The sequence below is a fragment of the Spirosoma horti genome, from assembly GCF_054776595.1.
In genome coordinates, this window is sequence record NZ_BAAHBQ010000003.1 from 1 (window position 1) to 922,746 (window position 922,746).

Here is a 922,746-nt window from a genome sequence, read left to right on the forward strand (position 1 = left end):
TGGCACTGCCTATGCAGGCGGGATTGGGCGTAGCGGCCAGCCCGGCAATGGTGGGGTTGGTTGCACTCACCACCAGCGCATAGGTCGCACTGGTGCCCGAACAGCCGTTGGCATCGGTGGCCCGCACCGTGCTGGGGAAGCTTCCGCTCTGGGTGGGTGTGCCCGACACCACCCCCGTGGTAGCGTTCAGACTCAAGCCCTGTGGCAAGCTGCCGCTGACCAGACTGTAGCTGTACGGCCCGCTGCTGCCCGACGCGGTGAAACTTTGGCTGAAAGCACTGCTTAGCGTCGCGGTGGTGATGGCTGGCCTGCTCACCGCTACCGTCCCCGTCACACTCTGCACCGTGGTGGTGGTGGTGCTCACACAACCACTGGCGTTGGCGACCCGCACGGTGTAAGTACCCGATTCGCTCACCTCGGCGGTGCTCGACGAGCCCGGTGTACCGACCACGACTCCACCCCTGGTAAAGGTATAGGAGGTTCCGCCCGTAGCGGTCAACGCCACACTGGTATTGGTGCAGCTTAGGGGGCCGCTGTTGCTCAGGCTGGCTACAGGCAGCGGGCTCATCGTTAGTTCGGTGACTACTCGGCTCGACTGGCCATTATCACTGACAATCAAGGTGAAACTTTGCGTACCAGTTCCCGCAGCGGTTAGGCTTTGGCTAAAGGCACCCGTCGATCTGGTGCCCGTGATAGGCGTGTTGATGCCGTTGGTGAGCGTGAAGTTGTACGTACCTGTGACGTTGCTCACCGTGGCCGTAAACGTTGCCGGACTACCCACGCAGACGGTGGGCGTAACTGCAGCAAGGTCCCCGATGATGGGCGAGTTGTCCACAATGGTCAATACGTAAGCAGCCCCCGTATCCGAACAGCCGTTGGCATCAGTAGCCTGTACCGTGATGGTGAAGCTGCCACCCTGCGTGGGTGTACCCGACAAAACGCCTGCTGTTGATAAGCTCAGGCCGACAGGCAAAGTCCCGCTGGCCACATTGAAACGGCGGGGAGAGGTGCCACCGGACACGGTAAAGGTCTGATTGAAGAGCACGTTCACCGTTCCGTTTCGGGTGGCGGGATTGGAGACGGTAAGGACGGCCGTCGTGCTAGTGATCGTGGTGGTAGTGGTGCTCACGCAGCCGCTGGCGTTAGCTACCCGAACGGTGTAGGTACCCGCTACTGAGACGGTGCGGGTGTTGCCTGATCCAGCCAGTTCCTCACCATTGTTATTGGTAAAGGTGTAGGAGCTCCCCCCTGCAGCAGTCAACGTTATGCTAGTGTTGGTGCAGCTTAGGGGACCGCTGTTGCTCAGACTGGCTAGGGGCAGCGGGCTCACCGTTAGCTCGGTGACTGCCCGGCTCAACTGGCCGTTATCACTGACAAGCAAGGTGAAGCTCTGCGTGCCAGAACCTGAAGAGGTCACATTCTGACTAAAGTTAGTACCTGATCGGACACCCGTGACAGGTGTGCTGATCCCGTTGGTGAGAGTGTAGTTGTAAGTACCCGTGACGTTGCTCACCGTGGCCGTAAACGTTGCCGGGCTACCCACACAAACCGTAGGGGTAATCGCAGCAAAGTCCTCGATGATGGGCGAGTTGTCTACAATCGTCAAGGTATAGGTACTACTCGCCCCCGAACACCCATTAGCATCAGTGGCCCGCACCATGATAGGGAAATTACCGCTCTGGGTGGGTGTGCCACTCAACAGACCGGATGTATTGAGCGTTAGGCCTGTTGGCAACGTACCACTAGCCAGCGAGAAGCTGCGGGGTGCAACCCCACCTGAAGCGGTAAAGGTTTGAGAGAAGGCCATGTTCCTCACCCCGTTAGTCGTAGCGGGATTGCTGACCGAGATAGTCGCCGTGTTGCTGGCGACAGTAGTGGTAGTTGTACTAACGCAGCCACTGGCATTGGCCACCGAGACCGAATACGTGCCCGCGGTGCTCACCGATCGGGTGTTGCCTGAGCCGGCTAACACAGCCCCGCCGGAGCCCGTGAAGGTATAGGAGTTAGCCCCACTGGTGGCCGTCAGCGTGACGCTGCTCAAGGTGCAGCTCAAGGGACCGTTGTTGGTTAGCCCCACCGTAGGCAAGCTATTGACGGTCACACTTGTTGAAGCCTGGCTGCTTTGACCGTTGTCACTTACCGTTAACGTAAAACTCTGGCTACCCGAGCCCGCAGCGGTCAGATTTTGACTAAAACTAGTACTGGCAGACGCACCCGCGATGGACGTGCTGCTACCGTTGGTGAGCGTGTAGTTGTAGGTGCCCGTTACGTTGCCGATGGTGGCTGTAAAGGTGATGGAACTGCCTACGCAAATGGTGTTATCCAACGTCGTGAAGCTACTGATGGTGGGGGCAGCGGACGTATTGGTTAGATTGAAGGTTCGGTTTGGACTAGCCCCGGCCGCACTGGCCACCACAGCATAAGCACCTCCTACCGTAGCATTAGCCGTGACGGATGCTGAAGCCGTGTTGGTGCCAAGGCTGGCCGTTACAGATGCGGGGGTGATGCTGGCTCCCGTCCCTGGACCGGTAAACGTCACCACGCCACCGGCCACTGGCTCACTGTTGGTACTACTGACTGTAACCACGAGTGGATTAGCAAAGGCCGCATTGACCGTAGTACTTTGGTTATTGCCACTGGACACGGCCATTGAGAAGCCCCGCGACTCGAAGGAACCAATGTCGGTTACCCCAACCCGGCTGACACCACGCGCATCAACCGTGGGGGAACCGCTAGCTGTACCGGCATTGATGGCGGGGCTACCTGGCAGCAGGGCATGGGTTTGGGCAGTGCCCCCATAGTCAGCTAAGGGAGCCAGCAGGGGATTGACGCCCACGATGTTGTTATTGACCCCGTTGGTGAGACCGTCCGCCCCCCCGGAACCAATTAGATTGAAAGAGGAAGCCGCATCTACCGTACCAGAGATATTGGCTGTGTTCCCCGCTACAATACAATTTTTCAGGATTATGGCCGCTCCTCTATTTGCGTTAAAAATAGCCCCATCACCTCCTGTGTTAGCCGTAATCGTTGTATTAATTAATTTTTGTGTGCCACCACTAACAGAAGAGATTGCATTTCCCCGACCTGATCCCTGATTACTACTAAAGGTACAATTAATGATGGTAGCAACTGAATTTGATTCAAACGATTGAAACGCTATGGCTCCACCAGTAGGTGATGAATTACCAACAAATAAACAATTGGTGATGGTGATAGCCGAACCAGCAATATACATACCGCCACCAGTCAAGTCGGCTGAATTTTCTGAGAATACGGAATTGCTTACGACTAAAAGGCTCCCCAAATGAATTAAACCGCCACCGTAAAGATTGCTGGTTGTTAAGCTACCATTCCCGGCAAACGTGCAGTTATTAACTGTTAATTGATTCTGGTTCGCGATAGCTCCTCCACCAACCGGTCCTGTGGAGACAGCCCGGTTACTTCGAAAAACGCAGTTGGACACGGTCAGAATACCGCCGTTTAAAATCCCCCCGCCATCAGCCTGATCAGCATAGCCATCAGCAATAGTAAAGCCATCGAAACTGACCGTGTTGACATTAGGAATATTAAAAATGCGGTAGTTGCCGCCCGAGCTACGGCGCACGGTGAGGCTGTTGGCACCCGGTCCGACAAAGGATACGTTATCAACAATATCAGGCAGCACACTGGCCAGGTTAATCGTACCGCTTATGGCACTGGCGGTAATGGTAAAGGGTCCTGCCGAACCGGACGCAGCGACATTGAGCATAGCTTGCCGCAAGCTACCTGCGCCCGCATCGTTGGTCGTAGTAACCGTAAAGGTCGTCTGCGCCTGAGCTAACGTACCCGCAAGAACTAAGAGCGAAATAAATAGAACGTAAAAAGTTATCTTCATAAAATGATTTAGTGTTTATCTAATGACTAAGTAGGCAGATTATTGGTGTTTACCGGGAAGCAATCTTGAGAACCAAAACCCTGATTTCATAAAAGACAATTTTAAGGTCGCCGTAATAAGATGTTCGTGATCAATCCCGGCTCTGTTTCAGAGGCATGTTGTGGTTCTTGCTAATAGATTGTATTGACAGCTGATTGTAGGCAGTATTTGTCTGACGGTAACCGTCGTTCCACTGCCAATCAATTGCTTTTAATTTCGTCGGCAAGTACATCCTGTTTCAGTTCCAATGCTAACACTCTCGTTGCATCGTTTAACACTGTTGTTACATTTTACCTGAGAAGTAAAGTTTTCTCTATACAGACGTATGCTTTATAGAAATAAATTTTACACCATCATGCCATTTCTATCATTATTGGCAATAATTTGTTAGCCGTCGAGCGTAAAAAATTAACGTCAATCACTACGTGTATTATCCTTGACGATAAATTTCAGGAGGGTGTACCAGCAATGCGTGAAGTATTGCCAGTGTTAGGAGTTAATGAATACATCCAGTAATTAATAAGGCCGTTCCTAATTATAGGAACGGCCTTATCCTGAACTTACTTTAGGCTCATTTACTTAGTAAAGTCCCTGACGAATTTTATTCGTTAGGGCAAGTGTATGGCATTAATTTATTTCGAGAGCATCGACGGATAGTAGTTAATAGGTGGATTAAAAGAGGCCGTCCAATTATAAGCTCGTTTCTTTCGACGCCAATTTCATAGCTTCTGCATTAGCTCTCGATGGTGTTCTGTGTGCAAGCTGGTGAAATACAGCATTTCCTGAACAGTTAGCTTACCCAGCACCGGGTGAGGAATACAATATTCATCCAGTTCATTGGCTGACCAGTTGTCAGTAGCATCAATCAGTGATTGATAGATACTTCGGAATCGTTCTACGAGTTCAACCCTGCTCAGCTGCATGTCATCGGTACGTGGTAACATACTCTCAGGAGCTTTGACACCCGTTGCCAGTACCATTCGATAAGCCAATGCTATCTCCTGATATGACCTTGATGGCGTATCTGCCCTTCCCCACTGATCCAGCACCTCACGAGGGCCAGCCAATAGGCGTGCCACCGGTCGGGCCGACAGATATAAGTGCTGGATACCCTCGGCAACGGACCATTTTCCGCCAGGTTTCGCCCAGAACTGTTCGTCGGTCAGTCCATCTGTCCAGCCAATAAACGATTGGCTAGTTGTACCTAATTGACGTTGACTGTTCATTGGTTCTGCTTCCATCTTTTGTGTGATTTAGAGTCACGCCTATAACTAAGACTTTTTAGACACCGGATTGAAACCCGGCGCAAAGTAAACTATGCCATCTGTATATCTTCTACGAATGCTTAATAAGCTCAATAATCGCCCGTTTCTACGCTACCACATCAAGCCTTGCCAAGCCTAAAACCCGTGAAGAAAGCAATTGAAAAATAATAAATCAACCATCTCATAACCAAATAATTACACACCAAACCATTTCCTTCTACCGGGATTCATCTGGAGCGATTCTGTGTTATACATACAGGTAACAGACGTACGTTTCAACCTTACCGTCGTTGCTTTCCTACTCCGTTATGATGTCTGAACCAATTGAAAAGCCAGTAACTGAACCCCTCCTTAAATCAGCCCGTCTTTGGCTGCCGAAGCGCGTTGTTTTCACGGCTGATGCACTAAAAGAACCGTTTGGCCAGGCGATGTACGAGCGCATTGCCGCACTCGATCTGCCGATTGAAATTGCAAAGAACAACCGCATTACAGGCCTTCGTGGAGCCGATGAGCGAGAAACCTACCGCATTGCCAAAAACACCCTGGCGGTAGTGAACGCACCACCCAGTGCTTTCCGTTTGCAACCCATTCCACCCTCTGCCGACTGGCAAATGAACCTGGCAGAGGGCTGCCCGGCTCACTGTCAGTATTGTTATCTGGCGGGCAGTCTCTCCGGGCCTCCGGTTGTTCGTGCCTATGCTAACCTGCCGAAGATGTTGGCAGGCACCGCTGCTTATGAAGGCACTTATCCGCCTAACCGTACCTGGCAAAAACAAGCTGATGGGTCAGACATCGCTGCTCGTCCAACCACATTCGAGGTAAGTTGCTATACCGATGTGTTGGGCATCGAGCACTTGACGGGCAGTATGGCCGAGTGCATTCGCTATTATGGGACACGCTCAATGGGCGAACTTCGCTTTGTCACGAAATATGATCAGGTCGATAGCCTCCTCGACCTTCCCCATAACGGGCACACCCGCGCCCGTGTAAGCCTGAACACCGACGCCATAGCCCGTCGGCTCGAAGGGGGAACGGCCTCTATAGAAGCCCGGTTGCAGGCGATTCGTAAGCTGGCCTTACCCAAGGAACGGGGCGGTGGCGGCTACCCAGTCGGGCTGGTCATTGCCCCCATTATGGCCATTCCCAACTGGCGTGAACACTACACGACCCTACTTGACCGAATTTCTGAAGTACTTGATTTTGGCCCGTTGGACATGAACGTCGAATTTATCAGCCACCGCTTCACACCGGGCTCAAAAGATGTGCTGTTGCAGTGGTATCCAAATACCTCACTCGATCTGGACGAGACGACACGCGCCGAGAAGCGAAACAAATTCGGGGGCACTAAATATGTATATCGCCCGGAGGAAATGAAGGAAATGAAAGCGTTTTTCTATACCGAATGGACGAAGCGCTTTCCGAACGCACCGATACTTTACTGGACCTAATGGCTCGTTCAGGACAGCGCATTACCAAGATCCTACTTAAATTGAATTCGATCAGCATTTTGGTAATGCGCTGAAAATGGTAAATTTGGCTTCACGTATCAGCCATCAACGGACATCCGTAGTCGTACCTGACAACTATACAAACACCTTCATACTTATCGAACAAACGATGAAGAACTTACTGCTCACCACCCTGCTCGTTGCGGTATCCTTTGGCGCCTTTGCCCAAACCGATGTGAGTTACCACGGCAAAAAAATTACGCCAACAGGGGCCATCCCGGCTACCGAACTGACGACTAAAATGGCCGATAAAACAGAAATGCCTGCCAAAGTAGAAGGCACGGTTGAGTCGGTGTGCAAGGTAAAAGGCTGCTGGATGAAGGTCAAAACCGGCGATGGCCAGACGATGCGCGTGACGTTTAAAGATTATGGCTTCTTTGTGCCAAAAGATATTGTCGGTAAAACTGTTGTTGTCGAAGGTACTGCCGAAACCACTACAACGCCCGTTGCCGACCTGCGCCATTTTGCCGAGGACGCCGGGAAATCGAAAGAAGAAATTGCCAAGATTACAAAACCCGAAAAAGCACTCACCTTCGTTGCCGACGGTGTGATCGTGAAGCAATAAACAGGCTCGCTTCGGCGGGCCATTGGTAAAACTAACGAAGCCGTAACGAGGGCAACGCCCCTTAGTACGGCTTCTTTTGTAACACTACGGTAAACTCATACGTATGAATTTCTTTTTTAAGGCAGTCGCGGCTGCGTTCATTTTCCTGTTACCAGCTACAGGGCTTCTTTATGGGCAGCAGAATGCCGATGTGCGGACAGTTCGGTGGGGATTTACACCCAAACAGGTCAAAGAAGCCGAACCAACAAAGCCCACGTCTACTAAAAGAGAGAAGTTGATTTATGCCCGGGTGCCCTTGAACGACCGAATGGTGGGTCTTGAGTATGAGTTTAACGGCGATTCGCTGCTTTCTGCCTCCTACTATTACTACACGACAGCCTCGATCACAAAAGATGATGTTCTAGCAGCCTCCGCCGAATTTGACAAACAGATGACCGAGAAATACGGCCGCGGAAAAACCGCTTTACTGGGCGACACCAAGAATACCATCTGGCTCACACCCCGAACGCAAATTACCCTTTCGGTGGGGAACGTTGATCGGGGATGGTCCGTAGAACTTGTTTACCTCTGCCGCGTTTGTTCGGGTCAGCCAGCAAAGGATGGCAAAGGCAAACGCGACTAAACCTTATAGGTTTAGAATCAGCCAACTACAACTACTATCTGGCTAAGATTCAACAAAGACCCCTAATTCGGCAACATCGCTTTTTGAGTGGGTACCTGAACTTCTTTACGTTCGCCAATCTGCTGACGCCACATGGCATAATAGAGACCCTTTTGCGTCAATAGATCGGCATGAGCACCCTCCTCAGCCACATGACCGCGTTCGAGTACGAAAATCCGGTCGGCGTGCAAGATCGTACTCAGGCGGTGGGCAATCAGAATAGTTATGTGCTGCCGGGAGCCCGACAATTGGCGAACGGTCTTACCAATCTCTTCCTCGGTAAGTGAGTCCAGCGCAGACGTAGCCTCGTCAAACACCAGCAATGTTGGTTTACGTAACAACGCACGGGCAATGCTCAAGCGTTGTTTTTCACCGCCCGAAACTTTGACTCCGCCCTCGCCAATGACCGTATCGAGCCCCTGTGGCGCACGATTGAGCAACGTATCGGCAGCGGCCTGATGCAGGGCTGTCAGGCATTCCTCGTCGGTGGCATTGGGGGCCACAAACCGTAAATTTTCGCGAATAGTCCCCGCAAAAAGCTGCGTATCCTGTGTAACAAAGCCAATTTGTTCGCGCAGCTCGTCAAGATCAATCTCCGATCCGGGAATATCGTTGTACAATATTTTACCGGCCAACGGCGGATAAAGCCCTACCAGCAATTTCACCAAAGTTGTTTTCCCCGAGCCCGATGGGCCAACAAACGCAATGGTCTCGCCCAGTTTTGCCGTAAATGAAATACCATCCAGCGCTGGTACATTGGCCGTGAGGTGTTTGAACCGCACACCGTCAAACGCAAGGGTTTTAAGTTTATCGATGGGCTTCGGATGAGCTGGCTTCACGTCTCTTGGGGTATCGAGAATCTGCTGAAAATTCGCCAGCGACGCTTCCGTCTCCCGGTATACGTTGATAATGTTACCCAGTTCCTGCAAGGGTCCAAAAATGGCAAATGAATAGATGAAGAGCGAGAAAAACTCCCCGACGGTAATTCGGCCCTGCACCACCAGAAACAGCATAAGCAACATAATGGCATTGCGTAGCAGATTGACAAACGTTCCCTGTATAAACGACAGCGACCGTATATAACGGACTTTCTTTAACTCCAGTTTAAGAATTTTACCCGTTGTGGCATTCAGGCGTTCCGTTTCCTGCTGGGCCAGTCCCAGGCTTTTGACCAGCTCGATGTTGCGAAGGCTTTCCGTTGTTGAACCAGCCAGGGCTGTTGTTTCGGCTACAATATTCTTTTGGACAATTTTGATTTTCTTGCTCAGCAACGAACTCACAAAGCCCAACAGCGGAATCGTCAGGAAATAGGCCGGGGCAATGGGCCAGTATACGGTACTGGCATACCACATCACGAACACGATGCCGACTACAGACGTAAACAATACGTTGACAAACGACTGAATCAGTTTCTCTACATCGGCCCGTACTTTTTGAAGTTTGCCCAGAGTCTCCCCCGACCGCTGATCTTCAAATACCTGATACGGCAATTCCAGCGAATGCCGCAACCCATCGGTGTAGAGCCGGGCACCCAGCCGCTGCGTAATGACATTGACGTAATAATCCTGGAAATTTTTGGCAATACGACTCACCATCGCCACGCCCAATGCCTGCAGAATCAGCAGGCCAGCGCCATCGCTCAGGAATCCCCAGAAATTAACGTCGTGTATGCTTCCACCTGGCTTAACGACATACTGGTCAATAATTTTGCGAAAAATATACGGATCTAGTAACGAGAAAACCTGGTTGATCGCGGCCAGAAACAAGGCCAGAATCAGCAATCCCCAGTACTGGCGCAAGTATGAGTATAGTAATTGCATAGACGATTATCAGCGGTTGTATGGTATAGTAAATGTAGTAATTATGAGTAGGTTGTTCACCCCTTATGACAAGCCGGAACGCTGAACGACCGACAAAATAATCGCTCCCCAAAGGTGTGACACCATTCCACGGCCATCATTGTGCAGGGGCATTCGTTGAAGACAGACGTAATTTTGTGCCAGATAATTCCCGTACGTCAATACTGGCCAGATTTGGAAACACCCAAACTAAGGCTCTATCTTCACAGGAGAATTGCAAAAATGCGTTCTAAGCAATTCAGACCAACGTTTGATCATTCGGCTGGCTACATTCACTCTTAACGTTTTCAAAGGTTACCATGATTCTTCTTGTTGATGACAGGCCAGAGAATATCATTCCATTAAAGAAAATTCTCGAACTACATCGCTTCTCGGTCGACACCGCCGAATCAGGTGAAGAAGCATTGAAAAAAGTCCTAAAAACGGACTACTCCGTCATTATACTGGATGTACAGATGCCCGGTATGGATGGGTTTGAAGTAGCCAACGCCATTGCTGGATTTAGCAAAACAAAAGACACCTCCATCATTTTCCTGTCGGCGGTTAACACCGAAAAAAGATTCATAACCAAAGGCTACACCTCTGGTGGAGTTGACTACCTGACCAAACCCGTTGATCCGGACATTCTGGTTCTGAAAGTCAAAACGCTTGAAAAACTATACCAGCAGCAGCAGGAACTACGCGCCACTCAGGATTCCCTTCGGAAAGAAGTTGATGTTCGTAAAAAGGCGCAGGAGGCACTAACGGAGCAAATGCAGACCTTGCAGATTGTACTGTCTTCCCTACCCCAGATGGCTTTTACCATAGCTGCCAGTGGTAAAATTGAGTATGTCAATGAACACTGGTTTCAGTATGCAACCAGTTCATCAACGTTTCCGGAAGCTCACCCCGACGATGATGTGTGGGAAGACTGGAAACAGGCATTTGCCAATGGCACTGAGCTCACCCGTGAGGTGCGCCTGAAAGGCCTTGACACGGGCGACTTCCGCTACCATCTGCTGCGCATAGTTCCCATTAAACAACAGGGTGTTTTGAGCCGGTGGATTGGCACCTTTACGGACATTCATCCGCAAAAACTGGCGGCAGAGTTGCTGGAACAACAAGTAGAACTGCGCACGAATGAACTCGTGCTCAAAAACGCGGAACTCGAGCAAACCAACCACGAGTTACAGCAATTTACCTGGGTTGTATCGCACGATTTGAAAGAGCCTCTCCGAAAAATACAGTTGCTGAACGATACGATCAAAGAAAAATACCTCAAAGACAATGCCGACGCCGTTTCGTATCTTGATCGATCCATCCGATCGTCGGCGCGCATGTCTACACTTATCAATGACCTGCTTGCGTACTCCCAGCTCTCCGTACCGGAAGCGTTTCAGCCAACCAATCTTAATGCGCTGCTCGATGAACTGCTGCTGGATTTTGACGATGCCCTCCACCGAAAACGGGCCGTTCTAGACGTTGGCCAATTGCCCGTCATCGATACTATTCCAACGCGAATGCGCCAGATTTTTCAAAATCTGATCAGTAATGCCCTCAAATTCGCAAAGGAATCGGTACCACCCGTTATAACCATTCGGGCCGAACAAATTGAAACAAAAGCCATCGATGGCAAGCCCTGCCCTACGGGCGCATTTTGTCGAATTATCGTGCAGGACAATGGTATTGGATTCGACGAAAAGTTTCTGGGACGTATTTTCGTGATCTTCCAGCGACTGCATACCCAAACGCATTATGAGGGTACCGGTATTGGCCTCGCCATCGCAAAAAAGAACATCGACAAACACCACGGCCTTATTTCGGCCCAGAGCCGGATTAACGAAGGAGCCCGTTTTATCCTCGTTTTGCCGGTCAGTCAAACCAGTCAGGTATCTGTTATGTAAGTCGCTAATAACCTATTCCTCATGCCAAAAAAATTTTCAAATTCGGTTATCCGACAATTACAGACTGTCTTTTCGCTTTCGACGCTGCTGCTGCTGGTTAGCCTTTCGGCTTCTTACTACAGTATTCAACAGCTCATCCGTAACTCTGAACTGGTCAACCACACGAATCAGGTACTGATCGAGTCGGAAAACATTATCTCGTACGTTAAAGATGCCGAGACGGGGCAACGTGGCTATTTAGTTACCCTCGATCCGCTCTTTTTACAGCCTTATACCGGTAGCCGTGAGAAAGTGGAGGCCAGTCATCATCGCCTGATCGAACTAACCATCGATAACCCGGCGCAGCAAAAACACCTTGCCCAGATAAAGGCCTTGTATGAAGCTAAGTTCACCCAGATGCAGCGAGTCATCGATCTGGTCCGGCGGAACAACTCCTTCATGCATGACACGACAACTCGGCATCAGGAAATGGTTCGGGGCAAACAGATTATGGACGACCTTCGAATGATCGTTAATCAGACGAAAATGGAGGAAAATGCCCTGCTGCAGGCCCGCATCAAACAACAGGAGCTTTACATCACCTACACGCCTTTCCTGCTGGTCATCGCGGCCCTCATCTCCATCCTGATTACGGCCTTTACCTACCTTCGAATCAAAAAAGACCTCAACGACCGGCTGATGCAACAACAGTTGGCCGAAGAAAAATATATTGAAACTGCCGGGCGCATTGCGCTCATGGAAGACATTACCCAGGAAATTGCCGGGGGCGATTATTCGGTGCGCAGTCAGGATACAAAAGACGATGAGCTGGGCCGTATCTCGAAGGCGCTTAACCAGATGGCCAAATCCCTCCAGGAAACGTTCGGGGATTTAACGGATAGAAACTGGCTCCAGGCGGGTACGGTCAAACTAAGCGATGCCATTCGGGGAGAGAAAGACGTGACTAGCTTGGCCAATCGCCTGATCGATACGATTTCCGAGTACCTAAACGCTCCGGTAGGCACTCTGTACCTGCTCGATCACGACTCAGCCTTCAAATTAGCTGGTAGTTACGCAACCCATCAGGCACCCGTTCTGGTTCAGGCAGGCGAAGGACTAATCGGGCAGGTGATTGACCGGAAGAAAACAATTCTGGTACAGGATATTCCCGCCGAGTATAGCCAGATAACATCGTCGCTGGGCCACGTTCGGCCCATTGCTCTGATGATTGCTCCCCTCATCTATGGTGATGTATGCCTCGGCGTTATTGAACTGGGCCTCCTCCGAAAGCCAACCTCACTGGAAATGAACTTTCTGGAACAGAATCGGGAGATGATCGCTATTGGCCTTAATTCCGCTCTGGATTACCTTAAGCTACAAAACTTCCTGGAGGAGACGCAGGCACAGGCCGAAGAGTTACAGGCACAACATTCGGAAATGGAAAATCTGAATACTGAACTCGAAATGCAGGCCCAAAAGCTCCAGGCATCGGAAGAAGAATTGCGCGTTCAGCAGGAGGAATTACAACAAACCAACACCGAACTCGAAGAGCGTGGCCTTCTACTGGAAGAGAAAAACAGCGAAATTCAGAAGAAAGCCGATGAACTGGAGTTGACCACGCGGTATAAATCGGAGTTTCTGGCGAACATGTCCCATGAGCTTCGAACGCCCCTCAACTCCATTCTGCTCCTGAGCCGGTTGCTGGCCGAAAACCATGAAGCGACGCTGTCGGATGATCAGGTTGAATATGCCCGCGTCATTCAGTCGTCGGGGAACGGGCTGCTGGGGCTGATTGACGAAATCCTCGATCTGTCGAAGATTGAAGCCGGGCAAATGACGCTTGATTATCAGGATGTCGCAATCGCCGAAATTACGGATGAATTACAATCCCTGTTCGGAATTATGGCCAGAGAGAAAGGACTGGCCTTCAGCATCAACCAGGAAACTGATGTTCCTGCCGTTATTCATACGGACAAGATGAGGCTGGGCCAAGTGCTTAAAAACCTACTTTCCAACGCGCTTAAATTTACCGCCACGGGCAGTGTTTCGCTTACCATCAAACGGCAACGTCAGGACAACAAACTCTGCTTTGTTGTCAGCGATACCGGCATTGGCATTGCGCCCGAAAAACAGCCGCTTATTTTTGAAGCCTTCCAGCAAGCGGACGGCTCCACCAAACGAAAATATGGTGGAACAGGTCTGGGTCTGTCCATCAGCCGCGAACTGGCCAAATTGCTGGGGGGAGAAATTACGCTGTCCAGCCAGGTAGACGAGGGATCGACGTTTACGGTCACTATCCCGATTTTAAGCGCTCAGCTGGCACCTTCACCCGAAATCCCACGAATACAGCCCGTCGTTTCGGATACCGGCTTTCCTCGCCATACGGCACCGACAACGGCTTTTCAGCCCCGCTTAACGACTCCATCTCCGTCGACGCCTGCTGAACCAGCCGGTGAAAAGTACATCAGCACCACCATTCCGGATGCCATTCCGGACGATCGCAATTCGATTACGACGAATGACAAGACGATCCTTATTGTGGAAGACGACACGAATTTTGCGAAATCACTACTGGATTATACCCGTAAGAAAGGCTACAAAGGCATTGTGGCGGTTCAGGGTGACGAAGGGCTTAAACTGGCGGCCATTTATAAACCGCTGGGTATCCTGCTGGATATTCAACTTCCGGTGATGAGCGGCTGGCAGGTGATGGATGCGCTGAAAGCTAACCCACAAACCAGACCCATTCCGGTGCACATCATGTCGTCGCACAAAATGAAAAATGAGAGCTTGTTGAAAGGAGCCATTGACTTTGTGGATAAGCCGGTCGCGTTTGAACAGTTGCACGAAGTCTTTAAAAAAATAGAGCAGGTACTGAATCGAGATGCCAAGAAAGTCCTGATCATTGAAGACAATCCCAAGCACGCCAAGGCTCTTGCCTATTTCCTGGAAACGTTCAACATTACATCGGAGTTAAAGAGCAATATTTCGGAAGGTGTGGATGCGTTAAAGAGCAAGGAAGTGGACTGCGTGATTTTGGACATGGGCATTCCGAATTCGAACGCGTATGAAACACTCGAGGAGGCCAAGAAAAACCCAGAACTGGAATCCATTCCGATCATCATCTTTACGGGCAAAAGTCTGTCGATGTCGGAGGAGCTGAAAATCAAAAAATATGCTGATTCGATCATTGTCAAGACCGCTCACTCCTACCAGCGCATGATCGACGAAGTGTCGTTATTCCTGCACCTGGTTGAGGAAAACAAACTGTCGGCCGAAAAAACCGGTGTGTCGAAAAAACTGGGGGCGTTAAGCCAGGTGCTCAATCAGAAAACGGTGCTGGTTGCCGATGATGACGTACGCAATATCTTCTCGCTCTCGAAAGCCCTCGAACAGTATAACATGACGGTTGTGGCTGCCCTGGACGGGAAGGAAGCCTTGCAGAAACTGGAAGAAAACCCGGCCATCGACGTTGTGCTGCTCGATATGATGATGCCCCAAATGGACGGTTATGAAACAGCCCGTAAAATCAGGGAAAATTATCAATGGAAGAACCTGCCGGTCATTGCCGTAACGGCCAAAGCCATGACCGGCGACCGGGAAAAGTGCATTCAGGCCGGAGCCTCCGATTATATTACCAAACCCGTTGATATTGACCAGCTTATATCTCTCCTCCGGGTTTGGCTATATGACAGAAAATAAGCAGAGAAGGCTTCCCAGCTAGTTGCCCAACAACCAGTACCTCTTTATATACCAACAGTAAAACGCTTGACAAAATGGACAAAAAACGGGTATTAATCATTGACGATGATCCCAGAAATATTTTTGCGTTGAAGGCGACACTCCAGGCAAAATCGTTTCACTGTATAGCCTGCAATAGCGCTCAGGAAGCCATTGACCTGCTACAAACCAACGAAGTTGTTGATGCGATTCTTATTGACATGATGATGCCCGAAATGGACGGTTATGAAGCCATTCCACGCATCAAGAATTTGAATAACCGGGCCAGCACGCCCATTTTCGCCGTAACCGCCCAAGCCATGCTGGGCGATCGGGAGAAGTGTCTGCGGGCGGGAGCAACGGACTATATAGCAAAGCCAATCGACGTTGATCGGCTGGTGCTGCTGTTATCGAATAGTTAATGAACCACCATGATTGAAGAGAATGAAGTTGATCTTTTATTGAACGATCTGCTCGACATTTACGGGTACGACTTTACCCACTATTCAAGGGCGTCTCTGAAACGCCGGATCAATCGGATATGGACCCTGGACAAGTTTCCGAGCTTTGCGGAGTTACGCTACCGAATCCGGTCGGATGCCGATTATTTAAGGCGTTTTGTTGAAGAACTCACCGTGAACGTAACTGAAATGTTCCGGGACCCGCTTTTCTATAAAGCACTCCGAACAGAAGTTCTGCCTACCCTGACAGCCAAACCGTTTATTCGGATCTGGCATGCAGGCTGCTCGACGGGCGAAGAAGTATTTTCAATGGCGATCTTACTCCATGAAGCGAATCTGCTCCACAAATCGTTACTCTACGCCACTGACCTGAATCCGGAAGTTCTGGAAACCGCCCGAAAAGGCATTTTTGCGATGGCGCCCATGAAGCAGTATTCTGAAAGCTACATGCAGTCGGGCGGCATAAACGACTTTTCATCCTATTATACGGCCCAATACGGGTACGTCAAATTTCGCAGTGACCTTACCGAAAAAATGGTTTTTTCGACCCATAACCTGGTGTCCGATCGGTCGTTCAATGAATTTGATTTGATCATGTGCCGAAATGTGCTGATCTATTTTGATAAAGCCCTTCAGCAGCGGGTAATGAGCCTTTTCGATGAAAGTCTCGGGCCATTGGGCTACCTGGCGCTGGGGGCCAAAGAAACGTTGAAATTCTCAACCTTACAGCCAAGATTCAAGCAAGTAGAAAGCGAAAAGATATGGCGGAAAATAAGCTGACGAATCCCTGTGAAGCGGTCGTTATTGGGGGATCTACAGGGAGTATTGAAGTATTGCTCAGCCTGCTGCCCCAGTTACCAGCTTCCTTCTCTTTTGCACTCATCATTGTAGTGCATCGTAAAAATACGGCCGACTCTACCCTGGCCAACCTGCTCGCGCTCAAAACGAATAGTCCGCTCAGCGAAGTAGATGACAAAGAGGTGATCAGGCCAGGGAGCATCTATCTCGCCCCTGCCGATTACCATCTGTTAATCGAACAGAGCAAAATAGCGGCTCTCGACGATTCTGAAAAAATCAATTACAGCCGCCCCTCTATTGACGTCACATTCGAATCGGCCGCCGATGTATACGGGCCTGCTTTGGTCGGCATTTTATTATCGGGCGCTAATGCCGATGGGAGTGTGGGAATGGCAGCGATAAAAAAAGCAGGCGGTACACTGGTGGTTCAGCAACCCGAAACAGCCTTGGTCGGTTTCATGCCGCAACAGGCTATTTTAACGAATGAGGTCGATTACATTCTGGACGTGCCCGGCCTGGTTGCCTTTCTGAACTCATTGAACAGCTTTCAATAGGGTAGTACTTCCTCCGGTTCATCTAAGTGGCTAAGTATAACTACTCAACCAATATCCGTAGAATATAGGCAACTATTAACAGATTATCTTGTTTTTATTTTTTAAATAAAATATCTTTATTGTTTATACTAATGAACAATAGTAGATGATAAAATCATTAACGGGTCGAATATATCTGGGCACTGCCCTAACGTTTATAACTGTACCCGTAATCATTCTGCTTTACTTCAGTGCCTTCCGCCGTCATGATTCGCTGTTGGCTTATTCAGCACAAATCGAAAAAATCACGTCAAATCTGGCGAGCCTTGAAGTAGCGCTCCTTGAACTGAAAAGTACCCCTCAAAACGTTAGTACGCCCCCTTCTACCTCTACACTTACGCCCTCTCACTTGATCGTATCGACTGTAGAACGAAATCTAAGCGAACTAAGGGAATTATTGGCCTCGGAGCCTTCTCAGTTCAATCAATTTAACCAGGTTGAACGAGGTACGATCGCTTATCTGGCAGGCAATACTACCCAGCTAAAGCCGATTCGGGAGCAACTGAGCCAGATCAAGCAGCAGGCGCAGCATGACTTGCTGGAGAGACAGGCAAAAGAAGCGGATACCGATTACACCGAAGAGTGCGCTATGTGGGTAGCCGTCCTGATAGCTGTCGTGAATATTTTCATTTTAATTCTGGTCATTTTTGAAGAATTCCGAAAACGTCGACGGGCCGAACGAGAGTTAAAAGAAAACCTGACGAAGCTGCAAACCTATAATCAGGAAAGCGAAGAAAGAAACTGGCAACTCACTGGACTGTCGGCCATTAGCCACAGTTTACAGGATCAGGACAGTCCGCAGGATATAGCCAGAAATATCATTACTACGCTGGCCGATCACCTCGATTTACCGGCAGGAGCGGTTTACTTGTTCAATTCCACTGAACGCCGGTTGGAGCGCGTTGCCGCCATTGGCTTACCGGCTGATGTATCCTGCTCTTTTGGCTTGGATGAAGGACTAGTGGGTCAGGCCAGCCAGGGACAAAAAATCATGATAGTCAACCAGGTTCCAGCCGAATACTGGCAGCTAAAATCGGGTAGTGGCGAGGCACAACCGGGTCAGTTAGTGCTGGTTCCCTTATGGTATCGGAAGAATCGGGAGCTAATCGGCGTACTCGAACTAGCCTCCTTTCGAACACTGGAACCAACGGTCATAACCCTGCTCAAACGCTTGATGGAGCCATTAGCGGTAGCCATCAACTCAGCCCAAACGCACTTGCAGGTGCGGGCTCTCCTCGAACAGTTACAACGGCAGAGCGAACTGGTCGCCAATCAGCAGGAAGAACTTCGCCAGTCGAACGAGTCGCTTACGCGGCAGGCCGAAAGCTTACAGGAGTCGGAAGAGGAATTGAAAGTTCAGCAGGAAGAACTCCGGCAGATCAATGCGGAACTGGTCGAGAAAAATGAAACGGTTGAAATTGCACGGCAGTCCCTTTCCTTGAAAGCACGCGAACTGGAGGTGAGCAGCCAGTATAAATCAGCTTTTTTGGCCAATATGTCGCACGAGCTACGAACCCCATTAAACAGTGTGCTCATTCTGGCTAAACTACTGGCCGACAACAAACCTGATAATCTGACCTCGAAGCAAATCGAGTATGCCAACATCATCCATAAATCGGGTAATGACTTACTGGAACTGATCAATGACATTCTGGATTTGGCCAAAATCGAGGCAGGCCACATCGACGTACAGCGCGAACCGGTTTCCGTAAAGAGTATCGTCCGGGATCTGAGCCAGTTGTTTACGGTGATAGCCGAAGAGAAGAAAGTGCAATTTCTCACAACCATTCACGAATCGATACCGAGGGAAATAACGACCGACCGGCTTCGGCTGGAGCAGATCCTTAAAAACCTGTTATCCAACGCCTTCAAGTTCACGCCGACCGATGGCCGTGTTACATTAACCTTTTCCATGGCGTTCAATTCTTCGCTCACCCGACAGGAACTTCGGCGGGAAGAACCACTGCTGGCCATCTCGGTTTCGGATACGGGTATTGGCATTCCAGCCGATAAACAGCAACTCATTTTCGAAGCCTTTCAGCAGGTAGATGGGTCAACCAGTCGTAAATACGGCGGAACAGGCTTGGGGCTATCCATCAGCCGGGAACTGATCAAGCGCCTGGGTGGTGAAATTACCCTACAAAGTGAAGAAGGCGTTGGCAGTACCTTCACCATCTGGCTGCCGCCAGTTGGCATGGAGCCGGTTCCTACCGAATCCGTACAGGCCAAAGCAGACAAGGCTTACTGGACTGCTTCTGCCGCCCGCAGTCAACCAACGCCCGTAGTGCAACAGGATACCGTTTCCGACGACCGGGCTACCCTCAGCAAAGGCGACAAGGTGATGCTTATTATCGAAGATGATGTCCGGTTCGCCAGCATCGTCCGCGACTTCTCGCGGTCTAAAGGATACAAGGCGCTTGTTGCCTTGCAGGGTGACGAAGGTCTTACCTATGCTCGCCGTTATGAGCCATCGGCCATAATCCTCGACTTGCAACTGCCCGTACTCGATGGGATGAGCATACTCCGGATTTTGAAAGATGATGCCCAGTTGAAGCACATTCCTGTACATGTCATATCGGCCAGCGATGAGCCCAAGCAAGCGCTGCCGGGCGCGCTGGCCTACATTCAGAAACCGTTGAAAAAACAGGATCTGGACGATGCCTTCACCCGAATCAGCAACCGCATTGCCGAGCAACTGAAAAATGTGCTGGTTCTATCCGGCGACTACCTGCCCGACAATTCACTCACCAAGCTCATCAACGACCGGCACTTCGATATTACCTGTGACTACGCCGTGCTGGATGACAAAGCGCTGCAACGCGTACACGATAAGGCCTACGACTGTGTGATCGCCGACATTGGTAAAGACCTGGATCGGGGCATTTTGACATTACGCCAACTGCAGGATGCCATGCCAGCGAACCAGATTCCGGTTATTATTTACCTGGATAATGAACTCTCCAGTTTCGACGAATTGCAGTTGAAGAAGCTGTCGGATACCGTTGTGCACGACTCCGTTCAGGCTAAAGACCGGCTCATGGATCAACTGGAGCTTTTCCTGTATAAAGTACAGGAGCGAAATGTTATGGAGCCGTTGCCCACGCCAGTCGATCAGCCTGTGCCAAGCCACGTAAACTGGGAAGGCAAAACCGTACTGCTGGTAGACGATGACATGCGCAATGTATTCTCCATCAGCACCTTGCTGGAAGAGCAAAAATTAACGGTCATTACCGCCAGCGATGGGCAGGAAGCGCTCGATACGCTGGATGAGCATCCTCAGGTGGATCTTGTCCTGATGGATATCATGATGCCGATCATGGACGGCTATGAAGCAACCCGACGGATTCGTATGGATACCCGATTTACGGCGTTACCTATTATAGCACTCACGGCCAAAGCCATGCCCGGCGACCGGGAAAAATGCCTGGAAGCCGGAGCCTCCGACTACATTACCAAACCGCTAGACATCAACCAGCTAATGGACAAAATGCACGTCTGGCTACCTGCATGACTACGAAACATGATGTTGAACTAAGCACGACCGAGCTGGATGAGATCCTGACGCTGGTGCGGGTTATTTATGGATATGATTTTACCAATTATGCCAAGGCATCGCTCAAACGGCGAATTCTGCGTTGCATGAGTCTGGTTAATATCCAAACGGTTTTTGCGCTTCGGTTTCAGCTGGCCAACGACGCGGCCTTCTTCGCCTGGTTTTTACAGGCGATTATGGTGAACGTGACCGAAATGTTTCGGGATCCACCCTTTTATACCAATCTGCGGGAAAAAGTGTTACCCCTGTTAGCCTCGTACCCAATCATCAAAATCTGGCACGCAGGCTGCTCCACGGGTGAGGAAGTCTACTCGATGGCAATTCTGTTAAAAGAGGCTAATCTTCTGGAGCGCTGTCGAATTTACGCCACCGACCTCAATGCTGCCAATCTGGAAAAAGCCCGGCAGGGTCTCATCCCGGCCCAGTACATCGACGAGTATGCCCTGAACTATAAACAGGCCGGTGGCAAAACGGAGCTTTCAAGGTATTATACCCCAGCTGGCGATCAGGTCATTATGAACAAGAATTTGCGGGATTCGATTTTGTTTGCCCAGCACAATCTGGTAACCGACCGTGTCTTCAACGAGTTTCAATTGGTTTGCTGCCGTAATGTGCTGATCTACTTCAACAAAGACCTGCAGAACCACGTTATCCGGCTTTTTCATGACAGCCTAGCTTCCTTAGGCTATCTGGCTATTGGATCGAAAGAATCGCTCCTGTTTACTGACCTGCAAAGTCAGTTCGAACCCATCAGCGCCGAGAACAAGATTTTTCGACGTACCCGTTAGACCGCACCGGTCTCACAAGTCAACTATCCATCCGAACTACTATAAATCCTCGATATCCTCCTCAAGTTAATGAACACCTGTTATTCGTAAATTTCTGATTAGTAGTGTATGACGTTTCCTTCTACGAAGCAACCAATTCCCTTTACAATTCTTTTGGTCGATGACCGGCCCGAAAATCTTCTTGTTCTGGAAGAACTCCTGGACAATGATAATCGACAGTTTATTAAAGCAACATCGGGCAACGAAGCCCTGAAACATGCCCTGAAAAACGATCAGATCGGCCTCATCATGCTGGACGTGCAGATGCCCGATATGGATGGATTCGAAGTGGCCAAGTTTCTGAAAACCAATCAAAAAACCCGGGACATTTCCATCATTTTTGTCACAGCGATCAATAAGGATGAACAGTATGTACTAAAAGGCTTTGAAGAAGGGGCTGTTGATTATTTATCCAAGCCCTTGGACAGTAACATTACCAAGGCTAAAGTAAATGTATTCGAGCAGTTATGGCTCTATCAACAGGCGCTAAAGCGGTCAGCCGTCGAACTGGCGACCATCAACAAGCAACTTGAAAAGTTCGTTTACATGATCGCTCATGACCTTAAGTCGCCACTTACCGGTTTGATATCTCTGCTGTATATGGTCGAAGAGATGAACGAGAGTCAGCCAATCGGCCAACAGGAGCTGGCGCTCTACCTGGCTGACCTGAAAGATGCCGGATACCATCTGTCTTCGATGATCAGCACCATTCTGGAGTATTCCCGACAAAGTATTGATCAGCAGGCTTCCGAGGAAATAAACGTTTCTGAATTACTGACACAGACCATTCACCTGCTCTTTCCGCCAAAACACATACAGGTAAACATAATAGAGCCAATGCCGGTACTTTTTACCAAAAAAGTTAAACTGCAGCAAGTCTTTCAGAACCTGTTGAGTAATGCCATTAAGTACAACGACAAAGCCCGGGGCCAAATTGACATTGGCTGTAGCGAGAGTGGAGATTTTGTTGAATTCTATGTCCGCGACAATGGGCCTGGCATGACCAGCGAACAACAGGCGAAACTCTTCCGGCTTTTTCAGCCAAGCGGCCAGTCGCAACGTGAAAGCAGTACAGGAATTGGTCTCAATATCCTCAAAATGCTGGTGGAAGAGCAAGGCGGAACGCTTAAAGTAATTACGGCTCCGGAAGCCGGTTGTACGGTGCTGTTCAACTGGCGGAAACGATAGGCAAAACACACTGCCGTTTTCATAAACTACGATGCCTCTGAATAAGGTACATAGACCGCATTCAGAGGCATTCCCGTCTCTATGGGTTAAGCAATATCTAAGAATGGATTGTGGACCACGGCCCCTTTATTTGGCTTAATAACCTGTAAGTGAGTCAGCAAGACCCAGTCATGATCCGAGATATGTTGCCTCAGATAATTCTCCATGGTGCCATAGGTATCCTTAGCAAAATTAGGATGTAGCCCATAATACTGCCGAACACAGATAACGATTCGCTTAAGCCGATACAGCCTATTGATCTGTATGCCCAACTCGCCGGAACTGGTTCGGTCAAAACAGGCCGCGACAGCACATCGAAACAGGACCACCGCCATCATTCTATATAACTTCCAGACCATATTTTCTCTACAATGTTAAACTCAATCAATCCTTATTAAGGCAAGGTACTACCCAAAAAAGCCTGCCTATCTTACGAAAACCGATCAGACACCCAGCAATTAGTTACCAATAGCCAAATATAATAATTAATAGTATACCATTATACTTTTCCCACAACAAAGAACTATAAATGGTTGTACTAGGAATGACGTACCAATTTCAACAAAATACATGCCAGAATAGGAGACCGATTAAACATTAAATAAGTAACTAATCTTAAAAAATAACTAATTTTGATCTGCTCACAGGTAGACACAAATACCAGTTTTTGTAACTGCGATCAGCGGGAAAGTATCTTGTTTTATAAAAAAAGCCCTCTAATCAATAAAGGCTTATTTTATTTACCTATTTACTATTTAATAAACTACGAGTTAACTATATTTGAAAGCGTTCCTCATAATTATCTCATAAATTACATCCTGATGGAAAATCGATATCATATATTACATGTTGATGATGACGTCTATATAAGAAAGATCATCCAACATACTTTCAGCTCAGAATTTGACCTGAGCGCCTGCACCAATGGCATTGAAGCGATGGCCTGGCTGGAAAAGGGAAACGTACCGGATATTATTCTTACGGATTTACGGATGCCTCACCTGGACGGTCAGGAGTTGATCAACTTGATCAGAGCTAGCTCGGTATACCGTAATGTGCCCATTGTTGTGCTATCAAGTATGGAAGACAGTGCGTTAAAAATTAGCTGCATCGAACAGGGGGCAGATGATTTTATTGTCAAACCATTCAATCCACTGGAGGTGAAAGCCAAAATCAAGGCCCTTCTGCGCCGAACCGCCGAACGCCAGAACTTTCGCCCCAATTTCGACTCAACGCGCTTAAGCCCACTTCGATAGGATCTCTTTCATCTTCCTAAACTAGTATGTTTTCGGAATCCACAACTCAGGAAAGTGATTTCCGCGTCATGTATGTCGAAAATGATCCCAAAAGATCGTTTGACTTTCAACAGACCTTTTCAAAATTGGTCCATCTGACCGCTGTATCCAGCCGGACAGAAGCCATAAAACGGTTACAGGATGGGGAACCCGTCGATTTAGTCATCATCAATGATGCGCTTGGAGGACTCAAGTTTTTAAATACCGTCGATTCAAACCGAATCCAGTATGAGTTCTCGACAATGCTGCTCAGCGCCGATGCAGAAACAGATATAAATATTCAGGCAGAGGGTAGACCGACCATTGATGTTTTCCCGCTTGAATTCGATGAAGCAGCCCTCCGCAACCGGTTAACGTATCTGATCCGGCGAAAAAACTACAACGAGATCGGCCACGAACTGGAGAACGCTAAAAAGCAACGTATTCCGCTTGGCAAGCGCCTTTTCGATATTGTTCTGTCCTTTGGCCTCTTGTTGGCCGTATCGCCCATCCTGATCGTGGTGGCCATTTTGATTCGCCTTGATTCAAAAGGACCCATTTTCTACAAGTCCCGGCGAATTGGTATGGGCTACAAGCTGTTCGACATGTATAAATTCCGGACGATGCGCACCGGAGCCGATAAGTTGATTGCCGGGATGGCCTCACAGAACATGTATAAATCGGCCCAACCCGAACAGGCCCCCGACGAACTGTGTGAAACCTGCTTACTGGCCAACACAGGCTGTCAGCGTCCTCTGTTTCAAGACAATATGCAGGTCTGTGAGATTCAGGTTCAGCGCATGCGCCATTCGAAGGCCATGTTCATGAAATTCAAGGAAGATCCTCGGGTAACCCGGCTTGGCAAATTTTTGCGCAATACCAGCATCGACGAGCTTCCTCAGTTTTTCAACATTCTGAAAGGCGATATGTCGTTTGTCGGTAACCGGCCACTCCCACCCTACGAAGCCGAAAAGCTCACGACAAAAGCGTATGCCCGTCGTTTTGCCGCACCGGCCGGTTTAACAGGCCTGTGGCAGGTAACCAAACGAGGAAAAGCCGGAGTGTCTGATCAGGAGCGGATTCAACTCGATGCGCTGTATGCGAAAACGTATTCCTTCAAAACCGATTTAATTATTTTGATCAGAACAGTTAAGGCGGTATTCCAGAAAGAAAACGTATGACACTCGTCCCGTTTGTGCGGTGATCATTTTTCCTCAAAAGTTAACCTGTCTGCTATAGCGAAACGTTTCCTGTCCCTGCCTTCAATGAAGGCTTTGGTTTATCCATTTTAGAAGCAATAGCCCGCGAAAAAGCAGTATACGACGGCTCCCTATCATTCAATTGCAACTAATCATGCAGTTTTTTCTTCTCTTTTGTCTGGGTATTGTAGCCTACACTTACCTGGGCTATGGCATTCTGATTACGCTACTGGTTAAGATTCGCACCCTGATCAAGGGTCCCCGACTAGTCGCGAATGACGACGCCTATGAGCCGATGGTGACGCTGGTCATGGCGGCCTATAATGAAATGGGATGCCTGCCCGCCAAGCTCCAGAACTCCCGTGAGCTGGACTACCCGGCCGAAAAGCTTCGTCTCCTGTTTGTGACCGAAGGGTCAACTGATGGATCTACGGCCTATCTGGAATCGTTGCACCTGGGTGGCGACCGCCAGATTGCCGTGTTGGGTGGTGACGAACGAGCCGGGAAAGTAGCCGCCATGAACCGGGCCATAACGCACGTCAATACGCCAATTGTCATCTTTAGCGATGCCAACACACAACTTAATAGCCGGGCAATCCGCAACCTTGTACGCCATTTTCGGGATGAGTCAGTAGGTGCGGTGGCCGGCGAAAAACGTATCGAGGTGCTCGATAGTGAATCGGCTGCGGGTTCGGGCGAGGGTTTATACTGGAAATACGAGTCTTATCTGAAACGAAAAGACGCTCAGTTGCATACCGTTGTGGGCGCTGCAGGCGAGTTGTTTGCGGTACGAACCAACTTATACGAAACCGTCGAACCGGATACGCTGCTGGACGACTTTATCATCTCACTTCGCATCGCCGGGAGAGGGTACCGGGTTGAGTATGAACCGGATGCCTATGCGCTGGAGCGCCCTTCCTTTTCCATCGATGAGGAGAAGAAGCGTAAGATACGCATTGCCGCCGGTGGCTTTCAGTCGATTATGCGGCTGCTGTATCTACTGAACGTTGTTCGCTATGGCTGGCTCACGTTTCAGTACGTGTCGCATCGGGTATTACGCTGGGCAGTAACGCCCTTTTGTCTGCCTCTAATCTGGCTGGCTAACCTGGCGCTTATTCTGCCTGTTCCCCAAACGACGACGCCAACATACCTGTTCTGGCTGGTCTTTTTCATCGGGCAATGCTTTTTTTACGCAGCCGCTTACCTGGGCTACCGGTTAGAACATCGCCGAATCCGGGTCAAAGCCCTGTTTGTTCCTTTTTACTTCTCTTTCATGAATGTCTGCGCCATTTTAGGTTTTCTACGCTACTGGCGTGGTAACACATCGGGAATTTGGGAAAAAGCCCGTCGCGCTGATGAAGTGGCGTTAAAGGTTAGCTGACAAAAGCTGACAATACGAAGCTGAACGCTGACCAGGCGAGCTACAAAAAGAATGAGTTCACGAGCCGAAACGCGTCATCTGGCTCATTGGCACAGGTAGCACAATAAGTGCCGCGGCCATCAACCGGCCCTTCATAGCCCAAAGGAAACGTCTTTTTGTAGGTACCGTCTTCGCTAACCATGGATAAGGTTTCCTTCTTTCTGTCGCGTAGAATCAGGTATATCCTACTGGTGTTTCGGATTTTGACCATCAGGACTTTTTGATTACCTACGTTTTTGGTACCAAGTACATCCAGTTTATGCCCCTCTTCATTTTTCTGGTATGAATACGTTATGCCCCTATCCGATTTTGTGGTGTTGAACGTCAACTTCTCCCAATTTGGGGTAGCGTAATTACCAACCATAAAAAAAGCAGATGTTTTTTGTTGCCCGTAGCCAACCTCTGCCACCAACAGAAAAAACAGGATCCAGCGTATTTCTCTCATGTCACCATTTGTTTGCTCAATAAACTAATTTATGGGCAGGAATGATTTAACCATTTCCTAACGACTGTGATCAAGAGAGGTTTATCCGGGGCGCTATTCAAACGATACTCAAAGTGGCAGGTACACGCTGAAGGTAGTCCCCTGGCCGGGTTGGCTGCGAGCAGTAATGGCCCCGCCATGATTCACAACTACCTTTTCACAAATGGCCAGGCCAATGCCCGTGCCAGCGTATTTACTGGTACTGTGCAATCGCTGAAAAACCTGAAAGATGCGTTCGACATATTTCTCATCAAAGCCGATCCCGTTATCGCTCACATCAATGCGCTGGTAAGTTACCGCTGCTCGAACGGGCCGCACGGCAAGCGGCAAATCGGTAGCCGTTACACATTCTGTACGTACCTCAATAACCGGTTTTGCTCCCGAATGGCCAAACTTAAGGGCATTACTTACTAAATTTTGAAAGAGCTGCGCCAGTTGCGATGCATCGCCTTTTATGCTTGGCAGCGGATCTACATAAATATCGGCTCCAGTTTCCTGTATGGCTAACTCCAGGTCATGGAGCACATACGAAACAACATCGGTCAAGGATACCGTTTTTGTATTCTCCTGGCGGGTGGAAAGGCGGGAAAACGTAAGGAGATCTTTGATGAGTGTCGACATTCGACGGGCCGCGCTCTGCATCCGCTCGAGGTACATAACGCCCTCATCCAGTTGCGTTTCGTACTGATCTCTTAAAATATCACCAAACGACTGAATCTTTCGTAGCGGCTCCTGCAGATCGTGGGAGGCTATGTAAGCAAATTCGGCCAGATTTTCATTCGATTTTTTTAGCTGCAGATTGGCCTCTTTGAGTTCCTGTGTGCGTTCGGCAACCCGTTGTTCCAGCACATCGGCGCTCTGACGCAGCGCTTCCTGGGTTTGCTTCAGCTCTGTAACATCGAACACAATACCATTAAAGCGTAGAATCCGCCCCTCATCGTTCAGGATGGTTTTGCCTTTGGCCTGAACCCATCGGGGAGCCCCCCCCACTCTAAGCGTACGGAAGATGACGTTATGGTCGCCATCGCTCTGTGGACTCAGTATGTTGGCGTTGGCCTGAGCTACCCGCTCCCGGTCATCAGGATGCACCTGTGCCATCAATGTAGCCGCCGTAACAGGCGCATCTTCGGGCAATCCGAACAACCGCTTGCAGATCGTTGACCATTGGGCCTGTCCTGTTTCGATGTTATAATCCCAGGTTCCTACCTGAGCGGCCTGCAGAGCAAGCCGGAGCTGCTCATTTTCAAGAGCCATATCAGTGTTGGAAAGGGTCATTGTACCAGTCATCGCACCCATCTGATTTTCTTTTAGCTGGCTAAGATAAAATAAAATCGCTTAGCGCTGCTCGCTTCAATGGTACTGAGTCATCCATTTAGCGCCATTGAAACCAATCTGCCTGTTATTTAAACGCTGGTATTCCCGTTATCTCAGCGCCTAAAATCAGTAGCTGTATATCATGTGTTCCCTCGTAGGTACTTACCGATTCGAGATTCATCAGGTGGCGCATGATCGGATATTCGCCCGAAATACCCATAGCCCCAAGTATCTGGCGGGCTTCGCGGGCTACCCGCAGGGCCATCTCAACATTATTACGCTTAGCCATTGAAATCTGCGCCACTGTTGCTCTGTCTTCGTTTTTGAGTACCCCAAGCCGCCAGCATAGCAGTTGGCCCTGCGTAATGTCGGTTAGCATTTCGGCCAGTTTTTTCTGTACCAACTGAAAACTGGCAATGGGTTTGCCAAACTGAATGCGTTCGAGCGAATACCGCCGGGCTACTTCATAACACTCCATGGCGGCTCCCAGGGCACCCCAGCAAATGCCATACCGGGCCTGCTCCAGACACTTAAGGGCACTTTTCAGGCCAAGGGCTTCGGGAAGCAGGTTTTCCTTAGGAACCTGCACGTCCTGAAAAGTCAGTTCGCCGGTCGTACTGGCTCGTAACGACCACTTATTTTTTATTTCGGCCGTGCTGAATCCATCCATGCCCCGTTCTACGATGAGTCCGCGCACTTTACCCTGATCATTTCTGGCCCAGACAATGGCAATATCGGCAATGTCGGCATTGGTGATCCAGAGTTTTGATCCGTTCAGTAGAAAATAGTCGCTTCGTTCAATAAAATTACTTTCCATACCACCCGGATCGGAGCCGTGGTTCGCTTCGGTCAGCCCAAAACACCCAATCAGCTCACCCGTGGCCAGTCGAGGCAGGTATTTTTGCCGCTGAGCCTCCGACCCAAACGCCCAGATGGGATACATCACGAGCGAATTTTGCACCGACACACAAGAGCGCATACCGGAGTCGCCCCGCTCTATTTCCTGCGTCATCAAGCCGTAAGAAATTTGATCGAGCCCGCCACCACCATACTCGGTCGGAATGGTAGCGCCAAAGACACCAATCTGGCCAAACTTCGGTACGATATGCCGGGGAAATTCAGCTCGTTGTGCGTATTCTTCAGCGATGGGCGTGATCTCACGCTTGACAAAATTGCGCACTGCCGACCGAACCAGCTTATGTTCGGCGGTCAACAGATCATCGAGACAGTAGAAATCAGGTGACTCAAAGGAGTCGACCTTATTTCGGGACGGATTCAGGGAGGTAGATTGCATACTGGGTTAACTCGAAAAGACGGGGCTTGTTCCTAAAGTACCGATTTTTATCAGTCAATCAAAACCGTATAAATTTCTCGTTCGTGCCAATACATGATGACGTATAGCCTTACTGATCAGGCGATAAGCCTATACATTCGTCATAGCCGCTTGCTAAGTATAACCAACCTTTTCCTCAATTAAATGGCCGATAAGACGACTAGACCGGTATCTATACGCCACGCGGTAAGGCGGGTTTGTAAACGCGCCTGTATACCTACAGCCAATTCCAAACTGTTCTTGTCATGAGCCAAACCAAGCCCCCGTTCGTCCGCCCGGTTTACCTGCTGCTGCTGCTCTTCTCGATGCAGGGATGCTACCATTATCGCATTACCACATCAAAATTTGACCCATCGACCGGTTACCAGAAAAAAACGGCCCATTCGTTTTTCTGGGGTCTGGTCCAGAAAAATGTGGTTGCCACTGATTGCGACGCCCTTAATTTGAAAAGCCTCGACGAAGTTCGGATTACCAGCAACTTTGGCTATTCGGTCATTACCGTTGCCACCTTAGGCATCTGGAGCCCGGTTCAACTTGAGTGGAAGTGTCCCAAACCCTGCCCCCGCGAAGGCGAATTGTAGACTGACCGATCAATCCCCATATGCCATGATTATTCACCCTACTGGTCAGCAACAGTGGTCTCCACGTCATGAGACCTATACACAGCCCATTGAAAATTTATACAATCTAGCGAATGACGATACAGGAGACGTAGTTGCCGATTACAACACGACGACCAAAGGTATCCAAAACCTGATTGACGAAGCCATCCGAAAAAAGCGGCATCTTCGGGCGATCGGGGGTGAATGGTCGTTCACCAAAATTTCGGCGACCGATGGTATCCTGCTGAATACGAAGCTCCTAAATATGACGATTCGGATCACTCCGGCCAGCGTTCACAAGCAGTATCCAAAAACCGCCGATGACCTGTATTTCTGCCAATGTGGAGTATCGGTTCAGGAAATCAGCGAGCGGCTGCGCAAACGAAACCGATCGTTAATGACTTCGGGGGCTAGTAATGGGCAAACCATTGCGGGTGCGTTGTCTACGGGCACCCATGGGTCCGCTTTCGACATTGGCTCAATGTCGAACTTTGTAGTCGGGATACACCTCATTATTAGCCCGACCCGGCACGTCTGGCTTGAGAAAGCGTCGTATCCGGTCGCGTCGGCGTCATTTCTCAAAAAGCTGAATGCCGAATTGGTTCCGGACGACGAGTTGTTCAATGCGGCTCTGGTTAGCTTTGGCAGTTTCGGGTTTATTCACGGGGTTATGCTGGAAACCATTCCTCTCTTTTTGTACGAATGCTACCGGGAACGGATGCTTATTGACGATGCTCTGCTGGCCCTTATGCGTACGCTCGATTTTACCGGTTCGTCTTTGCCAAAGGGTGATGAGCGTCCCTATCATTTCCAGACCTTGTTCAACCTGCATGACTTGGACAAGGGTGCCTTTGTAACCACCATGTATAAGCGCCCTTATACGGATCAATACACGCCACCGGCCATAGCACTACCTGCCATTGGCCCCGGTGATGACGCGCCAACATTTATTGGCACAATTACCCAGGCTATCCCATCGCTTGTTCCGGCGCTGGTAACGGCCCTGACCAACTCACAATACAAGCCTTACAGCAACCTGATGGGTACCCACGGTGAAATTTTTTCCAATACCGATGTTCACGGCAAGGTACTCAGCACAGCTATCGGCGTTGATTTAACGGATGTGCTACGGGTAAAAGACATTCTTCTTTCGCTCCATGAAACCAACGGTCCTTTTACGGGTGTGGTAGCGTTTCGGTATGTGAAAGGGACAGAGGCTATTCTTGGCTTCACCAGGTTTCTGACTACCTGCGTCATTGAGCTGGATGGCGTTTTCTCGACAAATACCCTTGCGTTTTGTGAAGCGCTTTGGGACGCCCTGGAGGCTGAGTCCATCCCATTTTCATTCCACTGGGGCAAAATCCTGAACCTCACGAAAGATCGGCTGCGCAGGATGTATTCCGATAGCCATGTCGACCGGTGGATAGCCGCCCGTAATAAACTGATGCGCGACGAAGCTTGCATGGAGGTTTTCAGGAACGATGTGATGAGTGAATGGGGACTGGATACGGTCTTACCGTAAAGCCGTCTATTTTCGTCCCAACAGCCAGCTCGCTAATTCCTTCGCAGCACCAAAGTTTTCGAATTTGGCGGGTATCCGTCGTCCGTCTACGTACTCATTGTAGAGCCAGGGATCACCTACGGCAAAAACCCGTCCTTTCCCAACGGAAGCGACGCCCATGATCACATCGCCCCCATCGGTCACAACTGCTTTTGCGGGAGATTTGATGCTGAGCGGGGCTAGTTCCTTAATATAAACCGTCCGCGTTTTAGGGAAAATTCCGTTGTCGGCCGGTATCGTTATTTGTCCCTGATCCCATTGCGTTCCCTGGACCATGTTCCGATTTTCGGGCAGAAACTGCATTCCAAACCGAGCGGCCAGTTTATTGAAATGCACGTGCTCACAGTTTGACGTGTCATTGGCCATCAGCACCAGCGTACCACCAGCTGCTACCCAGCTGGCAATGGCGTTTATGTCCGTTTCATTTACATAATTTGGGTTGGCCGTTTCTTTCGGCGTATCAGGATCGACGATAATATACACGTCTACGCCTTTCAGCGAAGCCGTTGTGGGTGCTCCTGCTATCGTTGCGGTTTTAGCGCCCAGATTTCGGAAGATGTTTCCCCACCAGAAAAAGCCGGAATGCTGCCGGTCCTCCCAGGTGTAATGAAACGGTTCCTGTTCGCCATCAGCTCCCTTGCGAAACTCGTGATTGAAGTAATTATCTACGGCCACGGTTTTGCCTTGACCAGTTGTCCGTTCGTTGGCGATCTCCATCTCAACGCTGGCCATAATGAATGGGCCAACCCCTTTCAAATCATCCTGACGCAGCGGTTCACTCAGGTAGTAGGCGTAACTCCCATCACGATACGGGTTACCGCCCAGCCCTCCTACCAGCACCGTCTTCTCCAGATGAACCTGACCACTGGCATCCGTCGAGATAAAGTTCTTCAGCATGCCGTCGTAGCCTTTTCGGGCCGATGATACCATCGTAGCGGGCAGATATCCCATTCGAACGCCTTTCGCCAGCGCATAAACAAACATGCCCGTGCCAGACGCTTCCAGGTAATTACCCTTGTTACCAATCCGATCCGTTACCTGATACCAGCAACCCGATTTCGGGTCCTGGTACTTGACAATAGCGGGCAACGTCCGTTGGAGAATAGCGACCAATTCGCCCCGGCGCGGATAGGACTCCGGCACATAATCCAGCACATCGACCAGCGCCATAACATACCAACCCATCGCCCGGCTCCAGAAATTAGGCGATTTACCCGTTTGCTTATTGGCCCATTTCTGTTCCCGGCTTTCATCCCAGCCATGATAAAGTAGTCCCGTCTTTTCATCACGGGCGTGCTTTTCCATCCACACAAACTGGTTGACGATGTCGTCAAAATCACTGGCTTTCCCGTATAAACGGGTGTATTCGGCATAGAACGGCTCGGCCATGTACAGGCCATCGAGCCACATCTGATATGGATAGCGTTTCTTATGCCAGAAGCCCCCTTCTTTGGTTCGTGGCTGCTGAGCAAGCTGTTTCCGCAGCAAGTCGGCCGCCTTCCGGTATTTTTCCTTACCGGGCAATGTCTGCCGGGAAAGCATCAGCAGCGAGCGGCCAGGGGTGACATAATCGATGTTGTACTCATCCAGTTTATAGGTTCTGATATCGCCAGTATCGGTCACGTACCGATCCATATTTTTCTGGATGTACTGAAAATAACGGTCATCGGCGGTGCGGTACCAAACCTGCTCGACTGCCTGCAGAATGACACCCATTTCATACTCCCAATGGGCATCTTTACCTTCTTTTACATACGCAATAGAATCGGCGTTATTGGCCATGATCGTTGCCACCATACGTTGCGACCAGGGCATCCCGCGTTCGGATAGGGTCGTTGTTGACTGGGCTAGCAGGGTCTGACTGAACAGCAGCAACCACCCGAAGAGGCTAAACTTCATTGTCATTTTCTCTTGTTAACTACCCTATAATAGACCATCAGGCGTAAATTCTACCCTTCCGGCCCGAAGGTAACTCCTTAAACAACACTGAGTAGATACCCTTATCCTAACGAATCCCATTGAAATAGTCTGGAAAGAACCCAAATAGACGCATACCTGTTACTAAATTGCAGAAATCAATACAGTTTCAAAAACCACGTTGATTTCCGACTGGTTGACTCCGCTGGTTGGGTGCTATAACCCAATTTGCCGCCAGAACCGTTTCTTGTCCGATTAGTTGCCGACCAGCCGTAATGGCTCATTTTTGACGATGATTCACCAGATTTCACTCAACCTGCCTCCCGAGCTGGCTTTTGACGAACCTGCCTTTCGGGAACAGGCTTTAGATCATCTTTCGCTGCCCAATACCGCTGATATTGTGGTGCGTAAACGTCGGCAGTCGATCGATGCGCGCAATCGGCAAGTACGCGTTAAGGTTGATGCCGATGTCTTTGCGGGCGAAACTCCGCCCGCGCTTATCCAATACCAGAAACCGCAAACGGATGTCAGCCGGGCGCAGCAGGCTATCGTTGTAGGGGCCGGTCCTGCCGGACTTTTTGCCGCCCTTCGGCTCATCGAGTTAGGGATAAAACCCATTGTGCTGGAGCGGGGCAGCGATGTACGCGCCCGCCGACGCGACTTGGCGGCCATTAACAAAGACCATATCGTTAACCCCGAATCCAATTATTGCTTCGGTGAGGGCGGAGCCGGAACGTACTCCGATGGCAAACTCTACACCCGGTCGACCAAACGGGGCGATGTACGGCGTATTCTGGAAATTTTTGTGGCGCACGGTGCCACCGAACAGATTCTGGTCGATGCACACCCGCACATCGGCACCAATAAATTACCAAACGTCGTCACTGACCTTCGCGAAAGTATACTGAACGCGGGGGGCGAAATTCGGTTCGATACCAAAGTGACCGACTTGTTCCTCACCGAATCGGCGGTAGGGCCTACTTCCATAAAAGGCGTCGTTCTGGCCAATGGCGAATCGGTGGAAGGGATCGGCGTGATTCTGGCCACGGGGCATTCAGCACGTGATATTTTTTACCTGCTTCAGGCCCGTCAGGTTCGCATCGAAGCCAAGCCGTTTGCCATGGGCGTTCGCATTGAGCATCAGCAGCGTTTGATCGATCAGTTTCAATACCATAGACCCGAACGGGGTGATTATTTACCGGCGGCCTCTTACAGTTTAGTCGCGCAAACCCGATTTAAAGGGGTAGAACGGGGCGTTTTTTCGTTTTGTATGTGTCCGGGTGGTTTTATTGTGCCAGCCGCAACAGCACCGGGCGAGCTGGTCGTTAACGGCATGTCGCCCTCACGTCGGGATTCGCAATTTGCGAACTCGGGCCTGGTGGTTGCCATTGCCGACGAAGACCTTCTTCCCTATGCTGACGAAGGACCACTGGCGGGACTGGCGTTGCAGCAGGATCTGGAACGGTGGGCTTGCAAAATGGGTGATGGCCGACAGACGGCGCCCGCCCAACGCGTAGCTGATTTTGTGGACGGACGGGTATCAACCCAACTGCTCCCAACGTCCTACCAGCCGGGGCTGGTATCCGTGGATATGAGCGAGGTGCTTCCCGATCATATCGCGCAGCCACTTCGGCAGGGGTTACGTGATTTCGGCCGGAAAATGCGTGGCTACCTCAGTAATGATGGCCAGGTGATTGGCGTGGAAAGCCGGACATCGTCGCCGATTCGGATTCCCCGCCACCGCGAAACCTGTGAGCATGTTCAGGTAAATCGGTTGTTTCCCTGTGGCGAGGGAGCCGGTTATGCAGGCGGGATTGTTTCGGCGGCCATGGATGGTGAACGATGTGCCGAAGAATTAGTTAAGTTGTATAAATAGGTTTATGGTTTAAGGTTTTCGGTGGGCTGGCGCATAAATCGTACCGGTACTGCCTTACATTATAAACCATTACCCGGACACCAAAAATGATCGACACTTCATTCCATACTTTCGCCAACCACCTCCGGCAACGGCTAGAAAAGCCATTGCCGGGTGAGGTCGCCCATAAAAAGATGGCGTCGACAGCACGGTATCGGCTCGGGATCAAGCCGAATGAGCGAACACGCCGGAGTGCCGTGTTGATTTGTTTTTACCCCTATCAGAATTCCATTTATCTGCCCTTAATTCTAAGGCCCCAGTATGACGGCGTTCATGCGGGTCAGATGGCGTTTCCGGGTGGACGGATGGAGCGGATCGACGAAAACCTGACCCGCACGGCGTTGCGCGAAGCACAGGAAGAGGTTGGCATCCGCGTGTCGGATGTGAAGGTGCTGGGTCTATTGACAGAACTCTATATTCCACCCAGCAATTTTTATGTCCAGCCGGTTGTTGGGGTCCTGCCTTACCGGCCTGACTTTTACCCCGACCCACGTGAAGTAGAAGCGGTTGTAGAAGTAAGCCTGGACACCCTTTTAGACGAAACCATTGTTGGCGATAGTCAAATTGAGGTTCGGGGCGTACTGGTCGACGCGCCCTTTTACCAGATTCAGGGGTACCGGGTCTGGGGCGCGACAGCGATGATGATCAGCGAACTGCTGATGGTCATGGATTCCTGACAGCTACCGGCTATTCAGTGAAAGACAGGCCCATTCACAGAATATATTTTTTTTCGCTCACCGCAGGTAAGTACTTCCTGAAACGTATACATATAGCGTCCTTTTTACTTTCTTGTCTAGTTAATTCTAATATATAGCTCATAACCAGTATAAAAAATGGCCTTATAGTAAAATAAGTAACATAAGTTATGGCGCTCCGGTAAGCATTTTTACGGACAAAAGCGTAGATCTATCCGGCTAATTCGCCTAAATAATTCGTAGAAAAACCATTCAGAACCAGCTACGTGGCGATTGATATAGTCATTAACCTTGATAGCTTTGCAGTTAGAGAACAAATGCGATCATTCGGTCGTTAAAACCAAAGACCCCTTCTACAAAATATTCCTGTGAAAAGATGGATTGCTATCGGCCTCGTCGTTCTGGTACTCGGCGGGATAATTGTGTATAATAAGATTTTACATCCAGCTCCTGGTGCATCAGGTCCTGGTGGTGGAGGTAGTGGCGGTAAGGGTGCAGCAGACGGTAAAGGTGGGCCGGGTGGCGGCAAAGGCGGCCCCGGTGGTGGGGCGCCAGCCAGTGTGAATGGATTTGTGGTTATTTCACAACAACTTCGGGAGGATGTGGTATCCAGTGGTTCCCTGCTGGCATCCGAACAGGTCGATATTTATCCCGAAATTTCCGCTCGTATTATTCAGCTTAATATCCAGGAAGGCCAGCCGGTAAAAAAGGGAGACTTGTTGGTCAAACTGTTTGATACGGACCTCAAGGCACAACTTCAGAAGCTTCAGGCACAGGCCGACAACGCCCGGCGAACCGAAGAACGGAACAAACAATTGCTGGAACGGGGCGGTATCAGTCAACAGGAATACGACATTGTGACAACGAATCTCCGTTCATCACTGGCCGATATTGAACTGGTTAAAGCCAATCTGCAACGAACGGAAATCCGCGCGCCTTTTTCGGGCGTAATTGGTTTGCGCAACGTGAGTTCCGGTGCTGTTGTCTCGCAGAGTACACTAATTGCCCGTCTTCAGCAGATTTCGTCGCTCAAACTCGATTTCTCTATTCCTGAAAAATACGGCCCAACCGTACATACAGGCAGTAAGATTTCGTTTGTGGTCGATGGGAGTAATCAGCAAAGCCAGGGAATCGTGTACGCGATTGAACCAGGGGTCGATGAGCAAACGCGTAACCTCCGCATTCGGGCCCGGGTAAACAATGCGACGGCAGGCAACGGGCAACCCCTTTTCCGGCCGGGTACCTTTGCCCGCGTGACGCTAACGATTCAGAATGAGCAGAGTTTGGTTGTTCCTACCCAGGCTGTTATTCCACAAACCCGAACCAATCAGGTCATTGTGGTTAAAAATGGCAAAGCTATGTTTAAAGACGTAAAAACCGGACTTCGGACAGCCGGTACGATTCAGATTCTGTCAGGTCTGCAAAAAGGTGATACCGTTGCCACAACAGGCTTATTATTCCTTAAACAGGATGCCCCCGTTAAAATTGGCAAGGTTATAACCATACCAGGCACTGGTCCCAAAGTAGCGAGTAACTGAGTAATCGGTTTGTCGTTTACGGTTTGTGGTTGGCTGACGCATAGACTGCTTTCGCGATAGCCAATCACAAACCGTAAACGACAAACCGTGAGCCCTAAACTAAAAATCTCAAACTCAACAAAAGATGAGTCTACCCGAGCTTAGTCTGAACCGGCCCGTATTTGCCATGGTGATGTCCATCATCATTGTGCTTTTCGGAGTCATTGGTTTTACATTTCTGGGCGTTCGCGAATACCCAGCTATTGACCCACCGGTGATTTCGGTGCGGACGAACTATACTGGTGCCAACCCTGATATCATCGAATCGCAGATCACGGAGCCCATTGAGAAGTCGCTGAACAGTATTGAAGGCATTCGGACGATCTCGTCCAGTAGTGCCCTAGGTGCCAGCACGATCACAATCGAGTTTAATCTGGATGCCAATCTGGAACAGGCGGCCAACGACGTACGGGACAAAGTAGCGCAGGCCCAACGCCAGCTTCCGCAGGATATCGATGCGCCCCCGGTGGTAACAAAGGCCGATGCCAACTCGGAACCGATCATTTTCATGACCGTTCAGAGTACAACCCGCAACCCGACACAACTATCAGACTATGCCGAGAACGTGCTTCAGGAGCGGGTACAAACCATTCCCGGTGTTAGCCAGGCGAACATTTATGGGCTGAAACGGCAGGCGATGCGGATGTGGATCGATCCCATCAAACTATCGGCTTATCGGCTCACCTCGCAGGACATTCAGGCCGCTCTGAATGCCCAAAACGTTGAACTACCGAGTGGTAAGGTATATGGCAACAACACCGAGCTGACCGTTAAAGCCGTTGGCCGACTCACGACGGAGGACGACTTCAACAACCTAATTCTACGCCAGACGAGCAATCAGATTGTGCGGTTCAAAGACGTAGGGTATGCCACGCTGGGCGCGGAGAATGAAGAAACTATCTCGAAGCAAAACGGTGCCGTGGGCGTTATTCTAGTGCTTATTCCGCAGCCTGGTGCCAACTACGTCAGTATTGCGGATGAATTCTACAAACGCTTCGATCAGCTCAAAAAAGACCTGCCCGACGACATTATCGTCAGCATCGGGATTGACCGCAGTATCTTCATCCGGCGGGCCATCGAAGAAGTAGGCGAAACCCTGCTGATCTCGTTCGTGCTGGTCGTACTGGTCATTTACTTCTTCTTCCGCGACTGGCTCATTGCGTTCCGGCCCTTAATTGACATTCCGGTATCGCTGATCGGCGCGTTCTTCATCATGTACGTGGCCGACTTTAGTATCAACGTCTTAACACTGCTGGGAATCGTTCTGGCAACTGGCCTCGTAGTAGATGACGGTATTGTTGTCACGGAAAACATTTTCAAGAAAATCGAGCAGGGAATGGACACCAAAGAGGCTGCCCGGGAAGGCTCGAATGAGATCTTCTTTGCGGTACTGGCAACCTCCATTACGCTGGCCATTGTGTTTCTGCCAATTATTTTCCTGGAAGGCTTCGTCGGACGGCTGTTCCGTGAATTTGGTATTGTGGTGGCCGGGGCCGTTTTGATCTCAGCCTTTGTCTCCCTTACCCTGACGCCTGTGTTGAGTGTTAAGCTGACCAGCAAAAATCACGGCCGTTCCTGGTTTTACCGAAAAACCGAACCGTTCTTCGAATGGCTCGACGATTCATACCGCTCCTCGCTCGATACCTTTATGCGGAAACGGGGCTGGGCATTTGTCATGATTGGCGTTTGTTTGCTGTTGATTTTTGGGCTGGGTGCCCTACTCAAATCCGAGTTGGCTCCTCTCGAAGACCGTAGCCGTACGCGCGTTTCGATCACATCGCCGGAAGGGACCAGCTACGAAGCACAGGCTGCCACTACCGACCGGGTCATGCAATTGGTGCTTGATTCCATTCCTGAAACAAAACTGGCTTTTAGTGTCGTAGCACCTGGTTTTTCAGGCGCGGGTGCCGTTAACTCGTCGTTCGTAATGCTTAACATGACCGACCCCGGCGACCGGACACGATCGCAGCAGGATATTGTCGACTATCTGAACAAAAACTTGAAGAAGTTCACCGAAGCGCGGATGTTTGCTACCCAGGATCAAACGATTCAGGTTGGCCGGGGCGGTGGACTACCGGTTCAGTTCGTGATCCAGAACCTCAACTTTGAGAAGTTGCGCGAAAAACTGCCAACATTCCTCGATGAAGTACAGAAAGACCCAACGTTCCAGAACTCCGATGTCGATTTGAAATTCAATAAGCCTGAACTGAACATCAGCATTGACCGTGAAAAAGCGACGAATCTGGGGATTTCAGTACAGGATGTGGCCCAAACGCTGCAACTAGCCCTCAGTAACCGGCGACTGGCCTACTTCCTGATGAATGGGAAACAATATCAGGTTATCGGACAAGTGGACCGGGCCGATCGCGATGCGCCCGTTGACTTAGCCTCCTTCTATGTACGCTCCAGCCAGGGACAACTGATCCAGTTAGACAACCTGGTACGATTCCAGGAAGTGAGTAGCCCGCCCCAGGTGTACCACTATAACCGCTTCAAATCGGCTACCGTATCGGCCGGGTTAGCTCCAGGTAAAACAGTTGGCGATGGCGTAGAAGCCATGCGGGCCATTGCCGCCCGAACGCTCGACGAGAGTTTCCAGACTGCTCTTTCTGGCCCTTCCCGCGACTATGCGGAAAGTTCATCCAATACGCTCTTTGCGTTTGGCCTGGCGCTGATTCTGGTTTATCTGGTACTGGCAGCACAATTCGATTCATTCATCGATCCACTCATTATTATGATTACCGTGCCACTGGCTCTGGCCGGCGCCGTATTCTCGCTCTGGATGTTCAACCAGACCCTGAATATTTTCAGCCAGATCGGGATCATTATGCTGGTTGGTCTTGTTACGAAAAACGGGATTCTGATTGTGGAATTTGCCAATGAGCAACGTTTGACCGGCAAGAATAAATTTGAAGCCGCAGCCGAATCGGCGGCCCTTCGCCTGCGTCCAATTCTGATGACAACGCTTGTGGCCGCATTTGGTGCGTTGCCGCTGGCCCTTGCTTTAGGCTCAGCCTCTAAAAGCCGTATTCCACTCGGTATCGTTATTGTGGGTGGGCTGATGTTCTCGCTGGTGCTTACTCTCTACGTCGTTCCGGTGATCTACACCTACATGACTCGTCGGAAAGACGTTCAGCCAGAAACCGTTAAAACAGACGATAACGTCAAACCAGAAGAGTTGGAAATGCACGTTTAACAGGAGATACGCATTCGTTAAAAAAGGAGTGATCTGATGAAACAGATCACTCCTTTTTTGATGGCTTACTACGCAAAAAAAGACAGTATTAGATTAAAAAAAGGGATGTTTTTGCTTAGTACGTGAATGAGTCTGTCAAGAACGACGTATCGGCTCGTCTTTCAATACTAAACACGCATGAAACGCTACCTATCCGTCTGTCTGTTGTTACTGGCGCAACTCGCCTTTGCGCAAACACCCATTAATGTCGATAAGGAATTCGATTTTGCCGCTCAGCAATATACCCTCATGCTGAAGTCGCACCCCGATACGACCCGGTTTCCGCAATCGACCAAGCCCAACGGATCACCTGATGACCGCAAATCGGACTGGTGGTGCAGTGGCTTTTTTGGTGGTTCACTTTGGCATATCTACGAACGAACCAAAGCGCCGATCTGGAAAGAAGCCGCCAATAAGTGGACAATGGCGGTGGCTAAAGAACAATACAATACTGGTACGCACGACCTCGGTTTTATGCTCTATTGCCCCTTCGGGAATGGCTATCGACTTACCAAAAACGCGGCCTACCCGCCTATTTTATTAACAGGTGCCAAATCATTGTCGACACGTTTCAACCCGAAAGTTGGCGTCATCAAGTCCTGGAATAAATTTCAGAACTACGACTATCCGGTTATCATCGATAACATGATGAACCTGGAGTTTCTGTTCTGGGCAGCACGCACGTCGGGCAATAAGGAGTTTTATAATCTGTCGGTGACGCATGCCGACAACACAATGAAGAATCATTACCGACCCGACTACAGTAGCTACCATGTCGTGTGCTACAATCCAGATGGTACTGTAGCGGCAAAAAAAACGGCGCAGGGATACGCCGACAACTCGGCCTGGGCACGGGGGCAGGCCTGGGGTTTGTATGGTTACACGGTCATGTACCGGGAAACGAAAGACAAAAAGTACCTGGAGCATGCCCGGCACATAGCCGATTTTTACCTCAACCACCCCAATCTACCCACCGACAAAATTCCTTACTGGGATTTCAATGCGCCCGGCGTGGATGCGCCCAATAATCCGAATGAAGAACGGGATGCGTCGGCCGGGGCGATCACGGCTGCGGCCCTGCTGGAACTTTGCACCTACGGCGGACAATCAGCCAAAACCTACTATCAATCGGCGGTGAAAATGCTGGAGAGCTTGTCAAGCCCGGCCTACAAAGCCAACCTTGGCGAAAACAACAACTTCATCCTGAAGCATAGTGTAGGGCACAAGCCGCAGAAGAGCGAAGTGGATACACCCATTATTTACGCTGATTATTACTACCTCGAAGCCTTGTTGCGCTATGATGCGTTGCGAAAGAAACCAGCTTTCCGGTCGTAGAACGTATATAATGCTAAAACAGAATAGGTCTGTGGTGGCAGCTTTTACAGCTTGCTACCACAGACCTATTCTGTTTGTTATTCCCTCCGGAAAGCCTGAATGGTTACGATGGTTGGTGCTGACTGGTAAAAGTCGAACAGAGACCGACCTAAAAGCTCATGGCTTATTGCATTCAGGTGTTCCTTATCATTTGGCAGGAAATATTCTTCCCGAGGCAGAATGATTGAATCGGTGTCGAAAACACTGACCAGCCGTTTATCGGCCTCCCGGAGCAGCACCGCCCGACTTCGCTTACGAAACCAGTCTCTGATCGGTTCCAGATGCACAAAAGGTGTCAGTAATAGCACATTATGACGGTAGGGTCGTAGCTGGTTAAGCAACACAGAAATCGACGACGTTGCGCGATTAGGACAGACGAACGAAAGCAACGAACTTCCCAGTGTTTTCAATGACGTACTAATTTTCCGGGCGGCTAGTGGCCGGGAAAAGCCAGCTGCAGCCGGAAAAACAGGGATGGTAACCCCCGACGATTGCGCGGCTCGTAATGTGGCTGTCTGAATAAGTGTATAGTCAAGCTGAAGAATAATCAGGTCATACCGGTTCAGCGGTAGCTGAGCCAGCGTGGCGATCGTTTGTGCCATTGTTAAATGGGCGTAGGCTTCTACAGACACCGCTCGCCCGGCCTGGCTGATATTCCGAATAAAATGCCCGATATAACTAAGGTTCCCTTCCGACAGCCCATAGCCGTAGGTATGTTCGTCGCCAATCACCAAAACGTTCATTAGCTAACCAAAAATGGGATGAGTAAACCCATTTATTGCCTGTACGTACGGTTTTGCACAAGTGTTGCTCTCCGCGAAAAAAATAGTTAATAACTTGACTATTAGGTGCAACATTAGGGACTAAAAACGCGTACTAAGTCTGTAATCAGGAATATCTACGTAAAAATCCGACCGAACTTTGTTTTTTCGAAAATCATCTCCGTTCGCCGAAAATGACCTGATTAGCGTCATTAGGGCCTGCCGTGCCAGCGACCCGCGTGCACAGCGAACCCTGTTCAAGCAATTTTTTGGTTATGCAAAGAGCATTTGTCTGCGCTACACGTCGAGCATCGAAGAGGCAGAAGATGTACTAAACGAAGGATTCCTGAAAGCATTTCAACATTTAGATAGTTATGATGAAACGTTACCGTTCAAAGCCTGGCTACGCACAATTTTAGTCAATACGGCCATTAGCCACTATCGAAAGAACCATCGTTTTGAGCAGCATGCTTCCCTGGAATCAGGCGAGCAGGTCGCTTTCGACGATGATGTCGTCGATCAAATTGCGGCCGAGGAAATTCTCGCTCTGGTACAGCAATTGACCCCAACCTACCGTACTGTGTTTATGATGCACGTTGTGGACGGATACAGCCTCCACGAAATTGCGGGTCTTCTGAGCCATAACGAAGCAACCGTTCGCTCTAACTTTGCCCGCGCCCGGCAAAAACTACAAGTGCTCATCAAACAAGCTCATTACAGTAAAACAGCCTCTATTCCGTATCATGAAAACTGACCGATTTTCCGATATTATCCGGCGAAAACTGGAAAGTATTCGACCGGAATTTTCCGAGAAAGACTGGGCCAGAATGCAGTCATCGCTGCAAACTGGAATTCCACAGCCTGGCACGCCCCCGTCGGGCAATCCCTTTAGTGGTGGCTTATGGACAGCCAAATCCTGGCTGATGGCTGCGGCTACTGTCAGTGCCGTTGTGCTGGTGGGCTATGGTTTCTGGCAGCATAACGAAATCAATCGCCTGCGCCAGACAATAGGCCAGTTACGTAAGCAACCAACGCACCAAACGGCCGCCAGGCAACCGACACTCTCAGTGCCGACTACTGACACTATCGCGTCAGCACCATCGACTGAAAATCAGTCTCTGCCAGGCAAAGAAGCGCTGCTTACCTCAACCGGTTCTAAACCAGTTCGTCGAGGTGACCGGGACACGGTTTACATAACCCGTTATGTATCTGTGCCGTCTCGTTCGCATGTGGTTCCCCCGGAAGAACAATTGACTAATCGTTCAGAAAAACCTACGGATCAGCGATACGCAACAACGGAGCACCCATCAGGCTCAACGGCTCAACCCAATCAATCGGATAATTTAACCAATAACCCGAAAACAGACGCATATGGTGAACCCTCTACTCCTTCTATAGTTGGTAAAAACCCTGATATCTCAGCAGAAACAGTAACCAATTCCGAAGGGAAGCGCCCTAGAGAGCGTCGCCTGGCGGACCCCTATTATGCGAATCGGCAGACGAACGAACAAGGCGTTTCTAGAGACCGGCACTTGTCTCCGAAAAATCCGGCGACCAATTTGGGCAACATTCAGGACAACAGTATTGTCAGAACAAGCCCTGCTCCGACAGAGCCAACAACCATTCATCCAACCGAAGCGTCAATATCAGCCAATTATGAGTTAATTGACCTGCCATCTATATCGACGCCTACGATCAACTGGACCAGTCAGCTTGCCCAACGGGCAAAACGCATGCGTCCTGCACGCACAACGGTGGTCTCAGGCGCTGTTGTGCAGGCGCCGGAAAGTCAGCCCATTAAATACATGGCCGGTCGTTTCCGGGCCGGTGTAGGCGGGGAACTAGCGTCTAAAGTGCTGAGTGCTGGTGTCTTCACCGAAGTTTTATTAGGACCCAAGAAGAACTGGTCAGTAGGTATTGGCCTCAGCCAGGCTACCTACAATGGAACGTTCTTGGATGATCTGGATTTCGACCTGCATATGAAACGGGATTTCAGAAGAGAATTCGCCCGTAACATTGACCCCCGTCGTCAGATTCTGAATATTGATACACGCACAACCCGTATACAAATTCCGGTCAATGTAGGCTATCGAATTTCCCTTAACCGTAATCTGGTATTGTCACCGACCCTTGGTACATCGCTTAATTTGACAAATGTTGAAACTGGATCCTATTACTGCCAAATGTTGATTCCTCAACGGGGCTACTATGAGATACTTAAATTCAACACTTCTCAATCCGTTGACCTGATCACTCATGTTGCCTTTGGTGCTGGTTTGGAGTGGCAAAATCGGCATTGGGCCCTTCAAGGTAGCCCCGTTCTGACAGTACCTCTTCAGGCAGAGCAGGTGCCGATGAAACCTGGTCCTAACTGGCAAACGAATGTAACGCTTGGGCTACGGGCTCGGGTGCTTTATCAGTTCTAGAACGTCGAACATAAAAATAGGGAAGTGGTCAACGCACAAATGTTCTTCTGCGTTGACCACTTCCCTATTTTTATGTTCCGTTTTTACTTACGACTTGCTAGCCGCTATGCGCCAGATTCGTCCACCTGCATCATCGGCTACCAGCATCGATCCATCAGGAAGTACGGCAATACCTACGGGCCGACCATACGCGTCCTTGTCTTTTCCAGTCAGGAAACCCGTCAGAAAATCTTCTGGCTTTCCTGGTTTTCCGCCCTGAAAAGGCACAAAGACTACTTTATAACCGGAGAATTGGGAGCGGTTCCAGGAACCATGCTGTCCGACAAAAGCACCATTCCGGTACTTTTCGGGGAAGGCCGTTTTATCATAGAAGGCTAAGCCCAACGAGGCTGTATGCGCTCCCAGCGGAACATCAGGGACAACTGCTTTTTTGACCAGATCGGGCCTTTCTCCTTTCCGTCGCGGGTCTTCATTCTGGCCATAATACGAATAAGGCCACCCATAAAAAGCGCCTTCCTTAACACTTGTCAAGTAATCAGGTACCAAGTCATCACCAAGTTCATCCCGTTCGTTTACCGCCGTATAGAGCTTTTTTGTTGTTGGTTCCCAACCCATGCCCACTGGATTGCGCAAGCCACTAGCATAAATCCGCTCGCCGGTTCCGTCGGGGTTTATTTCCAGAATGTTTGCCCGACGAATTTCATTTTCGGGACCATGCTCGCCCACGTTACTCCCTGACCCAACCGAAACAAAGATTTTTTTGCCATCAGGTCCAGCCAGTAAATTCCGTGTCCAGTGGTTGTTATAGCCCCCCGCCGGTAAGTTAAGAATCTTCTTGCCAGCCGTACTAATCTTTGTCTGACCAGATTTGTAATCATACTGCATCAATCCGTCGGTATTGGCCGCGTAGAACTTATCACCCAGAACCAGCATACCAAAAGGCTGGTTCAAGCCTGTCAGAAAGGCCTCCCGAACATCGGGCTTCCCGTCTTTATTCGTATCACGCAATAGCGTGATACGGTTGGCACTGGCTTCGGTCCGTTCTGATTTACTTTTGCCGGTTACCGCATTAACGACGGCATTTTTGACACCTTTCCGTTCAGTATTTGCTTCGGCTACAAAAATATCACCGTCTGGAGCGACATAAATCCATCGTGGACTTTGCAGATCGCGGGCGTATTCAGTCACCGTAAAACCGGCTGGTGCCTGGGGTGTTTTACCAGCTGGCCAGTCAATGATGTTACTGAATTTCTGAGTTGATTTAGTGGCGTAGGGAGCGGGCAGACTAATGGTTGTATCGACCGTGGCCACCGTCTCACCCGTTTGGTCTGTGGCTTTTTTCTGGCTGCACGACCAGGCGCTGACTAACAATGTAGTCGCGGTAAAGAAAAGCGTTGATGGTTTCATTGTTGAGTTGATTGTATCTTAAGTCAACTCATTGTACAATCGTTTGGTTATGGATTGTCTTTCTTGGCGGTTAATTCGGTTCCCTGAATAGCCATGGTCAGGCTTGTTACCGCTTTGGTAGCCGCATCCCGAACAAAGGTGATGATTGACCCGTAGGAGCTTGTCGACTGATACGTATCGGCTTTTGCCTGTTTGACCAATTTATTCTTCCCATAAGTATCGGCCTCCCCAAACAGATCACCTTTTTCAGTCGTGATGGTATATTTTTGGATTGGGCTGCCGCTCGCAAAGGTGTACGAACCAGCATACGCTTTCACAGAATCAGCCGAAGCCGTTTGGGCATTTGCCCCGGTTGCCACCGTGAGCAGACTACCGATTAGCAGCAGGGTAAGAATTGATTTCATTTGTTTACAGGGGTTTAGGGTTTGCCTTACACAAGGCGCTCACAAGGTTAGCGAAAATTTCGCATACGGAATCGGGCCTTTGTAAAATACCTCGCTAACGGCTTCCATACCGAACCGGCGGTAAAAATCGGCGGCATCCAGCCGGGCGTCGCACCAGAGTACGGCGGCTCCCAGCCATCGGGCTTCGGCAATAACCTGATTCAGTAATAAGGTACCAACACCCTTCCGCTGGTAATCCGGGTGGGTTGCAAACTTCCGGAAGCGACTTTCCTGCCCAGTAATAAATAAAGAAATTACGGCAATCAACTCCTTATCGTCAAACGCCCCAAAATGGTAACCAGCATCGTCATCGTCGACCTTCACGTAGTCGAGGGGTTTATCGGGCCAGAGCACCGAATGGCGTAGCGGATACGTTTGTTCGGCCTCAATGGCTTGAATATGAATCATATTAAAACGGCAGCTTTCCTAAATCGACGTTTCCACCAGTTAGTATAATCCCGATTTTTTGTCTGGCAAATTGATCCTTGTGCTTCAATACGGCCGCCAGCGGCACCGCGCAGGAGGGTTCGATGATGATTTTCATCCGCTCCCAGATCAACCGCATGGCCGCAATAATTTCGGCATCAGATACGGTCAGAATATCCGTGACGTGCGTGCGAATAATGGCTAACGTTCGCTCACTGAGGCTTGTCATCAAACCATCGGCAATGGTGTTAATGTAAGGCGCTTTCTCCACACGGCCCGTCTGAAACGACAGAATGGCATCAGCCGCTCCCTCGGGCTCTCCGGCGATAACGCGTGTCGTGGGCGACAAATAATGCGTCGCCAGGGCGGTACCACTCAGGAGTCCTCCCCCACCAACCGGTGCCAGAATAACATCGAACGGCCGGTCCTGGGCGGCATCTTCAATAAGCTCTTTTGTGGCGGTGGCCTGCCCAGCAATCACCCGATCATCGTCAAAAGGATGGACCAGTACGGCTCCCGTCCGGCCCATCACCTCGCGAACGCCAGCCTCACGGGCGTCGAGCGTTGGTTCGCATTCGATGATTTCGGCACCGTATCCCAGCACAGCGTCTTTTTTCACCTGCGGAGCCGTGCGGGGCATCACGATATACGCGGGCATACCCACCTGCCGGGCAGCAAAAGCAACGGCCTGGGCGTGGTTTCCGGACGAGTGTGTTGTGATGGCTGACCCTTCTTTGTTTTGGGCCACCTGCAACACCGCATTCAGCCCACCTCTTGCTTTAAAAGCCCCGATCTTCTGAAAGTTTTCGCATTTAAAAAATAGCTCGGCACCCGTCTGGTCGTTGATTGTCTGATTGGTGAGCACGGCGGTACGATGAATGTACGGTCTGATGCGGTCGTGGGCTTCCTGGATGATATCGAATGTAATCATTGGTCAAGCGATAGAGATACGGGCAAATTACGGAAGAAAACAAGTCTGTCTCGCTAAACCATCGGTCAGTCGGCCAATCGAATGAGTAATTTATCATTGCTTTGTCTCTTTGTCAGATAAGCAGTCGTTTGCTTTCCCAAAACTCATGTTCTGTAAACCCGTTTCGTTATGACCACCGATCGTCGTTCTTTTTTGAAACAAGCTGCTGGCTCTCTGGCTGGTATGGCGCTCATGCCAACTGTTTTTGCCGAAGCGCCTATGAAAAAGATGTTCTTCGATATTTCGCTGGCTGAGTGGTCGCTGCACAAAGCGCTGTTCAGCAAGAAAATCACAAATTTAGATTTCCCCGGCATTGCCCGTAAAGAGTTCGATATCAGCATTGTTGAGTACGTTAACCAGTTCTTTAAGGATAAGGCGCAGGATAAAACCTACCTCAACGACCTGCTGGCCCGCTGCAAAGACAATGGCATTACGAACAACCTCATCATGATCGATGGGGAAGGAAACCTGGGGGCAACGGATGCCGCCGAACGGGCAAAAGCCGTTGAAAATCACCACAAATGGATTGAGTGCGCGAAGTATCTTGGCTGTAAAACCATTCGGGTTAATGCCGCCGGACAAGGTACAGCCGAAGAGGTGGCTAAATCGGCCGTTGATGGCCTGAGCAAACTTGGCGAATTTGCCAAGACGATGAACATCAACGTCATCGTTGAAAACCACGGTAGCTACTCGTCCAATGGACAATGGCTCTCGGGCGTGATGAAGCAGGTAGGCATGAAGAACGTGGGTACGCTCCCCGACTTTGGAAACTTCTGTATCAAACGTGGTGATAACCACACCTGCGCCGAAGAGTATGACCGCTATAAGGGAACCGCTGAACTGATGCCTTTTGCGAAAGGAGCATCGGCTAAATTCTACGACTTCGACGCGAATGGTAACTGTGTTGAAACCGACTACAACCGCACCATGAAAATTGTGAAGGATAGCGGCTTCAAAGGCATTATCGGGATCGAGTACGAAGGCAACCAATTGGAAGAATATGACGGTATCCGTAAGTCCAAAGCGCTACTGGAGCGGGTTGGGCCAACCGTTTAAAACGTAATATGGCGCGGCCGGGTGGCCGCTGCCACGGTTCGCCGTTGATATGGAAACCTACATGGCTGCCTTCGGTGTTGTCAGAACACAACAGGTAGCGGCATCGGTTTCTATGTCAATGGTGAATTGTCCGCGCTGTTTCCTCAAATTCATTGTTAAAAACGTATGTCAACCACGCAACAAGCCATCAACGTCAGTTTTATTGGCAATGAACCAACACCGGGCGACGGGAATCTATTCCGCGCGTTTGCCCCTGCCCGTCACGAGAATCTTGCGGATGAGTTCGCCAATGTTTCTGCCGAACAGGCTAATCTGGCCGTAGAAAAAGCGGCCGACGCTTTTCCGGTCTATGCGAAACTGACGCCCGCCCAGCGAGCTGACTTTTTAGACACGATTGCCAGCGAGCTGGAAGCTCTCGGCGACGAACTTGTTGAGCGGGCCGTTCTTGAAAGCGGTTTACCAACGGGCCGGATCTCGGGCGAGCGGGGCCGGACAACGGGGCAACTACGCATGTTTGCCAATCTCCTGCGCGAAGGTTCGTGGGTCGACGCCCGCATCAATCCGGCGCTCCCCGATCGCCAGCCCCTACCGCGTACGGATCTGCGCCGGATGCTGGTACCGCTTGGCCCGGTCGTGGTTTTTGGTGCCAGTAACTTTCCGCTTGCCTTCTCGGTGGCGGGTGGCGATACGGCTTCGGCCCTGGCAGCTGGCTGTCCGGTGGTCGTTAAAGCGCACCCATCCCATCCGGGCACCTCATCACTGGTTGGGCAGGCCATCGTGTCGGCCGCCGAAAAAACGGGAATGCCCGACGGTGTTTTTTCGCTCCTCCACGCTGATAATGAAGTCGCCCAGCAACTCGTTGCTCATCCAGCCATAAAAGCGGTGGGTTTCACAGGCTCCCGGGCGGGTGGACTGGCTCTGCTGCGTGTAGCTCAAGGTCGGCCAGAGCCCATTCCGGTCTATGCGGAAATGAGCGCGGTCAATCCGGTTGTTGTGCTTCCGGGAGCCATTAGTCAGGCAGAGGGTCCTCATTCAGCTACGGCCGTAGCTGCTGGTCTGGCGGCTTCGGTAACGCTTGGCGTGGGGCAGTTCTGCACCAACCCGGGACTCACGTTCCTGCTGGACTCGCCCAATACAGAGACGTTTCTGGAAACAGTTGCTACGAAAATCCGGGCATCGGCTCCGGCCACGATGCTGAACGCCGGTATCTGTCAGGCCTACCAAAAAGGTGTCCAACAGAATAGAGTCGTTCCGGGTGTTCATGTGCTGGCCGAAGCCGACACGGACGCTGATAGCAGTCAAACGCAGGGAAGACCCACTGTACTCAGTACAACGGCCCCTATTTTCCTGAGCAGTGAATTTTTAAGTGAAGAAGTCTTCGGCCCCTCATCGCTGATCGTCGTATGTGAAACAGAAGCCGAATTGGCCGACTGTCTGACCATGCTGGAAGGACAGCTTACCGCAACGATCTATGCCACGGCCGAGGAGTTAAAAGCCTCTTCCGTTGACTGGATCGCCCTGTTGCAGGCCAAAGCCGGACGCGTATTATTCAGCGGTTTCCCGACTGGCGTTGAGGTTAGTGAAGCCATGACGCACGGCGGCCCCTTTCCGGCCACATCCGATAGCCGCTCGACATCGGTGGGGACAGGTGCTATCTTGCGCTTTGTCAGGCCTGTAACGTATCAAAGCTTTCCCGATGAGCTGTTGCCGCCTGCTTTGCAGAACGCGAATCCACTTGGTATCTGGCGGAATGTTGATGGAGTGATGAAAAAGTAAAGGTACTTCCTAAGAAAAGTCAGGGGCAAGAAGATAGTACTATCTTCTTGCCCCTGACTTTTCTTAGGAAGTACAAAAATAGAATCTGAGTAACCTGGCTCTTTTCTACTTCAGGCTCCCCATGCCACCATCGATTCCGATAATCTGGCCGGTGATCCAGCTCGCCTGATCTGTGAGTAGATAGGCCGCCATACTGGCAATATCCTCAGGTGAACCGTATCGGTTTAACGGGTGGCGTTTATTGGCCGCTTCCCGCTTTGTGTCGTCACCGAGGAGAAAGCCTGCCATCGGCGTATCCGTCAATGATGGCGCGATGGCATTTACCCGAACATTGAAGGGAGCCAGTTCTGCCGCCAGCGATTTAGCCAACCCCTCAACCGCCGACTTCGCGACCGACACCGACGAGTGCATCCCCATTCCCAGCTTGGCGGCTACCGTACTGAACAGAACGACACTGGCCGATTTGGATTTCTTGATAGCTGCATAGCTTGCATGAATCGCACTCACAGCCCCTAAGACATTGATCTCAAAATCACGTCGATAATCATCCAGCGTGAGCCGTTGAAACGGCTTGAGATTGATACTACCGGGGCAATAGACCAGGCCGTGCAGGGTATCAGGCAGTTGAGTAAACGCATCTACGGCGGGCGTTTGCGTAACGTCCCAGGTCATGTGGGTAGATTGAATGCCTTCAGGTTGCGTGCGACCAGCGGTAAATAGCGTTGCACCCTGTGCCTGAAGTTGTTGTGCCAGCGCGTGACCAATGCCTGAACTGGCACCGATGATAAGAATCTGTTTACCCTGCATAAACGAGTTTGTGGTTTGCCGTTCGTAGTTGGCTAGTGTAAACGTGGTTTTCCATCAGCCAACTACGAACGACAAACCACAACTGAACAGGTATACTAGATGCTCACACTTGGTTGGGCAACATACCGGAGAAGCTCCTGTTTCGTTGCTTCTTCAGAGAACTTGCCGCCATACGATGCCGTAATCGTTGAACTATTAATGTCGTGCACACCCCGCGTGGAGACACAAAGGTGTTTGGCATCAATAATAACGGCCACATCTTCCGTTTCAAGAACGCGTTTCAGTTCTTCGGCGATCTGTATCGTCAGGCGCTCCTGCACCTGAGGCCGCTTACCGAAATACTCGACAACGCGATTCAATTTCGACAGACCGATTACTTTACCGCTGGAAATATAGGCCACGTGGGCCTTACCGATGATCGGCACAAAATGGTGCTCACAATACGTCTGAACGGTGATGTCTTTCTCGACAAGCATCTCGTTGTACCGAAACTTGTTATCGAACAGCGTAGGCTTGGGTTTATTGGCGGGGTTCAGGCCGCTAAAAATTTCATTTACGTACATTTTTGCGACCCGGCGGGGCGATCCCTTCAGACTATCGTCGGTCAGGTCAAGCCCTAGTATCCCCATAATTTCACGAAAATGTTCTTCAATAAGGTCAATCTTAAGATCGTCGTCAATAACAAAAGCATCGGGACGCATGGGCGTATCAATAGACGATGCGCCGTGCGCATCACCAATTTCGTCGACTAGTTCGTCGACTTCCCAGGCAGAAAGGCCCGTCGAATCAGCCTGATGACTGTCCAGCGCATGACCGTTCTGTTGACCACCAGTCGTAGGTTGACTAGTAGACGGGGTATTCGACGAAGTTCCGTTCAGTTTCATACAGTCTGATTTTAAGGTCTAAGCCCTCGCTTAGCTGATTGCGTAAAAGGTTGTAGATGACTATGGCAATGTTTTCGGCCGATGGATTAAGATCGGCAAACTCTTCAGTGTCAAGGTTCAGATTTTTATGATCGAAGCGATCAGTAACGTGTTCCTGAATAAGATTACCCAGAAGCTTCATGTCGATCACGTAGCCTGTTTCCGGGTCAATTGGGCCGGTTACCTGCACAATCAACTCGTAGTTATGTCCGTGATAGTTGGGATTATTGCATTTGCCATATACCCGCGTGTTTTTTTCGTCTGACCAGTTTGGGTTGTTCAGACGATGAGCAGCATTGAAATGTTCCTTGCGAAACACCGCCACTCGTGGGGCACTTGCCCGGGAATTAGTCATAGAAACAAATCGAAAATAGGGTTCGATCAACCTGTCGTTACAAAGGTTGTGTACAACACAGGCAGACAGCTGAGCGAGTAGCCAGATCGCTCATTCGTATGCAACGAATTAACTTATCAACAAGCGTCCTATTTATTTTGTTCAACGTTTATCAGTAAAACTTAAACAAAACCAGGCGCTTTCCAGCTCAATAACATCCGCTCATCCGCTATTGTTCCCACTTATCTACTCTGCCAGACAGTGCGGAACCAGATGGGAAGCGATGCGGTTGTGCCCCCATGAAACGCTTTCGTAAACCTATGTTATTCACTTTATTTATCGTTACCGGACTGATTGCCACCACCTTCCTATTTCTGCAGCAAAGTACCTTCGGAAGCAATCCGGCAAAAACTCGGCTGGCGCGAATTGAACGCTCCCCCAACTACCGAGCGGGCACTTTTCAAAATCTGGAAAAGACGGAGGTCATGGCCGAAAATACCTCTTATGTGGGCATGATGAGCGATTTTATCAATAAAGACAAAGACAACGTTCCGGCTAAACCACTACCATCGGTAAGAACAGATCTGAAGGCCTTACCCGATGATAAGCCAACGATCGTTTGGTTTGGGCATTCATCTTACCTGATCAAATCGCAGGGCGTCACTATTCTGGTCGACCCGGTTTTTAGTGGTTATGCATCGCCCGTTTCGTTTTTTGGCAAGGCTTATCCGGGTTCCAATGTGTATAGCGTTGAGGATATGCCAGCTATCGATCTGCTGATTTTGTCGCATGATCATTACGATCACCTCGATTATACGACGATCACGAAGCTTATTCCGAAAGTCAAGAAGTTCTATACAGCGCTGGGTGTCGGCGCTCACCTCGAACGCTGGGGTGTTCCTGCCGACCGAATTGTGGAATTCGACTGGTGGGAAAGTCATCATGTAGACACGAATCTGGACTTGACTGCCGTTCCAGCCCGTCACTTTTCGGGTCGTAGCCTTACCCGCGGAAAAACCCTGTGGACTGCTTTTGTGATGAAGATTCACGGTTATTCGCTGTATGTAGGGGGCGATTCGGGGTATGGCAAACATTTCAAAGAAATCGGCGATAAATACGGTCCATTCGATCTGGCCATTCTTGAATGCGGTCAGTATGGCAAAGACTGGCCCAATATTCATATGTTTCCGGAGGAGGTCGCTACCGCTGCTCAGGAACTAGGGGCGAAAACCGTTTTACCCGTACACTGGGCCAAGTTCTCCCTTGCCAATCATGGCTGGACCGATCCTATTGAGCGATTCACAAAACGAGCCACTGAACAGAAGCTGAACTTTACGACGCCCCTCATTGGCGAACCTGTTGTGGTTGGGGTATCCTACCCGACGTCGAGGTGGTGGCATTATTAAGGAGTGATAGCCTGAGGCTATGACTTCGTTCCGTCGACTTAATTTGCCTGGCTTAAAATTGAGCTGGCGTATGTTTTTTGCGGTGAAAGAGCGTTCTTTGGTACGTAAATCCCCACTCTACGTACCGCATTCGCTATGCAGACACCTACCCGGCGCCAGTTTATTCGCACAGCCGCGCTTACTGGCGCAGCTACATCGGTTGCAACGACTTCTGTTTTCCCCGCCATTTTGACGGGTGCCCGGCCAGCGGACCCGAAAGTCCGTCTGGCTTTTATCGGTGTTGGGTCACGTGGACGCAGCCACGTTGAGCAGGCCATCTACCGCACTGATGTCGACATTGTGGCTATTTGCGACCCGGCCCCCGAAGCCATCAGCCGGACAACCGCCATGATTGAAAAGGCGGGTCGGAAGGCCCCAGTGGCCTATAGCAAAGGGGATGAAGCCTTCAAGGACATGCTCAAACGCGACGATATTGACGGCGTCGTGATTGCCACACCCTGGGAATGGCACGTGCCGATGGCCGTAGCCACCATGAACGCGGGTAAATATGCCGCTGTAGAAGTATCGGCAACGGTAACGCTCAAGGAATCGTGGGATTTGGTGAATGCGTCGGAGAAATCGGGGTCGCCCTGCATGATTTTGGAAAATGTTTGTTACCGACGCGATGTACTGGCAGTCCTGAACATGATCCGGAAGGGTATGTTTGGCGAAATGACTTATGCGCACTGTGGCTACCAGCACGACTTGCGGAATATTAAATTCAACGATGGCAAATCGATTTCAGGGATCGGTGCCGAATTCGGCGAAAAAGGCTATTCGGAAGCGCATTGGCGCACCCAACACTCGGTAGACCGAAACGGGGATTTATACCCGACCCACGGACTTGGTCCGGTAGCGCACTGGCTCGACATCAACCGGGGAAATCGATTTACGCATCTCACGTCAACAGCGACCAAAAGCCGGGGGCTGCACAAGTATGTGGTCGACAAAGGTGGTCCGAATCATCCCAACGCAAAAGTTAATTTCAAACTTGGCGACATCGTCACGACGGTCATTCAATGCGCCAATGGCGAGAATATCGTGATCATCCACGATACCAACTCGCCCCGCCCCTACTCACTTGGCTTCAGAGCGCAAGGCACAAATGGCATCTGGATGGACGACAACGATATGATTTATCTGGAAGGTGTTTCCCCTAAACCGCACACCTGGGAACCCTTCGCGGCTTACCAGGAAAAATACGATCATCCGCTTTGGAAACGGCACGCACAAACGGCCGAGAGTGCTGGCCATGGCGGTATTGACTTCTTCGTTCTTCGGGCGTTCATCGAATCAGTGAAAGCAAAAGGCCCCGTGCCAATCGATGTCTATGATGCGGCCGTCTGGAGCGCCATCAGCCCCTTATCGGAGCAGAGTATTGCTGGCGGCAGCAAACCCATTGAAATTCCTGATTTTACAAGGGGCAAATGGAAAACGAACAAGCCAATCTTCGGCCTGAACGACAACTATTAATGACTAATCACCGCCATTTATTCGTTTTTGATTAAACACTGTACCTTTAGGCTTTCCGGTAGAAATGCACCTTCGATTTAGGGGAAAGCCTAAACATTATATGGGTACGTAGCCTAAAAACCAATTTCTATTTTTTACTTTGTAAAAAAATTTAAAATCCTGTACCTGCCTTTAATCTTCAAATCAGCTGATGACGCCTACCGCTCCGCCTAAAACCCAAAATTATACCGGCCCATTGCTCATTATTGGTGCCCTTTTCTTTGTTTTTGGCTTCGTTACGTGGGTCAACAGTGTCTTGATTGCTTTTTTCAAACAGGCATTCAACTTAAGCACCGTCGGTTCTAATCTGGTGGCGTTTGCTTTTTTCATCTCCTACACGCTGATGGCTATTCCGTCATCGGCCCTATTAAAGCGGACTGGCTTCAAAAATGGCATGTCGATGGGTTTGCTGGTCATGGCTGTCGGCACAGTTATTTTCGTACCAGCAGCCAAAGCGCTTTCTTATCCGCTTTTTCTGGTGGGCTTGTTTCTGATTGGCATCGGTCTGACCGTCTTACAAACAGCCTCAAATCCCTACGCAACGATTCTGGGACCTCGTGAGAGTGCTGCCCAGCGCATCAGTTTCCTGGGCGTAGCCAACAAATTAGCGGGCATTTGCAGCCAGTTTATTTTTGGTGGGCTGCTATTAACGGGTGCCAATGCTGTTTCTGGCACGGCCACGCTGGAAAAAGTAGTGACACCGTACATGATTTTAACGGGTGTACTCGTCGTGCTGGCTATTCTGATTCGGTTCTCGAACCTTCCGGAAGTGTCAGAAGAGCAGGATGACGAGCCTAGCGGCACAACCGTACGCACCAGCGTATGGCAGTTCCCAAACCTGATTCTGGGCGTTCTGGCTTTGTTTTGCTACGTAGGTGCCGAAGTTATAGCGGGCGATACGATCATCAACTACGGACGGGCAATCGGCTTTTCCAACGATGAGGCCAAATACTTCACGACATACACACTGTATGGACTGCTGGGCGGATATATTCTTGGCATTATAGCCATCCCGCGCTTTATATCGCAACAGATGGCGCTACGCGTCGGGTCAATTCTGGCGTTAATTCTGACAGCGGGCGCTATTCTGACTGACGGATTCGATTCTATTTTGTGTGTGGCCTTACTCGGATTTGCCATTTCGCCCATGTGGCCCGCCGTATGGCCCCTTGCCTTAAACCGGCTCGGGAAATTTACCAAGCTCGGGTCAGCGCTGCTCATTATGGGCATTTCGGGTGGCGCATTACTCCCGCTCCTCCATGGCTATTTAACCGATGCGGTCAGTCCGAAAATGGCCTACGCTCTGTTATTACCTCTGTTTGGCTACATTCTATATTACGCCGTTGCCGGCCACAAGAAGACGAACTGGTAATTGCTTTTTTATGATCGTTTCTACACCAGGTCGTATTTGCCTTTTTGGTGAACACCAGGATTATTTGGGATTACCCGTTATCGCAGCGGCCATTTCGCGCCGAATTCAGGTAGCCGCCCACCAATCGGACCAACGGGGCTTCCGACTTGATCTCCCCGACATTCGTAGCTCCGTGAACATTCCGTTCGATGGGGAGCCGTTGCCTTATCCGAAAACGAGGGATTATTTCCGCTCGGCGGTAAATGTGCTGTTGCGGGAGGGCTTCACCTTCAGCCGGGGCATCGAAGGGGATGTGCATGGCAACATACCCATCAATTCCGGCACCTCAAGTTCGTCGGCCCTGCTCATCACGTGGCTTGCTGTACTGACTCAGCTCGCCGATCAGCCCCGTACGCTTTCGGCAGAGCAGTTGGCCGAACTTGGCTATAGGGCTGAAGTGCTGGAATTTGGCGAACCCGGCGGCATGATGGATCACTACTCGACGGCCGTTGGCCATGTTATTTATCTGGAATCGCAACCGGCAATTCGACTACAGGCGCTTAACCCGCCGTTGGGTACGTTTGTGCTTGGCGATTCGCAGGAACCAAAAGATACCATCGGCATTCTGCAGCGGGTCAAGTTTGGCATGTTGTCGATTATCAGGAATCTGAAAACCATCAATCCGCAGTTTTCATTAGAAATGTCAGATAGCACTGACGCATCGGAGTTCAAGGATTTTCTAACCAAAGATGAGTACATTCTCCTGAAGGGGAACCTGGCGAATCGGGATATTCTGCGGGATGCTCTGAACCTGCTGCGGTCTTCATCTGATTCGGCAAATGCCTTTAATCATGCTCGTTTTGGCCAACTCTTAAACGACCATCAGGCCAACCTCCGGGATGCTCAACGCATTTCGACACCCAAAATTGACCGCATGCTCGATGCAGCCCTATCGGCAGGTGCTTTGGGGGGAAAGATCAACGGATCAGGCGGGGGCGGCTGTATGTTCGCCTATGCTCCCGAACAGCCCGAAGCTGTCGCCGAAGCCATTGAACGGGAAGGCGGAAGAGCCTACATTGTTCGGGTCGCCGAAGGAACGACCATCTCAACTCAATAGTAGATAAGGCATTCCAACCAGCCGAAAAACAGTTACCTACTGAACATTAGCGGCCCGCTGGGCAGGAAACCAGGATGTTAGAATTGTCACGGCAATGCTTAACAGGCCCGTCAGCACAATATCGCTGGTATCAAGACGTACGGGATAGGCATCGACAATCGAGCTGGCCATGCCCATACGAATGAAGCCGTAGCTTTCCTGCGCCAGACAAATAACTACTCCCAGAAACAAGCCAGCCAGAGCACCGGTAAGGGCAATGATTGCGCCTTCGGTCAGAAAAATTCGGCGTACCATCTGCCTGGTAGCACCCAGCGCATACAGAATTCGGATATCGGCTTTTTTCTCGATGACCAGCATCGATAAGGAAAAGAAAATATTGATTGACGCGACGAGAATAATGAATGAAAGGGTCAGCGCCACAAACAGCTTTTCTACCCGGATTGCCCGGTAAAGGTCAACATTTAAATCATCCCGACTTTGAACCACCAGGTCTTTCCCAACCACATTCTGCAAGGCCTGCCTGGCTTTTTCCTCATTGGTACCGGGGCGAAGCTGGATTTCCAGACTTGTCACTTCGTCAGGTTTATAGCCAAATAAGGCCCTTGCCACACGAATGGGGGCCAGCACAAAATTGTCGTATTTCGATTCGATAAAGAAAACACCGGCAACGGTCAGGTCCTGGCGGTTGAACGCATCGGGATTCAGCACACTAAACGTCTGCCCACTTTCGGGATAAAGAATCTCCAGGGGTGTTAATATATCGACGGGGGAAATGGTCAGGTCGTTGCGAACGCCATCAGCCACAATGGCATAATTGACTCCATCCCGCCGAAACATCAACTTACCTTCGAGCATGGCCGAGTCGAGCTGTTGCCGTTGAACGTAGTTATCATCCACCCCTTTTAACCGGATAACTGTCTGAGCATTGCCGTAACGAGCCAATGCATTGTCCTGCGCAATGGTTGTCAGTAAACTAACGCCCGGCGTTGCCCGAAGCTGCGCCAGCAACTTCGGCGAGGCTATGAACCGCTTCCCTTGCTTAGGCGCTACGGTCATATCGGATTCAAAGGTTTTGAAAATTTGCCGGTTCAGCTCTTCCATTCCGTTGAATACCGACAGCACCACCACCAGCGCCATTGTGCCAACGCCCACACCGAGCATCGACAAAATAGATAGCCAACTGATGAAGCTCCGTTTCTTGCGGGAGAAAAAATACCGACGGGCAATCCAGGCGGGGAGGTTCATTTTTAATGAGTGAAAGAGTGAATGAAAAAGTGAGTGAATGATTCCCTGCGATTTATTCAGGCATTCACTCATTCAATCAATCATTCATTGTCTTCGTCGTCCTCCGCCGGAGCGGGTGGAATGTCGATGCCGGAGAAAAGTTTGTCCATTTTGTCGGCATATTCGGCCGTATCGTCCAGAAAGAAGTTGAGTTCGGGCACAATACGAAGCTGGTGTCGAACGCGGTCGCCCAGGTGCTGCCGGATGACTTTTCCCTTCTCCTGAATCGTTTCCAGCAAAAGCTGCTTGTTTTTGGATGCCAAAAAGCTAAGATAAACCCGTGCCACACTTAAATCGGGCGATACCCGGACACTGGTTACGGTTATAAATGCGCCGTTGAACAAATGGGGCACTTCCCGCTGAAAGATCTCACTCAAATCTTTCTGTAACTGCCGGGATACTTTCTGCTGTCGTTTCGATTCCATACTATCGGTACTTGGTACTACCTGAACGGTCCATTCGGGCGAATGGTTTACATTCGTTCGGGCGTCTATTCTGCAAATATCCGCCCATTTTTCCGTTCTGCCGAAATTGACTGTAATTTTACCGGGAACAGTTGCCCATAAGTCGCTTCAATAGTCACTATCTGCCGCAAACTGTTCTGCGAAACTGATCACTGTTAACCGCTTCACGACCCTTTGCTACGTTTTTTTCAATCTTATTTCCCCTACCAGTACGTCAGTCTGATGGGCCTTCTGGTCCTTATTCGCCTGCCCTTACTGCTCCATCCCTTTCCGCTGCTGATCCCAGAACTGAACTGGATGATCGTTGGTGAGCAAATGAATCAGGGTTATTTGCTGTACCGGGATATTTGGGATAGCGTTAGCCCGTTGTCGGCGCTGGTTTATTGGGGAATACATAGCGTCTTTGGCCGGTCACCATTAATACTTCACGCAGCAGCAACGCTGGTATCGATATTTCAGATCGTTTATTTCAACTACCTGACCAATAATCGGGATGTGTACCCGGACCGGTCATTCTGGCCCGGGTTGATCTACATGCTGTTCATGCACCTCTCGTTCGACTGCCTGACACTCTCGCCGGTGTTGATGTCAACGAGCTTTCTCCTGCTGGCTTTCGGAACGCTCATCAAACAGATGGACCGCCGTGGGGCCACCGACGAAGTATTTGAAGTGGGCTTTTACATTGGTATTGCGGCTCTCTTTTACCTGCCTTCGGCCCTGTTCATTCTGTGGGCCATTCTGTCGCTGCTGTTTTACACGGGGGCCACATTCCGCCAATATTCGTTGTCGCTGTTTGGTTTCCTGTTTCCCTTTGCAGCTATCGTCCTGATCTATTACCTGTTGGATAGTCTGGACGATTTCAACCGTAACCTGTTGTCGTCAGTATTTCGGGTCCGGCAGTATTCACTGTCCGACTTCAAATCGCTCATAGCCTCGCTCTTTATTCCGCTGGGCCTGGGGATATTGGGTTTCCTGAGCCTGTTCAACCGGGCAGGGCGCTACGTTAACTTTCAGCAACGAATCCAGCAAATCATGTCGATCTGGTTTCTTATCGCCGTGTTGACCATCGCCCTGATGCCGTTCCTGGCGCCTATGGTCTTTTTGAGCTTCGTGCCGCCTATGGCTTATTTCGCCTATTACTACTTCGAGAATATCCGTAAAGCCTGGTTAGCGGAGATCATCTTTATCAGTGCTTTTTCGCTGATGCTTTTGTTGTTTTACCAGGGCGCACTGGGTCTTATTCCAGGGGCCGACCTCGGGCGTTTAAGTAGCTTGCAGGTGCGCCCCTCACCCCTGCCAAACAATATTACGAACCGACGTGTGCTGATCATTGGTGAAGACCTGAGCGCCTATCGCCAAAATCAACTGGCAACGCCTTATCTGAACTGGGATCTGGCCAAGTATGACCTCAAAAATCTGGACAATTACGAGTCGGTCATTAACGTGTTCGACCATTTCCGGCAGGATCCACCCGATTACATCATTGACCGGGAAAACGTAGTGGACAAACTGTTTCAACGCGCCCCGGCCCTGGCGCTCCGGTACGAAAAAACAGCCACCGCAGGTGTGTATAAACGAAAATGAATAAAAGTTTGTAGTTTGTGGTTTGTCGTTAAACTACAAACCACAAACTACAAACCGTAAACTTCATGGCTTCCTCCTTTACCAATAAGCGTACAAACCTCTATATTTTCCTGAGTGCGGTGTTCCTGACCAATGCGCTCGTTGCCGAAATTATTGGCGTTAAAATCTTCTCAGTCGAAACATTACTCGGCACAAAACCAGCCCAGATTCACTTGTTCAGTGATTTCATTCTCGATTTTAACCTCACGGCGGGCGCGGTGATCTGGCCCTTCGTCTTTATTACGTCCGACATTATCAACGAGTATTTTGGCAAGGCGGGTGTCCGGCGAATTTCTTTTCTGACAGCAGGCTTTGTTGGCTTTAGCTTCCTGATTATTTACGCCGTTACCAACCTCCCGCCCGCCCAATTCTGGCTCGATGTGAACGCAAAAGACACAGCAGGAAACCCCATCAATATCAATAATGCGTTTCAGATGATCTTCCGGCAGGGATTGGGTATTATCATCGGGTCACTTACCGCCTTTCTGATTGGGCAAATTCTGGATGTCTATGTGTTTCATTCCCTCCGAAAAATTACGGGCAACCGGCAAATATGGCTACGCGCTACCGGCTCAACGCTTGTCTCTCAGCTCGTTGATTCATTTGTTGTGCTGGGCATTGCCTTCTATGTTTTTGGTAACTGGTCGCTTTCGCAGGTACTGGCCGTCGGCATTATCAACTACATCTACAAAGCTACCTCAGCCGTTGTGCTGACGCCCCTGCTCTACGTGGCCCACTATTTCATTGACCGGTATTTAGGGAAAGAACATGCCGAAGAACTTGCCAATGAGTCGGCCATGAGTTCGTTCATGTAAAAAAATGGCTCATCTTCAATTAATTAACTGAAGATGAGCCATTTTCAAAGAAACACAATAAAGCATTCTTTTAGGGTGTTATCATACTTCAACCGGCTTTAGATCGAAGTATGTTTCGAAGATGGCGCTGCCAATTTCATTGGTCCGGGTCTGAAAATTATCGAGGTATTGGTGAAGGCCGGATTGAAAAATATCAGTGGTTTCGGTAAACTCAATCTCTGTCCGAAGTTTAGAGAGCGCCCGCTCGGCCGAATTACCAAATCCGTTAGCCATGTTGTTGCCCGAAATTTCGTAGAGCGATAGCTCAGCCTGCCGGATGCAATGCGCCACTGCCCGCGGAAACATTTTATCCAGAATCAGAAACTCGACAATACTCGATGGTGTCAGCGATCGGTACTGCTGCCGGTGCATGTTATAGGCACTAACCGATTTAAGTACCGCCGACCAGATCATGAGATCGATGGTAGAGCCTACGGCGTCGATTTGTGGCAACAGGGTAAAATATTTTACATCCAGGAAGCGGGAGGTTTTATCGGCTCGTTCCAGAAAGCGTCCCAGTCGACCAAAGTGCCAGGCTTCATTTCGCGTGATGGTCGCGTCGATAATACCATAAAAAAGCTGGACACTATTGCGGATTTCCGTAAAAAAATTCTGCGTTTGAATTTCTCCCCACTGCTGTTGTGGCGATGTGTCGCGCACCATCAGATAGAACTGATTCAGGTGTTCCCACATTTCCTTCGAAATGACTTCGCGGATAGTGCGGGCATTTTCGCGGGCATAACTCAAACACGTCACAATGGAGTTTGGATTCCGCTTATCGAAGGTCATAAATTGAATGACATTTTCGCGGGTAGGCTCCTTGTAATGTTTTGTAAACAGGTCATGATCAGCCGTTGCAATCAGTAACGGCTCCCACTGCTGATCGACATTGGGTGGCAAATCGAGGGCAAGGTTGAAGTTCACACTCATGAAGCGGGCATAGTTCTCGGCCCGCTCAATGTATCGATGCATCCAGTAAACAGAATTGGCAACGCGACTCAGCATAACGTATAAAATTGGGACAAAACGGTGGATGACCAACAAAAATAAGGTATTTCATTGGTTTGATAGCAAAATAGATGAACCTATAGATTTTCAGCCAAATAACTGGGGATGAATAAAAGAGTTTGGTATGACTAAATCTTGCCGATGTAGATGGGAATAAAATCCTTTTTATCTGATGAATGAGGTTAGAAAAACAGCTCAAGCCACTTCTGTGTGTAGAACACGTTGTTATTTCCTCTCTACAATATTATGACAGACAAACTGTATTCACTAGTTCTAATTAGCCTGCTTTTCTGTACGGCCACATTTGCAATGCCTAATCTGGAGTCATCAACGCCCGCCAAACCTGCGCCGGACAAATCAGCGCCAAGCTCTAAATATTATGAAGTACGTATTTACTACCCGACACCAGGAAAATACGCGGAGATTGTCGACCGTTTCCGCCAGTATACAACCAAGATTTTCGAAAAGCACGGCATGGAAAACATTGGCTACTGGACGCCTACCGATACATCCCGGAAAGAATTGATCTACATTCTGGCTTATCCAAGCAAGGAAGCCCGCGATGCCTCCTGGAAAGCCTTTGGCAGTGATCCCGAGTGGAAGGCCGTTGTGGCAAAGACCGAAGCAAACGGCAAGCTGGTTGACCATGTCGATCAGATTTTCATGACCGAAGCCGACATATCGCCCAAGCTGAAACTCAGCCAGAAATCACCCGAACGCACGTTTGAATTACGCACTTACACTGCAACACCTGGCAAATTACCCAATCTGCTGAACCGGTTCCGCGATCACACGATCAAACTATTTAGCAAACACGGGATGACTAATGTTGCGTACTGGGTTACGCAGGAAAAAGATCCTGCCACCCAGTCCAAACTGGTCTATATTCTGGCCCACCCCAGCGAAGCCGAAGGAAAAGCCCATTTCGAGGAGTTTCGGAAAGATCCAAAATGGATTGCAGCAAAAGATGCCTCGGAAAAGGAAGCGGGGGGCTCACTAACCACCAAAGTCGAATCGGTTTACATGAAACCAACGGATTATTCTCCGATTAAATAAATAGCCTAAACAACCCCTTCTGACAATCGGTTTCTGACGTAAACAAACAACGTTATGAAACCGATTGATCGTTTAGTGACTAGTCTGATTGGAAACTCCGCGCTGTCTCGTCAGGACTTTCTTCAACTTACGGGACGTAGTCTGGCGGTTGGTGCTCTGGGTACGGCGCTGGCGTCGTGCGAAAAAAAGCCCGAAGCGACGAACGCTGTCCAGTCGACAGCCAGTACACCGAGCGGACCCGTTCCTAAGCTACCCGCCACATCGCCCCCAGCCGACGTGCCTGCCGACTCAACCAAACCTATTGAGCTGGAACAAATCAAGGCTAAAACAGAACAGCAGGAAGGGCCTACCCCGACGCCCATGCCCGAGGATAAGCGAATCGGATACGCACTCGTTGGGCTGGGTCACTTAACGCTCAATCAGATTTTACCGGCCTTCGGGGCTTGTACAAAATCGAAAGTAGTGGCCTTAGTGAGTGGCAGTCCCGAAAAAATGCAGAAGGTGGCCACCCAGTATGGCATCAAAAAAGAGAGTTGTTACAGTTACGCAGACTATGACAAACTGCGCGATAACAAAGAAGTAGATGCCATCTATATTGTGCTACCCAACGGCATGCACGCCGAATACACCATTCGGGGCGCGCAGGCGGGTAAGCACATTCTCTGCGAAAAACCGATGGCCAACACGGTGCAGGAATGTCAGGCGATGATCGACGCTTGTAAAAAAGCGGATCGTAAACTGATGATCGCTTACCGAATTCAATATGAGCCCCACAACAAAATGGTGCGCGACATGGTCCAGAAAGAGCAGTTTGGTAAAGTAAAAAGCATCACGGCCAACAACGGCCAGAACTCGGATAACCCCAAGCACTGGCGGTTCAATAAAGCCCTGGCGGGTGGAGGAGCGCTGCCCGACGTTGGGTTATACTGCCTGAATACGATTCGGTTTGTGCTGGGCGAAGAACCTTCAGAAGTTGTAGCCCACATTCATAGCACGCCCAATGATCCCCGATTCAAAGAAGTAGAAGAGCAGGTAAACTGGCTCATGAAGTTTCCGAGTGGTGTGCAAGCCAGTTGTGCTACCAGTTATGGCCACCATGACGACAAGACGTATAAAGTGCTGGCTGACACAGGCTGGATTAAGATGGACCCTGCTTTTCCATACACGGGTTTGCAGTTGGAAACCAGCCAGGCGCAAGGGACCGAAAACCAGATTATCCAGCATAAAATTGCCGATAAGGATCATTTCGCCACCGAAATGGACCACTTCTCTGACTGTTTACTGAAGAACAAAGTGCCGTTTACACCGGGCGAAGAAGGCTTGCAGGATCAGAAAATCATCGAAGCCATTTATCAGTCGGCCCGTGAAGGCAAGCCTGTCAAACTGCCCGCGGTGAGCAAAAAGGATGCGTTCCGGGGTCCCGAGCCAACGGCCTGATCAGCGAAACCGGGATTTGATTAATTTTACTGAATTGCCCGATTCTACCTTCAGTATTTAAAGCTGGAATCACTTAAATCAGTAAAGTCAATCCAAATCCCGGTTTAGATAACCACAAACTCTACACGCCTGTTTTTCCGGCGGTTCTCTTCGTTGTTATTGGGGGCAATTGGGTCAATTGGCCCACGGCCAAGGGCTTTCAATCGGGTCTTCTGAACACCCTTGCCAATCAGGTAATCAATGATTGCCTGGCAGCGGTCACGCGAGAGCTTTACGTTCAAATCAAAATCGCCCTGATTATCCGTATGGCCCCGAATTTCAACTTGCATAGTCGGATTAGCCAGGAGCAGGGAAGAAAGCTGGTCTAGTTCCGTAAAAGACTCCGGGCGCAGCACAGGGCTACTCTGGTCGAAATAAATAGCGTTTAGCTGAATCGGCTTGCCTTTCTCAATCAGTCCAAAGGGCTGTTTGACGGCCACATTGGGTCCTGCTATCGTTGATTTTATGACTGGCATCGTTGGCCTTGCCTTATCAATGGGCGAACCTCGTGGACTCACATTACCAACGACTAAAACTTCCGGCAACGCCTGCGGCTTAACAGGCTCTGGTTTTGGACTGGCGGTCAGAATAAACCGGGCTTCATTTTGCGCACTATCGAGTTTTATCGGCTTAACAAAATCAGCATACCCTTTGGCGATACTACTGACCACATAAGTCCCCTTGCTCGGTAGTTCTATTTTAGACAAACCAGTGGTCGCATCGGGGGTAAGTGTGATGGATGTCATACCCGTGATTTTACTACTGATGGTAAAGCGGGCGTCAGGAATAATTTTGTTGGTGCTCCGGTCAACGGCCGACACCGTCAGGCCAATGGTCATCCGATCCAGTTGCGCATCGAACTCATACCGATTTCCCTGAGGAGACAGCGCAATGGCCATGGTGCGCTGGGCCGGCTTATACCCTGCGGCACTCACTTCAATAGACAAGTTATCCGGTTTTTCGAATACTCGCGTCAGTTGCCCATTCGATAAGACAACACGTTCGGTTCTATTGGTAGTTCGTGATGTTATAACAGCAACCGCCGAGGTTAGCGGTTGGGTAATATCGCCCGAAAAAGCCTTGATCGTCAGCACGCTGGGCTTGTTTTTACGAGCCGAGTCCGCTGGTACCGTCGGTGCCACAATCGGTTTGCGAACATTTCCTGACGCTTTAATACGCGAGTAATCAATAACCTGACTTCGAACCGTACCAGAGCCAACAAGCAGAAAATACACAACTAGGGTTAGTCGTACCCGTTGACTATATCGGATCATGAATAGACAATTCATCTATGGTCTTGATTGATACGATTTCTCCTTTTATCCCCGATACCGCGTCAACCGTCAACCCCAGGTTATCGGTTAATGAGAAGCCGTGGTCGATACGGGCGGATTGATCATGATATGTGCCCGATGAGTACCAGGGTCCATAATCCAGGGCATTCCGGGTGCTTCGGGCTTCAGCGGCAAACCCGTACTTTCGGCGGTAGCATACGGAATATAAACCACATACCGCAGGTAGCCATCCTTCACCTCGCCGGTAGCCATGTCATAATTTTCATCTTTTGCCGTATACGAAAACAACGTTGACGGATGCACAGGCATTGTCAGTTTCTTCGCTTTTACTTCCTGTTCGCGCATGGCCAGAATTTCAGCGGGCTTTTTGCCCGCCTGCTTTAACGCCCGTCCCCGTTCCATAAATGGGTCCAGATCGCGGTGGTAGCACGACACGCTTAGCCCTTTTTGAGCCGGATCATCGGCCAGACACACCAGCTCGTTTGTCCCCTTCCGCAAGACGATAAATTGATTTTTGTCTGAATAACCGTACACCGTAGCCCCATCGCGCTTATCAGCCGGGGCAGCTAACACAGCCGTTTTAATCTGTATCTCGGCAGAAGGGATTATGGGTGTCTGCGCCAAGGTTTTAATCACTATAGTTTGCAGAACAAAAAAGAGCATGGATGTTTTCATAGTCAATTAAAGGTTGAGGTTTTGTGAGATGGCGCGAGGCTCCAGCCTCGTGCCCATTATTCTCCGGCCTCTGGCCGGTTCATATAAAAATAGTCTGTCTTGACCGGCCAGAGGCCGGGTAATAGTCGGCACGAGGCTGGAGCCTCGCGCCATCAGCCTAATAAGGGCTAAGGGCTAACAACGTATCTGGATTAGCGCTGCTATAGATATAGTTCTGTGATTCATTAACCAAACCAGCTTTGACAGGGTTTTGATGAATGTACTCTATTTTCTGATCAATCCAATGATTCGATTCCAGGCCGATAGGATGATTGCCATGCTGCCAGACTTGAAATTCGGAGTTGTTTACCTTTTGTTTCGCAAAGTACCGAAATAAATACAACAGCCAGTCCCGGCGACTTTCTTCATTATGTTCCTGAACAAGCCGTAGCAATTGCTTGGCGGTATAACTCTTAAAATCGCGCATAATTGGGCCAACATCACCCGATTCGACATTACAAATCATGTGTATGTGACTGGGCATAATACAAAATGCGTAAACACGAAGGCCCTTTTTGGCAATGCACACGTTCAGGTTAAGAATAACCTCGTCACAATACTCTTTTCGGGTAAACAAATCGATCCAGCCAACAACAGTAAGCGTCACAAAGAACAAACCATCCTTGTAAAATTTGTACTTCTCCGACATAGTAAAGCTTATATTGAAGGTATGACCGATGGCGCGAGGCTCCAGCCTCGTGCCGACTATTAACCGGCCAGAGGCCGGTCAAGATAGCCTATTTTTATATAAACCGGCCAGAGGCCGGGTAATAGTCAGCACGAGGCTGGAGCCTCGCGCCATCGGTCAGTCGTCTATTGATATCCCCTCGCCTGTAAGCCAAATAGCTCGGCGTACCGGCCATCTTTCTCCAGAAGCTCATAATGGCTTCCGATTTCGAGCAGGGTCCCGTTTTCTAAGACCAGAATTCGGTCGGCCATTCGGACGGTGCTGAATCGGTGAGAGATGATCACCGACGATTTACCATCCGTCAGTGTGCCAAAGCGCTGGAAAACCTCATACTCGGCCCGGGCATCGAGCGCAGCCGTTGGCTCGTCGAGTATGATCAGCTGGGCATCACGCATATAAGCCCGGCCCAGCGCAACTTTTTGCCACTCGCCCCCCGACAGGTCAACCCCTTTGCCAAACGAACGGCCAAGTTGCTGGTCGTAACCACCGGCGAGTTTGGCAATGACCGTGTCAGCCAGACTTCGTTGCGCTGATGCTTCGATGCGCGGCTGGTTGGTTCGCTCGTCAATATCCCCAACGGCGATATTGACCCCCGCAGACATTTTAAAGCGTGTATAGTCCTGAAAAATGACCCCAATGTTACGCCGGAGCTCCATCAGGTCATACTCCCGAAGATCATACCCATCGAGCAATATCCGACCCTCAGCCGGATCGTAGAGTCGGGCCAGTAATTTAACAAGGGTTGTTTTCCCCGCGCCATTTTCGCCGACCAACGCTAATTTCTCACCCGCCTGAAGCGTAAATGAGAGATTCCGCAACGCCCAGCGCTCAGAGTTGGTGTATTTAAACCCAACGTTCTCAAACACAAACCCCTCCCGAATTGGGTTCGGAAACGCGCGTGTCGTTTTGGGCGAATGAATCAACGGCTTGATGGCGAAATAATCGAATAGATCCTGCAGGTAAATCGCTTCCTGAGTCAGGCTGCTGAATTGAAGCAGAATGCCTTCCAGCGAAGCGCGTACCTGTCGGAAAGATCCAGCCAGAAATGTCAGGTCACCCAAGGAAATCTGACCGCTGACGGCCCGCATCACAATCCAGACGTAAGCCCCATAATACCCCGCCGTACCGAGCGCCGTCAATAGCGTTCCCCACCCGGCCCGACTAATGGCGATTACCCTGTTCTTCAGATAGTATTCCCAGGACAACGACCGGAAACGGTCGATCAGGAAACCGGATAACCCAAAAATCTTGACCTCTTTAGCCGTCTCGTCACTGGCGCCAATGAAGCGCAGGTAGTCGAGCTCGCGCCGTTCGGGTGTCCAGGAACGGGACAACGAATAGCTGCGCTGGTTGAAATAATTGTCGCCAATAAACGACGGCGTTACGGCCAACAGAATCAGCAACAATAGCCAGGGGTTGTAAACCGCCAGACCAGCCGCCAGAAAACCCACCGAAATCAGTTCCTGAACCTGCCCGAATACACCAGACAGCAACACCGTTCGGCCGGTAGTCTGGCGTCGGGCACGCTCTAGTTTGTCATAGAAGGTAGCGTCCTCAAACTGCTCCAGGTCGAGTGTGGCAGCATGTTCCATTAGCCGAATGGAGGTCTGATTAGCGAACAGATCGCCCAGCAGCCCATCCATTAAGGCAACGGCCCTGGCCAGGGCCGTTGACAGAATAGCCAGCCCGAACTCAGCCCCAACGAGCCACCAAATGTAATTGGACTCGTCGGACGTATGCCGGGACAGGCCAACGACCTGATCAATAATGAGTTTGCCGACGTACAGCGTAGCCGCCGGAATGGCCGCCCGAATTAGGCGCAGTGCAGCATTGCCAAGAAATAAACCGGGCGAAACCTCCCAGACTAACTTAAAAAATGCAGGCAGGTTGCCCAGAGCGGCAAAGCGTTCGCGCCAGCTCACCTGATCCTTCGTATCAGTTGGGGCAGCGTGTGGAATTTCTTTTTTTGCCATATCTAAAAAGACAAGCCCAACACGGGATTAGTTCATCCGTAAGTTGGGCTTGTCTCCGGCTCTGCCTCGACCGAACGACTGGCAAAAAACGGGCTTTCAACAACAACTGAAAAGCCGTGCTCGTTCGCTAAAAAGCCACCGATTTAAGGCGTAGTCCCGTGTCTTCGGGTAAGCCAAAAACGAGATTTAAATTCTGTACAGCATGGCCCGCTGCGCCTTTCGTCAGGTTATCAATAACGCTCGTGATCAGCAACTGCCCGTCGTGGACTTCCAGATGAAGCAGGCATTTGTTCGTATTGACCACCTGCTTTATATCCACCGGGGCATCGCTGAGGTGCGTAAACGGGTGCACTTCGTAATAAGTGCGGTACAACGCTTTTGCGTCGTCCAGGGTTCCGGCAAACGGCGTATACACGTTGGCCATAATGCCGCGGGTGAAATCACCCCGGTAAGGCACAAAATTGATTGCGTGTGTAAAGTCGGGATCGAGCTGGTTTAAACTCTGCCGAATTTCGGCCAGGTGCTGGTGCGTGAAGGCTTTGTAAATGGACACGTTATTGTTCCGCCACGTAAAGCCCGTTGTTGGCACCAGTGCCTGACCCGCTCCCGTGCTGCCCGTGATGGCGCTTACCTGCACATCGGCCGTGAGCTTTCCGGCTTTAGCGAGGGGCAACAGAGCCAGTTGAATGCTGCTGGCAAAACAACCGGGATTAGCAATGCGCATCGCTTCCTGGATACGCTCCCGATTCAGTTCCGGAAGACCATACACGAAATCGTCCTGCTCGTCGCGGAAATCGGCGCTAAGATCAATCACGGCAATGTCGTCGGAGACCTCATGCTCGGCCATAAAGGTAGCCGAAGCGCCATGTCCCGAACACAGGAATATAGCGTCCAAACCTTCCTGAGCCAGTAACTCAGGAATATCCTGGCCCGAAAACGTCAGGTCGGTATCACCCAGCAAGTCCGTGTGCGTTGACCAGACGGGTTTTCCGGCCTGGCTTTTGCTGTGCGTAAACGCTACCTCAATAAACGGGTGATTGATCAGAATACGCAGCAATTCGCCACCCGTATACCCTGCTCCGCCAATAATACCTACCGAGATTTTATCTGTCATGCTTTCTTAACAACCGTCGTTTGTAGCCATTGCAGGGCCTGATTAGAAACCTCTTCGTTGAACTGGTCAACGTAGATACTCGTAAAACCAGGTCGGTCAATGGTCAAATCACGGCTGAATTGGTGATTATGAAATACTAGCTCTGGGTAGTTTGCCAGAGGAAAAAACTGTAGCCCGGTTCCATTTTTGAAAAAAGAAACGGTCGGGCAAAAGATGGAACACAAATGAGCGGGTAACGATTCCAGCGTGAACGCAATCGTCGTCAGCTCCGACAAAGCCGCGACCTCGGATAAAGACAGCAGATTCACCGCTTTATGAAGCCGATCGCGCTGATCGGGGTAGTCGTCGGCCAACTGATCCATTAACTGGGTCGTTTGCGGCAACTGACCACAACCCACCAGCAGACAATCGGTTTCGTCGAGTAACTTTCCAACCAGTTGTTGCCAAAAACTATGGGGCAAAAACCGGCTGGGTTCACCACTTTCCGGGAACAGCGCGAGCACCGGACGACCATCCAGAAAAGGTAACTTCTGCCGAACCGTTCGGCGGGCTGCTTCCGGAAATTTAAAGTACGGCTCGATGTCCGATAAACCGGCGTGTACCCCAATGGAGCGCAGCATAGCCAGCATGACGTCCAGGTGATGAAACTCGCCATCGGGCAAAAAGTACTCGTCATCCAGTAACCCCCCAAATCCCCGTGACCCGAAACCAATCGCTTTCTGCACCCGAATAGAGGGCAGCAGGAAATGCATCGGCGAATCCGAGAACCTGACATCGATCGACGCTGTGTATGTTTCTTCTTTTAAAGCCTCAATAGCCGCTTTTGTGGTACGAATATGATCACGCCATTTAGCAATCAGACTGATTGACCGGCGGTTTGTGTTGGCATGATTGAGGTGAATCAACCGGCGGATATACGGATTATTGGCCAGGATCGGATCACACCAATCCCCCGCTACCACGTCGATGACGCAGGCAGGATGGGCCCGTTTGACAAGCGGAAACAGGTAAGACAACGTCAGGGCATCGCCCAGATGCCCTGACGTCATGAATAAAAACCGAGGAGTATTGGCATCAACCTCAACGGGTATTCTCCGCCTATGGTAACCCCGCGCATAAGCATCTACGGCGACATCGAGTAGCTGCAATGGATACGAAACGCTGCGGGGCGCGCAATATTTTCTCGGCTTACCGATCACTGATTATTGATTTTCTCGTAGATCATCACCTGGTTAGAGGCAACTTTCGAGAAGCCCCGCACATCGTCTCCGGTCCAGGCGTTGTTCATTTCGCCATAAGAACCAAATTTCGACGACATTAGATCATGATCCGACTCAATACCGAGCACCTGGAAGCGATAAGGAGCTAACAACACATGCACTTTGCCCGAAACATGCGCCTGTGAATCGGCCAGAAAAGTTTCGATATTTCGCATGACGGGGTCCATAAACTGGCCTTCGTGCAACATAGTACCATACCAGTTAGCGAGCTGCTCTTTCCAGTACAGTTGCCACTTACCCAGCACATGTTTCTCCAGAGTATGGTGCGCTTTGATCAGAATCAATGGGGCCGGTGCCTCAAAGCCAACCCGGCCTTTGATACCAATGATCGTGTCGCCAACGTGAATATCGCGGCCAATGCCGAATGGACCAGCCAATTCGGTAATTTTCCGAATCGCATCAACCGAATTCGCGAATTTCTCACCGGCAACTTCCTTAATTTCTCCGTGCTGGAAGACGAGGGTGATGGTCTCCGGTTCCGTTTTGCTTACCTGCGTTGGCCAGGCCGATTCGGGCAGGAACTGATCCGATGTCAGGGTTTCTTTTCCGCCAACCGATGTGCCCCACAAGCCCTTGTTGATTGAATAAGCAGCTTTGTGCCACTCCTGATCAACTCCTTTTGCCTTCAGGTATTCAATTTCGGCTTCGCGCGACAGGCGCAGGTCACGGATGGGCGTAATGACTTCTGCATCGGGCGCAATAATCCGGAACGCCATATCGAAGCGCACCTGGTCATTGCCAGCCCCGGTACTACCGTGTGCAATGGCTGTCGCGCCAATTTCGCGGGCGTATTCGGCGGCAGCAATGGCCTGAAAAATCCGTTCGGCACTTACGGAGAGCGGATACGTATTGTTTTTCAGTACGTTACCAAATACCAGAAACTTCAGGCATTGCTGGTAATAGTCATCCGTTTTAGAGATCGTCACGTGGGATTTCACCCCCAGCGAGTAGGCCCGTTCCTCAATGGCTTTGAGTTCGTCATCCGAGAAGCCGCCCGTATCGACCAGCACCGAATACACATCCATGCCCCGGTCTTCGGACAAATATTTAACGCAGAAGGAGGTATCGAGACCTCCGCTAAAGGCAAGAACTACTTTTTGAGACATCAGAAGAAGAGACACCCGGCGCGTTTACGCCTGTTGTCAGAATGGTTTTTGCGGGGCAAATATCGGGCTTTCAGCGTTATGTTGCACGAATGAATTGAGGAGAGTTACAACAACACCAGCAAACTTCCCGGCAAAATCCGCACGTTGGCCACACCCGAAGCTAACGTCAGTGGTTCCCCGTCGGCGTGAATCAACAAAGGGCCATCTGCCTGCACGGTTGCTTTGGTGATGGATTGCCCGCGCCAATAGGCTGATTGGTTGAGTGTTTTATTGAACAGACGCCAGGTAAGCATACCGGCTGCCTGTATGGGAAAAGGACGAATTTCGCACTGCTCCAGCCGACCATCGGCGATGTTGGCGGTAGGCGCCATCCAGGCATTATTACCAAACTGCCCGGCATTGGCAAACGTGAGCGAAAATATTGTCCGCTCCTGATTATCGACGGTAAACGAATGGGCTTTGTATTGCCGGAACGCCTGAAACGCGGTTCGGATATAGGTTGGCAAGCCCCGCACCGGTTGTTGGGCGAAGGCATGGGCCACGTAGGCTTCGAAACCCAGTCCGGCTGTGCAGAAGAACGGATGCTCGTTAATTTCGCCACTGTCAATCACCACCGGTCGGCCGTTGAGTGCGCGTTCAATGGCTTTTATGGGGACCAGCGGAATGCCCAGATGCCGCGCTAACCCATTTCCGGAACCAATAGGAACGATGCCGAGCGCGGTTGCCGATCGGCGGAGCGCCTGAGCCGTTTCGTTGATCGTCCCATCGCCCCCAATGGACAGCACCCGATTGACACCCCGAGCAACGGCCTCTTTGGCCAGTTCGGTAGCATGACCGGGATGGGTTGTGAAGATAGCTTCGGGGGCAAAGCCGAGTGCCTCCGCCCGACGCATAAAGGCGTCCTGAAGCAGGGCTTTCTGGGCAACGGTCGTGGTGCCAGACAGCGGATTTATAATGGCCAGAACGGCCGAGCGATTAGCCACTCAGGAGAAAAAGATAAACATGATCAGAATAAACACGACGATAAACACATAGTACCAACCGTCGGAGAAGATATACGGTTTGTAATCGTCGTAGAATTTGCGGACTCTTTTCATCGGTTGTTACGGAAAATCTGCCGTAAAGATAATCAGTTTGCCGCTGGTATTGACGAATGCAACGAGCCTAAGCGTGGTTTGACGGCCCGACTTAATACCGGCCACCAACTTTTCGGCGGTTCAGGCTGGTGTTGCCATCGATAGCGGGCAAGCGATGGGGGCGATGGGTCATCCCTGTCGTATCCGTCAAGGCGGTCAAAAAAGCGACCAGGGCCTTTTGCTCCCCTTTTGTCAAATTGAGAGCTGCTTCGGGCAGGGTTTGTTCCTCGAGCGGAATACCGATTCCCCGGCCGCCACCCCGATTATAAAAATCAACGACCTGCTCCAGCGTTTGATAGACACCGTTATGCATGTACGGCGCGGTCAGGGCTACGTTTCGAACGCTGGGCGTTTTAAAGGCAAATCGATGCCGGTTTTTCTGGTACGTAGTATATTTTCCCGAGTCCTTATCTAGTCTGGCATGCTGTGTTTTCCGACGAAGCGGCACGCCAATAATTTCACTCTCCGTTTTTTCGTAATGGGGTGGCACAAACCCATTATAGACAGGAAAAAAATGGCAGGTAGCACAGCGGGCTTTGCCCAGAAATAAGTTGAAACCCAATTGTTCCTGATCCGTCAACGCTACCGGCTCTCCCCGCAAATAGCGATCAGGGCGGGCATTTAACCCCGTCAGGCTCCGGACATAACAGGCCAGCGCATTGCGCACATTCGGCGCGGTCAATCCGGTGAGGAAAGCCTCGGCGAAGGCTTTTTTATACGCCATACTGGTCCCAAGTTTCTGCACGACCTCTTCGGGCGACGTACGCATTTCATGCGCATTACTCAGCACATCATGGGCCTGATCTTCGAGGTAAAACGCACGGGAATCATAAAATTGAGCGTTTTGCAAACCCGCATTGATAAGCGTAGGCGCGTTCCGAAGACCTTGCTTGCGACCACTGAACGAACGGCTTTTACGTCGTCCATCGGTAAATGCCCGCTCGGGCTGGTGGCATGAGGCACACGTTCGGGCGTTATTGCCCGATAGTAAGGGTTCAAAGAAGAGAGTTTTGCCCAGCGCTACTTTCTGAGGGGTGCTGATAAACGCCCCAAAATTAATGAGATAGTCGGGCCGGAAGGCGCCCGAATCCGAGAGCGTTGCCACGGTTGGCGACAGAAAGCGGCTGGTGCCAGCGGCCGGAATGCCAAGCTCCTGCCGGGCCTGTTGCAGCGCCCGGCAAAGCGGATAAAGTTGTTGCCGGATAAAGCTAACCCGATCAAAATCAGTAAAGTCCGGTGCCGTTTCCAGGACTCGAATCGCGTCCGTCCATCGTCGCTCAAGTTGAGCAGCCCTAGGCGCGGACAGGCGTTTGGTATACGGCTTAAAAACATCCTGAAGTACGTGAAGGCTCAAAGCGGCTTCCGATAGCCCTGTTCGAGCTTCCGGGGCATCGTAGCCCGTAATTCCTGCGGTCAATAGTCGGAATAGTTGCTGCCGCATGGCATCTAACAGGTTGGTATCCGTTAACTGATCGACGGGAATACCCTGCTCCAGACGAGACACGTAGCCTAGCAATACGGTTAATTCGCGGGTCAAGTCTGCTTTTCGAGACGGGTCGTAGATCGGGAACAGAAATGGCTCGATCACTTGCAGCCCCGTGGGAAAGATGGGGGTTTGCCCTGGTTCGGTTCCTTCAACTTCTACGACCGGGGGGCCATTTACGTGGCTTGCCAGAAAGGGCTGATAATAATCCAGCAGCCATTCAAGGCGTTTATAGGCCAGCCGGCTTCGGATAAAAGCGGCCCTGAGCGAATCGGTGGGTGCGTCGGTAGCCACGTACCCGACTAATTGCTGTACCTGTTGCTGAAACGTTCGTTTATCGGCCAGAAACTGGCTGTAAACCGCTGGGCCAACCGGCACTTCATCCGTAGGCAGAAAAGCCAGACTACCTACCGCCAATAAAAACAAACGAAGTCTGCGATACATAATGTCCTCTATTCTGCCTTTGTGGCAACGGAATGCCGGTTAACTCATTTCGCCGAGACAACCCGCTGCCAGTTATCCAGCAACACAGCCGTTGCAATGCCCACATTGAGGGATTCGGCATCACCATACCGGGGAATCGTAACGCGTTTGGTCACGTACCGCTCTGTTTCGGGACGAATTCCATTGGATTCATTGCCCATGACCAGATAGCCTGCTACGCCGAAATCCAGTGTGTGAACGTCTTCGCCGTCCAGAAAAGCGCCATATACGGCACTGCTGGACTGTTGCAGAACGGACTCGATATTGCCATACCACCAGCTTACCCGCGTAAACGACCCTTTACTGGCCGAAATAACTTTTGAGTTGTATACATCGGCGGTGGTTTCGGAGCATAGCACTTTACGAACGCCATACCAATCGGCAATGCGGAGAATAGTGCCCAGGTTACCCGGATCACGAATATCATCCAAAATCAGAACAATCTCATTGGGTTCGGCCAATAGGGGGCGGTTCTCTTTCGTTTTGACCACAGCCAGGGCTGCATTATTACTTTCGAGGGTTCCGGCCCGCTGAAGGTCGGCCACTGACGCAATTTCGACGGGCGTTCGTTGGTGGTCTGTCAGGTGAGCGTTTTCTTTGTAGAATTCTTCAGTCGCTACCAGCAGTTCCGTCTGAAAATCGGACTGCAACACTTCCTGAACACTCTTGGCTCCTTCGACCAAAAACGCGCCATGCTGCTGCCGATATTTTTTCTGATGCAGCGACTGAATATATTTAAGTTGATTTTTAGAAAGCATGAGTAAGCTATATGATCTGGGATGTAAGGTGTATGATTGGTTGACGGGCTATGCATCATCTACCCTACTCGCTACATCGCGAATAAGCCTATGGCTACTGGTCGCGTCGTTGTCAGGCTGTTTGAGTTCAAAGCAGTTGAAAACGAACGGATACATCCTCACCGCCCAAACGGTGCGGGGGAATCGAGCCATATCCAGTGAAAACCTGCTGGGCCTGATTCCACAAAAGCCGAACCGCCGACTGCTTGGCTTACCCATTACCACCCAACTCTGGTTTTATCAGCTTGGTCAACGCAACTACAACCGGGAAGCCGCTATTCGCGACCTGCAGGCCAAAACTAACGAATTTGAACAGCAAAGCCAGCTTGTGGCCAGCCAACCCAATGAACTTAAGAAGTTGAACCGGCGCTATGGACGCCAGTTGAAGCACCTTCGGCAGAAGGCCGAAGAGGGAAACTGGGTCATGCGCAATCTGGGTGAGCCGCCCTCCTACTTCTCCGAAAAAGATGCCCAGGCCAACGTGGCGAAGATGCAGAAGTACCTCTCAGATAAAGGCTTTTTCAACGCCAAGACAAGTTATACCCTTGATACACTTCGCCGAATCCAGATTCGAGTCAATTACCAGGTTACTGAAAACGAAGGCTTTTATTTGCGAAACATCGTGTATGAAATTGCCGATCCGCGCGTCGATTCCATCGTTCGACAATCGTTCGATAAATCAAAACTCCAGGTAGGCGAGCGATTTGATTTTGACAATATGTCGGGCGAGCGGCTTCGTATTGAAACATTGTTACGCGATCAAGGCTATTACACCTTCTCCCGGCAATACATCCGGGCCACCGATGTCGATACCGTTCGCCGGGGCAACGACCGCCGTTTTCGTTTGGGCCTCGAACCGGGCGACTCGTCCCGGCGTAATGTCGATGTAACGCTGCAAATCATGAATCCGCCGGGCCAGTCAGCCCACCCAATTTATCACATTGGTCAGGTAGAGATGCAGATCAGTTCAGCAGAATCCCTTCCAGCAGTCGATAGATCTGCAGATTCTACGGGGGCGGTAAGCTTACCCGTTGTGCCTATTGTCCAGTTCGATACGGTCAATCGCAACGGCGTCCGGTATTTGCTCAGTGGCCGTAACTTATCCGTGCGCTTGCTGGATTCAAAGATCCTGCTCCGCCCCTATCAACTGTTTAACCAAAGTAATTATCGGGACACCCAACGGCAGCTCTTTCTGCTGAACCAGTTTAAATTTGTCAACATCAATTTTATTGATACGACTAAGCGCCAGTTAAAAACCCTCATAACAGCCACACCGTTAGACAAGTATGAAGCAACGGCCGAAGGGGGATTCACGGGTCTGCTCTATCAGGGCGCCGGGTATCCGGGTGGATTTGGCAGTTTGATATTCAGGGTTCGCAACATGTTTGGCGGCCTCGAAACGTTTGAAACCACGCTCCGGTATGGACTTGAAGCACAAACCGGCTTTGTCCCGAACCCTGACAACCCAAAACAGGCTGTCTATACGTCTCAGGAGTTAGGCATCAGTAGCTCCCTTACATTTCCTCAACTTCTGTTTCCAGGACGCCTTCGCTTTGCGTTTAATCGATTTGCCCCCCGAACGCAAATTAGTTTAAGCTTCAATAATACGTTCCGGCCCGACTTCAGGCGGTCGCTTCTACGGGCTACGATGGCTTACACTTGGCAAACGACACCGACCAAACAGTTTAGTTTTTTAATTGCTGACATAAACCTCATCAACGCGGGAAATGGTAGCGTATCTGTTATCAGTGAAGCGTTTAACCAGCAATTGAAGGACCTGACAGCGCAGGGTAGCACGGTTTATCTAAGCTTTCGGCGCTCATTAAGTTCGAGCTTTAGTTTTGCCTATACCTATAACACGAACGTTCCGGGGCAAAACCGACGCGCTAACTTTTTACGCACCGTTATCGAATCAGGTGGAACAACACTCAATTTCGTCTCGAACAAAACGATTTCTCGCTGGAGCGATACACTGACCGGTATCGGATTGCAGTTTTATAAGTTCTTGCGGGGCAACGTCGATTTCCGCCACTATATCCCCATTCGGAACCGTACAACCGTAGCGTTTCGCATCAACACGGGCGTAGCCTATGGGTATGGCCCCGACGGCGGTCCGGTTCCCTACGAAAAATTCTTTTTCGCCGGAGGAAGCAACAGCGTTCGGGCCTGGTTGCCCCGGCGTTTGGGCCCAGGTTCTGCGTTCCCTTACCAAACGGACCCCTCTATGCCCGCCATCAATAAGGACAATCAACAGTTTATCTATCTATTCGAGCAACCGGGCAATGTACTCCTCGAAGGATCGGCGGAATTGCGCGGACGACTGTTTCATCTGGGAGCAGACGTAAACGGAGCTATTTTTGTCGATGCGGGCAACGTCTGGACGCTACGGGATAATCCCTCCCGGCCGGGGTCTGTTTTTCGGTTCGATACGTTTTTCCCCCAGATTGCGGTTGGTACGGGGGTCGGCTTACGGTTTGATTTCTCCTTTTTTGTCGTTCGTTTCGATGGAGGTATCAAGGTTTGGGACCCCGCCCGGCGCTACATGAACGAAAAGAACGAATTAGTAGACAAGCGATTTATCCTCCCTGAGTTCTCTTTAGGTAAGTTGACAAGCGGCCCTAACCCATTGGTTATCAACTTTGGTATTGGCTATCCCTTCTGATTAGTACTGAATTGGTTTGTGTTGAGTGAGTAGTCTCTACTCCATGGTTCGCGTCTTTACGGACTACGGAATCCAATTACCCATCATGCACGTTTCGGCTTAAGGTATTTTAACGTCAAATACTGCCAAAATGACAGCATTATCGGGGCTTTCTTCGTAATTTTACGGTTCCGTAAGCAAACAATGATTCACGACCATTGATTATCAACGGATCATGATCATCGACTTTAGACTATTATGACGCTCATACCCGAACTGACTATACTTCAACCCGCCGATAAAGAGCAAATTGACCTTCCCCGTACATCGGAAGATGAATTGGCTGTAGGCAAAAAACGGCTGTATATCGAAAGCTACGGTTGCCAGATGAACTTTGCCGATAGCGAAGTCGTCGCGGCCGTCATGCGCAATGCAGGTTATGCGACGACCTCATCGGCCACCGATGCGGATGTCATTTTTCTGAATACCTGTGCCATCCGCGATAATGCGGAGCAAAAGGTTCGCCACCGGCTGAAGCACCTTATCGGCCTCAAACGCCTGAAGCCCGAACTCATGGTTGGGATACTCGGCTGCATGGCCGAACGCCTGAAAACCAAACTCCTCGAAGAAGAAAAAGTGGTGGACATCGTGGCCGGGCCCGACGCCTACCGCGACATTCCCAAGCTGGTCGAGGAAGCCGAATCGGGCCAGAAAGCCGTCAATGTTTTTCTTTCCCGTGAAGAAACCTACGCCGACATTGCGCCTATCCGCCTGAATTCCAATGGCGTAACGGCTTTTGTTTCGATTATGCGTGGTTGCGACAACATGTGCAGTTTCTGCGTCGTCCCCTTCACACGGGGCCGCGAACGGAGCCGCGATCCGCACAGCATTGTCCGCGAGGCCCAGGATCTTTTCGATCAGGGGTATCGGGAAGTGACGCTGCTGGGGCAGAATGTGGATAGTTATAGATGGGTATCCGAGGCACTAGGCGCAACTCCTGACTCCCCGCTCCTCGCTCCCAATACAATTACTTTCGCGCTCCTGCTCGAACGGGTAGCCCAAATTCATCCCGATCTTCGGATTCGCTTCTCGACCTCGCATCCAAAAGATATTACCGACGACGTGCTGCACACCATGGCTCGGTACGACAACATCTGCAACTACATCCATTTGCCCGCCCAAAGCGGCAATAGCCGGGTGCTGAAGTTAATGAACCGGACGTATGACCGGTCCTGGTATATAGGCAAGATCGACCGGATTCGCGAAATTTTGGGCGACGACTGTGGTATATCCACCGACATGATTTCGGGCTTCTGCACCGAAACGGAAGAAGAACATCAGGAATCGCTGTCGCTCATGGATTACGTGCGCTACGACTATGCCTACATGTTCGCTTACTCAGAACGGCCGGGTACGCTGGCGGCAAAAAAATACGCCGACGATATTCCGGAAGACATCAAGAAACGTCGTCTGAACGAAATTATCGCTCGTCAACTCGGTCATTCTGCCGAACGAAACCAACGACACATTGGGCAGATACAGCGTGTGCTGATCGAAGGCCCTTCCAAACGATCCGATGACTTTCTTTGCGGCCGGAATGACCAGAATAAAATGGTCGTTTTCCCGAGAGGAACCCATCAGAAAGGACAGTACGTCAATGTGTTAGTGACAGAATGCACGTCGGCAACATTACGGGGAGAGGTTGTCTAGTTCGTGGTTCGTAGGTTGTGGTCCGCTACAAACTACAAACCACAAACCACAAACAAAGAATGAATCAACAGGAAATTCAAAGCGTCAAACAACGCTTCGGTATAATAGGTAACGCGCCCGGCCTCAACTACGCCATCAACGTAGCGATGCAGGTAGCCGCTACCGATTTGACCGTGCTCATTACGGGCGAAAGTGGTAGTGGTAAAGAATCTTTTTCCAAGATCATCCACAGCCTGAGCGCCCGAAAACACGGTCAATTCATCGCCATTAACTGCGGGGCCATTCCGGAAGGTACCATCGACTCTGAACTATTTGGCCACGAAAAAGGCTCGTTTACGGGCGCTGTTGATTCACGGAAAGGCTATTTTGAAACGACCAACGGAGGCACCATTTTCCTGGATGAGATCGGTGAAATGCCCCTGGGAACGCAGGCCCGCTTGCTTCGTGTGCTTGAAAATGGTGAGTTCATTCGGGTAGGTTCATCCAAAACCCAAAAAACGGATGTACGGGTCGTCGCAGCGACCAACGTCAATCTGATGGAAGCGGTGGAAAAGGGTAAATTCCGGGAAGACCTCTATTATCGGCTCAACACGGTACCCATTTTCGTGCCTCCTCTGCGCGAACGCGGGATGGACATCGAACTGCTGTTCCGCAAGTTCACGACCGATTTTGCCGAACGGTATCGTATAAAACCCCTGCAACTGACCGACGCAGCCAAACAGGTGTTGGTGCAGTATCCGTTTCCGGGAAATATCCGGCAGCTAAAAAACATTGCCGAACAGGTATCCATTCTGGAATCGGAACAGAATAAGCCGATCGACCCTGAAACGCTATCGAAATACCTGCCGCAGCAGCAGACGCCGAACCGGACAGTAGCCTTGTTTCCACAGGCAAACGGCGGTGCAGGAGCGGACAATTTCTCGGAACGTGATCTGCTTTACAAAGTGCTGTTCGATATGCGCCGGGATGTCAATGATCTGAAAAAACTCGTTCGCGATGTGCTGATGGGCAATGGCCAGGACACCGGGCAGATTCTGCATACCCATAAAGACTTATTCGATTCGATTTCCTCGGACATGGACAGCCGACCATTAGCCGAAACGAACACAGCGCGGCTGCTACCCCCCGTCAATGGGAGCGTCAGACCCGAAGCGGTCCCCCCCCGAGCGTCGGCTCCACCCTCAGAAACGTATGGTAGCCATCCGCCCGTACAGATTTACGATGATGTGGATGGTGATGTGAACGACCTCACCGAAGTAGAAGACGTAACCCACGAAACAGAAGAAGATGATTCACTCTCGCTCGAGCGACAGGAGAAAGAAATGATTCTGAAAGCCCTTCGGCGCAACAACAATAAGCGAAAGTATGCTGCTCAGGCACTCGGTATTTCGGAGCGTACGTTATATCGGAAAATAAAGCAATATGAAATTGATGAAGAGTAAGTTAATGAATGATAACTTAAGAATGATAAATGATAAACGCATAAATAAATGGCTCAGACAGAGCCTGTTATCACTCATCATTCTTAGTTCGTCATTTATCAGTCAATCCTGTGGGGTCTATTCGTTTACGGGAACAACGCTCTCACCTGCCATTAAAACGGTTACGGTCAATAACTTTACGCTGGCAACGGCGGGCGGCCCGGCGAACTTGCCCCTTACGTTCAACGAACGACTAAAGGAGTACTACCAGCGCTATACGAATCTGAAGGTTGTCCCCAACAACGGCGATATGGTTCTGGAAGGGAACATTACCGGCTACGATCTGCTGGCCGTTGCCCCAACCGCCCAGGATCAGGCGGGCGTCAACCGGCTTCAAATCACCGTTCTAGCCCGGTTTTATAATAACAAAGACGAGACAAAGAATTTTGAACAGTCCTTTTCTTTCTACCAGGATTTCCCTCAGGGTCAAACATTGAGCCAGAACGAAAGTCGACTGGTGCCCAAAATTCTGGATCAGATCGTCCTGGATATTTTCAATAAGACAGCAGCTGACTGGTAAAATGAATGATGAATGATGAATGATGAATGATGAATGATGAATTGTTAGCATTTTTTACTACTAATCATTTATAATTCACCATACATCAGTACTTTCGACCATGCTTACCCTCGACAAAGAAACATTCTCTTACTGGGTCACTCACCCCGACGACCTTGCGCCTACTGACTTTGTACAACTACAGGAGAGTCTGGAGACGTATCCCTATTGCCAAACACTGTATACCTTAGCGGCTAAAGCGGCATCAGTTCATCAGCGGAGCCAGGCCGTCCCGTTTGTGCGTCAGGCGGCTGCCCATGCCTTAAGCCGGAATGCGTTGCGGAAGCTCATTGAGAATGAATTTCAATGGTCGGAAAACCTGCTGACGAAGCTCAATGAATTGTCGGCCAGGCACGTACCGGTTCCCGATGATTACCAGCAGGAGAGCTACGCTCTTTTTAAATCCAAAGCGGGCGTTAGTAATGGATTCCCCAAATTACCTCTGTTGAGGTTACCCGGCCAGACTCCCGAGCCTATAGTTACCACACCTACCCCAGAAGACCCAACATTGATCGAAACCAACCTACAGAACGACCTTGCACAAATTGCGGAAGCAACGCCCGCTCAACCAACACTATCCCCCGCCGATATTGAACGCCAGCGCCAGCTAGACCTGATTGATAGCTTCATTAAGAAAGAACCCCGCATATCGCCTGTACGGACAAAACCCGGCGAACCCCACACACAGGAGGATTTGACCAAACGGACAAAGCCCGTTGGCGGTAGTCTGGTTACGGAAAGTTTTGCCCGGATTTTGGAAAAGCAGGGAAAACTTGACAAAGCCCGGGAAATCTACGAGAAACTAATGGTGAAAAACCCAGAAAAAAAGGCGTACTTTGCGGCAAAAATTAGCAAATTAATGAGTGCGGACGGAGGATCGACTGAATCGTGAAACCACTCCTATTAGCTGTTAACTATTTGTCCTAACTGTTTAACGCACCGGCGACCCGGTAGCTACTGATTTCATGATAACGGCAACTATTGTCATCATTTGTATTCTCACCGTTCTTCTGATTCTAATTGTACTTATTCAGAACTCAAAAGGCGGAGGCCTGGCTGGCGAATTTGGCGGCTTAGGCTCTAACCAATTAATGGGTGTAAAGAAAACGACGGATTTGCTGGAGCAAATTACGTGGGGCCTTGGCGTCGCCGTTATGGTCCTGTCGCTGGCTTCTTACATTATGATCGATCGCACACAGGTAGGCGGCATCAACAGCGCTAACGTTGATCGGGCACAAACCCAGACACTGCCAGGCGCAGCGGCTCCAACACCCGTTCCCAGCGCAGCAAACGGCGCGGCTCCTAGCCAGGCTGCACCCGGTGCACAGACACCAGGCGCATCGACTTCGGCGTTGACACCCCAGAAGTAAGCCTGTACTTCACACAGAAAAAGCCGTATCCTGAGGGTACGGCTTTTTCTGTATAACTAGGCCATCGCCTGAACCAATAATTGCCGAGCAATGGGCAACAACGTTTCCTGAATGGGATAACTCGTTTGGCTCTCCAGCATAAAGGTGGCCGGATTAGGCATGTGTCGATGCCGCCGAATCAAATCGAGCTTGATGTTCTCAACAGTATTTACCAGGCTTTTGCTGACAGCCTCGATAAAACGCATTTGTACCAGCCGCCCACCCGGTTCCTGATCCGAATAGAGTGTCAGGCAAAAATAATATACCTGCGTCTCAGCCTGGTCGGTTGTCTGCAGGAGTAAATAACCTTCCTCCGGGCGTAGCGGCAATAAACCTACGGGAGCCAGTAATAAGGAATTGGCAATCTCGAGCCACCGTTGCTGGCCTTCGGTTAGCATGGCCTGGAAGCGCGGCAAGGCAAATTCCATGATCGCATCTACCTCGGTCATAAATGACGGGTCCGTTACCTCGGATTTATATTCGATTCGGGGCGGGGGGCCTGTAACTCGGCTAACCCGCTTGGGGAAAGCCGCATTTAGCGTACCTTTGCCCCTCGAAAAACGAATACCTGCGTCGTAATGACTGCGCAGTTCAGGTAGGTCCGGACAAAGTTTGTGTTCAACAAAGTTCTTCTGAACCGCCTGTAAGTATGCCATCACGACATACTTCTGATATTCGGCGTCAAGCCAATTTTGCGTAAACCAGTCAGGTTGTAATTTTTTCATAAACCAGCGTACTTATTTTTTTAGGTATATGATTTTGTTAAACTAACTAATGATTGGGAAACTGCCAAATTCTGTTCGTTGAAAATGCACCATTTGCCGAATGAAGTTTATTGAATAGAGGTAATGGCAGTATGGCAGACTTAAACCGGAAAATTTGGCAGTTTAACGTATTGGCACAGTAATTGGCGATCGAGAATCGTCGTGTAAGTACAAAACACAAACAGTTAAAAACCTTAATCAACTCATTATCATGGTAGCAGAAACGGAAAGCGTTAAAGTGAACGTGAAACCGCTGGCCGACCGGGTGCTGGTAGAAGCCGCACCGGCCGAAGAAAAAACGTCGTTCGGAATTATCATTCCTGACACAGCTAAAGAAAAGCCACAGCGTGGGACAGTCGTTGCCGTTGGTGCAGGTAAGAAAGATGAGCCCCTAACGGTTCAGGTAGGCGATACGGTGTTGTATGGCAAATATGCCGGTACAGAAATCACCGTCGATGGTAAAGAGTACCTCATCATGCGTGAATCCGACATTTTCGCAATCCTTTAATTCAGTTCGTCGTTCGTTGTTTGTGCTTCGCGTAAGTCCCGGCTGGGAACCGCAACTACAAACTGTAAACCACAAACTTTTCAAACTCTAAGAAACAATGGCTAAGAAAATATTTTTTGATACTGAAGCGCGTGAGCGGATCAAGAAGGGTGTAGATACCCTTGCCGATGCGGTAAAAGTAACCCTCGGACCTAAAGGCCGGAACGTAATTCTGGATAAAAAATTCGGCTCACCTGTTATCACCAAAGATGGTGTAACGGTAGCTAAAGAAATTGAACTGAAAGACGCCATGGAAAACATGGGTGCTCAGTTGGTAAAAGAAGTAGCCTCGAAAACAGCTGATTCAGCTGGTGATGGTACAACGACAGCTACCGTTTTAGCCCAGGCGATCTATTCGATCGGTGCGAAAAACGTTGCGGCTGGTGCTAACCCGATGGATCTGAAGCGTGGTATCGACAAAGCCGTCATTGCTGTTGTTAAAAACCTGGCTGAACAGGCACAAACCATTGGTGACGATTTCGGTAAAATCGAACAGGTAGCGACTATCTCGGCTAACCACGATGAAGAAATCGGTACAATGATTGCCGAAGCCATGAAAAAAGTTGGCAAAGAAGGCGTTATCACGGTTGAAGAAGCGCGCGGAACGGAAACGGAAGTGAAAACCGTAGAAGGGATGCAGTTCGACCGGGGTTACCTGTCTCCTTACTTCGTAACGAACACCGAGAAAATGGAAGTTGAGCTGGAACGCCCGTTCATCCTGATTTCGGAGAAGAAAGTTTCGTCGATGAAAGAGTTGCTGCCCGTTCTGGAGCAAGTTGCTCAAACAGGCCGCCCGCTGCTGATCATCGCTGAAGATGTTGACGGTGAAGCCCTGGCTACGCTGGTAGTTAACAAAATCCGTGGTGCCCTGAAAGTAGCTGCCGTTAAAGCGCCTGGTTTTGGTGACCGTCGGAAAGCTATGCTGGAAGACATCGCTATCCTGACGGGTGGTCAAGTCATCAGCGAAGAGCGCGGTTTCAAACTCGAAAACGCTTCGATCGAATACCTGGGTCAGGCTGAAAAAATCCTGATCGACAAAGACAATACGACTATTGTCAATGGTGTTGGTGAGAAAGACAATATCACAGGTCGCGTAAATCAAATTAAAGCCCAAATCGAAAACACGACATCGGACTACGACCGCGAGAAATTGCAGGAGCGTCTGGCCAAACTGTCGGGTGGTGTGGCTATCCTCTACATCGGTGCTGCTACCGAAGTAGAAATGAAAGAAAAGAAAGACCGCGTTGACGATGCTCTGCACGCAACCCGTGCTGCCGTTGAAGAAGGTATCGTAACAGGTGGTGGTATTGCGCTGATCCGCGCGATCTCGGCGCTGGATGCGATCAACTCGATCAACGAAGACGAAAAAACGGGTATCAATATCATCCGTGTCGCTCTCGAATCTCCGCTGCGGACTATCGTTGCTAACGCCGGTGGCGAAGGTTCGGTTATCGTGAACAAAGTGAAAGATGGTCAGGGTGGCTTCGGTTACAACGCCAAGAACGATACGTTCGAAGATCTGTTTGCCGCTGGTGTAATCGATCCGAAGAAAGTAACCCGTCTGGCTCTGGAAAACGCAGCGTCTATTGCTGGTCTGTTGTTGACAACGGAATGTGTTATCGCCGACGAGCCAGAAGAAGCGCCAGCCGGTGGTGGTCATGGTCACCCAGGTGGTGGCGGCATGGGCGGCATGATGTAATTCAGCAGCTTTTAATAAACAAAAAAGTCCCCGGTCAAGTTGACCGGGGACTTTTTTGTTTATTAAAAGCTATGTATGCCTTCTGCTATATTGCTGCTTCCTAACGAAAAATCTGACTTACTGGCAAACAAAAAAGCCAAGCGAGACACTCTCTTGGCTTTCTGATTTACTCAACGTTATGAAAAACTTTTCTTTTCGACACAATGATAAAACAAAAATACGAAAAATTGATTCTTTTTCTTAATTATTTTTTTAATTAAAACAGCAAGACGCTGATAAACAAGATATTATGCATGAACAAATACTTAAAAGAACGCAAAAATTTAAGTATATTTACCTAATAGACTTATCAAAATAGTTTTGGAGACGCCTTCACTATGTAAATAAAATTCCATCCCGGATGGTCACTGTTCGGTCGGCTAATGCGGCAAGCCCTTCATTATGCGTCACGATGATAAACGTCTGGCCAAGCTCATCACGGAGCCGAAAAAATAACTGATGAAGTTCTTCAGCATTCCGCGAATCGAGATTCCCACTGGGTTCATCGGCAAAAACGATAGCAGGCTCATTGATCAATGCCCGCGCTACAGCAGCCCGTTGCTGCTCTCCACCCGACATTTGTGAGGGAAGATTGGTAAGGCGATGTTGCAGGCCAAGCGTCGTAAGCAATGATTCGGCACGTTGCCGCACTGCCTGCTCATCTTTCCCGGCGATAAAACCAGGCAGGCACACGTTTTCGATGGCCGTAAATTCAGGTAACAGATTGTTGAACTGAAACACAAAACCGATGCGCTCGTTGCGGAACTGTGCTAGTTGACGATCATTGAGCGTAAAAACGTTCTGGCCAGCAATGTGCAACTCGCCGGAATCAGGCCGGTCCAGTGTGCCAAGAATTTGCAATAAGGTGGTTTTACCGGCTCCAGATGCGCCCACGATAGACACAACCTCGCCCGGTTCGATGGTTAAATTGATACCTTTAAGGACGGGCAAATCACCGTAATTCCGGCGAATATCTGTTGTGTGAAGGATTGGTTGCATTAGAGAATTATAAATGATAAAGGATGAATGATGATGTGACGCTCGCAGGCTGATAAATGATGAATAGCCTACATCGGCCTTCCATTCATCATTTATCATTCATAATTCATCATTTCCAATTAACTTGCCGCACAAAAATACGATTTCCAATCCTCCTTGTTGCAGTTGTCATGAATATACACGAGTATCAGGGCAAAGAAATTCTCAAAAAGTACGGTGTCCGCATTCAGGAGGGCATTGTCGCTGAGTCGCCCGAGAAAGCCGTTGAAGCCGCCAAACTCCTGATCGCTCAATCAGGTCAGAAGTTCGTTGTGGTTAAGTCGCAGATCCACGCGGGTGGGCGCGGAAAAGGCCAGATCGTCGGCTCTGAGCAACGTGGTGTTGCTTTGGCCAAATCGGTAGATGCCGTACGCGACATTACCAAGAACCTCATCGGTAATGTGCTGGTTACGCACCAGACTGGTCCGGAAGGTAAACGGGTGAATAAAGTTCTCATCGCTGAGGATGTGTATTATCCGGGACCATCGGACCCGAAAGAAATGTACATCGGTATCCTGCTCGATCGGACAAAAGCCTGCAACGTGATCATGGCCAGTACCGAAGGCGGTATGGACATTGAAGAAGTAGCCGAACATACGCCCGAAAAAATTGTAAAAGAGTGGATTGATCCAGCGGTTGGCTTACAGCCTTTTCAGGCGCGCAAAGTGGCTTTCGGTCTTGGACTCGAAGGCGAGGCATTTAAAGAAATGGTGAAATTCGTGACCTCGCTTTACAAAGCATACGTGGATACGGATGCTTCGATGTTCGAGATCAACCCGGTGCTAAAAACGTCGGACAATAAGATTCTGGCCGTTGACGCCAAGGTAAACCTAGACGACAACGCCCTCTATCGCCATCCTGAACTGAAAGCGATGCGGGATTTGGCCGAAGAAGATCCGCTCGAAGTAGAAGCGTCTGCGAATGACCTGAACTACGTAAAACTCGACGGTAACGTCGGTTGTATGGTAAACGGCGCAGGTCTGGCCATGGCGACCATGGATATTATCAAACTATCGGGTGGCGAACCGGCCAACTTCCTCGATGTTGGGGGCGGTGCCAATGCTAAAACGGTGGAAGCCGGTTTCCGGATTATCCTGAAAGACCCGAACGTAAAAGCCATTCTGATCAATATCTTCGGTGGTATCGTTCGTTGCGACCGTGTGGCCACGGGTGTTGTGGAAGCTTACAAAGCGATCGGCGATATTCCAGTGCCAATCATCGTTCGTTTGCAGGGTACAAATGCCGAAGAAGGCGCGAAAATCATCGACGAATCAGGCTTGAAAGTACAATCAGCCGTTCTGCTGAAAGAAGCCGCCGAGAAAGTACGTCAGGTAATCGCGGGATTATAATCAATATAGCCGGCACCATCTTGCTGTCGTATACAACTAAAAAAGCCGGAGTGTAAACTCCGGCTTTTTTAGTTGTTACAGGCTCAGTGCGTTATCGGGCACTGGCATAATATTTTTGGGCGTCGGGCAGCAACTTCTGTAAGTCAGCGATCCGACGTTCGTCGGATGGGTGATCCGACAAGAATTCAGCGGGTGCTTTCCCCCCACCTGCTTTGGCCATCCGTGTCCAGAACGTAATTGCTTCTCTTGGATCATAACCTGCCATCGACATAAAAATCAGCCCTAAGTGATCGGCTTCTGATTCCTGTTTACGGCTGTGAGGAAGACCTACGCCATATTGGTAGGCTAACGGCCCAACGACTCCGAATGCCTGCTGGAATATAGCCTGTGTCTGTGCACTTTTACCCGATGTACCAATACCAGTTGCTACCTGACCAGCCTGAAGAAGACCATTGGCCACTAATCCTTCACTCATCCGTTCGTTACCGTGTTCGGCGATGGCGTGAGAAACCTCGTGCCCCAATACCGTAGCCAAACCAGCTTCGTTCTGCGTGTAGGGTAAGATACCCGAATAAACGACGATTTTACCGCCGGGCATACACCAGGCATTTACCTGATTACTTTGTACCAGGTGATATTCCCATTTGAATCCTTCGAGTCGTTTGCTGTAGCCATTACTGTTCATGTAACTTTCAACGGCCCGACGAATCCGATCACCAACGCGGTTAACCATCTCCGCATCGCCGTTGCTGGTGCTAACAACCTTACTTGTATCCAGGAATGCTTTGTATTGCGTAAAGCTCATTGAAAGCATGTCATTGTTAGGCACTAAAATCAGTTGCTTTCGCCCCGTTAAAGGTACTTTCTCGCAGGCAGTAACTGCAAACGCGAGTGACAACATGACAATTATGACTTTTTTCATTTTTATGTGTTTTTAATGGTAGTATATTCTGACGTTATATGACGTGCAAAGTACTAGAATTGTTCAAATTTTTATAGACCGATGCGGTCGACCCCTCTTTAGTCCTTAGATTTGTAGCATTTGAATTGGTTTAATGTAACGCGGACATCCTGTCCGCACAGATGCGGACAGGATGTCCGCGTTACTCTATGAAAATTATTTGCGTTGGCCGGAATTACGTCGAACATATCAAAGAGCTCAACAACGAACAGCCCGAAGATCCCGTCATTTTCATGAAGCCCGAAACGGCCATTCCTCTGAAACATGAGCCCTTCTTCTATCCGGACTTTTCGACAGACGTTCATCACGAAGTTGAGATCCTGGTGAAAATCAATCGGGTCGGCAAGAACATCGACGAGAAATTCGCTCATAAATATTATGACGAAATTGGCGTTGGTATCGACTTTACCGCCCGTGACGTGCAGAGTAAACTGAAGGCCAAAGGTTTACCCTGGGAGCTGGCGAAAGGCTTCAATGGCTCCGCGCCTATTTCGAACTTTGTGCCTAAAACCAGTTTCCCTGATTTACAGAATCTGAATTTTCGGCTGGACATCAACGGCGAAACCCGCCAGGTGGGGAATACGAGCCTGATGCTGTTCAAGATCGATTACCTAATTTCGTTTGTGTCGCGGTATTTTTTGCTGCAACAGGGCGACATCCTGTTTACAGGCACGCCTAAAGGCGTTGGCCCCGTTCAGGTAGGTGACCGACTGACGGCATTTATTGAAGACAACCCAATGCTCACGTTTGACGTAAAATAAGCGTTCCTGTTCCGTTGGGCTCTTCATAGCGCCTGACCAACGCTGCTGTTTCCAATTGACCTTGCTTTTGAAACAAAAACTAATTTATAATCTGGTAGTGGCTGCTCTGTTCGGCTCGGGGCTAGCCATTGGGCAAACCAGTCCTCCTTCGACGCCAGCAAAGTCAGCCACCCAGACAGGCTATATCCAACCCGGCACGATCGAGACCGGGTATTTTAAATTTCCAATTCAGCCTGGTGGCGCGAATTCCCTGTCGGGCGGTATGGGCGATTTGCGCCCCAATCACTTTCATGCGGGCCTGGATATTCGTACCGGTGGACGCGAAGGACTGGATGTCCATGCGGCTGCAGATGGGTATGTGTCGAGGATTGCGGTTTTTACGGGTGGCTACGGCAATGTCGTTTTCATTAAACACCTCAATGGCCTGACTACCGTATACGGCCATTTGAAGACCCTGAAGGATACACTCGGCATTTACTTACGCGAGCAGCAGTATCAGAAAAAAACCTTTGAGATTGATCTCCGCCCACAACCTGGCCAGTTTCCGGTCAGGCAGGGCGATGTAATTGCGGCATCGGGCAATACGGGTGGGTCGGGTGGACCGCACCTCCATTTCGAAATACGGGATGCCAAAGACAACCTGATTAACCCATTGCTGTATGGGTTTTCAGAAATTCAGGACAACGTACCGCCTTATTTCGAACGGATTGCCATGAAAACGATGACGCCCACATCGCGCATCAATGGCGAGTACCAACGCGTTAGTTACGCACCTGTTCGCCAGCCCGATGGTTCGTATGCAATAACGAAACCCATCACGGCGTCGGGCCTGATCGGGCTGGAGGTATTAGCCTACGACAAAACGAGCGGCTCCCCGTATCGAAATGGCATCAGTTGTCTGGAAATAAGGCTCGATGGCCGCGAAGTGTTTTCCTACAACATGAACAGTTTCCCGAATGAGCAAACCCGGTTTATGAACATCCACGAAAACTACGAAGTGGAGCAGATGACTGGCCAGCGTTACCACCGGGCTTACATTGCGGATGGGAATAGCCTGAATTTATACAAGCTACAAAGCAATGCCGCCTATCGGGGCCGATTGCCGTTGCTAGATGGGCAATCGCACGAGGTTACGTTAATTCTTTACGATGCCTATGATCACTCCGCCAAATTGACGTTTACGATCATGCCCGAAGTGGCGACGACGAATCCGCCCCGGACAGACTCCATAGCCGTTCAGCCTGTAGATTATGCATCGGAATCCGCCAATGGAGAAACAGCCGCTACGGTTACCACCGACGAGAATGTGTTGAAGATAACGGTCCGTAATATAGTGGCAGGCAATGCCCCGATCGCTAAACTTATCACAGGCCGCACCGTTGTGGAACAACCGGTTAGTTATGTTCGTAACAACCAAGCCGTTTATCTTATAGATTTGCGGCAGACTTTACCTGATTCAGTTCAATTTGGCCGGGGTGTGATCCGAACAAATTTCAAAAAACGGGTCATACCGGGTCGGGCTGAAGTCGTTACCGATGGAAACACGCGGCTGGAGTTTGGCGCCAAGACCTTATTCGATACCTTGCATCTGGCCGTGCGGCCCTTGCCGGGCGGAGGAGTCGAAATTAACCAGCCGACGATTCCACTCAACGATTATCTGACGGTTCAGTATGTACCCAATTATCCGATTGCCATTGATACCATGCGAACCAAAGCGTATTGGGTAAGTGGCGGCCGCGAAAGCTTTCTGGGAGGCAAATGGAACAAAGGTAAAATTGAATTTAAAACCCGTTCGCTGGGCCGCTTCCAGTTGATGACCGATGCGAATCCGCCATCGGTCGAGATTTTGAGCGCAACGCCCAAAGGCATAACGGCCAAAATAAGGGATGATCTGTCAGGAATTTCCGAATTTAGGGCGCTGGTAAATGGCGAATGGGTACTTATGCAATATGATTACAAACGAGCCTTGTTGTGGTCGGACAAACTGGATCCAGACGAGCCGTTCGAAGACGGTGCCGAAGTGCTGGTTCAGGTTAAAGATCGCGCGGGAAACATTGGCTCCGACAGTACAACCATTGATGTACCCCGCCCACCGGTGAAGCATAAAGCCGCGCCGAAAAAGGGGCGCAAAAGACGATGAAGCAGTAACAAGTTTGTGCTTTGTTGTTCGTCGTTTGTGTACTGACGGCGAACAACAAACCATAAACGACAAACCATAAACTTAATGAGCCTACACATCGGTGACCCTGCTCCTGACTTTACGAGTACTGACCAGAACGGCCAGCCCATCAAACTGTCTGACTATCGGGGTAAAAAAGTAGTGCTCTACTTTTATCCCAAAGACAACACACCCGGTTGTACGGCTCAGGCTTGTAGTCTTCGCGATAACTATTCCGATTTGAGGGTGGCCGGATACGAGGTGCTGGGCGTGAGCGTCGATGATCAGAAATCTCACCAAAAGTTTATCAGCAAATACGAGTTGCCATTCACACTTGTAGCCGATACCGATATGAAAGTGGCCGAAGCGTATGAGGTCTGGAAGGAAAAATCCATGTACGGGCGTACGTATATGGGCACTGTCCGAACAACGTTTCTAATCGATGAAAATGGTATAATCACCGACATCATCAACAAAGTAGATACCAAGAACCACGCAGAACAGATTTTACCTTAACGCGATCCTTCCGTCGGGCACACCTAATGTTGTGCAGGCAGAAACTCGCCATCGTTGATTAAAAAAGCGGGCTTCTACCCGCATTACTACATGGAAATAGACCAACTCAAACACACTGCAACCGCCGTTCGGCGTGACATTCTTCGCATGGTTGCGGCCGTTAACTCCGGGCACCCCGGCGGTTCTTTAGGCTGCACTGATTTTCTGGTCGCCTTATATTTCGAGGTGATGAACCGAAAAAAAGACGCAGAAGGTAACCCTATTTTCGACATGGATGGTCGGGATGAAGACATCTTCTTCCTGTCGAATGGCCACATTTCGCCGGTATTTTATTCGGTGCTGGCGCGGGCGGGTTATTTCCCTATTTCGGAATTGGCTACGTTCCGGAAGCTCGATAGCCGGTTGCAGGGTCACCCAACCACGGCCGAACATCTGCCGGGTATCCGTATTGCGTCGGGTTCACTGGGCCAGGGTTTATCAGTAGCCAGCGGTGCGGCTTATTCCAAAAAACTGAATGGCGACAAAAGCCACGTCTACGTACTGATGGGCGATGGCGAGCAACAGGAAGGTCAGGTTTGGGAAGCTGCTCAGTTTGCGCCAAACAAAAAACTGGGCAACCTGACCGCGATCATCGACCTTAACCACGCTCAGATTGACGGCACGACCGACAACGTAAACAGCAACCGCGACTTGGCGGCCAAATACCGGGCGTTCGGCTGGTTTGTCGACGAGATGGAAGGCAACGACATTGAAGACGTCATTCGGACACTCAAGAAGTCGCAGGAAAACCCCGAAGTACCGACCATGATTCTGATGCACACCGAAATGGGCTTCGGCGTCGAGTACATGGTGGGTAACTACAAATGGCACGGCACGGCCCCCAACGCTGACCAATTGACGCAGGCGCTTAACGGGCTGCCCTTGTCGATTGGCGTAACGGATTATTGATTGTACCAAACAGCATCCTGCTGTTTGGTACACAGACACATGAAAATCAAACGCCTGGTCATCGAAAATTTCAAGTCCATTGAACGGATCGAGCTCATTGAGCCGAATCCGTTCACGGTCTTTGTTGGCCCTAACGGGTCGGGCAAATCGAATATTTTCGAGTCTTTGGAGTTTGTGAATCTATATTATAAACTAGGCGACTTAGCTGAAAGTCTATTTGGAGGTAAAAGTACTTTTCTAAACAGACGTAATAACAGACCAGTAAACTTTGTTTCTGACTTAGGCGGGGTGAATGTCATTCTTAAACAAGAAGATAAAGAGCAAGAGTATGAATCGTGGGCATTATCGAATAAATCAGTCTATAAACTAGGGGATTTTAAACTTGCAGATTGGTTTTACGAGTCCTTCTCTCGGATTTTCATCAAAAATATGGCTTCACAAAAGTTATCATTTAATGACGATCTGCGTCTTTCTCTGTCTGCAAGTAATCTTGAAAAAGTCCTCAAACGTATCTTAACTAATAAGATATTAAAAGACGAAATCTTCGAGTGGCTGGAGTTATTTGTTCCCGGCTTCAAAGCCGTTGAAGTAGATGATCGGGATGAGCTTCATTGGTTTGAAGAATTTTCTCCAGACTATTTCACTAAGGATTTAATTTCCGACGGTACTTACAACATTCTTGCTTTATTAACCGCAGTTTACCAAAGTGACGAACCTCAGTTTTTGTGCATTGAGGAACCTGAGAATGGGTTGCATCCAGATGTAATTAAGGAATTGGTTAATCTTTGTCGATATGCTTGTGAGCAACAAGGTCACTACATCTGGTTAAACACACACTCGCAAACCTTAGCTTCTCAATTAACAGCCGACGAAATCATTGTTGTCGATAAGGTGAAAGGAGCTACCCAGACTAAACAATTTAAAGGTCATGACTTTCATGGCTTAAGAATGGATGAAGCCTGGCTAATGAATGCTCTCGGAGGTGGGCTTCCGTGGTAAGAATAGGTTTCATTTGTGAAGGAAAAACTGAGAAAAACATTATTGAATCAATTAATTTCCAGCAGTGGCTACGCTTAAATGGTTTTGAATGTTTACTGCCAATCATCGACGCAAAAGGAAATGGCAATTTGCTTCCTCATCGAATTGAAGCCTTACGTCAGGAGTTACTTGATCGAAATGTTCAGAAAATAATCGTTCTAACGGACTTAGATGCTGATAGTTGTATTTCGTTGACACGACAGCGCATCAGTGAGCGTGACGATCAAATTATTATTGTTGCCGTTAAACAGATTGAATCTTGGTTTCTAGGTGATACGCCAACTTTACAGGCTTTACTTAACGATTCGGCCTTCAAATTTGATCAACCAGAACAAGAAGTGAATCCATTTTCGACACTTCAGCAACTGCTTCTAGCGAAAACCAATCGTGGTGTAGGCAGTAAAAGTATTCTAGTAAGCCGAATGTTAAAATACGGCTTCACCGTCGAGAATGCAGCCAGACACCCGAACTGCTCAAGTGCCAGTTATTTTTTGACCAAATTGCAAACCCTCGCTTCGGCGAACTAACAGATAGACGCAAGGGATTGCGTCTCTACACAGACCATGAAAAAATACGAATACACGGAGAAAAAAGATACGCGTTCGGGCTTCGGCGCGGGCATCGCTGAATTAGGCCGCTCTCATCCAAACGTTGTTGCGCTAACCGCCGATCTGGCCGGTTCGCTCAAACTGGATGTTTTCATCAAAGAAAACCCGGAGCGCTTCGTTCAGTGCGGGATTGCCGAAGCCAACATGATTGGCGTATCAGCGGGGCTAACCATTGGTGGCCATATTCCCTTCGCGACAACGTTCGCCAACTTCGCTACGGGTCGGGTATACGACCAGATTCGCCAGTCGGTTGCTTACTCGAACAAGAACGTTAAAATATGCGCTTCGCACGCGGGTTTGACGCTTGGCGAAGATGGGGCCACCCACCAGATTCTGGAAGATTTGGGTATGATGAAAATGCTGCCCAACATGACCGTTATCAATCCCTGCGATTATAACCAGACCAAAGCGGCCACCCTCGCTATCGCCGACCACGTCGGGCCGGTTTACCTGCGCTTCGGCCGACCCGTCATTCCCGTGTTTACCCCCGCCGATCAGAAATTTGAGATTGGCAAGGCGTGGACCGTCAATGAAGGGAAAGATGTCTCGATCTTCTGCACGGGTCACCTTGTTTGGGAAGCCATCAAAGCGGGTGAAATGCTGGCCGAAGAAGGAATTGAGGCCGACATTATCAACATTCACACCATTAAACCGTTAGATGAAGAGGCTATCCTTGCCTCGGTGAAGAAAACGGGTTGTGCTGTATCGGCCGAAGAGCACATGATCAATGGCGGATTGGGCGATAGTGTTGCGCAGGTGTTAGCCCGCAACTACCCGGCCCCACTCGAATACGTGGGTGTGCATGACACCTTCGGCGAAAGCGCAACGCCTGACCAACTCATGCAGAAATATGGACTCACGGCTGATAAGATCGTTGAGCAAGTGAAAAAAGCAATGGCAAGAAAATAGGTTTACGGTTTGTGGTTTGTGGTTTGTCGTTGGCTGACGCCTGTAAGGTGCTTACGCGTCAGCCAACGACGAACTACAAACCACAAACCGTAAATCGTGAAACAATGACTGACGAAGAAATCCTCGCCAAATACCGCGACCCGTCGAGCCGGAACTACGCCTTTAATCTGCTGGTGCGCAAGTATCAACAGAAAATTTATTGGCATATCCGCAAAATGGTCATCGACCACGACGATGCGGATGATTTAGTGCAGGAAACATTTATTAAAGTCTGGAATAGTCTGGAACAGTTTCGGGGTGATAGTCAGTTATATACATGGGTGTACCGCATTGCCACCAATGAATGTCTGAACTTTCTTAACAAAAAACGCCGACGCTTTTTTCTGCCCATCGGCGATGTGGAAGGAGAGTTGATGGAAAAACTGGAAAGTAACTCCAGTTATGTCACATCGGGAAGCGAGCCTACTGGTGAAGAGGTACAGATGAAGTTACAAAAAGCGCTCCTCAAACTTCCTGATAAGCAGCGGCTTGTCTTCAACATGAAGTACTTCGATGACATGAAGTATGAAGAGATTGCTGACATTACCGGTACGTCTGTTGGTGCTCTGAAAGCGTCTTATCATCTGGCTGTAAAAAAGATAGAGGATTTTATCAAAAAAACTGATACAGCCGATTAAACCCGGGCCAGTCGATGCTGTCAAACACCTATAACCGAATTGGAATCGTGTAATACACACACCACTTACCATGAACGAGGATAACAACTTCCGGCTTGACGAATTACCACCAGAACACCCGATGCGGCAACATCCGTTTGCGGCACCGGATGGCTACTTCGACACGCTGCCCTCTCGGGTGCAGGCGCGTGTTATGCACAAGCCCAAACCAACCTTTAGTATCAGTTGGTCATGGCAACGCACCACAGCCTCATTAGTTGGTGCCAGTTTGATCGCTTTGTTAGTTTGGCAAACGTTGCCGCAACGCCAGGAATCGCTACCAAGCGAAGCACTGGCTGGCGTAAGTGACGATGTCATTACGGCCTATCTCGACGAGCAGGGTATCAATGCCGATGAGTTGGCCGATAGCCAGCAACTTCACTCTTCATTGGGCAACGATACAACGGCTATTCAGTATTTGAACGTGCGGCCCGCCGACATTCAGCAGCATATTAAGGACGAGGTTCTTTCGGACAATCCGAATGTAGGCTCCTGATTTATTTAGCATGGTTAACTTTACCGCGATGAAACACGCATGGATTGGCTGGATGATTGCCCTGACACTGACGACTCAACTCGCTACGGCACAGAGCGATCTCAATGGACGCCAGAAAATTGAATCAGCAAAGATTGGCTTGATTACCAATCGACTTAACCTGACTACCGATCAGGCCCCTCAGTTTTGGGCAGTTTACAACGAATACAACGCAAAGAAACAGGAACTGAACCGTCGGGTTCGGCAACTGACCAATGAACCCTCACGCACGAACCTGAACGAAAATCAACTGGTAAACGGCCTTCGCGAAGTCAATGCGACGAAGCAGAAACTGGCCGACCTCGATGAAGAATACATGAGCCGTTTCCTGAAAGTTATCAGCGCGCAACAACTGGCTGAATTGTACAAGACAGAGCAGATGTTCAACAAAATGCTTCTGAATAAATTGAACAACCAGAACTAGAACGCACTTATTATCAAAAGAAAAGCCTGACCGGAAATCCAGTCAGGCTTTTCTTTGTCTATTAAACCATTATTTACGTCCGCTTTATGGCGTTTTCAACGCATAGAGCTGGTTGAACAGCAGTTTGAATGTACCCTGCGCCTGAGCACGGAATGTAATTTCGGGACCAAAGGCAATTAATTTGCCCGAGCCAACCGGCGCCATAAACGCGGCAACACCATCCTGCAAATACCCTTGCCCCCAAGCCCAGCCACTACGCAATGGCTTAGCCGTTGAAAACCACGCCAACGGTTTTATTTCGCCTTTGGCAATGGCGTCAGGCGCTACTTTGAATACGGGACTGGCATCAAAATAAACATCCGTTTTTGTCGGCATACCCCAGGTAGCCTGTTGAGTTGAGTCGAGGCTCACCTGCAAAATACTACCCGGAATATAGTATTTCTCGGCTGGCAGCGGACGTTCCTGACCACTAGCGCTCATTTCAACCAGGGCATTTTTGACGGGTAAGCCAAGGTGATAGGCGAGGTTCGTACTTGTACCAATCGTTACGACGCTTCCACCTGCTTCCATGAACTGTTTCAACTTGGGGATTGACTTATCAGCAGTAATTTTGCCGAGCCACGGACGGTATTCACTGGGCAACTCTTCCGCTTTAGGCTCCCGTGAGGCCGGGAATTCACCTTCACCCCGACCACCAGTCGCATTGCCAACACTCGGAATAGCACGGGTTACGAACAGAATGACATCGTATTTCTTCCGTAAATCACCGGCATCAATGTCCTGCGCATAAACGAGCTGGATCGGAAAATGGTATTGTTCCATCAGCCAGCGGGTCCAGCCGGAAGGCATCGAACCGCCATACATGTCCCAAAGTGCAATGCGTTTGGGCGAAACCTTGATCATGGATGTCGATGGCTTCTTCGACAACCCTACCACATCGAGCCCCAATTCACTGGTCGCTTTATCGAGTACCGATTTTGCTTTTGCCGATGCCGGCACAAAGAATGAACCAGCCTCAACGCCCGATTTGTCCCCTACCCCATTGGGCAAACGGTATACATCGACGCCAGCCTTAAGCAGGTCATTAACGGCAATGAATGAGTTATTGGCCCGCGCTCCCAATACGTAGCCAGCCCCGGCCGCACCGTCCACGTGCCCCTTCGGTGCTTGCAGTTCGCCGTACGGCAGTTTCTTGAACGGACCATCGAATCCGTCCAGAACCCGGTCAAATTGAACACCCATCTGATAGGCAAGTGTCCAGCCAGCGGCATCATACGGACGAACGGGCGGACCACCGGGATACTGGAAATCATTGGGGTGATCCTGCGGCTCAAACATATCGATGATATGTGGTCGAAAAGCCTGATCGGTTTTTACAACGTAAGAACCCACCGGATACTTTTTGCCAGCTACCGAGAATTCGGCCGTCGCCTGCTGAATCTGGATACCCGTTTTGATCAGTGCGTTTACAAATTTCACGGCCGTCGGGAAATCAGGCTGGTCTGCCGTAATGATGAATCCACGTGGATCGCGCAGAACGGGCGCTTTCATGATCGTGTCATAATATTTAATCGGCATTCCACCACCACGGGGTAGTAATCCATTCTGGTCTGGATTGGCCAAAGCGCCGGCGCCGGGCGTCGCTTTCTTCTGAGCCGCCTGGTAAGCTTGTGTGATGGCGTCGATTCGTTTGGGCGATAAAGTCCAGTAGTCGTTGCTCCCCCGCTCAATCGAGTTTTTGCCCATCCGGTAAATGTTATACAGCAGTTCATCGGCGTGCCGGGCTGCGTAGTTCAGGGTAGCGTAGTTCAACGAAAGCGAGTAGTCGATTGACTGCTTAAAATGCCACTTTTGGGGCGTAACCGGGAACGGCGTATTGCCATTCGGAATCAATCGCTGCGGCACCAGGGGCACCTCTTCCGGGGTTGGATTGCCAATAATTTCAGTCAGCAGACCAATCATGTTGTGAAAGTGCGTGGTTGTCCGCAGTCCCCCATTATACCAGGTCGAAAAAACAGAACCACCAAGGCGTGTATAACCCGGCTTGTTTTCGGCATTCAGCCGGTTGATCATCGCGGCTCCCAACGCATCGATCCCGGTGATCATCAGTGGATCAAACACATAGTTGAACGGGTCGCGGTAAGGAGGCCCCGCCAGAACCGAACCGGCGGGTCCGCGCTGGTGGTGGTTATACATGATCTGCGGCATCCATTCTACGAACAACTGACGACCGATATTCTGAGATTCTTTCATGTTCATGATGAAGAAATCCCGGTTGTTGTCGTGCCCGACGTATTTCTGATACAGGCGGGGCAAATTATCCAGCGTACGTTTCTCGGGCGTCGGATTGCGCATATACCAGTTCGACACGATCTCCTGCCCGTCCGGGTTGGCGTGCGTCAACAGGATAACCACATTGTCGAGAATCTTCAGCGTTTCGGGATCTTTCCGGCTAACGAGTTGATAAGCCGTTTCAATGAGCTGGTGTGTGCCAACGGTCTCTGTAGCGTGCAAGCCCCCATCGATCCAGACAATGGCTTTCCCTTCGTTGGATAGGGCGCGGGCCTGTTCTTCACTGATGCCCTCGGCGCGGGCCAGCTTTTGGGAAATTTCCTTATACCTATCCAGCTTTTTGATATTTTCCGGCGACGAAACGATCAGCATAAACTGATGGCGCCCTTCTTCGGTCAGGCCGATGTCAACCAGCTTGGTCCGGTCCGAAGTTGCCAGCTTTTTAATGTAGGCTTCGGTCTGGGTATAAGTAGCCAGGTGGTAATCGTCGCCAATGGCAAAGCCAAAGTGCTCCTTGGGCGTTGGAATCGATTGTGCCTGAACAACCAGTACGCCCAGCGACAGCACCAACATAAACGAATGGAGAATTTTTTGAATCATAGAGGTATTGAATCGGGTAGTTGTGGTAACGCATACAAATTAGACACTTCTTTGCATAGACTACCGAATTTTTACTAATTTTTTTAATCTTATACCCTTTTTTCTATTGCCTTATACGCCATTGCCAAAATCAGCACTAAGTATTTATACTGTACAGTCCATTCGATAGCTTATCGTTCTAAACGCATAAAAAAAGGACTACCGCTGTGTAGTCCTTTTTTTATGCGTTTAGAAAAGTCTGTTATACATCCGTAGCACCAGTCTCTTTCCAGCTTCTGGACGTTGCCGAATCCAGCACCGCTTCACAAACTTTCTGGGTTTGCAACGCATCCAGAAAGGTAGGCGCACAAGGCTCGCCGGTTTCAAGACTCTTGAAGAAATCAGCAGCCTGGTGCACAAAGGTGTGTTCGTACCCGATGATGGTACCGGGAATCCACCACCGCTTCATATAGGGCTGATCGCTATCCGTGACGAGAATCGAACGCCAGCCCCGCACAATGGAATCATCCGAATGATCGAAATATTCCAGGCGGTTCATGTCATGTAAATCCCACCGTATGGACGCATGTTCGCCGTTAATTTCCAATGTATACAAGGCCTTATGCCCACGGGCGTAGCGCGTCGCTTCGAAAAGTCCCAACGAGCCGTTGCCAAAATGACAATGGAAGATACAGGCATCGTCGATACCAACTGGCTGTACTTTACCCGTTACCTGGTGCATGCGCTCTTTAACAAACGTTTCGGTAACGGCCGATACGTCCGTAATAGCCCCGTTCAGCCACATGGCCGTGTCGATGCAGTGGGCCAGGAGGTCACCGGTTACGCCCGACCCGGCCGCGTCGACGTCCATACGCCAGGTACCGGTTCCGCCCTGCGGCACATCCGCGCTGATCGTCCAGTCCTGCAGGAAGTTGGCCCGGTAATGAAAAATCTTGCCAAGCTTGCCCGAATCGATGATCTGCTTGGCCAGCGTAACGGCGGGCACACGCCGGTAGTTGTACCAGACTGTATTCTGAACACCTGCTTTTTCTACGGCGTCCACCATTTCCTGAGCTTCGGCCAGGGTTCGGGCGAGGGGTTTCTCGCACAGGATCATCTTCCCGGATGCGGCTGCGGCAATGGCAATTTCGGCATGGGTGTCGTTCGGGGTGCAAATATCGACGGCGTCAATATCATCGCGGGCAATGATCGCCCGCCAGTCGGTTTCGATGGACTCATAGCCCCACTGATCAGCAAATTTCTGTACACTCTCTTTGTTGCGCGAACAAACGGCTTTCAAGACCGGGCGGTATTCCAACTCAGGAAAAAAATCACCGATTCGTTTGTATCCGTTTGAGTGTGTCCGGCCCATTAAGCCAGCGCCTATCAAACCAATTCGTATCTCTTTCTTGGGTGTCATGTTGTTGGGGATTCGGTTTAGGGTATTCGGTTTACCGACTATTCACGCCAGCCGTGTTCATTTCGCACCTTGATCATCGTTCCCAGAATATCATTCCAGGTTTGCTGATTGTTCATCACGGCATTGGGGAACATGCAACCGTCCCAACAGATATGCTTAAATGCTTTGGTAAGTACGCCATTTTCGTCGCGTAACCAGTATCCGGCATCGTGAACGACATCGAGTTTGCCGTTTGGGTCCAACGCCTGACAGTGCCGACCGGTCTTATCGTGTGAGCCAGAGCCAAATACGGTACCGTCATTCTGAGCCACGTGGAAATCGATTGTCCACGGACGCAGGGCTTTTGTTATTGTTTTCAGGGCTTCTTCCAGCGTTTTCCGATCACTCCAGTCGAAGTCGGGGGGCAAAATACGATCCTGCTCGCGGTTATAGCCTAGTGTATACAACAAGGTATGGGCCATGTCAGCTTGAAAACCCATATTCGGGCGATCGACCGCTTCCAGCGTTTCGAGCATGGTTTTCCAGCTTTGCATCCCGCCCCAGCAGATTTCGCCTTCAGCGGCCAGCTTTTCGCCAAAGTCAGCAGCGACGTCGCAGGCTTCCCGGAACGTTTGCGCAATGATTTTTGAATTCCCTTCCGGATCGGCATCCCAAGCCTGGGGCGAGCTGGACGAGTCAATGCGCACAATGCCACTCGGCCGGATACCCAATTCGCGCAGCCGCTGCCCAAAGTGACAGGCTTTGCGCACCATCTCGACAAACGTAGCCCGTTCTTCTTTACTGCCCATGGCCGAACCCGCCCAGATGGGGGCTACCAGCGAACCAATTTCAAGGTTATAACCGGACACTTTATCCACCAGACGTTTGATGTCATCGTCCGTGCTATCAATATTGATATGGGGATCAAGCAGACCAATATCAATACCGTCGAATTTGACGCCGTCCACCTCAGCGGCAGCCGTCATTTCGAGCATGGTATCAAACGGAATGGGTGGCTCTGAATCCGGACCTTTCCCGACAATACCCGGCCAGGTCGCATTGTGGAGTTTAGGATAGTTATTCTCGTTCATGAGGGATTGGTTTGTAGGTTATAGATTGTGGTTTGTCATTTGTGGTTTACGGTTGCGTATCCGTGGCCCGTGTCATCATCCATGGCTCGTGTCATGGATACACGACGTAAACCGTAACCACAAACAGATTTTACAATACTAAATCAGGATTGCCGGGTCCAAAGTGTTTCAGCATCACAATCGGGTCCGTTGTCGAGGCATTTACGATGGTGACACCCGCCATGGCCGCTTTTTCGCTTACAAAAAACTCGTCATTTGTCAGCTGCCCGTACCGAATCAGCGCGGGTGTTTCAATGTCCCAGTCGTTTAGTTTACCGTGTCCCTGCATCATGATCAGGCCGTAGGCAGCACTGTCTTTGATGGTTACCGTCTGGCCGGGGAAAACAGTCAACTCTTTCGCACTGAAGGCATCGGACTTGTAACAAACCCAGTTTTCGACGTAGCCTTCCATTTCCTCAAGCGGCCGGGCGGGCAGGGGTTTCATGAACCGATTGGCCATCATCTGCGGATCAACGTTCAGGTCCCAGTCGATGGCTTCCATCAATTGGTCGAAATCACCGATGCGATCTTTGGGTGTCCCATTCCAGAGCAGCTCTTCCGGAATAATGGCTTCGTTTACCAGCGATTGATACATGGCGAAGACATCAGAGGCTTTCTGGGGCTCGTAGGTACACATACTACCCGGCGCATGAAGCAATCCCGGCGGTACGTCCCAACCCGTTCCCGGTTCCAGTCGATAGGCCGACGAATAATTCGTGATCTTGTTATCGCCTTTGGTGAAGTTTTGCAGGCACTCCTTTATTTGCTCTCTTGTGGTGCCGGGGGCAATCCCAAAAAATGTATAAGGAAAATCGCCACCGTGGTTATTGACCTGGGGCGGAAAATAATACGCTTCGGGTTTGCCCAATTGGCCAATTAGAGCCGCCTGTTCATCATTATGGTGCAGGTGATGCGGCAAAGGCCCCATGTTATCGAAAAACTTGGAGTACATTGGCCAGGCGCCATACTCGTTCCACAGACGGTCGCCGATCAGTTCCCCTTTCAATTCGTTTACGGCATCTTTCAGCAAAAACTGAACCTCCGCTCCTCCATCGTTGAACACAACGTGGCTCAAGCCTTCGTTTTCACCGGTCAACGGTCCATTTTTAGCGGGTGTCGTCGACGAGAACCAGCGTTCGTCGATGCCGCCCCGTTCGCCCCCCAGCACATAATAATCGTCGGGGTGCAGCTTAATTCGACGGCCAGGGACGCAGAAGGACCGGGGCACCCAGGTTGGAGTCAGCCGCAGGACGCCCTGCCCCTGTTCCAATGCTTTTTCTATCAAACTGAATGTTGTCGTTGTTTCCATACAGGTTTTATTAGTAATCTGCTTAGCGGTGTTTTGTCAGAAAGTCATTGAGAGCGGCTTTCTCATGTAAAATTTCAATTTCCAGATCGTATGAGCGGATTTCTCCGGGTGCCAGAAACAGGAGTTCCTGCTGTTCACGGGCTTTTGCCTGGCCGATCAGCGGATTGGTAGCGGGTTCGAGGCCGGTTACGTACTCCCCTTTCCCCCAATGCTGCCAGTTGATCAACCAGGGCAATTGGTCCTTGCGAAACCGCAATGCCATAGCTATACCCAGTTTCTCGTTGTGTAGACCAGTCGTACAAAGGCCTGACTGATCAGGAGTAGCGTTGATCGATGCGACGGCTTCACCCGTGCCGCTGTGCGTAGCCAGAGGAGCCGGACACTTACGAAAATCGTTGCCTTCGTGAAAAATTTCGGCGTTGATCCCACCATCACGGGCTTCCCAGTCCCCCTGCCAGATAATATCTGTGCCTTCATCGACCAGAGGCCAGCCGAAATTGAAGTGATACAGCAGCATGTGTGGCATGGGCGTGTTGCCCCGGTTGATAACTTCGTCGTGAATCCGAATATATGGCTGTCCCAACGTGCCCGATATAGTCCGTCTCAGTTCAAGGCTGGGGCCAAATATTTTCGTTTCCTTTATTCGGCCGGTGATACTCATGTCGAGTTGGCCGGTCAACAGATCGGGCTGGATAATGGATTCGATTTCAGCGGGGCTGTTGCTTATCTGTCCATGTAGGCCGCGTTCACCATAGGCATCCTGCTCGGGGCCGCCCACATGCGATAGCCCGCAGGTAATGAGCAAGCCACCCCCAAAGGTGCGGAGCCAGTCGGCACCCTTGTCCGAAAAAGGCTGGGGCGGGGTTATTCCCGTGTGACTGAGCCAGGCCAGGCTATGTTGATTATAGAAAGCATCAGCGATATCCATCGCCCGATCAATGACCACTTTATAGCGGAGGCCCGTTCCGGTATTGATCCAGGCGATGCGGGTGCCGCGCCCCGTTCCATTATCCAGAATGGATGTTTCGATTCCGCCTACTTGCGCCGGATTAGTGACTTTATCTGTCCAGGGTTGTTGAGTCAAGGGTAATGTACGGTTTACTGTTTGTGGTTTGTCGTTTACGGTTTGTGGTTGGCGGACCGGAGAAAGCAATACGCATGGGCTAGCTAACTACAAACCGTAAACCACAAACATATCTTACAACTGCTTCAGCATCAGGTTGCGGTATTGCACTTTCATGGGCGGGCCAACGTGTACCTGCACACCCAGAAGACCTTTGGCTTTGCCGTTAACGGTGTCTTCATCGGTGACATCACTCATGAGCACATCGTTAATGTAGTGTTGCAACCGATTGCCTTTTATGACCAGCCGAAACGTGTTCCAGTCTTCCGCTTTAATCTTCGTCTTCAGGGAGTCAGAATTTCCCAGCGAGCCGGTCACCGTTAAGGCACCCCAGGCGTTGTTCTTCACATTGGCCCGAACGGCTTCGGGTGTGGCGTCACCGGTATAGGCTGGAATCGTCGTTTTCTGACCACGATACGCCAGCGTAGTCCGCTTGCGCTCTTCATAGTTCTGACCGGTATAGCGATTCTTGCCATCGATATCGGCCTGATACCCGCGCAGCGCAAACGGGACATCGGTCAACTGATCGCTTCGGTAGTTAATGCCGGAGTTCCCATCGGAGGTGATATTGAACTCACCCTTGAACTCAAAATCGCCGGGTTCGCCACCCCGCCAAATGATAAAGTTGTTGGTTTTCAGGAGCGTTGTCGGGGTTATTTCGCCCACCAGATTGCCGTTCTCCACCCGCCAGTACGTCGGATCGCCGTCCCAGCCTTTCAGCGTTTTGCCATCGAATATCTGGACAAATCCGTCTTTACTCTTCTTTTGTGCTATGCAGGACGTTCCCAGACTTACCGTCAGGCCAACAGCCAGCATAAGCCCAAAACGCATAACGTTAATACTGATTTTTCTCATTCTTTCAGTTTGTTTTTGGTAACGCGGTGGTGCGGCATTCCGACATCTTGTCCGCATAGCCACCGCGCTACATGATTATTTGCCTTTCGAGCCGCCACTAGCTGCTTTGTAGACTTCATTATTCTGATTACCACCCGATTTCAGGTAAGCGACCAGGTCTTTAAGTTCGTCGGGATTCAGGCTGTTGATCAGGCCCGGCAGCATAATGGAGACGGTTGAGTTTTTCTTCGACACCACGTCTTTCTTGGCCACCTTCCGTAACTGGTCGGGCGCAAACGGGTTCTGGGAAATGGAGTAACTTGCCTTGTCTTCATTAACCAGACGACCCAATACAGACTCCCCATTTTTCAGCGTAAAAATGCTGGATACGTATTGGTCCGAGATGGCTTTGTCGGGATAGATGATGGCTTCCAGAATATCTTTGTTGGAGAACCGGGTACCAAGCTGGGTCAGGTCGGGACCAATGTCACCACCCTGGCCACCCATTGAGTGGCAACGGCTGCACAAAATGGCTGAATAGATTTTCTTGCCGGTGTCGAAGTTGCGGCTGGTCGACCCACTATCCAGCACCGCCACCGCCTTGTCCAGCTCCCACCGACGACCGGGCCCTTTAGGAGCGTAGTCGCTCACGAAATCGTTACCCGATGCCGACAGCAAGTCCGCCCCCGACAATTTGTTGTATTTCTCAAACTGGTCTTTCGGTACGTGGTTCAACGCCAGTTTACGCGCTCTGTCAATGAAGCCGACATAGCTGCGGCCGCCCTGGTATTTGAATGCGTTTCCGAACCAGGAGAAGTATTTTGCCCGAAGTTCCGGCGTCCAGCCCGTATCTTCCCGGCTAAGCATAACGGCATAGAATGTTTGTTGCAGGGGCGGTACTTTCGCCAGCATACTGGCGATGTCCAGCCCGTATTGCGGGTTACGCAGGATAAGATCGGACGAGGCCGTGCTGGTTTCGAGGCCCAGGTCTTTACTTCCCGGTTCATCTTTGATGTCCATCAACGCCAGCGTCTTCGTAACCACGCCCGGAGCTTCGAGTGCAATCAGGACCTTGCTAAGACCCCGGTTCATCAGGGCAGTTTTTGCTGGATAATGCGGGTTCAGGTAGGCGATTACTTTTTCTTTATCGGCTCCCTCAGGCATGCCCATCCGCAGGAAAACCAGTTCGAATGCCCGGCAGAGGTCAAACTGCTGCGACTCTGGCAACTGATCGTATTTTATCGTGACCAGCGCATTGAGCAGTTTGCTTTTCTGCGCGGCATCGCCCTGACGGGCCAGCGCGATAGCGGCCTGGGTTAAGCGTTGTGGGTCTGTCTCGGTAAATACCTTACTTTGCCACTGGGCTACCGGCTGGTGTTCAACGGCAATTCGGGCAGCATACCGCACAAAACGGTCGGGGTGATTTAAGTTAGGCCAGGCAGCGGCAACAGCGGCCGGGTTAGCCCCGTGATGATACTGCTCCAGTTGAGTTCTGAGCTGATGCTCTTTGGTCAACACGGGCGCCTTGGCAACAGGCGTTACGGATTCGGTGCCGGTATAGGTGATCCGGTATAGATCCGACTCCAGGCGACGCCCACCCGTCAGGAAATACAACGCGCCATCGGGACCGAACATACCATCCGTCAAAGGAAGCGGTGACCCCGAGATAAACTCCTCTCGATCAGCTTCGTACGATGCTCCTTTAGGTTTCAATTTAATCGAATATATAATCCCGAAGCTCCAGTCGAAGGCAAACAGCGATTGACGATAGCGTTCCGGAAAGCGGGCATTTTCGCCAAAAACAAGGTTCGTTGGCGACCCCTGACCAATGTTCAGGACTGGTGGCAGATTGTCAGGGTTGCCGGGGAGCCATTTGCCATTGCCTGTCCGCCAGCCAAACTCAGCACCACTAGGCACGTGGCAGATGCGGGTAGGCCGATACCAGGGCAGACCAAAATCCCACTCCATATCCGAATCATAGGCAAACATATCACCAGCTTCGTTGAAGGCAATATCGAATGCATTCCGAAAACCAGCGCCGATCAGTTCCCAGCGCTTTCCTTCCGGATCAATGTTAGCAATCCAGCCACCAGGGGCCGTTCGGTTATTGGCGTGGCCACGGGGGTCTTTTATTTGCGGGAACAGATTATCTTCTTTCCAGTTGGATGGCAACCGGTAGGCGTCCATTTCCGGCACATCGGTATGGTTACCGGCAATGACATATATCGATTTCTTATCGGGCGAGAGTTTTATACTATGGGGCCCATGTTCGCCCGGTTCACCTTTCAGGGCTTTTAGTAAGGTTACCTTGTCGAATTGGTCGTCGCCATCGGTGTCCTGCAGCCGATAGAGCCCGCTTCCCTTATCGAATTTCTTGTTTTGCCAATTGTTCACCATCACGTAGAGGCTATTGAAGGCATATAGCAAGCCTTGCGCGTAGCCCATAACCACTGTTGTGTCGCCGGGTTGAACAACACCCACTTTCAGCTTCTCTATTTTAGGCTGCGACGAGCCCGAACCAACTGGCGGCAGTTCGAGCCGATATAAAAATCCATATTGATCGGAGGTAATCATGCGGCCTTTGTCATCAAAGGCCATCGCTACCCAGGAGCCCTCTTTGTTATCGGAGGGGCTGTATAAGTGCTCCGCTTTAAAGCCGGGCAGTAGCTTCAACTTATCGATTTTGGGGTTATCAGCAACCGGATTTGTCGAATTTGCACCCTGCATACTAATCCAGGACGTTCCGATGAGAGCGAACGCTGCAACGACTAGTAGTAGTTTGGCTGGTTTGTACGTGAACAACATAGTTCTATTGAGTAAGTAAGTTTGTAACAATGCCTCGTTGGCGGCATGTCGAATGACAATCAGGTGTATACTTCTCCGTATAAAGCATATTGACAAGGCAATATACCGACCCTGCTTTGGCTGATAAAGGAAAGAAAAGAAGCAGAGCCGAAACGATTCTGCTTCTATTGATTCAGTATTACCAACCTACATTAAACATAAAAAAGGAATGAATTTCAGTTTCTTTGCGGCTCAAAACGTCCATTGTGTTATACGTAAATTTGACTTTGTAATGTCGGGTTCAAGAACCCGACAGGCGAGGACAGTACGCCGTTGTAATTCTCAAAACTTCCTTAATTGATCCTTTCGTTTTAAGAAACCTCGCTTGTCAGTTTTGAGAAACTAACACCACATCAACACGCAGTCAATAATCAGACGTTGTGCCTTTAGCCATCAGAAATATGGCGTTAAGGCCGACTCAACAGCGGGCAGTCCATAATAATCATCCAGAACCGTAAAGGCATTGGGTGGTGGAACGGCTCCAGCGGGGAAATAATAAGCGGCTGGATTGGCTTTTACCTTGGCGCCATAGGCCCCAATGATTTCCTTCACGCGACCCGTTCGGGTCAGATCAAACCAGCGCTTGTTTTCAAAAGCCAGCTCAACGCGTCTTTCCTTAAAGATAGCTTCCCGCATATCAGCCTGCGCCGTTGCTTTGGTTGCCGCCAGACCCGCACGCGCACGAACCTGATTGATGTAAGTAGCTGCCTCACCCGCTTTGCCTTGCTCATTTAGGGCTTCAGCCATAAAGAGAAGCACTTCAGCGTAGCGATACACCGGCCAGTTTTGACCCGTATTGTTATTCAACGAATGCGGCCGCGCATATTTTTTAATATACGGGTATTCTTTTACAGCCCGAAGACTGGTGCTCAACGTAACGGTTCCGATCGAAATATCCTTCCGTTTGTCGCCGGGTTCGTAGGCAGCGATAAGATCTGGCGTCGGAATATTGTTGCTTTCCTGCGAGGTAGGCTGGGGATTCGACGTACCCACGATGGGGGCGATCTCCGCAGCGGTTATGGGAGACGGCAAAAACCGGTAGATCTGATTGCCATTATACCCGGCAGACCCTTCCATATACTGAATCTCAAACACCGATTCTGCATTGTTCTTATTGGCACTAGTGTACGAAAAGGCGTCGTTATAATCCGGCATCAACGAGTACCCGTCTTTAGTGATCACGTCTCTCAGTATTGGTTCAGCCTGAGCCCATTTCTTCTGGGTAATATATAAATTCGCCAGTAGCGTTTTAGCCGCCCCCGACGTGGCCCGGCCGAGTTCCTGGCCTTTTTTGTTAAGTAGGGCAGTACTGGCGGCTAAGGCATCTTTCTCGATTTGAGCATAGATCTCATCTGTTGTCGATAGCGGCAAGGCGGCATCTTCGCGCCCGACAACCGGCGTCAAATGCAGCGGCACTTTGCCGAACAAACGAACCAGATCGAAGTAGGCAAACGCCCGGAGAAAGGAAGCCTGGCCCTTGATGTTATTTTTGACAGCATCGCTGGTGAACGGGATGCCGGTCCCATCGATCAGTGATAGAATTTGGTTGGCCCGCGAAATAATGACGTAATTCAGGCGAAACTGCTGCAATACGTTATCGTTTGCCGTAACGCCATTGGCCGTCGGAACGGCAAAATCAGCTACGTTCTCCGTTGGGTCTACGGCACCATACAATGTATTCCGGGCGTAGTAAGTATTGTCGGAGTGCATTTCTTCCAGCACCCATGCCCGTTCATTATACATCTGTCGAAACGGCACATACGCCCCGTTGACGGCTTGTTGAAAATCGGCTTCTGTTTTGAAGAAAGTGGCCGAACTCAGGGCCGTTTCCGGTATTACAGTTAAGAAATCTTTCTGGCAACCGGTCAGCGCAACGCCTAGTAACCAGGTAGCGATAAGTCTTGTTTTCATTCTATGAGGAAATTAGACTATTGAAAATGAGTTTGATAAGCTTGCTGGCTTAGAAGTTCAGGTTGATCCCGGCCGTGTACGTACGTGGAACCGGATAGTTTGAATAATCGACACCCTGGCTCAAGTTGTCGCCAGGCCCGTCGCCGGCGCCATTGCCACTGGTTTCCGGATTTGGCCCACCCCAGTACTTTGTAAATACGTAGACCTGCTGCACGGAAGCATAGAGCCGGGCCGACCGGAAGAACTTGTTCAACGGACCGAAGCTGTAGCCCAGGGTTATGTTTTTGATGGTGAAGAACGAGGCATCGGCCAAAAATTGCGAACTATGCCAGTCTCGCTCAATACCCGTGAAGTTCCCGCCGTTATTCGTTGCGCCAAACTGACCTGCTCCCTGTGTAATTATGTTGGTAGCAACACTTGTCGTAATGCCATTATTTACAACCTGGGTATTCTGAACACGGAAGCGATCTTTCACGCCCTCAACCATATTGAAAACGCCGTCCAGGTTAGCGGTGCTATACAAGTGACGTACCCAAAGCTGGTTTCCGTAGGAGCCAGAACCGGTAATCGAGAGGTCGAAATTGCCGTACTTCAGATCGTTTGTAATGCCGTAGGTAAACTTCGGAAATGGGCTACCCAGAATAGTCCGGTCATCGAGGTCACCCCCGTTCGTGATGATGCCATCGCCGTTCACATCCTTGAACTTGATCGTACCAATGGCTGAACGACCTGGAATGACAGGCGACGTCCGTAGTTCTTCGGCCGTTTTATAATACCCTTCCTTGACCAGGCCATAGAACTGGCCAAAGGGCTTACCGACCTGCGTAATGTGGAAACCCGTACCTCCATAGACCCGGTCGATACCGGGAGCCAGAGAAACTACCACATTCCGGTTGAAGGAGATATTAGCGTTCGTTGTCCACTTCAACCGACCCGTCGTGTTTTTCGTCGTCAACGAGAACTCATGGCCCCAGAACTTAATCTCGCCAATGTTGTCGTTGTAGTTGGTGAATCCGGATTCCTGTGGAATCTGGACGGCATATAGTAGGTTTGTCGTTCGTTTGGTATAGAAGTCATAAACGAACTGGACCCGGTCGTTGAAGAGTCCTAAGTCAAGGCCGGCATCAAATTGACGCGTGGTTTCCCAGCCCAAATTTGGGTTTGCCAGCGATGAGACAACAGCGCCCGTAGCTACGTTGCTGCCGAAAACAGCGTTCGTCGTATTGTTGACCAGCGCATACTGGGTATAGTTACCAATGTTGTTGTTGCCGATTACGCCATAGCTGGCCCGAACTTTGGCAAACGAGACCTGTTGAATAGGCTTGAGGAAATTTTCGTCTGATAGAACCCAGCCCACCGACGCGGAAGGGAACGTACCAAACTGGTTGTTTGCCCCAAACCGGGAGGAGCCATCGGCCCGAATAGCGGCCGTAAACAGGTATTTTCCTTTGTAATTATAGGTCAGCCGGGACAGATAAGACGTCAGGGTCCATTGCTGAATATCATTCCTTGTGTTGGAGGGATTACCCGCCCGGTCGATATTGAGCGCTCCCTGGATCGTTGGCAGCCGATCGTCCGCATAGGTGTTAGCCGAGATTCGGGTAAATTCCTGCCGATACTTCTGGTTCGTAAAGCCCGCCAGCAGTTCAAAATTATGGTCGTTGAAACTTCTTGCGTACGTCGCTAAGTTTTCATTCAGCCAGGATACGTTTTCCAAACTCTGCCGGGTCGATGAGGCCGTTGTCGGTATTGGGACATTGATGGCGCTCGTGGCGGTCGACGGGTTGAAGTAAAAGAACTTGGAGTTCAGGTATTCAATATTGATGGTCGATTTTAGTGTCAATCCGCTGATCGGCCGGTATTGAATGTACGCGTTGGCCAATAAATTCGTATTCTTCGTTTCATTGATCAATTCATTGGCAGCCCGTACCCAGTTCGGATAATTGAAAATATTACCCGTGCTACTGGGCAGCGTATTGTACTTAGTCAGTTGGCCATTGGCGTCATAAATGGGCATGATCGGCCAGGTATGGAGCGCATTGAACAGAATGCCCGTTCCCCGGTCGCCGTCAGTTCGGGGTGTATTATCGAACACGTAGGATGGGGCCGCATTGAAGCCGACCGACACGCTCTTCGATAAATTATAGTTCGAGTTCATCCGCAGGGAATACCGCTTGTACTTGTTATTCAGTACAACCCCATCCTGGTTGAATACACCCGCAACCAAAGACGTATTCGACCGCTCGGTATTGTTCGATATACTCAAATTGTAGCTCTGAATAGGCGCTACCCGCAGCAAGGCATTGTACCAGTCGTTGTTTTTACCTTCGTATTGCGCCGGATTCTGAAAGATATCCGGAACAGGCTGTAACTGGTCTTCGTAAAACTCTTTCTTGAACTGGGCAAACTGAACGGCATTCAGCATTTTTACCCGACCGCGCATCGGCACCTGCTGCACACCCGCGTAGGTATTGAAACTAACGTTGGTTTGGCCGGGTTTTCCTTTTTTGGTGGTAATCAGGACAACACCATTAGCCGCCCGCGACCCGTAGAGCGACGTCGAAGCCGCATCCTTCAGAACGGTCAAATCCTCAATTTCATCGGGGTTAAGCTGGGCAATATTCCCCGTAATTGGGAAACCGTCGACGACATACAGGGGATCACTACCCGCCGTTACCGACACCTGTCCACGAATACGGATGGATATTCCCTGACCGGGCTTGCCGGTAGTCTGGTTGATTTGAACCCCGGCCAACCGGCCCTGTAATTTTTGGCCGATCTGCGAAACGGGCAAATCTTTGATTTCTGCGGCACTTACTGTCTGAACAGCGCCCGTTATTTCTTTTTTCAACTGGCTACCATAGCCCACTACAACGACTTCATTGAGTGTCTGATCATCCGGCGACAGAGCAACCGTCAGCGACGTCTGGTTACCGACTACAACTTCTTTTTTCGCGTAACCAACAAAACTGAACACCAGTGTTGCACTGGCATTAGGCACCGCAATGCGGAAACTACCCTCGCCATCGGTCGTTGCTCCCTGCGTAGACCCTTTAACTACCACACTAACACCCGGTAACCCCTCTCCCTTTTCGTCCGTTACCCTTCCCGTTATGGGTATATCCACTGCCGCTTTGTCTACAGTTTTCAGGGTATTCAATGCCATCAACTCACGGGGCAGTGAACGCTCTTTTTGCTGGCTCTGGTTGGGCTCCTGCGCAAGACAGGTAACTGAGCCCGCTACCATGCTTAGTGCTACTAACTGATAGAGTCTTTTCATGAGTATAACAGGGTTGTGTACTAGAGGTTGGAAATAGACTGGCTTAGGAAAAAGCTAATTTGATAGCCAAATATTACCAGCTACTTTCCTCTAACTTTCCCATACATACCCATTACTAGCATTATTTGGCTAATATTCTTGATATTTTCAATATAATTCTAAACGTATACTGCCCCTATACACAGGTAGTTACAAGTCCTGATCTTTAGATAAGCTCGTGTGAAGCAGGGGGATCCCCTATAAATTACAGGCAGGCGACGCTGACGACTAACTACCTAGAGTACATTCATTGGCTTACTGACTTTTCAGTCAACCCAATGTCAATTTCTACCTTGCCATGCTTTATCATATTAAAATAAACGACTACTCAAACACGCCAAAGTACCAGCAGATTTATAATTCAATTGTGGAAGGCATTGAGAATCGGGACATTTTACCGGGTGCCAAACTCCCATCCATCCACGAACTTTGTGCGGAATTTGATGTATCCAAAGGCACCATCGAGCGCGCCTATGAACTCCTGAAAGAGAAGGAAATAATTGGAGCCGTGAAGGGAAAAGGCTTTTACATCAACTATACGCCAACCGGAAATAACTTAAAGATCTTCCTGCTATTCAACAAGTTAAGCGCCCACAAGAAAATCATCTACGACTCCTTTGTGGAACTGTTGGGACCGGGCGTAGCGATCGACTTTTTTATTTATAATAATGATTTTCGATTGTTTCGGGACTTAATCCAGCGGCAGGCCCGCAACCATACCCATTATGTGATTATCGGGCATTTTTTTGAAGGGGGCGAAAAAGCCGACGACCTGATCAATAGCCTGCCCAAGCACAAACTGGTTATTCTGGATAAGTTACTGGAAGGGATAACGGGCAGCTACGGGGCCGTCTTTCAAAATTTCGAGCGAGACCTGTATCAGGCACTGACGGACGCCCTGCCGCTTCTGAAAAAATACACAACGATCTGTATACTCTTCCCCTCCTACAGCTACCACCCAAAGGCTATTCTGAACGGGTTCTACAAGTTCTGCTATGAGCACGGCTTTAAAACGCGGGTGATCAACGACATTCAGAATGAAGTTATCCAACCCCAGCATGCCTACATTAACCTGATGGAAGAGGATCTGGTCGAGCTGATCAAGCGGATTAAAATCACGCCGTACATTGTGGGTCAGGAAGTGGGCATTCTGTCGTACAACGACACGCCCCTGAAAGAATTTCTATTGGATGGGATCACGGTCATTTCCACCGATTTTGCTCAAATGGGACGCACAGCCGCCCAACTGGTCCTAAACGCCAGCGTGGAACACGTTGAAAACCCGTTCCACTTGGTCGTCCGAAAGTCATTATAATCAGAACCGGGATTTATTTGCTTACTCTGATTTGCCATGATTTTGCTTCGCTCAGAAGGATAATCAAGAAAATCAGAGTAAGCAAATAAATCCCGGTTCTCACATTTAATACCGTACCACTTTAAACCGGGAGATGCCGCCGTTGAAACGGATCGTCATTTTCTTTTTCGCGGTGTCGTAGCCAGGACTGACAAATTCGCCCCCGCCAACGTCGGTAAAATCGTCTAATTGTTCTAAGTTGAGCGCCCCGTCTTTTTTGACCTGGCAACCCACTTCTTTAGGAATACGAACCGTAACCGAAGCGGCACCTACATCTAATTTTATGTCGGACTGGTCAGCTTTGGCGCCTAGTTTTAAATCGAGATCAGCCGCACCGACACCGAGTTTCAGACTTCTTACCGCATAGGCACTCAGGTCCAGGTCACCCTGACCAGCGCCCAGCGCTACGTCCATTGTCCAGATCGGGGTTGCGTTCAGGTGAACATCGACCCGATTTTCAAACTTCCCATCTTTCAGGTCGATATTCTGTTTTTCTTCCGTTGGCTTTAGTTCAATGGTCGGAATGTGCGTTGTAGCATCGCGATCCACGGACATCGAATACGTACCAACCGTTTGCTTGGTATCCGCTTTGATAAGTTCGGAGGTTGGTTCACTGATAAAAAACCGCCCGGCCCCACCCGATAGCTTCAGTACAGCTTCGCGTGTGTCGCCTTCCATCGATTCGGAAAACGTATTGGTATGCGTCTCCGTCGTTTCTGAATCCCGATGATCACGCTCAGACCGATAATCGTCTTCATTATCACGATCAGCAGTACCGTTGTCATCGTCGTCATCATCATCGCTTTCGTTGTTACTATCGTCGTCGTCATCATCGTGATTCCAGCGCATATTGAACTCATCGCGGTCCCGATTGTGAGATAGAAAGCCAAACAGGGTTGTAGGTACAGCGACGGCCAGCATAACGGTAGTAATAAAAGCCGCCGGATTGCCGCGTCGTTCGAGAATCACATTAACGCCGGCCAGAATCAGAAGCACCGGCCACAAATTCACGAGCGAGTGCCAATCGACGTCCAAAACCCCTGCCCTGCGGGCCAGGAAAAGCACACCCAGCGTGAGCAGAAAAATTCCCCAGAATAATCCGTTTCTTCGTTGCATAAGACTTGTCAGATGTAGGATGTATGATGTAGGCTATAGGATGTACTGAACCCGGCAGGAACCTTACATTATATACCCTACATCATATATCACTTATAATGTACCGCTGGTTGGATTAGTGGGGTCGTTTTGCGTAGGATCGTTCTTGTACGGATCACTTTTATACGGATCGTGCTGATTCGGATCGAAGGGTGTCCGGATACGATCCCGGAAAATCAACCATAAACCAATTGCGATCAGAATAAATGGCCAAAGATCGCCAAAGTCGATATCGAAGTAGCGGTCAATCAAAAACATGACGCCAAGGAGAATCAAAATTCCCCCACCTAGGAGACTACGGTCGGGCGATGCAGGTTTATTGGGATTATAAGGGTTCATGAAAATAGGGTTTGCGTAAACGGTTGATTGAAGCACAGAGCCAGCCGAACGACGCTCCGGCAATGCGATCCACAAGATAACATAAATGATGATCGCCGGGAAATGGGGCAGAAAAATCCCGATGACAAATAACACGCGCACCAGGGCGCGATCAATTCCAAAATAGTCGGCTAAACCAGCGCATACGCCCCCAATCTGGGCCTGGTCAGCAATCCGTTCTAAGCGTTTGTTCATGGCTTCTAGTGTCTAAAACCGATGTAAACCTAGCCGACGAACGCCTGCTGAGAAAGGAGAATAGGAAGAATGGACGCGCTTATGGATGGATGTATGTTTTCAATGATAGTAGGTAATACATAGTAGTGAATTACGGTGCGTGATTTACGGTTTGTGATTTGTAGTACACGCATGGACGCGTCAGCCCTATTAACTACAAACCACAAACTACAAACGTAAACTACACCTCTACTCCTCCTCAATGGCTTCGAGAATATCCATCAATTCGCCAAACTCTTTATTACCGGGCTGTTCTTCAATGCCTCCGCTCAAAGCGATCCCGCGCACGGACGATAATTCGGCCAGCAGGTCATGAACATTTTGGGCCGAAATACCCGTTCCCAGCAAAATGGAATACCGGGTCGACTGCCGTTGTAGAAGTACTTTCAGGTCATCCTCCATATTGACGGGGCCGTTGCTCTCGAGCAACACATAATCGGCATTGGCGGCCCCAGTTTGCAATAAGGTATCGAGCTGGTCGAGGGTTAGCTGAGCCACGTCGACCCGAAGAATGAACCGGAGTTCTGTATCCGATGTACCCAATGTGCTCAGGTAAGGAAGCAGAGCCGCTTCGTCGACCTGTAACAAATCGGGCTGGTACATTTCCAGAAGTTGCTCAATGACTTCGGGATCTGTCGACCGGGTTTCACCAACAATCTGCACACCAGCGAGCCAGCCCCTTATTTCGGAGAATTTTTTCGGTTCTACATAGTCCGGCGAGTCCGTATCCATCGAAAAGCCAAGCATGTCGACGCCCATACCCGCACAGTAGCGGGCATCGCTGAGGTTCGTAACATTCGAGATTTTAACCAGCGTTTTGAGAGCCATAATAGTAAGAAGCCGTAAGCCGTGACAAGGATTGTTTGTAGCCACAAAGTTACGGACACAGGCCCATACTCCTACGCACTTGCCCTTTGGATTGTTCGCCTTCGGACAACCGTGTACGATTCCGGACACTCGTTAGCCGGCCAAACAGGCCAATACCGATCAGAGAAACAGATTTAAGGGTTTGGCAAAGCATTTGTTCTACAAAAGTTAATCTTATTCTTTTGGCATGAAACGGACGTACCTGGGTGAGTTTGAAGAAGTGGTTTTATTGACCGTTGCGGTGCTGCATGAAGGCGCTTATGGCGTAGCCATTACCGATGAGCTGGATCGGCAAACGGGCCGGTCGGTAAGCATCAGCGCGGTTCACGCAGCCCTGCATCGGCTGGAAGAAAAAGGCATGCTCAAGTCGCAGATGGGCGAAGCGACCGCCGAGCGGGGCGGTCGGCGGAAACGTCTGTTTACGGTCACGGCGCTGGGCAGCCGAGCCTTACACGACATTAGGGCCATGCGTGACCAGTTGTGGGATTCGATCTCTCCGAGTGCTTTACCGGCCATCAGTCTATGAGCGCCGGGAACAAGCATCAACCCGTCGAACCACCCCGTTGGGCCGACCGACTTCTCGAATGGTTCTGTGCACCTCATTTAGTCGAAGAAGTGCAGGGCGATTTATACGAACGATTCTCCCGTGACGTGCAGCAGTTTGGCCTTTCGAAAGCAAAGCAACGGTACTGGCTCAATGTGCTGCGATTCATTCGTCCCTTCGCCTTGAAACGCAAACCAAATATATATTCTTCAGTCTCCTTATTCAGTTCCGCTATGTTACAGAACTACATTAAAATCGCCTTTCGAAACCTGACTCGTAACAAAGCGTATTCGGCCATTAATATCATCGGATTGAGCCTTGGGTTGGCCGTAGCGATGTTGATTATGCTCTATACCAAAGATGAAGTCAGCTATGACCGCTTTCATGCGAACAATCCGTCGATTTACCGGATTACCAGCAAATCGCTGACGCCCGCAGGGAAATTAGAAAACTACCAGCCTTACACGGGCATCTTCCCAGGCCCAAAGTTTCACGAGGGTGTACCAGAGATAAGGGCCTTTGTGCGGTACCGGGAAAACAATAGAGATATGAAGCAGGGCCTGGAGGTAAAAAGCCAGACAATCCATTTTGCGGATACCAGTTTCTTTTCTGTATTCTCCTTTCCCCTGCTGAATGGCAATCCGAAAACTGCGCTGCAAAATCCACAATCGGTCGTAATTTCAGAAGAGGTAGCAGAGAAAAATTTTGGCACAACCAACGCCTTAGGAAAAACGCTATTCTTTAAAGACGATGGCAAGTTTGAGCCTTATACTGTAACGGGAGTTTCTAAAAAATGTCCACAAAATTCGTCTGTTAAATTTGATATTCTCATGCCTATGCTCATCAAGGATGACGACATGGCAAACAATGAGAATTGGTTTAGTGTCTTCATGAACACTTTCGTATTAGTTAGTCCCGGTGCAAACCTTAAAGCGGTGGAAACCAAGATGAATCAGGTATATGTAGCTGATGCGCAGGAGACTATCAAGTCAGTGGCTAAAAAGTTTGGTATCACAGGCAAAACGGTGTATTCGCTTCAGCCATTGACCGACATGCACCTGAGCAAAGAACTACCGGCAAGCAACGGGCTTGTTGACGAAAGCAACCCTACTTTTTCCTATATTTTATCCGGTATCGCGCTGTTCATTTTGCTGATTGCCTGCATCAACTTTGTCAATTTGACCGTAGCCCGTTCCTTGAAGCGGGCAAAAGAAATAGGTGTCAGAAAGGTGGTTGGCGGGGCCAGAACCCAACTAATCATTCAGTTTTTAGGTGAATCGTTCATCCTATGTTTTGCCGCCTTCCTCTTTTCTATTATTCTGCTTGAACTGGCTCTACCGACGTTCAACCAACTGGCAAACAAAGCGCTTTCACTCTCATACTTACTTGACAGTAAACTAGTTGCCGGATATTTCGCCTTATTTCTAGTAACCAGCTTATTAGCTGGTTTTTACCCAGCCCTTATTTTATCCAGCTACAATCCGGTTCAAACGTTGTATAGCCGATTCAATCTTTCCGGCAAAAACTACCTGCAAAAGTCATTGGTTGTGCTACAGTTTACATTAGCTTCTTTTCTGATTATTGCATCCCTAACTATTTATTCCCAGTTTAATTACCTGACCAGTAAAGACCTGGGCTACGATGACAAAAATCTGATAATTATTAACAAATCGAATTTAAAACGCAGTGAAGCCAAACTGCTAAAAGAAGAATTACTGATAAATCAGACGATCATCGATGTCGCGCCTAAAAATGGCGGAAGATGGGGTACAATCGCTAAAGTCAACGGGGAAACACAACTAAATTTTGACTACGAAACGGTTAATGAAACCTACCTTCCCCTCTTTAAAATACCCGTTCTGAAAGGGCGAAATTTCTCAACGGACTTCCCGTCAGATTCATCGCAGTCGGTGCTGGTCAATGAAACATTTGTTAAGAAAGCGGGCTGGAAAAATCCGATAGGCCAGGTCGTTGACTTCTGGTTCAGAAACGAAACGTATACGGTAATCGGCGTTGTAAAAGACCATCATTTTGAGTCGCTGAGCCAGGAGATTAGACCGCAATTATTCACGATGAAGTTAGGAAATGATTACGGAAAGGCATTTATAAAGATCAAACCCAACACCGAGACGGCCAGTCTTCATTCCATTGAAAAAACCTTTAAAAAGCTATTCCCGATCAGTCCTTATTCGTATGCGTTTATGGACCAGGAAAACCTCAAACGATATGAGTCGGAGGCCAAGTGGAAACAGATGATGCTGTTTGGAGCTATCCTTACTATTTTCATTTCCTGCATCGGCCTCTTTGGGCTGGCTACCCTGTCGGCCGAGCGACGAACCAAAGAAATTGGCATTCGCAAAGTATTAGGTGCGTCGGTATCGGGAATTGTCCAATTGCTGTCAACTGATTTCCTGAAGTTAGTTTCGCTCTCCTTCATTTTCGCGTTCCCGGCGGCCTGGTATGCCATGCAGGAATGGCTCAACAACTACCCGTATCGAATAAGCATTAGTGCCTGGATGTTTATCGCCACGGCTATCATTGCCATTTCCATTGCTTTTTTAACCGTTGGCTGGCAGTCCCTGCGAGCTGCTATGATCAATCCGATAAAGAGCCTGAAAAGCGAGTAACATCAACTTAGTATGAACTGCTCGAACAAACCTGTCGTATCACCGCCCCACTCAGCCGACCGGCTGTTGGAATGGTTTTGTGCTTCTCACTTGCTGGAAGAAGTTCAGGGCGATTTGTATGAACGATTCGTCCGGGATGTTCAAACGGAAGGGATCCGAAGGGCAAATTGGCGCTATTGGGCCAATGTATTCCGGTTTATACGGCCCTTTGCGCTGAAGCGTAAAAGAGTCGGTCACTATTCTTCACCAGGACTATTCAGCTTATTTATGTTCCGCAACTATTTCAAAACTTCGCTCCGCAACCTGACCAAGCACAAGGGCAGTACGCTGATTAATCTTTTCGGGCTTACGCTGGGCGTAACTGCCTGTCTGGTCATCTACCTGATCACGAATTATGAACTGCGTTACGATGCGTTCCACCCGAACGGTGAACGAGTCTACCGTCTGGTTGGAGAAGCGCAATATGGTAAATCGGATGAGAAGCATCCGGTAGGATTCGTCCCGAATGCCGTTCCAGCCGCCATTAGAAAAGAGATTGCAGGCCTGGAAACCGTAGCCGCTTTTCACAATATATCGTCTGAAGTACTCATTCCAAACGGAAAGGAAAAGCCAAAGCGATTCGAGGGCAGCAAACACGATGAAATTGTAGTGGTCGAGCCGCAGTACTTCGATATTTTCAGGTACCAATGGCTGGCTGGCAACCCGAAAACCGCGTTGCGGGAGCCATTCGACCTGGTGCTATCAGCCCGAAAAGCCCGTCTGTATTTTGGCGAATTGCCCGTGGAGGAAATGATTGGCAAAGAAGTCATTTATCAGGATTCCGTACGCATGCGGGTGGCTGGCATTGTGAACGATTTTGCACAACCGAGCGATCTTGTCTTTACTGATTTCATTTCCTTTGCCACCATTCAGGCGAGCCAGCTTAAGCAAAGTATAGACCTGAGTCAATGGAACGACATTTGGTCGGCTTCTCAGGCTTATGTCAAGCTTCCCGAGGGAACAACGCCCGCCCAACTCAGTCTGCAGTTCCAGCGGTTTGGCAAAGCCCATTTCACGAAAGAGATGGAGCTTCACTTTACACCCGCTTTGCAACCATTGGCCGACCTTCATTTCAACGATGCGTATCAGGACAACTACGCCCGGAAAGCTCACTTGCCAACACTTTACGGCCTGATGGCCATTGCCGCGTTTATTCTCCTGATTGCCGCCATCAATTTCATTAACTTAGCAACGGCGCAGTCGACACAACGGGCGAAGGAAACCGGAATCCGGAAAGTGATGGGGAGTAGCCGATCCAATCTGATTTTCCAGTTCCTGAGCGAAACAATGTTGCTAACCATTGTAGCGGTTATCCTTTCGCTGGTGCTCGTCAAGCCGATTCTTACCGCGTTTCAATCATTAACGCCCCAGGGACTGACGTTCGATTTGTTCAGTTGGCAGACGCTGGCATTCTTACTGGCTGTAACGGTGAGTACATCCCTCCTGGCGGGATTTTATCCATCCTGGATACTGTCTTCTTATATTCCGGCGGTAACCCTGAAAGGGCAGACCTCATCTACCAACGGCCAGAAAGGCTACCTTCGGAAGGGCCTGATCGTGTTTCAGTTTACAGTTTCCCTGGTGTTTATTATTGGTACGTTGATGGTTAGCCGACAGCTCAATTTTATGCGCAACAAAGACCGGGGCTTTTCGACCAATGCCATTGTTTCGATCCGGCCAGGGCGAAATGAAAAGGGCCCCGTACTGGCACAGAAATTGAAACAACTCGCCGGGGTGGAGCGCGTTACGATGGAATGGTTTCCACCGATGGGCTCATCCTACATGGTAACTAAGCTAAAATACCAGGGCAAAAAAGAGGTGGAGATGGACGTGTCGGCCAAAATAGGCGATGAAAATTTCATTCCGCTGTATCAGCTGCGCCTGGTGGCGGGTCGAAACTACGCCAAGAGCGACTCGCTCCGGGAACTCGTCATCAACGAAACTTATGCGAAAGCCCTGGGATTCAAAAAACCAGCCGATGCCTTAAATCAACTGCTTAGTTTTCAGGATAAAAAATACCCGATTGTCGGGGTCGTGGCTGATTTTCATGAACAATCGTTTCACGAAAAGATTGGCCCCGTGTTCATCGGCTACATGCCGCAGCGATCAGGAAATATTGGGGTAAAACTAGCCACCAAGGGCCGTCAGATCAGCGACATGAAAGCGACGCTGGCCAGCCTGGAACAACAGTGGAAAACGGTCTATCCCGACAATAAATTTGACTATACATTTCTGGACGACTCCATTGCCAGACTCTACGAGAAGGAGCAGAAAACGGGCCAGCTCGTCAATACCGCTACGGCCATTGCCATTCTCATTTCGTGCATGGGTCTGTTCGGTCTGGCAACGTTTACGGCGCAACAGCGGACCAAAGAAATTGGTGTCCGGAAAGTGCTGGGTGCCTCAGTGGGCAGTATTGTTACCTTACTCTCCAAAGACTTCCTGAAACTGGTGGTCATTGCGCTGGCCCTTGCCTCCCCAATTGCCTGGTGGGGTATGAATCAATGGCTGAACGATTTCGCTTACAAAGTTGACCTTGCGTGGTGGGTATTTGCGCTCGCAGGCATGCTGGCGATTGCGATTGCCTTATTAACCGTAGGGTTCCAAAGCATCAAAGCCGCGTTGACAAATCCAGTGAACAGTTTGCGTAGCGAGTAATGTAGAGACCGGTCCGCCGGTGCGGCATATTTGCGTCTCCTATGCGTCAGCAATTCGGATGTATGGTTTCTGGGCTTATTGCTGACGCATGTGAGAGGCTGACGCATGGGAGACGCAAATATGCCGCACCGGCGGACCGGTCTCTACTTTACCCGATTATAAATCTCCCGGAAATTCTTAACGCTTTCGGCAATTTCGGGGCCGTTGTTTTCCCAGTGGTATTCATATTCAGCCGAGATCGGTCCTTTGAAGCGCTGGCGTTTTAGTTCGGCAATAACCTGCTCTACTTTGCAGTCACCCGTACCCCACACAACGTCGTGGTATTTCCCATCAGGAGTATCTTTTTTCACGTCTTTGAAGTGCATGCCCAGTACATGGCCGTTCAGCTTTTTCAGGCATTCGACCGGATCGAGGCCCGAGCGAACCCAATGGCCAATGTCAGAGCAGGAGCCAACGTATTTACTGCCGCCAATGGCTGCCAGTACCGTGTCGGGATGCCAGTACCGTGATGGTTTGGGGTGATTGTGGAGCGCAACGTTGATTTTGTACTGGTCGGCCAGTTTTCGCACCAATGGCATTTGCTCCGGCGTAGGCTCCGAGTTGATGTTCAGGATACCCATGTCTTTGGCAAATTCGAATACGTTCTTCCAATCCTCATCCGTTTTTGGACTGACGACACCATACGCGACGACCGTAAGGCCTCGGTCTTTGATCAGTTTTTTGACCGCCTGCCGGGTCGTGGCACTCATGTTGAAGTCCATCTTCCCCTCCAAACCGCCCCCAATGACCTGTCCTGGGTAGGCCTCAACGTATTTAAGTCCACAACTATCAATCTTTCGCAGGGCTTCTGTGAAGGGAAACAGGCGAAACGAATAGGCTTGAGACCCTAGTTTCCAGCCAGCTTTGTCTTCCGGCCCTTTCTGAGCCAGCGACGGGAACGCAATCAGCGTCAGAAGCGCCCCGCAGATCAGCGATTTTATTGGGTATGTCATGGAAAAGGAATGATATGTTCCTGAACTAAAGAGCCGGCAGTATCAACTTTACCCACCCGTATGTGTCGTCTACCGCCAAAGATGTTTTTAGGGAAAGACTGTAAACTCAATTGCCAGCGTCCGGTTCAGGACGAGCCGATGTCCAGAATCGGACATTTACAACATACACAAGTCAAAAAAACCTACTTCCTGGCGTTTAGAAGTACTTCATTGGTTCTGGCAAGGCATTTGATCAGCAAAAATAGAACTAATTGATTGCCATGAAACGAAGCTATCTGGGCGAGTTTGAGGAGATTGTTCTTTTAACGGTTGCCGTGATGGAAGGACAAGCCTATGGCGTAGCGCTCACGCACGAAATCATCGAGCAGACCGGTCGCTCGGTTCGCCTGAATCAGATTCACGCGGCCTTACAGCGCCTGGAAGACAAAGGCATGGTGAAGTCCGAAATGGGCGAACCCACGGCTGAGCGCGGGGGCCGTCGGAAACGGCTCTTTACGGTCACGGCCTATGGCCGACGGACGCTGCAGGAGATACAGGAAGTTCGGTCGAATTTATGGACCCGGATGCCCGACCCACTCAGTCCGGTCATCAGCTTATGACATCGTCCAGCAGTCCTCGCCCACCCCGCCTGGCTGACCGCCTGCTCCGCTTCTTCTGCGCTCCTCACCAGCTGGAGGAAGTGCAGGGCGACTTGCATGAAGAGTTTATTTGGCAAGTCGAGCGCGTTGGTCAACGGCGAGCCCGCTGGCGGTATTGGTGGGATGTATTGGGATTTGTCAGACCGTTTGCGGTCAAACGAAAGTCAAAAAAGGATCAGAACCCCACCACTACTGCTATGTTAAGCAACTATTTTACCATTGCCTGGCGAAACGTACTCCGCTACAAATTAAACAGTACCCTTACCATAACCGGACTAGCCTTAGGACTGGCCTGTAGCCTGTTGATGATTCTTCATGTGCGGGACGAACTGAACTATGATAAAGGGTTTTCAAAAGCAGACCGAATTTTCAGAATTACGTCGGAAAATATTGACAAGAAAAGCCGGCAGTGGGCAGCAACGTCACCCATTTTGGGCGTAGAAATGCAAAAGGCCATTCCGGCGATCCAAACCGTGGCCCGATTTCATCGACCTTATCCAGATCGGGTGTTCAGCTATGTATCATCCGGTGGAGTGCCAAAGCTGTTCGAGGAGAAAAGCGGGTATTATGCCGATTCGACGGTGGTGGATGTATTCGACCTTTCGTTTGTGAAAGGTGACCCACAAACAGCCCTTAAACAGATCGACGCCATTGTGCTCACCGAAGCAATGGCACAAAAATACTTCGGCAACGAAGACCCACTGGGCAAACGGATTCAGGATGATCTGGACAAACGTCTATTGACCGTGACGGGTGTCATAAAACCCTATTCGTTCCCCACGCATTTACAGTTCGATTACCTGATTTCCATGGCCACCTATTATAACGCTACCGACAAAAGTGGGCTGGTGAGAAGAGATTGGGCGGGCTTTTATAATTACGTCGTACTGAACAACGGTGCCTCACGTGCGGATGTAGAAGCGCGAATTCCGGACTTCATGGTAAAATTCTACGAGGTTACAGGCGAAACTAGAAAAGAAATCCTGGCAACCCGAAGAACGCCTATTCAACCCATTACGGACATTCACCTGCACTCGAAGCTGGAGAAGGAAATGGGGCTGAACAGTGACATTACGTACGTCTACGTTTTTTCCATAGCGGCCTTGTTTATCCTGCTGTTAGCCTCGGTGAATTTCATCAATATGGCCACAGCTCAGGCCTTTAATCGGATGAAAGAAGTGGGCGTTCGAAAGGCATTAGGTGCCCGCAGAGGCCAACTCATCAGACAGTTTCTGGGGGAATCATTCATACTGACGCTGGTAGCCGCTTTGGTAGCCTTTGGTTTATTCCGGCTGGCCATTCCTTTTTATAATGAACTGGCCGCCAAGACGCTTCGCTTTGGCCAATTGTTCACCGCATCGAATGTAGTACTACTGGTACTACTGATTGGGCTAATCAGCCTGATTGCCGGTTTTTACCCAGCCTTATTCATTTCTAATTTCGATCCAGTTAACGCCCTAAAAGGCAAGAAAAGCCAGTTTTCCTCAGTTACACTGGTTCGAAAAGGTCTGATTGTGTTTCAGTTCAGTGTTTCGGTATTCATGATCTTCAGCACGATTGTCGTATACCGGCAAATGAAGTTTTTCCAGACAAAGGACCTGGGCTTCGATCAGGATCAGGTGGTGGCCGTAAAGCTGTACGGGCGTGACATGTGGGAGAAAGCAAACACAATTCAGCAGGAGCTTCAGAAAAATTCAGCCATTACGAATGTAGCCCGCATTTCTACCTTACCGGGTGACCGATTCGGTACCGATATGCTCACGCTGCTGGGGAAACCTGACGATGCAACTCAATTTCGATTTATGTGGGTCGACGAAAATACGCTCCCAGTACTAAAGATCGGGATGAAAGCAGGTCGAAATTTCGTTAAGAAAACGGATGGTGCTCACTTTCCCCTTATTCTGAACGAAGCGGCAGCCAAAGCTCTCAAATTGGACAATCCCATTGGACAAAAAGCGGTATCCTTAGGAGACACGGGCGAGATAGTAGGCATTGTCAACGATTTCCATTTTGCCTCCCTACACACCACCGTAGATCCCCTGGTTATCGTCCAGCATCCAGGACAGGCCAATTACTTTTTACTAAAAATTAGCGAAAACAAGCTGGCCGAAACTTTACAATTCGCCCAATCTACGCTGGCTCGCCTATCGCCCGGTAGCCTGTTCAGCTATACATTTCTGGATGAAAAAATGGCCCGCCTGTATGATTCCGAAAAACGAGTAGGTAATGTGCTGAATGTATTTGCCATCTTCGCTATGTTCATTTCGTGTCTGGGGTTGTTTGGCTTATCGGCCTATGCGGCTCAGGTTCGCACAAAAGAAGTTGGCATTCGAAAGGTGCTGGGAGCTACGGTGGCCGGAATAATCGTACTACTTTCCACCGACTTCCTTCGCCTGGTATTCCTTGCTACCATTCTTGCCTTTCCCCTAGCCTGGTGGGCCATGACGAAATGGTTACAGGACTTTGCGTATTCGATAGCTATTGAGTGGTGGATGTTCATTCTAACCGGCCTCTTGGCAATCGCAGTTGCTGTTCTGACGATTAGCTTCCAAAGCATCAAAACCGCTTTAATGAACCCAGTTAACTCCCTTCGGTCGGAATGAGTAAAGTAAATGAATAATATACCCACTTGACCGACACAGGATCTCTGACCTTCATATTCATTACTCATTACCCAGTATGCAACCACCCCGCCTAGCTGACCGCCTGCTCCGCTTCTTCTGCGCTCCTCACCAGCTGGAGGAAGTGCAGGGCGACTTGCATGAAGAGTTTATCTGGCAAGTCGAGCGCGTTGGCCAACGGCGAGCCCGCTGGCGGTATTGGTGGGATGTATTGGGATTTATAAAACCCCGGCCTGGAAGGTCATTGGCCATCGGGCGTCAAGAAAAAGAAACATTAACCATCTTCTTACTAAGTCCTGTTATGCTACGTAACTACCTAAAAATCGCCTGGCGCAGCCTATTGAACAACCGATTCTATTCGCTGATCAACATGACGGGCCTGACCGCTGGGTTAGCCGTGGGCATTCTCATTTTACTCTGGGTACAAGATGAATTAAGCTTCGACCGGTTTCACCATCAGGCGACCACTATATACCGGCTCGAAAACTGGGCTGGCACCGGAAACAGCCGTCAAATCTGGACATCAACCGTTGCTCCGATAGCCGAGCTTGGCAAGAAAGAACTGCCAGAGATAAAAGACGGCGTTCGGTTATCCTACAATGGCACCTACACGCTGTTTAAATACAAGAATAAAACCATCAATGAGGAACACACCCTGTTCGCCGACCCGAGCTTGTTCTCCGTGTTCGACTTCGCCCTCACGCAGGGGAACCCGGCAAAACCTTTCCCGGATAATCACTCGATTGTGCTGACAGAAAGCACGGCCAAACGCTATTTTGGCAACGAAAACCCACTCGGTAAAGTCCTCGTCGTCGGGAAGAATAATGCCTTTAAGGTAAGCGGCATTACGGCGGACTTCCCCAAGAATTCCAGTATTCAGGCCGACATGGTCCTTCCTCTTCCGTTGCTGTTTGAGGGTATGTATCAAAACAGGTCAGATGGTCGAACTCAGGATAACGACTTTAGTCAGTTTAATTATACCACCTATCTGCTGCTCCAGCCGGGTGCTTCCCTTAGTAGTCTGGCCAATAAGTTACGCACGATTCACCTCCGTAATAAACCCGACGATACCGACCTCACCTACCTGCTTCAGCCTCTGGCCGAGATGCACCTCTACAAAGCGGATGGATCGGAAGGGGGCATTGAAACGGTCCGGATGTTTTCCATTATTGCTTTGCTTATCCTGGCCATAGCCTGCATCAATTACGTAAATCTATCGACGGCCCGTTCGTTGCTACGCTCCAAAGAAATCAGCATGCGGAAGATCGTTGGCGCGGCCCGTGGTCAACTTTTCGTCCAGTTCCTGATTGAAACCACGCTGCTCTTTTCCTTCGCTGCCGTTCTGGCCATTGGCCTTATCTATGGGCTGCTCCCCTTCTACAACCAGCTTTCAGGCAAGCGGCTTATCCTTGACTTTTCCGACTATCACATCTGGCAGTTGATTGGCCTGACCATCACCGGAACGCTGGCCGCATCGAGCATTTATCCGGCCATATTGCTTTCTTCATTCGAACCACTCAAAGCGCTCAAAGGAAAAGTGTCCTCCCGGCTCAATGAGGCCAGTTTCCGAAAAGTACTGGTTGTCGTCCAGTTTACCGTGTCTGTCATCCTGATTGCGGGAACATTCATTATCAGTAATCAATTGGAATACATCCGTTCGAAGGAGCTGGGCTATGACAAAACACATGTATTTGGTTTCTTCATGCGGGACATGAGCCAGCATTACGACGCGGTAAAAGCACAACTGTTGAACCAGCCCGGCGTAGACGCCGTTACCCGGGCCAGTTCGAACATTGTGAGTCTGGGCGGGCAGACCGGCGATAATGAATGGGATGGGAAAGAGCAGGGTGAAACCATGTTTGTGTGGCCGGTAGCCATCGACAAGGACTTTATTCCGTTCTTCAAGATAAACTTGTCACAAGGGGCTAATTTTACCGGTGCCGTTGCCGATTCGCTGCATTTTATTTTAAATGAAACCGCCGTAAAAACGGCCCGCATTAAAGACCCGATTGGGAAACCATTCAGATTGTGGAATCACAAAGGAACGATCGTCGGCGTTGTCAAAGATTTTCACTTTGCCTCGATGCGGCAGAAAATAGAGCCAGCTATCTTCTTCTATGCCCCCGAGCAGATGCAGGCAATTTACGTCAAAACAACGGGCAATGGCGCCAGTCAGGCTGTTGCAGCCGCCCAACGTTCATGGAAGCAATACAATACAGATTATCCGTTCGACTACACGTTCCTGAACGACTCATTCAATAACCTGTATAAATCGGAGCAGCAGTCAGGATTATTGTTCAATATTTTTTCGACCATTGCCATTCTCATTTCCTGCCTGGGTTTATTTGGTCTGGCCACATATACGGCTCAGGTACGTACCCGCGAAATCGGCGTCCGGAAGGTACTGGGAGCCAGCATAATCGGCATTATTCAATTATTGGCCAAAGATTTTGTTAAACTGGTTCTGATCGCTATTCTGATCGCCGTTCCCGCGGCCTGGTATACCATGAATCGGTGGTTACAGGATTTCGCTTACCGAATTGACATTCAGTGGTGGGTCTTTGCCCTATCGGGTCTCCTGGCCCTGGCAATTGCTCTGCTCACGGTCAGCTACCAGAGCATCCGGGCCGCGTTGATGAATCCGGTCAAGAGTTTACGAAGTGAATAGACCAGCCATGCATATACCCCCTCGTTTCGCCGACCGCCTGCTTCAATTCGTCTGCGCTCCTCACCGGCTGGAAGAGGTGCAGGGCGATCTGCACGAAGAGTTCGCGTATCAGGTTCAGCGGATAGGCCACCGACGGGCGCGATGGCGCTACTGGTGGGATGTGCTGGGGTTTTTAAAACCATTCGCGATGAAGCGTAAACCGAGTGAATATCCCTCAATTCGTTTAATGAACTCAGCTATGCTATCTACTTATTTCGCCATTGCCTTTCGCCAACTCTGGAAAAATCAACTGTTCAATCTATTAAATATTGTTGGGCTAACGGTTGGTTTGGCAGTCAGTACATTCATTGCACTGTATGTCTGGCATGAGTTCCACTACGACCGGTTCGAGCCGTTTGCGGAGCGAACCTACCGTATTATGTCGGTGGCTAACTATGGCGGCCAGGAAGTTACATTCCCAGGGCTGCACGAATCGTTTGGCCCTGAGATAAAACAGCAAATTCCGGAAGTAGAACAGGTTATTCGGTTTTCGAATGGGTTTGGGGATGTTGTCTTACAGTCTGACCAAAATCACCGGTTCAAAGAAGTGAACATTGGCTACGCTGATGCTTCTATACTGCCCGTAATGGGATTTACATTACTTCAGGGCGATGCAAAAACTGCCCTTAGCGAACCAGGCCGTATCGTGCTGACTCGCCAACTGGCAGAAAAATATTTTGGCAATCAAAACCCAGTCGGAAAAACCCTTCTTTTTGACAAACATTTTCCACTCACCGTTTCAGCTGTGCTTACTGATTTACCGACAAATTCGGTCATTGGGTTTAATGCATTGGTTTCGTTAAGTTCGATGCCAACGCTGGGGGCACAACAGCAGAATGTATTTAAGTCAGCTGGATTTTTGAGTACTTTCGTCGTCCTGCATCCTGGATCAAGCATACAGGCGGTTGAAAAAAAATTACAGAAAGTACAGGCGGGCATAAAGTTCGTCGATATGTCGGCAAAATTCTTCCTTGAAGCCCTACCGTCATTGCATTTAAACAGTCGGAGCGCTCCGAAAGATACCCAGCAGTCTTTATATATTCTTCTCACGATTGCGCTGATTATTCTGGCTTTAGCCATTATCAATTACGTTAGCCTAACTACTGCCCGCGCCACCAAACGAGCGAAAGAAGTTGGTATTCGCAAGGCCATCGGTGGGCAGCGACGTGAACTCATTAGTCAATTTTTTCTTGAATCGTTTCTGGTAACTACGCTGGCATTTATTCTCTCACTGGCATTGCTTCAGGCCTTATTTCCATGGGCCAACCAGGCCCTGAATTTGGCTATGGACAATCGAGTTTTGTCGCAGGGCCCCTACTGGGGACTGATACTAGTATTATGGCTGGCTTGTTCACTGCTGGCCGGTGCCTACCCAGCGCTGCTCCTATCGGGATTTCGGCCCGCAGTGGTTTTGAAAGGAGCTAACAATGTGCGATATGGTGGTGCCGGTTTGCGACAGGTTTTCACCACGGTCCAATTTACGGCAAGTATTGGGCTGTTGATTTGCAGCGTGGTGCTTTATACCCAAATGCGTTTTCTGCGGACGAAGAACCTGGGCATCAACCGGGAGCAGGTTGTATCGATGTACATCGACGGCGAAATGGCCCCTCAATTTACAGCCCTTCGCGATGCTGTACAGCAATGGGCGGGAGATGGTAATGTAGCCGTCACGAACACTAAGTTGTTTTCGAACAACGTCATGACCTATTTTATGGAGACCGTGAAAGGCAAAAAACAACTTATGGTCAACGCCCTGACCGTAGACAAAGCTTTTTTCGGTATGATGGGCGTTCGATGGCAGTACGCTCCGGTTGGTTGGGAGTCACGCCCAGTCACGAACGAGTTAACTATTTACAATCAGTCCGTTATAAAAGAAGCGAACATTGTTGGTAATCCACTACAACAGCCTGCACCATTTAAAGGGCAACCAACCAACGGTGTAGTAGCCGATTTTCACGTAGGTAGTTTACATGGGCCAGTTTCACCCATGATGCTCTCCGTGGTGAGTGACACAAGTCATTCGATTATGGCCAATGGAGGATATCTGCTGGTTCGCTTGAAGCCACAAACCGATGTACCCAAAGCACTAGCTCAGCTGAAAGCAACCTACGACAGCCATCGCCCATCAGCACCGTTCGACTACTATTTCCTGGATGAGGCTTACGACAAGCTCTATGCCAAAGAGGAGCGGCTGGCCCGCTTATTCAACGGATTTACGGCATTGACCTTATTAGTGGCCTGCCTGGGACTGCTGGGATTAATGACGTTTTCGGTCGAAGCTCGCACAAAGGAAATTGGTGTTCGTAAAGTGATGGGTGCATCCGTCACCAATATTGTCACCCTGCTGTCAAAGGATTTCATCAAACTGATTCTGCTTTCAATTGTCATTGCTTCACCCCTAGCCTGGTACGCGATGAACAAATGGCTCCAAGGATTTGCCTATAAAATCGACATTGCGTGGTGGGTCTTTGCGCTCGCCGGTGGATTGGTAACGGGCATTGCCATACTTACGGTCAGCTACCAGAGCATCCGGGCCGCGTTGATGAACCCGGTGAAGAGCTTACGAAGTGCCGACTAACCTAGGATTTCCAGAAGCTAAAGCTGCCGTTCAGGGATACGTTCATTGTCCAGAAGCGTACAAGAAATGTCCGGTTCTGGACAATATCCTTCCACTTGATTTACAAAAAAGGGCCAATCCGCTTAGGAGTGGCCTTTTTTTTAATTTGGCGAGGCATTTGTTATACATATACACAACTAATGAATTCGGATGAAAGGAACGTACTTAGGCGAATTTGAAGAGATCGTTTTATTGGCTGTCGCTATCCAGTCGGGCGATGCTTATGGGGCGGCAGTCGTCTCAGAAATCGAGCAGCAAATGAATCGGCCGGTCAATCTGGGAGCGGTGCATTCGGCGCTGAACCGGCTTCAGGAGAAAGGCCTGGTCAAGTCAGAGATGGGTGGTGCAACACCGGAGCGGGGTGGCCGTCGGAAACGACTTTATTCGGTGACCGCCTACGGCCGACGGGCATTAGAGGAGATTCGTCAGGTGCGCAATCAAATGTGGGACGCTATTCCCCGAACGGCCTGGTCATGAACAAGTCCACCCTATCGCATGCACCTCGATGGGCCACGCGCCTGCTGCGCTGGTTCTGCGCCCCCCATCGGCTGGACGAACTGGAAGGCGACCTCGACGAGCTGTTTCAGGAACGGGTCAAGGTGGTGGGGCTGCCCCGGGCGCGGTGGCGCTATGTGCGGGATGTGCTGAGCCTGATGCGCCCCTCGATGATCAAACGCCAACCCAACGATTACCCAAACCCAGCCAACAGTATCATGCTACGGAATTATCTTAAAATCGCGTTTCGCAACCTGGCCAAAAACCGGGTTTACTCATCCATCAACATGTTTGGGCTGGCCTCGGGTATGGCCGTAGCAATGCTCATTGGGCTCTGGATTCAGGATGAACTAACGTTCAATAAATACTTCCAGCACTATGACCGCCTGGCGCGGGTCATGCAGTACCAGACCTACAACGGCGTCATTGAATCTCAATTATCGGTGCCTATACCATTAGCACAGGAGCTACGCACGACATACTCGAGTGATTTCGACCGGGTGGTTGTATCGTCATGGACCCAAAATCATATTCTGTCTGCAGGTGAGACCAAGGTAGGCAAAAGTGGTATTTACATGCAGCCCGAAGCGCCTGATCTGCTGTCGCTGACCATGCTGCGGGGCACTCGGGCCGGGCTAAAGAATCCAACGTCGATTCTGTTGGCCGAATCAACCGCCAAAGCGCTGTTCGGCGAGGCTGACCCGATGGGAAAAATTGTTAAAATCGACAACAAACTGACCGCTAGCGTAACGGGCGTTTATGCGGATATACCTTACGCGACTCAATTCAACGACCTGCTCTTCATAGCCCCCTTCGACTTGTGGGTATCGTCGGAAAACTGGCTGAAGAAGGCTACCGACAATTGGTCCGAAAATTCATTTCAGACCTTCGTTCAATTGTCGCCCAATGCTGACTACGGGCACGTTTCGGCTAAAATCAAAGATATCCGGTTGGCTCATTCCAAAGCGGATGCATCCCTGAAGCCCGAACTTTTCCTGCACCCCATGTCGAAATGGCATTTGTATTCGGAGTTTAAAAACGGGGCCAATACCGGAGGCCTTATCCAGTTTGTCTGGCTGTTTGGCATTGTGGGTCTGTTTGTGCTGCTACTGGCCTGCATTAACTTTATGAACCTGAGCACCGCCCGAAGCGAAAAGCGAGCGAAGGAAGTCGGTATCCGCAAAGCCGTTGGTTCTCGTCGTCAGCAACTGGTGAGTCAGTTTTTCACGGAGTCTTTCCTGGTTGTTTTCCTGGCCTTTGGCCTGGCTATTGGGCTCGTAACGGCATCGCTGGGCTCGTTCAATCAACTGGCCGACAAACAGATGGCGATACCCTGGCTTAACCCGATTGCCTGGCTGATTGGCCTGGGGGTTGTGGGTATGACTGGGTTGCTGGCCGGGAGTTATCCAGCCTTGTATTTATCCAGTTTTCAACCCATAAAAGTGTTAAAGGGACGTGTCAATGTGGGGCCATTTGCGGCAATTCCCCGCAAAGTTCTGGTTGTCGTGCAGTTCGTGGTATCAGTCTCGCTGATCATTGGCACGTTCATCGTCTACAACCAGATTCAATTCGCGAAGAATCGTCCGGTTGGCTATAATCGAAATGGATTGCTGGAGATTCGCATGAAGACGCCGGACTTCTACGGCAAATATGATTTGCTTCGTACCGAACTCAGGAATACCGGCGCGGTTACTGACATGGCCGAAGCATCCACGCCGGTAACAGATGTCTGGCAAACGAGCGATGTTATCGACTGGCCGGGTAAAGACCCGAACACACGGGTTGACTTTGCAACGGTTGCGGTTACCTACGACTTCGGGAAGACGATGGGTTGGCAATTCAACGACGGACGTGACTTCTCAAAAGCATTCGGAACCGATTCGTCGGGGGTTGTTTTGAACCAGTCGGCGGCCAAATTATTCGGGCTGAACAATCGCCAATCCATAACCGGGCACTCGAACAACCTGCCCCCGACAAACCGGGCCAATGCCAGCAAACCGACCACTTCGCCGATCGGCCAGACAATCCGCTGGGATGGTCAGACGCTGCACGTTATTGGTGTAGTTGAAGACATGGTGATGCAGTCGCCCTATAATTCTGCAAAAAACACGCTGTTTTATGTCAATGCAAGCAACGTAAACTGGATTTTCGTTAGAATCAACCCGTCTGTCAGCGTGGCCGAAGCCATGCCAAAAATTGAATCGGTTTTTAAGAAGATGATCCCATCGGCTCCCTTCGACTACCGGTTTGTCGATCAGGAATATGCCCATAAATTTGGCACAGAAGAGCGCATTGGCAACTTAACGACCGTTTTTGCCGGTCTTGCCATTTTCATTTCCTGCCTGGGTTTATTTGGCTTGTCCTCCTTCATGGCTGAAGCCAGAACCAAAGAAATTGGCGTTCGGAAGGTGCTGGGCGCATCGGTACTCAACCTGTGGGGTTTACTCTCGAAAGACTTTGTGGTTCTGGTTGTCATTGCGTTCGTCATAGCGACGCCAATCGCGTATTATATCCTTGGTAACTGGCTTCACAATTACGAATATCGAACGGAACTAGCCTGGTGGGTCTTTGCCGCATCCGGGGCCGGAGCGCTGCTGGTAACGCTGCTCACGGTCAGCTATCAATCAATCAAAGCGGCCCTGATGAACCCCATCAAGAGCCTGCGCTCCGAATAACCATGACACCAACTCCGCATCCACCCCGCTGGGCCACGCGCCTGCTGTACTGGTTCTGCGCTCCCCATCGGCTGGACGAACTGGAAGGCGACCTCGACGAGCTGTTTCAGGAACGGGTCAAGGTGGTGGGGCTGCCCCGGGCGCGGTGGCGCTATGTGCGGGATGTGCTGAGCCTGATGCGCCCCTCAATGATCAAACGCCAACCCAACGAATACCCAAGTTCTTACTTTCTCCATCCTGACATGATACGCAATTATTTCACCGTTGCCTGGCGCAACCTGATTCGCAACAAAGCCTTTTCGGCCATTAACCTTCTGGGGCTTGCGCTGGGAATGGCATGCAGCCTGCTCATTATGCTATGGGTGCAGGACGAACGTAGCGTAGACAGCTTTCATGCAAATGGTAAAAGCCTATACCAGATCTATGAGCGTCAGCATTTCGATGGAAAAGTCTACGCCAGTTACTTTACTCAGGGCTTGCTGGCCGACGAACTCAAACGGACTATTCCTGAGGTGCAGTATGCTGCGGCTATGGAGTCCAATTATCCCACCACATTTTCGGTAGGAGAAAAGATCATTAAAATGGAAGGGACGTTTGCGGGAGCCGATTTCTTTACCATGTTCAGTTATCCTTTTTTGCAGGGAACAGCCGCAACGGCGCTGCGTAGTCCGGGCGGCATTGCGATCTCCCGCAAAATGGCAGAAGCTTTTTTCGGGAGTTCAGAAAAAGCAATTGGCCAGTCGATTCGTGCCGAGAACAAAGTCGATTTATTGGTGACAGCCGTATTTGAGAACCTACCGGCCAACTCATCGCAGCAGTTTGATTTTCTGCGAACGTGGGCTGATTTCGAGAAAGACAATGATTGGGCCAAAACCTGGACCAGTACGGACCCGATGACGTATGTACAGTTGCGGACAGAACGCATGGGCAAACCCATTGACCAGGCCCGCGTGGATGCCAAAATCAAGGATTTCATATACCGATACGTCCCTAAAACGAAGGGTCTCCTGGTTGAAATTGGCCTGCAGCCCTATCCTGAAAAGTACCTACATTCGAATTTCAAAGATGGCTATCTCGACGGGGGTCGGATCGAGTACGTCCGCCTGTTCAGCATCGTCGCCGTATTTATTCTGCTCATTGCCTGTATCAATTTCATGAATCTGGCCACGGCCCGCTCGGCCAAACGGGCCAAAGAAGTGGGCGTTCGAAAAGTAGTCGGGGCAGGTCGCTCGGCCCTGATGGGCCAGTTTGTGGGGGAGGCCGTTCTGCTCACGTTCTTCTCGATCATCATTGCGGTTGTAGTGGTGGCCCTACTTTTACCCGCCTTCAATACCCTTACCGGCAAAATGCTGGCTCTTCCGATCAATAGTCCGGCATTCTGGGCTACGTTACTGGGGTTACTCCTGCTGACGGGCTTCGTGGCCGGCAGTTATCCCGCCCTCTTCTTATCGTCGCTGAACCCGATTCGGGTGCTAAAAGGGAGCCTGCGGTTTAGCGCCGGAGCAGCCTTTTTCCGCCAGGGTTTAGTCGTCTTTCAGTTCGGGCTGTCGATCATGCTGATTGTCGGTACGATTGTGATCTACCGCCAGATGAACTACGTCCAAACGAAGAATCTGGGCTATAATCGCGAAAACCTGCTCTACATCCCGGTTGAAGGCGATTTACCGCAGAAGTACGATTTATTCAAAGAAGAAATCAGTGGATTGCCCGGCATTCTGACTGTTTCCCGGATGCGGGAGTCGCCGACCGCACTTGGCCACCATGTTGATGATATCGGATGGACCGGTAAAGACCCTAACCTGCGAACAACGTTCGCCAATACGGCCGTTGGTTATGATTTTGTCAAGACACTGAAGTTGACCTTGAAGGATGGCCGCGACTTCTCGAAAGACTTTGGAACGGATACCCTCGGCTTCCTCATCAACGAAACGGCCCTGGCCAAAATCGGTTATAAAAACCCAATAGGCAAACCTCTCGATTGGGGTGGGAATAAGGGACACATCATTGGTGTCCTGAAAGATTTTCATTTTAATTCGATGCGGCAGGCCATCGAACCGCTCATTATCCGACTGGATAGACGTCCACAGTGGGGCACCATTCTGGTCCGTGCCGAAGCGGGCAAGACCCAGGAAGCCATTGCGAGTCTGGAGAAAGTATGTAAAGAATTGAATCCACTCACCCCCTTCACCTATCAGTTCTCGGATCAGGAATACGCTAAACTGTACCGAAGCGAACAGGTCGTCAGTCAACTGGCTACTTACTTTGCCATACTGGCCATCTTTATTTCGTGCCTGGGCCTGTTTGGCTTAGCGGCCTTCACGGCTGAACAGCGGACTAAAGAGATTGGGGTTCGGAAGGTGCTCGGCGCATCGGTTACCAGCGTAGTAGCCCTACTTTCCAGAGACTTCCTCAAACTGGTCCTGATCGCCATTGTCCTTGCCTCTCCCCTAGCCTGGTATGCCATGAATCAGTGGCTGGAGAGCTTCATGTACAAAATTGACCTTTCGTGGTGGATGTTTGCGTTAGCAGGTCTGCTGGCAGTGGGCATCGCGCTACTAACCGTAAGCTTCCAGAGTATCAAAGCCGCCCTGATGAATCCGGTCAAGAGCCTGCGTTCAGAATAACAACCTCATGTATGTGAAACGGACAAGGCCACCCGCACGGGTGGCCTTGTCCGTTTCAGTACGTTTTGTGTCCGCTATTGGACACCAGACCAATTGTCTATTTTGGCAAAAATGCGTCTAGAGTGCGGTATGATGGCTTTTCTCAGGTTGGCACCGCATTTGATCGACAGAATCGTATAAAATAATTCCCTGCTATGAAACGGGCCTTTTTGGGAGAGTTTGAAGAGATTGTTCTGCTCACCGTTGCGGTGCTGGATGAAGGCGCTTACGGCGTTACCATCACCCAGGAGATTGAGCAAAAAACGGGGCGTTCCGTTGGGTTCAGTACGGTTCATACGACGCTGCAACGCCTGGCCGAAAAAGGCTTTCTGACGTCGACCATGGGCGGGGCTACGGCAGAGCGTGGTGGTCGTAGAAAACGATTTTTTGCCGTAACGGCAACCGGACGGAGAGCCTTGCAGGAAGTGAAGCAGATCCGGGAGGAACTATGGGGTGCTCTGCCTCCCCAAACGTTACAACTGATGGGTAACTGATCCTAAAACAGCCATGGGAAAGCCAAACCGCCGGACTGGCATGCCGAACCAATCCCGAAACATCGGTGACGCAGCCTCCGGGCCACCCCGCTGGGCTACCCAGCTCCTGCGCTGGTGGGGCGACCCCAACACGCACGAGGAAGTGCAGGGCGACCTGCTCGAACTCCACGCCTATTGGGTCAACACCGAGGGCAAACGGCGGGCCGACTGGCGATACAGCCTGAGTGCTCTGAAACTGTTACGACCACTGGCCAGGCCAACCCATATACCCCAGTATACGACCACCTTTTTTCTAAGCCCCGACATGATCCGAAATTATGCAAAAGTCGCTTTTAGGAACCTGATCAAAAACAAGGTGTATTCGGCTATCAATATTGGCGGACTGGCCATAGGCATTGCCTGCTGTCTGCTGATAGCCCTTTATGTATATGATGAAGTAAACTACGACCGATTCAATACTAATTTCAATCACATCTATCGGGTTGTGGAAAGGCAGCAACAACCCGAAGGCATATTCGACGTAGCCGTTACCCCGGGCCCACTTGCCCCTACGCTGCTTAAAGACTTTCCGGAAGTGAGCCGGGCTGTGCGCATTGGAAGCTGGCATGGGTTATTGAGTCAGGGTCAGCAATCTGTTGAGTCAGACCAGATGCTGATCATCGACCCCGGCTTTTTCGGTCTATTCAGCTATTCGCTTTTACAAGGAAATGTAAACAACATTTTTAAAGGCCCCGATGAGGTGATTTTTAGCAAAAAAATGGCTGAACGATTCTTCGGTATAAATTGGCGTCAGCAGCATGTACTGGGCAAATCATTCCGGTTTAATAATGAGCGAACCCTCATGCTGGTGGGCGTAGCGCAAAATCCACCGGCTCAATCACACATTCAATTCGATGTCTTGTTACCATTCAAATGGCTCGAACGCTACGACGAATGGAGCAACAAATGGAATAGTAATAACTACCATACCTACGTACAGCTGAAGCCTGATGCAACAGGAAAGGCCGCTAACCCAGTTCTTTTCGGCGAGAAAATCCGCCATCAGATCAAACGCTACAATCCGGAGAACGATACACCCTTGCTGCTGCAACCACTCTCAGACATTTACTTATACTCAAAATTTGCCTTTCAAACCGACTTCGGAGGCAAACGCAGCGACATTGCCTACATCCGAATCTTCGTTATCGTCGGGCTCATCGTCTTGCTGATAGCCGTTGTTAACTTCATTAATTTGGCGACTGCCCGAGCCTCTCAACGAGCCAAAGAAGTGGGTGTTCGAAAAAGCATTGGCGCACAGCGATCCAGCCTGCTTATGCAGTTTTTGGGCGAATCGCTGGTTATGACGGGTGTCTCTGTACTCGTGTCCATTTTCCTGGCCGATCTGTTGTTACCCCTATTTAACAATATGGCAAACAAGAGCCTACAGATCCCCTACCACCTCCCGGCCTTCTGGCTGGTAATACTCGTTCTTACGGCCGCAGTCAGCTTGCTGGCCGGGCTTTATCCTGCCTTTTTTCTCTCCGCATTTCGGCCAGTTACCGTATTGAAAGCGGGTGTTTCTGGCTATTTCTCTATCCTAAAAACAGGACACAGCTTTCGGCAATCGCTCGTAGTCAGCCAGTTCGTATTGTCTATTGGATTAGCCATCTGCACGGTGATTATTTATCGGCAGTTGACCTATCTGCAGACAACAACGTTAGGGTTCGACAAATCGCAATTGCTGTATGTGCGACTCAAAGGTGAGTTGAAAGGAAAAGCCATGCAATTCAAAAACGAGATAAGTCAGTTACCCGGCGTGGCGAAGGCATCCGTTACAACCGGCAATCTGGTCGACATGAACAACAGCACAACCGTTGAATGGGAAGGGCAAACACCAAAGGATGAATTTCTGATAACCCAGATGAACGTCGACGCCGACTTTATGAAAACAACGGGAATGTCGCTGGCTGCGGGGCGCAATTTTTCAACTCAGATTACAAGCGACACCTTATCTACATTCGGAGCTTACCTCATCAACGAAACGGCGGCCAAACGCATGGGCTGGACACCCAACAAGGCCTTAGGAAAGCGGGTGAAATTCTGGGGTACGGAGGGCAATGTAATTGGCGTCGTCAAAGATTTCCATTTTCGGCCGCTACGGACGGCTATCGAACCGTTCATTTTACGATTTCGCCCCAAAGACATGTATTTTACGGTACTGGTAAAAACCCAACCTAACAGGATAGCCCATACGATAACCGACATAACCAGGCTGTACAAAAAAACGGACCCTGCTTATCCAATCACGTACGGCTTTGTGGACCAGGATCTCGATGTTCAGTACCGTTCAGAACAGCGCATAGGCCGTATTGTATGCTCGTTTACAATCCTGACAATCCTGATTTCCTGCCTTGGCCTGTTTGGTTTGACTGCCTTTACTGCCGAAGTACGTACTAAAGAAATTGGTATCCGTAAAGTCCTGGGTGCTTCAGTAACCAGTATTGTCACGCTGCTCTCGAAAGATTTCCTTAGGCTCGTTGCCATTGCTGTTGTTATAGCCTCGCCGGTGGCCTGGTATGCCATGCACCGGTGGCTGCAGGATTTCGCCTACCGGGTCGACATTTCCTGGTGGGTATTTGCCCTGACCGGTTTACTAATGGTTGTCATTGCCCTACTGACCGTCAGTTTTCAGAGTATCAAAGCGGCCTTGATGAACCCCGTCAAGAGCTTACGTAGCGAATAGCCATGAAAATCCTCAAACCTTCGGATAAGTCTGTCCAGCCGCCCCGTTGGGCTACCCAGCTCCTGCGGGGGTGGGGCGACCCCAACACGCAAGAGGAAGTGCAGGGCGACCTGCTCGAACTCTACACCTGCTGGGTCAGCACCGAGGGCAAACGGCGGGCCGACTGGCGATACAGCCTGAGTGCTCTGAAACTGTTACGGCCACTGGCCAAGCCAACCCATACACCCCAGTATACGACCACTTTTTTTCTAAGCCCTGCTATGATCCGGAATTACGCCAAAATTGCCTGGAGGAATCTGGTTAACCACAAACTATACACTGGTATCAACGTTTTTGGGCTGGCATTGGGCATGGCCTGTGCTTTACTCATTGGTCTATGGGTACACGAAGAACTAAATTATGACCGCTTTCTGCCTGATGTAGACCGCGTTTACTTCGTGCGTGTCCAGGCAGAATACAAAGGCAAAATTGGCACTAATTATGCAACGCCGGGGCCGTTGCAGGAAGCTATTGCCAGCGAGATACCTCAGGTAGCGGCTGCCACAAAAACGAACTGGGGTAGCGAAACACTCATTAAAGCGGGTGAAAAAGCAACTAAGGAATTTGGCCGCTATGCAACAGCCGACTTCTTCCGTGTCTTCGACCTACCCGCCATAGATGGTGACCCCAAGATGGCCCTGGCGCAACCGGATCAAATCGTTATTACCCGAAAATTGGCAGAAAAATTCTTTCCGGAGGGCCAGGCACGGGGAAAGGTGCTTCAACTCGATAATGCTACATTTTATAAAGTGGGGGCCGTTATTGAAAACATCCCAACTAACGCAACGATCCAATTCGAATGGATGGTCAATTGGAAAGCGCAGGAGAAGGAGTGGATGAATAACTGGGGCAATAATTCGTTTCTGACCTACCTCCGCCTAAAACCAAACGCAACCGCCACTCAGGCCGAAGCGGCCATGAAGGACATGTATGTGCGTCATGCCAAACAACCTGCCGATTTCAACGCCGTACAATATCCCATTCTGCATCCAATGGCAGATGTGCATCTGTACTCGGAATACAAAGACGGCAAGATAGTGGGTGGTGGCATCGAGTATGTCCGCACCTTCTCCCTGGTTGCGCTATTTATTCTGCTGATCGCCTGTATCAATTTTATGAATTTAGCCACGGCCCGGTCATCTACCCGTGCCAGGGAGGTGGGGGTGCGCAAGGTTGTCGGCGCCATGCGCCCTGCCTTGATCGGTCAGTTCCTGAGCGAATCCCTGCTGACAAGCTTGCTGGCGGCTGTGCTGGCAGTAGGCCTGGTTTGGCAAGCGCTGCCAACATTTAATCAACTGTTTGACAAACAGATAGCACTCAGTTTATCGACGCCTGTACTTTGGCTGGGGCTGATCGGACTAGTCGTGTTCACGGGCTTTTTGTCGGGCAGCTATCCGGCGCTATTTCTGTCAGGGTTACAGGCGGTTCGAATTCTTAAAGGAAATCTACAATTCGGCTCAGGCCCGGCAGCCTTCCGCAGAGTCTTGGTGGTCGTTCAATTTGCGCTGTCCGTATTTCTGATCGTCGGCATGTTGGCGGTAAGCCGGCAAATGAATTACCTACAGGAGAAACACCTCGGGCTTGATCGGGAAAACGTGGTTTACATACCTATAGAAGGCGAAATGGCCAATCCCGAGAAAGTAGAGGTATTTCGACAGGAAGTGATGCGTTTGCCATCAGTTGCTGCGGCCACGGCGACGTCCGACCTGCCCATTGATGTCACCTGGACAACAGCCGGTAATTTGACATGGACGGGCAAGGACCCCAATCAGGAAACAAATGTATCGGCCATGCTGGTTGGTGGCGAGTTTACCCGCACCATGAACATTAAGCTGCTCAGCGGGCGTGACTTCCGACCAGGCAGCCTCGCCGACTCCTCTAATTACCTCGTCAATGAGGCCACCGCAAAATTGATGGGAATCGACAATCCGGTCGGCAAAGAAATTAACTTTTCGATGGGCAAAGGCCGGATTATCGGGTTGATGAAAGATTTCCACCTGAACTCTTTACACCAGGCAATCAATCCTTTAGTTGTGTGTTTTGGGGCAAAATATGCGCATTATATTTTGGCAAAAACCCGTGCCGGACAAACCAATCAGGCCATCGCTGACCTCGAAGAATTGACAAAGCGATTTAACCCAAATTATCCGTTTACCTACCACTTCCTGGACGAAGCCTACGAGAAGCTATATCGGAGCGAGCAGCAGGTCAGTTCGCTCGTCAACTACTTTGGCATGCTGGCCATTTTGATCTCCTGTCTGGGTCTGTTCGGCCTGGTTGCCTTTACGGCCGAACAGCGGACCAAAGAAATCGGTATCCGTAAAGTACTGGGCGCCAGCGTTCAGAATATTGTCGGCTTACTATCGGCCGATCTCCTCCGGCTCGTCTTGATTGCTCTCGTGTTAGCGACACCTGTGGCGTGGTGGGCCATTGACAAGTGGCTCAAGACGTTTGAGTATCGACAGGAATTGACCTGGTGGATTGTCGCCCTGGCGGGGTTGTTAGCGGTAGGCATTGCCCTACTGACCGTCAGTTTTCAGAGTATCAAAGCGGCCTTGATGAACCCCGTCAAGAGCTTACGTAGCGAATAGCCATGAAGATCCTCAAACCTTCGGATAAGTCTGTCCAGCCACCCCGTTGGGCGACCCAGCTCCTGCGGGGGTGGGGCGATCCCAACACGTACGAAGAAGTGCAGGGCGACCTGCTCGAACTCTACACCTGCTGGGTCAGCACCGAGGGCAAACGGCGGGCCGACTGGCGATACAGCCTGAGTGCTCTGAAACTGTTACGGCCACTGGCCAAGCCAACCCATACATCTCAGTATACGACCACTTTTTTTCTAAGCCCTGCTATGATCCGGAATTACTTAACCATCGCCTGGCGGAGCCTTGTCAAGAATAAGGCTTATTCGGCCATTAACATCGGCGGACTGGCCGTCGGAATGGCCGTAGCGCTGTTGATAGGCTTGTGGATTTGGGATGAATTGTCCTACAACAAATACCACCAGAATTACGACCGAATTGCGCAGGTCATGCAGCGCGGAACGTTCAATGGCGAATTTGGTGCCGGCGGTTATATGCCCTTGCCGTTGGGAAACGAGCTCCGGACGGCCTTTCAGGACGACTTTACCTACGTCGTCATGTCATCCTGGACCCACGAACATATTCTGGCCTATGGGGAAAATAAATTCACCAAAACGGGGAATTACCTGAGCCCGGAAGCACCCGATCTGTTCACGCTGAAAATGCTTAGAGGCACTCGGGCAGGTTTAAAAGACCCTTCGTCTATATTATTATCTGAGTCCACAGCTCAGACCCTTTTTGGGAACGTTGATCCCATGGGTAAACTGATGAAGCTCGACAATAAGCTGGACGTAAAAGTAACCGGTGTCTACGAAGATTTGCCCTACAATACTGAATTCAGAGACTTGAAATTTATCGCTCCCTGGGCGTTGTATGTGTCCTCATCGGATTGGGTAAAGCGTGCTCAAGACAATGCAGAATGGAACAACAGTTCCTGGCAAATATTGGCTCAGATTGCACCCAGCACAGATTTCGACGCGGTTACGGCAAAAATTAAAGGATTACGGGTAAAGCATGTCCCCGAGACGGCACTTTTCAAGGCAGAGGTCTTCCTAAACCCCATGAGCCGGTGGCATTTATACACAGGCTGGGATAAAAAGGGAAATCTGGAAGGGCGAATTCAGTACGTCTGGCTATTTGGCATCATCGGCGTATTTGTGCTGCTGCTGGCCTGCATCAATTTCATGAACCTGAGTACAGCCCGCTCCGAAAAACGAGCCAAGGAAGTGGGTATCCGCAAAGCGGTTGGCTCCGTACGCAGTCAATTAATCAGTCAGTTTTTCAGTGAGTCGTTGCTGGTAGTCGCAGTCGCGTTTGTTTTGTCCTTGTTGCTGGTCCTGCTCATTCTCCCGCTCTTCAATGAGGTGGCGGATAAGCACATAGGTATTTTGTGGACAAATCCGATTTTCTGGCTGGCTGGCCTCGGGTTCAGCCTGCTCACGGGTCTCATCGCGGGGAGTTATCCAGCGCTGTATCTGTCTTCGTTTCAGCCAGTAAAAGTACTGAAAGGAACCTTCCGGGTAGGCCGATTTGCTACCGTTCCGCGAAAGGCATTGGTTATTATTCAGTTCACGGTATCGGTTACGCTCATTATCGGTACGATCATCGTTTTTCGTCAGATTCAGCACGCCAAAAACCGGCCGGTTGGCTATGATCGAAACGGCCTGATTACCGTTACCATCAATACACCGGAACTGCACAGCCATTACAATGCCTTGCGGGATGACCTGATGCGAACCGGGGCTGCGGTCGACATGTCGACGTCCTCGACACCCGCTACGAATCTGAATTCACAAAATGGTGGCTTCGACTGGGAGGGGAAAGACCCGAATTTCAAAGCTCAATTTGGGACAGTCGCCGTAACGCATGACTTCGGCAAAACGGTTGGCTGGCAGTTTAAACAGGGACGTGACTTTTCGCGCGCCTTCTCGACTGATTCATCCGGTATGGTCATCAACGAAACGGCTGCCCGGTATATGGGCTTGAAAGACCCGGTAGGGAAAACGGTCAAATGGAATGGCAGACCGTTTCAGGTGGTGGGCATTGTAAACGACATGGTGATGGGATCACCGTTTGAACCGGTTTACCAGACCGTTTTCATGCTGGATTATGGCTGGGCCGATGTCATCAATATCAAATTAAACCCGCAGCAAAGCGCCAGTGAATCGCTGACGAAGATTGAAGCGGTGTTCCGTAAATTCAATCCGGGCAGCCCGTTCGATTACAAATTCATCGATCAGCAATATGCGCTGAAATTTGCAACAGAGGAACGGATCGGGAAACTGGCTTCGGTCTTCGCGATGCTCGCTATTTTCATTTCCTGTCTGGGCATTTTTGGCCTATCCTCGTTCATGGCTGAGCAACGCAGGAAGGAAATTGGCGTACGCAAAGTATTAGGTGCATCGGTTTTCAACTTATGGAGCTTGCTCTCAAAAGACTTTGTCACGCTGGTCGTCATTGCCTTCGGTATCGCCACGCCAATTGCGTATTACTACCTCAGTGGCTGGCTTCTGAAGTACGAATACCATACGGAGATTTCATGGTGGATTTTCGCCGTCTCAGGTGCAGGCGCGTTGGTCATTACGTTACTGACAGTGAGTTTTCAAAGCATTAAAGCCGCGCTGATCAATCCAGTGAAAAGTTTGAGAAGTGAGTAGCTAGCATGACGAACAATCCTCACCCACCCCACAACGACGAACCGCGCTGGGCTAGCTGGCTGCTAGACACCTTCGGCGATCCCAATACCCGCGAAGAGGTGCAGGGCGACCTGCTCGAACTCTATGCCTATTGGGTCAGCACCGAAGGCAAACGGCGGGCCGACTGGCGATACAGCCTGAGTGCCCTGAAACTGTTACGGCCCCTGGCCAAGCCAACCCATACACCTGAGCATACGACCACTTTTTTTCTAAGCCCTGCTATGATCCGAAATTATCTAAAAATTGCCTGGCGAAATCTGATTCTCCATAAGGCATTCGCGGCCATCAACGTCATTGGACTGACTATTGGACTGGCTACCTGCCTGTTGATTGTGTTATTTGTCCAGCATGAGCTAAGTTATGACCGCTACCATGCCAAAGCCGACCGGATTTTTCGGGTAACGATGGACGGCCAGGTTGGCGGTAAAGCAATAAAACTTGCTCCCGTTGGCGTTCCCGTTGGCCCGGCTATGTTCCATGATTATTCGGGGGTAGAAGCCACCACGCGGCTGTACAACGAAGGGACGTTTATCGTCAAAAACGCGAACGAAAGTTTTAAAGAAGAGCATGTCATTTTCCCCGATTCCAACTTTTTCGAGGTCTTCTCGATACCGCTACTAAAAGGCCGGGCAAAGACGGTGCTGCTTGAACCCAACACGGTGGTACTTACGGAAACAATGGCCCATAAATATTTCGGGAGTCATGACCCTATCGGCAAAACGCTGACGCTGGGCACACGCGGCCTTTTTCGGGTAACGGGAGTCTGTCAGGACGTCCCGCTGAATACGCATTTTCATTACGACATTTTTGCGTCTGTCCGCTCGGTTCAACTGCGCAACACATGGTTATCCAGTGCAGCCTATACCTATGTTGTCCTGCGGCCGGGCTATTCGATTGACAACCTAAAAGCCAAAATGCCCGAGTTGATCAGTAAATACATGGGACCGGAAATCCAGAGTCTTTTGGGTATGAGTCTGGCTGATTTCCATAAGAAAGGCGACCGGTTTGGGTACCAGTTTCAACCCATCACTGACATTCACCTTCAGTCGCACCTTGAGAATGAAATAGAGCCAAACAGCGACATCCAGTATATATACATTTTCTCCGCCATCGCCGTGTTTATCCTGCTGGTGGCCTGTATCAACTTCATGAACCTAAGTACGGCCGGATCAGCCGGACGGGCGAAGGAAGTCGGCATTCGCAAGGTACTGGGTTCCGTAAAACAGCAATTGGTCGGGCAGTTTTTGAGCGAATCGGTGCTGGTCACGTTTATCGCTCTGCTGGTTGCTCTGGCTATCGTAACCGTAGCCCTACCGAGCTTCAACCAACTGGCCGGTAAACAATTTTCGGTCAACTCGCTCATCAATGGCTGGATGATACCGGGCATGCTCCTGGCCAGTTTATTGATTGGTCTGTTAGCCGGTAGCTACCCCGCCTTTTTTCTCTCGGCCTTCAAGCCCATCAGTGTCCTGAAAGGCACGGTTCGGGCGGGTTTTAAGAGCGGCTGGCTACGCAACACCCTCGTTACGACCCAGTTTGTCGTCTCGATCAGCATGATTATCGGCACCCTGGTGGTCTATCAGCAGCTCCATTTTATTCAGGATAAGAAAGTCGGCTTCGACAAAGACCAGGTGCTGATTCTCCACGACACGTATTCCCTTGGGGATAAAGCGGATGCCCTCAAGGCCGAGTTAGCTAAGTTGTCATCCGTCCGTGACATTACGCTGGCGGGATACTTACCTGCCGGAGCCTCTAATCAGGCAACGGATGGTTTTCAACTAAAGAACGGGGCTGGCGAGTCAATCACCTACCGGGAGCAGTCCTACTACATCGACGCAAACTACGTACCGACGCTGGGCATCGGTATCGCGCAGGGCCGTAACTTCTCGAAAACCTTTTCGACCGATAGTGCCGCCGTGCTCATCAATCAGGCAGCCGTTCGGCAGTTTGGCTGGAAAAATCCGATTGGGCAACAACTTATGACCGTGGGTAACGGCAGCCCCGAGAGTAGGCGTACCTATACGGTGGTGGGTGTCGTCAGTGACTTTCATTTCGCATCCATGCATCAGCGCATTGCGCCCCTGGTTATGTTCTACGGGTCCGACAACTACCAGATGGCTCTGCGTGTCCAGACGACCGACATTCCCGGTCTACTGAAAACAGTGGAGCAAACCTGGAAAGCCCAAACCGATATACCCTTTGCGTATTCCTTCCTGAATGAACGCTTCAACGACGTGTATAAAGCCGAACAGCGTATCGGGCAGTTGTTCAGCATCTTCGCCGGGCTAACCGTTATTATTTCCTGCCTGGGCTTATTTGGTCTGGCCATGTTCACAACCCAGCAGCGGACCAAAGAAATTGGGGTTCGCAAAGTGCTGGGCGCGTCTGTTGCCAGCGTCGTCGCCCTACTCTCGCGGGATTTCCTGAAGCTGGTACTGGTGGCTTTAGTTATTGCCTCGCCCATCGCCTGGTACGCCATGAACCGGTGGCTGCAGGATTTCGCGTATAAAATCGACATTGCCTGGTGGGTCTTTGCGCTGGCGGGTCTGCTGGCTGTGGGCATCGCCCTACTGACGGTGAGCTTTCAAAGCATCAAGGCCGCGTTGATGAATCCGGTGAAGTCGTTACGATCCGAATGAGTGTATCCAATAAACCACCTCAATGGGCCAACTGGTTGCTGGTCACCTTTGGCCATCCCGATACGCAGGAAGAAGTTGAGGGCGATTTGCTCGAGCTTTACCTATACTGGGTGCAAACGCTGGGTGAACGGCGCGCCCGTTGGCGGTATAGCCTGGCCGCGCTGAAACTGCTGCGACCGCTGGCTAAGCCAGGAAAATCACGGGATTACCCAACCCATAATCACTTCAACATCAGCATGATACGCAACTACATAAAAATTGCCTGGCGGAATTTGACGCAGAGTAAAGGCTATTCGGCCCTCACAATTTTTGGGCTGTCGCTTGGTTTGGCGGTGAGTCTGCTCAGTATTCTGTACGTAGCGGACGAGTTGAGTTACGACAGGTATCACGAAAAAGCCGACCGGATTTACCGGATCAATAGCGATATCAGCTTCTCGCTCAAAGCCCTGAAAGCGGCCTCATCGCCAACGCCAATGGGCCAAACCCTGAAACGGGACTTTCCGGAAGTAGAGGAAGCTACCCGATTAGGCAAACACGGTAGCCGGGTAATAACCAGTCATGTGGTAAAAAGTAATAACACCACGATTCGGGAGAAGGGTGTGCTCTATGCCGACTCGACTGTTTTCGACGTGTTTACATTACCCATGCTGGCGGGAAATCCGAAGAAAGCCCTGGCCGAGCCGCAGTCGGTGGTTATCACGGAGAGCATGGCCAAAAAATACTTCGGCACGACGGATGCCCTGAACCGGGTACTGATTTTTGATGACAACGATGTCAGACGGGTAACCGGAGTCATTGAAGACATGCCGGCACAGTCGCATTTTCAGGCTGACTTTCTGCTGCCTTTGCATGAGTTAAACGATGCCAAAGTCAATAAATGGGGCAACCACATGTTCAATACGTACGTGCTGCTCCGACCCGGTACAAACCCTAAAACGGTAGAAACCAAATTCGAACGCATCCTTCAAACCTATGTCGATCCGGCACTGCGGAGATTCTTCAACACCTCGCTGGCGGATAGCCGAAAAGCGGGAAACGACTTCAAGTATTCCCTGATGCCATTGACCGATATTCACCTTCATTCTGACCGCGATGGGGAGCTTTCACCGAACAACAGCATCGAGTACGTGTATCTGTTTCTGTTGATTGCCCTGTTCATTTTACTGATTGCCGTCTTCAATTTTATCAATCTGACAACGGCCCGGTCAGCCAAACGGGCTCGGGAAGTGGGGGTCCGAAAAGTAGCGGGTTCAAGCCGGGCAGAGCTGGTTCTACAATTCCTGTCGGAATCTTTATTAACCACTTCTTTTGCCTTACTGGTCGGCCTGGGCTTGGTCTATTTCCTGTTACCCACGTTCAACACGCTGTCAGCTAAAAATCTAACATTCAACCAGCTAGAGAATACGTCATCCATCCTCTATTTGTTGGTAAGCTCCGCAACCGTCGGGATTCTGGCGGGTTTGTACCCTGCCCTGTACCTGTCTTCGTTCAAACCAATTACCGCGTTGACAGGTAAAGTATGGGTACTGCCCGGACGCCAAAATTTACGCAACTACTTAGTGGTTTTTCAATTTTCGCTTTCGGTCCTGCTCATTATTGGCACCTTACTGATTAACCAGCAAATGCAGTATATCCAGACGAAAAAGCTGGGATTCAATAAAGAGCAGGTTGTTGTGATCAATACGGCCCAATCGACGGAACAGGAGTTGATCACCTTCAAACAGGAAATGCTACGGAGTCTTATTGTAAAAACGGGAACGGTTAGTGGTTTTCTGCCCGTCACCTCCAACCGTTGGAGCGACATGTGGTATCCGGAAAACGAAACGGACCAAAAACGATCGGTAGGCATGCAGGAGTGGCAGGTCGATCCGGATTATATAGCCACGCTGGGCATGCAACTCCTGAAAGGGCGGAATTTTATGGCCGGACGTCTGGCCGATAAACAAGCCGTACTGATCAATGAAAGTGCGGCCAAACGATTTGGCTACGCCAACCCTATTGGAAAGCACCTTCATAAAACGGGGGGCGAAAACCTGACAATCATTGGTGTGGTGAAAGACTTCCATTATGAATCCCTGCGGAACACGATCGAACCCGTTGGGCTCGTGCTGGATGCAGCCCCGTTAGGCGGCCATATCGAACCGTATTTGGCCAACGTTTCTTTCCGTCTCAATACGGCTGATGTGGCTTCGGCGCTTGCTACAATAGAGAAAACATGGAAACAGATTGCGCCAGACCGCCCTTTTACGTATTCCTTTCTGAGTGAAGATTTTGACGCCATGTATCGCGCCGAACAACGGACGGAGCAACTATTTATGGCCTTTGCTGCCCTGGCGATTCTGATTGCCTGTTTGGGCCTTTTCGGTCTGAGTGCGTTTGCCGCTGAGCAACGACAAAAGGAGATCGGCGTGCGCAAAGTACTGGGCGCATCCATTCCGGGTATTATCGCGCTGTTGTCGAAAGATTTTCTAAAACCGGTTGTAGTTGCCATTTTGATTGCCTCGCCCATTGCGTGGTGGGCAACCCACAAATGGCTTCAGGATTTTGCGTATAAAATCGACATCTCGGGGTGGATCTTCGTTCTGGCCGGTTTCATAGCCATTACCATTGCCCTGCTGACGGTGAGTTTCCAGAGCATCAAAGCGGCCCTGATGAACCCGGTAAAATCACTGCGAAGTGAGTAGAGGCCTACTCACTCAGTCAACTTTATAGCCCCGCCGGTTGCTTGAATATGGTGCAAATCAGCTATATATCATCGAAATCAAACGTTCTTTAGCCCCTCACGATACTATCACTAATCGACATGATAAATGAATTGAAAGGCCGAAACTAAGCCCCCTTCAATTCGTGTTCGTATCTTTGTATGCCGTTTCAGGAAGAAACGGGCATCATGAACCATTAACATCGCGGGGCTTTGAACCCCGGCAGATATGAGCAAACACGGACGAATTCTGGTCGCCATGAGTGGCGGCATCGACTCTTCACTGGCAGCCGTCCTGCTACACGAAGAAGGGTATGAGGTCATTGGCATGACCATGAAAACCTGGGATTATGCCTCCTCCGGCGGGACAAAAAAAGAAACAGGCTGCTGCAGCCTGGACAGCATCAACGACGCCCGCAATATTGCCGTTAACCTCGGCTTTCCCCATTATATTCTGGACATCCGCGAAGAATTTGGGGATGCCGTAATCGATCATTTCACGGGTGAGTACCTCGAAGGCCGGACGCCCAATCCCTGCGTGATGTGCAATACGCACATCAAGTGGGACGCGCTGCTGCGCCGGGCCGACCGGCTCGATTGTGAGTCGATTGCGACAGGCCATTATGCCCACATCCGGGAAGAAAACAGCCGATTTATTCTTTCCAAAGGCATCGACTCGCTCAAGGACCAATCTTATGTACTTTGGGGCGTTTCGCAGGCGAGTTTGAGCCGGACCAAACTGCCACTGGGTCACTTGCGTAAATCCGAAATTCGGGAAATGGCCAAAGAGCGGGGCTTCATGGAACTGGTCACTAAATCAGAATCATACGAAATCTGTTTCGTGCCGGATAACGATTATCGGGGCTTTTTGAAACGGCGGATGCCGGGTCTGGAAGCCGAGGTAGCCGGGGGCAATTTCATTCTGGAAGGTTCCGGCAAAGTGCTGGGCAAACACCAGGGATACCCATTCTATACCATTGGCCAACGCAAAGGGCTGGGTATGGCATTTGGTCAACCTATGTTCGTTACCGAGATTCGGAAAGACACGAATGAAGTCGTGCTGGGCGTCGACAAAGATTTATTCCGCGATGGCATGATCGTCAGCAAATTGAATCTGCAGAAATACGACCGCATCAACGGACCGCTCGAAACGGTTACCAAAGTGCGTTATAAAGACCCCGGAACACCCGCTACTATTTCGCAGGAAGGTGATAAAGTTGAGGTTCTTTTCCACGAAGGTGTATCGGCGATTGCGCCCGGCCAGGCGGCCGTTTTCTACGACGGCGACGATGTAATCGGGGGCGGCTGGATCATGAAAAGCTTTCGCCAGGGCGATCAGCAAACGCACCAACCGTTTGCCTTAAGCACTGTGGCCTAGCGATTATAGATTATTTTAGGTCAGAAGTCGTCAGGAAAACAGAGACTTATCGTTCTTTGTACGCCTGGCGACTTTCTGCTTACCACCCTATTGCCTAAATTCCCCACATGAAAAAGTTATTTCTGCTTACAGGCCTTATGCTGGCCTTTGCCGTTCAGCTACTTGCTCAGTCATCCAGTTCCAATGGGGCACTCTCCAGTGCGGCACCCTCCAGTGCGGCACCCTCCGGTGTGGCACCCAAAGGCCACCCGAACACGGCATCGGCGGGCTGGAAACCTTTGTTCGCCAGCGATCTGTCGGATGCCAGCTTTCCTAAGGGTGTGTGGAGTATGGATGATGGGGGCGTTTTGACGGCCACCGCCGACAAGGCTATCTGGACAGCCATACCCTACGATGATTTCATCCTTGACTTGCTTTTTAAAACCGCCGATGGCACTAATAGTGGCGTTGTAGTTCATGCCAGCGATACAACGAACTGGATTCCGAACTCGGTCGAGATTCAGATTGCCGACGACTATGCTAAAAAATGGGCCGAATCACCCACCAACTGGCAGTGCGGTGCTTTCTTCGGACATCAGGCAGCTATCAAACAGCAGATTGTCAAAAAGCCCGATGAGTGGAACCGATACACGGTTACCTGTCAGGGAAAAATGATCTACATCGTGCTCAACAACCAACTCATCAATACCATCGACCTGTCGAAATTCACTTCAGCCAAAACGAATCCAGATGGCTCGGAAGTGCCCGCATGGCTCAACAAAGCCCCGGCCGATCTTCCTCTTCATGGCTACATTGGCTTACAGGGCAAACATGCCGGTGCGCCCATCTATTTCAGGAATCTGAAAATAAAAGTCCTGTAACGCGGACCCAACCGCTATAATCGGTTGTTCAGTAAGTATGCAAACAGAACCTCAAACTCGTCATAGTCCTGCGCTGCCCGAATTGCGTTTTTCGCTCAATCTGCTTTATGTAGGGCGGTTGCTGTTGGGCATGGCGTCGTCAGCGATGACGGCCGACGAGCGGATCGATGCCTTCGATGAACGGATCGAAGATATAACCGACGAATTGGTGTCTACTGAACTCCTCCACGAAGCGGCCATTTTAGCGGGTGATGTTTTGCCTATAGTCCCGCCAGACAGCGACATTTAATCACCCCTACTCTCGTTACACCCTATGCCCAACACGCCACTTACTGCCCAATCGTGGGCCGCCCAACCGTGGGCCGCCCTGTTTGATATGGACGGTGTTCTGATCGCTAACACAGATTTCCATATCAATGCCTGGCTGCAGTTTGCCCGGCAACACGAACGTCCGCTTACCCGGGATCAATATGTCGAACATATCAACGGGCGTGTAGCAGCCGATGCAATGGCCTACGTTTTTCAGCGACCGTTTTCGTCGGGCGAACTGATCACCTTAACGGAAGAAAAAGAAGCTATTTACCGCGAGTTATATCGCCCCTATCGCCAACCGACGCCGGGTTTGCTGGATTTTCTAACGGCCTTGCGCGCCCAATCCGTTAAGCTGGCGGTTGGTACATCGGCGCCCGAAAGTAATGTCCGGTTCACCCTGGATGAACTTCCGTTAAGGCCTTACTTTGATACAGTTGTGGATGCCAGCATGGTTCATCGGGGTAAACCCGACCCGGAAATTTACCTGACGGCCGCTCAGCGAGTTGGTATTGAACCCGGCCAATGTGTGGTGTTCGAAGACGCCCTGGCGGGTATCGAAGCTGGTCTGCGGGCGGGCATGAACGTCATCGCACTGGCCACGACGCATACACGCGACGAACTGGCCGATACAGGTGCCTCCCTCGTTGTCGATGATTTTACCGAGTTAAGCGTCGATACCGTCAGAGCGCTGATCGACAAGTAGACGCCTTTCGCCCTTGATTCCACCTGTTGAGCGGCATATTTTGTGTACTTTTGTCACCGAGTTTCTAACGTACGCATGAATACATCGCCATTGGCTGAAATGCCAGATCAACCATTTATTCCCGCCCGTGAGGGATTTTTCTTTCCTGCCGAATGGCATCCGCACGCAGCGATCTGGCTTAGCTGGCCCCATACCGAAGCCTCCTGGACCAGGGAGCGGCAGGAGCTGATGTTTCCGGCTTATATTGACTTCATCAAAGCCATTGCCGAAAGTGAACAGGTCTGCATCAATGCCCATAATGAGGAAGTGATGCAGGCGGCTAACTTACGTCTGCTGGCTGCCGGTGCCGATATGAGCCGAATTACCCTGCTGCCTCACCCAACCAACGATTCGTGGTGCCGCGATCATGGCCCGGCGTTTCTGATCAATCCACAGACAAACGAGCGAATGATCGTCAACTGGGGCTATAATGCCTGGGGCAACAAATACCCGCCTTATGACCGCGACGACCTGATTCCGGTCGAAATTGCCCAGTATCGCAAGCTGAACTATGTGACCCCGACAGCATCCACGGGGAGCATCATTATGGAAGGCGGATCCGTAGAATTCAACGGAGCTGGCACCGTACTGACCAGCCGCGCTTGTCTGCTCAACCAGAACCGGAACGCACATTTGACACAAGCTCAGATTGAACAGTATTTATGTGACTTTTATGGGGTTAAGCAGGTGTTATGGGTTGAAGAAGGGATCGTGGGCGATGATACCGATGGGCACATCGATGATACGGTTCGGTTCGTCAATGAGGATACCGTATTGGCCGCCTACGAAGCGAATCCGGAGGATGAGAATTACCCCTTCTTGCAGGAGATCCACCGGGAACTTCGGGAGATGCGCCTGTTAAACGGCAAGCCACTGACCATCGTTGAGCTACCCATGCCCGACCCCGTTTACAGCGACGGGCTACGCTTACCAGCTTCCTACGCCAACTTCCTGATTACCAACGGGGCGGTTATCGTACCGACGTTCTGCTGCGACAAAGACCAACCGGCCCTGGACATTATCGGTTCGTGCTTCCCCGATCGTAAAATCATCGGCATCGACTCAACTGACATTGTGTGGGGTCTGGGCAGTTTTCACTGTCTGAGCCAGCAGGAACCCACAGTGTAGATGTATGATGTAGGGTATATGATATATCTACTACCCATAAAAACCAGGACATACATCTTATATCATACACCCTACATCCTTAAAAACGTGTACGACAACAAAACCTTCCGCTCAGTCACGAATACGAGTAACGGCGAAGTGAGCAGCGAGACGCTATTTCATTACCATCAGCAGGATAAAGTCGTCTGGGCTGAATATGCAGGTGGCGGAATTCTGAAGGGTTTTCTGATTGCCGTCGTTCTGGAAGGTGGCTTTTTGGATATGCGCTATGAACACGTAAACACGCAGGGCGAATTGATGACCGGACGTTGTTCGTCTGCCCCCGAATACTTACCCGACGGCCGGATTCGATTGCACGAACAATGGCAGTGGACGAGCGGGGACTGTTCTTCGGGTTCGTCCATTGTTGAAGAAGTTTTACAGTAAGGCTACATGAAAGAGGCATGCGAATTCGTCTAATCCTGTTTGTTCTATCAGTCGGTAGCTCGATTCAACTGAGTTGCACCCGTCAACCCACGTTAACGGCTGAATTGACACCCCGCTCCCTGAAAGCGGTCAATCTGGAAGAAACGTTGAGTCGGCGGGATGAGTTGATGATGGCCTACTCACTCACCAGCTACGATGCAAAAAATAAGGCCGTGGCCGTTGTGAATGGTGGCTGGGGCGTTGAATCTGTACAGAAAGAGCAGCAACTCGATCTACAGACGACCTCACCACAGGGAGAACATAACCCGGCCAAGCCTATCAGCCTGAGCATACCCCGGAACGGGCGCATCGTAGCCTCGCTGGTACTCATTGAAGTAGACGACTACAACCAGGCGAGACAGACGATGGCAAAAATTCAGAAGATCCATAACCTGATCGCCGTTCCGGCAGGTTTGTTGCTAACGGCTACTGAATTGCTGACGCCCTTAAAATACGTATCGGCCGGGCTGGTAGCGTCTGGTGTTGGCCTGCAATTACTGGATAAACTTGACGATGACGACCTGCTTGGGCAAAGCAGTGTGGAGTTGCGGGAAGCGGATATTCGTCAGAAAAATCAACGATTTATCCGGGTACCCGCTATTTTTACGGGGCAAAAACTAAAGGACTCGTTTGAGTATCGGTTGGAATACGACATCACCCTTAAGTCGGTGAAAATCCGGCCTGTGCGCCAATAAGGGCGCTCGTATAACGTTGCTTAATCATACCGAATGTTTTTCCCGCCGTATCGGTTTTACTAACATAGTTAACATTACTTTTTCAGACGCTATGCGCCATTTCACAGGCGGCTTCCTGCTGGCTTTACTCGTAACAGCCTGTAAGACAGCCGCACCAGTTGTTCAGCAAACACCACCAGAACCCGTTATTCTGACACTGGGAAACAAAGCCTTTACCACCAGCGACTTTTTTCAGTCCTTTACCAAAAATCAGCTTTCCTCCGATTCAGCCCAACGAACGGACATAAAAAACTACTTCGATCTTTACACGAATCTGAAGCTGAAAGTGCTGGCTGCCGAAGCCGGTGGCCGCGATACGACCGAAGCGTTCCGGGAGGAAATGAACACCTACCGAAAGCAACTGGCACAGTCGTACTTAACGGATAAAGTGCTGGTGGAATCGCTGGCCGCCGAAGCCTATCAGCGGATGCAGACGGAAGTCAACGCATCACACATTCTTATTCCTGTTTCTGAATACGCCACCCCTGCTGATACCCTGACAGCCTACCAGACAATCCTCGCCTTACGCAAACAGGCACAGGAGGGAGCGGACTTCGCTCAACTTGCACGCGAGCACTCCAAGGATGTAAAGACGGCTCAAAATGGAGGAAATTTAGGATACATAGCAGCTTTCGAGGATGTTTATCCATTAGAAACGGCTGTTTTTAACACACCCGTTGGCGGTATTTCTGCACCCGTCCGTACGCGGTTTGGCTACCACATCATTAAAGTAAACAGCCGTCGCCCAAGCCGGGGCCGCGTTCGGGTAGCGCATATCCTGGTTCGGATGAGCCCATCGGCCGATGAAGCCGGACAGAAAGCGGCCAAAGAGCGAATCGATGGCGCCTATGCCCAACTCCAGAAAGGAGAATCGTTCGATCAGGTTTGCCGCCAGGTTTCCGACGATGCGACGTCCAAGGTCAATGGGGGCACATTGCCCATGTTTGAACCCGGCCGCTGGGTACCTGCCTTTGAAGATGCGGCTTTCTCGCTGGCGAAACCGGGCGATTATTCAAAGCCCGTTCGAACCAATTACGGCTGGCATATTATCAAACTTATCGAACGAAAACCACTAGACGCCTATACGACGCTGGGGCCTTCGCTGCGGCAACGTGTAACGACGGATAGCCGTGCGGACATTCTCCGGCAGGCAACGGTGCAGCGTTTGCAAAAAGAGTATGCCGTGCAACCCGATCAGGCAGTCCTACAAAATGCGTTGGCCAAAGCCGACAGCAGCTTACTGCGTGGGCAATGGCGCTTCCCTGAACCACTCGACCCGGCCTTACAAAACAAGACGCTCGTCTTGATCAATAAACAGCCCTACAGCGTCAATCAGTTTTTCGATTACGTCCGCCAAAAGCAGCAGCCTCTGCGGAATCCGGCACTGGCCACCACACCCGGCACTAATCCGGCAACCTCGGCTGTAGATCGTCCCGTTGGCGGTTCGCCAACGATTGCTATGAATCGATTATTTGACCGATTTGTGGGCGATCAGCTGATATCGGTAGAAGAAGCGAACCTGGACAAAAAATCGCCTGAATTCCGGGCGTTGCTCAATGAAATCAGAGACGGGGTTCTGCTTTCTCAGGTGATGGAGCAAAACGTTTGGGAACGTTCTATGGCCGACTCGACGGGGCAGCGGCAGTATTATGAGCAGAATAAAGACAAATACCGGTTCCCCGACCGGGCGTTGGCGACAATCGTTGTTGCGCAGAATGATAGTCTGCTGAAACAGGCCACTACGTTGCTCAGTGGCCGCCCGCCCTATCAGCTTCGACGGTCGGCAGCTCCGCTTACGTTTGCCAAAAGTCAAACAACGTTAACGCCCGCCCTTCGCGAAGCCCTGTTCGATGTGTTGGTCGTGATGAGCGCCAACCCCAACTACCTTGTCGAAGTGAGTGGTTCGCATGATCCTGCAGAACGCGATTCGGTATCGGCCGGTCGAATTAGGCAAGTAGTCGGTTATTTGCAGAAAAATGGCATATCGCTCAACCGCATCATGGAGAAAGATTTTCAGGGTGCACGACCTGGCGCCACCAAAGATGCCCAGCGCAATGTCGCTTTCCAGTACTTCAGCAATGCTAAAGACGACATTGCGAAAGTCATTAACAGCCGATCGGGTGCACCGACGACAGCGACGCCCCGCCTTACCGATAGTCCGGCGGTAACCATTACGACGGGCTTGTTCGCCCGGGGCGAAAACCCATACCTCGATAGCGTTACTGACTGGAAAGTGGGGACAACGCCCTTACGTCGCGACAATAAAGCAATTTCGGTGGCCATCGAACGAATTGAACCGGCTCGGCCCAAAACGTTTGCCGAAGCGCGGGGAACGGTCATTAACGAATACCAGGCAACGCTCGAGAAACAATGGTTGGCCCAGCTCCGGCAAACCTATCCGGTAAAAGTCAACGATGATGAAATCCGGAAGCTGGCAAAGTAAGTTTTTGTCATGCATCTGAATTAATTCTTCGAATCTGGCATCAGGACAGGAAGTAAATTAACTCTTAAAATTGCTTAAAACGCAGAGTAACAACCATTCTCTGCTTATCTTTAAATCATGAAAAAAGTAATCAGCAGTGCGCTTGTTATGTTGGTCGGCTGGTTTCTGACCACGCCCACCTTTGGGCAGGGCCAGGGCGTTAGCCTGAACAGAATCATCGCCAAAGTCGACAACTACTACGTGCTTCAGTCCGATCTGGAAGAAGCCTACCAGTCATACGTTGGCCAGAACCAGACACCCCCACAAAAATGCCAGTTACTGGAGAGCCTGGTCATCAATAAAATGATGCTGGCCAAAGCCGAAATTGACTCCGTGGTGGTCGATGACAAGATTGTCGACAGCGAGCTCGATTCGCGGATGCAGTACATGATCCAGCAGTTTGGCTCCGATAAAAACATCGTGGAAGCTTACGGCAAAAGTCTGGAAATGCTGAAAAGCGAATTACGGACTCAGGTGAAAGACCAGAAGATCGTTCAGAAGATGCAACAGAAAATCACGAGCGATGTGAAGGTGACACCACGCGATGTTCGTAGATTTTATGATGGCATCCCAAAGGACAGCCTGCCCTATATACCGGCCGAAGTAGAAGTAGGCCAGATTGTTCGGTTTGCCAAGCCAACCAAAGAACAGAAAGAAGTATTACGCCAAAAACTGCTTGACTTTAAGCAACGGGTGGAGAAAGGCGAAGATTTTGCGAAACTGGCCAAAGAAAACTCCGAAGACGTTGGCTCGGCCCAGAATGGGGGCGACCTCGGCTTTGCCAAGCGTGGTGTGATGGTGGCGCCGTTTGAAGGAGCCGCCCTTAAATTAAAACCAAACCAGTTGTCAGACGTCGTGGAGTCGGACTTTGGTCTTCACCTTATCCAGTTAATCGAGACGCGCGGGGCTGAATACCATGCCCGCCATATTCTGCTTCGACCCGACTACAACCGGCTGGACATTTCAGGGCCAACGCATTATCTGGATAGCCTCCGGAATCTGATCCAGATTGACTCGCTGAAATTCGATAAAGCTTCCAAAGAGTATTCGGAAGACAAAAATACGGCCGATGCGGGTGGCCTGATTCGCGATGCTCAGTCGGGTAGCAGTCGGTTGGCTATGGACGGAACGATGGAATATGCGATGTTCCAGATGCTCGATACCATGAAAGTTGGCAGCGTTTCGGCACCTCTGCCTTACCGGACTGAAGATGGAAAAAGCGCGGTACGATTATTGTACTTCAAAAGCAAAATCCCTCCGCACACGGCTGATTTCACCAAAGATTTTGAGAAATTGCAGGCTATCGTGTTAAGCAACAAAAAGAATCGTGCCATTGATGACTGGTTCAAAAAATCAATCGCCGACGTGTACATTACCGTTGATCCTGAGTACCATAGCTGTCGAATATTTGGCACTACGCAGGGCAGCGCAGCGACGCTAAGCGGTGGAGGAAATTAAGTTAATGATTAACAGGCATGATGACCGCCTGTGCTAATCATACCTGATTGATTACCCTGGTTGCCAACGCAACTACGTTACCGTTCTTGATTTATCATTCCTAATTAGAATCCTGTGCCCTACTCATCGGATGTTGCGGCTGCCGAAGCCCTTACAGTTTCCTATCAGAAATTAAAAACTGAAATTTCAAAAGTTGTTATTGGTCAGGATGATACAGTCCGTTTGCTGTTGACCGCCATCTTTTGCCAGGGACACTGTCTGCTGGTTGGTGTGCCGGGGCTGGCCAAAACCCTGCTGATTCAAACCATCGCCGGTGCGCTCGATCTTGATTTCAACCGGATTCAGTTTACGCCGGATTTGATGCCATCTGATATTCTTGGTTCTGAAACGCTGGACCAGGAACGCAATTTTAAATTTATCAAAGGCCCCATCTTCGCTAATATTATTCTGGCCGATGAGATTAACCGGACCCCTCCTAAAACGCAGTCGGCTCTGCTCGAAGCGATGCAGGAATACTCCGTAACGATTGCCGGTCAGAAATATGGCTTAGGCCGGCCGTTCTTTGTATTGGCAACCCAGAACCCAATTGAGCAGGAAGGTACGTATCCCCTGCCTGAAGCGCAGTTGGACCGGTTCATGTTCAACATTTATCTGGATTATCCTTCGTATCAGTCCGAGGTTGATATTGTCAAAAACACAACGTCGGATAAGCGATACGATGTGCAACGGGTCATTACCGGCGAAGAAATTCGAGAGTTTCAGCAGTTGGTGCGTCGGGTTCCCGTCGTCGATAATGTGATCGAATACGCCGTCTCACTCGTCCATAAGACCCGACCAAACACCGAAAAAGCGGCAGCCGATGCCAACTCTTATTTGGAATGGGGAGCGGGCCCACGGGCCTCGCAATCACTAATTCTGGCCGCGAAGTGCAATGCCCTGCTGTCTGGCAAATACTCTCCCGATATCGAAGATGTTCGGGCGGTAGCGCTGCCTATCCTTCGCCACCGGGTGGTGCGGAACTTCAAAGCGGAAGCAGAAGGCATATCGGTCGAGCAGTTAATTAAGCGATTGCTGTAAATTAATACGAAACTATATGTAAAAGGGCCATTTCTGATCAGAAATGGCCCTTTTACGTACTATAAATTCAGGGGTTAGAAACCCGAATCAATAGTCGTCTTCATCTTTGAGGTTAGTTTTCCCTAAAAAATCATCCTCGCCCATTCCCGTCGACTGATCATCTACACCAGAAGCGTCTACATCGTCGGTCTTTTCGCTGACGAGGTAGCCCTCTTTAAGGTCATCTTGTCCGGTATCCCAGGTTTCTTCGTTTTTCTTATTGGGTTGTTGATTTTCCATAACGCGTTGTCGGTTTTGTTTACTGTACAACCGAAAATGAAGCTTCAAGTTTGACGAGAATCAAGGTTTCAGCGGCCAGATGGATTCAGGGTTTACCCGAATACTGACCGGCTGGCCCACGTATAGATCCGTATGCGTGGTCAGCAAACGCAGGCATACATAGCGCGACAACTCGATTTCCAGCTCGTAATGGCTCCCCTTAAAGAACAGAGCGCGAATCGTTCCAGTAGTTCCTTCATCCGAGAGATGAACCTGTTCTGGTCGCAGGCAAATGAGCTCATTAGGATTATCCCTCTCAGGTAAGTTAAGGATAGACAAATGCTTTGCTTTCAGAATATTGACCGGTCCGGTCATGCGGGCGGCATAGGCCGTGGCGGGTTGTTGATACACCGCTACCGGACTACCAACCTGGATTAGCTTACCATCGCGCATGATACCCAGCGAATCGGCAATGGACAGGGCATCTGTGGCATCATGGGTAACCAGCAGGCAGGATGTCGGCTGCAATTCACTTCCATTCTCACGAACCATATCGAACAGCAGATCGCGGACAATAAGCCGGTTGGGCAGGTCAAGGTGGCTGAACGGCTCATCCAGCAACAAAACGGCAGGCCTGTCGGCAATAGCGCGGGCGATGGCCGTACGTTGCTTTTCGCCCCCCGAAATCTGGCGCGGCAGCCGACCCTGTACGTCCGTCAACCGACAAAGTTTCAGCAGTTCGTCGACCCGAAAATCGCGATAGCTTTTTTCAAAGAACCGAAGTGCATAATTGATGTTATCCCGAACCGACACATTTGGCATAAGCTGGTACTCCTGGTGTACCAGCCGAATATCGTTATGTCCGGGTACCAATACTTCTGCGGGTCCCCTTACCCGCTCGCCATTCAGCCTGACATCGCCGGTATCGGCATCGGTCAATCCGGCCAGCAAACTCAGCAGGGTACTTTTCCCAGAACCGCTGGCCCCAACGAGTGCCATAATCCGGCCCGGTTCGAGATGCAGGGAAACATGCCGTATGGCGGGCACAGCGCTGTAGGCTTTGGTAAGGTTGGTAGCAGTGAGCATACGTAAATCGGTAAGGCCCTGAAGACCTTACCGATTTTGACTGGGCTTTAAAAAATGAAATTTGTGCTCAGAAATTCAGACTTGTGATTTCCCACAATATCGTTCAGAATCTCTTTGTTGGCTGGCGTATCTTTCGTGGCTACGGCCGACCGAATGGAAAACGAACGGAGTGCATCTTCAACAGACAAGGTGCCTTCGGCCGAGTCTTTCCGACCCGTGAACGGGAATGTATCCGGGCCGCGCTGGCACTGGGCATTGATATTGACGCGGCTGACCAGATTGACCAATGGGTCAATGAGCCGGGCGATCTTTTCTGTGTCCGTACCAAAAATACTGGCTTGCATGCCGTGATCATCCGTAATGAGGTAATCGATAAACTCTTCGACATCATCGAAGGGGACAACCGGAATAATGGGGCCAAACTGCTCTTCCCGATAAAGCTTCATGCCTTCCTTAACCGGATAAACGACCGCCGGTCTGAACAACGACGCGGCTACCTCACCCCCGCCCTCATTCATGATCGATGCGCCATGCGCTTCCGCATCCTGGATACAATCGGCCAGATAATCGGGTTTGCTCGGCTCCGGAAGTGGCGTAATCTGCACGCCATCGCTCCAGGGCATACCCGGTTTGAGTTTGCTTACTTCCAGCCCGAAGCGTTTCAAAAACTCATCGGCGACGGACCGATGTACCCAGACAATTTTTATAGCCGTACACCGCTGCCCATTAAACGACAGAGCACCCAACAGGCATTCTTTAACCGCTACATCCAGGTCGGCATCGGGCAGAATGATCGCGGCATTCTTGGCATCCAGGCTCATGATCGATCGGAGCCGATTCAGTTTTGGGTGCTGGCGCTGTAACTCATCCGCCACCCGGCTGGAGCCAATCAGCGTTAAAACATTTACTTTCCCCGACTGCATGACAGGCGGAATAACATTGGCACCGCGGCCATAAAGCGAATTGACAACACCTTTTGGAAAGCTGGTGCGAAACGCTTCGAGCAATGGATAGTGCAATAATGAACCATGTTTGGGGGTTTTGAACAAAATAGTGTTCCCCATCAAAATGGCAGGAATTAAGGTTGTGTACGTCTCATTCAAGGGGTAATTAAAGGGCCCCATCGCCAGGACAACGCCCAACGGCGACCGCCGAATCTGACCAATTATCCCCTCTTCCATACGAAAGCGGGATGAATTCCGATCCATTGTTTTGAGCGTATCGATGGTATCGTAAATGTACTTTACGGTTCTGTCGAACTCTTTGGTCGAGTCGGCCAGGTTTTTGCCGATCTCCCACATAATCAGGTTGACGACCAGCTTTTTTTGTTCAAGCATTTTACCGACAAACGTCTCCATGCATCCAATGCGGTCAGCTACCGACATTTGTGGCCATTCGCCCCGGCCATTATCATAAGCTTCTACAGCCGCGTTCAGGGCTTCGATGGCTTCCGTTGGGCCCGTGACGGGAAAACTACCGACTAGTTTACGTTCCAGTTTACCATCGGCTCCTGGAATGCAAATGGGCGAATAAACTTCGGAAACCGGGCCATCCCACGGACGCATTTCGCCGTTGAGCAAGTATTCACGCTGGTGGATGGGTTCAATACGATAGTCGGCCGGAATTTGATCTTCCGTCGGAAAAAGTTGACTAAGTCCTTGGGTATTCATCGTAGAGGGAACAAATTGGAAAAGAAACACGGCAAACGTCGCCATTCGCCCGGCGAATTCCAACCCGCCTGAAAACAAAATTGGCTAACCCTCAGAGAGAATCAGCCAGATTGGTTGTCTTGTTCGTTTTTATAAAATGAGCTGGTACTTGTTTTTTACAAAGGCTCACTCGCGTTAACACCAGGACGAATCAGTACGATTAATCTTCAAACTTTACAGTCGTCAGGGCCCAGGTCAGTTCATTGAAAGGCGGCAAATCAAAATCGTTTGACGCTCGATCAGTAAGCTCATCAAGAACAGACCGTTGATTCACAGGTGCATTCAGGAGTTGCTGCCATTCGCTTTCCAGTTGTTTAATGGGTGACGAAAAAAGTTTCCCATCGAAGCTATCTACCGGAAGTTGTATAAGATGATCATCGTCAATAAGCTCTGCTTTTGCTATCTGTTTACCTTTTACGGCAAGAGAGCTCATAACATCCAGAGCAAATTCGAGGCTAGTAAACCACCAGGAAAAATCCCGGGTTAGGCCGTATTCGTCAACTATGGTAAAAGATAAGAACATACGATTCAGCTAGTTTGATGCACACAAAAATTACAGATATTCGCTTCTACGCAAATTTTATTTACTATTTGGTAACATAAAATTTATCATACCAAATTATTATAAATTTAATCATAGAATTATTAAGAACACTAATAAATGTTACTAGAAAAGTAATAAATATTACACTAATAATATTAAAACAAAAATCAATAAAACGGGTTATGCTTGACAAATTTGCTGCGTTTGTTACCAAAATAAGCCTTTCAAAAACATTATCTAGATCATGAATAAGCTCCTTCCTGAGCACTCATTGATACAGCAATTAAAACCACTGATTATCGATTAACAGGCGCGCAACCCTAACCACTTTTTTGGGGTTCTGATGTTAAATACGCGATCTGGTAAACTAGTATTGGTACCATCCCGTATAAGGCCGCCATTGAAAAAAATTTAACAGAAGAATATGGAAATTGGGATAGATAGTTTTGCATCGAACCTGTTGGAAAACGGAATTAGTACAACCCTAAGCGGACAAGAGGCTATGAGTCAATTACTTGACCGAATAGATTTGGCTGACCAGCTGGGTCTGGACGTATTCGGTATTGGGGAGCACCATCGCCCGGAATTTCTTGATTCAGCCCCGGCCGTTATTTTGGCCGCAGCCGCAGCCCGTACCAAACGCATCCGGTTAACCAGTGCGGTAACAGTGCTCAGCGCAGCCGATCCGGTGCGGGTGTTTCAGGAATTTGCGACGCTCGATCTTATCTCGCAGGGGCGGGCAGAAATGGTCGTCGGCCGGGGCTCTTCGATTGAAGCATTTCCCCTATTCGGATTTGACCTTAACGACTACGATACGCTGTTTGCCGAAAAACTTGATCTGTTGCTTGCCATCCGCGATAATGAGCAGGTGCACTGGTCCGGAAAATTCAGACCTGCCCTTACGGGCCAGGGAATTTACCCCAGACCCGTACAAAGTCCCCTGCCTATATGGCTGGGCGTGGGTGGTACACCGGCTTCTTTCGCACGGGCCGGTACACTGGGCCTACCACTCATGGTGGCTATTATTGGAGGAGATACCCATCGGTTTCGACCCCTGGTGGATTTGTATCGCGAAGCAGGCCGCCGGGCGGGTCACTCACCGGAAAAGTTGACGGTGGGGCTGCATTCGCTCGGCTATATAGCCGAGACAACACAGAAGGCCGCCGATGAAGTTTATCCGGGCTACGCCCGTACGTTCAACAAACGCTCACAGGAGCGGGGTGGACTGCCCGTAACACGGGCGCAGTTCGACGCACAACTCGGCCCCTTGGGCGCTTTGCTAATTGGTAGCCCTGATGAAGTAGCCGCTAAAATACGTCGGCATAGTCAGGCACTGGGCGGCATTTCGAGAGTAACTTTTCAACTGGATGTAGCCGCCCTGCCCCACGATAGACTTATGCAGACCATTGACTTACTGGCTACCCGTGTTGCTCCTCTGCTTCGTTAAATTTTGGCAGCTTATGACAGAAATATAGTTAGATCACCACTGGGTGACATCAGGAAAGCGGCTGCGGAGGTGGCGTTCCTGATGCCGCCCCGGCTGGCTTCGATCGATCTTCAGGTAAAGCGACAAACTCCGTATTATCATTGGGTGGCAACGGAATACGGCCGGCCTGCCAATCGGCTTTAGCCTGCTCAATGCGTTCGCGACGAGACGAGACGAAATTCCACCATATAAACCGTTCGCCCAGCGGTTCGCCCCCCAGCAACATCAATGTGCAGGTTTCTTTCGCTTTCAGCACGGGATCGATACCCTTTGTAAAAACCAGCAATTGCCCTACTCCGTAGGTGTGCCCATTTACGTCGACGCTCCCTTTGGCAACATAGGCACCACGTTCGCTATACCCCTGTGGCAACCCAAAATGGGTACCAGGTTGCAGCACAACGTGGGCATAATACAAGGGCGAATGCGTTTTAACGTCATTGTGTAACCCAAATGCCCCGCCCGCAATTAACCGCAGCCATACACCCGTATCGGTAAAAATGGGCAATTCATGCGGTGAATAATTGTCGAATGCAGGCGCACTTTCCTCCGCTGCTTCGGGCAGCGCAACCCAGGTTTGAATCATTTCCAGCGTTCCGTTGGCCAGCATTGCCGGGTCTTCGAACCGCTCCGAGTGGGCTATTCCCCGCCCTGCCGTCATCCAGTTTACTTCACCTGGCCGGATAATCTGCTCTACGCCCAGGCTATCCCGGTGGGTGACCTGCCCATCGAAAAGGTAACTCACCGTTGAGAGCCCGATGTGCGGGTGCGGTAGTACATCCATATTGGTCAGTTGTCCAGGTCCCAGACTCACTGGCCCGGCATGATCCATAAAAATAAATGGCCCCAACATACGGCGCAACCGGTAAGGCAGAATCCGCCTGACATTGAATCCATTACCAATCGAAGCAGGGCGGGCATCAATGATCGAGTCTAGCATGAGCGTGAATAAAGATAAATGTAAGTCGGTTGGTTTGTAAACGCTCGTCTGGTCAGGCGCTATGCCTACACCCTATTCGTTTAGCAGACGGTACAAATATGGTTATCTTTCTTAAAACCACCTGTCAGAATCTTAGTAGCCTTCAACACTCAGGAAAGTAGCGATCCGCTCCGTAATCCTACTACTGCTTATTTCACTACTTTTAGCCTATGCGAACTATTGACTCACTCCTCACGCTCAACAGACAAAACAACAAACTCGCTATTCGAATTATTTCGCCTACGTTCGGCCATCTCCCGCCCGACATTGCTCAACAATACGGCCTTACACACCGCAAACCCTATTACTTTTTTCTCTTTATGCTCGATGGCCACACCCAGCACGGCGTCGATCTACAGCAATTCGATATAAGGGCCAATGAGCTTCTTTTTATCCTGCCTCACCAAATCCATCGGCTGCCAGCGACGAAAGAGGGGACCGACTACGTTAAGCTCGGGTTTGATGAAACCTGTCTGTCTCGCTTACCTAAGCAATATCCCTTCCTGGTCAACCCTTTCAACAAGCAAAAAATACAATTTACGATACCGGCGGCTACCCGCGTAAAATCCATATTTCAATTACTGCTCAGCTTATTAAGTGAAGTAGACGCGGATTCTGAGCTTATTCTTGCTCACCTCAATAGCCTGTTAACCGAAATCAATACGGCTTATTTTTCCACCGATAAATACCCCGTCGACGATAAACTTTCCAAATACATCCGGTTCAAACTCCTTGTCGAAGACAACCTCACCGATCATACAACCATTCAGAACATTGCCCAAAAACTTACCCTCAATACCAACAGTTTATATACCATCGTCAAACACTATTCCGGACTTTCTCCCAAAGAATTCATCACCAACCGATTAATACTGGAAGCAAAACGTCGTCTTTACTATGCCGAGAGCTCCATTAAGGAACTGGCCTACGACTTAGGCTTCAACGATCCAGACTATTTCTCCCGTTTGTTCAAAAAAGTAACGGGCCAAACCATCGCCACCTTCGTTCAGGATTTGTCAGGGAAGTAATGTGTTTTGTCCAGTTCAATCGCTTACGGGCTTCAGACCTTTGTTCTCGTACTAAAAATCATGGTAATGAACAGAACACTAGGAACAAACGGCCCGTTGGTATCGGCCATTGGGTTAGGTTGTATGGGCATGTCGGGCGCCTATGGAGAAAGCGACGATTCAGCATCGATCGCTACCATCGAAAAAGCCCTCGAACTAGGGCACAATTTTTTAGATACGGCCGATTACTATGCTGCAGGCCACAATGAGGAGCTGATTTCCCGGGCCATTAACAACAAACGGGATAAAGCCTTTCTCTCGGTAAAAACGGGACAGTTATATACGCCAGGCCCTACCGGAGCTGTATGGCCTGGTCCGGTCAGTGGCCATCCGGATTTTCTTCGCAACGCGGTCTTCTACAGCCTGCGCCGTCTCAAAACAGATTACATCGACCTCTACACGCCTGCGCGGGTTGACCCGACGGTGCCGATCGAAGAAACGATCGGCGCACTAGCTGACTTGGTTCAAAAAGGGGTGATTCGTTACATCGGCCTTTCGGAAGCCTCGGCCGATTCGATTCGCAAGGCGGCTTCTGTCCATCCCATCATGGCCTTACAGATCGAGTACTCCCTCTGGAGCCGCGACATCGAAGCTGAAATCCTCCCAACCATTCGGCAATTAGGAATCGGATTGGTCGCCTACGCCCCGCTGAGCCGAGGCTTTCTGAGCGGTGACATTAAAACACCCGACGATCTTAAAGACAGTCGGGTCAACATGCCCCGCTACCAGGGTGATAATTTCTACAAAAATCTAGAGCTGGTCGAAAAAATTAAAGCGATGGCTACTGAAAAGGGCTGTACGCCCGCTCAGTTAGCAATTGCCTGGCTACTCGCCCAGGGCAACGATATCATTACCATCCCCGGCTCTAAACACATCAGGCATCTGGAAGAAAACATAGCTTCTGAACAGGTAAAACTCACGCAGGAGGACTTGCAAAGCATTGAAGCGATTATGCCAGCCGGAATTGTTTCGGGCACCCGCTACCCGCAGCGATTTATGAGTGCCCTGAATCGGTAAAGCCTACATGACTTTTGACTAAGGGAAAGGGCATTTCGGCTAAATCTGTTTTGACGGGCGTGCAGACCTTTGCATGAACAAAAAACAGAACGATGAAAGCAATTAGAGTGTATGAGTTTGGCGGACCTGAAGTAATGAAATTGGCCGAAGTAGAACGCCCCATTCCTGCCGCCGATGAGATTTTAGTAAAGGTGTATGCCACCAGCGTCAATCCTGCCGATTATATTTTCCGTAAAGGCGGCAATGAGCTGATGCGGTCTTTCCTGACGTTGCCAATGGGTCTGGGTCTGGATGCAGCCGGTATTGTAGAGGAAACCGGCAGTGAGGTAACCAATTTTAAAAAAGGTGACAGCGTGTATGGGGTTCCGAACTTTCCGGGCGATGGAAGTTATGCGGAATACATTGCCGCGAAAGCAAGCCAGTTTTCATTAATGCCGCAGCACATCACATTCAATGAGGCCGGGGCCCTGCCCTCCTGCGCGCTTATTGCGTGGAATGGTATCGTGGATTTGGGCAACGTACAACCGGGACAGCGGGTTCTTATTCACGGGGCAGCCGGTGGCGTAGGCAATCTGGCGGTGCAGTTTGCCAAAGCAATGGGTGGCTACGTGATCGGAACAGCGTCGGATTACAACGCTGATTTTTTAAAAGAGTTGGGGGCCGATGAGGTAATCGACTACCGGAATCAAAAATTCGAAGAACTGCTGCGCGATATAGATGTCGTATTCAACGCATCGCCTGTTCGCGATGAGCGCATCAGGCTGAGGTCAGTTGACGTTATAAAGGAGGGAGGCATATTTGTGTGCACGCATCTGGACCAACCCCTTACGGACGATTTTTTGACCGCACTGGCCCAAAAGAATGCCACCGGTACCTTGGTTGGCGGAGGGAGTATAACCTACACGTCATCCCTGAGCGGTACCACACAACTGATCAACGAAGGAAAAGTAAAAGCGGTGGTGAGCAAAGTATACCCATTGCAACAGGTAGCCGACGCCCATCGTGAAAGCGAAACCAGACACGTGCGTGGCAAAATTGTTCTTGAAGTAAGAAAGGAAAATTAACCCGATGAAGCGGTTCAAAACCATCATCGAATTTCTGCAGTTCAGGCAACTGCCCAAACCAGAGCACCCGTTAATCCGTGTGTTTGCACTGGCATCGGTTGACCGCTAAAGCTAAGCGAGTTGGTAACACGGGTTTGTGATTTCTTTTTCATTGCCCTTAAACGGATGACCAATGCCGATGAAGTAAACCTGACGTACGGGCAGCAACCCATGATGATGATATCATGTCGTTTATATCGCCTATAGAACCTACGCAGCGAAAATATAAACGGTTGAAACACAAAAAGCCACTGAAAAATCAGTGGCTTTTGTTTGCTCTTGGCAGAGCGGTAAGTACCGGGAGCCGGACTCGAACCGGCATGTCCTTGCAGACAATGGTGTTTGAGACCATCGCGTCTACCGATTCCGCCATCCCGGCGACAGAATCGCCACGCCAAGGCGTGGTGCGTTTGTCAAACGTGGGTGCAAAAGTAGGTTTTCGCCAGGGTTTATGCAAACAAAACGAAAGATAAATTAAACCGTATTCGGCAATCAGTGTGTGCTTCGTCTGATTTACTCATACCGAAGGGCGTCAATAGGATCGAGTTTGGAGGCTCGAACGGCTGGATAAATACCGGCAAACAACCCAACCGAAACGCAGACAACGATGCCCAGGCCCATCCAGCCCCAGGGTACAATAAAGCTGCCTTTCCCCTGGCTGATCACACCCGCAATCAAATTACCGACGCCCAGGCCCAATAGAATGCCCCCTAGTCCACCAAGAATGCAGATGACAATGGCTTCAATTAGAAACTGCTCCCGAATCCGTTTGGGGGTTGCGCCAAGTGATTTACGAATACCAATTTCTCGGGTTCGCTCGGTCACCGAAACGAGCATGATATTCAGCAAGGCAATAGACGCACCCAGCAGCGTAATGAAACCGATTCCGAAACCTCCTATGCGCAAATAGCCTGTGATGTTGGCCGTTTCTTTAGCCAGATCGTCGGCTCGTTCGATTTCAAACGAATCCAGTTGCCCAAGCTGATCATGCCGAACCAACCGCATAACGCCCCTCGCTTCATCGACGGCTTCGTCCTGGTCCGATACCGTTGGCACGGAGGTCGTAATATCGAACGAAAGCTTTTGGGTTCCAGCCAGCGCCCGGGCGTTATCGAGCGGAATTAAAATAATCCGGTCATCGCCACCACCCGAGAAACCGCCTTTCTTATCCAGAACACCTATAATCTTGTATTGCGTACCCGACACCCGAATGACCTGATTCAGCGGGTTTAGCTTTTTCTCAAATAAGGTATTTGCCACTTCGATCCCTATGATCGCTACGTTTAGCGCATGGCTTAAATCATTCTGCGTAAAATTGCGGCCGTTCTGAATCGTAAATCCTTTTACATTTAGGTAGGCGTCGTCGCCCCCGATAAGCTGCACGTTGGGGTTTGTTTTTTTAGAACCAAATTTCGCCTGTGCGGCTCCTGACACCGACGTCGATACCGCAATGGTAGCCCCATACGGAAACCGGCGTTTGAAGTTGACGGCATCGAAGTAATCAATCGGCGCGTCCTGTTTTTGTACACGGCCACCCCGCCGGAAAGCATCCTGACGGGCCACAATACTAAACGTATTGGCTCCCAGGCCCGCGAAACTGCTATCGACAGAACTCTGTATTCCCTCGATAGCCGTCAGGATACCCACCAGCGAGGTGATACCGATCGCAATAATGAGGGAAGTCAGAATCGTTCGTAGCCGGTTGCTGGCAATCGAGCGCAAACCTTCACGAATATTTTCAAGTAAGTTCATCGATAAAGGTAAACTGTGAACGTATGGACGAATGACTGGGCAATGGGCGGTATGATAGGCGATCCAAAACGAGAAAATTTAATTTTTCTCTTTTAGGGCTCTAGTAGCCACTCTTCGGCTCTTTCGCTCTTTCCACTTTATTTTCTCGCACAATATTTGCCTATCTTTCGTTATGACAAAACTACCACAAGCATTTTTATCGGGGAAACCAATGAAACGCCTGCTGTTACCGCTTATCCTATTTCTCACGCTGACGGGTCAGGTGTGGGCGTCAAAAATTCTGATTCCGATGGATGATAGCCAGAAGAATCACCTAAAAGCCTATGGCATTGCGTATTGGGTGCTGAAAACGCACGATACGGAAATCGACTGGCTGTTGAATTACCGGGGCGGCTCGTTTATGATGCCCCAAAGTCAGGCATTCATCAATGAAATGGTGATTCGGGGTGTCAGCTATGAGGTTATATCGGACGCCCAGTCGGCCCAGATTCTCTCGGAAGTGTCGGCTCCCGATGCCAATATGGATGCCGTGAAGCTGCAGAAACCGCCGAAGGTAGCCGTCTATTCCCCTAAAACGAAACAACCCTGGGATGATGCCGTGACGATGGTCATGACGTACGCGGAAATTCCCTACGATGTGGTTTTCGATGAAGAAGTAATGAATGGAAAATTACCCGAATACGACTGGCTCCACCTGCACCACGAAGATTTTACGGGTCAGTATGGCAAATTTTTCCACTTCAAGGACCAGCCCTGGTACATTGCTCAAAAACAGGAAGCCGAAAGCATTACCCGTAAATTCGGTTTCACCAAAGTGCCCCAGTTGAAGCTGGCTGTGTCCCAAAAGATTCGTGACTTCGTCCTTGGCGGTGGTTATCTGTTCGCCATGTGCAACGCCACAGATACCTACGACATTGCGTTGGCCTCGCACAATACGGATATTGTCGACGCCTTCTACGATGGCGATCCTGCTGATCCTAATGCCAATAATAAACTGGATTTCAGTCAGACACTGGCTTTTAGAAATTTTCAGGTATACACCAATCCGTACCTGATCGAGTTTTCGAACATCGACAATCAACCCGAAGAGCGTGGCCTGAGCGAACACAACGACTACTTTACGCTGTTTCAATTTTCGGCCAAATATGATCCAATTCCCACCATGCTGACGCAGAACCATGCCAACGTCATCAAGGGGTTCATGGGTCAGACAACAGCGTTCAAGAAAAATTACATCAAGCCTGAGGTCGTTATTATGGCCGAGAACCGGGCTGCTGGTGAGGCTCGCTACATCCACGCGCCCTACGGTCGGGGCTTCTTCACGTTCTACGGCGGACACGATCCGGAAGACTACCGACATGAAATTGGCGAAGAACCAACCGACCTGAACCTACACCCGAACTCCGCCGGTTACCGACTGATTCTCAACAATATACTTTTCCCAGCCGCTAAGAAGAAGAAGCAGAAGACGTAGACAAACGATGATGACGCCCGGCTGAGTTACGCACTTTTTGACCGCTCACCTAACTTTAACAGTAACTTAACTTGGTTTCAATCAGGCTTTAACCGCAAATCTGGTAGTTAGCGTAACATTATTTGTTCCGCTTACTATCATGAAAAAAAGTAGTTACTATTTGTGTTTATTACTTGCCATTTCGCTGGGTAGCTGCACAACCATTCGGCAGGGCGAGGTGGGAGTCAAACGTCGTTTGGGGAAATTAGATCCTGTCGTACGCGGATCGGGCGTGCATACATATAACCCCTTTACAACGACGATTATCAAAGTGCCAACCCGCACGATCAATCTGCCGCTGGCCCTCGAAAATATTCCCTCCAAAGAAGGCCTGAACATAACAGCGGAAATGGCTGTCCTATACCGCGTTTTGCCCGAAAAAGCGCCCGAGGTCCTGTCAACCATTGGTGACCGTTACGAAAACGTCGTCATTGTGAGCGTATTCCGGTCGGCAGCGGCCGATGTCTGCGCCCGGTATTTTGCCAAGGATATGTACACCGGTCAGCGAGAAGAAATCGAAAAGGAGATTGCCGCTGAAATGCATACCGTTCTGGAAAAACGGGGCATTGTGGTTGAGAGCGTACTCATGAAAAGTATTCAGTTGCCCAAAGGGCTGGCGCAATCCATCGAACAAAAGCTGGAGGCTGAGCAGCAGGCCCAGCAAATGGAATTTGTCTTGATGAAAGAGCGTAAGGAAGCCGACCGTAAGGTGATTGAAGCAAAGGGCATAGCCGACTCCCAGAAGATCATTTCAGAAGGCCTGAACAAACAGATCATCGAATACAAAACGATTGAAGCATTCAGGCAGTTATCTACATCGCCCAATGCTAAAATTATCGTTACCGATGGAAAAACTCCCATGCTGATTTCACCAAATCAATGAACCGGTCATGTAGATAGTTCAAAAGCTCGTACTATACTATACCGTAAAGCCTACTAATCAACAACGCCAGAGTTAATGCCTGGCGTTGTTGATAAAATCAATTATCAAACCACTCCGACACCATTTCTTCTCGCGATTTACTCTCCAGCCGGCGTTCCAGGTCGTCAGGTATTTTTGGAAAGAAATCGATTCCGGTCAGTTGTTCGATGCGATCAACCGGCACCACAAATTGGCTCAATGGGCTATTCGACGCTTCGTTGTCCAACAAAAAGCCAATCATTCGAATGTTGGGCTTGTCGCAGTACAGAATCACCTTATAAAACTTTTCCGGAACACTCACTTCAACGGCTTTGCCAATGGTGGGTAAACCAGGCTTTAAGACAGCGCCCGTTACCACATAAATCCCCTTATCCCGAATGGCCCAGGAGCGAACCTGCTCTTCGAGCTCTTTCCAGATGCCTCGGTTAAAGTCGGGCGCCTGGGGCGTAATGTTGCTCATAAAGAAGGTTTCGCGCATGATTCGCTGCGAAAACTTAAAGTCACCGGCGGGGGCCAGGTGCCCCCGGTCATAGCCCGAGCGCGTATAATCGGACGGAAGCGCGGTACCGTTCTCTACGCTCGGATCGGGTTTAAACTGCTCATATTTCCGATCCGCGTCACCCGTCGTTTCATAATTCAGTAACGGATAAGCGACCCAATCAGCGTCTTTGTATTGATCCCGATACCGCAGTGTATATCCTTCGTGCCGGACAATGTCGTCTCCCGCTTTAACCAGCGGCAAAATGAAGTCAACCTCTTTTTCAAAATCGAACCGCTGATTTCCCGACGAGCCACCGGTTGGCCCATTAGACCTTGTATCACTGGCTTCACTTTCATCGGATTTTGGTCTGCCCTTCCGCCGTTTGTGCGTTGCGACATCAGAATCAGTTGGCTCAGGTGCTTTGTAAGGGTTATCTTCTTCAGGGTGTGATTTCGAGCGACCCAGCCCAATCATCTGCCGAAAATCGTTCCAGAAAGCCACCACGGGCTGAGTTCGGCCACCATAATGTAAAAACAGGCCGATTAAAAAGAAGATGAACAGTAACACCAGCGTGTTGCTGCGTAACCGGAAGCCCCGGCGAGTATATTTTTTAGTTGAAAAGCGAGGTTTGAAGAACATGAAAGTAAAGTTACATTGTTTTCGCCATGCTGATGAAACCGCCCAGCCAGATCTGAAGCTTCTTAAGATAAAGTGGCGAAGAGACCAACTGGGTTAGCAGTACCAAAAGTCATGAACCGTTCATCTTAAACTGCTGTTAAAAACTCATGTCATCGTTAACTATTGTGGTTATTGGGGGCGGAGCCTCTGGCTTTTTCGGAGCCATAACAGCCGCCGAAACCTTTCCGGACGCCACCGTCACCATTCTTGAGAAGACCCGTACTGTACTGAACAAAGTCCGCATTTCGGGCGGAGGGCGCTGTAATGTCACCCACGCCTGTTTCGAAAACCGGACGTTTGTCAAGCATTATCCGCGCGGTGAGAAACCGTTACGCTCGCTCATGAATCAGTTTGATGCAGCCGCCACCGTTGCCTGGTTCGAGAAGCGGGGCGTAACGCTGAAAACTGAAGCCGACGGGCGGATGTTCCCAAGCACGAATACGTCCGAAACCATCGTGACCTGCCTGCTCCAGACCGCTCGCCGTTTGGGTATCAGCATTCGTACCAGTTGCGGGGTCAGCTCAATGATGCGCGATGAACAGGGCCGCTGGCAATTGCACCTGCTTACAGATGAAATTCTTGTGGCAGATCGTGTTTTGATCGCTACGGGCGGTTTTCCCAAAGTAGACGGGTACGACTGGCTGCCAGAACAGAGCGAACCGCTGCTTTCGCCGGTTCCCTCCTTGTTTACGTTTAACGTACCCGATAGCCCCTTTCTGTCATTAGCCGGTGTGGCTGTCCCTGATGCCAAAGTTTCGGTTCTAGGCACCAAGCAGGAACAGCGCGGCCCCTTGTTGTTTACGCACTGGGGCTTCAGTGGACCAGCCGTCCTGCGCCTGTCAGCCTGGGCAGCCCGCGATCTTGCCGATGCAACCTATCAGTTTACACTCCGCGTGAATTGGGTACCTACGTTAAATGAAAATGAGTTACGAACCAAGCTCCAGGATTTCAGGCAGCAGAATGGCCGAAAACAAGTGGTATCTCAAAATCCGTTTGGGCTTCCTGCCCGACTCTGGCAGGCGCTGACACAGGAGTCAGGTATTGCCGAAGCGCAGCGCTGGGCCGATCTACCCGCTAAACCCCTCAACCGACTTTCTGAACGACTTACCAACAGCCAGTTCAAGGTGATGGGCAAAAGCACGTTTAAAGATGAGTTTGTAACCTGCGGAGGAATCTCCTTTGATGGGCTACACCCACAAACGCTCGAAAGCAAAGCCCAGCCTGGCCTCTTCTTTGCCGGTGAGGTGCTGGACGTCGATGGCATTACGGGCGGCTTTAACTTCCAGAGCGCCTGGACAACGGGCTATGTAGCGGGGCTGGCCATTGGCCGGTAAGCTATTGATTCAGGATCGACCGGGCCGACTCTTCGTCGCGTTTCAGTTGTGCCACCAAAGCAGGCAACCCATCGAACTTTTGCTCAGGGCGCAAAAACTCCCTGAATTTCAAGGTAATGTGTTCGCCGTATATATCTTTATCGAAGTCAAAAATATAGGTCTCAATCGTTTGATTTGTTCCAGCAACGGTAGGTCGAAAGCCAATATTCAGCATACCGCCCAGGGTTTGCCCGGCATAGTCGACGTCGACCGCGTATACGCCGTTGGCCGGAATAAGCTTGGACGGATCGTCGACCTGTAAGTTAGCCGTTGGGAAGCCAATGGTACGGCCAAGCTGACGTCCTTTCACAACTGTTCCGGTAAGGCTATAGAGCCGCCCCAGAAACCGGTTTGCCGTGTGGACATTGCCTTCATGTAGTGCCGCCCGGATTTTTGACGAACTGACGCCCACCGCTTCTATATCCTGCCGGGGAATTTCCTCTACCTCAAATCCATACTCACTTTGGTGCGCCTGAATGTAATCAAACCCACCTTCGCGATCCCGGCCAAAGCGATGATCATAGCCGATCACCAGTTTTTTGGTACCGATTTTATCGATCAGAATTTGGCGAATGTATTCTTCAGATGTCAGTTCCGAAAAGGAGCGCGTAAACGGAATAACGACCAGATGATCGACACCCGCCTGGTCGAGAAGTTCGATTTTTTCGTCCAGCGTTGTCAATAGCTTCAGATTCTGGCTATCGTTGGAAACCACCGTACGAGGATGTGGCCAGTAGGTGATCAGAACAGACTCTCCCCCACTGGCCCTGGCTACTTCTGTCAGTCGGGACAAAATGGTCTGATGCCCACGGTGAACCCCATCAAACGTACCGCTCGTTACCACGGCATTTGCTAATGGTTGGATATCATCGAGTCCTGTATAAATAATCATTCGTTTGTCGGAAGTGGGTCAGGCAGTGAAGCACGATGGGCAGCAATGAACTGCTCAATGGTGGCCGCATCCTCCACCCGGAAGTTGCCAATGCGCGTTCTGCGCAGTCCACTCATATAAGCACCATTGTTGAGCAATAAGCCCAAATCACGTACCAGACTGCGAATATAAGTCCCTTTTGAACACACGATGCGAAAATCAACTTCGGGAAAGCGATCTGCGTTCACGGCAAAAACCGATACCGTAACCGTACGAGCCTTAATGCCCCCTTCAACCCGGTCTGCGGTTTCGCCACGACGTGCCTTTTCATATAACCGCTCCCCATTTACACGAATGGCTGAATAAATGGGGGGGACTTGCAGAATATCACCCGTTAACTGTTGGGCAGCCGCGTGTATTTGTTCAGGTGTAATTTCGCTTGTGTCGTACTCGGCATCAATTTCTGTCTCGAGATCGACGGAAGGTGTGGTTTTACCCAGAACGAGCGTACCGGTATATTCCTTTTCCTGGGCCTGATACTGATCGATTTGCTTGGTCATTTTGCCCGTGCAAAGAATGAGCAAGCCAGTTGCCAATGGGTCGAGCGTACCGGCATGACCAATTTTCTTAAACTTACAGGCGTATTTAAGCTTGTTCGCTACATCGAACGATGTCCACGTGAGTGGTTTATCAATTAAGATGACCTGACCGGGATCGGGAATTTGTTCTTTGCTCAACTTGACGATTTACGGTTTGTGGTTTACGCGATTCCCGCCGGGGTTTACTGACTTGGGTGTATGCCTATCCAGCGACGAATCACCGTAAACTGAATACCTCGACATTATAAAACATCCAATTTAACACCAGCCGCCATCAGGCCCAACAGCAACAGGCCGAGGGCAATTCGGTAGTAGCCAAATACTTTAAAGCCATATCGGTTGAGAAACCCGACAAAGGCGCGAATGGCCAGCAAACCAACCACAAAGGCGATCACATTACCGATCAGCAATGTCTGGTAGTCGGCAGGCTGGAGAAGCTTGTATGTTTTGAGCAGCTTGTAGCCCGAAGCAGCGGCCATTGTCGGTACGGCCAGGAAGAACGAAAACTCTGCGGCCTGCGTGCGGCTGAGTCCCTGAAACATGCCACCGATGATGGTTGCCGCCGACCGCGAAACGCCCGGAATCATGGCGATGCATTGAAAGAACCCAATGCGAATGGCATCGGGCACGGTTACATCGCCATCTTTCGGTTGCCGATTTACAATCCGATCAATAAACACGAGCACAATACCACCCAACAGCAGCGAAATGGCTACAGTCCTAATGCTTTCCAACAACGAGTCGATAAAATCATTCAGCAAAAATCCAATGACGGCGGCAGGCAGAAAGGCAATCAGAATTTTACTGTAGAAATCCGCCATGGGCTGCAGGCGGGGCGGCAGCGATTTGAGGTAACTGGGAACCACAAACGTACCTTTGCGGGTGTCCGTCATAAAGCGACGGTGATACAAAACCAGTACGGATAGAATACAGCCAAACTGGACGTCGACGGTATATAATTTGGTAAATTCATTTCCGGCAATACCTGCCAGCGAAGAGTAAATAATCATGTGGCCCGTTGAGGATACCGGCAAAAACTCGGTCAATCCTTCAATAATGGCCAGCGCAATGGCATGAATCAGCTCCATTAATCCTGGTTGTAGTTTGTGGTTTGTCGTTCTAGTTTATCAACGACAGACAAACTTATAGCAAGTGGCACGAAACGACAAACCACAAACCACAAACTTTAGGCCTTGGGACGGGCGAGGATCGCGAAAAACTCGAGCATGAACCCGCCCATAACGACTAACGGACCCAGCGTTAATCCCAGGAAACCAAAGCCGAATTCTTCTTTGTCGAGGCTCATAATAAAGAACCCGGCCAGAATAATACCGATACCCGCCAGCATCAGAATATAATTCTGCCGGCCAAAGGGCAATGCCGCAGCCGTGTCGCGCCGAACTGGCTCTGCGAACGACGACCGGGTTGGAACAGTTTTTGGGGGCGCCGTTGTTGTGGCGACTATTTTGGGGGCTGGTTGATCGCGAGTCAAGGTTGGCGCGCCAGCTTGTTTATCTTTTGCCATGTTCGTTCGTCAGTTATGCTTTTTGTGTAACCTTAAAATCACTGTGTAGGTTTGGCATGTCGATTCCTGTGGCTCAAGCGTACAGGATTCAGCAGCCAATCAATAAAGTTCATCCAGCGTAAGTCCCAGATACCGATTAACAGCCTGAAACGTACTCAGGAAGCCAATCAGCACACCCAATCCCACAATGCCCGCCATCAGAACGATCATTTTTTCAGTATCCTGAAACGTTCCCAATTCGGGCAGATTATGAATGGCAATCTGCAGACCGGCAATCAACAGCACTACGGCAATGATGCCCGCCAGAAACCCCTGCCATAAGCCCCGTCCTAGAAACGGCCGCGTAATGAATCCATTTGTCGCCCCCACCAACTGCATACTTCGAATCAACATGCGTTGGGAGTGCAGCGCCAGCCGGATTGTATTGTTCATTAACACAACAATAATGATAAGCAGAATTAAGGCGAAAGCCGACATCACCGCATAGATTTTTGTAATGTTCCGGTTAATATTATCCACCAGATTCTCCTGATAGACCACCTCAAACACGCCGTCTATTTCCTCCAGATCCCGCTTTACTTCCTGCAATTTAGCTTCCTCGAAATAACCCTCATTGAGTTTGATCCGGTAGCTGTCATGCAGTGGATTTTCGCCTAAAAACTTCGAGAAATCTTCTTTGGTCTCAGCAATGAATTCCTTGGCCGCTTCGTCTTTGGTAACCAGATTGATTTGAGGTACACCATTGACTTTCAAAATATAAGGCTGTTCAGCTATTGTCTGAAAAAGCGCTGTACTCTTCTTAGCACTAAGGTCTTTATCCAAAAAAGCCCGCACTTCATAATTCTCGCGAATGTATGTTACCAGCTTCTTTGACTGGATAGCCAGCAGACCACAGAAACCAATTAAAAATAAAGCCAGTGTCAGACTAAATAAAATCATGCCACTGGGATACGCACCTACTTTTTTCTTGTTACGAGCCATTTAGTGGGTTCGTGTTATTGAGACAAAAATAACGGATTCGACCGGGGAAAGGTCGAATTTAACAAAATTTAGCATAACAGACCGAAAATCAGCACCGAGCGGAAAATAGCCATGCTCAGAACCACATCTCAGATTCTGTTCTCGAGTACGGCTTCCGGGTAACCAACTTCCACCAGATACAGTCCATTGGCGGGTGCCGCCCGGCCCGCCACAGTTCGATCACGCGCCAGAATTATCTGTTCAAACTGGTCGAGGCTCATCCGCTCCTGCCCTATTTCGAGCATGGTGCCAACAATGGTTCGTACCATCCCCCACAAAAACCGGTCGGCTTTAATATAAAACGTCAGGCAATCCTCATTTGTATGTTTCCAGTGGGCAAAATCGAGTTTGCAGTGAAAATGCGTCACGTTGGCACGGGCTTTACTGAAACTTTGAAAATTGGTATGTTGCAAAAGAATTTCGCACGCCTTATTCATCCGGTCGATATCCAGCAATGGCCGGAAATGATACGTCAGGTTGCTTTGAAACGCATCTTTCTGACGCGTCACATGGTATTGGTAATACCGGGAATTAGCCGAAAAGCGGGCATGATCTTTTGGTCGAACCAGAAAAATTGTGTGAATGGCAATGTCCTCGGGTAACAGACAATTGATCGAATAAATAAAGGCTTCGGTCAAGTCAAGCGGTTCGTCAACATCGAAGTGAGCAAACTGTTGTTTTGCATGAACGCCCGCATCCGTACGCCCACTGCCCATGATGTAGATTGGTTTGCCAAGTCGCTGTGTCAAGACCGACTCGAGGGTAGTCTGCACACTGACGCCGTTGGCCTGTGTTTGCCAGCCGTGGTAGGCCGTTCCCCGATACGACAACTCAATAAAATAACGCATATCGGGCAAAAGTACCGCTTAATAGGCTTCTTTCAGATACCGAACCGACAAAGCGTATTGCGCAGCGTACATGCTCATGGGCAATGTGCTGTCAGTTACTTATAACCGACATGAAATGTTTCTCAACACCTCGTGCTATAAAATCAGTCATTTGTTGTTTTAATAACCCCAAACCGCCAGGGGCCCAAAAGAAACATGCGTTTCTTTTGGGCCCCTGGCGGTTTGACTGATTTGTTTGCTTATCGTGGACCGCGCTGGCGTTCAGCACCCCCGTTTCCGCGTTGCGGCTGCTCCTGAACACGGGGTTGTGGTTGGATTTGTCCACCCCGACTTTCGGGCATCCGCTGGAAAGTCCCGCCGTCACTACGGCCAGCCGGTGCCGACGGCGCGCTCTGGATATTAGGCGAACCGGAGTTACCCAGCGAACCCGGCCGGTCAGCTCGCTCGAACGTCCGGTTGGGCTGTTGCTGTTGAAAACTACCGGGCTGCGTTTCACTTCTCGTTGCACCAGCTGGCTGAAAGCTGCCGCGGCCAGGCTCAAACCGATTCGAAGGCGTTGGCGCAGCGTTTCCGGGATTCGGCGCTGGCGTATTCACAGTTCCATTCCGATCAGCGGGTGCATTGTTATTAAAGCTTCCATTATAGCTTCCCCGACTCGAACCGCCATTATAATCCCGACTGGGCGTATTGTTAGGAGTACCAATGTCAGGGCGATTAGGCGCATTGTTCCCATTATAATCCCGACCGGGTGTGTTGTTGCCGTTGTACGAGTTGTTGCCTCCGTAGGTTCCCCGACTGGGCGCATTGTTATTGTTATAGTTCGGGCGGGGCGAGTTATCGAACCGGTCATTCCGGTCATACCGATCATCACGGTCGCTCCGACCATAATTTTGTCCATACCCCGACGACTGGCCACCGGGCCGATAAAAACCGACTGATCCGTTACCAACGACCGAACGTCCGGGACGATCCAGCGGGTCGATGCGATACACCGGAACACTGCGCCGGGTTACCCTCTCAATTTCTCCCCGATTGGGTCCGTACACATACGCCCGGTTATTAGACCGGTATATGTTATTGATGATGGTTGTATTCTGGTATATGTTTACCACGCTCGGCCGGGCCACCCGATAGCTATACAGGTAAGGGCTGGTGATGTATACCTGCGGAACGAAGGTCCAGTAAGGAGCAGGAATGTTTACGTTGACATTGATATCAAAGCCAGGTCCCAGGGGCGCCCAGCCATAATACCCGCCACCCGTCCGCCACGATACCCAGGCAGGTCCCCAGTCGCTACCCGGCACCCACGCCCAACCATACTGATTGTCGAAATACCAGCGACCATAGTGGAAGGGTGCCCATCCCCAGGGATAATCGGACACCCAGGTATTCCCAAATTCGGTCACGACCCAGTGCCCATCGGTCGCATACGGCTGAAAATCCTGCCCGACATTGGGTATCCAGACAGAGCCGTACGCAGGGCTCGGCATCCACTGTCCATACGGGGCCAGTTCATTATAAAACGTTTGAACGGGAACACTGATTCCCGGCTGAGCTGAAGCTGGCTGGGTCAAAACTGGTTCTAAAGCGAGTACCGCTATCAAGCCAAGCAGGTTAATTGTTTTCAGGATACTCATGACGTTAGGTCGTTTTCTGCCGCGTACTGAAACACGTTGACGATTAGATGCATTTGTCCCCGAAACGTTTAACGTACGAGTAAACAAACTTCATCCTGTTGTAAAAACAATACCCGTCTGATTTGTTCAAACGGGTATCATCGCGTGTGTTGTCGCCACTGTGCTGGCGGTTACCAGTAACCACAGTTCAGACAGGCTATCGGCAGGCCATTGTCAAAAATCCTTAGTCTTCGCTGGTAATGAACATTTTCGGTTTAGGTGCTTCGATGCCGTCTTTCCCGAATTGCCGGGCAATATTTTCCAGCATGTAGTAATGGGTATCCCAATAATTTTCACTCTTGGTCCAGACGCGTACGTCGTACTCCCGCGAGTTGGGCGTCAATTTAGCAATCAGAACATCGTGTTCACGATCTTTCAAGGCAAATGGGCAGGCCGCAACCACTTTCATAATGGAGGCTCTGGTTGCGTCGATATCGTTCTGACTACCTACGCCATACACCTGGTCGACCCGAATGACTCCTCGGGTGCTGATATTGGTAATCGCGGATGTTGATAGCGGACCGTTGGGCAGAATGATCGTCTTATTGTCCAGCGTCACCAGCGTCGTATCAAAAATCCGAACCGCTTCGACATTACCGGTAAAGCCCTGGGCAACAACCAGATCGCCCACGCGAAACGGCTTAAACGTCAAAATCAGTACGCCACCGGCAAAGTTTGCCAGACTCTCCTGAAGGGCCAGGCCAACCGCCAGGCCGGCGGCACCCACAATGGCAACAAATGAGGTGGTCTGAACGCCGAGCGTGCTGGCAATACTCAATAACAGCAACACCCGCAGCAACCCATTGACTAACGATAGCAGAAACGGCTGCACATCCCGATCAACGTGCCGCTTTGTCAGCATCGAAGATAGTAGTTTTACGATCCAGCCAATAAGCCAAAGGCCAACAATAAGAGTTAAGATTGCCAGTAGTATACGACCACCATAAATTGTAGCGAAGGATAGCACCTGATCGTACGTGCGTTCCATTCTAGTCTGTGCCTGCTCCATAGTGTAGGATTGAATAGTTAAGTCGGCAATCAGACGTGAATAAAGGCAAAAGTAACTCGGTCTAAAGTTGATTATTTTGCCAGTTACGATACGCTCTTTTTATAGCCAGTTTTTACGCCGGAATATCCAGACCGTCAGCGCTGACGACAAAACCATCATGGCCAAGGCAAACACGTAGCCATATTTCCAGTGGACTTCGGGCATCTCATCGAAGTTCATGCCCCAAATGCTGGCCAGCAACGTTGGCGGCAGAAAGACGAGCGATACAACGGTAAAGATTTTAACGACCCGGTTTTGCTCCAGGTCGATCAAACCGAGGTAAGTATTTTGCAAAAACTCCAGCCGCTCAAAAATAAAGTTGGTATGATCAATCAGGGAGTTAATGTCTTTTATCAACGTACGGAGCCGTTGTTGCTCAACCTCATTAAACCAGCCATCCGACCGAATCATGGACGATATAACGCGCTGTTTGTCAACCACATTCTCCCGGATCGACATGGTCAACTCCTGGTAATCGTTGATATTGAGCAGCATCTCGCGGTCGAGGTTCGCATCGAGATCGAGCATGCGATTGATGGCTTTTATTTCGCCCGATACCATTTCGATCAGGTCGGCATCCGAATCGATACGGGATTCGAAAATGGAAATCAGGATCTGTGCCCCATCATTGAACAACGCCCGACGCGACTTGATGCGCTTCACCGTATCGGCAAAGGCTTTCAGGTCAGCATTTCGGTACGTAAATAACGTATCGTCTTTCAGCAGAAAACTCACCGGTACAGTTACATAGCGATGCTCGGCATCGGACACCAGAAAGTTAGAGTTAGCAATCAAAAAATCGTCCTCTTCGATATACCGCGAACTACTTTCGATTTCGAGCTGCTCCTGCTGGCTTAGAAAATCGACATCGAATTTCTCTTCTACTCGCTTGATCTCAACGGGAGTCGGATTTTGAAGATCTACCCAAAGTGTCCGTTCGGTATTGGAGAAGGAATCAATATCTCGGATTTTTCGGACGGACGTTGCGTCTTGCTGAAAGATACGGATCATAAAGTCGAGAGCAGAAGTTACGGTCGCGAAGTTCGCAGAAACAATCGGACTGCCGAATAGCTTTTCGCTTATTTCCTCACTTATTGCCCATTCCCCACTTTTCGAATCTGGTAGAACAGCTTTTCGAGCAGACGACTGTCGTTGGTGATGATTTCAGCTGATGCAGCCATGCCGGTTTTATAGGATAGTTGTTTTCCGTAGGTCGTTTGCAGCCCAGTTGGCAGGAGTACCTTGGCCAGGAACACGCTATCTTTGAGTGACACATCGGCAATCCTGGCTATGCAACCCCGTACCGCTCCAAACTCCTGATAGGGGTAGCCTGCAAATTTTATCAGTACCGACTGCCCAACGGCCACCTTTCCCGAATTTTGCTGTGGAATACGGACTTCGCCGTAGTAATCGGTGCTACGTGGAGCCACGTAGAATATCTCCTGATTTACAGCAACGGACTGATTTTCCTGCAACGGAATCTAACGCAATAGCCTTGCATGCGCCAAACGGTTAACACAAATAGCCAATGCCTTAGGTACCACGCCCGACAATCTACAGAACTACCATCTGACTAATTCTACGCAAACGGAGAGTGCAGCAAAAGACCAGCTACTTCAGGAACAGGAAGTAAAGATTAATTTCTTAAGCCGTTATGTTTGCTATTTACAAGCGACCTGGCAAGCATATGGCAAAGGTGATTTAGCAGAGAATAATTCGTTTAAATAAACCTGCTTGAAAAGGCACTCTCTATTACAGGCTCTTAGGCGTCATTAGCCAGCATCTTTCCCTCACTCTGCCTGTAGCGGGCTTCCTTTTAGGTTCAGGTCTTTGACGCGCTTCCGCACGCTTCGCATAAACGCTTTTCCGGGATCGACTTTTTCGGTCAGGTAGTTCGGGTCGGTTTCTTTCCAGAGTGGCGTGCCGATGAAATCCCGGTATTCGTAATGGCCAATGAGGTAGTCAATATTATACTTCTGCTTTAAGTAACGGACTAACTGTACGTTAGCGTCCAACTGCGCTTCGGTCAGGTCGTTATTACCAATGTTCTCTATTCCAATCGCGCAGTAGTTCAGCCCAATACAATGGCGGGCAAAGGTGGTGTCGGACAAAAGTCGATAAATAGTCCCGTCCCGATCAACTAAAAATGGAACTGCCGTATTCAACCGGCTAGCCGCCTGCAAATCGGCACGACCAGGCAGTATGCTCGGATTGAACGCATCAAATGCTGAATCAAGCGTCGAGATGGCCGTCCAGTGCAGCACAATCATCCTAGGCTTTATGTAAGGCTCCGCCTGCTTAATCCCATGCCGGCGAGCCAGGTAATCAAGCGAAAGCTCTCTACGCTCCTCATCAAAAACAATAGGCTTGTCGAGTATGCGAATAGGCCTCTCCTGGGCAACGCAGGACGTGAACGCTACACTACTCTCAAAAAGCAGGAAGATTACGCACCGAAGAACGCGGCATAAATCAGCGGAAAGTTTCATAGTGGAATCGGTTGAACAAGGGCAAATAAAGAAAAACCCAGCCGATACCACTACTTTTCTTTTTTTACCGTTACAAGATTTTCGTAAATGGTAATCCATCAGCCATAAATCGAATCGAATCAGCCTCAATCAACAGACAACAAGTAGATAGAGAAAGCGAAAACCCATTGACGGAGCTTTAGTATTTATAATTATTTGAAGTCGTAAACGCTCAAACAGACTTTTGAGCGCTTAGCCATTGACTCTTTTACGATATCACGCACAAAATCGTTGCATTAACTGTTATACCGCTAGCCGGGCCTAAACCGCCTGGTTGCTGGCTATGCAACCTGATTACTCTATCAATACGCTCTCGACCATCGACCGTCGCCCCAAGGCCACTAACCTTTGGGAAACGGCTCATTTGCTTGGCTTTCCGGCTGCTCTGTGGCGGTTGCCGAATCAACTTGATAAACACCTGATTGTCTCATTCGACGACGTATTACCACGGGTATCGGCCGATCTGGACGAGTTACCCGCCGGATTTTTAGTAAGCCCTTTCGACAACCTGTCGGGTACGGCACCAACCAATACATCGGATGGCATCAGTACGGGCACTAGCGACCAGACACTTTTTCTGAGAGCGGATATTCAGGCTATGTTTTCAGAGTCTGGCAAGGCTCACTCGAAAGCGCATACCAACACGACGGCCGATAACGCGATAGCCGACACGTTCTGGCAAGCCCTGTCGGCCCAGCTTGCCAGTCAATCGACTAGCCAACCCGCCCAAACGACCGCAACGCCCCTACACGATCCGAATGTGCAAGCGGAGTATGTACGAAACGTGGCGCTGGCTGTTGACGCCATGCAGCGAGGTGAGTTTAGAAAAGTGGTTTTGTCACGAACAAAGCGGGTTGTATTTACAGATGCGCCAAACGCTGTGGCTCTCTTCGACAAATTATGTGCGGCCTACCCGACCGCTTTCGTATCGGCGGTTTCGATTCCGGAGAAGGGGCAAATTTGGATTAGTGCTACCCCCGAACGTCTGGTTAGTGTGGATGCCAATGGCATTTTCAGAACGGCATCACTGGCAGGGACGCAGTCGGCCTTTGAGCCAGATGGAACGCCCAAACGTCCCCCCGAAGCCATGTGGTCCCAAAAAGAAATCGAAGAGCAGGCCTTGGTGAGCCGCTATATCATTGAGTGCTTCAAAAAGATCAGGCTTCGTGAATACCTGGAAGAAGGGCCGAAAACGCTCATCGCCGGAAACCTGATGCACCTGAGTACCTGCTTCACCGTTGATACGCAGGCCGTGCGTTATCCGCAGCTGGGCACCGTCATGCTCCGGCTATTACACCCGACGTCGGCCGTGTGCGGCATGCCCCGTGATGTCGCTTTTCGATTTATTGAGCAGCACGAAACACACGATCGGGAACTCTACAGTGGATTTCTGGGGCCAGTGAATATTAATACGAACAACGAAGGCCCCGAAAGCGACCTCTTCGTTCATATACGTTGTATGAAGCTGGAAGGCAATGTGGCGACCCTATATGCTGGCGCGGGCCTGACAGAAGATTCAGTTCCTGAACGCGAATGGCAGGAAACTGAAATGAAGTGTCAAACACTTCTCAATGTAATGATGACTGATACGTGATTGAATAAAAAATCATCACGTATCAGTCAGCTATAGACGATTACGCTCCTTCGGCCGGATCGTTTGGCGCACGGGAACCGTCTTCGGCGGTTCGGTCGCCAGCTTCACTGGCCGCAGACGACTGAGTGTCTGCGTCAGGCGCGGTCCCATCAGTAACAGCACCTTCTGTAGTAACAAGGGCTTCTTCCTTCGGGTCTGGAGTTGATTCTTGGTTTGCCATAGTCTTGGTTGAGTAAAGAAATGTAGTGAAAAGCTCTTCGACTTCCGGCTAACCGAGCCGTCGATCGTGGTGCAGGGATAGCTTACTCCATGCTATCATCGTCCAGGTCGTCTTCAATCGAATCGTCATCCAGATCTTCGTCCAGATCATCCTCACTGAAGTCATCTTCGATGTCGTCCAGATCGTCTCCTCCATAGCCACTGGCGGCACCGGAGCCTAGTTCATCGAAGTCAGCTCCCGCATCGTCGAAGTCATCCTCATCATCGTCGAAGGCGGCTGTTTCTGGATCTGGGTTAAGCATCAGAACGTCTTCGTCCTGATCAAATGCTAGCTGGTAAATCATGGTTTAAAGAGTATAAAAGTTAGTTCACCCCTGTTAACGCGTCTCTTTCCCGGAAGGTTTAGCGATTGTAAAAACTTATTGAGATTTACGCTATAACAGTGCATTCCGTTTGTGAGTTACTGGATTATACGCGTAGTACGGCCATTCATAAATCAGTATAAATGAGACAATATCAGCTCCAGCGACTCGTTGACCAGCCAATTATACAAACAAGCGACGTAAATCCAACAATCGAGGGTTTTGAGGTATTGGGCGCTTTCAACCCAGCCGCCTGTATTTTCGAGAACGAAATCCTACTGCTACTGCGCGTGGCAGAGGCTCCAAAAGCCGAGAAAGGTACAATTCTTATTCCCCTAATCGAAGAACAGGACGGCGTTCCAGCCCTGGTTATCAAACGCTTTCCTGAGCCAACCGAGCCCTACGACCCACGCGTTATAGACATTCAGGGCAAGGTTTATCTCACGTCAATAAGTCACTTACGACTGGCCCGCAGCCAGGATGGCATCCATTTTAAAATTGATGACAAGCCATTTCTTTTTCCAGCCCGTATGGATGAATCGTTCGGGATTGAAGATGCCCGCATTACGTTTCTGGAAGGAAAATACTGGATTACCTATACGGCCGTATCCGAACACGGACCGGGCGTAGGCCTGGCCGTTACCACCGACTTCAAAACCGTTGAGCGCTTGGGAATGATTTTACCGCCACCTAATAAAGACGTCGCGCTGTTTCCGCAGAAGATCAACGGAAAATATAGGCTGCTACACCGGCCGATGGTGTCGGAAATTGGAAAGCCATCCATTTGGCTGGCCGATTCGGTCGATGGCGTCCATTGGGGAAACCACCGCTTTCTGTTTGGGGGCCGGGGCGTACTGGAGGCCAATTTCTCCTGGGAAGGAGGCAAAATTGGCGCCGGTCCCGAACCAATCTTAACCGACGAGGGCTGGCTGGTTTGCTACCACGGCGCAGACCAGACTCATGCTTACGCCCTGGCGTTGGCATTACTCGACAAAGATGACCCATCAATCGTGCTGGACCGATCGGTAGCTCCCCTCCTTACCCCCGAGCTTTCCTGGGAGAAAGAGGGTTTCTTTCCCAATGTCGTTTTCTCGAATGGCTGGATACAATGGCCCGAGGGCAGCGATAACGCCGGGAAAATCTGGGTGTATTACGGCGCAGCGGATTCGGGTGTTGGGCTGGCTGAATTAGTAAAGGAGTAACGAGCTAGAATTTTTATTTGCACTGGGTTTGAATCCAGTGCAAATGAAAATTCTAGCTTCTCAAAAAACATACGTCTTTTTCAGCTCGTCTACCGTTGTTGCCGGTTCGTAAGCGGCATTGAGCCGGGTTGCGTTTTCTTCGACAGTGAGTCCGAATCCGGCTTCTTTCCGTCGTTCATTCACAGTTTTGGCATCAGCAATCGGCCAGACAAAACAACGGGATTGTTTGGTTGCTTTGTTTTGTCGGCAGGATACTTGGGTACCGTAAATTTGTGGTTTACTGGCATACATCAATGAACGATCGAGCATCATGGCGTATAGAAAAAACGGCAACTCATTCTGGTCGGCGGCTTTTTTGATGACCGGCAGATACGTCTCAATTTTGCTTGAATGTTGAATGATATAGAAAATCGCCTGATTGGCAGGGGCACCGACCAGGCTTTTGCCAGGATACCCATACTGCTTTAAAATAGCCTCAGCCCGATTTAGATTCATCGTATCGATTTTCGTCTGTTCAGCCCACAGCACACTCGCCAGTTTCGACCGGTCCGTCTTGTACACAGTGCTCAGGCTATCCGTTAATGGCTGATTGTTGCCCAGTTTCGATAACCATTCGCGGTTGCGCTGATCCAGCACATACATACTATCCAATTCCTGCTTAAGGCCGGAATTCTGTTGAGCGTGTGAGAAAATGGGGACGCAGCCTAACAATAGTATAATAAATTGAAAGTATCTCATAAGTAATAGGCTGATTAACAGATGGGGTTTCACCAGCGATGGCTTTTTTGTAGTTTACGTTAGTTTTTAACTCTCCTCCTTTGATGAAACACTTGAATCAACTTTTACTCTGTCTTTTACTCTCAACGTCCCTATTTGCACAGAGTCAAAAAAGACCGCTCAATGCCGCCGACTATGACCGCTGGCAAAGCGTAAAGTCCGAAAAAATCTCGAACGATGGCCGATGGATTGCCTACCAGATTGATCCTCAGGAAGGCGATGGCCGATTAGAGGTGACAACATCTGGTACCAACACGAACCGGAAGCAGTATGTTTTCCCGCGCGGTTACATGGCTCAGTTTACCCCCGACAGCAAGTTTTTGGTCATGCGGCTGAAAGCTCCGTATACCGACACCCGCAAGGCCAAATTGAAGAAGAAGAAAGCCGACGAACTGCCCAAAGACAGTTTGCTGGTGTTGAACCTGACGACCGGAAAACCTACTAAACTGCCCAACGCCAAGTCGTTCGTTTTTGGCAAGGATTCGGGGTCGTGGCTGGCGGTGGTGCAGGAACGAAAAGACGACAAAGAACGACCCGCACCACGGGCGGCCTCGCTGAAAGATACGCTCACGCCCCTGCCTCCCGTCTCGACAACCGCGGTGACGACCCGGAAAGGAACGGCAAAAAAGCCCAAGGGCGACGATCTGACGCTCCTGAATATGGCCGATGGTACCCGCAAAACCGTTCGGTACGTTTCCAACGTGGCCATGTCCGACAATGGTCAGGCGATTTTCTACAGCAAAGAATCGGCGAATGATTCACTGAAAACGGGCGAGACCGGTATTCCCGGCGTTTTTCTGTTTAACACCACGAATGGGCAAACGATGCTGGTTGATACCAGCTCCAAACGGAAAATCTACAAAGGGCTAGCCGTCGATAAAGTTGGTCAGCAACTCACCTGGATGGCCTCCGCCGACAGCGCCGGGAGTGATGTAAAAGTCTTCACATTATACTACAAGAGCCTGTCGCCAACGGTAGCGGCAAAAGGAAAATCAACCAAAAAAACAGTCCCCGAAGCGCCGTTCAAGGTCATAGCCGACACCCTCACGAAAGCCCTGCCCAAAGGCTGGTCGGTCAATGAATATCGGGAGCCAAAGTTTTCGGATGATGGTACCCGGCTCTATTTCTCAACGTCTCCCATTGCGCCAAAGCCAACCAAAGACAGCCTGACGCCCGAGGATGAAAAAGTAAAAATGGACATCTGGACCTGGACCGATACCCGCCTGCAACCCATGCAGCAACGCCGGTTGAAGGAAGAAAAAGAACGGGGGTTCTTGACTGTTTACGATCCACAGTCCGGCAAAATTACGCCCCTGGCGAGCCGCGAAGTACCCACCGTTTCGTTCGATCCAAAAAAGAACGCCCGTTACCTGCTTGGCCTGAGCGACCTCCCCTATCAGGTCCAATCGTCCTGGGACCCTGGCCATACGGACCTATATCTGGTCGACGCCCAAACCGGTGAAAAGAAGCGCATCGCCAACGATATCATGGCGTCGCAGCCCAAGCTCTCACCCGAAGGTAAATACGCCTACTGGTTCGATGAGCGCGATTCGCTTTGGCGGGCCTGGTCGATTCCCGAAGGCAAACGCATTGACCTGACCCGTGGCCTGCCAAGCAAATTTTTCGACGAAGAACATGATACGCCTAACTTACCCGGTTCCTACGGGGCGGCTGGCTGGACAACAGGCGATCGCTATCTCTGGCTCTACGACCGGTACGACATCTGGCAAGTTGACCCTACTGGCCGCGAAAAACCAACGACCATAACCTCTGGCTGGGGCCGTAAAAACAAGATTCGGCTGCGTCGGGCCGAACTCGACAATGACGATGACGATGCCCCTGGCCGTCGGTCGGGATCCATCGAGAAAGCGATCGACCCCAAGAGTGAACTGTTCCTGACCGGTATTTGGGAAAGCGACAAAGCAACGGGCATTCTGAAAAGTAAAAATGGACTGGCCGCAGCCGAGCCAACCGTGCTGACGCGTAGTAATCACCGGTACTTCGGCTTGAACAAGGCCAAAAACGCGCCGGTCGTTACTTTCTATAAAGGAAATTATCAGGAGCCGATCAACCTTTTCCAGACAGATACAACGCTGGCAAATCCCGTGCAATTAACCCACGCTAATCCACAGCAGGACAGCATCCGCTGGGGCAGCGTCGAAATCGTGAAATGGACGGGTACCAATGGCGTAAAGCTGGAGGGCTTGCTTTTCAAACCCGAAGGTTTCGACCCAAAGAAAAAGTACCCCATGCTCACATACTTCTACGAGCGGAATGCCGAAACCCTGAACGACTACCGGGCTCCGTCGCCAAGCCGCTCAACGATCAATATTCCCTATTGTGTTTCGAATGGTTATCTGGTCTTTGTGCCGGACATTGTCTATACAACGGGGCAACCCGGCCCGAACGCCTACGACTGCATTGTTCCCGGGGTGTTGAGCCTGTTGGATAAGGGCTTCGTTGACCGGGATCGGCTGGGTATTCAAGGGCAGAGCTGGGGTGGTTACCAAACGGCGTACATCATCACCCGCACCAATCTGTTCCGGGCTGCCGAAGCCGGGGCACCCGTGGCCAACATGACGTCAGCCTACGGGGGTATTCGCTGGGAAACAGGCATGAGCCGGGCCTTCCAGTACGAAAAAACACAAAGCCGGATTGGCGGTACGCTGTGGGATAAACCGATGAACTACATCGAAAATTCGCCCCTTTTCTTCGCCAATCGTATCGAGACGCCCCTCATGATGACGCACAACGACGCCGATGGAGCCGTCCCCTGGTATCAGGGCATCGAGCTGTTTTCGGCCCTGCGTCGGTTGAACAAGCCCGTCTGGATGTTGGTTTACAATGGCGAAGGGCATAACCTGACCCAGCGGCACAATGCCAAAGATCTGAGTATCCGTTTGTATCAGTACTTCGATTATTACCTGAAAGACGCGCCCATGCCCATCTGGATGAAAGAAGGCCGCAGCGCCGTGGAGAAAGATCGGGGCGAGATGAAGTACGGCACCAACCTGAGCGCCGATTCACCACAACGGTAGTGAGTAACCTCACATTAAATCAGAACGCCCGGACACAATAGCATCCGGGCGTTCTGATTTACAGCACGTTATGTTACCCCACCCCAACCCCTCCCCTGAAAACATGGGAGGGGCTAAGAAAGTCCGATTTTACACCCATCCCCTAAAACATAGGGGACTAAGAAAGTCCGATTTTACACCCATCCCCTAAAACATAGAGGGCTAAGAAGGTCCGGTTTTACACTCATCCCCTAAAGCATAGGGGCTAAGAAAGTCCGCCCATAGTTTTTAGGGGAGGGACCGTGGGTGGGGTAATAGGCCATAATAGGTATACTCATCTGCTTCGTTAAGGCTTTCACCTTACTCTGACACCGCTTCCTTTACGACTTCGCCTTTGAAAGACAACGTTTGCGAACCGCCTTCAGCATTTGATTCGACCATGACCGTTTTGTTAAAAGCGCCCAAAGCAGCCGCATTAAAGGTCGCCTTGATCTTTCCCGTCTGGCCGGGCAACACAGCAGATTTGGGGTAGTCAACGCCGGTACAGCCGCAGGAGCCCTTTGCACTGTTGATAACGAGCGGCAATTCGCCGGTGTTTGTAAACGTAAACTCAGCCGTAACAGGTTTGCCTTGGGCGACACGACCAAAATCGTGGGTGGCGCTCCGCCAGTTGAACAGCGCCGTTGGAACAGTCATGGCCACAGAAGCCATCAATAAAACCAGCGAAGCGAAGAATAGGATGCGTTTCATAAAAAATGGTTTGATAAGGTTTGCTATACCGCTCACCCGAGCGGCAATGCAAACCTACCCTACTCCTAGCCTTGCTTTTGTTAAGCAGTTGCCAACGTTTGTTAATGAGTTGTTAATTATTTGAGTACGAGCGGCCAGACGCTATCTTTGACTAAAGAGCCAATGATTTCCTTACTCGTTGTATCAATGCGCTCTTTCGCTCATTCACTCTTTACCATGCCACGCTTACGCCTGCTGATTGTACTCTCGGTTTTGTCCATTATCGGTATCCTTGCGGTGCAGGCTATCTGGGTGCGCAATGCCTACGCCTTACGGGAGCGGCAGTTCCGGCAGTCGGCCTTCATTGCCTTGCAGGACGTAGCCGATGAGGTGGCCCAACTGAATCACTTTACCATCAATCGGTATGCTGTCACGCAGCTTTCGGCCGATTATTTTATTGTCAATACTGATGCGCCAATCGATCCGGTTACGCTTGAAGCCTTCATCCAGCGGTCGCTTCAGCAACATCACCTGATCACAGATTATGAATACGGCATCTACAATTGCGAAACTGACCGCATGGTCTACGGAGCCTATGTGAGCACGAGTAGTTCGGCACCCTCGAAAGCCAGTATCCAGGGCAAAAATCTACCAAAGTTCCCGCGCTACACGTACTATTTCGGGATCCGATTTCCGAACCAAACGGGCTTTGTCGCAGGTCAATTGAGCGGCTGGCTCTGGTCGACGGTAGCAGTCCTGGTGGTGGTTATCTTTTTTGGCTACACGCTGAGCGTTGTGCTGAAACAACGGCGACTGACGGAAGTACAGCGTGACTTTATCAACAACATCACCCACGAATTACAAACGCCCGTTTCCACCATTCGCGTAGCGGCCGACGTCCTTCAATCCGACTCCATTTTGCAGCAACCCGACCGGCTAAAACAATACGCCCGGGTTCTGGGCGAAGAGAGTCGGCGGTTGCAGAAGCAGATCAACAGCGTGTTGCAACTAGCCCGTTCGGAACGCAGCGGCTTCGTGCTCGATCAGGAAAACGTTGACCTGCACGAAATTATGATGACCGTGGCCAATGGATTTGCGCCCTATGTAACACTTGACCTAACGGCCCCGGATGCCAGCCTTCGGGCAGATCGTTATCACCTCGAAACGGCACTTAATAACCTGATCGATAACGCCATAAAATATTGCAACACAAATCCCTGCATCCTGCTGCAAACCCGACTTGACCGCGGTCAGTTACTCTGGTCAGTCAAGGACAATGGCATTGGTATCGCCCCAGAACATCAAAAAGCTGTTTTCCGTCAGTTTTTCCGTGTAGCATCCGGCCACACCCACAACGTCAAAGGATTTGGCCTGGGTCTCTATTACGTCCGGCAGGTCATTCGGGCGCACGGCTGGCGACTCACTCTGACAAGCCAACCCGATGAAGGCAGTACGTTTGAAGTCACCTGCCCTTATTCAAAGAGCGAAAGAGTGAATGAGCGAAAGAGCCAAAAGATATTCATGAAGCGATTTTCACTCCGCTTCGACGAACGTCCGTGGTTGCGGTACGATTCACTTATTCCCTCATTCACTCTTTCGCTCTTTCGCCCTTGACTCCCGCCCGCATTCTGTTTGTTGAGGACGATCTCAATCTCGGCTTTGTTGTCCGTGATACCCTCGAAAACGTGCCGTTCGCTGTAACGCATTGCACGACCGGTCCCGAAGCCTGGACCGCTTTCCAAGCCAGTTCTTTTGACTTATGTCTGCTGGATGTCATGTTGCCCCAAACGGATGGTTTTACGCTGGCCCGCCAGATTCGGACTGTGAATACGCAGGTGCCTATCCTGTTTCTGAGTGCATTGGCGGATAAAAATGACCGGCTGCAAGGGTTGCGGCTGGGTGCTGATGACTACCTGACCAAGCCCTTTAGCGTTGAAGAACTGCTCCTGAAAATCAATATTTTTCTACGTCGAACGATCCGGGAAGCCGGCTCGCTCACGAATACGATTCTTGACAAACAGAACTTAACGCTCTTGGTCAATGGGCAGACGCAGACACTCACCCAGCGTGAAGCCGATGTACTGGCGTACTTCCTCGACAGGCCCAACACGCTCGTTCGGCGCGACGAGTTGCTGCGTGCCGTCTGGGGCGACGATGACTATTTCATGGGCCGCAGTCTCGACGTTTTTATTTCCCGGCTTCGCAAACGGCTGGCTCAGAACGCAAGCCTTCGGATTGAAAATGTGCACAGCGTAGGATTTATTTTGCGCCAGTAGTTCCCATAGCTAATGTGCTGTCTTTATTTTTACCACATGAATTACAGACTCTCTATCCTTGCCTCAGTAGCTCTTTTACTTGCCTATGGGTGTAAAACAGCCACACTACCTTCAAATACCGCACCAGCCTCAGCCAGCATTACCGAAGAAGGATTGCTCAACTGCTTTACCGCAGGTACATCGTTCAATGGGCAACCGGTCTGGTGCGAAGCGTCGGCGGTGCTATACGATGGTAAAAATCTGTTCTTCGCCAATGACAAAGACATGCCCTCGGGCATGAGCTCTGTATTTGAAAAAAGCCCCTCATTACTGAGTGATTCGACCAAGACCCCAACTTATCTGACGCAACCTGCTTTTTCGACGGCCCGCAAATACGAAGATTTCGCCCAGACACCCAATTCGTCCAGCGGCTTTGTCTTCCTGACAACCGCTTTTGACCGAGTAAAACCTGGAAGCCATGACTGGGATACTTATAACACCATTCTGTACTGGCGCAAAGGCGACGAACAAAACCCGCATGTGCTGGCTCCCGATGATACCAGTCGCACCTCGATAGCCTACCGACAACGGATTGCGCAGTTGTTGGCAACCGATGAATTTCCTGGTGCACTCCCTTACTTTAAGGTTGAAGGCTTAGCTGCTACGGATAAACAACTGCTGTTTGGTATTCGCGAAGAGGGCAAATCGTACGAGAGTTTTAGCTACCGGGCAAAAATCATCAGCGTATCCTACCGGATCGAAAAGACCGGCAACGGAGATCGAATCCGCCTGTCTGAGGACTGGAAGATCATCAACAACTTCGACATCGCGAAAGCCGATCCTAGCCTGCCTAAACCGCTGGCATTGTCCAGTCTGGAGTATGATCCGTATCGGAACCGGTTCTGGATGCTAACCTCACTTGAACAGAATGGGCAGTTGGACGCCTACCTCTGGACAATCACGCCGGACGATTTATACGCCAACAAACCCTTTACACTCCTGCGCGATGCCCAGGGCAAGCCCCTGCACACAGCCGGTCATAAGGCTGAAGATCTGACATTTCTGGATAGGAACCGGGTCCTGCTCATTCACGATGATGACCGGGGCCGAACTACCGTTGGCACCCGTACCAGACAACCCAATCAGGCGGCTTACACGATCCTTACTGTATCGTCCCGAAGAAATCGTATGTTCCCAAAATAAAGCCCAGAACACCTGTCGCATGGGTAGCACCCTTGAGCGGAATCAACTCAATATTGGTAGCGCCCCGTTTTCTCATGGCGTCGTAGGCGTTTTGTGAATTCAGAAAATTGACAATCTCATCGGCATCGCCATGATAGAGCCGGGTAGGCGTACGGGGCTTCCAGTCATGAACGTCATTATCCTGAACGGCGGCCAGAAAGGCCTTGTCGGTGCCGTTGTTAATGCCCTGCTTGAAGCTGTCGGAGAAAGCCTGATTCAAACTAACGTTGATCGTTACGTTATTGCCCTGGGCCGCGATTTGCGAAGCATAAGGTTCCTTGAAGTATGCCGATGCTGACCGATCGAGCCCATAAATCCGGTCGTAGGTTTGCAATACCCAGATATAAAGCCGGTTGATGTAATCGACACCCGCCGATTTTTCATTAATGATCTGCTTCATGAATGCTGGTTTATCGTAGGCACCAGCGCCACAACTAGAGGCAACCAGGTTGAACTCAGAACCGGTTTCTTCCTCGATTTTCTTTTGCAAAGACATCGTTGCGTAGCCACCCTCCGAATACCCCGCAATCATCAATCGTTTATCCCAGTTGATTTGTTGATCGCTCAGAAAATCGCGGGTAGCGCGTATCATGTCGAGCGATGCAGTAGCTAGGCCATTGCGCTGTTCATAAGTATGTGGTACGGCCTTCGATGCACCATAGCCAATGTAGTCCGGGGCCGCAATGATATATCCCTGTGAGGCAAACACCGATCCAAAACTATACGCTTCGCTGCTTGAATAAAAATTGGACGGAGCATCGTCTTCTCTCGTGATCGTGCCGTGTTGCATACTGATCATAGCAACCGGCGTTGGCACCGAGGGAATGATCAGTGCACCAGATGCCCTGATGCTTTTGCCATCCGTATTGGTTGTCGTGTATTCCAGTCGATATGCCTTGATGCTATACCGAATGAAAAACTGAAGTGGTGCATTAACCCCCGTGAATCGGCTACGCAACTGAGCCGTTGAGTACTCACCAATAAGTGAACTACTTACCAGTGTACGGACGGGAACCGGCGTAACCGATTCTGTTGAGTCAGCCTGCTTGCAACTGGTTGGCACAACCAGTAACATAGCCCCAAGCAGGGTAAGGGTAATTATTGATTTTAATACGATCATGGATCAGAAAAGAAAAGTATAGCTTCCCGTATGTTTTTAACGTCCTCTGCCTACTTTTCGTTTGATTTCAGCCAACAATAGGCAGGAAAATAACGTAGCTATCTCATTGTCAGTCAAACATATACATAAACACAATTTAGCCTCAAGCGAATTTAAAAACGATTGGCCCTTTCGAGCGTGTACCCGCGCTCTACAGTTATACAAGACTTTTACCTGATTATGTGGAACAGGCTCTACAACTATAGGCATCTTACTTCCCGCTTACTCTATAAAATAACTAAGCTTTACAAAAAATACAGATTTTAAGCTCTTCACACTTTTTTAATTAAGTACTGTTTATCAATAGGTTACAGAGCCATCTTGCCTCTATCGGCTGATATTTTGCCAAACTGGTACAGCGTTTGGGTATGATTAGGCAGTACCAAATATTCACAACACTATGAATAGTCAGTTGAAATCAGCCGGAACGAGGTCACTTGCGATGCTTATGGCCGCCGGTATCTTATCAGGCAACGTTTTAACAAGTTGTAAGTCATCTGCCCAGTCGTTGAATAAAACGCAGAAAGGTGGCATTGTAGGAGCCAGCGGTGGCGCCGTTATTGGCGGCATGATTGGTAAGTCGAAAGGTAATACGGCGCTGGGCGCCATCCTTGGTGCCACAGTTGGTGGTGCAGCCGGTGCAGTAATCGGTCGCCGGATGGACAAGCAGGCCGAAGAAATGAAACGCGACATGCCTAATGCACAGGTTGAACGGGTTGGCGAAGGCATCAAAGTATCCCTCGGTTCCGACATTCTGTTCGATGTAGACTCTTACGCATTAAAGGCGGATACGAAGCAACAGCTTACGGACTTTGCTAAATCGCTCAATAAATACGAAGATACCGATATAGTGATTGAAGGACACGCAGATGCCACCGGTTCAGATGCGCATAATTTGACACTTTCCAAGCAACGGGCCGATGCAGTCGCTAAATTCCTGGAAACACAGGGTGTGAAAACCTCCCGGGTAGACGAAAAAGGATATGGCGAATCACAGCCCATTGCGGACAACACTACCGAAGCGGGCCGTCGAAAAAACCGACGAGTTGATGTGGCGGTTTTCGCTAACAAGAAATTGCAACGCGATGCTAAGGACGGCAAAATAGGTGAATAAAAGACGGTGGGCTGAGGGTAGTTATTGCGACTACCCTTGCCCGCTTTGTTTGACTAAACCAACACAGCAATGGCAACAGTAAAAAAGGGTGACGAGGTAACCTGGAAATACGGAAAAGGCAAGGCAGAAGGCACCGTTGCAGAGGTTCACACCGACGACGTCGAACGAACTGTTCAGGGCACTAAAGTGAAACGAAAGGGCTCGACTGACGAGCCTGCTTTGGTTCTCAAGCAAGGCGACAAAAAGATTGTAAAGTCAGCCAGTGAAGTTGCCAAAACAAAAAAGTAAGCATGGCAGCCACAGACCTCGACGAAACGCAAAAAAAATCGCTGCGTAAAGATTTTGACGAAGCCGTTAACATGTCGGCATCACAGCTTGGTAAATGGCTTAAGACGGACGAATCCAAGTCAGTCGGGCAAACGAAGGATGGAGACAGTGAGTCAATTGGCCATCAGTCAGGTCATCGCATCATCGACATCCTGAATAAAAAAGCAAGTGATTTGTCTGACAGCGATTTTGCGCATATGGAAAAAGTAGTGAGCTACGTCAAACGGCACATGGCGCAACGTCCGGCTCAGGTAGCGGGTTCGAATTGGAGTTACTCGCTAAAAAATTGGGGACACGATCCGGAGAAGAAGTAAGAGCCCCATTTGCTCACTAATTTAGAAAAAAATTGAGCGTATGGTCCCCGATTCATTACCCATATCAATAACCTAATGCCTTATAAGTCAGTACTGTTAAGAATTAGTTCTGATATTAAATTACCAAAGAATGCACTTTCTGATTTACTCAACCATAAAATAAGTACCTGTTTAAAATCACCCTACACAATTACAAAACGTTATGAACGTAAAACAAACACGGGGAGAAATCCTTGACCAGCTCAACCGGCTTCTGACCTTGAGCCACGACGCAGAAAAAGGATACCAGGAAGCGGCAGAGAACGCAAAGGACAATGAGTTAAAGAGTCTGTTTCTGGCTCAATCGCGTCAACGATCAGAGTTTGCGCTTTCACTCGACCGGGAAATCCGGGCGCTGGGTGGCGAACCAGATAACGGAACCAGTATAGCGGCTGATTTACACCGCGCCTGGATCAATATAAAATCAACATTTGCCTCCGACGACGATAAAGCAACCGTTGAGGAGTGCCATCGGGGCGATCAGGAAGCCCTTGAAAACTACAATGCTGTGTTGCAGGAAACCGATCTGGTTGCCAGCACACGTGAACTTTTGCTTCAACAAAAACAGAGCATCGACACGGCAAATGCCACGATGGCTCGTTTGGCCTTGGTAGTGTAGTGAATGGTGGGATTGGAAAGCCTACCTCCGTTGGAGGTAGGCTTTTTTGTGTTCTTCCCCTATAAAACAATCCCAATTGACAGGCGGTTACATTACAAACATGCTGCGAAAGCATATAGATGATTCATACAAAACTACGTTATGAGTAAACAGTCCAAATCGAAATCTTTTTTCGAATCGATCAAGTCAAGACCTGGTAAGCCCTATCCCTTAGGCGCTACATATGATACCGATGGGGTAAACTTTGCCTTGTTCAGTGAAAACGCCACCGCCGTTTATTTGTGTTTATACAACCCATCCGACCCTGCTGAGGAAGTGGCTCGCATCACCCTGGAAGAACGGACAGAGATGGTTTGGCACATTTATATTGAAGGATTACAACCCGGACAATTATACGGTTTTCGGGTCGACGGGCCTTACGCGCCAGAAGCAGGTCATTTTTTCAATCCGAACAAACTTCTGCTCGACCCATATGCCCGGGCGATCAACGCGCCCGTTAACCACAACAATGCCTGGTTAGGGTATGATTACACAAAGAAGGCTTCGGAGCATCACAAAAACGAAGCCGTTCTGTCAATGAGTGAAGAGGATAGCGGTCCTTCCATGCCCAAGAGTGTTATTATCGACACTGCCTTCGACTGGGAAGACGATACCGCTCCTGATACACCTTTGCAGCGCTCGATTATTTATGAGATGCACGTGAAAGGATTCTCCCATTTACACCCGACCATCGACGAGGGCGTTCGGGGTACTTATGCTGGATTGGGCACACCCGAGAGTATCGATTACCTGAAGCGGTTAGGTATCACAGCCATTGAATTACTGCCGGTGCATCAGTTTACGGACGAAAGTTATTGGGGGTATAACAGCATTGGGTTCTTTGCTCCGCAGAATACGTACTCGTCGTCCGGGATGGCAGGCCAGCAGGTCGTTGAGTTTAAGCAGATGGTAAAAAATCTGCATCAGGCAGGCATCGAAGTCATTCTGGATGTCGTGTATAACCATACGGCCGAAGGCAACCAGCTTGGTCCGACGCTTTCCTTCAAGGGCATCGACAATCGCGTATACTACCATCAGGTTGGCGATAACCCGGCTTATTACATGGATTATACAGGTACAGGCAACACGTTCAATCTGAGCCATCCGCGCGTTCTTCAACTGGTTATGGACAGCCTGCGCTATTGGGTTACCGATATGCACGTCGATGGGTTCCGTTTTGACCTGGCTTCTGCCCTGATTCGGACCGATGAGGAATTTGGTACTGTTTCGTCGTTTCTGGATACTGTTGCCCAGGATCCAATTCTGGCCCAGGTGAAGCTCATCGCCGAACCCTGGGACATTCAATCGTATAATGTTGGTGGTTTCCCCGTTCGCTGGTCGGAATGGAATGGTAAATACCGGGATTCACTCCGGTCTTTCTGGAAAGGGGACGAAAGCAAGGCTGCAGAAACAGCGGTACGTCTGTTAGGTAGTCCCGATCTGTACGCAAATGATGGCCGGTCACCTGCCAACAGTATAAACCTGATTACGGCCCATGATGGTTTTACACTCAATGATCTGGTCAGTTACAATGAGAAACACAACGAGGCCAATGGTGAGGACAACAATGACGGCTCTAATGACAATTTAAGCTGGAATTGTGGCGCTGAAGGCCCTACGGATGATGAAGCTATCAATGACCTGCGTGAGCGTCAGAAGCGGAATTTCCTAGCGACAATGCTGCTCAGCCAGGGAACACCTATGCTGGTGATGGGCGATGAGTGTGGCCGGACGCAGCATGGCAACAATAACGGCTATAACCAGGATAGCGAAATTAGCTGGATGGATTGGCACTGGAGCGACAAACAGCAAGCGCTGTTCGAGTTTACGAGCCAGCTCACCGACCTGCGCCGTACTATCCCGCTCCTGAGCCGACGTCGTTTCTTCGACCGGGAGCAGGTCGCCTACTTGCTTCCTGATGGTGGCGAAATGACGAGCGCCGATCTGGAAAATCCCAATACACATTGTTTAGCTCTCTTTATTGACGGGTTGCGCGTTTCAGAACAAACCGAAGACGGGCAGGATATTGGTGATGAGCAGTTGATCTGGATATTGAATGCCTACTGGGAGCCTATTGACTTCATGCTACCTAAAATTGGTCGCAAAAGTTCGCAATGGGAAATCGTTGTCAACACTGATACAGGCGAGATTCATCCTAATGGCTCACCCATTAAGGGCGGACATGAGATTAGTGTTCCTGGCCGGTCATCGTTGTTATTACGACTTAAATAAGGTCATCGCCTAAAGCAAATAAGGCCAGAACACTGTGTTCTGGCCTTATTTGCTTTAGGTAATAGCGTGATAGTTCTAAAAGCCTTACACGTCAGGTTGGCAAACCTGCTTCTACATGACGTTTACAAATGGGCTAAGGATTACTTCTCACGAAATGTCCATTCTTTGACACCTACCGTTGACTCCTGAAGTGCGGAATAGAGCTGTTTATCGTCTTCGAAAACCAGCTTTTCCAATAAGAATGTCTCCACATGTACGTCAAAGGCTGGTGTGTCAAATGGCCAGGGCTCCATGGAAAGCGATCCATCCGTACACTGGTGGATATAATATGGTATGCCATCCGGCCCCAGGCTCACTTCCAGGCGACGGCTTTCGGGCGGCACCTGATCCATGCACAGGACCAGCGACAGCGCATCACACCATTGCAGAAATGCATAGGCATAATGGGCCTCTTTTTTAGTCGCCTTGATCTCTCTACGCCATTTGGTTTGATTAACTACCTGCTGATCCAGAAACTCATCCAGCTCTTTGTCCGTACCTCGTTTGGGTTCATACAGGAACGAGGTATGCATCGACATCAGCAGTGCATTCCAGCGGCTTTTTTGCAGACCAATCTGAATGAGCTTACGGCATTGCTCTACAGAGTATTGCAGTAACTGAAAATGCAGCGGTGCACCAGCCGTGGTAAGGTGGTTTCGACCCTCCCAGGCATCCTGTCCATCATCGTGTTCAGTTAATGCAATCAGCGTTTCTGTCCAATTGACGGGGCGGCTATCTGCGCGCCAATGCAAAGCAACCTGAACAGCCAGCAGGCCATGGGCCTGTTGATTTATAATCTGCCAGCCGGTATCTATTTGGGTAACGATCATACCATTAGTAACTGTGTAATAAGATATAGCACTGAAGGCAATTGACTATAACCACTATTTTTATGAGTAACCGCCTTATATAAATCGAAGAGCGGCCTGAAAGTGTATAAAACTTTCAGGCCGCTCTTCGATGAATTTACTTGTTCATTAGTTATATACCTTCTCGTTCTCCCCCATTTTTGGCGGATTTCCGGTAATAACGGCCGTAGCTTGCTGAAACAATCGAACCATTCTACTATCGCTCGAATTCCAGTACTCAGCCATGTCAATATGTACTTTCAGCAGAATCAGTTCAGGGTCGTCTTTCCCATTTGGGAACCAGGCTTTGGCCTGCGGGTTCCATAGTTCATCTACTTTAGCCCGATCATCCAATTCCTGTGCCGTACCTGATACCGATACATAAGTAGCATCACTTACGTCAGCAAACGATAGGTTAACTTTATGCTGGTTATTCTCAATCTGGTCAACTTTAGGCGATGTCCGTTTAGTAAAGAACCAAACGGTACCGTCTTCATCTACCTGAAGGGCAGCCATTGGGCGGCTTACCAGATTCCCCTGTTCATCTACAGTGGTCAGCATAGCGATCCGAATGTCTTCGATCATATCGCTAACTTTTACCAACTGCTCATTTATTTGTTGCTTCGTTTCCATAACGTTGAGATTGATCAATAAGCAAATCAGGTGCTTTCAGGCCGCCATTCAGTTCAGTACTGAAGTCACTCGACCTCTTTACAACTTAGTGCTTAATTAAATAATGTTTCGGGCAAATCTATTTTGTAAAAACAGCGATGTAGGGGTTACCACCTGGCTTTTTGTTTCTATTTCCATCTGGCTTCCCATATCGATAATGTTCCCGCAGTTGCAGATCGTTTGATGACACATAGCATACACTTGCTGACTACGTTCAGAATTAATTAGCAACATCTCTTGAGCGCACTTTTCGCACATTTCAATACAGGAAGTTGCTAATAAACGAGTGTTCTCAGAACCGCGTACGTATAGCATTGCTAAATTACGGCACGCATCGGCGCAATCAAGCGCCAAAAAAATACTACGGTGACACGTTTCAATGTCATCCGAATTTGAACACTCAGTCGCGAATTCGTTGCAAAGCGTGGAGCAACTGGTTAGCGTATCGTAAATAGTTTTCTTCCAAATCATGGCAAATAAATCAGGCAAAGTTCGCTACGCTTGCCACAGGCCAGCCGGGTTCGGTGCTGCCCAAGCGAGCCCAGCGACGAGCTTCGTCAATACTCATAGCTACCACTCGATGGTTATCAAGCTGACCCTGTTCGAGCAAGCGATTGGCAATCTCGATCGCTTTCGCCCGAGTTGTAGGGTTTAGCGACCGCATAGCCGCCGGGAAGTGTGTAGTAGACCACATAGCGTTGACGTGTAGGTTCACTACTCTAATAGCCTTTATTATGCCAGTATCGACGTGAGGTAGGGCTACTTCTCATAAATCTGCATATTCCCCTGAATGACAATAACTTATAATTCAGGCTCGGATAATCAATCTATACGAATCGGCCGGATCGTTTACTAGTTTGGGGAAAAAAGATAAAGAGGTGGGTAAAAAAATACCCAGTTAGTCCACAAAAAAGCCAGTTCCGTTAGGGAACTGGCCTTCTTTATGAACCAGAAACCAGCGTCTCATCTGGTCAAAGGCGTGCTTACTTGGGGAAGTACAATCGAAAAGTGGTACCTGAACCTAGTTGGCTTTCCACTTCAATGGAGCCTTTATGACTGTTAATGATATTTTGCGTAGCCGTTAGCCCCAGGCCCATACCACCCGATTTACCCGTAAAAAATGGATCGAACAACCGTTGTCTGTCCGTTTCATTGATACCTCCGCCATTGTCAGTTACTTCAACAAAAACCCGCTTATCGTCCGTACAGTTAGTCTTGACCACTAATATTCCTTTGCCTTCCTGCATGGCCTCAACCGCATTGACCAGTATATTTAACAGAGCCGTTTTTACCTGGTCTCTATCAATTAAAGCATTGCAGTCGTCCAGAACGAAGCTTGTTTCAAGACGCATCCGCTTCAGTTTAATACGGTCACTTACCAATTGCAGCGTTTCCTTAACAACCAGATTGAAATCCTGCTTTTTACGGTCCAGATCGCGGGGCTTCGACGAATTAAGCATTTCCGTAATTAGCTGCCCAATACGATCTACATTACGACCAATAATGTCGGTGAACATCGTAATGTATTCATTGTCTGTATCCAGTTCGTCTTTCAGTTGTTCTAGCGCCAGACTAAGATTGGTAAGCGGATTACGGACTTCGTGGGCGATACTGCGGGCAATCTTGCCCGTCATGGTCAGTTTCTCGGCCAGAATTAAGTCTTGCTGCGCCTTCTTCTGTTCTGTAATATCCCGCACAATTCCCTGGTACCATTCAGGACGACCAGCCGGGTCATCGACAGCCCAAACGGAAATCAGGCAAATTCGCTTTCGACCACTTCGGTGAATCAGGTTTGTTTCAAAATCTTTTATCTGGCCATGTTCCCGAACATTGAAACGAAGTTTTCGTAGTTGGTCAAGGTCAGCAAATAAACGGGCAGGGTTCAGAATACGTAGCTCGTCCCGGCTGTAGCCCAACAAGCGCTCTACCGACGAATTGGCATCCTGGAAGCGCATTTCGTTGTTGGCGACAAAAATAGCATCGATCGAACGCTCAAAGAGGGATCGATACTTGTTCTCCTTCTGGGCAACTTCGGCCAACACACTGGCTTGCCGGAGTGCATACCGGATACTACGCCCCAAAAGTTGCGCATCGATCCGGCCTTTTACCAGGTAATCAGCAGCGCCCAGTTCGAGGGCCGATTGATCGACCGTTAAGTCGTCCTGCCCGGTAAGCAGAATCATAGGTGCCCGGCATCCTCTGCGAAAAGCCTCTTGTATTAGATCAATACCCGTGTGATGTCCCAGGCGGTAGTCGACTAGGTACACATCATGGGTATGGGTATCAATAGTTTTCAGAGCGAGGTCGTAACTATCAACCCAATCGAGTTTGATCGTCGAATTTTCCTTCGCTGACACGAGTGCTTTTGTCAGCAGGTAATCATCTTCGTCGTCTTCAATTAGTAAGACACGAATGGTTTCTTTTTCGTCAGCAACGTCGAGTAGTACCGCAGCAGGAGTCATAAAATAAAGTGCAGTTAATTGGTATTCGTAAACAGCTGGCTTACAAATAGACGCTCAATGGACTAGCTGGTGAGCCGGTCATTAATTGTCCATTTTTCATCCATTCATAGTCACTAAATAAGAAGCAATCCAGTAACTTAATAATCGTGCACAAAAGTATAACGGGGGCACTTTTTAAGGTAATTTAACGGTATCCATCCAGTAAGTTTTCAAAGCCCCGACCATTTCAACCAGGCGGTTAAAGTTAAAAGGCTTCGTTACAAATGAATTAACGCCAAGGGTATAAGTTTTCAATATGTCTTCATCGGCTGAGGAGGTGGTCATAACCACCACCGGAAGTCGGCGCAATCTGGCGTCATCTTTAATTTCGTGAAGTGCCTGGAAGCCGTTTTTACGCGGCATGTTCAGGTCTAAAATTAACAAATCGGGCCAGGGTACATTCTGATTGGCATATCGTCCGCTTTGATTTAAATACTCCATCAATTCTTCACCATCTTCAACAAACTGTATTGTCTGGGTGTACCCACTCTGCCGAAGCGCACGTTCCATGAATAATCGATCATCGGAATCATCGTCGGCTATAAGAATGGTCATTAGGGCTGGTTTACGAGGCATGTCGTTAATGTTGGACAAAGTAGTTACGGCTACAGGAATGATATTAATTGTTACTTTCTGTTTGGTACAGTAAAAAAAGCAAACGGCTACAAACTGGCTTGAATGGCGTTTACTCGTTTACACAAAAAGCTATTCTTACCATTCAAAGATACTAAAAAACATCAGTTTTAACTTTTCCCAGCCGCTAAATAACCTGCTCATAGGCTTGATTTTATAGCAGTTAGCTTACAAATCCGTTGTGTTGATATCTATTGAAGTACTTAAAATGAACTGACAAAAAATGATCCTGATCACCAAGGTTAATGCCATTTATACGCAGGCTGACAGTCGGCCTATGCATTCGCCGAGAAGTCTATAAACCCACTTCCTCTTGTTTCACTCCTTATTTTCGACTTATAGCTTTCTGACCAAGGGCTTAACAAAATCTGAATGATGTCTTCCACAATTTGGGGAACTTCTTCCGCACTAACTCGCTAATGCCCTTAAAAAAACCATCATACTGATCTGACGCAAATGAGTATAATACAACATCATAGCGCCATTGGAAGCTAATTTGATGGATTTGGCACGATTTTAACACATTGCTGTGTTATGACAGCCGCACGTAGTAGCTGCCATTAATTCACTAACCAATATGAAAAAGTCATTCAGTACTTTGTTTGCAACAGCTGTTTTGGTAGCTGGCGTCATGGTCTTCAGCTCGTCAGATGCGCTGGCGCAAGGACGCACACGAGTAGGTATTAAAGGGGGCTTAAATGCCAGTTCACTATTTTATGATAGTCAGGGAGCTACCAATAAAAACGAACGTATTGGCTATCATGTGGGCGTGTTTGCTCAGGCACCCATAGGCGAGTTTTTTGCCATTCAGCCAGAGCTGCTTTACATGACAAAAGGAGCATCAGCCGATTATAATATTCTCGGGTTTAACGGAAAAAACACGTTTAAACTTAACTATGCCGAATTGCCGGTTTTAGCTACATTCAAGTTAGGTCAGGCTGTCGAACTACAGGCGGGTCCTTACGTATCGTATCTTCTTAATTCCAATATCAACTCGAACGGTGATTTTGGTGTAGGAGCTGGTGCCATAAACCGGGACAACTTCAATAAAGTTGATTACGGTATTGCTGGTGGCCTTAATATTTACTTTGGCAAGGCCTTCGTTGGCGCCCGATACGAACAAGGGTTGCAACAGATTGCGAACAGTGGCGCAGCTAAAACGATTCTGGGTAGCGCTAAAAATGGCGTTGGCCTCCTCTCGGTTGGTTTTAGCCTGAATTAATATTGATTGATAGACTGACTGAGTGATTGAATAGCTGGCATGCATTATTCAATCACTCAGTCAGTCTATCAATTAATATTACAAATGTATGTCGTACGCTTTTAACTTGTTGTAAAGCGTTTTGCGGTCGATGTTGAGTACTTCAGCCGCTTTTGTTTTGTTATACCCTGTTTTTTCAAGAACCTTCAGGATGGCAGCTCGTTCGGCGTTTTCCGAAACCGATTTTAGGTTTGCTGCCGATTGACTGAACACAGGTACGCCGGGCCGGGCCGGATCGTAACTGATCTGAATGCCTGAATTACCCGTGTCTTCGGCTGTCAGGTATTGGGGCGAAACGATTTCCTGCGGTAACACATCCGCTTCAATATAATCGCCCTGGGTCAGTAGCACAGAACGTTTTACCACGTTTTGTAACTCCCGCAGGTTGCCATGCCAGTAATATTCCTTGAGTTTCTCCTTAGCTTCTTCTTCAAAGCCCAGAATTTCTTTTTCCAACTGGATATTGGCCGACTCTAAAAAGTGTTCGGCGAAGATCATAATGTCGGCCTTGCGTTCGCGAAGGGGCGACAGGTGCATTTCGAATTCGGCAATCCGGTGGTAAATATCCTCCCGAAACTTGCCTTGCCGGACGGCTTCCCGCAGATCTTCATTGGTAGCGACAATAATCCGAACATCGACAGGTATATCCTGATTGCTCCCGATACGGCGAATTTTCCGTTCCTGCAATACCCGCAGCAGCTTGATCTGATTGTCGTATGAGAGATTACCAATTTCATCCAAGAAAATGGTGCCGCCATTGGCAAACTCAAAACTACCGGCTTTATCAGCCATGGCTCCTGTGAATGATCCTTTCACGTGGCCGAATAACTCACTACCTGCCAGTTCCTTCCCCAGCGCACCGCAGTCGATAGCCACAAAAGGTTTATCGGCACGTTTACTTTTGAGGTGAATGGCATTGGCCACAAATTCCTTCCCCGTACCCGTTTCGCCGGTAATAATGACCGACATATCCGTAGGAGCAATCAGATCAATATGTTTTTGGAGCTGCTCGGCCGCTCGACTTTTGCCGAATATGAAGCGTTTTCCATCAGGAGCCAGCGGTGTTTTAGCAGACGTCGATTTTGTAGAGCTTGGTTTGGCCGGCTGGGCAACGGCAGGCGCTGCACTTTTAGGCTGACTCAGCGATTGACTACGCCGTTCAAGGGCGCCCTTAATGGTATATAAAATTTCATCGGGATAGAGCGGCTTTGTTACATAATCGTAAGCGCCGTGTTTGACCGTTTGTACAGCCACCCGAACATCTGAATAACCGGTAATAATGATGACGGCTGTTGTTGGGTGCATAACCTTAATCCGGCGCAGCATTTCCAACCCGTCAATATCAGGAAGTTTAAAATCACAGATAACTAATTCGAACGACTCTTTCCGTAACAAAACAAGGCCATCATCGCCCCGCTGTACCGATGCCGTTTTATATCCCTGCTTTGTTAGGTAACGCTCCAATAGCAGGCATATATCATTGTTATCGTCAATAATCAGTATTTTTTCCATGAAGAGGAAGTAGCTTGTTCAGTTGAACAACACCCGGTTCAACACCACGGCATTATTCACAAGCCTTCGTTGGCTATATAAACAAAGTTACTCAAACCTGAATGGTTTGCAAAGCCGTCTCCACAGATCGACGCGTGAATGGTTTTCCAATAAAATAGTCAGCTCCCTGTTCCGTAGCCCGACGGCGTTCTGCCTGGCCATCGAAAGCACTAATCATGATGATTTTGGCCACATTCTGCCCTTCTTTTATGAACGGCAACAAATCAAACCCTAAGCCATCCGGCAAGTTTAAATCAAGGAAAATAGCGTCAAACTGCTGAGAGTCTAACCACTGACGGCCTTCTTCTATAAAATGAGCACATGTTGGCTGATAGCCCAGCCGACGTAACAGGCCTGACAGCAACAAACATATGTCTGCTTCATCATCAACAATCAACACTCGTTTAGCAAGAAATGTTGTATTCATTACGGTTGGTCTGAATTGATGGCCCGCATTAGCTCCTACGATCGGTCTTACCACGGTGATATTCGTTTTCTTATATTTCTTATTCTACAGGTGTTTGTATAAAATATGATGCCGGAATTACTACTAATACCTTAAATATGTGCTCCTTAAATCATTAAAGGCCAATAAATTAACTGGTTGCGATTTTTTAATGCTTTATTTAACTGCTACTACGTCAAACGTATAGCGTCTAGAACCAATTTCGAACGGGCTTTTTTTCTACGGTTATTCTACACATGTAGAATTTTTTCTACAGTCCACAGAAATATTCCCGACTGCACAAAAATTAATCATATGACATGAATATGTTTATTATAAGCTCATTTACAAGCTTATAAGGTTATTTTAGGCGCTAACTCCTTTTAAGGAATCGATTTTCCAGCTCTTTGGCACAGATTTTTCTAATCTAGTTAACAACAGCGAGATAGCTTTTTCTGATTTACTCACGAACATAATGGGAAACCTTCTTTATACAATAGCTGTGATACTTATCATTATCTGGCTTCTTGGCTTTCTGGGCGTCCTGGGAGCAAGCATTGCCGGTAGTGGTCTGATTCACATACTATTAGTAATTGCAGTTATTGCAATCATCTTACGTCTTATACAGGGTCGCGGGGTGTGAGAAGGAAAGTACCTCTTACGATATTGTTTTAACAAATAATGTCTGTTACAAAAATATTCCTATTAATTAGGTGATCTCATTTTAGGTTAAGTACAAGTTACGGTGGGTACGGAATCCCTGCGCCAAATTGAGCGCGGGGATTTTTATTTATAAGCAATTTCCTGGAGAGTATATACTACTAATTTCGGGAATAACCGCTAAACTTGCAAAGAACTTGTTGGGGCACGCTTTAAGCATATCGATAGACTACGGGGCGCCATTGCGTAAAACGTGGACGTCCTTGTAGAAAAAAGTCCTCACTTGGTTAACACAGTTGGCCTACAGTGAACCAATATAAATAACTTACTATCAGTAGCTTAGGCATTCATTATCATTACTGGTATAAAATTTTCTATGCGGTTGGCATCAAGGGTTGAATTAATCATTCACAAAAGTTCTAGAAACTATGAAAGCATTGCCAGGAATAATAGTAGGTTTAGCGGTTGGCGCTGTCGTTGGAATTTTGCTTGCTCCTGAAAGCGGTCAAAAAACGCGTAAACGTATTACGTCAGAATCGGACTCGTTTTTCAAGGATCTTCAGGACCAACTACAGGCAGGATTGGAAAGTATCAAAAGCCAATACAACGACTACGTTGATTCGGCTAGTGAAAAAACCCAGGACTTAGTTAGTCAGGCGAAACGCAAAGCAAAGCAGTAGTGCATTGAACAGCCATCAAGCAAAAACTTACCTAAAACAATAGAACAATGAGAAGCACAAGAGATTTTCTGACGGGTATCATTACTGGTGTTGTTATCGGAATTTTAACGGCTCCCCGGAGTGGTAAGGAAACTCGTGATAAGCTAACGGAAGAAGCTAGCAAGCACACCGGTGATTTGAAAGACCAGTGGGAAAAAGGTGTATCGCAAGTGAAGGAAGGTCTGGAACAGGCCAAAACACAAGTAAACCAGTACACCGATAAAGCGAAAGAGCAGTTCAACCAGTATAAGGACCAGGCTCAGTCGGCTATCAATAAAGACAAAATCAAAGATCAGTACAACGATAAGGTTGATGAACTGGCCGACGATGCCAAAGCTGGTGTCGATAACGCTCAGTCATCCGTTAAAGTTAGCTAGAAAACATAGTCCCAGGGCGGTTACTGCTACAAAGCAGGCGTTCATCATCCCTGGATGCTGTTTTAAGTACAAATACTCGATTTACTCAACGTTATTGAAAAGTAACCCCTACCGGTTTCCGGTGGGGGTTACGCATGTTTGGGGGTTTAATAACCTTTTAATGCTGGTTTAAGAGGCCTTTAATTGCGAGGGTTGACCTTTGTGACGGAAAACATAGTCATGAAAAAATACTCGTTTTTTTTGTATCCTCAATTGCTCGACCGCTTGAGGTTTACTGTCAACCGGTTACTGAATCAATCCTTGCCTCAATTTCCGGTAGCTTTATCGCCTTTATCCCTTTCCAGGTCAGTTCAAAAACTCTGGAGACCTTATTTGCACGCCCTAACAGCTCTGTTGATAACATCCCTTTTAAGCAATTGTGGCGGTAGTTCGGCAAAAACGGAGGAGTCTTCGTCCAATGGTACACATCGCAAAAATAATTTGCTTGCCACCGCTACTTACGATACGGCTAAACTCGAAAACGTCCGGAATGAACTGAATCTAACCGGCAAAATCACCTTCAATCAGGATCAGGTTGTCAAGGTATTTCCCTTGGTTGGTGGCCATATTGAAACCCTGAAAGCTGATTTGGGGGATTATGTACAGAAAGGGCAAATTATGGCTGTGATTCGCTCCGGCGATCTGGCCGATCTTGAGCAACAAGCCGTGTCAGCACGGGGCCAGTTGGCCGTTGCGCAGAAAAATCAGCAGGTCACGGAAGACATGACCAAAGCGGGCTTGAGCTCTCAACGCGAGTTAGTGGCCAGCCAGGAGCAGTTACAGGCGGCCAAAGGTGAATTGGCCCGCGTTGGGGAGCGACGTCGGATTGTGGGTGGAACAGGCTCGGTTTATTTAATTAAAGCGCCCATGAGTGGATTCGTAGTGGAAAAGACAGCCTCTCCCGGTATGGAACTCCGCTCCGACGATCCCGAGAATCTGTTCACCGTTTCGAACCTCGAACGCGTCTGGGTGCTGGCTAATGTTTATGAATCTGATCTGGCCAACGTACATGAAGGCGACGCAGCAACGATTACGACGATTTCCTACCCTGACAAAATCTTTCGGGGAAAGATCGACAAAATTTTCAATGTACTTGATCCTGACAGCAAAACGCTACGGGTTCGCGTCACACTCAATAACGCTGACTACCGGCTTAAACCGGAGATGTTTGCCAACGTTAGCGTAACGTATGCTGGTCATGATCAGCGCGTTGCTATTCCGGCAGGAGCTGTGGTTTTTGATAAGAACCGCAACTTTGTTGTGATGGTCAACAAAGCAAATCAGCCTATCGTACGCGAAGTAGAGATCTATAAAACGATTGGTCAAAAAACGTATTTAGCAAGTGGTGTTGCTCCCGGCGACCGGGTTGTCACAACCAACCAATTGCTGATTTATAATGCCTTAGGCAGTTAAGTTAAGGCGCTCTGAATAAGAGGAAATCACTTATATAAAATAAGCCAGCTTTTAAAAAGCTGGCTTATTTTATGTCAATACGTAAGCATAAATAGTTAACAAAGCGGGAAATTGCAATCACTTGATCATCATAATTACCAGCTTTGTCAATCTTGGAGTTGATTTAACGATTGATCAACTGACTTTATTTTTTCGTAACTCGAATCGAAATACGGCGGTTTTGCGCACGGCCCTCTTTGGTGTCGTTCGACGCAACGGGATGTTCCTGTCCATAGCCCTCCGCTTCCAAACGATCCTTGTCGATGTCCATCTTCTCTAGTTCTGCGCGTACCGAATTGGCCCGGTCCTGCGAAAGTTTCAGATTGCTGGCAGCGTTACCTGTGTTGTCGGTATAACCACCCAGCTTAACAGTTACCGCTGGGTATGCTTTTAAAATTTCTGCAATATTCTTCAACTGCTCCTGCGACTCGGGCTTAAGTGTAGCTTTACCCGTTTCGAACGTCAGCCGGTCAAAATCAAACCAAGTCGTTTTATCTACTGCCTTATCGCTTTTGATGAACGTCAGCAGTTTATTCTCAATCCCCAGTTCAGGAATATTGAGTTCGACACCGCTAGTCAGTTTTTGAAGACTGAAGGTGCCCAGGCGCTCGTTTGGTGTGCTGACGATGTCATTGTCGGCCGCCGTTGATTCTTCCAGAGGAACTTCACTACCGGCGGCTTCTTTACCCTCCCGGTTATACCCCGGCGTTTCAGACGAGGGAACGGCGATATAGGGCGCAATGACAAGCGACACTATAGACATCAGTTTGATCAGAATGTTCATCGACGGGCCGGATGTATCTTTGAAGGGATCGCCAACCGTATCGCCCGTAACCGACGCCTTATGAGGCTCGGATTTTTTGTAAAACATTTCGCCGTTGATCAGGACACCTTTTTCAAACGACTTTTTGGCGTTATCCCACGCACCGCCGGCATTGTTCATAAAAATGCCCATCAGCACGCCCGATACAGTAACACCAGCCAATAACCCCCCGAGTACTTCGGGACCGAAAATGAACCCGACAATAACGGGTACCGTCAGGGCAATAGCGCCGGGCAATACCATCTCGCGGATAGACGCCTGGGTGGAAATGGCCACGCACTTCTCGTATTCGGGTTTTCCTGTCCCTTCCATAATGCCTGGAATTTCCCGGAACTGACGACGTACTTCTTCCACCATCGCCATGGCGGCCCGCCCTACAGCCGCAATCGCCAACGACGAGAAAATGTATGGAATCATGCCTCCCACAAACAGACCGGCGAGCACGTCGGCTTTATAAATATCGATAGCCGAAATACCAGACAGGCCCACAAAGGCCGCGAACAGCGCCAGTGCCGTCAAGGCCGCCGATGCAATGGCGAACCCTTTGCCGCTTGCTGCGGTCGTGTTGCCCACCGCATCCAGAATATCGGTACGGCCACGCACTTCCTCGGGTAGATAACTCATTTCAGCAATCCCGCCAGCGTTGTCGGCAATGGGTCCGAAGGCATCAATGGCTAATTGCATGGCTGTGGTAGCCATCATACCAGCAGCAGAAATAGCGACTCCATACAAACCGGCAAAGTGATAGGAGGTATAAATACCCGCGGCCAATACCAGGATCGGCAAAACAGTCGATTCCATACCTACCGATAAACCACCGATAATATTAGTTGCAGCTCCCGTTGCCGACTGCCGGATAATGGACAGCACCGGACGACGGCCCATGGCCGTATAATACTCCGTGATGATACTCATCAGCGCCCCCACAACCAGTCCTGTTACGATGGCAAAAAACACATCCATACGGGTAAACTCAACACCCCGGATTTTCATTATACCAGCCGGTAGCATGGCGTTGACCAGGAAATACGACGCAACCAGCGTAATGCCAATGGAGGCCCAGTTTCCGAGGTTCAATGCACCCTGCACATTTCCGTTGTCGTCTTTTACCCGCACGAAGTAAGTAGCGATGATCGAGAAAATCAGCCCCAGACCGGCAATAACCATTGGCAAAACAATAGGGGCATGACCAATAATAGGGTCACCAGGGATAACAATTTCGCGGCCCAATACCATGGTAGCCAGAATAGTAGCCACGTAGGACCCGAATAAATCTGCTCCCATACCGGCTACGTCACCCACGTTGTCGCCTACGTTATCGGCAATAGTGGCCGGGTTTCGTGGATCATCTTCCGGAATACCGGCTTCTACTTTACCCACAAGATCAGCACCAACATCGGCCGCTTTCGTATAAATACCCCCGCCCACGCGGGCAAACAACGCAATCGATTCGGCACCGAGCGAGAAACCCGCCAGCACTTCAAGCGCCTTCTCCATCGGCAGGCCATTGACATCACCCGATGGTTCGACATATAGTTTATAAAGAACAATGAATAGGCTACCCAGACCCAGTACGGCAATACCCGCCACACCGATCCCCATTACTGAACCACCGGTGAACGATACTTCGAGAGCTTTCGTCAGGCTGGTACGGGCAGCATGGGCGGTACGGACGTTTGCTTTGGTAGCGATGTTCATACCGATGTATCCGGCCAATGCCGACAGAAAGGCCCCAAGAATAAATGAAATGCCTATGATTGGGCTGGAGTTCGGTACCAGACTGCCCATGTAGGCTAACAAAATGGCTACGATAATGCCAAAGTAAGTCAGAACACGCCATTCCGCTTTAAGAAAAGCGAGGGCCCCGTCGGCAATGTAGCCTGCAATTTCCTGCATTCGAGCATCGCCAGCGTCCTGTTTCGAAACCCACATGAATTTGGTAAACATCACCAGTAGGCCAACAACGCCTAAAATGGGGACAAGATAAACACTGTAATTCATAGAAATAGCTAAAGGTTAGAGTTTTGATTGCTCGCAAAGATAGAATTTGACACTCCATAACCCAACCTAAAAAAGCCGTTTGTTGACTTTTTTTGAGTTTTTTTTCAGTTATTCAAGGATATTCCTGATTGCGTATAGGCAAACAGGAATAAGATTTGGAAATAGTAAGCCATCAACGTAAGTTCAGAAGAAAATTTGGCATAAATCAAACTTAATGTCATAATATATCACATTAAGTACCTCTTGTTTCAATATGATTCTTCTTTTACGTCTTTTTTCAGCATCCATTTTCGGCTCGCTATTTTCCTTTTTACCAATACAAGCTCAGGCCGGTGGAGTTGACTCGATTCGGGTCACGATTACAGAAGGCACCAATATGGCGGCCGACCTATCGCCCGATAAAAGCCAGATTGTCATCGACTTGCAGGGCACTATATGGCTCGTCCCGGTTGCGGGCGGTGTAGCCAGACCCATTACCGATCAACTCGGCGACTGTCGGCAGCCAAGTTGGTCGCCCGATGGGAAACAGATCGCCTTTCACTCCTTCTGGGACGGTCGGTACCACATATGGAGCGTATCAGCCCAGGGTGGGCAGCCCCGCCAGCTAACGACAGGTATTTACGATGACCGCGAACCGCACTGGTCGCCCGATGGAAAGAAACTGGTATTCTCGTCCGATCGAAGCGGCAACTACGACATTTGGCAACTCAACCTGGCCGACGGGAAACTGACTCAGTTAACACATGACTCAGGAAACGATTTCAACCCGGCGTTTTCACCCGATGGCAAACAAATTGCGTTTATCTCCGACCGCACCGATGCGCCCGGCGTATATATGATAACGACCGGTACGACGGAGAAACTTATTACGCCCGCAGTTGGTAAACTTGCCGGAGTTGCCTGGCAACCCGATGGCTCGCATTTGTTTTACAACATCCTCAACAACACGCAGAGTGGCCTGGCAACGGTTTCTCTGGCAGATAGCCAAGCGCAGCTACTGACCGAAATTAGCGACGATGTGTTTCCGTTTCGGGTTAGCTGGCTTTCGGCCGATGAATACCTGTACACAGCCAGCGGGCTTTTGAAACGGCGAAAGATCGGTAGTAAAACCGGCCAAACCATTCCCTTTCAGGCACCGATCGCGCTACCCCGAACCAGCTACAAACGCAAAGTATACGATTTTGATAGTCAGAAACCACAACCCGTTCGGGGCATCAAAGGAGCCGCCATATCGCCCGATGGGAAGCAGATTGCGTTCGCAGCGCTGGGCGATCTGTGGCTGCTGGTTAAAGGGACAAAAACACCGGAACGACTGACACAGGGGGCAACAATGGAACTGGAGCCAAACTGGTCGCCGGATGGGACTAAACTGGCTTACGTATCCGATCGAAATGGTACGATGGATGTCTGGATCCGGGATTTGAAAACCGGACAGGATCGCTGCCTGGTCCACATGACCGACGATCTTCACTACCCGACCTGGTCGCCGGATGGCAGCAAGATTGCGTTTTATCAGAGCGATCCCCGCAATGCCTGGGGACGAAGCACACTTTACGTGGCTGATGTTACGTATACGGCTGATATCACGGCACCGAAAACCCATAAACTACACGAATCCGTTTTTGTACCAAGTCAGGCAAGCTGGTCGCCCGATGGCAAGACCATTGCCGTCTCAGCACTTCACCCCTACTCGTCGCGTTATCGGGAAGGTGTCAGTGAAGTATTGCTTATCTCATTTGATGGCAAAAATGACCGATACGTATCACCAGCCCCTGCGCATAGCCTGGCAACCAGGGGGCAAAATGGGCCGGTCTGGTCGCCCGACGGAACAAAAATGGCCTATGTGCTCGATGGCTTACTCTGGATAACGGACGTGAAATCCGATGGAAGCATCAGCGGAACGCCCCGGCAGCTCACCACCGAACAGGCCGAAACGCCCACCTGGACCGGCGACTCTAAAAGTCTGCTTTTTCTGGCTACCGACGTATTCAAGCAGGTTTATCTGGTCGATGGACATGTTGAAACCCACCCCATGGAGCTGTCCTGGAAAAGTAGCCAACCAACCGGAACCGTCGTGGTGCATGCCGGACGGCTATTCGATGGTCGGGCGAATACGTACCGGACCAATGTGGACATCCTGATCGATGGCCACCGGATCAAGGCCATTTTGCCTCATCAGGCGGGCCGCTCCGGTACGCTCGTCGATGCCTCAACCAGAACGGTTATTCCTGGTTTGTTCGAGATGCACACGCACCAGCACTCGATGGTTGGCGAGAAAATCGGGCGATTGTGGTTATCCTTCGGGATCACGTCCGTTCGCGAGCCCGGTGCTGATCCCTACGATGCACTGGAACGAAAAGAAGCCTGGGCGAGCGGTACCCGGCCCGGCCCGCGCCAGTTTTTTACCGGTGGCCTGACGGACGGAACCCGCATTTACTACGGAGCCGCTACCAGCATCAATTCCGATGAACAACTAGACCGCGAGCTTAACCGCTCGGTTAGGCTGGGGTACGACCTGATCAAGACCTACGTTCGGATGCCGGATGCCATGCAACAACGGATTACGGCTTTTGCGCACGCACACGGATTACCCGTTTCATCCCATGAGATTTTCCCAGCCATGCGCTACGATGTCGATGCGGTTGAACACATTGGCGGCACAAGTCGGCGGGGATACTCACCCAAAATCACGGCTATGAACCGCAGTTACCAGGACGTTATTCAGCTACTGGCTAAATCGGGCATGAACATTACCCCAACGGCTTCCTTGCAGGGAGGCTTTTCGGTGCTGACCACCAAAGATCCAAGTCTGCTGGAAAACCGGCAGTACAAAGCCTTTTATTCCGAAGAGTATACCAATGCCCTGCTGGCAGGATCGGCTCAATACGCCAAATTGAGTCCCGGCTATTTAAGCAATTTTGGCAATCTTGAAAAAGGGGTCAAAGCGCTCGTCGACGCGGGGGCCCACGTCACAACCGGCACCGACAGTCCCTTCGTGCCCTACGGCATGAGCCTGCATACGGAGTTGCAGGTCTTCGTCGATGCGGGCCTTACTCCTTATCAGGCGTTGCGGTCGGCTACGCTCTGGGCTGCCGAAACAGTCGGCGTCAGTAACGATTTAGGATCTGTCGAGCCGGGTAAACTGGCCGACCTGGTAATTGTAAATGGCGATCCACTAACCGATATTCGCGATGTACTGAACGTTGAGCAGGTCATTCGGAATGGCGAGGTATTGCCAATAGACCGCTTATTGACGCGTCCCTGACGCAGCATTCAGCACTGACCCGGTTTTAACGGGCGTTCTGCCATAGACTGACTTCCACAGAAGTCGGCTATAAGCAGAACGCCCGTTTTTAGTAGCGCCAGCCCGGCGAAAGCTAGCCGTACGGCTATTTCCTGCGCCCTGATTAACAGCCATTTGTCACTGTATAATAATCAATATTCTCTTCTTACCTGCGTAAAAATACCCAATTAGCATATCCTAATTTTACCTAAATATAAATAATTCTTCAATCTATTGTATATATAAAATAATATTCTGCATTATATATTATAATTAGAATTATATTTTTCAAATTGAAGCAATCTATAGCAATATAGGAGATGCAAGACGTTTCTTAACTTACTTAAAACTTATGATGAAATCATTACTCGTGAGCCTGCTTCTGGTAGGCTTGAGTTGCTCTGGCGCGTTGGCGCAGGGCCGAAAAGTAAGCGGCATAGTTACTGCCGAAGAAGGAATTGGTGGGTTTGCGGGTGCTACTGTCGTTGTAAAAGGCACAACCATTGGCACGGTAACAGATGTAAAAGGAGAATTCAGTTTAACGGTACCCGCAACGGGCACGACTCTGGTTATCTCGGCAGTCGGCATGCAAACGGTTGAAGAAGTAATTGGCGGCAAAACCTCCATAAACGTTTTGCTGAAAACAGACACCAAGCAATTAAACGAAGTCATCATCACGGCACTCGGGCTCAAGGAAGAACGCGATAAATTTGCCTCTTCGGTTTCGACAGTGACCGGCAAAAACATTGCTAAATCTGGTGAAACCAGCCTGCTCACAGGTTTAAGCGGTAAGGCTTCGGGCGTTATCATAACCCGAAACGGTGGTGACCCGGGCGCGGGCGCCTACATCCAGATTCGTGGTCAGAACACCATCAATGGGAATGCGCAACCCCTCTTTATTGTCGATGGTATTCCGGTTAGCAACTCCAGCGATAATAATGGATCGGCCGCCGGTAATTCCATTGTTCAGCAGTCACGTATTAACGACATCAACCCCGAAGACATCGAGAGCATGGAAGTACTGAAAGGTGCTTCAGCTGCGGCTTTGTGGGGCACACGGGCCGCAAACGGCGTGGTGGTTATCACCACAAAAAAAGGCAAAGACAGCAAAGGCAAAGTTAACATCACCTTTAAATCGAGCGTTTCGTTCGACAAGGTCAATAAAATGCACCCGCTGCAAACTACCTATGGTCAGGGAACGAATGGTCTTTACAGCCAGGGCAACAAAGTTAGTTTTGGCGATCTAATCTCTGATCGAAAAGGCGGACAGGATACGTATATAACAGATCCGAACGCGCCTGGTTATCAGGGCTATGTTACCTTCCCGGATGGTACGAAGCGGTACGCGATTGCCGCCGGTACAGCCGCAAACCCGCATGGCGGCAAAAATTCGAGAGACGTTTTTGACCACGTCAACGATGTATATCAGACAGGTCATTTTACGGATAACAGTCTCAATATCAGTGGAGGAAACAACCGATCGAACTTCATGATCAGTTACTCAAACCTAAATCAGGAAGGAATTGTAAAGGCGTTCAGCAACTACCAGCGGAATACGGCCCGGGTCAATGTAGCCAGCCAGTTTACGGAATGGTTCCGGGCATCGGCCAACTTAGCCTACTCTAAAGTATTTTCGTCCCGTAACCAACAAGGCGATAACCTCGATGGCATTCTGCTGGGTGGTACACGGACAGCGCCCGATTTTGACAACGCCTATTATACGGGTACTTATACAAATCCTGCCGGGCAGGTTTTCACCAACGAACACGTTTCCTATCGGAACCCACTGGGTAAAGACCAGAACTCGATCTACTCGAACCCGGTCTGGAACATCAACAATAACAAAAACACCACCGATGTTGACCGCGTAACCGGGAACATTGAATTGGGTATTACGCCAACCTCATGGCTCAGTATTACCGGCCGTTCGGGTATCGATAATTTTACGGATGCACGTCTTGAGCGGTTTGCCCGTAACTCGTCGTCTTATCTCGGCGGTTATTTGTCGAAAAACTGGATTACCGAGAAGCAGTTCAACACCGATGTGTTTGCCAATGCGACCAAGACATTCAATAATGATTTCAGTGGATCGTTGTTGGTGGGTGTTAACTACAACAGCCGCCGGAAAGCCATCTTAACCGATGCCATCACGAACCTTATTGTCCCAACGGCACCGGATATCCTGACCAACGCTCTGAACTCGAACCTCACGGCAACGAACTACAATTCGCTGATTCGTACCTATGCCTATTATGGACAGGCCGAAGTACAGGCGTACAATATGCTGTTTTTGACTCTTACTGGCCGTAGCGAGAGCGCATCGACCTTCGGGTCTAAAACAAAAAGCAGCTTTTTCTTTCCATCGGCCGCGTTGGCGTGGCAGTTCAGCAAGTTGAAAGGTATAGAAACCAGCCCTGTACTTAGCTTTGGCAAGTTACGCCTGACCTGGGGACAAGTGGGTATTCAGCCACAACCTTACCAGAACTTTACGACGTTCTCACCAGCGTTGTTTGGCGATTCGTTTGCAGGTGGTTTATCGTCGGCCAGTTCGCTCTACGGTGGTGGGTATGTTCGCAGTACGACGGCGGGTAATGACTTCCTCCGTCCAGAGCGGAAAACGGAAACCGAAGTCGGGGTTGATTTACGCTTCCTCAATAACCGGATCAACTTCTCGGCAACGGCTTACACGAATAGTACGAAAGACGTAATCCTGTCACTGAATGTACCTTACGAAACGGGTTACACGGTTCGAAACATCAACGCGGCCGAACTGTCCAACAAGGGAATTGAACTGGAAGCGGGTGCCGATCTGTTGGCCATTGGCGATTTCAAATGGAATCTGGCTGCTAACTTCTCCCTGAACCGGAACAAGGTAATTTCACTGGCCGGGGCTTCGGTTCAGATTTTACCGGATAGTTATCAGGAAAATGCATCGCTGATTCCGGGTCAACCCTTCGGTGTCTTCTACTCGACCGACTTCCTGAAAGATGAGTCAGGCAAGTACAAGCTCGACGCCAATGGTTTCCCACAGGGCGGTACAGACAACCAGATTATCGGCAATCCAAACCCACAATGGCGGGGTGGCCTGGGAAGCACATTCTCGTATAAAAATCTTTCGCTTTATGTGCTCTTCGACCGTGTAGCGGGTAATGACTTTTACAACGGCACACGCGGAGCCCTGTATAACATCGGTACACACGGCGATCAGGGCCATACCGCCGTTGCACCATCAGGTGGCATAAAGGATGTGAACGGCAAATTAATCGCAGCCGGTACGTCTTTCCAAGGTGAGATTAAGGACTTTGGTGCGGGTCCGGTAGCCTTGAACCAGGCCTGGTATCAGGGTCGGGGCACGGCCTTCAACTCGGCTTCGTACAAACAGTTTATTGAAGACGGAAGCGCCACCCGCATGCGCGAAATAACGCTGAGCTACAGCCTGCGCAGTGAGAAATTCCGTCGACTAACGCACCTGTCGAACGTTGATTTCAGCTTAACCGGTCGTAATCTCCTGTTATGGACGAAGTATACAGGTACCGATCCTGAGGTGAACATAACGGGTGCTGGCCTATCCAGAGGACAGGACTGGTTTACAAACCCAAACACGAAATCGTTATTGTTCTCACTGAAAATTACGTACTAAATAACGTTCACGGCTTTCCGTTTACGGTGGCTCGTCGCTAGGGCGGCTCACCGAAAAACACAAACCGTAAACCGTAAACTTACTTACAACATGAGAAAATCATTTTCACATAAAGTGGCTATTGCGTTGCTGAGCATCTCATTGCTGAGTAGTTGCAAAGATTTATTTAATGAACCGAACATCCAAAGTAACCCCAATGCCGTTACGGATGTCGATGTAGCTACCCTGTTATCGGGAACACTTTTGGGCGTGGCCATGCTACACGAAGACACCGACGTTCGGATTGGCGCTATTTGGGCAGGCCAGCTCAATGGCCTGGCTCGTCAACATCAGGGCTATGCCGATTATATCGTTTCGTCGCAGAACTTTACCTGGAACCCACTCTATCCGGCCGCAAGCCAGGCGCGTCTCATCCAAACCAAAGCCGATGCCGTAAACGACAAATGGACAAAAGGTGTTGGCCAGGTGCTGGAAGCTTTATTGATTGCCAAAGCGACCGACTTTTATGGTGATATTCCGTATAGCCAGGCGTTTGATGATGTTAAATACCCGACTCCTGTGTTCGACAAGCAGGCAGATGTTTATACAGCCTTACAGCTAACACTCGACAATGCGATTCAGAACCTATCGGCGCCAGCTGGATTAGCATTTGCCGATCAGGATTTCATTTATGGTGGTAACGTCGTAAAGTGGAAAGCGGCTGCCAATACGCTCAAAGCCCGGCTTTACCTACACACTGGCGACTACGCCAAAGCTGTTAGCAGCGCAGCCTTGGGTATCAGTAGCACTGCAGGGGATGCCTTGATTCCGCATGGTACCAGCCAGGGCGTCGATTTCAATCAGAACTACGATTTCTTCCGGGTTAACCGGGCAGGCGATACGGGTTTCGATGGTGCTTACCTGCCAATGCTTATGCAATCGCGGATCGGCTCAGCCAATACAAAAACCAACGAAACAGCGCTGTATAACCACTATTTCAAAATGGGCATAACGGCCACCGGAAGCCTGGACCCAAACACGACAGACGGTGCCTTTACGGCTTCGGCGCCCCACCCCATCATTACCTATTATGAGAATCAACTCATACTAGCAGAAGCTCAGGCTCGTTTGGGCGATACGGCAAAAGCCCTGGCCGCGCTTAATCTGGTTCGGGCCAGCCTGGCGACTGGATATATCAATGGCAAAACGCTGTCGACTACCGGTCTTAAGTATGATCCTTATGTACTGACTGACTTTGCTCCTACCGGATTGGCAAATCCAACCAAGACCGCTTCGACACAAACGGCACTGCTCTATGAAATTATTACCCAACGGTATATTTACTTCCTGATGCAGTATGAAGCGTTCAACGATGTACGTCGGCTGGAAAAAGCGACACCTGTCGTTCAGTTACCCATTCCATTATATAGTGGCAGTAAGAAGCCCGAGCGGTTCATATACCCACAAGGGGAAGTCAATACAAACCCCAATGTGCCAAAGCCGCTCCCAGACCAGTTCCAGAAAATGCCCATTTTTCAATAATTCGTTTAGTTGTTAGGTAACGTGTGGTAAAAGGCTACCTTTTTTTAGGTAGCCTTTTCTTCTTTTTACCTTAAACTTTAATCGTAAATTTGCCCAATACCCCCATAATCTGTTACCTGCCTGTGTCTCTCAAGAAACCACTACTTATTCTGCTGCTTGGCAGTCTGCTCACGCACTCCTCTTTCGCTCAAGTCCCCTATGGCCCTATCAAGCCCGTTCCGCCGGGTGAGATTCTGTCGAACCTCAAGAAACTGAATGTGCTGGGCTCTGTGCTGTACATAGCTGCGCACCCCGATGATGAAAACACTTTGCTGCTGTCCTATCTGGCAAAAGAGCGACTGGTTCGAACGGGCTATTTATCCCTCACCCGGGGCGATGGCGGTCAGAATCTGATTGGCCCCGAACAAGGTGAAAATATTGGCGTGATCAGAACACAGGAACTGCTGGCCGCCCGACGCGTCGATGGGCCAGATCAGTTTTTCAGCCGTGCCTATGACTTCGGTTTCTCGAAACAAACGACCGAGGCCGTCCGCACCTGGGGGCAGGATAAAGTACTGGCCGACGTAGTCTGGATGATTCGTAAATACCAGCCCGACGTGATCATGACGCGCTTTCCACCCGACGCCCGCGCGGGTCATGGGCACCATAGCGCATCGGGCTTTCTGGCCGAGGAAGCGTTCAAAATTTCGAACGATCCCACCAAATTTCCGGAGCAACTGGCCTACGTGAAACCCTGGCAGGCCAAACGCATCATGTGGAATATGTTTATTCCGGGCGCGTTTTTGAGTAATAAAAAACCCGAAGAAGCCGGTAACCTGATCGGTATCGAAACCGGCTTGTTTAACCCGCTATTAGGCAGATCCTACGGCGAAATTGCCTCCGAAAGCCGCAGCCAGCACAAAAGCCAGGGCTTCGGCGTAGCGCCCAACCGGGGCGCTAAAATTGATTACCTGTTACTGAAAGGCGGTGACCCGGTCCAGAAAGATCCGATGGAAGGTGTCGACATGACCTGGAAACGGGTTCTCCACAGCGATGCCGTTCAGTCTCAGGTGAACCAGACCATCAGCCAGTTTAAACCCGACCAGCCAGCGGCATCGGTACCCGCGCTGGTACAACTGTACGGCGCGATTAGCAAACTGGATACGACCAATATCTATGTGAAGGCCAAGCGGCAGGAAGTCGAAATGCTTATCCGGCAGTGCCTCGGCCTATGGTTTGAAACCAACCCCACCGACTACGCAGCTACGCCCGGCGAAACCATCAAGCTGACCACCAACATCGTTAACCGTACCGACTCACCCGTCACGCTAGTCCGTATCCAGTACTCGACCGGAAAAGACAGTACGCTCAACCTGGCCCTCAAGCCAAATGACGTGGTGCTGCTCCCAACGAGCGTGATGATTCCGAAAACTGTGAAGATCTCCCAACCCTACTGGCTCGAAAAGCCAATTGACAAAGGTTTATTTCAGGTAGATAATCAGCAACTGATTGGTCTGCCCGAAAATCCGCCTGCTTTAACGGCCAGCTACACGTTCGATATTAGTGGCCAGCGCTTTACGTTCAGCCGTCCGGTTGTATATAGATCGACAGATCCCGTCGATGGCGAAATTTACCGGCCATTTATCATTCAACCCGCCGTTACGGCCAACCTAACCGAACGTGTGTACACCTTTGCCGACAACACCCCCAAAACAACGGAGGTTGTCTTGAAAGCAGGGCGTGCCAATGTGGCTGGCACCTTACGGATCGACGTGCCAACGGGTTGGCGGATCGAACCAGCCTCGCAACCTTTCGAGTTAAAAAACAAAGGGGATGAGCAACGGCTATCCTTCCGGTTGATCCCGAGCGACAAAGCCCAGAATGGCAAGTTGCAAGCCGTCATGACAACGGCAGACGGCACCTTGACAACGGGCCTGCGGGTGATCGCTTACAAGCACATTCCAACCCAAACGCTGTTTCCGCAGGCCGAGGCTAAACTGGTTAAGCTGGATGTGAAAGTGACCGCTAAAAACATAGGCTACATCATTGGTGCGGGGGATGAAGTGCCGGCGGCCCTGCAACAAATGGGGTGTCGGGTCAACATTCTCGGCCCGACCGAACTGAACGGAAACCTGTCGGCCTACGACGCCATTGTGGTAGGTGTTCGGGCGTACAACACAAACAGCGCCATGGCACGCTACCAGCCGAAATTGATGGAGTATGTTAAAAATGGCGGCACGATGGTTGTTCAGTACGTGACGCCAAACAATTCGTTTTTGCGCAATGAGGCTCAGTTGCCCCAATTAGGTCCCTATCCGTTTACCGTCGTAAATGAACGCGTCACGGAAGAAGATGCGCCCATGACGTTCATCAACCCGAAGCATCCCTTATTGAACTACCCGAACAAAATTACTGAAGCCGATTTCGCGGGCTGGATTCAGGAGCGGGGTATCTATTTCGCCCGTGACTGGGACAAAGCGTACGAACCGATCTTCTCCTCGCACGACCAGAACGAAGCGCCCAAAGAAGGCAGCCTGATTTACGCCAAATATGGCAAAGGACATTACATGTACACAGGTCTGGTATTCTTTCGTGAGCTACCAGCTGGCGTACCCGGTGCCTATCGCCTGTTCGCCAACCTGATTTCAGCCGGGAATTAGTTGATGAGATAAGGTTTTCATTGGGGTTTGTGCGGTATTTTGTGGTGTCAGTTTCTTAAAACTGACACCACAAAATACCGCACAAACCCTCGTTCAATTCTGGCTCAACTGTTTCAGCCGCAGGTGTTGCAACAGCATGATCGTTTTGCCGTCCATGATTTCGCCACGAGTCACCATGTCGTAGGCCTGACTAACGGGCAATTCCAGAATATCAATTTCCTCTTCGTCGATGCCGCCCCCGGCATTGCGCTCGGTGTCTGCCGTGTACTCGGTCAGGTAAAAAAACAGCTTTTCTGTCACGGAACCTGGACTCATGTACGCTTCCATCACTTTCTGAACCGACTCAATTCGGTAACCAGTCTCCTCTTCGGTTTCCCGCCGGATGGCATCATCAGGGCCTTCATCGTCGAGCAGTCCGGCGCAGGTTTCAATGAGCATACCCGTGGGATTACCGTTTACGAAAGTGGGCAATCGAAATTGGCGAGTCAGGATGACCGTGTCTGTCTGTGGGTTATGAAGCAGGATGGTAGCGCCATTTCCCCGGTCATAGGCTTCCCGTTGCTGGGTGGTCCACTGCCCATTTTTACCGAGGTAATTGAACGTAAATCGCTTCAGAATATACCAATTATCAGACAGCAGTTTCTCTTCCGTTATTTGAATCCGTTCACTAGCCATTTGTTTGATTTTGTTTGATTTTGTTTAAATTTGAACAAAAGAACTTGATTGTCCATGAATTTCCAAAACCGGAAGCAACTAATTGTACAAACGGTCGATGAGCGCGGGTCCGTTGATGTGCGGGAGTTGGCCGAACTTTTACAAACATCAGAGATGACCGTCCGACGTGATTTGGTCCAACTGGCAGCTTCCGGCCTGCTTTACCGAACACGCGGTGGAGCCATGAAAGTGAGCCTCGCTACGGACCAATTCCGGTTTGCCAATAAAACAGCCGTAAACGCCGACCGAAAAGATTACATCTGCCAGTTGGCCGCTCAGGATATTCAGGAAGGCGATGTCATTTTTATGGATTGCGGCAGTACAGTATTTCGCCTGTGTCAATTTATCCGGAACAAACGCATCACGGTAATAACTAACTCCCTGCCGGTGGTGGCCGAGTTAATGTCTTCCGACGTAACCGTCAATCTGGTGGGTGGCGAAGTAGACAAAGAGCGGCAGGCCGTTCATGGGCTCATGGCGGAAGAGCACATAGCCCGTTATCAGGCCAACCGGGCCTTCATGGGCGTTGATGGAATTTCGCTTCAGCATGGTCTAAGCGCCAACAGCGAGAAAGAAGCCAGTATCGCTATGGCCATAGCCCGACGAACGGAAAAAGTTTACTTGCTCTGTGACTCCTCGAAATTAGAAACCGACAAATACCTCTATTTTGCACCCCTAAGCCTATTTGATGTGCTGATTACCGATGCAGAAGCCGCGCCAGACGTTGTGACGGCTTACCGGCAGGCGGGCATTACACTGATTAATTGACCCATGTACCAAATCTGGATTGATACCGGCGGCACCTTTACCGATGGCCTCGCCCAAGACCCCAACGGCACAATACACCGCGCCAAAGTTCTAAGCAGCAGTCGGCTACGGGGACAACTCATTGATGGCAAACTGGTAGCGCCCTGGCTCACGGCCCCAATCTTCGATGGCTATCAACTTCGCGTTGTCGAGACAGATGAACTGTATATAATAGAATCGTTGGGTATGGATGGGTCACTCATTCTACGTAACGAGCGTAGCGCGGACAGCCTGTCTGCGCCACAGTCATTACACACCGTCGAGCTATTTACAAATGAAGAAGCGCCGGTTTTGGCGGCTCGCCTGCTTACCCAGACACCCGTCAGTCAGCCCTTTCCGCCCCTAACTATGCGGCTGGGTACGACGAAAGGCACCAACGCCCTGCTCGAACGAAAAGGGGGCCGGGTAGCGCTGCTCGTGACGAAAGGGTTTGCCGATGTGCTCAAAATCGGGACGCAGCAACGGCCAGATCTCTTTCAACTGGCCATTCCACCCGCCGAAGTTCTATATGAGTCTGTTCTGGAAGTTGCCGAGCGCATAGCGGCCAGCGGTCAGGTGTTGACGCCTTTATCGGATCAAACTATGGCCGATCTGATCGAACACCTGCACCAGAGCAAGCCCGATGCCATCGCCATTTCCCTCCTGAACGCCTACCGAAATCCGGTCCATGAACAACAGCTTCAGCAGGCGCTCACTGCAGCCGGATTTCCCTACATTACCCTGTCGACCAGCGTGTCAACGACTCCGCAGTACGTGTCCCGTACGCAAACGACGGTTGTGGATGCGTATTTGACGCCAGTCATGCGTTCATATTTGGCCAATGTACAGCGCCAGCTTGGCGGGGGTACAGCCTCCGGCCAGCACGTCCGGATTATGACCAGCTCGGGCGGGCTGGTACGCGCCGATTTATTCCAGCCTAAAGACAGTTTACTGAGCGGACCGGCAGGGGGTGTAATTGGCGCAGCTGTCGTATCCGACAGCCAGAGGCTGTCGGCAGGCAACAACGCCAACAGCCAGAAGCTATCGGGTACACTAACCCTCGACATAGGGGGGACCAGTACGGATGTGGCCCGAATTCAGGGCGGCTTAGATTATCGGTTCTCAACGAAAATTGGCCCCTTCGATTTACAACTGCCCTCCCTGGCCATTGAAACCGTGGCCGCCGGGGGCGGATCGATCTGCTGGTTCGACGGCACTCAACTACGGGTTGGCCCACACAGCGCGGGAGCCAATCCCGGCCCAGCCTGCTATGGCGCAGGTGTTCCGGGCGAGGTGCCGCTACTCACCATTACAGACGTCAATCTGTTGCTGGGGAAACTGGCCCCCACGCAGTTTGGCATTCCCGTTTTTTCGGCCAAAGCCCAGGAAGCCCTGGCGGCAATTGTTCGGCAAATTGCTGAAACAGGCACGCCCGCTTCCCCACTTGACGTGCTGCGTGGTTTTGAGCACATTGCCAATGAAACCATGACCGGTGCCATTCGGAAAATTTCGGTTGCCCGTGGGTTTGACCCCAAAGACTATAGCTTGCTGGTGTTTGGCGGTGCCGGTGGTTTGCACGGTTGCGCTATTGCTCGATTGCTGGGTATGGAGCAGCTCATTCTTCCTTTCGATGGTGGCTTGTTGAGCGCCTATGGTATTGGCCAGGCTCAAATTGAGCGAATGGCGGCCCAATCGGTCCTGCAACCGTTATCAGCCATTGAGTCGGACATCCCAAGCATTCGCCAGCACCTCATCGACTCAGCCACCCAGGCGCTCCGGCAGGATGTGGGTCTGGAAACGACGATCCAGGTAAAAGCTGTTTCGGTATTCCTTCGGCTGGTAGGTCAGGAAGCAACGGTCGAAGTTCAATTTAGCGAGCATCTGGCGACTGCTTTCGAACAGAAATACCAGCACTTATACGGCCACTTTCCAACCAGTGCCAGTGGACAATCACAATCGATCGAAGTCGAAAGCATTCGGGCGCTGGTCAGTACCGTTACGGATAAATTACCAACAAATGGCTCGCCGGTAAGCCATCGACACGCAGTTCCGACCGGCTCGTCGGTGCAGTTTACGGGGGAAACCTATCCAACCTACGACTGGACCCAGTTGCAGGAAGGCGATACGTTTCGCGGTCCGGCCCTGCTATTGAACACGACCTCATCAGCTTTCATCGAACCGGGCTGGCGGCTGGTTGTGCAAGCCGATAAAAACGCCCTTGCCGATTACATTACCGATGTCGAAGAACCCGGAGAAATAGCCGCCAATGACGTCATTCAACTGGAATTATTTACCCAGCGTTTCCGGGCTATTGCCGAAGAAATGGGCGCTCAGTTGCAGCGAACCGCCTTTTCGGTGAATGTCAAAGAGCGGCTCGATTTTTCCTGCGCGTTGCTCGACGCCAATGCCGAACTGGTTGCCAATGCGCCCCATATTCCGGTACACCTGGGCAGCCTGGGCGTTTGCGCCCGGCTGGTACGGGATAAAGTTACCCTGGAACCGGGCGATGTGGTCATCACCAACCACCCGAAATATGGCGGGTCTCACCTCCCCGATGTAACCCTGCTCAGTGGTGTATTTACGGACGGAAAGCCCGGCGAAGCGCCCCAACTGATTGGCTACGTAATCAATCGCGCTCATCATGCTGAAATTGGTGGTAAAGTGCCGGGCTCAATGCCGCCGGATGCCGTTTCGCTGGTTGAAGAAGGCGTTGTTCTGGAACCGATGTACGTGGTTAAAGCGGTTGAGTTTTTGTGGAAAAGTACTGAAACGACCACGGGTTTATCCACTCATTTTACCGATGGCCCTTACCCAACCCGCGCGCTGGCCGAAAACCAGGCCGATATTGAAGCTGCACTGGCTTCCCTCAAAGCAGGCGAAATGGCCCTTCGGGCATTAGTCCAGCAATATGGCCTTTCGACGGTACACTACTACATGACACGGCTGAAACAGTCCGCCAACGACGCGATACTATCTGTGCTACAGCCGCTGAATGGGCAAGTGTTTACAGCCCAGGAATCCCTCGACGACGGCCACACGATTCAGGTACAAATCCGGGTAGCCAACGGCCGGGTTACGTTTGATTTTTCGGGGACTTCGGGCGTTCATCCCCATAACCTCAACGCCAATATCTCGATTCTGTACAGTGCCGTGCTGTACGTACTTCGGCTCTGGTGCAACAAAGACATTCCCCTGAATGAGGGCTTAATGGCCCCGGTCGATCTGATTCTGCCGGACTCCTCTTTCCTGAATCCGATTTTCCCTGACTCGCCATCGGCCTGTCCGGCCGTTGTGGGCGGCAATACGGAAGTTAGCCAGCGGCTGGTCGATACCTTGCTGAAAGCATTGGGTCTGGCAGCTTGTAGCCAGGGCACCATGAATAATTTTCTGTTCGGCAAGTCGACGGCCCCTAATCCTTTCGGCTATTACGAAACCATCGGTGGGGGTGCAGGTGCCACGATTGGGGCCGATGGGCGCTCGGCGGTACACCAGCACATGACCAATACCAGACTCACCGATCCGGAAGAGTTGGAACGTCGCTATCCGGTAAGGCTCCACGAATTCAGTATCCGTACCGGTTCCGGGGGCGATGGCCAGTGGCGCGGGGGCGATGGCATTATCCGCGACATCGAGTTTCTGGAACCCGTTCAGGCTACGCTCCTCAGCCAGCATCGGGTTGTCGCTCCGTATGGCCTGAACGGTGGCGAAACGGGCCTAACAGGTCGCCAAACCCTGCTTTATTCCGACGGTCGGGAAGAGAGCCTGCCCGGCATTTTCACCCGCGCCATGCAAGCGGGCGAGCGTATACGGATTGAAACACCGGGGGGCGGTGGTGTCGGCCAGGCCAGTAGTAAACATAATCAGACCTGAGCTTATTAGGTCAATGAGGTAAGCTAAACTGATCAGACCTGACTTTTTTACGAGCAAATGAAGACCAACAAACTTCCTTCGGGTTTCAGGTATTTATTCACCAGGAAGGAGATAAAGGAGTTAGAAAAGGACATGGATCTATCCTTTTTTGACATTGGTTTCGGTCATGTTACAAATACGCAAAAGCTCGGTGACGGACTCGTTCAACGAACAGTACATCCGGTTAGCTTATGGGGTAAAAAGGGGCCTACAGGTTGGCTGTTCCAGATTTACCAAAGCGGTTTTAGAGAAGAGTTATTACCGTCTTCATCAGAGTTAGCTATAAAAAATAATGTAGCCACCGAAATCAGACAGTATATGGATAAAGCGACTCAGTTTACGGAAACAGACTTTATCCAGCGCCCTCAATTATGGGTTTACTATTCGATTGGTGATGATGTTATAACCGTTACAAGCAAAGAACTAAAATAATCCCGCATGCCCACCTCCCGACGCCAGTTTCTGACCGCTGCAACGGCCCTCGCCGGAGCCTCGTTCCTGCCAGAAAGCCCGTCAGCACAGGCGCCATCAGTCGCCAAATCGTTTCCCGTTGCCTGCAACTCCTACGCATGGCTCACGTTCTACCAGCGGCAGGGAAAAACCTGGATGGCCGATCCCGATGCGTCACTGACCGAACTGGTCCAATCGGGCATAACGGCCTATGAACCGGGAGTGAATTCGGCAGAAGAAGTAACGAAACTCGTGCCCCTGCTGAGTAAACACAAGCTGGTCATGCACTCGCTCTATGTAAACAGCACCTTGCACAAGGCCGATGAAGCACAGAAATCCATCGATTCCGTGCTGGCCATTGCAGAGGCCGCCAAACCCGCCGGAACGTCCATTTTTGTTACGAACCCAAGCCCAATCAAGTGGGGAACCAACGACGATAAATCAGACACCGAACTTGCCGAGCAGGCTCGTAATCTGGACCGGCTCGGGGCCGAACTGCGCAAACGCGGCATTACGCTGGCCTACCACACCCACGCCCCCGAACACCGGCAGGCCGCCCGCGAATTTCATCACATGCTGCTGGCTACCGACCCAAAACACGTATCGCTTTGCCTGGATGCACACTGGGTCTATCGCGGGTCCGGAAATTCGCAGATAGCCCTGTTCGATGTCGTTAAGTTATACGGCAACCGAATTACGGAAGTGCACATCCGGCAATCGAAAAACGGCATCTGGCAGGAGACATTCGGCAATGGCGATATTGATTATGAGCGTCTTGCCAGTAGTTTAAAATCACTGAACCTCAAGCCGAATCTGGTACTGGAACAATGCCTCGAAAAAGACTCGCCCAATACAATGGGACCGGTTGACGCCCATAAGCAAGATTTGACGGCGGTGAAGCGTGTCTTTGTCGGGTTGATCGGCTAGCGAAACAAACAGCCTGTTTGTGGGTTAATCTTTGTGAAGGTCACAGTGACGTTCACAACCTCATAAACTCACGTTAGTATCATGCAACCCAATATTGGCCTCGAAAAAGACGTCCTCAAACAGGACAATGTACTCTTAAATGATTTCCTGTCCGACCTGCACGTCTTGTACATCAAGACCCGAAAATACCACTGGAATGTTGCCGGGCCGAACTTTATGGAATACCATAAATTCTTCGAGTCTCAGTACAAAGCCATTGAAGCCGAAATTGATGAAGTAGCTGAACGTATTCGGCAGTTAGGCGGTACGCCCTTGGCAACGATGGCCGAATTTATTCATAACACAAGTCTCAAAGAGGATTCTGGCAAGCCAAAAGACACGGCGGATATGTTCAGAAACCTTCTCTCCGACCATGAGCAAATCGTTCGTGAACTGCGTGAAGACGTAGAAAAGTGCGATGAAGAACTGAAAGATGCGGGTACTGCCGACTTCCTGACTGGCCTTATGGAAGCCCATGAAGCCATGGCCTGGATGCTGCGGAAATACCTCTCCTAGTTCTATTGAATGACGAATAATAAATGAGGAATGATGAATTGTAAGGAGTTTTCTTTACATTCATCATTCCTCATTTATCATTCCTTACGTGCCTAAAGTACTTTCTCTCCGCTCGGGTCTCGGTAGTGTCTTATTCTGGTCGGTTATTTCGGCCGCATTCATTGGGCCGGGTTCGGTTACGGCCTGCGCCATCGCTGGCTCAACCTATGGACTTCAACTCCTGTGGGTTCTCACCTTCGCTACCCTGGGCACGGTCTGGTTGCAGGAGGCCGCTGCCCGGATCACCATCGCTACCGGCAATGATTTAGGGCAGGTTATTGTCCAGACCTATGCCGGTCCTCGCGGACGGCGAATTGCCTGGGCGTTGTTTCTGGCTATTTTTCTGGGTTGTGCCGCCTATCAGGCCGGCAATATTTTGGGGGCTGTCTCTGGCCTGGCGCTCTTAACAGGCTTCCCCGTTCCGCTCTTGACTATCGCTGTCGGGTTGGTTTGTATCGTGCTCCTATGGGTTGGTTCTACGCAGGGATTAGCGAACATGCTTGGCCTGGTCGTTTTTGCTATGGGCGGAGCTTTTCTGTATGTTGCCTTTGGGACACCCGTTACACCCACGAGTCTGGCTGCTGCCCTGGTTACGCCCGCCGTCCCTTCGGGCTCTCTGCTGCTGATCAACGGCCTCATTGGGACCACAATCGTACCTTATAATCTTTTCTTCGGCTCAAGCATCGTTCCAACCGGCGGCCCGGCAACCGGCGATTCAGCAACCGGAGAGTCCGGCGGACAATCGTTGGGCGAAATGAAGTTAGGCATTTGGGTAGCCGTTATTCTGGGTGGCATCATTTCGGTCGTGCTCCTCCTGGCCGGTCTGCTTATTCCCAATGACTTTTCGTACGCACACATGGCGCAGGTTATGACCAACCGAGTTGGTCCCTGGGCCGGGTCGTTGTTTGCCTTTGGCCTCTTTGCTGCTGGCTTTGCGTCTTCACTCACCGCGCCACTGGCCGCATCCGTAACCGCCCATAGTTTACTCGGAGTCCCCAAGAACTCACCAACCTACCGGGCTATCTGGCTGGTTGTGCTAACTACAGGTCTGGTGTTCGGGTTATTGAACGTAACGCCGATTCCGGTCATCGTTGCCGTACAGGCGATCAATGGTATACTTCTCCCGTTCGTGACGGTATTTTTATTCCTGGCCGTTAACAACCGTACTTTGCTCGGCGACAAATACTGCAATACCATTTGGCAAAACATAGCCATGGGCACCATTGTGCTTGTTACGGCCGCGTTTGGCCTCTGGAACGTCTGGCTGGCCATTCAGGCAAGCTAGCTGGCTGGTTTATGATTGGTTAAGCCCGTGTCCTTCCACCTGGTTTCAGTTGTGATTTCTACTGGCGATGGCTAAATAATAATCCATATCGGGCGTTGACAGACCCGGAATTTTAGCCTGTTCATCCCAGGTACGCATTTGCAGAATACCCTTGAAATATGGATTGGCCTCGAAGTCAGCGGCTTCTTCGGGTGTCATGGGACCGCCCTGGAATTCCAGCGTTTTTAAACTTGCTTCCGACAACCGGGCAAAGTATTTGGGGTTTTTAAATACCAGATAACGTTTGGCATTCACGTGGTGCTCGATCAACTGGGCTACTTTCTCCGAAAAACCGAGGTTACGAAGGTAATCGGCCCCCAGCCGTTCGTGGTCAACCGTGCCGTAGCCATCCATATACCCATCGGCCATCGCCGGAGGCAGCAAATGCCCAATGTCGTGCAGAAAGGCAGCTATGACCGTTTCTTCATCCGCATCGGCTTCTTCGGCCAGCAAGGCACATTGCAGGGCATGTTCAAGCTGGGTCACGGGTTCGCCAAAATAAGCGTCATGGCCACCCTGGGCAAAGAGATTAGCAAGTGTTTCCATAGGAAAAGGAATACCGGACCATTCATCCGGCGGGTTAGTTGACAGAAAAAAAGATTCGTATCGAGGCCAATGCCCGTATATCAGGCGTGAATATAGGGATAACCATCGAAGGAAAAAGACCGATCAGGTTTTGGAAAACCCGATCGGTCTACGTTAAGGTAACTGGTGGGATTGACGATTAGTCAGCGAAGCGGAACCTATTTCAAGATCCACATGGCCGCGTTAATGTCATCTGTACCCGCATACTGGCTGGTTACGGCTGCGGCATTGTTGGTCGTATTATATGAACGCTCGGTTGATGGATACTGCCATCGTACCGGAATCCGCTGGCTATTGCCCGTTCCGGGGCCTACCAAAAATGTGGGTACGCCCGTCCGACGCTGGTTATAAAACGCTTCCATGCCCGACTGCTGGAAAAACGCAAGGTACTTTTGCGTTAGAATCTGATTCAGTCCAGCCGTTGTATTGCCGGCATAGTTTACGGCAGCCTGAGCGTAATAGTCAGCAAAACTGACATTCACGGTATAAGAATTAAACACTTTATACCCTCCATCGGCCGAGAAATAGACGGTGTTGGCGCCATCTGTAAGCCCATAAAAAGCCCACGATGCCTGAATGCCTTTCTTGTAATAATTGTCAGCCGTACCGCTGGCCCATCCCCGGTTGATCCCTTCGGCAATGGTAAACTGTAACTCCGGATAACCGATAATGATATACGGCTCGGCAGTATACGTGCTGTAGTAGCGCTTCCGGTTCTGGAACGAATACAACCCCTGATTGGCGTTCGAGGACATAATGGCCAGATCTTCGCCAGACGACGCCCCGACAAAAGCAGCAAAATCCGTTGGTTTGGCCCCAGCAGCCACTTTTGCCGTAGCAGGTTCGGCCACCACAAATGTCCGGGGATCTTTCAGCGTTGTCAGAGTGCCCAGGTACGTAGCCGACATGTTTTCACGCGTGGCGTTCTGCCCGAAATTATCCGGATTGCGGTTATACTTGTTAAATGAGGTATTATAAACGTATTGCAGGTTATCGTCCATCGACGCCATTACCGGAAACTTGGTCGGGTTGGCCAACACTTCGGCGAATCGGGTTTTTACGTTCAAATCCGTGTCGGCCTCTTTCTTGCTCAAACTCACCAGCACACGTAATTTGAACGTATTCACCACCTTCTGCCACTTCGCCAGGTTATTACCGAGGTAGATATCACCGGTCAGGTTGTTATCGCTTTTGGCAATCAGGGCGGTCAAGTCGGCATTGGCATCGTCGAGCCATTTCAGAATCTGTACATACACTTCCTTCTGCGTATTGTATTTTGGCGTCGGATTATCCAGCCCCTGCAACGCATCGGTTAGCGGGATATCGCCCACGCGCTTGGTCATGTTCTCGAAGTAGTATGCCCGGAAAAATTTCCCCAGCGCCGAATAAGCGTTCACGTCGGGCAAACCTGCTTTTTTAGCCTCCTGTTCCATCTTCACAACATTTTTCAAGGTTGTGTAATAAAGACCGGTTGCCGTCCAGGCGTAATCGTTGGTTGCGTAGTAGTTATAGTTACTGGCGTAAAATTGGTTGTAGCGTTGAGATGAATTCCACGCCCCTGCATTACCACCATCATTACTACTACCACCTGAACCAATGAAGTACAGATCATTCAATACCCCATTAAATACCAGCGAAGCCGGAGCGCTCGTCGGCCGGTTCGGGTCTTGCTCAAGTTCATCAAATGGCTTTTCGCAGCCTGAGAGTGCCAGACCAAGAGCCGTTAGCGAGACTATAAAGAGTTTATTGAGTTTCATAAAGAACTTATTGTTTGGGCGTCGATGGCGCGGGCGTCTCGCTCGTGTCGTTTATCTGATGGCCTCTGGCCAGTTTAATTCAGAATAAAACGGCCGGAGGCCGATTAATAAAAGGCACGAGCGAGACGCTCGCGCCATCGAGCTTAATTAAAATGTCAGATTTAAATTGATACCGTACCGACGGGTAGTCGGGGTTTGCAGCGATGAAGCACCACCCGTTACGAACTGGTCGAGATCGATGTCTTTGCGTTCGGCAAAATAGAGCAGATTACGACCCACGATGGATACGCTGGCCTGTTTTACACCTAAACGGCTTAACATAGTTGACGGCAGTGTGTAGCCGATGATCACTTCGCGCAGTTTGGCAAAACTCCGGCTGATGAGCGACGCTTCGGCCTGTCCGTACACCCGACCGATGTAATCCTGCTCATAGGTCTTTGTCGTGTTAGGCGTGTATTTCAGTTCACCATAGTTAGTTACGTTACCGTTGACATCGTAGTTGATCGTCCCGCTGGAAATGGCAACCCCTTCACCGACGTACGACTTGATACCCAGTACATCGTTCGGACGAGCTGCGCCCAGAGCACCCTGAACGGTTTCGATATTACGACCGCCCTGATACGTCTTCTGTTTGATGTAGTCCATAATGACACCCCCTACCCGACCGTCGAACTGGAAGCTGAAGTTGATATTTTTATAGCTGAACCGGTTGTTGATGCCCCAGACGAACTTAGGGTTTACATAGCCCAGAAACTGAGCTACCGGATTCACGATTGGACGTCCACCTGCATCATTGATTAACTGACCATCAGTCGTACGAACGAAAGCACCGGCATAATAAGCGTCTGTCCGGTCGCCAATGTTGAGGTAGCGGGAACCGCTGCTGCCACCTACGAAATAGTTCGAGGCCAGGGTATTGATGCCCCCATCCGGATACACTTCTTTCAGCCGTTCGGTATAGGTCGAATAGTTGGCGACAACGTCCCAGTTAAAGCCTTTTGCGGAACGAATGGCCTTACCCGTCACCGAAATTTCGCCCCCTTTTTTCTGCGTTTGAATGCCGTTGACCAGGCGGCCCGTATAACCCGTCGATTCCGATGAGGGCAGGGTGAAGATACGCGGACCGTCATTGCTCACATAATAAGCCGCATCCACCGCGATTCGGTTATCGAAGAAGCGAACGTCCAGGCCAATCTCACTTTGTGAGGTCGAGTTTGGCTTCAGATTCGGGTTGTTGAGTGTATTAGCGTAATACGCGGCTGGCTTATTGCCATAAGCTAACGGTAATGTATAAACGGCTGAGTTCTGGTAGTTTGGTCCGCCGTATGAGGATGCGTAGTTATCGCCATAGCCAATTGGGTTTGACCCATAATTGGAAAATGGGTTAAACGCACTCTGAATCGTTGACTGTGTCAGCCCATCCTTTACGTTGGCGTAAGAAGCCCGTAATTTCAGGAATGAAATACCCAGATTCGAGGGCAGTTTGACGTAATCTGAAATAACCGTACTCAGCGCCACCGATGGATAGAAGTAGGAATTGTTTCCTTTCGGCAAGGTCGAGAGTTTGTCCACGCGACCCGTTGTGGTCAGGGTAGCGTAATCGCGGAAGGTAAAATCAGCCGAGTAATACGCTGATAAAACGCGCATATCGGACTGGAAATTCGAGGCCAGCACCGGATTCGATGAGTTGGCGAAATTATAGACACCCGGCACGTTCAGGTAGTTGGTGCTGGCAAAGTCGGAGTTGTAATTGAATATCCGGGCTTCGCCACCGGCCAGTGCATTGATGTTCAAATCGCGGCCTACTTTCCGGTTATACTGAAGCAGCACCTGGTTAATGTTGTCGAACAGATTCCGACGGTCTTCGCGGTAATCGCCACGGGCTTCTTCCCGGCCATAAGTCGTTGCTGAGTATGGCAATTTCTCCGTACGAAGCAGGTTATAGGTCGTCAACTGAGTTTTCGCCGTCAGTTGCAGGCCATCGGCAATCTGGTAGCGTAAAGAAGTGTAGCCATAAACGTTGCTGTTGTAGTGGCCCCGCAACCAGTATTTTGCCAGGAACCAGGGGTTATTGTAGCGCTGGTATTCGGCGTAGATCTGCTGCGTACCTTCTTTGCCGGGTTGCCAAATCTGCTTCATATCGTCGATATTCCAGTCGGCACCGCCCCAGGCGATAATATTATAAATGAGCGAGTTAGGCCCGTAATTCACGTCCGGAAAGTTCGGTGTGTACTGCCGGTTATAGTTCAGGCTGGCTTCGAAACGAAGTTTGGGCGAGAAGTTGTACCCACCCGTCATGTTGAAGTTCGTTACGTTCAGTTTCGTGTTCGGCACCAGCCCCCGCTGGAAGTTGTGAGACAGCGAAAAACGCATATCGTATTTCTCCCCCGATGCCGCAACGGCAATGTTGTTGTTCGAGAGGATGCCCGTTTGAATAAACCGGCTCAGGTTGTTTTGACCACGCGGAATAAACGGCGTCGGCTGGCGGTTGCTGGTGAACACCACGTTATTACCGTCGGCTTTATTGAAGGTAGTAGTAAAGCTCTGTCCCGGCACGACCGGACTGTCATACTGTGGAATGAGCTGGCCGTTGAGCGCGGGTCCCCAGATGTCATAATCGCCATCGTTCAGGCCATTGCCTTTGCCATCACCAAACGCGTATACGCCGTGATCGCCCGGGCCGTACTGATCCTGTACTTTAGGAATGGCGATAAAACCCTGATCAGCCATCTGGCTCGTGTTCACCTCAACAGAGAACCCGCGTTTGTCTTTCGTTCCGCGTTTGGTCGTGATCAGGATAGCGCCATTTTTACCCCGGAAACCATACAAGGCGGAAGCCGAAGCGCCTTTCAGCACGGTGTACGTATCGATATCATCCGCACTGATATTCCAGGTGTCCGATGTAATGGGAATACCATCGACAACGAACAGTACATCCTGATTACCCCGTAGCGTTACCGACGGACGACCCAGCAATTCAGCCGACGCCCCAATGGTCAAACCGGCTACTTTACCCGTCAGGGAGTTGATCGGGTTGGGTTCACGCGCTTTAAGCAGTTGCGACCCATCGACGGTCTGGATGGCAACACCCGTTTGCCGAACGTCTTTTTTGATACCAAGCGCCGTTACCACCACTTCATTGAGCGCTTTTTCGCTTCCCGTCATAGACACATCGATCGTGCTGCGGTTTCCGACGTTGACTTCCTGTGTTTCGTAGCCAATGAATGAGAATGTTAGGGTGCTGGCAGACTGCGCGTTGATCGAGTAAGTCCCATCAGCGCGGCTGGTTGTACCTGTGTTGGTGCCTTTCACGATGATCGACACACCAGGCAGGGGCTGATTATCATCACTGGAAAGTACCCGACCCGTAATGGCCTGGGCAAAGGCCGACAGACCGGACAGCAGACAAACTAAAAACGTCATGGATAGTCGGCCTAAATCGCGGGTAGCGTTCGGCCGATGCCATGACGTTGAAGAGGGTATACAAAGCTTCATATGTTTGCGGATTAGTGTTGCTTAAGTAATTTCCCGCAAAAGTATGATTGTGCTATTGGCTTAATATTAAGTGTACATTACCTGTTTATAAACAAAAGATCAAACTATTTATTTTGCCTTAACACCAAAATGCCAAATAAATATAACAATAAGACTTGTTTTTTATTATACCAACAAGTACCGTTTGACTAAGGATACGGTAGTGAAATGATGGTATGCTGATGGTGCGAACGTCTACGTTCGTACCTACTATTACCCGGCCTCCGGCCGGAATCACAAATAGCCATTTATTTGATTTATGTTTCCGGCCAGAGGCCGGATAATAGTAGGTACGAACGTAGACGTTCGCACCATCAGCCCATCGTCTCTTAATGAAGCCATTGCCGGATGCTTTCTTCGGCATAGCCCGCGCCAGAACTCATGCCTTTCCCGCCAATACCCGTCACGATGCGTATGCTGTCGGTTATATTGTGCTCGAAGATCTCGGCCTTCGTCTGGCTGTAAAAACCAGCCCAGGTTTTCCGGATGGTTAACGGGAAAGTAACAATGCGCCGTGCTTCCTGGAGCATTAGCTCATTGATATAATCCTGGGTATGGTAACCAAGGTCTTCCGCCTGGGTAGCCTCCGCATATTCGTGCGAATCGCCAACGATAATGGACCCATCGATCGCCTGTTTGAACAGAATATGGATCCCCCACTTTTTGAGTTCAGCAAGGTGCTCGGGCGTGTTTGCGGTGAGGCTGGCGTAGGAGGGGCACTCCTGAAACGCTTCGTAACGTCGTATCGTCAGCCCCGTCAGAATATTGCCGGGCAATTGGAGACCCGCTACGGGTTCGGCCAGTAGCATCTGGAGTTTACTGACCACTAAACCAGCCTGAGCCAGCACATCAGGAAATAAGAGCCGGACTTCATGCCCTCCGCAAACAAGCACCCGTTCGGCCTGAAACTGTTGCCGATTGCTCAGCGTTACCGTCGCTCCGCTAGCGTTCGGCTGGGCGTCGATCACGACTGAACCGGGCCGGTAATCGACGCTGTATTTCTGCTGAATGAACGCAAGCAGCCGATGAATCATCTGCTCCGGCTCCACGCTCATTTCCTGCGGAAAGAAAATACCACCGACGACATACTCAGGTTTCAGCGTTGGATAGCTTGCCAGACACTGTGCCTTCGTGAGTAACTCACTCGTGTAGCCAAGGTGCTGATAGCGCTCATGAAGTTCGTTAGCCAGTGTCCACTCGTCCGGATCGGATGCGATATAAATGGTCCCGTTAGGCCGAACTGTCAGATCGGTCTCCTGTTGTATCTCCCGGTAAATTTCCATGCTCCGCCGACCATATTCAAACCATCGCCCGGCCAGACCAGAAGGCACCACCTGACCGAAGTTTCGGACGGTAGCCCCGATCGGGTAGCTATCTTTTTCGAGCAAGAGAACCCGTTTTCCTAATTTGGCGGCATGAAACGCATGAAATGTACCGAGTGCACCGGCACCAATAATAATCAGATCGTACGATGATGTCATTTTTGAAAAGGTAAGGCTGTGAGGACACAGCCCTTGGAGGACAACTTAATCACTCAGTATAGCTAATTATTAGGTCAGCGACAGTTCATGTTTTTCCAGCAGCGCGGGTAATTCCCGAAGCGAACCCAACAGTAAATCATGTGGTTGATCCTCCAGTTGCTCGCGTGAGTGTGTGCCGTTGGTCAGGCCCAGGTTAAGTGCCACGCCCGCAGCACGACCCGACAGCAGATCGGAAGGGGTATCGCCGATGTTGACCACAGCTTTAGGGTTTGTTACGCCAACCAATTGCATGGCCCGCTCGATCATTTGCGGGTAAGGCCGACCGCGCTGAACTTCATCACTGGCAATTGACGCCTGCAACAGACTGGTGGCGGTTCCTACCCGTTGTGCATCGAGCCCATCGAGCCAGCCAAGTTTCTGCAGAATGATGTCAGTGACAACGCGATAGAAACCGGTTGTGAGGGCAATAGAAATGCCCCGCTCGTGCAGATAGGCAAAGGTTTCCAGGCAACCTTCGGTGGGTGTCGCCCCCTGCGTCAGATAGTGCTCTTCCAGAATGCGTCGGAATGCATCGTAGGAACTATCAACGTTCGACTGTACATCGGGGCTCTCTTCTCCAAGTTGCTCCTTCCAGAGCGTTTCAAATACATACCGTTTGGAAAGACCCTGCATAGCCAGAATCCGCTCATCGGTAACTGACAAACCCGTTTCCACGGCAGCCTCGGCAAAACACCGCTCTACTTCGTGGTGATCGGTGACGGTAGTCCCCGCCATATCGAAAACAACTAACTCAATTGGCTGCATAATTCAGTGAATCAAAAGGAAATGTAAACAAATCAACAGAATCTTTTGATAGAACTAACTTCTTTGGCATTAAGAAAAGATGAAATTAATGTAAATAAATCGTCTCTTGTATCCGCTACTGTTAACTTACGCTAAAGACGGAATCAAATATAATTTTTAAAAGACGACTCGTTAAACGTTCGTCAGTTGCCCGGATCAGTGGTATTAACCTGACTCTATCTGGCCGGCAATAAATTAAACGTTTTTAAGAGCAAGTTTTTTCCTGCAAACGCTACCGCAAACGTTTGCAGGAAAAAATAACCGCTATAGGTCGTGAAAACGAGTATTTTATTGGACTAGACTTCTATTTTAGTGTAAAATAGCCAGTAAACGATACAATTACAGCTTGTTACAACGAACTTGTTTCTTCTCAACGCTACCTAACCGAATTGTACTTTATATAGTTACGGCTTAAACAATAAATACAATCAATCGCTAATACCCCTGTTGCCAGCAGGCAATTCTTATGCAAGCACAATCGAGCACCCAGGCAGACAGCCAGATCGAACAGAAAACAGTCTTCGAAAGCCGATATGCCTCCTCACCAGGGGAAGTAAAAGGCATGGATACGGCCCAACTACGGCAGAATTTTCTCATTGATACCTTATTCGTTCCCAATCAGTTTCGATGGGTACTTTCGTTCTTTGACCGCTACCTGACGGGAGGCATTATGCCGACCGATGGGCCGCTTACCCTCGACACGCCCGATCAACTCAAAGCCAGTTATTTTCTGGAACGGCGCGAACTGGGTATCATTAATGTTGGCGGGGCCGGACGGGTTGTCGCCGATGGCGTCCCGTATGATCTGGCTTATAAAGAAGCCCTGTACATTGGTCAGGGGACGCAGGATATCCAGTTCATTTCTTATGATGCTGACACACCCGCTAAGTTTTACTTAAACTCTACCCCGGCCCACCGGAATTATCCGACTCGCAAAATAGCGCGGACCGATGCCGAGGTCGTGGAATTGGGCAGCATGGAAACCGCCAACCACCGGGTGATCAACAAACTTCTGGTCAACAGCGTGCTCCCAACCTGCCAGCTGCAAATGGGTATGACGGAGTTAAAAGCGGGTAGCGTCTGGAATACCATGCCCGCCCATACGCACGACCGCCGTATGGAAGTTTACTTCTATTTCGAAGTTCCGGAGGGCCAAAGCGTTTGCCATTTTATGGGACAACCGCAGGAAACCCGCCATATTTTTATGCAGAACGAACAGGCGGTTATTTCACCCAACTGGTCGATTCATGCCGGGGCGGGCACCTCAAATTACACCTTCATCTGGGGTATGGCCGGTGAGAACCTCGACTACGGCGACATGGATTTCTGCGCCATAACTGATCTGAAATAGCGTTACCAAACAGCTTCTGGTTGCTTGAGACGAAGTCTGCTTGGCCAATAGTCTGCTAGCCGTTTCGCGACTCAAACAACCAGAGGCTGTTCAGTACATAATTTACCGACCAAGTAATTTCCCATTTAGCTCACGAATTACTTCTCGCGTTTCGTCGATGCGGGTTTTGAGTCCTTTCTTGTAATACCAGGCCCGAAATTCGGGGTTATCGTGGTGCGTTCCGAGTTCCTGCTCCAATTCATGAAGGTATTTTTCACTTAGTATCAGATAGCTTTCAACCGTTTCAGGATTGTGAAATCCGCTCTCATCAACGCTCACATACACAGGCGTTGTATGGGCCGCCTGCCGGGACTTGCCATAGCACCGGGCCGCAATCCACAAACCATGTCCTATGGATGGGAGCTCGATAGTCAGGGTTAGCCGTCCCACCGATTGCCCTGAATCCTGTGGCGTGACACGGCCCAGTACCCGACCGTGGGCAATAATTTCGAGCGTGTCGAGCGGAGTCTGACCGGGATGGCCCAGCGCTTCGGCCCGGATGTGTAAGTTATCTCCTTTCCTGAGCGCAATCCGGTCGCCGGGCAAAGCATCGTTGACATTAAACGTAAGGATGGGTCCGCTGGTCACGAACGTATGCCCGGCGGCAACGGCTTCTTTCCAGGCGACATAGCTAAACGGCGTTCTAAGGTAGGTGTAGAAACGGGCGTTCCCAATCCGGGCCGATTGCTCGGGTGGGCCGTGGTCGTGATCATGGCCACACCAGGGGAAATCTGATCCGGCGGTAGCCGTCAACGGAAATCCCAGATCCAGCATATGGTAATAATGGTCCGTACGCAGAGGTTGATCCGACACACAATATTGCAGCAGTTCCAGCATATCGACTTTACGTCGCAAGCCATCGAGCATAAGTCCCCGGTAGCCATGGAACGATTCGGCCTGGTGTGCATAGCCAGCCAGTCCACCCCGTTTGTGCAGTTCATCGAACACCTTATCGTAATAGTAATACTCCTGCTTGTAGCGCACCGGACCCGATGCCCCGAACCCCAGCGCATGACCAACTTCGGGCGTTCGGGGGTCCTCCTGACCAGCCGTTAGCAGGTAATTGCCCTGCTGATAATTTCCTTTCTCGCCGAAAGCATATTGCGGGTAATAGGTTTCCCAGAAATCACCCATTTTCAACAAAACACCCACATTCAGATCTTCGGCCTGAAGCCAATTCATCAAGGGCTGGTTTTCGCCTGGCGACCGGCGGATATGGATGTGATCATCAGCGGAATACCAGCCCCGTGCCGCCATGTTTACCCAGCGCGTTAGAGTATATGTTTTTCGAATCGTCTGATTGGGCTTAACAACCAGCGTATGGTTTTGATTGATGTATTCATTGCCTTTCATCAGCGTTAACTGATAAGTTCCTGGCCGTAACCGAAGGGTAAATTTCCCCGGTACATAAAACGAGCTGTCGGGCTGGTAGGCATATCCATCGGCATGATCCCATAGACCGTAAGAAACGGCTGAGGCTTCTTTGGGTAAGGTTTTTACGGGTCTCCCATCCTGCGTTAACCGTGCCCGAAGGGGTGTTTGTTTACCCGTTTGGGCATCACGCACACTGATTTGAAGCGAGCCGAGCGGTTGCCCATAAGCAACGGTTTCATTCAGCAGAAACAGGAAAATCCATAAGCAGCAAAAGCCATGAGATAAACGTACATAGCGAGAAGGCTCCGCGTTGTACGCTGGCGTGGTACAGTAACGTAGATATGACATCCTTATATGGAGGATATAGAGTTTTTTGTGCTATTTGCGGGCAATGAATCCCGTTATAAATACAACTCAACCCCTCTCTATACTGTATCAGGATACAGATTTAGTAGCGATCAACAAGCCGCATGGCTTGCTGGTTCACCGGTCTATGATTGCCAGCGACGCCAGCGAATTTGCCGTTCAGCTTCTCCGCGACCAGTTGGGGCAGCGGGTCTACCCCGTTCACCGACTCGACCGCAAAACGGGTGGCGTACTCCTCTTCGCCCTCTCCGAATCCATGAATGCTATCATGCAGCAGCAGTTCATGGACGGAGCCGTCCACAAAACCTATCTGGCTATTGTTCGGGGCTACACCCCGGATGAGCTGACGATTGATTACCCTCTCCGCAAAGACGATGGTAGTGGAGAGTTAGGCGTACTTCAGGAGGCTGTTACCCACCTGAAAACTCTCCAGCGAACGGAGGTTCCACTGTCCTTTGGCAAGCACGCCACGTCGCGCTATTCATTGGTGGAGCTAACGCCCACGACCGGCCGGATGCACCAGCTACGCAGGCACATGGCCCATATTCTCCACCCCATAATCGGCGACCGGCCGCACGGCTGCAACAAGCAGAACAAGTTATTTAAAGAGCAGTTCGAGATGAACACTATGCTGCTCCACGCGCAGCAGATTAAGTTTACGCATCCTGTCTCGGAAGAAGCCCTAACGATTACGGCCCCGTTCCAAGCGGAGTTTGTGCGGATGCTGGAGGTTTTGTTTGGAAAAATTATAGTTCCTGATGACTCCTGGCTGGATAAGTCTCCTCTTATCACATAAACAATACTAGTCTACCGAGCGCGCCAATACCATGTGTCCTTAGTTGATTTTAACAATCGTATCTCAATACGGGTAAAAAAAGGGCAGGCCCTGCTTTTCCTCATTCAATCCGTTCAATATCTGTTTTCTTATGAATCAGTCAGATAAGTCAACGCCCCGTGCAGATTCGCCCGATCAGGCGAATGCCGGCACCTCACGGCGTCAATTTATGCAAACCGGAGCTCTGGCTGCGGCAGGCTTTTTTATTGTACCTCGCCACGTGCTGGGTGGCAAAGGTTTTATTGCCCCCAGTGATAAACTCAATATTGCCGGTGTAGGCTTTGGTGGTAAAGGGTTCAGTGATACCAACAACTCGTATAATAACGGAGCCAATAACATGGTGGCTTTGTGCGACGTAGACTGGGGTCTGGCCCGTGTGAAAGAAAATTTCACCAAGCATCCAAACGCGAAACGGTACAAGGATTTCCGCGAGATGCTGGATAAGGAAGGTAAGAACATCGATGCGGTAACCGTATCGACGGCCGACCATACCCACGCTGTAATCGCTATGGCGGCTATGCAGCGGGGCAAGCACGTATATGTACAGAAACCCCTGACCCACAACATCTACGAAGCGCGGATGCTGACCGAAGCAGCCCGTAAGTACAAAGTCGTTACACAGATGGGGAACCAGGGCTCGTCCAACCCGCAGCAGAAGCAAATGGTGGAGTGGTTCGATAAAGGGTTAATTGGTAACGTTCATACGATCAACCTATGGACCAACCGGCCCGTATGGCCACAAGGCATTCCCGTACCACAACCGGCATCGGAAACACCCGTCGACCTCGACTGGGATCTGTGGCTCGGACCCGCTCAGAAAGTAGGCTATACCCCCGCTTACCACCCCTTCAAATGGCGCGGCTGGTGGAACTTTGGCGCCGGTGCGCTGGGTGACATTGGCTGCCACATCATGGACGTACCGTTCCGCGTACTTGGACTAGGCTACCCAACCCAGGTTGAAACCAGCATTGGTCAGGTATTCCTGAAAGACTGGACGCCCGAGTACATTCCTGAAGGATGTCCGCCCTCCTCGCATGTTGAACTGAAATTTCCGGCTTCGACCAAGAACAAATCGGCGGTGACGTTGATTTGGGAAGATGGTGGGTTGCGCCCGTTCCGTCCGGATATGTTACCCGAAGGCGAACTTATGCCAGAAAATGGGGAGAATGGCGTGCTGTTACATGGCGACAAAGGCCTGATCGTTTGCGGCATGTATGGTGACAACCCAAGACTGTATACCAAGAGCGGAGACAAAATGGTAGCAGCCCCCAAACCAACGGGCGGCCTACCCGAAAACGGCCACCAGGTATTATGGACCGAAGCCTGTAAGGCTGGTTTTAACAGCAAGGAGCACAAGGCACTAACGTCTTCGTTCGACTTCGCTGGTCCGCTGACCGAATCGGTGCTGATGGGCAACCTGGCTATTCGTAGCTATACGCTCCGGACGCCTAAAGCCGATGGTAAAGGCTTTGATTACCCAGGCCGTAAGCGACTGATGTGGGATGGCAAAAACATGAAGATCACGAACATGGACGAAGCCAACCAATTCGTTAAGCGTGAATACCGCCAGGGCTGGTCACTAACAGCCTAATCCAAGTAAGTACAATAAGGTTAACCACAAAGGCACAAAGGCCACAGAGAGATACTATTTCTCTGTGGCCTTTGTGCCTTTGTGGTTAACCTCTTTTTTCTCAGTTACTGGTTCTAACAAACAACGACTGGGCCATGGTGCGTAAGCGGGCATGAGCTACATAGGCCCAGATGAGCAGCATGTACATCGAAAAGTCCTGGTACGATACCGGGAACGCCATGTTATTGATGTAATAACGCGTAGCCGTGAAATCGAGCGTCGGGGTGAAGCCAATCAGGTTTTCATACCCCAGCACCAGCGTCAGACCAAGCGCGTAGAACAAATACTGTGGCTTGCGAAAAGCCCACAAAACGCCCGCCAGGGCTGTAGCGCCAAAGCCTGCGTAGTGCTTCCAGGAGAGAATCAACTCAGTTGTTGTGGCAAGATAAACGGAATAAACCTGAACGGTTGTCAGCACAGCCAGTATGAGGCCATAGCCGTAAAACTCCTTTAATTGAGCACGTTGCATACAGTCAGTTTGTTACGGAAAGAAAAAATGAAAGATAAAAATACGTAAAAACTGCCAAGCACATAGACTAACAACGCTATTTTTTCAAGACGCCTTCGTTAAAAAATACAAATAACCCATCCTTACCAGCCACGATGATATCTTTTCGGCCGGATTTGTGCAAATCAGCCACGGCAAAATAAATGCCGGTCCCCTTCCCTACGCCCGCCGGGCCATAGGCGATGTCGTGTTTAACAAACTGTTTTTTCGGGGCGTCCCAGGTAAAATAGTATAAACCAACCGGGTCTTCCTCGCCGGGATCCCGGCCGTTATGCGCCCGAAAGCGCTTGCCCGTTAAGAGTTCCGGACGGCCATCTCCCGTTATGTCAATCCATTCGAGGCAATGGTACTGTGAGTTTTTTTCGTCAATCAAATGCTTCATCCAGCCACGTTGCCCGCTGGCATCGCGGGTTTGCTCGTACCAGTGCAGGCCATAACTGTGGCCCTGCCCTACAATCAGGTCATTTCGCTGATCGCCGTTCACATCGGCAACAAGGATAGGGACACTGGCCGTACCGAATGAAAACTCCTTGTGCAATGTCCAGGGCGTCTGCTCCCGGTTGGCGGGTGCTTCGAGCCAGCCATCGCTCACAATCAGATCACCCCGTCCATCGCCGTTGACATCCCCGAAGCCAAGCCCGTGCCCCTGGGTTGGCGCTACGGTGATGGTCTTGAATACACCGGGACTCATTAACTTGATATACTTCAGCGGATGGTTTGGATTGTTGGGCACGATATCGATGACCCCGTCGCCATCGACATCCCAGGCCCGAGTCGTTTCGACATTACCAACTTTACCAATTTCGTGTAAGGGCCAGCGGGCGTCTTTTTTCCCGGGGTTTTCGACCCATCGCAGGGTTTGATCGAACCAACCACCGGTTATAAAATCCAATCGCCCGTCGGCGTTAACATCCATGGGGATGGTCGAAAAATCGTCGTAGTACTGGTCTTTTCGCGGTTCGTTTCCAATGAGATGTCGATTTCGGAACTGGGGTCCTTCGTACCAGAAATCGCCCGATACCAGATCGAGTGTGTCATTGTTGTCCACGTCGAAGACGCCCACCGATTCGTAGCTCTCGGCCGCCACAAAGTAGCGATTGAAGCGCAAAGCAGGTTCGGGAGCAACGGCGCTGGTTAAGCCTAGCAAAAGAAGAAGACTACTGACTGGACGGAGCATACGGGCATCTGTTTTATCTAGCCAAAGTCTGAACTCGAGAATCTTTACTACAAGGTGCGAATCGAACGACCCGTTTCTGGGCATCGGCCCAGACTATATCCTAGGGTATTCCCTAGGATCCATCGATCTCATTATGAATACGTTGCCATGATACCTATACGCTCTCTCAGTGGCCTTTTTTAGTATTTATACCCAGTTTTATCTGTAACGCATGCTGACTAAATGACCATTTAATCAGTATGCTGAGGACTTACACTCACTTTATATACCTATAAACTTGTTGATTTTACTTGGCTATTATTTTTAATAACCAATTAACCCTTTTTTAATTATTTTCTAATCGTCACGAGTAGTTCTGCATAGACTTGTGGTTTTCACAGAAAATCTTTCCAATGTATTATTTTCTTTTCCAATCAAACTTAGACTATAAGCATAAAGAAACGTCCTTATGAAGAAACACTTACTTCCCCGACGAATGCTGGGCAGACTGTTAAAAACATCAAGTACTCAATTACTGCTGGCATTTACCTGTGTTAGTTTTACCTACGCGACTACCCCGCCTGAACGGAATTCGTTTACCATTCGCCCCAATACGCGGGCTGACAGAACACTAACCGGCCGAGTTACGGATGAGAAAGATGAAGCTCTACCCGGTGTCAGTGTTATTTTGAAGGGAACCCAACGCGGAACGGTTACAGACGCCGATGGTCGTTATAAATTAGACGTACCGGATAATGGCTCTACCCTTGTGTTCTCATTTGTTGGCTATCTTTCGCAGGAGGTCCGTATTGGCAACCAAACATCGGTCAATATTAGCCTGAAAGCAGATAGCAAAGTACTCGACGAGATTGTCGTTATCGGGTATGGTACCACCAAAAAATCGGATCTTACAGGAGCGGTATCAGGTGTTAAAGAAGCTCAGTTGCAGGAGCGGCCCGCCCCATCGCTGAACCAGGCGCTCTCGGGTCGGATGCCGGGTGTGCAGGTAAACACAAACTCCGGTCGTCCCGGCGGTCGTACGACTATCCGTATTCGTGGGTTTAGCTCCATCAACTCGTCGAACAACCCGCTTTATGTGGTCGATGGTGTTATGCTGCCACAGGGTACGGGCGATCAGTTCAGCAACCCGATTGACTACATCAACCCAAACGATATCGTCAATGTTGAAGTACTGAAAGATGCTTCATCGACGGCTATTTATGGAGCACGGGGCGCCAACGGCGTTATTCTGGTATCGACTCGTAAAGGGAAAGCTGGCGAAAGCCGCGTTACTTACGATAGCCAGTTCAGTGTAAACACCATTGGCCCCAACAAGCCAAAGGTTCTGAATGCTAAAGAATACCTGGCAACCGAGGATCTGGCGTATGCGAACATGGCAAAATTCGATCCCGTCGGCTGGGCGGCTGGCAAATGGACCTATCTGGATCCTAAAGTTCGTCGGACGGCGTTCAGCGCTGCGCATCCGGGTGTTTTCGATGCCAACCTGAATCCGTTGTATGATACCGACTGGTTCAAGGAGTCGGCGCAGAACAAATTGTCTCAGAATCACCAGCTCGGGTTTAGTGGCGGTAATGAGCGCACGCAATATTCGCTTTCGCTCAACTATCGGGATGATCAGGGTCTGATCAAAACGTCGTACATGAAACGGTACTCGGGTCGCTTCTCGATTGACGATCAGGTAAAAAGCTGGCTGAAAATTGGCGGCACCATGAGCTATAACTACCAGACTGAAAACCTGGTGGATGTTAATGACGCTGTTGCCCGGCAAATTGTAGAAGACTTCCCCTTCCTGCCTGTTCGGTATCCAGATACAGGTGTATTAGCAGAGAACCGAGATTATCCATATGCTGAAGGTACCATGAGCTCGGTTCACCGGCTGCAGGATCGTAAATACATCCAGAATACGCAAACGATCCTAGGTAGTTTGTTTACCAACATTACGTTCGCAAAAGGGCTGGAAATGCGCACCGTTTTGGGTACGAACGTCCAGACGCAGGAAGTTAACCAGTCTCAAACCCGTACGCTGAATATTGGTGGCAATGGCAACGCATCGACTCAAAGCACCCGGACTTCGTTCTGGTCGCTGGAGAACTACCTGACCTACAACAAGCAAATTGGCCAGGATCACTCGTTTACAGGCTTGCTGGGGCTCTCTTGGCAGGCAACCAACACGTTTAGAATGAATGGCAGTGTTAGTGGCTTTGCTACCGATTACTTTGGCTTCAATAACTTAGGTGCTGGTGCTACTAACCCATCTGTCGGCTCAGACGCAACGCGTTTTGCGTTTAACTCTTACTTCGGTCGGATTAATTACGGTTACAAAAACAAATATCTGTTCACCGTAACGGGCCGAGCCGATGGTTCTTCTAAATTCGGGGAGAACAACAAGTTTGCCTTTTTCCCCTCGGCGGCTTTAGCCTGGCGGGTATCGGAAGAAGACTTCCTGAAAGGGAACTCACTGATTTCCAACCTGAAAGTACGGACCAGCTACGGATTAACGGGTAACTCGGAGATTCCTCCTTACCAGTCACTATCGTTGCTCAGCTCCACCTATTCTACCATCTACAACGATGCACGGGTCAGTGGAACGGGTATCAACCGGCTGGCTAACCCAGACTTGCGTTGGGAGAAAACAGCACAAACCGATGTAGGTTTGGAACTGGGTCTGTTCAAAGGGCGCGTAACATTCGAAGCAGATTACTATTACCGTCTGACCACCGACATGCTGCTTGATGCCCCTGTTCCACGCACCAGCGGCTACGCTACGATTCGCCGGAACGTGGGATCGATGGAAAACAAAGGGTTCGAGTTTGGCCTGAACACGGTGAACATCAGCCGGGGCCAGTTTAGCTGGAACACGACGTTTAACATCTCGCTTAACCGCAACAAAGTGTTGTCACTAGCCACACCATCCGATATCTTCGGCGTTGGAGGTCCTAACTTCACAAATCAAACCAACATCATTCGGGTTGGCGAAGCCGTAGGTTCGTTCTGGGGCCTGACCCGCGCAGGTATATGGAGCGAAGCCGAGCGCGAAGAAGCGGCCAAGTTTACCAGCTATCGTAACGGTCTGACCATCCTACCTGGCGATATCAAGTATCTGGACGTAAATGGCGATAAAGCGATTACGGATGCTGACCGTAGTATCATTGGTAACGGCAGTCCAAAAGGCTGGGGAGCACTAACCAACAACTTCCGGTTTGGCAACTTCGATGCCACGCTTGAACTGCAGTATATGTACGGCAACGATGTCATGTTGATGAACCTGCACGCTAGCGAAGACCGGCAGGCACTCGCCAACAGCTACTCATCTGTACTGAATGCTTGGACGCCTACCAACCAGGGCAGCCAGATTGCCCAAGTTCGGGATACGCGGGCTGGTTACGTAACCAACGTCGATAGCCACTGGATCAAAAATGGCTCATTCCTACGGGGTAAAAATTTGCTATTTGGTTATACCGTACCGGCTGCGGTTACCAATAAGTTGAAGTTAAATCGGCTCCGCGTATATGCCTCGGCGCAAAACTTCTTCCTGCTATTGGAAGACCCCATCGTTGGCGATCCGGAAGTAACGCCTACTAATCAGGGCACTGGCGATAATAATAGTGCTTTCTCGCAGGGCATGATCTGGCACAACTATCCAAAACCAACCACGTATCTGTTAGGTCTCCAAATCGGATTGTAGTCCACAAACACATTTAACTTACTGATTTTCATTGTATGAGACATACACTCGTAAAACATATAAGCCGGGCCTTACTGTGCGGATTTGCCCTAACCGGCCCCATTGGCTGTACGGACTTTCTGAAAGAACAGGCTCCTTCGAACTTAACCCCCACCAGCTTCTATACCATTCCTGACCATGCCGAATCGGCTCTGGCATCGGTATACGCCAGTCTGCGGTTTATGGGCGATGGTGCCGGTATTTTCTCCAGTAACTGGCAGCTATTGGAAGCGCTGACAGGTACATCTACGACCGAAACCGCGCAAAATTCCGACCTCAACAACCTGTATTCGCTGGTACACGATGGCAATACAGGGCACGTTGTTAACTACTGGAATGGCCTGTATCGGGTTATTGCCAACGCCAATCAGTTGCTCGATAAAGTGCCGGGTATTACACCAATGGATGCGGCTCAAAAAACCAAAATTCTGGGAGAAGCTCGCTTCCTGCGCGCTTCGGCTTACTTTACGGCTGTTCAGTTGTGGGGCGATATTCCGTTGGTTACAAAGCCTCAATCGGCGGCTTCGGCGGATTTCTTACCCGCTCGTGCGTCTAAGGAAGATGTGTACAAGCTGATTGTTGAAGACCTGATTGCCGCTGAAGCCTCCGGTCTGGCCTGGATGGATGTGAGCGGTCGGGCCAATCTGGCCGCAGTGAAAACGCAGCTTGCTAAAGTATATCTGACGATGGCAGGATTTCCGCTCAGCAAGGGTGCGTCGCACTACAAACTAGCCGCTGACAAAGCGCTGGAAGTAATTACGTATGCCAATGCTAACCCGTCGTTGATCAATCTGTTCGCCACCTACGAGGACGTACACCGAGAAAGCACGGAGAACCGAGTAGAGCACCTCTTTATGCTCCAGTACAATACGACGGTGGCCGCTAATCCAATGGACAACTTCTACCCGAACTTTAAGCCCGTTACCTATAACGGCCCAGGGGGAACAGGAAGCTCTGTACCAACGTCAGCTTTCTATAACTCCTACGAAAAGGGAGATCTTCGAGCGAAAGACCAGGCGGGTTATTTCTATACCACGTATTATACCAACGGGAATGGTGCCCCATTTGACCTGGGAGCCCCTTATGTGTTCAAACACTTCAACCGCACGGCCAACGGAACTGCGGGTGCTGCGGGCTCGCGTCAGAACAACCTGAACGTACCCCAGATCCGGTATGCCGAAACGTTGCTGATCTATGCTGAAGCCCAGAACGAAGTGGGTGGACCTACACAAGCAGCCTACGATGCATTCAAACGGATTCGGGATCGGGCTACGTTGACAACGCCAGCGTTGGGTACCTATACACAGGCAACCCTTCGGGAAGCCGTTTGGCGGGAACGCTGGCACGAACTGTGTTACGAACAGATCACCTGGTTTGACATGGTGCGCCTGCGGAAAGTGTACAATGAGAAAACCAATGGGTTCGACAATTTCGTTGGCCACGTGAACCTCAGCTCCAACCAGGCATTGCAGGAGAAGCACCTGTTGCTGCCCCTGCCGAAACAGGAACTGTTGAATAACCCCAATCTGAAAACTCAGAACCCAGGTTATCCAGGCGTTTAATTAGGCATTAAGGAGATAAAAAACCGATAGGGCTTCGTCGCCTTATCGGTTTTTTTTATGCGTGCATACGCAGCGGGTTTGCCTAAAGCGTACTTCCGCCAAGAATTTTTCGATAGGCGCTTGGCGTTTGGCCCGTCACCGCCAGAAATGTCCTGTTGAAATGCGACAGGTTATTGAATCCAACAGCAGAACCTACATCGGCCACCGTGCGGGCGGAGTGCAATAATCGCCGGGCTTGATTGACGCGATATTCATTCACAAAATCCGTGAACGTTACCTGAGTCATTCGTTTGAAATACCGGCAAAAGGCCGGGACAGTCAGGCTGGCCAAATCAGACACGACCCGCATATCGATTGGCTCGGCATAATGTTGTTCAACATACTGGCATATGCGGTTAATACGCTCCTGCTCTTTGGGATTAAGGTCGAACCGGACACCGTCGGCGTGGAGTGCCTCCATGTCAGACGCACTCGCCAGGTACTGCAGAATTTGAAGTAAGGTTACCAGTCGCTCAAAGGGAGCCTGCTTCGGCAATTTGGCTAAGAGGGGCCCCACACATTTGCGGGTCTCGATACCGAACGTAAGGCCCATATGCGCCCGCTCAAATAAGCGCCGAACGGTGGTCAGTTCTGGCTTTTGCAGGAAAGAGTCTCCCATAAAATCATCGCGCAGTTGTACGACAATCTCTTCGAACTGGTCTTCTTTTCCATAGCTAAAGTTAAGGTGTGGCAAGTTTGGCCCAATGAATACCAATTCGCCCAGTTCATACCGGGACACGTTGGTACCCACCCGTCGCTGTCCATTCCCTTCTGGAATATAAACAATTTCATACTCAGGGTGATAGTGCCAGTATACCCTACAGGCTTCAGGCTCGGTATGGTGCATCACCTTGAAGGAACTTCCCGCTTCGGGCTCTATTTTTTCGAATTGAAGTTTCATAGCCACTAGCCGAACTGGTATTCTTAGAAAATAATTACGGGTTTCTGGTTACACCCCATCAAATGGAAACCGTAACTCATTTTTAAACGTTTATAAAGCAACATACTACTTCACGAAACAACATGAAACGAATTCACTTATTGGCGCTTAGTCTGCTTTTGCTGGCAGGCTGTGCACAAGGCCAATCGAAAGACACCTCACCTGCTAAGTTGCCTGCTCTGAAAGACGGAGAGGCTGTGGCTACTTTCGCCGGTGGCTGCTTCTGGGCCCTGGAAGAAGGTATGAATCAGCTTAAGGGCGTTCGCGAAGTTATTTCCGGCTATGCCGGCGGAAACGTCAAGAACCCAACCTACGAACAAGTTGGTACTGATGTAACGGGCCATGCCGAATCGGTACAAGTCTATTACGACCCAAAAGTTATCAGCTATACCCAATTGCTCGACGCCTTTTTTGCCGGTCATGATCCAACGACACTAAACCGTCAGGGTCCCGATGTTGGTCGTGATTACCGCTCAGTGGCTTTCTACCGAACACCCGCCGAAAAAGCCGAAATTCTGGCGGCCATTAAACGCACCAACGAGTCGAAACACTATGCCAATCCGGTTGTCACGGAAGTAACACCAATCACCGCTTTCTACCCGGCTGAGAATTACCACCAGAACTATTTTGCCCTGCATCCCGATCAGCCGTATATTCAGCGGGTATCGTTACCTAAGGTTGAGAAGCTACGGAAGGCCATGGTTGGTCACCTCAAAAATAATACAGCGTTAACAATGAATGACTAGTTCCTGACGCTAAAACGTCAATTCAGCATTAGTAACGGATAATAGATTATAAAAATAGCCGGCCTCGACCGGCTATTTTTGCCTTATGAATACGACTGCTCCTCTAAATAACCCGCATCGAAACCTGTTTGTCCGAAATCTGCTGACCTTCTTCCTGAACAGGCAGGCGTTGGCCGTTGGGTTGGTCTTTGCATCCGATAGTATTCTGTTTGGTAGTTGGGTAGCCCACATCCCATATGTGAAAGCAAAACTGCATCTTTCCGATGCTGATTTGGGCCTGACGCTATTCGCCATGCCCATTGGCCTGCTGGTGATGAACCCACTAACGGGCTGGATCATTGCCCGTTTGGGTGAAGCGCGGGCCTGTTTCTGGTCGGCAGTTGGCCTGACCTTGTCGGTTTGTATCCCCCTGAATGCGCCTAATCCATACGTGCTGGCTATTGGTCTGTTTCTGATGGGTCTGAATGCAGCCCTCATAAACGTGGCGATGAACACCACTGCTACCAACCTGGAGCGCGCACGGGGTATTGTGATCATGTCGTCGTGCCACGGCATGTGGAGTTTAGGCGGGCTATTCGGTTCGGGCATTGCTGGCGTGGTCATTTCGCTGCACATGTCGCCCCCGACACACCTCGCGGTGATGGCAGGGCTGATCTTGTTATTGACCTTTATCCTGCAGCCCATTCTGTCACAGATTCCATCGAGCAGCCGGACCGAAACGGGCGAAAAAGCCGGATCGTCCTTTGTTCGGCCAAACCTGGATTTACTACTGATGATCCTGATCGGCCTTGCTCTGGCCATGGGTGAGGGGGCCGCTTTCGACTGGAGTGCCGTCTATCTGCGCGAAACCCTTGGTGCCAGCAGCCAGATTGCCGCATTGGGCTTTGCCAGCTTTTCCCTGACAATGACTGGCTTCCGCTTTCTGGGAGATGCTATTATTCCTAAGATCGGGGCCAAACGTTGGTTACAAATTGGTGGCATTCTGGCCGCAGCCGGACTCTTATTTGCCATTGTTCTACCTTACCCATCAACAGCGCTCATTGGCTTTGGCTTGCTGGGTGCCGGTTGTTCTCTGGGTGCGCCAGTCCTGTATGCGGCTTCCATGCGGGTGCCGGGTATCCCACCCGCAGCAGGCCTGGCGACGTTTGCGACGTTCAGCTTCATCGGTTTTCTGGCTGGCCCGCCCCTTATCGGGTTCGTTGCCGAAGCCTTCGGCTTATATTATGGCCTGGGCTTTGTGGCTGTCATACTCTTTATTTCGGCAGGGTTAGCTCGTATGGTCAAGCTGTTTTAAGGTTAGCACTTACGCGCCAACGTGATCAATTGTGTACGGTCATTGTAATCCATATTTCGCTTACTACCAGCTAAAATGCGTAGTATTGTTGTGAAACGGATACCACCTAAAATCGCCATTGAAGTAGACGTCCGGATTGAGCCCGAAGAATTCTCCGGGAAGGAATCCGGCTATGTCTATGCGAAAACAGAGCGTTTGCTGGCTTTTGGTGTCGAGACGGTCATCTGGGTTACGACCGAGCCCAAGAAAATATTCGTGGCTACCCGCACGGCTCCCTGGATTACCCAAAACTGGGATGCCACCGTACCTGTACTGGACGATGTTGTGCTGAACCTGGCCGAGTTGTTACAAGAAGAAGGAATCGAGTTCTAATTAAGCCTATTCTTCATTGACTGCTACGGCCAGCAAATACCAGGCAGCATGCGGTAACCATTGTTCGGCCCACCGCCAGTCGCTGTCTTTCCCGGTCAGCTTATAGGCCAAGTTGAAATCAATATCCTCTTCATTATCGAATCCAGATGTAACCCCGTTCACGATGCCGCCGGGTGCGTTCGTGTATTCAAACGTACCGAAAAAGCCATAAGTCGGGTTATTGTGCCCCGCTCCCTGTAACATGCAGGCATCGTATGGATTTAGCCCCAGTATCCAGTTGAGTTGATCGAGGGCGAAACCAGCCAGTTGATCGTGCAGCCGTTTGTCATCGCCAAATAAAGGAGCCGCCAGCCGGGCAGCGGTTGCCATAGACGCAATTCGGGCATTTTCGCCCTGCCACCACGGAGAGGCTTCGCTGCCGTGCGGGAAGAAAAAACTACTACGCCGGTTGCCTACTGTATCCTGCACCAATTGTCGACTGTATCCGAACGGATTTTTCACCTCGTGCGTGACGGCCAGTTCATACATCATCGACCGCTTAATAGCTTCTTTTACCTTAGCCTGCGTTTCGGGCGACGCCAGCGGGTAATAGTATACCAGGCTGACCACTGGCAAACCCGCATCGGAAGGGTGAAAGAACGGCCGGTCCTGGCTGTCGGCCCGCCAGTAATCTTTATAGCTTTTCCAGGATGAAAGCCGGTTTAGCAACTGTTGTGCCCGTTTATCAGCAACTTGCTTATAGCTACTTTTTTTCGTGGCCTTATACAATTCGGTGGCCGCCGTCAGCGCACAATAATCATCAACGATATTCTCTACACCGTCGTTGGTCATGGCTACGTTTTCTTTCTCCAGAAAAGCGAAAGCCTCTTCGGCCGCTTTCAAATAAGCGGCCGGACTAAAATCGCCCGTTTGATCACCCGCATACGTAGAGGCCATCGCCAGGGCTGCAATGGCCAGTCCCCCACCCGATCGGTAGCTAACCTGGTATTTGCGCCAGTTTGTTTCATCGGCCGCACTGGCAAGCGTCTGGTCTTTCGTCTGCTTGATCCGGTATGCTTTATCTTCGGCCTGAATAACGCGGTCCTTGGCTAACTTACCCGGACCCGGTGCTTTTACAGACCTATAAAACGAGCCGCCTTTGGCCTGTGCCCGCACCAGGTAATCGGCCCCGTACATCGCTTCATCGAGTAACCGACGGGTATACTGCCGAAAGTCCGTTCCTGTCCGTTTGGTTAGTTGGCCGTGCGTTTTTAGGAGGCTCCAGGCAGTCAGTGAAATCTGCTGTGGATTGAAGTAGGACGAGAAGGTAAGGTGCGACAAGTGCTTGCCATAATCGCCGGTGGCATCGTACCACCCGCCGTGGACATCCAGCGTATTGCCCGGACGACCCGCCAGAATTAGTTTATGGTCTGCTTTATCCAGCAAGCCTGAGCTACGCTGGCCTTTAAAATAATAGACCACATCCGATAACGTGAATTGCTCCAATACATTTTTGCTGATCGAAAATGGGTAGGATTCCACGGGTTTCCCTGCCCCGCTAAGCTGCACCCGATACGTACCTTCGGTGATATAGGGGCTAAAGTCAAGCGTCCAGAAGAGCCAGTTTTTCCATTTGTTCACGGGCCCGTTAAACACAGGTTTTCCCGAGTACACGACCTTACCGGTTGTTGTATTGACGAGCTCAAAGCCTGTGATAGGGACCTGCCGGTCGGCCATCACAATTGCCCGCTTGGCTTTTGCCGGTTCGTACCCTACCTGATTGGTTAAAACGCGAAGGGATTGCGCAGAAAGCAGACATGATACATGAAGAAAAATAAATAAAAATAGGTTTTTAGCGGATCGAAAACGCATTGAAAAGTAAGGTTGATTGAGCACAGTAGTTGGTTGCGGTAAGTTGTCAGAGCCTATATGCTATTCTGTTGTTTCGGCTCCCCACAAGATGGCATTCCTGAACATTGTTGTAAAGGCTTTATTAGTAAACAAGTCGGGGTGATGACCCATGAAGATGTAAATGTTCCGCGCTTTTAGGTGCTCGTTCGACCAAACGACCGGATGATCGCCCATTTTAATAGCCGAATCCGGCGAATAGGTCGATTCATCGACCGAGGCCAGCACATTGACATTGGGGCGTGGGCTTTTGTCGTAGGTGTACCATTCTTCTTTTTGAACCTCGAACGACGCAGGCACTCCCTTCATACAGGGATGCGTTTTGGCCTCAACCCGAACCGTTGCTTTGGCGAAACCAGGTATGTAATTCTTGTACCGAATACCACCCATAAAATTGGAGAACCAGGGCCACATAGCATACCCATCGAATTCGCCCAGCAGCGTGGCATGATGAAACCCAATCCAACCGCCTTTGCCTTCGGTAATGTATTTCTGAAAGGCCGCTTTCGCGGTATCACTCCACATATAGGGCGGGTAATTCAACTGAATAAACAGTTGATACTGCGCCAAAAATGTATCATTGATGGGTTCCGCATTTTCAATATAATGAATAGAGAAGTTTGTTGAAGCGGCCTGACTGGCGAGCCATTCTTTTGCAGCCGCAACAAAAGGCGCGTGAATGCCACCGGCTTCGGTCATAACGACCACCTTAAACTGGGGTTTAGTGGATTGGCTAAACAGGGAACCACATTTACTGGCACCAGCCAGGATCAGAAGCGAGCGAATAAAATTTCGTTTTGTAAAATGCGTTGTCATGCAGGTTTTGACTTCTTTGTAATAAACTGTTTTTATGGCTATCGAATCAAGCTAAGGGATCCGGTCTTTTGGTCGTTGATGACTTTGCCCCGCTGGCTGAGCCTATACCGAATGCGCCAGGCATACACCCCCGTTCCGCAACGATCGCCCTGGTATTTACCATCCCAAAGAAAGGGAGAAGTAGTTGTCTCGAAAACTACTTCTCCCCAGCGATCAAAAATAGCCAGCGATGTGATGGTAATATCTCCACACCCATAAGCTAGAAAAACATCATTCAGCCCATCCCCATTTGGCGTAAAGGTGTTGGGCGCGTAGAGAACACAATCGCAGGCGCTATAATCGATCACAATCGAATCCGTAACCGTAGCACAAGCATTCTGCACGCTCGCCCGGTAGACGCCCGAACTACTCACGGTTCGTTCAACCCCTAAAACCTGGTCTATCCAGGTAAATTTCCCTTCGGCAACAACCGGTTTGATAACAAACAGTTGTGCTCCGCACAGTTGTTTGTCGGGCCCTAACTCCAATTCGGGAGGCTGTATGTACTGTACCTGAATTGTATCGCTGGCAATACAACTGGCCTGGGTTACCTGAATACTATATTGCCCGGCCTGACGCACCGTCAGTGCATTTGTCGATGAGCCATCCTGCCAGCGGTAAGTCGACGCGGTTGTAGCAGGCACTTTTAGCGTGAGCGTTTGGCCATTACAGATTGTTGTGTCGGCACCCAGGCTGAAGTCAAGCGCGTAATCGACCGTGATACTATCCGTAAGTTTTTTGCAATCCGTAACGGCCGTAACGGAGTATTTGCCGGGTTTGGTTACCTGCAGGGTAGGTTTGGTGCTTCCATCGTTCCACCGATAATCGGAGGCTCCGGGCGTTGTGGCATCGAGTAAGAGTGTACTCTTTCGACCGCATAAGGTCGTGTCTTTACCAAGTTCGAGGGTGACGGGCACCAGCAATATATCATCGACAAACAAATAATAATAGCCCAGAAAAGGAGGCTCTTTATTGAAGCTTCCAATGGTAATATACTGCTCGCCCCCCTTGGCTGTTACGAAACCAGCAATGCGCTGCCACTGCAGGCGGCCAACACTACCTTTGGGCTGGTTATCCAGAATTTGCGGATGGGCAGGCAGTCTATCCGTTGTCGTTGCATCCATGACCGGACTTGCGGATAAATAAGCTCCCAGTGTTTCGGTCAGGTATTTGTTAGGCGTATCCGTAGCAACGTACATTTCAAAATAATAGCACTTGTCGGCGATCAGTGGTCTGAGCAAGCGTACACCCAGGTACTCAGCCCAGCCCTGATCAAAAAATATATGTCCTACTCCCTGACCCGAATGGGGCGGCAACGACATTTGCCCCGTCTGAAAACACTCGTGGTAGAAATCAGGAGTGGCCCGGTTTGGGTTATACCAGGGAGTTGCCTCGATGAGTTGATTGTCCTGGCGCGGGCAATTCCGGTACGTTTCAAAGCTACCGTTGGGAATAAGGTTCTGGCCCGCGAGCATTCCGGGAAGGAACACGACGAGGCTAAGCCAAAGCCAACTATATCCTTTTTGCATAACCCTGATGTCATTAAACGAGGGGTATCTAAGGTACTGATTTTTTATGAATACGAGCACTATTCGCACAGGGTTGCTTCCTTTCCGCAGCCGGTACCCACGAAAAAAGCCACTCACGAACAGAGTGGCTTTTTTTCAATAGTGTGGATGGATGCTGTTGCCTCAGATCGGCACTTTTTAATTAATGCTGAACCGAGATGACTCGTTGGCCAAGCCCGGCTCAAACAGAGGAAGGTTTTGTTTAATACCATCCTAAAGATACTACTCAACCTGATGTTCTAGTGAAGAAAAGGTGTCAGTAGCAGAAATTAGTAAGTGAACTGGCAAACCAGCGATGTGAACGGTTCTCAGCCGATAAGCACAGGCATACATCAACCCGTCAAATAATTCTTAATAGTGATTAAATCGTTGCAGAAAGTCTTCTTTATAGCTCCGGCTTAAGGGAAGTAACTGCGTTCCAATGCTTAGTTCGGCGTCATTGAAGGAGTCCACTTTATGAATATTGACGGCGTAAGACCGATGGATACGGACCAGAGACGGCAGATTCATCCGCTCCAGAATACCACTCAGCGTTTGCCGGACAACGTATTTTCGATTCGTAGTAACCAGTGTGGTATACACGTTGTCGGCCTCCAGATACAGCAATTCGGTTACGTTTATTTTAACGAATTGGTAGTTCTGCTTAACAAATAAATGGTCCTCAATTTGTAGAATTGTTTCTTTATCTCGTGACGTGCTACGCTCCGCAACTACCGTGGTCGCGGGAGCGGGCTTAGTCCGGAGACTGAAATTATGAATTGCCAGCTCGATAGCGGTTCTCAGGCTGTTCAGTTGATAAGGCTTATGCACATAGGCCGCCGGATACGTCTGCTTGGCTCGTTCCAGGGTTTCCCGGTCTGTCAGGGCCGTCAGGTAGATGACAGGAATGGGCCGTTCGGCCGTTATGCGTTCAACAGTTTCAATACCATCCCAGTCACCTTTGATGGTAATATCGCAAAGTAATAGATCCACTCGTTGCCGCTGGCATAAATCGAGCGCCTTGCGGCCATTATTAGCAATACCTACTACAAAGTAGCCATCAGCTTCGAGGCTGTCGCTTAACTCCATAGCTAAAATACCTTCATCTTCCACTATCAAAATATGGATACGTTCATCAATGGTCATCAAAGGGTACTATTTAATACTGTTTAGGGGAGGTTAGGTTGTCTGCTGCCAGACACATCGTTTACCATCAGCTTTTGTAGCTTAGATACATACTGTTTGCCACATGGACTCTATAACTGAGCCGCGCCCACGGTATGTATTCTTATTTAGAAAGGTGTAGAGTAAATGTGTATTCCAACAAGATACAATGCATTAACTTACATAATTAACTATTGTTGGTCTATTTTTAGTAAGAACAAGTATAATTGTATACGTAAAAGCCAACTATGTAGCCAGTAAAAAGCTTTTTTTTATTTATTTGACACAAGATCAGGCGGCTAAGCGAGTTTGAGGTATGTGCAGCCGACACAAAGTACCATTCTGGGTAGTTAACTCGAACTTACCCTCTAACTGTTCGGTAAGGGACGTAACTAAACGCCGACCAAATGACGTTTTACTATTATTTTTCTGCCAGTCGGCAGCCTGTATACCCGGCCCATTATCCTGTACTTCCAGCGTAATGCCTGGTTGAGATTCGCCGTTGGCATAATCCAGTTTGATACGAAGCAGCGGATGCTCCTGATGCGTAAAGGCGTACTTAAACGAATTGGTTATTAGCTCATTGACGATCAACCCTAGAGGCATGGCCACATCGACATCCAATTCTTCCAGCGCGACATCAACCTGTAGATCGAAGTTAGCGGGTTCATATCCGTAAGCCTGCATCAGGCTTTCAGACAGATCGGTTAAGTATTCCCGAATGTTAACGATCGTTACCCGATCCGTTTGGTACAACCGCTGGTGAATGAGCGACATGGCCTGCACCCGCTGCTGGCCTTTGCGAAGTGCCTGCACGGCCTTCTCATCTGTCAGCCCGTTTGCCTGCAAGGTGAGCAGGCTCGATACAATGGCCAAATTGTTTTTAACCCGGTGATGGAGCTCTTTCATCAAGGTGCGTAATTGATCTGACTGACTGACCAACTGGTGGCTGTTGCTGGTAATAATCTCATTCTGAGCCGATAATTGCTTATTGGCCCGACGCAATGCCCAGTATTGGCCCACCAGAAGGCTTAGCAGCAAACCAAGCAGCCCTAAGCCACCCGCCATGTAGTTGACCTGCCGGGTTTGTTGCTGGTTTTCCTGATCGAGAGCCGCAATTTGGTTCATCCGCTTTTGCGTTTCATACTTTGCCTGAACATCGGCGATAGCGCGTGCTTTTTCAATATCGACGACCGCTTTTATGCGGGCAACCCGGCGGTTCTCTTCGGCCTGAATAGCCGCAATTTCCTTTTCCTTACCAGATTCTATACGAGCTATTTCTCTGGTTTTAGCCAAAGCCAGCTGGGCCTGAATCGTGGCCAGCTCATTCGACTTTTTTAGCGTATACTGTTCTTCCAGGCGGGCAACCGTGCGTGTTTTATCCAGGTTCATCAACGAATCTTCAATTCGCTTCTGCTGTACAGCGTAATTATAGGCTTTCTCATATTTCCCTACACTCGCGTACATCTGCGACATCATTTTATAAACCGATCGGGTCAGCGGAGCATCCTTGCTTTTCTCGACCAGCGCAATGGCTTTTTCACCGTATAAAATGGCCTGGTCGGGCTTTTTCAGGAATTGATAAGCCGTCGATAGATTCCGGTAATTATGAACAAGGCTGGTTGTCCGGTTGAGTTCCAGGTTGATCGCCAGGGCCTTGTTGAGGTACATAACTGCCTGCTCATACTTGCCTTGTACATTGGCATTTTTACCAAGGTCATTATAAATAACCCGATAGTCCTCCGGCTTGGCATGGATGGCGTCATTGATCGCCAACGCTTTCAGGAAACATTCCCTCCCGCGCTCATACTCAAGCAGGTCCTCATAAATAATGCCCAGGTTAATGTAATTTTCAGCCAGCGAACGGTTATTCTTAAGCTCCTGATTTATTCGGATGGCCTGTTGGATATAGTACATACCTTTTTCCAGATTGGCACGAATCCGTAAATCTCCCCCCATCGTTTTATAGAGTAGCCCTAAATTATGGTATACTTTGGCAATTGAACTGAGCTTATGGCATTTAGTGAAGTAGTTAATAGCTGCCTGCGCACACAGGATCGACTCGTCAAATAAGCCCTGATGGAGACGTACGACGCTGGTCAGTAGATTATAATCACCAAGCCCTGCCAAATCATGCGTCTTCTGGCAATGTTTCAGCATCGGTTTCAGGTAATAGAGCGCCGAATCGAGCTTACTTTCCTTGTAGAAGCTATTGGCAATATTGTAGTAGGTGCGTGCTCTGGTTGTATCGGGGAGTTTGTACGTCAGTGTCGTTTTTAAGCTGTCGATCAGCCGACGCTGTGCCTGAGCGGGATTGCCTACTGCCAGTACGACTACCAGAAGGCAATACAAAGCCCATAAATTACTTTTCATGATAACATTTCGTAATTGTTGACCAAAGTAGAAATATCTGGTAAACGATAGTTTAACTAGGGGAAATATACGACTAAAATTAGGTTTAGTACGTTTAGCCTACCGTTTAAAAAATCTAATTTCTGACTGGCTTTTCCCTGATCTGTTGGCCGTTACCGGAATAGCAAGGGCATTAACCGACTGATTCACCCTTTGGAGGTGAATCAGCAAGAACTGGTATTTACGCCAGAACAAGGTGTTACATGAAGATCCGGCTAGCATGCCCACCAGTATCGGCTCCCCAAGTAGTGCGTTAATTCGTGTGGGGCTGGCGGGTATCGTTGGGCGCTGGTCTGGGTTTATGGAGAGGCTGGTCTGCCAGCTTCTCAGTTATTCGCTTTTCAACACCCTAGCCGGGTTTCGGCGAGCGGCTTTCAGCGTTTGTGAGCCGATCAGTAGGAAGGCCAGGAACATGACAATCGCAACACCGATAAGCAGCCCGCCAAGACCAATCGGCTGGTGATAGGCGAAGTTGACAAGCACCACTTTGTCGAAAAAGAGGTAAGTGGCCGGAAGCGCCACCAGCGTAGCCATCAGGAGCAGAGTTAAAAATCCTTTACTGAGCAGATAGATCAGGCCAGTTTCGCTGGCTCCCAGCACTTTACGGATGCTGATTTCTTTCAAGCGTGTTTCTGTCGTGAACACGACCATACCGAACAAACCCAGCGAGGCAATACAAATAGCCAGGAAGGCAATGAAACCAATGACCTTCACCATCACGGAGAATTGGCTATAAGCCAGTTCAATCTGATCGTCGTAGAATTTGGCATCCATCGGATGGATCTTATCCACTTTCCGCCAGGCATTTTCAATACTCGCCATGGTGCCAGCCAAATCAGTCGAGCCGATCTTAACATTCAGGTATCCCCAGGGCTCATCGGCCGAGTAGCGGAACATGACGGGCTCGATCTTTTTATCCATCGTCCCATAATGAAAATCCTTTAAAACGCCCACAATGGCGAGCTTCTGCCCATCCACGGTTACAAGTTTACCCAAGGCTTCTTCAGGATTTTTTTTGGCGATGTTGAACCGTTTCAGTACTTGCTCATTAACAATGATTTCGCTCTCTTCTCCCTTTTTGGGCCGCCGGGTGAAATTTTTTCCGGCTATTAATTTATGGTCATGGACGGGCAAATAATGCTCATCCACATGATTTAACCAGACCATGGCCGAATCCCGGGGATCGGTGTATTTCATGCTGGTTCCATGAATGCTTCCCAGACTGGTAATCATCATCGACTGAGAAACGTCACGCACAGCCGGAATTTCCGACAACTCTTTAGCCAGTACGTTTCCCTTGTTGCCCTGCAACCGAATATTTAAAATGTTGTCCGTCGTGAAGCCCAGGTCAAATGAAATAAAGGCACGGTACTGATTATAGCCGATCAGGGTTGTGGCAATAAACATCAGCGACAACGTATATTGAATCACAATCAGCGCTTTGCGCATACTGACCCGTTGGAATACTTTCATCGACGAGGCATCTTTCAGAACCTGAACGGCGTTGATCCGAGAAAAGAACAGAGCGGGAAAGAAACCTGCGGCCAGGCCAACCAATACCGCCAGGCCAATAAAATAGAGGATGATCCGGGGCGACAGCTCAAGGGAAACCAGATCACTAATATGGGAGTTAAGGGCCAGAAAATGAGTGCGTAAGAACAGAAACAGAGCAACTGAAAACACCAGCGCCAGTAATGAAATGATTACCGATTCGACCATAAACTGCCCCAGCACATGACTTTTTAGCGCACCGTTAATTTTACGGATACCCACCTCCCGCGACCGTCGGAGTGAACGGGCAATGGACAGGTTGGTGTAATTGAAACAAGCCGAGAGAATAATAACGAAGGCCAGACCGCCTAAAATCCAGGCGACCAGCGGTATCATCGTGGGCCCAATCGAGTTATCGAGTTTCCTGCCTAAGGCCGCTTCTTTTAGCGGTTGAAGCGCTACGGTAAACGTTTTATTCCTGATGGCAGCGTTCTCCTTCGTATTCAGTTCAGCCAGAGCCGCCTGTAGCGGACGGCTGGTTGTGTTCTCTGGCAAAACGATGTAGACATAGTTCTGCCAGACATTTTCCCAACTGTAAAAATTAGGATCTTTTTTGGCAAGTAGCGCATCCGCCGTAGCAAACGATACAAGTGCCTCAAACCGGAGATGGGATAGCTTAGGAACGTCTTTGGCAACGCCCGTAACCGTATATGCAAGGCTATCGAAGCGGACGATTTTGCCCAACGGGTCGACCTCCCCAAACAGTTTTTTTGCCGTTTTTTCGGTTAATATCAGCGAATAGGGCTCTTTCAGCGCCGTAGCCGGATCACCCTTAGTCAGGGGAAATGTAAATACCTTAAAAAATGACTCATCTGCCCACAAAGCATCGAGTGGCACGATGGTTTCCTGAACATGGGCGTCGCCATAAAACCCATTTCGGAGAACGGTCACCGCTTCTAAACCCGCTATTCTTTTACGAATTTCCGTTCCGACTTTAACCGATGTCGACGCCATGTCTACAGGCGTGTGATCCGATTCCTGATACGTCGTAATGATACGGTATGTTCGATCTTTCTTTTCCTGAAAATCATCGTACGAACGTAAATCGCTAACAAAGGCAATAACGAGCAGGCCCACCGACATACTAACCGCCAGGCCAAAAATGTTAATGAACGAAAATAATTTGTTGCGCACCAGACTGCGCCGGGAGGTTTTGACATAGCTGCCAATCATGATCCAATGAATGAAAAGGTTGATAAAATCGGGAGTACGAACGGTATACATCCTGAAAAACTTCAGGGCATCAAGACAGTAAATCAGCCGGGCGCGCCGGGTCCCTTTAGCTTTCAGGTTACGCTCAAAATATTCATTCAGATCTCCTTCCAGATCTTCCAGTAGATCAGGGTTGCAATACCAGCGCAGCAGACGTTGCGCCCAACGGGGCGGCTGGGGAGCGCCTGATTTAGCCTGGTCTGCCCAATCGTGCTGGCGGGTAAATCGTTTCATATCGAGCCTTCCAGATCGAATCCGGGTATAATGTTCCAAAGCGATTCGCGTACCTCTCTTGCTTTCGTGAGGGCTACTTTTCCAGCATGGGTTACTTCATAATAGCGTTTCCGTTTCCCTCCCCGCGTACTGGTTGCATCGCCCAGATGGCTTTTCACGAGCCCTTTTTCTTCAAGCCGATTCAAAACAGCATGAACAACGCCCAGTTTGGCCGAGCGTCCCGTATGTTTTTCCAACTCATCGCAAACGGCCACACTATAAGCGTCATTGACCAGTGCCGCAATGGTCAGCAGCACCAGTTCTTCAAACTCGCCCAGGTTACTTCCCTTCATGATTTATTAATCAATATACTTCGGCTATTAATTCACTAAATGTATGTAAAATAGTTTTATTAAGTAAGTATTTGTATGTAAAACAATTTCTGTCCATAAAAATGGATTTTCAGGGAGTCCACCCAGCGGCTACAGCACATGCTGCGTCACGCTACAACTAATTTATTGAAATCAGCCCAGCGTTTTACGCGTAGATTGATTAACCGTTTCAGGTGCAACTCATTCAGAAACACATTCGACCAGTTATCGAAACGCTGGCACTGAACGCCCAGATAGAAGAAATATACGCTCAGGCCCAGCATGGGCAACAGACTTTTCTCTTCCTCGCTAAGCTTGGTAACCGATTCATAGCCAGTCAAAAAGCTTTCTTTCTTTTTCCTAAACTCGGCCTCATCGGCTTCCGTACTGTGAATCTGTAGGATGTAATAAGCGACATCGGTACACAGCAGTCCATTCCCGCAAAAATCAAAATCGAACAGCGTTACCTGATCGTCTTTATTGATATTCAGGTTGTCGAACCAAATGTCCAGATGCACTGTCCCTTCCCGCGTTTCCGTATGGTCTATTCTCGAAAATTCCGCTAATAAATAGCGCTGAGCATCGTAGAGAAAGTTCATTTCAGCCGAATCATTTGGCAGGAATGGCTTTACCGACTTAACGGAATCGACCAGCATGAGTTGTGGTGTGTAGCTTACCCGATCCAGTTTCAGGTTATGCGTGAGTTGGTGAAACCGGGCCATGATCTGCCCGATCTTATGGTGTAGTTCCTCCGAAAACGTCAGCAGTTTCTCCCCTTCGGCAAACGAAAACAAGACACCCAGGCGTCGCCCCTCAGGCGCATCCAATTCCTGAATAAAGGTACCGGCTACATCAGCCAGCGGATAGGATACCGGCAGCCCGTTTTCCTGCAAAAGCGTCAGTAACTGCAACTCTTCCCTTATTTCGATTTCGGTACGCCAGTTAAGGCTATACAGTCGAAAAACGGCCTTTTGGGTGCCATCCGTCACTAGATAGGAATGATTGACGCCTGCTTTTAGTAACTGACAGGATGTGTTGTCACGAAGGTCGTATTTCCCCTGTAGAAATTGGCCCAGATGAGCCGACGACAAGATGGAGGATGTAACTGGAAAAGTGGGCATAGCGGAATGATGGGTCTTGGCTATAAACAACGTGGAGCCAGGTTCTCAAACCTGGCTCCACGTCAAAATTATACTTTGTGATTTGTACTTACCTTACAATCCCAACACCTTCTTATTGAAAGCGTCATCGGCACCGGTTCCGGCAAAATCGTCGAAGGCCCGTTCCGTAACCCGGATGATGTGACTGTCGATGAAGGGGGCTCCTTCAGCCGCGCCCACTTCGGGGTGCTTTAGCGCACATTCCCACTCCAATACGGCCCAACGGTCATAATCGTATTGCGCCAGTTTGGAGAAGATTCCCGAGAAGTCAACTTGGCCATCGCCTAACGAACGGAACCGGCCAGCCCGCTCAACCCAACCCTGGTAGCCGCCATAGACGCCCTGCTTGCCCGTCGGATTGAACTCAGCGTCTTTCACGTGGTAGGCATAAATACGGTCGTGGTAGAAATCGATGAATTGCAGATAATCAAGCTGTTGCAACACAAAGTGGCTTGGATCATAGTTGATGCCAGCACGGGGGTGATTGCCCACTTTTTCCAGAAACATCTCGAACGTGATGCCGTCGTGCAAATCTTCGCCGGGGTGAAGCTCATAGGCCACATCGACACCGGCTTCGTCATAGGCATTCAGAATAGGCAACCACCGATCAGCGAGTTCTTTGAAACCCGTCTCAACCAGACCCGCCGGACGCTGTGGCCAGGGATACACGAAGGGCCATAGCAACGCACCCGAAAAAGTAGGACTGGCCTTAAGACCAAGATTCTTGCTGGCTTTCGCCGTCATCATCAGTTGGTCAACCGCCCAGGCCTGCTGGTCTTTGGGCTTACCCGCCAACTCCGCCGGGCCGAATCCATCGAACATGGCCCCGTAGGCCGGATGAACGGCAACCAGTTGCCCTTGCAGGTGAGTCGCGAGCTCAGTGATTTCGACACCGATATCCGTCAACTTTCCTTTCAGCTCGTCGCAGTAGGTTTGGCTCTCCGACGCTTGCTTGAGATCGATCAACCGCGAATCCCAGGTTGGAATCTGGATACCTTTGTAGCCCAGATCAGCCATGTATTTGGCAATCGTATCGAGCGAATTAAATGGGGCTTCGTCACCCAGAAACTGGGCAAGAAATATGCCCGGACCTTTCATTGTCTTCATTCTTCTATGGTTTGATTATCAGGCTACTACTGCACGATACGCTCCTTAAATCTCCACCCAAGCCTGCTTGCGGTTGCTTTCCAGAATTTTTTCGCAGATGAGCAGTTCGCGATAGCCATCGGCGAAGGTTGGATACGTTGGTCTTTCGGGTTGCTTGCCAGCCTCAATGGCATCGTACACTTCTTTGAATAACTGCTTCGAGGTATCGGGGAATCCTTCGTTGTGACCACCGGGGAAACTGATGACCGACCGGGCTTCGGGGTGAGCCAGCGATGGATCGCGCATAAACGACTCGTTGGCGCCGTCGCGGTTACCAATCCACATTTCGTTGGGCGCTTCAGAATTCCAGGCAAACGTTTTCTTCGAGCCGGCAATTTCTAACCGCATCTGGTTTTTACGACCGGCTGACACCTGCGATACCGTGATGACACCCCGATTGCCGTTATCAAACCGCAGCAGCACGTTGGCGTGGTCTTCGGTATTGATGGGGACATCGGCGTAATCTTCGGGCTGGAGCATCTTACCCGAGTAGGTTTCAACGGGTTTGAGTGGCTTCTTCCGCACTTTATGGACCGTGTTAAAATCGGCCATAACGGCTACCGTTTTCAGGCCCGTAATGTATTCCAGACTGTCCATCAGGTGAGAGCCAATATCAGCAATGGCCCGCGAATCGCCCGACTTATCCGGTTCGAGCCGCCAGTTATAATCGGTGTCATAAAACAACCAGTCCTGCAAATAAGAGCCAATGACGGAATACACATCGCCCAGAGCTTCCTGCTCGCGCATTACCTTCATCTGACGAACGAGTGGGTAATAGCGCAGGTTGAAGTGAACCGCATTGACCAGACCCGTTTGGGCAGCCAGCTCAACCAGTTCTTTGGCTTCGTGCAAATCCTTGGCTAATGGTTTTTCACAAACAACGTGCTTCCCCGCCAGCAATGCGGCTTTCGACTGCGAGAAGTGCAGGAAGTTTGGGGTACAGATGTGTACTACTTTAATATCGTCCATCGCCAGCAGTTCGTCGAATGTGCAGGAACGTTCGATACCGAGCTGGTCCGCTTTCTGGCGCGCTAGTTCGGGGGTTACTTCGCAGAGGGCGAGGACGTTTGTGTTAGGCAGGCGACGCAGGGCTTCGATGTGCGCGGGACCGATGAATCCGGTGCCGACAACACCGATGTTGATTTTTTGCATGAGGGTTTGGTTTAACGAGCGAAAGAGTGAATAAACGGTCCGCCGTGGCGGTAAAAAGTCTGCCGGATGGCTTCGTTCCTGCGTTCATTCACTCTTTATTTCAGTCGCTCACTGTTTTTCAGGATTTAGATAAATTTTTAACTAACTAATAGCCTTCATCGAGTAATCGGTAGCTCGTTCACCACTTTGGCAAACCGCTCATTTGCTCTTTGCCTTTTACTCAACAAACTTAGTCCACTTTGTCGAATCATCCTGACTCGATGCAATGACCGTGTCGATAAAGGCCAGACCACGAACACCGTCTGCCGCTTTCGGGAAATCATAAATCGGGTCAGCCTCCCGACCTTCCATATGCGCTTTCACGGCATAAGCAAAGTTGCGGTATAGATTAGCGAAAGCTTCAAAAAAGCCTTCGGGGTGACCGGCCGGTAAGCGCCAGTGTGCCGATGCCGACGCTGACAAGCTTCCCACGTTCGGGCGGATGATGCGCTGGCCTTCCTGCGTTTTGTATTTGAGCGTATTGGGCTCCATCTGATGCCACTCAATACCGCCCAGCTCACCCCAAACGTAAATTTTGAGCGAGTTTTCTTCGCCATTGGCAATCTGACTGGCGTGCAGAACACCCTTGGCTCCATTGTCGAAACGAAGCAGCACATTGCCATCATCATCAAGTTGACGACCCGGAACGAACGTCGTTAAATCCGCACAGAGCTCGGCAATTTGTAGGCCCGTAACGTACTCCGCTAAATTTTCGGCGTGCGTACCAATGTCTCCCATACAACCCGCAGCCCCGGATCTGGCCGGATCAGTACGCCAAATAGCCTGCTTGTAGTCATTATGCTCTTCATCTTTTGAGAGCCATCCCTGCGGATATTCAACGACCACTTTCCGGATCTTGCCGAGCTTCCCGCTGCGTACCATATCACGGGCTTCTTTCACCATTGGGTAGCCGGTATAGTTGTGCGTTAGGCCAAACACCAGCCCCGACTTCTCAACAATAGCAGCCAATTCTTTCGCTTCGGCCAGATTCAGGGTCATGGGCTTATCGCACATCACATGAAAGCCATTTTCGAGCGCCATCTTAGCGGGCGGGAAGTGCATGTGATTCGGCGTCACGATAGACAAAAAATCCATTCGCTCGCCTTCGGGCAGCGCCTTTTCCCGCTCAATCATCTCCTGAAAGGAAGCGTAAACACGGTCTTCGGGTAAGTACAGGGCGTGACCGGTTGCCTTCGATTTATCGGGCGATGCACTGAAGCAGCCACAAACCAATTCGATTTCACCATCGAAACCAGCGGCCCGGCGGTGAACGGCACCAATGAAGGCATCAAGCCCTCCGCCAACCATACCCATTCGCAATTTTCTATGCATTGGTATTGATGTTGAGAGTAAACACGTTAGAAAAGGGTATTTTAGTGTTTGGTTTACTGTAGTCCATGGTTCAACGGGTTGTGCTTTACCTTTTGTGGTTGGCTGACCCCGGCAATACTCATACGCCATCCAACTGTAAACCACAAACGGTAAACTATGAACTAGAGCCCCTAACTCTTTTTTTACGGCCGAAAATTAGCTGTTTTCTCTTATTTTTCGGAAATTTTGCACAAAAACGATCCCCGGGTGGGGAGTTTATGGAATCTACTGTCTTTTAATTTTTTAATTAACTCTGTCGCTAAACCACTTAAATCCCTCTTGCAGAAATGAACCTAACCATTAATCGTTCGCGGCTGTTCAACGCCAGTTGCTTTTCGCTTATCACCACCGCCATGGCTTTTGCCATCCGGGCTGGTGTCCTCACCCAGTTGGGTAAGGAGTTCAATCTGACAGCCGAACAGCTAGGCTATGTCAACGCTATGGCTTTTCTGGGTTTCCCGATTGCCATGATTTTTGGCGGTCCGCTCTACAACGTAATTGGTCCCAAACGCATCGTATGGGTGGCTTTCGCTACGCACATACTGGGTTTGGTAATGACCATTTTTGCGGGTGGCTACTGGACATTGCTCCTGTCGACTTTCTTCGTCGGATTTGGCAATGGTACGGTAGAGGCTGCCTGTAACCCCATGATTGCTGATATGTATGACGGGAATGTGAAGATCAAAATGCTTAGCCGCTTCCACATGTGGTTCCCGGGCGGCATTGTTATCGGAACTCTCGTATCGAAATTTATGACCGATGCTGGCTTGGGCTGGCAATTGCAGATCGGAGCCATTCTGATTCCGGCTGTAATTTACGCTTTCATGTTTTTGGGTCAACAGTTTCCGGCTAGTAAAGTAGAAGGCGCTGCCTCTACCGGCGAAAACCTGAGAGCCATGGTTTCTCCCCTTTACTTGTTCATGCTGGCCTGCATGGCACTGACCGCTATTTCGGAGTTCGGCCCTGAGCAGTGGGTTGGTCCAATTCTGGGAAAAGCAGGTGCTAGTCCAATGCTTATTCTGGCTCTGGTAACGGGACTGATGGCCGTTGGCCGGTACTTTGCCGGACCCGTTGTGCATAACCTCAATCCGACCGGTGTATTGCTCGGTTCCGCCATTTTTGCTTCCCTGGGTGTTTATCTGATGAGCACCGCCACGGGTCCAATGGTGTATGTATCGGCGGTCGTTTTTGCCATTGGTGTATGTTATTTCTGGCCGACCATGATCGGTTTTGTTGCCGAATACATCCCTCGCGCGGGCGCCTTCGGTATGTCGATCATGGGTGGTATGGGCATGTTTGCAAGCTCTATTTTCCAGCCAATCATTGGCAACTGGCTCGATGAAGAGACAGCAGCGGCTAAGGGGCGGGGTCTTACGGGCGATGCCATTGAGTTGGCAGCCGGACAGGCAACGCTGGCCCACATGGTTATTTTCCCAGTGATTCTCATCCTCGCGTTTGGTGGCTTGTACTTCTTCATGCGCAACCGGAAGCCAGGTCACGTAGATGAAACGGTTATCCTGGAACAGCCTCAGCTGTAAGTTATCGAATCAAATAATCTATTAACGGAAAGGCCTGAAATGAAATCATTTCAGGCCTTTCCGTTAACTAAACAATTAAAAGTCAGTTAATTATACCGTAATTGTTAAACGTATCGCTTACTTTATTGTCTGTCAGTTAATTTACTGATCTAACGTTCAATCAATAAGGCGGTGGCACTACTCGATGCGTACACAACGCCCCTAACGGCGGCTCAGGTCGCTCACCTTCTTCGGAGGGCCACCTTCGGCCCTACCCCCGAGCAACTCAAGACGCTAACCGGCCAAACGGCCGCGCAGATCGTTACGACTCTGCTGGCCGACCAGCCAACGCCTGCTCCTCCGCTCGATCCGGCCACGAGCAAGCCATTTCATGACCAGCCATTCAACGCTGCCAACGCCGGTAAACTGAACACATACGTCAAAATGTGGTGGGCTAATCTGATGCTCAATCAGCCGGTGTCTTTACTCGAAAAGATGACCCTGTTCTGGTCCAATCACTTCGTTACCAATATCACAACGGTTAATGATTATCGGTATATGTATCGATACAATGCGTTGCTCCGGCAATTTGCATTGGGCAATTTCAAATCGTTCGCCGTCGCCATTACACAGGACCCGGCCATGTTACGGTTTCTGAATGGAAACCAGAATCTGGTGGGCACGGCCAACGAGAACTACGCCCGCGAGCTTCAGGAACTCTTTACTATTGGGCGTAACGGCGGCTACACCGAAGACGATGTCAGGGCAGCCGCCAAAGTCCTGACCGGCTGGGTAGATGCGGGGTACCGCGATATAACCAATGCTCCCATCAGCAGTTCCTTCAAGGCCAGCCGACACGACACCACGGACAAAACATTCTCGGCTACCTACCAGAATACCATAATCAAAGGGCGGTCGGGGGCTACAGCGGGCCTTGACGAATTAAATGACCTGCTCGACATGATTCTCAAAAACGGCGAAACACCCCGGTACATCTGCCGAAAACTGTATCGCTGGTTTATCAACGCCGATATTCCGGCCTCGGTCGAAACGAATTTCATTCAGCCGCTGGCCGATCTGTTCCGGAAAAGTAATTTCGAGATAAAGCCGGTCATGAGCGTTCTTTTACAGAGCCAGCACTTTTTCGATGACGCCTTGCGGGGCGCCATCATCAAATCACCTACTGATCTGGTGGTCGGCACGTTCCGATTTTGGGGGTTACAGGCACCCGCCCCGGCTCAAAACATAACGGGGTTCTACCAGATTGGCAGTTATATAAATGCCCGCGTTATGGAAGAGCAACAGGATTTACTGAATCCACCAACGGTATTTGGCTGGACAGCCTACTACCAAACGGGTTATTATCAGCAGTGGATCAACTCGACAACGCTCGGCCTGAGGGGCTATTTCGGTGACTCACTCACCACCAATGCCCTGAAACTAAACGGCAAACCAGCTATTGACGTTTTGGCGTATGCCAAAACGCTTTCCAACCCCGGCGATGCCGCTAAGCTGGTAAACGACTTTACGACGCAACTGCTGGCGCTCTCGCTCGACCAGACGCAAAAAGACTTTCTGACGGATACCATCCTGCTGAACTCCATTCCCCGCTACGAGTGGACCAGCGAATGGAATGAGTACATTAACGCGCCCTCCGATACCGCCAAAAAGCAGGCGGTTCAGTTAAAACTGACGGCTTTTCTGCAATATATTTTCCGCATGGCGGAGTATCAGGTAAGTTAACTCCACTTCGGCGGCCAGATTTCGCTCATTAACCCATGAAACGTCGTAATTTTCTACAGCACGCAGCCTCATCGCTGGTCCTTCCGGTTCTTATTGACGGCTTCGGAGCGAAGGCGTTTGCGCGGCCGTCGTCATTTGTGCAATCACTCATAAATCTGGCCGATCAAACGGACCGGGTGCTGGTCATCATTCAGTTGCAGGGTGGCAATGATGGGTTGAACATGGTCATTCCGCTCGATCAGATGAGTGTGTATACAGCGCCAAACTTTCGGGGGAATATTGCCATTCCCGAAGCCAAAGCCCTTCGACTTAGAAACGTTTCCCAAACGGGCCTGCACCCGGCCATGACCGGCATGCAGCAACTGTTCAATGACGGCAAACTGAGCATTGTTCAGGGCGTATCCTATCCAACGCCTAACTTCTCGCACTTCAGAGCCAGCGATATCTGGATGACCGCCGTTGACTCTACTCAAACTGCCGCATCGGGTTGGGCAGGCCGCTACCTCGACAAGCAATATCCCGGCTTTCCGGATAGTTATCCAACCACGAAAATGCCCGATCCGCCAGCCATTCAGATTGGCTACGTTACAACTACCTCGCTGCTTGGCCCCACGGATTCCATGGCCATTGTTCTACAGGACCCCGACACGTTTGCCCGGCTGGTGGGCGATACACCCAAAAATCCGCTTACGAGTCAGTCAGGGTATGCAGGCCAGCAGATTGATTACATTCGGCAACAACAGGCCAGTTCGGTCAGTTATGCCGGTCAGATTAAAACGGCCGCTGGAAAGGGGAAAAATCTGGCAACCTATCCGGCAATGAACTCGCTGGCAGCGCAGCTAAAAATCATTGCCCGGCTCATTAGTGGTGGCTTGCAAACGAAGGTTTATTATGTGACGCTGGGTGGTTTCGATAACCACGCCAACCAGGTCGATGCTACGGACACCACGACGGGGACACACGCGAACTTACTACGCACCCTATCCGACGCTGTGCTGGCTTTTCAGACCGACCTGGCCCAGTTGAAACTGGAAGACCGGGTGGTGGGCATGACCTTTTCGGAGTTTGGCCGACGAGCCATTTCCAATGGTAGTCGCGGTACGGACCATGGCACTTCGGCACCCATGTTTGTGTTCGGAACAGCTATCAAATCACCCATGGTGGGCAAAAACCCGAACCTCAGCGATCTGGACAACAACAACCTGAAAATGCAGACCGATTTCCGGCAGGTGTACGCGGCTATTCTCACGGACTGGTTTAGTACCGATGCCAGCACCGAAACAGCCGCCTTGTTTCGGGATTTCCCGGTGGCTACTGTCTTCAGAGCTCCGCAGGTGGTTACGGCCCTTGACCCGACAGAAACCGGTACCCGGCTCTATCCCAATCCGGCATCGGGTGACCTGGTTCTTGAATCGGACTGGCTGGTAAAAGGGCTGAAATCGGCCCAGGTTTCGGATATGCAGGGGCGGCTAATGCCGTTGAATCCCGTGCAGTCAGCGCCGGGTTCCGTTCGGTTTAACGTGGGAAATCTGCCCGTTGGCAATTATGTATTGCAGGTAGAGACGAGTCAGGGCTTGTTAACGAAGCGACTATCCGTGGCCCGGTAATAATTATTCGTTACCTTGTTTGCGTTAATTCGATTGAGCCAATGGCCCCTCTTACGCGTAGGCAACACCTTTATGCCCGGTTCCTTGTGGTGCCGATAGCTGCCTTTGTCGCAGCGCACCTCGTATTTTACCGCCGTTTTCCATCAGAAATCAATTATCAGTTCCCGTGGCCTTACTTTCTGACCGTAGCCACCGTCATGTTAAGCTGTTGGGAAGTAAATCTGGCTATTTTTCGGCGACTGGATCAGCAACTACCTTTCTATAAAAATCCGGCAAAGCGAATTCGGCGGCAAATCATTTTTGGCGGCCTGGCCACAATGACCACATTTTCAATAGTGTTCCCCCTGGCTATCAGGCTTTATAGTGGCGCCTGGCCTTTATACCCGACTGTCATTTCGGGCATATTTGTTTGTGCGACCATTGCCACCGTGGTAAATGGAGCGTATGTTGGCCTGTATCTTATCCAGACTATCTACCTCGAAAAGCAGCAGACTACTCAGGAGTTAACTAATCAACTGACGCGACTTGCGCCTGCTCATTCGGAAGACTTACTTCGGGTTGAGGCTGGGAACGGGCAATGGCGTCTACGGCCCGACGAGATCGCTTATTTTTATTCTACAGGAGGGCTGGTATTACTCATCAAGTCCGACGGGCAGCAACTGACAACCGCCTACACGTCTTTCACAAAGCTGGGCGATCTGTTGCCGGAAACTTCTTTCTTTCAACTCAGTCGGCAATTTATTGTCAACCTGAACGCCATTCGATTTGTACAGGATGATGTCAATCAAAAGCTTTTAGTAGGCCTTATGCCGGCTTTGCACAAGAACGATCCCCACGAACGAGTCATTGTAAGTCGCTATCGGAGCGCCCAGTTCAAAAAGTGGTTCCGGTAAATTGAAGTTGCTTGACCATTCATGCCAGCATTGGCTACCTTTCGTTGATTATGCCGCTCCTGCAGTCGTAATAGCCACTTTGGCGGTGTTTCCTTTGCATACCGGGCTGTTAGCCCCGCATAAACTATCGGAAACCATGCAACCCAATTTAGTGTATCTGCTCACAAAGCCACCCCTCTGGCTGGCTGTTTGCTTCGCCCTGACAACGGCGCTGACTTTATTTGCCTTCCTGATGGCCGTTCGGCAATCTATGCCCAAACGTACATTTCCTATACTGATGGGCTTGCTCATCTGGCTATTTGTGTTAGGCTTATTGGCTAGTCAGGACTTTTTCCTCAACCTGAATGCACGACCACCCCGGCTGCCACTGGCGGTGGTACTTCCGATTCTGCTGATCATTACCTTGTTCGTCTCGCGGGGCGGGCGCCGGTTTCTGGATGCGCTATCACTCCCGGCGATTACTTACCTGAATACCGTTCGAGTGCCGGTGGAGATCGTCCTGTATGGCTTATTTGTTCACCATCAAGTTCCGCAGTTGATAACGTTTGAAGGGCGCAACGTTGATATCATAGCCGGTCTGACGGCACCGCTGGTGGCTTATTTTTCCTTTAATCGCCCAGTCCTGTCAACGCGATGGCTTTTGCTCTGGAACGTGCTGGCTCTACTGCTTCTGATCAATGTCGTCACATACGCGATCCTATCGACACCATTGCCTTTTCAGCAATTTGCCCATGAGCAGCCTAACGTAGCAATTCTGAAATTTCCCTTTATCTGGCTACCTGGTTTTGTGGTTCCAACAGTGCTTCTGGGGCACTTAGTGGCCATTCGGCGATTGGTCATGGCCCGGTCTTAACGAACCAATGGCTAGCCTGTAAAACAGAGAAGAGCAAGCAATTAGTTGGAAAGCTGAGCGGATTGACTGGCCTTCCCGAATCGGTTCTGGCTATCGTAAGCCAGCCCAAGACCAACGCTGGAGAGCTTGTTCTCATCGGCGATGGCGGCATTCGGAAATAGTTCTTTAAAGGCCACTTGGATCGAATGCACTTCGGTGGAGCCGCCCGTAAGAATGACCAGGTCAATGGCTTCCCGCCGAACGCCCGCATCCTGCAGACACTGCCTGGCCGAATCGGCTATTTTCTCAACTTCTTCTTCGATAGCCTTTTCAAACAGGTCGCGTCTTATCAATATAGAGAAATCTTCCTCAATAAAGTCGAAGGATGCTTTGTGCTCTTTATTGCCGGTAAGGGCAATTTTTGTTTCTTCAGAAGCGGCCAAAAGTGTGTGCCCCGTTTCGTGTTCAAGTACATGCAGCAGCCGACCGTAGCGCTTTTTATCGTGCGATTCGTGCAGCAGCTGCCGGGTTTGCGTAATCAATTTTGGTGTGTAGAGAAAGTTGACCTTACTCCATTCAGCCAGGTCGTGGTACTGCTTTAAGGGCACTTCGAGATTTTTAGCCCCATACGTACTCCGGTAACCCAATTCGGGCATGATGGCCGCCAGACTCAGCTCTTTATCGAAATCGTTGCCGCCAATCCGAACACCTGTGCTGGCCAAAATATCCGAAGATCGATCCGTTTTATGGATGGAATTTTTCGACAGCCTGATCACCGTAAAATCCGAAGTTCCTCCACCCAGATCGACCACGATCGCCAGTTTTTCACCAATCAGTTTAACTTCATGGGCAAAGGCTGCAGCGATCGGCTCAAACTGAAATTCAATGTATTTGAAGCCAATGCGCTGAGCAATGGCCCGAAGCTCATCCTGTGCCCGGCTGTCGGCGGCCGGGTCATTATCAACGAAGTGAACCGGGCGACCCATCACCACGTGCTCAATTTCCTGACCGGCTGCCGCGTCGGCTTTATCTTTCAGTTGCTTTATGAACGAGGCTATAATAGTCGGGAAATTCATAGCAGCGCCATTGACAACGGTTCCCTGTTTCATGAGCGACGTGCCCAGCACCCGCTTCAAGCTCCGCATGAAACGCCCCGGTTGTCGATCCAGAAACATATTGATGGCTGCTCGGCCATAAAATGGCTTGTTATCGTCGCCCCGGAAGAATAGAGCGCTGGGTATAGTCAGATGCGTCTGCTCGACCGGAACCAGCCCGACTTCGCCGTTCTTGTCAATGGCTATACTTGAGTTTGATGTACCAAAATCTATACCGCAGGAGATTATCGTCATTTCCGTCCGTTTCAACTATCGTCGTGCAAACACCTGGCTGCGGCAGGCGCAACTAGTGAAACCGAACTGGCGATGCACGACTTTTATCAAATAAAAGGGCGCAAATCTACTTCTAAAATATGATTTTGGTATCAGAAGCTTAGTAGAGTATAGAGCAAGTTTGTCTATTACGCAATATTGCTGTGGCTTATTGGCTCAAATTAACCAATCCCTTACACCACGAATCCCAAACCAGCTACTTCTTCAATTTCTTGAAATCGTCTAATGTGCCGGTAATTGTCGAAGCAAAGGTGCTGTTGGCGAATGATGAATTGCCTTTTTTGTCGATAAGCTTGCAGCGGAACTTAACCGAATAGGGCGTGTCTTTCTTATCGAACAACATCTTAGGCAACACGCTCAGCGTTTTACCCGGATGCGCCGTTACCGGAAAGACGACGGGCGTTGTGGCCTGTGCTTTTATTAGAATTGGCTCGGGCTGGGCTCCATCCGCGATTTCTTTACCATCGATAACCACCGTATAGTGCGCATCGGTAATGTTGAAGGGCATTTTATTTCTATTGGTAATGCTTACTTTAGCCGCCACATCAGTTCGCTTCAGGCCCAGCTTTCCAAAGTCGATGTCATCGATTTTGACCTTCGGCAGATAAAGCGTTGGCATTCGTTTATCCACCGTCGTCACAAATGTTTTCTGGCCCAGAATAGGCACATCGAGGGCAAATTTCGCCTGCATTTTATAATTGGTACTATCGATGTCTTTTCGGTCGAGGGTTTCGAGCACCTTGATCATTTTTTTATACACCAGCTTAGCGGGCAACACAACCAGTGTACTATCCCCCGATTTTACCTGAATTGGCTTTTTATACGCATCGACCATCACGGGTGTATTGGCGATAAAGAACGTATAATCCAGTTTGGGGGATTTGAAACCAACCGGCAATGGATTGTCGATGAGCATATACAGGTTCATCCGGATGGTATCTTCATCGATGTCTGTAATGGCGAATCGACTCATTTCCAGACGCGGCTTCATCGTATTATCATACGGCTTACCGGTACTTGTTTCCTTATCCCTGATATTCCGGTACCAGATATAGGCTCCTATGCCGCCAATGAGCAACAGCACGAGCACAACTAACCCTCCCTTTTTCATAACGCGTTATTGGTTAATAAGAAGGAGCAACAACTGCGTTAACGTTGGTGTTCAGATTTTGGGCAGGTTATTAGGTACTGTATCCTTTCAGAATGGGTTAAACTTTTTGACGGCATGCCGGTCTTATATACACAACTCATTCGTTAAACTACCATGCGAACTGCTTTGCTTGGCATGCTGCTTCTGACCGCTGCCTGTCGCCGTCCGTCCACCCAATTTGCGTCTATGCTTACGCCCGCCAATCAGGTAAACATTACCGATTATAGCCAGCAATTAAAATCAGGAGACGACCTCGTCGCGATCGGCAACAATCCGGCCTGGTCATTGACCATCAACGCATCAAAGAATTTCCTGCGATTCAAAGGGCAAAACGGCGACAGCCTCACAACACCGGCTCCCGAGCGCCAGCCTGACTCAGACGGTTTGATTCGGTTCAGCACCGGCACCGACTCGAACCGGATCAACATCGTATTTCGACCTGATAGTTGCGTGGATAAGTTATCCGGCCAACGGTATGATTACCGGGTCGAAGTCGATTTTCGGGGTAAAAGTTACGTAGGCTGTGGCGCTTCCCTGCGGCAACTCGCGTTACTGAACGATATCTGGGTACTCACCGAATTGGAAGGCAGTCCGATCGTGGCTGGTGGCCCCCGCAAGGAAGCGCCCCGTTTGGAGATTTCCCTCTCTGAGGGCCGTGTTACGGGCACAACCGGTTGCAACCGACTCAATGGCACAATCAAGGCCGACACGCGTCAGATTCTGTTCGGGCCACTGGCCACTACACGAATGGCTTGCGACAGTAGTATTGCTCCTATTGAAAGCAAATTCCTGAGCGAGTTAACCCATCCATTGACCTATCGAATTGGCGAAGGCCAGTTAACTTTCCTGTCGAAAGGGAAACCGATCATGACATTCAAGAAAGTAGATTAACCGCTAATTACCCTTTATTTTAAGCGAGCGGCTACACGATAGCGTTCGCTTTTTGTTTATATTTGTTTCTCAATAAAAGTCAATCGGATCACCAAATAAGTTAACCTTTCGATTTTCTTCATAGTCTACCCAAGCAATCTGCATAAATTGAAAAACTCTATGAAAAACCTACGGCTTCCCGCCCGCGCCTTGCTGCTGGCGGGCGTGCTGGCAACGGCTGTGCCCGGCATAATGCTGCCTGCTGAGGCCCAAACGGCGGCCAAACGTGTAACCAGCAAATCGACGGTGGTATCGACACAAAATTCCGTTGCGCTGAATCGTGTACTGGTCTTTTCCAGAACCAAAGGCTATCGTCATGCCTCTATTCCAGTTGGAAAACTGGCGATTATGAAACTCGGCAAGGAGAATAATTTTGCCGTCGATACGACCGAAGATGCCTCGAAGTTTACCGAAGCTAACCTCAAGCAGTACAGCGCCGTAATCTGGCTCAGTACCACTGGTGATGTGCTCGATGATGCGCAGCAGGCCGCTTTTGAACGATACATTCAGGCAGGGGGCGGCTATGTGGGCATTCACGCTGCCGCCGATACCGAATACGACTGGCCCTGGTATAATAAACTGGCGGGCGCCTGGTTCCTGAATCACCCCAAACAGCAGAATGCTGAAATTGAGATTATCGACAAAAATCACCCGTCGACCAAGATGCTGCCCGACCGCTGGAAACGCTGGGACGAGTGGTATAGCTACAAGAACATTCAGCCGGACCTGAAAGTACTGGGCAAACTGGATGAGAAAACCTACGAAGGCGGCAAAAACGGCGATAATCACCCCTTTATCTGGCATCATGATTTCGAGGGCGGTAAGGCATTCTACACAGGCGGTGGCCACACCGATGAGTCGTATAGCGATCCGCTGTTTCTGCAGCATATTCTGGGCGGCATCAAATCCGTTATGGCGACTAGCCTGAAATTCGGTCAGGCCAAAACACAACCTTTCCCCGAAGAAAACCGATTCGATCGGCAAGTGCTGACAGCTAATCTGGATGAGCCAACCGAGTTGGTCGTACTCGACAATGGTAAAGTACTGTTCGCAGAACGGAAGGGCGCATTGAAATTGTACGATCCCAAAACGAAGGCGGTGAAAGTGGTTGCCAACTTCCCCGTATTCACCAAGTTTGAATACGGTCTGATGGGTCTGAACGTTGACCCGAACTTCAAACAAAACAAATGGGTATATGCCTATTACTCGCCGATAACGGGCAAAACGGTAGCAGATACGGCTCAACACTTGTCGCGGTTTGTGTATGATGATGTAAAGGATACCCTACTGATGAGCACTGAAAAAGTTCTGTTGACGATTCCCGTCAAACGCGATGGCTGCTGCCATACGGGCGGTTCGATCGCCTGGGACCGGAAAGGAAACCTTTATTTATCGGCCGGTGACGATACGAACCCGTTCAACTCTAATGGGTTTGCACCCATCGACAACCGACCGGGCCGTAGCGGCTGGGATGCCCGTTTAACGTCGAGCAACACCAATGATCTGCGCGGAAAGATCATGCGTATCCATCCCGAAGCAGATGGCACGTACACCATTCCCGAAGGCAACCTATTTCCAAAAGGCACGCCTAAAACCCGCCCCGAGATTTATGTCATGGGCAACCGTAACCCCTACCGTATTTCGGTCGATCAGCGCACGGGCTTCCTGTACTGGGGCGAAGTGGGTCCTGATGCCGGTGAAAACAGCGAGAAATATGGCCCCCGTGGTCATGATGAGATGAACCAGGCGCGCAAGGCGGGTTACTTCGGCTGGCCGCTGTTCGTGGCCGATAACCGGCCGTATAATGCCCGTAATTTCGCGGATAGCACCACAGGGGCGCTGTTCGACCCGATGAAGCCGATCAATAACTCGCCACACAACACGGGCCTGACGGAGCTTCCTCCGGCACAAAAAGCGTTTATTTACTACCCCTACGCCGACTCGCCCGAGTTTGGCCCGATTGTCGGTAAAGGTGGTCGTAATGCCATGGGTGGCCCGGTTTATTACTACGATGATTATGCCGAATCGGCGGTGAAGTTTCCCCGCGCTTACGATGGCAAATTCTTCGCCTACGACTGGATGCGTGACTGGATTCACCCGGTAACGATGGAAAAAAACGGTGACTTTGTGAAGATGGAGACGTTCATGCCTAGCACGAAGTTCTCGCACGTGATCGACATGCAGTTTGCCAATGACGGCTCTCTCTACACCCTTGAGTATGGGCAACAGTGGTTTGCTGCCAATGCCGACGCCCGCCTGTCGCGCATTACCTATAATGCGGGCAACCGTAAACCCGTTGCCATGGCCAGCGCCAGCAAAACGGTTGGTTCAGCTCCATTGACGGTGAAATTCGACTCGAAAGGATCAATGGACTATGATGGCGATGCCCTGAAATATGCCTGGTCGTTCGGAAACGGCATGCCCAAGCAGTCGACGCCAAACCCTACAGTTACGTTCAGTAAGCCAGGTACCTATCCGGCCACGCTAACAGTGACCGATGCCGCCGGACATGTAGCCACGAAAACCATGGAGATAAAGGTTGGTAACGACGAGCCAAAAGTGGAAGTAGCCGTAGCCGGAAACAAGACGTTTTACTTTCCTGACAAACCGGTTAAGTATTCGGTAAAGGTTATGGATAAAGAAGATGGCACCTTACAGAAAGGCATTAGCCCCGAGGATGTGACCATGACGATCGACTACCTCGAAGGTTTCGACAAAACGATGCTGGCACAGGGCCACCAGGCTAATTTGGGCTTCTCGTCGGGTAAACGCCTGATCGAGCTGAGCGATTGCAAAGCCTGTCATGCTATCGACAAAAAATCGATTGGACCGGCCTATATGGATGTTGCCAAGAAATACAAAGGTGCTTTCCAGATCGAAGGAAAACTGGCGCGCAAAGTTATTACGGGTGGCGGTGGCGTTTGGGGCGAACAAGCCATGAGTGCGCACCCTCAACTGAAAGAAAGCGAAGCGACCGATATGGTACGCTATATTCTTTCCCTAGCCGACGAAAAGAAAGCGAACCGTCAGCCATTAGCCGGTGATTATGTACCCGCTCAACAAAAGAAGGACGGCTCATACATCCTGACCGCCAGCTATACCGACCGGGGCAACGGTGCGATTGGTCCATTGACGGGCTCAACGTCACTAGCCCTGCGGTCGCCATCTGTAAAAGCGGTTTCGGCCGATGGCAAGCAGGATATTTTCCAGTATGACATTCCTAAACTGGGGCCAGCCGCTATCGGCACAAAATCGGGCAGCTATCTAGTGTTCAACGACATTGATCTAACCGGTATTCAAAGCATTTCACCATCCGTATTTGCCTCTAACGATCAGGTAGCGGGTGGTAAACTCGAAGCGCGGCTCGATTCGCCCACGGGTACCCTGCTTGGAGAAGCCGATGTCAAGAAAGGCACCGAAGGCGCAGTTAACCTCCCCTTCCGCCAACCCGTTTCGGGGGTTCATAAGCTCTATCTGATTTTCATCAATCCCGAAGCCAAACAGAAACCGCTATTTGCAGTCGATAAAGTACAGTTCTCGACACAGGGCATGTAAATGAACTCCATCTGTAAAAACGAAAAGCGCCCCAACCAGGACTGGTTGGGGCGCTTTTCGTTTGAAATGAGTCTATCAATACCGGATTCCGGCCCAGCCATATGGAGTTTGGCGGGCGCTTATCCGATCAGCAATATGTTGCTTAATCAGGTCATCATAGGCGGCATCAGTTAACTTCTTCCCTTTCTGCTTCGGCAGCTTCAGATCGTCGGGCGTGAGCGGACGAAAGGCCACACTAACGGCTTCAATTGTTACGTCGCCATCATTAACATCCAGTTCAAGAATGAGTCCGGGCAGGCCGTTCATGCGTTCAGGGCCAGCCGATACAGGTATATCCTGCGCAAACCAGGCGGTTAATTTCTGCTTCTTGATCGGGTCTTCCGTTTCAGCTTTCATGCAGATGTAGCCAGCCACCTCCTTAATCTGGTTCCCGATTTTCCAGACCGGCGCGTGCAGTGAATCATCAACGATGTAGGTTTTACCCAGCATTTCGATAATGTCTGTCTTTTTATCTTTCTCGAAATTACGGTACAGGTAGAACTCCGATTTCCGCCTAGAGTACCCCCCTTCTTCCGGTTCATCACTATTGTATGTGTATAGGCTTTCGCTTGGGCTGAAAGCCAGTTTCATCTTGTCCCCTTTGCTTTCCGCTTCCCAGTTTTTCCAGGTTTGGGTTTCGCGATCTTTCTGTTCCTGGCTCAGGAATGTCAGGCGGTTAGTAATTTTCAGCCAATGTTCTTTTCGAACATAGGTAACGACACCTTCGGTTTTCTGGGCGATTGTTACCGAACTGGTCAGCAGGCACAGGAGTATGACTATATTTTTCATAATACAGAGTTAGTTAAAATCAATAAAAGCCATCCCGGCGAACTTTACCCTGTACACCCCGCATGTTATAGGTAATGCTAAGCAGGAAATAGCGTGCCAGCGACTGAATTCGCTCGGTGCTCGTGTAGTTCTGACCGGCGTACTGCGACACGACCACGTTTCGGTTGAGCAGATCGACGGCCGACAGACGAATTTCGGCTTTTTTGGCTTTCCCAAGAATGTGGTAAACGGCCATATTCAGAATTGGAATCTGCTGATTGAAATTCAGCTTTTCGTTCTTATATACCCGGTAATTGAGCGAGGTATTGACAAAGAAACTACCCGGCAGTTGCAGGTTCAGATCGCCACGGAATGTATTGTTGTAGATAACCTGATTCTGTGCCGTGTTGATCGAATAGCGGGTATCGGTAATCCCAAAGTTGACATTCCCGTAAAAAGCAATCCAGTCCTTGGGCGTCAGGGCCAACTGCCCACCCAGCGAATAGTTCTGGTTGTCGGTTTCGTTCAATACCGAATTGATACGCGTCAGGTTATGCCCAAAATTCAACTGCGTGTTTATATTGAGCGTGGCTTTGGTCTTCTTGATTGGAAAGCCAAATCCCATATACGTTCCCAAATTACGACCACCCGTCAGGTTTTCAGGCATGGTGGTGACAATATTCGTCTGAGGATCTACCGTCTGGCTATACACAATCTGATTCACGTAATAGGTCGTGTAAACACTGGCCCACAAGTTGGTAAAACTACCCGGATTGAAATAGTTGAAGTAAGCACTAAGGTTATGATTGAGCTGAGGCAACAGATTAGGATTTCCCCGGCTCACGAATAATGGATTACTGTTCGTCGTAACCGGCTGTAAGTCCCGCGATGAGGGTATCTGAACGCCTACGTCATAGCCAGCGTAGAGGGATCGGTTGTTTTTTAAGGAGTAGTTAAGTGCTACGTTCGGTATGACTGTCGTATACGTTCGCTGGATAGATTGAAGCGGCTGGCCCTGATCACGGGCAAATTTCCCGTCGAGATGGAATTGCTGCCCGGCTACCCCGGCCGAGATGTTTAGCCCCTTGAACGCATACCGTAAACTGCTGCCTAACCGGTTGAACAGGTAGTTATTCTTGTAATACAAGCTCAGTGAGTCGATGCGTCGGCGGCTGTCGTCAAGGTTCACCACATCGCGGTCAACTTCATCATTGCGCAAGCTGAAATTATAGAAGGTTTCCCAGGTGTATTTTTTTCCAAATGGCTCGACATACAGCAGGTTAGCTTTGTACTGGTTGCTCCGCGAATTGGTTCCCTGATCCTGATTCAATACCCGCAGCATGTCGTTGACGCTGGTGGCCTGATAAAACTCGTTTCGGGCCTTCAGTAGTAAATCACCATCATTGGAATTGGTCTGAAAGGTACCGCTGGCGGCTAAACTACGTCCCTTCTTTTTAAGCTTCAACCGGTACAGCAATGTACTAACTATGGCAAACTGGTTTGCTGAGGTGTTATTCAGCGACTGACTGTTGGTTGTCGGCACTTCACTACCCGCACCTGCGTTAAGAAAAACCCGTTGCAGACTTTGCAGATTGCTGTTGCCGCTTCCAATCCGGGCATTGCTGATTACCACCATCGTCTGCATGGAATCGAGTTGTTTCTCAAACCGAAAGCTTACCCGGTGGTTTGTGTTCAGATTGGACTGATTGCTGGTATCCGTTGTCCGTAGCGATTGTTCACCGGGCAGATACCGCTTGTTTTCCCGAAGCGCGTTCAGGTCGACCCGTGTTTGGTTGAAGTAGTAGCTGGTGCTAAGCTTGGTTTTCTTAGTGTCGTAGTTGTAGTTGAGGCCACCCGCTGTGTTTTTTGAAAAGCCTCGTCCTTCGCCCCCGCCAACGGGAACGGTCAGGCTTTCCTGATCATCACCAAAATAAAGATAGCGATTCGCCCCGCTGAAGCCAAAATCGGCGTTGTCATTGACATTGAAGGCATTACTACCCCGGAAATCCTGGTAATCGTTAAATGAAAGCCCTTGCTGGTTCGTGTTATTGCCTAATAATATAGCCGAAAACTGCTGCTTACTGTCGAATTTATTGTAAATGCCCTTCCCATCAAACCGGGTGGATACGTTGTTGGAGGCAGGTCCGGCGCCAGCTGTTACTTTGCCAAAGCCGCCTTTTTTAAACTCCTCTTTCAGTTCCAGATTAACGGTTTTTTCTTTCTTACCGTCATTTATACCCGTTAGTTTGGCCTGCTCTGTTTTATCGTCGAAGACCTGCACTTTGGTAATGGCCTCAGCCTGTAGATTTTTGGTTGCTAGCTTGGGATCATTGCCAAAAAAACTCTTGCCATCTACCGTCACTTTCTTCACTTCCTGGCCCTGCGCCCGGATGTTGCCGTCCTGATCGATCTGCACACCGGGCAGTTTACGCAGTAAATCCTCGACGGTTGAGCCCGGCGGCACTTTGAATGAGCTGGCATTATACTCGATTGTGTCACCCTTTATCGTCAGTGGAGCCTTCGCCGTTCTGACAACAACCTCCATTAATTCTCTTGTAATGGGTTTTAGCTTCAAGGCACCGAGATCAACGACGGCCTCTGTGGCTGGCTTGATGACCTGGTTATATGGAATCATACCAACAAAGGATACTTTCAGCACATAGGTACCAACTTTAAGATTTTTGAAGGAAAACGCACCATTGTCGCCCGTACGGGTGAAGTTGACAAGCGATGAATCTTTAGCGTTCAACAGCATAACCGTTGATGAAGCCAACGGTGCAGCTGAAGTGTCAACGGCTCGGCCCTGTAGTGTAAAACGCGTTATACCGGGTGGACTTTGTGCAGAGAGTGTGGCAGAGAGCAGGCATAGCATAGCCAGCAGGAAGAAGTTTTTCATCCGGAAAAAGGTAAAAGGTTGAGGTGTAAGGGTAGCAAAGCTAAGCGCAATAGCGGCAAATGCTCATACCGTTAACGATTTTTAACTAAATTTATAGTAGTAAATTTAGTTAATGGCTAACACTACTGATAATGAGTCACTTTAGAGCAAAAGCGTTGCAGACGCCAGCCTATAAGATGACTTTCTGTAGAAAATTCCACACGGGCAGGCCAACTTTTTAGAAAGTGGCGCTAACGGATCGAAAAAGATGAGTTCAGAACATCACGAATGGCTTGGGCTTTCAATAAACATTCCTCCCATTCCTGCTCCGGTTCGGCCTCGTAGGTAATAGCACTCCCGACCGAGAAAGACGCATACTGGCTTTGGGCATTGTAAAGCAGCGTTCGGATAACGACGCTGAAATCAAAATCCGCATCGGGGGTTACAAAGCCGATCGCGCCCGAATACACCCCCCGCCGACTAACTTCCAGCTCATCGATCAACTGCATGGCGCGAATTTTGGGCGCTCCGGTCATACTCCCCATGGGAAAGGCATTTCGAATGGCTTCGGCCCAGGAAACGCGTTCGTGAAGCGTGGCCGAAACCGTCGAAATCATCTGAAAAACGTGCTGAAATCCGTAGATACCGAATAATTCATCGACCCCTATCGAACCCGTTTTGGCACTACGGGCGAGGTCGTTCCGGACCAGATCAACAATCATCAGGTTTTCGGCCCGCTCTTTCTCCGAGTTAAGCAGGTAAGCGCGCAGGGCCATGTCTTCGTCGGGCGTTTGTCCGCGCCGGACGGTGCCTTTAATGGGTTGCGATAAAACCTGGCTGCCCGTTTTCTTCAAAAACCGTTCGGGCGAAGCACCCATCACATACCGGTCACCCATCTTCACAAAACTCGAAAACGGCATGGGGGACCGCTCAGTCAAGGCACGATACGTTTGCAGGGGGTCCAGACGGGCAGCCTGCTGAATAAAAAACTCAATGCAATAATTCAATTCATAGACATCGCCCGCCCGAATGTGATCCTGAATCCGGCGAACAGTAGCCAAATACTCTTCCGGTAACACCCGGCATTGAATGATGGGCGGAGAATCAGGCAAAGCTACTGGGGAAGCAGCCGGATTGAATGACCGTAATTGCTTTAGCAAAGCACCAGTATCGCCCTCCCCCTGTATGATCAGCGCATCACCTAAAACGTCGGATTGCTCAAAATCAATAATCCATGCTGGCTCAACAAAATAAGCATCCGGAAACTGAAGTCGATCCGGGTTTCGGCTGCTGAGGTTCTCCAGTTGATTTTTTAGGTCGTAGCCCAAATAACCGACCAGATAGGCCGGTTTTTCGCGGTGGGCCTGCTGCAGTACGTCAAACACATCGCGATCCGCAGCTGTCTCCCCCGAAAACGAAATGACCCGTTTCGCCCCGACAAAAAGCCGGTTGGGAAAGGGGTCATTCGGGTAATCAATCCCGTTATTATTCAGGAAGGCAATAAAACCGTCTTCGTGAGTCTCTTCGGCAATTGCCCAGGCCAATGCCTGCCAACGCCAGCTTGACAGATCTTCGACCGACACACGAACACTATTCATCATTAGACAGGTAACAGCCGCACATCGATAGCGATATCTTTCCCTTCGGCATTACGGCCAACGGTGAATTCGACCTCATCATCTACCTGTAGTTCATTGAAGTCCGTATCGATCAGGCTCGTATAGTGAAAAAACAGGTTGTTAGGCGGATAATTGACAAAACCATAGCCTGTTTTGAGGCTGCGGATCGTACTGATTTTCCGTCCTTCCGGGTCATCGTCTACTGTGTCGGCGAGGTTATAATTCGGCTCACCGGATGCGGGATACGCTTCTTCATAGGCATCACCCGCACTGAGTTCGCCAAAGCTGTTTCCATTACTGAACGAACTTCCATTGCCAGATCCAGACACCGCCGTAAACGTTGGCCGTGCCTGCTGTTTCACAAACAGGTTCTGAATGATTACATCGTTTCGGCGGCTCCGGTCATCGATCAGGCCATGCATGGCTACCGGATACGAAACTTCTTCCAGTAAATCCTGCGATGTGCGGGTCACCTGCTTTTCTCCCTGCTCGTTCAGGAATTCAAAATCCCAGCTCAAGACCATAATTCGTGAGCCGAGGGTGTTGAGCTTCCGGATCAGCGGCACGTAATCGCCATCCGACGTAATCAGCACGACAACGTCGAATTTCTTGTACTGGGCAAGCTCAAAAGCCTCCAGCGCCAGCCATACATCGATGCCTTTTTCCTGCCGGTAGCCCTGATACGTTTTTACGGGTAAATAATGGGTTACCACCCCTTCCGACATCAAAATATCATCAAACAGGCGGTCATAAAACAGTTGATTACCCCGTTGATTTGCTTCATGGGCATTGAGCCGCCCCCGAAAATAATGGGCGTCCACAATTTGGCAAAGCCGTTCATTTACGCCCTCCTCTTCGGCTACCTGCCGACGAATGAATGCGTGTAAGCCTGAAATGCTGATGCGACTGCGACGTTCGTGAGAATAGTTATAATAATTGCTTACATGTAGAAAATAATTACCGTCATAAAAAACCCCGATACGGGTCAGTCTTGATGCTTCTGCTGGCATGTTATTAAGTAAGAGTTATTAGGTGTATGTTTATTATGTACGTCAATGAAAGCTACTTGTTATCTTTTACGGTTATCTCTCTGAGTCGGCAGAACTATACTTATACGAACAGCTTTTTTTTACAGGCACTTGTAGAAACAGTACATTAATAAATGTAGCCGAAACGAATACGGTAAATAATGATATGGATATCGATAGAAACGGTAAAAATAGCTATACAGGAACTATCCTGCAAAAATAGTATATTTTCGTTTGCAATACGCTCTGGCCGTATCTTTGTCTGATTTCTCTTATTCACTGTATGCAAAAGATAGTATTTGTTGACCGTGACGGAACGCTCATTGCTGAGCCACAGCCCGATCAACAGGTTGACTCACTGGCCAAACTCGACTACATTCCGAAGGCGATTTCGGCTATGCGAAAAATTGCCGAAGAAACGGATTACGAACTGGTCATGGTTACCAACCAGGATGGACTCGGTACCGATTCGTTTCCCGAAGACACATTCTGGCCCGCCCACAATAAGATGATGGCCACCTTTGCGGGCGAAAATGTCAATTTCGCAGCCGTTCACATCGACCGCCATTTCCCGCGCGACAAGTCGACGACCCGCAAGCCGGGCATCGGCATGCTGACGCAGTACTTCGAGGCTGGGTATGACCTGGCCAATAGCTATGTGATCGGCGATCGGCTGACGGATGTTCAACTGGCCGTAAACCTGGGCGCCAAAGCTATTTTATTTCTACCGCCCAACGGCTTATCGACCGTACAGGCTGCCGACGTCGATGGACTGACCGATGCGATGCAGGACGCCATTGCGCTTAAAACAGGCGACTGGGATGAAATTTATGAATTTCTTCGCCTGCCCGCCCGCACCGCTAGCGTTGAACGAAATACGAAAGAAACCCAGATACGGGTTGATTTAAACCTCGATGGGCGCGGTCGTGCCGACATCCATACGGGCCTCGGCTTTTTCGATCACATGCTCGATCAGGTAGCGAAACATTCCGGCGCCGATCTCACCATTCGTGTCGATGGCGATCTGCACATCGATGAACACCACACCATCGAGGATACGGCGCTGGCACTGGGCGAAGCCTACCGTCGCGCGCTCGGCGATAAACGGGGCATTAGCCGCTATGGATTTTTACTGCCCATGGATGAAGCGCTGGCCCAGGTGGGCATTGATTTTTCGGGCCGCCCGTGGCTGGTCTGGAACGCTGACTTTAAGCGCGAGAAAATCGGCGATATGCCTACTGAAATGTTCTACCATTTTTTCAAATCGTTCTCAGATACAGCCCTTTGCAATTTAAACATCAAGGTAGAAGGCGACAATGAACACCATAAGATCGAAGCCATTTTTAAAGCATTCGCCAAATCAATAAAGATGGCAGTTCGGCGTGATATCAATGAATTGGATAACATGCCCAGCACGAAAGGGGTTCTATAAACAAAAAAACGACAAGGTCTTATCGTCCTGATAGGTTTAAAATCAAAAGGCTATCGTATTTTTGCACCAGCATTCAACTGAAAACTGACATGGATTTATCAACACCTTTGACACTTCTGTTTTACGCGGTACTGCTGGCGTCGGCGTTTGTAACGGGCCGCTGGTTAGAGCGCAAAGACCGGAAGTACTAAGCTGGTTTACAGTTTATGGTTTACGGATTGGCCTTCACGTTGACAATGGCTTGACTAGCTGGAAGACCAGTTCGTAAATCGTAAGCGATATACCACTCCCCAAGTACATGCTCAGTACCCTTACGCGTTGGTTATTTAAACTATGGGGATGGCGGGTCGTTGGTCCCATCCCAACTGTTCCGAAAGCGATTTGGGTAGTGGCCCCGCACACGACGAACTGGGATTTCCTGCTCGGGCTCGGCATTCGGCCTACCATCCATATCTGGATTCAGTATCTGGCCAAAAGCTCGTTATTTACCTGGTATTCAGGCTGGCTGTTTCGGGCGTTAGGCGGCAAACCCGTTTATCGGGACAAGTCCCACAACCTGGTCGATGCAACGGCGGAGGTCTTCAACCAGACCGAACGTCTCCATATTTGTATTGCGCCCGAAGGCACGCGCAGCAATGTAGACAAGCTTAAAACGGGCTTTTACTACATCGCCCTCAAAGCCAACGTCCCGCTTATTCTGGTTGGTTTCGACTGGCCCCGGAAACTCATTCTCCTGAGTGAGCCCCTCTACGTAACCGGCAATTACGAAACCGACATGCTTCCTTTTTATACGTTCTTTTCTCAGGTGCACGGCATCAAAAAAGACTGGCTGAAACAGTGGGAAGAAACGGGTATGATTGCCTGATTCCTATCTTTTAGCCACTCATAGCTATACTTTTCGGGTGTTTTGTTTACGGGTGACAGTTGAACAAGTACCTTTCGAGTATCCTTCTTACGTTGACCGTTTCATGGAAAATCTTAAGATTGCAACCGCACAATTTGAAAATGCGAGTGGCGATAAAGCCTATAACCTAGGCGTTATAGAAACCCTTTCGGCCAAAGCCGCTCAGCAGGGCGCTCAGGTCATTGCGTTCCATGAGTGCTCTATTACCGGCTATACGTTTGCCCGGCACCTATCCCGGGAGCAACTGCTGGCCATAGCCGAATATATTCCGGACGGTGCTAGTATCCAGGCACTTACCCAGATTGCCCGCGCCAATGAAATCGTTATACTGGCTGGCTTATTTGAAAAAGACCAGGAGGACCGGCTTTTCAAAGCCTACGTCTGTGTCGACAAGAACGGATTAGTAGCCAAGTACCGCAAACTGCATCCGTTCATCAACCCGCATTTGCTGCCTGGCAATGAGTATGTAGTCTTTGATTTACTGGGTTGGAAATGCGGCATTCTCATCTGCTATGACAATAACGTTGTCGAGAATGTCCGGGCGACGGCTCTGTTGGGTGCCGATATTATTTTTATGCCCCATGTAACGATGCTGACGCCCTCGACACGCCCCGGAGCTGGTTTCGCTGATCCGGCACTTTGGTATAACCGACAAAACGATCCAACTTCCTTACGGCTGGAATTCGATGGCATGAAAGGACGCGCCTGGCTCATGAAATGGCTGCCCGCCCGCGCTTATGACAATGGCGTTTACGCCGTATTTGCCAACCCCATCGGCATGGATGATGACCAGTTAAAAAACGGCTGCTCGATGATTATTGATCCGTTTGGCGACGTGATAGCCGAATGCCGTGAGTTGGACAATGACATTGCTATTGCTACCTGTACGCCGGATAAACTGGAGAAATCAGGCGGCTATCGGTATCGGAAAGCGAGACGGCCTGATCTGTATCGGGATATTATTAGTCAGGACCATACGCCCGAACAAAAGGTTGTGTGGCTGAATGCTACGGATGCACCGACTCAGCCTCAATAAGCATTTATAAATTAGCTGGCTTATCGGCTTTGCAAGTCTTCAACCATTAATCGACCAGCGCGCTCGGATGCACCGGGCGTCCCCATTTTCTTCTGCACCTCGGCGTAGCCATTCAACAGAATGGAACGGCCGCCCTGTCCGGGCAAAATGCGCTGGAGCTCGGCCGTGATTTGATCGGGTGTGAGGTCATTTTGGATCAGTTCCTTCACCACTTCGTGATCCGCAATCAGGTTGACGAGTGAAATAAACGGCACCGCAATCAAGTTTTTGGCGATGGCGTAGCTAATGCCGGTTGTCTTATAGCACACGACCTGCGGAATGTTGAGCAGGGCTGTTTCGAGCGTGGCCGTGCCGGAGGTAACGAGTGCCGCCGTGGAGATGTGCAGCAAGTCATAGGCGGCATCATCCACGCGCCGGACGGTGGGATAATCAGCTAAGAGAGCGTCGTATAAGGAAGCAGGCAGATTGCTCACGGTACCAACAACAAACTGATAAGCCGGAAAACGAGTAACGACCCGCAGCATCAGCGGCAGAATAGACGTAATTTCCTGGTGGCGACTGCCGGGCAGAAGCGCAATAACAGGGCGCTCGTCGACACTTATTTTCTGCCGAAAGGACGGATCGGGATGAAAGTCGGCGAGGGCGTCGAGTAAAGGATTACCGACGTACTCCACTTTATAATCGTATTTGGCAAAGAACTCCGTTTCGAAAGGTAAAATGGTAAATAGCTTATCGACGGTTGCCTTTATCTTCAGCGCCCGACGTTGATTCCAGGCCCATACCTTCGGCGAAATATAATAGAATACCCGAATACCGTGCTTTTTGGCAAAACGAGCCATCCGCAGATTAAAACCGGCATAATCGATCAGGATAAGAGCGTCGGGCCGATTCGCCAAAAGATCGGCCTGGCATTCGCGCATGATCCGGCGAATGGTACCCAGATTTTTTGCCACCTCCAGAAATCCCATAAAAGCCATTTCACGATAATGGCGTACCAGCACCGTTCCGGCAGCTTCCATCTGCTCGCCACCATAGCCCCTGAAGGTAGCCTGGCTGTCGCAGGAGCGAATGGCTCGAACCAGATTGGCACCGTGCAAATCGCCGGAGCGCTCCCCGGCAATGAGGTAATAGTTCATGTATGGTACAGGCTATGGGCCGTATGTGGTGTGTGGCAATTGTTCAGCATATACAGCATACGACCCCTAGCATCCATCATGAGCCTATTCGCCAAAATAATCTACAAAGTTTTTTGGGGTCTCGTAGAGCCGGAGCTGGTGCAGATGCGCGTCGGTAACGGGTTCGAGCGCTCGTTCGAGAATCTTCCATATTTCCATAATGAAGATTTCGCAACTGGCCATTTTGCCCTGCATGAAATCTACATCGAGGTTCAGATTTTTATGATCCACCTTCTCGATTACTTCCCGTTTAACAATATCGCCCAGCAGTTTCAGGTCGATCACAAATCCGGTTCCAGGATCAGGTTCTCCCTTTACGGTCACGATCAATTCGAAGTTGTGTCCGTGCCAGTTTATGTTCGCACAGGGGCCAAATACTTCTTTGTTCCGCTCTTTTGACCAGGCTGGATTGTAGAGCCGGTGAGCCGCGTTGAAATGTTCAATTCTGTTAATATAGACCATTTTTCTGGTTTAGATGGGGCGGTTGCCAGAAACGCCGTTTGACAAATAAACCGCAAAGGTACGAAAAAGGTGCGAACAGTTCAGAGGCAACCTACACCGAATGTCGAACCCGTATAAGAAACGTAGGCACGCCCAATCATATAAAATAAATCCAATTTAATCAGGAAATACGCTATTCCTTTGTCCGTCGAAAAACCCGTATCTTTACACCCTCTTTGGCATAACCTCCTCAACTACTTATCTAATTATCACCACGAATACCTTTACGACTACCACTTTATGATCATCGTTACTGGAGCCGCCGGTTTTATTGGGAGCTGTTTAATCAGCAAGCTGAATCAGGAAAATTTCAATTTCATCATCGCTGTTGATGATTTTTCAAATCCTGAAAAAGAGGCCAACTTAGCCGGGAAACGCATTCAGGAACGCGTGGATCGTGAAGTGTTTTTTGACTGGCTCGACCAGAATTACCACGAGGTCGAGTTCATCTTTCACATCGGTGCCCGTACGGATACGACCGAATTCGACCGGCAGATTTTTGAACATCTGAACGTCGAATATTCCAAACAGATCTGGAACCGCTGTATTCAATACCAGATTCCACTCGTTTATGCTTCATCGGCGGCCACCTACGGTTTGGGCGAGCTAGGCTATGACGACAACGAATCACTGATTCCACAGTTGAAACCGCTCAACCCTTATGGCGACTCCAAAAACGAGTTCGACATCTGGGCACTGGAACAGGAACGTAAACCGTTCTTTTGGGCCGGATTGAAATTTTTCAATGTTTACGGCCCGAACGAATACCATAAAAGCCGGATGGCCTCGGTTATTTTCCATACTTTCCGGCAAATCAAAGAGTCTGGAAAGATGAAATTGTTTCGGTCGCACAACCCTGACTTTGCCGATGGGGAACAAATGCGCGATTTCGTTTATGTGAAGGATGTGGTCGACGTGTGCTCGTTTCTGATGCACCACCGGCGCAATTCCGGTATTTATAACCTGGGTAGCGGTAAGGCCCGTACCTTCCTCGACCTGGCTCGAAACACGTTCAAGGCGCTTGACCTCGAACCCGATATTAGTTTCGTGGACACGCCCATTGACATTCGCGACAAATACCAGTACTTCACGCAGGCCAACATGGCCAAACTTCGCTCAATCGGTTACGACCGGCCATTTTCATCGCTCGAAGATGGCATTTCCGATTATGTAAAAAACTACCTGAGCAAAGGCGAATATCTGTAATATACTGACGCAACAATATTAAAGCCGGGTCGTAGTGATGTGCTACGACCCGGCTTTTTTCACATCGTTACCTGTTCAGCGATAAACCTATTTAATCTTCTCCTCAAGCATATTTTTTGTCATGCTGACGACGTTTAAAACAGCCTTTATAACAAATTAACTAACCGACTCGGGCAGCGACAATTCGCTGGTAAACGCAAAACCCTGCCAGTCGAGACGTAAGTTTCCACCAAGCAATACGGTCAGACGGTGGCTGATCCAAAGGCCTAACCCATGCCCTTCCTTGAGCGGATCGGCCCTAAAATACGGTTGCAGTAGATCGAGCGTGGGGCCGCTGGCCCGAGCCGTCTGGTTCTGTACTCGAACCATCCAATTCGTCGAATACGTCACCCGAACGAGCACCGAGCTCCCCGTTACGGCGTACTTAATGGCGTTTTCGATCAGGTTCAGCAAAATATGTTCCAGCTTGACGGCATCCGTCAATAGCGGCTTCTGCACAAACTCATCCGTTTCCAGACGCGTTGTTACCTCATATTCAACCGCCAGGTTCGCCAGCTGGGTTAGGCAATGATTGATCAACTGGGGAACATCGACTTCACTTAACCGGAGTGGCTGTGCTGATTCTTCAGGACGGCTGAGGGTCAGAAACTCATCGAGTAGTCTGGCTAACCGGCTAACCTCATCCAGTTGACTGGCCAAAAACGGCTTCACCGCACCCGAAACCTGTTCGTTGCCGAGGGTTACTTCAAGGCCCGTTTTCATGATCGTCAAGGGGGTTCGCAATTCGTGCGCAGCCGCCCCAAAGAAATTCTGTTGAAGGTCAACATTTTCCCGAATCCGCCCCAGCATCCGATTCAGCGTATCCGTCAGCTGGTATAACTCATCGCGTGATTTCGGTAACGTTATTCGGCTATTACCGGTCGCATTACTAATTGTATTTGCCTGATCGACAATAGATTGAATCGGGCGTAATAACCAACCCGCCACGGCGTAGCCAGCTCCGAAAGCGAGTGCCAGGCTCAGTAGCCAACCCAACCCAAAGACCCAGCGCAGTTGGTTTATATCCTGACGCAAGCTCCTATCGGGCACCGATAAGGTCAGTCGGATCTGGCCATCCGGAGCCTGCTCTGTCGTTGTCTGCGTCGTTACAACGCGGTACGAAAAGTGGTGCGGTTCCTGATGCCGGTACGGACCGGATTTATCCGGAAAGCCCGGACTTCGGAACAGTTCATGGGTGCGGCCGTAAGCATGGTATAGAACCCGCATCCGCTCCCGGTCGGTGGGTAAGGGTAAAATAACCGGATCAACGCTAACCATCGACAGGAGCCATTCGGCCCGTGTTCTGGCTGCCCGATCAAACGCCGTCCGTAAACTCGTTTCAGCATGGTTGAGCATCAACCAACCGGCGAGCAGACTGATGCCGGCAAACACCGCCGTAACCGCCAGAACGATACGACTACGAAGGCTCATGTCGTTTTGAGCCGGTAGCCCCGGCCAATTAGCGTCTCGATTAAGCCCGTCATACCGATGGTATCAAGCTTTTTCCGCAACTGGTAGATATGCACTTCGATGACATTGCTGCCCATATCGAAATCGACCGCCCAGACTTTTTCGGCAATTTCGTTTTTCGTGACCAATTGCCCGGCCTTACGCATCAGCAGTTCCAGCAACGCAAACTCCCGATTAGTCAAATCGAGGGTTGTTTTGCTTTTCACAACTTCATGGGTAATGAGGTGCATTTCCAGATCGCATACCCGTAGAACGACATCATTACTGGTGGTACCTTTACGTTGAAGCACCCGAATCCGAGCCAGTAATTCATTGAAATCGAACGGCTTACGAAGGTAGTCGACCGCGCCAAGATCAAGTCCCTGAACAACTTTATCGGGATCACTCAGCGCCGATAGAATCATAACGGGAACCGTTAAGCCAAACGCCCGCAGGTTTTGCAATACCTCGAATCCCGTTTGCCCCGGCAACATTAAATCGAGAAGTACCAGATCGTACAGGCCACCCGCAATCTGGTCGAGGCCTTCAGAGCCTGAGTGCGTCAAATCGGCTACGTGGCCATGCTGCTCCAGCCCCTGTTTAATAAATCGGGCCAGTTTCCGTTCATCCTCAATAACTAGTATTTTCACAAAGGTGGGTGAGTGAAGGCCACACGGATTACAACCCGTGTGGCCAAGCGTCAGTCAATCATTACCGTACTAAATATTGCTGTCCATTGATAGTCAGAACTGAAGCCCGCAGGACATTTACTTTTTCCAGCTGAACCTGCCCATCCCGAATCGTTTTTGGGTATCCCTGCACGGTGATGGTGCTTCCTTTTTTGGCCAGATCCGTTAGTTGGTAAGCCACGTGCGACGGGATACTGACCACGGTTTTATCGTCCAATACCAAACCATTAACACGTCCTCCCCGATCGAGCCGGTAATCGGCAATTTTCCCCGTAGCGGTTGTCAACGCAGGCGCATCGGGCAATGTGGCCGGGCGAACCGGGGGTGAGTCGAATACGGTCGTTTTCCCAGCCGTCAGGCTATTCATACGAAATCGCGTTTCACCGGACGGCGTTGTTTCTGAATAACCGGTCACACTCACCGTACTACCCGCCTTAATGGCTTTTTGAACCTGCGTGCCCAAATGGGGCGGAAACTTTACGGTCGTAGCCGAACCAGAACCGGCATTGAGCGTAAAGCCGTCCAGGATAAAGTCATCATTGCCGATAAGCTGCCCAACCGTACCTGAAACGGTCGTTAGCGAAGTCAGCCCGCTAGTCCGATCTCTCCGTTCTGGTCCCTGATCTCTTCCGCGATCATTACGATCCAACCCAGGCCCCGGCCGACCAGGCCGACGACCAGGGCCACCCGGCCGGGGCCCATCTGGAGGAGACCCCTCCGGGCCATTGCCACCCGGTTGGTTCTGGGCTACGGGCGGCCCGTCGGGACTTTGAGCGTGTGCAAAGGGAGAGGCTAAGGCTAGAGCAAGGGCAACGGTAGCGATTAATCTGCTGTTGGTTTCCATAAGTCAATTGTTGTTTACTGGTTGATTACGGAAGCAAAGCTAGAAATGCCGTCTAAGGCCGATCTGAACTGGAAATTAATTTTTATTCATACTGAGTTTTACTCCCAGATGATTTCAATAACCTCTTTTTTCAAATCCACCGTCGTCTGTTTTTCATCCGTTGCCCGGCGCAGGACCACTTTACCGTTGTTTACCTTAACCGCTTCCTGCTGCAATACGTGGGTAGCGTCTTTCTTATGAAAGACCGATACGGCCAAATCATTTGTATCGACAGGCAATGTAACTGTTTTGCCAGTGGCCTGAACGACCCGGGGTACTGTAGGTAACGGCTGATTACGGAGCAAGGCCAACGCCCGCGATGCCTGCGGTACGCCATAGCCAACGTAATTATTTCCGTATGGGTAGAGGTGTGCCGATTTTTCGATAATCTCCATGACCTCTTTATTGGTCAGCCGGGGGTTGGCCTGCATGATACAAGCCGCAAATCCGGTGATGACTGGCGCCGATAAAGAGGTGCCATAGAGTGAAAAACACGCTAAGTTTGGCTTTAAATACGGCAAACTTTCGGGCCCTATACTACTATACCCGATTCGATTCCAAAGGCGGGCATTGGTGGCCCCAATCGCCAGTACCCCCTGTGCATCGGCGGGTGTGCTGATGATCCGCCAGGAACGATCTTCTCCTTCGTTTCCGGCCGATACAATGATTAAGATCCCTTTTTTGTCGGCGGCTATCTGGGCAGCCTGACTAATGAGACTCGTATGACCGTCCATCTGGCCCGGTTCGTAATTGTCTTTAGGATTGCTCATTCCCTTAGCATACCCCAGTGAAGTGTTGATGAGCCGAACACCTAAGCTATCCATCCATTCCATAGCTGCGACCCAGTTATCCTCCTCGCCCCGATACTCCCGATTACCCTGGTCGGTGCGGGCAAGGTAAAATGTTGCATCTGTAGCCAGACCAAACTGAATATTTTCGGTTGGGTCATTACCGGCTATCGCGGCCAGCACCTCTGTTCCATGAAAATCAGCATTGGATTCGAGCGTACGGAACAAATCGTTGTGTGTCTTTTTCTCGTTCACATAATCGCGCACACGCTTCACGCCATCGCGGGTAAAAACATGTTTGAGCGCATGAGCCGAATCAGCCCCAAAAAATCCGGCATCAATAACGCCAACGTTTACAAACCGGCCCGTCAAACCCGCCCGCATAAAATCGGGAGCCTGGATCTGCGACATGACGGGAGCCATCTGAGGGTTTGCGGGTAAGGCAATGGAGGTGATCACAATAGCCGGATCAATGGCTTGAATGGCTTTCACAAAGGGCAGTTTTCCAACCTTTGCGTATTGTTCAGGCGTTAATCGGACCGATACCGCATTGAGCCATCTAGACTGGCAAATGGGCTGAATTCCTGCCTCCTTAAGCTCTCTTAGGTAAGCTACCGAAACAGGCTGATCAGTATCATCTAAAGGTAGATTCTGCACTTTCCGCTGGTCAATAGCGGTTGGCGACAGGGCGACTGCCGATGCCCGGTCTTTATCCTGTAATAAAATCCAATATTTGGGTAGGGCCACGTTAGGCTGGTGTGTACCAGGCTCGGCCAAGCGTGGCCCGCCCTGTTGGGGCCCGGCCTGCGCAAAGAACACCAAGAGGCAGAATATTCCGGATAGTCGAATTGTCATAGGTAGTTTAGGAAAGAAAAAAGCTTGCGGTATGCTTTACCTGTAAACTGAATAAAGTCTAAACTCAAAAACGCGCAGAAACTCTTACCGCTTTTGAGTTTCTTTGCAAACTTAATCACAAACGCGCCTTCAATAGTCACTATATGCGTTATCTACCGATTGACAGTCAACTTTTTGTTAACAATCGCCAGCGGCTTACGGCCCTGTTAAAGCCTAAATCGCTGGTCGTGGTCAATGCCAACGACATTTTGCCGACCAATGCAGATGGCACGATGGCCTTTCGCCAAAATAACGACCTCTTTTATCTAACGGGAGTCGATCAGGAAGAAACCCGTTTGGTTCTGTTTCCCGAACATCCTGATCCAAAATTCCGGGAAGTTCTTTTTCTGCGTGAAACCAGCGAGCTGATCGAAATATGGGAAGGCCACAAATTGACAAAGGCTGAAGCGGAACAGGTTACGGGCCTGCCACAAAAGCAGATTTACTGGATGCATCAGTTCGAGCAGGTTTTTGGGCAAATGGTCTTCGAAGCCAGCCATATCTACCTGAATACCAACGAACACACGCGCGCAACGGTGGACGTTCAAAGCCGGGATGCCCGGTATATTGCCGAATTTCGGGAAAAATACCCGCTGCATCAGTTAGAGCGGCTCGCTCCCTTGATGCACCATCTTCGGGCCATCAAACAACCGCAGGAACTTCCCCTGATCCAGACAGCCATTGATATTACGGACAAAATGTTTAGGCGGCTTCTGGGCTTCATCAAACCCGGTGTTTGGGAATATGAGATTGAAGCCGAGATGATGCATGAATTCTTGCGTAACCGGTCAAGAGGTGCCGCTTATTCGCCCATTATTGCATCGGGTGCCAACGCCTGCGTATTACACTATATCGACAACAGCCAGCAATGTCAGGATGGGGATGTCATTCTGCTGGATATTGGCGCGGAATATGCAAACTACAACGCCGACATGACCCGTTCTGTACCCGTAAATGGTCGGTTTACGGCTCGCCAGCGGGCCGTTTATGAGGCTGTACTACGCGTAATGAAGGAGGCAACACAAATGCTCAGACCTGGCAATTTGTGGGACGAATACCACCGTGAAGTAGGTAAGGTGATGGAATCTGAACTGATCGGTTTGGGCTTGTTAGACCGAACCGATGTACAGAATCAAGACCCCGATGCGCCTTTATACAAGAAATATTTCATGCATGGCACCTCTCATTTCCTGGGTCTTGATGTTCACGATGTGGGCAACAAATACCGAAAAATGGAGCCAGGGATGGTCTTCACGGTAGAACCGGGCATTTACATCCGGGAGGAAAAACTGGGTATACGCCTTGAGAACAACGTACTCATTACCGAATCAGGCAATGTTGACCTGATGAAGAACATACCGCTCGAAGCCGAGGAGATAGAGGAAATAATGCATTAATTGTTGATGGACGATTGACAAAGCACGGTTCGGAAATAACGTGTAAACGTATACGTTGCCAATCGTCCATCACATCTTATTTCGTCTTCGACTGCTCACGTTCGAGCGCGATATTCAAGCTAGAATAAATTCGGCGTATGGCGGTTTCCAGGCGTTCCCAACCAGAATCGGAACGGAGATCGATATCACCAATATGGTCCCGCTGTGTGCTGGTGAGTACAATATTCGTTACCGCAGCTACCATTAAACTGGTGATTGCCAGTGGATCGAAATCCGAATAAGGGGCTAGTTTGGCCACCATACTTTTATAAGACTGATCCCGAAAGTCAGCCAGTCGGCGAGCTAGTTCGGTTTCGCCATTGGACATTTCCCAGCGAATGAGTTCCTGCGAAGACTTTCGTGTCCGGAACTCCCGCATAAACTGGATTGTATATTCTGACCAGGCTTTGCTGCGTGCCTCCGGTGCTAAATTATCCGGCACCGAATCCATGAATTTTTCATTGAACATGGAAAGGAAGAAACCACGGTGCACGTAGGCTTCCAATAAACCGTTCCAGCCACCGAAGTACCTATAAATTAGAACTTTGTTAACTCCGGCTCGGTCCGCAACGGCATTAATGCCCGCTTTTTCAGTGCCTCGTTCGGCCATTACTTCACCCATGGCGCGCAAAATTCGCTCCATGGTCATCTGGCGGTTTCTACGCTTGACGACTTTCATATATTGGTCGTTGTTTTTGTTAAGAGGAAGAATCAATTATTGCCTTCTCAAAGAGAAATGAAAACCTTACACCAGGGTCCACTAATTTACTCTTGACACAAATATGAGTATTAGCGCCGACGTTTTCAAACTACACAATAAGAAAACCCAAAAAACTGATACTCCGGTTTATCCAATGGACAATGCTCTATTTAGTTAATAAAAGTACTAATATTTAAATTTAAACTCAATTTAAATATACTATTTATATTAAACGCATATAAAATTGATAATTTATACGCATTCATTTTTAATCGTTATAGTAAAAAGAATAGGTTGGTCAACTCCTTGTAAACAATTAAAAAGAACCAATAAAAAACTGGTCAAGCTGGGCGAACCCGCTAATTAATGGTTTATTTCAAATAAATATTAATTTATTAATAATATAATAAAGAAATTAAATCGTATGCTTTTTATTTATTTTCCTTCTCACAATCAATCTATTGAGGTGTAATGCGTCCGTTCTGGCGTTAATCATGTCTACCTTGGTTATAAATCACATAGGTTTTGTTTTCCGAACGTACCAAATAATGTTGTTAAAGGCCAATTTATAAATAACGGTACTGGTAAACGTAACAGCGAACGGTTAGTTGGGCAATCGTCCACACGCAGGCGACTTACAAGCCCAAAGTTGCTTCAGTGGTGAATTAAGCCATGTGAATCCTAAAACGGTATTATCTTTGGCCTGTCTGTTGCCAACCCGTTCCATTTCCCATGAAAGTAGCCGGATTTAGTTTCATCCGAAATGCCATTCAATTCGATTATCCAATTATTGAGGCAATTACATCCGTTCTGCCCTTATGCGATGAATTTGTTATTGCCGTTGGTGATTCGGACGATGACACGCTGGGCCTGATTGAAGCCATTTCGTCGGATAAAATTCGGATTATCAGGACTACCTGGGATGAGGAGGCCCGTGCCGGAGGGCGTGTTTTAGCGGAGGAAACTGATAAAGCGCTGGCGGCTGTTTCGCCGGATGTTGACTGGGCTTTTTACATTCAGGGCGATGAAGTACTGCATGAGCGCTATATACCTGTCGTTCGCGAAGCCATGCAGCAATACCTGGACGACAAACGTGTAGAAGGTTTATTGTTCCACTACCTTCACTTCTACGGATCATACAGTTATGTGGGCGATTCCCGGCGTTGGTATCGCCGGGAGGTGCGTGTGATCCGGAATACGGGCAATGTCGTAGCGTATAAAGATGCTCAGGGCTTTCGAACCCGCGATAACCAGAAGTTACACGTCAAACTGATTGATGCCTACATTTATCATTACGGCTGGGTGAAGCCTCCGGAAACGCAAAAAAAACGACTCCGGAACGCGAATCACTTTTGGCATACGAGCAAAACCATAGCCAAAGCAGATGCCAGTGTCGATGTGTTTGACTATAGTCAGATTGATTCACTAGCCCACTTCACGGAAACCCACCCGGCAGTCATGCAAGCCCGTGTTGACCGGCTCAACTGGCCGTTCACGTTCGATACCAGTCAAAAACGGTATTCGCCAAGAGTACGTTTTTTAACCTTCATCGAAAAGTTAACGGGCTGGCGAATTGGCGAATACAAGAATTATAAATTGTAGAGCCGCAAGGGATTGCGGCTCTACAATTTTTACACATCACAAATCAATACGGCTTCTTTCAGGCTGGTGAGCGGGTCGCGTTTAGGAATAAACTCCTGCGCCACATAGCCTTTGAAACCCGTGTCGACAATAGCTTTCATTATAGCCGGATAGTAAAGTTCCTGGGCTTCATCAATCTCATTCCGACCGGGATTGCCACCCGTGTGGTAGTGCCCAATGTATTTATTGTGTTCACGAATCGTGCGGATGATGTCGCCCTCCATGATCTGCATGTGGTAGATATCATATAATAGCTTAAAATTTTCGGAACCAACCCGCTTACAAAGCTCGACTCCCCAGGCGGTGTGATCACACATGTAATCCTTATGATCCACTTTGCTGTTGAGCAGTTCCATGATCATCGTAATGCCATGTTTTTCGGCGCTTGGCATCAGCCGTTTCAGGCCCACGGCGCAGTTTTCCAGGCCTTCTTCATTGCTCATGCCTTGCCGATTTCCCGAAAAGCAAATAACCGTCGTCAGACCAGCTTCTTTCAACTTTGGGAAGATAGCTTCGTAACTAGTGACCAGTTCATCATGGAACTTAGGGTTGTTGAACCCATCGCCAATGCCTTTACCGGCGCCCTGAGGCAACGCCGATGTCAGACCATATTTTTTCAGCGTAGGCCACTCTTCAGGACCGGTCAAATCGATCGACTTGATCCCCATCTCTTTAGCGGCTTTGCAGAGATCATCGAGTGGTATTTTGCTGTAACACCACCGGCAAACTGAGTGATTGATGCGGCCCTTGAGCGGAGCCGCTTTTTCAGATTGAGTCATAGAACTTGCAAAAGAGTCAGACAACAGCGGTAGTGTTAGTGCAGTACCGGTCAGAGTTTTCAGAGCCGTTCGGCGTATCATAATGAATGAATGAATGAGTGATTGATTGAATGAGCGAATGGTAAATGGGAGACGATTCGCTCATTCACAATTCACTCATTTAATCATTGGTTATAATTCCCGTATCCGAATGTTGCGGTACCAAACCTTATTGCCATGATCCTGTAGGGCAATGTGGCCGGTGGCATATTTACCAAAGCCTTCCCACCCTTTAAATTTACTCTCTGCCACCATTTTGTCCCACTCTGGGCCGCTGGTTGGATATTCGGCCGTTTTCTTACCGTTCAGGTATTGCTCCGCTTTCCCATTGTTGATAACCAGTCGGGCCTTATTCCATTCACCGGCGGGTTTGGCAGCACCGGGCGTAACAGGCTTTTGCAAATCGTACAGTGACCCAGCCGTGCGGTTGCCATCACGTCCCTGCTTGGCATCCGGATGCCGTTCATTATCAAGGACCTGCATTTCGGGGCCTGTCTGATACGTGGCTTTGTACTTGGGATCTTCATGGACGTGGAAAATGATGCCGCTGTTTCCACCTTCCGCAATTTTCCACTCGACTTCCAATTCGAAATTACCATATTCTTTGTCAGTCACCAGGTCGCCGGCGCCACCAGCGGTGAGGTGAATGGCTCCGTCATCGACCGTCCATTTATCCGATACGGGCTGCCCTTCCTTGAGGTATGTATGCCAGCCTGTCAAGGTTTTTCCATCGAACAGATTCTCCCACTTACCTTTCTTAAGCAAGTAATCAGGCTGGTGGCTGGATGGCTTGGGATCGTGCGAATTTGTAGCGGCAATGGCAGAACCAATGTTGAGTGTGATCGTAAGCGCCAGCAAGCCTACAGTTGCCTGCGGGCGAAATGAGGAAGTAATTGCTGGAAAACGCAGATTGTTCATAGTTGAGAATCGTTAGGATTTTGTCGGGGCAATAGTACTAAAAAAAAACACATTCATAACGTTTGGTAAATATTTCTATCTGGGCTTCATTCGGTGCAATTTTAGCCCCCCTAAATCTGTTGGATTAATGCAACACTGCTCAGGGTTGCCTATTATTGTGTCATTATGGAAGCGACAACCCTAATTCCTGCCGAAAAGCAACGCTATCAGAAACACTTGAACTTACCCGAAATTGGCGCGAAAGGCCAGCTTCGGCTCAAAAATGCCCGTGTGCTGGTAGTCGGCGCGGGCGGTCTTGGCTGCCCGGTACTTTTGTATCTGACGGCGGCTGGTGTTGGTAAGATTGGCGTTATTGATCCCGACGTCGTTGACTTAAGCAATTTGCAGCGGCAAGTGCTGTACACAACAGACGAAGTGGGCAAATCAAAAGCCAAGGCTGCGATCAATCACCTCAACCGGTTAAATCCTGACCTGACGTTCGATACGTACACCATGGCGCTGGACATCAGTAACGCTCGTGCCATCATTGACGGGTATGATATTGTGGTGGATTGTACCGATAATTTCAAAGTACGTTATCTGGTCAACGACATCTGCGTTACGCTGGGAAAACCATTTGTTTACGGAGCCATTCACCGCTTTGAAGGTCAGGTAGCCGTGCTGAATGCCGACCTGGGCGATGGCAAACGGGGACCTACCTACCGGTGTCTGTTCCCCGAGTATCCGAACGAAATAGAAATCCCGAATTGCAACGACACGGGCGTATTGGGCGTGTTACCCGGCGTTATTGGCACCTTTCAGGCCAATGAAGTCATCAAACTCATTACGGGCATTGGTCAGTCGCTAAACGAACAGTTATTAATGGTCGACCTATTGACGATGAGTCAGCAGAAAATAAAGACCAAACGTCGGGCTGATGCCGAAAAAATAGCGCGCGAAGGGCTCACGTCGGCTGGCACCCGCACGAATCCCGGTGCAGCGGGTCCCCAGAAAATATCCGTTCAGGAACTGGCCGAACGACTCGCTCTGGGCGAAGACATTTTCTTACTGGATGTCCGCGAACGGCCTGAATATGAGCTTTGCCACCTGGAGGGAGCCGTTCTGATTCCGGTGGGTATGATCCCCAATAACCGGAAGCGAATCCCAACCGATCGACCCGTTATTGTGTATTGTCATCACGGTATTCGTTCAGCCAACGTTGCCCAATATTTGTATGCCCAGGATGGCCTGACGAACCTCTATAATCTGGATGGCGGCATTAATGCCTGGGCCCGGGATATCGAGCCAGAAATGGCCGTCTATTAATTGCCCCGGTTAATACCCGTAGGCGAGCCAATGGTAGACCCTGACGGTCAACGCATTGGCTCGTTTGCTATCCGGCAATCCCTAAAACCGGAACCAACCCCTAAAAGCGGCTGTTTTGGGAACAATCGGCGAGGAGTCCATCAAGCAACTCCCGTATGGCATTATCCCATTTCCATGTTTATTACCCTATTAAAGTCAAAACTGCATCGCGTCAAAGTCACCCAGGCGGAACTGAATTATGTTGGTAGTATTACCATCGACGAAGAGCTGATGGATGCCGCCAACTTACGCGAAAACGAGCAAGTACACATTGTCAACAATAATAACGGCGAACGGCTGATCACCTACGTTATAAAAGGCGAGCGCGGCTCCGGCATCATTTGCCTGAACGGGGCCGCTGCCCGCAAAGCGCAGGTGGGAGACATTGTCATTATTATCGCCTACACCATGATGACGGAGGAGGAAGCAAAGACCTTCAAGCCAACCGTAGTTTTCCCGGATGAAAACAATCGACTGGTGAACGGCTAGCTAGTCCTTTTACTAACCATTCTCACCGGTTTCCGTGAAACTCCGTTACTTTGTGGCGGAGTTTTCTATTACGAGGCCAAAAGGCCGCGTTCATCACCATACCACAACTTACGGAGCACATTACGGCTATATGACTATCAAAAACATACTTAAATACCTTATCTCGCTGGCTTTCGCTGGCGGATTGCTCTGGTTTACATTCAAACAAAGTCACCTCGACGCAGGCGATTTATGGCAAAAAATAAGCGGAGCCGATTATCGTTGGGTGCTGGTATCGGCCCTAATGACCATTGTGGCTCACTGGAGCCGGGCCGAACGCTGGCGAATTCTGCTGGAGCCGGTGGTATCGCAACGCACCAATTCGCTCGATACGACAGCAAGCGTCCTGACGGGTTATCTGGCCAATCTGGCCCTGCCCCGCGCGGGTGAAGTAGCCCGTTGCGGAACGCTGTACCGCCTGTCGGGTGTACCGGTGAACGTTAGTTTTGGCACCGTCGTGGCCGAACGGTTATTCGATCTACTCATGCTCATTCTGCTGTTAGGAGCAACATTCATTCTTGAGTTTGATCGACTAAGTCAGTTTTTTATAGAGTTTCTGGGTGGTAAACTACCTAAAGGATCCAGCGGTTCGGGCATTTTGTTACTGGCCGGAGCCGTCCTGATCGGGCTGGCGCTGTTAGGCTGGTTTCTATTTAGCCGATACCGCGAAGCACTGGGCCGTCACCCGCTTTATCAGAAAGTGAGTGCCTTTGCCAAGGGACTTCTCGAAGGCCTGCTGAGCGTTCGAAAGCTACGGCGGCCGGGGGCGTTCGTTTTTCACACCCTGCTCATCTGGACGATGTATTACCTCATGTCCTTTTGCCTATTTTTTGCAATGCCCGCCACCGCTAATCTTGGTCCGCTGGCCGGTCTAACCATCCTGGTGGTTGGTTCGCTGGGCATGGCGGCTCCAACGCCGGGCGGCATTGGTTCATTTCACTTGCTGGTTGGACAGGTAGCGCTGCTGTATGGCCTGACCAGCCAGGACGGACAAGTGCTGGCTACGTTCATTCACGGCGTCTCAACCATCATGATTATTATTCTGGGCATTATTGCTCTGCTAGTTGTCCTGTTTCGGGGTAACAAAACAACCAACGCAGCCGACGTGCTGGATGACCCTAAGGCATTAAAACTGGAGCAGTAACGCAACCCTTTCATTCACTATGACTGAATCTAAGATACTCACCCGCGAGCAGGCTATTCAACAAGCCAATAAATGGCGGGCTGAAGGCCAGCAAATCGTTTTCACCAATGGCTGTTTCGACATCGTTCATTTAGGACATATCGACTACCTCGAAAAAGCCCGAAATCTTGGCGATAAACTGATTTTAGGCCTCAATACCGATGCGTCCGTCAGCTGCATAAAAGGGCCATTACGGCCTGTTGTAAACGAGTACGCTCGTGCCCGACTTATGGCTGCGCTGGAATTTGTCGACGCGGTTACCCTTTTTGGCGAACCGACTCCGCTCGAACTCATTGAGGCCGTACAACCCGATATACTTGTGAAAGGAGATGATTATACGGTGGCAACCATTGTTGGCTCTGACTTTGTTCTGGCACGTGGTGGACGCGTCGAAACGGTCGCGCTTGTGCCCGGTTACTCGACCACCAAGCTTATCGAACGGATCAAAGCTGGCTACAACTAAAACGCTTCTATTGAATCGGTTTACTCCATCTACATGAAGCCTATTGCTTTGTTAAATGGTAGCCCGAATGGATAAATGGTTAGCCCAGCGGGATACTTTTTGAGGCTAACTGTTGTTTTACTATAAACAGGCCAGTGTGCTGGCTGTTTTATTAGAACCACAAACCTGACTAATTGACGATGATCTCACCTTGGTTAATCATGATTCTTATCTTCGGCCTCAGCGCATTCGTGAGCTGGCGGTTACGAAGTAAATTTAACGAATACGCCCAAATTGGCCTGAGCAATGGATTGAGCGGTGCCGAAATAGCCCAAAAGATGCTAAACGAAAATGGCATTTACGATGTGCGCGTCGTTTCGGTGGAGGGTATGCTAACGGACCATTACAATCCTGAAGATAAAACCGTTAACCTCAGCGCCGACGTCTATTATGGACGGAGTGTAGCCTCAGCTGCCGTTGCTGCCCACGAATGTGGTCACGCCGTACAGCATAAAGTAGCCTATGCCCCGCTGAAACTTCGGTCGGCGATGGTACCTGTTTTGTCGGTCTCTTCCCGTTATTTACAATGGGTCTTGCTGGCGGGTATTTTGTTGCTGCAAACAACACCGCTACCACTCGCCATTGGCGTTGGCCTGTTTGCGTTAACTACGCTCTTTAGCTTTGTGACACTACCCGTCGAGTTCGACGCCAGCCGCCGGGCACTTGCCTGGATTCAGGATAGAGGAGTTGTCAATCAACGCGAGTATGGCTTTGCGAAGGATGCCCTCTGGTGGGCAGCCATGACCTACGTTGTTGCAGCGTTGGGTTCGCTGGCTACGCTCCTGTACTATGCCAGCATCCTGATGGGTGGTCGCCGGAGCAGCTAATACGTGTTAAGCGGGAATCCACCTGTGTTATAGCAAAAAGCCGTGTCAGTGATGACACGGCTTTTTTGTTTAATGGCTATAAGCACGTATCAGACCAGCCGCAGACTGGAGATCAGCGATACGACATACCCTGACTCGACCATTTCGGGCGTTGGAGACGATCGATCGATGAGCATGCCAGCCACGGCTACGGCAAACGCAATGAGCACCGCAGGCCAGAAGCCCACAATGGTGAAGCTATCCATGAACTTGTCGATGACTTTGAGCAGCAATGCCGTTACTAAAATCCGAACAATACCGGTTAGCAGGAAGAAGGTGACCAGATTCAATGGGAATCGAATAACCCAACCGACGAAGAAATTAAGGAGCCCGAGCAAGAGCGCAATCAGCACGGCCGTTCCAAAGTTCTTTACGTCAATTTGAGGCATTAGGTAAGCCAAGCCGAAAATCACGGCGGCATCGAGTAGTAAATGTAGGATGAGATTCATATTCAGGATGTAATTGGTTCTTTTGAACAACTGTTTTGCGTCACGATGGTTTACTACCTGTACTTGACCCCGTTCGCCATGCACCGTATTCCGGTTTTATTTTTTGCGCTGCTTTTCGCCTGTTGCCGGGGAGCCTCTCAACAACAGCCCACCACCTCGCTCCCGGCCGATTCAGCAGCCGTCTACCGGATTGGCAGTGCCAGCCGCGACGGAATCGGCAAATTTTATCAGGGCCGCGAGATTGCCCAGGTTATGGGGCATCTGGGTGCGTCATGGCTCGAACGCCCGGAACGTGAACAGGAAGAGCGCACGGACTTATTACTAAAAGCCTTGTCTTTAAAGCCAACTGATGTCGTTGCCGATATTGGGGCCGGAACTGGTTTTTTTACGTTTTTGATGGCGCCTAAACTGCCACAAGGTAAGGTACTTGCTGTTGATATTCAACCCGAAATGATCGAATACCTCAATGAGGGAAAGGCCAAACGCAAGGTTACCAACGTACAACCGGTACTGGGTACAGAGTCGGACCCTAAATTGTCAGCCAGCAGCATCGACATGGCCATCTTGATTGACGCGTACCACGAATTCTCGTATCCCCGCGAAATGATGGAACACATTGCATCAGCCTTAAAACCGGGCGGGCGCATTGTTCTGGTCGAATATCGGGCCGAGGACCCTAACGTTCCCATCAAGGAACTTCACAAACTGAGCGTCAAGCAGGCAACCAAAGAAATGAAGTCTATCGGGCTGAAACTCCTAAAAAACGATGATCGGTTGCCACAACAGCATATCATGTTTTTTGGGAAGTAACACGGCCAAATCTATCCTCTCAATGAATTCTCCTGCTTCGCCAGTTTACTCTTCCTGAACCCGTACGAAAAGTAAATAGCCAGGCCAATCACCAGCCAGATACCAAAAATCTGCCAGTTGCTTGCCCCCAGTTCAGTCATCAGATAGAGGTTAGTCAGCACGCCAATGACTGGTAGCAGTGAGAAATTGTAGCGGAAGCCTTGTATGGCCAACACTGCCCATACACCCCAGAAAACGACCAAAAGGGGCTTACTTTCCAGCGTTTGCAGGGGCGCATCTTTTGTTAGGGCATAAGCCAGAACAGCCAGTAACACGGCACCAATGATGTATTTTCCATTGATATACGGAACCTTGAATTTCGATTGTGCCGTAAGCCCTTTCGCATCGAGGAATAAAATACCGGCGCAGACGAGAATAAACGCGAAGAAGGTCCCGACACTGGTGAGATCGACAAAAAACTTGAGGTCCATGAACAACGAGGGAACCGCAACCAGAAAGCCCGTGACTATGGTAGCAAACGACGGCGTTTTGTATTTAGGGTGAATCCGGGAAAAACGTTTCCAGAGCAAACCATCTCGGCTCATGGTCATCCAGATCCGAGGCTGGCCGAGTTGATACACCAGCAAGGCGCTCGTGATGGCAACGACGGCACTCACCGAAATCACACCCGCGACAAAATCAAGGTTTACTTTCTGGAACACATACGCCAGCGGATCACTCACGCCCAGCTCTTTGTAGTTGACCATACCTGTTAGGACCAGCGTAATCAGCACATAAAGAACCGTGCAGATTCCCAGGCAATAAAGCATGGCACGGGGCAGATCGCGTTGAGGATTTTTGCACTCTTCGGCCGTAGTCGAAATGGAGTCGAAGCCGATAAAGGCAAAGAATACCGAGGCCACGCCACTCAATACCCCCGATACGCCATTTGGAGCAAAGGGCGACCAGTTGGCCGGCTTTACGTAAAACGCGCCTACGCCAATGACCAGACCAATTACCGCCAACTTTAGCACTACCAGAATATTACTCGCCGTGCGCGACTCCTTGATGCCAATATAGACAAGGGCCGTGATTAGTACCGTTATCGCTCCGGCAGGCAGATTGGCAATCAGGTGCAGGTTGCCCACAACAGGCGCATTCGCGTACGCATCGGCCAGTATTCGCGTATTTTCGGGGATGGTTGTTAGCGCCGTACCCGCCTGTTTCGCCTGTTGCACCAGATCGAACGCACGAGAGGCCGACCCATAGTCGGTGGCGAAGTATTTCGGAAAGGTAACCCCGAACCCACTCAGCATGGAGGTGAAATATTCTGACCACGAAATGGCAACGACCATGTTGCTTACGGCATATTCGAGGATGAGTGCCCAGCCAATGATCCACGCAAAAATTTCTCCGAATGCGACGTAGGCATACGTATAGGCGCTACCACTCACGGGAACGGTACTCGCAAACTGTGCGTAACTAAGGGCTGTAAATACGCAGGCAATGGCCGTGAAAACAAACAGGAGCGATACCGCAGGTCCACCGTTATAACTGGCCAGCCCGATGGTACTAAAAATACCGGCCCCGATGATAGCCGCGATGCCAAATGACGTTAAATCGCGGACGCCCAATGTCTTTACCAATTTACTTGACTCGCCTTCGGCAGCATCACTCAGGATTTGGGTTACGGTCTTTTTGCGTAAAAGGGACATAGGCTAGTGAAAGAAAACGATGTCTATTGATGTTAAACCGATAAAAATAGAAATTCTTTCCGGTTTTTTGTAGGTTAGAGTCAGATAGCGCCTATGCCAATGAGGCACTATTCGTCGTTTACTAGCTATCTGTCAAGCGTCAACATGTCTATCCGAGTTCAGAATCTTACAAAAGAGTACAATCACCAGCGGGCTGTCGATCAGCTTTCATTCGCTGTGCAACCGGGCGAAATCGTCGGATTTCTGGGGCCTAACGGAGCGGGGAAGTCGACGACCATGAAGATAGCGACGGGCTACCTCTCCCCTACCGACGGGACGGTGGAGGTAAATGGGTTCGACGTTCGGACGCAGCCTATGGATGTACGCCGGAGCGTTGGCTATTTGCCCGAACATAATCCGCTCTATCTCGATCTGTACGTGAAGGAATATCTGCGGTTTGCCGGGTCATTGCATGGTATGCGTGGCTCAGACTTAAGTCGGCGTATGGCCGAACTAATTGAACTGGTTGGGCTGGAGAGAGAGCAACACAAACGCATCGGGCAACTATCGAAAGGCTATCGGCAACGGGTAGGTCTGGCGCAGGCCTTACTGCATAATCCCCCCGTATTGATCCTGGATGAGCCGACAACGGGACTTGACCCCAATCAGTTAGCCGAAATCCGGCAAGTCATCCGCAACGTGGGGCGTGACAAAACCGTCTTGTTTTCAACCCACATTATGCAGGAAGTCGAAGCCATTTGCGACCGGGTCATCATTATCAACCGGGGAAAAATTGTGGTCGATCAACCGCTGAGTCAACTCCGAAGCGCATCGGTCGGAGAAAGTATTGTCGTTGTTGCCGAGTTTGAGGGTACTTTAGGCAATCCAGCCATACTGAATGCGTTACCGGGCGTTGAACGGGTAGAGCCCATGGAGTTAGGGCAATATCGAATTACAGCCTCGCCCAAAACCGACCTGCGGGGCTCTATTTTCCGGCTTGCTGCCGACCAGAACCTGACGCTGGTTGGCCTTCGTCAGCAGGAAAACTCCTTGGAAGGAATCTTCAAAGAATTGACAAAGTAAAGCGTTGGTGCAGCCTGCTGCACCAACGCCTTGCATAAGCCATTAGTACCTATTTGACGGTAGCCATCAGCGGGTATTGATCGAATATGGATCGAACAATGCCTTTGAAATAATTATTCTTGAAGTTCTGATTTCGCATCATTTTCGATGCGTAGCCTTTCCAGATGACCTGATAGGATTCAGCGTCGATCAGTGAAATCATCAACGTGCCTTCATCCAGGTTATAGTCAATCCGCTTGTAGGTAGCGTCGTCGTCTTCGCGAACAACCCAATCTTTAATGACAGGTTGTTGGTACCCCCGGAAGCGCAGATCAGACCGGAAAATATTATAGGAAATCAACAGGTTTGGATTGCGGTTGCTGACCCGATACCCGCGAGCCTCCATCTGGTGCCGGATAGCATCCTGAATATCGGAGCAGAGAAGGGTGGAATCGACAAATTCACATTCCAGAAAATTAAACGATTCGTAGTTTTTAAAATGGCCCTCGTAGCTATAGTCATGCTCTACAAATAACCTACTCGGCGAACAGCCCGCCATAACGACAACAGCCAACGCAAACAGAATTCCGATGCACTTTTTCATACTACCGTTTGTAAAGAGTTTTCAATAGATAATTGGTCTTAAATAGATCGTAGTGATAATATTTTGTCAAACCCAAATATAAACGTAATTGTTTCTTAAACAATACAGTACGCCAAATCTCTGCTACTTATTTAGGCCTCGGTAAAACTCCAGACCCTTGCGCATTTCGGAAGCCGTAACGGGTATATCGAACGCACAGCTTCCAGGCCCGTCGAGCAGGGACATGCGCACTTCACGCCCCCGGTTTTTCTTGTCCTGTAGGGTCAAGGCTAAAATGGGCTCAATGTCCTCGTCCACCAACCGCACATTTCCATATACGGAAAATATGTATTCTTCGATTTGTGTAAGCAACGATTGGTCGATCATCTTTTTATGACAGGCAATGAAGGCTTCGGCAACCATCCCAACGGCAATCGCTTCACCGTGTAAAAGTCGTTTCCGCGGCTGCATTAAATAGTGTGTTTCAACGGCATGTCCCAGCGTATGACCAAAGTTGAGAATCTTGCGAAGTCCTTTCTCGGTAGGGTCCTGTGCTACGACCTGTTGCTTAACCGCCACTGAATGCGCAACCAAAGCAGTCCAATCCTGCTCATCGAGATCACGACGGCGTATTTCGTCCCACATGGCCGCGTCGGCAATGAGGCAGTGTTTAATGATTTCGGCAAAACCCGACCGAAGTTCGCGCTCGGGTAGTGTGGCCAGAAAGGTCGTGTCGATCAGTACGGCATTGGGCTGTTGAAACACCCCGATGTGGTTTTTAAATCCTCGAAAGTCGATGCCGAGTTTACCACCTACGCTGGCATCGACCTGAGAAAGTAAGGTAGTGGGCATCTGGGCAAAGGCAATTCCACGCTTGTAGGTAGCCGCACAGAAACCGCCCATGTCGCCAATGACCCCTCCACCAAGATTAAGCACCAGCGCGTGCCGATCAAAGTTCGCGCGTGTCAGCGCATCCCAGATCATTTCGCAGGTGGCTATGTGCTTCTGTTCTTCGCCCGACTTGATCCGAACCAGGGTGTGTTTGGGCAACAGCGCTTTCAATTCGGGGTAGCAGAATCGGAATGTATGGTTGTCGGCAATGACGGCAATGGCCGAAAAATCGTAGGAATCAAGGAAAGCCGGCAGGCTTTCGGCAAGTGGAGCAATCGTTACGGTTGACATACCGTAAAAGTACATCCGCCAACGATTGGTAAGAAGGTCGGTCGGTTTATTTTTTCAGAACAACCAGCAAGCTTGTTAAAAAAGCTGAAATCAAGGCTGTCTATACGTGCCCGATAGCCAGCGATCAATGGCATCGGTTGTTTTTTAACTAGGCAAACTTATCTTTACCTGACACCATGTTCCTACCTTCTTATCCTATTCTTTATGAAAGTTCGCTACCGCGTTCTTGCGGGCTTATTTCTCCTCTCGACCATTACCTACCTCGACCGCGTTTGCATGAACGTGGTTAGCAAATATGTAAAAGCTGACCTTCATCTCGATAACGAACAGTTTGGCTGGATACTCGGTGCTTTCTCGCTGGCCTATGCTCTTTTTGAAATACCAACGGGCTCCCTCGGCGATAAAATTGGCCCCCGGCGCGTGCTGACGCGGGTCGTGATCTGGTGGTCTGGCTTTACGATGCTGACGGGCACGGCCTTTAATTTTATCTATCTGCTGGTGGTTCGGTTTCTGTTTGGCGCCGGAGAAGCAGGTGCTTACCCCAACTCCTCCATCGTTATTGCGCGTTGGTTTCCGGCCGTTGAGGTAGGAAGGGCGCAATCGGTGATTTGGGCCGCCGGACGGCTGGGCGGAGCCTTGACTCCGTTGCTGGTTATTCCGTTAGTCCATTGGGCTGGCTGGCGCTGGGCTTTCGCTGCCTTGGGTTTGCTGGGTGTTGTCTGGGCTATTGGGTGGTTCGCCTGGTTTCGCGACGAACCCGCAGCTCAGGAGAGCATCAGTCTTGAAGAGGTTCGGGAGATTGAACGGGGTCGTAAAATCAAATCGTCCGATCACCTCATTCCCTGGAAAACCATTATCCGTAATCCCGATTTATGGGCACTCATGCTCATGTGCCATCTGTTCTTTTACGGCTCCTATTTCTTCACGAACTGGTCGTCAGTTTACTTCCAGGAAGGCCGGGGCATGACCGAAGATCAAACGAAAAACTTCATTTCTCTTTCCTATTTCCTGGGAGCGGTTGGCTGTCTGGTGGGTGGAATCTTGAGTGACGCCCTAACCAAACGATACGGCCTGAAAATTGGCCGTCGGGCAGTGGGTGTTGGTGGACTAGGCTTATCGAGCTTGTTTTTCCTGTTGGCGGGTATCACCACCGACAATCAGACGGCAGGTTATTTTCTGGCCATATGCGTCCTGGCAAAAGATTTGGCCTTACCCGTTGCGTTTGCGGTTTGTGTAGATATCGGTCAGCGCAATGCTGGTTCTGTAACAGGTGCCATGAATTTCGCGGGGCAACTGGGTGGCTTTTTCATCACCATCCTGTTCGGTATGATTGTCAAGCACACCAATAACTTCAGCTACCCTCTGTTTATGATTGCGGGCTGTTTACTCGTTAGCGCCCTGCTCTGGCTACGCATCGACCCCACAAAACCGGTAACGATAAAGATGTGACCGCTATAAAATGACAGTATTTGATCGTATACTGTTTGGCGATGTTTTGTTGGGGTAGATGGAATCGAACCACCATACTCTGAACCAAAATCAGATGTAATAACCGTTATACGATACCCCACTAAGTGGCTCCATAGGGACTCGAACCCCAACCAACAGTTCCGAAGACTGTGATGCTATCCATTACACCATGGAGCCCTACTCACTAACACGGAGGTCCGTCCCAGATTCGAACTGGGGGTGGAGCTTTTGCAGAGCTCTGCCTTACCACTTGGCCAACGGACCCTACTTGCTGGCGTTGAGGAATTGGGACCCTCTTACACCGAGACTGTATTCTTACCTTTAAACTAAAAATGCCCCTACCGGATCGAGTCAGACAGGGGCATCTATGAAAAGTCTTACCACTTTAATCAATAGTGCCCCTCGTCTGCCGATAGCAGCCTGGTTGTTGGCGTTGATATTGATTCCGTGTGTTCATGGTCACAAAAGTAAAGTAAAAACTCAACTGACCAAAAATTTATCCTAAAATATAACGAGACGTTTATCTCTTCGCAATACTCAATGTACTGAATGCATCAGTACAAGGATCCCTACCGAAAGGTGATGATCTTGAAATTATATGGCTTATGGCAAATCACATCCAGCTTTCGCTCGGTAGTTTGGTCGTAAAATGGAGGTGCATGCCTACGTCAGTAACGATGTGGCAAACACCAATTTTTCATTGACCTAATTGATTGTTTAAGTTTTACTGTATATTCGCCTGTACTGTACTCTACTGTACTACATAAGTCGTGCATAATTGTAACGTTTCAAAAAAGAGCACTCATGCAGGACGCAATCATCGACCCCGCCATTAACCAGCCTAAGTACCAGCAGATTATCGGTGCTGTGTTGATAGGTATCGAGCAAGGGACGCTGGTGCTTGGCCAGCAACTCCCATCCATTAATGAACTGGCGGGGCAGCACGGGGTGGCTAAAGTAACCGTAACCAAAGCCTATGAGGCTCTGCGGGAGCGCGGAATTGTACTGGCACGGCATGGAAAAGGGTTCTACGTAGCCACAACCGATGTTCGGACACCCCTGAACGTACTGGTCCTGTTCGATACATTGAACGCCTACAAAGAGACGCTTTACGATTCGCTGAAAGCTGCTTTACCACCCGATGCTACCCTGAACGTATTTTTCCACCACTACAACCGACTGTTATTTGAGAGCCTGATTCGCAATAATATCGGTCGCTACAATGCGTATGTGGTGATGCCGCACTTCAACGAAGATGTATCCGACAGTGTGGGGTTGATTCCGGCCGATAAACTCCTGCTACTTGACCAGACGATACCCACCTTGCCGGGCGACTTCTCGGCGGTTTATCAGGATTTCGAACAGGACATTTATAATGCCCTCATGGCAGCCACGAATCGCCTGCAGCGCTACCGGAAACTGACGATGATCCTGTCGAAAGATCATTTTCAGTACGTACCGACCAGTTTACTGACGGGTTTTCACCGATTTTGTCAGAATAGCGGATTGACCGGTGCCATAGAGGATAATTACCAGGACAGACTCGTGCTGGCAGAGGAAGCTTTTCTAATCTTCGCTGAGCGCGATCTCATTGCCTTTATCAAAAAGGTCAGCCAGAACGGATGGACGTTGGGGCAGGATATTGGGCTGATCGCCTATGACGATACACCCGTAAAGGAGATCCTGGCGGGTGGCATCACCGTTATTTCGACCGATTTTGCGCAGATGGGGCAGTTGGCGGGCCAACTGCTGACCAGCCGAATACGGGCAAAAATGGCGAATCCGGGCGGGTTGATTATGCGTCAATCGCTATAACCATGCCACACGGAGAGATTTATTGAGTGCTAACTAATGAAGATTATATAATGACTAACATTGCTTTAGTAGGTGCGGGTGGAAAAATGGAGTGCCGCCTAACGGATAATTTTTTAACCCATCCTACATACAAGGTGAAAATCCATATACTCGTTGCGCTACTCCTTTCGCTGTGCCTGTCGGCCGGGGCGCAAACGCACGTGGCGCATGGACCGCTGAAAGTGGCCGATAACAAGCGTTATCTGGTGCATCAGGACGGAACGCCTTTCTTCTGGTTAGGCGATACGGCCTGGGAGCTGTTTCACCGGCTCAACCGCGAGGAAGCAGACAAATACCTTAAACGCCGGGCCGAACAGGGCTTTACGGTCGTGCAGGCCGTTGCGCTGGCCGAATTCGACGGCTTGAAAGAACCAAATCCGTATGGAGAGACTCCGCTGGTAAAGGATAACCCGGATACGCCCAACGAAGCCTATTTTACCCATGTCGATTATATCATAGATAAGGCGGCCCAGTATGGATTGATGATTGGGTTTCTACCGACCTGGGGCGATAAAATCAACAAATCCAGTTGGGGAAAAGGCCCCGAAATTTTTACCCCGGCCAATGCCCGTACGTATGGTCGCTACCTCGGTAATCGCTACAAAAACCGCTCTAACATCATCTGGATTCTGGGGGGAGACCGTAACCCCCGCGATGGGTCGACGGACCTGGCTATCTGGCGCGCCATGGCCGAAGGCATTCAGGAAGGCGTTGGCGGACCCGAAAAAGCCCTTATGTCGTATCATCCCCAACCGAACGGCACCGATGGTGGAGCCTCGAAGTGGTTTCAGCAGGATAGCTGGTTCGACTTCAATATGCACCAGAATGGTCACTGCCGCTTTACGCCAGTATATGACAACATTTCGGCAGCGTATAACAAGCAACCGACCAAACCGACCATGGATGCCGAACCCATTTACGAAGATCACCCCGTTTGTTTCAACGTGAAAGACCTCGGCACCTCCAATGCCTATGATGTCCGCCAATATGCTTATCTGGATCTCTTCGCAGGAGCGTTCGGGCATACGTACGGCTGCCACGATATCTGGCAAATGTACAGTGCCAGCCGCCCGGCCGTCAATGGGCCACACCTCTACTGGCCCGAAGCCCTGGAGCTGCCAGCCGCTAATCAGATGCAGTTCGTAAAACGGTTGCTGACCTCACGGCCGATGCTTGAACGGGTGCCGGATCAGTCGTTGATTGTCGAAAATAACCTGAACCCGGCCGACCGAATTCAGGCCACGCGGGGGCGGGATTATGCCTTTGTTTACACGTCATCCGGGCGCCCCTTCACGGTCAATCCGGGTAAGATTTCCGGTCAATCCATCACAGCTACGTGGTTTGACCCACGCACTGGCAAAACGAAACCCACCGAGACATTTTCCAATCAAAAGCCGCAGTTGTTCACACCACCAGACAGTGGGTATGGTCATGACTGGGTTCTGGTGCTGGATGACTCCACGAAAAAATATGCCCTGCCATGAGCCGGCATGCAGGCCAACGTACATGAATTCCTTAATCGACCTGCATAGTAAAGTCAACTTATGGGCTGGTAGACTTGGTAATTAGTTCAGGCAGGGGACGAGTGGGCAGCAGGTAATTCTCCCCATCCCAGAATGTATCATTCGTTTTGTCAAACGATTCCATACGCATCTTACTATAATCGGCTTGTTGGTCAGCGTCAAAGGGCTGAGTCGTAACGTCCCTTTCCTGACGACGAGTAACGACAATATCGATCCGGGATTGAAACAGAGAACCGGTCTCAACAGACGAAAAACTATTCTCAATAGAACCACTCTGAAAAGACCAATAATCGCCAAATTTGGTGTAATTGGCCCGGTAACTACGCTTACGCAAACGAGTCGAATAGATTTGCATATTTTGACTCTTGTTCAATAACGCCAGGCCTTGTTCCGCCAATTCATACTCGGCCCGCACGATGGCTAAACTGCCCTGCAGTAAGAATAACTTACCGACAAAGTAGGCATTGGCTCCATGGTGTCTGCGCGGCTTGAAGTTGATGATGTAAACGGACTGGCCGCTGGTCATTGTTCGGCCAGCCAGCTCAAAAATATACTCTTTATTGAGCTGGCCATTACGAAATAGAAACTCCTGATAGTTAACAATGTCGAGCATATTGCTACTCCAGGGCCCGGGTGTCAACACCGGAATTTTAAACGTAGCCAGGGGCTTGCGACGCCCTTTGATAAAGCGAATCTGATCGCTTTTTTTCGTGAACGAATAAGGTGGTTTATAGATATCGATCAGGCCCTCGGCGTATGAGATATATACATCAGGTTGTTGCTGCTGGATCGTCTCTCGGTAAAACCCGTGTAACACAGTTGGTTTTCTGGTATAGTTTTTCGCGATAGAGGCTACCGCTTTCAGTAACGTATCCCTGGTCTGAAATGGCCTTTCCATACTAAAATAGGAATCCGTTGGCGGGCTAACTTCCGGGAAAGTGTTCAGCCGGAAAATCGTATCGTTTGCGGTCACTTGCAGCAAAGGGACTTGACGCGTCTGATAGTTAATACTATTGATAAGCAGCGTAGCTGACTTGAGTTGCGGGGGTAAAACCAGTTTAAAATACCCATCACGGTTGGTCTCATTACTTACTTCGCCGTTGTTAACCGAAAGCGTAACGAAGGGAATAGGCTCGCCCGTACTGGCATCAACGACCTGACCATGAATTGTGTGGCCTGTTTGCCCCTGTCCACTTCCTGAAGATACCAACAGCATTGCGAGCAGAACGCACCTGCCGACAATAGCCTTTAATCCAGATTTGTAGCTCATTGATAGATAATTACCTGCCAGGGGCAATGCACTATACAGGTATGAAAGACTAATGTAAATAAACTATCCCGACTATATCCTATTTTAAAGTAGTATCGTTAATACGATAAAAACCAAACTCCTCGCCAACATGCTCTCTGTCAACCGCTCTATCCGGATTAGTCTTTTCCTGTTGGCAATCACCAGCAGTTGCACCAAAAATACGTTTACCCTACCCGATCCAGCGCCATCGATCGAAGGTACTTATCAGGCAGAGATCATCAATAAGCCCTTTCCTGTTCAGGGCGAGACGGTGAAACTATCCATTAAAAGTCTATCGAAGGATTCAGTCAGCGTATCTTTACGGGCTACTGTGAACGGCCAGCCCGCGGATAGCATTACTTATACCAAAGTATTTATTAGTCAGCAAATCAGCCGTACAACTGTCAACCAAGGCTGCGTCGGTTACAGGATCAATTTAACGCTTTCTGCTTCAGATCAATCGGACTTTTTAAGCATGACTTGCAGCGAAGAGAATGTCATCAGTTATTTCTATACGCCTACCGGCCAGAAAATCGGGACGATTACTAAATTCAAGAGAATCTGATTGGATAGCCCTAACCAAGCATGTATCTCTTTCGTCATGAAAAGCTATTGACGTTCAGCTGAGCCACCCTAAATTCATAAAAAATGGCGACACACAATGTCGCCATTTTTTATGAATTTAGGGTGGCTATTCAAGCCATAGGCTTATGATATTGTTTTCAAACCGTCGGCAAAGGCCTGCATTTGAGGCATTGTGCCGAGGCTAACACGACACCAATATTGTCCGTCAAATTTCCACTGGCGGATACCTACACCCTGATCCAGCATACGGCTGACAAAATCCTCGCCTTTCATCCGAATCGGGAACATGACAAAGTTGGCCCCCGATGGTAGCGGTTCGTAATTATGCTGCTTCAGAACACCGTACAGATAATCTTTCGATTCCTGCGCTTTGCCTAAAGAGTATTTGATAAAGTCTTTATCCTGTAAACTAACCATAGCCGCCCGTAATGTTGTCATGCTCATGGAGCTGCCTCCTGTGGCAAATTTGCTGATCTGCTCCAATAGCTCGGGTTTCGCGATCATATAGCCCGTCCGCAACCCAGCGAAACCATGTACCTTCGAGAACGTTTTGGTGATAATGACGTTGCTGCCCTTCTTCACCATATCGACCATGGTATAGGCTTTGGGGTCAGGCGTATAATCAATGTAAGCCTCGTCGACCAGAATGGGCGTCTTAGCCCCTACCGCTTCGCAGAAAGCCCGCAGCTTGGCCGGATCGACCGTGATAGCGGTTGGGTTATTGGGGTTGCATAAATACACCATACCCGTCTGGCTACCAACGCGCTCGTTCAGCTTATTCAGGTTAATGTCATAGCCATCCGCTGCCACAAGCGGAACCTTATCCATCGTGATCCCGTGCTTAATGGCCGTTCTTGGCAACGCGTCAAACGTCGGGTCAGGCGCAACGATGGTTCGACCTGCATTAGCCCGGTAGGCTGCCCAGAGCGAAGCCGCAGTCAGCAATTCGCCCGATCCAGCGCCCAGCAGTACATACTCTTCTGGAACGCCTTCCGTATCGGCAACCAGCTTCCGAAACTGCTTCGAATACTCCATCGCATAGAGGTAGCCATCGGGTGCAGCTTCGGTAATGGCTTTCAGGGCTTTGGGCGAAGGGCCGTACGGATTTTCGTTGGCGGATAAACGGGCTTTGAGTCCTCCTTTCGGAATTATGTATCCCTTAGGCATTTCGGGTTCTGATTCGCAGAATGCCGCAGGTGCAGCCGCTAAACTCAGGCCAGATAACATACTGGCCCGTAGCCAGTCACGACGGTTGATAGACATAGCAGAAAGGATAATTTATAAGCCAAATATATGCCAAATACCTATATTAATCAAATAATATTCTGCAATATAAACTTACATCTTATCTAAAATTTACATAAACCAATTTTATCCAAACAAAGTATAACTAGTAGTCTTCATATGGGATCAAGACTGGCAACGAGACCATAATGACTAGCCCGTAAGTATTCCTCTCCCAACGATTCAACGCAGAAGATGACTCGACAACAACAGCAATATAGCTAATCTAACTGGGCCAATTCCTCGATTCGAATCCCCCACGCACACCGGAAATGACCGAGCGGGCAACGTGTTCGGCCGTGCAGATTGCAGGGTTTACAATTGAGCACTTCCGACGTTTGTACTACCCGCGAAAAATCGGCCAGGGGCCCAAACCCAAATTCGGGAACCGTTGAACAAAAAACGGCCGTTGTCGGCGCGTTCATGGCCGAACACAAATGGAGCGGAGCTGAATCGTTCACGTAGTTCATCACGGCCCCCTGCTGTAAAGCCGCCGACTGTAGCAGACTTAATTTACCGGCCAGACTCACTACGTCTGTTTTGTCTCCTGCCTGCGTTTTGATAGCCTCACAAGCCGATGCATCAGCTGGAGCGCCCAACAGGTAGACCCGCATGCCGATTGGTAACGTCTGGATTAGTTCGACCCAGCGCTGGGCCGGGTACTGTTTGGTAAACCAGACCGACATAGGGGCTATGCAGATATAAGGCTGACGCTGATAGGTTTTAACGGCCGCATAGTCATTGAGCGACGGATACAGCTTAGGTCGACGCACAAACCCACCGGTTATGCCCAGCGCCCTCAATAAACCAGCATTACGATCAACTTCGTGCACGCCCGGCTCAAATCGGTGTTCGACCTGGTGCGTAAAAAAACGGGCAAATGGATTCTTGTCGAAACCAATCGTCTTCTTTGCTTCCGACAGAACCGTTAGTAAGCCCATCGTGCCGTATCGTTGCAAATTAAGCACGGCATCATAATGGCGGGGGCGGATGATGTTGAGCAGACGCCAAAAGTCCCGGTATTTGGCCAATGGTCCGCCGGCTCCCTTTTTATCCCAAATCAGGACTTCGTTCAGAAAGGGATGATTCGCCAGTAAACCCTCGTTACCTTTGCGCACCAGCATATCCAGTACTGCCGTTGGATACGCTTCATGTACTTGTTCAAGCATGGCCGTAGCCAGTATTACATCACCGATGAAGGCGGTTTGAATAATCAGGAACCGGGGCGGATTGGTAGCGGTTATCATTAGTACGCTCAATGCGTAAAAGCTAAGAATGGAAGATTACGAAGTATATACTTTACCCAACGGAATTCGGATCGCGCACAAACAAATGCCCTATACGCAAATTGCCCACTGTGGTATTATGCTCGACATCGGCAGCCGCGACGAACAACCGCATCAGCAGGGATTGGCCCATTTCTGGGAGCATATGGCATTCAAAGGTACGGAGAAACGAAAATCCTACCATATCATTACACGCTTAGAAACGGTTGGGGGCGAATTAAACGCTTATACAACGAAAGAAAAAGTCTGTTTCCATGCGTCTGTACTGGATGCTCATTTTGAGAAAGCTACGGAGTTATTGGCAGATATCACATTTCACTCGGTTTTTCCCGAGAAACAAATCGAGCGGGAGCGGAGTGTTATCCTCGAAGAAATGGCCATGTACTACGACTCCCCTGAAGATGCGATTCAGGATGATTTCGATGAACTGGTCTTTCCAAATCATGCGCTGGGTGGTAATATCCTCGGTACAATCGACACCGTCAGTTCATTCAGGCGCGAAGACCTTCAGCACTTTATCGCCGAAAATTACGACACCAGCCGAATTGTCTTTGCCTCGGTCAGTAAGTTACCCTTCAGCCAGGTAATAAAAGTAGCGGAGAAGTATTTCCGGGATGTTCCGGCGCAGCACTCAGCCCGCCAGCGGAACAAACCCACCGATTACGTACCCCGCCACACTCGGGTAGAACGGCCCATAACCCAGGCGCAGTGTGCTCTGGGACGGCCCGCCTACGGCCTGACTGACCCAAAAAGGCTCCCCTTTTTCATGCTGGTCAACCTCCTTGGCGGCCCCGGCATGAACTCCCGATTGAACCTGAACCTCCGCGAAAAATACGGCCTGGTTTATTCTATCGATGCCAGTTATACGCCTTATTTAGATACGGGTTTTCTGGGTATTTATTTTGGTACCGACCCCAGAAAAGTTGACAAAGCCCAGGCGCTTATTATAAAGGAATTGAAACGGCTACGTGAGCAACCCCTCACAACGCTACAATTGCACCAAACCAAAGAGCAGCTTATTGGCCAGTTGGCCATGGCCGAGGAAAGCAATAACAGCTTTATGCTGATGATGGCAAAAAGTCTGCTTGATATTGATCGGGTTGAAGCGCTGAACGACATTTTCAACGACATAAAATCGGTTACTGCAGAGCAGTTACAAACGCTCGCTCAGGAAGTCTTTGACGAAAATCAATTCAGCTACCTGACCTTTGTACCAGAAAAGTAAGGACAGTTAATAATTTGTGGTTTGTGGTTGGCTAACGCGTCAGTAATACTCGTGCGTCAGCCAACCATAAACTACAAACCACAAAAAATCAGGCCATGACCATCAAAGAAGCCCAAATCACCGTTGACGATTGGATAAAAACCGTTGGCGTTCGTTATTTCAACGAATTGACCAACATGGCTCAATTGACGGAAGAAGTTGGTGAGGTAGCCCGAATCATTGCCCGGCGCTATGGTGAGCAGTCAGAAAAAGAATCCGACAAGAATAAAGATCTGGGCGACGAACTGGCCGATGTGCTCTGGGTACTCATTTGTCTGGCCAACCAGACGGGTGTCGACCTGACGGATGCCTTCCAGAAAAATCTGGACAAGAAAAACATACGGGATGCCACCCGGCACCTGAATAATGAGAAACTACAGTAAACAGACAAGATATCCGCGTTACACGAAAAATGCCCGCTGAGTTATCAGCGGGCATTTTTTATAGCTAACAGGAATCTGGATTACTTCTGAAATGAGCCGAAAACATAATCCCAGAATGGCGATGACACACCATAATTACTTTCTGGATTCTTATAATGATGTACACTGTGATTGACCCACAATACCTTGAAGAAATTCTTCGGGGGTGCGTAGGCATGAACGATAAAGTGTACGGCCAAGTACCCCGAATAGCCTACCAGGAAGCCCGGGAAAAACGCATAAGCGGCTTCGCCCATGAGCAGGAAAAATAAGCCAAAAAATCCACCAGCCACGAAAATAGCCAGAGCCGGAGGCATAGCCAGCCGGGTTTTATCTTTCGGGTATTCATGGTGAACACCGTGAAACGTATACTGTATTTTGGCGCGCTGGGGCGTCGATGGAGCTAAATGGTATAGATATCGGTGTAGTACGTATTCAAACAGAGAAAACACCAATAAACCCGTTGCAAATAAAGTCGTAATGGTTGCGGCTCCCATATCCGTATACGTGAACGCATACCACCCTAGAAACACCGACAATACCAACCACATTGATATGGGCACCATGATGTGCGTCCGTGAAAGCGCTTCCAGGATCGGATTGTCGAATAGCTTTTTACTACCGCTGTTCTTAGGCCGGGTTTTACCGTGGCCAGCCATGGTTTGTAGCTTTTCAGTAGTTGATTCCATAGATAGATAAAAATTAACAAAGAATATTATGACACAAAAATAAAACGAAAATCAGGTTTTTGCTCAGATAGTAAACTAAATTTACTATCTGAGCTATGTTTTACTGACCTCCAACTGATCAGAGAGCTTTTCCTGCATAGCCGCCATGTCGCCCTTGGGCATTTTCTGGCGAATAATAAGCCGAAGTGAGTTATTATAAGTAAGGTAGTTAAACATCCAGTTCAGAAAAATAGCCAGTCGGTTTTTCACGCCGACAATGGACATGAGATGGACAAATAACCAGGTTATCCAGGCAAAGAATCCCTGAAACTTAAAAAAAGGCAAATCGACCACGGCTAACCCCCGCCCAATAGTGGCCATTGTCCCTAAATCGCGGTAGACGAACTCTTCAGGTTGCTCGTTACGTACCCATCGAATCATGTTTTTGGCCAGGTGCTTTCCCTGCTGAATAGCAGGCTGTGCAATCTGCGGATGTCCGTTGGGCCACTTTTCTTCGGTCATCAGGGCGACATCACCGATGGCAAATATATCCGTAAAGCCCTGCACCTGGCTGTATCGATTAACCAGCACCCGCCCTCCCCGACCAATCGTTTCCGGTGGCAAACCAGACAGTGGGTTGGCTTTAACGCCAGCCGCCCAGATAAGGTTATTGGTCCGGAGCGACGTGCCATCGTTCATGGTCACTACGCGCCCATCAAAATCTTTGACCCGCGTATTCAGCCGCACATGCACGCCCAGCTTTTGCAGATACGCCAGCGAATGCTCCTGCGATTGAACGGACATGGGTCCCAGCAACTCCCCCCCTGACTCGATCAGGAAAATATCCATCATCTTGAAATCCAGTTCCGGATAATCGGCGGGCAACACCGTTTTACGCATCTCAGCCAGCGTACCACAGAGCTCAACGCCCGTTGGCCCACCACCCACCACCACCACATCCATCAAACCCTCCCGTTCATCGAGGGTTTCAACGCTCAGCGCATCCTCGAAGTTTTGTAACATCCGGTTTCGAAGGGCAATGGCCTCGGCCACCGACTTCATGGGCAGTGCCTTCTCAATAATGTTTTGCTGATTGAAAAAGTTAGTATCCGCACCCGTCGCCATCACGAGATAGTCGTATGTGACCGGTCCGAGCTCGGTATCAACTGATTTATCAGCTGGTCGAATACCCGTTACGTTGGTAACCCGAATGTGTACATTTTGGCAATTCCCAAACACAGCACGCAGGGGAAACAAAATGGAGTTAGCTTCCAGCCCGGCCGTCGCCACCTGATAGTAAAGTGGCTGAAACTCATGATAGTTCTGTTTATTGAGCAATACTACCTGAAACTCTTTCCGGCGCGACAGGTAGCGGGCCAACCTTAGGCCACCAAAACCAGCACCGACAACAACGACGCGCTTGCGGTCTGTTTGTGGTATGTTTGGATTCATTTGTCTTCGTTTACGGTCTACGGTATTGGTTTATGGCATTTCTCCGTAAACCTAAAACTGTAAACCTGGTACTAAGTTCAGGACACTAAAGGTTGAACCGACTGCAGTACACGCTCGTAATGGGCTTCGTAAAGGGGCAAAATCCGCGATAGCTCAAATTCCTTAGCGCGCGCCAGCGCATTTTCTTTGAAGGTGGGCAGGTTAGCATCGTCCAGGACATATAGCGCATTTTTGACCATATCGTCCACGTCGCCCACCGGACTCAGGAAGCCCGTTACGCCCTGTATATTCAATTCAGGTAAACCACCGGCGTTCGAGGTAATCAAAGGCACTTCGCAAGCCAGCGCTTCCAACGCAGCGAGACCAAAACTTTCGTTCTCGGACGGCATCACGAACAAATCAGCGACAGACAGTACTTCTTCCACCGCATCGAGCTTACCCAGAAAACGAACTTGATCGTAAATACCCAGGTCACGCACCAGCCGTTCAATACGAGCGCGTTCGGGGCCATCGCCAACGAGCAGAAGCTTGGCTGGCGTTTGCTGCTGAATATGAAAAAACATCATTACGGCGTCGTCAATGCGCTTTACCCGCCGAAAGTTCGACGTATGCACAATCAGTTTTTCGCCATTCGGACAAATGGCCCGTTTGAAATGATCCTTTTGCTGACGCCTGAAACGACTCAAATCGATGAAGTTAGGAATGACCTCAATTTCACGGTGAACATTAAAGTGCTTGTAGGTATCCTGCCGTAAATTTTCAGACACGGCCGTTACGCCATCCGACTCGTTGATGCTAAATGTTACTACGGGTTCATAAGAAGCATCTTTCCCAACCAGGGTAATATCCGTACCGTGCAGCGTTGTTACAACCGGCACATTACGCCCCTGCGACCGTAAAATCATTTTGGCCATATAGGCAGCCGATGCGTGCGGGATAGCGTAGTGAACATGCAGTAGATCAACGTTTTCGTTTATCACTACGTTGACCATCGCACTTGCTAGCGCCGATTCGTAAGGCGCATATTGAAACAGCGGATAGGATGGTATATTTACCTCGTGGTAAAAGACGTTCTCGTTAAAAAAATCGAGCCGTGGCGGCTGCTGGTAGGTAATGAAATGAATTTGATGGCCGCTTTTGGCCAATCCCTTGCCAAGTTCAGTCGCTACAACGCCACTGCCTCCAAAGGTCGGGTAGCACACAATACCAATTTTCATGCGTCAGAGAACGGTTTTGTTTATCAACATCAAACAGGAGTAAAAAGAATCCCTAAAAATAGAAGAAAGGGGAAAGAGGCAAAATGAAGCAGTTTTTGTTGTTTCTTTGCGGTCTCGCCTTCCCGTACTTTCTATCCGACTTTCCAAAACGCGTACTTTGTAAAAACAGTCATGGTGGCACGGCAGTCCATTCCTTTCTCGGCGTTCACAGTTGGCTTTCTGCGGCTTATTCGGGTGCAGAACCTGCTGATTGTTGTTCTGACGCAGTTTCTGGCGCGGCTGTTTTTAATTGGCGACAAATCAGAAATTGTCCAGTCACTTACCGACCCAAAAATATGGATTCTTACCTTATCAACGGTTTGTATAGCAGCCGCCGGTTACATTATCAATGACTATTTCGATGTTAAGATTGACCTCATCAACAAGCCTCAACGCGTAGTTATTGGGCGTTACCTGAAGCGCCGGGTGGCCATGGGCGTTCACCAGGGACTGAATGTCATTGGCTGTTTGCTGGGTCTTTACTTGAGTCGATGGGTCTTTTTGGTCGATGTCCTGTCCGTTACGTTACTTTGGTTCTATTCGGCTCAATTTAAGCGGCAGCCCCTTGTCGGGAACGTTGTTATTTCCCTGTTAACGGCCCTCTCATTTATCGTTCTGGCCGTCTATTACCGTCAGAATACGGATATGCTGCTGATCTATGCCTTGTTTTCGTTTGGCATTTCGCTCATCCGTGAAATCATAAAGGACATGCAGGACATCCGAGGTGATGCCCGTTTCGGGTGCCGTACATTGCCCATTGTGTGGGGCCTCCGACGAACGAAATACCTGCTATATGGTCTGCTTGGTGCCTTTCTTCTGAGTCTGTTCCTCATTGCCAGTTCACTCCATAATGATCGGCTCACGTTTATTTTCGGGTTGCTCCTTTTTCCTGTCGCCTGGCTCACCTATCGACTTGTTATAGCCGACACCCGGCACGATTTCGGCTATCTGAGTAACCTTTGCAAACTCATTATGCTTATGGGCGTGATGAGTATGATATGGGCGTAAGAAATGTATGCTATAAGGTGTATGATGTATGTTTTAAACTATATCTTACATCATATATCGCTAAACGTACCACTATTCACATGAAAACACTAGTACTTTCATTACTCGTTGCCGTTGTCGCAGGAAGCACAAGTATGGCTCAAGCCTGTATGGGCATGAATTTTAAGTCGGGAATGAGCTTCGAGCTGAGCCAGTTCAATGCCAAAGACAAGCCCATTGGTAAAATTAATTACCTGGTCAAAGATGTTCACAAAGAAGGCAGTTCGACGGTTATGGACATTACGGCTCAGGTAGAAGATGAAAAAGGAAAACAACGCCCACCCTATACCATTCATTACACCTGTACGGGCGATGAACTGATCGCGGACATGTCGGGCATGATGCAGGCGATGCAGAATGGCGGTATGAAAGACATGGAAATGAAGCTCAAAACCAACAAGCTCGTTTATCCGGGAAAACTGAGTGTGGGGCAGAAATTGAGTGACGGCCAGATGGAAGTCGAAATGAATACGAACGGCAACACGATGATGACAATGAACATGGTCATGGCTAATCGGCAGGTAGACAGCCAGGCACCCCTGACGACGCCCGCTGGTACATTTAATGCCTACAAAATTTCGTCGGACATGAACATGGAAAACAGAGTGATGGGAATGCCCATTCGCAGTACCATGCACATTGTTAGTTACCGCGCCGACAATCAGTTATTCGATATAAAATCAGAAACATACAACAAAGGCGGTAAACTGATGGGCTATTCGCTGCTGACAAAAGTGAACTGATCTTTAGGGGCGGCCAGCGAGGTGAAATCTGGCTGACGCCGGGGACCGTACCTCACTATTTGCGCGCTCCCAATCAGTTTACGCAACTTTGTTGCAAGAAAGTGGGTTAAGGGAGCGTACGTTTGCCCAAAGCATCGTACTTTTGTGCGTGCTCATGAAGATAGATATTCTCTCCCGCAAAGCTGATTATATTGGCATAACAGGCTCGGTGCTGTGCATTATTCACTGCCTGGTCACTCCTATCCTGTTGCTGACAAGTTCGGTTTTCCAGAACTCAACCCTCCGTGTTGGCTATCTGAGCCTGGACTACGTATTTATCGGCGTAAACATCGTAGCCGTTTATTTCGCTACCCGCCATTATGCGGCTCCAGCCATCAAACGAGGTCTCTGGGGCTTTTTAGCCCTCTTTACGATGGCTCTTTTGCTGGAAGACGTAGCTCCGGTTTTCGAGTATCTTGCCTATGCCGCATCCGCCGGTCTGGTCATCACTCACCTGATCAACATCAAACAGCATAAACTGAATCATACGCATTAGTCTTAACCGCCGGGCGGTCTAATTGGCGCCGAACGCCCGGTTGTTGATGAACGTATCATCTGTGAGGGTGCGCAGGAAGGCGATGACCTGCTTTTTTTCGGAATCGGTCAGAGCAATGCCGAGCTGACCGTTGACTTTCAGCGCTGGGTCGAGAGAAGGGGTGTCTTTAACGCCGGCTGTGTAGTGATTCAATACCTGATCCAGCGTGGCAAAGCGACCGTCGTGCATGTAAGGAAACGTTTTTTCTACGTTCCGTAAACTCGGCACTCTAAACTTCAGTCGGTCAGCTTCATTCAGGGTGATTGTATACCTTCCCTGATCATTTATACCTTGGCTAGCGGGCAGGCCATTGTTGCGATAGCTCTTATCGGTGAACAAATCGGTGGCATGACAGGTCGCGCATTTTTGCTGAAACAGCGCCAGCCCCGCCAGTTCGTCGGTACTCAGGTCGCCACCAGCCTCTTTCCGTACATATTTGTCGTAACGGGAATCAGCCGAAACCAGGGTCAGTAAAAACTGAGAAATCGCTTTCAGAAAGCGAGCTGTCGTGACCGTATCTGACCCGAAAGCCGCTTTAAACATCGACGGATACTTCGGACTTTTCTGCGCCCGGCTCAGGGCATCGGAAAATTTCATATCCATCTCGACTGGATTCTGAATTGGCGAAATGGGCAGTTCATCCAGGTTTGTCACGCCCCCGTCCCAAAAGAACTCACGGCTCCAGGCCAGATTTTGCAAACCCGGCACATTACGCGTACCAAACTTACCGCCAATGCCATGACTGAGCGGATGATCGGAGTGCCCAAACCCCGCAAACTGCTGGTGGCAAAATCCGCAACTGATCGTTGTATCGCGCGAGAGAGCCGGATCATAGAATAATGCCTTGCCTAATGCTACCCCTTCGACCGTAAGTGGATTCTGACTCAAATCATAGACTACGTCCGGGAAATTAGCCGGTTTTCGAAATGCTACGGGAGTTGTTTGATAAGTTACTCCACCACCGGGTGCAGGCGGGTTAGGCTCGGGCGTTGGCTCACCGCCTTTGTTTGTCTGGCAGGCAATGGCCAGCATAAACAAGCCGGTGCTGACCGTTAAGCCAATACGCTTTGTCGATATCGTACGTAGCCACCTCATGGATTAGCCTGCAAGCGAACGTAACTAAACATCTTTGCGTAATTATCCGAAATAGAAGTCGAATAGGTATCGAACATCACAGACGGATTCTGAGCAATACTGAGCTTCGTTGATCCATTAAAAAGCGCCAGTACGTCGGTTTTTAGTTGCACGGATGGCGTCACAGTGGTTTGAACGCTGGCTAGGTCGGTTTTAAACGGGATTGTGATGGTACGTAGATTATTGATTGTTTTCTTGCCGTCATATCCCCCGCCAAATCCACCAATGTGGTAGTAGAATGCGTTATTCTGGGCGGCTGGTGCTACCGCCGATGTGCCTTCCAGTTTCAGGAAAATATAGCCTGAATTCCATTCCCAATACATTCCGTCGTTGAGCCCCGGATCGAGAACACCGGTGCGCTTGCTGATGTTGGCCAGACTACGCAGACTATCCACCCCAACGGTGAACGTTATGCCCGTATAATTGCCTGTCGGTATGCTGGATAGCGTGATCGTTTGTGAGGCTGGCTTTTCTTCCTGAATTAGGAAATAGCTGCTATCCTGCGGCACCACATAATCACTGCCATCATCTTTACGAAGGCGAATGTTACTCACAAAATAGTTGAACTTCGTAACGGTGAATGACTCACCAACGGCATTCTGATACGTGCCCGAATTCAGCACCAGATCCGATGTACCGGCTACGTTATCAAAAGCAACACGCAAACGGCCTGTGGCCACCGGCGTCATGGGCGTATCGTTTGTATTACAGGAAAAAACAGCCAGACCTAATGCGATACTAGCCAGCAACCCAACAGTAATGGTCCTTTTCATAGCATGTACGTTGGCTACCTGTTCGTTTGGGAACAGATGGGCGTGTAAATTACTAACGTAAGGAAGCTCAAAATCATGCAGGCTACCGAATTAAATCTGGTTTAAAGGCTACCGGCCTGAAAAGCCGCTTATTGTAGGCGACTTTTCCAGGCCGGTAGCCTTTACAGACTTTTCAGGTAAGCCAGACTCTGCGGCACCTGTTGCTCAGCGGCCTTGCTTTCGTCTTCGATATAGAAGTGAGCAATTGAGCTCTTACGAGCCGCCTTCAAGACAGCAGGCCAATCGATTTGACCCGTACCCAGTACGACCGACTGTTCGTTAGCCATACTTCCTTTATCGCTGCGGGCAACGCTTTTGTCAACATCTTTCAGGTGAATTAGCCGGAATCGTTTGGGGTACTTGGTTAATAACGCGGCCGGGTCCTGCCCCGGCAGATAGGTCCACGTTACGTCCATCTCATAGCCCACATACTCAGGATTGGTTTCCTTCACCAGATAATCGAACAGCGTCCCATTTTCGTAGGGCTGAAACTCGAATCCATGATTGTGATAACAGAACATAATTCCTTTTTCATGTGCCTTCTTACCAAACCGATTGAACACTTCGGCGGCTTTCTGCATCATTTCCAGCGTAGCGGCCGTCTTGTGCGGTATCGACCCGATACGAATGTACTGAACACCCAGCGCCTGAGCATTTTGCAGGATCGAATCAGGCTTTTTGTCAATGGCGTCATAACTCACCCCATAGCTACTGCACTTGAGTCCACGCTGATCGAGAAGTGCCCGAAGCTCGGGTGCCGTTTTGCCGAAAAGACTCGAAAACTCAATATCCGTAATACCCCAGGCTTTGATCTTATCGAGGGTTCCGGGAACGTCTTTACCAAAGCTATCGCGTAGGGTATATGAGACAATACCAGGCGTTTTCTGAACAAGTTTACCAAACGGTTGCGCCTGAACAGTCCAGGAACCAGCCAGAAATAAAAGTGACAACAGGGTTTTACGTAGCATATCGAAAATGAGAAACGAAAATTAGTGAACTGGTTAGTTAAGCGAGTACCCTACAACTATCAGGTATGGTGGAAGCACCAGGATAGGCAGGTCCTAAGTCAGTAAGGAATCTCGGCAGCCGTTTCTACTTAATTATGCTCTTCCACAAGCCCGTTTCTTAGCCTGTTTCTCCTTTGTTTCTTAAAGAAAATCCATAGCTCATAACGAGTTCCGGTCATTTGCTCAGTAATCCTCACCGTTCACTCAAAAGTTATGCAGGCAATGAATCATATGCTATAACTTCCTGACCAATAGACTCAAATCCCCTATTTGAAACACCGATCCAAACTTATGAAAACATTACACTGCCGAGATGCTGGCTTCGATTGCGACGCTGTCGTAAAAGCAACGACTGAAGAAGACGTTTTAAACCAGGCGGCCGAACACGCTCAGACGGTTCATGGTGTTACGGTCACGCCCGAACTAGCGGCTGGAATCAAAAGCCTGATTCGGGAAGAGCCGGTCTAACGTCGAGCCTTTCTATCCTATTTATTGCTTAAACACAACAGCACTCGACCCGTGCAGAGGGCTTACTATATCCTTTTTTCACTCAACCATCCATTTATTATGAATCAAAAATTGACGCTTTACGGTTGTCTGATGGTAACTCTTTTCCTGACGAGTTGTCAGGATCATCGCATACCTGCCCCCCCAGACCCTACATTCACGGTCGCTCCACTGGCGACGGGCCTGCTGGCTCCCATTAGTGTGGAGACCGATGCAAGTGGGCGTATTTTTGTTGCTGAACAAGGTACTGGCAAAAATGACGGCAGCGTGTCGGAAATTACATCCGATGGCAAGAAGCATCCAATTGTTACCGGAATTTACTCACAAACCAATAACACAGGCGACCTCGATGCGGTCGATCATCTGCTGGTAGCCGATGGAATGCTTTATTTCCTGACTCCTAAAGGACTTTGTAAAGTTGATCTCTCTTCTTACAAAACGGATGTGACGCCTGCCATACCGTTTTCCAGCCTGACACCCGAAAATATTCAGAAATTTGTGATCGACTATACGTTCAAGAATGATACCGGCGAATCGCACCTCTATAATTTGACGCTTGGTCCCGACGGTGCTCTCTACATTACCGATGCCGCGGCAAACGCTATCATTCGCCGATCAAAAACCGGTGAGCTAAGCGTCGTGGTTGAAGTTCCGGGTATTGTCAATCCAAATCCGGCCGGTCCTCCTCCTGGTCCCCCTTTCATTCAGTCGGTACCCACGAGTATCACGTATGATGGCCATCAGTTTCTGATCAGTACATTGCTGGGCTTCCCGTTTCCGGCTGGCAAAGCCATTCTTTATCAGATGGATCTGACGGGAACACTCGGTATCTATCAGCAAACGTTCAATAGTCTGGTCGATGTAGAAAACGATGGTAACGGAAAACCCCTGGTTCTCGAACATGCTGTATTTGGGCCAATGGGTTTCACACCAAATACGGGCCGTCTACTCCGGGCCAATGGAATGAGCAGCACTGTTTTGCTCGATAAACTGAACCTGCCAACCGACCTGAAAATAAGCAATAGCCATCTGGCTTACATAACCAGTCTGGGCGACGGTGCCTTGCTGAAGGTCACCTTCTAAGTAAATCCATGAGGTTAAATGTTGACCACATCGAACCGCCGAAGCGGAGGTACAAAGAAAACAGAGCATGACTTGATGAAGTCTACGTCTTAACCCTCTGTGTTCTTTGTGCCTTCGCTTCGGCGGTCTGATGTGGTCAACATTTTTACCATTAATCAGATAAATCCAGATGTGGCTTACTTAACTAGTCAAGGCTTCGCGTGGCGCATTTCCAGGCCAACCGACATGCGGGGTTTGAAACCCGTCCAAGGCCCAGCAGCGTCTGTTTCGGGAAGATTTAAATACTTGGCGTAATCCATTTTCTTGAGGTGAATCCCCAGAAATGCCGTAACAAAGTGTTGGTTGATGTTATTGATCCGGTGTTCGTTCCAGGCGGGTTCGGCATAATGCATGTACTCATCAGGCGATACACTGGGTTGTAGCGAAGCCGCTGGTGGCGGATTGGGCGCCACGTTGTGCCGGGCATTTACGTAGGTCAATAGGTAACGATCCGCATTGACGGCTCCGTCATAAATGGCTTTGATGCCTTTTTCGTAGCCCGATACATCGTCTTTACTACCTGCAACAAATAACGTGGGCAGGGTTAAACCCGCCAGTCCGGCAGCGTCCCAGAAACCCCGTTCCATGCCCCAGGGCGCAAACGCAACCACGGCTTTGATGCGAGGGTCTAGTGAAGCTTTGTACGACGGGGAATCCATAGCCCGGACTTCAAGGGCCGTACTGCCCTGCGCCAGTTGCCCAAACGCCTTAACAGCCTGAGCACTGAACCCCGCCCCGGTGGCATTGAGTGCGCCATAGCCGCCCATCGAGTAGCCAATCAGCGCCGTGTTATCGGCGTTCAGCAACCCAGCCAGAAAAGTATTGCTGGACTTAGTGCCTAGCCGAGCCATTTCGTTCAGCACAAACAAATCATCGAGCGCCCGATTCAGAAGTGTACTCGGAAATCCAGCGGCATCACTGTAGGTAGATTCAGTATGGTCGATGGCAACGACAACGTACCCTTTCGAGGCCAGATTTTCCGTTAAATAGGTGAGTAACAGCCGCGAGCCAAGATACCCGTGCGAAACGATCACCAACGGATACGCTCCTCCGCTGGCATCTGGCTCGGCATCACGACCGGCCCGGCCCATAAATGTGAATGGGATAAGGGGACGCTTGGGATCGTTGGAACGACCAAGTACGGATTCATACGTGACCAGAGCCGGTTTGTTGGCCACCACACGGGCCGGATACCAGACCTCAACCGTAAGCGGACGATCATAGAGCGGGTGTTTACCCTCTTTCGTGTGCAGAACGTCAACTTGGTCTTTATGAACCAGCTTCAGGGTTCGTACCCCGACGCTATACGTTCCGCGAGCCGATAGCTCGGGGGAATTGGGTAATAAATCACCATTGACAAAAGTATTGTCCGGGGTTTGGGCGATAATTGGGCAGACAGCTCCCAGCGTAAAGAGCAGGAGAAACAGGTAACGAATAGACGTAAATTTCACGGAATGTAGGAATAGGAATGTTGGCTGTAAAGCTATCTCAAACTTTCTAAAGTCAGCCGATGGTCCTGCATTTTTTACAATTTCGTAATTCATTATCCGTTACCTTTGCCAGACAACTTTAGGGGTGTCAGTTCCTGATTGAACTGACTGAGAGAATACCCTTATTACCTGATGCAGTTTATACTGCCGTAGGGAAAAGTTAACGAGACGCGCTCCGCTCTCCTAAAGTTGCTGTTTACCGAACCATTGACAGCAACATGATCCAATCTCCTCAGTCCATCTGGTCCGATGTTGAGCGTATTCGCGCTCAGGCCCCGCTTATTCATAACATAACCAACTTCGTGGTCATGAACAATACGGCCAATGCGCTGCTGGCTTTGGGCGCGTCGCCCGCCATGGTCCATGCGCCCGAAGAAGTCGAAGACTTTGTGTCTATTTCGAGTGCACTGGTCGTCAACATCGGCACACTGGATGCAACGTTTGTGGCGGGCATGCGGCTGGCCATGCGCCAGGCAAGGGCCTTGAGCAAACCCATTGTTTTCGATCCGGTTGGTGTGGGGGCTACCACCTACCGCAATCAGGTTAGTGAGGAATTGCTGGCGCTGGCCGCACCGGATATCATTCGGGGGAATGCTTCCGAAATTATGGCACTGGCGGGCCTCAACGCCCAAACGAAAGGCGTAGACAGCCTGTACGGCTCCGAAGCAGCCCTAGACGCAGCCCGGAGGCTGAGTTCCGTTTGGGGCAGCGTGGTGGTCATTAGTGGCGAAAAAGACTACATTATTCACGGTGATAAAACAGCCGTCATTGCCAACGGACACCCGCTCATGACTAAAGTGACGGGCATGGGTTGCACCGCCACAGCCCTAACCGGTGCTTTTGCCGCCGTTAACGCCGATTATTTTCTGGCGGCCACGCACGCTATGGCCGTTATGGGTATTGCAGGTGAACTGGCAGTCGCTAAAAAATCGTCTCCGGGTAGCCTGCAAGTCAACTTCCTGGATGCCTTGTATGAGTTGACCGAAACAAGTATTGTTAATCGCCTTCAACTGACCGAAGCGTGAACAGGCTTTATCTGGTAACCGACAGCGCCATTGCGCAGCAGGCGGGCCATACGCTCCCCTTCGTGGTCGAAGAAGCCTGCCGAGCGGGTGTTCGCTGGGTGCAGTTGCGCGAAAAAGAACTGTCGACCCGCGCTTTTCTGGAACTGGGCGTGACACTGAAACGCATTACGCAAGCCTACGGAGCGAAACTCATTATCAATGATCGGGTCGATATAGCCTTAGCGATCGATGCCGATGGCGTGCATGTTGGTCAGGACGATATGCCGCATCAACTCGTTCGCTCGCTCATCGGGCCAGACAAGACCATTGGCCTATCGATCAATAAGTTAGCCGAGTTGGAAGCCGCTCGCGATGCTGATCTGGATTATCTCGGCATCGCCACCGTTTTTCCGACCGGCACCAAGCAGGATACATCGAGCCTGCTTGGTCTGGATGGCTTACGGGCTATTTGTCAGCAGACTACCCTGCCAACGTTTGCCATAGGCGGCATCAATGCCAGCAATATTCAATCTATTCTCCAGGCCGGGGCTTCGGGAGCCGCTGTGGTTTCATCCATTTGTGGGCAACCGTCACCGTATGAGGCCACCCTCGAACTCATTCATCGAACAAACTCATGAAAACATACGCACGTACCCTCACCATTGCCGGGTCGGATAGTGGCGGGGGAGCCGGTATCCAGGCTGACCTGAAAACGTTTGCCGCCCTGGGCTGCTACGGCATGTCGGTGATTACGGCCCTGACGTCTCAGAATACCAAAGCCGTAACGGGCATTATGCCGGTTCCTCCCGCATTTATTGCCGAACAGATGAAAGCGGTGTTGAGCGACATTGGGGCCGATGCGGTGAAGATTGGCATGCTCCACTCGGCCGAAGTCATTGAACAGGTAGCAAAAACGCTGGTCGAGTTTGGGGTGAAAACGATTGTGTTAGACCCGGTTATGGTGGCCAAAAGTGGCGATAAGCTGTTGCAGGATGAAGCCGTCGACGCGCTTAAAACATACTTGTTGCCCATTGCGTCTGTCATTACGCCTAACCTGCCCGAAGCCAGTGTGTTACTGGGTCGCCCGGTCGAGACGTTTGACGATATGCAGCAGGCCGCCGTTGATCTGGCAACGCTTTGCCCGGGAGCGATTCTGGTGAAAGGCGGTCATTTACCCACAGCCGAAAGTACCGACTTACTGTATATCGGAGCAGAAGAGCAACATTGGTTCCCCACAAGCCGGATCCCGACGGATAATTCGCATGGAACGGGCTGTACGCTTTCTTCAGCCATTGCCGCCGGGCTGGCCCGGGATTTATCGGTGGTGGATGCGGTAGCTGCGGCCAAAGACTATTTGACTCAGGCCCTTCGCACGGGGGCCGTTTATAAACTAGGCCATGGGCATGGTCCTGTTCACCATTTTTTTAACGTTTGGCAGTAAATCCGTATGACATTCACCGACCAACTTTGGCAGGACATCAGCCCTATTTACACGTCCATACTCGAACACGGCTTTGTTACCGAGCTAATGGAGGGCAGCCTTCCATCAACAACGTTTCAATACTACATCCAGCAGGATGCGCTTTACCTGACGGACTTCAGCCGGGCGTTGAATCAACTGGCGACAAAGGCCACCACACCCGACGATATGCTGGCCTTCACGCAGTTTGCCCAAAACGCTATTCTCGTGGAGCGGGCATTGCACGAGACGTATTTTGCGCTCTACGATATCCAACCCGAAACAGCGAAAATGCCCGCCTGTTTTGCTTACACGAACTACCTGCTGGCTACCACCTCCCTTCAGTCGATAGCCGTTGGTGCTGCGGCCGTTTTGCCTTGTTTCTGGATTTATCGGCAGGTGGGCAAATACATTTATGAACGAGCCATTCAGGAAAACCCCTACCGAAGCTGGATCGACACCTACGCGGGCGACGCCTTCGACCAGTCGGTCAATCAAATGCTGGCCCTGACCAATCAATATGCCGAAACGGCCGGACCGCTGGAGGTAGCCCAAATGCGGGAAGCGTTCCGGGTATCGAGTCGGTTGGAGTGGTATTTCTGGAATGACGCGTATGAGCAGACCCGCTGGCGTGTTTGACAGATAATCAACATTCTACCCTTACTCCCGCCGAATGGCTTCGACTGGATCGAGCCGGGCGGCTCGCATGGCCGGGTACGTGCCGAAAATAACGCCAATCAGCATCGCAACGACCATGATGATAATAAACGTATTCCAGGTATACGCCATCTGAAACGGGATGTCGGTGAGAGCTTTCACAATCGGCACGAACGCCAGCGTGCTTAATAATCCCAGCGCCAGCCCAAGTAAACTACCAAAGGTGGAGATGGTGATGGATTCGGAGAGGAACTGCCATAAAATATCCTGCCGTTTTGCGCCAAGGGCCTTTCGAACGCCTATTTCGACCGTCCGCTCCGTTATCGAAATGAGCAGTACGTTCATCACACCAATCCCGCCCACCAGTACCGAAATACCCACAATCATTCCCATAATCAGGCGAAACAGAAGAAAGCCTTTGGCTACCTGACTCACACGCTGCTCATTGGTGATAATGGAAAAATCGGCCAGTTTGGTCTTCATATGGGTGGTCAGCCAGCCCTCGATCTGCTTTTTCAGTTCAGGCACATCTTCTACGCTCTCAGCCTCGATAAAACACATGGCTGGGGTGGCTTTCAGGGCACTATCCGAAAACAGAGTAACGGGCATCATCAACTGCCCAACTTTGGCGTCTTTATCGGCCGAAATCCCGATTATGGTCAGCGGAGTGCCCTTATATAACACTTGCTGATTGATAGCCGTTTTTTCTGGCTTTTTGCCCACCAGTTGCTTCGCCAGTTGCTGATTGATAACGGCAACCGGATGCTTGTTCTTCAGGTCCGTTTCGCTAAACGCCTTGCCATATACCATCGCTATGTCCGGGTGCATCGGAAGGCTCATGCCGGTCACGATTGTACCAATGTCCCGGTTAGTTGCCCTTGCCGTAATTTCAGCGGGCTGCCGACTATAGAGATACCCCGTTGCGGGCTTTGTCAGGGACGAGCGCAGTTTACCAAACGAATCGTAGGTCAAATAGGCATACGTCTCTTTCTTCACGCCTACCCCATTCACCGATTTGAACAGATTGGGTTGAATCAGAATTGCTTTCAGCGAGGTCGTTTTCGTGATTTGTTCCTGAGCATATTGCTCCATACCATCAATCAACGACAGCATGGCCACCAGGGCCGCCACCCCAATAACAATACCGAGTATCGACAACAGGGTGTGGAAAAAGCGAGTCCGAATATTTTCTAAAGCCGTTACAAACGAAACTAAGATTTTCTTTCCCATGACTGGTTTAGCACTGCTGGTTAGCGGTATGTAAGAAAGTCCAAGGTAAGACACTTTACCAGGTAGATGCAGTGCTTATGTGATAAGCGGGCGTACTCATGCATCAGCACAGCCCGAACCCGATCCGTCGTTTGTAGTTCATCCCCAGATCATCTACCGAAAATGAAGCCAGCAGAATACCAGCGTCGAAAGGGGACTTTCCGGTAGGGTTGAGCCGCAGCAAAGCCCATCAGGTTCCAAACTGTCTGGCGGCAATCAGTTGCCGGATCAGATGCGCTTGTGGCTAAACGTCGCGATGAAGGCGCTGTATTGTTTCGGCATAAAGCCTCACGGGTACGGTCGTTAAAACCGTACACTAAGGAAATGTATTTTCTAAAAAGCGGTTTGACCAATCCTGTTGTTAAACATAGATCACCAATTTACCCGTTAACTCAATCGGTATGGATAGTATCAATCAACAGCAACCCGAAAAAAACCACGAAGACCTGATTGGCAGCGAAGCCGGCAAGAAAATCAAAGAGTTGGTCGACAAAAGTAGTACGTGCTTTTTCTGCACAGGAATCAAAACCGGCGAGCCATTGCAAACAAGGCCCATGTCGGTACAGAAAGTCGACGAAAAGGGTAATTTCTGGTTTCTGAGCGCCAACGATAGCCACAAAAACGCAACGATCCAGTCCGATAACAACGTGCAGCTCCTGTTTCAGGGGTCAGACTACTCCGATTTCCTGAGTATCTACGGAGCGGCTACCATCTCTACCGATAAGGCACTTATCAAAGAACTTTGGGAGCCCATTTTAAAAGCATGGTTCACCGAAGGCGTAGATGATCCGCGTATTACGGTCATAAAAGTGAATACGCTGGAAGCTTATTACTGGGACAATAAACACGGTGATGCGGTGGCATTTGTCAAAACAATTGCCGGTGCCATCATGGGCAAAACACTGGACGACTCCATTGAAGGAACTTTAACGGTCTAGGGCAAGGTAAGCGCATGTCTGCTGTTCAGGTAGTCTGAACAGCAGACAGAAAAGAAGCATGTATGGGCACTCTGACGTGGGCAACTAACCACGCCGGGGTGCCCATATATAGTTGTTAACTGGTTGATCTCAGGTAGATCCGATAAAATCTCAATGTATACTGACGCCTGATTCGTAGAAGATCCGCTTCTTTTGATGAGCGGAATTCAACCACAACACCTAGCCTTTTAGCAAAACGATGGACTATCAGGACCTGATCAATCGAGCCTACAACGCGTTCAACACAAAGGATATCGATGCTGTGCTTGCCCTCATGCACACAGATGTACAATGGCCTAACGGCTGGGAAGGCGGCTACGTACACGGGCATGACGAGGTACGGGCATATTGGACGCGGCAATGGCAGGAAATCGACCCAACCGTAACGCCCTTATCAATTCGGTCGATGACCGGTGGACAGATCGACGTGCTCGTCCATCAACTGATCCACGACAAAAAAGGCACTATTCTGACAGATGGTATGGTCAAACATGTCTATACGATTGAGGAAGAAAAAATCAAACGGATGGACATAGAATGACCTGCCTGATCCGTTTCAATGGATTGACCAGTCTTATTTCTCCATCAACGCCTGTAGCGCTTTAATCATATCGGCCTTCTTCTCGTGGGCGTTGTTGCAGAGCAGAATAATCGTTTTGTCGGCGTCGATGTAGCGCATGATCTGAGTTTTGTAGCCGGGGTTATCACCGTCGTGCCAGACAAGACGGCCAAGTTTCGGGCTTTGCGACAACTCCCACCCGAAGCCATACGAAGACAGTGAGCCATCATTGAGTTTAGCCGGAGTGAAGGCGTCTCTCAGCGTTTGCTGACTAACCAGTTGATTAGAGTACAGCGCACGGTCCCACTTCAGCAAATCGTCGGCGGTCGAACTGATACGACCGGGGCCTTTGCGGTCACCCAGCCAGATGGCGTAATTAAATTCGGGAAAGGAATCGGCCTGAACGTACCGTTTTTTCTCAGGCACATAAATATGTCCCCAGGCCACATCAGGCAGTTTTAGTTTTGCTTCTCTGGTGCGAATGTCGGTATGCGTCATGCCGACGGGGTTAAAAATGCGCGTTCGGCAAAAGTTGATAAAATCCTGTCCCGATGCCCGTTCGGCAATGCTCGCCAGTAGCATGTAACCCGTATTGCTGTAGGTGTATTTGGCTCCCGGTTCAAATAGTTTCGCGGGGTGGTACTTGATCAGATAGGCAACGTTGTCGGCGTTGTTGGCGACTTTGCTCTTGTCCCAATGCTTGTCCATCACATCCTGATAATCAGGCAGACCGGACGTATGGTTGAGCAGGTGCCGGATAGTTATTCCCGGATACGGCAGACCCGAAATGTATTTATCAATCCGGTCATCGTAATTGAGCTTTCCCTCCTGCTTCAGCATCATGATCGTCATGGCCGTAAACTGCTTGGAGACGGAGGCCAGTTCGAAAATAGACGAAGTTGCCAGTGGCGATTTCGTCTCGAATCGTTTATAGCCGAACGCCTTTTCGTAAATGGGCTTGCCTTTGTCGGCAATGAGCACCACTCCACTAAAGTCGGGCGTGCTGGCGAATAATTTATCGAGGTCGCCTTCGAGTGACTGCTGGGCACTGGCACAAAAGTTAACGGATACTACGATAAAAAACAGGTAGGTTAATAGATTGATTTTCATGAATGAGCAGGTTGTATTAGGATACCGGTAAAAATACATGTTTACCCAAATATCCATCAACGAGTGCTTAAATTGATGCAGAAAGGTCTTTATTCCTAATCGGTACCTTCGTTCTGGTATTTGCCGCAATTGTAGTAAAAGTACCGAATGCCCCATAAATTTAGGCCGCTGGAGACTTTGTGCAGTTAATTCCAAAAACAGATTTCTATTTTCGACGTACCCATTGTGCCTATTTATCAACCTGAACTCAGAACCGTCAGCGTAACGCGCTATGCCAAACCCTTGCGGGAGGGTGGCTCGTTGCCCGCCCTGGTCGAGGCCGATGACGATTTTCTATACGTACTCAAGTTTCGTGGAGCGGGGCAAGGAGCCAAAGCGCTTATCGCGGAACTGATTGCGGGTGAGATTGCCCGTTTGCTTGGCCTACGGATTCCGGAAATCGTGTTCGCGACGCTCGATGAAGCGTTTGGCCGTACGGAGCCCGACGAAGAAATTCAGGATCTGCTCCGGGCCAGCGAAGGCCTCAACCTGGCCCTGCATTATCTGGCTGGCTCCATTACGTTCGACCCACTGGTCACGACAGTCGATGCCAAACTAGCGTCGCAAATTGTCTGGCTGGACTGTCTGGTCACGAACGTTGACCGCACGGCCCGCAATACAAACATGCTCATCTGGCATAAGGAATTATGGCTGATCGACCATGGCGCAGCCCTGTATTTTCACCACTCCTGGGAAAACTGGGAAGCCCAGAGCAAGCGCCCGTTCGTTCAGGTGAAAGACCATGTATTGCTGCCTCAGGCCAGCGAACTCGATGCCGTCGATGCCGAATTTCGAACGATCCTCACCCCTGACCGTATCCAAGCTATCGTCGGGTTGATTCCTGACGAATGGCTGATAAACGAGTCGACGCCGGAGTCGCCCGACGAACAGCGCGCGGTGTACGCCCAATTTTTAGTATCGCGAGTTGCCTCATCCGAAATCTTTGTGAAAGAAGCTATCCATGCCAGAAAAGCACTTGTTTGAGTACGCCGTCATCCGCGTCATGCCACGCGTCGAACGGGAAGAATTCCTTAACGTAGGCGTCATTCTTTACTGCTCTGCGGAAGGCTTTCTGAAAACAATGTATACATTGAATGAAGATCGGCTTTGTGCTTTCTCGGACAAGATCGACTGCCAGGAATTGAAAGAGCGCCTGCTGGCCTTCGAACGCATCTGCGCTGGCCGTAAAGAAGGCGGCACCATCGGTCAACTACCCATTGCGGGTCGCTTTCGCTGGCTGACCGCAACCCGAAGCACAGTGGTACAAACGTCGCCTGTTCACCCCGGTCTATGCATAAGCGCCCAGGAAACGCTGGAAAAACTTTTTGAGCAGTTGGTCCTGTAACATGGCTAATTGCAATGGCTGGTCTTATTAGCCCAACAGTTATGCGGACCGGATGTCGGAATGCCGCATCACCGCATTACAAACTATACCTATGCACCATCTCGCTACCGCTCTGTGCCTGCTGCTCCTCGTCGTACGTAGTTACGCCCAGCCTCGTACAGATGCCCTGCTTAAGGATTTGCTTTTGACGAACAAGCACCCTGTTTTTCAAGAAGTTATCCAGCATCCGGAAACTTATCGACTACAGATCATTTATACGCAGATTGACCGGGATGCCAACAATAAACCGTCTTTCAAAAACTACTATTTTCGGGTCGATAGTACGGAGTATTTCAACCCCGCTTCGACCGTAAAATTACCCCTGGCCCTGCTGTCACTTGAGAAAATAAACCAGTTGAAAAAGCCTGGCGTGACCAAGTTTACGTCCATGCAGTTCGACAGCGCTTACAGTGGGCAAACAAAAGAATGGCACGACAACACGGCCCAGACGGGCTATCCGTCGATCGCTCAGTTTATCAGAAAAGCGTTTCTAGTGAGTGACAATGACGCCTATAGCCGCATGTATGAATTCGTCGGGCAGGAACGCATTAACCGAAATTTACACGCCAAAGGGTATCTGGATACACGGATTACACATCGGTTCGTGCGGATGACACCGGAAGAAAACCGCCATACCAACCCCATTCGGTTTATTCAGGCAGATGGAAAGCTCCTGTATGCGCAGGAGGCAGCGTATAACAAAGACCCGTTTGACTTCAGTCGGACGGCCAAACTCGGCAAGGGATATTATGCGAAAGACAGCCTGATTCAGGAGCCCTTCAACTTCACGGAACGGAACAAATTTCCGCTTGAAAGTTTCCAGCAGATTTTACAATCCGTTATGTTTCCGCTCTCCGTGCCGAAGAAGCAACGGTTCGACCTCACGCCCGACGACTATGCCTTTCTGTATCAGTACCTGTCGCAATTTCCCCGCGAAACCAATTACCCCAAATACGACGCTCAACAGTATTATGATAGTTACGTAAAATTCTTTTTTATGGACAGTCTGCACCATCAACTCCCTCAGAATGTCCGGGTTTTCAACAAAGTTGGCTGGGCCTACGGCTTTCTGACAGACGCGTCTTACGTGGTGGACTTCAACCATAAAGTCGAATACATGCTAACCGCGACTCTGTATGCCAACAGCGATGGCATTCTGAATGACGATAAATATGAGTACGAGACCGTGGGTCACCCGTTCCTGTATCAGCTTGGTCAAACGATCTACCAGCATGAATTGAACCGTAAACGAACACATGTGCCCAACCTGAGTTCGTTTCGGATTCCGTACGAGAAACGGGCGAACGACAACCGGACCACAATCAAAGACGTCGATAATTAGGTCAACTGGGTTTCACAAAGATTTTTTCGTTATTTACCGACTGATGGTGGGGCTGTTTTGCATCGGTTTAAACACGGGGCAAAATGGCCACTCATATCCTTCCCCTTACCGACATGAACCTCACGACTACTTTCCGGGCAAGCGTATTGCTGGTGCTCACCACCATTTCGGTCTATGCACAAACAGGTACTAAGCAGGCCCCTCCGCTCCTGGCCGCGGCTGCACCCGAAATGGTCGGTTTCTCCAGCGAACGACTCAACCGCATCGACGGGCTCATTCAATCGTACATCGACAAAAAAGCCTTTCCGGGTGTCGCTGCGTTGGTGGTAAAAGACGGCAAAATTGTGTACTACAAAGCGTTTGGCACCGCTGATCTGGACATTAACAAGCCGCTGGCGAAAGATGCGATCTACCGGATTGCGTCCATGACGAAAGCCATTACGTCACTGGCGGTGATGATGCTTCACGAAGAAGGCAAAATCATGCTCGACGACCCGATCAGCAAGTATATCCCGGAGTTTGCCAAGCCGGTTGTTCTCGACAAATTCAATGAAAAAGACAGCACCTATACCACCGTTCCCGCAAAGCGGGAAATTACCATCCGGCATTTATTGACCCATATGTCGGGCCTCAATTACAACGTGATTTCGAGCGATCCCCACATGCGGGCCATTTATACGAAAGCAGGAATTATCGATGCGTTTACAACCCAAAACGTAAAAATTGGTGATGCGGTGAAGACGCTGGCAAAGTTGCCGCTCAATCATCAACCCGGCGAAAAGTGGACCTATGGCCTGAGCATCGATGTGTTAGGCGCCCTGGTGGAAGTCGTATCGGGAATGCCGCTGGACCAGTTTTTTCAGAAACGTATTTTCGAACCGCTGGGCATGAAAGACACGTATTTCTATCTGCCCGACTCGAAAAAAGACCGACTGGTGCCGGTCTATTCGGAAGACAAGGACAAGAAACTTGTCAAAACATCGACCATAAAAACGCTGCCTACCGATCCTGATTTCCCAATCGTTGGCGCCAAAGCCTATTTTTCGGGTGGTGGCGGTTTGTCGAGTACGGCCTACGATTACGCTATTTTTCTCCAGATGCTGTTGAATAACGGCGTGTACAATGGCAAGCGGTTTCTAAGCCGGAAAGGCGTTGACCTATTTACCAACTCGAATCAGACGGGCACCCTTTTCCCGGATCCGCACGGCTATTTCAGCCTGGGCTTTTCCGTTGTCAATGAGAAAGGGCACACCAAAGACCTGAGCAGCATAGGCACTTTTTCCTGGGGCGGGGCTTTTAGCACGGACTATTTTGCCGATCCTAAAGAAAAAATCTGCGCGGTGCTCATGAAACAGATGTGGGGAACAAGTTACGGCGGGGAACTCGATGATAAATTCAGTCTGATGATCTACCAGGCACTGGACAATTAATTAATGTGGCGAATCTTACCGCTCCGGATAAGTTTCGATCTGTCCTGATAGCTCCTGTATGGCTTCCTGGAGTTGCGTGCGGCTCAACACTATATCCATTTCTACCGGAAAGTCAGGATATTCGTTCCAGGCGGGTGTCAGATCGTGTCCCAACTGGATTTGCAGCCGGTAGCTATCATCGGATATCGCCTTCGCGTCCATACTTAAACCCGGCTCGGAGAAGGTCAGGGCCACATGATTGGTGGCTTTATTCCAGAGTGCCCGAAGTCCCGTCAGCAGACGTTTAACCTCCCAGGTGTGCAACCTTGCCGACTGTGTGTCAGCCTGTTGCCGCCAGAAGGTCGAAAACCGGCATTGAAGCCGATTGCGGTCACGCCAGCTTTTTGTCGCCTGGCCGTAACCCAGGATGGCGAACTCAAATGAGTCCAGTGAGTTAGCAGAAGATACAAATTTCATAACGAAGTAATTTAGGGAGGGCAACTATTCTCTACCTAACAAATATACTAAATATGTTGTTACAGATTCCCGGCAAAATTTAACTATTCGTGATGCCCGTATTCAATTCTATCCAACGGGAAAGTTTATCAATCCGTTAACTTCCGCCCTCAGTCACTCATCTGCGTAGTCAGTTTCCTTATCTTTGCGGCCGAAAGGATACACAAACTAATCATTCAGATAGATGGCAAACGTGCTCATTATTGGAGCCGGTGGTGTTGGTAGTGTTGTGGCGCACAAATGTGCCATGAACAGCAATGTCTTCACAACGATTATGCTGGCTAGTCGCACGAAATCCAAGTGCGACCGTATTGCGGCCGAAATTCAGGAGATGCACGGCGTCACTGTTCAAACCGCCCAGGTAGATGCCGATGTGGTGGCCGAAATGGTCGCCCTGATCCGGTCATTCAAGCCCGTGCTGGTCATTAATGTGGCCCTACCCTACCAGGATTTGCCCATTATGGATGCCTGCCTGGAAGCGGGTGTGCACTATATGGATACGGCTAATTATGAACCCAAAGATGTTGCCAAGTTTGAATACAGCTGGCAATGGGCTTACAAAGAGCGCTTTGAGGAGGCTGGCCTGATGGCCCTTCTGGGCTGCGGCTTCGATCCGGGTGCCACGCAGGTATTCACCGCCTACGCTAACAAGCACTACTTCGACCGGATGGATTATCTGGACATCGTAGATTGCAATGCAGGCAACCATGGCAAAGCATTTGCCACCAATTTTAACCCAGAAATTAACATCCGGGAAATAACCCAGCCCGGTCGTTATTGGGAAAATGGCGAATGGATCGAGATTCCGGCCATGAGTATTCACAAACCCATCGAATACCCCGAAATCGGCGCTCGTGAGTCGTACGTGCTGTATCACGAGGAACTGGAATCACTGGTCAAGAACTTCCCAACCCTGAAACGGGCTCGTTTCTGGATGACCTTTGGGCAAGCGTATCTGACTCATCTGGAGGTACTTCAGAACGTGGGCATGACCCGAATCGACAAGGTGAAGTTCCAGGGTATGGACGTTGTGCCGCTCGAATTTCTGAAAGCGGTGCTGCCTGCTCCCGATTCGCTGGGCGAAAACTACACGGGCCAGACCAGCATTGGCTGCCAGATTAAAGGGGTGAAAGATGGGGAAGAGCGCACGTGTTTCATCTGGAACAACTGCGACCATGCTGAAACCTACCGTGAAGTGCGTGGACAGGCCGTTAGCTACACGACGGGCGTTCCGGCCATGATTGGTGCCATGCTGATGCTCACCGGCGTCTGGATGAAACCCGGCGTCTGGAACTGCGAAGAACTGGACCCGGATCCGTTTATCGAGCAAATGAACATACAGGGGCTACCCGTTCAGGAGCGCATCAACATCCCGCTCCCGCACGATTATTAGGAAGCTCTGCCGGTTACGTTGTGCGAGAGTCGACTCTCGCACAACGTAATCGGTATTGATGATTTATCGATCTCCCGTTCATCCCAGATGGCGGGATTTTTCGTTATTTAGATACCCAATCAAATCCACTGACCATCCATCGCATGAAAACTCTATTTCTAACGACAATAGCCCTTCTCTCCCTTTCGATTGGGTATGCCCAAACCCGTGACACGACCAAAGCGAACAGCGCCAGCCGACAGGATAGCCCTACGCCCCTCAACCAACGGAACGGATACGAAACGTACCAATCGACGAATCAGATTATTGGCGCTGGGCCAAACGGCATGGTTAATACCCTCGATAACCGCTACGAAGGGCTGAAGGGAACTCCTTATTTTTTACCCGACTGGATCAATGGGCAGGTCGAGATGACGACAGGGAAGAACTACACCAATGTGCCGCTCAAATTCAATGCCCACAAACAACAGTTGATTCTACTACGAACAGGCTTCGGGAATGACTCGATCATTATCGATGCCAATCAGGTAAAGCACTTTGCCCTCAACAGTAAAGACGGACAAGTATACTTTTTCGAGCGCTTACCAACGGCCAAAACAAATGATCAAACCCTGAAGGACGGCTACTTTCTGTTGCTCTATCAGGGTAAGAACGCCTTACTGAAGCGAATAGCCAAAACGGTCAAATCAGCCGATTATAAAAACCCGTACGCCAGCGATGTACGCTATGACGCCTACCAGAATGCGTTTTCTTATTATCTGCTCAGGCCCGACCAGACATTGACCAAAGTCAAACTCTCAGACAAGTCGATTATCGACGCCCTGGGTGATCGGAAAGAAGAACTGAAAGCATTTGTCAAGCAGGAAAATCTGTTGTTTAAAACCGATACTGACGCCATTCTGCTCGTAAAAAAGTACGACAGTCTGTAATATGGAATCTGGCGGGTGCGAGCATCCTGGTAAAACAAACCAAATCACACAGCGCCATGTACACATCTACTATGCCTGAACCCGTCGCATTAACCTACGACGACATTATTTTTCAGGCACGCAACCGAGCCTATGGAGCTTTCGACCTACGCAAACAGTACCGCCCAACGCTCAACCGTGCCCTGGGACTGGGCATCGCCCTGTTTTTAGGCACCTTGGCCGCTCCCACGCTGTATGCCCGCTTCTGGCCGCAGGCTCTGGTGAACCCTAACCAGTCCATGAACGAGGTGACGTTCACTGAACTGGCAGAGCCACCCGTTGAGCCGCCCATTGCCCTGCCGCCCACCGAAACGGCTCCGGCAGTCAATACGGTCAAAAACTTACCACTCGTCGTCATGCCCGAAGCCGATGTCATCGAAGAGGATTTACCACCCACAACGGATCAGTTAGAGAATGCCACGTCGGGTACAGAAACCGCTCAGGGTACGGGCGATATTGACATCATTGCGGCACCGGAGGCCAGCGCCCCGACCATAAAAGAGAAAGCGCTGGAGATGGAAACCAAACCCGAAGCACCCTTTGTAACAGTCGAGCAACAACCGGAATATCCTGGCGGGCTGGACGCCTTACGCACTTTTTTAGGCAAGAACCTCAACTACCCCAGGTCAGCGGCATCGGCGGGTGTGTCGGGCCGGGTGTATGTTAGTTTTGTTGTCAATACGGACGGTAGCCTGACGGATATACAAGTCCTGAAAGGCATCGGATTTGGCTGCGACGAGGAAGCCGTACGGGTCATGCAAAAAATGCCCCACTGGCGGCCCGGTAAACAGGCTGGCCGCGCGGTTCGGGTGAAGTACAACCTACCCATCTCGTTTACACTCGAGTAAATCACTTTATGCAAAAGCCGTACAGAATGCATCAAGGCGGTACACAAACATCGCAAAGTGGTATGCTCATCTTCCGGTCTTCTCCCCAACCAGCGCCCATCGTTTTCCTATATATACATTTTGGGTTACTTTTTCTAACCCAGATCACCTTAGCCCAACGGTCTGAAAAGTTTGATCCAAGTGTATATACTATTGTCGAAAAGCAACCTCAATTTCCGGGCGGTATGACGGCGCTGGACAAATACATGAAAACAAATGTCAATTATCCATCTGCGGCTGAACAAGCAGGCGTCAAAGGGAAGGTCTATGTTTCCTTCATCGTTGAACCTGATGGCAACCGTACCGATATTACTGTTTTAGAAGGTCTGGGGTATGGCTGCGATGAAGAAGCCATACGGGTTATCAGAACTATGCCGCTTTGGGAACCCGGTGGTCAGTCAGGCCATCCACTACGAGTCAAGTACAAATTACCTATACTATTCGGCGTCGACTATCCCAAACGGAAAGGGCATTAGTTATACCTTTGTGGCATGAATACGACTCTGCTTCAACACCTCGATTTAACCGACGAATCAGTTATTCCGTCCCCTTGCTTTATCCTTGAGGAGGCCAAACTTCGCCGTAACCTTCAGTTGATTGATTCGGTGCAGCAAGCGGCCGGAGTTACAATTATTCTGGCGCTGAAAGGTTTTTCCATGTACAATGCGTTTCCGTTGGTGCGTGAGTACCTGAGCGGTGCCACAGCCAGCTCACTCAACGAAATCAAGCTCGTCAACGAATACATGGGCGTGCAGGCACATACCTACATACCCGCTTATCAGGATGCTACGTTCGATGAAGTTGTTAGTCGAAGCAGCCACCTGACGTTCAATTCATGGACGCAGTGGGAGCGCTTCAAGGATCGGGTAGCAGGCAAACCCGTTTCCTGCGGAATTCGCGTCAATCCGCAGTATTCGGAAGTGGCGACGGACATGTATAATCCTTGCGTGCCCGGCTCCCGGCTGGGTGCCACCCGCGATCAACTGCCCGATCAGTTACCGGAGGGGTTGGAAGGTATCCATTTTCATACCCTTTGCGAAAACGATTCGTTTACGCTCGAACGCACCCTCGATGCCCTCGAAAGCCGGTTTGGTAATTTGCTGCACCAGGCCAAATGGGTCAACTTTGGCGGAGGCCATCTGATGACCCGCGAAGGCTATGATACCAATCACCTCATTAAGCTGTTGACGGCTTTCCGCCAGAAATACAATGTAGACGTCATTCTGGAACCCGGTTCGGCCATTGCCTGGCAAACGGGCGTACTGACGTCTACTGTACTCGACGTTTTTGATAGCCAGGGAATTTCGGTTGCGGTACTGGATACCTCCTTTGCGGCCCACATGCCTGACACGCTCGAAATGCCCTACAAGCCCCGCATTATCGGGTCCTATCATGAGCCGGTTGCGGGCAAACCCACCTATCGCCTGGGTGGCATGACCTGTCTGGCGGGTGACTTTATGGGCGATTATTCGTTCGATAAACCGCTGGCCGTGGGAGACAAAATCGTGTTCGACGATATGATTCACTACACCATGGTGAAAACGACCACCTTCAATGGCGTGAACTTACCCTCAATTGGGGTATGGAAGGAAAATGAGTCCTTTCAGCTACTCAAAACGTTCGGCTACGAAAGTTTCAAAGACCGGCTATAGCCTTAATAGGACACTTTTTTAGCGCACTTTAACAACAAAAAACCTGCATACGATATCGTGTGCAGGTTTTCATTAGACAGCTAAAGGTAACCACCTAAGGCAGTTACGAAAAAGTAAATCTACGATGTTTTCGGGAATCGACGCCCGATCGCTTACTTTTTTGAAAACTCCCGGTGGTAAGCCGCCGTGTATAATTCTTCTTCCGGCAGATTTTTAAAGTAGTCGTACGTGATCCGCAGACCTTCTTCGCGGGACACTTTTGGCTCCCAGTCCAGAATTGCTTTTGCCTTTGTTATATCGGGCTGGCGTTGTTTTGGATCATCAACGGGCAAATCCTTAAGCACGAGCTTCTGCTTGGTCCCGGTAAGTTTGATGATCTCTTCGCCAAACTCCTTGATGGTAATTTCCGATGGATTGCCAATATTGACCGGATACGCGTAATCGCTGAGCAACAGGCGGTAAATACCCTCTACCAGATCGTCGACATAGCAGAATGAACGAGTTTGGCTACCATCGCCGAAGACCGTCAGGTCTTCCCCCCGCAGGGCTTGCCCGATAAAAGCGGGCAATACCCGACCGTCGTTCAGGCGCATCCGTGGGCCGTAGGTGTTGAAAATACGAACGATGCGCGTTTCCAGACCATGATAGGTATGGTAAGCCATTGTGATTGCTTCCTGAAACCGTTTTGCTTCGTCGTAGACACCCCGTGGTCCAATTGGGTTTACGTTGCCCCAGTATTCTTCGGGTTGCGGGTGAACGTTCGGATCGCCGTATACCTCTGATGTAGACGCAATCAAGACACGAGCCCCTTTTACCCGCGCCAGGCCCAGGCAGTTATGAATACCCAGCGAACCCACTTTCAGCGTTTGAATCGGGATTTTCAGGTAATCGATCGGGCTGGCTGGAGAGGCAAAATGAAGAATGTAATCCAGTTCGCCCGGCACATGGATGTACTTGGATACATCGTGGTGATAGAACTCGAAATTTGGCAGATGGAACAGATGCTCGATATTACGGATGTCGCCCGTAATGAGGTTATCCATGGCCATTACGTGATAACCTTCTTTAATAAACCGGTCGCAAAGGTGCGACCCTAAAAATCCGGCTCCACCCGTAATCAGTACACGTTTCATATATTGCTTGGAAAAGGATTACACAGAAATACACAGAGTACACAGTCTGTCTATGCTGTGCAAATCTCTGTGTATTTTGTCTTTATGCGTAAAAAAAGTTAGACTTTCTGTTCAACGGGTGCCAAAACAGCTTCGCGTCCAATACTGTAATAGGTGTAATTCACTTCGCGCATCTGCTCGAGTTCGTATACGTTACGACCGTCGAAAATTACTTTGTTTTTCAGCAGCAGATTCATTTTGTCGAAATCCGGCGTGCGGAATAAGGGCCATTCGGTAACGATAACCAGCGCATCGGCATCATCAAGGGCAGCATATTGTGTGTGTGCATACGTAACGGAGTTACCAATCACGTTCCGAACGTTTTCCATCGCTTCGGGATCATAAACCGTCACTTTGGCACCTGCATCGAGCAGCGCCTGGATGTTATCCAGGGCTGGGGCTTCGCGGATATCGTCGGTATACGGTTTGAAAGCCAATCCCCAGACAGCAATCGTTTTACCCGTCAGATCGCCACCGAAGTGGTTCATGATCAACGGCATCAATTTGGTTTTCTGTTCGTAATTCACCTCCATAACCGATTTCAGTACTTTGAAATCGTAATCGAAATCCTTGGCCGTTTTGGCTAGTGCCTGCACATCTTTCGGGAAGCAGCTACCGCCATACCCAATACCGGCAAACAGGAAGCGCTTGCCAATCCGGCTGTCTGTACCGATACCCCGGCGAATGTCATCGACATTGGCACCAGCCCGCTCACACAGGTTGGCAATCTCGTTCATGAAGGTGATTTTCGTGGCCAGGAATGCGTTAGCGGCATATTTGGTCATTTCGGCCGACCGCTCGTCCATGAAAATAACGGGATTTCCCTGGCGAACCAAGGGGGCGTAAAGTTTATTCATGACCGCTTTGGCCCGGTCTGATTTCGTACCGATAACTACCCGGTCGGGCTTCATAAAATCTTCAACAGCAACCCCTTCCCGCAGGAATTCAGGATTTGATACAACGTCGAAATCTACTTTAGCATTGTCGGCAATATGGGCGTGCACTTTTTCGGCTGTGCCAACAGGAACCGTGCTTTTATCAACAATTACAGCGTATTGGCTAAGAATTGGCCCTAAATCGCTGGCTACTTTCAGGATGTATTTCAAATCGGCCGAACCATCTTCGCCCGGAGGAGTTGGTAAGGCCAGGAAAATAACCTCAGCCCCTTTAATGCCTTCTTCCAGATCCGTGGTGAAGGATAACCGACCTTCTTCTACGTTCCGGTGAAACAACGTTTCAAGACCCGGTTCGTATATGGGAACGATACCGTTGTTAAGCTTTTCGACTTTACGTACGTCGATGTCAACGCACGTCACCTGGTTACCTGTTTCCGCGAAACATGTCCCGGTAACAAGTCCTACATATCCTGTTCCAACAACTGCTAATTTCATATCTATTTATTGATAAAATTTCCCGTTACCCTAATTACAGACTCGTCCAATTAAGCAATGTCACAAAAATAGGAGTTTTTCAATAAGCACCCTCATTTACGATGCAATAGTGACTTATCGGTCTAGCCCGCTACTTATACGGACTTTTACCTATTTCTGCAGCTAATGCACAGACCCTATGATACCGTTATTGATATTAACCGTCTATCTAGTTTCAAATATATAAAAATCATAAACATAAATCTTAGGTAACGGTAAATAATCCCGTTGATTGGCAAAGGAATTCAAACAAAAAAAAAGATTGAACTTATCCTGGAAAATGTTTAAATTACTCACTGGCCATTGGATTAAGAGGCTTCACTTTATGACAAACGAAATTGTAGAAAATCAAGAATTAATTGCCCAATCAGTCCGTGATCTTGGCGAACGGCTTATTCGACCGAATATACGGCATTGGGATGATACTCAGCACTTTCCATCCGAATTATTTCAGCAGCTTGGTGAACAGGGCCTGATGGGTATGCTGGTCCCTGTCGAGTATGGGGGCGCTGGCTTGGGGTATCATGAGTATGTAGCCGCGATTGTCGAACTTTCGCGTATCGATGGCTCCATCGGCCTCTCCATGGCCGCTCACAATTCCCTTTGCACCAACCATATTTTATTATTCGGCGACGAAGATCAGAAACAAACGTACTTACCCCGCCTGGCTACCGGCGAATGGCTGGGTGCCTGGGGCCTGACGGAGCCCAATACGGGTTCGGATGCGGGTAATATGCGAACGACAGCCGTACGCGATAGCCAGGGCAACTGGGTTCTAAATGGGGCGAAAAACTTTATCACTCATGGCAAAAGCGGCAACGTGGCGGTTGTTATCGCCCGAACCGGTGAACCAAATACGCCCCATAACGCAACAGCCTTTATTGTTGAGCGTGATACGCCTGGTTTTTCGGGCGGTCGCAAAGAAGATAAATTAGGGATGCGAGCCTCAGAGACCGCAGAGATGCTCTTTGACGATTGTCGAATTTCGGATAGCCAACGGCTGGGTGCCGTGGGTGACGGGTTTGTGCAGTCGCTAAAAGTACTTGATGGAGGCCGAATCTCGATTGCTGCTCTTAGCCTTGGCATTGCGCAGGGCGCTTATGATGCCGCTCTGGCCTACGCCAAAGAGCGTGAACAATTTGGCCAACCCATTGCTTCGTTCCAGGGAATAAGCTTTAAACTGGCCGATATGGCTACCGATCTTGAAGCGGCCCGGCTATTGACCTATCAGGCAGCCGCCTTGAAAGATGCCGGGAAGCCCGTGACAAAAGAATCAGCGATGGCGAAATTGTTTGCTTCGGAAACGGCCGTGCGAGTGGCCAATGAAGCGGTGCAGATTTTTGGTGGCTATGGCTACACGAAAGATTTCCCTGTTGAGAAATTCTACCGCGATGCGAAACTCTGCACGATTGGGGAGGGTACCAGCGAAATTCAGAAACTTGTCATTTCGAGGCAGATACTGAAATAGTCAGAAGCGGGATTTATTTGCTTACGCCAATTTTTCAAAAATCAGTGTAAGCAAATAAATCCCGCTTCAGATAATTATACTGTACGACGCGAACCTTTGATGAGGGCTGCGATGCCAAGAATGATGACAGCGCCAACGAACGCCGTCAGGATTTGATCGACTATCCCACCATCACGGCCAAAAATCCAGCCGCCGACAAATCCGCCAGCGATACCGAGTAAAATTTCGGCGAATAGAGAAAACGAAAACCGTTTGAAAACAAGGTCAGCCAGCCAGCCAGCTACTGCACCTACCAGAATGGATACTAAGATTCCCATGACGTTTGAGTGTTGAGTAAAAATTATGTTGTAGAAACAGGTACATAACTCAACAGAACAACGTATTGTTTAAGCCGCCAGGCCGATTACGGCCAGCATACGTCCGGTTTGGCCCTGCTCCGCCCGATACGAAAAATAAGTGTCATTATGAATGATGGTCGAGAAGATCGAAACTTCGATCTGTCTCTCAGGAATACCAGCCGTTACCAGCAAGTGTGCGTTAGCCGCTTTCAGATCGACAAAGCTTTTATCGCTGTCGGCATCCGCCCGTTTGAAAGCTGTGTCAAACTGCTCAGCGACTTCCGGCCCAACTTCGAAAGCACATGCATCAATACAAGTACCCACATAGGCGTAACACTGCCCGGCATTTGTACCAAACTGTTGCTGCATTTGAATCAGCGTTTTTGTGACAATACCACCCACCGTACCACGCCAGCCCGCATGAATGGCCGCAACTGCCTTATGTTCCGGGTCATAGATCAGGATGGGCACACAATCGGCAACGGTGACACCAATCAGTAAACCAGGTTTGTTGGTGATGAGTGCATCGTAGCCCGTATAACGATCAGCCTCCAAAGCATACAAAACTTCGGTGCCATGAACCTGGTGCGAGGAAGCGAAGGCATGGGTACTGGCGCCAATAGCGCTAAAAAATCGACGGCGATTCTCGTCAACATTCGCGACCTCATCGGCGGTGTTAATGCCCAGATTAAGCGACGTAAACGGCGCTGGACTAACACCCCCATGCCGGGTGCTTTCGGCAGCAACGACTTCGGAGAAACCGGAAAAGATTACCGGTGAAGTGTACAAGAACGTGTGCGTCGTTTGGTCAGTCATAAGGTAGTTCATCAAAGGAATTGAGTCGTGCAGACGACTAATTCGTAACTGGTCAAAAGTACTGGCAAGTCCTGTTTTATCCAAAAAGCAGCGCTGGCAGCAGTGGGGCCGATTGTCTGAAAATCTATTTCGCTCCTACTGGAAAATTAACCTATGAATTTTCTTTATTACAAACATTAAAGTAGGTGTTCTATGATCTTTGTGTAGAGAATACACAGCAAATAGTATCAATATAGTACGGAATCATATCAATTCTGATTAGTTTTATCGACATAAAGTTTACATTTAACCGTATGGTACGTCTGCTCCTGCTTTTTTTAGTACTGATTTCATCAGAGCAGGGCTTTCCGCAGGTGCATCCTGCTAATGGAGAACAGAGCCGGCCCATTATCAATCAATTTGACCATTTATCCGTCAAAGACGGGCTGTCCAACAATTCAGTCAATTGCATTCTTCAGGATCGTGAAGGATTTATCTGGCTCGGTACCAGCGAGGGGTTAAACAAGTATGATGGCTATACATTCACGATCCTGCAACATGACCCAGATCACCCCACGCAAAGCTTTCAGAATAACAATATAACCGGCCTTTGCGAAGATCACTCAGGACAGTTATGGGTGGTAACCGAAGGGGGTGGCCTGCATGAAGTCAACAAAAAAACGGGTCTCGTTACGCCCCATTTCATTCAGGCCGCCGAGGCCCACAAGTGGAATAAGCAGCTCTCCATTTATGAAGACAAAGGCGGAGTAATCTGGATAAGCACCTTTGCCGGTTTGGCCCGCTATCAACCAGCACGGCATCAATTCATACTTTACCCTTCACCCCAACCCGGCGTGCCCATTAAAACGGTCTTTGAGGATCACCAACATCGCTTTTGGGTGGCCACGAACCGGGGGCTGTATCTCTTCGACCGGCAAACAGGCCGATTCACACTCCTGCCCGTTGCAGGGCTAACGGGCAATCAGCCTGCGTTCATTTCATTCCATCTGGATGCCAACGACATGCTTTGGCTCGGTACGGCAGGCCATAGTCTTTTTCGGCTCGATTTACGCCGTCAACCCTGGCAATTGATCCCGTATAATCCAAGGGGCCTGATTAATCCGTTTGTGTACATGAATTCACTCCATCGCGATGCCAAAGGAATTCTGTGGATAGGCACAACGAATGGTCTGCAAGGTATCAATACACAGACTGACCAGGTTTTCACCTACCGTCCTCAGCCCAATGCCTCCAAAGGGATCAGCAGCATTAACGCCCAGGCTGTTTACCATGATCGAACGGGTATGCTCTGGATAGGTACGGACAATGGCATTGACCGGCAAGCTATCAGCATAAAACCCTTTCAGACCTATCAGGTCATCCCCAATAAGGGTACGGCAAATTTGCCCGAAAATAAGGTCGTTGCCCTGTTGAAGGATAGTTATGACCAACTCTGGGTTAGCAATCTGCACGTTGTTTACCGAACCAGGACTGGTAAGGACCAGTTCGAACCCATACCTTCGGCAGCGCTGGGGTCTGTGGGCCAGCATGAGAATTTTGTGTGTGCCTTATTACCGAACAAGTCAGAGGGCATCTGGCTGGGCACCACCGATGGCCTGTACCAATTCGAGCAGGCAACAGGTCATTTTCACGGATACCCATCTGAAGTACCTGCCCAGTTTCTGGATCGCTCGCCCTCCGGCGATTTGTGGCTGGGCGGAGAGGGCGGCATTGCCTCATTCAGCCCCATTACGCACCACTATACCTATTATAAAACGGGTCCCAACGCCCTGCCCGACAAGTATGTGCATGGCGTAATGGCAAGTCGAACGGGCGATGTATGGATCTTGATAGAACGACAGGGAATCTGCCGTCTTCATCCGCAAACGGGGCACTTCACGCGTTACACAGCAGGCTCCGGAGGCCAGTTGAGCAGTAACGATGTGCAGTCCATTTACGAAGACGCCAATGGCGTTATATGGGTTGGCACGCATCAGGGAGGCCTTAATCGTTTTGATCCGCGAACGGGGATTTTCTCCGTCATTTCGCACCAGGATGGCCTACCGGGAAACAATGTGCTGGGGATCACGGGGGATCGTTTCGGGCACCTATGGTTAAGCACCGATCAGGGACTGTGTCGGTTTGACCCAACTACCCGGGCAATTCGAAATTATGAGCTGAACAATGAGCTGCCAAGCAATGATTTTGTCCGAAACGCGACCTTTCGGCAGCCTGATCAACTCTATTTTGGTAGCCTGAACGGGGCCGTTTCTTTTAAACCAGACAGGATTCGCGATGACAAACGGCCCTTTTCTATTTACATCACTCAGATTAATGTACTGGATCAGCCGAGACCGCCAATGGACAGCGTACTTACGCTGAACCATGATGAAAACTTTCTATCGTTCAGATTCGCAGCCCTTTCGTATAATCAACCACAGCAAAACCGGTATGCCTACCAGCTCGTTGGCGTTGAAAAAAACTGGGTTCAGAACGGGAACAGCCATTTTGCCAACTATACCAACCTGTCGCCGGGTCATTATACATTCCGTGTCAAAGCGGCCAACAGCGATGGCATCTGGACGACCAAAGTTGCCTCTATACAACTCCTTATTTACCCGCCCTGGTGGGCTACCTGGTGGGCCTACAGTCTGTATGCCTTACTGGTGGGGGGAGCCATCTGGGTCTATTTCCGCTTCTATACAAACCGGATCAGGCAGCAGCAGGAACTGGAACTCAATCGGCGCAAAGCCGAGCAACTTAAGTCGGTCGACGAGTTGAAGACCCGCTTGTTCTCCAACATCACCCACGAATTCCGAACCCCTTTATCCTTGATTATTTCGCCCGTAGAGAAGCTGCTACAGGATGGGCGTCTGGATGCATCGACCCGGCAGATTCTGGCTTTGGTACAGCGCAACGCCGATCAGTTGCTACGGCTGATCAACCAGTTGCTGGACCTCTCGAAGCTGGAAGCACACCACATGAATGTATCGCTGATGCGGGGTGAAGTAACGGAATTTGTCAACCATCTTGTCGAGTCGTTCCGGCAGGGAGCCCAGGAAAAAAACATCCGGCTCACCTGTTCAACCTCGGCTATCTTACCGAAAGAACTCTTATTTGATGCCGATAAATGGGAGAAAATACTGACAAACTTACTGTCGAACGCCCTGAAGTTTACGCCGGAAGGCGGGCAGGTGACTGTTTCACTCGACGCAGGTTCATCGACCGATACACCGTCTGGCACCAGCCTACAGCTTCGCATTACCGACTCGGGTATTGGTATTCCCCCCGAAAATCTGCCGCATATTTTTGACCGCTTCTATCAGGTCGATGATTCGCGTACCCGCTCCTACGAAGGTACCGGCATTGGTCTGGCGCTGGTGAAGGAATTGATCGAGTTACTAGGGGGAACTATTACCGTAGAAAGTCAGCTCAATGTGGGCACTACCTTCCTGTTAACCTTGCCTGCTTTATCTATACATGAGAAGGCTGATGCACCGTATGTGACTTTATACACTAAAAAACCCTTGTTCATCGATTCGAGACCTGTTCCTGAGCCAACTTCCATTGACGAACCATCGCTCAACGATACACCAAAATCGCTGATTCTTATTGTCGAAGACAATACCGAATTACGCGAGTTTTTGTCTGCCGAACTGGCCGTTTCTTATCAGGTTATGAGTGCCCCAAATGGAGCAATAGGCTGGCAGCTGGCACAAGCGGAATTGCCGGACATCGTACTTTCGGATTTGATGATGCCTCAAATGGATGGCTACGAGCTGACGCATCGCATCAAAAACCAGCCTGACACCGACCATATTGCCGTCATTTTATTAACGGCCAAAGCCGCTCACCAAAGCCGTATGGAAGGTTTGCAAAAAGGGGCCGACGATTACTTAGCCAAGCCTTTTCATTTAGACGAGCTGCATATCCGACTCCATAATCTGATTACCCGCCAGCAGAAGCTACGCGATCAATACCATCGTCAACTTACCCAGCCAGATGCCCAGGTTCCGCTGGAGTTAACGCAGGATCCGTTTCTGCAGCAGATTTACACACTACTGGATAAACACCTCGACGATTCAGCGATCAGTGTAGACTGGCTGGCCGATCAGGTGGCCATGAGCCGTAAAACACTCTATCGAAAGATTCACAGCCTGATTCAGTTGGCACCTAATGAACTGATTCGACAATACCGGCTCCGAAAAGCAGCTGACCTATTGCGGGCAGGTCATAGTGCAGCCGAAACAGCCTACCTGGTCGGTTTCAAAACCCCATCGCATTTCTCGATTCTTTTCAAAGATTTTTACCACATGACACCTACCGAATTCATTTCCCACAGCCTAAAAAACAGTGAATAAGCCCTTTCAAGGCGTATGGCCGTCTGATTGTCCCAAATCTGATAGCATTTGTCCCAAATCTGAAAGTGAATTCCTGTGTCTCTATCGACATTTGATCCGTTGTAATTTCTATCCACACCTTTCCCTTTGCTGATGTATGCTGGGTGTAAAACCTGGTTTAATCCGCATCTTTTTACTGCTTTATCTACCGACACGGGCCACTATGGGATATATCCATACTGGCCCGTCCTGCTTTTACTTTGGTAAATAGGTAACGCAGACAGCTTGTCCGCTGGGGTTATTGCGGCAAGATGTCCGCGTTACATTTCCGTCAGCGATTACGAATCGCTACCCTGCTACCAAACAGCCAGCGATTCCTTTCTATCACAAAAGCCTCCCTTGCCTAAACAGGGGAGGCTTTTTAGAGTTAAGACTTTGGCTGTGAGCCACGCCAACGCGTCTGAATCCAGATGCGGCTCATAACCAAAGCTATACCTACACACAGCTACACCCGTTTGGCCGTTTAGTCCAGCGTTGGCGATTTCTTTTTTAGTGTATATTCAAGAAATTTTTGACTTGTGCTGTGTGACGCCCTAACGTATTCGATTTTCATTTATGCTCCCAACGCAATCAATTAATCTGCTTACTTCTTGGCTCGACGCGGGTTCGAATGGCCAGTTCTGGGAAACACTGTCGCAAACCGTATTGCCATCTTACGTCAATACATGCCGGTGGTTCGCCGGAAAAGCCAGGCAACAAACGGGCTTTTCGGTAAAAACGGTACACACGCTCCCCCTATCCGATGGCGATGTTGCCTATTTGCTGATTCTGGAAGCTCGCTACACGGACGGTATTCCTGAAAATTACCTGTTACCCATTTCATTTCTGGCCGACAATGCAGCGAACAGGCTACCCTTTCAGCTAAATAATGTTCCTGAAAAAGGGCGTATTGGTGATGTCACAATAGCCAAACAAACGGGTCTGCTGATCGATGCCATCTACGATGAACGATTTCGGGAAGCTTTATTTTCCGCTATTTACCAGAGTCGTACGTTACCGCAGCCCGACGGCACCCTGACGTTTCACCGCGGAAACGGGCTGGAAGAGGGCGATGAACAACTCTCCTCACGCGTGCTGCCCGTCGATTCGAGTAACTCGGCCATGACGTTCGGCGATAAATATTTTCTTAAGCTCTACAGAAAGCTCTTTCAGGAAACCAACCCCGAAGTCGATATGGTCGCCTTCCTGACGGATGAGAGTCAGTTCGACCACATTCCGGCTTTTGGCGGAAGCATTATCTGGCAGGGCGATCACCGACCCGATATTACCCTGGGAATGGTGCAGCGAATGGTGCCCAACGACAAGGACTCGTGGATGCAAACCGGCGATTACCTGAACGATTTTTTATACGCCGTACCGCAACGCCTGTTTGCTATCCGGGAAGATGTGTTCGATAAGGTTGAACTGCTGGGACGCCGAACGGGCGAAATGCACTGCGCCTTATATAAACCCTCCCGGCCTGACGCGCCTACCGATCCGGCTTTTGCACCGGAACCTTTTACAGATGACTATCGTGAGTTTCTCATCAAGCGTTTCGAAGACTTACTTGACCGTCGATATGCCCTGCTCATCGACAATTATACAAAGCTCGATATACAGGCGCAACGACTGGCCTGGGTGTTTATGGAAGCCAAGGAGATGATCGACACGTTTATCGACGACTTCCGTACGCGCCCCATCGAGTCGCTTCGGGTCCGTATTCATGGCGATTACCACCTTGGGCAAGTGTTGGCGACTGAAAATGATTTTGTCATTATTGATTTCGAGGGGGAGCCAGAAAGCAGTATTACCGAACGAAAGATAAAGCACTCGCCCCTTAAAGACGTGGCGGGTATGATTCGGTCGTATCACTATGCCGTTTCGGCCAAGCTGTTCAACTCGACAGAAACCGACGCGCTGGACCCCGACCATCTGCAACGCGTATCAGATCGCTGGTTTTACCTGATCCGGGATACGTTCCTGAATGCCTATCTCGATGTTTTTGGCACCCCGCACCCCTTGTTCAAAAATAATAGCGAAATCAACTTTCTGCTCCTGATCTACCTGCTCGAAAAAGCAGTTTATGAACTAGGCTACGAAATAAGTTACCGACCGTCGTGGGTGAAAATCCCCCTCAAAGGCATCATTGATGTAATTCGTGAAATTGAAAAAATCCGCCTGAGCGACGGCAACACCGTTCCTCATGTGGCCATGCTGCAAACGAATTTGCTGCAAACCAAATAAAAAACGGTCAGGTGCCCAGGCCGTCAGGTTACATTTTTTTAAACAACTACGGCTATTCAATCACCAAATTGACCGGACGTTTTTGTAGGTAAGGGTAAGTTTTTTTCTAACTTTCCGCTTCTGATTACGTTCAACAACGTATCTATTAGTTCCAACAAATGGCAAAACGCAAAACTTCTACACCTTCGGCCGAAACCGAACGAACGGTGCAACCTACACTACCCGAACAACCTGCAAGCACACCCGCCACGGCAGGCGAAGCTTCTCAGAACGACGGTCTTTATTCCCGCTTCTCCGACTTCGACATTCACCTGTTCCGTAGTGGAAAACATCAGCGGCTTTACGAGAAATTTGGCGCTCATGTCGTTGAACATAACGGGGTTATCGGCACCTATTTTGCCGTGTGGGCACCTTCGGCCAAATACGTTGCTGTCATCGGCAACTTTAATGGCTGGAACAAAGGAAGCCAGCCCATGAATGTCCGCTGGGATTCGTCGGGTATCTGGGAAGTGTTTGTTCCGAACATTGGTCGGGGTGAGACCTACAAATATTTTATTGTCAGTGAAAACGGTCGCGAATTGGAGAAAGGCGATCCGTATGCCCATTGGTGGGAAGTACCCCCCAAAACGGCCTCCGTCATTTGGGATACCTATCATGAATGGCAGGATCAGGACTGGATGAGCAACCGAAAAGAGAAAAACGCGCTCGATGCGCCTATTTCTGTCTACGAAATGCACCTCTCCTCCTGGCGCCGGGACCCTAGCAACCCAGACCGGGAACTGACCTATGGCGAAATTGCCGACGCACTGGTACCGTATTTACAGGATCTGGGCTTTACGCACGTTGAGTTCATGCCCGTAATGCAGTACCCGTATGCGCCATCGTGGGGGTATCAGATCACAGGCTATTTTGCCCCCAGCAGTCGTTTTGGCACACCCCAGGAGTTCATGAAACTCATTGAGCGATTGCACCAGGCGGGCATCGGCGTATTCCTGGACTGGGTTCCCTCCCACTTCCCGGGCGATGCACACGGCCTGTATGAGTTCGATGGATCGCATCTTTATGAATATCCGGACCCGCGTAAAGGGTATCATCCGGACTGGAAAAGCTACATCTTCAACTACAGTCGGCCAGAGGTTCGCTCATTTTTGATGAGCAATGCCATGTTCTGGCTCGACCGTTGCCATGTTGATGGGCTACGCGTCGATGCAGTGGCGTCGATGCTTTATCTGGATTATTCCCGTAAAGCAGGCGAATGGGAGCCCAACATGTTTGGTGGGCGCGAAAACCTGGAAGTTATTTCGCTCATCAAGGAAATCAACGAAGCGATTTATAAAGACTTCCCGGATACGCAGACAATCGCGGAAGAATCGACTGCTTTTCCGGGCGTATCCCGCCCTGTTTATACAGGTGGGCTTGGCTTTGGAATGAAATGGATGATGGGATGGATGAATGACACCCTTCGTTACTTCGAGCGCGATCCGGCCTTCCGTAAATTTCATCAGGACGAACTCACTTTCAGCACGGTGTATGCCTACACAGAAAACTTCATGCTGCCTCTCTCGCACGATGAAGTGGTTTATGGTAAACACTCGCTGGTCGAAAAAATGCCCGGCGACGAGTGGCAGCGATTTGCCAATTTACGGCTCCTGTTTTCCTATATGTTCACCCACTCTGGCACGAAGCTGATTTTTATGGGTGGCGAATTCGGGCAAACATCGGAGTGGAAATTCGATACCAGCCTCGACTGGCACCTGCTCCAGTACGCTCCCCACAAAGGGGCGCTGGCCTGTATGAAGGCGTTGAACTCGCTCTACAAAACAGAACCGGCTATGCATGAGCTCAATTTCTCGCCGGATGGTTTTGAATGGGTCGATACTTCTGACCGGGAAAACAGCGTTATCAGCTACCTGCGAAAAGGACACCGTCCCGAAGATAATTTATTGATTGTGCTTAACATGACACCCATTCCACGCACCCATTACCGGATTGGTGTACCGTCGGCGGGTTCATACAAAGAGATTTTTAACAGCGATGCGACTGAGTTTTACGGTAGTGGCGTCGTGAATGCGTCACCGATCTCTAGCGAAGCTGAATTGTGGCACGGTCGCCCGCAGTCGATCAATGTGAACATACCGCCCCTGGGCGCTGTGGTGCTGAAAATGAGTTAACTTAGTAGAGTACGGGCCATGGGTTGACGAGATGCGGTAGGGAAACCAATGGCGTCTTCTCAACCCATTGCCCGTATTCCATTTAAGCGTGTACCTATCGGCTCCTTTTCATTAACTATCTTTGCCCCAGCAACAGCCTTACTGTATTGATGAAGCAATTAATTTGTATACTTTTATTGAGCGTCTTTCCCCTTTTCACATTCGCCCAATCGCCGGTATCAGCCCGTCTCAGCAGTGGTTACGATCTGGGGATGGCCTATTCGAAGCGCAATTACAACCCGTCCATTACTTACTATCAGCTGATCAATATTGGTGAAAAGAAACGCTTTTCGCTTGGCTGGACAGCCCGTTTAGGTGCTTTTTACGGCGATAATATAAATTACTACACGGCACCGGCCCGCCTGACACGCGGCAAAACCGGCTTCAATGCTTTATCAGGTCCTGTTCTGGTTAATAATATAGACACCGTCCGATACGACTATATGTCCATGACCACCCTGAATGTGGGCATTCGGGCGCAGGTTAATCTGGGAAGAGTAGAGATAGGCGTCAGCGCCGATCTGTTGGGACTTTCGTTCGGCAAATCACGCATGGGCCGCTACCAGTCGTCGGATGGCCAGTTTCGGGTAAAATCATCGACAGGAGCGGATTCCACTACGGCCTATTTCAGAGGAGCAAACACGTTTCAGAAAGCTCGACCCAGCATTGCCAATGTGCGTCTGCTGGGCGATAATGACATCGGCACGTTATCGACAGAGATATACGCCCGGATTCGCATCAGCCAGCGAATTGGTGTCAAAGTAGGCTATCAATGGCTCACGACCGAAACGACCGTAGCCAACCGCGACATTGTGGCGGACAACAATCGTTTCCGCAACCGCGCAAACATGGCTTATGTGGCCGTGACAATACCCGTCTTTTATTAATCTGCTTTGCGAGAGCTGTGCGGCACAGCCCCAAGGGTGAATTATGAAACAAGTCTAGGCAAAGTACAACTCACTACCCCAACGTGAGTTAGCACTATTCCTAGACTTGTTGTATAACTACGATTATGTAAAGGAACAAAAGACAGAAGTGCTTTCACAGTGTTCAACTATAAAATATTTGAATAATAAAATATGAAAGCTCAATCTCTAGTACTCATTTTATTGACCATCGTTTTACCCAGCTTTGCTCAAAAAGTTTTAACCTGGGAGCCCAAAGAAAAAAATCCGGCAAATATGCCTGTTGATGAGCAGGGGGAAGTACGATTTCGTGAAGTCGTTTCCTTGCATAACGTCGCGCCAGCTACTGTAATAAAACGAGCTTACACTTGGGCCACCAATAACTACCCATCAGCTAGCAATGTCATTCAGCAAACTAAGAATAAGCTTGTTATTCATGGATCAAAGAAGATAAAAGTAGATGCACTCATTGGTCATCAACTCGTTTTAGAGGCAAAACGGGGTCAATACCAAGTTACAGTAGATAGTCTTCATTACATCTTTGACATGATATCTCCGAAAGTTACTCGTACCATGCCCATTCACACATACGGAGCTTCGGCCGATGACTTTTACGAGTTTTATAAATTTTTAGGTAGCCAAAGCGACGCCCGAAAAGCGGATGGAACGAACTCAAAAAAGATGGCTACCACTTATGCTAATCAGCAGGAGCTAGCTTTGATAGAAATCAAGCAGATGATTGATGGACTTTTGGTCAGCCTCAAAAAATCCATTAAAAATGAGGGGGAGCAATAGTATACGGGCTGTTATATAAGTGGCGTGGCTGTTGCAAAAGCCTTTAAAGTGGTCAACGAGCTTGTTTAGGTGGCCATTTTCAGGCAATTAAAAGGCTAAACGCTACAGTCTACGAAGCCATATCAAGCAGCTTCCCGCTTTTGCAACAGCCACTGGCATTATGTTAACCTACAAGGAAAGTTAAACATAATTGCAGTTTTGTTTAACAGATAGTTTGCTTATTCCATTACGGATCTGGTAAGCAATGAGGATTTATTCAGGCTACCGGGCAATACGATTCTGCATAGAAACCCAGATCGCAGAGATAGCTCTACAACGCCTGTCCGCCATTGACAGCCAGCACGTGTCCATTGACAAACGAGGCTTCGTCGGAGGCCAGGAATAAGTAGGCATTGGCAATGTCTTCTGGTTTGCCAATGCGCCGTACCGGAATGGTTACCACGGCTTGGTTACGAACCTCATCGGGCATCGCATCCGTCATGGCAGTTTGTATGAATCCTGGTGCTACCGCATTCGCCGTAATGCCTTTGGGCCCAAGTTCTTTCGACCAGGACCGTACCATACCGATGATACCCGCTTTGGCAGCCGCATAATTAGTCTGGCCAAAAGCACCATGCACACCGTTGATGGATGAGGTGCAAATTATGCGTCCGTATTTTTGCTCGACCATATAGGGAGCAATGATTTTCGTACAGGTAAATACACCCGTCAGGTTCACATCGATAACCTGCTGCCACTCATCAAATGACATTTTCAGCAGCGTTTTATCCCGCGTGATGCCTGCATTGTTGATCAGGATATCGATTCGTCCATACTGGTCATATACGGCCCTGGCCGCTGCCTCGATTCCAGCTACATCGGTTGTACTGACGTGCCTAAAATCACAGCGAAAACCCTGATCCCGAAGCGTTTGGGCAGTTGTTTCACCCTCGGCCAGCACATCCCAGATAACAACGGTAGCACCCTCCCGGCAAAATAGGTCGGCGGTAGCCTGTCCAATACCCCGGGCCGCGCCGGTAATGATCGCGACTTTATCCTGTAGTCTCATAACTCAGTGTCAAAATAATAGTTAACCTTAGGAAATAAATAACGCACGAATTCAGCCTACTTATCAACATTGTCTGACTGACCAACCCAGGCCCTGCATCAGACAAACCTCTGTATATGAAACAATTCTTTTCTATTTTGTTGCTCAGTCTGCTGGCTTTCCCTGCCCTGTGTCAACCGTTATCTCAAAAATTAGCCGCGAACCGCGACCGCCGAATCATTTTAGAAGCGCTAAAACGACAAACCGATGACTGGAATGCCGGCCGCATTGATAGATTTATGACCAGCTACTGGGATTCTGACTCGCTCACGTTTGTGAGTAAAGTGGGTATTACATACGGGTATCAGCCCACACTGGCAAACTACAAAAAGCGCTACCCTGACCGGGCATCGATGGGTAGCCTCAAATTTGATATTTTACAACTGGATTTACTAACGCCAACCCTTGCCTACGTTATTGGTCGATTTCAGCTCACACGCCCGGAAATTGGGAATAGCGAAGGACATTTTACCTTACTCTGGCGCAAGATTAAAAATCGGTGGGTCATCATCAGCGACCATTCCAGTTAGGCTGGCAGAAGACAACCGGTTGACGTTCACTCGTTCACGCGCTCGCTAACCAACTGCGTGGGTTCCTTCGCAGATATGCGTTCGCGGAGCTGGGTAACGGGTTTTTCGAAGAACTTGAACAACAGGGTCGACAATACCAGAACGAGCGCCCAGAATAGACCGACCTTACACCAGCCAACAGCAAGAGACGTGGTTGGTATCCGCTCAATGAAGGTCACCATAATGGGTGTCAGGTTAAGCAGGTACATTGAATAAGAAATCAAACTAATGTGCGTAATGGTCCGGGCAAGCCCGAATCGCGCCCACAAGCCCGTAGCCGTGCGCCACCCGTCCATGTAGGGCATCAACAGCGCCATGCTCAAGCCGATCGCCGGGAAATAGAAGGTGCGTTTGTAAAACGTGTAAGCGTGAAAAAGCCCGAAATCGCCATAGTACTTAATAATAAATATGGACGAGGTAAAAGCGGCTGTTAATGTAAGGGCCAGACCAATCCATAAAAACCGCCGACGCAAGGCATGGTCCCGCCACTGCACGGGAAAATAGTTCTTTACGTAGGCGGCCAAAACCCCATATGAAATGGCATCCAGCCGGGTAATCACAATACCCCGATACCCTAGTTCTCCTTCAGTGATTGGAATCTGAAGCGCCGTGATGAAACGGTACAGGTTGGTTCCGATAATGATAAATAATATCGTTGCCAGCACGATCCGCTGCCGCGACCAACGAGCCGAAAAAAGGCTATGGACTACCCATAGTACCAGTGGCAATGTTATGTACGACCATTCTTCAATGGCCAGACTCCAGGTCTCGGGAAAGAAATCAGGAATATAATGCGCGAAATTTTGCAGAAAAAAGAAGTAGCTGATCAGGGTGCCTTTGTCGGGCAATTTATTCTGGAGACCACTTCGTAAGGCCTGGAGTAAGGCAAAGGCAATCAATCCACCTAAAACCAGGTAATAGTTGGGCAACGTACGAAACCACCGGCGCGTCCAGAAATTCATCAGCAACTGTCGGTCAAACGTTGCTTTTTTCTCATACGACCGAATGAGAATTCCTCCGATCAGGAAGCCACTCAGGACAAAAAACAACTCCACACCATCGGGCAGAAGGTGATGCCAGAAGGCTCCGCTATAGTATTCTTTCAGCGCAACGGTTGCATGCGCATCCACTACAATCAGAATAGCAGCCGCCCGCATAATGTCTAAGCCAAATACGCGCTTTGCTGTCGCCGTATCGAGTTCAACTAGTTTTCTCAGCATAATTACCACGAAGGTACAGTTGAATAATAAATTATGAATTCAGAATGATGAATGATTTAGTGGTGCGTTACGAACTTTACCGACTTTTGCATCGCTTATCATTCTTAATTTATCATTCACCTTTCGATATGATTCCTGATTTTGGCCTTGATGCCGTCCATCGTTACTCGTTTCGTTTCTCACAGGCTGATGTAGCCGACTTTGCCCGGGTTACCGGCGATAATAATCCGCTTCACCTCGACGCTGATTTTGCCGCGCAAACACCCTTTAAGCGACCCATTATACACGGTATGCTGGGCGCCAGCGTGTTTACGAAAGTACTCGGCACCGAGTTTCCGGGCTATGGGTCGGTCTATCTGGGTCAGACACTGGAGTTTTTACGACCCATGTTTGTGGATACTGATTATGAGGCCACGTTTACCGTACAGTCGATTGATTCGGCGAAGCACACGGCTCAGATTCTGGGTGAAATTCGGGATAAACAAACCGGCAAGGTGACGACCAAAGGCATTGCCACGCTTATGCACCGGGAAAAAATTCTATAAACCCGTTAGACGTTTCTGCAGAATCGTCCAACAAGCAAACTAAAAACGCCCTCGTCTGACACAGACGAGGGCGTTTTACTTACTGGTCAGAGCGACCGTTTACTTACGCAGCACCGTTCTTGGCGTTCTGAACTTCAGAACGGATTTCCTGTGCTAACGTCTTCAAATCTTGCATTCCTTTGCGAACGCGAGTTCCGGCAGCCTGGTTATTTTTTTCGTAGAATTTCTCGAAATCACCTTCAAGCGACATAACCAAATTCTTTACTTCATCGAAGCGTGCCATAGCGATGTGTATGGGTTTAAGTGTGTAAAAATGCCCAAATTCCGCTAAAAACGCGGTTTTAGATCGAAATTTAGTCATTCTCTCATACAGCGCAATAGGCAAGACAAAAAAATAGCCAAAAAATGCAACTTTTTTACGAAAACCCTACTCACTGGCTGCTTCCGCAGATACTTCAATGGTTTCTGAAGCAATTTCGTTCGTATTTTGGCGATAATATCCCTTTTCCAGATTATCGGCTACTTTCGAGAATGCTTCGAGCGTATACTGCACATCAGCGAGCGTATGAGCAGCCGTTGGAATGATCCGCAGCATCACGATTTCTTTGGGAACAACCGGGTAAACGACAATGGAACAGAAGATGCCATGGTTCTCGCGCAGGTCACGAATCAGGCCCGTCACTTCCGGTATTCCGCCTTTTACATTCTGCAACAGAACCGGCGTTACCGGCGATTGCGTGTCCCCAATGTCGAAGCCCCGCTCGCGTAAACCGTTCTGAAGGGCGTAAACATTTTCCCACAGTTTATCCCGGAATTCCGACGAGTTGCGAATCATGTCCAGGCGCTTCAACCCACCCACCACATACGGCATTGGTAAGGCTTTGGCGTAGGTCTGCGACCGCATGTTGTACTTCAGGTACATAATGATGTCATGGTCGGCAGCAATGAAGGCACCAATAGCCGCCATCGACTTGGCAAAGGTAGAGAAATAGAGATCGATACCATCCTGGCAACCGAGCATTTCACCAACACCCGCGCCGGTTGCACCCATCGTACCGAAGCCGTGCGCATCGTCGACTAACAACCGGAATTCGTATTTTTCTTTTAGCGCAACAATTTTATCCAGGCTACCAACTTTACCTGACATGCCAAATACGCCTTCCGTAATCACCAGGATACTTCCTCCTTTTTCGGCGGCTTTTTTGGTTGCCCGCTGGAGGTTTTTTTCCAGGCTGGCCATGTCATTGTGGTTAAACTTATAGTACTCGCCCATTTTGGCCTTGTGCAGCCGAATACCGTCAATTAGGCAGGCGTGGCACTCCGCATCATAAACGATTACATCGCGGTGGTCGACAACGGCTTCGATAGCCGACATAACGCCCTGGTAACCATAGTTTAACAGAAACGAGTCTTCCTTACCAACAAACTCGGCCAGTTCTTTTTCGAATTGCTCATGCAGATCACTGTTTCCCGACATCATCCGGGCGCCCATTGGATAGGCCAGCCCCCACTGCGCCGACGCTTCGGCATCCGCCTTCCGGATCTCAGGATGGTTGCCTAACCCCAGGTAGTTGTTCAGGCTCCAGTTCAGCACTTCCTTGCCCCGAAAACGCATGTGTGGGCCAAGTTCGCCCTCAAGCTTAGGAAACGCGAAGTAATGGTGGCCATTGAACTCCCGTGCCGGCGAACCAATGGGGCCTAAGTTGTTACGTAGTTTCTCAAATAAATCCACTTATTGCTATTGTTTATCAGGGCAAACCCTTACTTTATTACAGAGTAAGTGCAAAAATACGGTTAACTTTCGGTAGCACAAATTCGAGCCCGTAAAATTCAATTTGATAATCGTTTTGTGACAAATGTGTATTATTGATTTGTCGTACAACAGCGTATCAAGCCATTTTCCCTCAAGCTACATTGAATTTGCTAATTCTTAGCCGCTTGACGGTTCAAAACCTTGCCACCGCCTACACCGCTTCGGTGGCTCTGTCCGTTAGATAACCCTATGCCAACGATTAAAAAACTTCTTATTGCGAACCGGGGCGAAATCGCTTTACGGATTATGCGAACAGCCCGGGAAATGGGCATCCAGACAGTAGCTATCTATTCCGAAGCCGACCGGACTGCTCTTCACGTTCGCTACGCAGATGAATCGGTTTGCGTTGGTCCCGCTCCTTCGTCTGAATCCTACCTGCGGGCCGATGTCATTATTGACGTTTGCAAACGACTGAACGTTGATGCCATTCATCCTGGTTATGGCTTTTTGTCAGAGAATGCTAACTTTTCCCGCGCCGTGCGCGAAGCGGGGCTACTTTTTGTTGGTCCATCGCCCGAAAGTATTGAGGTCATGGGCAGCAAACTAGCCGCCAAAGCAGCTGTAGCCAACTACAATATCCCAATGGTTCCGGGGACACCATCGGCGATTACCAACCGCACCGAAGCGAAAGCGATATCAGCAACAATTGGCTATCCGATTTTAATAAAAGCGAGTGCGGGCGGTGGCGGCAAAGGAATGCGGGTCGTAGAAAATGAAGCGGATTTCGATGAGCAGATGGATCGAGCCGTTAGCGAAGCTATATCGGCCTTTGGTGATGGATCGGTATTTATTGAGAAGTACGTTACATCTCCCCGACACGTTGAAATTCAGGTACTCGGCGACCAGCATGGAAATATCATTCATCTATTTGAGCGTGAGTGTTCCATACAGCGCCGACACCAGAAAGTAGTTGAAGAGGCTCCCTCGTCTATCCTGACGCCCGAAATCCGGGAGGCAATGGGCCGGGCAGCTGTCGATGTAGCGCGCGCCTGTGGGTATTACGGCGCTGGAACGGTTGAGTTTATCGTCAACGATAATCTCGACTTTTACTTTCTCGAAATGAATACGCGCCTACAGGTAGAGCACCCCGTTACGGAGCAGATTACGGGTGTAGACCTGGTGCGGCAAATGATTTACATTGCCGAAGGCAAACCCCTGGCCATTAAGCAGGAGGACTTAACGATAAAGGGCCATGCCATGGAAGTTCGGGTTTATGCCGAAGACCCGGCGAACAATTTTCTGCCCGATGTGGGCACCCTCGATACGTACGTCCGGCCACAAGGGAATGGTGTGCGCGTAGACGATGGTTTCGAGCAAGGGATGGCCATTCCAATTTATTACGACCCGATGATCGCTAAACTTATCACGTATGGCGACACGCGGGAAGAAGCTATTCAGAAAATGATTCGGGCGATTGACGAATACCAGATTTCGGGCGTACAGACAACGTTGCCCTTCTGTCGGTTTGTGATGGAGCACGACGCTTTCCGGTCGGGTCAATTCGACACGGGCTTTGTGAGCAAGTATTTTACGCCCGACAGCCTCACTCCTCCGCCCAATACCACCGAAGAGCAGTTGGCGGTTGTGTTGTCAGCCTGGTTGATGGAAAATAGTAAGCCTAAGAGCGCTGGGCAAGTATCAACAAGTACAGTAACCGCAGCGACCAGGCCAAGCAAGTGGAAAGCGAATCGATTGCGGTGAGACGTCCTGCCGATCAGCTACATCAGTCCTAAAGCGTTACAAGAGGCTGTTCGTCCGCTATTAAAGTCAGAGTAAATTCAGTGCTTTGGCCGGGCGTACTGTCAACCGTTAAGCTACCGCCATGGCCTTTCGTAACGATGTCATAGGATAACGAAAGGCCCAGACCCGTTCCGCTACCGGCGGGTTTGGTCGTAAAAAAGGGCTGAAATATCTTCGCTTTTACAGAGTCGGGCATACCGGTCCCGTTGTCCAACACATGAATTTCTACCCGGCCGTTCACGTATCCAGTAGTCACGGTTACGGTAGGTTTGTAGGTTGCCAGGTCAGATTCATTGAGTTGCTGCTTCTTTTCGGAAACCGCATAAAAGGCATTCGTGAATAGGTTCAGCAACACCCGGCTAATGTCCTGCGTCACCACATTCACGATAGGCAGGCCTGAATCGAGGTGAGTGACTAGCTCGCAGTTAAAGTTCTTGTCTTTGGCCCGGAGTCCATGGTAGGCCAGTCGAAGATACTCATCGGCCAACGCATTGAGGTTCGTAAGTTTGCGTTCACCCGTCGACAGTCGGCTGTGCTCCAGCATTCCCTTAACGATGCTGCTGGCGCGATTGCCGTGGTAAGTGATCTTTTCCAGATTTACGGATAAGTCTCCCAGGATTTCCTCGGCATACTCTTTCTCCGAATCGGGCAGTTTCTGCCAGAGGCCCTCTTTTAGTTCGTCGAGCAGCTCAACACTGACATCGGAGAAGTTGGTAACGAAATTCAATGGATTCTGAATTTCGTGGGCAATACCTGCGGTTAATTCACCCAGCGACGCCATTTTCTCTTTTTGTACCAGCTGGTTCTGCGTAGCACGGAGGTTATCCAGAGACGTTTTCAATTGGGCTGTCCGCTCTTCAACCTGTTGTTCAAGGAGTTCTTTCTGGCTTTCAATGAGTCGGATTCGTTCCATTTCCTGTTCTTTCTCCATCTGTTCGCGCTCAACAATCTGCTGAGCCACGCGCTGACGAACCAGGTTGTAACGATTCACAAGCGCCCCCGAAAAGAAAATGATCAGCCAGGCGAAACAGGCATTTTCAGTGTACTCGGACACCATCCGAGCCTGTGGTGATACGTCGATACCGAAGTAAGTACCCAGTATCCGGTTGGTTAGCGTGTAAAGCCAGAATATAAATAAAGGTGTTGTTGCCAACAGGGCAAATCGCGCATCAATAGATCCGATTTTCATCATCCTTACCATGAGAACTGTGCACAAAACATACACCACCCGAATCAAAATCTCGATTGAAAATTCAATCACGTCCGGTGGAACCCATGCGATAGTATACGAGAAAAACATCCCAATATCGACGAGCACAGTGACCCAAAGAAATAGCGAAATAAATTTATCCAGCAGGGAAAAAGCCGGAATGGGCTGGATAAACTTACGGATCGACTGGATAAAAAAGACAAAGTAGATAATGAAGAAAAAGTGAGCCAGCAATTCGAACTCATAAGGATGCTCGTAAAAAAAAGCCAGTTGAATACGAGATTGGTTTCGCGACAGTGTGAAGAAAAATAGACTGATAGAAAAGTAGAGATAGACGCGGTCTTTTATCGAAAAGAAGACGACCAGATTATAAAAAACGGCCAGCAAAAGGATGCCGATCATAATCCCATCGAAAAAATAGGATTCCCAGCCATTCTCTACCCGGATATAGTTGAACAGTGCATCAACGCGTTGGCGCTCAGTCTGCAACTGCGTGGAAACATTGGTTAAGGGGGGCCACCAGAAGACTCGTTCTGACCTTTGGTAGAGGGTTGTCTGCTGGCCTGGTAGCAGGCGAAAAAATAACCGATTCCGCTCTTTGTTACCCTTTCGGTCGGGTAGCTGGCTTTGGGGAATCAAGCTGCCCGTGCGCTGGTGTTGCCACTGATTGCTGGTATCGAGCCAGTACATATCCAGGTAATTACTGGCAAAATCGCATAGATAAAGGTTCAGCGTGTCGGATAACGAATTCTTGATCCGCATCCGAACCCAATACACATGCGAGCGTCGATGCCGATCGAACGCGGGTTCGACGCGAAAGTTCGGATCTTTCTGAACCTGCTCAAATGTAAAATCCCCAGCACGATCTTCAAGTATCTGGAAATGAGTTGTGTCAATTTTTATCGACGAGTCCGCTTTGATTTCGTAGACAGGTGGCCAAGCCGTTTGGGCAAAGACTGGTAATAGAATTCCTACCCAAAAGCAGCAAAACAGATAACAACTTTTCATTCGTGAGTATAGTTGGAACAAAGCAGTTGGTTGGGTATCGTATCTGCTTCTTCTAAGCTGTCTATTCGCCGTTATGATCAGGCAACAACTCTACGTAGCAATGGCCACGCTCTACTCGCATCGGTAGCTACGAAACGATAGCTTAAAAACCGACTTTTTGCGTTTCCTGGCGCTCACCGGATACCGTTTGCTCATCGAGGTTAAATATATCGGCCAGGGTCATGGGCTGGTCGGTTCGGTACTCCATACCAAGCTGAGCGAGCAGGCTGTTGGCTTTAGCCGGCATTAATTTCCCAAACGCATAATCGACCATCAGTCGTCCCTTTCGGAGCAAGGCCTTGTCTAACAAGTGCTTACTGGCGTTGAAGGTTGCAATAACCTGAATATGCATGCAGTCGGCCAGCAACCCATCGGTCAGGTTCAGGATATTCGAGACACTGTTGGTATCTCCGCCCGCTTCGCGTGATTGGAGTATCCGTTCGGCATCTTCAATAATGAGCACCGACTCTTTGTTCTCCAGTAAAAACGGAATAATCTCGGGCGAGGTCAGGTAGTTTGTCATGTAAGGCGGCAGGATGAGCATATCCTTTTTGACCAACGAACTGAGGTGTTTGATATAGGTTGTCTTACCGGTACCTGGTTCGCCATGGAGCAAGATCAGCCCTTTACTTTTAGGTTGTGCCAGTAAATTAACTAACCGCTCATGAACGGCCGGAAAGTCGTCGTTGTAATGAAGGTCAAGGTCTATGTCGGGGGGCAGAATCTCGACCCGCTCCGTATGCAACCCACCTAATCCACTCTGAATCAGATAAATGTGCGTTTGATTGTCTTCATGAACGTATTTGTGTTCCTGAAGCCCATCCATCAGTACTTTGGCCGATGTTTCATCGCGGTAGTAGCCATACAGCCGAAAGAAGCGATCACCCACATACTCGGCCTTTAAGATCATCCCGTCCTCATGCTGATAAATCCGCTCAATCACATGCCAGCCTTCATCGTTTACGCGCGTTGAACTGTTTACGAGCGTAAAACCACGGCTATCCAGCAACTGCTGAGCCGACGGCTTAAAGTCGTCGTTGAAATGAAGGTAATTCGGATAGCTCCCGAACGTTTGCACATAATGGGGTGCCAGCGGAAACTCACGGTCGAGGTCGCTGGGAATATACAAATTTTGAATGGTGGTTTGGTTGGGCATACGACTGTTGGCCGACAAATAGCGCAACATATCGGCCCTGGAAACCTCGTTGTAGGCTTTCAATCGGGCGCAGCGTTACGTTTATTTGGGTACGAAGGTATCGAAATTTCTATTATGGATTGAGGACGAGGCTTTTCTCTCAATTAATACGTGAATTTAAGGCCATTGGGCGAAAAACGAAGCATTATCTCATGGACGCTTTTTTGATCGTACTGTATGGCATTCGGACTTTCGGGCGTTTGCGAATTGAATGTGTATGCCAGCCGGATGGCTTTCGTTAACTGGTATTCGACAAAGGCCTGCAGGTAGTTGGTCTGAATAATTCCGGGGCTATTTTGCCGATACGATAGCCCCAGGCCCACTTCTTCATCGAACCAGACCCGCAGGTTCACGTCTACACCAAGCGGCCGATCCGCAATTTTCGAGACAAGAACGGATGGGATCAGCACCGTGGTCTCGGCTACCTCAATGGGCACACCCGCCTGAAACATAATGGGTCGAACACTTTTGTAGATATATCGGCCTGTTGCGTCCGTTATCTGTCCGCCTAATTCGGGTGCAGAGACGCCCGCAAAAAAGCGATCTGACTGATAATAGACGCCTACCCCTAAGCTGGCAACGGCCCGATTTATGCTCGCGGCTGTGGTAACGTCATAAATAGGCAGAACATTGACGCCCCCCTGAAAGCCAATCGACAGTTTAGCCAATGCGGGCATGTTGAAGCGATAGGCCACGCTCCCATAGACACCCGTTGTAGCAAACAACCCCATCCGGTCGTTTAACGCCTGAAATCCCAATCCAACCCGACCATTGGCAATAGCCCCATCGGCCGAAACACTCTGCGTTATCGGCGCATACCGAACGCTAATCCATTTGCGCCGGAGAAAGGCCGATAAGTGGAAAGACTCGCGGCTTCCGGCATAAGCCGGATTAATGCTCAGTGGATTTAGCAGATACTGCGAATAAAGCACTTCTTTCTGAGCCTGAACGTGTTGGCTGGCTAACAGCATTAGGCTGCTCACCAACAAGCAACTAACTAAAGGGTAGTGAGTAAAACGCATAGGAACGTCGAATTAGCAACCAATTTGCAGGAGTTACTACTAAAAACCTAAACGCCAGGCATCCTATTTCCGTACAGGATGCCTGGCGTTTAACGGCTGACTCGTTCTTCAGGCCCAAGCCCGACTTTAAATGACTGATTATTAGAAGTTAATTATACACCCTACAAGGGCATAGCACCGACCTTATAATTTCATTATTTTTATTTCGGTCCGACGGTTTTGCTGGTGATCCTCTTCTGGACAATTCACGCCGTCTTTGCATTTATTCAGCAATTCCGTTTCGCCATAGCCTTTGGCCACTAAGCGTTTCGGTGAAATACCTTTCGATTTCAAATAACCGACTGCCGCCCTGGCTCTATTGCCCGATAAGGTTTTGTTGTACGCAGCAGTGGCCCGACTATCGGTGTGCGAGCGCATTTCAATGGTCATACTCGGATACTTAGCTAACAAGGCCACAACCTTATCTAGCTCAACGGCAGCATCCGGGCGTATGGTCGATTTGTTACGATCATAGTAAATATTGTCGATTTTGATAACGTCTCCTTTCTTAAACATCGTTAGATCGGTAACGCCTGTTCCATCTTTGGCAACTCGTCCACCAATGGTTCCCATGTTATCCTTCATGGCTTCGAGCGAGTAATCGCAGCCAGGCTGAACAGCGAATTCATAGCTACCATCAGGGCCCGTGATGGCTTCCTGAGTGGTCCCATCACAGCCATTTACCAGGACAACTTTTACACCGGCAATGGGCAATTTATCCGTTTGTGTCGTTACGCGGCCACGTAAAGTTGTAGCCGTTGGCTTATCGGAAGCTTTCGGTTTATCCAGCAAAATTTCCAGGCGCGATGGCTGGTCATCAGAAAGATCTTTGGTCGAAAACCCGACTTTGTTGTCAACGTATCCCTCGTGGGTAGCGAGAAACTTAAAATCGCTGTCAACATTGAGGCAAATCTTCACCTGTCCATCCGCATCGGTCTTCAGGTTTTTCTGCTTGTCGTTAAGTGGATTATCCAGGGTAATTCCGGTATTGGCCAAAGGCTCCCTGGAAGTAGCATCTACCACACTGACGGTCAGTTCCCGGCATGGATACAGAGACCCTTCGCGGGTAAACCGGTACACGTCATCGTCGGCACCACCGTGCTTACGATTGCTACTGAAATAGCCCGCATTACGATCACCATCGGTAACAATGCCAAAATCATCATGAGGAGAATTGATTGGTTCACCCAAATTGCGAACGACCTGCCCCTGCTGGCCATCGCCTGACAGTTGGGCATAAAAAATATCCAGGCCGCCCAATCCAGCGCGTCCATCCGATGAGTAATAGATATTCCCTTTTTCATCGGCAAATGGGAAAAGCTCATTTCCCTTTGAGTTGACTTCTTTACCAAGGTTTACGGGCTCCCCCCATTTTCCACTTGTCCATTTGGACACATAAATGTCCGTGCCACCAAACCCGCCGGGCCGGTCAGACGAAAAATACAGCAGTTGATCCGGTTCGCCATTGCGGTTTTTTGCCAGGGCAGGGTGCCCCGTCGAATACTCGTCACTATTGAACGGTAATTCTTCGGCTTTGCTCCAAACGCCATTTGTTTGGGTAGCGGTATAGAGTTTTAACTTATTTACGCCGTCGGAACTCTGACGATACTGGCCTTCATTAAAGTTATTGCGGGTAAAGATAACCCGGGAGCCATCTTTGCTGAATGTAGCAGGCCCTTCGTGATACTTGGTATTCAAGGTCCGACTAAACCTGTCGGATTCGCTAATGGGCTGATCTTCGTAGCCCATACTAATATTATTGCCGCCATAGAAGCCAACCGTACGCGTATCATTGGCCGTTGGTGCGGTAAAATCATCACTACCCAGCGGCCGGATCAAACGCGTTTGCTCCCGTTTTGCCGATGATGCGCTACTACCTCCCAGGCTGGATGTCTTTGACGCCCGTATCGTCTTGAGATCCGGTAAGTAATACAAGTCCAGAAACGGCGTATTATTCCACTTAAATACACGCTTCACACCATTGCCTCCGTTACCCGCCGAAACAAACACCAGGCCATCTTTATAGATTACCGGGCTAAATTCGGCCTTTCGGGTATTCATACTTAAGAATTCAACCTTGTAGCTCCCGGCATTCCGGGTGAGGGCACTCACATCCGCATAAAGTTTCGAAAACGACAGACTGCGCTTATCACTCGACTGCACGCTACCGTACTTGTCATAAGCCTCCTGCGCTTCGCGGTATTTGCCATTACTAGCCAGGGACTGTGCATAAAATAGATAGCATTTATTATAATCGGCAGATAACGCACCGCTACCGATCAGGTCACGATATACCCGTTCGGCATTCGGCATATCGCGCGTTTGCTGATAGCTATAAGCTAGTTTAGCTCGTGCATTCCGGCGTTCATCATCGGTTAGGCTGTTAGGTTTGGCGAGCGCCTGTTCATACAGTTCAATCGCTTGCGCATAGGCCAATTGATCGAATTGACGATCAGCCTTTTTCGTGAGCGATTGTGCGAACAATGGGGAGATCGTCAACCAGAAAAGCACCAGAATGGAAAGAGTACGTGTCATATACGATGAAAGTTGGGAAGCCGCAAAAACAGAAAAGGTATATCCTCACCATACAGGAGTATATACCTTTTCGATAAGCAAATACTGAGCCGAAATTAGAAATACCTCGGCGTCAGGATACGATTCTTGCCAAAGCCAAGTTCGTAGCGAATCATAATTTCGTGTGAGCTTGGCGCAACGCTTTGCAGGTTGCTCATCGTACGATCATACGAATAACCAAACCGGAACTGATCGGTCAATTGAATTTCCAGAAGGCCTACAACCGCGTCAGTCGTGTATTTAGTCCAGGACGAAAACTGATTCCGGCGAATGGATGCACCCAGTGCAATGCGGTCAGCAAACCAAAAATTAATGTTCGCATCAAATCCTAACGGAGCGTTCTCAGCATATTTAACTAGAAACGATGGTTTCATCTTGACCACCGGGCTAATCCCAACCACAAAACCAGCGGCTAAATAGGCCTGCCGGGCTTGCACGGACCGCAGATCGCCAACGTTGTACTCACTCAACTTGTTTTTGATCAGGCGTGGCACCGAAATGCTCAGATAGGTCCGGTCGTTGCTCAGGTAAATACCTGTACCAAAGTTCGGCAGGATCTTCGAGATATTACTGGCAAACGCCGGGTCGACCTGCCCATCAGGCGACGTTCTAACCTCCGTCAGATTGGCCTGGTAGCTGGATGCACCTCCCTGCAGCCCTAACGCCAGTGTACTCTTAGCGCCAACTTTGATGCGGAATGCGTAGGAAGCAAATGCGCCTGTTTCCTGGATAACGCCAGCCTTATCACCATACAGTTGTAACCCAACGCCAACACGCTCATTATTGAGGGGCATATCGGCCGTAAACGTCGCCGTTTGCGGAGCGCCGGGCAACCCAGCCCACTGATTCCGATAAAGAGCTGACATACTTAGCACGTCGCGACTGCCGGCATAAGCCGGGTTAAGGGCCATCATGTTGAACATGTACTGCGAGAACATCTTGTCCTGCTGTGCCCGGACCTGGCTGCTACCGACCCCAAGGATCAGTAGCAGCGCGACTGCCGAATGTTTTATTGAAAACTTGTTTGACATCGGTATTAGCGGTTAATCGTCATGTATCGTACAAACTTGCGTCCGTCGCTGGTATTAATCACGTAATAGTACGTTCCATCCGGCACCCCATTCGCATCCGAACTAATGGATATGCCCTGGTTTGGCTTACCATCCCAATCATTGTGGTACTCATCGTTTTTATAGACCATGTGTCCCCAACGGTTGTACACTTCCAGACTAACGGTTAACCCGGCTGTTCCCCGAATGACGAACAGGTCATTGACACCATCTCCGTTTGGCGAGAAACCTTCCGGAATGAAGATCGACAGGAACGTCTGTGGGAGGTTCAGTGGAGTAGCTTCGCGCTCGTTCGAATCCGTTGGATTGTTGTTACCATTCAGATCCGGATTCAACCCGCTCGTCGACACATCGCTTACCTTTCCGGATTTCGCTATTCCCTCAGCATAAGCCGAGTTCAGGAAGGTAGTCGTGCTACCATTGCTGGCGACATTGACAACCATCTGAAGCGTATCCACCTTGCCCGCAGCTAATGTGCTGGTGCTGTCGCCAAGAACCAGAACGGGGTCGGAACCACCATTATAGTTCGGATTCAGCTTCAGTGCACTGCCGGTAGAGGTTGTGAACGGTGCTTTCACCAGATTGAAGGTCGAGCCAGTCTGGCTGTTGAAGACCTTCGATAGCGTATCACTGATGCTCACATTCTTCAGATTCTCGGAACCGTAGTTTTTCACCACAATCTGGTAGGTAACATTGAAGCTACCGTCCGTTTGCCGAATCGTGTCCCGTACGCTCATTGCCAGACCGATGTATGAAGAGGTTGAGAGACTATTCAGCGAAACCGGTGTTGGGGTGCTGTTGTTGCGCGGGTCAAGGTCATTGTCCGGATCATTGTTGATACCAGCCGTTGACATATCGTCTACGACGTCATTTGTTGGCGTCAAGGCCGTTGCATCCGCCATGTTAAAGAATGTCAGTGAATCGGCATTCTTCACATTCACCCGAACCGTGAAGCTTAGCATGCTCTTGGCACCTACTGCGAGCGTACTCATCGAATCGACCAGCATTTTAGTCACCAACCCTTGCCCTGTGTAGAGCGAATCGACTGCGAGATTGCCGGTGCTCGTCACTTTAACGCGGTTACTCACAATCAGCGCACCATGACCAAACGCCTGAGACAGGTTGTCTACTACCTGTACTTTCTTCAATGGTACAGTACCCATGTTGCTCAATGTGATGGTGTATGGGATGTCATAGATACCCTCTTCGACCAGGGTTGGCGTTCCAACTGATTTAGCCACACCCAATAATCCTTTCGGCAGGTCGAAGCGAACGGTTGTTGATACGGAACCAGCAGGAGCCGGATCAATGCCGCTATTCGAGATGTCTTTAACCACCTGACTCGAATCAGCCGTATGACCAACCACCGTAGCACTGGAGTAGAACGGACCATTGTTTCTGTTCGGCCTAACATTCACCGTAATCAGCACAGTATCCTGAACACCAGCCGCTAATTGGCTGGCACTTGTCAGTATATTCGATTCCGTGCTTCCGTTGAATCCAGCATTGACGATTAACGTACTACCGGCACTAACGACGGGGGCGCTAACGACGCTGAACGATGCAGGAGAAGCAAACGCCCGCACCAGGCTATCTGTCAGGACGACTCCTTTCAGATCGACATCACCAAAGTTCTTAAGTGTTGCTTTGTAGGTGATGTTATACGAACTGTCTGGCAACGACTCTATCTTGACAACCGCCAGGGCCAGGCCAAGGCTTGGCGACTGGGTTTGCTGGGCGCCTAAAGTAAAGGTAGAGAAGCCCATGTTGTTAGTCGGATCGCCGTCATTGTCAGGATCCGCATCACCACCATTCGTCGACATATCCGTCACCATCGTCAGACTGTTCATAGCCGATGCATTGGCGACGTTCTTGAATGTACGGGTCGTATCGCCAGCCATACGTTTCACAGTCACATCCAGTCTGAACGTCTGTGAAGCACCTGGTAGAATCGTGCTCAGTGTATCAAGTAACTGGAAGTTCGGCACCCGACCGGTAAAGGCAGGGTTCGCTTTCAGGGTAGAGCCACTGGCCACGGTTATTTTCGCCGATTGTATCTGGTTTGGTGCAAACGCATACGCCAGATCATCCGTCACCTTAACATTGCGCAGGGTGTCATCGCCAAAATTCGTTGCCAGGAAGCTATACGAAACTTTGATGAGTGAATCGCCTACCGCTACTGGTTGACCAAGTACCGCTTTTGCTAAACCGATCAGGCTAGCCCGGTGCGTCGATGTATCTTTCACGGTCACACTCGATGTATTGTTAGCCAGGTTGGTGTCTTTGTTGTCGAGATACGTAATCTCGGCTTTATTCACCACCTGCTCACCTTTGATCGTAACCCGGGCGGCAAAGACGATCTGCTCAGACTGTCCGGCTTTCAGGCTATCAATCCGTTTGGTGATCACACCGTTCGACACTTTGTAGCCGGCCGTTGAGGTTGGCAGTAGCTCCAGACCTTTCGGCAGAATATCACGAACATCGATATTATGCGCCGTGTGTGGTCCTGCGTTGCTCACCGTAATGGTGTACGTGACAGGAGCGCCGTTTTTCACAAAGGCGGTGCTGGCTAGCTTAGCAATGCTCACGTCAGTTGCCAGTGTGTCGGTAGCGCAGTTGAAGACTTTAACAACTACTTTAACCGGTGCACTTAAACAACCTGAAGCACTCCGTTCAAGAATCCAGTAATTGCCTTCGCAAACCGAATCTGGGCGGGTAACGATGTTCGACGTATTACACTCGCAAATGCGATAGATATAGGAACTACCTACTGTCGTTGACGATAACGCTTTCGTTAAGTCGACAATTTTAGACGGGCACTCATTGCGCAGGTTAGACACAATCGGAGCCTTGACTGGTTCAGCAACGTTTACCGTTACAGCATCCGATTTGACCGAGCTACAACCTTTCTGGTCAAATAACTGAACGTCATACGTACCACTTGTTTTCACGACGATGGATTGTGTCGTTGCCTTGTTACTCCATTTGTATCCCGAAGCACCGGCTGGTGCTTTCAGGATTACAGAGTCGCCAAAGCAAAGTTTGGTTCCACCCACTACCGTAATTACAGGTACCGATTTGATTCCGTCAATAGTCAGTATCATATCGTCCTTAGCAACTGGGCAGGCCGCGTTGTTGGTACTTACCGACAGGGTCAGGGTTACTTTACCCGACAGAATGTCTTCTGTACTAGCCGTATATACTGCGTTCAGCGCATATGAGTTATCGAAAGACCCGCTACCACTGGTGGTCCAGTGAGCGGTTTTACCCGCGCCACCCATGGTACCACTCAATTGATATGTTTTCGCGGCACAAACGCTGGCATCTGCACCCGCGTTGGCTTTTGCTGGATTCTGGGTATCGCAAGGCGTTGGTTCATTGCAGGTGTTGATCTGCACATGAATAGCAACGGGCAGACTCGAACAGCCGTTGACCGTTTTCTCAACGACGTAGTACGTTCCCGTACCAACCGCTGCTGGGTCAGCCACTTTCGAAGCACTGTTCAGGGTCGCATCCGTGTAGTACTCAAATACACCACCGGCTGTCGCTACTTTGCTGGTTACCGCGGTAGCCAGATCGACGGTTACGAACGGACAGGCATTCGTTTTATCGATTACTACAGGTTGCGGCACTTTCGGCAACACCGTTACAGCGATTGGGTTCGATGGAGCGCTCTTACACAGGTTCGAGTTGCAGCACTGTGCCGTGATGGTCGTCGAGCTGGCCAGGGATACAGTGATCGATGAGCCAACCTGATTGTTTGACCAGGTCACATAACTGTTTGGCGAACAACCTTCAGCAACCAGGGTCACTGGTGCACCGAAGCAAGTTGTCGTGCTGGCTGTCGAGCCAATGATCGAGATTGTCGGAGCTGCCGGAACACCAACCTTAACGGTCGTGTATGCAGACCAATCGCCTTCACATTCGCCCACTTTACACTTCACGCGGTAGCTAACATCGGCCGTTGGGGTTATTGTCAGCGTACTTCCGACGGTCTTATTGTCTGACCAGATGTATGTTCCTCCTACACAGCCCGTTGCCGTCAACGATACGGTTTCGCTTACGCAAACAGCCGGTGCGCTACTCACAATGATTGGGATGGCCAATGTACCTAACGTAATGTGTATACTTGCTGATGGTACGCTTAAGCAACCATCAACCGTGCAGGTGGCGGTCAGCGTCTTGTCGCTGTAGATCGGTTTCGAGTAGGTTGCTCCTATCGTACCATCAGACCAGTTTACGGTACCACCTATACAACCGGTAGCAGTCAGCGACACCACACCGCCGTTGCAGACTGTGAGGGATGAACCACCCGATAAAGTTGGCGGATTAACTACACTTACCTTCACTTTGGCGCCAGCCACATCCAGACTGGCACACTTGGTGCCAATTAGTTGTAGTACATCCGTAGCAGTGGTAATGCCCAGTTTCACCGCCGACAGATCGATGTAGTTCTTGTCCGTTGCGTTGGCATTGTAGACCAGGGTATGGATTGTATAGTCTGCCGCGTCCGACGAGACAACAAACTGTGGCGCCAAGCTGGTTTGCTGAACAATTTTCTCAGCTCCTTTCGTCAACACATATAGGATCGAGTAGCCCGTTGGCTGTACCAATCCACCATTCAGAGAAGCCCCAATTGTTACTGTTGTGCTGGAGCCTCCGCATACCGTTGGATTCACAGCCACCAGCGTTCCGGCTTTAGCCGAGCAGTCGCCGGGGTTAACGATAATCGTTGTTGACGGATCACTCAGACATTCCCGGAATTGACACTGTGCGTAGTACGTCTGCGTACCTTCTGGCCGAACGACGATAGATGTCCCTTTATTATTCCCGTTAATGTCATTGGCCGACCAGATAACAGTACCTGCACAACCGGATGCCGACAAGGTAACCGTACTACCTGGCTCAACCACCGTAGCCGAAGCGGTAATGGTTGGGGCAGCTACCGGAATTACCGTGATGGTGTATGGCTGCGTACTTGTGCTCTTGCAGACACCGTCCTGACAGTATACGGAGTAGCCCGTCGTTACTGTTGGTGAGACAATGATGCTCGTCGTTGTTTCACCGGTGCTCCAGTAAGGCGTGCCCTGACAGTTTTTCACCGACAGTTTCACGTGTTCACCTGGGCAGATCGTATCAGCACTGCATAGGCAACGAACAATAGATGGCGTTGGCGTCGGTGTTACGTTTACGTTGATAACATTCGACTTTCCGGTGCCACACTGTGTGCCAACCTGGCAAAGTGCGTAGAACTCGTGGTTGGTAGGCGTTGCCGTTACCGAAACCACCGACCCTGTCTGACCGTCAGACCATTTTACCGTGCCGCCGTCGCAACCGGTAGCCGTCAGCGATACCAGACCGCCATTGCAGACGGCTAAGGTAGAAGCCGTAACGACTGGCGCTGGAGACGTAGACGAGCTAACGGTTACACGAACCTTGTTAGACGCTTCGCTTTCACAGGCACCCTGTTTACAGGTTGCATAGTAATCGAGTGTACTCGTTGGATAAATGTCGATGCTCGCACCGATTTTATCGACACCGTGCCATTGCACCGTACCAGCGCAACCTTTCGCGGTGAGCGTTAATTTATTGCCACTGCAGAGCGTTGTGCTGCTTACCGAAATAATCGGTGTTGCCGGTGTCACTACGGTGATGTTTACCGTATTCGACTGAGCACTCAGGCAGGTGCGGTATTTACATTGCGCGAAATAGCTGATGTTGGCCGTCGGATATACGGTGATGCTCGGACCTGTTTGACCATTTACGTTCCACACAACCGTTCCGTTACAATCGGCAGCCGTTAAGGTAACTGCGCCTTTTGCACAGACCGTATCAGCACTGGCCGTTACCGTTGGAATAACCGGCGCCACAATGTTGATTGTATATATGGCTGACGACTTACTTACACAAGCGCCATTTTTGCAATAGACCGAGTAAGTATTGTTACCAATGGTTGGCGTTACAACAATGCTGCTCGTCGTAGCGGTTGTGCTATTCCAGACGGGTGTACCGAGGCAGTTTTCAACCGTCAGGGTCAGCGTTTCGCCTGGGCAAACAACGCTTGAACTACAGACGATCGTTGGTGTCGGAATATCGGTTGTGATACCAATCGTTTTTGTAGCTGGGCTGCTCAAACAACTGCCCTGCCGGCACTGAGCCGTATAGGTCGTTTTGCCGTAGGGCGTCACCACAATCGACTTACCGGTTTGCGCCTTATCAGACCATTCAATTACACCGCCATCGCAACCCGATGCCGTTAGTGTTACGGATGTACCAGGGCAAACATTATCTGCACTAGCCGTAATCGTTGGCATTTTCGGATCCAGTACGACTACTGTAATTGGGTTCGATGCCGCGCTTACGCAGTTACCGACCACACAAACTGCCGTATAGGTAGTCGTCATGCCAGGTGTTGAGAAGATGGTCAAGCCTGTTTTACCATCCGACCATTTCACGGTCCCACCAGCACATCCGTTAGCGCTCAGCGTCGTTGTTCCACCTTTGCAGATCTCAGAGATAGCACAAAGGATCGTTGGTGGCTGAATAGCAACACAGGTGTTCACATCAATAACAATTGACGACGTATCATTTCGCGGATATTTCGGATCATTTTCCGGGCTACGGATGATCGCCGTATTTTTAATTGAACCTGCCTTGACAATGGTCGCTTCAATCAGCAGATTACGATTGGCTCCATTCGTCATCGTGCCAATCGTCCAGATACCCGTTGCCGGGTTATACTGACCAGCTGGCGTCGAACTCACATACGTCAATGAGGCTGGCAATACGTCGCTCACGTTGACACTGGTGGCCGTTACTGGCCCATTATTCGTTGCCGTGACGGCGTAGGTGATCGTTTGACCTACACTGTATGGCCCTGGCGTTACGACCGTTTTTACAACGGCCAGATCAGCCAGACATGTGCCAACTGCGATTGTCAACGATGTACGGGCACTGACACAACCTGCATCTGTGAAAGATTCCGCAAAGTACACAACAGCACCTGCTTTAACTGGCGTGACAACCAGTTTACCACCACTCTGGGTTGTACCGATCAGCTTGCCATCCTGGTCGTACCAGTTGATTTTACTCCCTGGTGCAAAACCGATCAGCTTGGTGCTGCTTCCCTGACAAACCAGCGTATCATCGCAGGCAACATCGACAGGAGCGGCTGGACGGGCATTAATCTTGGCAATCAATGAGCTGGTAGCCGACTGGCAAATACCACCTGGCCCATCCGGATCATTGGTCGTTGCCGTTAATAATACATTCCCCGTTGTGATATCAGCGATCGAGGGTGTGTATGTTGTTGTCAAACTGGTTGGGGTACTAAATGTGCCCGTGCCGTTCGTTGTCCATGTCACACTCGTTGCCGAACCCGAGAGAACCGCTTTGAGCGGGATAACATCCGTAGCGCATACCGTTACACCTGGGCCGATATTCACACTCGCAACAGTTTGACAGTTACAATCAACAATACCAACCGTCAATACCGCCGGGCTGCTGTAGCAACTACCTGATTTTGCAAAGAGATAATATTGACCAGCCCCAACAGCCGTCAGATTCGTTACCCTTGTCGATGTCGAACGATTCAGGCTGGTATACCACTCGTAGGTAATACCTGTAGCGCTGTTTCCAACATTGATCTTGGTTAGATCAACCGTCGTTGCCGGACATGTATTTTGCACGTTGGTCAGAATGGTCGGCGTTGGCACCGTTGTAACCGTTATAGTAACTGGCTTACGGGGGCTCTTACATCCATCTTCTGTTGTCAACTCGACGTAATACGTTGTCGTAATGGTTGGGCTAACCGAAACAGGCACTCCGCTGCCAACCGTGGCAAAAGCAGTTCCACCCGTTGGAGTTAAATACCAGCAGATTTTAGCACCTGGAACAGGTGTTGTTGCAATCAGCTTCGTCGTGTCTCCATTACAGATCGTTGCATCATTCGAAACAACCAGGCTAAAGTCAGTTGGACACGATGGATAAAAACCAGCATCCAGATTTGGGTTGTTCTCCCCCGCAGCCAGCGTCACCGAACGGGTCTGTCCCGTGATCGGATTGGCATCGCTGTCCTTCGTATCATTGCCGCCTACTTGGGCTGACGTGGACACATAACCGGTTGGGGTTACGAAGCTCATCGAGTAAGGAGCACCCGGCGTCAGGCCCGTGAACGAGTAGATACCCGAACTGTTGGTTGTCGTGGAGGCAATTGGTGAATTAGTCCCATCCAACAAGACAACGACGACCCCTGGAATGCCCGGCTCACCCGGTTCCTGAATACCGTCTTTGTTGGTGTCCACAAATACAAAGTCGCCCAGGCTAGCCGACGGAATGTAGAAACCAGCGTCCAGCGTAGGGTTGAACTCGCCGTTGGCCAGCGTCACCGACTGCGTCCTGCCCATGATGGGGTCAGCGTCCGAATCTTTGGTGTCATCTCCTCCGGCGTTGGCCAGTGTAGCGGTGTAGCCTGCAGGGGCTGTGAAGCCCACCGAGTAGTTGTTGCTGCTGCCAGAGGCCAATCCCGTGAAGGAGTAGAAACCGCTTGAGTTGGTAGTAGTCGTTAACGACGATGCGCCATTGACATATAAGGTTACCAACACATTTCCCAGACCCGGCTCAGCAGGATCCTGAATACCATTCTTGTTCAGATCGATAAATACAAAGTCACCCAGTCCAGCCGAAGGAATGTAGAAACCAGCATCCACAGTTGGATTATTACGGGCGGTGCTGGACGTTGGCTGACTTGTATCGATTGTATAAACACCCGTAAATCCACCCACGCCAGCATCGCTATCCAGATTATCTGGAACACCGGCGGCATTGGCAGTGGTCAATTGGTAGTTTGTTGGCGCAATGAATCGAACGATATAACTACCATCGGTAAGGCTATCAAATAAATATTTACCGCCACCAGCGGTAATCATTGAGTCTAGTTTTGTTGTCCCAAGTTGATCGTATAGATACACTTTTACACCATCTATACCTGGCTCTCCTGATGACTGAGCACCATCCTTATTCAGGTCATTAAACACAAAATCACCCAGGCTACCATAAGGACCCTGAATGACCTGGATGTCGCAGCAATTCGTTGCCGGACAATCCGTGCGATACGTTACAAATCGATAGGTACCTGTACTTTTGATAGTCAACGAGAAATCACTGTTGACTTCAGCAAGTGAGGTTGACAGAGCCGATGTACTGATCGGTACATCGTTGCGATACCACACAATCTGATCATAGCCAGATGGAATCGTTACGGTATATTCGTCACCAGGATACCAGAGAATAGGAACCGAAAAACAGACGGCATCATAATCATCTTCGGTTAAACTTTGGTTGTTAGGGATCGAATTCGAATCTGTCTGGCCGGCTGCCACAACTTCCGCTTTATTGAACCAAACGCCCTGTTGTTGTACAGTCGCCTTCAACGTCAATACCGAGGAGTCGCCCGGAGCAATTGAGGGAATAGTCCATATACCCGTATTAGCAGCGTATGTACCGGCACCTCGGACAATAGTGGCCGAGTTAGGTACGTAAAGCACGCCCCCACTCGGTAACTCCTCTTTAACAGATACCGCAGTTGCGGTAGCTGAACCAGGCGCATTCACGACAACAACTGTATACGTAATAATGTCGCCAATTTTAGGCGCCTGACTACTGATCTTATTATAAAGACTTAGGTTGATTGTTGGCGTCTGCGCTTGTGCCGATGAACTCACCAGCCAAAGCATGAATAGGCTCAGAACCGAACAAGACCCTTTTCCAAGGGCCAAAAACATCCCTTGAGAAGTGCAGGCAAATGCAGATAGCAGCTCGCTAAAGCTGCTCGTTCTCAATGGCTTCCGTCTCAGCGGCACAGTCCCTCCACCTGTGTCTGCCACCGCCTTTGGAGAATCCCCGTAAATCAATTTCTTTAGTATAAATTGCTCATTCATTGGATGTTGTGCAAAATTAGTAGAGGCTTTTTGTGAATGGTGGGTTCGAAAACCGGATGGGCTCAAACCAGCTAGATCAGGCGGCTCGCCATCAAACCTGCCAAACTCTTCAGCCATAGACTCTGTATTGTCAGACGATACGGTTGCCGTTGTTGCCGACAACTTAACCGTGGGTGAAGACATAGCTTTTTCCAGGGACAGCAATGGCCCATGTAATGCTCCCAGAATGTAACTGATTAACCGTCCGGCAAAGGCAACTACCCGATTTTTCCGACTGACTAACAGGCCATAGCCCATTGCTGGTTTTGCATGAGTCAATGGCTTGAAACGGGTAGTGTATAGCGTAGATACTTTTTCCATCTGCAACTTAATTTTGGACGGTTTTCTGTTTGCAAATTGAGAGCTGCAGGTTCATAAATAATTCAGACCGATGGACCGGCAATTGGTCACGGTTTATTATTCAGCAATGCAGGGGCTCTTATGCTCCTTTATAAGTCAACTAAAACTATGCCAAACCACACTTTTAGCTAAGAGCTTACCACTAATTACCAATAATGATCTAATTTACAGATCATTATTAGATGATTATTCTTTCATGTAATTAAGTTATCAGGCACTTATCAGTTAATTGCCTGGTGTAGGCCGATCATAAAGAGGGTGGCAAGAGATTAGCGAAAACTATGCCAAGTATAGAATATTCATGCATATTTTGGTTACTTACTTCAATTAAGCCAGCTTCGAGAATCTAAGTCAATAGAGAGAATCAACCAGCCGATTAGAAAAAGGAGAGGAAGAGAGGAGTATGAGCAGTTATGTTTAGTTACTGCCTGTTATGGGTGAGCGAATATATATATGAAGCAGGGCAGTTTTGTACCTATTTATTGTTCGGTGGTATTATAAATAAAAAAAGCCGCCCTTTTTGGAGCGGCTAGCTTTCAACAGTACGTTTACTTAAAAATCATATCCTAGGGTTAAATAGGGAATCGGTTTGCTTACCGTACGATCCTCTAACCCCCATCCATAATCGAACTTGACAAAATAACCGAAAATCATTGTTCGTACGCCAGCACCGTAACCAATCAGGAATGGATTCTTAAAGTTGGTCACGGTTGCTCTGAAGGGTATACTTCCTCCGCCAACAATCTCTGTATTCAAGCTATTCTGCTGACTGAATGGCCCGCTACCTGTCCAGGCGGTTCCAATATCGGTAAAGGCAACCAGCTGTAGATTACGCAGAAAATTGGATGTAATATTTCCCCGATACAGGTAACGGATAAGTGGTAAACGAAGCTCAGCATTGAACAGCATGTAACTATTCCCCGTTAGCTTACCCTGATTGAAGCCTCGCAGGGGCGCAGCAAAATCCAGGAAGAAAACGTCCCGATAATCGTACGGAATTTCGTTTTGTATCGTATTCGGTATCAGCAAGGGATTAGAGGCAATAGGCTCTTTCTGCCCGCCAATCCAGTTTTCCATACCCCCTAATGTGCTTTTCTTTGGAGCAGCTCCTCCCGATTGACTGAATGAAAAACGGGTAGCTAAGATCAGATCGCGGTGAATACGCTGGTAATGCCGTAAATCGAGCGACAACCGCCGGAACCCTTGCGATGGCCCCCGTAAGCCAGCATACTCTTCATACCGAAGCTTGGCTTTTGTACCAACAGTCATATTCATACCGTTCACTTTGGTGTTGTCGAACACAAACTCACCCCGTAAACCGGCATAATCCGAAACACGATCTGGCTCTGAAAAAGACGATAGATCGATCAACCTGGTAATGGCATAGAAAGGCGACACCGTAAAGCGGCTATTTACCGAAATCGGGTACGAAGCCGAGACAGCCACCCGGTTATACCGATACTTCTGCAAAATACCGGCCCCGTCCGCAAAAAGCGTTTGTCGATCCACACGGGCGCCATAATCAATGCGGTGCGTCAGGTTTGTGTACTCGGCAAACAGATCGCTGTTCCGCAGCGTATTCGTTAGACTAAGAAAGCCACCAGCCCGGAGTACGTGGTTTTCCAACAGGTCAGTCAGCGTAACTTCCTGTGCATAGCCAAAGCCCTTGATCGGGTCAACACGCCAGTTCGATGGGGCTTCGTTAATGCCAAAGGTAGCTTTATAGTCGAAGGGGCCGCGAATTGTAATATTTTCCCGACGTCGGTTGCGAGGAAGCGTCGTAGTCAGGCCCGGCGAAACACCCGTCACCGACCGGCGTTGGCGATATTCTGCCGCCTTGACTACTTCAGGATCAAACTGGTAATTATCCGTATCTACTTCGCCTGGCTCCAGAGCCAGCTTTGATCCGGAAGCAGGCTGTGCCGTTGTGGCCGAGCGTCCTGCCGCCGTCGAATCGGTTACGGCACGATTGGGTTGCTGGGTCGTATCGGTTTTTGCGGGACTAATCCGCGGTGCGGTGGACGGATTTGCCTTATTGAGCGCCACACTTCGCTGTGTGGGTGGTGCCTGAGCCGTTTGGGTAAGACTAAGCTGCGAACGGAATCCGATGTACTCATCCCCATTTTTCAGGCTGCTATACACGAACCCGCCATTCGCTGGTTTGAGGTCGTAGAGCCGGATGCTTTCAGGAAAAGCAGTTAACTGACTAACCGACTTGCTTTCGGTTTCGAGCCGGTAAAGGTTCCGAATACCATTGATATCGTTAAGAAAATAAATCGTCGCTTCACTGGCCGGAATAGGCTGGGTTGCGTGAGACAATGAATCAGTCAGGCGGACAAGTGATAAATCCCGGGCGCTGCCTTCATGCGAAAATAAACTCAACCGATCCCGTACGGTCCGGTAAGAGCCTTTATCTACTCCCAGCGTATCATCTTTCCGGTTCGAGCTGAATATGACCTGACGGGCCGTTCGGCCAACAAAAGCGGGGTATAAATCGTCGTACAGATCGTTGGTCAACTGCTGATAAGAACCCCGATTGATACTGTATAGGAATAAGTCGTTCTGCCCCTTCCGGTCAGCGCTCATGATCAGACTGCCGCCATCCTCCGATGCATTCATCCAGACAACCTGCGAGAGTCCATTTACCGCCCGTTTAAATTCCCGCTTAGGTCGTTTATCGAAACCGCTGAACTGATATAGATTTGTTTTGCCTAACTCATCCGTAACAACAAGTAGGTTATTATCGCGCTGCCAGGCCAATAATGGTGTGCTGGTCTGGGTTATTTGCCCATCGAGCCGATAACCGCCTGTCAATACGGTCATCTTTTTCCGATTGGTCGTGTTCACAACCTCAACGCTGAACTTGCCATCGCGGAGCACAGAATAAGCAATAAACTGTTTATCGGGGCTCAGCTTCAGGCTGATCAATACCGTCTTGTCATCGGACGAGCCTACTTTTATCTGGAAATCGTCGGTACTGGCGCGATATGACTGCGCTACGCTATTGGCCATGCCAGCGTAATACTCGCGCCATTCGCGCAGAAACCGATTGTAAGGCACCCCCAGTGTACTGGATATGCTGCTTTGCTCATTCCGGATGATACGCGTCAAGTTCAGAATATTCGAGACATTATCGCGACCGTATCGCTGAACAATGTAGTTCCAGATCGAGTGTCCAACCCGCTCGGCATCGGCACCGGACAATAACGACGGTTTCTTGACGGGCCGATTAACCGACACGTCCCGCATGTAATCATCCAGTTCCAGGCTATTGCCCTGGGCGATATAGGACGCGATTCCAGGCATAAACCAGTCCGGCAACGTCAATAAAAGCGAACTTTGAAGAGCATCTTTGAGGCTACCTCCGTAGAGCATGTCATACACGAACAGCATTGCTATGTCGTGAATAATCTGCTGGCGAAAACTGATCTGATCACCCGTGAAGGCGAGTTCAACGCGGGACTTGGACAGATTCTGCTCACGACTGCTCAAACCACCCTGCGCCGTAAGCCCGATGTTGCTTTGAGCCAGTTCCTCCGGCGAATTGAACAGAAAAATCTTGACGCGATTGTAAGGAGTATAGCCCAACAGTTCGGTGATCCGGTCAAACTCCGATTCGGCATACTGAGCCGTCAGGTTAGCAATCTGATTGCCATCCTGATAATAGTAAATCTCAAAGTTTGAGGTTCGGATGATCTTCCATTCGAAGCTACGGTACTGGATACGATTTTTTCCAAACCGCTCCAGCGACGGATAATTTTGTGCCGTAGCCACGCCCAATCCGGCCAGCCACAGGCCCAACATCAGTATGTATTGATTTCGCATACGGGTATAAAAGACGCTGATTAAGAACTTTTCGGGTTCAACATTTACGGCAAATCCACCTATCTGGTTTTGACTTTCAGTTACCTTAAAATCCTTAATCGGAAAACTAATCAACTGCCATGATATAACGAAACGCACCGGCTAATATTCGCTTCCGGCTCCAAATCTTCACCATCTAAAAGGTATCGGGCAAACTGTTCGGCCAGATAGGGCGCCAGCGACACGCCTTTCGTACCTAAACCCCCAAAAATCCCTACTGCCGGCTTGGTTGGATGAAGGCCAATAATTGGTCGTCGATCTTTGGTTGATGGCCGGATGCCCGCCTGTTGATTCACAATCTGATAAGGAGCCTTCAGAACAGCCGCTACTTTCGTCTCTAAAAACGCACGACCATCTTCCGTTGTTTGCCAGTCCAGGTCGTGCCAACTGTAGGTTGCGCCAATCCGAATCAGGCCCGGTCGGACGGGCAGTATAAAAACCCCTTGATTCACTATATTTCTGATCGAATAATTCTCGACAAGGGCCGTCAGAATCTGTCCTTTCACGGGATTATAAGGAAGCCAGTCAAATAACGGATTCTCGCGCGACTGAACACCGTCACAAAATATAACTTTATCTATTGAGACCCCTTGCCACTCTACATGCCTATCACTGATAGTCAAGTCGTTGATACTAACAGTCCCTTCAAAGAATTGATTTTTACGAACAAAATATCCTTTAACAATTCGGACAAACTCAGTTAAATCGACCCACCCTGCCTGCGTCACTTCCAGGCCACCTAATGGATTATTGATAAACGAGCTATAAGCCTGATCATCAACAGATTTAGAAATATACGGCTGTATATCAGGGTCGGCTGTTAAGGCCAAATAGTCCGTTTGTTCGTTAACGGACCGGAATGGGCGGTAGATATTTTTGGGGTGGAAGAAAGTAACACCGAGCTGCTGTTCGATGCCGCTATAAAATTGGTGTAAAAAAGGAAACAGCTCATCGGCCTTCCAGGTACGAACAAGTTTCCGGCCAGTGAGCGGATTCACCAGACCAGCTGCCACCGCCGACGCCGATGGGAGCGTCGGCTCATCGACCAGCAACACAGTGCACCCGCGCTGGTCGAGCGTCCAGGCTAGCACTGAACCGGCCACTCCCTGCCCGACAATCAAAAAATCAACAGCCATGTAGTTCGGTATAGACGTCGCTCGTAAATATATTAACGCGTGGGCCTGTATCAGCCCAGCCAACCCAGTTGGTGCACGTCTGGGACTTATGCTTTCTTTTGCATTTCCTGCTTTTTGCGGTGCAACTCAGCCAAACGGCGGTCGGCCAGTTCGATCACCCAATCTACCTGCTCTTCAATGGTCATGTGCGAAGTATCCAGCAAGATGGCATCGTCTGCCTGCCGGAGCGGACTTTCAATACGGGTGGTGTCGATCAGGTCGCGTTTTTCAAGATTCTGAATGATATCGTCCAGGTTTATCAATTCGCCTTTAGCCAGCAGTTCCTGTTGTCGACGGCGTGCGCGGGTGTAGGTATCGGCGGTCATAAACACCTTTACTTCAGCATCCGGAAATACTTTAGTACCAATATCGCGACCATCCATAACAACGCCCCGCCTGCGGCCCATTTTCTGTTGCTGAGCAACCAGTGCCCAACGCACTTCCGGAATGGCGCTTACCTCGCTGACAATGTTGGAAATGTACATTTTCCGAATTTCATCTTCAACGTTCAGGCCGTTCAGGCAGGTTTCGTTTTTACCCGTGCGGTTGTTGTGGTTGAAGGTAATGTGAATTTTTTCGAGCGCAGCGATCACTTCTTTACTGTTGGAGAGGGAAATTCGCTCCTGAATAAAAAAAAGACTGACAGCCCGGTACATTGCACCCGTGTCAATGTATCCGTAACTCATACGGGCTGCTACGGCCTTGGCCGTCGTACTCTTGCCGCAACTTGAATACCCGTCAATTGCAATCACTATCTTCGGCATGAACGAATCTTCCCGCCGAAGCGGTACTATTTAAGACAAACTGATCACAAAGATGAGGCTTTGACACGTAAGATTCTACTTCATTCAGCCCAGGCACTTTGTATTGGCGCTAACTTATGGTCTGAATACGCAGTAACTGACTAGGTTAACTCCCGATGTTCCGACCGAAGCATCGAAAAAATATGTTCATCAAGATACTGATTATTTTTAACTGCCGCTTTTCGATGAATGGCTTCGTGCTGGTATCCGGCGGCCTCTAACACCTTCATTGACCCAACATTACCTTCGAGCACGCAGGCAAAAATGCGGTTTACTTGAAAGTATTGAAAAATATATTTTGTTATAATGGGTAGAGATTCGGTCATAATGCCCCGGCCCCAATAACTCTCGCTAAGCCAATAGCCGATCTCGGCATTGTAGCGGTAAATATCATCCTTTACGGTGAAGCCAACATTACCTACGGCCTGCCCATCAATCTCAACGGCGAAGTTATTGGGCTGCTGATACGATTTGTTCGAACGGACCCACGAATGAGCATCCCGCGGTGTGTAAGGGTACGGGAAAAAATCGCGGACATTGTTCCAGATGTGTCGATTGCTGGCATGTCGAACCAGCGAATCTTCGTCGCCCTCACGCCAGGGACGTAATTGGCCAACAGAAAGCGGAAACGTAATCAACGTGGTAGTCAAGGTCGATGGAAGCAAATGGGTAATTACGTCACTAACAACGTACGAATCCAAATGTTAACCCAAATTTATCCCACTCCTCCCCTATTTCATACTGTTCTTACCGGCATTCGTCGGAAAAATCAGGCAAGGCGACCACACATCGGGTAGTTTTGACTCAATCAATCTATCCACCCATTAACTTTATAACTCTGCAACCTATGACGAAGCAACTTACGACTTATAGACTCACCGGCATATGACCCGCGAACAACTTATTGGGACCATTGGCAGAAACGGTAAACGTATTCAGTTGCGGGGCACGGACCTGGCCAAATTTGACTTCAGCGGGCTTGACCTGACCGGTGCCGATCTTAGCTTTTCGAACTTGGGAAAAGCTAACTTTCGGGGGGCTATCCTTCGGCAGGTAAACCTGAGTTTTTCGAACCTGGGCGGGGCCGATTTTACGGATGCCGACCTGTATGAAGCAAATTTCAACTTCAGTTCACTGGAAGATGTCAACTTAAGTGGCGCCAACGTGGAAGGGGCTTCGTTCAATTTCTCGGGTCGCAGTAAGTACCGGCCCGAAACTACCCCCGTTCGGGAAGAACCCATTACACTAACCACTATTCTGCAAAAAGCAGGTTGGGGTACCCTTATCGGCGCCCTCATCGGTGCCTTACTGGTGTACGGCTGCAACGCCATTATTTACTTTTCCGATCTAATCCTGAAGGCTGACAATCCGCTGATGGTGGGTTTATATCAGTTCCTGATCACTCAGAACATGGTCGATGGAGCGGCCTGCTTTCTAATAACCTGGGCACTTTCGGGCTGGCTAACGCGCCAGTTTAGAGCCGTCTGGCCACGGCATCTCACTGTCACGATTGTAGTCATGTTCAGTATTCTGCTGATTAACACAGGCTTGTATTACGCGTTGGGAAAACCATTTATCGACGCCTTGGCCAAGCTACCCGGCGGCATCGAACGAACGGCAGACTGGTATATTTACATAGCTGGTGACCTGCTGGTTGCCAATGGATTTCTGTACGTTCTGCAACAGGGACGGCAGTTAACGCGCAAACTGTCCGACCAGGAGTTTCAATTGCTCAATCTGGAAAAGCTGAAGACCCGCGCTGAACTGGATGCGTTACAGGCCAAGATAAATCCGCATTTTCTCTACAATGCCCTCAACAGCATTGCCAGTCTGGTTCACGAAGATCCCGACAAAGCGGAGGAGATGACACTTCTGCTGTCCAAACTCTTTCGTTATTCGACCGGGCGAGATGGGGAGCTGTTTGCGACGCTGGCCGACGAATTGGAAATGGTCCGCACGTATCTACAGGTGGAACAGGTACGGTTTGGTAACCGCCTTACGTTCAGCGTAGAGATCAGCGATCCTGCGCTCAGTGAACTGCGGTTGCCGCAGTTCCTGCTGCAACCCATCGTCGAAAATGCCATTAAACACGGTATTGCCAAACGGGCCGATCAGGGCCGGATCGATGTTCGTATTTATGAGAAAACCGGTGAATTACACCTGTGTGTTCATGACAATGGGCCCGCTTTTCCCGAGGATATGAGCGGGGGATATGGACTACGCAGTATTCAGGATAAACTCAAGCTACTTTACGGCGATGAAGCCAAGGTTGAGTTACAAAACTGGCCACTCAAGCAGGTACTGATCTCTATTTTGATGACTAAAATCCGGAGTGTTCGCGATATTGAAACACCCAATGCTTAACCGAACGGATCATGACACTTCCCCTCAAAACGATACTGATTGACGATGAATCGCTGGCGGTCAGCCGCTTGCGTCGCTTATTGGACAAACACCGTGATAGCATTGACATCATTGGCGATGCAGCCAATGGTGCTGAAGGCCTGACGCTCATTGAAAGCCAGCAACCCGATCTTATTTTTCTGGATATTGAAATGCCGTTGCTGAATGGGTTCGAAATGCTCGCTCGCCTGACAACCATGCCAATGGTGGTATTCGCCACTGCCTTCGATCAATACGCCATACGGGCGTTCGAAGAAAACTCCATTGATTATTTATTGAAACCGATCGAAGCCGAGCGGCTAGCTCGTACCGTGCACAAAATCAAAGCACTGGTCGACCGGCAGGATGTGTCACAACCGCTTCTCAATCCCATGTCGGAGAGTGTAATGCGGCTATTGGCCCAAATGCAGCCGAAGAAAGAAATTTATTCGATCTCAGTAAAAACCGGTGAAAAAATCAAGCTGGTCCCCCTTTCCGATATTGCCTTTTTTGAAGCAGAAGATAAATATGTCTTTCTGGCGACAATGGATGGACAAAAATTTCTGACGACCTATACACTGACGACACTTAATGAGAAGCTCCCGGACACATTTGTACGCATCAGTCGATCAGTGATGGTTAACCGACACAAAATTGCCGAAGTACACCGGCATTTCGATGGTAAATTCCTGTTGGGAATGAGCGATAAAAAGGGAACAAAACTAACATCTGGCAGTACCTACGGCGATACTGTCCGGCAATTGCTGGAACTCTGATACTCAACCTCATAAAAGCAGCTACGGAACGTAAATTCATTCGCTGGTTTCATATCCGTCCAGCATACCTATTCCGGGCTACATTTACGGTCCAGTGGCATCGCTGCCCGAGCCAGCCTTTGCGGTCAAGTTTGTGATCTTACCCGCCGTAATCATCTCGGGCTTTTGGTTATGGCAAGGCTACCGGGTCAAAAAATGGTGGCGCACGGCTTAGTGGCGCACCGCATAGTGGCGCAGTTGATGAAAGGTTTTATTTTTACGCGTAAATGATTCATTTATGAGTAAGAAGAACAGAACGGGTATCCTGTATTCCACTGATCCGGATTTTCAGTATCAGTCCAGCGATGAACCCGAAGTCGACACGTTGCCACCCGCCCAGCAGAATCTTAAAATCTGGCTTATTAAACTGGGTGGCAGCAAAGTAGTCACGACCGTGCGTGACTTTGTCGGCACCAATGCCGATTTAGCTGATCTGGGTAAGCAATTAAAAGCCGCCTGTGGGGCAGGCGGCTCAACTAAAGACAACGAAATTCTAATTCAGGGCGACCACCGCGACAAAGTGCTGGCATGGCTCACCGGAAAGGGATACAAAGCTAAAAAAGCAGGAGGATGAAAAAGATGTATCATACCTTATTCTATCCCACCCATCCATTTCTTCAGAGGTTTGGTAAATAGCAGCAGAATAAAGCCTGACACCAGTGTAAACACCGCTACGCTTTGGAACATCTGAGGCATTTGCTGAACGTTTTTTTCATCAAAGCCGCCCGCAAATAGCCCCGCAATAAGGTTGCCCAACGACGACCCGACGAACCAGAGCCCCATCAATTGACTGGTGTACCGTTTGGGCGCCAACTTAGAAAATGCGCTGAGTCCTACAGGGCTCAAGAACAATTCGGCGACGGTAAAAAACAGGTACGTAAAGGTTAAATACAAAGGCGATGTACGGACACCGGTCAGAGCGACGTTTGCGGCAAACACCATCACGACATACGCTAATCCGAGTAATAACAGAGAGACGGCAAACTTAGCCGGTACCGGGAAGCCAATCTTGTTATTGGCCAGAAAAACCCACAAAGCCGCCAATACTGGCGAAAAAAGTAAGATAAAGGCAGGGTTTAGATTCTGAAACCAGCTAGATGGCATCTGCCAGCCAAATACGGTCAGTTCCGTGTACCGATCCGCAAAAATTTGCAGCGACGACCCCTGCTGTTCATTGCCTGCCCAATACAGAGCCGAGGCCAGAAAGAAGATAAACAAGACGGCCACCCGTTTCTTCTCCGTTGCATCCAGCCCACCTGTCAGTAATATATAAGCGAAATAGCTCAGCGCAATGAGTGAAATGATCGTACCCATCGCTTTAGCCAACCCTTGCGCTGTTGTTAAATCGAGAATACCCGTTAATTGCAGGGTTGCCATTAAGGCCACGATGAACGCCACAAACAGGAGCAACGAGCGGTTTCCCGTCATTGATGATTTAGGTTCATCGGTTGTCTCCTGAGCTACAAAATGACCATAATTACCCAGGTATCGCTGCCCGAACAGGCGATACGTGACCAGGCCCAATGCCATTGCTACGGCAGCCGCACCAAAGCCATAATGCCAACCGACTTTCTGACCCAGGTAGCCTACGATGGAAATACCCAGCAGGGAGCCGGTATTGATCCCCATGTAAAAAATAGAGAAAGCCGCATCTTTACGAGCCCCGCCTTCGGGGTATAGTTCGCCAACAACGGTACTGATATTTGGTTTGAGAAGCCCCGTTCCGAGCGCTACGATACACAAGCCACTATAGAACAGACCACTGCCAGATGGAATAGCCAGAACGATATGCCCCAGCATAATAATGATTCCGCCATACCAAATGGATTTACGTTGCCCTAATAGGTTATCGGCAATCCACCCGCCGGGCAACGACAGGAGATAGACCGATGCCGTATAAATTCCATAAATGGCGGCTCCATCAGCTTCGCTCAGGCCCATGCCACCCCGAACTGTATCGATCAGAAATAGCAGCAGAATAGCCCGCATACCGTAGTAGCTGAAGCGCTCCCACATCTCAGTAAAAAACAGTACAAAAAGCCCCATTGGGTGGCCAAATAAGGTGGCCGTTCGAATGGGCTTTATATCAGTAACTTCCATAAAATTAGGTTAATCAATCAGTTTGCCGAAGAATAATACTGCTCGTAGTCACGCTACTAACGAACAATTAGTAAAAAAATAGGTGTAAATATATCTTCGATTGGTGAGACTGCCTTATGTTCGATTAAATTTGCTTATGCTCCTCCCCTTCAATTTTCAGAAAGACCCGTTCCTGATTCTTGACTTCTCGGCGACAAACCCGGATCTTACGCCCGAATCCCAACGGCAAACGGGACTTGATCTGACCAACACCGCCATTTTTTCAGACTATGTGTTCGGTAAAATGAGTACTGCGGGTGTACAGGTTGGCGTGGGAGGCTATAATGAACACCGGGTCATCTACCGCCGAAGCGAACACTTCTCCCGCACCGAAGAGCCCCGGGAAATTCATCTGGGCATTGATTTCTGGGCAGCCGCCGGTACACCGGTTTTCGCTCCGATGGATGGCATCGTGCACAGTTTTCAGGACAATAACAACTTCGGTGATTACGGGCCTACAATCATACTTGAGCACAGTTTGGCGGGCAAGCCGCTTTACTCACTCTATGGTCACCTCACCCGCGCATCGCTCCGTGGTTTGTCTGTTAGGAAGGTGATTAAGGCCGGTGAGCAACTGGGGGCCATTGGCCCTTTCCCCGAAAACGGCGACTGGCCCCCGCATTTGCACTTCCAGCTTATGACCGACATGCTTGGTTTAACGGGCGATTTTCCCGGCGTTTGTTCCTTATCCGACCGAGCCAGGTTTTTAGCTATCTGCCCAAATCCAAATGATTTACTAGGCATTCCAGGACTTGCTTAGAGACGCGAAACGCATCGATAAACAGGCTAGCGTTTTTACAGTTCCTGATCAGCAGTGTGTTGGTCTGCGGTGTCAGTTTTAAGAATCGCACCGCAGCCGCGGACGGTCGGCGACCCCGGCTGACATCGCTACTAGAGAATAATAAACAAATAAACTTTCAAAATATTTTGAAAGTTTAAAAACATCTATTTACATTTGGCCCATGACATTCGAGGAAGCAAAAGAAAAATTTATTCACACGTGGGGGACACTCGCCACCCAGTGGGGCATCAATCGCTCGATGGCGCAGTTGCATTCGCTACTCTTGATCTCACCAGATGCTTTGGCAATCGAGGATATCATGGAACAACTTCAGATTTCCCGGGGTAATGCCAGCATGAATCTACGCGATTTAATGGACTGGGGTCTTATCTATAAACAACTTAAGCCCGGCGAACGCAGAGAATTTTTCATTGCGGAGAAAGACATCTGGAAAGTGGCCCGGCAGGTAGCCAAAGAACGCCGTCGCCGGGAAATTACGCCCGTTGTAGAAGTATTAAATGAGCTTAAAAATATCTCTACCGACACGCCCGAAGCCCAGGAATTCCATCGGGTGATGACGGGGCTCAGCAATGTCGTCGGCTTTGCCGATAACACCCTCAATGCGGTTATTAAGGCGGAAGAAAACTGGTTGATGAGTCAGTTTCTGAAGGTTTTTCGGTGATATTTTTTTATCAATATCTTTCAATTATTTCTGAAATTTCAAAACAATAAATTAAACCAACAATCCGCTATGAATTACAATGTGGTAACCTACGCTTTTTACTTGTCCCTCGTCATTCCCATTACGATATGGGTAGGTCGGACCTTATTCCAAAACGGACGGGTATTCCTAATTGATATTTTCCACGCCAATACTGAATTGGCCGATTCTGTCAACAAGCTACTGTTGATCGGATTTTATTTACTCAATTTTGGCTATACCGTTATGCTATTGCGGGTGGCTGATCTGGTGAAAAATCCACAGGAAGTTTTTGAGGTCCTGAGCTATAAAGTGGGTGGTATTCTGCTAGTGCTCGGTCTGGTTCACCTCACCAACTTATATGTACTCTTCAAGATGCGGAAGCGCACACTGAACGAGCCAAGCCCCATCAAAATAACCTTTCCTGAACGGTAATAATACGCGTCAATGGTTGCCTCTTATCAACTATACGGCAACCATTGACGGTAAAACGACAGCCCATTAGCCCATCATTAACGTCATGAAAAATACATTTGATCCTTACGAATGGCATGAAAGTCTGAACTTTCGGTGGATAGCCCTCCCTGTATTAGCGCATGTATTTAGCTGGATGACCGGAATAAGTGGCATAATTCTCTTCCCCATTTTGGTAACGGTGGCCCAGTATCTGATTTTCAACATCCATCCCGCTGTTGACCGGCCAGGCGCCTGGTTTTTCACCCTGCCTATCACATTTTTCATTTGGGTAAAGTGGGGCCCCATTATGACTTATTCCAAACCCAACGGCATTCTGTATGGGGTAATAGCCTATTATGCCGGACAACTTATCAATGCGCTGTTTATCCCGCTGATTATCAAACAGGGACGGCCAGAGCTTTTGCTAAACTGGATAGAATGCAATGTGGTAACCCTACTGGTTTGGATAGTATTGTATTGGTTTACAACGGGTTTGATCAGCAACACATCCAACGTGGCCCAATTCATTATTTACCCCGGCATAGCCCTGGTTGCAAATAGCATCAGTAGCCTTTTTCTGCTGAAAGAATAACCGTTATCCCTTGCCTGACCATTACTTTGTCAGAAAGGCTACCACAGCTTTAGCAAATTCGGGCGTGCGCATAGCCCCACCGTGGTCGCCTGGCACAATGACCAGCCGGGAACCGGGAATCGCATCGACCAGGGTCTGGGGATCGCCGTTGTCCTTGTCCTGATCGCCGTTAACGACCAGCACCGGCACTTTGATCTTTCCTAGCTCCGCCCGGGTGGTTACGGGCTGAAACTCCTGCAAACGAGCCAGCACGACCGTATCTGCCCCCGATTTCTTGGCGTAATCGATGGCGGGCTGCAATTCGGGATGGCTACCGGGTTTGATTAATGCTTCATGAAAATTCTTACGACGATACCAGTTTGGGTCTGAGAAGTCGACGCTGATACCGCCCATCACGGCCCGATGCACCTGCTTGTCCATGGTAAGCAACTTAGCCGTTAGGATAGCCCCACGCGAGTAGCCCACGACATCATAGTTAGTAAGACCCAGGTGTTTCATCAGGGCCATCACGTCCTTTAACTCGGCATTGTCCCGGTAAGCTTCAGCCGTGTGGGGCTTATCCGACAAGCCATTACCCCGTAAGTCGAGCATGACGACTTTAAACCCAGCATCGGCCAGCGCTTGTCGAACGGATGCTCGCTTCCAGCTTTCGCTATTCGAAATAAAGCCATGTAACAAAACGACGGGCTTTCCTTCACCCAGCACATCATAATGAATCTTTGTTCCGTCAAACGACGTAAATAACGGCTCACGGGCTGTTTGTGCGCGAACAAAACCAGAAAGCAACAGGCTGGCAACGAAGAAAAATGACTTTAGGCGGAACATGGATCAGTTGTAACGTTTGTGACAGCGAAATAAGTCTAACCTTTCGCTATTCTACCGGGTTATAGTTTACCACAACTAAATACGCATCGACTATGACAACGCTAGAGAACAAGCAGTTACCCATGGATGCCGAAATAGTCGGTTCCAGAGTTGGCCGCATTGACCCTGACATCTTCAGGAATCAGAGCACAGACCCGGATGAGGAGGATGATAATTCCGTAGAGAGCGACGTTGATGAGGAACCCACGGACGAGGATGGCGATCCAACCGGCGAACACGATTACCACCAGGATGATAACTACGCGTTGGGCGGCCATGTAACCCGATCAGGTGGCCTTTAACAGCCATAAAAGCAAAAATAAAGTATCCATTACGCTAAACCCCAACCACATGAACCCTAAAAAAACGACAATGTATGATCCTGCCGACGATGAAAATCAGGGCATAATGACAAAAATGGTCCAGGGAGAAAACGCTGGCGGTGGCGTAGCCCAAACGGAGTACATGAACCCCGTCGTGAACCAGGGGCCTGAGCCAGAAAAGGAGGAAGTCAATGAGTCGGATTCTGAAGCCAACGGCATCAATGACGACATGCTTGCCGAGGAAGAGGTTGAAGCGGGCGACATAGACGAGAGCGATGACGAATAACCAGCTCGCTCAACTCATTATACGCATCGGCCTTGGCATCAATATGCTCATGCATGGTCTGGTTCGTCTGCCAAAACTCAGCGCATTTGTGACTAAAATGGAAGCAGGCTTCGCCAGCACGATTTTGCCAACTTTGCTAACAAGAGCGTTTTTATACACACTCCCCTTTGTTGAACTGGCTGTTGGCATCACGATTTTGCTGGGCGGCCAGTTCACAAAATGGGGCTATTTTGCGGGTGGGCTTGTTATCGCGGCACTTTTATTTGGCACTACGCTGAAAGAGGACTGGGCGGGCGCTGGCTTACAAATGACTTATGTAATAGCCTTTTATCTCGCGTTGCGTGGTCTGGACTCCTCGGGGCGAAGTCGGTTCAGGTAGCTTTTTGCGATAAGCTTACAACGGTTACTAATTCGGAAGAGTCAATAGAGCAAACAAACCGAGTTAATAATGAAATCAACGTTGTTCTTAGTTGCCGTTCTCGCGGTCAGTTCACTCACGTTCACGGCTTGCCAGGATGAGAACGTTCCTGTACAACCGGGCCTCCCCTATCAGTCTTCTTTTCAACGCAACACGGATGGCTGGGTAGCCGATATTACGGATTATGGCACGGATCAGGCCAACATTATGGGATTCAAATCGGCCTATAAAGGGCTACCAGCTCCGCTCGATACAACCCGTAAATCAATCATGATCGAAAGCATGAATCGCAGCGACGATGCGTTTATGTTTCTGAAACGAAAAGTGACGGGCTTGACGCCCAACACCGATTATTCGCTAGTTTTTGATATCGAATTGGCCTCAAGATATCCAGGAAATTCAATTGGTATTGGTGGTTCGCCGGGCGGCAGCGTTTTCCTCAAAGCAGGCGCATCGGCCATTGAACCGGTCAAGGTGTTGAAGGACGGTTTTTACACCATCAATATTGATAAAGGTTCTCAGAATAATGAGGGTAAAAACGCCATTTTATTAGGCGATATCAGCAGCGGAGCCGAGACAGAAGACTACAAGCTTATCAGCCGTTCCAACGTTAATAAGCCGTTTGTGGCCCGTAGTAGTGACAAGGGGGAACTTTGGCTCCTGGTTGGTACAGATTCGGGTTTCGAAGGATTAACGACGCTGTATTACAGCAAGATCAACGTAACGACCAAGCCAACGATGTAAAGTTGCGGGTAGAGGCTGATTGATTTGAATTAACTATTGCCGTTTTTTTCTTCTCGCCGGTATTTAACCTAGCGAGAAGAAAAAAACGGCAATAATTTTGCGCTTATTTTCCTTAAATCAATTAACCCGTGAATACAATGCTAACCACATTTTTTGGTCGACTGCTATTCACTATTTTTAACGACATCCGGGACCCGCAGGGATGACTTTCGAACCACTAAGTTGGTCTTCAAAACATTGCTGATGGAAGTACTGTGTTCGCGCGGATTCCGAATCAGGTTGATCAATAACTCCGCTGCCGAACGGCCCATTTCGAAGGCAGGCTGTGCCACAGAGCTGAGCGGTGGATTTAACAAAGCAGCCATCGGCAAATCAGAAAAACCAACCAGGGCAATATCATCGGGCATCGTTAAGCCTGCTTCCGTAATGGCCGCATGACAACCAATGGCAATGTTATCGCTGGAAGCAAAAATGCCGTCGGGTTGTTCTGCTTTTGCCAGCAAGCCACGGGTGGCTGCCAGCGCGCTGGTCATGTTATAGGCTGAGGCAACTACCCAATCATCCTGAATAGGGCGACCATAATCCAGTAAGGCAGCCCGGTAACCGTGTATCCTTCGGCGACTAATGAGCAAATGGCTAGGGCCCGATACATGGGCAATGCGTTCGCAACCTTGTTTGATCAGGTGTTCCGTTGCTTTATAAGCCCCCTCAAAGTCATCGACCGACACATTATGCGTGTCTATTTCCTCACAAATCCGGTCGAAAAAGACAATCGGAAATCCCCGCTCATGAATACTCTTGAAGTGGGCATAATCTTTCGTTGATGTAGACACCGAAACCAGCAGTCCATCTTTACGACGGTTATAGATGTGCTTGACATTCAGCACTTCCCGTTCATAATCTTCGTGGCTCTGGTAGATCACAACATGGTATCCCTGCGCGAACGCTACATCTTCAATACCCGCAATAACAATGGCAAAGAATGGATTGGCAATCTCGGGGACTATAACGCCGATATCATTGGTCTGGTTACTAAGCAGACTAAGCGCTACCGGATTCGGATTGTAATCGAGCCGCTGAGCCAGTTCCAGCACCCGTTTTTTTGTCTCAACGCCTATTTCTGAACTATCCCGCAACGCCCGTGAAATAGTGGATGTAGACAGATTCAATGAACGGGCTAAATCTTTAATAGTAATCGTTTTCATGCAAGACCCGATAACGAAAAAATTATAGTCTACACAGGGGAAGACACCCTACCGTTTTTCTTCTGGTAACTGGGCAAGTCTAAAATTATATTCTTTTCTTTAGAAACAATTAAAAAATAATAAGTTTACGCAATCGATTTCGGGAACGTTTGCGTGAAAATAGCCTGGTTTTTGCGCAACTTAGTTTGTATTGATCAGGGAAGCTGCTTAAACTTAGTAAGTAGCAAGGCTGTCCAGGCTACCTTTCCACTAGGCGTTTTCTTCTTTTTCTACAATTAGCGCTAAGGGGGGATGGTCTGGGAATCAGCTAGCTACCTTGCTCCAAACTGACCCTTTATATCCACTTAACATAGCCTTACGCATGCATCTATTCAGATACTCATTACTCGTTCGGGGAGGCCTGTTGTTGGCCTGCTCCGTACTGATCACCAGCGTACTGGCTCAAAAACCCGTCCAACCGACGCTCGGTTACCGATCCGTAAAGTCATTGACGCAGAACGGTTTGTCATTCAAAGACCTCAATAAGAATGGAAAGCTGGATAAATACGAAGACTGGCGGTTACCTGTTGAGACGCGGGTACAGGACCTGATCGCACAAATGACCATTGAGGAGAAAGTAGGATTCATGCTCATTAGCACGACCCGACTGGCCGGAGACAATTCATTTCAGCAGGGAGCACCCAAGTCGGAGATTACCAGCGGCTTCAATGAGGAAGACCTGGTGCAGAACATGAACATGTTCACCCGAAAGCCTTTGCCCTACCCGATGACAATGGCCGTGGGCACAACCAAAGGAGTGATGCAAAACCAGTTGCGTCATTTCATTCTGCGCGCCAATACATCGGCCAAAACCATGGCCGAATGGAGTAATAATTTACAGGCTCTTTGCGAAAGTTCACGCCTGGGCATACCAGCCATCGTTGCCTCCAATCCGCGTAATCACATTACTGTCGATGCGGCAATCGGGCTTAGCGTCGGCACAACGGTCTTCTCTAAATGGCCGGGTGAGTTGGGGCTATCGGCCATGCACGATCTGAAACTTACCCGCGAATTTGCCGATATTGCTCGCCAGGAATGGGCTGCTGTCGGCATCCGAAAGGGTTATCAATACATGGCAGACCTCGCCACAGAGCCGCGCTGGCAGCGAATTGAAGGCACCTTTGGCGAAAGTGCGGACTGGACAGCCGACATGACGCGTGAAGTGGTCCTGGGTTTTCAGGGACCTAAGCTGGGTCTTCATTCGGTGGGTCTGACCACAAAACATTTTCCCGGTGGTGGACCACAGGTAGAGGGGCAGGACCCGCACTTTGATTGGGGGAAAGATCAGCATTACCCCGGCCACATGTTCGACTATCACCTCAAGCCATTCCAGGCTGCCATCGATGCCGGTACGTCGGCCATTATGCCGTATTATGCCAAGCCCATTGGCACGAACTACGAGGAAGTAGCTTTTGCCTACAACAAAGCCATTATCAAGGACTTACTTCGGGATAAAATGGGCTTTCAGGGTATTATCAACTCCGATACGGGCCCTATCGAGATGATGCCCTGGGGCGTTGAAAAACTAAGTATTCCGGAGCGATATCAGAAAGCCATCGACTGTGGCGTCGATTTATTCTCGGGTTCCGGCGACCCATCCATTTTACTGGAAACGGTAAAAAAAGGATTGGTATCCGAAAAACGCATCAATGAGTCGATTGCCCGATTGCTGCGGGAAAAGTTCGTACTGGGCTTATTCGAGAATCCTTATGTCGATGCGGATATCGCCCAGAAAACGGTAGGCAATGCCGAATTTCAGAAGCGGGGCGACCTGGCCATGCGTAAATCCATTGTGCTACTCCGGAACAGCGCCAAACTCCTGCCCCTGGCTCCCCAAACAAAGGTGTACATGGAGTCCTACTATGACAATGGCCGTTCCCAAACACCCATAACAGTTATTAAACCAACGGCAAATACAGGCAGCCTAGCCTTTGTCGGTACCAAAGAAGAAGCCGATGTGGTGGTGCTGTGGCTCACGCCCAATAGCGGCAGTTTATTCAGTTCAACCGGCGCACCGATTGAACTACAGTTGTCGAAAAATAAAATTGACGTAGCACATGTCAATGCGATAACCAGCGCCAAGCCAACCGTTTTACTCATTAATTACACGAGTCCCTGGATCATTGATGAAGTTGACAAGGCAACCGTAAAAACCATTTTGGCTACCTTTGGCACCACTACCGATGCGGTGCTGGATGTGCTGAGCGGGGCGTTTAAACCAACGGGCAAAATGCCGTTCACAACACCCGTTTCGCGCCAGGCGGTGCTCGATAACCAGTCAGATGTACCGGGCTACATGAAGCCGAAAGGCTATGCCTTGTTTACCTTTGGCGATGGACTGACTTACGAAAAATAATCGTTAAAAATGGCATTAGAACAAACATGGCGGTGGTTCGGCCCAAACGACCCCGTCTCCCTGGCGGATGTGCGGCAGGCAGGGGCAACGGGCATTGTATCAGCCCTCCACCAAATCCCCAACGGGCAGGTCTGGACCCGAGAGGCAATCAATGAACGGAAAGACATCATCGAAAAAGCGGGCCTCAGGTGGTCGGTGGTAGAGAGCGTTCCCGTTCACGAAGACATCAAAAAACGGTCGGGCAACTATCGGCAATACATCGATAACTACAAAGAGTGTCTGGTGAATCTGGCGGCTTGTGGCATCGACACGGTATGCTATAATTTCATGCCCGTTCTTGACTGGACCCGCACGGATCTGGATTATCGCCTGCCCGATGGCTCAACGGCACTTCGATTCGACACAACCGAATTTTGCGCTTTCGAGGTGTATATCCTAAAGCGGCCCGACGCCGGGAAAAGCTATTCAGAACAGCAGCTAACCCGAGCCCGGCAATGGCTCGATGCCGCTCAGGATGCCGATGTGCATCGCCTGACGCGCAACATTATTGCGGGCCTGCCCGGTAGTGAAGAGAGCTTTACGCTCGACGCGTTTGCGGATGTTCTGCAAAGTTATAAAACCGTAGATGAGGCTGCGCTTCGGCAAAACCTGTACACGTTTCTGGCTGAATTAACGCCCATTGCTGAAGATGCGGGCATCAGGCTGGCCATTCACCCCGACGACCCACCGTTTCCTATTCTGGGGCTACCCCGCGTGGTTAGTACGGAGGCCGATGCCCGACAAGTGATGGCGGCTCATGATAGCCCATACAATGGCTTGTGTTTCTGCACGGGCAGCTATGGCGTGCGGGCCGACAATGACCTGGTGGGAATGGCCGAACGACTGGGCGACCGCATCAATTTTGTTCACCTGCGCGCCACCCAGCGGGACGCCGACGGCAATTTCCATGAGGCCGACCACCTGGCGGGTGATGTGGATATGTATGGTGTTATGAAAGCCCTACTAACGGAACAGAACCGGCGGAAGCAGGCCGGACGGGAAGACTATCGACTCCCCTTTCGGCCCGATCATGGCCATCGGATGCTGGACGACCTGGAGCCAACCAGGAAAACGAACCCTGGCTACACAGCCATCGGGCGACTGCGCGGGCTAGCCGAGTTACGGGGCCTGGAAATGGGCATTGAACGGAGCCTGTTTTAATCATTGCGTAATCAAAATTTCACCCCTGCCTGGCTTCGTCAAGAAACTGAATAGGGGTGAAATTTTGATTACACGATTGGCAATTTCATGCCTTCGTGAGAATCAATAAAGCCAAGCGAAGTGTAGAACCGTTTTGCATCAGGTCTTCGCTTATCCGTTGTCAATTGAAGCATATGAGCCCCTTTTTGTTTCGCTCGTTGACTAGCATAGTTAAAAATCTCTGTACCAATTCCCTGGCCGCGGTGCGTAGACTTTACGCGTACTGCTTCAATTTGAGCCCGTACTCCGCCCCGGTACGTTAGGTATTGAATGAATGTTAGCTGGAACGTAGCCACAACGGCACCATCAGCCTCCACAACGGTTAATTCCTGTTGCTTGTCATGCGCAATGACCCGAAAGGCTTCGAGGTAGGCCGCTAGTAAGGGTTCCTGAACCATTTCTCTGGAAGTTCCTAATTCGTCATCGGCAAGCATTCTGACGATCTCGGATAAATCTGCTTCGGTAGCCAGTCTGTACGTCAACTTCATTGTTCTTTTTTTACAAATAAAACTCGATTCCCGTATACCCGTGTAGCGCTTCGTTTTGACGTAAGCCGTATATCACTTCCCTAGGGCTTGTTATAAAAAAGAATCGATGACTTTATAATTACCCGGCTGGCCGCTGGGAATCGTCCTGGATTCATGGGCAGCCATAAGCAGATAGACTATAGAAAGGAGATGACTGAAATAGCGGAAAGTTTCCGATATTTGTCCAACCTGCCCGGAACGTACCCACCCGGCAGATTGTTAAAAATGTATTGCAGTGGTGCAAAAACCACGCAATTAACCGAGACTATGAGCAAGGACGCGGATATTTTAGAAAGCATAACCAACGCCGAATATAAATACGGGTTTGAGACAATAATCGAAGCCGACGAGGCCCCTATGGGTCTTGATGAGAGCACGATTCGTTTCATCTCTGCCAAAAAGAATGAACCTGACTGGCTGCTCGAAAATCGCCTGAAAGCCTTCCGGATGTGGCAGGAAATGACCGAGCCTAAATGGCCCAATGTTAGCTATCCTAAAATAGACTATCAGGCCATTAAGTACTATTCGGCTCCCAAGCAGAAGAAAACAGTTAACTCACTCGACGAAATCGATCCTGAGCTGATTGATACGTTTAACCGGCTGGGTATCTCGCTGAACGAGCAGAAACGGCTGGCGGGCGTTGTTGATGTACCTGGCCTGGATGTGGCACCGGGCGAACGACCACGGGTGGCCGTCGATGCCGTTATGGACTCGGTTTCGGTCGCTACGACCTTCAAGAAAGATCTTGCCGAACGCGGTATTATTTTCTGTTCCATTTCGGAGGCCGTTCATGAGCATCCCGAACTGGTGAAAAAATACATGGGATCTGTCGTGCCTGCCAAGGACAATTACTTTGCCGCCCTGAACGCAGCGGTGTTTACCGACGGTTCGTTCTGTTACATTCCTAAAGGCGTTCGCTGCCCGATGGAATTGTCCACCTATTTCCGAATCAACGCGGCCGGAACCGGTCAGTTCGAGCGGACGCTGATCATTGCCGACGAAGGGTCGTATGTCAGTTACCTCGAAGGGTGTACAGCCCCGATGCGGGATGAAAACCAGCTTCACGCAGCCGTCGTCGAACTGATTGCGATGGGTAATGCTGAAATCAAGTATTCGACCGTTCAGAACTGGTATCCCGGTGACAAAGACGGTAAAGGAGGCATTTATAACTTCGTGACCAAACGCGGTATATGCGATGGTCCGAACGCTAAAATTTCCTGGACACAGGTTGAAACCGGTTCAGCCATTACCTGGAAATACCCTTCGGTCATTCTGAAAGGCGACAACTCAATTGGCGAGTTTTACTCGGTTGCTGTAACGAATAACATGCAACAGGCTGATACGGGTACTAAAATGATTCATATTGGCAAAAACACCAAGAGCCGGATCGTGTCGAAAGGCATTTCGGCGGGTAAGAGCCAGAATTCATACCGGGGTTTGGTACAGGTGATGAAGCGTGCTGAAAACGCCCGTAACTACTCACAGTGTGACTCATTACTGTTAGGCGATCAATGTGGTGCTCACACGTTCCCGTATCTGGAAGTAAACAACCCATCGGCTACGGTGGAACACGAAGCCACGACCTCGAAAATTGGTGAAGACCAGTTGTTCTACTGCAACCAGCGCGGTATTCCGACGGAACAGGCAGTAGCCCTCATCATCAATGGATACGCGAAAGAAGTATTGAACCAATTACCCATGGAGTTTGCCGTTGAAGCACAAAAGCTGCTGGCCATCAGTCTGGAAGGTAGTGTTGGTTAATATATGGATTCCTCATAAAAAAGGCCGCTTCGAGAACGAAGCGGCCTTTTTTATATCTACTAGATGCCCTATTTTTTTTCGTGATACACGAGTACGGGTATATCCGACTTTTCAATAAGCGCCGTCGTATGGTTCGGATGGAACAGATTGTCCAGGAAGCCTGCTTTGGGCGACAACTCCATGACAATCAGATCAGCATGGATATTGTCGAGTTTATCTTCCGTTACAATGACCAATTGTGCATCGAAGGCATTCACCAGCGACTCTGTCTGGAACGTTACCTGGGCCTGTGTCGTCTGGGCCTGCATGGCATAAGCGATTGTATGCACCTGCGCCGGCCGGATAGATTGCCCGTCGGCCGTAGTTGGAACAATCAACACGGGGCATCTCGCTTCGTCAGCTACTTCGGTAACGGCGCTCCCAGCCAACCGATCGAAGAAGGTGCTCAGATCGCTGCGCCCCATAACGATCAGGTCGGCAGCGCGTTCCTTAGCCACCTCCAGAATACCATCATCAACGGCACCGATACGCCATTCGACTTCGACCGAAAAGCCCTCAGCCTGTAGTTTTGACCCAAGCTCGTTGATCTGCTGACGACTGATCTCCTCAACCTCCTGAGAAGCCATAATACCCAGGCCAGGATCGCCGACGGTGGGGAGGGTCGAATCAGGAATCATGGGTTGGTAAACATGCAGCAGCGTAATGGTTGCGCCCGTTTTACGCGCCAATAGCCGCACCCAGTCCAGCGCGGCTGTTGTATAATTCGAAAAATCTGTGGGAAAAAGCAAGTTTGTCATTTGTGCGTGAATCAGGGTTTGTTAAGGAGAACAAACAAAACGGCCAACGTTCCCAACATTTTTTCTTGATTGTATCAACCTAGCGTCTTCCTGATGTAGTTGGTGGTGTAATAATAGTACCCGAGTCGACATTGGTATTCATCTTTTCGACGGCCAACAGTTGCTTCATCGTTTTGTCCATTCCTTCGGTTGACCCATCCAGAAAAATGACGTTACCCCGCCCATTTTCGGCGAAGTGTTTAATGGCTTCCGTCCAGATCGAGAACAGAATCAGCGAGGCATCCAACTTTGCTTCGGTCATCACTTTGGCCGATTCGGCCATGCCCTTGGCGACCTCCTCCCGGAACAAAGCAACGCCCTGGCCGCGTAGCTGAGAGGCTGTTTTTTCGGCTTCGGCCGAAATCTGAATGGCATTCCCCTCGGCTTCAGCAGCTTTCGTCTTCGTGATCAAGAGCGCCTGTCCTTCGTTTTCGGCCGCAGCTTTCAGGTTGGACGACGCTACCACCTGTGCCATCGACCGCATAATGACTTCATCGAAAGCGATATCGTTTAGTTGCAGGTCCGTCAGGTGGTAACCCCAGCTTTCGAGCAGGGTATCGAGCTGTGATTTTACGTGTTCAATAATTTCGGAGCGAAGCGCCAGAATTTCCGATTGCCGTTTGGTGGCCACAAAACTCCGGATGGAGCCTTCGATGGTGCGGATCAGCGCCTGCATGAACGAAGACTCGTCAATGAATTTGAACGCCACGTTCTTAACGGTTTCTTCTTCCTGGTTCAGAACAGAATACACGAGCATGGCCTTGAAGTTTACATTCGCCTGATCGGCCGTAATGGCCTGGAAGGCCAGTTCTACGGAGCGGTTCTGGATAGAGATCCGCCGGTAAATAACCTCGATAAAGGGAATCTTGAAATTCAGCCCTGGCCGAAGCACACGGGCATACTTACCAAAAACTGTAATTACGGCCACCGTACCCTGCTGCACAATGACTACGGAGAGATAGACAACGACAAGCGCCAGCCCGAAAAGTAGCAAGAGAAAATTCATGAGGTGAAATGGTTAAACATAAAAAACGGATTCCGCGTAAAGTACGGAATCCGTTGATAGGATAATAAAAGTTTTGCCGGACCGGTCTACTATTACGGTCAAATAAGCCAATTATTTGGCAGACTAATGCCCCGTAACCAGCTCGTAGCTTTCTACCTCTTCGTGCTCCACCACTCCTTTTTCTCTCTGCCGGAAATAGACGACTACCGCCAGCAGAAACCCGGCAAAGGCCAGACCAGCACCAACCCATTCGGGCGAAGCATAGCCCAGACCAGCCGCAATGGGCAGACCACCCAGGTAAGCACCTAGTGCATTTCCCATATTGAACCCCGCCTGACTAACCGACGAAGCCAGCATTTCGGAGCCGTTTGCCGCGCGAATCATCAGGATTTGAATAGGCGCTCCTAACGAGAACGCAATGGCCCCCGTTATGAACGTCATGATTAACAGAGGAATCTGATAAGACGACACCAGATAAACACCGATCAGCGATAAGGTCATTAACAGTAAAAACAAAGCCGTGGCTTTACTGGGTGAAATCAAGTCGGCGATACGTCCGGAGATCAGATTGCCCGTGGCCATGCCCAGGCCCGCCAGCACCAGAATCCAGGTGATCTGACTGCTGCTAAAATGGGCTACCTCCGTCAGTAAGGGAGCAATGTAGCTAAACCAGGCAAACAGACCACCGGTACCGATGGCGGTGATACCGAGAATGAGCCATGGCTCCACTTTGGTAAATAGCTTCAAATCTTTACGCAAATTTGACTCGCCTACTACGGGCATAACCGGCAGTAGTTTATAAATGCTGAACATGGTCGCCAGTCCTACAGCGGCTATAATAATAAAGGTGATCCGCCAGCTCATGGTGTGGCCAATATACGTTCCGAGCGGCACACCAATGATGTTGGCAACGGTAAGGCCCGCAAACATCATCGAAATGGCCTGAGCTTCTTTACCCTTGCCCGCCAGCCGACTGGCGACGACAGCCCCCACGCCAAAAAACGCGCCATGTGGCAACCCGGAGAGTAGTCGGGTAACCATCATGATTTCATAATTGGGTGCAAATGAAGAGAGTGCGTTGCAAAAGGTGAAAAGAGCCATCAGGCCCAGCAGAATTTTCTTGGGTGGATAATTCCCGGCAATACCAACCAGCAACGGAGCGCCCAGCACAACGCCAAGTGCGTAGGCCGAGATAAGATGACCCGCTACGGGAATTGAAATGTGTAATGAACTTGACACGTCGGGCAGAATACCCATGATGACGAATTCCGTCATGCCAATGCCGAAGCCACCTATGGCGAGGGGTAACAGACTTTTTTTCATTTGCAGCGTACTAGTTTCTGACAGCTTGGGTAAGCTTTCAACACAGAAAGCTCACTATAGACCGCTTTGATAAGCAGTCTATTTGATCAGACAAATAGAAAAAGTGCAAAATTGTTCCCCACTCTACAAATGTTCTAATTTAATAGCCAGCCTGTACAATTTGTTTATCTGTACCGTCTATTAAATGAATAAAGAGTTACCCTAAAGTCTTAAAAAACACTATACCTCCGCATTTTAGGCGTTACCCCTCAGAGAGAAGTATTGGGAAGGTTAGACAATAAAAAGTTCGAAAGCGGTTTAAACCACTTTCGGACTGATCCCCTTTACCTTAAAATTATTCAATTAATCAAACAATCAACGTACCCGTTTGCCAGGTAGGTTCTGTCCATTCTGGTGCAGAATGAGCTGCTCTACTTCACCTTTGTCGTTGCTGACAAACGTTACTTGGGCGTCAACTACTTTGAGGAAAAACTTGGTTTTGGATTCAGCAAATAACTCAAATACGGGTTGGCCAGTTGCCTGCCCAAACAGTTTATCACCTTTCCGGGTAATTTCGATCGAAAAAGATGGTGCCAGTTGGTAGTTCCCTACATACGATGCCAGCGTGGCTTCATCGACGGCGACTGTTACCTCTTTAGGCGCTTCAACAGCTTCACCTAATTGGTTCAACTTATCGAAACCGTTCGTGTTACGCGGATTGAGCGCCACCGATTTTTTGTAATCCTGAATAGCCGCCGATTTGTTTCCGGCCGTCATATAAGCCTCTCCCCGACTATCATACACATTGTAAGAGTTTGGGAAAGCCTCAACGTTGAACGTAAATACGCTTATTGATTCCGGCAGTTTGCCGTCGCGCATGAGTTCGTACCCCAGGTTGTTCAGGTCGTTTTCATTGATGCCATACGCTTTGTCGGTCTTCCAGGTCGTAAATTTTTCCCGTGTTTTGGCCAACGGTTCGGACAAAATCGACTGCCGCAACAAATCAGTAATTGGCTTTTTGGGGGACACAACGGGCTGGTCATACAGAATACGCAGTATATTCTGACGCATATCGTTGAGCGGTGCCCCACCGGTGTTGTTTAAGAGGACAACCAACTGTTTGTTTTTTGGCAGACGGCTAATAATGGTATTAAAGCCATTGATACCTCCCCCATGTTCAATCAATAGTAAGCTATCGTTTAGCTGCCCGACCTTAGTTTTACCGACTATCCACCCATAGGCGTAGCCAAACCCGGCCTCATAGCTTCCCCGAAATGGCGTAAACATGGCTGTTTTTCCGCTCGCAGATAACAGCTTATCCGTATATAAAGCCTGATCCCAGCGGTATAAATCCTCGACCGTTGAATACATAGAGCCCGCTGCGTACGGAATCGACATATCCAGATAAGGGGCATTTACGTACTTGCCTGCCTGCTTTTCATAACCGGCTGCCCGTTTGGGTAAAATGGGACTAAACAAGTCGTAGCCCGTATCGGCCAATTGAGCAGGTTTAAGGATGTTTTCGGCCAGCACCGTGGCGTAGGGTTTTCCGGTTACCTTTTCGATGATAACGCCCAACAGGAAGTAGCCGGAGTTGCTGTAATTGAACTTTGTCCCAGGTTCAAAATCCAGCGGCTGGCTGGAAAATTCTTTGGTAAAGGCCTGAGGTGTATACGGGTTACGGGCCAGTGTTTCGAAAAACTTTGGCACATTCGTGTAGTTCGGAATGCCCGACGTATGGGTAAGCAGGTGGTGAATGGTGATTTTATCGCCGGTCGCTTTAGGGTAATCCGGCAGGTAATCGGTTATTTTACCATCCAGTTTAAGCTTGTTTTGCTCAACCAACTGCATAATGAGCATGGCCGTAAACTGCTTGGTAATGGAACCGAGTCTGAACTTTGTATCGGGCGCGTTCGGAATATTCCACTCCATATTAGCCATACCGTAGCCTTTCTTGAAGATCACCTGCCCTTTATCGGCCACGAGTACGGATCCATTGAACTGTCGATTGGTTACATACTGGTTAATAAGCGCATCGATCTTAGCGGCTTTAGTTTGGGCAAACGTCGTGAACGTTGTCACAAGCAGGACTATGACCGATAAGCACACACGGTGAAGTATAAATTTATTTTTCATGGGAGACGATGGAAAGGTGATTACTCACCAAGATGACCATTTTCTGGTTTGGGGCCTCATGGAAAATGATTTGTCGGTTTATAGTCTGGATAAATGGCAATAAAAAACCCGCCTTGATCAGTTGAGCCAAGGCGGGTTTTTTATTGCCATTTATCCAGGCGCTGCTATCAACTTGCCTGTTTAGTATATTCCAGCTCTCAAGTGGTACAGAAACCTGCCGAGCAGAAGGCTGGCCATGTTGGTAGACGGCATCGAAACGTTTTTCAATTTGCTTCAATGTTAATACTGTTTCCAATAGCCTGCCCGACTTCATCAAGAGTTAGGTTGTCGGGTAATCGCTCCTTATCAGCATAAGCCGGATAAAAATACGCTTGTTCCTCAACACATCGCTTAGTCTAATCGAGTTTTATCATACTTAATATTAAGATTAGCTCACTCAAAATCAGTGTGCTACCAGCCAGTTTTCACCGATCCCAATCCCGGTTTCCATTTTCACACCCATCGGGATAGCATTCTTCATGATCTCATCGACGCGCACCCGAAGCAGATCGATCTCGTCGCGGTGAGCGTCAAAAACGAGTTCATCGTGCACTGTCAGGATCATTTTCGATTTTAATCGCTCGGCCTGCATGAACTCATGGATCTGAATCATGGCAATCTTGAGCATATCGGCTGCGCTTCCCTGAATGGGCGCGTTCACGGCATTTCGCTCGGCAAACATCCGGTCGGTCTGGTTACGCGAGTTAATATCACGCAGGTATCGGCGTCGGCCCAGGATGGTTTCGGCATAGCCAAAGCCCCGCGCCTTTTCAATGCATTGGTCGATATAATCTTTCACCGCCGGAAATCCGGCAAAGTATTCTTCGATGATCTGAGAAGCTTCCTTACGTGGAATCTTTAACCGTTGCGACAAGCCGAACGATGAAATGCCGTAGATGATGCCGAAATTGATGGTTTTCGCCTTCCGACGCATATCGCCCGTGACCTCATCCAGCCCGACGTGGAATACTTTACTGGCCGTTTGGGTGTGAATATCGACACCGTTATTGAAGGCTTCGAGCATGGTTTGGTCCCCACTGAAGGCGGCCATGATGCGCAGTTCGATTTGCGAATAATCGGCCGACATAATGACGAACTCCGGCCCACGTGGCACGAATGCTTTCCGAATCTCCTGCCCGCGTGGTGTCCGGATGGGGATATTCTGCAAGTTCGGATTCGTCGACGACAAACGACCGGTTGCCGCTACTGCCTGGTTGAACGATGTATGAATTCGTCCCGTCCGCTTGCTGATGAGCAACGGCAAGGCATCGACGTATGTGTTCTTGAGTTTGATCAACTCCCGATAATCCAGAATCTTACGGGCAATTTCGTGCTCGGCTTCGAGTTTCGACAGGATCTCCTCCCCCGTTGCATACTGACCGGTTTTGGTCTTTTTTGCGTTTTTATCAAGCTTAAGTTTATCGAACAGAACCTCGCCCAATTGCTTCGGCGACCCAATGTTAAAGGGTTCACCGGCAATGGCAAAAATTTCCTGCTGCACCTGCCGCATATCGACGTCGAGCGTAGCAGAGAGTTCAGCCAGCGCGCTGGTATCAATCGTGATGCCTTCCAGTTCCAGGTCGGTCAGGACCTGAACAAGCGGCATTTCGACCTGATCGAACAGCTTGTGCAGATTATCTTTCTCCAGACGAGGGGCGAACGCTTCTTTGAGCTGAAGCGTCACATCGGCATCTTCACCCGCATAATCGACTACCTTCTGAATGTCCACGTCGCGCATGGTAAGCTGGCCTTTTCCCTTCTTACCAATCAGCGCTTCGATCTCAACCGGACTGTAATTGAGGTAGGTCATAGCCATCATGTCCATATTATGACGCATTTCCGGCTCAATCAGGTAGTGGGCAATCATGGTATCGAACAGTTTACCCTGCACTTCCACGCCATACTTTTTCAGCATCAGCAGGTCGTACTTCAGATTCTGCCCGATTTTTTCAATCACGGGATTTTCAAAAACAGGCTTGAACTGATCGACAATGGCCTGCGCTTCGTCGCGGTCGGCGGGAACGGGCACATAGAACGCTTCGCCGGTGCGATAAGCAAAAGACAGACCAACTAAATCGGCTTCAACAGGATCGATCGCCGTCGTCTCCGAATCGAAACAGATACTTGGCTGAAGACTCAGGTAATGCACCAGACTGGCCCGCAGTTCGGCGGTATCGACCAGCCGATAATCGTGTTTGACGGAGAGAATCGTCTTGCGCCGTTCGGGCTGATTCTCATCCAGTTCATAATCCGGATACACGTCCAGATAAGCCGGTGTCTGGCCGTCTTCGGTTTCGGTCACCTCGGCCCCTACAGCATCGTCTGTTGTGATGGTATCCGATACTTTTTTGCTGGTAGCCGCGGAAGCCGACGCTACAGGGACTTTCACAGATGTGCGTTTGCTTTTCGGCTTTTCGGCAGGAGCGGGTGCCGTACCAGAACCAAAATCGAAAGGAAGATCGTCAGCACCAGTAGGATTCAACGCGCCCATGTTTGGGAATGGCAGGAACGCCGGGGAGTCTCCATTGGGCGAATCGAACAGGTTCATTTGCGACGTGTCACCCGTTTTGAAGGCGGCTGGCATTGGCTTTTCGTCGTAATTGCCACCCAGCAAACGGGTCTTCATCTGCCGAAATTCCAGTTCATCCAGCAAAGCGGCTAATCGGGGTTTGTCGTATTCGGTATGGCGCAGGTGCTCTTCATCGAACGGCACCGGCACATCCAGATGGATGGTTGCCAGCTCTTTCGACAGTAGGCCCTGCTGCGCAAAATTGACAACATTTTCTTTCAGCTTCCCTTTCAGTTCGTCGGCGCGGGCAATCAGGTTTTCGACTGTGCCGAAATCGGCGATCAGTTTCTGCGCTGTTTTTTCGCCAATCCCCGGAATACCCGGAATGTTATCGACCGAGTCGCCCATTAGCCCGAGCATATCCGTCACCTGATCGATCCGCTCGATTTGCCAACGTTCCAGAACTTCGGCTACCCCCAGTTTCTCGGCGGGCTTGCCCATAAAGGCGGGCTTATAAATATGAATGTGCTCTTCGACTAACTGGCCGTAATCTTTATCGGGTGTCATCATATACACCTCAAAATCAGCCAAAGCGGCTTTTTTGGCAATGGTACCAATGATGTCATCGGCCTCGTACCCGTCCAGAATCAGCATGGGAATGTGCATGGCCTCCACAATCTGCTTGATGTACGGCATGGCTACGCTGATATCTTCGGGTTGTGACTGCCGGTTCGCCTTGTACATCGGGAAAGACTCATGCCGAAAGGTCTTTTTGGCCGAGTCAAAAGCCACACCGATATGGGTTGGTTTTTCCTTCGTCAATACCTCGATCATGGCATTCATAAAGCCAAAGACAGCCGAAGTGTTTATACCCCGCGACGAAATTCGAGGGGATTTACTGAAGGCAAAATGTGCGCGGTAGATGAGAGCAAGCGCGTCTAACAAAAACAGTTTTTTAGTCGGTTTGGCCATTCGATAAGAGTAACGGGTCAGTAAGCCAAAGGTCGAAAGTCTTGGCGACAATCGCGCAGTTCCGGCTTTATAAATTGCGAAGAAATGCGAGGAAAATCCCCTTTAATAACAACAGGTATATAGGGGTTTTGATTCCAGAAAAAAGGGTTGAATGCGGCTTCCAAACGTACTATCGGTGACCACAAAAGGCGAAGCGGTAACGCAGGAATCGTAAAGAAAATCATTTAGTTTTCTTCTACAACTCCCGCGCCACCGCTTCGCCATTTATTATTAAATTCGGTTATTGGGGCAATAGCAATCGGTCAATAATATGCACTACTCCGTTTGTAGCCGTAATATCAGGACCAACGATATTCGATGCCGTACCGCTATTTCCTTTGCCGGTAACGGTCAGGGCTGTCGTGCTGATACCGGCCGTAATCGTTCCTCCCTGCAAGGTTGACAGGCTGGCTCCGTTGGTAATGAGTGGTGTATAGGTACGGCTGTTGAGCACATGATAACTCAATATAGACGTCAAAGTACCAACCGGGGTTTTGGCAATAGCCGCCGAGTCGATTCCGACTGCTTTGAAGGCCGCATCAGTCGGCGCAAATACAGTTAATGGGCCCACTGCCGTTAGCGAGGCACCTATGCCCGCTCTCGTTACTGCCGCCTGAAGAAGTTTAAACGAGGCCGTTGGCAACAACACAGGAATGCTCTGAATCGTGGCGACAATGTTGCCAAAAACAGGCGGCAATAACACGCGATCAATCGCGTGAACAACTCCATTACTAGCAAAGCCATCGGCTTGCAGGATGTGTGCCCCGTTGATGGAAACCGTGGACGATGTAGTGGATGTGGAGGCTGCTTTCGATACGTAAATCGGCAGTCCGGCCAACGTTTGTTGAGGGGTGTTAATACCCGCCGGAATATCTGAAGCACTTATCCGGGTGCTGAGTACGTGGTATTGAAGCACTGTTTTGAGAAGATCGACAGGAGCCGCATTGATGGCCGCAGCATCAACGTAACCAAAAGCTTTAAACGCGTCGTCGGTGGGTGCAAAAACGGTATAGGTTCCGGGTTGAGCAAGCGCCCCATCCAGGCCAGCCCGAACAAGGGCTGCTTTTAGCAACGTAAACTTGCTTCCCGTATTGACGAGTTCGCCAATCGTCGACAATGTAGGAGTAGTCGTATCTGCTTTTTTACAGGCGGTGAACGAAAAAGTCAGGGTAGCCAGTAAGACAGCGAGCACAGCCCACTTCTGCCCTGCAAATGCGTTTTTGGTTGGTAACATAAGTAATTAGGTGTTTGTAAAAGAATGGTAGCGGCTATCCGTTCTGCAAACAACAACGAATGAATTATTTTGTTCGCTTTTCTTCATGCATTCACCGGAAAGCCAGCTTCTCTCCTCAAACTATTGATGATGGCAACGGTTATTTTTAAAATTTCTCCCCATTCACTATGAAAATTTACATCCTTATTGGCTTGCTGGCCGGTACACTGGCCTGCCAGAGTCATTCATCTGAACAATCGGCAGCCACGCAGTCATCTGAAAAGGCAACCGCATCCTCCGACACGCTCTGCTTCCGTCAGATCCTGAGCCGCGATACCACCACACTTCAGTTAGTCATAAACGGCAATCAGGCCACGGGTTATTTAGACAGCAATCCTTACGAAAAGGACCGGGCGCGGGGACCGTTTCAGGGAACAGTTAAGGAGGGCCAGATTCAGGTTGACTGGAAGCGTTCGGGCGAAGGAACAACCCAGCCGTATACACTCGATCTACGCATGAACGGAGACAGTCTCTCCTGGCTCGAGGGCGAACGGATTGAACAACAGGGCAAGTGGGTTCTGAAAGACCCTAAAGCTGGCTATGCTTATGTACTTACCAAAATTGACTGTTCGACAGCACCACGGCCCTAATCAATTAGATACGATAGCCAATCTGACATACCTCATAGCGTCAAATTCAGCACTCCGTTTGTCCGTCTGCTTTTTTGGTCGTTGGTTTGTGTACCCTAAAACGGTTTGCTATTAACGCATCATCAACAAATGCCCCAGCCCAAACATGCCCGCGAATCCATTACGGTTATGACCGAAATGGTATTGCCCAATGACACCAATACGCTCAACAACCTGATGGGTGGTCGACTTCTCCATTTCATGGACATTGCGGCTGCCATTGCTGCCCAGAAACACTCGAATCGGCTGGTGGTAACAGCTTCCGTCGACAATGTGTCTTTTTCGGAACCAATCCGGCTGGGCAACATCGTTACCATGAAAGCTCAGGTAACCAGGGCTTTCAGTTCGTCCATGGAAATTTTTATTGAGGTTTGGGCAGAAGACATTCCGGCCGGACACCGGGTTAGCACCAATAGCGCCTATTATACGTTTGTGGCCGTCGATCAGAGTGGTCGGCCCATCGAGGTGCCAGCCGTTATTCCCGAGACTGATGAAGAAAAAGACCGGTATGCAAGCGCCCTTCGTCGGCGGCAGTTGCGCCTGGTACTGGCCGGCCGTATGAACGCTCAGGATGCTACGGAATTAAGGGATTATTTGAAGGTCTGAAACCATTCATTTATTCACGTCTTATGACGAACCGCTGGCCGTCTGGCAAGATGGCCAGCCACATCTACACCGCTTACTTATGCAGTCAGCGTCACCATTTTCCGTATAAATGATCGTAGCCAGTTTGTTTTCTGTAGTTGATGGAAGAGCGTGATGCCTGTCAGCGCACAGGTGATGCCGGCCAAAACGTCCAGCACATAATGGTGGCTCGTATAAACCGCAGAAAACCAAATGCCCACCATGATCAGCCCGAAAAACCAATTGACGAACCCCATCTTTTTCTTGAGGCCATAATACAGGACAATCACCGGGTAGGAGGAATGGAGTGATGGCATGGCCGCAAAAACATTGGAGCTTTTGGCATAAATGGATGCAAAAACGGGCACCCCGACGTACTGATCGAAGGCAGCTAAACCACCCGTGTTGCCGGGGGTATGCGGTTCAAAAACAAAACCGTGGGCCTGTATGTACCAGGGCGGAGCCGCCGGATACACGTAGTACAGAATAAATCCTAATAAATTGACCAGAACAAACGTCAAGGCAAAAGGATAAAACGTGGGCCGATCTTTGAAGAAAAGGTAGGTAGCAAATGACAGCGGAATAGGCACCCAGGTCAGGTAAAACAGGCCGGTCAATACGTTCAGGAAGGTTGTTTTATGCAGCAGCCAATACTCATTGGGCGTCAGGATCGACTGGCCGTGGCCAATACCAAACAGGCTCTTTTCCAGCGCATACAGCGATTCGATGTGTACCGAATTGTACTGGTAATTAGGGAACGCTTTCATGTAATCGAAAACGATCCAGTAAACCGCGAAAATGGAGAACCCAGTTACGAATTTACGGCTTTGACTGGAGGCATAATACAGCCCGTTTACCAACCCGACCAAGACAAGCTGATCAGAGTTGAATCCGACCAGCACATACGACAGTAATAGGTAAGCCACGGATGCCGCGCTTACCACGATTACACCTTTATTAATAAACGGGCTATTGATTTCCGTAGGTTGATTCATTTCTAGACCATGATCCGTTCTACCATCGACTCGCCCGTCAGCGCATTCGTGCCTTCCAGCTGGATGTATTTCACATTCGGCATCCACATGGTCCCTCCTTCTATGTGAAGATAAATCCGTTTGAGGATCACTTTCTTCTGGTTCACAGTCGCGTAGACGTAATAACCGGCATCACGGTCCGACTTTGCCAAATGCAGAGGCAATTTTTTATAAGACACAAAGGTCAGTTCGTACTGCTCGTTCGCTATCGGACGGGCTTTTACACCGTATGCAAACGTGCGCTGGATGTAGGAAAGCTCTTTTTGCTGGCTCTGTTCGGTATATCGAATCCAGAAAACATGAACCGGGTCCCGCTTATCCAGTTGGCCATCTTTCAAATTCAGTGTACAGATAATGGTATTCGGGTTGGGATCCCGCTGAATGTAAAATAACTGATTGGGAATGCCTTTTGGTACCGGAAAGCTTGCTTTTGCCTTTTCCTGATGACTATCGTCTGACAAGGCACTAACTGGCGTTCTGTTGGCCGTCAGTGCGCTGGTCGCCAGAGCGCTGGCCGGAACAGAGTACCCAAAAACGCTGCTGACAAGCAGGAAAGTCACCAGCAACGTTTTTACTGAAGATGGCTTTTCTTTCTCTTCAAGTCCTTTCTTGGCGTCCATGAGCCGGTTATAGGCCGTAATGTTGGTCATAATGGCCATGACGACCAGGGGCAGGGTAAAAATGGACATGGTTTCGAAGACATGTACCGGTACTCCAGGCACATACACTTTAAAATCAGAACCCAGCAACGGGGCAAAACAACCACAGGCCAGCGCCGATACCCCAATGGTGATGACCCGTTCGGGGCGCTGCATGAGCCCCCCTTTGCACTCGATCCCCAGTCCTTCAGCGCGGGCACGGGTGTAGCTAACCATCATGGAGCCAATCAGGGCAATAAACGCAAACAGCGAACTAAAAAAGTAATGATGCGAAATCAGGTAATAGCAAATACCCAGAAACATAATCAGTTCACTGTAGCGGTCCAGCACCGAATCGAAGAGGGCACCGTATAAGGAACTCATTTTCCCCAGCCGTGCCACCTGTCCGTCGAGCATATCGAACAAACCGGCAAACAGCACAAGCGCCCCCGCCCAGCCAATGTAGCTAAAGTCGCCCCGGTTCCCCTGCTCGGCACCGGCGATAAAAATAAATGCTACGCCAATATTTAAGATAAGCCCAATGGTGGTCACCATGTTAGGTGTCAAGCCTAACCGGATCAATAGTTTAACAAATGGGTTTATGACGGTATAAATCCCCAGTTGAATTTTTGTTCGGAGTGTAAGTGCCTGTTGCATAATACATAATCGTTAAAAATCGAGCGTAGCACGAGCCCGAATCCCCCATGAGGACACATTAGGATGATCAAGATAATTGAGTCGTTTAACCAGATCGATCCGGAAAAACTTAAATACGTTGGCAATACCCGCACTTGCTTCGATATACGGCGTTCGGTTAAGCGTGTAGGTGTACGGAACGCCCATTGCGTTAACCGGAAACTGGTAGAGCGATGGGTGCTGTTGCGGATCGTTCTCACTGCGTAACCCGCCATAAAGGGCTTTAAATGAGACCGCTTCCCGCCATTTCAACCGTTTGAACAACGGAATTTTATTAAAGAAAAACCCATTGAACGAGTGATCTATGCTAACGCTGGCATACCGGTCACTGACGAACTCAAGGAAATTCATCAGGTTATAGGAGTTTAACTGATAGGCATACGTTTGGTTAGCCCGGTGAATGGTTAATAGGGGGAAAGGAACCTGACCAAAAATATAGCCACCCTGAAGCGTTACCGTCGAATAGCCCAGTTGTGAGAGCCAAAACCGCTTGCTGGCCGTAGCCGTCAGGTTCTGGTAATTATATTGACTTTGCAAGAGCCCTTTTATTCCGGCAGCAAAACGCAGCGTAAATACGGGGTAGCGCCCAACAATCGGCACCCGATAAATTTTACCCTGATAAAACTGCTCATTGGGCGCCCAGCGGGTCTCCACCGAGAATTCGGAGGTTGTTAACGTAGGTGATGGCGTATTTTCGTCGTCGCCCAGCCGTTTGAACTGCAGAGCTCCTGCGGGAGACTGCTGCCAGTTTTTGAACCCAAGGCTGTAGGAGAAATGGTTTTCAAACTCGTGGACGTAGTCGATTCGCCAGGTATCGTTGTATAACCACTTGTCATTCACACCCCGTTTGAATGATAACAGAAAATTATCTTCCTGCACAAATTGTAGCTCCTGCCCCGGAATTTTTGTGTCGCGCTGGAAACTGGCCCGGACGTAATTCTGTGGGAACTGGTAAATAGATTTGTTGTTGAGTGAATAGGTCCCGCTTAGGAAGTACTTCCATCGCTGATCTTTGAACCCATACGCTGCGTATGTCTCCGCATAATAGCGCTTGCTCAACTCCGGCGTCGTCCGTCCGCCCACCCGCAGGCGAAACCCTTCTACCGGGTTGAAACTGTAAAATGTATTGGCGGGACCAATCTCAAACGGACCAAAGGATTTGTAACCGGCAATGACAAAGGTCAGTGCTTCCATAGTTCGCCGAAACGACGGCATTCGCTTCAGGCTGTCAATGTTGGTATACACTTTCGATTCGGCCAGAGACAGTGAGTCATGGCGGTTGGTCTTCCAGAACTCATCGGGTTGCGTGGCTGCTTCGGCATCTACGATCTGTTGCTGACCGTCATAAAACTGAGCGGGCAGCGCTTCGTCCGTTTTGTAGTTTCGGTAAGAAAGGGTTCGCTGCCCGAAAATACCGCCCCCTTTGTTTTTGTTGACACCAAAATCAGCCAGCAGGTCGCTCTTGCTCAGAAAGTAACGACCGTCGGTATTTTGCTCAAACTGCAGGCGAATCTGCAACTCCCGCACCCAGTTCAGATTGATTCTGGGATTGATCGTCAGGTTGATTTTCTGGACTGCATAATTACTGTCCAGCGTGATGTACATTTTTCCCTCAAACAACATATCCGTTGGATTACGGGGCACGAAGTTGAGGCCAACGAGTTTTGTCTTGTTAACGACAATTGTATCGGCCAGATAAAACTGATAAAAAGTGGGTGCACTATTGGCAATTGGACTCAGGAACTGATTGGTCATCAGAAAGATCGAGTTGGAATAAATGTCCACCTTCGAGTACATTCTGTTCAGATAAAGGCTAAGCCCGTTATTATCGAAATACTGGCCAAAATCGACCCGTTTACTGCCTTTAATGATCACTTTATCCCGTAGCGGGCTTTTGCGAAAGTAATGATCGGCTATTTTTTCTTCCAGATAAATTGGCAGCAGCGATTTTCCTGGCAACGTCGTCGTATCCCGATTGTCCAGCAGGAAGCGATACTTCTGAAAGATCTTTCGTTCCGATATTTTCGTCGATAAACTGCTGAGGGAGAACTGCAATTTGTCATACTCCTCGTAGGCTGCGTAGGCGTAGTTCCCGATTTGGTTCTGCTCCTTGTGGCTGATTACATTCCGGATCAATTCAACCGCCGGATTGTTTTTATTGCGATAGCGCTCTCGCTTACCACTCCGGATCACCACTTCGTTCAGGAGTTGTGATTCGGGCTCCAGTTTAATTGCTACCGTTTGGGTCGTTCCGGGAGTAATGGCTCGGGTCGACAATTTATACCCAATGAACGAGACGGCAACTTTAGTAAAGTTTCCATTTCCCGTTAAGGTATACTGCCCTTTTTCATTACTGGTTGTACCAACAGTAGTACCAAAAAAAACAATATTGGCAAATGACAGGGGCTGGTTGGTAACCGCATCCGTGATCGTTCCGGTAACGGTGGTTGTCTGCGCTCTGGTTAAGCTACTAAAAAGCAGCAATCCGCCAACGAGCAGGATTGATAACCGGAGTGAAGTATAGCGCAGAAATATATTCATGATAAGCTGAAGACGAAGTCCTTCTGAAAAAAGTAATTGTAACTCACGCCAACTAGAATGGCTACACCTGTTTTCGCTACCAGATACTGAATACCCATGAACTGAGTAGCGACGAAAAGTCCGGCCGCATTGAGTCCTGCGTTGCCGAGCCAAACCAGTACGAACCGGCTAAACTGGAGGCCGATTGGCTGATTGCTCTGGGCAAAAACCCATGCCTTGGATAGACCGAAACTAACCACACCTCCACCAATGGCCCCGGTCACGCTGGCCGACATATACCAGAAATGACCCAGACTGACGCAGGCAATAGTTGTCAGAAAATCGACACCTGAAGCGATCAGAGAAGTAAGCTGTGCTTTAAAGAACGTTTGCATTTATACGTTTATAAGAGGCCAGTTGCCCATACAACCTGTAGGAGCACATTAGCATAAAGTCCTGCCAGTACATCATCCAGCATCACCCCCCAGCCGCCTTTGAGCTTTTCCAGTTTGCGGATACCGAGCGGCTTGGCGATGTCGAACAAACGAAAGAGGAACAAACCGGCAAGCAGGCTTTTAACGGTAATTGGCACAAACAACAGGCTAATACACATCCCCACTATTTCGTCAATAACAACCCGATAATTATCCTTGCCCCATTGATGCTCAACTTCCGTTGCTGACCAGATACCGACTGCGGTTAGAACAATCGTGATCAGCACTGGAAAAAAAAACGAAAAATCAGCAGGATGAGTTGCATTGAGACGCGCCATGTACCAGACAGCGCAACACACAACCGAGGCTACCGTACCTCCGCCTTTACGGATGTAGCCTATGCCCAAACCCGTGGCAATCAGCTTATGTATGAATTGCACGATTTGCCTTTTTTCGTCTGGCCTCTACACCCACAGCTGTTGCTGCTGGCAGTGCCTCCGAGAGCAAGACATGTAGGTTGTTAAATGACTTGGTAGTATACTGTTTCATTCAGGTAATTTTTTAGCTCATAATGGTCTAATGAAAGCCTTTACACACCCGTTTCCAGAACTAAATCTGCTGGCGGATCTCTAAAACACCCACCTCGGTTCAGCTTCTGTCAATGTCTACTAACTATAACCTGCTAAATAAGTTGTAGTTATTTTTGTTATGTTGACAATCATCGTTATTTGATTAAACAAGTACTTTAATCAGTTGTTTAAATCAATTAAATAAGTTAAAAAATAGTTCACGATGAAGCCGATTTTTGTATCATTTGATGAGCAGAGCAGGCAGTTTTTTTTCGCTAATAGTCTTTCCATCAATATATAAACAACAGAAAGAAGGCCCTTTAACCAGTTAGGGTTGGTTAAAGGGCCTTCTTTTGAGCAACACATTATTAATTTTGTTGAGCGAATCCAACAAAGCCCACGAATTGTACTAAACTAAGAATGCGCCTAACTTAAATTGTGGATCGCTAGCTTAGTTTAGTTCTCTAGCTTCATCGATTGCCTGGACACAGTTACTACTGTCCGGCATTGCACCCCCAAACGGATAAGTAAAGAAGCTGAAGGTTGATAGTGATACAAAAAAACCGGCCTGATGGCCGGTTATAACACCCGAAAGTTTTAGGAACCGGTGCAAAAATAGTTATTTCTTGACCCCTGTAATGTCTCCCCGCTTGGTAAGTGTAACCCCAAGCTGGAGCGTTTCTGTCTTTGTATTAAGGGTAATTACCTTATCCTGCACGACAAATTGGCCCTGAGCTGTGTAGGCAGCATCGTATGTTTTTCCACCAAATACGAGTGGTTCGCTTTGCTTATCAATAATGGTATACGTTGCATCGACCAGCTCAGCCGTTAATGTTTGCTTGGTTGTATTATTGAAAAGTAATTCCAGGTAGACTTGATTGGCGGCCTGTGCTTTTGTGACCGTGATCTGCACTTTACCGGCTTCCGGATCGGAAGCCTGAAGACTGTTATTGATGTAGGTTGTCGATTTATAATCACCTGCATACACACCTACATATTGATCTCGGGGGTCGACCGCATCCGCTCCGCCGGATTTTTTGCAGGCCGTGGTTAACGAACCAAGGATAACCAAAGCAAGAATTGTGTTTCGTAAGGATCGAACGGCATAAGCAGTAGCCATAAGTTACTATGTGTATTAGGTTATATTCAAACGTTGTCTATCAAACGCCGTGCCGGGTTTGTGCAGTATAAAGCCCGCACAAAACTACAAATTTGCGCAGGTTTACACTATGGCAGAACGATACAGTAATCAGCTTTCTTACGGGGCTAACAATCTGGTTATTGCACTTTCAGATACAGAAGTCGCCAAGTTTTTCGGAGCGACACCCGCTCTTATATCGGATCAGAAGCCGAAAAGCTTAAAGTGGCTAATCGTGTTTCATCAGACTCGATTATGACGATGAGCACAACTGGGACATGTTGATTATGGAGCGCTTGTATCCACTCGATTTTCGCAGCCTGGAAATCAGCAAACGTGAGTTGCTACTTGATGTGTTCGAGGATGAACTGAGACAATTGCATCAGGCCGGCTTTGTCCACCGGGATGTCAGACGACCTTCTGACCAGTCTGGGGAGCGCTATGACAATGTGTTTCTGACCAATCAGGGTCTGCGCCTGATCGACGCAGGCATTTCGTTTCGGCGTTGCGCGTGCAGGTAGGCGATAAGCTGTTCGGGAAATATCTGGAGATCGAAGAGCGGAAAATGGCCGAATTTCAAGCGTATTTTTTGAATAGGTAAACAACGCTGACAGACTTGACTTGTCATAACGTCGCCTATGCCAGCGCTGTTTACCTAGCCTCGTCGTTGTTACTGAGGCTCATCACCAAACTTTTCGTTGCGCCCCGACTTATCGGAGTCGCCGGTAATAGCGCCTTTCGCCATTTCGAACAGTTTCACCATTTTTCCACCCGGCCGATCCCAATATTCGCCGGCATGAGTCGTTACTTTCAGCAAGGTAACATCCGGATCGTCTTTACCATTGGGAAACCATGTTTTCAGAAAATCGCTCCACAGCTCATCCACTTTAGCCTGGTCTTTCACGACTTCTGCGTACCCTGAAGTAGATACATAAACCTCTGAGCCGGGGTCCGAAAAGCCCAGCGCGACACGGTCGTTCTGGCGTATTTCGGCCACCTTGTTTGACTTTTCGTAAGTAAAGAACCACATTGTTCCATCGGGCTCTATTTCGTGAGTAGCCATGGGGCGGGTGTGAAAATCGCCGTCGGGCTCCTGCGTAGTAAGCATAGCAATCCGAATATCCTTGATTTTGTCTTTCAGTTTATCGACTTCGAGTGAAGTCAATGTCCGTTGTTGAGTTTGCATGAGATTTTCAGGTTTTTGTTGTCCAAATGAAATACCGCGTTTAGCCATAGGGTTTATAGGTTAAAGCATTTTTTTCATAAGTTGAGCCTACGGCCTTTAAGAAAGTAGAATGATCGTCGGAGGCACTTCGGATGAGTATTCAGTAAACGGGACGGAATAGAATAATGACAACGGAAAGTAGGCACCGACCAAATTTGTTTAGCTATGCCACTAGTGAGCTATCACAAGATGCGTTTATATGCTGGCTTGCCGCCTGGGCTGATCCAGCCTTCAAGTCTGTCGATGCTCAATTACACCAAGTTGCCTGCGAATTTATTGCTTCGTTAATTCATAAACATAAGCCGTCCTACGACATGTCTAATGTCAGGACCATTGATGTTGAGAGACAAGTTGAAAAATTAGATGTATTGATAACAGTCAACGAGAAGTCTGGCGATGATAGGCTGGCAATCTTAATTGAAGACAAAACGCATACTGACCATCATTCAGGTCAATTGGGAAGATATTACGAGAATGCTATTAAGAATTTTACGGCTGAACAGATTGTACCAATATATTTTAAAACGGGCTACCAGTCGAAGTTTGATGTAGGCCAGTATAAAACATATTTACGGAAGGATTTTCTGAATCTACTAAAACGGGGAAGCACACAAGTTAAAAATGCCATTTACGATGATTTCTTAGCTCATTTAGAGCACATGGAGTATGTAGTTAATCAATATGGCGTTAAAGAATTAACTAAAGTAGATAGTACCAGTAACTGGGACCCTAATGACTGGCGTGGATTCTTCATGAGTCTGTACGATAAACGAAGCCAACTTTATGACGTTACAAATAGCGATGCCGCGAACTGGAATTACATTGCCAACCCTTCGGGCGGCTTCTTTGGCTTTTGGTGGTATTTTAAAGAATTGACCGGGGAATTTTATACACCCTATTTACAACTTGAGAATAACTCTCTTTGCTTCAAGATTAAGGTAGAGGACGCCCAGAAGCGAGCACAAGCTCGTGAGGAAGCTTACGATAAATTAAGGGCAGTCCATACAGAAGTAGAGCGTCCCAAACGAATGGGGAACGGACTCTATATGACTGTAGCTCGCTGGAAAGGCGATTACAGAAAATCAAAAGATAATAAGCTAGATTTCGAAGCTACTTTGGAAACCTTAAAGAAAGCACAACAAATTCTGGATACAGCTTTCCCTAACTTGTCCTGATCCCTTAGCAGTGAGTCTGTCGAAACAGGAGTCGTAAATTATCGATCTACTAAGGCCAAACCGGCCTAACGTCAATATGCAAAAGAGTCTACAGCCAGATTGGCTCTATGGTGCAGTGACTGTTAAGCTTTTTCCAGAAAGTCGTTTGCCTGGTTCACGATGAGCGGGGAATGTGTATACAAGGAGCCATGCGAAAAATCGGGGTAACAGGTCAGCGTGACTCATGAGAGCGACCAATTAATACCCATCTAGTATACCTTTTAGAATAATATACCACTTATATTTGACTTCTAATCCCAGAACCAGGCATTAATATACTACAAATTGAAAGCGCTCAGCCTGGTTTTTGCCTTCTTCCTCAGTTACTACTCAACAGCCAGAGCGCAGCATTTTGCGGCCTCCGTTCAGCACTATGGGTTCGAGCAGGGGCTGGCCCACCGCGAAGTGAACGCTATTTTTCAGGACCGCCGGGACTTTATGTGGTTCGGCACCAAACTGGGCCTTAGTCGCTTCGACGGGGCTACCTTCACCACCTATACCCGGGAGAAAAACGGGCTCGATTTTGATGATATCCAATCCATTGCCCAGGATGCTGACGGGCTGCTATGGCTCTTGGGGCCTGAGGGCAAATCAGCCATCACCCTATTTGATCCGGTAACGGGTGTGGCCACCTCCTTTCAGAAACGCTTTCATCAGTCCCGACACAACCGATCCCCGGCATTGCCGCAGTTGCTGTTGAATGGTCCTGACGGAACGATATTCTTTGTGGATTACCAGCCAGTCAAACTGAATAGCTACCATCCCAGGTTGGGTCTGAAGACGGTGTCATTACCCCAGTACACGACATTGACGCTAGTGGCCGTTACCCCACACAACACCGTTTGGGCCATTGCCAACCAGAAACAACTGGTGGAACTAACGCCGGACGGGCGCGTACTGCGTACCTACGACCACTCAGGAAGTATCATCACCTGTTTAGGCCAGCGCCATGCCAGTACGGAATTCTTTTACAGGGTCGTACCAGACGCAAAGTCCCCTTCTACAGGCCAACTGTTTAAAATCGACGGCTCGGGTCGTCGTCAGGAACAATCCATTGACCTCATCAAATCCGAGAAACTGCAACGACAACTTGGCTATGCCTTTGACCGGAACGGACTTGTCTGGAATGGTAGCCAGTTGCGGGACTCCACCGGGAAAGTTACACTCGATATCAGCGATCAACTGGCCAGCGGCTTGATTGATAACCGGAGCTTTTTTCGGGATAAAAATGGGGGCTTCTGGTTGGGAACTAGCTTTGGCCTCTACCAGATCCAGGTCAGACAGAACTATTTTCAGCGTTTATTCTATCAATCTGGCAACGGGAAACAACCCGCCGTTCGGGGTATTACCGCCGTAGGTGATACGCTCTTCACGAATCTGGAGAATGGTTTAGGTTTATTCGCCAGCCGACGTTCGGGGGCATCGGCCCGCCTGCTGATGGAGAGGCCGCGGTCGTTGCTTAGTTTGAGCGGTAACCTGGCGGGTAAACTCTACTTAGGCGAAGGCTATACGCTGGTCGCCTATGATTACCGAACGACTAAAAGCACCGTGATGCCCCTACCCGGCCCGGGAGCCGTTTGGACCATTCATCCCTTTTCGGCCAACCCCCGCCGGTTGCTGGCCGGTGGCGATCCCGGTTTGTGGCTGGTCGACCCGGCCACCAACCGGATAACTCCTTTCCGGGGCTATAACCAGTTTCCCGAATTAGCCCAGGCGCACGTCCTGCACATTGGCACCGACCGCCAGGGCACGATCTGGCTCTGCGCCACCACGGGGCTCTACACCCTCGACTCGCGAACGGGCGTTACGGCCCGCTACTGGCGGGGTGGCCTGGGAGCCCACAAACTACCCGCCGATAGCTACCAGCATTTTTACCAGGCGCCCAATGGACTCTTCTGGCTGGCTACGGCCAATGCCGGACTGGTGCGCTGGGATCGCGCCCGGAGCCGCTACCGCCAGTTTAAACGGGCTGAGGGGTTGAACAACGATAACATTTACGCGGTGTATGCCGACCGGCGGGGTCACCTCTGGCTCAGTAGTGATAACGGTATCATGCAGTTCGATCCGGTCCGGCTCACCACTCGGTCCTATACGGTGCAGGAGGGTATCACACACAACGAGTTCAACCGTATCGCCCACTATCAGGATGCGCAGGGACGACTTTATTTCGGCGGTCTTAACGGCGTAACGGCCTTCGATCCGCGTGATTTTGACGCCGAACCCCCGCTGCCCTCCCTGCCTCTGCGGGTAGTTTCTTTCCACCAGTTCGATGCCGAGCGCAATACGCTGGTCGATAAGACGGCGCAACTGCTCAGGACCAATCAGATCACACTGCTGCCCAACGACCGGAGCAGTATTATTGATTTCGCGCTGCTCAACTATACCGATGCCCAGAAGAATACGTACGCCTACCAGTTCAAGGGGGTGGATAATACCTGGCGCTACCAGACGGAGTCCTCGCTGCGGTTGGGCAACCTGCCCTACGGCGACCACCAACTGCTTATTCGGGGGCAGGCCGCCGACGGTCGAATGTCGTCGGCTACGCTCTCCATTGGGGTGCGGGTGTTGCGGCCGTTTTATATGCGTGGCTGGTTTGGCATTTCCCTGGCATTTCTGTTGTTGGGCGGGATTTGGGCCTGGGGCCAGTGGCGGGAATGGCGCTACCAGCAGGCCCAGATCCGGTTACAAACCCAGATCAACGAGGCCACCCAGACCATTACTCGACAGGCGCAGGATCTGTTGCAGCTTGACGAGACTAAATCCCGATTTTTTGCCAACATCACCCACGAGTTCCGTACACCGCTGACCTTGATTCTGTCGCCGGTGGAAACGTTGCTAAGTGACTTGAAACAGACGCCCTATGGCGAACGGTTGACGCTGGTGGAGCGAAATGCCCGGCAGTTGCTGGGGCTAGTTAATCAGCTCATGGACCTAGCCCGGCTGGATGCCCAGCAGATGACGCTAACGCTGGTATCGGGGCGGCCTGATGTCGTGGTAGGCCAGTTGCTGGAAGGATTTGCCGTAGCAGCCACCACGGCGCACATTGACCTGGTGTACCAACCCGAAGAAACGGGCCTGTACTGGTTCGATGCCGACAAGCTGGAGCGCATCGTAACGAATCTGGTGGCCAATGCGCTCAAGTTTACGCCAGGCAGTCTTCAGCAACCGGGCCGGGTAACCGTAACGTTGCACGCGCAGGACGGCTTTCACCTGACGGTAGCCGACACCGGCATCGGCCTGGATGCTGACCACCTGGCACACCTCTTTGAGCGGTTTTACCGAGTCGAGAAAAGTGTCGATCCTCAGCCAACAGGAACGGGCCTTGGGCTGGCGCTGGTGAACGAACTGATCGATCTGCAACAGGGAACCATCCGGGTCGAGAGCCATCCAGGCCAGGGCACCACGTTCCGGGTCTGGCTCCCCTATCAACCCGTTACCGATGTAGTGACCGCCAGTCAGGCAGGGAGTGCTCAAGAGGAGGTGGCCCGCGAGGAGCCTGCTCTTGACAAGGAGGCTGCAGACTCATCCCAGGATGAACCCGCCGTGTTGTTGCTGGTAGAAGACAATGAGGATATGGCCCAGTTTATCACCGCCAGCTTGCCCCCTTATTACACCGTACATCGGGCCGCAGATGGTCTGGCTGGCCTGGAACAGGCCCGACGGCTGCTACCTGATCTGATCATCAGCGACGTAATGATGCCCCGCCTGGGCGGTTACGAACTCTGCCAGCGGCTAAAAACCGATGCCGGTACCGATCATATTCCAGTACTCTTACTCACGGCCAAAGTAAGTCTGGATAGCCGAATGCAGGGGCTACGGCTAGGTGCCGACGAGTATCTGACTAAACCGTTCCATGTAGCCGAACTGTGCCTGCGGGTACGCAATTTGCTGGCCACCCAGCGCCGACTGGGTGAGAAGATTCGGGCGGAGCTACAATCGCCAGAAACCTCGTCCGAACCAGCGCATCCATTTATTCAAACGCTGTACCAAATTCTAGATACGCATCTGGACGATGCCTCATTCGGGGCGGAACAACTGGCGATGCAGGCCAATTTAAGCCGAATGCAGCTTTACCGTAAACTCAAAGCGCTGGTGGGCTTACCGGCCACCGACTTCATTCGGGAGTACCGACTCAAGCAGTCGATCGCCTTTCTGCAACAGGGATTATCCGTTAGCCAGTCGGCTTACGCGGTGGGCTTTGAGAATCCCTCCTACTTCGGTCAGTGTTTCCGCGAACAGTTTGGCCAGCCCCCTTCCCGCTTTATTACCCGGCCCGTCTAAATCGCGGCCTTACTCGTGTGCCGTTTTAATGACGGCCTATCTTCTCGCAGGTAATCCAAAGCGCTTAACGTCCCACCCGTATGGCTGCGTTTTCGCGCCCCAAACCGCGCCGACCGGGCTCTCCACGTTTGGCTTCCCCCAACCAGCAGCTACCCTTGGACATGGTCACCCGTTGGGCTGGTTCCAGGAGGTCGCCCCAGCTTTGTTTAATGCCCTGATGGGCCACCCACCTGCCGGGTTACACCTAATTATAGTACCCACAAGACCCTGTAACGGGCTTTTTTTCAGTATCTGTTACCACAGCAAGAGGATGTGTTACCAGCGTAAGAGTCGGACAAACGGGGTTAGTCTACTTTTGAGGACCCGGCATCCCAGCCCAATCTCCAGGGCCAAGCCGGTAAAACCAGGCTTACCGGCTTGGTAGAAATACATTAATCTTTATGAATCTGCAATTAAATACCCCTCGGTTATGAACTTCCTAAAAAAGCTTTTCAGGCAGGAAAAACCCCGGCCTACTGAACTGACCCTCGCTATGAATAAAGAGATATCAACTCGCTTAAAACAGGCGGCTGAGTTACGCCTGAGTAAGCAGTGTGAGCATGCTCTTGCCACGTGTAATGAAGTTTTGTTGCTCCATCCTACCAATCATCTTGCTTATCAGATTCGGGCTCTGACCAAATATGATATGAATGATCAGGATGGAGCTATCCGGGACTGGAACCGATTCAAATCCTTGCAAAAATGGGCCAAGTGACCAAGCCTGCTGGCTAAAAAACGTACGATGTACCCGTCAGGGTGTCTTAATTAATCCGGTTACCCTTATCCAACGTTATATATGAATTCTCCGTTTTCAGTTCCCATTACTGATTGTTCTGTTCTTTCGGACAGTATCAGATCCATACGTATCAATGATTTTCGCGCCGGCTGGAAAAGTAAACCAATTACTGATTTGATCATGATTAAAGGAATACGGGGCTACAGCTGGCTATACTGGAACGATGGGACCAGACAGATGATGGCCTATACGTTGAAGCATTATGTCAACCAATTACCGATGAGTGCCTTTATCCGTGTTCACCAGAACTGCGTAATCAACCGGGATTTTGTGCAGAAAACTCAGTTGACCCACCGTGGTCCCCTACTACGTCTTTCCACAGGAGTCGACATTGCCATCTCCCGACGGCGGTAGTCGATAGTCAAAAAAGAATTACAGGATTTTATTAAGCAGAACGGCCAGGATGACTGATTAGCTGATCGCTTAAAAACCAGGTCATTCAGACAGTCAGATTACAAGCGTTTGTATGAGCCCATAATTGGGAGGAGGTTACAACAGGCGCACCCGCTCCTTTGACTTCTTCACTTCTTCCCTTTCACCCTCAGGCCCTTATCAGAATCATTAAAAAAATCCCGGCCCTTCGCTGGCAGTTTGCCCAATGGTTTGCCTATTTTTACATACGAACGCACTTCTGCGGGGCCGCCCGTGCGGTTCAGATAATTTAGAAATATGCAATTCTCTCACCTCCACTGCCATACTCAATACTCGCTGCTCGATGGTCAGGCCGATATTAAAAAGCTGATCAAGAAGGCGAAAGCCGATAATATGCCCGCCGTTGCCATCACGGATCACGGCAACATGTTCGGCGTATTTGAATTTGTGGCCGAAGCCAGCAAACAGGGTATCAAACCCATTGTCGGTTGCGAATTTTATGTGGTGGAAGACCATACAAAAAAACAGTTCACCAAAGAGCAGAAAGACATCCGATACCACCAGCTCCTGCTGGCCAAAAATGCTCAGGGGTACAAAAACCTGGCAAAATTGTGCTCACTGGGCTATATGGAGGGTCTTTACGGCAAATATCCCCGTGTAACGAAAGAGCTTATTGATAAATATAAAGAGGGCCTGATTGCGTCTACCTGCTGCATCGGAGCCTCCGTTCCGAAGACCATTCTCAAGAAGGGCGAAGAAGCGGGCGAAATTGAGTTTAAGTGGTGGCTCGATCGGTTTGGGGAAGATTATTACGTTGAGCTACAGCGCCATGAGATTCCCGATCAGATCAAAGCCAACGAAATACTGATCAAGTTTGCCCGGAAATACAACGTCAAAATCATTGCGTCCAACGATTCGCACTACGTCGATCAGGACGACTGGGTAGCGCACGACATTCTGCTCTGCGTGAACACCAACGAAAAACAGAGTACGCCGTCAATGAAAGATTTCAGCGACGACGATGTAATGCCCAAGAATACGCGCTTTGCCTTCTTCAGCGATCAGTTCTATTTTAAGAACACGCAGGAGATGACTACGCTTTTCAAAGACCTGCCCGAAGCCATCGACAATACCAACGAGATCGTTGGAAAAGTAGAGACGCTTAAGCTCAAGCGGGACATTATGCTGCCCAACTTCCCGATTCCGCAGGAGTTTCAGCAGCATAGCGACGACGTACTCAACCAGTGGGAATACCTGCGCCATTTGACCTACACGGGCGCTAAGGAACGCTATGTCGACATCCTGCCACACATTCAGGAGCGCCTTGACTTTGAGCTGTTTACCATCAAAACAATGGGTTTTGCCGGGTACTTCCTCATCGTAGCCGACTTCATTAAGGCGGGGCGCGATTTAGGCGTTATGATCGGCCCCGGCCGTGGTTCGGCCGCGGGTAGCGCCGTGGCCTATTGTACGGGAATCACCAATATCGACCCCATTAAATATGACTTGCTATTCGAGCGGTTCCTGAATCCCGACCGGAAATCAATGCCCGATATCGATACGGACTTCGACGATGAAGGCCGTCAGAAGGTGATTGATTATGTGGTGCAGAAGTACGGAAAGTCGCAGGTAGCCCAAATCGTTACGTATGGCACCATGGCGTCGAAATCGTCCATTAAAGACGTGGCCCGGGTGATGGATTTGCCCCTACAGGACGCCAATGCCGTAGTGAAGCTCGTGCCCGACAAGCCGACGTACAACATGACGCTCAAACGCATCTTTGAGGATCCACTCGAAGGGCCGGGTGGGCTGTCGAACGTTATTCAGCCAGAAGAGCTTGAAAACGTGAAGCGGATGCGGGCGCTCGAATCGGGAGACAAAAGTGCGGCCCAGGCCATGCGGATTGTCGATTACGAAAAAGTATCGGCCGTCCTCAAGCAAGCGCGCAAACTCGAAGGCACGGTTCGCAATACAGGGCTTCACGCAGCCGGAATTATCATCGCGCCCAGTGACTTATCCGATATTGTTCCGGTATCGACATCAAAAGATACGAACCTGATTATCACACAGTATGAAGGAAAAGTCATTGAGGATGCGGGCGTAATCAAGATGGACTTTCTGGGGCTTCGCAACCTGACGATCATCAAGGAATGCTTGCGGCTCATTCGGCAAAATCATGGTGGTTTTTTCATCAACGGTGTTGAAACGGATATCGATGATATTCCGCTGGACGATGAAGAAACATACAAGCTTTTCCAACGGGGCGAAACCAACGCCGTTTTCCAGTTTGAATCCGACGGCATGAAAAAGCACATGAAGGATCTGAAGCCTGACCGCTTTGGTGACCTCATTGCCATGAATGCCCTTTACCGGCCGGGGCCGATTGCCTACATCCCGAACTACATTAACCGGAAACACGGTCGGGAAGAGGTCAAGTACGACATGCCCGAAATGGAGGAGTACCTGGCAGATACCTACGGCATTACGGTGTATCAGGAGCAGTTGATGCTGTTGTCGCAAAAACTCGGCAATTTCACCAAGGGCGACGCCGACGTGCTGCGGAAGGCGATGGGGAAAAAGGACAAAGCCACGCTGGATAAAATGAAGGGCAAGTTTATGGACGGCTGTGCCTCCAATAATTTGCCACTGAAAGTCTGCGAGAAAGTCTGGACCGACTGGGAAGCTTTTGCTTCATACGCCTTCAACAAATCGCACTCAACCTGCTACGCCTTCGTCGCCTACCAAACGGCTTATCTGAAAGCGCATTACCGCTCGGAGTATATGGCGGCTGTCCTGACAAGCTGCCTGGGCACGATTGACAAAATTACGTTCTTCATGGAGGAATGTAAGAACATTAACATCCCAGTTCTGGGGCCCGATGTCAATGAATCGGAGCGATTTTTTGGGGTTAATAAAAAGGGCGAAATCCGATTTGGTCTGGGCGGTATCAAAGGCGCGGGCGATGCGGCTGTCGAAGCCATCATTGAGGAGCGGAAAGCGGGTGGCCCATTCAAGGATATTTTCGACTTTGCCATTCGGGTCAATCTCCGCACGGTGAACAAAAAAACGTGGGAATCGCTGGCCTACGCGGGTGCCTTCGACAGCATCGACGAATACCACCGGGCCCAATATTTCGAGATGGGCGAAGGAGATACGTCACCCTTCCTGGACAAAATTATTCGGTACGCCAACAATTACCACGCCGAAAAGGCGGCCGCTCAACAGTCGCTGTTTGGTGCCATGATGGGGGGCGAACCAATGCTTTCCCGTCCTAAAGCCCCCACTGTAACGGAGTGGAACCAGATCGAAAAGCTCAAATTCGAGAAGGACGTTGTCGGCTTTTACATTACGGGCCACCCACTCGATGAGTTCAAACTCGAAATGGATGGGTTCTGTAACGCTACGTTAGCTAATCTTTTCGAGACGAAACAGGCTGAAATTAAAGTTGGCTGTATTGTATCGGCCGTACAAATGCGCGTGACCAAAAGTGGCAACCCATTTTGTATATTCAAAGTAGAAGATTACAATAGCTCGCTGGAAATGGCTCTTTTTGGTGATGACTACGTTCGGCTGGTTCAATACATCGAAGTGGGCCGTTTTCTGCACATCACCGGCAAGACCCAGAACAAATGGGGTTCGGAACAACTGGAGTTCAAACCAACGAGTATCCGGCTACTGAACGACATGCGCGAAAAGTTCTGCAAAGAGCTCCGCGTATCCCTAACCATCGACGCCCTGAATGCGCAACTGGTTGCCAAAATCAATGAACTGGTCAATGCACACCCCGGCACCTGTACGCTCTCGCTGAACGTGATCGATCATAACGAGCGTATCGAAGTCAGCTTGCAGTCCCGAACGCTGAAGGTCTCTCCTGCCAACACATTCCTGCGGGCACTGGAGGCTATTGATGGCGTGACGTGTAAGGTGGCGTAGCGGTGATATCGTCAACTGGTTTTACAGCGCATCGGTGTACTTGATATGCAGCCGTAAGGCTTTCAGATTGGCAACGCCCTGTAGAGGCTCTATATCCAGATATTCCATGTCTGGTTGTAGCATGCCCCGCTCTTGTAACTGGGTGATCACCGGCAGATAATCCGTCAATTCCATGCTATGGCTATAGACCATGGCAATGGTGTCGGGTTGCGTTAATCGCTGCTGACCGCCTTCAATGTAGGCTTTGTCGATACGCTTCTTAAGTACCTCATACCGAATACTGTAAGAACCTTCCACGTCAAACCGGCGCTCATCCTGTCGGAAAGCGATGTCTACCGGGTGTGTATGGACCAAAATCAATTGGGTCGTTCGCAGCGGTAGCGGCAGTAACGGAACCAGACGATGCGTCAACTGCGCCATTTCGACCATCGATGTCAGTTGCCATTCGGATAATCTCCGGCAGTAATCCTGATCGAACGGCTGGTGGGGAGCGATGGACTGTCCAGCGTACACGGTATACTCCATTCCATCGGTCCGATACCGTTCAAAGTAGTGAGGGTAAATGGCTTGTGACTTCTTTTCCTCCTGGTTAATATAATCGTTTATCGTCGCATTGATCCAGTTCATACTGCGCTCATATACTTTCAACGCCTGATTGAACTGCCCCGTCTGGGGGTCCGTTCTGTTGAAATACTGCTGGAGCGAGAGGCCCCACTCCTCCTGATAGGGCAGCAATTGTCGCAAAAAAGGATGCAGTTCCTGCGCCAGGAAATACGTAATATTTTGCTCGTCATTAAATTTCAGGCTTGCCGTCAGTTTCTTCAACCAATGCCGACATTGGGCCAAGATACGGTCGAAGTGGTCAGCATCGGCGGGCCGTGGAATCTGGTTCAGCAGTTCGTTAACAACGGTCAGTTGATCCAGCAAATCCTGCCGAACCGCTTTATGCCGCTCGATGGACGAATCACGAATATCGATGGCGCCGTAGTAGGGATATACCTGCGAAAACTCGACCCGCATTCCGCTCGCATTGGCCGACAGATTCTGTTTCAGCCGTAATGACTCCCAGGCAACCTCATAAAATTTCCATTCAACGGCGGGCTGTAGCGACGTAAACTGTTTTTTTATCAATCTTTCCAGCGTATCATGAAATTGGCGCAACTGATACCGCAGTAATTCCTGGATTAACGGCATGATGCGATCGATTTTCGTTAATATTTGCTCATTGAGCGCATTTCGATGCCGGCTACCCATTTCCAGAATACCGAGCACCTCGCTGGTGGTCGTGATCGGGTACATCAAAAAACTCCGGATACCTTTCTGAGTAAGTAACTCTCGCTCCGTCTCGGGTATACCATCAAGATCGGGGAACAGATAAGGAATGGGGTGCTGAATAACGTTTCGTAACTTTTTCTGCACCGTCGTATCGTCAATAGTCCCCTGAAAATTGATACCGGACTGGCGCAGAAAGATACTCCGTGTACGGAGATCAGGATGATCGACAAACGAGCCATTTACCTGCGGCAACGGCACGATACTAATTTGCAGATCAGATTGTCCACATAAGTTACGCAACGCGTTTTCAAACCGCTGGTAGATAGCCGTTTCCGTATCCGACTGCAGATGCGCAAATACATCCTGCAGTTGCTGAATAGTCTGCGCTTCGGTTATATCCTCAATTTTAAAGAAGGAAAAACCTTCGATTATAAACTCATTAACGCGTAAAGGATTGCTAACTGGGGGCGTTTTGCTAGTGCCATTAGCATAATCAACCCAAGCCTGTTGCAGGGGGGGTACCACTCCATTGGCCTTCACTTCTACGAACGACATGTTTATATCCATCCGGTAATACCTCATCAACCCATTTACGTCCCGCTGGAAGGGAACAGAAAGAACGGTCTGGGCTGTCGTTCGAATGCCGTAAGTTCTTTCCAGAATAAGCTGATAAAGTAAGCGTTGCTTGTTTAACGTTTTGGTTTGATCACGCAACTCGACCAACAAATTCGGAAACTGCTGGACCAGCTCAGAAAAAGCCGTTGACGGGCAATACATCGTCATGGGCTCAGGCAGGCCAAACGCAAAAGCGATGTCCTGACTAGCCCCGGTCAGGGGCAGTACCGCTACCGTTGCCAGCTGAAAGAGTTCCGCGAGCTGATCAGCAGGCAGTAAATCTGTTGGTGTATCAGACGACAAAACAGGCGTAAACTGGTCAATCAGATAGCTATAAAATTGGGAGAGGGCTGCAGAGGATGCCTGCTTACGCTGGTCGTTCAGATAATTTATAAAAGGTTGAAACGATAACCGAAAGGCAATTGGTGGGTCAACCTGATCAATAGCGTACAATTGTTCCATAATTCATGCTTGGTATCCTGAAGCTGGTACTTCCTGAATGGATCCAGATCAGGCCGATACGTTGACGCCTTCAGGCCGGCAACTGTACCGGCCAGTGGCATCTTAGCGGAACACGCAAAAAATAATATCAATTCCCGGCGAAAACCAGTACCGGGAGCTAATCCACTGAAAGATAGCATAGAACGGAGGCCTATCTTATCAATTATCAACTAACAATGACGCCCTTCCTAACTTTGAGAGGGCGGGAACTGCCAGCGATCTGTACGATTCGTCTATTTCGCCGACGACGTCGGTCAACTGCTCAATCAGCGTTTGCATGGCAGCATGTGCCAGTGTAAGTTTCCGAATAAGTACTTCATTGGTTAAGTCAACACGAAGTTGCGCCACTTTTTCGGTCAGTAACAAGGCTAACTCACCAAAAAACTGACTGCGCTGGTGCATACACTCGCGCAGATACTGGCTCAATATGCTAAGATCGGTATGTATTTTCCCGATTTGAACGAGTTGACAATCATAATTACGGATAGTAGACCGAGAGGCCGTTACAAATTGTAACCAACGTTCATAATCGGCCAGAAGTACTGCCGTTGAGATATCTGAATGTGAGGTTGTCATTGGTTGGTTGTTGAGACTTATTAAACGATCTGACCTATACGTTCTCTTTTCTATAATTGATGCATTAAGTAAGGGAGCCGCCATCGAAAATAACTTCTCCGGCCAGGTATGTTTTCAATTGGCCAACCGTTCGTATAGACCACCAGTCTTCATCGGGAATCCGAATACTGAAACTGGTTTCAATTTGGAGCATCAAATCGGTTATGTCCAGGGAATCGAGGCCCAGATCCCGGCTGAAGTGCGCCTGATCAGACAGAGCCGTTACACTCAGACCTATGTTGGTGAATACGTCGAGTAAGCGATTGTTTAATTGTTGACGTGTCATGATGGCAACTGATAATACGTTTTACAGCGTTACAAGAAGCACTTAATACGACCGGTTACTAGTTTAGTAACCGGTCGATGGTATTTTTAGTGAATTGGCTCGGCAACAGTCACCTGCTGAACGTTATCTGCCTTCGACTTACCCCGAAAGGTGGCCCATTTTTCCTGTATCCGGTCAACGATATAATACATCATCGGCACCAGGAAAATGGTCAGAATCATTGAACTACTCAGACCACCGATCAAGACCCAGGCCAGTGAGTTTTTCCACTCGGCTCCCATCCCTTTAGCCGTGGCAATGGGAATCATCCCAATCACCATGGCAATGGTCGTCATCAGAATAGGCCGGAGTCGTTCTTCGCCCGCGTGCAGGATAGCGACCCGGAAAGGCACCCCTTCCGCTTTCTGCTGGTTGGCAAAATCGACGATCAGAATGGCATTTTTTATCACCAGCCCAATCAGCATCAGGAAGCCCAGCATGGAGAAAATACCAATGTCGGACGAGGTGAGCGCCAGCACGAGCAGGGCACCGATCACTGCCACGGGCACGGAGAACATAACCACAAACGGATAGATAAAGCTGTCGTAAAGCAACACCATGATAAAGTAAACCAGCATCAGACCGATCAACATGGCCAGCCCCAGCGAGCCGAAGCCCTCGTCCTGATTTTTAGCATCGCCCCCCCAACTCACCGAAATACCGGCGGGCATTGGATTCTTGATCAGATCAGCCCGAATTGCACTGATCAGCGTTCCAGATCCGGTCCCCAGCATGTTGGCCGTGATGGTTACGGCTGACCGACGATTTTTGCGTTCCAGCAGCGAGGGTGCGTTGCTCAGGGTTACGTTGGCAAACTCGGCCAGACGCACCGGACGATTAGCCGTAGGACTGAAGAAGTTGATGCTTTTTACGTCATCCGGGTTCTTGCGATCGAAGGCATCGAGCATCACCCGAATATCGTAATCTTCCCCTTTATCCCGGAATTTAGAGTCGTCGTTGCCCGCAAACGCATTTTGCAGCGTGCCGCCAACGGTCGATATGTTGAGCCCTAACTTGGCCATTTTCTCGCGGTCTATTTCGACCCGAACTTCCGGATTACCCGACTCGATGGATACGTTTACGTCGTTGGCGCCCGGTGTTCTGGCAATACGGTTCGCCAGATTCTGAGCGGCTTCCAAGTTTTGATTGAGATCGTCACCACTGAGGAAAATCTCAATGGGCGACCCGGTGTTAACCATACCGATGATGGATGAATTGAATTCGATGGCCGGGAAACGTGCCTCCAATTCTTTCCTGACGTTGATCATGTATTGCTCCGTAGGTACATTACCGGGTCGTTCGCTGGCTTCCGCTAGTTGCACTGTTAGTTCCGTCCGGTTGGTTTCGCCCTGCCCGGTACTGTTTACGCCGGTACTGGCGCCACCTACGTTAGCGAATATGTTCTGTACTTCCGGTTTTTTCTGGAGGTATTCTTCAATACGTCGGGCCGTCAGATTATTCTGTTGCAGCGACGCACTCTTGTCAACTTTCATCGTCAGTAGAAACTTACCCTGATCACCCTGGGCAACGAATTGTGAACCGATAATCCCCAGACTCATTACCCAGGCAGTGGCCGCAAAAATGGCAACCAGAATACCCGTGAAGGCCAGTTTGTGGCTCAATACCCATTCCAGACTGCCACGATACCATTTCGTCAGACTCGTCAATTGCCCTTCGAACCAGAGCAAAAACGCCTGAAAAGGATTTTTCGGGTTCAGGGTTTCGAGTTTGGCCAGCCGTGAGGTCATCCAGGGAGTCAGGGTGAAGCTGGCCAGCAGACTGACCATCGTCGCAAAGGCCACCGTCAGCGAAAACTGGCGCAACAAGTCAGCAATGACCGAGTTCACAAACGTAATCGGAACAAATACCACCACAATTACCAGCGTAATGGCTACGGCGGCAAAGCCAATTTCTTTCATACCATCCAGCGTAGCCTGCCAGCGATTTTTACCCATTTCCATGTGTCGCTGAATGTTTTCCAGCACCACGATCGAGTCATCGACCAGAATCCCGATCACCAGCGAAAGGGCCAGCAGCGTCATCAAGTTGAGCGAATAGCCCATGACATACATGAACAGGAAAGCGGAAATGAGTGATGCCGGTACGGATACCATGACAATGAAGGCGTTCCGTAGGCTGTGCAGAAAGAGCAGCATCACAATTGCCACCAGCGCAATGGCCAGAAATAAATCATGCGTAACGGCTTCGACAGAGGCCAGCGTGGTGATGCTGGTATCGTCGGCAATAACAAACTTCACATGGTCCTTGGCGTTCTCCTTCGAAATAGCAGCCAGTTTTTCCTGCACCAACCGACTGATATCGACCGCATTGGCATCGGACTGTTTCTTAATGAAGATACCGATACCATTCTGTCCGTTGTAACGGCTGATGCTGGTTGGCTCGGTCAGGCCGTCGGTTACGTCGGCAACATCACCCACACGGATAGGACTACCATTGGGCCGACCTACCGATGCGGGGGTTACGATCACCAACTTTCGAATATCGTCCAGCGATCTGAATTTACCTGCCAGCCGCAGCGTCATGTTCTCGGTCGTGCTCTTTACTTTCCCCGTCGGGAAATCCACGTTGGCCTGGTTGATCGCCTGCGTAACCTGAAGGAGCGACAGACCGTAATAATTCAACTTATCGTCATTGACGTTGACCCGAATTTCACGCTTATCGCCACCCACCATCGTAATTTCGGCAACACCACCAATTTGCTGAAGCTGGGGCAAATACCGGTCTTCCATCTGCTGGTAAAAAACCTCATTTGGCAGCGTCGAGGTAGCCAACAGCTGCATAATTGGCTGATCACTAGGCGATATTTTGGCCAATGAAGGTGTTTCGGCATCGTCGGGCAGATCGCTTTGCATTTTATTGATTTCCCGTTGGGCGTCCTGCATGGCCAGCTCAATATCGGTTCCTGCTTTGAGCTGCACGATAACGACAGAAGCGTTCTCGTAGGAGTTGGATTTTATATCGTCCAGATTATCCAGTCCAGACATAGCATCCTCAATCTTTTTGCTGACTTCTGTTTCTACTTCCGACGGCGCAGCCCCTGGATATACCGTCGTAATTGTGATGGTTGGCACCGAAAATTCCGGCAGCAACTCGTAGCTCAGCAAATTATAGCTGAACAGGCCACCAATGGTCAATACCGCAAACAGAACGATAATGAGCGAAGGGCGTTTGATGATTGTTTCGACAAAATTCATAGATAGTTATTTTTGTAGAGACGCATATTTGCGTCTCCTGACCGGATGGTTTTAACCGCTTCGTCTCCAGACCGGATGGTTTTGCTGACGTTGCTGACGCCTATGAGACGCAAGTATGCGTCTCTACTGGGCCACAACCGGGGTGCCATTTTGCAGGTTAATCTGACCGCTCGTAACTACCTGATCGCCGGATTTCAGTCCCTTCGTTATTTCGTAATATTCATTTGTCGTTGTTCCGATCTCCACGGCTTTCAGTACCGCTTTCCCATTTTCGATTACATAAATCTGCGGCTGTTTCGCTGATCCTAGAATAGCCTGACGAGGAACGGCCAAGGCCTGCGTCTTCAATTTGTCGGTATTGGCAATCGAACCATACATACCCGCTTTCAGTGGGTTTTTGCCGGCGTTATTGACCGTAATCTCAACGGGGTAGTTATGAGCCGCATCGCCCTGAGCCGCAATCATCGAAATGCGTCCGGTGAAGTTCGCTTCCGGATACACTTCGGTAGATACAGCGATCGACTGTCCGGTGCGGAATTGATTAATTGCTTTTTCAGGCACATCGACGACTAGTTTCAGCGACGATATATCCGTGATTTTCGCAATCGGCGAACCAACGGATACCACAGATCCTTTCTCAACCATTTTCTCGGTGACGATGCCCGCGAAAGGAGCCGTGATGGTGGTGTTGGCAATCTGTTTTTTTAGTTGTTTGATCTGTGCCTCCGTAGCCCGGATATTCAATTGTGCCCGTTCAACGTTGACGGCAGGAGTAGCGTCGCCTTTTACCAGGTTCTCATACCGCTTGAGGTCATTCTGATAGCCTTCCAGGGTTACCTGCAACCCTTCTACCTGATAGCGCAGTTGTTCGTCATCCAGTTTGGCCAGCAAACGGCCCGCCCCAACAAGCTGGCCCTCCTCGAAGGGCAACTGAATAATCTGCCCGCCTGCCTGGGGCCGGATTTCAACCTCCCGATTCGGCGAAAAAGAGCCCAGAAATTCGGTTTCCTGCGACAGGTTACGTAATTCGGCAATGGCCGTGCGTACCCCTATTTTCTGGTCAGGGTTGGGTTTGTAGACTTTCGCTTCGACTTCTTTTTTATTGGTCAGAAGCGTCCAGGCGGTCAGACCGAGCGTTCCAACCAGGGCAAGTAAAATAATGATCCGTTTCATAGTCTTGACAGGTTGTGTTTGTTAGTTAGTGGCAATGAGATTTCCCGTGGCTTTCTTCCAGTCGAGTTCGGCTGTGCGGAACTTCACGAGGGTACTTAAGTAGTTGTTTTGTGCATTATGGAGTTCGTCTTCCGTTTGAATAACCTCACTGACACTCACGGTACCCTCCTTGAATTGTAGCTGTGTCTGGCTATATATTTTTTCGGCCAGGTTAACCTGCGCGCCGTTCGTTGTCAGGTTTCGTTGTTCCACCAGCAGTTTGTTCCTGGCATTCGTGATGTCCATCGTGATCGACTCACGGGTTTGTTGCAGTTGCGTATCGAGTTTCTGATTGTCGAGTCGACTTTGCGTCAGTTTCGCTTTGCGGGCAAAACCATCGAATACACTCCAGTTAAGTTGTAGTCCCAGCCAGTAGCCCGGTACATTTTTGATATACGAATACTCACCACCCGTCGCATACACGGTACTATTGGCAACCCCATACGCCGAGACGGTAGGAATAAAGCCCGCCTTAATGTTTTGCTGATCGAGGCTATTCAGCGCTTTCTGCCGATCCAGCAGCAGCAAATCGGTACGGTTAATGGCGGGCGCATCCAGGGTAACCGTCGGAGTACTTTCGTTGATGGTTGTCTGAACCGTAAGCGGCTCGGACTGGGGCGTGCCGGTCAGGTACTTCAGCATATTGAGCAACTGGTTATAGTTGGCCTGCAACGATTCGATTTGTGTTTCGGACGCTATTTTGCTCAACCGCAACCGATCGACATCCACTCCTTTCGCGAGTTGATTCTGCCGTTGAAGGTCCGTGATCTGAATCAGCCGATCCGAGGAAACAAGGTTCCGGCGCAGAAAAGCCATTTGCTGGGCAGTCGTTTGCAGGTTATAATAGGTAGCCGCCACGTTGTAGGCCACATCTTCTTTCGTTTGCCGGGTTTGTAGTGTCGATACTTCACGACTCGTTTTAGCCGCCTTCAATCCAATCGTCAGGGAGGGGTTATAAATGGCCTGCGATGCCTGTACGGACGTAGAGAGATTGTACGGCAATCCAAAAGCGAGTACCTGATAGGTGCCTTCCTGGCCACCAAAGGCCGATGCGGGTACGACTTGGCCGGGTATTTTCAGATACCGTTTATAATCACCAGTCAGGCCAACAGATGGAAGAGCTCCCGCTTTTACTTCGGCAATCCGGGCTTCAGTTTTCGCTTCATCGAATCGGGCAGCCTGAACGCTCAGGTTGTTAACCAGCGCTTTATCGATCAATTGCTCAAGCGTAAGGCTGTTTTGCCCCTGAGCGGCCAAACTAAGCAAAACGCTTACCCCGCTTAGCACTTTCGTTAACGGCTTCATCTTCATTTATCAGTTTGATTTAACTAATCATTTAATTTAAACATTTGATTAAACGTAGGGCAAAAAAAATCAGGTTTTATCCTGATTTTTAAAAAGATACTCACAGATCATCTCTTTCACATAAATCATGTGTTGTCTGGCAAACTTGTTAAAGCTTTCCTCATCGAACCCCTGGGTTAGCATGGTCATTGGCTTAGAAACATACAAAAACTGAATGTTAGCGATGATCATGGTCATAATATGGTGAGCATCGATCGGAATAATAATTCCCTCCTCAACAGCCTGCTCTACCTGCTGCTTAAATATGGATTCGGGTATTTTTTTGGCCATGCCGATGGTAGCCGCCATCCGCTCAGGATTTTTATGTAACTCGTTCATGACGAATATACTTAAGCTCGGGTTACACCGCATCATTTGGAAGTGATGATCGATCAGGGCCGAGATCTTTTCCTTCAGGCTGATCGGCTGCTTAAAGGTGTCGATCATTCCTTCGAACATCAAATGACACATGTCATCGAAGATGGATTGAAACAACTTCTCTTTGCTACGGAAGTAGTAATTCATCAGGGCGCTGTTGATCCCGGCAGCCTGAGCAATATCTCGTGTGGTTGTACCATCAAACCCTTTCTCCAGGAACACCGCTTTTGCAGCCTCTTTTATGCGTTCTTCGGTGGATAATACGGTTTCGTTCATGTCGTGCTTTGTTGTAAGGTCAAAAGTAAATGAGTGAGCTAAATAAATCAACTGATTTAATCAAAAATTTTAATCATTTGATTAAATTCCTGTTTATCTTATAAAATTTACCTAAAAAGTAAAAAATACCACAGTTATAACGTTTACGCAGCCTTAATCATTCATTAAAAAACATCTCGTTCATTAATGTACAGTTAGTTAATAACCAGTCAACTAAACGATTGATAGTGGCAGACAGCGAAAATAAGTGGACCAAAAAGCAGCCGGAACAAATCTTTAGTTGAACTAGCGCGCAAATAAACACACGTATCGTAGGTAAACAACCATTTTCTCCGTCTTACGGATAACAGATCCGAGTAGAATCCTTGCATCCGAACAGTTTATTTTTGATGGCAGCCCTAGTCCAGCAGCGCCTTCATAACGACATCTCCTTGAGTAAGTTTGCTTCGGTAAGTTTCCTGTTCGATACCTTCTGTCTATGTTTCAACCAATTCGTATGCTCCGCTTTACAAAGCCTTTTTGTACTATCCTGCTGCTGGGTATGTTCCCTATCGCTGGCGGCATTGCTCAACCTAAACCCGTTGACATTCGGGTTGATCTATCAAAAACAAAAGAGCCATTGAAACCCATTTGGGCCTGGTTTGGCTACGACGAGCCAAATTATACGTACATGAAAGACGGTAAAAAGTTGTTATCCGAAATCGCCAATCTGAGCCCTGGTCCCGTGTATGTGCGAGCGCATAGTTTGCTGGTTACGGGTGATGGCAAGGCCGCACTGAAATGGGGATCGACCAATGCCTATACCGAAGATAAAAACGGCAACCCGGTTTATGACTGGACAATCGTTGACAAAATATTCGACACCTACATTGAGCGCGGCATGAAACCGATTGCTCAGATCAGCTTCATGCCCGAAGCCCTCTCGACGAAGCCCGAGCCCTATAAACACAACTGGGGCCCTGGCAATCAGTACAATGACATCTATACCGGCTGGGCGTACCCGCCAAAAGATTACAAAAAATGGAGTGAGCTGGTCTATCAATGGGTTAAACACTCGGTATCCCGGTATGGCCAGAAGGAAGTGGAAAGCTGGTACTGGGAACTCTGGAATGAACCCAATATCGGCTACTGGAAAGGCACCGTCGAGGAATACATTAAGCTGTATGACTACACCTCCGACGCCGTTAAGCGGGCACTACCGACCGCCAAGATGGGCGGACCCGAAGTGACCGGACCAGGTAGTGAAGGCTCCGCCAAGTTTTTCCGGGCCTTTATGGATCATATTGTGAGCGGGACCAATGCGGTTACGGGCAAAACTGGTGCGCCCCTCGACTTTGTTACGTTCCATGCCAAAGGCTCCCCTAAACTGGTGAATGGCGTGGTGCAGATGAACATGGGAACCCAATTCCGTGATATTGATAAAGGCTTCGAAATTGTAGCTTCCTACCCTACCCTAAAAAACCTGCCGATTATCATCGGCGAGTCGGACCCGGAAGGTTGCGCGGCCTGTTCGGAAGACCTGCACCCCGAAAATGCCTATCGCAATGGCACCATGTATTCCAGCTATACGGCGGCTGCTTTTGCCCGGAAATATGATCTGGCTAAGGCACGGGGAGTCAACCTGCTGGGTGCCGTAACCTGGGCGTTCGAGTTTGAAGATCAGCCCTGGTTCCGGGGATTTCGGGACCTGGCTACCAATGGTGTCGATAAACCCGTCCTGAATGTGTTTCGGATGTTCGGCATGATGCAGGGCAATCGCGTGGAAATCAACACCGACCTGGCGTATGATTTTACCAAAATCAAAAAGGAGAGTGTCCGTGGTGAACGGGATATTAACGCCCTGGCGGCCAAAGACAGCAAATCCGCTACGGTGCTGGTCTGGAATTACCACGACGACAACGTGCTGGGACCTGATGCACCGGTGACTGTGAAACTAAAAGGCATTCCTGGCCAACGGGTATTTATCCAGCATTACCGCATCGACCAGCACTTCAGTAACGCCTACGAAGTATGGAAGAAAATGGGCTCCCCAAAATCGCCAACCGCCGAACAGGTTGCCGAGTTGGAAAAGGCCGGGCAGTTGCAGCTATTGACTTCTCCGGCGTGGCTCAACGTCAAAAATGGTAATATCGATATACCTTTTTTATTGCCTGGACAGGGTGTATCCTTGGTAAAGCTGACCTGGTAGTGCCACCTGTTTGCTCACTTCCAGCGGGACCGCTTCCTCATTATTTCGCCTGCCAACTAACAAAGCCCTCTGTAAACAGTAAACCGTTCAATTACAAATACATTACGGTGAGATACGACAGCCGCTATCTGGTTAGATAGTGGCTGTTTTTTTTATTTTTCTCCGTATGCCCGGCTACGCCCCAGTGCCGCAAGACTGATTCCATAGTTGTTATTACTAGCCTTCCCTGTAAGGTCCTTACCGAACTATTCTAAAGGAGCGTGGTTAAGAAAACCCATCCACTAGTCGATACCGCTATAAAAAGATACGTTAACCGCCCTTACTTTTCCGCTTATGAATATAACAAGAGAAGCCTATGACCGTCAACCCCTGTTGATCCGACAGGGGGCTTTAAAACTCTGGGGCGTGCCCCTGGCCACTCGTTCCGACTTTTGCCGAACTCGTCGGCTTTATAGCTTTAATAACTTTTTTGCCGAAGTCTGTTACGACAATACAAATAGCCAATTGACCTGCATCTGCTCTTTTACACAATTGAAACGGTTAGACCCTTATTTAGATCAACTGGATTTCAATGAAGCAGACCCATTACAATCTAGTCAATAAAAGAGCGGTCTCCCCGGACAGATTGCCCGGGGAGGACATTTCCAGGATTAAGTCTATGCCACTTATAACCAGTTTCTCATAAGCAGATAGTCATTCAGGAAAAGCATAATCTGGCATAACGTTGCCATGCGTAGGAAATTCCGGCCTGCTTCTTTTGACGGCATCCGCCATTACCTCACGCACATGCTAAAAACTGCCTTTCAACATGAGTTACTCTTTACGGCTACGGTTCAGCAAGGAAGCACCGGAACCGACGTCCGGCGGGTTCAGGAATGGCTCTGCCTCAATGCCTTACGTTACCCAAACGCAGCCCTCTCCACCAGCCTCGATGGTGAGTTTGGCCCAGCCACCAAACGAGCCGTGCAAAATTTCCAGGTCCTCTTGAAAACGGCCCAAACGGGAGTGGTATCGCCTGACCTTTTCAGCAAATTAAGCGCACCGTTGGCTACAGGTTTCCAGCAGAAATCAACGGGTACACCTCTTCGCAAGGCCATTGTCCAGCTTGCACAAACGCATCTGAAACAGCGTTCAGCAGAGCTACGAACTGGGGCGGCACAGAACCTAGGCCCCTGGGTACGTAGTTATTGCGATGGCTTTGATGGATCTCCTTTCAAGTGGTGCGTTGGTTTTGTTCAATCCATTCTGGATCAGGCAGCCTCGAACGTTGGGCGTGATTTTACCAACATTATGCCTCACACATTAAGCTGCGATGTGCTGGCCCTGAGTGGTCAGAAAAATGGTCGACTGATTTCAAGTGAAACCTTACGAAAGAATCCCCGGCAGATCCAACCCGGCGATCTGTTTCTGCTTCGCGCCAAGGCGCATGAGGCAAACCAGCCAACCGACTGGTTTCACACGGGGCTGATTACGGCGGTATCTGGTGATATTATCGAAACGATTGAAGGCAATACCGATACGCAGGGTGGCAGCAACGGAACAGCCGTTTACGCCCGCGTGCGGAACAGTCAAAAAACGACGCTAGATGTTTTTTCCATCGACGGCTTATGAAATCAGTCACCCATGAACAGGCGACTAATTTCTAAACCACCCTTGTTATCCAGCCCGATTTTCCGTAAATTAGCCAGATTCTAAACGGCAATAATGGACTTTAAACTAACCTCTGAATTTCAACCAACCGGCGATCAGCCAAAGGCCATCGAAAAGTTGGTGAAAGGTGTAAACGAGGGTGAGCCAGCACAGGTACTTCTGGGCGTAACCGGCTCGGGAAAGACCTTCACGGTCGCTAACCTCATTGCACAAACCAACCGGCCAACGCTTGTACTAAGCCATAACAAAACCCTGGCGGCCCAACTCTACGGTGAATTCAAACAGTTTTTCCCGGAAAACGCGGTCGAGTACTTTATCTCCTACTACGATTATTACCAGCCGGAAGCTTTTATTGCTACCACTAATACGTACATCGAAAAAGATCTGGCCATTAACGAAGAAATCGACAAACTTCGGCTGGCGGCCACCTCGGCCCTGATGAGCGGTCGGCGCGATGTGATTGTAGTAGCTTCGGTATCGTGCATTTATGGCATGGGCAATCCGGAAGAGTTCAAACGAAACGTGGTAACAATTGGCGTCGGTCAGCAAATGAGCCGCAACCAGTTTTTACACCAGTTGGTCAGCATTCTCTACAGCCGAACAGAAGGTGAATTTCAACGGGGCAACTTCCGCGTGAAAGGCGACACGGTCGATCTGTATGTCGCCTACGCCGATTTTGCCTATCGTGTCATTTTCTTTGGTGACGAGATCGAAACGATACAGCGAATCGACCCCGGCACGGGCAAAAAAATATCGGCTGAAAGTATCGTAACGATATTCCCGGCCAACCTTTTCGTAACCGGACGCGACACGCTCAACGATGCCATGTACCAGATTCAGGATGACATGGTGGCGCAGGTACGTTACTTCGAATCGGAGTTTCGGGAACAGGAAGCCACCCGCATACGCGAACGGACGGAGTTCGACCTCGAAATGATGCGCGAATTAGGTTACTGCTCGGGTATTGAGAACTATTCCCGTTATTTTGATAAACGGAAACCAGGCCAGCGTCCCTTCTGCCTCCTCGACTATTTCCCGGACGATTACCTGATGGTGATCGACGAAAGCCACGCGACAATTCCGCAAATTCGGGCCATGTGGGGGGGCGACCGCTCGCGAAAAACCGCCCTCGTGGATTATGGTTTCCGCCTGCCCTCGGCCATGGACAACCGACCGCTTACGTTCCAGGAATTTGAGGATTTATCGGGTCAGGCCATTTACGTATCGGCTACACCATCGGACTACGAACTTCGGAAAAGTGAGGGCGTGGTGGTCGAACAGCTTATCCGGCCAACGGGCCTGCTCGACCCCGAAATCGAAGTACGCCCCAGCCTGAATCAGATCGATGATCTGCTCGAATCCATCGACGCCCGTATCAAAAGTGGAGAACGGGTTCTGGTCACGACGCTGACCAAACGCATGGCCGAAGAACTGACCAAATACCTGGATCGGGTAGGCATAAAAACCCGCTACATCCACTCCGAGGTGAAAACGCTGGAACGCGTCGAGATCCTGCGGGATTTACGACTGGGCAACTTCGATGTGCTCGTGGGCGTCAACCTGCTTCGCGAGGGACTTGATCTGCCCGAAGTGTCGTTGGTTGCCATTATGGATGCGGACAAAGAAGGGTTCCTGCGCGACATTCGGTCATTGATTCAGACGATTGGCCGCGCAGCCCGGAATGCGAATGGTAAGGTGATTATGTATGCCGACCGGATCACGGGCTCCATGGAGAAAGCCATTGACGAAACCAATCGACGCCGGGCTATCCAGCTGGAGTATAACACGGACAACGGTATCACGCCGAAGACCGTTCTGAAGTCTCGTGAAGCCATTATGGGTCAGACCAAAGTGGCCGATTCGAAGGCAAAACATTTTTATGTGGAGCCCGAAGAGATCCGGATTGCTGCCGATCCGGTCGTGCGTTACATGGGCAAAGGGGATCTGGAGAAAGTGATCAACGAAACCCAATCGAAAATGGAGCGTGCCGCCAAAGACCTCGACTTTATGGAAGCGGCTCGCCTGCGCGACGAGTTGTTCCAACTGCGGGATAAGTTGAAAAAGGAAACGGCTTAGGATTCACCATTTGCTTACTATTTCATTACTCTTTGTCTTTACATCGGTTGGGGTGAGAGCCTCGACCCCTACCTTGAGGTGATGCGGTTCGGCCGTGTCACCTCATTGTATTTTATGCACGGTGAGTAGTGCAACTATTGGCTCGGTTTCGCCCTTGCGCAGGTCTAGATAAACAAGTGGGTAGTCAATATTGGCCATTCTGGCCTGGTGGAAACCATACGAAAGTTCGCAAGTTATAAAAACTTCATACCTTGCAATCTGTCAGCATAAAATCACTGAATAGCCATGAAACGTATCCTTATTATTCTCGGTGTCATTGCCGCTATAGCCCTCGTCGGCTTTTTTACGCTACGTAGCTGGACTAAATCCAGCAGTCCTGAAGCCATAGCACAAATTGATCAGAACGGCCTGAATATTAAAGTAGATTATTGCCAACCCTATAAGAAAGGCCGTAAGATTTTTGGCGGTTTGGTTCCTTACGGCCAGGTCTGGCGCACGGGTGCCAACGAGGCTACCGTTATTGACTTCGATCAGAATGTGATCGTGGCCGGACAACCCCTGGACAAAGGTGAGTACTCCTTGTGGACTATTCCTTCGCAGAATGGCTGGATTGCTATTTTTAATGGCGAAACCGGTCAATGGGGCACCAATTATGACCAGACAAAGGACGTTCTGCGCGTACCCGTCGTTTCGCAGAAGCACAGCCCCATGTCCGAGCAATTTTATATCACCTTCCGACCAGCAACCAACGGAGTCGATATGGTATTGGCATGGGAGGAAACAGAAGCCGTTGTACCAATCCAGAAACGGTAATCATCGCACTAATTTTTAGCTAAAGCTACCGGTGAAAGCTGGCAGCAATGAACTTGAGCGCATCGGGCAGCCCGGTGCGCCAGTATGTCCAGGTATGCCCCCCATCGCGGACCCGATACTCGTGCGGAATGTTGCGGTCGAGCAGCGCCATATGTAATACAGAATTACCTACGGTTAGGGCATCATCGTCGCCACAGTCAATATACCAACGCACTTTTGACAGATCGCCCTCTGGAGCCGATTTAGCCAGCGTAATGGGACTATTACGTTTCCAGGCAACCGTTAGTCGCTCTTCGCCTTTAGCAGGACCACTGAAAACAGGGGCAAAAACGAGGTTATATCGTTCGTCGGGTATGTTCATGAACCCTTCATCAGTACGAATTCCGGCACTGAGAGCCGCACAGGAACCAAACAGATCAGGGTGGTGCATGGCCAGCACCAACGACCCGAAGCCGCCCATCGACAGACCAGATATAGCCCGAAATTCCCGTTGCGTTCGGGTTCGAAATGACGAGTCGATGTGCGGGATTAGCTCTTGCACGAACATATCCTCGTAGCGAACTTTATTCTGGTAGTCGTTCACAAAGAAGGTTGCCCCGCCATTGGGCATGACAATGATCATGGGCGGTAACTCGCCCGATTTAATGTCTGTGTCGGCAATGCGGTCAGCCTCGCCAAATTGAACCCAGCTTGTTTCATTATCGCCGTACCCGTGAAGCAGATAAACAACCGGATAACGCCGGTTAGACACATAATAATCAGGGGGCAGGTAAATAGAAAACTTGACAGCCCGGTTCATCAGTGAACTATTCATTGTCATACTTTCCAGCAAGCGGGCTTGTGGGGCCGCTACTACCGGAACAGGACCATTCGTTTGTGGGGCCGTCAGTTGGGCCCGCCGACGCGACTGGGCCGAAACCGTCTGAACCACCAGAGCCATCAATAAGCAAATCAGTAACCTACGTACAGCCATTAATTTCAGGAAACGGTTGAATTCTGGTTCAATTTATAAGGAAATAGCAGCCATGCAGTAAGCCGGCGCCTGAATTGGTGTTTTATTTACAGGAAACAGGCATACCACCAACCAGCGCTTATTTATTGTTTAGCCAATAACGGGTTATGTTTACGACTTCAGAGGTCAAGTCCTTCTTTATGTATTATACGTTTAAACGTGGGCTCAGTGTATGGTATTGGTCTACTTTATGAAAAAGAAAGGAGATTTTAGCAAATTTCAGACCTAGTATAACGTATGCCGATGCAAAATCCCCTATTTTCGGGCTATACTAAGTAGTAGCGAATCGTTACTTTATTATCGAATTAGTAGTAACTAGCTAGTTATCAACGACTCTTTAACAAAAGAACGTTACCAGATTCACTACCGCTACCTTTACTTACTTAATACCTACTGTTTAAATTCACTCCAGTTGTATGGCCAAACTGATTATCGTGGACGACGAAAAACCTATTCGGGCGGCTCTACGCGATATTTTAGAGTATGAAGGCTACGATGTTGACGAAGCGAAAGACGGCGAAGAAGGACTGGACATGATCATGCGCACCAGCTACGACGTAGCTTTATGCGACATTAGAATGCCCAAACTGAATGGACTGGAACTGCTCATGAAGGTCAGCGAAGCCGAAAAGAGTACGCAGATCATTATGATCTCGGCTTACGGTAACGTCGAAAACGCAGTTGAAGCAACGAAGCGTGGTGCCTTCGATTTCATTACCAAGCCCCCCGATTTAAATCGGCTGCTGATTACTGTTCGTAACGCTATTGACCGGGCGAAGCTGGTTCAGGAAACTAAAACGCTCAAAAAACGCATCTATAAACTGAACGAAATTGTCGGCGAGTCCGAATCAATCAAGAAAGTTAAAGATACGATCAATCGGGTTGCCGCTACCGAAGCACGGGTACTCGTGACGGGTGCCAATGGATCGGGGAAAGAAATGGTTGCCAAACAGATCCATGAAAAAGGCAGCCGGGCAAACCAGCCACTCGTTGAGGTAAACTGTGCTGCCATTCCAAGCGAACTGATTGAAAGCGAACTGTTTGGCCATGAAAAAGGAGCCTTCACGGGTGCCGCTGCACGGCGCGTGGGCAAATTTGAACAAGCCGATGGTGGCACCTTATTTCTGGACGAAATTGGCGATATGAGCCTGTCGGCACAGGCAAAAGTGCTTCGGGCATTGCAGGAAAGCAAAATTACGCGCGTTGGGGGCGACAAAGAAATCAAAGTCAACGTACGGGTTATTGCCGCTACCAACAAAGACCTGCGGCAGGAAATCGTTAATGGCAATTTTCGGGAAGATTTGTTTCACCGCCTGAGTGTCATCATGATTCACGTTCCTCCCCTCACCGAACGGCGGGGCGACATTCCACTCCTGGCGGATAAGTTTCTTCACGATATAGCCACCGAATATGGTGCTCCCGCGAAAGAAATTTCACCCGATGCGATGAGCTTTCTGCAATCGCTGCCGTGGTCGGGTAATGTGCGCGAATTGCGTAACGTTATCGAACGCCTGGTCATCATGTGCGGAGACGAGATCATGCTGGATGACGTGAAGTTATATGCTTAGATGGCTGTAAATAACAAAGTTGTTTGTACTTTATCATGTGTACGAACAACTTTGTTATTTACAGCCATCTAGTTGATAACAAGCAAATTACACCCTCTGACGTCGGAATTATCGAAGCGACCGATAACGCGGAAATTACCCGGTACCAATCCGCCTTCTTCGTCAACGTATTGCCCCAAATCCTGCGTTTCAATGAATGAACACGAATCCAAATTTGCCAGATCGACAACATTGATCCCGCCGGTGCGACGCTCGCCGGTCTGGCGTGACCCGGTCTGGCGTGACCCGGTGTGAGGGGAATCATCTGGATAAATGAAAAAGGGGTCATTTATATCGCGCAACAAGACGCGAAGGGTTGAACTAGGCTTGAAAATGCCATCACCCGCCGAATAAGCTTGGGAAAGTAATTCCGTCATGCCATATTCGGAATGTATGGTGCTAACGCCCAATCGATCGGTCAGAATTTCATGTACCTCCTCGCGGAGGAGTTCTTGTCGACGGCCTTTCATACCGCCGGTTTCCATAATGACCAGGCGGGGAAGCTGGCCAAGAAATGACAAATCAGAGGCCGACTCGGCCCAGTCCAGCAGGCCAAACGTCACACCAATCAGCAAAATCTGTTTTTGGTCAGGCTGTTGGGAAAGATACCGGAGCCGGTCCGTCAGCTCCGTGTGATTATGAAGAAAAAAACCAGACTGATTTGAGTTAGTTTGCTCCATAAATCGCTGAACCATATACACGAGTGAGGAGTTATTTCGTTCAAGATAAGACGGCAGCAAGGCCAGAATGTGGAAATTGCTGAGCGAGCCGTACGTCTGCTCGAAAATCCGGGTGCTGATGGCATCATACAGAGCCGGGTCAGGTACCACATGATGGCTGGTTACGACAGGACCGATACTACGATCAGTGGTACCACTGCTGGCAAAGGTGAGCATTGAGTCGGGCCGGTCCAGTTTTGAGTCCGTGCTGATACCGGTCAGAACCGTATGTGTTTTAAAAAAACCAATCGGCATGAACGGTATTTGCCTGACATTCGTGATCGTTTCGGGCAGAACGTTCAGGTGACGTACATAGGCTGCGTAAATAGGGTTATGAACCGCCTGATATCGAAAAACGGCTAATGCCAGCGAATCGAATGACTCGCGGACGGGCTGACCAGCGCTGAGCGTCAGAATTTGTTGCCGAAGTGATTGCCGACGTGCAGCGGTCTCGGCTGGAAGTGTTGATAAAAAAGACAAAATAACAAAAGCGTTTATTGCACAACGAATACAACAGTATGCGACGGCAACTAATTCAACCGTATTTCTTCGTAGTAGGCATAGCCCTCACTTTATCTTCTTGCTTTAACGAGCCCAATTACTCCAACACGCCTGCCATTGATTACAAAGGTATCTTCAAATACACCATTGAAGCCGGTAAGGGTGTTGGTAAAGGAAAGCGGGACTCCGTTGTAATCACCATCGGCTTTAAGGATGGCGATGGCAACATTGGCAACAGCATTCCCTTGCCTAAAGCTGACTCCCTTCAGTACGCCACAAACGGCAACTGGGGAAGCTACCGCATCCGAACGTTTCGGTTGATTAACAAGAAGTATCAGGAAGAAACATTAGCCGTCAACAATGCACTTTATATTCCCGATCTGACGAAGGGCAAGCCTAAGGGGGCTATTGAGGGATCCCTTGACTTCAATCAGATTTACCAGTACGGTTCCGGTTTTAGATTTTACCCCACTAAGTATCAGATTGAAATTCGCGACCGTACTCTGAACGTCAGTAACATCGTTGAAACCGATACTATTTCGGTACCCTGGACTCAATAAGCTGTTAAGGATTTTCAGACGTTACATCACCGAAAGTAAGACGTCATTTACGTTGTGGGTGAGCCGGCTAACGTAAATGACGTCTTACTTTTTATTCAGGATAATTCGGAACGTTGTGCCTTTTCCCACTTCCGAGCTTTTGACGTAGAGTCGGCCATTGTGGTACTCTTCAACAATGCGCTTGGCCAGCGTCAGGCCTAATCCCCATCCCCTTTTTTTGGTACTGAAACCGGGAGAGAATACCTTCTGCATGTTTGCTTTGGAAATTCCCTTGCCGTTATCCGTAATGTCGATGGCGACCTCATCGTGGGGCAACGGCACCATATTTAGCCGCAGTTCGCCCACGCCCTTCATGGCATCAACGGCATTTTTGCAGATGTTTTCAATCACCCATTCAAACAGTAATTTATTGATTCGGACCATCTGGTTGGGCGGCAACTGACTGGTAACGCTCATTTTTACTTTCGTTGAGATCCGCCTTCCCAGATAATCGGTAAACTGCCGAACAACATCGTTTACATTCTCCTCTTTCAGCGTTGGCACTGAACCAATGCTCGAAAAACGCGCCGTAATCGTCTCTAATCGTTGAACATCTTTTTCAATTTCGTCCGTGATCGAGCCGTCGAACTGGTCAGGATCGGAACGCATGTACTCGACCCAGGCCATGAGCGACGACATGGGTGTGCCTAACTGGTGCGCAGTTTCTTTGGCCAATCCAACCCAGACGCGATTTTGCTCTGCCCGTCGCGATGAGCTGAAGGCCAGGTAAGCCAACACACCCAGGGCGGCCAGAATCAGCAATAAAACATAGGGAAAGTATGTCAGTTGCCGCAACAGATTCGAGTTGGTATAATAGACGAGGCCACGAACGCCATTTCCCATCTCCACAATCAATGGCGGGTGTTTTTTACGCATCTCGATGGTTTTCTGACGCAGAAACTTTTCGGTTTCCTCGGGCGTATACTCCGCCGGGACTTCAATATTTCGTTGCATAGCTATCTGGCCATCGGGGTCTATGTAAATAGCCGGAATCGTACTATTAGCTTCCAGAATTTCGCTGGTTACAAAGGTCAGGTCACCGGCATCGACGTGGCTCGAATCGACCAGATACGCAATGCTTTTCGCATAGAGTTCTACATACTGCTCTTCGCGGGCTTCCAGCTTATTGATCAGTCGGTTTGTGTAGAGCACGGACCCTGTTCCAACCAGAAGCAGATTGAGGGCCACAATAATTTTCAGAATGTTATTCTGATTGTAAATATCAAATGACTTCAGCATAGGGTTCTGCTGCTTTTCTGTACCAATGATCGAAAGGACCATTGTCTAAAAGCGGCTCGTGTGGTCGTGTAAAAGTAGGCGTATCAGGCGACTAAACAGCTGGTTGCTTTTCAGCCTTGGGCAACCTTCTCTCTAGCCTTACTTTATAAACGGCAAAAGCGCTTTAATTGTGTAAAACCGAACCACCAGCCAGGCCATTACGTTACCAATTTGAATAGGATTGAACAAAGAATTTGGCCATTTATTTGGACGAATTCTAAATAGCAAATTCGATTGCCGTGGGTATGTTCATGTACGGCAATAATGCCGTAATTTTGTCAAGGCTACAAGCCAATTTGCGTGATTTACCATAATGTTAGACACCTTCAAAACAATTAGTTTATCGCATAAAACGGCACCTCTGCAGGTACGTGAACTAATTGCACTTAACGAAGACGAGGCCAAGCGACTGATGCTTCGGTTGCGGGACTTTTTTGGGTTAACCGATTTGCTGGTTATTTCAACATGCAACCGTACGGAGGTCTATTACGCCTTTGAACAGGACCTGAACGCCGATATTGCCCGGTTGTTGCTCATTGAAAAAGGCCTGACCGATACCGATAACTATTTGCCTTATTTCCAGTTTTTCGCAGCGCATAACGACGCTGTGCGGCATTTGTTTGAAGTATGCGTCGGCTTGCATTCGCAGGTTGTCGGCGACATGCAGATTCCCAATCAGGTGAAGCAATCGTATCAATGGTCGGCTGATTTAGATATGGCCGGGCCGTTTTTACACCGGCTCATGCATACGATTTTCTTCACCAACAAACGGGTAGCCCAGGAAACACCGTTCCGCGATGGAGCCGCTTCAGTTTCCTATGCAGCTGTCGAGCTGATCGATGAGTTGATCGGCGAAAAACAGAATCCGAATGTGCTGGTCATTGGTCTGGGTGAAATTGGAACCGACGTTTGCAAAAACCTCGAAGCCCGGAACTTAACAAACATCACACTGTGTAACCGCACGCAGGCCAAAGCCGATGTGCTGGCCAGCCAATACGGATTCCGGGTAGCCGACTTTTCGAACCTGACCGATGAAATTCGTCGGGCCGATGTGATCATTTCGTCCATCATGCGTGATGACCCACTGATTACGCCCGAACTGCTTCAGGACGTGAATGTACTGACATTCAAATATTTCATCGACTTATCGGTCCCTCGCAGTGTGGATGCGGCCGTTGAGCAAATTCCGGGTGTACTCGTTTACAACATCGACCATATCCGTAACCGGGCCGACGAAGCGCTGAATCAACGTCTGGCGGCTATTCCCAAAGTCGAAGCAATCATTACACAGGCCGTGGCCGAGTTCGGCGACTGGTCGAAAGAAATGGTCGTGTCGCCCACGATCAATAAATTAAAGAATGCGCTGGAGCAAATTCGTCGCGACGAAATTGCCCGCCATATGAAGCATCTTACCCCCAACGAGTCAGAGAAAATAGAGAAGATTACCCGGGGTATTATGCAGAAGATCATTAAACTACCCGTTCTTCAACTCAAAGCTGCCTGTAAACGGGGCGAAGCTGAAACGCTTATCGATGTGCTGAATGATTTGTTCGATCTGGAGAAGCAATCCGTCGACGAGCAGAAACACACGTATTAATTCATATAGTTTTCCGTTATTAAAACTCCTGAATCGGTATCGGTTTAGGAGTTTTACGTTTATACGGCTCCCTTGAACCACGGCACGTTTACCGGCTCATCCATAGACCATGTCCCGACTCATCAATACCCTGTTCCGCTTATTCCTGATAGCTGTGCTCGTGGCTGGTCTGATCGCCATTTGGGAGCAGATACGGGGCAATACACTACTGAGCCGTTTCCGGCGGGGCGATAACACGACGCAAAGCATTGTCCTGAAAGAAGTTAAAACACTGGGTAAGCTGGAGCTCGTACGCTACACGTTCAAAGACATTGTTGAACACGAGCAGGTTAATACGTTTTTGCCCAATGCAAATGCCGTTCTGATTGTGGAAGGAGAAGCCACGGGTTGCCTCGACCTTACCCAGATTAACCTGAATGATATCAGGACCATGGCAGATTCAATCACGATCCAGCTACCCAAACCAGAACTCTGCGGCTGGAAAATCAACCACGACCGGTCGCGGGTATATGATACCCATTTCTCCTTCCTGAACGAATCGCAGTTAGTAAGCGATGCTTATCGCAAGGCCGAGCACCAGGTTAAACAATCGGCATTGACCGGCGGCATTCTGAACCAGACCCAACAGAACGCTACCCAGCTATTGCGTCCGCTACTGGAGCGCATTTCCGGCAAAAAAGTGGGCTTTACCTTTCAGGATCAGGCAAAATAATACATGATCCACATCATGGCGCTCGTCAGTATACCCGCGTAAAAAATATCGGATTGGTAGAAAGCAAGGGGTTCTTTCTCCCGCTTCATGTACCACCAAAACAGCGCAAATGTCAGCAAAGCAGCCGGAATAGATGCTTGCTGGGGCGTAATGACGTTTATAAACACCAAACTGATTGGTAGCAGCTGAAGCAGAAAAAACCGCAGCAAGGCGCTACCGATTCCATTTACCGGAACCGCCATGTCGTGATCTTTCACCTGACCGGTCCGGCGGTTGAAATAAACGCTGAGCAGCGCAATCAGAACCGAGCCGATCACAAAAATCAGGAATACCCGATACAGGAAATTGAGGGTTAGACCGAAGGTTTCCCGAACCCAGGCCGAGTCGACCAGCACATGATCGTACAGCCAATCGCAGCCAAAGCCAATAAACGGCGAACTCATCAGGACAATGACGGCCGCTTTGGGGTTGGTCTTCCGCCAGAGTATGCCCCAGAAAAAGACAACGACCAGACCAGGTTTCAGGTACGAGGTTTGATTGGCCAAGATCAGAAAAAAATTATCCGACGACGTTGGATCGAAGGTCGTGTAGGCCAATCCCGTCGCGATGGCGCACATCACAAAAACACCCAGTTGCCCAAACCGAACCGTTGATTTGTCGGTAGCATTGGGTTGCATGTACTTCCGGTACACATCGTAGGCCAGCATGGTCGATACGGAGTTCATCATGGAATAAATCGCCGAAAAGATGGCACACATCAGCCCGGCCAGAATCAGTCCCACGAAACCATAGCCCATCGGTACAACGGTTTTCAAGAGCGTCAGGAAGGTGTCGTCGGGCTTGATCACATTTTCCCCAAAACGGCTTCTGAACAGATAAAAAGCAGCCGTACCCGCTCCGATCGAAAAGAACGGAATGATCAACTTCAGAAAACCAGCAGCTATTGAACCTAACTTAGCATCGCGCTCCGTCTGAGCGGCCAGCACCCGCTGCACCTGATACTGGTTGGTTGTCCAATAGAAGAAATTGAGAATGGTCAGACCCGTGAAAATACCCAGCCAGGGTAATTTCGGGTGGTTAGCGGGCAGATACAGGTGCATCTTGTTCGCTTCGGCATGATCCAGCGCAAGCAAACCCGAGAGGCCCCCAATTTCTGGCTGCATGTATGTTAACGTCCCCATCAACAGCACAGAGATGATCATGACGACGGTGAGAATATTGTCGGCAATGACGACGGACTCCATGCCGCCGAAAACCGTAAAGAGGATGGTGACCGTAGCAATCACCAGAATGCCCTGCAAATAGGTTAGCTCCCAGCTGGTACCCTGAAACAAAATACCCAACGTCCGGCTACCAATATAAAAACCGCCAATTAGCTGAATCATAATAAACGCAATCATCAGCACGGTGTACACCAGGCGGGTCTGGCTGCTGTACCGATTTTCGAGAAATTGCGAAAGAGTAAAAAACTGCCGTTTTCGATAAATGGGAATGAATAGATAAACAAGAACCAGAATGGCCGGTACGGCCCAAACCTCATAATGGCTCTGAACGAAACCGATCGAATAGCCGATGCCCATCATACCAATTATCTGCTGGGCATGGATGTTCGTACCGAATATAGACCCGGCCACGGAATACCATTTCAGCGAGCGGCCAGCCATGAAGTACTCTTCGGAGCTTTTCTTTTTAAAGCTGGAATACATACTGGCTGTCACTAAAAATAACAACAGCAAAACAACCACGACCAGGTCGAGGGCACTCAGGGATTGAAGCATGCTAAGAAATATAGTTCAGCCAGCCCGACAGCACGGACGCAATCTTACACCCGTAATTCACCGGTTGTCAGAGGAGTAACGGGAGTAGTCGTCGGTGTTCGCCCCTGCTCAACCGATAATTTAACGTTAGGCAAGTGCGGCAATACGTGTTTACCGAACAACTCACACTCCTCAATGAGCGGATAACCCGACAAAATAAACGACCGAATACCCATATCCATGTAGCGGTTTAGCTTGTCGATGATCTGCGCGGGTGTACCCACCAAAGCGCCCCCACAGCCCGACCGGGCACGACCAATACCCATCCAAAGCATCGGTTCGATAAAGTCGTCGGGGTCGGCCTGCGCACGAAGCTCATTCTGCCGAAGGACGCCCGCCGACTGCCAATCCTGCGTCCGGCTCTTAAGTTGTTCGCCCACAACAGCATCGAATTTCGACATCAGGGTCTTGGTGTAGGCTCTGGCTTCCTCTTCCGTTTCACGCACAATGACGTGAATGCGCAGACCAAAGTCAATGGTACGACCATGCCGGGCAGCTCGCTCACTCATGTCCTGCATGGTTGCGTAAATATTATCTTCGGGCTCGGGCCACATCAGAAACACGTCGCAGTGCTTGGCGCAGACCTCCTTTGAGCCAGGTGAAATACCGCCAAAATACAAAAGGGGCCCTCCGTTTTGCTGGTAGGGTTTTACGGGGTCTGTTTTCATACTTATTTTCCCGTAAACCTCTCCATCAAACTCAATCCGATCCTGGGTCCAGGCCTGTTTCAGAATGTCAATTACCTCCTCGCAGCGTTTATACCGAAACGCATGGTCTTCTTTCAATCCTGGCAAGTCGGAGTTGATAATGTTGATCGTTAGCCGCCCCTGCAACAGATGATCGAGCGTAGCGATGTGGCGAGCCAGCATTGGTGGGTGAATTTCGCCGGTACGAATGGCGGCCAGCATCGAAATATTGGCTACCTGAGGAGCCATAGCACTGGCAAATGGAATGACCTCCTGCCCCACAAGGTAGGACGTCGGCAATAGAATATTTTCGAAGCCCAGGCGATCGGCCGTTTTCAGAATATCGGCACAGTGCGCATAATTACTGCGTCGATCAGGGTCGAGCGTACCCAGAAAGGCCGTGTCGCCCCCGCATAAATCATCGAACCAGGCCACTTCACAAACACGCTTTTGCGTTCGAGCCGCTACAGCCTGAATAGGTTCACTAAGCATACGCAAACATAATCGTAGCCGACTTTCCAGATCGACTGGAATAAGCTATTGAGGTAATTTATACCATTGAATATCTTTCAATGACTGACGCCGAAACGTGCCGATGCTCACTGCATTCTGGGGCCCATAATTCTTTTCGAGATAGTCTAAAACCACTTTCTCGGATTCGCCCAGGTCCCAGAGTTTATGGTATTTCTGCATCCAGCGAATGCGTTCTACCCAGCCCGCCCGCGTAAAGCGATGCTGCAAAATGAGCTTAGACGAATGGCAGGCCGTACACTGCGCTTTGACCATCATCAGGTTGGGATCGTTGATCATCCCCGATTCTGCATCAATTTTCACCGTATCGGCAGCCAATACGGGTGCTTTGGCAATCGATGGCTTTTGACTAACGGAAACGTTCCGAAAACTAGCCAGGCTTATCAGTAAGACGCCTATCAGAAAAAAAGCGATTACGTACTTCATGTTGTTATAGGTTGTTCATTAGTCTCCAAGCTCACAGGCTACCCTTAAGCAGACGTCCTAGCTCGCTTTTACGGCAATTCGATGGCAAGCATTATTCAGGTAACCACCGGGATTCCATTGTGGAATAACCACCGGCTGGGCAACGCCACTACTATCCGTAGCCCGAACCCATACCTCATAATAACCCGGCTGAGGGAACGTCAGTTCGGTGGACCAGTGCTGCCAGGCCAGGCGATTTTTGGGAGCCTGAAGCTTACTTTTTTGCCAGGTAGCGCCATAATCGATCGATGTCTCTACCGCACTCACCGTTCGATCGCCCGCCCAGGCATGTCCGCGAAGAGCGAGAGGTTTCTTCGAATCGACCATAGCACCCGTTTTGGGATACGTGATCAGCGACTTAACGGGCATGGACTCAATGATGCGGAAATTTTCGGGCGTCTCCGGGATTTTTTCACCCGGCTGAACGGGCCGAATGGGCATTCTATAGCTGTGCCCTTCCATTTTTGCCCCGTCGTGAATTTTGTCCCGCACAGCAATCGTATGCAGCCATTTGCCCGATACCGATGCCGGCCAGCCTCCAATCACCAGCCGGAGCGGATAACCGTGAGCCAGCGGAATATCCTTTCCATTAAGTGCCCAGGCAATAAGAGTTTCGTTTTCGAGGGCTTTTTTCATCGGCACACCCCGCGAGATTGCCACTTTAGTGGGGTCCTGGCTCAGGTGCGGATCTTTGCCATAATAGCCAATGTAAACAGCATCCTCTTTCAACCCAACATCAGCCAGAATGTCCTTCAGCCGAACGCCGGTCCATTCAGCGCAGCTAACGGCCCCCTGATCCCAAGGATTTCCCGTCGTTTGCGGTTCAAACCCAGAGCGGCCGTTGCCTCCGCACTCAAGCACAAGCTGATAGGTATAGGGTTTGAATCGTTTTTTCAGATCGTTGAGCGTGTAGGTTTTCGTCGTTTTTACCGACTCCCCTTTTATGGTCAACGTCCAGGTTTCAGGGTTAATGGGTTCCGTGGGAATCAGGCCGTTGTTGCGAATAAACATTTTTTCGACAGGCGTGACGGCATCGTCCAGCAAATGAACAGGCGTCTCCACGTTCCAGGGTTTATCACCCAGCACTTTCATATCCGGGCTTTTTCCTTTGAGCGGATCATAGTCGAACCCCAGAGGAGTATAAAAAGGCGGTATCCGATCGGCAAAAACGATGTGCGTGCCAACCAAGGTTGTCAGCGTAGCCAACGCACTTTTCCGGAGAAATCCCCGCCGATCGTGAATCTGGTGATGCATAGATTCAGTTTAGTTATTCTTGAGTAGACAAAGTTGGCGAATAGCCGCTTAACAACACGCATATAAGCGTTCGACTTTTTTCTTTTCGGGGCGTTGACCTGACAAATCAAACAGAATGCCTGGGCATATGCCTGATCCTAAGCCCTGTCGATAATTTTTTAACGGAAACCCAGCCAATACCGTATTATTAACGGGTTAACCAGCGTATTTAACAGTTTTTAACCAATATCATTCCTAAGAAAGACGTTTTGTAGTACAATCGTTAACGGCTTTATGACTCATGAATACGTCTCCGCAACCTGTTAAGAATGGCGATTTGTTGATTGCCGAACCCTACATGGGCGACAATAATTTTGAACGTAGTGTGGTTCTAGTCTGTGAACATAATGCAGTTGGCACCTTTGGCCTGGTCCTGAATCAACTTACGGATATTCACCTCAGTGATGTTATTGACGATATTCACACGGATTTACCGCTGTTTGTTGGTGGCCCTGTTCAACAGAACACGCTTCACTTTATTCATCGTCGGCCCGATTTAATCGACGGTTCGATCCATGTCGTTGATGATTTATACTGGAGTGGCGATTTTGACCAGATTAAACAGGCGGTCAATCTGGGCACGCTCACTGAGCGGGATATCCGTTTCTTTATCGGCTACTCGGGCTGGAACCAGGGGCAACTCGACAGCGAATTACTCCAGAAGGCCTGGATCATCAGTCGTACGAAAGCCGATTTTCTGTTCGATACGCCAACAGCCGAATTCTGGCGTGAAGTGCTGAAACGTAAGGGAGGTGAGTATAAATCCATTGCCCATTATCCCGTTGATCCCCGGCTTAATTAGCCCGTCAACGCATCGACGGCCCAACGGCCAACAACGATTTATTAACTTTTTTCACCAATTTTACGGCGGTCCGACGTTTCGGGCAGTCCGCCGTTTCGGATAAAAACTTGTTATTGAAGGCGAGTCGCCTTTCAACAGTCCTGCATGCATACATCTCGCTTACTACTTCTCTTTTTTTTAGTGACCTCTCCCCTGCTCATCCGGGCGCAAAGTGATAAACCGATTGGTGGCCATTTTGGGGTAAAATTAGGGGCTTCATTTACCCAGGTGTCTATCTCGGGAACGACTGTCAACATTCCAAAGCGGGCGCTGGAGCCGAATATAGGGGTTATGTACCGGTATCGGTACAACCGCCTGGTGCTTCAGCCCGAAGTGCTTCTGGCGGTCAAAGGGGGCACATTTCAACAGGAACAGGTTGGAGGACGGTCAACCACCAGCCATTCCTATTATTATGTGAGCGCCCCTATTCTGCTGGGTTATATTCCAACAGAGGGCCTGACCATACAGGCTGGTCCAGAGTTCAGCTATGCGCTCAATTCGGGCTCAACCAATGGCCCCGGTGCTCAAAATGATCTGGGAGCCGTGTTAGGTGTTCATTATGATTTTCTGGATATGCTGAGCAAATTCAGCTTACACGTCCGCTACGTATACGGGTTTACCAATGTTTCCAACGAAGCAACGGCGTCTTATTATAACCGGAACCTTCAGGTAAGTCTGGTTTATAATATTTTCCCGAAGAAAAAGAAGAAGTAAGTTAACCGGTGGTTTACGGAGTACGGTTTAGAGCGGACCGCCGTAAGCCTTAATCCGTAAACCAGCTACCGCATGCTTTCCGACTTTGGGATTATTCTGCTGTTTATTCTGGCGGCCTTCGCCTTTATTGCCGTCGTTCTGTTTGTGGCGCGTATGCTGCGCCCTGATAAGCCAAACATTGAGAAAAACAGTACGTACGAATCGGGAGAAGAGCCTACTGGCAATGCCAATGTGCAGTTTAACATTCGGTTTTACGTCGTGGCCCTGGTTTTTGTCCTGTTCGATGTTGAACTGGTTTTTCTGTTTCCCTGGGCTACGGTATTTGGCCAGGAACGACTCATCGCGGAGACAGGCGGTTTGTGGGGCTGGTTTGCGCTTACCGAAGTCTTTCTGTTTGTTGTCATTCTGGCCCTAGGCCTTGCCTATGTATGGGCAAAGGGTTACCTTGACTGGGTAAAACCGCAACCCAAGCTACCATCGGTTGAAACTAAAGTACCAGCTCAACTGTATCAGCAGGTAAACGAACGCTACAAACGCTGACCCCCTACGAACCAGCCAGGATCGTATTTTCGGGAGCTTTATAGCCGCGATTTTATTTATCTCTGCCCAATTATGACCTCTCAGACAACTGATAAAACCGGCGAAGCCAGCGTTATTCTGATGCATTCGGAAGACCTGCTCAACTGGTCGCGTGAGAAATCAATGTGGCCGATGAGCTTTGGGCTGGCTTGCTGCGCCATCGAAATGATGCAGGCCTTTGCCGCCAGTTACGACCTCGAACGTTTCGGTATCTTTCCGCGTCCTTCTCCCCGGCAGTCCGACATTATGATTGTGTCGGGCACGGTAACGTATAAGATGGCCGACCGTATCCGGCGACTCTACGAGCAAATGGCCGAGCCACGGTATGTTATTTCCATGGGCTCCTGTTCCAACTGTGGCGGGCCCTACTGGCAGCACGGGTATCATGTTGTAAAAGGCGTGGACCGAATTATTCCAGTCGACGTATACGTGCCAGGTTGCCCGCCCCGCCCGGAGGCATTGATCGATGGTTTTTTGAAATTGCAGGAAAAAATCAGGACAGAACATCCCCTGTCTACCCCTAAAGAAGATCAGGCTAGCTCCTAGAAACGTGAACGCACTACGCACATCCCTTCAACAAACACGACGTTCGTTTCGGCTTCTGTGGCTGATTTACGGCATCACACTGGTGCTGGGCCTGCTGGTTGCCTTACCGTTTTACAATACCCTCAAGGTAGAAGACCAGAATTCACTGGCCTTTATGAACCTGTTGAAAGGCTTCGATTATACAGTTTACTCGGACTTTATGCACCGCAGCCAACGCACGATATCCCCACTAATGAGTGTAGGGCGTTGGCTGGGCAGTCTCTACGTGTTGCTGAGTTTATTTTTTGCGGGAGGTATCTTGCTGCGCTTCTCTCAGCCCTACAATTCATTCAGCAGTGGGCTGTTCTGGCAGGGGTGCGCGCATTATGTAGGCCGTTTTTTGCGCCTTTTTGGCGTTACGTTACTCTTTGTCGTAGTTGGGGCCGGGCTGTGGCTGGTCATTGGATCGTTGGTTAGCGTTGCGGTCAACGATAGCTTTACAGAGCGTGGGCTGTTCTGGATTGGCGCGGGCTTCTTTGCGCTCTTTGCTCTCACGGCCACGTTGGTCCTGTGCATTGGCGACTACGCCAAAGTACTCATGTTTCGGGAAGATGAGCACAATGCCTTTCGGGCCTTTGGGCAGGCCGGACGTCTGGTTGTGCAAAATCTGACCCGAACATACGGCCTCTACTGGCTAACGATTTTAGCGGGAACGGGCCTGTTCGGCATCTATTTTCTGCTCGATGATCTGATTCTGATGAGCGGCTGGATGACCATTTTGATCATGTTTATTGTTCAGCAAACGTTGATTTTTGCGCGTGTAGCCCTAAAAGTATGGTGGTTGGGCACCGCGTATATCAGCTACCAAGCACTGCCCAAACCCATCCCTGTTCTTCGAAAATCGCCACCGGTTGCGCACACGACCGAATCCGAACCGGAGCCGCCTTTGAACCCGCTCGCTTCCTGAGTGGTCCTGAACGGCTGTTATTAATCCGTTTCTACATGCCCCATTTGGTCGAAATCAATATGTATAAACCGGTGTAAGCTATCATGGCCACAATGAATGTTATTCAGCCAGGCCTGGGTCAGTATGCCGACGAAAAAACCATTCGGTGACTAGCGGCTTTTAATCGTTCTTTTCCATTTACATCAGGATTTAGATTTCCGGTAGTCATTTCTGCACAATCTTCTTTGGTCATTTCGTATACTTGCAGAACCGTTTCGCTTTTTAACTTCGCTTTTTGCCGTATGGCTATTCCTGCTGTTTCGCCTAAACCACATCCTCCTACCGTTGGGTACTTCGGCCTGCCCGTCATTGTGGCCGCTCTGGGTTACTTTGTTGATATTTATGACCTGCTCCTTTTTGGGATCGTTCGGGTGCCCAGTCTGAAAGACCTTGGCCTTACGCCCGATCAGATCTCGACCGTTGGGGCCAGCATCATTAACTGGCAAATGGGTGGACTTTTGCTCGGTGGAATCCTATGGGGTGTTATTGGCGACAAACGGGGCCGACTATCGGTGTTGTTCGGCAGTATCATTACCTACTCGATTGCGAATATTGCCTGCGGCTTTGTCAAACACATTACCTTCATGGATCCAGCTATGTATTATGCGTTGATGCGTTTCGTAGCGGGTATCGGGCTGGCTGGTGAATTAGGCGCGGGCATCACGCTCGTTAGTGAAGTACTTCCCAAAGAGAAACGTGCCATCGGCACCTCGCTGGTGGCAGGTATTGGCCTCTTCGGCGCTGTAGTGGCTTACTTCACGGTGAAATTATTCGATTGGCAAACGGCTTTTTTTGTGGGTGGCGGCCTGGGATTTGGGCTGTTGCTGCTGCGGGTCGGTGTCGTTGAATCGGGTATGTTCAAAGACGTGTCCGATCAGAAACATGTCAATCGGGGCGATTTCCTTTCGTTTTTCACCAATGCAAATCGCCTGAGCCGCTACCTCAAATGCATTGGCATTGGCTTACCAACCTGGTTTGTCATTGGTATTCTGGCTACGTTCAGCAACGAATTTGGTAAGGCGCTGGGCATTGCCGAAGAAATTCAGCCGGGACTCGCCATTATGTGGTGTTACGTTGGGCTGGCCACCGGCGATCTGGCCAGCGGATTCATCAGTCAGGCCATGGCCTCCCGCAAGAAAGGGGTTGCCTTGCTCATGGCCATTGCTTTGGTTTTCAGCCTGATTTATCTGTATGTAGGTATTACGTCGGCCACGGCCTTATACGGCCTCTGTCTGGCAATGGGCTTTGGCATTGGCTACTGGGCCATGTTCGTCACCATCGGGGCCGAGCAGTTTGGCACGAACCTACGCGCTACGGCGGCCACCACCGTGCCTAACATGGTGCGTGGTCTGGTAATTCCAATGACCTTAACTTACCAGTACCTCAAACCGTCGCTGGCGGTCATCAATGCCGGAGCCGTCGTTGGTCTGATTTGCTTTATCCTCGGCTTTTACTCGATTCTGACCATCCCCGAAACCCACGGCAAGGACTTAAACTATCTGGAAGAATAAGAGCTGAACGGACGCCTGTCAACATACCATTCATTCAGACATCCATTATGCAAACTCTCTCCCCTCCCCGCGTTTCCTTCCGCCCGTTGTTTGCTCTACCCGTTATCGTTTCGGCGCTGGGTTTCTTTGTGGATGTCTATGACATGCTGATTTTCAGCATCGTACGGGTACCAAGTCTGCAATCACTGGGATTGTCGGAAGCGGAGGTTTCGCAGGCCGGTACGTTTATTCTGAATTGCCAGCAGGCGGGTCTGGTGGTGGGTGGTTTTCTGTGGGGAGCCCTGGGTGACAAGCGGGGGCGCATGTCAGTGCTGTTTGGCAGTATCGTCACCTACTCGATCACAAACATTGCCTGCGGCTTTGTACAGGACGTCAACGTTTATGCCCTACTGCGATTTATAGCGGGAGTCGGGCTCTCGGGTGAGATCGGCGCGGCCATGGTGCTCGTATCGGAAATACTCCCGAAAGCCATCCGAAGCTACGGCTCGTCGATGGTAGCGGGTATCGGGTATCTGGGCGCGGGTGTAGCGTATCTGACGGTTGAGTATTTCAACTGGCGAACGGCGTTCTGGGTGGGTGGTGGCATGGGCATCGCGCTGCTCCTGCTGCGGGTAAGCGTGTTCGAGTCGGGCGTTTTCAACCGCATGAAAACCGACCACAAAGAAGTCAGCCGTGGTAATTTTCTTTATTTTTTCAGTAGCTGGCCTCAATTTATCAAATACATCCGGTGCGTATCGGTGGGCGTTCCAACCTGGTTCATTGTCGGCATTCTGGCCACATTTGCCAATGAATTTGGTCAGGCGCTGGGCATCGAAGAGGTCGTAAAGCCGGGTCGTTGTGTTATGATGATCTACGTCGGACTAGCGGGTGGCGATTTGCTGTCGGGGCCCATAAGCCACTGGCTGCAATCCCGCCTGAAAGCCATCACCGGTTTGTTGATTATGAGCGCCTTATTGAGTGGCGTTTATCTGTTTGGTGGCATCAAGACCGCGAGCGGTCTGTACACGGTTTGCTTACTGGCCGGTTTCTGCACGGGCTATATTGCCATGTTTCTGACGATGGTTGCCGAACTTTACGGCACAAACCTCCGCAATACGGCCACCACCTCGGTGCCAAGTGTTGTCCGGGGCACATTGATTCCGATGACCCTTCTATTTCAGTTTCTTAAACCGTCGATGGGTGCTTTACTGGCGGCTGGATTATTGGGCATTGTGGTGTATGGCCTGTCTTTCTGGTCGCTGAGCCGCATGGATGAAACGTTCGGCAGGGATTTGGATTTCGTAGAATGACCAGGAACCGCTCATCATTTTTCTAAACCGTTGCTCCAGAACAACAGCGGTTGGGGGGCTTCCCGGCATCATTGGGTTGACAGCTAAAGGTTTCCATTAAACTCCTTTCAACTCCATGAAAACGTCCATCAAAGTACTCGCCAGCGCTCTTCTCGTAGCTTTGACAGTCTCTATTTCATCGCCTGCTCTAGCCGATGATCACAAATCTCAAAACAAAGTATTCTCAGCCGCCATGTTCCCGGCGGCCAATGCCAACAAGCTCTGGTTATGTCTGGAAAAATACAAATCGGAGAACAAGATCGATCTGATGCTGATCAGTGAAAAAGGCGAGGTTCTGTTTCAGGAAGTTCTGTGTGGAAAAAACAGCAAGCAGAACGCCTATCGCCAGCAATTCGATATGAGCGAACTGAAGGATGGTAATTACACCTTCCGGGTAATGGCAGGTACTCAAAAAGAAGAATTCGCTTTCAGATTGACTACGCCTGCCGTAGAGGCCATTCAACCCACACGGCTCATTGCAATCAACTAAACACCTCCCCTTCTCATCATCGATTATAGCAAAAAAGCACGGATTAGCTTCCGTGCTTTTTTGCTATATGGGAACGCAACTTACGTTTTAGCCCAGTGAGTGTTAGATATCTGATACTGATTGTACAAATCTGCAAATGATTTTACCCAACAGTAAGCCTATTTGGAGAATTAATTGCTTTTTTACAGGCTGATTCCAAAACTCATTCTATACGTGCTGAAATGAACCAACTTAAACAAATAGACTACATTATTTTCCTTCTGTATTTCATTGGTGTCTCCTCTTACGGCTACTGGATTTACAAACGAAAACAAACGACAAAGCTTGATACTAAAGATTTCTTTCTGGCCGAAGGGTCATTAACCTGGTGGGCCATCGGAGCCTCCATGATTGCCTCCAACATTTCGGCGGAGCAGTTCATTGGCATGTCGGGCAATGGGTTCACCTTCGGGGTGGCCGTGGCGGTATATGAATGGTTTGCGGCTATTGCCCTGATTATTGTGGCCGTTTGGTTCATGCCGATCTACCTTAAGAACCACATTTATACCATGCCGCAGTTTCTCAAAACGCGGTACAACGAAACGGTGAGTTTGATCATGGCCATTTTCTGGCTGTTTCTCTATGTGTTCGTCAACCTGACGTCGATTCTTTTCCTGGGCGCACTGGCCATCAGCACCCTGGTTGGGGGTGAGTCGTTTCACCCCATCGTTATTGGCCTGAGCATATTCGCCATTGTCATTACGCTGGGTGGGATGAAAGTGATCGGCTACACCGACGTTATTCAGGTTGCCGTTCTTATTATTGGGGGGCTGGTAACGTCTTATATCGCGCTGACGCTGGTCAGCCAGAAGTTTGGGCTGGGCAACGATGTCCTGGCGGGCTTCTCGGCCATGATGGGCGACGCGGACGATCACTTCCACATGATTTTTGAGAAACCAGGGCCCAACACGTCGCAGGTCGATATTAACAAATACCTGACGCTGCCGGGTCTTGCCATGTACTTTGCTGGCATCTGGATCGTAAACCTGAACTACTGGGGTTGTAACCAGTACATTACCCAACGGGCGCTCGGTGCTGATTTGAAGACGGCCCGTACGGGTATTCTCTTTGCGGCCCTGCTCAAAATTTTTATGCCGCTGATCGTGATGCTGCCGGGCATTGCTGCTTACGTGCTTTATAAGAACGGCAGCCTGCAGAGCGAAATGGCACCGGGCGGTAAACTCCTCGCCGATAACGCATATTCGGCCATTTTATCTTTCCTGCCCAACGGTTTGAAAGGACTTTCGATGGCCGCGCTGACAGCTGCTATCGTGGCATCGCTGGCGGGTAAAGCCAACTCGATATCGACCATTTTCACCCTCGATATTTATCAGAAATACATTAAGAAGGACGCTACCCAAACCCAACTGGTGTGGGTGGGCCGAATCACCATTTTCGCAGCGATGCTGCTTTCGATTGCGCTAACGTGGCAGGATGCGCTGGGTATTGGCCGCGAGGGTGGTTTCACCTTTATTCAGAAATACACGGGATACCTGAGCCCGGCCATCTTTGCGGTGTTTATTCTGGGATTCTTCTGGAAACGCACCACGGGATCGGCTGCCGTAGCGGGTATTCTTGGTGGATTTGGTCTGGCGGTGCTGTTCAATAACTTCGCACCAGCTTTGTTTGGCAACGAAACGATTCTGTACACGGCCTACCCAAATGGCAACGGTGGCTACGAAATTCCCTTCCTGATCTGCATGGGCTGGGCGTTTTTCTTCACGGTGCTGATGATGGTTGCCATCAGCCTGGTTGGGCCACGCATCAATCCCAAAGGATTCGCTATCGACGCCAGCATGTTCCGCCTGAATCCGTCGGCAACGGCATTGGCGGTCATTATCATGCTGCTTATCACCGTTCTCTACGTTCGACTCTGGTAATAAAAAGATGAGAGAAACGCTGGAAACAGGACAGCAGGCTACTGGATTAGCTGATGGTCCCGTTTCCAGCGTTTTTTATTTAGCCTGATTAACGCCCATGCCCACCACGACTACCTCTACTTCTCTCCGTCCGCTCTTCGCCTTACCGGTCATTGTAGCCGCTCTGGGTTATTTTGTCGATGTCTATGACCTGCTTCTTTTCAACATCGTGCGGGTACCAAGCTTAAAAGAGTTGGGGCTATCGGAAGCTGATATTTCGCTGACTGGCGGGAAAATTCTGAATTTTCAGCAGGCCGGTTTGCTACTGGGCGGCATTCTGTGGGGTATTCTGGGCGACAAGCGAGGCCGCCTGTCGGTGCTGTTCGGCAGTATCATCACGTATTCGCTCGCCAACATTGCCTGTGGCTGGGTGCACGATCCGCAGGTATATGCCCTCCTCCGCTTTGTGGCCGGGCTGGGTTTAGCCGGTGAGTTGGGCGCTGGCATTACACTGGTGAGCGAGATTTTGCCGCCACATCTGCGTGGCTACGGCTCGTCTTTAGTGGCGAGTGTCGGGTTACTCGGTGCCGTCGTCGCCTACTTTACCGTTACGCTTTTTGACTGGCGGACAACGTACTTCATCGGGGGTGGCCTGGGTCTGGGCTTGCTGGTTTTACGGGTGAGTGTATTTGAATCGGGGATGTTCAAACGGGTACAGCAGATGGGTGTGAGCAGGGGTAACTTCTGGGCGCTGTTTCAGGGGCGCGAGCGGCTATTGCGTTACCTGAGGTGTATGGGTCTCGCCCTGCCTACCTATCTCGTCATTGGCATTCTGGCCACCTTTGGCAATGAATTTGGTAAAGCGCTGGGCATTACCGAGGCCATCCAGCCCGGTCGCTGCGTGATGTTCACCTACGTCGGTACCGTTGTGGGTGACCTGACGAGTGGCCTGCTTAGTCAATACCTGCAATCCCGCCGGAAAGCCATTGGCCTGATGATGAGCTTGACGTTCGTCTTCGTCGTCATTTATTTGTTTGGCGGCATCAACTCATCCGGTGCTTTTTACGGCGTCTGCGTGGCGATGGGTTTTGGCATTGGCTATATCGCCATGTTCCTGACCATCACGGCCGAAAGCTTCGGCACCAACCTTCGGGCGACGGCGACGACGTCTGTTGCCAACAACGTTCGGGCGACAACTTTACTGACAATTCCGGCTTTTCAGGCAATGAAACCAAGCCTTGGCGTTCTGGAAGCCGGAGCGGTGGTAACATTTATTTGCTTCGCTATTGGTTATTGGTCCTTAGCAACCATGGAAGAAACCTTTGGTAAAGAATTGGATTATACTGAATAGCCCGATGAAGGCCAGCGTGCAGTTACTTGTCTATTAACGTAAATTACGTATCTCATTAAGTAACGGTAGATCAACTTATCTATTAAATTAGGCTAACCTTTATAACCCCAACAGACATGAAACAGACAAGCTTACTTATGCAGTTCAACCAGTTAAAAACGGAAGTAAAGACGTTCCTGAACGCCGTGATTCGAGGCATGATCAAGATTGACGTCGTCTGAAATCCGCTATAAAACTGCCGTTTTATTGAACCAGGGGCGTTCCTGTTCCAACTGTCCGGCCAGTCGAAGCAGTGTAGCTTCATCACCCTGCCGGGCGGCAAACATAACGCCAATCGGCAAGCCTGCTGAATCGCCTTCGTCCGACCAGTAGAGGGGCACCGACATAGATGGCTGCCCGGTCATGTTGGTAATGACCGCAAACGATATATACCCTAGTGAGCGTTCGGCCAGATCAGTTACCGTTTTGCTGCCCTTCATGTATTTCAACCCACCCAGCGAATCGACCAACTTGAGCAGCCGCTTTTCTGATTCTGTGTTCTGAAACGTCCCGATAGGGATGGGCGAACGCGGCAATGTTGGCGTCAGGAACAAATCATACGTTTCGTGCAATTGTCCCATACTTCGGTTGAGCGTGTTCCAGCGACGTTTCTGGTAAGCCGCATCAGCCGCCGAGAAGCCTTCAGCCAGCCGAGCCTGCGCCCAGGTGTTCAGTTCCACATCATCACGCCGAACGGGTCTGCCCAGGTAGTTACCCAACTCCCGAAGCGTGGCGGCCGTTTCGCTCAGCACATTCAGGAAAAAGGCCTCCGTGACCAGCGTTTTTTCATAAGGCAACGGCACCTCTTCGACCGTATGCCCTAAGCTTTCCAACAAGCGGGCGGTTTCCTGAACGGCTTTGATGCAGACCGGATCAATGGTTTGTGAAGCCATGAGTGCCTGCGTCGAGAAGGCAATTCGTAAGGGGCCCGGCTCCCGGCCGACTTCGTCGGCAAACGGGCGCACCGGTGGAGCAATGCCATATGGATCACCCGCCAAGGGCCGATACGCTGGTCCACCCGCTACCACATCCAGCAACCGCGCACTATCGCGCACAGTCCGCGTAAGCGCATGAGCCGTTACGGCACCATTCCATAACTCGCCATAACGGGGACCAAGCGTAATGCGCCCACGTGAGGGTTTCAGACCAAACAAGCCGCAGCAGGACGCTGGAATACGAATGGACCCTCCGCCATCGGAAGCCGTTGCCACCGGAACAATACCAGACGCTACGGCCACCGCCGATCCGCCACTCGATCCACCCGGCGAATGAGTTGTTTTCCACGGATTGCGGGCAGCCCCGTACAGTTTCGATTCGGTATAGGGCGTCAGGCCAAATTCGGGCGTATTGGTTTTACCAAAAAAGACAAGTCCGGCGGCTTTTAGTCGCTTGATAAGTTCACTATCGGTTGTCGACACGTAGTCCTTGTACCCGTTGCAACCCGACTTCATCGGTGTTCCGGCCCATTCAAACTCCAGATCTTTCAGCAAAAACGGTACACCACGAAAAGGCCCTGTCTCGGGCAACTGGTTCGCCATTGCTCTTCCCTTATCGTACAAGGGTGTAACAATCGCATTCAGTTGTGGATTTACGGCTTCGGCACGAGCAATGGCCGTTTCCAGTAATTCTCCCGGCGATACCTCCCCGGCACGTACCAGTTCAGCCAGCGCCGTTGCATCGTGTTTAACATATTCCTCGAAAGACAGAGTTTGGGTGCCGGATGTTTGCATACGTTTCGATTTTGATGGCGCAAGGCTCTAGCCTTGTGCCGATTATTACCCGGCCTCTGGCCGGTAGCGACAAACTGACAAATAGTAAAAAAACGTAATTAAATACCGGCCAGAGGCCGGAGAATAGTAAGCACAAGGCCAGAGCCTTGCGCCATCTCGCATGTCACTGCTTCGCGACGGCTACACCGATTTTTGAGTCGGCGGTGCCATAATATAGGAACCAGCGCCCACGAAACGGAACCATCCCTTCCAGAAAGCAGACCTGATTTACCTGTCCAACCATCTCATAAGGCTGATCAGGCTTGATAAAATAGGTTTCCGACCGGTCAAGCAACTTGGTTGGGTCTTGGGCATCGAACAGGAGCTGGCCCCCAGCGTAAGCGCCTTCGGGCAAGGTTTTATCGCCATTTTTGGCATCGTTCATCCCATTGTAAATCAACAGAATGCCTTTCGCTGTCAGCATGGCGAAGGGACCGGGCTCGATCAACCGAACATCGTGCTTCCCTTTTCTCGACTCGGCCGCTACCGTAGGCTGACCCGTACTGGACTCCAGCGGTGTCCAGTGCAGTAAATCGCTGGATGTAGCCAGACGAAGCTGCGGCTGATCGCCCCAATACATCCAGTATTTTCCGTTAATTTTCTGCGCAACAAGTCGGCTACCAATTCGCTTACACACGATAGCGCCTGATTTTGACCAGCTATTGCGGTATTTTCCGTTGTCGACATCACCAAAAATCAGCCCCTGTTTGGTCCAGGTCATCAGGTCGCGCGATGTAGCGACACAGAGCCGGGCCTTGTCGCCATCGTAGGCCGTATAGGTCAGTATATAGACGCCATTGGGGCTTTCGACAACGCGCGGATCTTCACAACCGCCCTCCCACTCATACACTTTCATGGCGTCATTGTTGGGATATAATACCGGTTTGGGCATACGCTTAAAATGGATGCCATCCGTGCTGACGGCCAATCCCAAACGCGATGTGCCGCCTACACTCCGCACCGTATCCTCTGCCCGGTAAAGCATGTATACTTTGTTGTTACGAACCACCGCTGCCGGGTTATATACATCTTTCTCCTCCCAGCGAACGAGCTTCTTCCGAATCGGGCAATAGAACTCGGTATTGGCTTTAGCGTCTAAAATTGGGTTATGCGCATTCTCCTTTTGAAATGGACCAAGCATCCAGGACTTTTCAGGTTTGGCCTGGGCCAGTAGGAGGCTCGGCAGAAGAAGGAAAAGAAAAAACAAACGATTCATCATGAACAGGTCAAGGGTTATTGATTAAAGTAAATAGTTGTCCGTAGATACTAGAAGAATGGCTTTGATGGCGCGAGGCTCCAGCCTCGTGCCGACTATTCTCCGGCCTCTGGCCGGTAGTGACACACGGATAAGTAGTTATGAAATGGTAATTGATAATTATATACCGGCCAGAGGCCGGGTGATAGTGGGCACAAGGCTGGAGCCTTGCGCCATCGTATCTGAGTTATTTCGCCACTACGTTTTTACCGGGCTTGTCTTCAGGTATGGCATGTACGTGGCCATCCGGCGTTGGTTTGCCGAGTGCACCATTGAACCAGCGTGCTCGTTGCTGGCGCCCTTCCGGGTCATCAAGTTCCAACAGGCGAATACCACCCGGCTGTTCAGGCGTAGGCTCTTCATAGCCGATGAGCAACCCTACCCAGGCTAAGTATTCATTCAGTTTAGCCTCGAGGGGCTGGTTGCCGAAGATGCACAGGTCATAATACCAGTCCAGTGATTCGCCTGCTACTAACTCGGTTATAGCGCGATAATCGTCCAGGGTATAGCCAATGAAGGGTTTCCCAAAACGCTCCCACATGAGTCGCATGACATCGTCTAATGAGCGGGCGTGATTGGTCAGTTGCCGAATGTGTAAGTCCAGAATCAGGGCGGCAATGGCTCCTTTATGGTATACCGACACTTTACGGTCGGGAACGCCCTTATCGTACCCATCGAGCCACAGATCCCAGGACGATTCGGTCAGCGACTGAAACGCCTGCCCGTTGTGCTCAAAATGCCGTTTGAATAAAACCTGCAACTCTTTCAGATACGCTTCATCCGAAAAAACACCCGATTGCCGAAGCATCAGGTCACCATAATAGGTCGTTACCCCTTCGGCTACAAAACAGGTGGAAAAGTAATTTTCCTTCGTAAAATCGTACGGGAGCAATTCGGTAGGGCGAATACGGATAATGTTCCAGGCATGAAACAATTCATGCGACGACACGCCCAATAAATCCTGATAAAGACCCTCTCCTTCATCATTTGGGCCCAACACCAGCATGGTTGAGTTTCGGTGTTCGACGCCGTGATAATAGGGCACGGGCAAAATAAGCGTCAGAAAATGGTATTCCTGCTCGGGGAATTCCCCGTAGAGTTCGAGTTGCTTAGCCGAAAACCGACTGAAATCATCAATAATGCGCTGGGCATCGAATGTCGGATTGCCATCCGTCCGCCGACCGCCCTGAATCCAGACGTGAAACAGTATCCCGGCGATGTCGTACTGGATGTGCTGAATCACCGGTGCTGCAATCAGCGGGCAGTCGACCAACGCATAAAAATCCGCAGCCTGTAATGTCCGGCTTCCCGTATGGTCCGGGCTGGATTCAGGTAGCCCACAAGCAATTGTCCAATTGTCGGGAATAGTTAATTCGAGAGTACAAGGCTCTTGGATTCGACCTTCTGCATATAAACAAAGATTGACCGGATTGACATACAGGAGCGTGTCACTGATAAAACTACTGCCTGCATTGAGTTGATTGGGCGTTCCCAGTAAGGCATAATAGTTATAGCGAACGATCAGTTCAGTAGCTCCCTTTGTCTGCACCCGCCAGCGATCTTTGGTAACTTTGTGAAAAACCAGGGGATTTCCGTCGCCATCGACCACCTCGAATCGCTGAATATTTTTGGCAAACTGCTGTAATTCATAACGACCAGGGCGCCAGGCAGGCAATTGTAAATCAACCGTTGGCGTCGTAATTCCCGTCAATTGAGCATCCACAGCAATGTAATGGGCGGCATGAGGATCAGCAGACAAGCGATAGTGCATAGGCGTATGAGCAAATAGATTCGTACAAAAGTAACTCCCAGTTAATCAAATCGTTTTTATGAATTGAGGCTTGGTAAAATCCGAGCATTCTCCTATCTTTGCGGACTCATTTGGAAAAATAAAGGTTTTAGGTAACATATATCATGAAAAGAACGTACCAACCATCGAACCGGAAGCGGAAAAACAAACACGGCTTCCGCGAGCGGATGGCCTCTGCTAATGGCCGTCAGGTTCTAGCCCGCCGTCGCGCCAAAGGCCGCCACAAGTTGACTGTCTCTGACGAGAAAAAAGGCGAACGCTTTAAAATTTAATCAGCCGTAGAAAGCGTACCGTTGTGCGTGCCGTTTCTACTCGACCGGCGCTTTTTGATACGTACAACTTCACGACTTTTAGGATTGGTATGCCACAAACCTTTGCAAAATCTGAACGGCTTTGTAGCAAAAAAATCCTGAGTGAATTATTTAAAAAAGGTAGTACTTCCGTGCGGACGTTCTACCTTTTTCCGTTTCGGATGCTCTATATTCCCCAATCCGAAACGAATCCGGACGGCGAAACACCCCCACCCGCCATTGTCATTACCGTCCCCAAACGGCTCTTTAAACGAGCCGTCGACCGCAACCTCATTCGTCGCCGGGTTCGGGAAGCCTACCGCCTGAATAAGGATATACTGGCTCCAGAAAAAGCCCCACCTGCCTACATTGCCTTTCTTTATACGGCCAAACAAATAATTTCGTTTGAAGAGATAGAAAAAGGTATGAAATTAGCTTTAAAGAAAATGTAATGCGGGCGGGCCGCCGTTGCTGCCCGTGTATTTAGCTAACTGCGGGTTTCACTCGTACTACTCCTATGCGCTTCTCGAAACGCCTTACCCTGTTAGCCTCCTCGGCCCTAGTGGCAGGCGGCATTGGCTTTTTTTCGTTCAAGACCGATGACCGGTTTTTCGAGATAGCCCGTAACCTCGATATCTATGCCACGCTGTTTAAAGAGCTGAATCTATATTATGTAGATGAGGTGAACCCAAACCGCATGGTCAAAACCAGCATCGACGCCATGCTGAAAGCCCTCGATCCCTACACGAACTTCTTCGCCGAAGACGAAATTGAGGACTACATGACCATGACCACCGGCCGCTACAATGGTATTGGTGCCCTGATTGGCCAAAGGCAGGGCAAGAGCATCGTCCTGATGGTATATGAAGGCACGCCCGCCGAAAAATCGGGTCTGCAAATTGGCGATGAAGTGGTCAAAGTGGATGGCGTGGACCTGAAAACCCGCAAAGACGCCGATCCCGGGAAACTGCTGAAAGGACAGAATAATACAGCGGTGAAGCTGACCGTCCGGCGGTTTGGGCAGAAAGACCCCGTAGAACTGAGCGTTATCCGGGATGTGGTAAAAATGACCAACGTGCCCTATTACGGTATGGTTTCCGACGATGTCGGGTATATCGATCTGAAGGATTTCACGGCTACGGCCTCGCGGGAAGTACGCACTGCGTTTCAGGAACTGAAGGGCAAGGGCATGAAAAAACTCATCCTCGACGTTCGGGAAAATCCAGGCGGTCTGCTCAATATGGCCATCGATATCTCCAATATCTTTATTCCGAAGGATTCGGAAGTGGTGACGACGAAAGGGAAAGTGACGGAATGGAACAAGACCTACACGGCTATGAACCCACCGCTGGACCTTGACATGCCGATCGTCGTGCTGACCAATAGCCATAGTGCATCGGCGGCCGAAATCGTGTCCGGTGTCATTCAGGATTACGACCGGGGTGTTTTGATCGGGCAGCGTACCTACGGCAAAGGTCTTGTCCAAACCACCCGTGAGCTGTCGTTTAACACCAAGCTGAAAATCACCACGGCGAAGTACTACATCCCCAGCGGGCGTTGTATTCAGGCCATTGACTACAGCCACCGCAATCCCGATGGTAGTGTTGGCAAAATTCCGGACTCACTCAAAACCGCCTTCAAAACCAAAGCAGGCCGGGTCGTTTATGATGGTGGTGGTGTATTGCCCGATGTCGTCGTGGAAGCCCAGACGCCCTCGCCGGTAGCGCTTAGCTTAACGAACAAAGGGTTGATTTTCGATTATGCCGTAAAGTATCGTCACGAGCACGCCAGCATCAAGCCCGCCCGCGAGTTTCATCTGACGGATGCCGAATACAGCGATTTTTCCAAATGGCTGGGCGATAAGGAGTATGATTACACGACGCAGGTCGAGAAAGACCTGGGTACACTCGAAGCGTCGGCCAAGAAGGAGAAATATTTCGATCAGATTCAGGATCAGCTAAAGTCGCTCAAAACGAAAATGTCGCACAGCAAAGATGCCGATCTGAATACCTTCAAGCCTGAACTGAAAACGCTGCTGGAGCAGGAAATAGCGGGCCATTATTACCTGCAAAAAGGACTCAAAGAAGCCTCCTTCTCAACAGACCCCGAAATGAAAGCGGCTCTCGATTTATTTAAAGACATGCCCCGCTACGGAACGATCCTGAAAGGAAAATAGCCCTATAAACAAGTACCAAACAGAAACGCCGGCGGTAAACCGCTGGCGTTTCTGTTGGTAGGCATGAGAATGTCGGATCCGATCAAGGCAGTATAAACACCACCAGCGAGCGGGCGCCGTGGGCACCAATGACCAGACTTTGTTCGATGTCAGCCGTTTTAGACGGGCCGCAGATGAACGTTCCAAAGCCGGTTTCATCGACAGTTAATAGCTTGTAGGCATCATGCATGTTGGGCACAATGGTCGACTGCCGGATGATAATGACCAGAAATTGAGTAATCATGGGTACGGCGCGTTGAGGAATCTGACGCTCATCAACCCAAATGGCCGCATTCTCTGCCACAGCCAACGGTCCTTCGATAATAGCCAGATTTAACCCGGATAGCTCATGCGGATCACGAACGTCCATCCTGACATCGGCCAGATCGGCTAGTTCCGGACAGGTCGTTGCCACATTTGTCAGCGCGGGATATTTCTTTTGTATGTCTGCTTTGATAGCCTCATAGTCAGGCACAACAACGGCGGCCCCACCCACAAATGTGAGTACGTCAATAAACTGCTTCGTCAGGTCAGAGAACACCGACGTAAACGTAAACTGAGTCGGGATAGGGCGTAAGGCTGGCTGATTGGCCTGAATGCTGGCCAGCATCTGCTCGCGGGTGGTCATGCTTTTTTCTGATTAACGTACCAGTCATGGAAACTTTCGGCGGGTGGCTCGGGCATTTCCCGTTGATGGTACCAGGGGTTAAGACCATTTTCGACCGTGATTGGCGCAAACCGCAACACGCCCCGCCCTACTTTACCCGCCATCCGATATAACCGGGGCGACTCAAGCACGGTGGCCATCGCCTTCATAGCCACCGTTTTGGTCGTAGGGCCATAGCCTTCCTGCATCAGTACCTGCCGCCATTTATACAACTGCTCGTGAATATCAATCTTAACCGGGCATACATTGGAACACGACCCGCAAAGCGTGGAAGCAAACGGTAGATCGGCGTTTTGTTTCATGTCCAGATTCGGAGCCAGGATAGACCCGATTGGCCCGGCCACGGCACTGTGGTAGCTGAATCCACCCGACCGCCGGTAAACAGGGCAGGTATTCAGGCAAGCCGCACACCGGATGCATTTGAGCGAATTCCGAAAATCGGGACGACCTAGTTGGCGACTTCGGCCGTTATCCACAATAACAATGTGCATTTCCTGTCCCGGTCGCGGACGGTGGAAATGACTGGAAAACGTCGTAATCGGCTGACCCGTAGCCGAGCGAGCCAGCAACCGAAGAAAGACGCCCAAATGCTCAGCGCGGGGAATGATCTTTTCAAAGCCCATGGCGGCAATGTGCACATCGGCCAAGTGAGCCCCCATATCGGCATTGCCCTCGTTGGTGCACACCACAAACCCACCCGTTTCAGCAATGGCAAAGTTGACACCCGTCAGCGCTACTTTTCGCGTCAGGAAGGTCTCCCGCAGGTGTTGCCGGGCCGCTTCAGTCAGGTATTGTGGGTCGGTGGCGCCTTTGTCGGTGCCCAGGTGCTGGTGAAAGGTTTCACCCACATCTGCCTTGGTCAGGTGAATGGCGGGTAACACAATGTGGGAAGGTGGTTCGCCCCGCATCTGCACAATCCGCTCGCCCAAGTCGCTGTCAATGACGTCGATCCCTTTGTCGATCAGGTATTTATTGAGGTGGCACTCTTCCGTCAGCATCGACTTCGACTTGACCAGTTGGGTTGCCCCCGTCTGCTGAATGATCTGATGAATGATCGCGTTGTGCTCCTCACCGTCGGCTGCCCAGTGGACCTTGATTCCGTTACGGATCGCGTTTTGCTCAAACTGGATCAGCAGATCGTGCATGTTGGAGAGCACGTGGTTTTTTATCTGCGAGGCTGCCTCGCGTAGCTGCTCCCATTCGGGTATCTGAGCAACGGCCCGATCACGTTTAGTGCGTACGAACCAGAGCGTTTCGTCGTGCCAGTCGACTTTAGCTTCGTTCTTATTGAATTCAACAGCCGCGTGGGCGTGGTCTAAAGTAAGCTGTTTGTTCATCAGCCAATGTGATTAAAGCGTCGCTGTCAAAATTTCGGCAATGTGTTTGACCTGCACGGCCGAATTCGCCCGTTTCAGAATACCTTCCATATGCATCAGACACGATACGTCTACGCCGGTAATGTAATTGACGCCATGCCGAAGGTGATCGGCCACGCGGTCTTTCCCCATTTTTACTGAAACGGCTTCTTCCGTCACGCAGAAGGTACCACCAAATCCGCAACACTCATCGCGTCGGTCGAGTTGCACCAATTCAAGTCCATTCACCAGGTTGAGCAACTGCACCGGCTTCGAAAAGGGCGGTGCCACCAGCTCCGACATTTGCGCCAGCCCGAGCCCGCGCTGGCCGTGGCAGCTCTGGTGCAAACCCACCTTATACGGAAACGTTGCATCCAGCGCCGAGACGTGCATAACATCCGTCAGAAATTCAGTGAGTTCATACACCCTAGACCGGATGCCTGTGGCAACCTCTTCGTTGGCCGAATGCAGGTGATGTTTAATATGCAGCGTACAACTTCCCGACGGCGAAACGATGTAATCAAAGTCAGCAAAATTGCGAACGAAATTCTCATTGCAGCCTCCCGTCAGATGCTCAAAGCCAGAATTCGCCATAGGCTGACCGCAGCAGGTCTGCTGAAGCGGATACGACACCGCACACCCTACTTTTTCCAATAAGCGAAGGGTAGCAATCGCTACTTTCGGATAGAACTGGTCAATGTAACAAGGAATAAACAGGCCAACTTTCATGTTCGATTCAGACTAACAGTTGCCCTGAAACGTATTGGGCAAAACAGGGCGGCTTTAGGCAACAAATGTAGATACCACAAAGCTACATCCTTCCTGTACTTTCCCAGTCAAAAGGCATTGATATAGAAACGTTACTCCCTGCCGACTATTCTTTACCTTGTCGTTTTTTATACTAGTCTGTTTTCACGTCCACGGTCCTTGAAGACACCTAGAGTATATACACATCTCACCTGATGCCATAGGCATCGAATGTTTATAGAAAAGAAAGCCATCTCTCCGTCTTTTTGGTCGCGTAGCGATCGAACCGAGCAAAAGCTTGATCGCTACGCGACCAAAAAAGGTGCCGGATCTACAAACATTTAGTCGCTACGCGACCCAAAAAAGATGTGTGCATACTCTAGATGTCCTAACAGACTATGGAAAGACCACTGGCTTTACTGTATAAATACGCCAGAATAAACTCTAGTGTTTTTTGAACAAGCCGAGCAGTAAAACCGACTCAATTCATACCTTTTTCGTCCTCCAGGCCAGCTAACCAAGTAAATTCAGCACCAGATTTTCTTACATTAACAGCTCACTCTTCCGTATAGAAACTGCCTTACATGAAAAACCAACGCCGAATTTTCCTTCAGCAGGCCGCCGGTCTATTGGCTTTAGCCTGTCCGTTATCGTTTACGGAGGTATTGGCGAATGCATCGCCTTCAGCCAAAGCGAAGAAACCTTATGTCGTTTTCGTCACCGGCGACCATGAATACAGTGGAGAGCTGACCTTACCCATTATTGCCGCCGAACTGGAGAAGAACTACGGCATGCGCACCAAAGTCCTCAAGGCTTATCCCGACTACAATGGCGAAAAAGATATTCCCGGCCTGGAAGTCCTGAAAGAGGCCGATCTGGCCGTATTCTTCCTCCGATGGCGCCAACTCCCTCAAGACCAGCTAAATTACATCGACGCTTACCTAAAATCAGGCAAGCCCGTGATGGGTTTCCGAACAACGACCCATGCCTTCAACTACCCCGATGGCGACGAACGGAAACACTGGAATTCATTTGGCGAGTTCGCCTTTGGAGCACCACCGGGCTGGGGCGGCAAGGCGCAGCACACCCATTACGGCCACAAAAGCACCACCGACGTTACCATCATTCCCGAGGCCGCCAAAAACCCTATTCTGACGGGCGTCGAACCCAGCTTCCACGCAGCCTCCTGGCTCTACCGGGTTCTCCCCGACTATCCGGCCAAAGGGGCGGTGCCGCTGCTGATGGGCAAATCGGTCAATCCCGACAAAGCCGCCATTGACAATCCTGTAGCCTGGACCTGGAAAAACCAGTGGGGCGGAAAAGCGTTCATAACCACGCTGGGTCACCCCGAAGATTTTCAGGTAGAATCGTTTCAGCGCCTGGTCATCAATGCCATTCACTGGGAACTGGGCTTGCCGGTCCCCAAGAACTGGAAAGGTAAACTGGCGATTGACGTGCCATACGGCCATCCGAATAAATCCTGATGCGCATTCGCAAAGCACATACGTACACGTAGTTGGTAATCATTTTTAACAATCGCCATGTCGCTACCCAGAAAAAAAACACTCAATCGATTGCTAATCGTATCGGTGCTCGTGCTGCTTGCAGTTAGTGCGTTTCAAACAAACCGGGGTTTGACCAACACCGTCGAGCCGTTGGCCGTTAAGAAAGGTGCTCATATCATGCTCCTGGGTGGCAATCTGGGATCAAGGATGATGAACTATGGTCATTTCGAGACGGAAATGCAGGTTCGTTACCCTGAGGACATGCTTTACATCCGCAACATGTGCGACGGCGGAGATACGCCCGGCTTCAGGCCCCATGCCAGCCGAAACACACCCTGGGCGTTTCCGGGAGCCGAGAAATTTCAGACCGAATACGCCAATAATTCGGAGAGCGAAGGGCATTTCGATTATCCCGACCAATGGCTCACCCGCCTGAAGGCCGATGTGATCGTGGGCTTTTTCGGCTACAGCGAATCCTTTCAGGGAAAAGAAGGGCTGGCCAACTACAAAGCGGAGCTGGACGCCTTTATCAAATGGACGCTGAAGCAAAAATACAACGGGGTCAGCGCGCCGAAACTGGCCCTTGTATCGCCTATTGCCTTCGAAGATTTGTCGGCTATGTATGACCTGCCAAATGGCAAAAAGGAAAACGAAAACCTTTCGCTTTACACCAAGGCAATGAAAGAGGTGGCCGATCAAAACAATGTCCTATTTGTCGATGCCTTCACGCCTTCCAAACAATGGTACGATGCCAGCAAGGAACCGCTGACCATCGACGGCTCACAGCTCAACGAAGCCGGGTATAAGAAACTTGGCGTTTTACTGGCCGATCAGATTTTTGGCAAAGCAACCCCGAAAGCCGAAACCAACCGGGCGTTGGTACACGATGCCGTTCTTGAAAAGAACTGGATGTGGCACAATGACTATAAAATTCCGAATGGTGTTCACGTGTACGGCCGCCGGTATAACCCCTTCGGCCCCGACAACTACCCGGCCGAAATAGAAAAGATTCGGGAGATGACCGCCATTCGGGACACGGCCGTTTGGCTGGCCGCTACGAAAGGAGAAAAAATGGACGTTGCTGCGGCTGATAAGAAAACCAAACAACTCCCCGCCGTTAAAACCAACTTTAACCCGGAGAAGAACGGTAGTCTGACGTACCTCTATGGGCAGCAAGCGTTGAGCAAACTAAAAGTGCCTCAGGGCTATAAGATCGAGCTTTTTGCCTCCGAAGAAGAGTTTCCTGACCTGGCGAAACCCATGCAGATGTCGTTCGACAACAAAGGGCGGCTGTGGGTGGCGGTCATGCCCAGCTATCCGCACTACAAACCCGGCGATGCCAAGCCCGACGATAAAATCCTGATTTTTGAAGATACCAACAACGACGGGAAAGCCGATAAGGAAACCGTTTTCGCCAATGGCCTTCACTTGCCGCTTGGCTTCGAAATTGCTAAAGAGGGCGTATATGTCTCGCAGGGCACGAACCTGAAACTGCTCGTCGATACCGATGGCGATGGCAAAGCCGACAAACGGGAAATTCTGCTGAGTGGTTACGATGACCACGACACGCACCACAACAGCCACGCCTTTACGGTCGACCCCTCGGGCGCTATTTACTCGGGAGAAGGCGTATTTCTGCACACCAACGTAGAAACGTCTTACGGCACCGTTCGGGCCACCAATGGCGGCTTCTATCGCTACAGTCCGCAACTCCGCAAACTGGAACGCACCGCTCAGTTGTCCATTCCAAACCCCTGGGGCATTGCATTTGACGACTGGGGCCAGCCCTTTTTTGCCGAAACCTCCAGCCCCGATGTCCGGTGGATGATGCCCGGTTCGGTATTACCGCGCTACGGTGAAGCGACCCACAAATCGGCTCAGTTGATTGAAGAAGCGCACCGGGTTCGGCCAACATCCGGGCTTGAGTTTGTTTCCAGCCGCCACTTCCCCGACGACATCCAGGGCGACTTTCTGATCAACAACACCATCGGTTTTCTGGGTATGAAAGAGCACACCCTGAAAGACGACGGAACGGGCTACATCAGCAAGCACCGGGCCGATCTGGTCGTGAGTGAAGACCGCAACTTCCGCCCGGTCGATATGGAGTTCGCGCCCGATGGCTCGCTCTATCTGATCGACTGGCACAACATCCTGATCGGACACATGCAGCATAACGCCCGCGACCCCCTGCGCGACCATTCGCACGGACGGATTTACCGGATTACTTACCCATCGCGGCCGCTGGTGACGCCCGCTAAAATAGACGGCGCCAGCATTGACGAATTGCTGGATAACCTCAAATTACCCGAATACCGCACGCGCTACCGCACCCGGCGCGAACTTCGCGGACGGGATGTCAATCAGGTTTTGGCCAAGCTAAATACCTGGGTAGCGGGGCTTGATAAGAATGCCCCCCGCTACGAACATCATCTGCTGGAAGGCCTTTGGGTGAGTTGGGGCATGGATAAAGTAGACCAGAAACTTTTGAAGCAAGTCCTCAAGGCGAAAGACTACCACGCTCGGGCCGCTGCCGTTCAGGTCGTTCGGTACACCGGCCATCAGGTTGCCGACCAGGCCGATCTGCTCATGCAGGCCGTCCGGGACGACAATAGCCGGGTTCGCCTGGCCGCCATTGTGGCGGCCTCGTGGATCGGTAAAGAAAAGGGCCTGCCCATCTTGGCCGAAGCGGCAAAAAAACCGCTGGATGAATGGATGGTTCACGCCCACGAAGCGGCCGTTGCCCACCTCAAAGGAGTCAACGTGAAGAAGGTAGAAGAAAAGGTCGTGAAATCGACATTGAAAGGAGAAGAGCTGGCGCTCTACAACATGGGCAAACAGATTTATTTGAAGGAAGGCTATTGCACCACCTGCCACCAGCCTGACGGAAAAGGGCTCACGGCCTCTGGCTTCCCTCCTCTTACCGGCACCAACTGGGTATCGGGCAATGAGGAACGGTTGATAAAAATAGCGCTCAAAGGCCTCATGGGCCCTATCGACGTCGTTGGGAAAACGTATCCCGGACAGGTGCCCATGACCCCGTTCGGTGGCTTATTGAAAGACAACGAAATTGCTGCCGTACTGACCTACGTCAGAAATTCATTTGGCAATCAGGCCCCCGCCGTCCTTCCCGATCAGGTGAAGAAAGTACGGGCCGCCACCGAACGCAAAAAGGATTTTTACTCGCCACAGCAGCTGTTGAAAGAACACCCAATGGAAAAGTAAACGTCCGCTGTTTTACGTCTCGCATCCATTGCCCAAGCCCGGCTGGATGCGAGACGCCTTATCACTTATTTGCTCTTTCACCACAAATGAACGCTACTTTCCCTTTTCGCTTCGGTGCCGAAGCTTATACCTGGTTCATGAATAACAATGGTCAAACCCACGCGAACCGCCTGGGGCACATGATCGACATTACAGCGCAGGCAGGTTTTGCCGGCATCGAACCTATTTTCAACTGGATGGGCGACCTGCCCGATCCCGACAGTCTGGGCGCGAAACTAACCGAACAGGGCGTTGAACTGGCGGCCATTGCGCTGGCCCTGGACTGGAACAACCCCGACGAAACGGAGCAGGAAAAATACGAAGCCGATCGGGCCATTACCCTTCTGAAACACTTTCCGGGGGCGTTGCTGTGTACCGTGCAGAAACCAACCGGGCGGCATGACCTGGAAACCCGCCGTCGTAACCTCGTCAATATCGTCAATCGGGTATCGCGCCGGGCGGTCGATCAGGGTGTTCCCTGCACGTTTCACCCCAATTCGCCCCATTCGTCCATCACCCGCACGGAGGAAGATTATCGGGTCATTCTCGAATCGCTCGATGCCTCAGTCACAGGTTGGACACCCGACGTCGGCCACCTTATCAACGGCGGCATGGACCCGTTGACCAAAATGAAAGAGTATGCGTCGCTCATCAACCTTGTCCATTATAAAGACTGGAATGGCGAGCCCGAATTTGCATTACTCGGCAACGGCAAAGTCGATTTTGTGGGCATCACCCGGTGGTTGGTCGAGCAGCAATACAGCGGCTGGATTATCTGCGAAGATGAAGGTCCCGAAGCCATGGATGATCCCGACGGTGTTACCCTTCACGACGGTCGTTGGGTGTACGAAACACTGCTTCCGGCCGTAATTTAACGAGCGAAAAAAGAATGAGTGAAAACTACCGAATAGCATTCGCTCATTTACTAACGTCCTCTTTCACTATGCCCCTACTAGAAACCAACGGCATCAATTTATATTATGAGGAACGAGGCTCGGGGGAGCCGCTCCTGCTGATCATGGGCATTACGGCGCCCGGTTCAGTCTGGGAAAAACACGCCGATGACTGGCAACACCAATTCCGCTGCATTATGGGCGATAACCGGGGCGTTGGCAAGTCGGATAAACCGGCAGGGCCTTATACCACGGCCCAAATGGCCGACGATTATGCGGGCCTGATCGACGCGCTTGGGCTGGGCTCGGTTCGGGTCGTGGGGGTCTCGATGGGGAGCACCATTGCCCAGCAACTTGCCCTACGGCATCCTGACAAAGTGCGTTCGCTGGTGCTCATGTGTCCGTGGGCACGCTGCGACCGAACCGCCGAAGCGATCTTCCAGCACATGGCCACCATCAAAGCCAGACTGCGACCCGAAGAGTTCTCGAACTACATTCAGTTGCTGATCTACGCCAAACGAAGCTGGGACGACGACACTATGTTTGCCGACCTTCTGGCCAGCCGGGAGCAGGCCGCCGTCGATTCTTCACCCCAGCCGTTGCATGGCCTCGAAGGGCAAGCCGAAGCCTGTATTTCGCACAATACGCTGGCCGAACTGGGTTCGATAAACAAGCCTTGTCTGGTCATTGGGGGTCGTAAGGATATTTTTACGCCTGTCTGGATGACCGAGGAAGTAGCCGGGGCCATTCCCAACAGCGAGTTGCACCTCTATGATGACGCCGGACATGCGTTTCACTGGGAGTGTATCGATGACTTCAACCCCCGCATTCGTACCTGGCTGGCTGCCCATTAAAAGCTATGAGGGGGCCAGATTCGAATCTGGCCCCCTCATAAATCTGTGTTTTATTGCTTGTTGCTATCGACAATCAGGCGTTCATCGCGATTGGCAATTTCCCAGGCGGTGTAGAACACCAGACGGGCACTCCGTTCGGCCAGGTTGAAATCAATCTTCTCAACGTCATCGGTCGGTTTATGATAATCACCGTGCAACCCGTTGAAGTAGAAAATGATGGGAATCTGGTGCTTCGCGAAATTATAGTGATCGGAGCGGTAGTAAATCCGTTCGGGATCTTTCGGATCATTATACTTATAATCCAACTCCATTTTTATGTTCTTTTCGTTCGCGGCTTCGCTGATTTTGTGTAACTCAGACGAAAGCTTGTCGGAGCCGATGACGTAGATGTAGTTTTCTGATTTTCCCTTGTGCAAATCATCGACCCGGCCAACCATGTCGATGTTCAGGTCGGCGACCGTCTTGTCGAGCGGGATAACCGGGCTCATGTCGGCATAATATTGAGACCCGAGCAGCCCTTTTTCTTCACCCGATACCGTCAGGAACAGGATCGACCGGCGGGGACCTTTCCCCTCCGCTTTGGCTTTGGCAAACGCCTGCGCAATTTCGATCACCGACACCGTACCGGAGCCATCGTCATTGGCCCCGTTGTTGACCTGGCCGTCTGCGCTGATACCGATGTGGTCGTAATGCGCCGAAACAACCAGGACTTCCTCTTTTTTATCCGTGCCTTCAATAAAGCCCAGTACGTTGGATGATTGGGCCTTCTCCTCCACCCGATCCGCTTTGACCGTTACCTGACCTGCCAGCGACGAGCTAACAGGTGTAGCCGATTGGGCCAGTTGGGTTGTCGTCTGTGCCAACGTTGCCGCCGAAGTGTTGAGCAGGGTAGCTGCGGTTTCTGACGACACAAGAAATACGCCCATCGAACCGACATTTTCAGCCCCTGGCTTGAGCATCAACCGGTTAAAGCGTCCCTGCAAGGCTCCTCGTTGGGCAAGTATTTGCTTGAAGGCTTCCGGCGATTCGGCCGAAATGATAAACACCTGGGCTGCCCCTTTCTCCTTGGCCAGCAGACTTTTGGCGCGCCACCCGTTGGGACCGCCCCATTTAGAGGCTTCGCTACTCCCGCTGATCAGTACTTTGTCGCCCGTTGTTTTGGGTTCGCCTTCCAGCATAACAACGGCTTTTCCTTTTACGTCCCGTCCGGCATAGTCGTCATACGTGGTTTCGCCGATACCATAGCCAACAAATACCGATTCCACGGTTGTTTCGGTGGGTTGATAGAGCAGGCCGTTGACCACGAAGTCTTTGAGGTACTCGAATTTCTTCCCACCGGCAGTGACATAAAAATCGCCCCAGTTTTTCTTGTAAAGCGTAAAGGGTTGCTGATAACCCAGTTTACCATCCTCTGTTTTCACAATGGGCTTCAACCCCTCGGCCGCAAACTGTTTAGCAATGTATTCGGCGGCTTTTCGCTGCCCGGCCTGGCCTGTTTCGCGGCCTTCCATATCATCGGCGGCCAGAATGCGGAGGTGTTTTTCGAGATCGGCCGCGGTGATGGATGCAGCATATTTTTTCTGGCCGAAACTTAAGAAAGGCAGCCCAAGTAAAGTGGCGCCCAGCAAAACCTGTTTGTACGTCATTAAATGAAGTGAGAAGTAACCGATAATTTTAAGACTAAGATACAACCCAAAAGCCGAAGATCGTAATAGCTGGCACCTCAATGGCGCGAGGCTCTGGCCTCGTGTCTACTATTCTTCGGCCTCTGGCCGGTATTAATGAACTTGCAGATAAAAATGCAACAGTACTTTACACCGGCCAGAGGCCGGAGAATAGTAGACACGAGGCCGGAGCCTCGCGCCATCCCGCCTATTACGGTTACCTAATAAGCTAAAAAATAGTAGAAATAATAATATTTATTGGATTGTTTAAACGATTAAGCTTATCTTTGGTCCAGTATAGTTTCACAGGCCTTTATCCACATTAACCGTGTGTGCCTGACCGCCCATTGATCACATGAGTAAGACGAAGGTGTCTATAAAGGATATAGCCCGGGAAGCGGGCGTTTCTACAGCTTTGGTGTCTTATGTGCTGAATGGCAAAGAGAAAGAGAGCCGGGTTGGGCAGGAGATTGCCCTAAAGATCAAGCAGATAGCCTCAGAGCTAAACTACCAGCCCAGCCATCTGGCAAAGAGTTTACGCAGTGGCAAAACGCATACCATAGGTTTGATTATTGCCGATATATCGAACCCGTTTTTTGCAAACATAGCCCGGGTAGTTGAAGATGAAGCAAAACGATATGGGTATACGGTCATTATTGGTAGCTCGGACGAAAACGCGGATAAGTCGCAGGATTTACTCGACGTACTAATTAACCGGCAGGTAGATGGCTTTATCATTGTATCAGCCGAAAATTCTGAGCAGCAGATTCATTTCCTGAAGGACAAACATGTGCCGTTTGTGCTGTTGGACAGGTATTTCCCAGAAATAGCCACAGACTTCGTGTCGACGGATCATTACAAGGCATCGTATGACGCCGGGACGCACCTGGTCGGCAACCAGTATAAACACATTGGAATGATTGCGTATGAGTCGCAGCTGTTCCACATGAAGGAACGGATAAGAGGCTATCAGGATGCACTCCGGGATAACAACATCACACAGCATACATCCTGGCTAAAGGCGGTGCGGATCAACCAGATTGACAGCGGAGTCAAAATGGCACTGGATGACATGCTCTCGTCCGACCAACCAATTGATGCGCTATTGTTTGCTACGTACAGTCTGGCTGTCAGTGGTCTGAAATACATTAACAAACTGGGCCTGAAGGTTCCCGATGAATTAGCCATCGTTAGTTTCGGACAGGCTGAAGTCTTTGAACTTTACTACTGCCCCATTACCTACCTGAAACAACCTATTGTGCATTTAGGCCAGACAGCCGTTGAACTTTTGACCAAAAAATTGAAAAATAAACCTGAAGAACCCGCCCAGATACTTATGCAGGCCGAATTGATTGAGCGCGCGTCGTCAAAAACCAGAAAAACACGGAAAGCTTAGTTTTATTCCCTTGCTTAATCGTTTAAGCAATAATCACATTTACCTATTCCTTACCCTTAACTTTATGGAAAGAAGAAACTTCCTCAAGTCTGCATTAGTCGGTTCAACGGCAGTCTGGGCTGGTCTGCCAATGAGTCTGGCTCAGGCGGTTCCTAAACTTAAAATAACGAAAATCAGGTATTACAGTGCCCCTGGTTATAACAAACCACTTTTTAACCAGGCACGCGGTATCGTTGAAATTCAGACGGATGCTGGCCTGATCGGTATTGGCGAGGGCGGCTCCAAAGACATGATCGAACAGTGCGCCCAGATGATCATCGGCGAAAATCCGTTCCGCATCGAGCACATCTGGCAAAACGTGTACCGGGGCATGTTTTATCCGCCGGGCCGGGAGAAATTACACGCCCTGGGCGCCCTGGAAATGGCCCTGTGGGATCTGAAAGGCAAAGCACTGGGTGTTCCCGTTTATGAGTTATTGGGTGGGGCCACCCGGGAATATGTCGAATGTTATGCCACCGGATTTCGGGCATCGAAAGCCAAAACGGAAGAAGAACGCGCCCGTGATTGTATCGAAGCAGGTTTACGGGCCTACCGCATCGGGCCCACCGGCGGCAACGGTGAAGCCCCCTTCGACTTTTATGACAATGCCAAAAAGACCATCGAGCTCTGCAAACGAATCGACTCGGCCGTGGGCGGTGGTGGCAAATGGGCCCTCGACTTACATACGCGCTTCGATATGACCGAAGGCGTCAAGATTTGTAAGGCGCTCGAAAACATGGAACCTTATTTTGTCGAGGACATTGTGCGGTCCGAAAATCCGGCCGTTTATAAAACCGTTCGCCAGATGACCAATGTGCCCATTGCCGTTGGCGAGCAGTTTGGCGATCGGTGGGATATTAACGAGTTCATCGAACAACGGCTGATCGACTACACGCGGATTACCTTACCCAACACGGGTGGTATCGGCGAATTCAAGAAGATCGCTTCCCTGTGCGAGACACACTATGTGGGCATGATTCCGCACTTCACCGGTCCTCTATCCACAGCAGCACTCGTCCATGTGCTGGGCTCCAGCAGTCCCAACCGTTGCCTGATGGAGTTGGGCGGTGGTGAACCGGAGCGCCCAGCCTATTTCAATGAAGATTTTATAAACTTCAAAAACGGCAAATTATACCTGAATCCAGAGCCGGGCCTGGGCGTCAAATTCGACCCGAAGAAAGCAACGTTTGTCATGGAGGTTGCCACCAAAACGCAGTTCCCTCACCCGATCCTGAAAAGTCCCGATGGAGCCATTCACAACTGGTAAGTGAGCTAAAAGAGCCAGTAGCTATCAGTCAATTCCGGCAAGAGTAAGCAGAGATACAACCTGAAGATTGATTAAAAAGTACAGTGATGAATTCCTGAAGTCCAGCCTGGTCTGGGTTGGGCGGCCTTTTTCGTAAACGCCAAAAAGTATAATTATATCAATTTTAAAAGTTAATATAATTAGAATACATTACCTAATTGTCCTTTTCCTTAATCGCTTGAACCACATGAAAAAATCTCTAATCTTTCTCTTCTATTTGCTGCTAAGTAGCGGCCTGACGGTCGCGCAAACTAACAGCGTGACCGGCAAAGTGACCGGCGCTGACAACCAGGGCCTACCGGGTGTCAACGTAGTCGTGGGTGGTACGTCGGTGGGTACGGCTACCGACGCATCAGGCAACTATACCATCAATGCGCCCGCCAATGCATCGCTGATTTTTTCCTACATCAGTTACGTGAGCCAGACCGTTCCGGTCAACAACCGCTCGATCATCAATGTGCAGCTGGCCGAAGATGCTAAATCTATCAACGAAGTAGTCGTTACGGCGCTTGGGATCAAGAAAGAGGCCAAAACGCTGGGTTATGCTACGGCGACGGTCAATGCGGACCAGATCTCGACCAACCGCACCCCCAACTTTGTGAGTGGGCTACAGGGTAAAATGGCGGGTGTCAATATTACCACGATGGGAACGGGACCCGCCGGAACGGCCAAGATCCGTATTCGTGGGCAATCGTCGTTCAGTGGGCAAAATAATCCGCTGATCGTTGTGAATGGCGTACCGATCGACAATTCCAACAGCTCCCTCGGTGGCGATTACAGTGCCCGTAGCAATACGGGCCTGCCTGTCAACAGTTCGGATGGGGGCGATGGGTTGAGCAGCATTAACCCCGACGATATTGAAACGATGACTGTACTAAAAGGGGGCACCGCAGCCGCCCTGTACGGCTCGCGTGCTAAAGACGGTGTGGTGATGATTACCACCAAAAACCGGGGAGCCGGTAAAGGATTCGGCGTGACGTATAACGCCAACCTGACCACCGACACACCACTGGACTACACGGATTTTCAGTACGAATATGGCCAAGGCGAAGGCGGTGTACGACCAACGGTCCGTTTCCCATCGTCGGGTGTGTGGAGTTTCGGTGAGAAGTTTCAGCCGGGCATGACACAGACCCTGTTCGACAACAAAACCTATCCTTACGAACCGGTCTATAATCGGGTAAAGCAGTTCTATCGCGTGGGCACCAACTTTACCAATACGGTCACCGTAGCGAATAACGGCGCCAATGGTGGTTTCAGCCTGTCGTTTGGCAACACCGACAACCGGGGAATTATGGAGAATAATACCTTCAACCGCAAAGTGATCAACCTGGGATTCACCCAGAATATCAACAGCAAACTAACCGCATCGGGAAATATCAATTACTCGAAGGAGAACAACGTCAACCCTCCGCAGGTAAACGCCCAGGATTTTTCGGTATCGACGGTCGTGTTCACCCTGGCTAATTCCATGCCTTTTCAGGCCCTGCGCGAAAATCAGACATTACCTAATGGCGATGAACTTTCGATCGCGCGCTTTCTGGTACGTAATAACCCGTACTATTCCATGAGTCATCACTTCGAGAACATCAAACGTGACCGGCTTTTTGGCAACGTTGCCCTCAAATACCAGTTCACCGACTGGCTGTATCTACAGGGCCGTATTGCGCAGGACTTTTATATCCGGAACCAGGATTACAATATTCCGAATGGCTATGCGCCGATTGCCAAAGCGCCTGTTGGCTATGTAAACGGTTCATACACACAGGATGTACGCCAGAATACTGAACGCAATATCGATTTCATTCTGGGCGCGAACAAAACGTTCGGCAAGATCGGCGTGGATGTAACGCTGGGTGGCAACGCACGATACGCCCGGATTGACTACAATAGCGTGACGGTACAGGATTTTATACAGCCAGGCCTGTACACCGTGGCCAACGGCCGGATTAAAAATCCCATTTACGCGCTGTCGGAGAAGAATATCAACTCCTTATTTGGGGCGGCAACCGTCTCCTACCGGGATTTCCTGTTCCTGACCGCAACGGCTCGCAACGACTGGTTCTCGACCCTGGCTCCGTCCAACCGCAGTATCCTCTATCCCTCCGTTACCAGCAGTTTTGTGTTCTCGCAGGCGTTTGACGGGCTACCCGCCTGGCTATCGTTCGGGAAGTTGCGGGCGGCTTATGCGCAAGTCGGTTCAGACAACGTAGATCCGTATTCGAACGCACTCTACTATCAGGTCGATAATAACTCGTTCCCGAATCCGTCAGGACAACTGGTGCCGGTGGGTGGCATAAATGCCTCGCAGGTGCCGAACAAAAATCTGCGTCCGCTCCGCATTCAGGAAGCCGAAGTTGGTCTGGAACTGAAGCTGTTCAATAACCGGGTAGGTTTCGATTTCACCTATTACCATAAAACAACGGAAGACCAGATTCTGGCGGCTCAGATTTCCGATGCCTCCTCGTATACCAGCAAGCTCATCAATGTTGGCCGGAGCATGAACCAGGGTCTGGAGATGTTGCTGACATTTTCACCCGTGGTTACCCCCTCGTTTCGCTGGGATGTGAGTGCCAATGCCTCCTACAATACCTCCAAAGTTCTGCAACTAGGATTGTCGCCCAATGATACTGTCATTACCGTAAGCGGTGGCAGCGGTCGGGTACTGAATCAGGTGGTGGGCAAACCCATCGGCCAGTTGTACACCTTCAAATATTTGCGGGATGCCCAGGGACGGCAGGTATTCGATAAAAATAGTGGGATGCCACTTCGAAACAACACGCTGGTGGATGTGGGGAACGCGTTGCCGTCCTACTTCGGCGGCATCACCAACACGTTCACCTACAAGGGATTATCTCTTTCGGTCCTGATCGACTTCAAGCTGGGTCATAAAATGATTACCGGACGCAACATCAACTACATGCGTCATGGGTTGTCGAAACGGACGCTACCGGGCCGGGATGTAGGGTACGTGATTGGCAACGGCGTCAATCCAAATGGGGAGATCAACACGACAAAAGCGGCTGTACAACCCTTTTACGAATCCATTAACCCGCTGGGTGTCAACGAAGATTTTGTAAACAACGCCGGTTTCTGGAAACTGCGGCAGATTACGTTAGGCTATGACTTCACCAAATTACTTCCCCAGAGCCTGTTCATCAAAGGATTGAGGCTGAATGCGGTGGCCAATAACGTCCTGATCATCAAGAAATGGACCGAAAACATGGACCCCGAAGAAGCGTTGGTTTCCTCGGATAACAGCGTAGGGCTGGACTTCTGGCCAGGGCTTCCCCCAACCCGCAGTATCGGCTTTAACCTCAATGTTCGATTCTAAAGCAAGCTGAAATCATGAAACTAACTATAAAATACACACTTACGCTGGTCCTCTCGTTGAGTCTGCTTACGGGCTGTGATCAGGGCTTCGATGAGGTAAACACCAACAAGGTCGACCCAACGTCTCTGGCCGCTCCCATGGTGCTCAACAAGGCCATTATTAACACCAACTACCTCGATGGGTTCGGCACGCTGGGTATGCTGACCTACAACTTTGGCATTGTGCAGCAGATCATTACGCCATACGGCAGCTCGTTGTCCGGGGCCAATTACGATCAGGTCAATAGTAGTAATACGCCCCTGGTCTGGCAGAATTTCTACCGCAATGTGCTCAAGCAACTGGTATCGGTACTGGACCAAACCAAGAACGATCCATCGCAGGTAAATACCTACCAGGCGGCCCGTATCTGGAAAGCCTACGTATTTATGATTCTGACCGACACGTATGGAGATATCCCCTATTTTGAAGCAGGACAGGGGTACACTACGGAGATCATCACCCCTAAATATGATGCACAACAGGATATTTACAAGGATCTGTTAAAAGAACTTGACGAAGCCTCAGCGGGTCTGACTACCACGCAATCGCCAATTGTTACGGATATTCTGTATGGTGGCGACGTAGCGAAGTGGAAAAAATTGGGATACTCCTTCATGCTTCGGGCGGCCATGCGGCTGACCAAGGTCGATCCGGCCATGGCTGAAACGTACGTAAAAAAAGCCGTGGCTGGTGGGGTGTTGCAATCCAACGCAGACAACTCAACCCTTCGGCATACGGCTATTTATAACAACTACATTGCCAACCACTTACAGGCGCGCGAGAAAACCAACTTCTATCTGGCGGCCCCGTTTGTCGATTACCTGAAAGCAAACAATGATCCCCGCCTGCCCATTTTTGCCGTTCGCTACGTAGGGGCCAAAGGTGGTCAGGAACAGGTAGCCACACGAGCCTCATCGGATCCGGCGGTGCAGGTTGGCATGCCGATGGGCTACAACGACGTATCGATCAACACCGTGCTGGCGCAAAACAAGGTCGTGAGCCTATGGGATTTCACCCAGGTCAACCTGAGCACGGTGCTAAAACTGGACGCGCCCGAATACCATCTCACTTACGCACAGACTCAATTCCTGCTCGCCGAAGCGGCCGTTCGCGGATGGGTGACCGGCGCAGCCGCTGACTATTTTGCGAAAGGCATTCGGGCCAATCTGGAGCAGATGGCGTCGTATGGCTCAACCATTCCGGAAGCGACTATTAAGGCTTATCTGGATGCTCACCCGCTGGACGCCACCAACGCGCTGGATCAGATCAATACGCAATACTGGGTCGCTTCCTTCCTGGACGGCACCGAAGCCTTCGCCAATTTCCGACGCAGTGGTTTTCCTGCTTTAAAGAAAAACCCCTACCCTGGCTCCGAAGTGAAAGGTGACTTCATTCGACGTATGCCCTATCCTGATAGTGAGATTGTTGTCAACTCAGGAAAACTGAACGAAGCCATTTCCCGGCAGGGGCCTAATACGCTCGATACGCGGGTCTGGTGGGATAAGAAGTGAGATTTACCCAACCCCTCCCCTGAAAAACAGGGGAGGGGCTAAAACACCAAAATTTTTAATACACGAAAAGATAAAAAAGGCAAAGTCCTCACCCCTCCCCTTAATTTAAGACGGGCGGAGTCGGGAGTGGGGTAATTCACTAATCAACTATAAGTTCTAAACCCTTTCTTTTCTCTCATGAATAATCCTGATCAAAGTCGCCGTGACACGTTAAAAATGCTGGGCTTCGGCTCCACGGCCGGTGTACTAAGCCTCTTTGGGGGCATCTCCACCGCCGAAGCCCGCGAACAGCAAACCAAACCTGCCTACGCCATCGGCGCTCCGCCCGTCAAAATCAAATCCGTCAAAGCCATCGCCACCGCCCCCCAAGGATCCAACCTCATCGTCGTCAAAGTCGAAACCACCGAACCCGGACTCTACGGCCTGGGCTGCGCCACCTTCACCCAACGGGCCGCCACCGTGGTGGTCGCTATCAACACCTACCTCAATGAGTTCTGCGTGGGCAAAGACGTCGATAACATCGAAGACCTCTGGCAGTCGGCTTATGTGAGTTCCTACTGGCGAAATGGGCCCGTGCTCAACAACGCCCTCTCGGGACTCGATCAGGCCCTGTGGGACATCAAAGGCAAACGGGCCAAGATGCCCGTCTACCAACTTCTGGGTGGTAAGGTCCGCTTCGCCATTCCCTGCTACACCCATGCCGGAGGCAACACCCCCGAAGCCACCGCCGACAGCGTCAAGAAGTTCATGGAGCAGGGCTTCAAGTACATCCGCATTCAGCAGGGCGGCTACGGCGGGGTGGGCAGCAACGTGGACAAACCCGACTTCAAAGCGGCCGGTTTCGGCTACGAAGGCGACGCCTACATGAACGTGATGGGGTATCTGAAGTCGGTGCCCAAGATGTTCGAGGTTGTGCGCAAGCAGTGCGGAGAAGAGATCGAACTGCTTCACGATGTTCACGAGCGGGTGCAGCCCATCGAGGCCATCAACATGATCAAGCAGGTGGAAGACTACCGGCCTTTCTTCATCGAAGACCCCTTCTCGCCCGAGAACATGAAGTGGTTTGCCCAGCTTCGGCAGACCACCACGGTGCCCATTGCGATGGGCGAATTGTTTAACAACATCAATGAGTTCAAGGAACCGATGGTCAACCAGTGGTTCGACTACATCCGGATACACGTGTCTCAGATAGGGGGCATCACCCCGGCCATGAAGGTGGCCCGACTGGGCGAGTGGTTCAACGTGCGCACGGCCTGGCACGGCCCGGGGGACGTTTCGCCGGTGGGTCATGCGGCACACGCGCACATCGACCTGGCGGTGTGGAACTTTGGGATTCAGGAAGCGGTGGCTTTTTCGGAGAAGACGCAGGCGGTTTTCAGCGGGTGTCCGACGATGGACAAGGGTTACATGTCGGTCAATGAGGTGCCGGGTCTGGGCGTGGACATCAACGAGAAGGAAGCGGCCAAGTATCCCATCAGCACCAAGTCCAACTGGCAGGTGCGCCGGATGGACGGGACGATCATCCGGCCGTGATAGGTACGGCAGTTATCGATCACTCATAAAAGAGCTAAATGAGGACCAGGTTGTCATTCCGACAAAAGAAGAATCTTGACGATTGTCTTGCAGTAAGATTTCTCTTTGGTCGGAATGACAAAACGTATACAACTCAACTTCGCATCAGCAGCCTTCTTTTTCATCGGCTGCTTAAACGATTAACTGACTGAACCCTTAACTCAGAACCAAATGAACTCATCAAATAAAAAAACCGGCATGTCACGCCGTTCTGCCATACAGTCCGTTTTGGGTGTGGCAGGCATGGGAACGATGGTTTTGCCACAAACTTCCTATGCCGCAAAACCAGGCCACTTTGCCGATTATAGTAAGGTAAAGATTACCAAACTGGAAACCTTCCTGGTCAAGCCCCGCTGGATTTTCCTTAAAATCCATACCGATGTAGGCGTCGTCGGTTTAGGCGAACCGTTGCTCGAAGGGCGGGCGCTAACGATCCAGACGGCGATTAAAGAAGTAGAACCGTATCTGATTGGCAAAGACCCTCGGCATGTTGTGCACCACTGGCAGGCGATTTACCGCCATGCGTTCTACCGGGGTGGCCCCATTTTAACGAGCGCTCTGAGTGGCATCGACCATGCCTTATGGGATATTAAAGGAAAGCTGCTCAATGTGCCGGTCTATGAATTGCTGGGTGGCCCTACCCGTGACCGCGTCCGGATTTACGGGCGGGCCAGCAATGCGGACGACATCAAGAAACGGAAGGCCGAAGGATATACGATTATCAAAACGGGCGTTGCCCATAAGAACCCGGCCAACATTGTCGAGAATCCGCAATTCATTAAGTACGCCGTCGACAATTTTGCGTCTTTACGCGAAGCGGGCGGTCCTGATATGGACATTGCCATCGACTTTCACGGAAACATTTCACCCCAGACGGCCAAAGTGCTGATCAAGCAGTTAGAGCCGTTTCAGCCCATGTTCGTCGAGGAGCCCTGTCAGGCGCAGAATGTGGATATCCTGGCCGACATCGCGCGCGGTACGCATCTTCCGATTGCGGCTGGCGAACGAATTTTCACTAAATGGGGCTTCCGTGAACTGCTGGAAAAGAAAGCCGTCAGTATCGTTCAACCCGACCTCTGCCATGCGGGCGGCATTACCGAAGGCCGTCTGATTGCCGGCATGGCCGAAGCTTACTATGTGCCCGTTGCTCCGCATAATCCAATGGGGCCAATCTCCCTCGCTGTTGGCCTTAATCTGGCAGCCAGTATCCCTAATTTCCTGGTACAGGAGCAGGTCTCGCTGGGTGAAGGCTACATAAAGAATCCGTTCAAATTGCAAAAAGACGGCACTGTTCTGATTCCACAAGGCCCCGGTCTGGGTGTCGAACTGGATGAAGACAAAATAAAAGACAAGATCGGTCATGACTGGAAAAACCCCGAGTTGTACAACGCGCTCGATGGCTCCGTAGTCGACTGGTAATCAATAGTCTATCGAAAAACAAATAAACGACCCATAGTGCCCTAAAAATCAGTATTTCTCTTACCCAATTAATTTTTAATCATGAAAAAACATGTAACCTATTTCTTTTTGCTACTGCTTCTGTGTCAGGGTTATGCCTTCGCCCAGAACGCCAGAGTAACGGGTACGGTGACCGGACCCGACAATCAGGGGTTGCCTGGTGTCAACGTCCAGGTGAGCGGTACAACGGTGGGTACCGCCAGTGATGCAGAAGGCAACTTTTCGATAAACGCGGCCAGCAATGCGTCGCTGGTCTTTTCCAATATCGGCTACGTTAGCCAGACGGTGCCCATCAATGGCCGCTCGGTAGTTACAATTCAGTTAGCGGAAGACCAGAAGACGCTGAATGAGGTGGTTGTCGTTGGGTATGGTACCCAGCGCAAAACCGACGTAACAGGCGCGTTGACCGCCATTTCGACCAAGGAGTTTGCCCAGCAACCGGTTACCCGCCTGGATCAGGTGTTGCAGGGACGTGCTGCGGGTGTGCAGGTAAGCCAGACAAACGGGGCGCCCGGTGGCGACGCCCGGATTCGAATCAGGGGAGCGAACTCCGTACTGGGCAATAACAACCCGTTGTATGTGGTCGATGGGTTCGTGGGCGCTGATTTTAACTTCGTGAACCCCAGCGACATCGAAACCATTCAGATCCTGAAAGATGCCGCATCGACCTCCATTTATGGGAGTCGCGGTGCCAATGGCGTGGTGATCATTACGACCAAAAAAGGTTCTAAAGGCCTTAAAGTCAACTACGAAGGTCAGTTCAGCACGTCGGAGGTTATCAAAAAATACGACGTATTGCCAGCGGGCGAATTTGCCGAAATCGTCAATGCCCGCGCCACCGCTACGGGTTCCAATCTGCCCTTTACGTCCGATCAGATTGGGCAATTCAAACAAAATGGCGGCACCGACTGGCAGAGCCTGGTATTCCGCAACGGAACCGGTCAACAACACCAGATCACGCTGTCGGGTGGTAGCGATAAAACGACCTTTCTGGTGTCAGGAAACTATTTGAACCAAAATGGTATCGTCAATAACAGTGGGTTTAAGCGGTATAACCTGCGGACCAACATCAATACACAGATCAATAACAAGCTTTCGTTTCGGCTGAATCTGTGGGCTACACGGTCACAAAATCACAACACAATCGATGGGGGTGCCATCGTTCAGGCCCTGGCCTGGGCCCCAACAACGCCTGCCTACGGGGCCGATGGACAGCCGACGTTTACCGATCCGATTGGCTCCGTTTACCGCAATCCGCTGGATTATTTATACGATCAGTCGGTCGATGCAAACAAGAGCGGAATTAACCTCAATGGCGGGATAAACTACAAACTCCCTATCAAGGGACTATCTCTCGATTTGCAGTATGCCGTCAATTACCTGAATGCGCAGAACCTGAATTTAAACGGCAAGCGACTTTCGAACAACGTACCAACGGCAAGCCGCTATTCGGCGGAGCAGGTGACCCTGCAAAACACGAATAATTTGAATTACGACGTCAAGCTAGGCAATCACTCGATCAACGCCGTTGCCGTGCTGGAGACGCAGCAATTCACAAGCCGAGACTTCACCGCCAGTGCGTCGGGATTACGGTTTCCACAATTGGGATACGATAACATCGGTGGCAACACAGCCGCTACCGTGGCATCCAGCTATCAGAAATGGACTCTGCTGTCGTTGCTGGGACGCGTAAACTACAGCTATAAAGACAAATACCTGGTATCGGCCGCTGTTCGTCGGGATGGATCATCCAAATTTGGTGCGGGTAACCAGTACAGCGTTTTCCCATCCGTAGCCCTTGGGTGGCGTTTATCGGAAGAAGAGTTTATCAAGAAACTCAACGTCTTCAGCAACCTCAAACTGCGGGGAAGCTGGGGTATGACCGGCAGCCAGGCCCTTGGTCCGTACTCGACTATATCGTCGTATAGCTCAGCCCAGGTTGCCTTCAACAACACGGCGGCTACATCCGGTGTGATTCTGGGCAACCCCGGCAATCCAGACCTTAAATGGGAAACGACCAAGCAGGTGGATGTAGGTCTTGAAATGGAATTCCTGAACGGACGGCTGCATATTGAAGCCGATTATTTCAAGAAAAACACGACCGACTTGCTCCTGAACGTAGCCATTCCGAGCTATGCCGGTGGTGGTACCCAGGCCCGGAATGTGGGTGAGGTTGAGAACAAAGGCTTTGAGTTTTCAATCGGCGGCACACCGTTGACAACGGGTAGTTTCCGCTGGGAGACAAATCTGAACGTTTCCACTTTACAGAATAAAGTACTCAGTCTGGGTGGTCTGCCCCGGCTAGGCCAGGGTACGGGCGTTGGGGGCGGCATGTCGACCACCAATGAATTTATGCTGATACCGGGCGAGCCATTGGGTTCGTATTGGGGCCTGAATTATCTGGGTACCTGGAAACCAAACGAAGCTGATGCGGCAGCCAAGCAGGGCCGCGTGCCGGGCGATCCACACTATCAGGATCTGAACGGCGACAATTCGATTACAACGGATGACTTCCAGATTATAGGCCGGGCATTCCCGAAAGCAACGGGTGGCTGGAACAACACCTTCACCTACAAAGGACTGACACTGAACGTGTTCTTTAACGGTGTATTTGGCGTCGATAAGCTCAACTATACCCGGGCAGCAGCCCTGTCAGGCTCGGGCGATGCGCGGCAATTCATTCTGTCTGAAATCCGGAATTATTACCGCCCCGGCAATGAAACATCCGACGTTCCGGCGTTTACGAAAACGTACCAGCCCTTCACCCAGTCGAGCCGATTCCTGGAAGATGGCAGCTTCGTTCGTCTGAAAAACGTAAGCCTCTCCTACAACGTACCAACCGGGTTCATTCATAACAAAGCGAGCATCCGGGTATTTGCCAGCGCAACGAATCTGCTGACGATCACCAAATACAAAGGGCCAGATCCAGAGTCGGCCCGGGTTGGTTCGAACACCGATACAGCCATCGGTATCGACTACGGTTCCTATCCAAATGCCAAACAATATACGCTCGGTATCAACCTGGGCTTTTAAACTCCTTACTGAATCATGAAAAAATTAGTCATACTTGGATTGGCAGCCCTGCTCACAGCAGGCTGCAAAGGTTACCTCGAAGAAGATACAACGGGGCTATTATACGGCGGAAACGTTCTCTCGACTCAGGACGGCCTGGAGTCGGCCCTGACCGGATCCTATAAAGGCTTAGGCAATCAGTGGAGCTACGGCTTCCTGCATCCTTCCGCCAATGCAGCCGTCCTGGGTGCCGATGACGTAACGACGCACCCAGCCAGCAACAAAGCCGACTGGCGTGAGTTCGACCAGTTTAATGTATCGACCACAAACCAGCGCTCGGGGGCTGTCTATACGGGTTGTTACAAAGCCATTCAGGGTGCCAACAACGTAATCAACAATTACTCAAAAACGGTCGGCACCAAAGCGACGATTGACATCATTGCGGGCGAGGCCTATTTCATTCGTGGCTTTTCCTATTATTGGTTGACCCGCTTTTACGGCAGTATTCCGCTGGTCACTGCCGGCGAATACTCAGCCAGCCTGCTCACCATCAAAAAATCGACGCCAGCGGAAGTCTATGCCCTGATCGTCGAGGATTTGAAGAAAGCGGAAACCATGCTGCCTAACACCCGACGCGATCCGGGCCGGCCCAATGTGGGTGCAGCCAAGGCGTTCCTGGCCGACGTATACCTGACCATGGCGGGCTGGCCGCTCAAGCAAACCGACAAGTATGATCTGGCTGCGGCTAAAGCCAAGGAAGTGATTGACAACCGCGCCACGTATGGTTTTGCGTTGATGCCAACGTTTGCCGCCGTTTTCGACAACGATCCGGCCGTCGCGATCATTCCGGAATCGGTCTTTCAGATCAGTGGGTTTACGGGGGGCAGCGGTACGGCCAACGCCACCTATGGCAATACGACCATGCCGGGTGAAGAAGGGGGCTGGGATGATATGTTTGCCGAGCTTAATTTCTTCAAAGCCTTCCCTGCCGGTCCCCGCAAAGATGCTACCTTCCGGACGCAGTTTGGTTTGGGTGCCACCACCATTCCCTGGGAACAAAGCCTGACGAAACATCCGTACTACAAAAAATGGTACATCAAAGGCAACGTCGTTACGTCCAGCATTTCGCTACCCTCCGTTATGATGCGTTATCCGCACGTACTGACCATTTATGCCGAGGCCAAAGCGCGCGGCACAGGAGGCCCGGATCAGGCAGCGTATGATGCCCTAAATGCAGTTCGGTTGCGGGGTTTACCAACGGGTGCCAAGGCGCTGGCACCGGGCGATGGCCTCACGGCCGCCCAGTTTGCCGACGCGGTGGTGCAGGAGCGCGCCTGGGAGTTTGCCTGCGAACGGACGCGCTGGTTTGACCTGATTCGTCTGGAACAGGTAGAAGCCGCCAATGCGGCCAAAAGCCCTGAGGATCTGCAACCCATCAAACCCATTACCAAAGCAAATTATTGGTTCCCATTGCCGTATACTGATACGTCTATTAACCCGAATTTGTAGGTGATCTGACAAGTAGACCTATAAGGTTCCAAGAACCTTATAGGTCTTTACAAACACATACAATGTTGAAAAAGGCAATCGTACTCACAACCGCAATCTTTGGCTTATGTGCCGCAACATTGCCCCTGGCGGAATGGCCGCAGGCCGAACTGTCGAATGGCGTTATTCAAACGACATTGTACCTACCCGATGAGCAGCAGGGATATTATCAGGGCACCCGGTTTGACTGGGCGGGCGCCTTTCGGAGTCTGACCTACAAAGGGCATAGTTTTATTGACCAATGGTTTGAAAACTACGACCCCAAGATGCACGACGCCATCAACGGCCCCGCCGAGGAGTTCACGCCACTGGGCTATACCGACGCTAAACCGGGGGAGACATTCGTAAAAATAGGTGTAGGAACCCTCCTTAAGCCGGACGATAAAGCCTACGCTTTTTCGAAATACTTCGAGGTAGCTGATCACGGCAAATGGACCGTCAAACGCCACAAAGACCAGATTAATTTTACGCATGAACTAACCGATCCAACCGGCTATGGGTATCGGTATACCAAAACCGTTCGGCTGAGCAAAGGCAAACCTGAACTGGTGCTGGAGCATAGCCTCAAAAACACGGGTAGCAAACCCATTCAGACAAGTGTGTATGACCACAATTTCTTCATCATCGACAAACAACCCACTGGCCCCACGGTCAACATTCAGTTTCCATTTGAGGTGAAAGCGGACGGGAAGGGATTCGGAACGACCATTCTCGCAGAGGGCAACCGGCTGATGTATTCGCGGGAACTGGAAAAAAAAGAACAGGTTTACAGTGCCGGTTTACAGGGCTTCAAGCCCGTTTCCAGCGATTATGACATCCGTATCAAGAATCAGAAGACGGGGGCTGGCATCCATATAACCAGCGATCATCCCATGGAAAAGTTAGTTTATTGGGCTTGCGCCACTACGTCCTGCCCGGAGCCTTACATACGACTGGAAGCTGCCCCCGGCCAGGAGGTAACCTGGAAAATCACATATGAGTTTTATGAGAAAACGAAGTAGCGGTATGGTTTGTACGTAATGTCATTTGAAGCTTACCAACGATGCCACCCCCTTTTTCTTAACCTTTAACCGACTAAATAGTCAATGAATTTTTTCCTAAAATCCTTATTCGGCCTACTGATTCTGGGAAGTTACCTATCCTTGAATGAGGACAAGCCGTCGGCAAAATCGTCTCCACCAAACGACGACTGGCCTACTTATGGTGGCAATGCGGCCGGAAACCGGTATTCACCTTTGTCGCAAATCAACACCCAGACCGTAAAGAACCTGACGCTGGCCTGGAGCTACGATACTGGAGAAAATAAGGGGGAGTCCCAGCGGGGGATGGACATCCAATGCCAGCCCATCGTGGTAAGAGGTGTTCTGTATGGTACCTCTCCGAGGTTGAAACTGTTTGCTGTCGATGCGGCCACGGGCAAGCAACACTGGCAATTTGACCCCTTTGCCGATCCCGAAAAAAAGCCCCGTTTTCATCCCGTCCGCGGGGTCATGTATTGGGAAGATGGCCAGGATAAACGGATTCTGTATACGGTCGGCTCGTTTCTGTATGCCATCAACGCCACTACGGGCAAGTTGGTAGAGAGTTTTGGCAAAAATGGAACAGTCGACCTGCACGAAGGGCTTGGCGACAAAGAAACGCTCGGTCATGAGGTAGCCAATCTTTCCATTCGCGTAACGACGCCCGGCGTTATTTACAAAGATTTACTGATTACCGGTTCGGCTGTCAACGAAGGGGGCGATGCTCCTCCGGGCTATCTGCGGGCGTTCAACGTGCGTAGCGGCAAGCTCGAATGGGTATTCCACACCATTCCGCTTCCCGGCGAGTATGGCTACGAAACCTGGGCGAAAGATTCGTACCGGAAACTTGGCGGGGCCAATTGCTGGGCCGGTCTGGTAGTCGATGAAGAGCGGGGCGTTGTGTATGCCGGTACGGGCTCGCCCTCCGTCGACTTCTATGGCGGAGCCCGCCCGGGCCAGAATCTGTTTGCCAATTGCGTTATTGCCCTGAACGCAAAAACCGGCAAACGAATCTGGCATTTCCAGACGGTGCACCACGACCTGTGGGATCGTGACCTGCCCTGTCCGCCCAATCTGATTACGGTCAAACACAACGGAAAGATGGTCGATGCGGTGGCACAGGCTACCAAAGATGGCTATGTTTTTGTTTTTGACCGGGATACGGGTAAACCGCTGTTCCCGGTCAAGGAAGTACCCGTTGTAACGTCACCCGCCTTACCCGGTGAACAACCCTGGCCCACCCAGCCCGTTCCAACCAAACCGGCACCGTTTGTCCGCCAGGAGTTGACGGAAAATGAAATCACAACCCGGACGCCCGAAGCCCATGCGTATGTCCTTGACCGCTACAGGAACAGCCGCCACGGCAGTAAATACATGCCGCCCAGTGTGGAGGGCACGTTATTTTATGGCTTCGGGGGCGGGGCTGAATGGGGTGGCAATGCCGCCGATCCGGACGGTATTCTGTATCAGAACGCCAACACCATGCTCTGGTGGCTCAAAATGCGCGATGTTCGGGCGCAGGCCGATGGCGTAGCCCTCTCCAGAGGAGGAGCCTTGTTCAATACCAACTGCGCCGTCTGCCATGCTGCGGGAGGAAAATCGGGCGGGGGTAGTCAGACAGCGCAGGCTTACCCCGATTTGACCGATGTAGGCAAGCGACTCACCAAAGAGCAAATTGCCAGCATTTTAATAACCGGACGGGGACGGATGCCTTCTTTTGGCCACCTTTCTACGGATGACCGGGAAGCGATCATCCGGTTTTTACTAAAACAGGAGACCAAACCAGCCGCCACAGTAGCGGCCAATGACAGCCATAGTTCAGTTGTCAACACGCCTACGCCCGAAGGCGCTGACTTTCCGTACAGTCCGCCTTACCTAAACAATGGGAATACGCAGTTTCGGGATCAGGATAATTACCCCGCCATCAAACCACCCTGGGGCACGCTGAATGCCATCAACATGAACACGGGCGAATACCTGTGGCAAGTACCGCTGGGCGAATACCCCGAACTGACGAAGAAAGGCATTCCACCAACGGGTACAGAAAACCACGGCGGACCCATTGTGACGGCGGGTGGATTGATTTTCATTGCGGCCACGTATGACGAAAAGCTTCGGGCATTTGACAAAAAAACGGGTAAAATCGTGTGGGAGTACAAACTGCCCGCCGGTGGTTTTGCTACGCCCATTACCTACATGGTCAATGGAAAACAGTATATCGCCATTGCCGCCGGAGGTACCCGATATGGCCTCAAATCGGGTGGATCGTATGTCGCATTTGCATTACCGTGAGTCGTACAAAAAAGGAAAATTAATGAAAAACTATCTATTAGGTTGCGACTGGGGGACTTCCTCGTTTCGTTTACGGCTCATAGACAGCACAGACCTTCGGCTTATCGACGAAGTCACTTCACAGGAAGGAGTAGCCAGCACGTTCAGCGACTGGAAAGCAAACGGCGAAAGCCAGGGTATATCCAGAGAACACTTTTTCCGCCAGCAGTTGAAGCGTCAGCTCGACTGGTTATCCAGTAAAACGGCCATCAACCTGGCAGGGATTCCGATTGTCATTTCGGGTATGGCTTCCTCCTCGATTGGCATGGAAGAGGTACCTTATGCCACCCTGCCTTTTCCAACAGATGGTAGCCTGGCCAGTACCAGGCGGCTTTTGGCGCAGGTCGACTTTCCACACGATCTTACCCTGATTTCGGGCGTCCGAACTCAGGACGACGTGATGCGTGGGGAAGAAACCCAGCTTATTGGCTTACTGGATTTACTGGACACCCTACAGGTTAACGTCGATGAGTCGATCCTGATATTTCCGGGCACCCATTCCAAGCATATTTACATTCAACAGCAGCAGGTCATCGACTTTCACACCTTCATGACGGGCGAGTTATTCAATTTGATGGCTTATCACAGCATCCTGAAAGATTCGGTAGACCCCACCGACCTGAGTACGTTTTCAGATGATGACTTGATGGCCTTTACGTCGGGAATCAATGATGCCGACTCGTCGGTTCTGAACGACTTATTCAAGGTCCGGACCAACCAGTTGTTCAACAAATTGACCAAGAAGCAGAACGCCTTTTACCTGAGTGGCCTTCTAATTGGCGACGAATTAAAAACACTTCAGAAGCAACCGCAGTGGCAGATGATCTTGTGCAGTGGCAATAACTTGTATGAGTTGTACAAACTAGCGATGGAAGTACTTCAATTAAGCGATCGCACAACAACTATTTCTGCAAATCTGATCGATAAGGCAACCATGGCCGGACAGCTTAAAATAGCCCAAAATCACCTGGTCAGCCTACCGAAATAGTGGGCAGCTGAATTGCTATACTCCTCAACAACTTACTTTCATTTACATGAGCCAGCACACATTCTCCTGGGAGTTATTTTCAAAAGCGCCCATCGTCGGCATTATTCGGGGACTGTCAGCGGAGGATATCGACCACATTCTGCCAGTTTATCGGGAAGCGGGCCTGACAACCATCGAAATAACGATGAATACAGCAGGAGCCGCGACTATCATTCAGAACGCGATAAAACACCATTTTGACGGGCTGAACATCGGCGCCGGAACGGTTTGTACACTCGACGACCTCGACCAGGCGCTCGACGCCGGGGCTCAGTTCATTGTCACACCCATCCTCGACAAAAAAGTCATTAAAGCCTGCGTAAAACGGGGAGTGCCTATTTTTCCCGGTGCCTTCACCCCGTCAGAAATTTACAAAGCCTGGTCATTGGGGGCCTCGATGGTGAAAGTGTACCCGGCCACATCCCTTGGGCCCGAGTACATTAAGGATGTAAAAGCGCCCCTGAATCAATTGAAACTGATACCAACCGGTGGTATTAGTCTCGACAACATGGCGGCTTATTTCAACGCCGGAGCCGATGGATTAGGCATCGGCAGCCACCTATTCGACAAGGCACTTATTCAGGCAAAAAACTGGCCTGGTCTGAGCGTCCATTTGCAGGACTTTGTCAAAAATATGCAGGTGGCTATGAATCAGAAATAAGGAGAATTTAACCACTTCAGTGGTCCGCCGAAGTGGTTAAAAAAATCCATTATACCTTAAACCCTACCTCTTGTGATTAATTCCCAAAGCCCTAATTACCGGTGGCTTATCGTCGTTTTATTGTTTACGGCAACCACGATCAATTACCTCGACCGCCAGATAATAGGCTTGTTGAAACCTATTCTGGAAGTTGAATTTTCCTGGACCGAAACTAATTTCTCCCGGATTGTCACGGCGTTTTCGGCTGCGTATGCTGTTGGTTTGTTGGCCTTTGGCTGGTTTATTGACAAGGTTGGCACCCGAATTGGGTACGCTGTCACCATTGTCTGGTGGAGCGTAGCGGGGATGCTCCATGCGCTGGCCAGAAGTGTATTCGGGTTTGGGCTGGCCCGAATCGGTTTGGGCCTGGGCGAAGCAGGCAATTACCCGGCCGCCGTAAAAACCGTAGCCGAGTGGTTTCCTACCAAAGAACGGGCGCTGGCCACGGGGCTGTTCAACGCAGGCACCAGCGTTGGCGTAGTCGTTGCCCTGCTGATTGTCCCCTGGATTCTGACTCACTACGGCTGGCAGGAAGTGTTCTGGATTACCGGGGCCCTGGGGTTCGTCTGGCTGATTTTCTGGTTCGTGTTTTATGAGGTACCTGCTAAACAGAAACGCCTGTCGGCAGCCGAATACACGTACATCACCAGCGGTCAGGAGGTTGAAAGCGAAAACAAAGTCGCCATAAGTTGGGTCAGACTGTTCACCCTTCCACAAACCTGGGCACTCATCACCGGCAAGGGGCTTATTGACCCGATCTACTGGTTTTTTCTCTTCTGGCTTCCCTCCTATTTCTCCTCCACGTTCAAGCTGGATTTGAAAAAACCAAGCCTTGAGCTGATGCTCATTTATACCGCCACGACCGTTGGCAGCGTGGGGGGCGGCTATTTGTCCTCCTGGCTCATCAAACGCGGGTGGCCGACACTGAAAGCCCGAAAAACCGTCCTTATCGTGTTTGCCGGTTTAGAATTATCCATTATACTTGCTCAATTTGCGACGGATGTGTGGGCAGCAGTTGGCCTGATTAGTCTGGCCGTAGCCGCTCACCAGGCCTGGGCAACCAACGTGTTTACCATGGCATCTGATCTATTTCCGAAACAAGCTGTCAGTTCGGCCGTTGGTATAGCAGGCATGGCCGGGGCCGTTGGTGGAATTTTCTTCCCCATGCTGGTGGGCAGTCTGCTCGATTCGTACAAAGCAGCCGGGAATCTATCGGGCGGCTACAATCTGCTGTTTACAATTTGCGGCTGTACCTATCTGCTGGCCTGGATCATCATTCATTTGCTTACTCGTAAGCCGAAACTAGTCGATATCAGTCAACTTACGTAATTACATAACCAACATGAACGAGCCACTCAATCCGTCATCAATTCCCGTGGGCGTGGTCGGGCTGGGCCTGATGGGTTGCAGCATCACCACCTGTCTATTGCTGTCGGGGCATCCGGTGGTGGCCGTCGCCCCGCTGCCCGTCGATATGGAAACGGCAGAGCCGCGCATTCGGGAGCATCTGGCAAAGGCCCACCAGGAAGGCCTGATCACAAAAAGTCCGGAGGACTACCTGAACCAGCTTACCATCACGGAAGATTATGGCCTTCTGAAGGACTGTAAACTAGTGCTGGAATGTACGCTGGAAGACATCGACATCAAGAAATCGGTTTACGACCGGATCGAAGCCGTTGTCGCCGACGATGCCGTCATCACCAGCAACACCTCCGCCATTCCGATCAGTATTCTCCAGCGCCAGATCCGTTTGCCCGAACGATTTCTGGGTCTGCACTGGACCGAGCCTTCGCACACGACCCGTTTTCTGGAAATTATCTGTGGCGATTTAAGCAATCCCCAAACCGCCGACTGGGTTTACGAGCTGGCCCATTTGTGGGATAAAGAACCGACACTGGTTCGCAAAGACATTCGGGGGTTCATTGCCAATCGGCTGATGTACGCCATGTATCGCGAGGCTTTCAATCTGGTCGAAAATGGGTATGCTACCGTTGAGGACGTAGACCGGGCCTGCCGAAACAACACCGGCTACTGGATGACACTGGTGGGCGTTTTCCGGTGGATGGACCTCACGGGCGTACCAGCTTACCACACGGTTATGAAGGATTTATGGCCCACGCTGAGCAACCAGACCGAAGTCCCCAAACTGATTGATGACATTGTGAAGGCGGGCGGCAAAGGCGTTCTGAACGCGCAGGGTTTTTACGACTACACGCCCGAAGAAGCCAAGCTCTGGAAAGAAACGTACGAAGAATTCAGCTACGACATCCGCCGATTGGCCTTGAAATACCCAGCCGACGTGGTGAAGAGGAAACTGGCTCAGACGGATGAGAATTCACCTGAGTAAGTAGTTTTTTACTACGGTCGCAGGATTAACGTGGGGTCGGATTCTTAAATCCGACCAGCGAGGTTTCTTAAAACCTCGTTTACATCCAATAGGGCGGTTTTGAGAAACCACTCATGGCCGTTTTAAGAAACGGCCAACACAATTAAGACAAGTCAACAACCAATTTCAGCCTTCATGTTCATTATTGATGCCCACCTCGACATGGCGCTGAACGCCATTGAATGGAACCGTGACTACCGAATGACAGCCCATGAAATTCGGCAGCAGGAAGGCGATATGACCGACAAAATTGACCGGGCAAAGGGCACCGTTTCCTTACCCGATCTTCGTCGGGGGAATATCGGTCTGGTCGTCGCCACACAAATTGCCCGCTTTAATCAGAGTAACGGCAATTTGCCCGGTGCTGGCTGGAACTCCCCGGAGCAGGCGTGGGCCATGACGCAGGCGCAACGAGCGTGGTACGAAACGATGGTCGACGCGGGCGAAATGGTCCAGATTCGGGATCGGGCCAGTCTCGACAGTCATGTGGCGCTCTGGCTCGATGAAACGATTGCCAAGGATAAAAAGCCCGTTGGCTACATTCTGAGCCTGGAGGGAGCCGATTCGCTGGTGAACTTATCCTATCTGGAAAAGGCCTACGCCTATGGTTTACGGGCGCTTGGTCCGGCGCATTACAGCACCGGGCGGTATGCACCCGGCACCGGCTTAAGCGGCCCATTAACGCCACAGGGACGAGAATTGGTCAAAGAGATGGATCGGCTGGGCATTATCCTGGATGCGACGCACTTGACCGACGAGGGCTTTAGCGAAGCACTTTCTCTGTATAAAGGACCTGTCTGGGCCAGCCACCACAATTGCCGGGCGCTGGTGCCTCACCAACGGCAACTGACCGATGATCAGATTCGGCAGTTAACCGAGCGCGGTGGTGTCATTGGCGGTTGCTTCGACGCCTGGATGATGAAACCGGGCTTTACGCAACGGGTCAGCAACCCGGCCAGCTTCGGTATTAGTCTGGAAACGATCATCGACCATTACGACCACATCTGCCAGCTCACCGGCAACAGCCACCATATTGCCATCGGTAGCGACCTCGACGGAACTTACGGCATTGAACAGTCCCCCAGCGATCTGGACACCATCGCCGATTTACAAAACCTGACGGGCTTATTGACCAAACGAGGCTATTCATCAGAAGACATCGAGAATATTTTTCATAAGAACTGGCTTCGATTTCTGCGAAATGCGTGGCAATGAAAGGCCTGCCCGGGATGATTGTTGATGGCTTCGTAAACTCCTAAATCCCCTTTCAGGGGATTTAGGAGTAACGTGACCTTGCAAAAATATCTTTCTTACTGCTTCTATATCGCCATTCTACCGCCTATTTAAAAAAAATTAAAATAAAATTTCGAAAAAGAGAGTATTGACTGCCCACTCCTGCATCTTTCCTTCAAATTCACAAATACCGTATGCAGGAGTACCGGGATTTAGCACCTGAAGAATTAGCCCTCGATTCATCTTTCCAGCGATGGCAATTAGACAATGACCCAGCAGCTACTGCTCTCTGGCAGGAATGGCTGACGCAACATCCCGATAAAACGGAACTTGTTGACAAGGCGGCTACGATGCTCCTTTCGTTACACAACACATACGGCCAGCACTTTACAGAACGCTTACCCATTTCGGACCAGGAAATTCAGGATGAAGTAAGTCGGCTTCGGCATTCGCTCGATAAGCCGAAGACTCCCGTCGTACCCGTAAGCTGGTTTCAGTTCGCGCCCGCTCGTTATGGTATGGCGGCCAGCATTTTGGTTGTTCTGGGTTTATTTGGCTGGTACCTACTCCACCCAACCACCAGCAAAACAGGGGTAACATATACGGACCTGGTGGCCCAGGTAACGGAGCCCCTTTCCGAAGTCAGCAACACGACCGATGCTCCTCAGCGGGTAACCTTACCGGATCAAAGCACCATTATGCTCTACCCCAAAAGCCGGGTGAGTTACGCAAACCGGTTTTCTGGCAGCAAACGGGAAGTTTATTTGTCGGGGAAGGGCTTTTTTGAGGTTATGAAAAACCCGTCGAAGCCATTCTATGTATACGCCAATGGCCTGGTTACCAAAGTACTGGGCACCAGCTTCACGGTGCAGGCTTTTGACGGAGACCAGCAAATGAAAGTGGTGGTCAGAACGGGGCGCGTGGCTGTATATGCCCAGAAGCAACTCCCCCCCAGCAACCAGCCAGAAACCTTTAAGCTGGATGGCATTGTGCTGACGCCCAACCAGCAAATCGTGTATTCACCGGCCCAGACACAGCTCATCAAGAGTTTGATCGAAAATCCGGTGCCTATCGAGCAGGCTCTACCGAAACAGACACTTGCCTTCAAACGGACACCCATTTCCGATGTATTTGCGGCCCTGAACCAATCGTATGGCATACAAATCGTTTTCGATGAGGAGGTTATGCGAGCCTGTTACCTGACCGCTTCCTTTGCCAACGAACCCCTTTTTGAAAAACTGGATCTGATCTGCCACACCATCAACGCCAGCTATAAGCAAGTAGATGGCACCATCATCATCAGCAGCAATGGTTGTTAAACGCTGGCTCTATTAATGACAAACCCGATTCTCAATCTACTTAAAATCGAAAACCCCGGAAGTAACGATACCCAATCAACTTAATCTAAGACGCCAACTGCCTATGGTCAACGACGACCCGATTTACTCACAAAAAAAGTCGAAGATGCGCTAACATCCCCGACTTAAAACTGCCCCTCGTGTAAGCTCATTACGACATCCGCCTGCAGCGGATTGGGACCTTATTGTGCCGAATTTTTCACCCGACAAAAGCCAAAACTATGTTAAAACGAGTACTTTGTCAAAAGACAATACAGAAAATCATGCGCATTGGATTATACCAGGCCTTCCTTTCTGTTGCTTTCGTAACCTTCGCCCATGCCTATGAGGTAAGCGGCCAGAAAGTACTGGAGCAAAAGGTATCTTTCCAGTTAGCCAACGCTGACGCCGAAAAGGTACTGGATAAACTGGAGGCCGTTGCGCACGTCAAGTTTCTTTACAACCCCCAGATATTCGGGGCCGAACGCCGACTCAATTATAAATTTCAGAACGAGTCCCTGTCCGACGTACTCACCAAGGTTCTTTCGCCGTATCAGGTTGCCTACGAAGTTTTTCAGGAGCGTATTATTTTAAAACGGCAGGAATTACAGTCCGACACCCAACCGACCCTCAAACAGGAAGCCCCGAAGCGCCGAATTACGGGCGTCGTTCTCGACGAAAAAGGCGCGGGTCTGCCGGGCGTGAGTGTGATCATTAAGGATGCTCAGAAAGGAACGACGACCGTTGCCGACGGTACGTTTGCGCTGGATATTCCGGATCAGCCCTCCATCCTGGTGTTCAGCTTTGTAGGCTACAAACGGCAGGAAGTAGCGGTCGACAACCAGAGTACTCTGTCGGTGAGCCTGGTACCCGAAGCCAGCACGCTCGGTGAAGTGGTCGTGACCGCCTTCGGCATTGCGCGGGAGAAAAAAGCACTGGCCTACGCCGTTTCCGAAGTAAAAGGAAGCGAATTCACCCAGGCTCGCGAAAACAACGTGGCCAATGCTCTGACCGGTAAAATTGCCGGGGTAAACGCAACCGGTATGTCAACTGGCCCCGGTGGATCGAGCCGGGTCATTATCCGCGGAAATGGCTCGCTGAACGGCAATAACCAGCCCTTGTACGTCATTAATGGGATGCCGATGGATAACAGTACCCCCGGCGGTACGGCTACGGACGGAAACGGAGCGAACGTTGACCGGGGCGATGGTATTGGCGGTATCAACCCCGACGATATCGAATCCATCAGCGTATTGAAAGGCGGTCCGGCAGCAGCGCTCTATGGCGCCCGCGCTTCCAATGGCGTTATTCTGATCACGACCAAAAAAGGCCGCGCCCAGAAAGGCGTTGGTGTTGAAGTCAACAGCAACACAACGTTTGAGGATATTGCCGTCATTCCGAACTGGCAATATGAATACGGCCAGGGCGTCGATGGCAAAAAACCGACGACCATTACGGAGGCCAAAAGCACCGGTCGCCTTTCGTATGGTGCCCGGATGGATGGCCTGCCAACGATTCAGGTCGACGGCCAACTGCATCCGTATTCGCCCCAGAAAAATAACCTGAAAAACTTCTACCGCACCGGCAGCAACTACATCAACTCAGTTGCGTTTACGGGCGGTAGCGAGACCGTAAATTTTCGCCTGGGCCTGAACAACACCCAGTCGAACAGCATTGTCCCGAACTCGTCGTTCTCCCGCCGAATTGCTAACCTTAACTTGAATGCCTTTCTGGGCAAAAAGCTGAGTGTTGAAAGTGTTTTCCAGTATAACGTGGAAGAAGGGATCAATCGCCCTAAAGTCGGGTATGCCGACTTCAACCCACACTGGGCTACTTACCTGATCGCCAACGTAGTCGACATCCGCAGCCTGGCTCCGGGTTATGACCCCGTAACGGGCAAAGAGATGGAGTGGAATCCCGTTCCAGCGGCTCCTAACCCGTATTTCGTGGTCAACAAGTTTAAAAATAACGACATGAAACACCGCTTTATCAGTCAGGGTAGTATCCGGTACGACATTCTGGATAACCTGTTTCTGAAAGGCAGTGTCAGCCAGGATTTCTACAGTTTCTCGTCGGAATACATACAGCCAACCAACAACGCCTACCAGCCATTGGGCTCGTATCAGGGACGCAAAACGACGTCTTCGGAAACCAACGGGATGCTGACCCTGAATTACAACACCACCTTTTTCAAGGATTTGAGTTTTACAGCCCTGTTGGGTGGCAATGCCCAGAAAGCCATCTTCGATCAGACACTGATCGAAGGTAGTGAGTTCACGGTGCCCTACTTCTACAGCTATACCAACCTGGCCACCTCGACCACGACGCCGACCTATCTCAAAAGCGCCATCAATTCGGTATTCGGCTCGGCTGACTTTGGGTACAAGAACATCGCTTATCTGACCGTGTCGGGTCGTCAGGACTGGTTCTCGGTACTGAATCCGAAGAGCAACCACATTTTCTACCCATCGGTTGGCGGTTCGTTCATTCTGTCCGACGCCATCCAATTGCCCAAAGCGATCAACTTTGCCAAGATTCGGGCCTCCTGGGCGCAGGTGGGTGGCGCTACTGTCAATGCGTATCAGATCTATCAGTACTACACCATGCAACAGGGTGGTCACAACGGCCGGCCGGTGCAGGTTCTGTCCTCGTCGCAGGTGCCAAACCCGGATCTCAAACCGCTGACATCGACCACCTACGAGGGCGGTATCGAAGCGAAGTTCCTGAACAACCGACTGGGTATCGACCTCACGCTGTATAACCGCAAAACAACGGACGATATCGTCACGTCGAACATTGCTCTTTCGTCGGGCTATACCTCTGCCCTATTGAACGTAGGCGCGCTGAGCAACAAGGGTATCGAATTACTGCTAACGGGTACGCCGGTTAAAACACCTACGTTCGGCTGGGATGTTAGCTTCAACATGGCTTACAACAAAAGCAAAATCGAACAGCTGGCCCAGGGGATCAGTGGTGTCGATATAGGTGCTGGTGTTGGTGGCGGATTGGTACGGAACGTACTGGACAGACCGTATGGTACGGTTTGGGGATACCGGAAGAAAACCGACGCCAATGGAAACGTTATCTTCAACACGGCCAGCGGATACGCGCTCAGAGGGGATCTGGAAGAAATCGGGCAGGGCACTCCACCCTTAACGATGGGGATCACCAACAATTTCCGGTACAAGAACTTCTCCCTGAACCTGCTGATCGACGGTAAATTCGGCAGTATCGTTTATTCGAATCTGTACCAGTATGCCTATCGGTTCGGCCTGCCGCAGGAAACGCTGCCCGGCCGCGAAACCGGTGTGACCGTAACGGGCGTAACCCCGGAAGGCGCTCCCTACACCAAAACATGGGCCAAAGAAGATGTCGATACGTATTACGATAACGACAAGAATTACACGGCTATGTTCATGTTCAACAATGACTTCGTGAAATTACGTCAGGTCGTTCTGAGCTACAATCTGCCCGTTAGCAAGCTGTCGTTTCTGAAGCTACAATCGGCTACGATTTCGTTTGTGGCTCGTAACCTGGCCATTCTCTACAAAGACAAAAAGAATCAGTATTTCGATCCGGAGTCGAGCTATACTAGCACGAACGCCCAGGGCCTGGAAGCGTTCGGCGTACCCAGAACCAGAAGCCTCGGTGTAAACTTAATGGTGAAATTTTAAGCGACTAACCTACTGACCATGAAGAATCTGATCAAAAAACTAAGCTATATAGCCCCGATGCTTCTGCTCTTGTCAGCTTGCGACAAAGGCTTCGAGGAGATGAACGTAGACCCCAACAAATACGCCGAAGTGGTGCCGGGCTACCTGTTCACCAGAGCCCAGCTGGACGGCGTAAGCACCAATTTTACCGGAGCGGCCTACCTGACCATCGGCCAGTCCATGCAGCAGTTCGCGACCTATAAGGAAGTCCCGGCGGCTGGCGACAAATACTTTAATTACACTTATTCCTCCGGCAACTGGAATGCCTACGCCGGTACCCTTGCCGGACAGGGCGCTGTGATTTCCATTCAACAGGTCATCGACGCCGTTTCGACCAATCCGATCGATGTCAACAAACGGTCGGCGGCCCGGATCTGGAAAGCGTATATTTTCCATCGCCTGACGGATATGTACGGCGACATTCCCTACTTCGACGCAGGGAAAGCGCTCGCCACCAAAAACTATAGCCCCAAGTACGATACGCAACAGGTTATCTACGCCGACTTGTTGAAGGAGCTGGATGAATCCATTGCCGCCTTCGATGCCACCAAAGCGACCTTTGGTGCAGCCGACCTGATGTATAATGGCGACGTGGCCAAATGGAAAAAATTCGGGTACTCGCTCATGTTGCGGCTGGGTATGCGCCTGACCGAAGTGGATGCCTCGCTGGCCAAAACCTGGGTTGAAAAAGCCATTGCCGGTGGCGTTGTGCTGGACGATGCCGACCGGGCCGTGATCGCTTACGTCGATGGGTCGCAGACGGCCAGCCGGAACTTCATTGCCAACGGCCTGATCAGCACCGATTACATTACGCCCGGTGGCGATAATGTGGAGGGCGGCAAGTACGCCAAGACGTTTATCGATTACCTGAAAAATACCAAAGACCCGCGCCTGAATGTGATCTCCATTGTGTGGACCACCACGGATGGCAAAACATTTGCCGCCGACACTACAACGGCATTGCAAAGCGGTATGCCGAATGCCGCTTACAATAGCTTACCCGCCAATTTCAATTCCTTTTCCGAACCAAATCCCAATACGCTGTTAAAATACAACACCCCGCTGATCGTACTGGGAAATGCCGAAACGAACCTGCTGCTGGCCGAAGCGTCGGTACGCGGCTGGGCCAGCGGAACCACGGCGGCCACGGCCTATGCCAATGCCGTCAAAGCCGGTATGCGCCAATGGTCATTGTTTGGAACGGGCGGCACGATTTCAGAAGCCCGGATCAACGCTTACCTGGTGGCCAACCCATACAAAACCGGCGGAACCGTAGCGCAGCAAATGGAACAGATCCAGACGCAGAAATGGGTATCTCTTTTCCTGGAAGATGAATATGAGATCTTCTCCAACTGGCGACGGACGGGTTATCCGGTCCTTACGCCAACCAATTATCCGGGTAACCTCACGGGTGGCAAAATACCGACCCGCTTCGTTGTCCCCGATTCGGAGGAAACGTACAACAAAACCAACTTCCTCGAAGCGCGTACTCGGCAGGGCGGCACCAATACACTTTCCAGTGTTGTCTGGTGGGATAAGTAAGCCAGCTATCACTTTGACTTTCAATCTATAAGCTACTCGATCGCCAATCAATGAAAGCGCAACGCCGATCCATCGTAAAACGTCTTTTGGCCACCCTGACCGGCATAGTCGGAACAGGCGCGTTTACTCAGGCTTTAGCCGAACGTAAACCAGAAAAAGAAATGTCCGGCATGGACGTGCCCGGCATGGATGTACCCGGCATGGATGTACCCCTTTATTCAGGATCGACCAGGTTGGGCAATCTGATCTTTGTTTCCGGGGCGGGGGCGCATTTCGAGGGCGATATCAGGTCGCATACGGACCATGTGCTCAAAGAGATAGAGAAGGAACTGATCAAAGCGGGTTCATCCATGGACAAAGTCCTGAAAGTGAATGTGCTGCTGCACGATCTGAAGGACTATAAGGCCATGAACGAGGTGTATAAAGGGCGGTTTGGCAACAAGCCGCCCGTTCGCACGACCGTAGCCGTACATGCGGGCGTTCCCGGCAATTCGTGGGTCGAGATTGATTGTGTCGCCTATGTGTAATGACTTGTACCAAACAGCTTCTAGCTGTTTGAACCGACGGCTAACATGGCAGCTGACTCATAAGCCGCTTCGCGGCTCAAACAGCCAGAGGCTGTTTGGTACAAATAAGACCCACTAATGAACCTCACCGTCTTCACCTTAGCTATTTTACTTGCATTAAACATGCAGCCCAGTCAGGCCCAAACCAGCGATTCGACCCAGCTCGTCGTTCGGAAAACGGACGACTTTCAGGTAAATGGCAACGGCGACAACGCGAACTGGGCCAAAACCGAGTGGGTGCGCATAACGCCCCAGGAATCGGCGGGTAAACCCTATTCTACTAAGGTGAAACTGCTGTACTCCGCCACCGGTGTTTACTTCCTGTTTCAGAATGAGGATGAGAAACTAACGGCGACCATTCAGGAAGACTACGGGCTTTTGTTCAAGGAAGATGTCATTGAGGTATTCCTCTGGCCCGACTCTTCGGTGCCCATCTATTTTGAGTATGAGCTCTCTCCCCTCAATTATGAATTAGCCATCCTGGTGCCAAACATCAATGGCGACTTCAACGGCTGGAAACCCTGGCATTACGAAGGCCGTTCGAAAGTGCAGCACGCAACCAGCGTACAGGGCGGAAACAAAGTGAGCAAGGCAACCGTAACCGGGTGGACAGGCGAAATTTTCATTCCCTACCGTCTGCTAAGACCCCTGGTGCAGACGCCCCCAACCGCAGGCACCCAGTGGCGGGGAAACCTCTATCGGATTGATTACGACCATAGTTACGCCACCTGGTCGTGGCAAAAGACAAGCGGCAGTTTTCACGAATTTAAGAAATACGGAACGTTTATTTTTGAATAACACAGGCGTTTTGCCTTCAACCCCAATTGACCATGCTCTCAAGAAGAAATCTTATTAAACACCTGTCAACCGTGCCCTTAATAGGCGGCATGTTCGGTAGCGCAGCACTTTCCAGTGCGGCACCATCTATCCTGGCAGCTCCGGCGACTGCGGCCGCTCGAAATGTACTGAAAGAACTTGGCCTGCGGACGTTCATTAACGCGGCTGGCACCTACACCGCCATGACGGGCTCGCTGATGGAAGATGACGTCGTGGAAACGATTCAGGCATCATCGAAGGAATTTGTCATGCTCGACGATGTACAGACGAAAGTCGGTGAGAAAATTGCCGCCCTGACCCATGCTGAATCGGCGGTCGTAACGGCGGGTTGTTTTTCGGCTATGACCCTGGGGCTGGCCGGTGTGCTCACGGGCATGGACCAGAAGAAAGTAGAGCTACTGCCGCATCTGGAAGGCACCGACATGAAGTCGGAGGTGATCGCCCAGAAAGCGCATAACATCGGTTACTCCCATGCGCTGACCAATACAGGCTGCAAAATTATTCAGGTAGAAACGCTGGAAGAAGCCGAAAAAGCCATCAACAGCAAGACAGCCCTGTTGTGGTTTCTGAACATTCAGTCCGACAAAGGGCAGGTTCAGCATCAGGAATGGGTAGCCCTGGGCAAGAAGCACAACATTCCCACCATGATCGATATTGCGGCCGATGTGCCGCCGGTCGAAAACCTCTGGAAATTCAATGACATGGGCTTTGATCTGGTGTGTGTATCGGGCGGGAAAGCCATGCGCGGCCCACAGAGCGCGGGCATTCTGATGGGCAAAAAACAATACATCGCAGCGGCCCGACTCAGCATGCCACCCCGTGGCTCCACCATTGGCCGGGGCATGAAAGTCAACAAAGAAGAAATTCTGGGCATGTATGTCGCCCTCGATAAATTCGTTGCGCAGGATCACCAGAAAGAATGGAAAATGCTGGAAGATCGGGTAGCCGTTATTGCCGGTGCCGTAAAAGGCATCAAGGGCGTAACGGTCGAAACTTACGCGCCTGCCTTAGGCAATCACACGCCATCCATGCGGGTGCTGTGGGAAACCGGAAAGATAAATTTAACAACCAAAGCATTGCAGGAGAATCTGCGCAATGGCAACCCATCCATCGAAGTCGTTGGTGAACCGAATGGCATCAGCATGACAACCTGGATGCTCAAACCCGGTCAGGACAAAATCGTGGCCGCCCGACTGAAAGAAGAACTGACTAAAGCCTCTGTCTAATGTAATGCAGACCTCTGGTCCGCACAGCCGTGCTGAGTTAAGCAAGTCACGGTTGTGCAGACCAGAGGTCCGCGTTACTCCCTCAACCATGAAAACACCGCTATTCCTACTCCTTTTCCTTTTCGCTGGTTCAGCCTGGGCGCAGCCCTACAGCATCGTCATTAAGGGTGGCCATTTGATCGATCCGAAAAATAATATCGACGCCCTCATGGACGTCGCCATTACGGACGGCAAAGTGGTTCAGGTCGCCAAATCGATCGACGCGAAACAGGCTAAACAGGTTGTCGATGCCAAGGGTATGTACGTAACCCCCGGTCTGATCGACATTCACGGGCACGTGTTCTACGGCACCGAACCTAATCATTATCTGAGCAATGGGCTCGTAGCTGTTTCTCCCGACGGATTCACGTTTCGAGTGGGCGTTACCACCATTGTCGATGCGGGTGGAGCGGGCTGGAAGTCGTTCGAGACGTTCAAGAAAAACATCATTTTTACGTCTAAAACGCGCGTGCTGTCGTTCCTGAACATTGTGGGCGAAGGCATGCGCGGGGGCGTTTTTGAGCAGGATACCACCGATATGGACCCAAAGATGGCCGCCAAAGTAGCCCTCGAAAACAAAAACGATGTCGTTGGTTTTAAGGTAGCGCATTTTCAGGGACCAAGCTGGGCACCCGTCGATCATGCCGTGGCAGCCGGAAAACTGGCCGATATGCCCGTAATCATCGACTTTGGCGGCAACAACCCACCACTTTCTCTCGAAGAACTGTTCATGAAGCACCTGCGCCCCGGCGACATTTTCACGCATGCCTACACGCTCCTGGAGGGGAATGTCCGGGAAACGATTGTGGACGAAGCGACCAAAACCGTAAAGCCATTTGCCTGGGCAGCCCGCAAAAAAGGGATCGTGTTCGATGTGGGCTACGGGGGGGCCAGCTTCAACTACTCGCAGGCCATTCCGGCCATAAAGGCTAAATTTTACCCCACCACGATCAGCACCGATCTACATACGGGCAGCATGAACGGCTCCATGAAAGACATGCTCAGCATCATGTCCAAATTCGTAGCCATGGGCGAAGACATCCCAAGTGTCATAAAAGCCAGCACCTGGACCCCGGCTCAGGTCATCAAGCGCGAGAACTTAGGCCATTTATCGGTGGGTGCCATTGCGGATGTCGCTATCTTCTCAATGCGGCAGGGCACGTTTGGCTTCTACGACAAGACCGGCTACAAAATGACGGGCAAGCAAAAGTTTGAATGCGAAATGACCATCAAAGGCGGCAAGATCGTGTATGACCTGAACGGCATCGGCATCGCCAGTGCCAAGTAATTTACCACTCCCAACCTCCTTGAAATAAGGAGATTGGGAGTGGTCATTCTAGGACGTTTTCAGTAAAATTCAACTATTCCTTCTCCTGACCAATGACAAAATTATACATCAAAGGCGTCACCCTCGCCTTACTAGCTTTTGTCGGATTTACCCAGCGAACCACTCAGAATGGCCTTCCCGTTCAGACGGATGCGAATGGTGGTCTTTTTCTGCCCGAGGGATTTGAAGCAACAGTTGTGGTGGATAGCCTGCCCGGCCGGGCGCGGCATATGGCCGTTAACGAAAATGGAGACATTTACGTGAAAGCCCGCTTTGTCCGCAACGAGAACGAATCCGTTATCGCGCTTCGGGATACCAATGGCGATGGCCGCGCCGACATCATCAAGACGTTCGGCGGACTGGGCCGCGAACGGGCCTATGGTACCGCCATGCGCATTTACAAGGGCTACCTGTATTTCAGTTCGGAGCTGAACGTGTTTCGCTATCGACTGAAGCCCGACGAGCTGGTTCCCAGCAGCCCCATGGAAACGATCCTGACCGACGACCATAAACACGGCATGCACGAGCACATTGCCAAGCCTGTTACCTTCGACAACGACGGCCATATCTACGTGGCCTTCGGGGCGGCTTCCAATGGCTGCCAACCCAAAAACCGGACGCCCAACATGGCCGGCATCGACCCCTGCCCAATGCTGGAAGATCATGGCGGTATCTGGCGATTCGATGCCAACAAGAACGGGCAAACCCAGAAAGATGGCTACCGGTATGCCACCGGCCTGCGGTCTGTGGTTGGCATGGACTGGAACCCGACCAACAATAGTTTGTATGCGCTTCAGCACGGACGCGATGATTTCCTGATGTTATGGGCCGAGAAATACACACCCTGGCAAAGTGCCGTATTCCCCGCCGAAGAGCTTTTCCAGGTGAAAGACGGCATGAACGGCGGCTGGCCGTACTGCTATTACGACCAAGCCCAGGGCAAAAAACTGCTCAATCCAGAATACGGGGGCGACGGAAAAACGGTTGGCCGCTGTGGCGATTATGAAAAGCCGCTGATCGGGTTTCCGGCCCACTGGGCACCCAACGATATTCTGTTTTATCAGGGTACAACCGCCACAAACGGCTTCCCGGAGCGCTATAAAAACGGCGCTTTCATTGCGTTTCATGGCTCTACAAACCGGGCTCCGTATCCACAGGCGGGCTATTTTATCGGCTTCGTACCGGCGAAAGCCAACACACTGTCGAGTGATTGGGAAGTCTTCGCCGATGGCTTTGCCGGTGTCGATCCCATCGTGAACGTGAGCGATGCCGTTTACCGGCCCATGGGTATCGCAATGGGTCCTGACGGCTCGTTGTACATTGCCGAAACCGAAAAGGGGAAAATCTGGAAGGTCACCTACAAAGGCAACAAGCAGAACTTCGGCGCGGCCCAGCTGGCCCAGATGGAGGCTCGCAAGAAGATGTCAAACATTCGTGATCCAGACATCATTGCCGATAACCTGGACCGGGACAAACCCGTTGCCGGTGGTAAAGTGTATGGTATTTACTGCTCGGCCTGCCACCAGCGCAACGGCCTCGGCGATTCGCAGCGCTTTCCACCTCTGGCTGGTTCTGAATGGGTAATGGGCGACAAAAAGAAACTGATTACAGTGTTGCTTAAAGGGCTGGAAGGCCCAATCGATGTTAAAGGTCAGTCGTATAACAATGCCATGCCCCAGCACAGCTTCCTGAAAGATGAAGAGCTTTCTGAAGTATTGACCCACATCCGGCAGAACTTCGGCAACACGGCCGATGGCATCAGCGCGGCTGAAGTCAATGAAGTTCGGCTGGCGATCAATCAGCAGGAGCGTAAAGAGAGCGCCCCAAAACGTAAATCCAGTAATAAAACCAAACGATAACAACCAGTAATTCAATTTCTCATGGAAACACAACGCCGTTCTATTCTTAAACGCCTTTTTGCCTCTGCCGCCGGTGTCGTCGGACTGGGTGCTGCCAGCAAAGCCATCGCTGAACCTGTAGCTGAACCGGCTGCCCAAAAAGAAGTTTTTAACGTGGTCACGCAGGATGATGTGCCACTCTTCTCGGGCTCAACCAAGCTGGGCAACCTGGTTTTCGTGGCGGGCAAAGGCTACCATAAAGAGGGCGATATTAAAGTACATACCGACGAGGTACTCAAGGAACTTGAAAAAGAACTGATCAAAGCAGGTTCTTCGATGGAAAAGGTCTTAAAAGTAAGCGTATTTCTCCACGACCTGAACGACTATAAAGGCATGAACGAAGTCTATAAGGGCCGGTTTGGCAGCAAGCCACCCGTGCGGACAACGGTCGCCGTTTATGGCGGTGTCCCCGGCGATTCGCTAGTCGAAATGGACTGCATTGCCTACATCTAATCTCTTTTCGAACGTTCCTATGTTAAGCAGACGAAAACTCATCAAGCGCTTATCGAGCGTCCCCATTTTAGGTGGCCTGGTTGGCGGTCTTCCCCTTTCGCTGGAAGAGGAAGCAGCCCCGGTGGCGGCTCCCAAACGCGATTTATTCAAGGAATTTGGCATCCGCACCTTCATCAATGCAGCCGGTACGCTGACCTATATGACCGGTTCGCTGATGCACGACGAAGTGCTGGACGCGATCAATTACGGCGCAAAAGAATTTTGCCTGCTGGATGAGATTCAGGATAAAGTAGGCGCGAAAATCGCCCAGATGGTGCATTCCGAAGCGGCCGTTGTTACGTCGGGCGCGTTCTCGGGCATGACGCTCGGACTGGCGGGCATTCTGACCGGTATGGACCAGAAGAAAGTGGAGCTGCTCCCCCATCTGGAAGGCACCGGCATGAAAACCGAAGTGATCTGCCAGAAAGCCCACGACATCGTGTATAACCACGCGCTGACCAATACGGGCTGTAAAATTGTGGTAGTCGAAACGGCCGCCGATGTCGAGAAAGCCATCAATGAAAAAACGGCCCTCATGCACTTCCTGCACATCGAAGCCGACAAAGGCAAGATCATGCACGAAGAATGGGTGGCGCTGGGCAAGAAGCACAACATCCCCACCTCCATCGACATTGCGGCCGATGTGCCACCGGTGGAAAACCTCTGGAAATTCAACGACATGGGTTTTCATTTCGTCGTCATTTCGGGCGGGAAAGCCATGCGTGGTCCACAAAGTGCGGGTATTCTGATGGGCAAAAAAGACATCATTTCAGCGGCCCGACTTCATATGCCGCCCCGTGGTTTCAATATTGGCCGGGGCATGAAGGTCAACAAAGAAGAGATTCTGGGTATGTATGTCGCCCTGGAGCGGTTTATCAACGAGGACCACGACAAAGTGTGGAAAACCTGGGAAGAAGGCACCGCTCATGTCGAAAATACCGTGAAAGCAGTCAACGGCGTAACCACCGAGGTTCATGTGCCACCTCTGGGTAACCATACACCCACGCTGCGTATTTCCTGGGACCCGGCCAAACTGCACATTACCGGCAAAGAGCTCCAGGAAGCCCTGCGTAAAGGCGATCCCTCCATCGAGGTTGGCGGCAGCGGCCCCAGTAACATCGGCGTAACCGTCTGGATGCTTAAACCCGGACAGGAAAAAATCGTAGCCAAACGCATCAAAGAAGAACTGACCAAAGCCGCCGTCTAACGTAACACGGCCATCTTGTCCGCGCAGCCGTAGGCTAACGTCTAGCTATGCAAATTAGCCTGCGGCTCGCGGACAGGATGTCCACGTTACTCCCTCAACCATGAAAACACCTTTCCTCCTACTGCTTCTTTTCTGTAGCACGCTGTGCATGGCGCAACCGTATAACGTCGTCATCAAAGGCGGGCATGTGATCGACCCGAAAAACAACATCAACGGCATTATGGACATCGCCATTGCCGATGGAAAAATTGCCCGGGTCGCCAAATCGATCGACCCCAAAGGAGCCATTCAGGTGGTCGATGCCAAAGGGTTGTACGTGACGCCCGGCCTGATCGACATGCATACGCACGTCTTTTTTGGGACGAACCTCGACCAGACCTACAGCAACGGCCCCAACGCCCTGCCACCCGATGCTTTCACGTTTCGCAATGGCGTTACGACCATTGTTGATGCGGGCTGTTCGGGCTGGCGTGATTTCGAGACATTCAAAAAACAAACCATCGACCTCTCGCAGACACGCGTGCTGGCGTTGCTCAACATTGTGGGCAGCGGCATGCGGGGCGGCAAATTTGAGCAGAATGTAGATGACATGGACGCTCAGCAAACGGCAGACATGGCGAAGAAATACCCCGACTATGTGGTCGGTGTCAAACTGGCGCATTTCAACGGCTACGACTGGACACCCACCAACCGCGCCGTCGAGGCCGGAAAGCTGGCCAACGTACCGGTTATGATCGATTTTGGTGGCAGCACACCCACGCTGTCCATCGAAGAGCTGTTTCTGAAACACCTGCGTCCCGGCGATATTTTCACTCATTGCTTTGGCCAGTTGAAAACGCGCGAACCTATTCTGGATGTTACGACCAATAAAGTGAAGCCCTTCGTGTGGGAAGCCCAGAAAAAAGGCATCATCTTCGACGTTGGTTACGGCGGTATCAGTTTCGCGTTTTCGCAGGCCATTCCGGCCATTAAAAGTGGTTTTTATCCCAACACGATCAGCACCGACATTCATACCGGAAGCATGAATAACGCCATGAAAGACATGCTCAACGTGATGTCTAAGTTCCTGGCGATGGGGATGAACCTTCAGAGCGTGATCAAGGCCAGCACCTGGAGTCCGGCCCAGGCCATCAAACGCCCTGAGTTGGGTCATCTGTCGGTCGGCTCCGTGGCCGACGTGGCGATTCTGAATCTGCACGAAGGCAAATTTGAGGTACGGGATACGGGCTATTTTGGCTTCTTCGACTATACCGGCCATAAAATTGAAGGCAAGCAAAAGCTGGAGTGCGAAATGACCATTCGCAAAGGAAAGATTGTGTACGACCTCAACGGCATTGCCAACCCCGTGGTGGTGACGCAGCAACCGCGCTCATAATACGCTAGCCTATTTCTCGTTATTTTGCCGGGCCGGGTTGTATTCCAGCCCGGCTTACACCCTTACGCATCCGTTATGTTTAGCCCAATACCCCGTTTCGTCAGCCTGGCCCTGGCCGGTGCCGGACTCATTTCGTTATCGGCAACAACTCTTTTACCCGTCGTCGATGACGTCGTTAAATCAAGCCTTTTTACGCCGGCCAACGGCTTTACATCGGGCGTCGAAGGCCCTGCCGTCGACAAGTCAGGCATGGTCTACGCGGTGAATTTTGGCAAACAGGGCACCATCGGGCAGATCACCCCCGACGGGAAAGCGAGCGTCTTTGTCGAGTTGCCGGACGGGAGCATCGGCAACGGAATTCGGTTCAGCAAACGGGGCGATATGTTCATTGCCGATTACCCGAAACACAACATCCTGAAAGTGGTCATGGGCACCAAAAAACTCAGCGTTTTCGCTAATGAGCCCCGCATGAACCAACCGAATGACATCGCCATCGACAGCAAAGACCGGCTGTATGCCAGCGACCCGAACTGGAAAGAAAACACGGGCAATATCTGGCGCATCGACACCGATGGCAAAGTGACGCTACTGGAAGCCAACATGGGTACGGCCAATGGCATTGAGGTGAGTCCTGACAATAAAAGCCTGTATGTCAACGAGTCAGCCCAACGCAAAGTATGGGCGTATGATTTATCAGCCGATGGGCAGGTTAGCAACAAGCGACTACTGATCGAGTTTCCCGATTTCGGCATGGACGGTATGCGCTGCGACACCAAAGGAAACCTGTACATTGTCCGCTATGGAAAAGGCACCGTAGCGAAACTGTCTCCGGCAGGCAAGGTGCTTCAGGAGATTCAGTTGATTGGCAAAAAACCCACCAACATTGCGTTTGGCGGTAAAGATGGTCGAACCGCTTATGTTACCTTGCAAGATCAGGGAAACCTGGAAACCTTCCGCGTCGATACACCCGGTCAGGAATGGGCCATGCGCCAGAAGTAATTGACCGTCAGCTCCGCACCACGCAGGAGAGCTTCCTCGACGGGTGCGGAGATTGGCGTTAAAGACTCAGTTAAGCACAGACCGTGGGCGATCGTCCGGGCGAACGCCCCAGTCTGTGCCGGGCTTGCTGTCCATCACAATCGTCAGTGTTCCGCCGTCCAGAATGGCCTGATGCGTCAGATACGATTTCGTGTAAGGTTTGCCATTCAAGGTCATCTGCTTGATGTAGCGATTTGCCCCCCTATTGTTCCGTACGTTCAGCTGGAATGTCTTTCCATTCTCCAGTTTTAAACTTATCTCATCGAAGACGGGACTGCCAAATACGTAGGCGCCATTCGCGGGATTGACCGGATAAAAACCCATCGACGACAATACATACCAGGCTGACATCTGCCCAACGTCTTCGTTGCCAATCAACCCGTCGGGCCGGGTCGTGTACATACTGTCGAGAACGAAACGCACTTTTTCGGCCGTTTTCCCCGGCTGTCCTACATAGCCGTAGAGATAAGTAATGTGATGGCTGGGCTCGTTCCCGTGGGCATATTGCCCGATCAGGCCGGTGATGTCGTTTGACGCTTCGTTGCCCATATCGCCTTTAATGACGAACAGCGAATCCAGCTTTTGGGTGAATGCCTGCTCAGTACCAAACAACGAAATGAGCCCTTCTACATCGTGCGGTACCAGCCAGGTATATTGCCAGGCATTGCCTTCGGCAAAATCATCTTTCATGTGCCGGGACACGATTGGGCTGAACGGCGTGCGCCGTTCGGTATCCGATACGCGACCCCGCATGAAGTGGGTCTCCGGATCGAAATACTGCTGGTAGGCCTTGGCCCGTTTACTGAAATAAGCGTAGTCGTCCGGCTTACCTAATTTTTTGGCTACCCGGGCAATGGCCCAGTCATCGATGGCGTATTCGAGCCCACGCGCAACGCTTTCCACCAGGCTATCAGCGGGTATGTAGCCCTTCTGTTTGACGAATTTCAGCCCACGCTCATCCAGCATGGCGCTTTTTTTCATGGCCTCGAACGCCCGATTTACGTCAATTCCGGCAATACCTTTCAGACAGGCATCGGCAATAACCGGCATGGCGCTGTTGCCGGGCATGGTGTTGGTTTCGTTACCGACCAGGTGCCAGACGGGCAGTTTTCCCTGCTGATCACAGATCGCCAGCATCGAATTCACCATATCCGATACGCGCCTGGGCTGGGTTAAGGTGAACAAGGGGTGCGCACTCCGGTAGGTATCCCAGAGCGAGAAGGTAGTCATGTTGGCAAAGGATGCCTTTGTGTGTACCTGCTTGTCGGCCCCGCGATAGTCGCCGTTGTGGTCATTAAACAACGACGGAGCCACCTGCGTGTGAAATAAGGCTGTATAGAAGATTTTCAGCCGGTTCTGGTCGCTGGTTTTCACGACGATCTTGCCCAGTTCCCTGTTCCAGGCGGCATCGGCGTCGGCGGCCACTTTAGCAAAGTTCCAATGGGGTAACTCTGCTCGAATGTTCGCCAGCGCATTGGCCGAACTAACCGGCGAAATCCCCACTTTTACCAGCACCTTTTCACTGGCCTGCGTGGCAAAGTTGACAACGCCCTTTATTCGAACGCCCCTGGCCGACGAGCCCGCAACGGCTGTCCGGTCGTTGTAAAGCGCCAGTTGGCGAACCGGTTTGGCAAAGACAACTGCAAAATACAATCGCTGGTCGGGTGCCCATCCTTTCGAGAAACGATAGCCAACGAGGGTCGAATCATTTACTTGTTCCAGATACGTTTCCGTTGGCCGGTCGCCCACGCCTTCACCCAGATCGAGCGTGATGTGGGCGTCGCTGGATTTGGGAAATGTGTACTGATGCAGGCCCACCCGTTCCGTAGCGGTCAGCGCCACAGCAATGTTGTACCGTTGTAACTTAACGGCATAGTACCCCGGTCGGGCGGTTTCGTCTTTATGTGAGAAACGGGATGCGTACCCGCTCCGGCTGTCCTGCGTCGTACCCCGGCTTAACTTAACGGGTCCAGTGGTTGGCATAATCAGTACATCCCCCAAATCACCAATGCCGGTTCCGTTCAGGTGGGTATGTGCAAAGCCAACAATGAGCGAGTCGGAATAGTGATAGCCCGAACACCAGTCCCACCCCTGCGACATCTGGGTTGGGCCAAGCTGAACAGCGCCAAAGGGCACATTGGCGCCCATAAAAACGTGTCCATGAAAGCCCGTACCAATAAACGGGTCGACGTGGTGGGTCAATCCCGCTAACTTTTGGGCTGGTTTAGCGGGCTGACCGACGGCCAGCATCGGCAGCAGCAACAGCCAGGCGGCAACAAGATGAACGCGCGTTTTTATTGGCTCGACGTGTAATTTATAATCTAGCATAGCAGGCTTTTTTTTGTCATGCTGACGAAGGAAGCATCTCCGGTAATCAGCTAATAATGCTACTAGCGAAGATGCTTCCTTCGTCAGCATGACAAAAATGAATCAGTACTCAGTGGGCTGATACACTCGATGCATTCGGTTTCAGATAGATGCTATTGGGTAACTCAAACGCTTTGGTGAGCCGGATCACATCGGACGACGGGCCCACCATGACGGTGAATGTACCCGCTTCGGCCACCCAGTGCAGGGCCGAGTCGAGCAGTTTGAGGTCATCGGCGGTCAGGTCGAACTCAATGGTTTTCTGTTCCCCTGCTTTGAGCGGAACCCGCCTGAACTTCTTCAGTTGCTTGATCGGCCCGACGACAGAACTGACTTTGTCATCAACATACAGCTGAACGACCTCATCGCCATCCCGCGTGCCGGTGTTTTTAACCGAGAAAGATACTTTTGCCCTGGTATCCTTCCCTGTGCCAAGCACCTGTATTGTGAGATTGCTGTAGTCGAACGAGGTATAACTCAGCCCATACCCAAACGCGAACAGCGGCCTGGCGTCGACTTCGACATAATCGTGGCTGGCCGGTTTCTTGGCGTTGTAATAAACGGGCAACTGACCGACCGATTTGGGAATCGAGATGGGCAACCGACCCGCCGGGTTGTAGTCGCCGGCCAGCACATCGGCCAGCGCATTACCGCCCTCCTGCCCAGGATACCAGGTCGTCAACAGGGCGGGAACGTGCGCGGCAGCCCAGTTCATGTTCAGCGGACGACCCTGAACGTGCACCAGAACAACGGGTTTGCCGGTTTTTACGATAGCCTCCAGTAGCTGCTGCTGGCGACCCATCAAATCCAGCGACGACCGGTCGAACCCTTCGCCACTTTCCATGTCGCTGATCGATGTCTCTGTCGCCTTGACCGAAGCCGCGCCGGTTGTCTGGTAGTCTGTTTTGAAATCGCGCGCACTGGAACCGCCCAGCACGACAACCACCACATCGGCGACACGGGCTGTCTCTACGGCTTCGGCAATACCCGCCGACGACGTATCCCGAATGCTGCACCCTTTGGCGTAGGTTACGCGGGTACCAGCCCCAAACTTGGTCCGTATTCCCTGAAGCATCGTTATGACCGAACCGTCGGGCTGGGGGGCCGTGTAATCGCCCAACTGGTTGTACACATTGTCGGCATTGGGACCGATGACGGCAATGTGTTTCGTGCTCTTGGCTAACGGCAGCAAGTTGTTTTCGTTCTTCAGCAACACGATGGCCTCCTGCGCCACCTGGCGAGCCAGCTTCACGTGGCTATCGGTTTTTACGCCCGTCGATGCCTTCTGGGAATCGACGTAAGGGTTCTCGAAAAGGCCCATTGCAAACTTCTGGCGCAGCACACGACTGACAGCCGTATCCAGCACCGCATTACTCACTTTTTTCTGGCGAATGGCTTCCAGCAGGGCTTTACCGAATCCGTACCCACTCAAATCATCGTCCAGTCCGGCGTTGATGGCCAGGGCGGCTCCGTCGGCGGGTGTGGCCGCTACCCGGTGAGTGCCGTAAAGTCCCGAAATACTGGTCAGGTCCGATACAGTGAATCCCTTGAACCCCCATTGATCGCGCAGAATCGTTTTCAGCAGAAAAGGATTGGCCGAACACGGAACGCCATCGATGGAGTTGTAGGCAGTCATCACCGACAGGGCACCCGCCTTCACGGCAGCTTCGAACGCAGGCAGGTAAGATCGTTGTAGTTCGCGCATACCCGGACTGACACTACCGCCATTATGCCCCCCTTCGGGTACGCCATAAGCCGCAAAATGCTTGAGCGTCGATATGATATTGAGGCCACTTTTCAGATCTTTCCCCTGGAAACCACGCACCATAGCGCTCCCCAACTGACTGGTCAGAACGGGGTCCTCGCCATACGTTTCTTCCACGCGCGACCAGCGCGGTTCGCGGGCCAGATCGAGTACGGGGCCGTAGCCAATATGCGCCCCCTGCAGCCGGGCTTCCCGGGCAATAGCAGCCGCCATTTGTTCGATCAAAGCCGGGTTCCAGGTGCTACCCTGCCCGAGTGCCGTTGGAAATACCGTTGTGCCAATGGCCATGTGGCCATGCGGGCACTCTTCGGCGAGAAACAAGGGTATGCCTAACCGACTGTGTTCAATGGCGTATTTCTGGAGAGCGTTCGTTGCCTGGGCGGCCAGCGCTGGGTTGAGGCCATTGGTCAGGGTCTTCTGCGTCCAGGGGTCGGCCCGCAGAGTAGCCCATAACGCGCCTATTTTCTGCTCCTGAATAGCCTGTTCAAACTTCTTGCTGACCTGAATCGTAGCCCCCTGCTTATCATACATCTCCCAACCCAGCAAGGTCGATAGTTGGCCCACCTTCTCGTCGACGGTCATGCGTTTGAGCAAGTCCTGCACTCGTTTTTCGATGGCTGCCGACGGATTTTTATACAGCGGAACGGGTTCTTTAGGTACGCTGGCCGAGAGGGCAATCAGGGTAGGAAACGTGATGGCAACGAATAAGGTGTAACGGACAGTAAACTTCATTCGATCGTAGATAAACAGGATACATAGCTACCCATTTCATAAACCAAAATGAGCAGTAAAAACTAGTTTCAGGGTCTTGGAATTGATAGTCGGGTCAGGACGTCACGATGGAGAAACAAACATACTCGACGTCAATGCGTAAACCAGCTATCGGGAATATCCATTGGCTCGGAGCCATTCAGGCTATATTTCAGTTTAAGCGTGAAGCCGCCCCCGCCTTCGATAAAATCGGCTTCGAAGGGGTGAGCACCTTTCTGTAATGCCACCTGGCCGCTTTTTTCAATCGGGAAATGGTTGCCGTCATTATCGACAACCATCCGATCCGCGATCCGGAGAATGCCTCCATCGTCGCAGGTGTAGAAGAAGCTGTACACGCCCGTTTTGGGCACCGTCAGATACCCTCGAAACTGAATGCCGAAACTGGGCGCGTTGACCGATAGAGGTACGACCACATTATTGATCGTGTATGTGCTGTCCACGGCCTGTAGCTTCATCAATTTCGTTTCCTTAAAATACTTCTTGAAGTAGCTGCTCTGTAAACCAGCCCTTGAACCGGCAGCACTGGCAGGCGTCGCATAGGTCTGTTGCTGGTAACGCAGCGAATACACATCGCCCCGCACGCCCGATGGTGTAAAAGCCGCCACCTTGATCGTCTGCGGTTTTGTAATGGCTAAGCCAGCAGGTAATTCCGGAGAGCCCGGCCCCGGCTGCGATCCGTCGGTTGTGTAACGAAGTAGGTAGCTGTCGAGTGGTTTTTTAATGTGCAACTCCGCTTTATCGACAAACACGTTCTCTTCGGCAAAGCCGGTCAGATCGGGTAAGCGGTAATGAATACCCATTGTTTCCATGCGCAGAAAATGGGAAAGGAGCCGTTCCTGATAAGACGAAAAATCCTTTTTCCCCGTCCAGACCACTTCCGATAGCGCCGTCATGCGGGGCATCGCCATGTAATCGACGCGATTTTCAGTTGAGATGTATTCCGTCCAGATATTGGCCTGAGCACCCAGAAACTGCTTCGTCTGGCTGGCCGTTACGCCCTCGGGAACAACCGCAATGTTGTATACATTTTCCACCGACCGAATGCCCGGAGGGCTATCGAAATACAGGTTACTAACCGGCGTCATGACCACGTCATTGCCATTTTTGGCCGCTTTCTGGGGGGCATCTTTCACCCAACTCCGCCAGTACATAACGGCGGTCGAAGGTTTTAGTCCGCCTTCGAGAGCGTCATCCCAAACCATTAGTTTCTTGCCTTTCGACTGCACGAATTTCTCGATCCGGTGTACGAAATAACTTTGTAACTCCTCCACGGTTTTGATACCTTCCCGCTTCATCAATTCGGTACAGGCGGCAGACTCAGTCCAGGTCGACTTTTCCACTTCATCGGCCCCGATGTGAACATACTGACTGGGAAACAGGGCGATAACTTCGCTCAGGACCGTTTCCATGAAGGTATAGGTAGGTTCGTTGCAGGGACAGATGGGAACAGAAAACGTCTTGCCCATCCCTGGCTTGCCCGTACAACTCAGGAATGGATACGCCTTGATGGCGGCACTCAGGTGGCCGGGCATGTCTATTTCGGTAATGATTTCGATGTGCCGGGCGGCTGCGTAGGCAATCAGGGCGCGCATCTGAGTCTGGGTATAAAAGCCACCGTATTGCGTCTGTCCGTTCTTTTGCCGAATAAACTTCTTTGGCAGCTCGAAGTCGGGGTTGGTAGCGGCCCGTTTCAACACGACCGAATCCTGGTTATTGAAGGTTCTCCAGGCCCCTTCGCTGGTCAGTTTTGGGTACGCTTTTATTTCCAGCCGCCACCCCTGATCGTCGGTCAGATGCAGGTGAAATTTATTGAATTTGTACAGCGCCAGCCGGTCGATAAACGTTCGCAGGTAATCCATCGAATAAAAATGCCGCGATACATCGAGGTGCATTCCCCGCCAGCCATAGGCGGGCTGGTCTTGAATCGTCACGGCGGGCAGCGTCAGCGACGCAACGGCTTTTCCGGGTTTCTCAATACGAATGGGCAATAGTTGCCGAATCGTTTGCACAGCCCGAAACATGCCAGCGGGCTGACTCGCTTTCAGGGTCACCTGCTGTGGCGTGATGGTCAGTTCATAGCCTTCAGGATTCGCCATAGCGGGATCGTGCTGAAGAACAATTTTTGACCCGCTCCCCTTCGCCGGAAGCGTTTTGCCGAGCCCCTGTTGCAACAGGGCATTCAGTTGACGGGCTTCACCCGCGAACCGGCGATCCTGAACGACCAGCGCCGTTTGCGCTGTTACGGCAAACTGCCCCGACGCGGCTTTCAGCGACGTTGGATAGGGAATGAGCGGATACCGCCGGGCCATATCCTGTGCCTGTCCAGACAAGGCAATCGATAAGGAGGTGAGGAACAGGAAATACAATCGGGTCATTGACATAGTGGGATCAGCACCTTTTATCCGGTAAATTCAGCTTTACTTTATCAGGTAGCGGTCAATCTCGCCGGGTTAAAACCCGGCGAGATTGACTAAACGCTTATTTTAGTCAGTCAGGAATCTGCTAGCCATTGGCAGCGACAGCGGTCAATTTTCCGGCTACTGCCCGAATGGTTATTTCTGCCGAAAAGATTAGTCCTGGGTCATGTCGGCCAGTAATAGTTTGCCGCAACGTTGCAGGCGTTCGCGTCACTTTTGCGTTAAAGATACGTTTCCCATCATACAACACCTCGACGGGCTTATCCAAATTCATCATCTTGTCATTCAGACGGATGCATAACGTATCATAGTCATTTTTCTCAATCCGGATGGTGTTGCCTTTGTACGACACAATGGCTTCCCAATCCGCTTTCCGTTGACTTTCGGGCGCGGCCAGCCAGTAGAAATCCGGCAGTAGCCGGTCGTCCTGCTTCCAGACAACTTTGTCGGGAATCGGGTTACGCCGGAACTGCCTCATCCAGGGAACTGCTACCGTATCTTCCCGTTGCATCCAATGGCTACGGCCCTCGTGCAACTGAACCAGGTGTTTATAGCCACCGGGATCGGCGGTTTGCAGGCTATCCAGCCAATGGCCCCATCGTTCGGCAATTTTGTTGCGGTCATACGCCTTATCCAGCGCGCCCATGTGAAGCGTAAAGCCAATGTTACGAAGGTTCACTGGTGTTACCTCGTTGGGGTGGCCCGCCATCATGGCGGCTGCCGCCCAGCGGTCAGCCATGCGGGTAGCTAATTGATAGACGCCATCGCCACCGGCGGAGTAGCCCATGATATACACCTTGTCCGGGTTCACGCCTTCTACCAGCACAGCGGCCTGAATCAGTTGGTCGAGCAACGGATCGATGTGTGCTTCGTGCCAGAGGTTCCAGGTATTAGTTGGCGCGCGTGGAGCGACGTAAACGCCCTCCGACGGTTTGTAGAGACCAATCTGGTTTTTCCATTGCTGGTCGTTGACAGCAGCCGGTGCATTGCCACCGCCGTGCAGCGAAATAAACAGGCTTCGACCGTCTTTTGGTTTTTCGCCAAACAGGTGGTAGTCGAATCTCAGCACGTGTTCGCCATCCGTCAGGGACTTTTCGGCCCACCCCTTTTGTAGCTGGGCAGCCTGTTGGGCACGGATATCGGCCAGCAAAAGCATAGCCGCCTGGTCAGCCTCCGAACGCGTCAGTCCGGTATGGCTGAACGATTGAGCGGTGAAGTTGGCTCGTTGTTCAGGACGCACGGCCAGCCAGTCTGTCAACGACTTAATGGGCTGCGCTACGCCCGTTGCGGCTATAACAAGCCAGATTAGTAAGCTAGTGAGGTAATTTTTCACACGGATGGGTTTATTTACGTCCACTCATTTGGCCATTAATGCTGTACTGCTGCGGTGTTAATTTCCAGTCGTTGTCGAAGAATCCCGCCATCCGAACACCCTTACTTCCCGTCTGCACCATATCCAGACCGAAGATCATGAAGTCAGGAAAGCCACTGGCTCCGGCAAAGTACTGGTTGGCCAAAGCCGCCCGCATACCTTTCACACCCGTTCCGCCAACGACGGCGACCGACGCGGTGGCCGACCCTTTGATGGGCCAGACGAAATAAGCCGCCAGGTCATCGCCCTGCCATTGCTGAGCGCCCACCCGCACGCGGTTCCGCTCCAGTTGAATCGGGCAGTCGGCCAGGAGTTGTTTCCAGGCGGCATTGGTAGTGGCGTTTCCGAACAGCACAACGCCCCGATTGGCATAGGTTACCAGCGAATAATCCGTATCGGCCACAAGGTCGATGGCACCATTGCCACGATAATACCAGGTTTCGGCATCGTAGCGGGCTTTCTGCAGGTTCAGGTCGTTTTCCTCTTTAGTGCCTTTGGTACCGTATACAAAGACCATTCGGTTGTTGAACGCATCTTTGAACGTACCGTTCCGATGTGGCCCTTTCTGCGCGACATCGGGCCGTTGAGCGGGCTGCCACTGCCCATTCGCCCGGCGTAGAAACAGCGTATCCTGCGCACTTGTCGTCGTATAGGTGATAGCCGTTGTGCTATCCAGCGTAATGGTCAGAGGTGTTTTTGCGGCAAATTCGTTCAGCGCCAATTTCAATAGAGCCACGTTGATGGTGGTTCCTGCAATAGTCTTCCCTTTGCGGTTGAGTTGTATGCGGCTGTAGAGCAGTGGCTGGGTTTGCTGCTCGATGGACGCCCAGCGATAGGTCGATGAGATGCCCGGATTGGCCGTCATGAAATCGATTTCGTTAACGGTCGAGTCGACGCCGATCTTGTGCCATTTGAAAAAGTCGAACAACGGTTTCCAGTCCACACTCTCATCGCCAAACCAGTGACTGCCACCAGGATACTCGTAATAGCTCATGTCGGGCTGCGATTCGCCAAGGATCTTTCGCATCTGGCGCGCGTAGGTCACGGGCACTGTCCGGTCGGCGTCGCCGTGCAGAACATAAATGCCCAGCGGTTTGTAGTTGCTCGTCAGTTTCAGCACATCGCTCTGATTGCCAGCCCGAAGCAACATCTGTTCGAGGGGATCACTGCTGGTTTCGGGAATCACGCCATCGGCAGAACCATATTCTTTCAACGTCGGATAACCTGCGCAGGGGGCAATGGCCGCCCATTTATCAGGGTAGGTAGCGCCCAGAAACCAGGTGCCGTGCCCACCCATAGAGTGGCCCGTCAGGTACACATGTTGCGGGTCAGGTTTGAACGTATTTTTAGCGATAGCCAACACTTCCAGGGCGTCGATGCGCCCCCAGTCTTCCCAGTTGAAACCGCGTGGCCGACGGTTGGTCGCTGCCACCAGATTTCCCCAGTCTTTGGCTTTGTAGGCCCGCGCCTGACCGCTGGCTTCTACACCTGCCCCATGTACCGACAAAAACAAGGCCGAGGGAGCCGTGCTGACCGACGACTGTGGCGTTACGGCATAGTATTGCAAACTCCCATCGATCTGACTAATGAACGTCCGGCTGTAGGATGCTCCCGTCGGAACGGCCTCCACCGAAACGGTACCTGCGTCGAGTGGTTTTCCTTTTTGCGTAAGCGTCAATGCGCAAGGTTGCGGGCCCCTGGCGGTGATACTGCTTCCGTCAAACGTAAATAACACTTTTCGACTCGACAATGCCGGAACGATGGGCAGCTCAGTGGTCAGGGTTTTTCCCGCTAGTTTGCTGGTCAATTGCAGACCCGACAATGGCGTTGTTGAGGTGTTCACGACAACGACAGCCCCTTGCAGGGAGGCATTGGATTCGCCCAATCGGATGCTGGGCAGTGTCGGGTCGTCGGTCGATAACAGCGCCGGTTTGTCGGGGAAAGCCAGGTTCGCCGTAATCATGACGCCCCGTACGTAAAACTCATTCAGCCCCTTTTTGAGCTTGATGGGAATGTGCAGATACCCCATGCTATAGGCATCACCCATGTGTAGCTCGCCATTTACGTAGACGTTACTGTTGCCTTTTATGGTCAACAACGCTACCTGGTCGCGCGTCGATGGGTAGGTGAGGTAGGTGTAGCCTCCGCCCCCACCGATGCCGCCCCGCAGGCTACCGGCCACCACACCCGGACCTGCTGGGGCTCCCCCGTTGCCCCGAAATCCAGTCCGAAGCCGGAGCCGATTCAGGCTATCAGCCGTTACAGCCATCCATTTTATGTCGGTTCCTTTCTCGTCGGCCCCGAACACGGCCCCTTCTGCGGGTTGTTTGAGCGTCCCGCTATAGAGTTGGTGAGCCAGCGGATCGGTATAAATGGCTTCCCGTCCGTAGCGGCTGCCGGTCAGGGCAACCAGTCCTTTGGTGAAGGTATATGTTTTGGGATCAGGTGTCTTGGGAGCTGTTTGCGCCCCTGCATAACCTAGCGGGATAAGCGCAGTGGCAAGGCAAGTAATTAATTTCAGCATGTTTGAGGTATAAGAGAAAAGTTAGTATTGAGGAAATAGTTTAACCGCTTCGGCTGTCCGATGTGACTAAACTATTTCCTCTGTTTGACGTCTGACTACTAGCGCGTTAGCACCCCTAATTCAGCAATAGAAACGGTGGCATCGTTACTGCCGGTGGTTTCGAGGGCGTCGAACTTCAGGTAACGCCCGGACTGCACCTGGGCGAATCGAATCGACTGCCCAATGGGGTTATTATTGATGTTGTTGAATGTACCCTGACTGACTGGGGCCGACCAGGTTTTCCCATCCTGGCTCATAGACACCGCATACCGATAGACGATGCCCTCTTTTTTACCATCCTGGCGGGGTAGGTACGTGAACCCACGCAGGGGCAGGGTCTCGCCCAGATCCAGAATGACCGAGGCCGGCTCGTCACCGGTCTTGCGCTGTTGCCAGAATGTATTGATGTTCCCATCAATCAGACGATCGGCTCCTTTGCTAGATGTCGAGCCACCCGCCGACACGACCGTCCATTTGGTTGCGCTGATGTCGAACTCAGCCGAAACGGGGCTGCTGGCTTTTTTCAGGTTGTCGATAAAAGCGCGGGCCTTGACGGTTCCGCCCTGCACCAGCGCAAATGGCTTTCCGAACCGGGGGCTGCTGGCCGTCGGCTCCGATCCGTCGGTAGTGTAAGTAATAACCGGGTCCGTAGTGCGGGGGCAGGCAATCGTCACCAGACCCTCTTTACTCCGGCTGATCACCGGCGTAACAATCAATTCGGGCGCGTTGTACACTTCGATCAGCCGAATGAGTGGGCTGGCTTTCGACTCCTCAATGTTCACCCGAATCTTACTGGCCGTTAGGGTTGGAAAGCGCAGAATACGCCGATTACCGATGGTCGTTCCCTGCGCGATGGTCTGGTATTTTCCCGCCTGCCAGGCCGATACCGAGAATTTCTTCACGCGCTGTCCTAACGCAATGTACTCTTCAATGAGCAGTCGGTTGAGCGTCGTAGGTTTACCCAAATCAATATCAAGCGTCGCTTGCTTTGCGCCATCAGCGGCCGCCCAGTAGGTATCGCGGCTTTTATCGAGGATGTTCGTAGCTGCGTAGGTAGGGGTTTTCCGAAAGATACTGCTGGCCGTTATCGACTTACCACCGGCCAGGTTAACCGATGCCTTATCGGTATAGGCTTTTAATTCCATGAGCCGGGCCACGTCGTTTTCGTGAACCAGCCCCCGCCGGTCGACGGGCAGGTTGAGCAGCCAGTTGCCATTACGCCCAATCGAGCTGTAATAGATGTCGACCAGGTGTTCCAGTGATTTTACTTTAGTATCCTCACTGGCGTGGTAATACCAGCCGGGGCGGATCGAGCAATTCACTTCAGTAGGTACCCAGTGGGTGCCATCTTCGTGGCCCAGCGTTAGCTCCCAGTAGTTCGGATAAGCGGGATACACTTTGTCCCGATTGAGCGTACTCCAGTTCGTTTCGCCCGCGTACCCATCTTCGTTACCCACCCAGCGAATATCGGGACCGGCATCACTAAAAATAACGGCGTTGGGCTGATACTGGCGCACCGTAGCAATGAAGCCCGGCCAGTCGTACACTTGCTTCCTGCCAGTTGGTCCTTCGCCATTGGCCCCGTCGAACCATACTTCGTAGACGTCACCGTACTGCGTCAGAACTTCTTTGAGCGTGTTTTTGAAAATGTCATTGTATTCGGGCGTACCGTAGGCGGGGTGGTTCCGATCCCAGGGGGACAGGTAAATTCCGAATTTCAGTCCGTACTCTTTGCAGGCTGCCGACAGGTCTTTCAGGACGTCGCCTTTTCCATCGCGCCACGTACTGTTTTTGACAGAGTGTTCGGTAAATTTCGACGGCCAGAGGCAAAACCCATCGTGGTGCTTGGCGGTGATAATGATCCCTTCCATACCCGCTTCTTTGGCTACTTTCGCCCATTGCCGACAGTCGAGCTGGCTGGGATTGAACTGATTAGCCGTTTCGGTGCCACGTCCCCATTCTTCGTTGGTGAAGGTGTTCATGTTGAAATGGACGAAAGCGTAGTACTTCATTTTGTGCCACTCCAACTGGCGGGGCGATGGTACAGCACCAAAGGGCGCTGGCGTTTGAGCAGGTGCCAGCCAGGATAGGCTGACAAAGAGGATAATGAAGCAGAAAAAACGCATAGACGTTAGGAAAGGGTCATTCAGACTGGTTGCCGGAAGGCCTGTAAAAAAGACTTACTTTTACCGAAACAGGTAGAAAGCAAAGATACCGCTATTTTAAATTTTATATAAAAGCTTCTGCCATTTAGAAAAAAATTTATTAACTATATCGTTAAATAGCCACACGGGTCTATATCGTTTGGCGGGTGTTTCTGGGACTGGATTTTAAATTCTCACAGACACTGGGTCGAAAACCGGCGCAGATAATTTAATTAGTGCATTGTGCGGAGTTTATTGATTTGTAGTAAATAAGGGCCGAATAAATTCTTTATTAGCCCCCGGCTTCAACCGGGGGAACGCCGATAAATACCCGTATTCTGTAAACCCACCGCTAAAGCGATGGGCTGATAGAGGGTTGATTCGAGACTTATTTAACACACCCCAATTAACCCGGCGTTTGCATAATTTAAAGGCTACTCTTTGTCGAGCCTGATAACAATTTTTGGTTCTTTACCTATTCAACTACCCTACAGCAACGTCATCATCTAATGCCTTCTTACACAATTGGTTTACTCCTCCTCGTTTCTCTTTGGATCGTCTCTTTTTCTCTTCCTGATCAACCGGCAATTAGAGAACGTACTTCGGCAACACGTACAGGCGTAACGCTACTCGACTCAAACGCCACGGGCAAACAACTGGCTATGCGCCATTGCGGAAGCTGTCATTTGTTTCCCGCTCCTGAACTACTGGACAAAAAGACCTGGGTTACGGGCGTTCTGCCAAACATGGCCAGACGGCTTGGGCTCAAACTTCCCGAGCAGGATACCTTAAAACCGCTTTCGCCCGAGGAAGAACAGGCGATTCGTGACTTGACGATTTACCCTGAAACGGCTGCCCTATCCCTGAACGACTGGGAGAAAATTGTTCATTATTATGAACAGGCAGCGCCCACCGAACCATTGCCGCAAAAACCCCATCCGTCAGTCACCAATGCGCTTCCCTTATTCAGGCCAAAGGAACTGACTCTCGGTGATAAACCCGTGCCGCAAACGACCCTGTTGAAATACGACAACAACACCGGGCAGCTTTACGTAGGCGATGCCCAGAATGCCCTGTACGTACTCAACGCCCAGCTTCAACTGGCCGATACGTGGTGGATCGACACCCCGCCAACGGATATCGATTTCCCGAAAAATTCGGCTCCAAGGCTCCTGACTATCGGTGTTTTCCGTCCGTCCGATCAGCACCTGGGCCGACTCATGACACTGGAACGATCGGCAAAGCCTGGTTCCAGCCCGATCAATATTCGGGATTTGCCCCGTCCCGTGCAGTTTGCTTCCGGCGACCTCAATGCCGATGGTAAAGACGATGTTGTCATTTGCGGATTCGGGAATAACGCCGGGAAGCTGTTCTGGTACGATGGATTCGAGCCAACGAAGGAGCATGTATTGAAAGCCGTGCCAGGTGCGCGCAACGTGGTGATTGCGGATTTCAATCGGGACAAAAAGCCCGATATTATGGCCCTGATGGCGCAGGCGCGGGAAGAAGTGTCGATTTTTTACAATCAGGGAAACGGACGGTTCAAAGAGAAAACCGTGTTGCGTTTCCCGCCCGTGTTTGGGTCCAGCTATGTTGAACTCGTTGATTTCAATAAAGATGGTTTTCAGGATATTCTGCTGGCCAATGGCGACAACTGGGACTATTCGGCCATCAACAAGAACTACCACGGCATTCACATCTATCTCAACGACAAAAAAGACAACTTCCGCGAAGCCTGGTTTTACCCCTTGTACGGCGCCAGCAAAGCCATCGCCCGCGACTTCGACAAGGATGGCGATCTGGACATTGCGGCTACATCGTTCTACACGACGCTGGCCCAGCCGGAACAGGGATTTATTTACCTGGTCAACGAAGGCCAACTGACCTTCAAACCGTTCAGCACCCCGGAGGCCGCCAACGGAAAATGGCTAACGATGGAAGCCGCCGATATCGATCAGGATGGCGATCTGGATATCGTGCTGGGGTCTTACTTCCATACGGTTGGTGAAATGACCCAGTTGCTCTTCAAAGGCATTACGTCTTTTCCGCAACTGCTGGTGCTAGAAAATCAGGGGAAGTAAACAGCCAGACAACAAAAATGGGCAAGCCGATCGGTTTGCCCATTCTAATTAAAAACACTTATTTGTCTTACTGCTATCAGGATTCTTATTTAACATCCCAGAAAATCTTGGTTGTCAGGTTATCGGTTGCTTTCACCGACGCGTAGTTGGCCGCATTGTACGAAATCTCGTTCCCCGGGATCGTCCACCGAACGGGCGGCAAGGTCTGGTTGTTCGCGTTATCGACCTGGAAGCTCAATGCTGGGTAATCCAGCCGGCGAATATCGGCCCAGTTTTCGTACGGTTGAACCAGGTTATAATGCAGCCATTTCTGGGTTGCAATCAGCTTCAGTTTGTCGGTGGCGCTGGTCGCGCTGCTCCAGTTCACACCCGTACCGGCAATGTAAGCCGAAATCGACGCTGCCGTTGCCGCGGTTGGAATCGTGGAGGTCGTGATACCCGTTGCGTTGGTCAGCGCTAAAATTCCATTGTAGAATTGTACCGACTGCGTGATGGCTGTTTCGTAGGCCGTTTTCGCCGACGCATCATTCGCCGTTCTCAAATAATACTCCGCTTTGATCAAATTCATTTGCGGAGCATTGATCAGGATACCGGGGAAGAACTGATTGCGGCTCAACGTATACCGGTTGTATATTGAAACCTGACCGGCATTGATGAGAGCCGTTTGGGCTCCTTCGGTCGCCAACGGATCAATACCAATGTATTTTCCGGCGGCTTTGGCACCTGGCTCAAACAGTATAGGCAAACGTGGATCGTTGTTGGCGTTCATGTTGTCGATGATCGCCTTGCCCGCCGTATTGCCATACCAGCCATCGCCTTCGATACCATCCTGAAATCCTTTCGAATTTATATCCGTGTTGATATCGTACACGTTGATCTGGATGTTCTGCGCGTTCGTTTCCACAATTGGATAGGTGGTCGCATTACCCAGAATCTCAGCCATTTCCGTGTTCGACCGGGTTTTGAAGCTGGCCACGTCCGACACGCGGTTCAGCAGGCGCAGACGAAGCGAGTTCGTGTACCGTTTCCAGGCCGTTATGTCGCCTTTGTTCACGAAATCCTGCGTTTGAAACGATTTCTGGTAACCGGCATTCAACGTAATCCCGTTCAACTCGGTCGCAATCCGTTTCAGGTCATCCAGCAGGAAGGTATAGATGCCTTCAGCTGTATCGAACTTCGCACTGGACCCTACATAATCACCGCCATTGGTGCTGAGCAAACCAGCCGTACTGAAGGGAATGGAACCATGCAGATCGACCATTTTCGCGGTGTAATCATACACATAAACCGCAGCCGCCAGCATGAAGATTTTCCGGTCAGCCTGTTGTTCCGCCGTCTTCGACGCATACACTTTTTGCAGTTCGCGGTACTGCGCCAGCGTATTGTAGTAGTTGTACCAGACGTCCTCTATCCCCGACGAACCCGGAACGTATTGCCCGGATGCATTGACCCAGCCCGTTGCCTGCGTGTAGCGATTGATGGATGTACGCAGGGAAACGAAGTAGTACCGATAGCCAGGAAGTACGTAATCTTTATTGGAATAGAGTACGCCCGTAAACTGCTTCTCGACGGTTGTCTCCGCAATTTTGGCCGGATTGGGGTATGCGTCGGTAAATTCGGACTCCTTGCAGGACACGTTTGCCAGCAAAAGTCCTCCTAAAAACAAAACAGATATTTTTTTCATTTTCATGATTGACATAAGGTTAGAAGCTGGCGCGTAACATAACGCCCATGGTGCGGAACGATGGGTTGTTACCAGCATTGTTGATGTTATCCGACCATTTCGTACCTACGTTGGTTTGCTCCGCATCCAGATCTTTGATGGTTCTGTAGATGAAGAACAGGTTACGACCAAATACCGACAACGTCAGGTTTTGCGTGCCAATTTTACGGGTGATGCTGGCCGGAATCCGATAGCCTAACGAGATTTCTCTCATTTTGACATAGGTGTTTTCCTTCACATACAGCTCATACCGGGCGTTGCCATACTGTGGGCCACCCCAGTTGTAGGTACTGTTGTAGTAAACAGCCTGCGAGATAACATTGGTGTTGGCTTCGCCCGTTGGCAGTACACCGCTCATCAGCATACCATCGTGGTAAACCGTTTGACCAGCCGGACCCGCCGACGCCGATGTCTGAACACCTTTGCCGTTTGCATCGATGTAGTAGCTAAGGCCACCATGTTCAGCATCCATAGCGGTCAGACTTTCTTCGGTCAGACCACGCGATGTCATCCAGTTGATACCGGTTGGCATAATCGAACCACCGTAACGGAAGTCAACCACGACGTCCAGATTAAAGCCTTTGTAGGTAAAGTTATTGAGCAACCCACCGGTCAGCTTCGGCATGGAGTTGCCTGCTTTTATCCAGTTGACACCATCCAGTTGATAAAGACCATTCGGGCCAACTACCTCACGTCCGCTGGCATCTTTCAATATGCCGTGTACATAAATATCGCCCATTGGCTGACCAACTACCGAGCGCAGCTGAGCCGCGTTGCCGTCATAATCAGCGTGCAATAACTCGGTCGAATTGTTGGCTAGTTTTTCAACTTTGTTGCTGTTCTTCGCCAGGTTCAGGGTCAGATCCCAGTTCAGGCCGTTGACATCACTACTTCTTAGTGGCGACACGTTCAGGGCCAGTTCAAGACCCTGGTTTCTCAAGGTACCGATGTTGGCCAGAATAGTTTTAGCACCGGAGGTAGCAGCAACGGTCAGTGGTAGAATCTGGTCAACAATCTGGGCGTTGTAATACGACAGGTCGATACCCAGTCTTCTTTTGAACAGTCTGGCTTCGAAGCCAAATTCAAACTCGTGTTTCTGTTCAGGCCGTATCTTGTCGTTACCGTAGTCGCTGCTGATGTTCGTATACAGCACCGAGCTACCACCGCTCTGCTGTACACTTAGACTTCCCTGATTGTAGGCATTGTTGGCGCTATAGATCGATGGGTAGTTACCCACAATGCCCCAGGAACCTCTTAATTTGGCGTAGTCGATAACGGTTGGTAACCGGAATATATCGCTCAGGACAAGGCTTGTATTGACCGATGGGTATACGAAGGCGTTGTTTCCTTTGGCGAGCGTCGAGGTGCGGTCTCTCCGGATCGTTCCTTCGACAAAGAATAAATTTTTGTAATCAAAGTTTAGTGTACCCAGGAAAGCATCCCGAACGTAACGGTCGCGGTAGTTGTATGCCGTATTGTAAGATGGCGTATTCACAGAAGCCGATATATCAAAGAAATTTTCGGTGCTTAATCCACCGTTTGTTTCCCGCTGCATCAGCGTATTCAGCGTCTTGTTGGCCGTGTAACCACCTCTTGCCGAGATGATAATGTCTTCGTTTACCTTTTTCGTGTAGTTCAGCAAAACGTCGGTATATACGTTGGTATACAGGTTGTTCCGCATTCCGAAGGAGCCAGTATAGCCAAATGCCAATGGAGTAGAGCTACGTTGCTTGTCTTCCATGCGTTCCGAGGTGAAGTCCGTTCCAACCCGGCCGCGCAGGGATAACTCGTCGGTGATCTGCCAGTTCTGGGTGATGCTGGCAATAATCCGGTTGCTGTACTCATCGTAGGTGTTGGCGCGGGTGCTCCATACGTAATCACCAATGTCCGTTTTGAACCCGTTCCGGATGATGTTCTCGTTCGGCGTCAGGCTCTGGTTAGTTCCGGTTACAAACTTGTATCCCTGGCTCGTCTGGTACTTGTTGAAATACCAGTCGGCCGACTCAAACCGGTTCATCATCCCCGAAAAGTTGTTGATCATGCGATCGACTTTAAACGGACGATTGTGCGTATACTGATTGACGTAGTTAACCATCAGGTCTGTTTTCAGCTTTTTGTTGGCATTGAAGCTGGCATTCAGGTTCATGATGTTCTTTTCGTTCTTGGCGCCGTAGCTGATCATACCATTATCCTGGCGGGTATACGAAAAGCGCAGGGTTGAATTTTCCGACGATTTGGACACGGCCAGGTTGATATTGGCACTGTGTGCATTCTGGAACAAATCGGCATAGCTATTACCGGATGGAGAATACGGACGAATAACACCATCAAAGGCCATAACAGGCTGCCCATCGAACTTGGGACCGAAGTTGACCGTAGCGTTAAGCAGTCCACGGGTATCGCCTTTTCCGTCGCCATCAGTATCATAAGAAATAAAGCCGTTTGCATCCTGACCACCGTTGTTGTAGTTCAGCATATAGCCCGGACCTCTTACGTTCTGATAACGGGGCAGGTAGGCAATTTTATCCACGCTATAGCTGGCGCTGAAATCCACGCCCAGGCCTTTTTTGCCTTTACCGGTTTTGGTCGTGACCAAGACCACACCGTTAACAGCCTCAGAACCATAAAGCGCAGCCGCCGAAGCGCCTTTCAGAATCGAGATGTTCTCGATGTCGGCTGGGTTCAGATCGAGCAGACCGTTACCCCGTATACGTTGATCGCCCCAATAGTCGTTGTTGCGCACTTCGCCGTTCCGAATGGGGATACCGTCCATCACGATCAGCGGTTGCGTGTTACCGGTAATGGAAGACAGACCACGGACGCTGATACTTACGGCGCTGGTGGCCCCACCGGGTGTCGCATTGATCGTGACGCCCGGCGCTTTACCATAAAGGGCAGTCGCGAAGTTTGGCGATGCCGTTTTGATAAGCGCTTCGTTGTTAACCACCGCGGTAGCGTAACCCAGGGCACGCTCCTCTTTTTTGATACCCAACGCTGTGACAACGACCTCATTGATGTTGGACGCATCTTCTTCCAGCGTCACATCGACGGTCGCTCGGTTGTCGATCGCTACTTCTTTCGATTTATAGCCAATAAACGAGAACACGAGCGTTCTGTTCTTGGCTGCCGTAATCGTATACTTACCAGTAGCATCGGTTATTGTTCCTGAGGTGCTCCCTTTCACTACGATAGAAACACCGGGTAAAGGCTGGCCATCATTGCCACCTGTAACTCGACCCGAAATGGACTGCGCCAACGCGGGTGTGCTTATTACCAACAAGAAGATAATAAGCCTGAGTAAATCTTTTGCCATAGATAAATCCGTTAAAATTGACCAATAAGGAAGTTTAATACAATATTAATAAATTCTCTGAACTTCTCCTGATAAAATAAAAAATTTTAAGAAATAGGCTACATTTTCATTTTAGTCACTTTACTAGGTGCTGTTTTAGCATTCAGCGTTTATACCCCTCGACCCGTGCCGGTAATAAACCCCGGAAGCTGATTAACTCTTTAGGAATCCATAGCCTGTGAAGCGTTGGAGACTCGTACCAGGCCGAACGGAACAATGACGGGTTAGAAAAGCGGGAAAGTAACGACGAGCCAGTAGGCATAGAAAGCCACCTGACTTTTCAGGGCACTGAGTGCTTTGTATAATAAGTTAGCTACAGACTGCCGGTTAATTTCCATTAACTCGGCGATCTGATCGTTTTCCAGCCCATTATAAAATTTAAGGAAGATCACCTCCTGCTGGCGTTTGGGCAGGGTGTTAATTGCCTGACGAACTTTAGACTGACTTTCTGAGTCGGCTTCTCCCTGCTCAATCTGCGTCTCGATGGTCTGCCAGTCCGATAGTTCGCTTACTTCGGGGCTGTTTAGGGATGATTGGAAAGGTTTGCTCCGTCGGAACTCCTGAACAAGCTGATTACGAAGCGATTTGAACAGATAAATAGATACGTATTGAATGGTGATTGTGGTTCGCTTTTCCCAGATGCGGATAAATAACTCCTGAATCGAATCTTTTATAAAATCGCGATCCTCGGTAAAGTTTGTGGCATAGGCAAACAAAGCCCTGTACTGTTTCTCGGCCAGTTGACAGAAAGCAGCTTTATCGCCGGTTTTCGTCCGTTGCCAGAGTTCCAGTAAGTATTCGTTCTCGTCAATTATGCGGTGCCGTTGATCCAAAATACCTATTTTGAGTAAGGAAATTTAACAGTTAAATTTAGAAAAACATAAGAAAGGTATAGTCGATCAGCCGCCAGGCAACCCAGCTATGTGCGAGAATTCTGTTTGAGCAAGGCACGTGTTCACTTTGCCAGCGCAAACACCCGTACTGCTTTTCCAGTGGCTCCAACGAGTAATTCGGTACGTCCGCCCACGGTTACCGGGACAAGATCACGAATGTCGCCATCCCACAGCAGACCCGCTTGCTCCATTGGCACGTAAGTAAACTGCCCTCTCCCCCGATTCAGGAATAACTGGCCCCGATTGGCATCATCCTTACCCAGCCGCACCCGGTTATACTCGCGGTTACCCCCAATGATCAGGTCTGTTAATCCATCCTGGTTGACATCCACAGCCGCCAGCGCATAAGCCGGAGCCACCTGCGCTTCGATGGGTAACGGCTGCATCGTAAACCGGGGACTTGAGCCTCCGCTGTTACGAAACAGGACGGTTTGCAGCGTAGTCGCGTCGAGCTTTTCGGCTCGTTTGAGCTCATCGGGATCAAACAGATCCGTAAGGGTTGCCTTCGAGTAGCTCGTATAATCCGTAAATTTTTTTCGCAGATTCACCACCTGATCGAGCATCTCATCGCGGGCGTTGAACGGGTGGGGTTGTCTGTCCGAGCTGTTATTCCGGTCATAGCCTGCCAGAACTGGCAGCAGGGCACCAGCTACGTTTTTAATCCCATACAGCGTCAATGGCCTGTCTGCCGTAGCCTGGAGCTGGCTATTCAGCCCGGCGTTTGCCGCAAGAATGTCGGGTTTGCCATCTTTATCAAAATCCTGCACCAGCAGGCGGTTCCAGCAACCGGTTGTGGCGGGCAATACCTGATCGAGCAACTTGGCTTTCCCATTCGGAAACGAAACAACCTGAATGGGGCCAAAGTCAGTGGCCGCAATCAACTCCGGACGGCCATCCCCCGTAAGGTCGGCAAAGGCGGCATCCGTTACCATGCCCAGGTGGGCCAAAGTCGGTTGCTGGCTCGTTACATCCGAAAAATGACCTTTCCCGTCATTCAGCAAGAGATGGCTGACGGGAATTTCGGGGTAACGGCCCGGCACGACCCGCGCGCCAATAAAGAGATCGCGGTCACCATCGCCATCCACATCGGCCGAACGAACGCAGGACGCACTCACGCGAACATCGGGAAAAGCCGTTGTTTTCGTCAGGTGTCCCTTTCCATCGTTCAGGTACAGACGAACCTGTAGCCGAGGATCATCGATGGGCAGTTCATACCCGGCACTGGCCACAACCAGATCCAGGTCTTTGTCACCGTCGACATCGAGCCAGTCCGCACCGGCATCTTCGCAGGCGCGGTCAGCCAGCAGAGCCGGTTGAGGGCTGGGCGTAAACCCATTGGCTCCAGCCAGAAATACCTGGCCTCCCTGCCCTCGTCCTCCACCCGCAAATATATCGTCGCGCCCATCGCCATTTACATCGCCAACGGCAAAATAGGGACCCGTTGGCGAAAGCATGTAGGGCAACAAGGGCTGAATTTTAAAATCATTGACCGCCTGCTGCTGGTGTGTCCAGACCAGCCCGCTGGTAGCCCGCCAGAATGGTGCAGGCGAAACGCCTGGCTGGTCATTGGCCGTTGGCGAGTAGGAAATTGTAAGCTGGCTGTTGGGCGCCTTACCCAGACTCGCCGAGCGGACAAGCTGCGTTTTGCCGTCGGCCCACCGAATCCGTATCGAGTCGACGGAAGTAGCTTTACCAAGCCCGAACAACAACGGCCCATACATAGCGGACTGAAACCCGCGTACCGGCATGAACTCCTGAACCTGCATCCGGCCACCCGCCCAGACGGTTGCCCGTGCGCCCATTAGCTGCCCCAGATTGGGACTTTTTAGTTGAAGGGTCAGGTGGTTATTCTGGCCTTTCGTATCCGCGTGGTTTTCATAAATACTCGCTTCGGCATTTACATTGTTAATGACCAGATCCAGATCGCCGTCATTGTCCAGATCAGCATACACGGCCCCGTTCGACTGGCTTTTCTCGTTAAAACCCCAGGCGGTAGTTTCGTTGGCAAACGTTAAGGCCCCCGCCGGGTTATCAGCTTTCGAAGCGTCAGATCCTGCATCGCCAGACTGATTCCGAAAGATGAAATTGGGCTCGTCGATACTTGGCATTTTGGCGATCACGGCCATTGGGTCCGAGGAACTAGCGGACTGGCCCGTCTGCCGTGCTTTCAGTTGCTCATCCACCGTAAACTTCAGAAACTCCATGTTGGTGTAATCGCGAGCATAGCCATTGCTGACAAACAGGTCTTTCCAGCCATCGTTATCGAAATCAGCGAACAGCCCGGCCCAGCTCCAGTCGGTATTGGCAATACCCGCCAACTGCCCTATTTCGCTGAACACCGGAATGGCAGCGCCCGAATCGTCGGCTTTGTCTTCACCCACATTCAACTGAAGCATGTTACGCATCGTCTGATGGTGGAAACCGGATCGAAGTAGTTGAGCATACTTATCGTAATTATCATCGCCCGACGTTAGTTTGATGCGTTCGTTCCGTTCGGGGAGCATATCCAGCGTGAGCAGATCGATACGGCCATCGTTGTTTACATCGGCCGCATCGGAGCCCATCGAATAAAGGGATGTATGCCCCATCGACGTCCGTACCACTTCGTTGAAGGCCGGACCCGCACCGCCCCGCTGGTTAATGTACAGATAGTCGTTTTCGTTGTAGTCATTCGAAACGTAGAAATCGAGCCAGCCGTCGTTGTTAAAATCGCTGACAGCTACCGCCAGTCCAAAGCTCAACACGTTGGACGTTAACCCGGCAGCAACCGATACATCCACAAACTTACCATCCTGGTTCTGGTACAGCTTACTGGAATAATTGGTGTTCGCCTGCTGTTTATAGTCGCTGATCATCCGGCTAAAACCGGCATATTCCTGCACCGAGTGATTGAGCAGAAAACAGTCCAGATCGCCATCCCGGTCATAATCGAAGAAGGCGGCCTGGGTTGAATACGCGGAATCATCGAGACCATATTCGGCGGCTTTTTCAGTAAACGTCAAATTCTTGTTGTTGACAAAAAGCAGGTTCCGGCGCAGTCGGGCATCCGTTGCCGCCGACCGGCAAACGTAGATATCCAGCCAGCCGTCGGCGTTAATATCGACCACCGAGACACCTGTATTCCAGCCCTCGGCTGCGCCAACGCCCGCTTTGTCGGTAATGTCGTCGAAGGTCAATTTGCCGGAGCCAGGTTCGGTCTTGTTCAGGTAGAGTTTGTTGGCGTTCAGGTTGCCCGTGAAGTATAAATCGACCCGGCCGTCGTTATTAAAGTCGGCAGCGGCCACGCCCCCGCCATTGTAGAAATACCCGTACTTCAGCACGTTAAACTCGGGCGCTTCCTGCAGTGAGTTCTTGAACGTAATGTTGGTTTGGGAGGCCGGTAGTTTTTCAAACAGCGTATCCTGATTATCGCAGGATGCGAGGAGCAGGACAAGTATAGTTACGAAAAAAAGCGTCTTCATAAAGGCAGTACCTGGCTACGATGGAGCAGAAAGGACGAAAGCGGACGAATCATCGCCCGCTTTCGCGACCTCTCTGGTAAAAATAATGGCTTTTAGTTTTTATCCCACCACAACGGCGTTGTCACTTTGTCGGGGCCACCGATGAGTGATTCAGCTTTTTTGGCCTCTACGGTGTTCGTTTGCTGTTCAACCAGCAGAATCGGAATCCGGCGCAATACGCCACCAGCCGGAATGTCTGGGTTATCCGAGTTCACGACGGGGTATAGTTTCGGAAAGCGCGTCCGGCGGTATTCGGCCCAGCCTTCGAACCCATCCGGGAAAATAGCCAGCCATTTCTGAGTACCGATCTGCTCCCGCTGGATAGCTTCGGTGCTTCCCCAGGCAACCGGAATGTTGCTAAGTGGTGCCGATTTCAGGAAATCGTTTGGCGCAACGGGCGTTTTCGTGCTGTTCTGGTAAGCTGTAATAGCCGCAGCGTCCGTTACACCCCATTGTGCCATGGACATAGCAATACCTTTATTGTACAGATCTTTGGCCGTTCCGCCCATCGCCCAGCCATTGAGGGCTCCTTCAGCGCGAAGGAAATACGATTCGGCGGTGGCCATCACGTTCTGGGGCGTTGCCAGCCCGGTTGATGTCCAGCGCTGCCCAACGTGCGAATTATAGTCGGCAGTATTGACCGTTTCCGTTAACTGCGTCGTTCCCAGCCCGTTCCGTAAGCCTTCATAGGTATTGGTCTTCACAGCAGGCACAAAGTAGGTTGGCAACCGTGGATCCTCGTAGCCTTTCAGCACCGACTCCATAGCGGCACTCATCCGGAACTCGTTCCAGTCCGACATAATAGACAGGCCATTATTGTCGCCACCTTTTGTACTGCGTTGTACGAGTGCGTCATCGTCGGGGCTCGTGGCCAATACGCCACCCGCTACCGCGGCTTCGGCTTCTGTTTTAGCCCGTGCCGGATCTACTTTCGAAATCCGCAGGGCCAGACGCAGCCGAAGTGTATTGGCAAACTTAATCCATTTCGTTACGTCCCCGCCGTAGATCAGGTCGAAAGCACCAAACGGTTTTTCAGCCGTTTTGGCTTTCAACACCGTCGTGGCAGCCGCCAGTCGTTTAAAGAAATCATCGTAGATTTTATCCTGAGCATCATAGGCCACCGCTGTCGCTGGTTCGCCCGCTTTGAAATACGGGATAGGACCGACGTAATCCGTCCAGCGGTGAAAGGAATACACCCACCAGATACTGGACAGTGCGTACTCTGCCGAACCGGCATCTGTGCTCGACATGATGGTTTTCAACTGGGGAACAACCTGGGTGTAGTGTGCGCTCCAGGGACCGCCCAGCCAGTCCATCCGAATCACAAACCGATCGGACGGGAAATACGTGGCTACGCAGGCAAAATACTGCGCATACTGATCGGAAAAGAGATTTTGACCGACCTGATAATTTCCCCCGGGTAGCGTTGCCGCCGACTGCGCTTTCGAGAAAAGGTAAGGGATTTCACCGGCACCAATAACGGATATCTTGGTTTGGTTGGTGTTGATCTCGTCGAAATTCTTCGTGCAGCCAACAGCCAGAAACAACGGAGCCGATAGGCTCGCTGCCACAAATGTTTGCCGTAAAAGCTTTTTATAGGATGTCATAGTGACGATAGTTTCAGATTAAAAAGAAAGTTTCAGGTTCAGACCAAGGCTCCGGTTCGATGGCAGCGTACCATATTCAACCCCCTGGAAGTTACCGTTGCTGATGTTCACATCGGGATCGAACCACATCTTCCGTTTACCAATACCGGGAATGTCCAGAATGGAGCTTCCGCGATAAATCCAGAATAAGTTACGGGCCACAAACGACAAACGAGCCGACTTGATGAAGAAATTCGAAGGCACCGGAATGCCGTACCCAATCGATATTTCCCGTAGACGAACGTTGGTTGCATCGTAGGCAAAGAATTCACCCCATCCGTACCGTTTCCCGGATACCGTCTGCCAGAACTGCTCGGACGAAATCGCCGTTGCGTTCGTTTTGCCCGCACCAATTAACGTTACGCCATCAGCACCGGCAACACCCGCCGTAACCCCTGGCAACACCCAGCCTCCATCACGTTTTTGAGCTGTCACTTCCGGAATGCCGCTGAACGCCAGGTTCATTTCGGTACCCGATACGGCAATACCACCTAAACGGGCATCGACCAGAAAACGAAGTGAGAAGCCCTTAAACGTAAAGGTGTTTGTAAATCCTAAGAGCATCTTTGGGTTGAAATTGCCAATGTATTCCTGCTCTTTGGTCGCAACAGGCAGCCCGGTAGACACCACCGATGCTTCAGAAACACTTGTGCTGTTCGATTGCGAGCCAACCAGATATTGACCCGTGTTAGGGTCTTTCGCCCAGCGATAGGACACGATGTCACCGTAGGAGCCACCTTCCTGCACAATCGGCGACGCCGACCGGCCAAACCCGCCCGACAAAAACGCCGTTTTGATATCGGGCGAAAGGCTGATGATTTTATTCCGGTTCAGGCCCATGTTCAGGGTCATGTCCCAGGTCAACCGGTCGGTTTTAATGGCCGTTCCATTGATCACGACTTCAAGACCCATGTTCCGGATATCGCCCGCGTTGATGTATTGATCCTGGAAGCCTGATGCTGGGGCCAGGCCCAGTTTCAGCAACTGGTTGATCGAGTTGGTTTTATAGGCGGTAACCGTTGCGCCAATACGATTGCTGAAGAAACGGGCGTCTATCCCAAATTCCAGGCTTTTCGTAATTTCAGGTTTCAGATTACCAATAGCCTGTGTACCGTCCCGGCTAATAAATCCGGAACCAGCCCCCTGGCTGTACGAGTAATTTGTCTGCAACAGATACGGGGAAGCGCCGTTACCCACCTGCGCGAATGAGCCATTGATCTTCAGGAATGATAGCGGCCCCGATAGTTTTAGCAAATCCGACAACACGACCGAAGCGCCGACCGATGGATACTGGAACGAATACGGTTTTGGTAAGGTAGATGTCCAGTCATTGCGCAAGCTGGCATTTATGAAAACAGCATCCCGCCAGGCCAGCGATGCCTGCCCGAACAACGACTGCGTCTGAACACGCGAAAAGTCATCCCCCAGCGTCTGGTTCGTACCAAAGTTCAAGTTATACCGGTTTGGTACATTCAGGCCGTCAGCCGTGGCATTCGTCGATTGATATCGGGTATCCTGAATAATAGCTCCAGCCTGATAATCGATAGTGAACTCAGGACTGAGTTTATTTTTTCCCTCGATCAGCAGGTCATACCAGCTTTGGGTATTCACGATGTTGTTCCGGGCGAATTTACCACCCGCCTGATTGGCCCATAAGATGGTGCCCTGTCCATAGCTTTCTTCGTTTTTATCGAAATACTTATCGAGGTTAGCCCGACCCTGAATGCTCAGGAAATCCGTTAGCTGGTACTTGGCCAGTACGAAACCGATCACCCGGTCGCGGTATTGGTTAATGGCCGTCTGATTGGTCATCCAGTATGGATTCTGGTAGATCGACGACAGCGTGGATGGCCAGGCAGTTGGCGTTGGCAGCCCAAAAGCGTTGGGCGCTGCGTAATCCTTCGCCGTAGCGATACTGATGTTACGAGGAATCTGATACAGATCGATGACCGGCGCATTTTCCTCACCCGTCCGGGGCTTGTTCACCACCGACTGGTTGATGTACGTAATTTTCGCATCGGTCGAAAACTTCGAGCTGATCTGATTCGATAAGCGCAGGTTGATGGTATGGCGCATCAGATCATTACCCGGCACCGTTCCCTGTAGCGCGTTATTAGTGTAGGAAAGGTACGTTTGCGAACGCTCGGATCCCCCCGTGATCCCGATGGAATTATTAAAGCTAACGGCACTACGGAAGAAATCCCGAATGTTGTTGGGCTGCGCCGAATAGGTGTCCGGCTTGCCCAGATAGTTGGTGTAGGACTGGCCCGTCATAGCCGCGCCCCAGCTGGCGCCAACCGCCGGATCTAATTTACCACCAACGCCCTGCCCGTACTGATTCTGTACCATTGGCAGCGCAAAGGGTTTATCGACCGACACGCCGGAGTTCACGTCAACCGTTACTTTGCCCGCTTTACCACGCTTCGTCGTGATCAGGATGACACCGTTGGCCGCCTGGCTACCATAAAGCGCGGCCGCCGATGCACCGCGCAGCACCGTTACGTTCTCGATATCGTCGGGGTTGATGTTCGAGGCTCCATCCGAGTTGGCAACACTACCAAAGTCGCTGGTCGCCTGCCCGAAGGTGCTGTTGTTGATCGGCACGCCATCCACAACCATCAGCGCATTGTTAGTACCCTGAATGGAGCGGTTTCCCCGCAGCACGATTCGGGAACCCGTTCCCGGCCCACCCGACCCCTGAGTGATATACGCCCCCGCAATTTTACCTTGCAGGGTATTCAGCACGTTCCCATCGCGGACTTCGTTGATCTGAGCAGGTTTGATCATCTGAGTCGCGTAGCTCAGCGCTTTGGCCTCCCGTTTAATGCCAAGGGCCGTTACGACCACTTCGCCCAATTGCCGATCATCGGCCACCAGTGTCACTGTGAGTTGCGTTTGACTCGCCGACACCGGAACTTCTTTGGCCGTGTACCCCACTGAAGAAACGGTTAGCGTGGTGGCTTCATTGGGCACCGATAATTTGAATTCCCCGGCAGCATCGGTTGTCGTACCACGTGTTGTTCCTTTGATAACCACGTTTGCGCCAGATATGGACTGACCCTGCTCATCGCGCAGAGTACCCGTTATTTGTCGTGTTTGCGCCCAGAGAGGCCCGGTGGCAGCAAATACCAGCAAAAAACAGCAAAGTAAGTGTTTAAGCATAGTTTAACCGAGGTTAAAAATGAATAGTAGTGTAAAAGAGAAAATATCTATTTAACGGCAAAATGCAAAATTTAAAGCCAACATGCATGCATTAATCAAAAAATTTATAAACTATCCCTATATTTAACCTTTCTTTAACGCTGAGTAGAAACAGTATATCTACTGTATTATTCTTTTGAGTAATGCGCCACCCAGGCAGCACATCAACATGCGTCTGCCCTCGACTTACGAGCGCAACTAATCCATTTATTGCTATAACAGTTGTGCCATTGGCCTGCTGCTCCTGAATGACACCCCTGAGTTGGTGCCCAACCACTCGATGCCGGTACGCCACGACTCAACGGATCAAATCATACGGCTCGGCCAAAAACTTTTGGCCGACAGGGTCGTCATCCCCCACCTTCGTCGCATCCATCGGATAAGCCAGGCGGTTCTGGCTGATTGTCTTCTTTTATGTATCGTTCACAGTGACACTCATCCCGCCAATCGGATAAAATCCGTTACCTCATCTCCCACGAATGGCAGACTTCTTCAGGTTTACCAAGCTGACTTACTTTTTACTCATGAAACTACTACACATCCTGCTTTCGCTGGTCGGTTTAGGCATCCTGGTCTCTTGCAAGAAGTCGGGTTACGAAACCAAAAATGGGTCTGTTTATTATAAAGATTACTTACTTGGCGAGGCTGACTACGCTTCTTTTAACATATTGAACGACGTGTTCGCAACCGATAAAAAACAAGCGTATTATCGGGGTATTGCGCTTACAGGGTCAGATGGGAGTAGTTTCAGCGCGCTTAATGACCATTATGGCAAGGATAAAACCTCCGTTTTTTACTGCGATAATTACATTGACTTTAAGCTGTTCGAAACAAAACGAAGGGACAGAATTCATCAGATTTTTGCTGCCGATGCCAGTTCCTTCGAGGTGATCCAGGATGACTATGCCAAAGACAGGTTTCGCTGCTACCACAACGAGAAAGGATTTGCGGTGAAGGACGTTGCGTCTTTCCAGCCGCTTGATTATGACTTTGGCAAAGACAATCAAACAGCCTATTTCAATCTGACACCCGTAGCCGGAAGTCACGGTAGCTCGTTCAGCGTTTTGAGCAGAAACTTTTCGAAGGACAACCAGCATGTTTACTATGCTTCGACGCTTATGGATGGTTCGGCCCCTTCAACAATCCAAAGGATCGACCTGGCAACCCCTGACTCATTTACAGTTGTCGGCCAGTATTATGCCTCCGATCAGGGGCACGTCTATTATCAGAATAAGCGCTTGCCCTCTGCGGATCCCGCTTCATTCAGGCAATGGGACTCCTCCGAAATTAATTATGCCTCCGATAAGACACATATTTATTTTCGGGAGAAACTAATTACGGAGGCAGACAAAGCGTCGTTTCACTTGCTGACGGATTTCTACGCCCAGGATGCCAAAACCGTTTTTTATGAACACCAGCCCTTACTCGGCAGTGAAGTAACGTCGTTCACGGTTTTGCAGTCCGGGTACGCAAAAGATGCGAAACGGGTCTATTATAACGGGAAGGTGTTGAAAAAGGCCGATCCGGCTTCGTTTGCACTCGTTGATAACGAGGCCGACCGGGATGCAGCCGACAACCATTATTCATACAAAGAAGGAAAACGGGTTAAGCCCGACTAAAACCGTTCGGGACCAGCTGAAATCTGATAGCAACCTGAAAAACGGAAAGACCTACCGGGATCGCAGGCCTTCTAAAATAATGCTCCAGATTACTTCAGCGGGCATCGCCTGTACCTGTGAAGCATAAATAGTACGCTCCCCGTACGCGAGATTAGCGGCCGCCAGGCCAGACGGATCACAACGCACCACAAAGTCGCCATTAGCCTGGTGAATAATGGTAAAGTGAAGGACTATTCCGGGTCTGACTTCCACGCACTTACTGCCCACAATAGACGAGCCATCGCTGTCAGGTAGGGAAGGAACGGTCGCCTGGTACCAATGGGATGTGCGGTCTTTCATTCCGTTATGTCTATGTTAAATGGGCCTCTTATTCCCGCCACTACCAGGTAGCCAAGAATGTCACCGAGTGACCCAACGCCAATAGGTTTTATTGATTAAGCCGTTTGTATCGTAAAGGCTATCAGTGGGTTCTGATATAATTTACCAAAAGCAGGAGTAAAATCCCGATGACCAGAGCGCTGATTTTCGCCCACGTATACGGCAGCAGGTTCAGAACAATCAACACGATAAGGACAACGATTCCCAGGCCAATCAGGGCAGATTCCTGATCACGTCCACCAGCATCATTATACGAACTCCTGTTCATCAGCGCGTAAATCATACAGGCGCTCCATCCACTGGTCAGTATCCAGCTAATCAGACTAATAATCTTCATTTTATTTATAGAAAATAGATGTACCGGGTTGGGTAGTGGTTCTACTCTTCACCCAGGTTTAGGATTTCATTGATCAGCCAGCGGTTGTTATGCCGAACAAGCCGAAATTCATAGACACCAAGAAGAGAAAATTGTACCGTAGCCTGGGGCCGGGCAACTGTCACCTTCTCTATCTTCAGCGATTTCAGCGAATCAAGCTGCTGATCGACATCCTGATTAAGTAACACCAGGTCATAATCGAATCCTGTGGGCGGCCCTTCAACTTGGGGATTAACCTGAAATCCGTCATTACGTTGATTAAAAAACAGCCGCCACTCGTTCAGATAGCTATCCGTCAATAAGTTGCTGGTTCGTAAGTAAGCCAGATAGCGTTCTCCATTTTTGAGATTGACCGAATACGGCTTGCCCGGTTCCTGGTTGACCAATTGGATCTGACTGATGGGTCCGATATGCGCTTTATACCAGGTCAGAAAGGCGATTACGGTCTGAGTAACCGCCACAGAGTCAGTAGCGATAGGCGCACCTGCTTTGGGCGATTGCTCCGCAACCGATCCGGTCCCGGAATGACATCCGAGACCGGCGCTAATCACCAGTACCGAGGCAAAAAACAAGCCTGTTTTCCTCATCGTATTGATCAATAAAATTGTGTTTAAACTCCTTTCAGGAAGCCTAGCCAGATTTTATTCTGTCACTAGCAGTCGGCTCCACACGTTGCCTTTATCGGTCAAATCGCTGGGCTTTTTACACGTCAAATGGCAGGTCGTATTCTTTGGTAATCTCTTTGGAACTTCGGGTCTTAACGACGACTTTCGCTTTCAGGGGTGAACCAAGGACCAGGTAGTTTTTCACAAACTGATCGGCATGAACCATCCACGATTTATCTTCCAGCAAGTAGTCCGTTACGTCGGCTTTCGTGGCCTGATACGCCCATCGCTCAGTAACGAGCGGTTCGTAATTGATGATGTTCCCCATATAAAGCACCTGAATACCGGGTAGCGACTGGTTGCCCAGTTCAGTACAGTTTACAACCGTGATGCTCAGGGAAGAGCCGTCTTCCAGATCCTTGACGGACCACTCGTCGATAATCGTTTTTTCGTTTGCCATAAGAATTATAGTTGATTGAGGTTATTTTTTATCAATTAAACGGCCCACGTTCGGCCAAAGCTCTCACGGCTCTAGTCAAAGTCGAACCGGCCAAACTCCTGTTGGAAATTACCTTTTGCTAACTCCTGCTCGAATCGATCACCAAGGGTTTTAATCAGCCCTTTGTCCGCATGGAGCAGGGTGAGCGTTTTATCCCTTTTGTTGAAATACAGGGTTATCTGCTTTTCATCAAGCGAGAAATCGGTAATGATCTGTTCGCTGGTTTCTCTGGTTTCCACCTTCGTAATTGTGGGGTATTGGTGCCGGACACAGTCCATAAAATGGGCGATCATACCCGGCAGAACGGGTCGTAGCTGATACTGGGCGGGCTGATCCGTGTTTGCGTGAAGCTCAAGCCTGCCTTGCCAGTAAGGGAGTCGATCAAACGGATGCAAGTTCATGGTTTCCTTACCTTCCGGCGTAACTGTCCAGTCGAAATAGGTGGAAACCCAGGCTGGCGTAGCATCCCAAATGGAGAAAAAACGGGTAGCCGTCCGGTCAAATGGTACGGCATAGGTCTTATTTCGACGAAAATCGATACATACCAGCGCGTATTCTGAGACGTTCGTTTGCGGATTTCGGCGATACCCGATCAGCACGAGCTGCGTTTTTCCCGGCGACAGGTATACCACCTCCGATTGAAACGCATTATAGCCGTCTAATTGCTGAACCAGGGCACTACTATTGTTATCAATTCGATAAGTAGTTAGTAATTGCGTATCCAGCAACGTTCGGGTATTGACCATCAGGTAACGGCCACCCGACAAAAACCGGGAAGCCTTCGAATTATCGATCTGGTAAATTTTATGCTGTGCTCCCGGTTGGCCTTTTTCACTATCCAACCATTGGTATTTACCAAAATCGCCTTCCTCGGCGTCCAGAAGTTTTACGCTGGCCTGCCCATCAACCTCCGTAATCAGGTACATTTGGTGGGTTCCGATCAATACAGCCGGTTTAGGGGCATCTTTTAGAAATAATGCCTGCCAGAAATAAGACGTTGTCGTTCCATTCCTGGCTGGCACCTCCACAGGTTTGCCGTGGTAGCTGACCTGAAAATAAGACGTAGCATCTTGCCCACCAGGCCTACTGCCCAGATTATACCAGGCGCGGGAGGCTGTATACGCGACTTCCCAGCGAATTTCGAACGGGCCGCTGGCCAGGTGACCAGTCTCCGTTTTTTGCTTAACCGTTTTGCAGCCAAGCAAGCCAAGCAAGCTGGCTAGAGTCGCCATAGTGCGCAATTGAAAAAAGAGTGAGGAGAATATCCCGTTCGTGCCGTGCACCATTATTACTTGAAAAACATTTGCTGCCATGAAGGTGGGACAACCGGCTCTGCTCCTCAAAAATGTTACGACCAGTCGTAAGTATTTAGCCGCTCAATGGTAAGTAATTAACCATGAACCGTTTTATGGAAAACCATTTTTTGGCGGTGCGCTAGCCTGCCACAACTTAGATTCGTCGGCAGGCTAGCGTCCCGATGTACTTCCAGGTGCTCAGGAATACTACTACCATCGACACTGTCCAGACCGTTACGAGCCGGGGCGAGCCCAGTATCCAGTCGGTTGCCAAGACTCCCCGGGCTAATAAACCATTCATCACACCTAAAAGAACTACGTGATCAACGAGCACCGGCAACAGAAAGAACGAGATAAAGTACGCAGTCTTCTGTTTATGTTCGATTACCTGATACGCTTTCAGCAGCGGGTAAATGGTAATCAGTAAGATAACCGAAAAACTAATACCCTGCGCCAGTGTATGATTATGGAGCAGTTTGGTCAGTGCCCAGGTTTCGTCACCGCCCCCCATCAAGGGTTGAAAAAGCCGGGCGAAAGGCATATTACTGAAGATAAGGGCGTACCCCATTGCCTTCTGTCGTTCTGTTCTTTTTTCGCTTAATAGCCGGGCACCTGCCCAAATCATGCTGAACGTAAACACGGGTCCCGCAAATGTTGCCGCCAACGCATAGGGATGTTGCTCGATACATCCTTCACATAGCCCCCATGCGTTGAAATCCCGCTTTCCCCAGCAACCGCACAGAATTCGCCCGATACTTGTATGGACCAGCTCGTGGGCTTCATTCATAACAAACAGTAAGGCCGTAAACGAGACAATGAATCTAGAGGTTACCAGAGGGACCATTTATGATTGAATGCCAGCCGTAACTGCCAAACAGGGTAACGGGTGAATATATACGTAAAGAGGCCAAGCCGGTAATTGCCTACTCTCATTGATCAAAAGCAAGCCTGATAGCAGGCAACGCTCATGACTTGACCAAAGCCGACTTCTGCTCATGAAGCGAACAAATCATGCGAATACCAAACCGTAAGGATTTATCGACAATGTCGGCATTGAGGCAAACCCCGTAGTCCCACGGATCGAGTAACGTCTGGTAGCGGTCCAGATACGATTCAAAGTGAGCGCAGGTAACGCACGAATCTTTATTTGCCTCTCTATCCAGGTCAACCGTATAAGCGATGTCAGTCATGGGTCATGTGGATAATCGGTAAAAAAATGGTTGTTGATCAGGCTGGCTACTTGATTGAGTCTGGCAACAAAAGCCATCTATGACAATAAGCGCCGTAACCAATGTGTGAAACGGGATTGCGACGCAGCCGAATCGATTCGCTTCTGATAGTGGATCCATTGCGAGGCAAAAATAACACTGAGCATGCCCAGGGCTGCACCCATCGGCTTGTCTTCCTGCCACTGCCAGGTAATCATATCCACTCGAACACTAATGGCAACGGCAAAAAGCGCACATAGGATTGTGGCGGTTCGGCATACATTTCGCTTTTCCATGATCATCGTTTGGTAAGGATGATACAAACGTACGGGGAAGCGATGTGCAGGGGTTAACAGGCTCGTAACATTCTACAGCACGGCTGTAACAATTAACGATATATTAGCCTTAAAGCCCTAAAAAAGGCATAATCTCTATTTTCTGTTATAAAAACCGGGCAGCTGCTACCAGGCAAAAGCGAATCGGGACGGGCTCATTGACGAAAGCAACCCGCTCCCGTTAGGCCGTCTGGTGCATAGGGCAGCCACTCGTGTGGGCGGGCCGTGTAAGTTTCTCGGCCGGTGCAGCCATTGGACAAACCCCGCCGGATATACTCACATCAAGACGATCTCCTTCCTGAATAACATCCAGTAGCCGGTTGTTAATCTGTCCATTCAGACTACCGTCTTTGCCAGCTACCCGTTTGACCGTTATGCCGTAATACTGCCCGTTTGGGGCGTTGGTAATTGTAAACTGGCGAGACTGTAATAAATTCAACTGGGGCATAAACAAGCGAATGCTGAGGTATTGACCAGGACCATGATCGGCTACGGACCCGCCATCAGCCGGATACAGATGAAACGAAGCCACCTCACTCGATTCGTTCCGTTTCATAGTGACCAGAAAGGGCCGCCAGCCGGTCCAGCCGCCCGGTTTTGTTAGCTGCGTTGCGTATAACTTAGCTTCGATGCTGATCAGTAGGCTGGCCAACTGCCCATAGGCAGCCTCCCAGGCACCCAGCAGCGCCGGGGTGGCAGCCGTGCCCAGCACTTCGCCAATGGAGGCAATCAAATGGCGACCGATAAGATTGTAATGCTCGGGCCGAATGTCCAGGCTGGTATGCTTGCCGGCGATACGGTTCAGGGCAGACAATAAAACGGACGGATCGTCAATATTTTCCGCGTAGGCCAGTACAGCCGTGGCCAGCGCTTTGGGCTGGTGGCCATTTTGCTGGTTGCCCATGTTGAAGGTGTTCTTAAACTCGGGATTGTGCGAAAAAACACGCTGGTAAAAATGGGTGGTCAGCAACAGGCCGTTTTCTTTCAGAACCGGTACGGTTGCTTTGATGAGTTGTTTTTGGTCGGTAGTCATGCCAGGAGGTGACTGACGGAGAGCGTCGCTCCGTCAGTCATAAATAAGAGAAGTGGTTAACTGGACAAAAAAAAGGAAGGAACGAATAAGGAGCTTACAAGCTGTTTGGTCCGCGCTCGATATGCAGGAATAGATTGACTTTTTCGGGTTCCTGACCCACGCGCACCGAATAGCCCGCACTGACGGCTTGCTCGCCCAGACCTATTAAGTGAGCCGGGTTGCGGTAGTTGAGCGGCCAGGCCACCAGATCCATATACGATTGGGATGGATGATTATCCGTAAAGTTTCCAATGATCAGTTCGCCATTCACAGCCAGATGCGAAGTAAACCGGCGAATCAGTTGGACGAACTGACGGTCGTTGAAATAATCGAACAGCCCCGCCGACCAGATAATATCGTACTGTTGATCGGGCATAAACCGGAAGACATTTTTCTGAATGAAGCGGACATCGGCGGCAGGCTGTGTAAATTTCTGTCTGGCATACGCAATGGCGTTGCTATCTAAATCCACACAATCTGTACGGATTCGGTACGACGGATTTTCGGCGATAAATTCGGCTAATTCGGTGCAGGGGCCACTAGCCAGGTTCAGCATCCGAATCTCGGTCCGGTTGTGGCGTTTCATGTAGGCGCTGACGACCTCTTTAAAATAGGTTTTGCGATTTCGCACGGCCCGACAGGCTGCATGATTTTGCAGGAACAAATCCCACTTTGTGTATTGCTGGTCGGGGCTAAGGTGCCAGGTATACATCCGCTCAATAATTTCATAGTCGCCAGCATAACCGTGGGGCTTATTGAGCATAAATCCCTGCATCGTCCGGTTCGACAAGGTCGAGCCGAATTCGGTACGAATGCTGGCCAGTTCATCATCGGTCATCAGCCCGGCCCGGACCTGGTTACTCAGGCGGATCATTAGGTTATCGACCTGCTGGTAGTCCTTAACGTCTGGCCCGCCTTGGCGAACCAGTTTTCCGATTTCAGCTTTTAAAGACGAAGAGACAGGGGTAAACGAAATATCGTCCATGGATTGTCGTGTTTGTGGTATAAAGGATTTGAGAAAAGCCTGCCTGATTGATAATCTCGGCGGTTTATTTACGATTGTGCTGTAAATGTGGCTGATCTGAATTCCGTTTATCAAACATTTCACGACGAATGGCACGGGTTCGGTCGTTGAATCGTCGTTAATTCAGCATTAGTTGTTTTCGGGGCGGAGCATCGCCTGCGTGAGCTTATCATAACAGGCAATCCAACCCTGTCGCACGTCGTCGCTCCAGTCGTTGCCAAGGCCACGCTCCAGCGTCCAGAGCAGGGCCTCTTTCACGGGCTCATAATGTTCGGGCTTTACACCATATTGTACATGACTTTGACCCAGCTGCTTAATTTCCTGCTCCACCGCCTGCGGACGGTCCAGACGGGCAACGAGAATGCTGAGCATATCCATAAACTTTTGATACTGTCTATCCATCGGCCCCGTAAACATGGGGCGCAGGTTAGGATATTTAAAAAACAGACGCCCATAAAAGACGTCGCCCAGTATGGCGGGATCTACCTCCCGCAGGAGCGTCCAGCTATGTTTTACGAGTGTGAGTTGCTGATTTGTCATAGAGCGCTTGTTAACAAAGTAAAGTGCGATATCGGTATGAAGTAAATAACCGGAAAAATGCCTCTATCGCCAATTTTTCTAGCACGAGTCGTTGGTTTTCACCCATCAACCGTGTAAAAATGTTACCTACCCGCTTTGGTGGTCGGCTTTACCATTCGTTTCTCCATTTGCGTCATTCAGGTCTTGCTGCCTACGGTTCAATGCCGAAAACTTGGAACAGATTACTGAAAATGAAAGATTTGGGCTAGATTACCCGGCCTAAAACTCTTGCCATGAACGCTCTGATCATTGAAGATGAAAAATTAGTTGCGCTGGAACTTACGGCGAGTATCGCTGAAGTGGATCCGGCCATTACCATTGTTGGTACGGTAGGCAGCGTCAAAACCGCCCTGCGGTGGTTTGCCGAAAACGCCGAACCCGATTTGATCTTCGCTGATATTCAACTGGCCGATGGCATTAGCTTTACTATTTTCGACAAGTTTCGCCTGACGTGTCCCATCATCTTCACCACGGCATACAATGAATATGCCATTCAGGCTTTTAAGGTCAATGGCATCGACTACCTGCTAAAACCCGTTGACTGGGATGAACTTCGGCAGGCCATTGCGAAGGCCCGCTCCCTGGCCAAACAGCCCGGCAAAATAGACATCGACGTACAGAAACTCATGGCTGCGCTCAACATGTCGCCGACAGCGCTCAAGCCAACCTATAAAGAACACTTCCTGGGAAATGCCCGTAATAGCTGGGTACCCGTTCGGATTGCAGATATCGCCTACATCATGCGGGACGAACTAAATTTCATGGTAACCAACACGAGCGAACGGTACATTCTGGATTATGACACGCTCGACCAGATCGAGTCGATGCTCAACCCCGACCAGTTTTACCGGGCGAGCCGTCATTGCATCATTAACATCAACTCGGTTCAGAGTGTGAAGGGATTGGCCAATCTTAAACTGCAACTGGTACTGAAAGCACCCAATCACCAGTTTATCATCGACATTAGCCGCGACAAAGCCCCCTCGTTTAAGAAATGGCTGGAGAAATGAGCACAGCTTCACTCCTCCGGTGGTTCATTTTATGCAGTTGGCTGATGCTGGAAGCCCGTTGGCTGGTCGCGCAGCCCGCGAATCTTGCGGTCGAATTTCAGCACATTCAGGAAGCGCAGGGACTATCGTATAACGTTGTCAACTGCCTCATGCAGGACCGCGATGGTTACCTCTGGATCGGTACCTATGGCGGTTTAAATCGGTATGACGGCACTCATTTTACCGTTTTTAAAACCGACCGGCAACGCCCGACAAGCCTGGGCAACAACATCGTTCATGCCCTATGTCAGGATAAAACCGGGTCAATATGGGTGGCTACAGACGATGGTATCAGCCGGTATGACAGCCAAACGGGGCAGTTTTATAATCATAAGACCGTGAATGGTAAAGCCCTGGGCCAATGCCTGACGATTCTGTGTGATCGCCAGGGCGGCATTTGGTTTTCCAGTGCCAATAGGGGACTATTTTTGTTAGACGCCCGTACCAATCAGTTTACCTCATTCAGCCATAATCCCGCCAATCCAGCCTCCATCTCCAGCAACGCCATTACCAAAAACGGGCTACTGGAAGACCCACACAGCAACGGCCTCTGGCTGACGTCAGAAAAAGATGGCCTCAATTACCTGGATATCAAATCGGGACGGTTTCTCAACCACCGCAACAACCCCGATCAACTCCCCATTTTTGCCCATCACCATACCTCGGCCTTAGCGCTGGACGGTACGGGTCGACTAATCTTTTCCGATAATACGGACGAGCGTATTCTGGTGTATGATCTGACGGAAAAGAAACTAACCAACCGCATTGCGCTGGCCAGCCGAACGGGCCGATCTGCATTTCCGCTCGGTACGGTTGTGGTTGACCGAAGCCATAATCTGTGGGTCAGTTCCTGGACATACACCATGTTTTATGTGGATGCGAACCACTATAAGCCTCAGGAATTTTTTCACGATGTGGCCCAGAAAACATCCATAGCCAGCGACTTTTTCTGGGCTGGCTGGCAGCAAAGCGATGGTACGATCTGGTTCGGCACCGTCAGTGGCCTGTCGTATACCAATCCGGGAAAGACGTTTTACCAGATTCACAATCTGGCCCGACAGCACCCGGACTTAGCCAATGGATTGGGCTTAACTTCATTTCTGGAAGACGATAATGGGAGCTGGTGGCTGCTATCAGCCGATAACGACCTGTTTAATTACGCTCCCCTTACCAGCCGGTTGACTACCCACCCCCTACCCCTCTCGGAGCCGAATCAGTATCGGTTCGGCTTACCGATGATGGTGGCAGGCCGTACGATGGATGAGCTGATCATTTGCCGAACAAAATCACTGGTCATTTTCAACAAGCGAACCCGAACGTTTTCTCCTTTTCCCCTGCCGCCCCTCGTTCGTACGCATGTTCGAGACTTTAGCACCCTCGTTCGCCAGGGCGACTGGTTGTGGCTGTTTGGCACCAGTGATGCTATCTTCCGGTATCACCTGCCGTCGGGGCAGTGGCGTACCTACGACCTCCCCGTTGAAACGGGAAAGGCCAAAATCAGGGTCTGCTCCGCGAGTTTCGATAAAAACGGAACCCTTTGGGCTGACCTCGACGGGAAAGGATTTATCTGGTTCTCGGCCAGGCAACAGCGGTTTAGGATGTACGCGCGTCAGATACGTACAACGGGCTTTACCGATCATTTTGCGTTTAGTACCGATGCCAAAAACCGATTATGGCTGCCCGTATCCGGGAGCGGATTAGTTGAATTTGACCCTGCCCGGGCTAGCTTCCGCACCTGGACCGAGCAGGACGGCCTGTGTTCGAACGAGTGCAAATCCGCCTTCGCCGATGCTTACGGGGATATCTGGATGGGCTCCTTCAACAAGTTTTCAATTATCAATCCGGCGCAATCATCTGTCCACAACATCACGTTATCCCTCAACGAATCTACCATTGGCTACGTCAATTACATGTTCCCCCTCCGAAACGGCAACATCCTCACCACCCTGAAAAATTACGTGGTCGAATTTATGCCCCGGCGAATCAACAGCCAGTCGACACCCACCAGCGTCCTGATCAGTGCCCTTACCCTACCCGATACGGCCATTCCTATTCATGGGCGCAACCCGACGGTTATGTTGCGGGCTAGTGAAAACAACTTCAGCATAAGCTACTCCGTTTTGAACCGAGCCCAACAAACATACGTATACAGCTACACGTTAGACGGCTATGATGACCATTGGGTGAAGGCCGACACCCGAACCATTGCCAATTACACCAAAATTCCGGGGGGCGATTATACGTTCAGGGTGAAGGCGATGGCGGGTAAAACAGAAACGGCCGAAACCAGACTGACGATTCATGTCAATTCGGCCTTCTACAACACCCGCTGGTTTCGGGCCGGATTGCTTTTTCTGATCTTGGCGCTGACATACCTGGTTTATCGCTATCGCGTTCAGCAAACGGCCCGGCTCCACCATTTTCAGATGCAAACGACCCGGCTGGAACGCGACAAAGCCCAGATTCAGTACCAGAATCTGATCAATCACCTGAACCCGCATTTTCTGTTTAACAGCCTGACCTCGCTCAATAGCCTGATTCTGATCAAGCCAAAAGAGGCATCAGTATTTCTGCGGAAACTATCGGCTATCTACCGGTATATTCTGCAGAATAAAGACAAAGAACTGGTCAGTCTTCAGGATGAATTAACCTTTGCCCAGACGTATATCGACCTGCAAAAGGCCCGCTTTGGTGATGGGCTCCTGATCGAGATCAATGTTGATCCAGCGTACCTGACCTGGCAGATTGTTCCTGTAACGATCCAGAACTTACTGGAAAACAGCATCAAGCACAACATTATTGATGACGAGAGTCCGCTGCAGATTCGGATTTATACCGAAAATTCGAATCTGGTTGTCTGGAATAATCTGCAGAAAAAAGAATTTGTCGAAACGTCGAATAAGCAGGGACTGGCAAGCCTGAAATCCCTGTATGGCTACCTGAGTGGACAGGATATCAGCATAACCGAAACAGAAACCCATTTTTGGGTTTCTGTTCCATTGATTTAGTAATTAACTTACCCGGAAGTAAGAAATGAAACAAAACAGGTCCAGTTTCTTACCGGTGCCTAACTACTTTACGATACGTATTCTGTCTGCGTATATCTTTCCGACTCATTGACCTTCCTGTATGAAACAGCTTTTCTTCCTGGTATTTCTTGTCGTTTTTATAGTGGCCGTGCCCTTCCCGGCAGGGGCGCAGCAGAGCAAGCGCGACAGTCTGGAAACGCTCCTTAAACGTAGCCTGGCCGACACCAATCGGGTTATTTTATTGAATAAAGCCGTTGGTTTATTTTATAGCAACGACCCCAAAAAAGCGAAGTCCTATGCTGAACAGGCGCTACAGCTTTCCCAGCAGCTCAACTACCAGCGGGGCATTGGCCGGAGTTACCTCAGCTTAAGCGTTTACCAATGGTCACAGGGAGCCTATCAGTTGGCGATCGACTTGTCGAAGAAGGCTCTACCCTATTTTGAGGCATTGAACGATCAAAATGGCATTGCTTCGGTCTACAGTCATTTGGGGGTAAGCGCACGGGGCTTAGGCGATTTTCCGCAGGCAATAACCTACTATTTCAAAAGCCTCAGCGTCAACGAAAAAATCGGTGATCAGGCGGCTGTCGCCCAGAATTATAACAACATCGGCATCGTCTTCAAGTACCAGGAAAAATACGACCAGGCGCTGTATTATTATTGGCGGTCGCTCCGTACAAGTGCGGGCATCGACCCCCGCAATCAGGCGGGTACACTGCAAAATATCGGCCTGATCTACCAACTCAAGAAAGATTATCCTAAAGCCATTACGTACTTAAACCAGGCCAGGGCGCGCTTTGCCACGTTGAATGAGCCGAAAGGCCTGGTAATCTGTGACAATAATCTGGGGGATACCTACTCCCGAATGCAGCAGTACGACCGGGCTGAACAGTTCATCCAGCGGGCGTTAAAAACGGGAACCCAGTTTAACTACACCGCCAGTATCGTGTCGAGTTTGATCGGTTTGGGGGAGATCCGACTGGCGACAGGACGGGCGAAGGACAGTTTTTCTTTTTTTGACAGAGCCCGTACGCTGGTCGAACAACTCGCCAAACCGGACGGTCGGCTGCAGGTGTACAAAGATCTGGCAACGGCCCATGCCCAAACCGGCGACTTTGCCAACGCCTATACCTTCCAGTCGAAATGGATTGCGCTTAAAGATTCTATCTTCAACGGAGAGAGCGCGAAAAAGATAGCCAGGGTTCAGGCCGACTATGAATCCGAAAAGAAGCAGGCCGAAATCGAACTCTTAAAGAAAGAGCAGGAAGTGTCCCGACTGTGGCGTAACGCGCTGGGCGTCGGTCTGCTGGCGGCCCTGATTATCGCGGGATTGATCATGAGTCGGCAGCGCCTAAAGATCCGAAACGATCAGGTCCTGCTGAATCAAAGTAAGGTAGTTGCCCAAAAAAATGAGCAGTTGGAAATCCAAACGCATTTGCTGGAAAGCCAGGCCACCCGACTAACGGCCCAGGCTGGTCAATTGCAGGAATTAGATGCCGCAAAATCCCGGTTCTTTACCAATGTGACCCATGAGTTCAGAACGCCCCTGACGCTCATTATTGGCACATTGAGCGAAAAACTCCATCTACTGACAGAAACGCCGGAAACCACTATCCGCCAGCCGGAAGTGAGTGTTATGTACCGGAATGCACAGCGATTACTGCACCTGATTAATCAACTGCTTGATTTGTCGAAACTTGAATCGGGTCGGCTGGACGTACGGCTACAAACCAACGACATACGACCACTGCTGAACGTGGTTGTCTCCCTGTTCTCGTCACTGGCCGAACAACGCCACATGCGCCTGTCGGTGCAGCTGTCGCCCGAGCAACTGCCGGTTCGTTACGATGCCGATCTAGTCGAAAAGGTAATCACGAATCTGTTGGCCAATGCCTTTAAGTTTACGCCCGATGGTGGTGAGATCACGGTATATGCCGGGCCGGTTATGCGCAATGAGGCTGCTTTTGTCCAGATCGTGGTCGACGACAGCGGTATCGGTATTGCGCCAGACCAGACCGAGCGGATATTCGAGCGGTTCTATCAGGGCCCTGCGTCGCAGGTAGACCGGCAACCCGGAACGGGCGTTGGTTTGTCTCTGGTCAAAGAAATAATTGACCTGCATCAGGGACGTATTCAGGTCGAGAACAAAGCCGGTTCGGGTGCCCGGTTCGTTGTGCTACTTCCTTTGGCCGCGTTAGCAGAAGAGACGGCCAGCCCAGTCGTACCCGCCCGCCTTCCGTCAGAACAAATCGTGTCGACCCTATCGTCCGAACCTGCTCCTGAACGATCACCCCTGAACAAAGCCAACGATGAACGGCCATTGTTGTTGATTGTTGAAGACAACAAGGATGTGCAGACATTTATCCGCAATCTGATGGAGACTCAGTATCGGGTAGTGGTCAGTCAAAACGGCCGCGAAGGGTTAAACATGGCACAAACGCACTTACCCGACCTGATCATTAGTGACTGGATGATGCCGGATATGGATGGCATTGCGCTTTGCCAGCAAATCAAGGCAACTGAATGTACCAGTCATATTCCCTTTATTCTACTGACGGCCCTATCGGCGCAGGACAAGCGCCTAACCGGTCTCGAAACGGGAGCTGATGACTACCTGACCAAACCGTTCGATTCGCGAGAGCTACTGATCCGGGCACAGAACCTGATCATGAATCGCCGGAAACTGCACGAACGATTCAGCCGGGAAATCCGCATCCAACCCAACGAGATTACCGTGACCTCGGCCGATGAGAAGTTCATGACGCGGGTTATGACAATCGTAGAAGCCAACTTAAGCAATTCCGAATTCAGTGTCGAGCAGTTCGGGCGGGAAGTGGGCTTAAGCCGAATGCAACTACACCGCAAGCTAATGGCCCTGACCGGACTGGCCTCGGGCGATTTCATTCGGATCATGCGCCTGAAGCGAGCGGCCCAGCTCCTCGATGGCCGGTCGGGTAATGTATCCGAAATAGCGTATGCTGTTGGCTTTAACTCGCTGTCTTATTTTGCCAAATGTTTCCGGGATCAGTTCGGCGTTCTACCCACCGAGTACCAGAGCAAGCTTCCTTCGCCTGCCTAGCGCTGGATAAACCTATCGAATTTGATCGGACCAGGCTGGTTACGACTCTCGCCCAGCCTCCGATTGCTCTTTCTTTGGAATATCCTGATTATCCCGCGTATTTTTCTGGACGGCAATAGCCCCGAATAACCCTAACAAAAAGGCAAATGCGTAGAATCCCTTTTCGCTCGGCAACAGGGTCGCGTTCCACAGGCCAATTGTCAGCAGCATAATGGACAGGATGGTTGAAAACCAGCAGATTCCGTAGTAAATATCGGTTACAGGTAATCCTTCAAGGCGATCTCTCACGCTTTTCTGTACGGAAACTACCGAGAAAATACCGAACATTAAGACCGTGAAATAAAAGCCCTTCTCGTTCAAGAGCATGTCTGAGCGCCAAAGGCCAATTAAATAGCCGAACATACCGATTCCAAGAGCAAGCCACGAAGCGCCAACGAAGGCGGGTGATGTTTTCTGATTCATAAAGATTTAGCAGGAATAAATGAGTCTGTAAATGTGACTATTGACTGATTCATTTTCCAAGTTTTTGTTCGTGAGTGGTTGGTATTCAGGGGTTGATCCGTACATCCTTGCCGATGAGTTGTATTCTGGATTACCCAAAAAAGACGGGCATTTTACTATCGCAATAGTCAATTGCCAGCATGCCCTGACCGCCCCCAAGCCCCTCCTAAAACAGAAGGGGCTAGAACAAGGGTAGCGCGTTACAGAGCCCCCTCCTAAAACAGGAGGGGAGTGGGGGTGGTAAACGGGTGGTTACCCTTCATAGCTGGAAGCATAGAAATGAAAAAAGGTGATCTTTTGTCCTGCCGGTATCGAATCAAAAAACCAACCGGATGTTAACGTGATTGCTTACATCCAGCAGCTAAGCATGTGGTAAGGGCTAGGGGTGAACCAATGCGGGCGTGGGTATACAGCCTAAAAAATTACAAAAACTGTATCTTGGCGCCCTGCCGTTGCCACTTATCTTTACCCATTCATTAGCCCTACTCTGCCGATTCATGAAAAAAACGCGGATGCTTTGCTTTCTCGTGGCTTTTACAACCCGTCTGGTTACCCTTGCCCAAACACCCGTCGAATATGTATGGTGGAACCCCGCCAAAAACGATTTTCCCGTTATTGAAGGACAAGCCTGGAGCGGCAACGATGTACAAAGTCCCTACGACCGTCTGCCAGCCGTAGCAGAGAAAACTGTCCGTAAAGAAGTCTGGAATCTATCGCGTAGTTCGGCGGGGCTCCTGATTCGGTTTCGAGCCAGCACCGATCAGGTAGTTGTGCGGTATGTGGTGGGTAACAAGCAACAGGCCCTGCCACACATGCCCGCTACGGGTGTGAGTGGGGTCGATCTGTATGCAGGAAACAGCGATGGCGACTGGTTGTGGGCCGCCGGAAAGTACACATTTGGCGATACAATTCAATACCGGTTTGCCAATCTCGAGCCAAACGATTCCTACAAACGCGGCCGGGAATACCGTCTGTTTTTACCCTTATACAACTCCGTTCAGTGGCTCGAAATCGGCGTTCCGAAAGGTGTGACGTTAACGCCCTTGCCCATTCGGCCCGACAAACCGGTAGTGGTTTATGGTACGTCTATTGCGCAGGGTGCCTGTGCCTCCCGGCCCGGCATGGCCTGGACGTCGATTCTGGGCCGCAAACTGGATCGACCATTAATTAACCTGGGTTTTTCGGGCAACGGCCGACTCGAGAAGGAAGTCGTCGACCTCGTGTCGCAAGTCGATGCCAGCCTCTACGTACTGGATTGCCTGCCCAATCTGATTGCCACCGTAGGTATCAAACCCGAAGACATTAAAAGCCGGATTCTGGAATCCGTGAAAACGCTTCGCCAAAAACGCCCGACAGTACCCGTTTTGCTGGTCGACCATGCGGGTTATACCGATGGCAGCCTCAGCCCCATTCGCCAGCAATATTACACCGACGTGAACACGCTGATGCACCAGGCCTTTGTGCAGTTGAAAGCGGAAGGCATTAACGGAATTTACCTCCTGCCCAAATCGCAAATCGACCTGGACATGGATGCGATGGTGGACGGAACACACCCGACGGATCTGGGCATGCAGCAGTACGCTGATGCCTACGAAAAAAGCATCCGAACGATACTGAACGAGCCGGTGGGCAACCTGTCGACCATGAAGCCCCGCACCCAATACCGCGACGGGTCGTTTGACTGGGAAATTCGCCACCGCGACATGCTCGCCCGGCTAAAAGCGAAGCCACCCCGGATCATCTTCCTGGGCAACTCCATTACGCATTTCTGGGGTGGAGAACCCAAAAGCGCGCGTATCAACAGCGCTGACTCCTGGAACAGCACGCTGGAGCCGCTGGGCGCCCAAAACATGGGCTATGGCTGGGACCGTGTCGAGAACGTGCTGTGGCGGGTCTATCACGGCGAGCTGGACGGCTACAAGGCCGATCAGGTGGTGCTGATGATTGGCACGAACAATATTCAATTGAACACCGATGCCGAAATCGTAGCCGGGCTCAAGTTCCTGATTCAGGCCATCAAGTCCCGCCAGCCCACTGCCGAGGTTCTGATGGTAGGCATATTACCCCGACGGGAGGGTGAAACCCGCGTTGCCACACTCAACGAAGCCATTGCCCAGATGACAACCGAAGCAAATGCCACTTTTGTGCAGCCTGGTTTCGTTTTCCTGCAGCCCAATGGCAAAATAGATGAGTCCTTATTCTCGGACGGCCTGCACCCCAACGCCGAAGGGTATAGAAAACTGGTCGGGGCACTAAAGCCGTATATAAAAGGAGGAAAGAAGTAATTAGCGCTTGTTGGAAAGCATCGCTTAAGAATACGACTGAGACAACAACCTACAGAAAGCTATGAAACCAAGTTTATTATTGATAATACTGCTGACAATGTGTACGCTTTTAGGCTGTTCAGAAAAGCCGCACAAAGAAGAGAAGGTTAGTATCAAAGACACCGTAGATACCCGGATAAGTAAGTTCCTTAACGACTTTAAAAATAGACCTATTCACAGAATTTTAACGGAACAAATTATTGATTCGACATCCGACGAAAAACTAGTGCAGGTCGTTTTTGACAACTTAACTCAAAAACTACCAACTAGTTACACAGAGGAGGAAGAGTATGAAACCATACTGGGCTGGAATAAATCAAGACAGGCTATCTACATGATCTGGATACTGGAGTCGGAGGTGAACAACGGTGGGTACAATCAATTTTACTCTAATTCGGGTAGCCAGTATGCTAAGTATTTACCAAACGCCCTGAAACTTGTCGGAGCAGACAGGTTAGCCGATTTGACGCAGCGAGCAAACGATGTCTTCGAGAAAGAAAACGAAAAAACCACTGAAAATCAGGACAGTACAACCATCGCGAGTACCAGATCCTATCCCGACTACCTATTTAAACGATTTGACAATGACTTCTATGAGATTGCCCAAGCCGACAGTTTAAACCAGGTGCAAGTTGACTTTATTCGCAGCCACAAAGGAAAATTTATCGATAATTAAAGCAGACTAACACGCCACTACTGCACTTTTTTCTCCGCGACCGGCATCATCACTTCCACCATTTTTCCGATGGGTTTTCCGCTTCGGTAGGCGATTACTTTTACCCGATCGGCGCCTTTGGGCATCAGGAAAGGCTGGGTGTAGAGGGGAAAATGATCGTCGGGAACGGTATTGTCCGTCGAATAATAGAGGTACGTATCGGGGAGTTCGTGGCTCAGCATCACTTCCATCATTCCCATCGGGAGCTTTTTCAGTGTAACGATGGGGTTATACACGCTACGGGCGTAGTTCACATCCTGCGCATCGAACCGTTTAAAATGAGCGTCTACCCGATTGATAAAATCCGGCCAGTTGCGCGAGCTTTTAGGCGACCAAAGGACTTCGGCCAGGGCGAAGGCACGTGGCCAGGTCATGTATTCGGCATGGCGACTGTTGGGAATGGACTCTGTCCATAGATTACCCTGTCCACCCAGAATCAGATCGGCCCGCACGCTGTCGGGAACGGGTTCAAAGGCATAGGCCGTACTGAGCCGGACCATGCCGTAAGTACTTGGTTCGGCGGATGGCTCGCCCTGGTACAGGTCCAGGTAACAAAATTGGGACGGCGTCATAATGACCGGATGGCCCTGCTTGGCCGCTTCGATACCCCCTTTCATACTCCGCCAGCTCATCACGGTGGCATTGGGCGCCAACCGAACCGTCGGGCCGTCCCCCTCCAAAATCTCATCCCAGCCAATGAGCTTTTTCCCTTTCGACTGGACTATTTTCTCGACCCGTCCAATGAAATAGCTTTGCAGTTCTTCGACCGTTTTAAGGTTATTGGCAGCCATCGTGGCCTTACATTCCTCACAAGTAGCCCAGAAACCCTTATAGGCTTCGTCGCCCCCCACATGAATATAAGGGCCGGGGAACAACTGCGCCACTTCGGTCAATACCTTGTCTACGAACAAGTACGTACTGTCATTACAAGGGTTCAGGTTGTTATCTTCCAGCTTGTAGAACTTGCCATTGGTTGGTACCAACACCTGTTTTTTGCCACAGGTCAGATTCGGATAGGCCGCAATGGCAGCCATCATGTGACCCGGCATATCTATTTCCGGCACAATCGTGATGTGTCGATCTTGGGCATACTGAACAACTTCGCGAATATCGTCCTGCGTATAGAAACCACCATACGACGGCACTTCACCCGGTTGCGCATTTTCGATGTCGCCCCAACGGCCACCCGTTCTGGCGGCTCGCCACGCCCCCACTTCGGTCAACCTGGGCAGGCTATTGATCTGAATACGCCAGCCCTGGTCGTCGGTGAGGTGCCAGTGAAAAACATTGAATTTGTATTGCGCCATCTGGTCGATATACCGCTTCACGAACTGCTTGTCGAAGAAGTGGCGGCTCACGTCCAGCATGAGTCCCCGCCAGCCGAAGCGGGGCTGGTCGCGGATGTGCAGCGCCGGAATCGACTGCCCACGAACCGTTTTGACAACCGGCATCAACTGCCGCAGGGTCTGTAGTCCATAAAAAAGACCGGCTGCTTCAGGAGCCGTTAGGGTAATACCCGTTGGTGTGACGACCAGGTCATAGCCTTCCGGCCCGACACCCGTTACCGGAGCCAGCCGAACCGTGATGGCTTTGGCCACCTTAGAAGCATCCGATGCCGGAATACCGGGCAGATTTTCCATAACCATCCGGCGCACATCGACCACCGGGGTTAGAATGGCCAGCCGGGTCTGGGCCGTAACAGCAAATGCCCCGGTACCGGGCTCGAGGGTTTGCGGAGCTGGAATCAGGGCCGGAACAGGCATCTGGGCCGCAGCCGAAAACGCCAGGAGAAGCAACGCGATGAGCTTGTGCATTTTGTTTAGGTAGTATACGGCCGATTAGACAATCGAATTGGAACAGGGTTTAGGCCATTAGGTTTTGATGCTTGAGACGAAAAGTAGCTAACAGCGTCAACCAAATCCGTGAAGCCTTTATCTTGAACAGTTTCCAGCCGTTTGGCACAGCTACTCAGGCCCTGGGCCAGTGCGTTTCTACACCCTGCGACCGAATCAGTTTCTGGAAACCATCAAGCAAGTGTTCTTTCTCCCGAACCGCGTGTGGAGTAGCCCGATTATCGAGCGAATACGCCACCAGCATACCCACGGCTTCACCAATGCTCCACTCGACGGGATGCAGCCGGTAGCACCCGTTGGTAATGTGCGTTGTCCCGATATTCTTGTTGGCAGGAAGCAGGTTTTTCATGCGTTTCGGCAGCAACGCCCCCAGCGGTATCTGGAATGGCAACGACCCGAAGTCGATGTAGTTATTCCCACCGGTGCTGGGGTGTAAATCAATGTGGTAATATCCAACGCCCACGCTATCAGCAAACTCAGCCGCTACGTTCCCGTCTTTTTTACCCGTGATCAACGCGCGATTTTCCGCTCCGACATGTTCTTCCAGTATGGTAAAAACAGATTTGATGCGCCTTGACTCACGCACATACGGATATTTGGCAAGCCCATCTTCGGTACCCATGATGTCGGGGCGAAACCGTATGCCCGGCCAGCCCTGTCCGCCATCGGGGCGTGGGACCTCCGTTTGTAGCCAGTAAAGAAGCGATAAGCTTAACTGCTTGGCCCGATCAACGTGTTTTTTGAATTCTTTATCGGTTGCCCCAATCAGGTTGCCAGCGCTGTAGTCGTTTTGGGGCCAGTTTACCCCCGAAATATCACCAGCATAAGTCCCCGGCTTAAAGTTAGCCTTGCTGATTACCCGGCGGTAGTTCCACAGATTTAGCTTATCGCCCGTAGCAATGCCTTCGGGATGAAAACCCAGTTGTTTTGGTTCCAGCGTTTTCGGGTTCGAATACGTCAGATCGAGCAGCTTACCCGACCAGGCGGGCGTTATCGCCGGTGAATACGATCGCCAGAAGCCATAGTCTTTGGGCTTATCGATGACGTGATTGCCACCCGCCACATAATCCATGGCAAAGCAGACCGTAAACGCCTGACAGTTGTTGGGGTCCGCTTTTTCAGGCGCGTGTAGCTCGCGTGTTTCGGATCGGGATTCAGCACCGGTAACGAACTCCGTTCCGGTCAGCGGAAGCAGGTCGCCCAGTTCGGTCGCGTCGACAAAATACGGAGCCGACAGGACCACCTCGGTGCCACTGCGTTGGCTCACGGCTTTCAGGGCACGGACCGTATCCCCCTGAACATCGGCCCCACTTATTTTGTGTTCGAGAAACAATGTCAGCTGACCCGAACTCAGGTAGGGGGCCATCATCTGCTCCAGCACCGCCAGGGCTACTTTTGGCTCATGGCATAACCTCGACACGGCGCCGTCGCCCGGATTCAAAAATTGACTGGCTTTAGCGGCTTCCGTCAACGGGTAATTCTGTTTGTAATACGCCCGAATGGCCGTGCGTACATCGCGGTAAAGCCGGGTGGCCCCGTGGGTTTCAATCCATTGGTGTTCATCGGGTGGAACGCCCTGCTGGGTCATCTGTCCACCTATCCAATCCGTTTCTTCCGTCAAGATAACCCGTTTATGATTCCGCAAAGCGGCCAGGGCGGCAGCACATCCGCCCAGGCCACCTCCGGCAATGACCAGATCGGCGGCTCGCTCGGCTTGTCCGGTTCGGGCAAACGGACGATGAATATGGGTTTCGGTCGTGGCCGAAAACGGCAGGAGTGGAACCGTTAACGCGGCTCCGGTGCCAATGGATAAACGGTCAAGAAAATTACGTCGATTCATGCGTTTGGGCGCAAAAGGCGGGGTGGTACTTCTGTATTAGGGCTTACGCAACACCGGGTTAGAACCCGGCGCAAAAATAATCAGACGAGTAAACTTCGCCGGGTTCTAACCCGGTGTTGCGTAAGCCCTGTGTACAACAAATTTCCATGGCACGGGCAGCCCCATCCGTTGTACTGAATGGCCAGATCAATTGGCTGGTGTTAAGGTTAATCGTTGTTTATCATGCAATAAAACCTTGCTCAACGTTTCGTAGGGCAAGCGTTGCGGACTGACTTTATTGTCGATACTCAGAACAGCTGCCGTTGCGGCCGACTGCCCCAGAATCATAAACACGGGTTCCATCCGGATGGACCCATAGGCAATATGCGAGCTGGACACACAAACCGGAACCAGCAAATTGGCACATTCTGTTTCTTTTGGCAAAATAGATCCATACGCAATCGAATAGGGCTTGTCGGGATGAACGCCAATATCGCCTTCGTTCTGCACAAACCCATCCTCTTTTACATACCGCTGGGCATTGTGGGCATCGAGCGCGTAGGAACCCATACCGATTGGTTGCGGCACGGTGGTCTTGCCCAGCGCATCAGCCTCTTTCATAACAAACACGCCAAGCATCCGCCGGGCTTCCCGAATGTAGAGTTGATGCGGCCAGTTACCATTATCCGTAAACTCATCTTTGGCCAGTCCCCACGGCTGCATCTGCTGGTGCACGTCGGCCGGAACGCGTGAATCGTTGGCCAGGAAATACATGAGCCCCTTCTGATAGAGCTCATGGTCTTTAATGATCGCCTTTCGGCGTTCGTACGTAGCCTCCGGGTAATCGTAATTTTTGCCAATGTAGTCCGTACTGAATGGGCCGTGGTTGTTGGTGTCGGTTTTCCGATTGGGAATAGGGTCGTATTTGTCGAAAGTTTCGCGCCAGCCGGTGGCAAAAACACGGGCCAGTAGTTCATAGCGGTCAGCGTTATACCCTTCCGGTTTTGGAAACGGCACCCGGTTGTCGGGGTGATTGCTGAGGCACATCCTGAAGCAATAGGTTTGTATTTTCGTATCGCCCGTTCCATTTGCGGCTGGCGTATCGGACGAGATTTCGGGAAGCAACCCGCTGGCCGGATCTCCCGGCACCTTATACGGACTAACGTTGGCTTTGAAATAATGACCGTGTTGAAATACACCCGCCTGTACACCGTTCCAGGTTTCGCCATATACGCTGTTGGCTTCGCGGCCCACATGATACTTCACCCCCGCAGCGGCCATGAGGTCGCCTTCGTAGGTAGCATCGATAAATTGCTTCCCTTCGTAAACCGTGCCGCTTAGGGTACGAAACGAACGGATCTGACCGGCCTGCTTTGTCAACCCTTTAGGTGATCGGTCGAGCCACTCATCGCGATAAATTGTCAGCTTGTACTGGGCAACGAAATCCTCAAAAACCTGCTCGGCGGCATGGGGCTCAAAAATCCACATAGTCCGGCTGGTCCCATCGATGGCGGGTGTTCCCTGCCCCTTATTGCCGTATTCCTCCGGTTTCTGCCAGGCCCAGGATTCTTTCTTTTGATAATGCTGATACAACCGTTGATAAAACTCACGGGCCAATCCCCCGATAACTTCTTTATTGCCGGTGTCGGTGAATCCTAATCCACCCGACGATAGACCACCCAGGTGCGTATCCGGCGAGACGACAATGACCGATTTGCCCATCTTTTTTACCTGAACCGCAGCCATCACAGCCGCCGACGTACCGCCATAAACGATCACGTCGGCCCGCCGAACAACGGCCTTTGACGGCTTTACGGGTCGGGCTACTGAAGCAGTGACCGTTGACACAAACACGATTGCGAATACAATCGACTTTAAATCAACTAATAAGCCATTTACGTTGCGGCTATCTCTACAGGCGTTTTTCATAGAAAGGGGATAATGGGTACTGTACCAATTCATATAATACTGGCTGGTACAGCGTTTAAAAGGCCCTGCTGGTAATGGTTTACTTGATCAACCTCAAGGCTAAACATTATTCTACCGGGTATAGGGTTTACATGGAAACAAACACAGCGTAATGCTATCACCACTCTAGGCATATTCAATAGGTAGCCCGCCCACCCGACAAATCGAAAATAAAACCCGTATTAAAGCTTGCTTCTTCCGATAAAATCCAGGCGGCAAGGGCCGCCACTTCTTCCACGGTTCCGAGTCGCTTCATGGGTATTTTTGCCGTCATATACGCCAGTTGTTCGGGTGCGGTATGCTCGTTCAAGGCCGTTTTGATCACCGCCGGGGCCAGCCCATTGATGGTAATTCCCGTCTCGGCATATTCTTTCCCTACGCCTTTTACTAGGCCAATCACGCCCGCTTTCATGGATGAATAGCCCGCCATAAACGGATTCCCTTCCTTACCGGCAATCGACGCCATGTGGAGTATACGGCCGTAATTGGCCTTCTCCATCACCTTAATGGCATACTTTGTCATCAGGAAAGCACCCCGTAAATTGATCGCATAAATGCGGTCGTATTCATCGACTGAATAATCCGTAATTTTTGTACTGGTTGGCCCAACAATGCCCGCTGAGTTGACCATAATGTCGAGTCGCTGGTGCGTTTGCGCTACTTGCTCGACGGCTTTCTCTACCGATGCTTCGTCCGAAATATCGACAACGTATCCGGTTGCCTTATACCCGTGGCTACCAAACTCGGCCACGGTGCGGTCGAGTAGCGCGCTATTAATATCGAACAACGCAACCGTGGCTCCTTCCGAAGCAATTCGCCGGGCAATTCCTTTCCCGATGCCTTCGGCACCGCCTGTAATAATGGCTACCTGATCTGTAAATCGATTTGACATGCAATGAGCGTGTTTCGCGGATGTAACAATATAGTTTTTAAACCAGAAATGAGGGCATATATACTACCCTGTATGTTATTTTGACGGTTTGGGGAGTCAGTTGTGAAATTTATAGAAATAGTTGTAGTATTTGTTACACTTAATAAGCTTTTCATACCTGGTGATCGTTTAAACCCCAACGAGTTACACTGAACGTTATAAGCCACTTGTATTCTATGGTTAAGTCCGCCTATTACATATGTTTGCTGGGTGCTGCTCTTTTTTGTCTGGTAAGCTTTAAAGGTAAATTGGGTAGTTTGCTGGACGAAGGCCCATCTCCCGCCCGAACGCCCGCCGAAGAATTAGCGACGTTTCAGCTCGAACCCGGCCTGAAAATGCAGTTGGTTGCCGCTGAACCCATGGTTCAGGACCCCGTCGTCATTACCTTCGATGAAGCTGGCCGACTCTGGGTTGTGGAGATGCGGGGGTTCATGCCAACCGTCGACGGCGAAGGGGAAAATAAACCCGTCGGGCGGATCTCCGTGCTGGAAGACACGAACGGCGATGGCCAGATGGACGTTAGTAAAGTCTACCTCGACAGCCTGGTGATGCCTCGCGCTCTGGCGCTGGTTCCGGGTGGTGCGCTGGTGGCTGAAAACGGCTCTTTATGGATGACCAAAGATTTGAACGGCGACGGCAAGGCCGATTCAAAAACCCTCATCGACAAAGACTATGCAGGCAGTGGTCTTCCCGAGCATTCAGGCAATGGCCTCTGGCGCGGCATGGACAACTGGCTCTATAATGCCAAATCCCGCTTCCGGTATAAAGAAGTCAACGGAACGTGGCAGCGCGACAGTACAGAAGCCCGTGGGCAATGGGGCATTAGCCACGACGATCAGGGGCGGTTGTATTACAATTACAACTGGTCACAATTACACGCCGATCTGGTGCCACCCAATTACCTGTCCCGCAACAAACACCATACCCCCACGACAGGAATCGACTATGGCCTGACCATCGATCGGCGGGTTTACCCGATCCGGCCCAATCCGGCTGTCAATCGGGGTTATATACCAGGCACTCTGGATAAAGAAGGGCATTTGCGGGAATTTACGGCGGCCTGCTCGCCCCTCGTTTACCGGGGCATGGCTTTACCGAAGCCTTTTTATGGCAATGTGTTCGTGTGCGAACCGGCCGGAAATCTGATCAAGCGAAACATATCTGAGAATAAAGAACTGCTCATTTCCGCCCACGACCCGCACCCCGGCAAGGAGTTTCTGGCATCGACCGACGAACGGTTTCGCCCCGTTCACATGACGACGGGCCCCGATGGGGCGCTGTATGTGGCCGATATGTACAGAGGTCTTATTCAGCACAGCGCCTATGTAACGCCTTATTTGAAAGAACAGACAATTGCCCGAGGTTTGGTAAAACCCATAAACTATGGCCGTATTTGGCGAATCGTTCCCGAGAACTGGCAGGCATCGACGCAAAAAAAACTAGCTGAAGCATCGTCAGCCGAACTGGTTGCCGAACTATCGAATCCCGATGGCTGGCACCGGGACATGGCACAACGGCTGTTGATTGAGCGGAAGGACAAAAGCACCCGGCAGCCATTGACGGATCTAGCGCAGAAAGGCACAGATCAACTGGGACGTTTCCACGCCTTATGGACGCTGGATGGGTTACAAATGAGCAGCCCAACACTTCTTTTTGGCCTCCTGTCTGATAACAACACCCTCGTCAGAACAACGGCGCTGCGGTTACTCGAACCGGTTGCCAAAACGGATAAAACCGTGCGTGCCCAGCTAGGTGAGAGATTGCTGAACGAATGGGAGAAAGCTCCGATTGAGCAAGTGCTCCAAATGGCGTTTACAGCGGGCGTACTCGATCAGCGTGCTGCGCAGCCCTTGCTGGCGGGCATCGTAGACCGATATGGGGAATCGGCCCTGATTCGGGATGCCGCCCTCAGCAGCCTTCAGGATCGGGAGTTTGCCTTTTTGCAGAGCCTGACAAAATCACCCGCCTGGCAGGCGACGCAACCCGCGAAAGAAATTTTCCTGGAAATGGTGACAACGTCTGTCATTCGCAAACGGAACCCAACCGAACTGACTGCCCTGCTGGCCATGCTCAATACACCGAAGGAAGCCTTAACCTGGCAGGAAAAAGCGATCCTCACGGGCTTATCGATTCAGGGAAGCAACAGCAAACTGAAACCGATCAAGCTGGCAGCAGCGCCCAAAATCATGACGCAGTCGACGGGTAAGATCGACCCCGCCCGTCTGGCTACACTGGGCGCTATGTTCGAATGGCCGGGCCATATTGCCAGCCGGGCTAACCTGCCTAAAAAGAGCCTCCTGAATGACGAAGAACAAAAATTATTTGCATCAGGACGCCAGCATTACCTCAGCACCTGCTCAGGTTGTCATGGTACCGACGGCGCCGGACTAAAACGGTTTGCGCCACCCCTCATCGGTTCTGACTGGGTGCTGGGTGACGAAAAACGCCTGTCGCTCATCATCCTGCACGGTATGGAAGGCCCGATAGAGGTAGCCAAACGAGTGTATGATGCTCCCGATATTCTCCCTGTTATGCCCGCCCACTCGACCATGGACGACGGCGCGATTACGGCCATCCTGATGTACATCCGAAATGAGTGGGGCAATAACGCCGGTCCTATCGGGAAGCGCACAGTGGGCATGACCCGCGTTACCTCGCAGGGTCGGGTAGTTCCCTGGACCGCTAAAGAATTGAACAACTACATCTCTGAAGGCAAGGCCACCAGCGGAAAATAACCGGATAACCTCCTCATCTCATAGTCATGAAAAGACGAGATTTTATACAAAAAGCGTCACTCGGTGCAGCGGCCCTGTCACTTCCGAAGCTACCATCGTTTGCGAAAGACACGCGAATGGGCATTGTGGTGCATTCGTACTGGAGTCGATGGAATTCGAAAACAGACAGCAAGAAGTATCCGGCGTTCACCAATGCCATTCAGTTACTGGATCATTGCCATCAGCTGGGCGCGGGAGGAGTGCAGGTGATCGTAAACGGCTGGTCAACGGATTTTGCCAAAAAAGTGCGGGACGAGCGCGAAAAATATGGCCTTTATCTGGAAGGCTCGATCGGCTTGCCCAAAAAAGCTGACGACGTTCCCAAATTTGAGCAGGACGTTGTCAACGCGCGGGAAGCCGGCGCCCATGTTTTACGAACCGTTTGCTCCTCTGGCCGACGCTACGAAACCTACCACTCGCCCGAAGCCTTCGAGGAATTGAAAAAAACCGCTCTGGCATCGTTGCAGCTAGCCGAACCCGTTCTACGAAAGTATAAGGTCAAACTGGGCGTCGAAAATCACAAAGACTGGCGAGCGCCGGACCTGGTCAATCTATTGAAACAGGTCAACAGCGAATGGATTGGTGTGACGCTCGATTTTGGAAACAGCATGGCCCTTCTCGAAGATCCGATGGAGGTCGTTCAGACGTTGTCGCCCTATGTATTCAGCACGCACGTCAAAGACATGGCCGTCGAGGAATATCCAGATGGTTTTTTGCTGTCGGAAGTGCCTATGGGGAAAGGTATCCTGAACCTGAAAAAGATGGTCGACCTCTGCAAACAGCATAACCCCGCAGGCACCTTTAGCCTGGAAATGATCACCCGCGACCCGTTGGAAATTCCTTGTTTGACCAATGCCTATTGGGAAACGATGGGCAGCGTACCCGGCGCCGATCTGGCGCGCATGCTGCGAACGGTCAGACAGCACAAATACCCCGGCGGCCTCCCCCGGGTTACCCAGTTGGACGCCGATGGCAAACTAGCCCTCGAAGAGGAAAATATTGTCGCCTGTATCAACTACAGCAAACAGTCATTGGGGCTCACGTAGTGTTTTTAGTGAGTCCATCGAAACAACGCATCAATACAACCTTTACCTATAAAAAATGAGTAACGAACGCCTTCCCGGTATCAAACAATTCGACCTTACCGGAAAATCTGCCATCATTACGGGTGGCTCAAAAGGGCTGGGCTTAGCCATGGCCGCCGGACTAGCCTCCGCAGGCGCCAGTGTCATGCTGGTGAACCGCAACGCCGAAGAAGGGGCAGCCGCTGCCCGGGAATTGAGTACGGATTATGGCGTGAACGCCATTTCATTTGCGGCCGACATTACCAAAGCCGACCAAACCGACGCCATGGTCAACGCAGCCCTGGACGCTTTCGGGAAGGTCGATATTCTGATCAATAGCGCAGGCATCAACATCAGGGGGGCCATCGACGAATTGACACCAGAGGATTTCAGCCAGGTGATGGATGTCAACGTCACCGGAACCTGGCTGTGTTGCCGGGCCGTTACGCCAGTCATGAAAAAAGCAGGCCAGGGCAGTATCATCAATCTGGCCAGTACGCTGGGCCTGGTCGGGTTGTCGAACCGGACGCCCTACACCGCCAGCAAAGGAGCCGTCGTGCAGATGACGCGCGCCCTGGCGCTGGAACTGGCTCCGTTCAGCATTACGGTCAATGCCATTTGCCCGGGGCCCTTCCTGACCGAAATGAACCTGCCTATTGCCGATACCGAAGAGGGCCTGAAATTCGTAGTGGGAGCTACGGCGCTGGGCCGATGGGGCCTGTTGCGGGAGATTCAGGGAGCCGCTATCTTCCTGGCCAGCGATGCAGCCACGTTCATGGTCGGTTCCATGCTCACCGTAGATGGCGGCTGGACAGCCCGATAAGTAGTTGGTTTACGGTGTTCGGTTTACGGTAGGCTGCCACATAGATAGTTTATGCGGTAGCCTACCGTAAACCGAAGCCGGTAAACACTATACCTAAACCTCACCAAATGGACCAGTTAAGCACTCAGAAGCCAACCCGAGCGCGTTACGGGATGTTAGCCCTCGTATTCGTCAATGTAGCGATTAGTTACCTCGACCGAACGAACATTGGCGTTGCGGCTACAGCGCTTGGGAAAGATCTGCACTTATCAAAAATTGAGTTAGGCTATATTTTGTCGGCTTTCGGGTGGGCGTATGCTGCGTTGCAGATTCCCGGCGGCTTAATTGCAGACCGCTTTGGTCCTCGTATTTTATATGCTTTCTGTCTGATTACCTGGTCATTGGTTACCGTGGCCCATGTGCTTGTCAGAGGCATTGCCAGTTTGTTTTTCCTTCGGTTAGCTACGGGTACACTCGAAGCGCCTTCTTATCCGATTAATAACCGGGTCGTAACCAGTTGGTTTCCTGACAACGAGCGGGCCTCGGCCATTGCCATGTATGTGTCAGGGCAGTTTATCGGGCTGGCTTTTCTGAGCCCGGTGTTGGCCATGGTTCAATATTATGCGGGCTGGCAGGGGCTGTTTATCGGCACGGGACTGGTTGGTTTAGTATGGGGTATTATCTGGTATCTTTTCTACCGCGATCCGCTGGACAGCCCGGCGGTGAATAAAGCGGAACTGGATTATATTGAAGAAGGCGGAGGTTTGTTCAGAGTAAAAGACCGGACGAAGGCACAGGCCAATTTATGGCGATGGTCCAACGTAAAACATATCTTTTCGAGCCGAACGTTGTGGGGCGTTTACATCGGGCAGTTTGCCGTCAATGCCACCCTTTGGTTTTTCCTGACGTGGTTTCCAACGTATTTGGTAGAATACCGCCACTTGGGTTTTATCAAATCAGGTTATTTGGGGTCGGTACCTTTTCTATCGGCCTGTGCAGGATTGCTGTTATCCGGCTTTGTGTCCGATCGGTTGGTCAGGCAGGGGAAGTCGGTAAGTATGGCCCGCAAAGCACCCATTATCATTGGGCTTCTCTTATCGGTCAGCATCATTGGGGCGAATTACACCAACGACACGTTCCTGGTTATCTTCTTTCTGTCACTGGCCTTTTTTGGGTCAGGCATGGCCCTGATCTCCTGGGTGTTCGTCTCCATCCTGTCACCCAAAGAGCTGATTGGCTTAACGGGTGGCGTCTTTAATTTTATGGGCAATCTGGCTTCCATTGTGGTGCCCATTGCAATTGGTTATCTGGCTCAGGACGGAGATTTCAAACCCGCTTTGGTGTTTATCGGTGCTTTGGGATTGACGGGTGCCTGTTCATACATATTCCTGGTTGGCAAAATAGAACGGGTTGTTATACAGGATACGCCGACAGGTGTCGTTATTGGCAAATAAGGCAGTGTCGCCTAATAAAAAATGGCCAGCCAGACGGTTTCTTCGGCTTCCGTTGTCCACTCGACGCGGTGTTTGAGGTGGGCGGGCAGGTTGATGTGCATACCGGGAAACAGCTCAACGGGCTGATCAATACCGTCTATCCGGAGCCGGGCCGCTCCCTTCGCGAGCAGCACCCATTCATGCTGGTCCTGATCGTACCAAAATCCATCGGGCGACGCATGCCCTTTCGAAACGATCCGCTCGACCCTGAAGCTTGGTCCCGTCACGATTTCGTCAACCAGCTCTTCGGGTAGGGAGTCTGGAATAGACGTAAATAAATTGCCGATTGTCATTAACAGACGAATAAGTGGGTAAGTTACTACTTTACAACTTACCACACTCCTTTGCGTATATCTGCGGGCAACTGTGCTTTATATGTTAATGGAAAAGACATTAGCCCCTACTCGCTGGTATCGTCTGATACCAATCGCCTTTATCACCTACAGCCTGGCTTACCTCGACCGGGCAAATTTTGGGTTTGGAGCCGCCAGCGGCATGGCGACAGATTTGAAAATCACCCCATCCATGTCTTCCCTGTTGGGATCGCTGTTCTTCCTGGGCTATTTCTTTTTTCAGGTACCCGGCGCTATCTATGCCGAAAATAGAAGTGCCAAGAAACTGATTTTCTGGTCGCTGATCCTGTGGGGTGGCCTGGCGATGGCAACGGGCATTATCAGCAACGTTAACCTGCTGATTGTCATTCGCTTTATGCTCGGCGTTGTCGAGAGTGCGGTGATGCCGTCGATGTTGCTCTTTCTGAGCCGGTGGTTCACTAAAGCGGAGCGGTCGCGGGCCAATACGTTTCTGATTCTGGGCAACCCGGCTACCATCCTCTGGATGTCGGTACTGTCGGGTTATTTAATAAAATCGGTTGGCTGGCGGTGGATGTTTATCCTGGAAGGACTCCCGGCCATTATCTGGGCGTTCTTCTGGTGGCGGCTCGTTGCCGATAAACCCAGCGATGCCAACTGGCTCGCCGAACGGGAAAAGCAGGATCTGGAAGCTGAATTACAGAAAGAGCAGCAGGGCATCAAGCCCGTCAAAAATTACGCAGCGGCCTTTAAATCGAGAATTGTCATTCTGCTAAGCCTGCAATACGCCCTGTGGAGCATTGGGGTGTATGGGTTTGTGATGTGGCTTCCGTCCATCATCAACGCGGCCCCGAACATGGACATTGTCAAAACCGGCTGGCTGTCTTCTGTCCCCTACGTACTGGCCATTATCGGGATGTTGTGTGCGTCCTATTTTTCGGATAAAACCCTGAACAGGAAAATCTTTGTGTGGCCGTTTTTACTACTGGGCGCGGTTGCTTTCTACGGGTCGTATCTGGTTGGTGCCAACAATTTCTGGTTATCGTTTGTGCTGCTGATTATTGCGGGTGGTGCCATGTATGCGCCCTACGGTCCTTTCTTTGCCATCATCCCCGACCTTCTACCCAAGAACGTAGCGGGTGGCGCGATGGCACTCATCAACAGTTGCGGAGCATTGGGGTCCTTTGCTGGTGCCTATCTGGTTGGCTATCTGAATGGCTCAACGGGTGGGTTCGGAGCCTCTTATATTTTCATGGCCGGGTCGCTCTTGCTGTCCGCCATCATCACCCTGATCGCCGTCAAAACGCCCGACAAGCAGCCAAGTCCCGAAACGCTTATCGTTCAATAAGTTTTGTTTCACCTCGTTTTATAGATTAGTTCACCTTTCAAGGTGGTGGCAGCGCAGCCGCCCGCGCGTTTCTTAAAACTGCCACCACAGTAAACGCTGAGTCCTGATCTTACATAGTCAGTAAGATCAGGACTCAGCGTTAAGGGACGTCCGGGTTACGTTTACTGATTGAACTGAATGCTGTTCAATTGAATGATGCTATCATTGGGTTTATCCCGTTTCACCACAATTACATACACATCGTGTTTACCCGTGAAGGGCTTGTCGAGCGTACCCGTCACCTGGTTGGTCGTTTTCCAGTCGCCGGTTGCTTTGTAAGGCGCGCGACTCACAACCGGGCCAGCGTAGGAGTCCAGCCGCACTTCGATCTCACCCTCTTTATTGAGCGATGAGTAGTCGTACGTCAGCGATTTGATCGTCGTCATGTCGATGCCTTTTAGCAGAACATACGCCTTGTGACCACCTGCATTCAGGCGGCTGCCAAAGCGGGGGAATCCCACATACGCATCGGCATTGAGCGTCTTCACTTTCGCATTGCGCAGCGTAACGACCTCTGTGCTCGTGAGCGGCCCAACGGCCTTACTGCCATTATCCGTGTAGGTTGCCAGCAGGCTATACTGCCCACGGGCATCCTCGGGCTTATGCTCATTCAGTGCCAGGCTCCCCTGGGCAGGTACGGTTTTCTGCTTGCGGGCATCCGTCAGCGAGAAAATGTATTTGACCATTTCCTGCGCATCCTGCGCCGGAATCTGGGGATGAGCACTCATCAAATGGTCTTTACTCCAGTTGCCTCCACCGCCTTCAATGATCTTGCGGGCCAGTCGCTCTACACTGCCGGATTCGCCTTTGTAACGGCCGGCAACGGCCAGAAATGTTGGCCCGACGGATGGCTTGTCGATCGTATGGCAAGCCTTACAATCGCTGCTGGCGATCAGCGTTTTTCCCAGTGATCCGGCACCAACCTGCGCGACCTCCTGGTGTCCCTGCTGCGGGGCCGCCACAGGCCCGCCATTCGGTTGAGCACTGTATTCGTAATAAACCTTGATGCGTTTGGGGTCAATGTTCTTATCCTCTTTGTCGGTCACCTTCACCGAATAGGTAAACGGTTTATTTTCCCAATAGAATGATTTGTTGTCGGGGGTTACAATGGCCAGTTCCGGTTTAGCATTCCCGACTTTCACGGTGACGGTGTCCATACCCACCTGCCCCATCCGGTCCGTTACTTTCAGAATGGCGTTGTATACGCCGGGCTGTGTATACGTATAGGTCGCCATTGGTTTGGTGGATCCAACTGTTTTACCATCGAACAACCATTGATACGTTACCTGATCATCGTCGTCCAGATCCGTACCGCGTCCGCTGAATTTAACCCGCAAGGGAGCCTGTCCAACGGCTTCGCTCAGTTCTGGAGCACGGGGATCGGAGGTGAGATACGAGCGGGCGTCGCGCTGGGCCACCGCCACCGAATCGACCACACCGGCCCGGGCAATGGGTGCCCGATTGCCCGTATTGTATTCAATTTTCACCAGACGGGCATCGTCGTTATCAGCCCCATAAACGGACCCATATTCGAGCATATACATGACACCATCTTTGCTGAAAGCCAGGTCGATGGGGCGCCGAAAGTCGCCACTGCCGGCCATAAACGGCTCATTCCGAATGTAATTATCGTCTTTATCGACGCGTACCGCCAGCACCCAGTTGCGCATCCAGTCGAAAATGAACAGGGCACCATCGTAGTATTCCGGGAATTTGCTCTTCGATGGCGAGTTTTTATCGTAGGTATAGAACGCTCCGGCCATCGCGCTCCGGCCACCCAGGCCAAGTTCGGGAAAATCTTTGGAGGCCGCGTACGGATACCAGATCATGGCCGAATTGGTCGGCGGCAGGTTTTTCAGACCCGTGTTATTGACCGACGTATTGACCGGTGCTTTCGGGTCGAACTTTGGTCCTGCCACATTGGTGGCAAAATCAAGATCGGGATAGGGCTGGCTATTTCCGATAAAGTAGGGCCAGCCATAGTTACCCGGTTTTTTGGCCTGGTTGAACTCGTCGTAGCCCCGTGGCCCAATGGTACTGTCTTTGCCCGCATCAGGGCCGATTTCACCCCAGTACAAGACCGACGATTTCGGATTCACCGCGATTCGGTACGGATTGCGTAAGCCCATCGTGTAAATCTCGGGGCGGGTTTGGGCCGTACCTTTCGGGAAAAGATTCCCGTCGGGAATGGTGTACGTGCCATCTGGCTGCGGACGAATGCGAAGAATTTTACCCCGCAAATCGTTGGTATTGGCCGCCGAACGCTGGGCATCGAGGGTTAGGTGATCGGGGCGCTCATCAATCGGTGAGTAGCCATTGGACGGGAACGGGTTGGTATTATCACCCGTCGACAGAAACAGATTACCTTCTTTATCCCACGCCAGCGAGCCGCCGTGGTGGGCACTGGCCTCAAACTCACCGGGTACGCTCAGCACCACTTTTTCCGACGTCAGATCGAGCGTGTTATCGTCCTTGACCACAAAGCGCGACAGATGATACGTGGGGTCTTTATCGGTATTTGGAGAATAATAGACGTACAAAAAATGATTGGTCGAGAAGTTAGGATCGACCGTTACGCCCTGTACGCCAAAACCCTGCTTCGTCGTTACCGGAAACTTATGCATGACTTTGTAGTTGTTCGTCTTGGCATTGTAGACGGTTAGATTCCCGCTCCGTTCGGTAAAGAAAACTCGGCCATCATCAGCGACGGCAAGTTCCATCGGCTCATTGAGGTCATTGACCAGAACCGTCTTCACGAACCGGTTTTCTTCGGGCATCGTCACGGCATAGGCTTTACTATAATCGATGGGTTTGTTGCTGCCCATTACCCAGGTGAGCGCCCCCAGCAAATGCTGCACAAACAGCGGTTCGCTGAAACTGGCATCTTCGTGACCGCCACCCGTATAATAGGCCCGCCCACCATCGAACTCATGGTACCAGGCAATTGGGTGATTGCTTCCATTAATGCCACCATCGTAGGTATTTTCGTCCAGATTAGCTACCACCGTCAGATCGGTGTATAGGGACCGGTAATTGTACCATTCGTCCGTACGCTCCCAATGATCGGGCAAATGCGCCGTGGATGGGTGGTTTTTATCGGTTACGTCAACGGTCGCTTTGCGCACGTTGGATTGACTTGGGTGACTGGCAAAATACCCGCCGACCAGTTTATTGTACCAGGGCCAGTCATATTCCGTATCGGCTGCGGCATGAACGCCCATATAACCGCCACCGGCCTGAATATAACGCTCAAAAGCGGCCTGCTGCTTCTGGTTCAGGATGTTACCGGTTGTACTCATGAACACAACAGCGGAGTAATGCCGTAAACTGTCGTCGTTGAAATAGTCGGCGTTTTTCGTGGTATCGACCCGAAATAAATGCTCCCGGCCCAGCTTTTGCATAGCCGCAATGCCAAACGGAATGGAGGTATGTTTCCAGCCCTTGGTTTTCGAGAAAACAAGAATGCGCTTTGGTGCGGCCTGGGCAGGGCTGGCGTTCGTCGACTCACCAGCCGATGCTGATCGGGAAACGGCCGTGGGGGTTGTCGTAACAACGGTCGTTTGCGTACTGGCTTTCTGCGTATTCAGGCAGGCATACAGCCCAACAGAAGCCCCGGCGGCTCCCAGTAAATGGAGTGTGTACGTGATAGATGTTGACCAAATCATAAACGAAAAAGATTGAGTGTTAGGCTATGCTATAAGATTTGATCATACATAAACTACCTACGTTTTCTTCCTTTCGGACGTCGCCAAAATGGAAAGTTCAGGCATGAACAACTGAGAATCGATGATTTAACCGTATCATGTACACTATTAAGCCGCTAAGGTGCGTGGAACACGGATTTTTTAATTTTTCTTTGTGCCCTCGTGCGTTGTGTTCACTAACCTGTTTTCCATGAATCGTCGTCAGTTTATCCAACAGTCAGCCGGGGCAAGTGCAGGGCTACTGGCTGGTCAATCGGTATGGGCTACCCCCGCCGTTGCTTTCCCTGTTGTCCGAACGGTAGCCGCCAAACGTAATTTTACCAGCTCGGCTGTTGAGCAGACCATCGGGCGAATGCATAAAACCATCAAAGACCCGGAGCTGGCCTGGCTCTTCGAAAACTGCTTCCCCAATACGCTCGATACCACCGTTCAGGTTGGCACCACCAACGGGCAACCCGATACGTTTGTCATTACCGGCGACATCGACGCCATGTGGCTGCGCGACAGTACGGCGCAGGTCTGGCCTTATTTGCCACTCATCAAGCAGGATAAACCGTTGCAACAACTCATTGCGGGCGTTATTCGACGGCAAAGTTTGTGCATTCAGCGCGACCCCTACGCCAATGCCTTCTACGCCGACGCGACCAAGGAAGGCGAATGGAAAAAAGATGTTACCGATATGAAGCCGGGGCTTCACGAACGGAAATGGGAACTCGACTCGCTTTGCTACCCAATCCGGCTGGGGTATCATTACTGGAAAACCACGGGCGACACCAGCCCATTCGACACCGACTGGCTCCAGGCTATGCAACTGGTGCTGAAAACCTGCCGCGAGCAGCAACGCAAATCCAGTCGTGGTCCTTATCACTTTAGCCGGAACACGGCCTGGTCGACGGATACGGTGCCGGGTGATGGCTACGGCAACCCAACACGCCCCATTGGCCTGATCAACAGCACGTTCCGCCCTTCCGATGATGCCACGATTTTTCCGTTTTACGTACCATCAAACTGGTTTGCGGTCGTGTCGCTGCGGCAACTGGCAACGATGGTCGAGCAGATTCGCCCCACCCCGGCTCTCTCTACCGACTGCCGGGCGCTGGCCGATGAAGTAGAACGAGCCCTGAAGCAGTATGCCATTTATACGCATCCCAAGTACGGAAAGATGTACGCGCTGGAAGTAGACGGCTACGGGAATCATTTACTCCAGGACGATGCCAACGTACCGAATCTGCTGGCGCTGCCCTACCTGGGAGCCCTGTCGGCCAGCGACCCTGTGTATCGGAACACCCGCCGGTTCGTACTCAGCTCGGACAACCCCTATTTTTTCAAAGGCAAAGCTGCCGAAGGCGTCGGCAGTCCGCACACGCTGGTCAACAACATCTGGACCATGAGTTTGACGATGCGCGCGCTCACCTCTACCGACGATCAGGAGATTCTGTCGCAGTTGCGTTTCCTCAAGACGACCCATGCCGGGACGGGCTTTATGCACGAGTCATTCAATCAGGATGACCCGACCAAATTCACCCGGAAATGGTTTGCCTGGGCCAACACGCTCTTCGGCGAGCTTATTCTGAAAGTAGCGAACGAACGTCCGCATCTGTTAAGCAAGCCGGTATAAGGGATTTGCCGTTTACGGAATTGTGCCGTCGGTAGCCATGTCTTTCCTGATCTTGCTTAAAAATTCGGGCGTAATGCCTAAGTACGAGGCAATCTGCGTATTAGGCAGCCGTAGGGCTAGTGTGGGGTATTGTTGCAAAAACGCAACGTAGCGTTCCTGCGCCGTTGAGCTGATCGTTTGTAGCATCCGATTTTGCAACTCCACGTATTTATCTTCAACAATGACTTTAAAAATTCGGTCGAGCTTCGGCAGATTTTGGTAGAGAAAATACAAATCCTGCTGTTCGATTTGCAATACAGTAGACGGTTCAATGGCCTCAATAAATAATCGACTCGGTGTCCCGGCATGGAAGCTGCCAATATCAGCAATCCACCGGGATGCCGGGAGGTCATTGTCGGCCGCAAACTGAAGATTATGCTCGGTACCTTTCGCGTCTACCCCAAATAGGCGAAAACAGCCTTTCACGACAAATGAGTAATGTTTGCAGGGGAATCCTTCCTGCAAAATAGCCTGTCGGCGTCTGATTTGCCGTTGAGTCACTTTACCAGCAAAGAGCTGCTTTTCAGCTTCTTTCAGGGGAATATAACTCTCAAAGTGGTCAATCAGGGGCTGTAGGAACATTCGGCAACGGATGATTTACCTCAAATCTAAAAAAGTTTCCCACAGCAAAACCTGTGTTTCACTTATCCATTTCAGGAAACGAAGATTGCTTCCTGTTCAGGCTGGGTTACGCCTTCATAGTCCGGGGAAATGGGCGACCGTCTGAATTCATTGGGGGTTATACCCACATACTTCTTGAAAAACTGGCTAAAATTAGGCTGGTCTGCAAAGCCAATAATTCGGCTGATTTCCTGCAACGTCCAGTTGGTCTGAACCAGCAATGCTTTACTTTCCTCCAACAATCGATTTTTGATCAGTACGCTTACGGGCTGACCGGTATGTTTTTTCACCAACCCATTCAGGTAATTGGGGTTGAGGTTCAGTTTTTCAGCATATTCCTTGGCCGTACGCATCCGAATTGGGTTGTCTGGATTGGCCAGATTCGTTTCTTTTTCCAGCAATTCAAAAAAGTCATACACATGCCGGTAGTCATTGGTGATCTCGCTGGCTGGTGCATAATCAGTACCTTTGAGACTTTCGACCAGAATGAGCTGAACATAGGCCTGCATGGCTTCTTCGGCCAACTCGCCACCCGCAGCCGCTTCGGCCTTCATTTGGGTTAACAGGCTATGGATCATCGTGGCCGACGTTTCGGAAAGCCGCAGTATCTTTTTCTCGGTAAAGAATTTATATCGATCGATGATCAACTTCAGCGAGGGGTGCTGATCCAGGTACCGCTTTTTGAACATGCAGAAAATACCTCCGCCCACGGTCGGTGTAGCGTTGCGCCAGCACACGATTTCATTGGGGTGCAAAAACAGAATGGTTCGTTCGTCGATGTAGTAATTGTGGTTACCCATCGTTTTCAGACCGGTGCCGCTGGTCATAAACATGATCTTATAGAAGTCCCGACGGTTGGGCGACAGGTAATTATCACAGCCCGTTTTTTCGCGATCTACCACCTTGATGTTCCAGTCCTCATAGTAGATCCTGCTCACTGGCGTTGTGCCGGGTGACAGCAACGATGGCATATCGTAGACCATCGTGATGGGTTGCGCGTCGCGTCGTGTTTTCATAATTCCCAAAGGTAGCATTGTCCCGGCAAAAGTACTTTTTACTTCGCAAATAAATTTACAAGCAGAAATAACTATCTATTGATCAACGGTATAATCAAAGAAGTAAGATTTTCCCGAAGGCTAACCACTAAAGATAGTTTTTAACAACAAATGCGGTTTTCATAATAAATGCACTGATTTTACTATAAAATAACCAATCTGTTACGAGTAAGTTTGCATTAAAACTCACACGTATGGAAACATCAACTAGAACAGTAAGCCAAGTGCTTACGTATAGCCTTTTAGGCGGTTTATTTTTAGGGATAATCCATTCGGTGACAGCCCAAACCGGAAAGGTGGAGGGCTCACCGAAAGCAGCCCGAGGTTCGGCGTCCAACTTTAGCGGTACGGTCTGGGTGAAGATGCTGGTTGGCGCAAACCCGGAAACCGATTGTATCGTGAGTAGCGTCACCTTCGAGCCGAAGGCGAGAACGTTCTGGCATACCCACCCGAATGGCCAGCTACTGGTTGTCACACAAGGCACCGGGTATTATCAGGAGAAGGGAAAGCCCGCTCAGCTCATTCGGGAAGGTGAATCGGTGACCATTCCACCGATGGTCGAGCACTGGCATGGCGCTGGCCCGAACGGCAAGTTTACCCACATTGCGATCAATCCCAATGTGAGCAAAGGGGGAGCCGTCAACTGGCTACAGGCCGTTACGGACGAGGAATACAGCGTTTCTCGCTGATACGGCACACCACCACACAAACTGGCAACTTGGCTATGAAAAGATCACTCAGTGTATTTTTCCCATTCATCCTGAGCCTCATCGGCAGTATGGCTTGCTCAACGAATGATACCATCGTTTCCACCATGACCAGCGAAGAAAACGACAGCAGCCCCACAGATACGACCAGCCATCGTCCGGTTGGTGGTCCGATAACGATAAGGGTTGGTTCAGCTGCGTTTACGGCAACGCTCCTGACGAATGCGACGGCAACCGCCTTCAGAGCCCGGTTGCCGATGACCGTCGCCATGAGTGAATTGAACGGCAACGAGAAGCTGTATCGATTTGCCAATGACCTGCCAACCAAGCCAGCAAACCCCGGAACGATCCAGACCGGCGATTTGATGCTCTATGGTGCCAACACGCTGGTTCTTTTTTATCAAACGTTTCCGACATCCTACAGTTATACTAGACTTGGACGTATCGATAACCCATCGGGATTGGCTGCTGCTCTTGGCACGGGGACGGTTACGGTTACTTTCGAACAGGAGTAACCCACCTTACCTGAACCACTAGCCCTAATCGTTTCTATATGTTAAACCAACTGGCCTTATGACTGAGCATGAAAACAATGGGAACGAGTTAGAACGCTCAAACCCATCCCGACGATTTTTCTTAAAACAATCTTCCGCGCTGGCGGCATTGGCCATCACCCCGCCAGCCGCCGTGGCGGCCATCGATAATGGACTGGATGAAAAGGTGGCCGCTGCCTTCGAGCAACTGCCGCTTCAGGTCGACATCAACGGGACGATGCGTAAATTATCCATCGAACCACGCGTCACGTTGCTTGATTTATTGCGCGAACAACTGAACCTGACAGGTACTAAAAAAGGCTGTGATCACGGGCAATGCGGGGCTTGTACCGTACACATCGACGGGCAGCGGGTCAATGCCTGCCTGACGCTGGCCATGACGACCGAAGGGTGCAAAATAACGACGATAGAAGGGCTCGCGCAGGGGAATCAGCTGCACCCCATGCAGGAAGCGTTCATTAAACACGATGGCTTTCAGTGTGGGTACTGCACCCCCGGACAAATTATGTCGGCGGTTGCCTGCATTCGGGAAGGGCACGCTGATACGCCCGATGAAATTCGGGAGTACATGAGTGGCAACATCTGCCGCTGTGGCGCCTATGCCAACATTGTGGATGCTATCGTAGACGTAAAACAGGGAGGGGCCAGAGTATGAATCAGTTTCAATATACGCGGGTAACAACCCCGAAGGCCGCTATAGCGGCTCTCACCCAGGAAAATGGCGCCTACGTTCTGGCGGGCGGCACCAACCTCATCGACCTGATGAAGCGCGAGGTCATCGTTCCTCAACGGCTCATCGACATCAACAAGGTGCCACTGACAACCATTGAGAAAACGGCGACCGGTCTGCGCATCGGAGCCATGGTTAAAAATTCGGCAGTGGCCGACCATGAGCTGGTGAAAAAACAGTTTCCGCTCCTGTCGATGGCTCTCAATGCCGGTGCGTCGGCGCAACTACGCAACATGGCGACGGTTGGCGGGAACATGATGCAGCGCACACGTTGCGCCTATTTCTACGACCCATCGATGCCCTGTAATAAGCGTAGCCCCGTGCAGGCAGGTACCGATAAAGGACAACCTAACGGACCCTCGGGCTGTGGTGCCATCGGCGGCTACAATCGGATGCACGCCATTTTCGGCGCTTCGACTAAATGCATTGCCGTTCACCCCAGCGATATGTGCATCGCCCTTGTTGCCTTGGATGCGGTAGTGAACGTGTCGGGACCAAAGGGCGACCGTAAAATTCCGTTCGTCGACTTTCACCGGCTCCCCGGCGATACACCCCAGAAAGACAATACGCTGCTCCCCGGCGAACTGATCATGTCAGTGGATATACCGACAAACCAGTTTGCCGACAATTCGCACTATTTGAAAGTACGTGACCGGGCTTCGTATGCCTTCGCGCTGGTGTCGGTAGGCGTGGGGTTGGCTATGAACGGTAAAACCATTCAGGATGTACGGCTGGCAATGGGCGGAGTGGCCCATAAGCCCTGGCGGCTGACCGAAGCCGAGCAATTTTTACGCGGCAAGCGCGCTACAGAAGCCAATTTCAAACAGGCCGCAATGCTGGCCATGAACGGCGCAAAAGGCTACGGAGAAAACGATTTTAAACTGACACTGGCTCCCAATTCAATTGTCGACGCACTGAAAACTGCCACTAAAACCGCCTGATCATGACGAAAGACACGAAAAATCCACCTATCGATCGGATCGATGGACGGCTGAAAGTGACCGGCGGGGCTCATTACTTCGCTGATTTTGAACTCCCCCAAATGGCCTATTGCGTCATTGTCGGTAGCGAGATTGGCCGGGGATCCATTGCCAACCTTGACACCAAAAAAGCGCAGGGCGCACCGGGCGTACTGGGCGTATTTACGCACCAGAACATGCCACCCATTCCGGGCTGGGACGCGCCCGTGGGTGGCGAGGCCGACGGGCCAGCGCCCAAGCCTAAAACAGAAGAGACATACCGCATTCTGAGCAGCCCCAAAATCCTGTTCGATGGGCAACCCATCGCGATGGTGGTGGCCGACACCTATGAGCGGGCCACCTACGCGGCTTCGCTGGTCAAAGCGACCTATACCAAAAAATCAGCCCGTACGGAACTGAAGAAACACATCGCGGATCGCATCAGCCCCGGCAAGCCTGGTTCCAGCGAGTATCTGCGGGGTAAAGCCGATGCCTATCAGTCAGCGCCTGTTACGCTGGAGGCCAATTATACGATCCCCATCGAGGTGCATAACCCAATGGAACTGCACGGCATTCTGGCCCATTGGACCAGTGTGGATAAGCTGATGATCTACGCTAAAACGCAGGGCGTCAATGCGACGCAACAGGCCATGGCGCAGGCGTTCAAACTCGACCCGAAGAATATTCACGTCCACACCGAATTTATGGGGGGCGGCTTCGGCATGGGACTCAGAACGTGGCCGCAGGAAACGGCGGTCGTGGCTATTGCCCGGAAAATTGGCCGTCCACTGAAGCTAGTGGTGAATCGCTCCCAGATGTTTACATTAGTTGGCCATCGACCTTATACCGTGCAAACCATCAACATGGGCGCTGACAAGGACGGCAAACTGATTGGGATCGCCCACTCGGCAACGGCCGAAACGGCCAGCTACGAAGATTTTACGGAAGCGACCGTCAACATGACCAAATTCATGTACGCCTGCCCCAACGTGAGCACCCGCTACCACCTTGTGCGGCTCGACCGGAGCGTGCCCATCTGGATGCGCGGTCCGGGCGAAGCGACGGGTGCCTTTGCCCTCGAATCGGCGATGGACGAAATGGCTCACAAGCTGAATCTCGACCCGATTGACTTTCGCCTGCGTAACTACACGGAAACGGACCCCGAACACAACCGGCCCTATTCGAGCAAAAACTTAAAAGAAGCGTATCAGCGCGGGGCCGAAGCCATTGGCTGGAGCAAGCGAAGAAACGAGCCGGGCAGTCAGCGCGAGGGCGACTGGCTCATTGGCTATGGCATGAGTACGGGCGTGTTCAGCGCCTTTCGATGGGAAGCCAGCGCTCGCGTCCTGCTCAAAGCCGACGGCTCGCTAACGGTGCAGAGTGCCGTAACCGACATTGGACCGGGCACCGGAACGGCTCTGACCATGATTGCCCACAACGTGCTGGGCGTGCCGCTAAACCAGATTAAGGTGGAGTACGGCGACACATCCTTACCTAAAGCACCCACGCAGGGCGGTTCGGCTATTGTTTCGGCGGTGGGCTCGGCGGTGTTCGATGTGTGTACAACCATTAAAAAACAATTGGTCGAACTAGCCATCAAGAGTGGAGGTGCATTAGCGGGTCGGCAGGCGGATGAGCTGACGCTGGCCGATGGGGTGCTTTCTGTCGAAAAGGAACCCAATAAAAAGGTGGCGGTGAGCGACCTGATGCGAACCAACAACCTGACAGTGATTGACAAAAGCGCGGACTCTAAAGGTGGGCCGGAACTGAACAAGTACTCGATGTACTCCTTTTCGGTGCACTTTGTGCAGGTGCGGGTCAACCCCATGACGGGCGTCGTGCGGGTAGCCAAAGCCGTTAGCGTTGCCGATTCGGGTCGGATCGTCAGTCCTAAAACGGCGGCCAGCCAGATGATTGGGGGCGTAGCGGGCGGCATTGGCATGGCCCTGACAGAAGAAGCCGTCATCGACCACCGGTTTGGTCGGTTCGTGAACAACAACCTGGCCGACTATCACGTAGCGGTTCATGCGGACGTGCCCGCCATTGAAACAATCATGATCGATAAGCCCGATCCAATTATCAACCCGATGGGTGCAAAAGGCATGGGTGAAATCGCGCTGATCGGTTTTGCTGGTGCGGTCGCCAATGCGGTCTTCAATGCCACGGGGCAGCGCGTTCGCGACTTACCCATCACCCCTGACAAGCTGTTACGGACGGCCTGATACACTACGAAAAACAACAAACGTTATGATTGATACGAAAGGCTATGCCGCTCAAACCAACGATTCGGGACTGGCTCCCTGGAACTTCCAACGCCGTGAACTAGGCCCCCACGATGTTCAATTCGACATTAGCTATTGTGGGGTTTGTCATTCAGACATTCACCAGGTCCGGGGAGAATGGGGTAATAGCATTTTTCCGATGGTACCAGGCCACGAAATTGTTGGCCATGTGGTGGCGATTGGCAGCGAGGTCACTAAGTTCAAGGTTGGCGATTTAGCGGCTACTGGCTGTTTGGTGGATTCCTGCCGGGTGTGCGAAAACTGCCAGCATGGACTGGAGCAATATTGCATCAACGGCAACTCTCAGACCTACAATGGGCTGGAGCAGGACAAAAAAACGCCTACATACGGTGGCTATTCCAATATCATTGTGGTTACCGAAGATTTTGTCCTGCACGTGCCCCAGGAATTGGACCTGGCGGCTACGGCTCCGCTGCTCTGCGCTGGCATTACGACTTATTCTCCCCTGCGTCACTGGAAAGTGGGGCCGGGCCATAAACTGGCCGTTCTGGGCTTGGGTGGCCTGGGCCATATGGGCGTAAAATTTGGGGTAGCATTTGGCGCAGAAGTAACCGTACTGAGCACCTCGCCCAAAAAAGAAGCCGACGCTAAAAAACTCGGTGCCCACAAATTCGTAGTGACCAGTGATCCGGCACAACTCGAATCCGTTACTGGCTATTTTGACTTTATTCTGGACACCGTGTCGGCCGAGCACGACTACAACCAGTATCTGTCATTGCTTAAAACCGACGGCGTACACATCTGCGTGGGCGCTCCCCCTACACCGTCTGCGCTCCTGGCCTTTAGCCTGATTCCAGGCCGGAAGAGTATCGCAGGATCGAGCATTGGTGGTATTGCCGAAACCCAGGAAATGCTGGATTTCTGCGCCGAGCACAGTATCGTTTCGGACATCGAGATGATTGACATCAAGGATATCGACACCGCTTATGAGCGTATGCTGAAAGGCGATGTGCGCTACCGGTTTGTGATCGATATGGCAACGTTGTAGTTTATCAATTTTGTCCATGAGCGATCTGTCAGCCAATACCGATATTTTCCAGCGGATGAGAGCCGGAGAGCCCCTCTGCAAGAACGATCCTGAGTATAGCAAGTTTGGTGAAGTTGTTGCGCGCACGATTCGGTTATGCGTCGAAATGAATGCCACAGCAACCGACGTTGATAAGGTGAGACGTCAGCTAAGCGAAATTATCGGCACAGAAGTGGACCCGTCAACAACGATATTTCCTCCGTTCCACACCAATTTCGGCCAATTTATTCGTCTCGGTAAAAACATATTTATCAACCATGCCTGCTCCTTTCTGGACATAGGAGGTATCACAATTGAAGACGACGTGATGATCGGTCCCCGCGTCAATCTGACATCCGAAAATCACCCGTTAGATCCCAATGACCGCACAACGGTCCTTCTGCAGCCAATTGTGCTCAAACGAAACGCCTGGATTGGCGCCGGGGCAACCATTTTGCCGGGCGTTACGATTGGCGAAAACTCAATTGTGGCAGCGGGAGCAGTGGTGAGTCGGGATGTACCGCCTAACTCGGTAGTTGCGGGTGTTCCCGCAAAAGTTGTCAAGACGCTTTGAGCTTCCTTATATGCCCGGGTAGTATGGCTGGTGAATGACGTTTAAGAAACACAAAAAAGCAGGGGTAGCGAACGCAGGACAAATGCTCCTGGTTCGCTACCCCTGCTTTTGTCTCCTACTAGCTTGGTAGCTGTTACCGCATTGGTTTCCCACATCGCTTTTCCACAAACTAGACAGTCAATGGAGTTGCCAATCTAGTAGACTGTGGTAAGTGTCGCGATCGTACTGTTGGGTTGGCAACGATAGTCACTGTGCCAAAAGCAGCCATGCAGTAGGACCGTGCACGCTCCAACCACCTAAATAGCTAATTATTAATGACTTTGACCGTGAAGAGTAGTGTTCTCTGGCACAATTCTTGCTGGTTACTAAGATAATCTCTAATGTTATTCTTGAAACCTATATGTTACCTCTAACTACTTTTATTTAATTTTATTTTTTAACTATTTTAAAGAAATAATAAACTAAGTTTACCTAATCATGTTATCGAAAGGATATTAATCATACACAAATATGAAAAAACGATTACTTCTGAGCCTAACTGCTGGTTACTTATTAGGCTGTCAGGGTGTGAGCTTGGCTCAAGCACCCAATCTGGGAACAGCCGATAGTTATGCCTTATTTACGGTGACGGGCGCCGTCACCAACACAGGAGCCTCAACGATACGAGGTGACGTTGGCACCAATGCTGGAGCATTATCCGGGTTTGGTCCGGGTGTTGTCACGGGCCAGACCCATGTGGCTGACGCAACAACTGTTCAAGTAGCCACTGATGTTACCAGCGCCTACAATGCCTTGACCGGTGTAGCCTGTGCTTCGCCCGTAAGTCCAAGCTTAGGAGGGTTAACGCTCACTCCTGGGGTTTACTGCCAGAGTGGCCCAGCCGGAGCCTCCACCTTGGCTGGCAACTTAACTCTGGATGCACAAGGGAATTCCAATGCAATTTTTATCATTAAGTTAACGGGTGCTCTGAGCACCGCTACGGGATCTGGAATTATCCTGGCCAATGGGGCTTCGTTTGCGAATGTCTATTTTCAGGTCGATGGAGCCGTCAATATTGGCGATAACTCTCTATTCAGGGGGACCATACTGGCCAATGGAGAGATCAATCTACTGACCGGGGCATTGCTGGAGGGACGAGGCCTTTCGATTGCCGGAGCGATTAACGTAAATAGCAACCGAGTTTCCAATGCACCGGCTTTCCCTTTACCCGTATCGCTCGTTTCGTTCTCGGCAAAAGCGCAATCGAACCATACCGTTGATGTGACCTGGACGACATCCCTGGAAACCAACAACAAAGGCTTCACGATTGAACGCAGCAAAGATCTGGCCCTTTTCGAGTCAGTAGGTGAAATCAGCAAAGAGGGCTCCAGCAGCAACTCCCTGAAAACCTACCATTTTGTCGATCAGACGCCTTATTCCGGGACCAGTTATTATCGGCTTCGGCAAACCGACCTGAGCGGTAAAGAGTCTGTATTCCCAGCCGTTTCTGTCATCCTTCGGGATGAAGCGTATGGCACGTTTCCAAACCCGGTTGTCGGTGATGGGCGCTTTTCACTTCGTTTAGATGAGCCGGAAACCGCACGCATAAATGTCTACAGCATCGATGGTCGTTTGCAATCGATACAGAAAACGGGCATTCAGGGCGGTAATCTGTTGCTAAAAACGACCGATAAACTCTCCAGTGGCGTTTATATTCTGACGGTAGAAGAGCGGGGACAAGCCCGCCAGCATCGACTAGTGGTTCAGTAAACCGTTGACTTTGATAAGCCGGGCAGCCAGCAGTTGCCCTTTAACATCTCTTAAATTCTTGACAAATGAAACTAAAGTCTACATATATACCGGCTAGTTCGTCTAAGAGGAACTACCATACCCCCAAGCTGAAAGTACTTGGAAACGTGCGGAAACTTACGCTAAAATCGGGATCAGCCACAGATGGTTTTGGCTCTTTTACATGAGAAGTCAGTAAAGCCTGGGATGATTATATGAGCTAAGCAAAAAAAAGCTTGTCAATTCCCACGTGTCGTATCGGGTAAATGAAGGGGTAGCTAACAGAATTAGCTACCCCTTCATTTACCCGATACACGTTCCAGACTTTCGGCTATTTTGCCTAAATCCATCTCACCAACTCTCTGGTGCATTTCCCTAAATGCACATGGCCCGTATCAGCGTTCGGTCAATAGCTTCAGCAAGACGCCATTTGTCCAGCCAAAACCGTCCTGGTTAGGATACTCACCCCCTTTCGCAGCGGCCGTGTTGACCACGTCGTATTTTTCGACCATTTTGCCATTGGCCTTATATACCCGAAGATTTTCGTTTACCCAATTCGTTTTCACCTTATTGGCCAGCGGGACTTGATTGTAATTACGCAGGCCCTGTATCGCTAACCATTGCAACGGAGCCCAGCCGTTAGGCGCGTCCCATTGCTCCCCCGTACGCACCAGTGTAGTTGTCAGGCCGCCGGGTTTCAGAAATGATTCCTCCAGTTTATGGGCCACGGCCACCGCCTGTCCAGCCGTAGCAATCCGGACAAAAAGTGGGTAAACAGCAGCCAGCGAATAAACCGAAGATGGCTTTTTAGCAACAAAGTCGTAGTCAAAAAAGAATTCACGCTTCGCGTTCCAGCAATAGCGCAAAATGGCTTCACGTCGTTGCTGGGCCAGTTTTAAATACTTTTTCGACTGGGTCTGGTCCCCCTTCAATCGGTAACCGTCGGCCAGCGTCTGTTCCAGATTAACAAGCAAGGCGTTTAGATCGACCGGAATAAAATCCGTCGTATGAATGGTTTTTAGGTTCTTCCCATCCCGAAACCACCGGCTACTGAAATCCCAGCCCGACTCGGCCCCGGCGCGAATGTGCTGATAAAGCAGTTGAGGGTCTTTAGCTCGTCGGGCCAGCAGCACATCTTCCCGATACGATTCCGGACGGGGCGTTTGCTTGTCATCGTAATACCGATTCAGATACACATTTTCAGCCAGGCGCACGACTCGCCGATGGGTCGGCTGTTGAGCCGTTAGCTGGTCTTTGCCCGCCATCCAGAAATTGTACTCCTGCTGCAGTTGAGGGAGGTAATTCAGCAGCACCCGGCGCCCCTGCACTTCCGTCAGCAGGTTGACCATGAGCGAGAAAAACGGCGGCTGCGATCGGCCCAGGAAATACGTTCGGTTTCCATTGGGAATAAAGCCAAACGTTTGGATCAGGTAGGCAAAATTATCGACCATGTTCCGGATCAGGGGTGTTTTTCCCGACGCTCGCAGACCCAGCATGGTGAAATAACTATCCCAGTAATAAATTTCGCCGAACCGGCCACCCGGCACAACATAGGGATTAGGTAACGAAATCAGTGACCCAGTTGGTGCCTCGGCTTTAGGCTGAGCCGTGGCAGGCCGGGTGAGGACCGGCCATAGATCAACGATATGTTGCTGAGCTGATTGGCCGGCTTTGCTGGTATATCCTGACGCGGGTTTTGTGGGCAGCGTAAAGTGCTGCATAACGAAGGCTTTAAGGTCAAAATCACGCCGTTGCCGCGCGGCTTCGTAGTTGGTTAAAATGGTCGCTACCGGAAATTTGGGTGTACAGTCGGCAAACGTCTTGGAATCGGGGAACACCGTTTTTAGCTGAACGGCTTCGAACAACGGCCCAAACTGTTCGTCGGGCCCCGCCAGTGTCTTACTGACAGGACTGGTTTTCTGGAGCGTCGTTTGAGCCCAGCCTGGTGTCAGACAGACAAAGAGAATAGCAAGGGTTATACGCTTTATGATGAGTTGCGGCATGATGTCATTTGGTTGAATCTATAAAACCGAAGACCTGGTATCTGGCATAAGTATAATGACAAATACTCAGACGCAACAAATTTTTGACGAAATAGTCCTGCTCTTCCGACTATCCCTACGGCAGATTCTTCCTTCTCTTATTTTCTGCAACACGTTCTTCACAAAGGTTATTTTCGTTCTCGGTTGCCCCCGTTGGCAGCTATAGTTACGTTTGGCGCTGACCGGATTTCTTCCATTGACTACACACTCAGCACAGATACGCAGGAACCAGCCTACTGGCTTATTGAGCCGTAACGTGCGTAGCTTTCTTCATGGATATAGCCTTGGAAGAAACGTTTGCGGTTTTCTTTTGGGCGATGCCGTAAAGAATAATCGTAATTATGCCCACTGATAGCCAGAACAGATCGGTTCCTAACACATACGTTTTCCCTGCACTCATGGAATGCCAAAGCCAGTCATGGGTCTGAATACCATTCACAATTGGAACGCACAAGGAAAAGAGGCCACCCAATAATAGAAAAAGTTGCGTCAATCTTGGTTCTTTATTGATAAAGACCCCGATGCCAATAAACCCGATCCAGGAGAAGAAGAAAATGGTGTTGACCAGGGTTGAATGAGAGCCCGATTGGCCGGGCACGACCAATTCAGAAATAAACAGAAGGGGGACGGCCGGAAATAAGCCCAGACAAATAGCCATGTACCAGATTGTGACCCGGTGATGAAATCGTTTTTGCTGGTCGGTATAATTTTTCTTGTTCCGGGCTTCTTTCCATAAAAGAACACCACTGATTATGACAAAACATGTAAACAGGGCCAGTATAAAATAAATACCCTTCAGCAATAAACCGCCAAATCGGGCAAAATGCAGGCGGGCAATTCCATCGACAACCGACTCAACGTACTTCTTATTCCCGGGAATAACCTCAACGGCTTTTTTACCCTTTTTCATGTACATAGAAACGAGGCCATCGCCCGTAAATAATTGTCTGTCAACGATCCTGGCCGTTAGTAGGGCATCTTCCCGATTCAGATTCCCAATCTCGATATACGTAATAGCATAACCCGGATAATCAGCCTTAATGTTGGCTACAACAGTCGATATTGATTTATTTTCCGTTGTATTCGGTGATTTTTCGCTCAGCGTAATGCCTTCGTTGGGGCGAATCATGGCAAATACTTTTTGCTGATCACCGCCGTATAACACCAGCACAGCCGGAAGAAGAATCAACAAAGTCAATAAATAAAATGCGCCTGTAACGGCATACATCAGCTGAAAAGGCAAACCGATCAGGCCAAAAACGGTGTGCGCATTTGTCCAGAATTGCTTTCTGGCGCCTTTCAGCGAAAACCCGTAGAACTTGGTCACTATATTCCGCCAGTGGATCAAGACGCCCGTCACGCTGGCGAACAGAAAAAACAGGGCGACAAATCCTGCAATCCAACGCCCGGCATAAGGCAACTGATCCAGGAAATGAAGTCGGTAGAGCGTCTCGCCGACGGTCGTGATGTACGGATAATTACGCTGTAATGTTCCGGAAACAGGGTTATACAGAAACGAAATGAACTCAGATTTCCCCTTGGGCTTGGTAAGTGTTCCGTAAACGGACAGGAGTGGCTTTTCTTCGCTCGGGAGACTGAACCGTATTTCTTTATGAATGTCAAATTCTGGATACTGACGAACAACCTTCTCGATTACGGCCTCATAATCAATAGATTCCACTAATTGAATCCGAGCTTTAGGGTTTTCCCACTGGTAAAACTCGTCTTTGAAAAGCGTAAAAGCCCCGGCAAAGAAAATGATGTATAACGCTACACTGATGACAATGCCAGATACCGTATGCGTATGGAACATGATGTTATAAGTGCGGCTACCTAATCCATTTAATTTCATGGCTGTTTTATCGGACGAAATAGATGATCACTGAAAAAATAAGGCTGCTCAACAAATAAATTCCCCAAATTTTCCAGCCGTTTCGAGCCAGGAAAGCCAGAATGATCAGCCCCACCCAGAGCAGAAAAAACGAGAAGGTCGATGACAATAGAATTTGTTCGCGGAAGGGCGGCATCACCGCTAACAGCAAGTGAAGTGCCGCCGTCAGGACATAACCGCCGATAATCCCGGCGGAAATCTTCAAGGCTCTCTGGCCGGGTGTTGCGAGGTACTCGGTTTTAGCTGGCATCAGGAAAACAGGTCAATCAGTACCAAACCATGAACCAGCATCAGCAGGCTATAAAAATAACCCTTGCCCAAAACCGCAGCGAATTGAATGAGCATCAGGACCAGACTGAGCGCACACAGCGCCAGCAGCAACCCACTCACCCAGCCTTCAGCCCGCACCAATAACCCGGTTGCCACCAGGAAAAGAGTGAGCCCCAGCCACGATGACCACAATGCGTTGACTTTATAGAGCCCGGCCGGAAAATACTTGGACTGGCAATAGTACAAATAAGCGCCAATCAGGAAGAGGTAGACAGAGAGCATAAAAATATATTTTCACAAAGTTGTGTTTATTTAGATTAAATACAAATAGTTTTGTGCGAAATATCTCATTCGCTCCTAATCAATGAATTTGAAGCATTCTGTACTGCTGCTATTCCTCATTTTACCAGGAATCTATGCCCAAGCCCAACATGTTAGGGTACATGGCACCGTAATCGATGAAGCGGGTAACCCCCTGTCATCCGTAACCGTCTATTTGAAAAATACAAAGTCTACTACATTGAGCGATAGCGTAGGCAACTTTTTACTGACCAATGTCGCTCCCGGAAAATTCACCCTGATCATTAGTCATGTGGGGTTTAGCCAGGTGGAAAAAGAGCTTGATCTGAAAAGAAGCATTACCCTGGAAACCATTGTGCTGACCAGCGCAGTGAAGAATCTGGAGGAGGTAGCAGTCCGGGCCGAAAAGCAAACAACACTTCAGGAAACCAAACCCATTACCATCAGCAGCATCCAAATCAAAGATGTCGTTGCGCAGAATGTATTGCTAACGGATGTCGTGGATCGATTGTCGGGCGTGCGAATTCGTCGATCAAGTTCATTGGGCGATGCATCGGATATTTCAATCAATGGTATTCGGGGTACTGCGGTTCGGGTATACATCAATGGGTTGCCTATGGAATTTGTCTACCCCCGATTCGATATATCAACCCTGCCCATCGGCAACGTCAAACGCATCGATGTGTACAAAGGCGTTTTGCCGGTCGAAGTAGGCACCGATGCAATGGGGGGCGGTATCAACCTGATTACCGAACAGAAAACGTATAACTCCCTGCGTGCTTCGTACAACGTTGGCTCGTTCAACACGCACCTGGCCGATTTTGCGCTGGGTCTGGCTAACTCGAAAAACTATTTTATCACTGTATCAGGGGCTTACAACCATTCGGATAATGATTACAAAATGAATGCGCTGGTTTTCGAGAAAAACAAAATCGAGCAGGTCAGGCGCTTTCACGACAAATACCAAATGTCTTTCGGGGGCCTTACGGTTGGCGCACACAGCAAACCCTGGGCCGACCAAATTGCCCTGACACTCAACTTATCGGGTGGTTATAAAGAACTCATGAACGGAGCACGCGTGACGAATACCGCCATTGGCGAGGCTATCTACAAGGCGAGCAATCTCTCGTCGACGTTGACCTACGAGAAGGCATTGCTGCACGAAAAAGTCCAGTTCAGCACTGTCACCAACTACAGCCACGAGCACATCAATTACGTCGACACTACCCGGAACGTATACAGCTGGAGTGGTGCGATTGTGGGCCGGAGAAGCTATCCGGGCGAATACAATTATACCTATTCTGACACGTATACCGACAGTTGGGTCAACCGAAGTACGTTGTCGATGGCCCTGTCGGCCAATCATAAACTGCTGATTTCTAACTTATATGCCAGGCAAAAGATGACGGGCGCGAATTACCTCGAACAGCCCGCCAGCGATTACCTGCGTATTCCTCAATACCTGACTAAAAACATTGCGGGTCTGCAATACGAAGGTCGATTTAACAAACTTACGTTCACCACGGCGATAAAACGGTTTGACTTTAACCTGGATGGAGCAGAAAATCTCACGCTTAAACCCGTCACTAAAAAAGGCGGGTTCTGGGGATGGAACGCTGGATTGAAGTACGCTATCAATTCGGGTCTATTTGTACGGACGTCCTTCGAAAGAGGCTACCTGATTCCCCAGTTTAATCAGTTTGTAGGCAACGGAGCCGATATTCTGCGGAATACCGACCTGATCCCCGAAAGCAGCGACAATCTGAATCTGGGCGTAACCATAGACCGGGCCGTTTCCCCAACATTCCGGATTTCGAGTGCCCTCAACGGATTTTATCGGAAGCAGCGCGATGTCATCTTTCTGGGAAACACGATTTTCAGACGCTACGAAAATGCCGACGAAGTACGGACGGTCGGTGTCGAAGGTGACGTTGTACTGACCTACAAAAACGCCTTCTCCCTCAAGACGAATGTTACGTTCATGCGGAAGAATTTCACGAAAGTTCAGGGTACGGAGAACCAGTTCCTGGTCGGTGCTGCGTTTCCGAACAACCCCAATTTCTTCGCCAATACCGAGTTTTCGTGGCAAAGAAACAACCTGTTCAACGGCAACGATCAGTTTAGAGCCTACCTGTTTTACAATTACATCGCCACCTTCAATTATATCCAGGTGGGCAAAGACAATAGCCCTGACAAGACGCCTTCGGCCTACGTGCCGGTGCAGAACCGGGTAGATGCCGGTGTCTCCTACAAGCTTACGAAGAGCGGACTAACCACGTCGCTCAACGTCCTGAACCTCCTCAATGCCGAACTGTTCGACAACTTTTTAGTACCCCGGGCGGGCACCAGCTTCAACGTTAAAGTCATCTATGAAATCGCTAATTTTTAACTAGTCATGAGAAAAACCCATTTGCTACTCTCCCTGTGTCTTGCCGGAGCACTCCTTTCCTGCAAAAAAAGCGAAACTGATACGCCCGTTGCCGATGCTAAGTATCAGGAAGAAGGCTATGTAATGGCCTCCATTTCGCAGACCTCGGCCGCGAATACCTATTATGTGGGCTATTTCCCTACCCTCCCATCAGGCAACCTCGACCTGACGACAAAATCGAGTTACGCCAATTTTTTCCCCAGTGCAGTCTGGAAAAACTATTTCTATGGTCAGCCGCTCGTTTCCGATAAAAAATTATCTAAACTAGGTATCGTGAAAGCAACCGGTGCTGTTGAAGAAGTGGCCAGTATTCCCCTGGTCGACTTCATAAACAGAGTTATTATTATCAACGACCAGTTGGGCGTATACTCTACAGGGGGGAATCGGGCTCTGTTTATGTTCAATCCAACAACGATGGAAAGTCTCGGGCAGATCGACATGACGTCGGCTCAGAATTTCCCGGCCAACGAGACGAATATATATGCTAACCTCACCTATCGGGCTAGCGACAATCGGCTATTTGCTGCGCTGTTTACGAACAGTTCTAAAACCGGCCAATATTATGATGCCCAGAATGTGTATGTGGAGGTCATCAACCTGACTACCAAAAAATGGGAGAAGACCGCGATTTATGAACAAGCTACGTACCCGTTTACACGGGGTTCCGAAAACGGAATTGTTGACGAAGCGGGTAATGTATACATCATGACGCAGGGTCAATATGGTCTCGATGGCCAGCTTGGTCCGAATGGCGCCAAACGATCTAAACCGCAGATCCTGAAAATACCGGCCGGGAGTACTGAGTTCGATAAGTCATACAGTTTCAACCCGATCGATGCCGCCGGGTTACCTGCCCTTATGTTTCAATTGATGCTGGGCGGTGTTTATGACGCCAATGGAATCGCTTATGTCTGCTTATCCGGTCAGCAGGATTCAGCAAGATTGTTGGAATTGATTTCCAAACTGGCGACGAATACAATTACGGCTACCGAATACCAGGAACTGTCTAACCTGGCCTTTTACGATGCCAACCAGCGTTGGGCCAAGCTGGATCTGAATGCCAAAACAGCGACGTTTATTCAGGATATGCCTCTAACTGCCGGGTACGCCTACCCTATAACGTACAAGTACGATGGCAAAATCTACATGCCCATTTATAACAGTACGTTAAAACAGAATGGGATCTATAGGTATGACCCGACCACGAGCAAGGCCACTCAAATCAATTCCTTAACGGCTGGTGGTTTGATAACCCACTTTTATAAACTGACAAAATAAGGCCTTCTATGAATAGAAGGCCTTAACAGGGCTACCGCCGAGTTAGATTAATCCAACTACAATCCTTCCCTTGCGGCTATAGGGCGTTGTTTTGACTTGGGCATTGAACCGGAGTCAGTATACCCAACTGGTTAGACAAGACAGCAAATAAAGAGCGGTTTCAGCAAACGGGCATGAGCAATTAGTGCAAGGACTCTATCGGTAGAAATACAGCTGACGTGTATTTTTACAGCTTAACGATACCCATTTGTTGCCATGAACCGTTTCTTTATTTGCTTTCTGTTTTTAACAACCCTCTATTTCCCACTTTTTGGCCAGCAGGCCTATGATGTTGAACCCGGCAAGCCTGCTCAGCTAAACGGAATCGACTATGGTTTCGAGATCAGAAATGAACGCCGTATCGACATCAGTGGCGAGTCGTTTATGCGTTACGAATTGACCATTTATGCAACCAATAAGAGCAGCTGCACAAAAATAATGTTTCCGAAACAGGCGCTTTTAGGGCAGGATGACCAAAACGAACTGGCCAACTTCGATTGCCTGAACGCCACCGGAAAACGGCTGACGTCTAAAAATGGCAAGGTCATGGCCCGTCCCTTTGTGGTGCCTTACCGCCAGCGGGTTAAAACCGCCGAAGGAAAAGAAGTAGTGACGACCACCAACATTCAGGCTGGCCACATGCTGCGCAACGGCGAAACGGTTAATAACTCGTTCATCGTAATCGTTCCCAATGGTGAGAAGCCCGTTATGAAGGTTCGTATAATAGATATTCCTGACTTATAGCAGCCTTACCGGGTCGCCTGCCAGGTACCACTATCCTGCCCATCGCCTGATTTCCAGGTTCCTTTCAGCGTTGCATTTGCATAGTTGCCCGTAAAGCTCACCTCGTCGCCATCGGTGGCATAACTGGCCTTCAGCTGTCCGTTTTGCCAGCTAATGGTTTTCAAATCCGTTGGATACCGGTTGCCATCGTCGGCCAGCATAATGACCTGCCCGGTCAGTTTTTTGTTACTGTCCTGATTGATGACCAGTTCAAATTTTCCGTTTGATGACCCATCGAACGTTCCGGCCCATTTGCCCGCGATACTCGTTAACGAATCGCTGGTTGCAGTTGAGCTTTGAGCATTTGCTGCCCGAAACGTAATGGCGACTAAGGCAATAGCGGCTACTAAAATTTTGATCGTCATGGCTTAAGGGATTTATCGGTTTATTGCATAATTCAGGTAGAAAGAGGCAACTTCATCCGGAATGTTGCACGAGCTCCATACCCCCTGTTTCTCAGGCCAGCGGAATATGGCTTTCGGTTGCTTTCCGGATCACAAACTGGCGGGCTTCATCGTATTCTTCGGCGGTGCGCAAATGCTCCAGCATCAGCGGGACTTCCTGTTTCAGAGACGTCACGTTGCGGAGATAAGCTGCGTAATCCAAATTTCCCCGGCCCGGCATGGTTTCCATAAAATGACCATCTTTGGGCGCAATATCTTTGGCATGTGCCGACACGATCCAGCGGCCTAATTTCCGAAAAACCTCATCCATCAGGGCGGCATTGCTAAAAAAGCGCGTCGGACTATTGATGATATTGGCCATGTCGACATGCGCCCCAAAGGCGGGCCGGTCGATGGCTTTTATGAATTTAAGGTACGAGTCAGGGCCGTCGGGCAAACTCCAGCCCATCATTTCGAGCGCAAACTTGGCCTGTTTGGGCTTTACCGCATCGATTACCTTTCGGCAGTTTTCGACCGTCGCATCAAAATAATCATGGCTAAGATCCCGCGCATCGGGACCATCCCAGTGCTTGGGATTGTATGAACCACCAATATTGACGCAAACCCTGGCGCCAACGGCTTCGGCCAGCGCCAGCCGATCCGTTACATAGGCCAGATTCTTACGGCGCTTTTCAGCATCCTGATCCAGCATATTGACCCAGGCACCCACTTCGGCGATGAGCACATTCTGGTCGGCAAACGCTTTGCGAATAGCCGCAAGTTTGACGGTATCGGTCAGGTCAACGGCCGGAACATAGGCCGCACTGTACTGCAACCGTCGGTGTTCACGGGCGAGTTCGTTGGGGTCATCACTTTTCAGGAAAATTGGCCCACCCAACCGGAGCGGCTGTTGCAGCACCTTTCTGAATGATGCATTGGGTGTACCAATAGCACTACCGGCCAAAATGGCCGACGACTGTAAAAAACGGCGACGGGAAATGGAATTCATACGGATGGATGGACAAATCAGGCTCCTCTAAAAGACAAAAATCAGCTCACTTACTTATGGCCTGGCAAGCGATACCAACGGCAGTCCCGTGAAAAATAATACGTTGAAAAGAAGCGAATTCGTCAATTTGTATAAAATACACGTTGCCGGGTAAAACTCACGGATGCAGCGCTTTGTACTGTATACTCGCAAACGCGCATTTCTTATGCAAGCCAATAGACGAACCTTTATAAAAAGCTTGTCGGCCGCTTCGGCAGTCATCGCTACGGAAGGTATTGCCAAGCCATTTGGTGCCCCAGCTTACATTCCCAATCTGATGAAAATTAGCCCGAACGACAAGATTCGCATTGCCACCATTGGCATGGGCATCCAGGGCAACTTCGACACGCAGGCCGCCCTGCGTAATCCTGACGTGGAACTGGTTGGTGTGGCCGACTTGTACAACGGCCGGCTCGAACACGCCAAAACGGCTTATGGGAAAGATAAGGATCTGTTTACAACCCGCGACTACCGCGAAGTGCTGGCCCGCCCCGATGTCGACGCCGTGCTCGTTGTCACACCGGATCACTGGCACGATCACATCACGATTGCGGCCCTCAACGCCGGAAAGCACGTGTATTGCGAGAAGCCGATGGTGCAGCACCTGAACGAAGGAAAAGCCGTTATCAATGCCTGGAAAAAATCGGGCAAGACGATGCAGGTAGGTAGCCAGCGGATCAGCAGCGCGTCGTTCAAGGAAGCCAAGCGACTGGTCGAAGCGGGTGACATTGGCCAGATCAACTATATCGAATCCAACAACGACCGATTCAACGCCATTGGCGCCTGGCAATACTCCATTCCACCCGATGCGTCGACTCAAACCCTCGACTGGGATCGGTTTCTGGGCGATGCGCCCAAGCGACCCTTTGATGAAAAACGGTTTTTCCGGTGGAGAAACTACAAAGACTACGGCACGGGCGTAGCGGGTGATCTGTTCATTCACCTGATTACCGGCGTCCATTTTGTGACGAACACAATGGGCCCAACGCGCATCTACTCGTCGGGAAACCTGGCCTATTGGAAAGATGGCCGCGATGTACCCGATATTATGGCCTGCATCATGGATTATCCAAAAACGGATCAGCACGAAGCCTTCCAGATGGTGCTGCGGGTCAACTTTGCCAATGCCGGCAAGATCAACGATGTCACCCGGATCATTGGAAACGAAGGGCAGATCGAGTTTTCGGAAAACAACCTGATCATGACCAAAAAGAAACTTCCTGTGGCACCGGGCTATGGCGGCTACGACAGTTTCTTTACGTTCACGGAACCGGTTCAGCAGGAGTTTGCCAAGAAATATGATGCCACTTATCCGCCCGACACCCGCAAGTCGGAACCGGTGAAGGAAGTGAAATTTGAAGCACCCAAGAATGACGACGCCCACGCCAAACACTTCGGCGACTTTTTCGAAAATATCCGCAAGGGCAGTCAGGGAACGGTAGAAGATCCCGTCTTTGGTTTCCGGGCAGCTGCGCCGGTTTTGGCCTGCAACGAGAGCTATTTCGAGCAAAAAGTGGTGCATTGGGACCCCGTTACCATGACGCAGCAAAACCCAACCACCAAGTCAGGAACGACACCGACAAAAAAGAAAACGATGGCTTCGGCAAAAGCATCATCGAAAAAATCATAATACGGCAAGAGTAGTACTCCATCGAAATCGTCCGTTTTTGGCAGGCGATTTCGATGGTTTTTTGTTGAATTGACTATTCCATCAATTCCTCCGTAATGCAAGTAAAAAAACCATCCTCCATACCCACCTCGAAGGGCTTTTTCTGGCGTACGGCTTTAGTCGCTTTTTTACTCTGGATCACAATCGATGTGTTTGTACCGCGCCAGCACAGCATCCGACAATTCGACGCCAGGGAAGTTGCCCGGCTGGAAACAGCTATGTGGCGCTCCTATTATGATAAGAATCCAGCGCTGTTGTTCTGGCAGTTGGCTGGTGGCTTACGGCAACAGTTTCATGCGCCTTTCTGGCGATCATTCGGCCTGGCCTTTTTAGCCACCAAAGCCGCTTTTGTTTTCAAAAAGGGCCATTCCCGAGCCGATTACCAGCAGGCGATGCCTGACCTGATCACCTATTATGAAGCCATTCAGAAACTGACCGTAGAACGTTTCGATGTGCGGAAGGTGGCAGCTTTGGAGTTAGACTGGTGGATTGTTCATCGCCAGCGGGATCGCTATTCCTACGCTGATCTCGCCGTTGCGCTGGAGAAAACGTCGGCGGCCCTGTATAATCAGCCCGTTTCCTCGTTCGCTACCTATGCCACCCTGCGGGCAAATGCCATGCGCCTGTGCGACGAAACCGGACACACGCCCGGTGGCACGACGGAAACGGGTTGGCAGGAAATTGAACGGGAGCTGGACCGCGCCTGGAGTACCTTGCATACTGTTGTCCGTCCGACTAACGAAAGCTAACTGATCTATCGCTGCAAGCGTACTTGCTGCATAGCCAGACGCATCTGTTGGCGAGCTGTTTCAACCGGCAGGCCAATGCTCTGGGCAGCTTCTTCGGGCGTGCATTTTTTGAACAGCACAGCGTCTAGTAACTCTTTCAATTGGGAATCGGTCGAGTCGGTGCAGAAACTGCCTGCCGGGGCGGTACGATTGGAGGAGAGCCTAACGTTACCGGTAGACGTCAATTGAAAGGCGGGAGATGGCACTTTATTGCGCGCCTGCAGCGCATCAGCTATCGTTTTGCGGGTAAGGCCTAACAACCAAGTAAATACGGGCTGCTTATCGGGCCGAAATGTACTTAGCTCCGCATGAACCGTTACGAATGTCTTCTCCAGCAACGCTGCAGCTTCTTCTTCATTCAGAACCGTTTTGGTAATAACTCCGAACAGGGCGGGAGCATACCGATCATACAGGGTGTTAAAATTGAGGTTATTTATTGTGGTCTGCCCATTGGGCAAGTCGAGTTCCTGGGGCATATCTGTTACACGACTCATAAATAAGTAATACTGGCTTTCCCGTAAAGTAGGCGGAGGCTGACTACCTGCTTATCAGACAATAGATCCTGCAGGTTACGTATATACATACACAACAACGCATTGTTTACTGTTTAGTTAAGAAATTTTTTTTTCGGTAGTTAATCACAGTGATACATGAATCTGTCTTGGCAAAGAAATGGCCGTTGCCGGGGTTCTTGTTACCTTTGGGTATTGATTCAAAAAACTTATGAAATACAAAAAGCACGTTTTTATTTGCAACAACCAGAAAGCCGCCCCCAAAAAGTCGTGTGGCGAAGCCCATGGAAATGAACTAGTCGATGCGTTCAAGGCAGCCCTGGCCGAACGTGGTCTGTTGAAAGAAATGCGCGCTCAGCGCACTGGCTGTCTCGATGCCTGTGCCTTCGGGCCAGCCCTGGTCGTTTATCCAGAAGGCACTTATTACGGCAATGTTCAGTTGTCGGATGTTGCCGAAATCGTCGATAGCCACCTGGTGAATGACCAACCCGTAGAACGACTTGTGCTCAATGTCTAGTGCTTTCGGTGTATGGGTTACGGTAGTGGTTGCGGGCAAACGCATGGCTCCACCGACACCGTAACCCATACGCAGTAACTCCATTACCATGTACAAACACCTCTTTTTCGACCTCGATCATACGCTTTGGGACTTTGACCGCAATTCGTCCGAGTGTATTGCCGAGCTGTTCGAAACGCATCGGCTGGCCGATCTGGGCATTGCTTCAGCGGCCGAATTCAGCCGACATTTCATTACGATAAACAAGCAGCTTTGGGCCGATTATGACAAAAACCTGATCGAGCATGGCTACATTCGAAAGCACCGATTCCCGATGGTCTTTCGGGCGCTGGGCGTCGACGAGTCAGCTGTTAAAATCGATCTGAATGCTGAATATCTGCGGATGTTGCCGGGCAAGCCTCATCTGCTGGACTCAGCGAAAGAGTTGCTGGATTACCTCCATGGACGCTATACCATGCACATCATCACAAACGGGTTCGCCGAAATTCAGGCAGTAAAGATGAGTAGCTCCGACATTGCCCACTATTTTACGCATGTTGTTACGAGCGAAAATGCCAATGCCAAAAAGCCCGATCCGCTCGTTTTTCAATATGCTATGGAAATAAGCGGTACGACGGCGGCAGACAGCCTGATGATCGGCGATAATTACGAAGCTGACATTATGGGTGCGAAAGGCGTGGGCTTGGACAATGTTTTTTACAACCCCGAAAATCAGCCCGTTAGTGACCCGCCAACCTACGATATCCGCCATTTGAAGGAGCTGATGGCCATTTTATAATTGATAGTCTATGCAACTGACGAACGCAACGGCCCTTGTTACCGGAGGAGCTTCGGGACTTGGCGAGGCAACAACACGCCTGCTGGCAGCCAGCGGAGCCAATGTGGTTATTCTGGACCTGAACGAAACCCAGGGAAATGCGCTGGCGGAGGAGCTGGGCCCAACAGTCCGATTCCATAAAACCAACGTAACCGACGAAGCCGATGTGCAGGCCGCCATTAACCTGGCCATCGAAACATTCGGGAGTTTACAGATCGCCATTAACTGTGCGGGGATAGCCGAAGCCCGAAAAACGCTCGGCAAGGTCGATGGTGTGTACGGCGCGCACTCCCTGTCGGTCTTCCAGAAAGTGATTTCCATCAACCTGATCGGCACCTTCAACGTTATTCGGCTGGCGGCTTTGGCCATGGAAAAAAATGAGCCCAGTGGCAGCGACGGATTCGAAGGCGAACGGGGCGTCATTATTAATACGGCTTCGGTAGCGGCCTACGACGGGCAAATGGGGCAAGCCGCCTACGCGGCATCCAAAGGGGGCATTGTGGGCATGACGCTCCCCATTGCCCGCGATCTGGCCCGTTCCGGAATCCGGGTGATGACCATTGCACCGGGCCTTTTTGAAACACCGTTACTCGCCAGTCTACCCGAAGAAGCCCGGCTGTCCCTGGGTCAGCAAGTGCCCTTCCCCTCCCGGCTTGGTCGGCCAGCGGAGTATGCGCTGCTGGCGAAAAGTATTATCGAAAATCCCATGCTGAACGGCGAAGTAATTCGACTGGATGGCGCGATTCGGATGGGCCCGAAATAAGGGAATTTAAGTTACTGATACAAAAGCCGCCGGGAGACTCCCGGCGGCTTTTGTGCGTCAATGGCTATCGTCTCTGACCTACCCCGCCAAAGGCATTACCAATTACTTATAACGACCATTATAGTAAATAAAAAATATTATATGTAACTATATTAATTATGTAGAATTTTATTCTGCATTACTACCAATAGCTAAAATATAATAATTTATAATTGCACTTTAATCTCTACAATCGCTTTTCTCATAGTACTTTCCTCTATACTTGCATGAAAGAACGTTTATTTGCTCTTCTGTTTTTACTTCCTTTTCTTTCTTTTGGTCAGCAACGCATTGTTCGGGGTAAGGTAAGCGATGCCGCCGGAAAGGAATCGTTGCCTGGTACAACGGTAACGGTGAAAGGTGGGACGGTTGGAACGGTCACCGATGCACAGGGAACTTATCAGCTACCCATTACTGACAAATCGACGACACTTGTTTTCTCATCGGTTGGCTTTCAGCTCAAGGAAGTCGTTGTCGGAAACCAGGAAGTTATCAACGTGGCGCTGGATGCCGACACCAAGCAACTCAGCGAAGTGGTGGTTACCGCTGCCGGTATCAAACGGGACAAAAATGCCCTGGGCTATTCCGTTAGTACGCTGGATGCCAACAAATTAGCCCAACGATCTGAACCCGATCCGCTTCGAGCGCTGACGGGTAAAGTGGCTGGTGTAAATGTACAGGGCTCGGGCGGAGCAGCCGGAGGAGCCACAAATATTACCATTCGGGGAAACTCGTCGCTGGGTAACAACAACCAGCCGCTGTTCGTAGTCGACGGTGTGCCCTTTGATAACTCCAGCTTCGGCGGCACCGATGGCTCCGTTGGCGGATCGACCATTACTAACCGGGCTTTTGACCTGGACCCGAACAATATTCTGACCATGACCGTCCTGAAAGGGGCCGCAGCAGCCGCTCTCTATGGCTCACGAGCGGCCAACGGGGCCATTATCGTGACCACAAAGGCCGGAAAAAGCCAGAGCAAAAAAGGGCTTGAAATTACTTATAGCACCGGCTACTCCACGGAGACCGTTGCCGGACTGCCCGACTACCAGACCAAATATGGCCAGGGAACAAATTTCGATTACCGGAGTGGCGTCTTTGGTTCCTGGGGTCCGCCTTACGCTGGATACACGAGCCTGATTCCAACCAGGGCAACGATCCCGCATCCACTGACGACCAACAACCGGTATCCATCGACGGTATTTCCGCAGTTTTATCAGGCCGATGGCATTACGCCCATTCAGGTTCCGTATCAGTCCTACGCCCAATCCAACGCCAAAGACTTCTTCCGCACGGGCAACGTTTTCGAAAACGCGCTGTCGGTATCGAACGCCAGTTCAAAAGGCAACTTTACGGTTGGTCTGTCACGCACGGGAAACCAGGGCGTTGTACCCGAAAACCAAATTACCCGTACGGGCGTGAACATCGGCGGAAACGCTCAATTGGACAACAAATTCTACGTGAGTGGGTCGTTGAACTACGTCAATACGAACCAGGTTTCCCCCCAGGTATCAGCAGCCAACGGCAGCGGCAGTTCCATCCTGGACATTCTGATGTTCGTGCCGACCAGCTACGACCTGACCGGTTTTCCCAATACAAACCCGCTGAATGGCAACAACGTGTATGACCGGGTTGGAACAGACAACCCCTACTGGTCGGTGGTGAACAGCCCCACTACCAGCAAGGTGGATCGGTACTACGGGAACGTCGTGGTTGGGGTGGATCCGCTTCCATGGCTAAACGTTCAGAATACCGTTGGGTTCAATGCCTATACGGATCGGCGCACAGTGGTCAATGGTAAAGGGGGCGATTATTTCCCCAACGGAAACATCACCACCGACAACATCTACCGCCAGGAGCTGGACAACACGTTGCTGCTGACGGCGACCAAACCCATATCAGAAAACATCGGGCTGAAAGTGATTCTGGGGAATAACGTTAACCAACGGCTCACCGAACGCCAGGTTGTGTTTGGCGATGGCATCATTTTTCGGGGCATCAACTCGCTGAATAACACCAGCGTTACCATTCCGCGTGTGCTACCCAACAACCGAAATAACTTTAAACAGCGGTATTTTGCGTTCTTCACCGACATTTCGCTGGACTACAAAAACTTCGCGTTTTTGAACCTGGTTGCCCGCAACGATGTCTCCTCTACCCTACCGGCCAGCAACCGCAGCTACCTGTATGGGGGCGCCAGTGCGTCCCTGATTTTTACCGAAGCGCTCAAGCTATCTAAAGGTGTGCTGTCGTTCGGTAAAATTCGGGCGGGCTACACGCGGGTAGGTAACGAGGCCACGCCTTACCAGACCCAAACGGTTTATATCGCCAACCCCGTGTTAGGTGCGGGTTCTACAACAGGAGCCATTTCGTCGCCGTTTCTTGGCCAGAGTACCTTAAGCGAATCCGATCTGCTTGCCAACGCCAGTCTGAAACCGGAATTTATCACTGAACTGGAGTTGGGAACGGAACTGCAGTTTTTCAACAACAGGATCGGTCTGGACATTACGTACTACCACAAACTTAGCACATCGCAGATTTTTACGGTCAATGCCGTTCCCTCGTCGGGTTACACGCAAAAGGTAATCAACCTCGGCCGCTCCTCCAATGAGGGTATCGAAATTGGCCTGAATGCCTCGCCGGTAAAACTCAAAAACGGATTTAGCTGGGATATTTCCTCAGCCTTTACCCTCAACCGGAACATCGTTCTGGACATCGGTACGCTCAAGGAACTGCCGTATGGCGGCTTCTCCGATTTAGGAAGCGTTCACATTGCCGGGCAGCCGTATGGCCAGATCCGCGGATCGACCTATGCGAAAGACGAAGTCGGTAACGTTCTGGTGAATCCCAACACGGGCAAACCCATTCTGAGCGGCAAAACCTCCGCCATTGGCAACCCCAATCCCGATTTCATTCTGGGAATCACCAATACCTTCAGCTACAAAGGCATTACGCTCAGTGCGCTGTTCGACTGGAAGAAGGGGGGCGATATGTATTCCTTTACGGCCTACGAACTGTTGAGCCGGGGCGTCACCAAAGATACTGAAGAACGGGAAGCCATTCTGGTCGGGCCCGGCGTGCTGGGCGATGTCAATACGCTGAAACCTCTTCTGGATGGCGAAGGCCGGAAAATTCCGAACAACATCGGCATCGGCGTTGCGGATTATTATTTCACCGGTGGCTTTGGACCGGGTGGCGCGGGCGAAACAAACATCTTCGACGCCACCGTTTTCCGGCTTCGCGAGGTTTCGCTGGGCTACCAGTTCCCTAAGAAATGGCTCTCGAAAACCCCGTTTGGCTCGGCGTTTCTGTCCTTCAGCGGCCGTAACCTGTGGTATCTGGCTCCCAATTTCCCCAAGCACCTGAACTTCGACCCGGAGGTCAGTTCGCTGGGCGCGGGTAATTCGCAGGGCTTCGATTTCATCGGTATTCCCACAACGCGCCGACTCGGTGCCAATCTCCGGTTTAGCTTCTGATCAGTCTCCATCAATTCCACTCGAACGAACTTATTTTATGCGCTTTGTAGTCCATATACGACGTCTTTCTTTGGTGGGCCTGCTGTTTATTGGCTGGTCATGCAAAGACTTTGTTGATATCAACGCCGATCCGAACAATCCAGTAACACCGACCCTGGAGTTACTACTGCCCGCCACTCAGGTGTCTATGACGGGTAGCCTGCGTGATGTGAATCAGGGTACTTCCATTCTAATGCAGCAGTTGTACTCCAGCAACACGAGTCGCAACTTTCAGGACGGTAGCGATTATCAGCAATCCTGGAATGCCCTGTATACGCAGGTCCTGAACGACATCGAAATCATTATTCGGGAAGGCACCCGCCTGCAACGGTGGGATTACGTTGCCATTGCCAAGCTGGAAAAAGCCTATATCTACAGCCTGATGGTCGACCTGTGGGGCGACATTCCCTACACGGATGCCTCGAAGGGCAACGGTGTTTCTGACCCGGCCTTCGAAAGCGGATCAGCGATTTACGATAAGCTGTTCCTGCTGATCGACGACGGTCTGGCCGATGCTGCCAAGGGTAACTTTGCCATTCAGCCAACCACCGCCGACATTATTTACAAGGGTGACAAAGCGGCCTGGATCCGCATGGGCAATACGCTGAAACTGAAACTATTCAACCAGATCCGGCTCGTTCAACCCGACAAGGCAAAAGCAGGCATCAGCGCCTTACTCAGCGCCAACGCTCCTCTGATTACCAGCAACGCACAGGATTTTTCCTTTCGCTTCGGCACCACCGAAACTCCGGCCAACCGCCATCCCTGGCACCGGACCGAATACCAGGCGGGTAAAAGCTATTACCTGAGTCAGGGATTCATTGAGCGGCTGTTCAACACCGACGATCCCCGGATTCGGTACTACTTCTACCGCCAGACATCGAACTACACGGTTGGTTTCACACCAACCGGAAATGGCTACTTTGGCCGCTACACAGGCGATGCCAGTGCATCGCCCAACGATAACGCCCTGAAAGCCACGGTAGGCATTTATCCGGCGGGTGGTTTATATGACAACAGCCCAATTAACAACGTGCCCGCCACGAATGTCTTCATAACCAACACGGGAGCAACTTCGGCACCCAAAGTCGTTACGAACTCAGACGGTACCGGTGCAGGCGTGTTTCCGTTTATGACCAACGCCATGGTGAAGTTCATTCTGGCCGAAGCGGCCCTCACGCTGGGTACGACCGGAGACGCCCGACAATTTTTTCAGGATGGCATCACGGCGCATCTGAACAGCGTCAATACGATCTCCACAACGTCGGGCAATTCGGCACCGCCCATGGCAACCGCTACGATCAGTGCGTTTGTTGCCAACCGGGTGGCTCAATACGATGCGGCCGATGCGGCCGGGAAACTAAGCGCCGTGATGACCCAAAAATACATTGCTCTGTACGGCAATGGCATCGAATCGTATACAGATTACCGTCGGACGGGCTTACCCGTATTACCGGCGCCCATTGCGCCCCTGAACACGTTTCCTATGCGACTGGCCTACTCCATTACGGAATTAGCAACGAACGCGACCATATCGGACAAAGCCGACCAACTACAGACCGCCCAACAAACGACACCTGTTTTCTGGGATAAATAACCTGACAGACCAATGAAAAAGATACTTTTATACGCTTCTCTCCTGCTACTTGTGGGCCTCGATGCCTGTAAAACAGAAGATTATGTTTGGGAAAACTGGGCCTACACAGCCGTCCCGTTGGTTGCGGTCAATACCGAAAAGTCGGCACTACCGACCATTGCTACCGCAAACACCTCCTTTTTTGACCTGGGAGCAGCCAATCTGGGCGGCCAGGTCTTCGAATACACGTTGAAATGGGAAGGATTCGGGAAGGCCGAAGTAAAGTCCATTGACGTCTATCTGGGCTTTACCAAAGCCCCCGCCAGCGGTAATCCAGCCTACCCTATTGTTGTTTCGCAGCCGGGTGGCCTCTACCCCAGCGTGACCCAGTTTCCGCTGCCGAGCCGGGTGGGCACAAGCGATAAACTGTACGAAACTGTAACACAATTCCCAAAAACGTTCAGCGTCACAGCGGCCCAACTGGCGGCCTTCACGGGAACCAACCTCAGCACCGTTGCGCAGAACGACTATTTCATTTTCAAGTTCATCCTGAACCTGGCCGACGGACGTCAGATTGCCGGTTTCCAGGAAAACGTATGCGATGAAGCCCGTGGCGAAGTCGGTGACTGCCGGGTTGGGGTGCGTTTCCGCAAGAAATGACAAGTAACACATAACTCACTACCTTACAACGCCTTTATTAACTTACCTTTCCTCAGCAATGCGCTATTTTTCCAGTCTACTTTTCGGTACGCTGCTGCTCAGTCTCACGACGGCCTGGGCACAAACTATTCCGTCGCCCAAAGAGCATTTCGGCTTTACCATCGGCGATGATTATCAACTCGCTACCTACACGCAAACGGAGGCCTATTTCAAAAAAATAGCGGCAGCATCCGACCGAGCCAAACTGGTCGATATTGGCATGACCGAAGAAGGTCGCCATCAGTATATGCTGATCGTTTCGTCGCCAGAAAACCTCAAGAAATTAGATCGGTACAAGGAGATTTCTCAGAAACTCGCCCGGGCCGAAAACCTTACCGACGAACAGGCCCACGCCCTTGCCGACGAAGGCAAGGCCATTGTCTGGATCGATGGTGGTTTACACGCCACCGAAACCGTTGGGACGCACCAGCTTATCGAAACGATTTACCAGCTGGTGAGCCACAAAGATCCCGAAACCATGCGCATTCTGGATCGGGATGTGATTCTACTAACCCATGCGAACCCAGATGGACAGGAACTGGTAACCAACTGGTACATGCGGGAGCCTACCCCCGAAAAACGCTCGTTGGATAACGTTCCCCGCCTGTATCAGAAATACATCGGGCACGACAACAACCGCGATTTCTTCATGCTGAACATGAAGGAAACCCAGAATATCGCCCGCCAGCTGTTCGTCGAATGGATTCCGCAGATCATGTATAATCACCACCAAAGTGGCCCGGCAGGTTCGGTATTGGCGGGCCCACCCTATCGGGATCCGTTCAACTACGTCTTTGATCCAATGATGGTGACGGGCATCGACGCCCTGGGCGCGGCCATGATCAATCGGCTGAACGGCGAGAACAAACCCGGCTTCACGCGGTTAGGCGGCTCTGTTTTCTCGACCTGGTACAACGGCGGTCTGCGGACCACAACGCACTTCCACAACATGATTGGTCTGTTGACCGAAATCATTGGCGGACCAACGCCCGAGAGCATTCCACTGGTGCCCAAGCGCCTGGTTCCCAATGGCAATACCCCCTTCCCGGTTACGCCCCAGAAATGGCATTTCAAGCAGTCAATCGACTATTCTGTATCGCTCAATTACGCGGTGCTGGATTATGCCGCCCGTCAGAATGACCAGTTACTGTATAACATTTACCGCATGGGCAAGAACTCCATCGAGCGGGGTAGTAAAGACTACTGGGCATTGTCGCCAAAGCGAATCGACGCTATCGACGAAGCGTATAAAAATGACCCGAAGAAAGTGGTGCCGCCGACGAATGCAGCGCTGGCTCAGTACGGTTTTATTCCCAAAGGCGGGGGTATGCCGATGAAGTATTATGATACCATCATGAAAGCGCCCGTGTTGCGCGATCCTCGCGGGTTTATCATCCCAGCCAATCAACCGGATTTCGCGACTGCCGTTAAGTTTGTCAACGCCCTGATCAGAACGGGTATTCAGGTTCAGAAAGCCACCGCCGACTTTAGTGTAGCGGGCAAGAAGTACCCGGCAGGTTCGTATGTGGTGAAGGCCGATCAGGCATTCCGGCCCCACGTGATCGACATGTTCGAGCCGCAGGATCACCCCAATGATTTTCAGTATCCGGGCGGCCCGCCCGTTCGCCCCTACGATGCTGCTGGCTGGACACTGGCCTACCTAATGAATGTCAAATTTGACCGTATTCTGGATGGTTTCGATGGTCCCTTCCAGAAACTGCCCTATGGCGAACTTCAGTCGCCGGAAGGCCACATTGCGGGCAATACGGCAGCCGGCTATGTGTTGAGCGCTAAATCGAACAACTCATTTATTGCGGTTAACGATCTGCTGGCGTCTGGCGTTGAGGTCTATCGCCTGCCGAATGGCGCCGGAGAGAAATCGGCAGTGGAGGCTGGTGCTTTCTTTGTTCCGGCATCGGCGAAAGCAAAATCACTGCTGGATAAGTCGGCAAAAGACCTTGGCATCGAGGTAACCGGCCTGTCGAAGCGCCCAGGCACGACGTTGTCGAAAGTGGCCCCCATGCGTATTGCACTATGGGATACGTATGGCGGCTCGATGCCATCGGGCTGGATTCGCTGGATGATGGAGCAGTATCATTTCCCGATGAAGGTGGTTTACCCAGCGGATATCGATGCCGGCGACCTGCGAAAAAACTATGACGTTATTGTTTTTGTGACCCGCGCGATACCACCCGTTGGTGGTAAGGATGAGGATATTTTCAGCCTGTTCGGCTCCGAGCCAAAAGTCGAAAATACACCCGCCGAATACCGTCCGTGGATGGGTAAAATCACAGCCACCAAATCGATCCCTCAGCTGAAAACCTTCCTGGAAACAGGCGGAACCATCGTGACTATTGGCAGCAGCACCAACCTGGCCTACCACCTGGGCTTGCCGGTCAAAAACGCCCTCACCGAGATGACCACCAGTGGTGTCGAGAAACCGCTGCCCGGTGAGAAATATTACATTCCGGGAAGTGTACTACGTGTGAATCTGGACTCGACCCAGCACGCAACCTGGGGCATGTCGAACAAGAGCGACGTGTATTTCGACGCCAGCCCCGTGTTCAAAATAGCGCCGGACGCGATTGCCAAAGGACTGGTGAAACCACTGGCCTGGTTCGACAGCGGCAAACCGCTGCGCAGCGGCTGGGCCTGGGGACAGTCTTATTTGCAGGATGGTGTGGCCGCTTTTGTAGCCCCCGTAGGAATGGGTAAATTGTATGCGTTCGGTCCAGAAATTACATTCCGGGCGCAATCGCATGGCACGTTCAAACTCCTGTTCAATCAGTTGTACACCACAGGCTCAACCAGCCAGTCGGGTGTTGCTGCCGTAGCGGGCAGCGGCCAATAAACAAACAGCTAACTGCGCAGTGGGCTGACCACTTGGAAAAATAGACGGGGACGTTGACTTGCATTGAGTCAATGTTCCCGTCTATCATTTTACGGCTTCCCATTCGCGGTTCGGCTCGACAAACCTATATACATGGCTATTATACCATTTCTCTGCCTCGCTTAATCGGTCCGCTGTTTGCTCATGAACAGGCAGGGGCAGGATAAGAAAAGTGGTTTGTTTAACTCTGGAAAAACAAGTTGTATACACACGAATAAAATCACTTATCGGGCCATTAGACGTCTCTATCTGATCAAAATGAGGTTTATGGCCATCTGAATAAATTCGCACGAATTACCTTCATTTTTTCATAAGAAGCTTTTGTTTTTTACGGGCCATTTATCCAACTAATTAATTATTCCGACACCTTCCAGAAAGAAAAATCCTGATTCTATCGACAAAAAAACAGAAGCTTAGACCTAAAAGTAGCCAATACATAGTATACTGATTCAGGCTATCCACACCATCACATTTGCCTTCTTATTTACTTATTTTCCCTGTCGCGTAGTTCGTTTCTTTATCGATCTTTAATACCTAAATAACTGACGTATAGGGTTATGCAAATTTCGAATCACCACTGAGTGACAACCTACTTTTTACTGGAGCCGCTTTCCGCTAGTGAGTAGAGAGATCACTCTAGGCAGAACCGTTTTTGCACATTTCATGAAAGAAAGCTGCAGGTAACAAAAATAGAATTTATATACATTAACCAAAAGAAGTAAATAATATTAGACTATACAGCTTATATTGCGAACAAATTGTTTGCACAATTTACTATTATATCCATTATCAAGAATCGTAATTACTTAACAAAAATGAATTGTCGTCTTTTATCACCCATTTTTCTTAATTCGCCAACATATTTAGTAAATGCCTCTATTGAGTAGACCTGTACACGATTTCATCGAAGTCCCGTTTGCCCAAACGGAAAACAATTAATTCTTCTTTATCCATTTTTGAAGTGATGAACGTACAGCAGTTAAACGAATTAACATTTTCGGAGCAGTTAGTATTGATTCCCATTAAAGGGCGCTTTATCGCTGAACGGCAGGATAGCGCCCGTCACGTTAAACTTTATTATTGGGGTAATCATTTTATTGAGATTTACTATAGATGGCCGCTCAATCGCGGATTGGGTGCGCACTGGGAGCCTTATCAGGTAAGTGCGTTTGTCGATAATGCGGGCTGTGCCGACCGACTGATGCCCTATGTCGAACAACTTACCTTAGGTGATCTAAAAAAATAGGCATTCCATAAACGGAGGTTTTACCGGGCTACCCAATTCGGCTACGCCCGGTAAAGTCTGCTGTTAAAAAGTTAGCGGCCTGGTTCATCCTGTCCACGCAGCCTCAGCGCTTACCTACCGAATTGGCGTATCTCTGGAATCGGCGTAGGCTTTGCTGAAATCGATTTTTGTGACCTGCCCGGCTACATACCGAATCCCCTGAAAAATATGGCGGATAAAAGTCGTATCGGTTTCATAATCGGTTTTGGCGTGGCCCAGGGTTGTGCACCAAGTATAGCCACCATCGAAATTGTAGTACCAGGCAGACGGATAAAGTTTGGTATAGGAGCCGCCAAACGCTTTTACTTTTTCGGGTTCGTCCTGATTGAGGGTCGTCAAGTCATTGGCCATAATGACCGTTGGACCGGGCGACATGTCTTTGGTAAAATAGAACTCGTCTTCTTTCTGCCACAGTTTAGGCAGGCCCTGCATCGACGGGTTTTTTGTGTCAATCACCTCAATGGTGAATTTCTGAAACTTCGGGTGCCAGGCAAAGGTGCCACCAATCATTCGTTTGAACCAGGTCCAGTTGCGCTCGGTGCCCATCACGGAGTGAATTCCGACAAAGCCGCCCCCCGCTTCAATGTATCGCCGAAAAGCCAGCCGCTGAGCATCCGTATCGAACACATCGTTGTTGGTGCTTGGAAACAACAGGAGCGTATATTGTTTCAGGTTGTCTTCCGTAAAGACCGTGGGCTGGTCGGATACATCGACCGTGAAGCCGTTCAGCCGACCAAGATTTTGAATGCACTGAACGGCGTTGGGAATGTTATCATGAACATACCCCTTCCCATTTTTAGTGTACACCAGCACCTTAACTTTTTTCCAGTTAACCGCCGTGTTCTGACACCACGCCACTCGCGTATTGAGTAAAAGGAGTACAAAACCAACAAGTCCTACGGTACTGATTCGATTCATCGTTTGTGTGTAGTTGATGAATCTATAAGCAGCAGGCCCAGATTATCTACGCATGTTTACTGGTTCGGGGTCGATGGGGAGTTGGAAAAAGAAAGCGGCTCCGTCCGTAACGGACGTGTCCAGCCCAATCTTCCCGTTCATACTCTGAATAAATTCGCTCGAAATAGCCAGGCCAAGCCCCGTACCACTCGTCGATGTTTCGTTGACCTGCCCGTTTACGTTCGGCGCTTTGAAATAGCGGTCGAAAACCCGGTTCTGGTGCTCCGCTCGAATGCCCGACCCATGATCGCGCACCCGAAACTCGACAAAGGTGCTGGCCTTTTTGGCCAACACCTCAATTAGGCCATCGGCAGGGCTGTGCCGAATGGCATTTGAGAGAAAATTCACCAACACCCAGGATGCTTTGTCGGGATCGGCCAGCACGATGGGTAGCCCGGCAGGTGCGGTCACGTTCAGCGAAATATGTTTGTTTTCGGCAGCGACCTTGAGCGCGTTGATCGCATAGTTGACAATATCGGCGGGCGCAACGGCCTGGATGTTCAGTTGAATCTGTCCCGATTCTACCTGCGCCATGTTGAGGAGTTCGCCGGTCAGGTTAAGCAACCGGTTTATGTCATCACCAATGTTGGCGACGAGCGCTTTCTGTTCATCATTCAAGGTGCCAACCCGACTATCTTCCAGCAGTTTAAGGCTCATCTTGCTGCTCGACAGGGGCGTTTTGAGTTCGTGTGAGATGGTCGCGATGAAGTTAGTTTTCGCCAGATCCAGTTCTTTATAGGGCGTTATGTTTTCGAGTACCATCACATACCCCGCCAGTTGGGGCTGATCTTCGCCGGTGGGCGTCACCTCCACCGTATGCGTCCGACGGTTAAAATAACTTTCTTTCCCCTCGCCTTCCTGGGTTGTGCTAGTTGAGCCGGAGCCCTCCGGACCTGGGTCATAGATCTTCAGGAAGCCATTCTGTTCAGGTTCAACTTTATTCGCCGACATCACATCCTGGATCAGCGTTCGCATCAGGTCATTCGAGGCCGCCACGTCGGGAGCATATTGCCCGATCAACCGGGCCTCCTCGACGCCCAGCAGGCGGCAGGCAACCGGATTGGCAAACAGAATCCGTTTGTTTTCGTCCATGCCCACGATGCCTTCGCTCATGATCTGAATGAGCGTATCGATTCGCCGTTTTTCAAACAGGACCCTTGCCAGACTGGAGTGTTCGTATTCGTCCAGCTTCTGCGCCATCAGGTTGAACGAGCGCGCCAGTTCCCCAAACTCATCGTTGGATTCAATGTGCAGGCGCTCTTCAAAATTTCGTTTGGCCACCTGCTTGATCCCGCGCGTTAGCTCCCGCACCGGATTGGCCACATAGCCGGGAAAGTTGACGATAAACGAAAACAGAATCAGGAAGCACAACGTCCCAACGACCAGCAGCCACAACAGGGCATCTTTGGCTGTTTGTTTGGCGACTTCATTCTTTCGGATGATGGCCTGCCGGTTCAGATCGTCGAGTGCAAATAAATGCTGCCGAATGTGCGAAATCACAACGGCATCCATCGGGCCGGTACGTAGTCGGTTGAACTCCCGGCGCAGGCTACTGGTCAATTCCTGTTCGCCCACCTCGGTAATGTTTGCTTCCTGTTTTTTCAGATTTCGATCGAAATCCGACCATCCGTCGGGGTCGCGTTCAACCGGATCGGTCATCATCGCCAGGGCCTTCTGCATGTTACTGGCGTATTCGAGCGAGATGTAGTTATCCTTCAGAATGGCCTGCGAATCGTTGGAAAGTTCGTTCAGATAGTACGCGCCTAACCCTCCAAGCGCCACGATAATGGCGAACATAAAGGCCAGGGCAGCCGCTATTTTGCTCTTAATGCTCATGGCTGCTACGAGAGTATGATCAGGTCGGTATTGGAACCCGACAGTTTAGTAAGAAGCTGGTTAAAAGCGTTCGTCTTCAGAATAATCTGGATCAGCGTCAGGTGTGGTTTACCAATGCAAACCGTTGTTACGTTTCGTTTCTCCACTTCATCCATGATGCTATTTACGATATTATTGCTCTTCACCTGGATAACCTCTGCCCCAAGTTCCGTGGCTACTTTAAGGTTGTTGATCAAATGGCGTTGCACATCGAGTTTGATCCGATCCGAATTTTCGTCCGGGGTCTGCACATACAGCACAAACCAGCGCGAGTTGTAGTACGAGGCCAGCCGTGCTGTTTTGCGAATAACCCGGCGGGCAATTTCGTGGTTAGAGCTTATGGCCGCCAGAAAGCGCTCCGGCTTGGCCTTTACGCTCGACGGCAACGACGTTTCTATTTTCCGTTCAACGGCCGTGGCCACCTCGCGCAGCGCCAGTTCGCGTAGTTGCAGAATCCGCTCGGGCTGAAAAAAGTTGTTTAGCGCCGTTTCGACCTTTGTTCGTTCGTATATTTTCCCGTCTTTGAGCCGGGTGATCAATTCATCAGCGGTCAGGTCGATGTTCACCACTTCATCGGCCATTTGCAGCACCCGATCCGGCACCCGTTCGGTCACATCGATACCCGTAATGGTGCGCACCGATGCATGCAAACTCTCAATATGTTGAATATTGACGGCACTGACAACGTTGATACCAGCATCCAAAATCTCGACGACATCCTGCCATCTTTTTTCATTCTTCGAGCCGGGGATGTTGGTGTGCGCCAATTCATCCACAATCACCAGTTCGGGATGCAGGTTGAGCACCGCCTGTACATCCATTTCCTCCAGTTCCCGCCCTCGATAAAACAAGGTACGCCGGGGAATGATTGGAAGCCCGTCGATCAGGGCGTGGGTTTCGACCCGTTTGTGCGTTTCGATGAACCCGATCTTAACGTCGATTCCCGCGCGGAGCAGCGCATGCGCTTCCTGCAACATGCGGTATGATTTGCCCACGCCCGCGCTCATGCCAATGTAAATCTTGAACTTCCCCCGCCTTGACTGGCGGAGGAGGTTCAGGAAATGCGCTGCGTTCTGGTCGTTCGGGTTCATCGGGTTGGAACCGTTGTCGGATCGACAAAAGATGGATTAAAAACTAACCGCTAAACTCGTTGTCAAGGCTGCATTCGTTTTGCTCAGACTGGTTTTCGAGTCAAAGATAGCATCCTGACTGTCATACACTTTACCCTCCACTCGAAACAGGGCATTGGGCAAAATGGCATAATCGACGTTGAGCGAGTACCCCCAGGTTTTGAATCCGTTGGGCGTTCCGGTAGCGATGATCACACCATTTTTGTCGTCATAATACTCAACCCGTCCCGCCAGCTTAATCACATCACTGACCGAATACCGGACAATGGCCACCGGCGAATACCAGACATAACTCCCGGAACCGACCCGCCGGTTGCCGGGGCCAATGGGTTTACGATCGGCGCCAAGGTCGAAACCAAGAATGGCGCTCACCCGCCGATTGGAATTGATGATGGCGTAGAAATTGTTAAAAAAGCGCGTCTGCTTCAACGAATCAGGCCGGTCGCTGCCCAGAAACGAACTCCAGTTCAGGACCAGGTTGGCATTGGGCTTATACTGCACCTGGGTACTGAGCGACGGCCCCGAATAGCCCGGCAGTTTAGCAATCCGCTGCCAGCCATTGAGTACGGACCCCAGCACTGTCCATTTGCCATTCGGGGTATTGTAGGTCAGTTTCGCCCCCGACAGATAATACGGTGAATTCTCGGCCAGTATACTCCGGGTCAGCGTCCAGCAATCTTTCGAGATGGCACTTTCGAAGCCAATATGGGACGAAAAAATACCCGCATCCAGCCACAAGTCCTTTGTTTTACTCAGCTTTACGCCCGCATTGGCTTCATAAATATTCCTTACCAGCGGCTGCTCGGCGGCATAATTATACTGCGCATAGGTGCCCACCTGAATGGCGAGATTAGCCCGCACCCGGTCGCTGGAGTAGGCTCCTTTAATGAACGCCAGGTTCACGTTCACTTCCCGATTCCGTTTGTGGTTGTATAAAAATCCGGGCCGCTCCTGACTGGTTTTGGGGGCCGTAAAATCGTGTGCGTAATAGGCTTCGACATAGCCGGAAACGGTTAGTCCGGCGTTGGCTGTCGTGGTGGCAGCCGTCGGCGCTGGAGCCGACGACGTGGTTGAATCGGTCGTTTGCGCTACAGCAATAGAGAAAGTGGCTATTAAAACGGCTACTGTGGTAATAAACTTTTTCATACTTGTTGTTGAGGCCGACTAACCGTCCATCCACCCGGATGAGCGATTCGTCGGCCTTATCAGGAATGGATCGAATCAGGCGTTCAGCGTTACTTAAGTTGGTCCAGCGCAACGTTCAGCGCCAGTACATTCACGGTCGACGGACCGAACAAACCAATTAATGGGCCTTTCGTGTGTTCATCAACCAGTTGTGTTAGCCGTTCCGTGGAGATACCCCGAATTTTAGCTACGCGGGCCACTTGAATTTTGGCCGCTACAGGCGACAGATCCGGATCGAGCCCTGAACCCGATGCAGTAACTAACTCAGCGGGAATATCCTCTTTCCGAACACCAGGATTATGCACCAGAAAGGTGTCGATACGCGCTTGAACCGTTTTCAGGTAATCGGGATTCGAAGGCCCTTTGTTCGACCCCGCCGAACCAGACGCATTGTAGTCTGCCGCCGACGGACGACCATTGAAGTAGCGATCTTCGGTGAACTTCTGACCAACCAGAGCGTAGCCAACGACTTTTCCGTTGGCCGTTATGGTTTCTCCTTTCCCTTCTCCCGGCGCAAACCGGGCAACCCCCGCTACCACAAGCGGATAAACAACGGATAGAATGACCAGCAAAACAAGCGTAAGACGAATGGCTGGAGCGATGTGATTTTTCATGATGTTAGTTTTTATATTAGACAAACAGGCCGACGACCAGATCAATCAGTTTGATGCCAACGAATGGAGCGACGATGCCGCCCAGACCGTAGATAAACAGGTTACGCCGAAGCAGTGCCGATGCGCCAATTGGCTTGTACTCAACCCCGCGCAGGGCCAGCGGAATCAGCATCGGAATGATGATGGCGTTGAAAATAACCGCCGACAGAATGGCCGACTCCGAACTATGCAGTTTCATGACGTTGATCGCTTCCAGTGCCGGAATCGACACGACGAACAGCGCCGGTACGATGGCAAAATACTTGGCCACGTCGTTGGCAATCGAAAAGGTTGTCAGCGTACCGCGCGTAATGAGCAACTGCTTCCCAATTTCAACGACTTCGATCAGCTTGGTCGGGTCGTTATCCAGATCCACCATGTTACCGGCTTCTTTGGCCGCCTGGGTGCCGGAGTTCATTGCCACGCCCACATCGGCCTGGGCCAGTGCCGGGGCATCGTTGGTCCCGTCGCCCATCATGGCTACCAGTTTTCCACCGGTTTGCTCATGGCGGATGTAGTTCATTTTATCTTCCGGCTTGGCCTCCGCGATGTAATCATCGACACCCGCTTTCTCAGCAATAAACTTGGCCGTCAGCGGGTTATCGCCCGTGACCATTACGGTTTTAACACCCATTTTCCGTAACCGGTCGAACCGTTCCGAAATACCCGGCTTGATAATATCCTGCAATTCGACAACGCCCTGCACCTGCTCATTTTCGATCACGACCAGCGGTGTTCCGCCATTACCGGCAATTTTTTTCGCCTGATTTTCGGTTTCGACCGGAAACGTATTGCCCGCCCGCGTGACGATGTTTCGAATCGAATCCGTAGCCCCTTTCCGAATCCGCAATGGCGAGCCGTTCGGGCCGCTGGGTATATCGATACCCGACGACCGGGTTTCGGCGGTGAACTTGATCAGCGTGGCGCCATCTGTCGACAGTTGCGAGGTCACGTTGGGGCCCCAGTTACCACTGCGGGCCAGTTCAACGATCGACTTGCCTTCCGGGGTTTCGTCGGCCAGGGAGCTAAGCGTCGAGGCCCGAATCATATCTATTTCCGAGATACCGGGCGCTGGATAGAAATTCGTGGCTTTCCGGTTACCGATGGTAATAGTGCCCGTCTTATCCAGCAGCAGGGTATCAATATCACCCGCCGTTTCAACCGCCCGCCCCGATTTGGCAATCACGTTGGCCCGAAGGGCGCGGTCCATACCCGCAATTCCGATGGCCGAAAGCAGCCCGCCAATGGTCGTTGGAATCAGGCACACGAAGAGCGAAATCAGAGCCGCGATGGTAATGGGCGTATTGGCATAATCGGCGAAGGGTTTCAGGGCGACGCAGACGATAATAAAGATCAGGGTAAAACCCGCCAGCAGAATCGTCAGGGCAATTTCGTTGGGCGTTTTCTGCCGGGTTGCCCCTTCGACCAGCGCAATCATTTTGTCCAGAAACGACTCGCCGGGCTGGGTGGTCACCTGCACTTTGATGCGGTCCGACAATACTTTTGTACCGCCCGTCACCGATGATTTGTCGCCACCGGCTTCCCGAATAACCGGGGCCGATTCGCCCGTAATGGCCGACTCGTCGATGGTGGCGAGCCCTTCGATGATTTCCCCATCCGACGGGATAATGTCGCCCGTTTCGCAGAGAAACACGTCGCCTTTGACGAGTTGTGCCGACGAGATAATCTGCACTTCGTTGGTGTACAGGTTGCCCACTGACCGAATGACCTTGGCGGGTGTTTCCTGCCGCGTTTTCCGGAGCGATTCGGCCTGTGCTTTCCCCCGTGCTTCGGCAATGGCCTCGGCAAAGTTGGCAAACAGAATGGTGAGCAGCAGAATAAACGTAATGGAAACATTATAGGCCAGTGACCCCTGTGTTGTATCGCCCGTAATGGCGATGTAGGCCGTTACCAGCACCATCACGACGGTGCCGATTTCGACGGTGAACATGACCGGATTCTTGATCAGAATAGCCGGACTAAGTTTGACAAATGACTCCCGTATGGCCGTGCTGATCAGAGCGCGCTGGAACAGTGAGGGAGATGAATTTTGGGTTGCCATTTTTGGTATTTATATAATTAGTTGGTGAGGCATCAGGCATTTTGCTCGCTGATACATCGAAACTGAAGTGCTTATTTCAGACTGAAATACTCCGCCAGTGGACCCAGTGCCAGCGCCGGAAAAAACGACAGAGCCGTGATAATGAGGATTACGGCGAAGGTCATCAAGCCGAATGTACCCGTGTCCGTTGGCAAGGTTCCCGATGATTCCGGTACGTATTTCTTCTGAGCGAGAAGCCCCGCAATGGCCACCGGCCCGATGATTGGAATAAACCGGCCCAGAATAAGTACGATACCCGTTGCGTAGTTCCAGAAAAAGTTATTATCGCCCAGCCCTTCAAAGCCGGAGCCGTTGTTGGCGTTTGCCGACGTAAACTCGTAGAGCAGCTCGGTGAAGCCGTGGTTGGCGGGGTTGTTTAACCAGGCCGACGGTTTCACGTTCCAACTGGCGATGTCGGGATAATTGACCAGGAACCAGGCCGCCAGGGCCGTTCCGCCTTTCACCAGCAACGTACTCAGTAACGCAACGATAGAGGCAATTTTGATTTCGCGAGCCTCTACTTTCCGACCGAAGAATTCCGGCGTCCGCCCAACCATTAGCCCCGAAATGAAGACGGCAATAATCAGGTAGTAATAGTAGTTCAGGAAACCAACACCACAGCCGCCGTAGAAGGCATTGGTCATCATGCCGAGCAGTTCCATCGTACCCGAAAGGGCCATCGACGAATCGTGCATGGAGTTGACCGAACCGGTCGAAATGATGGTCGTGACGATACTCCAGTAGGCCGAAGCGAGCGGACCAAAACGCACTTCTTTCCCTTCCATGGCACCCGTTGGCTGACTAACGCCCAAATGAGCGATGGCCGGATTTCCGTGCACTTCGGTGATCAGCGTCGGAATGAGTAAACAGAGCATGCCAAGGGTCATTACGCCATAAACCACCCACGTGAACCGCCGACGATTGATCAGAAATCCCAGCGCAAACAGCATAGAAATGGGCAACAGAACCTGCGCAACCATTTCGAGCATGTTGGTGAAGTAGTTCGGGTTTTCGAGCGGATGGGCCGAGTTCACGCCAAAATAGCCACCACCGTTGGTACCCACGTGTTTGATGGCAATCAGACCAGCCGCTGGTCCGCGTGATACCGCAACGGTATCGCCCTGCAGGGTAATGACGCTGTCTTTCCCGTCGAAGCTGGCGGGTGTTCCATTAAAGACCAGCAGCGTAGCGACGATAAATGAAATCGGCAGCAGAATACGGGTAATCGACTTCACGAAGAATACATAAAAGTTACCCACCGTGTCGACAACGTTTGGCAAAAACGACCGGATAATCAACAGCAGCGCGGCTATACCGGTGGCGGCCGAGGTAAACATCAGGAAGTTGATGACCAGCAATTGGGTCAAATACGTCAGGCCCGACTCCCCGGAATAGTGTTGCAGGTCGCAGTTGACCATGAAACTGATGGCGGTGTTAAACGCCAGATCGGGCGTCATAGACGGGTTTCCGTCGGGGTTAAGCGGCAGAACGCCCTGCAAAACCAGCAGCGTGAAGGCGAAAGCCAGCCAAACGGCGTTGATCGTCAGCAAGGCAACCAGGTTTTCCTTCCAGCTCATTTCGCGGGTGGGATCGATTCCCCCTAACCGGTAGATGAACCGCTCCAATGGTCCGTTGGCGGACTCCGGTTTAAAGACGTTGGCAATGTATTTGCCCAGGGGAATGGCCAGCAGAACGGTTAATCCGTACATGGCCACGACACCCGTTAATTCAGTTGACATGTGAATGTGTGTTGCTCCCGCCCATGGCAGGATGTTCAGGTTAAAATTTCTCCGGTTTGATCAGGACATACAACATGTATGCGAAAACCAGCAGTGCGATGATGAATAAGCCTAGTAGCATGATGAGAAAGTGAACGAGCGTTTGCTCATCTGATTTAAATGTGTTCGAACCATTCGATGGCTTTGTAAAAAAGTGCGAAGCAGACTAGCGCTGATACGACGAGAAGCAGGACAGTACTCATATTAATTGGGGTATGATGTTAAACAGTCAATGGGGATATGCCAAGAAATGGCCCAAAAAATTGACTAATCAATAATCCAATTTTAACTATCTAATTATCAGCCAGTTATTTCAAATCATACACTAAGCTAACGGCAAAGTGAAAAGCCGACCCTACCAAAATGGTAGGGTCGGCTTTTCACTTTGACAGGGTATACCTATGTCCAGGCAGTTGGCTTATGCTTCAGACGGATGCGTTTTTGATTTCACCCGTGTCAATCGGAGATTGGCAGGCCGGGTCAGCACCAACGGCACATCTTCAATCACCACATTACTGGTATCCAGGCCATAGGCCGCCTGGGGTGGCAAAGCAATCCGTTTCAGTAACAGGTACCCTTTCATAATCAGTTTCGACACGATGGGCAGGTCATTCTCGTAGGAGAGAAAAGATCGAAACAGAACAAACCGAAAATCGCCCGGTACGCGGTGAACATTCAATGACTGATAGCGGCTTTCGATGGTTACCTCCTTGTTCTTGACCATATCTTCCACTACCATCCGAAACAATAGATTTAGCCGGGGCTGCACCCGGAAACCCAGATAGAACGTAATAAAATAGACATCTTCTTGAGCCAGCGTATCCACTTTATAGCGCATCACATACGGCTCATCTTCGACGCACAGGTGAAGAAACCAGTAAATATCGGCCCGTTTGGGAGCCCGGTTTAAAATCGAATAGAGCGTTTCTGACTCAATTTTATGGGCATCTTCGGCGGTTGTCAGATACACCAGGTGCGTGGCAAACTTAGGTATCTCATTGTCATTACTCAACTGTTTGAGCAGCGGCAAATTATCGGGTAAGGAGTCATAGTGAATAAGTTGCGCTTTGATGGACTCGCCCCGGTACCAGAAAATCATCATACCCATCAGAATGAGACCCATCGTTACCGAAATCCAGCCACCCTCTTCAAACTTCACCAGATTCGCAGCCAAAAATGTGCTTTCAACCGTCAGAAACAAGCCCGTAATGGCGATAACGAGCACCATATTCACCCGTTTCACCCGCAGGTAAGCACTCATCAATATCGTACTCATGAGCATGGTCAGGGTAACGGCCAGCCCAAAAGCCGCTTCCATGTTGGCCGACTCGCGGAAGTGAAGCACCATGAGGATACACCCGACCATCAACCCCCAGTTTACGAACGGCACATAAGGTTGCCCCCGAAAGTCGGACGGGTAAACGACGAGTTGCCGGGGCCATAAGTTCAGCCGCATGGCTTCGCCCACGAGCGTGAATGAACCGCTGATGAGGGCCTGTGAGGCAATGATAGTGGCCAACGTAGCCAGTATGATGCTGAACACCACCAGGGGAGCCGGAACGATGGAGTAAAAAGGGCTCGTTTCGCCGAGTCGCTGACCAAGGTGTTGCATCATCCAGGCCGACTGACCGGCATAGGAAAGCAAAAGCATTAGTTTGACATAGCCCCAGCTAACCCGAATATTTCCCCGCCCACAATGGCCCATATCCGAGTAAAGTGCTTCGGCTCCGGTCGTACAAAGAAAGACGCCCCCCAGGAGCCAGAACCCGCCCGGATATTCGGCCAACAGCCGAAATGCCCAGACGGGATTCAGCGCTTTCAACACCGGCAAATGGCCCCAAAGTGCCCAGAAACCAATAGCGCCAATGAAGGTAAACCAGAGTAGCATGATCGGCCCAAAGAGTTTTCCCAGAAGCTGCGTCCCGAATTGCTGGCTGACAAACAGCGCGACCAGAATAGCAATCACGATCGGAACGGTGTCCAGATGCGGGTAAAAAATGAGCAAGCCTTCAATAGCCGACGATACGGAAATGGGGGGCGTAATCAGGCCGTCGGCCAACAGGAAAGAGCCGCCAATGACGGCCGGATACATCAGCCATCGGCCCGTAAACCGTCGGACAAGCGTATAAAGGGAGAAAATTCCCCCTTCGCCTTTGTTATCCGCCCGGAGCGTAATCACCACATATTTGATCGTTGTTTGCAACGTCAGTGTCCAGATCACACACGACAGGGTACCAACAACCAGCGTTTCGCTTAGTTCTTTACCACGCACAACAGCCGCCAGTGTATACAGGGGCGAGGTACCAATATCGCCAAAAACAATACCAATAGCGACCAGTAATCCCTGGGCGGATACTTTATTCAACGACGAATGTGATGTAGACATGAATTGTCGATAGTGTATAATCAATTGTCATCAAAACTACACGGCAGTCCGGTTGTTTCAGTTTATCACAGGTGTTATCTCCTTGTACTGGATCGCAACGTCGATAAACGATATCTATACAAAAAACTCTCCATCGTTGTTAGCATACAACCATGGAGAGTCACAGGAAATGGAAAAGTCAGGTAGCCTGAAAACACACGGATTAGCGCCAGCCGCCACCCAGTGCCCGATACGTGTTGATCACGGCATGCATCTGTTGCATTCTGGTATCAATGAGCTCCATTCTGGCTTCCAGTACATCACGTTGGGTCAGCAACACTTCCATATAATCGGCTCTTGCTGATGTGAATAACCGGAGCGATATATTCGTTGACTGAGTCAGCGCCTGCACCTGGTTATTTTTGGCGTCGTACTTTTTGCTCAGGTTATCGATATTTGATAGTTGATTCGCCACCTCGATGTAGGCATTCAACACTGTTTTCTCGTAGTTATAAATGGTCTGTATTTGCTTGGCATTCGCGCTTTTGTAGCGGGCCGTAATGTCATTCTTGTTGATTATGGGACCAACCAGATCCCCTGCTAATGACGCGATCAACGACTGAGGAGTCGATAACAGATACAACGGATTGTAAGCCATCACACCAAAAAACCCTTTCAGCGTCAACGACGGATAAAAGTTGGCTTTAGCCACGCTTACGTCCAGTTTGGCCGCTTGCAGGTTCCATTCGGCCTGCCGGATGTCGGGCCGGTTAGCGATCAGCTGCGATGGGATGCCTGCCTGAATTTTAGGCGGAATCAGGTCACTGAAGCTTTGTGAATTCCGTTGAACACGCTGCGGAAAGCGCCCCGCCAGAAAGTTGATGTGGTTTTCTGTTTCGACAATCTTCTGTTGAATTTCGTACTGAAGGCTCTGTGTTTTGGATACTTCAGCCTCAAATCGGCGAACAGCCAGCTCGGTTACCTTGGCCGCTTCTTTTTCCTGCTTGGTGATGGACAGGGCATTGTTAAGAATAACAAGGTTCCGCTGGATAATGTCCAGTTGCGTATCGAGCGCCAGAAGCTCGTAGTACGAATTGGAGATTTCGGCGACCAGGTTCGTCACCTGGAAATTCTTCCCTTCTATAGAAGCCAGGTAGCTGGCAACGGCTCCTTTTTTGGCATTCCGTAATTTGTGCCAGATATCCACTTCCCAACTGGCCGTAGCGCCAAAATATAAATTCGGCAAAACTTCTGGTGTTTCTACTCCTGGCCGAATTTCGGTAGCGGCATCGGCCGCCCCCTGGCTGGTGTAGCGGGGTACTTTGTCAATGCCAGCACCACCACCCAGACCAACGAAGGGCCGGTAGGCCCCGCTTCGGGCGAATACTTCGTTATTGGCAATCTGGATTTCCTGTAACGTTACGTTTAGCTCCTGGTTGTTATAGAGGGCGGTATCGATTAGAGCCGCCAGGTAGGGATCGGCAAAATAACCCCGCCAGGATGTATTGGCACTGTTGGTGGAGTCCTGCGAGTTATTGTAACTCGCAGGAACAACTTGATTCTGTGTCTTTACAACCAATGCCGGCGTCTTGCATGCCGTTATGGCTAACGACATGCAGGCTACCCCCAGGCATAGATTTAGGTGTTTTTTAAACATGGTCAGAAATTTCTTCCGGTTGTGGAAATGTGTCTACTGAATGAACCAGCCCTTCGCTCAACGAATTCTCTTCTTCGTCTTTGATCATCTGTCGGCCATCTGCCAGGCTACCGAATATATAGTACAAGCCAGGGATGATGATGACCCCGAAAATGGTTCCGAATAACATACCACCCATGGCCGATGCACCAATGGTACGGTTACCGATGGCACCGGCGCCCGATGCGCTGATCAATGGAATTAGACCGGCAACGAACGCGAAGGAGGTCATCAGGATCGGGCGGAAACGGACTCTGGCTCCTTCGATAGCTGCCTCCAGAATCGTTGATCCCTGCTGTCGCTTCTGAACGGCAAATTCAACGATCAGTACGGCGTTTTTACCCAACAGACCCACCAGCATGATCAGGCCGATCTGTGCGTAGATGTTATTTTCCAGACCCATCAGCTTCAGCAGCAGGAACGAACCGAACACCCCAACCGGTAGCGAGAACACCACAGCCAGCGGAATGATAAAGCTTTCGTACTGGGCAGCCAACACAAAATAAACGAAGGCAAGCACGATTAGGAACACATACAAGGCTTCATTACCCCGGATAGACTCGTCATAGGAAAGGCCTTCAAACGCGATGTCGTACCCTCTTGGCAGCGTCTTGGCGGCCACTTCCCGGATGGCCTGAATGGCATCAGCCGTTGTATAGCCTTTAGCCGGAAGACCCTGAATAGCCGCCGAGTTGTACAAATTGAAGCGGGTAATTTCGTTTGGTCCCTGCCCTTTCTTCAACTTCATGAAGGCCGAGTAAGGCACCATTTCGCCCGCATCGTTCTTCACAAACAGCTTCAGCAGATCAGTTGGAAGCCTACGGAAGCTCGGATCCGACTGTACGTATACCTTAAAGAACTGGTTGTACTTGATGAAGCCCTGCTCGTAGGTACTACCAATCAGAATGTTGAGGTTATCCATCGCTTTCCCGATCGATACGCCTTTCTGCATGGCCAGCTTGTTATCAATCTCCAGTTCATATTGCGGATAGTTCGCAGCAAAGAAGGTAAATAAGCCCGTAAGCTCTTTCCGTTTGCCCAAATTCTCCATGAACTGCTTGTTGATTTTGTCGAACTCGCTGTAGTCCGTATCCGATGTCTTGTCCAGCAAGCGCATCGAAAAACCCCCCGATGTACCAAATCCCGGAATAGCGGGTGGTTCGAAGTATTCGACGGTGGCCCCCAGGTTTCTCGATTTCTCCTCCAGTTCTTCCATGATCTCCTTCACGGTATGATCACGTTCCGACCAGGTTTTCAGGTTGATCAGACAGGTACCGGCATTGGACCCCCGGCCTTCGGTCATGATCTCGTAACCAGCCAGAGACGATACCGACTCAATTCCGGGAACTTCCTCACAAATTCTCTGAAGCCGTCGGGAAACCTCGTTGGTTTTTTCCAGGGTAGATCCCGGTGGCGTCTGGATAATAGCATAAATCGTACTCTGGTCTTCGTTCGGAATAAATCCGGCAGGCAAGATTTTATTGACGAATACGATACCTACGCAGAAGCCTATCAGGACGACAAACGTAACAACTCGTCGGCTGACAATCAATTTTAAGAGGCCTACGTACCATCCGGTCATTTTATCAAAACCCCGGTTGAAACTGTCGAGCACTTTGGTCAGCGGATTTTTCTTGGGCGGATGTCCATGGTGGTTTTTCAGCAGCATGGCGCACAGAACGGGCGTCAGCGTCAGGGCGATCAGCGCTGAAATCACAATGGAACTGGCCATCGTAATGGAGAACTGTCGATAGAACGTACCAACCGGCCCCGACATAAAGGAGATAGGCAGGAACACCGATACCATGACGGCCGTGATGGCGATAATGGCACCGCTAATCTCACCAAGCACTTCCTTGACCGCACCAAAGGGCGTTAGAAAGGGCTTCTCCTCCATCTTTGCGTGCACGGCTTCCACCACCACAATGGCATCATCGACCACAATACCGATGGCCAGAACGAGCGCAAAGAGCGTAATGAGGTTGATGGATATCCCGAAAAACTGAATCACGAAGAACGCCCCGACCAGCGATACCGGAACCGCCAGGATCGGTATCAGCGTAGATCGCCAGTCGCCCAGGAAGATAAACACCACAAACGCTACCAGCAGGAAGGCATCCCGCAGGGTATCAATAACCTGCTCGATAGAGGCATCCAGGAAGTTGGATACGTCATAGCTGATTTTATAATCCACCCCCGGCGGGAAGGCTTCTTTCATCACTTCGAGTTTCTTTTTCACTTCCTCGATGACATCACTGGCATTACTGCCATAGTTTTGCCTCAAGACAATGGCGGCCGAAGGATGACCATCCAGGTTGGAATAAATATCGAAGAATTCACTTCCCAGTTCAACGCTGGCAATATCCTTCAAGTGTATGCTTTCGCCGGCGGCATTGGCCCGGATAATAATGCCTTCGTACTCTTCCGGCTTATTATACCTCCCCTTATACGTCAGTACATATTCCAGCGACTGGGCCGCGATACCGGAGCTTTGCCCGATCCGACCCGGTCGACCAATAATACTTTGCTCACCAATGGCCTTCATGACCTCTTCTACGGAAATGTTGTAGGCCCGCATGCGTTCGGGGTTTAGCCAGACGCGCATGGCATAGCGCCGACTACCCAATATCTGTGCCCTGGCTATGCCTTTGGTCCGCTGAATTTCAGGGATCATTTTTACGGTAGCATAGTTAAACAGGAATTTTTCGTCAATGCTCTTTTCCTTGGAATAAAGATTGACGTACATCAACATACTGGGCTGAACGGGCGAAATGATAACGCCCTCACGCTGAACCAGTTCGGGTAGGAGCGGCATTACCTGATCCACCCTTGTTTTCACCCTGATAACGGCGACGTTGGGGTCCGTTCCGGGTTCAAAAATAATCCGGAGGGTCGCTTCGCCAGCACTGGTCGCATCGGTAGCGATATACCGCATGTCCTGAACGCCATTAATCGCCTGTTCCAGGGTGATCAGCGTCGACTTCACCAATACATCGGCACTGGATCCGGGATAGGCAATAAATATATTGACTGTGGTAGGGGCAATATCGGGGAACTGCGAGATCGGCAACCTCGTGATGGCGAGCGTACCGACAAAGACAATCATGATCGATATGACAATAGCGAATACGGGTCTTCGTATGAATTTGGTAAACATGTCTGCTCTTTTTAGACTAGTTGATTACTCGGCGTACAGACTCAAATGAGAAATGACATTGTTAGGCTGGACGAATTTGGCGTGTATTTTTTCATTTTCTTTTACCTGACGTAAGCCTTCCAGCAGGATTCTGTCATTTGTATTCAGACCCGATTTCACAACAAAAATGTGGGGCATCTCGGCGGCAATGGTGATCTCCCTTGACCGAATCACATTGTTCTTGTCTACCACATATACATACTTCTTTTCCAGCACTTCGAAAGTGGCTTTCTGCGGGATGATCAGGGCATTTCTGAGCGGTACCGTCATCCGAACGTTACCCGTTTCGCCATGACGCAGCAGACCTTTGGGGTTTGGGAAAGTGGCCCGGAAAGCAATGTTACCCGTTTCGTTGTTGAAGTCAGCTTCAATCGTTTGCACGACGCCCGGATACGGAAATATATCGTTGTTTGCCATAACCAGGCTCACATTCAGCATATTGTCTTTCTGGGTGTGAGTTTTGAAGTCGAGGTATTCGGCTTCCGGTACGTTGAAATACACCCACATTTTGCTGTTGTCCGACAGCGTCGTCAGCAAATCACCTTCTTCGACCATACTCCCCTGCCGTACCTGAAAATGGTCCATGATCCCATTGAAAGGTGCTTTAACGGTTGTAAACTGCAGGTGCGTCTGGGCCAGGGCCACATCGGCTTTTGCCTTGTCAAATTTAGCTTTAGACAAAGCCAGCTCATTTTTCGAGACGATGTTGCTATCGGCCAGTTGCTTGGTGTTCTGGTATTCGATGCCCACATAGTTGGCTTCAGCCTGCGACTTTTGCAACTCGGCGTTGTAGATCATCGGCATGATCTGAAACATGAGTTGCCCCTGCCGCACCGATTGACCTTCGTCTACAAAGATTTTCTGCAGATAGCCTTTCTCCAGAGCGCGTAGTTCGATGTGCTGGATGGCGTGGATCTGACACACGTAATCCTTAGTCGCCACCGTATCCCTTTTCAACGGGCTGGTGACCTGATACTCGACTTCTTCTTCCTTTTTCTCTTCTGCATTGGATGAACAACTTGCATAGAATAATAAGGTGCAAAAGCCCATCAGCATGAGCATGGCAATTCTTTTCATAACAATCTTATTTTGACACGACACTAGTTTGACAATAGTTAAAGGAAGACACGGGAAATAGTAGTGTTGTAGTTTGAAGTGGTCCACTACCTTTTACCTGCTTTACGCAGTAGTGCATGGGGAGTGCCTGCTTCAATCAGCAAATCAATCGGACCGCCGACAAACCGGCTGTCTTTTCGATGGCTGGCTCGTTTGATTAGGCAGCCTGCCCCTATTGAACACCTGTGAAAAAACCAGAACCAGCCCAAAGCCATTAAGCGGGATGGAGAGGATGTTCTGGTGTTGCATAGCGTTTGTCTATATTGCTTGGACACAAAACAAGCGCTGCGACATTAAAATGAAGTGAGAAGGAAATTAAAAATATTAGAAAAATTTTAAATCTCACGTAATGAATTTTATCAGGCGACCCTTTTATATTGGAAAAGTATAATTAAATATTTCAATGAGGCAACTCATTAAATATTACTATTCGTTTTGTACACTGTAAGGTAGCAGAATGGCCCGGATCCATACTTTAATAATTTTAATCTCAGCGAGCGACCGTCTGGTAAAATCGGCTGGTATTTTCACTAAATGGATAGCCCGGAAGCTAGCCAAAATCCCCAAGTCCTGCCTCCTGAAGTTTTCGGTAGAGCGTGGTTAAACCAATGCCCAGGAGCCGGGCCGTTTCGGTCTTATTGCCGTTGGTCTGCTGAAGTACCCGGCGGATGTGTTGCTGCTCGACGGTTGCTAAATCCAGGGCGGCCGGATCACTTGACAGAATTCGTTCCTGCATTTCGTAGGGCAGCAGATCGGGCGTCAGTTCAACAGGACCCTGGCCAGGCGAATCGGCCAGAATAACCGCCCGCTCGATCACATTTTTCAACTCCCGAATATTTCCCTTCCAGCCATGACTCTGTAATTTCTGAACAAATAGCGGACTAAGCCGAACAGCGCGTTTACCAATTTTGGCTACTTCCTGCTGCGCAAACTGATCCGCTAAATCCGCAATATCATCTCGTCGGTTGCGCAAGGGCGGTAACTCGATCTGAAATACGGAAAGCCGGTAGTACAAATCCAGCCGAAAACGGCCGGCATTGGCTTCGGTTTCTAATCCCCGGTTGGTGGCGGCAATGACGCGCACATCAGTTTTGGTCGGTTTGGTATCGCCCACACGCAGGAACTCGTGGGTTTCGAGTACGCGCAGTAGTTTTGCCTGCAAATCAAGGGGCATTTCGCCAATCTCATCCAGAAAAATGGTGCCCTTGTTCGCTTCGGCAAACAGGCCTTTCTGGTCGCGGCTGGCACCGGTGAAGGCCCCGCTCCGATGGCCAAACAGTTCGCTTTCCAGAATATCTTTCCCCAACGCCCCGCAGTTGATCGCCACAAACGGCCCCACCCGGCGCGGGCTCGCCTGGTGAATGGCCTGGGCAAATACCTCTTTGCCCGTACCGGTTTCGCCCGTCAGGAGCACAGTGGTATCGGTCACGGCTACTTTGCGGGCCAGCTCGATGGCTTGCTGAATGGGTTTCGACAGGCCAATAATTCGCTCAAATCCGTAGCGCTGACTCACCTGCTGCTCAAGCTGTCTGATCCGAAACTGTAGATTCGCTTTCTCCACCGCCCGGCTCACCAGCGGAATAATCCGGTCGTTATCGTCGCCCTTGGTAATGTAGTCGAAAGCGCCGTTTTTAATCGCCTTCACCCCATCCGAAATGGTGCCATAGGCCGTCAGGACAATGACTTCGGTAGCGGGGTAGAGTTCCTTGATCTGGGCGGATAATTCGATACCGTTTTTGTCGGGCAGTTTGACATCGCTGATCACCAGGTGTACCTCTTCCCGTTCGAGGACCTTGAGTCCGGCGCGGGCGTTTTCGGCTTCCAGAATCGTATAGCCTTCGAGTTGGAGAATTCGGGCCAGAAGTTGACGGAGCCGGGATTCATCGTCGATAAGTAAAATGGTAGCAGCCAATGGGTAGCGGGATTTCAGAGGACTAACAACGAAGCTTGTGATAAAAATTCAGTGAGAGACGTATCTACGGGCCGGGCCGCGTTCTGCTTCAGCTCCTATTCGCCTGCGTTTAATTACTGGCTGAAGCCGAACGCGGCCCGGCCCGTAGATACGGTTAATAAATTGACTTATATTTGGGTCAGTACCTATGTTAACGGCTCTGTAAACAGCCTTACCCGACTACCGATCCACGCCAACTCACTATGCCTAATTTTACGAATACAGGACTGGCGGTTCTTCTGCTCAGCCTCATCAGGGTCAACGGCCTTGCGCAATCGTCCGTTTCTATAAGTAGGAGCCATCACCGACGAAAACAGCCGCGACCTACCGCTGGACCTGTCGTTTCTGGAGCCGGGCAAAACCTATGAAGTCATCGTCTACCGCGACGCTCCCAACGGCGACTGGGCCACAAACCCGGAAGCCTACGTCATCGAGATCGAGAAGAAAATCGTTACAGCCAAGACAAAATTGATACTTCATCTGGCAAAAGGGGGGTGTGCTATTCAGATTGTAATGCGGTGATAATTCTGGCCCATACCAAACTCTAGCCATTAGCTTTTACCAAAAAAACTAAACATTCAGAAGAAATAGAATGAATACACTGTTTATTATCGGAAATGGCTTCGACATTAATTTAGGTTTAAAAACAGGATACAAAGATTTCTACAATTACTACCAAAATATTAAGTCTAAAACTACTTCAGTTGACAACTTGAAAAAAAATATTTCAGATAATTTTGAGAATTGGGCTGACTTAGAGATAGCGCTGGGAGAATACACTGAAAAAATAAGCTCACTTGAAGAATTTGATGAAATTTATGAAGACCTTGTCAATGAGCTAGCTACTTATCTAGAAGAGCAAGAAAATAAACTTGATTTTTCTTCTATTAAACGAGATCAATTCTATTTAGACTTACAAACACCACAAAAGTTTCTACTTCTATCTGACGAACACGAAATCGATACATTCAGAACGCCTTGGGATAGTTCCACTTGGGTGATCAATTTAATGACTTTTAACTACACAAAAACTATTGAAAAAATCTTGGCTGATGATAGTCCAAGTATAAAAATTGGGAATCACCATGGCCGATATGAAGTTTACTTACAAGAGTTTGAGCACATCCATGGATTTGTCGACGACAGGATGATTCTGGGTGTTAATGACATTTCTCAAATTAAGAATGCAGCCCTAAATGTCAATGAAGACCTATGTAATGCCTTAATTAAAAGCAACTACAATAAAGTAATAAAAAAAACTGTACATAGAAGATGTGAACAATTAATAGAAAATGCCAATCTCATTTGCATTTTTGGTTCCTCGATTGGTGACACCGATAAGTTATGGTGGGAATTAATTGGAACTCAGCTAAAGAAAAACTGTCGCCTAATCATTTTCCGAAGATACACTAACCTAAGTAATAGATTTTCACATAAAGTATCAAGAGTTGAAAGAGAAATGAAAAACTATTTTTTAAATAAAACAAGTTTAACAGAGGAAGAAAAATCGGAAGTTCTCAACAAAATTTATATAGCTATTAATACTAGTATTTTTTCGAACTTACTTCCACGTTTATAAGTCCTAAAGCAGATAGAGAAGTTTGAATTAGCGAGGCAGAAAATTGTTTAACCAGCCGTTTTATGCAACTAAGCTTTTCATCATTTCTCCCAAACTACAGTTAAGACAATAAAACCTGGCTTTAGTTCTGGGCCAGCAGTTCACTATCCCTGCCCGAACGCAAAGCCCCAGACCGTTACGCATAAGCGTTTACCCTGCTTTCGCTTATTTTGATTATTTTTAGGCTATGAAAACATTGACACTGAACCTGCCGGACACGGTAGAACTTGATGATCAAGAAGCGGTCATGCTTTTAGCAACTAAGCTTTATGAACAAGGTAAGCTCTCCCTTGGGCAAGCCGCTGAAGTCTCCGGTTATAGCAAAAGGACGTTTATGGAGCTTTTGGGAAGATACAATGTGTCGATTTTTAATTATGATGCAAGTGAATTGAAAAATGACATAAAGAATGCAGGCGACTATTATATCCGACACTAGTTGTCTAATACTTCTTGAAAAAATCGGCGAATTAAGCTTACTACATACCGTTTTTGGGGAAATTGTTACCACGCAGTTCGTAGCAGATGAGTTCGGAGAAGCCCTTCCCTATTGGATAACCATACAAAATCCAACGAACAAAGGCAGTCAACTGGTATTGGAGACAACGCTCGACAAAGGAGAGGCAAGTGCCATCGCCTTAGCTCTGGAAATGGGTAACACGCTCTTAATCATTGACGAAGCAAAAGGGCGAAAGATCGCCAAACAATTAGGTTTAGCGATTACTGGTACTCTCGGTGTCTTAGCGCAGTCTAAACTAAACGGACACATACCATTACTGAAGCCCTTGTTGGAAAAAATTCAGCAGACCAACTTTCGTATTAGTGAACAGCTAGTGCAAGAAGTTTTAAAGGAAGTTGGTGAATAACGCTTGCCGCTAACAGGTATTGGCAAAAATCGGGCAGACTCACTATAAATCAGCCGTTCATTTTGGAGAACACAAAGCGTCAGACCACCTTCCCCTAAAAAAGAGAAAGCGGTCTGACGCTTTGGCTGGGGTAAAATACCAACCGAATCGTTACTTCTTAAAATTCACCACCTGCGCCTGTTTCTGCGCTTTAAGGGCCAGTTCCATTGCCAGGAAGCAGTGCTCCTGCGGCATAGCCGTTTCGGTGCGGTTGATCACGTCGTTAACGAGTTGTTCGCCATAGGGCAACGGTTCTTTGCTGCAGTCGATGTAGCGGGTTTCCTTGTTGTCAGTGAGGAACAGGTGATTGCCGCCGTCGCGCCCGCCGGGGTCGATGTTCTTGCGTAGTTCCATAAAGCCCTCGGTGCCCAGAATCGTCAGTCGGCCGTCGCCCCAGCTTTTGAGTCCGTCGGGCGTAAACCAGTCGACGCGAATGTAGCCCATGCCACCGTCGCCCCGCAGCATCACGTCGCCGAAATCTTCAAACTTCGGGTATTGCGGGAAATGGACATTACCCACCTGTGCGGCTACGATATCCGCTTTCGTTGACCCCGTAAAAAACAGAAACTGGTCGAACTGGTGCGAGGCAATGTCGCAGATGATCCCGCCAAATTTCTTTTTGTCGAAGAACCAGTCGGGACGCGATTTGGGCGTCATGCGGTGCGGCCCCAGCCCGATGGTCTGAATCACATTGCCGATAGTCCCCGCTTTCACCAGTTCACCGGCTTTCACCGTCGCCCTGTTTTCGAGCCGTTCACTGTACATGATCGAGTAAATCCGTTTGGTGGCCTTCTGCACTTTGCGCACCTCGGCGAGTTGCTCCAAGGTGGTGATGCCGGGTTTGTCGGTCATAAAATCCTTGCCGGACTTCATCACGCGAACGCCCAGCGGTGCCCGTTCTTCGGGGATGCCGGAGGTCAGAACTAGCTGAATGGATTTATCGTCCAGAATCTCGTTCTCTGATTTCGCCTGTTTGGCCTGCGGGAATCGTTTGGCAAACGGGGCCGACAAATCCGGCTCTTTGGCATAGAACGAAACGAATTCGCCCCCGCCCCGCAGCACCGCTTCTACCTGGCTGTTGATATGCCCGTGGTTGATGCCGATCACGGCAAAGCGAATCCGTGCCGCCCCTACCGGCATCCGGTCGCTGCCCAGCGCGCCCGTTCGCAGAATAGCCGGCGCACCAATTGTTTCGACCGGTAATGACGGCAATACGACCAGACCAGCGGCTGTAGCAAGGGTTTCTTTTAGGAAATCGCGCCGATTGGCGCCCTGTGGTGAGTCCATAAATTTATTTTTTCTTCGCCAGCTCCAGGGCCTGCGTGGTTGTGTAGTATTTGGCAATCATGTTGGGGACTTCCCAGGCGGGCATTTTACCGGCTTTCAGGTAGTCGATGTATTTCTGCGCCACCCGACCGAAGTGCGCTTCGTGCCCTTCCTTGTATTTTTCGGGGATGATCACTTCCCAGCCCGAGGCTATTTTCTTCACGCCCACGCCCGGAAATTCCTGCTGGATGTTGGGCAAAACCGCTTTCAGGGCCGCGTCCGTGCCGTTCGAACCGGCAACGGGTTCGATGTAGAGCGTGGGCTTGTAGTTCTGCTCGGCTCCCTGCCGGATGATCAGGTTGGCTTTGGTGCCGCGCATGATGGAGTAGTGCGTATCGCCCGCGCCTTCGGGGGCTTTGTAGGCCCAGGTGACGGACACTTTCGCATGAACACCCCGTAGTTGGTAGTTGATTTCGCCGTTGCTGTACACCCGAAGAACACTGTCTTTCACCACGTCTTTTTTGAGGTAGTCCGGGAACGCGTTCTGCTTTGTGATGGCCTTGAACTGGCTCAGGCTCATGTCGGTGGTCCAGCGCCGGGCGGAGGTCAGGCTGATGTCTTTCTGGTAGTCGATCACCTGCTCGGGGAAGCACTCCCACTGCACCAGATCCACGAGGTGCGTCGTCACGTCGACGATGCCTTCACCCTGCTGATCCACATCCATAAACCAGGCCGGACGGGTGAGTATGCTGCCCGACACATTCTTGTAGAAATGGTGAACGCTCTCTTTGGTGACGGCGGGCTTGTCGGGTGTACCTTTTTCAAGCGTGCCGAACACGGCGGGCTGGCGCGAAAAGGCCCGTTGCAGCATGGTCGAGATTTCGTACCGCTCGGTCATGATGTCGTACAGCAGCACCTTGTTTTTCTCGGCGGAGGCAAACGACTCTTTGAGCTTATCGAAGTTCGACGCGCTGATGACCATGGGTTTATCGGCCAGCACGTTGAATCCGGCCCCGACGGTTTTCTGGATGTAATCTGTTTTCAGGCGGTTATTCCCCGCCATCACAACGACATTACCAGCTTTGTCCGCGAGCATTTTATCCAGAAAGTCAGCACCTTTATAGACGTCTTCCTTCCAGTGCGTCGGATTCTCGGCGCGGGTGTTATAGCCCTCGATTTTGTCGAGGTGTAACTGGAGATCGGACGGTCCGTCGCTACGGCCATCGGGCGCGTAGACATGGACCGTCGAGTCGACGCCTTCGTACATGGTTTTCTGCACCAAGGCCGCATGAAAATGGCCGGGATCAAGGGTAATCAATCGAAAATCAGCCATCGGTTTCTCACTTTTTTCGGATGACTGACAGGCAGCAAACAGAGCAGCTATCAACAGGCTACTAACGGTGGGGGTTAACTTCATTGAACAGAAATTTATTTACTTTAAACTACCCCCAACCCCTAAAGGGGACTTAGCTTATTTGTGGAATAAGCCCCCTTCAGGGGGTTGGGGGTAAGGTTTTATTTACTTCACCGAAGCCACCATTTTAATGGCGTACGGTGCCCGTTGGGGGCGAGACAGGAGTTTGTTGGCTTCGGGGTCGTTTTTGAACTGTTCCTTTTTGGGGTCCCAGTAGAGTTTGCGGTTCAGCTTCATGGCCGCGTGGTGCAGCAAACAGGCCGAACAGGACCGGTGGCCCACCTCAGTAGGGGCAATCGGCTCTTTGCGGCTCACGATACTCTCCAGCCAGTTGCCGTGGTGCTCTTTGCTGACGGGCAGGTGGATTTCGTTAGGACCAATCACCGACGTCAGGAGTTTAGGATCGCTGGCGTCGAGTTTTTTAGCCGCATTTTGTTTGGCAATCGGGTCGCTGGCCGTTACGGCGGCATCACCCCGCGATACAAAGATCCAGCCTTCTGTTCCTTCAAACCGCACGCCGTTCGCGATCTCGTTCGTCACGATCATATGGACGCCGTTCTCATACATGGCTTCGGTGCGGAAGATCCCGTGAACATCCCAAAGGCCATGTTTCGGAAAGTCAGCCTTGCCCCAGATTTCAACTGGGCCGGTGTACTCGGTGTTCATGGCCCAGTGGGCGGAGTCGATGTGGTGAGCGCCCCAGCCGGTAATCATCCCGGCACCAAACTGCTCGCAGCGGAGCCAACCCGGACGGTCGAAGCCAACCTGCGGATGCACCCGTTTTTCGGTATAATATACCTCGGGCGTGGTGCCCAGCCACATGTCGTAGTTCAGGTTTTTGGGGACGGGCATCTGCGGTTCCTCATCGCCCGATGGGTCGCCGGGGAGGCCGACATACACCGTTTTCAGCTTGCCAATGCGCCCGTTGCGAACCAGTTCGGCGGCATAGCGAAACTGTTCCGACGAACGTTGCTGGCTACCAACCTGCACAATCTGACCCGACTTCTTCACGGCATCGGCCATCATGCGCCCTTCGGCAATGGTGAGCGATGCGGGTTTCTGCATGTATACGTCCTTCTTTGCCCGCACAGCATCGATCACGATGGGCGCGTGCCAGTGGTCGGGGGTGCTGACCAGCACAGCGTCGATGTCCTTGTTCAGAAGCAGTTCCCGATAGTCGGTGTATACCTTGACGCCGTCATAATCCTTACCGGTTTTCTTGGCATAAACGCCGTTGACGAGCTGTTTGGCGGATTCGGCGCGGTTGCTGTCCAGGTCACAAACGGCCATGATGAGGGCGTTGTCGTACTGCCAGACGCCCGGCATATCGTGCCCGCGCGAGATGCGACCCGTACCAATGGCCGCCACGTTAATTCGATTACTTGGTGCGTTCTTTCCAAAGACCGAAGCGGGTACGATGGTTGGAAAACCGCTGATGATGGCTGTCGTAGCCAGGGTCCCTTTAGCGGTCAGATCGAGAAATTTTCGTCGAGAGACAACCGTTTTTTTTTCGGATAGCATAAGCGTCAAGGGGTCAGAACATTATCATGTTATGTAGTAAGATTCAGCCTTGCTTTTTTTACTACCCTTACTTGTTTCGTTACCTGATTTCCGCCAACAAAAGTTTATACAGTCTCCCTGTAACTATCTCGCTACTTTATTCGTCTCATAACCACACCGACCGGAAGCGCTAAGGCAACACCTGAAAATATCCGTTTATCACGTAGTCCGTTCTTGTTCCTGATCAGTAACTCTTAATTCACCAAAATTTATGCGGCAACGATACCTTATCTTCCTCTTTCTGGCTGGGTTTCTCTCATCCTGTACGTTTGGCTCCTATCCATCAGGTTATCCGTCTGGCGGAGGGCAACAATACCCATCGGGCAATCAAAACTATCCTGACGACGCCTATCCCGGCACGGGCACTCGAACAGTCACGGGCCGCCCGGCCGACCCCAGTGTAACAGTGAACAGCATTCGTTTAACGAAAGAATATACAATTCTCAATCTAACGTATACAGATCCGAACCAACCCAGACCCGACCAGAACAATCGATTACAATCGACAGGTACCATTGGGTTCGATCCTAATGGCTATTTAATAGCCGCCAATGGGGCCAGAACCTTTGCCTTTGTGAAAGTTGAAGGCATTCCGGTCAGAGGGGAGAAAATTGATCCGAACACAGGGAAAAAAATCCTTGTCGGCATGAATACGTTTCCTGGAGATAAGATTAATTTCAGTTTATATTTTCAACGTCTGGATAAGGGCCTCGAGAATTTTGACATGTTCGAGTGTACCAGCGACCAGTATATCTGCTGGAACATCTACAATTTATATGTCAGTAACCCGGCCGACGAAGTTGTGTACACGCCGGTACCGGCTCCCACGCCAACTCCTAACGTACTGAAGAAGCCGACGAAGCTACCGCCAGCTCCATCGGGCGAATCGGGTGGTGAAATGGAAACGCCAAAATCGAAACCGGCTCCGGCTCCTGTACCAACCTTAGTGGCCGTGTCGGGTGTGGTGAGCGACGCAAAAAACAAACGCCCTGTAACGGCTACCATCGATTACCAACTGTCGGCCAGCAAAAAAGCGATTGATTCCGTTCAGAGTTTTGCGTCGACGGGTGCCTACCGGATGAGCCTCAACAAAGGGCAGGTATACACCTATATCGCATCGGCGCGCGGGTATCAGTCGGCCAGCGGTGTGCTGGATTTGAGCAAAGTGGCCGGTGGTCAAAAGCTGACGCGCGACATTGCGCTGACACCCCTGGCTGTAGGGGATAAGGTCACGCTCAAGAATATTTACTTCGAAATGTCAAAGTCGGATCTGCTGTCGGCCTCTTTTGCAGAGTTGAACAAACTGGTGGCCATGATGCAGGACAATCCGAATATGAGCATCCGGCTCGAAGGCCATACCGACATTATCGGGGATCACGACAAGAACCTGCAACTCTCCCGCGACCGCGTCATTGCCTGCCAGCGGTATCTCGTTCAGCAAGGCATTGATATCGACCGAATTCAGACCGTTGGTTATGGCGACACCCGCCCTATTTTAACGAAAGGCACCGACGAAGAACGCAAAGTAAACCGCCGGGTGGAGTTTGTCATTCTGGCAATTTGATGGCAACACAACCCGATAACCCGCATGACAGGTTCTTTAAGGAATCGTTCTCGCAGCCGGAAATCCTGATCGACTTTCTGAACACTTTCGCCCCGGAAGCCGTCCGCGAACGTATCGATTACTCAACCCTGACCCGCGAAGTTGATACGTTTACCGATGAGCAACTGGCCGAACATTTTGCGGACCTTGTTTTCTCGGTGAAGTACGGCGATCAAGCCATTCGGCTGGTGCTTTTGCTGGAACATAAAAGTTATACCGAAGAGTACCCGCATTTCCAGATCAACCGGTATTTGCTCAACCTATGGGAGAGTCAGATCAAACAAAAACAACCGCTGACACCCATCCTGCCCGTTCTGGTGTATCATGGCAATCGACGCTGGAAACGGCGGAGTGTACCCGATTATTTCGCCCCGCTCCATGAAACGCTGACGCCTTATTTACCGGCGTTTGACTATCTGCTGATCGACCTATCGACACTTTCCGACGAACGGCTGCCTGCCTTACGTTCCGATTATGCCCTATTTACCGCCATTTTATTGCAAAACAGCCGCCGGAAACGGGAGCTGACACGCCTGCTGGATGCGTTTGCCGATGTGGTCCAGCGATTGGTAGAAACCCCATCCGGTCAGCGTTTTATAAACACCGGTTTTCTCTATCTATCGTATACCACCAACTTGACCAAAATTGAACTATTTGGTATTTTTAGCCGTATTTCGACAAAAGCCAACTCTTCTACCATGACAGTCGCCGAAGAATTAATCCAGGAAGGACGCGAGCTGGAGCGTCGCCAGAACAAGACGGTAGCCGAAGAATTAATCCAGGAAGGACGTGAGCTGGAGCGTCGTCAGAACAAGATCAAGTTCATCACCGCTATGCTGAAGTTGAACCACGATGCCACTGCAATTGCCTCAGCGACTGAGCTGCCGCTGGATGAAGTAAAGGCTATTATAGACGAAATTAACCGCCCCAACACTCCATAAGGTTTGCCCTGGTTTATCCATATTCCTAAAGCGAACCACAGCGGTTCGCTTTTTTGTTGACGATCAATAGGGCTTTGCCTCCGGGAGGTAGCCAGCCTTTGCCGTCTATTTCCCTATCTTTGCCCTTATTTTTTAACCGCACAATTGGCTTTAGTTATCAAACAAGACCAATTGGCGCGTATGATCCTCTCAGACGTGACGTATCAGCAATATGAGTCCCTCGATTACGCGAAGATCGCGGCCGAGGTTTTAACGTACTGGAACCAGAATCAGGTTTTCGAACAGTCCATCGCGCTCCGCGAAGGAAAGCCCGCGTTTACATTTTATGAAGGACCACCTTCAGCCAATGGAGCGCCCGGCATTCACCACGTAATGGCCCGGACGATAAAGGATATTTTCTGCCGCTATAAAACGCTGAAAGGTTTTCAGGTTGACCGCAAAGGTGGCTGGGATACACACGGCCTGCCGATCGAGTTGCAGGTCGAGAAAGAACTGGGTATCAATAAAGACGCCATCGGAAAACCCGAGTCGGAAGGCGGTATCAGTGTCGAAGACTACAACCGGAAATGCCGTGAAACAGTCATGCGCTTCACCGACCAGTGGAACGACCTGACCCAGAAAATGGGCTATTGGGTAGACCTTGACAACCCGTACGTTACCTATAAAAACGAATACATCGAGTCGGTCTGGTACCTGCTCAAGCAGTTATATGACCAGGAAGTGGATGGCAAAAAAATGCTCTACAAAGGCTACACCATCCAGCCCTATTCACCAAAAGCCGGTACGGGCCTGAGTTCGCATGAGTTGAACATGCCCGGCACCTACAAGGATGTTCGGGATACAACCATCGTGGCGCAGTTTAAGGTGAAGCCCAGCGGTAAATCGGGCTTTCTTTTCTTCGACTCCGCCGATGCCGATGTGTATATTCTGGCCTGGACCACCACGCCCTGGACACTGCCGGCCAACTCGGCCCTGACCGTGGGGGCGAACATAGACTATGTGCTGGTCAAAACGTTCAACCCCTACACGCACCTGATGGTGCATGTGGTCATGGCCAAAAACCTGGTTAGTCGCTGGCTAAATGAGAAAGGACAGGTCGATGCCGTTCATAGCCGCAGTGGCGGACCATCCGCTTTTGACGCGTATCTGCCAACGGATAAAGTAGCTCCGTGGACGATTGTTTCTGAGTTTAAAGGCACTCACCTGGAAGGCGTTGAATACGAACAATTGATGCCCTATGTTCAGCCAGACAGGCCTGCGTTTAGGGTTATTCTGGGTGATTTTGTCACAACCGAAGACGGTACGGGTATTGTCCATACCTCGCCGACGTTCGGGGCCGATGACTTTCGGGTAGCGCAGGCGGCCGGCATCCCGCCCATCATGGTGAAGGACGAAACGGGTAAAGACGTACCTATTGTGGATAAACACGGCCAGTTTGTGGATGAAATCACCGACTACGCCGGTCGCTATGTCAAAGAAGAATACTATTCCGACGAAGAACGCGACGACCCGGATTTCAAGCCGACGGATGTGCTCATTGCCATTAAACTAAAAGAGGAGAACAAAGCGTTTCGGGTCGAGAAATACGAACACCCCTACCCGCACTGCTGGCGGACCGACAAGCCGATTCTGTACTATCCGCTGGATAGCTGGTTTATCCGGACAACGGCAAAAAAAGACCAGCTCGTCGAACTTAACAAAACCATCAACTGGCAACCTGAAAGTACGGGAACCGGCCGCTTTGGCAACTGGCTCGAAAATCTGGTCGACTGGAACCTGAGCCGGAGCCGTTTCTGGGGAACACCCCTGCCCATCTGGCGCAGCGAAAGCGGAGAAGAGGTGTGCATTGGGTCAATTAAAGAATTAGGCGAATTGGCGTCAAAAGCTGTTGAGTCAGGAAAATTAAATGAACAACAACAGGAAAAGAACAAGGCATTTATAGCAGCCTTACTTGCCAATCAACTCAACCCTGAAGTTGAGTTTGACTTACACCGGCCTTACGTCGACGAAATCTATTTCGTCTCAGAAAGTGGTCAGGTGATGCAGCGCGAGTCTGATCTGATCGACGTTTGGTTCGATTCGGGGGCAATGCCCTATGCACAATGGCATTATCCATTCGAGAATCAGGACGTGTTTAAGAAAGCATTTCCGGCGGACTTTATCTCGGAAGGCGTCGACCAGACGCGTGGCTGGTTCTTTACGCTCCACGCCATTGCCGTCATGCTGTTCGATTCGGTCGCTTTCAAGAATGTGGTTTCGACAGGTCTGGTGCTGGACAAGAACGGCAATAAAATGTCGAAGCGGTTGGGTAATGCCGTCGATCCGTTCGAGACGCTGGGTAAGTATGGTGCCGATGCCACACGCTGGTACATGATCACCAATGCGGAGCCCTGGGATAACCTGAAGTTTAACACCGATGGCATTGGCGAGGTGCAACGGAAGCTGTTTGGCACCTTATCGAATACCTACAATTTCTTTGCGCTATACGCCAACCTCGATCAGTTTTCGTTCTCAGGGCGCACCGTTCCCGTGGCCGAACGCCCGGAACTCGACCGGTGGATTTTATCCAAGCTCCAGTCGTTGATTCTGGAAGTCGAGCAGCAGTTTGACAGTTATAACCCAACCAAAGCCGGGCGGGCGGTTCAGGACTTCGTGAACGATCAATTGTCCAACTGGTACGTTCGGTTATCACGTCGGCGCTTCTGGGCCGGGGCATTGGATGCGGGCGAGTTGACCACCGACAAACGGGCGGCTTATGAAACGCTGCACGAATGCCTGACAACGGTTTCGCAGCTCATATCACCTATCGCTCCGTTCTACGCCGACTGGTTATACCGTAACCTGACCGAAACGGGTGCCTCCGTGCATTTGACGGATTTCCCCCTAGGCGACCAGACCTTGATCGACGCTGAACTGGAACGGTCTATGGAGCTGGCCCAGCAGGTATCCTCACTGGTCCACTCGCTTCGCAAAGGCCACAAACTGAAAGTTCGTCAGCCATTGAGCCGCGTACTGGTTCCTGTGTTGAATGCCGATACCCGCCGTCAGATTGAGCACGTTAGTCCAATCATCATGTCGGAAGTAAACGTTAAGGCCGTCGAGTTTGTGGATGATGCCAGTGGTATTCTGAAGAAAAAAGTGAAACCGAACTTTAAAGCCCTTGGCCCGAAATTCGGCAAACAGATGAAAGAAGTGGCAGCCGCCATTACCTCCATGACAGAAAGCGATTTGAAGGCGCTGGAACAAAATGGCGAACAATCCTTCATTGTTCAGGATTCACCGCTCGTTATCTCCCTGGCTGATGTCGAGATTCTGACCGAGGATATTCCCGGCTGGCTCGTAGCCAGTGAAAGCGGAATAACCGTTGCCCTGGATGTGACATTGACTGACGAATTACGCGGAGAAGGCATTGCCCGCGACTTTGTAAACCGGATTCAGAACCTGCGTAAAGACCGCGATTTCCTGGTAACGGACAAAATTCAGATTGTGCTGGAACGAACCGATGAGGTACTTGCCCAGGCTATCGAAACTAACAGTGACTACATCCAGCAGGAAGTGCAGGCTGTCTCCTTAAGGCTGGTCAACGACTTGAATGGATCGGCTACGGAGTCTACCGTGGCTGAAATAGACATGGACGAGTTTCAACTGCGACTTAAAGTAGATCGAGCGTAAGTACGAACGGACACCTGTATAGAAAGCAAAAGTCACTCTGGTCCAGGGTGACTTTTGCTTTCTACAGACCTGATTGACCCAACTGTTTTGCAAAGGATTGGCCTGCTACCGTAGATTCAGGCGTCCTTTTTACTAAAATGAATTGTCTGGCTACAGCTCTGTGTTAACATTTTTTCAAAATTGTTAATAGTATACACAGTTATACAGGACAACGGCACGAATCTTGTAGATATACCACTGAGCACTAGTTGTACACTACTGTTGCTTTCGCATAAGCCTGGTTCAACGTTTACACGCCTTTAAACACCTACAACTTTGGTCGATTATTTACGCACTACCTTACACTCATTCGTCAATAATTATCAGGCCGTTATGTGGCGGTTACGTGAGTGTCCACTCAATGATGAACAGCTAGGTATTGCCGTTGGTTTGAGTGGCAATGCCATCCGCAACCGGCGCTCCAAACCGGACCTCTGGAAGCTATCCGACGTTGAGCGTTTAGCGACCTACTTTACCTTACCCATTACGGCCTGCGTTCAGTTAAACCAGGTTCTTAATGAGTTGCCTACGAATCTGAAAAGCCTGCCGCCCGATGAACGCAGGCGCCTGGAGAGGAAATTACTCTTCAAAATAGCTCAGCTGGAGTCCTATAATCAAAGCGATTGGCCTATTCGCTATCTGCTGCGTATGCACCAGTCGTTGGTTCGCAATTAAAAATCAACATACGATCTACTTAATACACCGATCACCGAATATTTAGTTACAAAATAGGAGGTTCTGCTTTGGATACGTAGTTTTACGGTGACATTAATACCCACCGTATGAAGATTAGTCTATATGTAGCGTTAATCTTTTCCTCCTATGTTAGTCAAACAGCGTTTGCCCAGTCGCCAAAACTTGTTCGAGGACCTTATTTACAGGTGGTTACGCCAACCTCTGTTGTTGTCCGATGGCGTACTGACCTGCCCACTACCGGCCGGGTCTGGTTTGGGACTTCGGCAAGCCAATTGACAAAAGACATCCGCGAGTCACAACCAACGCTTGAGCATACTCTGACCCTATCGGGGTTACAACCGGCCAGTCGGTATGCCTATTCCATTGGCTACGATGACACCCAGCTCACAACTGGGCCTGACTACTACGTCAAAACAGCCGTACCCGCTGGAGACACCCGTCCTCTTCGTTTCTGGGTACTTGGCGATTTTGGTAGCGGCACTGACAATCAGCGAAATGTTTATCAGGCCTATCTCAAGGCAACCGCCAACCGCCCGGCCGATCTATGGCTTTGGCTAGGCGATAATGCCTATTCCTTTGGTCTGGAAGAAGAATACCAACAATTGGTTTTCCCTATTTATGCGCCCAGCCTACGCAATACACCGCTGTTTATAACACCCGGCAACCACGACTACGCCGACAGCGAAACTAATTTCAACATCGCGTATTACAAGCTGTTCTCATTTCCCGAGAAAGGGGAATCGGGTGGACTTGCCTCTAATTCAAAGTCCTACTACTCAGCCGACTATGGTAATGTGCATTTAATTTCGCTCGACTCGCAGGGACGGCAGGATGGCCAATATCGGCTTTATGATACAACCTCGACCCAGGTGCAGTGGCTAAAGCGCGATCTGGCGGCCAATAAGCTACCCTGGACGATCGTGATTTTCCATCACCCACCCTACAGCAAAGGCGGTCATAACTCCGACACCGAGTTATCCATGAAGCTTATTCGGGAGAATCTGACGCCTATACTGGAGCGTTATGGCGTCGATCTGGTTCTGAATGGGCATAGCCACGGCTACGAACGAACCTATCGGCTTAAAGGGCTTCGTGGCCTGGCCAACACGTTCAACGCAGCCAGCAACATTGCAGAGAACACTTCGGGCCGATATGATGGGTCGCCCAACTCGTGCCCAATCCTGACGAAAGGCCAGGGAACAATTTATATCGTAAATGGATCTGGCGGGCAACTGGGCGGACGATCGCCCGACTTTCCTCACCCGGCTACCGTTTATAACAACACCACGCTGGGCGGGTCGATGCTGCTTGACGTCAATGACAACCGGCTGGACGCCCAGTTTGTCATGTCCGACGGTTCTGTACTGGACAAGTTCACGGTAATGAAGAACGTGAACAAAACGGCTTCGATCACGGCCGAGTTTACCGATACGCTCCAATTCACGGCCTCCTGGACAGGAGACTACCGCTGGTCGAGTGGACAGACTAACCGGACAATACGCTACACAGCCAACCAGGCCGGTACGACTCCCGTTATTGTTACAGACTCCCGACAATGCCTGACCGACCAGTTTACAGTTTCGGTGTCCCAGCCGCCTAAGCTGACTACAAAATTGGTAGGCTCGACGGCGGTTTGTGTTGGCAGCACGTTTGCCGTTACGGCAATCCCCGAAAACACGACGAAGGCCGCTGGCTGGCAATACGATGTCCTTTTATCCGACGCTTCCGGCAATTTCCTGCCCGAACGAATTGTTGGCTCCGGCAGCTTAACCACCCTGAAAGCCACCCTCCCAAACACGCTACCCCTCGGAACAGGTTACCGAGTACAGGTACGGCCGCGGGGTATTACCTACGCCCAACTCGTTGCCAGCGACGGGTTTACGATCAAGGCATTGCCAACGGCAACCTTAACGGGATCGACAACGGTGTTGCAGGGCCAGCCCATCTCACTCACGCTGAACTTTACCGGCGACGGCCCCTGGCGCGGCAGTTTATCCGACGGCACAACCTTTTCGGGCAGCGCGAATCCAACGATTCTGACCATTCAGTCAACAAAATCGATGGTCTATTCAGTAGCCAGCGTTGAGAACAGTTGTGGACAAGGGCGCGTATCGGGGCAGGCGTCAGTAACGGTTTTGTTGCCCACAGCGGAGGAAGAATTTGCGGGTGGCCAGCTGAAAATTTTTCCCAATCCGACTCACGAAGTCGTGTATGTAGAATTGACGACGACTCAGAAAAAAGACGTTAGTGTAACGATGTATGACGCCCAGGGCCGCTCGGTCTTTCAAAAGCAGTTTGGTCAGGTCAACGCCGTTTCAGAAACCATTTCGATGCCAAATGCTGCTGGAACGTACCTGCTTACCATTCAGGCCGGGCAGAATAAAATAACGCGGAAGGTCGTGAGGCAATAGACGATGTTAAGTCGTGTTTTAGAACAACGAGTTATGGTATGAGATTTTTCCTAGATCAAGCTCTTTCCAACTACGAGAAATTTCTTGTTAAAACTGAACACATCAAACATCAAAGTACGCTTTTGACGTTAAAAAGCAGCCAATAAAAAAGAGGATGAATAAGACAACGTTCGTTGTTCCTCCTTTTTGAAGTTGCCTACCGGCAGGAAAAAGCATCCTGTAAGCGCCTAAGGTTAAGATCAGCCAACCTAATATCGTTATAACTAAAGTCCATTCAAGGTTCCAGATATTATGACAACGAACAATAAAAAGACCTCCTACAAATAATACTAAACCATTTAAAGATACAACGGTCGGATCGATCCTTCGCCAGATTTCAAAATTGAGATATTCCGATAACGGTAGTATCATTAAAGTTGGCCCTAGAAAGCCAGCTAGTTGAATCGAAATATCCATTAATATCCGTTTTTTTATACGAATAATTAGTTCTAATAGTAATATACGTTATATGTTCTATAAATGCGTAGCTGTTGCAAAAGTCTCGAAAGCCATTAGTTAGCTTAATAAATGAGTCCAATTTAGCTCCCTCTTTCGGCTGGAACAAGCGGTGAACAGGGTATTACTAACGCATGGCAAACTTTTGCAACAGCCACCATCTTTACGTTAACCCGAAGTGAAAATATAACGCTGCCCTATCAATTTATATAATAAGCCTACAACACCTGCCCGAGCCCAAACAGGACTACAAACAACAACGTAGTCAGGGCAAGCTGCCCAAGCCGGGCGTTAAGCTCCGCCGGGCGTTTGTGCGTCGCAATAGCGCGGCCATTCAGGATAAATAACGGGAAGGACAGCAAATAGAGATAGCCAACGGCTGCAGCATCAGTCAGAAATGAATACGCTACCGCACAAGCCATACCCGTGATGAGCAAGCCCCAATGGTAACGAATGGCCAGTGGCAGACCAAGGCGCGCCGGAATGGAGCGTTTCCCGGTCATGGTATCGGTTTCAATGTCCCGAATATTGTTGACGTTCAGGACGCCCGTAGCGAACAAGCCAACACTTGTGGCGGGTAGGAGCAGTAAGGGGCTGAATGACAGCGTGTAAAGGAAATACGTTCCCAGGACACCAACCCAGCCGAAGAAAATAAGCACGGCAATGTCGCCAAAACCAGCGTATCCATAGGGCCGTTTGCCATTCGTGTAGCCAATGGCAGCCGCAATACTCAGCAAGCCCAGCACAAAGAAGAACCAGAATATTTTCGGTCCGGCATCATAAAAAGCCACAGTTAGCAGACCAATTCCACAAACCAATGCCAGCACCGACATCAGGATAATGCCCCGCAGCATGGCTTCTTTGGTTATGTCGCCGGTAGCCACGGCCCGGCGGGGACCTACCCGCAGCTCGGTGTCCTTCCCCGAAACGGCATCGCCATAATCATTAGCAAAATTGGACAGGATCTGGAGGAAAATAGTCGTCAAGATTGCCAGAACAGCAATCTGCCAGTTAAAATGGTTATTAGCAAAGGCGAGAAAACTCCCGAGAATAATACTGGCTAACGCCAGGGGTAATGTACGCGGCCGTGCAGCCGCAATCCAGCTCTTTGTCATGAGTGAAAAGAGCGAAAGAGTGAAAGAGTGAAAGAGTGAAAATGGCTGCTATCCCTTTCTCACTCTTTCACTCTTTCACTCTTTCGCCTTTAAATGCCTACTGCTTTTTTAAACTCTTCGTCAGTCGGCTTTACTTTCGACGCGAAGAAGTTCGTCAGTTCGCCTTTTTCATTGATGACGTATTTGCAGAAATTCCAGGTTGGCACTTTGTCGTTCCAGCCATTCATCGACTTGTCGGTCAGCCATTTGTAAAGCGGAGACTGATCGGCACCCAGTACAGATACTTTCTCGAACATAGGGAAGGTAACACCGTAGTTTTTCTGGCAGAACGTAGCAATTTCTTCGCTGCTGCCTGGCTCCTGGCTACCAAAGTTATTGGCGGGAAAACCCAGTACAACTACTTTGTCGCCGTGTTCTTTGTAGAACTTCTCCCAATCGGCATACTGTGGGGTGAAACCGCATTTCGATGCCACGTTCAGGATAACGACTTTCTTGCCTTTAAAGCCGCTTAACGATACAGGTTTACCATCCAGGGATTTAACTGTAAAATCGTACAGACTTTTGGTTGGAGCAACGGCGTTAGCTGGAGCAGCAACCGCTTCTTTTTTGTCGCTGAAAATTCCCTTAACTAAAGTTGATAAAGACATAAAACTGGTGAGGGTCGCAACAAGTACGACACCGATTAAAGTAAAAACTAAATTCTTTTTCATGATTAGTTTAACAGTTAGTAGACTTGGGTGAAGGTAAATTAAAAGCACTGAAACATAAGCAACTACCTACATTCTTTCGGGAACGTCTATGCCCAATAAACCCATTGCCTTACGAATAGTTTCACCAACGGATTTTGACAAAATCAGCCGGGCATGAAGCTTAACGGCGTCCGTTTCCTGAAGAATTGACAATTTATCGTAAAACTGGTTAAATGTCTTCGCCAACTCATACGCATACTGCGCAATGTAAGAAGGAGCAAAGTCCGTTCCGGCCTCGCCAACCCGTTGCGGATATTGACTAAGCAAAAAAACTAATTGTTGTTCAATGTCATCTAACTGCGTAGCTGAAACAGTTCCTTCGGCCAGCCTATCCCTCTCCCTTGCTTTCCGCAAAATGGACTGAATTCGGGCATACACATACTGAATATAGGGACCCGTGTTGCCGTGCAAATCCACGGACTCTTCAGGGTTGAATTGCATTCGTTTCTGCGGGTCAACTTTCAGCAGATAGTACTTCAGGGCACCCAGGCCAAGCATTTGAAACAGGGCTTTTTTCTCGGCTTCATCAAATTCGTCGAGTTTGCCTTTGGCCGCTTCATCGGCGGCCGTCGAAGCGGCATTTGTTGTTTCCTGAATCAAATCATCGGCATCGACGACAGTTCCTTCCCGCGATTTCATTTTGCCCGTTGGCAAATCGACCATCCCATATGACAGGTGGTACAACTCACTGGCGTAGGGTCTCCCCAACCGGCGCAGGATAGCGAACAGCACGTTAAAGTGATAGTCCTGCTCATTGCCAACTACCCATATCTGGCGGTCGCTATGGAAATCCTGAAACTTCAGATCAGTCGTACCCAGATCCTGGGTCATGTAGACCGATGTCCCATCGGAACGCAGAACCAGTTTCTGATCCAGCCCTTCTTCCGTCAGATCAATCCAAACAGAGTTGTCGTCTTTACGATAAAAAACACCTTTCTGGATTCCTTCCTCCACAATTTCTTTGCCGAGCAGGTAGGTATTGGATTCGTAGTACGTCTTGTCAAAACTAACCCCAATGGTTTTATAGGTCGTATCGAAACCAGCATAAACCCAGTCATTTAGCTTGCGCCAGAGGGCAACCGTCTCGGAATCGCCCTGCTCCCAAAGCCGCAGCATCTGCTGCACTTCGAGCATTAGTGGAGCCCGTTTTTCGGCTTCTTCTTTTATAGCTCCCTGGCTGACCATCTCTTCAACCTGGGCTTTATACGCCTTGTCGAACAGGACGTAGTATTTCCCGATCAGGTGGTCGCCTTTCATGCCCGCCGACTCGGGTGTTTCCCCATTGCCAAACATCTGATAGGCCAGCATCGACTTACAGATATGAACGCCCCGATCGTTGACGATACAGGTCTTCACGACGTCATAACCACTTGCGGCCAGAATCCGACTGACCGAATCGCCCAGAAAGTTATTCCGTAAATGGCCGAGGTGAAGCGGTTTGTTGGTGTTGGGCGAGGAGAATTCAACCATCACCGATTGCCCTTTTTTCGGCAATATGCCAAAGGATGGGTTAGTGGCTATATCATTAAGGACACCAAGCCAGGCAGCATCAGCAATGCTAATATTTAGAAAGCCCTGCACCACATTGAACGCACGCACGATGGAGCTGTTCTCAAGTAGCCAGTTACCGATAGCCTGCCCAATTTGAGCGGGTGCCTGCCGGAGCACTTTTGTGTAAGGAAACGTAACGAAGGTGTACTGTCCTTCAAACTCTTTTTTGGTCGGCGTAAGCTGAACAGTGCCGGCAGTACCGGGATAAAGTTCGGCGATTGACCGTAAAATATCGGCTTCTACTATTGATTGAATATCCATTACCCACAAAAGTACGAAATGTAGCGCTTACTGTAGCGCGGACAGGATGTCCGCGTTACTCAGGGCTTCAGCACCGTCGTTTCTTCAGCAACCGTCTTGATTTTCTCTTTTGAGAAAAAGACCGGGAAATAGCCGTTCTCGGCCCAGAGTGGAAACAGGTCGCTATAGTGCGGACTGGCGGGATCGCCCGATTGGCCGGGGCTGTTGATACCCAGCGTTTTGTCCCAGTCTTCGGTATCCACCAGAATGCGAAACGACGCGCCATGCGTTTGATTCAGGCTGTTGGCGGTGGCATTAACGGTTTCGCCATAACCACCCCGCGCCACCGGGCCCAGATTGATTTTCCGACGCATGGCCTCGTCGACCAGATTGCTGAGCGGATGCATCAGGGTGATGTGTTTATTCTTTCGCTGTCCATACACCCAATCGTCCATGTCGGAGCCAAGCCGGGTGGTGAGTTCGGTAACCGCCCGATCCAGACAGTTTAATAGCAAACTATCGCGGGCAGTTGTAGGAATAAGTAAGGCGTCGATGACTCGTTTGGTTGGCAAACTTTTCAAATACGGCCGGGCATTGGCAGACACTTTTTCGAGGTACACCGCCTGCTTCAACTGTTCTTCCCAGGCTACGTAGATGGACGCGGGCACCGAGTTGGTGGTAAGTTTATAATCCCACCGACGAAGGTAGCTCAGCGCCTGTTCGGTACGGTCATTGGGAGAGGCCAGGTTCTGAAGCAGGGGCACCAGCGTTCGGGCCGGAATAGAGAGGTAATCGGCCTGTAGGGCCATAAAATCGACCAGATTCTTGCGGGTGCCATCGTTCAGCACTTCCTCGATTCGGTGCGCCCGCGAGGGACTGGCCCAGGTCCAGCCAATAGCATTTCGATTGGGAAAGTTAACCGGGGTCAGGTTATTATTGGCCGTCACGACGTACCCTTCGGGCGGGTTGAGTTTGTTGGGTAGCTTCTCGATGGGCAAAAACCCACCCCATTCAAACCGACCATCGCCAGGCACCGGCAACAGACCCGTATAACTCTTACCCTGGCTAGACTTCCGAATGGGCGACAGGCCCACGGCCTGCCAGCCAATTGTCCCCGTTTTGTCTGCCCAGATCATGTTCTCGCCCGGCACCCGGCTAAACAGGCAGGCCTGCCTGAACTCGGCCCAGGTACGCGCCTGATTCATCCGTAAACTAGCCAAGTAAGGTGCCGAACCAATCTCAAGCCCACCCGTCCGAATCGCGTAGGCTTTGTGGTGTTGGGCGTCTTCAAAAATAACTGGTCCGTGCCGGGTGTACTTTAACATAGCCTTTACCGATTTGCCCCCTTTTACGGGAATGGTTTCCGTCAGGATTTTCATCGACTCCCATTGGTATGCCGACCCCTTCCCCTTATACCGATACTGATTTGGATTAGCCGGGTTGGTTTCATAGACGTACAAATCCTCATTATCAGTTTCAAAAATGGTCAGGCCCCAGGCACCAAACTCATTGTGCCCGACCGAAACGCCCGGCAGCGTTGGCTCTCCCGCCCCCACCACATTCCAGCCCAGCGTGGACTCGCCCGGCGTGGATGCGCCCGGCGCGTGTAAGTGTACCCAATACCGCAGGGATGGCGTCGATTGTGCCCGGTGCGGGTCGTTGGCCAGCATTGGGTAGCCACTCGCCGATTTAGCGCCCGATATAACCCAGTTGTTAGAACCATTGTAGTTCTTTTCGGCCTCGAAACCAGCATCAGTCCCCAAAACAGGACCTGACTTAAGTAAGCGGGCTTCATCTTCGTCGGCTTTGGTCGCCAGTCCTTCAAATTTTAGCGGCAGACGAAAAGCCTCGTACAATTCCAGGATGGGTTGAAAAAGCTCGTCTCCATTCACGTGCAGCGTAAGGTCCGGTTCGGCCGATGTCGCGGCTGGATGAAACCACTGTAATTCGCGGAGCTTATCAGGCCCGACCAATTTGACCAGCCTGCCGTAATTTAATTCCTCCCGAACATTATACATGAGGCCCTGATGGCGGCTAATGACAACCTCGGGCGTCCACAGGCCGGGTTTTGTTTTGAGTACCTGAAATTCGAACGGGAGCTTTTCAGGGGTTTTCAGGATCTGACTAATATAGGCGTTGATCCCCTCCACAAAGGCCCCAACGATTTGCGGCCCGCGCGGATGGTAATGCAGCAGTTCTTTTTTTATATCTCCTCTATAGCGAAACAACCGGGTACCTATATCCCGCTTAACTTCTTGCGGACCAAGCAACTCCGATACCGTACCCGTGGCCTGTCGACGCCAGATCTCCAGCTGGAACAGCCGGTCCTGAGCTGCCGAATACCCCTGCGCAAAGAATAGATCGTGCTCATTTTTGGCAAAAATATGATTGACGCCCCACCGATCGCGAATGATCTCGACGGGTTGCTGAAGTCCGTCCGTCTGTATCGTTTGGCTCGACTGGGCCGGACAATAAATGGGCAGAAGAACGATGATCAGAGCAAGTAATTGGCGCATAGGCTGAGTTTATACCCTGAACATACTAAATTTTCTCCGTCAATTTGCCCATCTCCCGTTTATCAGTGCGGTTCAGGGTGTTCCAGCGTTAAGGAAGCCGTTGCCAAACGACCGCCGGTCAGCTGCCTTGCTGTTGTATAAGCTCGAAAAACGAAAGGAACGATATCGACCCCATTGTCAGTGGGAAATAAACCCGTCTGGCTATTCAGGTTATTGACAAAAAGAGCAATAGTCAGGTTGTTCGGCAATTTCATCCAGATTGTCCGCAAACCAATGTACGGTACACTGCTGTCATAATACCACCAGCCATCGTGGTAGGCGATATCACCAAGACTGGTAGCGGCCCGGAAACAACCCAGGTTATTGAGCAACAACGTATCTTTATACGCCGTGGTCAACACCGACTGATCCGTTGAGGACAAAACCGTAGCGTACAGTTTACCGGCTTCGCGTGGTGTCAGATACCACCCATAAGCGCCCAGCGTAGCATAAAAATTACCAGGGTTTCATCCTTTACGACCCGCTATGTACGGATATGTATAGCAATAGGTTGGATCACCGACTGGGTACGTCGGAACAGCGTCCTGGATATCTGCTTTTGCGAGGACATTACTCTGAACATAAGCCAGATAGCGTTGCTGTGTCTGTTGGTCATCGACCGCATCGCTCCCGGCAAACACATACCCGGTGATGGCCGGTATCAGCACCCGCATCAGCCCAATATTCGCGTTCTGATAACAGTACTTCCCCCTGTTAGCGGCTTGCACGCCATTGGCAATAAGCTGTTTCAGACCGGAATAAATATTTTCGCTGTAAGCGCCATTCAGGCAATTGTTGCCCAAACCAATGAGCCCACTCCGGTGATTGAATAAATCATAAAAGGTTATCTGATCAATGTTAGGTCCTTTAGTCCAAGATGGGGGCAGATACGGGCTGATTTTATCGGTTGTTCGAATGCCTTTTTGAGCGGCCAGTTGGGCAAAAGCCATAGCCGCTATCGTTTTGCTCATACTGGCAATGTGCATCTTCGTATCGATAGTATATGGTTTCTGGCCTTCCACGTCGATTGACCTGGACTTGAACCCACCCGACCCCGATGCCTTTAGTTCATCATTCTCATAAATGACGAAGCCATACCCAATATCGCGGTTCTGAAGGAGACTGGTCAGGGTCTGGGCAAACGCGTCGGTCAATTTAACTTGCACCAGAAATGTAACAGCCGAACTGTACGCCGTGCCCGTTGGGGTGGTCAGATACGCACGGGCAAAATAGGTTGCGTTGTTTTCCAGGCCCGTCAGTGAATCGTTCAGGCTGAAAGGCAGCGAAGATATCGTTAGGGAGCGGGTTGTCTTGCTATCGGCCAGCGTTGGCAGTGCATTTGTTTTCGACCAGACAAACCCTGCCGTGACGGCCTTTCCGGTTGGTGCAGCAAGCAGGTCAGCAGATAGTAAAGCCGTTGTGTTCGCACGGGTGATGACCGTGGGCGTTGCCCCAAAAGTTATGACATCACTAGCTGGTGGCGTTGGATCCTGATTATGCTTGCAACCATACAGCACGGCCAGTATAAAAAAGCACAGTTTACTGAGTGTAGACTTATTCATAACGTTGACCTATTGGTATTTCCGGTAAAGAACGTACACTACTGACCCTGTACAATCCACTAATTTATTCACCGGAAGGCTTGGTTTGTTTGCTGCCCATATATGAACTTTAGCCAGCAAATTCTGATCCCGGCTCAACCATGCTCTTTTCCTTAACGCGTAAAGTAACAAAGTCATTTCTGCACAAGCTCCTGGTTATTTGTCAGCTAATTATGCTGACTGGCTGCATGAATGTATCGATACAGAGCAATGTAAAACCAGACGACAAACCCGAGTTCAAGCGCATTCTCGTTGTGTCGAACCTACAGCATATGGTACCAACCTACCTGGCCCGTTTTCAAACCGCCTTTCCATCTGGTTATCAGGTATGCACGGTATCCAATAGCTCCATTGACTTTGATAGCCCAGAAGAAGCCATTGACAAAAAACGACAAGCCTGCCAGAGCGAGGTTAGTTTGAGCATCGACTTCAATCGTAATTACACCTCTGGTTACGGTAAATACATCACCTCGAATAATGAACTTCTGCTGGTTATGACTAATCTGGCAACCAACAAACCTTTTTGGAAAGCCATTGTTACGACGGGTGGCCTCAATGAAGTGCCTCCCCGGGAGATTGTTCAGCAACTCATCAAAGACGGAATTATTGGCGGTGCGATACCGCTCGAGAAATCGTACCAGTCTGATTATTAACACAAAAAAGAACGGGATAGACACCGGCTCGATAAGCAGCATCTACCCCGTTCGTCGGGCTTCGTTACCTTATCCTTTCACACTACTCAGATAAGTCTTATTGCCGTTTTTATTGATGTAAAACTTTCCTCCACGCGGACCCGTCATTACTTTCTCGCCATTGGGGCCTTTTTGAGACGGATCAACTGGGGCCTTGTAGTCAGCCGGGGTTGCCTTTTCTTCTTTCATCTGCCCGGTCGCGCTTTTCGCCTTGCTCATTTTGTCATCTTTCAGACCCGAGTTATCAGTCATCTTATCGGCCTTCCTGGCCGCTTTATCTGTCGTTGTGGCCGCAGCCGTTGTCCCGTCGGCGGCCGCTTTTTTGGCTGCTTTAGCCGCTCTGGCAGCGGCCATCCGATCGTTCATGGCCGCTTGCTTGGCGTCATCGGTCATAGCACCGGCGTCCGCTTTTGCTTCTTTGGCCGCTGCCTTTGTATCCTTTTTAGCATCTTTAGCGGCATCCTTGGCCGCTTTCGTTTCCGCTTTAGCGGCTGATTTGGCCGAAGCATCGGCCTCTTTCATCTCTTTTTTCGCTTTCTCCTTCGATCCTTTTGTGTCCTGGGCAACGCCATCAAAGGCGACTGCCAGGCTAAGGGAGAGACACAGAACTAACAGTTTCTTTTTCATTGTTATTAGATTGGGGTTTAAATAAGACTAACCAATTTTCGGTCTTGAGACGGAAAGATGCGGATAAAATCACGAATCCGTCCACGGAAACGACTTAAATTTTTCTTAAATTTGAAATAAAGATAGTTGGCTGTTAATCAGTGCCAATAGACCATTCACATAGACTATCTACGCCTATAAGGGCGATTAAAATCTGTTCTTCAACAAGTCAATGACGGTTTCAACACCCAATACGCAGCAACCCGCCGATTACCTCAAACGCTATTATGGCTATGATCGCTTCCGGCCCATGCAGGAGACTATTATCCAGTCGATCCTGAGTGGTCGCGACACGGTCGTACTCATGCCTACGGGGGGCGGCAAGTCCGTCTGCTTTCAGATTCCGGCGTTGATGCTGCCCGGCCTGACGATCGTTGTGTCGCCCCTGATCGCCCTGATGAAGGACCAGGTAGGTGCGCTGCACATGAATGGTATCCAGGCCGCTTATTACAACAGCACCCAGACCAGCCGGGAGCAGCGTGAAATTGAAGACGATTGCATCAACGGCAAGCTCAAACTTCTCTATGTCTCGCCGGAGAAATTACTGACCGAGTCGTTTTTTCAATTCCTGAGCCTGACTAAACTGTCCTTGTTTGCCATTGACGAAGCCCACTGTATCTCATCCTGGGGGCACGATTTTCGGCCAGAATATACGCAGTTGCACGTCCTGAAAGAGCAATTTCCGAACGTGCCCACTATTGCACTGACCGCCACAGCCGATAAACTCACCCGGCAGGACATAGCCACTCGGCTTGGCATGAACGATCCGGCCATATTCGTGGATTCCTTTAACCGGACTAACCTGAGCTTACAGGTACTGCCCGGTCAGAATCGAATTCAGCAGATTATCAAGCTGCTACAGCAGAAACCCGACACATCGGGCATTATCTACTGCCTGAGCCGTAAATCGACCGAATCGCTGGCAGCTAAATTGCAGGAAAAAGGATTTAATGCTGCGTTTTACCATGCAAAAATGGACCCGGCTGATCGCTCGAAAACGCAGGAAGCGTTCCTGCGCGACGATGTACGCATCATGTGTGCGACCATTGCCTTCGGTATGGGAATCGACAAGTCGAACGTGCGCTGGGTGATCCATTATAACATGCCCAAAAACATCGAGAGCTTTTACCAGGAAATCGGGCGGGCCGGACGCGATGGCGCTGCTGCCCAAACCGTCCTGTTCTATAGCTTTGCCGATGTGGCTACGTATAAAGAGATGCTGGCCGAGAATAGCCCGGCCAACCTGGGCCTGCAACTGGCCAAGCTGGAGCGCATGCAGCAATACGCCGACGCCCACACCTGCCGCCGTCAGATTCTGCTCTCCTACTTTTCGGAAGAACTCGCCGAACCCTGCGGCAACTGCGACGTCTGCCGCGACCCACGCGTTACGTTCGATGGTACGATTCTGGCCCAAAAAGCGCTGTCGGCCATTATCCGAACGGGAGAACGGGTGCCGATGAATTTGCTTATTGACATTTTGCGGGGTTCCCGGAGCCAGCAGGTACTTCAGGGTGGCTACGATCAGGTGAAAACCTATGGCGCTGGCCGCGATCTTCGTTTTGAAGACTGGCGGAACTACATCCACCAGCTTATCAATATCGGGGTCATTGAAATAGCTTATGATCAGCACTACGCCCTGCGCCGGGGTATGCTGGCCGATCAGGTGCTGTATGGCGGACGCAAGGTGGACCTTGTTCGCCCGGACGATGCCCCCAAACCCGTTGTCGAGAAAATCAAGACCAAAACAGAAACCCAGCGCGATACGCTATTCGAGCGGTTGCGGGTATTGCGGAAGGAACTCGCCGACGAACAAAACGTGCCGCCCTACGTTATCTTTACCGATACGACTCTGGAAGACATGTCTCGCCAGCGGCCTGTTACCCCCGATGCGCTGCGCAACGTAAGTGGTGTTGGCGAACGGAAGCTACAGTTGTTTGGCAAGCGTTTTCTGGATGAGATTGTGGGCTATGTACGTGGCCGGGTGGACGCGGGCGAAAAGCCCAAAGGGTCGACCCAACTGATAACCCTCGATTTGTACAATAGCGGGTTATCCATTGGCGAGATAGCAGCCCAGCGACAACTCACGACAGGCTCCGTTGCCAGTCATCTGGTGCAGTTATCGAAGTCCGGTTACGATATTGATTTAGTCTCCCTGATCGACCCGATCGAACGGCGCGAAATCGAAAAAGCGATTGCAACGGTCGGTATGGCAGAAGGGCGTTTAAAGGCGGTTTTCGATCATTTGGGTGGTCGTTATGACTACGGCAAGTTGACCCTTGTAGCTGGGCTCTTATAAGAATAAAATCCTGTTTTCAGGCGGGCCGTTGGATAATTCTTAGGCGATAATTTGGTATCTAGGCCACAATCAACTAGATTCGTATTATATAATTGGACAAACCCGCTACTTCGGTACGGGTTTTCTTGTCTATATGTGCCACAACAACTACTATAATTTTGATAAAAGAAGTAAGTTTTTCACTACTCATGGCCGCTGTCAAACCGGTCCTCGCGATCCCCTTTTTTGGGGCCGATACGAGCCGCTTAACGCTGTCGTCGAACGGATTGAACAACCCACAACTTCTGGTCGTTGACTCAACAAATCACCAGTTCCCTATTTATTTCTGCGGAGAGGAAGTTCCCGTAAACGAGAGACATGTCTCGCGCCGATGGCTACAAACACTTCGGCTGTATGGCGCCCAGCAGGAATTTCTGCTCGATCTTCGGATGCGGGCTTCTACGTTCTTCCCGATCATTGATCCCATTCTTCGGAAATACAAAATTCCCCGCGATTTCCGTTTTATGCCGTTGGCCGAGAGCGCGCTCGATAACAGCAGCGTATCTTATAAAGGCGCATCGGGCTATTGGCAATTGATGCCCGGTACGGCTCGTGAACTCGGTCTGGAAGTGAATGGCAAAGTAGACGAACGGTATAATCTACAGAAAGCTACGGTAGCTGTTTGCCGACATTTGCACCAGTTATATCGGGAGTTAGGCTCCTGGACACTCGTGGCGGCTGCCTATAATGGCGGAATTACACACGTTCGTAACAAAATGGAACAGCAGGGCCAGTCGAATTATTATCGACTTCGTCTGCACCGCGAAACGAGCCATTATCTGTTTCGGATTCTGGCCTTCAAAGAGTTGCTCAGTAACCCACGTCAATATGCGTTGATGCTACGCGGGTCAACCATGGCAGAACTCATGAAGCCATTGCCAAGCTGGCATAAACCACTGGCATTGCCGAAGAAAATCAAAGATTCGCCAACAATCGAACTGATCGACGAAGACAATTCTACCTGGGGACCCCGCCCGAATACGGCCCTGACCAGAACGTTATCAGATACTGAACAACTCATTGCGCAGGCCGCTTCGCAGAGCCCTACTGTTCCTCTTTCCGACCTGGAAACTCAGGGCCAGCATCTGCCCATCAAGAAATTGATGATGGGACTGATGGTGCTTCGGTTCCGTCGGCCTCGCTTTTTGAAACGGAAAACACAAGGCGGTATCCGCCCGCTTCATTTTTGGGACTGGTTATAAATGCCCAACCTTAGTCAGTAAACAGAAAGCCGCCACTCACTTTACGGGCGGCTTTTCTTGTTAGCAGGCTTCAGGATTTAGAAAGCCCTGGCCGGAGAATTTAGGCAGTCAGTAAGAAAATCTCCGTAACTGGTATGCACTCATTTTTAGACGTATCGCCAGCCGCCGGGTTCTTTCCCGGACTCTTCATTTCACAACTGCGCGCTTATTTATCGTGAGCCCGCCCCTACTGACTCCAGGCCAATTACGTCCCCAAGCTTCTGTTGGTGAACCCCTTAACCAGCCTGCTCATCGAATGATACGGTTTGTCGGCGAGCGAAACGTATACAACACGAAGAAATAATAATGTTACAGTTGACACTCTATTAGGTCTAAAGAATATATAATGCTAAACTGTGCACTTACCTTTTGAAAAACCTGTTATCCTTGCTCGCGTTGGTATTGGTGTTGATTATGGGAAGTGCTTTTGCTCCGAGTGCTTCGCTGAACAGGCCGACCCATGCATCTTTTTCGGGCCTTTCGCCTACGCTGATCGTTGACCCAACGTTCCTAAAAGGCCTGCCTCCGGTTTATTTTTGTGGTGAATCAGTACCAATCCACGAAGAAGTTGTGGCCCGGCGACTGGTTTCAGCCCTGGCACGCAACACCGCCAGAAATCAGGCCTTACTACGCATTCGCCAACGAGCAGCCGTCTTTTTTCCAATCATTGAGCCAATTCTGGCCCGTCATGGCATACCGCTGGATTTTAAGTACTTGCCCTTAGTTGAAAGTGCTTTACAGGGATTTGCGGTATCGCCCAAGGGAGCCACTGGCTATTGGCAATTTATGCCGGCCACAGCCCGAGAATTGGGGTTGACCATAGAACATGGCACCGACGAGCGACGGCATCTGGTTAAATCCACCAATGCCGCCTGCCGCTATTTACGTTATTTATACAATCGCCTTGGCTCATGGACATTGGCGGCCGCAGCTTATAACAATGGCATTGGCGCGTTGCTCAGCAATATCCGGCGGCAGCAACAACGCGATTACTATTACCTCCGCCTGAATGCCGAAACAGGTAAATACCTGTACCGGATTCTGGCGTTTAAAGAACTATTCTCCAATTATCGATCGTATAAAAACCTGATTCCGGGCCAGATACTGGCTACGCTTGACGAGCCACTCGGTGCATTGCCAGGCGCCGATCCCGATGATGACGAAGTGTTACTGCCTGAGGTTATCATGAATGAAGCCACCAGAGAGGCCGTGGGCGCACCCGCAAAAGAGGCACTGGCTGCCCCCAATGGCCGAACAACAGACATTCCATTGCCTAATGCAGCCGATGTATTTAGGGGTGGCATTAAAGCGCGCCTAACGGAAACATCAGGTTTAGAACGTGGTCAGATCTGGGTATTCAACCTCACCCGCGATGGAATGGCCGGTGATCGGCAAGTGGAGGAAGGCGATATCCTGTATGCCGTTATCGAAGATATTGATACAAAAGCCAATAAGGTTTATCTGCGTTCAGAAAAACTGTATTCGGCCAGCGACAAGCAAACCTACTCGCTGGCGTTGTCGGCCGTAGATGCCTCTACGGGTCGTCTTGGCATTAAATTGTCGGATTTGTCCCAAATAAAGTCAGGCTGGATACTGACCTGGAAGTCACTTTAACGTCAATAGACAGATCAGCCAGCATTGGCTAAGTCACTAAACAACGGGCTACTGACGAACTAAACCAGTACACAGCATCGTTTCTCAGAGGTCTAACCAACGTTATTTGTTTTGATACGATTTACCCACAAGGTTGTTACGCTGCTCCCTACCCTGTTGCTGCTGCTTGCATCAATGGCGTTGGCCCAGAGAAAGACAACTGCCGTAAAAGGCAAATCGAGCCGATTCTATCCGGCTGAATCGCGATCAGGTATAAGTCCTGGCCGGTTGCATTTCTGTGGAGAAATAGTGCCGACCGAACAGGGTAATGTTTCGGCTAAACTGGCTTTTGCGCTGGCAAGCAGCTCAGGCTATCAACGGCACCTGAATGGGCTGAAAGCTCGTTCGGCACCTTTTTTTGCTGTTATCGAGCCAATCCTGCGAAAACATACGATTCCCAACGATTTTAAATACCTTCCCCTTATTGAAAGCGCCTGGAATGCGCATGCCGTATCCTCTGCCGGAGCTGTTGGCTACTGGCAATTTATGGACGAGACCGCTCAGGATATGGGGTTGTCTATTCAACCGGGAAATGATGAGCGCTCCAACCTTCTTAAATCAACCGAAGCCGCCTGCAAATATTTAAAATTTCTTTATTCCAGGTTGGGTTCATGGACACTCGTGGCAGCTGCTTATAATGGGGGAGTGGGCATGGTACAGCGTAAAATCACCAAATCCGGCCACCGCGATTATTATTCGATGACCATGAACCCCGAAACCGGCTACTATCTATACCGGATTCTGGCCATGAAAGAGCTATTCACTAACCCTTCTTACGGCATTGGTTCTGTAGAGATCATGCTGGTATCATCCGGGGAGGCTTATGAACTGGAACGTGAGCAGGCCCGGCGCATGGGTTGGCTTCAGGATCAGGAGCCCGAACAGACCGGCGTTCCCATTGAATCACTGGACGATGCTTCTGATGTAGCCAATAACTTACCCCGAGCTACCCGAAATGAAGCCATTGTCATGGATAGTTTGTTAACTCAACTGCTCAAAAACAAACCGACCGTTCCCCCTATTTTTGTAGGCGATGTTGTTGCCCGACTCGTTCGGGCCGGGCAACCTAAAGTAGGGCAAAGCTGGACCTTTGCTCTTTCGGAAGACGTTCAGATTGACCAGACTGATCTGAAAGCCGGTGATGTATTGTATGCCGTTGTCGACGATGTCGATGCCAGAGGCAATCTGTTTTTGCGGGCAACTAAAGCCATTTCAGTCCAAACCAGTACAACCGTTCCGCTATCGCTCATTGCCATGAACACAGCCACTGGGCTGGCGGGTGTTCCAAAACCTAAAGTGCTAAAGCCGGGCTGGGTTGTTCAATGGAAACTTTGATCCATTAACCACGGCCACCTAACCACCTGATACGGCGACAGAAGACAAATCGCTACTTCACCTTTGCCAGTGCTTTTCGATACGTATCGACCGCCCGTTGGCGGGCCATCGTATGCTCAACCATTGGCCTGGCATAGCTCGGCTTGTCCACTTCCGGCACCCAATGCCGGATATACTCTCCTTTGGGATCGAACTTTCCGGCTTGCAGCGTGGGGTTGAAAACACGGAAATAAGGAGCGGCATCGGTACCCGATCCAGCCGCCCACTGCCAGCCACCGTTATTGGCAGACAGGTCATAATCCCGAAGTTTCTTACCGAAATAGGCTTCGCCCCATCGCCAGTCGATAAGCAGGTGTTTGCATAGAAAGCTGGCGGTAATCATCCGAACCCGGTTGTGCATCCAGCCGATGGTATTCAACTGACGCATGCCCGCGTCAACAATGGGATACCCCGTTTCGCCACGACACCATTTATCAAACTCAGCTTCGTTGTTGCGCCATTCGATCTGGTCATATTGCCGTCGGAACGAGTTTTTCTCGACATGTGGAAAATGATCCAGCACCTGAAAGTAAAAATCCCGCCAGCAAAGTTCATTCAGGAAAGTCTGGTCATCCGCTTCTTTAGCCTGACGAGCCAGGTCACGAACGCTGACCGTACCGAACCGAAGGTGTATGCTCAGTTGACTTGTTCCATGCGGTAGTGCCGGAAAATCACGCGTTTTTTTATAGCCATCGAGTAATGTCTCAGACACCGTTCGGGGAGGAAACGGCTCACCCACAGGTTGGAAGTCCATTTCCTTCAACGTGGGTACGGGTAATGGCTCCGTTTTCCAGTAGTGACCTGCATATTTTTCCGTCGGGTACGCTTTCAGGTAAAAATCAGTCAGTTTTTCGCGCCAGTTTCGGCTATAGGGTGTAAAAACGGTGTATGGCGTTTTTTTTCCACTCAGCACCTCGTCACGCTCAAACAGCGTCTGGTCCTTGCTGGTATGGAAGCCAATGCTATGTTCAGCCAATAGATCACCGATGGCTTTATCGCGCTCTTTGGCATAGCCCTCATAATCGTGATTGGTAAACACATCGGCTATGGTATACTGCGTAATCAGTTCTTTCCACACGTCGACCGGGGCTCCATACCGGACAATAATGGTTGAACCCAGTTGAGCCAACTCAGTCCGCAACCGGTCAATTTCCTGAACAAGAAACTCGACCCGACGGTCGCAGCGATCGTCCAGCGCATCGAGAATGGTGCGATCAAAAATAAAAACGGGAAGAACAGGACGGCCACGTTTCAAGGCATGGTACAAGGCCGCATTATCGTGCAAACGTAAGTCACGCCGGAGCCAGACCAGCGAGAGCGGTTCAGACATAGTGTAGGTCGGTAGGTTTATACTAAAGCAGGTAAACAAAAATCGCTCTGTCGAATGATATTGTTCAGATCTGAGCAATATCATTCGACAGAGCGAACGGTAAGAATAAGGGTAAGTCAATTACCTATCATTCCATCAATCCGGTTGAAAACGCAACCGAACCGTGTGTAATTCACCGGCATCGCTGCCGTATCCGTTTATTTTCTTGCCAGTCAACTGGCGAATCAATGTATTGTTGAGTTGTTCATTCTGACTGAATACTTCCAGTTGACAAAGTTCACTGTCAGCATTCACTTTAAATTGAATGACCACCACACCAGCCTGCTGGGTTGGCTTAAGGGCATCCGGGTAAGAAACGTACTTCGCCAGTTGGTTTTCCAGCGTTGCCTTAACGGCCTTGGGTTTACTTGTTTTAATGGGCGCAGCATAGGCTTGCGTTGCCAGGAAGCCTACCAGCATGAGAAGAGCGAAATTCTTTTTCATGACTTCAATGTGATTAAATGATTAAACAAACAACCCTCGTCCCAAGGCCATAAACTATGGAAGCGACTAATGTTACCTTAATATTACGCTAATATTATCTAAATATTACCAACTATAGACAGCCTGAAGACGTAGTAGAGCCGTCTTGTTTTACCCTACAGTATCATTTAAATACTTTATTCTGTTAAAATAGCTATATATAAGTAAAACATGCCCTCGAAAGAGACTTATCGGCCAGTAAACAATATATTATTTTACGACCCAATGTTAACCAAATGTTATCAAATTGTTAAATATTAAATTTTGAGATAATATAACGCAAATGAACGTTGTAATCTGACCGTGATTTCAGGAGAGAACTACATTTAGACAGTCTATAAAACAGAAAAGCCCCGAAGCAACTTCGGGGCTTTTCTGTTTTATAGACTTCTGATCAGGCCGTTTCCAGCTCGTGGTCACGGCGTGACCGCGTCCGTTCAGTAGGACTGATCCGCATCAGAATACGTTTTTTGATACGCATCCAGCGTTCATATAAGCTCGACTCTTTGAGAAAATTCCACTTTTCGTCTTTCTGCTCCTTCTTGTGTTCTTCAGGATCATATTGCATGCCCGTACATAAACAATGCTTGCGGTTAGTACGGGTCAGGATGTCGAAGTTAGCGCAGGTCTGGCAACCTTTCCAGAAAGCGTCATCGGCGGGCAGTTCGCTGAGCGTTACGGGTTGATAACCCAGATCGGAATTGATTTTCATCACCGCCAGGCTTGTCGTAATGCCAATGATCTTGGCTGTAGGGAACATCGCCCGCGACAGTTCAAATGCTTTCGCTTTGATGCGCGTAGCAATGCCGCTTTTTCGATAATCGGGATGAACGATCAACCCGGAGTTGGCCACAAATTTACCATGCTCCCAGGTTTCGATGTAGCAAAAGCCAACCCATTCGCCCGAAAGTGTCATAGCGACAATGGCCTTCCCTTCGAGCATTTTTTCCATCACATAAATGGGAGAGCGCTTGGCAATGCCGGTTCCCCGGGCTTTTGCGCTTTCTTCCATTTCCCGGCAGATGGTTTCGGCCAGCCGCAAATGATTTTCATTTGCGACTTGAACGATATATAGATCGTTAACTATTTCTGGTTTGATCATTGTCGTTTATTGGGCGGTTGTAAAGCCGCAGAAACGGAGACAGCGTAATCCGAGCTGGTTTGTTAGGTGAATAAAACGAGAAAATTGGCGGAAATAGTTTACCACATAGGCAAACAAAATGATATAGTCCTTTCGGACCTAAACCGAAATGGCGTAGTATGGAAGAAAGTCGGTAAATAAACGAGCTTTGCCATTGGTTTTGCGCTGAAAACGCGGACAATGTTAGAGAGATTATCCGGTTCTTGCAATACACTAACGGTTTTTTTATAGGATAGTTCGATAACAGCCAAAACATATTTATTAATCGTTAAGTCATACAGGTTTGGTTAGCTGTAGTCAAGGCTATTGGCTTATATACTCAACCCGATCTGTGCTGACGACCCTTCCGCCCAAGACCTACCCACTAACGCTAAGCCGAAGCCGGTTACTACGTTACTTTGTTTTCTTCTACCTCTATGTCATGCAGGGGATTCCGGCTGGCTTTTCGCTGACGGCACTGACCAACTACCTCGCAGCAGAAGGCATTAAACCTAAAGTCATCGGGGCATTTGCCGCTATCGTCGGGCTACCCTGGGCCTTTCAGTTTATATGGGGACCCCTCATCGACCGCTACCAGAACTCGTCCATGGGACGTAGAAAACCCTGGGTTATTGGTACCCAATGCCTGGCAGGTTTAGCATCGCTGGGCCTACTTTTCGTACAGGATCCGGTAAATCACGTCATCACGCTGGCCTGGTTCTTCTTCACACACAGTGTTTTTGCCGCCGTTCAGGACGCCAGCGTGGATGCCATGGCCATTTCGGTCATTCCGGAAAACGAACGCGGACGCGTCAATGCCTTTATGCGGGCGGGTTTCCTGATTGGCACCGGCGTTGGGGCAGCCGTATTTTCGCAACTTCTGCGAACCTATGGTTTTTTCAACGCGGCTCTGGTTCAGTCGCTTTTACTACTAATGCTGACCGGACTAACCTTCTTTATCCGGGAGCGCCCCGGCGACCGCCTTCTGCCGTCGTTTAGCCGCCAGCCGTCGGTCTCCCGTGCGGTCCCGATTGACAAGGCATATGAACGACCTGACCATGATTTCCGGTGGCTTTTTACCGAGTTATTCAGGGGTCTATTTGCCAGGCGAAGTCTACTCCTGTTTGGCTCCGTGGTGGCGGCTTATGTGAGCGTTAGCTTATTCATGCGCGGGTATAATTACCATTTGATCCATACTCTTGGCTGGACGGACACCTCCGTTTCGGGCTTGACGGGTACGTATGGTATGCTGGTAGCTACCGGTGTTGCCCTGATGGGCGGCTACCTAGCCGACCGCATCAGCCCGCGCCGGTTACTGGTCATTGTACTGGCAATGGTTGCCGGCTACTTGCTGGTGTTCAACGCCCTGTCGGCCCATTGGATTCAGCGTGAGGTGGCGCAAACGGGGTTGGTTGCGCTGTATTTCATGGACCCCAGCATTAGTATTGCGGCCATGCCGTTGCTCATGGCCATCTGCCGACCGGGCGTCGAAGGGTCGCAGTTTACAACCTATATGGCCTTTGTAAACCTGTCCGATATTGCCGGTTCCTATCTCGCCGGTCATGCACAGGACTATGTCTCCGTGCCTACCATTGGCCTGTTTGCGGGTGGACTGGCGGTTACAGCCATGCTTACGGCCCTGTTCACCATCAGGCATTACCGGGCATCGAATTAGCTTTAGTCGTCAATCGTAACTCAGCGATAAGGTTTTGGCTTTTTTTTCGAAACTAAATTCGCGGTTTGCGTAGTAGCTTGCAGAACGACCTACCGTTCTTAATACATGCTACACCTCCGCAAACTTGTCTATCGCACGCTCGAAATCTCGGCCGGGAAACGGCGGGGTATGAGCCTCGTCTTCAACCTGCTGTTGATTACGATCATTACACTCAATGCTATTGCCATTGTTCTCCATACTGTGGAGGAATATAATGAACAGTTTGCGCGATTGTTCATTGACTTCGAGCTGTTTTCTGTAATCTTTTTCACCATCGAATACTTGCTCCGTCTCTGGGTATGTGTTGAAAATGAAAAGTATAGCCACTGGTTCTGGGGGCGTGTACGTTACATGTTCTCGACCAGTGCCATGATCGATTTTCTGGCTATTTTCCCGTTCTACTTTTCGTTGTTCGCCACCGATTTAGCCATCGTCCGGATTTTGCGACTGTTCCGTATTTTCCGATTATTTCGCATCTCCCGCTACTCACACGCCTTCCGGTTAATTCAGAATGTAGTCAGAGAAAAGAAAGAAGAATTGATTCTTAGTACGATGCTCGTTGTTTTCATGCTGATTATCGTATCGAGCGTGATGTATTATGTGGAACATTCGGCTCAGCCCGATAAATTTTCGAGTATTCCAGCCACGATGTGGTGGGGCGTTACGGCAATGACGACCGTTGGTTATGGGGATATTCACCCCATAACGCCGTTGGGGAAATTACTGGGTGGTATTACGGCCATTGTGGGTATTGGCCTGTTTGCCCTGCCAACGGGTATTCTGGTATCCGGTTTTAACGAGCACATCCGCGACCGCAAAAAACCCAGCCGGAACGTGTGTCCCCACTGCGGTCGGGAGATTTGATGCCGAACAGTCGTTGTCCTTCGTTTGAAATGCGCCCCGACCTTACTAACTTTGAGTATGGAAAATTTCGTGGTCTCGGCCCGCAAGTACCGCCCTGCTACGTTCGACACGGTTGTGGGGCAAGAGCATATTACCACCACGCTTAAGAATGCAATCAAGACCAATCATTTAGCGTCGGCCTTTCTGTTCTGCGGGCCGCGCGGGGTTGGCAAAACAACCTGTGCCCGAATTCTGGCCAAAACTATTAACTGTCAGAACCTGACTGCCGAAGGAGAAGCCTGCGATGCCTGCGAGTCGTGCGTAAGCTTTAACCAGAATGCGTCCTTCAATATTCATGAGCTGGATGCGGCTTCGAACAACTCCGTAGAAGACATTCGTAATCTGATCGACCAGGTTCGGTATCCGCCCCAGTCGGGCAAATACAAGATCTACATTATTGACGAGGTCCACATGCTCTCGTCGGCTGCTTTCAATGCGTTCCTGAAAACACTGGAAGAGCCTCCCTCCTACGCCATTTTCATTCTGGCAACGACCGAAAAACATAAAATCCTGCCAACAATTCTGTCCCGCTGTCAGATTTTTGATTTCAACCGGATTCAGCCACAACATATTGCCGGGCATCTGGCCAGTATTGCTGTCAAAGAAGGCATTACTGCCGAAACGGAGGCCCTCGACCTGATTGCTCAGAAAGCCGATGGTGGTCTGCGTGACGCGCTGTCCATGTTCGATCTGAACGTGACGTTCGCGGCCGATCGCATCATTCGGTACAAGGAAGTACTGGACAACCTGCACATTCTCGATTACGATTATTACTTTAAATTAACGGACCTCTTGCTGGCCGGCAATCTGCCACAAAGTCTGCTGACGGTCGACGAAATTCTGCGAAAGGGTTTCGATGGGCATCAGTTTGTCGTTGGACTGTGTCGCCATTTTCGCGATTTGATGGTTTGTAAAGATGCGGCAACGGTGCAGTTGCTGCAAGTGACCGAGAACGTCCGTCGGCAATACCTCGACCAGGCCGTTCGGGCACCCATGTCGTTTTTACTTTCTGCCCTCAGCCTGGGCGGGCAGTGTGACATGAATTACAAGCAGGCCAAAGACCAGCGACTGCACACGGAATTGTGGTTGATGAAGTTAGCCAACCTGCGCAACCTGCTCAACTGGGATACGCTGCCCGACGCGGTTCTTACACCAACTGGCAACGCTACCCCCGAACGTTTTTCTGCCGAGCCATCGGGAGACGAAAAAAAAAACGGCAAACCAGCACCCGGCCCCTCGCAGCAGTCAACGAGTAACGGCCATCCGCTAAGCGAAAGCCACCCCATTACAAGTGAGCCAGTCAATGGCTACCACGCCGGTAACGGAACAAACGGCGCTTTAGCAACGGGAACCGTTCAGCAAAATGGCCAGACAGTAACGCAGAATGGAGTTGCAACGGCACCACCAGAGATAAAAACCAGCGTAGTGCCAACCGCTGTAGCAGTATCAGCCGCTGCGCCAACGGTGGCAATCAAACCTGAAACGCCAGCCAGACCACAGATAGCCCCGCCACCACGCCCGGCCACCAGCCGACTGCGGTCTACAGTAGCGTTGACCGCCGGGCCAGTAGTACCTTCAGCCGATACAGATACCGAAGTTGTGTCGACCGCGCCCATACGGCCGGATAAACCCTTCACGTTTGATGAATTGGTGGACGTTTGGCGGGCATTTGCCAAAATACGCCAGCAGCAGAATGACTCTGCTACGGAGCAGCTCGTTCTCAACCGGGAACTGATTCTGGATGGCACCGTCATTCATCTGACGCTCGACAACACCTTACAGGTAGGTTATCTGACCGACCTTAGACCTGACTTGCTGGGTTACCTGCGCACCGAGTTACAGAATAGCCAGATTCAGCTGGAGCACAAAGTCACAGTTCAGGAGACCAAAAAGATGATTTACAGCTCGCAGGATAAATTCAATTTCCTCGCCGAAAAAAACCCGGCCCTGCACGAATTACGCAAGGTGCTGAATCTGGAAGTGGATTACTGACTTTTGTCATTCCGACGCAGGAGGAATATTAAATTTCCCGACAAGGAGACGTCAAGATTCTTCCGGCGTCGGAATGACAAAAGATTATCATTTAAATCCTTTCGCTTCGCGGATAAGGGATTTATACTGCCCAATAGCAAGGGCTTTTTTATAGTTCATCCTGGCCCGATTATGGTCGTTGGCTCGGGCCGCAATACGTGCCAGGCCCGCATAAGCAAAGGCGTGATATTCTTTTGTATAGGGGTCATTGAAGGGTAGTCGAAGGGCTATTTCGTACGCGTCTGCTGCTTCTTTATCATCTTTGTCGGCATACTCGGCCAGCATTCCGGTGAACGTGTGAACGGCCATCGGCACCAGTTTATTGGGCATCTGCTTCAACCGTTGTACATAGGGACGAGCTTCGGCATAGCGGCCCGCCAACAAGAGCGACTCCGCGCAGGTCATGCCGAATAGCGGGTTTTTCGGGTATTTATCCGCCAGGTATTTCGCATAAACGACGGCCTTAGCCGGGTCCATTTCATGCTTGAGAAGAATGTGAGCCAGGTAATAATTGGCGACGGGCCGCATGAAAAGCCCCTTTTTGGTCGCAATATCCATTTGCTTCAACCCCTTTGGCATATCGCCATCTTCGAAAAAGAGCATTAACGGTTTCACAATTGAGTGATCCATTGGGTAGCGTTCGATGTAGTAGTTATACAGACCGGTCGTGAAATAGAAGTCAGGATTTTTGCCCATCAATACGAAGCCTTCCCGTAGGTAACTATAAGCTTTCTTCGATTCGCCAACGGCTTTTAACGATTCGCTTTTGTTATTGTAGAGCGAAGCCAGGTAACTATGCGCCGTTAGGGCAAAAAACACGGCTTCGGGATCATCTTCATCCTTATCGAGCATCTTTTTGGCCAACGCCAGGCCCTGATCGACGGCCTGTATAAACTGCGCCGTAGCCGCCTTATTCTCGTGCAGCGGTAAATACTGAAGCTCCAGTTGAGTGGCGCGCAAAATGGGACCGATCGGGTGCTGGGGATATTGCGTCTGAAGCTGCCGTATTTGAGTCTCGGCATCAGGAAAATCCATATTATAAATCGCATCCAGCGTTTTCAGAACGGTTTGTTGAACGGTGGGATCAGTAAGTACCTGCGCTGGAGCAAGGAGCGGCAAAAACAGGCAGCTTAAAACCAGAAAGGTATTTTTGAAAATGGACAAAGTAGTTGTTGGTATTACATCGTTTGATTCTATACGACCAGAACCTTACTTTTGTTCACTACGTAGTCTAGAATGAAGGCTATACGAAATTGCTTTTCCATGATTGCTTACGAAAAATTTGTCTTAGATAACGGCTTGCAGGTATTCGTACACGAAGATGCATCGACACCGATGGCCGCTGTTAATATTCTGTATAATGTTGGGTCGCGTGATGAAGATCCGACCAAAACAGGCTTTGCTCACTTGTTTGAGCATTTGATGTTTGGTGGATCGCAAAACATTGCCAGTTACGACGAACCCCTGCAAAAGGTGGGTGGCGAAAATAACGCCTTTACCAGCCCCGACATTACCAACTACTACATTACCCTTCCAGCCGCTAATCTGGAAACGGCCTTCTGGCTGGAGTCGGACCGGATGCTGAGCCTCTCGTTCGATCCGCAGGTGCTGGACGTCCAGCAAAAAGTAGTGATTGAAGAATTCAAGCAGCGCTACCTGAACCAACCCTATGGCGATGTCTGGCTCAAGCTTCGGCCATTGGCCTACCAACAGCACCCGTATCGCTGGGCAACGATTGGCAAAGACATCAGCCATATCGAAAATGCGACGCTGGATGACGTGAAGTCATTTTTCTTTAAATACTACCTGCCCAACAATGCGATTCTGGTGGTGGCGGGCAATGTGACCGTCGAGCAGGTAAAACAGTTGTGCACCAAATGGTTCGCTCCTATCCAGGCGGGGACTCCTTACGTGCGTCAGCTCCCAACTGAACCGAAGCAGACCGAAGCCCGGAAGATTGAAACATCGGCTAAAGTACCCCTGGACAGTCTGTATAAAGCCTATCACATGCCGGGTCGGTTCGATGCCAGTTTCCAGACCGCCGACCTGCTGGGCGACATGCTGGGACGCAGCAAATCGTCCCGGCTATATCAGCAATTGCTGCGTACCAATCCGTTGTTCAGCAGTGTCAATGCATACATTACCGCTTCCATCGACCCTGGCTTGCTGGTGGTTCAGGGAAATTTGAATAAAGGTATTTCGCTGGAAGAAGCTGATGCTGCTGTTGAGTCGATCGTGCAGGAGTTCATCGATCAATCTGTACCAGACGAAGAACTGGCGAAAGTAAAAAATCAGGCCGAAGCCACATTGGCATTCTCGGAGGTCGAATTATTAAACCGGGCCATGAACCTCGCTTACGCGGCCAATGCGGGCAACCCTGATTTGGTCAATCAGGAAGCTGACCAGATTCAGGCCGTCACCCCCGACGGTATTCAGGCTATGGCCAGGCAGGTATTGCGGAAAGACAACTGTTCGACTCTTTATTATCACCAGACCGAATGAAAATACGAGTAGGGCAAGGTTATGATGTTCACCGCCTTGAAGAAGGGCGGGCGTTCTGGCTGGGTGGTATTCAGATTCCAAGTCTATTCGGGCCGGTTGGGCACTCCGACGCCGATGTCGTCTGCCATGTGCTGTGCGATGCGCTGCTTGGAGCCGCCAACATGCGTAATATTGGGTATCATTTTTCGGACAAGGACCCACGCTGGAAAGGCGTCGACAGCAAATTACTCCTGGCCGAAGTGCTCCGCATGGTGCGCGAAGCGGGCTACGAAGTTTCCAATGTCGATGTAACGGTGGTGTTGCAGGAACCCAAGCTCAATCCGCACATACCCGCTATGAAAACCTGTCTGGCCGGGGTAATGGCCATTCCCGAGGACGATATTTCCATTAAAGCCACCACTTCCGAACATATTGGGTTCGTGGGGCGGGGCGAAGGTATTGCCGCTCATTGTGTGGCGCTTATCTTTAGGGATTAGTTTTACGACAACCTGTCAACGACAATCTGTCTATGAAGACATTCATTTACCTTCCTGCGCTCCTGCTGGCAGGCCTAGTAGCCTGTGGTCAATCTCCAAAGTCGAATCAGCCGCCCGAACCATTGGGTTTTGAAGAGTATGACCCCGTCTCGACGCTTAAAGTGCCGGAACACAAGCTGACCCGCTCTAAGTATCCATTCATCGATGTGCACAATCACCAGTGGGATATGGACAAGGCTAACCTGAGCGGCCTGCTTACCCAAATGGATAGTTTGAACATGGGGATCATGGTCAATCTGAGCGGCCGTGGCTGGGGAAGCGTTCAGGAAGGAACGCAGTTTTTCGATAAATCCTTGGCCAATGCGGCCAAGTCGGCCCCCAAGCGGCTGGCCTTGTTTACCAACCTTAATTTCGACGAGGTCGGTCGGAAAGGCTGGACGGAGGATGCCGTTAAATTGCTGGAAGAAGACGTAAAAAAGGGCGCACGAGGGCTCAAGATTTTCAAAAATCTGGGTCTTAACAGCAAAGATGAATCAGGCCAGCGCATTCGGGTCGATGACCCGCGTCTGGACCCAATCTGGGCAAAGTGTGGTGAGTTGGGTGTTCCGGTTTTGATTCACACAGCCGACCCCAAGTCGTTCTGGGACCCAATGGACCGCTACAACGAACGCTGGCTCGAACTCAAATTACACGGTGGTCGCAAACGGGCGGCCAATGATCCTGTTCCCTGGGAGCAGCTCATCGCCGAGCAGCACAATGTATTCCGCAAGCACCCGAAAACAACGTTCATTGCGGCACACATGGGCTGGTATCCCAACGATTTAAAAAAGCTCGACAGCCTGATGACCGTTTTCCCGAACATGAATGTCGAAATCGGAGCGGTCATTGCCGAACTGGGCCGTCAGCCAAGGGCTAGCCGTACGTTTTTCGAGAAGTACCAGGACCGTATTCTGTTCGGGAAAGACAGTTGGGTTCCCTCTGAATACGCCACCTATTTCCGCGTGCTCGAAACCGACGACGAGTATTTCCCTTACCACAAAAAATACCACGCGTTCTGGCGGATGTATGGCATGGGCTTACCCGACGCCATACTGAAAAAAGTGTATTACAAAAATGCGCTTCGGTTAATTCCAGGTTTGGATAAGAGCCAGTTTCCGGAATAGTTGTGTATCCGGCAGCAGGATGCTGTTGGTGTTAACAAGTTGCCGACAAGGATGCTGTCGGTTACCCCACTATGAAAATTACTCAGATTACTCTCTACCGCTACGACATTCCGCTGAAGGCGCCCATTTCCATCTCGCTCGGAACGATTGACAACGCCCGGAATATACTGGTCGAGATTCAAACCGATGAACACATAACGGGCTGGGGTGAAGGCTCTCCTTTCTGGATGATCGTTGGTGAAACGCAGGCATCTTCGCTGGCGGCTGCTCATGACATGGCCCGGCTTCTGGTCGGCCGTGACCCGCTCGATATTGAAGGCTGCATCACAGCCCTGACACGTTATCTGCCCGGTCACCCAACTACTCGTTCCGCCTTCGACATGGCGCTTTACGACCTGGCCGCCAAAGCCGCCCGGATGCCGCTCTACCAGTTCCTGGGTGGCGCCAAACGCGCACTGGTCACGGACGAAACGATCTATATCAACACTCCCGAGCGAATGGTGGACGATGCCCTGCGGATTCAGGAAAAAGGTGCCGAAGCCATCAAGGTAAAACTCGGTACGAATCTGCACGACGATATCGACCGGATAGCCGCCATTCGGAAAGCCATTGGCGATAAAACGCCGATCCGTACCGACGCAAACCAGGGCTGGGATGTTGTAACGGCTTCGGGTGTGCTGCAGGCCATCGGCGACTGGAACGTGCAATATTGCGAACAGCCCATCAAACGACATGACATTGCGGGTCTACGGCAAATTCGCCGGAACGCGACCGTACCCATCATGGCCGACGAGAGCCTGTTCGACGCCACCGATGCCATTCGGCTGGTGCGTGAGGAAGCCGTCGATTATTTCAACATCAAGCTGTCGAAAAGTGGGGGAATTTTCGAGGCTCTTAAGATAAACGCCATTGCTGAAGCCGCCGGAATTCCCTGCATGATCGGTTGTATGTCGGAGTCGAGATTAGCGCTGACGGCGAACGCCCATTTTGCAGCCGCTCGTCAAAACGTACGTTTCTGTGATCTGGATGGCTGCTTTGAACATGCTGAAGACCCGGTTTATGGCGGCATCACCTATCACGGATACCAGATTGAACTACCCGATGCACCGGGTATTGGCGCTGAAGTAGACTCGGCATTTTTGGCAAAAGCGGAGCGCACGACGATTATATGACGATTACCACCGTTCAGTCTGAGGCCGATGTTCAGGGAATTCTTACTTTGCAACAGGCCAATCTCCGTAAAAATGTACCTGCCGAGGTGCAGCTCGCTCAGGGTTTTGTTACGGTAGAGCATGACCCGACCGTTCTGCTGCGTATGAACCAGGCGGCTCCAAGCATCATTGCCAAAGAGGGTGACAAGGTAGTAGGCTATGCCCTGACGATGTTGCCCGAATTTGGCACCGATGTGCCGGAGCTATTACCTCTTTTCTCGTTGATAAACTCGCTCAGCTATGCGGGTAAGCCCCTGTCAGGCTATGCTTATTATGTAATGGGGCAGGTTTGCGTAGCTGATGGATACCGGGGCCAGCGCGTGTTCGACCGGATGTACCAGCACCATCAAGAGGTGTACAGCGACAGATTTCAGCTTTTGATAACGGATATTTCGGCTACTAACACACGCTCCTTAAAGGCCCATGCCCGCGTAGGTTTCGAAGCTATTCATGACTTTCATGATTCAACCATTGGCGAAACCTGGGTGGTGGTACTCTGGGACTGGCAAAAGCAAACAACCGAACAACGAGCCCTGTTCTAGTTGTCCATCCGTTCTCTACTTTTGTGCTGAATAATTCCAACCAATGGTCAAAAAAATTGCTCTTGTTCTCGTAGGGGTTCTGATCGGCTTAGCTGTCTGGCAATGGGAACTGGTCAGTTATGGATGGATGCAGGCAAAGGGTCAGGTACGGATTTTGTGGAATACAAAACCCGTTAGCGCAGTGCTGGCAGATCCGGCCTACCCAGACTCATTGAAGAAAAAAATAGAACTAATCCAGGAAATAAAGCGTTTTGCTTTAGATTCGCTCGGATTGGATAAGTCAGGAAGTTACGAATCCATTTACGATCAGCACGGCAAACCAATTTTATGGGTAGTCACGGCCGCACAACCCTACCAACTCGTGGCCCGGCAGTGGCATTTCCCGATTATTGGTACCTTCTCGTACAAAGGATTTTTTGAGAAAGACCGTGCCGATTCGACCCAGGCGGAGTTGCAACGGGAAGGCCTGGATACCCGTATTGGCGAAGTTTCGGCCTGGTCGACCTTGGGTTTTTTGAATGATCCGATCCTGTCCAGTTTTCTGGACAGGCCCGAAGGAAGTCTGGCTGAGTTAATCATTCATGAGCTGACTCACGGCACATTATTTGTGAAGAACAGCCTGGAATACAACGAAAACCTGGCGGATTTTGTGGGCGAATACGGGGCATTACGGTTTCTGGCTCAAAAGTATGGTACGAACTCTATACCTTACCGGGACTATTTGGCAACGAAGGTATTTTATGAGCACTACGACGAACATATTTTGCGCGGTGCCCGAATGCTCGATAGTTTGTATCGAACATTTAAACCCAGCACCCAAACGGTGGTCAAAGATTCGCTGAAATGGCAAACCATCCGGCAAATCGTTGTGTCGTCAGACACGATTACCGACCAACGAAGCACAAAAGGTGTACGATCAATAAAAAAGCGGTCACTGGGAAAACTAAACCTACCGAATAATGCGTATTTCATTGGTTATCTTACCTATCGAAAACAGCAGAATCGTTTTCGGCAGGAATTTGAGAATCAGTTTGGGGGAAATTTCAACCGGTATTTGACCTACCTCAAACAAACCTATCCATCGTTCTAATCGAAGCCCGACATGTGGGCAATTGTGCGTATGAAGAAGTTATTAATCGGCATTGGTATCTTATCCATTTTGAGCACAGGTTTTGTCGCCATGAACGCTTACAGGCGGGTTACAAATACCAGCTTCGGGCCAGGTGAACACCTGGAATACCGCGTACACTACGGCTTTTTGAACGCAGCCGAAGCCGTGGTCGATGTCAGTCCGTCGCTCTATAAAGTAAATGAGCGCCCCTGCTATCGGGTCAATGTCGACGCCCGTACCCTGGGGGCCTTCGACCTCGTAACGCGGATTCGCGATACGTGGCGCTCCTACATCGATACATCGGCGATTCTGCCACAGAAGTTTTACACCAACCTTCAGGAAAACAGCTATCGCAAGGAAGAAAACATTACGTTCAACCACGAAGCGAATACAGTGAAAGCGGAGGAGCGTACGGAGAAAGATGTATTTAAAGTGCCCGATAATGTCCATGATCTCATCAGCGGTTATTATTTCCTGCGCACCATCGATTTTAGCAAACTAACCAGCGGACAAGTCATTGAAGTCCCGGCATTTTACGACGATACGATCTATAACATGAAGGTTCGGTATCGGGGTAAGGACGTGGTAAAAACGAAACACGGCAAGGTCAATGTGATCAAACTGAACCCTGTATTGCCCCAGAACAAACTGATTAAAGAAGAGGAATCCATTCGGATTTTTGTTTCCGACGATGCTAACAAAGTCCCCATCAAGGTTGAAGTCGACTTTTTTGTTGGGTCGATGGAAATGGATCTCAAACGCGACGCTGGCCTGAAACAACCGATAAAATATTACTAACGTACAGACTTCGTGCGTAAAAAAGGCGTGCCACGGTTTGGGTCGTGGCACGCCTTTTTTACGCATCCATTATTTGTCAGGATTCATCTTACCCCTATGATTCGATTGTCCCGGTACTTTATCAGTCTATGCCTGTCTGGCCTGTTGGCGATAACTACTAGTGCCCAAAACCAGCCTTCGGTGCAGGTTATGCTGGTCGGCTTCGATCATCTAAGTCAGTTGTATAATAAACAGCCCCAGTCGGATGTGTATAGTCCCAAAAAACAAGCGGAGATTAAGCAACTCAATGCCTGCTTCCAGGCCTACGCACCCGATATGATTATGGTTGAAGTAGACCCCAGCGAACAACCACAAATCGACAGCTTATATGCTCTTTATTTGGCTGGCAAAATTGCGCTGGATGCCCTGCCATACGGACGCGGAGAGACCTATCAAATCGGCTTTGCCCTGGCTAAACGCTTGAAGCATCAGCGCGTTTACTGCGTTGATCACTACGAAGCAACATCACAGTCGCTGTTGACCACGGGCACTAATATTGATTTATATCAGCAAGCCTTACAGCAGTTTCAGGGGATAGCCCGTCCCCTGAAAAAACAGGTTCAGCAAGACAGCTTATCGGTATATGAGTACATACGAAAGCTTAACCAGCCGGACATGATCACGTTAACTCATCGGCTATTTTTTAACTTACCGGCCCTGGTCGTCAATGGTGACTTCTCCAAGACCGCAACCAATACGATGGATGTCAGCAAAATTGACAAGCGTTATGTTGGCGCCGAATTCATTAGTCTGTTTTATAATCGAAATCTAAAAATTTACAGCAATGCCTTACTAAGTCAGCGGCAGTATAAGGGAAAGAAGCTGCTGTTGCTATTTGGGCAGCCCCACGTTGGCGTATTACAGGAACTCTTCAAGGAAAATCCAGACTACAGTCTGGTATCTCCTCTGTCCTTCTGCAATTAGATGATAACTTTATAACAGTGGCCGCCGGCTAACGCGCAACATGTTTTCGACCAGACTTAACCGATTCCAGCGTAGCGCGTAAAACGGCTCTTCGACCGCTCCGAAGCTCCGGTAAAAGTCACGAATGGTCGACTTTTCTGGGCTTTCGAAATCCAATACTACTTCCATCCCGGCTTTTTCCTGAATCAGTTGGTCAATCAATAATGTCCGTGCATTTCCCCGACGGCCGATTTCTGATGCGGCATTGAACAGATAAATAACTCTATTCCCCTCGCAAACGAACAAGGCGCCTGCGTCGATACGTCCATTCTGGCAGGCATAGCGTAACGTCATCAGCTTACGGGTGCTTAATTCTGCCAGTAGGTTCCTAAGAATAGCATAGGCCCAATCGGCCACCCCTCTGTCGATACCAGTTGCATGATTCTCGCGAAAAAGCGTTATCAATGGCTCGGGATCGGTTGATTCCATGATCGTCCAGTTAGCAGCCAGCGCCCGCTTCAGGTTTAGCTTTCTGTCGTGGCTATAGAGCTGATACAAGGCATCATATCCTGAAGATAAGTTCAGAACCTGAGTGGATTCAGCATCGACGTCATCGAACGGGAGTTGTTGTTCGTGCGGTAGATGGATACGGAACATCGACCCATACCGAAAATGCTGCTGCATAAGCCGTATAAAGGGAATTGAACCACGTTGGTTAGCACTAAAAACGCCAAGAAACTGGCAGAAGAACGGCTGGTGAACAATCCAGCTATAAGGTATTCCGAAAACTCGTTTTTGCCGAAGGGGAATTGGCATAACCGCCAGATAATTCCCGGCTTCATCGGCAACAACGAGGCCTATCCATTTCCAATGTGGGGCGGGCAACACAAGATCCAGATACCAGCTGTACCCGTATAGAATACGCTGCGGGGAACGGGCAACGCAGGCATTCCAGGCCAGGTCATTGATTTGGTGTCGGGCTAGCGTTTGTATGATGGCCTGGTTGCCCCTTCGTCACCGGGCCGTCGTTAGAGAGGACCAAATTTACTTGAACATGGCTTTCAACTTCTCGACACTATCACGGGTTTCGGCATGTTTAGCCACCTGATCGCTGATAGTTTGTACGGCGTGAATAACCGTGCTATGGTCACGACCACCAAAGTGATAGCCGATGGATTTCAAGGAAAGATCGGTTTTTTCTTTAGCCAGATACATAGCCACCTGCCGCGGATGAACCAATTCGCGCTTGCGGCTTTTGGCTTTCAGGTCGGCAATGGTAACGTTGAAATAGTTGGCCACGGCTTCCTGAACCGTATCGATGGTTACTTCCCGCTCCGAGTCGACAACAATATTGCGCAGGGTTTGCTTGGCTAATTCGAGGTCAATTTCCCGACGATTCAGGGAAGCCTGCGCCATCAGCGATACAATGACGCCCTCCAGTTCCCGAACGTTTGTGTTGACACTGTGGGCCAGGTATTCGATCACCGTATCCTCAATGTAAATTCCTTCAGCCTGAAGTTTTTTCTGGATAATGGCAATACGGGTTTCGAGGTCAGGCGTTTGTAAGTCTGCCGACAAACCCCACTTAAAGCGTGACAACAGACGATCCTCCAGGCCATCCAGAGCTCTCGGTGCCCGGTCGGAAGTCATGATGATCTGCTTACCCGACTGGTGCAGATGGTTGAAAATATGGAAGAAAATCTCCTGCGTTTTTTCCTTTTTCTGCAAAAACTGCACATCGTCGATCACCAACACATCCACCTGCATGTAAAAAGCGGTGAAGTCACGAATACCATCGGACCGAACCGCGTTCAAAAACTGGTTGGTAAACTTCTCCGACGTAACATACAGTACAAACTTGGTCTGGTTATTATTCTTAATGAAATTGCCGATAGCCTGTACCAGATGCGTTTTGCCCAGACCAACCCCTCCATAAATCATGAGTGGGTTAAAGGAAGTTACGCCCGGCCGTTCAGCGACGGCATAACCCGCCGAACGGGCCAGGCGATTGCAATCGCCTTCTACGTAATTGTCGAAGGTATAACTTGGATTCAGGTAAGAATCGAGAGTAAGCGAATCCAAATCTTTGAGCTGGAACGGGCTTTTCAGAATGTCGGGATTGACATTGTCGGGTTTTGAGGTATACGTCGATTTGGTTGTCGGCACATTCACCGTCAGGGGGCGGTTTTGCTCGTTCCCCTTGTCAACAATGATGGAGTATTCCAGTTGGCCGTTTCGTCCGATGGCCGTGTCGAGGGCTTTGCGCAGAGCATGAACAAAATTTTCTTCAAGCCATTCGTAGAAAAACTCGCTGGGCACCTGAATGGTCAACACATTACCATTCAGCTTAAGCGGAACGATGGGCTCGAACCAGGTATTGAAGCTCTGTTCAGGTACAATCTCCCGGATAACACTCAGACAGCGATTCCACACCGTCGTTATTTCGCGCTGCATGCCTGTCTGAGGGGTTAGATTCACGGATATACGTTTGAGTTACGTTGGGGTGTCAAAAAAGGGAGACAAATGTATGAAAATATCTAACCTTACGTGCAGAGCAAGGCACGTTTTTTAGACGAATTCATCTCCCGTGTGTTAACAGTAAGCTAAAATTAAGGTATTCGGCCGGAAGGTCAAGGCCCAGCCGCAATCCCTTTGAATAATGCAATTTGGGTATTGGTTAACCAGTTATATCCTTGTTCTAACCTCGCTCAAAGAAAAAGATTACTTTTACCCGTCTTTAGTCTAAATGAATCTGATGGTACCTTTTTTTTCATCGCTGTTCCCTGCCACAGATAAATCAGCCTGGCTAACCCAGGTTCTGGATGAGTCAAAAGCTACTCAACGTAGCGATGATGCGTATGAACGGCTACGCTGGCATACCGAAGAAGGCTTTTCGGTTGAACCCTATTACACTGCCAGCGACATTCATAACAGTTCATTGACCACCTTGCCATTAGAAACCATTCAGGCGGCTCAGAAACAAATTCCAGGCTGGCTAAATACCCCGGAATACAAATTAACTGACGAAAAAATAGCTAATGTCACCCTGCGGGATGCACTCGCCCGAGGGGCCGACGCCCTTGTTATCAACCTCCTGACTCCGGCCAGCAGCCTGAATGATCGGCTATCCCGGCTGCTGAATGGCATCAAACTAAGCGACACACCCATTTTTTTCCGGCTGGCTTCCAGTGATCAGGCCAGCGATCTGGTCAAGGCCTTACACATCGTTGCGCCTTACAAGCTCAAAGGCGGTTTACTACTCGACGTCGGTAGCTCAACAGCCGAAGCTACTCGCCTGACAGCCGACTCGCCCCAGTTTCGCACCATATGCGTGAACAGCCATACTTTTCATAATGCCGGTGCCACCGCTACGCAGGAATTGGCGTTCACACTGGCATCTCTGGCCGACGCTTATGATCAACTTACCGAAAGTGGCCTCACCCTCGAACAAATCGTTCCCAAAACGATGCTTTCCGTATCCGTCGGGACGAGTTATTTTATGGAAATCGCCAAGCTAAGAGCACTTCGTGTGTTACTGGCCCGGTTTACCTCGGCCTATTCGTCGGCTCCGTTCTCCCCTTTCTTCATCCACAGCCAAACGTCCACCTTCTATGAAGCTAAAGCGACTCCCAACACAAACCTACTCCGGGCCACGACCGAAGCCATGGCGGCTGTGATTGGCGGTTGTGATGCCCTGACGGTTCGTCCATTCGATACCGTGTTGGGTACACCCGCATCGGCAGATCATTCTACGTCGGCAAGGGACTTTTCAGCGCGTATTGCCCGAAACGTATCCATTCTGCTTAAACAGGAAAGTTATTTAGATAAAGTTGCGGACCCCTCTGCCGGGTCTTATTACATTGAAGTATTGACTCATTCGCTGGTAGAAGCCGCCTGGACACTATTTCTTACGGTTGAAAAGCAGGGTGGCTTTGCCCAGGCCTTGGCTGGCGGATTCATAAAGGCTGAACTTGAGCAGGCTTATCAGACAAAAGTCGAGGCCGTTCGCAATGGAAAAGTGTTGGTGGGCGTCACAAAGTTTCGCTTCGATGAACCCACTACCCAAACCTATACAGCACCCGAAGGTGTTACAGGCATATTGCCAGACCGGCGACTGGCTGAAGAATTTGAGTAAACTTGTTTTAGTACTAATACCTATGAGACCTTCCTTCGCAACTGTATCGAGTTCACCACTAGCGGGTAATGAGCCAGTAACGCCGTCGCAAGCTCCGGCAGTTACCCCTTTCCCGACCGCCGAAGGTATTAAACTAAAACCCCGTTTTACGAGTGCGGATAGTGCGTCAACCGATCACCTGAATTACTCGGCCGGAATCCCGCCCTTTCTGCGGGGACCCTATGCCAGCATGTATGTCCGGCAACCGTGGACCATCCGTCAATACGCTGGCTTTTCAACGGCCGAAGAATCGAACGCATTCTACCGACGCAATCTGGCGGGTGGTCAAAAAGGACTATCCGTCGCGTTCGACCTGGCTACGCACCGGGGCTACGACTCCGACCATCCACGCGTGGTTGGCGATGTCGGGAAAGCTGGGGTAGCCATCGATTCGGTCGAGGACATGAAAATTCTGTTCGATCAGATTCCCCTCGATCAAATGTCGGTGTCGATGACCATGAACGGAGCGGTATTACCGATTATGGCCTTTTTCATCGTCGCGGCCGAAGAACAGGGCGTTCTGCCGGAGAAGTTATCGGGTACGATCCAAAACGATATTCTGAAGGAGTTCATGGTGCGAAATACGTACATCTATCCACCGGAGCCATCCATGCGTATTGTGGGGGATATTTTTTCGTATACAGCCCAGCACATGCCCAAGTTCAACTCGATCAGCATCAGCGGCTATCACATGCACGAAGCGGGTGCTCCGGCGCATCTTGAACTCGCCTATACCCTGGCCGACGGCCTCGAATACATCCGGACGGGCCTCCGGGCGGGCATGAGCATCGACGCCTTTGCGCCACGTCTTTCGTTTTTCTGGGGTATCGGCATGAACCATTTTATGGAGATTGCCAAACTCCGGGCGGGACGGCTCCTGTGGGCTAAACTTGTAAAGCCGTTTGATCCTAAAAATACCAAATCGCTGGCCCTGCGTACGCACTGCCAAACATCGGGCTACAGCTTAACGGAACAGGACCCTTTCAATAATGTAGCCCGTACAACGATCGAGGCTCTGGCGGCTGTGTTGGGCGGAACGCAAAGTCTGCACACCAATTCGCTGGACGAAGCCATTGCTCTGCCCACTGATTTCTCGGCCCGTATTGCCCGAAATACCCAACTTTACTTACAGCACGAAACCGACATTACCCGCGCCGTTGACCCCTGGGGAGGCTCGTATTACGTCGAATATTTGACAAAAGAGCTTGTCGAGAAAGCCTGGACCTTGCTGGAAGAAGTAGAAGAACTGGGCGGCATGACAAAAGCCATCGAAACCGGTCTTCCCAAGCTTCGCATTGAAGAAGCGGCCGCCCGAAAACAGGCTCGTATCGACTCAGGCAAAGATGTCATTGTGGGCGTAAACCGCTATAAACCTGCTTCGGAGACTGTTATAGACCTTCTTGACATCGACAACCAGGCCGTGCGGGAAAGTCAGTTGAAACGGCTGAACGAAGTAAAGAAAACTCGAAATCAAGAAAAGGTCGATCAGGCACTGGCCGTTATTACAGAAGCCGCTTTGGCTCCATCGCCAACCCAGAATCTCTTAGCGCTGGCTGTGGAAGCGGCACGCCACCGCGCCACCCTGGGCGAAATTTGCGACGCTATGGAAAAAGCATTTGGCCGCCATAAGGCCACCATTCGGGCCGTATCGGGTATTTACTCGGCGGAAGTTTCCGACGATGAGAATTTTCGTTTAGCTCGTCAGATGAGCGATCAGTTTGCCGAGCTTGATGGCCGACGGCCCCGAATCTTAGTTGCAAAAATGGGACAGGATGGCCACGACCGGGGCGCGAAAGTAATTGCCACAAGCTTTGCCGACCTTGGCTTTGATGTCGATATGGGCCCATTATTTCAAACGCCAGAAGAAGTAGCCCGACAAGCGGCCGAGAATGACGTGCATATCGTGGGCGTATCGAGTCTGGCAGCGGGCCACAAAACGCTGGTTCCGCAACTTATTGACGAACTCAAAAAAATTGGCCGCGCTGATATCATGGTTATTGCTGGTGGCGTCATTCCAGCAGGCGATTATCAGTACCTGTACGATGCCGGTGTCAAAGGCATTTTTGGCCCCGGAACGGTGATTTCGATAGCGGCTCAGAAGATTCTCCACGAGCTGATGAACGAGTGAGCATAACCGGCAGGCGATAACATCAGTCAAAAAATGGTTCAATCGTCTATATTTGGTTAACCATTAAAACCAGTCAAGCCATGCTGACTTCATTGCAACTCAAACTACTCAAGACGCTTTCACAGCCAACTCCTGACGAACAAGTTTTAGAAATTAAGCAATTGCTGGCTGCCCCTCTTACCCAACTTGATCTTGGTGAATTAAGCCGAGCCGTGACGACTAGTTATGCGAATTTCTCGATAGCCCTTGTCAATGACCATGTCGTCAAACTGAGTGTAATGACCGAGAGCTATTCTTGGCATTATCATCCCAATTCGGATGAGACGTTTATGACCCTTGAAGGTACATTGGTTATTGACCTGAAAACCGGCACGATTGAGTTGTTACCTGGCCAACTCTTTACTATTCCTAAAAACATCGTTCATCGAACCCGGCCCAAAGGTGAGCGTTCGGTTAATATAACGGTGGAACATAGCCAACTCGAAACGATTCAGATTGACTCGTAAGCGCTCAGCCTTTTCTATTCACCTTCAAAGGGATCAGAAAGTTTGTAAATCATAACTTCACCTGACACTTGATGATTTAAACAGCTTGCGACCACCAGATTTGATAATTTAAAATACTCTCTTTTTCTTATGAATGAATAAACCGGCAGAGCAATCGGTACGTCTCAGATCCGCCGTTTCGCCCGCATCGACGCCCCCGTTTGCCACCAAAACCCTTCTACTCAGCGAGCAAACTCCTGCTTGTACTCGTTCGAACAAAACGATCTCATGCGTATTTTTGAGGATGGATCGACTGCTCAAAACCATTCAGCACTATATTCCCCTCTCCTCAGCGGATGAAGCGATCATTACCGCTTTATTTCGCCAACAAAAACTTAGTAAAGGCGAGCATCTGCTGCAGGCTGGGCAGGTCTGCAAAAACGTCTTCTTTATTGAGAAGGGTCTGGTCCGCTATTATGCCAGTATAGATGGGGAGGAGAAAACCAGCTACTTTAACAAAGAGGGTGAATTCGTTTGTGATTACGCCAGCTTTCTCCCCCAGCAGCCATCCCGGACCAACATTCAGGCCCTGGAAGACGCTACCATCTATAGCATCAGCCAAGCCAATATGGACGTATTTTACCAACAAGTTGAACAGGGTGAACGATTTGGACGGTTGGCCATTAGCGAGGTTTTTGTGAGTGCTATCCACCAGATCAACTCCCTCTATACCGACGTGCCCGAGCTGCGTTATCAAACCTTTCTGACGAAGTTTCCCGATATTGCCCAGCGCATTCCTCAATATTATATTGCTTCCTATGTGGGCATAAAGCCCCAATCCCTGAGCCGCATTCGAAAAAGAATGGCCCAGACGCATTAATTAACCTGAGTGAACGAAGAGCTGTTTTTTGGTCGTGAGCTTTGTGGTCTCAATCAACCACAACAATCACACTATGAAAACAGACCATATACCGGCCCCCTGGGGCTGGCGGTCGGCATCCTATTGGATGAGCCTGCCCATCGCGCTGGGAATTCTCTTCATCGGTCTCCGGTTTGTGCTGGCTCCCCAGGTCAGTCTGGAAGATTTCGGGATACGACCCTTAAATGATTCAGACCTTATCCTCGGCCGCATCAAGGGAATACGCGATATTTTTTCGGGATTAGCCCTTCTAGCTTTAGTACTGACCCAGATGAGAAAAGCGACCGCGTATGTGTTTACGGCCGCCATCATCCCCTTTACGGACTGTCTGCTGATTTATCTGCAGAACGGAGTAGACCTGCCCCGCCTGCTGGTCCACGGCGGAACCGCCGTATACATGGTCATCACCAGTTTTTTATTATTCAGCCATAGTACTAAAGCAACTGCCTGATGGATGCATTCACGCTACGACAAGTGTTGCTAGTTCTGCACCTATCCGGTCTGGTACTGATGGTCGGCACTACGGTTACCGAGTTGGTGATATTCCGCTCGTTTGTAAGCCTGTTAACGAAGCAGGATAAATCAGCCGTCAGCCTTTTCGGACTCCTGTCGGGTCTGGGCAGGATCTTCCTAGCGGGCGGGGTAGTATTGGTGCTTTCCGGGATCGGTCTGATGCTTACAAGTGGGGGCGTATATTTACAGCAGCTATGGCTTCAAGTAAAACTGGGGCTGATTTTGCTGCTTCCGCTGAACGGGCTACTGGTGGGCAGTCCACGAATGAAGCAGTTGAGAAAAAGCCTGCTTGCGGAGGGCGTTGGCCCAAGTTTAGGGATCCAGCCTGCGGTCACGAAGCTGACTAGGTTTTACATAGTTCAACTAGTGGTGTTTCTAACCATTATCATCCTGGCGGTCTTTAAATTTTCGTAGCCTGGGGAAATCCAAAGATGGCCATCCCCCGCCCTCAACTAGGATGTATGACTGCTCTATTTAGCTGACATGCCTGACTCTGGCTGAATTTATGTCGATTCTTATCAATTGAACCAGTTCGATTCAGAACGGTGATTCCGATAGCGGCTCAGAAGATCCTCAATGAGCTGATGAACGAGTAAGTCTTCCTTACAATGCGGCACGGGCCACTCGTAGTTACGAGTGGCCCGTGCCGCATTCTGGTTTAATGACGCTAGTACTTATTGATAATCGAATCGGGTAGAACCTGCACGTCGATACCCGTTGCTTTCATCAGGTTCGCCCGGTTGTTCTGCCCATCCACGTAGGCAGGGTTGACCACCATCGAGCGATTGTAGTAATACGAAGCCAGTTGCAGTTTCTGCCGGTTGTTCTGTGCGAGCCCTTCGCCCTGGTAAATGACTCCTAGGTTATTATAGGCGGGCGCATAAGCGTTGGCTGCCCGGATGGTCTGCTTATAATAATATTTAGCGGAATCGACGTTGGGCGTAATTTTCTGGAACACGTAAGCCATCGAGAAATACGCTTCGCCAAAGTTTGGATAAATCCGGGTCGACTCCTGTAAGTGATCGAGCGCCCAACGACCATGTTTGTTGGCATGAGCAATATTGGTGTCAATCAGCGCCTGCGCCTTTTTGATTTGCTCGGGCGTTGGCTTTGGTTTAATGGCATTCGTGGCGTTGGCAATTGAATCGGCTTTTGCCCGGTCTTTCACACCTTTCTCAATCCACTCATTGGCTACGTGCCGTTGCACCTGGCAACTGTTGGGCGCATACGGCAAGGCTGAATTGAAGAGCACAAAGTTATTTTCCCAATCACGGTTACGCTCCACGGTCTTGAATGAGTACAAACCCGTTACAACAGCCATCAAGCCAAGCAAGGGGGCATAGCGGGCCAGTATGGGCTGGCTCGTGGTTTCTCCCGACTCTGCAGGTTTACGCACCAGGAACTTCTGAAGTGCCCAGATTAGCACAAAGCCAAAACCCATGACGGCTGCGTAGGAAAAACGTTCGGCAAAAATGCCGCCCCGAATCCAGATAAAGCCCAGGCCCGGTGCCATCGTGACGAAGAACCAGAAAATACCAAAGCCCCAAAGGGTACGCTTCACAAAGCCTTTCCAGGCCAGCCAGATGAGTCCCAGCAAGGTAAAAAAGCCAGCCCAGGTCAATAAATCACCTTTCCCGCCCGACGGAATCACGTTGTAGGAGTAGTCATAAACGAGCGGATGGGGCAAAATCATCAACCGGATATAATATTCCAGAAACTTGAACATGGTCGATTTCTGGGTCTTCTCGATGGCATAGGGGTAGTTGGCCCAGTCAACAGGTGGCGTTCCGCTCAGTGTGCCAATCATTTTCTGCTTCTGGTAAAAGAACAGAGCCGCTACAATCAAAAACGGCCAGAGGCTAATCAGCGATTGCCACACGTTCCGGCGGGCAAACCAGTATTGCATTGCCGGAATCAGGGCCAGACTGACAATCGACGATTCCTTGGACAGGAATGCCAGGTAAAGCGATGCACAGGCGCCCGCAATCCAACCCCACTGGTTGGTTTCCAGATACCGCCAGTATGATAACAGCATCAGGGCAATGAACAGGAAACTCAGGATTTCATCACGTCCTTTGATGTTGGCAACAATTTCGGTATGCAGCGGATGCGCCATAAACACCAGACCGATCAGGAAGGCGGTAATGGTTTGATTAGACAGCCATTTCTGGAGCAAGACACCAATAACCAGACCCGTAAGGCCATAGAGGCCAGCGTTGATCATGTGGCTGATGTTCGGATTATCCTTGAAGTATTCCTGTTCGAGCGCGAAGGTGATTAGCGACAGCGGGCGATAATAACCCAGCGAGATATTACTGAAGTGCCAGAATTCGGTACGGAGCAGGTCTGGAATACCCGCAATTCCACGCTTTACGAATAAGTTTTGGCCAACGGCCGCAATATCGTCAAGGGCATACTGATGCCCAAAGGTGTTAATATACAACGCAAAACCAAGTAAGGCCAGCACCAGTGGGGGCCACCATTCTACCGGACGCTTGCTGATCGGCAAGTCAGTGGCAGGAGTCTCGCTGGCAGGCTTGGTAGCCACAGGGCGCAGGGGGGCACGCTGGGCTGAGTCAGCCGGGCGAGACGAACCGGGCCGACCGGAGCCATTTGTGGTAGTCAACGCAGGTTTAGGAGCAACTGGCCTTTCTGAGGCCGGGCGAGAACTCTCAACGCCTGATGATTGCTTTTTTTTAGCCATAACAGCAGATAGATCGTCTATTTTAGGTCAATTTGATTCTTTACTCAGTTTCAATAATAGGCTGCGAGGAGATTCAGTACATTTATACTCTGTCAAAGTTCCGTAAGAATGTCAGGAAAATCAATGAAAGGCCTCAATCAACTCAAAACTATTGTTTTAACACTCGGTCTGGGTGTACTTTTCAACGGCTGCCTGCCCGCCAGCATCCCGAAAACGACCAGCCCCACCAGTTCGGGTTCCACCGAACCCACCCGCGACGATAATCTGGCGCTGGGTAATCCTAGTGCAGCCTCAGTTGATAATCCCAATAATTACCTAATGGTAAAATCAGGCTATGTGCTATCCTACAACCGAAGCCGGGGTATTGCCAATTGGGTTAGCTGGCACCTAAGCTCGGCCTGGAAAGGCGACAGCCGCCGAACCAACGACTTTCGTCCGGATGCTGCCCTGCCTTCGGGCTGGTATGCGGCCAAACCCTCGGATTACACCAATACCGGCTTCGACCGGGGGCACCTGTGCCCGTCTGACGACCGCGATGCCACACCTGAAGAAAATGCTGCCACGTTTCTCCTAACCAACATCGTGCCACAAGCGCCGAAAAACAATCGGGAAGTGTGGAAAAATTTAGAGGACTACGAGCGCCAACTAACAACAAACGGTAATGAGGTATACGTTATTGCCGGAACCTGGGGTGCTGGCGGTACAGGTCAAAATGGCTACGCAACCACACTCGCTAATGGAAAGCTAACAGTTCCATCCACCTTGTGGAAAATCATCGTTGTTTTACCGACCGGCTCCGATGATGCCGCCCGCATCTCCCCCAACACCCGAATCATTGCCGTCAACATTCCCAATAATCAATCGGCGGCCGATAAGCCCTGGCGTGCCTATATTACAAGTGTCGACGACCTGGAAAACCTCACCGGCTACGATTTCTTATCGAATGTGCCAACCGATATTCAACGCATCGTCGAACGGCGAATTGATGGCGGCAATAGTTAACGAAAAACCACCAGCTCTACAGAGATCACTTAGGACTGTGGAGCTGGTGGTTTTCAATTTTTCGATAAATAGGCTAGGCCGTTGCTACAACTGCCCGAGACCTGGCCGGAACGCCTGGTTTGTGGGCTGCCGGAGCCTGAATGCGTTGTGTTCGTCGACGCAGTAAGGCAATGGCATCGTTATCATCGGCAAAAGCGCCATTGACGTTGACCATGTGCTGAGCCAGTACATCGTATTTTTTTCCCATCAGCAGGAAGAATACCTGCCCAAAATCTATTCCGTCAAAGACGATGGCTTTATTTTGGGCGTATTTATCAATCGTTTTCAGAAAAAATGTTGGATGCTCTGTCCAGTGCATCGCTGGCCGTACGTGATGGCTAATATGATACCCATCGTTCCAGCACTTTCTGTTATACTTCACATTGATGCAGGTAAGGCTGTTTTTGTAGGCATTACCCGGATCTTCACCATCCACAAAGGCGTGTTGCGTCCAGTTGCCCACCATAGCGATCAGCCGATAAACAAACAGTGGAAACACAAACACAACGATTACGGCAGGCCAGCTGATAAAGCAGAGCCCGATACAAACAGCCGCAAAAACAAGCTCACCCGTCATAGCCCGAACCGCCAGCTTAGGGCGGTTTTTCCGGCGCAGGTACGTCAGTAGATTGCGCACCCCTATGACAAAGAATCGACCGAAGTAGGCAATGAAACTCCGAACGCTGTCGCGCTGGAAGGTCATTGTGCTGCTGTCATCGTCTTCAAGGTTGTTTTCGGGATGGTGCATACCGATATGGTGACTGTAGTATGTCTCGGGCGTATGGCCAAAAAATGGAGCCAGCACCCAGGGCAGGTAATAATTCATCCAATTATACTCCGTCTTAAAAAACTGCCGATGGCTCGTGCAGTGGAGCATGAGCCCAAAGGGCCCTTTTACACCAAAATTGCTAAAACAGAAATGCAGGACAGCTACCGCCCACCAGGCCCAGCCCGTCAGAAAGGGCATAAACAGCAGAACGCTTAAGGGAATCAGGGTCAGGCTAATTCGTAGGGTAAGGTAGATAAAGGGCAGGTCACGCTCATCTTTGATATACTGGAGAAAAAATCGGTCAAGCCGGTTATAATCACGACCCGTAAAAGTGGGGTCATGCAGGGTGCTCAGTACCTTCATGTATGCCTAGTATTATTAAGGGTCTATTAATTAAAAAGCCAGACGGTTTCAATTTCGCTTTGGACGACAATAGAAACTGTCTGGACCTCTTAAGTATATTAACGAAATTAGAGGATTTGAATTGAATTATACCTCGTTAAAATAAAATTTATTTTTCCCAGACTGTAAAAGCTTGACAAAAGACTTTCACAGAACTCTACGTGGACCCCTATCGGAATGGGTAAGTGGATCAAGATTGGCCGAGTACCGACCAGTATGTGTCAGCCACGTATGACTTACTCATTGACTAATTTGCCACTAATACCATCTATTACTTTTTGAGCGACGGGCACCAGAAGTAGTCCGGCAACGACGCCGATGCTATCGGCAAAAAGATCGGCCCAGTCGGCGCTTCGGTTGATTGGCAGTACGTACTGAAGAACTTCGATAAGCGCCCCAAACACAAATCCGGCAAGGGCTGCCGTAAGGAGTTTAAGGCCGGCCAGCCGCCACAGAAGCGTGAACAAGGCGAATATGGCAATGTGTTGCGCCTTGTCATTCCAGTTTACCAGTTCATCCGGCAATTCTGAATGAGGTGTCAAACAGCCAATCAGCATGATCACTGTCCAGACAATGGCCAGCCAGCGAAATAGGGTTGGAGTTAGTTTCATTTGGTCGATTTCAGCCCGTTGGCTGTGAGGAAGAGAAACAAAAGAATAAGACTAAGCAAATAGATAACGTTTCGGGAGTCGATAATGCCCCGGCCCAGCGCCCGATACTGTTCATCGAGAGCAAACAGCGATAAGTAATACGATAAGCCTCCCACAACCGATAGGCCTGCCAGTGCACTAAGCCCTACGTAAAGTAAGAAACAAAAAAATACCCCCAGTACAAAAGCAACGACCTGGTTGTCATTGAGTGACGAGGCCCACAACCCGATCGCTACGAATACGCCGGCCAATAAGACCAACCCAATATAAGAACCGAATACGCCCGCCGAGTCGATATTACCAACGGGCGAACCGAGTTGATACAAAGTCACGTAATACAGCAGCGTCGGCAAAAGTGTCAGCATAACGAGTAACCAGCTTGCCAGAAATTTACCGCCTACTACGCCCCATCGGCTCACCGGTTTGGTCAACAGCCATTCGAGCGTACCCGAGCGTACCTCATCCGCAATGGAGCGCATGGTAATGGCAGGCACCAGAAACAGCATGACATAGGGCGTAAGGTTAAAGAACGTCCCCATATCGGCATAGCCGTTTTCCAGCAGGCTCGTATCCGGGAAAACCCAAAGCAGCAAACCGATCGCTGTCAGAAACACGCCCATAATGATGTAGGCGATGGGCGACGAGAAAAATTGGTTAATTTCTTTACGAAAGATAGCCAGCACGAAAGGATGGTTTATACGTTATGGTATCCGGTTTACGGTTTTCCGTATATCGTTACGCTAGAAGAATGTCCCAAAAACCGTAAACCAAAAACCATATACCGTAAATCTATTTACTCAAACGGATTTGCCTTATTGCGACGTATAAAGGCCGCGACAATTAACGCCAGCAGAAAGCCCACTATTATTGTTCCAAAAACACCGGCGATGAACGTAAAGCCAGGTGACTGAAGCTTTTGTGACCATTCCATCGCCTGATCGATCGATTCATCAGACATATTCCCCTGGGCTTCCAGCTTCTCACGTGCTTTTTCCATAGCGCGTTGCTGAATAGTGGGGTCAATAAACACATTGTAAAACGTACTGAAGGCAGATGACAATAGCCCCGATACCGCTGAGACCAGGGAACCAATGCCTAATCCTTCGCTATAACTCATGTAACCCCCATTGAGCGTTCGGTAATCCCGCATCGACAGAACAAGCATAGCTACCATTGCACCGAGCGTAAGCCCAGTGAACAACGGGTTAGTCGACTGGTCGGTCAGGTACATTACCAACGTAATGGCTATCCAAATAAGGCCAAGGATAGCACCCCATTTCAGGGAAGTACGGGCAGTAGAAGGTTGGTCATTCATAGTCGATTAGGTTATTGCATGATGCTATAGTCCTGCTTACGGAAAATAAGCGAAATAACGAGTACCGGCAGCACAGCCAGGGCCGTTTTTTTGGTCAGTTCGTCGGGAAGCAAAACACCGGGCTCCATCGTTGATACCTTTTCCCACTGCTGTGCGAAGGTTTCGGGGCCAAACTGGTCGGTAATCTGCTTCTTGCCTTCCAGCAGAAGTTTTTTGGAATTCGTTACGTATTCGGCAAAAACACCCGGATCAATTTGCGTAACAAACAGATAAATGAGCCATCCGGTTACCAGTGCCGCTACTGTATTGAGAACGTAGCCAATGGTCAGCCCTTCCCACAAATGCAGTTGCCCATGCCCTACATACTTCCGGTAATACCAGATGGTAGCCAGTATCGTGATGATATGAATGCCGTAATCGAGCACCCGAATATTACCCAGAGCCGGTACGCCAATGGCGTATAAACCAAGGAAATAAAGAAAACAGAGAACACCCGTGGCCAGCCCGGAGAGCAGGGGAATTTTCAGTAACGGGTGCGAAAAATAAGCAAGGATACTGTTCATACGGTAGGAGTAAATTGGCCCCGATGCACCGTGCCAATGACGCGGCCAGTGAGCGTTTGGCCCAGAAACGGTGAGTTTTTTGATTTAGAGCGTGTCCGATCGTATGTCCAGGTGCCGGTTGGATCGAACAGCGTCAGGCTGCCGGGTTGTCCTTCAGCAATGCTTAAGGCGGGAAGCCGCAAAATATGCCGGGGACGGGTTGCCAGTTTATCGATCAGTTGGGCCAGAGACAACGCCCGGTTGTGGGTGATGGTGCTGGCGAAGACTGTTTCGAGTCCCGTTACCCCAAACTCGGCCTGATCGAATTCCAGGTTTTTGCTTTCGGCATCCTGTGGCGTATGATCCGATACAATGGCATCGATAGTGCCATCGGCCAGTCCCGCCCACAAAGCAGCCACGTCATCTGGCGACCGAAAGGGTGGATTAACTTTCAGGTTCGTGTCAAAGCCAGCCAGCGCCGAATCATCGAAAACAAGCTGGTGAGCCGCTACATCGCAACTAATGGGTTTACCCTGCGCCTTCGCCTGCCGAATCAAGTCGACGGAGCGAGCCGTTGAGATCGTGGAGAAATGAAGAGCCGGGGACGTCGTGCCGGGCGCGGTTGTACCCAGGTCATCGGCACTCGGCTCCTCACTGATTACGTAATCCAGTAACCGTAAGTCGCGCTCGATCATCAACTCCTCGGCTACGGCAGGGATGCCTTTCAAGCCAAGCAATGTACTCTGAATGCCTTCGTGCATCTGACCAAACTTGGTCAACAGCATTTCTTCCGGACGGTTCATGAGCAAACCATTGATGGGTTGCAGGTACTGAAGGGTTTTGAGCAATAGATCCGGGTTCTGGAGTGGATGATTTCCATCCGAAAACGCAATGGCCCCACCGTTGTGCAAATCGAGCATTTCCGTAAAATCTTCACCGGCAGCGTTCCTGGTCACAGCGGCAATGACATGGACACTAACTGGCTGGCCTTCGGCCATACGCTGAACATAGCCCAGCGTTCCTTTTGCGTCGACAACGGGTTGTGTATTCGGCAAAACGGCAATATCGGTAAACCCACCGGCGGCAGCAGCCCGGCAAACGCTCGTGAGGTCTTCTTTATGTTCATAACCGGGATCCTGCGCCGACACACGCATGTCGACCCAACCCGAGGAAACATGCAGGTTCTCCACGTCGATCACCCGGACAGTAGCATCGACAGAAATAGCTTCACCAATTTGACGAATCAGGCCATTTTCGACCAGAATATCCCGCACCTGTCCATCGAACGGTGAAGTAGCATCAACAATATGGGCAGAACGAATCAGGAGTTGCATGAGGAACTCCCCTCCTCTTTTTTCAAGGGAAGGGACCGAAGTAAAAAGATGGTTTAAAAAAAAGGCCCCTTCCGGAGCCTTCTGGTATTCAGTACGTAAATCAGGCACCCACTAACTCCGCATAAGCGTCGGCGGTTAGCAAGCCATCCTGTTGCGATGCATCAGCGGGTTTCAGGCGGATGATCCAGCCTTCTCCATACGGATCGCTATTGAGCAGTTCAGGCGATTTTTCAATGGCCGGATTCAGTTCGAGAATTTCACCTTCGAGTGGCAAAAACAAATCTGATACGGTTTTGACCGCTTCAACCGCGCCAAATACATCACCTTTGGCCAGCGATTGACCAACGGTAGCTACGTCGATGAAGATAATGTCGCCCAGTTCATTTTGGGCGAATTCAGTAATTCCAACCACGGCGGTACCGTCAGCTTCGATCCGAATCCATTCGTGATCCTCCGTATAGCTTAGTTCTGCAGGAAAAGTCATTGTAGGGGAATTGATTTATACCCACAAAATACGGTAGATGGGGCCGGATTTGCAAACCGGATTTGGCCACTCATCCGCTACCCATCGTGTTTTCATCCTTTACACCTTACTTAGCGGCTACCGTCGACTGGTTCGGCGAAAAATTAGCAACCCCCAACCGATCGCCACCCTGCCGCTGAATCATCCATTGCGGGTAAGGTATGGACGTAGCACTGATCGCATCCAGTTGGTCGAGTTGTTCCGTCGTTAAGCTGACATCAACGGCTTTGATGTTGTCCAGCAACTGATCCGTATTTTTAGCACCAATAATCACACTGGTGACCCCCGGCTTGGCCAAGACCCAGGCCAGCGCAATGCGCGCGACTGAAACACCATGCGCGTCGGCAATGGGCTTCATGGCGTCGATAATGTCGTAGGCCCGCTCCTGGTTAACGGGGGGGAAATCGAACCCCAACCGGCGTGAATCGCCCTCAGGTTTGTTATCTCGCGTGTATTTGCCGGACAGGAAACCGCCTGCCAATGGACTCCAGGGCAGAATAGCCATTTGCTGATCCAGCACCATCGGCACGATTTCATTTTCGAGATCCCGACCCGCAATCGAGTAATAGTTCTGGGTGGAAATGAATTTCGACCAACCGTATTTATCGGCAATACCATTGGCTTTCATGACCTGCCAGGCAGCGAGGTTTGAGCAGCCGATGTAGCGTACTTTTCCACTTCTCACGACGTCTTCGAGCCCGCGCATGGTTTCTTCCAGGGGCGTTATCGGGTCAAATCCGTGAATCTGATAGAGGTCCACATGGTCGACCTGCATGCGCTTGAGGCTACCTTCCAGTTGCTGCATAATTTGCAGACGGCCCAGACCAACCTGATTTTTACCCTCGCCCATCCGGCCCCGTACCTTGGTAGCGATTACGAGCTCATCGCGCGACAGCCCCAATGATTTAATGGATTGCCCCAACAAACGTTCCGACTCTCCGAATGAGTAGACATTGGCCGTATCAATAAAATTAATGCCGTTGTCCAGCGCAGTTTTAACGATGTCGTTGACGGCGTTCTGCTGAAGTTCGCCCATGGCTTTCCAGTAGCCAGTGCCACCAAACGTCATGGTACCCAGGCAAATCTCGGAGACCAGTACACCCGTATTGCCAAGCGATTTATAGTTCATGGTATATTCGTTAATATGTAATGAATCAACCGGCAAACGAGCGGGATTGTTGGTAGACGACTTAATTAGTCAGCCCCCTTACTCCGCCAGATTGAACTTCACCTGAACGCCACCCGAGGTCGTGGCCCGCCGGAACGAGTTCGATACAAGCGGATCGTTGAACGTCCGGTCGAAATAGAAATTAAAGTTCAGACGACGGCTGACGATGTAGCTGACTTGTGGACGCAACTGAAAGTTCACATTACCCGCCGTAATGATCTGTTCGGCATCCAGTTTCCGCTGAATGGCCCGTGTGTCGCGTAGCGTCAGGTTGCAGGAGAAGGTCAGGTCGTTTTTCAGCTTTTTGTAAGCTCCGTTGATCTTGAACGGAATCCGCATGTTCTGCCGGGTAAACCCAACCGAAGCCGTCAAATCCTTATTGCTCAGTTCGGCCACCTGCGAGTTAGACAGACTCAGCGCAATATCACGGCTCTGGTTGTACTCCAGCCGACCACTGATTCGGTTTTTCGTCTGAAACTGTACGCCAAGCATCGGCGCAAATTTTTCCGACATGGTAATCGTACTCATCGCAAAAACAGGAACGTACTGGCCGATCTGATTTATGGAAGCCGCCATCGGATACCCCTGAACTGCCAGATTGACGTAGGCAGCGCCATAATCCAGATTGGAAATAAAATTACCGACGCTATACGTCGATGAATAGCTATGGTTGATGGTAAACGCACTGAACTTCTTCCGAATGAACCCTAAGCCCGATAAGCCGTTGTAAGCCACTTGCCAGTTCGGGAGTGGGAAGTTATAGAAAGGCGATAATTGCGCTTTCTCCTTCGGTTGTCCGCTGTAGGCAGCAAAAAAGGCGGGGATCAACACATCCTGCGATGTCTTGTCGTACCGGCCTGTCTTCTCTGGATTGGCGGCCGTCAGCTTATCAATAAAGTATTGGCGGTATTCTTCAAATTTATCGAAAATGGGCGATGTACTGTTGCCCCGCAAACCAATAAAGGCGGTTCGGAATGACCAGAATGACATGCTGAACTGTCCGTTACGCACAGCCGAAAACGTCTCGAACGGACCGCCCTGCGAGCCAGGGCGGTAATATTCCTGGTAGGCATCCGTACGGTCAAGCCGCCAGTTGATCTGCATCCTGAAATCCTTAAAGGGCTCCAGAGTCGTACTGGCCGTAAACTTCTTGGTAATGTTCTGCTGGAAGGCCGTATTAAGTACGGTACTTGGCGACAGCCAGCCTTTATCGGCAGCTTTGTAGGCGATATTATGGTCCTGACTACCCAGCACGAACCCAAGTCCAGGGGCGTTTTCGGAGCTTAAACCAAATAATTTAGGCGTTGGCAGAAATCCGGGCAGGATCGTTGACTCCTGCTGAACGTAGGAGAAATTGATGCCCCGCACAGTGAGCAGTGCCCGCGTAAAGTTTTTCAACACCTTGCTCTCTCCCCGAACAATATCCTCGATATCGCCGGGATTCCGGGCGAAGTTCTTGCGAACAGGCGCGGGCGTGTTGGCAAAGCGCAGGTACCGGATTTTATTATACAGCCGAATCAGGTCGACGCGGCCTGTAATGCCCCGTTCGCGGTTATTCCGCAGGATGTTGCCAAAGGGAACGCCCAGTGAATCGGTAACGCCAAACGAGTTGGCCTGAAACTGGTAGCCAACACCATACACGGCATCGGCCGCAATCCAATCGAGGAGCGGGATCTTGTCCAGCGGCAGTCGGTACGTAGCCCGGATGTCCTGTACGAAGTTTTTCATCCGGCCCAGGTGCTTGATGCTGTTGATGATCGAATCCCGTTTCGCCTGGGTATTGATGTCGCCTGCAGGTTCGTCGATGATGGCGTTGGCCTGCGCATGATAGGTCAGTACCAGGCTGCGCGTCAGGTTCCAGGTGAGATCATAATAGCGGTTGAAGAGAAAATACTTCTCGAACTGCGGCACAATGCCATTGGTCGTCAGGTCCGATGAGCGAAGTTGTGTTTTGATAAAACTCCGATCCATATCCGTTCGGATAGATACCAGCGTAGGCAGCAAGGTCAGGTTAAAATCTTTTAGCCAGCGCAGGTACGGAGCCTCAAACGAGGCCACATTCCGGAAGGGTTCAAACGCCTTGGGCTGCCCACTAAAGGTATAGGCAATGCCGCCCCGGTGCTGTTGCTGGAGGTATTCCTGCGTAAGAATATTAGTCCGTTTGGCATCATTAAATGCATAGGTGAACGCAAAATTCTCAAAGTCCCAGAAGTGTGACCTGGCATTCGGGTTCGTCTTTACTTTTCTAACGTTCGAGAAATTATACCCCCGGCGCGTCGTATTATCCTGCACCAACTGCTTGTAGCTATCCCGCTCATTTTCGGCTTTGGTCGACAGAGACGTTTCCAACGGCGTATCGGGATCGAGCGGGTCAAAGTGTGGATTTACATTCCGGTGGTCATAGCTGACATACAACGGAATACGGAGCCCCCAACTAGCTGGCAAAAATTTATCGATGGACAGGGCCGACGAGAACCCAAATTCAGAGGTGGTTTCCAAGGCCCGGTCACCAATGCGCGTCTGTACACCTCCAAAGCCAAAGGTCGTAATTCGGCCCGAAGCCGTCAGCGTGCCAATATCGGCCAGCTTCATGTTCAACGCGCCAATAGCCGCCATACCCGAATGCTGGTCATAGCCATAGGCCCGGAACTCATCGACCCAAACGGTAAATGACTTGGGTCGTTCGCCGTCGCCAGCAATTTTCGGGTTCCGAACGCCAATCATAACCGACTGTACCGAACTCAGATCGGGGTTACCCACCACGGTCAGTATATAGTGCTGGTCTGCCGATTGCTCTGAATAAGGCAGCGATGTTCGGCGGGTGAGTATCCGGTTCCGGTTAGCTTTCAGGTTAATCAACTCCTCCAGCGCCAAATCCAGTTGATTACCCGTAGGCCATACCGCTTCAGGATCAGACGTGTTAGGGGGCGTCGCTACCAGATTCGGAATTTCGATTTCGTAATAGTTATCCGTGTAATCCGTACCAATCCGCACAAACGTTGATACCCCTGGCATACTTTCGTTGTCGGGGTTGTGCATGTGCACGAACATTCGGATACGCTCCCGGAACAGCAGGTTGAAATTGGTATTTTTGAACGCGCCACGCGAATCGCCATCACGCAGGTTGGTCACACTCAGGCGCATCGACTGCTCATTGAGTTCAACAACGGTTGGCTGCGTGTAGTCCCGATCGCGCTGGTAGTTAGGCGGCACCGAATAGATGTATTTGGCCCCGCCAACGGTTGAGGTTTGCGTACTGCTGTTTTCTTCTACGTTGACCGTAGAAACGGTGAAATTAGCGTCGTAAGGCTCCGGCACTTCCTGCAAACCACGTTGCGTCAGGTCGCCGGTGTATTTACGATACTGATTGGCTTCCATCTGCAGTTCGGCAAACCGGAGCACAACGGGCTCGGCAAAATCGGTCAGGTACATCCGCATAAAGCGCATGGACTTGAACCCGTTAATGCTGCCTACTTTCCGTAGCGGTTCACGAATCGGAATCCGGAACTGGTACCAGTTGACAACGCCCCCCGGTGCGCCTTTTGTCGGCACGGATACTTTATCGACGATGTACTTATTCGATCCAACTTCCAGTTTTCCAGGCCGTAAGTCTAACTCATACTCGTAATAAGCCTCGTTGTCGTTAATGGTGTTATCGATGTTCAGGTCTTCAATATCAGGTAGTGTCGATGAAGCCGGGGTCAGGAACTGGTTGGTACTGGTGTTTTCGGGCGAGTTATTTTCCATACCCATAAACCGCTTGTAACGCGCCACGAGGTATTTCTGCTGGTCGGCTTCTTCGCCCAGGTAGAACTTAAAATCATCACCCGAAGGATCCTGCTGGATGTCGGCCAGCGCCTGTGGGTTGGTCACCCGTGTTTGAATGGCCCGCAGGTAGTTCTGAAAAAATTCCTGCTCAGAGGTAACGCCTGTTGGAATCGTTGGCTGGCTGCTGAGTCCGTCCAGACCAATATCCTGCCGATCACGAACGCCACTCTGAAACGCATTCGTAACAAACTGCTGCGTTGGCGCCTTCCCCCAGTTCGTCGTTTGAACGGTGCCAACCCGCAAGTCGGTGTTGTCGGCACTGGCGGGAAAACCGTTTTCAAACTCATAACGGCCGTCTTTTATGACGTCTTCCGAAATATCGCCAAGGTTAAAAACCAGCTTACCACCGGTGGTATTGTTTTTGTTCTTGGCGTCATCATTACTACCTCGCACGACCCCAGCTGACCCCGTCACAAAAGGGTCCATGAGCCAGAACGTTACGTTCTCGATATTGGCATTATCGAAATCAATATCCGAAGCTATGGCCCGTGTTACAGCCCCAAAATTCTGTCTTGGGTTCGACAGGTTTCCATCGGCATCCAGGTTCGTATTGTAATTATACATTCCCCGCTCGTTCGGGAAGTAGGCTACGTCCAGGATACTTTCGGGCAACTGCACTACCCTCGCCGACCGGCCCGGAAACAAGTCCTGGGGCAAAAATGGCCGCTCATAAACGTGGGCGTTCACGTCTTCCAGGTCAATATTCGTTGCGACACCCAGCGTACCCGTTGAGCCAAAAATACTGGGATCTACAGTATAGACCGATATCCGGGCCCGGTTATAGGCAAATGGCAACGGATCGGCAAATGTTCCCTGCGGAAACTGCTGCGGGGTGGCCCCCAGTCGCCAGCGCGTTGGTTGACGGGTCAGGTCATAAATGGTTCGGGCAGCCTCAAAATCATCGAGATAGCTTTCATTCCGTGCCTTCTGGTTGGTCCCGGGAAATAGCTGGGCCACTTCAGCTGTTAGCTGGATTGTCGACAGTTCCTTAGTCTGTACGCCCGGCAACGCATCCAGCAAACGCGTCAACCCGGGTGAATCTTTTCGGATGGTCGTGTTCAGCCCCAGAATAGTGTTATTGACCGGCTCATTCCCCAGCGCGACGCGGGTCAGAAAGCCAGCGGGCGTTTCTTTCATGTGCATGGCCGTCAGACCAACGCTCACATCCCGGTTGATGGCGTAATCCAGCCGCGTACCCACCAGCGTTCTGATCTGGTTCTGGAACAGATCCGGCTGTTCGTAGCTTATGCGAATCTCCCGACCCGAGTTGGTTACGCTCTCGTTAATAATTCGCAACCGGCCCGTTTGCGCTTCAAAAATATAATCCTGTGCGGCCATCAGCGGCACGCCACCGGCCGTAACGGTAATCGACTGCTCATTGACGCCGAATGGCAACTGTACCTCCGCCCCGTTACCTGATTGAAAGGCTCCTTTCAGGAAGAACTTATTTTTCTCGGCAATCTGCTGAGCATCCGTTTGAGTCGTGCGGTAAAGCTGATCAAAAACGTACTTGGCCCGCAACGACGGGTCGTTGCCGAGTTTGGTAGCCAGGTAGGCCCCAAAGGGTTCCAGAGTCGGGAAAATGATCTTCCCGTATCGACTATCGATGGTTATATTCTCGACGTAGTCAAAATTACCATCGGGTTGAGCATCCAGTTGCTGGTTGAGCCGGTCCATGCCAAATACCTGTACCAATGGTATATTCTGGATGGGCCCTTCCTGTAAGTTCGGGTTGTCGATACCCGTTACGTCATCTTTATAGATAATCCGTAACTGAAATCCCTGCCGGGTAATTTGCGCTGTGGGGAGGGAATAGATGTTTTTCATCATCAGATTCCACATCGGCAATTGCAGGTTGTTGCGCAGGGTGGCCGACTTCAACAACTTCAATACAAGTACTTCTTCGGGTCGGCGGGATTGGTAATCTTCTGTCAGTTCACCTACCTTGTAGCGTCGGCCCTGGTAGGTATATTCATAGGCGACGGCCAGAATTTCATCGTTGCGAAGGGGCGTTACCAGCGAAATATAGCCTAGGTCAGCCTGGAGTTTATATTCGCGGTCGGTCAGGCGTTTGGCACCCCGAAGCAGGTCGTAGTCTGTTCCTTTGGCCAGTTGATACTGGCTGGTCAGAATGTCGTTTGTCTGATCTACCTGCCGGAGTGGATTGGCGGAGTTAGCCGTCAGTTTGTTGTACAGGCTGTTGGCCGCGTTGTCTGCCGGGGTTCGGTTATTCCGGGAAAACGGCGGTAAGTTCGGATTGGTCTGACTATACGGATTTCCTTCGCCTAAATCCTGAAAACCGACAATGTTGCGGAGCGACTCGGTTGTGTTGGTCCGGTTCGTTACATACACTTCTACGCGAGTCACGTTCACCCCCGAGGTTACCTGCGGCAGCGTTTTTAACGAGGCTTCGTAGTTGGCCCGGAAAAATTGCGACAGAAAGAAGTGTCGGTTTTCATCGTATTGATCAGCCCGGATTTCATAAGGTCGATTGGAGGTGCCCCCCCGCAAAACAATCTCGTTCTTACGGGACCGTTGCTGGGAAGCAACCAGCGTGGCGTTTAATTTACCGAACCGCAACTGGGTTTTTATCCCAAATAAATTTTGTACACCCGGAATTAGCTGACTGTTAACGGCCCAACTTATATTTCCCACTTCGAGCCCTTGCAGAATACTCTCGTTCTGGGGCGTAAAGGTGGGCGTCGAACCCGTCATACCGGGCAAATTTGGTGCACCCGGCAGGTTAGGCACACTCGGCAAATTGGGCATACCTGGCAACCCCTGTCCTGTACCAAAAGCGGGCAAACCACCACCCGGTTTGTAATTGAGCTTAAGTGCATTCTCAAAGTTAAAACTGGCCTTCGTATCGAAGTTAGCCAGCACGCCCAGCTTTTCACCAATCTTCCCGTTGAAATTTATGTTGATCTGCTCATTGAACAGAAAGTTACCATTCCTTCGCTGCCGTACGGGAAGTACCGGATTGTCGATGAATTGATAGAGGTATCCAAAGTCGAGCGTTACGAAACCGTTGGGTTTAAAATCAACCTGACTACCGCCAAAAAGCCGGTCAATAACAGGCGGCAATTCGAGCTTTGGCACCAGCCCCCGCCCACTTAAGGCACTTTGCCCATCACGCTTGGCGCTGTACTCCCGCCAGATATTCTGTTCAACGCGCTGGTTCTGAAGCTGGTTATAGGTCGAATAGGGAATTGTCTCGGCGGGTCGATACGGCAGGCCAAACTGCGAGGGGGGCAGAATGGACACAGGCGCACTGGCTGGGGTTGTCCCTGCCCCATTGGTACCCGACACAGGCGCGGCAGACGTAGCCGTGTTGCTCATGGGCGCCCCCGACAACGACACGCCCGTACGAACGCGCTCCGTTACTGCAATACCTCCATCTGGCCCAAGCCGAAAATCGGTCGATACGCCTTTCGGGTCACGAAGAATGAAAGGCGATTTGGATGATCGCTCCGAAAAGCGCGTTGCGCGCCGATCAGGCCAGTTAACCGTTGGCCGTCTGTTGGCACTCCGCAAGGCACGAATGCTGTCATTTCGATCCTGAATGGCCTGCTTCGCCGAATCGGCACGCATGATTGCCCGCCGACGTGCATCGGCACGAGCCGAATCGGTCACGGCCTGCTGTCGTCTTGCAGCAGCACCGCGTCGGGCGGGCGCGGGTTGGTCCTGCCCTACGCTTACACTCAGCCCAATAAGTAGCCAGCATCCCAGCATCAACCACCCGTTTGGCAGAAACAGGAGTCGGCTAACAGTAGGAACGAGGTGGCTAACGACAGAACTGTGAACAAAGTAGGGGTTCACCATTGAAGACACTATAAGGTTCAGAATAAGTAGCGAATGGGACGTTCTTCTATCAAACGGCCAGAAACGGAGCAATCGTCTGTTGCAGGACAGTTTTTTTACTAGCCGTTTTGTTTAGATTCAGCATAAACAATAAACAAAAGTAGGAATTAAGCAGATGCCATACGAACCGGCAACGCATCGTTTCAGATTTTTCTGTCCCGATGATGTGCCCGCTTACGGCAAAACCCTACAATTACCAAGCCAGAATCTGCCGATAAATCCTTCTCCTTACTTAATCTGAGTGAGCTTCCTAGGCCGAAGATGACTTAGGCGGTTACTGGTGCCGAACGGTTTACGGCCTGAATTAGTGAATAGATGGTGACCATGCCAAAGCCAACCATGAGCATTATGTGAAGAAAAAACATGCGGTAGTCGTGGATATAAATAGCCAGCGCCAGACCACCTAAAAAATAAAAAGCCAACAAGCCTTCCACCACGGTTAGCCAATTAATCCGGCGACTAATGTATTTGTTGGCCGCCCAACTATCGGTCGCCGTTTTGACATTAAATTTGGGGGTTCGTACGAAAGGCGTTTTCCGGCCCATGTACCCTTCGATAACGGCAATCGTATTATGCAGTGACAAACCCATCATGAGCGATGAATACATCGGGAAATACCAGGCTAACTTACGCTTGTTGGCTCCTTTCAAAAACCAGGTGGGTATGCCGTAAAACGTAATCAGAATCAACAGGTTAAATTGAAATAAATTAATAACCACAAACACCCACTCCCACTCGGGATGCTGGCTGCGAATGTAAATCAGGGGTACGCTCATCACGCCCAGTAACAGCACCAGAATAAAGGTAGCGCTACTGAAAAGGTGAAAAAACGCGTGCAGTTTCATTGAGAAAGAGACGTCCGGCGATTTGAGGACATTCACAAAAAGCTTGCGGGCGCATTCGGCAGCGCCTTTCATCCAGCGATATTGCTGTGACTTGAGGGCGTTCATGGCAACGGGCAGTTCGGCCGGGGAGCCAACGTCTTCCCGATAAACGAACTTCCAGCCCCGCAACTGAGCCCGGTAGCTCAGGTCCAGATCTTCCGTCAGGGTATCGCTTTGCCAGCCACCCGCATCAACGATGGCCGTTTTCCGCCAAACGCCCCCCGTACCGTTAAAATTTGCCAGTAACCCGGCGGCATACCGCCCGCTCTGCTCAACCGTAAAGTGGGCGTTCAGACCAAACGCCTGCAACTGGGTTATCAGCGAAAAATCTTCATTTAAGTGTTCCCAGCGGGTTTGCACAATCGCCACTTTTGGGTCGTCAAAGTGCGGAACGGTCTTTAGGAGAAACTCCGGATCGGGCACAAAGTCGGCGTCGAAAATGGCGAGTAATTCCCCTTTGGCAATTGTCAATCCATAGGCCAGCGCCCCTGCTTTGAACCCGTTGCGCTCGGGTCGGCGAATGTGTTCGATGGCAAAGCCCTGTCGTTTGTAGTCCGCTATTTTTCGGGCAATGATTTCGACGGTTTCGTCGGTCGAATCATCCAGTAACTGTATATCGAGCTTTTCTTTCGGGTAATTTAACTGCACGACGGCATCAATGAGCCGCTCCACAACATACAATTCATTATAAACCGGCAGTTGAATTGTAACGAGGGGTAATTTATCTGGCGAAATCGGGCTACCTGATTGAGCGAGTGTCTGGCGCTGTTTCTCCGAACGTAAGTATTTGATTATCAAACTTAATTGACCACAGTTATATACGAACAACAGTAGTAAGGCCATTGCGTATACGATCAGGACCAGAATTTCCATATGGATGAAGGCGAGACTTGTCTATTTAGCGTCTTAATCTAATAGTTTAGTAGATTAATCAAGATAAGTAACTGGTTGACTAGCCAAATGGTTGACAAATGACGATCCTAATTAGGGAATGTTACCATTGAAAACCCTGGCGAACGCTCTGCTTTGGATAGACAATAGGGCAAACACACCTTTGATTCAATTAAAATAGCCTATACTTGAGCATGGAAATTTCGTTTATTGGCGCAGGCAACCTGGCCTGGCACCTGGCTCCGGCGCTCGAAAATGCGGGGCACCACATCAACGAGGTGTATAGTCACCAACTCAAGCACGCCCGGCAGCTAGTCAGTAATCTCTACGATGCCCACACCCACTCCGAATTAAATTTTGCGGATAGCCCGTCGCAGCTTTTCGTGCTGGCCATTCCCGACGATGCGCTCGAAAGCGTTTGCTCCCAGTTGGTGCTACCCGAAAATGCCATCGTTGTGCACACCTCGGGCGCCCGGCCCCTTAAGTCGCTCGAGAACTGGATGGCCATTTACAGTGATGTCCCCGTTCGAACGGGCGTTTTTTATCCGCTTCAGACCTTCACCAAAGGGCAATCCTTTATGCTGTTCGACGAAATTCCACTGTGCATAGAAGCTACTGACAGCACGACGGAAGATACGCTGGTTCAGTTAGGACAGGAGATGAGCGATACTGTTTACATTATCACCTCCGAGGAACGCCGTACCTTACATGTGGCCGCTGTTTTTGCCTGTAATTTCACCAATCACCTGCTCGCCATTGCGCACGACCTGACGGTTCGGGATAATCTGGAATTCGACTTGTTGCGGCCTATTATTACCGAAACATTTCGGAAAGGGCTGGCGGCTCCGGATCCCGCCGTTGTCCAGACGGGACCAGCCCGCCGGGGTGATTTAACAACCATTGACACACATTTAACTTACCTGAGCAGTCAGCCCAGACTGGCCGAAATTTATCAATTACTGACGCAAAGTATTCGGCACAAGTACAGTTAATAATCTCGTTCGCCCCCCACTTACAGCCATTTATAGTAAAGTATCCTCAAAGGAAGTAGAGGCAATATTATTAATATATGTTAACGTTTTTTTTGATTTCAATACAAAATTTCTGATGTTTAAATAAATTTTACGTCATATGACAGGCGTTTATTTACGCATCGACCCATATATAAACTTAAAAGTGTAATCTCAGTATAGTGACTAGCCATACTAACTAGTCATCCTATCGTATCAATTATAGGGGTGGGAGTAGAATGAAACAAGCAGAAAAAAAACAAACTTCTCAGGAAGTTATAAGACATGCAGACCATTTAACGTTGTATGACCGGTACAGCTCGATGGCGTACGGTGTCATCTTACGGATTATTCCAGAACCCAAACGAGCGCAGGCAGTATTAATCGATTTGTTTTCATCGCCCGAGTTAATAGCCAGTGCTGAAATTCCAGCCCATACGGCCGGTGAGATCATTCGTTTGGCCAGAGTGAAAGCACTTGCCGCTAAACCAGTAAATTCAGCGTCTTCGCCAATTTTATCGAATTCTGATGCGAACGATCAATTTGACACGAACGATAACCTGGAAAACATCGTTTTTAATTTATCGTTTTGTCAGGGCTATTCACTCGAAGCTGTTGCTGAAAAACTGCAATTGTCCCGAACAAACGTATTAAAATCTATTTATACGTATTTCAAACATCTCCGCTCGTCTTAATAGCACCACTACCTTGAAGACCTATAATTATTTAAAAGACGGTATTCTGGAAGCGTATCTGTTAGGCTTAACTACAGAGAAAGAGAAGGAAGAAGTCGAGCAACTTCTGGCCACAGATTCAGATGTACTGGCCGAGTTGAACGAGCTCGAAACGGATATGGAAGAATACTTCCTTCGTAATGCGGTGCCTCCTCCGCCCAGCATTCGGGAAGCGGTTTCGTTGCGCATCAGCGAAACTGAAATCAAAAAATGGGAAGAGGCTCCCCATACAAAAACGCATCAGCAGTCGACCCAATTCCGCTCGAATGAACAGTCGTATGTAGATATTGAAGTCGATAATACGCATATCCGGGTTCATAAATACTGGCGTCCTGCATTTATCGCCGTTTTCATTCTGTCGAAAATATTCCTGATACTGGGCCTGTATTATTACTTCAAAGCCAGCAGCCAGGCTGAGGAAATTGTCCGTCTTAAGGCCGCGACCCAGCAAACAGCACCAGCCCCTCAACCAGGTGGTCTGAAGCCCTGACGTGATATAGTTGATTAATGGACTGGCTTTCCCGGCAAAATTTGCCACTTTGCAGTCAATTGATCTTTCATGAAACAGCTCATTGGTCTCTTTATAGGTGCACTGTCGTTCAGTGCACCCGCTTTTTCGCAGTGGCAATCTCAATCCGTTGGTACCGATGCCAGCTTCCGGGCCGTTAGTGTGGCCGGGGCCGATGTAGCCTGGATTGGTGGTACAAAAGGTACTTTCCTTCATACGACGGATGGGGGAAAGACCTGGCAAACCGGCACGGTTCCCGATGCTCAACTCTGCGATTTCCGCGATGTTCAGGCAATTGACGCTCAAACCGCTTATCTGATGAGCGCTGGCCCTGCCGAAAAAGGGCAGGCCCGACTTTACAAAACGACGGACGGCGGCAAGACCTGGACACTTCAATACCAAACTCAGCAAGAAGGTGTGTTTTTCGACGGAATTGATTTCTGGGACGATCAACACGGGATTGTTTTCAGCGACCCCCTGACCGATGCAGCCGTTGGACGCCGGTGGTTCATTTTGACCACCGACGATGGCGGCAAGACCTGGCAACCCCTACCACCAACCAGCCTGCCCGTTATGGAACCGAACGAAGCCGCTTTTGCCGCCAGTGGTACCAGTATCGTTGTGCAGGGTAAACGAAACGTCTGGATTGCGTCGGGTGGGGGTGTGTTTGGGCGCGTGTTTCGGTCTAAAGATCGGGGCCGAACCTGGGCAGTCAGCAACACACCATTGCCCGCCGGCGAAGCCATCGGTTTATTTGGGATGCACTTTTTTACTGAAAAAATAGGCGTGGTCGTCGGTGGAAATTATAAACAGGAGCAGCAGCCCGGCCCGAATGGCGCCATCACCCGCGACGGTGGGCAAACCTGGACGCTCCTCACCCCAACCGACCCGCCTGGCCTGAAAGAAGCCGTTGCGCTGCTCCCCGGCGACCGATTGCTTACCGTTGGCCCGTCGGGTACGAGCCTCTCTGCCGATCAGGGACAAACCTGGCAACGGCTCGATACGGACGGTTTTCATTCGGTAGCCTGCGCCAAAGGTACCTGTTATGCCGTGGGAGCCAAAGGCAAAGTAGCCATACAGCGATTTAAATGACCAGCCAGAAAACTTTCCTGTTCACCGCTTAAAATAGCCAGCCTGTTTTCGTCGTTATTCTGCCGTGTTGAACGATTAACCCCACCCGGTTATGCCTGTGAGAGCGGCTTTATCTTTACCTGCCCTTTTGTTAAGTACGGCCCTCGCTGGCCCCCTGTTTGCCCAGACCAATACGTTGCCCTTAGGGTCTGGCGCGTTCATTTGTAGTTATACAGGCGGTAAAATTGGCCCGCAGGTAGTCTGCTCGCCAACAACGGCCTCCAATGGCCATGCCGAGAAAGTAGTTGATCGGATTCTGAGACCCATTGGCCTAATTCGAAACTTCAAAGTCATCGAGTGTTCCAACACCGACAACTGCTTTGCTACGGTGCTCAAAGGCCAGCGGTTTATTGTCTACGATGGTGCTTTCATGGCGCAAATCGAAGAAGAAACCGAAACCGACTGGTCGGCGATCAGCATCATGGCGCACGAAATTGGCCACCATTTGCAGGGGCATACGATTGACGGGCGAGGTGGTCAGCCAATCAAGGAAATTGAAGCCGATAAGTTTTCGGGCTTTGTGCTACACCAGCTAGGGTCTTCTCTGGATGAGGCAACAGTAGCCGTGCGCGCCCTCGGCGACGAACACGCCACATCGACCCATCCGGCAAAACCAGCCCGTATTGAGGCTATTCGGAAAGGCTGGCTGGAAGCGGAAGCCATGTATCCCAAAAGCCGTACGGCCATAAAAACACCCGTGGCAATGGCACCGAAGGCAATTACTCCAACAAATACACCTGCGATTGCTGCCCGACCCGTTGTTGCCCCAAAGGCTCCCGTTCGTAGCTCGGCGACAGTCGGCTGTGTATCCGGCGATTGCGAAGACGGGACAGGCACGTTTGTTTACCCTACCCGCGAACGCTACGTTGGCGAGTTTGAGGAAGGCGACAAGCACGGTGAGGGCGTAGAATACTATGCCGACGGCAAGTTGAAATACAAAGGTAATTTCCGCGATAACCTTCGTTCCGATTATGGGGTGTACTACTACCGAAACGGCGATAAATATGCGGGCTGGTTCCAGAAGAATATCCCGAACGGAAAGGGAACCTATTACTTCGCCGATGGCGACAAAATTGTGGCGACGTTCAGAAATGGACAACCCGTGAAGTGAGCGCTTAAGAACAGCCTAATAAAGGTGGCCTATATGTACGTATAGGCCCCCTTTATTAGTACTAGTCCAACCAAGTGCTTTACTTGGGCAATTTAATCAGGTTATGGGTAGGCAAAGGCCCGCCAAACTGCTGCAATTTTCCACCCGCAATGAGTCCGCCCAGATCAATACCGGCAAAGCCGATAGCCTTGATCAACTGACCGACTATTTTCTTGGCATCCGTGTCGTCTCCTGAAAAGAAGAGCACCCGCTGCCCACCCGCTTCATGCGGATCAGCCGCCAGGATGGCCGCATCGAGTGTATTGAATGCTTTTACAACCCGCGCGCCGGGCACCAGTTCGGTAACTACTTCGCTCGATGTCTTGTCACCAAGGTCGGCCGGTTTGAACTCCGGGAAAACAATAAAGTTGGTGGCATCGATAACAATACGGCCATTCCAGTCCGGTAAACCGGCAAGCCCTTCCTCTAAGTGTTGCCACGGCAAAGCCAGCAGAACAACATCCGCCTGTGCGGCATCCGTTACCGTACCCGCCTTGATCCCATTACCAAGCGTAGTGACTAGATCAGCCAGTGATTCGGGGCCACGGCTGTTACTGATGAGTACCGGGTAGCCAGCCTTCGCCACGTGCCTGGCAAACCCCTGGGCAATGTTACCGGCGCCTATAATGCCAATGCTGGTTGTGTTCATTTCGCTCATTGTTTGTGTAATAAACGTTGGTGTCTATGTCGACCTGGGAGTCCTTACACCACTTAATCGTGTCTCAACGTTAGAAGGCGAGAATCGTTTTCTCGATAATATCGCAGGCTTCGTGCATTTGCTCTTCGTTGATGACGAGCGGGGGCGCAAACCGAATTTTATCCCCGTGGGTTGGCTTGGTCAGCAGGCCATTGTCTTTCAGCTTCAGGCAAATTTCCCAGGCCGTTTCCTCGCCGAGGTCCGGGCGCTCCTGAATCACGATAGCGTTCAGCAAGCCTCTACCCCGAACGGACTTGACAAGTTCCGTTTTCTGGCTCAGAGCCGTCATTCTGGCACGGAAAATTTCGCCCACAGCCGCAGCGTTCTCCGTCAGGTTTTCATCTTCAACCACCTGAAGAGCCTCCATCGTGACAACGCAGGCCAGTGGGTTGCCGCCATACGTTGAGCCGTGCTCGCCCGGTTTGATGGTCAGCATAACTTCGTCGGACGTCATAACGGCCGATACCGGCATCGTACCACCCGAGAGCGCTTTCCCCAACACGAGCAGATCAGGTTTTACACCTTCGTGATCGCAGGCGACACGCTTACCGGTTCGTCCGATGCCCGTTTGCACCTCATCGGCAATAAATAGTACGTTGTATTTTGTGCATAGATCCCGCACACCGCGCAGGTAGCCTTCATGGGGCACCACGACGCCCGCTTCACCCTGAATAGGCTCAACCATAAAGCCGGCAATGTTTGGATCGCTCTTCAGCGTAGCTTCCAGCGCTCCGAGATCATCGTAGGGGATAATAATGTAACCCGGCAGTAAGGGGCCGAAGTCATTGGTGCTGCTGGGGTCGGTGGACGATGAAATGGCTGCCAGTGTGCGCCCCCAGAAATTCCCGGCGGCAAACACCACCTTGGCCTGATCCTGCGGAATCCCTTTGACTTTATACGCCCATTTGCGCGTCAGTTTGAGCGCTGTTTCGCCCCCTTCGGCACCGGAGTTCATGATGAGGGCTTTATCGAAGCCAAAGTAGTCACAAAGGTATTTTTCGCAAAGGCCGGTTTTGTCATTGTAAAAAGCCCGCGACGTTAGGGTTAGGCGCTGGGCCTGCTCCATCATGGCCTTGATAATGCGCGGATGGCAATGCCCCTGGCTCACCGCACTGTAGGCCGACAGAAAATCGAAATAACGTTTATCATCTACATCCCAAACGAAGATGCCTTCACCCCGCGTGAGCACCGCCGGAATGGGATGATAGTTATGCGCGCCATACTTCCATTCCAGTTGCATGGCCTTATCGGCAGACGAGATGGGCGTTGTTGGTTCGTGTATCATAATAAAAGGCGGTTAAGTGAGTTTGTTGACGCCGAGCTGGCAACGTTGTGCAACTAAGTAGTACAATAACCCGTTGGCTTTCAAAAATACAGTTTCTTCAACAGACGCCCAAAATCAGGCCCGTGCAACCTCGTAAGAAAAAAATTCCCGGTTTGGCCGATGACGATTTCTACTACACCCCCGAAGGGTTTGTGGTTTTCACGGCTGCCTACCACCTTAAACGGGGCCATTGCTGCAAGAGCGGATGCCGTCATTGCCCCTACGGATTCAAAAAAAAGGAGCAATGACTTGCAGATTATGAATTATTTAGCCAATTTTGCGCCCTCAAACGGAAAACGAGTACGGTAATGGCCAGAGTTTGTCAAATCACAGGAAAGCGCACACGCACGGGAAACAACGTTTCTCACGCTAACAATAAAACCAAGCGTAAATTCTTCCCGAACCTGCAGAAAAAGCGGTTCTTCGTCGAATCAACCGGCGAATGGATAACCTTAAGAGTGGCTACGTCGGCCATTAAGACCATCAATAAAAATGGTCTGGAAGCAACCCTTCAAAAGGCTTACGAGCGCGGTACGCTGACGGCATAGTCTTTAGTAAGATAGTTTACTCTGAGCCTCTTCCGACTGGGAGGAGGCTTTTTGTGTTTAGTTTGACGTGTTCAATTTACGGTTTAGGGTATCCGGTTATCAGCCGGATAGCTTTAGGATAAACCGTAAACCAAATACCGTAAACCCAATACCATGAAATTAGTCTTTGAAGACCTCATCATTTTCGAAAATGAGGATTACATATTGATCAACAAACCGCCCCACGTAGCCTCGCTCGACGAACGCACAACCGACCGGGGTGGTCAGAGTATTTTGCGCCTGGCCAAAGCGTACCATGCCGACGCTCAGCTCGGACATCGGCTCGACAAAGAGACGTCGGGTATTCTGGCGATCGCTAAAAATCCGGAGGCTTACCGCCACCTGGCGATGCAGTTTGAACACCGGGAAGTAACAAAACGCTACCATGCCGTGACGAACGGGGTGCATAACTTTGAAGGTATTTCGGTCTACTTGCCCATTTCACCCATTAAAGACGGAACTGCCGTTCGGATTGACCGTGAACACGGGAAAGTAGCCGAAACGATTTTCAACACGTTACAGGCGTACCGGACAGCGACCCTGGTCGAGTGTATGCCTGTTACGGGTCGAATGCACCAGATTCGGGTGCATTTGATGTGCCTGAAAGCCCCCATTGTCAACGACCCGACATACGGCGGGAAGCCCGTCTTTTTATCCGATATAAAGCGAAATTTCAACCTGAAAGAAGGCACGGAAGAACTTCCGCTCATTCATCGGGTTGCGCTGCATGCTCACTCGCTCACCTTCGCGATGCTGGACGGCGAAGAGCAAACGTTTGTAGCGCCATATCCAAAAGATTTCAATGTGCTGGTGAAGCAGTTGGAGAAATTTGCCTAAGAATGATGAATGATTACGTGCCCGGCCCGTGTCCTCACACGGGCCGGTTTTGCGTTAATACCAGCGTTTTCAGGAGGCAATCATGCATCACTTATCATTCGTCATTTCTTCCACGCATCCAGTAAGCGCCGGATAATGATAATTTCGCCGACATGGTAAGCCGTGTGGTCGGCAATCAGCAGCGCTTCTCGGAGCAGGTTCTGACCATCGCCATGAGCAAAGGGAGCATATAAATCTCGGTCGGGGTCGTTCAATAGCGTGACAAACGCATCACGATCTTCCCTGATTTGCATCAACGCCTGCTGCCAGGCACCCTCATCGGCCGGAGCCAGTTCTTTTGCCCAATAGCCCGATGGCCAGGGTGGCGACTGATGGCTGGAGTCGCGAGAAAATTCGAGGATATCCCATTGAGCAATGCGAATATGATCGACGAGTTGCCAGATGCTATAGGGCAGTTTGTCGGGCTTTACGCCACGAAGTTCGGCCGGCAAGTTCTGAACAGCATCGTCGAACGACTGATGGGCGTTGCTACCAGTCAGTAAGGCAATTAATTGCTTACGAACGGCATCGTTTACATCGGAAATAGATTGATTGGGTTGAGTCATCATCCTGTTTGTATGGTCTTCTACCAACTACTCATTTTTCGATAGAGTGGTTTGATAAAAGAGTACTTTCAGTTCTGGGTTAGCTTTCTTTCCTGACAAAAGGCGACCGTAATGGTTATGTAGGTATGAAAGCAGTCATAATCACCCGTCCCGGCGACGGCTCCGTTCTTGAGCTACAGGAACGGCCTACTCCACAACCTCAATCAGGACAGATTCTCATACATGTGCGGGCAGCAGGCGTAAACCGAAGTGACATTCATCAGCGAACGGGTGGTTATGGAACAGATCCTACGGGGCAGATTCCCGGCCTGGAAATAGCGGGTGTTGTTGAGCAGTGCGGGCCCGACACCAGCCGTTGGCAGGTCGGCGACGCGGTATGCGCCCTGATTAGTGGAGGGGGCTATGCCGATTATGTAACGGTAGACGAGCGGCACTGCCTTCCCATACCGTCGAATCTGACCTTTGTTGAAGCGGCATCTTTGCCCGAAACGATTCTAACCGTCTGGTCGACTGTTTTTCGCTGGGGTCATTTGGCCAGCGGAGAAAACCTATTGATACACGGGGGTAGCAGTGGCATTGGTGTAACCGCCATTCAGCTAGCCAAAGCCTTTGGTGCCAGTGCCTACGCTACAGCGGGCAGCGACGAGAAATGCGCTTTTTGCGAACAGATAGGCGCTGTAAAGTGCGTCAACTATAAGAAAGAGGATTTTGAGAAAATACTGAAAGACGTAGACGTCAATGTTATTCTGGATATGGTTGGCGGAGATTATACACCAAAGAACCTGCGCCTGTTAGCCACTGACGGTCGGCTTATGTTTATCAACGCCATGCAGGGTGCCGACAGCCAGATTCATATTCCAACGCTGATGCAAAAGCGGATCACCATCAGTGGCAGTATGCTAAAGCCGCGCGATGCCAACTTCAAAGCCAACCTGACCGCCGATGTTGAAAAACAGGTATGGCCGCTCTTAACCGATGGCCGCTTTAAGCCGATTATTTATCGCACGTTTCCCCTCTCCGAAGCGGCCAAAGCCCAGGAGTTGATGACCAGTAGTGAGCATATCGGCAAAATTATCCTGGAAGTACCAAACAGCTTCTAGCTGTTTGGTACATTCCTTACATCTCCGTTCCCTCCTCTATCGGCTCCGGTGTGGGATGTCCGGACGAATCCAGGGCCGTTGGGCGGGGCCGTCGGCGATTAACGAGGTAAAATAAAGGAGGAATAATAAGTGGGGCGAAAAACAGCGTCGTGGTCAGGCCACCAATAATGACCGTCGCTAAGGGCCGCTGAACGTCGGAGCCGATACCACTCGAAATGGCAGCTGGCACAAGACCGATGATCGCCACGACCATGATCGCCATGATGGCCCGGAATTGCTCCTGCGCCGTTTCGATGGTGATTTCTTTCAACGACTTCGGGTTATTAATCAGATTCCGGTTTAGTGCGGACACGAGTAATACACCCGCCATCACCGAAATGCCGAAGATCGACACGAAGCCCACCCCCGCCGAAACGTTGAAGTTGTATCCCCGAAGCAGCAATGCGCCAATGCCACCAGCCAACGCAAACAACAGACACGTCAGGGTTAAGAGCGTATCGCGGACGTTTCCGTACAACATGAATAGGAATAGAAAGACCACCACAATCGTCAGCGGGATAGAAACAGCCAACTGCCCGCCAGCCCGCTCCAGGTTTTCGTATTGGCCGCCGTAGATGACGCTGTACCCTTCCGGGATTTTGACATGCTGTCGCACTTTCTCGCTGATTTCTTTCACAAACCCGCCCTGATCGCGGCCCCGAATGTTGGTCCGGACCGTCACCATGCGCTTGCCATTGATCCGGTAAATGTTTGTTTGGCCCTGCACGTACCGAATGTCGGCCAGTTCACTCATGGGGACGAGCGCACCCGTTGCCGAGGGCACCTGCAATAGCCGAATGGCCTCAATGCTACCCCGGCTTTCGGGGGTGAATCGCACCACGATATCGTAGCGTTTGGCTTCGTCGTAAATGGACCCGATGGCTTTACCGCCAATGGCGGCTTCGATCATGTTTTCGATCTCGGCCACGTTGATCCCATAACGCGCTGCCGCCGGCCGGTTAATTTTGATAGCCAGCTGATCCTGGGGCCCCTCCTGCTCAATATTCACGGATACGGCACCGTTCATGCCCTTTACCAGAGCCGCAATACTATCGGCTTTAGCGCGCATCAGCGTCAGGTCATTTCCGACTACCGAAATCGCCAGATCGGCTGCGCTACCCGTCACGATTTCCATAACCTGGTCGATGATCGGTTGCCCCGATGAGAAGAAAGCGCCCGGAAAAGCTTCCTGCAATTTTCCCTGCATGGAGCGTACAATCTCTTTCTTCGAAATCGTATCCGACCAGGTGCTATAATCTTTCAGGCCAATCAGGATCTCAGTGCGGTCGGTTGGAAACGGGTCCGTACCGTCATCATTACGCCCTGACTGGGTAATGACAAAGCTGACCGGTTTGTAAGTACTAATAATGTCCCGAATCTTGGGAGAAATCTTGGCGTTTTCCTGAATGGTAATCCCCGATGGCATAAAGGCCCGCATAAAAATGGACCCTTCATCGAGTTCGGGTAGAAATTCGGTGCCGAGTTTCAGGCCAAAGCCAACCATAACCAACACAATCGTCATGCCAACCCCAACGACCAGACCCGGTACCCGAAATAATGTCGATGTCAGCAGCCATCGATAGCCACGCTCCAGGGGCGACAGCAGAAAGTTTTTATGTTCTTTCAGCGGTTTACCGTCGGGGGCCAGCACCTTACGAAAGGCAAACGAGATAAGGACCGGGATCACCGTCAAGGCGCAAATCAGCGAACCAATGACGGCAAATGACAGCGTCAGCGCCATGGGACTGAACAGCTTTCCTTCAACGCGTTGCATCAACAGAATGGGCATGTATGCCAGAATGATGATGGTCACCGAGAAGAAGATTTCCCGGGCTACTTCCCCGGCCGAACGGGCCGTAACATTCACAATTCCCTGGTTCCGGTCGGCCGGGCCCGATGATCGATATCGCCTGATCAGGTGTTCCGCCATAACGCTGGCCCCATCGACAATGATACCAAAGTCGATAGCGCCCAACGACAGCAGGTTGGCGGGAATGCCAACCAGTTTCATCAAAATAAACGCGAACAGCAACGAAAAGGGAATGGTCACCGTAACGACCAGCGCGGCCCGCAGACTACCCAGAAACAGCACCAGCAGGATCGCCACGATAGAAATACCTTCGATCAGCGTGTGGGCAACCGTTTCCAGAGAATGGTCAATTAGAAAGCCCCGGTCGTATAATACCCGCAAATGAACCCCTTTGGGCAGTTCGCGGGCTTCGAGATCCGCAATTTTCTCTTTGAGCAATTCCAGTACTTCGCTTGGGTTCTCGCCCCGGCGGAGTAACACAATTCCCTCGGTGGCCCCAATTACGTCCAGCTTTTCGTCGGGAATTCGGTAGCCCAGAATGCCCGAAGGGGACGGTGGGTTTATTTCAACGCTGGCTACATCCCGGACCAGAATGGGTACGCCCTCATTCGCTTTGAGCACAATGTTCTGCACATCGTCGGGCGACTTGAGCGCGCCCAGCCCACGTACCGCGAAGCCCTGTCCTCCTCGGGAGATGATGTTCCCTCCGGTGTTCTGGTTATTCTTCTGAACAGCCTCGATGACATCCTGTAAGGTTAAATCAAACTTCCGCAACTTGGCTGGATCCGGAATGACCTGGTATTGTTTGATCGGCCCCCCAAACGTGGTTACATCAGCCAGTCCTGGCACCTGAAGCAATTTTGGGATGATGACCCAATCCTGCAAATCGCGCAGTTGCATGGGCGTCATACTCGCCGGCGCTTCAATAACGTAGCGATAAATTTCGCCAACGGCCGTGGTTAAAGGCGCCAGTTCCGGCGAAACGCCGTCGGGCAATTGGGCACTGCTGAGCCGCTCGATGATCTGCTGCCGGGCGAAGTAATCCGTAACCGTTTCGTCAAAGTTCAACTGCACCACCGACAAGCCAAAAATCGTCCGCGACCTGCGATCCGTTACGTGCGGCACATTGTTCAGCACGCGCTCGATCGGGATGGTTACCTGCTGTTCGACTTCCTCTGCCGCCCGGCCATCGTACTTACTGATGACGATAACATTGGTATCAGCAATATCGGGGTAGGCTTCGATCTTGAGTAATTTGAAGCACCACAACCCCAGCCCCATGATCGCCACCGCAAGACCAACGACGATCCAGCGGTTTTTGAGGGAAAAAATTATTAGTTTCTGAATCATCTATTTCGTCTGGACCAAGCTCCCGCCTGGCCTTATAAAGTGCTGGTAGGGGCCAAGCATGAGCTTGGCCCAGCCACTAATACCCAAAACTTAATCCTTTCAATTGCAGCACATTGGCCGTAACGACCTGGTCATTTTCCTTCAGTCCGTTCTGCACCACCACCCGGTCGGCACGCTGCTGCCCCAGTTCAACGGCTCGCCGTTCGACGGCCCTTGGGCCCGTTTGGATAAAGACATAATCGCGCCCCTGTACGGTCACGATCGCATCCCGAGAGACAGTCATCAGGTTGCCTTCCGAAACGCCAAATTCTGCCTGGGCGAACATGCCCGCTTTCAGGCGGCCATCGGGGTTAGCGACCGAAATACGTAGCTTGATCTGGCGGGTCGTGTTGTCGACGTAGTCATTCACATTATCAATGACGCCCACGAACCGCTCGTTGGGGAAAGCCGTAAAGTTGAGTGTACAGGCCAATCCCTTCCGAATGCTGCCAAACTGGTTTTCCGGTATTTCGCACACCACCAGAATCGTATTCGGACGGGCTTTGCGGAGGGCTTCAGGATCGAAACCCGCCAGTTTCAGCGTTGCTTCGTCCGAAATAATGGCCGCTTCTTCGTTGGCCAGTTGCGTTTGGGCTTCAATCACTTCTTTACCCGATGCGGCCCCATGCGCCTGCAAATCCTTTACCCGTTCCAGGTTGCCGCGCTCCGTCTGGATATTGATCCGGTGCTGTAAAATGGCCGTGTAATTCTCGGACAAACTTGGTTCATCGAAGAGCACGAGCCGTTCGGCCGGATTTTCAGTTGAGCGCACCACCATAGCTGCCACATGACCCGGTGCCGAAAAATCGGTACGGATCGCTCCCGACCTGGCGGGCTGGGTCGTGAAAGGGCTCATCATCAAGGAATCGGGAAACGTGATGCGTGCCCCATCGGTGCTGATCGTTGGGTGAGGTATGGATGTAACGACTGGCTTTGGCTTGTCTTTACAGGCAACCGTCAAAAGAGCCAACAGAAGTAGTGGGTGAAGTTTCATTGTCAATAAGCGTTAATTTGCCCGGTTACGTACAACAGCCGAACGTAATTTTGACGGTGGGTATAGAGCGCCTGATAATAAGCCGTTTGCGTATCGAACCAGGACGTTTGCGCCTGCAACAGGTCAATTAAGGTCGTAGCGCCCCGCAGGTACGCGTACCGAACGGAGGCCAGCACCCGGTCGGCATCGCGCCGAATCCCGACATACCGTTCGATATTCTGGCGACTTGTCGCAAACGATTGATAAGCCGTTTGTACTTCGGCCCGTATTTGCCGTTGAACCAGCGCAGCCGCCTGTCCGGCCTGTTCCTGCAACACCCGCGACTTCTGAATCTCGCCCTGGTTACGGCTATAAACGGGCAGTTCGAGGGTTAGAAAAACACCGGCATAAGGAACTGCATTCTGGGGGTTCCAGATCAAGCCAGCTTCGTTGCGCGGTTTGGCCAGCACTTGCTGCAAATCGACATTGCGCCGGGCCGATTCCAGGTTAGCCTCAGCCGCGCGTACATCGGTGCGGGTTGTAGCCGCCAGTTGCATCAGACTGTCTGCACTGGCATTGACAGACGGATACAAACTCAGTGGATTGGTAAAGGCGGGATTGATGATCGAGTCGTTGAGCGCCACGTTGATGCTGTCGGCCGCACCGATCACCAGACGCAGGTCATTCAACCGGTTGCGAAGGTCCTGCTGAGCGGTCCGGGTCTGGATATCGTACTGATCCGAGATCAGCTGCGTTCGGGTAAGATCGGTACTACTGATAACCAGATCTTTAAGGCGAACCCGATTTAACTGAACCAGGGTGTCGACATTGGCTTTAGCCCGCTGTAACAAAGCCAGTTGAATACGCGCATACCAGGCATCCAGGTACCGATTGGCCGCATCGAACAGCAACCCCCGCTCCGTTTCGGCCACGCTCCGAACGGCCAGATTCGTGTTGGCTTCGGCAAATCGATTTCGATACGTGCGCTTGTTATGAATATCAAACTCCTTGGTTGCCTGTAACCAGAACTGGCGTCGCTGGCGGTTCAGTACCCCAGCGCCTTCCATTCCCGGTGCCAACGTTCCCGGCGTTTGTTGAAGCTGGAACAGCGTCTGGTTATTCAGAACAGGATTTGGTCGTAAGTTGGCCGTAATCTGGTCAGCCTGGGCGGCATTGATATTCAGCCGCTCAACACGGAGGGCCGGACTATTCTCCCGCACTTGCTGAAGTGTTTGCCGCAAGGTCAGTGTTGTCTGTGCAGAGGCCGTTACAACCGAACAGACACACAGCAGGTATAGGATTGTTTTTCGGAAAATCATTCGATGAACAGGGCCTCAATATCGACGCGCTTTACTACCCATAAAACCGTAAAATTGCGCTGAAACAGTCCAAAATTATAATTAAAAAATAGTTAAATATACTTAAGGAAGGTTAAGTAACCGATTACTCCCTGACCCGTGAATTATATATTGGCAATACGGCGCGGTAATGGGGCGCTACACAAAGAACCGATGACTGTATCTTAGCACCTGAATGAACGGCCCTCCTGAGCTAAATCATCCTAACTGGCAACTTATGAAGAAAATACCCATCCTTATTGACTGCGACCCCGGGCACGATGATGCGGTCATGCTGATGCTCGCGTTTGGCAGCGGCCTGTTTGACATCAAAGCCATCACCACATCGGCGGGCAACCAAACCCAGGAAAAAACGCTGAAGAATGCGATGAAGATCATCACGCTGATCGAGGCTGATGTTCCGGTGTATAAAGGCAGTGAGAAACCCCTCTTCCGGGAGCTCATCATTGCCGACTATGTGCATGGAGAAATGGGCCTGGACGGACCGATTCTGCCGGAGCCCGTCTTGAAAGCCGAACCCCTGTCGGCCATCGAAGCGATGGCCGCTCTTCTGACGGCGAGTTCGGAAAAAATAACCATTGTCCCAACGGGGCCATTAACGAACATTGCGGCATTCCTGCTGGCGTATCCACACCTGAAACCGAAAATCGAACGCATTTCGCTCATGGGCGGTGGTGCCTTTCGGGGCAACATCACGCCTACCGCCGAATTCAATATCTACGTTGATCCCGAAGCGGCAGCCATTGTCTTCAGATCTGGGGTACCCATAACCATGTGCGGTTTAGATGTTACGCACAAGGCGTTGGTATTTCAGGATGACATCGAGCGGTTCCGGGCGATTGGGAATAAGTCGGGGCAGGTGGTTGCCGAACTGATGGACTTCTTTTCCATTTATTACCGGCGCGAACGGCCCGAGCTGAACGGGGGTGCAGCGCTGCACGACCCCTGCGCCATTGCCTGGCTGATTGACCCATCGATGTTCATATCGAAGTCCTGTTATGTCGATGTTGAAGTGAATGGCAGCCTAACGGCGGGCACAACGGTCGTCGATTTTTTCGATGTCCTGAAGAAAACCCCGAACGTAGAGTTCGTCTATGATATCGACCGTAAAAAGTACATTCAGTTGATCTACGAAGCGGTGAAACGATTGCCTTAAATACAAGAAGTTTTAACCACAGAGGCACAGAGGACGCAGAGATTTCAATGTTGATTTTCAATTGCTTATTCTCTGTGTTTTTTGTGCCTCTGTGGTTAAAACGTTTGCGTAACCACCCAGGGGAGGGGTTGGATTTAGTAAGGGTAAAGTCAGTGTTGAGAAGATGACTTTACAGGAAAGCAGTCTGGTCAAAACCAGGGTCGTCTCACTTTAAATGACCGCTTGAGGCCGCTGATGAGCAGGAATGCTCCCACAATACCGAATATGATAGCGAGTATGGTAACGTGTAAAATGGCAAATAAGACCGCTACCAGAATGACAAGTACAGAGGCTTTCAATTTCCAGCTAATGCGTTGCCACCAGTTAAGTTCAGGCCGAAGCTTCATACCCAGACTCTGACGAATCTGGTTGCCTAATTTGAGTTTTTTCTTGGGCTTAGGGCCCGGTTGATGCTCCGTAGATTCGGTGGTAGGCTTCGTTAACAGGGAGTTTATCCGATGCATCCGGCGTTCGATGTGCTTCGTTTGGGTAGGCTGGCTAATTCGGCTGGCAACAGCGGACGTAGCCGGTTGCGGTACAACAGCCACTGGCGTTGCTAGCTGAATGACTGAATCTGAAACCGATGCGTCTGCTTGCGCTACTGGCTGCTCGATTGGCATTCTGGCTGCCGCCGGGTGGGAGGTCGGTTGAAAATAGGCAACGGGACGATGGCAGGACGAAAAGAAAAGGCAGGACGCAGTAGCGAAAAGGGCAATGATGTTCTTCATCAGGTTTCAATTTGTACGAACGAAATTCGCAAAAGCAAAAGTCCTCTCTAGAACGAATCAGGCAGGTTGGTTAATATGATTTTCGCAAAAAAGCTACGATTTCAGATACATTTCCCCTGGCATGACCTGGCTAAATGGCCGTCAGACACGGCGTTATCGACTATGACGGGGAACAATACCTGCAGGTTACGGATGCATTAGTCCGCCAGGTCTGCCTACCTTTGCAGCTATGACTCCCGACAATGATCCCCGGCCCTGGCAGGTCGAACAATCTGAATACATCCATCAATTACCGTGGTTCACGGTTCGGAAAGAAGCCATTCGTATGGAAAACGGTGGTACAATTCCTAATTATTTCATTTTCGAATACCCTGACTGGGTCAACGTGGTCGCTGTTACGACCGACAATCAACTGGTTTTGATTCGGCAATACCGGCATGGCCTTGCGGGTGTCCATTATGAGTTGTGTGCGGGTGTGGTTGATGCGGGCGAGGACCCACTTGTTGCGGCCCAGCGCGAACTACTGGAAGAAACCGGTTTTGGCGGAGGCCACTGGGAACCACTGATGACCCTGTCAGCCAACCCAGGCACGCATTCTAACCTAACGCATGCCTTTCTGGCAACGGGGGTTGAGTTGAAACAGGCCCAACACCTCGAATCGACGGAGGAAATTACCGTCCATCTGGTATCGCTGGAGCGAGCCATTGCAATCATCAATACGGGCGAAATGATGCAGTCATTGCATCTGGCTCCCCTCCTGAAATATTGTCTGAATTGCACCGGCAACCCGACGAAATTTGCCTGACTTGTCTGGCCAGCTTTGATTTCGACTATACAAACCTGTGATGCTTCGTCGCATTGGACCGACTAGTATCTTTGTACATTGATGGTACCTTACTAATTCGTCTTTTTATACAATCTGGGAGATCGAAAAAATCCCATAAATTCCGGTTCAGAAGTGATTATCCCTCTTGCTCACCGCGCCGACCAAACGCAGGAATATTATTTTTCAGTAAAACTGGCCGAAGTCCGTCGCCTTCAGGCGGCTGGTCATGACGTGATCAATCTGGGCATTGGCAATCCGGACTTGATGCCGTCACCTAATACAATTGATGCCCTCATCAAGTCCGTTCAGCAACCAACGGCCCATGGTTATCAACCGTATAAAGGCACACCGGCCTTTCGTCAGGCCATCGCTTCGTTTTATAAACATACGTACGGCGTTCCACTCGACCCCGATACGGAGATTCTACCACTCATTGGCTCCAAAGAAGGCATTACCCACATCTCGCTTACCTTTTTGAATGAGGGCGACGGGGTGCTGGTGCCTGAGCTTGGTTACCCGGCGTATCGGGCCGTGAGTGCGATGGTTGGTGCTTCTGTTCAGGAATATCCACTTATGGAAAATAACGGCTGGCAACCTGACTGGAACATTCTGGAAGACATGGTGGTCAATACCGATTCCTTGCATCCGTTCAAAATTATGTGGATGAATTACCCGCATATGCCAACCGGTGCCCCTGCTACCCGCGCCCTGTTCGAGCGGGCGGTTCGCTTTGCGCATGATCACAAACTACTGTTGTGCCATGACAACCCCTACAGCCTGATCCTGAACAAGAAGCCACCCATTAGTTTGCTGTCTGTTGATGGGGCCAAAGAGGTGGCCATTGAACTTAACTCACTGAGTAAGTCGCACAACATGGCGGGCTGGCGCATTGGCTGGATGGCGGGGGCCAAGCCGTACGTAGATTCGGTGCTGGCCATAAAAAGCAATGTGGATTCGGGGCAGTTCAAACCCCTGATGGACGCGGCTACCGAAGCCCTCACCAACTCCGATGACTGGCACCGGGAGCGGAACGCCGTTTATCAGGGCCGGTTGGATGCCATACATGCCTTGCTGGATACGCTGGGCTGTACTTACTCCACCGATCAGGAGGGATTATTTATCTGGGCTAAATTGCCCGAGTCAGTACCGTCTGCCGAAGCGCTGGTCGATGATCTGCTATTGACAAAACATGTGTTCATTGCGCCCGGCTTTATTTTCGGGCCGAAAGGCAACCGCTACGTGCGCGTGTCGTTGTGCTTGCCAAAGGAGCGTATAGAGGAAGCAACAGCCCGTCTGAAGATGCCTCAATAGCCCATCAAAAAATCATAAAAATCCTGCCGGGTTGCCGGTGCAATTCAGATGGTTGTCAGCATTATAGGAATAGGTTTATTGGGCGGTTCATTTGCCCTGGCCGTTCGAGAGAAGTACCCCAAAATGCGCTTTATCGGCGTCGATACATCGGTTGTGAACGGGCAGTTGGCGTTGGCAAAAGGCATTGTCGACGAAGTGCTGCCGCTCGAAGAAGCCGTTGCTCAAAGCACACTCGTGGTTCTGGCAACGCCCGTCAATATTATTATCGACCTGCTACCCACCGTTCTCGATCACTTACCACCGGGAGCAACCGTAATAGACCTTGGCTCGACCAAAGGCCTTATTTGCGATGTGGCCGATGCCCATCCCAAACGGGCGCAGTTCGTAGCCGTTCATCCGATGGCGGGTACCGAAAACTCTGGTCCGGGAGCCGCTTTTAAAGAGTTATTGGCGGGTAAAAACTTGATTATCTGCGACCGCGAGAAAAGCCATCCCGATAGCCTGACGCTCACCGAAAGCCTGTTTCGGGATGCGGGCATGCGATTATTTTACATGAACCCGCAGGAACACGATCTGCATCTGGCGTATGTATCGCACCTGAGTCACATTAGCGCCTTTGCCCTGGGCCTGACCGTTCTGGAAAAGGAAAAAGATGAGCAGGCTATTTTCGACATGGCCAGCACTGGCTTTAGCTCCACCGTGCGCCTGGCCAAAAGCTCCCCGGCCATGTGGGCCCCCATTTTCGATCAAAACCGGGCGAATGTCTCGGATGCGCTGGCCGCCTATATTGAGTTCTTACAGCAGTTCAAGCAGGTGATTGATGATCAGGATGTACACACATCGCTCGATTTCATGCAGCGGGCCAATGTCATCCGGCGCGTACTCGACGGCATTGAGAAGCGGTAAACTTAAAAACTTCAGGCGGCAACTCATACAAAAAGGATTTCTGTTGGTTTATGCATAAGATACGCTGCCTGAACAGGTGGTGTTCAACTGGTAAACAAGTAGAAATACCCATGCAAGCAACAGACCAACAACCAGCCACTCAAGCTGGTACGATTACGATTGGTGGCGATCTGACTGTCAATCGACTGGCTTACGGAGCCATGCGAATTACGGGCGAAGGTATCTGGGGCCCTCCCAAAGATCATGACGAGGCCATTCGGGTCTTGAAACGCACCCTTGAACTGGGCATTAACTTCATCGACACAGCCGATAGTTACGGACCGCACGTGTCGGAAGAACTGATTGCCGAAGCCCTTCATCCGTATTCAGATGGCCTGGTTATCGGTACAAAAGGCGGATTACTCCGCACGGGTCCCAACCAATGGCCGGTGGATGGCAGCCGTAAACACCTCGAAGAAGCGCTGAACGGTAGCCTTAAACGCCTGAAACTGGAGCGAATCGATTTGTACCAGCTTCACCGGTTCGATCCGAAAGTTCCCTCAGAAGAATTTCTCGGCTTTTTACAGGAAGCCCAGCAGCAGGGTAAAATCCGGCACATTGGCTTATCGGAAGTAGGCATCGACCAGATCGAAGAAGCGAAGCAATACTTCGACGTCGTTTCGGTACAAAACATGTATAACTTCGGCGAGCAGCGCTGGAATGACGTACTCAAGTACTGCGAGCAGAACAACATCGCCTTTATTCCCTGGTTTCCGCTCAATGCCGGTAATGTGGCAGCTGAAAATGCAATCAAGAAAGTAGCTCAACGACATGGTGCAACTGATTACCAGATTGCGCTGGCGTGGCTACTGGCAGCATCACCGGTTATGCTACCCATCGCCGGCACGTCGTCGGTGAAGCACCTGGAAGAAAACGTCAAGGCGGCAACGATCAAGCTGACGGACGAAGATTTGCAGGATATGCCATTGCCTAAGTAAGACGTATCGGTATTTGGTTTACGGTGGGTTGACCCTGGATTTGCGTCAGCATGCCGTGAACCAAACATCGTAAATTAACCCCCTTGTACCATTATGTCAACTCAAACAAAGCAGGATCCACAACAGCTGCTGGCCAGAACGTTGCAACGACTCCAGCAAGACGCTGAACACATCAGCCCGGTGAATGAGTTAATAAACGAGTGGAGCAACGCCCTTGGTGAAGGCAACCTCACCCTCGAAAACGTTGCCGATGAATTGTTTTCACTTAAGCAAGCCCTGGAAGAAAGCAAAACAGCAAAGATTTCGGGGTCATTGCACACGCTGAGCAAGCTGACCAAACAAGCGGCTAATGAATCATCGGACGTGGGTCTGGTTGGCCAACTTCTTCAACTGGCACAGGTACTCGATGATTTATCCGAACGGGTAAAAGGAACCAGTACAGTATAATTAAAATGGGTTGATTTATGATACCGCTGCCCAGGAATTACCGTTTACTGGACAGATTAGCGAACAAGCGCAAAAATATTGTTTAGAGTGTTTCTAAACTAAGAAATGCCTTGTATCTTTGTTTATTCATTTTTGAAAATGGTGGGCAAAGAAATAGCTGCGACGTATCAGGAAGTATTCCGAACCGATAGAGGTGTTGTCTATCAGTGTGATGCGAGCAATCGGTTGATTCTGGAGTTTTGGGATACGCATACGCCCTTATCGGCACGTGATTTCGCTCAGTTTAGGCGCATGGTCGAAACAGTCGACATTCGGCAGATGGCCTTAAGTACCGCTGCCGCTGATGATGTTGAAATTCTGACACCTCCTCGTTCCGAGCGGTGTTATGTGTTGACACTTTGTGAAATTGTGCACCTACGTGAGCTTTTGACCGGTGCTAAACTCATGCTGGAATTAAACGCTATGCTTCGCGAATGTGGCTGTACAACGGCCAGCTAACCGTAAATAGACTTTCTCTAAATTTCTCATAAAAAAAGCGGGCGCATAACAACCCCCGCTTTTTTTATGTTGTTTTGTTTCATAAACGTCTCACCGAAATTAGTCACCCGTATGAAAGACTTAGCAAGATTACGCAGTTCCGTTAAGGAAAGCGTTGAACTGGCCCTGAATCAACAGATACAAATGGAAATGGTATCGTCGTCGAAGTACCTGGCGATGGCGGGTTGGTGTGATCGAAACGGCCTCGATCATAGCGCGGGATTTTTCTATAACCAGTCGGAAGAAGAGCGTAAACATGCGATGAAGCTGTTTCATTACCTCTGCGACCAGGGAGCTACGGCGTATTCGCCCGAAGTTCCGGCCGTAAGCCAGGAGTTCGATACGCTACGTTCGCTTTTCGAAGGCGCTCTTGATCAGGAAATTGCCGTCACCGATTCGATCAACCGGATCATTGGCATTTGCCGCCGTGAAAGTGATTACGCTACCGAAGAACTTCTGAAATGGTTCGTGAAAGAACAAATGGAAGAAGAGTACATTGCGCGTCGTTGCCTCGAACTGATCGACCAGATTCCTTCTGATCAAATCTATTACCTGGATAAAAAACTGGCCAGCGTTACCTACGACGGCAATCCATTCGAATAAACGATTAACGTCATACATGCAAAAAGGACACCTGTGCAGGTGTCCTTTTTGCATGTATGGTATAGTGGGTTTAGGTATAGTGGCATTTTTACTTGAATGTCTGGCTGCCGTCTGGCTGGTATAAGTACCGGAAGGTGAAATAGCGAGGAACGCTGTTGACATCTGGAGCAGCCGGTGCATTCTGGTAATAACTCAGAATCTCCATTTTCGCGTACTTACCATCGCCGGTTCGGATAACGAATACTTTGCCTGGAATGGGTGAGATAATGTTGGTCGTCTGGTTGTAATTGTACCACCCTTTCCCCGAACCCGTGGTGATAGCCAAGACGGTAGCGCTTTGGTCCTGACTGAAAGTGGCCGATGTGGGTACAGATGTCAATTCATCAAATGTACCGGTATAGATATAAGCACCTCCCTGCCCGGCGCGAATAGGCCCACCATTGACAATGATGGTTGTTCCCCGAAAACCAATATCCCATTTGTTCGTTGCCGAGTCCGTATTAGCGATCTGCTTGTTATCTTTCAGACTGAAGAGTGCAAATTTACCCGTGGCGGCAACGGGTTGCTGGCCCGTTGCGGACGTCGTGCTGGACGGGTCGGCGGCTATATCTTTAACAGTAACGGCCGTCAGTGGCTGAACAACAATTGGGTTATCGTCTTTACTACAGGAGAAAAATACGGTGCTCAGGCCGATGGCTAAAGCTACTTTGTACAGGTAATTGATCATTGGAACTGGTTAGTTAATTGGTGATTAGTTTAAGACCTCACATTGCAACCCGGCAGCAGTTAATAGCCGAATGACATCCGTTTCAGTGAGCGATTCGGTCTCAATGCGCAGGATACATTGGGTTGGCATGCCCGCTACATCGTCGAGATCGATACGCCACCGACAGATTCCCTTCAGCAGACACAATCGGCAGGCGGCCCGGTGAATACGCTCATCGGTGTTAATGTTGGTTCGAAACACAAGAACATTGGCCATAACACAGTCAGGCTTAGTTCTGGGCGTTGCGCAGGACTTCGAACCAGTGCAGCCGTGCCACCGCACGGCTCAGCATTTTTCGTAGCTCGATTAGCTCGTGCAGCCGAAAGCTGAACCGGAGAAAACGCGACGGCGTACTCAGGTGAATTCGTTCTTCATACGGGTGTGCCTCAAAGTAGGCGGAGGTGTCGATACTCCGCACGTTCCATTCAAGCGCCAGAAAATCATCGTAGCAAAGCCATTGGGTGATGTTGTTGAATTCTAAGGCTATGTTGTACAGGCTTTGGGCGGGCGTAGCCGCTGGGTCTGTCTCATGGACGGCCGGGCCGTCATGTAACGTGATACGCCCATTGGCGGAATCGGATAAAAGGAGACACTGGCAGTTCTTACACATGAGCTTTTCTTTTATAGATTGCTTAGTAGATACCTGGCTTACAAAAGCTGACTATGATTTCCACGCCCATCGCAGCGATGTGTACCATAACCGACCCGCCAGATTGGGAATGTAAGCCGGGTCGGTATAACCCGTCAGATTATCCACACCGGCTTGTAGGGTCAATGTTTTCCAGGTCTTGGCGGCTGACACATTGTAGAGCATGTAGCCCCGAACATATTCACCGTCCGAATCCAGAATCAGGTTCCCGTCCCGATCAGCAAAGCCGTACCGTCCGCGATAGACGCTCCGTAACGAAGCCGATAGCCCCCGTTTGGGTGATTCGTAAAAAAGCTTCAGGTTCGCCATGTGTCGTGAGCGATTGAACAGGCCGCCATACTCGGCTGGGTTTACACGCTCGCTGGCCAGGGTTTCGGGGTTGCGCCGGTATACTGTCCCGGCTTTGATGCCTTCGACAACGGCTTTGTCTTTGGCAATCAGGTACTGATACCCGCCACTCAGCGTCAGATAACCGGTTCCAACCGACCATCGCCAGCTACTTTCCAGCTCTGCGCCCTGCGTGAACACCCGACTTAAATTATTGTAACTGAATACATTCTGGCCATTCGTTTTCCGGGCAATTACCTGGGTTTCGATCAAATCCCGGATGTCGTTGCGGAACAGGTTCAGGCTTACGGTCAACGGTGATACGGGTGATTTGAGCTGTGCCCCAATGTTGTAGGCCATCGACCGCTCGGCCTGAATCGTGGCCAGTTGAGACGGGTCAAGGACGATCTCCGCCAGTTGACCCTGTTGCCGCAGCCGGGCAATACCGGCCGCGGCTTCCTGCGTCCCGAAAACGCTATAGCCCGCCACCGCGTTATCGAAGTTCAGGTACAGTTGCCGAAAGTCAGGCGCCTTAAACCCTACGCCTATGCTCCCCCGCAGGGCGATGAGCGGACTAAGGGCATAACGAGCCGATAGTTTGGGACTGAACTGGCTGGCATACTGGCTGTGCGCATCGTAACGACCACCGGCAATGACCGTCCAGCGAAGCGAGGGCATCCATTCATATTGTGCAAAGCCATACGTTGTGTTGAACTGCTTATGTTCCGTATAGCGCGTTGCTTCGACCCCTTCGGCAATGTATCCCGCGCCGGCAGTCAGTATATTTTTTGGATTGATGATTCGTTCCACAACTACTTCCGGGCGGTTAAATGTCTGCCGGAAAAAACTGGCATCGTACTCGTCGCGCGTTGCCGTGTAGCGGAGATCAGTATTGGTAGAATAGCCTGTGTGATAATAGCGATACGTGATTTTCCAGTTTGCTGAAATCTGATGCGTCAGAACCGGATTCAGGTTGTAATCCCGTACCGTTCCGGGTCCGGATACCTGAATGTCGGGACTAACGATAAAATCATTTGATTGGCTTTCGCTGAAAAAACGGCCCGATACGGCCAATTTCAGTTTCGGTGACACCGTAAACGTCAGTCGTCCGCTAGCCGTGTAGTTGGTGAACGGTGCAACGGTTTGGGCTTGCGTCGAGCCATTCGCCAGCGAATACCCCGCCGATTGATACCGGTCAAGAAAAGCGTAAACACCCAGCTTCCCGGACCGGCCAACGGCCCATTGGTTGCTGACATCGCCCGATAAATCGCTGGTTTGGTTGGCCCCGTAGCGTGCTGACAGGCTGCCTTTAGCCTGATTTAAGGCCCCGCCTGGTGTCTGGGTAATTATATTTATGACACCTGCCAAAGCCTCTGAGCCGTATAAACTAGACGACGGCCCTTTCACCACTTCGATCTGTTTGATATTACCAACCGCCAATCGGGTCAGGTCGAGTGTACCGGCCGTGCGCCCTACGATGGGTTCGCCATCCACCAGAATCAATGTATAATCGGGGCCAAAGCCCTGGACTTGAATCCCCTGCCCATGGTCCGTTACAACAGCCAGACCTGTCTGCTCCCGCAATACCTCGTTGAGCCGGAGACTACCCATTTGCTGAATTTGTTTACCACTAATCACCGTAACCGGCAGCGGCAACGCCCCCATGGGCCGCTCGTTCCGTGTAGCTGTCACAACGACCTCGTCAATAGCGCGTGCTTTCAGCATATCGTTTTGGATGGGCTGTATGAAAGTCAGGGTGATCAATAAAAACAGGGACATGGTGGCGTTAGTTAAACTCAAACCTGATCGTCGAGGTAGCCTTCCAACGAACTGGTTTATGCCACAAACGTAGAGCCTATTTAGAATTTGTCCAAACAAATGAGAAAATAATTTGTAAAGAGTCTAAATAAACATAATTTTGTCCCGTCAACTTTTACTACTTAAACTTCTCTCCCTATGCGTCAACCATTATTCATATCGGCTCTTTTCATAGCCACCCTTAGTTCTCTCTACGCACAAACAGCCCCGAAACCTGAAGATATTGCGGCAATAAAAGGGCAGTGCGGATGCCATGATGTCCAGTTCCTGTATGCCGAAACGTTTTCTCCCGATAAGGCATATACCTTTAAAGACCGGTATACGGCCAAAGGCACTGAACTTGTCTTTGTAGACGAAGAGTCTGGTCCGGCAAACAAGCCAACCAAGCTTGTCATTCAGCACTTACTCGTTGTCAATGACACAATGGTGATCAAGCACTGGCGTGAAGACTGGGAGTTTCAGAATACGAGTCTGCTCAAATTCGACCAGAGTGCCTCGTGGAAACGCGTAAAGCTGACCCCTGCTCAGGCAAAGGGCCAATGGACTCAAAAAGTGTTTGAAGTAGATGACAGCCCTCGTTATGAAGGATCGGCGACCTGGATTCATGCCGATGGTCGCACCTATTGGGAAAGTACCGTTGATGCGCCCCTACCCCGGCGCGAATACACTAAACGTACCGATTACAATGTGATGCGCCGGACAAATCATCACGAAATTCGGCCGGATGGGTATGTACATGAGCAGGATAACGACAAGATTATCCGCTCCGAAGCAGGCGATCAGTTACTGGCTTCAGAAAAGGGATTGAATACCTACCGGCGCACGGATGAGACTAAATGCAAAGCCGCCAAAGACTTCTGGGCTAAACATCGGGCGTATTGGGCCGACGTCCGGGCAGTGTGGGGCGAGGTACTCGCCAAACGCGACGCAGTAGCCATAAAAGGGCAGGTAAAAGGCCAGACGCTGGGACATGAACTCGATGAATTAGCCGTCACCACACAAAAGACGACCTACAATTCAGCCACGAGCCGCCAGCTAATTCAGCAGACAATCGAAAAATACCTGAAGTGAAATAGTGCCTAAGTCGCTATATAACAGAGCGGTGGCGTAGGGACTATCTCATAACTCGACGTAAAGTCGGGTGCAGTAACTGAAAACCACTGCACCCGACTTTACATTTGTACTACTCGTTAGTTAGGGCTTAACCACCTTCACCGTTACGGCTTCATGCTGCGTGCTGGCCCGGATCAGGTACACGCCCGAAGCCTTACCCAGTTGAAAGGAATAGGCTTCTGACCCAGTTGCCTGCTCCGTCTCTTTAGCCAGCAACTGATTTCCCTGTTCGTCCGTTAGAACCACTTTCAACGTGCTGCCTTCCGCTCCGTGCACCTCAATATTGGCCTTATCCCCTACAACAGGGTTACCCAGTAACGTCACCAACAATGACGACGTTTTTTCTTCCGCACCGGCTCGTCCGCCAGCAACGGAAGCGGGCTCAGTGCCAAACACCAGTTGTGATACACCGTCCGTGTTTTTATAATAAATCGTTACATGGCTGTTCGTATCCATCGCAGCCGTTGGCTTGTATGAATAGTCATTACGCTCGTTGAACGTAGACCAGTCTGCTTTGGCGATTCGGTACTGAATATCGCCGGTATTGCTCGACGGATAGAGCATGCCCACGGTTGACTTAACGTTTAGCTGAAGATAGGTGTCGGCCTTGCTTCGACTCACATTTCGCACAAACTGACCCGCCACGCTGGTGTTACCAAGTTTGGCATAATCCAGAAAAAAATTCAGATTCTGGGTTCCTTCGGCTGTGAACCAGTACCGCACCGATAAATCACTGTAAGCGACGGGCACATTCCCCTCATTGACAAGGCTCATAAATGTGTTAATCGAGCTATTGTTTGCGGCACTGTTCCGGTTCTGCGTCAATGCTTTTAGCTTCACAACCGATGGAACCACGTCGGGCTCAACGCCCCACATTAGTTGGGGCACTCCGTCCGAACCGGTACGGTATACCGTAATATGGTTGTTGAGGACAAAGTCCGTCGCTGCCTGGTACGAGTAGTCATCTTGCTCCCGCAGGTTTGTGTAATCAGCATTGACAAACCGCGATTGGATTACTCCTGAGTTACCGACCGCCAGATTACCCGCCGATGGATCAAAGCTGTATTCAAGGTAACCGGTCGCGCCGTTACGCGGGTTTGGTAAGGCTACATATTTAGTTTTGATTTTATTACCCCCGAGTTGGGCATAATCAATATAAGCGTTGATCCCCGCGTAATTTTCAGCCGTAAACCAATACCGAACGGTAAGCTCGCTATACGGCACCGGCGCTGATCCTTCATTAATGAGCATCAGATTTGGCCGGATCGTTGTGTTGTTGGCATTTCCTTTGTCGGCATCCTGATACTGCACTTTCAGCGTAACGGGTGGCCGCCAGTTCGGAAGTTCGTCACGTGTGATTACATCTTTATCCGTGAATACGGTTTTCAGTAAATCAATTGGTTGTTTTTTGATATAATCCGTTCCGGTCCAGACCGAAAACCAGGACCACCAGGTGCCAAAGCCCCGCACCTTATCCGGGTTTGGCAGATTTCCAGTTTCCGATAAGGTCACCAGTTTTTTGCCATTCAGTTGCGCCTGTGCGCTCCCCCAGTTACCGCTCATGTTAACATTGGCGTTGGCGTAAATATCCATGCCGACCACGTCAACATATTGATCGCCCGGATACCAGTCGGCGTTGAACGTATCGGTGGCGGTATATACCCAGATCAGGTTATGTAGCTGGTGGTAATTCGTCAACCGATCGTACAGAATGCGCCAGAGTTCTTTTAAGGGGCCAGGTCCTTTGGCACCCCACCAGAACCAGCCACCGGGGGCTTCGTGTAGAGGGCGCCAGAGAACGGGAACATCGGCTGCCTGGAATTTCTTCAATTGCAGGGCAATGGCGTCGATGTCGCGCAGGATGAGTTGATAGCGTTCACCTTTTTTATCCGCCAGCACAGCGGCAATATCGAACGTGGTGGCATCAGTATAAAAACCGCGCCACCAGAGTTTGTCCGGTGCCTGATTGATCAGGTCGGTGGGCGCATTCCAGTGCCACATCAGGCTGATGATGCCCCGCCCTTCCCCTTTTTTGGCCCAGCGAATAATGTCTTCGCTGCTTCGCTGGGGCGACGTGCCGAACTGGACACGACTCGGCGAATAGTCGATCAGGTCAAAGGAGCCAATGGCGGGTTCTTTGCCGGTTTTTTCCAGTATGTATTCCACATCGTCCTGCTGACCCGAGATCACTTTGCTCCCGTATTGGTCAACGAGGTACGAAAACAAGCCCTTCGTGGACAGCGTGGCCTGCGCATCAACGAGTACTTTCGGTGGTTTGGCAGGCAGCGGTGCCGATGTTGGAGTAAGCTGAATGTAGTCGATATCAAAATAACCCCAGCCCTGATAAATGTTGATCGTATTCAGGCCTTCCTTTAACAGAAACTTGCCAACACTGGCAGCACTAAATCCCGTGCTGGTTTGCTTCAGTGTACCGCTTCCCGGCTCGTCATTTACCTGAAAATCAACTCCTTTATCACTATAGGGCGATGCATAACCAATAGCCAGTTCATACAGCCCCGCCGGTGCATTGACCGTAATACTAATTTTATCCGTCGAACTGTTGATCCCGGTCACATAACCCGTTCCCGAAAAATTCGGATTGGTTGTCGCGACCTCTACGCCCGTCAAATCACCCAGTTCGGCCTCCGCCCGACCATTTACCAGCGGCACAACCGTTGGCGGCTTGATAGACGCTGGTGTCAGCAAAATATAGTCGATGCCATAATAACCCCAGTTTTTGGTGAGTATAATAGTATTCTGGCCGCCAACCAATTGAACGCCACTGACAACCAGCGCACCGAACCGATTATCGATTCCTTTCAAATCCTGCTCGCTGGTAGCGCCATTAATCGTTAGCCGGGTCTTTTTATCACCATACGGTGAATAATACCCGATTGTCAATTCATACGCCCCGGCCGTGGCAGGCACTGTAAATACAATGTTGTCGCCCCCGTTGCTATCATCATCGAACCCCCAGGCATAGCCTGTTCCAGATGCATTTACGTTATCATTCACGATTTGTACACCGTTAAGCGTAACGCCCTGGCTGGCTTCAGCTTCGATCCGAATGGGGCCAGCTGCGAAGCCCGTTAACGTACAGGCCAGCCAGGCGGCTAAAAAAAAAGGGATTGCTCCCTTTGGGCAAGGTAGTGCCCGATTAAAAGCAGTGAGTAAATCAGAAAGCACAATTAAAAAGGAAAGGGTTCAGGAATAGGAAACGTAACGTGGATCGCACGGGTGTCCGTGCGATCCACGTTGTCTTATTTGACTAGCAGAATATCATCGAAGTAGAACGTTTCATCCTGTTTATCAGGACCCTGGATTCTGAAGCCGACTTGGGTCAGGGTTTTGCCGGGTAGCCAGAAGTCAATGTCAGACAGCTTGAGTTTGAAGTAATTCCAGACACCCGCTTTTACATTGATTTTGTTTCTGTCGTCCGTATTACCAAATCCGGCTTTGCTGGCATCGGTTGTCAGATAGAGTGAGTAGTCGGCTGAGGCTCCTTTTATCCAGCCCGTTACGTAGGTGTAATCGGTGGAATAGGCAATAGCTGATCCTGACCAGTTGGCAAAACCCGCCAGGTGCCAGTTGCCTTTCTGGTAGGTTTTCCCGATCGAAGCCGTTCCGGTCATAAACTCTTTGGTCGATATCGCAGCCGCGTCGCCCCATGAGCCATCCTGAAAACCAGTTCCGTAGGTATCGGTAAAGATTTTATAGGCCATATCGAGGTTCACGAATTCCTGCTTAGTGCGAATACGCCCGGTGCCGTTGGTAATGCTCAGCGTACCCCGGCTGAGTGTGGAGGCTGGCATTTTAACGACCAACTGCTTTTGAGATTTTGACACAATGGTGGCCGCATCCGAAATGCCTTTTACCGAATCGGCAAAGGCAACCGCGGTTACGTCGCTCAGATTGTTGCCCGTGAGTGTAATTTCCGAGCCCTTCGTGAAGTCATAATTCGACACATCGGACACTGTTGAAAAGGCCAGAACTTTGAAATCTACAGAAACGGAACGACCGGCGCTGTTGGTGAAGGTCACCTTCTGCGTACCGCCCAGAGCCTCCGTTGGCACCCGGAATATGAGGGCGTTATCCGTATTCAGCGTCGGCTGGAACCCGGCGGGCACATTCTGTTTTTCGAAGACAATGGTCCGAATATCACCCAGGCCTGTTCCGGTCAGGGTAACAATGGAACCTCCAGCCGCCGAATCGGGCGCCATAGTCGTTGCAACAGGATTTCCGGGAGCAATTTGCGGAGTTCCGTCGGTATCTTTTTCGCAGGAGGTTATCCCAAAACCGACTAAGCCCGTCAGGAGGAACAAACCCGCTATTCGATTAAATCTAGTGAATTTCATTTGATTACGTTTTTAGGTAAGCTGGTTTATGGTTTGTTGCTGACAAACGGGAAAGCATTACTGACGACAAACCGCAAACTAGCCTGTGTTTATTTGTAATAAGGAACCGGATCTTTACCCAACTCAGGATCTTGTACGATCTCGCCGGATGGAATCGGCAGATACATTTTGTCTTCTGTGAAGTTGGTGATGTGGTTCGCTCCTGTCACGGTGCCCCGGTTTTGTTTCTCAATCATGGCTTTCGCTTTGGCAAAACCCTGACGCTGAATATCATACCAGTAATCGCCTTCAAACGCGAATTCAACCCGACGTTCGTGCAGAATATCATCTTGCGTGAATGATGTTTTGGGGGATAACCCAGCCCGGCTCCGCACTTTATTCAGCGCGTCCAGGGCTTTTGCGTCACTGGTCGAAGCGCCCCCTGCCAGGATGGCCTCGGCGTAGATGAGCAAAATATCGGCATAGCGAAGCAACACAACATTGTTTCCCGAGTTTTGACCCAGTACCGCATCGCCACCAAAACTTTTACCCGGTCCGGCAAAATATTTAACGATGTTCGAGCGGGTTGGCCCCTGGCTTCCGCCATCTTCTGCCGGCTGCAGGGTATCGTATTTGAAGCCGTTGGCCATAAACGCATTGTACTTGGGCGCATTAACCCGCTGCGGCTTCCAGTTCGGATTCGTCCAGCCGTGTTCCATCACCGACCATTTCCGACGCAGGTCACCAAACTCATACTCTTTCAGTAAATCCAGCGACGGAACATACATTTCCCAGGCATCGGCTTCGGCGGTACGGAGCGCACCAGCTCCCCGATCAGGATTTTTAATGTTCCCGGTCCCCCAGGGGTCCTGCGCCAGCTGGTGCTGGATCGAAAAGATAGACTCGGCATTGTTGTTCATGCTCATCTTGGTGAACATGCCGCTGTAATCGGCTACCAGACTGTACTTACCCGAGTTGATCACTTCTTCGGCTTTGGCTTTGGCATTTGCGTAATCCTTGCTGTAGAGATACATTTTCGCCATCAACCCCTTGGCCGCGTATTTGGTTACCCGTCCTGGTACATCTGATTCCGGCAAACCAGCTTCAGCCAGTTTTAGCTCTTCGAGTGCAAACCGAAGCACATCTTTCTGGATGTAGCGTGGAATGTTGAAGTCACCCGAGAGGGCGGTTGCCCCCGGATCGGTAATGATCGGCGCAGCGCCCCAGGTCCGGCCAATGTAGAAATAAAGCATTCCGCGAATGAAATGGCATTCGGCAATGGCGGGATCAAGGTAAGCCGCTCCACCACCGGCAGCTTTCTTTTCCTCAAAGGTTTTGATCATCACGTTGGCGTAGCCGATGATCTTGTAAAAGGCACCCCACGATGCACCGATCCGCTCTGAGGCTGAGGACACCGTAAAATTGAGGTACTCGACATCGGTGTACGTGAACATATTGCCCGACATCACGTCGCCTATGGCGTCCTGCGCCCGGCTTTCGTAGTTCCGCCAAGGTAATCCGCTGTAAAGCGTACTGGTGGCACCCCGTACTTCATCGGCATTGTTGTAATAGTTACCTGTGGTGGTGCCCGACAGCGACGGCCGATCGATGAAGTCCTTCGAACACGAAGACAGCAACATCGCCGGAAGCATCAGGGCATATAGTGGCTTGAGTTTCATATCAGTTTAATGTTGAATGATTAAGTGATTGAGTGCTTGAATGATTGTCGAATAACCTATTCAATCACTCAATCATTTTAGAACTGTAAATTCGCCCCTACAGTGAACGTGCGTGGGTTTGGATAGTGGCCCGTATCGACGTTCATCAGTTTGATGCTGTTGTTGAAAGCACCGATTTCGGGGTCATAGCCAGAGTAGCTGGTGAAGGTTTTCAGGTTCTGAATCGTCCCATATACCCGTAGGTTCGCAATTTTGGCTTTGCTCAACAACGCCTTCGGAAGCCGGTAGCCGAGAGTAATATTTTGAATCCGCATGTACGATGCATCTTCAATATACCGATCCGACATGGCCGTGTTGTTCTTATTGGTATTGGTGAAGCGTGGCAGCGCGCCAGTTTGATTGGCTTCCGTATACCGGTCGTTCACCGTCTTGAGCTGGTTAGTATAGGCATTGTTCAAGCCCTCCAGCTGCCAGCGCAGGAAGTTATACGCTTTGCCGCCCTGGCTGCCCTGCAGGAACAGCGAGAAGTCGAAATCACCGTAGTTCAGGGTGTTGGTGAAGCCCCAGCTAAACTTGGGTATCGGACTGCCAATAAAAGTCAGATCCTGCGCGTCGATTTTGCCATCGCCATTAATGTCCTTGTACCGGATATCGCCCAGCCAGGTCTCGTTTTGGTTGACCTTGTAGCCAAACTGCGGCAGGCTTCTGTCCAGATCGGCCTGCGTACGGAATAGTCCATCCGTCACCAGCCCCCAGAACGAACCAACGGGACGGCCGGGTGTGGTGTGCGTAATCAGGTAGTTATTGTAGTACACCTTACCGTCCAGAGCCGAAGCCGCACTGGCTGCCCGGTCATAGCTGTTGGTAAACTGGGTAAACACAACGTTGGTCTTCCAGCTAAAATTACCTTTCTTGATGTTGGTCGTTGTCAGCCCGATGTCAACCCCGGTATTCGTCATCTGACCGGCATTACCCAGCGGTGCTTTCAGGTCATCCCACTGATCGCCCACGCCAATCAGGTTCGGCCCGGTCAGGAAGATGATCATATCGGATGTCACTTTCTTATATACGTCGATGGTCGCGTCGATCCGGCCATTGAAGAAGCCAAGGTCTACACCCGCATTGGCAGTTTTTACCGACTCCCATTTCAGGTTCGGGTTCGGAATCCCATTGATCATGTTCGACGAGCCGAAGCCCACCGGACCGGAGAAGAACTGAACCGCGCCCACATAAGCCGGGTTAGGCGCTCCGCCGGGGAAGTTCTGGTTACCCACGATCCCGTAACCCAGGCGAACCTTTGTATAGCTCAGCACTTTGGAAATGTCGCCTTTCATGAATTTCTCGTTCGACACCGTCCAGCCCGCCGATACACCGGGGAAATAACCCCAGCGGTTGTTCGGTCCGAAGTTCGACGACCCATCGGCGCGGAAACTGGCCGACAGCGAGTAGCGATCGTCATAAGTATAGTTGGCGCGGGCAAAATAAGACTCCATCGCCCATTGGCCCTTACCCCCGCTCAGGCCCCAGGTTGTCTGGTCGGCGCTACCGGTGTTGAGGTCAAAAATGTTGGCCTGCAAATCCACCTTCGTACCCGAAATTGACTGGTAGTACGAGTTTTGTACCTGATGTCCCAGCGTTGCCTGAATCCCGTGTTTCTTGATATACTTGTTGTAATTCAGGTAGTTGGTAATCGAGTAGTAATAGCTATCCGACCGGGAGTCGATCAGTTTGCTACGGAACGATGTACCGCCCACGTTGCCCGCTTTCTGAAAAGCAATGTTGTTATCCTGCCCTAATGAGTACGATAATTCATTCCGCAACGTCAGGTCTTTCATCAGCTGAATTTCCGCATAGAGGCTCCCGAATATGTTGTTCGACGTTTTGGTATTGCCCCGGAACTGGCTGTTTCCAACCAGGTTGGCATTGTTGTATTGCACACCACCCACCGTTTGGCCACCACCCCACGAACCGTCCAGGTTTTTGACGGGTACCAGCGGGCTGGTCGATGCCCCATTCCAGATGGTTCCTTCGGCGGCATCGGCCAGGGATACGTTTTGAATACTGCGCGATACGTTGGCACTCAAACCCACTTTCGCCCAGCTTTTGAGTTGCGTGTCAAGGCTAAAGCGCGACGAATACCGCTTGAAATCAGACCCCAGCAGAATCCCTTTGTTGTCGAAGTAATTCAACGACAGGTAGTACGTCGTTTTATCGCGACCGCCCGAAAAACTCAGCTGGTGGTTGTTGATCTTGCCATGTTGAAACATAGCCTCCTGCCAATCCGTCCCTTCGCCCAGCAAGTCAGGATTTTTGAATTCAGCCGCCACCGGGTTTCCAATAATCGGCAGCACTTCGTTCTGATAACGGGCAAAGTCCCGAAGGTTCATTAAGTTCAACCGGCGAGCCACTTCCGAAACGCCTGTGTACATTTCGTAGTTGATCTTCCCTTCGCCCTGTTTTCCTTTTTTGGTCGTTACCAGAATAACGCCATTGGCTGCCTGCGATCCGTAAATAGCCTGCGCCGATGCATCTTTCAAAACATCGATCGTTTCGATGTCGTTGGGGTTGAGCATCGCCATCACGCTGTTTCCGGTTTGCCCATCGCCACCGCCTAGGCCTGCGTAACCTGTACTATTGGAGGTGTTTCCACCCACGAACGGCACGCCATCGATCACGAACAGGGGGTCATTGCTGTTGATGGACGTTACCCCGCGCACCTTAACCGAAACGCCACCGCCGGGCTGGCCACCGTTGCTGGTTACCGTTACACCGGCCGCTTTTCCCTGCAAAAGCTGGTCAATACCGGCCGCCGGAATATCCTTCAGATCAGCTGCTTTAACAGTCGTAATAGACGACGTTACGTCCGAACGCTTGGCTGTTCCATACCCAATAACAACGACTTCGTCTAATGACTGATCACCGCTTTGCAGCGTGATGTTGAGCGACGTACGCGTACCGACTTCAACCTCCTGCGTTTTCATTCCGATGAACGAAAAGACCAGTACTTTGGACCCGGCAGGCATATTGATCGAAAACTTCCCGTCAACATCGGTCGTAGTGCCCAGCTGTGTTCCTTTTACAGACACGGTTGCACCGGGCAGGGTATTCCCTTTTTCATCCGATACAACCCCTTTTATCAGGGCTTTCACATCGGATGTGCCGTTGATGCCAGCCTTCGTATCTTTCGTAGTCGCCAGAACAGCCTGATTCTTCATCGGGGCTATTCTGGTAATCGCTCGGTCCTGGGCACAGACAGTTAGCCAACTGCTCAGGACGACCGCGCCTGAAAGCATATGTTTAATCATAGTGGAAATTAATTGTGAACTAAGAATATAGAGAAAGTAGATATTACTGCTTATACCATACCTGATCGGCTCCTGTTGAGTCTGAAAACGCTATGCGATTGTGGGTATGGCTGGTTGTTTTTTCATGGGCAGCGAAATCATAACGGACGTTCCTTTTCCGATTTCGCTTTGCCACATAACCTGCCCGCCCAGGTAGGCAATGCGTGAGTTGATGTTGGCAATCCCATTTCCTTTTGACGGCCTGTTTTCAAAATCGCCCCCCTGCCCGTCGTCATCTACACTAATGAGGGTTTTTTCGTCACTGGCCATTATCTGCACGGTAACCGTCTGCGCATTGGCGTGTTTGAGGGCATTATTGAGCAACTCCTGTATAACCCGGTAAATCATCACTAGAGCCTCGTCGCTCAAGTCAGGCATTTCGCCATATTGTTCCAGGTATAACTTCGTCTGATTGACCAGATTGAGCTTCTGCACCAGGTCTTCCAGCGCCGGAACCAGACCAAAAGTAGAGAGCGCATAAGGCCGTAAATTACTGGAAATCAGCCGGGTTTCGGTGCAGGCTTCATCTAAAAACTGGTTTAAGGGTTCTTTCACGGACAAGGGTAACTGCTCCTGATGCGCTTCGACAAACAACTTGATTCGCGATAACTGGATGCCCAGGCCATCGTGTAAATCACGAGCAATACGGCTGCGCTCACCCTCCTGTCCTTCAATCATGGCCCGCAGGGACTTAAGCTCCAGTTGACGAATATGCTGTTGGGCAATGACGGTCTCCTGGTGTGCAATCAGCTTTTGCTGGCGACGTAGAAACACCAACGCGCCCACGCCTAACACGCTAATGATCAGACCGATGGCGAGCATCGAATTCAACACATGCTGGTTTCGGCTCTGTTCTTCAACCAATTGTTTTTCAACAGCCAGCGTTTTGATCTGACTATCCAATTCCTGCAAACGAATACTTTTTGTCTGTTCGGAGTTATAAAACTGGTTCGTAAACTCCTGCGCCTTCAACGAAGCTGCGTACGCATTTTTATAATCGCCCATTCGTGAGTAGCTGTCTGCAGAGTGCTTGGACAGTTCCCGCAGCATGGGCAGGTTATTTTCAGCTTCCGCTAACTGGTAACTTTTCTGATAAGCCTCAATCGCTTCTTTCGGATGATTTTTGAATTGCTCCACAATGCCCAGATAGAAGTAATTCAGAGCAATCAACCAGTTTATTTTCAACTTTTTTGCCATGACCAAGCTCCGGCTGGCAAAGTACTGGGCCGAATCAGGCTGCTTGTTCCGCGAGTATGTATTGGCCAGCAAATTCAGCGCATAGGCCTGAGATTGCGGCTGTTTATAACGCTCGCTTATTCGTTCCACCCGTCGAAGCTCCGTTAATAAACCGGCGGGTATGGGCTTTTTATTCTGCGCAATATTGGCCAGTACCAGCTGACTCTCAATGACTTTAGGCGTATTTTTTGTTCGCTCAAAATATTGCAGCGCTTTATTCAGGTATTTTTCGGCAGCGGGCTGCATGAAATAATCATGCGTGTAATACTCACCAATTACAATGTGCTCATTGTAATATCCCAGCGAATCGCCTACCAGGCTGTAGTATTTTAACCCATTTAGGTAGGCATCGATGGTGTACTTGTTGTAGCCATACTGATGGTGATAAAGCCAGCCCAACGATTCGCACGATTTAGCCGCCTGACCGTATTTTCTATCCAGTACTAACTGATCAATTTTTCTCTTCAGACTGTCTATCGCCGACGATTCGGATAAGGCCCACCCCTGTTGCATACAGCCGCATGTTCCCAGAAAGAGAACAGCCAGTATCCATTTTTTAGGAAGCAGGCAAAGCCGGAGAGAAATCGTCATTGGTATAGACAGTAGCACCAAATACAGATCAATTAATCGATATACTGCATTTCCATGGCGGTCTTGATCAGCAGAGCCGTGTTTGGAACACTAAATTTCATAAGCAGACTACTCCGGTGAAACTCGACCGCTTTGGCGCTAACGAACAGTTGGGAAGCCATTTGCTGGGTCGTCAATCCTTGCGCCATCAGCAGTAAGACTTCCGATTCACGGGGCGTCAGGTTTGGCTTCAGGCCCGCTCCCACCGACGATTTCTTTGCCTTGGGCCCATCATTCAACAGAATGTGTGTGATAGTCTCATTGAAATACTGCTTCTCGTGATGTACCGTCTGAATCGCCTGTAATAACTCCGTTTTGGTCGTATTTTTCAGTAAGTAGCCCTTTGCTCCTTTCTTGACGACCCGTTTGATCAGGCTGGCATCGTCGTGCATGGTCAGCACAACCACTTTCGTTTTCGCGTAGCTACGCGTGATATACTCACACAGGTTAAGCCCATCTTCAATCTGTGGAAACGAAATGTCCAGCAGCACTACATCCACCACCGACTGACTTAACCGATCCATGACCGATTGAACGGTGTAACACCGCTCTGTTACCTGAATATCGGGCGAGCCTGAAATGAGTGATGCAATCCCCTCAACAAATACATTATGGTCATCGGCAATCAGCACCCGTATCATGTATATTTCGTTTCATATGGGTCAATAACAGCTAGAACACAAGAATAACAGCTAATTGATCCCTCTCAAAAGCCTTTTTATCGGTCAACTCTTTCTTCACAGATTACTAAAAATCAGTTACAAAATTTAACGGATAACGTATTTAGTTGGACGATATAAATAAATAGAACTTTGTTTAGCAAAATTAGGATTAACCTGACCATACATAGAATAGTGAAAACCCGACTTCGTATAAATTTAGGGTAAACCCTAGCTAGCGGCCGGATTGAAAAACGAGAAGCGGCCTGGGAACACAGGTAAATCAGCGCTTGTCTATAGCACTGAACCAATAAGTTTTAACGGGTTGATTGGGACGTTTCTACAGCCCTGCAGCGGACTGCCATCTACCCTTAAAATGAGTGGGAAGAATCGGTCTGGTTCACCACAGCGGCAGTATCTGTACCTACAGGCCCCCAGCCTGAATCATCGGGTGAAGGTGCCCGAACAGTATCGCAGTTTTCGAGCCGTTGCTGAAGAGCCTTTATTTTCCCATCTTTCTGATTCAGACTTCGCTGGAAATCAATAGTGGCATCTGCCAGACGCTGGTTTCGCTGCGATGCTACCATCACTAATGCCGCAATGCCTAACAGTAGTATAATAACTACTGCCAGGAGAGAATAGACTACTCCTCGGCTTACAGTAGGCATGACATAGTGGAAAAGATACAAATTAACGAAAAGCAGTGACCATAAAAAAACCTGCCAACCGTTGGGTAGCAGGTTTTTTGATCAGGTTGTTTATGCGATTAGCGGGCAGCGCCGTAATCCTGTCCGGCACTTTCCGGAAAGTTCTTCATGATACTGGTGATCGTTTCGCGGAAAGCCTGATCACGATCCCGCTCCTTGTTGCGGTTGTTCAGCTGTCCCGTGGCCCAGCCCTGCCAGATGATGTCATTAGTACGCGCATCCGACACGTTCACGACAACGCGATTTTCTTCATATTGACGAGAGTAAACGTTGTTGCCCATACCACCGTACCACCACGAATAAGGCGAGTACATGTTGTTGGACTGAATTTGCTGCTTGTCTTTAGAATCCATGAAGAACCGGACAACCAGATCAGCTTCGCCCTGGGTTACGGGTTTATAACCACGCGCTTTAAGCGATTGATCGAGCGCATCGGCAATCCGACGCTGGTTCAGGTTACTGCCCACAATGGGGTCAGCATTGCGCTGGCGATCAGCTTCGATACGATAAGTGGCAAACTGCCGAACGTTTACTTTAGGATCGTAATCGTATTTGACCGTAATGGCCGGAGCGCAGGACGCCAGCGTACCGGCGACTAACAAACTGGTGATTATGCGGTTAATTTTCATTTTTTTGAATCGTTAGATGGTATCGAACCGATTAGTAAACGTTGAAAAAAAGCTGTTCGTATATACTATCAAAATAACTAAAAACGAGCTTTATTCGTTCGTATGGGTTAACCCGTTTACCAGATCAGCGGGGCAAATAAACGACTGTAAATCAATGAAATAAAATGATTTAAGGATTTTTTAACTGACACTTAATCCAGAATAAATAAAGCCACTACCCGCACGGGTAGTGGCTTTATTTATTACTCGGTATTCAGACGCGGTTAGGCGCTGGCCAGCGCTTCGGCACCGCCCACAATTTCGAGAATCTCGGTCGTGATGGCTGCCTGACGGGTCCGGTTGTACACCAGGCGCAGCTCTTTCAGAAGCTCACCCGCGTTTTCCGTTGCTTTATCCATAGCTGTCATCCGGGCACCATGCTCTGATGCGTTCGAATCCAGAACGGCTTTATACAACTGAATTTTGATCGTTTTTGGAATCAACTCCGTAATAATTTCTACTTCGGAGGGTTCAAAAATGTAGTTGATTGAAGCGGCTGGTGTGCCTGTGCCTGATGTCCCCGGCTTTTCGGCGGAAACGATCGGCAGCATTTGCTCCGTCCGTACAATCTGCATGGCAGCATTTTTGAACTCATTATAAATGACCTCAACAACATCGTAACGACCGTTGGCAAACCCTTCCATCGCTTCTTCTGCCGCCGTCCGAACGGTGGCAAAACTCAGCGAGGTAAAGGCATCGACATGCGACGTATTGACCTTAAAACCCCGGCGTTGGAACGCTTCGGCGCCCTTTTTACCAATGGCCATAATCTCGACATTACCTGAACGAGCCTGCGCCGAATATTTCTCATCCATGACAGTCAACGCGCCTTTCACCACGTTTGTGTTGAAGGCACCGCATAAGCCACGATCTGAGGTCACCACGATCAACAGAACGCGCTCAATTGAGCGAGCCTGCTTATATGGGTTCTCCGATGCGGTTTCTGCCCCGGCAGAAACCGTTCCGAGCATCTGGCCCAGTTTCTGAGCGTAAGGTCGTAATTGCGTAATATTATCCTGCGCACGACGTAGCTTGGCGGCCGCCACCATTTTCATGGCTTTGGTGATTTGCTGAGTCGAGTTAATGGACGAAATCCGAGCGCGTACTTCTTTTAGTGATGCCATGTGTGGTATTCGGCTTGCGGTTTACAGTTTATGGGCAGCTACCCATAAACTGTAAACTGAAAACCATATTAATAATTTGCCGAAAGGTCAGCCGCTACTTTTTTCAACGCAGCCGTAGCTTCGTCAGTCAACTTACCGGCACGCAGGTCATTCAATACAGTTGGGTGCTGTGCACTCAGGATCATACTGAACTCGCTCTCGAACTCTTTCACTTTGTTGACAGGAACCCGGTCAAGCAGACCGTTGGTTGATGCATAGATAATGGCCACCTGCTGCTCAACGGGTACTGGCGAATACTGAGGTTGTTTCAGCATCTCCTGGTTCCGGCGACCCCGTTCGATGGTCAGTTTGGTCGACGCATCAAGGTCAGAGCCGAATTTCGCGAATGCTTCCAGCTCGCGGAACTGAGCCTGATCAAGTTTCAGCGTACCCGCTACTTTCTTCATCGACTTGATCTGGGCATTACCACCCACCCGCGATACCGAAATACCTACGTTGATGGCCGGACGGATACCTGAGTTAAACAAGTTCGACTCCAGGAAGATCTGACCATCCGTAATCGAGATTACGTTGGTTGGAATATAAGCCGATACGTCACCAGCCTGCGTCTCGATAATTGGCAACGCCGTCAATGAACCACCGCCTTTCACCCGGTCTTTCAGACTTGGGGGTAGGTCGTTCATCGTTTTAGCGATGTCGTCGTTCTGGTTGATTTTAGCAGCCCGCTCTAACAAACGGCTGTGCAGATAGAACACGTCTCCTGGATACGCTTCCCGCCCTGGTGGGCGACGCAGCAGCAGAGACACTTCACGATAGGCAACCGCCTGTTTCGACAGATCGTCATAAACAACCAGGGCAGGACGACCCGTATCACGGAAAAACTCGCCAATGGCGGCACCCGTAAACGGCGCGAAGAACTGCATCGGCGATGGATCAGATGCGTTAGCCGCCACGATTACAGTGTAATCCATAGCACCCGCCTTACGCAGTGTTTGCTCCACTTGCTTAACGGTCGATGCTTTCTGACCGCAGGCAACATAGATACAGAACACAGGCTGTCCTTTGTCGTAGAATTCTTTCTGGTTGATGATTGTGTCAATAGCCACCGCCGTTTTACCTGTCTGGCGGTCACCAATGATTAATTCCCGCTGACCGCGACCAATGGGGATCATGGCGTCGATCGCTTTGATCCCTGTTTGTAGCGGTTCCGTTACGGGCTGGCGGAAAATTACGCCCGGTGCTTTACGCTCCAGCGGCATTTGATACAATTCACCCTGAATAGGACCCAGACCATCAATCGGCAAGCCGAGGGTGTTTACCACGCGGCCCAGAATGCCATCACCAACGTTTACGTAGGCAATTTGATCGGTACGCTTAACGGTATCACCTTCTTTGATTTCTGAGTAATCGCCGAGCAAAACTGCTCCGACGTTATCTTCTTCCAGGTTCAGAGCCATTGCCTGAAGTCCATTGTCGAAAGACAGCAATTCGCCGGCCTGCACTTTCGAGAGGCCGTAGATACGCGCTACGCCATCACCGATTTGCAGCACCGTACCGACTTCTTCGAGTTCAGCCTCGGTTTGTGTTCCGGCCAGTTGCTGGCGAAGGATGGCTGATATCTCGTCGGGTCTTACGGATTCCATATGTGTATAATGAGAATTTAATGTTGTTTTTTCGGCCGCAAAGGTATGATTAAAAACTGATAAAAACGAGATAAAATACAGAAACAACTGCTGAATGTTAGACTTTTCCGATAACAGGCCAACCGAAACTCAGCCACTTACCAAAGCCCGTAAACCGTTCATCCGATTTAACAGTATTTAAAGTGGCCAAATTTGTCATCTGCCAATCTTTTCCACTACTTTTAGTTAGGTAATCCTTTTCAGAAAGAAGTCTTTTGGCCAGGTTACCTGCACACTCTTTTTCATTAAACCGAACCCTATCTAAACTTTTATCCTACTTATTCACGTTTAAATAGGGTATTACGTTTCCTTAATATTACACCCCCGTTTCGTTTTCGCATGAAGTTCAACAAATGGATGCTGGCCGGTATGGCGTCAGCCGTTTTTGTCGCCGGTAGCGCGACTGCCCAAGTAAAGAAATCAACTGTAAAGAAGGCTACACCAGCCAAATCAGCCACAGCCGCCAAACCAGCCACCGCTGGATCGGGGATGGCCTCCACTCAAGACTCTGTTAGTTATAGTATTGGGGTGTTCATGGCACAGAACCTTAAACAACAGGGATTGAATGACCTCAATAATGCCTTGCTGATGCGCGGCCTGCAAGATGCGTTGAGCGGTCAATCCACCCTGTTAACCCAGGAACAGTGTAGTCAGGTAATGAATGGATTTATGCAGAAGCAGATGGCCATCCGGAATGCAGAAGGCATGAAGGCATCGACTGAAAATAAAAAAATTGGTACGGCTTTTCTGACAGAGAACAAAGCGAAGCCTGGGGTAGTTACTACCGCCAGTGGTTTGCAGTACTCGGTCGACAAAGAAGGAACCGGCGCTAAGCCAACGGCTACGGATCGGGTAAAAGTACATTATACCGGCAAAACGCTGGATGGTAAGGTTTTTGACAGTTCGGTAGAACGTGGTCAGCCTGCCGAATTCGGTGTGAATGAAGTGATTAAAGGGTGGACAGAAGCCTTGCAATTGATGCCTGTTGGCTCAAAATGGAAACTGTACATCCCATCAGAGTTAGCGTATGGAGACCGTGGCGCCGGCGCCGATATCAAACCCGGCTCAACATTAGTCTTCGACGTAGAGTTGCTTGATATTGTTAAACAATGAGTGAATGATAGAATGACTGACTGATTGAATACCATCTGGCTACCTATTAGTGCGCTGGCGATTCATTCACTCTATCATTCTATCATTCCCAATTAACCTGGGTAGTATAGATGAAAAAGTATCTGGTAACCCTAGTACCCGTGCTGATGCTGAGCTTTCAGCCGGATTCACCATCGAATGGAGCGCCCGGCGTGGATGCGCCCGGCACCTCCGTTAATGCAACGCGTGGTAGCGCGCTATCGTCGCCAACATCGGCAACAGCCACTGGTGATCTCCAGCCTACTATTTCGCAGGAGAAAGTAGAAACGCTCGTGGCGAAGCTGCTGACGACCTATCACTACCGCAAAGTACGACTCAACGACTCGCTGTCGTCTGTTGTTTGGGATAATTACCTGAAAGAAGTAGATGGCAATAAAGCGTATCTACTGGCATCGGATGTGGCCTCGTTTGAGAAATATCGGTACCAGATTGACGATGCGCTTGTCAATGGCGACCTGACGGCGGCTTACGATTTGTTCAATGTGTACAAGAAACGCTACCAGGAGCGCAGCGCTTTCATTAAAGAACAGATCAAAAAACCGTTTACCTTCACCGCCGACGAGACGTTTAACACAGACCGTGAAAAAGCGCCGTGGCCTAAAACGGTAGAAGAACAAAATGACCTGTGGACCAAAATTCTGAAAAATCAGGAGTTGGAACTGCGACTGGGCAACCGGAAAGATAGCGCTGTAGTGGCATTGATGAACCAACGGTACACCAATCTTGACAAAGCGATCAATCGGGTGAAAAGTGCCGATGTATTCCAGATGTACATGAACTCCTTTGCGGAGGCCCTCGACCCACATACGAACTATTTGTCGCCCACCAACGCCGATCGGTTCAACCAGGAAATGAGCCAGTCGCTGGAAGGAATCGGAGCCATGCTTCGCGAAGACGGTGATTACATTCGCATCACGGATGTGTTGCCCGGCGGTCCAGCCTTCAAGAGCAAACTGCTCAACAAAGAGGATAAGATTGCGGGTGTGGCCCAGGGCGACAATGGCCCAATGGTTAACACGATGAACTGGCAGGTCGACGAGGTTGTCAAGCTGATCAAAGGTCCTAAAGGCACCGTTGTTCGCTTACAGGTGCTATCGCCTAACGCGTTGGCAGGAGCCCCACCCAAAGAAATTCGACTGGTGCGTGAGAAGATAAAGCTGGAAGAGCAACGGGCGAAGAAAGAAGTGATCGAGGTGACGGACAACGGGAAGCCGTTTAAAATCGGTGTCATCAACATACCGATGTTCTACCGCGATTTTGAAGGCGCTCGGAAACGGGAAGAAGGCTTCAGCAGCACGACAAGCGACGTGAAGAAATTTGTCGAAGAACTGAAAGGCGAGAAAGTGGATGGCATTGTGATTGACCTTCGCGACAATGGCGGTGGCTCTCTGACCGAAGCCATCGACCTGACCGGCATCTTTATTCCGAAAGGCCCCGTTGTTCAGGTGAAAGAATCAACCGGCGAGACAGAAGTATACTCCGATAAAGATGGTGGTACGGTTGTTTACGATGGCCCATTGGCAGTATTAGTAAACCGGTTTAGTGCTTCGGCATCGGAAATTTTTGCCGCTGCTATTCAGGATTACAAACGGGGTGTCATTGTAGGTGGACAAACGTTCGGAAAAGGAACCGTTCAAACGCTCATCGATCTGAACCAGTGGTTACCCAAAGAGCCTGAAAAAGTTGGTCAGGTAAAAATGACCATCCAGAAGTTCTACCGCATCAACGGTAGCAGCACGCAGCACAAAGGCGTAACGCCGGACATTCAGCTGCCATCGGCTTTCTCAGCAGAGGAATACGGTGAAAGCTCACAGCCAAGCGCTTTACCTTGGGATCAAATCAACACCACCCGGTATGAGCAATCTCGTGGTCTGGACGATAAAATCCTGAGCCGTCTACGTGATCGTTTCGACCAGCGGCTCAAGTCTGATCCGGAGTTAAAGCAACTGGCGCAGGATCTGGCCGACTTTAAGAAAGCGAAAGAGAATACGGTTGTGTCGCTACAGGAAGCAAAGCGCCGGAAAGAGCGTGACGAAGCCGAACGGAAACGGGCCGCAGCCAACAAAGTGTCGCAGGCATCTGCACCAGTAGACGAAACGGGCACTCCGGCTACCCCTACAACAGCCGCAGCTCCCAAGAAGAAAAAAGACCTGTATCTGAATGAAGCAGGCTTGGTGCTGGCAGACTACATTATGGCCGCTCACCTGGCCGTTAATAAATAATCCGGTTATTTCAGTTCTATAAACACAAGAAACGCGCAGCGAACCGTTGCGCGTTTCTTGTGTCAAGACTTTTTGGTCTGGGGCTAATTACGTCAAATCAATTACCCCCAGACCAAAAAATCCGCAAAAATTCAATCGTTATCCAACCTCGATATGTGGTATTTTCTTATCAAACAAGCTATCCTCGACAGGGCACAATCCCAGGCTTTACAAAAGCGGGCGTCACTGACTGAAGTCGAGTTGTTCAATGAACCCTACGAAAACTGGTACGTCTTTTCAGTTGAAAAAGACGCTTATACTTCGTTTATGGATTACCTCGACCGCGACGGTATCTCGTATGAGCTGGCTGCCGACCGCCCCACTCGGGAAGAAATGCTGGAAGGAATGCGTTGACTGAATTAACGGATTTGAGGTTCAGAGCTACTACTTCCCAAAAACAGCTTTGCCCGTCTGAAAAAGCGCCAGGTCAGCAGGACAGCCGCAATACTCAATCCAGCTAATAAACCAATCCAGACACCAACGGCGTCCATACCAAATGGAAACGCCAGCACATAACTTAAAGGCAGGGCAACGATCCAGTAAGAAAATAAGGTGATCAGCGTGGGCACGTTGACATCCGACAAGCCCCGCAAGCCCCCCAGAGCTACCACCTGAACGCCATCGGAAAGTTGAAAAAAACCGGCCATAATAACCAGCGAGGCTGCAATGGCCATCACCTGTGGATTGTCGCGGATATAGAGCGTTACCAGCCAATCGTTGGCGGTCAGGAACACAAGGGCGGTTATACTCATAAAACTTACTGACAATAGGAAAGCCGCTACACCCGCCCGCCAGATACCGTCCCGGCTCGATCGGCCTACAGCGGCACTAACCCGAATGGCAGCCGCCGACGAAATGCCCGTTGCCATCATGTAGGTCACGGAGGCCATATTGATGGCAATCTGGTGAGCCGCCAACTGCGCTTCGCCCAGCCAGCCAACGATAACGACAGCCAGCGAAAAAGTAGCTACCTCAAAGAAAAACGTTAGTCCGCCGGGAATACCCAGCCGTAAAATTGTCCAGGCTTCCGTAGCTGTGGGCAGCGAATTAAATTCCTTTTTCAGGTAAACCCGGAAATTCGGCGTCCGGTATACATACACGAGCATGGCACCAGCCATAAACAAGCGAGACAGAAGCGTAGCCGTTGCCGACCCCATCAGGCCCAATGCCGGAAACGGACCAACGCCTTTGATGAATAAGTAGTTGAACAAGGCATTAATACCAAGTGCCGATAGCGTAATGGCCATGGCCACCCGTGGGTATCGAAGGCCATCACACAACTGACGGGCCGCCACAAAAACCAGCAATGGCAGGAGCGATACGCTCAAAATGAGCATGAAATTACGAGCCAGGCGGGTCACTTCGGGCGTTTGCCCAAACAGACTAAAGTTATAAGCCAGCAGAACTGACAACCCGCCCACCCCAATACTCAGCAACAGAGCAACCCGTAGCCCGGCGCGAAACAGACGATTTACAGCCGCTGGGCCGCCTGCCTGGTTATTGGCCTTTGACACCAAAGCCGCTACCACCGACAATCCCCCTACCCCAATACTCGACATGAGAAAGGAAATTGAGTTGGCCAGTCCGGCAGCACCCAGCGGCAAAGCGCCCAGCAACCGTCCAACAAACAGGTTGTCTGTAACACCCATCAAGACAACGCCTAACTGAGCAATAATTATTGGAATACTCAGGCGAAGCGTATCCGCAAATTCAGCGCGGTAAATGAGCAATAAGCTGGATAGTGGTCGTTGTACACGGAACATTGCGCAAAGGTAGCGCTTATCCAATAGCAACCTTTGCTTCCGGCCAGATGTCGCCGGGCCCTACGCTCGATACCCCTTGCCCCTTGGTCCATTCCTTCGTACTTTTGCTTTCTTTATCATCTATCGGGCAAGCCCTTGAAAGAATACGGCAGTAGTATCCAAAAGCTAGTTGACAATATGGTCAACATTGACGATCGCTCAACCCGAACTCGGTATGCGCATATCCTGATCGAGTTGATGCGGCAAATCCATCCGAACATGAAGGATGGTCAGGACTACTACAATAAATTGTGGGACGACCTGTACATTATGTCCAATTTTACCCTGGATGTCGACAGCCCTTACCCGCCCCCATCGGAAGAAGCGCTGGGCAAGAAACCGCAACGGGTTCCTTATAATACGCATCACCTGAAGTTCAAACATTTCGGCCGAAATGTAGATTTACTGATTGCTAAGGCCGTTTCGCTGGAAGAACCCGACGAACGACGCGCCTTTGTATCCTACCTGACACGGTTGATGCGCACCTTCTATCAAGCCTGGAATAAAGAGTCCGTTGAAGACGAGACCATTTATCAGAGCCTGATCGAACTGTCGAATGGTAAACTCGCCGACGACATAAAACTCATTCGGGAAGAAGGGCTCGTTGAAGCAACGCCCCGTGAGCGCACCGGCGATCAGCCCCAGCGTATTGGAAACAACAACAACTTCCGGAACGATCGGAACCGCGAAGGGGGTATTGGCCAGCAGGGGCGGCCAAATAACCGCAACGACCGGGATAATGGCCCTCGCAACAATAACCGAAACCGCGATGGCGGACCACGCGATGGCGGTAATAACCAGCAGGGACGGTCCAATAACCGGAATGATGGCTCGCAGCGTAATTTTGGCAACCGAAACCGCAACGATCGCGATGGAGGACCACGCGATGGTGGTTCACGCGACAATGGATCACGCAACGACGGACCACCGCGCAGACGGCGATAATTTTTTTCGTGAAGACTGGTTAACGAAGTCTGCCAGACAGGCTCCGTTAACCAGTCTTCGTTTTCTCATTATTCATTATTTCCTAAATGGCATCTTTTCAAATCACAGGCGGGCGTAAACTAAAGGGCGAATTAAATCCGCAGGGCGCTAAAAATGAAGCTCTGCAAATTCTCTGTGCCGTATTACTGACCAAAGAACCCGTTACCATTCACAATATTCCGGGTATTCGGGATGTCAATCAGCTGATCGACCTGCTTGGCGATTTAGGTGTTTGGGTTACCAAGATCGGTGAAAGTTCGTACCGCTTTCAGGCCAGCGACGTTAACCTCGACTACCTCGAAACGGATACATACAAGCGCAAAGCTGCTGCCCTTCGGGGGTCGGTCATGTTGCTTGGCCCCATGCTTGCCCGGTTCAAAAAGGGTCGTATTCCCCGCCCTGGTGGCGATAAAATTGGCCGCCGTCGCCTGGATACCCACTTTTTGGGTTTTGAAAAACTCGGCGCTCAATTCAATTACGATGCCAACGATGGTGGTTACTACCAGGTCGATGCCAGTAATTTACGGGGTACGTACATGCTTCTCGACGAAGCATCCGTAACGGGGACAGCCAATGTGCTTATGGCCGCCGTCATGGCCGAAGGAACAACGCAGATTTACAACGCTGCCTGCGAGCCTTACCTGCAGCAGTTGAGTAAAATGCTCAATTCAATGGGCGCTAAGATTACGGGCGTAGGGTCCAACCTGCTCACCATCGAAGGCGTATCGGAGCTAACGGGCACGGAGCATACGATGCTTCCTGATATGATCGAAATTGGGTCGTTCATTGGCCTTGCCGCCATGACCCAGTCGGAGATTACAATCAAGAACTGCCAGATCCCCGAGTTGGGCATTATTCCCGATCAGTTTAAGCGGTTAGGTATTCAAATGGAGTTTCGGGGTGATGACATCTTTATTCCGGCCCAGGAGCGCTACCAGATCGAAAGCTTTCTGGATGGCGGCATGATGACCGTTTCCGATTCGCCCTGGCCGGGCTTTACCCCCGATCTGTTGAGCATTGTGCTCGTTACGGCCGTTCAGGCGCAAGGTACCCTGCTGATTCACCAGAAAATGTTTGAAAGCCGGCTTTTCTTTGTCGATAAGTTGATCGACATGGGCGCTCAAATCATCCTTTGCGACCCGCACCGGGCAACCGTTGTGGGATTAAATCGCCAAATTCCCCTCAAGGGTATTCGTATGTCATCGCCAGATATCCGGGCGGGTGTAGCACTGCTCATTGCGGCTATGTCGGCGCAGGGCACCAGTATCATCGACAACATCGAACAGATTGACCGGGGCTACCAAAACATCGATACCCGACTCAATGCCATTGGTGCCGAGATTATCCGGCTGTAATTGGTTGACCAGGTATTTTTATTTTTAAATAGGGCAGGAGACTGCTCTATTTTTATTTTACCGGATCAGGCACGGCGGCACAGGAGTTAGAGGGTTCAGCGGAGTCTAACCCAGCGAGCGAAGGCCGTAGCTTAATGGATATTTTCTGTTAAAGTAGTATCAGTCTGGCTTCCTGACTCACTAATTGCCTGGCAGCGACGTACTATCCATTAAACCTTCTGGCACTTTTTTTGTCTTTAGGCTATAGTAGACTTAGTTTAACACCTAAAAATACGTTCTCCCAATGAAAACACTACAAGCCAATTTATCTGTTTGGGCGCTGGCAGCGCTGTTTTCCAGCAGTTCTCTGATTGCCTGTGCACAAGCGACCACTGGTGCAGCAACGGCCAGCACTGCTCAAGCCAGCAGTCCAGCTAAAACAATGTTTTTGACACCCTTGCAACAGACTGTCACAAAAATAAAAAAGCTAGTAGCAACGGGCGACCCGGACTTCGATTATTCCTTTCAGGCCAAACTCCATACCCAGGGGATACAGGATTTACTGAAACAGGAGATTCAGAACGGCAAGGATACTGCGCTGGTAAACCTTGCTAAAGCAATGCTTCCTGCTACCGAAGCTGATGTTACCTTACTGGATGGGACCATGCGGCAGCTAAAACCTACGCGCCCCAATCAGGCATTTACGCAGCAGCAAAGCCGCAATATTGAAGCCATGAACCTGAAGCTGCAACAAACGGGCACCAGTGATAAGCTGACCAGCAACGTAGATTCTAATTTTTCAACGTTGTTGATGGACCAGCGTCAGGATGCAATCGACATGGCGACTACTTACCTGCAATACGGTAATAATGCTACGTTGAAGACGTATGCTCAGCAGATGATCGATAAGGCCAAGCAGCAAATGGCAGCCATGAAAGCGATGCCCGCCACACCTAAGTAAAATTTATCATTGCGCCATGAATGCAGTAGCGTTAGTTTTGATATCGCTAACGTTATTGCATTCATGGAAATAGCTGATTCTTTTGTGCCAACGGCGGGTGTCGTTGGTGTTTTTCCGTTAGTCACGTACTTTTTGTTGATCGTGGCTACGTATGGTTTTCTGGGTACCTTCATTCTTGTCCTAGCTTCACGTACAGGTACGCGTTCGCCCCAGAACCGGAATTTAACGACAATTTTAACGGCCATTATTGCGGCCATCTCCGGTTTTTCTTACTACCGGCTTCAGGACTACTACCACGATGTACTGGCCGATCTGGTAACGGTAGCCAACGCCAGCGACAGGCAGGTACTCCTCCGCGAATCATACAATGCCATTGGCCAATTCCGCTATATGGATTGGGCAATTACGATTCCGCTCCTTCTGATTCAGGTAGCATTGATGGCCAAACGCCAGTCGGCCGTTCGTACACAGACCTTAATTAAACTAGCAGCAGGCAGTTTTTTTATGGTGCTGACGGGCTATATCGGCCATCAACAACTCGCTTTCGATAACGAAATCCTTATTGGCCCTAAGCTACTATGGGGAGCTGTCTCTATGCTTGGATACGGGGTTGTTCTTCAGACTTTGTTTCCGCTCTGGAAACAGGCTATCAGCCAGGCACAGCTCGGTTTATACCCTAAATATCGACTAATTGCCTATGCGCTTGGCATTTTTGGGGTTATTTACCCACTTGGCTACCTCCTGACATGTCTTGATATTGATTTCAACTGGATTCATATTGCTTATATAATTGCCGATGTTACCAGCAAAATCGGAATAGGCCTGATCATCTATTTTACGAACACACCCTCCGACCAAACGAGCGAATGATCCTGTAGCCTTCCTCTCGTTGCTGGTTCTGTTGACAATCTATTGGCCTGCTCCCCTAGCGGAGGGGCCTGACTAACCCGCTTTTTAACAAAGAGAAGAGCCTTATATCCAATCCGTAATAAACTTATACTATGCGTTCTATCTACAGCTCGATTTTCTTTGTCTTGCTTATCCTGCCATTGGCCAGTGCGCAAAATGGTATTGTGGTTTTTCAGTCTGACTTTGGGTTGAAAGACGGAGCTGTATCAGCGATGAAAGGAGTAGCCGTGGGCGTATCACCAAGTCTTACGCTACTGGACCTCACACATGAGATTCCGCCCTATAACATCTGGGAAGCGGCCTATCGGCTCCATCAAACCGTTCCCTATTATCCGAAAGGCACCGTATTTGTTTCCGTTTGCGACCCCGGCGTAGGCACGGAACGACGTTCGGTTGTGCTGCTAACGAAATCCGGGCACTACATCGTAACTCCCGACAACGGTACACTCACCTTGGTGGCCGAACACCTCGGCATCCAGGAAGTTCGGCAGATCGACGAAGCCATTAACCGGCTCAAAAACTCAGGTGCATCCTATACGTTTCATGGCCGCGATGTATATGCGTATACGGCCGCCCGTCTGGCCTCCAAAACCATTACATTTGCGCAGGTGGGGCCTGCGTTAGCCCCCGAAGTTGTTCGCCTTCCCTACCAGAAAGCGGTAAATGAGACAGGTACAATAAAGGGAAATATTCCCGTTCTGGACATTCAATATGGCAACGTGTGGAGCAATATTTCTAAAACTATGATCGATCAGTTGGGAATTAAGCACGGCGAAACGCTGCATGTTCAGATTTTCCATAAAAACGAAAGGCTCTATGACAAGCGCGTTCCGCTGGTCAACACTTTCGGTGAAGCCCCCACCGGCGACGATGTTGGCTATATAAACAGCCTGCTGAATTTCTCCGTTGCCGTAAACCAGGGCAATTTTTCGGAGAAGTATAAGGTGTTCAGCGGCCCAGACTGGACGCTTGTCATTCGTAAATAACGACCGGATAGTAGGTATTTAAACGCTTTGCATCGTACTTAACCGCCGATAAAATCCTTCGTCCAAGGTCAGTAACTCATCGTGGCGACCTCGTTCCACAATACCGCCCTGGTTCACCACCAGAATCTCATCGGCATGTTGAATGGTACTGAGCCGGTGCGCAATGACCAGGGTTGTCCGATTAGCCATCAGGCGTGTTAAGGCCTCCTGTACCAACTTCTCAGATTCTGTATCAAGCGCCGACGTGGCTTCATCGAGAATCAATATCGGTGGATTTTTCAGGATGGCTCGGGCAATGCTGATGCGCTGCCGTTGACCACCCGACAGTTTCCCACCCCTGTCGCCGATGATCGTTTGATAGCCATCCATCTGCGCCACAATGAAATCGTGGGCGTTGGCAATGCGAGCGGCTTCCATTACCTCCGCTTCAGTGGCTGCGCTGCCAAACGCAATGTTGTTGAAAATGGTATCGTTGAACAGAATGCTTTCCTGGGTCACGATACCCATGAGCCCCCGCAGAGAGGCCATCGTACAATCGCGCAGATCGACGCCATCAATAAGAATACGGCCAGCAGTAGGGTCATAAAACCGGGGAATGAGGTCGGCAATGGTTGATTTCCCTCCACCCGACGAGCCAACAAGGGCAATGGTTTTCCCTTTCTGAAGGTCGAACGTAATGTCCCGCAAAACGGGCGTATCAGTGTTGTAAGCAAACGACACCTGTTGCACCGAAATTTTATCCCGAAAGCTGGTCAATGTAGCCGCTCTGGGTTTGTCCTGAACGGCAGGAATGGTATCGATCAATTCCAGCACGCGTTCGCCCGAAGCCAAGCCTCGCTGCGAGCCGCTGAACGCATTGGAAATGTCTTTGGCTGGACGCGTCACCTGCGAGAAAATGGCGATGTACGTTATAAACTCAGAGGCTGTAAGGTCCGACTGTCCGCTCAATATCAGCGACCCGCCATAGAACAAAATACTGGCTACGGCAGCTACGCCGACCACTTCCGAAAACGGCGATGCCAGTTCACGCCGGTTTGCCAGCGAGCGGATGGCGTCGCGATAGCCTTCATTTTCGCGCCGGAATTTGTTCAGAATAAAGCCTTCGGCTACGAACCCTTTTACCACACGCATACCGCCAAACGTTTCGTCCAGCAAACTCACCAGACCACTCAATCGCTGCTGTCCTTCCTGGGCATCACGCTTCATCCGGCGAACCAGCGTCGCAATAAAAACGCCCGAAATCGGGATAACGACAATGGCGAACAGCGTCAGCTTAACCGAAATCGTGAGCAGAGCAATGACGTAGCCAATCAGCAGGAACACTTCTTTCGACGCAGCCGACAGTGTATTGGCGATGGAGTTTTCTACTTCCTGTACGTCGGTTGTCGTGCGTGAGATAAGGTTACCTTTACGCTCGTTGGAGAAGAAGCCCAGATGAAGTTGCAATGTTCGACTAAAGACTGCTTCGCGCAGCGTTGCCACCATACGCGCCTTGAACGACTCTAGCTGCCTGATTGACAGATATTTGAATAAATTATTGAGCAGTACCGACAGGATAATGACAAAGCAGACAAATTGCAGGGCGCCAACTTTACCATATTCCTGAAACACCTGGGCAAAATAATACCGGAAGAAATCGCTGGGCCCTGTTTCGATGGATGGAGCGGGTTGGTTCAGAAACGCCTGCATTTCTTTAGCATCGACCTTATCGAACAAAATGCTGAGCAGCGGGATGAGCAGGGCGAAATTTAACACGCCAAAGACACTGGACAGCAACGACGTTAACACGAACGGCGTCAGGAAGCGGCCCAGTGGTTTGGCAAACGAGAGTAATCGAAGGTATGTTTTCATTCTTCCTGCAAAGGTAATCCGAACCGGGATTTATATGATTGATCTGAAAGACTATGATTTTACTCCCAAAAACACCTTTGGTGAAATTGAGGGTTCGTGCCTAGGTTTGGTACATTAAATAGGCATTTTCAGGGATTGTTATCGACCTACAGGTGTTGTAAAAGAAACGGTCAACGGCCATCTGTCTAACCCATCATCCCCCTACTGACGACGTATGCTTGAATTAACCTTAGTGTCTGCTTTTGTCGGTTACCTGATTTACCTGCGCTATTATGCCGATCAACGGACAAACGCCCAGAAAGAGGCCGAACAACTGCGGGAAGGTATTACACTCTACGAAACAGGCCAATTGGCCAGATCGTTAGCTTACTTCAACAATGCCATTGCCACACGGCCAACATCGGCAGTCGCCTATTTGTACCGCGCCCGGATTTATCGAGATCTGGGCGACCAGCAGGCAGCAATGGCTGATCTGAACCAGGGGAAGAGCTACGACGACAGCATTGCCGAACTTCATTTGGAAAGCGGCCAGATTCACTATCAGCAACAGGATTACACCACGGCGTTTCAGGATTTCGATAAAGCCATTTTTCACACCCACGGCGATATGGCCGAGCCGTACCACTGGCGTGGTTTGGTCCGCCAGCAGCTTCACCAGATGGAGCAGGCCGAGCAGGATATGGCCAAAGCTACTCAACTTGACCAATTGGCAAAAAATAAGCCATTGGCTGCCCCAATTGCACAGAACGGCTTCTTCGATCGGCGATTATTTCTAAACGCAGGTCTGACCGTACTGGCGAGTTCGATCCTGCTGTATCTCATTAAAATAAGCCCGGTTATTCACTGGCCTTACTTATGGGCTGCCTCATCGTCGGTTGGTATTGGGTTTCTTGAGCCTCGAAAAGGCTGGGCTGTGGCTATTTTACAAGCCTTGACGATTCTGGTTGGCTATTATGTGATCGTGGGACCAGACCAACTTAGTACGCATCGGGAGGTCGAAACATTCAGCCTCTATGGGTCTATTGGGCTGACCTTTGCCGGTAGCCTTATTGGTAGTGTTCTACGTAAGGCCCAACGCTGACCGAAGCCTGATTCAGATCCTGCGCCGGAAGAATTATATACGAAAACTATTAAGTGTCAATATCGTTGAACAAGAGTATATACGTAAGTAGGGCAATAACTTGTATGGAAAAATCGACAAAAAAAACTGTTAAGCGCGATATTGTTGTTATTGGCTCATCAGCTGGTGGGCTACCCGCCTTAATGGAGATTGTAGCCGCTTTACCGCCAAACTTCCCAGCGGCCATTTTGATTGTCCAGCACATTCCTTCTTACTCCGTTAGTAACCTGCACCAAATTCTCAATCGGGTGGGTCCTTTACCTGCCTCAGTTGCCAAAGATGGTGAGCTTATTGAACCAGGGAAAATATATGTAGCGGCCCCCGATCATCACTTATTGGTAGAGGACGGCAAAATAGGCGTAAAACGAGGACCTAGAGAAAACAGGTTCCGGCCCTCTGTTGATGCGCTGTTTCGCTCGGCGGCTTACACGTATGGTTCCCGCGTAGTCGGCATTGTACTGTCGGGCGTGTTGGATGATGGCACGTCTGGCCTTTGGTCGGTCAAACGCCTGGGTGGCTTGACGATCATTCAGCAGCCGGAAGACGCCTTGTTTCCACAAATGCCTATTAATGCGCAGGAGCAGGTCGACATTGACTATTCCATCCCAGCGGGTCAAATGGCAGCTTTACTGGCTCAATTAACCGCTGAGCCCGTTAAACCAATTATCAAAATGACCCAGAAGGAACGCAAGCTTCTGGAAATGGAAATTCTTATAGCTGGTCGGGATAACGCCTTTGAAATGGGGATTATTGACATGGGCGAGTTAACACCTTTCACCTGCCCCGAATGTCATGGAGCCCTTACGCAACTTAAAGAAGGCAACATTATTCGGTTCCGCTGCCATACCGGGCACGCCTACACGATCAGTGCATTGTTGTCGGAAGTGACCACCAATGTAGAAGCCATTCTCTGGCAGGCGATGCAAGGACTTGAAGAGACAACGATGCTGTTGACTCGCCTGGGGCAACATTTCGAGAAGTTAAACCATGACGACATTGCTCAGGTCTTTTTTCAGAAATCCAAACTGATCAAAAAGCGTTCTCAGGTGGTTCATGACTCGGTTTTTTCGCAGGAATTATTGAGTGGCGATATAGGATTAACCATCTAGGCCGACGTATAAAACGTAATCAAGGCCGTCTCCGTATTCACCTGTATTATCTAAGGACCTTCGTTGGTCAAGGCCGGTTAACCAGCACACAAGCTAGTTAACCGGTTTTTTCATGTATATGTATCCAACCGTTGGAACGGTTGATGGAACGCGGGTATTTGTGGGCGGTTTCCCTGGTTTTAACCGGGGGCTAATAAAAAATTTATTCGGCGCTTATTTACGTCAAATCAAGTAACCCCGCTGTTGCAAAAGCCTTCACGCAAAGTCGCTCGATCTAATTGATTGGCCAGAAGAGATTCTCTCAAACGATTTCCCCAATTTTATATACCTAAGATTTGTAGGTATATAAAATTCTTTTGTACGTTTGGACCATGAACGCTTCGTCTACTTCCTCCTTACTAAAAGGTAGCCTCTCGGTGATGATTTTGCGATTACTCGAAGACCGGGAGAAGATGTACGGCTATGAGATTACGCAAAAGGTAAAAGAACTGACGGCTGGTGAGATGGCCATTACGGAAGGCGCACTGTATCCCGCGTTGCACAAACTTGAAGCAGACGGCCTGCTTACCACGGAAACGCAGGTGGTGGATGGAAGAGCCCGCAAATATTACTCGCTCACCAAAACCGGCCATACGGAAGCCGCCGGGCGCATTGCCGAGCTAACGGCGTTTTTAGAAAATCTGAATTTGGTCCTTAACCTTAAACCGAGTTTATAACGATGCTCACCTCCGCCCAACTTTCAACTATTGACCAGCACCTTCGCAAAGAAAACTGGCTGCTCAATGAAGACTTAATTGCTGAACTTACTGATCATTACATACAGGGAATTAGTGAACGGCTAGACCAAGGCATGGAGTTCTCTGTAGCACTTCGTGACATCCATACTGGCTTTGGCGGGCGTAAGGGATTACTAAAAATGGAGCGGCACTATAACAGAGTGACGTATAGACAGTATGACACTCTTTTTATGAAGATTGCCCAGCAACAAAACCGATGGCCATACTTACTGACACCGGTATCAATTTATGCAATAGTATTCTGGGCAACGACCCACACATCCAGACCCATTTCTTTTTCATTCAATAGTTTACTATGCAGTTTTGCACTGGGTTCTATAGGTGGTCTTTTAATCCAGTTCTTTCGATTACTATTCCAACAGGGTATCTATAATCGAAATATATCTTATAAGGCAATTTATTTAGCCACCCGGTTCCTGCCCATAACCATATTTCTGTATGGGTTTATTGCTGCATTGACTAACTGGGCTCACCTATTTCCACCCTATGTTTATGAGGGTACGTTGTCGGCCTGTGTATCTATAGCTGTAGTCTATATGGTAGCTTATAGCCATTTTCACAAAGCTATATTTAAACCATCGATCAATAATTAAACAGTAATTGGGGATCGCTATTCAGCCTGAAAGTAGAATCGTTTACGGAATAAAAAACTTTACACTATAGTCTAACTTGATGCTAGCCCTTCATACAATTTCCAATACTCTCCCGCTACAGCTGGCCAGCTAAACCCGGCGGCCCGACGACGCAATCGGTCTTCGCGCAGGGGGTTTTGGCCAAAGTCGTGCAGGCCATCATGGAGAACTTTGGCCATGTTCTCCGGCTCGAAGTTTTCGAAATAATAGGCTTCCTTGCCGCCAACTTCGGGCAAGCTAGTTCGATCCGAAATGAACACTGGCTTCCCAAACGTCATCGCTTCGGCCACGGGCAAGCCAAATCCTTCGGAGAGGGAAGGGAACAAAAACGCTTCGCAGTGGGCATAGAGCCATAATTTGGTCGCTTCATCGACCGAACCGGGCAACAGTAAGCGGTCGGCAATGCCGAGCTTCTGGGCTTGCTCGCGAATGTGCTGGGCGTATGAATGACGGTCCGGGCCCGCTAAAACCAACCGATAGTCGGGAAAGGCTTCGAGCAGGGGTAGCAGCGTATGAACGTTCTTTTTCGGGTGAATGACCCCAACGAAGAGCAAAAAAGGCGACTGAGTAAACGAACGAATGGGCGCATCGGCAGGTACCGACTCCGCAGGAATGTCGGTTGGCGCGTTTTTCGGATCGACGGCAACACCATTATAGATGACGTGTATAGGCTTGGATGCTGGAATACGAAGATGCTCTTTCACCGTCGATGCCGTGAAGTGGGAAATAGCCGTTAACGCCGTAGCTCGATCAACAATCCGTTGACTGTGGGCCAGTTTACGCGCTTTTTTCCCGGCTGAATAATCAGACCGTTCCAGAAAATTCAGGTCATGAATGGTCATGATTAATTTCCCCTGCGATTGACCCGGCAAATAGTCTGAATCCTGATGCAGACAGTGCCATGCATCATACCGACCCCGAATCCAGAGCTTCTGTAACCAGGACGCTTCAATATACGCCACCGAGTCACCAAAAATACCCGTCTGCCCTTTTGGCACCAGAAAGGTCAACGCCCACCCATCGGGCCGCTGTCGAATGAGTTCGTGGCCAAGATGCAGGCAGACCTGGCCTAACCCACTATTGAGGTCGCGCAGACGTTCGGCGTCGATAAAGAGAGAAGGCATAGCGTCGTCTAGTTTTGACAAAATTGGGGAAATTTGATGGCACCCCACCAAATAAATTCAGAACGATCATGGCAAAGCTCCGATGTGGAGCTGTCTCACGATCATTCATAAGAAAAAGTCACCGAAGCCTCATTCTCCACAAAACTCCTGACACATGAATCATGGTTCAGGGCTTATCTTTGTTGCATGACTTTACAAAATGACTTATTACTCCGCACCGCACGGGGCGAGTTGACCGAGCGAGTACCGGTCTGGATGATGCGTCAGGCTGGGCGTGTGCTTCCTCAGTACCGGGCCGTTCGGGAGCGGGCCGGGAGTTTCATCACGCTGGCCAAAACCCCTGAACTAGCCGCTGAAGTGACCATTCAGCCGGTCGATGCGTTCGATGTGGATGCCGCTATTATTTTCTCCGATATTCTGGTCGTGCCCGAAGCAATGGGCCTGCCTTATGAAATGATCGAAAGCCGGGGGCCCGTTTTCCCATCGACGGTACGAAACCAGGCCGATCTGAGCCGGTTGCGCATTGCCGATGCCGAAAGCGATCTGGGCTATGTGCTCGATGCTATCAAACTCACGAAGAAAGAGCTGAATAACCGCGTGCCGCTCATTGGCTTTGCCGGAGCGCCCTTCACTATTTTCTGTTACATGACCGAAGGCAAAGGCTCAAAAACCTTTTCGGTCGCCAAGAAATTGCTCTATACTGACCCAAATTTTGCCCACGCGCTACTGCAGCAAATCACCGACAGTACGATCGCCTATTTGCAGGCGCAGATACGGGCGGGTGTTGATCTGGTCCAGATTTTTGATTCATGGGCGGGCATTCTCTCCCCCGAGCAATACCGGACGTTCTCCCTTCCCTACATCAAACAGATCTGCGACTTAATTACAGACGTTCCGGTAACTGTTTTTGCCAAAGGCGCTTTCTTCGCTCGCCACGAAATTGGGCAGTTAAGCTGTGATGTCGTCGGATTGGACTGGAACATGGACCCCAAAGAATCGCGGGAGCTGATCCCGGATCGGGTTTTGCAGGGTAACCTGGACCCTTGTGTGCTGTACGCCGATTTTGCCCAGATTCGGGCCGAAGTGAAGCAGATGTTCAGTGATTTTGGCCATCAACACTATATTGCCAATCTTGGCCACGGTATTTATCCCGATACCGACCCAGACAAAGCCCGCTGTTTTGTCGATGCCGTGAAAGAAATGTAGCGAAGTAGCGTGGTGGTGCGGCATACCGACCTCTGGTCCGCGTTGCCACGCCACCACGTTATAATACTGTTACAAACTTTCTTTTGCTTCCTGTTTAAGCAATGCCTTATCAATAGGCACAACGCCAACCGATTCACAAACCAGTCCTCCGCCCAGGTTCGATAGGCCGGCAATGATACTGGGTGGCTGTTTCAACGCTACGCAACAGGCAGCAATGCTGATGACCGTGTCACCGGCTCCCGACACGTCGGCTATTTTGCGAATGTGAGCGGGCAGCTTTAGTTTCTCATTGTTATAATCAATGAAGGCCCCCCGCTCCGATAAGGTAATCAGGGCGCCTTTGAGGTTCAGCGTTTCCTTCAACTGCTCGACCACAGCCTGGAATTCCTCAGCATTATCGACATCGAAGTCTACTTTTAACCCCTCCCGCAGTTCTTTTAGGTTCGGCTTGAAAAGTGTCGTATTCTGGTATGACAGGAAATTGCGTTTTTTAGGGTCAACCACCGTAGGAACCCGCTGTTCATTAGCGAAGTTGGTGATCTCGGCAATGGCTTCTTTACTTAGCACTCCTTTGTCGTAATCTTCAAAAATAACGACATGGCAACTTGGAATAAGCTCTTTCGCTTTAGCAATCAGTTGTTCCCGCTCATCGGTAGTGATGTATTTGTCCGTTTCCGTGTCGACGCGAACCACCTGCTGAGACCCAGCAATGATCCGTTCCTTGATGGTGGTAATGCGGGATTTGCTCCGGATAAGTCCATCGCAATTCAGGCCCCGATCACAAAGCTCTTGTTCCAGCAGATCGCCCGGACCATCCGTACCGATAATCGAACAAATAATAGCTTCGGCACCCAATGCCTGCACATTCAGCAGCACGTTGCCGGCGCCCCCCAGGCGCCGTTCGCGCCGGTCGACCGTTACCACGGGAACGGGTGCTTCGGGCGAAATCCGCTCCACACGCCCCCAGACGTAGGAGTCAAGCATAACATCGCCAATAATCAACACACGAAGTTTGTCGAACTGATCGAACAGTTCATCAAGGGACATATCTAAGACCATCAGGTCGCGAGCAGGACTCATAGGTGCAGCAGGATTGGTATAATACAAATAAACGAAACACGAACGCCTTTTCCGAAAGGACAGGATCTCTTCGAGTTAACGGGAAAATTACTGTCTATCAATAAAGTACAGCAGCAAATCAGGTTTAAAAAACAACAGGATTACGGGCAATGTCAAACTAACCGCTAGCCAGACCAGGGATTTTGGTAACACAATCGACTCCGATACGTCGGTTTGCGCGGCCATCGGACGAAAAAAGAGCAGGAAGGGAATCTTCAGATAATAAACCAATGAAATCAGGGCATTCAGTAATCCTAATACAAACAGCGCCAGTAGCCAGTTATCACCCGTTTGCTGGTAAGCTTCATAAAGTGCCGAAAAAGATAAGAGCTTTGCCGTAAACCCAACTGTTGGCGGCAATCCCGTCAGGCCCAGCATCACCACCGTCAGGGCAATAGATAACAGCGGTTGCTTTGGTCCCAGACCGGCAAAATTACGGATTGTAAGCGGTTCGTTTTTCGGAACTCCGGTGCTACGTGCCAGCAAATCAACCAGAAAAAAAGCCGCCAGCGACATAAACAGATAGGTTCCCACGTAGAATAAAACAGCCACGAAACCCGCGTTGCTCAGCGCCACCACGCCCACCAGCAGAAACCCGGCATGGGCAATGGTCGAGTAAGCCAGCAGCCGTTTGGCATCCGTTTGCCGAAGTGCCGACAGGTTACCGATCAAAATACCCGCCAAGGCCAGCACGGCCAATGGTGTTTGCAGAACGGACGCTGTTGTTCCCCCCATTCCCGATTCGGCGGGCAGAGCCGTTATTACCCGCATCAGCACCAGAACGGCGGCCGCTTTTGGGCCAACCGAAAAGAACGCAGCGACGGGTACGGGAGCAGCTTCATAGGCATCGGGCGTCCATATATGAAAAGGCACCCCGGCCAGCTTGAACAACAACCCAGCCGCCGTAAGCAACATGGCGACGGCCACCACCGAACCATCCTGACGAGCGAGTTCGGCCCCAAAGGCATCCGCCGTCAGATCGAGTGTGCCGGTCATTCCATACAATAAGGACATGCCATACAGCATAATTGCTGAACTGACAGCCCCGAACAAGAGGTATTTAATGCCGCCTTCCGATGCTTTCCGGCTGGTGGTGAGTGCAGTAAGCAAGTAGGAACAAATAGACACTAGTTCGATGCTCAAATAAATACTGAGCATATTGACCGACATAGCCATCAGAAACAGCCCCAGCACCATGGCGACCAGCAGTGAATACCACTCGAACGGCAGTCCGGATCGCTGGGCCGAACCAATGCCAGACGTAACCTGGCGGGCTTGTCTTATTTCTTCCTGCTGAAAGGACAAAAACTCATACAGAATAACCAGTATGGCCCCTAATGCAACAATTGCCTGTATGAAAATAGCCTGATCATCGACAAACAATACCTTCATGAATAGGAAACCCCGCACGGGCAGGTACACAGCCCAAAGACCCGCCACCAGCAAAACAACAACACTCAATCCAGCCAGATAACGACGTACCATTGGCAGCGGCATAACCCGAACAAAAATCAATTCGGCGATTAGCAGCAGGCAAAAGGATACGGATAGCCAGATTTCAGGACCAAAGCCCCGGAGGCTACTGAGAATGTCGGTGAGTTGATCAGTAAGTGGCAACTTGTGAATGATGAATTGTGAATGATACAGAATGAATGAGCAGCACCTACCGTGTAACTCATTCATTCTGTATCATTTTTCATTAATTTAAATCATACCGTCGCGGTCGGGCCGGCCTTCGTAATTGTGCAGCTTCACAGGTGCTTGCTTTTTTCGGAGCCGGATATTAAGAAACTCGACCAGCAGCGAGAAGGCAATCGCAAAATATAAATACCCTTTTGGCACCGTACCGACTTCCTGATTGAAGATAACCACTTCGGACAGGTGAGCGCCCTCGGCCACCAACATGAACCCAATCATAATCAGAAAGGCAAGGCCTAACATCTGAATGGTCGGGTGCTCGTTAACGAATGACCCGACGGGTCCGGCAAAGAACATCATAATCAAAATAGAAAGTACAACGGCAATCATCATGATGGTCACGTTCTGCGTCAGACCGATGGCCGTTAAAATAGAGTCTATTGAGAAAACGATGTTTGTGATGGCAATTTGGGTGACCACGCTCGATACCGTGGCCTTTCCTTTCACGCTCCCTTCGACCTCTCCTTCATCGCCACCTTCTAGTTTATGGTGAATTTCGGAGGTCGCTTTATAAAGCAGAAAAAGCCCACCGGCAAACAAAATAAGGCTCTGTCCCGTGAAGGCTGCCTTAAACCAGCCCGCATCAATATGCGTAAATGGCTTGCTCAGCGATATAACAAAGGAAATGCCCAGCAGCAACACCAGCCGGAAACCCATAGCCAACATTAAACCAATGTTCCGGGCCTTGGGCTGATCGTTCCGGGCAAGCTTATTGGCCGCAATGGAAATAAAAATAATGTTATCGATACCCAGAACAATTTCGAGAAATGTCAGGGTCAGCAAGCTAATAATGGACTCGGCGGTAAAAAGATCGCTCATGGTTGAACTAAAGTGAAGGCCAAAATTACCCCCTAGGGTCCGGGTCTGCAACAACTTGTCGAAGAAAGAACCCGCAGCCGGACAAAAGGTTGCCGGATTGGACGACTGGTTGTTGGCATTAAAATAAGATTAGAGCAACAATTCCGGACCCAACGGCGTATAGTCTCTAACGCTATCTGTTCGACCTTAAAACGGGCTCGATAGGTAGGCAAAGCCAATACCGGTTAAATAGGATATATTAAGGGCCGTTAATAGCTTTGGCTGTAATTTAGTAACATAATATACGTCTGGCTCGTTATAAAATGGCGCGTCACGTCCTGATGTAATCCTAAACCGGTAAATTTTCGCCAAAATTCAGCGTCTTGTGTCAAAATTGTTTGTCCGTATTCTGCTTGGTCTCATTGCCGTAATCCTGTTACTGGTCGGGTTTGTGGTCATTGTTGCTACAACGCCCTGGGGACAGCAACTGGTTACCAATCAGGTAAACTCATACCTAGCGCAAAAACTTCATTCGCCCTTTCGCATTGGACGTATCAGCTATTCGATTCCCGACTGGATCGAGCTGGAAGACGTCTATTTTAAGACGCCCAAAGGCGATACCCTGCTTGATGGTGGCCGAATGCGTCTGGACCTCGACATGTGGGGCCTGCTCAATAACCGGGTTGCCCTGAATCAAATTGAGCTGGAACATATTCGCCTGAATATAAATCGTACGCTACCAGACACGGCCTTTAACTTTCAGTATATCCTCAACGCCTTTGATACAGGAGCCGCCCCGGAGCCTTCAGATACCGTATCGACGCCGATGGCAATCAATCTGAATGGCATTGCCCTGAAAGATGTGCGCATCAAGTATAAAGATGACGTTGTTGGTGCCGATGTCAATGCGTATCTGGATAGCCTGCGGGCGTCGTTCAGCGAGACCGACGTCGCCACCTCCAAATATCATCTGTCGAACGTGGCCGTCAATGGCCTCAACCTCTATACGCGCTTATACGAAGGGTTACCGACACCACCCGGCGCGCCTAGTAAACCGGGCGATACGCTCAATCTGGCCCTGGGAAAATGGCAGATCAATAAGGCCAAGTGGGACGTTCGCGTTGAAACCGCCGATTTCCAGACCAAAGGAAATGCCGAACGACTGGCTATGGAGTCGGACTATTTCTATCTGGAAGGGGAGAAAATAGGCATCAAATCGCTCGATCTAAGCAATGCCGACATAGCCGCCCTACTGACCAAACCGACCAAAAAAGCCGCCGTCACACCCGTAGCCGCTACACCGGTTACACCCGGCTGGCAGGCCAAGCTTACCAACGTTCGCTTTGCCAACAACCGCATCCGCTACGACGATGAAACGGCCCCGCGCCAGAAAAAAGGCCTCGATTATAGTCATCTCGATTTGCAGAACCTGGGTATAGACGGGCGGTTTCTGGTCTATCAGGATTTGGGCAAACGAGGTCAGAAAATCAGTGGGCAACTCCGCAATGGCAAGTTTCGATCGACCAGCGGCTTTGTTCTTCAGAAACTAGAGGGCAACGTTCTTTATACCGACACCACCACGACCCTCACGAAACTATACATCCAGACGCCCACCAGTTTGATTCGCGATCAGATGGTGTTGCGGTACGATTCGCTGGGACAATTGACGAACCCACGTTTTGCGAAGCGGGTAGGCGTGCGCGTAAACCTGCGCCAGAGTCGATTGTCGGTGGAGGATGTGCTGCAGCTGGCTCCATTCTTAGCCGATACGCCCCCTTTTGCGGGCAATAGCGGAGGAGTTTTCAAAGCCAATGCCCAGGCCACAGGTACGCTGGCCTCGCTGAATTTGCCTCGTCTGGAATTCGATATGCTTTCCGGCACAAAGATCCGCGCCAGCGGCCGCCTGACAAATGTGACGGACCCCGATCACCTTGGCGTCGACATGACCGTGCAACAGGCCGTGACCAGTCTGGCGGACATTAACAAACTGGCACCCAAAGGGTCAATCCCATCCTCTATTGCGCTGCCACCCTCGCTTCAACTCACCGGAAAGATTAAGGGTCAATTGAACGACCTCGTCCTGGATGCCAAACTAAATACCGCATGGGGTACGGCTGCCTTCGACGGAAAGCTGGCTGGCTTCGTCGCTGGTAAAAATCAAACCTACAAGGGCACGCTGAATCTGAATGATTTCGATGCGGGCAAGTGGTTAAAACAACCCGAAACCATTGGTATAGTAACCGGACGAGCCACGGTCGATGGGCGCGGTATTGACCCCAAAACGTTATCAACTCGGTTCGATCTGGCGGTTCAGTCGGCCGAACTTAGCGGGTACCGGTATCAGAACCTGAACGCAGAAGGCAATCTGGCCAATGGTAACCTGAACCTGGTTGGTTCCCTGAAAGACCCGAACGCCAACCTGACTCTCGACACAAAAGTTGGCCTCCAGGGCGACTTCCCGAGCGTTAGAGGTCAGGCCGTCATCAATGAATTAAACCTGCAACAACTGAAGCTGTACAGCGACCCGCTGTCGCTCAAGGGGCGGATTATTCTCGATATGGCCTCGACGGACCCCGCCAAGCCCGTTGGTACTGTGTCAGCCAGTGATGCGGTGCTTAGCCTAAAGGGTAAGAGTTACCCAATCGACTCACTCTATGCCCGACTGTCGGCCGACGGTGGTACCAAAAATGTAGTCGCTCAACTGCCAGGAGCCCGAATGACCCTAAATGGCCAGTTTGAGTATACGCAACTATACGACATCATTGCGGGTGAAATCAGTCAGTACATCGCGATACCCTCGCTAACCTACAAGCGAATTCCACCCCCTCATGCCTTCACGCTGGCGCTGAAAGCCTATCAGAATCCGCTTTTCCAAGCGTTTGTACCGGCCCTCACCCGACTCGATACCGTCCGGTTCAATGCCTATCTGGACAACACCCGCGACACCACACTCTCGGCCACACTTCGTACCGGCGTTGTCGTTTACGACACCACTACCTTACAGGGCAGCACCATGACCCTGCGGGGAGCGAACAACCAGTTGAAAGTTGATGGTCGAATCGACGGAGTGTTGTACAACGGCATGACTATTCGCCAGACAAATCTGAACGGTATAGCGGCCAATAACCGGTTCCGGTTTGCGGTCGTTAACAAGGATTCTATCGATCAGGATTTGCACGGCATTTCGGGCACGTTGAGCATTGTCGACTCCAGCTACCGGTTCAATTTTGCGCCTAATGGATTACTGACCAACTACCAGCGCTGGCAAACGGATACGGCCGGTTTTGCGCAGTATGGTAAAAATGGCGTGTTACTCAATCGACTTCACATTGAAAGCGATCAGCAGTCGCTGGAAATAAGCAGCACGGAGCAATATGGCAACGCGCCCATTCGGGTAACAGCCCGCGCCATTGAACTGGGTAATCTGGCGCGTCTGGCCAATCAGGATACAACCCTAGCCAGTGGCCAGCTCAACGGTACGGTAGTGGTACGGGACTATATGAGCACCGATAGTAAGCTGGCTTTTATTGGGTCCGTTTATGTGGACAGCCTAAAGGTAATGACCAAGCCCATTGGCAACCTCACGGCCCGCTTCAACAATACGTCGGATGGACGCATCAGTGTGAACACGGCACTCGCTGGCCCCTATAACGACGCAACCGTTACGGGTTTTTACAACCCCGAAGAGGCAAAGCAGGCGCTTGATCTGGCGATTAAACTTAACCGCCTGGATGCGCGTACCATCGAAGCCTTTAGCTTTGGCGAGTTGCGGCAGGCAAAGGGAAATCTTACGGGCAGCTTTACTGTAGAAGGTGCCGTAGATAACCCAAAAATGGACGGTAGCATTGCCTTCGATTCCGTCGCCTTCAACATCAAGCAGCTCAATGCCACTTACAACATCGATCAGGAGAAGCTGGCCTTTTCGGGCCAAACGATTACCCTGGATGGGTTTAACCTACGGGATGAACAGGGACGAACCCTTACAACGGACGGTACTGTTGTTCTGAAAAACCTACCGAATGCGGCCTATAACCTACGCGTTCGGGCCGATCATTTCCAGGTGCTCAACGCCAGTCGAAAAGACAACGATTATGCGTATGGACAGGCATCTGTCAGCACCGATCTGCGCATCAAAGGGGCGGGCTCCAACGCGTCGATCAATGGCACGGTCCGGCTCGAAGATGGCAGTAAAATAGCCATGGTGCTGCCGGATGATGCAGCCAGTGCCAACGAAGCTAACGGGATTGTGACCTTCATTGACCACAACGATTCACTGGCCCTGGTCAAATACCTGTATAAACCTAAAGTTGATACCCTTAAACCAAGACTGGCGTTCGACGAGTTGAGCAATTCGACTATCTCCGTTGATCTGGAAGCGGATGAAAAATCAGAGCTAACGATTGTTGTCGATGAACTAAACGGCGATTACCTGCGGGCACGGGGTAATGCCCGGCTTAATGTGGGCGTCAATGCCTCGGGGCAGGTTACGGTACTTGGTCGATATGAAGTAACGGAAGGTGAGTATTCGCTGACGTATCAGGTCTTGAAACGTCAGTTTGAACTTCAGAAAGGCGGCTACATCAACTTTACCGGCGATCCGCTGAAAGCGGACATTAACATGACAGCTGTCTATAAAGTCTCGGTTCCTCCCGGCGACCTTATTGGCAATGAAACCACGTCAGGCGACGCAGGATCGCTCAAGCGAAAACTCCCGTTTGAAGTTGACCTGACCATCAGTGATAACCTGGCCTCACCAAAACTGAGCTTCGATATTCGGCTTCCCGAGGTTGAGAATGCCAGTACTATTCAGGATACACCACTTGGCTCAAGTATTGAATCGAAACTTAAAACACTCCGCCAGGACCCGGCTCAAATAAACAAGCAGGTCTTTGCTCTACTTATTCTGAACCGTTTTCTACCCGAAAATTCGTCGGACTTCTTCTCGGGCTCGGATAATGGCGGGTTGAATACGCAGGCCGAAAACATTGCCCGAAGTAGTGTCAGTAAACTCATTTCGGACCAACTGGGTCGGCTGGCGTCGGGGGTTCTGAAAGGCTTTGATGTTGACTTCAACTTACTATCGCAGGCCGGCAGTGGCAATACGGGAGGAACAACGAATGGCAATCGAACAGACCTGAACGTAGGCCTGTCGCGTAGTTTTCTGGCGGGCCGCGTAACCGTCTCGGTAGGCAAAAACTTCGTCCTTGATAACTCCGCCAATGCGGCCGTACCCAGCCAGAATCAGGTATTTGACAATTTGTCGGCCAACTATAACATTACTCGTGATGGTCGGTACGTCTTGCGGGCTTACCGGCGTAACGACTATCAGGCCGTGTTGGATGGCTATATTATTGAAACGGGGGTTGGGTTTATCATTTCGATGGATTTCAATACTATATCCGAAATTTTCCGCCGGTCGTCCACTGGCCCCGCGCTGAATTGATTCGTTATGACATTTTTATCAATAGGAAAAACTATTCGTCACATACGTACCATTGCGTTGCTCCTACGGGCAAAGGCTCCTTTTCACATACCCGCTTCTACCCTCGCCCTGCCTCTCCTGGTCTGGTTGTTCAGCGCCTGTAATATAGGTAAGCATTTACCGGCCAACGAACGCCTGTATATGGGCACCGACATTACTATTCACGCTGACTCAAGCGTTTCGGCAGCCGAACAGAGTGGCCTGAAAGCGCAGTTGGCCGAGCAGGCACGCCCCCGACCGAACAAGCAGTTGTTCGGTTATCCCTACAAAGTGGGCTTATATTACCTACTTGGTGAACCGAAGAAAAATGGTTTACGGGCGTGGTTTCGTAAAAAATTTGGTCAGGAACCTGTGCTGGCCAGTGCCAAAGCCATTACCTCAAACATACCCGTTTTTAAGGCGACCCTTCAAAATCAGGGCTATTTTGGTTCAGAGGCTACCGGTAAGATTGTCGAAGAAGGCTACAAAGCACGTGGTGTTTATGATGTCGACGTCAAACAACGTTTTTATATCGACTCCACAGGTTTCCTTGTCGACTCGACGCCTGTCCGTAAAGCACTTCTGGCTTCGTCCAGACGAACAGTTATCAAAAAGGGCGACCCGTACCTGTTCGACAACATCAAGCTGGAGCGAGAGCGCATTAGTCAGTCCATTAAGCAACGCGGTTTTTATTATTTCCTGCCCGACTATATTGCCGTCATTGCCGACAACGATACGGCACGACACCGGACAAAAATTTATTTTGCCATTAAACCCGACATGCCCGAAGCGGCTGGTGTGCCGTATTATATTCGCGACGTTTTCATCTATCCCAACTATAACCTGTCGACGGCTCGCAATGACACGAACCGGCGGCAGGCATTCCAAACCGATGAGCAATTTCGGGTTGTCGACTCCACCAATCGGTTTGATCCCAAATTATTTCGTGACATAGTTACAGTGCAGCCAGGCAAGCGCTACAACAGCCGCATGCAGGACCTTACCCTCTCGCGATTCATCAACGTAGGAGCGTTTAAATTTGTCCGAAACCGCTTCGACCCAGACCAGCAGGGAGACACCGCCGTGCTGGACGTTCACTACTACCTAACTCCTTATCCGGCCAAAGCGGTGCGTGTCGAGTTGGATGGTACATCCCGTTCCAACAACTTCAATGGTACGCAGGTGATTTTGAGCTGGCGCAATCGAAATGCGCTTCGACGGGCGGAGTTATTGACAATCAACGCCAATGCGGGGATCGAGTTTCAGGTGGGTGCGGCTGGCGAAGGAATTACCAATTATCGGTATGGACTCGACGGAACCTTAAGTTTTCCGAGGCTGGTGGCTCCTTTCCGGTTCAAATATGACCAGCGGCAGGCGTTGCCCAAAACGAACCTAACCTTAGGCTATCAGACAATTCTGAGAGGGGGATTATATAGAATCAATTCGGCCCAGACAACATTTGGCTATGCGTGGCGGCAAAATCAACAAGTCGAGCATGTATTCCAGCCGTTTAATATCAACTATGTTTTTGTGCCGCAAGACCAGATCGGTGACCGCGTTTATGAGATTATACAGGATCCTACTATACCTGACGTAGTCAGAAAACAATACCTCAATACGGTGTTTTTTTCTGATCAGCTTATTTTAAGCTCTATATATACATTCAATGTCAATTCGCCCGTTCGTTCATTATCTCCCACCTCCTATCGAATAACTGCCAATGCAGAGGCAGCAGGTAATCTGGCAAGCCTCTTTTTTCATAAGCCCATAGTAAGTGATGATCGGAAAGGAATCTTTGGCGCGGCTTATGCCCAATTCCTGCGATTTGATGCCGATGCTCGGTTGTATCGGCGTTTAACGTCTAAGATAACCTGGGCCAATCGTCTGTTTGCCGGTGTCGGTATTACTTACGGAAATTCTAAAAATAGATCCTTACCATTCACGAAACAGTACTTCGTCGGGGGCAGCAACAGTATCCGGGCCTTTCGGCCAAGAGCGATCGGCCCTGGCTTATTTACTCGGGATACCATTCGTAACGTGCCGATTTTTCAGGATGGTGGGGGTGATATAAGACTGGAGGCCAATACAGAAATACGTGCTAAGTTTAATAAGTATATCGAAGGAGCTGTCTTTGTTGATGCAGGGAACGTCTGGTCCTATTCTGACGCAAATACATTTGGTCCCGAAGCCTTGTTCACGAATACCTTCTACAAACAAATTGCTATTGGCACAGGCGTCGGCATCCGAATTGACTTATCCTATTTCCTGATTCGCCTTGACGTAGCAACGCCCCTCCGCAAGCCTTACAAAACAGATGGCAGCGAGTGGATTATCGATAAAATGGCGTTTGGCAGTAAAGATTGGCGAAAACAAAACCTGGTTTTCAATATAGGCGTCGGCTATCCATTTTAAGTTTCGTAACGCGGGCGGCTGGCCCGCGTAGCCGTGGGCTAAATTGCCGGGACAAACATTAGTTGGACCCCAACCAGGCGGACCAGACGTCTGTGTTACAAAACTGGCCTCAGCACCTTCCAGACTGTGTTGGCCACAATTTTATGGCCAGCGGGTGTTGGATGAATGCCATCGGGCTGGTTCAGTTTGGGAATACCGCCCACGTTTTCGAGCAGAAAGGGAATCAATACAACCTTATTCTTGTCGGCTAGCTCCTTGAACATTCCCCTGAATTCCTTCGCATAAGACGTTCCCATATTGGGCGGAATCTGCATGCCGGCTAATACGATTTTGGCTTGTGGACTTTTCTGGCGAACCGTGTCCATAATGGCCTGCAAATTTTGACGGGTGGCCGCCAGGGGAAGCCCACGCAGCCCATCGTTACCGCCCAGTTCCAGCACAAATACCGCTACGGGCTGGCGCAGCACCCAGCCAATGCGGCTTTTGCCACCGGCGGTCGTTTCACCACTCAGGCCAGCATTGACAACGGTATAATTTAGTCCGGCGGAGTCGATCTTTTGGCCAATCAGGGCAGGGAACGCCTGCGCCGGTTCAACACCATAACCCGCCGTCAGGCTATTGCCGTAGAACAGAATCGTTTGTTTTTTGGCTGTACTGGCTGGTTTGGTATTCGTTTGCTCGGCAGCGTTGGTCGATTGGGCCGTTTTAGTGTCGGATGAGCCACAGCCCCAGACCGTTAAGACCAGCAACAACCCGCTTATCACAGAAAAGGATGTTTTGCTCATTGTGAAGAACTTCATCGGTTTTGCAACGGTTAAATCAGGTAAACGCAAAAGTAAAGGCGAGGTTCGCAAAGTACGCTAAGAATCCTTTGTGAACCTCGCCTTTACTTTTGATCCGTTGCGGTCAAAATCTGTTTCCATGAGTATTCTTCGCGTCGAAAATCTAACCAAAACCTATTCCAGCGGGGGCCGCGAGCTAACGGTTCTGCATAGTGTCAACTTCACGCTCGAACCGGGGGATACGTTCTCCATCGTAGGGCCGTCGGGTAGTGGCAAAACAACCTTGTTGGGCTTATGTGCCGGACTGGATCGAGCCTCGTCGGGTAGTGTTTATTTGAACGATGTTCGCCTGGATACGCTCAATGAAGACCAGCGGGCCGCTATTCGGAATCAATACGTTGGGTTTATTTTTCAGAACTTTCAGCTTCTGCCCACGCTTACTGCCCTCGAAAATGTGATGGTCCCGCTCGAACTACGCGGTGAAAAAGGAGCCGAAAAAGCGGCTCAGGCATTGCTGGAACGGGTTGGCCTGGGTCAGCGCGGACACCACTATCCTACCCAGCTCTCGGGTGGCGAACAGCAGCGGGTTTCGCTGGCGCGGGCGTTTGCCAACCGGCCAAAGCTTCTCTTCGCCGATGAGCCGACCGGCAATCTAGACGCCGATACCAGCGCCACAGTAGTCGACTTACTGTTTGAACTCAACCGCGAAGCCGGAACAACCCTTGTTCTGGTCACGCATGATCTGGAGCTAGCCTCCCATACGCAACGCGTTATTCGCATAAAAGGTGGAACCGTAGTAAATGATACAATGACTGAATTATTGAATGATAGAATGATTGAGTAACTGCTCGACACTCATCTATTCATTCATTCTGTCACTCAATAATTCTATCATTCAATATTAATGAACACCTCCTGGCTCTTTCGCATGGCTTGGCGCGACAGTCGCCGGAGCCGTCAACGGTTACTTCTCTTCATGTCGGCCATTGTGCTGGGTATTGCTGCACTGGTCGCCATAAACTCATTTGGCGATAACCTGGCCCGTAGCATTGACGAACAAGCAAAAGAACTCCTTGGCGCCGATCTGACGCTGTCCTGGAACCGACCACCGTCGCCCAAAACAGCCCAGTTGGTAAAAACCATCGGTCGTGATCGGGCTTACGAAGTTTCTTTTGCCTCGCTTGTCTCTATTCCTAAAACCGGGGGCGTTCGGCTGGCACAAGTCAAAGGATTGGAAGGTAACTTTCCGTTTTATGGCACCTGGGAGGTTCAGCCGGTATCGGCCATTCAAACGTTTCGGCAAGCAACCACTCGGGTGGCGTTGGTCGACGACGGGCTGCTGGTGCAGTTAGGCGCCGTCCCCGGCGATTCCGTGCGGGTTGGAAACCTGTCATTTCTGACTGCTGGTCGGGTCACCAAAACACCGGGTCAGGCGGCTATTGCGGCTACTGTTGCGCCAACGGTCTTTATTCCAAATCAGTTTCTGTCCCAAACCGGCTTGCTCCAGCGCGGCAGTCGGGTGGCGTATAAATATTACTACCAGTTTGCGCCGGGCACGGATGTCGAGAAATACGTTAAAACGATTTCCACACGCCTGGATAAGGACGGCATTAGCTACGACACGGTGGACGGACGTAAAAAGCAAACCGGCCGTTCCTTCGCCGACCTGACTAAGTACCTGAGTTTAGTCGCCTTTGTGGCGCTGTTGCTGGGCTGCGTGGGTGTTGCCAGCGCCGTACAACTCTATGTCAAAGAAAAGGTAACGTCGGTGGCTATTTTGCGGACGCTCGGTGCCAGTGGGCGCCAGGCTTTCTTAATCTACCTCATCCAGACGGCCTTAATGGGCTTGCTTGGGGCTGTCATTGGGGCCTTGGGTGGGTCAGTAGTCCAACTGGTTCTGCCACGCGTATTCGGCAATTTTCTACCCATTACGGTCGAAACGACGCTGTCGGGCCCGGCTATTCTCGGTGGTATTGGTACGGGCGTGCTCATCTCGATCCTGTTTGCATTGTTACCGTTGCTGGCGATTCGCAATGTATCGCCCCTTCGCACCTTGCGTAGTTCGTACGAAGCCGACCTGAGCAATAGAGACCCGTTCCGATGGCTGGTGTATTTACTGGTGATTGGCTTCATCATTGGCTTCGCCTATTTGCAAACCCATAACTTCATGCTTGCCCTCGGCTTTACGGCTGGACTGGCGCTGGCGTTCGGCATCCTGACAACGCTGGGACTGGGCCTAATCTGGCTTGTTCGCCGGTTCTTCCCAACCTCCTGGAGTTATATCTGGCGGCAAAGCTTAGCGAATTTATACCGACCTAATAACCAGACGCTTATCCTGATTACGTCCATTGGCCTGGGTGCCTTTCTGATTGCTACGCTTTACCTGACACAGGGCCTTTTGCTCGGTCGGGTGGAGTTGTCGGCCAGTGGGAATCAGCCCAACATGGTCTTGTTCGACATTCAGAATGAGCAGATCGCGGGTGTTCGATCCCTGGTAAAAACACAACGGCTGCCCATTTTGCAAGAAGTGCCCGTGGTAACGATGCGCCTGTCCGATATTAATGGGACCACCGGCGCTGTTCGGAAAGATACCGCGCTCAAAACGCCTAAATGGGCGTTTACCCGCGAATACCGGGTTACGTATCGGGATACCCTGATCTCATCGGAAAAGCTGGCATCCGGCAAGGCTCCCTATCAGGCCGATGGCGCTATTTATGTCTCCATCGAGAAAGATTTTCTGGACCGGATGCACCTCAAACTGGGCGACACCCTCGATTTCAACGTGCAGGGCGCACCCATACAGACCATTGTGGGCGGCACCCGCGAAGTCGAATGGAACCGCGTACAAACCAACTTCCTGGTCGTATTCCCGTCGGGCGTTCTGGAACAGGCTCCCCAGTTTCATGTACTCATGACCCGTGTGCCCGATAACAAGACATCAGCGCTACTTCAGCGGGCACTCGTTAGTCAGTTTCCCAATGTGTCGGCCATTGACCTCGGGTTGATCTTAAAAACGGTGGATGATATTCTGGGGCAAATCTCGTTTGTTATCCAGTTTATGGCCCTCTTCAGTATATTGACGGGTCTGCTGGTGCTCGCCAGTTCGGTGGTGATTAGCAAGTATCAGCGGCTCCGCGAAAGTGTACTCCTCCGAACGCTGGGGGCCAGCCGTGCCCAGATTCTGCGCATCACCGCGCTGGAATACGGATTGCTGGGTTTATTAGCAGCCCTTTCAGGCATTCTGCTCTCGGTAGCTGGCACCTGGGCGTTGGCTCGTTATGTGTTTGAGGTTCCCTACCGGCCCGATGCGTTGCCCCTTGTCGTCATTTCCCTTTCTGTGACCGCCTTGACAGTACTTATTGGAGTTTTCAATAGCCGGGAAGTGCTGGTCAGACCACCCCTGGATGTCCTGCGCGCGGAGGGCTGATGAGCAAAAAAACGAAGATTAGCCCATGACTGCGTAGTTTACCGCTACCCCGGCGCAATTACTACGGGAATGTACGGTTCAGCAAAAGCCGTACATCCGCTCTAAAACCAGGTCCAAAGACATCGGAGATTTGTGGCACCAAAAACGCACTAAACTCTTAAATTTTGTCATGGAAAAAGCATTCTGGCTTAACTCCTGGGAATTAGAAGGCCCTTACACCAGTTTTCACCGCAAAGACGTCCACCCTTACCTGATCAAACACCTGCCCCCTTTCTCGCTGGAAGGCAAGTCCGTTTTTGTTCCTCTTTGCGGCAAAAGCGTCGATATGATCTACTTTAGCCACTTCGCCCAACGGGTTGTGGGAGTCGAGATCGTTGAAAAGGCCGTGCTCCAGTTCTTTTCGGATAACCTACTACCCTACCAGCGGATCGGAAATCGATTCATTTCAGGCAACATCACTATTTTCTGCTGCGACCTGTTTACCTTGATGACTGAAGACATTGGGCCGGTTGACGTTGTGTATGACCGGGCATCGCTGGTAGCCTTACCCACACCCATTCGGATGCGCTACCTGCAAACCCTCGAAAAACTGACGCCCGTGGGTGCCTTAACCTTTTTGAATACGGTTGAGTACGAACCGTCCCTACCGACTCCTCCGTTCAGCATCGCACCCGGTGATGTTTCCAGCTATTTTCCGAATTATGTAATTGATCATGTGGAGCGGCCAATCTTACCCAATCATGGCATGGTACGGAAGTTCAATCTAACGTTTCTGATTGAACATGGCTTTCTAATGCGCAAATTGTACGACTCACCCGTTTACATCGACGCGGAGGAACTATCGGAGAAAGTATCCAGGTAATCACAGAGGCTCTGACGAGTAACTCAATTCCACCATCACTTCCACTGCATGACGTCCAGCACATTGGGACAGAAATCGTATTCTTCGGGCTGATTGGAACCGATTAACAGAAGCTGATTGGCACCAAGCTGGCGCACTTGTTCCTGATACCAGGCGGCTCCCTGCCGGTCGAGGTTGGCCGTTGGTTCGTCCAGGATAACGATCGGAGCGCTGGAAAAGAAAGCCAGCCCGAGTTTGACGCGCTGCTTCATACCCGACGAGAAATACTTTATTTCTTTATGACGGGCGTGGGTCAATAACAGGCGGTCGGCAACGGCTTCTGTTGTTAGCTTATCCCGGAACGGTTTGAAGGTCTGGTGAAACGTCAGCAGTTCATCCAGCGTCAACTCTTCGACTAATTCAAGGTAGGGAGCCGCAATGCTCACCTGCCGAAACCAGTTGTCGGGATCGATCAGCGTACTATCCTGTGAATAGGTCAGATTACCTTCGGTAGCGGGCAAATTTCCGGCCAGTAATTGGAGCAACGTTGATTTTCCACTACCATTGGGGCCGACAAACGTATAGCTCGTACCGGCGTTGAGCGTCAGATTTACGTGACGAAAAATCCATTCCCTCCGGTACTTTTTACCGATTTTCTCGGTAGCGATTGTCAGCATTATTATAGTATGAGTACACAGGCCACACAAACGGATGGCGCAAGGCTCCCGCCTTGTGACGACTATACACCGGCCTCTGGCCGGAATGTAGAACTGATAACTTTATCGGCCAGAGGCCAGGTACTAATCGGCAACAAGGCCAGAGCCTTGCGCCATCAGGTGCTTATTCGCGTTCCACGTTGCTGTTTGACGGGCCTTTCATTATGCCCCGCTCCGAGGACCGGATGAAGTTCACAATTTCGTCGCGCTCATCCGAGGGAGGCAACTCCAGCTCGATCTGTGTCAACGCGTCGGCATTGTTTAACCCACGCATGTAGATGTACCGATAGATTTCCTGAATCTGGTTGATCTTATCGTTTTCGAACCCCCGCCGACGAAGGCCGATGGAGTTGATGCCCGTATAGGATAAGGGTTCACGAGCGGCTTTCGTAAACGGCGGTACATCTTTGCGTACCAGCGAGCCACCCGAAATCATGGCATGGGCGCCAATTTTTACCCATTGGTGCACCGAGCTTGAGCCGCCAATAATGGCCCAATTGCCCATGTGGACGTGTCCACCCATTTGCACATTATTGATAATCAGGCAGTGGTTACCGATTCGGCAGTCGTGTGCCACGTGGGCGTAGGCCATCACAAGGCAATCCGAACCGATTTCTGTTTTCCAGTGCTCTTCCGTTCCCCGACTGATGGTGGCGTATTCACGAATGGTTGTATTATCGCCAATGTAGGTCCGGGTGTATTCGTTGTTGAATTTCAAATCCTGTGGCGTCGATGAGATCACCGCCCCCGGATATATTTTACAGTTACGGCCAATGCGAGCCCCTTCGTTGATTACCGCATGTGAACCGATCCATGTTCCTTCGGCAATCTCAACGTCTTTATGGATAATCGCAAATGGCTCGATCACCACGTTCTGCGCTATTTTCGCTTCAGGGTGAATGTAAGCTAATGGTTGAATCATTTCTTTAATGATGAATGATGAATGATGAATTCTAAAAGATAAACAACTGGTAGTCTGACACTTAATACAGCTACCACTTATCACCCATCCTTCATCATTTTGCTCCGGCCGCCCGGCTCACTACTTTTTCTTAACCAGGCTGGCAATCATGTCGGCTTCGCACACCAGCTGGTTGCTTACATAGCCCCGGCCCTGCATTTTCACAATACCACGCTTCATGGGTGATGTGAATTCACACCGGAAAATGACCGTATCGCCCGGTAAAACGTTGCGCCGGAAACGACAATTCTCAATACCAACTAAAAAGGGCCAGTAGTTTTCGGGGTCGGGTACGGTGCTCAATACCAGAATACCACCCGTTTGCGCCATCGCTTCAAGCTGCATAACGCCCGGCATGACCGGATTTCCCGGAAAATGTCCCGGAAAATAGGGTTCGTTCATCGTTACGTTCTTGATACCGACCACGCTGTTTTCGTCCAGAGCGATGATTTTGTCAATCATCTGAAATGGATAGCGATGAGGCAGCAACTGCGAAATGCGGTTAATATCCAGAACGGGCGGTTGCGTCGAATCGTATTTAGGTACCTGGTTTACGGCGTTTTTCTGAATCAGTTTCTTGATTTTTTTGGCGAATGCCACGTTAGCCGCGTGTCCCGGACGAGCCGCCAGGATCTGCGCCTTAATAGGTCGACCAATCAGAGCCAGATCACCCACCATGTCGAGCAGCTTATGGCGCGCCATTTCATTGGGATAATGCAACTCCAGATTATTCAGAATGCCTTCCTGCTTGTTTACGCTCACTTTGGGCTTGTGCAACAGGTCGGCCAGGTAATCGAGTTCACCGTCTTTTACTTCCCGATCCACAATCACGATGGCATTGGTCAGATCGCCCCCTTTTATGAGATTCTGCTTATACAGAGCCTCCAGTTCGTGCAAGAAGACAAACGTACGGCAGTTGGCAATCTGCTCCGGAAACTGACTGATGTCGTTCAGGTAAGCGTGCTGGCTGCTGATTACCCGCGAGTTATAGTCGACCATAACCGTCAGCCGGTAATCGTCCAGAGGCAAAGCCGCCAGTTCGATATCCTTTTCGGCATTGCGGTAATGAACATATTCGCTTACCTCGAAGTAGTTGCGGGTCGCATTCTGTTCTTCGATACCTGCATCGCGCAGGGCGTCGATAAACTGGATGGACGAACCATCCATAATAGGCGGTTCGGGGCCGTCCAGTTGAATCAGGATGTTGTCCAGTTGCAAACCAACCAGGGCGGCCAGCGTGTGCTCAACGGTATGGATTCGGGCACCGCTCTGCTCAATTGTTGTGCCCCGCGACAGATCCACAACATTATCAACATCGGCATCCACAATGGGTTGCCCCGGCAAGTCGATGCGCTGGAATTTATAGCCGTGATTCGTCGGCGCGGGTAAAAATGTCATCGTTGCCGAGACGCCTGTATGCAGGCCCACTCCCGATACCGATACGGCTTTCTGAATCGTCTGTTGTTTGGTATTCATTCGTTGTCGGTTTACGGCTTACGGTTTATAGTTTATGGTTGGCGAACCGGCGAAGCTACACATGCGGTTAGCCAACCATAAACCACAAACCATAAACCGTACACTAGTTTTCGTTTTTCTTTTCCAGGTTCGACAGCCGTTGCTCCAGGGCTGGCAACTTCCGGAAAATGGCCAATGAACGCATGCTTTCTTTAAGACCAAAAGCAGGCGAACTATTAAGCGATGTTCCTTCTTCAACTACATTTTTACCGACTCCCGACTGGGCACCTACTTTGGTCCCATTGGCAATCGTCAGGTGGCCGGAAAAACCAACTTGCCCGGCAATCACACAGTTCTTGCCTAGTTTAGTTGAGCCCGAAACGCCCGTTTGTGCAGCAATGACGGTGTTTTCACCAATGTCGACGTTGTGCCCAATCTGGATCAGATTATCGAGTTTAACACCCTTCCGGATAATGGTTGAGCCCATCGTGGCGCAGTCAATGGTTGTGCCGGAGCCCACGTTCACAAAGTCTTCCAGAATAACATTGCCAAGTTGTGGAATCGTTTTGTAGGTTCCATCCGGCTGTGGTGCAAAGCCAAATCCTTCGCTGCCAATGACGGCATTAGGATGGATAACGCAGTGCTGACCGATAATGCAGTTGTCCAGCACACGGGCACCCGGATGGATTATGGTATTGTCGCCGATGCGGACGTTGTTGCCAACATAGGCATGCGGGTAGATTTTGACATTCTCCCCAAGGGTACAATTCGTACCAATGTAGGAAAAAGCCCCCCGATAGATTCGTTCGCCAATCGTCGTCCCGTCACCAACATAGGAGGGTTGTTCCACACCCATACGGGCGAAACTTAATTGCTTGTAATACTCTTCCAGCAGTTGGGTGAAAGCGGAGTAGGCGTTTTCAACAAAAATCAGGGTAGGCGAAACCGACTTTTTGGGCTGAAACGACTGGTCGACAATGACCGCCGATGCCTGGGTTGTGTACAGAAACGGTTCATACTTGAGGTTCGACAGAAACGAAATATCGCCTGGCTTACCTTCTTCTATTTTGGCTAATCCGGTGATTGGCAGTGAATCGTTTCCGGCAATTTCGCCCCCCAGCAGTGTAGCAATCTGCTTGACTGTAAACTTCATATGTGTGTAAAGACCGTCGCAAAACACTCGATTTTTGCGTTCGATTGGGCCGCTAAGGTAGCTAACAAATTGCATTTTTCGGATAGAAGCACCCGGAAATGTTCGGAAACTCGTGACTTATTCGGAGTCCCAAGCGGGTATGGGACAAAACCTTAATCGCTTCTTAATTGACCGATTGCCGAATACCCCGCAGGTCTTTCGCCCAGCAGACGTAATATCGGCGCACAATGTTGGTCAGCACCTGAATATTCGACAGGTCCGATGCATCGGCGATGTCGATTACATTACCAGTCTTCAGCTTTATACTGATCCGATCTTCGGAGGGCAGGTAAGCCGCGTTGGTGGCCTGTCCTTCTACCAGAAAATAAGACAGTTCATCACCAGACAGGCCCGCCCGATACAGCTGATTTTCCAGTTCGTTCAACAACGCTCCGACAAAGGGTTCTGTCGATAACATGATCTTGAACAGCTTGCGATCGAGCAGCATCTGACAAAGCGTCGAGAGCACAAAGTCGCTATGCAGCGCCCACTCTTTAATGCAGGCCCACACATCGAAATCGTCCAGCCGGGTAAACGCGTTGAGGTACGCTCGGTTTGTTTGAAAGTCAGTTGCGGTAACACTCTCCTGCAGAAACAACCGGAAAGCCGCCGACGCAAAAACGGCTTCGGCCCCTGCCTGCTGCATCAGAAACCGCGCCCGGCGCAACACCTGGATGAGCATCGACTCCGCACAGATAGACGTTTTATGGAGGTACACCTGCCAATACATCAACCGGCGTGCATTCAAAAAATTTTCGACGCTCAGAATTCCTTTCGCTTCGACCACCAACTGATCGCCCACCACATCCAGCATTTTGATAATCCGTTCGGCTCCGATGGCGCCCTCGGCTACACCGGTATAATACCCGTCGCGATTGAGGTAATCCATCCGGTCCATATCCAACTGGCTGGAAATAAGCTGATGAAAAAACGTTCGTTCGTACGTGCCGTCGAACATGCGGATCGCCAGCGACAAAGCCCCATCGAACTGCCGATTCAGTTCGTGCATGAGAAGCAGGGAAATCTGCTCATGCGACACGCCCTCCAGCAGGCAACATTCCAATACGTGTGAAAACGGCCCGTGGCCAATATCATGGAGCAGAATAGCAATCTGAGCCGCTTCGCACTCGTCACTGCTGATGGTATGCCCTTTACTTTGCAGCGTGCTCATGGCCTGCCCCATCAGGTGCATAGCGCCCAGCGCGTGATGAAAACGCGTGTGCAACGCACCGGGGTACACATATTCCGATAAACCTAATTGTTTGATACGCCGAAGTCGCTGGAAGTACGGATGCTCAACCAAATCGAAGAGTAGCTCGGTCGGGATGGTAATAAACCCGTATACGGGATCATTAAGAATTTTCTTCTTGTTAGGCGCTGACATTCAGCAAAGATACCGGACAGGATGGCAGAATTAGCAGGATTGTGAACTGAAAATCCGGTCAATTCTGCAATCCTGTTAAATATTTCGTAAATTTGCGTGTTGACGTTGAGCAATCAGTCAACAACGGGCTTGTAACTCAGTTGGTTAGAGTGCCTGACTCATAATCAGTAAGTCCCTGGTTCGAGTCCAGGCTGGCCCACCAGATAATCAGCCGCTTAGCATATTTGCTAAGCGGCTTTTTTGTTGGGTTGCAGTACGTTTCTTAACTAGTATCGCGACTTGTATTGTTAAGTAACTTCAGGAGGTACAGGAATTCATTCAGATCAAATTTTGATCTAATTAAGATTGGGATAGCTTAATGGCAAAATTCATTTCAAGTGGTTCATCATGAACTCATTTTTTGCGGACGGGCTTTTGTGCACTGTAGCCTTTTTTATTGTGAAACCAGTGGGCTGCCTGCCCGGTGAGCCAGAGGTAATAATCTGAATCCAGACCGGCTTCGATACCAACGAACTTTCCTTCACCATTTAGGGGCAGGTCGCCTTCTTTGCGGGTTTTGAAAATGGCCGTACCCTCATCGACTTCATCGAACATAGCCACATAGAGGCTCTGCGCACCGGCTGTTTTACTACCGGCTACCTGCTTCCATAGGAAATCTCCCTCTAGACGAGGAATCTGGTTATAAACACTGCGGCTGTTCTTGAGATTACCCCAGCTAAACCCCGGAAAAACCAGCGGTACGTAATCTACCTTAGCCGCTTTACACCAGGCCAGATCGCCGGTTAGGGTGCTGCCCGCTACCGTGGCGTATGTTTCGAAATTATATCGACCCACCGCCCAGGGCATAATGATATCGGCACTTTTGATGAGCGGATGAAGCAAGTCAGACACCTCAGTATCTTTAGTCATCGTTCGCCAGTAGTAGGGTACGCCGAGCAGAATCGACGTTTTTTTCGTAGGGCCCTTTACCCGGTCCAAAAGCGTCTGAATATCGGCCGTCGTATACCGGCGGCCGTCGTTGAACCCTACACCCCAAATGGCTAGCAAGGGTTTGCCATTATGCCGTAGATAGGTCGGATTTTCTTTGTTGCTAAACAGTGAAAAAAGCTGCTGCACCTCCTCCCAATCTTTTATGAGCAAGTCCATATCGGCGGAGGTCGAGCCACTCAGATCATACATGATGCAGATGGCTCGGCTGTATTTCCGGGAGGCTTTCAACGCATTTGCCAGCACTTTGTTAAAATGCCGTTTGCCTTTTTCTGATTTCACTTCGGCCAGAAATCGCTGCATAAAAACGCCGTCAATACCGTAGTCTTTCATCCATTTGAAATGCAGATCGACGCTACTTTCATCATAAGGGCTGTAGAGCGATGCCGGAGTCCCGTCAGCAAATTGAAAAGCCGTTTTATAGGTAATCGGATACTCTTTCACTTCAGGCCAGAAGTCAATCGATGCATAACCCGGTTCGAATTTACCTCGTTTCTGATAATGGTACCAACCTCGGTCAGATGCATCGCCCTCGGCCGCAAACCAACCCTGGTAGCCCGCCATCACCAATCCTTTGTAGCTGGTATAAAGGCACCCTTTTTCGTCGTACTTAACTTCTGCCGATTGACTTCTACCGGTAGTGATACTCAGTAACCAACCGGTAACGGATAGAAATAGTAACGTTCGCATATACATAGCGTATCTGTTTTATCGACCGCTCGGTCTGGTTTGTAATTCATCTAACGTCCAGGCTTTCTTACGTCTGGCGGTTTGTTTTCGTACGGCTTTCACGTCATCTGGTCGCACGGCAGGACTGGGTGAGGGAACAAACTCGGAGCGGATATAGCTCAACACGGAGGCAATCCACTCGTCGTCGTTGGCGCCCATGGCAGGCATTACGTCGGAATAGGTGTGCTCATCGATAGGGCCTGAAAGGCCATGCAGCAGAATCTGAATAGAGACTTCTTTGTTACGGCTACGGCTTTAAAATTGTACCGTCGTTTTTACGGACTGTCCAGCGCGACTTGGTCCCAATCGGATATTTAGCGGCTTCCTTTTCGTTGATATCAATTCCCAGACCCGGCGACTCACTGACTTGGTAATACCCATTTTTGATGATTGGACAACCCGGGAAGACTTCCTTCACCCGGTCGTTAAACATCTGCGACTCCTGAATACCGAAGTTCCAGATCGCAATATCGATGCTATTGTTGGCCGCATGGCCCACGGGCGACGTATCGCCGGGACCATGCCAGGCGGTGCGGACATTGAACCACTCACCCAAACGAGCTACCTTCATGGCAGGCGTTATTCCACCAATTTGAGAAATATGAATCCGAATGAAATCGAACAAGTGATTAGCCATCGGCTCTTTGAACTCGTTGACGTTGTTAAACAGTTCGCCCATGGCAATCGGCACTGCCGTTGTCTGACGCAGTAGCTTGAACCAGCTCATATTTTCCGGCGAGAAGGGATCTTCGATAAAGAAAGGCCGGTACTCCTCCAGACTTTTGATCATGTTGATGGCGTCAATTGGCTCGGTCAATTCATGCATATCGTGCAGCAGTTGCACATCTTCGCCACACCGTTTCCGAACGACCTCGAACATTTTAGGCACCCGTTTCAGATACGTCCGTTGATCCGAAAAATCATCGGTGTCCCGGCCGAAGCCCGCCGTTTTGAAGTCGGGTTTGAGATCATTCATCGCACCGACCCCGCCATAACCGCCCTGCTGAATCCGCACATGGCGGAACCCCATATCCATAAATTGCTGCACTTTATCGGCGATGGCTTCGGGCGTTGGGCCGCTGGCGTGGGTATAGGTATCCACGGCAATTCGGGTTTTTCCACCCAGGAGCTGATAGACAGGCATGTTCGCTCGCTTGCCTTTGATATCCCAAAGCGCCTGATCGAGTCCGGAAAGAGCATTATTCAGAACGGGTCCATTACGCCAATAGGAGCTTACATAGGCCGACTGCCACATGTCTTCGATATTATCAACATCCTTTCCGACGCAGAACTCGTTGAGGTAGGTATTCACAGCAGGAATGACCAGTTGGGCTCGTTGGGTAAAGGTAGCGCAGCCTAGACCGTACAGGCCCGGTTCAGACGTTTCAACTTTCACAATGATCAGGTTGGCTCCTCCCGGCGCGGTCGCAATGGCTCGTACACTTTTGATGGTGACGGGTGTGGTGCCTTTGGCGTAGGCAGGCGTCGTGTAATGCTCAGCCCGGGCCTGGGGGCTATCGAACAGACCAAACAGGCCCGCTGTTGAACCTAGCCCCAGCATTTTAAGCGCGTTTCGGCGGTTCGTTTCGGATTGTACTTCTGGCTTCGCCATAGAATGTAGTAAGTTTAAGGGCTAAAAATCTGTGCGTTCAGGCGTTACTTTGCCGGATCATTTACATAATACTGATAGGAAATCTGCCAGCTAATGGTCTTACCCGGCGCTACGTTCAGGTTGATATATGGTTCAGGACAAACCGTTGTGGACGAAGACCAGTACACCAATCGATCAATTGGCCGGTCGCCGGTTACGTTTACCCCCGCTCCGGTTTTCGTATTTTCGACGCTAAAAGCATAATCCACTGGCTTTCCGCCGGTTAGGTCAGGGAAATAAGCCTGCTCGCGTTTGCCTACATCGCGCAGATAAAGTAGCTGGTTATTCTGAAGGCTGACCAGATCACCGAGTCCTTTGCCTCCTTCGGCGGAAAGCCCGGACACGGGCAACGTAATCGAATACGTCGGCCCGGTCGACTGCTGGTCAATGACAAAGAAGTTGTGGTCGTAAACGGTCGTTTCAATGGGTTGCGTGCCTATGTTTTTCAGGCTGTGCATAATGATCAGTTCAGGTTTGGCTTTCGCGAGGCTCAGTGTTTTTTTGTACTCGTAGGCATAGGTACTATCGGCGAGTATGTGCGTAAACTGAACTTGATGCGCTTTCTTTTTTATCGTCCATTTACCCGGGTTGGCCAAGGTGTAAAATCTGAACGAGTTGTAGGGCTTTTCGTCAGGACGGGTCAAACTGCCAATGCCAATTTTGACGAATGATCCTCCCGGTTTAGCAGCCGCGTAGCCCAACGGGCCAAATTCTTCGACCGGCCCCATAATGGCATCGTGGGTTGTCGGCTTGTAGGTATCGAACCATTTGCCATGATACGTATGTCGGTTGTACTCAAGGCTAGCCACTACACCTGACCAATCGAAACGTGTACCCCGGTAGTAGCCATTCTGTGCGTCAGGCAGATATACCTGTACCCGAACCAGCCCATTGGAAATAACCGTTTCAGGTACATCTACAGCGGGTTTCAGACCAATGGACATGCTGGCTAGCAGGCACAGCAGAAGGCAACGAATAAGTCCAGCGTTCCTCATAACTAGTTCAACGAAAAGGCGATGTAGTTTCCTCCTATTTTCTGCCCTCGTCCTCCACCAGCGGCAATAACGATGTATTGCTTGCCATTTGCTTCGTAGCTGATGGGTGTTGCGAAACCACCCGCCGGAAGCTGGTACTCCCAGACAACCTTTCCCGTTTTTTTGTCGAACGCCCGAATTTTTTCATCTTTCGTTCCGGCAATAAATACCAGTCCTCCAGCCGTAGCCAGGGGCCCTCCGTAGCTGTCGGTTCCGGTAGTGGGAACGCCTTTCTTCGCCAGTTCCGGGTATTCGCCCAGCGGAACCCGCCAGAGGTAGTCGCCGGTATTAAGATCAATGGCGTTTAATGTACCCCAGGGTGGTTTGATACCCGGATAGCCCTCTTTATCCGTAAAGCGCTGCCAGACTTTACTCACGTATGTGGGTACGTAAGGAAACCCTTCCTTACTCCCGGATGCGGGTGTATTGGCTGGCATTTGCGCAACTTTTGGGGATCCCGTTTCAGTATTCAGCAGAAAACGAAGAAGTGCATCACGATCTTTTTCCGACAGATGCCCAAACGACGGCATCCGACCGCTCCCGGTTTTTAGAATGGCTTTTATTTCATCCGGCGACCGCTTTTTACCTATATCGATGAGGGAAGGTAATTCAGCGCCACTTCCTCGTCGGTCCTGCCCATGACAGGCGGCACAGTTGGCGATATAGATAACATTGCCCGCCGTAACGGGGGTGGTCCGCTGAGCGAGGTCAGCCCGTTTGGTCATGACCAACTCCCAGGGCTCTTCGTTAACGTTCTGGAAAAGAATGCCTGACGGATCAATGGCATTGCCGCCCCATTCGGCCCCACCGCTGTACCCAAAAAGCAGCGTGCCTTTTTCGGACGGAGGAGCAAACTTATTATCCGTTTTGAGTTGGAGAAAACGCTCTTTTACGTATGCATGTGCTTCCGGCGAAAGATTGGTAATGTCCTGTTCCGTGTACACCTGGCGGGTTAGCGGCAGCGGTTTGATGGGGTATTTCTGCGTCGGCCAGGGGAATTCGCCCGGCAACCCATTGATTGGAACCTTGCGCTCTTCCACCGGAAATAAGGAGGTGCCCTTATCCCGGTCCAGTACATAAACCAGGCCATCTTTTGTTGTCTGCACAACGGCGTCCACCCGCTTCCCGTTGCGATTCAGCGTAATCAAGTTCGGTGGACAGGGATGATCCCGGTCCCAAAGGTCATGGTGAATGGTCTGGTAGTACCACTTGAGCTTGCCCGTTTCGGCTTCCAGGGCCATGATGCAATTGGCAAACAGATTCTGCCCTTTGCGATCTCCGCCATAAAAATCGGATGCCGGGGAGCCTGTGCCGAAATACACGACGCCCCGCTTTTCATCGAGCGACATGCCACTCCAATTGTTGACAGCCCCTATTTTCTTGTAGGCATCTTTCGGCCAGGTGTCATACCCGAACTCACCCGGCTGTGGAATGGTGTGAAACACCCACTTCAGCTTACCCGAAACTACGTCGAAAGCCCGTATGTGACCGGGAGCGGCATCACCCGACTCCGATACACTCGACCCAATGATAAACGTATTCTGGTACACAATGCCTGGAGATGTTGCATTCACCGACAGCTTACTCACATCATGGTCCAGGTTGGTTTGCAGGCCCTCATGTAAATCCGCTTTACCATTGGTACCAAAGCTGACTATAGACGCACCGGTCTCAGCATTGACGGCATACAGACTGGAGCCAACCGTATACAAGATCCGTTTGTCGGACCCACTTCGCCAGTACACAACTCCGCGGTTGGAATTGCGTCGATCATCACGGGCCGGTTCGAATCGCCAGAGCTGTTCACCCGTTCCCGCTTTGAGGGCAAACAAGTTCAGGTCCGGCGTCGTACCATACAGAACCCCATCCACTACTATGGGCTGGCACTGAATAGCCCGATCGCGTCGACGTCCGTTGGCATCGGGTTTTTCAGAGGCATCATACATCCAGGCAACCTGCAGGTTGGCTACGTTCCGGGTGTTGATCTGAGTTAAGGGCGAATACCGATTCCCTGCTTTATTTCCTCCATAATTAGGCCAATCCTTACCCGTCGATAAAGGGCCCTCGCCTGTTATCATACTAGCCGCAAAAACGCTACTTACTACCAGCCCAATGACTGCTCTCTTTCGGTCCAATCGAATCATAGAAATCAGTGTATAACGAACTACTTATTTAGCAATAATCTGGCTAGTCAGGAGGGATCGAATTCACGTTCGTCATAAAGACACATTAAGGACGAAAATGGATAAAGAGCAGGCGCTGCCGACGCTAATTTTCTATCAACAAGTAAAAAATAAATTTACCGCATCCTGCCTTCCTGACGACTGGAATTTAGGTACGCTACCATAGCCAGCGCTTCCTTATTGGCAGCATCGATTGTCAAAACTTTTTGTATATATTTTGAGGCCCCTTTTGCATTATCCATCTGAACATATGCAGTGGCAATTTGATTTAAAATCGATACATCAGCAGAATCAATTACGCAACGTTTTTTTAGAGAAATAATCTGTTCTGCTGTTGCTTTAACCGAATTCAAATCGAATCGGGATTGATTATTTTGACTGGCATAATCCAGATAAGGCATAGCGTCGCCAGGTCGATCAAGCTGGAGATAAAGCACGAAGAGATGCCGTGCTTTATCAAAGGTCGGAGACAACGCAAATGCTTTTTTAAAGTAGAAGATTGCCGTTTCCTGATCATTCAACTCGCCACTGAGCATGGCTGCCTTTTCATAATAACGGACGTCAGTGGGATACTCCAACACGAGTGCTTCGACAACTTTTCGCGCGTTGCCCAATGCGCGACTGCGCATGTAAAAATCATACAGATGACTCAGAGCATCGCTCCAGGACATCTGCTGCGTCATCAGGCTGTAGGCTAATTTTTCTTCTACCGATTCAACGGTAAACGATTGAGCCGACATCACTTCGTTAAACGGCCAGTTTCGTTTCAGATTAGCGACCTTGTACAGGCCCGCCAACGAATCTACTTTGGTTATGGGCATGTCACGAAGCAACTGAGCCAAACTCATCTCCCGTTCATCCTTTATCGGGATAAGTTTTGCCTGCTTCAGCGCATCATAAAATGCATCTGACAATAACGCGTAGCCTTTCAGATTCGGGTGAACATGTTCCATAATCAGCTCATCGCCAATAATTTCATTTTGAGAATGGGCGTCAAAAAGGGCTTTGGTATCTACGAAATGGGCGTTTTTGTAGGATTGGCATAACTGGTGGATAATGCTATTCAGGGCTTCGGGAGCTCTGAACCGCAGGCCATCCAGATCTTTCGCTCTGGAAAAATACCGCTTTGCCTGTTCTGGATTTCCCTGCAAATAAGCCGTTCGCCCCAAGTAATACGTACAAAGGGCATGGTTGCTATCCAACTGATTGGCCGCACTGAGGTACGAGTAAGCGAGCGGTAGATTGCCTTTCGTAAGCGCCATCAAGCCAAGGTTGTAGGTCTTGTTGAACGTGAATGATTTACCTTTTTCGACAGGAAAACTTACGAACGGTTTCAGGTCCTTTTCATTGCTGACCAGGTTACTGACAAAGACAGGGATATTCCGTTTTGCAAGCAGGTGAAGGGTTCGATCCATATTCCGGCGGAATTGGTCTACTCCTCGTTCATAGAGGGTTGACTGATATGGAATTCGTTGATCAGCCACCATCAGTTTCATTCTCGTACCGCCTGAAACCGGCTTATAACCACCACTGATACGTTGTATGGATTCGTACCCATTCGTCAGCAATTGCACGAGCCGGAATTGGCGTAGGTAAAGAATTAACTCTACCAGTTGAGGTGTGCCACCAATGTGTTCTGTCGAGCCAACGCCAAGCGCCCCGTAGTATTCATTATGACCCGTATAGATCAAAACGGCGTCTGGTTCATAATCGATTAATTCCTTGGCAAACCCGAAGACTGTATACGAATTAACAGCCGTCAGCGAGAGGTTAATAATGTCAAAATTCCGACTGGGAAATGTGTGCGTTAAACGATACTGAAGCCAGCGATGAAAAGATCCGTTGTGAAAATAAGGATATCCAATTGTCGTGGATTCACCCAAAATAAAAATGCGTACGGTATTTTTATTCTTCTTCTTTTTAAAAGGCTCACTATTGCCTTTCGTCGCTATTTTTTGATTCGTAAAATATTTCCTGGATGCATCCGGATTTAAAACATAATAATCCTTATCCTCCGGGCATTCAACAAATAGATCTACATTGTGACCATACCCAAAAAGACGCAGTAAAATTTCAACGAGAACCAATAAAAGAAAAGAGACTAAAACACTCAAGACTTTTAATAGAACAATTCGCGTTGATGATCGCTTTTTCGGTGAAGTATTGTCTTTAGGCGTGTTCATTTGTAACGTAATAAAGAGCGGTCTATCTTCCCTCGAAAAGCCTTCCTGGTTTGTAAAAAGCATAGCAGAAATTCCACTATGCTTTCTAATCCAACCTATAATAAACAAAAATTGACCAGGGGCAGTCAACGGCTAATCGGCATACAATGTTGCCGTGAGCGCCCCTGGTACTCCATTTCAGTAGCCGTCATTTTGCGTCCAGGTCGGATTTCTGGCCATTTCATTCACAGGAATGGGGGCCAGATATTTCTGGGCGAAATTTGTATTCGCTGGAATTGGGTTTTCAGCCGAACTTCGGGCGGCTACAATCTGAGGTAACAGTTGTAATCGAACAATATCAAACCACCGTACCCCGAACTCGCCCGCAAATTCATACGCTCGTTCATAGACGACCGCATCCCGGAAAGCAGTTGCCGAAAGACCAGGAGTCAGATCAGACAAACCCGCCCGTTTCCGTACCTGATTTATGGCACTGTAGCTTGCTGCGGTAGGACCACCAGCGGCCATTGCCGACGCTTCGGCATAAATTAACAGCACCTGCGGGTAGCGGATGATATCATACACTTTGTTGGTGCTGGGATTAATGGACTCAATGGTCGTCTCCGTTTCCGAAACACCATCCCCATTTAAGCCAGCCCGGAACTTCCTGTAATAGGGATGGCCAGCATGCGTTTCGGGCGAATCCCAGGGAACCAGTTTAAACGTTTTCCCATCGGGTTGACGCAGCTTGATCGTTGTGTAAAACGTAGCATCCGTCCGGGGGCATTTGGGGGCGTTTTTGTAGAAATTGATTTCCGGATAATAGTCATCCCAGCCACTCGAGCCGTTCGTAGCAACTTCGTCGAGGGGTACCGACGATGAACCCGAACTACGCAACGGAAGCCCTCCGCTTACATTATACTGTAAACCAAAAATAGATTCGGTGGTATTGTTGGTCGTGAACACGCTGGCGTAAGGCGTATTGAGGTTGTAGACGGCCGCTTGAATAACGGCGTTGGCTTCGTCAGCAGCCAGCTTGTAATTGCTCTCCTGCTTGAGTGGCCAGCCCGTCATGGTCAGGTATACATCAGCCAGAAGTGAGCGGGCTGCCATCTGGTTTGCTCGGCCCGGTTGATTCGGGAACGAAACGGGCAGGAGTTCCTTCGCTTTCTGCAAATCGCTGATGATAGCCGCGTACACTTTATCGACCGGGTCGCGCTGAGGTCTGTCGTTCACATCGATTTGGGTCAGAATAATGGGCACAGGGCCGAACGTTCTAACCAGGTAATAGTACCCCAGGGCCCGCAGGAAATACGCCTGACCGGCTGCCTGATTTTTCTGAGCATCGGTAGAATTTACCTTTGTATAATTGGCAATTACGTTGTTGGCCTGATAAATCCCCTGCCAGGGACCTTGCCATTGAGCGACCAGACTCAGGTTACCACTGCCACCACTCAGGCGGTCGAACAGTCGAAAATCTTCTTTGTTCAGGCCAGGATCGGTTGTAAAGTCATCCGAGCCAAAATAAGACGTGCTCCGGTTGGTAAAACCCCAGGCACCATCCCGCGCAAACTGGATGTAAATAGCCGATACGGATGCATCCAGATCCGACTGCGTTTTGAAATAGGTTCCGGGTGTCAAACTGCCTTTTGGATCCTCCACGAGACTCTGACAGCCGCTAACCAAAATCAAGGCAAGAAAGACAAGGTATAAGGAATAGTTGGTGTTCATGATTTTGTCTTCTGATTAGAATTTTAATCGTACATACAGCTCTTATAAACCAAGGCGGAATCCAATTGTATAGGTTTTGGGGTTTGGGATAACGCCCATTTCCAGCCCCTGCGTGATGGCATTCGTTCCGTTTGAGACTTCCGGATCATAGCCAGGGTATTTCGTGATCATGAACAGATTCTGACCACTTACATACACCTCGAGGTTGCGTACTTTTGCCTTTTTCAGCAGATTATCAGGTATCCGATAGGTCAGCGACAGGTTCTTCAGCTTCGTATAGCTACCGTCGTACACGTAGCGGCTACTGTTGTTGAAGTTCTTGCTGGTGCTGCTAAATGCCGGGTTATCAGTCTGATTTTGGGCCGTCCAGATGTTCAGCGCTTCGGTGGTTGTCGCGTTTCGCTGATCGCCTAATCCACCCCACAGGTATGCCAGTGTTTGTGAGTAAATCTGGTTGCCGTGCGTTCCCTGAAACATAAAGCTGAGCGTAAAATTGCCGTAGTTGATGTCATTGATGAACCCAAACGAGTAGGCAGGCGTCCCATTTCCGATGGATACTCTGTCGGCCGCCGTGTAGGCATGATCGCCATCTACATCCACGTATTTAGCGTCGCCTGGTTTCATCCCAAATTGGGACGCCTGGTCCGCTTCGCTCGTTTTCCAGGTCCCCAGGAACTGGTACCCGTAAAACTCACCCAATGGCCGGCCGACCCGCAGAATAGACGCACTGTTCAGCGCCGATCCAACCCCGTTTACGATAACATTGTCAAGGCCACCCAAACTTGTCACCTTGTTGCGGTTGAAGGAAATGTTGAAATTGCTGGTCCAGCGTAGTTTTCCGGTGGCGACTGGGGTGCCGCTCAGCGAAAACTCAAGGCCCTTGTTTTCAACACTGCCAATGTTGCGGAGATAATCGCCCCCACCCAGATAGAAAGGTGCCTGATAACTGTACAGCAGATTGCTGATGTTTTTCAAATAGGCATCGGCGGTAAATCGTAAGCGTCCGTTCAGAAACGACGCGTCGATACCCGCATCATATTGCGTTGTGGTTTCCCATTTGAGGCTATTGGAGACTGGTGCGCCAAGTGGGGTTGCCACGCTGGGGGTTGAGCCATCGAAATAGTAGGCTGGCTGGCCTCCACCCGTGGTGATCTGGGCAATGGTAGCATACGCCCCTACAGCCTGATTCCCTGTTTGCCCGTAACTGGTTCTGATTTTCAGGTCAGAAAACAATTTTGAGTTTTGCAGAAAGCTTTCTTTCGACAGGTTCCAGGCCAGAGCCAGAGACGGGAAGGTACTGTACTTCTCGGTCAGGTGCGACGAGCCATCGACACGAACGCTGGCGGTGAGCAAATACTTTTCTTTATAGGCGTAGTTGACCCGGCCCATATAGGATTGCAGGGCGTCGGCGGAGTAACCGGATGACGTAAACTGCGTTCCACCCAAACTTAAGTTGTAGTATCCCAGCGAATACGTCGACAGGTTGTTCGCCCGGGCGTTTGCCGATAAGCCCTGTCCCTGCTGCTGTTCATACAGTGCCGTTACGGTAATGGCATGATCGCCAAAATCACCTCTGTACGTCAGGAAGTTACTATTTTGGAAATTCCAGTTTCTAGACGAGTTGACCTGCGCATACAATACACCATTGCCCGTACCTGGCCCAAACAACGTCTGGTTAAATGGCGACGAGATCTGATACGTCGTATTCGTAGTGAAAGTAAGCCCTTTCAGAATCTGGTACGTCAGGATACCCGTTCCCGCAATGTTTGTATTCCGGCCTTCATCGAACTGACCAAGTGCCCGAGCCACGGGGCTATACTGAATGGACGCGTAAGGCGCGGTGTAGACGAGTGCTCCCGTTGCCGGATCCCGTACGGGTGAGGTCGGATCCCATTCGGTTGCCTGGGTAAAGGGGTCGGTCAGGTCACCGGAGTAGTTCGTATTGCGGTTTTGGGGCACCACAGCCGCTACGTTAAACTTCAGGTTGATCTTTTCGTTGATCTTGGCGTCGATGTTTGCCCGAAAGGTGGCCCGTTTGTAATACTGATTGAGAATTAAACCGGGCTGATCAAGGTAATTGGCGGAGATCAGATACCGAACCGCCGACGATCCTCCGGATAAATCGATCTGGTAGTTTTGAACAAGTGGCTCCTGATGCAGTTCACGCTGCCAATCGGTACCGCCATTGGCTTTCAGTTGCTGTAGCCGATCGTCCGAAAAAGCGGGCGGGTTGCCCGTCGAGGCAAACTGTGTATTAACCGTACGCGCGAAGTCATAGGCGTTCATTAAGGAGAGTTCCCGGGGCATCATCGCTTTGCTGACCCACGTACTGACATTAATTTTGGCTTTGCCTTCCTGACCCGATTTCGTCGTGATGAGAACGACGCCATTCGAACCCCGAGAGCCATAAATCGCCGTTGCCGAAGCATCCTTCAGAATTTCCAGCGATTCGATATCATTTGGGTTGAGCGACTCAATATTCCCGCCGATAAACCCATCGATAACATACAAAGGGTCGTTAGAACCCGTTATGGAGTTTGCGCCCCGAATACGAACGCTCAAACCACGGCCTGGCTGTCCGCTACTGCTGGCCACAACAACCCCGGATGTCGTACCTTGTAAGGCCTGTTCGACCCGTATCAATGGTCGTTTGGCAATTTCTTTCGCCGTAACCGTACTGGTAGCACCTGTCACGTCGCTTTTGCGCTGTTCGCCGTAACCGACTACCACAATTTCCTGTAAACCACGCTCACTGACTTTCAGCGTCACATTTAAGGCTGCCAGATCGCCCGGCTTAACCTCCTGCGTTTCATAACCGACAAAGCTGAAAACCAGCGTCGTCGACTTATCGGGTACCTCAATCTGAAATTGCCCGTTCGGATCCGTTGTCGTTCCCCGCTGGGTACCTTTTACTACGATGCTCACACCAGGTAACGCTTCGCCTTTTTCGTCTGTGACTTTACCGGTTATCGGAATTAACACGTGCCGGATAGCCTGCACTCGATCAACCAGTTGATTGAGTGTCCGGCGCTCAAAATCTGCACTGGCCTCCAGATTTAGCCCACTTTTAGCATCGGGAAAGAGCGACTGCAACTCACTAACTGGTTTGTGGCTGGTAGCATTCTCCTTCCTTTTGATGACAATGGTTTTGCTGACTATGGAATAGCTCAGCGGCTGGTTTTTAAACACTTCCTCCAGCACGGTTTCCAACGGCGTATTTTTCAGGTGAACCGTGACCCGCTTGCTGCTGGCCAACAAATTCGTTTGCAGGAAGAAGGAGTAACCAGTCTGCTTTTCCAGCTTATCCAGTACTTTTTCAAGCGGTGCATTCCGTTCATTAATTGAAATCAACTGGCTATAACTGGCTGCGTACACATGCAGACAGGCAACCAATATGAATATGCTGATAAAATTGAGCCGCATAATCCATTTTCGTTTCGTATCCCGACTCATAGGAATTAATCGGGAAGTCATTCGCTGCCTAAGCTGTGCCCATGGTTCAGATTGCCACAGCCGTAGGTAAAAAGTAGAATAATTCATACTTTTATGCTGGTTTTGGGGTTTATAAAAACTTGTACGTCAACAGGTTTGCTTTTCTGTTTCTTGACAGATGAATCCCATCATTGGCCGGAAGTGCTCGCAACACGTTCCGGCTTTTTTATGAGATCCGCGGTGGCTATTCCGAGCCTTGCCCGGTTTAGCGATGGTCGATCAGGATTTAACGGTTATTTTTTTTCCTTCGATTATAAAGTTGATACCACTTAACTGGAGAATCTGAAAAATCTGGGAGAGCGGTACATCCCTGGAAATCTTACCTCTGAATTTTGTGTCCGGCAACTTGCCCTGGAAATCAACCTGAACATCGTACCAGCGGGAAATCTGGCGCATGATCGTGGGCAAATCGGTATCTTTAAACTGGAACTGCCCATTCTTCCAGGCTATCGTTTCTTCCAGATCTACTTTCCTGATCAGATTAAGTCTGCGTTTTGCATCGGCAGTGAGCTGAGCCTGTTCGCCAGGGGAAAGAATAACTTCGGCTGAACTTTCCGCTCGATGAGCGTTGGTTTTTATAACCTTTACTTTGCCTTCCAGCAGGGTTGTTTTTACGCTGCTTTCGTCAGCGTAGCTATTGATGTTAAAATGCGTACCCAACACTTCAACAACCTGGCTAGCCGAACGCACCCGGAAAGGCAGCGCCTGCTTTTGCGCATTTTTTTGTGGCACTATTTCAAAGTAAGCTTCGCCCGTTAGCGTCACCATCCGCTCGTTCCCTACAAATTTGGTTGGGTATTTTAGCGATGAAGCCGCATTAAGCCAGACTTTACTTCCATCGGGCAGGACAATCCGAAACTTGCCGCCACGTGGGGTAGTAATGGTATTATAGCTGAGTGGTGTATCAGGTAGTTTGGCCGAAGCCGTTGCGGAGCTTTCTCCATACAACAGTTGCCCATCAGCCGTTTTTGTAATGATGACGTCAGCTTGTCTGGCAATCTGTCCATCAGCGACATCATCAAGGATTATTTCTGACGCATCGGCCAGGGTCAGAACTGCCTTGTTGCTACCGGGAGCAACATCGGCTGGCTGCTGAGCAACCGGATTTGTGGGCTGCGATTGGCGGTTGAAGGGGTAAATTAGAAGCCCGGCTACAAGTAGCACGACAGCGGCTGCCACGTAACGAAGTGAACGTGTACCTATATACGACTTCTGGCTGGTTGTATTATATCCTGTTCCGGAGGCTATTTTCTCCCAGGCCTCTGCTTTGTCAATTGAACCGAATTTTTCCAGTTCATTCGTAACAGTCGCTTCCTGCGTCAGCCTGACGAATAGGGCTTGATTATGATCGCTTTGCGCAATCCAATCGTTCAGTTCTTCGCGTTCGAGATCGCTCAAATCCCCTTTAAGGTATTTAGCAATCAGATCGCCCTGTCTGAAATAACGACTATAATTTTCCATGGCCTTGCTTTACTCCATAGAGACACGCGAGCCAGAGAATAGGATAAAGTGAATATAAAATTTAATGTATTATTTATCGAATTAAAAAGAACGGAAGAAACCCAATCATACCCGCCTGGCTTTTCTGGCATTTACGTTAGCGTGATGGTCCCAAGGGTGAGTAAGACGGCGAGTAATTCTGGCGAAAGCCGTAACCTTAACAACTCGAGCGCCCGTTGCTTTTGCTTTTTAACGGTATTGATCGACATGTTTAGTTCATCCGCAATTTCCTGGTTCTTTTTACCTTCCAGATAGCTCATTTTGGAGATTGTGCGGTAATTGGCGGGCAGCGATTCAATGGCCGAATAAAGTTCAGCCATGACTTCAGAAGAAATAATCGCATCCATGATGGTCAGTTCTTCCGTTTCCGAAAACCCATGCTGCTCCCGGTAGTCATCCACTACTTTATTATGTCTGATAACGTTTAGACTGGCATTTCGCACTGTACTATAAAGGTAGTTTTTGATGGCCACTTTATTAGGAAATATGGCCTCTCGCTCCTGCCAGTATTTTATAAATGCATCCTGCGTAATATCCTGCGCCTGCCCCTGATCCCGTATTATCTGTACAGAAAAATAGACAAGCCGATCATAGTATTCCTTGAAAAGAGAGTCCAGCTCCAGTGACTCTGAAGCCCCTACTGGACTTTTTTTCGTCAAGGTCAGTTGCTTTAGCACACCCATAGCGCGGTGAATTTTACATATGAAAAGCAGAATTGCCGGTTTGATACTTGCTTCTATTGACTAAGAAATTCTGATTTTAATCAAGATTTATTAGCTAGTAGCCATTTATTATCAATTTGTCCATTTAGATAAAAGCAAGATTAGTAAACCCATTCTGGATTAATAATTTCAAAAATCCATTATTTTCCTGGATTAATCCGGCACAAAATACAGCAGCGTACCTTAATAAAATCTTTATAAAACCTTAATTATGAAAATTGACTCGTTGAAATGTCAAAATAATGAGCAGAATAGTATCCTGAAATACACAGGAAGGTTCAGTCGATGATGGACGAAAATGGCTGTTCGTATTCTTCGCCGTAGATGGCTTTGTAGTCCCGAATAAATCGTTCGAAGGTGTTTTTTGCCAGGGTGTGTTTGCCCATCAACGACAGCGCCTTACATTTTAGAATGATAGCATCTTCGCTGACAGGATCGTAATCAAAAATGAAATTTGTAATCTGGATCAAATGCTCCGGGTTTTCGCTGATCGTTAGCGTATCGGTGTACTTTAGGAATGTATTGATAATCTTATTGGAAATATCCGCCCTGAAATCGTCCAGCCAGTGATACTCCGTATTTTGCAGAAAAGGACCTCGTTTTGTGATTTCGCCCAACTCAATGATGGCCTGTTTCGTTAAAACAGCCTTGTCATTGATAATAGCCATGTACCGTTCATAATCAAGATAGAGCGGCTGGCTGAAATTGAAGTCTATTTTCCAGTAGCCCGATTCCTTGGAAAGCGAGCAAAACTCTACCTTTTCCAATAGATTCCGCAGCTTCGTAATGTTAACCGAGCGATTGTTACTGGCTTCCCGGCCTGACTTATCAGGCCAGAGGATTTCATTTAATTTCTCGGAGGCAACTCCCTGCTGCTTGCCAATACTATTGAGCGACAAGAGTAGAAAAAGCTCTTTTAGTAAAGGAGTAAACGACTTTGTAATATCTGTACCCGAGTGATCAAGCACCTGAAAATTGCCAAAAAAGAAGATACTTGACGTCAACACGGGTTCCTTTGCCAAGTCAGGTCGAGTGAATGGAATTTCCGGCGTTATCAGTGAAATGAGCTGTGACTGGTTGTCGGTTGATAACGCCTGTTGGTGAGCAGGAACCGATTCGGGCTTTTGCGCCTTGCCTGTCCGTTGACGCTGTTGACGAGCATACAGGAAAATGGCTACTCCCAGAATAATGAAAGCAAGCCACCAATAGGAAATTGCTTCTTGTTCTGCCTGATGTGCCTGAACGGTCAGCGCACTTGGGGGGAATGAAATCGAGTACAGCTTTACGTCAGTCGTATTGTTAGCCTCGTTATGATACAGGGTTACAGCAATTAGCTTTTGGCTGATCCGACAATAGTACAAATCAGCGTACGCGTGTACATCATGAAATGAATAGGGGATAGTGTTGCCCAGCTTTTCATACGATGGCTTGGCCAACGACCCTCCAATCAACTGCAGCTCAGCTTTAAACTGCTGATTTGGGAAGATAAGCCCATAATACTGATTTGATTTCGCATCGATCGTCAGCGAATTGGCAAAGGCAAAATCTGTTTTTGGGACGTTCAACTCATAGACCTTTCGGAACGTATTTTCCTTGACCAGGTATTCCAGTAAATCATACGAATTTTTAGGATTAAGCATCTGTTCGCCCGTCAGACTGCCGTAGCCTCCGACTAGATAAGCTGTATCGAGCGAAGAAGTTGTTCCTAAAGCGGCCAGATAACGTGGCGTATAAGTATTACCGTTTGTAGTAAGGGTATCCCAGGTTTTGGAAGCGAATCGGTACCGCAGAATACTGTTTTTGTAGGTCAACTGCCCGTAGCCACCTAGAATGTATAACGATGAATCGGACCGGGAAATGAATTTATTGGCGTGCCAGTATTCGGTTACCTTAACCGCATTTGGGGTAATGGACTCGGCAGTCCAGTCTCCACTAGACGGGTTACAGCTATAGACGGACTTTTGATCGACAAAAAAGCTGTAGAGCCGGCCAGTAAACGGATTATAAATGCTCTGACTACCTTGAAACAGATTTTTCGGTGGGTTTTTGTGTAGTTTTATCGTGGCCTGATGCGTCCGAACGGCGTACTGATACAACTTATCGGAGCCAATGGCGTAAACCGTTTCGGTAATGGGATCAAAGGCAACATTTGCATAACCGTTTAGGGTAAACTGATCCTTTTTTTTCCACTCTGTATGCAGCGATTTAATCCAGACTGGATTTTTGACAGTGGCGATTTGCCCATCAACGTCATCTTTGGCTGTTACGCCGTTCACCTCCTGCAACGGCCAGTAGTGTTTTCGCTGGCCATTTTCTGTCAGCATAATGTCTTTAATGCTCATGGGCGGCAGGTCTTTCGATTTAAATTGCCCAAACTCATTACTGCCAAAAAATAACTTGAAACAGCCAGCCTCCGTAAAGGCAATCTTATCTCGGATAACCAGCTTATTATTAGAGAAAACAAGCAGCGAGTGCTGGCTCAGGTCCCATTTTATGGTAAACCGATTCCAGTGGTTAAACAGTTGGGCCGAGTCAATGCGGATAACCGATTCAGCCAGACGATCACCAATAATCATTTTGAAACTCCTGGACTTCTGATCGTACAGGAGATCAAGATTCTGCTTGTCCGCCTGAATGATTCTGAAAATGTAGCCGAAGTACGTTTGGTAGTTGGGGACTAGTGTCAGGTCGAACGAAAGTTCGACATTCCCTTTGAGGCATAATGAATGCTCAGGGGTAAGATTCAGTGAGGTGCGGTTATCCTGAATTTCTTCATGCCCCACAAATTGTAATCCATACGTTTGCGCCTGGATACTGGTCGAAGCCATCAACAGCGCTACTACGCTATACGTGATATTGCGTACGAATCGATGGTATATATATCGATAGATGGTCAAGGTTCTTTTGATTAGTCTGCCAATATCATTCAGCATCTACAATGAGACAGCTAAGTGGCGGTTTATTACTTTCTACTGAATGTATTAGTACAGGGTTTGCCCTATAGAATATTGGATCCAATTTACCGGATATTCATCAGCTATCAAAATGGCCTGTTTAATCAAAGAGTAATAAGAAAATTCACAAAATATACCATTTAAGTCTAATTATTAAGCATTTATTAAGATAATTTTAATCTCCTCCGGCGTTCTTAGCACCCTGTTTTAATCCAAATAAATCAGGGCTTATGCAAATAGATTTATCTGTCAATAGGAAAACAAAGAGAGCAATTCAGCAATCGATTTGGGTGGTTTTACTACTAAACGTAGCACTCACGCTAGCCGCAGAAGCTCAGCACTTACTAGCTCGTCGGACCAACGCATTCCCGAATACGCGAATGAACGGAGGATCAGCTTCAGCGTTGAATCAGGCTCCAATGGACCGAACGATTACCGGTAAGGTTGCCGATGAAAAAGGAAGTGCCCTGCCGGGCGTAAGCGTTGTCCTGAAAGGTTCGACTCGCGGTACAACAACAAATGAAAAAGGAACTTACGCTTTAACGATACCGAACGGGCAGGCTATGCTGATTTTTTCGTTTGTCGGCTACGAGTCGCAGGAAATTGAGGTCGGGAATAAGAGCAGTATCGACATAACCCTGAAAGAAGATGCGAAGGCCCTGAATGAAATAGTTGTGGTCGGCTACGGGGTTCAGAAAAAAGTGAATGTTACAGGTGCGATTACCACCGTTGCCAATAAAGAGTTGGTGATCAATGCCAACAGCGATGTGACCAATACACTAACGGGCCGGGCACCCGGTGTTCGGGTTACCCAACTATCCAGCCAGCCAGGTAAATACGACTCGCAGATTGACATCCGGGGCTTCAGTTACACCGACCCCAATGACATTGGCGGGAACCAGACGGGCGGGCCACTGATTATTGTCGACGGAGTTCAGCGCGATAAATCAGGTTTCGACCGATTGGACCCGAACGAGATTGAAAGTGTCTCTGTCCTGAAAGATGCGACAGCGGCTATCTACGGAGTGAAGGCGGCCAATGGCGTTATTCTGGTCACCACGCGAAAAGGAAGTCAGGGCAAAGTGCAGGTAAACTACACAGGGCATTACGGGCAACAGATTATAACCCGGTATCCACAGCTTTCGAATGCTTACCAGTATGCCACCCTCTACAATGAGCAGCAAATCAATAATAATATCAGTAACCGGCTGGAAAGGACTCCCCCAAAATATTCGGATCAGCAACTGGCCGATTTTCAGAGCGGCAAGCTACCCAATACCGACTTTCTGAAAGCGGTAATGCGCGACCGGGCGGGACAGCAGCAACATAACCTGACTATCAACGGTGGCACCGACAAGCTCCGGTATTTTGCATCGGCCGGGTATTTCAACGAAGGTGGCTTGTTCAATTCGGATATTATGACCGGCAAAAAATACAACCTCCGGTTAAACATTGACGCAGAGTTGACAAAAGGCCTCACAATGGGTGCCAATCTGGCCTTTATTAATTCCGTCAGCAAAGAGCCAAGTCAGGCAATCTGGGCCTTGTTAAAAAATACCTGGCAGTGGGACCCCACGGAACCGCTCTACTCGAATAATGACCTCAATTACTTACGTCAGCCGTTAAGTTCATTGAGTCATCCCATTGCCGATTTTTCGGAAGCCTATAGCGGGTATAATAAAAGCGATGATAAATTTCTGACCTCAACCTTCCAGCTAACCTATACTGTACCGTTCATAAAAGGATTAAGTGCCAAAGCGCAGTATGCGTACGACATCAATTATAGCTTTCGGAAGCAGTTTACCAAGAAATACAACCAATACGATTACGTAGTGGACCCCGGCACGAATCAACTGGCCCAGAAAGCGTACACGCATCTGGCTCCCTCCCGGTTAACCGAAGCGTTTGGGCAAGGTAAACGCAACGACATTCAGTTATCATTCAATTACCAGAATGCCTTTGGCAAGCATAATGTTGGTGCCCTAGGTCTATATGAGCAGATCGACCGGGAGAACAACAGTAACAACGCAAACACACAGTTTATTATTGACGCCGTTGATCAGCTCGTCGCCGGAAACCGAAAGACGGATGCCATTGGCTCGGGCTATAGCTCAAGCGCAAATATGAGCTACGTAGGTCGAGTGAATTACGATTACGCTGGCAAATACCTGGCAGAAGCTGGCTTTCGGTACGATGGTTCGTCCAGTTTCCCGAAGAGCAGTCGCTGGGGTTTCTTCCCATACGTCTCGGCTGGCTGGCGGCTTTCCGAAGAGCCCTTCATTCGTAATCATGCACCCTTTATCAGCAACCTGAAACTACGGGGTTCGTATGGTATTCTGGGGGATGATGGCATTTCAGGCGCTTCGTTCCAATTCCTGACCGGCTATACCTACCCAAGCAGTGGCTACCAGTTCGGAACAACGTTCGCAGGCGGTCTAGGCTTTAAAAATTCAGCGAACCCTAATATTACCTGGTACACCTCGACTACGACTGACTTCGGCATCGAAGGTTCCTTCTGGAATGGCTTACTATCGCTGGAAGCAGACGTTTTCCGGCGCGACCGGGACGGACTGCTGGCGGATCGTATTTCGACGGTTCCGGCTACCTACGGCGTAAACCTCCCTCAGGAAAACATCAACCAGGATCGTACGCAGGGATTCGAAATCGTGCTGGGGCACCGGAACAAAATCAAAGGTGTCAATTACTCAATTTCTGGCAACATGAGTTACGCCCGGACTCGCTACCGGTACCGGGAAGAGACACCTGCGAACAGCGATTATGATTTCTGGCGAAACCGGAATAGCGGCCGTTATAACGACATTGTTTGGGGCTACAAAACGGATGGGCAATTTACCAGTTACGAAGAAATCCGAAATTGGCCCATCATGGATGGGGCCGGTAACCGAACCGTTCTTCCCGGCGATATTCGATATATTGATTTGAATGGAGACGGCATTATTAATAACCTCGACGAAACGGTCATTGGTCGAGGACAAAGTAAACCCTCCATTTACTTTGGTACAAACATTACTCTGTCGTGGAAAGGCTTCGATGTCGCCGTTCTGTTCCAGGGCGCTACGATGTATCAAGTAGCTTATCAGGATCAGTTATCGCGACCCTTCTATTTTCAGACGGCCAACCCAATATCCATCTTTAACGACCGCTGGCACCGGTCCAACCTGGCGGATGCTGCCAGTGAATGGATTCCGGGCAAGTATCCCTCAACCGGCCAACGCCAGAATTACATGAGTAATGAATTCTGGCGGTTCGATGCCACCTACCTGCGCCTGAAAAGCCTCGAAGTCGGCTATAGTTTACCCAAAGATATGCTGGCCAAGATCCATGTAAGAGGCTTACGGGTGTTCGCCAATGGCTACAACCTCTACACGTGGTCGAAGGGACTTGATTTCGTCGATCCAGAATATACAGATGACCGGCTATACAGCTATAACTACCCACTGACGATGAACCTGAATCTGGGCGTCCAGCTTTCTTTTTAATCTGTAATCACCATGAAGAACTTAAAAAAATACCTTATTCTGCTCTGTTTCGGCGGCCTTTATGCTTGTAATGACAGCTTACTGGATAAAAAGCCGGTAGACCTATTAACCGCAGAGCAGGTTTATAACAGTCCGGAAGCGGTAGAAGCCTATTTCGCTACTCTATACAAGGATCTTCCCATCGAAGACTTCAGCTACTGCAACGGTCGTTTTGGCGAATTCCCCGGAAATGGCGATGGGTATACCTCCAACTGGACCTGGGAAACAACCAATTCAACCAATGCCTCAAACAACGACGAGAACTGGGGAAAGCTGTACCGAGCCATCCGTAACGTGAATACGTTCATTAAAGAGATTGCTACGGTCAATATTCCCGAGGCTACTAAAAATGCCTATGTTGCCGAGGCTAAATTCGTCCGGGCTTATTATTATCAGGAACTGGTGAAATTCTGGGGGGGCGTTCCCATTTTATTGGAACCGCAAACGATTACAAATGGCAATACCGCCGACTTGAATCTGCCCCGAAGTAAAGAAGCCGACGTGTGGGATTTGGTTAAATCGGACCTGGATTTTGCCGTCGCGAACCTGCCCATCACCAGCGTGTACGGTCGGGCTAACAAATATGTGGCCCTGGCATTACTGTCCAGAACGATGCTGCACGCTGGCTCTATTGCCAAATTTGGAACAGTGCAACTGGATGGACTGGTGGGCATTGATCCAGCAAAAGCCAACGGGTATTTGCTGGCGGCCTATGATGCCTCAAAAAAAATCATCGACGATGGTAAGTATAGCCTTTTCAATAAATATCCGAACGATAAGTCACAGAACTTTCAGATGCTTTTTTACGAACTCCAGGGGAATTCGGAAGCAATTTTTTGCAAAGGCTGGGATTATGAATCCACGCGCCGGACGCACTCTCAGGATTTGATGGCCTTGCCTATCGTGATCCAGTCCCCCATCGGGTATGCCAACCGCATGACACCGACGCTGGACATGGTCGAACGATTTGATTATGTAGATGGTACGCCCGGTACGCTGAACATCGGCACACCCACGGCCTACGTTCATTACAAAAGCCCTCAGGATGTTTTCAAAAATAAAGATCCCCGTTTTTTCGGATCCATCATTTCGACCGGTAGTCCCTTCAAAGGCGTTGACATAACGGGTCAACGGGGTGTTCTTTACAATGGCGTGAAGTATAATGGCACGGCGCTTAACCAGTATTTTGACATTGACAAGAAGCAGATTGTTGCAGCACCAACGACCAATTCGGTCCGGGCTACCGGAAACTCCAATAATGATGCGGTTACATTCTGGCAGAAAAAGTTTTTAGATGTTACTCGGCCCGCTAATTTATGCGTGGACTGGTCGTCGGAAACCGACTGGCTGGATATGCGGCTGGGGGAAGTGCTGTTAAATTATGCCGAAGCGGCTTTTGAAGTAGGGAAACCGGCTTCGGAAGCACTCACGGCGATCAATCAGCTCCGCTCTCGGGCGGGGGTTGTACCGCTAACAACAGTTGATCGGAACAAAATTCGGAAAGAACGCTCGGTAGAACTAGCTTTTGAAAACCGAACATTCTGGGATTTAAGGCGCTGGCGGACATTAACCACCGAATTCAGTGGCTGGATCCCCACTGGTCTCTATATCTACTACGACGTTAATGCGAAAGACTACGTCTTTGAAAAAACGCCGAATGGGGGTGGAAAAACCTATCAGATTAAGGATTATTACTTCCAGATACCTGCGTCTGAACGAAGCAAAGCTGGCTCTAAACTGGGCAATGGAAACCCTGGCTATTAACCGTATCAAACCATGAAAACACGACAACTTGCAGGTATACTTATTTTGCTGCTACCCATTGCGTTCAGTGGATGCAACAAATGGGACAACTTCGTTCAGCCCGAATCGGGTGTCTATGGAAAACTGACCGATGCAGAAAACGGCCAGTCACTAGAACTCCGGCAGCCGGGCGGAGGCACCGTGCGGTTTATCCAATGGGACAAAGTAAAGTATCCCAGTCCAGGAACGACTGATATTGAATTAAAAGCCAATGGCGAATTTTCGTCCACTCAGTTTTTTGCCGGAACTTACAAAGCCCTTCCACGCGACGGTGCTTTTCTGTATCAACCCGCCGATTCGGCAACGGTAAAATTGACGAGCGGAAACCGTACTGAGCTGAACTTTAAGGTCACTCCATTTTACCGGATTTCGGCAAGTGTATCCGATAGCACGTTTACCTACACCATTCGTAAACCAGCTGCCAATACGTCCACGAAGATTTCGCAGATTATCTTCATGATCAATGACTACGCCCTTGTTAATGAGAGTGTCAGCTCCAATGCATCAGGGTATTTCATCAACCTCTGGAGACAGGATATTTCGTCATCAACGGCTGATAGCAACATCGTAGGAGCACCCCGAACGTTCACGTTTAAATGGTCAGAAACCCATTTACCAAAAGGAGTGTACTATTTTAGAGTTGGTGTTAGAACAACAGACGTGGCAAAGTATAATTACAGCCCCGTCGTAAAAGCTACTGTTCGTTAATTTGTCTTCTTCAAACAAAAATTAGCGCTGGCTACAGATTAGCAACGCCTTTACTCATAATAATTCAGTAATAGCTCAAGACCATTCAATCGTATACAAGTGATTGTTCAACTAGCTACTTTTTACGTAAAAAGTAGCTAGTTGAACAATCACTTGGCTGCATTCTGAGACAGAACTACGGGTCTACCATCGACTGTAAATACCAGAGTATAACCTTGCAACTATTCAGAAGAGTCCTCAGTAGCTGATAGCATAATTTGAATGTGTAGATAATTGATAGTAATCAATATTATATCTATTCATATCTACCATTACCTCTTGAAATATCCTTCAAAAAGCCCCCAAATTATTTTCTGTAATTCAGGTAATGGAATAGCATAGCCGTTCCGTCTCGATCCTCCATTATCGCGTTCAATCAGCTCCAATGGGCAACAAGCACCACGATTAGATTTGAAGAAAATAAGGCTATCAGGCATTTTAACTGGATTGGGTAAACTTGCTCTCGCAATAACCTTCACCTTGCGAGCCCAAGGGAAAGCCAGATTATTCGTGATTTCTGCCTTTTCCGAAACAGGGGCGACCATATGAGTCAAATAGGTACCCTTGTATCTGTTAATATTCACAGTCTGAAATAGTAGTAAGATATCGTCTATATGAGGCTTACTGGCTCCTTTTTTAGCGGAATAAAGTAAGAATGCCTTTTTCTCAAACTAGACTTTATACGTATACACTAGTCAAACACAAAGTTTCTTTTTGAAAGATACTCAGTAGCGATAGATACATGATTTAGAAGATATACTTTAACAATACGTCAGCGTCAAACAAGCCTTAGGGCTGCAAAGGGGTTGTCATGTCCGAATCCCGCACGAGCAACAGGTACTGAAAATAACTGGTCATGGGCAGAGTCGGACTAAATTCCAGCTTTTGCGGCATGGCAGCCCCGTACGTAATGCGAATTGGCGTCTGGCGGGCGAACGAGCCCGGCCGATCCAGGGCAAAAAGTGTTACCGAATGCGGATTGGTGATGGGTCTTATCGTAGCGATACCTTCCGATTTCATCAACTCACTGTCATTGTTAAACTTGTCGACCCGGGTAAACGCTTTGCCTTTGTCCTGCAAAAAGGGCGGCATAAACTTGGTGGGGGTCATGGTATAGCTGTCCAGGTAGCTAAATGTGATCGAAACGATTTTGTCGTGCAAATACAAATCTGACTCTTTTACCTGACAGGCAAAGGGCTTAACTCCAACCTTCAGTGGACTTTGCAGCACGTGGAAAAAGCCCCAGAACCCGTATAGCTTTTCCTGCTTAAGACTGGGCAGAATTGCTTTGAAGTTTGTGAAAATGGTTACTTCACGACTCCGGATGGCCTTCAGATAAACCACATTAGCCAATAGGTGGTGAAGGGCTTCAGCATCCTTACCCCAAAATCTAGTAGTGGCCGCGTCATTCGATGTCCAATTGGCAAGCCACCTAAGAGCCGTATTGGCGGCCACGCTGTCTGGACGATCAGGGGTTAACTGCGCAATCAGCGAATCGGCCAGGGGTTGCGTCGACGGGTTGCGTTCGTGTTTGCCGAGCAATTCCGACAGGTGTTCAGCCACCAGGGTCTTGTCTTGAATCCGGTCAATGCCAACAAACTGAATCTGGCGACTTTTAGGTAAAGTCTGGTTTAAATCGCGGATGGCTTCGATTTTGTGCCGATACTCTCTATTGGCCCATTGCGCCTGTTGCGCTACCCAAAGCCGAAAAACTTTTGTCAGTGTAGCCTCATTCCCCGTTGCCAGGTACTGATTTAGGTAATGAGCCTGACTGGCATCAACTTCGGCAATGTAATACCGAACGCCAACGCGCTTGTTCAGATGGGTCAGGAGACGTAAATCGACTTCCTGGGGCTTCGCGATCCCGTGCGATTCGCCCAGCAGAAAGAGTTGATTCTGGTAAAAAGCTTCGTCGAACAGGTGAAATTCATCCGCCTTACCGGTTAAAATTTCTTCGTGGGCCAGACTGGCGTAGTTGACCGAATCCGTTTGGGCAGTTGCCAGATTCTTGATCGAGAAAACAAGAGCCAGACAGAAAACGATACGTAGCGAAATAGACATGATACAAGAGGAAGGAAAAGACTGATTCATTATGTTTAATGGGCAGGAGTAGCTTAACGGATGGCCACCAGACGGCCAGGGCCACTCATGGGTTGCTGCGTGGACAGGGTCACCGAATGCGTCGTTACCTCAACATTATTGGTTACTCGTACCTGATACGAACCGTCAGGCAAGTCACTTACTGTCAGCCGTATGCGGGCCACTTTCTCTCTTTTTGCCATCCGTTGGGCAAACAGCACTTTGCCCTGAGCATTCACGAACTGAATATCGACCGCACCGGTCGCTTCTTTGTCGACGGCGATCTGAAGTTTGCCTTCTGCGGTGGTGTACATTCCCGTTTTGTAGCTGGCCACCGTGGCAGGGCGTCCACCAGAATTAGTGTCAGCAAATGAAGCAGAGAACGTAGCGATGGTTAAGGAAAAGGCAATGACGAGGGGATTGATGAGCGCTTTCATGATCTATGTGTTTTGTGATTAATGATCTGTTTTGATAGGTCAAAGGTCGGCACACGCCACAGGAAGCCCTGTCACAAATGAGTCAATCGCTGGCACTTTTGGGAATCACTGCCTTAAGATGAATAAAGAGGCTATTTGTGAGGAATAGCCTTGTACATACCCCGACTGCCCCAGTCAGGCGAACACATCTCCAGAACAACAAGCAGCCAGGTGCCGATGCAGGCTCGTCAATCTGTGCTATTCTTCCGCTCAAACGAGCTATTTCTCCGCCGATATACCCTGCACCTTTGTGCTATCAAACTGATCTGAAAATCAGGCTAACTAAAAAAATACAGTCATGTCAAACGTAGTTTTTATCACCGGTGCATCGAGAGGATTTGGTAAACTTTGGGCAGAATCCTTTTTAAAACGCGGTGACAAAGTAGCTGCCACCGCCCGCAATGTAGCCGCGCTGGACGATTTGGTGGCCCAATACGGTAATAATATTCTGCCCGTACAACTGGACGTAACCAACCGCGATGCCGTAAACAAAGCCGTCAACGAAGTAGCCGCACAGTTTGGCCGTATCGATATCCTGATCAATAATGCGGGCTATGGGCTGTTCGGTACGGTAGAAGAAACCACCGAAGAACAGGCAAGGGCCCAAATGGAAACTAATTTCTTTGGACTGCTCTGGGTTACACAGGCCGTATTGCCGGTGATGCGCGCCCAGAAAAGCGGCCATATCATTCAGGTATCCAGCTTTTTGGGCCTCACTACCCTACCCATGCTTGGCCTCTACAACGCATCCAAATTTGCCGTAGAAGGACTGAGTGAAACCATTGCCAGCGAAGTGGCGCATCTGGGAATCAACGTTACACTCATTGAGCCCAACGGCTATGCTACGGAATGGGCTGGCAATTCGGCGATCCAGACCACTGCCGATATTACCGATTACACGCCCGTACGGGATGCTTTTGCTGAAGCAGGCGAAAATCCGGAGGGCTGGGGCAAACCAGAAGCCACCGTGGCGGCCATCCTGAATGTGGTCGATAGTCCCAAACCACCCCTCCGCTTGTTGCTGGGCAAAGTTGCCTATCAGGGCATGAACCAGGTCTATACCCAGCGCCTGAAAGACGTTGAAGACTGGAAGGCCGTGAGTCTGGCCGCCCACGGTCATTGATCCGGAAAAAGAGAAGCCGTTAAAGTTGTAGATTTGACCGCGATTTCACTGGTTTTCCCTAAAAATGCCTGATCATGAAACACTATAAAACACTCAGCGATCTGCACAAAGGCAACGGCTGGCCCCCACCCGAACACCCGCTTTTCAGCGTCATCCAATGCCAGGGCAACTGTCCGCTGGGCGATCGGGAATTTACCAGTGACTGTTACATGATCGGCTTCAAGAAGATAAAAGCCGGGGTTATTCTCTACGGCCGAACGCAGTACGACCACACGAATGGGTCGATGATGTTTGTAAAGCCCCGGCAGATTATCGAGATGAAGAATCTGGAATTTGAAGAAAAAGGCTTCCTGCTGCTCATTCACGAAGATTACCTGAGTGGGCATGAGTTGCACCACGTCATGCCGCAATACGGCTACTTTGACTACGAAATCAACGAAGCCCTGCACCTTTCCCCAAAAGAAGAAGCTGTTATCTGGGAACTGTACGACAAAATAAAAGCGGAATACGATAACAATCCCGACGAGTATAGCCGGGAAATTATCCTGAGTCATATTGGGTCGGTATTGATGTATTCGCAGCGCTTTTATAAAAGGCAGTTCATGAACCGTACCGACATGTCGGGGAAAACAGTGACCCGGTTTAACGATGCATTGGACGCTTATTACGGCAAAGGGTATTTGCAGACCAATGGGTTGCCTTCGGTGAATTACATTGCCGAAAAACTAAATATATCGTCTCGCTACCTGAGCGATCTACTCAAACAGGAGACCGGAAAAACGGCCATGGACCTTATTCATATTTCGCTGATTTCCGAAGCGAAAAACCGGTTGAGGGACGGTCGCCGGGGTGTGGCTGAAATAGCGTACGAGCTCGGTTTTGAGAATAGCTCTTATTTTACCCGCTTGTTTAAAAAGCAAACCGGTATGAAGCCATTGGAATTCAAAAAATTGAGTCTGAACTAGTCAACATAGATACGGGACATTCGTTCGCAGAATGTCCCGTATCTATGTTAGACCCTATCCCTTTCAATAGTTTTATATCTACGCACAAGGGCACGGATAGCCTTACCCTGCTCTTTAGTCTACATCCAGACGCTGTCCCGAATTTAATTCTGTTGCTCCGTATTGAAGACCATGATCAACAGAGATAGGCCACAGGCAGTCCAGCCGTGCTTAGTTATAAGCCGCCAGCCATTTGGCTTTGGTCGCAGCGCGGGCATCAATGAATTCTTTATCCGTACCCTGGGCGATGGCATCCAGCGGGAAGCGCAACGGACGGCTTCCTTTTGGCATATTGACCAGTTCCAGAATGCCGTCGGCAATGGTCTGTGGGTTCATCTTAAACTCAACCATTTTCCCAAATAACGATTGCCCAATAGCGTTGAACTTCTGGGTGGCTGCTTCGCCATATTCAGCAATGATTTCGGCCTTATCGGCGTTAACGCCCACTTTGACGCCGGTATTCATTTCCGTTGGGTAAACCCCGGACTGAACGCTGACGTTTTCGATGCCGTACTCACGTAGCTCATCCTGAATTCCTTCCGTAATTGTCTCCACGCCAAATTTGGAGGCCATGTAAGGAACCATAAAGGGTAAGGTATGCCCGCTGGCTCCGGTGGTGATGTTAATGATCAGACCATTTTTGGCTTTCCGCATGCCTGGTAATACCGCCTGATACGTCCGTACAACACCGTAAAAATTAACCTCGAACATCGCCCGAATCTGATCCAGCGAATAGGCCTCCAGTAACCCAAAGCCCGATACGGCCGCATTGTTGACCAGCACATCGATGCGGCCATGTTTTTCAAGGGTTTGCGCAATAGCATTTTGCACAGACATGTCATCGGTGACGTCGATCTCAACGACGTCTATATTAGGAATAGCCGCCAGTTCGTTGGCAACGAGTTGATTTTTCCCTTGGGTGCCGCGCATACCGGCAATAACGGAATGGCCGGCGCTGGCCAACGTGAGGGCCGTTAATTTACCGAATCCGGTGCTGGTGCCTGTGATGAATATGACTTTTGACATGGTTTGTAGTTGTTAGTATTCGTGCTGTTTGCACCATGCAAAAGTCCGGCAATTACCCTGCCTGTCCATTGATCTTTCGTAAGAAAGAAATTGATCCAGATCAAGTCCAAGGCACCTGTCCGCTGGTCATTTTCTGGCCACCTGGCCTCTGACCCGGCTGAGGGTTTCGGGGGTCATGCCCAGAAACGAAGCAATCATACTTTGCGGAATGCGCTGAGCGAAAGCGGGATAAGTCTGGACAAAATGCAGGTATTTTTCTTCCGCTGTATAACTGATGGCTGCCTGTATGCGGTTTTGGGAGACCACGAAACTTTTCTGAAGAATCGAGTTGATCATCTCGTTGAAAGCCGGAATCTGCTGCGCGATTCGCTGGAAATTCTCCTGCGTAATCAGCACGACATCACTGTCTTCGATGGCGTCAATATTGAACCGCGAAGGCTGGCCGGACAACAGGCTTTCCCGATCGCCGATCCACCAGTTCTCAATGGCAAAGCTGATGACGTGCTCCTGATCCTTTTCATCGACGGCGTACAAGCGCAGGCATCCCCTGGCAACAAAGGCATTATACCGCCAGACGTCGCCTTCCTGAAGCAGATACTGCTTTTTACGCAGCTTTTTAAGAATGCTCATTGTGCCTATCCATTCGGCTTCAGACTCGGATAAGGGAATTCGTTGCCGAATGTAGTGTGTAAAAAGATCGAACATGACGCTATAAAAGCCGGTAATGCCTTACTAACCGGTTCCGTTGGCAAAGAACGGTTATTTTACAACCGAATGACAGACGGTGGCAGGCCACTTCCTTACGCTTTTTATACAGTCGGGGTCGCTAAAAGCATCTTCGAGCGGCCCGGCCATACCAAGCAAAGCAAGCCAGGAAACTCCTTTCGGAAAGCCAATGTTGCAGATAAGCCAATGCCTATTAATTCCGCATTGAGTTACTTTTGCAACAGCCACGGCGATTATAAAATCAAAACCACAACGTTATGTCCTTGAAATCTGAGGAAGACCTGATAGGTATGCAACAGATTAGTCACCTTGTTGGCTCAACCCTTAAGCATATGCAAGCGTATGCCCGGCCCGGGATGTCGACGCTTGAGCTGGATCAATATGGGGGACAACTGCTCGAACTGCAGGGTGCCCGTTCGGCCCCTAAACTTACCTATGGCTTTCCAGGCTGGACCTGCATTAGTTTAAATGAAGAGGTATGTCATGGTATTCCTTCGGCCAAACGCCTTCTCCAGGAAGGAGATTTGGTCAATATTGATGTCTCGGCGGAACTGAATGGCTACTGGTCAGACAATGGAGGATCGTTCGTTCTGGGCCAGGATATTCATCAGCACAGTGACCTGGTGGAAACCTCAAAGCGAATTCTGGCGAAAGCCATTAGCCATATTCGAGGGGGCGTACAAATAGCCGAGATCGGGCGTTTGATTGATACGGAAGCCAGACGAAGCGGCTACCGAGTCATTAAAAATCTGGCTGGGCACGGAATAGGCCGGAGCTTGCATGAAGAACCGCTTGAGATTCTATGCTATTATGATCGGTCCAATAAAACGCGTTTCCGAACGAACTCGGTTGTGGCCATCGAGACGTTTCTATCCACTAAAGCGACGTATGCTCAGGAGAAAGGAGATGGCTGGACACTAATAGCCAGGGATAGTGTTGCTGTGCAGCACGAACATACCATTGTCGTTACGGATAAGAAACCAATCATCCTGACAGCGGCCAATCAATTATGGAACTAAAACCGGCTCTTCTCCGGTGCGGCAACCCATCAACGTTAAATCATAAGAGCCTCCACGTCAATGCGACCTGGAGGCTCTTTGTGTTAGACTGGATACTGCCATTCCCCCCGATAAGCCCGGCTCAATAATTTATTAGCCTCGGGATCATTTGGAATGCCTGTTCCATCCCAGGCGACACTTCGGCCAAGCTTCATGGACAACATACCCAGCAGGGCCATGTTGGTGGAACGATGCCCGATTTCGATGTCGCAAACGGGTAATTTATTACTTTTGATACTGCTCAGAAAGTTGGCCCACAAGAGGGCAATATTCTGATCGTCGGGTTTATCCAGCTGGGCATCCTGGTGAATGACCGGCTTTTTGGGATCTGAGGGGTAAAAGGTCCAGCCATCCAGCCAACCCATGTGGAACGTGCCCTCGGTTCCGTAAAAATAGACGCCGACTGCCTGCTGCGGATGAGTTTTTTCGGCCATATTACCGGCAAAGTTTCGTTGTTCCCAGATGGCCGTAAAGTTCTCGAACTCATAAGTAGCGACCTGGTGATCGGGGGCGTCGGTGCTGTCTTTTTTGATGGCGCGTCCGCCCGTCGAATAGACCTTGCGCGGGTGTTTTTCTTCCGTACACCACAGTATCTGGTCGAGCCAGTGAATGCCCCAGTCGCCGAGGGTGCCATTGGCATAGTCCAGAAAATTACGCCAGCCTCTGGGGTGCATGACCGGGTTATAGGCCCGCAACGGAGCCGGTCCGCACCACATGTTCCAGTCCATTTCTTTAGGCGCTTCGGCGTCGGGTGTGGGCTGTCCCGCCCCGCCGGGGTAATACACAAACGCCCGTGCCATACCAATCTGACCTGCCTTTCCAGACCGCAGAAACTCTCTGCCGGATACGTTGTGGGGCGATACCCGCCGGTGCATGCCGACCTGGCAGATACGCCCCGTTTGCCGGGCCGTTTTCACCATCGCTTTCCCTTCGTTGATGGTATGGCTGATGGGCTTCTCCACATAGACATGGGCCCCGGCTTTCATGGCCTCGATGGCTACGAGTGGGTGCCAGTGGTCGGGCGTAGCAACAATAACAATTTCGGGCTTCTCGGTCGCGATCATCTCGCGATAGTCCCGGTATAACTTTGGCTGATCGGCGGTTAGTTTACTGAGTTCTTCGCTCGTCTTCTTCAGCTGGCGCGTATCCACATCGCAAAGCGCGACAATTTTCGATTCACCCGCCTGCACCGCGCAACGGAGAATATTACCACCCCACCAGCCAGCACCTACAACGGCTGTCCGGTATTTCTGAGCGGATTTACGGGTAATGAACGCCCGAACATCAACGGGATCGGTAATGAGCGAGGCACCGGCAAGCGCAGACGTTTTCAAAAAATCAGTACGATTCATCAGGTAAGAAAGAGTAAACGTTTTGACGTTGAGACAAATCCTGGAGCGTCCCTATCCAATCAAAGCATCCTTTGCCCGTTATTTACCATTCATGAGTGACCCAGAGTGGCCATTAGTGGCTTGCCAGCCAGCGCCTGGATGAGCAAGCCGGTAACCACAATAAAATAGACCGCTGCTACGAAAATAACCTGACGCGGTTGACGGGCGATATAGTAGCCAAACAGCGGAATGAGCTGTAGCGCATGCATCCCAAAAAAATGAGCCACCCGCAGGTCGCCATACCGAACACTCCAGTTAAGCACCGGCAAACCCGGCCCGCCATCGGGTGCACCGACCGTGTGGGATAGCCTACTCACCATCATAAATCCCTGGAAGGCAAAAAGCACAAACAGGGTTATTCCTAATCGGATGCCCCATAAATAGGCCGGGCTGAGAGCCGTTGTGTCGAGCCGAAAAAAGAGATATCCGATATAGGCGGTCCAGACGGTAAAAACCGTGATGGCTATGCCCATCACACCAAACAAAAGACCATCTGTTGGCGTCGAGGCATTAAAATGGGACAATTTGCCGCGAGTAGCCTGCCAAATGATGATGCCCAGTTCAATGGCAAAGACAACAACGACCATCCAGGAATACGCCTGTACATGCCCTTTTTGAGGAAGTTCGGCCATGTACCAGGCCATTGTCCAGCATAGAATACTGGTAGACGCCAGGAATTTCATAGGTTTTATGTACGCGTTGACGCCCATTACCTGTGTCGGGGTAATCAGTACCAGCACAGCACAGATGAGCACGCCTGCCATACAAACCCAGCCTAACTGATAGAGAACGGCATTGCGCGCCTGAAGAGAGATTAATAAGGCTGACATGGGGATTTTGGTTTTAGCGTAATTAAACAGATATCGTTCGGGTCCGTACCGTACGAATCAGCCAGTACAGCAACAAGCCTACCGGACCCAGCATAAAGCAGAAAAACAGCGGCAGCACAATCAGCCAATGCGGAATGGCCTTCTCCTGCGCATCACGTACCACCACCGTACCCGCCACCAGGTCGAACGCGAGGTAATGCACCCAACCCGCCAGCATCACGCCATCGCCCCCTTGGGAGAACAGTCGTTTTACACCCGCCAACGTACCAAAAGCACCAAAATCGACCGGGCCACTACCGAACAGATAAAGTACGTAGATGATAGCCAGACAAACCGGAATCAAATACGAATTCATCAGCCATCGGGTCACAAACCAGCGAGGTGCCAACACCATGAGCAACCACTGCGGCAGTACGATCGTACTCGCCAGACTAAAAACGGTTTCGGGAGACATAAGGGTGGGCTGGTTTGTCGTTTATGGTTGGTGGTTTACGGGTTGTGGTCGGCGAAAGCAACTGGTGCGTCAGCCAACCACAACCCGTAAACCCTATTTCCCCACCTTCGCCTGGCCCAAAACGCGGAGCAAATTACCACCCCAGATTTTGGCGATATCGGCTTCGGAATAGTTTCGGCGTACCAGTTCGACCGTCAGGTTTTCAATTTCGCTCACATCTTCGAGGCCATTGACGCCCCCGCCCCCATCGAAGTCAGAACCAATCCCCACATGGTCGATACCGACCAGCTTAACGATGTGGTCAATGTGATCGACAATATCCGACAGGCTGGCTCGCTCCGATGCGTACACTTTGGAAACAGAATCGCTCAGGGCGGTCATGCGGGCTTCCATTTCGGGCGTCACCACCTTTCCGACCCGCGCCATCCGAATTTTGGTCTTGGCCGCCCGGTTGGCATCCGATGGCTTTTTCAAATAATCACTCACAAAATTTACCTGGACCACACCCCCTTTGGCTGCAATAGCCTTGATCATGTCGTCGGTCATGTTGCGGGGAAAATCGCAGATGGCGCGGCAATTGGAGTGCGACGCGATAACGGGGGCTTTCGATAAGGCCAGCGCATCATAAAACGTACTGTCGGCCACATGCGACACGTCGATCAGGATACCCAGTCGATTCATTTCCGGCACCACCTGTTTACCAAAGTCACTCAGGCCCCCATAGATGGGGCCATCGGGGTCGGTCGATGAATCGCCGATGAGGTTATTGGCGAAGTGCGTCAAGGTCATGTAGCGGCAACCCAGGTCATAATACGTTTTGAGCATCGACAGATCCTTGCCAACCGGGTAGCCATTTTCCATACCAATAAATACCGCCCGTTTGCCCGCCTTTTTTATCCGGTAGGCATCGGCCGGCGTAGTGGCCAGCTCGGCCATATCCGGGTGTTGTTTCAGGGCCTGATGAATCAGGTCAAATTGATTCAGGGCGTTTCGTTTAGCCTCGGCATGGCCTTCGTCCGTGCGTGGCCCCTGCGAGGTGTACACGGCAAAAAACATGGCGTCCATACTCCCCTTCTTCATGCGGGGAAAGTCGATCTGCGACCCGTCGCGCTTGGTATCGTGCGAAACGCCTACGTCAAACCCCGGCTTCTGCATCATGATGGGTGCATCGGCGTGGGTATCGAGCGTTAAAACGTGCTGGTGTATCTTACGGGCTTTTTTGGTTAGCTTATCGTCATCGCCGGGCGACTCAGGCGTAAAGGCGCTCAACGCAAGTAGGGCTGACAGGAAAAGAGGGAGCATAGAGAATCAGGTTGTTGCAAAAAAAAGACGTTCTCTCGAAACTACACATTGCCCGCTGGAATATCAAACTTTCGGCTGAAACGTGCTGTTATCCCACTACCTTTATGCTTCTAATTTAGAATGATAGAGTGATTGAATGAACGGTCCGCCGTCGCGGTGAATAGCTGACGCAAAATTGATTCAATCACTCTATCATTCACTCATTCCATTATGTCCGTCGTACCTTACAAAGATAAAGACACCTCCAAGCGGGAACAGGTCGCAGAAATGTTCGACAGTATTTCGCCCAAATACGATCTGCTAAACCATGTGTTGAGTGGCGGAATCGACATTCTGTGGCGCAAACGAGCCATCCGTGAGCTGAAAAAAGCATCCACCAAACCGCCCAAACGTATTCTCGACATAGCGACCGGCACCGGCGATTTTGCCCTGGAAGCCCTCGTCCTGAAACCGGAGAAGATCGTTGGCATGGACATTTCGGAAGGGATGCTGGCCGTTGGCCGCGACAAAATGAAAAAGCGTGGCGTCGATCAGATCATCGAGATGCGGTCCGGTGATTCAGAAGGATTACCGCTGCCAGACAATGATTTCGACGCTGTCATCGTTGCATTTGGTGTGCGCAATTTCGAGAACCTGCTTAAAGGGCTGACCGATATGCACCGCGTTACGCGCCCTGGTGGTATGTGCGTGGTCTTGGAGTTCTCGAACCCGCGCCAGTTTCCTTTTAAACAACTATACGGTTTTTACTCCCGTACCATCCTGCCGCTCATTGGGCGCGTAGTGAGCAAAGACTCCTCGGCATATACCTACCTGCCCGAATCGGTGCAGGCGTTCCCCGACGGTCCCGACTTCCTACAAATCTATGAGAAGGCCGGATTCAAAAATACCAAATGGATACCGCTTACCTTCGGCGTTGCGTCAATTTACATCGGCCACAAGCTGGCTTAACCAGTCCGGGCCAGCCAGAGCCGGGGCAAATCACTGTAGGCCAGCCTATGATTAACTTTACTGCCCGTTTGCCCGTTCGGCTGGCGCTGGCTGTGTTGCTTTTTAGTCTTGTCTCGGTCAGGACACAGGCGCAAACCAGCTACAAGTACGTGCGCAAGCACCTCGAACGCTACGACGACAAAACGATTCACTATGGCTTCTTCTTCGCCATGCCCGTTACCCGTTTCAGCGTCACCTACAGCCCGGCGTTCCTGACGGCCGATTCGGCCTCCCGAATTTATTCGCCCAATAAACCGGCGTTTCGCGTCGGTTTTGTGGTGAACACCTATTTGAGCAAGCATTTCGATTTACGGCTGACTCCGTCGGTATCGTTATTCAGTCGTGAAGTACAGTACGACTATCCGGGTGGCACCTCCAAAACAGAAACCCGCGAATCGACCTGGATTGACTTACCGCTTCTGGTCAAGTACAAATCGGAACGACGCAACAACAGCCGGATGTATTTGCTGGCGGGGGGCGCGTTCAGCATCGAAAGTAACGTACGCAAGCAAGAGGCTCAGGGCGTCAATAAGCTTAGCACGGGCACGATGGATTTTTCTATTGAATATGGCATTGGCTTCGAACAGTTTTTCGAGTATTTCAAGTTTGCCCCCGAACTCCGGTTCTCGCACGGCCTGGTCAACTTGTATCGGCCAACCAACAATATGGCCGGTATTGGCATCAACCGGCTCACGACACACTCGGTGACCTTGTACCTGAATTTTGAATAAAGCGAACGCCCTTGTCAATCAGCGGATTAAAAAAAAGTTTAACTTTTTTTGGCCTCAGGCTTGCATAAAGGCGATTTAGGCTCTTATATTTGCACTCCCAAACGACAACAATCGCAAAGGGAAAAACAAGAAAAAGGGAGTTTAGCTCAGCTGGTTCAGAGCATCTGCCTTACAAGCAGAGGGTCGGCGGTTCGAACCCGTCAACTCCCACTAGTGAAAATCAAGCACTTATCACTTTTGATAAGTGCTTTTTTCTTGTTAGGTACAGCGCTAGGTACAACAAAAGTTGCGCTACTCATTTACGGGCATGAACAAGGACTAATTAAAGCCCTCTCAATTCATATATGTTTATTCCACTAGTAAAGGAATAATTGGTAGTAGCCTAACTGCGTCGAACAAGGTACGTTTGTGAATGGTATTAGAAGATGTTGCCTGCAAGCATTGTGGCCAAACTGGACGAGTCAAACGGTATGGTACAACTCGTGCATGCGTCCAAAGTAGTCAAAAATCGTAGCACAAATGTCATATGCTACGAACAGCGTTAGACAATTGTTAAATTGGCGCCCCTGATCCAATCTGAATCAACCGTTCAAGTGAACGGCCCCAGACCGGCCTTTTAAGTTAACATAGACCGGAGGTGGGACTACCAGCCAACCGTAACTCGTCAAAACCCAGTCAAGGTGCTAATTGACCACAAAAAGTTAGTGGTAGGCGTTACTGCAAGCGCAACAGCAGCGTCTGCTGATTAGCCACAAAATTATACGATGTCCAAGTGTAATACAATTTACTGTATGACACGATATAATATAGGCTATACGCCATCAATGGCCTTCAGGAGATGTATTACAAATGGATAGAGTATATGTTATTAGGGTAATCTAACCGTTTGTTACGATTTGTAACGATAGTGGTACGATTCTGGCCAAGGTCCTAGAGTAACCCCTGATGGCTTAGGATTAGCTGGTTCAGCCACCCCCTAAAGGCAAGAAACGCTTGTTCATAAAGGGGTGCCCATGCTCCACCTAAAAAATTCAGTCAAGGCATCAGCGATTGGCTGAAGTATAGATTGTGTTCGTAGTATGTTGGACAGATAGTAAGTTGTAGTCCAATCAGAAAAGCGTTTTTTTGAGATGTTAATAATTCATATTCTCGCTACTTCTATAAGCCACTTATGATCGTTCCAGGGATGGGTAGTCGGGTGACAAATGCCAACCGAGCTTACAAATCCGTTACTCTACTTAGTCGGATACGTACTTATCCGCTGTTGTGGCCACCGACTGCGGCCTATCTTTGAATCACTTCTGATGCCCTTAAGCGCAACACGCCGTAAAGCCCTCGAGACCTTCCGAACCTGTAATACTAAACTGAGACTACTCAACCCTTATAAATAGAAATTGAGTGACCTATGAAATTCCTGATACCCCTTCTGATAGGAGGAATCTTTTCGTCTGTTTTATCTGGCCTCTTCTTGGTCTCGTATTACCGATTGGTTAATAGGGCCAATAAGACAATTGGAACGATTACCTCGTTTGACCGGAGTGATTTTTTCATACTGCGCCAGCTTTGGGTCCCTATTGTTCGCTTTAAAACGCGTAATAATACCTGGATTGAGCATCAGCCTGACCATTCGGTATTCCATGAACTAAATTACTTTAGCGCTCACCGAGAGGTGACGGTGTATTACCAAGAAGATACCCCCGAAAAATTTGTGATCGAAAGCGGACTAGAGGTCTTTATTAACTGGCTGATTATTATCCTTACTCTGGGAGGTATCGTCTGGTTATTTGGCCAGTAAAGGAGCGTTTTGTTAAGAAACTATTCTAAGATTTACCCTCAAAAGTAAGAGGAACAAAAAGATAAAATAGGCATTCTAAAATAAGGTTACCGCTCACTCTATTTATGATAGAGCTACTTGTCCTATTTACAGGAATAACTACATTAGGCAAGCTTTGACAGATAGACGCTTAATACTACTCTACGCCATGATACAAACTTCTCTAATCCAGCGCATGAACTGGGTCATTATTGCCCTTTTAGTACTCCTCGTCGGCTGTCAGAAAGCAACTGACCCCCTGGTTACCGCAGCCAATCCGGACTGTCAGTTGCAGTCCGAGTCTACCACTAGCAACGGTAGTCTACAACAAGCCACGACGTATGCCTATAATAACCAGGGGCAACTCATCAAGAGCGTACAGACCTCCGCTCGTGGCATCCCTATCACTTACACATATGCCTACGATGCCGCGGGCAATCTGGTTAGTTCGTTGACACAAGGTACCTTGGCCAATATAGACTTTACCAGCACCAGCGCTTATGAATATACGGATGGTCGGCTCACCAAACTAACGGGCCAATCATCGAGCACCGTGCTTACCACCGATAATAGCAGCTACAGTTATGATGGCTCAGGACGCTTGGCCACCTACTACACGAACTCTTCCGATCCAAGCTCCACTGTTCAGAGTTACACCTTTACCAATGGGATACTGACGAGCGGGATCATTAGTCAAAGTGGTCAGGTGGCTAGTCTGACCATTACCAACGGTCGAATCGCTAGTGTGGACTATCCAACTGGGGGACAAAACCGCTTCAGCTATGACGCTACGGGGTATAACGTTCGCCAAGATTCGTTTGATAAGGCCGGCGTGCTTCAGTTGTATATCGTTTCTGAATACAGCCCCACCCCCTACAAGCAAGCCAGCACCCCCTATCAGGTTGTACCCAAGCCAGCGCTTTATGGTAAGACCGACTTACCCCTGTCCCGCCAGGCTATCTACAATGCCGATGGAAGCTTACGGGCGGAAACGCGTTATACGTATCAAGTTAATAGTCAGGGTTATCTTATTAGTTCTAACTACGTAAAGACGCAAACGGGCGTGAGTGGTCAAGGGACTAGCATCACAACTTATATATACACCAATTGTCAATGAGTCGAGCGAATTGTCTGACTGTGATAGCGGCTAAAAGTAGAGGAACCCGCACCGCTCGTTTACTATTTCGCACATTCATTCTAGAGTAACACGACTCGGCTGCCATCGAGGGCTATGCTCTAAGCTGCGTTTATGATACCGTCGAAGCCTGTGCCAAAAGCATTGGCGTTGATCACCAACCCAGATATTCTCTAGAAAGTAACTGCTCTGGACAGAAACTAAGTCAGTCTGGTTAACATATAAGTGATTATACAACAGAAAAGCACATAATGAACCAGACTTGGTTGGAGCCTTGGGGAGCTGTTTCCGAAAGTCAAAAAGCAGCTCTCAAGAATGAGTTACAAGCGGAAGTTACCTTTCATCATCCTTTGTTTGGGCTGCAACTTGAACCTATTGGCAGGAACTTTGCAAACGATGATGTACTGTTTACAGGAGAAGGGAATAAATTAGTAGTTGTCCATTTAACTTGGTCAGGAGCAGGTGATCAGCGATACCCATCAACTGAGTTTTTCGATGCCTGGTCGGAGTTTACTGACAAAAAAATGGTCGTCGATAACCTGGGTTATTAACATAATGGCACTTATACAACAGTTCGTATGCTACTTATGCAATAGATTTTGACTCCTTTATAATAGAGACTTATCGGATGAAAGAAATAATAAGCCGCTGTGTTCGAGCGAGAAATAAATAAACTAGATGTTATTTTACAAGCATTGGGAAAGTGGTTGTTTGGGCTTTGATAAAGAATCAATCTCAAGTAAACTATTATATTTGAAAGCTGCTTTTGCTAAAACAATATGACTAACTTCTGACCATCTACAGGATATTCCCTGAGTGAGATTAACCTCAAGAGCCAGGATAGTCGAATCTTTGTGATACCATAAAGCATTGATACTATCCTCACCAATAGGCGCATCGCGAAAGGTGTACCTCACTTTATGATAAGCGTTTGGAGGTAATTTCCCATAATCATTAGAGAGGTGAGTAATTGCCTGATTCAACGCCCATACCTTCTTATCAAATGTGCCTATATCGTGATACTCATTTTTGGCGCGCTCTGGTTCACGAGATGAACAAGCAACGATTAATAAGAAAAAGCAAGTTTTAAGGCCATGTTTCATTGTTGATGTTGCTTTACATTTCAGGATAAAATACAATTCTTTAAACACTGATTTTCAACATAATAATTGCATTAATTAAAGCTGCACTTATATAAGTGCCATTATGTTATGTGATTTAAGTCTGTTCGCTATAAAAGAAGGGTACTCTCTTAAACAAAGTAAAATACCATTTTAACAAGTTTACCTAAAACCATAAACATGGTTAATAAACAGTTATTTGCATAAATTTAAAATTAGCTAATTTGTGATTAATTCCGTCTTTCGACTGAGCATCTACATCATCGAATTGAACCACAAACCGATCTCCAGCTTGCATTAGCTTTGGCAAACTTGACAAAGATTCATTACCAGTCCAATTGACGAAGGCCACTCGCCGAGTATTTCGGACTAAACTAATTACTGCTTTATTGATAGCTACCTCTGATTTGAGTTGCGGATATCTCTTCTTACTTTCTGGAGTAAGTTTCCCCTTCATATTGAATGTTTTGGCGTCGTGCGGAATCCCTTGGGTGAGATTGACTAGCTTCCCATCAGCTATAAATGTCACATCGTAGCTTAGATTCTTACTCACGTTTTGGGCTAGTAAAGAGATTGGGTTTATAGAAGCCCAAGCCAAAATCATCAACGATAGAATGAGTAAAGGGCGCATCAGTTTAGTTAGTTAAGTATGAAAACTATGCTGATAACGAAGTACTAACCTTATTCTTTCAGAAGAATGTAAGTTTAAACTATAAATTTAGTTAGTGGTAGATTGTTACCTTTATTTTTGTTGTATAAGTGCCGTGGCTGTTGCAAAAGTAGATGCGCTTGCGAAATGGCTCGTTGAACAGGTTATTTTTAGCCACTTTTTGGGCTGGAAATGGCTCACTGTTTATGTTTATTCGATCTGGTTCAGACTTTTGCAACAGCCACTGCCGTTATGTTAACCAATCAGCGAATAAGCGTAAAACCTAGCCAATCTTGAGCATGCTCATACTCGGCTAATAGCATCTTTTCGAGTACTCTATTTCGACTCATAAACTCACGCATGGCTGGTCGGACAACCTGACGCCTGTCATCTGAGCTAGTCAACTGGACCGTCCTTGCTTCCAAGCTCTTTACTTGGGCATAGAACTCCGCATCATAGGGAAATGAGTGCCAATCTTTGGTATAAGACCAATTCATAATGGCCTCGCTGCAAAAGGCTTCGACTAGGGGTTGATTTTGGGCCGTTGGATCATAGTTCGACTGAGCCATACCAGGTTGGTTCAAGTGCCAGATAACACCGCCATTGGGGGCGGTTTCTAATCGTTCAAAGAAGCGGCTGGCGATCTTCATTAAAGCCGGCATTGTCAAAACGGGCTTGGCAGGTGGGATGAAGTGCTTTATAGTGCTGCCTTGGGCTTGCAGATAATAAGCAGCCATGGTTAAGAAATGTCGATTGAACAGGGTATCCTTGGCAATGGCTCGGTGATACGCTTCATTGGCTTGGCTTAGCGTCATCCCGGGAACTAGTAGATGACTTGCCTTCACTGACGAATAGTTGGCAAACACATAGCCTACATAAGCCGAGTGGTTATTAACCAGCTTGGCTAAGCAATACGTGGGTGCTATTGTATCGCCTATAGCCATCAACTGAGATTTCCCTTGATCTAAAGGGAACTGGATAATTTTAAAGGCATGAAGAATTTGTTTGCTTATTTCTTCGACAGTATAAGGCTGGCTAACCCCAACGGTGGGTAAGAGCAAAATCAGCCATAAGCCTATAATACCCGTTATCATCGCTAACCGAATGTTGTATAATCAGAATTATGTTAAGTACTACAGAATGTATGACAAAAACAACCCCTGTCTTACAGCTGTAAGACAGAAGGTGAGGTCAGTAAGTTGATGTTTCTTTGAGCAAAATAAAAGAAGCCGTGCTTCAAATAAGTCCCGAATTAATGAGCAGATACATGACTATTTCTTCGTCTAATACTGGAGCCTATTCATGAACGTTTGTTCGTCTCATTCAGGAGCCTTTGGTGAGACGATTACTTTTAATAACTGTCAACCTTAGTTAGTAGCATACAGATTATCGTTGTTCTCGTACCCACTTCTAAGATCATCAATACGTTCAGCCAAAAATCGTTTGAAGTCAGAATTCTGCTCTTGCTCCAGAACTTGCTCAAAGAGTAGTTTGTACGCCAAGTCGTAATGTCGGATCAAGCCTTGTAAAGCGAATCGTCTGATATAGAAAGGTAGGGTTGGATTCTTAATGGAATCAATAAAAACTTGTTTAGACACCTCGTTTCTTGCCGTTTTTAAGACAATTTTCGAGGCTACTCCTGATTTACTACCTCGTTTTGGGCTTACAATCCAGTCTAATAAAACACGAGTCTGTTGTTGATTTAGTTGGAAGCCTTTGCCCACCCCATTAACTAATCCTTCCAACGCCAGAATGTACTCATAAATCCACTCAGGTTCTTGGGGTAGCGTTTCTGTGATTAAGTCGAAAAGCGGTTGAATGAAAGCCTCCTGATTTACTTCTCTGAGCACCGCTGCAAACCGGTTATGATTCTCAATAAGCAAAGGATGTTTAATTAAATAGACCAATCGTCGAATAAGTCTCTGGTCTTTCTTAACTAAGATTTCCCAAAGCAGGTCGATTCGCTGTGTAACTGATGGCTGCTCATTGAATTGAGCATAGAAATCATCTGTGGTCATATCGTTAGTAAGCTAGAATTGAGGCTCTCTGTTGTCTTGCATGCTAGCCAAAGTACAGAACTTCAAGCTAAATACCGTCTCGCTGAACTCCTTAATTAACGAGCAGACCTTTGAAAGCCCATTCTTCTCACGCGGGAGCCCTTTGAGAGACGATTAGTCACGAGGGTTTGGTCAACTACTCTACTTCTTTTGCCCAGTCGAGTAAAACAGGGTATAGACTAGCTATAGGCTGATCTGGTTTTGTTGCTAAATATAGCTCAGACAACTTTTGCCTATATTCCCGAAACCGAATGTAATGCCGATGGTCCACCATCAGGCGCTCCCGCTGATCGATCAGATAAGCTGCCGTTTTCGCATCATACTGATCCTGCACATAGAGACAAAATAAAGCATGGGTCATATATTCGTTAAAGATGGCTTGGGGTGTGCCATAATTATCGGTGTCCCCACCAGCTTGGGTCCAGATGGAGCGATTGACAAAAATCGAATCGATGCGACTTCGAAACCGCGAAGTCGTTGGATTGACGTAATTGTGGTCAATCTCGGTAAAGACAACACCTGAGGCCAGCCCTTGCCGCTGTTGTTGGCTTAATTCGCTCCGATCTAAATAAGTGGAAGGCCCATTGACAAACATAACAGCCTCACGGTAATAAGTATCATTTATATAGCGACCGTATTGTTGGGTGCTGTGTGAACCGCCGATCAGGGGGGAAAACACTATTCGATAGCACGCAAAGCGTTGCGGAAAGCGGGTTTCTAGCCAGTTCCACATGGTGCGAACTGGCATCAGTTCTTTTTGCTCTCCAATCAATTGTTGGTAGTAGGGCAACTGACTCTTGTAAAAAGCTCGGTAACCTGACCGCTTAGCAAAGTCCTCAATCTGGGGAGCCAGTTGCTTGAAGAGACTGTTAAACGTGCTCCAATCCCTCCCCATTACGTAATAATGGGGGCCCTTCCATACCAACTTGTCCTTCTCAAAATGATACGCATAACTGTTCTCTCGAAAATCATAATAATTACCGAAATTATCGGCAATCTGATTGATCGAGGAGATGACGGGGTGATTAAGAAAGGGCTTAAAGTGGGCGGCAACTCGCTCGTAATAAGGGCCGGATCTAGGTAGGCTCGCGCTCTTTTGGCCATGATCCGAAAGTATCCATAGGATATTAGCCAGTTCAAATACTTCAGGAATGTCAACCTCTGCTTTATTGGTATGCGCTCGAACGTATTCATCGTCAAACTGACCCGCCACTCCATTGAACCGAAGGCAATACATAGCCTTGCCGTCCGGAGAATCCAAGGGTATATAAACCCGTTGTTGGTAGGGCAGATTGGTATAATCAACTCGAATACTATCTTGACCGGTCAACACGATAGCGAAAGCCCCTGGATACCCATCGTTACCAAAATCCACGGTGTCACCAGCCACCGCAGTTAATGGAAAAGGTTTTGATGAATTGGAAGGACGTACCGCGAACTGCTGATTGGATAACTTTATGCTTTTAGGGTAGGTTTGTGTTTTAGGCCCATTTTGTGCGCTGATTATAGTTGGGAAGTAGCAGATTAGTAAAACGGTAAGGACGGTATAATATCTCATGGACATAGCTAATCAACCCTTGTTCTTATGGAATTGTGGTCTAAACCTGTTTTGTAAGTGATGTTGTATTAGCCAAAGTACGAAACTTCAAGCTTATTACCCGTCGACGTTCTATTTCAATTAACGCCCGAATTAATGAGCAGATACATGAATACTTAATCGTTTCAAGTGGGAGCTTATTGATAAACGTTTCCTCGTCTCACGCAGGAGCCATTTAAGAGGTTACTTCTTTGAAAGCAATTTCTGGTAGATTGGCTAACATAAAAGCAGTGGCTGTTGAAAAAGTCAATGGTTGTTCAAGTTCCGTCAGTCAATCGATTGATTCTGGCAAAAAGCCAGTTTGAAACAGGTACATTGCCCAATGAATATTAATGTTGATCCGGGATTTACAACCGCACGGCCGGCCCGCTCCACCGATGCGATGTCGCAGCGAATGGATGTTCACAACATGGTTGATTTATGATGATTATCTCGAAATGGTTTTCTTGCTATTGTCTAATTGGTCTGCTGGTGGTTATTGCTACAGGATGTAAAGACAATACCCCGCCTGCCTCCTACCGACTTCAACACCAAATAAGTAAGGTCATCGAATCACAGTATTCCCCAAGTCCGCTGCTAGCGGGTCATTCCACAAAGCCAGCCATTCTGTACCAAGGCAAGACTTACCACTATGTACTAGGGGTAGAGAAAACCTATCGGTATGATCTTGAAGGCCGACTCATTTATTGGGGACAAAAGGATATTGACCACCCCAACGATCCCTACAGTAAAGAGTATAATTCTTACACGTACTTGGGCGATCGCATCATTCGCTATTTCTCCAATAGCGGTAGCTATGAAACCCTCACCGTCAACTCCAGAGGGTATGCCATTCCAAACGTTTTCTTACAACAGAAAATCGTTTATGAGTATGATAATGACAACTATCTGATTCGAAAATCGACCTCTTACGATGGGTATAACGAGCTAACCACCCGTAGCGTACTGGACGGAAATGTTCGGAAAGAAGTGATTGAAAATAAGTACGCGATATCGACAGCCGAACAGACCTATGACTTGACCCACTCCGCCCTAGCTGATCCGTTGGCCTTGTTCAGGGAAGGGAAAGCAAACCTAAACTTGTTACTTGAGTCCGTAACGAATCATCAATGCGCACAAACCCCGACTTGCTACGGTATCTCCTACCCCTACACCGTTTCGGCCAGCTATACCTATGCGTTCGATAATCTGAATCGAGTAACTCAACAGACCATTGTTAAGATAAATACGAACGAGACTACTCCTGACTTAGTTGTCAACCGGTTCATGTATACCAACTAAACATGCCTGGTTGGCTGACTCGCAAAACCAGGCATGTTTTGAAAATAAGTTAACTGACCAATTTTGCAGTTTTTTAGTCAAGTTGAATAGGCTATCTTAACGTAAGTGATTATTCTCAGATTGAGAGGGTATTTTGAGAATAAGTTAACCAACTAATTTTGCACTTTTCTTAGTCAAGTTGAATAAGCTATCTTATGTTAATGAACTATTCTAAGATCACACGCCAGATAGTTATGAGTAAAACCACGCTTGTCAGACTGATATAAGCTTACTGACTGAGCCATCCTTTTTAAAGATAATATGCATGTCAACTCCAGACCCCCCGGCACGAAAATCTTGTCCACTAGTCATCATCGGCCGACCATTTTTATAGAACATGGGTTGACCGTTGATGTCTAGTATTGGTCTGGGTTGGGGAGGGGGCGGACGTTTGCTAACTCGAGTACCCACGACTTGAGCTAAACAGGTTTGCTCCTCGTTGGTCAATTTAGGATCATTCGGTAAGAACAAGTCATTATACCAAAGAATAGGTTTGCCTAAAACAGTTGACCAGCCAATAGGTGGTTTTCGTTCAATATAATAATCTTTATAACTCACGCCAATGTACCATTCTAGTTGTCCTAGTGGATCAATCCGTCGATGAAGCATAACAATGCCCGTATCTGCTTTTAAAAAGCCTTTAGACTCACAAAAGCGGATATACTCTTTCAGCACCTTACGCTCTTTACGGCTGATGCTGGTCAGTTGCTGGCAAGGCTGGGATAGAGCTGGGGAAGCAAAAATTAATGTACTGAAAGCAATGAGTATCAAGCGTAACATAGCTTTGAGTTAACATAATTGCACTTATATAACAAGCAGTTTTCAATTGATGCAACGTAAATCAGTATTGATAGAGGTTGATAGATTACTCGATGAATGGGACCCGCTTGGAGTTTTACAACGGTTTATGTCCTTACCCCGTTATGTGAGCCAGTTTTGACTAGAATTTAAGCCGCCTGTCGATACTCAATCGGGGTCATAAACTGCAAGGCCTGATGAGGCCGTTCTGTGTTATACTCCTCCAGCCAGGCATCCACCGTCTGACGTACTTGTCTAATACTTGTAAACAGATGTGCGTCTAGTACTTCCCGGCGGAAGGTCCCATTGAAGCGCTCAATATAAGCGTTTTGAGTGGGCTTGCCTGGTTCAATCCAGCATAACTCGATGTCCTGATCTTTACACCAATCCTGCAACGTCTGACTAATAAACTCCGGCCCATTATCACTTCGTAGCCGTTCGGGTTTGCCGTAGCGTTCTACTAGCTGATCCAACAACCGAGTGACTCGGCGGGCAGGCAGAGAGTAATCGATCTCGATGCCCAGGGCCTCCCGATTGTAATCGTCTACCACATTCAGAGTGCGAAACTTACGCCCACCCGTCAAGTTATCCGACGTAAAATCCAATGACCAACATTGATTACAAGCCGTTGCTTTAGGCAGAGGCTTGCGTACTGCCTCCGGTAGGCGTTTTTTGGTCTTTCGCCGTAAACTCAAGCCTAAATTTCTATACAAGCGTCTGACGCGTTTATGGTTAATTAACTCGCCCTGCTTGCGCAACCGACGATAAATCTTGAGCACGCCCCAGTACTTATGCCGCCGAGCCAACTGCTCGATCCGAAGACTCATCGCTTTATCTTTCTCCTTAATGATCACTGGTTCTGCTAGCGCATTGCGGCTGAGACCCACCCGGACGCGGGACCGCCAACGACAGGCTTTGCGTTGGCTAATGTGTTTCTGATCAATCAGCCAACTGACTACCCCTCGATGCTCGGCGGGCCTTACGGCAGCGGCCGACCGTCACTTTTTTGCTAAAGCCTCCTTGATGATTTCGTTTTGCAGACTCAGTTCGGCATACATCTTCTTAAGTCGTCGGTTTTCATCTTCCAACTCTTTAAGCCGCTTCACTTCGGAAACCTGCATGCCGCCATACTTGGCTCGCCAATTATAAAACGTGGCCTCGCTGATGCCATGTTCGCGGGTGATTTGCGCGACGGTTTGGCCGCTATCCTGTTGCTTGAGACCGGGACGCCGGAGCGTTCGCCACAATTTGGGATTCAGTGAATCGTGTTGCTTTCATCTCCCTTTTGTAAACCTGTGAAAGTTAGTTTTTTTACTCTACTTTTCACTGGCTCCCTTTCAGGGGATCAGGACAATTTTAGCGAGAATCCAAGCTGAAACAAGCAGATTATTCAAGTGCTACTTCTTTAGAGTAGGGGTCTGAAACAACCCTTGATGCGTCAATATGAAACTTCATGAAGTAATGACTAAGCTTAAATTCTGCTATATTTTTGTAGTCAGTCAACTGCTGCACTTAATAATAGAATTTGGTTAGCCGACGTTCACTCCCGATAGGGGAATCTTTTGATACTCTCATCTCATACTGTCGGATTAATCGGCCCTGATTATCATATTCGTTTGTGTAGATATAATTAGACGTATCGACCTCATTGCCATAATACGTAATGACTGTTTTTCGTAGCAATACATTACGACTTGTTTCCCCTAAAAAGGGAAACGTTGCTAAAGCCGCGTAATGGTTCATATCATAACTGAATCGATTTATCTTGACCAGATCGCTCGTCCAAGAACTATATACCTCACTATGAGTAATATTTCCCCCCTCAATCGTCGCTTTGCTATTGGGAATTTGGCGTTTGATATTAGGAAAACTGGGATTAAAGCTGGTCTGTAGAGCATTCAGCAAAATACCTTCACCTGAATACTGTCGTAATGAATCATAATCGACAAATGAGTAGCCATACCTGGTATAAGCTAGAACACGGTGATTACTGCTATCAAGCGGATACTGAAATGGGCGGCCGGCATAGGTTTCGGTGAAGTATTCTCGCCCACTTAATTGGTTATTCTGGTAAGCGTATGTACTGGATACGGTCGGACTTATTATCTTTTTACCATAATCTTGAGAAGAGTGCGTAAGATCAACTTTGATCAGCCGTTGCTGATTGTCATAGCTAAAACGCATACTATCTTGGGCAAGAACGGAGTAAACAATCCCACCCATTTGTACGGTATCCAAATTTACTAAGTTGGCAGTCAGGTCTAGATACAACGTGGTTGTAGCTTTAGGCCGCTGGGTAGGAGGATTACCAAGGGCATAGTCAATGGATGGATGATGGCATCCTACCAGAGCAACCAGTAAAAACAGGTTAATAAAGGCAAAAACTAAGTTATTCGTGGCTGATCGATTCAATGTCATGTGTTAAATAAGAACGGTGGCTGTTTCAAAAGTCGACGAATGCCGTTTATTTGTTTCGGACGAACCTAGAATAGATAACGACAATAAGACCTTCTTTTCTGGATAAACCATAGGGCTTAAGGAGCATAAATAAACTCCTCTCTATAAGACCAATCTGTCCAGAGGATGCCAGTACCAGCGTAGTCGATCACACTGCGCTGCTGAACACTCGATAAGCGTCCTTGCAAGTCATAGTTATACCGGTATTGGTAAGCTTCCAGGTCAAGATTGCTAACGCCCGTCCCGATGGGATAATGGGCCGTCAGCACGTTTTGTGGCCACAGATGCAACGGGGCTCGGGGGTTGGTTACTTGGTTGTAAAAGACCCGACGTGCGGGCTTAATGGGTGGCTGGTTAGGCTGATATAACTCCGTTTGATATACATCGCCATTTTCCCAATAGCGGACCTCAACCGGGTAGTCACCTTGATAACTCAGGTTAGAGCCAAAAGCCAAACCCGACGTATCTCGGGTTAGCTGCAACTGACCAGTTCCATTGTATTGGTAGTGAATCCTATGGTTAAGCTTGAACTGTCCAGCCACATTCTCATAGACTAAGACCTGGGCCAGTCGACGCTGGCTATCATACTCGTACTTACTCAGCCAACCGATGGCGTCAACCATTCTGGGGCTTACGACTCGACGATGGTGGTCAAATCCGGTATATACCTGGTCAATATAGGTCCCCTGGTAGTGCACTAGTCTGAGCTCGTCGTAGCCAAAACTAGTCTGCTCACAACTACCGATCAAACGGCTCTGTTGATCGAAGGTATAGGCGGTAAAGTTATCACTGGGCGAACCGAGTAAATTACAGCGAATTAGCGTGCCGCTTGGTCCCTGACCCGCCTTAGAGATAACCGAAAAGTCAAGGCCATCAGGCAAGATAAGCAGCGAGTCGGGTTGAGCACGAACCTGCAGCAGGGGGGGAAGGGGTTCGGCTGGGTTAACCTCAGCCGATTTGGGATCACAGCTTGTCAAGGCTAAACCGAAAAAGCCCAGAACGACACATAAAAAACGAGGATTGATTGGCTTATAGCCATAGTAGCTAGCATGTTTGCCACGTAAGGGGTTCATAAGCGTATTATAGAGCGAAAAGATATAAATCTGCACCATCGGGTTTTGTTTGGACATTAAGTTAGCTAACAAAATAGACATAGAATCCTGCCCTACTTGTTGCAAATTAAGGGGGCAAGAGGAAATGTGGTTACCGGTTCAGTTCACTTTGCTTTCTTCGTATGTTACAGATAGTCGCTGACAGTTATTAAAAACGCCTCAATTAAGAAGTAGACCTATGAGAACCCATTCGTCTCCCCCTAGGAGCTTTATTTTGAGACGTTAAAGGAATAAAGCGTTTTTAACTATGAAACGGAGGTAAGCCTCGTCTTGATTGCCATGCATTACTTCTTTTCCAGAAGCTGTTTGACTAAGTGCTCTAAGTGCTCAATTTTTGCCTGATGTTGTTGGTTGATGGTTGCCTGCTTACTGGTTTTTTTTTCTAGGTCAATGCTATATAAGGTTAGTTCCTCCACTTTCTCCAGTAGCAACGCGTTCAGCTTCACCAGCTCAACGCCGTCTTTGGCCACCTGATCTGCGGAGGGAACGCCTGGCAAATGACCATTTTGTTTAACAAAACGCGCCACCGAGCCCAATGAACGAAGCCTATAGCCTGGGCTGAATACCTTGTCACTCCACTTCGAAGCGTCGCTGATCCGCAGTTGATACCGGGCTTTAACGACATCGCCGGCCCAGTTGACCGTCAGGAATTGGTCAGTGACCAGTGTGGTTGGACTTTGGCTAGTCAATTGTTCCAGTCGGACGCCTGACTCATCAGCCTGTTCACTCCGCACATGAAGCCGGGCTGTTGGCGCACAGGTGCCAATGCCTACGTTTACCCCATTGCCCAGAATCATCGAGTTACTGCTGGCCACCCGACTGTTGGCACCAATGGCGATCCCATTGAAGATGCCTTCAGCCGCCTGGCTATTATACCCCATCAACACGTTGTCGTCACTGGTGGTAATGGTTGTCCCTGAGGTGGGACCAATGATGATGTTGTGGCTACCGGTGGTCACGTTATAACCCGCTTGATAACCTAAAAAGGTGTTACTTCCTCCTGTCGTGTTTTGGAAGCCGGCTCGATAGCCCACAAAACTGTTACTGCTACCGGTCGTATTGTTCTCGCCCGCATAATCGCCCATAAAGCTGTTTGACGAGCCCATTGTGTTATGGCCACCCGCCCCATAGCCCATGAAGGTGTTCGACGAGCCCGTCGTGTTATAATACCCCGCCGTGGCACCGATGAAGCTGTTTTCCCGGCTAGTGGTGTTGGAGTATCCTGCCAGATAACCGATGAAACTGTTCGAAGAGCCCGTCGTGTTGGAGTAGCCCGCATTGTAGCCCATAAACGTATTTTGCTGACCCGTGGTGTTGAAGTACCCGGTTTGAGTACCCATAAAACTATTCTGATTACCCGTCGTGTTCTGGTAGCCTGCTTGCTGGCCAATAAAGCTGTTATCACCACCAGTGGTGGTATTCAATCCGGCCTGACTACCAATAAAGCTGTTACCAGAACCATAGGTGTTCTGGTAGCCTGCGTAATTGCCCACAAAGGTGTTATTACTACCGATCGTATTAGCCCGGCCTGCGTAAGTGCCCACGAATGAATTAAGCGCCCCACTCGTGTTCTGATAACCCGCTTTACTACCCACAAAGACATTATTCGATACACTATTGTTGTAGCCTGCCGAATCGCCTAACGCCACATTGAAGCTGCCTTTGACATTGCCTTGACCAGCTGCTGATCCTATGGCCACATTGCTCGATCCTGTCGTAGTGTTAAAACCAGCATAGGTGCCAAAAAAACTGTTCTGAGTGCCCGTCGTAATCGAATTGCCTGCCTGGGGTCCGACGAGTGTATTGAAGGAGCCTGGTGAATCGACGTTAGGGGAAGTGGCGGTATAATTTGTGGGTGACTGAGCCAGGAGTGCTCCCCCCGTAACGAGCAAGGCAAACAGCGTAAAGATGAGTTTCATACTAGACTTAAGGTTACTGGTTAATGAGCATCTACAACAGAGTAAATTAACAAAGGACACTGCCATTAGGCATTGGATCCGGTGCTGATAGTTGGGCAATCTGCGTTGAGGGCACTTTTTATGGCGAGCTAGTCTCCCTTTTTGACTTCATAGGAGATGCGAAAGAAAGGTGAGTCAAGAATAGCTCAATTGATAAAAAATAAGGATCATCTTTTCGAAATTGGTTTAAATAGAGCGATAGTGAGCCAACTCATCATTAAGGCAATGAAAATGTCTCCTTAAAAGCCCAATTAGGGTCATATTTAATATCGTTACTCAGTCTCGCATAGGAGCGTTTTTTCGAGACAGAGATTATTTACTACCTGTCCAATGCCATCAGTCACATACGCTCCAGTTCGCCCTTGTTAATCTTGCCTCATTTTCTCCCAGCCCGCAACAATGCTGCTTATTCATCAACATGACCCTGCAGGTCATCCCTCAAACCGGCTTAAAATTGACAGGAAGTGGCTCAAACGTGTTAGGCGTTGAGGGCAGCAACCCAATACTTTTGTTAAGCCGGGGTTAGTAAATCTTCGGTAAGAGCTCTTACTTTTTAGAAGGTTTTTCTTAGTTTAGGGAGAGTCCTAAGCAAAAAGGCCAAATGAACCAATAGTTGAGGCTCCATATCCACCCAATCGAATATTATGAGATTCCTGATTGCCTTACTGCTCGGATGCTTAAGCCTGACGAATTCACTGGCCCAGGATTCTACCCTGGTGCTTGACACCGCGATGTTTAATGCCGAACAGCAAATCTTTCTGGCTTCCGCAGACGGCTGGGTCTATCAGCCAGGCAACAATCCAGCTTGGGCTAGTCCCGGGCTTAATACGTCCAGTTGGCGCAAGCGAAAACCTACTGAACTGTCTATAAAAGACGTGGATAAAACGGGCCGAGTGGAGGGCTGGTTCCGCCTACGACTGAAACTGGATTCTACCTTCAAGAACATGCCGGTGTGGTTTCGAAAAAGCACTTGGTCGGCTGTGGACTTGTATATAGATGGAAACCTATTGGCCTCCTATGGGAGTACGGGAGCGAAGGGTGAGCCCTATCACGATTATTATTTTATTGATCAATCGCCTACTTCCGTACCGTTAGTCCCAGGGCGTGAATATCTGATCTCGTTACATATTGTGGATTATAAAGCTCCCTTTTCCTTAACTAAGCTTAAATCCGAAATAGACGCTCCTGTTGATCAAGCATTACGGCTGGTGGGCCCCAAATACCAAGCTTCTGTTACTAAAATAGGACCGCTCGCTTCGCTTGCCTATACATTACAGTTTGCCGCTGCCTTATTTACTAGTTTACTCCTATGGCTATTGGTCTTTCAACAGGTCGGAGACCAACCAAGTCTTCGGCTACTGGCCATTCAGTGCACGCTGACGGCACTCAATGGGTCAATTAATATGTTAAATCTTGCTAAACTCTCACCACTTACCTTCAGCAGTTATCGTTTATCGGACATCCTGACGTTTTTGACGGTAGCACTTTTGCCAGTCATCCTGCTACGCATAGTTGGCCATCCTCACATAAAACGATTTACAATAGGCCTGTTTCTGCTGCCTGTAGTGGCCTTTGTCATTGATACGGTTATTGGCCCTATTTATATCAGTACGCTCGCCTTTGCCCTGGAATTACTGTTTTTACTGTACGTAATAATTTCTTTTCGGAATAAATTGCATGGAGCACCTAGGTCCATTGTAATGGGCATTATACTGGCTTTCGTATTTGCGCTACTCTTTGTGCTCAACTCGATTCTAGTTCCGCAAAGTTTGCTTCGAGGCATCTTTATAATAATTCTGGGTACTGCTTATTCATCCGCCATACCCCTCTCGTTCCTGGTTTATGTGGCCTTACGGTTTAAAGAAATCCTCGCTGAGGACCGAGCGAAAGCGGCTGCGGTCGTGCAGATCACGGAAGAAAAGCGAGCGATACTGGCGACGCAAAATCAGCTCCTCGAACAACAGGTCGAGGCCCGTACTGCCGAGTTAAAAGCCTCTCAAGCCCAACTCATTCAGAAAGAGAAACTCGCCAGCCTGGGCGAACTGACGGCCGGTATCGCCCACGAGATTCAGAACCCACTGAACTTCGTCAACAACTTCTCGGAGGTATCCACCGAACTGGTCGAAGAGCTGGAAGCCGAGCAACATAATCCCCAGCGTGACCCAGAAGTGGAAGCTGAAATTTTGGGGGACTTAAAACAAAATCTGCTGAAGATCACCCAACACGGTAGTCGGGCCGCTTCCATCATTAAGGGGATGCTGGCCCATTCCCGCCCGACAACGGGAGAAGTTGAGCCCACCGACCTCAACGCCCTGGCCGACGAGTATCTCCGCTTGTCTTTTCAGGGACTCAGAGCTAAAGACAAAAACTTTAGCTGCGAACTGGTGACCCAGTTTGATCCTACTCTGAGCAGCGTCGAGCTCGTTCCTCAGGAAATCGGGCGGGTGTTGCTGAATCTGTTCAATAACGCTTTCTATGCCGTACGGGAACGCCAGAAGCAGGCAGACTCAGCCTATCAGCCTAGGGTTACCCTCCGTACAGCAAAGACAGAAAAAAGCGTTGAGATACGGGTTAATGATAACGGAACAGGTATACCCCAGTCGGTAAAGGCCAAAATCTTTCAACCCTTTTTTACCACCAAGCCCACTGGGGAAGGAACGGGACTGGGCTTGAGCTTGAGTTATGATATTGTCACCAAAGGTCACGGGGGGAGCCTGACGGTGGAAAGCCAGGAGGGAGAAGGTACCGCGTTTGTGATTCAATTACCGGCTTTGAGTTAAGCGAGTGTACTATCTCAAAAAAACGCCCGAATTTATGAACAGATAGATGAAGGCTCCATCGTCTCACTTTGGAGCCTTTGAAGAGACAGATCACAAAATAGTAGTAAACACAATTGTTTAACTTTAACTAACAGATCGGCACGGTTATAACCAGATTGTATGAGCGTATCGCAAAAGCTAAAGAACCGATTTATCCTGCTTGTGCCCGCTTATTGGGCGTGTTTGTTCGATGAGATCATCACCATTACTCATCAGCCTAAAGAATATTGGCAAGGAAACTTGACAGCCGCTAATGAAGGCAATCCATTTGGGGCTTTTTTAATGGCTCACCATGTGTCAGGAGTCTTTGTTATTTGCTTCATTTGGCTCATTACTATTGGCATTACTGGGTATTATATCCCTCGTAAATATCTGAAAACCTTCGCCCTCTTTGTACTATTAGCTCATACTTGGGGCGGTTCAACTTGGTTAAGTATGAGGTATGGCTTCTGGTTCGTAATGGCTTTTGTACTAGTTAATTCAATCCTGTTCGTTAAAGCAGAAGAGTATTACTTGAGCACCTACAATGCTTCATCGCTTAATAGGGATAAATAGATGAATTGTAAAAAAGCATACTTACCAAAAGCCTATTAGGATCTATTCAATTCTTTACTTCTTTAATGAACAGGCTGTCTACGAACAGAAAATACACATCTCAAGTAGGAGCCTAACTTGAGAGGAGACCAGTTGAGCGCCTTTCTTACATTTAACAAATCTTAACTTGGACAATTCAGCTTAACCACTTCATCTTTATAGGCGTATCTACTTTCGCTAAAAAGCCATCAGCTTAAGGTTTTATGCGGTTGACCCTCCCATACAGCATCCGAAAATTAATCGGGTTTATCCTGATGGGGCTGGTTTCAGTCCGCTCACTCGCTCAACAAGTAGAACGGGTTTATACCAATCCTGGTGACAGTACCACGAATCAACGTCTCATTTTCCGTGAGGAGTTGAGTTTGAGAGACAGTTTTCGCAAGTGTCCTGCCCTAAAATGAATCGGACGTTTTGTGACGATAGAAGATAAGAAAACCTCTTTTTTTAACTAATCTGCTAAATACAATCGTTCGTATTGACCTTTGCTTGTAAAGCCATTTTGTGTAGATGGGTTTTCCGGTTAAAAGTGCTTCCTTCATAACCAGGGTTAAAGGTTTTCATGAATTGAGTTTGGTTAATTAATTGAATCAGATCCCTATAAAAATCAGAAGTGGTTTGCGAATGACGGTAGGTGCCGTAGCTTTGTCTGCCTTATGAACACCCACTTATGCTTCCGTATCTTGGTCGGCTTTTTTTTCTGTTGATGGGGCTGATTGTGCCCATTAAGAGCTTGGCCCAGTCGCTGCCTGTTACATCCACCGATTCATTAATCCATATCGACGGCGACCTATCAGAAGGGGTCTGGCAACGGGCTAGGATCGCTGGCAATTTCACCCAGAATTTTCCCAACGATACCCTGCCGGCTTATAACCGTACTGAAGTTCGGATGAGCTACGATACCCATTTCCTGTATCTGGCCGTTGTCTGTTACGATAAAAACCGGGATAAATCCTTTATTGCCAGTTCGCTCAAGCGGGATTTTATGTGGGATACGAACGACAACTTTTCGGCCTACATCGACCCTTTTGGTGACCGTCTGAATGGCTTCACCTTTCAGCTGACTCCGCTGGGTGTGGAGCGGGAAGGGCAGATCTTCAATGGCGAACAAGTGGCCCCTGAATGGGATAACAAATGGCGATCAGCCGTCAAAGTGTTTGCCGACCGGTGGCAGGGTGAAATGATGATTCCGCTCAAAACCATTCGGTATCCAATCGGGGCGCGGTACATGCTGGCCAACTTTGTGCGAAACGATGTCAAAAATAACCAGCGATCGGCCTGGAAACGGGTGCCCGTTGCCCAATCGCCTTCGTCGCTGGCGTTTGCCGATACCATCCATTTCGCCACACCACTTCCCGCTCCGGGCCCCAATCTGTCCATTATCCCCTACCTCAGTGGCCGTTTCATCGATACACGCAATGAAGGGGGAAAGCAGACATTTACCGGTGGTATTGGCTTCGACGCTAAAATTGGGATTACTCCTTCCTTGAACCTCGATTTGACGGTAAACCCTGATTTCTCGCAGGTAGAAGCCGATCAGCAAGTGACAAACCTGAGCCGATTCGAGCTTTTTTATCCCGAACGGAGACAGTTTTTTATCGAAAACCAGGATTTGTTTGCTAATTTCGGTTCGTCTCGGTCACGGCCGTTTTTCAGTCGGCGGATTGGTATCGGACGTGATACCAGCACGGGCCTTATCATTCAGAACCCACTTTTTTATGGCGTCAGGCTCAGCGGAAAAGTAGGCAAAAGCTGGCGCGTTGGGTTGCTCAATACCCAAACGGCGCAACAAATCGACAAAGGTATTTCGGGTGAAAACTATACGGTAGCTGTCGTACAACGTCAAGTGTTGGGCCGATCGAACCTAGCTGCGATTTTAGTGAATCGTCAGGGCGTGGGCCAGCGAGCGGACAGTAGCCAGTTTACGCGTATCGGCGGGCTGGACTACAACCTCCAGACGGCCAACAATCGGTGGACAGGTAAGCTCTTTTATCACCAGGCCATCAAGCCCTATAAACTCAGGGATGCCCATACCTATGGAGCAAACTTGGGTTACACCAGTCGGAATTTTTCGGCCATCGGCTCTTACGAAAATATCGGCACCAACTATCTAGTCAATGACATTGGCTATGTGCCCCGTTTGGGATATGGGCGCTACGGTGGCGAAACCACAACGACGTTTTATGTTCCAGGAACCCGCCACGTCATTTCGCATGGAACCTACCTCAGTGGCAGCCTGATCCAAAATGCCGATGGCCGGATTACTGACCGTGAAACAAATTATGGCTACTCGGTACAGTTCAGGAATACGGCCAATGCCTACGCTGGGTACTTTACGGGTTATACGTACCTGTTTTTTGCCTACGATCCAACCAACTCGGATGGTCGCCAACTAGCCGAAAACACAAGCTACCGGATTAGGGGCTTTTTTGGGCATTATGGCTCTGATCAGCGCAAGCGCCTGAACGCCCAAATCGACGGGAATTTAGGTCGCTACTTTAATGGTACCAACGCCAATATCGTGGCTACGACTCAGTACCGGTTTCAGCCCTATGGTGCCTTGAGCCTATCGGCTGAGTACAATGACATTCGCTTGCCGGAACCTTTCAAATCAGTGCGTTACTTACTGCTTGGTCCTCGCGCCGATCTGACTTTCAGCCGCAAGGTATTTCTGACTACGTTTATGCAATTCAACAATCAGACCAACAACGTTAACCTGAATGCCCGGCTTCAATGGCGTTACGCGCCTGTTTCGGACCTGTTTATTGTTTATCAGGAAAATTACCTGCCTGGCTCCCTGGCCAGCAAAAACCGGGCTTTAGTCGTTAAGCTCTCCTACTGGCTGAATGTGTAGGGTGAGCCTTTTGATTGATGGGATATTTCGAGCACTTTTCCTTTTTCAAAGGCATGCGGTCAGTTTGCACTCGAAAGACGTGGGTGCTGCTACTTGTTTCTCCCCAGTTTATTGCTTCGTAAGTTTTCGGACAACTTAGGTGTTCCCCATCTAATGAGCAACAGGCTGATTAACCTGATGCAGGAACTTGTTTGAAATGTCTTGTCCTGTTTTATTCGGACGTTTAACTGAACGATGATCGACTAGGAGGGAGGGAGCTGGAAACGGCATTTTTTGCGTTCAATAAACCCGTTCAGTTTAGTCGTTCACGATTTTGGCCAATAATTAGCTTTTATTGGACGGTTTCAAAGATAACACAGCTAAATATTTCTCTTCTTATTACAACTTAACAACGGCCTCACCTTTCCACTTTTGACGAACGATATACAATACCTGGCATCATATTAATCTGGCCGACGAATACGACTTCTCTGAATCGGTCTCACCGGAAATACAGTTCGACTTGGAAGCACTAATGCGGTTTACATTTCCGGATAATATTCGTCGCCAATAAGCGACAAAAGGATGTACGCTGAGGATTTATGCACGATTCTGCGAAGATACCCTACTTGCCAGCAAGCTAATCCAATCTTGGAATAGTCTCAGCCAGCACACAAACCTAAAGGCTGGGCGGTCGTATGTGGGTAAGAAAAACAACCTCGTTGGCAGTGGTGTCTGGAAGATGCAGTGACAGGCGGGATTATTGCCTTTGTTTTTGGACCGGTCCGCAGGTGCGGCCGTACCCACCAAACGTTTCGCCACTTACTACAATTATTAGAAGGGGCCAAAATTGGGGTAATCAGATGGATAATGGACTCTTGGTGCGGGACGGCCCGTGTCGGCCTATTTTGATTGCTTAGATCAACGCTTGTACTTAGTTAATAAAGCATCATTGCAAGGTCTTGAACGTAAAAATTTAACCCGCCGAACGCGCTTAAAACGATTGACCCGCCGAACCATTTGCTATTCGAAATCAATCTTGGTTCACGACACAGCAATTGGTCTGTTCATCAATCAATTTTTCTTTGCCGATCAACGCAATTAAGCCACTACCGGTTTGTGAATTAAAGACTGCTTACTTTTCTATTTAAAAACCTCATGTCCAGCAATCTGAAAGTATTGTACTAATTGTAAAAGATACCTGTAATATAGTTGAATAGCTTTTCCTGTATTAAAATTATTATAAAAATAAATTATATATCTAAATAATCTTTCCAATAGATCTCTGTTTCCTTATTTACTTTTAAAGCTCTATTAACTAAAAGTGAGACATTCCACAAATAAAACTTTAGAAAAACTCTCTCATTGAACATCTTTTTTTGTATATATGTGTTTAAATTAATATCATTTAATGGATAATTATAATTAATTATTTCTAAACAAGAGCTTGCTACACTGCTAATTAATTCAATATTGATGATTGAACCAGTCATTAAATCAAGTATTATTTCTTCTGGAGAAAGATTAAACATCCATCTAAATACCTTGTCATCATGTTGATTGTCTGTTAGGTATAGATTAATGCAGATAATATAATATAAAGCAAGTTTATCATAAAGATACATTTGGTAGTCATCCAAACCTTTAAGTATTTCAATTAATTCTTTACTTTGAGGTCTTGGACTTAATTTACACATTATATACTCTGATGTAATCTCAAGATATTTAGGGTTAATTTTTACAATTTCCTTTTCATATATACTATCACCTAATAATTCAGTGACATTTATACTTCTTTTTCCTTTATGCTTCACTTTTACCATAAATGATTCGTACTCACTCTCAGTCAAAGCATCTAAATTTTTAGTACATATTTGAGAAAGTTTAATATTCGCTTCAACTATAAACTTTGTATAAAATGGATTCTCGAGATTATCTTTATTTCCATCTCTGCTTTCAATAATCTTTCTCAATTCTTCAATATCTATTTTAGATACTTTATTTATTTTAAGTAAATTCTTTTCGCAATAATCCTTAATATCACTATTTTTATTTGAGATGTTACTTATTAAAGAATGAAGCAACAAAAATTGGACATCTGTTTGCTTATATAATAAAGATGAAAAAAATGATCGCCTAAAAAAATCATTACTGAAAAGCCCCGATGCAATTGTCTCAATAGTTTGGAAACTACTATTAGTAAAACCACTCCATGAGTTAATTGTCTTTCCTGATAAATCAATATTCCATATTTTCGACGTTGCAATTTTATTTTTTTGCTTTTTATGGAAATTATTCTCATAAATCTTCCATAATTGCTGAACTGCTAATGTTATTTGTTCTGAAAATGCCGAAACACTTTTTATAAATTCTGGTCTAGCTTTTTTATTAATTAAAATTTCATTTGCCTTTCTCAAGATTCTCTCTTTTCTTAACATTGGAGCCGGATGAGAATCAGGATATTCTACGTTGTTAATATTGCCTTTTTTTACTAAATTAATTGTTTTATAAATTATATCGAAACCTTCTAATATTATTTGGCATCCTGCGGTACTATACAGCGGTCCACTGGGTTGACGGATTTCATTTATTAGCATCAACTCTAATGCAACTTCGTCAGCTTCATACTCTAGGTTATGACTGTATGATATTTTTTCTAATTGTTCTGACGATGATAACCAAACTTCATTTACTTTATCCCCTAAATGATTTTTGATAATGTGCCCCATTTCATGGGATAGAACGAACATTTCAGAAAAATTTCTTAAGGAATTTGCAACTCCTTCTCCAATAAATCTGTCATGTCTTAGAGTTGCCTTAATATTACCGTTGAATATATAATTGTCAATTAAATTTTCAAAATAAATATATGCTATACTATTTTCATCAATTTCATCATCAATATTTTTAACGTTTATTACTGGTCCAACTCCAGTTATTTCTTCATAGTTAAAACAATAAGCAATAACCTTTGAAAAACAATCTGCAAATTGGATTACACCTTCTTGTAAAATAATTAAGTAATCCTTTACATTAGGTAAAGTGAAAACGGTCGCATTAACTTCACTCATTGGTAAAGTTCCTATTACTGGGAGCGGCGGAAGCTTTACTTCTAAATTATCGGAATATTGAAGAAGTTGTTTATACACATATAAAATAATCGTATACTGAGAGTAGTCTTGATACTTCGAAGGTGGGTATAATTTTATCAAATCCTCAATGTATAATTTTGATGCTTTTATATTAGCTTTTATTTTCTCATCATCACCATAACCTTGCAGTGTAGCTAATTCCAAGATAGCTTCGTCAGATTCAATATTTGAAGTTAAAGGATCATTTCCTAATTCAACTAAGGATTTCTTTTGAAGACTCTCGAGCAATTTGGTGAGTGCTATCCGATCTTTCATAATGTTTCCGTTTGATTTGTCCATTCTATTAAAAACATTTCATCATACAAAATAGCTTTTTCTACAGGGTAATAAAAATCTTTATTATTGCCCAAACCTAGATTTACTAATTCAGTATTTGGCATGAGGGTATTTATCTTACCAGATTTATCCCAACTGATATTAAAACAAGAAAAAGCAAACGTGAGATTCTTATTTCCTTTAAAGGTTATCCCTGTCTGACTTGCTGAAGTTGTTTCGACTTTGACATCTGTAGTAGCTAAGATTTTCTGTAAACTTGGTATAGTAGTTTCTACGTTGTTATCTAGCTTATTTTCAATGCTAATGCTAAAACTTTTACTAGTAATTATGGAATCAATTACATATAAACTATTTTCTTCTTGCATAAAAGGTTGTAAAACGGGAGACTTGATAATAATATCTTTATTTTGCAACCAACTAAATAGCTCGATAGGCTCTATGTAGAATCGATTTACATCATCAAATGAAAAGCTTAAACTTTTTACATTTGCAAAGTGATTTTTTATCTCACCAAATAAATTCGCATTTATTCCAAATCCTTTCAAAAATCCGTCTAGAATATTTATCCCAATGTCTAAGTTTACTTTTTTAGATTTCTTACTTGAAACATTTGCTAATTTACTTTTATTAATATTAGGCTTATCTTCTAACAACGTTTCATTTTCTATATTGTACATGTTACCTAAAAAATAAGCTTTATTACTTATTTTGCCTAACAACGTGAGAGGTTGCAGCCTTTCCTCTGGTATTCTTACTGGATTAGCATCAAATGTATCTTTGATAGTTTCCAGTAACATATCCCCTTTGCATAAGTTTATCATATTTTATATTTTTTATATAAATATTCATGCTTCCTGCGTATTTTCCAAATTTTTACATTATTTTTTTGATTGTTTGGTAGTGGCATAAAAGCGATGATGTTCAAAAAATAGTAATTGATAAAGACCCCTATTAACGTGTCATGAATCACGACCGATTAGGAAAAATAGATCGTACAACGAATCAATCCTAAGTAAGACGATAGAATCTTCATTCGTCTGCTTCAAAAATGGAGAGATTATAAAGACTACTTTTCTTACGTTCCGGAGAAGTCCGGATATGATTGAGTTGGACACTTAGGTATGTGTCAATATATCAGGACTGACAGAGTAGCTTTTCTGGCGCACTGCATGTCAGAACGTAGAATCAAATACAATCATTTCAGCGTTCCGATTATCCCCTTCCTTCCTAAGTGCCGATTAAAATATTTAATTGAACCCTACTGTAAAGTTATGATCACGTGGTTTAACGTAAGCAACTTCGACTCAATCGTGGCGGTAGTATTTTACCGATGACTTAGTGCCAAACCCATCTTTTAAATGACCCATATTGAAATTGATGCCACCTGCTTGGGCAATTATTGGACCTTTTACGGTGAGGCTACCCGGACGAATCACCGCTGTATGCCCATGCCCTCCAATTATCGGATTTTTCCAAACCACGACGGCGGGTTTACCCAGATTTGCATTGTCCTGCGCCCCCTTGTCCGTTGTTAGCTGCCAGCCATGGCTAGGTCCGTGCTTTTGCAACCAATCGACACCCGCATTTATCGTGATTTCTCGTGCCCCTTCGCTAAATGGAATAGCAATTTCATCCTTCGCACTAACCCAATGCGGGATTTCAGCCCCCATTGCCCGGGTAACATCCCAGAGAAAAATATTACAGAACGTGTTGCCCTGAAATTTCAGGTGACGCGGATTATTACCAACGGCAAACTGATTGATTACTTGATCATAGCTCGCCGGTGCCCGATTCAGTTCTGTGTTCGTCAGGGGGGGAGTTGAGTATTTAGCTTGATTGGCGACGGTCGTGCCCGGCGCTGGATGTATCCCGTCAAACAGTATTGGTGGCCCAGCCGGAGACTGGGTATTCGCCTGGGCCACCAAACTGGGTATATTGATCGGCTGCCCAATCTTGATGAGATTCGGATTTTGAATCTGTTGATTGGCTTCTAACAAATCGTCCAAACTAACTTTATGTTTCTTGGCAATCTGGCTTAATGTCTCGCCAGCCAAGACAATGTGAACGGAGCTTATTTGTGCCATTGTCGTATAGGTGTTGATTACCTTGTCAGAGTACTATCCTCAAAATAAGGTTAGCCGGAATCAGACAGCCCAGTGAGTGAAATGAATAATTTCATACTTTCCCACGGCTTTTAAAAGGGTGAAGCAAGGATTTTCTTATGACTATGTCAAGGGGAAAATCCCCGTTTTTTGCCACCACTGGATGAGTTGATACCTTACTCTTCGTGAATGTATAGAGCCAGACTAAGTTGTTTTCTGAGGATTGAAAACGGGAATTTTCCCGGTGTTTCTCAAGGGATTAGCGACTATATTCCGCCAAAAAATCAGAAACATATGGCCTTTTTCTTCGACTCTCACCTGCACCCTTCACTTAAGAAACAGTTCGCCAATCCCGATGAAGTCTCTACTTCGGGCTTACCCACGATCAATCCCTGGAGAACAACCCAAACGAAAGAATTTTTAGTTGCCCTCAACCCTTTAGCCAAGTGTTTATTGCGCCCCTTCGTGGAAAGCTCCCTGGCTTCTCAGGCCTCCTTAACTCAGTTGAATGAGAGTAACTATAAGCTAGCGATGCTAGTCCTATTTGCCCCAGACCGAGGCATTCTTAAACTAATAACTGACAATAAGGGATTTAATGATATCGTCAAGCAAGGTAAATTTGGCAATATCCTGCTGGAAGAGCGTTTTCTGGAATTAGGGCAAACTAACGATACGTTTGCTGTTTTAGAGAAGGACTTAGAACTGCTGTTTAGACAAAATAGCAGCAGTCAGACGATTAAAAAATTACTAACTGCTGATTTTAGTCCCTCGGATGCTGACGTATTGCATGCTGTATTCGCTATTGAGGGGCTTCACTGCTTACGCCGAAACCTAGATCTAACCGATCAAGCTGCCATAGACGATATTACAACCAACCTGGATAAACTCCTTCAGGACAACGTTAAAGTCATTGCTGTCAATATTGCTCATATAGATTCCGGCAATAATGTATTTGCCAATCAGGCATACGCCGCTGACGGCTTTCGGGAGAGCGGTTTTCATGAGGATCACCTACGACCCCTTGGTAATGGATTTACACCCTTGGGTGAGAAGATCGCCAAAGAACTCTATAAGCGGGAAGTTTTACCTGATGTAAAGCACATGAGTTGGCTGTCTCGTAAACAGTTCTACGCCTTTAGAGATCGGGAAGCCATAACTTCGCCAATCATCTGCTCACACGCTGGTTTCACCGGCTGTTGGTTCAATCGATTAGATGAGCCCAGCCTTCAAGATTATATCATCTCCTCAAAGAATCTGATCAACGATCAAGGCGTTGTTCATCGTAAAATTAAGCTGGGGAAACCCGGTAAAAAATTCGATGGCATCGGCTTCAATGTCAGCACAATTAATCTGTTCAACGAAGACATCGAAGCCATTTTTAACTCTGGCGGCTTGATTGGCTTGTCTTTGGATCAACGTATCCTGGGTTATACCGAAATTACATTTAAACAAGAAGACGAAAGTCCCCTCACGGACAATGTCGGTATGAATGCCAATGGATTAAAAGATGTACATCTGGTTACGGACACAGATTTCATTTCTGAATCCGAATTTGAAATTGAACCCCTGTTTGGCCATACCTCACAAAATGATAAAAGACTTTCGGATTGTGTTCGACTAGATACCTATAAAGTCCTGCATTTAAATCCGACAAATGTCAAAGACTTTATTCATCCGCGTCAATTCTATATGCATGTTCTTCACGCTATCCAACTGGCCGAACAGCTTGGTGGGGTGCCAGCCATTGAGAAAATGTTGGGAAAAACTCTTTGCATTGGCTCGGACATGGATGGTCTGATTGACGGTCTGGACTGCTGTCCCAATGTGTCGACCATCGCTACGTTTAAAAACCGCTTTTTGAAAGAATTTCCGAAATATCTCAAGGAGTTTAAAGTAGCCCTACCGGCATCCATGACGATTGATCAAGTCGCTGATAGGCTGTTCTATGAGAACGGTCGAGACTTTATTTTAACCCGATTGGATGCACTCGCTATCCCGGTTTAAGTGAAAGACACATCAGCTATCCAATTTTTGCAAAAACGGGAAATTCCCGATTGTGGCGGTTATGGGTATGGCTTAAGATTTATCGTTTCTACCGTGTTGACTCGCCTATACTTGAAGTTTACCTAAATAGCAAGCTTCATTTAAAGAATCATATTTCTAACCTTATTATCGCGTCATGAAATGAATGCCATTGTTGATCTCGCAGCCCGGGCCGTATCCATAATTACCACTATCCAGACATCATTTATTAGGGGATCGATTACTCAGATTGATTCTGCAAATAAGATAAATAACAATCTAAAAAACAGTGTCTTAACTATACCACCAGAAGAATTTGAAGCCACACTACAGGGTTTTATTAACTTAGAGCAAGATGTAAATCTCGGCGAACATAAAAAATCTAAAGAAGACAGCTTTAGGTTACGAGCGGTTGAACTAGTCTGGATCAGCAAACAAGAGGTGGATGAAGCTGTTTCGGTCGAGTATACCATAACTTTGTGTATAGCCCTTCAAAAATGGGTCTGGAGCAATTGGCATAAGGGAATAATCGATTTACTCCATGAATATGGCCCCTATCCTACTCCGTTTAATTGGCGGCATGTCATAAAAAATATTTTATATGAGTACCCTGATGAACGTGTACGGTTGGCTTTAGCTTTACAGTACATTCCCATTGAAATTGTATTAGCGCTGGGGGGAGGAGGTTTAGATGCTAGAGCGCAACGAATCTTGCAAATGTGGAGTGTAAGGGATCAAGAGCTAAGAAAATTGTTGAGCCCTGCGGAATTGAAACTTCTGCGAAAATGTGAAGAGTTAGAGGAAGAATCGGATGTAGATGTCGAAACACTCTTAAGGGATGATGCGAAAAGGATGGAATGTCTCATAAAAAGACAGGTCCCTTTGTCGTTTGAGGAAGTATTTAAGGCCGAGTTAAATGAAATTCTTAAAAATCGGATTTGGCGCAATAACGAACGACAACTTGCGGGAATTAAAAGTCTAACAACAATCACTGACCCATCAGATCGGGACCCATTCCAGAAAGGGAAAAAGATGGATTTATATGGGTTGTCTTTCTCTGGTGGTGGTATTCGATCAGCAACCTTTAACTTGGGTGTACTGCAGGGGTTAGCAAACCACAATTTGATTAATAGATTCGATTATCTTTCCACCGTGTCGGGGGGAGGCTATATTGGCAGTTGGTTGGCAGCCTGGATAAAACGAGACGGCTCAGTGGTTAAAGTGACCAATCGCCTTTGTGGGGCAAAATCACCAAATCCTCTAGGGGAAGAATTAAAGCCCATCCGCTGGCTCAGGATGTACAGCAACTATCTAGCCCCCCGTTCCAGCCTTATGTCTGCCGATGCCTGGACGGTAGGAATCACCTGGTTGCGAAATACACTTATGAATCAGCTCATTATTTTCCTTTTGCTGCTTGGTGTGCTGTTTTTTGGCAATTTATTATATGAACTGTGGCTTCACGACTTTTCGTGGAAGGATACCTCCTGGCCGTATGTACTGAAATTCAGCGCGATTTTATTAATTCCGGTTTCCCTCCTGGCAGGTTGGGGTATGCAAATGTATGCCACTGAGAAGATACGTTTTGTGGGCCTACGACGAGAGCATACCAAACCACTAAGCCGATTAATTATCAGTATAGGCGTTGTAGGCGCTTACCTGCTCAGCGCGTGGTTGTATTCGCGGGTAAATCCAACTACTACACTCTCAAAATTAGAAGCATTGTGGCCTTCTCCAGTCCTAACCTTTGTGGCTTTATGCTTAGTTGCTGGTTTAGGTAACTATAACCAGTATATTCGAAGTTTCGGAAATTCCTCAATTAGAGCTTGGCTAATATTGCTGGTAACTTCTTTGTTTGCGACAGCAATCGGGCTTTTAAGCCTGGTTGCCGCCTGGACGATCCTTGATCACATTGACCAGGCCAATACCCGTTTAATTATATCTAACAAAGAGGTTTTTATTTGTGATCAGCTTCAGTTTATTTTCGGCTTACCATTAGCCCTGGAAGTATTCAGCATTACCGTAGTCACCCGAATGGCGCTACTGGGTAAATATTTTCCGGATGAACGAAGAGAATGGTGGGGCCGAATCGGGGCTTACATCCACCGGATTTCTTTCCTGTGGGTTTTAATTACTACCTCCGCTCTGTTAGGAGGTTTCTTTGTAAATCTTCTTTTTTTTAACTGGTGGGCCGGGATTGTAGCCACAGGTGGATGGATTGCCCTGGTCGGTTCCACCGTAAAAGCCGCCTTTAGTACTCTGACATCGGAAAAAACGGGCGGAAAGAGTACTCTGTCCAAATTTTTAAATCTACTCAGTTTAGCCGGGCCTTACCTGTTTGCCCTTGGTTTGTTAATTTTTTTGCCGGGTTTACTTGAACCTATCCAAAATGAGTTCGGTAAAGTCATTACTCGTTTAGGTAAAGTTATTACTCGTTTGGGTTTGAAACTACCTGATGACACTCATCAGGTTACGCACTTACAAATGTTAGGTGTTATGACGCTATGCTTTTTGGCTGCTTATCTGCTGGCTAGGCAGATTGGCGTCAATGAATTTTCAATGTATCATTTTTATCGTAACCGGTTGGTAAGAGCTTATCTGGGAGCTACTCGTAGAAGCACGGACCGTCAACGAACGGCAAATCCATTTACAGGTTTTGATAATTTGGACGACGAAAAACTGCATAAGATGCAGCATGAGCATGGGTACTACGGTCCCTACCCTATACTAAACACCGCCCTGAATGCCTCGCAAGTATCGGATCTCGCCCGCCAAGACCGGATGGCTGAGTCGTTTATATTCTCCCCCCTTTACTGTGGATTTGATTTTAGTATGATCAAGTCTTCAGCCGATGTTATGTCTAAAACCTACGATTACGCCTTTCGGCAAACGGAACATTATGCGTTTACGGATGGTGGTCCCAGCATTGGCACGGCTATGGCCACTTCAGGAGCAGCCGTCAATCCCAATCAGGGTTATCACTCTTCATCGGCGACTGCTTTTTTATTAACCGTCTTTAATGTTCAACTAGGACGGTGGATTGGTAATCCTCGGAAAAATACTTGGCATTTAGCTGATCCGAAATTTGGCTTAGGCTATATCATCAACAACCTCCTTGGAAAAACCAATACCCGAAATAATTTTATTGCTTTATCCGATGGGGGGCACTTTGATAATATGGGATTATACGAATTGATACGTCGACGTTGCGCCTTCATTGTTGTTTGCGACGCTGAACAAGATGATCA

Annotated in this window: 701 protein-coding genes, 6 tRNA genes, 2 pseudogenes and 1 riboswitch (1 of these 710 only partly in view); of the genes and pseudogenes, 373 read left to right on the plus strand and 336 right to left on the minus strand. The window is 50.0% G+C overall.

The features are described from left to right. Together ACYVAM_RS07995 and ACYVAM_RS08000 are read right to left on the minus strand one after the other, a co-directional pair. Positions 1-3,874 (minus strand): beta strand repeat-containing protein (locus tag ACYVAM_RS07995; RefSeq protein ID WP_461065697.1); only part of this gene is annotated, 3,874 nt, incomplete at its 3' end. Positions 3,875-4,632: 758 nt separating this feature from the next. Beyond that, the gene (locus ACYVAM_RS08000; protein ID WP_461065699.1) at positions 4,633-5,154 is read right to left on the minus strand and encodes a DinB family protein; all 522 of its coding nucleotides are present in this window, start codon (positions 5,152-5,154) and stop codon (positions 4,633-4,635) included. Positions 5,155-5,489: 335 nt separating this feature from the next. On the opposite strand from ACYVAM_RS08000, the gene ACYVAM_RS08005 reads away from it, so the two are divergent. The 3 genes from ACYVAM_RS08005 to ACYVAM_RS08015 all read left to right on the plus strand — a co-directional run bounded on the left by ACYVAM_RS08005 (position 5,490) and on the right by ACYVAM_RS08015 (position 7,873). Next, complete coding sequence (locus tag ACYVAM_RS08005; protein WP_461067040.1) at positions 5,490-6,626, plus strand: spore photoproduct lyase family protein; 1,137 nt, start codon at positions 5,490-5,492, stop codon at positions 6,624-6,626. Between the two features lie 169 nt (positions 6,627-6,795). Next, positions 6,796-7,251: a DUF4920 domain-containing protein gene (locus tag ACYVAM_RS08010; protein ID WP_461065701.1), complete on the plus strand. Its 456-nt coding sequence runs from the start codon at positions 6,796-6,798 to the stop codon at positions 7,249-7,251. A 103-nt stretch (positions 7,252-7,354) separates the two neighbouring features. After that, positions 7,355-7,873 carry a hypothetical protein gene (locus tag ACYVAM_RS08015; protein ID WP_461065703.1) on the plus strand — a complete coding sequence of 173 codons (519 nt, stop codon included), beginning with the start codon at positions 7,355-7,357 and terminating at the stop codon, positions 7,871-7,873. A gap of 62 nt (positions 7,874-7,935) precedes the next feature. Here ACYVAM_RS08015 and ACYVAM_RS08020 read toward each other — a convergent pair whose 3' ends face one another. Next, positions 7,936-9,732, minus strand: a complete 1,797-nt coding sequence (locus ACYVAM_RS08020; RefSeq protein ID WP_461065705.1) for an ABC transporter ATP-binding protein — start codon at positions 9,730-9,732, stop codon at positions 7,936-7,938. Between the two features lie 338 nt (positions 9,733-10,070). Here ACYVAM_RS08020 and ACYVAM_RS08025 point away from each other — a divergent pair, with 338 nt between their 5' ends. From ACYVAM_RS08025 to ACYVAM_RS08060, 8 genes are all read left to right on the plus strand, one after another. Next, positions 10,071-11,654 carry a hybrid sensor histidine kinase/response regulator gene (locus ACYVAM_RS08025; RefSeq protein WP_461065707.1) on the plus strand — a complete coding sequence of 528 codons (1,584 nt, stop codon included), beginning with the start codon at positions 10,071-10,073 and terminating at the stop codon, positions 11,652-11,654. A 21-nt stretch (positions 11,655-11,675) separates the two neighbouring features. Next, positions 11,676-15,335 carry a response regulator gene (locus ACYVAM_RS08030; protein WP_461065709.1) on the plus strand — a complete coding sequence of 1,220 codons (3,660 nt, stop codon included), beginning with the start codon at positions 11,676-11,678 and terminating at the stop codon, positions 15,333-15,335. A gap of 74 nt (positions 15,336-15,409) precedes the next feature. After that, positions 15,410-15,775: a response regulator gene (locus ACYVAM_RS08035; RefSeq protein ID WP_461065711.1), complete on the plus strand. Its 366-nt coding sequence runs from the start codon at positions 15,410-15,412 to the stop codon at positions 15,773-15,775. A gap of 9 nt (positions 15,776-15,784) precedes the next feature. After that, positions 15,785-16,594, plus strand: coding sequence for a CheR family methyltransferase (locus ACYVAM_RS08040; RefSeq protein WP_461065713.1), 810 nt, complete (start codon positions 15,785-15,787; stop codon positions 16,592-16,594). Then, positions 16,576-17,166, plus strand: coding sequence for a chemotaxis protein CheB (locus ACYVAM_RS08045; RefSeq protein ID WP_461065715.1), 591 nt, complete (start codon positions 16,576-16,578; stop codon positions 17,164-17,166). The genes ACYVAM_RS08040 and ACYVAM_RS08045 overlap by 19 nt, the downstream gene beginning before the upstream one ends. Positions 17,167-17,311: 145 nt before the next feature. Continuing rightward, complete coding sequence (locus ACYVAM_RS08050; RefSeq protein WP_461065717.1) at positions 17,312-20,716, plus strand: response regulator; 3,405 nt, start codon at positions 17,312-17,314, stop codon at positions 20,714-20,716. Beyond that, on the plus strand, positions 20,713-21,546 hold the full coding sequence (locus ACYVAM_RS08055) for a CheR family methyltransferase (RefSeq protein ID WP_461065719.1): 834 nt from the start codon (positions 20,713-20,715) through the stop codon (positions 21,544-21,546). Before ACYVAM_RS08050 ends, ACYVAM_RS08055 begins: the two co-directional genes overlap by 4 nt. Before the next feature lie 108 nt (positions 21,547-21,654). Next, positions 21,655-22,773, plus strand: coding sequence for a hybrid sensor histidine kinase/response regulator (locus ACYVAM_RS08060; protein ID WP_461065721.1), 1,119 nt, complete (start codon positions 21,655-21,657; stop codon positions 22,771-22,773). 86 nt (positions 22,774-22,859) lie between these two features. Here the strand turns inward: ACYVAM_RS08060 and ACYVAM_RS08065 are convergent, their stop codons facing one another. Next, on the minus strand, positions 22,860-23,171 hold the full coding sequence (locus tag ACYVAM_RS08065) for a hypothetical protein (RefSeq protein ID WP_461065723.1): 312 nt from the start codon (positions 23,169-23,171) through the stop codon (positions 22,860-22,862). A gap of 462 nt (positions 23,172-23,633) precedes the next feature. Here ACYVAM_RS08065 and ACYVAM_RS08070 point away from each other — a divergent pair, with 462 nt between their 5' ends. The 3 genes from ACYVAM_RS08070 to ACYVAM_RS08080 all read left to right on the plus strand — a co-directional run bounded on the left by ACYVAM_RS08070 (position 23,634) and on the right by ACYVAM_RS08080 (position 26,666). Then, positions 23,634-24,068, plus strand: coding sequence for a response regulator transcription factor (locus tag ACYVAM_RS08070; RefSeq protein ID WP_461065725.1), 435 nt, complete (start codon positions 23,634-23,636; stop codon positions 24,066-24,068). A gap of 26 nt (positions 24,069-24,094) precedes the next feature. Continuing rightward, positions 24,095-25,267: a sugar transferase gene (locus ACYVAM_RS08075; RefSeq protein ID WP_461065727.1), complete on the plus strand. Its 1,173-nt coding sequence runs from the start codon at positions 24,095-24,097 to the stop codon at positions 25,265-25,267. 172 nt (positions 25,268-25,439) lie between these two features. Then, positions 25,440-26,666: a glycosyltransferase family 2 protein gene (locus ACYVAM_RS08080; protein WP_461065729.1), complete on the plus strand. Its 1,227-nt coding sequence runs from the start codon at positions 25,440-25,442 to the stop codon at positions 26,664-26,666. 40 nt (positions 26,667-26,706) lie between these two features. Here ACYVAM_RS08080 and ACYVAM_RS08085 read toward each other — a convergent pair whose 3' ends face one another. The 3 genes from ACYVAM_RS08085 to ACYVAM_RS08095 form a co-directional block, all read right to left on the minus strand. After that, on the minus strand, positions 26,707-27,150 hold the full coding sequence (locus tag ACYVAM_RS08085) for a hypothetical protein (protein ID WP_461065731.1): 444 nt from the start codon (positions 27,148-27,150) through the stop codon (positions 26,707-26,709). A gap of 108 nt (positions 27,151-27,258) precedes the next feature. Next, complete coding sequence (locus ACYVAM_RS08090) at positions 27,259-28,443, minus strand: sensor histidine kinase (protein ID WP_461065733.1); 1,185 nt, start codon at positions 28,441-28,443, stop codon at positions 27,259-27,261. 145 nt (positions 28,444-28,588) lie between these two features. Continuing rightward, on the minus strand, positions 28,589-29,797 hold the full coding sequence (locus ACYVAM_RS08095; RefSeq protein WP_461065735.1) for an acyl-CoA dehydrogenase family protein: 1,209 nt from the start codon (positions 29,795-29,797) through the stop codon (positions 28,589-28,591). Positions 29,798-30,081: 284 nt separating this feature from the next. On the opposite strand from ACYVAM_RS08095, the gene ACYVAM_RS08100 reads away from it, so the two are divergent. Together ACYVAM_RS08100 and ACYVAM_RS08105 are read left to right on the plus strand one after the other, a co-directional pair. Beyond that, positions 30,082-30,417, plus strand: a complete 336-nt coding sequence (locus tag ACYVAM_RS08100) for a Bor/Iss family lipoprotein (protein ID WP_461065737.1) — start codon at positions 30,082-30,084, stop codon at positions 30,415-30,417. A gap of 25 nt (positions 30,418-30,442) precedes the next feature. After that, entirely contained in the window at positions 30,443-31,960 is a 1,518-nt protein-coding gene (locus ACYVAM_RS08105) for an FAD-binding protein (protein WP_461065739.1), read from the plus strand. 6 nt (positions 31,961-31,966) lie between these two features. Here the strand turns inward: ACYVAM_RS08105 and ACYVAM_RS08110 are convergent, their stop codons facing one another. Next, on the minus strand, positions 31,967-33,898 hold the full coding sequence (locus ACYVAM_RS08110; protein WP_461065741.1) for a glycoside hydrolase family 88 protein: 1,932 nt from the start codon (positions 33,896-33,898) through the stop codon (positions 31,967-31,969). Between the two features lie 310 nt (positions 33,899-34,208). Between ACYVAM_RS08110 and ACYVAM_RS08115 the strand changes: the two genes are divergently transcribed. The 5 genes from ACYVAM_RS08115 to ACYVAM_RS08135 all read left to right on the plus strand — a co-directional run bounded on the left by ACYVAM_RS08115 (position 34,209) and on the right by ACYVAM_RS08135 (position 42,673). Then, the gene (locus ACYVAM_RS08115; protein WP_461065743.1) at positions 34,209-35,792 is read left to right on the plus strand and encodes an NAD(P)/FAD-dependent oxidoreductase; all 1,584 of its coding nucleotides are present in this window, start codon (positions 34,209-34,211) and stop codon (positions 35,790-35,792) included. Between the two features lie 86 nt (positions 35,793-35,878). Then, positions 35,879-36,508 carry an NUDIX hydrolase gene (locus ACYVAM_RS08120; RefSeq protein ID WP_461065745.1) on the plus strand — a complete coding sequence of 210 codons (630 nt, stop codon included), beginning with the start codon at positions 35,879-35,881 and terminating at the stop codon, positions 36,506-36,508. Between the two features lie 386 nt (positions 36,509-36,894). Further along, positions 36,895-38,064 (plus strand): efflux RND transporter periplasmic adaptor subunit, encoded by a 1,170-nt coding sequence (locus ACYVAM_RS08125; RefSeq protein WP_461065747.1) that lies wholly within the window; start codon positions 36,895-36,897, stop codon positions 38,062-38,064. A 124-nt stretch (positions 38,065-38,188) separates the two neighbouring features. After that, positions 38,189-41,299: an efflux RND transporter permease subunit gene (locus ACYVAM_RS08130; protein WP_461065749.1), complete on the plus strand. Its 3,111-nt coding sequence runs from the start codon at positions 38,189-38,191 to the stop codon at positions 41,297-41,299. 177 nt (positions 41,300-41,476) lie between these two features. Then, a complete protein-coding gene (locus ACYVAM_RS08135; RefSeq protein ID WP_461065751.1) occupies positions 41,477-42,673 on the plus strand; it encodes a glycoside hydrolase family 88 protein in 1,197 nt (398 codons plus the stop codon). Positions 42,674-42,750: 77 nt separating this feature from the next. Here the strand turns inward: ACYVAM_RS08135 and ACYVAM_RS08140 are convergent, their stop codons facing one another. After that, on the minus strand, positions 42,751-43,455 hold the full coding sequence (locus ACYVAM_RS08140) for an SGNH/GDSL hydrolase family protein (protein ID WP_461065753.1): 705 nt from the start codon (positions 43,453-43,455) through the stop codon (positions 42,751-42,753). A gap of 178 nt (positions 43,456-43,633) precedes the next feature. Between ACYVAM_RS08140 and ACYVAM_RS08145 the strand changes: the two genes are divergently transcribed. Both ACYVAM_RS08145 and ACYVAM_RS08150 read left to right on the plus strand, forming a co-directional pair. Then, positions 43,634-44,227 (plus strand): RNA polymerase sigma factor, encoded by a 594-nt coding sequence (locus ACYVAM_RS08145; protein WP_461065755.1) that lies wholly within the window; start codon positions 43,634-43,636, stop codon positions 44,225-44,227. After that, on the plus strand, positions 44,217-45,899 hold the full coding sequence (locus ACYVAM_RS08150; protein ID WP_461065757.1) for a hypothetical protein: 1,683 nt from the start codon (positions 44,217-44,219) through the stop codon (positions 45,897-45,899). Before ACYVAM_RS08145 ends, ACYVAM_RS08150 begins: the two co-directional genes overlap by 11 nt. Before the next feature lie 87 nt (positions 45,900-45,986). Here ACYVAM_RS08150 and ACYVAM_RS08155 read toward each other — a convergent pair whose 3' ends face one another. The 4 genes from ACYVAM_RS08155 to ACYVAM_RS08170 are packed head-to-tail and all read right to left on the minus strand — an operon-like array spanning position 45,987 to position 49,106. Next, positions 45,987-47,306 carry a PQQ-dependent sugar dehydrogenase gene (locus ACYVAM_RS08155; RefSeq protein ID WP_461065759.1) on the minus strand — a complete coding sequence of 440 codons (1,320 nt, stop codon included), beginning with the start codon at positions 47,304-47,306 and terminating at the stop codon, positions 45,987-45,989. Between the two features lie 47 nt (positions 47,307-47,353). Beyond that, complete coding sequence (locus ACYVAM_RS08160; protein ID WP_461065761.1) at positions 47,354-47,710, minus strand: DUF3471 domain-containing protein; 357 nt, start codon at positions 47,708-47,710, stop codon at positions 47,354-47,356. 39 nt (positions 47,711-47,749) lie between these two features. Next, positions 47,750-48,157, minus strand: a complete 408-nt coding sequence (locus tag ACYVAM_RS08165) for a GNAT family N-acetyltransferase (protein ID WP_461065763.1) — start codon at positions 48,155-48,157, stop codon at positions 47,750-47,752. A 1-nt stretch (position 48,158) separates the two neighbouring features. After that, a complete protein-coding gene (locus tag ACYVAM_RS08170) occupies positions 48,159-49,106 on the minus strand; it encodes a threonine ammonia-lyase (protein WP_461065765.1) in 948 nt (315 codons plus the stop codon). A 168-nt stretch (positions 49,107-49,274) separates the two neighbouring features. Between ACYVAM_RS08170 and ACYVAM_RS08175 the strand changes: the two genes are divergently transcribed. Together ACYVAM_RS08175 and ACYVAM_RS08180 are read left to right on the plus strand one after the other, a co-directional pair. Then, positions 49,275-50,201: a sugar phosphate isomerase/epimerase family protein gene (locus tag ACYVAM_RS08175; protein WP_461065767.1), complete on the plus strand. Its 927-nt coding sequence runs from the start codon at positions 49,275-49,277 to the stop codon at positions 50,199-50,201. 165 nt (positions 50,202-50,366) lie between these two features. Continuing rightward, a complete protein-coding gene (locus ACYVAM_RS08180; protein ID WP_461065768.1) occupies positions 50,367-51,977 on the plus strand; it encodes an aldehyde dehydrogenase (NADP(+)) in 1,611 nt (536 codons plus the stop codon). 105 nt (positions 51,978-52,082) lie between these two features. Here ACYVAM_RS08180 and ACYVAM_RS08185 read toward each other — a convergent pair whose 3' ends face one another. The 3 genes from ACYVAM_RS08185 to ACYVAM_RS08195 form a co-directional block, all read right to left on the minus strand. Next, complete coding sequence (locus ACYVAM_RS08185) at positions 52,083-52,784, minus strand: SDR family NAD(P)-dependent oxidoreductase (RefSeq protein WP_461065770.1); 702 nt, start codon at positions 52,782-52,784, stop codon at positions 52,083-52,085. A gap of 95 nt (positions 52,785-52,879) precedes the next feature. Beyond that, positions 52,880-53,668 (minus strand): GTP cyclohydrolase I FolE, encoded by a 789-nt coding sequence (folE, locus tag ACYVAM_RS08190; protein ID WP_461065772.1) that lies wholly within the window; start codon positions 53,666-53,668, stop codon positions 52,880-52,882. Then, the gene (locus tag ACYVAM_RS08195) at positions 53,628-54,062 is read right to left on the minus strand and encodes a 6-pyruvoyl trahydropterin synthase family protein (protein WP_461065774.1); all 435 of its coding nucleotides are present in this window, start codon (positions 54,060-54,062) and stop codon (positions 53,628-53,630) included. The genes folE and ACYVAM_RS08195 overlap by 41 nt, the downstream gene beginning before the upstream one ends. A gap of 299 nt (positions 54,063-54,361) precedes the next feature. On the opposite strand from ACYVAM_RS08195, the gene ACYVAM_RS08200 reads away from it, so the two are divergent. The 4 genes from ACYVAM_RS08200 (at position 54,362) to ACYVAM_RS08215 (ending at position 59,466) form a co-directional block, all read left to right on the plus strand. Beyond that, positions 54,362-55,447, plus strand: a complete 1,086-nt coding sequence (locus ACYVAM_RS08200; protein WP_461065776.1) for an MBL fold metallo-hydrolase — start codon at positions 54,362-54,364, stop codon at positions 55,445-55,447. A 135-nt stretch (positions 55,448-55,582) separates the two neighbouring features. Next, positions 55,583-56,959, plus strand: coding sequence for a Gfo/Idh/MocA family protein (locus tag ACYVAM_RS08205; protein WP_461065778.1), 1,377 nt, complete (start codon positions 55,583-55,585; stop codon positions 56,957-56,959). Positions 56,960-57,149: 190 nt separating this feature from the next. Continuing rightward, the gene (locus ACYVAM_RS08210; protein WP_461065780.1) at positions 57,150-58,370 is read left to right on the plus strand and encodes a sugar MFS transporter; all 1,221 of its coding nucleotides are present in this window, start codon (positions 57,150-57,152) and stop codon (positions 58,368-58,370) included. Between the two features lie 10 nt (positions 58,371-58,380). Next, complete coding sequence (locus ACYVAM_RS08215) at positions 58,381-59,466, plus strand: mevalonate kinase family protein (protein ID WP_461065782.1); 1,086 nt, start codon at positions 58,381-58,383, stop codon at positions 59,464-59,466. A gap of 36 nt (positions 59,467-59,502) precedes the next feature. Here the strand turns inward: ACYVAM_RS08215 and ACYVAM_RS08220 are convergent, their stop codons facing one another. Beyond that, positions 59,503-60,711: an ABC transporter permease gene (locus tag ACYVAM_RS08220; RefSeq protein WP_461065784.1), complete on the minus strand. Its 1,209-nt coding sequence runs from the start codon at positions 60,709-60,711 to the stop codon at positions 59,503-59,505. Between the two features lie 80 nt (positions 60,712-60,791). Then, complete coding sequence (gene rbfA / locus ACYVAM_RS08225; RefSeq protein WP_461065786.1) at positions 60,792-61,175, minus strand: 30S ribosome-binding factor RbfA; 384 nt, start codon at positions 61,173-61,175, stop codon at positions 60,792-60,794. 213 nt (positions 61,176-61,388) lie between these two features. On the opposite strand from rbfA, the gene ACYVAM_RS08230 reads away from it, so the two are divergent. After that, positions 61,389-62,798: a hypothetical protein gene (locus ACYVAM_RS08230; protein ID WP_461065788.1), complete on the plus strand. Its 1,410-nt coding sequence runs from the start codon at positions 61,389-61,391 to the stop codon at positions 62,796-62,798. 65 nt (positions 62,799-62,863) lie between these two features. Further along, positions 62,864-63,652 (plus strand): queuosine precursor transporter, encoded by a 789-nt coding sequence (locus ACYVAM_RS08235; protein WP_461065790.1) that lies wholly within the window; start codon positions 62,864-62,866, stop codon positions 63,650-63,652. 81 nt (positions 63,653-63,733) lie between these two features. Here the strand turns inward: ACYVAM_RS08235 and ACYVAM_RS08240 are convergent, their stop codons facing one another. After that, positions 63,734-64,696, minus strand: coding sequence for an alpha-E domain-containing protein (locus ACYVAM_RS08240; RefSeq protein WP_461065792.1), 963 nt, complete (start codon positions 64,694-64,696; stop codon positions 63,734-63,736). Positions 64,697-64,945: 249 nt separating this feature from the next. On the opposite strand from ACYVAM_RS08240, the gene ACYVAM_RS08245 reads away from it, so the two are divergent. Together ACYVAM_RS08245 and ACYVAM_RS08250 are read left to right on the plus strand one after the other, a co-directional pair. Further along, positions 64,946-65,755 carry an NIPSNAP family protein gene (locus ACYVAM_RS08245; RefSeq protein WP_461065794.1) on the plus strand — a complete coding sequence of 270 codons (810 nt, stop codon included), beginning with the start codon at positions 64,946-64,948 and terminating at the stop codon, positions 65,753-65,755. Positions 65,756-65,809: 54 nt separating this feature from the next. Next, positions 65,810-67,192, plus strand: a complete 1,383-nt coding sequence (locus ACYVAM_RS08250; RefSeq protein WP_461065796.1) for a Gfo/Idh/MocA family protein — start codon at positions 65,810-65,812, stop codon at positions 67,190-67,192. Positions 67,193-67,296: 104 nt separating this feature from the next. On the opposite strand, the gene ACYVAM_RS08255 is transcribed toward ACYVAM_RS08250, so the two are convergent. The 10 genes from ACYVAM_RS08255 to ACYVAM_RS08300 form a co-directional block, all read right to left on the minus strand. Next, the gene (locus ACYVAM_RS08255; RefSeq protein ID WP_461065798.1) at positions 67,297-68,505 is read right to left on the minus strand and encodes an OmpA family protein; all 1,209 of its coding nucleotides are present in this window, start codon (positions 68,503-68,505) and stop codon (positions 67,297-67,299) included. Between the two features lie 87 nt (positions 68,506-68,592). Continuing rightward, entirely contained in the window at positions 68,593-69,201 is a 609-nt protein-coding gene (locus ACYVAM_RS08260; protein WP_461065800.1) for a hypothetical protein, read from the minus strand. 157 nt (positions 69,202-69,358) lie between these two features. Continuing rightward, a complete protein-coding gene (locus ACYVAM_RS08265; RefSeq protein WP_461065802.1) occupies positions 69,359-69,889 on the minus strand; it encodes an REP-associated tyrosine transposase in 531 nt (176 codons plus the stop codon). 164 nt (positions 69,890-70,053) lie between these two features. After that, the gene (locus ACYVAM_RS08270) at positions 70,054-71,901 is read right to left on the minus strand and encodes an ABC transporter ATP-binding protein (RefSeq protein WP_461065804.1); all 1,848 of its coding nucleotides are present in this window, start codon (positions 71,899-71,901) and stop codon (positions 70,054-70,056) included. Positions 71,902-72,028: 127 nt separating this feature from the next. Then, on the minus strand, positions 72,029-73,015 hold the full coding sequence (argC, locus tag ACYVAM_RS08275; protein ID WP_461065806.1) for an N-acetyl-gamma-glutamyl-phosphate reductase: 987 nt from the start codon (positions 73,013-73,015) through the stop codon (positions 72,029-72,031). Continuing rightward, complete coding sequence (locus ACYVAM_RS08280) at positions 73,012-74,064, minus strand: glycosyltransferase family 9 protein (RefSeq protein WP_461065808.1); 1,053 nt, start codon at positions 74,062-74,064, stop codon at positions 73,012-73,014. Before ACYVAM_RS08280 ends, argC begins: the two co-directional genes overlap by 4 nt. A 146-nt stretch (positions 74,065-74,210) precedes the next feature. Then, positions 74,211-75,401 carry an argininosuccinate synthase gene (locus ACYVAM_RS08285; RefSeq protein WP_461065810.1) on the minus strand — a complete coding sequence of 397 codons (1,191 nt, stop codon included), beginning with the start codon at positions 75,399-75,401 and terminating at the stop codon, positions 74,211-74,213. A 104-nt stretch (positions 75,402-75,505) separates the two neighbouring features. Continuing rightward, positions 75,506-76,384, minus strand: coding sequence for a diacylglycerol/lipid kinase family protein (locus ACYVAM_RS08290; RefSeq protein ID WP_461065812.1), 879 nt, complete (start codon positions 76,382-76,384; stop codon positions 75,506-75,508). 205 nt (positions 76,385-76,589) lie between these two features. Then, complete coding sequence (locus ACYVAM_RS08295) at positions 76,590-78,464, minus strand: cytochrome-c peroxidase (RefSeq protein ID WP_461065814.1); 1,875 nt, start codon at positions 78,462-78,464, stop codon at positions 76,590-76,592. A 44-nt stretch (positions 78,465-78,508) separates the two neighbouring features. Continuing rightward, positions 78,509-79,261, minus strand: a complete 753-nt coding sequence (locus ACYVAM_RS08300) for a TrmH family RNA methyltransferase (RefSeq protein ID WP_461065816.1) — start codon at positions 79,259-79,261, stop codon at positions 78,509-78,511. Between ACYVAM_RS08300 and tamL (ACYVAM_RS08305) the strand changes: the two genes are divergently transcribed. From tamL (ACYVAM_RS08305) to secG, 6 genes are all read left to right on the plus strand, one after another. Next, complete coding sequence (gene tamL, locus ACYVAM_RS08305) at positions 79,260-81,962, plus strand: translocation and assembly module lipoprotein TamL (RefSeq protein WP_461065818.1); 2,703 nt, start codon at positions 79,260-79,262, stop codon at positions 81,960-81,962. The two genes, ACYVAM_RS08300 and tamL (ACYVAM_RS08305), sit on opposite strands and share 2 nt — an antisense overlap. 237 nt (positions 81,963-82,199) lie before the next feature. After that, the gene (gene miaB, locus ACYVAM_RS08310) at positions 82,200-83,651 is read left to right on the plus strand and encodes a tRNA (N6-isopentenyl adenosine(37)-C2)-methylthiotransferase MiaB (RefSeq protein WP_461065820.1); all 1,452 of its coding nucleotides are present in this window, start codon (positions 82,200-82,202) and stop codon (positions 83,649-83,651) included. A gap of 59 nt (positions 83,652-83,710) precedes the next feature. Further along, positions 83,711-85,093 carry a sigma-54 interaction domain-containing protein gene (locus tag ACYVAM_RS08315; RefSeq protein ID WP_461065822.1) on the plus strand — a complete coding sequence of 461 codons (1,383 nt, stop codon included), beginning with the start codon at positions 83,711-83,713 and terminating at the stop codon, positions 85,091-85,093. 22 nt (positions 85,094-85,115) lie between these two features. Next, positions 85,116-85,652 carry an LPS assembly lipoprotein LptE gene (gene lptE / locus ACYVAM_RS08320; protein ID WP_461065824.1) on the plus strand — a complete coding sequence of 179 codons (537 nt, stop codon included), beginning with the start codon at positions 85,116-85,118 and terminating at the stop codon, positions 85,650-85,652. Positions 85,653-85,752: 100 nt separating this feature from the next. Next, positions 85,753-86,583 (plus strand): hypothetical protein, encoded by an 831-nt coding sequence (locus ACYVAM_RS08325; protein ID WP_461065826.1) that lies wholly within the window; start codon positions 85,753-85,755, stop codon positions 86,581-86,583. A 73-nt stretch (positions 86,584-86,656) separates the two neighbouring features. Then, a complete protein-coding gene (secG, locus tag ACYVAM_RS08330; RefSeq protein WP_461065828.1) occupies positions 86,657-87,061 on the plus strand; it encodes a preprotein translocase subunit SecG in 405 nt (134 codons plus the stop codon). Positions 87,062-87,117: 56 nt separating this feature from the next. Here secG and ACYVAM_RS08335 read toward each other — a convergent pair whose 3' ends face one another. Next, positions 87,118-87,825, minus strand: coding sequence for a hypothetical protein (locus ACYVAM_RS08335; protein ID WP_461065830.1), 708 nt, complete (start codon positions 87,823-87,825; stop codon positions 87,118-87,120). A gap of 250 nt (positions 87,826-88,075) precedes the next feature. On the opposite strand from ACYVAM_RS08335, the gene ACYVAM_RS08340 reads away from it, so the two are divergent. Both ACYVAM_RS08340 and groL read left to right on the plus strand, forming a co-directional pair. After that, positions 88,076-88,372 (plus strand): co-chaperone GroES, encoded by a 297-nt coding sequence (locus tag ACYVAM_RS08340; protein ID WP_012925587.1) that lies wholly within the window; start codon positions 88,076-88,078, stop codon positions 88,370-88,372. A 97-nt stretch (positions 88,373-88,469) separates the two neighbouring features. Further along, positions 88,470-90,110 (plus strand): chaperonin GroEL, encoded by a 1,641-nt coding sequence (gene groL, locus ACYVAM_RS08345; protein ID WP_461065832.1) that lies wholly within the window; start codon positions 88,470-88,472, stop codon positions 90,108-90,110. A gap of 375 nt (positions 90,111-90,485) precedes the next feature. Here groL and ACYVAM_RS08350 read toward each other — a convergent pair whose 3' ends face one another. Next, positions 90,486-91,148 carry an ABC transporter ATP-binding protein gene (locus tag ACYVAM_RS08350; protein WP_461065834.1) on the minus strand — a complete coding sequence of 221 codons (663 nt, stop codon included), beginning with the start codon at positions 91,146-91,148 and terminating at the stop codon, positions 90,486-90,488. 170 nt (positions 91,149-91,318) lie between these two features. Between ACYVAM_RS08350 and sucC the strand changes: the two genes are divergently transcribed. Next, complete coding sequence (sucC, locus tag ACYVAM_RS08355) at positions 91,319-92,536, plus strand: ADP-forming succinate--CoA ligase subunit beta (protein WP_046575739.1); 1,218 nt, start codon at positions 91,319-91,321, stop codon at positions 92,534-92,536. Between the two features lie 91 nt (positions 92,537-92,627). On the opposite strand, the gene ACYVAM_RS08360 is transcribed toward sucC, so the two are convergent. Further along, complete coding sequence (locus ACYVAM_RS08360) at positions 92,628-93,458, minus strand: M48 family metallopeptidase (protein WP_461065836.1); 831 nt, start codon at positions 93,456-93,458, stop codon at positions 92,628-92,630. A 188-nt stretch (positions 93,459-93,646) separates the two neighbouring features. Here ACYVAM_RS08360 and ACYVAM_RS08365 point away from each other — a divergent pair, with 188 nt between their 5' ends. The 10 genes from ACYVAM_RS08365 (at position 93,647) to ACYVAM_RS08410 (ending at position 102,110) form a co-directional block, all read left to right on the plus strand. Next, complete coding sequence (locus ACYVAM_RS08365) at positions 93,647-94,258, plus strand: fumarylacetoacetate hydrolase family protein (RefSeq protein WP_461065838.1); 612 nt, start codon at positions 93,647-93,649, stop codon at positions 94,256-94,258. 67 nt (positions 94,259-94,325) lie between these two features. After that, the gene (locus ACYVAM_RS08370; protein ID WP_461065840.1) at positions 94,326-96,398 is read left to right on the plus strand and encodes a M23 family metallopeptidase; all 2,073 of its coding nucleotides are present in this window, start codon (positions 94,326-94,328) and stop codon (positions 96,396-96,398) included. A gap of 84 nt (positions 96,399-96,482) precedes the next feature. Next, positions 96,483-96,932, plus strand: a complete 450-nt coding sequence (gene bcp, locus ACYVAM_RS08375) for a thioredoxin-dependent thiol peroxidase (RefSeq protein WP_461065842.1) — start codon at positions 96,483-96,485, stop codon at positions 96,930-96,932. Positions 96,933-97,022: 90 nt separating this feature from the next. Then, positions 97,023-97,880, plus strand: coding sequence for a transketolase (locus ACYVAM_RS08380; RefSeq protein WP_461065844.1), 858 nt, complete (start codon positions 97,023-97,025; stop codon positions 97,878-97,880). Positions 97,881-97,919: 39 nt separating this feature from the next. Further along, positions 97,920-98,879 (plus strand): AAA family ATPase, encoded by a 960-nt coding sequence (locus ACYVAM_RS08385; RefSeq protein WP_461065846.1) that lies wholly within the window; start codon positions 97,920-97,922, stop codon positions 98,877-98,879. Then, a complete protein-coding gene (locus ACYVAM_RS08390; RefSeq protein WP_461065848.1) occupies positions 98,873-99,445 on the plus strand; it encodes a hypothetical protein in 573 nt (190 codons plus the stop codon). The genes ACYVAM_RS08385 and ACYVAM_RS08390 overlap by 7 nt, the downstream gene beginning before the upstream one ends. A gap of 36 nt (positions 99,446-99,481) precedes the next feature. Next, positions 99,482-100,435: a transketolase family protein gene (locus tag ACYVAM_RS08395; RefSeq protein ID WP_461065850.1), complete on the plus strand. Its 954-nt coding sequence runs from the start codon at positions 99,482-99,484 to the stop codon at positions 100,433-100,435. A 104-nt stretch (positions 100,436-100,539) separates the two neighbouring features. After that, a complete protein-coding gene (locus ACYVAM_RS08400) occupies positions 100,540-101,112 on the plus strand; it encodes an RNA polymerase sigma factor (protein WP_460941019.1) in 573 nt (190 codons plus the stop codon). 70 nt (positions 101,113-101,182) lie between these two features. Beyond that, complete coding sequence (locus ACYVAM_RS08405) at positions 101,183-101,647, plus strand: hypothetical protein (RefSeq protein ID WP_461065852.1); 465 nt, start codon at positions 101,183-101,185, stop codon at positions 101,645-101,647. 10 nt (positions 101,648-101,657) lie between these two features. Continuing rightward, positions 101,658-102,110: a hypothetical protein gene (locus ACYVAM_RS08410; protein ID WP_461065854.1), complete on the plus strand. Its 453-nt coding sequence runs from the start codon at positions 101,658-101,660 to the stop codon at positions 102,108-102,110. 84 nt (positions 102,111-102,194) lie between these two features. On the opposite strand, the gene ACYVAM_RS08415 is transcribed toward ACYVAM_RS08410, so the two are convergent. From ACYVAM_RS08415 to ACYVAM_RS08455, 9 genes are all read right to left on the minus strand, one after another. Then, complete coding sequence (locus tag ACYVAM_RS08415) at positions 102,195-104,975, minus strand: M14 family metallopeptidase (protein ID WP_461067042.1); 2,781 nt, start codon at positions 104,973-104,975, stop codon at positions 102,195-102,197. Positions 104,976-105,243: 268 nt separating this feature from the next. Next, positions 105,244-106,401, minus strand: coding sequence for a Gfo/Idh/MocA family protein (locus ACYVAM_RS08420; protein WP_461065856.1), 1,158 nt, complete (start codon positions 106,399-106,401; stop codon positions 105,244-105,246). Between the two features lie 38 nt (positions 106,402-106,439). Next, the gene (locus ACYVAM_RS08425; RefSeq protein ID WP_461065858.1) at positions 106,440-107,471 is read right to left on the minus strand and encodes a sugar phosphate isomerase/epimerase family protein; all 1,032 of its coding nucleotides are present in this window, start codon (positions 107,469-107,471) and stop codon (positions 106,440-106,442) included. Between the two features lie 130 nt (positions 107,472-107,601). Further along, the gene (locus ACYVAM_RS08430) at positions 107,602-108,819 is read right to left on the minus strand and encodes a class I mannose-6-phosphate isomerase (RefSeq protein WP_461065860.1); all 1,218 of its coding nucleotides are present in this window, start codon (positions 108,817-108,819) and stop codon (positions 107,602-107,604) included. A gap of 22 nt (positions 108,820-108,841) precedes the next feature. Continuing rightward, the gene (locus ACYVAM_RS08435; RefSeq protein ID WP_461065862.1) at positions 108,842-109,903 is read right to left on the minus strand and encodes an aldose 1-epimerase family protein; all 1,062 of its coding nucleotides are present in this window, start codon (positions 109,901-109,903) and stop codon (positions 108,842-108,844) included. A 114-nt stretch (positions 109,904-110,017) separates the two neighbouring features. After that, complete coding sequence (locus tag ACYVAM_RS08440; protein WP_461067044.1) at positions 110,018-110,758, minus strand: 3-keto-disaccharide hydrolase; 741 nt, start codon at positions 110,756-110,758, stop codon at positions 110,018-110,020. A 114-nt stretch (positions 110,759-110,872) separates the two neighbouring features. Next, the gene (locus tag ACYVAM_RS08445; RefSeq protein ID WP_461065864.1) at positions 110,873-113,581 is read right to left on the minus strand and encodes a c-type cytochrome; all 2,709 of its coding nucleotides are present in this window, start codon (positions 113,579-113,581) and stop codon (positions 110,873-110,875) included. 432 nt (positions 113,582-114,013) lie between these two features. Continuing rightward, positions 114,014-115,531 (minus strand): RagB/SusD family nutrient uptake outer membrane protein, encoded by a 1,518-nt coding sequence (locus ACYVAM_RS08450; protein WP_461065866.1) that lies wholly within the window; start codon positions 115,529-115,531, stop codon positions 114,014-114,016. Between the two features lie 49 nt (positions 115,532-115,580). Further along, entirely contained in the window at positions 115,581-118,811 is a 3,231-nt protein-coding gene (locus ACYVAM_RS08455; RefSeq protein WP_461065868.1) for a SusC/RagA family TonB-linked outer membrane protein, read from the minus strand. Positions 118,812-119,148: 337 nt separating this feature from the next. On the opposite strand from ACYVAM_RS08455, the gene ACYVAM_RS08460 reads away from it, so the two are divergent. Then, positions 119,149-120,165, plus strand: coding sequence for a GntR family transcriptional regulator (locus tag ACYVAM_RS08460; protein WP_461065870.1), 1,017 nt, complete (start codon positions 119,149-119,151; stop codon positions 120,163-120,165). 105 nt (positions 120,166-120,270) lie between these two features. Here the strand turns inward: ACYVAM_RS08460 and ACYVAM_RS08465 are convergent, their stop codons facing one another. The 3 genes from ACYVAM_RS08465 to trpF form a co-directional block, all read right to left on the minus strand. Then, positions 120,271-121,320, minus strand: a complete 1,050-nt coding sequence (locus tag ACYVAM_RS08465) for a LiaI-LiaF-like domain-containing protein (protein WP_461065872.1) — start codon at positions 121,318-121,320, stop codon at positions 120,271-120,273. Positions 121,321-121,413: 93 nt separating this feature from the next. Continuing rightward, complete coding sequence (locus ACYVAM_RS08470; RefSeq protein ID WP_461065874.1) at positions 121,414-121,932, minus strand: PspC domain-containing protein; 519 nt, start codon at positions 121,930-121,932, stop codon at positions 121,414-121,416. Positions 121,933-122,160: 228 nt separating this feature from the next. Further along, a complete protein-coding gene (gene trpF / locus ACYVAM_RS08475; RefSeq protein ID WP_461065876.1) occupies positions 122,161-122,799 on the minus strand; it encodes a phosphoribosylanthranilate isomerase in 639 nt (212 codons plus the stop codon). A gap of 226 nt (positions 122,800-123,025) precedes the next feature. Here trpF and ACYVAM_RS08480 point away from each other — a divergent pair, with 226 nt between their 5' ends. Genes ACYVAM_RS08480 through ACYVAM_RS08490 form a run of 3 tightly spaced genes read left to right on the plus strand, consistent with a single transcriptional unit; the run spans position 123,026 to position 128,706 of the window. After that, complete coding sequence (locus ACYVAM_RS08480; RefSeq protein WP_461065878.1) at positions 123,026-123,364, plus strand: PadR family transcriptional regulator; 339 nt, start codon at positions 123,026-123,028, stop codon at positions 123,362-123,364. Then, a complete protein-coding gene (locus tag ACYVAM_RS08485; RefSeq protein ID WP_461065880.1) occupies positions 123,361-126,009 on the plus strand; it encodes an ABC transporter permease in 2,649 nt (882 codons plus the stop codon). Before ACYVAM_RS08480 ends, ACYVAM_RS08485 begins: the two co-directional genes overlap by 4 nt. Positions 126,010-126,021: 12 nt before the next feature. Then, positions 126,022-128,706 (plus strand): ABC transporter permease, encoded by a 2,685-nt coding sequence (locus ACYVAM_RS08490; RefSeq protein WP_461065882.1) that lies wholly within the window; start codon positions 126,022-126,024, stop codon positions 128,704-128,706. A gap of 143 nt (positions 128,707-128,849) precedes the next feature. On the opposite strand, the gene ACYVAM_RS08495 is transcribed toward ACYVAM_RS08490, so the two are convergent. Beyond that, on the minus strand, positions 128,850-129,698 hold the full coding sequence (locus tag ACYVAM_RS08495; protein WP_461065884.1) for a sugar phosphate isomerase/epimerase family protein: 849 nt from the start codon (positions 129,696-129,698) through the stop codon (positions 128,850-128,852). A gap of 260 nt (positions 129,699-129,958) precedes the next feature. Between ACYVAM_RS08495 and ACYVAM_RS08500 the strand changes: the two genes are divergently transcribed. The 23 genes from ACYVAM_RS08500 (at position 129,959) to ACYVAM_RS08610 (ending at position 168,623) form a co-directional block, all read left to right on the plus strand. Further along, positions 129,959-130,297: a PadR family transcriptional regulator gene (locus ACYVAM_RS08500; protein ID WP_461065886.1), complete on the plus strand. Its 339-nt coding sequence runs from the start codon at positions 129,959-129,961 to the stop codon at positions 130,295-130,297. Next, the gene (locus tag ACYVAM_RS08505; RefSeq protein ID WP_461065888.1) at positions 130,294-132,939 is read left to right on the plus strand and encodes a permease prefix domain 2-containing transporter; all 2,646 of its coding nucleotides are present in this window, start codon (positions 130,294-130,296) and stop codon (positions 132,937-132,939) included. Before ACYVAM_RS08500 ends, ACYVAM_RS08505 begins: the two co-directional genes overlap by 4 nt. Positions 132,940-133,015: 76 nt before the next feature. Beyond that, positions 133,016-135,625 (plus strand): ABC transporter permease, encoded by a 2,610-nt coding sequence (locus ACYVAM_RS08510; protein WP_461065890.1) that lies wholly within the window; start codon positions 133,016-133,018, stop codon positions 135,623-135,625. 7 nt (positions 135,626-135,632) lie between these two features. Then, positions 135,633-138,242 carry a permease prefix domain 2-containing transporter gene (locus tag ACYVAM_RS08515; RefSeq protein WP_461065892.1) on the plus strand — a complete coding sequence of 870 codons (2,610 nt, stop codon included), beginning with the start codon at positions 135,633-135,635 and terminating at the stop codon, positions 138,240-138,242. Positions 138,243-138,431: 189 nt separating this feature from the next. Next, a complete protein-coding gene (locus tag ACYVAM_RS08520) occupies positions 138,432-138,758 on the plus strand; it encodes a PadR family transcriptional regulator (protein WP_461065894.1) in 327 nt (108 codons plus the stop codon). Beyond that, positions 138,755-141,451, plus strand: a complete 2,697-nt coding sequence (locus tag ACYVAM_RS08525) for an ABC transporter permease (RefSeq protein ID WP_461065896.1) — start codon at positions 138,755-138,757, stop codon at positions 141,449-141,451. Before ACYVAM_RS08520 ends, ACYVAM_RS08525 begins: the two co-directional genes overlap by 4 nt. A 2-nt stretch (positions 141,452-141,453) precedes the next feature. Next, on the plus strand, positions 141,454-144,075 hold the full coding sequence (locus ACYVAM_RS08530) for an ABC transporter permease (RefSeq protein ID WP_461065898.1): 2,622 nt from the start codon (positions 141,454-141,456) through the stop codon (positions 144,073-144,075). A 194-nt stretch (positions 144,076-144,269) separates the two neighbouring features. Continuing rightward, entirely contained in the window at positions 144,270-144,608 is a 339-nt protein-coding gene (locus tag ACYVAM_RS08535) for a PadR family transcriptional regulator (RefSeq protein WP_046575782.1), read from the plus strand. A gap of 13 nt (positions 144,609-144,621) precedes the next feature. Then, the gene (locus tag ACYVAM_RS08540) at positions 144,622-147,330 is read left to right on the plus strand and encodes an ABC transporter permease (RefSeq protein ID WP_461065901.1); all 2,709 of its coding nucleotides are present in this window, start codon (positions 144,622-144,624) and stop codon (positions 147,328-147,330) included. 2 nt (positions 147,331-147,332) lie between these two features. Beyond that, positions 147,333-149,960 carry an ABC transporter permease gene (locus ACYVAM_RS08545; RefSeq protein ID WP_461065903.1) on the plus strand — a complete coding sequence of 876 codons (2,628 nt, stop codon included), beginning with the start codon at positions 147,333-147,335 and terminating at the stop codon, positions 149,958-149,960. A gap of 2 nt (positions 149,961-149,962) precedes the next feature. Beyond that, positions 149,963-152,608, plus strand: a complete 2,646-nt coding sequence (locus tag ACYVAM_RS08550; protein WP_461065905.1) for an ABC transporter permease — start codon at positions 149,963-149,965, stop codon at positions 152,606-152,608. Positions 152,609-152,613: 5 nt separating this feature from the next. Next, the gene (locus tag ACYVAM_RS08555; RefSeq protein ID WP_461065907.1) at positions 152,614-155,286 is read left to right on the plus strand and encodes an ABC transporter permease; all 2,673 of its coding nucleotides are present in this window, start codon (positions 152,614-152,616) and stop codon (positions 155,284-155,286) included. Further along, positions 155,283-157,970, plus strand: coding sequence for an ABC transporter permease (locus ACYVAM_RS08560; RefSeq protein ID WP_461065909.1), 2,688 nt, complete (start codon positions 155,283-155,285; stop codon positions 157,968-157,970). The genes ACYVAM_RS08555 and ACYVAM_RS08560 overlap by 4 nt, the downstream gene beginning before the upstream one ends. 246 nt (positions 157,971-158,216) lie before the next feature. Further along, entirely contained in the window at positions 158,217-159,365 is a 1,149-nt protein-coding gene (gene mnmA / locus ACYVAM_RS08565) for a tRNA 2-thiouridine(34) synthase MnmA (protein WP_461065911.1), read from the plus strand. Positions 159,366-159,472: 107 nt separating this feature from the next. Further along, positions 159,473-160,225, plus strand: a complete 753-nt coding sequence (locus ACYVAM_RS08570; protein WP_461065913.1) for a 3-keto-disaccharide hydrolase — start codon at positions 159,473-159,475, stop codon at positions 160,223-160,225. A 37-nt stretch (positions 160,226-160,262) separates the two neighbouring features. Continuing rightward, positions 160,263-160,514: a hypothetical protein gene (locus ACYVAM_RS08575; RefSeq protein WP_461065915.1), complete on the plus strand. Its 252-nt coding sequence runs from the start codon at positions 160,263-160,265 to the stop codon at positions 160,512-160,514. Positions 160,515-160,538: 24 nt separating this feature from the next. Continuing rightward, positions 160,539-161,240 (plus strand): HAD family hydrolase, encoded by a 702-nt coding sequence (locus ACYVAM_RS08580; protein WP_461065916.1) that lies wholly within the window; start codon positions 160,539-160,541, stop codon positions 161,238-161,240. A 75-nt stretch (positions 161,241-161,315) separates the two neighbouring features. Then, a complete protein-coding gene (locus tag ACYVAM_RS08585; RefSeq protein WP_461065918.1) occupies positions 161,316-162,407 on the plus strand; it encodes an agmatine deiminase family protein in 1,092 nt (363 codons plus the stop codon). 87 nt (positions 162,408-162,494) lie between these two features. Continuing rightward, positions 162,495-162,833 carry a n-acetylglutamate synthase gene (locus ACYVAM_RS08590; protein WP_461065920.1) on the plus strand — a complete coding sequence of 113 codons (339 nt, stop codon included), beginning with the start codon at positions 162,495-162,497 and terminating at the stop codon, positions 162,831-162,833. Between the two features lie 17 nt (positions 162,834-162,850). After that, positions 162,851-163,567 carry a hypothetical protein gene (locus ACYVAM_RS08595; protein WP_461065922.1) on the plus strand — a complete coding sequence of 239 codons (717 nt, stop codon included), beginning with the start codon at positions 162,851-162,853 and terminating at the stop codon, positions 163,565-163,567. A 91-nt stretch (positions 163,568-163,658) separates the two neighbouring features. Continuing rightward, positions 163,659-166,049: a peptidylprolyl isomerase gene (locus ACYVAM_RS08600; RefSeq protein ID WP_461065924.1), complete on the plus strand. Its 2,391-nt coding sequence runs from the start codon at positions 163,659-163,661 to the stop codon at positions 166,047-166,049. Positions 166,050-166,166: 117 nt separating this feature from the next. Further along, positions 166,167-167,546, plus strand: coding sequence for a peptidylprolyl isomerase (locus ACYVAM_RS08605; RefSeq protein ID WP_461065926.1), 1,380 nt, complete (start codon positions 166,167-166,169; stop codon positions 167,544-167,546). A 114-nt stretch (positions 167,547-167,660) separates the two neighbouring features. Beyond that, positions 167,661-168,623, plus strand: coding sequence for an AAA family ATPase (locus tag ACYVAM_RS08610; RefSeq protein ID WP_461065928.1), 963 nt, complete (start codon positions 167,661-167,663; stop codon positions 168,621-168,623). Between the two features lie 87 nt (positions 168,624-168,710). Here the strand turns inward: ACYVAM_RS08610 and ACYVAM_RS08615 are convergent, their stop codons facing one another. The 4 genes from ACYVAM_RS08615 to ACYVAM_RS08630 all read right to left on the minus strand — a co-directional run bounded on the left by ACYVAM_RS08615 (position 168,711) and on the right by ACYVAM_RS08630 (position 172,199). Continuing rightward, on the minus strand, positions 168,711-168,902 hold the full coding sequence (locus tag ACYVAM_RS08615) for a hypothetical protein (RefSeq protein ID WP_461065930.1): 192 nt from the start codon (positions 168,900-168,902) through the stop codon (positions 168,711-168,713). Between the two features lie 60 nt (positions 168,903-168,962). Continuing rightward, complete coding sequence (locus tag ACYVAM_RS08620; RefSeq protein WP_461065932.1) at positions 168,963-169,967, minus strand: ABC transporter ATP-binding protein; 1,005 nt, start codon at positions 169,965-169,967, stop codon at positions 168,963-168,965. Between the two features lie 47 nt (positions 169,968-170,014). Continuing rightward, on the minus strand, positions 170,015-171,637 hold the full coding sequence (locus tag ACYVAM_RS08625) for an NADP-dependent glyceraldehyde-3-phosphate dehydrogenase (RefSeq protein WP_461065934.1): 1,623 nt from the start codon (positions 171,635-171,637) through the stop codon (positions 170,015-170,017). A 199-nt stretch (positions 171,638-171,836) separates the two neighbouring features. Beyond that, positions 171,837-172,199, minus strand: coding sequence for a hypothetical protein (locus ACYVAM_RS08630; RefSeq protein ID WP_461065936.1), 363 nt, complete (start codon positions 172,197-172,199; stop codon positions 171,837-171,839). A 445-nt stretch (positions 172,200-172,644) separates the two neighbouring features. Here ACYVAM_RS08630 and ACYVAM_RS08635 point away from each other — a divergent pair, with 445 nt between their 5' ends. Beyond that, a complete protein-coding gene (locus ACYVAM_RS08635; protein ID WP_461065938.1) occupies positions 172,645-173,667 on the plus strand; it encodes an LLM class flavin-dependent oxidoreductase in 1,023 nt (340 codons plus the stop codon). 49 nt (positions 173,668-173,716) lie between these two features. On the opposite strand, the gene ACYVAM_RS08640 is transcribed toward ACYVAM_RS08635, so the two are convergent. Next, positions 173,717-174,643 carry a pirin family protein gene (locus ACYVAM_RS08640; protein ID WP_461065940.1) on the minus strand — a complete coding sequence of 309 codons (927 nt, stop codon included), beginning with the start codon at positions 174,641-174,643 and terminating at the stop codon, positions 173,717-173,719. Positions 174,644-174,852: 209 nt separating this feature from the next. On the opposite strand from ACYVAM_RS08640, the gene ACYVAM_RS08645 reads away from it, so the two are divergent. From ACYVAM_RS08645 to ACYVAM_RS08655, 3 genes are all read left to right on the plus strand, one after another. Beyond that, positions 174,853-175,710, plus strand: coding sequence for an AraC family transcriptional regulator (locus ACYVAM_RS08645; RefSeq protein ID WP_461065942.1), 858 nt, complete (start codon positions 174,853-174,855; stop codon positions 175,708-175,710). A gap of 66 nt (positions 175,711-175,776) precedes the next feature. Then, complete coding sequence (locus ACYVAM_RS08650) at positions 175,777-176,766, plus strand: aldo/keto reductase (protein WP_461065944.1); 990 nt, start codon at positions 175,777-175,779, stop codon at positions 176,764-176,766. Between the two features lie 92 nt (positions 176,767-176,858). Continuing rightward, positions 176,859-177,830 carry an NADP-dependent oxidoreductase gene (locus ACYVAM_RS08655; protein WP_461065946.1) on the plus strand — a complete coding sequence of 324 codons (972 nt, stop codon included), beginning with the start codon at positions 176,859-176,861 and terminating at the stop codon, positions 177,828-177,830. Positions 177,831-178,164: 334 nt separating this feature from the next. Here ACYVAM_RS08655 and ACYVAM_RS08660 read toward each other — a convergent pair. Both ACYVAM_RS08660 and ACYVAM_RS08665 read right to left on the minus strand, forming a co-directional pair. Beyond that, positions 178,165-178,248 (minus strand) — tRNA-Leu (locus ACYVAM_RS08660). Between the two features lie 134 nt (positions 178,249-178,382). Beyond that, positions 178,383-179,621, minus strand: a complete 1,239-nt coding sequence (locus ACYVAM_RS08665; RefSeq protein WP_461065948.1) for an ABC transporter permease — start codon at positions 179,619-179,621, stop codon at positions 178,383-178,385. 211 nt (positions 179,622-179,832) lie between these two features. Between ACYVAM_RS08665 and ACYVAM_RS08670 the strand changes: the two genes are divergently transcribed. Together ACYVAM_RS08670 and ACYVAM_RS08675 are read left to right on the plus strand one after the other, a co-directional pair. Next, the gene (locus tag ACYVAM_RS08670; RefSeq protein WP_461067046.1) at positions 179,833-181,095 is read left to right on the plus strand and encodes an asparagine synthetase B; all 1,263 of its coding nucleotides are present in this window, start codon (positions 179,833-179,835) and stop codon (positions 181,093-181,095) included. 139 nt (positions 181,096-181,234) lie between these two features. Continuing rightward, positions 181,235-182,017, plus strand: a complete 783-nt coding sequence (locus ACYVAM_RS08675) for a prohibitin family protein (protein ID WP_461065950.1) — start codon at positions 181,235-181,237, stop codon at positions 182,015-182,017. A 97-nt stretch (positions 182,018-182,114) separates the two neighbouring features. On the opposite strand, the gene ACYVAM_RS08680 is transcribed toward ACYVAM_RS08675, so the two are convergent. Continuing rightward, on the minus strand, positions 182,115-183,176 hold the full coding sequence (locus ACYVAM_RS08680; protein ID WP_461065952.1) for a DNA/RNA non-specific endonuclease: 1,062 nt from the start codon (positions 183,174-183,176) through the stop codon (positions 182,115-182,117). Between the two features lie 146 nt (positions 183,177-183,322). On the opposite strand from ACYVAM_RS08680, the gene ACYVAM_RS08685 reads away from it, so the two are divergent. Next, complete coding sequence (locus tag ACYVAM_RS08685; RefSeq protein ID WP_461065954.1) at positions 183,323-184,549, plus strand: BaiN/RdsA family NAD(P)/FAD-dependent oxidoreductase; 1,227 nt, start codon at positions 183,323-183,325, stop codon at positions 184,547-184,549. Between the two features lies 1 nt (position 184,550). Here ACYVAM_RS08685 and ACYVAM_RS08690 read toward each other — a convergent pair whose 3' ends face one another. The 11 genes from ACYVAM_RS08690 to ACYVAM_RS08740 all read right to left on the minus strand — a co-directional run bounded on the left by ACYVAM_RS08690 (position 184,551) and on the right by ACYVAM_RS08740 (position 194,661). Continuing rightward, positions 184,551-185,480: a bifunctional riboflavin kinase/FAD synthetase gene (locus ACYVAM_RS08690; RefSeq protein WP_461065956.1), complete on the minus strand. Its 930-nt coding sequence runs from the start codon at positions 185,478-185,480 to the stop codon at positions 184,551-184,553. Further along, positions 185,477-186,196, minus strand: coding sequence for a tRNA pseudouridine(55) synthase TruB (gene truB, locus ACYVAM_RS08695; protein WP_461065958.1), 720 nt, complete (start codon positions 186,194-186,196; stop codon positions 185,477-185,479). Before truB ends, ACYVAM_RS08690 begins: the two co-directional genes overlap by 4 nt. Before the next feature lie 104 nt (positions 186,197-186,300). Then, positions 186,301-187,146, minus strand: a complete 846-nt coding sequence (locus tag ACYVAM_RS08700) for an undecaprenyl-diphosphate phosphatase (protein WP_461065960.1) — start codon at positions 187,144-187,146, stop codon at positions 186,301-186,303. A gap of 98 nt (positions 187,147-187,244) precedes the next feature. Continuing rightward, on the minus strand, positions 187,245-187,583 hold the full coding sequence (locus ACYVAM_RS08705; RefSeq protein WP_461065962.1) for a DUF3098 domain-containing protein: 339 nt from the start codon (positions 187,581-187,583) through the stop codon (positions 187,245-187,247). Between the two features lie 99 nt (positions 187,584-187,682). After that, positions 187,683-188,564, minus strand: coding sequence for a cell division protein FtsX (locus ACYVAM_RS08710; RefSeq protein ID WP_461065964.1), 882 nt, complete (start codon positions 188,562-188,564; stop codon positions 187,683-187,685). 128 nt (positions 188,565-188,692) lie between these two features. Then, entirely contained in the window at positions 188,693-189,451 is a 759-nt protein-coding gene (truA, locus tag ACYVAM_RS08715; RefSeq protein ID WP_461065966.1) for a tRNA pseudouridine(38-40) synthase TruA, read from the minus strand. A 239-nt stretch (positions 189,452-189,690) separates the two neighbouring features. Further along, positions 189,691-191,088 carry a DUF6600 domain-containing protein gene (locus ACYVAM_RS08720; RefSeq protein ID WP_461065968.1) on the minus strand — a complete coding sequence of 466 codons (1,398 nt, stop codon included), beginning with the start codon at positions 191,086-191,088 and terminating at the stop codon, positions 189,691-189,693. Between the two features lie 223 nt (positions 191,089-191,311). Beyond that, complete coding sequence (locus tag ACYVAM_RS08725; RefSeq protein WP_461065970.1) at positions 191,312-192,136, minus strand: mechanosensitive ion channel family protein; 825 nt, start codon at positions 192,134-192,136, stop codon at positions 191,312-191,314. A gap of 99 nt (positions 192,137-192,235) precedes the next feature. Beyond that, entirely contained in the window at positions 192,236-193,186 is a 951-nt protein-coding gene (corA, locus tag ACYVAM_RS08730; protein WP_461065972.1) for a magnesium/cobalt transporter CorA, read from the minus strand. An 80-nt stretch (positions 193,187-193,266) separates the two neighbouring features. Beyond that, positions 193,267-193,650 (minus strand): HlyD family efflux transporter periplasmic adaptor subunit, encoded by a 384-nt coding sequence (locus ACYVAM_RS08735; protein ID WP_461065974.1) that lies wholly within the window; start codon positions 193,648-193,650, stop codon positions 193,267-193,269. A gap of 315 nt (positions 193,651-193,965) precedes the next feature. After that, positions 193,966-194,661 (minus strand): peptidoglycan recognition protein family protein, encoded by a 696-nt coding sequence (locus ACYVAM_RS08740; protein WP_461065976.1) that lies wholly within the window; start codon positions 194,659-194,661, stop codon positions 193,966-193,968. 322 nt (positions 194,662-194,983) lie between these two features. On the opposite strand from ACYVAM_RS08740, the gene ACYVAM_RS08745 reads away from it, so the two are divergent. After that, positions 194,984-196,294 carry an isochorismate synthase gene (locus tag ACYVAM_RS08745; protein ID WP_461065978.1) on the plus strand — a complete coding sequence of 437 codons (1,311 nt, stop codon included), beginning with the start codon at positions 194,984-194,986 and terminating at the stop codon, positions 196,292-196,294. A gap of 40 nt (positions 196,295-196,334) precedes the next feature. Here ACYVAM_RS08745 and ACYVAM_RS08750 read toward each other — a convergent pair whose 3' ends face one another. Continuing rightward, entirely contained in the window at positions 196,335-196,514 is a 180-nt protein-coding gene (locus tag ACYVAM_RS08750) for a hypothetical protein (protein WP_461065980.1), read from the minus strand. Positions 196,515-196,596: 82 nt separating this feature from the next. Continuing rightward, a complete protein-coding gene (locus ACYVAM_RS08755; protein ID WP_461065982.1) occupies positions 196,597-196,857 on the minus strand; it encodes an adhesin in 261 nt (86 codons plus the stop codon). A gap of 161 nt (positions 196,858-197,018) precedes the next feature. Here ACYVAM_RS08755 and ACYVAM_RS08760 point away from each other — a divergent pair, with 161 nt between their 5' ends. After that, positions 197,019-198,077: a glycoside hydrolase family 130 protein gene (locus ACYVAM_RS08760; RefSeq protein ID WP_461065984.1), complete on the plus strand. Its 1,059-nt coding sequence runs from the start codon at positions 197,019-197,021 to the stop codon at positions 198,075-198,077. Between the two features lie 60 nt (positions 198,078-198,137). Here the strand turns inward: ACYVAM_RS08760 and ACYVAM_RS08765 are convergent, their stop codons facing one another. Beyond that, on the minus strand, positions 198,138-198,815 hold the full coding sequence (locus tag ACYVAM_RS08765; RefSeq protein ID WP_461065986.1) for a DUF6624 domain-containing protein: 678 nt from the start codon (positions 198,813-198,815) through the stop codon (positions 198,138-198,140). Positions 198,816-198,898: 83 nt separating this feature from the next. Between ACYVAM_RS08765 and ACYVAM_RS08770 the strand changes: the two genes are divergently transcribed. Then, complete coding sequence (locus ACYVAM_RS08770) at positions 198,899-201,892, plus strand: S9 family peptidase (protein ID WP_461065988.1); 2,994 nt, start codon at positions 198,899-198,901, stop codon at positions 201,890-201,892. A gap of 339 nt (positions 201,893-202,231) precedes the next feature. On the opposite strand, the gene ACYVAM_RS08775 is transcribed toward ACYVAM_RS08770, so the two are convergent. After that, positions 202,232-202,621 carry a DUF1573 domain-containing protein gene (locus ACYVAM_RS08775; RefSeq protein ID WP_461065990.1) on the minus strand — a complete coding sequence of 130 codons (390 nt, stop codon included), beginning with the start codon at positions 202,619-202,621 and terminating at the stop codon, positions 202,232-202,234. Between the two features lie 216 nt (positions 202,622-202,837). Between ACYVAM_RS08775 and ACYVAM_RS08780 the strand changes: the two genes are divergently transcribed. The 3 genes from ACYVAM_RS08780 to ACYVAM_RS08790 are packed head-to-tail and all read left to right on the plus strand — an operon-like array spanning position 202,838 to position 206,058. After that, complete coding sequence (locus ACYVAM_RS08780; protein ID WP_461065992.1) at positions 202,838-204,214, plus strand: sensor histidine kinase; 1,377 nt, start codon at positions 202,838-202,840, stop codon at positions 204,212-204,214. Next, complete coding sequence (locus ACYVAM_RS08785; RefSeq protein ID WP_461065994.1) at positions 204,211-204,876, plus strand: response regulator transcription factor; 666 nt, start codon at positions 204,211-204,213, stop codon at positions 204,874-204,876. Before ACYVAM_RS08780 ends, ACYVAM_RS08785 begins: the two co-directional genes overlap by 4 nt. 36 nt (positions 204,877-204,912) lie before the next feature. Continuing rightward, positions 204,913-206,058 (plus strand): hypothetical protein, encoded by a 1,146-nt coding sequence (locus ACYVAM_RS08790; RefSeq protein ID WP_461065996.1) that lies wholly within the window; start codon positions 204,913-204,915, stop codon positions 206,056-206,058. On the opposite strand, the gene ACYVAM_RS08795 is transcribed toward ACYVAM_RS08790, so the two are convergent. Then, complete coding sequence (locus ACYVAM_RS08795; RefSeq protein WP_461065998.1) at positions 206,018-207,217, minus strand: lipase family protein; 1,200 nt, start codon at positions 207,215-207,217, stop codon at positions 206,018-206,020. The two genes, ACYVAM_RS08790 and ACYVAM_RS08795, sit on opposite strands and share 41 nt — an antisense overlap. 439 nt (positions 207,218-207,656) lie before the next feature. On the opposite strand from ACYVAM_RS08795, the gene ACYVAM_RS08800 reads away from it, so the two are divergent. The 5 genes from ACYVAM_RS08800 (at position 207,657) to glgX (ending at position 211,940) form a co-directional block, all read left to right on the plus strand. Further along, entirely contained in the window at positions 207,657-208,370 is a 714-nt protein-coding gene (locus ACYVAM_RS08800) for an OmpA family protein (protein WP_461065999.1), read from the plus strand. A gap of 69 nt (positions 208,371-208,439) precedes the next feature. Further along, entirely contained in the window at positions 208,440-208,658 is a 219-nt protein-coding gene (locus tag ACYVAM_RS08805) for a hypervirulence associated TUDOR domain-containing protein (protein WP_461066000.1), read from the plus strand. 2 nt (positions 208,659-208,660) lie between these two features. Continuing rightward, positions 208,661-209,011 carry a DUF3140 domain-containing protein gene (locus tag ACYVAM_RS08810; RefSeq protein ID WP_461066002.1) on the plus strand — a complete coding sequence of 117 codons (351 nt, stop codon included), beginning with the start codon at positions 208,661-208,663 and terminating at the stop codon, positions 209,009-209,011. A 202-nt stretch (positions 209,012-209,213) separates the two neighbouring features. Beyond that, on the plus strand, positions 209,214-209,669 hold the full coding sequence (locus tag ACYVAM_RS08815; protein ID WP_460940903.1) for a ferritin-like domain-containing protein: 456 nt from the start codon (positions 209,214-209,216) through the stop codon (positions 209,667-209,669). Between the two features lie 141 nt (positions 209,670-209,810). After that, on the plus strand, positions 209,811-211,940 hold the full coding sequence (glgX, locus tag ACYVAM_RS08820; protein WP_461066004.1) for a glycogen debranching protein GlgX: 2,130 nt from the start codon (positions 209,811-209,813) through the stop codon (positions 211,938-211,940). 140 nt (positions 211,941-212,080) lie between these two features. Here glgX and ACYVAM_RS08825 read toward each other — a convergent pair whose 3' ends face one another. From ACYVAM_RS08825 to ACYVAM_RS08845, 5 genes are all read right to left on the minus strand, one after another. Continuing rightward, positions 212,081-212,809, minus strand: a complete 729-nt coding sequence (locus tag ACYVAM_RS08825; RefSeq protein ID WP_461066006.1) for a DUF3891 family protein — start codon at positions 212,807-212,809, stop codon at positions 212,081-212,083. Positions 212,810-212,956: 147 nt separating this feature from the next. Further along, positions 212,957-213,460 (minus strand): pyridoxamine 5'-phosphate oxidase family protein, encoded by a 504-nt coding sequence (locus tag ACYVAM_RS08830; protein WP_461066008.1) that lies wholly within the window; start codon positions 213,458-213,460, stop codon positions 212,957-212,959. A 520-nt stretch (positions 213,461-213,980) separates the two neighbouring features. After that, positions 213,981-214,193 (minus strand): DUF2188 domain-containing protein, encoded by a 213-nt coding sequence (locus tag ACYVAM_RS08835; RefSeq protein ID WP_461066010.1) that lies wholly within the window; start codon positions 214,191-214,193, stop codon positions 213,981-213,983. A 289-nt stretch (positions 214,194-214,482) separates the two neighbouring features. Beyond that, positions 214,483-215,961: a two-component system sensor histidine kinase NtrB gene (locus tag ACYVAM_RS08840; protein ID WP_461066012.1), complete on the minus strand. Its 1,479-nt coding sequence runs from the start codon at positions 215,959-215,961 to the stop codon at positions 214,483-214,485. Between the two features lie 174 nt (positions 215,962-216,135). Continuing rightward, positions 216,136-216,555, minus strand: a complete 420-nt coding sequence (locus ACYVAM_RS08845) for a response regulator (protein ID WP_461066014.1) — start codon at positions 216,553-216,555, stop codon at positions 216,136-216,138. 655 nt (positions 216,556-217,210) lie between these two features. On the opposite strand from ACYVAM_RS08845, the gene ACYVAM_RS08850 reads away from it, so the two are divergent. Further along, positions 217,211-217,855, plus strand: coding sequence for a porin family protein (locus tag ACYVAM_RS08850; RefSeq protein WP_461066016.1), 645 nt, complete (start codon positions 217,211-217,213; stop codon positions 217,853-217,855). Between the two features lie 78 nt (positions 217,856-217,933). On the opposite strand, the gene ACYVAM_RS08855 is transcribed toward ACYVAM_RS08850, so the two are convergent. Beyond that, positions 217,934-219,406: a sigma-54-dependent transcriptional regulator gene (locus tag ACYVAM_RS08855; protein WP_461066018.1), complete on the minus strand. Its 1,473-nt coding sequence runs from the start codon at positions 219,404-219,406 to the stop codon at positions 217,934-217,936. A 91-nt stretch (positions 219,407-219,497) separates the two neighbouring features. After that, positions 219,498-219,872: a response regulator gene (locus ACYVAM_RS08860; RefSeq protein ID WP_046575879.1), complete on the minus strand. Its 375-nt coding sequence runs from the start codon at positions 219,870-219,872 to the stop codon at positions 219,498-219,500. A gap of 493 nt (positions 219,873-220,365) precedes the next feature. Here ACYVAM_RS08860 and ACYVAM_RS08865 point away from each other — a divergent pair, with 493 nt between their 5' ends. From ACYVAM_RS08865 to ACYVAM_RS08880, 4 genes are all read left to right on the plus strand, one after another. Next, positions 220,366-220,533, plus strand: coding sequence for a lmo0937 family membrane protein (locus tag ACYVAM_RS08865; RefSeq protein WP_461066021.1), 168 nt, complete (start codon positions 220,366-220,368; stop codon positions 220,531-220,533). Between the two features lie 445 nt (positions 220,534-220,978). Continuing rightward, the gene (locus ACYVAM_RS08870) at positions 220,979-221,230 is read left to right on the plus strand and encodes a YtxH domain-containing protein (protein ID WP_460940890.1); all 252 of its coding nucleotides are present in this window, start codon (positions 220,979-220,981) and stop codon (positions 221,228-221,230) included. A 47-nt stretch (positions 221,231-221,277) separates the two neighbouring features. Further along, a complete protein-coding gene (locus ACYVAM_RS08875) occupies positions 221,278-221,646 on the plus strand; it encodes a YtxH domain-containing protein (protein WP_461066023.1) in 369 nt (122 codons plus the stop codon). 393 nt (positions 221,647-222,039) lie between these two features. Continuing rightward, on the plus strand, positions 222,040-223,098 hold the full coding sequence (locus ACYVAM_RS08880; RefSeq protein WP_461066025.1) for an efflux RND transporter periplasmic adaptor subunit: 1,059 nt from the start codon (positions 222,040-222,042) through the stop codon (positions 223,096-223,098). Positions 223,099-223,282: 184 nt separating this feature from the next. Here the strand turns inward: ACYVAM_RS08880 and ACYVAM_RS08885 are convergent, their stop codons facing one another. Further along, entirely contained in the window at positions 223,283-225,961 is a 2,679-nt protein-coding gene (locus tag ACYVAM_RS08885) for a sodium-translocating pyrophosphatase (RefSeq protein WP_461066027.1), read from the minus strand. A 253-nt stretch (positions 225,962-226,214) separates the two neighbouring features. Here ACYVAM_RS08885 and ACYVAM_RS08890 point away from each other — a divergent pair, with 253 nt between their 5' ends. From ACYVAM_RS08890 to ACYVAM_RS08905, 4 genes are all read left to right on the plus strand, one after another. Next, complete coding sequence (locus ACYVAM_RS08890; RefSeq protein ID WP_461066029.1) at positions 226,215-229,226, plus strand: DPP IV N-terminal domain-containing protein; 3,012 nt, start codon at positions 226,215-226,217, stop codon at positions 229,224-229,226. Between the two features lie 370 nt (positions 229,227-229,596). Further along, positions 229,597-232,884, plus strand: a complete 3,288-nt coding sequence (locus ACYVAM_RS08895) for a SusC/RagA family TonB-linked outer membrane protein (RefSeq protein WP_461066031.1) — start codon at positions 229,597-229,599, stop codon at positions 232,882-232,884. 90 nt (positions 232,885-232,974) lie between these two features. Beyond that, positions 232,975-234,405 carry a SusD/RagB family nutrient-binding outer membrane lipoprotein gene (locus ACYVAM_RS08900; protein ID WP_461066033.1) on the plus strand — a complete coding sequence of 477 codons (1,431 nt, stop codon included), beginning with the start codon at positions 232,975-232,977 and terminating at the stop codon, positions 234,403-234,405. 122 nt (positions 234,406-234,527) lie between these two features. Beyond that, positions 234,528-237,044 carry a PIG-L family deacetylase gene (locus tag ACYVAM_RS08905; protein WP_461066035.1) on the plus strand — a complete coding sequence of 839 codons (2,517 nt, stop codon included), beginning with the start codon at positions 234,528-234,530 and terminating at the stop codon, positions 237,042-237,044. 93 nt (positions 237,045-237,137) lie between these two features. Here ACYVAM_RS08905 and nudK read toward each other — a convergent pair whose 3' ends face one another. Continuing rightward, the gene (gene nudK, locus ACYVAM_RS08910; protein WP_461066037.1) at positions 237,138-237,719 is read right to left on the minus strand and encodes a GDP-mannose pyrophosphatase NudK; all 582 of its coding nucleotides are present in this window, start codon (positions 237,717-237,719) and stop codon (positions 237,138-237,140) included. A 54-nt stretch (positions 237,720-237,773) separates the two neighbouring features. Here nudK and ACYVAM_RS08915 point away from each other — a divergent pair, with 54 nt between their 5' ends. From ACYVAM_RS08915 to ACYVAM_RS08940, 6 genes are all read left to right on the plus strand, one after another. Next, positions 237,774-238,526, plus strand: coding sequence for a DeoR/GlpR family DNA-binding transcription regulator (locus ACYVAM_RS08915; protein WP_461066039.1), 753 nt, complete (start codon positions 237,774-237,776; stop codon positions 238,524-238,526). A 3-nt stretch (positions 238,527-238,529) separates the two neighbouring features. Beyond that, positions 238,530-242,414 (plus strand): hydantoinase B/oxoprolinase family protein, encoded by a 3,885-nt coding sequence (locus ACYVAM_RS08920; RefSeq protein ID WP_461066041.1) that lies wholly within the window; start codon positions 238,530-238,532, stop codon positions 242,412-242,414. A 57-nt stretch (positions 242,415-242,471) separates the two neighbouring features. Next, on the plus strand, positions 242,472-242,885 hold the full coding sequence (locus tag ACYVAM_RS08925) for a hypothetical protein (protein ID WP_461066043.1): 414 nt from the start codon (positions 242,472-242,474) through the stop codon (positions 242,883-242,885). A gap of 6 nt (positions 242,886-242,891) precedes the next feature. Next, positions 242,892-243,830, plus strand: a complete 939-nt coding sequence (locus ACYVAM_RS08930; protein WP_461066045.1) for a sugar phosphate isomerase/epimerase family protein — start codon at positions 242,892-242,894, stop codon at positions 243,828-243,830. 81 nt (positions 243,831-243,911) lie between these two features. Further along, positions 243,912-244,385, plus strand: a complete 474-nt coding sequence (locus ACYVAM_RS08935; RefSeq protein WP_461066047.1) for a Dps family protein — start codon at positions 243,912-243,914, stop codon at positions 244,383-244,385. Positions 244,386-244,473: 88 nt separating this feature from the next. Next, positions 244,474-245,709 carry an Nramp family divalent metal transporter gene (locus tag ACYVAM_RS08940; protein WP_461066049.1) on the plus strand — a complete coding sequence of 412 codons (1,236 nt, stop codon included), beginning with the start codon at positions 244,474-244,476 and terminating at the stop codon, positions 245,707-245,709. A gap of 45 nt (positions 245,710-245,754) precedes the next feature. Here the strand turns inward: ACYVAM_RS08940 and ACYVAM_RS08945 are convergent, their stop codons facing one another. The 5 genes from ACYVAM_RS08945 to ACYVAM_RS08965 form a co-directional block, all read right to left on the minus strand. Next, a complete protein-coding gene (locus ACYVAM_RS08945; RefSeq protein WP_461066051.1) occupies positions 245,755-246,294 on the minus strand; it encodes a phosphonate degradation HD-domain oxygenase in 540 nt (179 codons plus the stop codon). A 197-nt stretch (positions 246,295-246,491) separates the two neighbouring features. Next, positions 246,492-248,090: a SusD/RagB family nutrient-binding outer membrane lipoprotein gene (locus ACYVAM_RS08950; protein ID WP_461066053.1), complete on the minus strand. Its 1,599-nt coding sequence runs from the start codon at positions 248,088-248,090 to the stop codon at positions 246,492-246,494. A gap of 147 nt (positions 248,091-248,237) precedes the next feature. Then, positions 248,238-251,513, minus strand: coding sequence for a SusC/RagA family TonB-linked outer membrane protein (locus tag ACYVAM_RS08955; protein WP_461066055.1), 3,276 nt, complete (start codon positions 251,511-251,513; stop codon positions 248,238-248,240). A 440-nt stretch (positions 251,514-251,953) separates the two neighbouring features. Beyond that, positions 251,954-253,105, minus strand: a complete 1,152-nt coding sequence (locus ACYVAM_RS08960; RefSeq protein ID WP_461066057.1) for a TIGR03364 family FAD-dependent oxidoreductase — start codon at positions 253,103-253,105, stop codon at positions 251,954-251,956. 69 nt (positions 253,106-253,174) lie between these two features. After that, positions 253,175-253,909 carry an HAD family hydrolase gene (locus ACYVAM_RS08965; protein WP_461066059.1) on the minus strand — a complete coding sequence of 245 codons (735 nt, stop codon included), beginning with the start codon at positions 253,907-253,909 and terminating at the stop codon, positions 253,175-253,177. Between the two features lie 505 nt (positions 253,910-254,414). Between ACYVAM_RS08965 and kduI the strand changes: the two genes are divergently transcribed. Next, a complete protein-coding gene (gene kduI, locus ACYVAM_RS08970) occupies positions 254,415-255,299 on the plus strand; it encodes a 5-dehydro-4-deoxy-D-glucuronate isomerase (protein WP_461066061.1) in 885 nt (294 codons plus the stop codon). A 102-nt stretch (positions 255,300-255,401) separates the two neighbouring features. Here the strand turns inward: kduI and ACYVAM_RS08975 are convergent, their stop codons facing one another. Beyond that, a complete protein-coding gene (locus tag ACYVAM_RS08975; protein ID WP_461066063.1) occupies positions 255,402-257,060 on the minus strand; it encodes a CehA/McbA family metallohydrolase in 1,659 nt (552 codons plus the stop codon). A 43-nt stretch (positions 257,061-257,103) separates the two neighbouring features. On the opposite strand from ACYVAM_RS08975, the gene ACYVAM_RS08980 reads away from it, so the two are divergent. Together ACYVAM_RS08980 and ACYVAM_RS08985 are read left to right on the plus strand one after the other, a co-directional pair. Continuing rightward, positions 257,104-257,874 (plus strand): pseudouridine synthase, encoded by a 771-nt coding sequence (locus tag ACYVAM_RS08980; RefSeq protein WP_461066065.1) that lies wholly within the window; start codon positions 257,104-257,106, stop codon positions 257,872-257,874. A gap of 130 nt (positions 257,875-258,004) precedes the next feature. Continuing rightward, positions 258,005-259,504: a Gfo/Idh/MocA family protein gene (locus ACYVAM_RS08985; RefSeq protein ID WP_461066067.1), complete on the plus strand. Its 1,500-nt coding sequence runs from the start codon at positions 258,005-258,007 to the stop codon at positions 259,502-259,504. Positions 259,505-259,604: 100 nt separating this feature from the next. Here the strand turns inward: ACYVAM_RS08985 and ACYVAM_RS08990 are convergent, their stop codons facing one another. Both ACYVAM_RS08990 and ACYVAM_RS08995 read right to left on the minus strand, forming a co-directional pair. Then, positions 259,605-260,012 (minus strand): hypothetical protein, encoded by a 408-nt coding sequence (locus ACYVAM_RS08990; protein WP_461066069.1) that lies wholly within the window; start codon positions 260,010-260,012, stop codon positions 259,605-259,607. A 76-nt stretch (positions 260,013-260,088) separates the two neighbouring features. Continuing rightward, positions 260,089-261,228, minus strand: coding sequence for an FG-GAP repeat domain-containing protein (locus ACYVAM_RS08995; RefSeq protein WP_461066071.1), 1,140 nt, complete (start codon positions 261,226-261,228; stop codon positions 260,089-260,091). 448 nt (positions 261,229-261,676) lie between these two features. On the opposite strand from ACYVAM_RS08995, the gene ACYVAM_RS09000 reads away from it, so the two are divergent. Both ACYVAM_RS09000 and ACYVAM_RS09005 read left to right on the plus strand, forming a co-directional pair. Further along, the gene (locus ACYVAM_RS09000) at positions 261,677-264,913 is read left to right on the plus strand and encodes a SusC/RagA family TonB-linked outer membrane protein (protein ID WP_461066073.1); all 3,237 of its coding nucleotides are present in this window, start codon (positions 261,677-261,679) and stop codon (positions 264,911-264,913) included. 35 nt (positions 264,914-264,948) lie between these two features. Further along, complete coding sequence (locus ACYVAM_RS09005; protein ID WP_461066075.1) at positions 264,949-266,514, plus strand: RagB/SusD family nutrient uptake outer membrane protein; 1,566 nt, start codon at positions 264,949-264,951, stop codon at positions 266,512-266,514. An 82-nt stretch (positions 266,515-266,596) separates the two neighbouring features. On the opposite strand, the gene ACYVAM_RS09010 is transcribed toward ACYVAM_RS09005, so the two are convergent. Then, positions 266,597-267,454 carry a helix-turn-helix domain-containing protein gene (locus ACYVAM_RS09010; RefSeq protein ID WP_461066077.1) on the minus strand — a complete coding sequence of 286 codons (858 nt, stop codon included), beginning with the start codon at positions 267,452-267,454 and terminating at the stop codon, positions 266,597-266,599. Positions 267,455-267,576: 122 nt separating this feature from the next. Between ACYVAM_RS09010 and msrA the strand changes: the two genes are divergently transcribed. From msrA to ACYVAM_RS09025, 3 genes are all read left to right on the plus strand, one after another. Next, entirely contained in the window at positions 267,577-268,239 is a 663-nt protein-coding gene (msrA, locus tag ACYVAM_RS09015; protein ID WP_461066079.1) for a peptide-methionine (S)-S-oxide reductase MsrA, read from the plus strand. 85 nt (positions 268,240-268,324) lie between these two features. Further along, positions 268,325-269,533 (plus strand): MFS transporter, encoded by a 1,209-nt coding sequence (locus ACYVAM_RS09020; protein ID WP_461066081.1) that lies wholly within the window; start codon positions 268,325-268,327, stop codon positions 269,531-269,533. Between the two features lie 75 nt (positions 269,534-269,608). Next, positions 269,609-269,905, plus strand: coding sequence for a hypothetical protein (locus tag ACYVAM_RS09025; RefSeq protein ID WP_461066083.1), 297 nt, complete (start codon positions 269,609-269,611; stop codon positions 269,903-269,905). Positions 269,906-269,911: 6 nt separating this feature from the next. Here ACYVAM_RS09025 and ACYVAM_RS09030 read toward each other — a convergent pair whose 3' ends face one another. The 11 genes from ACYVAM_RS09030 to ACYVAM_RS09080 all read right to left on the minus strand — a co-directional run bounded on the left by ACYVAM_RS09030 (position 269,912) and on the right by ACYVAM_RS09080 (position 285,928). After that, positions 269,912-271,756, minus strand: a complete 1,845-nt coding sequence (locus ACYVAM_RS09030) for a glycoside hydrolase family 9 protein (protein ID WP_461066085.1) — start codon at positions 271,754-271,756, stop codon at positions 269,912-269,914. Between the two features lie 60 nt (positions 271,757-271,816). Next, a complete protein-coding gene (locus tag ACYVAM_RS09035; RefSeq protein ID WP_461066087.1) occupies positions 271,817-272,608 on the minus strand; it encodes a ThuA domain-containing protein in 792 nt (263 codons plus the stop codon). A gap of 38 nt (positions 272,609-272,646) precedes the next feature. Further along, on the minus strand, positions 272,647-274,176 hold the full coding sequence (locus tag ACYVAM_RS09040) for a T9SS type B sorting domain-containing protein (RefSeq protein ID WP_461066089.1): 1,530 nt from the start codon (positions 274,174-274,176) through the stop codon (positions 272,647-272,649). 390 nt (positions 274,177-274,566) lie between these two features. Further along, positions 274,567-275,340, minus strand: a complete 774-nt coding sequence (locus ACYVAM_RS09045; RefSeq protein WP_461066091.1) for a response regulator — start codon at positions 275,338-275,340, stop codon at positions 274,567-274,569. 309 nt (positions 275,341-275,649) lie between these two features. After that, positions 275,650-277,731, minus strand: coding sequence for a sensor histidine kinase (locus ACYVAM_RS09050; RefSeq protein WP_461066093.1), 2,082 nt, complete (start codon positions 277,729-277,731; stop codon positions 275,650-275,652). A 369-nt stretch (positions 277,732-278,100) separates the two neighbouring features. Next, on the minus strand, positions 278,101-280,767 hold the full coding sequence (locus ACYVAM_RS09055; protein ID WP_461066095.1) for an ABC transporter permease: 2,667 nt from the start codon (positions 280,765-280,767) through the stop codon (positions 278,101-278,103). Continuing rightward, positions 280,764-281,099: a PadR family transcriptional regulator gene (locus ACYVAM_RS09060; protein ID WP_461066097.1), complete on the minus strand. Its 336-nt coding sequence runs from the start codon at positions 281,097-281,099 to the stop codon at positions 280,764-280,766. The genes ACYVAM_RS09055 and ACYVAM_RS09060 overlap by 4 nt, the downstream gene beginning before the upstream one ends. A 146-nt stretch (positions 281,100-281,245) precedes the next feature. Beyond that, a complete protein-coding gene (locus tag ACYVAM_RS09065) occupies positions 281,246-282,238 on the minus strand; it encodes a phosphotransferase (protein WP_461066099.1) in 993 nt (330 codons plus the stop codon). Positions 282,239-282,331: 93 nt separating this feature from the next. Beyond that, positions 282,332-283,384, minus strand: coding sequence for a sugar phosphate isomerase/epimerase family protein (locus tag ACYVAM_RS09070; RefSeq protein WP_461066101.1), 1,053 nt, complete (start codon positions 283,382-283,384; stop codon positions 282,332-282,334). A 45-nt stretch (positions 283,385-283,429) separates the two neighbouring features. Further along, positions 283,430-284,575 (minus strand): Gfo/Idh/MocA family protein, encoded by a 1,146-nt coding sequence (locus ACYVAM_RS09075; protein WP_461066103.1) that lies wholly within the window; start codon positions 284,573-284,575, stop codon positions 283,430-283,432. Positions 284,576-284,791: 216 nt separating this feature from the next. After that, a complete protein-coding gene (locus ACYVAM_RS09080) occupies positions 284,792-285,928 on the minus strand; it encodes a Gfo/Idh/MocA family protein (RefSeq protein WP_461067048.1) in 1,137 nt (378 codons plus the stop codon). 344 nt (positions 285,929-286,272) lie between these two features. Between ACYVAM_RS09080 and ACYVAM_RS09085 the strand changes: the two genes are divergently transcribed. From ACYVAM_RS09085 to ACYVAM_RS09105, 5 genes are all read left to right on the plus strand, one after another. Further along, positions 286,273-287,523: an MFS transporter gene (locus tag ACYVAM_RS09085; RefSeq protein ID WP_461066105.1), complete on the plus strand. Its 1,251-nt coding sequence runs from the start codon at positions 286,273-286,275 to the stop codon at positions 287,521-287,523. 171 nt (positions 287,524-287,694) lie between these two features. Beyond that, a complete protein-coding gene (locus ACYVAM_RS09090) occupies positions 287,695-289,245 on the plus strand; it encodes a DUF1800 domain-containing protein (RefSeq protein WP_461066107.1) in 1,551 nt (516 codons plus the stop codon). 35 nt (positions 289,246-289,280) lie between these two features. Then, entirely contained in the window at positions 289,281-290,852 is a 1,572-nt protein-coding gene (locus ACYVAM_RS09095) for a DUF1501 domain-containing protein (RefSeq protein ID WP_461066109.1), read from the plus strand. Positions 290,853-290,893: 41 nt separating this feature from the next. Continuing rightward, a complete protein-coding gene (locus tag ACYVAM_RS09100) occupies positions 290,894-291,745 on the plus strand; it encodes a LytR/AlgR family response regulator transcription factor (protein ID WP_461066111.1) in 852 nt (283 codons plus the stop codon). A 136-nt stretch (positions 291,746-291,881) separates the two neighbouring features. Continuing rightward, the gene (locus tag ACYVAM_RS09105; RefSeq protein WP_461066113.1) at positions 291,882-292,598 is read left to right on the plus strand and encodes a hypothetical protein; all 717 of its coding nucleotides are present in this window, start codon (positions 291,882-291,884) and stop codon (positions 292,596-292,598) included. 41 nt (positions 292,599-292,639) lie between these two features. Here the strand turns inward: ACYVAM_RS09105 and ACYVAM_RS09110 are convergent, their stop codons facing one another. Together ACYVAM_RS09110 and ACYVAM_RS09115 are read right to left on the minus strand one after the other, a co-directional pair. Beyond that, positions 292,640-293,926, minus strand: a complete 1,287-nt coding sequence (locus ACYVAM_RS09110) for an Hsp70 family protein (RefSeq protein ID WP_461066115.1) — start codon at positions 293,924-293,926, stop codon at positions 292,640-292,642. 235 nt (positions 293,927-294,161) lie between these two features. Further along, a complete protein-coding gene (locus ACYVAM_RS09115; protein ID WP_461066117.1) occupies positions 294,162-295,076 on the minus strand; it encodes an LEA/WHy family protein in 915 nt (304 codons plus the stop codon). A 153-nt stretch (positions 295,077-295,229) separates the two neighbouring features. On the opposite strand from ACYVAM_RS09115, the gene ACYVAM_RS09120 reads away from it, so the two are divergent. Both ACYVAM_RS09120 and ACYVAM_RS09125 read left to right on the plus strand, forming a co-directional pair. Then, entirely contained in the window at positions 295,230-296,006 is a 777-nt protein-coding gene (locus ACYVAM_RS09120) for an META domain-containing protein (protein ID WP_461066119.1), read from the plus strand. A gap of 159 nt (positions 296,007-296,165) precedes the next feature. Beyond that, the gene (locus tag ACYVAM_RS09125; protein ID WP_461066121.1) at positions 296,166-299,600 is read left to right on the plus strand and encodes a ThuA domain-containing protein; all 3,435 of its coding nucleotides are present in this window, start codon (positions 296,166-296,168) and stop codon (positions 299,598-299,600) included. A 75-nt stretch (positions 299,601-299,675) separates the two neighbouring features. Here the strand turns inward: ACYVAM_RS09125 and ACYVAM_RS09130 are convergent, their stop codons facing one another. The 4 genes from ACYVAM_RS09130 to ACYVAM_RS09145 all read right to left on the minus strand — a co-directional run bounded on the left by ACYVAM_RS09130 (position 299,676) and on the right by ACYVAM_RS09145 (position 305,911). Further along, the gene (locus ACYVAM_RS09130) at positions 299,676-300,428 is read right to left on the minus strand and encodes a GLPGLI family protein (RefSeq protein WP_461066123.1); all 753 of its coding nucleotides are present in this window, start codon (positions 300,426-300,428) and stop codon (positions 299,676-299,678) included. Between the two features lie 19 nt (positions 300,429-300,447). Continuing rightward, positions 300,448-303,303, minus strand: a complete 2,856-nt coding sequence (locus ACYVAM_RS09135; RefSeq protein ID WP_461066125.1) for a TonB-dependent receptor domain-containing protein — start codon at positions 303,301-303,303, stop codon at positions 300,448-300,450. Between the two features lie 230 nt (positions 303,304-303,533). Continuing rightward, a complete protein-coding gene (gene pabB, locus ACYVAM_RS09140; RefSeq protein ID WP_461066127.1) occupies positions 303,534-304,883 on the minus strand; it encodes an aminodeoxychorismate synthase component I in 1,350 nt (449 codons plus the stop codon). Further along, positions 304,883-305,911: an NYN domain-containing protein gene (locus ACYVAM_RS09145; RefSeq protein ID WP_461066129.1), complete on the minus strand. Its 1,029-nt coding sequence runs from the start codon at positions 305,909-305,911 to the stop codon at positions 304,883-304,885. The genes pabB and ACYVAM_RS09145 overlap by 1 nt, the downstream gene beginning before the upstream one ends. Positions 305,912-306,212: 301 nt before the next feature. Between ACYVAM_RS09145 and hisB the strand changes: the two genes are divergently transcribed. From hisB to ACYVAM_RS09160, 3 genes are all read left to right on the plus strand, one after another. Continuing rightward, complete coding sequence (hisB, locus tag ACYVAM_RS09150) at positions 306,213-307,361, plus strand: bifunctional histidinol-phosphatase/imidazoleglycerol-phosphate dehydratase HisB (protein ID WP_461066131.1); 1,149 nt, start codon at positions 306,213-306,215, stop codon at positions 307,359-307,361. A gap of 298 nt (positions 307,362-307,659) precedes the next feature. Then, positions 307,660-308,226, plus strand: a complete 567-nt coding sequence (locus tag ACYVAM_RS09155; RefSeq protein ID WP_461066133.1) for a 1-acyl-sn-glycerol-3-phosphate acyltransferase — start codon at positions 307,660-307,662, stop codon at positions 308,224-308,226. Positions 308,227-308,329: 103 nt separating this feature from the next. Further along, the gene (locus tag ACYVAM_RS09160; protein ID WP_461066135.1) at positions 308,330-309,301 is read left to right on the plus strand and encodes a nitrilase family protein; all 972 of its coding nucleotides are present in this window, start codon (positions 308,330-308,332) and stop codon (positions 309,299-309,301) included. Between the two features lie 20 nt (positions 309,302-309,321). Here the strand turns inward: ACYVAM_RS09160 and lpxB are convergent, their stop codons facing one another. Further along, entirely contained in the window at positions 309,322-310,437 is a 1,116-nt protein-coding gene (gene lpxB / locus ACYVAM_RS09165; protein WP_461066137.1) for a lipid-A-disaccharide synthase, read from the minus strand. 84 nt (positions 310,438-310,521) lie between these two features. Beyond that, entirely contained in the window at positions 310,522-310,938 is a 417-nt protein-coding gene (locus tag ACYVAM_RS09170) for a 6-pyruvoyl trahydropterin synthase family protein (protein WP_461066139.1), read from the minus strand. Between the two features lie 279 nt (positions 310,939-311,217). Here ACYVAM_RS09170 and rfaD point away from each other — a divergent pair, with 279 nt between their 5' ends. Continuing rightward, positions 311,218-312,183, plus strand: coding sequence for an ADP-glyceromanno-heptose 6-epimerase (gene rfaD, locus ACYVAM_RS09175; protein WP_461066141.1), 966 nt, complete (start codon positions 311,218-311,220; stop codon positions 312,181-312,183). Positions 312,184-312,339: 156 nt separating this feature from the next. On the opposite strand, the gene ACYVAM_RS09180 is transcribed toward rfaD, so the two are convergent. The 4 genes from ACYVAM_RS09180 to ACYVAM_RS09195 all read right to left on the minus strand — a co-directional run bounded on the left by ACYVAM_RS09180 (position 312,340) and on the right by ACYVAM_RS09195 (position 316,886). Continuing rightward, the gene (locus ACYVAM_RS09180; RefSeq protein WP_461066143.1) at positions 312,340-313,653 is read right to left on the minus strand and encodes a sensor histidine kinase; all 1,314 of its coding nucleotides are present in this window, start codon (positions 313,651-313,653) and stop codon (positions 312,340-312,342) included. Further along, positions 313,650-314,321: a response regulator transcription factor gene (locus tag ACYVAM_RS09185; RefSeq protein WP_461066145.1), complete on the minus strand. Its 672-nt coding sequence runs from the start codon at positions 314,319-314,321 to the stop codon at positions 313,650-313,652. Before ACYVAM_RS09185 ends, ACYVAM_RS09180 begins: the two co-directional genes overlap by 4 nt. A 61-nt stretch (positions 314,322-314,382) precedes the next feature. Next, entirely contained in the window at positions 314,383-315,204 is an 822-nt protein-coding gene (locus ACYVAM_RS09190) for a hypothetical protein (RefSeq protein ID WP_461066147.1), read from the minus strand. 98 nt (positions 315,205-315,302) lie between these two features. Next, the gene (locus ACYVAM_RS09195) at positions 315,303-316,886 is read right to left on the minus strand and encodes a S8 family serine peptidase (protein WP_461066149.1); all 1,584 of its coding nucleotides are present in this window, start codon (positions 316,884-316,886) and stop codon (positions 315,303-315,305) included. Positions 316,887-317,029: 143 nt separating this feature from the next. Between ACYVAM_RS09195 and ACYVAM_RS09200 the strand changes: the two genes are divergently transcribed. Beyond that, on the plus strand, positions 317,030-318,322 hold the full coding sequence (locus ACYVAM_RS09200; protein ID WP_461066151.1) for an aminopeptidase P family protein: 1,293 nt from the start codon (positions 317,030-317,032) through the stop codon (positions 318,320-318,322). Between the two features lie 76 nt (positions 318,323-318,398). Here the strand turns inward: ACYVAM_RS09200 and ACYVAM_RS09205 are convergent, their stop codons facing one another. Then, positions 318,399-319,040 carry a TetR/AcrR family transcriptional regulator gene (locus ACYVAM_RS09205; protein WP_461066153.1) on the minus strand — a complete coding sequence of 214 codons (642 nt, stop codon included), beginning with the start codon at positions 319,038-319,040 and terminating at the stop codon, positions 318,399-318,401. Between the two features lie 753 nt (positions 319,041-319,793). Here ACYVAM_RS09205 and ACYVAM_RS09210 point away from each other — a divergent pair. Continuing rightward, complete coding sequence (locus ACYVAM_RS09210) at positions 319,794-320,663, plus strand: glycosyltransferase family protein (protein WP_461066155.1); 870 nt, start codon at positions 319,794-319,796, stop codon at positions 320,661-320,663. A gap of 29 nt (positions 320,664-320,692) precedes the next feature. Here ACYVAM_RS09210 and ACYVAM_RS09215 read toward each other — a convergent pair whose 3' ends face one another. Together ACYVAM_RS09215 and ACYVAM_RS09220 are read right to left on the minus strand one after the other, a co-directional pair. After that, a complete protein-coding gene (locus ACYVAM_RS09215) occupies positions 320,693-321,562 on the minus strand; it encodes a hydroxypyruvate isomerase family protein (RefSeq protein WP_461066157.1) in 870 nt (289 codons plus the stop codon). Positions 321,563-321,652: 90 nt separating this feature from the next. Continuing rightward, a complete protein-coding gene (locus ACYVAM_RS09220; RefSeq protein WP_461066159.1) occupies positions 321,653-322,438 on the minus strand; it encodes a 3-keto-disaccharide hydrolase in 786 nt (261 codons plus the stop codon). Positions 322,439-322,603: 165 nt separating this feature from the next. Here ACYVAM_RS09220 and moeB point away from each other — a divergent pair, with 165 nt between their 5' ends. From moeB to ACYVAM_RS09245, 5 genes are all read left to right on the plus strand, one after another. After that, a complete protein-coding gene (moeB, locus tag ACYVAM_RS09225) occupies positions 322,604-323,743 on the plus strand; it encodes a molybdopterin-synthase adenylyltransferase MoeB (RefSeq protein ID WP_461066161.1) in 1,140 nt (379 codons plus the stop codon). A gap of 174 nt (positions 323,744-323,917) precedes the next feature. Then, positions 323,918-324,271 carry an aspartate 1-decarboxylase gene (gene panD, locus ACYVAM_RS09230; RefSeq protein ID WP_461067050.1) on the plus strand — a complete coding sequence of 118 codons (354 nt, stop codon included), beginning with the start codon at positions 323,918-323,920 and terminating at the stop codon, positions 324,269-324,271. 130 nt (positions 324,272-324,401) lie between these two features. Further along, positions 324,402-325,454, plus strand: a complete 1,053-nt coding sequence (locus ACYVAM_RS09235) for a lysylphosphatidylglycerol synthase transmembrane domain-containing protein (RefSeq protein ID WP_461066163.1) — start codon at positions 324,402-324,404, stop codon at positions 325,452-325,454. Positions 325,455-325,473: 19 nt separating this feature from the next. Next, entirely contained in the window at positions 325,474-325,956 is a 483-nt protein-coding gene (rfaE2, locus tag ACYVAM_RS09240) for a D-glycero-beta-D-manno-heptose 1-phosphate adenylyltransferase (RefSeq protein ID WP_461066165.1), read from the plus strand. A gap of 200 nt (positions 325,957-326,156) precedes the next feature. Continuing rightward, a complete protein-coding gene (locus ACYVAM_RS09245; protein WP_461066167.1) occupies positions 326,157-326,822 on the plus strand; it encodes a zinc metallopeptidase in 666 nt (221 codons plus the stop codon). 89 nt (positions 326,823-326,911) lie between these two features. On the opposite strand, the gene ACYVAM_RS09250 is transcribed toward ACYVAM_RS09245, so the two are convergent. Further along, positions 326,912-327,310 (minus strand): phage holin family protein, encoded by a 399-nt coding sequence (locus tag ACYVAM_RS09250; protein WP_461066168.1) that lies wholly within the window; start codon positions 327,308-327,310, stop codon positions 326,912-326,914. Positions 327,311-327,388: 78 nt separating this feature from the next. On the opposite strand from ACYVAM_RS09250, the gene ACYVAM_RS09255 reads away from it, so the two are divergent. Next, positions 327,389-328,120: a class I SAM-dependent methyltransferase gene (locus tag ACYVAM_RS09255; RefSeq protein WP_461067052.1), complete on the plus strand. Its 732-nt coding sequence runs from the start codon at positions 327,389-327,391 to the stop codon at positions 328,118-328,120. 11 nt (positions 328,121-328,131) lie between these two features. On the opposite strand, the gene ACYVAM_RS09260 is transcribed toward ACYVAM_RS09255, so the two are convergent. Beyond that, a complete protein-coding gene (locus tag ACYVAM_RS09260) occupies positions 328,132-329,814 on the minus strand; it encodes an amino acid permease (protein WP_461066170.1) in 1,683 nt (560 codons plus the stop codon). Positions 329,815-329,958: 144 nt separating this feature from the next. Between ACYVAM_RS09260 and gldA the strand changes: the two genes are divergently transcribed. Next, entirely contained in the window at positions 329,959-330,876 is a 918-nt protein-coding gene (gldA, locus tag ACYVAM_RS09265; protein WP_461066172.1) for a gliding motility-associated ABC transporter ATP-binding subunit GldA, read from the plus strand. Positions 330,877-330,925: 49 nt separating this feature from the next. Here the strand turns inward: gldA and ACYVAM_RS09270 are convergent, their stop codons facing one another. Both ACYVAM_RS09270 and aroB read right to left on the minus strand, forming a co-directional pair. After that, positions 330,926-331,459 (minus strand): DUF4136 domain-containing protein, encoded by a 534-nt coding sequence (locus tag ACYVAM_RS09270; protein WP_461066174.1) that lies wholly within the window; start codon positions 331,457-331,459, stop codon positions 330,926-330,928. A 123-nt stretch (positions 331,460-331,582) separates the two neighbouring features. After that, positions 331,583-332,620: a 3-dehydroquinate synthase gene (gene aroB, locus ACYVAM_RS09275; RefSeq protein WP_461066176.1), complete on the minus strand. Its 1,038-nt coding sequence runs from the start codon at positions 332,618-332,620 to the stop codon at positions 331,583-331,585. A gap of 204 nt (positions 332,621-332,824) precedes the next feature. Here aroB and ACYVAM_RS09280 point away from each other — a divergent pair, with 204 nt between their 5' ends. Beyond that, on the plus strand, positions 332,825-334,069 hold the full coding sequence (locus tag ACYVAM_RS09280) for an MFS transporter (RefSeq protein ID WP_461066178.1): 1,245 nt from the start codon (positions 332,825-332,827) through the stop codon (positions 334,067-334,069). A gap of 49 nt (positions 334,070-334,118) precedes the next feature. Here the strand turns inward: ACYVAM_RS09280 and ACYVAM_RS09285 are convergent. The 3 genes from ACYVAM_RS09285 to ACYVAM_RS09295 form a co-directional block, all read right to left on the minus strand. Further along, positions 334,119-334,190: transfer RNA gene (locus ACYVAM_RS09285), tRNA-Gln, on the minus strand. A gap of 5 nt (positions 334,191-334,195) precedes the next feature. Next, a tRNA-Arg gene (locus tag ACYVAM_RS09290) sits at positions 334,196-334,267 on the minus strand. A gap of 16 nt (positions 334,268-334,283) precedes the next feature. After that, positions 334,284-334,354: transfer RNA gene (locus ACYVAM_RS09295), tRNA-Cys, on the minus strand. 540 nt (positions 334,355-334,894) lie between these two features. On the opposite strand from ACYVAM_RS09295, the gene ACYVAM_RS09300 reads away from it, so the two are divergent. Both ACYVAM_RS09300 and ACYVAM_RS09305 read left to right on the plus strand, forming a co-directional pair. Continuing rightward, entirely contained in the window at positions 334,895-335,905 is a 1,011-nt protein-coding gene (locus ACYVAM_RS09300) for a GntR family transcriptional regulator (RefSeq protein ID WP_461066180.1), read from the plus strand. A gap of 86 nt (positions 335,906-335,991) precedes the next feature. Next, on the plus strand, positions 335,992-337,428 hold the full coding sequence (locus ACYVAM_RS09305; protein WP_461067054.1) for a glycoside hydrolase family 140 protein: 1,437 nt from the start codon (positions 335,992-335,994) through the stop codon (positions 337,426-337,428). 58 nt (positions 337,429-337,486) lie between these two features. Here the strand turns inward: ACYVAM_RS09305 and ACYVAM_RS09310 are convergent, their stop codons facing one another. Further along, on the minus strand, positions 337,487-338,737 hold the full coding sequence (locus ACYVAM_RS09310; RefSeq protein ID WP_461066182.1) for a carboxypeptidase-like regulatory domain-containing protein: 1,251 nt from the start codon (positions 338,735-338,737) through the stop codon (positions 337,487-337,489). A 130-nt stretch (positions 338,738-338,867) separates the two neighbouring features. Between ACYVAM_RS09310 and ACYVAM_RS09315 the strand changes: the two genes are divergently transcribed. Then, positions 338,868-339,323, plus strand: coding sequence for a hypothetical protein (locus ACYVAM_RS09315; protein WP_461066184.1), 456 nt, complete (start codon positions 338,868-338,870; stop codon positions 339,321-339,323). Positions 339,324-339,466: 143 nt separating this feature from the next. Here ACYVAM_RS09315 and ACYVAM_RS09320 read toward each other — a convergent pair whose 3' ends face one another. After that, the gene (locus ACYVAM_RS09320) at positions 339,467-340,606 is read right to left on the minus strand and encodes a pyridoxal phosphate-dependent aminotransferase (RefSeq protein ID WP_461066185.1); all 1,140 of its coding nucleotides are present in this window, start codon (positions 340,604-340,606) and stop codon (positions 339,467-339,469) included. A 242-nt stretch (positions 340,607-340,848) separates the two neighbouring features. After that, positions 340,849-341,874 carry a glycosyltransferase family 9 protein gene (locus ACYVAM_RS09325; RefSeq protein WP_461066187.1) on the minus strand — a complete coding sequence of 342 codons (1,026 nt, stop codon included), beginning with the start codon at positions 341,872-341,874 and terminating at the stop codon, positions 340,849-340,851. Between the two features lie 28 nt (positions 341,875-341,902). Between ACYVAM_RS09325 and ACYVAM_RS09330 the strand changes: the two genes are divergently transcribed. Together ACYVAM_RS09330 and ACYVAM_RS09335 are read left to right on the plus strand one after the other, a co-directional pair. Continuing rightward, on the plus strand, positions 341,903-343,138 hold the full coding sequence (locus ACYVAM_RS09330; RefSeq protein WP_461066189.1) for a M16 family metallopeptidase: 1,236 nt from the start codon (positions 341,903-341,905) through the stop codon (positions 343,136-343,138). Between the two features lie 95 nt (positions 343,139-343,233). Then, on the plus strand, positions 343,234-343,560 hold the full coding sequence (locus tag ACYVAM_RS09335; RefSeq protein ID WP_461066191.1) for a nucleotide pyrophosphohydrolase: 327 nt from the start codon (positions 343,234-343,236) through the stop codon (positions 343,558-343,560). 80 nt (positions 343,561-343,640) lie between these two features. Here ACYVAM_RS09335 and ACYVAM_RS09340 read toward each other — a convergent pair whose 3' ends face one another. From ACYVAM_RS09340 to bshA, 3 genes are all read right to left on the minus strand, one after another. Beyond that, entirely contained in the window at positions 343,641-344,288 is a 648-nt protein-coding gene (locus ACYVAM_RS09340) for a sterol desaturase family protein (RefSeq protein WP_461066193.1), read from the minus strand. 93 nt (positions 344,289-344,381) lie between these two features. Next, positions 344,382-345,719 carry an NAD(P)/FAD-dependent oxidoreductase gene (locus ACYVAM_RS09345; protein WP_461066195.1) on the minus strand — a complete coding sequence of 446 codons (1,338 nt, stop codon included), beginning with the start codon at positions 345,717-345,719 and terminating at the stop codon, positions 344,382-344,384. 77 nt (positions 345,720-345,796) lie between these two features. Next, positions 345,797-346,936 carry an N-acetyl-alpha-D-glucosaminyl L-malate synthase BshA gene (bshA, locus tag ACYVAM_RS09350; RefSeq protein ID WP_461066197.1) on the minus strand — a complete coding sequence of 380 codons (1,140 nt, stop codon included), beginning with the start codon at positions 346,934-346,936 and terminating at the stop codon, positions 345,797-345,799. Positions 346,937-347,107: 171 nt separating this feature from the next. Between bshA and ACYVAM_RS09355 the strand changes: the two genes are divergently transcribed. From ACYVAM_RS09355 to ACYVAM_RS09365, 3 genes are all read left to right on the plus strand, one after another. Further along, positions 347,108-347,983, plus strand: coding sequence for a geranylgeranylglycerol-phosphate geranylgeranyltransferase (locus tag ACYVAM_RS09355; RefSeq protein WP_461066199.1), 876 nt, complete (start codon positions 347,108-347,110; stop codon positions 347,981-347,983). Positions 347,984-348,063: 80 nt separating this feature from the next. Further along, positions 348,064-348,765 carry a TapB family protein gene (locus ACYVAM_RS09360; RefSeq protein ID WP_461066201.1) on the plus strand — a complete coding sequence of 234 codons (702 nt, stop codon included), beginning with the start codon at positions 348,064-348,066 and terminating at the stop codon, positions 348,763-348,765. A 154-nt stretch (positions 348,766-348,919) separates the two neighbouring features. Beyond that, positions 348,920-349,300: a MerC domain-containing protein gene (locus ACYVAM_RS09365; protein ID WP_461066203.1), complete on the plus strand. Its 381-nt coding sequence runs from the start codon at positions 348,920-348,922 to the stop codon at positions 349,298-349,300. An 18-nt stretch (positions 349,301-349,318) separates the two neighbouring features. On the opposite strand, the gene ACYVAM_RS09370 is transcribed toward ACYVAM_RS09365, so the two are convergent. The 3 genes from ACYVAM_RS09370 to ACYVAM_RS09380 form a co-directional block, all read right to left on the minus strand. Beyond that, positions 349,319-350,434: a cytochrome-c peroxidase gene (locus ACYVAM_RS09370; RefSeq protein WP_461066205.1), complete on the minus strand. Its 1,116-nt coding sequence runs from the start codon at positions 350,432-350,434 to the stop codon at positions 349,319-349,321. Beyond that, positions 350,431-351,246 carry an MbnP family protein gene (locus ACYVAM_RS09375; RefSeq protein WP_461066207.1) on the minus strand — a complete coding sequence of 272 codons (816 nt, stop codon included), beginning with the start codon at positions 351,244-351,246 and terminating at the stop codon, positions 350,431-350,433. The genes ACYVAM_RS09370 and ACYVAM_RS09375 overlap by 4 nt, the downstream gene beginning before the upstream one ends. 161 nt (positions 351,247-351,407) lie before the next feature. After that, on the minus strand, positions 351,408-352,253 hold the full coding sequence (locus ACYVAM_RS09380; RefSeq protein WP_461066209.1) for a sugar phosphate isomerase/epimerase family protein: 846 nt from the start codon (positions 352,251-352,253) through the stop codon (positions 351,408-351,410). A gap of 330 nt (positions 352,254-352,583) precedes the next feature. Between ACYVAM_RS09380 and ACYVAM_RS09385 the strand changes: the two genes are divergently transcribed. Together ACYVAM_RS09385 and ACYVAM_RS09390 are read left to right on the plus strand one after the other, a co-directional pair. Next, positions 352,584-352,760, plus strand: coding sequence for a DUF1059 domain-containing protein (locus tag ACYVAM_RS09385; protein WP_461066211.1), 177 nt, complete (start codon positions 352,584-352,586; stop codon positions 352,758-352,760). Positions 352,761-352,859: 99 nt separating this feature from the next. Then, positions 352,860-353,882 carry a ScyD/ScyE family protein gene (locus ACYVAM_RS09390; protein WP_461066213.1) on the plus strand — a complete coding sequence of 341 codons (1,023 nt, stop codon included), beginning with the start codon at positions 352,860-352,862 and terminating at the stop codon, positions 353,880-353,882. A gap of 188 nt (positions 353,883-354,070) precedes the next feature. Here ACYVAM_RS09390 and ACYVAM_RS09395 read toward each other — a convergent pair whose 3' ends face one another. After that, positions 354,071-355,372 carry an alpha/beta hydrolase family protein gene (locus ACYVAM_RS09395; RefSeq protein WP_461066215.1) on the minus strand — a complete coding sequence of 434 codons (1,302 nt, stop codon included), beginning with the start codon at positions 355,370-355,372 and terminating at the stop codon, positions 354,071-354,073. A 110-nt stretch (positions 355,373-355,482) separates the two neighbouring features. Next, a riboswitch (TPP riboswitch) is annotated at positions 355,483-355,584 on the plus strand. A gap of 45 nt (positions 355,585-355,629) precedes the next feature. Here ACYVAM_RS09395 and thiM point away from each other — a divergent pair. Genes thiM through tenA form a run of 4 tightly spaced genes read left to right on the plus strand, consistent with a single transcriptional unit; the run spans position 355,630 to position 358,513 of the window. After that, entirely contained in the window at positions 355,630-356,436 is an 807-nt protein-coding gene (gene thiM / locus ACYVAM_RS09400; RefSeq protein WP_461066217.1) for a hydroxyethylthiazole kinase, read from the plus strand. After that, positions 356,433-357,053 carry a thiamine phosphate synthase gene (gene thiE / locus ACYVAM_RS09405; protein WP_461066219.1) on the plus strand — a complete coding sequence of 207 codons (621 nt, stop codon included), beginning with the start codon at positions 356,433-356,435 and terminating at the stop codon, positions 357,051-357,053. Before thiM ends, thiE begins: the two co-directional genes overlap by 4 nt. Next, positions 357,050-357,856 carry a bifunctional hydroxymethylpyrimidine kinase/phosphomethylpyrimidine kinase gene (gene thiD / locus ACYVAM_RS09410; protein ID WP_461066221.1) on the plus strand — a complete coding sequence of 269 codons (807 nt, stop codon included), beginning with the start codon at positions 357,050-357,052 and terminating at the stop codon, positions 357,854-357,856. The genes thiE and thiD overlap by 4 nt, the downstream gene beginning before the upstream one ends. 6 nt (positions 357,857-357,862) lie before the next feature. Continuing rightward, positions 357,863-358,513: a thiaminase II gene (gene tenA, locus ACYVAM_RS09415; RefSeq protein WP_461066223.1), complete on the plus strand. Its 651-nt coding sequence runs from the start codon at positions 357,863-357,865 to the stop codon at positions 358,511-358,513. A 21-nt stretch (positions 358,514-358,534) separates the two neighbouring features. Here tenA and ACYVAM_RS09420 read toward each other — a convergent pair whose 3' ends face one another. Continuing rightward, the gene (locus ACYVAM_RS09420; RefSeq protein WP_461066225.1) at positions 358,535-359,761 is read right to left on the minus strand and encodes an ABC transporter permease; all 1,227 of its coding nucleotides are present in this window, start codon (positions 359,759-359,761) and stop codon (positions 358,535-358,537) included. A 440-nt stretch (positions 359,762-360,201) separates the two neighbouring features. Here ACYVAM_RS09420 and ACYVAM_RS09425 point away from each other — a divergent pair, with 440 nt between their 5' ends. Continuing rightward, positions 360,202-360,738 carry a pyridoxamine 5'-phosphate oxidase family protein gene (locus tag ACYVAM_RS09425; RefSeq protein ID WP_461066227.1) on the plus strand — a complete coding sequence of 179 codons (537 nt, stop codon included), beginning with the start codon at positions 360,202-360,204 and terminating at the stop codon, positions 360,736-360,738. A gap of 238 nt (positions 360,739-360,976) precedes the next feature. Next, on the plus strand, positions 360,977-361,318 hold the full coding sequence (locus tag ACYVAM_RS09430) for a nuclear transport factor 2 family protein (RefSeq protein ID WP_461066229.1): 342 nt from the start codon (positions 360,977-360,979) through the stop codon (positions 361,316-361,318). 33 nt (positions 361,319-361,351) lie between these two features. Here the strand turns inward: ACYVAM_RS09430 and ACYVAM_RS09435 are convergent, their stop codons facing one another. Continuing rightward, positions 361,352-362,446, minus strand: coding sequence for a serine hydrolase domain-containing protein (locus ACYVAM_RS09435; protein WP_461066231.1), 1,095 nt, complete (start codon positions 362,444-362,446; stop codon positions 361,352-361,354). Positions 362,447-362,671: 225 nt separating this feature from the next. On the opposite strand from ACYVAM_RS09435, the gene ACYVAM_RS09440 reads away from it, so the two are divergent. The 4 genes from ACYVAM_RS09440 to ACYVAM_RS09455 all read left to right on the plus strand — a co-directional run bounded on the left by ACYVAM_RS09440 (position 362,672) and on the right by ACYVAM_RS09455 (position 366,641). Further along, on the plus strand, positions 362,672-363,469 hold the full coding sequence (locus ACYVAM_RS09440; protein ID WP_461066233.1) for a HipA family kinase: 798 nt from the start codon (positions 362,672-362,674) through the stop codon (positions 363,467-363,469). After that, positions 363,447-363,830 (plus strand): DUF3037 domain-containing protein, encoded by a 384-nt coding sequence (locus tag ACYVAM_RS09445; RefSeq protein WP_461066234.1) that lies wholly within the window; start codon positions 363,447-363,449, stop codon positions 363,828-363,830. The genes ACYVAM_RS09440 and ACYVAM_RS09445 overlap by 23 nt, the downstream gene beginning before the upstream one ends. Positions 363,831-363,921: 91 nt before the next feature. Beyond that, positions 363,922-365,211 carry a serine hydrolase gene (locus tag ACYVAM_RS09450; RefSeq protein WP_461066236.1) on the plus strand — a complete coding sequence of 430 codons (1,290 nt, stop codon included), beginning with the start codon at positions 363,922-363,924 and terminating at the stop codon, positions 365,209-365,211. Positions 365,212-365,294: 83 nt separating this feature from the next. Continuing rightward, positions 365,295-366,641 (plus strand): serine hydrolase domain-containing protein, encoded by a 1,347-nt coding sequence (locus tag ACYVAM_RS09455; RefSeq protein WP_461066238.1) that lies wholly within the window; start codon positions 365,295-365,297, stop codon positions 366,639-366,641. A 15-nt stretch (positions 366,642-366,656) separates the two neighbouring features. On the opposite strand, the gene ACYVAM_RS09460 is transcribed toward ACYVAM_RS09455, so the two are convergent. Further along, positions 366,657-367,097: a WapI family immunity protein gene (locus ACYVAM_RS09460; RefSeq protein WP_461066240.1), complete on the minus strand. Its 441-nt coding sequence runs from the start codon at positions 367,095-367,097 to the stop codon at positions 366,657-366,659. A 223-nt stretch (positions 367,098-367,320) separates the two neighbouring features. Between ACYVAM_RS09460 and ACYVAM_RS09465 the strand changes: the two genes are divergently transcribed. The 5 genes from ACYVAM_RS09465 (at position 367,321) to nspC (ending at position 372,036) form a co-directional block, all read left to right on the plus strand. Next, a complete protein-coding gene (locus ACYVAM_RS09465; protein WP_461066242.1) occupies positions 367,321-368,529 on the plus strand; it encodes a saccharopine dehydrogenase family protein in 1,209 nt (402 codons plus the stop codon). Between the two features lie 143 nt (positions 368,530-368,672). Further along, a complete protein-coding gene (locus ACYVAM_RS09470; protein ID WP_461066244.1) occupies positions 368,673-369,458 on the plus strand; it encodes a hypothetical protein in 786 nt (261 codons plus the stop codon). Positions 369,459-369,529: 71 nt separating this feature from the next. Beyond that, positions 369,530-370,345 (plus strand): energy transducer TonB, encoded by an 816-nt coding sequence (locus tag ACYVAM_RS09475; RefSeq protein WP_461066246.1) that lies wholly within the window; start codon positions 369,530-369,532, stop codon positions 370,343-370,345. A gap of 8 nt (positions 370,346-370,353) precedes the next feature. Continuing rightward, complete coding sequence (locus ACYVAM_RS09480) at positions 370,354-370,860, plus strand: energy transducer TonB (protein ID WP_461066248.1); 507 nt, start codon at positions 370,354-370,356, stop codon at positions 370,858-370,860. A gap of 15 nt (positions 370,861-370,875) precedes the next feature. Beyond that, entirely contained in the window at positions 370,876-372,036 is a 1,161-nt protein-coding gene (gene nspC / locus ACYVAM_RS09485) for a carboxynorspermidine decarboxylase (RefSeq protein WP_461066249.1), read from the plus strand. Between the two features lie 152 nt (positions 372,037-372,188). Here the strand turns inward: nspC and ACYVAM_RS09490 are convergent, their stop codons facing one another. Then, positions 372,189-373,169, minus strand: coding sequence for a UDP-glucuronic acid decarboxylase family protein (locus ACYVAM_RS09490; RefSeq protein ID WP_046576069.1), 981 nt, complete (start codon positions 373,167-373,169; stop codon positions 372,189-372,191). A gap of 98 nt (positions 373,170-373,267) precedes the next feature. Continuing rightward, positions 373,268-374,599, minus strand: a complete 1,332-nt coding sequence (locus ACYVAM_RS09495) for a UDP-glucose dehydrogenase family protein (protein ID WP_461066251.1) — start codon at positions 374,597-374,599, stop codon at positions 373,268-373,270. 364 nt (positions 374,600-374,963) lie between these two features. Between ACYVAM_RS09495 and ACYVAM_RS09500 the strand changes: the two genes are divergently transcribed. Next, complete coding sequence (locus ACYVAM_RS09500; protein WP_461066253.1) at positions 374,964-376,106, plus strand: acyl-CoA dehydrogenase family protein; 1,143 nt, start codon at positions 374,964-374,966, stop codon at positions 376,104-376,106. A gap of 74 nt (positions 376,107-376,180) precedes the next feature. Here ACYVAM_RS09500 and ACYVAM_RS09505 read toward each other — a convergent pair whose 3' ends face one another. Further along, positions 376,181-376,423: a GlsB/YeaQ/YmgE family stress response membrane protein gene (locus ACYVAM_RS09505; RefSeq protein WP_012928057.1), complete on the minus strand. Its 243-nt coding sequence runs from the start codon at positions 376,421-376,423 to the stop codon at positions 376,181-376,183. Between the two features lie 69 nt (positions 376,424-376,492). After that, on the minus strand, positions 376,493-377,260 hold the full coding sequence (gene pgeF, locus ACYVAM_RS09510) for a peptidoglycan editing factor PgeF (RefSeq protein WP_461066256.1): 768 nt from the start codon (positions 377,258-377,260) through the stop codon (positions 376,493-376,495). Between the two features lie 293 nt (positions 377,261-377,553). Here pgeF and ACYVAM_RS09515 point away from each other — a divergent pair, with 293 nt between their 5' ends. From ACYVAM_RS09515 to ACYVAM_RS09535, 5 genes are all read left to right on the plus strand, one after another. Next, positions 377,554-381,600 (plus strand): hybrid sensor histidine kinase/response regulator transcription factor, encoded by a 4,047-nt coding sequence (locus ACYVAM_RS09515; protein ID WP_461066258.1) that lies wholly within the window; start codon positions 377,554-377,556, stop codon positions 381,598-381,600. 594 nt (positions 381,601-382,194) lie between these two features. After that, a complete protein-coding gene (locus ACYVAM_RS09520) occupies positions 382,195-383,862 on the plus strand; it encodes a putative maltokinase (protein ID WP_461066260.1) in 1,668 nt (555 codons plus the stop codon). Between the two features lie 158 nt (positions 383,863-384,020). Next, entirely contained in the window at positions 384,021-386,033 is a 2,013-nt protein-coding gene (glgB, locus tag ACYVAM_RS09525) for a 1,4-alpha-glucan branching protein GlgB (protein WP_461066262.1), read from the plus strand. 149 nt (positions 386,034-386,182) lie between these two features. Next, positions 386,183-386,959: a hypothetical protein gene (locus ACYVAM_RS09530; RefSeq protein WP_461066264.1), complete on the plus strand. Its 777-nt coding sequence runs from the start codon at positions 386,183-386,185 to the stop codon at positions 386,957-386,959. 192 nt (positions 386,960-387,151) lie between these two features. After that, complete coding sequence (locus ACYVAM_RS09535; protein WP_461066266.1) at positions 387,152-387,772, plus strand: hypothetical protein; 621 nt, start codon at positions 387,152-387,154, stop codon at positions 387,770-387,772. 310 nt (positions 387,773-388,082) lie between these two features. Here ACYVAM_RS09535 and fabG read toward each other — a convergent pair whose 3' ends face one another. Next, complete coding sequence (gene fabG, locus ACYVAM_RS09540; RefSeq protein WP_461066268.1) at positions 388,083-388,820, minus strand: 3-oxoacyl-ACP reductase FabG; 738 nt, start codon at positions 388,818-388,820, stop codon at positions 388,083-388,085. 116 nt (positions 388,821-388,936) lie between these two features. Here fabG and ACYVAM_RS09545 point away from each other — a divergent pair, with 116 nt between their 5' ends. After that, complete coding sequence (locus ACYVAM_RS09545) at positions 388,937-389,389, plus strand: YybH family protein (protein ID WP_461066270.1); 453 nt, start codon at positions 388,937-388,939, stop codon at positions 389,387-389,389. Between the two features lie 26 nt (positions 389,390-389,415). Here the strand turns inward: ACYVAM_RS09545 and ACYVAM_RS09550 are convergent, their stop codons facing one another. Beyond that, a complete protein-coding gene (locus ACYVAM_RS09550; protein ID WP_461066272.1) occupies positions 389,416-390,648 on the minus strand; it encodes an acyltransferase family protein in 1,233 nt (410 codons plus the stop codon). A 128-nt stretch (positions 390,649-390,776) separates the two neighbouring features. Here ACYVAM_RS09550 and ACYVAM_RS09555 point away from each other — a divergent pair, with 128 nt between their 5' ends. Next, on the plus strand, positions 390,777-391,193 hold the full coding sequence (locus tag ACYVAM_RS09555; protein WP_461066274.1) for a MaoC family dehydratase: 417 nt from the start codon (positions 390,777-390,779) through the stop codon (positions 391,191-391,193). A 103-nt stretch (positions 391,194-391,296) separates the two neighbouring features. On the opposite strand, the gene ACYVAM_RS09560 is transcribed toward ACYVAM_RS09555, so the two are convergent. Beyond that, complete coding sequence (locus ACYVAM_RS09560) at positions 391,297-391,476, minus strand: histone H1 (protein WP_461066276.1); 180 nt, start codon at positions 391,474-391,476, stop codon at positions 391,297-391,299. Positions 391,477-391,620: 144 nt separating this feature from the next. After that, positions 391,621-392,925, minus strand: a complete 1,305-nt coding sequence (locus ACYVAM_RS09565; RefSeq protein ID WP_461066278.1) for an aminotransferase class I/II-fold pyridoxal phosphate-dependent enzyme — start codon at positions 392,923-392,925, stop codon at positions 391,621-391,623. Between the two features lie 270 nt (positions 392,926-393,195). Between ACYVAM_RS09565 and accC the strand changes: the two genes are divergently transcribed. Further along, positions 393,196-394,707, plus strand: a complete 1,512-nt coding sequence (gene accC / locus ACYVAM_RS09570; protein ID WP_461066280.1) for an acetyl-CoA carboxylase biotin carboxylase subunit — start codon at positions 393,196-393,198, stop codon at positions 394,705-394,707. A 28-nt stretch (positions 394,708-394,735) separates the two neighbouring features. Here the strand turns inward: accC and ACYVAM_RS09575 are convergent, their stop codons facing one another. The 10 genes from ACYVAM_RS09575 to ACYVAM_RS09620 form a co-directional block, all read right to left on the minus strand. Beyond that, the gene (locus ACYVAM_RS09575) at positions 394,736-396,964 is read right to left on the minus strand and encodes a sensor histidine kinase (protein ID WP_461066282.1); all 2,229 of its coding nucleotides are present in this window, start codon (positions 396,962-396,964) and stop codon (positions 394,736-394,738) included. A 142-nt stretch (positions 396,965-397,106) separates the two neighbouring features. Then, complete coding sequence (locus ACYVAM_RS09580) at positions 397,107-398,189, minus strand: AAA family ATPase (protein ID WP_461067056.1); 1,083 nt, start codon at positions 398,187-398,189, stop codon at positions 397,107-397,109. 113 nt (positions 398,190-398,302) lie between these two features. Next, positions 398,303-399,220 carry a PorP/SprF family type IX secretion system membrane protein gene (locus ACYVAM_RS09585; RefSeq protein WP_461066284.1) on the minus strand — a complete coding sequence of 306 codons (918 nt, stop codon included), beginning with the start codon at positions 399,218-399,220 and terminating at the stop codon, positions 398,303-398,305. Positions 399,221-399,403: 183 nt separating this feature from the next. Then, positions 399,404-401,794, minus strand: coding sequence for an OmpA family protein (locus tag ACYVAM_RS09590; RefSeq protein ID WP_461066286.1), 2,391 nt, complete (start codon positions 401,792-401,794; stop codon positions 399,404-399,406). A 95-nt stretch (positions 401,795-401,889) separates the two neighbouring features. Then, positions 401,890-402,864, minus strand: a complete 975-nt coding sequence (locus ACYVAM_RS09595; RefSeq protein ID WP_461066288.1) for a PorP/SprF family type IX secretion system membrane protein — start codon at positions 402,862-402,864, stop codon at positions 401,890-401,892. Between the two features lie 5 nt (positions 402,865-402,869). Beyond that, positions 402,870-413,201: an SdrD B-like domain-containing protein gene (locus ACYVAM_RS09600; RefSeq protein ID WP_461066290.1), complete on the minus strand. Its 10,332-nt coding sequence runs from the start codon at positions 413,199-413,201 to the stop codon at positions 402,870-402,872. Between the two features lie 591 nt (positions 413,202-413,792). Continuing rightward, a complete protein-coding gene (locus tag ACYVAM_RS09605) occupies positions 413,793-417,065 on the minus strand; it encodes a hypothetical protein (protein ID WP_461066291.1) in 3,273 nt (1,090 codons plus the stop codon). Positions 417,066-417,175: 110 nt separating this feature from the next. Continuing rightward, a complete protein-coding gene (locus ACYVAM_RS09610) occupies positions 417,176-418,240 on the minus strand; it encodes an NAD(P)/FAD-dependent oxidoreductase (protein WP_461066293.1) in 1,065 nt (354 codons plus the stop codon). Positions 418,241-418,326: 86 nt separating this feature from the next. After that, on the minus strand, positions 418,327-419,043 hold the full coding sequence (gene cmk, locus ACYVAM_RS09615) for a (d)CMP kinase (RefSeq protein ID WP_461066295.1): 717 nt from the start codon (positions 419,041-419,043) through the stop codon (positions 418,327-418,329). A 140-nt stretch (positions 419,044-419,183) separates the two neighbouring features. Next, positions 419,184-419,732, minus strand: a complete 549-nt coding sequence (locus ACYVAM_RS09620) for a GNAT family N-acetyltransferase (protein WP_461066297.1) — start codon at positions 419,730-419,732, stop codon at positions 419,184-419,186. 235 nt (positions 419,733-419,967) lie between these two features. Between ACYVAM_RS09620 and ACYVAM_RS09625 the strand changes: the two genes are divergently transcribed. The 3 genes from ACYVAM_RS09625 to ACYVAM_RS09635 all read left to right on the plus strand — a co-directional run bounded on the left by ACYVAM_RS09625 (position 419,968) and on the right by ACYVAM_RS09635 (position 422,853). Then, positions 419,968-421,446, plus strand: coding sequence for a histidine kinase (locus ACYVAM_RS09625; protein WP_461066299.1), 1,479 nt, complete (start codon positions 419,968-419,970; stop codon positions 421,444-421,446). Between the two features lie 11 nt (positions 421,447-421,457). After that, positions 421,458-422,240 carry a LytR/AlgR family response regulator transcription factor gene (locus ACYVAM_RS09630; RefSeq protein WP_461066301.1) on the plus strand — a complete coding sequence of 261 codons (783 nt, stop codon included), beginning with the start codon at positions 421,458-421,460 and terminating at the stop codon, positions 422,238-422,240. 277 nt (positions 422,241-422,517) lie between these two features. After that, the gene (locus tag ACYVAM_RS09635; protein ID WP_461066303.1) at positions 422,518-422,853 is read left to right on the plus strand and encodes a translation initiation factor; all 336 of its coding nucleotides are present in this window, start codon (positions 422,518-422,520) and stop codon (positions 422,851-422,853) included. 17 nt (positions 422,854-422,870) lie between these two features. On the opposite strand, the gene ACYVAM_RS09640 is transcribed toward ACYVAM_RS09635, so the two are convergent. Then, positions 422,871-424,379, minus strand: coding sequence for a peptide MFS transporter (locus ACYVAM_RS09640; RefSeq protein ID WP_461066305.1), 1,509 nt, complete (start codon positions 424,377-424,379; stop codon positions 422,871-422,873). A 136-nt stretch (positions 424,380-424,515) separates the two neighbouring features. Here ACYVAM_RS09640 and ACYVAM_RS09645 point away from each other — a divergent pair, with 136 nt between their 5' ends. The 4 genes from ACYVAM_RS09645 (at position 424,516) to ACYVAM_RS09660 (ending at position 426,947) form a co-directional block, all read left to right on the plus strand. Next, positions 424,516-425,178: a peptidoglycan DD-metalloendopeptidase family protein gene (locus ACYVAM_RS09645; protein WP_461066307.1), complete on the plus strand. Its 663-nt coding sequence runs from the start codon at positions 424,516-424,518 to the stop codon at positions 425,176-425,178. A gap of 202 nt (positions 425,179-425,380) precedes the next feature. Then, entirely contained in the window at positions 425,381-425,881 is a 501-nt protein-coding gene (locus tag ACYVAM_RS09650; protein ID WP_461066309.1) for a GbsR/MarR family transcriptional regulator, read from the plus strand. Positions 425,882-425,950: 69 nt separating this feature from the next. Further along, positions 425,951-426,334, plus strand: a complete 384-nt coding sequence (locus ACYVAM_RS09655) for a hypothetical protein (protein ID WP_461066311.1) — start codon at positions 425,951-425,953, stop codon at positions 426,332-426,334. Between the two features lie 85 nt (positions 426,335-426,419). After that, positions 426,420-426,947 carry a hypothetical protein gene (locus ACYVAM_RS09660; RefSeq protein ID WP_461066313.1) on the plus strand — a complete coding sequence of 176 codons (528 nt, stop codon included), beginning with the start codon at positions 426,420-426,422 and terminating at the stop codon, positions 426,945-426,947. Positions 426,948-426,968: 21 nt separating this feature from the next. Here ACYVAM_RS09660 and ACYVAM_RS09665 read toward each other — a convergent pair whose 3' ends face one another. Next, positions 426,969-427,772, minus strand: coding sequence for an alpha/beta fold hydrolase (locus ACYVAM_RS09665; RefSeq protein WP_461066315.1), 804 nt, complete (start codon positions 427,770-427,772; stop codon positions 426,969-426,971). Positions 427,773-427,864: 92 nt separating this feature from the next. On the opposite strand from ACYVAM_RS09665, the gene ACYVAM_RS09670 reads away from it, so the two are divergent. From ACYVAM_RS09670 to ACYVAM_RS09685, 4 genes are all read left to right on the plus strand, one after another. Further along, positions 427,865-428,113, plus strand: a complete 249-nt coding sequence (locus ACYVAM_RS09670; RefSeq protein ID WP_461066317.1) for a hypothetical protein — start codon at positions 427,865-427,867, stop codon at positions 428,111-428,113. Positions 428,114-428,162: 49 nt separating this feature from the next. Beyond that, positions 428,163-428,420, plus strand: coding sequence for a hypothetical protein (locus ACYVAM_RS09675; RefSeq protein WP_461066319.1), 258 nt, complete (start codon positions 428,163-428,165; stop codon positions 428,418-428,420). Then, positions 428,410-428,799, plus strand: a complete 390-nt coding sequence (locus ACYVAM_RS09680) for a DoxX family protein (protein ID WP_461066321.1) — start codon at positions 428,410-428,412, stop codon at positions 428,797-428,799. Before ACYVAM_RS09675 ends, ACYVAM_RS09680 begins: the two co-directional genes overlap by 11 nt. Positions 428,800-428,868: 69 nt before the next feature. Then, positions 428,869-429,582: a hypothetical protein gene (locus ACYVAM_RS09685; RefSeq protein ID WP_461066323.1), complete on the plus strand. Its 714-nt coding sequence runs from the start codon at positions 428,869-428,871 to the stop codon at positions 429,580-429,582. A gap of 164 nt (positions 429,583-429,746) precedes the next feature. Here ACYVAM_RS09685 and ACYVAM_RS09690 read toward each other — a convergent pair whose 3' ends face one another. After that, entirely contained in the window at positions 429,747-430,787 is a 1,041-nt protein-coding gene (locus ACYVAM_RS09690) for a LacI family DNA-binding transcriptional regulator (protein WP_461066325.1), read from the minus strand. Positions 430,788-431,148: 361 nt separating this feature from the next. On the opposite strand from ACYVAM_RS09690, the gene ACYVAM_RS09695 reads away from it, so the two are divergent. Further along, positions 431,149-433,182: a glycoside hydrolase family 3 protein gene (locus ACYVAM_RS09695; protein ID WP_461066327.1), complete on the plus strand. Its 2,034-nt coding sequence runs from the start codon at positions 431,149-431,151 to the stop codon at positions 433,180-433,182. Between the two features lie 9 nt (positions 433,183-433,191). After that, positions 433,192-434,382 (plus strand): mannonate dehydratase, encoded by a 1,191-nt coding sequence (gene uxuA, locus ACYVAM_RS09700; RefSeq protein ID WP_461066329.1) that lies wholly within the window; start codon positions 433,192-433,194, stop codon positions 434,380-434,382. Between the two features lie 68 nt (positions 434,383-434,450). Here the strand turns inward: uxuA and ACYVAM_RS09705 are convergent, their stop codons facing one another. After that, positions 434,451-434,909 (minus strand): GNAT family N-acetyltransferase, encoded by a 459-nt coding sequence (locus ACYVAM_RS09705; RefSeq protein ID WP_461066331.1) that lies wholly within the window; start codon positions 434,907-434,909, stop codon positions 434,451-434,453. A 306-nt stretch (positions 434,910-435,215) separates the two neighbouring features. On the opposite strand from ACYVAM_RS09705, the gene sufB reads away from it, so the two are divergent. Then, complete coding sequence (sufB, locus tag ACYVAM_RS09710) at positions 435,216-436,709, plus strand: Fe-S cluster assembly protein SufB (RefSeq protein ID WP_461066333.1); 1,494 nt, start codon at positions 435,216-435,218, stop codon at positions 436,707-436,709. Positions 436,710-436,777: 68 nt separating this feature from the next. Here the strand turns inward: sufB and ACYVAM_RS09715 are convergent, their stop codons facing one another. From ACYVAM_RS09715 to ACYVAM_RS09745, 7 genes are all read right to left on the minus strand, one after another. After that, on the minus strand, positions 436,778-437,506 hold the full coding sequence (locus ACYVAM_RS09715) for a universal stress protein (protein ID WP_461066335.1): 729 nt from the start codon (positions 437,504-437,506) through the stop codon (positions 436,778-436,780). A 79-nt stretch (positions 437,507-437,585) separates the two neighbouring features. Further along, entirely contained in the window at positions 437,586-438,551 is a 966-nt protein-coding gene (locus tag ACYVAM_RS09720) for an SPFH domain-containing protein (protein WP_461066337.1), read from the minus strand. A 123-nt stretch (positions 438,552-438,674) separates the two neighbouring features. Continuing rightward, entirely contained in the window at positions 438,675-439,874 is a 1,200-nt protein-coding gene (locus ACYVAM_RS09725) for an MFS transporter (protein WP_461066339.1), read from the minus strand. Positions 439,875-440,228: 354 nt separating this feature from the next. Beyond that, entirely contained in the window at positions 440,229-441,989 is a 1,761-nt protein-coding gene (locus ACYVAM_RS09730) for a serine hydrolase (protein ID WP_461066341.1), read from the minus strand. Further along, positions 441,979-442,305 carry a hypothetical protein gene (locus ACYVAM_RS09735; RefSeq protein ID WP_461066343.1) on the minus strand — a complete coding sequence of 109 codons (327 nt, stop codon included), beginning with the start codon at positions 442,303-442,305 and terminating at the stop codon, positions 441,979-441,981. Before ACYVAM_RS09735 ends, ACYVAM_RS09730 begins: the two co-directional genes overlap by 11 nt. 126 nt (positions 442,306-442,431) lie before the next feature. Further along, positions 442,432-445,509: a DNA polymerase I gene (polA, locus tag ACYVAM_RS09740; protein WP_461066345.1), complete on the minus strand. Its 3,078-nt coding sequence runs from the start codon at positions 445,507-445,509 to the stop codon at positions 442,432-442,434. 280 nt (positions 445,510-445,789) lie between these two features. After that, positions 445,790-446,782, minus strand: coding sequence for a fasciclin domain-containing protein (locus ACYVAM_RS09745; protein WP_461066347.1), 993 nt, complete (start codon positions 446,780-446,782; stop codon positions 445,790-445,792). A 167-nt stretch (positions 446,783-446,949) separates the two neighbouring features. Between ACYVAM_RS09745 and ACYVAM_RS09750 the strand changes: the two genes are divergently transcribed. Both ACYVAM_RS09750 and ACYVAM_RS09755 read left to right on the plus strand, forming a co-directional pair. Then, positions 446,950-447,411, plus strand: a complete 462-nt coding sequence (locus ACYVAM_RS09750) for a hypothetical protein (RefSeq protein WP_461066349.1) — start codon at positions 446,950-446,952, stop codon at positions 447,409-447,411. A 129-nt stretch (positions 447,412-447,540) separates the two neighbouring features. Then, positions 447,541-448,056, plus strand: coding sequence for an acyl-CoA thioesterase (locus ACYVAM_RS09755; protein ID WP_046576161.1), 516 nt, complete (start codon positions 447,541-447,543; stop codon positions 448,054-448,056). 77 nt (positions 448,057-448,133) lie between these two features. Here the strand turns inward: ACYVAM_RS09755 and ACYVAM_RS09760 are convergent, their stop codons facing one another. The 6 genes from ACYVAM_RS09760 to ACYVAM_RS09785 form a co-directional block, all read right to left on the minus strand. Beyond that, entirely contained in the window at positions 448,134-449,069 is a 936-nt protein-coding gene (locus tag ACYVAM_RS09760; RefSeq protein WP_461066351.1) for a phosphatase PAP2 family protein, read from the minus strand. 2 nt (positions 449,070-449,071) lie between these two features. Beyond that, a complete protein-coding gene (locus ACYVAM_RS09765) occupies positions 449,072-450,403 on the minus strand; it encodes a DUF4833 domain-containing protein (protein WP_461066353.1) in 1,332 nt (443 codons plus the stop codon). 12 nt (positions 450,404-450,415) lie between these two features. Next, positions 450,416-452,983, minus strand: a complete 2,568-nt coding sequence (locus tag ACYVAM_RS09770; protein WP_461066355.1) for a DUF5686 and carboxypeptidase-like regulatory domain-containing protein — start codon at positions 452,981-452,983, stop codon at positions 450,416-450,418. Then, positions 452,980-453,357 carry a GtrA family protein gene (locus tag ACYVAM_RS09775; protein WP_461066357.1) on the minus strand — a complete coding sequence of 126 codons (378 nt, stop codon included), beginning with the start codon at positions 453,355-453,357 and terminating at the stop codon, positions 452,980-452,982. The genes ACYVAM_RS09770 and ACYVAM_RS09775 overlap by 4 nt, the downstream gene beginning before the upstream one ends. Before the next feature lie 8 nt (positions 453,358-453,365). Then, complete coding sequence (locus ACYVAM_RS09780; protein ID WP_461066359.1) at positions 453,366-453,836, minus strand: phosphatidylglycerophosphatase A family protein; 471 nt, start codon at positions 453,834-453,836, stop codon at positions 453,366-453,368. A 748-nt stretch (positions 453,837-454,584) separates the two neighbouring features. Then, the gene (locus ACYVAM_RS09785) at positions 454,585-455,085 is read right to left on the minus strand and encodes a hypothetical protein (RefSeq protein ID WP_461066361.1); all 501 of its coding nucleotides are present in this window, start codon (positions 455,083-455,085) and stop codon (positions 454,585-454,587) included. A 305-nt stretch (positions 455,086-455,390) separates the two neighbouring features. On the opposite strand from ACYVAM_RS09785, the gene ACYVAM_RS09790 reads away from it, so the two are divergent. Further along, positions 455,391-455,624 carry a hypothetical protein gene (locus ACYVAM_RS09790; RefSeq protein ID WP_461066363.1) on the plus strand — a complete coding sequence of 78 codons (234 nt, stop codon included), beginning with the start codon at positions 455,391-455,393 and terminating at the stop codon, positions 455,622-455,624. Between the two features lie 149 nt (positions 455,625-455,773). On the opposite strand, the gene ACYVAM_RS09795 is transcribed toward ACYVAM_RS09790, so the two are convergent. After that, positions 455,774-456,289 carry a pyridoxamine 5'-phosphate oxidase family protein gene (locus tag ACYVAM_RS09795; RefSeq protein ID WP_461066365.1) on the minus strand — a complete coding sequence of 172 codons (516 nt, stop codon included), beginning with the start codon at positions 456,287-456,289 and terminating at the stop codon, positions 455,774-455,776. A 164-nt stretch (positions 456,290-456,453) separates the two neighbouring features. On the opposite strand from ACYVAM_RS09795, the gene ACYVAM_RS09800 reads away from it, so the two are divergent. The 5 genes from ACYVAM_RS09800 to dnaE all read left to right on the plus strand — a co-directional run bounded on the left by ACYVAM_RS09800 (position 456,454) and on the right by dnaE (position 466,963). Then, complete coding sequence (locus ACYVAM_RS09800) at positions 456,454-457,503, plus strand: PD-(D/E)XK nuclease family protein (RefSeq protein ID WP_461066367.1); 1,050 nt, start codon at positions 456,454-456,456, stop codon at positions 457,501-457,503. 324 nt (positions 457,504-457,827) lie between these two features. After that, complete coding sequence (locus ACYVAM_RS09805) at positions 457,828-461,823, plus strand: hybrid sensor histidine kinase/response regulator transcription factor (protein WP_461066369.1); 3,996 nt, start codon at positions 457,828-457,830, stop codon at positions 461,821-461,823. Between the two features lie 469 nt (positions 461,824-462,292). Further along, entirely contained in the window at positions 462,293-462,577 is a 285-nt protein-coding gene (locus ACYVAM_RS09810) for a hypothetical protein (protein WP_461066371.1), read from the plus strand. Positions 462,578-462,658: 81 nt separating this feature from the next. After that, complete coding sequence (locus ACYVAM_RS09815; protein WP_461066373.1) at positions 462,659-463,012, plus strand: LytTR family transcriptional regulator DNA-binding domain-containing protein; 354 nt, start codon at positions 462,659-462,661, stop codon at positions 463,010-463,012. Positions 463,013-463,327: 315 nt separating this feature from the next. Next, entirely contained in the window at positions 463,328-466,963 is a 3,636-nt protein-coding gene (dnaE, locus tag ACYVAM_RS09820) for a DNA polymerase III subunit alpha (RefSeq protein WP_461066375.1), read from the plus strand. A gap of 21 nt (positions 466,964-466,984) precedes the next feature. On the opposite strand, the gene ACYVAM_RS09825 is transcribed toward dnaE, so the two are convergent. From ACYVAM_RS09825 to ACYVAM_RS09855, 7 genes are all read right to left on the minus strand, one after another. Next, complete coding sequence (locus tag ACYVAM_RS09825; RefSeq protein ID WP_461066377.1) at positions 466,985-469,315, minus strand: GAF domain-containing protein; 2,331 nt, start codon at positions 469,313-469,315, stop codon at positions 466,985-466,987. A 198-nt stretch (positions 469,316-469,513) separates the two neighbouring features. Beyond that, entirely contained in the window at positions 469,514-469,930 is a 417-nt protein-coding gene (locus ACYVAM_RS09830) for a hypothetical protein (RefSeq protein ID WP_461066379.1), read from the minus strand. Between the two features lie 64 nt (positions 469,931-469,994). Continuing rightward, the gene (locus ACYVAM_RS09835; RefSeq protein WP_461066381.1) at positions 469,995-470,255 is read right to left on the minus strand and encodes an acyl carrier protein; all 261 of its coding nucleotides are present in this window, start codon (positions 470,253-470,255) and stop codon (positions 469,995-469,997) included. An 86-nt stretch (positions 470,256-470,341) separates the two neighbouring features. Beyond that, positions 470,342-473,509, minus strand: a complete 3,168-nt coding sequence (locus ACYVAM_RS09840; RefSeq protein ID WP_461066383.1) for an efflux RND transporter permease subunit — start codon at positions 473,507-473,509, stop codon at positions 470,342-470,344. A 123-nt stretch (positions 473,510-473,632) separates the two neighbouring features. After that, positions 473,633-474,682, minus strand: coding sequence for an efflux RND transporter periplasmic adaptor subunit (locus ACYVAM_RS09845; protein WP_461066385.1), 1,050 nt, complete (start codon positions 474,680-474,682; stop codon positions 473,633-473,635). Positions 474,683-474,703: 21 nt separating this feature from the next. After that, on the minus strand, positions 474,704-476,026 hold the full coding sequence (locus tag ACYVAM_RS09850; RefSeq protein WP_461066387.1) for a TolC family protein: 1,323 nt from the start codon (positions 476,024-476,026) through the stop codon (positions 474,704-474,706). Positions 476,027-476,095: 69 nt separating this feature from the next. Then, positions 476,096-476,719 carry a TetR/AcrR family transcriptional regulator gene (locus ACYVAM_RS09855; protein ID WP_461066389.1) on the minus strand — a complete coding sequence of 208 codons (624 nt, stop codon included), beginning with the start codon at positions 476,717-476,719 and terminating at the stop codon, positions 476,096-476,098. Between the two features lie 541 nt (positions 476,720-477,260). On the opposite strand from ACYVAM_RS09855, the gene ACYVAM_RS09860 reads away from it, so the two are divergent. From ACYVAM_RS09860 to ACYVAM_RS09880, 5 genes are all read left to right on the plus strand, one after another. Next, entirely contained in the window at positions 477,261-478,907 is a 1,647-nt protein-coding gene (locus ACYVAM_RS09860; protein ID WP_461067058.1) for a GH39 family glycosyl hydrolase, read from the plus strand. Between the two features lie 333 nt (positions 478,908-479,240). Beyond that, complete coding sequence (locus tag ACYVAM_RS09865) at positions 479,241-479,510, plus strand: hypothetical protein (protein ID WP_461066391.1); 270 nt, start codon at positions 479,241-479,243, stop codon at positions 479,508-479,510. 126 nt (positions 479,511-479,636) lie between these two features. Continuing rightward, positions 479,637-480,518 (plus strand): peptidoglycan-binding domain-containing protein, encoded by an 882-nt coding sequence (locus tag ACYVAM_RS09870; protein WP_461066393.1) that lies wholly within the window; start codon positions 479,637-479,639, stop codon positions 480,516-480,518. Positions 480,519-480,611: 93 nt separating this feature from the next. Beyond that, the gene (gene uvrB, locus ACYVAM_RS09875; RefSeq protein ID WP_461066395.1) at positions 480,612-482,633 is read left to right on the plus strand and encodes an excinuclease ABC subunit UvrB; all 2,022 of its coding nucleotides are present in this window, start codon (positions 480,612-480,614) and stop codon (positions 482,631-482,633) included. 285 nt (positions 482,634-482,918) lie between these two features. Next, the gene (locus ACYVAM_RS09880; RefSeq protein ID WP_461066397.1) at positions 482,919-483,446 is read left to right on the plus strand and encodes a DUF2911 domain-containing protein; all 528 of its coding nucleotides are present in this window, start codon (positions 482,919-482,921) and stop codon (positions 483,444-483,446) included. Between the two features lie 25 nt (positions 483,447-483,471). On the opposite strand, the gene ACYVAM_RS09885 is transcribed toward ACYVAM_RS09880, so the two are convergent. Then, positions 483,472-484,419: an alpha/beta hydrolase gene (locus ACYVAM_RS09885; protein ID WP_461066399.1), complete on the minus strand. Its 948-nt coding sequence runs from the start codon at positions 484,417-484,419 to the stop codon at positions 483,472-483,474. A 455-nt stretch (positions 484,420-484,874) separates the two neighbouring features. On the opposite strand from ACYVAM_RS09885, the gene ACYVAM_RS09890 reads away from it, so the two are divergent. After that, positions 484,875-486,026, plus strand: coding sequence for a sigma-54-dependent transcriptional regulator (locus ACYVAM_RS09890; RefSeq protein WP_461066401.1), 1,152 nt, complete (start codon positions 484,875-484,877; stop codon positions 486,024-486,026). A 68-nt stretch (positions 486,027-486,094) separates the two neighbouring features. Here the strand turns inward: ACYVAM_RS09890 and ACYVAM_RS09895 are convergent, their stop codons facing one another. After that, a complete protein-coding gene (locus ACYVAM_RS09895; RefSeq protein ID WP_461066403.1) occupies positions 486,095-487,264 on the minus strand; it encodes an acyl transferase in 1,170 nt (389 codons plus the stop codon). 38 nt (positions 487,265-487,302) lie between these two features. On the opposite strand from ACYVAM_RS09895, the gene ACYVAM_RS09900 reads away from it, so the two are divergent. Beyond that, on the plus strand, positions 487,303-487,845 hold the full coding sequence (locus tag ACYVAM_RS09900; RefSeq protein WP_461066405.1) for a hypothetical protein: 543 nt from the start codon (positions 487,303-487,305) through the stop codon (positions 487,843-487,845). A gap of 84 nt (positions 487,846-487,929) precedes the next feature. Here the strand turns inward: ACYVAM_RS09900 and ACYVAM_RS09905 are convergent, their stop codons facing one another. Then, entirely contained in the window at positions 487,930-489,123 is a 1,194-nt protein-coding gene (locus ACYVAM_RS09905; protein WP_461067060.1) for a sensor histidine kinase, read from the minus strand. A 352-nt stretch (positions 489,124-489,475) separates the two neighbouring features. Between ACYVAM_RS09905 and hemA the strand changes: the two genes are divergently transcribed. Beyond that, a complete protein-coding gene (gene hemA, locus ACYVAM_RS09910) occupies positions 489,476-490,759 on the plus strand; it encodes a glutamyl-tRNA reductase (protein WP_461066407.1) in 1,284 nt (427 codons plus the stop codon). Between the two features lie 109 nt (positions 490,760-490,868). Further along, entirely contained in the window at positions 490,869-491,471 is a 603-nt protein-coding gene (locus tag ACYVAM_RS09915) for a DUF4230 domain-containing protein (protein WP_461066409.1), read from the plus strand. On the opposite strand, the gene ACYVAM_RS09920 is transcribed toward ACYVAM_RS09915, so the two are convergent. From ACYVAM_RS09920 to ACYVAM_RS09935, 4 genes are read right to left on the minus strand one after another with little or no spacing between them, the layout of a single operon-like run. Continuing rightward, positions 491,459-493,249 carry a sodium:solute symporter family transporter gene (locus ACYVAM_RS09920; RefSeq protein WP_461066411.1) on the minus strand — a complete coding sequence of 597 codons (1,791 nt, stop codon included), beginning with the start codon at positions 493,247-493,249 and terminating at the stop codon, positions 491,459-491,461. The two genes, ACYVAM_RS09915 and ACYVAM_RS09920, sit on opposite strands and share 13 nt — an antisense overlap. Before the next feature lie 44 nt (positions 493,250-493,293). Then, positions 493,294-494,466 carry an LLM class flavin-dependent oxidoreductase gene (locus tag ACYVAM_RS09925; protein ID WP_461066413.1) on the minus strand — a complete coding sequence of 391 codons (1,173 nt, stop codon included), beginning with the start codon at positions 494,464-494,466 and terminating at the stop codon, positions 493,294-493,296. Between the two features lie 45 nt (positions 494,467-494,511). Further along, entirely contained in the window at positions 494,512-494,931 is a 420-nt protein-coding gene (locus ACYVAM_RS09930) for a hypothetical protein (RefSeq protein ID WP_461066415.1), read from the minus strand. 57 nt (positions 494,932-494,988) lie between these two features. Next, positions 494,989-496,224 carry a sulfite oxidase gene (locus ACYVAM_RS09935; RefSeq protein WP_461066417.1) on the minus strand — a complete coding sequence of 412 codons (1,236 nt, stop codon included), beginning with the start codon at positions 496,222-496,224 and terminating at the stop codon, positions 494,989-494,991. Between the two features lie 280 nt (positions 496,225-496,504). Between ACYVAM_RS09935 and ACYVAM_RS09940 the strand changes: the two genes are divergently transcribed. The 10 genes from ACYVAM_RS09940 (at position 496,505) to ACYVAM_RS09985 (ending at position 506,506) form a co-directional block, all read left to right on the plus strand. Next, positions 496,505-497,065 (plus strand): YqgE/AlgH family protein, encoded by a 561-nt coding sequence (locus ACYVAM_RS09940; protein ID WP_461066419.1) that lies wholly within the window; start codon positions 496,505-496,507, stop codon positions 497,063-497,065. A gap of 144 nt (positions 497,066-497,209) precedes the next feature. Continuing rightward, positions 497,210-497,818 (plus strand): porin family protein, encoded by a 609-nt coding sequence (locus ACYVAM_RS09945; protein WP_461066421.1) that lies wholly within the window; start codon positions 497,210-497,212, stop codon positions 497,816-497,818. A gap of 72 nt (positions 497,819-497,890) precedes the next feature. Beyond that, positions 497,891-498,358 (plus strand): NADH-quinone oxidoreductase subunit A, encoded by a 468-nt coding sequence (locus ACYVAM_RS09950; RefSeq protein WP_461066423.1) that lies wholly within the window; start codon positions 497,891-497,893, stop codon positions 498,356-498,358. A gap of 72 nt (positions 498,359-498,430) precedes the next feature. Beyond that, entirely contained in the window at positions 498,431-498,943 is a 513-nt protein-coding gene (locus ACYVAM_RS09955; RefSeq protein ID WP_461066425.1) for an NADH-quinone oxidoreductase subunit B, read from the plus strand. A gap of 4 nt (positions 498,944-498,947) precedes the next feature. Then, positions 498,948-499,889, plus strand: a complete 942-nt coding sequence (locus ACYVAM_RS09960) for a hypothetical protein (RefSeq protein ID WP_461066427.1) — start codon at positions 498,948-498,950, stop codon at positions 499,887-499,889. Positions 499,890-500,170: 281 nt separating this feature from the next. Further along, positions 500,171-501,439 (plus strand): MFS transporter, encoded by a 1,269-nt coding sequence (locus ACYVAM_RS09965; RefSeq protein ID WP_461066429.1) that lies wholly within the window; start codon positions 500,171-500,173, stop codon positions 501,437-501,439. Positions 501,440-501,486: 47 nt separating this feature from the next. Continuing rightward, positions 501,487-502,728 carry an MFS transporter gene (locus tag ACYVAM_RS09970; protein WP_461066431.1) on the plus strand — a complete coding sequence of 414 codons (1,242 nt, stop codon included), beginning with the start codon at positions 501,487-501,489 and terminating at the stop codon, positions 502,726-502,728. 115 nt (positions 502,729-502,843) lie between these two features. Then, a complete protein-coding gene (locus ACYVAM_RS09975; protein ID WP_461066433.1) occupies positions 502,844-503,257 on the plus strand; it encodes a hypothetical protein in 414 nt (137 codons plus the stop codon). Between the two features lie 221 nt (positions 503,258-503,478). After that, positions 503,479-505,176: a sodium:solute symporter family transporter gene (locus tag ACYVAM_RS09980; protein ID WP_461066435.1), complete on the plus strand. Its 1,698-nt coding sequence runs from the start codon at positions 503,479-503,481 to the stop codon at positions 505,174-505,176. Between the two features lie 97 nt (positions 505,177-505,273). Further along, the gene (locus ACYVAM_RS09985) at positions 505,274-506,506 is read left to right on the plus strand and encodes an MFS transporter (protein ID WP_461066437.1); all 1,233 of its coding nucleotides are present in this window, start codon (positions 505,274-505,276) and stop codon (positions 506,504-506,506) included. A gap of 227 nt (positions 506,507-506,733) precedes the next feature. Here ACYVAM_RS09985 and ACYVAM_RS09990 read toward each other — a convergent pair whose 3' ends face one another. The 3 genes from ACYVAM_RS09990 to ACYVAM_RS10000 form a co-directional block, all read right to left on the minus strand. Beyond that, positions 506,734-508,275, minus strand: coding sequence for an amidase (locus ACYVAM_RS09990; RefSeq protein ID WP_461066439.1), 1,542 nt, complete (start codon positions 508,273-508,275; stop codon positions 506,734-506,736). Positions 508,276-508,438: 163 nt separating this feature from the next. After that, entirely contained in the window at positions 508,439-509,533 is a 1,095-nt protein-coding gene (locus ACYVAM_RS09995) for a glycoside hydrolase family 130 protein (RefSeq protein ID WP_461066441.1), read from the minus strand. 223 nt (positions 509,534-509,756) lie between these two features. Then, complete coding sequence (locus ACYVAM_RS10000) at positions 509,757-511,340, minus strand: M61 family metallopeptidase (protein ID WP_461066443.1); 1,584 nt, start codon at positions 511,338-511,340, stop codon at positions 509,757-509,759. 143 nt (positions 511,341-511,483) lie between these two features. On the opposite strand from ACYVAM_RS10000, the gene rpmH reads away from it, so the two are divergent. The 3 genes from rpmH to ACYVAM_RS10015 all read left to right on the plus strand — a co-directional run bounded on the left by rpmH (position 511,484) and on the right by ACYVAM_RS10015 (position 513,845). After that, the gene (gene rpmH, locus ACYVAM_RS10005; RefSeq protein ID WP_046576258.1) at positions 511,484-511,651 is read left to right on the plus strand and encodes a 50S ribosomal protein L34; all 168 of its coding nucleotides are present in this window, start codon (positions 511,484-511,486) and stop codon (positions 511,649-511,651) included. A gap of 89 nt (positions 511,652-511,740) precedes the next feature. Continuing rightward, a complete protein-coding gene (locus tag ACYVAM_RS10010; RefSeq protein WP_461066445.1) occupies positions 511,741-512,121 on the plus strand; it encodes a ribonuclease P protein component in 381 nt (126 codons plus the stop codon). Positions 512,122-512,186: 65 nt separating this feature from the next. After that, positions 512,187-513,845, plus strand: a complete 1,659-nt coding sequence (locus tag ACYVAM_RS10015; protein ID WP_461066447.1) for a S41 family peptidase — start codon at positions 512,187-512,189, stop codon at positions 513,843-513,845. A gap of 82 nt (positions 513,846-513,927) precedes the next feature. On the opposite strand, the gene ACYVAM_RS10020 is transcribed toward ACYVAM_RS10015, so the two are convergent. From ACYVAM_RS10020 to ACYVAM_RS10030, 3 genes are read right to left on the minus strand one after another with little or no spacing between them, the layout of a single operon-like run. Next, positions 513,928-514,512: a LutC/YkgG family protein gene (locus ACYVAM_RS10020; protein ID WP_461066449.1), complete on the minus strand. Its 585-nt coding sequence runs from the start codon at positions 514,510-514,512 to the stop codon at positions 513,928-513,930. After that, positions 514,509-515,888 carry a lactate utilization protein B gene (locus ACYVAM_RS10025; protein WP_461066451.1) on the minus strand — a complete coding sequence of 460 codons (1,380 nt, stop codon included), beginning with the start codon at positions 515,886-515,888 and terminating at the stop codon, positions 514,509-514,511. Before ACYVAM_RS10025 ends, ACYVAM_RS10020 begins: the two co-directional genes overlap by 4 nt. Before the next feature lie 12 nt (positions 515,889-515,900). After that, entirely contained in the window at positions 515,901-516,635 is a 735-nt protein-coding gene (locus tag ACYVAM_RS10030) for a (Fe-S)-binding protein (protein ID WP_461066453.1), read from the minus strand. Positions 516,636-517,237: 602 nt separating this feature from the next. Here ACYVAM_RS10030 and ACYVAM_RS10035 point away from each other — a divergent pair. The 4 genes from ACYVAM_RS10035 to ACYVAM_RS10050 all read left to right on the plus strand — a co-directional run bounded on the left by ACYVAM_RS10035 (position 517,238) and on the right by ACYVAM_RS10050 (position 523,166). Beyond that, positions 517,238-518,137 carry a ThuA domain-containing protein gene (locus ACYVAM_RS10035; protein ID WP_461066455.1) on the plus strand — a complete coding sequence of 300 codons (900 nt, stop codon included), beginning with the start codon at positions 517,238-517,240 and terminating at the stop codon, positions 518,135-518,137. Between the two features lie 57 nt (positions 518,138-518,194). After that, positions 518,195-521,380, plus strand: coding sequence for a PVC-type heme-binding CxxCH protein (locus ACYVAM_RS10040; protein ID WP_461066457.1), 3,186 nt, complete (start codon positions 518,195-518,197; stop codon positions 521,378-521,380). Between the two features lie 86 nt (positions 521,381-521,466). Next, positions 521,467-522,294 carry a sugar phosphate isomerase/epimerase family protein gene (locus tag ACYVAM_RS10045; RefSeq protein WP_461066459.1) on the plus strand — a complete coding sequence of 276 codons (828 nt, stop codon included), beginning with the start codon at positions 521,467-521,469 and terminating at the stop codon, positions 522,292-522,294. 68 nt (positions 522,295-522,362) lie between these two features. Further along, positions 522,363-523,166, plus strand: a complete 804-nt coding sequence (locus ACYVAM_RS10050) for an alpha/beta fold hydrolase (protein ID WP_461066461.1) — start codon at positions 522,363-522,365, stop codon at positions 523,164-523,166. Positions 523,167-523,216: 50 nt separating this feature from the next. Here ACYVAM_RS10050 and ACYVAM_RS10055 read toward each other — a convergent pair whose 3' ends face one another. Beyond that, complete coding sequence (locus ACYVAM_RS10055) at positions 523,217-524,812, minus strand: M28 family peptidase (RefSeq protein ID WP_461066463.1); 1,596 nt, start codon at positions 524,810-524,812, stop codon at positions 523,217-523,219. A gap of 373 nt (positions 524,813-525,185) precedes the next feature. Between ACYVAM_RS10055 and ACYVAM_RS10060 the strand changes: the two genes are divergently transcribed. The 27 genes from ACYVAM_RS10060 (at position 525,186) to ACYVAM_RS10190 (ending at position 565,299) form a co-directional block, all read left to right on the plus strand. After that, the gene (locus tag ACYVAM_RS10060) at positions 525,186-526,226 is read left to right on the plus strand and encodes a LacI family DNA-binding transcriptional regulator (protein WP_461066465.1); all 1,041 of its coding nucleotides are present in this window, start codon (positions 525,186-525,188) and stop codon (positions 526,224-526,226) included. Positions 526,227-526,290: 64 nt separating this feature from the next. Next, a complete protein-coding gene (locus tag ACYVAM_RS10065; RefSeq protein WP_461066467.1) occupies positions 526,291-527,532 on the plus strand; it encodes a mandelate racemase/muconate lactonizing enzyme family protein in 1,242 nt (413 codons plus the stop codon). A gap of 226 nt (positions 527,533-527,758) precedes the next feature. Beyond that, positions 527,759-530,905, plus strand: coding sequence for a SusC/RagA family TonB-linked outer membrane protein (locus ACYVAM_RS10070; protein ID WP_461066469.1), 3,147 nt, complete (start codon positions 527,759-527,761; stop codon positions 530,903-530,905). A 14-nt stretch (positions 530,906-530,919) separates the two neighbouring features. Further along, positions 530,920-532,455 carry a SusD/RagB family nutrient-binding outer membrane lipoprotein gene (locus ACYVAM_RS10075; protein WP_461066471.1) on the plus strand — a complete coding sequence of 512 codons (1,536 nt, stop codon included), beginning with the start codon at positions 530,920-530,922 and terminating at the stop codon, positions 532,453-532,455. A 177-nt stretch (positions 532,456-532,632) separates the two neighbouring features. Then, positions 532,633-533,988, plus strand: a complete 1,356-nt coding sequence (locus ACYVAM_RS10080) for an enolase C-terminal domain-like protein (RefSeq protein WP_461066473.1) — start codon at positions 532,633-532,635, stop codon at positions 533,986-533,988. 210 nt (positions 533,989-534,198) lie between these two features. After that, positions 534,199-535,446, plus strand: coding sequence for a galactonate dehydratase (dgoD, locus tag ACYVAM_RS10085; RefSeq protein ID WP_461066475.1), 1,248 nt, complete (start codon positions 534,199-534,201; stop codon positions 535,444-535,446). An 81-nt stretch (positions 535,447-535,527) separates the two neighbouring features. Beyond that, positions 535,528-538,518 carry a SusC/RagA family TonB-linked outer membrane protein gene (locus tag ACYVAM_RS10090; protein WP_461066477.1) on the plus strand — a complete coding sequence of 997 codons (2,991 nt, stop codon included), beginning with the start codon at positions 535,528-535,530 and terminating at the stop codon, positions 538,516-538,518. A gap of 15 nt (positions 538,519-538,533) precedes the next feature. Beyond that, positions 538,534-540,006, plus strand: coding sequence for a RagB/SusD family nutrient uptake outer membrane protein (locus ACYVAM_RS10095; RefSeq protein WP_461066479.1), 1,473 nt, complete (start codon positions 538,534-538,536; stop codon positions 540,004-540,006). A gap of 62 nt (positions 540,007-540,068) precedes the next feature. Then, complete coding sequence (locus tag ACYVAM_RS10100; protein ID WP_461066481.1) at positions 540,069-541,046, plus strand: hypothetical protein; 978 nt, start codon at positions 540,069-540,071, stop codon at positions 541,044-541,046. 84 nt (positions 541,047-541,130) lie between these two features. After that, positions 541,131-543,356 (plus strand): outer membrane protein assembly factor BamB family protein, encoded by a 2,226-nt coding sequence (locus ACYVAM_RS10105; protein WP_461066483.1) that lies wholly within the window; start codon positions 541,131-541,133, stop codon positions 543,354-543,356. 22 nt (positions 543,357-543,378) lie between these two features. Further along, positions 543,379-544,383 (plus strand): 2-dehydro-3-deoxygalactonokinase, encoded by a 1,005-nt coding sequence (locus ACYVAM_RS10110; protein WP_461066485.1) that lies wholly within the window; start codon positions 543,379-543,381, stop codon positions 544,381-544,383. Positions 544,384-544,429: 46 nt separating this feature from the next. After that, the gene (locus ACYVAM_RS10115; protein ID WP_461066487.1) at positions 544,430-545,083 is read left to right on the plus strand and encodes a bifunctional 4-hydroxy-2-oxoglutarate aldolase/2-dehydro-3-deoxy-phosphogluconate aldolase; all 654 of its coding nucleotides are present in this window, start codon (positions 544,430-544,432) and stop codon (positions 545,081-545,083) included. A gap of 75 nt (positions 545,084-545,158) precedes the next feature. Continuing rightward, positions 545,159-546,451, plus strand: coding sequence for an MFS transporter (locus ACYVAM_RS10120; RefSeq protein WP_461067062.1), 1,293 nt, complete (start codon positions 545,159-545,161; stop codon positions 546,449-546,451). A gap of 13 nt (positions 546,452-546,464) precedes the next feature. Next, positions 546,465-547,469 (plus strand): 3-hydroxyacyl-CoA dehydrogenase family protein, encoded by a 1,005-nt coding sequence (locus ACYVAM_RS10125; protein ID WP_461066489.1) that lies wholly within the window; start codon positions 546,465-546,467, stop codon positions 547,467-547,469. A gap of 174 nt (positions 547,470-547,643) precedes the next feature. Beyond that, positions 547,644-548,723, plus strand: coding sequence for a dipeptidase (locus ACYVAM_RS10130; protein ID WP_461066490.1), 1,080 nt, complete (start codon positions 547,644-547,646; stop codon positions 548,721-548,723). Positions 548,724-548,935: 212 nt separating this feature from the next. Further along, entirely contained in the window at positions 548,936-550,060 is a 1,125-nt protein-coding gene (locus ACYVAM_RS10135; protein WP_461066492.1) for a FecR family protein, read from the plus strand. A 302-nt stretch (positions 550,061-550,362) separates the two neighbouring features. Next, entirely contained in the window at positions 550,363-553,752 is a 3,390-nt protein-coding gene (locus ACYVAM_RS10140; protein WP_461066494.1) for a SusC/RagA family TonB-linked outer membrane protein, read from the plus strand. Positions 553,753-553,770: 18 nt separating this feature from the next. Continuing rightward, positions 553,771-555,333, plus strand: a complete 1,563-nt coding sequence (locus ACYVAM_RS10145) for a SusD/RagB family nutrient-binding outer membrane lipoprotein (protein WP_461066496.1) — start codon at positions 553,771-553,773, stop codon at positions 555,331-555,333. A gap of 50 nt (positions 555,334-555,383) precedes the next feature. Beyond that, positions 555,384-555,860 (plus strand): RidA family protein, encoded by a 477-nt coding sequence (locus ACYVAM_RS10150; protein ID WP_461066498.1) that lies wholly within the window; start codon positions 555,384-555,386, stop codon positions 555,858-555,860. A 162-nt stretch (positions 555,861-556,022) separates the two neighbouring features. Further along, positions 556,023-556,697, plus strand: coding sequence for a carbohydrate-binding family 9-like protein (locus tag ACYVAM_RS10155; RefSeq protein ID WP_461066500.1), 675 nt, complete (start codon positions 556,023-556,025; stop codon positions 556,695-556,697). A 32-nt stretch (positions 556,698-556,729) separates the two neighbouring features. Beyond that, positions 556,730-557,962 carry an aminotransferase class V-fold PLP-dependent enzyme gene (locus tag ACYVAM_RS10160; RefSeq protein ID WP_461066502.1) on the plus strand — a complete coding sequence of 411 codons (1,233 nt, stop codon included), beginning with the start codon at positions 556,730-556,732 and terminating at the stop codon, positions 557,960-557,962. Between the two features lie 88 nt (positions 557,963-558,050). Continuing rightward, positions 558,051-559,289 carry an amidohydrolase/deacetylase family metallohydrolase gene (locus tag ACYVAM_RS10165; RefSeq protein WP_461066504.1) on the plus strand — a complete coding sequence of 413 codons (1,239 nt, stop codon included), beginning with the start codon at positions 558,051-558,053 and terminating at the stop codon, positions 559,287-559,289. 92 nt (positions 559,290-559,381) lie between these two features. Next, positions 559,382-561,187: a PQQ-dependent sugar dehydrogenase gene (locus tag ACYVAM_RS10170; protein WP_461066506.1), complete on the plus strand. Its 1,806-nt coding sequence runs from the start codon at positions 559,382-559,384 to the stop codon at positions 561,185-561,187. A 21-nt stretch (positions 561,188-561,208) separates the two neighbouring features. Then, positions 561,209-561,679, plus strand: a complete 471-nt coding sequence (locus ACYVAM_RS10175) for a RidA family protein (RefSeq protein ID WP_461066508.1) — start codon at positions 561,209-561,211, stop codon at positions 561,677-561,679. Between the two features lie 19 nt (positions 561,680-561,698). Then, complete coding sequence (locus ACYVAM_RS10180) at positions 561,699-562,925, plus strand: aminotransferase class V-fold PLP-dependent enzyme (protein ID WP_461066510.1); 1,227 nt, start codon at positions 561,699-561,701, stop codon at positions 562,923-562,925. A 100-nt stretch (positions 562,926-563,025) separates the two neighbouring features. Then, the gene (locus ACYVAM_RS10185; RefSeq protein WP_461066512.1) at positions 563,026-564,300 is read left to right on the plus strand and encodes an amidohydrolase/deacetylase family metallohydrolase; all 1,275 of its coding nucleotides are present in this window, start codon (positions 563,026-563,028) and stop codon (positions 564,298-564,300) included. 75 nt (positions 564,301-564,375) lie between these two features. After that, positions 564,376-565,299, plus strand: a complete 924-nt coding sequence (locus tag ACYVAM_RS10190) for an SMP-30/gluconolactonase/LRE family protein (RefSeq protein ID WP_461066514.1) — start codon at positions 564,376-564,378, stop codon at positions 565,297-565,299. A gap of 66 nt (positions 565,300-565,365) precedes the next feature. On the opposite strand, the gene ACYVAM_RS10195 is transcribed toward ACYVAM_RS10190, so the two are convergent. From ACYVAM_RS10195 to ACYVAM_RS10220, 6 genes are all read right to left on the minus strand, one after another. Next, complete coding sequence (locus ACYVAM_RS10195) at positions 565,366-567,666, minus strand: GH92 family glycosyl hydrolase (protein ID WP_461066516.1); 2,301 nt, start codon at positions 567,664-567,666, stop codon at positions 565,366-565,368. Positions 567,667-567,775: 109 nt separating this feature from the next. Then, positions 567,776-570,202 carry a glycoside hydrolase family 3 N-terminal domain-containing protein gene (locus ACYVAM_RS10200; protein ID WP_461066518.1) on the minus strand — a complete coding sequence of 809 codons (2,427 nt, stop codon included), beginning with the start codon at positions 570,200-570,202 and terminating at the stop codon, positions 567,776-567,778. A 131-nt stretch (positions 570,203-570,333) separates the two neighbouring features. Continuing rightward, positions 570,334-572,616 carry a family 20 glycosylhydrolase gene (locus ACYVAM_RS10205; protein WP_461066520.1) on the minus strand — a complete coding sequence of 761 codons (2,283 nt, stop codon included), beginning with the start codon at positions 572,614-572,616 and terminating at the stop codon, positions 570,334-570,336. Positions 572,617-572,743: 127 nt separating this feature from the next. Continuing rightward, positions 572,744-573,991, minus strand: a complete 1,248-nt coding sequence (locus tag ACYVAM_RS10210) for a hypothetical protein (RefSeq protein WP_461066522.1) — start codon at positions 573,989-573,991, stop codon at positions 572,744-572,746. A gap of 10 nt (positions 573,992-574,001) precedes the next feature. Next, positions 574,002-576,554 carry a carboxylesterase family protein gene (locus tag ACYVAM_RS10215; protein ID WP_461066524.1) on the minus strand — a complete coding sequence of 851 codons (2,553 nt, stop codon included), beginning with the start codon at positions 576,552-576,554 and terminating at the stop codon, positions 574,002-574,004. 98 nt (positions 576,555-576,652) lie between these two features. Beyond that, a complete protein-coding gene (locus tag ACYVAM_RS10220) occupies positions 576,653-578,719 on the minus strand; it encodes an alpha-L-fucosidase (protein WP_461066526.1) in 2,067 nt (688 codons plus the stop codon). Positions 578,720-579,246: 527 nt separating this feature from the next. On the opposite strand from ACYVAM_RS10220, the gene ACYVAM_RS10225 reads away from it, so the two are divergent. Then, entirely contained in the window at positions 579,247-580,818 is a 1,572-nt protein-coding gene (locus tag ACYVAM_RS10225) for an FG-GAP repeat domain-containing protein (protein ID WP_461066528.1), read from the plus strand. An 85-nt stretch (positions 580,819-580,903) separates the two neighbouring features. On the opposite strand, the gene ACYVAM_RS10230 is transcribed toward ACYVAM_RS10225, so the two are convergent. The 6 genes from ACYVAM_RS10230 to ACYVAM_RS10255 form a co-directional block, all read right to left on the minus strand. Then, positions 580,904-582,502 (minus strand): SusD/RagB family nutrient-binding outer membrane lipoprotein, encoded by a 1,599-nt coding sequence (locus tag ACYVAM_RS10230; RefSeq protein ID WP_461066530.1) that lies wholly within the window; start codon positions 582,500-582,502, stop codon positions 580,904-580,906. Between the two features lie 19 nt (positions 582,503-582,521). Further along, complete coding sequence (locus ACYVAM_RS10235) at positions 582,522-585,854, minus strand: SusC/RagA family TonB-linked outer membrane protein (protein ID WP_461066532.1); 3,333 nt, start codon at positions 585,852-585,854, stop codon at positions 582,522-582,524. Between the two features lie 263 nt (positions 585,855-586,117). Then, on the minus strand, positions 586,118-586,726 hold the full coding sequence (locus ACYVAM_RS10240; RefSeq protein WP_461066534.1) for an RNA polymerase sigma factor: 609 nt from the start codon (positions 586,724-586,726) through the stop codon (positions 586,118-586,120). Between the two features lie 122 nt (positions 586,727-586,848). Next, on the minus strand, positions 586,849-590,247 hold the full coding sequence (locus tag ACYVAM_RS10245; protein ID WP_461066536.1) for a VCBS repeat-containing protein: 3,399 nt from the start codon (positions 590,245-590,247) through the stop codon (positions 586,849-586,851). Between the two features lie 92 nt (positions 590,248-590,339). Continuing rightward, on the minus strand, positions 590,340-591,893 hold the full coding sequence (locus ACYVAM_RS10250) for a SusD/RagB family nutrient-binding outer membrane lipoprotein (protein WP_461066538.1): 1,554 nt from the start codon (positions 591,891-591,893) through the stop codon (positions 590,340-590,342). Positions 591,894-591,911: 18 nt separating this feature from the next. Then, complete coding sequence (locus tag ACYVAM_RS10255; RefSeq protein ID WP_461066540.1) at positions 591,912-595,094, minus strand: SusC/RagA family TonB-linked outer membrane protein; 3,183 nt, start codon at positions 595,092-595,094, stop codon at positions 591,912-591,914. Between the two features lie 563 nt (positions 595,095-595,657). Between ACYVAM_RS10255 and ACYVAM_RS10260 the strand changes: the two genes are divergently transcribed. Next, entirely contained in the window at positions 595,658-596,752 is a 1,095-nt protein-coding gene (locus tag ACYVAM_RS10260; protein ID WP_461066542.1) for a DKNYY domain-containing protein, read from the plus strand. Between the two features lie 51 nt (positions 596,753-596,803). Here ACYVAM_RS10260 and ACYVAM_RS10265 read toward each other — a convergent pair whose 3' ends face one another. The 11 genes from ACYVAM_RS10265 to ACYVAM_RS10315 all read right to left on the minus strand — a co-directional run bounded on the left by ACYVAM_RS10265 (position 596,804) and on the right by ACYVAM_RS10315 (position 604,084). Then, on the minus strand, positions 596,804-597,091 hold the full coding sequence (locus ACYVAM_RS10265; protein ID WP_461066544.1) for a hypothetical protein: 288 nt from the start codon (positions 597,089-597,091) through the stop codon (positions 596,804-596,806). A gap of 121 nt (positions 597,092-597,212) precedes the next feature. Next, positions 597,213-597,467: a hypothetical protein gene (locus ACYVAM_RS10270; RefSeq protein WP_461066546.1), complete on the minus strand. Its 255-nt coding sequence runs from the start codon at positions 597,465-597,467 to the stop codon at positions 597,213-597,215. Between the two features lie 41 nt (positions 597,468-597,508). Then, complete coding sequence (locus ACYVAM_RS10275; RefSeq protein WP_461066548.1) at positions 597,509-598,093, minus strand: hypothetical protein; 585 nt, start codon at positions 598,091-598,093, stop codon at positions 597,509-597,511. Positions 598,094-598,208: 115 nt separating this feature from the next. Next, positions 598,209-598,571 (minus strand): hypothetical protein, encoded by a 363-nt coding sequence (locus ACYVAM_RS10280; protein ID WP_461066550.1) that lies wholly within the window; start codon positions 598,569-598,571, stop codon positions 598,209-598,211. A 71-nt stretch (positions 598,572-598,642) separates the two neighbouring features. Beyond that, positions 598,643-599,842, minus strand: coding sequence for a hypothetical protein (locus ACYVAM_RS10285; protein ID WP_461066552.1), 1,200 nt, complete (start codon positions 599,840-599,842; stop codon positions 598,643-598,645). A 217-nt stretch (positions 599,843-600,059) separates the two neighbouring features. Next, the gene (locus tag ACYVAM_RS10290; protein WP_461066553.1) at positions 600,060-600,692 is read right to left on the minus strand and encodes a hypothetical protein; all 633 of its coding nucleotides are present in this window, start codon (positions 600,690-600,692) and stop codon (positions 600,060-600,062) included. 178 nt (positions 600,693-600,870) lie between these two features. After that, positions 600,871-601,095 (minus strand): hypothetical protein, encoded by a 225-nt coding sequence (locus tag ACYVAM_RS10295; protein ID WP_461066554.1) that lies wholly within the window; start codon positions 601,093-601,095, stop codon positions 600,871-600,873. A 77-nt stretch (positions 601,096-601,172) separates the two neighbouring features. Further along, positions 601,173-601,409: a hypothetical protein gene (locus ACYVAM_RS10300; protein ID WP_461066556.1), complete on the minus strand. Its 237-nt coding sequence runs from the start codon at positions 601,407-601,409 to the stop codon at positions 601,173-601,175. A gap of 220 nt (positions 601,410-601,629) precedes the next feature. Next, a complete protein-coding gene (locus tag ACYVAM_RS10305) occupies positions 601,630-602,481 on the minus strand; it encodes a globin domain-containing protein (protein WP_461066558.1) in 852 nt (283 codons plus the stop codon). Positions 602,482-602,575: 94 nt separating this feature from the next. Continuing rightward, positions 602,576-603,505 (minus strand): class I SAM-dependent methyltransferase, encoded by a 930-nt coding sequence (locus tag ACYVAM_RS10310; RefSeq protein ID WP_461066560.1) that lies wholly within the window; start codon positions 603,503-603,505, stop codon positions 602,576-602,578. Between the two features lie 168 nt (positions 603,506-603,673). Next, complete coding sequence (locus ACYVAM_RS10315; protein ID WP_461066562.1) at positions 603,674-604,084, minus strand: globin domain-containing protein; 411 nt, start codon at positions 604,082-604,084, stop codon at positions 603,674-603,676. 272 nt (positions 604,085-604,356) lie between these two features. Here ACYVAM_RS10315 and ACYVAM_RS10320 point away from each other — a divergent pair, with 272 nt between their 5' ends. The 3 genes from ACYVAM_RS10320 to ACYVAM_RS10330 all read left to right on the plus strand — a co-directional run bounded on the left by ACYVAM_RS10320 (position 604,357) and on the right by ACYVAM_RS10330 (position 611,280). Next, on the plus strand, positions 604,357-605,133 hold the full coding sequence (locus ACYVAM_RS10320; protein ID WP_461066564.1) for a LytR/AlgR family response regulator transcription factor: 777 nt from the start codon (positions 604,357-604,359) through the stop codon (positions 605,131-605,133). After that, positions 605,118-608,180: a ligand-binding sensor domain-containing protein gene (locus tag ACYVAM_RS10325; RefSeq protein WP_461066566.1), complete on the plus strand. Its 3,063-nt coding sequence runs from the start codon at positions 605,118-605,120 to the stop codon at positions 608,178-608,180. The genes ACYVAM_RS10320 and ACYVAM_RS10325 overlap by 16 nt, the downstream gene beginning before the upstream one ends. 121 nt (positions 608,181-608,301) lie before the next feature. Beyond that, the gene (locus ACYVAM_RS10330; protein ID WP_461066568.1) at positions 608,302-611,280 is read left to right on the plus strand and encodes a tetratricopeptide repeat protein; all 2,979 of its coding nucleotides are present in this window, start codon (positions 608,302-608,304) and stop codon (positions 611,278-611,280) included. A gap of 39 nt (positions 611,281-611,319) precedes the next feature. Here the strand turns inward: ACYVAM_RS10330 and yiaA are convergent, their stop codons facing one another. Beyond that, positions 611,320-611,742 (minus strand): inner membrane protein YiaA, encoded by a 423-nt coding sequence (gene yiaA, locus ACYVAM_RS10335; RefSeq protein ID WP_461066570.1) that lies wholly within the window; start codon positions 611,740-611,742, stop codon positions 611,320-611,322. Between the two features lie 536 nt (positions 611,743-612,278). Between yiaA and ACYVAM_RS10340 the strand changes: the two genes are divergently transcribed. Further along, a complete protein-coding gene (locus ACYVAM_RS10340) occupies positions 612,279-614,066 on the plus strand; it encodes an SGNH/GDSL hydrolase family protein (RefSeq protein WP_461066572.1) in 1,788 nt (595 codons plus the stop codon). Positions 614,067-614,127: 61 nt separating this feature from the next. After that, entirely contained in the window at positions 614,128-614,781 is a 654-nt protein-coding gene (locus ACYVAM_RS10345) for a DMP19 family protein (RefSeq protein WP_461066574.1), read from the plus strand. A gap of 17 nt (positions 614,782-614,798) precedes the next feature. Here ACYVAM_RS10345 and ACYVAM_RS10350 read toward each other — a convergent pair whose 3' ends face one another. The 4 genes from ACYVAM_RS10350 to ACYVAM_RS10365 all read right to left on the minus strand — a co-directional run bounded on the left by ACYVAM_RS10350 (position 614,799) and on the right by ACYVAM_RS10365 (position 621,352). After that, the gene (locus ACYVAM_RS10350; RefSeq protein ID WP_461066576.1) at positions 614,799-616,634 is read right to left on the minus strand and encodes a beta-N-acetylhexosaminidase; all 1,836 of its coding nucleotides are present in this window, start codon (positions 616,632-616,634) and stop codon (positions 614,799-614,801) included. 154 nt (positions 616,635-616,788) lie between these two features. Further along, positions 616,789-618,513, minus strand: a complete 1,725-nt coding sequence (locus tag ACYVAM_RS10355; protein ID WP_461066578.1) for an FAD-dependent oxidoreductase — start codon at positions 618,511-618,513, stop codon at positions 616,789-616,791. A gap of 186 nt (positions 618,514-618,699) precedes the next feature. Next, on the minus strand, positions 618,700-620,421 hold the full coding sequence (locus tag ACYVAM_RS10360; RefSeq protein ID WP_461066580.1) for an FAD-dependent oxidoreductase: 1,722 nt from the start codon (positions 620,419-620,421) through the stop codon (positions 618,700-618,702). A 175-nt stretch (positions 620,422-620,596) separates the two neighbouring features. Next, complete coding sequence (locus ACYVAM_RS10365; RefSeq protein ID WP_461066582.1) at positions 620,597-621,352, minus strand: SDR family NAD(P)-dependent oxidoreductase; 756 nt, start codon at positions 621,350-621,352, stop codon at positions 620,597-620,599. Between the two features lie 215 nt (positions 621,353-621,567). Between ACYVAM_RS10365 and ACYVAM_RS10370 the strand changes: the two genes are divergently transcribed. The 4 genes from ACYVAM_RS10370 to ACYVAM_RS10385 all read left to right on the plus strand — a co-directional run bounded on the left by ACYVAM_RS10370 (position 621,568) and on the right by ACYVAM_RS10385 (position 627,485). Then, positions 621,568-624,126 carry a DUF7133 domain-containing protein gene (locus ACYVAM_RS10370; RefSeq protein ID WP_461066584.1) on the plus strand — a complete coding sequence of 853 codons (2,559 nt, stop codon included), beginning with the start codon at positions 621,568-621,570 and terminating at the stop codon, positions 624,124-624,126. A gap of 26 nt (positions 624,127-624,152) precedes the next feature. Next, a complete protein-coding gene (locus ACYVAM_RS10375) occupies positions 624,153-625,211 on the plus strand; it encodes a sugar phosphate isomerase/epimerase family protein (protein ID WP_461066586.1) in 1,059 nt (352 codons plus the stop codon). A gap of 55 nt (positions 625,212-625,266) precedes the next feature. Next, positions 625,267-626,052, plus strand: a complete 786-nt coding sequence (locus ACYVAM_RS10380) for an SDR family NAD(P)-dependent oxidoreductase (RefSeq protein WP_461066588.1) — start codon at positions 625,267-625,269, stop codon at positions 626,050-626,052. A 107-nt stretch (positions 626,053-626,159) separates the two neighbouring features. Continuing rightward, on the plus strand, positions 626,160-627,485 hold the full coding sequence (locus ACYVAM_RS10385) for an MFS transporter (protein ID WP_461066589.1): 1,326 nt from the start codon (positions 626,160-626,162) through the stop codon (positions 627,483-627,485). An 11-nt stretch (positions 627,486-627,496) separates the two neighbouring features. On the opposite strand, the gene ACYVAM_RS10390 is transcribed toward ACYVAM_RS10385, so the two are convergent. Further along, on the minus strand, positions 627,497-627,817 hold the full coding sequence (locus ACYVAM_RS10390; RefSeq protein ID WP_461066591.1) for a cupin domain-containing protein: 321 nt from the start codon (positions 627,815-627,817) through the stop codon (positions 627,497-627,499). An 88-nt stretch (positions 627,818-627,905) separates the two neighbouring features. Here ACYVAM_RS10390 and ACYVAM_RS10395 point away from each other — a divergent pair, with 88 nt between their 5' ends. Continuing rightward, positions 627,906-629,183, plus strand: a complete 1,278-nt coding sequence (locus tag ACYVAM_RS10395) for an MFS transporter (protein WP_461066593.1) — start codon at positions 627,906-627,908, stop codon at positions 629,181-629,183. A gap of 161 nt (positions 629,184-629,344) precedes the next feature. Here ACYVAM_RS10395 and ACYVAM_RS10400 read toward each other — a convergent pair whose 3' ends face one another. Then, positions 629,345-632,887 carry a ThuA domain-containing protein gene (locus ACYVAM_RS10400; protein ID WP_461066595.1) on the minus strand — a complete coding sequence of 1,181 codons (3,543 nt, stop codon included), beginning with the start codon at positions 632,885-632,887 and terminating at the stop codon, positions 629,345-629,347. Positions 632,888-633,116: 229 nt separating this feature from the next. Between ACYVAM_RS10400 and ACYVAM_RS10405 the strand changes: the two genes are divergently transcribed. After that, entirely contained in the window at positions 633,117-634,544 is a 1,428-nt protein-coding gene (locus tag ACYVAM_RS10405) for a glycoside hydrolase family 125 protein (RefSeq protein ID WP_461066597.1), read from the plus strand. Between the two features lie 12 nt (positions 634,545-634,556). Here ACYVAM_RS10405 and ACYVAM_RS10410 read toward each other — a convergent pair whose 3' ends face one another. Together ACYVAM_RS10410 and ACYVAM_RS10415 are read right to left on the minus strand one after the other, a co-directional pair. After that, positions 634,557-635,165, minus strand: a complete 609-nt coding sequence (locus ACYVAM_RS10410; RefSeq protein ID WP_461066599.1) for a Crp/Fnr family transcriptional regulator — start codon at positions 635,163-635,165, stop codon at positions 634,557-634,559. A gap of 71 nt (positions 635,166-635,236) precedes the next feature. Next, positions 635,237-636,220, minus strand: a complete 984-nt coding sequence (locus ACYVAM_RS10415; RefSeq protein ID WP_461066601.1) for a helix-turn-helix domain-containing protein — start codon at positions 636,218-636,220, stop codon at positions 635,237-635,239. 233 nt (positions 636,221-636,453) lie between these two features. Between ACYVAM_RS10415 and ACYVAM_RS10420 the strand changes: the two genes are divergently transcribed. The 8 genes from ACYVAM_RS10420 (at position 636,454) to ACYVAM_RS10455 (ending at position 644,841) form a co-directional block, all read left to right on the plus strand. Continuing rightward, entirely contained in the window at positions 636,454-636,948 is a 495-nt protein-coding gene (locus ACYVAM_RS10420; protein ID WP_461066603.1) for a (R)-mandelonitrile lyase, read from the plus strand. 35 nt (positions 636,949-636,983) lie between these two features. Beyond that, a complete protein-coding gene (locus tag ACYVAM_RS10425; RefSeq protein ID WP_461066605.1) occupies positions 636,984-637,481 on the plus strand; it encodes a cyclophilin-like fold protein in 498 nt (165 codons plus the stop codon). A 58-nt stretch (positions 637,482-637,539) separates the two neighbouring features. Continuing rightward, a complete protein-coding gene (locus ACYVAM_RS10430; protein ID WP_461066607.1) occupies positions 637,540-638,175 on the plus strand; it encodes a (2Fe-2S)-binding protein in 636 nt (211 codons plus the stop codon). Then, positions 638,172-639,191, plus strand: coding sequence for an FAD binding domain-containing protein (locus ACYVAM_RS10435; protein ID WP_461066609.1), 1,020 nt, complete (start codon positions 638,172-638,174; stop codon positions 639,189-639,191). Before ACYVAM_RS10430 ends, ACYVAM_RS10435 begins: the two co-directional genes overlap by 4 nt. 2 nt (positions 639,192-639,193) lie before the next feature. Then, a complete protein-coding gene (locus tag ACYVAM_RS10440) occupies positions 639,194-641,431 on the plus strand; it encodes a xanthine dehydrogenase family protein molybdopterin-binding subunit (protein WP_461066611.1) in 2,238 nt (745 codons plus the stop codon). A gap of 25 nt (positions 641,432-641,456) precedes the next feature. Then, a complete protein-coding gene (locus ACYVAM_RS10445) occupies positions 641,457-642,500 on the plus strand; it encodes an NAD(P)-dependent alcohol dehydrogenase (RefSeq protein ID WP_461066613.1) in 1,044 nt (347 codons plus the stop codon). Positions 642,501-642,516: 16 nt separating this feature from the next. Next, a complete protein-coding gene (locus ACYVAM_RS10450) occupies positions 642,517-643,092 on the plus strand; it encodes a sugar O-acetyltransferase (protein WP_461066615.1) in 576 nt (191 codons plus the stop codon). 510 nt (positions 643,093-643,602) lie between these two features. Then, complete coding sequence (locus ACYVAM_RS10455) at positions 643,603-644,841, plus strand: ice-binding family protein (RefSeq protein ID WP_461066617.1); 1,239 nt, start codon at positions 643,603-643,605, stop codon at positions 644,839-644,841. 413 nt (positions 644,842-645,254) lie between these two features. Here the strand turns inward: ACYVAM_RS10455 and treF are convergent, their stop codons facing one another. From treF to ACYVAM_RS10475, 4 genes are all read right to left on the minus strand, one after another. After that, positions 645,255-646,862, minus strand: a complete 1,608-nt coding sequence (treF, locus tag ACYVAM_RS10460; RefSeq protein WP_461066619.1) for an alpha,alpha-trehalase TreF — start codon at positions 646,860-646,862, stop codon at positions 645,255-645,257. Between the two features lie 280 nt (positions 646,863-647,142). Beyond that, positions 647,143-648,753 (minus strand): PepSY-associated TM helix domain-containing protein, encoded by a 1,611-nt coding sequence (locus ACYVAM_RS10465; protein ID WP_461066621.1) that lies wholly within the window; start codon positions 648,751-648,753, stop codon positions 647,143-647,145. Between the two features lie 7 nt (positions 648,754-648,760). Further along, positions 648,761-649,042 carry a hypothetical protein gene (locus tag ACYVAM_RS10470; protein WP_461066623.1) on the minus strand — a complete coding sequence of 94 codons (282 nt, stop codon included), beginning with the start codon at positions 649,040-649,042 and terminating at the stop codon, positions 648,761-648,763. After that, positions 649,042-649,344: a hypothetical protein gene (locus ACYVAM_RS10475; protein WP_461066625.1), complete on the minus strand. Its 303-nt coding sequence runs from the start codon at positions 649,342-649,344 to the stop codon at positions 649,042-649,044. Before ACYVAM_RS10475 ends, ACYVAM_RS10470 begins: the two co-directional genes overlap by 1 nt. Positions 649,345-649,426: 82 nt before the next feature. On the opposite strand from ACYVAM_RS10475, the gene ACYVAM_RS10480 reads away from it, so the two are divergent. From ACYVAM_RS10480 to ACYVAM_RS10490, 3 genes are all read left to right on the plus strand, one after another. Next, the gene (locus ACYVAM_RS10480) at positions 649,427-651,751 is read left to right on the plus strand and encodes a TonB-dependent receptor (RefSeq protein WP_461066627.1); all 2,325 of its coding nucleotides are present in this window, start codon (positions 649,427-649,429) and stop codon (positions 651,749-651,751) included. Between the two features lie 6 nt (positions 651,752-651,757). Continuing rightward, positions 651,758-653,068, plus strand: a complete 1,311-nt coding sequence (locus ACYVAM_RS10485) for a hypothetical protein (RefSeq protein WP_461066628.1) — start codon at positions 651,758-651,760, stop codon at positions 653,066-653,068. 255 nt (positions 653,069-653,323) lie between these two features. Beyond that, complete coding sequence (locus ACYVAM_RS10490) at positions 653,324-653,851, plus strand: ABC transporter permease (protein ID WP_461066630.1); 528 nt, start codon at positions 653,324-653,326, stop codon at positions 653,849-653,851. Between the two features lie 5 nt (positions 653,852-653,856). Here the strand turns inward: ACYVAM_RS10490 and ACYVAM_RS10495 are convergent, their stop codons facing one another. Together ACYVAM_RS10495 and ACYVAM_RS10500 are read right to left on the minus strand one after the other, a co-directional pair. Further along, complete coding sequence (locus ACYVAM_RS10495; RefSeq protein WP_461066632.1) at positions 653,857-654,255, minus strand: hypothetical protein; 399 nt, start codon at positions 654,253-654,255, stop codon at positions 653,857-653,859. A gap of 91 nt (positions 654,256-654,346) precedes the next feature. Next, complete coding sequence (locus ACYVAM_RS10500; protein ID WP_461066634.1) at positions 654,347-655,282, minus strand: sugar phosphate isomerase/epimerase family protein; 936 nt, start codon at positions 655,280-655,282, stop codon at positions 654,347-654,349. A 205-nt stretch (positions 655,283-655,487) separates the two neighbouring features. Between ACYVAM_RS10500 and ACYVAM_RS10505 the strand changes: the two genes are divergently transcribed. Together ACYVAM_RS10505 and ACYVAM_RS10510 are read left to right on the plus strand one after the other, a co-directional pair. After that, entirely contained in the window at positions 655,488-656,951 is a 1,464-nt protein-coding gene (locus ACYVAM_RS10505; RefSeq protein WP_461066636.1) for a Gfo/Idh/MocA family protein, read from the plus strand. Between the two features lie 95 nt (positions 656,952-657,046). After that, a complete protein-coding gene (locus tag ACYVAM_RS10510) occupies positions 657,047-657,739 on the plus strand; it encodes a hypothetical protein (protein WP_461066638.1) in 693 nt (230 codons plus the stop codon). 5 nt (positions 657,740-657,744) lie between these two features. Here ACYVAM_RS10510 and ACYVAM_RS10515 read toward each other — a convergent pair whose 3' ends face one another. Then, a complete protein-coding gene (locus ACYVAM_RS10515) occupies positions 657,745-658,272 on the minus strand; it encodes an RNA polymerase sigma factor (protein WP_461066640.1) in 528 nt (175 codons plus the stop codon). A 229-nt stretch (positions 658,273-658,501) separates the two neighbouring features. Here ACYVAM_RS10515 and ACYVAM_RS10520 point away from each other — a divergent pair, with 229 nt between their 5' ends. From ACYVAM_RS10520 to ACYVAM_RS10555, 8 genes are all read left to right on the plus strand, one after another. Next, on the plus strand, positions 658,502-658,807 hold the full coding sequence (locus ACYVAM_RS10520) for a (2Fe-2S) ferredoxin domain-containing protein (RefSeq protein WP_460938179.1): 306 nt from the start codon (positions 658,502-658,504) through the stop codon (positions 658,805-658,807). A gap of 88 nt (positions 658,808-658,895) precedes the next feature. Further along, on the plus strand, positions 658,896-659,585 hold the full coding sequence (locus tag ACYVAM_RS10525) for a YjjG family noncanonical pyrimidine nucleotidase (RefSeq protein ID WP_461066642.1): 690 nt from the start codon (positions 658,896-658,898) through the stop codon (positions 659,583-659,585). Positions 659,586-659,595: 10 nt separating this feature from the next. Further along, the gene (locus ACYVAM_RS10530) at positions 659,596-660,387 is read left to right on the plus strand and encodes a 3-hydroxyacyl-CoA dehydrogenase (protein WP_461066644.1); all 792 of its coding nucleotides are present in this window, start codon (positions 659,596-659,598) and stop codon (positions 660,385-660,387) included. Between the two features lie 266 nt (positions 660,388-660,653). Then, positions 660,654-663,899: a SusC/RagA family TonB-linked outer membrane protein gene (locus ACYVAM_RS10535; RefSeq protein ID WP_461066646.1), complete on the plus strand. Its 3,246-nt coding sequence runs from the start codon at positions 660,654-660,656 to the stop codon at positions 663,897-663,899. A gap of 37 nt (positions 663,900-663,936) precedes the next feature. Further along, entirely contained in the window at positions 663,937-665,535 is a 1,599-nt protein-coding gene (locus ACYVAM_RS10540; RefSeq protein WP_461066648.1) for a SusD/RagB family nutrient-binding outer membrane lipoprotein, read from the plus strand. A gap of 12 nt (positions 665,536-665,547) precedes the next feature. Next, a complete protein-coding gene (locus ACYVAM_RS10545) occupies positions 665,548-666,174 on the plus strand; it encodes a hypothetical protein (protein WP_461066650.1) in 627 nt (208 codons plus the stop codon). A gap of 58 nt (positions 666,175-666,232) precedes the next feature. Further along, positions 666,233-669,064 carry a M14 family metallopeptidase gene (locus ACYVAM_RS10550; protein ID WP_461066652.1) on the plus strand — a complete coding sequence of 944 codons (2,832 nt, stop codon included), beginning with the start codon at positions 666,233-666,235 and terminating at the stop codon, positions 669,062-669,064. A 1,003-nt stretch (positions 669,065-670,067) separates the two neighbouring features. Beyond that, positions 670,068-670,349, plus strand: a complete 282-nt coding sequence (locus ACYVAM_RS10555; protein WP_461066654.1) for a hypothetical protein — start codon at positions 670,068-670,070, stop codon at positions 670,347-670,349. A gap of 114 nt (positions 670,350-670,463) precedes the next feature. Here the strand turns inward: ACYVAM_RS10555 and ACYVAM_RS10560 are convergent, their stop codons facing one another. The 13 genes from ACYVAM_RS10560 to ACYVAM_RS10620 all read right to left on the minus strand — a co-directional run bounded on the left by ACYVAM_RS10560 (position 670,464) and on the right by ACYVAM_RS10620 (position 690,352). Then, the gene (locus tag ACYVAM_RS10560; protein ID WP_461066656.1) at positions 670,464-671,306 is read right to left on the minus strand and encodes a ThuA domain-containing protein; all 843 of its coding nucleotides are present in this window, start codon (positions 671,304-671,306) and stop codon (positions 670,464-670,466) included. 42 nt (positions 671,307-671,348) lie between these two features. After that, complete coding sequence (locus ACYVAM_RS10565; protein ID WP_461066658.1) at positions 671,349-673,181, minus strand: ATP-binding protein; 1,833 nt, start codon at positions 673,179-673,181, stop codon at positions 671,349-671,351. Between the two features lie 5 nt (positions 673,182-673,186). Then, entirely contained in the window at positions 673,187-674,311 is a 1,125-nt protein-coding gene (locus ACYVAM_RS10570; RefSeq protein WP_461066660.1) for a sensor protein KdpD, read from the minus strand. Between the two features lie 36 nt (positions 674,312-674,347). Further along, positions 674,348-675,496: a porin gene (locus tag ACYVAM_RS10575; protein ID WP_461066662.1), complete on the minus strand. Its 1,149-nt coding sequence runs from the start codon at positions 675,494-675,496 to the stop codon at positions 674,348-674,350. Between the two features lie 89 nt (positions 675,497-675,585). Further along, positions 675,586-676,149, minus strand: coding sequence for a K(+)-transporting ATPase subunit C (locus ACYVAM_RS10580; protein WP_461066664.1), 564 nt, complete (start codon positions 676,147-676,149; stop codon positions 675,586-675,588). A gap of 16 nt (positions 676,150-676,165) precedes the next feature. Beyond that, positions 676,166-678,250: a potassium-transporting ATPase subunit KdpB gene (gene kdpB, locus ACYVAM_RS10585; RefSeq protein WP_461066666.1), complete on the minus strand. Its 2,085-nt coding sequence runs from the start codon at positions 678,248-678,250 to the stop codon at positions 676,166-676,168. Between the two features lie 71 nt (positions 678,251-678,321). Next, complete coding sequence (gene kdpA / locus ACYVAM_RS10590; protein WP_461066668.1) at positions 678,322-680,028, minus strand: potassium-transporting ATPase subunit KdpA; 1,707 nt, start codon at positions 680,026-680,028, stop codon at positions 678,322-678,324. A gap of 40 nt (positions 680,029-680,068) precedes the next feature. Continuing rightward, a complete protein-coding gene (locus ACYVAM_RS10595) occupies positions 680,069-680,149 on the minus strand; it encodes a potassium-transporting ATPase subunit F (RefSeq protein ID WP_082111508.1) in 81 nt (26 codons plus the stop codon). Between the two features lie 336 nt (positions 680,150-680,485). Next, positions 680,486-682,453, minus strand: a complete 1,968-nt coding sequence (locus tag ACYVAM_RS10600) for a KUP/HAK/KT family potassium transporter (RefSeq protein ID WP_461066670.1) — start codon at positions 682,451-682,453, stop codon at positions 680,486-680,488. Positions 682,454-682,655: 202 nt separating this feature from the next. After that, complete coding sequence (locus tag ACYVAM_RS10605; protein ID WP_461066672.1) at positions 682,656-684,089, minus strand: TolC family protein; 1,434 nt, start codon at positions 684,087-684,089, stop codon at positions 682,656-682,658. Beyond that, complete coding sequence (locus ACYVAM_RS10610) at positions 684,082-687,285, minus strand: efflux RND transporter permease subunit (protein WP_461066674.1); 3,204 nt, start codon at positions 687,283-687,285, stop codon at positions 684,082-684,084. The genes ACYVAM_RS10605 and ACYVAM_RS10610 overlap by 8 nt, the downstream gene beginning before the upstream one ends. A 24-nt stretch (positions 687,286-687,309) precedes the next feature. Continuing rightward, entirely contained in the window at positions 687,310-688,401 is a 1,092-nt protein-coding gene (locus tag ACYVAM_RS10615) for an efflux RND transporter periplasmic adaptor subunit (RefSeq protein WP_461066676.1), read from the minus strand. Positions 688,402-688,990: 589 nt separating this feature from the next. Beyond that, positions 688,991-690,352, minus strand: coding sequence for a sigma-54-dependent transcriptional regulator (locus ACYVAM_RS10620; RefSeq protein WP_461066678.1), 1,362 nt, complete (start codon positions 690,350-690,352; stop codon positions 688,991-688,993). Positions 690,353-690,736: 384 nt separating this feature from the next. Here ACYVAM_RS10620 and ACYVAM_RS10625 point away from each other — a divergent pair, with 384 nt between their 5' ends. The 4 genes from ACYVAM_RS10625 to ACYVAM_RS10640 all read left to right on the plus strand — a co-directional run bounded on the left by ACYVAM_RS10625 (position 690,737) and on the right by ACYVAM_RS10640 (position 692,872). Further along, the gene (locus tag ACYVAM_RS10625) at positions 690,737-690,913 is read left to right on the plus strand and encodes a glycoside hydrolase family 97 C-terminal domain-containing protein (RefSeq protein WP_461067064.1); all 177 of its coding nucleotides are present in this window, start codon (positions 690,737-690,739) and stop codon (positions 690,911-690,913) included. 70 nt (positions 690,914-690,983) lie between these two features. Continuing rightward, a complete protein-coding gene (locus ACYVAM_RS10630; protein ID WP_461066680.1) occupies positions 690,984-691,970 on the plus strand; it encodes an AbiH family protein in 987 nt (328 codons plus the stop codon). Positions 691,971-692,196: 226 nt separating this feature from the next. Beyond that, positions 692,197-692,445 (plus strand): UPF0175 family protein, encoded by a 249-nt coding sequence (locus ACYVAM_RS10635; RefSeq protein ID WP_461066682.1) that lies wholly within the window; start codon positions 692,197-692,199, stop codon positions 692,443-692,445. Then, complete coding sequence (locus tag ACYVAM_RS10640; protein WP_461066684.1) at positions 692,417-692,872, plus strand: DUF3368 domain-containing protein; 456 nt, start codon at positions 692,417-692,419, stop codon at positions 692,870-692,872. Before ACYVAM_RS10635 ends, ACYVAM_RS10640 begins: the two co-directional genes overlap by 29 nt. A 150-nt stretch (positions 692,873-693,022) precedes the next feature. Here the strand turns inward: ACYVAM_RS10640 and ACYVAM_RS10645 are convergent, their stop codons facing one another. The 3 genes from ACYVAM_RS10645 to ACYVAM_RS10655 all read right to left on the minus strand — a co-directional run bounded on the left by ACYVAM_RS10645 (position 693,023) and on the right by ACYVAM_RS10655 (position 697,112). Continuing rightward, on the minus strand, positions 693,023-694,198 hold the full coding sequence (locus ACYVAM_RS10645) for a Gfo/Idh/MocA family protein (RefSeq protein WP_461066686.1): 1,176 nt from the start codon (positions 694,196-694,198) through the stop codon (positions 693,023-693,025). Positions 694,199-694,202: 4 nt separating this feature from the next. Further along, entirely contained in the window at positions 694,203-695,594 is a 1,392-nt protein-coding gene (locus ACYVAM_RS10650; protein WP_461066688.1) for a putative oxidoreductase C-terminal domain-containing protein, read from the minus strand. Between the two features lie 102 nt (positions 695,595-695,696). Continuing rightward, positions 695,697-697,112 (minus strand): Gfo/Idh/MocA family protein, encoded by a 1,416-nt coding sequence (locus ACYVAM_RS10655; RefSeq protein ID WP_461066690.1) that lies wholly within the window; start codon positions 697,110-697,112, stop codon positions 695,697-695,699. A 250-nt stretch (positions 697,113-697,362) separates the two neighbouring features. On the opposite strand from ACYVAM_RS10655, the gene ACYVAM_RS10660 reads away from it, so the two are divergent. From ACYVAM_RS10660 to ACYVAM_RS10680, 5 genes are all read left to right on the plus strand, one after another. Then, positions 697,363-698,715, plus strand: a complete 1,353-nt coding sequence (locus ACYVAM_RS10660; RefSeq protein WP_461066692.1) for an OmpA family protein — start codon at positions 697,363-697,365, stop codon at positions 698,713-698,715. After that, the gene (locus tag ACYVAM_RS10665; protein WP_461066694.1) at positions 698,715-699,695 is read left to right on the plus strand and encodes an Rpn family recombination-promoting nuclease/putative transposase; all 981 of its coding nucleotides are present in this window, start codon (positions 698,715-698,717) and stop codon (positions 699,693-699,695) included. Before ACYVAM_RS10660 ends, ACYVAM_RS10665 begins: the two co-directional genes overlap by 1 nt. Positions 699,696-699,875: 180 nt before the next feature. Continuing rightward, complete coding sequence (gene ileS / locus ACYVAM_RS10670) at positions 699,876-703,367, plus strand: isoleucine--tRNA ligase (RefSeq protein WP_461066696.1); 3,492 nt, start codon at positions 699,876-699,878, stop codon at positions 703,365-703,367. Between the two features lie 315 nt (positions 703,368-703,682). Next, on the plus strand, positions 703,683-704,081 hold the full coding sequence (locus tag ACYVAM_RS10675) for a hypothetical protein (RefSeq protein ID WP_461066698.1): 399 nt from the start codon (positions 703,683-703,685) through the stop codon (positions 704,079-704,081). A 107-nt stretch (positions 704,082-704,188) separates the two neighbouring features. Further along, positions 704,189-706,513 (plus strand): metallophosphoesterase, encoded by a 2,325-nt coding sequence (locus ACYVAM_RS10680; RefSeq protein WP_461066700.1) that lies wholly within the window; start codon positions 704,189-704,191, stop codon positions 706,511-706,513. A gap of 102 nt (positions 706,514-706,615) precedes the next feature. On the opposite strand, the gene ACYVAM_RS10685 is transcribed toward ACYVAM_RS10680, so the two are convergent. The 7 genes from ACYVAM_RS10685 to ACYVAM_RS10715 all read right to left on the minus strand — a co-directional run bounded on the left by ACYVAM_RS10685 (position 706,616) and on the right by ACYVAM_RS10715 (position 714,780). Next, entirely contained in the window at positions 706,616-706,969 is a 354-nt protein-coding gene (locus ACYVAM_RS10685; protein ID WP_461066702.1) for a hypothetical protein, read from the minus strand. Between the two features lie 257 nt (positions 706,970-707,226). Continuing rightward, entirely contained in the window at positions 707,227-708,123 is an 897-nt protein-coding gene (locus ACYVAM_RS10690) for a 1,4-dihydroxy-2-naphthoate polyprenyltransferase (RefSeq protein WP_461066704.1), read from the minus strand. Positions 708,124-708,212: 89 nt separating this feature from the next. Further along, on the minus strand, positions 708,213-708,833 hold the full coding sequence (locus ACYVAM_RS10695; protein ID WP_461066706.1) for a glutathione peroxidase: 621 nt from the start codon (positions 708,831-708,833) through the stop codon (positions 708,213-708,215). Between the two features lie 66 nt (positions 708,834-708,899). After that, positions 708,900-710,684, minus strand: coding sequence for an arginine--tRNA ligase (gene argS / locus ACYVAM_RS10700; RefSeq protein ID WP_461066708.1), 1,785 nt, complete (start codon positions 710,682-710,684; stop codon positions 708,900-708,902). 59 nt (positions 710,685-710,743) lie between these two features. Beyond that, positions 710,744-713,179, minus strand: coding sequence for a penicillin acylase family protein (locus tag ACYVAM_RS10705; protein WP_461066710.1), 2,436 nt, complete (start codon positions 713,177-713,179; stop codon positions 710,744-710,746). Positions 713,180-713,241: 62 nt separating this feature from the next. Then, complete coding sequence (locus ACYVAM_RS10710) at positions 713,242-713,601, minus strand: hypothetical protein (protein WP_461066712.1); 360 nt, start codon at positions 713,599-713,601, stop codon at positions 713,242-713,244. 84 nt (positions 713,602-713,685) lie between these two features. After that, positions 713,686-714,780: a serine hydrolase gene (locus tag ACYVAM_RS10715; protein ID WP_461066714.1), complete on the minus strand. Its 1,095-nt coding sequence runs from the start codon at positions 714,778-714,780 to the stop codon at positions 713,686-713,688. A gap of 140 nt (positions 714,781-714,920) precedes the next feature. Between ACYVAM_RS10715 and ACYVAM_RS10720 the strand changes: the two genes are divergently transcribed. Continuing rightward, the gene (locus ACYVAM_RS10720; protein WP_461066716.1) at positions 714,921-715,472 is read left to right on the plus strand and encodes a hypothetical protein; all 552 of its coding nucleotides are present in this window, start codon (positions 714,921-714,923) and stop codon (positions 715,470-715,472) included. 69 nt (positions 715,473-715,541) lie between these two features. On the opposite strand, the gene ACYVAM_RS10725 is transcribed toward ACYVAM_RS10720, so the two are convergent. Continuing rightward, complete coding sequence (locus ACYVAM_RS10725) at positions 715,542-716,138, minus strand: hypothetical protein (protein WP_461066718.1); 597 nt, start codon at positions 716,136-716,138, stop codon at positions 715,542-715,544. Between the two features lie 211 nt (positions 716,139-716,349). Between ACYVAM_RS10725 and recQ the strand changes: the two genes are divergently transcribed. The 4 genes from recQ to ACYVAM_RS10745 all read left to right on the plus strand — a co-directional run bounded on the left by recQ (position 716,350) and on the right by ACYVAM_RS10745 (position 722,741). After that, entirely contained in the window at positions 716,350-718,473 is a 2,124-nt protein-coding gene (gene recQ / locus ACYVAM_RS10730) for a DNA helicase RecQ (RefSeq protein ID WP_461066720.1), read from the plus strand. Positions 718,474-718,661: 188 nt separating this feature from the next. Continuing rightward, positions 718,662-719,714: a lytic transglycosylase domain-containing protein gene (locus ACYVAM_RS10735; protein ID WP_461067066.1), complete on the plus strand. Its 1,053-nt coding sequence runs from the start codon at positions 718,662-718,664 to the stop codon at positions 719,712-719,714. A 453-nt stretch (positions 719,715-720,167) separates the two neighbouring features. Continuing rightward, positions 720,168-721,367, plus strand: coding sequence for a lytic transglycosylase domain-containing protein (locus ACYVAM_RS10740; protein ID WP_461067068.1), 1,200 nt, complete (start codon positions 720,168-720,170; stop codon positions 721,365-721,367). Positions 721,368-721,478: 111 nt separating this feature from the next. Continuing rightward, a complete protein-coding gene (locus ACYVAM_RS10745; protein ID WP_461066722.1) occupies positions 721,479-722,741 on the plus strand; it encodes a lytic transglycosylase domain-containing protein in 1,263 nt (420 codons plus the stop codon). 52 nt (positions 722,742-722,793) lie between these two features. On the opposite strand, the gene ACYVAM_RS10750 is transcribed toward ACYVAM_RS10745, so the two are convergent. The 3 genes from ACYVAM_RS10750 to ACYVAM_RS10760 form a co-directional block, all read right to left on the minus strand. After that, a complete protein-coding gene (locus ACYVAM_RS10750) occupies positions 722,794-724,110 on the minus strand; it encodes a cryptochrome/photolyase family protein (RefSeq protein WP_461066724.1) in 1,317 nt (438 codons plus the stop codon). A 135-nt stretch (positions 724,111-724,245) separates the two neighbouring features. Beyond that, positions 724,246-724,593: a hypothetical protein gene (locus ACYVAM_RS10755; protein WP_461066726.1), complete on the minus strand. Its 348-nt coding sequence runs from the start codon at positions 724,591-724,593 to the stop codon at positions 724,246-724,248. 433 nt (positions 724,594-725,026) lie between these two features. Continuing rightward, on the minus strand, positions 725,027-725,734 hold the full coding sequence (locus tag ACYVAM_RS10760; protein WP_461066728.1) for a GNAT family N-acetyltransferase: 708 nt from the start codon (positions 725,732-725,734) through the stop codon (positions 725,027-725,029). Between the two features lie 370 nt (positions 725,735-726,104). Here ACYVAM_RS10760 and ACYVAM_RS10765 point away from each other — a divergent pair, with 370 nt between their 5' ends. From ACYVAM_RS10765 to ACYVAM_RS10775, 3 genes are all read left to right on the plus strand, one after another. Beyond that, positions 726,105-727,427, plus strand: coding sequence for an MFS transporter (locus ACYVAM_RS10765; RefSeq protein WP_461066730.1), 1,323 nt, complete (start codon positions 726,105-726,107; stop codon positions 727,425-727,427). 105 nt (positions 727,428-727,532) lie between these two features. Continuing rightward, complete coding sequence (locus ACYVAM_RS10770; RefSeq protein WP_461066732.1) at positions 727,533-728,330, plus strand: ion transporter; 798 nt, start codon at positions 727,533-727,535, stop codon at positions 728,328-728,330. A 57-nt stretch (positions 728,331-728,387) separates the two neighbouring features. Further along, positions 728,388-730,361 (plus strand): DNA polymerase III subunit gamma/tau, encoded by a 1,974-nt coding sequence (locus ACYVAM_RS10775; protein ID WP_461066734.1) that lies wholly within the window; start codon positions 728,388-728,390, stop codon positions 730,359-730,361. A gap of 87 nt (positions 730,362-730,448) precedes the next feature. Here ACYVAM_RS10775 and ACYVAM_RS10780 read toward each other — a convergent pair whose 3' ends face one another. Beyond that, on the minus strand, positions 730,449-731,564 hold the full coding sequence (locus ACYVAM_RS10780) for a tetratricopeptide repeat protein (protein WP_461066736.1): 1,116 nt from the start codon (positions 731,562-731,564) through the stop codon (positions 730,449-730,451). A gap of 99 nt (positions 731,565-731,663) precedes the next feature. On the opposite strand from ACYVAM_RS10780, the gene ACYVAM_RS10785 reads away from it, so the two are divergent. The 8 genes from ACYVAM_RS10785 to ACYVAM_RS10820 all read left to right on the plus strand — a co-directional run bounded on the left by ACYVAM_RS10785 (position 731,664) and on the right by ACYVAM_RS10820 (position 739,166). Further along, the gene (locus ACYVAM_RS10785) at positions 731,664-732,902 is read left to right on the plus strand and encodes a M16 family metallopeptidase (RefSeq protein ID WP_461066738.1); all 1,239 of its coding nucleotides are present in this window, start codon (positions 731,664-731,666) and stop codon (positions 732,900-732,902) included. Next, the gene (gene ispF, locus ACYVAM_RS10790) at positions 732,899-733,378 is read left to right on the plus strand and encodes a 2-C-methyl-D-erythritol 2,4-cyclodiphosphate synthase (RefSeq protein WP_461066740.1); all 480 of its coding nucleotides are present in this window, start codon (positions 732,899-732,901) and stop codon (positions 733,376-733,378) included. Before ACYVAM_RS10785 ends, ispF begins: the two co-directional genes overlap by 4 nt. Positions 733,379-733,410: 32 nt before the next feature. Further along, positions 733,411-734,541, plus strand: a complete 1,131-nt coding sequence (locus ACYVAM_RS10795; protein ID WP_461066741.1) for an amidohydrolase family protein — start codon at positions 733,411-733,413, stop codon at positions 734,539-734,541. Between the two features lie 71 nt (positions 734,542-734,612). Continuing rightward, positions 734,613-735,713: a mandelate racemase/muconate lactonizing enzyme family protein gene (locus ACYVAM_RS10800; RefSeq protein WP_461066743.1), complete on the plus strand. Its 1,101-nt coding sequence runs from the start codon at positions 734,613-734,615 to the stop codon at positions 735,711-735,713. Continuing rightward, positions 735,710-736,294: a GNAT family N-acetyltransferase gene (locus tag ACYVAM_RS10805; RefSeq protein ID WP_461066745.1), complete on the plus strand. Its 585-nt coding sequence runs from the start codon at positions 735,710-735,712 to the stop codon at positions 736,292-736,294. The genes ACYVAM_RS10800 and ACYVAM_RS10805 overlap by 4 nt, the downstream gene beginning before the upstream one ends. Before the next feature lie 43 nt (positions 736,295-736,337). After that, on the plus strand, positions 736,338-737,384 hold the full coding sequence (locus ACYVAM_RS10810; RefSeq protein ID WP_461066747.1) for an aminopeptidase: 1,047 nt from the start codon (positions 736,338-736,340) through the stop codon (positions 737,382-737,384). A 30-nt stretch (positions 737,385-737,414) separates the two neighbouring features. Continuing rightward, positions 737,415-738,203: a DUF3108 domain-containing protein gene (locus ACYVAM_RS10815; RefSeq protein WP_461066749.1), complete on the plus strand. Its 789-nt coding sequence runs from the start codon at positions 737,415-737,417 to the stop codon at positions 738,201-738,203. Positions 738,204-738,299: 96 nt separating this feature from the next. Further along, on the plus strand, positions 738,300-739,166 hold the full coding sequence (locus ACYVAM_RS10820; RefSeq protein ID WP_461066750.1) for a DUF5694 domain-containing protein: 867 nt from the start codon (positions 738,300-738,302) through the stop codon (positions 739,164-739,166). Between the two features lie 9 nt (positions 739,167-739,175). Here the strand turns inward: ACYVAM_RS10820 and ACYVAM_RS10825 are convergent, their stop codons facing one another. Beyond that, positions 739,176-740,033: a GNAT family N-acetyltransferase gene (locus tag ACYVAM_RS10825; RefSeq protein ID WP_461066752.1), complete on the minus strand. Its 858-nt coding sequence runs from the start codon at positions 740,031-740,033 to the stop codon at positions 739,176-739,178. 156 nt (positions 740,034-740,189) lie between these two features. Further along, positions 740,190-741,599 (minus strand): chromosomal replication initiator protein DnaA, encoded by a 1,410-nt coding sequence (gene dnaA, locus ACYVAM_RS10830; protein ID WP_461067070.1) that lies wholly within the window; start codon positions 741,597-741,599, stop codon positions 740,190-740,192. Between the two features lie 301 nt (positions 741,600-741,900). Between dnaA and ACYVAM_RS10835 the strand changes: the two genes are divergently transcribed. From ACYVAM_RS10835 to ACYVAM_RS10860, 6 genes are all read left to right on the plus strand, one after another. Beyond that, positions 741,901-743,280, plus strand: a complete 1,380-nt coding sequence (locus tag ACYVAM_RS10835) for a methylmalonyl-CoA mutase family protein (RefSeq protein ID WP_461066754.1) — start codon at positions 741,901-741,903, stop codon at positions 743,278-743,280. A 22-nt stretch (positions 743,281-743,302) separates the two neighbouring features. Next, on the plus strand, positions 743,303-745,447 hold the full coding sequence (gene scpA, locus ACYVAM_RS10840) for a methylmalonyl-CoA mutase (RefSeq protein ID WP_461066756.1): 2,145 nt from the start codon (positions 743,303-743,305) through the stop codon (positions 745,445-745,447). Positions 745,448-745,527: 80 nt separating this feature from the next. Beyond that, positions 745,528-745,953 (plus strand): cupin domain-containing protein, encoded by a 426-nt coding sequence (locus tag ACYVAM_RS10845; protein WP_461066758.1) that lies wholly within the window; start codon positions 745,528-745,530, stop codon positions 745,951-745,953. Between the two features lie 133 nt (positions 745,954-746,086). Then, positions 746,087-746,812, plus strand: a complete 726-nt coding sequence (locus ACYVAM_RS10850) for a Crp/Fnr family transcriptional regulator (protein WP_461066760.1) — start codon at positions 746,087-746,089, stop codon at positions 746,810-746,812. Positions 746,813-746,885: 73 nt separating this feature from the next. Then, the gene (locus ACYVAM_RS10855) at positions 746,886-747,302 is read left to right on the plus strand and encodes a DUF4267 domain-containing protein (protein ID WP_461066762.1); all 417 of its coding nucleotides are present in this window, start codon (positions 746,886-746,888) and stop codon (positions 747,300-747,302) included. Continuing rightward, positions 747,302-747,778 carry a DUF2214 family protein gene (locus ACYVAM_RS10860; protein ID WP_461066764.1) on the plus strand — a complete coding sequence of 159 codons (477 nt, stop codon included), beginning with the start codon at positions 747,302-747,304 and terminating at the stop codon, positions 747,776-747,778. The genes ACYVAM_RS10855 and ACYVAM_RS10860 overlap by 1 nt, the downstream gene beginning before the upstream one ends. Positions 747,779-748,031: 253 nt before the next feature. On the opposite strand, the gene ACYVAM_RS10865 is transcribed toward ACYVAM_RS10860, so the two are convergent. After that, positions 748,032-750,068 (minus strand): tetratricopeptide repeat protein, encoded by a 2,037-nt coding sequence (locus ACYVAM_RS10865; protein WP_461066766.1) that lies wholly within the window; start codon positions 750,066-750,068, stop codon positions 748,032-748,034. A 108-nt stretch (positions 750,069-750,176) separates the two neighbouring features. On the opposite strand from ACYVAM_RS10865, the gene ACYVAM_RS10870 reads away from it, so the two are divergent. Beyond that, entirely contained in the window at positions 750,177-751,070 is an 894-nt protein-coding gene (locus tag ACYVAM_RS10870; protein ID WP_461066768.1) for a DNA/RNA non-specific endonuclease, read from the plus strand. A 73-nt stretch (positions 751,071-751,143) separates the two neighbouring features. On the opposite strand, the gene ACYVAM_RS10875 is transcribed toward ACYVAM_RS10870, so the two are convergent. The 10 genes from ACYVAM_RS10875 to ACYVAM_RS10920 form a co-directional block, all read right to left on the minus strand. Next, positions 751,144-752,241 (minus strand): fatty acid desaturase family protein, encoded by a 1,098-nt coding sequence (locus tag ACYVAM_RS10875; RefSeq protein ID WP_461066770.1) that lies wholly within the window; start codon positions 752,239-752,241, stop codon positions 751,144-751,146. A gap of 275 nt (positions 752,242-752,516) precedes the next feature. Further along, positions 752,517-752,891 (minus strand): VanZ family protein, encoded by a 375-nt coding sequence (locus tag ACYVAM_RS10880; RefSeq protein ID WP_461066772.1) that lies wholly within the window; start codon positions 752,889-752,891, stop codon positions 752,517-752,519. Then, entirely contained in the window at positions 752,888-753,613 is a 726-nt protein-coding gene (gene gldF / locus ACYVAM_RS10885; RefSeq protein ID WP_461066774.1) for a gliding motility-associated ABC transporter permease subunit GldF, read from the minus strand. Before gldF ends, ACYVAM_RS10880 begins: the two co-directional genes overlap by 4 nt. Before the next feature lie 110 nt (positions 753,614-753,723). Next, entirely contained in the window at positions 753,724-754,245 is a 522-nt protein-coding gene (locus tag ACYVAM_RS10890; RefSeq protein WP_461066776.1) for a DUF4199 domain-containing protein, read from the minus strand. 11 nt (positions 754,246-754,256) lie between these two features. After that, entirely contained in the window at positions 754,257-754,808 is a 552-nt protein-coding gene (locus ACYVAM_RS10895) for a DUF4199 domain-containing protein (protein ID WP_460940532.1), read from the minus strand. Then, positions 754,805-756,121 (minus strand): dihydroorotase, encoded by a 1,317-nt coding sequence (locus ACYVAM_RS10900; RefSeq protein WP_461066778.1) that lies wholly within the window; start codon positions 756,119-756,121, stop codon positions 754,805-754,807. Before ACYVAM_RS10900 ends, ACYVAM_RS10895 begins: the two co-directional genes overlap by 4 nt. Before the next feature lie 100 nt (positions 756,122-756,221). After that, positions 756,222-756,605 carry a glycine cleavage system protein GcvH gene (gene gcvH / locus ACYVAM_RS10905; RefSeq protein ID WP_461066780.1) on the minus strand — a complete coding sequence of 128 codons (384 nt, stop codon included), beginning with the start codon at positions 756,603-756,605 and terminating at the stop codon, positions 756,222-756,224. A gap of 106 nt (positions 756,606-756,711) precedes the next feature. Further along, complete coding sequence (locus ACYVAM_RS10910; protein ID WP_461066782.1) at positions 756,712-757,773, minus strand: aldo/keto reductase; 1,062 nt, start codon at positions 757,771-757,773, stop codon at positions 756,712-756,714. A 78-nt stretch (positions 757,774-757,851) separates the two neighbouring features. Next, positions 757,852-765,462, minus strand: a complete 7,611-nt coding sequence (gene sov, locus ACYVAM_RS10915) for a T9SS outer membrane translocon Sov/SprA (protein WP_461066784.1) — start codon at positions 765,460-765,462, stop codon at positions 757,852-757,854. Between the two features lie 305 nt (positions 765,463-765,767). Beyond that, positions 765,768-767,258 carry a cellulose synthase family protein gene (locus ACYVAM_RS10920; protein ID WP_461066786.1) on the minus strand — a complete coding sequence of 497 codons (1,491 nt, stop codon included), beginning with the start codon at positions 767,256-767,258 and terminating at the stop codon, positions 765,768-765,770. A 212-nt stretch (positions 767,259-767,470) separates the two neighbouring features. Here ACYVAM_RS10920 and ACYVAM_RS10925 point away from each other — a divergent pair, with 212 nt between their 5' ends. The 5 genes from ACYVAM_RS10925 to ACYVAM_RS10945 all read left to right on the plus strand — a co-directional run bounded on the left by ACYVAM_RS10925 (position 767,471) and on the right by ACYVAM_RS10945 (position 771,770). Further along, entirely contained in the window at positions 767,471-768,268 is a 798-nt protein-coding gene (locus ACYVAM_RS10925; protein WP_461066788.1) for a Rossmann-like and DUF2520 domain-containing protein, read from the plus strand. A 257-nt stretch (positions 768,269-768,525) separates the two neighbouring features. After that, a complete protein-coding gene (locus tag ACYVAM_RS10930) occupies positions 768,526-768,981 on the plus strand; it encodes a hypothetical protein (RefSeq protein ID WP_461066790.1) in 456 nt (151 codons plus the stop codon). Between the two features lie 13 nt (positions 768,982-768,994). Further along, positions 768,995-769,510: a hypothetical protein gene (locus tag ACYVAM_RS10935; RefSeq protein WP_461066792.1), complete on the plus strand. Its 516-nt coding sequence runs from the start codon at positions 768,995-768,997 to the stop codon at positions 769,508-769,510. A gap of 69 nt (positions 769,511-769,579) precedes the next feature. Beyond that, positions 769,580-770,620, plus strand: coding sequence for a WD40/YVTN/BNR-like repeat-containing protein (locus ACYVAM_RS10940; RefSeq protein WP_461066794.1), 1,041 nt, complete (start codon positions 769,580-769,582; stop codon positions 770,618-770,620). Between the two features lie 91 nt (positions 770,621-770,711). Further along, entirely contained in the window at positions 770,712-771,770 is a 1,059-nt protein-coding gene (locus tag ACYVAM_RS10945) for a M48 family metalloprotease (protein ID WP_461066796.1), read from the plus strand. A 79-nt stretch (positions 771,771-771,849) separates the two neighbouring features. Here ACYVAM_RS10945 and ACYVAM_RS10950 read toward each other — a convergent pair whose 3' ends face one another. Continuing rightward, on the minus strand, positions 771,850-772,467 hold the full coding sequence (locus tag ACYVAM_RS10950; RefSeq protein WP_461066798.1) for an NADPH-dependent F420 reductase: 618 nt from the start codon (positions 772,465-772,467) through the stop codon (positions 771,850-771,852). A 70-nt stretch (positions 772,468-772,537) separates the two neighbouring features. Beyond that, on the minus strand, positions 772,538-773,791 hold the full coding sequence (gene rocD / locus ACYVAM_RS10955; protein ID WP_461066799.1) for an ornithine--oxo-acid transaminase: 1,254 nt from the start codon (positions 773,789-773,791) through the stop codon (positions 772,538-772,540). A 122-nt stretch (positions 773,792-773,913) separates the two neighbouring features. Here rocD and ACYVAM_RS10960 point away from each other — a divergent pair, with 122 nt between their 5' ends. The 3 genes from ACYVAM_RS10960 to ACYVAM_RS10970 all read left to right on the plus strand — a co-directional run bounded on the left by ACYVAM_RS10960 (position 773,914) and on the right by ACYVAM_RS10970 (position 775,254). Next, positions 773,914-774,078, plus strand: a complete 165-nt coding sequence (locus tag ACYVAM_RS10960) for a DUF5522 domain-containing protein (RefSeq protein WP_461066801.1) — start codon at positions 773,914-773,916, stop codon at positions 774,076-774,078. Positions 774,079-774,138: 60 nt separating this feature from the next. Beyond that, the gene (gene rpmB, locus ACYVAM_RS10965) at positions 774,139-774,378 is read left to right on the plus strand and encodes a 50S ribosomal protein L28 (protein ID WP_461066803.1); all 240 of its coding nucleotides are present in this window, start codon (positions 774,139-774,141) and stop codon (positions 774,376-774,378) included. A gap of 153 nt (positions 774,379-774,531) precedes the next feature. Further along, positions 774,532-775,254 carry an RluA family pseudouridine synthase gene (locus ACYVAM_RS10970; protein ID WP_461066806.1) on the plus strand — a complete coding sequence of 241 codons (723 nt, stop codon included), beginning with the start codon at positions 774,532-774,534 and terminating at the stop codon, positions 775,252-775,254. A gap of 101 nt (positions 775,255-775,355) precedes the next feature. Here ACYVAM_RS10970 and ACYVAM_RS10975 read toward each other — a convergent pair whose 3' ends face one another. After that, complete coding sequence (locus ACYVAM_RS10975) at positions 775,356-775,862, minus strand: DinB family protein (RefSeq protein WP_461066807.1); 507 nt, start codon at positions 775,860-775,862, stop codon at positions 775,356-775,358. A gap of 122 nt (positions 775,863-775,984) precedes the next feature. On the opposite strand from ACYVAM_RS10975, the gene ACYVAM_RS10980 reads away from it, so the two are divergent. Continuing rightward, the gene (locus ACYVAM_RS10980) at positions 775,985-776,959 is read left to right on the plus strand and encodes an NAD(P)H-quinone oxidoreductase (protein WP_461066809.1); all 975 of its coding nucleotides are present in this window, start codon (positions 775,985-775,987) and stop codon (positions 776,957-776,959) included. A gap of 16 nt (positions 776,960-776,975) precedes the next feature. Here ACYVAM_RS10980 and ACYVAM_RS10985 read toward each other — a convergent pair whose 3' ends face one another. The 3 genes from ACYVAM_RS10985 to ACYVAM_RS10995 form a co-directional block, all read right to left on the minus strand. Continuing rightward, positions 776,976-780,158 (minus strand): efflux RND transporter permease subunit, encoded by a 3,183-nt coding sequence (locus ACYVAM_RS10985; RefSeq protein WP_461066811.1) that lies wholly within the window; start codon positions 780,156-780,158, stop codon positions 776,976-776,978. Between the two features lie 76 nt (positions 780,159-780,234). Then, a complete protein-coding gene (locus ACYVAM_RS10990; protein ID WP_461066813.1) occupies positions 780,235-781,191 on the minus strand; it encodes an efflux RND transporter periplasmic adaptor subunit in 957 nt (318 codons plus the stop codon). Positions 781,192-781,193: 2 nt separating this feature from the next. Then, entirely contained in the window at positions 781,194-782,489 is a 1,296-nt protein-coding gene (locus ACYVAM_RS10995) for a TolC family protein (RefSeq protein ID WP_461066815.1), read from the minus strand. Positions 782,490-782,745: 256 nt separating this feature from the next. Here ACYVAM_RS10995 and ACYVAM_RS11000 point away from each other — a divergent pair, with 256 nt between their 5' ends. Then, a complete protein-coding gene (locus ACYVAM_RS11000) occupies positions 782,746-783,684 on the plus strand; it encodes a nucleoside hydrolase (RefSeq protein WP_461066817.1) in 939 nt (312 codons plus the stop codon). A gap of 188 nt (positions 783,685-783,872) precedes the next feature. Here the strand turns inward: ACYVAM_RS11000 and ACYVAM_RS11005 are convergent, their stop codons facing one another. Further along, positions 783,873-784,451, minus strand: a complete 579-nt coding sequence (locus tag ACYVAM_RS11005) for a hypothetical protein (RefSeq protein WP_461066819.1) — start codon at positions 784,449-784,451, stop codon at positions 783,873-783,875. Positions 784,452-784,680: 229 nt separating this feature from the next. On the opposite strand from ACYVAM_RS11005, the gene ACYVAM_RS11010 reads away from it, so the two are divergent. The 7 genes from ACYVAM_RS11010 (at position 784,681) to ACYVAM_RS11040 (ending at position 790,058) form a co-directional block, all read left to right on the plus strand. Further along, positions 784,681-785,256, plus strand: coding sequence for an NUDIX hydrolase (locus ACYVAM_RS11010; protein WP_461066821.1), 576 nt, complete (start codon positions 784,681-784,683; stop codon positions 785,254-785,256). Between the two features lie 153 nt (positions 785,257-785,409). Then, complete coding sequence (locus tag ACYVAM_RS11015) at positions 785,410-786,588, plus strand: pyridoxal phosphate-dependent aminotransferase (RefSeq protein WP_461066823.1); 1,179 nt, start codon at positions 785,410-785,412, stop codon at positions 786,586-786,588. A gap of 48 nt (positions 786,589-786,636) precedes the next feature. After that, positions 786,637-787,494, plus strand: a complete 858-nt coding sequence (locus ACYVAM_RS11020; protein WP_461066825.1) for a prephenate dehydrogenase — start codon at positions 786,637-786,639, stop codon at positions 787,492-787,494. 110 nt (positions 787,495-787,604) lie between these two features. Next, entirely contained in the window at positions 787,605-788,471 is an 867-nt protein-coding gene (locus ACYVAM_RS11025; protein ID WP_461066827.1) for an aldo/keto reductase, read from the plus strand. 93 nt (positions 788,472-788,564) lie between these two features. After that, complete coding sequence (locus ACYVAM_RS11030) at positions 788,565-788,918, plus strand: hypothetical protein (RefSeq protein WP_461066829.1); 354 nt, start codon at positions 788,565-788,567, stop codon at positions 788,916-788,918. A 105-nt stretch (positions 788,919-789,023) separates the two neighbouring features. Then, positions 789,024-789,416 (plus strand): hypothetical protein, encoded by a 393-nt coding sequence (locus ACYVAM_RS11035; RefSeq protein ID WP_461066831.1) that lies wholly within the window; start codon positions 789,024-789,026, stop codon positions 789,414-789,416. A gap of 111 nt (positions 789,417-789,527) precedes the next feature. Continuing rightward, complete coding sequence (locus ACYVAM_RS11040; RefSeq protein WP_461066833.1) at positions 789,528-790,058, plus strand: ferritin; 531 nt, start codon at positions 789,528-789,530, stop codon at positions 790,056-790,058. Positions 790,059-790,146: 88 nt separating this feature from the next. Here the strand turns inward: ACYVAM_RS11040 and ACYVAM_RS11045 are convergent, their stop codons facing one another. The 4 genes from ACYVAM_RS11045 to ACYVAM_RS11060 are packed head-to-tail and all read right to left on the minus strand — an operon-like array spanning position 790,147 to position 793,579. After that, positions 790,147-790,785: an HmuY family protein gene (locus ACYVAM_RS11045; RefSeq protein ID WP_461066835.1), complete on the minus strand. Its 639-nt coding sequence runs from the start codon at positions 790,783-790,785 to the stop codon at positions 790,147-790,149. Positions 790,786-790,809: 24 nt separating this feature from the next. Continuing rightward, a complete protein-coding gene (locus tag ACYVAM_RS11050; RefSeq protein WP_461066837.1) occupies positions 790,810-791,040 on the minus strand; it encodes a hypothetical protein in 231 nt (76 codons plus the stop codon). Positions 791,041-791,053: 13 nt separating this feature from the next. Continuing rightward, on the minus strand, positions 791,054-791,434 hold the full coding sequence (locus ACYVAM_RS11055) for a hypothetical protein (RefSeq protein ID WP_461066838.1): 381 nt from the start codon (positions 791,432-791,434) through the stop codon (positions 791,054-791,056). Positions 791,435-791,485: 51 nt separating this feature from the next. Further along, positions 791,486-793,579 (minus strand): TonB-dependent receptor plug domain-containing protein, encoded by a 2,094-nt coding sequence (locus ACYVAM_RS11060; RefSeq protein WP_461066840.1) that lies wholly within the window; start codon positions 793,577-793,579, stop codon positions 791,486-791,488. Positions 793,580-793,756: 177 nt separating this feature from the next. Between ACYVAM_RS11060 and ACYVAM_RS11065 the strand changes: the two genes are divergently transcribed. Then, positions 793,757-794,689, plus strand: coding sequence for a DUF6607 family protein (locus ACYVAM_RS11065; protein WP_461066842.1), 933 nt, complete (start codon positions 793,757-793,759; stop codon positions 794,687-794,689). Positions 794,690-794,812: 123 nt separating this feature from the next. On the opposite strand, the gene ACYVAM_RS11070 is transcribed toward ACYVAM_RS11065, so the two are convergent. The 10 genes from ACYVAM_RS11070 to atpA form a co-directional block, all read right to left on the minus strand. After that, positions 794,813-797,917 (minus strand): glycosyl hydrolase, encoded by a 3,105-nt coding sequence (locus tag ACYVAM_RS11070; RefSeq protein ID WP_461066844.1) that lies wholly within the window; start codon positions 797,915-797,917, stop codon positions 794,813-794,815. Between the two features lie 74 nt (positions 797,918-797,991). Beyond that, entirely contained in the window at positions 797,992-799,086 is a 1,095-nt protein-coding gene (locus ACYVAM_RS11075; RefSeq protein WP_461066846.1) for an IPT/TIG domain-containing protein, read from the minus strand. 89 nt (positions 799,087-799,175) lie between these two features. Continuing rightward, positions 799,176-800,744, minus strand: a complete 1,569-nt coding sequence (locus ACYVAM_RS11080; protein WP_461066848.1) for a RagB/SusD family nutrient uptake outer membrane protein — start codon at positions 800,742-800,744, stop codon at positions 799,176-799,178. A 77-nt stretch (positions 800,745-800,821) separates the two neighbouring features. After that, a complete protein-coding gene (locus tag ACYVAM_RS11085) occupies positions 800,822-804,049 on the minus strand; it encodes a SusC/RagA family TonB-linked outer membrane protein (protein WP_461066850.1) in 3,228 nt (1,075 codons plus the stop codon). Positions 804,050-804,139: 90 nt separating this feature from the next. Beyond that, complete coding sequence (locus tag ACYVAM_RS11090; RefSeq protein WP_461066852.1) at positions 804,140-805,915, minus strand: sensor histidine kinase; 1,776 nt, start codon at positions 805,913-805,915, stop codon at positions 804,140-804,142. Between the two features lie 32 nt (positions 805,916-805,947). Beyond that, positions 805,948-806,595, minus strand: coding sequence for a response regulator (locus ACYVAM_RS11095; RefSeq protein ID WP_461066854.1), 648 nt, complete (start codon positions 806,593-806,595; stop codon positions 805,948-805,950). 389 nt (positions 806,596-806,984) lie between these two features. Beyond that, a complete protein-coding gene (locus tag ACYVAM_RS11100) occupies positions 806,985-807,281 on the minus strand; it encodes a hypothetical protein (RefSeq protein WP_461066856.1) in 297 nt (98 codons plus the stop codon). Positions 807,282-807,379: 98 nt separating this feature from the next. Further along, positions 807,380-807,949, minus strand: coding sequence for a DUF4136 domain-containing protein (locus ACYVAM_RS11105; protein WP_046375685.1), 570 nt, complete (start codon positions 807,947-807,949; stop codon positions 807,380-807,382). A gap of 263 nt (positions 807,950-808,212) precedes the next feature. Beyond that, positions 808,213-809,112, minus strand: a complete 900-nt coding sequence (atpG, locus tag ACYVAM_RS11110; protein ID WP_461066858.1) for an ATP synthase F1 subunit gamma — start codon at positions 809,110-809,112, stop codon at positions 808,213-808,215. A 68-nt stretch (positions 809,113-809,180) separates the two neighbouring features. After that, positions 809,181-810,755, minus strand: coding sequence for a F0F1 ATP synthase subunit alpha (gene atpA, locus ACYVAM_RS11115; RefSeq protein WP_461066860.1), 1,575 nt, complete (start codon positions 810,753-810,755; stop codon positions 809,181-809,183). 378 nt (positions 810,756-811,133) lie between these two features. Between atpA and ACYVAM_RS11120 the strand changes: the two genes are divergently transcribed. The 3 genes from ACYVAM_RS11120 to ACYVAM_RS11130 all read left to right on the plus strand — a co-directional run bounded on the left by ACYVAM_RS11120 (position 811,134) and on the right by ACYVAM_RS11130 (position 814,561). Beyond that, the gene (locus tag ACYVAM_RS11120) at positions 811,134-811,907 is read left to right on the plus strand and encodes an FKBP-type peptidyl-prolyl cis-trans isomerase (RefSeq protein ID WP_461066862.1); all 774 of its coding nucleotides are present in this window, start codon (positions 811,134-811,136) and stop codon (positions 811,905-811,907) included. A 110-nt stretch (positions 811,908-812,017) separates the two neighbouring features. Continuing rightward, complete coding sequence (locus ACYVAM_RS11125) at positions 812,018-814,168, plus strand: carboxy terminal-processing peptidase (RefSeq protein WP_461066864.1); 2,151 nt, start codon at positions 812,018-812,020, stop codon at positions 814,166-814,168. Between the two features lie 153 nt (positions 814,169-814,321). Continuing rightward, complete coding sequence (locus ACYVAM_RS11130; protein WP_461066866.1) at positions 814,322-814,561, plus strand: hypothetical protein; 240 nt, start codon at positions 814,322-814,324, stop codon at positions 814,559-814,561. A 5-nt stretch (positions 814,562-814,566) separates the two neighbouring features. Here the strand turns inward: ACYVAM_RS11130 and ACYVAM_RS11135 are convergent, their stop codons facing one another. Continuing rightward, positions 814,567-815,970 (minus strand): MATE family efflux transporter, encoded by a 1,404-nt coding sequence (locus ACYVAM_RS11135; RefSeq protein WP_461066867.1) that lies wholly within the window; start codon positions 815,968-815,970, stop codon positions 814,567-814,569. Between the two features lie 135 nt (positions 815,971-816,105). On the opposite strand from ACYVAM_RS11135, the gene ACYVAM_RS11140 reads away from it, so the two are divergent. The 5 genes from ACYVAM_RS11140 to ACYVAM_RS11160 all read left to right on the plus strand — a co-directional run bounded on the left by ACYVAM_RS11140 (position 816,106) and on the right by ACYVAM_RS11160 (position 821,183). Further along, positions 816,106-816,954 carry a DUF4290 domain-containing protein gene (locus tag ACYVAM_RS11140; protein ID WP_461066869.1) on the plus strand — a complete coding sequence of 283 codons (849 nt, stop codon included), beginning with the start codon at positions 816,106-816,108 and terminating at the stop codon, positions 816,952-816,954. A gap of 86 nt (positions 816,955-817,040) precedes the next feature. Further along, a complete protein-coding gene (gene murA, locus ACYVAM_RS11145) occupies positions 817,041-818,348 on the plus strand; it encodes a UDP-N-acetylglucosamine 1-carboxyvinyltransferase (protein WP_461066871.1) in 1,308 nt (435 codons plus the stop codon). Positions 818,349-818,631: 283 nt separating this feature from the next. Then, positions 818,632-819,288, plus strand: a complete 657-nt coding sequence (locus ACYVAM_RS11150; RefSeq protein WP_461066873.1) for a DUF305 domain-containing protein — start codon at positions 818,632-818,634, stop codon at positions 819,286-819,288. Between the two features lie 63 nt (positions 819,289-819,351). After that, complete coding sequence (locus ACYVAM_RS11155) at positions 819,352-820,158, plus strand: bacteriorhodopsin (RefSeq protein ID WP_461066875.1); 807 nt, start codon at positions 819,352-819,354, stop codon at positions 820,156-820,158. A gap of 131 nt (positions 820,159-820,289) precedes the next feature. Next, complete coding sequence (locus tag ACYVAM_RS11160; protein WP_461066877.1) at positions 820,290-821,183, plus strand: SAM hydrolase/SAM-dependent halogenase family protein; 894 nt, start codon at positions 820,290-820,292, stop codon at positions 821,181-821,183. An 18-nt stretch (positions 821,184-821,201) separates the two neighbouring features. Here the strand turns inward: ACYVAM_RS11160 and ACYVAM_RS11165 are convergent, their stop codons facing one another. Continuing rightward, on the minus strand, positions 821,202-823,034 hold the full coding sequence (locus tag ACYVAM_RS11165; RefSeq protein WP_461066879.1) for an ABC transporter ATP-binding protein: 1,833 nt from the start codon (positions 823,032-823,034) through the stop codon (positions 821,202-821,204). A gap of 214 nt (positions 823,035-823,248) precedes the next feature. Here ACYVAM_RS11165 and ACYVAM_RS11170 point away from each other — a divergent pair, with 214 nt between their 5' ends. The 4 genes from ACYVAM_RS11170 (at position 823,249) to ACYVAM_RS11185 (ending at position 826,653) form a co-directional block, all read left to right on the plus strand. After that, positions 823,249-824,115: a tetratricopeptide repeat protein gene (locus ACYVAM_RS11170; RefSeq protein ID WP_461066881.1), complete on the plus strand. Its 867-nt coding sequence runs from the start codon at positions 823,249-823,251 to the stop codon at positions 824,113-824,115. Between the two features lie 104 nt (positions 824,116-824,219). Beyond that, positions 824,220-825,263, plus strand: coding sequence for a chemotaxis protein CheB (locus ACYVAM_RS11175; RefSeq protein ID WP_461066883.1), 1,044 nt, complete (start codon positions 824,220-824,222; stop codon positions 825,261-825,263). Between the two features lie 371 nt (positions 825,264-825,634). Continuing rightward, positions 825,635-825,979, plus strand: coding sequence for a PadR family transcriptional regulator (locus ACYVAM_RS11180; RefSeq protein ID WP_461066885.1), 345 nt, complete (start codon positions 825,635-825,637; stop codon positions 825,977-825,979). A gap of 2 nt (positions 825,980-825,981) precedes the next feature. Beyond that, entirely contained in the window at positions 825,982-826,653 is a 672-nt protein-coding gene (locus ACYVAM_RS11185; RefSeq protein WP_461066887.1) for a hypothetical protein, read from the plus strand. Positions 826,654-826,724: 71 nt separating this feature from the next. Here the strand turns inward: ACYVAM_RS11185 and ACYVAM_RS11190 are convergent, their stop codons facing one another. Continuing rightward, positions 826,725-827,816 (minus strand): glycosyltransferase family 4 protein, encoded by a 1,092-nt coding sequence (locus ACYVAM_RS11190; protein WP_461066889.1) that lies wholly within the window; start codon positions 827,814-827,816, stop codon positions 826,725-826,727. Between the two features lie 186 nt (positions 827,817-828,002). Here ACYVAM_RS11190 and hemE point away from each other — a divergent pair, with 186 nt between their 5' ends. Then, positions 828,003-829,022, plus strand: coding sequence for a uroporphyrinogen decarboxylase (hemE, locus tag ACYVAM_RS11195; protein ID WP_461066891.1), 1,020 nt, complete (start codon positions 828,003-828,005; stop codon positions 829,020-829,022). A 69-nt stretch (positions 829,023-829,091) separates the two neighbouring features. Here the strand turns inward: hemE and ACYVAM_RS11200 are convergent, their stop codons facing one another. The 3 genes from ACYVAM_RS11200 to ACYVAM_RS11210 all read right to left on the minus strand — a co-directional run bounded on the left by ACYVAM_RS11200 (position 829,092) and on the right by ACYVAM_RS11210 (position 832,658). Next, on the minus strand, positions 829,092-830,081 hold the full coding sequence (locus ACYVAM_RS11200; RefSeq protein WP_461067072.1) for a bifunctional heptose 7-phosphate kinase/heptose 1-phosphate adenyltransferase: 990 nt from the start codon (positions 830,079-830,081) through the stop codon (positions 829,092-829,094). A gap of 108 nt (positions 830,082-830,189) precedes the next feature. After that, positions 830,190-831,758, minus strand: a complete 1,569-nt coding sequence (locus tag ACYVAM_RS11205) for an NADH-quinone oxidoreductase subunit N (protein WP_461067074.1) — start codon at positions 831,756-831,758, stop codon at positions 830,190-830,192. A gap of 87 nt (positions 831,759-831,845) precedes the next feature. Then, positions 831,846-832,658, minus strand: a complete 813-nt coding sequence (locus tag ACYVAM_RS11210; RefSeq protein WP_461066893.1) for a TerC family protein — start codon at positions 832,656-832,658, stop codon at positions 831,846-831,848. Positions 832,659-833,022: 364 nt separating this feature from the next. Here ACYVAM_RS11210 and ACYVAM_RS11215 point away from each other — a divergent pair, with 364 nt between their 5' ends. Both ACYVAM_RS11215 and tamL (ACYVAM_RS11220) read left to right on the plus strand, forming a co-directional pair. After that, a complete protein-coding gene (locus ACYVAM_RS11215; RefSeq protein WP_461066895.1) occupies positions 833,023-838,080 on the plus strand; it encodes a translocation/assembly module TamB domain-containing protein in 5,058 nt (1,685 codons plus the stop codon). 6 nt (positions 838,081-838,086) lie between these two features. Further along, the gene (gene tamL / locus ACYVAM_RS11220) at positions 838,087-840,510 is read left to right on the plus strand and encodes a translocation and assembly module lipoprotein TamL (RefSeq protein WP_461066897.1); all 2,424 of its coding nucleotides are present in this window, start codon (positions 838,087-838,089) and stop codon (positions 840,508-840,510) included. A 95-nt stretch (positions 840,511-840,605) separates the two neighbouring features. Here tamL (ACYVAM_RS11220) and ACYVAM_RS11225 read toward each other — a convergent pair whose 3' ends face one another. Next, positions 840,606-841,310 (minus strand): arylesterase, encoded by a 705-nt coding sequence (locus tag ACYVAM_RS11225; protein ID WP_461066899.1) that lies wholly within the window; start codon positions 841,308-841,310, stop codon positions 840,606-840,608. Positions 841,311-841,431: 121 nt separating this feature from the next. Between ACYVAM_RS11225 and ACYVAM_RS11230 the strand changes: the two genes are divergently transcribed. From ACYVAM_RS11230 to ACYVAM_RS11240, 3 genes are all read left to right on the plus strand, one after another. After that, the gene (locus tag ACYVAM_RS11230; protein WP_461066901.1) at positions 841,432-842,136 is read left to right on the plus strand and encodes an ABC transporter ATP-binding protein; all 705 of its coding nucleotides are present in this window, start codon (positions 841,432-841,434) and stop codon (positions 842,134-842,136) included. An 84-nt stretch (positions 842,137-842,220) separates the two neighbouring features. After that, entirely contained in the window at positions 842,221-844,719 is a 2,499-nt protein-coding gene (locus ACYVAM_RS11235; protein WP_461067076.1) for an ABC transporter permease, read from the plus strand. A 169-nt stretch (positions 844,720-844,888) separates the two neighbouring features. Further along, positions 844,889-845,581, plus strand: coding sequence for a class I SAM-dependent methyltransferase (locus ACYVAM_RS11240; RefSeq protein WP_461066903.1), 693 nt, complete (start codon positions 844,889-844,891; stop codon positions 845,579-845,581). A gap of 35 nt (positions 845,582-845,616) precedes the next feature. Here the strand turns inward: ACYVAM_RS11240 and ACYVAM_RS11245 are convergent, their stop codons facing one another. From ACYVAM_RS11245 to ACYVAM_RS11265, 5 genes are all read right to left on the minus strand, one after another. Beyond that, complete coding sequence (locus ACYVAM_RS11245) at positions 845,617-846,237, minus strand: ABC transporter ATP-binding protein (protein WP_461066905.1); 621 nt, start codon at positions 846,235-846,237, stop codon at positions 845,617-845,619. Positions 846,238-846,400: 163 nt separating this feature from the next. Further along, positions 846,401-847,198 carry an acyl-ACP--UDP-N-acetylglucosamine O-acyltransferase gene (gene lpxA / locus ACYVAM_RS11250; RefSeq protein ID WP_461066907.1) on the minus strand — a complete coding sequence of 266 codons (798 nt, stop codon included), beginning with the start codon at positions 847,196-847,198 and terminating at the stop codon, positions 846,401-846,403. 120 nt (positions 847,199-847,318) lie between these two features. Then, positions 847,319-848,713 carry a bifunctional UDP-3-O-[3-hydroxymyristoyl] N-acetylglucosamine deacetylase/3-hydroxyacyl-ACP dehydratase gene (locus ACYVAM_RS11255; protein WP_461066909.1) on the minus strand — a complete coding sequence of 465 codons (1,395 nt, stop codon included), beginning with the start codon at positions 848,711-848,713 and terminating at the stop codon, positions 847,319-847,321. Positions 848,714-848,816: 103 nt separating this feature from the next. After that, positions 848,817-849,845, minus strand: coding sequence for a UDP-3-O-(3-hydroxymyristoyl)glucosamine N-acyltransferase (lpxD, locus tag ACYVAM_RS11260; protein ID WP_461066911.1), 1,029 nt, complete (start codon positions 849,843-849,845; stop codon positions 848,817-848,819). Between the two features lie 163 nt (positions 849,846-850,008). Next, positions 850,009-851,268, minus strand: a complete 1,260-nt coding sequence (locus ACYVAM_RS11265) for an HD domain-containing protein (RefSeq protein WP_461066913.1) — start codon at positions 851,266-851,268, stop codon at positions 850,009-850,011. 125 nt (positions 851,269-851,393) lie between these two features. On the opposite strand from ACYVAM_RS11265, the gene ACYVAM_RS11270 reads away from it, so the two are divergent. Next, a tRNA-Ile gene (locus tag ACYVAM_RS11270) sits at positions 851,394-851,470 on the plus strand. Positions 851,471-851,661: 191 nt separating this feature from the next. On the opposite strand, the gene ACYVAM_RS11275 is transcribed toward ACYVAM_RS11270, so the two are convergent. From ACYVAM_RS11275 to ACYVAM_RS11325, 11 genes are all read right to left on the minus strand, one after another. Next, positions 851,662-852,945 carry a glycoside hydrolase family 71/99-like protein gene (locus ACYVAM_RS11275; RefSeq protein ID WP_461066915.1) on the minus strand — a complete coding sequence of 428 codons (1,284 nt, stop codon included), beginning with the start codon at positions 852,943-852,945 and terminating at the stop codon, positions 851,662-851,664. Between the two features lie 18 nt (positions 852,946-852,963). After that, entirely contained in the window at positions 852,964-853,152 is a 189-nt protein-coding gene (locus ACYVAM_RS11280; RefSeq protein WP_461066917.1) for a hypothetical protein, read from the minus strand. A 79-nt stretch (positions 853,153-853,231) separates the two neighbouring features. Further along, positions 853,232-854,596: an enolase C-terminal domain-like protein gene (locus tag ACYVAM_RS11285; protein ID WP_461066919.1), complete on the minus strand. Its 1,365-nt coding sequence runs from the start codon at positions 854,594-854,596 to the stop codon at positions 853,232-853,234. 44 nt (positions 854,597-854,640) lie between these two features. Further along, positions 854,641-855,630, minus strand: coding sequence for a hypothetical protein (locus ACYVAM_RS11290; RefSeq protein WP_461066921.1), 990 nt, complete (start codon positions 855,628-855,630; stop codon positions 854,641-854,643). Between the two features lie 2 nt (positions 855,631-855,632). Continuing rightward, positions 855,633-857,813 carry an outer membrane protein assembly factor BamB family protein gene (locus tag ACYVAM_RS11295; RefSeq protein WP_461066923.1) on the minus strand — a complete coding sequence of 727 codons (2,181 nt, stop codon included), beginning with the start codon at positions 857,811-857,813 and terminating at the stop codon, positions 855,633-855,635. Between the two features lie 155 nt (positions 857,814-857,968). Continuing rightward, positions 857,969-860,098 carry a hypothetical protein gene (locus ACYVAM_RS11300; protein ID WP_461066925.1) on the minus strand — a complete coding sequence of 710 codons (2,130 nt, stop codon included), beginning with the start codon at positions 860,096-860,098 and terminating at the stop codon, positions 857,969-857,971. Positions 860,099-860,212: 114 nt separating this feature from the next. Further along, positions 860,213-861,745, minus strand: a complete 1,533-nt coding sequence (locus tag ACYVAM_RS11305; protein ID WP_461066927.1) for a RagB/SusD family nutrient uptake outer membrane protein — start codon at positions 861,743-861,745, stop codon at positions 860,213-860,215. 42 nt (positions 861,746-861,787) lie between these two features. Beyond that, the gene (locus tag ACYVAM_RS11310) at positions 861,788-865,198 is read right to left on the minus strand and encodes a TonB-dependent receptor (protein WP_461066929.1); all 3,411 of its coding nucleotides are present in this window, start codon (positions 865,196-865,198) and stop codon (positions 861,788-861,790) included. A 258-nt stretch (positions 865,199-865,456) separates the two neighbouring features. Then, the gene (locus tag ACYVAM_RS11315) at positions 865,457-866,698 is read right to left on the minus strand and encodes a FecR family protein (RefSeq protein WP_461066931.1); all 1,242 of its coding nucleotides are present in this window, start codon (positions 866,696-866,698) and stop codon (positions 865,457-865,459) included. A gap of 131 nt (positions 866,699-866,829) precedes the next feature. Continuing rightward, positions 866,830-867,414: an RNA polymerase sigma-70 factor gene (locus ACYVAM_RS11320; protein ID WP_461066933.1), complete on the minus strand. Its 585-nt coding sequence runs from the start codon at positions 867,412-867,414 to the stop codon at positions 866,830-866,832. 323 nt (positions 867,415-867,737) lie between these two features. Then, complete coding sequence (locus ACYVAM_RS11325; RefSeq protein WP_461066935.1) at positions 867,738-870,356, minus strand: galactose oxidase; 2,619 nt, start codon at positions 870,354-870,356, stop codon at positions 867,738-867,740. A gap of 437 nt (positions 870,357-870,793) precedes the next feature. Here ACYVAM_RS11325 and ACYVAM_RS11330 point away from each other — a divergent pair, with 437 nt between their 5' ends. The 3 genes from ACYVAM_RS11330 to ACYVAM_RS11340 are packed head-to-tail and all read left to right on the plus strand — an operon-like array spanning position 870,794 to position 876,463. Beyond that, the gene (locus ACYVAM_RS11330) at positions 870,794-873,913 is read left to right on the plus strand and encodes a SusC/RagA family TonB-linked outer membrane protein (protein WP_461066937.1); all 3,120 of its coding nucleotides are present in this window, start codon (positions 870,794-870,796) and stop codon (positions 873,911-873,913) included. Between the two features lie 12 nt (positions 873,914-873,925). Beyond that, positions 873,926-875,716, plus strand: coding sequence for a RagB/SusD family nutrient uptake outer membrane protein (locus tag ACYVAM_RS11335; protein ID WP_461066939.1), 1,791 nt, complete (start codon positions 873,926-873,928; stop codon positions 875,714-875,716). Positions 875,717-875,728: 12 nt separating this feature from the next. Beyond that, positions 875,729-876,463, plus strand: a complete 735-nt coding sequence (locus ACYVAM_RS11340; protein WP_461066941.1) for a DUF3823 domain-containing protein — start codon at positions 875,729-875,731, stop codon at positions 876,461-876,463. Between the two features lie 311 nt (positions 876,464-876,774). Here the strand turns inward: ACYVAM_RS11340 and ACYVAM_RS11345 are convergent, their stop codons facing one another. The 3 genes from ACYVAM_RS11345 to ACYVAM_RS11355 form a co-directional block, all read right to left on the minus strand. Next, on the minus strand, positions 876,775-877,047 hold the full coding sequence (locus ACYVAM_RS11345) for a hypothetical protein (protein ID WP_461066943.1): 273 nt from the start codon (positions 877,045-877,047) through the stop codon (positions 876,775-876,777). A gap of 244 nt (positions 877,048-877,291) precedes the next feature. Further along, the gene (locus ACYVAM_RS11350) at positions 877,292-878,563 is read right to left on the minus strand and encodes an erythromycin esterase family protein (RefSeq protein WP_461066945.1); all 1,272 of its coding nucleotides are present in this window, start codon (positions 878,561-878,563) and stop codon (positions 877,292-877,294) included. A 53-nt stretch (positions 878,564-878,616) separates the two neighbouring features. Further along, entirely contained in the window at positions 878,617-879,018 is a 402-nt protein-coding gene (locus ACYVAM_RS11355) for a T9SS type A sorting domain-containing protein (protein ID WP_461066947.1), read from the minus strand. Between the two features lie 337 nt (positions 879,019-879,355). Between ACYVAM_RS11355 and ACYVAM_RS11360 the strand changes: the two genes are divergently transcribed. Together ACYVAM_RS11360 and ACYVAM_RS11365 are read left to right on the plus strand one after the other, a co-directional pair. Further along, positions 879,356-880,180, plus strand: coding sequence for an oxidoreductase (locus ACYVAM_RS11360; RefSeq protein ID WP_461066949.1), 825 nt, complete (start codon positions 879,356-879,358; stop codon positions 880,178-880,180). A gap of 74 nt (positions 880,181-880,254) precedes the next feature. Then, positions 880,255-881,145: a helix-turn-helix domain-containing protein gene (locus ACYVAM_RS11365; RefSeq protein WP_461066951.1), complete on the plus strand. Its 891-nt coding sequence runs from the start codon at positions 880,255-880,257 to the stop codon at positions 881,143-881,145. Between the two features lie 210 nt (positions 881,146-881,355). On the opposite strand, the gene ACYVAM_RS11370 is transcribed toward ACYVAM_RS11365, so the two are convergent. Both ACYVAM_RS11370 and ACYVAM_RS11375 read right to left on the minus strand, forming a co-directional pair. Beyond that, a complete protein-coding gene (locus tag ACYVAM_RS11370; RefSeq protein ID WP_461066953.1) occupies positions 881,356-882,210 on the minus strand; it encodes an SDR family oxidoreductase in 855 nt (284 codons plus the stop codon). 126 nt (positions 882,211-882,336) lie between these two features. Further along, a complete protein-coding gene (locus tag ACYVAM_RS11375; protein ID WP_461066955.1) occupies positions 882,337-882,915 on the minus strand; it encodes a Crp/Fnr family transcriptional regulator in 579 nt (192 codons plus the stop codon). Between the two features lie 278 nt (positions 882,916-883,193). Between ACYVAM_RS11375 and map the strand changes: the two genes are divergently transcribed. Further along, positions 883,194-883,955 carry a type I methionyl aminopeptidase gene (gene map, locus ACYVAM_RS11380; RefSeq protein WP_461066957.1) on the plus strand — a complete coding sequence of 254 codons (762 nt, stop codon included), beginning with the start codon at positions 883,194-883,196 and terminating at the stop codon, positions 883,953-883,955. Positions 883,956-884,038: 83 nt separating this feature from the next. On the opposite strand, the gene ACYVAM_RS11385 is transcribed toward map, so the two are convergent. From ACYVAM_RS11385 to ACYVAM_RS11400, 4 genes are all read right to left on the minus strand, one after another. After that, positions 884,039-885,346 carry a Gfo/Idh/MocA family protein gene (locus tag ACYVAM_RS11385; RefSeq protein WP_461066959.1) on the minus strand — a complete coding sequence of 436 codons (1,308 nt, stop codon included), beginning with the start codon at positions 885,344-885,346 and terminating at the stop codon, positions 884,039-884,041. Positions 885,347-885,435: 89 nt separating this feature from the next. Continuing rightward, complete coding sequence (locus tag ACYVAM_RS11390) at positions 885,436-886,215, minus strand: hypothetical protein (RefSeq protein ID WP_461066961.1); 780 nt, start codon at positions 886,213-886,215, stop codon at positions 885,436-885,438. A gap of 22 nt (positions 886,216-886,237) precedes the next feature. Continuing rightward, positions 886,238-886,669, minus strand: a complete 432-nt coding sequence (locus tag ACYVAM_RS11395) for an ABA4-like family protein (protein WP_461066963.1) — start codon at positions 886,667-886,669, stop codon at positions 886,238-886,240. A 93-nt stretch (positions 886,670-886,762) separates the two neighbouring features. Then, the gene (locus tag ACYVAM_RS11400; RefSeq protein WP_461066965.1) at positions 886,763-887,971 is read right to left on the minus strand and encodes a dipeptidase; all 1,209 of its coding nucleotides are present in this window, start codon (positions 887,969-887,971) and stop codon (positions 886,763-886,765) included. Between the two features lie 210 nt (positions 887,972-888,181). Between ACYVAM_RS11400 and ubiE the strand changes: the two genes are divergently transcribed. The 6 genes from ubiE to ACYVAM_RS11430 all read left to right on the plus strand — a co-directional run bounded on the left by ubiE (position 888,182) and on the right by ACYVAM_RS11430 (position 893,188). After that, complete coding sequence (gene ubiE / locus ACYVAM_RS11405; protein ID WP_461066967.1) at positions 888,182-888,919, plus strand: bifunctional demethylmenaquinone methyltransferase/2-methoxy-6-polyprenyl-1,4-benzoquinol methylase UbiE; 738 nt, start codon at positions 888,182-888,184, stop codon at positions 888,917-888,919. A 47-nt stretch (positions 888,920-888,966) separates the two neighbouring features. Beyond that, positions 888,967-889,689, plus strand: coding sequence for a type IX secretion/gliding motility protein PorT/SprT (gene porT, locus ACYVAM_RS11410; protein WP_461066969.1), 723 nt, complete (start codon positions 888,967-888,969; stop codon positions 889,687-889,689). Between the two features lie 135 nt (positions 889,690-889,824). Beyond that, positions 889,825-889,899 (plus strand) — tRNA-Val (locus tag ACYVAM_RS11415). A gap of 1,195 nt (positions 889,900-891,094) precedes the next feature. Further along, on the plus strand, positions 891,095-891,484 hold the full coding sequence (locus ACYVAM_RS11420) for a DUF3592 domain-containing protein (RefSeq protein WP_461066971.1): 390 nt from the start codon (positions 891,095-891,097) through the stop codon (positions 891,482-891,484). 187 nt (positions 891,485-891,671) lie between these two features. Beyond that, entirely contained in the window at positions 891,672-892,619 is a 948-nt protein-coding gene (locus ACYVAM_RS11425) for a hypothetical protein (protein WP_461066973.1), read from the plus strand. A 269-nt stretch (positions 892,620-892,888) separates the two neighbouring features. Continuing rightward, positions 892,889-893,188: a hypothetical protein gene (locus ACYVAM_RS11430; protein WP_461066974.1), complete on the plus strand. Its 300-nt coding sequence runs from the start codon at positions 892,889-892,891 to the stop codon at positions 893,186-893,188. Positions 893,189-893,323: 135 nt separating this feature from the next. On the opposite strand, the gene ACYVAM_RS11435 is transcribed toward ACYVAM_RS11430, so the two are convergent. From ACYVAM_RS11435 to ACYVAM_RS11455, 5 genes are all read right to left on the minus strand, one after another. Beyond that, positions 893,324-893,740 (minus strand): hypothetical protein, encoded by a 417-nt coding sequence (locus ACYVAM_RS11435; RefSeq protein ID WP_461066976.1) that lies wholly within the window; start codon positions 893,738-893,740, stop codon positions 893,324-893,326. 202 nt (positions 893,741-893,942) lie between these two features. Continuing rightward, positions 893,943-894,389 carry a hypothetical protein gene (locus tag ACYVAM_RS11440; protein WP_461066978.1) on the minus strand — a complete coding sequence of 149 codons (447 nt, stop codon included), beginning with the start codon at positions 894,387-894,389 and terminating at the stop codon, positions 893,943-893,945. Positions 894,390-894,670: 281 nt separating this feature from the next. After that, complete coding sequence (locus ACYVAM_RS11445; RefSeq protein WP_461066980.1) at positions 894,671-895,501, minus strand: hypothetical protein; 831 nt, start codon at positions 895,499-895,501, stop codon at positions 894,671-894,673. Between the two features lie 273 nt (positions 895,502-895,774). Continuing rightward, on the minus strand, positions 895,775-896,425 hold the full coding sequence (locus ACYVAM_RS11450; protein ID WP_461066982.1) for a hypothetical protein: 651 nt from the start codon (positions 896,423-896,425) through the stop codon (positions 895,775-895,777). A 175-nt stretch (positions 896,426-896,600) separates the two neighbouring features. Further along, positions 896,601-898,022 carry a DUF4932 domain-containing protein gene (locus ACYVAM_RS11455; RefSeq protein ID WP_461066984.1) on the minus strand — a complete coding sequence of 474 codons (1,422 nt, stop codon included), beginning with the start codon at positions 898,020-898,022 and terminating at the stop codon, positions 896,601-896,603. A 459-nt stretch (positions 898,023-898,481) separates the two neighbouring features. Here ACYVAM_RS11455 and ACYVAM_RS11460 point away from each other — a divergent pair, with 459 nt between their 5' ends. Continuing rightward, positions 898,482-899,342, plus strand: coding sequence for a hypothetical protein (locus ACYVAM_RS11460; protein ID WP_461066985.1), 861 nt, complete (start codon positions 898,482-898,484; stop codon positions 899,340-899,342). Between the two features lie 252 nt (positions 899,343-899,594). Here the strand turns inward: ACYVAM_RS11460 and ACYVAM_RS11465 are convergent, their stop codons facing one another. From ACYVAM_RS11465 to ACYVAM_RS11485, 5 genes and pseudogenes are all read right to left on the minus strand, one after another. Further along, the gene (locus tag ACYVAM_RS11465) at positions 899,595-900,161 is read right to left on the minus strand and encodes a hypothetical protein (RefSeq protein WP_461066987.1); all 567 of its coding nucleotides are present in this window, start codon (positions 900,159-900,161) and stop codon (positions 899,595-899,597) included. 167 nt (positions 900,162-900,328) lie between these two features. After that, positions 900,329-901,457, minus strand: a pseudogene (locus ACYVAM_RS11470) (IS3 family transposase). Between the two features lie 234 nt (positions 901,458-901,691). Further along, positions 901,692-902,597: a hypothetical protein gene (locus ACYVAM_RS11475; protein WP_461066989.1), complete on the minus strand. Its 906-nt coding sequence runs from the start codon at positions 902,595-902,597 to the stop codon at positions 901,692-901,694. 116 nt (positions 902,598-902,713) lie between these two features. Then, positions 902,714-903,766: a hypothetical protein gene (locus tag ACYVAM_RS11480; protein WP_461066991.1), complete on the minus strand. Its 1,053-nt coding sequence runs from the start codon at positions 903,764-903,766 to the stop codon at positions 902,714-902,716. Positions 903,767-904,032: 266 nt separating this feature from the next. Next, positions 904,033-905,667, minus strand: a complete 1,635-nt coding sequence (locus ACYVAM_RS11485) for a hypothetical protein (RefSeq protein WP_461066993.1) — start codon at positions 905,665-905,667, stop codon at positions 904,033-904,035. Between the two features lie 683 nt (positions 905,668-906,350). Here ACYVAM_RS11485 and ACYVAM_RS11490 point away from each other — a divergent pair. From ACYVAM_RS11490 to ACYVAM_RS11510, 5 genes and pseudogenes are all read left to right on the plus strand, one after another. Next, a complete protein-coding gene (locus ACYVAM_RS11490; RefSeq protein WP_461066995.1) occupies positions 906,351-908,486 on the plus strand; it encodes a sensor histidine kinase in 2,136 nt (711 codons plus the stop codon). A gap of 159 nt (positions 908,487-908,645) precedes the next feature. Then, positions 908,646-909,080 (plus strand): hypothetical protein, encoded by a 435-nt coding sequence (locus ACYVAM_RS11495; RefSeq protein WP_461066997.1) that lies wholly within the window; start codon positions 908,646-908,648, stop codon positions 909,078-909,080. Between the two features lie 706 nt (positions 909,081-909,786). Next, positions 909,787-911,970 carry a DUF5916 domain-containing protein gene (locus ACYVAM_RS11500; protein WP_461066999.1) on the plus strand — a complete coding sequence of 728 codons (2,184 nt, stop codon included), beginning with the start codon at positions 909,787-909,789 and terminating at the stop codon, positions 911,968-911,970. A gap of 708 nt (positions 911,971-912,678) precedes the next feature. After that, positions 912,679-912,861: pseudogene (locus tag ACYVAM_RS11505) on the plus strand (hypothetical protein); the annotation flags it as partial. Next, a complete protein-coding gene (locus ACYVAM_RS11510; protein WP_461067001.1) occupies positions 912,845-913,054 on the plus strand; it encodes an IS1 family transposase in 210 nt (69 codons plus the stop codon). The pseudogene ACYVAM_RS11505 and the gene ACYVAM_RS11510, both read left to right, overlap by 17 nt. Positions 913,055-913,202: 148 nt before the next feature. Here ACYVAM_RS11510 and ACYVAM_RS11515 read toward each other — a convergent pair whose 3' ends face one another. The 3 genes from ACYVAM_RS11515 to ACYVAM_RS11525 all read right to left on the minus strand — a co-directional run bounded on the left by ACYVAM_RS11515 (position 913,203) and on the right by ACYVAM_RS11525 (position 917,461). Next, a complete protein-coding gene (locus ACYVAM_RS11515) occupies positions 913,203-915,356 on the minus strand; it encodes a M48 family metalloprotease (protein WP_461067003.1) in 2,154 nt (717 codons plus the stop codon). Next, the gene (locus ACYVAM_RS11520; RefSeq protein WP_461067005.1) at positions 915,353-916,174 is read right to left on the minus strand and encodes a gasdermin; all 822 of its coding nucleotides are present in this window, start codon (positions 916,172-916,174) and stop codon (positions 915,353-915,355) included. The genes ACYVAM_RS11515 and ACYVAM_RS11520 overlap by 4 nt, the downstream gene beginning before the upstream one ends. A gap of 507 nt (positions 916,175-916,681) precedes the next feature. Next, positions 916,682-917,461 carry a LysM peptidoglycan-binding domain-containing protein gene (locus ACYVAM_RS11525; protein WP_461067007.1) on the minus strand — a complete coding sequence of 260 codons (780 nt, stop codon included), beginning with the start codon at positions 917,459-917,461 and terminating at the stop codon, positions 916,682-916,684. Positions 917,462-917,773: 312 nt separating this feature from the next. Between ACYVAM_RS11525 and ACYVAM_RS11530 the strand changes: the two genes are divergently transcribed. Both ACYVAM_RS11530 and ACYVAM_RS11535 read left to right on the plus strand, forming a co-directional pair. Then, complete coding sequence (locus tag ACYVAM_RS11530; RefSeq protein WP_461067009.1) at positions 917,774-919,483, plus strand: hypothetical protein; 1,710 nt, start codon at positions 917,774-917,776, stop codon at positions 919,481-919,483. A 180-nt stretch (positions 919,484-919,663) separates the two neighbouring features. Further along, a protein-coding gene (locus ACYVAM_RS11535; protein WP_461067011.1) for a patatin-like phospholipase family protein crosses the window boundary here: on the plus strand, positions 919,664-922,746 show its 5' portion. It continues 403 nt past the right edge of the window; the window shows 3,083 of its 3,486 coding nt (coding positions 1-3,083); it begins with the start codon at positions 919,664-919,666; its stop codon lies off the right edge, out of view.

Coding starts and splice junctions, on each gene's coding strand:
- ACYVAM_RS10820 (WP_461066750.1), top strand. CDS start 738,300: ATGATTCGATTGTCCCGGTACTTTATCAGTCTATGCCTGTCTGGCCTG.
- ACYVAM_RS11060 (WP_461066840.1), bottom strand. CDS start 793,579: ATGTCCCTGTTTTTATTGATCACCCTGACTTTCATACAGCCCATCCAA.
- ACYVAM_RS09190 (WP_461066147.1), bottom strand. CDS start 315,204: ATGGAAACCAACAGCAGATTAATCGCTACCGTTGCCCTTGCTCTAGCC.
- ACYVAM_RS08415 (WP_461067042.1), bottom strand. CDS start 104,975: ATGTTGGTGCTGTCGCTGGGCGTACTGGTTGTTCAGGCACAATCGATT.
- ACYVAM_RS09100 (WP_461066111.1), top strand. CDS start 290,894: ATGGCCCCTCTTACGCGTAGGCAACACCTTTATGCCCGGTTCCTTGTG.
- ACYVAM_RS11290 (WP_461066921.1), bottom strand. CDS start 855,630: ATGAGGAACGCTGGACTTATTCGTTGCCTTCTGCTGTGCCTGCTAGCC.
- ACYVAM_RS09770 (WP_461066355.1), bottom strand. CDS start 452,983: ATGAATATATTTCTGCGCTATACTTCACTCCGGTTATCAATCCTGCTC.
- ACYVAM_RS11355 (WP_461066947.1), bottom strand. CDS start 879,018: ATGAAAGCGCTCATCAATCCCCTCGTCATTGCCTTTTCCTTAACCATC.
- ACYVAM_RS09320 (WP_461066185.1), bottom strand. CDS start 340,606: ATGTCTATCAACCGTCGTGACTGGCTACGGGCCAGTATGTTATCTGGC.
- ACYVAM_RS08445 (WP_461065864.1), bottom strand. CDS start 113,581: ATGTTGTTCACGTACAAACCAGCCAAACTACTACTAGTCGTTGCAGCG.
- ACYVAM_RS08035 (WP_461065711.1), top strand. CDS start 15,410: ATGGACAAAAAACGGGTATTAATCATTGACGATGATCCCAGAAATATT.
- ACYVAM_RS11300 (WP_461066925.1), bottom strand. CDS start 860,098: ATGCTTTTTACAAACCAGGAAGGCTTTTCGAGGGAAGATAGACCGCTC.
- ACYVAM_RS09110 (WP_461066115.1), bottom strand. CDS start 293,926: ATGACGATAATCTCCTGCGGTATAGATTTTGGTACATCAAACTCAAGT.
- ACYVAM_RS08050 (WP_461065717.1), top strand. CDS start 17,312: ATGATAAAATCATTAACGGGTCGAATATATCTGGGCACTGCCCTAACG.
- ACYVAM_RS09495 (WP_461066251.1), bottom strand. CDS start 374,599: ATGAAATTAGCAGTTGTTGGAACAGGATATGTAGGACTTGTTACCGGG.
- ACYVAM_RS08700 (WP_461065960.1), bottom strand. CDS start 187,146: ATGGAGCTGATTCATGCCATTGCGCTGGCCATTATTGAAGGATTGACC.
- ACYVAM_RS08560 (WP_461065909.1), top strand. CDS start 155,283: ATGAGTGTATCCAATAAACCACCTCAATGGGCCAACTGGTTGCTGGTC.
- ACYVAM_RS08750 (WP_461065980.1), bottom strand. CDS start 196,514: ATGGCAAACCAAGAATCAACTCCAGACCCGAAGGAAGAAGCCCTTGTT.
- ACYVAM_RS08635 (WP_461065938.1), top strand. CDS start 172,645: ATGGAAATTGGGATAGATAGTTTTGCATCGAACCTGTTGGAAAACGGA.
- ACYVAM_RS10850 (WP_461066760.1), top strand. CDS start 746,087: ATGAATAAACCGGCAGAGCAATCGGTACGTCTCAGATCCGCCGTTTCG.
- ACYVAM_RS08215 (WP_461065782.1), top strand. CDS start 58,381: ATGATCGTTTCTACACCAGGTCGTATTTGCCTTTTTGGTGAACACCAG.
- ACYVAM_RS10770 (WP_461066732.1), top strand. CDS start 727,533: ATGCTACACCTCCGCAAACTTGTCTATCGCACGCTCGAAATCTCGGCC.
- rocD (WP_461066799.1), bottom strand. CDS start 773,791: ATGATACACGAACCAACAACGCCCATCTCGTCTGCCGATAAGGCCATG.
- ACYVAM_RS09060 (WP_461066097.1), bottom strand. CDS start 281,099: ATGAAGGGAAGTAACCTGGGCGAGTTTGAAGAACTGGTGCTGCTGACC.
- ACYVAM_RS10900 (WP_461066778.1), bottom strand. CDS start 756,121: ATGCAACTCCTGATTCGTTCTGCCCATATTGTTGATGCTACTTCACCG.
- ACYVAM_RS09980 (WP_461066435.1), top strand. CDS start 503,479: ATGAACCAACTTAAACAAATAGACTACATTATTTTCCTTCTGTATTTC.
- ACYVAM_RS09130 (WP_461066123.1), bottom strand. CDS start 300,428: ATGAAAAATATAGTCATACTCCTGTGCCTGCTGACCAGTTCGGTAACA.
- ACYVAM_RS10535 (WP_461066646.1), top strand. CDS start 660,654: ATGAAAGAACGTTTATTTGCTCTTCTGTTTTTACTTCCTTTTCTTTCT.
- ACYVAM_RS08725 (WP_461065970.1), bottom strand. CDS start 192,136: ATGGAGCAGGCACAGACTAGAATGGAACGCACGTACGATCAGGTGCTA.
- ACYVAM_RS08295 (WP_461065814.1), bottom strand. CDS start 78,464: ATGTATCGCAGACTTCGTTTGTTTTTATTGGCGGTAGGTAGTCTGGCT.
- ACYVAM_RS08160 (WP_461065761.1), bottom strand. CDS start 47,710: ATGAAATCAATTCTTACCCTGCTGCTAATCGGTAGTCTGCTCACGGTG.
- ACYVAM_RS10165 (WP_461066504.1), top strand. CDS start 558,051: ATGAAAACACCGCTATTCCTACTCCTTTTCCTTTTCGCTGGTTCAGCC.
- ACYVAM_RS11485 (WP_461066993.1), bottom strand. CDS start 905,667: ATGAAACTCATCTTTACGCTGTTTGCCTTGCTCGTTACGGGGGGAGCA.
- ACYVAM_RS08095 (WP_461065735.1), bottom strand. CDS start 29,797: ATGCAATCTACCTCCCTGAATCCGTCCCGAAATAAGGTCGACTCCTTT.
- ACYVAM_RS09345 (WP_461066195.1), bottom strand. CDS start 345,719: ATGAATCCAAACATACCACAAACAGACCGCAAGCGCGTCGTTGTTGTC.
- ACYVAM_RS10455 (WP_461066617.1), top strand. CDS start 643,603: ATGAAAAAACGATTACTTCTGAGCCTAACTGCTGGTTACTTATTAGGC.
- ACYVAM_RS10565 (WP_461066658.1), bottom strand. CDS start 673,181: ATGAGCATTAAGAGCAAAATAGCGGCTGCCCTGGCCTTTATGTTCGCC.
- ACYVAM_RS10350 (WP_461066576.1), bottom strand. CDS start 616,634: ATGCACAAGCTCATCGCGTTGCTTCTCCTGGCGTTTTCGGCTGCGGCC.
- ACYVAM_RS09245 (WP_461066167.1), top strand. CDS start 326,157: ATGATTCTTATCTTCGGCCTCAGCGCATTCGTGAGCTGGCGGTTACGA.
- ACYVAM_RS09870 (WP_461066393.1), top strand. CDS start 479,637: ATGCGTAGGAAATTCCGGCCTGCTTCTTTTGACGGCATCCGCCATTAC.
- scpA (WP_461066756.1), top strand. CDS start 743,303: ATGAGACCTTCCTTCGCAACTGTATCGAGTTCACCACTAGCGGGTAAT.
- ACYVAM_RS08105 (WP_461065739.1), top strand. CDS start 30,443: ATGATTATTCACCCTACTGGTCAGCAACAGTGGTCTCCACGTCATGAG.
- fabG (WP_461066268.1), bottom strand. CDS start 388,820: ATGAGACTACAGGATAAAGTCGCGATCATTACCGGCGCGGCCCGGGGT.
- trpF (WP_461065876.1), bottom strand. CDS start 122,799: ATGGCTCTCAAAACGCTGGTTAAAATCTCGAATGTTACGAACCTCAGC.
- ACYVAM_RS10090 (WP_461066477.1), top strand. CDS start 535,528: ATGAAAAAACATGTAACCTATTTCTTTTTGCTACTGCTTCTGTGTCAG.
- ACYVAM_RS11450 (WP_461066982.1), bottom strand. CDS start 896,425: ATGACCACAGATGATTTCTATGCTCAATTCAATGAGCAGCCATCAGTT.
- ACYVAM_RS10420 (WP_461066603.1), top strand. CDS start 636,454: ATGGAAACATCAACTAGAACAGTAAGCCAAGTGCTTACGTATAGCCTT.
- ACYVAM_RS08090 (WP_461065733.1), bottom strand. CDS start 28,443: ATGGCTCTTGAAAATGAGCAGCTCCGGCTTGCTCTGCAGGCCGCTCAG.
- ACYVAM_RS08240 (WP_461065792.1), bottom strand. CDS start 64,696: ATGCTGAGTCGCGTTGCCAATTCTGTTTACTGGATGCATCGATACATT.
- ACYVAM_RS08530 (WP_461065898.1), top strand. CDS start 141,454: ATGACACCAACTCCGCATCCACCCCGCTGGGCCACGCGCCTGCTGTAC.
- rfaD (WP_461066141.1), top strand. CDS start 311,218: ATGATCATCGTTACTGGAGCCGCCGGTTTTATTGGGAGCTGTTTAATC.
- ACYVAM_RS09695 (WP_461066327.1), top strand. CDS start 431,149: ATGCATCTATTCAGATACTCATTACTCGTTCGGGGAGGCCTGTTGTTG.
- ACYVAM_RS10360 (WP_461066580.1), bottom strand. CDS start 620,421: ATGAAAAACGCCTGTAGAGATAGCCGCAACGTAAATGGCTTATTAGTT.
- ACYVAM_RS10180 (WP_461066510.1), top strand. CDS start 561,699: ATGTTAAGCAGACGAAAACTCATCAAGCGCTTATCGAGCGTCCCCATT.
- ACYVAM_RS10380 (WP_461066588.1), top strand. CDS start 625,267: ATGAGTAACGAACGCCTTCCCGGTATCAAACAATTCGACCTTACCGGA.
- ACYVAM_RS08965 (WP_461066059.1), bottom strand. CDS start 253,909: ATGCAGCCAATTGAGTTAGTTGTTTTCGATATGGCGGGGACTACCGTC.
- ACYVAM_RS11395 (WP_461066963.1), bottom strand. CDS start 886,669: ATGTCTCCCGAAACCGTTTTTAGTCTGGCGAGTACGATCGTACTGCCG.
- ACYVAM_RS08285 (WP_461065810.1), bottom strand. CDS start 75,401: ATGTCTCAAAAAGTAGTTCTTGCCTTTAGCGGAGGTCTCGATACCTCC.
- ACYVAM_RS10015 (WP_461066447.1), top strand. CDS start 512,187: ATGCGCTTCTCGAAACGCCTTACCCTGTTAGCCTCCTCGGCCCTAGTG.
- bcp (WP_461065842.1), top strand. CDS start 96,483: ATGAGCCTACACATCGGTGACCCTGCTCCTGACTTTACGAGTACTGAC.
- ACYVAM_RS11285 (WP_461066919.1), bottom strand. CDS start 854,596: ATGGCGAAGCCAGAAGTACAATCCGAAACGAACCGCCGAAACGCGCTT.
- ACYVAM_RS11120 (WP_461066862.1), top strand. CDS start 811,134: ATGAAGTTCAACAAATGGATGCTGGCCGGTATGGCGTCAGCCGTTTTT.
- ACYVAM_RS10100 (WP_461066481.1), top strand. CDS start 540,069: ATGTTGAAAAAGGCAATCGTACTCACAACCGCAATCTTTGGCTTATGT.
- ACYVAM_RS08545 (WP_461065903.1), top strand. CDS start 147,333: ATGAAAATCCTCAAACCTTCGGATAAGTCTGTCCAGCCGCCCCGTTGG.
- ACYVAM_RS09595 (WP_461066288.1), bottom strand. CDS start 402,864: ATGTCAAACAAGTTTTCAATAAAACATTCGGCAGTCGCGCTGCTACTG.
- ACYVAM_RS09000 (WP_461066073.1), top strand. CDS start 261,677: ATGAAGAAACACTTACTTCCCCGACGAATGCTGGGCAGACTGTTAAAA.
- ACYVAM_RS08185 (WP_461065770.1), bottom strand. CDS start 52,784: ATGCAGGGTAAACAGATTCTTATCATCGGTGCCAGTTCAGGCATTGGT.
- ACYVAM_RS11420 (WP_461066971.1), top strand. CDS start 891,095: ATGAAATTCCTGATACCCCTTCTGATAGGAGGAATCTTTTCGTCTGTT.
- ACYVAM_RS09115 (WP_461066117.1), bottom strand. CDS start 295,076: ATGAAAAAGGGAGGGTTAGTTGTGCTCGTGCTGTTGCTCATTGGCGGC.
- aroB (WP_461066176.1), bottom strand. CDS start 332,620: ATGTCAACCGTAACGATTGCTCCACTTGCCGAAAGCCTGCCGGCTTTC.
- ACYVAM_RS10125 (WP_461066489.1), top strand. CDS start 546,465: ATGAACGAGCCACTCAATCCGTCATCAATTCCCGTGGGCGTGGTCGGG.
- ACYVAM_RS10655 (WP_461066690.1), bottom strand. CDS start 697,112: ATGCTATCCGAAAAAAAAACGGTTGTCTCTCGACGAAAATTTCTCGAT.
- ACYVAM_RS08825 (WP_461066006.1), bottom strand. CDS start 212,809: ATGATCGTTACCCAAATAGATACCGGCTGGCAGATTATAAATCAACAG.
- ACYVAM_RS08685 (WP_461065954.1), top strand. CDS start 183,323: ATGTCATCGTTAACTATTGTGGTTATTGGGGGCGGAGCCTCTGGCTTT.
- ACYVAM_RS11025 (WP_461066827.1), top strand. CDS start 787,605: ATGCAAGCAACAGACCAACAACCAGCCACTCAAGCTGGTACGATTACG.
- ACYVAM_RS08570 (WP_461065913.1), top strand. CDS start 159,473: ATGAAAAAGTTATTTCTGCTTACAGGCCTTATGCTGGCCTTTGCCGTT.
- ACYVAM_RS08830 (WP_461066008.1), bottom strand. CDS start 213,460: ATGGAAACGAAGCAACAAATAAATGAGCAGTTGGTAAAAGTTAGCGAT.
- ACYVAM_RS08205 (WP_461065778.1), top strand. CDS start 55,583: ATGCAGACACCTACCCGGCGCCAGTTTATTCGCACAGCCGCGCTTACT.
- ACYVAM_RS08460 (WP_461065870.1), top strand. CDS start 119,149: ATGCTTTATCATATTAAAATAAACGACTACTCAAACACGCCAAAGTAC.
- ACYVAM_RS10795 (WP_461066741.1), top strand. CDS start 733,411: ATGAAGACATTCATTTACCTTCCTGCGCTCCTGCTGGCAGGCCTAGTA.
- ACYVAM_RS09775 (WP_461066357.1), bottom strand. CDS start 453,357: ATGCAAACGTTCTTTAAAGCACAGCTTACTTCTCTGATCGCTTCAGGT.
- ACYVAM_RS08915 (WP_461066039.1), top strand. CDS start 237,774: ATGAATTTCCAAAACCGGAAGCAACTAATTGTACAAACGGTCGATGAG.
- accC (WP_461066280.1), top strand. CDS start 393,196: ATGCCAACGATTAAAAAACTTCTTATTGCGAACCGGGGCGAAATCGCT.
- ACYVAM_RS10060 (WP_461066465.1), top strand. CDS start 525,186: ATGAGTAAGACGAAGGTGTCTATAAAGGATATAGCCCGGGAAGCGGGC.
- ACYVAM_RS09720 (WP_461066337.1), bottom strand. CDS start 438,551: ATGAATTTTCTCTTGCTACTTTTCGGGCTGGCGCTTGTCGTTGTCTAT.
- ACYVAM_RS09830 (WP_461066379.1), bottom strand. CDS start 469,930: ATGACAACCTCACATTCAGATATCTCAACGGCAGTACTTCTGGCCGAT.
- ACYVAM_RS09650 (WP_461066309.1), top strand. CDS start 425,381: ATGACATTCGAGGAAGCAAAAGAAAAATTTATTCACACGTGGGGGACA.
- ACYVAM_RS08060 (WP_461065721.1), top strand. CDS start 21,655: ATGACGTTTCCTTCTACGAAGCAACCAATTCCCTTTACAATTCTTTTG.
- ACYVAM_RS11030 (WP_461066829.1), top strand. CDS start 788,565: ATGTCAACTCAAACAAAGCAGGATCCACAACAGCTGCTGGCCAGAACG.
- ACYVAM_RS09800 (WP_461066367.1), top strand. CDS start 456,454: ATGACAACGGAAAGTAGGCACCGACCAAATTTGTTTAGCTATGCCACT.
- ACYVAM_RS10405 (WP_461066597.1), top strand. CDS start 633,117: ATGAATCGTCGTCAGTTTATCCAACAGTCAGCCGGGGCAAGTGCAGGG.
- ACYVAM_RS08925 (WP_461066043.1), top strand. CDS start 242,472: ATGAAGACCAACAAACTTCCTTCGGGTTTCAGGTATTTATTCACCAGG.
- ACYVAM_RS08835 (WP_461066010.1), bottom strand. CDS start 214,193: ATGTGGTCTACTACACACTTCCCGGCGGCTATGCGGTCGCTAAACCCT.
- ACYVAM_RS10010 (WP_461066445.1), top strand. CDS start 511,741: ATGCCACAAACCTTTGCAAAATCTGAACGGCTTTGTAGCAAAAAAATC.
- ACYVAM_RS09855 (WP_461066389.1), bottom strand. CDS start 476,719: ATGAACGAAACCGTATTATCCACCGAAGAACGCATAAAAGAGGCTGCA.
- ACYVAM_RS10725 (WP_461066718.1), bottom strand. CDS start 716,138: ATGAAAAAGAAACTGTTAGTTCTGTGTCTCTCCCTTAGCCTGGCAGTC.
- ACYVAM_RS09885 (WP_461066399.1), bottom strand. CDS start 484,419: ATGGCTGTACGTAGGTTACTGATTTGCTTATTGATGGCTCTGGTGGTT.
- ACYVAM_RS10575 (WP_461066662.1), bottom strand. CDS start 675,496: ATGAAAAAGTTTATTACCACAGTAGCCGTTTTAATAGCCACTTTCTCT.
- ACYVAM_RS10205 (WP_461066520.1), bottom strand. CDS start 572,616: ATGACCCGATTGTATTTCCTGTTCCTCACCTCCTTATCGATTGCCTTG.
- ACYVAM_RS09075 (WP_461066103.1), bottom strand. CDS start 284,575: ATGCAAAAAATCAACATCGGTGTTGTCGGCACCGGATTCATCGGTCCC.
- ACYVAM_RS10595 (WP_082111508.1), bottom strand. CDS start 680,149: ATGCTACTAGGCTTATTCATCATCGCACTGCTGGTTTTCGCATACATG.
- ACYVAM_RS08780 (WP_461065992.1), top strand. CDS start 202,838: ATGCCACGCTTACGCCTGCTGATTGTACTCTCGGTTTTGTCCATTATC.
- ACYVAM_RS08765 (WP_461065986.1), bottom strand. CDS start 198,815: ATGAGATACTTTCAATTTATTATACTATTGTTAGGCTGCGTCCCCATT.
- tenA (WP_461066223.1), top strand. CDS start 357,863: ATGACATTCACCGACCAACTTTGGCAGGACATCAGCCCTATTTACACG.
- corA (WP_461065972.1), bottom strand. CDS start 193,186: ATGATCCGTATCTTTCAGCAAGACGCAACGTCCGTCCGAAAAATCCGA.
- ACYVAM_RS09840 (WP_461066383.1), bottom strand. CDS start 473,509: ATGAATTTTGTCGAAACAATCATCAAACGCCCTTCGCTCATTATCGTT.
- ACYVAM_RS10320 (WP_461066564.1), top strand. CDS start 604,357: ATGAACGCTCTGATCATTGAAGATGAAAAATTAGTTGCGCTGGAACTT.
- ACYVAM_RS11305 (WP_461066927.1), bottom strand. CDS start 861,745: ATGAACACCAACTATTCCTTATACCTTGTCTTTCTTGCCTTGATTTTG.
- ACYVAM_RS08875 (WP_461066023.1), top strand. CDS start 221,278: ATGAGAAGCACAAGAGATTTTCTGACGGGTATCATTACTGGTGTTGTT.
- ACYVAM_RS08040 (WP_461065713.1), top strand. CDS start 15,785: ATGATTGAAGAGAATGAAGTTGATCTTTTATTGAACGATCTGCTCGAC.
- ACYVAM_RS10630 (WP_461066680.1), top strand. CDS start 690,984: ATGAATACACTGTTTATTATCGGAAATGGCTTCGACATTAATTTAGGT.
- ACYVAM_RS09125 (WP_461066121.1), top strand. CDS start 296,166: ATGAAAAACCTACGGCTTCCCGCCCGCGCCTTGCTGCTGGCGGGCGTG.
- ACYVAM_RS11340 (WP_461066941.1), top strand. CDS start 875,729: ATGAAAACACGACAACTTGCAGGTATACTTATTTTGCTGCTACCCATT.
- ACYVAM_RS08280 (WP_461065808.1), bottom strand. CDS start 74,064: ATGACGTCAGGGCATCTGGGCGATGCCCTGACGTTGTCTTACCTGTTT.
- ACYVAM_RS08815 (WP_460940903.1), top strand. CDS start 209,214: ATGAACGTAAAACAAACACGGGGAGAAATCCTTGACCAGCTCAACCGG.
- ACYVAM_RS09640 (WP_461066305.1), bottom strand. CDS start 424,379: ATGGAAGTTACTGATATAAAGCCCATTCGAACGGCCACCTTATTTGGC.
- ACYVAM_RS08455 (WP_461065868.1), bottom strand. CDS start 118,811: ATGAAAAGACTCTATCAGTTAGTAGCACTAAGCATGGTAGCGGGCTCA.
- ACYVAM_RS09095 (WP_461066109.1), top strand. CDS start 289,281: ATGAAACGTCGTAATTTTCTACAGCACGCAGCCTCATCGCTGGTCCTT.
- ACYVAM_RS10440 (WP_461066611.1), top strand. CDS start 639,194: ATGACGAAAGACACGAAAAATCCACCTATCGATCGGATCGATGGACGG.
- ACYVAM_RS10000 (WP_461066443.1), bottom strand. CDS start 511,340: ATGCACTATCGCTTGTCTGCTGATCCTCATGCCGCCCATTACATTGCT.
- ACYVAM_RS08300 (WP_461065816.1), bottom strand. CDS start 79,261: ATGCTTTCTAAAAATCAACTTAAATATATTCAGTCGCTGCATCAGAAA.
- ACYVAM_RS08010 (WP_461065701.1), top strand. CDS start 6,796: ATGAAGAACTTACTGCTCACCACCCTGCTCGTTGCGGTATCCTTTGGC.
- ACYVAM_RS10910 (WP_461066782.1), bottom strand. CDS start 757,773: ATGAACTATAAATCGCTTGGCAATACGGGTGTACTGGTCTCCGAGATT.
- ACYVAM_RS09270 (WP_461066174.1), bottom strand. CDS start 331,459: ATGAAAAAGTGCATCGGAATTCTGTTTGCGTTGGCTGTTGTCGTTATG.
- ACYVAM_RS11235 (WP_461067076.1), top strand. CDS start 842,221: ATGGCTTGGCGCGACAGTCGCCGGAGCCGTCAACGGTTACTTCTCTTC.
- ACYVAM_RS09085 (WP_461066105.1), top strand. CDS start 286,273: ATGAACCTAACCATTAATCGTTCGCGGCTGTTCAACGCCAGTTGCTTT.
- ACYVAM_RS09865 (WP_461066391.1), top strand. CDS start 479,241: ATGAATATAACAAGAGAAGCCTATGACCGTCAACCCCTGTTGATCCGA.
- ACYVAM_RS08955 (WP_461066055.1), bottom strand. CDS start 251,513: ATGACGTTTTTAGTTTGTCTGCTGTCCGGTCTGTCGGCCTTTGCCCAG.
- ACYVAM_RS10635 (WP_461066682.1), top strand. CDS start 692,197: ATGAAAACATTGACACTGAACCTGCCGGACACGGTAGAACTTGATGAT.
- ACYVAM_RS10615 (WP_461066676.1), bottom strand. CDS start 688,401: ATGAAAAGAATTGCCATGCTCATGCTGATGGGCTTTTGCACCTTATTA.
- ACYVAM_RS10065 (WP_461066467.1), top strand. CDS start 526,291: ATGGAAAGAAGAAACTTCCTCAAGTCTGCATTAGTCGGTTCAACGGCA.
- ACYVAM_RS11390 (WP_461066961.1), bottom strand. CDS start 886,215: ATGTCAGCCTTATTAATCTCTCTTCAGGCGCGCAATGCCGTTCTCTAT.
- ACYVAM_RS08760 (WP_461065984.1), top strand. CDS start 197,019: ATGAGACAATATCAGCTCCAGCGACTCGTTGACCAGCCAATTATACAA.
- ACYVAM_RS10445 (WP_461066613.1), top strand. CDS start 641,457: ATGATTGATACGAAAGGCTATGCCGCTCAAACCAACGATTCGGGACTG.
- ACYVAM_RS08495 (WP_461065884.1), bottom strand. CDS start 129,698: ATGACATACCCAATAAAATCGCTGATCTGCGGGGCGCTTCTGACGCTG.
- ACYVAM_RS11455 (WP_461066984.1), bottom strand. CDS start 898,022: ATGAGATATTATACCGTCCTTACCGTTTTACTAATCTGCTACTTCCCA.
- ACYVAM_RS08935 (WP_461066047.1), top strand. CDS start 243,912: ATGCAACCCAATATTGGCCTCGAAAAAGACGTCCTCAAACAGGACAAT.
- ACYVAM_RS10285 (WP_461066552.1), bottom strand. CDS start 599,842: ATGGCGACTCTAGCCAGCTTGCTTGGCTTGCTTGGCTGCAAAACGGTT.
- groL (WP_461065832.1), top strand. CDS start 88,470: ATGGCTAAGAAAATATTTTTTGATACTGAAGCGCGTGAGCGGATCAAG.
- ACYVAM_RS10365 (WP_461066582.1), bottom strand. CDS start 621,352: ATGTCAAATCGATTTACAGATCAGGTAGCCATTATTACAGGCGGTGCC.
- ACYVAM_RS09940 (WP_461066419.1), top strand. CDS start 496,505: ATGAATACGTCTCCGCAACCTGTTAAGAATGGCGATTTGTTGATTGCC.
- ACYVAM_RS08380 (WP_461065844.1), top strand. CDS start 97,023: ATGGAAATAGACCAACTCAAACACACTGCAACCGCCGTTCGGCGTGAC.
- ACYVAM_RS09810 (WP_461066371.1), top strand. CDS start 462,293: ATGAACTTCCTAAAAAAGCTTTTCAGGCAGGAAAAACCCCGGCCTACT.
- ACYVAM_RS08150 (WP_461065757.1), top strand. CDS start 44,217: ATGAAAACTGACCGATTTTCCGATATTATCCGGCGAAAACTGGAAAGT.
- ACYVAM_RS11135 (WP_461066867.1), bottom strand. CDS start 815,970: ATGTTCCGTGTACAACGACCACTATCCAGCTTATTGCTCATTTACCGC.
- ACYVAM_RS11150 (WP_461066873.1), top strand. CDS start 818,632: ATGAAAACACTACAAGCCAATTTATCTGTTTGGGCGCTGGCAGCGCTG.
- ACYVAM_RS10235 (WP_461066532.1), bottom strand. CDS start 585,854: ATGGCAAAAGATTTACTCAGGCTTATTATCTTCTTGTTGGTAATAAGC.
- ACYVAM_RS08485 (WP_461065880.1), top strand. CDS start 123,361: ATGAGCGCCGGGAACAAGCATCAACCCGTCGAACCACCCCGTTGGGCC.
- ACYVAM_RS08990 (WP_461066069.1), bottom strand. CDS start 260,012: ATGCAACGTGCTCAATTAAAGGAGTTTTACGGCTATGGCCTCATACTG.
- ACYVAM_RS09455 (WP_461066238.1), top strand. CDS start 365,295: ATGGCCACTCATATCCTTCCCCTTACCGACATGAACCTCACGACTACT.
- ACYVAM_RS10920 (WP_461066786.1), bottom strand. CDS start 767,258: ATGGAAATTCTGGTCCTGATCGTATACGCAATGGCCTTACTACTGTTG.
- ACYVAM_RS08665 (WP_461065948.1), bottom strand. CDS start 179,621: ATGAACTTACTTGAAAATATTCGTGAAGGTTTGCGCTCGATTGCCAGC.
- ACYVAM_RS08690 (WP_461065956.1), bottom strand. CDS start 185,480: ATGATTATTTATACAGGACTCGATGATATCCAACCATTAGCAAATGCC.
- ACYVAM_RS09030 (WP_461066085.1), bottom strand. CDS start 271,756: ATGCGTTTTCGATCCGCTAAAAACCTATTTTTATTTATTTTTCTTCAT.
- ACYVAM_RS11055 (WP_461066838.1), bottom strand. CDS start 791,434: ATGTGTAAGAACTGCCAGTGTCTCCTTTTATCCGATTCCGCCAATGGG.
- ACYVAM_RS09070 (WP_461066101.1), bottom strand. CDS start 283,384: ATGAAGACAATGAAAGGTCCGGGCATATTTCTTGCCCAGTTTCTGGGT.
- dnaE (WP_461066375.1), top strand. CDS start 463,328: ATGCAATTCTCTCACCTCCACTGCCATACTCAATACTCGCTGCTCGAT.
- ACYVAM_RS08845 (WP_461066014.1), bottom strand. CDS start 216,555: ATGACCATTCTTATAGCCGACGATGATTCCGATGATCGATTATTCATG.
- ACYVAM_RS10980 (WP_461066809.1), top strand. CDS start 775,985: ATGAAAGCAGTCATAATCACCCGTCCCGGCGACGGCTCCGTTCTTGAG.
- ACYVAM_RS08420 (WP_461065856.1), bottom strand. CDS start 106,401: ATGACACCCAAGAAAGAGATACGAATTGGTTTGATAGGCGCTGGCTTA.
- ACYVAM_RS09635 (WP_461066303.1), top strand. CDS start 422,518: ATGAGTAAGAAGAACAGAACGGGTATCCTGTATTCCACTGATCCGGAT.
- ACYVAM_RS10665 (WP_461066694.1), top strand. CDS start 698,715: ATGGCAACACAACCCGATAACCCGCATGACAGGTTCTTTAAGGAATCG.
- ACYVAM_RS08640 (WP_461065940.1), bottom strand. CDS start 174,643: ATGCTAGACTCGATCATTGATGCCCGCCCTGCTTCGATTGGTAATGGA.
- ACYVAM_RS10475 (WP_461066625.1), bottom strand. CDS start 649,344: ATGCTCTCTGTCTACCTCTTCCTGATTGGCGCTTATTTGTACTATTGC.
- ACYVAM_RS10530 (WP_461066644.1), top strand. CDS start 659,596: ATGCAACTGACGAACGCAACGGCCCTTGTTACCGGAGGAGCTTCGGGA.
- ACYVAM_RS08020 (WP_461065705.1), bottom strand. CDS start 9,732: ATGCAATTACTATACTCATACTTGCGCCAGTACTGGGGATTGCTGATT.
- ACYVAM_RS08115 (WP_461065743.1), top strand. CDS start 34,209: ATGATTCACCAGATTTCACTCAACCTGCCTCCCGAGCTGGCTTTTGAC.
- ACYVAM_RS09535 (WP_461066266.1), top strand. CDS start 387,152: ATGAAAGCTCAATCTCTAGTACTCATTTTATTGACCATCGTTTTACCC.
- ACYVAM_RS10760 (WP_461066728.1), bottom strand. CDS start 725,734: ATGATCAAACCAGAAATAGTTAACGATCTATATATCGTTCAAGTCGCA.
- ACYVAM_RS08655 (WP_461065946.1), top strand. CDS start 176,859: ATGAAAGCAATTAGAGTGTATGAGTTTGGCGGACCTGAAGTAATGAAA.
- ACYVAM_RS08235 (WP_461065790.1), top strand. CDS start 62,864: ATGGCTTCCTCCTTTACCAATAAGCGTACAAACCTCTATATTTTCCTG.
- nspC (WP_461066249.1), top strand. CDS start 370,876: ATGAATACGACTCTGCTTCAACACCTCGATTTAACCGACGAATCAGTT.
- ACYVAM_RS10220 (WP_461066526.1), bottom strand. CDS start 578,719: ATGCGTTTTTTCTGCTTCATTATCCTCTTTGTCAGCCTATCCTGGCTG.
- ACYVAM_RS09850 (WP_461066387.1), bottom strand. CDS start 476,026: ATGAAGCCGTTAACGAAAGTGCTAAGCGGGGTAAGCGTTTTGCTTAGT.
- ACYVAM_RS08385 (WP_461065846.1), top strand. CDS start 97,920: ATGAAAATCAAACGCCTGGTCATCGAAAATTTCAAGTCCATTGAACGG.
- rbfA (WP_461065786.1), bottom strand. CDS start 61,175: ATGGAATCGAAACGACAGCAGAAAGTATCCCGGCAGTTACAGAAAGAT.
- ACYVAM_RS08450 (WP_461065866.1), bottom strand. CDS start 115,531: ATGAAAACAAGACTTATCGCTACCTGGTTACTAGGCGTTGCGCTGACC.
- ACYVAM_RS11460 (WP_461066985.1), top strand. CDS start 898,482: ATGATGATTATCTCGAAATGGTTTTCTTGCTATTGTCTAATTGGTCTG.
- ACYVAM_RS10115 (WP_461066487.1), top strand. CDS start 544,430: ATGAGCCAGCACACATTCTCCTGGGAGTTATTTTCAAAAGCGCCCATC.
- dgoD (WP_461066475.1), top strand. CDS start 534,199: ATGAACTCATCAAATAAAAAAACCGGCATGTCACGCCGTTCTGCCATA.
- ACYVAM_RS10855 (WP_461066762.1), top strand. CDS start 746,886: ATGAAAACAGACCATATACCGGCCCCCTGGGGCTGGCGGTCGGCATCC.
- kdpB (WP_461066666.1), bottom strand. CDS start 678,250: ATGGCAACCCAAAATTCATCTCCCTCACTGTTCCAGCGCGCTCTGATC.
- ACYVAM_RS10135 (WP_461066492.1), top strand. CDS start 548,936: ATGCAGGAGTACCGGGATTTAGCACCTGAAGAATTAGCCCTCGATTCA.
- ACYVAM_RS09385 (WP_461066211.1), top strand. CDS start 352,584: ATGAAAACATTACACTGCCGAGATGCTGGCTTCGATTGCGACGCTGTC.
- ACYVAM_RS09220 (WP_461066159.1), bottom strand. CDS start 322,438: ATGAACAATCTGCGTTTTCCAGCAATTACTTCCTCATTTCGCCCGCAG.
- ACYVAM_RS10145 (WP_461066496.1), top strand. CDS start 553,771: ATGAAGAATCTGATCAAAAAACTAAGCTATATAGCCCCGATGCTTCTG.
- ACYVAM_RS10895 (WP_460940532.1), bottom strand. CDS start 754,808: ATGAACAGTATCCTTGCTTATTTTTCGCACCCGTTACTGAAAATTCCC.
- ACYVAM_RS10720 (WP_461066716.1), top strand. CDS start 714,921: ATGCTCTTTTCCTTAACGCGTAAAGTAACAAAGTCATTTCTGCACAAG.
- ACYVAM_RS10345 (WP_461066574.1), top strand. CDS start 614,128: ATGAAACCAAGTTTATTATTGATAATACTGCTGACAATGTGTACGCTT.
- ACYVAM_RS08340 (WP_012925587.1), top strand. CDS start 88,076: ATGGTAGCAGAAACGGAAAGCGTTAAAGTGAACGTGAAACCGCTGGCC.
- ACYVAM_RS09645 (WP_461066307.1), top strand. CDS start 424,516: ATGCTCCTCCCCTTCAATTTTCAGAAAGACCCGTTCCTGATTCTTGAC.
- ACYVAM_RS10150 (WP_461066498.1), top strand. CDS start 555,384: ATGAAAGCGCAACGCCGATCCATCGTAAAACGTCTTTTGGCCACCCTG.
- ACYVAM_RS09020 (WP_461066081.1), top strand. CDS start 268,325: ATGAATACGACTGCTCCTCTAAATAACCCGCATCGAAACCTGTTTGTC.
- ACYVAM_RS08525 (WP_461065896.1), top strand. CDS start 138,755: ATGAACAAGTCCACCCTATCGCATGCACCTCGATGGGCCACGCGCCTG.
- ACYVAM_RS09460 (WP_461066240.1), bottom strand. CDS start 367,097: ATGAAATTTGTATCTTCTGCTAACTCACTGGACTCATTTGAGTTCGCC.
- ACYVAM_RS09255 (WP_461067052.1), top strand. CDS start 327,389: ATGCACCGTATTCCGGTTTTATTTTTTGCGCTGCTTTTCGCCTGTTGC.
- ACYVAM_RS11350 (WP_461066945.1), bottom strand. CDS start 878,563: ATGTCTATTTCGCTACGTATCGTTTTCTGTCTGGCTCTTGTTTTCTCG.
- ACYVAM_RS10155 (WP_461066500.1), top strand. CDS start 556,023: ATGCAGCCCAGTCAGGCCCAAACCAGCGATTCGACCCAGCTCGTCGTT.
- ACYVAM_RS10450 (WP_461066615.1), top strand. CDS start 642,517: ATGAGCGATCTGTCAGCCAATACCGATATTTTCCAGCGGATGAGAGCC.
- ACYVAM_RS10435 (WP_461066609.1), top strand. CDS start 638,172: ATGAATCAGTTTCAATATACGCGGGTAACAACCCCGAAGGCCGCTATA.
- ACYVAM_RS08210 (WP_461065780.1), top strand. CDS start 57,150: ATGACGCCTACCGCTCCGCCTAAAACCCAAAATTATACCGGCCCATTG.
- treF (WP_461066619.1), bottom strand. CDS start 646,862: ATGCCGCAACTCATCATAAAGCGTATAACCCTTGCTATTCTCTTTGTC.
- ACYVAM_RS10650 (WP_461066688.1), bottom strand. CDS start 695,594: ATGAAGTTAACCCCCACCGTTAGTAGCCTGTTGATAGCTGCTCTGTTT.
- ACYVAM_RS08130 (WP_461065749.1), top strand. CDS start 38,189: ATGAGTCTACCCGAGCTTAGTCTGAACCGGCCCGTATTTGCCATGGTG.
- ACYVAM_RS08675 (WP_461065950.1), top strand. CDS start 181,235: ATGAAAAAAAGTAGTTACTATTTGTGTTTATTACTTGCCATTTCGCTG.
- ACYVAM_RS10800 (WP_461066743.1), top strand. CDS start 734,613: ATGAAAATTACTCAGATTACTCTCTACCGCTACGACATTCCGCTGAAG.
- ACYVAM_RS10995 (WP_461066815.1), bottom strand. CDS start 782,489: ATGATTTTCCGAAAAACAATCCTATACCTGCTGTGTGTCTGTTCGGTT.
- ACYVAM_RS09475 (WP_461066246.1), top strand. CDS start 369,530: ATGCCTGAACCCGTCGCATTAACCTACGACGACATTATTTTTCAGGCA.
- cmk (WP_461066295.1), bottom strand. CDS start 419,043: ATGCCGAAGATAGTGATTGCAATTGACGGGTATTCAAGTTGCGGCAAG.
- ACYVAM_RS08180 (WP_461065768.1), top strand. CDS start 50,367: ATGTCAACCACGCAACAAGCCATCAACGTCAGTTTTATTGGCAATGAA.
- ACYVAM_RS10340 (WP_461066572.1), top strand. CDS start 612,279: ATGAAAAAAACGCGGATGCTTTGCTTTCTCGTGGCTTTTACAACCCGT.
- ACYVAM_RS08595 (WP_461065922.1), top strand. CDS start 162,851: ATGCGAATTCGTCTAATCCTGTTTGTTCTATCAGTCGGTAGCTCGATT.
- kdpA (WP_461066668.1), bottom strand. CDS start 680,028: ATGTCAACTGAATTAACGGGTGTCGTGGCCATGTACGGATTAACCGTT.
- ACYVAM_RS11155 (WP_461066875.1), top strand. CDS start 819,352: ATGGAAATAGCTGATTCTTTTGTGCCAACGGCGGGTGTCGTTGGTGTT.
- ACYVAM_RS08260 (WP_461065800.1), bottom strand. CDS start 69,201: ATGAAAACATCCATGCTCTTTTTTGTTCTGCAAACTATAGTGATTAAA.
- ACYVAM_RS10260 (WP_461066542.1), top strand. CDS start 595,658: ATGAAACTACTACACATCCTGCTTTCGCTGGTCGGTTTAGGCATCCTG.
- ACYVAM_RS09680 (WP_461066321.1), top strand. CDS start 428,410: ATGACGAATAACCAGCTCGCTCAACTCATTATACGCATCGGCCTTGGC.
- ACYVAM_RS08615 (WP_461065930.1), bottom strand. CDS start 168,902: ATGGAAAATCAACAACCCAATAAGAAAAACGAAGAAACCTGGGATACC.
- ACYVAM_RS09795 (WP_461066365.1), bottom strand. CDS start 456,289: ATGCAAACTCAACAACGGACATTGACTTCACTCGAAGTCGATAAACTG.
- ACYVAM_RS08585 (WP_461065918.1), top strand. CDS start 161,316: ATGAATACATCGCCATTGGCTGAAATGCCAGATCAACCATTTATTCCC.
- ACYVAM_RS08120 (WP_461065745.1), top strand. CDS start 35,879: ATGATCGACACTTCATTCCATACTTTCGCCAACCACCTCCGGCAACGG.
- ACYVAM_RS09670 (WP_461066317.1), top strand. CDS start 427,865: ATGACAACGCTAGAGAACAAGCAGTTACCCATGGATGCCGAAATAGTC.
- ACYVAM_RS08795 (WP_461065998.1), bottom strand. CDS start 207,217: ATGATCGTATTAAAATCAATAATTACCCTTACCCTGCTTGGGGCTATG.
- ACYVAM_RS10490 (WP_461066630.1), top strand. CDS start 653,324: ATGAACCGTTTCTTTATTTGCTTTCTGTTTTTAACAACCCTCTATTTC.
- ACYVAM_RS10275 (WP_461066548.1), bottom strand. CDS start 598,093: ATGAGGAAAACAGGCTTGTTTTTTGCCTCGGTACTGGTGATTAGCGCC.
- ACYVAM_RS09880 (WP_461066397.1), top strand. CDS start 482,919: ATGAAACGTATCCTTATTATTCTCGGTGTCATTGCCGCTATAGCCCTC.
- ACYVAM_RS08870 (WP_460940890.1), top strand. CDS start 220,979: ATGAAAGCATTGCCAGGAATAATAGTAGGTTTAGCGGTTGGCGCTGTC.
- ACYVAM_RS11480 (WP_461066991.1), bottom strand. CDS start 903,766: ATGTCCAAACAAAACCCGATGGTGCAGATTTATATCTTTTCGCTCTAT.
- ACYVAM_RS09505 (WP_012928057.1), bottom strand. CDS start 376,423: ATGGGAATCTTAGTATCCATTCTGGTAGGTGCAGTAGCTGGCTGGCTG.
- ACYVAM_RS10510 (WP_461066638.1), top strand. CDS start 657,047: ATGCAAGTAAAAAAACCATCCTCCATACCCACCTCGAAGGGCTTTTTC.
- ACYVAM_RS08425 (WP_461065858.1), bottom strand. CDS start 107,471: ATGAACGAGAATAACTATCCTAAACTCCACAATGCGACCTGGCCGGGT.
- ACYVAM_RS11010 (WP_461066821.1), top strand. CDS start 784,681: ATGACTCCCGACAATGATCCCCGGCCCTGGCAGGTCGAACAATCTGAA.
- ACYVAM_RS10555 (WP_461066654.1), top strand. CDS start 670,068: ATGAACGTACAGCAGTTAAACGAATTAACATTTTCGGAGCAGTTAGTA.
- ACYVAM_RS08245 (WP_461065794.1), top strand. CDS start 64,946: ATGACAGACAAACTGTATTCACTAGTTCTAATTAGCCTGCTTTTCTGT.
- ACYVAM_RS08000 (WP_461065699.1), bottom strand. CDS start 5,154: ATGGAAGCAGAACCAATGAACAGTCAACGTCAATTAGGTACAACTAGC.
- ACYVAM_RS09760 (WP_461066351.1), bottom strand. CDS start 449,069: ATGAATCAACCTACGGAAATCAATAGCCCGTTTATTAATAAAGGTGTA.
- ACYVAM_RS11200 (WP_461067072.1), bottom strand. CDS start 830,081: ATGGTCTTAGATATGTCCCTTGATGAACTGTTCGATCAGTTCGACAAA.
- ACYVAM_RS10690 (WP_461066704.1), bottom strand. CDS start 708,123: ATGACAAAGAGCTGGATTGCGGCTGCACGGCCGCGTACATTACCCCTG.
- ACYVAM_RS10605 (WP_461066672.1), bottom strand. CDS start 684,089: ATGTTTAAAAAACACCTAAATCTATGCCTGGGGGTAGCCTGCATGTCG.
- ACYVAM_RS09965 (WP_461066429.1), top strand. CDS start 500,171: ATGGCTATTCCTGCTGTTTCGCCTAAACCACATCCTCCTACCGTTGGG.
- ACYVAM_RS11335 (WP_461066939.1), top strand. CDS start 873,926: ATGAAGAACTTAAAAAAATACCTTATTCTGCTCTGTTTCGGCGGCCTT.
- ACYVAM_RS09675 (WP_461066319.1), top strand. CDS start 428,163: ATGAACCCTAAAAAAACGACAATGTATGATCCTGCCGACGATGAAAAT.
- ACYVAM_RS09105 (WP_461066113.1), top strand. CDS start 291,882: ATGCAACCCAATTTAGTGTATCTGCTCACAAAGCCACCCCTCTGGCTG.
- ACYVAM_RS08985 (WP_461066067.1), top strand. CDS start 258,005: ATGAATCAGTCAGATAAGTCAACGCCCCGTGCAGATTCGCCCGATCAG.
- ACYVAM_RS08890 (WP_461066029.1), top strand. CDS start 226,215: ATGATTCTTCTTTTACGTCTTTTTTCAGCATCCATTTTCGGCTCGCTA.
- ACYVAM_RS10985 (WP_461066811.1), bottom strand. CDS start 780,158: ATGATTCAGAAACTAATAATTTTTTCCCTCAAAAACCGCTGGATCGTC.
- sucC (WP_046575739.1), top strand. CDS start 91,319: ATGAATATACACGAGTATCAGGGCAAAGAAATTCTCAAAAAGTACGGT.
- ACYVAM_RS08500 (WP_461065886.1), top strand. CDS start 129,959: ATGAAACGAAGCTATCTGGGCGAGTTTGAGGAGATTGTTCTTTTAACG.
- ACYVAM_RS10930 (WP_461066790.1), top strand. CDS start 768,526: ATGAAACAAGCAGAAAAAAAACAAACTTCTCAGGAAGTTATAAGACAT.
- ACYVAM_RS10940 (WP_461066794.1), top strand. CDS start 769,580: ATGAAACAGCTCATTGGTCTCTTTATAGGTGCACTGTCGTTCAGTGCA.
- ACYVAM_RS09355 (WP_461066199.1), top strand. CDS start 347,108: ATGGTGGCACGGCAGTCCATTCCTTTCTCGGCGTTCACAGTTGGCTTT.
- ACYVAM_RS09010 (WP_461066077.1), bottom strand. CDS start 267,454: ATGAAACTTCAATTCGAAAAAATAGAGCCCGAAGCGGGAAGTTCCTTC.
- ACYVAM_RS09145 (WP_461066129.1), bottom strand. CDS start 305,911: ATGCCAGCAGAAGCATCAAGACTGACCCGTATCGGGGTTTTTTATGAC.
- ACYVAM_RS08315 (WP_461065822.1), top strand. CDS start 83,711: ATGAATCAACAGGAAATTCAAAGCGTCAAACAACGCTTCGGTATAATA.
- ACYVAM_RS10130 (WP_461066490.1), top strand. CDS start 547,644: ATGTTCATTATTGATGCCCACCTCGACATGGCGCTGAACGCCATTGAA.
- sufB (WP_461066333.1), top strand. CDS start 435,216: ATGAGCAAGGACGCGGATATTTTAGAAAGCATAACCAACGCCGAATAT.
- ACYVAM_RS08100 (WP_461065737.1), top strand. CDS start 30,082: ATGAGCCAAACCAAGCCCCCGTTCGTCCGCCCGGTTTACCTGCTGCTG.
- ACYVAM_RS09360 (WP_461066201.1), top strand. CDS start 348,064: ATGAAAACACTAGTACTTTCATTACTCGTTGCCGTTGTCGCAGGAAGC.
- ACYVAM_RS09530 (WP_461066264.1), top strand. CDS start 386,183: ATGAAGCAATTAATTTGTATACTTTTATTGAGCGTCTTTCCCCTTTTC.
- ACYVAM_RS08065 (WP_461065723.1), bottom strand. CDS start 23,171: ATGGTCTGGAAGTTATATAGAATGATGGCGGTGGTCCTGTTTCGATGT.
- ACYVAM_RS10305 (WP_461066558.1), bottom strand. CDS start 602,481: ATGACTACCGACCAAAAACAACTCATCAAAGCAACCGTACCGGTTCTG.
- ACYVAM_RS08865 (WP_461066021.1), top strand. CDS start 220,366: ATGGGAAACCTTCTTTATACAATAGCTGTGATACTTATCATTATCTGG.
- ACYVAM_RS10400 (WP_461066595.1), bottom strand. CDS start 632,887: ATGATTTGGTCAACATCTATCACGTACACACTCCATTTACTGGGAGCC.
- ACYVAM_RS10890 (WP_461066776.1), bottom strand. CDS start 754,245: ATGAATGACCAACCTTCTACTGCCCGTACTTCCCTGAAATGGGGTGCT.
- ACYVAM_RS10560 (WP_461066656.1), bottom strand. CDS start 671,306: ATGAATCGAATCAGTACCGTAGGACTTGTTGGTTTTGTACTCCTTTTA.
- ACYVAM_RS09005 (WP_461066075.1), top strand. CDS start 264,949: ATGAGACATACACTCGTAAAACATATAAGCCGGGCCTTACTGTGCGGA.
- ACYVAM_RS09080 (WP_461067048.1), bottom strand. CDS start 285,928: ATGGGTATGGTTGGCGGAGGGCTTGATGCCTTCATTGGTGCCGTTCAC.
- ACYVAM_RS11045 (WP_461066835.1), bottom strand. CDS start 790,785: ATGATCAATTACCTGTACAAAGTAGCTTTAGCCATCGGCCTGAGCACC.
- rfaE2 (WP_461066165.1), top strand. CDS start 325,474: ATGACTGAATCTAAGATACTCACCCGCGAGCAGGCTATTCAACAAGCC.
- ACYVAM_RS08620 (WP_461065932.1), bottom strand. CDS start 169,967: ATGCTCACTGCTACCAACCTTACCAAAGCCTACAGCGCTGTGCCCGCC.
- ACYVAM_RS09750 (WP_461066349.1), top strand. CDS start 446,950: ATGAAAATTTACATCCTTATTGGCTTGCTGGCCGGTACACTGGCCTGC.
- ACYVAM_RS08025 (WP_461065707.1), top strand. CDS start 10,071: ATGATTCTTCTTGTTGATGACAGGCCAGAGAATATCATTCCATTAAAG.
- ACYVAM_RS10645 (WP_461066686.1), bottom strand. CDS start 694,198: ATGGACTCACCACAGGGCGCCAATCGGCGCGATTTCCTAAAAGAAACC.
- hemE (WP_461066891.1), top strand. CDS start 828,003: ATGACTTTACAAAATGACTTATTACTCCGCACCGCACGGGGCGAGTTG.
- ACYVAM_RS08140 (WP_461065753.1), bottom strand. CDS start 43,455: ATGAACGTTTTGGTGATTGGCGACGAACATACCTACGGCTATGGGCTG.
- ACYVAM_RS10215 (WP_461066524.1), bottom strand. CDS start 576,554: ATGCTGAAATTAATTACTTGCCTTGCCACTGCGCTTATCCCGCTAGGT.
- ACYVAM_RS08400 (WP_460941019.1), top strand. CDS start 100,540: ATGACTGACGAAGAAATCCTCGCCAAATACCGCGACCCGTCGAGCCGG.
- mnmA (WP_461065911.1), top strand. CDS start 158,217: ATGAGCAAACACGGACGAATTCTGGTCGCCATGAGTGGCGGCATCGAC.
- recQ (WP_461066720.1), top strand. CDS start 716,350: ATGACGGTTTCAACACCCAATACGCAGCAACCCGCCGATTACCTCAAA.
- ACYVAM_RS08265 (WP_461065802.1), bottom strand. CDS start 69,889: ATGTCGGAGAAGTACAAATTTTACAAGGATGGTTTGTTCTTTGTGACG.
- ACYVAM_RS10505 (WP_461066636.1), top strand. CDS start 655,488: ATGCAAGCCAATAGACGAACCTTTATAAAAAGCTTGTCGGCCGCTTCG.
- ACYVAM_RS10045 (WP_461066459.1), top strand. CDS start 521,467: ATGAACGCTACTTTCCCTTTTCGCTTCGGTGCCGAAGCTTATACCTGG.
- ACYVAM_RS10425 (WP_461066605.1), top strand. CDS start 636,984: ATGAAAAGATCACTCAGTGTATTTTTCCCATTCATCCTGAGCCTCATC.
- ACYVAM_RS10815 (WP_461066749.1), top strand. CDS start 737,415: ATGAAGAAGTTATTAATCGGCATTGGTATCTTATCCATTTTGAGCACA.
- hisB (WP_461066131.1), top strand. CDS start 306,213: ATGCAAAAGATAGTATTTGTTGACCGTGACGGAACGCTCATTGCTGAG.
- ACYVAM_RS11385 (WP_461066959.1), bottom strand. CDS start 885,346: ATGAATCGTACTGATTTTTTGAAAACGTCTGCGCTTGCCGGTGCCTCG.
- ACYVAM_RS11170 (WP_461066881.1), top strand. CDS start 823,249: ATGCTTGAATTAACCTTAGTGTCTGCTTTTGTCGGTTACCTGATTTAC.
- ACYVAM_RS10200 (WP_461066518.1), bottom strand. CDS start 570,202: ATGAAGTTTACTGTCCGTTACACCTTATTCGTTGCCATCACGTTTCCT.
- ACYVAM_RS11245 (WP_461066905.1), bottom strand. CDS start 846,237: ATGCTGACAATCGCTACCGAGAAAATCGGTAAAAAGTACCGGAGGGAA.
- ACYVAM_RS11095 (WP_461066854.1), bottom strand. CDS start 806,595: ATGATACGGGTGCTGATTGCCGATGACCATAATGTATTTGTTGAGGGG.
- ACYVAM_RS09330 (WP_461066189.1), top strand. CDS start 341,903: ATGGAAGATTACGAAGTATATACTTTACCCAACGGAATTCGGATCGCG.
- glgX (WP_461066004.1), top strand. CDS start 209,811: ATGAGTAAACAGTCCAAATCGAAATCTTTTTTCGAATCGATCAAGTCA.
- ACYVAM_RS08045 (WP_461065715.1), top strand. CDS start 16,576: ATGGCGGAAAATAAGCTGACGAATCCCTGTGAAGCGGTCGTTATTGGG.
- ACYVAM_RS10870 (WP_461066768.1), top strand. CDS start 750,177: ATGTCAGGAAAATCAATGAAAGGCCTCAATCAACTCAAAACTATTGTT.
- gcvH (WP_461066780.1), bottom strand. CDS start 756,605: ATGACTTTTCCTGCAGAACTAAGCTATACGGAGGATCACGAATGGATT.
- ACYVAM_RS11425 (WP_461066973.1), top strand. CDS start 891,672: ATGATACAAACTTCTCTAATCCAGCGCATGAACTGGGTCATTATTGCC.
- ACYVAM_RS10230 (WP_461066530.1), bottom strand. CDS start 582,502: ATGAAAAAAATATCTGTTTTGTTTTTAGGAGGACTTTTGCTGGCAAAC.
- ACYVAM_RS08165 (WP_461065763.1), bottom strand. CDS start 48,157: ATGATTCATATTCAAGCCATTGAGGCCGAACAAACGTATCCGCTACGC.
- ACYVAM_RS09725 (WP_461066339.1), bottom strand. CDS start 439,874: ATGAAAAAAAGTCTGTTACCCCTCGCCATAGGTGGCTTCGGCATTGGC.
- ACYVAM_RS09625 (WP_461066299.1), top strand. CDS start 419,968: ATGACCCGCGAACAACTTATTGGGACCATTGGCAGAAACGGTAAACGT.
- ACYVAM_RS09435 (WP_461066231.1), bottom strand. CDS start 362,446: ATGAAAATCAATCTATTAACCTACCTGTTTTTTATCGTAGTATCCGTT.
- ACYVAM_RS10715 (WP_461066714.1), bottom strand. CDS start 714,780: ATGAATAAGTCTACACTCAGTAAACTGTGCTTTTTTATACTGGCCGTG.
- ACYVAM_RS09560 (WP_461066276.1), bottom strand. CDS start 391,476: ATGGCACGCTTCGATGAAGTAAAGAATTTGGTTATGTCGCTTGAAGGT.
- ACYVAM_RS08505 (WP_461065888.1), top strand. CDS start 130,294: ATGACATCGTCCAGCAGTCCTCGCCCACCCCGCCTGGCTGACCGCCTG.
- ACYVAM_RS08975 (WP_461066063.1), bottom strand. CDS start 257,060: ATGTCATATCTACGTTACTGTACCACGCCAGCGTACAACGCGGAGCCT.
- panD (WP_461067050.1), top strand. CDS start 323,918: ATGTTTATTACCCTATTAAAGTCAAAACTGCATCGCGTCAAAGTCACC.
- map (WP_461066957.1), top strand. CDS start 883,194: ATGTCCTTGAAATCTGAGGAAGACCTGATAGGTATGCAACAGATTAGT.
- ACYVAM_RS10030 (WP_461066453.1), bottom strand. CDS start 516,635: ATGAAAGTTGGCCTGTTTATTCCTTGTTACATTGACCAGTTCTATCCG.
- ACYVAM_RS09945 (WP_461066421.1), top strand. CDS start 497,210: ATGCATACATCTCGCTTACTACTTCTCTTTTTTTTAGTGACCTCTCCC.
- ACYVAM_RS09890 (WP_461066401.1), top strand. CDS start 484,875: ATGGCCAAACTGATTATCGTGGACGACGAAAAACCTATTCGGGCGGCT.
- ACYVAM_RS10865 (WP_461066766.1), bottom strand. CDS start 750,068: ATGGCTAAAAAAAAGCAATCATCAGGCGTTGAGAGTTCTCGCCCGGCC.
- atpA (WP_461066860.1), bottom strand. CDS start 810,755: ATGGAATCCGTAAGACCCGACGAGATATCAGCCATCCTTCGCCAGCAA.
- ACYVAM_RS10385 (WP_461066589.1), top strand. CDS start 626,160: ATGGACCAGTTAAGCACTCAGAAGCCAACCCGAGCGCGTTACGGGATG.
- ACYVAM_RS09520 (WP_461066260.1), top strand. CDS start 382,195: ATGCTCCCAACGCAATCAATTAATCTGCTTACTTCTTGGCTCGACGCG.
- ACYVAM_RS08030 (WP_461065709.1), top strand. CDS start 11,676: ATGCCAAAAAAATTTTCAAATTCGGTTATCCGACAATTACAGACTGTC.
- ACYVAM_RS09260 (WP_461066170.1), bottom strand. CDS start 329,814: ATGTCCCTTTTACGCAAAAAGACCGTAACCCAAATCCTGAGTGATGCT.
- ACYVAM_RS11080 (WP_461066848.1), bottom strand. CDS start 800,744: ATGAAACTCAAGCCACTATATGCCCTGATGCTTCCGGCGATGTTGCTG.
- ACYVAM_RS10055 (WP_461066463.1), bottom strand. CDS start 524,812: ATGACGTACAAACAGGTTTTGCTGGGCGCCACTTTACTTGGGCTGCCT.
- ACYVAM_RS09205 (WP_461066153.1), bottom strand. CDS start 319,040: ATGAAAGTCGTCAAGCGTAGAAACCGCCAGATGACCATGGAGCGAATT.
- ACYVAM_RS09915 (WP_461066409.1), top strand. CDS start 490,869: ATGTCCCGACTCATCAATACCCTGTTCCGCTTATTCCTGATAGCTGTG.
- ACYVAM_RS10515 (WP_461066640.1), bottom strand. CDS start 658,272: ATGAGTCGTGTAACAGATATGCCCCAGGAACTCGACTTGCCCAATGGG.
- ACYVAM_RS11020 (WP_461066825.1), top strand. CDS start 786,637: ATGGTTGTCAGCATTATAGGAATAGGTTTATTGGGCGGTTCATTTGCC.
- ACYVAM_RS10875 (WP_461066770.1), bottom strand. CDS start 752,241: ATGAAGGTACTGAGCACCCTGCATGACCCCACTTTTACGGGTCGTGAT.
- ACYVAM_RS08075 (WP_461065727.1), top strand. CDS start 24,095: ATGTTTTCGGAATCCACAACTCAGGAAAGTGATTTCCGCGTCATGTAT.
- ACYVAM_RS10470 (WP_461066623.1), bottom strand. CDS start 649,042: ATGCCAGCTAAAACCGAGTACCTCGCAACACCCGGCCAGAGAGCCTTG.
- ACYVAM_RS09135 (WP_461066125.1), bottom strand. CDS start 303,303: ATGAAAAACTTCTTCCTGCTGGCTATGCTATGCCTGCTCTCTGCCACA.
- nudK (WP_461066037.1), bottom strand. CDS start 237,719: ATGGCTAGTGAACGGATTCAAATAACGGAAGAGAAACTGCTGTCTGAT.
- kduI (WP_461066061.1), top strand. CDS start 254,415: ATGCAAGCACAATCGAGCACCCAGGCAGACAGCCAGATCGAACAGAAA.
- ACYVAM_RS09065 (WP_461066099.1), bottom strand. CDS start 282,238: ATGCCCACTTTTCCAGTTACATCCTCCATCTTGTCGTCGGCTCATCTG.
- ACYVAM_RS09685 (WP_461066323.1), top strand. CDS start 428,869: ATGAAATCAACGTTGTTCTTAGTTGCCGTTCTCGCGGTCAGTTCACTC.
- ACYVAM_RS09210 (WP_461066155.1), top strand. CDS start 319,794: ATGAAAGTAGCCGGATTTAGTTTCATCCGAAATGCCATTCAATTCGAT.
- ACYVAM_RS10330 (WP_461066568.1), top strand. CDS start 608,302: ATGAAACAGCTTTTCTTCCTGGTATTTCTTGTCGTTTTTATAGTGGCC.
- ACYVAM_RS10525 (WP_461066642.1), top strand. CDS start 658,896: ATGTACAAACACCTCTTTTTCGACCTCGATCATACGCTTTGGGACTTT.
- ACYVAM_RS10785 (WP_461066738.1), top strand. CDS start 731,664: ATGATTGCTTACGAAAAATTTGTCTTAGATAACGGCTTGCAGGTATTC.
- ACYVAM_RS10880 (WP_461066772.1), bottom strand. CDS start 752,891: ATGAAACTAACTCCAACCCTATTTCGCTGGCTGGCCATTGTCTGGACA.
- ACYVAM_RS10035 (WP_461066455.1), top strand. CDS start 517,238: ATGAAAAACCAACGCCGAATTTTCCTTCAGCAGGCCGCCGGTCTATTG.
- ACYVAM_RS08085 (WP_461065731.1), bottom strand. CDS start 27,150: ATGAGAGAAATACGCTGGATCCTGTTTTTTCTGTTGGTGGCAGAGGTT.
- hemA (WP_461066407.1), top strand. CDS start 489,476: ATGTTAGACACCTTCAAAACAATTAGTTTATCGCATAAAACGGCACCT.
- ACYVAM_RS08770 (WP_461065988.1), top strand. CDS start 198,899: ATGAAACACTTGAATCAACTTTTACTCTGTCTTTTACTCTCAACGTCC.
- ACYVAM_RS08885 (WP_461066027.1), bottom strand. CDS start 225,961: ATGAATTACAGTGTTTATCTTGTCCCCATTTTAGGCGTTGTTGGCCTA.
- ACYVAM_RS08720 (WP_461065968.1), bottom strand. CDS start 191,088: ATGAGTATCCTGAAAACAATTAACCTGCTTGGCTTGATAGCGGTACTC.
- ACYVAM_RS09280 (WP_461066178.1), top strand. CDS start 332,825: ATGAAAGTTCGCTACCGCGTTCTTGCGGGCTTATTTCTCCTCTCGACC.
- ACYVAM_RS10755 (WP_461066726.1), bottom strand. CDS start 724,593: ATGAAAAAGAATTTCGCTCTTCTCATGCTGGTAGGCTTCCTGGCAACG.
- ACYVAM_RS08755 (WP_461065982.1), bottom strand. CDS start 196,857: ATGATTTACCAGCTAGCATTTGATCAGGACGAAGACGTTCTGATGCTT.
- ACYVAM_RS09300 (WP_461066180.1), top strand. CDS start 334,895: ATGCAGGACGCAATCATCGACCCCGCCATTAACCAGCCTAAGTACCAG.
- ACYVAM_RS08710 (WP_461065964.1), bottom strand. CDS start 188,564: ATGGCTCGTAACAAGAAAAAAGTAGGTGCGTATCCCAGTGGCATGATT.
- ACYVAM_RS08465 (WP_461065872.1), bottom strand. CDS start 121,320: ATGCAACGAAGAAACGGATTATTCTGGGGAATTTTTCTGCTCACGCTG.
- ACYVAM_RS09160 (WP_461066135.1), top strand. CDS start 308,330: ATGGAAAATCTTAAGATTGCAACCGCACAATTTGAAAATGCGAGTGGC.
- ACYVAM_RS10740 (WP_461067068.1), top strand. CDS start 720,168: ATGGGAAGTGCTTTTGCTCCGAGTGCTTCGCTGAACAGGCCGACCCAT.
- ACYVAM_RS09690 (WP_461066325.1), bottom strand. CDS start 430,787: ATGAAAACGATTACTATTAAAGATTTAGCCCGTTCATTGAATCTGTCT.
- ACYVAM_RS10970 (WP_461066806.1), top strand. CDS start 774,532: ATGAAATTAGTCTTTGAAGACCTCATCATTTTCGAAAATGAGGATTAC.
- ACYVAM_RS09490 (WP_046576069.1), bottom strand. CDS start 373,169: ATGAAACGTGTACTGATTACGGGTGGAGCCGGATTTTTAGGGTCGCAC.
- ACYVAM_RS10975 (WP_461066807.1), bottom strand. CDS start 775,862: ATGATGACTCAACCCAATCAATCTATTTCCGATGTAAACGATGCCGTT.
- ACYVAM_RS09610 (WP_461066293.1), bottom strand. CDS start 418,240: ATGGCTGTTGATTTTTTGATTGTCGGGCAGGGAGTGGCCGGTTCAGTG.
- ACYVAM_RS10105 (WP_461066483.1), top strand. CDS start 541,131: ATGAATTTTTTCCTAAAATCCTTATTCGGCCTACTGATTCTGGGAAGT.
- ACYVAM_RS10810 (WP_461066747.1), top strand. CDS start 736,338: ATGGTCAAAAAAATTGCTCTTGTTCTCGTAGGGGTTCTGATCGGCTTA.
- ACYVAM_RS09905 (WP_461067060.1), bottom strand. CDS start 489,123: ATGCTGAAGTCATTTGATATTTACAATCAGAATAACATTCTGAAAATT.
- ACYVAM_RS11090 (WP_461066852.1), bottom strand. CDS start 805,915: ATGACGATTTCTCTCCGGCTTTGCCTGCTTCCTAAAAAATGGATACTG.
- ACYVAM_RS09235 (WP_461066163.1), top strand. CDS start 324,402: ATGACTATCAAAAACATACTTAAATACCTTATCTCGCTGGCTTTCGCT.
- ACYVAM_RS10480 (WP_461066627.1), top strand. CDS start 649,427: ATGAATTTGAAGCATTCTGTACTGCTGCTATTCCTCATTTTACCAGGA.
- ACYVAM_RS08365 (WP_461065838.1), top strand. CDS start 93,647: ATGAAAATTATTTGCGTTGGCCGGAATTACGTCGAACATATCAAAGAG.
- ACYVAM_RS10255 (WP_461066540.1), bottom strand. CDS start 595,094: ATGCTTAAACACTTACTTTGCTGTTTTTTGCTGGTATTTGCTGCCACC.
- ACYVAM_RS11295 (WP_461066923.1), bottom strand. CDS start 857,813: ATGATTCGATTGGACCGAAAGAGAGCAGTCATTGGGCTGGTAGTAAGT.
- ACYVAM_RS10050 (WP_461066461.1), top strand. CDS start 522,363: ATGCCCCTACTAGAAACCAACGGCATCAATTTATATTATGAGGAACGA.
- ACYVAM_RS10070 (WP_461066469.1), top strand. CDS start 527,759: ATGAAAAAATCTCTAATCTTTCTCTTCTATTTGCTGCTAAGTAGCGGC.
- ACYVAM_RS09480 (WP_461066248.1), top strand. CDS start 370,354: ATGCAAAAGCCGTACAGAATGCATCAAGGCGGTACACAAACATCGCAA.
- ACYVAM_RS08395 (WP_461065850.1), top strand. CDS start 99,482: ATGAAAAAATACGAATACACGGAGAAAAAAGATACGCGTTCGGGCTTC.
- ACYVAM_RS10250 (WP_461066538.1), bottom strand. CDS start 591,893: ATGACATCCTATAAAAAGCTTTTACGGCAAACATTTGTGGCAGCGAGC.
- ACYVAM_RS09550 (WP_461066272.1), bottom strand. CDS start 390,648: ATGCTGAGAAAACTAGTTGAACTCGATACGGCGACAGCAAAGCGCGTA.
- ACYVAM_RS11065 (WP_461066842.1), top strand. CDS start 793,757: ATGCGTCAACCATTATTCATATCGGCTCTTTTCATAGCCACCCTTAGT.
- thiM (WP_461066217.1), top strand. CDS start 355,630: ATGATCCAATCTCCTCAGTCCATCTGGTCCGATGTTGAGCGTATTCGC.
- ACYVAM_RS08800 (WP_461065999.1), top strand. CDS start 207,657: ATGAATAGTCAGTTGAAATCAGCCGGAACGAGGTCACTTGCGATGCTT.
- atpG (WP_461066858.1), bottom strand. CDS start 809,112: ATGGCATCACTAAAAGAAGTACGCGCTCGGATTTCGTCCATTAACTCG.
- ACYVAM_RS11330 (WP_461066937.1), top strand. CDS start 870,794: ATGAACGGAGGATCAGCTTCAGCGTTGAATCAGGCTCCAATGGACCGA.
- ACYVAM_RS10680 (WP_461066700.1), top strand. CDS start 704,189: ATGAAGATTAGTCTATATGTAGCGTTAATCTTTTCCTCCTATGTTAGT.
- ACYVAM_RS10685 (WP_461066702.1), bottom strand. CDS start 706,969: ATGGATATTTCGATTCAACTAGCTGGCTTTCTAGGGCCAACTTTAATG.
- ACYVAM_RS10390 (WP_461066591.1), bottom strand. CDS start 627,817: ATGACAATCGGCAATTTATTTACGTCTATTCCAGACTCCCTACCCGAA.
- ACYVAM_RS08805 (WP_461066000.1), top strand. CDS start 208,440: ATGGCAACAGTAAAAAAGGGTGACGAGGTAACCTGGAAATACGGAAAA.
- ACYVAM_RS09555 (WP_461066274.1), top strand. CDS start 390,777: ATGATTCCTGATTTTGGCCTTGATGCCGTCCATCGTTACTCGTTTCGT.
- ACYVAM_RS10190 (WP_461066514.1), top strand. CDS start 564,376: ATGTTTAGCCCAATACCCCGTTTCGTCAGCCTGGCCCTGGCCGGTGCC.
- ACYVAM_RS10020 (WP_461066449.1), bottom strand. CDS start 514,512: ATGACCACCCGCGAGCAGATGCTGGCCAGCATTCAGGCCAATCAGCCA.
- ACYVAM_RS08515 (WP_461065892.1), top strand. CDS start 135,633: ATGCATATACCCCCTCGTTTCGCCGACCGCCTGCTTCAATTCGTCTGC.
- ACYVAM_RS11440 (WP_461066978.1), bottom strand. CDS start 894,389: ATGCGCCCTTTACTCATTCTATCGTTGATGATTTTGGCTTGGGCTTCT.
- ACYVAM_RS10550 (WP_461066652.1), top strand. CDS start 666,233: ATGCGCTATTTTTCCAGTCTACTTTTCGGTACGCTGCTGCTCAGTCTC.
- ACYVAM_RS10540 (WP_461066648.1), top strand. CDS start 663,937: ATGCGCTTTGTAGTCCATATACGACGTCTTTCTTTGGTGGGCCTGCTG.
- ACYVAM_RS09430 (WP_461066229.1), top strand. CDS start 360,977: ATGGACTATCAGGACCTGATCAATCGAGCCTACAACGCGTTCAACACA.
- ACYVAM_RS08350 (WP_461065834.1), bottom strand. CDS start 91,148: ATGCAACCAATCCTTCACACAACAGATATTCGCCGGAATTACGGTGAT.
- ACYVAM_RS10225 (WP_461066528.1), top strand. CDS start 579,247: ATGCCTTCTTACACAATTGGTTTACTCCTCCTCGTTTCTCTTTGGATC.
- ACYVAM_RS11375 (WP_461066955.1), bottom strand. CDS start 882,915: ATGTTCGATCTTTTTACACACTACATTCGGCAACGAATTCCCTTATCC.
- ACYVAM_RS10300 (WP_461066556.1), bottom strand. CDS start 601,409: ATGGAAAAGCGAAATGTATGCCGAACCGCCACAATCCTATGTGCGCTT.
- ACYVAM_RS09390 (WP_461066213.1), top strand. CDS start 352,860: ATGAATCAAAAATTGACGCTTTACGGTTGTCTGATGGTAACTCTTTTC.
- ACYVAM_RS10925 (WP_461066788.1), top strand. CDS start 767,471: ATGGAAATTTCGTTTATTGGCGCAGGCAACCTGGCCTGGCACCTGGCT.
- ACYVAM_RS10025 (WP_461066451.1), bottom strand. CDS start 515,888: ATGAACAAACAGCTTACTTTAGACCACGCCCACGCGGCTGTTGAATTC.
- ACYVAM_RS09380 (WP_461066209.1), bottom strand. CDS start 352,253: ATGCTACGTAAAACCCTGTTGTCACTTTTATTTCTGGCTGGTTCCTGG.
- ACYVAM_RS09930 (WP_461066415.1), bottom strand. CDS start 494,931: ATGAAGTACGTAATCGCTTTTTTTCTGATAGGCGTCTTACTGATAAGC.
- ACYVAM_RS11255 (WP_461066909.1), bottom strand. CDS start 848,713: ATGAATACCAAACAACAGACGATTCAGAAAGCCGTATCGGTATCGGGA.
- ACYVAM_RS10465 (WP_461066621.1), bottom strand. CDS start 648,753: ATGAAATTAAATGGATTAGGTAGCCGCACTTATAACATCATGTTCCAT.
- ACYVAM_RS09465 (WP_461066242.1), top strand. CDS start 367,321: ATGGCAAACGTGCTCATTATTGGAGCCGGTGGTGTTGGTAGTGTTGTG.
- ispF (WP_461066740.1), top strand. CDS start 732,899: ATGAAAATACGAGTAGGGCAAGGTTATGATGTTCACCGCCTTGAAGAA.
- ACYVAM_RS09970 (WP_461066431.1), top strand. CDS start 501,487: ATGCAAACTCTCTCCCCTCCCCGCGTTTCCTTCCGCCCGTTGTTTGCT.
- pgeF (WP_461066256.1), bottom strand. CDS start 377,260: ATGACTGACCAAACGACGCACACGTTCTTGTACACTTCACCGGTAATC.
- ileS (WP_461066696.1), top strand. CDS start 699,876: ATGATCCTCTCAGACGTGACGTATCAGCAATATGAGTCCCTCGATTAC.
- ACYVAM_RS10325 (WP_461066566.1), top strand. CDS start 605,118: ATGGCTGGAGAAATGAGCACAGCTTCACTCCTCCGGTGGTTCATTTTA.
- ACYVAM_RS09935 (WP_461066417.1), bottom strand. CDS start 496,224: ATGCATCACCAGATTCACGATCGGCGGGGATTTCTCCGGAAAAGTGCG.
- tamL (WP_461066897.1), top strand. CDS start 838,087: ATGACATTTTTATCAATAGGAAAAACTATTCGTCACATACGTACCATT.
- ACYVAM_RS09055 (WP_461066095.1), bottom strand. CDS start 280,767: ATGAAACGATTTACCCGCCAGCACGATTGGGCAGACCAGGCTAAATCA.
- ACYVAM_RS10310 (WP_461066560.1), bottom strand. CDS start 603,505: ATGGACGATATTTCGTTTACCCCTGTCTCTTCGTCTTTAAAAGCTGAA.
- ACYVAM_RS08490 (WP_461065882.1), top strand. CDS start 126,022: ATGAACTGCTCGAACAAACCTGTCGTATCACCGCCCCACTCAGCCGAC.
- ACYVAM_RS09180 (WP_461066143.1), bottom strand. CDS start 313,653: ATGAGCCTTCGTAGTCGTATCGTTCTGGCGGTTACGGCGGTGTTTGCC.
- ACYVAM_RS08680 (WP_461065952.1), bottom strand. CDS start 183,176: ATGTTCTTCAAACCTCGCTTTTCAACTAAAAAATATACTCGCCGGGGC.
- ACYVAM_RS11525 (WP_461067007.1), bottom strand. CDS start 917,461: ATGGCACAAATAAGCTCCGTTCACATTGTCTTGGCTGGCGAGACATTA.
- ubiE (WP_461066967.1), top strand. CDS start 888,182: ATGTCCGTCGTACCTTACAAAGATAAAGACACCTCCAAGCGGGAACAG.
- ACYVAM_RS08410 (WP_461065854.1), top strand. CDS start 101,658: ATGGTTAACTTTACCGCGATGAAACACGCATGGATTGGCTGGATGATT.
- ACYVAM_RS08015 (WP_461065703.1), top strand. CDS start 7,355: ATGAATTTCTTTTTTAAGGCAGTCGCGGCTGCGTTCATTTTCCTGTTA.
- ACYVAM_RS08325 (WP_461065826.1), top strand. CDS start 85,753: ATGCTTACCCTCGACAAAGAAACATTCTCTTACTGGGTCACTCACCCC.
- ACYVAM_RS08855 (WP_461066018.1), bottom strand. CDS start 219,406: ATGGAAAAAATACTGATTATTGACGATAACAATGATATATGCCTGCTA.
- ACYVAM_RS09605 (WP_461066291.1), bottom strand. CDS start 417,065: ATGCGAAATCAATACATACTGATGTTGGGCCTGTGGCTGGCCGGATTG.
- ACYVAM_RS10485 (WP_461066628.1), top strand. CDS start 651,758: ATGAGAAAAACCCATTTGCTACTCTCCCTGTGTCTTGCCGGAGCACTC.
- ACYVAM_RS09575 (WP_461066282.1), bottom strand. CDS start 396,964: ATGAAAAGTTGTTATCTGTTTTGCTGCTTTTGGGTAGGAATTCTATTA.
- ACYVAM_RS08775 (WP_461065990.1), bottom strand. CDS start 202,621: ATGAAACGCATCCTATTCTTCGCTTCGCTGGTTTTATTGATGGCTTCT.
- ACYVAM_RS10600 (WP_461066670.1), bottom strand. CDS start 682,453: ATGTCTACATCACATTCGTCGTTGAATAAAGTATCCGCCCAGGGATTA.
- ACYVAM_RS09705 (WP_461066331.1), bottom strand. CDS start 434,909: ATGAAGTTGACGTACAGACTGGCTACCGAAGCAGATTTATCCGAGATC.
- bshA (WP_461066197.1), bottom strand. CDS start 346,936: ATGAAAATTGGTATTGTGTGCTACCCGACCTTTGGAGGCAGTGGCGTT.
- ACYVAM_RS09600 (WP_461066290.1), bottom strand. CDS start 413,201: ATGGAAAAAGTATCTACGCTATACACTACCCGTTTCAAGCCATTGACT.
- ACYVAM_RS09200 (WP_461066151.1), top strand. CDS start 317,030: ATGCGTTATCTACCGATTGACAGTCAACTTTTTGTTAACAATCGCCAG.
- ACYVAM_RS11400 (WP_461066965.1), bottom strand. CDS start 887,971: ATGCTCCCTCTTTTCCTGTCAGCCCTACTTGCGTTGAGCGCCTTTACG.
- ACYVAM_RS11370 (WP_461066953.1), bottom strand. CDS start 882,210: ATGTCAAAAGTCATATTCATCACAGGCACCAGCACCGGATTCGGTAAA.
- ACYVAM_RS11105 (WP_046375685.1), bottom strand. CDS start 807,949: ATGAAAATTAACCGCATAATCACCAGTTTGTTAGTCGCCGGTACGCTG.
- ACYVAM_RS08255 (WP_461065798.1), bottom strand. CDS start 68,505: ATGATCCGATATAGTCAACGGGTACGACTAACCCTAGTTGTGTATTTT.
- ACYVAM_RS09920 (WP_461066411.1), bottom strand. CDS start 493,249: ATGCTTCAATCCCTGAGTGCCCTCGACCTGGTCGTGGTTGTTTTGCTG.
- ACYVAM_RS11230 (WP_461066901.1), top strand. CDS start 841,432: ATGAGTATTCTTCGCGTCGAAAATCTAACCAAAACCTATTCCAGCGGG.
- ACYVAM_RS10495 (WP_461066632.1), bottom strand. CDS start 654,255: ATGACGATCAAAATTTTAGTAGCCGCTATTGCCTTAGTCGCCATTACG.
- ACYVAM_RS08155 (WP_461065759.1), bottom strand. CDS start 47,306: ATGAAACCATCAACGCTTTTCTTTACCGCGACTACATTGTTAGTCAGC.
- ACYVAM_RS09305 (WP_461067054.1), top strand. CDS start 335,992: ATGGAGTGCCGCCTAACGGATAATTTTTTAACCCATCCTACATACAAG.
- ACYVAM_RS11035 (WP_461066831.1), top strand. CDS start 789,024: ATGCCTTGTATCTTTGTTTATTCATTTTTGAAAATGGTGGGCAAAGAA.
- ACYVAM_RS11275 (WP_461066915.1), bottom strand. CDS start 852,945: ATGCGAACGTTACTATTTCTATCCGTTACCGGTTGGTTACTGAGTATC.
- ACYVAM_RS09990 (WP_461066439.1), bottom strand. CDS start 508,275: ATGCAAACATCCGGCACCCAAACTCTGTCTTTCGAGGAATATGTTAAA.
- sov (WP_461066784.1), bottom strand. CDS start 765,462: ATGGTGAACCCCTACTTTGTTCACAGTTCTGTCGTTAGCCACCTCGTT.
- ACYVAM_RS10735 (WP_461067066.1), top strand. CDS start 718,662: ATGGCCGCTGTCAAACCGGTCCTCGCGATCCCCTTTTTTGGGGCCGAT.
- ACYVAM_RS08900 (WP_461066033.1), top strand. CDS start 232,975: ATGAGAAAATCATTTTCACATAAAGTGGCTATTGCGTTGCTGAGCATC.
- ACYVAM_RS09995 (WP_461066441.1), bottom strand. CDS start 509,533: ATGATGAATCGTTTGTTTTTTCTTTTCCTTCTTCTGCCGAGCCTCCTA.
- ACYVAM_RS10160 (WP_461066502.1), top strand. CDS start 556,730: ATGCTCTCAAGAAGAAATCTTATTAAACACCTGTCAACCGTGCCCTTA.
- ACYVAM_RS10245 (WP_461066536.1), bottom strand. CDS start 590,247: ATGAAGACGCTTTTTTTCGTAACTATACTTGTCCTGCTCCTCGCATCC.
- ACYVAM_RS10375 (WP_461066586.1), top strand. CDS start 624,153: ATGAAAAGACGAGATTTTATACAAAAAGCGTCACTCGGTGCAGCGGCC.
- porT (WP_461066969.1), top strand. CDS start 888,967: ATGATTAACTTTACTGCCCGTTTGCCCGTTCGGCTGGCGCTGGCTGTG.
- ACYVAM_RS08005 (WP_461067040.1), top strand. CDS start 5,490: ATGTCTGAACCAATTGAAAAGCCAGTAACTGAACCCCTCCTTAAATCA.
- ACYVAM_RS08860 (WP_046575879.1), bottom strand. CDS start 219,872: ATGAATACAACATTTCTTGCTAAACGAGTGTTGATTGTTGATGATGAA.
- ACYVAM_RS10415 (WP_461066601.1), bottom strand. CDS start 636,220: ATGAAAACACGACGCGACGCGCAACCCATCACGATGGTCTACGATATG.
- ACYVAM_RS10095 (WP_461066479.1), top strand. CDS start 538,534: ATGAAAAAATTAGTCATACTTGGATTGGCAGCCCTGCTCACAGCAGGC.
- ACYVAM_RS10570 (WP_461066660.1), bottom strand. CDS start 674,311: ATGAACCCGAACGACCAGAACGCAGCGCATTTCCTGAACCTCCTCCGC.
- ACYVAM_RS08110 (WP_461065741.1), bottom strand. CDS start 33,898: ATGAAGTTTAGCCTCTTCGGGTGGTTGCTGCTGTTCAGTCAGACCCTG.
- ACYVAM_RS09545 (WP_461066270.1), top strand. CDS start 388,937: ATGAAACAATTCTTTTCTATTTTGTTGCTCAGTCTGCTGGCTTTCCCT.
- ACYVAM_RS08335 (WP_461065830.1), bottom strand. CDS start 87,825: ATGAAAAAATTACAACCTGACTGGTTTACGCAAAATTGGCTTGACGCC.
- ACYVAM_RS08220 (WP_461065784.1), bottom strand. CDS start 60,711: ATGAACCTCCCCGCCTGGATTGCCCGTCGGTATTTTTTCTCCCGCAAG.
- ACYVAM_RS11125 (WP_461066864.1), top strand. CDS start 812,018: ATGAAAAAGTATCTGGTAACCCTAGTACCCGTGCTGATGCTGAGCTTT.
- ACYVAM_RS08920 (WP_461066041.1), top strand. CDS start 238,530: ATGTACCAAATCTGGATTGATACCGGCGGCACCTTTACCGATGGCCTC.
- ACYVAM_RS09835 (WP_461066381.1), bottom strand. CDS start 470,255: ATGACACGTCAACAATTAAACAATCGCTTACTCGACGTATTCACCAAC.
- ACYVAM_RS11130 (WP_461066866.1), top strand. CDS start 814,322: ATGTGGTATTTTCTTATCAAACAAGCTATCCTCGACAGGGCACAATCC.
- ACYVAM_RS08480 (WP_461065878.1), top strand. CDS start 123,026: ATGAAACGGACGTACCTGGGTGAGTTTGAAGAAGTGGTTTTATTGACC.
- ACYVAM_RS11225 (WP_461066899.1), bottom strand. CDS start 841,310: ATGAAGTTCTTCACAATGAGCAAAACATCCTTTTCTGTGATAAGCGGG.
- ACYVAM_RS11475 (WP_461066989.1), bottom strand. CDS start 902,597: ATGACATTGAATCGATCAGCCACGAATAACTTAGTTTTTGCCTTTATT.
- pabB (WP_461066127.1), bottom strand. CDS start 304,883: ATGATGAATAGTGTTCGTGTGTCGGTCGAAGATCTGTCAAGCTGGCGT.
- ACYVAM_RS08250 (WP_461065796.1), top strand. CDS start 65,810: ATGAAACCGATTGATCGTTTAGTGACTAGTCTGATTGGAAACTCCGCG.
- ACYVAM_RS11075 (WP_461066846.1), bottom strand. CDS start 799,086: ATGAAATTCACTAGATTTAATCGAATAGCGGGTTTGTTCCTCCTGACG.
- ACYVAM_RS09925 (WP_461066413.1), bottom strand. CDS start 494,466: ATGCTTAGTGAACCTATTCAGGCTGTAGCGGCTCGAACGCAAAAGCGT.
- ACYVAM_RS08405 (WP_461065852.1), top strand. CDS start 101,183: ATGAACGAGGATAACAACTTCCGGCTTGACGAATTACCACCAGAACAC.
- ACYVAM_RS10110 (WP_461066485.1), top strand. CDS start 543,379: ATGAAAAACTATCTATTAGGTTGCGACTGGGGGACTTCCTCGTTTCGT.
- ACYVAM_RS09315 (WP_461066184.1), top strand. CDS start 338,868: ATGCTCTCTGTCAACCGCTCTATCCGGATTAGTCTTTTCCTGTTGGCA.
- ACYVAM_RS10805 (WP_461066745.1), top strand. CDS start 735,710: ATGACGATTACCACCGTTCAGTCTGAGGCCGATGTTCAGGGAATTCTT.
- ACYVAM_RS09425 (WP_461066227.1), top strand. CDS start 360,202: ATGGATAGTATCAATCAACAGCAACCCGAAAAAAACCACGAAGACCTG.
- ACYVAM_RS09630 (WP_461066301.1), top strand. CDS start 421,458: ATGACACTTCCCCTCAAAACGATACTGATTGACGATGAATCGCTGGCG.
- uvrB (WP_461066395.1), top strand. CDS start 480,612: ATGGACTTTAAACTAACCTCTGAATTTCAACCAACCGGCGATCAGCCA.
- ACYVAM_RS09955 (WP_461066425.1), top strand. CDS start 498,431: ATGACCTCTCAGACAACTGATAAAACCGGCGAAGCCAGCGTTATTCTG.
- ACYVAM_RS11315 (WP_461066931.1), bottom strand. CDS start 866,698: ATGGAAAATTATAGTCGTTATTTCAGACAGGGCGATCTGATTGCTAAA.
- ACYVAM_RS08625 (WP_461065934.1), bottom strand. CDS start 171,637: ATGAATACCCAAGGACTTAGTCAACTTTTTCCGACGGAAGATCAAATT.
- ACYVAM_RS10520 (WP_460938179.1), top strand. CDS start 658,502: ATGAAATACAAAAAGCACGTTTTTATTTGCAACAACCAGAAAGCCGCC.
- ACYVAM_RS09730 (WP_461066341.1), bottom strand. CDS start 441,989: ATGAAAAATAAATTTATACTTCACCGTGTGTGCTTATCGGTCATAGTC.
- polA (WP_461066345.1), bottom strand. CDS start 445,509: ATGGCCAAACCGACTAAAAAACTGTTTTTGTTAGACGCGCTTGCTCTC.
- ACYVAM_RS11050 (WP_461066837.1), bottom strand. CDS start 791,040: ATGGCCAATGTTCTTGTGTTTCGAACCAACATTAACACCGATGAGCGT.
- rpmH (WP_046576258.1), top strand. CDS start 511,484: ATGAAAAGAACGTACCAACCATCGAACCGGAAGCGGAAAAACAAACAC.
- murA (WP_461066871.1), top strand. CDS start 817,041: ATGGCATCTTTTCAAATCACAGGCGGGCGTAAACTAAAGGGCGAATTA.
- ACYVAM_RS11160 (WP_461066877.1), top strand. CDS start 820,290: ATGCGTTCTATCTACAGCTCGATTTTCTTTGTCTTGCTTATCCTGCCA.
- ACYVAM_RS08810 (WP_461066002.1), top strand. CDS start 208,661: ATGGCAGCCACAGACCTCGACGAAACGCAAAAAAAATCGCTGCGTAAA.
- ACYVAM_RS11435 (WP_461066976.1), bottom strand. CDS start 893,740: ATGAAACATGGCCTTAAAACTTGCTTTTTCTTATTAATCGTTGCTTGT.
- ACYVAM_RS08740 (WP_461065976.1), bottom strand. CDS start 194,661: ATGAAACTTTCCGCTGATTTATGCCGCGTTCTTCGGTGCGTAATCTTC.
- ACYVAM_RS09370 (WP_461066205.1), bottom strand. CDS start 350,434: ATGAGGTGGCTACGTACGATATCGACAAAGCGTATTGGCTTAACGGTC.
- ACYVAM_RS11180 (WP_461066885.1), top strand. CDS start 825,635: ATGAACGCTTCGTCTACTTCCTCCTTACTAAAAGGTAGCCTCTCGGTG.
- ACYVAM_RS10270 (WP_461066546.1), bottom strand. CDS start 597,467: ATGAAGATTATTAGTCTGATTAGCTGGATACTGACCAGTGGATGGAGC.
- miaB (WP_461065820.1), top strand. CDS start 82,200: ATGACGCTCATACCCGAACTGACTATACTTCAACCCGCCGATAAAGAG.
- ACYVAM_RS09655 (WP_461066311.1), top strand. CDS start 425,951: ATGAATTACAATGTGGTAACCTACGCTTTTTACTTGTCCCTCGTCATT.
- ACYVAM_RS08850 (WP_461066016.1), top strand. CDS start 217,211: ATGAAAAAGTCATTCAGTACTTTGTTTGCAACAGCTGTTTTGGTAGCT.
- ACYVAM_RS10410 (WP_461066599.1), bottom strand. CDS start 635,165: ATGTTCCTACAGCCCCTGATTGACCACTTTGAGAGTTATATTCCCCTG.
- ACYVAM_RS10705 (WP_461066710.1), bottom strand. CDS start 713,179: ATGCGCCAATTACTTGCTCTGATCATCGTTCTTCTGCCCATTTATTGT.
- ACYVAM_RS09420 (WP_461066225.1), bottom strand. CDS start 359,761: ATGGGAAAGAAAATCTTAGTTTCGTTTGTAACGGCTTTAGAAAATATT.
- ACYVAM_RS11210 (WP_461066893.1), bottom strand. CDS start 832,658: ATGAGCGATCTTTTTACCGCCGAGTCCATTATTAGCTTGCTGACCCTG.
- ACYVAM_RS10660 (WP_461066692.1), top strand. CDS start 697,363: ATGCGGCAACGATACCTTATCTTCCTCTTTCTGGCTGGGTTTCTCTCA.
- ACYVAM_RS11430 (WP_461066974.1), top strand. CDS start 892,889: ATGAACCAGACTTGGTTGGAGCCTTGGGGAGCTGTTTCCGAAAGTCAA.
- ACYVAM_RS09215 (WP_461066157.1), bottom strand. CDS start 321,562: ATGATACGCCGAACGGCTCTGAAAACTCTGACCGGTACTGCACTAACA.
- ACYVAM_RS08600 (WP_461065924.1), top strand. CDS start 163,659: ATGCGCCATTTCACAGGCGGCTTCCTGCTGGCTTTACTCGTAACAGCC.
- ACYVAM_RS08645 (WP_461065942.1), top strand. CDS start 174,853: ATGCGAACTATTGACTCACTCCTCACGCTCAACAGACAAAACAACAAA.
- ACYVAM_RS08520 (WP_461065894.1), top strand. CDS start 138,432: ATGAAAGGAACGTACTTAGGCGAATTTGAAGAGATCGTTTTATTGGCT.
- ACYVAM_RS09815 (WP_461066373.1), top strand. CDS start 462,659: ATGAATTCTCCGTTTTCAGTTCCCATTACTGATTGTTCTGTTCTTTCG.
- ACYVAM_RS11310 (WP_461066929.1), bottom strand. CDS start 865,198: ATGAGTCGGGATACGAAACGAAAATGGATTATGCGGCTCAATTTTATC.
- ACYVAM_RS09515 (WP_461066258.1), top strand. CDS start 377,554: ATGGTACGTCTGCTCCTGCTTTTTTTAGTACTGATTTCATCAGAGCAG.
- ACYVAM_RS09950 (WP_461066423.1), top strand. CDS start 497,891: ATGCTTTCCGACTTTGGGATTATTCTGCTGTTTATTCTGGCGGCCTTC.
- ACYVAM_RS10580 (WP_461066664.1), bottom strand. CDS start 676,149: ATGAAAAATCACATCGCTCCAGCCATTCGTCTTACGCTTGTTTTGCTG.
- ACYVAM_RS08270 (WP_461065804.1), bottom strand. CDS start 71,901: ATGGCAAAAAAAGAAATTCCACACGCTGCCCCAACTGATACGAAGGAT.
- ACYVAM_RS08080 (WP_461065729.1), top strand. CDS start 25,440: ATGCAGTTTTTTCTTCTCTTTTGTCTGGGTATTGTAGCCTACACTTAC.
- ACYVAM_RS10950 (WP_461066798.1), bottom strand. CDS start 772,467: ATGAGCGAAATGAACACAACCAGCATTGGCATTATAGGCGCCGGTAAC.
- ACYVAM_RS10175 (WP_461066508.1), top strand. CDS start 561,209: ATGGAAACACAACGCCGTTCTATTCTTAAACGCCTTTTTGCCTCTGCC.
- ACYVAM_RS10140 (WP_461066494.1), top strand. CDS start 550,363: ATGCGCATTGGATTATACCAGGCCTTCCTTTCTGTTGCTTTCGTAACC.
- ACYVAM_RS10395 (WP_461066593.1), top strand. CDS start 627,906: ATGGAAAAGACATTAGCCCCTACTCGCTGGTATCGTCTGATACCAATC.
- ACYVAM_RS11365 (WP_461066951.1), top strand. CDS start 880,255: ATGAAACACTATAAAACACTCAGCGATCTGCACAAAGGCAACGGCTGG.
- ACYVAM_RS09590 (WP_461066286.1), bottom strand. CDS start 401,794: ATGACACGTACTCTTTCCATTCTGGTGCTTTTCTGGTTGACGATCTCC.
- folE (WP_461065772.1), bottom strand. CDS start 53,668: ATGAAACTGAACGGAACTTCGTCGAATACCCCGTCTACTAGTCAACCT.
- ACYVAM_RS11520 (WP_461067005.1), bottom strand. CDS start 916,174: ATGTTACTGGAAACTATCAAAGATACATTTGATGCTAATCCAGTAAGA.
- ACYVAM_RS09765 (WP_461066353.1), bottom strand. CDS start 450,403: ATGCAACAGGCACTTACACTCCGAACAAAAATTCAACTGGGGATTTAT.
- ACYVAM_RS08550 (WP_461065905.1), top strand. CDS start 149,963: ATGAAGATCCTCAAACCTTCGGATAAGTCTGTCCAGCCACCCCGTTGG.
- secG (WP_461065828.1), top strand. CDS start 86,657: ATGATAACGGCAACTATTGTCATCATTTGTATTCTCACCGTTCTTCTG.
- ACYVAM_RS11175 (WP_461066883.1), top strand. CDS start 824,220: ATGGAAAAATCGACAAAAAAAACTGTTAAGCGCGATATTGTTGTTATT.
- ACYVAM_RS09155 (WP_461066133.1), top strand. CDS start 307,660: ATGCTCAGTACCCTTACGCGTTGGTTATTTAAACTATGGGGATGGCGG.
- ACYVAM_RS08555 (WP_461065907.1), top strand. CDS start 152,614: ATGACGAACAATCCTCACCCACCCCACAACGACGAACCGCGCTGGGCT.
- ACYVAM_RS10370 (WP_461066584.1), top strand. CDS start 621,568: ATGGTTAAGTCCGCCTATTACATATGTTTGCTGGGTGCTGCTCTTTTT.
- ACYVAM_RS09445 (WP_461066234.1), top strand. CDS start 363,447: ATGCCAGAAAAGCACTTGTTTGAGTACGCCGTCATCCGCGTCATGCCA.
- ACYVAM_RS09860 (WP_461067058.1), top strand. CDS start 477,261: ATGTTCCCTATCGCTGGCGGCATTGCTCAACCTAAACCCGTTGACATT.
- ACYVAM_RS08195 (WP_461065774.1), bottom strand. CDS start 54,062: ATGACTAATTCCCGGGCAAGTGCCCCACGAGTGGCGGTGTTTCGCAAG.
- yiaA (WP_461066570.1), bottom strand. CDS start 611,742: ATGAATCAGAAAACATCACCCGCCTTCGTTGGCGCTTCGTGGCTTGCT.
- ACYVAM_RS09375 (WP_461066207.1), bottom strand. CDS start 351,246: ATGAAAAGGACCATTACTGTTGGGTTGCTGGCTAGTATCGCATTAGGT.
- ACYVAM_RS08170 (WP_461065765.1), bottom strand. CDS start 49,106: ATGATTACATTCGATATCATCCAGGAAGCCCACGACCGCATCAGACCG.
- ACYVAM_RS09745 (WP_461066347.1), bottom strand. CDS start 446,782: ATGTTACCAACCAAAAACGCATTTGCAGGGCAGAAGTGGGCTGTGCTC.
- ACYVAM_RS11100 (WP_461066856.1), bottom strand. CDS start 807,281: ATGCCTACTGTAAGCCGAGGAGTAGTCTATTCTCTCCTGGCAGTAGTT.
- ACYVAM_RS08950 (WP_461066053.1), bottom strand. CDS start 248,090: ATGAAACTCAATAAACTCTTTATAGTCTCGCTAACGGCTCTTGGTCTG.
- ACYVAM_RS11240 (WP_461066903.1), top strand. CDS start 844,889: ATGGAAAAAGCATTCTGGCTTAACTCCTGGGAATTAGAAGGCCCTTAC.
- lptE (WP_461065824.1), top strand. CDS start 85,116: ATGATAAATGATAAACGCATAAATAAATGGCTCAGACAGAGCCTGTTA.
- ACYVAM_RS10610 (WP_461066674.1), bottom strand. CDS start 687,285: ATGTTTACCAAATTCATACGAAGACCCGTATTCGCTATTGTCATATCG.
- ACYVAM_RS08470 (WP_461065874.1), bottom strand. CDS start 121,932: ATGAACAAACGCTTAGAACGGATTGCTGACCAGGCCCAGATTGGGGGC.
- ACYVAM_RS09755 (WP_046576161.1), top strand. CDS start 447,541: ATGCCCCAGCCCAAACATGCCCGCGAATCCATTACGGTTATGACCGAA.
- ACYVAM_RS11040 (WP_461066833.1), top strand. CDS start 789,528: ATGAAAGACTTAGCAAGATTACGCAGTTCCGTTAAGGAAAGCGTTGAA.
- ACYVAM_RS08440 (WP_461067044.1), bottom strand. CDS start 110,758: ATGCTGGCTGTTGGCCTGACGGTAAGTCTGGGAACGTCCTGCATAGCA.
- ACYVAM_RS10075 (WP_461066471.1), top strand. CDS start 530,920: ATGAAACTAACTATAAAATACACACTTACGCTGGTCCTCTCGTTGAGT.
- ACYVAM_RS10500 (WP_461066634.1), bottom strand. CDS start 655,282: ATGAATTCCATTTCCCGTCGCCGTTTTTTACAGTCGTCGGCCATTTTG.
- ACYVAM_RS11280 (WP_461066917.1), bottom strand. CDS start 853,152: ATGCCTGCCATGGGCGCCAACGACGACGAGTGGATTGCCTCCGTGTTG.
- ACYVAM_RS10280 (WP_461066550.1), bottom strand. CDS start 598,571: ATGGCAAACGAAAAAACGATTATCGACGAGTGGTCCGTCAAGGATCTG.
- lpxA (WP_461066907.1), bottom strand. CDS start 847,198: ATGATTCAACCATTAGCTTACATTCACCCTGAAGCGAAAATAGCGCAG.
- ACYVAM_RS08535 (WP_046575782.1), top strand. CDS start 144,270: ATGAAACGGGCCTTTTTGGGAGAGTTTGAAGAGATTGTTCTGCTCACC.
- rpmB (WP_461066803.1), top strand. CDS start 774,139: ATGGCCAGAGTTTGTCAAATCACAGGAAAGCGCACACGCACGGGAAAC.
- ACYVAM_RS09335 (WP_461066191.1), top strand. CDS start 343,234: ATGACCATCAAAGAAGCCCAAATCACCGTTGACGATTGGATAAAAACC.
- uxuA (WP_461066329.1), top strand. CDS start 433,192: ATGGCATTAGAACAAACATGGCGGTGGTTCGGCCCAAACGACCCCGTC.
- ACYVAM_RS08945 (WP_461066051.1), bottom strand. CDS start 246,294: ATGGAAACACTTGCTAATCTCTTTGCCCAGGGTGGCCATGACGCTTAT.
- ACYVAM_RS10185 (WP_461066512.1), top strand. CDS start 563,026: ATGAAAACACCTTTCCTCCTACTGCTTCTTTTCTGTAGCACGCTGTGC.
- ACYVAM_RS08135 (WP_461065751.1), top strand. CDS start 41,477: ATGAAACGCTACCTATCCGTCTGTCTGTTGTTACTGGCGCAACTCGCC.
- ACYVAM_RS08175 (WP_461065767.1), top strand. CDS start 49,275: ATGACCACCGATCGTCGTTCTTTTTTGAAACAAGCTGCTGGCTCTCTG.
- ACYVAM_RS10265 (WP_461066544.1), bottom strand. CDS start 597,091: ATGAAAGACCGCACATCCCATTGGTACCAGGCGACCGTTCCTTCCCTA.
- ACYVAM_RS11265 (WP_461066913.1), bottom strand. CDS start 851,268: ATGTCAGCGCCTAACAAGAAGAAAATTCTTAATGATCCCGTATACGGG.
- ACYVAM_RS09250 (WP_461066168.1), bottom strand. CDS start 327,310: ATGAATCTCATCCTACATTTACTACTCGATGCCGCCGTGATTTTCGGC.
- ACYVAM_RS11190 (WP_461066889.1), bottom strand. CDS start 827,816: ATGCCTTCTCTCTTTATCGACGCCGAACGTCTGCGCGACCTCAATAGT.
- ACYVAM_RS10695 (WP_461066706.1), bottom strand. CDS start 708,833: ATGAAAAAGAATTTAGTTTTTACTTTAATCGGTGTCGTACTTGTTGCG.
- ACYVAM_RS08430 (WP_461065860.1), bottom strand. CDS start 108,819: ATGGAAACAACGACAACATTCAGTTTGATAGAAAAAGCATTGGAACAG.
- ACYVAM_RS10640 (WP_461066684.1), top strand. CDS start 692,417: ATGCAGGCGACTATTATATCCGACACTAGTTGTCTAATACTTCTTGAA.
- ACYVAM_RS10945 (WP_461066796.1), top strand. CDS start 770,712: ATGCCTGTGAGAGCGGCTTTATCTTTACCTGCCCTTTTGTTAAGTACG.
- ACYVAM_RS09825 (WP_461066377.1), bottom strand. CDS start 469,315: ATGGAACAATTGTACGCTATTGATCAGGTTGACCCACCAATTGCCTTT.
- ACYVAM_RS11530 (WP_461067009.1), top strand. CDS start 917,774: ATGGCCTTTTTCTTCGACTCTCACCTGCACCCTTCACTTAAGAAACAG.
- dnaA (WP_461067070.1), bottom strand. CDS start 741,599: ATGCAGCGCGAAATAACGACGGTGTGGAATCGCTGTCTGAGTGTTATC.
- ACYVAM_RS08745 (WP_461065978.1), top strand. CDS start 194,984: ATGCAACCTGATTACTCTATCAATACGCTCTCGACCATCGACCGTCGC.
- glgB (WP_461066262.1), top strand. CDS start 384,021: ATGGCAAAACGCAAAACTTCTACACCTTCGGCCGAAACCGAACGAACG.
- ACYVAM_RS08575 (WP_461065915.1), top strand. CDS start 160,263: ATGCAAACAGAACCTCAAACTCGTCATAGTCCTGCGCTGCCCGAATTG.
- ACYVAM_RS08055 (WP_461065719.1), top strand. CDS start 20,713: ATGACTACGAAACATGATGTTGAACTAAGCACGACCGAGCTGGATGAG.
- ACYVAM_RS08980 (WP_461066065.1), top strand. CDS start 257,104: ATGAATCCCGTTATAAATACAACTCAACCCCTCTCTATACTGTATCAG.
- ACYVAM_RS11515 (WP_461067003.1), bottom strand. CDS start 915,356: ATGAAAGATCGGATAGCACTCACCAAATTGCTCGAGAGTCTTCAAAAG.
- ACYVAM_RS08630 (WP_461065936.1), bottom strand. CDS start 172,199: ATGTTCTTATCTTTTACCATAGTTGACGAATACGGCCTAACCCGGGAT.
- ACYVAM_RS09050 (WP_461066093.1), bottom strand. CDS start 277,731: ATGAAAAGTAATTTATGGGCTTTGTATTGCCTTCTGGTAGTCGTACTG.
- ACYVAM_RS09580 (WP_461067056.1), bottom strand. CDS start 398,189: ATGTTGCGCTATTTGTCGGCCAACAGTCGTATGCCCAACCAAACCACC.
- ACYVAM_RS08650 (WP_461065944.1), top strand. CDS start 175,777: ATGAACAGAACACTAGGAACAAACGGCCCGTTGGTATCGGCCATTGGG.
- ACYVAM_RS08995 (WP_461066071.1), bottom strand. CDS start 261,228: ATGCTCCGTCCAGTCAGTAGTCTTCTTCTTTTGCTAGGCTTAACCAGC.
- ACYVAM_RS10545 (WP_461066650.1), top strand. CDS start 665,548: ATGAAAAAGATACTTTTATACGCTTCTCTCCTGCTACTTGTGGGCCTC.
- ACYVAM_RS08510 (WP_461065890.1), top strand. CDS start 133,016: ATGCAACCACCCCGCCTAGCTGACCGCCTGCTCCGCTTCTTCTGCGCT.
- ACYVAM_RS10290 (WP_461066553.1), bottom strand. CDS start 600,692: ATGAATGAAGCCCACGAGCTGGTCCATACAAGTATCGGGCGAATTCTG.
- ACYVAM_RS09045 (WP_461066091.1), bottom strand. CDS start 275,340: ATGACCATTGATGAACGTATCCATATTTTGATAGTGGAAGATGAAGGT.
- ACYVAM_RS11490 (WP_461066995.1), top strand. CDS start 906,351: ATGAGATTCCTGATTGCCTTACTGCTCGGATGCTTAAGCCTGACGAAT.
- argC (WP_461065806.1), bottom strand. CDS start 73,015: ATGACAGATAAAATCTCGGTAGGTATTATTGGCGGAGCAGGGTATACG.
- ACYVAM_RS08070 (WP_461065725.1), top strand. CDS start 23,634: ATGGAAAATCGATATCATATATTACATGTTGATGATGACGTCTATATA.
- ACYVAM_RS09985 (WP_461066437.1), top strand. CDS start 505,274: ATGCCCACCACGACTACCTCTACTTCTCTCCGTCCGCTCTTCGCCTTA.
- ACYVAM_RS08200 (WP_461065776.1), top strand. CDS start 54,362: ATGTTATTCACTTTATTTATCGTTACCGGACTGATTGCCACCACCTTC.
- ACYVAM_RS09790 (WP_461066363.1), top strand. CDS start 455,391: ATGGAGCGCTTGTATCCACTCGATTTTCGCAGCCTGGAAATCAGCAAA.
- ACYVAM_RS11165 (WP_461066879.1), bottom strand. CDS start 823,034: ATGAAAACATACCTTCGATTACTCTCGTTTGCCAAACCACTGGGCCGC.
- ACYVAM_RS08930 (WP_461066045.1), top strand. CDS start 242,892: ATGCCCACCTCCCGACGCCAGTTTCTGACCGCTGCAACGGCCCTCGCC.
- lpxD (WP_461066911.1), bottom strand. CDS start 849,845: ATGAAGTTTACAGTCAAGCAGATTGCTACACTGCTGGGGGGCGAAATT.
- ACYVAM_RS11345 (WP_461066943.1), bottom strand. CDS start 877,047: ATGGTCGCCCCTGTTTCGGAAAAGGCAGAAATCACGAATAATCTGGCT.
- ACYVAM_RS10195 (WP_461066516.1), bottom strand. CDS start 567,666: ATGCTAGATTATAAATTACACGTCGAGCCAATAAAAACGCGCGTTCAT.
- lpxB (WP_461066137.1), bottom strand. CDS start 310,437: ATGAACTATTACCTCATTGCCGGGGAGCGCTCCGGCGATTTGCACGGT.
- ACYVAM_RS10750 (WP_461066724.1), bottom strand. CDS start 724,110: ATGTCTGAACCGCTCTCGCTGGTCTGGCTCCGGCGTGACTTACGTTTG.
- ACYVAM_RS10845 (WP_461066758.1), top strand. CDS start 745,528: ATGCTGACTTCATTGCAACTCAAACTACTCAAGACGCTTTCACAGCCA.
- thiD (WP_461066221.1), top strand. CDS start 357,050: ATGAAAACATACGCACGTACCCTCACCATTGCCGGGTCGGATAGTGGC.
- ACYVAM_RS08705 (WP_461065962.1), bottom strand. CDS start 187,583: ATGGCAAAAGATAAACAAGCTGGCGCGCCAACCTTGACTCGCGATCAA.
- ACYVAM_RS10315 (WP_461066562.1), bottom strand. CDS start 604,084: ATGACAAATCAGCAACTCACACTCGTAAAACATAGCTGGACGCTCCTG.
- ACYVAM_RS10080 (WP_461066473.1), top strand. CDS start 532,633: ATGAATAATCCTGATCAAAGTCGCCGTGACACGTTAAAAATGCTGGGC.
- moeB (WP_461066161.1), top strand. CDS start 322,604: ATGGAAGCGACAACCCTAATTCCTGCCGAAAAGCAACGCTATCAGAAA.
- ACYVAM_RS11465 (WP_461066987.1), bottom strand. CDS start 900,161: ATGTTACGCTTGATACTCATTGCTTTCAGTACATTAATTTTTGCTTCC.
- msrA (WP_461066079.1), top strand. CDS start 267,577: ATGAAACGAATTCACTTATTGGCGCTTAGTCTGCTTTTGCTGGCAGGC.
- ACYVAM_RS08540 (WP_461065901.1), top strand. CDS start 144,622: ATGGGAAAGCCAAACCGCCGGACTGGCATGCCGAACCAATCCCGAAAC.
- ACYVAM_RS11445 (WP_461066980.1), bottom strand. CDS start 895,501: ATGATAACGGGTATTATAGGCTTATGGCTGATTTTGCTCTTACCCACC.
- argS (WP_461066708.1), bottom strand. CDS start 710,684: ATGGATATTCAATCAATAGTAGAAGCCGATATTTTACGGTCAATCGCC.
- ACYVAM_RS10860 (WP_461066764.1), top strand. CDS start 747,302: ATGGATGCATTCACGCTACGACAAGTGTTGCTAGTTCTGCACCTATCC.
- truA (WP_461065966.1), bottom strand. CDS start 189,451: ATGCGTTATTTTATTGAGTTGTCGTATCGGGGAACGGCCTACCACGGC.
- ACYVAM_RS09170 (WP_461066139.1), bottom strand. CDS start 310,938: ATGGTCTATATTAACAGAATTGAACATTTCAACGCGGCTCACCGGCTC.
- ACYVAM_RS09035 (WP_461066087.1), bottom strand. CDS start 272,608: ATGACAACGCATTTTACAAAACGAAATTTTATTCGCTCGCTTCTGATC.
- ACYVAM_RS09900 (WP_461066405.1), top strand. CDS start 487,303: ATGCGACGGCAACTAATTCAACCGTATTTCTTCGTAGTAGGCATAGCC.
- ACYVAM_RS10355 (WP_461066578.1), bottom strand. CDS start 618,513: ATGAATCGACGTAATTTTCTTGACCGTTTATCCATTGGCACCGGAGCC.
- ACYVAM_RS09025 (WP_461066083.1), top strand. CDS start 269,609: ATGCGTAGTATTGTTGTGAAACGGATACCACCTAAAATCGCCATTGAA.
- ACYVAM_RS09715 (WP_461066335.1), bottom strand. CDS start 437,506: ATGACAAACTTGCTTTTTCCCACAGATTTTTCGAATTATACAACAGCC.
- gldA (WP_461066172.1), top strand. CDS start 329,959: ATGTCTATCCGAGTTCAGAATCTTACAAAAGAGTACAATCACCAGCGG.
- ACYVAM_RS09325 (WP_461066187.1), bottom strand. CDS start 341,874: ATGATAACCGCTACCAATCCGCCCCGGTTCCTGATTATTCAAACCGCC.
- ACYVAM_RS11495 (WP_461066997.1), top strand. CDS start 908,646: ATGAGCGTATCGCAAAAGCTAAAGAACCGATTTATCCTGCTTGTGCCC.
- ACYVAM_RS09845 (WP_461066385.1), bottom strand. CDS start 474,682: ATGAAACGGATCATTATTTTACTTGCCCTGGTTGGAACGCTCGGTCTG.
- ACYVAM_RS10775 (WP_461066734.1), top strand. CDS start 728,388: ATGGAAAATTTCGTGGTCTCGGCCCGCAAGTACCGCCCTGCTACGTTC.
- ACYVAM_RS10990 (WP_461066813.1), bottom strand. CDS start 781,191: ATGAAACTTCACCCACTACTTCTGTTGGCTCTTTTGACGGTTGCCTGT.
- ACYVAM_RS09340 (WP_461066193.1), bottom strand. CDS start 344,288: ATGGAATCAACTACTGAAAAGCTACAAACCATGGCTGGCCACGGTAAA.
- ACYVAM_RS09365 (WP_461066203.1), top strand. CDS start 348,920: ATGAAGATAGATATTCTCTCCCGCAAAGCTGATTATATTGGCATAACA.
- ACYVAM_RS10295 (WP_461066554.1), bottom strand. CDS start 601,095: ATGACTGACATCGCTTATACGGTTGACCTGGATAGAGAGGCAAATAAA.
- ACYVAM_RS09120 (WP_461066119.1), top strand. CDS start 295,230: ATGCGAACTGCTTTGCTTGGCATGCTGCTTCTGACCGCTGCCTGTCGC.
- ACYVAM_RS08580 (WP_461065916.1), top strand. CDS start 160,539: ATGCCCAACACGCCACTTACTGCCCAATCGTGGGCCGCCCAACCGTGG.
- ACYVAM_RS11000 (WP_461066817.1), top strand. CDS start 782,746: ATGAAGAAAATACCCATCCTTATTGACTGCGACCCCGGGCACGATGAT.
- ACYVAM_RS10430 (WP_461066607.1), top strand. CDS start 637,540: ATGACTGAGCATGAAAACAATGGGAACGAGTTAGAACGCTCAAACCCA.
- ACYVAM_RS08360 (WP_461065836.1), bottom strand. CDS start 93,458: ATGAAAAAAGTCATAATTGTCATGTTGTCACTCGCGTTTGCAGTTACT.
- ACYVAM_RS09040 (WP_461066089.1), bottom strand. CDS start 274,176: ATGCAAAAAGGATATAGTTGGCTTTGGCTTAGCCTCGTCGTGTTCCTT.
- ACYVAM_RS09450 (WP_461066236.1), top strand. CDS start 363,922: ATGCACCATCTCGCTACCGCTCTGTGCCTGCTGCTCCTCGTCGTACGT.
- ACYVAM_RS08605 (WP_461065926.1), top strand. CDS start 166,167: ATGAAAAAAGTAATCAGCAGTGCGCTTGTTATGTTGGTCGGCTGGTTT.
- ACYVAM_RS11185 (WP_461066887.1), top strand. CDS start 825,982: ATGCTCACCTCCGCCCAACTTTCAACTATTGACCAGCACCTTCGCAAA.
- ACYVAM_RS09310 (WP_461066182.1), bottom strand. CDS start 338,737: ATGAGCTACAAATCTGGATTAAAGGCTATTGTCGGCAGGTGCGTTCTG.
- ACYVAM_RS09470 (WP_461066244.1), top strand. CDS start 368,673: ATGAAAACTCTATTTCTAACGACAATAGCCCTTCTCTCCCTTTCGATT.
- ACYVAM_RS11085 (WP_461066850.1), bottom strand. CDS start 804,049: ATGATTAAACATATGCTTTCAGGCGCGGTCGTCCTGAGCAGTTGGCTA.
- ACYVAM_RS08895 (WP_461066031.1), top strand. CDS start 229,597: ATGATGAAATCATTACTCGTGAGCCTGCTTCTGGTAGGCTTGAGTTGC.
- ACYVAM_RS09665 (WP_461066315.1), bottom strand. CDS start 427,772: ATGTTCCGCCTAAAGTCATTTTTCTTCGTTGCCAGCCTGTTGCTTTCT.
- tamL (WP_461065818.1), top strand. CDS start 79,260: ATGAGTAAGCTATATGATCTGGGATGTAAGGTGTATGATTGGTTGACG.
- ACYVAM_RS09785 (WP_461066361.1), bottom strand. CDS start 455,085: ATGGCTACTGCTTATGCCGTTCGATCCTTACGAAACACAATTCTTGCT.
- ACYVAM_RS08960 (WP_461066057.1), bottom strand. CDS start 253,105: ATGACATCATCGTACGATCTGATTATTATTGGTGCCGGTGCACTCGGT.
- ACYVAM_RS10170 (WP_461066506.1), top strand. CDS start 559,382: ATGACAAAATTATACATCAAAGGCGTCACCCTCGCCTTACTAGCTTTT.
- ACYVAM_RS08670 (WP_461067046.1), top strand. CDS start 179,833: ATGAAACGCCTGCTGTTACCGCTTATCCTATTTCTCACGCTGACGGGT.
- ACYVAM_RS08840 (WP_461066012.1), bottom strand. CDS start 215,961: ATGACTCCTGCTGCGGTACTACTCGACGTTGCTGACGAAAAAGAAACC.
- ACYVAM_RS10835 (WP_461066754.1), top strand. CDS start 741,901: ATGGTACCTTTTTTTTCATCGCTGTTCCCTGCCACAGATAAATCAGCC.
- ACYVAM_RS10040 (WP_461066457.1), top strand. CDS start 518,195: ATGTCGCTACCCAGAAAAAAAACACTCAATCGATTGCTAATCGTATCG.
- ACYVAM_RS09660 (WP_461066313.1), top strand. CDS start 426,420: ATGAAAAATACATTTGATCCTTACGAATGGCATGAAAGTCTGAACTTT.
- ACYVAM_RS09585 (WP_461066284.1), bottom strand. CDS start 399,220: ATGCGTTTTACTCACTACCCTTTAGTTAGTTGCTTGTTGGTGAGCAGC.
- ACYVAM_RS09975 (WP_461066433.1), top strand. CDS start 502,844: ATGAAAACGTCCATCAAAGTACTCGCCAGCGCTCTTCTCGTAGCTTTG.
- ACYVAM_RS11500 (WP_461066999.1), top strand. CDS start 909,787: ATGCTTCCGTATCTTGGTCGGCTTTTTTTTCTGTTGATGGGGCTGATT.
- ACYVAM_RS09500 (WP_461066253.1), top strand. CDS start 374,964: ATGACAAACGAAATTGTAGAAAATCAAGAATTAATTGCCCAATCAGTC.
- ACYVAM_RS11360 (WP_461066949.1), top strand. CDS start 879,356: ATGTCAAACGTAGTTTTTATCACCGGTGCATCGAGAGGATTTGGTAAA.
- ACYVAM_RS11005 (WP_461066819.1), bottom strand. CDS start 784,451: ATGAAGAACATCATTGCCCTTTTCGCTACTGCGTCCTGCCTTTTCTTT.
- ACYVAM_RS09195 (WP_461066149.1), bottom strand. CDS start 316,886: ATGACAATTCGACTATCCGGAATATTCTGCCTCTTGGTGTTCTTTGCG.
- ACYVAM_RS08790 (WP_461065996.1), top strand. CDS start 204,913: ATGAATTACAGACTCTCTATCCTTGCCTCAGTAGCTCTTTTACTTGCC.